Raw genomic sequence first — 906872 nt, 5'->3', positions numbered from 1 at the left:
CCTCTTCCGGCAGGAACATGGTCACGCCCAGGGCACGGCCACGGGGAATGATCGACACCTTGTAGACCGGGTCGTGCTCGGGAACGACGCGACCGACGATGGCGTGGCCCGCCTCGTGGTACGCGGTGTTCTGCTTCTCTTTCTCGGACATGACCATGGTCTTGCGCTCGGCGCCCATCATGATCTTGTCTTTGGCCAGTTCGAATTCCTTCATTTCGACCACGCGCTTGCTGGACCGCGCGGCGAACAACGACGCCTCGTTGACCAGGTTGGCCAGGTCGGCACCGGAGAAGCCTGGCGTACCACGGGCGATGACCGCCGCGTTGACGTTCTCGCCGATCGGCACCTTGCGCATGTGCACCTTGAGGATCTGTTCGCGACCGCGGATGTCCGGCAGGCCGACCACCACCTGGCGGTCGAAGCGACCGGGACGCAGCAGCGCCGGGTCGAGCACGTCGGGACGGTTGGTCGCGGCGATGACGATGATGCCATCGTTCATTTCGAAGCCGTCCATCTCGACCAGCAACTGGTTCAGGGTCTGTTCGCGCTCGTCGTGACCGCCGCCCATGCCGGCGCCACGGTGGCGACCGACGGCGTCGATCTCGTCAATGAAGATGATGCACGGCGCGTGCTTCTTGGCCTGCTCGAACATGTCGCGAACACGGCTGGCACCCACGCCGACGAACATCTCGACGAAGTCGGAACCGGAAATGGTGAAGAACGGTACCTTGGCCTCACCGGCAATGGCCTTGGCCAGCAGGGTCTTACCAGTACCGGGCGGACCGACCATCAGCACGCCGCGAGGGATGCGGCCGCCCAGGCGCTGGAACTTGCCCGGGTCGCGCAGGAACTCGACCAGCTCGCCAACCTCTTCCTTGGCCTCGTCGCAACCCGCGACGTCAGCCAGGGTGGTTTTCACCTGGTCTTCGGACAACAGGCGCGCCTTGCTCTTGCCGAAGCTCATCGGGCCGCCTTTACCACCGGCACCGCCCTGCATCTGGCGCATGAAGAACATGAACACGGCGATGATCACCAGGATCGGGAAGCTCGCCACCAGCAACTGGGTCCAGATGCTCTGCTGCTCAGGCTGCTTGCCTTCGACGGTGACGTGGTTGTCCACCAGGTCGCCGATCAGGCCGTTATCCGTGATGGCTGGGCGGACGGTCTTGAAGTTGTCGCCGTCAGTGCGCTTGCCGGTAATGATGTAGCCGTCGACGGTCACGCGCTCGACCTTGCCATCCTTGACCTGCTGGATGAAGTCGGAATAGTTGAGGGTCTGCGGCTCGTTAGGGCTCGAGAAGTTGTTCATCACCGTCACCAGGACGGCGGCGATGATCAACCAGAGGATCAGATTCTTTGCCATGTCGTTCAATTCGCTACCCTCTGAGGCCGGCGCACGACGCAGCCGTGCCTCGCATGATATTCATCGCCCTAACTTACTACATTACCCACGCATCCGCAGGCACCGTCTGTAACCCTTTGTGAAAGCTAGACTACACGAAGTTCGGACGATCCAGACGGAGCCGCCGATTGGAAATAACTATCGGCAACCCCGCAATACGCCTTTCATGCGCCCTTGAAACCCTTGCCCAGCAGGTACTGTTCGCGGGAGCGATCCCGCGAGGACGACGGCTTGCGCATCTGCACCTTGTCGAACTTGCTGCGCACGTCCTTGAGGTACATGTCGAAGCCTTCGCCCTGGAAAATCTTGATCAGGAAATCCCCGCCGGGCTTGAGCACGCGGGTCGCCAGATCCAGGGCCAGTTCGCAGAGGAACATGGCGCGCGGCATGTCCACCGCGGGCGTACCACTCATATTGGGGGCCATATCGGAAATCACAAGGTCTACATGCGAATCACCGACCGCCTGCAGGATCTGCTGCAGCACTTCGTCCTGGGTAAAGTCGCCCTGGATGAAGGTAACGTCCGGGATCGAGTCCATTTCCAGGATGTCCGAGGCGATCAACCGCCCTTGGCCACCAATCAGACGACTGGTCACCTGCGACCAGCCACCGGGTGCTGCGCCGAGGTCGATCACGCTCATGCCGGGGCGGATCAGGCGGTCTTTTTCCTGGATCTCCAGCAGTTTGTAGCTCGCACGCGAGCGGTAGCCATCCTTCTGCGCCTGTTTCACAAAAGGATCGTTGAAATGCTCTCGCAGCCAGTTTGCGCTGCTTTTGGAACGTTGTACCACGGGGCACCTCGATGATATGCGTCGTGTTTGACTGGGCGGAGCCAGGGGCCCTCGGGTAAAATGCCCGTCAATTTTACAGAATCAGACGAAAAGGGTCAGATTATGCCGCTCAATAACGAGCAGAAGAAGCAATACAAGTCCATTGGTCATGACCTGAAGCCGGTCCTGATCGTTGCTGGCAACGGTTTGAATGAAGGCGTGATCGCCGAACTGGAACGCGCCCTGGTCGATCACGAGCTGATCAAGGTCGAGATTCGCTCGGAAGATCGCGAGGAACGCGCCGAGACCATCGCCGCACTGTGCAAGGCCGGCCGCGCCGAACTGGTGCAGACCATCGGCAAGAAAGCGCTGATCTACCGCAAGAACCCACAGCCGAACAAGCAGCTGTCCAACATTCACCGTTACAAGTAACGCCCAGGACAGCGCAATACCCATGTAGGAGCGGCCTTGTGCCGCGAAAGGGCTGCGAAGCGGCCCCAGGTATCAGCTTCGTTGCAGATAATACTGGGGCCGCTTTGCGGCCCTTTCGCGGCACAAGGCCGCTCCTACAAAGGCCGCGTCACACTTCGGCTACCGCCGTGCCCTGACCGGGACCGGCTGGGCCACCAGCACGATGCCGGAGAAGCCCAGCACCAGGAAGCAGAACATCTGCCAACGCTCGCCCACGGAAATCCCGTAGCGCAGCGTGTAGTAGCTGACGCAGGCGCCGAAGCCGAGCAGCAGCATCTGACCGCGGAATTGCCGCCACCAGGCCGCCAGGCCATCCACCCTCGCCAGCACCGCCAACTGGGTCAACAACCCGAGCATGGCCACACCAATCAACCAGCGGTCGATCTGCGCAGCCACGTCGTGCACCAGCAACGGCGCCAGGCCGCTGACCTTGAGCGCAGGCACCAGCCCCACGTGGAACACCCACAGGCCGCCGACCCAGAACACCTGGGCCAGCTGCCAGAGGATCCCCTCGAGGGATGGCGCCCGCAAGCGCCGGTCAGATGTGCTTGACTTCGACAATCTCGTACTCGACCGTGCCGCTTGGCGTCTTGACGACGACAGTATCACCTTCTTCCTTGCCGATGATGGCACGGGCGATCGGCGCACCGCTGGAGAGCTTGCCCTGCTTCACGTCGGCTTCGTCCTCGCCGACGATCTGGTAGGTCACCTCTTCATCGGTCTCGGTGTTCGCCAGCACCACGGTGGTACCGAAGATCACCTTGCCGGTGTGGGCGATGGTGGTGACGTCGATCACCACCGAGTTCTGCAGACGGCCTTCGATATCGCGGATACGCGCCTCGACCATGCCCTGCTCCTCGCGGGCGGCGTGGTACTCGGCGTTTTCCTTGAGGTCGCCCAGCTCGCGAGCCTCGCCGATCGCCTGGCTCAGGCGCGGACGCTCGGTCTTGCTCAGGAACAGATGCTCTTCCTCCAGGGCGCGAGCGCCCTGGACGGTCATCGGGTACTTGGTAATGCTCATGCTTTAAGTCCTGCATGCAGATCCTGCAGGCGACGAACGGTCTTTTCCGGACCGAATTTCAGCGCCTCGCAGATGGCTTCACCGGCCGCAATGGTGGTGGTGCAGTAGATCTTGTGCTGCAACGCATTGCGACGAATCGAGTAGGAGTCGGCGATCGACTGGCGGCCTTCGGTGGTGTTGATGATCAGCGACACTTCGTCGTTCTTGATCATGTCGACCACGTGCGGACGACCTTCGGTCACCTTGTTCACGCGACGCACTTTCAGGCCGGCCGCCTCGATCACCTTGGCGGTGCCGACAGTGGCGACCACTTCGAAGCCCAGGGCGATCAGGTCGCGGGCGACGCCAGCCACCTGCGGCTTGTCGTCGTCACGCACGCTGATGAACGCGGTACCGCCGGTCGGCAGCACTTCGCTGGCACCCATCTGGGCCTTGGCGAAGGCTTCGCCGAAGCTGTCGCCGACACCCATGACTTCACCAGTCGATTTCATCTCAGGGCCGAGGATCGGGTCAACCCCCGGGAACTTGGCGAACGGGAAGACGGCTTCCTTGACGCTGTAGAAGTTCGGGATGATTTCCTCGGTGAAGCCCAGCTCTTTCAGGGTTTTACCGGCCATGACACGGGCCGCGATCATCGCCAGGGAGGTGCCGATGCACTTGGAGACGAACGGCACGGTACGCGAGGCGCGCGGGTTGACCTCGATCACGTAGATCTTGTCGCCCTGCAGGGCCAGCTGCACGTTCATCAGGCCGACCACGCCCAGTTCCAGGGCCATTTTCTTGACCTGGACGCGGACTTCGTCCTGCACTTCCTTGCTCAGCGAGTAAGGTGGCAGCGAGCACGCCGAGTCACCGGAGTGAACACCGGCCTGCTCGATGTGCTGCATGATCGCGCCAATCACCACGTCGGTGCCGTCGCAGACCGCATCCACGTCCATTTCGATGGCGCAGTTGAGGAAGTGGTCGAGCAGCACCGGGCTGTCGTTGGACACCTGGACCGCTTCGCGCAGGTAGCGCTTGAGCTCGTCCAGCTCGTAGACGATCTCCATGGCGCGGCCGCCCAGCACGTAGGACGGACGAACCACCAGCGGGTAGCCGATCTTGCCAGCGGCAGCGATGGCTTCGTCTTCGCTGCGAACGGTAGCGTTTGGCGGCTGCAGCAGGTTCAGGCGCTGGACCATCTGCTGGAAGCGCTCACGGTCTTCGGCGCGGTCGATGGCGTCCGGGCTGGTACCGATGATCGGCACGCCGGCTTCTTCCAGGGCACGGGCCAGTTTCAGCGGAGTCTGGCCGCCGTAGTGGACGATCACGCCCTTCGGCTTCTCGACGCGGCAGACTTCCAGCACGTCCTCCAGGGTCAGCGGCTCGAAGTACAGACGGTCGGAGGTGTCGTAGTCGGTGGAGACGGTTTCCGGGTTGCAGTTGACCATGATGGTCTCGTAACCGTCTTCACGCAGCGCCAGTGCGGCGTGCACGCAGCAGTAGTCGAACTCGATGCCTTGGCCGATACGGTTCGGGCCGCCACCCAGGATCATGATCTTGTCGCGGGTCGACGGGTTGGCCTCGCACTCTTCCTCGTAGGTCGAGTACAGGTAGGCGGTGTCGGTGGCGAACTCGGCGGCGCAGGTGTCGACGCGCTTGTATACCGGGAACACTTCCAGCTTGTGGCGGTGACGACGCAGGTTCTTGTCGGTGATGCCGAGCAGCTTGGCCAGGCGCTGGTCCGAGAAGCCCTTACGCTTGAGGCGCAGCATGTAGTCCTTGTCGATCGACGACAGGGCCAGGGTCTTGACCTTCTCTTCTTCCTTGATCAGGTCTTCCATCTGCACCAGGAACCACAGGTCGATGCCGGTCAGGGCAAAGATTTCCTCGATGGTCATGCCCGAACGCATGGCGTCGGCGACGTACCAGATGCGCTCGGCGCCTGGCACGGTCAGCTCGCGCTTGAGGATGCCGGCAGCCTCAGGGCTGGCCAGATCAACTTTCGGGTCGAGGCCGCAGGCGCCGACCTCCAGGCCGCGCAGGGCTTTCTGCAGGGACTCCTGGAAGGTGCGGCCGATGGCCATGACTTCACCCACGGATTTCATCTGGGTGGTCAGGCGGGCGTCGGCTTTCGGGAATTTCTCGAAGGCGAAGCGCGGCAGCTTGGTGACGACGTAGTCGATCGACGGCTCGAAGGACGCCGGGGTACGGCCGCCGGTGATGTCGTTCTGCAGCTCGTCGAGGGTGTAACCGATGGCCAGCTTGGCAGCGATCTTGGCGATCGGGAAACCGGTAGCCTTCGATGCCAGGGCCGAGGAACGCGAAACGCGCGGGTTCATCTCGATCACGACCATGCGGCCGGTATTCGGGCAGATACCGAACTGCACGTTGGAACCACCGGTCTCGACACCGATTTCACGCAGCACCGCCAGCGAGGCGTTGCGCATGATCTGGTATTCCTTGTCGGTCAGGGTCTGTGCCGGGGCAACGGTGATCGAGTCGCCGGTGTGCACGCCCATCGGGTCGAAGTTCTCGATCGAGCAGACGATGATGCAGTTGTCCTTCTTGTCGCGGACCACCTCCATCTCGTATTCCTTCCAGCCGATCAGCGATTCGTCGATCAGCAGTTCCTTGGTCGGCGACAGGTCCAGACCACGGGTGCAGATTTCTTCGAACTCTTCCCGGTTGTAGGCGATGCCACCGCCAGTGCCGCCCATGGTGAACGACGGACGGATGATGCATGGGAAGCCGAGCTTCTCGAGAACCGCATTGGCCTCTTCCATGCTGTGGGCGATACCGGAGCGCGGGCACTCCAGGCCGATGTCCTTCATCGCCCTGTCGAAGCGCGAACGGTCTTCGGCCTTGTCGATGGTGTCGGCGTTGGCACCGATCATCTCGACGCCGAACTTTTCCAGGACGCCGTGACGCTCCAGGTCCAGGGCACAGTTCAGCGCGGTCTGGCCACCCATGGTCGGCAGCACTGCGTCCGGGCGCTCTTTCTCGATGATCTTGGCCACCGACTGCCATTTGATCGGCTCGATGTAGGTGGCGTCGGCCATGGCCGGGTCGGTCATGATGGTGGCCGGGTTGGAGTTCACCAGGATGACGCGAAAACCTTCCTCGCGCAGGGCTTTGCAGGCCTGGGCGCCGGAGTAGTCGAATTCGCAGGCCTGGCCGATCACGATCGGGCCAGCGCCGAGAATCAGGATGCTTTTGATGTCTGTACGTTTTGGCATGGTTGTCACTCAAATCCGGGGTCAGTCGGCAAGCCGCTTTGAACAATCTGGGTCAGGCGCTTCCGGGCGCGGCGCAAGCCGGCCCGGGGCCTTGAAGCAGGATGCTCAGCGGCGCTTGGCCATGGCATCGGTGAAACGATCGAACAGTGGCGCGACGTCGGCCGGGCCTGGGCTCGCTTCAGGGTGGCCCTGGAAGCTGAACGCGCTCTTGTCGGTTCGCTCGATACCCTGCAGGGTACCGTCGAACAGCGACTTGTGGATGGCGCGGACATTGCCCGGAAGGGTGGCTTCGTCGACGGCGAAACCGTGGTTCTGGCTGGTGATCATGACCACGCCGGTGTCCAGGTCCTGGACCGGGTGGTTGGCACCGTGGTGGCCGTGGCCCATCTTCACGGTCTTGGCGCCGGAGGCCAGGGCCAGCAGCTGGTGGCCCAGGCAGATACCGAACACCGGGATCTCGGTCTCGAGGATCTCTTTGATCGCCTGGATCGCGTAGTCGCATGGCTCGGGATCGCCAGGGCCGTTGGACAGGAACACGCCATCAGGGTTGAGCGCCAGGACTTCGCTGGCCGGGGTCTGGGCGGGCACCACGGTGACGCGGCAACCACGGGCGACCAGCATGCGCAGGATGTTCAGCTTGACGCCGTAGTCGAAGGCGACGACGTGGTACGGCAGGTCGACGGCGTCAATGGTCGGGTGGCTGTCGGTCTTCAGCTCCCAGACGCTGGAGCGCCACTCGTAGCGCTCCTTGGTCGAGACCACCTTGGCCAGGTCCATGCCCTTCAGGCCCGGGAAGGCGCGGGCAGCGGCGATGGCGGCTTCTTCGCTGATGTTGTCGCCAGCCAGGATGCAGCCGTTCTGGGCGCCTTTCTCACGCAGGATGCGGGTCAGGCGACGGGTGTCGATACCGGCAATGGCGACGACGTTGTTGGCTTTCAGGTATTCAGGCAGGGACTGGGTGTTGCGCCAGTTGCTGGCCAGCAGCGGCAGATCGCGAATCACCAGGCCCGCGGACCAGACGCGATTCGATTCGGCGTCTTCGGCGGTGGTGCCGGTGTTGCCGATGTGCGGGTAAGTCAGGGTAACGATTTGCTGGGCGTAGGAAGGGTCTGTGAGGATTTCCTGGTAGCCGGTCATTGCAGTATTGAACACGACCTCACCAACGGTCTGACCGTCGGCTCCAATGGCTTCACCGCGAAAAATGCTGCCATCGGCAAGGGCGAGTATGGCTGGCTTAGTCAAGAAGACCTCCCGTAAATCAAGCCTGAAAGGGCGATCGCAGGTTGCAAAAAAGCGGAATGACGTATGGACACGTCACCCCGCTTTTATGCTGAATTAGTCTGCGCGCTTTTAGTGGACACACTAAAGCTGTAGCTTACAGAAAAATGCGTTTTGGGTCTACCGGGAATGTGTCTCTAAAACGCAGGATTGCGACAGAGGGGACATTGCAGCAGCCCCGAGCGTGTAGGAGCGGCCTTGTGCCGCGAAAGGGCTGCGCAGCGGCCCCGGCAATTCTGAATGGTTCAGAGATCCTGGGGCCGCTGCGCGCCCCTTTCGCGGCACAAGGCCGCCCCTACAGGGGACGGTGTCAATGCAGCTCGAGCACATCCTGCATGTCATACAGCGCAGGCTCACGCCCATCCAGCCACAGCGCCGCGCGCACCGCACCCTTGGCGAAGGTCATGCGGCTCGAGGCCTTGTGGGTGATTTCCAGGCGCTCGCCTTCAGCGGCGAACAGCACGGTGTGATCACCGACCACATCACCGGCACGCACAGTGGCGAAGCCGATAGTCTTGCGGTCACGGGCGCCTGTCTGGCCTTCACGGCCATATACCGCCACTTCCCGCAGGTCACGCCCCAGCGCATTGGCAACCACTTCACCCATGCGCAGCGCGGTCCCCGACGGCGCATCGACCTTGTGCCGATGGTGGGCCTCGATGATCTCGATATCCACGTCATCACCCAGCACCCGTGCCGCCATGTCCAGCAACTTGAGACTGAGATTGACACCCACGCTGAAGTTGGCGGCGAAGACGATCGGGATCTCCTTGCCTGCCTCGACCAGCAACGCCTTCTCCTCGGCGCTGAAGCCGGTGGTACCGATGACCATGGCCTTGCCCGCCTTGCGGCAGAACGCCAGGTTCTTCAGGGTCACCGACGGATGGGTGAAGTCGATCAGCACATCGAACTCATCGACGACCTTGGCCAGGTCGTCAGAGATGGTCACGCCGATGCGCCCCAGGCCCGCCAGCTCGCCCGCGTCGGCACCGACCAGGGAGCTGTCCGGACGATGGATGGCCGCGGTCAGGCCGGCCTTCGGCGCCTGCTGCTGCACGGCCTCGACCAGCACCTTGCCCATGCGCCCGGCGGCGCCCATCACTGCAATACGTCGCATAGCCTGTTCCTTCTCAGAGATCGCCGAAGAAGCGCTTCATGCCCTCGAACCAGCCACTGGCCTTGGGCGAATGGGAGCTGTCACCTTCAAGGGAATCACGCAACTCCTCGAGCAGCTCGCGCTGACGACGACTGAGGTTGACCGGTGTCTCCACCGCCACGCGGCACAGCAGGTCGCCCGCCGCGCCACCGCGCACCGGCGCCACACCCTTGCCGCGCAGACGGAACTGCTTGCCGGTCTGGGTGCCTTCGGGAATCTTCAGCTTCACGCGACCGTCGAGGGTCGGCACTTCCAGCTCGCCACCCAGGGCGGCGTCGGTGTAGCTGATCGGCACTTCGCAGTAGAGGTGCTTGCCGTCGCGCTGGAAGATCGGGTGCTCGCGCACATTGACGACCACATAGAGGTCACCGGCAGGGCCGCCATGGGCGCCCGCCTCGCCTTCGCCAGACAGACGAATGCGATCACCGGTGTCGACACCGGCCGGCACCTTGACCGACAGCGTCTTGTATTCCTCGACACGGCCTTCGCCATGGCACGAGCCGCAAGGGTCGGTGATGATCTTGCCCTGGCCGTGGCAACGCGGACAGGTCTGCTGCACGGCGAAGAAGCCCTGCTGCATGCGCACCTGGCCGATGCCGCCACAGGTCGGACAGGTCGACGGCGTCGAGCCCTTCTTGGCGCCAGAGCCGTCGCACGGCTTGCAGTTGACCAGCGTGGGCACACGGATGTTGACCGTGGTACCGCGCACCGCCTCTTCGAGGTTGAGCTCGAGGGTGTAGCGCAGGTCGCTGCCGCGCTGGACACCGCCACGACCGCCACCGCGGCCGCCGCCGAAGAAATCGCTGAAGACATCACCGAAGATGTCGGAGAAGTTGGCGCCACCGAAACCGGCACCGCCGCCACCCATGCTCGGGTCGACGCCGGCGTGGCCATACTGGTCGTATGCCGCGCGCTTGCTGGCATCGGACAGCACTTCGTAGGCCTCGTTGGCCTCCTTGAACAGGTCTTCCGACTCCTTGTCGCCCGGGTTGCGGTCCGGGTGGTACTTCATCGCCAGACGGCGGTAGGCCTTCTTGAGATCACCTTCGCTGGCGCCACGCTCGACACCCAGGACCTCATAAAAATCACGCTTTGCCATAGGTCATATGCACTCTTGGGGGCGTTCGGCATACCTCGGCGCATCGTGCGCCATGCCACCAGCACCTGTCGTCATAGGCGAATACGCCGTGACAGATGCCGTAAATAATTCTCGTGTTCCAGACACGCCAACGCGGGAGCAAGCTCCCGCGCGGCGACATCCTACCAGTTCACCATCAAACGACGGCGAACCGGCCGACAACATGCAGGAATTACTGCTTGTTGTTGTCTTTCACTTCTTCGAACTCGGCGTCAACCACGTCATCGTGCTTGGCTTCCGGCTCGGCCTGCTGGGCGCCGCCCTGCGGTTGCTCGGCCTGCTGCTCGGCGTACATCTTCTGAGCGACTGGCGCCGAGACCTTGGACAGCTCCTCGACCTTGGCGTCGATGGCGGCCTTGTCGTCGCCTTTGACGGCGGCTTCCAGGGCGACCACGGCGGCCTCGATGGCGGTCTTCTCTTCAGCGGTGACCTTGTCACCGGCTTCAGTGACCATCTTGCGGGTCGAGTGGACCAGCGCGTCACCCTGGTTACGGGCGGCGGCCAGCTCTTCGAACTTGCGGTCTTCCTCGGCGTTGGCCTCGGCATCACGCACCATTTTCTCGATTTCTTCGTCGGACAGGCCGGAGTTGGCCTTGATCACGATCGACTGCGCCTTGCCAGTAGCCTTGTCCTTGGCACCTACGTGCAGGATGCCGTTGGCGTCGATGTCGAAGGTCACTTCGATCTGCGGTACGCCGCGCGGTGCTGGCGGAATGTCAGCCAGGTCGAACTTGCCCAGCGACTTGTTCTGCGAAGCTTGCTTGCGCTCGCCCTGCAGCACGTGGATGGTCACGGCGCCCTGGTTGTCGTCGGCGGTCGAGAACACCTGCGACTTCTTGGTCGGGATGGTGGTGTTCTTCTCGATCAGCGCGGTCATCACGCCGCCCATGGTTTCGATACCCAGGGTCAGCGGGCTGACGTCCAGCAGCAGTACGTCCTTGACGTCACCGGCCAGAACGGCGCCCTGGATGGCAGCACCCATGGCGACGGCTTCGTCCGGGTTGACGTCTTTACGAGCTTCTTTACCGAAGAAGTCGGCAACGGCTTTCTGCACCATCGGCATACGGGTCTGGCCGCCGACCAGGATCACGTCGTCGATCTTGCTGGCGTCGATGCCGGCGTCTTTCAGGGCGATGCGGCATGGCTCGATGGTACGGTTGACCAGGTCTTCGACCAGCGACTCCAGCTTGGCGCGGGAGATCTTCACGTTCAGGTGCTTGGGACCGGTGGCATCTGCAGTGATGTACGGCAGGTTGACGTCGGTCGACTGAGCGGAGGACAGCTCGATCTTGGCTTTTTCAGCAGCTTCTTTCAGACGCTGCAGGGCCAGGGGATCGTTCTTCAGGTCCATGCCGGACTCTTTCTTGAACTCGTCGACGAGGTAGTCGATCAGGCGCATGTCGAAGTCTTCGCCACCCAGGAAGGTGTCGCCGTTGGTGGCCAGTACTTCGAACTGGTGCTCACCGTCGACTTCGGCGATTTCGATGACCGATACGTCGAAGGTACCACCACCCAGGTCATAGACGATGACGGTGTGGTCGCCCTTGCCCTTGTCCATGCCGTAGGCCAGCGCGGCGGCGGTCGGTTCGTTGATGATACGTTTTACGTCCAGGCCAGCGATGCGGCCGGCGTCCTTGGTCGCCTGGCGCTGGCTGTCGTTGAAGTAGGCCGGCACGGTGATGACCGCTTCGGTGACCGGCTCGCCGAGGTAGTCTTCGGCGGTCTTCTTCATCTTTTTCAGGACTTCGGCGCTGATCTGCGGCGGAGCCATCTGCTTGTCGGCGGCCTCGACCCAGGCGTCACCGTTGTTGGCCTTGACGATCTTGTAAGGCACCAGCTTGATGTCTTTCTGCACGACATCTTCTTCGAAGCGGCGGCCGATCAGGCGCTTCACCGCGAACAGGGTGTTGTGCGGGTTGGTGACCGCCTGGCGCTTGGCCGACTGGCCGACCAGGATCTCGCCGTCGTTGGCATAGGCGATGATCGAAGGCGTGGTGCGCGCGCCTTCGGCGTTCTCGATGACCTTGGCAGTGCCGTTTTCCAGCACGGAGACGCAGGAGTTGGTGGTCCCCAGGTCGATACCGATGATTTTACCCATGTTGATTCTCCCGAAACTTGAATTTGGTAGCAGCGACTGCTTTGGCCAACTGCACTAATACTTGAAGGCTTGACACCTAGATGGGGGTGTCCGGAAAGATTTCAAGCCTTTTCGTTGATCGAAGGCTGCGGGGCGCTCGGCGCCTTGCTGACCACCACCATGGCAGGGCGCAGCAGACGGCCGTTAAGCTGATAGCCCTTCTGGAACACTTTGAGCACGCTATTGGGCTCCACGTCGGCACTCTCCTGCATGGCCATCGCCTGATGGTGCTCGGCGTTGAATGGCTGGCCGTGCGGATCGATGGCCTCGAGGCTGTAGCGCTTGAGGGTGTCCTGGAACATCTTCAGGGTCAGCTCGATACCTTCGCGCATCGGCTTGATGGTTTCGTCGTCGGCGCTGGACAGCTCCAGGCCACGCTCCAGGCTGTCGATGATCGGCAGCAGGTCGCCGGCGAACTTCTCCAGGGCGAACTTGTGGGCCTTCTCGACATCCTGTTCGGCACGGCGGCGGATGTTCTGCAGGTCGGCGGCAGCGCGCAGGGACTGGTCCTTGGCGGCGGCCAGCTGCTCCTCGAGCTCCAGTACGCGGGCATCGGCATTCGCGGCGCCTGCTTCTTCGGAATTCAGGTTCTTCTCATCCAGCTGTTCGTCAGCCATTGGGTTTCTCCTCCACGATTTCTGTCGTGCGAGCCAGGCTCGCCATGTCTTGCCGGCTATATGGGGTCGGAAAAACCAGGTTCAAGGGGGAAGGTGCTTTTCCACATTCGTCGACCGGCTATTGGCAGACTCGCGAAAAGCACTGTATAAATATCCAGACACGACCCTTCGGGAGCCGCCCCATGCTGGTGCACCTGTCCATTCACAACTACGCCATCGTCGAACACCTCGACCTCGAGGTCGCCCGTGGCATGTCCGTCATCACCGGCGAGACCGGGGCCGGCAAGTCGATCATGCTCGACGCCCTCGGCCTGGCCCTGGGCGATCGCGCCGATAGCGGCGTGGTGCGCCCGGGCACCGACAAGGCCGACATCCTTGCTACCTTCGACCTGGTCGACATCCCCGAGGCGCACGCCTGGCTAGCCGAGCGCGACCTGGATAGCGACGGCCCGTGCATCCTGCGCCGGGTGATCACCGCCGAGGGCCGCAGCCGTGGCTACATCAACGGCACCCCCTGCCCACTGGGCGACCTCAAGGCCCTGGGCGAGCTGCTGATCGACATCCACAGCCAGCACGAACACCAGTCGCTGTTGAAGACCGACACCCACCGCCGCCTGGTGGACGAGTACGCCGGCGCCAGCGACCTGGCCCGCCAGGTCCAGCTGGCCGCCAAGCGCTGGAACCAGACGCGCCAGGAACTGGAGCGCCTGAGCAATTCCGGCGATGAGCAACGGGCGCGTCATCAGTTGCTCAGCTATCAGCTGGAAGAACTCGACAACCTCGGCCTTGGCGAGAACGAACTGGAACAGCTGGAGCAGGAGCACAAGAACCTGACCAACGCCGAGGCGCTGTTCGGCATCTGCCGCCAGGTCATCGACCAGTGCAGCGAAAGCGACTCGGGCAACGTGCTGAGCGCCCTGACCGTCAGCCTCAACCGGCTCACCGCGGTCGTCAACGGCCCCAAGGCACTGGGCGAGGCGGTCAACCTGATCGCCAGCGCGCAGATCCAGGTGGAGGAAGCCGTCGGCGAGCTCAACCGGTTCCTCGACAACTTCGACGCCGACCCGATGCGCCTGCAGGCTCTGGAAGAGCGCCTGGATACTATCTATACCCTCGCCCGCAAGCACCGCGTACACCCCACCGAGCTGCCGAACCTGCAGCAGCGCCTGATGGTGGAGCTGGAAGGGCTAAACGCCAGCGACGAGTCGATCGAGCGCCTGGGCGAGGAGCTGGCCGCCTACGCCCAGCACTATAAAGAGAAGGCCGGCGAGCTGAGCGCGCTGCGCCAGCAGGCCGCCAAGCAGCTGGCCACCGCCGTCGAGCAGGAAATCCAGCGCCTGGGCATGCCCGGCGGGCGTTTCTGCATCGAGCTCACGCCCTTCGACAACGGCGACCTCTCGCCCCATGGCCTGGAGCAGATCGAACTACTGGTCAGCGCCAACCCCGGCCAGCCACTCAAGGGCCTGGCCAAGGTCGCCTCGGGCGGCGAGCTGTCGCGTATCAGCCTGGCGATCCAGGTGATCACCGCGCAGACCTCGCGTATTCCCACCCTGGTATTCGACGAAGTGGACGTGGGGATCGGCGGCCCGACCGCGGAAATCGTCGGCCAACTGCTGCGTCGTCTCGGCGAGCGCGGCCAGGTACTGACCGTGACCCACCTGCCCCAGGTGGCCGCGCAGGGCCATCACCACCTGTTCGTGCACAAGGTGCGCAACAGCGACACCACGCACACCGCCGTGGCCAGCCTGGGCAAGCGCGAGCGGGTCGAGGAAGTGGCGCGGATGCTGGGCGGGATCGACCTGACCAAGGAATCGCTGGCCCATGCGCGCAAGATGGTGGTGAGCAGCAAGGCCTGAGCCTGCGCCCCCCTGTAGGAGCGGCCTTGTGCCGCGAAAGGGCTGCGTAGCGGCCCCCTGTAGGAGCGGCCTTGGCCGCGAAAGGGCTGCGTAGCGGCCCCTGCGATTCTAAGTCATGCAGAGATCCCGGGGCCGCTGCGCGCCCCTTTCCGGCCGGTCCGACGCCTCGGCAAGGCCGCTCCTACAAGGGGATTCGCATTACAGCCCTGAAAGCACAAAGGCGACCCGGAGGTCGCCTTTGTCATCAATAACGATCTGAATCGTTACTTCTTTTTACGCACATACAGAACCAGATTGTGATCCACCAGCTCGAAGCCATGTTCGGCAACGATCTCCTTCTGGCGTTTCTCGATTTCGGCATCGAAGAATTCAATGACTTCACCGCTGTCCACGTTGACCATGTGATCGTGGTGCTTGCCATCCGCCAGCTCGAACACCGCGTGGCCGCCATCAAAGTTGTGGCGCTCCACCAGGCCCGCCGCTTCGAATTGGGTCAGTACGCGGTACACGGTCGCCAGGCCGACATCCTCGCCAGCTTCCATCAGCGCCTTGTAGACATCCTCGGCACTCATGTGACGTTGCTCGGCCGAGTCGAGCATCTGAAGAATCTTGACTCGAGGCAGGGTTACCTTGAGGCCCGCTTTGCGCAATTCGCTATTTTCAACCATGGTCAGCTTTCTCGCCGATGCTGCTTCGCAGCTTCTCTTAATACGGGTATGATCGGGGTTTACGTTGTCCAGCCAAGATAGTGGAAGTCGCCCACCGATGCAAAACACCAAGCTCTTGCTAACCAGCCTCACCCTAGTGGGACTGCTCGCACTCGCCGGTTGCTCGTTTCCCGGGGTTTACAAAATCGACATCCAGCAGGGCAATGTCGTCACGCAGGATATGATAGACCAATTGCGCCCGGGAATGACCCGCCGACAAGTAAGGTTTATCATGGGCAACCCGCTGCTGCAGGACACTTTCCACACCAACCGCTGGGACTACCTGTACAGCCTGCAGCCCGGCGGCGGCCAGCGCCAGCAAGAGCGCATGAGCATCTTCTTCAACGAGAACGACCAACTGGTCAACCTCTCCGGCGACTTCATGCCGGGCGTCAGCCGCGACCAGGAAATCCTCGGCGGCAGCGGCGACACCACGGTCAGCCCGGACAAACAGCCGAGCCAGCCCGAGAAGCCGGCCAAGCCAGGCTCGCTGGAAGACACGCTGCAGAAAGAAATCGACAACATCGAGACCACCCCGGTCCCGACGCCAGCACCGCTGGAAACCTCGCCGCAGTAATTGCGCCGACACTAAAAAGCCCGGACCCAGTCCGGGCTTTTTATTGCGCTGTCGAAAAGCCCTTGGATCAGGCCATCAGCACTACTCAGCCATTAAGCTGCTTGGCACGCTGGCAAAACGCATCAACCATGGTATTGGCCGCCTGATTGAACAGCGGCCCCAGGGTCGCCCGCACCAGGGCGCCGGCGTAGTCGAACGACAGGTCGAGGCTGATCTTGCAGGCCTTCTCGCCCAGCGGCTTGAACACCCACAGGCCATGCAGCTGGGTAAACGGCCCATCTTCCAGGTTCATTTCGATCGACTGCCCCGGCACCAGCACATTGCGCGTGGTGAACTGCTGGCTCATGCCGCCCTTGGCCACTTCCAGCTTGGCGCGCATGTGCGTGTCGCTGGCCTCGAGCACGGTGGAAGCCGAGCACCAGGGCAAGAACTCCGGGTAGCTGGCCACATCGTTGACCAGGTCGTAGAGCGCCTGGGCAGGGAACGGCAGCAGGGCGGAGCGTTGAATATGGGTAGTCATCCAGGCGTCACTTCCAATCTGGGCGGCGGCGCGTCGCAGCGCCTCGAATACGGTTCTGCACAGCAGAACGAGGCCTGTATTGTCCGGGATTCACACAACTGGCTCAAGCACACCTAAACCCCGTAGCCGAGGACGCGGACTCTCCCTATAATGCGGCCCCTATGGCTAAGCAAAAGAAACATCCGACCGGGACCATCGCGCAGAACAAGAAGGCGCGACACGATTACTTCATCGAACACAAGTTCGAGGCCGGGCTGGTCCTGTCCGGCTGGGAAGTAAAGAGCCTGCGGGCCGGCAAGGCGCACCTGACCGACAGCTACGTGCTGCTCAAGGATGGCGAAGCCTGGCTGTTCGGCAGCCACATCACACCGCTGAACACCGCCAGCACCCACGTCATCGCCGACCCGATCCGCACCCGCAAGCTGCTGCTGAACAAGCGCGAGCTGGAGCGCCTGGAAGCGGCCGTGGCGCAGAAGGGCTACACCTGCGTGGCGATGTCGCTGTACTGGAGCAAGCACCTGATCAAGTGCGAGATCGCGCTCGGCAAGGGCAAGAAGGAGTTCGACAAGCGCGACACCGTGCGCGAGCGCGACTCCAACCGCGAGCTGCAGCGCACGATGCGCAACAAGGGCAAGGAAGAGTAACTCCTACCCTGCTTGGTCACTGTAGGAGCGGCCTCGTGCCGCGAAAGGGCTGCGAAGCAGCCCCCTACAACCTGTATGACGCATAGATTCTGAGGCCGCTGCGCGCCCTTTTCGCGGCACAAGGCCGCTCCTACAACGACCGTGCATGCCGCCTCTCAGCGCCCGCTGCGCCGCTCCGCCCGCGCCACCCGCTGGGCCTCCTGCTGCGCCTCTTGCAGCACCTCCTGCACATACAGGATGTGCCGGCTAGACACCTCCCGCGCATCGTCCGCCCGCCCCTCGACAATCGCCAGGTACAACTCGCGATGCTGACTGATCAGCATGTCGCGGGTCTCCGTGCGCTGCTGGTACATGCCGCCGATGTTGGTCACCACGTTGCGCTTGAGCAGGTCGAACAAGCCGCGGATGGTATGCAGCAGCACGGCGTTGTGACTGGCTTCGGCAATGGCCAGGTGAAAACGCGCATCGGCCGCGCCTTCCTGCGCCCGATCCACCTCACCGACACGGTTGTAGCAGTCCTGCAGCGCGTCGAATGCCATCTTCAAGCGCTCGCGATCAGGCTCGGTGGCGCGCTGGGCCGCGTAGTAGGCGCATGACGCCTCCAACGTATGACGGAACTCCAGCAGGTCGCGCTGGGCCTCCGGATTGCGCTCCAGCAGCTGCAACAGCGGATCGCTGAAGGTGGAGCCCAGGCCTTCGGCCACGTAGTTGCCGCCGCCCTGGCGACTGACCAGCAGCCCCTTGGCCACCAGCTTCTGGATCGCCTCGCGCAGCGACGGACGGGACACGCCGAACTGCTCGGCCAGAACGCGTTCGGCCGGCAGGCGCTGACCCGAAGTGAGGGTACCTTCGAGAATCATCCCTTCCAACCGATCGACGATGTCGTCGGACAGGCGCCGCTGGCGGACCTGATCAAAAACCATTGCTTGCTCTCCACGTGCCCCGGCACCGATTTCGGGGGCGCTTATTCTGCGCTTATCCGCAGCGTGGTGACAGATGTTCCACCACGCGAGGGCCACCTTGCGGCCCGTTCGCGGCACGAGGCCGCTCCTACACAGGCCAAAACAGCCGCAGAAAACCCGAATGCATAGTCGCTCCGACAACACTCACCCAAACAGCCGCTCATCGGAGCTCGACCAAAGTTTTGTGTAGGACAAATTGACACACCCCTAATCAGGCTCTTAACCTAGCGCCCAGCCATTGTAAATTGGTCTTACCAATTATCCAATGCCAGTGCCTTGACCAACAACAATTAGGGGCCACCCCATATGCAAACCTGGCAACAACTCTATACCCCGCTTGGTAGCCTCGGCCTGTCCGCGCTGGCGGCGGTCATCCCCATCGTGTTCTTCTTCCTCGCCCTCGCCGTGTTCCGCCTCAAGGGCCACGTCGCCGGCAGCATCACCCTCGCGCTGTCGATACTGGTGGCAATCTTCGCCTTCCAGATGCCTGTCGACATGGCCCTGGCTGCCGCGGGCTATGGCTTCCTCTACGGCCTGTGGCCGATTGCCTGGATCATCGTCGCCGCGGTGTTCCTCTACAAACTCACGGTCAAGAGCGGCCAGTTCGAGGTGATTCGCAGCTCGGTGCTGTCGATCACCGACGACCAGCGCCTGCAAGTGCTGCTGATCGGCTTCTGCTTCGGTGCCTTCCTCGAAGGTGCGGCCGGTTTCGGCGCACCGGTGGCCATCACCGCCGCACTGCTGGTGGGCCTGGGCTTCAACCCGCTGTACGCCGCCGGCCTGTGCCTGATCGCCAACACCGCGCCGGTGGCCTTCGGCGCCCTGGGCATCCCGATCATCGTCGCCGGGCAAGTGACCGGCATCGACGCCTTCCACATCGGCGCCATGACCGGCCGCCAGCTGCCGCTGCTGTCGCTGTTCGTGCCGTTCTGGCTGGTGTTCATGATGGACGGCGTGCGCGGCGTGAAGGAGACCTGGCCTGCCGCCCTGGTTGCCGGCCTGAGTTTCGCCGTCACCCAGTACTTCACCTCCAACTTCATCGGCCCGGAGCTGCCGGACATCACCTCGGCCCTGGCCAGCCTGATCGCCCTGACCCTGTTCCTCAAGGTCTGGCAGCCCAAGCGCTCGTTCGCCGAAGCCAAGGGCAGCGTCGGCGCCGCCGTCGTGCAATCGGGCGGCAGCCAGCCTTCGCCGTACAGCTTCGGCGAGATCTTCAAGGCCTGGTCGCCGTTCCTGATCCTGACCGTGCTGGTCACCATCTGGACCCTGAAACCGTTCAAGGCGGCCTTCGCCCCAGGCGGGGCGATGTACAACTTCGTGTTCAACTTTGCCATCCCGCACCTCGACCAGCTGGTGATCAAGACCGCGCCGATCGTTACCGCGCCGACTGCCATGCCGGCGGTGTTCAAGCTCGACCCGATTTCCGCCACCGGCACGGCGATCTTCCTCTCGGCGCTGATCTCGATGTGGGTGTTGAAGATCAACTTCAAAACTGGTCTGACCACTTTTAAAGAGACCTTCTGGGAACTGCGCTGGCCTATCCTGTCGATCGGCATGGTGCTGGCCTTCGCCTTCGTCACCAACTACTCGGGCATGTCCTCGACCATGGCCCTGGTGCTGGCCGGCACGGGCGCCGCGTTCCCGTTCTTCTCGCCGTTCCTGGGCTGGCTGGGCGTATTCCTGACCGGTTCCGACACCTCGTCCAACGCCCTGTTCAGCTCGCTGCAGGCCACCACCGCGCACCAGATCGGGGTCAGCGACACCCTGCTGGTGGCGGCAAACACCAGCGGCGGCGTGACCGGCAAGATGATCTCGCCACAGTCGATCGCCGTGGCCTGTGCCGCCACCGGGCTGGTGGGCAAGGAATCCGACCTGTTCCGCTTCACCGTCAAGCACAGCCTGTTCTTCGCCACCATCGTCGGCCTGATCACCCTGGTCCAGGCCTACTGGCTCACTGGCATGCTGGTTCATCACTAAAGTGAAAGGGGCCGGGCGCCAGTCAGCGCCCGGCATCTCCTTCAACCCACGCTGCGAGAATCCATGATCATTTCCGCCTCCACCGACTATCGCGCCGCGGCCCAACGCAAGCTGCCCCCCTTCCTCTTCCACTACGCCGACGGCGGTGCCTACGCCGAGCACACCCTGCGCCACAACGTCTCGGACCTGGCCAGCATCGCCCTGCGTCAACGCGTGCTGAAGAACATGTCGGACCTGAGCCTTGAGACCCGGCTGTTCGACGAGACCCTGAGCATGCCCGTGGCCCTGGCCCCGGTCGGCCTCACCGGCATGTACGCCCGTCGCGGCGAAGTGCAGGCGGCCCGTGCGGCGGCGGCCCATGGCATCCCGTTCACCATGTCCACCGTATCGGTGTGCCCGATCGAGGAAGTGGCCCCGGCCATCGACCGACCAATGTGGTTCCAGCTGTATGTCCTCAAAGACCGCGGCTTCATGCGCAACGCCCTGGAGCGCGCAAAAGCGGCTGGCGTGAAGACCCTGGTGTTCACCGTCGACATGCCGGTACCCGGCGCCCGCTACCGCGATGCCCACTCCGGCATGAGCGGCCCGAAGGCGCCGCTGCGCCGCGTGTGGCAGGCCATGACCCACCCGCAGTGGGCGCTGGATGTCGGCCTGCTCGGGCGCCCGCACGATCTTGGCAACATCTCCAAGTACCGTGGCAACCCCACGGGCCTGGCCGACTACATCGGCTGGCTGGGCAACAACTTCGATCCGTCCATCTCCTGGAAAGACCTGGAGTGGATCCGCGAATTCTGGGACGGCCCGATGATCATCAAGGGCATCCTCGACGCAGACGATGCCCGCGACGCGGTCAAGTTCGGCGCCGATGGCATCGTCGTCTCCAACCACGGCGGCCGCCAGCTCGACGGCGTGCTGTCCAGTGCCCGCGCCCTGCCGGCGATCGCCGACGCGGTGAAGGGCGACATCAAGATCCTCGCCGACTCCGGTATCCGCAGCGGCCTCGACGTAGTGCGCATGGTCGCCCTGGGCGCCGACACCGTGCTGATCGGCCGCGCCTTCCTTTATGCCCTGGCCACCCATGGCGAAGCGGGCGTGAAGAACCTGCTGGAGTTGTTCGAGAAAGAAATGCGCGTGGCCATGGTGCTGACCGGCGCCAAGTCCATCAGCGAGATCACCCGCGACTCGCTGGTCCGCGAACTGGGCGCCTGAGCCCGCCCGCCAACGCCTGATTGCCCGGGGCACGCCGCGCACAAGACGCCGCGGCCCCGCGAGGAGACTGCATGAGCCTGCCCGCCGCGTTCCTGCGTGATGCCGAGCGCCTGATCCCCGCCGAACGCCGCTTCGACGACCCGACCTCGACCCTGGCCTTCGGTACCGATGCCAGTTTCTACCGGCTGATTCCCAAGCTGGTGGTGCGGGTGGAGTCCGAGGACGAAGTGGTCGCGTTGCTGAAACTGGCCCAGCGCGAACGCGTGCCGGTGACCTTCCGCGCCGCCGGCACCAGCCTGTCGGGCCAGGCCATCAGCGACTCGGTACTGATCGTGCTCGGCGACAACTGGAATGGCCGGGAGATTCGCCGCCAGGGCGAGCAGATCCGCCTGCAACCCGGCGTGATCGGCGCCCAGGCCAATGCCTGGCTGGCCCCTTACGGGCGCAAGATCGGCCCCGACCCGGCCTCGATCAACGCCTGCAAGATCGGCGGCATCGTCGCCAACAACGCCAGCGGCATGTGCTGCGGCACCGCGCAGAACACCTACCACACCCTCGCCGGCCTGCGCCTGGTGCTGGCCGACGGCACCCGCCTGGATAGCGAGGACCCGGCCAGCGTCGCCGCGTTCGAGCAAAGCCACACCGGCCTGCTGGACGAACTGGCCCGCCTTGGCCGCGAGACCCGCGCCAACCTTGAGCTGGCCGACCGCATCCGGCACAAGTACCGACTGAAGAACACGACCGGGCTGTCGCTCAACGCACTGGTGGATTACGACCAGCCGCTCGACATCCTGCAGCATCTATTGGTCGGCTCCGAAGGCACCCTCGGTTTTATCAGCGCCGTCACCTACGACACCGTGCCCGACCATCCGCACAAGGCCAGCGCGCTGCTGGTGTTCCCGAGCGTCGAAAGCTGCTGCCGGGCGGTGACCCTGCTCAAGCCGCAACCGGTGTCCGCCGTGGAGCTGCTCGACCGCCGCAGCCTGCGCTCGGTGCAAGATATGCCCGGCATGCCGGCCTGGGTGAAGGGCCTGTCGGCCAATGCCTGCGCCCTGTTGATCGAGTCCCGTGCCGCCAGCCGGAGCCTGCTGCACGAACAGCTCGACCAGGTGATGGCGGCCATCGCCGAGTTCCCGCTGGAGCAGCAGGTCGCCTTCAGCGAAGACCCGGCGGTGTACAACCAGCTGTGGAAGATCCGCAAGGACACCTTCCCCGCCGTCGGCGCCGTGCGCCAGACCGGCACCACGGTGATCATCGAAGACGTCACCTTCCCCATCGAGCAACTGGCCGAGGGCGTCAACCGCCTGATCCAGCTGTTCGACAAGCACCACTACGACGAAGCGATCATTTTCGGCCACGCCCTGGAAGGCAACCTGCACTTCGTCTTCACCCAAGGCTTCAACAGTGCCGAGGAAGTGGCGCGCTACCAGGCGTTCATGGATGACGTGGCACAACTGGTGGCGGTGGAGTTCGGCGGCTCGCTCAAGGCCGAGCACGGCACCGGGCGCAACATGGCGCCGTTCGTCGAGCTGGAATGGGGCAAGGACGCCTACCAGTTGATGTGGCAGCTCAAGCGCCTGCTCGACCCCAACGGCATCCTCAATCCCGATGTGGTGCTGAGTGAGGATCCGGACATCCACCTGAAGAACCTCAAGCCGCTGCCGGCCGCCGACGAGATCGTCGACAAGTGCATCGAGTGCGGCTTTTGCGAGCCGGTGTGCCCGTCGAAAGGGCTGACCTTGAGCCCACGCCAGCGCATCGTCATGTGGCGCGATATCCAGGCGAAGCAACGCGCCGGCGTCGACACCCGCGAACTGCTGCGCACCTACCAGTACCAGGGCATCGACACCTGCGCCGCCACGGGCCTGTGCGCCCAGCGCTGCCCGGTGGGCATCAACACCGGCGAACTGGTGAAAAAGTTGCGCGGCCAGGCGGCCGAGCACGGCAAGGCCGCCGACTGGCTGGCCGAGCATTTCCACGCCACCCTGCGCGGCGCCCGCTTCACCCTGGCCGCCGCCAATGGCGCGCGCAGGCTGCTCGGCGCGCCACGCATGAGCCGCCTCAGCGCCAGCCTCAGCAGGGCCAGTAAAGGCCGCCTGCCGCAATGGACTCCCGCCATGCCGCAGTCGCTGCGCGCCATCGACTTCCCCACGCCAAGCCACGATGCCCGACCACGGGTCGTCTACCTGGCCGCCTGCGTGTCGCGGGTGATGGGCCCGGCCTACGCCGACCGCGAACAGAGCTCGCTGCTGGACAAGACCCGCGCCCTGCTGGAGAAGGCCGGCTACCAGGTGGTGTTCCCGGACAACGCCGACAGCCTGTGCTGCGGCCAGCCGTTCGCCTCCAAGGGCTACCCCGAGCAGGCCGAGCACAAGCGCCAGGAGCTGATCACCGCCCTGCTGCACGCCAGCCGCGGCGGCCTCGACCCGATCTACTGCGACACCAGCCCCTGCACCCTGCGCCTGGTGCAGGACCTGGGCGAGTCGCGGCTGGACCTGTACGACCCGGTGCGCTTCATCCGCACCCACTTGGCCGACAGGTTGGAGTTCACCCCCCAGGACGAGCCGGTGGCGGTGCACGTGACCTGCAGCACCCAGCACCTGGGCGAAAGCCAGGCGCTGATCGACCTGGCGCGGCGCTGCAGCAAGCAGGTGGTGATCCCCGAGGGCATCCATTGCTGCGGCTTCGCCGGCGACAAGGGCTTCACCACGCCGGAGCTCAACGCCCACTCCCTGCGTACCCTGAAGGACGCCGTGCAGTATTGCAGCGAAGGAATCTCCACCAGCCGCACCTGCGAAATCGGCCTGTCGAGCCACAGCGGTATCGACTATCACGGCCTGGTGTACCTGGTCGACCGGGTCACCCGCGCGCGCAGCCTCTGAACCGCCGAGCAGCCCCGCTCTCTCCCGTGGGAGCGGGCTAGCCCCGCGCAAAGCCAGCGGCACAACTACGTCCTGCACAAACCCTGCGCACTCAAGTAAACTGGCGGCCTTTTCGCGCAGCCTCGGGCTGCCCCTGTCGATTTACCAAAGGTGCCCGCCATGCCCTGGCTGCAAGTACGCCTGGCCATCAGCCCGGAACAAGCCGAAACCTACGAAGATGCCCTGCTCGAAGTGGGTGCCGTTTCGGTGACCTTCATGGACGCCGAAGACCAGCCGATCTTCGAACCGGACCTCAACACCACCCCGCTGTGGTCGCACACGCACCTGCTGGCGCTGTTCGAGGCCGATGCCGAGCCAGAAGCGGTGTTCGCCCACCTGCGCCTGCTGACCGGCGCCGAGCTGCCCGAACACCAGGCCGAGGTGATCGAGGACCAGGACTGGGAACGCAGCTGGATGGACAACTTCCAGCCCATGCGCTTCGGCCAGCGCCTGTGGATCGTGCCGAGCTGGCACGAAGCCCCGGAAAAGGACGCGGTCAACCTGCTGCTCGACCCGGGCCTGGCGTTCGGCACCGGCACCCACCCGACCACCGCGCTGTGCCTGGAGTGGCTCGACGGCCAACAGCTGCAAGGCACCCAGGTGCTGGACTTCGGCTGCGGCTCGGGCATCCTCGCCATCGCCGCGCTGCTGCTGGGCGCCCGCCACGCGGTCGGCACCGACATCGACGTGCAGGCTATCGAGGCCTCCCGTGACAACGCCCAGCGCAACGGCATCGCCGACGACAAGTTCGACCTGTACCTGCCCGAGCAGATGCCGGCCATGCAGGCCGACGTGCTGGTCGCCAATATCCTGGCCGGCCCGCTGGTCTCGCTGGCGCCGCAGCTGTCCGGCCTGGTGCGCCCCGGTGGCCTGCTGGCGCTGTCGGGCATCCTCGCCGAACAAGGCGAGGAAGTGGCCGCTGCCTATACGGCCGACTTCGACCTGGACCCGATCGTCGTGCGCGACGGCTGGGTACGTATCAGTGGTCGCCGCCGCTAAGCGCGCCTAGACTCATTTCCTGCACAGTTCCCCGGACAGCCGCATGACCGACAGTTTCGTCACCCAGTGCCCGCATTGCCAGACCAGCTTTCGCGTCACCCATCACCAGTTGAGCGTGGCCCGTGGCGTGGTGCGCTGCGGTCATTGCCTGCAGGTGTTCAACGCGGCGAAACAGTTGCTGGAGCAGAACCGCGCTACCACTGGTGAAGGCAGCGCCGAGGCACCGCCCGCCGTGGCGCAGCCGGTCGCACCCGTGGCCCCGGCAGCCGAGCCGGTGGCCGAAACCCCGGCACCGGACGAAGACAACTGGAGCGTCACGGCCGAAGAACTGGACGCCCTCGACCTCGACCAGGAACTGGCGCGCCTCGAGCGGCGCAGTCCGGGTGACCGGCGCGGCGCGACGAAGGGCCTGCTGCAGGCCCGTCGCGACGAGCAGGTCGGCGATGGACACGGCGACGAACTGTTTGGCACGGCCACCGATGATGACCTGGCGCCCACACAGGTGCGCGAGGAAGCGCCGGTACTGGTCGAGCAGGAGCCGCTCGACCTGGAGCCCGCAGCCGACGAACGCACCGAACCAACCCTCGGCAGCGCCGACCTCGAGCTGGACGACGAACCGCCGGTGCGCCACCAGACAGCGGCCGACGACCTCGACGAGCCGTTGGAACGGTTGTCCGCCCACGACGAGCCAGTTCCGGAAAAGGGCCTGTCGGCGCTGGATGACGAGGTCCGCAGCGAGCCGCTTTCGGCCCGCGACGAGGAACCCGACGAACAGTCCGGGCAACGCCTGGAACCCAGCCTGGCGATCAAGCCCGAGCGCACGCGCAAGGAGCCGCTGGTCGACGTGGTCGACGATCCGTTGCAGCTGGATTGGGAAAAGCCCGCGCCGAACTGGGGCAAGCGCCTGCTGTGGGGCTTCCTGACCCTGCTGGCCGCCACCCTGCTGGCATTCCAGTACGTCTGGTTCCACTTCGATGAAATGGCCCGCCAGGACCAGTACCGCCCCTGGTTCCAGCAACTGTGCCCGGTGTTCGGCTGCCAGGTGCCGACCCGCGTGGACATCTCGCGGATCAAGAGCAGCAACCTGGTGGTGCGCAGCCACCCGGACTTCAAGGGCGCGCTGATCGTCGACGCGATCATCTACAACCGCGCCCCCTTCGCCCAACCCTTCCCCTTGCTGGAGCTGCGCTTCGCCGACCTCAACGGCCAGCTGATCGCCAGCCGCCGCTTCAAGCCCAGCGAGTACCTGTCGGGCGAGCTGGCCGGCCGCGGCGAGATGCCCAGCCAGACACCGATCCACATCGCCCTGGACATCCTCGACCCGGGGCCGAAGGCGGTGAACTACAGCCTGAGCTTCCGCTCGCCGGAGTAAACGACAAGCGGCAAGCCCGCCCTACGGGCTTGCTGGTGTCGCGAACGGGCCGCAAAGCAGCCCCAGGTTCAACTGAACGGTTGAATTTCCGAGACTCGCGGCATCTTTCATAACGCCGCAACTGTTCAGATTTTATCCAGATTCATCTTTATCCGGTCATCGAGAGCGGGTATCATGCCATCCCTTTTTCGAACTCCAATGATTCGGCCCCACAACAGGGAACACCTATGTCGGCGGTACGCATCGGCCCTTACACACTGCAGAACAACCTGATCCTGGCCCCCATGGCCGGCGTCACGGACCAACCTTTCCGCACCCTGTGCAAACGCCTGGGGGCGGGCATGGTGGTCTCGGAAATGGTCTCCAGCGACATGCGCCTGTGGAACAGCCGCAAGTCGAGCCTGCGTCGCATCCACGAAGGCGATCCCGAGCCACGCTCGGTGCAGATCGCCGGCGGCGACGCGCAGATGATGGCCGAGGCGGCCCGGGCCAACGTCGAAGCCGGCGCCCAGATTATCGACATCAACATGGGCTGTCCGGCGAAAAAAGTCTGCAACAAGGCCGCAGGCTCTGCTTTATTGAGAGATGAAGCCTTGGTCACCGAGATCCTCCACGCCGTCGTCGGCGCCGTGGACGTCCCGGTGACGCTGAAGATTCGCACCGGCTGGGACCGGGCGAACAAGAACGGCCTGAATGTGGCGAAGATCGCCGAACAGGCCGGCATCCAGGCGCTGGCGGTGCATGGCCGCACACGCGCCGACCTGTACACCGGTGACGCCGAGTACGACACCATCGCCGCGATCAAGCAGGCGGTGTCGATCCCGGTATTTGCCAACGGCGACATCACCTCGCCGGAAAAGGCCCGGGCGGTGCTGCACGCCACCGGTGCCGACGGCCTGCTGATCGGCCGTGCCGCCCAGGGGCGGCCGTGGATTTTCCGCGAGATCGAGCATTTCCTGCGCACGGGCGAGCATTTGCCTGCACCGGCGCTGGACGAAGTGGAACGCATTCTGCTGGAGCACCTGGCTGCGCTGCACGCCTTCTACGGCGATGTGATGGGCGTGCGTATCGCCCGCAAGCACGTGGGCTGGTACCTGGCGACCCGACCCGGCGGCAAGGAGTTCCGCAGCCGGTTCAACGCTTTGGAAGACACACAAGCGCAGTGCGCCAACGTTCAGGCCTTTTTCGCCGAACGTCGACAGAGCCTTGGGACAGAGGACGAACAAGGGGTGGCCGCATGACGATGATGACCGAGACATTAGTGAGTGGAACAACGCCCGTGAGCGACAACGCCAACCTCAAGCAGCACCTGAACACGCCGAGCGAGGAGGGCCAGACCCTGCGCGACAGCGTCGAGAAGGCGCTGCACAACTACTTCGCCCACCTGGAAGGCGCTACCGTCACGGACGTGTACAACCTGGTGCTCTCGGAAGTCGAGGCGCCCTTGCTCGAATGCGTGATGAACTACGTCAAGGGCAACCAGACCAAGGCCAGCGAGATGCTCGGACTCAACCGAGGCACGCTGCGCAAGAAGCTCAAGCAGTACGATCTGTTGTAAGGCCAGAACCCCAACCAGAAAAGGCGCTCATGCAAAAAGGCGCCTTTTTTGCTGACTCCACCGCGTTATGGAATCTGAAATGACCGACCAGACTACCCGCCTGCCGATCCGCCGCGCCCTGATCAGCGTCTCCGACAAGACCGGTATCCTCGAATTCGCCCGTGAGCTGCAGCAGCTCGGTGTCGAGATCCTGTCCACCGGCGGCACCTACAAGCTGCTCAAGGACAATGGCGTGAACGCGGTGGAAGTGGCCGACTACACCGGCTTCGCCGAAATGATGGACGGCCGGGTCAAGACCCTGCATCCGAAGATCCACGGCGGCATCCTCGGCCGTCGCGGCACCGACGACGCCATCATGAACGAGCACGGCATCAAGCCGATCGACCTGGTCGCGGTCAACCTGTACCCGTTCGAAGCCACCATCAGCAAGCCGGGCTGCGACCTGCCGACCGCCATCGAGAACATCGACATCGGCGGCCCGACCATGGTCCGCTCTGCGGCGAAGAACCACAAGGACGTCGCCATCGTGGTCAACGCCAGCGACTACGCCGGCATCGTCGAGGGTCTCAAGGCCGGCGGCCTGACCTACGCCCAGCGCTTCGACCTGATGCTCAAGGCCTTCGAGCACACCGCCGCCTACGACGGCATGATCGCCAACTACATGGGCACCATCGACCAGGCCAAACAGACCCTGTCGACCGAAGACCGCAGCGAGTTCCCGCGCACTTTCAACAGCCAGTTCGTCAAGGCCCAGGAAATGCGCTACGGCGAGAACCCGCACCAGAGCGCGGCGTTCTACGTCGAGGCCAAGAAAGGCGAGGCCAGCATCTCCACCGCCATCCAGCTGCAAGGCAAGGAGCTGTCGTTCAACAACGTGGCCGACACCGACGCCGCGCTGGAGTGCGTGAAGAGCTTCGTCAAGCCGGCCTGCGTCATCGTCAAGCACGCCAACCCGTGCGGCGTGGCCGTGGTGCCTGAGGACGAAGGCGGTATTCGCAAGGCCTACGACCTGGCCTACGCCACCGACACCGAATCGGCCTTCGGCGGCATCATCGCCTTCAACCGCGAGCTGGACGGCGAAACCGCCAAAGCCATCGTCGAGCGTCAGTTCGTCGAAGTGATCATCGCCCCGAAAATCTCCCAGGCCGCCCGCGAAGTCGTGGCCGCCAAGCAGAACGTGCGTCTGCTGGAGTGCGGCGAGTGGCCTGCCGAGCGCGCTGCCGGTTGGGACTTCAAGCGCGTCAACGGTGGCCTGCTGGTGCAGAGCCGCGATATCGGCATGATCACTGCCGATGACCTGAAGATCGTCACCCAGCGCGCGCCGACCGAGCAGGAAGTGCACGACCTGGTGTTCGCCTGGAAAGTGGCCAAGTTCGTCAAGTCCAACGCCATCGTCTACGCCAAGAACCGCCAGACCATCGGCGTCGGCGCCGGCCAAATGAGCCGCGTCAACTCCGCGCGCATCGCCGCCATCAAGGCCGAGCATGCCGGCCTGCAGGTGCAGGGCGCGGTGATGGCCTCGGATGCGTTCTTCCCGTTCCGCGACGGCATCGACAATGCGGCTAAAGTGGGTATCAGCGCCGTGATCCAGCCGGGTGGCTCGATGCGTGATGCCGAGGTGATAGCTGCCGCTGATGAAGCCGGTATCGCCATGGTGTTTACCGGTATGCGCCACTTCCGCCACTAAACAGATGCCGGGTCGATCCCGGTCCTTGTAGGAGCGGCCTTGTGCCGCGAAAGGGCTGCAAAGCAGCCCACAGGGTTTAGGGATATCCCGGAAATCCAGGGGCCGCCCTGCGGCCCTTTCGCGGCACAAGGCCGCTCCTACAGGAAGCGGGATCGCCGCTCTACAGATTTCGAGGTTTTGACATGAAAGTTTTGATCATCGGCAGCGGCGGTCGTGAACACGCCCTGGCCTGGAAAGTCGCCCAGGACCCACGCGTCGAAAAAGTCTTCGTTGCCCCGGGCAACGCCGGCACCGCCACCGAAGCCAAGTGCGAAAACGTCGCCATTGACGTCACCGCCCTGGAGCAACTGGCCGATTTCGCCGAGAAGAACGTCGACCTGACCATCGTCGGCCCGGAAGCGCCGCTGGTCATCGGCGTGGTCGACCTGTTCCGCAGCCGCGGCCTGGACTGCTTCGGTCCGACCAAGGGCGCGGCCCAGCTGGAAGGCTCCAAGGCCTTCACCAAGGACTTCCTGGCCCGTCACAAGATCCCGACCGCCGACTACCAGAACTTCACCGAGATCGAGCCGGCCCTGGCCTACCTGCGTGAGAAAGGCGCGCCGATCGTGATCAAGGCCGACGGCCTGGCCGCCGGCAAGGGCGTGATCGTCGCCATGACCCTGCAGGAAGCCGAAGACGCCGTGCGCGACATGCTCGCCGGCAACGCCTTCGGTGAAGCCGGTTCGCGGGTGGTGATCGAAGAGTTCCTCGACGGCGAGGAAGCCAGCTTCATCGTCATGGTCGACGGCCACAACGTGCTGCCCATGGCCACCAGCCAGGACCACAAGCGCGTCGGCGACCAGGACACCGGCCCGAACACCGGCGGCATGGGCGCCTACTCGCCTGCCCCGGTGGTCACCGCCGACGTGCACCAGCGCGTGATGGACCAGGTGATCTGGCCGACCGTGCGCGGCATGGCCGAGGAAGGCAACGTCTACACCGGCTTCCTCTACGCCGGCCTGATGATCGACAAGGCGGGCAACCCCAAGGTCATCGAGTTCAACTGCCGCTTCGGCGACCCGGAGACCCAGCCGGTCATGCTGCGCCTGGAGTCGAGCCTGGTGCTGCTGATCGAGGCTGCCTTCGCCAAGGCCCTGGACAAGGTCGAGGCCCAGTGGGACCCGCGCCCGAGCCTGGGCGTGGTGCTGGCCGCCGGTGGCTACCCGGGCGACTACGCCAAGGGTGCCGTGATCAGCGGCCTGGATGCCGCCGCCAAGCTTGAAGGCAAGGTGTTCCACGCCGGTACCGCGCTGAAGGACGGCCAGGTGGTCAGCGCCGGTGGCCGCGTGCTCTGCGCCACCGCCATGGGCGACACCGTCGAGGCCGCCCAGCAGCAGGCCTACCGCCTGGCCGAGCAGGTCAAGTGGGACGCCAGCTTCTACCGCACCGACATCGGCTACCGGGCCATCGCCCGCGAGCGCGGTGAGCACCAGCAGTAAAAATGCACCGAACGGTCGTGGCGCTCCGCGCGCGCGGCCTTCGGCTCGTCGTCAAGGCACCGCCGGGGCCTTGCCTTCGCCTTGGCGCGCCGCGCATAGTTGTTATCCGGCACATTAGCTAAGAAGGGATTTCGTCGTGCGTCGGCTTCGGATTGCCATAGCCCTGATCGTCAGCCTGCTGACCCTGCTCTGCCTGCTCCCGGCACATGCCGAACAGGCCGCAGGCTGGTCGGCGCTGCTCGACGAACAGGCCAACCTGCAATTGTCCGATGTACGCTCCGAACGTTACCGCAACCAGTTCAGCCCCCTGGCCCTCGACGAACTGGATGCCGCCCTCCCCGACCAGGCGCTCTGGCTGCACTACCGCCTGGAACCGCACGACCAGGAGCAACTGGTCCGTATCTTCGCCCCCGACCTGTCGCGCCTGGACCTCTACGCCCTCGAAGGCGGCAAACTGCTGCGCCAGCTGCACCATGGCCGCCAGGGCGATGGCCTGAGCCCGACCCAGCGCGGCCGGGACCATGTGCTGCCGCTGCCACACAGCAGCCAGCCACTGGACATCTACCTGCGGCTGGTCTCCGAACACCAGTTGCGCCCGGCCATCAGCGTCGAGTCCACCGCCCACGCCGCCGCCGACCAGCGCCAGTCGCTGCTGTTCGGCCTGCTGTTCGGCGGGCTGGTGATGCTGATCCTGCACAACCTGATCCGCTTCGCCTATTCTCGCTCCAGCACCACGCTGGTCCTGGCGCTGTACCACGGCCTGATGCTGCTCAGCGCGCTGATCCTGCTCAATCTCACTGGCCCGTGGGGGCAGCTGTGGCACAGCGCACAGACCCCGGCGGCCTACCTGACCTTGGTGCTGGCGGGCCTGGCCGGGCTGTACTTCACCCTGCATTTCTTCTCTCCCTGCAGTTCGGCGCGGCTCAACCGCCTGATGCAGATGGAAATGGTAGTGGCCGCGGTCAGCGGCCTGGTGCTGCTGTTCGTCGACACGCTGCCGCTGAACCTGATGACCTACGCCCTGCTCGCCCTGGGCAGCGTGAGCATGCTGCTGGTCAGCAGCTATCACTGGTACAAGGGCTACGGCCCGGCGCGGCTGTTCAGCGTGGCGATGCTGGTGTTCAACCTCGGCGGCCTGGTGCTGCTGCCGGCCCTGCTGGGCCTGACCCACACCCCAATGCCCTGGCTGCTGTGCATCCTCATGGCGTTGACCGTGGTCAGCGGCCTGTTGCTCAACCTCGCGGTCAGCGAGCGCCTGCGCCGGATCAGCGAAGAGCGCTTCCGCGCCAGCCGCGCCCTGGCCGCCAGCGACGCCGAGATCAACGCCAAGGCCGAGTTCCTGGCCAAGATCAGCCACGAGATCCGCACCCCCATGAACGGCGTGCTGGGCATGACCGAGCTGCTGCTGGGCACGCCGCTGTCGGTCAAGCAGCGCGACTACGTGCAGACCATCCACAGCGCCGGCAACGAACTGCTCACCCTGATCAACGAGATCCTCGACATCTCCAAGCTCGAATCGCGACAGATTGAACTGGACGACGTGCAGTTCGACCTCAACGCCCTGATCGAGGACTGCCTGAACATCTTCCGGGCCAAGGCCGAGCAGCAGAACATCGAGCTGATCAGCTTCACCCAGCCCCAGGTGCCCAGGGTCGTCAGCGGCGACCCGACGCGCCTGCGCCAGGCCCTGTCGAGCCTGCTGGACAATGCCCTGAAGAACACTACCCAGGGCGAGATCCTGCTGGTGGTGGCCCTCGACCAGCGCGGCGACAGCCCGCGCCTGCGCATCGCCGTGCAGGACAGCGGCGACCCGATGCCGCCCGCCGAGCGCGACGCCCTGCTGCAGGCCGAACTGCACAGCCGCCACTTCCTCTCCAGCAACAAGCTCGGCGGCCACCTGGGCCTGGTGATCGCCAAGCAGCTGATCGGCCTGATGCAGGGCGAGTTCGGCATCAAGACCAGCACCAGCATGGGCAACACCCTGTGGCTGACCCTGCCGCTGGATCCGCAGCGCCTGGAGCAGCCGGCCACCGACCTCGACGGCCCGTTGCGCGATGCGCGGGTGCTGGTGGTCGACGACAACGACACCTGCCGCAAGGTGCTGGTACAGCAATGCAGCGCCTGGGGCATGAACGTCAGCGCGGTGCCGTCGGGCAAGGAAGCGCTGGCGCTGCTGCGCACCAAGGCGCACCTGCGCGACTACTTTGACGCGGTGCTGCTGGACCAGAACATGCCCGCCATGACCGGCATGCAGCTGGCGGCCAAGATCAAGGAAGATCCGAGCCTGAACCACGACATCCTGGTGGTGATGCTCACCGGCATCAGCAACGCGCCGAGCAAGATCATCGCCCGCAACGCCGGGGTCAAGCGCATCCTCGCCAAGCCGGTGGCCGGCTACACGCTCAAGACTACCCTCGCCGAGGAGCTCGCCCTGCGCGGCCGCGACCAGGCCGCGCCGCCGCTGCCGGTCGGCACTCCGGTGCCGCTGGACCTGCCCGGCGACTTCCGCATCCTGGTGGCCGAGGACAACAGTATTTCGACCAAGGTCATCCGCGGCATGCTCGGCAAGCTCAATCTCGAGCCGGATACTGCCAGCAACGGCGAAGAAGCCCTGCAAGCGATGAAGACCAAGCACTACGACCTGGTGCTGATGGACTGCGAGATGCCGGTGCTCGACGGCTTCTCCGCCACCCAGCAGCTGCGCGCCTGGGAGTCCGCCAACCAGCGTCCGCGCACCCCGGTGGTGGCGCTGACCGCGCACATTCTCAACGAGCACAAGGAACGCGCGCGCCTGGCTGGCATGGACGGTCACATGGCCAAGCCCGTGGAGCTGTCGCAATTGCGCGAGCTGATCCAGTTCTGGGCGGGGCAGCGGCAGGTGGTCACCGCCCCCCTCGACTGAAATGCTATTGGTGTAGGAGCGGCCTTGCCGAGGCGTCGGACCGGCCGGAATGGGCTGCACCGCAGCCCCCGGCCATTTCTGCTTTAGCTGAGATCCCGGGGCCGCGCTGCAGCCCTTTCGCGGCGCAAGGCCGCTCCTACAGGATCCGTGCTATACAGTGACATTTCACCGCCGCGGACCCGCCCCCATGCTCCATGAGTTGTTCAGCGTCTACCTGAAAATGCTCGTGCTCTACAGCCCGTTCTTCGTGCTGTCGTGTTTCATCGGCCTGACCCGCGGCCACTCCAGCAAGGAACGCAAGCAACTGGCGTGGCGCGTGGCGATCGCCACGCTGGTGGCCAGCGTGCTGCTCTATCTGTTCGGGCGGGTGATCTTCGGCGTGTTCGGCATCACCGCCGACGCCTTCCGCATCGGCGCGGGCTCGGTGCTGTTCATCTCGGCGCTGGGCATGGCCCAGGGCAAGTCGGCGGTGCAGACCGACAACGTGCAGCAGGACGTGACCATCGTGCCGCTGACCATTCCGCTGACAGTCGGCCCGGGCACCATCGGTGCGCTGCTGGTGATGGGGGTGGGCCAGCCGCACTGGGACGACAAGCTGCTGGCCATCGTCAGCATCGCCCTGGCCAGCTTCACCGTCGGCCTGGTGCTGTACCTCTCGCACCGTATCGAGCGGCTGCTCGGCGACCAGGGCCTGCAGATCGTCAGCCGCCTGATGGGGCTGTTCGTCTGTGCCCTGGCGGCGCAGATCATCTTCACCGGGATCAAGGGCTACCTGCTGCCCTGACCCCGGCTGCACTCAGGGCTTGGCGGGATACCAGCGCGGCGTGTACACCCACTGGCCGCCATCGGCACGGGGGAAGGTGCAGGTGGTCGAGGAGCCGACCAGCACCATGGTACGCATGTCGACCATCTCCGGCAGCAGCTCGCCCAGGGTCACTACCCGCAGGGTCTGGCCCGGCCGGCCGATATCACGGCCCAGCACCACCGGCGTGCCTGCGTCACGATGACGGCGTACCACCTCCAGCGCCGCACCCAGCTGATGAGGCCGGGCCTTGGAGATCGGGTTGTAGAACGCCAGCACCAGATCCGCCTGGGCCGCCAGGTCGAGGCGCTTCTCGATGATCGACCAGGGCTTGAGGTTGTCCGACAGCGACATCACGCAGAAGTCGTGCCCCAGCGGCGCCCCCGCTTGCGCGGCGGTGGCCAGCGAGGCAGAGACGCCGGGCAGGATCTGCAACTCGACGCGCTGCCAGGCCGGGTCGCTGGACTCGTGCAACGCTTCGAGCACTGCGGCGGCCATGGCGAACACGCCCGGATCACCCGACGACACCACCACCACCGAACGCCCCTGGGCCGCCAGCTCGAAAGCATGACGAGCGCGCTGCATCTCTTCGCGGTTGTCGGTGCAGTGCAGTACCTGATCGTCGCGGAACGGGCCGGCCATGCGCACGTAGGTTTCGTAGCCAAGCACATCCTGCGCCCGCGCCAGCTCCGCCTTGACCGCCGGCACCATCAGTTCGGCGGCACCAGGGCCCAAGCCGATCACCGCCAGGCGACCACGGCGACGGCCAACGCGGGCGATGTCGACCGGTGCCGCGGCAACGGCGTGGGCGAGCCCCACGGACGAACCTACGCGCGCGTGCGGCAATGCATCAGCCAGCATCCGCTCCAGGCTCTCGGCGGCCGGGGCGAAGCGCAGGGCGACATTCAAGGCCTGTGCAGCTTCGTGCAGGGCCGGCTCCGCCATCTCGGTTTCGCTCGCCAGCAGGCAGGCCAGCGCAGGCTCGGCAATGTTCGCTCGCAGCAGCTCCTCGCGCACCTGTTGCACCAGGTCAGCGCTACCGGCTGTGACCGCCACCACCACGCAACGCGCGTGGATCAGCAGTTCGTCACGACTGGCCGGACGCAGTGCGCTGCCCACGTGGATAGTGCGTTGGGCATCTTCGCTGGCGAGCAACTGCGCGTGCTCAAGCCACGGCGCGTCGCCTTCGACACGCACCGCCTCGCCCGCCAGCAGGTCGCAGACGAAGCGCTTGCCCTGTTCCAGGTCCGCCAGTGCGTAACCCTCGGGCGGATTCAGCAGGCAGGTGCCGAAGCGCAGCTCGCCACTGGTGGTGATCGCCGCGCTGACACCCAACGCTTCACCGATCTCTCGGGCCATGACGTTGACTCCGCCCAGGCCACCGAGCAGCGGAACCACGGCGCTGCCGTCCTCGGCCACCGCCAGTACCGGTGGTTCGACGCCTTTTTCGCTCAACAGCGGCGCCAGGGTGCGAATGACGATACCCGCCGCGCACAAGGCGATGATCGGCGTGTCTTGCTGATACAGCTCACGCAGGGTGTCGCCGAAGACTGCGTAGTAACGGTCGACACCCTCCACGCGCCCTTGCAGGCCATGGATCACGGCCTGTGGATAACATTGCTGGATACGCTGCGCGGTAGCCAGGCTGCCGGGGCCGAGAATGACGATTGCCGGTGCCTTGATCATCCCTGCCATTTCTCACCCGGCACGATGATCAGCGAGAAGTACGGCGAGGACTGCGGGTCGACCTCGTCCAGCGCGACGATCTTCTGGTTGGCCATGGTGGCCCGCTCCACGTACAGCGCACGGCTATCCAGGCCCAGCTCGCCGAGCACCTGGCGCACCTTGGGGAAGTTGCGCCCCAGCTTCATGATCACTGCCGCGTCGGCAGCAGCCAGTCGCTGTTTGAGCTCTTCATGGGGCAGCACACCGGAGAGCACGGTAAGGGTCTGGTTGCGGTACACCAACGGTGCACCGAGCACCGAGGCGCCACCGAGCATCGAGCAGACGCCCGGAATCACCTGCGCCTCGTAGCGCGAGGCCAGGCGATCGTGCAGGTACATGTAGGAGCCGTAGAAGAACGGGTCCCCTTCGCAGATCACCGCCACGTCGCGGCCGGCGTCCAGGTGCGCGGCAACCTGCAGGCTGGCTTCGTCGTAGAAGTCGCTGATCACCTGCTCGTAGGAGAGCGGCGCGGGCAGCGCCTCGGTGGTCACCGGGTACACCAGCGGCAGCAGGGTCTGTTCGGCTTGCAGGTGCGCTTCGATGATACCGAAGGCATTGCCGCGCTTGCCCTTGGCCACGAAGTACGCCACCACCGGTGCCTCGCGCAGCAGGCGCAGGGCCTTGACCGTGATCAGCTCGGGATCGCCCGGGCCCACGCCCAGGCCCAGCAGTCGTCCGCGTGCGTGCATCATTCCACCTCCGTGGCCAGGGCGTTGACCGCGGCGGCGGCCATCGCGCTGCCGCCCAGGCGGCCCTGCATGATCACGAACGGCACGCCACGGCTGTCGGCGGCGAGCATCGCCTTGGACTCGGCGGCGCCGACGAAGCCGACCGGGAAGCCGAGGATCAGCGCCGGTTTCGGTGCGCCGGCATCGAGCATTTCCAGCAGATAGAACAACGCGGTCGGCGCGTTGCCGATCACCACCACGCTGCCCTCCAGGTGCGGGCGCCACAGCTCCAGGGCCACCGCCGAACGGGTATTGCCCTCGGCCTTGGCCAGGTCCGGCACGCTCGGGTCGCGCAGGGTGCAGATCACCGGGTTGTTGGCGGGCAGGCGGGCGCGGGTGATGCCTTCGGCAACCATGTGCGCGTCGCAGAGGATCGGCGCGCCCTTGGCCAGGGCTTCGCGACCGGCGCTACCGGCGCCATCGGAGAACTGCAGGCCATCGATGGCCTCGACCATGCCGCAGGCATGGATCACGCGCACGGCGAGTTTTTCGAGATCGGCGGGGATCCGTTCGAGCCGGGCCTCCTCGCGGATGATCCGGAAGGAATTGCGATAGATCTCCTGACCATCGCGGATGTAGTCAATCATCAAGGTGCTCCGTCGGCAGGTCGAGCATGGCGCCTGCTTCTTCTGGGGTAAGGTTGGCGGCGCGCAACCTGCCGAAGCCCGGCAGGCGCGCATCGCGCAAGTAAAGGTCATAGCGGCCCGGGGCGCGGGCCAGCAGGGTCGCCGGGGCGACGTGGGCCATGGCGCAGGAACGTGGGCAGGCGGACAGGTGCACGCAGCCCGGGGCGCCATGGTGCAGCAGGGCGGCCAGGGCGATGGCGTCAGCCTTGGTGTCGGCCTGGGCCTTGGCGCAACCGCTGGAGCCGGTGCAGGCGACGACCCGCGCCAGTGGATGTTCGTTGTGGCAGAGCATGCCGGATGCCGCCAGTTGCACACGGGCGTTTTCCAGCGCGGTCGGTTCGAGGGAGGTCAGCACCAGGCTCTGCCAAGGCGTCAGGCGCAAGCTGCCATCGCCCCATTGCCGGGCGATGCGCGCGGCACTACGGAGCATTACGGGCGTCAGCCGCCCGAGGGGTGGCGCGACGCCCAGGGCCACACCCTGGCGCTGGGGCAGCACGCCCAGCCACGGGCTTGTCGTCGCCGGGCGCTGCCAGGGCATCGACGGGGTGTCGATCTGGATCGCCAGCCCTTCGAGAAAGTGCTCAACCGGGCACACCTGCAGCAATTGACGCATGCGCGACTGCTCGGGCGTCGCCAGGTCGAGGAAGCGCTCCAGCACCGCGCGCACCAGCGCCGGCCCCTGCTCCATCGGTACCGCACCCAGCGCCTGGCCATTCGACAGGCTGCTCGCGAGGCCGAACCGCAACCAGAGGCGTCCTTCGTGCGGCATGGCGGACAACCACAGGTCGTGGGCGTGATCGAACATCGTCAACGCTTCGCCGCCATCGAGCTGCACGGCGAACTTGGCCGAGAGCTTGTGGAACCTGGGTGTGCTTTCCAGCAGGTCGAGGATCTGCCCGGCCAATGGTCGGGTGTCGAACAGCATGGTCGGATCGAGTCCGGCCAGTGGGCTGAGCATGAGGTTGCGCACATCATCGCCCGCCGCGTCACGCGGGCCGAGCCCTGCGGCCAGCAGATGCTCGACCAGGCCCTGGTGGTCATCACCGATGCCGCGAATCTGCAGATTGGCCCGGTTGGTGGCCTCGATCACCCCGCCGGCGAAGCGCTCGGCGGCGTCGGCCACGGCATCGGCCTGGTCGGCCAGCAGCAGGCCGCCCGGCAGCTTGATCCGGCAGATACCACCGTCGCGCGCGGCAACGATGCGCCACAACCCCGGGCAGGCCGAGGGACGGGTCGAAACTTCGGAGGGTGGGGGCTGCGTCAAGGGGGCATCCGGCAATCGTGAAAGTGCGCTTCAGTGTAGAAGGCGCGGTATTATGCCTGCTTTGTCCGGCGGCATGAAAAGCCGGTGGTCGAACGTTCAATTTCGGGGCTGCTGTGCAGCCCTTTCGCGGCACAAGGCCGCTCCTACAGGGTTTGCGCTGCACCTGTAGGAGCGGCCTTGCGCCGCGAAAGGGGCACGTAGTGCCCCCATGCGGTATCGAAGAGGACCCAATGGCCCCCTGGCTGACAGTAATAGGCATCGGCGAAGACGGTTTCAGCGGCCTGGGCAAGCAGGCCCGGCGTGCCCTGCTATCGGCCACGCGAATCATCGGGGCCCCACGCCAGCTGGCACTACTGCCCCGCTGCGTGACCGCCGAGCAATTGCACTGGCCCTGCCCCTTCTCCCTGGCCCCGGTCATGGCCTTGCGCGGCGAGCCCGTATGCGTACTGGCCAGCGGCGACCCGATGTTCTACGGCGTCGGCGCCAGCCTGGCGCGCCAGCTGCCCGCCGAGGAATTGCAGGTGCTGTCGATGCCCTCCTCCTGCGCCCTGGCCGCCGCCCGCCTGGGCTGGCCGTTGCAGGATGTACAGGTGGTCTCGGTGGTTGCCCGCCCACTGGCCGCGCTCAATGCCCATCTGCACAGCGGCGTGCGCCTGCTGGTGCTGAGCAACGACGAGTGCAGCCCGGCGGCCATTGCCTCGCAGCTGTGCGAACGAGGCTTCGGCCCCAGCCGTCTCCAGGTGTTCGAACACCTCGGCGGCCCCCAGGAGCGAATGCTGAGCGGCACCGCCGACGACTGGCCGCACACCGACATCGCCACGCTCAACCTGGTCGCCATCGAATGCCAGGCCTCGCCCGACACCCCACGCCTGCCGCGTGTGGCCGGCCTGCCCGACAGCGCCTTCCGTCACGACGGCCAGCTGACCAAGCGCGACGTGCGAGCGATCACCCTGGCTCGCCTGGCACCACAACCCGGTGAGCTGCTGTGGGACGTAGGTGCTGGCTGCGGCTCGATCGGCATCGAATGGATGCGCGCCCACCCCAGCTGCCGTACCCTTGCGATCGAGGCCGACGAAGGCCGCCAGGGCTTTATCGAATACAACCGCGACACCCTCGGCGTGCCCGGCCTGCAACTGATTCGCGGCAAGGCCCCCGAAGCGTTGGCCGGGCTGGAGCGTCCGGACGCGATCTTCATCGGCGGCGGCGTCACCCGCAAAGGCATGCTCGACCTGTGCTGGGAGCGCCTGCTGCCGGGCGGGCGCCTGGTTGCCAACGCCGTCACCCTGCAAAGCGAGGTCGCCCTGGCGCAGTTCCGCGACCAGCATGGTGGCGAGCTGACTCGCCTCCACATCGCCCACACCCAGCCTCTGGGCAGTTTCGACACCTGGCGCCAGGCCCTGCCGATCACCCTGCTCGACGTGGTGAAGCCCCTCGATGCGTGAAGAAACCCGCGAACAGCCCGCGCCGCTGCGCAGCGGCCTGACCACCGGCAGCTGCGCCACCGCCACCAGCCTGGCGGCGGCGCGCCTGCTGCTGACCGGGCAACGGCACGACGCGGTGGAGATCACCCTGCCCAAGGGCAAGGTGGTGCAGATGCGCCTGGAGTTCTGCCACCTCAAGGGTGACATGGCCGAGGCCGGTACCTTGAAGGATGCCGGCGACGATCCCGATGTCACCCACGGCGCCCTGCTCTACAGCCAGGTGCGCCTGCTTGCCGAGCCCGGCGTTCGCTTCGTCGCAGGCGCGGGCGTTGGCACCGTGACCCGCCCGGGGCTGGTGCTGGCAGTCGGTGAACCGGCCATCAACCCGGTGCCGCGCAAGATGATCAGCGACCATCTGCTGCAACTGGCCGGCGATTGCGGCTACCACGGCGGTTTCGAAGTGACGGTCAATGTCCAGGGCGGCGAGCAGTTGGCCCTGAAGACCATGAACCCGCGCCTGGGCATCCTCGGCGGGCTGTCGATCCTGGGCACCAGCGGCATCGTCCGGCCGTTCTCCTGCTCGGCCTACATCGCCTCGATCCACCAGGGCATCGACGTCGCCCACACCAACGGCTACACCCACATCGCCGCCTGCACCGGCAACGCCAGCGAAGACACCATGCGCCGTGTCTACAACCTGCCGGAGATCGCCCTGATCGAGATGGGCGACTTCGTCGGCGCCGTGCTCAAGCACCTGCGCAAGGTGCCCGTGCCACGCCTCACGCTGTGCGGTGGCTTCGGCAAGATCAGCAAGCTGGCGGCCGGGCACATGGACCTGCACAGCCGCCACTCCAGCATCGACCTGCCACAGCTCGCGGGCTGGGCGGCGGCCATTGGCGCGGACGCGGCACTGCAACAGGCGATCATCGCCGCCAACACCAGCCAGCAGGCCCTCGCCCTGGCGCATGCCGCCGGCATCGCCCTGGGTGATGAGGTGTGCCGCCACGCCCTGGTCTTCGCCCGTAGCGTGGTGCCGGCCCAGGTGCAGGTGGAAGTGTTCGCCATCGACCGCCAGGGCGGCATCGTCGGCAAGGCAGGTGTGGCATGAAGGGGCGCATCCTGCTGCTCGGCGGCGTCACCGAAGCCCTGGCCATTGCTCGCCAGCTGGGTCCTCAGCACGTCTATAGCCTCGCCGGTATCGGCCGTGTACCACAGGACCTGACGTGCCAGGTGCGGGTCGGTGGTTATGGCGGTGCCGAAGGCCTGGCCGACTACCTGCGCGAAACAGGCATCGACCTGCTGATCGACGCTACCCACCCCTACGCCGCGCAGATCAGCCGCAACGCCACCCTCGCAGCGCGCAGCGCCGGCATTCCCTGCTGGGCCCTGCGCCGCCCGGCGTGGCAGGCGCAGGCTGGGGACGACTGGCGCGAAGTCGAGGACTGGGCCGGGCTGATCGAGGCGCTGACCCCGTTCGAGCGCCCCTTGTTCACGCTGGGTCGTGAACCCTTGCAACATCTGGACGAAATTCCACCACACCAGTTCTGGACCCTGCGCGCGCTCGAGGCGTGTACCGGCAATGAACGCTGCGAGGTGATCGGTGCTCGCGGGCCGTTCCTCATCGACGACGAACGTGCCCTGTTCGAACGTCGGCGGATCGATGTGCTGGTCAGCAAGAACAGCGGCAGCACGGCCACCGAGCCGAAGCTGGAAGTGGCGCGGGAGCGCGGGATTCCAGTACTGGTGCTCAAGCGGCCGGTGCTGCCGGAGGCGGATCGGGCGTTTCAAGATGCAGGGTTACTGCTGGAGGCGCTCGGCCTGTCCAAGGCCTGACCTCGCTACGTATATCCCATTGACATATCCATTCCCGGAATTAAACTCCGGACATACATTTGCGCTTTCAAGGAGGCCCATCATGGAGCAAGGTGCAGTCTTCAAAAGCAACCGCAGCCAGGCTATCCGTATGCCCAAAGCCCTCGCCCTTCCAGAAGACGTCACCCGCGTGGACATCGTCGCGGTGGGCCGTTCCCGTATCATTTCGCCTGCCGGCGAAAGCTGGGACAGCTGGTTCGAGGGTGACGATGTGAGTGCGGACTTCATGGCAAGCAGGGAACAGCCAGCCGACCAGGAGCGCGAAGGATTCTGATGCTCAGGTACATGCTCGATACCAACATCTGCATTTTCACCATCAAGAACAAGCCACAGGTAGTGCGTGAGGCATTCAATCGCTACCACGGCCAGTTGGCTATCAGCACGGTAACCCTGATGGAGTTGATCTACGGTGCGGAGAAATCCGCCGCGCCGGAACGTAACCTGGCCATTGTCGAAGGGTTCGCCGCACGGCTCGATGTGCTTGACTACGACATTCAGGGCGCAGCTCACACCGCGCAGCTACGTGCGGAACTGGCCAAGGCCGGCACGCCCATCGGCCCCTATGACAGAATGATTGCCGGCCACGCCCGCGCTCGTGGCCTCACGCTGGTGACCAACAACCTGCGCGAGTTCCAGCGTGTTCCGGGGTTGCGTGTGGAAGACTGGGTGTCACACCCACGCTGACGGTCACGAGATGGCCCTGTGCCTTGATCCTGCCGTAGAATCACCTCTCCCCTTCTGGAAGGCTCCACCCATATGGAAATGCAATGGTGGATCTGGCTCGTCTTCGGCGTGGCCCTGATCCTGCTGGAACTGGTGCTCCCCACCTTCTTCATCCTCTGGTTCGGCGTCGGTGCCGTGCTGGTGTCGCTCGTCTCGCTGCTCGCCCCCAGCCTGCAACTCGATATGCAGGGCCTGCTGTGGGTGGTGTTCTCATCGATCACCACCGTGCTCTGGTTCAAGGTGTTCCGCCGCAAGAAGCCGGACGTGCGCTGGACCGCCGACAGCGTGATCGGCGAGATCGGCCTGCTGACCGCCAACGTGTCGCAGTTCCAGAAAGGCCGGGTGCGCTTTCAGAAACCGATCCTCGGCAACGAGGAATGGACTTGCGTCTCGGACAATGAAATTCCCGCCGGCGAGCGCGTGCGCCTGGCCGCCATCGAAGGCAACACCGCCCGGGTCACCCGGGCCTGAATCCGCACTAAAAGGAAGTTCGCAAGCATGACCAGCCTCATCGTCGTCGGCACCCTCGCCGCATTCGTCCTGATCACCGTGTTCAAGGGGGTGCGCATCGTGCCCCAGGGCGAGGAATGGATCGTCGAGCGCCTGGGCCGCTACCACAGCACCCTCAAGCCGGGCCTGAACATCGTCATCCCGTACATGGACGTAGTCGCCTACCGCCTGCCGACCAAGGACATCATCCTCGACGTGCAACAGCAGGAGATCATCACCAAGGACAACGCGGTGATCGTCGCCAACGCCCTGTGCTTCGCCAAGGTGGTCGACCCGCAGAAGGCCTCGTACGGCGTGCAGAACTTCTCGTTCGCCGTCACCAGCCTGACCATGACCTCGCTGCGTGCCATCGTCGGCGCCATGGACCTGGACGAAGCGCTGTCCAGCCGCGAGCAGATCAAGGCGCGCCTGCGCGAAGCGATGTCCGAGCAGACCGAAGACTGGGGCGTGACCGTGCGCTCGGTGGAGATCCAGGACATCAAGCCCTCGCCGAGCATGCAGACCGCCATGGAACGCCAGGCGGCCGCCGAGCGTGAGCGTAAAGCTGATGTGACCCGCGCCGAAGGCAACAAGCAGGCGGCGATTCTCGAAGCCGAGGCGCGCCTGCAGGCGGCCAAGCTGGATGCCGAGGCGCAGGTCAACCTGGCCGAGGCGTCGGCGCGGGCGATCACCCTGGTCAAGGAAGCGGTGGGCAGCGAGACCGTGCCGGCCATGTACCTGCTGGGTGAGCGGTATATCGGGGCGATGGAGAATCTGGCGGGTAGCGACAATGCCAAGGTGGTGGTGCTGCCGGCGGATCTGCAGGAGACCGTGCGTGGGCTGATGGGGCGTGGCAAGGCCTGATACCCCCAGCCCTGCGCGAGCGGGCATCGTGGGAGCGGGCTTGCCCCGCGATAGGGCCCGCCCAGGCAACATCATTCCCAGGCCTGGCCCTATCGCGGGGCAAGCCCGCTCCCACGAACCCGCGCCTCTGGCACGACATGCTCTGCTCCAGGTGCGGCACTTCACCGCACCCCAGCTTTTTTACCTATACTCCGCCGTACAATAGCCATCACGATTCCTGACCGGATCTCTCCATGCCCCCACGTCGGCACATCGCCTGGATAGCCTGCCTTGCAGTGCTGTTCAACCTGCTGGCCATGCCGCTGTCTTCTGCCGCGCCCAAGGGCCCGGCCGAACAGCTGCTGTGGGGGGCTTTCTGTTCCAGCATGGCCGGCAAGGCCAAGGTCGATGTCCAGGCCCTGGCCAAGATCGACCTGGGGACGCAAAGCGACGACAGCGCCAGCATGATGAACTGCTGGTGCTGCCTGGGCGCGGCGCCTTTGCTGGCCCTACCCGGCTACCCGCCACAGTTGCACAACCCTCCCGTGCAGCCGGCAAGCCACCCACAACACCTCGCCGACTATCAACCCACGCCGCGCCAACTCTGGCCCGCGCTCAATCCCCGTGCCTCTCCGCTGGTCTGAGTTCACTACGCTGTCCTTCAGAACCTGAACAGACCGGAGACTCACCCATGCTCAAGCAAGCCCTCGTCCTGGCCGCCCTGCTGCTGCCCGGCGCCTACGCCACCGCCCACGAGTACAGCGTCGGCGACCTGCACATCGCCCACCCCTGGTCGCTGGAGCTGCCGCCGAACGCGCCCAACGTGGCGGCCTACTTTGTCGTGCACAACAACGGCAAGGCCGATGACCGCCTGCTTTCGGTGAAAAGCCCCATCACCGACGACGCCCAGTTGCATGAGCATGTGATGAGCGCCGCCGGCGCCATGAAGATGCAACATGTGCCAAGCGTGTTGGTCCCGGCCGGCAAGGATGTGGTGTTCGCCCCCAGCGCCTACCACGTGATGATCATGCAACCCAAGGATCGCAGCCTGCTCAGCGACGGCAAGCGCTTCCCGCTGACCCTGCACTTCGAGAAAGCCGGTGACATCACCGTCGAGGTCGCCGTGCAGAAGCAGCCGCCCGCCGACCAGGCGCAGCACGAGCACACGCACTGATCCGATAGCTGACTGGCGCTCGCCATGAGCCTGCCGCGCTACAGCTCCGCCCGCACTACCCGCCCTGATCGCAGGCGCGTCGGTGGCGGCTGGCTGAGCCTGTTCGCCATGTGGATGATATTCATCGGCCCGCTGGTTTCCCAGTCGATGCCGATGGAGCACCACGCCGGCATGTCCATGCCCATGGACATGTCGATGAGCATGCCCATGGCGCACGGTCACGACGAGCACCACGGCCACGGCAACGATGGCCAGCTGCATGTCATGTGGGAGAAGTGCGGCTACTGCAGCCTGCTGTTCAACTGCCCCGCCCTGCCCCAGACCCTCAGCCCGCTCAGCGCAGGCTGCGCCCCCCCACCCACCCACCTCACCATCGCCACGCGCCAGGGCCATGCCCGGCAGGCTGTATTCCCCGGCGCCCGCAGCCGCGCGCCGCCCCATTCGATCGTCGTTTGAACACAACACGCTAAACGCCCGAAGCCAGGAGGCTTCGCGCTGACTCACGACTGATCGACTGGAATCATTATGTCCGGCTGCACCCCTGTTTTTGCCCTTTCCCTGCGTGGCACCATCACCGTGCTCTGCGGCTCGCTGCTCACGCCACTGGCCTTTGCCGCCGAAACCGGCCACGAAGGCCATGTGCACGACCCGGCCGAGCTGAGCCCGACGGTGATCACCGCCATCGCTCCGAGCTCACCGCTGACCGTGGTCACCAACCCTAAAGATCCGCGCCAACCCGTGCCGGCCAGCGACGGCGGCGACTACCTCAAGACCATCCCCGGCTTCTCGGTGATCCGCGCCGGCGGCACCAACGGTGACCCCGTGCTGCGCGGCATGTTCGGCTCACGCCTGAACATCCTCACCAACGGCGGCATGATGCTCGGCGCCTGCCCCGGTCGCATGGACGCTCCGACCTCGTACATCTCGCCGGAAACCTACGACCGCCTCACCGTGATCAAAGGCCCACAAAGTGTGATCTGGGGCCCCGGCGGCTCCGCCGGCACCATTCTCTTCGAACGTGACCCAGAGAAATTCGGCGAGCTCGGCAGCCGGGTCAACGGCAGCGTGCTGGCCGGCTCCAACGGCCGCTTCGACAAGGTGCTCGACGCCGCGGCCGGCAACCAGCTCGGCTACGTGCGCTTCATCGGCAACCAGTCGCACTCGGACGACTTCGAGGACGGCAACGGCGACACCGTGCCTTCGCGCTGGGACAAGTGGAACGGCGACGTCAGCCTCGGCTGGACCCCGGACGCTGACACCCTGCTCGAGCTGACCGCCGGCAAGGGCGACGGCGAGGCCCGCTCCGCCGGGCGGGGCATGGACGGCTCGCAGTTCAAGCGCGAAAGCCTGGGGCTGCGCTTCGAGAAGTCCAACCTCGGCGAGGTGCTCGACAAGGTCGAGGCGCAGGTCTACTACAACTACGCCGACCACGTGATGGACAACTACACCCTACGCACCCCGTCGGGCGCCGGCATGATGGGGATGCCCATGGTCAGCAACGTCGACCGCCGCACGATGGGCGCGCGGATCAAGGCCACCTGGCGCTGGGCCGACGTGCAGTTGATCAGCGGCATCGACGCGCAGACCAACGAACACCGCCAACGCGGCGGCATGGGCGTCAACGCGCACAAGGGCAAGCCCTGGACCAAGGATGCCGACTTCCACAACTACGGCGCCTTCGGCGAGCTCACCTGGTATGCGACCGGTGAAGATCGCCTGGTCACCGGCGCCCGCCTGGACCGCGCTTCGGCCCGAGACTTCCGCAAGGGCAGCGCCACTGAAGGCGATACCCGCGCCGACACCCTGCCCAGCGGCTTCGTGCGCTACGAGCACGACCTGGCGGCGATTCCGGCCACCACCTACATCGGCCTCGGTCATACCCAGCGCTTCCCCGATTACTGGGAGCTGTTCTCGCCCAAGCGCGCCCCGGCCGGCTCGGTCAACGCCTTCGACGGTATCAAGCCGGAGAAGACCACCCAGCTCGACTTTGGCATCCAGTACCGCGACGAGCGCCTGGAAGCCTGGGCTTCGGGTTATGTCGGGCAGGTCCGCGACTACATCCTGTTCGACTACCAGCGCAACATGATGGGTTCGCTCACCTCCCAGGCACAGAACATCGACGCCCGCATCATGGGCGGCGAACTGGGCGCAGCCTACAAACTGACCGAAAACTGGAAGGCCGACGCCACCCTGGCCTACGCCTGGGGCAAGAACAGCAGCGACGGCAAGGCCCTGCCACAGATGCCACCGCTGGAAAGCCGCCTGGGGCTGACCTACAGCCGCGACACCTGGAGCGTCGGCGCCCTGTGGCGCCTGGTGGCCGAGCAGAACCGCATCGCCCAGAACCAGGGCAATGTGGTCGGCAAGGACTACGACACCAGCTCAGGCTTCGGCGTGTTCTCGCTCAACGGCGCCTACAAGATCAACAACAACCTCAAGCTCAGCGCGGGCGTCGACAACCTGTTCGACAAGGCCTACGCCGAGCACCTGAACCTGGCCGGGAACGCCGGGTTCGGCTACCCGGCCAACGCCACGGACCCGGTGAACGAGCCAGGCAGGACCTTCTGGACCAAGGTCGACTTCAGCTTCTGACAACAACAAACGGGCGCGGGACCTGACCGCGCCCACTTGAGGTCTACGGGAGGCTCCCATGAGCAAACCAAACGTTTCCTTCTACAACCTTGCGTGGCGCTGGCATTTCTATGCCGGGCTATTCGTGGCGCCGTTCATGATCCTGCTGGCGATCACCGGGATCATCTACCTGTTCAAGCCGCAGCTCGATCCGTTGATGTACCGCGAGCTGATGGTGGTCGAGGCCGGCCATCACCGACAGGGCGCCGATACGCTGCTGGCCAACGTGCGCCAGGCTTATCCACAGGGCCAGGTGGGGCAGTACCTGCCACCGGCGAGCGCCGAGCGCAGCGCGCAGTTCGTGGTGCACGATGGCGGTCGCGAGCTGAACGTGTTCGTCGATCCGTACAGCGGCAAGGTGCTGGGCGAACAGGACGGCAAACAGAACCTGCAGGCCATCGCCCGCGCCCTGCATGGCGAACTGATGGTCGGCACGGTCGGTGACCGGCTGGTGGAGCTGGCGGCCGGCTGGGGCATCGTCCTGGTCGTGTCCGGCCTCTATTTGTGGTGGCCACGCGGGCGCAACAGCGCAGGCGTGCTGTGGCCACGCTTGAGCGCACGCGGCCGGGTGCTGTGGCGCGACCTGCATGCCGTCACCGGCTTCTGGGGTTCGGTCTTGCTGCTGTTGATGCTGATCAGCGGCATGACCTGGACCGGGCTGTGGGGCAAGCAGTATGCCGACCTGTGGAACCGGTTCCCGGCGGCCATGTGGAATGACGTGCCCAAGTCCGATAAAGAAGCACGCGACCTCAACAGTGCCCATCGCCAGACCGTGCCGTGGGCCATGGAGAACACTCCGATGCCGGTGTCCGGTGCCCATGCCGAGCATGCCGGGCATCACATGATGGATCACGCTCCCGCCGCGCCGCAGGTGAGCCTGCAGCAGGTCGAGAACATCGCCGATCTGCGCGAGGTCGAGCCGGGCTACAGCATCACCCTGCCGACCAGTGCCGACGGTGTGTTCACCATTGCGGTGTTCGCCGACGATCCGCGCAACGACGCCACCTTGCATGTGGACCAGTACACCGGGCAGGTGCTGGCCGACGTGCGCTGGCAGGACTACAGCCCGGTGGCGCGTGCCACGGAGCTGGGGGTGATGCTGCATGAAGGCAAGATGTTCGGGCCGTTGAACCAGATCGTCATCCTGCTGGTGTGCCTGATGATCCTGCTGGGGTCGGTGAGTGGGCTGGTGATGTGGTGGAAGCGCAAGCCGGCTGGTGGGCTGGGCGTGCCGCCGCTACGTCATGATCTGCCGCGCTGGAAGATGGCCGTGGGGGTGATGGTGGTGCTAGGCGTTGCCTTCCCGCTGGTGGGGATTTCGATGGTGGTGATGTGGGTGGTGGATAGTCTGGTTGTGAGACGCCGGGTCATGGTTCGAGCCTGATATCGCAATCGCGGGGCAAGCCCGCTCCCACGCCAATCTCACAGGGCTGGCGTGGGAGCGGGCTTGCCCCGCGATGAGGCCGGCACCAACAACCATTGATTCCCGTCATGTCGAGCACCGCGCTGCACCGCCAAGATCGTGCCGATCTGCCGCACCCGCGATCGGAACGCGACGTGATAGCCTACTCGGCTTTCGCTCACAAAAAGACTGACCCTCAATGGAATGCAGCCTATGACCCGGACCTCCCAGACACCCTCCGAAGAGCAGCACCTGCAACGCAACCTGACCAACCGCCACATCCAGCTCATCGCCATCGGCGGCGCCATCGGCACCGGCCTGTTCATGGGCTCGGGCAAGACCATCAGCCTGGCCGGCCCGTCGATCATCTTCGTCTACATGATCATCGGCTTCATGCTGTTCTTCGTCATGCGCGCCATGGGCGAGCTGCTGCTGTCGAACCTCAACTACAAGTCGTTCATCGATTTCTCCGCCGACCTGCTCGGCCCCTGGGCCGGCTACTTCACCGGCTGGACCTACTGGTTCTGCTGGGTGGTCACCGGCATCGCCGACGTGGTGGCGATCGCCGCCTACACGCAATTCTGGTTCCCGGACCTGCCGCAGTGGATACCGGCGCTCAGCTGCGTGGCCCTGCTGCTGTCGCTGAACCTGGTGACGGTGAAGATGTTCGGTGAAATGGAGTTCTGGTTCGCCCTGATCAAGATCATCGCCATCATGGGCCTGGTCGCCACCGGCCTGTACATGGTCATCACCGGCTTCCAGTCGCCAGCAGGCCATACCGCCACCCTGGCCAACCTGTGGAATGACGGCGGTATGTTCCCCAACGGCCTGCTCGGTTTCTTCGCCGGCTTCCAGATCGCCGTGTTCGCCTTCGTCGGCATCGAGCTGGTAGGCACCACCGCCGCCGAGGCGAAGAAACCCGAGCGCACCTTGCCGCGGGCGATCAACTCGATCCCGATCCGCATCATCGTGTTCTACGTGCTGGCGCTGATCGCCATCATGGCGGTGACCCCATGGCGCGACGTGGTGCCGGGTAAGAGCCCGTTCGTCGAGCTGTTCGTGCTGGCCGGCCTGCCGGCGGCGGCGAGCATCATCAACTTCGTGGTGCTGACCTCGGCGGCCTCGTCGGCCAACAGCGGCGTGTTCTCCACCAGCCGCATGCTGTTCGGCCTGGCCCAGGAGGGCGATGCGCCCAAGGCGTTCGAGAAACTCTCGCGCCGCGCGGTGCCGGCCAACGGCCTGTACTTCTCCTGCACCTGCCTGCTGCTGGGCGCGGTGCTGATCTACCTGGTACCCAATGTGATCGAAGCCTTCACCCTGGTGACGACGGTGTCGGCGGTGCTGTTCATGTTCGTGTGGACGCTGATCCTGCTGTCGTACCTGAGCTACCGCAAACAGCGCGCGGCGCTGCATGAGCAGTCCACCTACAAGATGCCGGGCGGGCGTTTCATGTGCTATGTGTGCCTGGTGTTCTTCGCCGGCATTCTGGTGCTGTTGAGCCTGGAAGCGGATACGCGCTCGGCGCTGGTGGTGACGCCGATCTGGTTCGTGATTCTGGCGGTGACCTATCAGTTCGTGCGCAGCAGGCGCCAGCCGCGCGCCACCGTGCGTGGGGCGTCGAACAGCTGATCCTGAACCCATCGCGGGGCAAGCCCGCTCCCACGCCGACCTCACACGGCAGGCGTGGGAGCGGGCTTGCCCCGCGATGAGGCCCTCTAGCCTTGCTCCAACCCTTCAAGCACGGCTTCGGCCAGCGCCAACCCCTTCTCCAGCGAGTTCTCGGTCGCCGTCAGCAAACTGCGCAACGGCTCCCCCGCCTTCTCTAACGCGGCAGCATTGGTCTCATACGCCGCCTTCAACGCCGCCACCGCGCACACCAGCGCATCCTCGCTATCAACGCCAGCACGTACCGAGAGAATCGGATCATGGGCGTGATTGCAGGTGCCAAAGTGGGAACAAGCGGTGACGGGACGGGATTTGCGGGGACTGTGGTTGACCAGCGATTCCTGGTTCATGGCTGCACCTCTCGATGAAAGGTGGCGATCTCGACAAATGCGAGCGGTGGATCTGGAACGATCTTCTTGAGCATGGTGCTACTCCTTGCAGCCTTCTGAAGTGTCTCTCCGTGCCCATACGCCAATATGGGTGGACGGAGCCGTGCGGGTTGGCGTTGCCGGTCAGAAGGTCCGGTGAGCCCGAAGGCTCCCACACACGGCTCCGCCCATAACGGGTGCAACCATGCAGGACACGCTATCGCAGGTGCGATGTGCCCGGTTCTGACAGCGGGACGCCAATCCCGAACCGCAGAAACTACTGCGGTGCGGCACGGTACTCAAGTACCGCTTATGTGTCAAAAGTGTTCATCGCCCCCGGCCCCAATCCTGTGCAGGCCCAACCTGCAAGCACCATCCTGGCCCCTCCCTACGCCCCGATTCGTCGCACAACCGCTCTATCACGCACCTTCCACCGCTCGGCACAGCCTTTGCAATCTCCGACCTGGCCAACACCCACCATCACATCGGAGTGAGCACATGAAGCGACGCAGTCTGATCAAGGCCTTCACCCTCGGCGCATCGATCGCCGCGATGGGCCTGAGCTGGAGCATCCAGGCCGCCGAGACCATCAAGGTCGGCATCCTGCATTCGCTGTCGGGGACCATGGCGATTTCCGAGACTTCGCTCAAGGACATGGCGCTGATGACCATCGACGAGATCAACGCCAAGGGCGGGGTCAACGGCAAGCAGCTTGAGGCGGTGGTGGTGGACCCGGCGTCCAACTGGCCGCTGTTCGCCGAGAAGAGCCGCCAGTTGCTGACCCAGGACAAGGTGGCGGTGGTGTTCGGCTGCTGGACCTCGGTATCGCGCAAGTCGGTGCTGCCGGTGTTCGAGGAGCTCAACGGCTTGCTGTTCTACCCGGTGCAGTACGAGGGTGAAGAGATGTCGCCGAACGTGTTCTACACCGGCGCGGCGCCCAACCAGCAGGCGATCCCGGCCGTGGAATACCTGATGAGCGAGGACGGCGGTGGCGCCAAGCGCTTCTTCCTGCTGGGTACCGACTACGTCTACCCGCGCACCACCAACAAGATCCTGCGCGCCTTCCTGCACAGCAAGGGCGTGGCCGACAAGGACATCGAAGAGGTCTACACGCCGTTCGGCCACGCCGATTACCAGACCATCGTCGCCAATATCAAGAAGTTCTCCGCCGGCGGCAAGACGTCGGTCATTTCCACGGTCAACGGCGACTCCAATGTGCCGTTCTACAAGGAGCTGGCCAACCAGGGGCTGAAGGCCACCGATGTGCCGGTGGTGGCGTTCTCGGTGGGCGAAGAGGAGCTGCGCGGCATCGACACCAAGCCGCTGGTGGGCCACCTGGCGGCGTGGAACTACTTCGAGTCTGTGGATAACCCGGTGAACCAGAAGTTCGTCGCCGACTGGAAGGCCTACGCCAAGGCCAAGGGCCTGCCGGGGGCCGACAAGGCGGTGACCAACGACCCGATGGAGGCCACCTACGTCGGTATCCACATGTGGGCGCAGGCGGCGCAGAAGGCCGGCAGCACCGATGTGGACAAGGTGCGCGAGGCGCTGGCCGGGCAGAGCTTCAAGGCGCCGTCGGGCTTCACCCTGACCATGGACAAGAGCAACCACCACCTGCACAAACCGGTGATGATCGGCGAGATCCAGGATGACGGGCAGTTCAGTGTGGTGTGGCAGACCGAGGAGCCGCTGCGGGCGCAGCCTTGGAGTCCGTTCATTCCGGGGAATGACAAGCGGCCTGACTATGCAGTGAAGGGCAACTGACGCCATCGCGGGGCAAGCCCGCTCCCACGCCTGCCCCCTCCCCCATGTGGGTACGGCGTGGGAGCGGGCTTGCCCCGCGATGAATCCACCGCCGATTTCCAGGATGGCCCGCATGCTCAGACTCCTGCTCACACTACTGCTGCTTCTACCCCTGGCCACTCAAGCCAGCGAAGGCGAATTCTTCCTCAGCGCCAAACCCGCCGAGCAAGCCCGCCTGCTCGAAACCTGGGCCGCCCAACCCGATACCGCCCGCCTGCCGCTGCTGGACAACCTGCGCCAGGGCCGCATCGCCGAAAATGACACCCGCAAACTGCGCCTGAACAACCGCCTGCGAGGCCTGATCGACAACGCCCTGGCCAGCCATCAACTGCTCAGCGAACAAGCCAACGTGCGCCTGGCCGCCGCCCAGCAACTGCAGAAAACCGCACAACCCGCACAGATGGCCTTCCTCGACCGCCGCTTCGCCAGCGAACCGGACGCCGCCGTGCACGCGGCCCTCGGCCTGGCCCTGGCCAACCTGCAACTGGGCGCCAGCGAGCCCGCGGTACGCCTGGCAGCCGTGCGTCTGCTCGGTGAAACCGGCGACCCGCTGGCCCGCACCCGCCTCGAAGCCCTTCTGCAACCCGACGCGGAAACCGACGCCGCCGTACGCACCGCCGCCGAAACCAGCCTGGCCCAGGTACAGCGCAAGCTGCTGGTCGGCGAACTGCTCGGCCAGGCCTTCAGCGGCCTGTCGCTGGGCTCGATCCTGCTGCTGGCGGCGCTGGGCCTGGCGATCACCTTCGGCCTGCTGGGGGTGATCAACATGGCCCACGGCGAGATGCTGATGCTCGGTGCCTACAGCACCTACATGGTCCAGGTGCTGTTGCAGCGTTATGCTCCCGGCGCCATCGAGTTCTACCCGCTGATCGCCCTGCCGGTGGCCTTCGCCGTCAGCGCAGGCGTCGGCATGGCCCTGGAGCGCACGGTGATCCGCCACCTCTACGGCCGCCCGCTGGAAACCCTGCTGGCTACCTGGGGCATCAGCCTGATCCTGATCCAGGCCGTGCGGCTGATCTTCGGCGCGCAGAACGTCGAGGTGAGCAACCCAGCCTGGCTGTCGGGCGGCATCCAGGTGCTGCCCAACCTGGTGCTGCCCTACAACCGCCTGGTGATCATCGGCTTCGCCTTGGCGGTGGTGCTGCTCACCTGGCTGCTGCTCAACCGCACGCGGCTTGGCCTGAACGTGCGTGCGGTCACCCAGAACCGCAACATGGCGGCCTGCTGCGGGGTGTCCACCGGGCGCGTCGACATGCTCGCCTTCGGCCTCGGCTCCGGCATCGCAGGGCTCGGCGGCGTAGCCCTGAGCCAGGTCGGCAACGTGGGGCCGGACCTGGGCCAGAGCTACATCATCGACTCGTTCCTGGTGGTGGTGCTCGGCGGCGTCGGCCAACTGGCCGGCAGCCTGTGGGCGGCCTTCGGGCTGGGTATCGCCAACAAACTGCTGGAGCCGCAGATCGGTGCGGTGCTGGGCAAGATCCTCATCCTTGCGCTGATCATTCTGTTCATCCAGAAGCGCCCGCAAGGCCTGTTCGCCCTCAAGGGACGGGTAATCGACTGATGAACCAGCCATTGATTGTCACTGCCACGCGCAAGGCCGGCACCCGGGTGTCGCTGGCCGTCGGCGCCGTTGTCGTCCTGGTGCTGCTGGCCCTGCCGCTGCTGTCGCTGCTGCCCGACGGGCACTCCTTGCAGGTCTCGGCCTATACCCTGACCTTGGTCGGCAAGATCCTCTGCTACGCCATCGTCGCCCTGGCCCTGGACCTTGTGTGGGGCTATGCCGGGCTGCTGTCGCTGGGCCACGGCCTGTTCTTCGCCCTGGGCGGCTATGCCATGGGCATGTACCTGATGCGCCAGGCGGCCGGCGATGGGCTGCCGGGGTTCATGACCTTCCTGTCGTGGAGCGAGCTGCCCTGGTACTGGGCCGGCACCCAGTATTTCGCCTGGGCGCTGTGCCTGGTGGTGCTGGCGCCGGGGTTGCTGGCGCTGGTGTTCGGCTTCTTCGCCTTCCGCTCGCGGATCAAGGGCGTGTACTTCTCGATCATGACCCAAGCCCTGACCTTCGCCGGCATGCTGCTCTTCTTCCGCAACGAGACCGGTTTTGGCGGCAACAACGGCTTCACCAATTTCCGCACCATCCTAGGTTTCGACATCACCGCCCAGGGCACCCGGGCCGCGCTGTTCCTGCTCACGGTCGGCCTGCTGCTGGGCAGCCTGTTCCTGTGCTGGCGCCTGACCCAGAGCAAGTTCGGTCGCCTGCTCACCGCCGTACGCGATGCGGAAAACCGCCTGATGTTCTGCGGTTACGACCCACGCGGCTTCAAGCTGCTGGTGTGGGTGCTCAGCGCCGTGCTGTGCGGCCTGGCCGGGGCGCTGTATGTGCCGCAAGTGGGCATCATCAACCCCAGCGAAATGTCGCCGACCAACTCCATCGAGGCCGCCGTGTGGGTAGCCCTGGGAGGGCGCGGAACGCTGATCGGGCCGCTGCTTGGCGCCGGCCTGGTCAATGGCATGAAGAGCTGGTTCACCGTGGCGTTCCCCGAGTACTGGCTGTTCTTCCTCGGTGCGCTGTTCATCCTCGTCACCCTGTACCTGCCCAAGGGCGTGGTCGGCCTTGTGAAGAAAAGGAGCCAGCCATGAGAAGCGTGCCCCCGGTGCATCCGGAATTCATGCTGGAACCGATATTCGACCAGATCGGCAGCGGTCGCGAGGCCATTGGCCTCGGTCGGCGCCGCGAGGCCGGGCTCGACACCCGCCACGGCACGGTGCTGAGCCTGGAGGGCATCAGCGTCAGCTTCGATGGCTTCAAGGCGCTCAACGAGCTGAACCTGTACATCGGCGTCGGCGAGCTGCGCTGCATCATCGGCCCCAATGGCGCCGGCAAGACCACCATGATGGATGTGATCACCGGCAAGACTCGGCCCGACACAGGTACCGCGTTTTTCGGCGACACCCTCGACCTGACCCGCATGAGCGAATGCCAGATCGCCCAGGCCGGTATTGGCCGCAAGTTCCAGAAGCCCACGGTGTTCGAGGCGCTGACGGTGTTCGAGAACCTGGAGCTGGCGCTCAAGGCCGACAAGTCGGTGTGGGCTAGCCTGGTGGCACGGTTGTCCGGCGAACAGCGCCAGCGCATCGAGGAAGTGCTGGCCACCCTGCGCCTGCTGCCCCTGGCCCAGCGCCAGGCGGGGTTGTTGTCCCATGGGCAGAAACAGTTCCTGGAGATCGGCATGCTGCTGGTGCAGGAGCCGAGGTTGCTGCTGCTCGACGAGCCGGTGGCGGGGATGACCGATGCCGAGACCGAATTCACCGCCGAGCTGTTTCGTTCGTTGGCGGGTCGGCATTCGCTGATGGTGGTGGAGCATGACATGGGCTTCGTCGGCAGCATCGCCGACCATGTGACGGTGCTGCACCAGGGCAGCGTGCTGGCGGAAGGGTCGCTGGCGCAGGTGCAGGAGGATGAGCGGGTGGTCGAGGTGTATCTCGGTAGATAGGCCTGCGAGGGTTGCGTGGGAGCGGGCTTGCCCCGCGATGGCGCCAGCCCGGCCAACATCACTTCCAGGCCTGACGCCATCGCGGGGCAAGCCCGCTCCCACGCTCAAATCAAACAAGGGCACAACATGCTGAAAATCGACACCCTGCATCAATACTACGGCGGCAGCCACATCCTGCGCGGCCTGTCCTTCGAGGCCAAGGTCGGCGAGGTCACCTGCCTGCTGGGCCGCAACGGCGTGGGCAAGACAACCTTGCTGCGCTGCCTGATGGGCCTGCTGCCGGCCCGAGAGGGCCGCGTGGAATGGGAAGGCAAACCGATCACCACGCTCAAGCCCCAGCAACGGGTCCACGCCGGCATCGCCTACGTGCCCCAGGGCCGCGAGATCTTCCCGCGCCTGACCGTCGAGGAAAACCTGCTGATGGGCCTGTCGCGCTTCCCCGCCCGCGAGGCACGGGAAGTGCCGGCCTTCATCTACGAACTGTTCCCGGTGCTTGCGCAGATGAAACAACGCCGTGGCGGCGACCTCTCGGGCGGGCAGCAGCAACAGCTGGCCATCGGTCGCGCCCTGGCCAGCCGCCCGCGCCTGCTGATCCTCGACGAACCCACCGAAGGCATCCAGCCGTCGGTGATCAAGGAGATCGGCGCGGTGATCCGCAAGCTCGCCGACCGGGGCGACATGGCCATCCTGCTGGTGGAGCAGTTCTACGACTTCGCCGAGGAATTGGCCGACCAGTACCTGGTCATGGCCCGCGGCGAAATCGTCCAGCGCGGCCGGGGCGAAAACATGCAGGCCGAAGGTGTGCGCGGCCTGGTTACCATTTAATCTGCAATCACTTCCCTTGCGAGACGCTGTCATGAGTTACCAGATCCGCGACGCCCTGCTCGACGACGTGCCGGGCATCCTCGACATCTACAACGACGCCGTGGCCAACACCACGGCGATCTGGAACGAGACCCCCGTGGGCCTGGGCAATCGCCTGACCTGGTTCGAGGCCCGCGCGCAGCAGGGCTACCCGATCCTGGTGGCGGTGGACGACAGCGGCGTGCTGGGCTATGCCTCATTTGGCGACTGGCGGCCGTTCGAGGGTTTCCGCCATACCGTCGAGCACTCGGTGTATGTGCGTGGCGACCAACGCGGCAAGGGCCTGGGCCCCGTCCTGATGGAAGCGCTGATCGAACGGGCGCGCCTTTGCGACAAGCATGTGATGGTCGCCGCCATCGAGAGCGGCAACGCCGCGTCGATCCGCCTGCACGAACGCCTGGGCTTCAGCATCACCGGGCAGATGCCGCAGGTGGGGGTGAAGTTCGGGCGCTGGCTTGACCTGACCTTCATGCAGCTGTACCTGGATGACAACACCCTTCCCCCTTCAAGGACCTGAAGCCCATGAACACCGCCCAGCTGCACCGCGTCACCCACGAAGGCCTGGCGTACTACCGCGACGGGCTGGTGGCCCTGTTGCTCGATGCAGTGCGCCAGGGCGCGTCGGTGGGGTTTCTTGCCGATATCGACGAACAGCAGGCCAAGGCCTACTTCGATGAGGTGAAGGCAAAGCTGGCCGGTGGCGAGCAACTGCTCTGGGTCATTGCCCAGGGGCAGGAAGTGCTGGGTAGTGTGCAGCTGGGGTTGTGCCTGAAGCCCAATGGGCTGAACCGGGGCGAAGTGCAGAAGTTGCTGGTGCACAGCGATGCAAGGCGGCGTGGGTTGGGGCAGCAGTTGATGGGGGTGCTGGAGGCTGATGCGCGGCGGATCGGGCGGGGGATGTTGTTTCTCGATACCGAGGCGGGGTCTGGGGCGGAGGCGTTCTATCGAGCGCTGGGGTACAGCAAGGCGGGGGAGATTCCGGATTATGCCTGCGGGCCGGAGGGGGTTTACCGGGCGACAGCGCTGTACTTCAAAGTGATTGCGAAAGCTTCGTGAAGTTGGGGGCGCTCTGCGCCCCTTTCGCGGCACAAGGCCGCTCCTACAGGCGAGCGCGATCCCTTGTAGGAGCGGCCTTGTGCCGCGAAAGGGCTGCGCAGCAGCCCCAGCTACATTTGGGTAAACCTGCCCAACCGCTGCTTCAACATGCTGTTCTCGCTACGCAACTGCTGCACCTCTTCCAGCAATTCCAGCGCCAGCGCCACCCCTTCCCACTCCAACTCAAGCTCCTGATGCAGCTTCACCGCGCGCTTCAACGTCACCGGCGCGCGGTCATCGAACACCCACTCTTCGGGCGTTCGCCCCGACGGTTCGACAATGCCGTGCTCGACGATCTCGATCACCCAGTCGGCCGACACATCGGCTTCCTGGCACAGGGTACGCATGTCCAGTTGAACGATCAGGGTGCTGCTCATGATCACTTACTCCATTGAGTCCTCGGATTGAACGCGGCTTTCTCGGAGAGCTGGGTCCACAATGCGCGAGCTGCGTCATCGGACTGGGCGGGCATGACCACCTTGAGCTGGGCGTACAGGTCGCCGCGCTCGCCCTGCTTGTTCAAAAGGCCCATGCCCTTGACCCGCAAGCGCTGGCCGCTCTGGCTGTCGGGGCGGATGGTCAGGTTGATCTTGCCGGTCAGGGTCGGCACGGCCACCTTGGCGCCGAGCGCCGCTTCCCACGGTGCCAGGGGCACGGTGATGATCAGGTCATGGCCTTCGACATCGAACAGCGGGTGCGGTGCCATGCGGATGGTCAGGAACAGGTCGCCATTGGCGCCACCGCCCACGCCCGGCGCGCCCTGGCCCTTGAGGCGGATGCGCTCGCCGTCGGTCACCCCGGCAGGGATCTTCACGTTCAGCGTTTTCGTGGTGAAGCCGGTGCGCTGCCCGGCGCCGTTGGTCTGCGGCACCTGGAAGCTGATCTGCTTGGATTCCTTGTTCAGGGTCTCTTCGAGGAACACTGCAAGTTCAAGCTCCACGTCCTGCCCTCGCCTGCCGGCACTGCGTTGTTGCCGGCCACCGCCGCCACCGAAGGGGTTGCCGCCCCGGGCGCCGAAGATCGAGCTGAAGAAATCGGAGAAATCACCACCCTCGAAGCCACCGCCGCCGCCATTGCCGCCACGGGACTGCCAGCCAGGCGGTGCCTGGAACGGCCGGCCATGCTGGCCGCCATACTTGCGGATTTCGTCGTACTCGGCGCGCTTGTCCTTGTCGCCAAGCACTTCGTAGGCCTCGTTGGCCTCCTTGAACTTGTCCTCGGCGTCACGCTCCTTGCTGACGTCGGGGTGATACTTGCGCGCGAGCTTGCGGTACGCGGCCTTGATCGCCTTCTCGTCCGCGCTCGCCTCGACGCCGAGTATCTTGTAATAGTCTTTGAAGTCCATCTATGGATCACCGATGTGAATGTACGTATTGCTACTGAAGATTGGGGTCAAGCATAGCCTTTCAAGGTTCATCCGGGGTTGCGCTATCGCAGACGACCGGTCTTGATTTAGCCGCAGACTGGCATAAACTGCGCGGCCGTTTTGCCTCCGGAAGCTCTCCCCCATGTCTGACGTATCCCCGGCCCGCGCCCTTGGCATCGACTTCGGCACCTCCAACTCCACGGTTGGCTGGCACCGCCCGGGCGTCGAATCGCTGATCGCCCTGGAAGACGGCAAGATCACCCTGCCGTCGGTGGTCTTCTTCAACATCGAGGAGCGTCGCCCGGTGTACGGTCGCCTGGCCCTGCACGAGTACCTGGAAGGCTACGAAGGCCGCCTGATGCGCTCGCTCAAGAGCCTGCTGGGCTCCAAGCTGATCAAGCACGACACCAGCGTGCTGGGCAGCGCCCTGCCGTTCAAGGACCTGCTGGGCATGTACATCGGCGAGCTGAAAAAGCGCGCCGAAGCCGATGCCGGCCGTGAATTCGACCAGGTGGTGCTGGGCCGCCCGGTATTCTTCGTCGACGAAGACCCGGCCGCCGACCAGGAGGCCGAGGACACCCTGGCGGAGGTTGCGCGCAAGATCGGCTTCAGGGATGTGTCGTTCCAGTACGAGCCCATCGCCGCGGCGTTCGACTACGAGTCGGGCATCAGCCGTGAAGAGCTGGTACTGATTGTCGATATCGGCGGTGGTACCTCGGACTTTACCCTGATCCGCCTGTCACCGGAGCGCCACCAGGTGGCCGAGCGCCAGGACGACATCCTCGCCACCGGCGGCGTGCACATCGGCGGTACCGACTTCGACAAGCAGCTGAGCCTGCAGGGCGTGATGCCGCTGTTCGGCTACGGCAGCCGGATGAAGAGCGGTGCGCTGATGCCCACCAGCTACCACCTCAACCTGGCCACCTGGCACACCATCAACGCCCTGTACTCGCAGAAATCGCAGTTGGCCCTGGGCAACATGCGCTACGACATCGAGGACACCCTCGGCATCGACCGCCTGTTCAACCTGATCGAACAGCGCGCCGGGCATTGGCTGGCGATGGAAGTGGAGGCCAGCAAGATCGAGCTGACCGAGCGCGACAGCCGCTGCATCGACTTTGGCCGCATCGAGCCGGAGCTGTCGGCCGAGTTGACCCGGGCGCTGTTCGAAGACGCCATCGGCGGGCTGCTGGAACGGGTGCGCGGCAGCGTGAGCGAATTGCTGGCCAAGGCCGGCGTCAGCGAGGGGCAGGTGGACACGGTGTTCTTCACCGGTGGTTCCAGCGGCATTCCGGCGCTGCGCAACAGCGTGGCGGCGATGCTGCCCAATGCGCGACATGTGGAAGGCAATATCTTCGGCAGCATCGGCAGCGGGCTGGCGATCGAGGCGCGCAAGCGTTACGGCGCAGCCTGATTCACACCAGGGCCGCATTGCGGCCCTTGTCCCCCCAAGTAGCTGCTTTGGCCGAGGTTCTTCAACGCATGGCCTGCGTCGGCGCTCGAGGACCAAAAACAATCTCGCTACCTGACATTTCTGCCAGTTGCCTTACCCTTGTCAGAGGGTCAAAGTCAGCCGGAGCTTGGAGGGAGCGCCTGCTTCATGACAAATAAGATCACCACAACGATATGGCTAGCAACTGATAGGCATGGCTCAACGTTGCGCAATAAGGACGGGGTAAACTCGTACCTGCCGTATGGCTATTGTCAGGCCAGCGCTCCCCACTACCCTGTATTGCGCTTCAACGGGCAGCCATTGGATGTGCCGATGCGCTGTTACCTGCTAGGCAACGGCCACAGAGTTTTCCACACCGTACTCATGAGGTTCCTCTCGCCTGACCTGTTCAGCCCATTTGGCAAAGGGGGTATCAATTGCTATGCCTATTGCGCCGGTGATCCTGTAAATCGCGTGGATCCCTCTGGTAACGGCTGGTTCACCAAACTTTTCTCTCGTCGTCGAAACGAAACCTCTGTCGATGCTGCCCCTACCGGGCTTATCACCGACGAGGATCCGCAATTACTGACATACGAGGGCGCTCGAAGACTTGGAGAAATAGATGCCCAAATATCCAAATACGAAGGAAAAATACGAGATTTGGAACAAGCGCTCCTGGACGAAAGAGATTCCAACAATTTTCTGAATGACATTCCCTCGATTGAACGAACCAAAACCCATTACGAGGGAAAACTTTCAAGCATACGGGAAGAAAAGCAAAAGCTTTTTCCACTAACAAAACTGGACGCCCCGCCCAGCTACAAAAGCGTAGCTGCACAAGATACTACCAGCGGGCTTCCTCTCACCTGTGCATTGAGTGAGGCCCTTCGTAGCAATACCCATTGATACGACAGCTTACCCACAGATGTCATTTTCGACACTTTCGTAACAAGCTGGTTAAAGGACGATATCTGGAACTGCGACAATGAAGCGTAATAGGAAGGATGACCAGGCCCCGCGACCTGGCACTCCTTCAGACCAACTCCGCCCGCTTCAACTCACTCTTCAGGTAGGCGTAATAAATCGGCCCCGCCACCACCCCCGGCAGCCCGAACGCCGCCTCGAACACCAGCATCGCCAGCAGCAGCTCCCAGGCCTTGGCACTGATCTGCCCGCCGACGATCCGCGCGTTGAGGAAGTACTCGACCTTGTGGATCACGATCAGGTACCCCAGCGCCGCCATCGCCACCCAGATCGACAGCGACAGCCCGACGATGGTGATCAGGGTGTTGGACATCAGGTTGCCGATCACCGGCAGCAGCCCGAGCAGGAAGGTCAGTACGATCAGCGTCTTGGTCAACGGCAGGTGCACGCCGAACAGCGGCAACACCACGGCCAGGAAGATACCGGTGAAGACGGTGTTGAGCAGCGAGATCTTGATCTGCGCGAAGACGATGTTGCGAAACGCCTGCACCAGCAGGCTCAGGCGTTCGAACAGCGCCGCCGCCAGGGGCTTGCGCCGGGAAATGTCGGGAATGCGCTGCAGGGCGACGATGGCGCCGAGGATCATGCCGATTAGCAGGGTCACGAACATGTGCGCCATGCCCTTGCCCACCAGTTGCAGGTCGCTCAGGTGGCTCTTGATCCAGTCGCCGATGGCCACCTTGAACTCGGCGGCGCTGGCCGGCAGGTAGGCTTCGATGAACGGCGGCAACTGGCCACGGGCGCGCTCGACCAGGCCCATGAACTTGTCCAGCGAGGCGCCGGGATTCTCGGCCTCGTGCAGCAGGAAACTGAAGGCGCCGGCGATCAGCAACGTCAGCGTGCTCACCACCAGGGTGCCGAGCAGCGCCACCGCCAGCCAGCGTGCGCGCTGCCCGGCGATCAGCGGTTGCAGGCGCGGGGTGAGCATGTTGACCAGCTCGTAGACCAGCAGGCCGGCCAGCAGGCTCGGCAGCAGCTTCAGCGGCAGCGCCAGCAACAGGCCCGCCATGACGATGATCCAACTGGCCAGGGTGACCTGGCGCGGAGTGAAAGTCATACAGCCTCAACGGCAGACAGCGGAAAGTCCCGCAGTCTGCCAGCCTTCACGGCAGAGGCATAGGCGCAGGTCATTTCTTCTTCAGGCAGTCACTCATGAAGGCCTTGCGTTCATCGCCCTTGAGCGCCTTGGTGCTGGCGTCGGCGTTGCAGGTCTTCATCTTCTCCTGCTGGGTCTGAGGCACATCCTTTTTCAGGCAGGTGCTCATGAACGCCTTGCGTTCATCGCCCTTGAGCGCCTTGGTGGTGGCGTCGGCATTGCAGGTCTTCATCTTTTCCTGTTGCGCGGTGGCGGCGAACCCTTGGCCCGCGATCAACAGGCCCAATACCAGCAGGGGTACGTGCAGCAGCTTCATGGAGTGGTCTCCTTGCCTGCGCGCCGGATGCGCGCTCGTCGCAGCTGAGTGTAGACAAGAATTCTTACATCTCTGTCCGCGCCCGCCGCCGGTACTGCTCCGGGGTGCAATTGGCCTGGCGCTGGAACATGGCGATGAAGGCCGAAGCGCTGCTGTAGCCGAGGTCGAAGGCGATGGCCTGGATCGGCGTGCCCGCCTCGAGCGCCTCGATGGCCCGCAGAAAGCGCAGGCGCAAGCGCCATTCGCCGAAGCTCATCCCCAGCTCGCGCAGGAACTGCCGGGCCAGGGTGCGCTCGCTGACATGCACCTGCCCGGCCCAATGGCCGAGCGGACGGTTGTCGCCAGGCTCCGCGTGCAACGCCTCGAGCACCTGGCGCAGGCTGTCACTGCGGGCGAACGGCAGGTAGCAGGTCTGCGTCGGTGCCAGGTGCAACTGGTCGATCAATACCTGGATCAGGCGCTGGTCGCGCTCGTCCTGGGCGATGTGCAAGTCGCGGCGGGCGAAGTCGCCGAGGATCGCCTTGAGGATATCGCTGATCACCAGGCTGCAGGGCTGGTCCGGCAACTCGGTACACAGGCTGCGCTCCAGGTAGACCGAGCGGTAGATGATGGCCTGGGGGTTGTAGCAGCCGTGCTCGGTGTCCGGCGGCACCCAGACGGCGTAGTGCGGGGGCGAGATGAAGCGCTGGCCCTCGACGTCCAGGTGCATCAGGCCATGGGAGGCGTAGTTGAGCTGGCCCCAGGGGTGACGGTGCGGCGGGCTGTGAGTATCGGCGCCGAATTCGTCGTAGCGGAAGTACACCGGGGCGGGGAGCCGGTCGAATTGCGGAATGTCGAGGTACTTGCGGGTCATGCTGTCTGCTTCGCGGGGCGAGTTGTCTGGATGGAAGTATAGGCATTTGAACAGACAAGCGATAATGGCCGCCACGTGGGAGCGGGCTTGCCCCGCGATTGCACCCGCCCGGCCGACATCATTTCCTGGCCTGGCGCTATCGCGGGGCAAGCCCGCTCCCACGGGTCAACCGCAACTCGAGAATCATCATGAACTACCTCTTCCCCCTCATCGCCATCCTCATCTGGGCCGGCAACACCGTGGTCACCAAGATGTCCGCCGGGGCCATCTTCCCCGCCGAGATCGGCTTCTACCGCTGGCTGCTGGCCGGCCTGCTGTTCACCCCGTTCCTGCTACCCCAGGTCTGGCGCAACCGCGCGGCGATCCGTCCGCACCTGGGCAAGATCTTCGTGCTGGGCGTGCTGGGCATGGCCATCTACCAGAGCCTGGCGTACTTCGCCGCCGCCATCACCAGCGCCACCAACATGGGCATCATTCTCTCGTTGATGCCGTTGATGTCGCTGGCCCTGTCCATCGCCTGGCTCGGCCAGCGCCTGACCTACGGCGCGCTACTGGGCGCGCTGGTGTCGTTCTTCGGCGTGCTGGAGGTGGTCTCAGCCGGGCAACCCGGCGTGCTGCTGCACCAGGGGCTGAACGCTGGCGACCTGATGATGCTGGTGGCCACCCTCGCCTATGCGCTGTACAGCTTCCTGCTGAAGAAATGGCAACTGCGCCTGCCGCCGCTGCAACTGCTGTACCTGCAGGTGCTGGTGGCGATCCTGGTGTTGCTGCCGCTGTTCCTGCTGTCGCCCAAGACCGGGTTGAACGGCCACAACATTGGCCTGGTGCTGTATGCCGGCCTGTTGGCCTCGATGGTCGCGCCGCGGGTGTGGATGCAGGCGGTGCATCGCCTGGGGCCGAGCCGGACCACGCTGTTCTTCAACCTGCTGCCGGTGGTGACGGCGGTGATCGCGGCAGTGGTGCTGAATGAGCAGTTGGCCAGTTATCACCTGGTTGGCGGTGTGCTGACATTAGTCGGCGTGCTGCTGGCCGAGCGTTGGACCACGCCTGTGCGGCGTTGACAGATGGGAGCGCTTTGCGCTCCTTTCGCGGCACAAGGCCGCTCCTACAGGGGGATTGCGTTCGTCTGTAGGAGCGGCCTTGTGCCGCGAAAGGGCTGCGAGGCAGCCCCCGGGTTCGTCACAACCCAGCAGCCTTGAGCCGGGCGGCATGCTCGGTAAACAGTCGCACCGGCTCGGCACCCTTGCCCACCGCGCCCAGCGACTGGTTGACGATATCCAGGTGATCAAGCGGATAGTCGTCACCGATCACCTGCCCCAGGTGCGAGCTGAAGCGCCCGACCATACCGTCGCATTGCCCCTTCTCCCGGACGAAACTGCGGGCGAACAGCCGGCAAAATCGGTTGCTGCCGTCAAAACGGTTCAGGCCCTGGTCGGTACGCCCAGGCTGCAGGGTTCCGGACCATGAGTAATAGCGCACGCCATTCACTTGCGGCGCCCCCTCGCCGCCCCAGACCTCGGGCAGCCCCTGTGGATAAGCCTGGTTGAACAGCGCCACCCCGGCACTGGTCAGCGACTGGTGCGAAGCATGCACGTCGATCGGCAGCGGATCGCGGCGCCAGCCGGTCTCCAGCCAACCCAGCATCACAGCGAAGCCATGCAGCACGGCCTTGAGGATGCGCCCCCGGACAGAGTCACCAGGTGCCGTGCGTTCGAGGTGGTCGGCCAGCTCCGAGCCATGGTTGGGGCCGGCCACCGATGTCACCGAGGCCACCCGGTCAGGCCGCTTCGCCGCCGCATAACGGGCACTGAGCGCGCCCTGGCTATGGCCGATCAGGTTGACCTTGTCGGCCCCCGTGCGCTGGCAGACCTCCTCGATGATGCCGAGCAACTGCTCGCCTCGCACCTCGCTGGAATGCAGCGGCGACACCTGCACCGGGAACACCTGCGCGCCACCCCGACGCAATGCCGGCACGATGCCGAACCAGTAGGGATAGACCAGCGCCCGCACGAAGCCGAGCATGCCCGGCACCAGCACCAGTGGATAACGCGTGGCCAGCTCCTGACTCATCACCCTTGCCCTCATCCGTGAACAGACCGGCCCACCCTACAGCGCCATCGGAGACAAGCGCAATCGAACTCCCGGCGCGCCGCGCGGTTCCAAGCAGAACAGACCCTGAGCAAGGAGCGGGACCATGTACAAGCGAACCCTGGCCATCCTTCTGGCAAGCGCCACCCTCGCCGCCTGCGGCAGCCGCCCGGAAAACCCGGTGGACTACGTCACCTACCGCGACGAGCCGCTGGTCAAGCAGGTCGAGCACGGCATGACCATGCAGAAGGTCATCGCCATCGGCGGCAGCCCGTCGAATGTCATCGACCTGCCCCACGGCGGCACCTGCAACGACTACATCCTCAACCGCGATGGCCACCAGCAGCCCTACTACGTGCGCTTCGACGCCACCGGCCATGTCGACGCCAAGGGTTTCAAGACCTGCAAGCAACGCCAACAAGACAGCGACGCCGTGCACGGCGCATGACACCCCATGACCACCCTGATGCTTTCGGAGATGAACATGAGCGTTGAACTGACCGATGTGAAAACCCTGCGCGAACGTGCCCGCCAGCATGTCGAGCAAGGCGCGGTGACCGAGGGTTACCACGCCGATCGCGAGAAGATCCTGCGCCTGCTCAACGAGTCGCTGGCCACCGAGCTGGTCTGCGTCCTGCGCTACAAGCGTCACTACTTCATGGCCAGCGGCATCAAGGCCAGCGTCGCCGCTGCGGAGTTCCTCGAGCACGCCAACCAGGAAGCCGAGCACGCCGACAAGCTGGCCGAGCGCATCGTGCAACTGGGCGGCGAGCCGGACTTCAATCCGGACAACCTGACGAAGAATTCCCACGCCCAGTACGTGGCGGGCAGTTCGTTGAAGGAGATGGTGCTGGAGGACCTGGTGGCCGAGCGCATCGCCATCGACAGCTACCGCGAGATCATCCAGTACATCGGCGACAAGGATCCGACCACCCGGCGCATCTTCGAGGATATCCTGGCGCAGGAGGAAGAGCACGCGGACGATATGTCCGATCTGTTGAAAGGCCTCTGATCCCAAGGTTTACGTGGGAGCGGGCTTGCCCCGCGATGGCGTTGATGCCATCGCGGGGCAAGCCCGCTCCCACGAACTTCAATGACCTTTGCCGGCCGCCGCTGGCGCCTTGCCGGCGCGCATCTGCTGCAATAACGGCGTGCATTGGTTCGGCTCATCCCCGCTGCTCGGCGCGATCAGCGCCAGCAGCCCCGCCGCCGGCCCGGCCACCACGCCAAGCGCCACCATCCCCGCGCCACGCAGCGCCAGCGGCACAGCCTGTACGCCGGCACTCGGCTTGGCGAACGGCCCACGCACATACAACGGCGAACGCAACGAGAACAGACGCAGGCCCTTGGACTCGGGGGTGATCTTCAGGTCCAGTTGCTCACTGGCGAAGTTGGCCGTGCCGTTGATGTAGATGATCGCGTTCTCGGTGTCGAAGACAAACAAGCGGGTGGTGGCCAGGCCATCCTTGATCCCGACGTCCGCCGCGGCGCAGTTGATCTTCACATCTTCATCGCCGAACAGCTTGCCGACCACGTAGTTGCCGACGTTGAGCCCGGCGATCTCCATCAGGCTGCGGCTGATCGCGCCATCGTTGATCAGCAGGCGCAGATCACCGTTGGAAGTGCCCAGCAGTGCCGCCACCGAGTTGCCCCGGCCACTGATGTCGGCATCGCCGTTGAGTTCACCGAAGCTGGTCTGCATCGGCGCGAAGCTGGGGAACAGCTGCTTGAGCTTGAAGCCACGCGCGGTCAGCCGGGCGCGGCCCTGCAACGGCGCGCTGCGTCCGTCCAGGCGGATGTTGGAATCGAGGTTGCCGCCGGCTACGCCAAAGCGCAGCGGCTCCAGGCGCAGCAGGCCGTCCTCGAGGATCACATGGGCGGACAGGTCGTTGAACGGCAGCTTCTCGCTGTGCACGATGCGCTTGCCGGCGAAGGTCACGTCGGCGTCCATGGCCCGCCAGCGCTCGGTGCGGAACTCTTCGACCGGCAGCACCTTGCCGGCCGGCTGCTTGCTGGCGCCGCCGCGGGCCTTCTGCTCGCTGTTGGAGTCGGCGCCGATCAGCGGCGCCAGGTCCTTGAACAGCAGCTGGTTGGACACCAGGTTGCCGGAGAGCTTCGGCCGGGGCTGGCTGGCGACGAAGGCCAGGTCGCCGTGGATGTCGCTGTCGCCGATCTTGCCGTTGAAGCCTTCGTAGCGGAACTGCGCACCCTCGGCGGCATGCAGGTTGGCGGTCAGATGACCATCGGTGGCGTACGGCGGCGTATCGGGCAAGGTCACGCCGGTCAGCGGGTAGAGGTTGCCCAGGCTGCTGCCGGAAAGCTTCAGGCGCAGGTCGAGGGCGCCGAGGTTGCGTGGATCGGTCAGGGTCCCGGCCAGCGCGACCCGGGTGTCGCCGATACGCACGTCGGCCTGCAGCGGAAACGGCTGGCTGGTGTCCTGCAGCGCCAGCAGGCCGCCGATCTTGCCGGTGCCGGCCACCGCCAGGCCCTTGTAGCGGCCCTGGGCCTTGAAACCGAAGGCGTAGTCCTGGGCATTGCCGGCCTTCTCGGCGCGGGCCTTGCCAACGATGTCGCTGAACGGGATCGGCTTGCCCAGCGGATCGACCTGCACCTTCATGCTGGTCTTCAGCGTCTGGTCGTCGAAGCTGACGTTGCCTTGGTCGAAACCAATGGCGCCGATGTCCAACACCCACTTCGACGGCTCTTCGTTCTCGTCCTTGGGCCCGAAATCGAACACCCAGTTGGCCCGGCCATCGGCCTGCCGGGCAAGGCTGGCGCTGGGCTTGACCAGGTCGATGCGCGGAATGCTGATGCGTTGGACGATCAGCGGCAACGGCGCCAGGCGAAAGTCCACGCGCTCCAGGGCGACCATATGCGGCGCCTTGAGCCAATCGGGGTTGCCCAGGGTGAGGTCTTCGGCGGTGAAGTGCGGCCACGGCACGAAGGCGCGCCAGCCGCCTTCCTCGGGCTCGGTGCGCCAGTGCACGGCGAGGTTGCCGTTGATCGCGAAGGGCCGGTGCAGGGCTTCGGAGACTTTCTCGTTAAGCAGCGGCTTGACGCGGTTCCAGTCGAAAGTGGCGATCACCACCACCAGGATCGCCAGCAGGGTGGCGAGGGTGGCGAAGGTCCAGATGAGAATTCTGGCAGGGCGCGTCATTGCATGGTTCTCCTGACTGCATGGCACTCATTATGTCGGACTGATGAAAAACCGCCGGGTTTAATCCGTGCGCCATGATAACCAGGATTTTCCTGACGCCTTTCTCAGCTTTTCGTCCATGGACAGCGGCAGTGTTACCGGGGATCAAGCGTGCCTCAGCGCTTGCAAAACACCTGAAAACATTGATTCAGAGCCTTCCGCGCACAGTATCAATCCCGTCGATTGTTACCATTATCCTGATGAACTTTTCTCTGGAGTTACCAGGCGTAGCATTGGCTTCGTACCCACTTTCCAGCCCCCCCGAGGAGCACCGAATCATGAAACGCCATCTGCTGCTGAGCCTGACCCTGTCCGTACTTGCCGCCAACGCCTTCGCCCTGCCAGCCGAAGACCAGCACCTGAGCGCTGAATCGCGCTCCAGCGCCGCCGCCGTCAGCCAACCGCTGAACACTCTGGCAGAAGGTGGCGCCGAGCGCCTGCAGGAACGCGCAGGCCGCCTGGCCGAAGGCGGTTCCGAGCGCCTGCTCGAACGTAACAACCGTGTCGCCGAAGGTGGCTCGGATCGCCTGATCGAACGCAACGACCGCGTTGCCGAGGGCGGCTCCGATCGCCTGATCCAACGCAATGACCGCGTCGCCGAAGGGGGCTCCGATCGCCTGATCCAACGCAATGACCGTGTCGCAGAAGGTGGCGCCGATCGCCTCAACGAACGCAACAACCGTGTAGCCGAAGGTGGCTCGGATCGTCTGGTCGAACTCAGCCGTGTGAGCTGATCGCCATGGCCGAAAACAACAACCCGCCCCACTGCGCCTGCTCCCCTCCAAGCCCGGTCCATTGACCGGGCTTTGTTTTTTTATCCAGAATGCCCAGTCGTACAGTCATAGAATCCTGTCCCATGCTGCCGCGCGCCGAACAGAAGTTACAAACCCGCCAGGCCCTGCTGGATGCCGCCTGCCTGCTCATGGAGAGCGGCCGTGGCTTCGGCAGCATCAGCCTGCGCGAGGTGGCCAAGGCCGCGGGCATCGTGCCCACCGGCTTCTACCGCCACTTCCCCGACATGGATGCCCTGGGCCTGGCCCTGGTCGCCGAGGTGGACACCACCTTCCGCCAGACCATTCGCCTGGTGCGCCAGAATGAATTCGAACTGGGCGGCATCACCGACGCCTCGGTGCGCATCTTCCTCGACGTGGTCATCGCCCACCGGGCGCAGTTCCTGTTCCTAGCCCGCGAGCAATATGGCGGCTCGCAACCGGTACGCCAGGCCATCGCCCGCCTGCGCCAGGACATCAGCAGCGACCTGGCCACGGACCTGGCGCGCATGCCGCGCTGGCAGCACCTGGACGGCGCCGCCCTGGCGGTAATGGCCGACCTGGTGGTCAAGACCGTGTTCGCCACCTTGCCCGAACTGATCGACAGTCCCGAGCCGGGTCATCCACAGGCGCTGACACCGCAGGAAAAGATCACCCAGCAGTTGCGCTTCATCTTCGTCGGCGCGCGGCACTGGCAGGGGCTGGGTAATCCCGGCTGACGCTTTCGCCCAGATCGGATCATGTGCGCGGGCAGCGTGGGAGCGGGCTTGCCCCGCGATGGCGCTATCGCGGGGCAAGCCCGCTCCCACGCTGCCCGCGCACACGAAGCACTGGCCACTTCTGCTACCATGGCGCCCTGCCCGACCGTCACGAGCGCGACCATGTCCGACCCCCGCCCCGCATTGACCCGTTTCCAACAGCACTTCGCCGAGCGCATCGTGCCGCTGTGGCAGGGCCCTGGCTGGAACGCCGACATGGCCCTGCCGTACGAAGCCCTGGACACCCAGCATCGGCCACTGCCGGTGCAGCGCTACCGGGCCATGGCCTGCGCCCGTCAGCTGTACCTGTTCAGCAGCCGCATCGAGCAACCGGGCGCCGCCGAACGCGCCGCCGCGCTGTTCCGTTCGCTGCAGAAGCACTTCCACGACGCCGAGCACGGCGGCTGGTTCTACAGCATCGACGCCCAGGGCAAGCCGCTGGACCGGCGCAAGGACCTCTACACCCACGCCTTCATCGTGTTCGCTTGCGCCCATTACTGGGGCAAGGTCGGCGAAGGCCTGGTGGAGGCCACGCTCAACGGCGCCCTCGAAGTCGTTGCCGAGCAGTTCGCCCGCGACGATGGCCTGTACGAGGCCAGCCTCGGTGAGGACTGGTCGGATTTGGACAGCGGCCCGCTGCAGAACCCGCAGATGCACCTGGCCGAGGCCTTTCTCCAGGTGCTGGCCGTGCGCGAGGACCACGAGGTTCGCCAGTCGCTGCTGCAGCTGTGCGACGCGCTGCAGGCGCAGTTCATCGAGCCGAGCCACGGCCTGATGCTGGAAAAACCGCGTGGGGCTGTGGATAACTGGTTCGAGCCAGGCCACCAGTTCGAATGGTTCTACCTGATGGATACCTCGCCATTGCTGCGCGGCACGGCGCTGCACGCCTCCATCGAGCGGGCCTTCGACTTTGCCGAACAGTACGGAGTGAAGGATACGGCGGTGCTGGCGATGCTGGACGTGGACGGCCAGGTCATCGACCCGACCCAGCGGATCTGGGCGCAGGCGGAGTACCTGCGGGCACTGGCCTTGCGGCCGGGAAGCGAGGCACGGTTGTTGGCACAGCTAGCGGCGCTGGAGTCACGCTTCCTGCATGAAGGCGGCTGGCATGAGTGCCGCGATGGCGCAGGAGCGGTGAGCCGCCATGACATGCCTTCGACCACGCCCTATCACCTGGCGACTTGCCTGGAAGGCCTGCAGCGCCTGACCTGAGGTTGTCGCGGATGTGTCCGTGAGGGGCGCGAGGCGCCCCTGCGGTGCATCAGGTCTGTCAGGCCCTCAGACGTAGTCATCGTCCGAGAAGAAGCCGCCATCGTCATTGCTGTAACCGGCATCGGCATAACAACCCTGGTCATTGCCCCAGCCCCCGCTGTCCGCCACCTGGCGCTGGCTGTCCTGGTCATTCCAGCCACCCGCGTCGCTGGCCGGCGCCGGCGCTTCCTTGATCACCTCGACGATCTCCTCAGGCTGCGAGTTGTGGTTGAACAGGCTGCTGATGCCCTGGGCCAGCAACACGCCACCGGCCACACCCGCGGCGGTCTGCATGGCACCGCCGAGGAAGCTGCTGGCGCCACTGCGCGCCGGGGCGGGCGCCGCGCCGAAGCCCGGCTGCTGCGGTGGCGGGGCATAGGCCTGGGACGCCGGTTCACGCCAGCCACCCGCAGAAGTCGGCGGCGGCGCGACCGGGCGCTGCGGCTCTGGATTGCGGGCTCCCGCGCCAAAGATGCTGGAGAGGAAACCACCGCCACTGCTGGGGCGGCTTGCATCCAGTTGCGCGCGAGCCTGGCGCAGTTCGGCCTCGAGCTGCTTGTTCTGCTCGTCCAGGCGCTTGATCGCCGTCTCCTGGACCAGGATCGCCTGGGCCATGTAGTAAGGCGCCGCCGGCTGCTGGCGCAGGTGCTCCTCGATGCGCGCCTGGGCCTGGGCATCGCGCGGCTGGGCCGGGTCCTCGGCTTGCTTGAGACGGCCGAACAGGCCATCGATCAGGGTTTGTTCTTCAGTGTTCATCGGGGCAACCTCGTGCGCTGAACAGGACATCGGACAGCGTCAAAGATGGAGGCCCGGGCTTGGCGATTCAATTGTCCGGGCCATGAAACTTTTTTCAGCAAGCGGGCCGACTGGGCTAAAGTTACGCCCTGCTTTTTCTGCCATGCGATGTTGACCGATGAATCCGCTGAGCGTTCTGCGCGACTCCCTGTACTTCTTCCGCCGTCACCTGACGAGCATCCTCCAGCTGTGCCTGCCTTTGGTGGTACTGGAGGCCCTCGGCACCCAGTTGCTCTACAGCCAGCTGGGCGAGCAGGCCTCGCCGGCCTACGGCATGCTCGTCAGCCTGCTGTTCTACCCGCTGTACAGCGCCGCGCTGATCCTCTACCTCGACACCCGCAGCAACGGCCTGGACACCGCCAAGCGCGACCTGTTCGCCCGCGCCCTGCAACTGTGGCCGATGCTGGCCCTGCTGATCGTGATCAGCTCGCTGCTGATCATGGCGGGCCTGGCGCTGCTCATCTTCCCCGGCGTGTGGATCATGGTGAACCTGGTGTTCGCCGAGTACCTGCTGGTGCTGCGCGGCCTGCCGGTGATCGAGTCGATGCGCACCAGCGCGCGCATGACCACCGGGCACTTCCTGCGCATCATGGTCTGCATGCTGTCGGTGCTGGCGCCTTTGTGGCTGATCGACGGCCTGCTGCTGCAACTGTTCCCCGAGCCGCAGCCTGGTGTGCAACTGGCGCTGGACAGCCTCAGCGGCTTCCTGCAACTGTTCAGCACCGTGGTGCTGTACCGCCTGTTCATGCTGCTCGAGGGTGAAGCCAGCGCCTGAGACCGGCATTCCCCAGGCGTCAGGCTTTCCTTGGCTTGGCCCTGGCCGTGGCCTCCGCCACCAGTGGATCGTCCGGCCAGTAGTGCTTGGGATAGCGCCCTTTCAGGTCCTTCTTCACCTCGGCATAGGTGGTGCGCCAGAAGTTGGCCAGGTCCTGGGTCACCTGCACCGGCCGGCGCGCCGGTGACAGCAGGTGCAGCTTGACCTGCTGGCGGCCATTGGCGATGCGCGGGGTGTCAGCCAGGCCGAACAGCTCCTGCAGGCGCACGGCGAGGATCGGTGGCTGCTCGCTGTAGTCCAGGCGAATGCTGGAGCCCGAAGGCACCGCCAGGTGTGATGGCGCCAGCTCATCCAGGCGCTGTGGCAGCGGCCAGGGCAGCAGGTTGCGCAGCATCGAGGGCAGGTCCAGGCTGGCGAAATGACTCAGCCGCGACACCTTGCCCAGATAAGGTTGCAACCAGTCTTCCAGGCTGGCGAGCAAGGCGTCGTCGCCCAGGTCGGGCCACTCGCTGTGGCCGTCCTTTTCCAGGTCCAGCTGACGCAGCATAGCGACACGGGCCTGCCACTGGCGCAGTTCCGGGGTCCAGGTCAGCAAGTTCAGGCCCTTGCGCCGCACCAGCCCCAGCAATGCCCGGGCCCGTGCGTCGTCATCCAGCCCCGGCAGCGGCTCGCGGCTGAGCACCAGTTCGCCGACCTTGCGCTGGCGCTCGGCGCGCAGCACCTGTTCACGCTCGTCCCAATCGAGCAGGTCGAACTGCTCCACCTGCTCGGCCAGCACTCCGTCGAATAGCGCCGGATCGAACTCGGCGGCCAGGTAGATGCGCTCCTCACGCTGCCCCTGGCGGCTGCCCAGGTCGGCGATCACCAGCCACGGGCTTTTCATCAGTGCATCAGCTTCGGCGAACAGCGCTGCACGGCCATTGGCCAGGCGGTACTCGGCGCCGCCTTCGCGACGCTGCTGCGCCACCCGGTCGGGGTAGGCCAGCGCCAGCACCGCGCCCAGCCAGCGAGGATGATCGGGGTCGGCGACCGGGCTGCGCGGTTTGCCACGCAACTGGCCGCGATACTGCCGGGCCAGTTGCCGGGCGCGCTGCACGCCGCCTTGCCCGCCACGGGAGGCGCGGCTTTCGCCGCTGAGCAGGGCCAACCGGCTATGCAGGTCGGCACCGCCGCCGCGCAGGATGTCGCGCTCGCCCAGCAACGCGGCGACATCGCAGGCCATGTCGGCCAATCCGAGGTCCTGGCCGCGCAGCAGCAGGTGGGCGATGCGCGGATGCGCAGGCAGCTCGGCCATGGCCTGGCCATGGGTGCTCAGGTTGTCGCGGCACCCGGGCTTGAAGGCACCGAGCCGGGCCAGCAGGTCCTGAGCCTGGCCGTAGGCAGCGGCCGGTGGCTGGTCGAGCCAGCTGAGCTGCTCCGGCGGCACGCCCCAGCGCGCCAGCTGCAGGGCCAGCCCGGCCAGGTCGGCCTGGAGGATCTCGGCGCTGCCGTGGGCCGCCAATTGGTCGTGTTGCGCCTCGGACCACAGTCGATAGCACACGCCGGGTTCAAGGCGCCCGGCTCGCCCGGCACGCTGGGTGGCGCTGGCGCGGGAAATACGCTGGGTGTCCAGGCGGGTCATGCCACTGCCGGGGTCGAAGCGCGGCACCCGCGCCAGACCTGCGTCGATCACCACGCGCACACCGTCGATGGTCAGGCTGGTTTCGGCGATATTGGTGGCCAGCACCACCTTGCGCTGGCCCTTGGGCGCCGGCTCGATGGCGGCGCGCTGGGCGCTCAGGTCAAGCTCGCCGTGCAGCGGGCAGAGCAGGACGTCCGGACGCTCGCCCACGGCCTCCTGCAGCGCCTGGTGCACACGGCGGATCTCGGCCTGTCCGGGCAGGAACACCAGCAAGCTGCCGGATTCGTCGGCCAGGGCCTGGAGCACGCAGTCGACCACCCGCGGCTCGACAAACTCGCCAGGCTGCCAGGGGCGGCTCCAGCGGATATCCACCGGATGCATGCGCCCCTGGCTGCTGACGATCGGCGCGTCGTCGAGCAGGCGCGACAACCGCTCGCCCTCCAGCGTCGCCGACATCAGCAGGATCTTCAGAGGCGGCTCGTCGCGCAACAGCGCCCGGCCGTTGAGGCTCAGGGCCAGGGCCAGGTCGGCATCCAGGCTGCGTTCGTGGAATTCATCGAAAATCAGCAGCCCCACCCCCTCCAGCGCAGGATCCGCCTGCAGGCGGCGGGTGAGGATGCCCTCGGTGACCACTTCGATGCGCGTGTTCGGGCCGACCTTGCTGTCCAGGCGGATGCGGTAGCCCACGGTTTCGCCAACCTTCTCGCCCAGTTCGCTGGCCAGGCGTTCGGCGGCGGCGCGGGCGGCCAGGCGCCGGGGTTCGAGCATGAGGATGGTCTGTCCCCGCAGCCAGGGCTCAGCGAGCAGGGCCAGTGGCACGCGGGTGGTCTTGCCGGCGCCGGGAGGCGCCTCGAGCACCGCTTCGTCACGTTCGGCCAGGGCCTGGCGCAGGTCGGACAGTACGGCATCGATCGGTAATGAAATCATGGTGGTCCTCGAACAATCGACCGAGTATAACGGCGAACCGAGGCTGCCCTATCATGGTCTTAACCTCAGGCGCAGGCGATTGCCGCGCCGTTGTTTGTCGTTATCTTCCGGAGATTCACATGCGCATCCCTTCCCGCGTCATCGGTGGCGCCCTCATCGCCACCCTGCTGACCCAGCTGACGGCCTGCGGCACCCTGTTCTACCCCGACCGTCGCGGCCAGATCGAAGGCAAGATCGATCCGGTGGTCGCGGCGCTGGATGCCATCGGTATCCTGTTCTATGTCATTCCCGGCCTGATCGCCTTCGGCATCGACTTCGCCACGGGTGCCATCTACTACCCCGGGGGCACCACGGCCCAGGTCGACCCGGCCAAGCTCAAGCCGGCGATCAATGCCGATGGCCAGGTCGACCGGACCAAGCTGCAGGCTATCCTTGAAAGCGAACTGGGCCAGCGCCTGCCGCTGAACGACCCGCGGCTGATCCAGCACCGCGGCAGTGTCGAGCAACTGGCCAGCTACGGCCTGGTACCTGCGGCCTGACCTGATCCGGATGATCCCCTGCGCATGACCGCCACCGCCGAACATCAACGCCTGCTGCGCCTGGCCACCCGCGCCTCGCTGAGCGTCGCCTGCATCCTGGTGCTGAGCAAGGCCGTGGCCTGGTGGCTGAGCGGCTCAGTCAGCCTGCTGGCCGGGCTGACCGACTCGGCACTGGATGCCGCCGCCTCCTTCCTCAACCTACTGGCGGTGCATTACGCGCTGCGCCCGGCCGATGACGACCACCGCTTCGGCCACGGCAAGGCCGAAGCCCTGGCCGGCATGGCCCAGGCGCTGTTCATCGGGGTCAGCGCGGTGCTGATCGGGGTGCAGGCGTTTGAGCGGCTGAAGTCGCCGGAACCCCTGGGCGACACCGCCGCCGGCATCGCGGTAATGCTGCTGTCACTGGCGCTGACCGTGGCGCTGCTGGCCTTCCAGCGCAAGGTGATCCGCCTGACCGGCTCCACCGCCGTGCGCGCGGACTCGCTGCACTACCGCTCCGACCTGCTGCTCAACGCCAGCATCCTGCTGGCATTGCTGCTGGCCCGCTTCGGCTGGCCGCAGCTCGACGCCCTGTTCGGCCTGGGTATCGCCCTGTACATCCTGTGGAGCGCGCTGCAGATCGCCCGCGAGAGCACGGCGATCCTGATGGACAAGGAACTGCCGGCCGATATCGGCGAGCGCATGCTGGAGGTGGTGCTGGCGATCCCCGGGGTGAAGGGGGTGCACGACCTGCGCACGCGGGTGTCCGGCAGCCAGTGGTTCGTGCAACTGCATCTGGAGTTGCCCGGCGACATGCCGCTGCATGCCGCCCATGAGCTGTGCGTGCAGGCCTCGCACGTCATTCGCCAGCGCTACCCGCGGGCCGATGTGATGGTCCACGCCGACCCGGTGTAGCCCGTTATCGCGAATACCCCGTCAATTGATGCTGTAGCCGCGCCCGCTCAGGCACGCCCCCAACGCCCGTCGATAGTTGTCCGTCACATTGGCCGGCGGCGCATAGCTGGCGGTCGCCGGATCGAAGCCCGACTGGCTCACCGCCCAGCGATGGCATTGATAGCGGTCCTGCTCCTGCTGCTCCGGCCCCTGGCCGTACATCGGATAGGCGATCACATCGTAGCCGCTGCCCTGCTGCGGCATTGGCGCAGGCGCCACGGCGGGCGGGTTGACCACCACGTACTCGCGGCTGTTGGCCTGGTATTGGTAATACGTGTCGGCCACCAGGAAGAACAGCGCACCGCTCAGCCACACTTCACGGGCATAGGACGGCAGGTAGTCGACCCGTACACCGTAGGGCGGCGTGACCACCACGTAGCCACCGCCATGGGGCCGGTACCAGTAGCCGCCGGAGTAGAAATAGTCCTGCCCGCGGTACGGCACTTTCCAGTAACGGTCCGGGAAGCGCTCGACGGTATGCCCGGGATGGTACTGCGGCCCTGGCCCCCAGCCATTGCCATGCCCATCGGGCCGGCCTGACCAGTCGCCACCGGGGCGCTGACCCGGACCACCCGCTTCCCAGTAACGGTTGTCGCCGTAGCGACGGGGAATGTCCTGGTAGTAGCCCTGGCGTGGCGGTTGCGTCTGGCGCACTTCATCACGCGAATTGAGCGGTGATCCACGCCGTTCGCCACCGCCCTGCTCCTGCTGGCCGCCACGACCGTCATGCCCTTCTCCAGGCCCTTCGGCCAGGGCGCCCAGGCTGATGCCCAGGCCCAGCAAACCAACACCTGCCAACCGCCAGATGCGCGAACCCATGTTGTTCCTCTCGATTGAAACGCCCGCCATTATCGTCGGCAGTCTACTCCGCAGAACACGACCGGCAGATTAAATTAGCCAACAACCTGGTGCGCCAACTGCTCGAAGACCTGCATTGGCTGCTCGCTGGCCTGGCAAGCGCAGCCTGCTACGCAATAAAAAAGGGAGGCCTTGCGGCCTCCCTTCGGGAATTGTCGTCCGTGCTCGGCGCTTGTGGCACCGGCTCACCTCGCGCCGTCTTCTGGACAGTGCGTAGCCCGGGGGCCTGGCGGATCCTGTTGGATGGCTGGCCGCGACCGCCCGCCTAGGGCGCGTCGCCGTGGACTGATGTCCGGGCAGTGATTCTGGTGATAAAGATAGGCCAGACGCCGGGGCAGAGGATTGCGAAGATTGCTCTGATAAATAGCGCTTGCGCAATTTTTCACTCAGGATCGATAATTCGCAGCAATCTGAACAGAAAAGGCCCTTTCCATGAGCAAGCTCGACCGCTACGACCTGAGCATCCTCGCCGAATTGCAGCGCGATGCGCGCATCTCCAACCAGGAACTGGCCGAACGCATCGGCCTGTCGCCTTCCCCATGCTCACGTCGGGTCAAGCAGCTCGAGGACGACGGCTACATCTCGCGCCAGGTGGCCCTGCTGGACCGCAAGAAGCTCGGCCTGAGCCTGACGGCCTATGTGCTGATCGGCATGGACCGGCACACGCCCGAGCGCTTCGAGACCTTCGAGGCGGCGATCCGCAGCCTGCCCCAGGTGCTCGAGTGCAGCCTGGTCACCGGGATGGACGCCGACTACCAGCTCAAAGTGGTGGTGCCGGACATGGACCACTACCAGAAACTGCTGCTGGGCAGCCTGACCCGTATCGAAGGCGTGACCAGCGTACGCTCGAGCTTCGTGCTCAACCAGGTGCTGGCCAGCACCGAGCTGCCATTGACTCACCTGCGTTGAATCCTCCCGAGTCCGGCGTATGATCGGGGGCTCAATCTGCCTGGAGTGAACCGATGGATCCCGCAGTATTCGAAGAATGGATGATGATCGTCCTGGTCACCGTATTGATCGGTTTCATGGGCTTCATCGTCTGGGACCTGGCGAAGAAGTCCAAGGCCGGGCGCTTTGGCACGCTGATCCTGTTCTTTGTGCTGGGCCTTGGCGTGCTGGCATTCATCATCAAGAGCGTGGTGGTGGGGTTTCTTGAGGGGGTGTAGCGGCCTGCCAACTCTCCCCTTCCTTGTAGGAGCGGCCTTGTGCCGCGAAAGGGCCGCGTAGCGGCCCCAGCAATTTTGCCTTGATGCTGAGATCGGGGGCCGCTACGCGCCCCTTTCGCGGCACAAGGCCGCTCCTACAGGGGGACGCGTGCGGCTCAAAGCTTCGCCGGCACTTCGCGCCAGCAACCCTGGTCCAGCCCTTCGATCGTCCAGTCGCCAATCCGCACCCGCACCAGGCGCAAGGTCGGCAAGCCCACCGCCGCCGTCATCCGCCGCACCTGGCGATTACGCCCTTCACGGATCACCAGCTCCAGCCAGGCGGTCGGCACGCTCTTGCGAAAACGCACCGGCGGATTACGCGGCCACAGCTCGGGCTCCTCAAGCAGGCGCGCCTGGGCCGGCAACGTCGGCCCGTCGTTAAGCTCGACGCCATCACGCAGGCGCTGTAGCTGCTCTTCGCTCGGCTCGCCTTCCACCTGCACCCAGTAGGTCTTGGCCAGCTTGTGCTTCGGATCGGCGATGCGCGCCTGCAGGCGCCCGTCGTTGGTCAGCAACAGCAGGCCTTCGCTGTCACGGTCCAGGCGCCCGGCCGGGTAGATACCAGGGATGTCGATGAAGTCCTTGAGCGTGGCCCGCCCCTCGCCGTCGCTGAACTGGGTGAGCACATCGAACGGCTTGTTGAACAGGATCAGGCGCGGCTCGGTCGGCGGCGCCTTGGGCTGGCGACGCGGGCCGGTGGGCCGCGCCGCAGGGCGGCGCGGTGTGCTACGGGGTGGCAGGGACATGGATCCTCAGCGGAACGGCGGCTCATCGAAGCTGCGCAGTTTACGCGAGTGCAGCGAGTTGAGCTCGGTACGCAGCAGATCGAGGGCGGCGATGCCGATCTTCAGGTGCTGGCTGACCGCGCGGTTGTAGAAGGCGTTGGCCGAGCCCGGCAGCTTGATCTCGCTGTGCAGCGGCTTGTCGGAGACACACAGCAAGGTGCCGTACGGCACGCGCAGACGGTAGCCCTGGGCGGCAATGGTGCCGCTCTCCATGTCCACCGCCACGGCGCGGGACAGGTTGATCAACGGACGTTCCTGGGCCCAGCGCAGCTCCCAGTTGCGGTCGTCGTAGGTGAGCACGGTGCCGGTGCGCAGGCGCTTCTTGAGCTGCTCGCCACGCTCGCCGGTGACCTGCGCGGCCGCCTCCTGCAACGCCAGCTGCACCTCGGCCAGGGCCGGGATCGGGATATTCGGCGGCACCACGCGGTCGAGGATGCCGTCGCGACGCATATAGGCGTGGGCCAACACGTAGTCACCGATAGTCTGCGACTGACGCAGGCCGCCGCAGTGGCCGATCATCAGCCAGCAGTGCGGGCGCAGCACCGCCAGGTGGTCGGTGATGTTCTTGGCGTTGGACGGGCCGACACCGATGTTGACCAGGGTCACGCCATCGCCATCGGCGGCGATCAGGTGATAGGCCGGCATCTGGTAGCGGTGCCAGACCACGCTGGCGACCAGGGCCTGGGCCTCGCCGTTGTCCATGCCCTTCTCGATGATCACGTTGCCCGGCAGGACCATGCGCACGAAGCGTGGGTCCTCGCGCAACTGCTCGAGGCCATGGGCGATGAACTGGTCGACGTAGCGGTGGTAGTTGGTGAGAAGGATCCACGGCTGCATGTGCCGCCAGTCGCTGCCGGTGTAGTGCACCAGGCGGCGCAGGGAGAAGTCCACGCGGGCGGCGTCGAACAGCGCCAGCGGCAGGGTCTCGGCGCTTTCCCAGTCGTACAGGCCATCGGCGGTGTTATCGGTGGCCGCCGACAGGTCGGTGCTGGGGAACACCCGCGCCAGTTGCGCGGCGGTGATGCCGCTGCCGGCCAGCTCGTCGCCCTGGTCGACCACGTAGGGGTACGGGATGTTCTGCTCGCTGACACCGACTTCCACGGTCACGGTGTAGTCGTGCATCAACGGGCGCAGTTGCTCGAGCAGGTAGCCACGGAACGCCGCGGGCTGGGTGACGGTGACGCTGTAGGTGCCGTCCACCTGGACCTTGGCGTAGGCGCGGGTGGTCGCGGCGACTTCGCCCTGGCTGGAATAGATGAGACGCAGGGCCGGGTAGCGGAACAACGCTCGCTCCTCGTCACCCGGCTCGGTACGGTCCTTGAGATAGCGCTTGAGGGCCTGGCTCAGGGCCCCGGTGGCCTGTTCGTGCAAGGCCGCCAGACGGTCGACGGCCTGTTCGGGGGTATCAACGACTACAAACGCTTGGCTCACGCTGGGCTTCCTGTCTTATGGAATGCATGACAGCCATCTTGCCTGCGTTGCTGGGCAAATACATCCCCAGTGTCGGTGCTGAGCAATTCCCTGTAGGAGCGGCCTTGTGCCGCGAAAGGGCTGCGCAGCAGCCCCAGCAATTTCCGCCTTGACCGCTGAGATCTGGGGCTGCCTTGCAGCCCTTTCGCGGCACAAGGCCGCTCCTACAGGGGGATGAAGCCATCCTTCAACCGGCCCAGACAGGCGTTGCCCTGGCCACCAGCGCCTCGACATCCACGCCGCGCGGCAACGCGCCATACACCCGCCCGCCGCCGCCCAGGCGACTGCCGATGAACGCATCGCTCACTGTGGCGTTGCCTGCCTCGAGCAACAGCTTGGCCTGCAGCGCCACGGCGATGTCCTCGGTCAGTTGCCGGGCGCGGTACTGGATATCGCCGGTATCGGCGAAAACGCCCTTGAGGTTACCGATGAACGCCGCCAGCCGTGGGTCGCCATGGCCGTCTCCCAGCTCGCTGAACAGCGCCTCGAGCACGCCCGGCTCTTTCGACAAGGCCCGCAGCACATCCAGGCACTGCACGTTGCCCGAGCCCTCCCAGGTCGAGTTGACCGGCGCCTCGCGGTACAGCCGTGGCAGGATGCTGTCCTCGACGTAGCCGGCGCCGCCCAGGCACTCGGCGGCCTCGTTGATCATCCCGGGGGCGCGCTTGCAGATCCAGTACTTGCCCACCGCCGTGACCAGGCGGGAAAAGTGCGCCTGCTGCGGGTCGTCGAGGCGGTCCAGGGCCTGGCCCATGCGCAGGCTCAGGGCCAGGGCGGCCTCGCTCTCCAAGGCCAGGTCGGCAAGCACGTTCTGCATCAGCGGCTGCTCGGCCAGCACCCGTCCGCCGACCTTGCGGTATGCGCAATGGTGCGCGGCCTGGGTCAGGGCCTGGCGCATCAGGGCGCTGGAACCGACCATGCAGTCGAAGCGGGTCATGGCCACCATCTCGATGATGGTCGGCACGCCGCGCCCCTCCTCGCCGACCATCCAGGCCAGGGCTCCGCGGAACTCCACCTCGCTGGAGGCGTTGGAACAGTTGCCCAGCTTGTTCTTCAGGCGTTGGATGTAGAACTGGTTGCGGTTGTCGTCGGGCCGGTGGCGCGGCAGCAGGAAGCAGCTCAGGCCCTTGTCGGTCTGGGCCAGGGTGAGAAAGGCGTCGCACATGGGCGCCGAACAGAACCACTTGTGGCCTACCAGCTCATAGGGCTGGCCCGGGCCGGGCGTGCCCACCGGGTAGGCGCGGGTGGTGTTGGCGCGCACGTCGGTGCCGCCCTGTTTCTCGGTCATGGCCATGCCGATGGTGACACCGGCCTTGTGCCGGTCGCCGACGTTGCGCGGGTCATATTCGCGGGCGAGGACCTTCGGCAGCCAGTAGCCGGCAAGCTCGGGCTGCAGGCGCAGGGCCGGCACGGCGGCGAAGGTCATGGTCAGCGGGCAGCCGGTGCCGGCTTCAGCCTGGCTGTGCAGGTAGGTCATCGAGGCCCGCGCCACGTGGGCGCCGTCCCGTGGCTCGGCCCAGGGCAGCGAAGGCAGGCCGTGCTCGACGGCGGTGCGCATCAACTGGTGATAAGCGGGATGAAACTCCACCAGGTCGATACGATGGCCATAGCGGTCATGGCTGCTGAACTCGGGCTTGTGCGCGTTGGCCAGGAAACCCGCGGCCATCAGCGAGCCACCGGCCAGGGCACCATAGGCGTCGATCCGCGACTCGGCCCAGCCGGCGCCGAAGCGGCGCGACCACTCCTGCAGGGGCTGGTCGAGGCGATACAGGTTGGCGCCGTCCAGGGACGGCGGCTGGTTGGTGACTTCGTGGGTTTCAGCGAACTGGTGCAGGTTCATCGGCGGCCTCCTGGATCCGTTCATGCCTGGATAACCCAGTGAAGCACCGCAGGCCCTCGAGTCAAAGTGACAAAACGGACTACATGGGGGCGCTTCGCGCCCTCCAACCGTGCGCAATCCCTAATGTAGGAGCGGCCTTGTGCCGCGAAAGGGTCGCGCAGCGGCCCCAGAATTCAGCATGAGGCGAAGATCGCCGGGGCTGCTTTGCGGCCCTTTCGCTGCACAAGGCCGCACCTACAGGAAACGTAGATCACGATTTGTCAGAAGCGCTCCAGCCCCGAGGCGGCACGCGCCGGTGGTACCTGCACCTGCGCCACCGCAAGGGCCAGGGTCAGCTCGAAGCGGCTGCCCAGACCCGGCGTCGACTCGTGGGACAACTGCGCGCCGATCAACTCGCCCAGTTGCCGGCAGATCGACAGGCCGATGCCCAGCCCGCCGTAGCGCCGGGTCATCGAACCGTCCATCTGGAAGAAACGCTGGTACAGCACCGCCTGGTCCAGATCGTCGAAGCCGATGCCGCTGTCACTGACCGTGAGGCTCAGGACCAGGCTGTCCGGCCCGGTACGCCGGCCACGGGCCTGCACGGTGACGCCCCCCTGGTGGGTGAACTTCAGCCCGTTGTCCACCAGGCAGGCGAGGCAGCGGGCGAGCTTCTGCGCATCGCCGACCAGGCTGTCGGGCAGGTCGGCGGGGATGTCCAGGCTCAGGTACAGACCCTTGGCCAGCGCCTGGCTGGCATAGCCGGCGCGCAGCTCCTGGAGCAGGCGCCGCAGGCTGAACGCCATGCCCTGGTTGCGCAGGCGCCCGGCCTGCAGTTCGGTGAGGATGAGGATGTCATCGACCATCGCCATCATGTCCTGGGCAGAACCGGTGGCGGTGCGGTGATACTGGGCCTGCTCGGCGCTCATGGGCAGGGTATGCAGCAGCTCCAGCGAACCGATCACGCCGTTCATCGGCGTGCGCAGTTCATGGGTCACGGTGGCCAGGAACTCGTCCTTGAGCCGGTTGCTGCGCGCCAGCTGCAGGTTCAGTTGCTCCAGGGTGCGCCCGGTCTCGCGCAGGGTCTGGGCCTGCTGCTCGCGCAGGCTGTTGATGCGGTCGGCCAGGGCCAGCGACAGCAGCGCCACCTCCAGCGCCGAGCCGAGCTGGCTGGCGTACATGGTGATGAACACGTTGGGCAGGTAGCCCAGCACCATCAGGGTGTTGACCAGCCCGCCAGCGAGGAAGGCGGTCCAGGCGATGATGAACCAGCGCGCCACACGCAGTCCGCGCCACCAGGCATAGAGCCCGGCGCTGAAGATACTGACGGTGAACAGCAGCGCCAGCACCGTGGCCATGCGCAGCGCCACGCCGTAGCGCAGGGTCAGCGCCAGCACCATGACCAGCGCGCCACCGGCCATCAACCCTTTCAGCAGGCGGTCGAAGCCCCGGCTGAAGCTGTCCAGCTGCAGGAAGTGGCGGGCGAACTGGCAGCCGAACAGCCCGGCGGCACCGATGAACAACGGGGTGGCGGCGTTGGCCCACCATGGGCTGTCCGGCCAGAAATAGGCGATGCCGGCGCCGTTGACCGACACCTGGTAGAGACCGAACGAAGCGATATAAAGGATGTAGTACAGGTAACTGACATCACGCACGCTGAGGAAGATGAACAGGTTGTACACCAGCATCACCAGCAGTACGCCGTAGATCATGCCCAGCACATAAAGCCGGGTGGGCTGGTCCTCCAGGTAGGCCTCGGCCGACCACAATGTCAGCGGCGCCTGGATCGAGCCCTGGCTGTGCAGACGCAGGTAGGCGGTGGTCGCCTGGCCGGGTTGCAGCGGCAATTCGAACAGGTAGTTGTTCTGGCGGATTTCCCGGGTGGCATAGGGCAACGCGTCACCGGTGCGTCGTGCCAGGCGATAGGTGCCTTGCGCGTCCGGCAGGAAGAGTTCCAGGTGATCCAACGGCGGGTAGGCGAGTTCCAGCAACCACTGGCGTGGCGCGGCCGAAGGGGCGGCGGCATAGGCGAGATCGACCCGCAGCCAGAACACCGAGGTGGAGTAGCCCGCATTGAGCACTTCGTCCTGATGTGCCTGGAAACGCCCGGAAAACGCCGCGGAACTCACCTGGGCGATGCTGGCGCTGCCCTCTTGGTCTTCATAGACCTGCATGTACCGGCCCAGCGGCAAGCGCCCGGTGGCGTTGTCGAATTCGACCGCTCCGGCCAGCATGGGCAAGCAGCCCAGAAGCACAATCAGCAAATAGCGCATACAGCCCCAGCATGGCCTGTGCGGTCGCGTCGCGGTTGCCTCCCATCCCTTTGAGACGACGTGATCCGGCAGAACCCATTTATCGAGTTATCCGAGCACTCTAGCATAGCCTCCCGCACTGACCAGCAGCTACTGGCAATTTGCATGCAGAGGCTCTAGAACGCATGTTTCAGAATATACAACCAGCCCAACCTGACCACTTGATCAGCAATTCTCTCGCCGCGAGCGAACCGCAGAAAAAGGTTTGGTGATAAGCTCGCCGACCATGAATACCTACAGCTCCCGCCCCGTTGTCCTCTGTCTCTCCGGCCACGACCCCAGTGGTGGCGCCGGGCTGCAGGCAGATATCGAAGCCCTGATCGCCCAAGGCTGTCACGCCGCGCCCGCCGTGACCGCCCTGACCGTGCAGGATACCGTCAACGTTTCCGACTTCCGCGTGCTCGACCGCGAGTGGGTGCTGGCCCAGGCCAATGCCGTGCTGACCGACTCCACGGTGGCCGCGGTGAAGCTGGGCATGCTCGGCTCGATCGAGATGGTCGACACCGTCGCCGAACTACTCGCCGACCATCCGCACCTGCCACTGGTCTGCGACCCGGTGCTGCGCGCCGGCGGCGGCGGTCGCCTGGGCAAGGACGAGGTCGGCTACGCGCTGCGTGAGCGCCTGCTGCCGTTGGCCACCATCGCCACCCCGAACCTGCCAGAGGCGCGTATCCTGGCGGAACTGCCTGAAGGCACGGCGGACGAGTGCGCCGAGAAGCTGCTGCCGTTCTGTAGACACCTGCTGATCACCGGCGGTCACGGCGACGAAGTGGAAATCCACAACCGCCTGTACAGCCGCGACGGCCAGCAGCACACCTGGACCTGCCAGCGCCTGCCGGGCAGCTATCACGGCTCGGGCTGCACCCTGGCCAGCGCCCTGGCCGGTCGCCTGGCCTTGGGCGAACACCTGGAGAGCGCCGTGCGCAGTGCCCTGGACTACACCTGGCGGACCCTGCGCGACGCCGAGCAACTGGGCAAGGGCCAGTACGTGCCGCGCCGCCTGCCCCTGGATTTCTGTTCCTGACTCGAGGCCATCCGATGACGCTCCGCGGTCTGTATGCCATCACCGACAGCCAGCTGCTCGCCGGCCGTTTCCTGAGCCATGTCGAGGCGGCACTCGAAGGCGGTGTCTGCCTGCTGCAGTACCGCGACAAGAGCGACGACGCCGGGCGTCGCCTGCGCGAAGCTGAAGCGCTGACGAAGCTCTGCGAACGCTACGGCACTCAGCTGATCATCAACGACGCCGCCGAACTGGCCGCGCGCCTGGGCGTCGGCGTGCACCTGGGCCAGACCGACGGCCCGCTCACCCCGGCCCGTGCCCTGCTCGGCCGCCAGGCGATCATCGGCTCGACCTGCCACGCCAGCCTCGACCTCGCGCAGCAGGCCGCCAGCGAGGGCGCAAGCTATGTCGCCTTCGGTCGCTTCTTCAATTCCGTCACCAAACCAGGCGCGCCCGCCGCCGGTGTCGAACTGCTGGAACAGGCCCGCGCCCAGGTCAAGTTGCCGATCGCGGTGATCGGCGGCATCACCCTCGACAACGCCGCCCCGCTTATCGCCCATGGCGCCGACCTGCTGGCGGTGATCCACGGCCTGTTCGGTGCCGACAGCGCGCAGGAAGTCACCCGCCGCGCCCGCGCCTTCAATGCCCTGTTCGCTTCCTGATTTCGAGAGAAGATCCCATGTCCCGTTCCGAAGAACTGTTTGCCCAAGCCCAGAAACACATCCCCGGTGGCGTCAACTCGCCCGTGCGCGCCTTCAAGAGCGTCGGCGGCACGCCGCTGTTCTTCAAGCACGCCGAAGGCGCCTACGTCATCGATGAAGACGACAAGCGCTATGTCGACTATGTCGGTTCCTGGGGCCCGATGATCCTCGGCCACGGCCATCCCGATGTGCTGAATGCCGTGCGCCGACAACTCGAGCACGGCCTGTCCTATGGCGCGCCGACGGCCATGGAAACCGAGATGGCCGATCTGGTCTGCTCGATCGTGCCGTCGATGGAAATGGTGCGCATGGTCAGCTCCGGCACCGAGGCCACCATGAGCGCCATCCGTCTGGCCCGTGGCTACACCAGCCGCGACGCCATCATCAAGTTCGAAGGCTGCTACCACGGCCACTCCGACAGCCTGCTGGTCAAGGCCGGCTCCGGCCTGCTGACCCAGGGCGTACCGAGCTCGGCCGGGGTGCCGGCGGACTTCGCCAAGCACACCCTGACCCTGCCGTTCAACGATATCGCCGCCGTCGAGAAGACCCTCGCCGAGGTTGGCCAGACCGTGGCCTGCATCATCGTCGAGCCAGTGGCCGGCAACATGAACTGCGTACCGCCGGCGCCAGGCTTCCTCGAAGGCCTGCGCGCGCTGTGCGACAAACACGGCGTGGTACTGATCTTCGATGAAGTGATGACCGGCTTCCGTGTGTCGCTGGGCGGCGCCCAAGGCCACTACGGCATCACCCCGGACCTGTCGACCTTCGGCAAGATCGTCGGCGGCGGCATGCCGGTCGGCTGCTTCGGCGGCAAGCGCGAGATCATGGGCTGCATCGCCCCGCTCGGCCCGGTCTACCAGGCCGGTACGCTGTCGGGCAACCCGCTGGCCATGGCCGCAGGCCTGACCACCCTGCGGCTGATCAGCCGCCCGGGCTTCCATGACGAGCTGAGCGCCTTCACCAACCGCATGCTCGATGGCCTGCAACAGCGCGCCGATGCCGCTGGTATCCCGTTCGTCACCACCCAGGCGGGCGCCATGTTCGGCCTGTACTTCAGCGGCGCCGACGACATCGTCACCTTCGACGACGTGATGGCCAGCGACGCCGAGCGCTTCAAGCGCTTCTTCCACCTGATGCTCGACGGCGGCGTGTACCTGGCGCCAAGCGCCTTCGAGGCGGGCTTCACCTCCATCGCCCATGGCGACAAGGAGCTGCAGATCACCCTGGATGCGGCCGAGCGGGCGTTCGCCAAGCTGAAGTAAGCCTTCACACCACCCAGGTAGGAGCGGCCTTGTGCCGCGAAAGGGCTGCGAAGCAGCCCCTGGAATTTCAGCCTTGATGCGAATAATGCCGGGGCTGCTTCGCAGCCCTTTCGCGGCACAAGGCCGCTCCTACACAGTCAGCCGATTCGCCAGCAGGACAGAAATTCGAGTAAAACTTTGTAAGGTAGGCGCTGCTTATCCCATAATGTGCCACCAGAGACATTGGCCGTAGCTTTGCAGAGGTAAGTCGATCCCCATGAACCGCACCGGCCGCGCCCTGACCCTGGGCTGCCTGTTGCTTCTTCAGCCCCTGCTGGCCCTGGCGGAGGGCGGTAACTCGTTGCTGATTCCGGCGGCGGGCCGCTGCACTCTCGATGCTGCGCCCGAGGACCAGGAGAACGCCCTGAAGGCCTGCGAGCAGACGGCGGAGTCCGGGGATGCCGAAGCGCAGTACGAGCTGGGCGAGTTCTACTACAGCGGCACGCCGCGCCATCTCGACAAGGCGCTCAAGTGGTTCGAAAAGGCCTCGCTGCAGGGCCAGGGGCAGGCTCAGTACCGCCTCGGCTCGATGTTCTTCCATGGCGAAGGGGTCAAGGCCAACAACGTGCAGGCCTACATCCTGCTCAAGATCGCCGCGGTCAACGGCGCCGAAGACGCCCTGGACATGGCCGACGAAGTCAGCGGGCAGATGCCCCGCGACGAGCTCGAGCACGCCACCCAGGTGCTCGGCCAGATCTTCCGCAAATACCTGCTGGAACTGCAGAACGCCGAAGGCCGCACGCCCTTCTCTCCCCTGCCCTGAACCGCCTCGAGCCCTGTGCGGTCCGCCGGCATCATCGTTTCGTCAACTTGCCCTGCCATGATCGACACGCGGATCGGAAGCGTCGTACCGACCCTTGATCGTTTCAGTGCTTTCGCCACTGCCACTCAAGGGTTATTCTTGAGTTCACATTCATTGCCGTCGAGCGGCTAAAAACGACCTTGAACGCACCCATACAACCCCATCGTTTCATCCTCGAGCCCTTCGAGGCCCATCGTTTCGCCAACCTGTGCGGCCAGTTCGACGAGCACCTGCGCCTGATCGAACAACGCCTGGCTATCGAAATCCGCAACCGCGGCAATCAGTTCGAACTGATCGGCGAACCCAAGACCACCTCCGCCGCCGAACAGTTGCTGCGCCGCCTCTATCGCGAGGCCAAGGCCACCGACCTGTCGCCGGAAACGGTCCATCTCTATCTGCAGGAATCGACGGTCGAGAACCTCGAGAACCCCGCCGTCAACGAAGTCAGCGTCTCGCTGCGCACGCGCAAGGGCAACATCCGCCCACGCGGCGTCAACCAGCAGCGCTACGTCAAGGAAATCCTGGCCAACGACATCAACTTCGGCGTCGGCCCGGCCGGTACCGGCAAGACTTACCTGGCCGTGGCCTGCGCGGTCGACGCACTGGAGCGTGAACAGGTGCGCCGCATCCTGCTGGTGCGCCCGGCGGTCGAGGCCGGCGAAAAGCTCGGCTTCCTGCCCGGCGACCTCGCCCAGAAGATCGACCCGTACCTGCGCCCGCTCTACGACGCGCTCTACGAGATGCTCGGCTTCGAGCACGTGGCCAAGCTCATCGAGCGCCAGGTGATCGAGATCGCACCGCTGGCCTACATGCGCGGCCGCACCCTGAACAACAGCTTCATCATCCTCGACGAGAGCCAGAACACCACCCTCGAGCAGATGAAGATGTTCCTCACCCGCATCGGCTTCGGCTCGACCGCGGTGATCACCGGCGACATCACCCAGGTCGACCTGCCGCGCGGCACCAAGTCAGGGCTGGCCCATGTGATCGAGGTGCTCAGGGACGTCCCAGGTATCAGCTTCACCCATTTCCAACCCAAGGATGTGGTGCGCCACCCGCTGGTGCAGCGCATCGTCGAAGCCTACGACCGTTTCGACGCCCGTCAGGCCAAGCCCGAGGCACCCGGCAAAGATGCTTGAACTCGACCTGCAACGGGCCACGGACGCCGCCGCCCCCGACGACAACGCCTTTCGCCGCTGGTGCGAGCTTGCCTTGCGCCAGCGCAGCGCCGACTCCGAGATGACCATCCGCCTGGTCGACGAAGCCGAAGGCCGCGAGCTGAACCACACCTACCGGCACAAGGACTACGCGACCAACGTGCTGTCCTTCCCCGCCGATGTGCCCGACGAGCTGCTCGACATCCCGTTGCTGGGCGACCTGGTGATCTGCGTGCCGGTGGTCGAGCGCGAGGCCGCCGAACAGGGCAAGGCCCTCGAGGCGCACTGGGCGCACCTGGTCATCCACGGCTGCCTGCACCTGCTCGGCTACGACCACATCGAGGACGATGAGGCCGAGGAGATGGAAGCGCTGGAACGAACATTGCTGGCGGAACTGGGTCATCCGGACCCGTACGCCGACGACGAAGCCGAATCAATCACACACTGACACTGCAAGGATCACGAGTAACCGCCATGAGCGAAGACCGATCGAGCAACGGGCAAAAGTCCTGGCTGGGTAAACTGACCCAGGCTTTTGCCCATGAGCCGAAAAACCGCCAGGAGCTCCTCGAGCTGCTGCGCGAAGCCCATCAGAACAAGCTGCTCGACAGCGAAGCGCTGACCATCGTCGAAGGCGCCATCCAGGTCGCCGACCTGCAGGTGCGCGACATCATGGTGCCGCGCTCGCAGATGATCAGCATCAAGGCCAGCCAGTCGCCACGCGAGTTCCTGCCGGCGGTGATCGACGCCGCGCACTCGCGCTACCCGGTGATCGGCGAAAGCCACGACGATGTGCTCGGCATCCTGCTCGCCAAGGACCTGCTGCCGCTGATCCTCAAGGAGAACGGCGACAGCTTCAACATCAAGGACCTGCTGCGCCCGGCCACCTTCGTGCCTGAGTCCAAGCGCCTGAACGTGCTGCTGCGCGAATTCCGCGCCAACCACAACCACATGGCCATCGTCATCGACGAGTACGGCGGCGTGGCGGGCCTGGTGACCATCGAGGACGTGCTCGAGCAGATCGTCGGCGATATCGAGGACGAGCACGATGTCGAGGAAGACAGCTACATCAAGCCGCTGCCCAGTGGTGACTTCCTGGTCAAGGCGCTGACGCCGATCGATAACTTCAACGAGTTCTTCGACAGCGAATTCTCCGATGACGAGTTCGACACGGTCGGCGGCCTGGTAATGAGCGCCTTCGGCCACCTGCCCAAGCGCAACGAGACCACCGAGATCGGTCACTATCGTTTCCGTATTCTCAATGCCGACAGCCGCCGGATACACTTGCTGCGCCTGACACCGATCAATCGTTAAGGAACGACATGCGCTGGATCACCCGCCCCGGCTGGCCCGGTAACCTGCTGGCCATGGCGGCCGGCGCCTCCACCCTCCTGGCCTTGGCGCCGTTCGACGTCTGGCCGTTGGCCATCCTGTCCATCGCCCTGTTCTACGCCGGCCTGCGCGAACTGACGCCGCGCCAGGCCCTGGGCCGTGGCTGGTGCTTCGGCTTCGGCCTCTACGGCGCCGGCACCTGGTGGATCTACGTCAGCATGAACACCTACGGCGGTGCCTCGCCGCTGCTGGCGATCGCCCTGCTGCTGGCGTTCTTCGCCTGCCTGGCATTCTTCTTCGCCTTGCCCGCCTGGCTCTGGGCGCGCTGGTTGCGTCGCGACGAAGCGCCACTGGCCGATGCCCTGTGTTTCGCCGCCCTGTGGTTGCTGCAGGAGGCCTTCCGAGGCTGGTTCCTCACCGGTTTCCCCTGGCTCTACGCCGGCTACAGCCAACTCGACGGCCCGCTCGCCGGCCTCGCCCCGCTGGGCGGCGTCTGGCTGGTGTCCTTCGTCCTGGCCTTGAGCGCCGCCTTGCTATGCAACCTGTACCGCCTGCGTGAGCGCCGTGCGTTCCTGGCCGCTGGTGCGGTGTTGCTGGTGGCGCCGTGGATCCTCGGCCTGACCCTCAAGGACCACGCCTGGACCAAGCCGGCGGGCGATCCATTGAAGGTCGCCGCCCTGCAGGGCAACGTCGAGCAGGACCTGAAATGGGACCCGGCGCACGTCAATGCGCAACTGGCGCTGTACCGCGACATGAGCTTCAGTTCGAAGCCCGTCGACCTGCTGGTCTGGCCGGAAACCGCCGTGCCGGCGCTCAAGGACCAGGCCCAGGGCTACATCGACATGATGGGCACCTTTGCCGCCGAACGGCATTCGGCGCTGATCACCGGGGTGCCGATACGGCAGATGGTTCACCACCAGCGCCGCTACTACAACGGCATCACCGTGGCCGGCGAAGGCGACGGCACCTACCTCAAGCAGAAGCTGGTGCCGTTTGGCGAGTACGTGCCGCTGCAGGACATGCTGCGCGGCCTGATCGAGTTCTTCAACTTGCCGATGTCGGACTTCGCCCGCGGCCCCGAGGACCAGCCACTGCTGCAGGCCAAGGGTTACCAGGTGGCACCGTACATCTGCTACGAAGTGGTCTATCCCGAGTTTGCCGCAAGCCTCGCCGCGCGCAGCGACCTGCTGCTGACCATCAGCAACGACACCTGGTTCGGCACCTCGATTGGCCCGCTGCAGCACCTGCAGATGGCCCAGATGCGCGCGCTCGAGGCCGGTCGCTGGATGATCCGCGCCACCAACAACGGCGTGACCGCGCTGATCGACCCGTTCGGCAGGATCACCGCGCAGATCCCGCAGTTCCAGAGGGCCGTGCTGTACGGCGAGGTGGTGCCGATGCAGCAGCTGACGCCTTACCTGCAATGGCGCTCGTGGCCGCTGGCAATTGTCTGCGTGCTGTTGCTGGGCTGGGCGCTGCTAGCCGGCCGGATCGCCAAGACCGTCTGAGCGACGACGCCTCCTGTAGGAGCGGCCTCGTGCCGCGAAAGGGCTGCGAAGCAGCCCCGGGGTCTTGGCGTACATGCACAGATCGCGGGGCCGCCTTGCGGCCCTTTCGCGGCACGAGGCCGCTCCTACAGAGGGCCGTGTGCGCTGGGCATCAGTAGAACAACCGATACCCCAGCAAACCCACCGCCTCGTTCAGCAACTGCCCGCTCTGCCACATGGCCCGGCTTTCCGGCAGCAATCCCGCGAACGGTCTTGCATGATCGCGCCCGAGGAAACCCACCGGCGCCGGCACCACCTCGAACCCGGCCCGTTCAAAGCTCCAGCGTGCACGCTGCATGTGCCAGGCCTGGGTCACCACCACCACCCGCCGGATGCCCAATGGCTGCAACACCTTCGCGCTGAACTCGGCGTTTTCCCAGGTGGTGTGGCTGGCTTCCTCCTTCCAAGTGACCTTCACAGCAAAATCGGCCTGCAGCCGATCAGCCATCAGCTGAGCCTCGCTGGGTGGCGTGCCATAGTGCAGGCCACCACTGGTCAGCACCGGCAACCCCGAGGCCTTGGCCAGGTGGGCGGCATAGCGCATGCGCTCCAGTGCCACGTAGGTCGGCTGGTCAGTACCGGCCCACGCCGGATCACCGCGCTCGCGCCCGGCGCCCAGAACCACAATGGCATCGGCCCTGGCCGCCAGGCCCGCCCATTCATCCGCCATCAACGCAGGTTCTGTTTCAAGGGCCCGGGCCACCTGCTCGACGGTCAACGGCAGACTCATCAGCCACAAACCACCCACGCCCAGGGCAAAGCAGGCCGCCGCCAGGCGTGGGCGGCGACGGCGCCACCACCAGGCGACCAGCAACAGCAGGAACAGGATGCCGGGCGGCATCAGCCATTGTTTGATGAAAAAGCGGATCGGCATCACACACCTCCATGGAAGGCGTGCAGCCTAAGAGGATCGGCACCGGGCCTCAAGGGCAACCGGCGCCGATCGATGCGTGCATTGCGAAAACCGGCGCGTAGTACCGCGCCTGCAACCCTGAACGGCTATCGGGACGGCAACGTCCTGGAGCTGGCTGGGGCGCCGGAGCGCTTGCGGTCCTTGAGCCAGACGATCCTGGCCGAGGACGGCTCCGGTTGCGGGTAGGCACCGGCACTGGCAAAACGGCCCTCCGGGAGGGATTCCAGGTAGGCCTTGATGACCTCGAACTCGGCATGGCTCAGGCCACGCAACTCCAGTTCGGCAGGCATCTCGTCGCGCAATCGCACCGAGGTCCGGGCCACTTCCAGTGCCAGGCCCAGGCGGTCGATCAGGCGTTCGTAAAGCTCCGGCTTGTTTGCGGTTAGTTGCGACTCTCCCATCCGTTCACCTCATTGAAGGTAAGAATATCTCCCCCCACAGATGAGCTTAGCGTCACTCGCAAAAGCGGCCGGGCGCTGCGACCAACGGCCCGCGCGACGGGCGATGCAATCAGGGTTTCCCACGACGCGCGGCGCTCATGTATGCTACGGCGTTCACTCTCATAAGATCCCGGAGTGCCGGACGCAGCGAGGTCGAGCTGCCTGGAACATGTCTCTTATTCCTCTCAATACAAAGTAGCCATGCACGAACAATACACGCCCCGTGATGTAGAAGCCGCCGCCCAGAATGCCTGGGACGAGCAACAATCGTTCGCTGTCACCGAACAGCCAGGCAAAGACACGTACTACTGCCTATCGATGTTCCCGTACCCGAGCGGCAAGCTACACATGGGCCATGTGCGCAACTACACCATCGGTGACGTTATCGCCCGCTACCAGCGCATGCTGGGCAAGAACGTCCTGCAACCGATGGGCTGGGACGCTTTCGGCATGCCGGCGGAAAACGCCGCGATGAAGAACAACGTCGCTCCGGCCAAGTGGACCTACGAGAACATCGACTACATGAAGACCCAGCTCAAGAGCCTGGGTCTGGCCATCGACTGGTCGCGTGAAGTCACCACCTGCAAGCCGGACTACTACCGCTGGGAGCAGTGGCTGTTCACCCGCCTGTTCGAGAAAGGCATCATCTACCGCAAGAACGGCACCGTGAACTGGGACCCGGCGGACCAGACCGTACTGGCCAACGAGCAGGTCATCGACGGCCGTGGCTGGCGTTCGGGCGCGCTGATCGAAAAGCGCGAAATCCCGATGTACTACTTCCGCATCACCGACTACGCCGACGAGCTGCTGGAAAGCCTCGACGAGCTGCCGGGCTGGCCTGAGCAGGTCAAGACCATGCAGCGCAACTGGATCGGCAAGTCCCGCGGCATGGAAGTACAGTTCCCGTACGACCAGGCCAGCATCGGCCACGAAGGCACCCTGAAGGTCTTCACCACCCGTCCCGACACGCTGATGGGCGCCACCTACGTCGCCGTCGCCGCCGAGCACCCGCTGGCCACCCAGGCGGCCCAGGGCAACCCGGCGCTGCAAGCGTTCATCGACGAGTGCAAGAGCGGCAGCGTTGCCGAGGCCGACATGGCCACCCAGGAGAAGAAGGGCATGGCCACTTCCCTGTGCGTCGAGCACCCGCTGACCGGCGAGAAGCTGCCGGTATGGGTCGCCAACTACGTGCTGATGCACTACGGCGATGGCGCCGTGATGGCCGTGCCGGCCCACGACGAGCGCGACTTCGAGTTCGCCCACAAGTACAACCTGCCGGTCAAGGCAGTGGTGCGCACCAGCGTCGGCGACGAAGTCGGCAGCGAGTGGCTGGCCGCCTACGGCGAGCACGGCCAGCTGATCAACTCCGGTGAATTCGACGGCCTGGACTTCCAGGGCGCCTTCGACGCCATAGAAGCCGCGCTGATCCGCAAGGACCTGGGCAAATCCCGCACCCAGTTCCGCCTGCGCGACTGGGGCATCAGCCGCCAGCGCTACTGGGGCTGCCCGATCCCGATCATCCACTGCCCGTCCTGCGGCGATGTGCCGGTGCCGGAAGACCAGCTGCCGGTCACCCTGCCAGAAAACGTGGTGCCGGACGGCGCCGGTTCGCCGCTGGCGCGGATGCCCGAGTTCTACGAGTGCACCTGCCCGAAATGCGGCAGCGCGGCCAAGCGCGAAACCGACACCATGGACACCTTCGTCGAGTCGTCCTGGTACTTCGCCCGCTATGCCTCGCCGAATTACGACAAGGGCCTGGTCGATCCGAAAGCCGCCAACCACTGGCTGCCGGTGGACCAGTACATCGGCGGCATCGAACACGCGATCCTGCACCTGCTGTACGCGCGCTTCTTCCACAAGCTGATGCGTGACGAAGGCCTGGTCACCTCCAACGAGCCGTTCAAGAACCTGCTGACCCAGGGCATGGTCGTCGCCGAAACGTACTACCGTGTCGCCAGCAACGGCGGCAAGGACTGGTTCAACCCGGCCGATGTCGAGATCGAGCGTGACGCCAAGGCCAAGATCATCGGCGCGCGCCTGAAGACCGACGGCCTGCCGGTGGAAATCGGTGGCACCGAGAAGATGTCGAAATCGAAGAACAACGGTGTCGACCCGCAGTCGATGATCGAAGCCTACGGCGCCGACACCTGCCGCCTGTTCATGATGTTCGCCTCGCCACCCGACATGAGCCTGGAGTGGTCCGACTCCGGCGTCGAGGGTGCCAGCCGCTTCCTGCGCCGTGTCTGGCGCCTGGCCCAGGCCCATGTGGCCCAGGGCCTGCCGGGCCAGCTGGACATCGCCGCCCTGAGCGACGAGCAGAAGGTCATCCGCCGCGCCATCCATGCCGCCATCAAGCAGGCCAGCACCGACGTGGGCCAGTACCACAAGTTCAACACCGCCATCGCCCAGGTGATGACCGTGATGAACGTGCTGGAAAAGGCGCCACAGGCCAGCGCCCAGGACCGCGCCCTGCTGCAGGAAGGCCTCGAGGCCGTCACCCTGCTGCTGGCGCCGATCACCCCGCACATCTCCCACGAGCTGTGGAAGGCGCTGGGCCACGACCAGGCGGCAATCGACGCGGCCTGGCCGACGGTCGACGAAAGCGCCCTGGTGCAGGACACCGTGACACTGGTGGTGCAGGTCAACGGCAAGCTGCGTGGCCAGGTCGAGATGCCGGCCGCCGCCAGCCGCGAGGAAATCGAAGCCGCCGCCCGCAACAACGAGAACGTCCTGCGCTTCACCGACGGCCTGACCATCCGCAAGGTCATCGTCGTACCGGGCAAACTGGTCAACATCGTCGCCAACTGATGGCAACGCCCGCCTGCACACCCTGCAGGCGGGCGTAATCGGTCCACGAGGGAGCAACACACATGATCAAACGCAATCTGCTGGTAATGGGCCTGGCTGTCCTGCTCAGCGCCTGCGGTTTCCAGCTGCGCGGCACCGGCACCACCGAGCTGACCATCAAGGAGCTGGACCTCAGCGCACGCAACGCCTATGGCGAAACGGTCACCCAACTGCGCCGCACACTGCAGAACAGTGGCGTGAAGGTCTATACCGGCGCACCCTATAAGCTCGTGCTCACCAACGAGCAGGAATCCCAGCGTGCCGCCACCTACAGTGGTGGCAACCGCTCGGCGGAGTACGAGCTGACCGTCGTGCTGAACTACGCGGTCGAAGGCCAGAACGACACGATCCTGCTGGAAGACAAACTGCAGGTGCAGAAGTATTACGTGTACAACGGCAACAACATTACTGGTTCCGGCCAGGAAGCCGTCCAGGTACGTCAGGAAATCCGTCGTGACCTGGTACAAGGCATGATGGTCCGCCTCCAGCAATTGACCCCGGCACACCTCGACGACCTGCAGCGCAAGGCCAACGAGCGTGCCGAAGCCGAAGCCCGGGCCATGCAGGAAGCCCAGCGCATCCAGGACGAGACGCCCCAGCAGTCGCCGCTGGAAGTCCCGGCTCCCTGAGCCTGATCGGGGCACCTCAGGTGCCCCGCCTATTCCCATGAAGCTCGCTCCCGCCCAACTCAACAAGCACCTGCAAGGCCAGCTGGCGCCCGTCTACATCGTCAGCGGCGACGATCCGCTGCTGTGCCAGGAGGCCGCCGACGCCATCCGTAGCGCTGCTCGGCAGCAGGGTTACGACGAACGCCAGGTATTCAGCGCCGACGCCAACTTCGACTGGGGCAACCTGCTCCTGGCCGGCGCCAGCCTGTCACTGTTCGCCCAGCGCCGCCTGCTGGAACTGCGCCTGCCCTCGGGCAAACCCGGCGACAAGGGTGCCGCCGCGCTGATGGAATACTGCGCCAACCCGGCCGAGGACACGCTGCTGCTGATCAGCCTGCCCAAGCTCGATGGCAGTGCGCAGAAGACCAAGTGGGGCAAGGCCCTGATCGAAGGCGCGCACTGCCAGTTCATCCAGATCTGGCCGGTGGACGCCCAGCAGTTGCCACAGTGGATCAACCAGCGCCTGTCCCAGGCCGGTCTTTCGGCCCAGCGAGACGCCGTCGACCTGATCGCCGCCCGGGTCGAGGGCAACCTGCTGGCCGCCGCCCAGGAGATCGAGAAGCTCAAGCTGCTGGCCGAGGGTAACCAGATCACCGTGGAGACCGTCCAGGCCGCCGTCGCTGACAGCGCCCGCTTCGATGTCTTCGGCCTGGTGGATGCCATTCTCAACGGCGAGGCGGCCCACGCCTTGCGCATGCTCGAAGGGTTGCGCGGCGAAGGTGTCGAGCCTCCGGTGATTCTCTGGGCCCTGGCCCGCGAGCTGCGCCTGCTGGCAGGGCTTGCACAGCAGTTCAGCCAGGGGGTGCCACTGGACAAGGCGTTCAGCCAGGCACGCCCCCCGGTGTGGGACAAACGCCGCCCGCTGGTGAGCAAGGCCTTGCAGCGCCTGTCAGCTCAGCGCTGGGCCATGTTGCTGCAGGATGCCCAGCGTATTGATGCGCAGATCAAGGGGCAGGCCGAGGGCTCGCCCTGGACCAGCCTGGCGCGGTTGTCGCTGCTGATGGCCGGACAGCGATTGGCACTGCCTGCCGAGTAAAACTCATCGCGGGTCAAGCCCGCTCCCACAAAGATGTCGTGGGAGCGGGCTTGACCCGCGATGAGGCCCGCCGCCATAAACACAATCAATTGGCTCCGGTAGCGCTACAGGCCTAAAGTGCGCCCGCCATCCACCCACACCGGGAACCCACCATGAGCAAGAAACCGAAAAAGCACGGCCCCAACAAGGCCAAGTCCATCGTCGCCCAACCGCTGTTCCGCTGCCGCCAGGAACGACCGGAAAAAGGCAAAGGCAGCTACCGCCGCGAAGCCTTCCAATCGAGAGATTGGGAGGCTTCCTGCTTTATGGCGGCATGAAAGGCATGAAATGCGCAGGCATGGTATGGTCGGCACCTGACCTGCAATTCTGGATCTGTGCATGCCCTCTCGTCTCACTCTCCGCTGGCAACCCCGCCAGCTGATCGCGGCCACAAGCTTCATCCTGCTCGTCGCCTGCGCCGAGAAACCCACCGCCGCCGACGCCCTGCCGCTGGCGCCCGCCCAGCCCGCCCCCGTCGCCACCCTGCCCGGCACCGCGCCCGAGGCCAACGGTGAAATCCAGCCCCTGCAGACCTTCGCCCAATGGCAGGCCGGCTTCCGCCAACAAGCCCTGCAAGCCGGTATCAGTGCCAGCCTGTTCGACCGCGCCTTCCTCGGCGTCACCCCGGACATGGACGTGATCAAGGCCGACCGTAGCCAACCCGAGTTCACCCGCCCGGTGTGGGAGTACCTGGACGGCGCCCTGTCGCCGCTACGCGTGCGCAACGGCAAGAAACTGCTCGAGCAGAACGCCGATCTGCTGACCCGCATCGAACAACGCTACGGTGTCGATCGCCAGGTTCTGGTCTCGGTATGGGGCATGGAAAGCAACTTCGGCCAGTTCCAGGGCAGCAAGTCGGTGATCCGCTCACTGGCCACCCTGGCCTATGAGGGCCGGCGTCCGCAGTTCGCCCAGGACCAGCTGATCGCCGCCCTGCAGATCCTGCAGAACGGCGATATCCAGCCCGATGCGATGCGTGGCTCCTGGGCTGGCGCCATGGGCCAGACCCAGTTCATCCCGACCACCTACCTGACCCACGCCGTGGACTTCGACGGTGACGGCCGCCGCGACATCTGGAACAGCACCGCCGACGCCCTGGCCTCCACCGCGCACTACCTGCAGGCGTCCGGCTGGAAACGTGGCCAACCCTGGGGCTTCGAGGTGCAGGTGCCCGCCGGCTTCGACTACTGGCTGGCCGATGGCAGCCAGCGCAAGAGCGTCAACGAGTGGCTGCAGCTGGGCGTGAAACTGCCGGCCGGCACCACCCTGCCAACCGGCAGCGACCAGCTGCCCGCCGCCCTGTTGCTGCCCGCAGGTGCCAAGGGGCCAGCATTCCTGGTACTGGACAACTTCCGCGCCATCCTCAAGTACAACAATTCGTCGTCCTACGCGCTGGCGGTGAGCCTGCTGGGGGATCGTTTCTCCGGATGGGGGTTCATTGCCGGCAGCTGGCCGAAAGAGGACCTGCCGCTGAGCCGCAGCGAGCGAATCGAGTTGCAGACCTTGCTCAATGCCAACGGGCATGAAGCAGGCAATCCGGATGGGATCATCGGCGCCAATACCCGCAAGGCAATCCGCAATGCGCAGCAGGCCCAGGGTTGGCCGGCGGATGGTTATCCGACCCACAAGCTGCTTGATAGCCTGCGCCGCTAGAGAGCGCAGGGGGGCGCTTTGCGCCCCTTTCGCGGCACAAGGCCGCTCCTACAGGCGATTGCAATCCCCTGTAGGAGCGGCCTTGTGCCGCGAAAGGACTGCAAAGCAGCCCCGGCGATCTCAACCCCTGAACAGATCCTGCAACAGCACCAGACTCTGCTCTTCAGCATCCAGTCGCACACTTGCCCCCATCGGCAAGCACACATTCGGATCACAGTGCCCACTGCGCCACCCGGCCAGCACCGGCACCCCGAGCGGGCCGAAGATGTCCAGCAGCAGCGGCGTCATCGCCGCCACCGTGATCCCGGCAAAGTCCCCCACCAGCACCCCTCGCACCTCTTTCAGCTTGCCGGCCAGGCGCAGTTGGGTCAGCAGTCGGTCGACACGGTAGAGCGGCTCGTTGACGTCCTCGATGAACAGGATGCTGTCCCGGGTGTCGACTTCCGCTAGCGTCCCCAGCGTGGAGCCGAGCAGCGACAGGTTGCCGCCAACCAGACGCCCGCTGGCAATCCCGGGCACCACGCTGGTGAGCGGGAACTCGACAGGGTGGTCAATCACATCACCCGCCCCCAACCGCCCCCGTAGCTGTCCGAACAGTGAGCTGACGGTGGGCTCGAGCTTGCCCCCCAGCAGGTCGGCATTGAGCATTGCACCATGGAAGGCCAGCATCCCGGCATGTCGGTTGAGCGCCGAATGCAGGGCGGTGATGTCGCTGTAACCCACCAGCGGCTTGGGATGGCGTCGGATCAGTTCGAAGTCGATGCGGTCCAGCAGGCGCATGCTGCCGTAACCGCCGCGCATGCACAGGATGGCGTCGATGTCCGGGGCGCTGAATGCATCGTGCAGGTCACGCAGGCGTTGCTCGTCGCTGCCGGCAAGGTAACCGTCCGCCTGCAGCACCCCAGGGTAGATGCGGCACTGCTGGCCACGGCTTTCGAACCACTGACGGGCCTTGTCGGTGTCCAGCCGCGCCGGCCCGGCCGGGGCGACGATGGCGAAACGGGCGTTGTCAGGCAAGGCCTTGGGCAACAGGTATTCAGCAGTTTCCAGGCAATTCATCGCGCCACTCCTTGCAGCTTGTCGCTTGAAACAGATCGCTCAAAAACAAAAATGCCGATGCCGCCTTCCGGCGCGCATCGGCATGTCCCGCTCAAGCCCGGTTCAGAGCTTGATCTTGGCTTCGTGGGCCTGCTGGTCGGCGTGGTACGACGAGCGCACCAGCGGGCCGGAGGCGACGTTCTTGAAGCCCATCTTGTAACCTTCCTCGGCGAACCAGGCGAAGGTGTCCGGGTGCACGAAGCGCTGTACCGGCAGGTGGTTGCGCGACGGCTGCAGGTACTGGCCGAGGGTCAGCATGTCGATGTCATGCTCGCGCATGCGGTGCATGACCTCGATCACCTCGTCGTCGGTCTCGCCCAGGCCCAGCATCAGGCCGGACTTGGTCGGCACATGCGGGACCATCTGCTTGAACTTCTGCAGCAGGTCCAGCGACCAGTCGTAGTCCGAGCCCGGACGCGCGGCCTTGTACAGGCGCGGCACGGTCTCGAGGTTGTGGTTGAACACGTCCGGCGGGGTCTGTGCGGTGATTTCCAGCGCCACGTCCATGCGCCCGCGGTAGTCCGGCACCAGGGTCTCCAGCTGGACGCCCGGCGACAGCGCGCGGATTTCGCGGATGCAATCGGCGAAGTGCTGGGCACCGCCGTCACGCAGGTCATCGCGGTCCACCGAGGTGATCACCACGTACTTAAGACGCAGGTCGGCGATGGCGATGGCCAGGTTCTTCGGCTCGTCCAGGTCCAATGGCTTCGGACGACCGTGGCCGACGTCGCAGAACGGGCAGCGACGGGTGCAGATGTCGCCCATGATCATGAAGGTCGCGGTGCCGCCGGAGAAGCACTCGCCCAGGTTCGGGCAGGAGGCCTCTTCGCACACGCTGTGCAGTTTGTGCTTGCGCAGCAGTTGCTTGATGCGGTCGACCTCCGGCGAAACCGGGATGCGCACGCGAATCCAGTCAGGCTTTTTCGGCAGTTCTTCGGTGGGGATGATCTTCACCGGGATGCGCGCCACCTTCTCGGCGCCGCGCAGCTTCACGCCGGCCTCGACTTTCTTCGGCGCAGGGCGCGGGGTCACGTCTTGCGTGGGGATCAGGTTCGGCACGGCTTCTTGCACAGTTGTCATAATCAGTCGATTCCGCCCGTCAGGGTCGTCTGCTCAGCATAGTCGAGGTGCCTGACCAGCTGTCCGCGCAGCCTTGTCCTGACCTCGTCAAGTTCGATCGGGCCTGCCAGGTCGCGCAGCTGGGTCATGGCCAGCCCCGCATACCCACAGGGGTTGATTCGGCGGAATGGCGCAAGGTCCATGTCCACGTTCAGGGCAAGGCCGTGGAAGGAACGACCGTTGCGGATTCGAAGGCCAAGGGACGCGATCTTCGCGCCATCGACGTAGACGCCCGGGGCATCGGGCTTGGCCACCGCCTGCACGCCGTAGCTGGCGAGCAGGTCGATGAGCGTCTGCTCGATGCGACTGACCAGCTCGCGCACGCCGATGCTCAGGCGCCGCACATCCAGCAGCAGGTAGGCCACCAGTTGGCCGGGGCCGTGATAAGTGACCTGGCCACCGCGATCGGTCTGTACCACCGGGATCTCCCCCGGGATCAGCAGGTGCTCGGCCTTGCCGGCCTGGCCCTGGGTGAAGACCGGCGGGTGCTCGACCAGCCAGACTTCGTCCTGGCTGTCCGGGCCGCGGTGCTCGGTAAAGCGGCGCATGGCCTGCAGCACCGGTTCATAGGGCTGCAGGCCAAGATCGCGAATACCGAGCACGCCGGACATCACAGCACCATTTTCACGATGCCGGTGGCACGCAGGGCACTGTTGATGTCGTGCAGCTGGTTTTCGCTCTCGGCAACGATATGCAGTTGCACCGTGGTGTACTTGCCTTCCTTGCTCTGGCGCTCGGCCAGGGTCGACAGGTCGACCTTGGCGTGCTTGCTGAGGATCTCGATCACGGTGTCGCGGAAACCGACAACGGTGTCACCGATCACCTTGATCGGGTAGTCCTCGCAGGGGAATTCGATCTTGTGCGACTTGACGTCTTCTTCGCTCATGGCGGAAACGGCCTCGTAAGCCGTGGCAGCAACATCGCCCCCGCCTGGTTCACGGGGGCGCGCTGGTCACGTATCAGTTGAACAAACCGTAGAAGAACAGGCGGATGCTATCCCACATACGGCCGAAGAAACCAGCTTCCTCCACGCCGTCAAGGGCGATGAGGTCGGCGCTGTGAACCACTTTCTCGTCCAGTTTGACTTCCACTTTGCCGATCACGTCACCTTTGGCGATCGGAGCGGTCAGTTGCGGGTTCATGGTCATCGAAGCCTGGAGGCGCTTCAATTGGCCTTTAGGCATGGTCATGGTCAGGTCGTTGGCCAGGCCGGCTTTCACCTGGTTGGTCGCGCCTTTCCATACCTGGGCCTGGGTCAGCTCGGTGCCTTTCTGGTAGAAGGTCTGGGTTTCGAAGAAGCGGAAACCGTAGGTCAGCAGCTTCTGGGTCTCGGCGGCGCGGGACTGCTCGCTGTTGGTGCCGAACACCACGGCGATCAGGCGCTGGCCGTCACGCACGGCCGAGGCGACCATGCAGTAGCCGGCTTCGTCGGTGTGGCCGGTCTTCAGGCCATCGACGGTCTTGTCGCGCCACAGCAGCAGGTTACGGTTCGGCTGCTTGATGTTGTTCCAGAAGAACTCTTTCTGCGAGTAGATGGCGTAGTGCGCCGGATCTTCGTTGATGATCGCGCGTGCCAGCAGGGCCATGTCGTGGGCCGAGGAGTAGTGCTCGGGGTTCGGCAGGCCGGTCGGGTTCATGAAGTGGCTGTTGGCCATGCCCAGGTCGGTGGCGGTCTTGTTCATCATGTCGGCGAAAGCGTCTTCGCTGCCGGCGATGTGCTCGGACAGGGCGACCGAGGCGTCGTTGCCGGACTGGATGATGATGCCGTGCAGCAGGTCGCTGACGGTGACCTGGCTGCCGACCTTGATGAACATGCGCGAACCACCGGTGCGCCAGGCGTTCTCGCTGACGGTGACCGGGTCGTTCTCGCCGATCTGGCCGCGACGGATGTCCAAGGTGGCGATGTAGGCGGTCATCAGCTTGGTCAGGCTGGCCGGCGGCAGGCGCTCGTCACCGTTGTTCTCGACCAGCACGTTGCCGCTGGACGCGTCCATGAGTACGTAGGACTTGGCGGCCAGTTGCGGTGGTGCCGGCATCATCTGCTCCGCTGCGAAGGCAGCAGGCATGATCATCAGCAGAACGGGCAGGCAAAGTCGTTTGGCAAGGTTGGTGATGTTCATCCGTCTCTCGTAAATCGCTAATGGTCTGATGTTCCGTGGGCAAGTTCGTTTGCCCAGCGCCCCGTCAGTCTAGTTTTATGGCCGGTGGCCTGGCCCGACAGTGCGACGTAATGCCGCTGCGGGCAAAAGCGGGCATTGTACATGTCATTGCCCGGCAATTCATGAACAAACCGACAGATCGGTGTGCTCTGCTTCGCGGGTGAACCCGCTCCCACAGGATCTGTGCAAAACCCTGTGGGAGCGGGTTTACCCGCGAAAGGTCCGACGCGTACGTCAGTCGGTCACGACCTTCGCCTGACCGAGGTTCGCCAGGCGAATGCTGTCCTGCGCCTGCTGGATCTCGCCCTGGCTGTTGATCGGCCCCAGGCGCACCCGGTGCAGGGTCTGCTGGTTACGCACCACGGAGCTGATGAACACCGGCGCGCTGACCATGGTGCTCAGCTTCGAGCGCAGCAGCTCGGCGGCATCCGGGTTGGCGAATGCGCCCACCTGCAGGATGCTGCCGCCACTTGCGTTCGGCACATTGTTGCCGCCCACCTGCACCGGCACCACCGGCGCCGCGTGCTGCTGCGGTGGCGGGGTCCACTGCTCGACCCGGCCGGTGCTCGCGGCAATCGGCTGGGCCTGGGCCACCTGCGGTTCCTTGAGCACCATCGGCGGCTGCTGGCCACGCTGGGCCCACCATTGCTGCGGGTCGATCCCTTCGACGCGCACGTGCGCGGTGCCGGTCTCGGCATAGCCGAGCTTCTTCGCCGCGGCGTAGGACAGGTCGATGATACGGTCGGAATAGAACGGGCCACGGTCATTGACCCGCAGGATCACACTGCGGCCGTTGGCCAGGTTGGTCACTCGCACATAGGCCGGCAGGGGCAGGGTCTTGTGCGCCGCGCTCATGCCGTACAGGTCGTACAGCTCGCCGTTGGCGGTGTTCTGGCCGTGGAACTTGGTGCCATACCACGACGCGGTGCCTTCGGCGCGGTAGTTGCGCGAGTCCTGCATCGGGTAGTAGGTCTTGCCCAGCACCGTGTAGGGGTTGGCCTTGTAGTTGCCAGTGTGCACGGTCGGCGTGGCGTCGGGGATCTTGTTGACGTCCACGTCCCACCAGGGCGCGCCGTCCTTGTGCGCACGATTGATGTCCAGGCCCGGCTGCGCGCGCACGGTGTTGCCGCTCTGCGGGGTGGAGGGCCGGCTCGACGAGCAGCTGGCCAGCACCAGGCCGACAGCGACGCAGGTGAGCAGTTTTGCGGTATTGACGGTGAAGAATTCGCGCATTTACTTGACGCCCCGTGCCAGAACCAGCTGTTCGGAAAGCTGATGCACCGCCATGGCATACATCACGCTGCGGTTGTAGCGAGTGATCGCGTAGAAGTTTTTCAGGCCCATCCAGTACTCGGGGCCATCGGCGCCTTCCAGGCGGAAGGCGGTGACCGGCAGATCATCGCGCAGCGCATCATGACCCGACCAGCCCAGCGCCCGCAACTGCGCGACCGTCCTGGTCGGCTCGATGCCGGTGGTCAGGCCTTCGTCGACCCGTGCGCCGGCCACGCTGGCGCGGCTGACCACAGGTTCCCCGGGTACCCAGCCATGACGCTTGAAGTAGCTGGCGACGCTGCCGATGGCATCGTCCGGGTTGTTCCAGATATTGATGTGGCCGTCGCCGTCGAAGTCCACGGCATAAGCGCGGAAGCTGCTCGGCATGAACTGCGGCAGGCCCATGGCGCCGGCATAGGAGCCCTTGAGCGTGAGCGGATCAAGCTGCTCCTCGCGGGCCAGCAGAAGGAACTCGCGCAGCTCCTTGCGGAAGAATTCGGCCCGTGGCGGGTAGTCGAAACCGAGCGTGGACAGGGCATCGATGACCCGGTAGTTGCCGGTGTTGCGACCGAAGAAGGTTTCCACGCCGATGATCGCGACGATGTACTGCGCCGGCACGCCGTATTCCTGTTCGGCGCGGGCCAGCACGGCCTCGTGCTGGCGCCAGAAGTCCACACCGCGGGCGATGCGCGCGTCGGTGATGAACATCGGGCGGTATTCCTTCCACGGCTTGACCCGCTCGGCCGGCCGCGATATCGCATCGAGGATCGCCTGCTTGCGCTGCACCTCGCGGAACACGCCCATCAGTTGCTCGCCGGCGAAGCCGTAGTCGCGAGTCATCTCGCCAACGAACTCGGCCACCTGGGGCGAGCCGTCGTAGTCACCGGCATTGGCCTGCTGGATTGCGCCGAGCAGCCCCACAGCGCCGAAAAACGGCGCTAGGCGGGCAGCCCAGCCACGCACTGCTTGCATGAAATTCTTCACCTTTTTCAAACCTGTGCAATCCATTTACGGTGCGTATGGATCGACATCAGAACGCCAAACGCTGACAGCAGCGTCACCAACGAAGTTCCGCCATAGCTGATGAAGGGCAGCGGCACGCCCACCACGGGCAGTAGGCCGCTGACCATACCGATATTGACGAACACATAAACAAAGAAGGTCATGGTCAGGCTGCCCGCGAGCAGCTTGCCGAACAGGGTCTGGGCCTGGGCAGTGATCATCAGCCCGCGGCCGATCAGCAGGATGTAGATCAGCAGCAGCAGGCAGATGCCGACCAGGCCGAACTCCTCGCCGAGCACGGCGATGATGAAGTCGGTGTGGCTTTCCGGCAGGAAGTCCAGGTGCGACTGGGTGCCCAGCAGCCAGCCCTTGCCGAACACCCCGCCCGAACCGATCGCCGCCTTGGACTGGATGATGTTCCAGCCGGTGCCCAGCGGGTCGCTTTCCGGGTCGAGGAAGGTCAGTACGCGCTGCTTCTGGTAGTCGTGCATGACAAAGAACCACATCGCCACCGCCACCGGCACCGCCGCGGCGATCACGCTGACGATCCAGCGCCAGCGCAGCCCGCCCATGAACAGCACGAAGGCGCCCGAGGCGAGGATCAGCAAGGCCGTGCCCAGGTCAGGCTGGCGCACGATGAGGATGAACGGCACGCCGATCAGGACCAGGCTGATCGCCACATGCTTGAGCTGCGGCGGCAACGTGCGCTTGGCCAGGTACCAGGCGATGGTCGCCGGCATGATGATCTTCATGAATTCCGAGGGCTGGAAACGGATCACCCCGGGAATGTTGATCCAGCGCGTCGCGCCCATGGCGTTGTGGCCCATGACGTCCACCACGATCAGCAGGAACACCCCGGCCAGGTAGGCCAGCGGCACCCAGCGCGCCATGAAGCGCGGTTCGAGCTGGGCGATGATGAACATCGACACCAGGCCGATGCCGAAGGAACTGGCCTGCTTCATCAGCAGGTCCCAGTTCTTGCCGCTGGCCGAATAGAGCACGAACAGGCTGCCGGCGGCGAGCGTCAGCAGGATGAGCAGCAAGGGGCCGTCGATGTGGATGCGCTGCAGGAAGCTGGCGCGCCTGCGCATCACGTCCTCGCTGGAGAGCATGCGGTCGAAGTTGTTCTTCACGGGGCCGATTCCTGGGCGACTGTGGCGGGGGCGAACTCGGGCTTGAGCCGGCCGTTCTCGTCAAGCAGCCAGGCATCCATGACCTGGCGCACCACGGGGGCGGCGACGCCGGAACCGGACTCACCGTTCTCGACCATCACCGAAACCACGATCCTCGGATCGTCGGCCGGGGCGAAGGCGACGAACAAGGCGTGGTCGCGGTGGCGTTCCTGGAGTTTGTTGCGGTCGTACTTCTCACCCTGCTTGATCGCCACCACCTGGGCCGTGCCGCTCTTGCCTGCGATGCGGTACTGCGAGCCGATGGCGGCCTTGCGGGCGGTGCCGCGGGCGCCGTGCATCACCTGCTCCATGCCATGAGTGACCCTGGCCCAGTCTGACTTGTCGCGCAGGACGATGTTTTCCATGGGGTTCTCGTCCACCGGAGGCTGGCCTTCGATGGTCTTGGCCAGGTGTGGACGGTTCCACACGCCTTTGTTGGCAATCAGCGCGGTGGCCTGGGCCAACTGCAGCGGCGTGGTCTGCATATAGCCCTGGCCGATACCGAGGATCAGGGTTTCGCCGGGGAACCAGGCCTGACGGCGGGTGGCGCGCTTCCACTCACGGGACGGCATCAATCCGGGCGACTCTTCGAACATGTCCAGGGCGACCTTCTGCCCGATACCGAACTTGTTCATGTAGCTGGACAGCCGATCGATTCCCATCTTGTGCGCAAGATCGTAGAAGTACGTATCGTTTGACCGCATGATCGCCACATCCAGGTCAACCCAGCCATCGCCGGTGCGGTTCCAGTTGCGGTATTTGTGATCGTAGTTGGGCAGTTGGTAGTAACCCGGGTCGAACACCCGGCTGCCTGCCGTCACCACGCCACTGTCGAGCCCGGCAATCGCCACTGCCGGCTTGATGGTCGAGCCAGGCGGATAAAGACCGCGCAGCACACGGTTGAACAGCGGCCGGTCGATCGAGTCGCGCAGTTCGGCGTAGGCCTTGAAGCCGATGCCGGTGACGAACAGGTTGGGATCGAAGCTCGGCTGGCTGACCATCGCCAGCACCTCGCCGGTGCGCGGATCGAGGGCGACGATGGCGCCACGGCGCCCGCCCAGCGCCTGCTCGGCGGCTTCCTGCAGCTTGATATCCAAGCTCAGCACGATGTCCTTGCCCGGCTTCGGGTCGGTGCGCTTGAGCACTCGCAGCACGCGGCCACGGGCGTTGGTCTCGACTTCCTCGTACCCCACCTGGCCATGCAGCTCGTCTTCGTAGAAGCGCTCGATGCCAGTCTTGCCGATGTGGTGGGTGCCGCTGTAATTCACCGGGTCGAGGCTCTTGAGTTCCTTCTCGTTGATCCGCCCGACGTAGCCCACCGAATGGGCGAAATGCGCGCCCTGGGGGTAGTGGCGAACCAGCTGCGCCGCTACTTCCACGCCGGGCAGGCGGAACTGGTTGACCGCGATGCGGGCAATCTGCTCTTCGTTGAGCTCGAACAGGATCGGCACCGGCTCGAATGGCCGGCGCCCCTGCTTCATGCGCTTCTCGAACAGGGCACGGTCGTCGGGAGTGAGCTCGAGCACCTCGACGATCACATCCAGCACGTCCTGCCACTTGCCGGCATTGCCGGCGCGTTCGCGGGTCATCACCAGGCTGAAGCTGGGGCGGTTGTCCGCCACCACCACGCCGTTGCGGTCGAAGATCAGCCCACGGGTCGGCGGGATCGGCTGCACATGCACCCGGTTGTTCTCCGACAGCGTCGAGTGATAGTCGTACTGGATGACCTGCAGGTAATACAGCCGGGCGATCAGCACGCAGACGAGCAGCACCACCGCCACGGCGCCCACGACGACGCGGTTGCGCACCAGGCGGGCGTCTTTTTCGTGGTCCTTGAGGCGAATCTGCTGCGGCATCGGAGAGGCTTACAGGTTCATTTGTGGTAGGGATGCCCGGACAGCACGGTCCAGGCGCGGTAGATCTGCTCGCCGATGAGTATCCTTACCAACGGGTGCGGCAACGTCAGCGGCGACAGCGACCAGCGCTGTTCGCTGCGCGCGCAGACTTCCGGCGCCAGCCCTTCCGGGCCGCCCACCATCAGGTTGACCGTACGCGCGTCCAGGCGCCAACGGTCCAACTCGCCCGCCAATTGCTCGGTGCTCCAGGGCTTGCCATGGACCTCGAGGGTGACGATGCGTTCCCCAGGCTGCACCTTGCTCAGCATCGCCTCGCCCTCCTGACGGATCAGGCGGGCGACATCGGCGTTCTTGCCGCGGGTGTTAAGCGGGATTTCCACCAGCTCCAGCGCAAGCTCCGGGGGCAGGCGCTTGGCATACTCATGCCAGCCTTCCTCGACCCACTTGGGCATGCGCGAGCCGACCGCGATCAGACGCAGACGCACGGCGCTTCCTTATTCCCGGTCTTTGAGCTTGTCGGTGAAGTAGTCGCTGGCGTTTTCCGGGCTGTGGTGCTTGGCATCGGCGGCACGGCTCTGCTCGGCACCCAGCCACAGGCGCTCCAGGTCGTAGAACTGGCGGGCAGCGGCGGTCATCATGTGCACGATGACGTCGTTCAGGTCCAGCAGGACCCAGTCGCTGTCGCCCTTGCCTTCTTCACCCAGGGGTTGCGCACCCTCTTTCTTCACCGCTTCACGGACCTTTTCCAGCATCGCGTTGATCTGGCGATTGGAGGTACCGGTGGCAATGATCATGTAGTCGGTCAGGCTGTGCTTTTCGCGCACGTCGATGACCTGGATGTCCTGGGCCTTGACGTCTTCCAGGGCGCTGATGGTCAGTTTGACCAGCTCTTCGCCACTGATGCCATTGATTTTCTGCTTGGTCATATAAAACTCGTTCAACTCATTGATTGAGGCGCCAGCGGGCGCCGTCAGTTGGACACACGATACAGGTCGTGTGCCTCGATATAGGCCAGTACTGCGTCCGGCACCAGGAACCGCACCGACTTGCCGCTGGCCAGCAGCTGCCGGATTTGCGTGGCGGACACCGCGAGCGGGGTCTGCCAGACGAACGAAATGTGCCCCGCCGGGCCGGACATGGCGGTGGGATCGCTCTCCGAGCGCGCCGCCAACAGGTTGCGCAACTCGTCAGGGGGTTCGACATCGGCATCCGGGCGCTGCAGCACCAGGATGTGACAGTGTTGCAGCAGCTCTTCCCAGCGATGCCAGCTGGGCAGGCCGCAGAACGCGTCCCAGCCCAGCACCAGGAACAGCTGGTCGTGCACGTTCAATTCAGAGCGGATCGATTCGAGCGTGTCGATGGTGTACGACGGTTTGTCGCGGGCCAGTTCACGGGCATCGACACTCAGGCAATCAACCCCGGCCACCGCGCCGCGCACCATGGCCAACCGATCCTGGGCCGACACCAGCGGCGTGTCGCGGTGCGGCGGGCGGGCGTTAGGCAGCAGGCGCAGCTCGTCCAGGCGCATGAACTCGGCCACTTCCAGCGCGCTGCGCAGGTGACCGATATGCACCGGATCGAAGGTACCGCCGAGAATGCCGATACGCCGGACTGCCACAGCGTTGCTCAACTCAGCACGACTCCTGGCCGCGCAGCTGGCCGTCGCCGATCACCACGTACTTCTCGCAGGTCAGGCCTTCCAGGCCGACCGGGCCGCGGGCGTGCAGCTTGTCGGTGGAGATGCCGATTTCCGCGCCCAGGCCGTACTCGAAGCCATCGGCGAAGCAGGTCGGGGTGTTGAGCATGACCGACGCCGAGTCTACCTCGGCGATGAAACGCCGGGACTGGCCCTGGTGCTCGGTAATGATCGAGTCGGTGTGGTGCGAGCCGTAGTGGTTGATGTGTTCGATGGCCTGCTCCAGGCCGTCGACGACGCGGATCGACAGGATCGCGTCAAGGTATTCGGTGTGCCAGTCGTCTTCACTGGCCGGCTTGGCGTCGATGATCGCCCGGGTGCGCTCGCAGCCGCGCAGCTCGACGCCCTTGTCGTGGAATCGGCGGGCCATTTCCGGCAGGAAGCGCTCGGCCACGGCCTGGTCCACCAACAGGGTTTCCATGGCGCCACAGATGCCGTAGCGGTAGGTCTTGGCGTTGAAGGCCACGCGCCATGCCTTGTCCAGGTCGGCATGGGCATCGACGAAGACATGGCAGATGCCGTCCAGATGCTTGATTACCGGTACCCGGGCGTCGCGACTGATGCGCTCGATCAGGCCACGGCCGCCACGCGGGACAATCACATCGACGAATTCCGGCATGCTGATCAGCGCGCCCACGGCCTCGCGGTCGGTGGTCTCGACCACTTGCACCACCGCCGGCGGCAGGCCGGCCTCGGCCAGGCCGCGCTGGATGCAGGCGGCGATGGCGCGGTTGGAGTGGATGGCCTCGGAGCCGCCGCGCAGGATGGTGGCGTTGCCCGACTTCAGACACAGGCTGGCGGCGTCGATGGTCACGTTGGGGCGCGACTCGTAGATGATGCCGATGACACCCAGCGGCACGCGCATCTTGCCGACCTGGATGCCCGACGGGCGGTAGCTCATGTCGCGGATGGCACCGACCGGATCCGCCAGGCTGGCCACCTGGCGCAGGCCGGTGATCATGCCGTCGATGCGCGCCGGGGTGAGTGCCAGGCGGTCGAGCAGCGCCGGCTCCAGGCCGTTCTTGCGACCGTTGGCCAGGTCCTGTTCGTTGGCTGCGGTGAGCGCGTCGCGAGCCGCGTCGAGGGCGTCGGCGGCGGCCTGCAGGGCGCGGTTCTTCTGCGCGGTGCTGGCACGGCCGATCACCCGCGAGGCCTCGCGGGCGGCGCGACCCAGGCGGGTCATGTAGTCAAGAACGGACTCGGTCATGGGTTCGGTGTCTTGGCAAAGGGGAAATCGGCTGATTATAACTGGAGCGCTCGGGTACGCCCAGCGGCGGGTGGCGGATGGTCGAAAATGGTGGGGGGAATGTGTTGGAAAGATGTAACGACCCGTATCAGCATTTCCTGCGCCTGATCCGGCCCTTTCGCGGGTAAACCCGCTCCCACAGGCTCTGCGCATAACCTGTGGGAGCGGGTTTACCCGCGAAAGGGCCAATCACCGACTTGGCGATTCAGCCTCGATTAAGCCATTCATTGCTATCATCGCCGCCTCCATAGCCACGAACCGCGCGTATGTCCGTCCCAGCCCCCTGCCCGGCCCGGGCCTTGCCCGACAGCTTCTTCGACCGCGACGCCCAGACCCTCGCCCGCGAGCTGCTGGGCAAGGTCATCCGTCATCGCCACGGCGATCTCTGGCTGGCGGCGCGAATCATCGAGACCGAGGCCTACTACCTCTCCGACAAGGGCAGCCACGCCTCCCTGGGCTTCACCGAGAAGCGCAAGGCGCTGTTCCTCGATGGCGGGCACATCTACATGTATTACGCCCGTGGCGGCGATTCACTGAACTTCAGCGCCCAGGGCCCGGGCAACGCGGTGCTGGTCAAGTCCGCCTACCCCTGGACCGACGCCATCTCAGACGCCAACAGCCTGGCCCGGATGCAGCTGAACAACCCCGACGCCAGCGGCAACCTGCGCCCACCCGAGCGCCTGTGCAACGGCCAGACCCTGCTGTGCCGGGCCCTGGGCCTGAAGGTGCCGAACTGGGACGCCCGGCGCTTCGACCCCGAGCGCCTGTATGTCGAGGACTGCGCCATACAGGTACCAAGGGTGATCCAGACCACCCGGCTGGGCATCCCCCACGGCCGCGACGAACACCTGCCCTACCGCTTCGTCGATGCCGACTACGCGCGCTTCTGCAGCCGAAACCCGCTGCGCCGCGGCCAGGTCGAAGGCAAAGACTTCTTCATGCTCGAACAAGGAAACTGAACCATGGGCCAATGGCTCGACAGCCTGACCACCTGGCTTGGCGCCAATCCGCAGTGGCTCGGCCTGGCGATCTTCATCGTCGCCTGCGTCGAATGCCTGGCGATCGCCGGCATCATCGTGCCCGGCACCGTGCTGCTGTTCGCCGTCGCCGTGCTGGCCGGCAGCGGCGCCTTCAGCCTCGGCGAGACGCTGTTGCTGGGCTTCCTCGGCGGGATGCTGGGCGATGCGATCTCCTACGGCATCGGCAAGTACTTCCACCAGAACATCCGCCGCCTGCCGCTGCTGCGCAGCCACCCGCAGTGGATCGGCAGCGCCGAGGCGTACTTCCAGCGCTACGGCATTGCCAGCCTGCTGGTCGGCCGCTTCATCGGCCCGCTGCGACCGATGCTGCCGATGGTCGCCGGCATGTTCGACATGCCGCTGCCACGCTTCATCGCCGTGAGCCTGGTGGCCGGCGCCGGCTGGTCGGTAGCCTACCTGCTGCCCGGCTGGGCCACCGGCGCGGCCATGCGCCTGCCACTGCCGGAAGGGTTCTGGCTGGACGCCGGGATCGTCGTCGGCACCCTGGCAGTGCTCATCGGCCTGAGCTTGAGCACCAGCATTCGCGACCAGCGCCACGGCACCCGGCTGATCGCCGCCCTCAGCGGCCTGGCCGTGGCCGCGCTGTTCATCGGCTGGCCATACCTGAGCGAGTTCGACCAGGGCGTGATGACCCTGGTTCAGGAACACCGCAGCCAGGCCATCGACGGCGCCGTGGTGCTGGTCACCCGCCTGGGCGACTTCCGCACCCAGTTCTTCCTGGGCGGCCTGCTCACCGGCTTGCTGCTGCTGGCCCGGCAATGGCGTCACGCCTTGTTCGCCGGCACCGCGCTGATCGGCACGGCCTTGGCCAACGGTACGCTGAAATGGCTGTTCGCCCGCGCCCGCCCCGAGGTGCTGGTCGATCCGCTGACCAGCTACAGCATGCCCAGCGGCCACAGCTCGGCGTCATTCGCCTTCTTCCTGGTGCTGGCGGTGCTGGCCGGACGCGGGCAGCCGCCGCGCATGCGCCTGACCTGGGTCATGCTGGGCTGCCTGCCGGCGCTGGCGATCGCCTTGTCGCGGGTTTACCTGGGCGCGCACTGGCCAACCGATATCCTCGCCGGAGCGTTGCTGGCGTGCTGCGTGTGCGCGGCGAGCCTGACCCTGGTGCAGCATCGCCAGCCGCTGGTGGCGCTGGCGCAACGGGTGTGGTGGCTGGTGCTGCCGGCATGCGTCGCGTTGCTGGCGTTCTTTGCCCTGCACGCGCTGCCAAAGGCGTTGTTGCGCTACCAGTATTGATACAGTCGCAAGTCCCTGTAGGAGCGGCCTTGTGCCGCGAAAGGGCTGCGAAGCGGCCCCGGGATTTCAGCGCTAAAGCAAAAATCGCCGGGGCCGCGTTGCGCCCCTTTCGCGGCACAAGGCCGCTCCTACAGGGATCGCATGGGCCGCTGGGCGGGCAATCCTGATCAGGCGAACAACTCGCCCTGGATCCGCTCGAGCAACGCCTGGATCGCCTCCAGCCTGAGCTGCGGCGAATCGATGGCCAGCAGGCCGAGCTTATCCTCTTCCATGAACGGCAGCAGGTACGCCAGCTGGTTGCCCAGCGACTGGCGCCCGTCCACGTCGCGCGGCATGTCCAGCGCTTCGACCATCGGGTGCTCGCCCAACGCCAGCAGCAGGGCCAGGAGGTCGTCGTCCTGCTCCAACAACGGGCTGTCCGCCAGGTCCGGCAGCCATTGCACCTCGGCGAGCATCAGCTGGTCCTTCTGCACCTCGGTCCGCTCGACGCGAAACCGCCGCACGCCCTCGACACGGATGCCCAGCAGGCCGTTGTCCTGCTGCACGAAATCGCGGATCAACGCCTCGCAGCCGAGCGAGGCCACCACTGGCGGCGCCTTGCCCACCTGTTCGCCTTCAAGGATGCACACCACGCCGAAACCGGCGCCCTGCTTCATGCAGCGGCCGATCATGTCCAGGTAGCGCGCCTCGAAGATCTGCAGGTCGAGCAGGCAACCGGGGAACAGCACGGTATTGAGGGGAAACAGCGGTAACGTCATCTCGATTCCTCAAGCCACCAGGCTGACCGCCAACGGCAGGAACACCGCCGTGGCCACCCCCATCAGGCTCATCGCCAGCGCGGCGAAGGCGCCGCATTCGTCACTTTCCTGCAAGGCCACCGAGGTACCCACCGCGTGGGCGGTCACCCCCAGCGCCATGCCTCGCGCCTCCGGGCTGAGCACGCCGCAGCGGGTCAACAGCGCCGGGCCGAAGATCGCGCCGATCACCCCGGTGATCAGCACGAACACCGCGGCCAGGGCCGCCACCCCGCCGATCTGCTCGGCCACCAGCATGGCGATCGGCGAAGTGACCGACTTCGGCGCCATGGTCATCAGGATCATGTGTTCGGCACCGAACCACCACCCCAGCGCCAGGCACGCCACGGTGGCGAACAGGCCTCCGACTACCAGCGTAGTAAATGTCGGCCAGAACAGCTGCCGAATACGCCGCAGGTTGAGGTAGAGCGGCACCGCCAGGGCCACGGTAGCCGGCCCCAGGAGGATGTTCATGATCTCGGTGCTCTTGCGGTACTCGGCGTAGTCGATGCCGCAGGCCAGGAGGATGCCGATCACCACCAGCATCGACACCAGCACCGGCTGCAGGAAGATCCAGCGGGTCCTCTCATAGCCCGCCAGCACCAGCTGGTAGGCGGCCAGGGTGATGCCGATGCCGAACAACGGATGGTGGATGACCGCCTCGAGCGCGCCGTGCCAGTCGAGGATCATGGCTGCTCCTCGCGCCTGCCCTGACGCTGGATCAACTTCTGCATCAGCACGCCGACGAACACCAGGGTCAGCAGGCAGGAAATCAGCAGGGCCCCGACGATGGCCCAGAAGTCGGCGGCGATGTCCCTGGCATAGACCATCACCCCCACCGCCGGCGGCACCAGCAGCAGCGGCAGGTAGCGCAACAGGCTGCCGGCGGCCTCGTTGAGTGGCTGGCCGACCTCGCCACGGATCATCAGGAAGGCCATCAGCAGCAACAGGCCGATGATGGGCCCGGGCAGGATGGGCAGCAACAGGTGGTTGATCGCCGTTCCCAGCAACTGGAACAGCACCAGCCAGGTCAAACCACGCAACAGCATATGGACCTCCCTCAGAGCATGGCGACCATTATAAGCACGCTAAGCAACTGCCTATAAGGCGATATTCGGCGAAAAGCGGGCAACTTGACTGAAACGGTTCGCCGTGCTGATCTTGCACACTCGTACCAAATGACAATCTGGAGATGTCGCGATGCCCTATGTACCCGTTACAGAGCTTTCGCAGTACGTTGGCAAGGAACTGGGACGTTCCGCCTGGCTGAAGATCGATCAGCAACGCATCAACCTGTTCGCCGAGGCCACTGGCGATTTCCAGTTCATCCATGTCGACCCGGTCAAAGCGGCCAAGACCCCGTTCGGCACCACCATCGCCCATGGTTTTCTCACCCTGTCGTTGATTCCCAAACTGATGGAAGACATCCTCGTGCTGCCCGAAGGGCTGAAGATGGTGGTCAACTACGGCCTGGACAGCGTGCGCTTCATCCAGCCGGTGAAGGTCGACAGCCAGGTACGACTGAAGGTCGACCTGACCGACGCCACCGAGAAGAAACCGGGGCAATGGCTGCTCAAGGCCACCGTCACCCTCGAGATCGAAGGCGAAGAAAAACCCGCCTACATCGCCGAACCGCTGTCGCTCTGCTTCGTCTGAGCCGCCCCAGGGGTCGCCACGCGGCCCCGATTCACGCACCTGCGCATTCTGCGGCATACTCGGCGCATCGATTGTCCCGGAACCCGCCATGCGCCGCCTGCTCCCCCTGACCCTGATCCTGCTGCTCGCCGCCTGCGGCGAAGGCGAACCACTGTCGCCCCCGGACGCCCGGCTGCCCGACGGCGGCCGCTACCGCGGCCAGGTGGTTGACGGCCTGCTGCAAGGCGAGGGGCGCATCGACTATCCCAACGGCAGCTGGTACGCCGGCACCTTCAAGGACGGCCAGTGGCATGGCCAGGGCGAATGGCACGGCAGCAACGGCGAGGTCTATCGCGGCCAATTCAGCGAAGGCCTGTTCCAGGGCCTGGGCGACCTGACCACCCCCGACAGCCATTATGCCGGCACCTTCAAGCATGGCCGCCGCGATGGCGAGGGCACGCTCAAACAAAACGACCAGACCTACCGCGGCCAGTTCAAGGACGACCAGTACGAAGGTGCCGGCCAGCTCGAACTGGCCGACGGCAGCCGCTACCAGGGCCTGTTCGCCAAGGGCAAGCCCAACGGCGCCGGGGTGCGCAGCGACGCCAGCGGCAACCAGTTCGGCGGCCACTTCATCGACGGCCAGCTGCAAGGCGCCGGCACCTACGACAGCGCCGACGGCGAGCAGTACATCGGCGAGTTCAAGGACAACCGCCTCGAAGGCCGGGGTCGCTACGAGAGCGCCGACGGCGACGTCTGGATCGGCGACTTCAAGGATGGGTCGCTGGTCGGCCAGGGCGAACTGCTGGGCAGCGACGGCAGCCGCTACAAGGGTGGTTTTCGCGACTGGCGCTTCGCCGGCAGCGGCACCTTGCAACTGGCCGACGGCAGCCAGTATGTCGGCGGTTTTGCCGACGACGCCTACCATGGTCGCGGCAAGCTGACCCACCCGGACGGACGGGTCGAGAGCGGCACCTGGGTCAACGGCGTGCGGGTGCGCGATGCCCAGGGCAAGCTGCTGCCCGACCCGCTGGACCTGGCCCTGCTCAACCAGGGCAAACTACTGGCCGATGCACTGGCCAAGGTGCCTGCGTCGGTACCGCCTGTGCAGCTGTACAGCCTGGTGGTGGCCGGTGACGGCCAGCAAAGCGTGTTCCTGCGTGAGGCCGACTATGTCAGCAACATGCTCAAGGTGCGCTTCGGCGCCCACGGCCAGGTGACCCTGGTCAATCATCGCGACCATCTGGCCGACCGCCCCATGGCCACACGCGAGAACATCACCCGTGCCGCCCGTACCCTGGCCGAGCGCAGCGGCCCGGAGGACCTGGTGTTCATCTACTTGACCAGCCACGGCAGCCATGACCACCAACTGGTGCTCGACCAGCCGCGCCTGCAACTGGCCGACCTGTCCGCCGACGAACTGGCCAGCGCCCTGGCACCACTGAAGGACCGCGACAAGGTGATCGTCATCTCCGCCTGTTATTCCGGTGGCTATATCGCCCCGCTCAAGGACGACCGCACCCTGGTCATGACCGCCGCGCGCCCCGACCGGGTGTCGTTCGGCTGCTCGGAAGAGGCCGACTTCACCTACTTCGGCGACGCCCTGTTCGCCCAGGCGCTGAACCAGACCGACGACCTGAAACAGGCGTTTGAACTGGCGCGGCAAAGCGTTGCCGAAAGAGAACGAAGGGAGGGCTTCGAAGCCTCGGAGCCACAGCTCTGGGCGCCGCCGCCAGTGATCAGCCACTGGCAGCGCCTGCGCCACCAACAGGCCGAGCAAGCCCTGCGCAATGAAGCCCAACCAGCTTCGGGGGAACAGGCAAAAAAACCTGGCGCCCACTAAGCTGTGTAGTAACGAGGGAGAGACACCATGTACCTGACGCCTCAACATGTCCTGCTTGCCGGTGCCACGGGTCTGACGGGTGAACACCTGCTGGATCGCCTGCTCAACGAGCCCACCATCAGCCGCGTGCTGGCACCGACCCGTCGCCCCCTGGCCGAGCATCCGCACCTGGAAAACCCGGTGGGCGACCCGGCCGTGTTTCTCCCGCAACTGGCCGGTCGTGTCGATATCGCCTTCTGCTGCCTGGGTACCACGCTCAAGCAGGCAGGCTCGGAAAACGCCTTCCGCGCCGTCGACCTGGACATGGTCGTGGCCTTCAGCAAGCGTGCCCGCGAGATGGGTGCCCGTCACCTGCTGGTGATCAGCGCCCTGGGCGCCGATCCGAAGTCGTCGGTCTTCTACAACCGGGTCAAGGGCGAGATGGAAGAGGCGCTCAAGCAGCAGGACTGGCCGCAGTTGACCATCGTGCGGCCTTCGCTATTGCTCGGAGAGCGCATAGAGCCGCGCCTGGGTGAGCGCATGGCGGCGCCGTTTGCCCGTCTGATACCGGGCAAGTACCGGGGCATCGAGGCCTGCACCCTGGCCCGGGCGCTGTGGCGCCTGGCACTGGAAGAGGAAGACGGGATCCGGGTGGTCGAGTCGGACGAGTTGAGAAAACTCGGCAAGAAATAAGTCGCCAATGCCGGCCTCATCGCGGGGCAAGCCCGCTCCCACGCTCCGGGTATCGTTCAAGGGCGTGGGAGCGGGCTTGCCCCGCGATTGCTTTATTACAGACCACCGGTGGCGTTGAAACCCACCCCCGCCGCAGTCAACAACGACAGCGGCAGCAACAAGGTATCCAGCAACGCGCTCCCCGGCAGGTCCAGCCCCGGATAAGCCGGCGCCTCGGCGCCGAAGCGATCTTCGGGACAACAACCGCCATTGATCACGTACAGGTCAAGCCGCGTCCCGGCATACACCACAGGCGCCCCCGGTTTGTTGGCATCGAGGGTGCGCACCGTGGCGCAGCCGCCGAGCTCGGCCAGTATCACCAGCCCCGCCAACACCCGCTTCAATCATCGACCCCGTAATGATGCTCGCCCCAGCGCGGCAGCATGTCCTGCGGGATGTTCAGCAGGTTGAGGATGCGCGCCACGACGAAATCGACCAGGTCGTCGATGCTCTGCGGCTGGTGATAGAACCCCGGTGCCGCCGGCAGGATCACCGCGCCCATCTGCGACAGCTTGAGCATGTTCTCCAGGTGGATGGTGGAGAACGGCGCCTCGCGCGGCACCAGGATCAGTTGCCGACGTTCCTTGAGGGTCACGTCGGCGGCGCGCTCGATCAGGTTGTTGCAGGCACCCGTGGCGATCGCCGACAGGGTGCCGGTGGAACAGGGCACCACCACCATCGCCGCCGGCGCGCCGGAGCCCGAGGCCACCGGCGACATCCAGTCCTCCTTGCCGTACACGCGGATCTGCCCGTCGGCCGCGCCGGTGTACTCGGTGAGGAACGCCTGCATGGCCTGGGGCTTGGCCGGCAGCAGCACGTCGGTCTCGGTGGCCATCACCAACTGCGCGGCCTTGGAGATGAGGAAGTGCACCTCGCGGTCCTCGCGCACCAGGCAGTCGAGCAGACGCAGGCCATACTGCGCCCCGGAGGCGCCGGTCATGGCCAGGGTGATGCGTTCCGGCCCGCTCACTTCAGCGCCTCGGCCAGCTTGCCGTGCAGGCCGCCGAAGCCGCCGTTGCTCATGATCACCACATGGGTGCCCGGGCGGGCCTGGCCCTTGATGCGCTCGATGATGGCTTCGAGGCTGTCGGCCACCACGCTCGGCACCTTGCACTGCGCGGCGGTGCCCGCCAGGTCCCAGCCCAGGTTGGGCGGCGCGTACCAGATCACCTGGTCGGCGTCGTTGACGCTTTCCGGCAGGCCATCGCGGTGGGCGCCAAGCTTCATGGAGTTGGAGCGCGGCTCGATCACCGCAATCACCGGCGCCTCGCCAACGCGCTTGCGCAGGCCATCGAGGGTGGTGGCAATGGCAGTCGGGTGGTGGGCGAAGTCATCGTAGATGGTCACGCCTTGAACTTCGGCGACCTTCTCCATACGCCGTTTGACGCTCTTGAACGCGCTCAGGCCCTCGATGCCCATGGCCGAGGCCACACCCACATGGCGGGCGGCCGCCAGGGTGGCCAGGGCGTTGGCAACGTTGTGCTGGCCAGTCAAGGCCCAGTCCACCACGCCTTGCGCCTCGTCCTCGAACAGCACCTCGAAGCGCGAACCGTCGGCGCTGAGCAGGCGCGCCTGCCACTGGCCACCAGCTCCGGTGGTCTGCACCGGGGTCCAGCAGCCCATGCCGATCACTCGCTCCAGCGCCTGCTCGGTGGTCGGGTGGATGACCAGGCCTTCGCTCGGGATGGTGCGCACCAGGTGGTGGAACTGCCGCTCGATGGACGCCAGGTCCGGGAAGATGTCCGCGTGATCGAACTCGAGGTTGTTGAGGATCGCGGTGCGCGGGTGGTAGTGCACGAACTTTGAGCGCTTGTCGAAGAAGGCGCTGTCGTATTCGTCGGCCTCGACCACGAAGAACGGTGTGCCGCCCAGGCGCGCCGACACCGAGAAGTTCTGCGGCACGCCGCCGATCAGGAAGCCCGGGCTCATGCCGGCATGCTCCAGGACCCAGGCCAGCATGCTGCTGGTGGTGGTCTTGCCATGGGTACCGGCCACGGCCAGCACCCAGCGGCCCTGCAGCACATGGTCGGCCAGCCACTGCGGGCCGGACACATAGGGCAGGCCCTTGTTCAGCACGTACTCCACCGCCGGGTTGCCCCGCGACATGGCGTTGCCGATCACCACCAGGTCAGGTGCCGGCTCCAGCTGGGCCGGGTCGTAGCCCTGGGTCAGCTCGATGCCCTGGGCCTCGAGCTGGGTGCTCATCGGGGGATAGACGTTGGCATCGGAGCCGGTGACGCGGTGGCCCAGTTCCTTGGCCAGCACCGCCAGCGAACCCATGAAAGTGCCGCAAATACCGAGAATATGAATGTGCATGATCGACCTCGCAAAACGTCGAGGCAGGGTAGCCCAGGGCGAGGGAAATCGCACTCGCTGTTTCGCTCAACCAGCCCTGGCGATGCCGTGTTTGCGCAGTTTTCGATACAAGGTATTGCGGCTGATGCCCAGGTGTTCGGCGACGCGGGTCAAGTGCCAGCGGTTTGCCTCCAGTACGGCGAGCAATGCATCGCGCTCGGCGTGTAGGAGCGGCCTTGTGCCGCGAAAGGGCTGCGCAGCGGCCCCGGCGATTTCAGCGATATGGTCAGGATGCTGGGGCCGCTCTGCGGCCCTTTCGCGGCACAAGGCCGCTCCTACAGAGGGCGCGCCATGGCGGACAATTGCAGGGAGATCGGAAAACTCGATGTGCGCACCTTCGCACAACGCCACCAGCGTACGCAGCACATTCCTCATCTGCCGCACGTTACCCGGCCAGGTGAAGTCCAGCAGTGCCTGGCGGGCGGCCGGGTCGAGGCCGACGGGTTGGCCCTCGGCCTCCTGCGCCAGCAGGAAATCGAGCAACTGCGCCTTGTCGCTACGCTCGCGCAGCGCCGGCAGTGCAACCTCGAGGCCATTGAGGCGGTAATAGAGGTCTTCGCGAAATCCCCCCTGTTCAACCCGTTCCAACAGGTCACGGTGGGTGGCGCTGACGATCCGCACATCTACCGCCTGCGGCTCGCCACCGATGGGCACCACCTGGCGTTCTTCGAGCACCCGCAGCAGGCGGGTCTGCAACGCCAGCGGCATGTCGCCGATCTCGTCCAGCAGCAAGGTGCCACCATCGGCCTGCAGCAACTTGCCGCGCATGCCCTCCTTGCGCGCGCCGGTGAAGCTACCGCCGCGATAGCCGAACAGCTCGCTTTCGATCAGGCTCTCGGGAATCGACGCGCAGTTGATCGCCACGAACGGCTTGTGCCGGCGCGAGCTGGCCTGGTGCACGGCCTGGGCGAAGGCCTCCTTGCCGCAGCCGGTCTCGCCGCGCAGCAGCAGCGGCACATCACGCTCGAACACCCGCACGGCGCGGCGAAAGTCCTCGCGCAGGGCCGGGTCGAGCAGGCAGATGCCGGGGTCGCTGGCCCGGGGCAAGGCCACCGGCACTGACCACACCGGCGTTCGGGCCTGGCCGCGCAAGCTGGCGAACACCTGGCGGCCATCGCGGGTGTGCAGCGGCCAGGCGCTGCTGCCCTGGGGCGTGGCGCGACTGAACAGCTCGTCGTGGCTGCAGGCGAAGAACCTGTCCAGGGGCTTGCCCAGCACGCCGCCTCGGATGGTCCCCAGCAGGTTCAAGGCGCTCTGGTTGGCGGCGCAAATCCGCCCGTCGCCATCGACGGCAAGCAACCCTTCGCTGAACAGGCCGACCGACTCGGCCTGCAGGTGGAAGCGCAGCAGCCACTGCTGCTCGAAATGACGCAGGAAATAACAGCTTTCGATCATCTTCGCCGACAGGTTGACCAGGGCCATGGTGTGGAACTGGCTCTGGCGCGAAACATCCGGCCGTGCCGATGACACGTCGAGTACCCCCAGCAGTTCACCGTGGGGGTCGAATACCGGGCTGGCCGAGCAGGTCAGGCCGGTATGGCGGCCACGAAAGTGCTCGTCCTGGTGAATGGTCAGGGCCTGGCGCTCGACCAGGCAGGTGCCGATGCCGTTGGTGCCCTCGCGGGCTTCGCTCCAGTCGGCGCCAAGCCACAGCCCGGCGCGCTCGAAGATGCGCCGCTCGCCGGGAGCGGTGACGCAGTTGAGGATCACCCCGCGGGCGTCGGTCAGCAACACCGCGTGCCCGCTGCCGGAGAGCTGCTGGTGCAGGCTGTTCATCTCGTTGTCGGCGATCTGCAGCACCTGGCGCAGGCGCTCGCGGCTCTCCAGCAGGCGGCCGTGCTCGAGCACCACCGGGGCCTGGGCCCGTGCCGGGTCGAGGTGGTAGTCCTCCAGGCAGCGCAGCCAGGAGCGGGCGATCGACGGGTCGCTGCCCGGCCCGCTGGCCTGGCCGTGGGCGACCGTGAGCACTTGCTGGGCATGGCGGCTGAACGGGTTGCTCTGCATTTGTAGTTGTTCTCCGCAGATAGAGCGTGTCGCCAGCATCCTCCAGGCGGGAACGCTTTGCAATGGTGCACTGACCCTGCGGTCACGACCCGTGTCGCAAACGGTACAAAGTGTCACCCAGGCCGTACCGGCCTTGGCACAGAGCATGGCCAACCGCTTACCGCCCTTGACCCAAGTCATTGATACACAAGGACCTCCAGGCGCTGGCCCGACCTTTGCTCTACGCTAGGAAACTCCGCAACAATCACAACGACCAGGAGACACACCATGCGTTACGCACATCCCGGTACCGAGGGCGCGAAGGTTTCCTTCAAGAGCCGCTACGGCAACTACATCGGTGGTGAGTTCGTTCCTCCGGTAAAGGGTGAGTACTTCACCAACACCTCGCCGGTGAACGGCCAGGCGATCGCCGAGTTCCCCCGCTCCAGCGCCGAAGACATCGAAAAGGCCCTCGACGCCGCCCATGCCGCCGCCGACGCCTGGGGCCGCACCTCGGTGCAGGACCGCTCCAACGTCCTGCTGCGCATCGCCGATCGCATCGAGCAGAACCTCGAACTGCTGGCCATCACCGAGACCTGGGACAACGGCAAGCCGATCCGCGAAACCCTCAACGCCGACATCCCGCTGGCGGTCGATCACTTCCGCTACTTCGCCGGCTGCATCCGCGCCCAGGAAGGCGGCGCCGCCGAGATCAACGAATCCACCGTGGCTTATCACATCCACGAGCCACTGGGCGTGGTCGGGCAGATCATCCCGTGGAACTTCCCGCTGCTGATGGCCGCCTGGAAGCTGGCCCCGGCCCTGGCCGCCGGCAACTGCGTGGTGCTCAAGCCTGCCGAGCAGACGCCGCTGGGCATCACCGTGCTGCTGGAGCTGATCGGCGACCTGCTGCCCAAGGGCGTGCTCAACGTGGTGCAAGGCTATGGCCGCGAGGCCGGTGAAGCCCTGGCCACCAGCAAGCGCATCGCCAAGATCGCCTTCACCGGCTCCACCCCGGTCGGCGCGCACATCATGAAATGCGCCGCCGAGAACATCATCCCGTCCACCGTCGAGCTGGGCGGCAAGTCGCCCAACGTCTACTTCGAGGACATCATGCAGGCCGAGCCTGCCTTCATCGACAAGGCCGCCGAAGGCATGGTGCTGGCGTTCTTCAACCAGGGTGAAGTATGCACCTGCCCGTCGCGCGCCCTGGTGCAGGAGTCGATCTACCCGCAGTTCATGGAAGTGGTGATGAAGAAGGTCCTGCAGATCAAACGCGGCGACCCGCTGGACACCGACACCATGGTCGGCGCCCAGGCATCCCAGCAGCAGTTCGAGAAGATCCAGTCGTACCTGAAGATTGCCCAGGAAGAAGGCGCCGAGCTGCTCACCGGCGGCAAGGTGGAGCAGCTCGAAGGCGCGCTGGCCAGCGGCTACTACATCCAGCCGACCCTGCTCAAGGGCAACAACAAGATGCGCGTGTTCCAGGAAGAAATCTTCGGCCCGGTGGTCAGCGTCACCACCTTCAAGGACGAAGCCGAGGCCCTGGCCATCGCCAACGACACCGAGTTCGGCCTCGGTGCCGGCGTGTGGACCCGTGACATCAACCGCGCCTACCGCATGGGCCGCGGTATCAAGGCCGGCCGCGTGTGGACCAACTGCTACCACCTGTACCCGGCGCACGCCGCGTTCGGTGGCTACAAGAAGTCCGGCGTCGGCCGTGAAACCCACAAGATGATGCTCGACCACTACCAGCAGACCAAGAACCTGCTGGTGAGCTACGACATCAACCCGCTGGGCTTCTTCTAAACCGCGTCGCCCTTTTCGCGGGTAAACCCGCTCCCACAGATACAGCATAAAATTCAAAATCAGTGCCGAATCTGTGGGAGCGGGCTTGCCCGCGAAGAGGCCAGACCTGCACAAACCAGAAACCAGGGCGGTTCCCGTGCATCAACCGCTCTGGCCCGCTTCCTGCAAAACGAATCACCAGTGGCCGGCAGTCCCTCCGGCAACCTAAGAAAAACAACAGGTGAACCCTATGCCAAGCGATCATTCCGGCAGCGCGCCGGCGAGTTCCTCCGTCGACTTCGAAAAAGTCGGATCGGACTATTTCCAGCAACGTGAACTGAAGAAAGGCGCCGCCGGCTGGGTCCTGCTGGTGGGCCTGGGCGTGGCCTACGTGATCTCCGGCGACTATGCCGGCTGGAACTTCGGCCTGGCCCAGGGTGGCTGGGGCGGCATGTTCCTCGCCACCCTGCTGATGGCCACCATGTACCTGTGCATGTGCTTCTCCCTGGCCGAACTTTCGTCGATGATCCCTACCGCCGGCGGCGGCTATGGCTTTGCCCGCAGCGCCTTTGGCCCCTGGGGCGGGTTCCTCACCGGCACGGCGATCCTCATCGAGTACGCCATTGCCCCCGCAGCCATCGCCGTGTTCATCGGCGCCTACTGCCAGTCGCTGTTCGGTATCGGCGGCTGGATGATCTACCTGGCCTTCTACATCGTGTTCATCGGCATCCACATCTTCGGGGTGGGCGAGGCGCTGAAGCTGATGTTCATCATCACCGCCGTCGCCGCCATCGCCCTGGCGGTGTTCCTGATCGGCATGGTGCCCCATTTCGATGCAGCCAACCTGTTCGACATCGCCAAGACTGACGCCGTGGGTGCCAGCAGCTTCCTGCCGTTCGGCTACGTCGGCGTGTGGGCGGCGATTCCCTACGCGATCTGGTTCTTCCTCGCGGTCGAGGGCGTGCCGCTGGCCGCCGAAGAAACCAAGAACCCGAAACGCGACCTGCCCCGCGGCCTGATCGGCGCGATGCTGGTGCTGCTGGCCTTCGCCCTGCTGATCCTGGTGGTCGGCCCCGGCGGTGCTGGCTCAGAGGCTCTGAAAGCCTCGGGCAACCCGCTGGTCGAGGCGCTGTCCAAGGCCTACGGCGGCTCCACCTGGATGGGCGGTTTCGTCAACCTGGTGGGCCTGGCCGGCCTGATCGCCAGCTTCTTCTCGATCATCTACGCCTATTCGCGGCAGATCTTCGCGCTTTCCCGTGCCGGCTACCTGCCGCGCAAGCTGTCGGAAACCAACAAGAGCAAGGCCCCGGTACTGGCCCTGGTGATCCCCGGCATCATCGGCTTCGCCCTGTCGCTGACTGGCCAGGGCGACCTGCTGATCCTGGTGGCGGTGTTCGGCGCCACGCTGTCCTACGTGCTGATGATGGCCGCGCACATCACCCTGCGTATCCGTCGCCCGAAAATGGAGCGCCCGTACCGCACCCCCGGCGGCATCTTCACCTCGGGCGTGGCCCTGGTGCTGGCCTGCATCGCCGTGGTCGCCGGGTTCCTGGTCGATCCGCGGGTGGTGATTGGCGCTGCGGTGATCTATGCAGTATTAATTGCCTACTTTGCTTTCTACAGCCGTCACCACCTGGTGGCGGGTACCCCGGAAGAGGAATTCGCCGCGATCCAGAAGGCCGAAGAGGCCCTGCACTGATCGCCGACTTGCGCCGCAGGCCAGGCCTGCGGCGCCCTGGAGATTCTGTATGGCAAGTTTCACGCATACGGTGGGCCACCAGGTCTACCGCTTCGACAGCCTCAAAGAGGTGATGGCCAAGGCCAGCCCGGCGCGTTCGGGCGACTACCTGGCGGGGGTCGCCGCCAGCAACGACGGCGAGCGGGTGGCGGCGCAGATGGCCCTGGCCAACATCCCGCTCAAGCACTTCCTCAGCGAGGCGCTGATTCCTTATGAACAGGACGAAGTCACCCGCCTGATCATCGACACCCACGATGCGCAGGCCTTCGCCGCCGTCAGCCACCTGACCGTCGGCGGCCTGCGCGACTGGCTGCTGGGCGAGCAGGCCGACGAGCACAGCCTGCGCGCCCTGGCGCCAGGCCTGACGCCGGAAATGGCGGCGGCGGTATCGAAGATCATGCGCGTGCAGGACCTGGTGCTGGTGGCGCAGAAAATCCGCGTGGTCACCGCCTTTCGCGGCACCATGGGGCTGCGCGGGCGGCTGTCGACGCGCCTGCAGCCCAACCACCCGACCGACGAACCGGCCGGCATCGCCGCGAGCATCCTCGACGGCCTGCTGTACGGCAACGGCGACGCCATGATCGGCATCAACCCGGCCACCGACAGCATCGCCTCGATCTGCGCACTGCTGGAGATGCTCGACGCGATCATCCAGCGCTACGACATCCCCACCCAGTCCTGTGTGCTGACCCACGTCACCACCTCGATCGAGGCGATCAACCGTGGCGTGCCGCTGGACCTGGTGTTCCAGTCCATCGCCGGCACCGAGGCGGCCAACGCCGGCTTCGGCATCAACCTCAACGTGCTCCAGGAAGGCTACGAGGCTGGCCTGTCGCTCAAGCGCGGCACGCTCGGGCAGAACCTGATGTACTTCGAGACCGGCCAGGGCAGCGCGTTGTCGGCCAACGCCCACCACGGCGTCGACCAGCAGACCTGCGAGACCCGCGCCTACGCCGTGGCCCGCCACTTCAAGCCGTTCCTGGTCAACACAGTGGTCGGCTTCATCGGCCCGGAATACCTGTACAACGGCAAGCAGATCATCCGCGCCGGTCTCGAGGACCACTTCTGCGGCAAGCTGCTGGGCGTGCCGATGGGCTGCGACATCTGCTACACCAACCACGCCGAGGCCGACCAGGACGACATGGACACCCTGCTGACCCTGCTGGGCGTGGCCGGGATCAACTTCATCATGGGCATCCCCGGCTCCGACGACATCATGCTCAACTACCAGACCACCTCGTTCCACGACGCGCTCTACGCGCGCCAGACCCTGGGCCTGAAGCCCGGGCCGGAATTCGAGGCGTGGCTGGAGCGCACCGGCATCTTCACCCAGGCCGACGGCCGCATCCGCTTCGGCGACAACCTGCCGCCAGCCTTCCGCCAGGCCCTGGCACAGCTGGCCTAGAGGTGACCATGGAACGACACACCCCCACTCCGGACAATCCCTGGCTGGCCCTGCGCAACCTCACCCCGGCGCGCATCGCCCTCGGCCGCACCGGCATCAGCCTGCCGACCGGCGCCCAGCTGGACTTCCAGTTCGCCCACGCCCAGGCCCGCGATGCCGTGCACCTGCCGTTCGACCACATTGGCCTGCGCCAGCAGCTTGGCGAGCGCGGCCGCGACAGCCTGCTGCTGCACAGCGCCGCCAGCGACCGCCACCAGTACCTGCAACGCCCGGACCTTGGCCGGCGCCTGCACGAGGACTCGGCGCAGCGCCTGCGCGAGCATGCCCAGGCCAACCCCGGCGGCGTAGACCTGGCGATCGTCGTCGCCGATGGTCTGTCGGCGTTGGCCGTGCACCGCCACACCCTGCCCTTCCTGAGCCGCTTCGAGGAGCAGGCCGCCGCCGATGGCTGGACCAGCGCCCCGGTTATATTGGTGGAGCAAGGCCGGGTCGCGGTGGCCGACGAAGTCGGTGAGCTGCTTGGCGCACGCATGACAGTCATGTTGATCGGCGAACGCCCGGGCTTGAGTTCGCCCGACAGCCTGGGGCTGTACTTCACCTACGCGCCCAAGGTCGGCTTGACCGACGCCTACCGCAACTGCATTTCCAACGTGCGCCTGGAAGGCCTGAGCTACGGCATGGCCGCCCACCGCCTGCTGTACCTGATGCGCGAAGCGTGCCGACGCCAGCTCTCGGGGGTGAATCTGAAGGACGAAGCAGAGGTCCATAGTATCGACAGTGAAGACTCTGCCGGAAAAAGCTCAAACTTCCTGCTCGGTGAAGGGTAAACAACATGTCACGGAAGGCGGATTGCGCTTCTGGCCTGCTTTAGGCAGCATGCCAGAGGACGCTGCAGGCAATCCGCCGTATCCCCAATGGACTCAGAGGCCCGCCCATGCGCATCATCCAGGCAACCTTGGAACACCTCGACCTGCTCACCCCGCTGTTCGTGAAATATCGCGAGTTCTATGGGCAATTGCCTTACCCGGACAGCTCACGATCCTTTCTCGAGAAGCGCCTCGAGCGCAAAGAATCGATCATCTACCTCGCCCTGCCCGTTGACGACGACGGCAAGTTGCTGGGTTTCTGCCAGCTCTACCCAAGCTTCTCCTCGCTGTCACTCAAGCGCGTGTGGATCCTCAATGACATCTACGTGGCCGAGGACTCACGGCGCATGCTGGTAGCGGACAACCTGATGCGCGAGGCCAAGAAGATGGCCAAGCAATCCAACGCCGTGCGCATGCGCGTGTCCACCAGCAGCGACAACGAAGTGGCGCGCAAGACTTATGAGTCCATGGGTTTTCGCAAGGACACCGAGTTTGAGAACTATATCTTGCCGATCAGTCAGGATTGAGCGATGCACGGGCCACCGGCATACAAGATGACCGTACACGTACGTCTGTAGGAGCGGCCTTGTGCCGCGAAAGGGCTGCGAAGCGGCCCCGGGATTTTGGATGCACCAACAATCGCCGGGGCTGCTCCGCAGCCCTTTCGCGGCACAAGGCCGCTCCTACAGAGAATGCGCCTGGTCTGAAAGAGTCGTAACCCCTCGCTACAAACTCTCCGGGCACAATCCGGACTTCGCCGTATAATCCCCTTCCTGTCATGTGCGAAAAGTTACCCGCCTAGCCGGTAAACCTTCCCCAACCATGGCGCTGTCCGTCATCGCGCGCCCGTAGTAGCGGGTCAAGAACACAGGTGCTGTACATGGATTTCAACCCGCTGGCCCTCATCCTGCATCTCGATGCCTACCTCGATCTGCTGGTCAACAACTACGGTCCCTGGATCTACGCCATCCTCTTCGCCGTGATCTTCTGCGAGACCGGCCTGGTGGTGATGCCGTTCCTGCCGGGCGACTCGCTGCTGTTCATCGCCGGCGCCGTGGCCGCTGGCGGCGGCATGGACCCGGTGCTGCTGGCCGGCCTGCTGATGACTGCGGCGATCCTCGGCGACAGCACCAACTACGTGATCGGGCGCACGGCGGGCGAACGCCTGTTCCGCAACCCCAACTCGAAGATCTTCCGCCAGGACTACCTGCAGCGCACCCACGAGTTCTATGAACGCCATGGCGGCAAGACCGTCACCCTGGCGCGCTTCCTGCCGATCCTGCGCACTTTCGCGCCGTTCGTCGCCGGTATCGCCCACATGCACTACCCGCGTTTCCTGGCCTTCAGCGTGGCCGGCTCGCTGCTGTGGGTAGGTGGCCTGGTGACCCTGGGCTACTTCTTCGGCAACGTACCGTTCATCAAGCAGCACCTGTCGTTGATGGTCGTCGCCATCATCATCCTGTCGCTGGTGCCGATGATCCTCGGCCTGTTGCGCGGTCGCCTGGGCCGTACGGCCAAGGCCCACTGAGCGGCGCATGTGGTCCTTCAGCGCCTGGCGCCGCCGGCGCACCCTGGCCCGTTATCCAGTCGACCCGCGCATGTGGCAGGTGGTCCGCGAGCGCCTGCCGCTGCTGGATGGTATCAGCGACGAGGAAGACCGCTGGCTGCGTGAAGCCAGCGTGCTGTTCCTGCATGACAAGCACCTGACTACCCTGCCGGGCGTCGAGCTGGACGACGAGCAGCGCCTGTTCCTCGCCGCCCAGGCCCAATTGCCGCTGCTGCACCTGGGCGAGCTGAACTGGTACCAGGGCTTCCACGAGATCATCCTCTACCCCGACGACTTCAAGAGCCCTCAGCGCCACCGCGACGCCAGCGGCGTCGAGCACGTGTGGGATGCCGAGCACAGTGGCGAAGCCTGGCAGCAAGGCCCGGTGATCCTGGCCTGGCCCGGGGTCCTGGCCAGCGGCGGCTGGGAAGCCTACAACCTGGTGATCCACGAGCTGGCGCACAAGCTGGACATGCTCAACGGCGACGCCAACGGCCTGCCGCCCCTGCACCACGGCATGCGCGTCGAGGACTGGGCCCAGGCCATGCAGCAGGCCTATGACGCGATGAATCGCCAGCTCGATGCCGACCCGGACGCCGAAACGGCCATCGATCCCTACGCAGCGGAAAACCCTGCCGAGTTCTTTGCCGTCACCAGTGAATACTTCTTCAGCGCCCCCGATCTGCTGCACCAGGCTTACCCGCAGGTCTACCAGCAGTTGTCGCTGTTCTATCGCCAGGATCCGCTCGAGCGTCTGATGCACCTTCAGGCCGAACACCCGGACTACCGCGAAAGCCACGCCTGAACGCCCGCACATCAGGCCGGACGTGGCACCCACCGTGGGAATGTGCCTATAATCGCCGCCACTTTTTTGTTCAAACACGGGGGCATTGCCCAATGAGCTACAGCAAGATTCCAGCCGGCAAAGACCTGCCGAACGACATCTACGTCGCCATCGAAATCCCGGCCAACCACGCGCCGATCAAGTACGAGATCGACAAGGACAGCGATGCCCTGTTCGTCGACCGTTTCATGGCCACCCCGATGTTCTACCCAGCCAACTACGGCTACATCCCCAACACCCTGGCCGACGACGGTGATCCGCTGGACGTGCTGGTCGTTACCCCGTACCCGGTTGCCCCAGGCTCGGTGATCCGCGCCCGTCCGGTCGGCATCCTGAACATGACCGACGACGGCGGCGGCGACGCCAAGGTCATCGCTGTTCCGCACGACAAGCTGAGCCAGCTGTACGTTGACGTGAAGGAATACACCGACCTGCCAGCCCTGCTGATCCAGCAGATCGAGCACTTCTTCGCGAACTACAAGGATCTCGAGAAGGGCAAATGGGTCAAGATCGAAGGCTGGGAAGGCGCCGACGCCGCCCGTGCCGCGATCACCAAGTCGGTCGCTGCCTACAAGGGCTGAGCCTGACACAAGAAAAGCCCTGCTTCGGCAGGGCTTTTTCATGGGCGTTCGGCAACGGACATTGCCCAACGCAGGCGCTATAAAGGAGCAATATCAGGCCCTGAACTGCCCCAGGCTGGCCCGCAACTGCGCCGCCAGGTCGTCCAGCACCTTGCTGCTGGCCGTGGTCTGCATCACTACCTCGGCCGAACGCTCAGCCTGGGCATGGATGTTCTCCACCCGCCCACGTACCGCCTGCGCGCCATTGGCCTGCTGCTCCGCCGCACGGGTGGCCAGGCCGATCGCCGCATGCACCTGTTCCACTGCCGCCTGCACCGACTGCTGGCGCCGCTCGTTGTCGCGCAGCACCAGCAGGCCCTCGCTGGCCTGGCGCCCAGCCTGGCTGATGGTCGCCACCGCCTCCTTGGCCCCCTGCTGCAAGGCGGCGATATGCGACTGGATATCCCCGGTCGAACTCTGCGTCTTGCTCGCCAGCGCCCGCACCTCGTCGGCCACCACGGCGAAGCCGCGCCCGGTTTCCCCGGCCCGCGCCGCCTCGATGGCGGCGTTCAGCGCCAACAGATTGGTCTGCTCGGCGATACCATGGATCACCGTCAACACCACCTCGATCTGTTCGCTCTGCTTGGCCAGCCGCTCGATCACCTGGGAGCCGGTCTGTACCTCACCGGCCAGGTTCTCGATCAACCGCGCCAGCTGGGTAGAGGCGCGGCTGTTCTCATCGGTGGCCTGGCGAATGTCCACCACCTGCTGCAACGCCGCCTGCATGGCATGGCTCTCGGCCTGGGCCTCGTCGGCCATGCTCGACAGGTCGCGCAGGCTGGCCGCCACTTCGTCGCGCTGCAGCGCAGCGGCAGCATCGGCCCCCGCGTTGCGCTGGGCCATGCTGCCGATCTCCACGCCAGTGCGCTGTGCCACCTCACCGGCCTCGCGAACGATGGGCTGGAGCTTGTCGACGAAGCGGTTGACCGCCGAGGCCATGTCACCGATCTCGTCACGGCTGTCGAGCTTGACCCGCTTGGTCAGGTCGCCCTCGCCCGCGGCCAGGTCGTTCAGCGCGGCGATCAGCAGGCCGAGCTTGCTCAGTACCCGGCGCCCGAGCACCACCGCCACCACCAGCAGCACGCCCAACCCGACCAGCACCAGGCCCAGCCCGATGCGCCAGCGCAGCTCGGCGGCGGCATCGCGCACGGTCTGCGCGGTATTGGCCTGCATCGCCGTGGCGCTGTTCTGGGCCGTCTCCAACCGCGCGCGCAGGGCCTTGCCGCTGTCGGCGGCGGCAGCCACCAGGCTGTCGCCGACCAGTTGCTCGCCGCTGGCGATCAGTGCGGCGAAGCGCTGGTCGAGGGCCTTGAGCTCCTGGTCGACGCCCGCGGTGGAGACGCCCATCAGCACCTTGCCGATCTCGGCACCGTTGGGGTTGATCGAGGCCTCGACGTAGTACACCGACGGGTCCTTGCGTGCGGCATCCAGCACCTTGTCCAGCGCCCGCTCGCCCTGCCCCTTGTCCATCAACGCCTGGTTGATCGGGTTCTGCCGGTTGAGGTAGCGGGTCAGGTGCTGGCCCTGGGCGTCGTCATAGATGACGAACAGCACGTTGGGATTGCGCTGGGCACGGCGGGCGAAGTCCGACAGCGTCGGCACGTCGTTGTCCCAGATCGCCCGCGGCGCTACCGAGGCCAGCAGCTCGGCCATGTCGTTGGCCGAATCCTTGAGGTTCTTTTCCAAGGTGGCGCGCAATTGCTGCTGCTCGGCCTGCAGCCGCTCGGAAAGGCCGGCGCTTAGGCGCTGGCGGGTACTGGCCGACAGGCTGTCGAGCCCGGCGCGGACATCCTGCCCGGCCTGCTCGAGTTCGGCGGCCAGTTTCTGGCTGTCGTTGCCCAGGCGCGCCCCCAAATCGGCCTCCAGGGCGGTGACCGTGCTCCGTGTCAGTGCAACGGCGACCAGCACCTGCACCAGAAGAGCGATACCAAGCGCAACAAACACAGGCCGCAAGAGGCGGCTTCGTAACAGTGAAAGGATGGCAGACACGTTGTAACCCTCGTGTTTCTGGCGCCATTACTTTGATGGCATCATCAGAAGCTTCTTACAGCAAGGGTTGTGCCGAAGGCAGCAGGTAAAAATGCCAGGTCGGGCGGCATCTGTACCTGTGACAGAGTTGAAAGCAAAGCAACATCTCTGTGGGAGCGGGTTTACCCGCGAATGCAATGCTGGATTCGCCGCCGCATTCGCGGGTAAACCCGCTCCCACAGAGACTCGACAGTACTGCCATACAGAAACAAAAACGCCGCGTTCCCTTGCGGGAACGCGGCGTTCAATCAGCTACCGAAGCGGCCGATCAGGCAAACGGATGACGCAGCACGATGGTCTCGTTGCGGTCCGGGCCGGTCGAGATGATGTCGATCGGCGCGCCGACCAGCTCCTCGATACGCTTGATGTAGTTGCGCGCGGCTTGCGGCAGCTCTTCCAGGGTTTTCACGCCCAGGGTCGACTCGCTCCAGCCCGGCATCTCTTCGTACACCGGCTCCAGGCCGATGTAGCTGTCGGCATCGGACGGCGCGTCGATGACGGCACCGTTCTCGTTCTTGTAGCCAACGCAGATGTTGATGGTTTCCAGGCCGTCCAGTACGTCCAGCTTGGTCAGGCAGATGCCCGAGATGCTGTTGACGTCGATGGCGCGACGCAGGATGACGGCGTCGAACCAGCCGCAACGACGGGCGCGGCCGGTAGTCGAGCCGAACTCGTGACCACGCTTGGCCAGGGTGGCGCCGGTCTCGTCGAACAGTTCGGTCGGGAACGGACCGGAACCGACGCGAGTGGTGTACGCCTTGGTGATGCCCAGGATGTAGTCCAGGTACATCGGGCCAACGCCGGAACCGGTGGAGATGCCGCCGGCGGTGGTGTTGGAGCTGGTGACGTACGGGTAGGTACCGTGGTCGATGTCCAGCAGCGAGCCCTGGGCGCCTTCGAACATGATGTCCTTGCCGGCGCGGCGCAGGTTGTGCAGTTCGGCGGTGACGTCGAGCATCATCGGCTTGAGCTGCTCGGCGTAGGCCATGCACTCGTCCAGGGTCTGCTGGAAGTCGATGGCCGGCTCTTTGTAGTAGTTCACCAGCTGGAAGTTGTGGTAGTCCAGCAGCTCACCGAGCTTGGCGGCGAAACGCTCGCGGTGGAACAGGTCGCCGACGCGCAGGCCGCGACGGGCCACCTTGTCTTCGTAGGCCGGGCCGATGCCACGACCGGTGGTGCCGATCTTGGCTTCGCCACGGGCCTTCTCACGGGCCTGGTCGAGGGCCACATGGTACGACAGGATCAGCGGGGCGGCCGGGCTGATGCGCAGGCGCTCGCGCACTGGCACGCCCTTCTCTTCCAGCTTGGTGATTTCACGCATCAGGGCGTCAGGAGCAACGACCACGCCGTTGCCGATCAGGCACTGCACGCCTTCACGCAGGATGCCAGAGGGAATCAGGTGCAGAACGGTCTTCTCACCGTTGATCACCAGGGTGTGGCCCGCGTTGTGGCCACCTTGGTAGCGCACTACGGCGGCAGCATGTTCGGTCAGCAGATCGACGATCTTGCCTTTGCCCTCATCACCCCACTGGGTGCCCAGGACGACGACATTCTTACCCATAACACTTGTCCTCATTCACGCAACTTGGTTGCCGGCCCACTGCCGGCGAAGAATCTCAATGGGTCAGCGGCAGAACCTGCCAGCGCCCGTCTTGCTGAATCAATTGCCGATCACAATCCGCTTCGAAGGCAGCACTCAACGGCTGGCCAGGCAGGGCCTGGACCACACGCTGGCCTTCGTTGCGCAACTGGCAGACTTGCTGCCAGAGGGCCGCATCGCTGCTGTCGGGCATCCAGATGCCGCCAGCAGGCAATACGACCTCCGCTCGCCCCAGTGTGACCAGGGTCTTCAAATCCGTGGAGAATCCGGTGGCCGGGCGTGCCCGGCCGAAATCGGCGCCGATGTCGTCGTAGCGACCGCCCTGGGCGATCGACTGACCTTCGCCCGGCACGAACACCGCGAACACCACGCCGGTGTGATAGTTGTAGCCGCGCAGCTCGCCGAGGTCGAAGTACAACGGCAGGTCCGGGTAGCGCGACGCCAGGCGATCAGCGATCGCCAGCAGGTCGTCCAGCGCCGCCAGCACGCTGGCCGGGGCACGGCCCAGGCGCACACGGGCCTCGGCCAGCACTTCACGGCCGCCGCACAACTCGACCAGGGCGCGCAGCATGTTGCCCAGGTCCTTCGGCAGGTCGGCGGTGAGCGCCTGCACTTCGTCGACCGCCTTGCGCTGCAGGGCGTCGAACAGCTGCTGCTCGACCGCGCCAGACAGGTTGGCGGCGCGGGCCAGGCCGCGGTAGATACCGACGTGGCCAAGGTCCATGTGCACATCCGGCACATCGGTCAGCTGCAGCGTGGCGAGCATCAGGCTGATGACCTCGACATCACTGGTGGGGCTGGCGTCGCCGTACAGCTCGGCGCCCAGTTGGATCGGGCTGCGCGAGGTGGACAGGGCACGCGGTTGCGCGTGCAGCACGCTGCCGGCGTAGCACAGGCGGCTCGGGCCTTCACGGCGCAAGGTGTGGGCGTCGATACGCGCCACCTGCGGGGTGAAGTCGGCACGGAAGCCCATCAGGCGGCCGGACTGTGGGTCGACGACCTTGAAGGTGCGCTGGTCCAGGTCCTGGCCGGCGCCGGTGAGCAGCGACTCCAGGTACTCGATATGCGGCGTGACGACCAGTTCGTAACCCCAACTCTGGAACAGGTCCAACACCTGACGTCGCGCGATCTCGATGCGCGCGGCCTCAGGTGGCAGTACTTCCTCGATGCCATCTGGCAGCAGCCAGCGGTCTACCGTTGCCATTACGCCATTTCCCCTCTGGTCCGGGCGGCCTGCCCGCAGGCGAGCCGTGAGTAAAGCAGGCGTTGGCGCACAATAGCGGGCAGCACCGATCCCAGCGCAACCACCGTACCCAACACCCTCGAATTGCCTTGCGTCCTGACCAAACCGTCAACAAGCCATGGGCCGATCAACCTTGCAGACGCAAAAAAGCCGGGAATTTCCCGGCTGCCGCATCATACACCCCTTTTCATTCAGGATGCACCCCGCCTGGCATTTTAGCTGCCAGACGGGGCGCCCCGTCATGAGAGCAGCATCAGGGCTTGCTCTTGTCCAGGTAACGGAAGAACTCGTTCTTCGGGTCCAGGACCAGTACGTCGCTCTTGCTCGAGAAGCTCTCGCGGTAGGCCTGCAGGCTACGGTGGAACGCATAGAAATCAGCGTCCTGGCTGTAGGCCTTGGCGTAGATGGAGGCCGCCTGGGCGTCGCCATCACCGCGGGTCTCTTCCGCTTCACGATACGCCTCGGCCAGCAGCACGCGGCGCTGACGGTCGGCGTCGGCACGAATACCTTCGGCCAGCTCGTTACCCTTGGCGCGGTGCTCGCGAGCCTCACGCTCACGCTCGGTGCTCATGCGGTCGAACACGCTACGGTTGACTTCCTTCGGCAGGTCGATGGCCTTGACGCGAACGTCGACCACTTCGATACCCAGCTCCTTGCTGGCCATGCGGTTCAGCGAAGCGGTGATGTCAGCCATCAACGCGTCACGCTCACCGGACACCACTTCGTGCAGGGTGCGTTTACCGAACTGGTCACGCAGGCCGCTTTCCAGACGACGCGACAGACGCTCGTCGGCGATCTGCTTCATGCCCGAGGTCGCGGTGTAGAAGCGCTCGGCGTCCTTGACCCGCCACTTGGCGTAGGCATCGACCATCACCGCCTTCTTCTCCAGGGTCAGGAAACGCTGGGTCGGGGCGTCGAGGGTCATCAGGCGGGCATCGAACTTGCGCACCTGGTTCACGTACGGCACCTTCACGTGCAGGCCGGGCTGGACATCAGCCTTGACCACGCGGCCGAACTGCAGCAATACCGCGCGCTCGGTCTGCGAGACGATGTAGAAGCAGTTCCAGGCGACGATCGCCAGCACCACGGCGCCAATCAGGGCGAACAGCGATTTATTGCTCATCAGCGGCTCTCCCTGGAACGCAGCGGCGGTTGTTGTTGCAGGTCCTGCGCGGCACGTGCGGCGGCGTCGTTGACCGACGGCGAAACTCCGCTGACCGGCGCTGGCGTGCTGTTGCGGCTGCCTTCGACCATCTTGTCCAGTGGCAGGTAGAGCAGGTTGTTCTGCCCGTCCTTGGTCGCCACCATGACCTTGCTGGAGTTGCTGTACACCTCCTGCATGGTTTCCAGGTACAGACGCTGACGGGTCACGTCCGGCGCCTTGCGGTACTCGGCAACCAGCTTGGTGAAGCGATCGGCCTCACCCTTGGCACGGGCGATTACCTCATCGCGGTAGCCATTGGCGTCCTCGATGATGCGCTGCGCCTGACCGCGGGCCTCGGGCACCACGCCGTTGGCGTAGGACTCGGCCTGGTTGCGCGCACGCTGTTCGTCTTCACGGGCACGGATCACGTCGTCGAAGGCTTCCTGTACTTCACGCGGAGCTGCCGCGCTCTGCACGTTGACCTGGGTGACGGTGATACCGGTGCGGTAGGTGTCGAGGAAACGCTGCAGACGCTCGCGGATGTCCACGGCCATCTGCTCGCGGCCTTCGGTCAGCACCTGGTCCATCGAGGTGGAACCCACCACGTGGCGCAGGGCGCTGTCGGTCGCATGCTGCAGGCTGACTTCCGGCTGGTCGACGTTGAGCACGAAGTCCTGCAGGTTGCTGATGCGGTACTGCACGGTCAGCGGCACCTCGACGATGTTCTCGTCTTCGGTGAGCATCTGGCCCTGCTTGGTGTAAGCCCGCTCGCGAGTCACGTTTTCCATGTACTTGCGGTCGATCGGCGGGAAGTAGATGTTCAGGCCGGGACCGACGGTCTCGTAGTACTTGCCGAAGCGCAGCACCACGGCCTGCTCCTGCTCGTCCACCACGTACACGGCGTTGTACAGCCAGATGGCCGCCAGCACCGCCAGGCCGATACCCAGCAAGCCATAGCTGCCGCCCTTGCCGATATTGCGGTCGCCACCGCCACCGCGTTTCTTGCCACTGCCGAACATGCCGTTCAGGCTGTCCTGCAGCTTGCGGAAGGCCTCGTCGAGATCCGGTGGACCTTTCTTGTCGCCACCACCGCCGCCGCCGTTACGGCGACCGCCCCAGGGATCCTGATTGTTCGAGTTGCCACCCGGCTCGTTCCAAGCCATAGCGCTCTCCATCTGATAAAGCAAAGACGCGCCCACGGCGCGCCGTCCAATGCTACAGAATGCCTGTCACCGCTGCCCGACGACCTCGACGGGCATTTATTGCAAAGTGTGTTGCTCGACAAACACTTGCGGCTCCATGCCTTCGCGGCTGACCAGGCGATTCAACTCGACCCTGGGCAGTCGCACGCTCAGCAGGCTGCGCCCTTCTTCATCATGCTCTTCACTCTGCACGGCACCCAGGGCAAAGAATTGCGCGCGCAGGCGGGCAAACCGTTGCTCCAGGCACAGGGTTCCGACATACAGGTCGTCCCCCAGCAACTCGGCAATCGCCTGGCCAACCAGCTCCAGGCCTCGACCATCGCGTGCCGATACCCAGACCCGCTGCGGCTTGCCATCGGCATCGCGCTGGATCTGCGGCTCGACATCTTCGAGCAGGTCGAGTTTGTTATAGACCTCGAGGATCGGCAAGCTCTCGGCCCCGATCTCACCCAATACCGCCAGCACCTGCTCGATCTGCTCCATGCGCTCGGGCTCATGGGCGTCGATCACGTGCAGCAGCAGGTCGGAGTTGCTCGACTCTTCGAGCGTAGCCCGAAATGCCTCGACCAGCTTGTGCGGCAGGTGGCGAATGAAGCCCACGGTGTCGGCCAGCACGATCGGTCCCAGGTCGGCCAGTTCGAGCCGGCGCAAGGTCGGGTCGAGGGTGGCGAACAACTGGTCCGCGGCATACACGTCGGATTGCGTCAGGGCGTTGAACAAGGTCGACTTGCCGGCGTTGGTGTAGCCCACCAGCGAAACCGACGGAATGTCCGCGCGTTTGCGCCCGCGACGGGCCTGCTCACGCTGGCTGCGCACCTTCTCAAGGCGTGCCTTGATCTGGCGCAGACGCACCCGCAGCAGGCGGCGGTCGGTTTCCAGCTGGGTCTCGCCCGGGCCGCGCAGGCCAATACCACCTTTCTGTCGCTCAAGGTGGGTCCAGCCGCGCACCAGCCGCGTGCTCATGTGCTCGAGCTGGGCCAGTTCGACCTGCAGCTTGCCTTCGTGAGTACGCGCCCGTTGGGCGAAGATATCGAGAATCAGCCCGGTACGGTCCAGCACGCGACACTCGAAGACACGTTCGAGGTTGCGTTCCTGGCTGGGCGTGAGGGTGTGATTGAAAATCACCAGATCGGCTTCGGCCGAATGGACCAGGTCGCGTAGCTCCTCGACCTTGCCGCTGCCGATCAGAAACTTGGCGGTGGGCTGATGCCGCGCCACTGTTACCAGCGAAACGATATCGGCTCCGGCCGACAGCGCCAGCTCCTGAAACTCCTGCGGGTCTTCGCGCGCCTCAGGGTTCTGACCTTCCAAGTGAACGAGCAGCGCTCGCTCACCACCACCGTGGCGCTCAAAGAACAATGCAGGCTCCTACTATTTTCAAGCGTTGCCTGGCTCGCTGTCACCGTGCTCGGCATCGGTCGGGCTTGGCAGGCGAACCGGACGTGCCGGGACGACGGTCGAAATGGCGTGCTTGTAGACCATCTGGCTGACGGTATTCTTCAGCAGCACGACGAACTGGTCGAAGGATTCGATCTGGCCCTGCAGCTTGATCCCGTTGACCAGATAGATCGAAACCGGGACTTTTTCTTTTCTCAAGGTGTTCAAGTAAGGGTCTTGTAGCGAATGCCCTTTTGACATATGCCGCACTCCTGTAAGGATCAATAGTAGAAAAACTGGAAATTCGATGATTCATGCCGTTTTTCGTAAGAATAGACGGCTATAAGCAGGGACTCAGCTCAATATGGAGACGGCCCCAAGGTATTTCAAGGTGCGGGACAGATTGTCGCAGGCCAGGCTATCCAGCCAGTGCACGCCTTCCCAGCCGCGCAACCAGGTGAACTGCCGCTTGGCCAGCTGGCGCGTGGCAATGATACCGCGTTCACGCATCTCATTCTCAGTCAGCTGACCGTCGAGATAATCCCAGACCTGTCGATAGCCCACTGCCCGTATAGACGGCAGCCCCGCGTGCAAGTCACTTCTGGCACGCAGCGATCGGACCTCATCGACGAAGCCCTGTTCCAGCATCTGCGAAAATCGTAGCGCAATTCGCTGATGCAAAATGTGACGATCTGTAGGAGCAATCGCCAAACTCGCGACAGTATAGGGCAAATGCCCGTTCGCGCCTGCGTCTGCGTCGCGACTTTCCGCGAATTGACGCTGGCGGTGGGCGGTCATGCTCTCGCCGCTCACCCGGTATACCTCGAGCGCGCGGATAAGACGCTGCGGGTCATTCGGATGGATGCGCGCGGCTGATTCCGGGTCGACTTCGGCCAGTTGCCGATGCAATTCAGCCAGCCCCAGCGCACTTGCCTGCGCCTCGAGCTCGGCGCGCACGGCGGCGTCGGCCGGTGGCATGTCAGCCAGACCATCGACCAGGGCCTTGTAATAGAGCATGGTGCCGCCCACCAGCAGCGGGATCTTGCCGCGCGCGGTGATCTCGGCCATGGCTTCAAGGGCGTCGGTGCAGAACTGCTTGGCCGAATAGCTTTCGACCGGGTCAAGAATGTCGATCAGCCGATGCGGATGAGCGGCCAGGATCTCTTTCGAAGGTTTGGCAGTGCCAATATCCATGCCGCGATAGACCAACGCCGAATCGACGCTGATCAGCTCGCAGGGCAGCACCTGGGTCAGCTCGATGGCAAGGTCGGTCTTGCCGGCCGCAGTCGGTCCCATGAGGAATATCGCCGGGGGTTTTGCGCTCATCTTATCGGCCCCGCAGGAACAGCTTGTCCAGGTCGTCCAGGCCCATCTGGGTCCAGGTCGGCCGGCCATGGTTGCACTGGCCGCTGCGCTCGGTGTTCTCCATGTCGCGCAGCAGCGCGTTCATCTCCGGGATGGCCAGGCGCCGATTGGCGCGCACCGCGCCGTGGCAGGCCATGGTCCCGAGCAGTTCGTTCAGGTGCGCCTGGATACGGTCGCTGGTGCCGTATTCCATCAGGTCGGCAAGCACGTCCTGGACCAGACGGTTAGCCTCGGCCTGCTTGAGCAGCGCCGGGATCTGGCGGATCGCCAGGGTTTCCGGGCCCAGGCGCTGCAGCTCGAAGCCCAGGCGCTGGAACCACTGGGCGTGCTCCTCGGCGCAATCGGCCTCGCGCTGGCTCAGCGCCAGCGACTCGGGCACCAGCAGCGGCTGGCCGCTCAGGCCCTCGCTGGCCATGGCCACCTTCAGACGCTCGTACATGATCCGCTCATGGGCGGCGTGCATGTCCACCAGCACCAGGCCGACGGCGTTCTCGGCAAGGATATAGATACCCTTGAGCTGCGCCAGGGCGTAGCCCAGCGGCGGGATGTCGCCCTGGCTTTCCGGCAGCGCGTTTGGCGTGGCGGTAGCGTTGTCCAGCGGCGCGTAGAACTCGCGGTAGACCGCCTGGGCCTCGCCGACGTTGACCGGCTGCGCGGGGCGCGGGGTGTACTGGTACTGATAGCCGGCGCCAGAACCGCCGGAGGAAAAGGCCGGCCGCGCCTCGCCCTGGGGCTGCTCGAGCACTGGCGAGGCCAGGCGCATCTCGCCCTGCGGGCCGAACTCGCCGGCCTGCAGACCGCTAGGGCGAAGCATCTCGCTGGTCGCGGCGGGCGCGGCGAGCTGGTCCTCCGGACGCACGTCGGCCAGGGCGCGGTGCAGGGTGCCATAAAGGAAGTCGTGGACCGTGCGCCCTTCGCGGAAGCGCACCTCGTGCTTGGTCGGGTGTACGTTGACGTCCACCCCGGTCGGGTCGCACTCGAGGAACAGTACGAAAGTCGGGTGCCGGCCATTGAACAGCACGTCGCGATAGGCCTGGCGCACCGCGTGGGCGACCAGCTTGTCGCGCACGGCGCGGCCATTGACGAAGAAGTACTGCAGGTCGGCCTGGCTGCGCGAGAAGGTCGGCAGGCCGACCCAGCCCCACAGCCGCAGGCCGTTGCGCTCGACGTCGATCGGCAGCGCTTGTTCGAGGAAGCCCGGACCACAGATGGTGCCCACGCGTCGCGCGCGGGCCATCTCGTCGGCTGCTTCGTGCAGGCTGAAGATGGTCTTGCCGTTGTGGCGCAGGTGGAAGCCGACATCAAAGCGCGCCAGCGCCAGGCGCCGGATCACTTCCTGCAGGTGATCGAACTCGGTCTTCTCGGCCTTGAGAAACTTGCGTCGGGCCGGGGTGTTGAAAAACAGGTCGCGCACTTCGACCGAGGTGCCGACCGGATGCGCGGCAGGCTGCACCCGCGGCGTCATCTCGCGCCCTTCGGTTTCCACCTGCCAGGCTTCGCTGGCGTCGGCGGTACGCGAGGTCAGGGTCAGGCGCGCCACCGAGCTGATCGAGGCCAGGGCCTCGCCGCGAAAACCGAGGCTGAGCACGCCTTCGAGGTCCTCCAGTTCGCGGATCTTGCTGGTGGCGTGGCGCGCGAGGGCCAGCGGCAGGTCGTCCGGGGCGATGCCGCTGCCGTTGTCGCGCACCCGCAGCAACTTCACGCCACCCTGCTCGACCTCGACCTCGATGCGCCGGGCACCGGAGTCGAGGCTGTTTTCCAGCAGCTCCTTGGCCACCGACGCGGGGCGCTCGACCACCTCGCCGGCGGCGATCTGGTTGGCCAGCCGCGGGCTGAGCAGCTGGATACGCGAACCGCCACTCATTGCTGGGACGCCAGGGCGGTGGTGGGGATATCCAGGTGCTGGCCGACCTTCAGCTCGTCGGTTTTCAGGCTGTTGCTGCTGCGCAGGCTGGCGACACTGACCTGGTAGCGCACCGCGATCATCGCCAGGGTCTCGCCGGGACGCACGGTGTGCTCACGCGGCCCCTGGGCGATCTTGCCGCTGTCGCGCAGCCAGGCGATGTAGGTGCCCGGTGGCGGGTTCTGCTGGAAGAACTGGCGCACGCCGGTGTGGATCGAGCGCGCCAGTGCCTGCTGGTGGCTACGTGTCGCCAGCTTGGCGGCCTCGTTGGCGTTGGAGATGAAGCCGGTCTCGACCAGGATCGACGGAATGTCCGGCGATTTCAGCACCATGAACCCGGCCTGTTCCACACGTTGCTTGTGCAACGGCGTAACCCGGCCCATGTTGCCCAGCACCTTCTGGCCGACGTTGAGGCTGGAGCTGAGGGTGGCGGTCATCGACAGGTCGAGCAGCACACCGGCCAGCATGCGGTCCTTGTCGTCGAGGCTGACGTTGCCGGCACCGCCGATCAAGTCGGAGCGGTTTTCCGTGTCGGCCAGCCAACGGGCGGTCTCGGAGGTGGCGCCACGGTCGGACAGGGCGAACACCGAGGCGCCGAAGGCGGCCTTGGACGGCGCGGCGTCGGCGTGGATCGAGACGAACAGGTCGGCGCCCTTCTTGCGGGCGATCTCGGTGCGCTTGCGCAGCGGGATGAAGTAGTCGCCGGTACGGGTCAGCTCGGCGCGGTAGCCCTTCTCGGAGTTGATCTGGCGCTGCAGCTCCTTGGCGATATCCAGCACGATGTCTTTCTCGTGCTGGCCGCGCGAGCCGGACGCGCCCGGGTCTTCGCCACCGTGACCGGCGTCGATGGCGACCACGATGTCACGCTTGCCGGCCGGCGCCGGCGGCAGCTTGATCGCCGGCTGCGCCGGGGTGACCGGCACCGCCGGCGTGGTGGCCGGAGGCTGCGGCGTCGGTGGCGGGGTCGGGTTGCTGGCGGCGATAGCGTCAGCTTCCTGGTCGTACAGGTCGACCACCAGGCGGTTGCCGTACTGGGCGTTCGGCGCCAGGACGAAGCTTTTGGGCGAGACGGCCTTTTTCAGGTCGACCACCACCCGCAGGTCGGTGGGCGTGCGTTGGGCCGAGCGCACGCTGGTGATCGGCGTGTTCGAGGTGGAAACGTTCAGCGGCGCACCCAGCGTGGCGCCGTTGATGTCGATCACCAGGCGATCGGGTGCGGTCAGGGTGAAGACGCTGTGCTGCACAGGCCCGGACAGGTCGAAGACCAGCCGCGTGTTGTCCGGAGCGCGCCACAGGCGCATGCTCTTGACTTGAGTGACGGCCAGAGCGTCAACGGTCACCGCGGTCAGCAGCAGCCCAACGACGGCGACCAGTGCGCGTATGCGCATACCTTTCCCCACTTACTGTTTGAATTCTTTGGCCAGAACGGCACACCAGGCTTCGCCGCGTGCCCCCTGCGGCGACAGGTTCAGCGAACGTCCGCCCGCTTGCGGGCTTATGGTAATGGTCAGGTCGGGCTTTGGCAAAACGCCCGCGCCTTTATCCGGCCATTCGAACAGACACAGCGCATCGCCCTCGAAATAGTCGCGAATGCCCAGGTACTCGAGCTCCTCCGGATCGACCAGACGATAGAGGTCGAAATGGAAGGCGCGGATGTCGCCGATCTCGTAGGGTTCGACCACGGTGAAAGTCGGGCTTTTCACCGGGCCGTCGTGGCCCAGGCCGCGGATCAGGCCACGGGACAGCGTGGTCTTGCCGGCGCCCAGGTCGCCTTCGAGAAAGATCACGCCATGACCTTTGGTCACTTCGGCCAGCTTGGCGCCAAAGGCGACGGTGGCTGGCTCGTCGGCCAGAAACAGGGTTACACCTGACACGCTGAATGCTCCTCCAATAACGCTCTAATGACCGGGACCAGATCACTGGCCGCCAGCCCTCTACCTTTGACACCCTGGCGCTCGCCCGCGCAGGCATGCAACCATACCCCCAGGCACGCGGCCTGCCAGGCGTCCAGCCCCTGGGCCAGCAACGCCGCCAGCACACCGGTAAGCACATCGCCCAACCCGGCACCAGCCATGGCCGGGTGCCCTCGCCCGCACTGCGCCAGTTGCCCGGCCGGGTCGGCCACCAGCGTGCCCGCGCCCTTGAGCACGCAGACGCTAGCGTAGCGCCGCGCCAGCTTGCGCGCGGCGCCCGGCCGGTCGGCCTGCACCGCCTCGGTGGAGATGCCCAGCAGCCGCGCCGCCTCGCCCGGGTGCGGGGTGAGGATGCTGCCGCTGGGCAACGCCAGTGGCGCAGCGGCCAGCAGATTGAGGGCGTCGGCGTCCCACACCTGCGGCAGGTGCGCATGGCTCACCGCCGACAGCAGGCTGCGGCCCCAGGCCGCCTGGCCCAGGCCGGGACCGACCACCAGCACCGAGGCCCGTGCGAGCGGGCCAAGCAGCTGGTTGGCTGAGCTCACGCCCTGCCACATCACCTCCGGCAGGCGGGCCAGCCCTGCGCCGACGTGCTCGGCACGGGTCGCCACGCTGACCAGGCCGGCGCCGCAACGCAGCGCTGCCTCACTGCTGAGCATCACTGCGCCGCCGGTGCCCAGGTCGCCGCCAATCACCAGCACATGGCCGAAATCGCCCTTGTGGGCATCGGCGGCGCGGGGCGGCAGCCCGGCCAAGGTCAGGCTACTCAGCAGTAATGGGGGGTGTTTGGTCTGAGGCATGGGGTCAAAGGCTCCGATGTCTGGCAGAATTATACGCACCTCCGCTCGTAATGCTTGTTCATCCATGTCCGCCAATCTCCCAGACATCGCCACACTGGCCCAATCGATCAAGGATTGGGGCCGCGAACTCGGTTTTGCCCATGTCGGCATCGCCGGCGTCGACCTTGGCGAGCACGAACAGCACCTGCAGCGCTGGCTGGCTGCCGGCTACAACGGCGAGATGGAGTACATGGGCGACCATGGCCACAAGCGCTCGCGCCCGGCCGAGCTGATCCCCGGCACGCTGCGGGTGCTTTCGCTGCGCATGGACTACCTGCCCGGCGACACGCAGATGGCCAAGCGCCTGGCGGAGCCGGAAAAGGCCTACATCTCGCGCTACGCCCTGGGCCGCGATTACCACAAGCTGGTGCGCAAACGCGTGCAGCACTTCGCCGATCGCATCCAGGAGGCCATCGGCCCCTTTGGCTACCGTGCCTTCGTCGACAGCGCCCCGGTGCTGGAGAAGGCCCTGGCCCAGGAGGCCGGCCTGGGCTGGATCGGCAAGAACACCCTGTTGCTCAACCGCAAGGCCGGCAGCTATTTCTTCCTGGCCGAGCTGTTCGTCGACCTGCCGCTGCCGATTGATGGCGTGCAAGGTAGCGACCATTGCGGGCGCTGCCAGGCGTGCCTGGACATCTGTCCGACCCAGGCTTTTGTTGGGCCTTACCAGCTCGATGCGCGGCGTTGCATTTCGTACCTGACTATCGAATTGCGCGGTGCCATTCCACTGGAACTGCGGCCATTGATTGGTAACCGGGTGTTCGGTTGCGACGATTGCCAGATCGTCTGTCCTTGGAACCGTTTCGCCAAGACCACAACCGAAGACGACTTCATGCCCCGCCGGGGGCTGGACAATATCGAGCTGGCCGAGCTGTTCCTGTGGGATGAAAAGCGTTTTCTCGGCTGCACCGAGGGTTCGCCCCTGCGGCGGGCGGGGTATGAGCGGTTTTTGCGTAACCTGGCGGTGGGGCTGGGGAATGCGCCTTCGACCATTCCCGTCTTGGAAGCGCTCAACGCGCGGCGGGATGATCCTTCGGAGCTGGTACGCGAGCACGTGGAGTGGGCGCTGGCTCGCCACGACGCCCTTTGACGCTTGCTGCCTTTGGCTTTTGCTTTTGCGATCAGAAGATTAACCCCGCAGCCCACTAGCGACAGCTGCGCCATCCCAGGCGCCGCCCGTAACTTCGCGACTTCAGGAGGCCGAACGCAGGCCTTGCGGAGGGAGGTGACGGGCATGGAGCCCGTCAAGCGCTGGGGCCCAGGATGGGCCCTGCAGCGCGGTCCTCCCGGGAGCAAGGCCGGAGTGAGGGGACCCGGAGCGAAGCGTAGGGCCGGATGAATGGAGCGAGGATTTTTTGGTTCCTTTTTGATCCTTCAAAAAGGGACTCGCCGTAAGGGCGAAAAGGTGACTGTGCGTCAGTATAGCTAATGAATGTGCTTACAACTGTAAAAACCCACACCGATCGCATTTGACTTTGACTTTGACTTTGACTTTGACTTTGACTTTGACTTTGACTTTGACTTTGACTTTGACTTTGACTTTGACTTTGACTTTGACTTTGACTTTTAAATAGTCTGTTTTAAAAGTTATATGCGCATTCATTTGCGATGGTGACGCAAAGTCACCTTTCCGCCCTTACGGCGGGTCCCTTTTTGAAGGATCAAAAAGGAACCAAAAAATCCTCGCGGTATGACTCACCCACATGGGTTACAAATCAGTTCACGCACATAGGTAACAGTCTTTAACTGGCAGGGTCGGTTTTCGAGGATCTGACCATGCCTTGGCGAGAGCTGAAACCTATGGACCTGAAAATGCTTTTCATCGCGGATTACCTACAGGGGGCGCCCAGCTTCAGCGCCCTGTGCCAGGCCTACGAGATCAGCCGAAAGACCGGCTACAAATGGGTCGAGCGATATGAGAAAGAGGGGCCTTCGGGGCTGGAAGAACGCAGCCGCCGCCGGTTGACCCAGGACTGGATCGTGCCTGTTGCAGTTCGCGAAGCCATTATCGAACTGCGCAGTCGAGGCGAAACGGAACCGGGTCCGAAAAAGATCCAGGCTGCGCTGCAGGAGCGTTTCCCTGATCAGGCGCCGCCGTCGAAGACAGCGATCTACAACATCCTCAAGAAGGCCGAGTTGGTCAAACCACGCCGCTTACGTCAGCGGGTAGCGGTCTATCCCAAGCCCCTGGAGAAGGCAGAGTCGCCTAACCAACTGTTCAGTGCGGACTACAAAGGCCAATTTCTGACAGGTGCAGGCGTCTGGTGCTATCCGCTGACGATCATGGATCACGCCAGTCGCTTCCTGCTCGCCTGCCACAGCATGCCCAACACCAATCTTCTGGAAACGCAGGCCGTTTTCACCCAAGTGTTCCGGGAGAATGGCCTGCCTGAGCGGATTCGTACCGATAACGGTGTGCCGTTTGCCAGTAAGGGGCGTGCGGGACTTTCCCAGCTGTCGATCTGGTGGCTGCGTCTAGGCATCATTCCCGAGCGCATTGCGCCTGGTCGGCCTGAACAAAATGGCCGCCACGAACGCATGCATCGGACGCTCAAAAGCACGCTACCATCGCCGCCGGCAGTGGCCTGGGAGGCTCAACAACGGCACTTTGATCGCTTCCGGCAGCACTACAATCACGAGCGCTTGCATGAAGCGTTGAAGCAGAAAACACCGGCGTCTTGCTACCAACCCTCGCCGCGCCCATTCCCTGAAAAACTCCCCGAGATGACCTATCCCAGCCATATTGAGAGCTTGCCAGCGGATAGCTGCGGCATCATCAACCGCCGCGGCTTGAGGATCTACGTAGGTTATGTGCTCAAGCACCAGACCATTGGCCTGGAGCAGGTTGGGGATGGCGTCTGGGATGTTATTTTCGGTCCCATCATCCTTGGCAGGGTCGATGTGCGAGATGCCACTGATGGTTATGTAACACTCAAGGTGTTGTCACCTATGTGAGTGAACTTTTGTGTAACCCATGTGGGTGACCCGTACATCGCTCCATTCATCCGGCCCCTACGCTTCGCTCCGGGGTTCCCTCGCTCCGTTCTTGCTCCCGGGAGGACCGCGCTGAACGCCCCATCCTGGGGCGCAGCGCTTGACGGGCATCCATGCCCGTCACCTCCCTCCGCAAGAACTCCGCTCGGCCTCCTGAAGTCGCAATTGGCGTCGCCTGAACTATCGCGCACTTAGAAGCAAGATCAAGATCAAGATCAACAGACATGAACCAACTATTGGACCACTGGCAGTGTAGTTAAGTTATAAGCTCCCGGCGACCAGCCGACTCCCACAGGGATAACCGAACCCCTCAAAGCCCAGCGCTAATTTACTGTTGATCATTGTAATGAAATTTCGGCATCTCCCAATGAAACCGAATAGCCAACAACCGCACCAGAAAACCACCAAACAGCGTCAGCAACATGGCCTGCTCCGCCGGCACGTTGAAGTAAACACACCCCAGGTAGAACCAAGCCGCCGCGAACGACACACTGGCATAGAGCTCACGCCGAAACACCAGCGGAATATCGTTGCAGAAGATATCCCGCAGGATGCCACCAAACACCCCGGTGATTACCCCGCTGATCGAAGCGACCAGGAACCCCTGCCCCATTTCCAGAGCAGTCATGCAACCAATCAGGGTGAACGCCACAAGCCCCAGGGCGTCGAGCACCAGGAACAGCGACCGCAGGTGGCGCATCAAGGGCGCGATGAAGATGGTCAGCAGCGCCGCGAAACTGGTCAGCACCAGGTACTCCGGATGCTTCACCCAGGTCAGCGGGTAATGCCCGAGCAGCACGTCGCGCACCGAGCCGCCACCGAGCGCGGTAACGCAGGCGATCAGCACCACGCCGAACCAGTCCATGCCGCGACGGCCGGCGGACAGGGCGCCAGTCATGGCTTCGGCGGTGATGGCGATGAGGTAGAGCATCAGCAACATGGTGCAGGTCCGTGCGGGAAAGGCGCGCAGTCTACCCAGTCGCGCGGGGCACCAAAAGGGGGCGCGCCGACGATCGTCGGCGCACGGCAAGGTCAGACCTTGATGAAGTGCTCGCGATAGTGGCGCAGCTCACCAATCGACTCGCGGATGTCATCCAGCGCCAGGTGGGTGCTGCCCTTCTTGAAGCTGTCGCGCACATCCGGCGCCCAGCGTGCGGCCAGCTCCTTGAGCGTGGAGACATCGAGGTTGCGATAGTGGAAGTAGTTTTCCAGTTCACGCATGTGGCGATAGAGAAAACGGCGGTCCTGGCAGATGCTGTTGCCACAGATCGGCGACTTGCCCTTCGGCACCCACTGCTCGAGGAAAGCGATGGTCTGCGCCTCGGCCTGCGCCATGCTCACCTTGCTCTCGCGCACACGCTGGGTCAGGCCCGAGGCGCCGTGGGTGCGGGTGTTCCACTCGTCCATGCGCGCCAGCACCTCATCGCTGTGATGAATGGCGATCACCGGGCCTTCGGCCAGGGTGTTCAGCTCGCTGTCGGTGACGATGGTGGCCATCTCGATGATGACGTCGTTGTCCGGATCCAGGCCGGTCATCTCCAGATCGATCCAGATCAGGTTCTGTGGGTTCTGCATGAAAAGGCTCCTCGAATAGCCCGTCATATTAGCCTAGCAGGGCGGCTCGTGGGCACGCCGTGCTAAACTGCCCGCCGTTTTCTTTCTGCCCCGCCGACACGGAACCCTCATGGCCAAACGCCAGCTCAACCGCCGCCAGAACTGGCGCATCGAAAAGATCCAGGGCGAGCGCGCCGCCCGCGCCGCCAAACGCGAGCAGCACGTGCTGCAGGAGCTGGAAGGTGGCGACCTGGGGCCTGAGCAGCTTGGCCTGGTGATCGCCCACTTCGGCGTGCAGGTCGAGGTCGAGGCCCAGGACGGCGAGGCCGCCGGCCAGGTCTTCCGCTGCCACCTGCGGGCCAACCTGCCGGCGTTGGTCACCGGCGACCGCGTGGTCTGGCGCGCCGGCAACCAGGGGATCGGCGTGATCGTCGCGCAGATGCCGCGCAGCACCGAGCTGTGCCGACCGAACAACCACGGCCAGCTCAAGCCGGTAGCGGCCAACGTCGACCTGATCGTCATCGTCTTCGCCCCGGCGCCCGAGCCGCACCCCAACCTGATCGACCGCTACCTGGTAGCCGCCGAGCATGCCGGTATCCGCCCGCTGCTGCTGCTGAACAAGGCCGACCTGATCGACGACGAGAACGGTCCGACCCTCCATGCGATGCTCGAGGTCTACCGTGGCCTGGGCTACCCGCTGCTGGAGGTCTCGGCCCACCACGGCGATGGCATGCAGCGCCTGCAGGAGACCCTCGACGGCCATATCAGCGTGTTCGTCGGCCAATCCGGCGTGGGCAAATCCTCGCTGGTCAACAGCCTGCTGCCCGCCGCCGACACGCGCGTTGGCGACCTGTCGGAGTGGTCCGGCCAGGGTACCCATACCACCACCACGGCACGGCTGTACCACTTCCCCAACGGTGGTGACCTGATCGACTCGCCGGGCATCCGCGAGTTCGGCCTGATGCACGTCAGCCGCGATGATGTCGAGGATGGTTTTATCGAATTCCGCGAACTGATCGGCCACTGTCGCTTTCGCGACTGCAAACATGATCGCGAGCCCGGTTGCGCGCTGCTCAAGGCTCTGGAGGACGGCAGCGTCACCCAGCAGCGGATGAACAGTTACCGTTCGATCATCGCCAGCCTGCCTGAAGACACCTACTGATTGGCAGGTTTGCCTGCCTAGATCGTAGGAAATTTTACCGTAGCAGGTAGGACCGCTCCGGTTTTGCGGTCACCTATTGTCCCTATCCCTGCTTTCCCTGATGGTCATGCCTTGTCGTCGGCATTGATCAGGGAGGGCAACAAGGATGCCGGTTTTCATCAGTTACCGCCGGGATGAGCGGCTCGATGCCTTCATCCTTAATGAACGCCTGCTGCTCGAAGGCATTCCCACCCAACTGGTGCCCTTCGACAGTGAAGGGCAGACCCTGGACGACCTGCATGGCGGCTTCTGCCAGCACATGGCCGATGCCACCCACTGGATCGGCGTGCTGTCCGAGCACACCGTCGACGACTGGTGGACGGCCTGGTTGCTGGGCGCTGCAGCCATGGCCAATCGCCGGGTGAGTTTCTATCACGCAGGTACCGGCGAGCTGCCGGAGTGCCTTGGCAGATGGCCGGCAATGCGCGAGCGGGAGCATATCGAGCTGTTCGTGCGGGCCTACCACGACGAGCAGACCTTTGGCCGCGCCATGGCCTCGATGGCCCGGAGCGGGAGCGTATCGGACAGGGACAACGCGGATTTCTTCCACGCAGACCTCAAGGCCAAGATCAGGCGGGGTTTCTGAGCGCGCCGGGGCAGGCTTTTGGGCGATCGCCCAGCCCTTCGGGCTACGTTATCGCGCAGGGAACTGTCCCCTGTGGGAGCGGGTTCACCCGTGAACACCGGCGCAGCCGGTGCCATACACCGCGCTGGATTCTTCGCGGCGGTGCGGCGGTCCGATAAACCCGCCCCCACAGGGTCGAGCTAAATCAATGAGTTACGGTTTGTTCCATGAGAGAGGGCTTGGCCCGACACCGGAAAAGCCGGTGCCCTACACCGCATCGCGGGGCAAGCCCGCTCCCACGCTGAACGTGATGCTGGCAATGAAAAAGGGCCGCGATGCGGCCCCTGTCATTTACTGGTCCTTGGCCTCGTCCATCTTCAACACGCCATCCTCGAAGATGTTCAGCTTCTGGCGCAGCTCGCGCGGCTGCATCGGCGCGTCGCCCGGCGCCGCGGCGGCCCCGGGTGCGGCGTCCGCAGGCGGTGTTGCAGTGGCCGGTGGCGTGGCCTCCGGCGCACCCTGCTCACCCTCGATATCGCGCTGGGCCTTCTTGGTCAGGACGATGATATCGATGCGGCGGTTTACCGGGTTGAACGGATTGGCCCGGTCGAACAGCGACGACGAGGCATAGCCGACCACCCGCGCCACCTGCTCATCCGGATAGCCGCCAGCAACCAGGGCACGACGCGCGGCGTTGGCGCGGTTGGCCGACAGTTCCCAGTTGCCGAAGTCGCCGGTGCCGGAATACGGCTTGGCGTCGGTGTGGCCACTGATGCTGATCTTGTTCGGCACCGCCTTGATGGTGTCGGCCATGGCCAGCAGGATGTCCTCGAAATACGGCTGCAACCGCGCGCTGCCGAGGTCGAACATCGGCCGGTTCTCGGCGTCCATGATCTGGATGCGCAGGCCGTCCTGGGTGATCTCGAACAGGATCTGGTCCTTGAACTTCTGCAACTGCGGGTTTTCCTCGACCTTGTTCTGCAGCTCCTGCAGCAGCAGCTCGAGACGCTCGCGCTCGACCTGCTCGGCCATGGTCTCGACCTGGTCCTTGTCCAGCTGGATGCTGGTGTCAGGCGTCGGCTCCGACTTGGTTTCCGGGTTGATGGTCTTTTCCGGCGCCAGTTGCGGCGAGCCGCCCAGGTCAATGATGTAGGGCGTGCCGCTCTCGGAGAAGCCAATCGGATCCTTGAAGTAACCGGCGATGGCGATCTTCTGCTCGGGCGTGGCCGTCGACAGCAGCCAGAGCACCAGGAAGAACGCCATCATCGCCGTGGCGAAGTCGGCGAAGGCGATTTTCCAGGCGCCGCCGTGATGGCCGTCGCCAAAGCGCTTGACGCGCTTGACGATGATGGGCTGATTGTTCTCCATGGCTTAGCGACCGCGTACTGCTTGTTCCAGCTCGGCAAAGCTCGGGCGGTGCGCCGGGTACAGCACCTTGCGACCGAACTCGACCGCCAGCGACGGCGGCATGCCGGAGGCCGAGGCCACCAGCGAGGCCTTGATCGCCTCGTAGACGTTCAGTTCCTCTTTCGCATCGTGGCGCAGGGCGTTGGCCAGCGGGCCGAAGAAGCCGTAGGCGGCGAGAATACCGAAGAAGGTACCGACCAGCGCCGCGCCCACGTGCAGGCCGATGGACTTCTGGTCGCCATCACCCAGCGAGGCCATGGTCACCACGATACCCAGTACCGCCGCGACGATACCGAAGCCGGGCATGCCGTCGGCGATGCCGGTCACCGCGTGGGACGGGTGCTCCAGCTCCTCCTTCATGCTCAGCAGCTCCATGTCGAACAGGCCTTCGAGCTCATGGGGCGCCATGTTGCCGGTGGACATGATCCGCAGGTAATCGCAGATGAACGCGGTCATGCGCTCATCACCCAGCACGGCCGGATACTTGGCGAAGATCGGGCTGGCCGCGGCGTCCTCGATGTCGCCCTCGATCGCCATCATGCCTTCACGACGGCTCTTGTTGAGGATCTCGTACACCAGGCCCAGCACCTCGAGGTAGAAGGTGTGGGTGAAGCGGGTGCCGAACATCTTCAGCGACTTCTTGATTACATGCATGGTCATGTAACCAGGGTTGGCCTGGAGGAACGCACCAAAGGCCGCGCCGCCGATGATCAGCACTTCGAACGGCTGGATCAGTGCCGCGATCTTGCCGTGGGAAAGCACGTAGCCGCCGAGCACGCTCGCGAATACGACGATGATGCCGATAATTTTAGCCATAAGTTGGAAGCACTTGCTGTCGTGGTCAGGGTAGGGAACGGAAGCTTGAAAACTCTTCTTCTACTTATCGGCAGAACTGCGCCAGACTATAGCCACTCATTGCGAAAAGCCAGTTCGGACTGATGTCAATATGCCAATTGAAACCAAGGTACCAACTCAGGTCCCGACGAGCCTGGAGGGCTGGATAAAGCTGCTCGACGGGGTCCGCGTGCCGGTCCCGAAAGAGAGCCATGACCGCGTTCTGCAGGCCATCAACGACAGTCGCCGCTCCCTGCGCGACATAGCCGAACTGATGCAGGACAGCCCCGCGCTGGTGCTGTGCGTGATGCGCGAGGCCAACCATTCGGCCAATGCCAGCCAGGCCGAGCCAGCTGAAAGTCTGGAAATTGCCCTCAACCGCCTGGGCCTGGCCCGTATCAGCCAACTGCTGGCACGCTTGCCAGCGGTGCCCGGCGACGACATTCCACCGGTACTGCGCCAGTTCCTGCTGATCAGCCAGCATGCCACCCAGCAGGCCAATGGCCTGTTCGCCAGCCGCCTGGCACGGCTGTGGCAGGAGATCCACTGGGGCAGCCTGCTGTTCCTCTCGCCGCTGTGGCCCCTGGCCCTGGCCTACCCCAAGCTGCTCGACACCTGGGAACTGCGGGTGATCCACAAGGGCGAGGACGCTGCCGTGGTCGAGCGGGAGCTGTTCGGGGTGCGCCTGATGCAGCTGTGCCGAAGCCTGGCCGAACACTGGCGCCTGCCCGAATGGGTCATCCAGGGCTACCGCCTGCTGCTCGAAGAACGCGAGCAGCTCGCCCAGGTGCTGAACATCGCCCGCGAGCAGGACCCGCTGGTCCAGCAGCAGCGCCTGGACGACGAACCGGCCCTGCGCCGCTGGTTCAACCAGCCGCCCAACACCGTGCTGCTGGCCAACGGCCTGGCCCTGGCGGCCCAGGTCGGCTGGGACAACCCGCACCTGCTGCGCTGGCAGCTGCTCACCGCGCTGTACCTGCAGACCACCCTGGACGATGTCCAGCAGCAGGTCCACCAACAGGCTGCGGCCAGTGCCCGCCATCACGCCCGGCATGCGCTGTTCCACCCGGCCGAGGCGCTGATCTGGCCCTGGCACCAGCGCCGGCCGCACCCGGACATGCTCACGCCGCCACCGCCCAGCACCGAGGACCTCGGCCGTTGGCGTGCGCTGTGCCAGGAACTGCTGGCCCAGCCCAGCCCGTTCAGCAACGCCGTGCACCTGGCCACCCAGGCCCGCGACGCCCTGCTGGCCTGTGGCATGCAGCGCATCATGCTGCTGAGCCTGGACAAGGCCACCGACTATCTGCGCGTGCAGCAGACCGCCGGCCTGCCGCAAGAGGCCGCCGCCATGGCGTTGCCCGTCGCGCAGAACAAATTGTTGCAAAAGTTGATGGCAAAAGCCGGCCAACTGCGCCTGACGCCCGACAACCATGGCCAGTTCAGCGCCCTGCTGCCGGCACCGCTACGCGCCTTCTTTCGCGGCGAGCACCTGTTGCTGCGCTCGCTGGCGGTGGGCGACCAGGTGCTGATGCTGGCGGTGGCCGACCAGGACGGCAAGCCACTGGCCGATGTCAGCGTGCATGCGTTCGGCAAGACCGCGCAATGCGTTGAACGCGCCCTCGCCGTGTTTGCCACCCGCAATGCCTGACCCTTGCGCTACAATCGCCCCTCTTTCCACCCTGGAGAACGTGGATGACTGACTTTTCCGGCCTGCCCCTGGTGATCGAAGCCGAGGATCTGCTGCCGCGCCTGGATTCGCCCGAGCTGATCCTGATCGACCTGAGCAGCGCCAACCGCTATGTCAGCGGCCATATCCCCGGCGCCCGCTTCGTCGAGGGCAAGCGCACCCAGCTCGGCCAACCCCCGGCCCCCGGGCTGGTGCCGGCACTGGCGGACCTGGAAAGGCTGTTCAGCGAGCTCGGTCATCGCAACGACGCCGTCTATGTGGTCTACGACGATGAAGGTGGCGGCTGGGCCGGCCGCTTCATCTGGCTGCTCGACGTGATCGGCCATGAGCACTACCACTATCTCAACGGTGGCATTCAGGCCTGGCCCGCCGACAAGCTCACCACCGAGGTGCCGGCAGCGGCCGGTACATCTGTGCGCCTGCAATTGCACGGCGAACCGACCGCCACCCGTGAATACCTGCAAAGTCGCCTGGGCGCTGATGACCTGGTCATCTGGGATGCCCGTGGCCCACAGGAATTCAGCGGCGAGAAGGTACTGGCCGCCAAGGGCGGGCACATTCCCGGCGCGATCAACCTCGAGTGGACCGAGGGCATGGATCTCAACGATCACCTGCGCATCCGCAAGGATATTGCCAAAACCCTGAAGGAACGGGGCATCACTCCGGACAAGGAAGTGATCACTCACTGCCAGACCCACCGCCGCTCCGGATTCACCTACCTGGTGGCCAAGTCCCTCGGCTATCCACGCGTCAAGGCCTACGCCGGCTCGTGGAGCGAATGGGGCAACCACCCGGACACGCCTGTAGAAGTCTAAGGAACCTGCATGAAATCCCGTCTGTTCATCATCAGCCAGTACCTGCTGCCGCACCACCTGCTGTCGCGGCTGGCCGGCTGCGTCGCCGAGTGCCGCGCACGCTGGTTCAAGAACGCCTTCACCGCCTGGTTCGCCAAGCGCTACCAGGTGAACATGTCCGAGGCACTGGTCGAAGACCTCAGCGCCTACGAGCACTTCAACGCCTTCTTCACCCGCGCCCTCAAGCCCGGTGCCCGCCCGCTGGACGAAACCCCCGGCGCGATCCTCTGCCCAGCCGATGGTGCCGTCAGCCAGCTCGGCCCGATCGAGCACGGGCGCATCTTCCAGGCCAAGGGCCACGGCTACAGCGCCCTGGAGCTGCTGGGCGGCGATCCGGCCCTGGCCGCACCGTTCATGGGCGGCGAATTCGCCACCATCTACCTGTCGCCCAAGGACTACCACCGCGTGCACATGCCGCTGGCCGGCACCCTGCGCGAGATGGTCTATGTGCCGGGCCGGCTGTTCTCGGTCAACCAGACCACCGCAGAAAACGTGCCTGAGCTGTTCGCCCGTAACGAGCGCGTGGTCTGCCTGTTCGATACCGAGCGTGGGCCGATGGCCGTGGTGCTGGTCGGCGCGATGATCGTTGCCTCGATCGAGACCGTCTGGGCCGGCCTGGTCACGCCGCCGAAGCGCGAGCTGAAGACCTTCCGCTACGACGACGCCAGCCGTGCGCCGATCCATCTGGAAAAAGGTGCCGAACTGGGCCGCTTCAAGCTGGGCTCCACCGCCATCGTGCTGTTCGGGCCGGAGCAGGTGAAGTGGGCCGAGAGTCTGGGTGCGGGTTCTGCAGTGCGCATGGGTGAGCTGCTGGCGCAGCCGAACCAGGCTTGATCATCCGGTAAGCAAAAGGCCCTGCATGATGCAAATCATGCAGGGCCTTTTAATTGGGGCTGCGTTGCAGCCCTTCGCGGCACAAGGCCGCTCCTACAGGGTATTGCGGCTCTCTGTAGGAGCGGCCTTGTGCCGCGAAAGGGCCGCAACGCGGCCCCGGCTCAAGATCAACCGCGCGCTTCGCGATCGCGCACGCCCAGCAGGTACAGCACGCCATCCAGCCCCAGGGTCGAGATCGCCTGCTTGGCCGACTGACGCACCAGCGGCTTGGCGCGGAAGGCCACGCCCAGGCCGGCCAGGGACAGCATCGGCAGGTCGTTGGCGCCATCGCCAACAGCGATGGTCTGCTCGAGCTGCAGGCCTTCCTCGCTGGCCAGCTGCTGCAGCAGTTCGGCCTTGCGCTGGGCATCGACGATCGGCTCGACGGCAACGCCGGTCACCTTGCCGTCAACCACCTCCAGTTCATTGGCGAACACGTAGTCGATGCCCAGGCGCGCCTGCACCTGCTTGGCAAAGTAGGTAAAGCCGCCAGAGAGGATGGCGGTCTTGTAGCCCAGGCGCTTGAGCTCGGCGAACAGGTGCTCGGCACCCTCGGTCAGGCGCAGCGAGGCGCCGATCTGGTCGAGCACACCCACGTCCAGGCCCTTGAGCAGCGCCATGCGCTCCTTGAAGCTGGCGCGAAAATCCAGCTCGCCACGCATGGCGCGCTCGGTGATCGCCGCCACCTGCTCGCCGACGCCAGCGGCCTTTGCCAACTCGTCAATCACCTCGGCCTCGATCAGGGTCGAGTCCATGTCGAACACCGCCAGGCGGCGGTTGCGACGGAACAGGTCATCGCGCTGGAAGGCGATGTCGACGTTGAGTTCTTCGGACAACGCAAAGAAATCGGCGCGCAGGGCCTGGGCATCGCTGGCCTCGCCGCGCACGGAGATTTCCAGCGCGGACTTGCCCTTGTCGGTCGGGGCATCCAGCGCCACGCGGGCGGACAGCCGCTCGATGCGCTCGATGGTCAGGCCATACTGGCTGATGATCGCGCTGACCCGCTGCAACTGCTGCGGGGTCACCCGGCGGCTGAGCAGGGTAACGATATGGCGCGCCTCGCCCTGGCTGTCGGCCCAGTGCTGGTAGTCGGCCTCGGAAATGGGGGTGTAGCGGGCCTGCAGGTCCAGTTCGTGAGCCTTGGACTGCACGCTCTGCAGCAGCGCGGTGGCCACTTCGTTGTCGGGGATGTCGACCAGGATGCCGAACGACAATGTGCCGTGCATGACCGCCAGGCCTATGTCGAGAATGTTCACACCGCCCTGGAGCAGGACGCCGGTGATGGCCGCAGTGAGACCTGGACGGTCTTCACCAGTGATGTTGATCAGGACGATTTCGCGCAAGACCGGGGCTCCAACTCGATGAAAAATGCGCATTCTACCGATTTTCCATGACCATCGGGCGCCAACGATACTTTGCCGACAAAACACGTATCGCTATACTGCGCAGCAACTTTCTCGCCATAAAGAGCCGAGCTCTGTGAACCGGCCCACGCCCGTAAAACCCGACAACTTCTTCCTGATGATCTACCGAGCCCTGAGCCAGCGCCGAATTCCACTGGCCCTGCGCATTGCCAGCCATAACATCTTCCTGGTGGCCCTGGCCCTGGTGATCTACGCCTGCGTGATGGGCCTGCAGTTCAAGCAGGCCATGCACGAGCAGGCCGATGCCGTCGGCCAGAGCCTGACCACCCAGACAGCCACCTCGGCCACCGAGCTGCTGGTGTCCAACGACATCCTCAGCCTCAACGTGCTGCTGGGCAACCTGGTGAAGAACCCGCTGGTGGCCCATGCGGCCATCTATAGCGTGGACAACCGCATCCTCGCCGAGGCCGGCCAGCGCCCGCGCAACAGCCTGCTGGGCGAAACCGAAGGGGTCTACCAGACCAAGATCACCTTCCAGGACGTCACGGCCGGCCAGCTGCGCATCAGCCTGGACATGAGCCAGTTCCAGCAGCCGATGCTGATCAGCCTGCAGAGCATGGGCATCCTCGCCGCGATCCTGCTGGCCCTGGCCCTGACCCTCAGCCTGCGCCTGGGCCGCTTCATCTCGACCCCGCTGCTGCAGCTGCGCGTCTGGTTGCGCGACCCGCACCCCTACACGCCGGGCACCGACCGCCAGGACGAGATTGGCGACCTGGCGCGCCAGCTGCACGCCCGCCTCGCCCCACCGCCGCCACCGGAGCCTGAGGAAGAAGACGAGGAAGACGATTTCGACGACGCGCCAGCTGCCAAGGTCGCTCCACGGGCGAAAGCGGCGGTACAGACTGTCGATCACGACGAGGACGACGACGCCTTCGCCGATCTGATGGATGAGCAAAGCGCCCCGGCCAAGCCTGTCATCGTCGAGTCCGACGAGCCGCAGTTCAGTGCCGTGCTGGCCGTGCAGCTGGGCTCCCAGGAGCAACTGCGCCGCCTGCCACGCACCCGCCTGACCGAATTGCTCGAACGCTACCGCGACTGCCTGGAGCAGGCCGCTTCGCTGTACGAAGGGGAAGTCCACACCCTGAATGACGGCAGCACCCTGCTGTTGTTCCACAGCCGCGATTGCGGCGAGGACTACCTGACCAACGCCATCTGCTGTGGCGAGCTGCTGCGCGCCCTGGGCCATGCCCTGCAGATCGAGGTGGCTGACAGCGGCATCACCCTGCAACTGCAACTGGGCCTGGTACTGGCCGACGACCTGCAGGGCATGGATCAGGTCGACCTGCTGATGACCGAGCAGGCCCAGGATGCCCTGGCCCTGTCGCAGCACAGCCGCAACCTGCTGCTGGTGGAACGCCGTATCAGCGATGACGCCCTGGTGCGCCAGCGTGCGCGTATTAGGCCGATCGCAAGCCCCGAGGGCGCCTGCTGCGTCGAGCGCCTGATGGAGCCTTACCCGTCGATGCTGGAACGCCAGCTGGCACGGATGCACGAGCGCCGCGCCTGAGTTCTCGCGATCCCTGTAGGTGCGGCCTCGTGCCGCGAAAGGGCTGCGTAGCAGCCCCAGGATCTCAGTGTTGATGCGAAGATTGTCGGGGCCGCTCTGCGGCCCTTTCGCGGCACTAGGCCGCTCCTACAGGTCATCGTGCACAAAAAAGCCCGCATCGCTGCGGGCTTTTTTGTGTCTGCGGATATCAGAAGCGGAACACTTCCATATCGGTACGAATCGGCGAAGCCATCGGGATCTTCGGCTTCTCCGGCTCTTTCTTCACCTGCACCGGGGCCGCCTGCTTGCGGGGCGTCTCCTCGGCGATGGCCGGCTGGTTGGCCAGTGGCTTGACTGCGCTGCTCAGCTGTTCGGCCAGCTTCTGCAGCAATTGCCCCTGGGCCTGGACCTGCGCCGACTCGGTGCCCGCATGGGGCTGCTCGAGGTGGACGATGCGGTTGTCACGCACCTGGCCCCGGCGGTCCAGCACGCGCCACTGGGCATCCAGGATCGCCGGCTGGTTCTTGCCCGAATCCAGGCGGGTGATCGACAGCAGCACCTGCACGTCCGGCGTGAAGCCGGCGCTTGCCGGCGCCAACACCACGCGCTGGCTGTCCAGGCGCCAGGCCAGCTGGCGCACCAGCAACTGGTCGATATCCGACGAAAGGCTACCGGCCCAGCGGCCATCGGTGGCCGCTGTCAGGCTGCCGTCGGCCTGACGCTGGAGAAAGGTCTCGCGTTGCAGGTAGTCGGCCACCGATACCGGGCCGAGCACCACCGCCATGCCCGCCGCCTGGGTCGGCTGGCCGGGTTCACCACTGTCGAGCTGATACAGGGCAACCGGCTGATGCATGCTGCATCCGCTCAGGCCCAGCAAACCAGTCATCAGCAGCGCAAATGGAAGGCGCGGAAATTTCATTCATCCCATCCAGGCGGCCGTCACCAGACTGACCGCAGTGATACTCATGTAGATTCATCCTGGCACTCGGCCACGCCGGCGCCACGCGGGCACTATCATCCGCGAAATAGCCACCAGACTCCAGCATTTCCGCCTGAAGCGGCGCCGAAAGCGCCGCAGCAGACGGCCCATCCACTCAGGCCGGGGTTTCCACCATCAGCCCGTCGACGCGCTGGAAGCCGCGTGGCAATTTGCTACCACGGCGACCACGCTCACCCTTGTAATGCTCGAGGTCATCCGGCTTCAGGGAAAGGGTACGCTTGCCAGCCTGCAATACAAGGGTCGAGCCCTCGCTGATCACCGCCAGGTCGGTCACGTACTCCTCGCGGCTGGCTACCCGGTCGCCCGGCACGCCGATGATCTTGTTGCCCTTGCCCTTGCCCAGCTGCGGCAGGTCGGCGACCTTGAACACCAGCAAACGGCCTTCGGTGGTCACCGCGGCCAGCCAGTCCTGCTCGCGGTTGGCCACCGGGCGCGGGGTCATCACCTTGGCGCCGTTGGGCAGGCTGAGCAGGCCCTTGCCGGCCTTGTTCTTGGCCTGCAGATCCTCACCCTTGACCACGAAACCGTAGCCAGCGTCGGAGGCCACCACGTACAGAGCGTCATCTTCAGGCAACAACACACACTCGAAGGTGGCGCCTGGTGGTGGGGTCAGGCGACCGGTCAGCGGCTCGCCCTGGCCACGAGCCGACGGCAGGCTGTGGGCGGCCAGTGAGTAGCTGCGGCCGGTGGAGTCGATGAGCACGGCGAATTGGTTGGAGCGTCCGGCAGCGGCAGCCTTGAAGCCGTCCCCCGCCTTGTACGAAAGCCCCGTGGCGTCGATGTCATGGCCCTTGGCGCAACGCACCCAGCCCTTCTCCGACAGCACCACGGTGACCGGCTCGGTCGGCATCAGCTCGTTTTCCGACAGAGCCTTGGCCTCGGCGCGCTCGACGATCGGCGAGCGGCGGTCGTCGCCATAGGTTTCGGCGTCTTCGAGCAGTTCGCTGCGCACCAGCTTGCGCAGCTTGGCATCGCTGCCCAGCAGGGTAGTCAGGCGCTTCTGTTCCTTGAGCAACTCGTCCTGCTCGCCACGGATCTTCATCTCTTCCAGACGGGCCAGCTGGCGCAGGCGGGTCTCGAGGATGTAGTCGGCCTGGATCTCGGTCAGGCCGAAACGGGCGATCAGGGCCTGCTTGGGGTGCTCCTCGGTGCGGATGATGTGGATCACTTCATCCAGGTTGAGGAACGCGGTGAGCAAGCCTTCCAACAGGTGCAGGCGCTTCTCGACCTTGTCCAGACGGTGCTGCAGGCGGCGACGAACGGTACCGATCCGGTACTCCAGCCACTCCAGCAGCAGCGCGCGCAGGTTCTTCAGCTGCGGACGGCCGTCGAGGCCGATGATATTGACGTTGACCCGGTAGGTGCTCTCGAGATCAGTGGTGGCGAACAGGTGCTGCATCAGTTCGGCGGCATCGACGCGGTTCGAACGCGGGATGATGACGATGCGGCAGGGGTTCTCGTGGTCCGACTCGTCGCGCAGGTCGGCGACCATCGGCAGCTTCTTGGCCTGCATCTGCGCGGCGATCTGCTCCAGCACCTTGGCCCCGGAGACCTGGTGCGGCAGCGCGGTGACGACGATGTCGCCATCCTCGATGCGGTACACCGCGCGCATGCGGATCGAGCCCTTGCCACTCTCGTACATCTTCAGGATATCGGCACGCGGGGTGACGATCTCGGCCTCGGTCGGGTAGTCCGGGCCCTGGATGTGCTCGCACAGCTGCTCGAGGGTGGCCTTGGGCTCGTCGAGCAGGCGCACGCAGGCGCTGGCCACTTCGCGCAGGTTGTGCGGCGGCACGTCGGTGGCCATGCCCACGGCAATGCCGGTGGTGCCGTTGAGCAGGATGTTCGGCAGCCGCGCCGGCAGCACCGCCGGCTCCTGCAGGGTACCGTCGAAGTTCGGCACCCAGTCGACGGTGCCCTGGCCCAGTTCGCTGAGCAGCACTTCGGCATAGCGCGACAGGCGCGCCTCGGTGTAACGCATGGCGGCGAACGACTTCGGATCGTCCGGCGCACCCCAGTTGCCCTGGCCATCGACCAGGGTATAGCGGTAGCTGAACGGCTGGGCCATCAGCACCATGGCCTCGTAGCAGGCCGAGTCGCCGTGGGGGTGGAACTTGCCGAGCACGTCGCCGACGGTACGCGCCGACTTCTTGTGCTTGGAGTCGGCGTCGAGCCCCAGCTCGCTCATGGCATAGACGATGCGACGCTGCACCGGCTTGAGGCCGTCGCCGATGTGCGGCAGGGCACGGTCCATGATCACGTACATGGAGTAGTTGAGGTAGGCCTGTTCGGTGAAGTCAGCCAGGGAACGGCGTTCGACGCCTTCAAGGCTGAGTTCGAGTGAGTCGCTCATGCGGGCCTCGTCATTTCAGGTTCTGGCGCAGCAGCATGGTGCCGCCGCGCTGGGTAAATTCAAGTTGTTTCAGGGCGCTCATGCCCAGCAGCACGGCCTGGCCATCCAGGCCGGGCACCACCAGCGCGCGCACGTCGCGCAGGTGGATGTCACCCAGTTGCAGGCTGTCGAGCCGGGTGCGGTAGCCTTCGGTGCGGCCATTGGCGGTACTCAGTTGCACCGGGGCGCCGCGGGCCAGGTCCAGCTCGCGGGCCATCGCTTCGGGGATCGCCACATCAGTGGCGCCGGTATCGAGCATGAAATGCACCACCCGGCCATTGATTGCGCCGTCGGCGACGAAATGGCCCTGGCCGTTGCTCAGCAGGCGCACTTCGACGAAGCCGTCGCCCTGCTCGCTCTGCACCACGGCGTTGGGGTTCTGCTGGCGCTCCTCCCATTGGCCGAAAAAGCGCGTGGCCAGGAACATCGCCGCCGCCCAGGCGACGATCATCAGCACCCTGCCCGCCCGCTTGCCCGCTGGCTGGCTCATGGCTTGGCGCTCCAGCCGCCGGCCGGCGCACCGAAGCGCCAGACGACCGGCCGCGTTTCACCGTCCGACCGCGGGCGGTCGTTGTTGTCCACGCCGATCCAGGCACCGTCCTTGTCGATTACCAGCGCCTCGGCCAGGCCATAGGGCTGTGAATAACGACGCGATTCCACCAGCGCATCGGCGGCGAACGACCAGCAGCGCTCCACGGCGCCGCTGTCGGCATCGCGCCGGCAAATGCGATAGGCGTTGCGCTCGAGGGTGAACAGCTTGCCCTCGAACCAGGCCAGGTCGGCGAAGTCGCGGGAAACCGGGCGTGCCTCGGGGAATTGCGGCGGTTGCATTTCCACGCCGGCCTCACTGAGCAGCACGCAGCCGCGCCCGCAGTTCCATACCGACTGCTGGCGCTGCACGGAGAGCAGGCCGCGCCGCTCACGCTCGGCGGCCAGCCACAGGCGGTCGCCCGCCGGGTTGATTGCCAGCCCTTCGAACAGTGCGTTGAAATGCAGCAGCATGCCGCTGGCCCGCGCCTGACGCACCATGGCCTGGTCGATTCTCAGCCAGTCCGGCTCGCCTTCCAGGGGCAGTTGCAGCACCGCGGCCTGGGCCTCGCTGACGATGAACAGGTTGCCGGCCTGGTCGCAGGTGATGCCTTCGAAATCCAGCGCGCCGCCACGGATGTAGGACGCTGCCCAGTTGCGCGATTTCAGCCCCCAGGGCAACCCGGTATCGGGGGCCGGCGGCGGGGTGAAGGTCAGCGGCTGGGCCTGCCAGGCCGCACCGTCCTGGTCCAGGCGGTAGATGCGGTCGTCATCGCGGTCGGACACCGCCCACAACGCCCCCCGGCACCAGGCCAGGCCCGACAGGTTGCCGCCGCGCATGCCATCGACCACGTGCTCGCCGCTGAGCTTGAGCTGCGGCCAGTCGCCGGCCTGGGCCTGCAGGGCGAACAGCGCCAGGCAGGCCATGAGCAACGGACGAATCAAACCAGGACCTCGGCCAGGTTACCTTTGGTTTCCAGCCAGTTCTTGCGGTCACCCGCACGCTTCTTGGCCAGCAGCATGTCCATGATCTCGGTGGTGCCCTGCACGTCGTCCAGGGTGAGCTGGACCAGGCGCCGGGTGTTCGGGTCCATGGTGGTCTCACGCAGCTGCGGCGGGTTCATCTCGCCCAGGCCCTTGAATCGGGTGACCTGCGGCTTGCCGCGCTTCTTCTCGGCGACCAGCCGGTCGAGGATGCCGTCGCGCTCGGCTTCGTCCAGGGCGTAGTAGATCTCCTTGCCCAGGTCGATGCGGTACAGCGGCGGCATGGCCACGTAGACGTGCCCGGCCTCGACCAGCGGACGGAAGTGCTGGACGAACAGCGCGCACAGCAGGGTGGCGATGTGCAGGCCGTCGGAGTCGGCGTCGGCGAGGATGCAGACCTTGCCGTAGCGCAATTGCGAAAGGTCGGTGGCACCCGGATCGACGCCGATGGCCACGGCGATGTTGTGCACCTCCTGGCTGGCCAGGACTTCGCCGCCATCGACTTCCCAGGTGTTGAGGATCTTGCCTCGCAGCGGCAGGATCGCCTGGAATTCCTTGTCCCGCGCCTGCTTGGCCGAACCGCCGGCGGAATCACCCTCGACCAGGAACAGCTCGGCGCGCATCGGATCCTGGCCTGCGCAGTCGGCCAGCTTGCCGGGCAGCGCCGGGCCCTGGGTGATGCGCTTGCGCTCGACCTTCTTGCTTGCTTTCAGGCGACGGCCGGCGTTGCTAATGGCCAATTCGGCCAGTTGCATGCCCAGCTCGGGATTGGCATTGAGCCACAGGCTGAAAGCGTCCTTGACCACGCCGGAGACGAACGCCGCCGCCTCACGGGACGACAGGCGCTCCTTGGTCTGCCCGGAGAACTGCGGCTCCTGCATCTTCATCGACAGCACGAAGCTGATGCGTTCCCAGACGTCCTCGGGGGCCAGCTTGACCCCGCGCGGCAACAGGTTGCGGAACTCGCAGAATTCACGCATGGCGTCCAGCAGGCCCTGGCGCAAGCCGTTGACGTGGGTGCCACCTTGCGCGGTGGGGATCAGGTTGACGTAGCTCTCCTGGATGCTGTCGCCGCCCTCGGGCAGCCACAGCAGGGCCCAGTCCACGGCTTCCTTGTTGCCGGCCAGGCTGGCGCAGAACGGTTCGTCGGGCAGGCGCAGGTACTCGCTGACCGAGTCGACCAGGTAGGAACGCAGGCCGTCCTCGTAGTGCCATTCGACCTTCTCGCCGGTGCCCTTGTCCTCGAAGCTGATGGACAGCCCCGGGCACAGCACGGCCTTGGCCTTGAGCACGTGCTTGAGGCGGCTGATGGAGAATTTCGGCGAGTCGAAGTACTTCGGATCGGGGGTGAAGTACACGCTGGTGCCGGTGTTGCGCTTGCCGACGGTGCCGACCACTTCCAGCTCGCTGGCCTTGAAGCCGTCGGCGAAGGTCATCTGGTATTCGTTGCCGTCGCGCTTGACGCGTACCCGCACCTGGCTCGACAGGGCGTTGACCACCGAGATGCCGACGCCGTGCAGGCCGCCGGAGAACTGGTAGTTCTTGTTGGAGAACTTGCCGCCGGCGTGCAGCTTGGTGAGGATCAGCTCGACGCCGGAAACGCCCTCTTCGGGGTGGATGTCCACCGGCATGCCGCGGCCATCGTCGCTGACCTCCAGCGAGTGGTCGGCATGCAGGATCACCTGTACCGAGCGGGCGTGGCCTGCCAGGGCTTCGTCGACGCTGTTGTCGATGACTTCCTGGGCCAGGTGGTTGGGCCGGCTGGTGTCGGTGTACATGCCCGGCCGCTTGCGGACCGGATCAAGGCCCGAGAGGACTTCGATGGCGTCTGCGTTATAGGCGCTAGCGCTGGGATTGGCCATGGGTTCTCGTCGTCAGTCTGGTGAATGCAAAAGTCAAAATACAGAAAAATCCAGCGCCGCATACTGCCCGCGGGCAATGCCGGCGAAGGCCAGCAGGGCCGGGAGCTGCTCGGCGAAGCCCTGGTAGCTGTGGTCGCCGCCAGCCTGGATACGCAGGGCACAGGCGCGGTAATAGCGCTCGGCGTGGCGATAGTCCAGTGTTTCATCGGCGGTCTGCAACCACACTTGATAGCGGGCGGCGTCCTGCGGCGGCGGCACTTCCAGTTCGGCCAGGGCGTCCACGTGGTCGTGGGTCAGCTCCCAGGCCTCATCGGTATAGAGGTTGCGCTGGGTGCCCAGGTAGCCGTCGAACAGGCGGTGCGGGCCGACCGCCGGGTTGACCAGCAGGGCTTTGAGGCCGTAGCGCTCGGCAAGGTGAGTGGCATAGTAGCCGCCGAGGGAGCTGCCGACCAGCAAGGGGGCGCCGAGCTCGACGATGGCGGCCTCCAGCTGGGCAATGGCCTGGCGCGGGTGGTGGTGCAGGGCCGGGACGCGCAACTGGTCGGATAGCCCGAGCCGCTGCATCAGCGCCTCGAGCTGGCACGCCTTCTTCGACAGCGGCGAGCTGTTGAAGCCATGGATATAGAGGATGGAACCCGACATGCTGCCCCCGGACGCAAAGACGCGCAGTGTAGCGTGTTCGAAGGGCATTGGCGCAGCGTGGGGATTTTCGCAACAAATTCTTCAAACAGCTGGGGGCGCTTTGCGCCCCTTTCGCGGCACAAGGCCGCTCCTACAGGGAGACGCGTACCCTGTAGGAGCGGCCTTGTGCCGCGAAAGGACCGCAAAGCGGTCCCCTGATTCAGTAACCCGGGCTGTCGAAATCCAGCTTCACCTCGAAATCGCACGCCCGCTCCACCCCGGTCTCCAACCGTCCGTCGGCATGCAGCCGCAACCAGCGGTAGCCCGGCTGCTCCTCGCTCACCTTGAAATCCTCGCTGCGCGGCGCGAACTGGATGCAGGTCGAAGGCGTGGCGAGGCAACGGATGTCGTCGCGCACCTCATCCCATTCCTGATGGATATGCCCCCATAGCAGCGCCTTTACCTGTGGATAACTGCGCAAGCGCTTCAACAACTCATCGGCATTGCGCAACCCGATCGGTGCAATCCACGCACAACCGATATCCACCGGCTGATGGTGGCAGCACACCAGGCAATGGCGTTCGCCTGCCCCGTCCAGCGCCTGGTCAAGCACCGCCAGCTGGTCGTCAGCCAACAAACCGAAGGTGGCACCCACCACTGCCGAATCGAGCATGACGATGCGCCATTGGCCAATGTCCGTCACCGCCTGCACCAGTTCCGGCGCCACGGACTGCATCACCTGGGCCTCGTCATGATTGCCCGGCAGCCAGCGTGCTGGCGCTCCCAACTTCGAGGTCAACTCGCTAAATACCTGGTAGGAGGCGACGCTGGCATCCTGCGACAGATCGCCCGTGCACAGCAGCAGGTCGATGCGCGGCTGCTCGCGGCGCACTTGGCCGATCACATGCTCAAGGCTGTCACGGGTATTCAGGCCCAGCAAGGTGCCCGCCGGATCGGCGAACAGGTGGGCGTCGGTCAGTTGCACCACATGGATGGGTGACGGAAGTGAGTGTGGTTGCGGCAACGGCCGTCTCCTCGAGCGGATTCAGCACCGATTATGGCGGCGGATCGGTTTCGAGCAAGTACTCGAAACCGACGCGCATCACATTTCAGCGCACCGCTTCCAGTTCGTGGCCACAGGCCAGGCAATGGCTCAGCCATTCACCGAGGAACAGGTTGAGCTGAGCCTTCTCGTCCGGCTGGTGCATCGCCGTGTTGGGGTACGGGTAGATGCTGCGCAGGCGGCGGGCATGTTCGGCGCTGACCACCTCGGCCATGCGTGCGTCATGGTAGACCTGCACCTCCAGCTCGGGCACCGGCAACCAGGGCAGGCTGTGCTCCTGGCGCACCTTGAGGGTGGTGGTGTAGGGACAGGCGAGCAGCACTTCGAGCACCAGCACGCCGAGCATCTGGTCGCCCTGGGTCATGCCGATACGGCGCGAGCTCTGCGTGGTGCGCATGTCCGGCAGCAGGCGCATCAGACGGGCATAGTTGGCCTCGCAGGCCGACTGCAGCCCGACCAGGTCGACCCGATAGCGCTCACGCAGCAGGTTCACTTCCACATACCTCGGACTTCGTCACGGTTGAGCGCCAGCCATTGCAGGCCGATGATCGTGGCGGCGTTGCAGATACGCCCGTCACGCACAGCCTGCAGGGCATCCTCGAACGCCCACACGCGCACGCGGATATCCTCGCTCTCTTCTTCCAGGCCATGCAGGCCACCGGCGCCCTCGCTGATGCAACGGCCCAGGAACAGGTGGACGTACTCGTCGCTGCCGCCAGGCGAGGGGAAATAGCGCGTCATCGGCCACAGTGCGGAAAAGGTCAGGTCGGCCTCTTCCTGGGCTTCGCGATGGGCAACCTCCTCCGGCTGCTCATCCTTGTCGATCAACCCGGCGACCATCTCGATCAGCCAGGGGTTGCCGACCTTGCCCATGGCCCCCACGCGAAACTGCTCTATCAGCACCACTTCATCGCGCTGCGGATCGTAGGGCAGCACACAGACGGCGTCATGACGCACGAACAGCTCGCGGGTGAACTCGCGGCTCATGCCGCCGGCGAACAATTCGTGGCGCAGGTGCAGCTTGTCGAGCTTGTAGAAGCCCTTGAACAGATGCTCACGCCGGGTGATTTCGACCTGGGTGGGCACAGTATTTGACGTGTCCGTCATGCAAACTCCTTGATACCTCGTTTACCGCATCGCGCAATCCTACTCTGCGCGCCGCCCGGTTTCATCCCTTTCCGGCGACCGTTCGGGCAGCCGGGACAGGCGCGCCGCTCTCTGTTAGCTTAGTGGCGAACTGAAGGCCGCGCAGGCGGTCAAAGGCCGATCATCACCGTTGTGAAAGAGGCAACATGACGCTTGTCAAACTGACTTCCGTGGCCGTCCTGGCATTGGCGCTCGGCGCCTGCCAGAGCCTGTTCACGCCCAATTACCGCGCCCCGCTCGAGGTCAAGCGCGAGGCCTGGGAACACGTCAAGCCCGGCTGCAGCGAGAGCGACTGCCCGCTGGTCAACATCGACGTGGTGCACTTCCCCGCCCTGCCCAAGCTCGACGCCATCGTCGAGAAGCGCCTGCTGATGCTGACCGAGGACAAACAGCGCGGCACCCCGCCGGCCTCGCTGCAAGCCTATGAACAGCAGTACCTGGCCCGCGCCGACAAGCGCAACAGCAGCTACCTGCAGGCCAAGGTACGCGAGCAGCATGACGGGCTGGTGATCGTCGAGCTGTCCAGCTACCTGGACAGCGGCGGCGCCCATGGCATGCCCGGACGCGGCTTCATCAACTACTCGCGCAAGCTGGACAAGGTGCTGACCCTGGACGACATGCTCGTGCCCGGCCAGGAAGCGACCTTCTGGAAGACCGCCGAGGAGTCCCACCGCGCCTGGCTGATCAGCACCGGCATGGACAAGGACGCCGAGTTCGTCAAGACCTGGCCGTTCAAGCAGTCGCCGCACATCGCCCTGACCTATGGCGCGGTGGTAATCAAGTACGAGGTCTACGCCATAGCGCCCTATTCCATGGGCCACGTCGAGCTGAAGATCCCCTACCCGCGCCTCAACGGCGTGATCAGGCCCGAGCTGTTTCCCGGCCGCGGCTGAGCGATAGCAGCAGATGCAGCCCCCCTGCCAGCAGCAGTGCCGGCAGGGTCGCTCCCACCTCCGGCGCCGCGTTAGCCATCAGGTGATAGGCCGCCACCCCCACCGCCCAGGCCAGCAGCGCCTGCCAGTGCAAGCCCTCGACCAGCGCCGGCAGGCGACGGCGACGGACCACGAAGTGATCCACCAGCACCACGCCGAACAGCGGCGCGAACACCGAGCCGATCAGCAGCAGGAAGTTCTGGTACTGGGCCAGCGGCGCCAGCAGGGCGATCAGCGTGCACAGCACGCCGATGGCCAAGGCCAGGTGCTCGACCCTGAGCTTGACCAGCAGCCCGGTGGAGACGGCTGCCGAGTGGATATCGGCAAAGGCGTTCTCCGACTCGTCCAGCAGGATCAGCAGCAGCGGAATCCCCAGCCCGGCGCCGGCCAGCGCCAGCAGCAGCGCATTCACTTCACCGCTCGGGGCGAAGGCCAGGGTATAGGCCACGCCCAGGCTCATCAGCCAGGCATTGCCGATGAAAAAGCCCAGCGCCGTACCGCCGAACACCCGGCTGGCACGCTGGCCGAAGCGTGAATAGTCGGCGATCAGCGGCAGCCACGACAGCGGCATGGCGATGACGATGTCGAAGCCCAGGGCCAGGGACAGCGAACCATCCCCTGGGCGCTGCCACAGCGCGGCCAGGTCTGCCTTGGCGAACAGGTTCCAGGTCAGCCAGCTGCAAGCGCCCAGTAGCAGCCAGATGCCCCATTTGCGCAGCACCTTGCGCACGAACGCCAGCGGTCCGCTGACCGCCAACAGGGTGGCCAGGGCGCCGAAGCACAGGGTCCACAGCAACGGGCTGCTCCAGCCACTGCCCTCGCCGAAGGCGCGGGCGCCCAGCAGGCTGGCGGCGTCGCGCATGACGATGATCTCGAACGAGCCCCAGCCCACCAGCTGCAGGAGGTTGAGCAAGGCCGGCAGGCGCGCGCCATGGCTGCCCAGGGTCAGGCGCAGGGTGGCCATGGCTGAGAGGCCGGTGTCGCTGCCAATCACCCCCGCCGCGGCCAGCAGCAGCACGCCCACCGCCGTGCCGAGGGCGATCGCCAGGATCGAGCCGGCCAGGCCCAGGCCCGGCGCCAGCAGGGCGCCGACCTGCAGCACCATCAGGCCGATGCCGAGGGAGAACCACAGCGAGAACAGGTCGCGGGCGCCGAACTGGCGGTGATGGGTGGGGACCGGGTGGTCGGGGGAGAAGTGGCTGGGGGTTGTCATGGAGGGGCTCGCCGGAATATTGGAGTTGTTACTGGCGAGGACTACGTCCTCGTTTCGCGGCACAAGGCCGCTCCTACAGAGGCCTGCGCGGTCCCTGTAGGAGCGGCCTTGTGCCGCGAAAGGGCCGCAAAGCGGCCCCCAAGGTCTACTTACACCTTCTGGTACAACTGGCTGCCTTCCTGGCGGAACCGCTCGGACTGCTCACGCATGCCCTGCTCGACCGTCACATCCACGGTCTCGATCTTGGCGGCGTACTCACGCACTTCCTGGGTAATCTTCATCGAGCAGAACTTCGGCCCGCACATCGAGCAGAAGTGCGCGACCTTGGCCGACTCCTTGGGTAGCGTCTCGTCGTGGAAGGAACGCGCGGTATCCGGGTCCAGGCCGAGGTTGAACTGGTCCTCCCAACGGAACTCGAAGCGCGCCTTGGACAACGCGTTGTCACGAATCTGCGCACCTGGATGGCCCTTGGCGAGGTCGGCAGCGTGCGCGGCGATCTTGTAGGTGATGATGCCGGTCTTCACGTCATCCTTGTTCGGCAGGCCCAGGTGCTCCTTGGGCGTGACATAGCAGAGCATGGCGCAACCGAACCAGCCGATCATCGCAGCGCCGATGCCTGAGGTGATGTGGTCGTAGCCCGGGGCGATGTCGGTGGTCAGCGGGCCGAGGGTGTAGAACGGCGCCTCGTCGCAGCACTCGAGCTGCTTGTCCATGTTCTCCTTGATCAACTGCATCGGCACGTGGCCGGGGCCTTCGATCATGCACTGCACATCGTGCTTCCAGGCGATCTTGGTCAGCTCGCCAAGGGTTTCCAGCTCACCGAACTGGGCGGCGTCGTTGGCGTCGGCGATCGAGCCCGGGCGCAGGCCGTCGCCCAGCGAGAAGCTGACGTCGTAGGCCTTCATGATCTCGCAGATCTCGTCGAAGTGCGTGTACAGGAAGTTCTCCTTATGGTGCGCCAGGCACCACTTGGCCATGATCGAGCCGCCGCGGCTGACGATGCCGGTGACGCGCTTGGCGGTCAGCGGCACATAGCGCAGCAGAACGCCGGCGTGGATGGTGAAGTAGTCCACGCCCTGCTCGGCCTGTTCGATCAGGGTGTCGCGGAACAGCTCCCAGGTCAGGTCTTCGGCCACGCCGTTGACCTTCTCCAGGGCCTGGTAGATCGGCACGGTACCGATCGGCACCGGCGAATTGCGGATGATCCACTCGCGGGTCTCGTGAATGTGCTTGCCGGTGGACAGGTCCATGACCGTGTCCGAGCCCCAGCGGATACCCCAGGTCAGCTTGGCCACTTCTTCCTCGATCGAGGAACCCAGGGCGCTGTTGCCGATGTTGCCGTTGATCTTCACCAGGAAGTTGCGGCCGATGATCATCGGCTCCAGCTCGGTGTGGTTGATGTTGGCCGGAATGATCGCGCGACCGCGGGCGATCTCTTCGCGGACGAACTCGGGGGTGATCTCTTTCGGGATGCTGGCGCCGAAGCTGTGGCCGGCGTGCTGCTGGTTCAGCAGGCCGGCGGCACGGGCTTCCTGCAGCTTCATGTTCTCGCGGATGGCGACGTATTCCATCTCGGCGGTGATGATGCCCTGGCGCGCGTAGTGCATCTGCGTGACGTTGGCGCCGGCCTTGGCGCGGCGCGGGTTGCGCACATGGGCGAAGCGCAGCTTGGCCAGCTCCGCGTCGTTCAGGCGCTGCTGGCCGAAGTTCGAGCTCAGGCCCTCCAGGCGCTCGGTGTCGCCACGGGCGTCGATCCAGGCCGAGCGCACATCGCCCAGGCCCTTGCGCACATCGATGATGACATTGGGGTCGGTGTACGGGCCGGAAGTGTCATACACCAGCACCGGGGCGTTCTTTTCGCCGCCGAAGTCGGTGGGGGTGTCGTGCAGGCTGATCTCGCGCATGGGCACGCGGATGTCGGGGCGCGAGCCTTCGACATAGACCTTGCGCGAATTGGGCAGGGGTTGCACGGACTGTTGGTCGACTTGGGCCGACTCGCTCAGACTGATTGTTTTTTCTTGTTTGCTCATCACAGGCTCTCCAGACAGCTTCCAGGCGGTGGAATGTCGGGGTGAACCTGAAAGGCGTGGACGCACCCGTGTTGACGAGTGCAGTGCCGGACATGGGGTGCCGTGGGCTGCAAGCAGCTGTGGCGATCCCGGACCTGGCACAAGAGGCTCCCGGGATGTGAGAGCAATCTTGTTCCCTACGCAGGCGCTAACCTGATCAGGTTCAACGGGATCCGCACCTCTGCGATCTCAGCCTTTGCTTCAAGGCACCCCGACAAGAACATGCGCAGTCTAGACTGGAGTGGCCGGCAAAGCCAAGCGGGTAAATCCGGGGGTGATAAATGGCACACACGGCGGATTGTTGATGGCGGCGCGCGGCACTACACTGGCGCATCGCTCGATACCCGACAGTACAGTAAATAAAATTTGATCAAGGATTGCCCTATGCTGCGCAAACTCTCACTGGCAATTGCCGTGTCTTGTGCGTCCCACGGAGTGGCCTGGGCAGTGGATACGCCCACGACGGTGAAGACCGACCTGGTCAGCGTCTACCAGGAAGCGGTCGACAACAACGCCGACCTGGCCGCCGCCCGCGCCGATTACGGCGCCCGCCGCGAAGTGGTGCCCCAGGCCCGCGCCGGCCTGCTGCCGAACCTTTCGGCCGGCGCCGAGATGATGAGCACCCGCACCAAGCTCGACGAACCGTCGGTCACCTCCAACCGCAGCGGCAATGCCTGGAGCGCCACCCTGGCGCAGCCGATCTTCCGCGCCGACCGCTGGTTCCAGCTACAAGCCGCCGAGTCGGTCAACGAACAGGCCGCCCTGGAACTGTCAGCCACCGAGCAGAACCTGATCCTGCAGAGCGCCGAGAACTACTTCGCGGTGCTGCGTGCGCAGGACAACCTGGCCTCGACCAAGGCCGAAGAAGCGGCCTTCAAGCGCCAGCTCGACCAATCCAACGAGCGCTTCGACGTCGGTCTCTCGGACAAGACCGACGTGCTGCAGTCCCAGGCCAGCTACGACACCGCCCGGGCCAACCGGATCATCGCCGAGCGCCAGGTGCAGGATGCCTTCGAAGCCTTGATCACCTTGACCAACCGCCAGTACTCGGCGATCCAGGGCGTGGTCCACACCCTGCCGGTGCAGGTGCCCACGCCCAACGACGCCAAGGCCTGGGTCGAAACCGCCGGGCGGCAGAACCTCAACCTGCTGGCGACCAATCACGCCGTGGCGGCGGCCGAGGAGACCGTGCGCCAGCGCAAGGCCGGCCATGCGCCGACCCTCGACGCGGTGGCCAAGTACCAGAAGGGCGACAACGACAACCTCGGTTTCACCAATTCTCAGCTGCAACCGAACGTGCGCTATGGCGGTGACGTGGAGCAGACCAGCATCGGCCTGCAACTGAACATCCCGATCTACAGTGGCGGCCTGACCAGCTCCCAGGTGCGCGAGGCCTACGCCCGCCTGACCCAGAGCGAGCAGCAGCGCGAAAGCCTGCGTCGCCAGGTGGTGGAGAACACCCGCAACCTGCACCGCGCGGTGAACACCGACGTGGAGCAGGTACAGGCGCGCAAGCAGTCGATCATCTCCAACCAGAGCGCGCTGGAAGCCACCGAGATCGGCTACCAGGTCGGTACCCGCAACATCGTCGATGTGCTCGACGCGCAGCGCCAGCTGTACACCTCGGTGCGTGACTACAACAACAGCCGCTATGACTACATTCTCGACAACCTGCGTCTGAAGCAAGCCGCCGGCACCCTGAGCCCGCAGGACCTGCAGGACCTGGGACGCTACCTGAAGGCCGACTACAACCCGGACAAGGATTTCCTGCCACCGGACTTGGCGGCGGCAGCGGCGAAGAACTTCGAACGCCGGCCTTGAGCGCTGGGGCCGCTTCGCGCCCCATTCGCGGCACAAGGCCGCTCCTACAGGAGAGCGCAACCCCCTGTAGGAGCGGCCTTGTGCCGCGAAAGGAGCGCAAAGCGCTCCCTGGGACGCTTATTTCAGCAAACCTGCCAACCCATCCAACAACCGCTGCAACGCGCCCTGGTTGGCCTGCATCACCGCCCTGCCCGCCTCGCCCATGCGCCGCGCATCCTGCGGCAGCTCGACCAACCGGCGCACCGCCCCGGCCAGCCCTTCGGCATCGTCCACCTGTTGCAATGCCCCCGCCTCGCGCAGCATCGCGCTGATCTCGAGGAAGTTGAACACATGCGGCCCCATGAGCACCGGCAGCGCCAGCGCCGCCGGCTCCAGCGGGTTGTGCCCGCCGGTGGCCACCAGGCTGCCACCGACGAAGGCGATGTCGGCCAGGGCATAGAGGAACAGCAGCTCACCCATGGTGTCGCCCAGCAGTACCTGGGTCTGCGCCGTGACCGCATCTGCGCTCGAGCGGCGCACCGTGGAGAACTGCCCGGCGCACAGGTCATGCACCGCCACAAAACGCTCGGGATGGCGCGGCACCAGGATCAGCAACGCATCGCTGTGGACCTTCAGCAGCTCACGATGAGCCTGGAGAATCAACGCGTCTTCGCCATCGTGGGTACTGGCAGCGATCCATACCGGACGTTGCTGGGCAGCCCACTGCTCGCGCAATGCACCGGCCCGTGGCAGCAGTTGATCGTCGATCTTCAGGTCGAACTTGATCGAACCGGTCACCTGCACGCATTCGTGGCGCGCACCGAGCGCTAGGAAACGCTCGGCCTCGGCTTCGGTCTGCACGGCGATCAGGCTCATCTCCTCGAGCATCGGCCGGGTCAGGCCGGCGAAGCGGGCATAGCCACGGGCCGAGCGCTCGGACAGCCGGGCATTGGCCAGCGCCACCGGAATGCCGCGCCTGGCGCACTGGTGGATATGGTTCGGCCACAGCTCGGTTTCCATGATGATGCCCAGGCGCGGGCGCACATGATCGAGGAACCGCCCGGCCGCCCACGGCAGGTCGTAAGGCAGGTAGCAGTGTTGCACCCGTGGCTCACCCTCGAACATCGCGCGGATGCGCTCGGAGCCAGTCGGGGTCATGCAGGTAAGCGTGATCGGCAGGTCCGGGTACTGCTTGAGCAGGGCCCGGACCATCGGCGCGGCGGCGATGCTCTCGCCCACCGAGACCGCATGCACCCAGATGCCGCCCTGGCGCATCGGCGGTAGCTGGCAGGCGAAGCGCTCGGCGATCCGCGCACGGTACGCAGGCGCCTTGCGCCCGCGCAGGAACAGGCGCAGCGCGACCAGCGGCAGGCCCAGGTGAAACAGCAGGGTATAGAGGGTTCTGTTCATGGCGGCGGAGTTTACTAGGAACTGGATGAAAAGGCCTGTCAGCCAATCGCCCGCAGGTGCACGGCGAAGCGCTCGGCCAGCCACTGCGCGGCCGGACCCAGCGGCTCGTCGCGCCGCCAGGCCAGCTCCGCCACCAGCGCCGGCGGGCGCCACTCGCTGTCCAGTTCGACCATCTGCGTCTGGTAGGTGGGGTACTGCACCACATGCCGGGGCAGCCAGGCCCAGCCCAGGCCACGCATCAGCAACTCGGCCATGGCGTAGAAACTGTCGGCGCGCCAGACCTGCGGGCTGATCGCCTCGCCGCCCGGGTAACCGCTCTGCTGCGGAGTGATCAACAACTGGCGGTGGCGGGCCAGTTGCTGGCGGCTGACCTTGGCCAGGTGTGCCAACGGATGATCGATGGCACACACCGTGACCATCTCGACACTGCCCAGGGCGCGCCGCTCCAACGAGGCAGGGATGCTTTCGTGGTGGAAGAACAAACCCAGGTCGGCGCGCCGCTCCACCAGCTTGCGCGCCACATCGCCCTGGGCGCCGCTGGCCAGTTGCACTTCCAGGTAGGGGTAGCGCGCCGCCAGCTCGTCGAGGCTGTCGATCACCGGCTGGTAGGGCATGGCCTCGTCCTGGGCCACCCGCAGCAACGCCTCCTGCCCACGCATCAAGGCCAGCGCCCGGCCATCCAGGCGCTCGCACTGGCGCAACAGCTCACGGGCGTCCTCCAGCAAGGCGGCGCCGCTTTCGGTCAGGCGCGGCTGCCGGCCGCTGCTGCGTTCAAACAGGGTCACCCCCAGATCCGCCTCGAGCAAGGCGATGGCGCTGCTGATCGCCGACTGGGCCTTGCGCTGCTCGCGGGCCACGGCGGAAAACGACCGCAGCTCGGCGGCCCGCACGAACAGACGTAGTTGCTCGAGACTCCAGTGTTCAGTCATTGCCACCCTATCTCCAAAGTAGATAGGTAATGACTTTACCGCATCCGGGGATTCCCTAGAATGCCCATCCAGCAACGGAGGACCCGCACCATGAACGCCTACACCTATCTCGCCATCGCCATCTGCGCCGAAGTCATCGCCACCGCCTCCATGAAAGCGGTCAAGGGGCTGAGCACGCCGTTGCCGCTGCTGCTGATGGTCTGCGGCTATGGCGTGGCATTCTGGATGCTGACCCTGGTGGTGCGCAGCATTCCGGTGGGCATCGCCTATGCGATCTGGTCGGGGCTGGGGATCGTGCTGATCAGCATCGCGGCGCTGGTGATCTACGGGCAGAAGCTGGATGTGCCGGCGATGCTGGGCATGGCCATGATCGTCGGCGGGGTGGTGGTGATCCAGGTGTTTTCCAATACTGCCGGGCATTGATGCTTCCCTGAGGATTTTGGGGCTGCTTTGCGGCCCTTTCGCGGCACAAGGCCGCTCCTACAGGGGACCGCGTAAATCCTGGGTCTGCGCGGCCCCTGTAGGAGCGGCCTTGTGCCGCGAAAGGGCTGCACAGCAGCCCCAGGATCGCAAAGCCCACGCCGCCCCGACGCTGTATACTGCGCACCTGTCCCAGTTTTCGAGGTGCCCGCATGCCATCCGCCATTACCACTGACGTGCTGATCGTCGGCGCCGGGGTCGCAGGCCTCTGGCTCAATGCCCGGCTGCGCCGCCTGGGCTATTCGACGGTGCTGGTGGAGCGCGCCAGCCTGGGCGGCGAGCAGACCATCAAGTCGCAAGGCATCATCCATGGTGGCACCAAATACGCCCTGCACGGCGCCCTCAGCGGCGCCTCCGAGGCCATCGCCGACATGCCGCGGCGCTGGCGCGAAGCGCTGGCCGGCAACGGCGAGCTGGACCTGACCGGTACCCGCCTGCTCTCCGACGCCCACTACCTGTGGTCCCCCGGCACCCTGGCCGGCAACCTCACCAGTTTCTTCGCCAGCAAGGCCGTGCGTGGCCGGGTCGACCAGGTCAAGGGCGAGCAACTGCCGCCGGCCCTGCAGGACCGCGCCTTCAAGGGCAAGGTCTACCGCCTGGCCGAACTGGTCATCGACGTGCCCAGCCTGCTGACCAACCTGGCGCAACTGGCGGGCGACAGCCTGCTGGCCGGCGAGCGGATCGAGCCACTGCGCGACGGCGATGAACTGGCCGGGCTGGTGGTCGATGGCCGCGAAATCCGCGCCCAACGCATCGTCCTCAGCGCCGGCGGCGGCACCGAAGCGCTGCTGCACGCCCTGGGGCTGAGCCAACCGGCCATGCAGCGCCGTCCGCTGCACATGGTCCTGGCCAAGGGCCCCAATCTCAAGCCGCTGTACGCCCACTGCCTGGGCGGCGGGCCCAAGCCGCGCATTACCGTGACCACCCACCCGGCCGCCGATGGCCAATGGGTGTGGTACCTGGGTGGCGACATTGCCGAGGCCGATGGCGTGGCCCGCGAGCCCGCCGCGCAGATCGCCGCGGCGCAAAAGGAAGTCGCCAGCCTGTTGCCGTGGGTCGACCAGGCCCAGGTGCGCTGGGCCACCCTGCGGGTCGACCGCGCCGAACCGGCGCAATCAGGCCTGGTGCGTCCGGACAACGCCTTCCTCGCCGACCAGCAGCGCCTGCTGGTCGGCTGGCCGACCAAGCTCGCCCTGGCGCCGGACTTCGCCGATCGCGTACTGGCCAGCTTCGAACGTGACGGCATCCGCCCGGCAAGCCGGCCGGACCTTGCCGACCTGCCTCGTCCACCGCTGGCGTTGCCGGCCTGGGAGCAACTGCTGCCATGACGCTGCCGACCCTGCACGATCATCACCGCCCCCTGGGCAGCACGGGCCTGCGGGTATCGCCGCTGGGCCTGGGCACGGTCAAGCTTGGCCGCGACCAGGGCGTGAAATACCCCAACGGTTTCACTATCCCCGATGACGAGGCCGCCCGCCTGCTGCTCGCCCAGGCCCGCGAGCTGGGTATCAACCTGATTGATACCGCGCCAGCCTACGGCCGCAGCGAGGAGCGCCTCGGCCCGCTGCTGCGCGGTCAGCGCGAGCAGTGGGTGATCGTCAGCAAGGTCGGCGAAGAGTTCGAGGCCGGCCAGTCGCACTTCGACTTCAGCGCCGCCCACACCCGCCGCTCGGTCGAGCGCAGCCTCCAGCGCCTGGAAACCGACCGCATCGAACTGGTGCTGGTGCATTCCGACGGCAACGACCTGGCGATCCTCGAGCAGCAGGGCGTGTACGAAACCCTCGCCGCGCTCAAGCAGGAAGGCAAGATTCTCGGCTATGGTTTGTCCGGCAAGACTGTCGCCGGCGGCCTGAAGGCGCTGGAGCAAGGTGATTGCGCCATGGTCACCTACAACCTCAACGAGCAGGCGGAGCGGCCCGTGCTGGACTACGCTGCCGAACACGGCAAGGCCATCCTGGTGAAGAAGGCCCTGGCCAGCGGGCATATCTGCCTGGCGCCCGGGGTCGATCCGGTGCAGGCCAGTTTCGAGTTGCTGTTCGCCCACCCGGGCGTGAGCAGTGCCATCGTTGGCACCATCAACCCGCTGCACCTGGCCCACAACGTGGCCACCGTCGCCCGCATCCTGGGCCGGCCCTGAGCCGCCCGGGCGGGGGCCCAACGCAAGGAGGAGCCTCGTGCCGCGTACGCTGATCCGCAAGAATCCGAGCAACTTCAAGACCCTGCCGCTGCATGTCGAGGCCACGCCCGAAGGCCTGGCCTACCAGAGCATCGGCATGCCGCTGAACTTCGCCCAGACCCTGCAGCGGCGCAAGGCCATCCAGGTCGCCGACCCCGAGCACTTCGTGGCGGAACTTGCCAACCTCGGCGTGTCGGTGCGACTGACCCTGCACTGGCAGGGCCGCGACTACTGGGTACTGGTCCGCCAGCGCCGCCAGGACCGTGGCGATGTGGTGCTCAAGCTGATTTCCGGCTATGTCCCGGCCCACGAGCTGAACCTGCCGCTGCACACGGCGATCCAGGAAGTGGCCGAGGAATGCCTGCTGGAAACCCCGGAGGGCTGGCTGGGCGGACGCTTCAACGACACCTGGTTGCCAGCGCCCTATGCCGACGCCCTGCACTATCGCGAGGCCCTGCCGTTCGTGCTCTCACCCGAGTCCGGTGCCGCCCGCCCGGTGCATTGCGCCAAGCTGATGCTGCTGGAGCGCCCGCGCGCCTATGTACACCTGCCCACCGCGTCGTTGCAGCTGATCTACGACCTGCGCCTGCAGGTGCCCAGGGAGGCCAAGTCGCTGAGCCTGTTCCATGTCGACGAGCGCCTGGAGGGCGATCAGTTGGTGGCCAGGCTCAATCGCAAGCGGCCGGACCTCTACCTGATGCCGCTCAAGGACGGCCAGCCAGTGGCCGAGCTGTACACCTTGAAGAAGGACCAACTGACACCCGCGGGCACGCGCGGATTGTGGCTGGCGGAGAGTTTCGCCCGCCAGGATGGCTGGGTGGTGCGGGATGAGCGGGTACGCTGGAAGGACTGGCTGAAGCAGCAGGGGCTGGTCGAAAGCAAGCCCGCGCCGGCGTCGCACCTGGAACGATTCGGGGACAAGGCACGGGAACTGCTGGCCCGGGCGCGGACCTCACTGCATAAATGAACGCGGGGCAAGCCCGCTCCCAGCATTTCGTGGGAGCGGGCTTGCCCCGCGACTTGCAACGTATCAGTGCTTGCGGATCTTCTCGACGATCGCCGTGGTCGAGCTATTCTCCACCAGGCCCAGCACCTTCACCGTGCCGCCGTAGGCCTTGACGATATCGGCGCCGACCACCTGCTCGATACCGTAGTCCCCCCCCTTGACCAGTACATCCGGCTTGACCTGGCGCAGCAGGTTCTCCGGCGTGTCCTCGGGGAAGCTGATGACCCAGTCCACCGCACCGAGGCCAGCCAGCACGGCCATGCGTCGGTCGACGCTGTTGATCGGCCGGCCCGGGCCCTTCAGGCGGCTGACCGAGGCATCGTCGTTGATGGCAACGATCAGCCGGTCGCCCTGGGCGCGAGCCTGTTCCAGGTAGGTCACGTGACCCGCGTGAAGGATATCGAAACAGCCGTTGGTGAAGACGATCTTCTCGTTGTGCGCACGGGCATCATCGATGGCCAGCAGCAGTTGCTCCAGCCCCAGCACACCCCGCTCCGAGCCCTCTTCACGCTGGATGGCGCGACGCAGCTCGGGGGCGCTGATGGCAGCGGTACCCAGCTTGCCGACCACGATACCGGCGGCCAGGTTGGCCAGGGCGACGGCATGCGGCAGGTCTTCGCCTGCGGCAATGGCGGCGGCGAGCGTGGAGATCACCGTATCACCGGCACCAGTGACATCGAACACCTCGCGAGCGCGGGCCGGCAGGTGCAAAGCCGGGTGGCCGGTGCGCAGCAGGGTCATGCCGTGCTCGCCACGGGTCACCAGCAGTGCGCCCAGGTCCAGCTCTTCGAGCAGCTTCAGGCCTTTGGCGACCAGCTCGGTTTCATCGGTGCAACGGCCAACGATGGTCTCGAATTCGCTGAGGTTCGGGGTGATCAGGCTGGCACCGCGGTAGATCGAGAAATCCTTGCCCTTGGGGTCGGCCAGCACCGGGATGCCCTTGCTGCGGGCAGCCTGGATCAGCGCCTGATGGTTCTGCAGTGCACCCTTGCCGTAGTCGGACAGCACCAGCACCTTGATACCTTCGAGCAAGGCATCGACCTCCGCGCCCAGCGACAGCGGGTCGGTGGCGAACGGCTCTTCGAAGTCGATACGCAGCAGTTGCTGGTGACGGCTCATCACCCGCAGCTTGACGATGGTCGGCTGGTGAGCGATGCGCTGGAAGATCGAGCGTACACCGGCAGCGTGCAGGCTGTTGGCGAGGCTATCGGCGGCCTCGTCCTGGCCGGTGACCCCGACCAGCGCGGCCGGCGCGCCAAGGGCGGCGATGTTCAAGGCCACGTTGGCCGCGCCGCCGGGGCGATCCTCGATCTGATCGACCTTGACCACCGGCACCGGCGCTTCAGGCGAAATACGCGAAGTACCGCCATGCCAGTAGCGGTCGAGCATGACATCGCCGACCACCAGTACCGGGGCTTGATCGAAACGCGGCATGGACAACTTCATGGGCAACCCATTTTTGGAAAAGTGAACAGGGGCAGGATATTAGCACAGGGATGCGCAGGGCTTTATGGCCAACCGCAGCGATGCTGTATCGATTGACCGGCGAGGCCTGCCAGGCCTCGCCGTGACGCTGACTCAGGTGATGTTGGCCTTTTCGGCCTCGTCCAGCCCCATGGCGTGCAGACGGGCGTAATGGCCATTGGCCTGGAGCAGTTCGGCGTGGGTGCCGCGCTCCACCAGACGCCCCTGGTCCATGACCAGGATCAGGTCGGCCTTCTCGATGGTCGACAGACGGTGCGCGATCACCAGGGTGGTGCGCCCCTCCATCACATGATCCAGCGCCGCCTGGATATGCCGTTCAGACTCGGTATCCAGGGCCGAGGTGGCCTCGTCGAGAATCAGCAGCGGCGCATTCTTGAGCAAGGCCCGGGCAATCGCCAGGCGCTGGCGCTGGCCGCCGGAAAGCAGCACACCGTTCTCGCCGACTTCGGTATCGAAGCCCTTGGGCAACTGGTCGACGAACTCCTTGGCATAGGCATCGGCGGCGGCGGCCTCGATATCCGCGCGCGGCGCGCCGGCCAGATCGCCGTAGGCGATGTTGTTGGCCACGGTGTCGTTGAACAAGGTGACATGCTGGGTCACCTGGGAAACATGGCGGCGCAGGTTGCGCAGGCGGTATTCCTCGATCTCCACGCCGTCGAGCAGGATCTGCCCTTCCGTATGGTGGTAGAAGCGCGGGATCAACGCCGCCAGCGTCGACTTGCCACTGCCCGAGCGACCTACCAGGGCGATCATCTGCCCGGGCTCGGCGGTGAAGCTGATATTGCTGAGCACCTGACGTTCGGTACCCGGGTAGGTGAAGCTGAGGTTGCGCACGTCCAGGCGCCCCTCGACCCGCTCTTTCTCGATGGTGCCGTTGTCGACTTCGGGCTTCTCGTCCAGTTGCTCGAAAATGCTCTCGGCGCCGGCAAGGCCCTTCTGGATGGTCGAGCTGACTTCGGAGAGCTGGCGAATCGGCTTGGGCAGAAGGCCTGCCGCGGTGATGTAGGCCACCAGGTCACCCGCAGAAGCCTCGCCACGCAGGAACAGCACCAGGAACATCAGCGCGGCCATGGCGGTGTAGATCACCAGTTGCAGCATCGGCGTGTACAGCGCGCCGGTCTTGGTCATGCGCAGTTGCTTGTCGGTGTTGCTCTGGCTGGCCTTCTCGAAGCGGCGCTCCTCGTAGCTTTCGCCACCGAAGCTGCGCACCACGCGGTAACCCTGGATGGTCTCGGAGGCCACGTGGGTAACGTCGCCCATGGCCACCTGGATCTTCTTGCTCTGCTTGCGGAATTTCTTGCTGGCGGTGCTCACCATCACCGCGATCAGCGGCAGGATCGCCACCATCACCAGGGTCAGCTTCCAGTTCATCCACAGCAGGTAGGCAAACAGGAACACCACCGTCAGGCCCTCACGAATGACTACCTTGATGGCATCGGTGGCGGCGCCGGTGACCATGGTCACGTTGAAGGTGATGCGCGAGATCAGGTGCCCGGAATTGTGGTTGTCGAAGTAGCGGTTGGGCAGGACCAGCAACTTGTTGAACAGCTCGACCCGCAGGTCGTGCACCAGGCACAGCGAGACCTTGGACAGGTAGTAGTTGCCGAGGAACGAACCCAGGCCCTGCCAGGCGGCAATCAGGATGATCAGCAGCGGCACCGCCTGCAGCAATTGCAGGTCGCGCAGGTAGGGCACGTCGGGGAACAGCACCGCCTGCGGATTGCTCAGCCCATCGACGAAATACTTGAGGATCCCGGCCAGCATCGGCTGGGTCGAGGCGAAGATCACGAAGCCGACGATGCTCAGCAGGAAGATGCCGATGTAGGGTTTGACATAGCCCAGCAGGCGCAGATAGATCTTCAGGCTTGCGGGGGAAGACGATTCGGGAACTGTCATGAGAATCCGTCGGGTCAAAAAGAGTCGGGATTATACCACACACGGTGTCTTGCACCGCCCGCCACAGGTTAAGATAGACGGCTGTTCCGAACCCTGGCCCCGGAGGCTTGATGCACGCACTTGACCACGCCCGTTACCTTGCCCTGCGCGAGGGCGCCCACGTCCTCGAGGCCGACGGGACTGGCGACAAGGTCCTGCGCCTGAGCGACGGTTCGATGCTCAAGCTGTTCCGCCGCAAGCGCCTGATCAGCTCGGCGGCCTGGTATCCCTACGCCCGGCGTTTCGCCGACAACTGCCAGGCCCTGGCCGAACGCGGCATCCCCTGCCCGCAGGTCAAGGCGGTTTACCGTATCGCCGAGATTGCCCGCGATGCCGTGCACTATGACCCGCTACCCGGTCATACGCTGCGCCAACTGCTGGAGCAACCCGGCAACCACCCAGGCTTGCGCGACCAGCTCGGACGTTTCATCGCGGCGCTTCATGAAGCGGGGGTGTACTTCCGCTCCGCGCACCTGGGCAACGTGGTGCTGACGCCCGAAGGCAAACTGGGGTTGATCGACGTCGCCGACCTGCGCATGTACGCCAGGCCACTCCGCCGCTCACAACGCCAGCGCAACTTCCGTCATATGCTGCGTTACCGGGAAGATCGGGCGTGGTTGCTGGGTGACGGCGACAACGCCTTCATCGAAGCCTATCTCGCCAGCCAGCAGGTCTGCCGCCGCCAGGACCTGGCCAACGCACTGGCCTGAACGATAATGGCCGCCCGGAGGCGGCCATCTTCATCATCAGCTCGAACGTCGCTGCTGCAACCCACGGCCCAGCACCATGGCTGCCGGCAACAGGACCAATGGCCACAGCTCGTCAGGGTTGCCGATCAGCTTGCTGCCATCGAAGTTGAGCATCACCAGGGCACAGGCCAGGTACATGCCCCAAGGGTCACGAAGGCGCAAGGCCTGGACCAGGGTCATCACCACGATGACCAGGAACAGGACCAGCGAGACGCCACCGGTGTAGAGGCCCAGGGCAACGAAGATATTGTGTGGATGCTGGATCGGCATGAAGCCGCTCAGCAGCTTGTCGGTATGGAACTCGACGCCGCAGCCGACCATCCAGCCACAGTTTTGCCACTCGCCGACCATCACGTGGAACAACTCGCCACGATAGGAATCACCGCGCTCGAACAGCGAATGGAACCAGGCCATGTCCTTGACCAACCAGAGGGCGATGCCGCCAAGTACCGCGAATACCAGCAGCCAACTGCCGGCCACGCGCGGGAAGCGCCACAGCGCCCAGCACGCCCAGGCGGCAAACAGGAACGCCGCGCCGACCATCGCGGTACGCGTCTGCAGGACGAAGGTAATCGCCACCACCGACAGCGCCACGGCGGCAAACGCTTCGACCCAGCGACGACGGTGCAACCACCCCGGCATGGCCAGCGCCAGCGCACAGAGCAGCCATATACTGGTGTAGATCACGTTCTGCATGCGCGCGGGCATCAGGCTGACCCGCTCACCCAAGGCGTAGATGCCGGTCAGGTAGGCAAACGCCGAATAGCCGAAAATGTAAAGGCAGATGATCCAGAACAGCGCACGCGCGAACACTTCAGAGCGGAAGAAGCCCTGATTCGTCAGCCCTGCCACGGCAAAGACAAAGAGCGCAACATAAGCAATGTGCTTGTAGAACTGCCCATCGCCAGCAATCGCTGCGGGTACCAGGAACCACAGCAGGAATACCAGCCACACCAGCCCAAGCTTGTCGCCAAACAGCCCCGCGCCACGCTCCTTGACCAGGAACACCAGGCCAGGCAACGCGATGAAGGCGTAGAAAATGTTGTTGGTCCATTTCGATGAGGCCATCAACACGAAGCTGGCCAGGAACATGATCAGCGCAGCGCTGAAGTAACGCCTGCTCGTGCGGTTGTCGTTACCAATCCCTTCAAACATCCTTCAACACCCATCCCAGCAATAGTCCGATAACCAGCACGCCCAACAGACGAATGCGATCCATGCGCTTGCGCCGTGCCTTCTTGATTTTCTCTTCCGCCATTTCCACATGCTCGCCGAAACCGGTATGCAGCACGGCGTCGTTCTCCAGGATCAACGCATAGCGGTCGCGCTCGGCGTACAACCGCGACAAGCTCTTCTCGCCGGAATGCGAGGCGTACGGTGCATGTGCCTGGTAGTCGGCCAGCCTGCGCAGGCCCGGGTTGAACGAGAACCCCTGCCATTCCGCCTTGTGCGAGCCCAGCTTGTGGAAAGCGATGCCCTGCAGCACCTGGCGCTCCTCCAGGAACACATAGGGGCTGTGCACCTGCAGGTCATGATTGAAGCTGCGCAGCCAGACCTGCAACGCTTGCGGGTCGGCCTCCAGCAGTGCCTGGGATTCCTCGATGAAGCCCGGGCGATAGAAGGCCCAGTCATCCTCGCAATGGAACACCCAGAAGGTCTTGATCTGCGAATAGGCGGCGTCCACCGAGCGCAACTGCCCAAGCTTGGGATTGTTGACGATGAAGGTGGTGTGCTCGCGCCAGTGTTCCGGGATGCAGCCACGCACTGCCTCGTCACCGGAGTCTTCGGTGATGAAGACTTCACGGATGGGCGCCGTGTTGTAGCGGTCGAAACTTTCGAGCGTGCGCTTGAGCAGTTCGAATCGACCACAGCTGGTCACCACCAGTGTGATCTCGCTGTTTTCACTGAAGATCATGGCTTCCTCGATGTGTGTAGGGCTTAACGCGACAGGCCGATGGCCAGCAGCACACGCTCCAGCAGGCCAGGCTTCGCGGCCGGGCGCAGCGGCGCGCGCATGGCCTCGGTGATCGCCTGCCCGAGCGCGTGGAAGGTATAGCGCTGCTCGGCCAACTGCTGGCCATTGCGCGAGATACGCTCGGCCAGGGCGAGATCGCCACGCAGCCGGGCGAGCTTCTCGCGCAACTGCTCGAGGTCGCGGTAGAGCACGATATTGTGCATGTCGACGAAGCCCAGCGCCTGGTTCTCTTCCTCGCCCTGGTCATAGGCGAACAGGACGCAGCCACAGGCCATGGCTTCGAAGTTCTTGATCATGTACTCGCCCATGCCGACATCGGCACTGACGAAAAAGCGGATGCGGCTGAGAGTCCGGCTGTACTCCTCGCCGGATTTGGTACGGGTGATCAGCAGGTTTTCCACCGCCGCAATCGACTCGAGCATCTGCTTGCGCCCGGAGTAGGCCACGCTGCGCAGGCTGCCGACGAACGCCAACTCGATATCACGCTCATGGTTTTCATTGCGCAGCAGCGCCTGGTCGTAACCCTTGGGCACGAAGATCGCGTCGAAGCCTTCATCGCGCAGGCGTCGGGTGACCACTGCGCCGGAGGTGATGATGCGCGCCCATGGCAGCTGGCGGTAGTACTCGCTGAATTTGCCGGTGTACTTGCAGGGAATGTAATTCTGGTAGGCGTCGTGCTCGAGGATCACCAGGTTCGGGATCGTCCGAATGAAGCGTGCCTGGCGAATCTCTTTCTTGAACCGCAGGAAGAACAGGATGCGGTCGTACTGCTCGACCTGCACATGCTCGCGGAAATAGCTGCGCAGATCGGCCTGCTCGTCACCGGTCAACCAACGGATATCGCACTCGCAGTCGGCCGCGATGCCTTCGTACAGACGGTCCAGGATGGCGCGTTGCTCTTTCTGGACCAGGAACAGGACTTTCACCGTGGTTCTCTCTTGTCGATCATTGTGCCGACCCACAGCAGTTCGTGGCGCCGTACGGCCTTGCGGAAGAATTCATTTTCACCGAATGCGGGCCAGCGCCGGGCGGCGAGGCAGCGCTGCAGGAAGCGACGGATTCGGCGCTTGAGCGGGGCCGCGGGCTGCAGGTCGTGCATCATACCCAAAGCGATGGCCTTTTGCCTCTGCTCTTGCGCATCCACCCCAAGCACCCAAGGGCGCATGGGCATGCCGGCATCGAAGAAGGGTGGCAAAGGTACGCCGGTACCGGCATCACCCATCGGCCAACGGTCATTGTCGTGCAGGTGGTTGGCGTAGAACAGCAGGGTTTCAGGCCGCCAGTCGGCGCTCTGCAACGCCTGCTGCAAGGCGTCATGGGCACACACATGGTCCGGGTGCGGATCGAGGGTCGGATGCGGCATCACGATGGTTGCCGGACGCGCGCGCTCGATGAGCTCGCGCAGGTCCTGGACCAGGTTGGTCCAGCTCGGCCGGCCATCAGCGTCGCTTTGCAACGCGACTTCATTGAAACGACGGAATGGCCGGGTGTCGGCCAGGTCCGCCTCGCGCGACGGGATCGATGCCTCGGGCTCGGCCTGCATGGCAGGCAACTGCATGCAGAAATAGCCCAACTGCACGGATTGACTGGAGGGCACGCCGGCCCAACGCGGCACGGCGACGCTGTCCCAGCTGCGCAATTGGCCCTTGAGCCGGGCCGCCTCGACCAGGTCGAGGCCGAAGGTGTCGCGGTAGTACTCGTTCTCGATCTCGCCAGCGGTGAGGGTCACGATCCAGCTGCTCTTCGCCTGGGAATAGGCAGCGAACGCCGCCAGCTCGGCATCGTCGGCATGAGGGGCGATAACCATCAGGGTGCCAGCCAGGTAGTCGGGGTGACGCAGCACCAGCAACTCCATCTCAGGTGCTACGCGACAATGGCGACCACTCAGGCGCAACTGCCCGGCGTTCAGCGCCTCGGCCTGCCCGCTCAGGTTCAGGTAGCGCACACCTCTCACACCCCGCTCGAAGGCCTGGTAATCGGCGACACCACCGTCGATACGTACTGCCGGATCGAACAGCCGCCCCAACCAGCCGGCGCGCAGGCTCACCCGTAACAACAGGGTCTCGCTACCGTCCAGCGTGCAATCGCCCGGCAAGGCCAGCACCCCACCCTGGCTGCGCAGCGCATGACGCTCGCTGGCTTGCAGGTCGTACTGGTAGTCGCTGCCCGGCACATAGAAGAGGTGGTCGGAAAACCAGGCCTCATGAGCCACCCACAGCAGCACCGCGAGCACGGGCGGCAGCCACAGCGCCCACAGCGCCGAGAACAGCAGCACGACCAGCGCCAGCAGCAGGATCACCCGTTTGCGCTTGCGATGGCGTTTGAGCAGTTGCTGTTTGTTGGCGCTCATGTTCAGACCTGGAAGACGTTGACGGGGTTGCACCAACGATCCTTGTACTCCCGGTCGGACCGACCGAACGAGAACCGCAGCGCCTTGCCGCGGGTATTGGCATCCTCCCAGGCGGCCTGGGTATTGAGGAAGCTCAATACGCTACCAGGGCTGAAAGCATTGGTCTCTGGATCGACACCGCCGTTTACATATTCGACGCTGATCCATTGCGGCGCCTCGACGCGATACACCAGTTGAATGGCGATGGGCGCCCCTTCAAGGAACAGCACCGAACCGATCAGCAGCTCGCGCAGGCGCTCGACCACCTCTGCCATGCGGGCCGCGCCGGTGGCCGGGAAGCCCCAGCGACGCTGGAACAAGTCACAGTACATCGCGGCGATCTCGGCTGCAGTGAAATCGCCGATCGGTCGCACCTGGCCACCCGCCTCTTCCAGCAGGCGCAGCTCACGACGCTGGTTGTAGCGGAATTTCTTCGACAGATCTTCATGGGGCCGCGCCATGGCCAACTGCTCAGGTTGTGCCTTCAGGCCGGCGAAACGGCCCTGGTTCAACTCCGACAGATAGCGACCGGCGTGGCGCAGTGGCGCCCCGGCATCGGCGGCGGCTGGCAGGATGATCTCGGCATTGCCCAGGTCGAACAGGCCTTTCTTGCCTTCACGCTTGAGCACGTCCTTGGACAGCGCCAGGTGGCGCCCCCAGGTTGGCAGCGCGGCCTTGAGCTCGGCGCCCTGGAACCAGCCCAGGTAACGCACCGGGATCCCGGCCAGGTCCGCCAGTTGCTCGATCACCAACGGGTGCGTGGCGACACTGCCGCCAAAACGCTGCCAGGCGTCGTTGTAGGCGGCCGCATCGATCACTTGCCAGCCGCGTTCACGCCAGGCCTTGAGATGATTGAGCATCAGGCCTCCGCCATCAGCGCGCGGACGTGCGGCAGTTGCCAGAAGGCATCCCGCACTGCCGAGTCACTGAAGCGCTGCTGCAGGCGCTGCAGCATATGCCCGGCGCATGCCTCGCGCTGCTGCGCGTCCAGTCCGGCCATGTGCTTCAAGCCCTGGGCCAGCTGCGCGGCATCGCCCAGCGGGAACAGCACACCCACGCCCTCGACCACTTCCCGGGCGCCGCCACAGGCGGTGGCCAGCACCGGCACGCCAGCGACCATGGCTTCGAGCAGGACCATGCCGAACGGCTCATGGTCGGAGCTCAGGGCGAACACGTCGAAAGCGCGGAAATAGCGGCGTGCATCCGGCACCTGGCCGAGGAAGTCGACCTGCCCGGCGATGCCCAACTCGGCAGCCAGGGCCTTGAGTTTCGCCTCGAGACGGCCCTTGCCCAGGATCGCCAGGCGTGCACCGGCCGGCAGGCCCGGCAAGGCTTCGGCAAAACCGCGCAGCAACGTGGCCTGGTCCTTGTCCGGGTGCAGGCGGCCGACGTTGCCGACCACCCAGGCCTGCTCATCCAGCCCCAGGGTACGGCGTGCCTCGTCACGCGGCACCAGGCTGGCCTGCAGTGCCTCGACGTCGATGCGGTTGTACAAGGTCTGGATACGCTCGGCCGGCCACTGGCCCAGGCAGCGTCGCATGTCGTCGCGCACCGCATCCGACACACCGAGCAGGCTCAGGCGCTTGCGGAACAGGTTGGCGAACAGCCGCCGCCCCTTGCGCTCATAATCACCGAAGGCATGGTGCACGCCGATTACCGGCAAGCCGGTCCCCAGCAGCGCAACATAGATCGGCTTGAAGCGGTGGGCGATGCAAAAGCTGAAATTGCGCTGCGCGGCGATCTTGCGCAGCGCGCGGATCGCGCCCAGCTTCAGGCCGCGCACGGCCTTGGAACTGAACTCGAGAAACAGCACCTCGTCCGAGGCACAGCCAGCCGCTACTTTCGCGTCGGCTGCCCCGGTGAGGAACACGGTAGTGACCTTGTAGCCGCTGCCCTGGAACAGGCTGGCGTATTGACGGGCACAATCGAGGAACGGCCCGTCATAGCCATGGCAGAACTGCAGGATGCGCGGTTCAGAGCGGCTGGTCATACGGCGCGGCGCCTTCCTTGACCACCAGGATGTCTTCCATGATCAGGTACTGCAGGTCCGAGCCGAAGAACATGTTCAGGGCGTCGGTCGGCGAGCAGATCATTGGTTCGCCGCGGCGGTTCAGCGAGGTGTTCAGCGACACGCCGTTGCCGGTCAGGTTTTCCAGCGCCTTCATCATGTCGTAGTAGCGCGGGTTGTACTCACGCTTGAGCACCTGGGCACGCGAAGTACCGTCCTCGTGGACGACTTCCGGCACGCGGGTCTTCCACTCTTCGGCGACTTCGAAGGTGAAGGTCATGAACGGCGCGGGGTGATCGATCTTGATCATCTGCGGCGCGACGGTGTCGAGCATCGACGGGCAGAAAGGTCTCCAGCGTTCGCGGAACTTGATCTGATGGTTGATGCGGTCGGCCACGCCTTCCACGCTCGGGCAGCCAATGATCGAACGACCGCCCAGGGCGCGCGGACCGAACTCCATGCGACCCTGGAACCAGGCCACCGGGTTGCCATCGACCATGATCTTGGCGATCTGCTCCGGCATGTTCTCGAGCTTGCGCCATTTCGGCTGGCTCGGGTGACGGGCACAGGCGGCGATCACGTCTTCGTTGGAATACGCAGGGCCGAGGTAGACATGCTCCATCTTCTCGACCGGCACGCCACGGGCGTGGGAAACGTAGGCGGCCGCACCAACGGCGGTACCGGCGTCGCCGGAGGCCGGCTGGACGAACAGCTCCTTCACATCATCACGGGCGATGATCTTCTGGTTCAGCTTGACGTTCAACGCGCAACCGCCGGCGAAGGCCAGCTTGCCGGTCTCTTTCAGCGTGTCGCCCAGGTAATGGTCGATCATCTGCAGGGCCAGCTTCTCGAACAGCGCCTGCATGCTGGCGGCGTAGTGGATGTACGGCTCGTCGGCGATGTCGCCTTCACGTTTCGGGCCCAGCCACTCGATCAGCTTGGGCGAGAAGTAGAAGCCCTTGCCCTTCTCTTTATAGCGACGCAGGCCGATGACGTTGGCGTATTCGGTGTTGATCACCAGCTCGCCGTTTTCGAAGCTGGCCAGGCGCGAGAAGTCATACTTGCTGGCGTCGCCATACGGCGCCATGCCCATGACCTTGAACTCGCCATCGAGCATTTCGAAGCCGAGGAACTCGGTGATCGCGCCATACAGGCCACCCAGCGAGTCCGGATCGAAGAATTCCTTGATCTTGTGAATCTTGCCGTTTTCGCCGTAGCCGAAGAAAGTGGTGGCGTACTCGCCCTTGCCGTCGATGCCGAGGATCGCGGTTTTCTCTTTGAAACCCGAGCAGTGGTAGGCACTGGAGGCATGGGCCAGGTGGTGCTCGACCGGCTCGATCTTGATCTTTTTCGGATCGAAGCCCAGTTGCTCCAGGCACCAGACGATCTTCTTGCGGTAGCGCTTGTAGCGGCGGTTGCCCATCAGCAGCGCGTCCAGGGCGCGGTCCGGGGCGTACCAGTAGCGCTTGGCGTAGTGCCAGCGGGCCTTGCCGAACAGGCTGATCGGGGCGAACGGAATGGCCACCACGTCGACGTCCGACGGCTTGATGCCGGCCTGCTCCAGGCAGAACTTCGCCGACTCGTAGGGCATGCGGTTCTTCGCATGTTTGTCACGCACGAAGCGCTCTTCTTCGGCGGCGGCAATCAGCTTGCCGTCGATGTACAGGGCCGCGGAAGGGTCATGGCTAAGGGCGCCGGACAGGCCAAGAATCGTCAGTGCCAAGGGTCTAGCCTCTCAAATCGGTATGAAGTGCGCCAACGGCCATTCGGGCGGATGGCGGCTAAAGGGCGGGATTATAACGCAAAGATGGCGGACACACCGCCCCCTTGTAGGAGCGGCCTGGTGCCGCGAAAGGGCTGCGAAGCTGCCCCGGCAATTTCAGCGGCGCATATGAAATCCGGGGCCGCTGCGCAGCCCTTTCGCGGCACAAGGCCGCTCCTACAGGGTTCGTGCGGGTTATTCGGCGATCAGCCAGTCCATGCGCAAGCTGCCGGCGGTCTGCGCCAGCTCCTTGGCCAGCCACGGCAGCAGCGTCTTGAGCTCATCTTCCAGGCCCCAAGGCGGGTTGGCGATGGCCAGGCCCGAGCCGTTCAGGCCCTGCGGGCTGTCCTGGTGATGCACGTACAACTCGACCCGCAGCAGCTTCGGCGCGCCGGTGCTGGTCAGGTCCTGGTAGAAGCGCGTCAGCGAGCGCTGGTCCTTGATCGGATACCAGATCGCCGCGACAGTCTGGCGCATGCGACCGATCGCCTCTTTCATGGCCACGGTGCAGCGCTTGAGCTCGTCGGCCTGCTCGAACGGCGGGTCGATCAGCATGATCGCGCGCTTTTCCTGCACCGGCAGAAGCGCCCGCGGGATGTGCCAGCCTTCACCCAGGTGAACGGTGACCCGCGGATCTTTCTTCATGTTCTCCTTGAGCAGCGCCCCATCTTCAGGGTGCTTCTCGTTGAGCAAGGCGCGGTCCTGCTGGCGCATCAGGCGGCGCGCGAGCTCGGGCGAGCCCGGGTAGTAGCGCAGCTCGCCATCCGGGTTCAGGCGCTTGATGATGCGCAGGTAGTCTGCGGCCGCTTCCGGCAGGTCGTCGCGGTTCCACAGGCGGGCCACGCCCTCGAGGTATTCGCCGGTACGGCTCGCCTGGTCACCCTGCAGGTCGTAGAGACCCAGGCCAGCGTGAGTGTCGATGTAGGCGAACGGCTGCTCCTTGCGCGACATCAGGGCGATGAGGCGGGTGAGCACGATGTGCTTGAGGACGTCGGCGTGATTGCCGGCATGGAAGGCGTGACGATAGTTCATGAGGACTCCTGCGGGGGCGCCAAGTTTACCTTGCCTTGCAGTCGGCAAAAAGCATCGCGGGGCAAGCCCGCTCCCACAAATGCCCGAGGACACGTGGGAGCGGGCTTGCCCCGCGATAGGGACAACGCCGATTCAGCAGGCGTTACTTGTCGGCGTGATACGCCGCATCAGCAGTTTCAAAACGCGAAACCATGCTGTTCGACGGACTGCCCAGCTTGCTCACCACGAAGATGGCGACGCTGGCGAACAGGAAGCCCGGGATGATCTCGTACAGCCCCATGTCCACGTAGTTCTTCAACAGGATCACGGTCAGCGCGCCGACCACGATACCGGCCAGGGCGCCGTTGCGGGTCATGCCCTTCCACAGCACCGAGATCAGCACCACCGGACCGAAGGCGGCACCGAAGCCGGCCCAGGCGTAGGCCACCAGGCCCAGCACGCGGTTCTCGGGGTTGGCGGCCATGGCAATGGCGATCAGGGCAACGGCCAGGACCATAAGGCGACCGACCCAGACCAATTCCTTCTGCGAAGCGTTCTTGCGCAGGAAGGCCTTGTAGAAGTCCTCGGTCAGTGCACTGGAGCACACCAGCAACTGGCAGCTCAAGGTGCTCATCACAGCGGCCAGGATGGCCGACAGCAGGATACCGGCAATCCACGGGTTGAACAGGATCTTGGCCAGCTCGATGAACACGCGCTCGTGGTTCTCGGTGACCGGACCTGCCAGGTCAGGGTGCGCCGAGAAGTAGGCGATGCCGAAGAAGCCGACCGCGCAGGTACCGGCCAGGCACAGGATCATCCAGGTCATGGAGATGCGACGGGCGTTGGTGATCGACTTCACCGAGTCGGCGGCCATGAAGCGCGCCAGGATGTGCGGCTGCCCGAAGTAGCCAAGGCCCCAGCCCATCAGCGAGATGATGCCGATGAAGGTCGCGCCCTTGAACATGTCGAAGTGCGCCGGGTTCACCGCGTCGATGGCAGCGAAGGTCTGGTCAAAGCCGCCAGTGGAGATCAGCACGATCACCGGGGTGAGGATCAGCGCGAAGATCATCAGCGAAGCCTGCACGGTATCGGTCCAGCTTACAGCCAGGAAACCACCGATGAAGGTGTAGGCGATAGTCGCCGCGGCACCGGCCCACAGGGCGGTTTCGTACGGCATGCCGAAGGTGCTTTCGAACAGGCGGGCGCCGGCGACGATGCCGGAGGCGCAGTAGATGGTGAAGAACACCAGGATGACAATCGCCGAGATGATCCGCAGCAGACCGGTCTGGTCTTCGAAACGGCTGGAGAAGTAGTCCGGCAGGGTCAGGGCGTCACCGTTGTGCTCGGTCTGCACCCGCAGACGGCCGGCGACGAACAGCCAGTTCAGGTAGGCGCCGACGGTCAGGCCGATGGCGATCCAGGCCTCGGAAAGGCCCGCGAAGTAGATGGCGCCCGGCAGGCCCATCAACAGCCAGCCGCTCATGTCCGATGCGCCGGCGGAAAGCGCGGTGACCACGCTGCCGAGACTACGGCCGCCGAGAATATAGTCGGAAAGGTTCTTGGTGGAGCGATAGGCGGCGAAGCCGATCAGCACCATTGCCGCAATGTAGATCACGAAGGTGATCGTTAGTGGATTGCCCATGAGTTGTGCCCTGGCGTTGTTTTTATCTCTTGCGACCGCCGCGCACGACGGTTGCACCCAGGCGGCGAATCCTATGCAACAACATGAACGAGGTGCAACCATTTTTCATTTGCAAGTTGCACCCGCCCATGGTTTTTCGGATAAAGCCCCTTTTTTGCTCCTTTTCGGAGCAAACACAGCGTTTTAAATAAGCAAAAGCAGCAAAAAAGACCGTTTCGGCTGTAAGGAAACAACCTTCAGACGAGTTGCACCTTTACCGCGAAGATTTCGGGTTGCACCCGGTTGCACCCGAATTGTCCTACAGGCTAATCTTGCCTTCAGCTTAGGCCACATCCGTGACCAATAACGAGGATAAGAAATGGCGACGACCACCCTTGGGGTCAAACTCGACGACCCGACCCGTGAGCGACTCAAAGCAGCTGCGCAGTCCATCGACCGCACGCCGCACTGGTTGATCAAGCAAGCGATCTTCAACTATCTCGAGAAGCTCGAGGGTGGCGCCACCCTGAACGACCTCAACGGCCATGCCGCCGCTGGCGATGACGCCGGCGAAGTCGCCGCCGACCACGCCCACCAGTGCTTCCTGGAGTTCGCCGAAAGCATCCTGCCGCAGTCGGTACTGCGCTCGGCGATCACTGCCGCCTACCGCCGCCCCGAGCAGGAAGTAGTGCCGATGCTGCTGGAGCAGGCACGCCTGCCGGCCGCCCAGGCCGAAGCCACCAACAAGCTGGCCGCGAGCCTGGCCGACAAGCTGCGCAACCAGAAGAGCGCGGGTGGCCGTGCTGGCATCGTCCAGGGCCTGCTGCAGGAGTTCTCGCTGTCGTCCCAGGAAGGCGTGGCGCTGATGTGCCTGGCCGAAGCGCTGCTGCGCATCCCCGACAAGGGTACCCGTGACGCGCTGATCCGCGACAAGATCAGCACCGGCAACTGGCAGCCGCACCTGGGCAACAGCCCGTCGCTGTTCGTCAACGCCGCCACCTGGGGCCTGCTGCTGACCGGCAAGCTGGTCAGCACCCACAACGAATCCGGCCTGACCTCCTCGCTCACCCGCATCATCGGCAAGAGCGGCGAGCCGATGATCCGCAAGGGCGTCGACATGGCCATGCGCCTGATGGGCGAGCAGTTCGTCACCGGCGAGACCATCGCCGAGGCCCTGGCCAACGCCAGCAAGTTCGAAGCCAAGGGCTTCCGCTACAGCTACGACATGCTCGGCGAAGCCGCGCTGACCGAGCACGACGCGCAGAAATACCTGGCCTCCTACGAGCAGGCGATCCACTCGATCGGCAAGGCTTCGCACGGCCGTGGCATCTATGAAGGCCCGGGCATCTCGATCAAGCTCTCGGCCCTGCACCCACGCTACAGCCGCGCCCAGTACGAACGCGTGATGAGCGAGCTGTACCCGCGCCTGCTGTCGCTGACCCTGCTGGCCAAGCAGTACGACATCGGCCTGAACATCGACGCCGAGGAAGCCGACCGCCTGGAGCTGTCGCTGGACCTGCTCGAGCGCCTGTGCTTCGAGCCGTCGCTGGCCGGCTGGAACGGTATCGGCTTCGTCATCCAGGCCTACCAGAAGCGCTGCCCGTACGTGATCGACTACGTCATCGACCTGGCCAAGCGCAGCCGTCACCGCCTGATGATCCGCCTGGTGAAAGGCGCCTACTGGGACAGCGAGATCAAGCGCGCCCAGGTCGAGGGCCTGGAAGGCTATCCGGTCTACACCCGCAAGGTGTACACCGACGTGTCCTACGTCGCCTGCGCCCGCAAGCTGCTGGCCGTGCCAGAAGCCATCTACCCGCAGTTCGCCACCCACAACGCCCACACCCTGTCGGCCATCTACACCATCGCCGGGCAGAACTACTACCCGGGCCAGTACGAGTTCCAGTGCCTGCACGGCATGGGTGAACCGCTGTACGAGCAAGTCGTGGGCAAGATCTCCGAGGGCAAGCTGAACCGTCCGTGCCGCGTGTACGCGCCGGTCGGCACCCACGAGACCCTGCTGGCCTACCTGGTCCGCCGCCTGCTGGAAAACGGCGCCAACACCTCGTTCGTCAACCGCATCGCCGACCACTCGATCTCCATCCAGGAACTGGTCGCCGACCCGGTCGCCAGCATCGAGCGCATGGGCCCCCAAGAGGGCAGCATCGGCCTGCCGCACCCGCGCATCCCGATGCCGCGTGAGCTGTACGGCAGCGAGCGGGCCAACTCGGCCGGTATCGACATGGCCAACGAACACCGCCTGGCGTCGCTGTCCTGCGCCCTGCTGGCCACCGCCCACAACGACTGGAAAGCCGCCCCGCTGCTGGGCTGCGCCGCCAGCGAGCAGCCGGCCGCGCCGGTGCTCAACCCGGCCGACCACCGCGATGTCGTGGGCCATGTGCAGGAAGCCACCGTCGCCGACGTCGACAACGCCATCCAGTGCGCGCTGAACGCCGCGCCGATCTGGCAGGCCACCCCGCCGGCCGAGCGCGCCGCGATCCTCGAACGCGCCGCCGACCTGATGGAAGCCGACATCCAGCCGCTGATGGGCCTGCTGGTGCGCGAAGCCGGCAAGACCTACGCCAACGCCATCGCCGAGGTGCGCGAGGCCGTGGACTTCCTGCGCTACTACGCGGTGCAGGCACGCAACGACCTGCGCAACGACAGCTGCCGCCCGCTGGGCCCGGTGGTGTGCATCAGCCCGTGGAACTTCCCGCTGGCGATCTTCTCCGGCCAGGTTGCCGCGGCGCTGGCTGCCGGCAACCCGGTACTGGCCAAGCCGGCCGAACAGACCCCGCTGGTCGCCGCCCAGGCCGTGCGCCTGCTGCTGGAAGCCGGCATTCCCGAAGGCGTGCTGCAACTGCTGCCAGGCCAGGGCGAAACCGTGGGTGCCGGCCTGGTCGGTGACGAGCGTGTCAAGGGCGTGATGTTCACCGGTTCCACCGAGGTTGCCCGCCTGCTGCAACGCAACATTGCCGGTCGCCTGGACAACCAGGGCCGCCCGATCCCGCTGATCGCCGAAACCGGCGGCCAGAACGCCATGATCGTCGACTCCTCGGCGCTGACCGAGCAGGTGGTAATCGATGTGGTCTCCTCGGCCTTTGACAGTGCCGGCCAGCGTTGCTCGGCCCTGCGCGTGCTGTGCCTGCAGGAAGACTCCGCCGACCGCGTGATCGAGATGCTCAAGGGCGCCATGGCCGAAAGCCGCCTGGGCAACCCGGAGCGCCTGTCCGTGGACATCGGCCCGGTGATCGACGCCGAAGCCAAGGCCGGTATCGAGAAGCACATCCAGGGCATGCGCGACAAAGGCCGCACCGTCTACCAGGTGGCCATCGCCGAAGGCGAGGAAATCAAGCGCGGCACCTTCGTGATGCCGACCCTGATCGAACTGGAAAGCTTCGACGAGCTCAAGCGTGAAATCTTCGGCCCGGTGCTGCACGTGGTTCGCTACAACCGCAAGGACCTGGACCAGCTGATCGAGCAGATCAACGCTTCCGGCTACGGCCTGACCCTGGGCGTGCACACCCGCATCGACGAGACCATCGCCAAGGTGGTGAACAACGTCAACGCCGGCAACATGTACGTCAACCGCAACATCGTCGGTGCCGTGGTCGGCGTGCAGCCGTTCGGCGGTGAAGGCCTGTCGGGCACCGGCCCGAAAGCCGGTGGCCCACTGTACCTGTACCGCCTGCTGTCGACCCGCCCGGCCGACGCCATCGCCCGCCACTTCCAGGCCGACGATGCGCGCAGCCAGGCCGACACCACCCTGCGCGACCAGCAGCTCAAGCCGCTGACCACCCTCAAGACCTGGGCGACCAGCAGCCAGATGAGCGACCTGGCCGCGCTGTGCGAGCAGTTCGCCGAGCAGTCGCAGAGCGGCATCACCCGCGTGCTGCCAGGCCCGACCGGCGAGCGCAACACCTACAGCGTGCTGCCACGCGAGCACGTGCTGTGCCTGGCCGACAACGAGGCCGACCTGCTGGCCCAGCTGGCGGCGGTACTGGCCGTGGGTAGCTCGGCGGTGTTCCAGGACGGCGAGCCGGCCAAGACCGTGCGCGGCCGTCTGCCGAAAGAGCTGCAGGCGAAGATCAAGCTGGTGGCCGACTGGAGCAAGGACGCGGTGGCCTTCGACGCGGTCATCCACCACGGTCACTCCGACCAGCTGCGCGGCGTCTGCGAGCAGGTGGCCAAGCGTGCCGGGGCGATCGTCGGCGTGCACGGGCTGTCGAGCGGCGATCACCAGATCGCCCTGGAACGCCTGGTGATCGAGCGGGCGGTGAGTGTTAACACCGCGGCGGCGGGCGGTAACGCCAGCCTGATGACCATCGGCTGACGCTGACAGTCGTTGAACGGAAAAGGAGAGCTCAGGCTCTCCTTTTTTGTGGGAGCAACTGTCTTGCCGAGATTTCTCAACCTAGAACAGTCCCTCTATGAAAGGGCCGCTGAGCGGCCCCAGCAATCTTTGCATCAATGCTGAAATCCTGGGGCTGCTACGCAGCCCTTTCGCGGCACAAGGCCGCTCCTACACAGGTTGGCGCAGTGCCTGTAGGAGCGGCCTTGTGCCGCGAAGAGGCCGGCACTGGCAACATAAGTCTCAGTGCTTCATGCCGAACTCGGCATCATCCATCAATGCCTTGGCCAGGGCGCTCAGGTAATACGACGCCCAGAGCAACTGGGGCTTTTCCTCCATGATCCCGGTGATGGTCAGGTCGCGTACGCAGCCCATCAGCTCCGAGGCCTGGTCGCGGGCGTGCTGGCAGGGGATGCCGGGCTCGATGCAGAACAGCGGGTCGGTCTGGCCTTCGCCTTGGTAGAACTTGGTCTTGCCGGCGGTGGTGGGGGTGTTGTCGGTAGTCATGATTTTTCTCCCTGAAATGGTGGGTGCCTGTGCGGGCCTCTTCGCGGGTAAACCCGCTCCCACAGGTACAGCGCTGGCTCCAAGGCACAGATGAACCTGTGGGAGCGGGTTTACCCGCGAAAGGGCCCGACCAGGCAGCACATGCCTTGCGGCCTAGTGCAACGTTGGCGCCTACGCCGGCATCTGCACCTGGATCAACGCCGCTTCGAGCAACACACGCAGCGATTCCATTTCATGCATCGACGCCATCATCAACACGGCAGCCGGCGACCTGGGTTTGAGCTGTACGGCGTGATGGGCCACGGTCAAGGCGCACAGGGCGTACTCGGTGGCCTGGATGAGGGTGTCTTCGAGGGAATGAGGGTTGTGGGGGGATCGGGGACAATCTTCAACATAGCTACCTCTTGCTGATCAAGTGGGACCACCACCCGTTGCTGTCAAACAAGAAGGTGGCAGCTGTATATGGGTTGACAGACCGGTCAGCAAGAGCAAAACCCCGGCGCACGCGAAGTGCCCCACATACAGCCGCCATAAAGGGCAAAGCCGTTGAGTAAGCTCTTGATAATCGGCCTGTCAAAGCCGGTCGCTGATTGTGCAGCGACCGTCCGAGACTAGAGGCCAACCCGGAGCACCGCAATGGCTTGAAAGGGCTTGGGAGTATGTTTGGGAATTGGACTACATGGAATAGGGAAAGTCTTGGAATCTGCGTAGGAAACGCACTGCGGCTCGGCCATTCAAGCCATAGGTGCGACTGGAAAGCTGCGATTAATTTGAGGCCAAAACAGCCATCAGGCCGATTTCTTTTTCACCGTGAAGTCAACTTCCAGGTCGGCGTTCGCCAGAATATTCACCAGTGCATCCAGCGAGAACTTGTCTATCTTGCCATTGAGCAAGTCACTCAAGCGTGGCTGAGTCAGATGCAGTCGCCGTGCTGCGTCTTTCTGCGGCAGATCCCAGGACCGGACAATCCTGGCCAACACCCTCATCAGCTTCGCCCGAAGCCGCAGGTTCTCGGCCTCTTCCGGTGAGTCGAACAGCGCATCCCATACCGAAGTGGAGCGTTCGTTTGTCATCGCAAATCCCTCTGTGCATCCATCTCGTTCAAACACTGTCGACTCCAGCTCAGCAGGCGCCCAACAATTTGTATCGCGCTTTCGCCAGATCGATATCGCGCTTTTCCGTCTTCTCGGTCGTCTTGCGAAACGCGTGCAGGACATAAACCGCTTCTGGTCGACTCACGACGTAGAACACCCGAAACGCCCCGTCCTGACACTTGATGCGGATTTCCCGCGTCCCAGGCCCAACGCTTTCCATTGGTTTCCAGTCGAAGGGGGCCTCACCGTCCTGGATCAGCTCCAGCTGATACCCGGCCCGCTGCCTTGCCACAATCGGAAAGTCCCGCAGGTCCTGCTTGCTGCTACCCAACCATTCGATTGGCTTTTGCCCATCATGCATCCTGCACGCTCCCGCCAATGCACTCGCCTGGCTTGTCCTTATCGGAGACGTAAGCTCTCCATGAGCGGCAAAGATAAAACTATATCGATATCGATATAAGTGCAATTGCGTGACAAGGCTTTGCGACGGGTAACACCTACGCCCATACTGCCCGGCGCAACCCAAAGACGGCCTGGGCGATGGCAACTTCTGCCCCCATATCACCCAAACCAATTAACCTGTCCCCTGCCCCACCACCCCGCCTAGACTCGCTGCATCCCGAACCAGGAATGCCGCCATGTCCGAGCAACTCCTCAGCAGCCGCAACCTCGCCTTCGAACTCTACGAAGTCCTCGACGCCGAGGCCCTGACCCAGCGCCCACGCTTCGCCGAGCACAGCCGCGAGACCTTCGACGCGGCGCTGACCACCGCCCGCACCATTGCCGAAAAGTACTTCGCCCCGCACAACCGCAAGGGCGACGAAAACGAGCCGCGCTACGTGGACGGCCGCGCCGAGCTGATCCCGGAAGTGAAGCCTGCGGTCGACGCCTTCCTCGAAGCGGGCTTTCTCAACGCCAACCGCGACTTCGAAGTCGGCGGCATGCAGCTGCCCAGCCTGGTATCGCAAGCCTGCTTCGCCCACTTCCAGGCCGCCAACGCCGGCACCACTGCCTACCCGTTCCTGACCATGGGCGCGGCCAACCTGATCGAGAGCTTCGGCAGCGACGAACAGAAACGCCTGTTCCTGCAACCGATGATCGAGGGCCGCTACTTCGGCACCATGGCCCTGACCGAACCCCACGCTGGCTCGTCGCTGGCCGATATCCGCACCCGCGCTGAACCCGCGGGCGACGGCACCTTCCAGCTCAAGGGCAACAAGATCTTCATCTCCGGCGGCGACCACGAGCTTTCGCAGAACATCGTGCACATGGTCCTGGCCAAGCTGCCGGACGCGCCGCCCGGGGTGAAGGGCATCTCGCTGTTCATCGTGCCCAAGTACCTGGTCAACGCCGACGGCAGCCTGGGGCCACGCAACGACGTGCTGCTGGCCGGGCTGTTCCACAAGATGGGCTGGCGCGGGACCACCTCCACCGCGCTTAACTTCGGGGACAACGGCCAGTGCGTCGGCTACCTGGTGGGCCAACCGCACCAGGGCCTGGCCTGCATGTTCCAGATGATGAACGAGGCGCGCATCGGCGTCGGCATGGGCGCGGTGATGCTGGGTTACGCCGGTTACCTGTATTCCCTGGACTATGCCCGTCAACGTCCACAGGGCCGCCTGCCGGACAACAAGGACCCGCACAGCCCCGCCGTGCCGATCATCGAGCACAGCGATGTGAAGCGCATGCTGCTGGCACAGAAGGCCTACGTCGAGGGTGCTTTCGACCTGGGCCTGTACGCTGCCCGGCTGTTCGATGACACCCACACCGCCGCGGATGCTGAGGCTCGCCGGCAAGCCTTGGAACTGCTCGACCTGCTCACCCCCATCGTCAAGTCCTGGCCCTCGGCGTTCTGCCTGAAAGCCAACGAACTGGCGATCCAGATCCTTGGCGGCCACGGCTACACCCGCGAATACCCGGTCGAGCAGTATTACCGCGACAACCGTCTCAACCCGATCCACGAGGGCACCGAGGGCATCCAGTCCCTCGACCTGCTCGGGCGCAAGCTGGCGCAGAACAACGGCGCCGGGCTCAAGCAACTGATTCGCCTGATCGCCGGCACCTGCGAGCGCGCCAGCCATCACCCGAACCTCGATCCGTTGCGCCAGCCCCTGGAGCACCTGGTCAATCGCCTGCAAAGCGTGACCCTCGCCCTGCTCGGCGACCTGGCCGCCGGCAAGGTCGCCGGCGCGCTGGCCAACTCGGCGCTGTACCTCAAGATGTTCGGCCACTGCGTGATCGGCTGGCGCTGGCTGGAGCAGGCCATTCATGCCGAGGTCGGCCTGCTCAAGGGCAGCGACCGCGACTTCTACCAGGGCAAGCTCCAGGCCGCGCGTTATTTCCTCACCTGGGAGGTGCCGGGCTGCCATAATGACCTCGCTTTGCTCGAGGCCCGCGACGACACCTGCCTCGCGATGCAAGAGGGGTGGTTCTAGGGGGAACCACCGCACACACGGAGGTTTCCGATGTTCGACTCCAGCACCCTGCTGCACCGCCGCTTTGCCGCGCTGCGCAGCACGGCCGAACTGTTCTCGCTTCGCCATGTGAAACAATCGCACCAGTCACTGTCGGTACGGCGCAACGTCGCCGAGCCGCCCTTCTTCAGCCAGGACGAAGGCGCCATGCTCACCGTGCGGGTGGATGGCGTCGAGGCCTACGCGGCCACCGCCGACCTGTCCCAGGCCGGGCTGCAACGCGCCCTGGAGCAGGCCGAGGCGCTGGCCCGGCGGATCAAGGCCAGCAGCCTGCTCGACCTGAGCGGCCAGCCGGCCCCGGACGGGCGCCACGACCATGTCTCGCCCAACTTCGAACAGCCCCTGCCCAACCTCGCCGACTGCCTGGACCTGCTGGCCGCCGAATCGGCCAGCGTGCCAAGTGACGAACGCCTGGTGGACTGGCAGGCTAGCCTTGGCATCAGCGTGGTCGAGCAGACCTACCTGAACTCCGCCGGCGCCGAGCTGCGCCATGCCCAGCGCTTCGTCTACCCGGGCCTGGGTGTCACCGCCAGCGACGGCCAGGATAGCCAGAGCCGCAGCCTGGGCCGGGAGAACTTCGGCCAGCAGGGCGGCGTCGAGGTGATCGAGCGCTGCGGCCTGGTCGGCGCGGCCCGCCGCGTGGCTGACGAGGCGCTGCAATTGCTGCTGGCACCCAATACCCCGAGCGGCCGGCGCGACCTGCTGCTGATGCCCGACCAGATGATGCTGCAGATCCACGAGTCCATCGGCCATCCACTGGAGCTGGATCGCATCCTGGGCGATGAGCGCAACTACGCCGGTACCAGCTTCGTCAAAGCCGACGACTTCGGCCATCTGCAATACGGCTCGAAGCTTCTCAACGTGACCTTCGACCCGACCCTTCGCGAGGAGCTGGCCAGCTACAGCTTCGATGACGACGGCACCCCGGCCAGCAAGCAGTTCCTGATCCGCGACGGCCTGCTGGTGCGCCCCCTCGGCGGCGCGCTGTCGCAGCTGCGCTCGGGCCTGGACGGCGTCGCCAACAGCCGCGCCTGCGGCTGGAACCGCGCGCCGATCGACCGCATGGCCAACCTCAACATCGAACCGGGCGACCAGTCGCTGGCGCAGCTGATCGGCGGCATCGAAAACGGCATCCTGATGCGCACCAACCGCTCGTGGTCCATCGATGACGCCCGCAACAAGTTCCAGTTCGGCTGTGAATGGGGCCAGTTGATCGAGAACGGCGAGCTCAAGGGCGTGGTGAAAAACCCGAATTACAGGGGCATCTCCGCCGATTTCTGGCGCAACCTGTCGGCGGTCGGCGATCGCAGCACCTTCCAGGTACTCGGCACGCCCAACTGCGGAAAGGGTGAACCCAACCAGGTGGTGCGGGTCGGCCACGCCTCGCCGGCCTGCGTGTTCCGCCAGATCGACGTATTCGGAGGGGACGCCTGATGAGCACCTATCAACAACGCTTCGAGGACCTGCTCGGCGCCTTGCGCGATGCGCTGCAACCGGGCGAGCAGTTCACCCTGGGCTACAGCGCCGAGCACTCGCAGTTCGTGCGCTTCAACCATGCCCAAGTGCGCCAGGCTGGATTGGTCAGCCAGGCCAGCGTGCAACTGCGCTTGATCCGCGACGGCCGCCAGGCAGAGCAGCAGATCACCCTGGGTGATGACGCCGAACTGGATCGTCAGCGCCTGCACGATGGCCTCGGGCAACTGCGTCAGACCCTGCCGCTGCTGCCGGTCGATCCGTACCTGAGCCTAGACGAGCGTGCCTGGCACAGCCACAGCCTGCTGGAGCAGCCACTGCCCGAGCTGGATAAAGTGCTGACCCTGGTCGAACACGACGCCGGTGACCTGGACCTGGTCGGCATCTACGCCGCCGGCCCCATCTGCCGGGGCTTCGCCAGCTCCTTCGGGGCCTTCGGCTGGCACCAGGCCAACAGCTTCAACTTCGACTGGAGCCTGTTCCACGCCAACGGCCAGGCGGTCAAGGCCAACTATGCCGGGCAGGCCTGGAGCGGCGAGACCTTCGCCGCGCGCCTGCGCCAGGCCCGCGAACAGCTCGAGCACCTGGGCCGCCCGGCCGTCACCCTCAAGCCCGGCAGCTACCGTGCCTACCTGGCGCCGGCGGCGATGGACGAGATTGCTGGCATGCTCTGCTGGGGTGGTTTCTCCGCGCAGGCCCTGGCCACGGGCAACAGCCCGCTGCAGCGCCTGTACAACGGCGACGCGCAACTGAGCCCACAAGTGAGCTTCAGCGAGCAGGTCAGCGGCTCGCTGAGCCCGGCGTTCTCCGACGAGGGCTCGCCCCGTCGCGACCTGCTGCTGATCGGCGAAGGCCGTGCGCTGGAGCGGCTGGTAAGCGCCCGCAGCGCCGCCGAGTTCGCCCAGGAGGCCAATGGCGCCGACAGCCATGAGTCGCCGTGCGCGCTGAGCCTGGCCCCGGGCAACCTGCCCGGCGAAGAGGTGCTGGAGCGTCTGGACACCGGGCTGTACATCAGCAACCTGTGGTACCTGAACTACTCGGACCTGCCCGCCGCGCGCATGACCGGGCTGACCCGCTTCGCCACCTTCTGGGTGGAAAACGGCCAGATCCAGGGGCCGGTAAGCACCATGCGCTTCGACGACAGCCTGTACAACCTGCTGGGTAGCCAGCTGGAGGACCTGACCCAGGAGCGCGAGATGATCCTCTCGACCAGCACCTACGGGCAGCGCAGCACCGGGTCGAGTCATCTGCCGGGGGCGTTGCTGAAGGGGTTGACCCTGACACTGTGATCCGCAGGACCGACCTCTTCGCGGGTAAACCCGCTCCCACAGGTTTGTCGATAACCCTGTGGGAGCGGGTTTACCCGCGAAGAGGTCGGCACAGGCAACACAAAACGTAGAGGTAGCTGATGTCCGATCGCGCACCACTGGACCCCGTCACCGCCCGCTGGATCCCCTGGGTGGTGGCCATCGCCTTCTTCATGCAGTCTCTCGACGGCACCATCCTCAACACCGCGCTGCCGGCCATGGCCCGCTCCCTGGCCGAAGACCCGCTGCGCATGCAGGGGGTGATCATCGCCTACATGCTCACCGTGGCCCTGCTGATCCCGGCCTCGGGCTGGATCGCCGACCGTTTCGGCACCAAACGCATCTTCTTCAGCGCCATCCTGCTGTTCAGCTTCGGCTCGCTCTTGTGCGCCATGGCCAACAGCCTCGGCTTCCTGATCCTCGCCCGGGTCATCCAGGGCCTGGGCGGCGCGCTGATGCTGCCGGTCGGGCGCCTGGTGGTGCTGCGCGCCTACCCGCGCTCGGAACTGGTGCGGATCATGAGTTTCATCACCATCCCCGGCCTGCTCGGCCCGCTGCTGGGCCCGACCCTGGGTGGCTGGCTGGTGGAGATCCTCAGCTGGCACTGGATCTTCCTGATCAACCTGCCGGTGGGCGCACTGGGCTGCTACGCCGTGTGGAAGTTCATCCCCGACCTGCGCGGCGCCGAACGCACCAGCTTCGATGGCCCGGGCTTCCTGCTGTTCGGCGCGGCGATGGTGCTGATCACCATCGCCATGGAAGGCCTGGGCGAACTGCACCTGCCACACCTGCGGGTGATGCTGTTGCTGTTCGCCGGCATGGCCTGCCTCGCCGCCTACTGGCTGCGCGCCGGGCGTGACCCGGAGCCGCTGTTCTCGCCCTCGCTGTTTCGCGTACGGACCTTTGCCATCGGCATTCTCGGCAACCTGTTCGCCCGCCTGGGCAGCGGCGCCCTGCCCTTCCTCGTGCCCTTGCTGCTGCAAGTGGCGCTGGGCTACTCGCCGGCCCAGGCCGGCATGAGCATGATCCCGCTGGCGGCGGCGGCGATGCTCGCCAAGTCCATCGCCCGGCCACTGATCGAGCGCCTGGGCTACCGCATCGTGCTGACCGGCAACACCTTGCTGCTGGGCCTGCTGCTGGCCAGCCTGGGGCTGGTCGACGAGCAGACGCCTTATGCCGTGCTGCTGGGGCAACTGGCGCTGCTGGGAGCGGTCAACTCGATGCAGTTCACGGCAATGAACACGGTGACGCTGATCGACCTCGACGACGCCAGCGCCAGCAGCGGCAACAGCCTGCTGTCAGTGGTCGCGCAACTGTCGCTGAGCCTGGGCGTGGCCTGCGCCGGCGCCTTGCTCGGCGGTTTCACCGCGGCCGGCAGCGGCGATGGCGTGGAGAGCACCCTGGGCGCGTTCCAACTGACCTTCGTCACCATCGGCGTGATGGCCATGCTGGCGGCGGCGATCTTCCTGCAACTGGCGCCGACGGACGGAAGGCGCGCCCGTCGTCCGGAACATCACGTCGAGTCGTAGGGCGAATGGCTTTGAGGCTGGTAGACTATGCGGCATTTTTCGCTTCGCACCGCAGGCCCGCCTCGTGACCGTTGAAAACACCGCTTTTGCCACCCTACCGCTGTCCGCCGCCATGCTGGCCAACCTGGACGCCCTGGGCTACGCCTCGATGACGCCGATCCAGGCCCAGAGCCTGCCGGTCATCCTCAAGGGCCAGGACCTGATCGCCCAGGCCAAGACCGGTAGCGGCAAGACCGCCGCCTTCGGCATCGGCCTGCTCAACCCGATCAACCCGCGTTACTTCGGCTGCCAGGCCCTGGTGCTGTGCCCGACCCGCGAACTGGCCGACCAGGTGGCCAAGGAGCTACGCCGCCTGGCCCGCGCCGAGGACAACATCAAGATCCTCACCCTGTGCGGCGGCGTCTCGCTCGGCCCGCAGATCGCCTCGCTGGAACACGGCGCGCACATCATCGTCGGCACCCCGGGGCGCATCCAGCAGCACCTGGACAAAGGCACCCTGGTGCTCGACGGTCTCAACACCCTGGTCCTGGACGAAGCCGACCGCATGCTCGACATGGGCTTCTTCGACGCCATCGCCAGCATCATCGGCAAGACCCCGTCGCGCCGCCAGACCCTGCTGTTCTCCGCCACCTACCCGGCCGGCATCGAGCAACTGGCCAAGGACTTCATGCGCCAGCCGCAGCAGGTCAAGGTCGAGGCGCTGCACAGCGACAGCCAGATCGAACAGCGCTTCATCGAGATCGACCCGCAGCAGCGCCTGGAAGCGGTGACCCGCGTGCTCGGCCACTATCGCCCGCAGTCCTGCGTGGCGTTCTGCTTCACCAAGCAGCAGTGCGAGGACCTGGTCACCCACCTGACCGCCAAGGGCATCGTCGCCCAGGCCCTGCACGGCGACCTGGAGCAGCGCGACCGCGACCAGGTGCTGACGATGTTCGCCAACCGCAGCAGCTCGGTGCTGGTGGCCACCGACGTGGCCGCCCGCGGCCTGGACATCGACGGCCTGGACCTGGTGATCAACGTCGAGCTGGCCCGTGACGCCGAGATCCACGTGCACCGCGTCGGCCGTACTGGTCGCGCCGGTGAGAAGGGCGTGGCGATCAGCCTGGTGGCCCCTGCCGAAGGCCACCGCGCCCAGGCCATCGAGGACCTGCAGAACAAGCCGCTGCGCTGGGAACAGCTGGACAACCTCAAGAGCAAGGGCGGCGAGCCGCTGCTGCCGACGATGACCACCCTGTGCATCGGCGCCGGGCGCAAGGACAAGCTGCGTCCGGGCGACATCCTCGGCGCGCTGACCGGCGATGCCGGGTTGCCAGGCAAGCAGGTGGGCAAGATCGCCATCTTCGATTTCGTGGCGTTCGTGGCCGTGGAGCGGGCGGTGGCCAAGCAGGCGATGCAGCGGCTGAACAGCGGCAAGATCAAGGGTCGTGCCCTCAAAGTCCGTATCGTCTGACCTATTTTTGGGGCCGCTTTGCGGCCCTTTCGCGGCACAAGGCCGCTCCTACAGGGGGATCGCGTACATCCTGTAGGAGCGGCCTTGTGCCGCGAAAGGGCTGCAAGGCAGCCCCGGCAATTCTGAAGAGGTAACACCGTGCACTCCACCGACGTGATCATCCTCGGCGCCGGCGCCGCCGGCCTGATGTGTGCCCAGCTCAGCGCCCGCCGCGGGCGCCGGGTGCTGCTGCTCGACCACGCCAACAAGCCGGGCAAGAAGATCCTCATGTCCGGCGGCGGGCGTTGCAACTTCACCAACATGTATACCGAGCCGGCCAACTTCCTCTCGCACAACCCGCACTTCTGCAAGTCGGCGCTGGCCCGCTACACCCAGTGGGACTTCATCGAGCTGGTGTGCAAGCACGGCGTGCCGTACCACGAGAAGAAGCTCGGCCAGCTGTTCTGCGATAACAAGTCCAGCGACATCCTCGACATGCTCCTGGCCGAATGCGACGAGGCCGGCGCCGAGCTGCGCATGAACACCAGCATCGAGCGAATCGAGAAGACCGAGGCCGGCTACACTTTGCAGACCAGCGCCGGCCCGTTCGCCTGCCAATCGCTGGTGATCGCCACGGGCGGCCTGTCTATTCCGACCCTGGGCGCCACCGGCTTTGGCTACCAGGTTGCCCGCCAGTTCGGCCATGAGCTGCTGCCGACCCGCGCTGGCCTGGTGCCGTTCACCATCACCGAGCCCCAGCTCAAGGCACTGTGCACCGAGTTGTCGGGCACCTCGCTGGACTGCGTCGCCAGCTGCAATGGCACAAGCTTTCGCGAGAACCTGTTGTTCACCCACCGCGGCCTGAGCGGCCCGGCGATCCTACAGATCTCGTCGTTCTGGGAGGCCGGCGACACAGTGGAGATAAACCTGCTGCCTGATCGCGACGCGCTGGAGTGGCTGCAGGGCCAGCAGGTCGAGCGCCCCAACAGCGAGCTGAAGACCGTGCTGGGCGAGGTATTCACCCGCAAGCTGGCCAACCTGCTGGCCGAACAGTGGTTCGTTTCGAAACCGCTGAAGCAGTACACCCCGGCGGAATTGACCCAGATCGCCGAAAAACTGGCGGCCTGGCAGGTGATCCCGGCCGGTACCGAGGGTTATCGCACCGCCGAGGTGACCTTGGGCGGTGTCGATACCCGCGAGGTGTCGTCCAAGACCATGGAGTCGCTGAAAAGCCCTGGGCTGTACTTCATCGGCGAGGTGCTGGACGTGAGCGGGCACCTGGGTGGTTTCAACTTCCAGTGGGCCTGGGCTTCGGCCAACGCGGCGGCGCAGTTCGTGTAGAGTAGAATCCATTCAGCAGCACGGAACGCTTCTTGCTGGTCTGTGCTGGAGCGCCATTTATTGGGGCTGCTGCGCAGCCCTTTCGCGGCACAAGGCCGCTCCTACAGAGGGACGCGATCTCCTGTAGGAGCGGCCTTGTGCCGCGAAAGGGCCGCACAGCGGCCCCAAACGGCCTCAAAGGTATTCAACCGATCTCAGCCCAGGGCCATCATGTCATCGAGCTCGTTCCGCCATTCATTGCGTCGCCTGTGGGGCCAAGACAAGTTCAGCTACGCCATCCGCGTGACCATCGCCCTCACCGGCAGCATGGCCTGGTGCTGGTACCAGAACGAGATGAGCCTGCTGATTCCGCTGTTCCTCGGCATCATCGCCAGCGCCCTGGCCGAGACCGACGATGGCTGGCAAGGCCGGCTCAGCGCCCTGCTGGTGACTCTGGGCTGCTTTGCCATCGCCGCGCTGTCGGTCGAGCTGCTGTTCCCCTACCCCTGGATCTTCGCCGTCGCCCTGGCCCTGGCGGCGTTTTCCCTGACCATGCTCGGGGCCCTGGGCGAACGCTACGGGGCGATCGCCTCGGCCACCCTGATCCTGTCGGTCTATACCATGATCGGCGTCGACCAGCGCGGTGGTGAAGTCAGCGATTTCTGGCACGAGCCGTTGCTGCTGGTGGCGGGGGCGGCCTGGTATGGCTTGCTGTCGGTGCTGTGGCAGGCGCTGTTCTCCAACCAGCCGGTGCAGCAGAGCCTGGCCAGGCTGTTCTTTGAACTGGGCAGCTACCTCAAGCTCAAGGCTAGCCTGTTCGAGCCGGTGCGTACCCTCGACGTCGAGGCCACGCGCCTGGAGCTGGCCAAGCAGAACGGCAGGGTGGTGGCGGCGCTCAACGCGGCCAAGGAAATCATCCTGCACCGGGTCGGCAACAGCCAGCCCAACTCCAAGGTCAGCCGCTACCTCAAGCTGTACTTCCTGGCCCAGGACATCCATGAGCGGGTCAGTGCCTCGCACTACCCCTACAACGCGCTGACCGACGCTTTTTTCCACAGCGACGTGATGTTCCGCTGCCAGCGCCTGCTGCGAAAGCAGGGCTCATCCTGCCAGGAGCTGGCCCGCTCGATCCGCCTGCGCCAGCCCTTTGTGCTCGCCAGCGGCTACCCCGAGGCCCTGGAAGACCTCAATGCTTCGCTCGAGCACCTGCGCATCCAGAGCAACCCGGCCTGGCGCGGCCTGCTGCGCTCGCTGCGGGCGCTGGCGGCAAACCTGGCCACCCTGGACCGACTGCTCAGCGCCGCGAGCAATCCGGACAGCCTGGCCGATGCCAGCGACAGCAGCCTGCTCGACCGCTCGCCACGCAACCTCAAGGATGTGTGGAAACGCCTGCGCACCCAGCTGACGCCGACCTCGCTGCTGTTCCGCCATGCCTTACGCCTGTCGTTGGCGCTGTCGGTGGGCTATGGCATGGTGCACCTGATCCACCCGACTCAAGGCTACTGGATCATCCTCACCACACTGTTCGTCTGCCAGCCCAACTATGGCGCAACCCGGCGCAAACTGGTGCAGCGGATTTTCGGTACCGCCATCGGTCTGACCGTGGGCTGGGCGCTGTTCGACCTGTTCCCCAACCCGATCATCCAGTCGCTGTTCGCGGTGGTCGCCGGGGTGGTGTTCTTCGTCAATCGCACCACCCGCTACACCCTGGCCACGGCGGCGATCACCCTGATGGTGCTGTTCTGCTTCAACCAGATCGGCGATGGCTACGGCCTGTTCCTGCCGCGCCTGTTCGATACCCTGGTGGGCAGCCTGATCGCCATTCTCGCGGTATTCCTGTTCCTGCCCGACTGGCAAGGCCGGCGGCTGAACAAGGTGCTGGCCAACACCCTGGCCTGCGCCAGCGAGTACCTGCGTCAGATCATGCAGCAATACGCCCACGGCAAGCGCGACGACCTGGCCTATCGCCTGGCCCGGCGCAACGCGCACAACGCCGACGCGGCGCTGTCCACCACCCTGGCCAACATGCTGATGGAACCGGGGCACTTTCGTAAGGAAGCCGATGTCGGCTTCCGCTTCCTGGTGCTGTCGCACACCTTGCTCAGCTACCTCTCGGGGCTGGGGGCGCACCGCGACACGGCGCTGCCGGCCGAGGTCCACGAGCAGCTGATCGATGGCGCCGGGCGAAGCCTGGCCAGCAGCCTCGACGAAATCGCCAATGGCCTGGCGGCGCGCTTGCCGGTGGCGATCCACAGCGATGCCGAGGAAGCCCTGGCCAATGCGCTGGAGCAGATGCCGGAGGAGCTGGACGAGCATCAGCGGCTGGTGCAGACGCAACTGGCGTTGATCTGCCGGCAACTGGGGCCGTTGCGGACCTTGGCGGGGCATTTGATCAAGGAAGGTGAGCCGGCCTGAAATTCAGCCCCCTGTACCGGCCCTTTCGCGGGTAAACCCGCTCCCACAGGGAACGCATTGCACCTGAAGACGGCTCCCGACCTGTGGGAGCGGGTTTACCCGCGAAGGCATCAACACAGGTACAAGATCAGAACCCATGCTGGCGCAGCAACCGGTCGTAGCTGCCGTCGGCCTTCATCGTGGCGATGGCCTTCTCGAAGCGGGCGACGATGCTCTGGTGCTCGGGATGTTTGAGGCTGACCAGGATATGCAGGCTGTTCTCGCTCAGCGGCGGGTCGACGAACGCTACCCCCTCCCGCACCGGCTGCGGCTCGCGCTGCAGGTTGTAGCGCGCCACGTACTCATCCTCCACCGCCAGGTTGACCCTGCCGGCCGCCAGCATGCGCACGGCGGACGAGAAGTTGCGCACCAGCACCTTGTTCAGGCGCTCGTCGCTGTCGAATTCGGGGGAATAGGCGTAATCGCGCACCACGGCGATGGTGTAGGGATACAGGTCGGACTGGCGCGCATAGGCGAACGCTTCACCCTCGCGCTTGAGCAGGCGGATGCGGTTGACCAGGTAGGCGTCGGAGAACTGGCCGATCAAGGTACGGTCATTGTTGTACCAAGCGTTGATCAGCACATCGTAGCGCCCCTCGCCCACGCCCATCAGCGCCCTGGCCCAGGGCACCTCCTCGAACTCGGTGGCGTAGCCGGCGCGGGTCAGCGCCGTGGTGACGATGCTGGTGGCCAGGCCGCCCCCAGGCATGCTGGTGTCGGTAAAAGGCGGCCAGCTGTCGGCCACCAGCCGCAGCTTGCCATGGGCCAGGGCAGGCCCCGCGCACAACAGCCCGAGCAAACCAAGAACGCAAAGCAGTGGCCGCATGCTCAAGTCCTTTCGCAATTGGTAACCCACGCGGTAACGGCGATCTTAACGACTACTGTTCTGGGAGCCTACACAAGGCTGATCGTTGTAGCACGCGACAATACTGTCAAATTGCCTCTATTTTGGCCGGACTGTGGATAATTTCATCGTTCAACCGCGCAGGCGTTCGAAGACCCACTGGGCAATCTGCGTATCCTGCACCGCGACACCGGTCAGGTCGGCCAGGGTAACCTCGTGCTGATCCTGACGCCCAGTGTCCTGGCCAGCCAGCACCGCGCCCAGCTCCAATAGGCGGGAAGGTTCGAGCGCCCCCGCCTTGAGCGCGTCGGAAACCTCGCCATAGGCCCCGCACTGGACCTGCGAGTCGACGATGATTCGCGACATCGAAGCGACCAGCGCCGCATCCAGCTCCTGCTTGCCGACGCAGTCCGCGCCGACCGCCGTGATATGGGTGCCGGGACGAACCCACTCGCGCCTGAGCAACGGCTCCCGTGACGGAGTGGTGGTGACGATCAGGTTGGCCGCCTGCGCGACAGCCTGTGGCTGTCCGACCGTCCGCACGCTGAAGCCCAGCGCCCGGGCATGCTCACGGTAGTCCGACAGGCCTTGCTTGCTGCGCCCCCAGACCACCACCTGGCGGCAGTTCGTCAACGGCATCAGGTACTCCAGTTGCAGGCGGGCCTGCAGGCCGGTGCCAAGCACGCCGATGGCCTCGACCTCGCGAGGCGCCAGCAGGCGGGCAACAATGCGCCCGGCCAAGGCTGTGCGCACGGCGGTCAGCCAACCCTGGTCGGCCAGCCAGGCCAACGGTTCACCGGTGCGGGCCGACAGCACCAGCATCAAGCCGTCATTGCTGGGCAGGCCTTTACCCGGATTGTCGTAGAAACCACTGGAGACCTTGACCACGAAGGTTTCGCCGCCTTCGAGATACGCCGACTTGATACAGCAATCACCATTGGCCTGGGGGAACTGGAAAGTCTGCACCGGCGGGGCCTGCACCTGGCCCGCACTGTAGGCCTTGAAACCGTCCACCAGCCGCCGCTCGATCGCGTCAAGGTCGAGGCAGGCCTTGATCGCCTGAAGGTCGTGGATCTTCATGCGAGGGCCTCCAGGTATTTCTCCAGCTGGATGTTGCGCCCGCACAACACCACCGCCACCTTCTTGCCCTGGTAGTGCCCGGCCAGCTGCTTCATGCCTGCCAGCGCGACGGCGGCAGCGCCTTCGATGATCCAGCGCTCGCAAGCAGCGGCATCACGCATGGCCTGCCTGATCTCGTCCTCGCTGACCAGCACGGTGCGCGTCAGCAGGCGCTGGCAAATGGGCAAGGTGACCGCGTCCGGCTCCACGCCACCGGCGGTGCCGTCGGACAGGGTCGGCAGTTCATCCATCTCGATGATCCGGCCTTGCTCGATGGAGCGTTGCAGGGTCGGCGCGTTGGCCGGCCAGCAGCCGATGATCTGCACCGACGGCGCCAGCTTGTGCAGTGCGGTGGCGATGCCGGAGACCATCCCGCCGCCGCCCACCGCGACGAACACCGCGTCCAGGTCCGGCGCCTGCTCGAACAGTTCCATGCCGATGGTCCCCTGCCCGGCGATGACCTCCAGATCGTTGTAAGGTGAGACGAACGGCTTGTTCTGACACCCAGCCTCCTCACGAGCCAGTTGCTCCGCCCCCAGCGAATCGACCTCCAGGACCTGCACCTGCGCCCCCAGCAGACGCATCGCCTCGATCTTGGCCGGCGAGGCTTCATCGCTGACATACACCGTCACCGGCACATCCAGCAGTTGACCGGCCAGGGCAAGCCCTTGCCCATGATTGCCCGAGGAAGCTGCAATAACCCCCCTGCTGCGTTGCGCCTTGCCCAGCAGGCGCAGCTTGTTGCTGGCGCCGCGGAACTTGAACGAACCGGTCTGCTGGAGGTGTTCGCACTTGAGGTGAACGTCGCAGCCAGTCATGGCCGAGAGCGCCAGGCTGCGCGCAAGCGGGGTGACCGGCACCTGCGGGCGCAGGGCCTGATGAGCCTGGAGAATGGACTGGTACAGCTGCTCGAGCGCCAGATCGTCGATAGGCATGGGGCGGAATCTCCTCGGAAAGCGACAGGCAGGCGCCGACGCACAATGGAATAAAAATCCACCGTAGAATATTTTTCCACCAAGCACAAGCCTGGAAACTAGGCCTCCCGAGCGAGCTTCACATACTTGTAGACCGTCGCCCTGCCCATGCCGAGGATATTGGCCACGTAGTCGAACGTACCGCCGCCGCGGAAGGCACCTTCCCCGTGCAGGGCCTCGACCAGCTCGCGTTTCTGCTCCCGGCTGAGCCCGTCGAGGCTCAAGCCATGCTGCCTGAGCCAGGCATGCAGGAAGGTGTTGATGCGCTCCTGCCAGTCATCACGGAACAGCACGTCTGGTTGGGGCAGCAAGCGGCTGGCCTGGAAGAACAGGTCCAGTGCCTGCTTGGCCTGCTCCAGCACCGAGATGTTGAAGTTGATGCACAGCAGCGCCTCGGCAGCCCCTGACTCATCGACCATGACGCTGCTGATCGAACGCACTTTCTGACCGTTCCAGTTGAGCTTCTCGTAGGGCCCCAGCGGCGTCGTGGCGCTGAGCTCGCCCGGCAGATCCTCCAGCGCCGAGTCGTCGCCCAACTGCCGTCTGGAAATATTGTTGGCGATATGCACGACCGTCTGGCTGCGCAGGTCGTGGACCACCACTTCGGCATGGGGGAACAACAGGGTCGCGACACCATCGGCCATGGCGGCGTAGTTGCTGAAGCGTGTATTGGTGGCCTTGGCAGACATCGGAACATCCTGAAAATTGGGTGTATTGCTCAAAACCTGAAAACTTGCGCAGTCCCTGTGGGAGCGGGCTTGCCCGCGAACACGGGCGTAGCCCGTGCCATACAGCGCGGTGTCTGTTTCGCGGCTAAAGCCGCTCCCACAGAGGACATGGCCTGTCAGGGATAACCCAGCACTTCGCGCAGCTGGCGCAGGTGCTGGATGATCCACTGCTTGTCGATCGCTCCCCAGTCGCGGATACGGTAGTGCCCGGCATGGTTGCGCGCCCCGGCCTGCTGCTCGAACTCGCAGACGATATCCAGGTCGGCCAGGGCGGCGATGGTGTCCTGCGCGGTGCGCCGGGGCATGCCGGTCGCTTCCATCAGCGCCGGCACGCTGGTGGCGGTCTGGCTGTCGATCAGCCAGGCCACGTAGAGGCGGCGGTAGAAGCTGCTGCGGGTCTTGCTCACTTCCGTGGTCATGGGGTGCTTGTCCCTCAGGTATTGCCCGGCAGTTCCCGATAGGTCAGGTAGACGCGCAGGTCGAATTCAAGTTGATGGTAGTCCGGCTCCATGTGCTGGCAGAGCTGGTAGAACGCCTTGTTGTGATCGCGCTCCCTCAGGTGCGCCAGCTCATGCACCACGATCATGCGCAAAAACTGCGGCGCTGCCTCGCGGAACAACGAGGCGACGCGGATTTCCTTCTTGGCCTTGAGCTTGCCGCCCTGCACCCGCGACACCGCCGTGTTCAGGCCCAGTGCCCGGTGGGTGAGGTCCAGGCGGTTGTCGAACAACACCTTGTCCAGCGGCGGCGCACTGCGCAGGTACTGCTGCTTGATTTCCTGGGCATAGCCGTACAGCGCCTTGTCGCTCTGCACGTCATGACGCTCGGGGTAGCGCTGGCGCAGGTAGTCGCCCAGGCGATCGCTGGCGATCATCTGGCGCACCTGTTCCTGCAGGTGCGGCGGGTAGGCTTGCAGGTAGCGTAAGGCGGTCATGGCAGGCGTTCGGAACGGGAAGACGCGAGTTTAGCCAATCACGACGCCCATGGGAAAACCGCCGGGAAATTGCCGGCATCGCTGGCGGTCAGCGGACGGGCGACCAGGAACCCCTGCACGTAGGCGCAGCCGGCATTCTTGAGCCATTCGGCCTGGGCCTGGGTCTCCACGCCCTCGGCAATCACCGTGATGTCATAGGCCGCGCACAGGCCGATGACGCTGCGCACCAGGGCGATGTCCGCCGCCGCCCCCGGCAGTCGCGCGACCAGATGACGGTCGAGTTTGAGGGTGTCGATGGGCAGGTCACGCAGCATGCGCAACGAGCAGTCACCGGCGCCGAAGTCGTCCAGCGCCACGCGTATGCCCAGCTCACGCAGGCGGTGCACCTGCTTCACCGCCGCGTCGATGTTGTACATCAGCGACGTCTCGGCCACCTCCACCTCCAACTGTGCGGGCTGCAGCTGGTGCTTGTCGATCACCTGGGCCAGTTCATCGACCAACCCGGGCATGGTGAACTGGGCGCGGCTCAGGCTGATGCCCAGCACCAGCTGCGAACCGAATCGATCACTCCAGGCATTGCGTTGCGCGGCGCCCTTGCGATAGATCCAGCTGGCCAGGCGGTTGATCAGGCGCGCCTCTTCCAACAGGGGAATGAACAGCCCGGGCGGCACATCGCCGACACTCGGGTGCTTCCACCGTAACAGCGCCTCGAAGCCGCGCAGCCGGCCATCGGCGAACGCCACCTGGGGCTGGTAGACCAGGCTGAAGTCGTTCTGCTCGATGGCCGTGCGCACGCTGTCCTCGAGCATCAGCCGCGAGCGGGCGCGGCCGTTGAGCTCCTGGTCGTAGAAGCGGTACTGCTGGCGACCGGCCTGCTTGGCCGCATACATCGCGGCATCGGCCGCCCGCAGCAGGCCTTCCACGTTGGCGCCGCAGTCAGGGTAGGTGGCGATGCCGATACTCACCCCCAGGTTGACCTCCAGGCCGTCCACCTGCTGGAAGCTCGACATCCGCTCCAGCAGCTTCTCGGCATAGCGCCCGGCTTGCTCGGGGTACGGCAGGCCATCGAACAGCGCGGTGAACTCGTCGCCACCCATCCTGGCCAGTAGCGCCTCGCTGCCCAGGCATTCCTTGAGCTGATCGGCCACCCAGCGCAGGACCTTGTCACCGGCCTCGTGGCCAAGCAGGTCGTTGATCCGCTTGAAGCCGTCCAGGTCCATGTACATCAAGGCCTTGGCCTTGTCCGAGCGCTCGTTGCGCAGCAGCGCGCTCTCGGCGGCCTGGTAGAAGCCACGACGGTTGAGCAATCCGGTCAACGGGTCGGTGACCGCCTGGTACTCGAGCTGCTGGTGCAGGCTGCGCACCACCGACATGTCCAGCACCGTCACCACCATGGCCTTCTGCTCGGCGGGCAGCGGCGCGCAGGACAGCGCCACCGGCACCAGCTGGCCACCGAGGGTGCGCAACTGGGCATCGTGCACGCGGAAGATCTGCCGGCCCAGGTAGGCCTGGTAGAAGTCCGACTCATGCCACAGGTTGGCGCAGGGTAGCTGGATCAGGTCGAGCATGTGCGCGCCCTGCAGCTTGTCCACCGGGGCATCGAGCAGGCGCGAGATGGCCGGGTTGGCGAAGCCGATGCAGCCCGCCTCGTCCACCACCAGGATACCCTCGGCGGCGTTCTCCAGGATCGAGGCGTTGAAGGCCCGCGCCGACTCCAGTTCACGGGTCAGACGCTGCAGCATGCGCCGGTTGCGCTGCTGCTCCAGCAGGGCCTGGACCTTGGGCTTGAGAATCTGCGGGTCGAAGGGTTTGAACAGGTAGTCCACCGCGCCGCTGGCATAGCCTTTGAGCACAGCGGCATCGGACTGTTCGTTGGCGGTGAGGAAGATGATCGGAGTCAGCCGCGTGCGTTGGCTGCCGCGCATCAGGCGGGCCACCTCGAAGCCGTCCATCTCGGGCATCTGCACGTCGAGCAGGACCAGGTCGACTTCGTGTGCGAGCAGGGTGCTCAGGGCTTCCATCCCTGAACTGGCAGTCAATACCTGCCAATCCTGGCGGGACAACAGGGCCCGCATGCTGATGAGGTTCTCCGGATAGTCGTCTACGACCAGCAGCACCGAGCTGCTTTCCGGTGATTGTGAATAAGCGCCATCCATGCTGCTTCTCTTGGTAAGTCCAACTTCGACTTGTGATTGGATCCGATTGTTACTCTAGACTCGGCACCCGAAGACGCAATGCAGGCAGATGGCTATACGCCATCGGAATTGATGTTAGCCGACTAACGGTATAAGCGGTGGAGAGGCGACGTACGGGACGCGCAAACCAGCAGGCACAAAAAAGCCCGCATCACTGCGGGCTTTTTTTGTTGAACGGTGCCGGATCAGTTGATCTTGGCGGCCAGTTCACCCTTGGCGTAACGCTGGAACATGCCTTCCAGGGAGATCGGCTTGATCTTCGAGGCGTTGCCGGCGGTACCGAAGGCTTCGTAGCGAGCGATGCACACGTCGCGCATGGCCTTGACGGTTTCACCGAAGAACTTGCGTGGGTCGAACTCGCTTGGGTTGGTCGCCATCAGACGACGCATGGCACCGGTCGAGGCCAAGCGCAGGTCGGTGTCGATGTTGACCTTGCGCACGCCGTACTTGATGCCTTCGACGATTTCTTCGACCGGCACGCCGTAGGTTTCTTTGATGTCGCCACCGTACTGATTGATGATCGCCAGCCACTCTTGCGGCACCGAGGAGGAACCGTGCATCACCAGGTGGGTGTTGGGGATGCGCTTGTGGATTTCCTTGATGCGATCGATCGCCAGGATGTCACCGGTTGGCGGCTTGGTGAACTTGTAGGCGCCGTGGCTGGTGCCGATGGCGATGGCCAGGGCATCGACCTGGGTCTTCTTGACGAAGTCGGCGGCTTCTTCCGGGTCGGTCAGCATCTGGCTGTGGTCCAGGATGCCTTCGGCGCCAACGCCGTCTTCCTCGCCGGCCTGGCCGGTTTCCAGGCTGCCCAGGCAGCCCAGCTCACCTTCCACCGACACGCCGCAGGCGTGGGCGAACGCCACGGTCTGCTGGGTGACGCGGACGTTGTAGTCATAGTCGGACGGGGTCTTGCCGTCTTCCTTCAGCGAGCCGTCCATCATCACCGAGCTGAAGCCCAGCTGGATCGAGCGCTGGCACACGTCAGGGCTGGTGCCATGGTCCTGGTGCATGCACACCGGGATATGCGGGAACTCTTCGATGGCCGCCAGGATCAGGTGGCGCAGGAAGGGAGCACCGGCGTATTTGCGGGCACCGGCGGAGGCCTGGACGATGACCGGGGAGTCGGTCTTGTCGGCGGCTTCCATGATCGCGCGCATCTGCTCGAGGTTGTTGACGTTGAAAGCCGGAACGCCGTAGCCGAACTCGGCGGCGTGGTCCAGCATCTGGCGCATGCTAATGAGTGCCATTGTGTATCTCTCTCCCGACAAGCGTCGTTTGTTTCATGCAAGCCTGCCGCAGGGGCGGTTGCTGTTCAAGTAGTGTGGGCCATCTACGCGGCCCGGCCAGTCACGGTGCCTTGCAGCCCCGCCCAATCAGATCGTTGGTCGCCACCCAGTACACCAGGCCTTCTTCACCTTTGGTGTGGAAGGCCAGCATGCCATCGCTGTACAGCGCGCCGGAGGCGCCCGGCTCGGCCTTGAGCCGATGGACCTGGTCGCCGCCGCCAAGGCGGACATCGACCGCGTCCTGCTGCGCGTCGGCGAAGCGCCACAGCACTTCGGCCTGGCTGTCGCAGACCCAGCGGGTCCAGTTATCCGCCGGGGCGGGTTTGGCAGGTTGCAACAGCGAGCAGCCTGCCAGGGTCGCCAGGGCCAATGCGGCCAGAAGCGCTTTCATCCTAAAACCTCGTCATGGGTCCGCTGCGCGGCACTTCGCGGGTAAACCCGCTCCCACAAGGTCAGTGCATTCCCTGTGGGAGCGGGTTTACCCGCGAAGGGCTGCGCAGCAGCCCCTCTTCCAAGACCACAAAACCCAGGCGTGGTTGCCAGCCACCCGATCAAGGGCAGCCCACGGCCTTGCGCTGGTGTTCGTCGTCGTACTTTTCCAGGCCGTCCGGCCCCAGGCGCTTGTTGATCACCGGTGCCGTCTCCGCCTGCCACTGGGACTGGTAGCAACCGCCCTTGGGCGGCTGCGCCGGATCGGCTTCGCTGCCCTTGTTGCCGGCGCAGGCGCCCAGCAACAAGGCCACGATCATCACAGGCAATTGCTTGACCATCAGGTCGCTCCCTTTGCCAGGCGCCTTCACGCTCAGGCCTTGGCCCGCTCTTCCAGGATTGCCACGGCAGGCAGGACCTTGCCTTCGACGAACTCGAGGAACGCGCCGCCACCGGTAGAAATGTAGGAGATATCGGCACCCACGCCATACTTGTCGATGGCCGCCAGGGTGTCACCGCCACCGGCGATGGAGAACGCGGCGCTGTCGGCGATGGCCTTGGCCAGGACCTTGGTGCCGTTGCCAAACTGGTCGAACTCGAACACACCGACCGGACCGTTCCACAGGATAGTCTTCGAGGTCTTCAGCAACTCGGCGAACTGCTCGGCGGTCTTTGGACCGATGTCCAGGATCATGTCGTCGGCGGCCACGTCGGCGATCGCCTTGACGGTGGCTTCGGCGCTTTCGGCGAACTCCTTGGCGACCACCACGTCCACCGGCAGCGGTACGCTGACCTTGGCGGCGATGGCCTTGGCGGTCTCGACCAGGTCAGGCTCGTACAGCGACTTGCCGACCGGGTGACCGGCGGCGGCAAGGAAGGTGTTGGCGATGCCGCCACCGACGATCAGCTGGTCGCAGACGGTGCTCAGGCTGTTCAGCACGTCCAGCTTGGTGGAGACCTTGGAGCCGGCAACGATGGCCGCCATCGGCTTGGCCGGTGCCTTCAGGGCCTTGCCCAGGGCATCCAGCTCGGCTGCCAGCAGGGGGCCTGCGGCAGCGACCTTGGCGAATTTGGCGACGCCATGGGTGGAGCCTTCGGCGCGGTGGGCGGTGCCGAAGGCGTCCATCACGAACACATCGCACAGGGCGGCGTATTTCTGCGCCAGTTCGTCGGCGTTCTTCTTCTCGCCCTTGTTGAAGCGCACGTTTTCGAACAGCACCAGGTCACCGGCCTGCACCTGAACGCCGTCGAGGTAGTCGGCGACCAGCGGCACGTCGCGGCCCAGGGCCTTGCCCAGGTAGTCGGCAACCGGCTTGAGGCTGTTCTCGGCAGAGAACTCGCCTTCGGTCGGGCGGCCCAGGTGCGAGCAGACCATCACCGCCGCGCCCTTCTCCAGGGCCAGCTTGATGGTCGGCAGCGCTGCCAGGATACGCGCGTCGCTGGCCACCACACCGTCCTTCACAGGGACGTTGAGGTCTTCGCGGATCAGTACGCGCTTACCTTGCAGGTCGAGGTCGGTCATCTTCAACACGGTCATGAATGCAGTCCTTCAGGGCTGTTTGCTGCGGGTTGGGTGTACGACGTGCAGATAGTGTTCGGCAACGTCGAGCATACGGTTGGCAAACCCCCATTCGTTGTCGAACCAGGCCAGCAGGTTCACCAGGCGGGGGCCTGAGACACGGGTCTGGCTGGCATCGACGATGGCCGAATGCGGGTCATGGTTGAAATCACAACTGGCGTGGGGCAGCTCGGTGTAGGCCAGCAAGCCTTTCAGCGGGCCGTCCAGGGCGGCCTCGCGCAACACCCGGTTGACTTCCTCGGTGGTGGTATCGCGGGAAGTCTGCAGGGTGATGTCCAGGCACGAGACGTTTACGGTCGGCACGCGTACCGCTTTGGCCTGGATTCGCCCGGCAAGTTCCGGCAGCAGGCGTTCGATACCCCGGGCCAGGCCCGTGGACACCGGAATCACCGACTGGAACGCCGAACGGGTGCGGCGCAGGTCTTCGTGGTGGTAGGCGTCGATCACCGGCTGGTCGTTCATCGCCGAGTGGATGGTGGTGATCTGCACGTACTCGATGCCAAAAGCCTGGTCCAGCACGCGCAACAGCGGCACGCCGCAGTTGGTGGTGCAGGAGGCGTTGGACACCAGCAGTTCGCTGCCGGTCAGGCAATCCTGGTTGACGCCGTAGACCACCGTGGCGTCGATGTCCGCCTCGCTGGCCATGGGCTGGGAAAACAGCACCCGCGGCGCGCCGGCGTCGAGGAAGCGCTGGCCGTCGGCACGGGTGTGGTAGGCACCGGAGCATTCCAGCACCAGGTCGATGTCCAGGGCGGCCCAGTCGATGCCTTCCGGGGTGGCGCTGCGCAGCACTTTCACGCAGTCGCCATTGATATGCAGACAGTCGCCGTCGACCTTCACCTCGCCGGGGAAACGCCCGTGGGTGGAGTCGAAGCGCGTCAGGTATTCCAGGCTGGCCTGGTCGGCCAGGTCGTTCAGCGCGACGATCTCGAAACCGGCCTTCGCCCCCCGCTCGAACAGTGCGCGCAGGACACAGCGGCCGATGCGGCCGTAACCGTTGAGTGCAACTTTGTAGGGACGCGGGTGGGGCATAGGTAGCTCTTGAACTCCGGCGGTTGAACGGGGCCGCTGCGCGGCCCATTCGCGGCACAAGGCCGCTCCTACAGGAAACGGCGTGCGCAATGCCCTGTAGGAGCGGCCTTGTGCCGCGAACGAGGGCCAAAGGCCCTCGCCTTACCTGTATCAGTCTTCCAGCAGCTCTTCGGCGGTGCCCAGGATGTTGTCCAGGGTGAAGCCGAACTCCTCGAACAGCGCGCTGGCCGGGGCCGACTCGCCGTAGGTGGTCATGCCGATCACGCGGCCTTCGAGGCCGACGTACTTGTACCAGAAGTCGGCGTGAGCGGCTTCGATGGCAATACGCGCACCGACTTGCAGCGGCAGTACCGACTGCTTGTAGGCTGCGTCCTGGGCGTCGAACACGCTGGTGCTCGGCATCGACACGACGCGGACCTTGCGGCCTTGCGCGGTCAGCTTGTCGAAGGCCTGGACGGCCAGACCCACTTCGGAGCCGGTGGCGATCAGGATCAGCTCAGGCTCGCCGGCGCAGTCCTTGAGCACGTAACCGCCACGGGCGATATCGGCGATCTGCTGGGCGTCGCGGGTCTGGTGCTGCAGGTTCTGGCGCGAGAAGATCAGCGCCGACGGGCCGTCCTTGCGCTCCAGGGCGGCTTTCCAGGACACGGCGGATTCCACCGCGTCGGCCGGACGCCAAGTGTCCAGGTTCGGCGTGCTGCGCAGGCTGGTCAGCTGCTCGATTGGCTGGTGGGTCGGACCGTCTTCGCCCAGGCCGATGGAGTCGTGGGTGTAGACGTGGATCACGCGCTGCTTCATCAGCGCCGACATGCGCACGGCGTTGCGGGCGTATTCCATGAACATCAGGAAGGTGGCGCCGTAAGGCACCAGGCCGCCGTGCAGGGCGACGCCGTTCATGATGGCGGTCATGCCGAACTCGCGCACGCCGTAGAACACGTAGTTGCCGCTGGCATCGTTAGCTTCGACGCCCTTGCAGCCTTTCCACAGGGTCAGGTTGGAGCCGGCGAGGTCGGCGGAGCCGCCAAGGAACTCGGGCAGCAGCGGACCGAAAGCGTTCAGGGTGTTCTGGCTGGCCTTACGGCTGGCGATGGTCTCGCCCTTTGCAGCAACTTCGTTGATGTAGGCCTGGGCCTTCCCGGAGAAGTCGGCCGGCAGGTCGCCGGCGGCGCGGCGCTTGAACTCGGCAGCCAGCTCAGGATAGGCCTTGGCGTAGGCGTCGAAGCGCTGGTTCCACTCGGCTTCGACCTTGGCGCCAGCTTCCTTGGCATCCCACTCGGCCTTGATGTCGGCCGGGATTTCGAACGGGCCGTGGTTCCAGTTCAGTTCCTTGCGGGCCAGGGCGATTTCGTCGTTGCCCAGCGGTGCGCCGTGGCAGTCTTCCTTGCCCTGCTTGTTCGGCGAGCCGAAGCCGATGATGGTCTTGCAGCAGATCAGGGTCGGACGGTCGCTCTTGCGCGCGGTCTCGATGGCGGTCTTGATCTCGTCGGCGTCGTGGCCGTTGACGTTGCGGATCACCAGCCAGTTGTAGGCTTCGAAGCGCGCCGGGGTGTTGTCGGTAAACCAGCCGTGGACTTCGCCGTCGATGGAGATGCCGTTGTCGTCGTAGAAGGCGACCAGCTTGTTCAGGCCCAGGGTGCCGGCCAGCGAGGCGACTTCATGGGAGATGCCTTCCATCATGCAGCCGTCGCCGAGGAACACGTAGGTGTTGTGGTCGACGATGTTGTGGCCTTCACGGTTGAACTGGGCACCCAGCACTTTTTCCGCCAGGGCGAAGCCCACGGCGTTGGCCAGGCCCTGGCCCAGCGGGCCGGTGGTGGTCTCGACGCCCGGGGTGTAACCGAACTCCGGGTGGCCCGGGGTGCGGCTGTGCAGCTGGCGGAAGGCCTTGAGGTCGTCGATGGTGACGTCGTAGCCGGTCAGGTGCAGCAGCGAGTAGATCAGCATCGAGCCGTGGCCGTTGGACAGCACGAAGCGGTCGCGGTCGGCGAAGCTTGGGTTGCTCGGGTTGTGCTTCAGGTAGTCGCGCCAAAGCACTTCGGCGATATCCGCCATACCCATGGGGGCACCTGGGTGGCCGCTGTTGGCCTTTTGCACGGCATCCATGCTGAGGGCACGAATGGCGTTGGCACGTTCACGACGGCTGGGCATCGCTGAGTCTCCTGGGGCTTGAAATAGGTGGTGAAGCGAAAAAAGGCGGCCATTTTCGCCCACAGGGGGGCCCGGGGGCAATGACGTATGGTCGCAGTCGGGTTTTTTTCCTGTGTTTGTTCGGCAATTTGGGTGAAAACAGCGGGATTGCCGTCGACTTCTTCGCGGGTAAACCCGCTCCCACAGGTCTGCGCGATCTCTGTGGGAGCGGGTTTACCCGCGAAGAGGCCCGCACAGGCGAACCGACCCTCCGCCCATCGACCAATATCAAAACTTTTTGATATTGGTCTTGCTAGGGTAACGATGCCTGTCTAGACTCCCGCCCCATGAACCTCAATGCGCCCATCACCCCACAACGCAGCGACGAGCTGGCCGCCCTGTGCAAGGCCGGCGGCGACCCCCTGCGCCTGAACGTGCTGCGCGCATTGGCCAATGATTCGTTCGGCGTGCTGGAGCTGGCGCAGATCTTCGACATCGGTCAGTCGGGCATGAGCCATCACCTGAAGGTGCTGGCCCAGGCCGAGCTGGTGGCGACCCGCCGCGAAGGCAACGCGATCTTCTACCGCCGCGCCCTGCCCGACAGCCAGCGCCTGGGCGGCCGTCTGCATTCGGCGCTGCTCGAGGAGGTCGACGACCTCGCCCTGCCTCAAGCAGTGCAGGCTCGCATCGCCCAGGTCCAGCAGCGTCGCGCCGCCACCAGCCAGGATTTTTTCCTGCGCGTGGAAGAGAAGTTCCGCGCCCAGCAGGACCTGATCGCCGGCCTGCCGCAGTACCGCGAAAGCCTGCTGGCACTGCTCGACAAGCTGAGCTTCGACGCGGGCGCCAGCGCCCTGGAGGTCGGCCCCGGCGACGGCGGTTTCCTGCCCGACCTGGCCAGGCGCTTCGAGCAGGTCACGGCCATGGACAACAGCCCGACCATGCTCGAGCTGGCCCGCCAGGTCTGCGAGCGCAACGAATTGAGTAACGTAAACCTGCAGTTGGCCGATGCACTGGGTGCAACGGATGTGGAAGCCGACTGCGTTGTGCTGAACATGGTCCTGCACCATTTCAGCGACCCGGCCCAGGCCCTGCGCCTGCTGGCCAGACGGGTGAAGGCGGGCGGCAGCCTGCTGGTCACCGAGCTGTGCAGCCATGACCAGGGGTGGGCCCGCGAAGCCTGCGGCGACCTGTGGCTTGGCTTCGAGCAGGACGACCTGGCCCGTTGGGCCAACGCGGCAGGGCTGGCCCCCGGGGACAGCCTCTACGTGGGCTTGCGTAACGGTTTCCAGATCCAGGTCCGGCACTTCCAGCGGACCACTGGCGACATACAACATCGGTAAATTTCAGGAACCCATCGAGATGAGCGAATACTCCCTTTTCACTTCCGAGTCCGTGTCCGAAGGGCATCCGGACAAGATCGCCGACCAGATCTCCGACGCGGTGCTGGACGCCATCATCGCCCAGGACAAGTACGCCCGCGTGGCCTGCGAGACCCTGGTCAAGACTGGTGTCGCCATCATCGCCGGTGAAGTCACCACCTCGGCCTGGGTCGACCTGGAAGAGCTGGTGCGTAAAGTGATCATCGACATCGGCTACAACAGCTCCGACGTCGGCTTCGACGGTGCCACCTGCGCCGTGATGAACATCATCGGCAAGCAGTCGGTGGATATCGCCCAGGGTGTCGATCGCTCGCGCCCTGAAGACCAGGGTGCCGGCGATCAGGGCCTGATGTTCGGCTACGCCAGCAACGAGACCGACGTGCTGATGCCGGCGCCGATCTGCTTCTCGCACCGTCTGGTCGAGCGCCAGGCCGAAGCGCGCAAGTCCAAGCTGCTGCCATGGCTGCGCCCGGACGCCAAGTCTCAGGTCACCTGCCGCTACGAAAACGGCAAGGTAGTCGGTATCGATGCCGTGGTGCTGTCGACCCAGCACAACCCTGAGGTTTCGCAGAAAGACCTGCAGGAAGCGGTGATGGAGCTGATCGTCAAGCACACCCTGCCGGCCGAGCTGCTGCACAAGGACACTCAGTACCACATCAACCCGACCGGCAACTTCATCATCGGTGGCCCGGTGGGCGACTGCGGCCTGACCGGCCGCAAGATCATCGTCGACAGCTACGGCGGCATGGCCCGCCACGGCGGTGGCGCGTTCTCCGGCAAGGACCCGTCCAAGGTCGACCGTTCCGCCGCCTACGCCGGCCGCTACGTGGCCAAGAACATCGTTGCCGCGGGCCTCGCCGAGCGCTGTGAGATCCAGGTGTCCTATGCCATCGGCGTAGCCCAGCCGACCTCCATCTCGATCAACACCTTCGGTACCGGCAAGGTCTCCGACGACAAGATCGTGCAGCTGGTGCGCGAGTGCTTCGACCTGCGTCCGTACGCCATCACCACCATGCTCGACCTGCTGCATCCGATGTACCAGGAAACCGCCGCCTACGGTCACTTCGGCCGTACGCCGCAGCAGAAGACCGTCGGCGACGACACCTTCACCACCTTCACCTGGGAGCGCACCGACCGCGCCGCCGCCCTGCGCGACGCCGCTGGCCTGTAAGCCTCCTACAGCAGTACCGGAAAGCCCCTGCCGAGTGATCGGCAGGGGCTTTTTTGTGACATATGGGCTGACAAATGCCCACCGTCGCCCACGCCGTCACCCGCCTAGGCTGAGAACTCCTTCCCGCCTTGCAAGGATGCCGGCCATGCCATTACTGCTGATAGTCGTAGCGCTGCTGTTGCACCACCCCGTTGTCCTGGCGGGTGTGTGCCCGGCCTGGGACTCGGCGCAGGCCGAGGCCGAGGTCGCCCGGCTGCGCGCCACCCTCGCGCACTGGGACGACCAGTACCATCGCCAGGGTATCGCCCTGGTGGCCGACGAACTCTACGATCAAAGCCGCCAGCACCTGCTGGAGCTTCAAGCCTGCTTTGGTCTTTCCCACGACGACGCTCCGCTGGCGAGTGCCCGCGGCACTATCCCCCATCCGATCCCCCACACCGGTGTCGACAAGCTTGCCGACGAGCAGGCCGTAGCCCGCTGGCTGCTGGGCAAACGCGACATCTGGATGCAGCCGAAGGTCGACGGCGTCGCGGTATCACTGATCTACCGCCAGGGCCAACTGACAGGCCTGCTCAGCCGTGGCGACGGCACACTAGGGCACGACTGGAGCCGGCACATCCCGGCGCTGAGCGGTATCGTGCGGCAACTTTCCCAACCTTTGGACAGTGTGTTCCAGGGTGAGCTGTACTGGCGCCTGGACCACCACGTGCAAGCAGAAGCAGGCAGCGCCAACGCCCGCGGCTCCGTCGCCGGGCTGCTGGCACGCAAGCGGATGACCGAGGAACAAGGCGCGGGCATCGGCCTGTTCGTCTGGGACTGGCCGCACGGCCCGGACAACCAGGCCGAACGCCTGGCGCAGCTGACAGCGCTTGGTTTTCCGGACAGTCAACGCCTGAGCGTGGCCATCGAGGATGTCGCCGAGGTCGCGCACTGGCGTCAGCACTGGTACCGCTCGCCCCTGCCCTTCGCCAGCGATGGCGTGATCCTGCGCCAGGACAGCCGCCCCGCAGCACAGCGCTGGCGCGCCCAGGCGCCCTACTGGATCGCTGCCTGGAAATACCCGTTCGCCCAGGCGCTGGCGCAGGTCAGGGAGGTGCAGTTCCGAATCGGCCGTACCGGGCGCATCACACCCTTGCTGCTGTTGCAGCCGCTGACCCTGGACGATCGCCGGATCAGCCAGCTCAGCCTTGGCTCGCTGGCGCGCTGGAGGCAGCTGGACGTCCGGCCCGGTGACCAGATCGCGGTCAGCCTGGCCGGCATGACCATCCCACGCCTGGAAAGCGTGGTGCATCGCGCCGCCCGGCGTCCCGAGGTTCAGGCTCCGGATCCGTCTGTTTATAACGCCTTCAGTTGCTGGCAGGTCGACGATGGCTGCCAGCAGCAGTTCCTTGCCCGCCTGGCCTGGCTGGGCGGCAAGCAGGGACTGGACCTGCCGGGCCTGGGGACCGAAACCTGGAAACGTCTTGTCGAAAGTGGCCATATCGTGCAGTTGACCGATTGGCTGAACCTCGATCAGAAACAGCTGCTCGAGGTACCCGGGATCGCCCAGGCACGGGCCAGGCAATTGCAGACTGCTTTCTCTCAGGCCCGCCAGCAGCCGTTCAAACGCTGGCTGCGAGGCCTCGGCGTACCCGCACCGTCCAGCCTGCAAATGGGCCCCGACTGGCACACACTGGCATCCAGAAACATCGAGCAATGGCTTGCCGAACCTGGCGTCGGACCTGGTCGAGCAGAGCAATTGCAGGCTTTTTTCGCCCACGAGCGGGTTCAGGAGCTGGCCCGAAACCTGCGCACCCATGCAATCGAGGGTTTCTAATTTGCGCGGATCAGGGCAGCATTTCGTTTTCTGCTGCCCAGCCTCGAATGGAGCCCTCGATGAAACTGCTTTCGTCCCTCGCCCTGTCTACCCTGCTCGGTTTCGCCGCCAGCCCGCTGCTGGCCGCCGCAGAGCAGCCGGGCCTGACCGGTTGCGCGGCCAAGCGCCAGGCCATCAGCGAACAGATCGAACAAGCCCGCGCCCATGGCAACAGCGACCAGCAGGCGGGGCTGGAAAAAGCCTTGAGCGAAGTCACCGAACACTGCACCGATGCCGGCCTGCGCAAGGAGCGCGAGCAGAAGGTGCTCGACGCTCGCCATGAAGTGAACCAGCGCACCAAGGACCTGGACAAGGCCATGAAGAAGGGCGACGCGGAGAAGATCAACAAGCGCAAGGACAAGCTGGCCGAGGCGAAGAAGGAGCTGCAGGAGGCCGTGGACGAGCTCGAACGCTAGTCGACCGGTCTTATGTGTACGAACCGTGGGAGCGGGCTTGCCCCGCGATGACGTCAGCCCAGGCAACGTCACTGGCCGATCCGGCGCCATCGTGGGGCAAGCCCGCTCCCACGAGCCCGCACCCACAACGGCCCACTCGCTCAGTGATTGCGAAACTCGCTATGACAGGCCTTGCACGCCGCCTCGACCTTGTCCATCGGCGCCTTCACCTGCGCCACGTCCAGCGGCTGGGCACGGGTCACCGCGACCAGTTCGCCAGTGACGCCCTCCAGTTGCCGGGCCAGGTCCTGGAACCGCGCCTGGCGCTGCCAGACCTCGGCCCGCGCGCTGCTGTCACCCTCATCGCGCACCTGCGGGAAGTGCTGCCACGGCGCGTGGGCCAGGCTGTCCAGCTTCGCCGCGCCATCGGCGAACTTCACGCCGTCGAAGGGCAAGCGCCCGCGCAGCATGCCCCCCATGTCTTCGCTGGTCTTGAGCATCTGCTTGAAGATCGTCTTGCGCTGGCCCAGCGGCGAGTTGGGATCAACGCCGTCACAGGCACTCAGGGCAAGGGCGGCAAGCAGTACTACGGTCAATCGCTTGAACATCACGGTCTCTTCGGCCAGGAAAACGGGCGGCCAGTATCACCGCCTCGCGGGCAAAGACCAATAGCCACACAGAAAACAGGGGCGAATCTTCACGCTTTGCCCCACACAGGACCGACAACATGAAATCTGCATTGCGCCATCTCGCCTGGGCACTGCCTGCCCTGGCGCTCCTGGCCGGCTGCAACGGCGGCGAAAGCGCCAAGCCCGAACCCCACGCCATCGCCACCTACGTGCCCGCCAACTTCAAGGACCTGCCCCAGGTCAGCGACGACGACCTGCTGGCCGGCTTCTACGCCTGGCGCAGCGGTTGCGAGAAGCTCAGGCGCGACCCGGTGTGGGCCGCCACCTGTGAGGCAGCGGGCTCGGCCACGGCCAATGCCACCCAGGTGCGCACCTTCCTCGAACAGAATCTACAGGTCTATGGCCTGCGTTCGGCGCAGAACAGCGCCAACGGCCTGATCACCGGCTATTACGAGCCGGTCTACCCCGGCAGCCTGGCCCGCACCGACAGTGCGCAGGTCCCGGTGTATGGCGTACCGGAGGACATGATCGTGGTCGACCTGGCCGGCGTGTACCCCGAGCTAAAGGGCAAACGCCTGCGCGGGCGCCTCGACGGGCGGGTGCTCAAGCCCTACGACACCGCCGAGGTGATCAACCGCGACGGTGCCAAGGCGCCGGTACTGGCCTGGCTGACCGACCCGATGGACCTGCAGTTCCTGCAGATACAGGGCTCGGGCCGTATCCAGCTGGAGAACGGCCGCCAGTTGCGCCTGGGCTACGCCGACCAGAACGGCCACCCGTACCGGCCGATCGGCCGCTGGCTGGTTGAGCAGGGGCAGTTGCCGAAGGAAGAGGTGACCATGGGCAGCATCCACGCCTGGGCCCAGGCCAACCCGCAGCGTGTGCCCGAGCTGCTGGCCAGCAACCCGAGCTACGTGTTCTTCAGCACCCGCCCGGACAGCAACGAGGGGCCGCGCGGATCGCTCAACGTGCCGCTCACCGCAGGCTACAGCGTGGCGATCGACCGCAAGGTAATCCCCCTGGGCAGCCTGCTCTGGCTGTCCACCACCCGCCCGGACGGCAGCCCGGTGGTGCGCCCGGTCGGCGCCCAGGACACCGGCGGCGCCATCACCGGCGAAGTGCGCGCGGACCTGTTCTGGGGCACCGGCCCCGAGGCCGGCGAACTGGCGGGGAACATGAAGCAGCAAGGGCAGATCTGGATGCTGTGGCCCAAGGGGCAGCCTTTGCCAGAAGTACCAAAGGTTCCTTGATGGCTGCATGCGCCCTGTAGGAGCGGCCTTGTGCCGCGAAAGGGGCGCGCTACAGACATCGCAGGGCCCGCTTCGCGGGCCTTTCGCGGCACAAGGCCGCTCCTACAACGATCAGCGCAGACCGGCAGATTTTCTCAAGTCAGATGGACACCACGAAGAACGCCACGATCAGCGCCATCCCGACGAACCACACCAGCGAGCGCAACACTGCCCAGTCGGCCAGATAGCAGATGATGTAAAGCAAGCGGCTGGTGATGTACACCACCCCAAGCACATCCTGGGTCACCTGCTCGGCATTGCCGACGATGTCGGCCACCAGAACCGCCGCGGCAAACGCGGGAAACGCCTCGTAGCCATTCAATTGGGCAGCATGGGCACGCCGTGGCAGCCCTTCGAGCTTGTCCAGGAACGCACGCGGGTCGTGATTGGCGCGCAGGCCAAAGTACCCGCTGCTGAGCTTGGCGATCAATGCGCACAGCGGCGGCAGGACCAGCGCGACGAGAATGCACCACAGGGCAACGGTCATCTACAGGACTCCTTGTTCACAGAGGATCGGTTCACAGTTTCATCACCAGCATGCCGGCCAGGACCAGCCCGCAAGCTAGGAGTCTCGGCCCGCCAAAAGGTTCTTTGAGGTAGCGCATGCCCATCAGCACCACGAGGATCACGCTAAGCTCACGCAGCGCCGCCGCCTCGGCGACCGACCCCAGGTGCATGGCCCACAGCACCAGAGCGTAGCTCAGCAGCACGCACAGCCCCACCGCCAGCCCCAACCGCCACTGGGTGCGCCAGAACAGCGCGAACTGCGGCCTGCGGGCAACGCCGGCCAGCAGTGGGAACGGCCAGGCACTGAGCAGGGTCAGCCATACCAGGTAGTCCATGGGCTTGCCCCACAGGCGAACAGCTTGGCCATCGAACCAGGTGTAGCAACCGATGCACAGGCCAATCAGCGCCACCACCGGCAGCATCGACCAGGGCAGGCGATCACCGCCACCACCCTGCCACAGCAGGCAGGCCATACCGCAGGGGATCAGGAGGATGCCGATGATCTGCTGCTGGCTGAGCGACTCGCCGGCGAAAGCCAGGGTCAAGCCCAGGACCACCAACGGCGACAGGCCACGCATCAGCGGATAGACCAGGCCCAGGTCGCCGACCCGATAGGCCTTGATCAGCAGGTAACGGTAGAGCTGCTCGGCCAGTGCCGATGCCAGCAGCCAGGGCCAGATGCCAGTCGGGGGAAACTCGACGAACGCCACCGCCAGAACGGCGAAGACCAGTGCCACAAGGTCCATGCTGGCGATCACCAGCAGGCGTTCGGCGCTGAATTTGATCAGGGTGTTCCAGGTCGCGTGGAGCAGGGCTGCGACCAGTACCAGGGAGGTTGCCAACACGCGGGATTCCTTGCGCAAAGACCAGGCGACACCTCGCACTATAACGGTTTGCTGTTGCTGGTAGGCATCGTGGGAGCGCCTGCCGCCCGACTTGAGGAACGATTCCGACAAAACCGGTCATAAGGTGTGTCCCGAACCCCGCGCCAGGTCATCAAAGAACTGCCCGAGCCACTCGGGAAACGACTTGGAAGCCACTGTTACAGGATTCGGGATGCTTGAATTAGTTGCCGCGTTTATCTGCCTCACCACCCTCCTCACCTATGTGAACTACCGCTTCATCGGCCTGCCGCCGGCCATCGGCGTGATGGTCACCGCACTGCTGTTCTCCCTGATGCTGCAGGTCCTGAGCCTGATCGGCTTTCCTGGCCTGGAAGAGCGCGTCGAAGGCCTGATGAACCAGATCGACTTCAATGACCTGCTGATGCACTGGATGCTGTCGTTCCTGCTGTTCGCCGGCGCCCTGCACGTCAACCTCGCCGACCTGCGCAGCTACCGCTGGCCGATCGGACTCTTGGCCACGATCGGCGTGCTGATCGCCACCGTGGTGATCGGCTACCTGGCGCACTGGGTGTTCGCCCTGTTCGGCTGGAACGTGCCGCTGATCTACTGCCTGCTGTTCGGCGCGCTGATCTCGCCGACCGACCCGATCGCCGTGCTCGGCGCGTTGCGTACCGCCAACGCCTCCAAGCCGCTGAAGACCACCATTGTCGGCGAGTCGCTGTTCAACGACGGCACCGCGGTGGTGGTGTTCACCGTGCTGCTAGGCATCATCCAGCTGGGCGAGACGCCGAGCGTGTCCGACACCGCCCTGCTGTTCGCCCGCGAAGCCATCGGCGGGGTGGTGTTCGGCGGGGTGATCGGCTACGCGACCTACCGCATGATCAAGAGCGTCGAGCAGTACCAGGTCGAGGTCATGCTGACCCTGGCGCTGGTGATCGGCGGCTCGGCCATGTGCTACGAGCTGCACGTCTCGGCGCCGATCGCCATGGTGGTGGCCGGCCTGATCATCGGCAACCTGGGGCGCAACCTGGCGATGAACGACATGACCCGCCGCTACATGGACGGTTTCTGGGAACTGATCGACGACATGCTCAACGCCCTTCTGTTCGCCCTGATCGGCCTGGAGCTGTTGCTGCTGCCGTTCAACTGGCTGCACCTGGCGGCCGGTGGCGTGCTGGCGGTAGCGGTGCTGGCCTCGCGCCTGCTGACCGTGGCGCCGGCCATCGTGTTGCTGCGCCGCTGGCGGACCGTGCCGCAAGGCACCATCCGCGTGCTGACCTGGGGTGGCCTGCGTGGTGGCGTGTCGGTGGCCCTGGCGCTGTCGCTGCCACAGGGTGATGAGCGTGACCTGCTGCTGTCGATCACCTACATCGTGGTGCTGTCGTCGATCCTGGTGCAGGGTCTGACGGTCGGCAAGGTGGTACGCAAGGTCAGCACACAGCCTTGAAAAGGCCGGGACCGCTTTGCGGCCCTTCGCGGCACAAGGCCGCTCCTACAGGGGATTGCGTTCTTCTGTAGGAGCGGCCTTGTGCCGCGAAGGGCTGCAGAGCAGCCCCCGAGAATTACTCCACGGCGCTGTCCGGGAACTGATCCTGGATGTACTTGATCTCGGTACGCCCGTGCGGCGCCGGCTGGCCATCCTCGCCCAGGTTGACGAAGACCATCTTGTCTACGGTCAGGATCGCCCTGCGAGTGATCTTGTTGCGCACTTCGCACTTGAGGGTGATCGAGGTGCGGCCGAACTCGGTGGCGGTGATGCCCAGCTCGATGATGTCGCCCTGGCGCGAGGCGCTGACGAAGTTGATCTCGGAAATGTACTTGGTCACCACACGCTGGTTGCCCAGCTGGACGATGGCGTAGATTGCCGCCTCCTCGTCGATCCAGCGCAGCAGGCTGCCACCGAACAGGGTGCCGTTGGGGTTGAGGTCTTCGGGTTTTACCCATTTGCGGGTGTGAAAGTTCATCTGTACTCCTGGCCTGCGGCCTCATGAACATCGAGCGGCGAACGGCGGATCAGCCGTCCGACCACGTCCTACATGGTAGCCCCATTGATTTGCGTCAACCATGTCCACGCCCTACGACCATTGGTCAGTATCCGCGCAACGCGGTTTGACACCCACCCCCACGGATCTAGCCTGACCCTGTGATCCGCAGATCACTCCAGGTGGTCGGACAACCGGAACTTGGCATACGGCGCGGCAGAACCGGCATTCGCAGGAAGCGAGGCTCCGGGCAGTGCCAGTGGAGAGCGACTGAGGCTCACCATTGACCTACTCGAAATCAGTGAAAAGGAATCCACTATGTCCAGAGTCATCGATGTCAGCATCAACTTCGACACCGAAACCATCCTCAAGAAGTTTCCCAACGCGAGCAAGGACCCGAACAAACCTACCTTCATCCCGCCGGAACACATCTACATGGTCACCTATCAGGACAATGTAATCGCCGGCCAGGCCGGGGGTGAACTGCACCTCAAAGGCCGTGTTGGCGATGTGGTCCGCTGGCGCGAACAGAGCATCTCGTTCGGCTTCGAGCAATCGGTGATCCTCTACGGATTCGTATCTGACGATCCGAGCCACCAACTGCTGGAGGATCCGCGCGCACTCAAGGCCAAGGTGCAGACTGCAGTACCGAACGCCAACAACAAGACCGTGCCAACCTGCCAGGTCAACGACAACTACTACTGGCGCGGTGACCTGCTCGCGCAAGGCAAGGTCACCTACCACTTCAAGTTCATGATCGTCGACCGTGACTGCAAGTGCTGTGGTTACTTCGAATGGGATCCGTTCATCACCATCACCAACTGACCCACGCCGCGCACCGCCGAGCCTTGGCTCGGCGGTGCGCGCCTGTACCCGGCCCCTTATTGGTGCTCAAGGAAGGAGCGCATCATGATCACGGAGAACCCCGCCCATCACGCTCTGATAATCGTCGATACTCAGGGCCTGCTCGCAGCCTTCGAGCAACTACCCAACGACCCTGCCTCCCCGGCCGAACTCAATCCCCGCCATTTTTATACCCTGCACTCGCGCCCGGCCACGGGCGAAACGCTGCTTCTCGATACACCGGAGTTGGTCGTCGCAGCCGGGGACACCCTGCTCCTGCACATGACCCCAGTGGCGCTGCTCGGCGAGGAGATGCTGTTCAGCCACAGTCCTGCCAGCGAACCGCCGCTGGACATCGAGTTGATCGAACAGCGCAACCTGCGCCTCGCCCTTCCCGATGCCTCGGCGCCGCTGCAGCCGGCGAGTCGCGAGGTCGACACCTACCACTGGCGTATCCGCTGCGATCAGCCGGGCGAGTTCAAGCTGGCCTGGCAACTGATGGTGCTGGCACAGGACTGCGAGCCCCTGGCCCACTTCAACCTGCGCCTTGCATTGCGGACAAACGGCCGCCCCTAGTGAGTCCGTCTTTAGTGTTTAGCCCTTGGGATGCATCGAAAGCCCCGCTATAATCGCCCGGCACTTTCGACGGTGGCCCTGCGGCCACCGTTCCCGCCACCCATCCGAGGGGCGCTGCAGCAGGCTCGGCCTGTCAGGCTCGGTTGGGGCGTTGTCCGCGCAAGCGGACGCTCAACGCACAACGGCGCCCATTCGCACACTACGAATGGAGGCTCTCAATGAGCGCTGTAAACACGCCTGCTGGTTTTTCCGACTTCAAGGTCGCCGACATCTCCCTGGCCGACTGGGGCCGCAAGGAAGTCATCATCGCCGAATCGGAAATGCCGGCACTGATGGGCCTGCGCCGCAAGTACCAAGCCGAGCAACCGCTCAAGGGCGCGAAGATCATCGGCTGCATCCACATGACCATCCAGACCGCCGTGCTGATCGAGACCCTGGTCGCCCTGGGCGCCGAAGTGCGCTGGTCGTCGTGCAACATCTTCTCCACCCAGGACCAGGCCGCCGCCGCCATCGCCGCCGCCGGCATCCCGGTGTTCGCCTGGAAAGGTGAAACCGAGCAAGAGTACGAGTGGTGCATCGAGCAGACCATCCTGAAAGACGGTCAGCCATGGGACGCCAACATGGTCCTGGACGACGGCGGTGACCTGACCGAAATCCTGCACAAGAAATACCCGGCCATGCTGGACAAGATCCACGGCGTGACCGAAGAGACCACCACCGGCGTGCACCGCCTGCTCGACATGCTGGCCAAAGGCGAGCTGAAAGTCCCGGCGATCAACGTCAACGACTCGGTCACCAAGAGCAAGAACGACAACAAGTACGGCTGCCGTCACAGCCTGAACGACGCCATCAAGCGCGGTACCGACCACCTGCTGTCGGGCAAGCAGGCTTTGGTGATCGGCTACGGCGACGTGGGCAAGGGCTCGGCCCAGTCCCTGCGTCAGGAAGGCATGATCGTCAAGGTCACCGAAGTCGACCCGATCTGCGCCATGCAAGCGTGCATGGACGGCTTCGAAGTCGTCTCGCCGTTCAAGGACGGCATCAACACCGGTACCGAAGCCGGCATCAACAAGGACCTGCTGGGCCGCATCGACCTGATCGTCACCACCACCGGTAACGTCAACGTCTGCGACGCCAACATGCTCAAGGCCCTGAAGAAGCGCGCCGTGGTCTGCAACATCGGCCACTTCGACAACGAGATCGACACCGCCTTCATGCGCAAGAACTGGGCATGGGAAGAGGTCAAGCCGCAGGTGCACAAGATCCACCGCACCGGCGCCGGCGTGTTCGATCCGCAGAACGACGACTACCTGATCCTGCTGGCCGAAGGCCGCCTGGTGAACCTGGGCAACGCCACCGGCCACCCAAGCCGCATCATGGACGGCTCGTTCGCCAACCAGGTCCTGGCGCAGATCTTCCTGTTCGAGCAGAAGTTCGCCGAACTGCCAGCCGCCAAGAAGGCCGAGCGCCTGACCGTTGAAGTGCTGCCGAAGAAGCTGGACGAAGAAGTGGCCCTGGAGATGGTCCGCGGCTTCGGCGGCGTGGTCACCCAGCTGACCCCGCAGCAGGCCGAGTACATCGGTGTGACCGTCGAAGGTCCGTTCAAGCCGGACGCCTACCGCTACTAAGCAGCGGCGCCAGCGCCGGGTAATCGCCCTGGCGCTGGCTGGCAACGCGTCGAACCGATGTCCGAGCCAGGCCGGCCCCAACCGTCCTGGCTTTTATTTGCAGGTAGCCGCCCTGGGCGCGCCGCCGAAGGAACGAGAGATGTCACAAGAACGCCGCTACAGTTTCGAGTTCTTCCCCACCAAGACCGATGCCGGCCACGAGAAGCTGATGGGCGTCGCCCGCCAGCTGGCCAGCTACAACCCGGACTTCTTCTCCTGCACCTACGGTGCCGGTGGCTCGACCCGCGACCGCACGCTGAACACCGTGCTGCAGCTGGAAAGCGAAGTGAAGGTCCCGGCCGCCCCGCACCTGTCCTGCGTGGGTGACAGCAAGGACGACCTGCGCGCCCTGCTCGCCGAGTACCAGGCCGCCGGCATCAAGCGCATCGTCGCCCTGCGTGGCGACCTGCCATCCGGCATGGGTGCGGCCAGCGGCGAGCTGCGCTACGCCAGCGACCTGGTCGAGTTCATCCGCCAGGAAACCGGCAACCACTTCCACCTGGAAGTGGCCGCCTATCCTGAGATGCACCCACAGGCGCGTAACTTCGAGGCGGATCTGGCCAACTTCGTGCACAAGGTCAAGGCCGGCGCCGACAGCGCCATCACCCAGTACTTCTTCAACGCCGACAGCTACTTCTACTTCGTCGAGCGTGCGCAGCAGCTGGGCGTGGACATCCCGGTGGTGCCCGGCATCATGCCGATCACCAACTACAGCAAGCTGGCACGTTTCTCCGATGCCTGCGGCGCCGAGATCCCACGCTGGATCCGCAAGCAGCTGGAAGCCTATGCCGACGACACCGCCAGCATCCAGGCCTTCGGCGAGGAAGTGATCACCCGCATGTGCGAACAACTGCTGCAAGGCGGCGCACCGGGCCTGCACTTCTACACGCTCAACCAGGCCGAACCGAGCCTGGCGATCTGGAACAACCTGAAGCTGCCACGCTGATGGTCGTGGACAAGGCTTTGGCGCAGGTCAGAGCCTTGTTCATTCGCGCTTGTACCGCAGGCCCCCGCGACCAGTGCTCACTGGCCTTGCACGGGCTCGCAGCGTACTCTCCCGCCATGCGCACGCTCATTCTCCCTCTCCTGCTGTTGCTGCTCGCCGGCCTGAGCCCGCTGGCCCATGCCGAACGCCTGCGCATCGTCAGCGACGACTGGGCGCCATACCTCTACCAGGAAAACGGCCAGCCCAAAGGCATCGACTACGAGGTCACCAACGAGGTGTTCAAGCGCCTGGGCATCGAGGTGCAATGGCAGTTCCTGCCCTGGCGGCGCTGCCTGGCCATGGTCGAGCAGGGCCTGGCGGACGCGGTGATGGATATTTTCCGGGTCGACTCGCGCCAGGGTTACCTGGTCTACCCGGACGAGCCCATGTCAGAGGTCGAGTTCGTCCTCTACCAGGCCCGCTCGCGCCCCCATCCGGTCGAGCGCCTCGAAGACCTGGCCGGGCTGACCGTGGGTACCTCGCCAGGCTACGTCTACGACGGCGTTTTCGCCGAATCGCCGCTGTTCCGTCGGGAGCCGGCGCCCAGCCACGAGGCCAACTTCGGCAAGCTGGCGCTCGGGCGCATCGACCTGCTGGTGACCGACCGCCGGGTGGGTGACTATGTCAGCCGCCAGCTGGGCCTGGAGCAGACCGTCGAGGCGCTGCCCCTGGTGATCAGCCGCCGTCCGCAGTACCTGGGGCTCGCCCGCAAACCCGGGCGCGAGCAGCTGGCACAGGCGTTCAGTGATGAACTGCGACGCTTCAAGCAGGAGCCGGCCTACGCGGCGATCAACGCCCGCTACCTGGGCAATCGCGATTTTCCTTTCGCCGTTGAGCAGCAGGAACGCAGCACACCCTGATTGCTCTGTTATACTCGGGCCTTCCCGCCAGGCTCACGCCCGGACGCTCGGCCTCGCAACAGGCATCTCGACCCGCAGCAGCGCACCTTGCGCGCCGCCTGCAGGTTCCAGGATGCGCCGTGCACGCCCAGCTGGACCGGACGCGATCGCATCCTTCCGATGCCCGTCGCGCCAGGCAGAACACCCCATCGGGCCCAGCCCCCACGAGAACAGGATTGCCCATGTCCTTTGCTTCCCTCGGTCTCTCCGAGGCTCTTGTCCGCGCTATCGAGGCAGCGGGCTATACCCAGCCCACTCCGGTGCAACAGCGGGCCATTCCCGCCGTGTTGCAAGGTCGCGATCTTATGGTCGCCGCCCAGACAGGTACTGGTAAAACCGGCGGCTTCGCGCTCCCCATCCTCGAGCGCCTGTTCCCGGGTGGCCACCCCGACAAATCGCAACGCCACGGCCCGCGCCAGCCGCGCGTCCTGGTGCTGACCCCGACCCGCGAGCTGGCCGCCCAGGTGCATGACAGCTTCAAGGTCTATGCCCGCGACCTGAACTTCATCAGCGCCTGCATCTTCGGCGGTGTCGGCATGAACCCGCAGGTCCAGGCCATGGCCAAGGGCGTCGACGTCCTGGTCGCCTGCCCGGGTCGTTTGCTCGACCTGGCCGGCCAGGGCAGCGTCGACCTCTCGCGGGTCGAGATCCTGGTGCTGGACGAAGCCGACCGCATGCTCGACATGGGCTTCATCCACGACGTCAAGAAAGTGCTGGCACGCCTGCCGGCCAAGCGCCAGAACCTGCTGTTCTCGGCGACCTTCTCCAAGGACATCACCGACCTCGCCGACAAGCTGCTGCACAACCCCGAGCGCATCGAGGTCACGCCGCCGAACACCACCGTCGAGCGCATCGAGCAGCGCGTCTACCGCCTGCCGGCCAGCCACAAGCGTGCCCTGCTGGCGCACCTGATCACCCTGGGTGCCTGGGAGCAGGTACTGGTGTTCACCCGCACCAAGCACGGCGCCAACCGCCTGGCCGAGTACCTCGAAAAGCACGGCCTGACCGCTGCGGCGATCCACGGCAACAAGAGCCAGAACGCCCGCACCAAGGCCCTGGCCGACTTCAAGGCCAACACCGTGCGCGTGCTGGTCGCCACCGACATCGCCGCCCGCGGCCTGGACATCGACCAGTTGCCCCACGTGGTCAACTTCGAGCTGCCCAACGTCGAGGAAGACTACGTTCACCGCATCGGCCGCACCGGCCGCGCCGGTCGCTCGGGCGAGGCCATCTCGATGGTCGCCCCGGACGAAGAGAAGCTGCTCAAGAGCATCGAGCGCGTCACCAAGCAGAAGATCCCGGATGGCGACCTGATGGGCTTCGACGCCTCCCAGGTCGAGGCCGAGAAGCCAGAAGTCCGCGAGCGCCAGCAGAACACTGGCCGCGGTGGCCGCAACCAGCAACCTCGCGGCGAAGGCGGCAAGGAAGGCAGTGGCGGGCGCAAGGACAAGGGCAAGGACAAAGGCCGCAACAAGCCTGCGGGCGAGAAGCAGGCCGACAAGGAAAAAGCCGGCGAGAAACAGCAGCAAGGCCAGCAGCAGCGCAAGCCGCGTGACAAGAAACCACGCCAGCAGCAGGATGCCCAAGGCCAGAACACCGCCCCGTCGAAACCCGCTAATCGTGACCCGGAAGAGTTCCTGGACGACGATGTGGATAACTTCGGCAACCGCGCCGACTACGTCAGCCCTTACCAGAATGCCAAGAACCAGGGCCGCAACCGTCGCCCGGGTGGCAATGCCGGACAAGGTCAAGGGCAAGGCCAACGCAGCGGCAGTGGTCAGGCGCAAGGTCAAGGCCGTGGCAATGGCCAACAGCGCCAAGGCCAGGGCTCGGGTGAAAAACGCCCGCGCAACGGTGGTGGCAGCAATGGCGGCGCTCGTCGTGACAACAACGGTGGCCGTAACCGCCGTGACGAATCGGCTCGCCAGGAACCCGCCGTGCGCAACCCGCGCGAGTCGCAGAGTGCGCCTGTGATCATTCGCAAGGAATCCAAGCTCGACCGTTACCCGACGCCCGAGCAACTGGACGACCTGCCGAGCCGCCCACGCGGTGAGCGTCCGGCGCTGCTGACCCGCAAGGGCTGATTGAAACACCGAGGGGCTGCTATGCAGCCCTTTCCGGCCGGTCCGACGCCTCGGCAAGGCCGCTTCTACAGGTACCGCGCTAAGCCAAAGGGCTGCACTGAACCTGTAGGAGCGGCCTTGCCGAGGCGTCGGACCGGCCGGAAAGGGCCGCGTAGCGGCCCCTCGGTCATTCAGCTAACGCTAATTACTTCTGCTTCACACCTTCGACGCTGATATCCAGGTCCAGGGTCTGGGAGGTCGGGCCTGGGCCTTTGATCCCGAAGTCGTTCAGGTTCAGCGTGGTCTTGGCGTTGAAGCCGGCACGCTCGCCACCCCACGGGTCCTTGCCTTCACCGTTGAACACAGCCTTGAAGGTGACCGGCTTGGTCACGCCGTGCAGGGTCAGGTCGCCAGTGACGTCGGCGGTCTTCTCACCGGTCGACTTGACGCTGGTGGAGACGAACTTGGCATCCGGGTACTTCTTCACATCGAGGAAGTCTTTGCTGGCGATGTGCTTGTCACGCTCGGCGTGGTTCGACCACAGGCTGGCGGTCTTCAGGTCGACGCTGATCTTGCTGGCCTCGGGCTTGGCGCTGTCCCAGGTGAAGTTGCCGTCGAAGTCCTTGAAGGTGCCGTGGATGAAGCTGTAGCCCAGGTGGCTGATCTTCCAGTCAACGAACGCGTGCTGGCCTTCCTTGTCGATCTTGTATTCGGCGGCCATGGCCTGGCCGGCGGAGATCAGGGCGGTACCGAGCGCCAGAGCGGCAAAAGTCTTTTTCAACATCCTTACTTCCTTCCTTTGCAATTGAGGTTGAGAGTCAAGCTTTGCGGCCCAGCATGCGGGTCAGGGTCGCGTCACGGTCGATGAAATGGTGCTTGAGTGCCGCCAGGGCATGCAGCACCGCGAAAATCACCAGGCCCCAGGCCAGCCACAGGTGGATCACCCCCGCGGTATCGGCCTGGTCAGGCAGGTCACTGATCAGCGCCGGCACTTCGAACAGGCCGAACACCGGAATGCCGACACCGTCGGCGGTGGAAATCAGGTAGCCGGCGACCATCACCGCGAACAGGCCCAGGTACAGCGCCAGGTGGCCCAGCTTGGCGGCCAGGCGGGTGACCTTGCCATGGTTGGCCGGCGCCGGCGGTGGCGGGCTGATGAAACGCCAGAGTACGCGCAGCAGCATGGCGGCCAGCAGCACCAGGCCGATGCTCTTGTGCAGATCGGGCCCGGTCTTGCGCCAAGGGCTGTAGTAGTCGAGACCGACCATCCACAGGCCCAGGCCGAACAGGCCGAAGACCGCCAGCGCCACGCCCCAGTGCAGGACGATGCTGACCAGGCCATAGCGGGAAGATGAGTTGCGCAGTTGCATGTTGGCGTGTTTCCCCGTGAAAGCTGTGCACAAGACTAGCGCGTAACGCATCGAATAAAAGCGTAAAAAATTGCTTCGGATTATCTAAAAACCCGATATTTAGTGTGCAAGCTTCCTATTAAGGAAACATTAACGATAGTCGTTTGGTAGGAGCTTGCCACCGTCGGCAAATTTGTGGGAGCGGGCTTGCTCGCTCCCACAGGAGACAGGGCAATTGCCTGTCGAAAGATCAGCCGGCCTTGGCCTGGCTGTTGACCACTGGCTTCTTGGCCGGTTCCGACTTGGCGGTGGCCTTCTTCACCGGCGCCGGTTTGGCTGCGGGCTTGTGTGCCTGCTTGGCCGCCGGCTTGGCTGGAGCAGGCTTGGTGGCGGCCGGCTTCACCGGTTCCTCCTTGGCCACAGGCGCCGGGGCGACAGGCGCGGGGGCCGCGGCAGGCACCGGCGCAATCTCCTCGGCCTTGGCGATCGGCGCGGCCTTGACCTCTGGCTTGTCAGCACCACCGAACAGACGCGAGAAGAAGCCTGGCTTGTCCTGCCTGGCCTCCTCGACCTTCACAGGCTCCGCCTTGGCCGGGGCCTTGTCGGAGCCACCACCGAACAGGTTGGAGAAGAACCCGCCCTTGTCCTTCGCCACGACCGCGCCCGCAGCGGCTGCGGCGGCAACCGGTGCGGCCTTGGCCGGGTCGAAGGATTTGCCCGCAGCCAGGTCCTGAACCTGGCTCGCGGCGCGCTGGCCGCTGCGCAGGGCGCCTTCGAGGGTACCGGGGTAGAGCGCGTCGGTATGCTCGCCGGCAAAGGCAATGCGCTGAACCGGACGCTCCCACAGGCGCCAGTACTTGCTGATCTGCCCAGGGCCGTAGGCCAGGTAGGCGCCCCCCATACCGGCATCAGTGCTGTAACGGCGCACTTCGTAACCGGTAAAGGCGCCACGGGCCTGCGGGTAGAAGGCGTGCAGACGGATCAGCACCTGGTCGACCATCTGCTTGTCACCGAAGGCCTGCAACAGGCGAGCGTTGTCGCCGGACAGGTTGATCACCACGTTGGCGCCGCCCTTGAGCGCCGGTTCGATCCACAGCATGCCCAGGCCGGTGTTGGAGAAGATCTCGCCGGACATGCGCGCACGTCTTTCCCATACCGGGTTCTTGAACTTGAGCATCAGCTGATCGCGCCAGCCGTAGTTGGTGCCCTTCAAGGCGCCCAGGTGCTGGTTGTCCAGGCCCGGGGTCATCTGGATCTTGGCCAGGGCCCGCAGCGGCACGGCCATGACCAGGTAATCGGCCTTGTAACCCACGGCACCGACCTTGACCGTCACCCCGTCCTTGTCCTGGACGATGGCGGTGACCGGCGAGCTGGTCTTGATGGTCTTGAGCTGCTTGACGAACGCCTGGGCCAGCACCGGGCTGCCGCCCGGCAAGCGCGCGGCGCGCAGGTCGCGGTCGCTGACGTTGCGGTAGACACGGCTCTGTTGGGCGAAATACAACAGCGACAGGCGCGATGGCTCGTCGTAACGGGTGCGGATCTGCTGGTTGACCAGCTGACGGGCGGTCGCCGGCAGTTGCAGCTTGTCCAGCCAGGTGGACACGTTCATCTGGTCAAGGGCGAACAGGGTGCTGTTGGCCGCCGGGTTCAACGGGTCCTCGATGGAGCGGGCCAGGTCGTCGAGGGTCTTCTCATAACGCTTGAGGGCCTCGGCGGTGGCCGGTTGCCTGGTTGCGAGGTCGGCGGCGCTGAAATACTCCCCGTCGATCAGGTAGCCGGGGTTACGCACGAACTCCGGTGCCGGCAAGGTGCCGACCTTGAACTGCTCCAGATACTGGTTGAGCACCGGCTGGGTCTTGCTGTTGCCAATCCACTCGCTGGTGGCCAGCCCCGAACGCCCGCCCATCCCTGACTTGGCCTCGAGCAAGGTGACCTGCCAGCCCTTGCCCTGCAGCTCGTAGGCCGCGGTCAGGCCCGCCAGGCCACCACCGACGACGATCGCCGTCTTGTCCTTGGCCAGCGCGGCACCGCTGGACACCCCGATCAATACCAACGCGCACAGGCGCACCCAAGCAGCAGCCATGATGGCGAACTCCGGTTAGAGAAGCGATAGAAGAGACGGGGAAGAATGCCCCGGGAGAGATGCGTTAAGAATACGTCACCTCTGCCCACCCTGCCACCGCAGTGACATCAAGTGCTTTTGGCAACTGGTAATTTTGTCAGTAGCCGTTTGTCGCAAGGGCAGGCAGGCTTGGCTCGCACTCCAGAATCAGGCCGGAGAAACAGCGGTGATCTACACGGAAGATTTTGCCAGGTGGCAGCCCTTGGCACCGATGCCGGAAATCACCTGGCGCACCCCCACGGGCCTGAGCATCATCTCCAATGGCACCGCCTACAGTTCGCGCTACCAGACCGACGAAGGGCGTAGCGGTACGGAACTGGTCGTCCGAGGCCAGTGCGATATCGAAATCATCTTCGGCCAGACGGTCGATTGCCTGCTGCTCGAAGTGGAGATCAATACGCTAGGCAGCGCCGTTTCGACCGCCTACTGGCTGACCTTGCGCGACCATGACTACACCGAGTTCATGCCCGGTCCCGCCACGCTCGGCTCCTTCTGGCACGACGTGCCCGGCCCCCTGGATCGCCTGGTCCTCTCCACCCTGCCGCTGTGCACCGTGCACATACGCCAGCTGGAATGGCGCCCGGCCTGGCGTCACTGAGCGGTTGTCCTGCCTTCCGGCATTGCTTAGGCTTACGCGGTCAAACCGAGCCGTAACGCCAGGAGAAGTGCCCATGGGCCTCAACGAACAGTGGATGCAACGCGACCTCAAGGTCCTGTGGCACCCCTGCACCCAGATGAAAGACCACGAGCAGCTGCCGCTGATCCCGATCCGCCGCGGCGAGGGCGTGTGGCTCGAGGACTTCGAGGGCAAGCGCTACCTGGACGCGGTCAGCTCCTGGTGGGTCAACGTGTTCGGCCATGCCAACCCGCGCATCAACCAGCGCATCAAGGACCAGGTCGACCAGCTCGAGCACGTGATCCTCGCCGGTTTCAGCCACCAGCCGGCGATCGAGCTGTCCGAACGCCTGGTGGCGATGACACCGGCCGGCCTGGAGCGGGTGTTCTACGCCGACAATGGCTCCTCCTGCATCGAAGTGGCGCTGAAGATGAGCTACCACTATTGGCAGAACATCGGCAAACCGCAGAAAAAACGCTTCGTCACCCTGACCAACAGCTACCACGGCGAGACCATCGCGGCGATGTCGGTGGGTGACGTGCCGCTGTTCACCGAGACCTACAAGGCGCTGCTGCTGGACACCATCAAGGTGCCGAGCCCGGACTGCTACCTGCGCCCCGAAGGCATGGGCTGGGAGGCGCATTCGCGAAACATGTTCGCGGCCATGGAACAGACCTTGGCCGAACATCACGCCAGCATCGCCGCAGTCATCGTCGAGCCGCTGATCCAGGGTGCCGGCGGCATGCGCATGTACCACCCGGTGTACCTCAAACTGCTGCGCGAGGCCTGCGACCGCTACGAGGTGCACCTGATCCACGACGAAATCGCCGTGGGCTTCGGCCGCACCGGCACGATGTTCGCCTGCGAACAGGCCGGCATCCGCCCCGACTTCCTGTGCCTGTCCAAGGCCCTGACCGGCGGCTACCTGCCCCTGGCCGCCTGCCTGACCACAGACAAGGTGTACCAGGCCTTCTACGACGACTACTCGACCCTGCGCGCCTTCCTCCACTCGCACAGCTACACGGGCAACCCGCTGGCCTGCGCCGCAGCCCTGGCGACCCTGGACATCTTCGCGCAGGACAACGTCATCGAGGCCAACAAGGCCCTGTCGGCACGCATGGCCAGCGCCACCGCGCACCTGGCCGACCACGCCCATGTCGCCGAAATCCGCCAGACCGGCATGGCCCTGGCCATCGAGATGGTCCAGGACAAGGCCGGCAAAGTCGCCTACCCCTGGCAGGAGCGCCGTGGCCTGAAGGTCTTCGAGCATGCCCTGAGCCGGGGCGCGCTGCTGCGTCCGCTGGGCAGCGTGGTGTACTTCCTGCCGCCCTACGTGATCACCCCGGAGCAGATCGACTTCCTGGCCGAGGTGGCCAGCGAAGGGATCGACATTGCCACCCGCGATAGCGTCAGCGTGGCGGTGCCGGCCGACTTCCACCCCGATTTCCGCGATCCGGGCTAGGCCCAATGCCTTCTCACAGCCCCCTGTAGGAGCGGCCTTGTGCCGCGAAAGGGCTGCGGAGCAGCCCCGGCAATCTCTGCTGCGAAGCTGAAGGCCTGGGGCCGCTTCGCGGCCCTTTCGCGGCACAAGGCCGCTCCTACAGGGGACGATGTCCCCATCAGATTCCGAGTAGAACCATGAGACTCTCCCGCTTCTTCATCGACGCCCCTCTTGGCCTCGGCGAGCACGAGCTCCCCGAAGCCCAGGCCCACTATATCGGCCGCGTGCTGCGCATGGCCGCCGGCGACGCCGTGCAGCTGTTCGACGGCAGCGGCCAGGAATACCTCGGCCAACTGCTAGAGGTGGGCAAGAAAAGCGTACGCGTCAGCCTCGACCAGGCCCTCCCCGGCCAGGCCGACTCGCCGCTGCACATTCACCTCGGCCAGGGCCTGTCCCGCGGCGAGCGCATGGACTGGGCGATCCAGAAGGCCACCGAACTGGGCGTCAACGAAATCACCCCGATCGTCAGCGAACGCTGCGAAGTACGCCTGAAGGACGAGCGCGCCGACAAGCGCCTGGCCCACTGGCGCCAGGTGGCGATCAGTGCCTGCGAACAGTGCGGCCGCTCGACCCTGCCGGTGATCCACCCGCCGGTCACCCTGGCCGAATGGCTCAAGGGCACCGAGGCCGACCTCAAGCTGGTGCTGCACCCGGTGGCCGAGCCGCTGACCAGCCATGAAAAACCCGCGAAGCTGGCCTTCCTGATCGGCCCGGAGGGGGGCCTCAGCGACGCGGAAGTCGAACAGGCCAAGGCCAGCAACTACCACGCCGCCCGCCTTGGCCCTCGCGTACTGCGCACCGAGACCGCGCCGGTAGTGGCGTTGTCGGTGGCGCAGCAGTTGTGGGGCGATTTCTAGGACACGTAGAAGAACACCGCGACGAAGTGCATCAGGCTGCCGGCGATGACGAACAGGTGCCAGATGCCATGCCAGTGGCGGAACCGGCTGTCGAAGGCAAAGAAAATGATGCCGACGGTGTAGAACACGCCGCCGGCCGCCAGCCAGGCAAAGCCGGCGCCGCCCAGGCTGTGCAGCAGCGGCTTGACCGCCACCAGCACGATCCAGCCCATCAGCGCGTAGATGACGATCGACAGGATCCGCGCCTCCGAGCGCGGCTTGATCTCCTGCAACATGCCGACCAACGCGAGCCCCCAGACCACCCCGAACAGGCTCCAGCCCCAGGGCCCGCGCAGGCTGACCAGGCAGAAGGGCGTGTAGCTGCCGGCGATCAGCAGGTAGATCGACAGGTGGTCGAGCTTGCGCATGATGCGCTTCGCCCGCCCTCGCGTACTGTGATAGAGGGTAGAGATGCTGTAGAGCAACAGCAGGGTGAAGCCGTAGATGGAGAAACTGACGATCTTCCAGGGATCACCCTGCAGACCGGCCACGACAATCAGCCAGACCGCGCCAATGCAGGCCAGGACCGCACCGACCAGGTGGGTCCAGGCGTTGAAACGTTCACCATGGTACATGCAAGCAAAGACCTCCCGCAGCAGATGAGGTTCCAGAAAGCACACGTTCTGTAGGAGCGGCCTTGCCGAGGCGTCGGACCGGCCGGAAAGGGTCGCAACGCGACTCCAGGATCTCTATGACTCGCAAGTTCCGCAGGGGCTGCTGCGCAGCCCTTTCGCGGCACAAGGCCGCTCCTACAGGGACTGTGGCACTTCGATACTACTCCGGCGAGGATTGCAGTTGCGCGTCACGCACCATTCTTTCCAACCCCGCCAGGTCAGGCACCCGCGCCACCTGTTCGCCCACCTGCACCGCCGCAAGCTCCAGCCCTGCCAACGGCACATCGACATAATTCAGCTGGCTGTCGAGCTTGCACGAGCGCGGAATCCCCTGCAGCAGCAGCGCCAGGTAGCGCAGCCCGGTATCCCCCAGGGCGTTGAGCACCACCACCCGCGCCCGCTCCCCGCAGGAAGTCTGCCCGCCACACGCGGCCTCGAAGCCGATCAGTGGCAACCGCTGTTGGCGCCAGTTCACCCAGCCCAGGTGCCAGGCCGGCTCCCCCGGTTCGCAGGCGATGACACGGTGACCGATCAGCTCGGCCACCGCCACGTTGGGCAACACCAGGGTGCGGTCGCCCAGGGGCAGCAGCAACCCGGTCAGGCTGCTGCGCTGGCCGGCAATATGCTCAAGCATGGGGCTTGCTCCAGTGGGCGATGCTCTGCAGCAGCACCGATTCCTGATACGGCTTGCCGAGGTATTCATTGACGCCGATGGCCATGGCCCGGTCGCGGTGCTTCTGGCCGGTACGCGAGGTGATCATGATGATCGGCAGCTGGCTCAGGCGCTCATCGCGGCGGATCCGCGTGGCCACTTCGAAGCCATCCATGCGCGGCATCTCGATATCCAGCAACAGCACATCCGGACGGTGCTCCTCGAGCAGCGCCATGGCATCGACGCCGTCCTTGGCCGTCAGCACGCTCATGCCGTGACGCTCGAGCAGGCGGCTGGTGACCTTGCGCACGGTCACCGAGTCGTCCACCACCATCACCAGCAATGGCCGCCGGGGCACCGGGCCAGTCAGCCCATGCGCCCCCTCGGCCACGCCCGGCAGGCGCGCCAGGCGCCGTTGCTGGCCGCGCAACTGGCCGAGCAGGTCGAGAATCAGCACCACCCGCCCGTCCCCCAGCAGGGTGGCGCCAGACAGCCCCGGCACCGCGGCGAACTGCGGGCCGAGGCTCTTGACCACGATCTCGCGGCTGGGCGACAGGCTGTCCACATGGATGGCGAACGACTGCTCGTGTGAATGGGTGAGCAGCACCGGCAGCGGCACGCTCTGCCCCAGCAGCCCAGGCTGGCCGCCGCCCTGCAACAGGTCGCCGAGGTAGCGCAGCGCGTAATCGTGGCCGGCATAGCTGTAGCGTGGTGGGTCGAGCCGGTAACAGGCCTCCAGCTCCGCCGGCGGCACGCGCACGATGCCCTCGATGGTGTTCAGCGGGATGGCGTACTGCTCGTCCTCCACGTGCACCATCAGCGCCCGGTTCACCGACACGGTGAACGGCAGGCGGATCAGGAAACGCGCGCCCTTGCCGGGGCTGGACTCGATGCTCATCGAGCCGCCCAGTTGCTTGACCTCTTCATGGACCACGTCCATGCCCAGGCCGCGCCCGGAGATCTGGGTGATCTTCTCGGCCGTGGAGAAACCGGGGCGCAGGATGAACTGCAGGATCTCGTGGTCGCTCAGGCGCGCCTGCGGATCGAGCAGACCACGCTTGATCGCCTTGTTGCGCACCGCCTCCAGCGGTACCCCGGCGCCGTCGTCGCTCATCTCGATGACGATGTCGGCACCTTCGTGCAGCAGGTTCAGGTGGATGGTGCCCTGCTCCGGCTTGCCGGCCGCAAGGCGCGCCTCGCGAGCTTCCAGGCCATGGTCGACGGCATTGCGCAGCATGTGCTCCAGGGGCGCAACCATACGTTCGAGCACGCTGCGGTCGAGCTCGCCCTCGGCGTTGCCGACCACCAGTTCGACCTGCTTGCCCAGCTCGCTGGCCACCTGCCGCACCACCCGCTGCAAACGGGGCACCAGACGCTCGAAGGGCACCATCAGGGTGGCGGTCAGGCCCTCCTGCAACTGGCTGTTGACCCGCGCCTGCTGCTGCAGGAGGCTGTAGGCTTCCTGGGCCCTCTGCAGCAGGGTTTCCTTGAGGTCGAGCAAGTCCGAGGTGGACTCGAACAGCGCCCGCGACAATTGCTGCAGCTGGGAATGGCGGTCCATCTCCAGGGGGTCGAAATCGTCATAGGCGTCACCCTCCAACTGGTGACGGCTGGAAATCCGCCCCTGGGTCTCGATGTCCAGGCGCAGCAGCTGATCGCGCATGCGCTCCAGCGTGGTCTCCATCTCGTTGAGGGCGAACTGCGCATCGTTGACCTGCTGCTCGATGCGCCCGCGGATCACCGAATGCTCACCGGCCAGGTTGCCCAGGTCGTCGAGCAGCTCGGCATCAACCTTGACCATGTCGCCCGCCCGCTCGGGAGCGACAGCCGTGGCCTCGGCGGGAGCTGGTTCGGCCTGGGGCTGGCCGGCCACGCTGTCGGTCAGCGCGGCGCTGGAGAAGTTGCGGATGTAGTCGATCAGCGCCGTGGCCGTATGCAGCGGCTCGCCCAGGCGCGCCGCGTCGAGCATGTGCGCCAGGCGGTCATGGCAGTTCTGCAGCAGGCTGAACAAGGCCGGCGTCGACGGCAGGCGCCCGGCGGCCAGCAGCTCGTAGAGGAATTCCAGTTCGTGGGCGAGGTCGCCGATGGCGGTGATCTCGACCATGCGCGCGCCGCCCTTGAGCGTGTGCAGGTCGCGCAGCAGGTTCTCCACCTCGACCGTGTTGCGCGGATCGGCCTGCCAGCGCGCCAGGGACTCGGCCGCGCTCTCGAGAATATCGGAGCTCTCTTCGAGGAAGACCTCCAGCAGTTCCTTGTCGCTCTCGGTTTCTTCGTTGTCGTCCTGCGGCTCGGAGGTGACGGGAGGCGGGGCGCTGTGGCGGAACTCACGCAATTCGCCCAGCAACGCCACCGCCGACAGCGGTGCCTGGCCCTCGCGCAGGCTGCGCAGCATTTCGGCCAGGGCGTCATGGCTGCGCCGGAGCAGCTCGAACAGTGCCGGGCTGGCACCCAGCCGGCGGTCCACCAAGCCTTCGTAGAGCAGCGCCAGCTCCTGGGCCAGCACCTCGACGGCGCCGATCGCCGCCATCTGTGCCCCGCCCTTGAGGGTGAGCACATCGTGCTGCAGCGCCGACAGCGGCGACAGGCTGTCCGGATCGGCCTTCCATTGCCGCAAGGCCTGGTCGGCACCGTCAAGGATATCCCCGGCCTCTTCGAGGAACAGCTCGACCAGCGCCGGGTCCGGCAACTCGCCTGGAGCCGTAAGCACCGTGACGCCGTTCGCCCCGACCAAACCCAATGCTGCAGGGTCGAGGGCATCATCGAGCAGGCCATGCAGGGCCGCCAGGCATTCGGGCCGGGGATTCGGGTCCTGGCCGGCGGCTATCTCGTCGAACAGGTCGAGCAGCGCCTCATGGGCTTGCCGGGCAACGGCGAAGAAGCGCGGCGTGACGGCCAGGCTGCCCTCCTCCACCGCACCGTACAGGTCGAGCAGCCCTTCGCAGACCTCATCCACCTGCCACAGCTCGGCCTGGTGCGCGCCGTGACCGAGGGTGGTCATCTCCTCGAGCAGCAGGTGCAACTCATGGTGTTGCGTGGGATCGCCCTGCCAGTTGGCGAGCCGCGCCTCGGCATCGAGCAGGATATCCATGCCCATGGTCAGGAAGGTGGCCGTCAGCTGCGGATCGCGCCGGAGCCGGCGCGGCGGATGCGGCTCGGCCTGCAGTTGGGCCAACCGGGCGTCAACCGTCTGCCCGACCTGTTCGATCAGCCCGGCGGCCCCGGGGATCGGCGCCAGCGGCGTGCTGCCCAGCTGGGCCAGGCCCAGGTGCAACAGCGAGCGAGCCGCCTCCAGCAGTTCGATCTCGGCCACTTGCAGGGGTAACTGGTGCCCCTTGTATTCACGCACCAGGCGGTCGAGGGCGGTGGCCAGCTCCGCCACCGGCATCACGCCGGCCATGGCAGCGCTGCCCTTGAGGGTGTGCAGGGCGCGTTGCAGGCTGTCGTTGACCGCGATGCCCTGGCCGGCGGCCGTCTGCAGGAACCCATCGAGCCCGGCCAAATGGCCCTGGGCCTCGTTGCGGAAGATCTCAAGCAAGTGCGGATCGAGGCCATCGATACTGGCGCTGACCGGCGTGTCGTTGAGCGCCAGCGCATGCAGGTGCCCGGCCAGCTGCTCGATCTCGGCCGTGGGCGGCAACTGGCTGGCGGCGAAATCAGCAAGCAGGTCGGGCAGGCGCACGAACACCTGCTGCAGGGCCACCAGGCCTTCGGCGCTGAGCACGATGCGCCCTTCCAGCACCCGATTGAGCAGGTGCTCGGCGCCCCAGGCCAGCTCGGCCACGGCTTCGGCATGGACCATCCGCCCGCTGCCCTTGAGTGTATGCAGTGCCCGGCGCACCTCGATCAACGCCTCGCGCAGGCCGTTGTCGGCGCGCCAGCGCAGCCATTGGCGCTCGATTTCCGGCAGCAGCTCGCCAGCCTCTTCGAGGAATACTTCGCGCAACTCATCGTCGATACCGTCCAACGCCTGCTCGCCGCCCGCAGTTGCCGTGTCACGCGCGCACTGCACGCCCAGCGCGGACAAGCTGGCGTGGGCCATGTCGATGAAGCACTGGGCGTCGGCCAGCGGATCGGCCACCCGCCATTGCAGCCAGGCCTCGCCGGCACTCAGGGCATCGGCCAGGTGCGCCAGTTCGTCCGCTTGCGGCTCATCCTCCAGGTGCACCAGCCAGCCTTGCACATAGCCCGCGCAACCGGCGAACACCTCGGCGGCGGCTGGCAGCATCAGCATCGCCAGCGCCCCGCGCACCTGTTGCAGCAACCCGGGCAGGGCTTGCAGACGCTGGCGTGACCAGTCGGACTCCAGGCAATCGCCGATCAGGTCCTTGGACTGTTGCAGCACGTTGAGCGATTCGTTGAGCACCAGCTGGCGGATTTCGGCCAGGTCCGAGCCGGGCAGGCTGCCGGGGCTGATTTCCTCCAGCGGACCAACCATGCCGTTGAGGGTGGCCTCGACATACAGCAGTGCCCCGGCGACATCCATAAGTACAGCCTCGTCCACGCCGCCGTCTTTTTCGACCAGTGCCTGCAACGCCAGCACCTGGTCGATTATCACCCGCCGCGGCTGCTGGAAGCCAAGCACCGCCAGGGTATCGGCCACGTGCCGCAAGGGCGGCAGCAGCGACTCCAGTGACTCGCTGGGCGAACGCTCGCCGCCGACGAAGGGGTCGAGGCGATCCTTGATGCGCATCAGGTCGTCGCACAGGGCCATCACTACCGAGCGCAATGCATCGCGCCCGGCGCCGGCCTGCATGTGCTCACGCCAACTGCCCAGCGACAGGTCGAGGTTGGCCAGGTCCGCCGCGCCGGCCAGCCGCTGACCCAGGTCACCCAGCAGGCTGCCCTGGGCCAGGGGTTCGGCGCCTCGGCAGACCCGCAGCTGGTTGAGCAGCGGCATCACCACCAACGGCAGGTCGTGGCGCGCGCCGCGCAGGCGGTCCAGGTACGGCGGCAATTGCTCGAGCCCGCGGAACAGCGCGCCCAGGCAATCGCCACGCGGGCTCACCTGGCCGTCGGCCATGGCCCGCCCGAGCAGTTCCAGCTCCTCGGCCAGGCGCATCGCGCCCGGCAGCGCGAGCATATGCAGACAGCCGTGGACCTGGTGCAGGTTGTCGACGAAGAACGCCAGCATCGACAGGTCGCCCGGCTCCGCCGAGAAGCGCTCCAGGGCCTGACGCGCCTGACCCAGGCAATCGAGGATCGGCGCCTTGGTCCAGGCCAGGGCCACCGTGTCGTGACGCTCGCCGGGCGCGTTCAGGTTCGCCTCGTTCACGAGCGCTCCACCGGTTTGGGCAAGGTGAAGCCGGACACCGAGCGGCGCATCTCGCTGGCCATGCGCGCCAAATGGCGGATGCTGTCGGCGGTGGCGCCGGAGCCGGCGGAGGTCTGCGCAGTGATTTGCTGGATCACCGCCATGGTGTGGGAAATTTGCCCCGCCGAGGAGGTCTGTAACTGGGCGGCGTCGGAGATACTGTGGATAAGTTCAGCCATGGTCTGCGAAACGCCCTCGATTTCCGCCAGGGCCACCCCGGCATCCTGCGCCAGGCGCGCGCCACGCACCACTTCGGCGGTGGTCTGTTCCATGGAAATCACCGCCTCGTTGGTGTCGACCTGGATGGTCCGCACCAGCGCCTCGATCTGCCGGGTCGCCGAGGAGGATCGCTCGGCCAGGCGCTGCACCTCGTCGGCGACCACGGCGAAGCCGCGACCGGCCTCGCCGGCCAGCGAAGCCTGGATCGCCGCGTTGAGGGCGAGGATGTTGGTCTGCTCGGCAATATCGTCGATCAGGCTGACGATGTCGCCGATCTCCTGGGACGACTCGCCCAGGCGCTTGATCCGCTTGGCGGTGTCCTGGATCTGCTCACGGATGTTGTCCATGCCGTGGATGGTGTTGTGCACCACCTCGTTGCCCTTGTTGGCGATGGCCACCGAGCGCTCGGCCACCTTGGCTGACTCATAGGCGTGGGCCGAGACCCGGTCGATCGACTCGACCATGTCGCCCACCGCCTCGGAGGCCTCGCTGATCTGCTCGGCCTGGTGCTCGGAGGCCTTGGCCAACTGGCGGGCGGTGTTCTGGGTGTCCTGCACGGCGGCGGCGACCTGCTCGGCGCTGTGATTGATGGTGGCGACCAGGTCGCGCAGTTGGTCGACCGAGTAGTTGATCGAGTCGGCGATGGCGCCGGTGAAGTCCTCGGTGACCGACACGGTGACGGTCAGGTCGCCGTCGGCCAGCTCCTCGATCTCGTCGAGCAGGCGCATGATCGCCTGCTGGTTGCGTTCGTTCTTCTCGGCGGTCTCGCGCAGCTGGCGGTGAGTGGCGCGCACCATCACCAGGCCGATGAGGATGATCGAGGCCAGCGCCAGCAGGCCGAGCACGTAGCCGCCGACGGTGTCCAGGGTGCGCCCGCCGGCCAGGTTCTCGAAGCCGTTGGCCAGGTGCGAGGCCTCGTCGAGCAGGGTCTGCGACAGGCTGAAGATATTGCCGGCGGCCTCGCGCACCCGGAACAGTTCGGGTGAGGTTTCAAGGATCTCGTCCACCGAACCCGAGACAAACTGGAACAATTCGGCAATCTCGGCCAGCCGTGCCCGGGCATCGGCGTCCTCGACCCGGGTGACCTGGATCGCCGGATTGCCGGCGAGCATGCCTTCGAGCACCTGGCCGAAGCGGCTGGCGTCGCGACCGAAGGCGTCGGCGGCCTGCACCGAGGTCTCGTCGCCGGCAAGCACGGTATTGACCGAACCAAGTATGCGTTCGGCCAGCAGCAGCTGACGCTGGGCCACTGCCACCTGATTGGCCGGCGCGCCGCTCTGCAGCAGGATCTCCACCACCTTCTCGTACTCGACCTGCAATTGCGGCACGGTCTCGGCCAGGGTGGCCGCGACCTGGTGCAGCGACAGCACGGTCTGTTCGCTGGCGAGGATGGTGTCGGTGTTCTTGCGCAGGTTCTCCCAGTCCTGGCGCACCGCGTCCATCTCGTCGCGCACCGTCACCGGCGCGGCGGGCAGGCCTGTGGTCTTGTCGCCCTCGCGCAGGTAGCTCCAGCGCCGCTCGAAGTCGTTGCGCGCATCGCTGAGCAGCTTGAACGCCAGTGCCTTGCCCGCCGCCGCCTCGGTGGCGTTCTTGGCGATGCGCTGGGACAGCACGCGCAGCTCGCCGGCATGGCCGATGTACTGTTTGTCGTGGTTGGCCTGGGTGTTGAGGTAGGCGAAGTTGGCGAACAGCAGGACGATCGACAGGATCAGCACCACGAACAGCACGGTGATCTGCGCGGTGCTGCGCGGGCGCTGGGCCACGGCGGCTGGCAAAACGCCGGCGGTGGCTACGGAAGGTCCTGGCTTGTTCACGTCGAAAATCCTCTACAACGCCACATCGAGAAAACCCGGGGCCTGGGCCAGGGCGAACGGGCTGAAGATCGCCCAATTGCGTTCACGGGGGAAATGGCCCTGCACGAAGGGCGCGGCCGCGCGGATCAATGGCTGCGGCGGCGACAGCTCGAGGCTGCTCAGGGCGAAGTGCTGCAGACCCACCACCTCGTCCACCAGCAGTCCGGCGAACAACTCCTCGTGATCGAGCACCAGCACCCGCCGTTGCTTGCCCGCCGCCGCCGGGCCAAGGCCGAAAAACGCGCATAGGTCCATCACCGGCAACAGTCGCCCACGCAGGTTGGCCACCCCGCGGACCCAGGGCTGCACGCCTGGTACCCGGCTGCTGCGGGGCTCGCGCAGCACCTCGGCGACCTCGCCCATGGGCGCGACGAACCACTGCCCGGCGATGCGAAAACCGATGCCGCTCCACTGCTGCAGGCGGGTGTCCTGCGGCGGCTGGTCGGCCACCAGCAGACGGCAGCGCCGGTCGATGTCCAGCAACAGCTCGAAGGCGGTCAGCGACGCGCCCTGGGGGCGGGTGGTCAAGCGCCGAGCACTTCTTGCAGCTTGGCGATCAGGGCGTCTTCTTCCACCGGTTTGGTGAGGAAGTCCCGGGCGCCCTGGCGGGTGGCCCAGATACGGTCAGTTTCCTGATCTTTGGTGGTCACCACCACCACGGGGATGGCGCTGGTTTCCGGGTCCTTGCTCAGCTGGCGGGTGGCCTGAAAACCGTTCATGCCAGGCATGACGATATCCATCAGCACTGCGTCGGGCTTCTCCTGGCGAGCCAGGGCCACGCCGTCGGCACCGTTGCTGGCCTTGAGCACCTGGTGGCCGTGTTTTTCGAGCCATTCGGTCAATCGATACATCTCTGTCGGCGAATCATCGACAATCAGAATTCGGGCCATGCTGTTTCCCCATCAGGAAATAGAGACGCCGTCCGGTGAAGGCGGCGTCAGGGTGCGTTTGGGTCCTGCGCGGCGAAACCGGGCACGCTGGCACGGATCGCGTCGAGCAGTTCTTCCTTGCTGAACGGTTTGGTCAGGAACTGGTCGGAGCCGACCACCCGGCCGCGGGCCTTGTCGAACAGGCCATCGCGGGAAGAGAGCAGGATCACCGGGGTGTCCTTGAAGGCGTTGTTGTGCTTGATGATGGCGCAGGTCTGGTAACCGTCCAGGCGCGGCATCAGCACATCGACGAAGATGATCCGGGGCTTGTGGTCGACGATCTTGGCCAGGGCGTCGAAGCCGTCACTGGCGGTGATCACCTCGCAGCCGGCCTCGCCGAGCAACATCTGCGCGGTGCGGCGGATCGTGCGGGAGTCGTCGATCACCATCACCTTCAGGGGTTGTTCCATAGTCGCACTACCATCGCTGCCGGGGCCGAAATCCTGGGGCCGCTTCGCGCCCCATCGCGACACAAGGCCGCTCCCACCTGTCCATGCGTTGCGCTGAGCAGCCATCCGACGCCGAACCCTGTGGGAGCGGCCTTGTGTCGCGATGGGCTGCGCAGCAGCCCCAGCTCTTGGAGGTACGGCCAGGCTGGAGGCCAACACAGACCACTTGTCCGGCCTTTTTAGCACACTCCCGGAGGCCATTCCATCCGCCCGCCCCTTGACCGTGGGCGCGCCCGGCGCCACCCTGAGCCACTTTTCTTTCGTGCCATCGCGGCCACCGGCCGCCAAGAGGAACTACCCCATGAGCGTTCGCCTCGGGATTGTCATGGACCCCATCGCGTCCATCTCCTACAAAAAGGACAGCTCGCTGGCCATGCTGCTGGCTGCCCAGGCCCGCGGCTGGAGCCTGTTCTACATGGAACAGCGCGATCTGTACCAGGCCCAGGGCAAGGCCCGCGCGCGGATGCGTCCGCTCAAGGTGTTCGCCGACCCGGCCCGCTGGTTCGAGCTGGACGAGGAGCAGGACAGCCCCCTGGCCGAGCTGGACGTGATCCTGATGCGCAAGGACCCGCCCTTCGACATGGAGTTCGTCTACAGCACCTACCTGCTGGAACAGGCCGAGGCCGAAGGCGTCCTGGTGGTCAACCGCCCGCAGAGCCTGCGTGACTGCAACGAGAAACTGTTCGCCACGCTGTTCCCGCAGTGCACGCCGCCGACCCTGGTCAGCCGCCGCCCGGACATCATCCGCGCCTTCGCCGCCGAGCATGGCGATGTGATCCTCAAGCCGCTCGACGGCATGGGCGGCACCTCGATCTTCCGCCACCGGGCCGGCGACCCCAACCTGTCGGTGATCCTCGAGACCCTGACCGCGCTCGGCGCCCAGCAGATCATGGCCCAGGCCTACCTGCCGGCGATCAAGGACGGCGACAAGCGCATCCTGATGATCGACGGCGAGCCGGTGGGCTACTGCCTGGCGCGCATCCCGGCCAGCGGCGAGACCCGCGGCAACCTGGCCGCCGGCGGACGCGGCGAAGCCCGGCCGTTGAGCGAGCGCGACCGCTGGATCGCCGCCCAGGTCGGCCCGACCCTGCGCGAAAAGGGCCTGCTGTTCGTCGGCCTGGACGTGATCGGCGACTACCTCACCGAAATCAACGTCACCAGCCCGACCTGCATTCGCGAGATCGACGCGGCCTACAACACCGATATCGGCGGCCGCTTGATGGACGCCATTGATCGCCAGTTGCAGGCGCGCTGACCGCCGACACGTGGCAAACCCGCGGAGTGGGGTATGATGCCGGTCCTTTTCGCTGACCTGCGCCCTGTTTCGCGGTTGCTGGATACCTGATGACGCTGCCCGCCGACATCCCCGCCGACCTGCTGCCACCCCGCGTTCGCCCGGTGGACCGGCTCGGCTTCACCCTGTTCCTGGCTGCCCTGGTGCACCTGGCGCTGATCCTGGGCGTGGGTTTCACCGTGGTCAAACCGGCTGATATCCGTCACACCATGGACATCACCCTGGCCACCTTCAAGAGCGAAAAAGCGCCCGAGAAAGCCGACTTCCAGGCCCAGGACAACCAGCAGGGCAGCGGCACCCTGGATAAAAAGGCGGTGCCCAAGACCACCGAGGTCGCGCCGTTCCAGGACAGCAAGATCAACAAGATCACCCCGCCACCGGCCGCGAAACCGGAAACCCCGCCCGCACCGGCGAAGTCCGTGGTCGCCACCCAGGCGCCGAAAACCCAGAAGGTCGAGCCCAAGCCGAAGGAAAGCAAGCCGCAGCCCAAACCCGAAGCCAAGGTGCCGGACTTCGACAGCTCGCAGCTGTCCAGCCAGATCGCCAGCCTCGAGGCCGAGCTGTCCCATGAACAGCAACTGTATGCCAAGCGCCCGCGCATCCATCGCCTGAACGCCGCCTCAACCCTGCGCGACAAGGGCGCCTGGTACAAGGAAGAGTGGCGCAAGAAGGTCGAGCGCATCGGCAACCTCAACTACCCCGAGGAAGCCCGACGCCAGCAGATGTATGGCAGTTTGCGAATGATGGTATCGATCAACCGCGATGGCTCGCTGTACGAAGTGCTGGTGCTGGAGTCCTCGGGCCAGCCGGTGCTGGACCAGGCGGCCCAGCGCATCGTGCGCCTGGCGGCGCCGTTCGCGCCGTTCACCGGCGACCTGGCGGAATTCGACCGCCTGGAGATCATCCGCACCTGGCGCTTTGCCCGCGGGGACAAGCTGTCGAGCAACTAACGGCAAGGCTTGCTTGGCCCCTGTAGGAGCGGCCTTGTACCGCGAAAGGGCTGCACAGCAGCCCCGGCGATTCTGCACGAGGCCAAGATCCTTGGGGCCGCTACGCAGCCCTTTCGCGGCACAAGGCCGCTCCTACAAGGGGCACCGACAGCCACTCGCGCACCTTGCCAGCCCCGCCACCTGGCGCCACACTAGCGGACATGAAGACCCTCGCCCCCAGCTACCTCAAGCACCAGTTCCTGATCGCCATGCCGCACATGGCCGATCCGAACTTTGCCCAGACCCTCACCTACATCGTCGAGCACAATGCCCACGGCGCCATGGGCCTGGTGGTCAACCGCCCGCAGGAGCTGAACCTGGCCGACATCCTCGAGCAGTTGCGCCCGAACGACGAGCCGCCCGCCAGCACCCTGCACATTCCGATCTACCAGGGCGGCCCGGTGCAGACCGACCGCGGTTTCGTGCTGCACAGCAACGACCGCAACTACCAGGCCACGGTCGAGCTGGAGGGTCTGTCGCTGTCCACCTCCCAGGACGTGCTGTTCGCCATCGCCGCCGGCGACGGCCCGCGCAAGAGCCTGATCACCCTGGGCTACGCGGGCTGGGAAGCCGGCCAGCTGGAGGCGGAGCTGGCCGATAACGCCTGGCTCAACTGCCCCTTCGACCCCGAGATCATCTTCGGCCTGGCCAGCGACCAGCGCCTGGGCGCCGCCGCCGCGAGCCTGGGGATCAACCTCAGCTTGCTGACCAGTCAGGCGGGCCACGCCTGATGGCCGAACTGCGTCTGCTGCTGGGCTTCGACTACGGCACCCGGCAGATCGGCGTCGCCGTCGGCCAGGTGATCACCGGCCAGGCCCGCGAACTGTGCACGCTCAAGGCGCAGAACGGCGTGCCGGACTGGAACCAGGTCGAGAAGCTGATCAAGGAATGGAAACCCGACGCCATCGTCGTCGGCCTGCCGCTGAACATGGACGGCACGCCCAGCGAGATGAGCGAGCGCGCCGAGAAGTTTGCCCGGCGCCTGCACGGTCGCTACAACCTGCCGGTGCACACCCACGACGAACGCCTGACCACCTTCGAGGCCAAGGGCGAGCAGATGGCCCGAAGCGGGCGCCATGGCAGCTACCGCGACAACCCGGTCGACGCCATCGCCGCCGCCCTGCTGCTGCAAGGCTGGCTGGAGGCCAACACTTAAATCCGCTTTGCCGCCGGCTGGAGCCGGCGCCCGCCTTCCGAGGAGCACGCAATGAGCCTACCCAATCCCGCCGACCTGATCCGGCAGATGGCCGTCGACCTTCGCGCCCACCTGGCCCGCCGCGGCATCAGCGAGCCGCGCTTCATCGGCATCCGCACCGGCGGCGTGTGGGTGGCCCAGGCCCTGCAGGCCGAGCTGGGCGACCAAGGCCCGCTGGGCACCCTGGATGTGTCCTTCTACCGCGACGACTTTAGCCAAAACGGCCTGCACCCGCAGGTGCGCCCGTCCGAGCTGCCGTTCGAGATCGAAGGCCAGCATCTGGTGCTGGTGGACGACGTGCTGATGAGCGGGCGCACCATTCGCGCCGCCCTTAACGAACTGTTCGACTATGGCCGCCCGGCCAGCGTGACCTTGGCCTGTCTGCTCGACCTGGATGCCGGCGAATTGCCGATCCGCCCGAATGTACTCGGCGCCACCCTGTCCCTGGCGGCCCATGAACGGGTAAAATTGACCGGACCCACGCCGCTCGCCCTCGAGCGCCAGGACCTCGCTCCCGCTTCCGCCCTTTAAGAGTCCCCCGCGATGACGCCATTCGACGCCAAGCGCCCGCTGCAGCTCAATGACCAGGGCCAGCTGCGCCACTTCCTCTCGCTCGACGGTTTGCCCCGCGAACTGCTCACCGAGATCCTCGACACCGCCGACTCCTTCCTCGAAGTCGGCGCCCGGGCCGTGAAGAAAGTCCCGTTGCTGCGCGGCAAGACCGTGTGCAACGTGTTCTTCGAGAACTCCACCCGTACCCGCACCACCTTCGAACTGGCCGCCCAGCGCCTGTCGGCCGACGTGATCAGCCTGAACGTGTCGACCTCCTCGACCAGCAAGGGCGAGACCCTGTTCGACACCCTGCGCAACCTGGAGGCCATGGCCGCCGACATGTTCGTCGTGCGCCACTCCGACTCCGGCGCCGCCCACTTCATCGCCGAGCATGTGTGCCCGGACGTGGCGGTGATCAACGGCGGCGACGGCCGCCACGCCCACCCGACCCAGGGCATGCTCGACATGCTCACCATTCGTCGGCACAAGGGCGGTTTCGAAAACCTCTCCGTGGCCATCGTCGGCGACATCCTGCACTCGCGGGTGGCCCGCTCGGACATGCTCGCGCTCAAGGCACTGGGCTGCCCGGACATCCGCGTGATCGGTCCGAAGACGCTGATCCCGATCGGTATCGAGCAGTACGGGGTGAAGGTCTACACCGACCTCGCCGAAGGCCTCAAGGACGTCGACGTGGTGATCATGCTGCGCCTGCAGCGCGAGCGCATGGCCGGTGGCCTGCTGCCCAGCGAGGGCGAGTTCTACCGCCTGTTCGGCCTGACCACCGCGCGCCTGGCCGGTGCCAAGCCGGATGCCATCGTCATGCACCCGGGCCCGATCAACCGCGGCGTGGAGATCGAATCGGCAGTGGCCGACGGCCAGCACTCGGTGATCCTCAACCAGGTCACCTACGGCATCGCCGTGCGCATGGCCGTGCTGTCCATGGCCATGAGCGGGCAGAACGCGCAACGTCAATTCGACCAGGAGAACGCCCAGTGACCATCAGCATTATCGGCGCCCGGGTCATTGATCCTGCCAGCGGCCTGGACCGCATCACCGACCTGCACCTGGACGGCGGCCGTATTGCCGCCATCGGCGCGGCGCCGGCCGGCTTCAGCGCCAGCCGCACGATCCAGGCCGACGGCCTGGTGGCCGCCCCGGGCCTGGTCGACCTCGGTGTCTCCCTGCGCGAGCCGGGCTACAGCCGCAAGGGCAACATCGCCAGCGAAACCCGTGCCGCCGTGGCCGGTGGCGTCACCAGCCTGTGCTGCCCGCCGCAGACCAAGCCGGTGCTGGACACTTCGGCGGTCGCCGAACTGATCCTCGACCGCGCCCGCGAAGCCGCCAACAGCAAGGTCTACCCGATCGGCGCCCTGACCAAGGGCCTGGAAGGCGAGCAACTGGCCGAACTGGTGGCCCTGCGCGACACCGGTTGCGTGGCCTTCGGCAACGGCCTCAAGGAAATCCCCAACAACCGCACCCTGGCCCGTGCCCTGGAGTACGCGGCGACCTTCGACCTGACCGTGGTGTTCCACTCCCAGGATCGCGACCTGTCGCAAGGCGGCCTGGCCCACGAAGGCCCGATGGCCAGTTTCCTCGGCCTGCCGGGCATCCCGGAAACCGCCGAAACCGTGGCCCTGGCCCGCAACCTGCTGCTGGTCGAGCAGACCGGCGTACGCGCCCACTTCACCCAGATCACCAGCGCCCGCGGCGCCCGGCTGATCGCCCAGGCCCAGGCGCTGGGGCTGCCGGTCACCGCCGACGTGGCGCTGTACCAGCTGATCCTCACCGACGAGGCGCTGCGCGACTTCTCCAGCCTGTACCACGTGCAGCCGCCGCTGCGCACCGCCGCCGACCGCGACGGCCTGCGCGAGGCGGTGAAGTCCGGGGTGATCCAGGCGATCTCCAGCCATCACCAGCCCCACGAGCGCGACGCCAAGCTGGCGCCGTTCGGTGCCACCGAGCCGGGGATCAGCAGCGTCGAGCTGTTGCTGCCGCTGGCCATGACCCTGGTCGAGGACGGCCTGCTCGACCTGCCTACCCTGCTGGCACGCCTGAGCAGCGGTCCGGCTGCTGCCATGCGCTTGCCGGCCGGCGAACTGAAGGTGGGCGGCGCGGCGGACCTGGTGTTGTTCGATCCGAAAGCGTCCACGGTTGCTGGCGAGCAGTGGTTCTCTCGCGGCGCCAACTGCCCGTTCATCGGCCACTGCCTGCCGGGCGCGGTGCGTTATACCTTGGTCGACGGGCACGTCTGCCACGAAGCCTGACCACGGTTTACTCGCCCTCCTGTAGGAGCGGCCTTGTGCCGCGAAAGGGTCGCGCAGCGACCCCGGGATTTCGGGCCACACAGAAATTGCCGGGGCCGCTCTGCGGCCCTTTCGCGGCGCAAGGCCGCTCCTACACCGACCGGGCTCGACCTGAAGCCAGGAGCAACCATTCATCCAATGTGGTTGAAATCCTTCCCCCCTCCCCCCATATGAGTCTGCATCAGGCATTTTCGCCCCGCTGCGTGGAGACTCTCCCTTGACTACCATCGTTTCTGTCCGCCGTAACGGCAAAGTCGTCATGGGCGGCGACGGCCAGGTTTCCCTCGGCAACACCGTGATGAAAGGCAACGCCAAGAAGGTCCGTCGCCTGTACAACGGCCAGGTCATCGCCGGCTTCGCCGGTGCCACCGCCGATGCCTTCACCCTGTTCGAGCGCTTCGAAGCCCAGCTGCAGAAACACTCCGGCCACCTGGTGCGTGCCGCCGTCGAGCTGGCCAAGGAATGGCGCACCGACCGCTCGCTGAGCCGCCTGGAAGCCATGCTGGCCGTGGCCAACAAGGACGCCTCCCTGATCATCACCGGCAACGGTGACGTGGTCGAACCCGAGGACGGCCTGATCGCCATGGGCTCCGGTGGCGGCTACGCCCAGGCCGCGGCCCGCGCGCTGCTGAACAAGACCGACCTGTCGGCCCGTGAAATCACCGAGGCCGCCCTGAACATCGCCGGCGACATCTGCGTGTTCACCAACCACAACCTGACCATCGAGGAGCAGGACCTGGCCGAGTGAATCAGTTGTTTTGGCGTCCCGCTCGCAGCGGGACTTTTCCACACTGATCACTCTGCTCGAGGACCACATTCATCATGTCCATGACCCCCCGCGAAATCGTTCACGAACTCAACCGCCACATCATCGGCCAGGACGACGCCAAGCGCGCCGTCGCCATTGCCCTGCGCAACCGCTGGCGGCGCATGCAGCTCCCCGCCGAGCTGCGTGCCGAAGTGACTCCCAAAAACATCCTGATGATCGGCCCCACCGGCGTCGGCAAGACCGAGATCGCCCGCCGCCTGGCCAAGTTGGCCAATGCGCCGTTCATCAAGGTCGAAGCGACCAAGTTCACCGAAGTGGGCTACGTTGGCCGTGATGTCGAATCGATCATCCGCGATCTGGCCGACGCCGCGCTGAAGATGCTGCGCGAGCAGGAAATCGTCCGCGTGCGCCACCGCGCCGAGGATGCCGCCGAAGATCGCATTCTCGACGCCCTGCTACCGCAGGCGCGGGTCAGCAGCTTCAGCGAGGAAGCCCAGCAGTCCAGCAGCGACTCCAACACCCGCCAGCTGTTCCGCAAGCGCCTGCGCGAAGGCCAGCTGGACGACAAGGAAATCGAGATCGAAGTCGCCGAGAACATGGGCGTCGAGATCGCCGCGCCGCCCGGCATGGAAGAGATGACCAACCAGCTGCAGAGCCTGTTCGCCAACATGGGCAAGGGCAAGCGCAAGAGCCGCAAGTTGAAGGTCAAGGATGCCCTGAAGATGGTCCGCGACGAGGAAGCCGGCCGCCTGGTCAACGAGGAAGAGCTCAAGGCCAAGGCCCTGGAAGCGGTCGAGCAGCACGGCATCGTGTTCATCGACGAGATCGACAAGGTGGCCAAGCGTGGCAACGTCGGCGGCGCCGATGTCTCCCGTGAAGGCGTGCAGCGCGACCTGCTGCCGCTGATCGAGGGCTGCACCGTCAACACCAAGCTGGGCATGGTCAAGACCGACCACATCCTGTTCATCGCCTCCGGCGCCTTCCACCTGAGCAAGCCGAGCGACCTGGTGCCCGAGCTGCAGGGCCGCCTGCCGATCCGTGTCGAGCTCAAGGCGCTGACCCCGGAAGACTTCGAGCGCATCCTCAAGGAGCCGCACGCCTCGCTGACCGAGCAATACAGCGCCCTGCTCAAGACCGAAGGCCTGAACATCGAGTTCGCCGCCGACGGCATCAAGCGCCTGGCCGAGATCGCCTACCAGGTCAACGAAAAGACCGAGAACATCGGTGCCCGCCGCCTGCACACCCTGCTCGAGCGCCTGCTCGAAGAGGTGTCGTTCAGCGCCGGCGACCTGGCCAGTGCCCACGACGAGACGCCGATCCACATCGACGCCGCCTACGTGAACAGCCATCTGGGCGAGCTGGCGCAGAACGAAGACCTGTCGCGTTACATCCTGTAAGACCGCATGGGGCCGCTGCGCGGCCCATTCGCGGCACGAGGCCGCTCCTACAGGGGGGACTGCATTCTCCTTGTAGGAGCGGCCTTGTGCCGCGAAAGGGCTGCAAAGCAACCCCCTTGCACAATCTCCTGAATCTCCCGAAGCTTGCACCATCAGCTCACCAGAGATTCCACCCATGGCCCGCCTCCCCACCGCCATCAACCTGCACAAAGCCTCCAAGACCCTCACCCTCACCTACGCCCCCGGCGAGGTCTACCACCTGCCCGCCGAATTCCTGCGCGTGCACTCCCCCTCCGCCGAGGTCCAGGGCCACGGCAATCCCATCCTGCAATTTGGCAAGATCAACGTCGGCCTCAGCGGCCTGGAACCGGCCGGTCAATATGCACTGAAACTGAGCTTCGACGACGGCCATGACTCCGGATTGTTCACCTGGGAGTACCTCGAGCAGTTGTGCCTGCGCCAGGAGCAGCTGTGGAGCGAATACCTCGACGAATTGCACAAGGCCGGCAAATCCCGCGACCCGTCCGAATCGGTGGTGAAATTGATGCTCTAGCTCAAGGCTCGCAAGCTTTAGAGCGCATTTTCTAATCTCATCTGCTTGAATGCCTTGATGACTGCCAAAGATTGGCTGTCTTGCGCATTACACGAAAGTCGGGTAACCAATGGAGCTGGCAAGTTCCCTGCATTGCCTTGATGGCAGGCAGGGCCAGGCCGGTATGTAGAGGTCGCGAGCGAAAGCAGGTTGTCTTCACACGCAGAAACCCACGCAGCTCATCATCGGCACGCATCCGGTCGCAGCACCGCTGTTCCTTATCACTGGTCACCCGAGTAGCAGTACCGGGCTGTCACAGCACGCCGGTACTCGTCTCAGGACAACGGAGCGTCGTAGATGAGTAACAAGAACAACGATGAGTTGCAGCGGCAGGCCTCGGAAAACACCCTGGGGCTGAACCCGGTCATCGGCATTCGCCGCAAGGATCTGCTGACATCGGCGCGCACGGTACTGCGCCAGGCGGTACGCCAGCCCCTGCACAGCGCCAAGCATGTGGCGCATTTCGGCCTGGAGCTGAAGAACGTGCTGCTGGGCAAGTCGTCCCTGCAGCCCGAAGGCGACGACCGTCGCTTCGCCGACCCGGCATGGAGCAAGAACCCCCTGTACCGCCGCTACCTGCAGACCTACCTGGCCTGGCGCAAGGAGCTCAACGACTGGATCGGCGAAAGCGACCTGTCGCCCCAGGACATCAGCCGCGGGCAGTTCGTCATCAACCTGGTGACCGAGGCCATGGCCCCCACCAACACCCTCTCCAATCCCGCCGCGGTCAAGCGCTTCTTCGAGACCGGCGGCAAGAGCCTGCTCGACGGGTTGTCCAACCTGGCCAAGGACATCGTCAACAACGGCGGCATGCCCAGCCAGGTGAACATGGAGGCCTTCGAGGTCGGCAAGAACCTCGGCACCAGCGAAGGCTCGGTGGTGTACCGCAACGATGTGCTGGAGCTGATCCAGTACAGCCCCATCACCGAACAGGTGCACAGCCGTCCGCTGCTGGTGGTGCCGCCACAGATCAACAAGTTCTATGTGTTCGACCTGAGCCCGGAAAAGAGCCTGGCGCGCTTCTGCCTGCGCTCCCAGCAGCAGACCTTCATCGTCAGCTGGCGCAATCCGACCAAGGCCCAGCGCGAGTGGGGCCTGTCGACCTACATCGACGCGCTCAAGGAGGCGGTCGACGCGGTGCTGTCGATCACCGGCAGCAAGGACCTGAACATGCTCGGCGCCTGCTCCGGCGGCATCACCTGCACCGCGCTGGTGGGCCACTACGCCGCCCTCGGCGAGAAGAAGGTCAACGCCCTCACCCTGCTGGTGAGCGTGCTCGACACCACCGTCGACACCCAGGTCGCGCTTTTCGTCGACGAGCAGACCCTGGAAGCAGCCAAGCGCCACTCCTACCAGGCCGGGGTGCTCGAAGGCAGCGACATGGCCAAGGTGTTCGCCTGGATGCGCCCCAACGACCTGATCTGGAACTACTGGGTCAACAACTACCTGCTCGGCAACGAGCCGCCGGTGTTCGACATCCTGTTCTGGAACAACGACACCACCCGCCTACCGGCCGCCTTCCACGGCGACCTGATCGAAATGTTCAAGAACAACCCGCTGACCCGCTCCGACGCCCTCGAGGTATGCGGCACCGCCATCGACCTGAAGAAGGTCGACTGCGACATCTACAGCGTCGCCGGCACCGCCGACCACATCACCCCATGGCAGTCGTGCTACCGCTCGGCGCACCTGTTCGGCGGCAAGATCGAGTTCGTGTTGTCCAACAGCGGCCATATCCAGAGCATCCTCAACCCGCCGGGCAACCCCAAGGCGCGCTTCATGACCGGCGAGGACCGCCCGGACGACCCGGTGGCCTGGCAGGACAACGCCATCAAGCATGCCGACTCCTGGTGGCTGCACTGGCAGGCCTGGCTGGGCGAGCGCGCCGGCGAACTCAAGAAGGCGCCTACAAAGCTGGGTAACCGCACCTATACCGCAGGCGAGGCCGCACCGGGAACATACGTGCACGAGCGTTGAACCGAACCGCCGCGATGGGCTTGTCGGCGCATCGCGGCGCTACCTTCACCACAGAGTCACGCGCATGCCGCAACCGTACATTTTCAGGACCGTCGAACTGGACGATCAGTCCATCCGCACCGCGGTCCGGCCGGGCAAGCCACACCTGACACCGTTGTTGATCTTCAACGGCATCGGCGCCAACCTCGAGCTGGTGTTCCCGTTCATCGAGGCGCTGGACCCGGACCTGGAGGTCATCGCCTTCGACGTGCCCGGGGTTGGCGGCTCGTCAACGCCCCGCCATCCTTATCGCTTCCCTGGCCTGGCCAAGCTGACCGCGCGCATGCTCGACTACCTGGACTACGGCCAGGTCAATGTCATCGGCGTGTCCTGGGGCGGCGCCCTGGCCCAGCAGTTCGCCCACGACTACCCCGAGCGCTGCAAGAAGCTGGTGCTGGCCGCCACCGCCGCCGGCGCGGTGATGGTGCCGGGCAAGCCCAAGGTGCTGTGGATGATGGCCAGCCCGCGGCGCTACGTGCAGCCCTCCCATGTGATCCGCATCGCCCCGCTGATCTATGGCGGCGGCTTCCGGCGCGACCCGGACCTGGCCATGCAGCATGCCTCGAAGGTCCGCTCGGGCGGCAAGCTGGGCTACTACTGGCAGCTGTTCGCCGGGCTCGGCTGGACCAGCATCCACTGGCTGCACAAGATCCACCAGCCCACCCTGGTGCTGGCCGGCGACGACGATCCGTTGATCCCCCTGATCAACATGCGCCTGCTGGCCTGGCGAATTCCCAATGCCCAGCTACACATAATCGACGACGGCCACCTGTTCCTGATCACCCGGGCCGAGGCCGTCGCGCCGATCATCATGAAATTCCTCGAGCAGGAACGCCAACGCGCGGTCATGCACCCCCGGCCCGCTGCGCGCACCTGATCCCGCTCCCATGGCCCCAGGAAAGCTGTCGTGGGAGCGGGCTTGCCCCGCGATCGGCCCGATTGCTAAACGATGGAGTGTTGGCATGAAAGACAAACCGGTGCCCGTCACCAGCATGAACGTGCAGAACGCCATCACCGGCCTGCGCGGTCGCGACCTGATCTCGACACTGCGCCAGGTCGGCAGGATCAGCCTGCGCAACCCGCTGCACACCGCCCATCACCTGCTGAGCCTCGGCGGCCAGCTGGGCCGCGTGCTGATCGGCGACAGTGCCTTTCAGCCCCACCCCCGCGACACGCGCTTCAGCGACCCGACCTGGAGCCAGAACCCGTTCTACCGCCGCGGCCTGCAGGCCTACCTGGCCTGGCAGAAGCAGACCCGCCAGTGGATCGAGGAAAGCAGCCTGGCCGACGACGACCGCGCCCGGGCGCAGTTCCTGTTCAACCTGGTCAGCGACGCCTTCGCCCCGAGCAACTCGCTGCTCAACCCGCTGGCGGTCAAGGAGCTGTTCAACACCGGCGGCCTGAGCCTGCTGCGCGGGGCCAGCCACCTGCTCGACGACCTGCGCCACAACGACGGCCTGCCGCGCCAGGTGGACGAACGCGCCTTCGAAGTCGGCGGCAACCTGGCCGCCAGCCCTGGTGCTGTGGTGTTTCGCAACGAGCTGCTGGAGCTTATCCAGTACAAACCCATGAGCGAGAAACAGTACACCCGGCCGCTGCTGGTCATACCGCCGCAGATCAACAAGTTCTACATCTTCGACCTGAGCCCGACCAACAGCTTCGTCCAGTACATGCTCAAGCAGGGCCTGCAGGTGTTCATGGTCAGCTGGCGCAACCCCGATCCGCGTCACCGCGAGTGGGGCCTGTCCAGTTACGTACAGGCCGTGGAGGAAGCGCTCAACGCCTGCCGCAGTATCAGCGGCAACCGCGATCCCAACCTGATGGGTGCCTGTGCCGGCGGCCTGACCATGGCCGCGTTGCAGGGCCACCTGCAGGCCAAGAAGCAACTGCGCAAGGTGCGCAGCGCCACCTACCTGGTGAGCCTGCTCGACAGCCAGTTCGACAGCCCCGCCAGCCTGTTCGCCGACGAGCAGACCATCGAGGCGGCCAAGCGCCGCTCGTACCAGCGCGGCGTGCTAGATGGCGGCGAAGTGGCGCGGATCTTCGCCTGGATGCGCCCCAACGACCTGATCTGGAACTACTGGGTCAACAACTACCTGATGGGCAAGACCCCGCCGGCGTTCGACATCCTCTACTGGAACGCCGACAACACCCGCCTGCCTGCCGCCCTGCACGGCGACCTGCTGGACTTCTTCAAGCTCAACCCGCTGACCTTCCCCGAAGGGCTGGAGGTGTGCGGCACGCCGATCGACCTCAAGCAGGTCGGGCTGGACAGCTTCACCGTGGCCGGCAGCAACGACCACATAACCCCGTGGGACGCGGTCTACCGCTCGGCCCTGCTGCTCGGCGGCGACCGGCGTTTCATCCTGGCCAACAGCGGCCATATCCAGAGCATCATCAACCCGCCCGGCAACCCCAAGGCCTACTACCTGGAAAACCCCAAGCTCTCCAGCGACCCGCGGGCCTGGTTCCACGATGCCCAACGCCGCGACGGCAGCTGGTGGCCGCTGTGGCTGGAATGGATCAGCGAGCGCTCCGGCACGCTGAAGGCGCCCCGCGAGGAACTGGGCAACGCCACCTACCCAGCGCTGGGCCCCGCGCCGGGCATCTACGTATTGGCGCGCTGACCGGATGAAGACCCGCGACCGTATCCTCGAATGTGCCTTGCAGCTGTTCAACCGCCAGGGCGAGCCGAACGTCTCGACCCTGGAGATCGCCAACGAACTGGGGATCAGCCCCGGCAACCTGTACTACCACTTCCACGGCAAGGAGCCGCTGGTGATCGGCCTGTTCGAACGCTTCGAAGAGGCGTTGATGCCACTGCTCGATCCGCCCCTGGACGTGCGCCTGGACGCCGAGGACTACTGGCTGTTCCTGCACCTGATCGTCGAGCGCATGGCCCAGTACCGCTTCCTGTTCCAGGACCTGTCCAACCTCACCGGGCGCCTGCCCAAGCTGGCGCGGGGCATGCGCAGCCTGATCAACGCCCTCAAGCGCACCTTGGCGGCATTGCTGGCCAGCCTCAAGGGCCAGGGCCAGGTGACCAGTGAAACCCAGGCGCTGGGGCAACTGGTGGAGCAGATCACCCTGACCCTGATGTGCTCGCTGGACTACCAGCGGGTACTGGGGCGCGAGGGCGACGTGGGGGTGGTGGTGTACCAGGTGATGATGCTGGTGGCGCCGCATCTGCAGGCACCGGCACGCAGGGCGGCGGAGCAGTTGGCGATGCGGTATCTGGAGGGGTAGGCGCGTCAGATCAGCGTTGAGGCTTTCGCGGGTGAACCCGCTCCCACAGGACTGCGAAAAGCCTGTGGGAGCGGGTTCACCCGCGAAATGGGCGACGCGGTGTCAGGCCTGGGTGGCCGCGTTCACCGGTGCCGACGGCGTGCTGCTGGCCGGGGCCGCGCTCGGGGCCGGAGCCGCGGTGGCGGCAGGTGCCGGAGCAGCCGGCTTGGCTGCCGCCGGCTTGGCCGGGGCGGCTTTTTTCACAGCCGGTTTCTTGGCCGCAGCGGGTTTGGCCGCTGGCTTGGCTGCCGGTTTGGCCGCCGCGGTTTTCGCTGCAGGCTTGGCCGCCGGTTTTGCCGCGGCGGTCTTGGCCGCCGGTTTTGCCGCGGCGGTCTTGGCCGCCGGTTTTGCCGCGGCGGTCTTGGCCGCAGGCTTGGCTGCCGCCTTGGCCAGGGGCTTGGCCGCGGTCTTGCTGGCACCGGCCTTGGAGATCGGGGTCACCGACGCGCCGGTCAGCTTCTCGATCTGCTTGGTCAGCGAGTCGACCTGCTGGTGCAGAGCCTTGATCTCATTACGGCTGGGCACGCCCAGGCGCGAGATGGCGCTGTTCAGGCGCTTGTCGAAGGCCTCTTCCAGCTCGCTCCACTTGCCCAGCGCACGGTCCTTGACGCCCGACACCCGCGAGTTGGTCGACGACTTGGCGCTTTCGGCCACGTCTTCAGCGGTTTTCTTCGCCTGCTTCTCGGCCTTTTCGCCATCCTTCACCAGCGAATCGAACAGCTTCGGACCATCCTGGTCGACCTTGGAGTAGATACCCAGGCCAGCCAACCAGATCTTGCGGGAGTACTTCTCGATTCCGCCGATCCAGGAGCTGCCTTCTTTCTCGGTGTTCTTCTTGCCAGCCATCCTGCTCTCCTTATGGTTTGTGCGCGACGCGCTCGAGCAGCTCGTGCAGCTGTTCAAGCTTGATGGACAACGCCTCAACGTCATGTTTAGACGGAATGCCGAGGCGATTCAAGGCGCGACCGACACGGGCGTCGAAGGCTTTCTCGATTTTGTCCAGTTGGACCTCGACCTTGCCGCGTACCCGGCTGACTTCCTGGGTGGCTTCGTCAAGATGGCCGTTGGCCGCCTCGAGCTCCTTGCCCAGGCGCTTCTTGCCGCGTTTCTCGACGCCTTCGCCGGCCTTCACCAGCTCCTTGAAGTAGTCGGAACCTTCCTGGCCGACGCGGGCGTAGGCACCGATGCCCGCCAGCCAGATCTTGCGGGCGTAGCCGCGCACCTCGCCCAGGGTACTGCCTTGGGCGTCGTCTTTCTGCTTGAGATTCACTTTGGCCATGCTCTGCACCTCATGCTCGTTCAAGGGGAGGGAGGAACTGCCCTGGGAGGCAGGGCTTGAGCGTGAAGGTAGGCGGAAAAATTAGAATCCTCACCCTAAGGTGGGGTCATGCAGCGTTTGCGTTTGCGTGGGAGCGGGCTTGCCCCGCGATAGCTATTGCCCGGGCTGGCGCTATCGCGGGGCAAGCCCGCTCCCACAATACCTGCTCCCACAAGGCCCGCGCCCGCAAACAGCAAGGAGCGCGCAGTGTCAGGCCAGCGCCTTGTCCAGCGCCCGCTCGATCTCGCCCTTGATGCTGCCGCTCATCATCGACAGCATCATGCCCAACTTCAGCTCGACGCGGATGGTGTCCTCGCCAATGTGCACGCTGCCGTTGGCGCCGCTGCGCGTCACATCGACGCGGTCGCCATTCCAGGTGGCCTTGAGGTCGTATTCGCGGCTGAGCCTGTCGACCAGCGCCTCGGCCTTGGCACGGGCGGCGTCACGGCCGAGGGAGTGTTTGCGTTCGACGCTGATCTGGGTCATGCGGGTGTTCCTGGATATGAAGACATAATCACCATTATGCCCGCCCCCTCTGCATGACACACCCCGCCAAGACAAATCCGCCCGCAGCCCCTAGAATGGCCGTAATTTTTTTCTGGTGAAGCGATATGACCGACCAGCGCAAAGGCGACCACGCCGAACCCACTACTCACTTCGGCTACCAGGACGTGCCCGAGAGCCAGAAGGCGAAGAAAGTCGCCGAGGTGTTCCATTCGGTGGCCGCCAAGTACGACCTGATGAACGACGTGCTGTCCGGCGGCATGCACCGCCTGTGGAAGCGCTTCACCATCGAGCTGTCCGGCGTGCGCAGCGGCAATCGGGTGCTGGACATCGCCGGTGGCACGGGCGATCTGGCCGCCAAGTTCTCGCGCCTGGTCGGCCCGACCGGCCAGGTGGTGCTTGCCGACATCAACGACTCGATGCTCAAGGTCGGCCGTGACCGCCTGCTTGATCGCGGCGTGGCCGGCAACATCGAGTTCGTCCAGGCCGACGCCGAGAAGCTGCCGTTCCCGGACAACCATTTCGACTGCGTGACCATCGCCTTCGGCCTGCGCAACGTGACCCACAAGGACCAAGCCATCCGCTCCATGCTGCGGGTGCTCAAGCCCGGTGGCCGCCTGTTGATCCTGGAGTTCTCCAAGCCGACCAACAAGCTGATGTCCAAGGCCTACGACGCCTACTCGTTCGCCTTCATGCCGCTGGCCGGCAAGCTGATCACCAACGACTCGGAAAGCTACCGCTACCTGGCCGAATCGATCCGCATGCACCCCGACCAGGAAACCCTCAAGAGCATGATGGTCGAGGCCGGCTTCGACCGCGTCACCTACCACAACATGACCAGCGGCATCGTCGCCGTGCACCGGGGGATCAAGCCCTGATGCTCCTGGCCGGCCTGCTTGCCAGCGCCGAGCACGGGCTCAACCGTGTCCTGCGCCTGGACAGCACCGCCCTCCCGCGCCTGGCGGCGTTGGAAGGCCGGGTGATCGAGATCGACTGCGTGCAGCCGGCCCTGAAGCTGTTCGTGCTGCCCGACGAGGAAGGCCTGATGCTCGCCGCCCACTGGGAGAGCGAGGTCGACTGCACCCTGCGCGCCCCCGCCGGGCGCCTGGCGCAGCTGGCCCTGGCCAAGGACAAGACCGCCGTGCTGCACAGCCCCCAGGTCGAACTGCATGGCGACAGCGCCGTGCTGCTCGACCTGTTCGGCATCCTGCAGGACCTGCAACTGGACTGGGAATACGAGCTGCAGCGCTGGCTGGGCCCGGTGCCCACCGCGCTGATCGCCGGCCACCTGCGCCTGCGCGCGCGCTGGACCCGCCAGGGCCTGGCGCGCTTCGGCGAAAACCTCTCCGAGTACCTGGCCGAGGAATCCCGTACCCTGGTCGGCAAACGCGAAGCCGAAGCGGCGTTCAGCGAACTCGATGCGCTGAAGGTCGACATCGAACGTCTCGAGGCGCGCCTGCGCCGCCTCGCCCACACTCTTGATACCAGCGATAACGCATGAAGCTGCTCGCCGTCCGCCGTCTGTTGCGCATCCAGCGCGTCGTGATCCGCTACCGCCTCGATGACCTGCTGTTCGAACAGCCCCTGCTGCCCTGGTGGCTGGCCAGCCTGCGCCTGCTGATGCCCTGGCGCTGGCTGCCGCGCAAGCCCCTGGAGCTGAGCCGCGGCGCGCGCCTGCGCCTGGCGCTGCAGGACCTGGGACCGATCTTCATCAAGTTCGGCCAGTTGCTCTCCACCCGCCGCGACCTGCTGCCCACCGACATCGCCGACGAGCTGATGCTGCTGCAGGACCGGGTGCCGCCGTTCGACCCGCAGCACGCCGTGGCGCTGATCGAGGAACAGCTCGGAGCGAAGGTGGGTGAGGTGTTCAGCCGCTTCGACGTCGAGCCGCTGGCCTCGGCCTCGGTGGCCCAGGTTCACGCCGCGCGCCTGAAGAGCGGCGAGGAAGTGGTGGTCAAGGTGGTGCGCCCGGGCCTCAAGCCGGTCATCGCCCAGGACCTGGCCTGGCTGTTCCTGATCGCCAAGGCCGCCGAACGCGCCTCGGCCGACGCCCGCCGCCTGCATCCGGTGGAGATTGTCGGCGACTACGAAAAGACCATCTACGACGAGCTCGACCTGCTGCGCGAGGCGGCCAACGCTAGCCAGCTGCGGCGCAACTTCGAAGGCTCCGAGCTGATGTACGTGCCGCAAGTGTACTGGGACTTCTGCCGGCCCAAGGTGCTGGTGATGGAGCGCATCTATGGCGTGCCGGTCACCGACATGGCCACCCTGGCCGACCAGCGCACCGACATGAAGATGCTCGCCGAGCGCGGCGTCGAGGTGTTCTTCACCCAGGTGTTCCGCGACAGCTTCTTCCACGCCGACATGCACCCGGGCAACATTTTCGTCAGCACGGTCAAACCTTGGAGCCCGCAGTACATCGCCATCGACTGCGGCATCGTCGGCAGCCTCACCTCCGAGGACCAGGACTACCTCGCCCGCAACCTGATCGCCTTCTTCAAGCGCGACTACCGCCGCGTGGCCCAGCTGCACATCGATTCGGGCTGGGTGCCGGCGCAGACCAAGGTCAACGAGTTCGAGGCGGCGATCCGCACCGTGTGCGAGCCGATCTTCGAGAAACCCTTGAAGGACATCTCCTTCGGCCAGGTGCTGATGCGCCTGTTCCAGACCGCCCGGCGCTTCAACATGGAAGTCCAGCCGCAGCTGGTGCTGCTGCAGAAGACCCTGCTCAACATCGAAGGCCTGGGCCGCCAGCTGTACCCCGACCTGGACCTGTGGAGCACCGCCAAGCCGTTCCTCGAGCGCTGGATGCGCGAGCGCATGAGCCCGAAGGCGGTGATCGGCAACCTGTACAGCCAGGCAGAGCAGTTGCCGCACCTGGCCGACATGACCCGCGACCTGCTCGAGCGCCTGTCGCAACCGCACCTGCACGACGCGCAATTGCCCGAGCGGCGCCGCGCCGGCGACAACTGGGCGCTGCGCCTGCTCGGCGCCGGCCTGCTCGGCGGCGGCGCCACCCTGGCCGCTGGCGCCGTCAGCCTCAGCGCCCCGGCCGCCTGGCCGGCGTGGCTGATGCTGGCCGCCGGCCTGTACCTGATCGTGCGCCGATAGCCAGCCGCGCCGCCGGCTGGCACACTAGCGCAAAGGGGCCCGGTACGGGAGCGGGCCCGGTTTGGAGTCGACGATGAAAGACTGGCTGGACGAGATCAAGTGGAACAGCGATGGCCTGGTGCCGGCGATCGCCCAAGACCACAAGACCGGGCGCGTGCTGATGATGGCCTGGATGAACCGTGAGTCCCTCGCCCTGACCGCCGCCGAGCATCGCGCCATCTACTGGTCGCGCTCGCGGGGCAAGCTGTGGCGCAAGGGTGAAGAGTCGGGCCATGTGCAGAAGCTTCACGAAATGCGCCTGGACTGCGACGCCGACGTGATCATCCTGATGGTCGAGCAACTGGGCCATATCGCCTGCCATACCGGCCGCGAAAGCTGCTTCTACCGCGTCTTCGAGGACGGCCAGTGGAAAACCGTCGACCCGGTCCTGAAGGATCCGGACGCCATCTACAGCGCAGGACACTGACATGAGCGACACCCTGAACCGCCTCGCCGAGGTGCTGGAGGAACGCAAGCACGCGGCGCCGGACAGCAGCTACGTGGCCAGCCTGCATCACAAGGGCCTGAACAAGATCCTCGAGAAGCTCGGCGAAGAGTCCATCGAGACCATCATCGCCGCCAAGGATGCCGCCGCCAGCAAGGATTACAGCGATGTCATCTATGAAACCGCAGACCTGTGGTTTCATAGCCTGGTCATGCTCAGCGCGCTGGGCCAGCATCCGCAGGCGGTGCTTGACGAGCTGGAGCGTCGGTTCGGGTTGTCCGGGCATGACGAGAAGGCTGCGCGTCAGCCTTCTGCCTGAATAATTGCGGGGGCGCGTTGCGCCCCTTTCGCGGCGCAAGGCCGCTCCTACAGGGGCCCGCGTCGCCTGACAGATTCGCAATACCCTGTGTAGGAGCGGCCTTGTGCCGCGAAAGGGCTGCAACGCAGCCCCAGGGTCCGAAAGACAGACACACATTTTCAGGAGCTTGAAATGGGCATTTTTGACTGGAAACACTGGATCGTCCTGCTGGTCGTCGTGGTGCTGGTGTTCGGCACCAAGAAACTGAAGAACTTCGGCAGCGACCTGGGCGAATCGATCAAGGGCTTCCGCAAGGCCATGAACGAAGAAGAAACCAAACCCGCCGAGCAGACCCCGCCGCCGGCGCAACCGGTTCCGCCGGTACAGAACACCGCGCAGCAGGCCCAGGGCCACACCATCGAGGGCCAGGCCCAGCCGGTCCAAGAGCCACAGCGGAAAGACTGACCCATGTTCGGCATCAGTTTCAGCGAGCTGCTGCTCGTCGGCCTGGTCGCCCTGCTGGTGCTCGGCCCCGAGCGCCTGCCGGGGGCCGCGCGCACCGCGGGCCTGTGGATCGGCCGCCTCAAGCGCAGCTTCAACGCGATCAAGATGGAGGTCGAGCGCGAGATCGGCGCCGACGACATCCGCCGCCAGTTGCACAACGAGCATATCCTGCAGATGGAGCAGGAGGCCAAGCGCATCCTCAATCCGCTGACACCACCGGCGCAGCCGCCGGCCAGCGCTGAAACGCCCGCCACACCCGCCGTCGAAGCCGCCCCCGCGCAGCCGACCGCGACGCCACCCTCCGAGCCGCCCCAACCGCCACGAGCCCCATGAGCGAGAATCCGGAACATGACCAGCCGATGCCGCTGGTTTCGCACCTGACCGAACTGCGCACCCGCCTGCTGCGCTGCGTCGCCGCCATCTTCCTGATCTTCGCCGGGCTGTTCTCCTTCGCCCAGCAGATCTACACCCTGGTCTCGGCGCCGCTGCGCGCGCACCTGCCGGCCAACGCGACGATGATCGCCACCGACGTGGCCTCGCCGTTCCTGACGCCGTTCAAGCTGACCATGATCGTCTCGCTGTTCCTGGCGATCCCGTTCATCCTGCAGCAGATCTGGGGGTTCATCGCCCCGGGCCTGTACCGCCATGAAAAGCGCATCGCCATCCCGCTACTGGTATCGAGCATCTTCCTGTTCTATGCCGGCATGGCCTTCGCCTACTTCCTGGTGTTCCCGCTGATCTTCGGCTTCTTCGCCAGCGCCACCCCCGAGGGCGTGTCGATGATGACCGACATTTCCAGCTACCTCGACTTCGTCATGACCCTGTTCTTCGCCTTCGGCGTCGCCTTCGAGATCCCGGTGGCGGTGGTGCTGCTGGTGTGGATCGGCGTGGTCGACGTGCAGTACCTGAAGAAAATCCGCCCATACGTGATCATCGGCTGCTTCGTGGTCGGCATGATCCTCACCCCGCCGGATATCTTCTCCCAGACCCTGCTGGCCGTGCCCATGTGGCTGTTGTTCGAGGTCGGTGTGCTGTGCGGCAGCCTGATCCGCAAGCGCAGCCACGAGCCGGACGCAGCGAACAACGACCACAACGACCAGCCGCCTGCGACCCAACCGTGAACCTGTTGCTTCTTGAAGAGGCCGACTTCATGTCGGCCGACCGTGTCGTCCTGGCTGATCGCCGCTTCACCCACATGCAGGAGATCCACCGCGTGGCGGTGGGCGACAGCCTGCGCGTCGGGCGCATCGGCGGCCTGATGGGCAAGGCCGAAGTCATCCGCCTCGAAGGGCATGAAGCCGAACTGCAAGTGGCCTTCGACCAGCCACCGCCGGCCAAGCTGCCACTGACCCTGGTGCTGGCCGTGCCGCGGCCGAAGATGCTGCGCCGGCTGTTCCAGACGGTCGCCACCCTGGGCGTGCCGCGGCTGATCCTGGTCAACAGCTACAAGGTTGAAAAGAGTTTCTGGCAGACCCCGTTCCTCCAGCCTGAAACCATCCGCGAAAACCTAATTCTCGGCCTGGAGCAGGCCCGCGACACGGTGCTGCCGGAAGTGATCATCGAGAAGCGCTTCAAGCCCTTCGTCGAAGACCGCCTGCCCGCCATCGCCGAAGGCTCCCTGGGCCTGGTCGGCCATCCCGGCCCCTACCCTGCCTGCCCACGCGCGGTGGAAGGCCCGGTAACCCTGGCGATCGGCCCCGAAGGCGGCTGGATCCCCTACGAGGTCGAGTTGCTCGGCAAGGCCGGCCTGGCCCCGGTGCAACTGGGCGACCGCATCCTGCGGGTGGAAACGGCGGTCACTGCCCTGCTTTCGCGAATTTTCTGACAGCAGGGTCAGGTTTTCACCATCAAGTTTCCCCGCCCCCCGCCGATGGCCTGTGCAACAGAACAATAATCCGCACTGCCACGCGCCGGGGAGTCGTCTATGTACCGTTGGTTTGCCCAGTCACTGGGAAATGTAAGCGTCAATCGCAAGTTGGGGATCGGCTTCGGCCTGGTGCTGCTGCTCACCCTCGGCATCACCTTCACCGGCTGGCTGGGCATCGACAGCGTCACCAGCCGGGGCGACAAGCTCGGCAACATCTCGGTGATCCACCAGTACACCCAGGACCTGCGCCTGGCCCGCCTGGGCTATGAGCGCAACCGTGACGACGCCGCCGTGGCGGAACTGGAAAAGGCCCTGGCCAATCTTGAGCGCCAGGTGCAGTTCATGCTCGGCCAGATCGAGCTTGACGGCGACCGTGAGCGCCTGAACAAGCAGCAGGATGCCGTGCGCCAGTACCAACAGGCCTTCACCGAACTCAAGCAGGCCGGCCAGCGCCGCGAGGCCAGCCGCGCCACCCTGGGCGACAGCGCCGACAAGGCCGCCGAGCTGATCGGCAAGGTCCAGCAGCGCCTGCTGCAGGGTGGTGATATCCAGCAGTACCAGGAAGTGGTGCAGGTCGCCGCCCTGTTGCAGCAGGCACGCTTCCAGGTGCGCGGCTACACCTACAGCGGCAAGGCCGAGTTCCAGCAGACCGCCCTCGGCGCCATCGACCAGGCCATGACCGTGCTCAAGGCGCTGCCGGGCAAGCTTGCGGCCGAGTTCGCCGCCAGCCTCGACGACGCCGCCAGCGCACTGGCCGCGTACCGCGACGCGGTAAACCAGTTCGGCAACGCCCAGGCCGCCAGCGAGCAGGCGTTGACGCGCATGTCGGCGCAAGGCCAGCTGCTGCTGGTCACCAGCCAGGAAATGAGCGTTTCACAAACCACCGTGCGCGACCAGGGCACCCAGCAGGCCAAGACCCTGCTGGCCGGCGCCACCGCCCTGGCCCTGCTGCTGGGGGTGCTGGCCGCCTTCGCCATCACCCGGCAGATCATCGTGCCACTGCGCCAGACCCTCGCCGCCGCCGAACGCGTGGCCGGCGGCGACCTGCGCCAGGACCTCAAGGCCGATCGACGCGACGAGCTGGGCCAATTGCAGGCCAGCATGCAACGCATGACCCAGGCCCTGCGCGAGCTGATCGGCGGCATCGGCGACGGCGTGACGCAGATCGCCAGCGCCGCCGAGGAACTGTCGGCGGTCACCGAGCAGACCAGCGCCGGGGTCAACAACCAGAAGGTCGAGACCGACCAGGTCGCCACCGCCATGAACGAGATGGCCGCCACCGTCCAGGAAGTGGCGCGCAACGCCGAGCAGGCCTCGGAGGCGGCGCTGATGGCCGACCAGCAGGCCCGTGAGGGCGACAAGGTGGTGGGCGAGGCGATCAGCCAGATCGAGCGCCTGGCCGGCGAGGTGGTCAACTCCAGCGAGGCGATGAGCCAGCTCAAGGCCGAGAGTGACAAGATCGGCAGCGTGCTCGATGTGATCAAGTCGGTGGCCCAGCAGACCAACCTGCTGGCGCTCAACGCCGCCATCGAGGCCGCCCGCGCCGGCGAGGCAGGCCGTGGTTTCGCCGTGGTCGCCGACGAGGTACGCAGCCTGGCCCAGCGCACCCAGCAGTCCACCGAGGAAATCGAGGAACTGATCGCCAGCCTGCAGACCGGCACCGAGCGCGTGGCCAGCGTCATGGACAGCAGCCGCGCCCTGACCGACAGCAGCGTCGAGCTGACCCGCCGCGCCGGCGACTCGCTGGGCACCATCACCCGCACCGTGTCGTCGATCCAGTCGATGAACCAGCAGATCGCCACCGCCGCCGAGCAGCAGAGTGCCGTGGCCGAAGAGATCAACCGCAGCGTGATGAACGTGCGCGACATCTCCGACCAGACCTCGGCGGCGAGCGAGGAGACCGCCAGCTCCAGCGTCGAGCTGGCCCGTCTGGGGACGCATCTGCAAGCTCTGGTCGGACGTTTCAGGCTCTAATTCGCGGCTTGCGGGCTGTAGGCCTTGCCCTTCAGCCTGTAGCGAATTTTCCTACTCGATTTGCAGGTCCAGTCCGACGGACTCCCGGCCGATGAGCAAGGGCCATGGCGGCATTCTGCCGCCATGGCCTTCTCTCAATTGGACGGAGACCTGCCATGTTCGGATACCTTGACCGCCACCTCGGCAACCTCGGCGTCGGGCTCAAGCTCGCCCTGGGTTTCGCCGTGGTGCTGCTGCTCACCCTGGCCACCACCCTCAGCGGCTGGAGCGCCCTGGACGGCGCCATCGAGCGCTCGGAGCAGCTCGGCGACATCGGCCAACTCAACGACCTGACCCGCGACCTTCGCGCCGAGCGCATCACCTACCGGGTGCTCGCCGACGACGTCAGCAGGACCCGCATCGCGACCATCCTGGAACAGTTGCACGACCGCCTGACCCTGCTGCAGCAACGCAGCGGCGTCGATTCGTCGCGACAGATGCTGAACCAGAAACTGCAGTTGCTGCAGCGCCTGAAGGCCGACTTCGCCACCCTGCAAGGCACCGTGGACAGCCGCGAAGGCTTGCGTGTGGCGATGCAGGCGCAAGCAGGCGTGCTCGAAGCCGTGATCGACGAGCTGCAGACCCAGGCCTTGCTGAAGCTGCCGGGCGACGGCCGGCAGGGTAGCGTGGTCGGCCTCATGGATACCCTGGGCCGCCATATCGAGTCCGCCAGCCAGCAAAGCCTGGTACCGGCCTATGCCTTCTCGCCCCGGGACAACTTCGCCAGCATGGGCGATGCCGCGCTGCAGGCAGCGAACAGCAGCCTCGGCCAATTGCTGCGGGCCATCGCCCCACTGGAACTGCCCGGCACATTGACCCAACGCCCGCAGGTCGAGCTGGACCGCTACCGCGACGTCTTGCGCCAATACCGCGAGGCCGCGCTCAAGGTCGAGCAGTTGCAGGACGGCATGGAGAAGATGGGCGACGAGCTGCAAACCGTGAGCCGCGAACTAAGCGACCGCAAGGTCGAGCAGCGCGACAACGAGGCCCTGGCCGACCGCTCGCTGCTGACCAGCGTGGCCGTACTGGCGCTGGTGTTCGGCATCCTCGCCGCCTGGCTGATCACCCGACAGGTCACCCAACCCCTGCGCCAGGTGCTGGCCCAGGCGGAGCGCATTGCCCGTGGCGACCTCAGCCAAGTACAGACGGTGCAGCGCCGCGACGAGATGGGCCAGCTGCAGACGAGCATGCGCGAGATGACCTTGAGCCTGCGCGAGCTGCTCGGCGGCATCGACCAGGGCGTCGGTCACCTGTCCCGGGCCGCGACGGTGCTGGCCGGCGCCAGCGTGGACACCCGCGAGCGCATTGGCCAGCAACAAGAGGAGACCGACCAGGTGGCCACCGCCATGAACCAGATGAGCGCCACGGTGCAGGAGGTCGCGCAGAACGCCGAGCAGGCCTCGCAGGCGGCCACCGCCGCCGACCGTCAGGCACAGCTGGGTGACGAGGTGGTGGCCGAGGCGATTGCCCGCATCGAGCAGTTGGCCGGGCAGATGGACCACTGCCTGACGGCCATGGGTCACCTGGCCGGTGAAAGCCAGCGCATCGGTTCGATTCTCGATGTGATCAAGTCGGTATCCGAGCAGACCAACCTGCTGGCGCTTAACGCCGCCATCGAGGCCGCCCGGGCCGGCGAGGCCGGGCGCGGTTTCGCCGTGGTGGCCGACGAGGTGCGCGGCCTGGCCCAGCGCACGCAGCAGTCGACCGAGGAAATCGAACTGCTGATCGACAACCTGCACCGTGGCACCGACGAGGTGACCGGCCTGTTGGACGACAGCAAGCGCCTGACCGGGCAAAGCGTCGAACTCAGCCGCAAGGCCGGCGCCGCGTTGGGGCAGATTACCGAGACGGTGTCGACGATCCAGGGCATGAACCAGCAGATTGCCACGGCCAGCGAGCAGCAAAGCGTGGTGGCCGAGCAGATCAACCGTAGCGTGATCAATGTGCGGGATGTTTCGGAGCAGACGCGGGCGGCCAGTGAACAGACGGCGGTTTCGAGTGGGGAGTTGGAGCAGTTGGGGCAGCAATTGCGGGGCATGGTGGGGCGGTTCAATCTTTAAGTCTTGCAGGCGTACCCAGATCGCCAGGACCTGAAACCAGACCGACGGCTTTGGCTTTGGCTTTGGCTTTGGCTTTGGCGATCAGAAGATTAACACCGCAGCTCACTAGCGACAGCTGCGCCATCCCAGGCGCCGCCCGTAACTTCGCGACTTCAGGAGGCCGAACGCAGGTCTTGCGGAGGGAGGTGACGGGCATGGATGCCCGTCAAGCGCTGCGCCCCAGGATGGGGCGTTCAGCGCGGTCCTCCCGGGAGCAAGGCCGGAGTGAGGGAACCCGGAGCGAAGCGGAGGGCCGGATGAATGGAGCGAGGATTTTTTGGTTCCTTTTTGATCCTTCAAAAAGGAACTCGCCGTAAGGGCGAAAAGGTGACTATGCGTCGACATCGAAAATGAATGCACTTACAACCATTAAAACCAGCGCCGACCGACTTTGACTTTGACTTTGACTTTGACTTTGACTTTGACTTTGACTTTGACTTTGACTTTGACTTTGACTTTGACTTTGACTTTGACTTTGACTTTGACTTTGACTTTGACTTTTAAAGCATGTGTTTTGAAAGCTATATGCGCATTCATTCGCGATGGTGACGCGAAGTCACCTTTCCGCCCTTACGGCGGGTAACTTTTTGAAGGATCAAAAAGTCACCAAAAAATCCTCGCGGTATGACTCACCCACATGGGTTACAAATCAGTTCACGCACATAGGTAACAGTCTTTAACTGGCAGGGTCGGTTTTCGAGGATCTGACCATGCCTTGGCGAGAGCTGAAACCTATGGACCTGAAAATGCTTTTCATCGCGGATTACCTACAGGGGGCGCCCAGCTTCAGCGCCCTGTGCCAGGCCTACGAGATCAGCCGAAAGACCGGCTACAAATGGGTCGAGCGATATGAGAAAGAGGGGCCTTCGGGGCTGGAAGAACGCAGCCGCCGCCGGTTGACCCAGGACTGGATCGTGCCTGTTGCAGTTCGCGAAGCCATTATCGAACTGCGCAGTCGAGGCGAAACGGAACCGGGTCCGAAAAAGATCCAGGCTGCGCTGCAGGAGCGTTTCCCTGATCAGGCGCCGCCGTCGAAGACAGCGATCTACAACATCCTCAAGAAGGCCGAGTTGGTCAAACCACGCCGCTTACGTCAGCGGGTAGCGGTCTATCCCAAGCCCCTGGAGAAGGCAGAGTCGCCTAACCAACTGTTCAGTGCGGACTACAAAGGCCAATTTCTGACAGGTGCAGGCGTCTGGTGCTATCCGCTGACGATCATGGATCACGCCAGTCGCTTCCTGCTCGCCTGCCACAGCATGCCCAACACCAATCTTCTGGAAACGCAGGCCGTTTTCACCCAAGTGTTCCGGGAGAATGGCCTGCCTGAGCGGATTCGTACCGATAACGGTGTGCCGTTTGCCAGTAAGGGGCGTGCGGGACTTTCCCAGCTGTCGATCTGGTGGCTGCGTCTAGGCATCATTCCCGAGCGCATTGCGCCTGGTCGGCCTGAACAAAATGGCCGCCACGAACGCATGCATCGGACGCTCAAAAGCACGCTACCATCGCCGCCGGCAGTGGCCTGGGAGGCTCAACAACGGCACTTTGATCGCTTCCGGCAGCACTACAATCACGAGCGCTTGCATGAAGCGTTGAAGCAGAAAACACCGGCGTCTTGCTACCAACCCTCGCCGCGCCCATTCCCTGAAAAACTCCCCGAGATGACCTATCCCAGCCATATTGAGAGCTTGCCAGCGGATAGCTGCGGCATCATCAACCGCCGCGGCTTGAGGATCTACGTAGGTTATGTGCTCAAGCACCAGACCATTGGCCTGGAGCAGGTTGGGGATGGCGTCTGGGATGTTATTTTCGGTCCCATCATCCTTGGCAGGGTCGATGTGCGAGATGCCACTGATGGTTATGTAACACTCAAGGTGTTGTCACCTATGTGAGTGAACTTTTGTGTAACCCATGTGGGTGACCCGTACATCGCTCCATTCATCCGGCCCCTACGCTTCGCTCCGGGGTTCCCTCGCTCCGTTCTTGCTCCCGGGAGGACCGCGCTGAACGCCCCATCCTGGGGCGCAGCGCTTGACGGGCATCCATGCCCGTCACCTCCCTTCGCAAGAACTCCGCTCGGCCTCCTGAAGTCGCAATTGGCGTCGCCTGAACTATCGCGCACTTAGAAGCAAGATCAAGGTCAAGATCAAGATCAAGATCAAGATCAAGATCAAGATCAAGATCAAGAGATGAGCGTTTCTTGATTGGAGGGTGGTGTTATTTCAGTGATCAGACCCCTCGCCAACATATAGCAAGAGGCCTGAACAGTTTGACCACATACATTGCATCCACGGTTTACGCAGGTCTAAACACAATCACAGAACTTGCCGCAAGAACGCCTGCGCCCGCACATCCTTCGGCGCAGCAAAGAATTCCTGTGGCGGCGAATCTTCCAGCAACTTCCCATGATCAAAGAACAACACCCGATCCGCCACTTCCCGGGCAAAGCCCATCTCGTGCGTCACGCAGACCATGGTCATGCCCTCCTGGGCCAGGGTCTTCATCACGTCCAGCACCTCCCCGACCATCTCCGGATCAAGCGCCGAGGTCGGTTCATCGAACAGCATCACCTTCGGGTCCATCGCCAGGGCCCGGGCGATGGCCACCCGCTGCTGCTGGCCACCGGAGAGCCGCGACGGATACTCGTTGGCCTTCTGCGCGATACCGACCTTTTCCAGCAACGCCCGGGCCTTGGCTTCACGCTCGGCCTTGTTGCGCTTGCGCACCACCTTCTGCGCCAGGCACAGGTTCTCCAGCACGGTCATGTGCGGGAACAGGTTGAAGTGCTGGAACACCATCCCGACTTCACGTCGATAGGCGTTGATATCGGTCTTGGGGTCGTCCAGTTGCAGGCCGTTGATGGACACATGGCCCTCGTCGAAATGCTCCAGACCATTCAGGCAGCGCAGGAAGGTCGACTTGCCCGAGCCCGAAGGCCCCAGCACCACCACCACCTCGCCCTTGGCGACCTGGGTGGTGACGTTGTCCACCGCGCGCACCACCTGGCCGCGGGTGTCGAAGACTTTCAGCAGGTCACGGACTTCAATCACTTTGCGCAAGCCTCCGCTCGAGCCGGCTGGCGATATGCGACAGCGGCAGGTTGATCAGCAGGTACAGGCCCGCCACGCAGAACCAGATCTCGAAGGTCGAGAACGAGGTGGTGATGGCCTCGCGGCCGCTCTTGGTCAGCTCGGTAATGGCGATCACCGACACCAGCGAGGTGTCCTTGACCAGGCTGATGAACTGCCCGGCCAGCGGTGGCAGCACGCGCTTGAAGGCCTGGGGCAGGATCACATGGCGCATGGACTGGGCGCCATTGAGGCCCAACGAACGTGCTGCTTCGTTCTGGCCCTTGGCGATCGACTGCACGCCGGCACGGACGATCTCGGCCACGTAGGCGCCGGTGAACAGCGCCAGCGCCGCCACCCCGGCGAACTCGCGGGACAGGTTGAGCACGGTGCCGATGAAGAAGTAGAAGATGAAGATCTGCACCAGCAGCGGCGTGCCGCGTACCAGCTCGACATACACCGTGGACAGGTCACGCAGGGTGGGGTTGCTCGACAGCCGGCACAGCCCGGCGAACAGGCCGATCACCAGGCCCAGGGCGCCGGAGATCACCGAGATCCACAGCGTGGTCCACAGGCCCCAGGCCAAGGGGCCAGCGGCCCAGTGGCGGGTGACGCCAATGGCATCGCCCTCGGCGACGTCGTCACCACGGGCCAGCAGCATGCTGTCCTTGGCCACTTCGACGACCTGGGTGTCGCCGCTCTCATCCTTCAGGGTGACCCGGGCGTTGTCGCCGGACACCACGATTTCCTCGACCGTGCCCGGGTTGGTGGCACGCTGGGTTTCCTCGGCCTTGTAGGCGAAGTATTGCGGAACACGGTTCCAGCGCCACTCGTAGGAAATCATCGAGGTGGCCAGGTACAGGCTGATCGCCAGGCCCACCAGGACCAGCGCGGTCAGCCCATGCCAGGGCCACTGTGCTTTCTTGTGTTTGATCACTTGGGGTACTTCCACAAAAAAAGAAACGCGCCGGGTGGAGCTTTAGCGATAGCCCGTGGAGCGTGCGTTGTACTTGCCGGCCTCTTCGCGGGTAAACCCGCTCCCACAGATGTAGCCAAACCCTGTGGGAGCGGGTTTACCCGCGAAGAGGCCAGCGAAAACATCCGCTGTCCTCGATCTACCGCCCTCAGTCCAACCTGCGCGTCGGGATCAAAGTCTAGGCTTTTGGCCCGACCCTTATTCCATTTCCTTCAGCCATTCCTTGCTCTTGAACCACTTGTCGTGAATACGATCGTAGGTCCCGTCATGCTTGATCTGGTGCAGGAAGTTGTTGATGTAGTTGATGCTGTCGTAGTCGCCTTTCTTCAGGCCGAAGGCCAGTGGCTCGTAGGTGAAGGGCTCTTCCAGGAACACCAGCTTGCCGGCGCCGGCCTTCTCTACCGCCACCACGTTGTACGGCGAGTCGTAGACGAAGGCGTCGGCCTTGCCGTTGACCACGTCCATCACCCCTTCCTGCTCGTTGTCGTAGCCGTGGTACTTGGCCTTGCCGATCAGTTTCTTCGCGACCATCTCGCCGGTGGTGCCGAGCTTGGAGGTGAGGCGGTACTTCTCGTTGTTCAGGTCCTTGTACGACTTGATCTCGCCCGCCAGTTCCTTGCGGATCAGCAGGGTCTGGCCGACCACGATGAAGGGTTCGCTGAAGTTCAGGCGCAGGTTGCGCTCCTGGGTCAGGGTCATGCCACTGCCGATGAAGTCGAACTTGTCGGTCATCAGGGCCGGGATGATGCCGTCGTAGGCGGTGGAAACCATCTCCAGCTTGACGCCCATGGACTTGGCCATGGCCTTGAGGATGTCGACTTCGAAGCCGATGATCTCACCGCGCTTGTTGGTCATTTCGAACGGCATGTAGGTCGGGTCCATGCCCACGCGCAGGGTGCCACGCTTGACCGCATCGTCGATGGCGCCGGCCTGGGCGGCGGTTACCGCGATCAGGGCGGTCGCACCTACCAGCAGTCGCGACAGGTATTTCTTAATCATCACCAAGTCCCCTAGCAAGAAGTACGCAAATTTTTCTTGTAAGCACGGTCCGACAGACCGATGCGCAATATCGGGACGGATGCTAACGCATGCGCGGCGCCGGACCTAGAGCCGGGGGGGACTTTGTTGGCCAAAATCGACCAGAAAGCATCGCGGGGCCAGCCCGCTCCCACGCACCATTGAGATGGCGTGGGAGCGGGCTGGCCCCGCGATTATCGGAGCAACGGACTCAAGCCAGGGCTGGCTGGGCCACGTTCTCCGGATGCAGCGGCAGCAGCGGCGAGTGCGGATCGTTGGCGATGGACGCCCGCCACACATCGATCCACGCCGTGTTGTGCCCGGCCCACACCTGCTCGTGCAGGCGCGAAAGCGCCACCGGGTCGCTGAGCAGCGCCAGGCGGGTGTTCAGGTCCAGGCCTTTCGGGCCGACTTCCAGGGCCTTGGCCACGCGCTCGGCGCGCAGCGCCTCGATCGGTGCCGCCTGACCGTGGCGCGCCGTCGCCATGGCGCAGGCCAGGGCGTTCTGACGCGGGTCGACCACGGCACGGACGAAACCGTCGTGCAGGGCGTGCCAGCGGTTCTCGTGGGTGTACTGGTCGGTCGCCAGCAGCTCTTGCGGCGTAGCGTATTCCTCGGGGATGAGGAACAGCTTCTCGTCCTTGGCCGCCAGGCCCAGGCGCGTGCGGCTGGAGATCACCGACACCGGGATCGACAGCACCAGCGAGCCGACGATCGGCGCCAGCCACCACAGGAAGCTCGGGTTCAGCCAGGCCACCAGCCCAGCCCAGGCGATACCCAGCAGGGTCTGCGGACCATGGCGACGCACCGCTTCGCTCCACGGCGTGGAGTCGTCGTCACGCTGCGGCGAGTTCCAGGTCGCGGCCCAGCCGAGGAACGCGGCCAGCACGAAGCGGGTGTGGAAGATCATCCGCACCGGTGCCAGCAGCATGGAGAACAGCATCTCCATCAGCATCGACAGGGTGACCTTGATGCGCCCGCCGAACTCGGTGGCGCCCTTGGCCCAGATCAGGATGATGCTGAGCAGCTTGGGCAGGAACAGCAGCACGATGGTGGTGGAGAACAGCGCAATGGCCTTCTCCGGATGCCACTGCGGCCACAGCGGGTAGAGCTGGAACGGCTCGATGAAATACTGCGGCTCCATCAGGGTGTTGGTTGCCAGCAGCGCCGTCGACAGCACCAGGAACAGGAACCACAGCGGCGCCGACAGGTACGACATCACCCCGGTGAGGAACACCGCGCGGTGCACCGGGTGCATGCCCTTGACCAGGAACAGGCGGAAGTTCATCAGGTTGCCGTGGCACCAGCGACGGTCGCGCTTGAGCTCGTCGAGCAGGTTTGGCGGCAGCTCTTCGTAGCTGCCCGGCAGATCATAGGCGATCCACACGCCCCAACCGGCACGGCGCATCAGCGCGGCTTCGACGAAGTCGTGGGAGAGGATAGCACCGGCGAACGCGCCCTTGCCCGGCAACGGCGCCAGGGCGCAGTGCTCGATGAACGGCTTCATGCGGATGATCGCGTTGTGACCCCAGTAGTGCGACTCGCCCAACTGCCAGAAGTGCAGGCCGGCGGTGAACAGCGGGCCGTACACGCGGGTGGCGAACTGCTGCATGCGCGCATACAGGGTGTCCATGCCCGAGGCTTTCGGTCCGGTCTGGATGATACCGGCGTCCGGGTTGGCCTCCATCAGGCGCACCAGGCTGCTCAGGCACTCGCCGCTCATGACGCTGTCGGCGTCGAGCACGACCATGTACTTGTACTCGCCGCCCCAGCGACGGCAGAAGTCGTCGAGGTTGCCGCTCTTGCGCTTCACCCGGCGCCGACGGCGGCGGTAGAAGATGCGGCCGAAACCCTTGGTTTCGCGGCACACATCGAGCCAGGCCTGTTGTTCGGCGACGGCGATGTCGGTGTCGTTGGTGTCGCTGAGCACGAAGAAGTCGAACCGGTCGAGGTTGCCGCTGGCAGCCACCGACTCGAAGGTGGCGCGCAGGCCGGCGAACACCCGTGGCACGTCTTCGTTGCAGATCGGCATCACCAGCGCGGTGCGCGCCTCGGGCGCGATCGGCTCGTTGCCGGCGCTGCTGCCGGAAATCTTGTACTTGTCACGCCCGGTGAGCAGCTCGAGGAAGCCCATCAGGGCGGTCCAGAAGCCCGCCGACACCCAGCAGAACAGGATGCCGAACAGCACCAGGATGGAGGTCTGCAGAGCATACGGCCACACCTGCACCACCGTGTCCCACAGCGGCTGGTTGACGATTTCGTCGAGATCAACGAACGACCAACCCTGGTACGGCAGGATGCCCTTCATGTACCAGCCGGCGACGAGGGTCTGGCCGATCATCAGGGTCAGCAGGATGTAGCGGCGGATCGAGCCGACCGTGCGCCAGCGCGCCGGCGGCAGCTCGCGCTTGGGCGGCTGCGGGGCGTTGGTGCGGCCGGTCATGCGCCGCCACATGCGGATCAGGATGTTGGTGCGCCACGGCTCGGGCACGACCTTGGTGCGCTTGATCGGCGGGGCGATCTTCAGGCACAGCCGCCCACCGGCATCGACGCCGAGCATCTCGGCGTCTTCCAGCTCGGCGGCGCTGCCGACGGTAAGACGGGCGCCCACCGAGGCCTGGGCGGCCTCGGCGGTGCCGGCGGCCGGTTGGGCCGCCAGGTGTTGGTGCAGCTCGCTGAAGGAGGTGCAGCGGGCGAGTTCCGCACGCTGCTCGTCGCTCAGGGGAAGGTGGGCCAGGTACTCGCTCAGCGATTCCGGCCTTGCGCTTGAGTTACTCATCGGCAGGCAACTGATAGCTCCAGGTCTCGGTCAGCACTTTCTCGGTGGTGGCCGGGGTCCCGTTGGTGGATGCCGCATCGGCGGCGGGTTGCTCGGCAGCCTTCTCGACCTTGGCTTTCTCGGCCTTGGCGTGAGCATGCTTGGCCGCGGCCTTGTCCTGCTTGGCCGGCTTGGGCTGTTCGACCGGTACGTCGCGCAGCAGCGCGGCGCGCATCTCGGTGGATTTCTTCGGATCCTGCACCTTCAGGCGCAGGGTCAGGCGCCAGCCTTTGGTTTCCGGGTTGTAGCGCAGGTTGTTCTCGACCACTTCGGCGTTGTCGCCGACGCTGACCTGGCTGCGCACGGCGGTGTCGGCCGGCAGCGTGGCCAGGTTCGGGCCGATGAAGTCGACCAGGAAGGCCACGGTGCCATCGGTCTGGCGGATCAGGTTGGACTGTTTGACGTCGCCGGTGGAGCGCAGGGTCTGCTTGACCCAGCCCAGTTCCTGCGAATGCAGTTGGTCTTCCTTGATGGTCCAGCGCAGGCGGTAGTCGTACTCGAACGGCTTGCCCACCTCAGGCAGTTTTTCCGGGCTCCAGAAGGCCACGATGTTGTCGTTGGTCTCGTCGGCGGTCGGGATCTCGACCAGGTCGACGGTGCCCTTGCCCCAGTCACCCTTCGGCTCGATCCAGGCGCTCGGGCGCTTCTCGTACTCGTCGTCGAGGTCTTCGTAGTCGCTGAAGTCGCGCTGGCGCTGCAGCAGGCCGAAACCACGCGGGTTCTCGACGCTGAAGTTGCTCACGGCCAGGTGTTTCGGGTTGTTCAGCGGACGCCACAGCCACTCGCCGTTGCCGGCGTGGATCGCCAGGCCTTCGGAGTCATGCAGGGCCGGACGGTAGTTCATGACCTTGGATGGCTGGTTGGGGCCGAACAGGTACATGCTGGTCAGCGGGGCGATGCCCAGGCGGCTGACGTTGTCACGCAGGTAGACCCGCGACTTGACGTCGACCAGGGTGTCCTCGCCCGGACGCAGGGTCAGCTTGTAGGCGCCGGTGGAGCGCGGCGAGTCGAGCAGCGCGTAGATCACCAGGTGCTTGTCGTTCGGCTTGGGCTTCTCGATCCAGAATTCGCGGAAGCGCGGGAATTCCTCACCAGACGGCAGCGCGGTGTCGATGGCCAGGCCACGGGCCGACAGGCCGTAGCGGTGGCCCTTGCCGACCACGCGGAAGTAGCTGGCGCCAAGCAGGGTCATGATCTCGTCCTGCTTGTCGGCCTTGTTGATCGGGTAGAGCACGCGGAAACCAGCGTAGCCGAGGTTCTTGGTGGCTTCGGCGTCATGCGGCACGTCGCCGAACTCGAAGCGGCTCGGGTCGTACTTGATTTCCTTGACCTTGTTGGCGGTGATCTCGTTGATGGTCACCGGCGTGTCGAAGTGCATGCCCTGGTGGTAGAACGAGAGCTTGAACGGCGTCTTGTCCTTGGCCCACTCGGCCTTTTCCTGCAGGAAGCGGATCTTCTGGTAGTCGGCGTACTTCATGTCGCGGAACACCGGCGGCAGGTTGCTCTTCGGTGCCTCGAACTTCTGACCGGCCAGATCCTTTGCCTTGGCTGCAACGTCGTCCAGATTGAATGCCCACAGCTGGCCCGCGCTCAACAGGCCGACCAGTGCCACGCCGGCCAGCATGGCCTTGCGCAGCCGGGTACCGGGGATTCTAGGTGCAATACAGGGGCTTACAATCACGAGCAATCCTCGCCGAAAACAGATCATGAAACCAACGGCCAGCGACCAATGCCGGGTTGGCGAGCACTGTTCGGACCCCGTGAGGGCGTAATGATTCCCCAAACGGATCCTGACAATGCTCGAGTCAAAGTGAAACGAACCTGCGAACGCAGGTTCATGCAGCGCGCGATTATCCAGCAGGTCGCGTTACAACGCATCAGGCTGAACAAACTATTTATCGTACAAAACCCCTTGTTTTTCGACAAACAAGGGGTTTTTTGACCTCATATTTGTAACATAAATGTTACCGGGCCATCATTGACCAGATGCACCTGCATGTCTGCACCGAAGCGACCACTGGCCACCAGCGGGTGCCGGGCCTGTGCCTGGCGCAGCAGATAGTCGAACAGCTCGGCGCCGAGGGCCGGTGGCGCCGCCGTGGAAAAGCTCGGGCGCATGCCGTTGCGGGTGTCGGCGGCCAGGGTGAACTGCGACACCAGCAGCAGGCCGCCACCGACATCCTTGAGCGAGCGGTTCATCTTGCCCTGCTCGTCGCTGAACACCCGGTAGTTCAGCAGTTTGTGCAACAGCTTGTCGGCATGCTCGGGCGAATCTTCAGGCTCGACCGCCACCAGCGCCAGCAACCCCTGGTCGATGGCGCCGACAATCTCCCCTGCCACTTCCACCCGCGCGCCACGCACACGCTGAATCAGCCCCTTCATGCTTCTTCCAGGGGCAGGTCGAGCAGGCGCCGGGCCATCTGGTCGGCGGCGCGCACCAGGGCGTCGGTGATGCCGGGCTCGGAGGCGGCGTGGCCGGCGTCGCGGATCACCTTCAGCTCGCTGTTCGGCCAGGCCTGGTGCAGCTCCCAGGCGTTGTCCAACGGGCAGATCACGTCGTAGCGGCCATGCACGATCATCGCCGGCAGGTGAGCGATCTTCGGCATGTCGCGGATCAGCTGGTCTGGCTCGAGGAAAGCGTTGTTGGTGAAGTAATGGCACTCGATGCGAGCGATCGACAGGGCGCGCTGCGGCTCGGAGAAGCGGTCGACCACCAGCGGGTTCGGGCGCAGGGTCGCGGTGCGGCCCTCCCAGGTGGACCAGGCCTTGGCGGCATGCATCTGGGCGATCTGGTCGTTGCCGGTCAGGCGCTTGTGGAAGGCGTTGACCAGGTCGCCGCGTTCCTCCGGCGGGATCGGTGCGATGTAGTCCTGCCAGTAGTCGGGGAACAGCCGGCTGGCGCCTTCCTGGTAGAACCAGTGGATCTCCTGCGGGCGGCACAGGAAGATGCCGCGCAGGATCAGGCCATGCACCCGCTCGGGGTGCTTCTGGGCGTAGGCCAGGGCCAGGGTGGAACCCCAGGAACCGCCGAACAGCACCCACTTGTCGATGCCGAGGTGCTCGCGAATGCGCTCCAGGTCCTCGACCAGGTGCCAGGTAGTGTTGTTCTCCAGGCTCGCGTGCGGCGTGGAGCGGCCGCAGCCGCGCTGGTCGAAGGTGACGATGCGGTACAGGTTGGGGTCGAAGTAGCAGCGGCTCTGGGCATCGCAGCCCGCGCCCGGGCCACCGTGGATGAACACCACGGGCAGACCTTCCGGCGAGCCGCTCTCATCGACATACAGCACATGCGGCGCTTCCACGGCCAGATCGTGCCGGGCGTAGGGTTTGATCTGCGGGTAGAGGGTCTGCATCGCGCACTCCGTGTGAGGATATTGTCTGCCGCCTGGCATCATAAACCTGAATTGCGCTTTGAGCATGCTCTCGTGCTGGGTGCGATGCATGCGGACGGGTTCTACGGCCAGATCATGTTATGTCCTTGGTCGGCGGCACAGTCCATACCATCCGGGCCTCCCTTCCATCGAGGCCCCACCATGAGCGTCAACAACAACGGCGTCGCTGGCGCGCCAGTAACGGACGAACCCATAGGTTCACTGTCGAAGCGGCTGATCGCCGACAAGATGCCTGACTGGCTGAAGCACGTCGCAAAGCCGGCCCATGCCCACATGCGCAATGCCCTGAGCCAACCAAACGCCTGGTTCGACAAGGCTTGCCTGGCGCACCCGGACATCGCCCGACAGCTGGTACAGGAATATGGCACCCATCGACAGACCCAGGATGAGGTGACCAGGCTGCTCAAGCAGCTACCCGATCTACGGCAGTTCGCCACGCAGCAGCTGACCCAGGCGATCAAGCAGCGCTTCCATCTGCAACTGGACGTGAACAAGACCTATCTGTTCAACGCCCGCCGGGCCGAGGCTTATCAGGACGCCTCCCACGGCGACCCGATCGTTCAGGCAGCACGGTCGTTCAGACGAGCCACGCAGTCCTTGCTGCACAGCGCCTTGCAGAACTTCGAGGCCGAACAGGCGCTGCCTGGTGGGCTGGATACCGCCAGGCTCAGCTCAAGGGTGCTCGACAGCAATGCGTTCGTGGGCGTGGTGCCCAGCGGCAACCAGGTCGAGATCTCGCCGAGCGAATTCGCGGCATTATCCCGCGAGCTGGATATCGGTGGTCAGTACCAGGCGCTGATCGAAACGGCCTGCCAGGCGGATCCGCAGACGGCCAAGGTATTCGGCGACGCGGAACTGAGCACCCTGCGCCTGGAGCTGCACAGGGCTTATCTGGGCGAAAGGCTCGAACAGCCGCTGTATAAGGCCTTGCTCAAGCTGGTCGAACACGGCGAGGCCGAGTACGAGGGCCGTCCGCTGGGCGCGACCTTCCTGCAGCTGTTCGGCAGCTCGGTAACAGGCGCCTTGATCTTCGGTGTAGAAACGGGCCCTAGCCTGCCGTCGCGCTACCCTGCGTTCCAACTGCCCTTCCAGGGTTGGCTGGTCACCTATCTGCCCGGCGCGCGAATCCCCTTGAAGCACCACGCCACCGCCGAGGCGCTGCAGGCCTACCTGCGCGAACAGCTGGGGGCCATGACCCGACTGCAACTGCTCGACAGCGTGCCGGCATGCGACAGCAATGCCTTTCTCACCCAATTGCTGGACTGCCTGCAACCGGTGGACTGGAGTACCTCAAAGGTCTTTCCGGGCCAGTACGGCGGTACGGTAAACCGTGTGCGCGATCCAGACGCCCGAGTGACGGTGGCACAGCAGCCCTTCGGGCAAGGCCTGCGCGAGGCGCTGGTCGCACAGAAACGTCAAAGGTTCAGGGACGATGCCCTGTTCCACGCGGTCCCCACCGCGACGGAGGATCAGATAACCGCGCAGAAACAACTGGCGTACTACACCGGCCTGGCCTTCAACGCCCTGGCCTTGGGCAGTTTCTTCGTACCGGCCCTTGGTCCGGTGATGCTGGGACTGACGGCACTGCAACTGGGGCATGAAGTATACGAAGGGTTCGCCAGCTGGGCGCAGGGCGACAGGCAGCAGGCCCTGGCCTACCTGGTGGACGTGGTTGAAAACGTTGCCCAGTTGGCGGCACTGGGCGTCTGGGAGGCGAGCGGCGGAAAACCTGCCGTCGAGAAAATCACTGTCGAGACGCCTTCATTTGTCGAAGAACTGGAGCCGGTGCGCAGGCCTGACGGCGAGGTCCGCCTCTGGTCCCCGGACCTGAAGCCATTTGCCCATGACATCGTGCTGCCTGCAGGCTTGAAAGCGGATGAATTCGGCTTGTACCACCACGCAGGCAAGATCTGGTTGGCGCTGGAAGACCGCCTGTTCTCGGTCAAACCCATTGCTGCGCCCCACGCCTACGTCATCGAAAAACCACAAAGTCCCCAAGGCTACCAGCCTCGATTGCGCCACAATGGTGCAGGCGCCTGGCTGCATGAACTGGACCGACCACAGGCATGGCCATTGAAGCAGTTGGCCGGTCGGGCAGGACAACTGACCGCTGGGTTCGACGAAGCCACCCTGACCCGGATCCTCGACGTCAGCGGCACGGATGAGTCCATGTTGCGTCGAACCGTCAGCCAGAACCTGCGCTTGCCGGCGTTGCTGGAAGACACGCTGTCTCGTTTCAAGCTGGATCAGGAACTGCGCACCTCGGTGACGGAGCCAAACATGCTGCGCAAGACGTTCCAGAAGCGCTACGACCTTTTGTACGCCAGGCCCACCGCCCGCGGCGCCACCCTGCGGCAACGTTATCCACAGCTGCCGCTTCCGGTCATCGAAGAGCTGTTGCGCAATGCCAGCCTGGAGGAGCTGCAGGGTCTGGATAAAGGCAGGGTCCACGCCCGCCTTGGTGCAGAGGCTCGCACCTACCAGCAGCAGGTGCGCCTGGCCCGCGCCTATGAAGGGCTATATCTAAACACGGTGCGCAACTGGGACACTGACCGCTTGATCTTGCATACGCTGGAACAGCTTCCCGGCTGGCCCGCCGATACGGTCATCGATCTTGAGCAACACCTGCACTGGCCCGCCGAGCGCACACGAATCGGAGCACAGACCGCCGAGCCCAACGCCACCATTTTCAGCACGACCAATGGATACATCGTTGACGGCAGCAGTGCCCCAGAAGCCTCGGAGAGGCTTCACGACACGCTCTACAGTGCGCTGATGAAAGCCCTGCCGACACCCGCAATCAGCGTACTGGGTAACCTGGGAGTGAGCTACACGCAAGCACTCAAGCGCCTGCTTCGCCAGATGCCTCGACTTTCGCGCGAGGCGTTGCGCAAGGTGTTGCGCATGCAGCCCGTGCGCCAGGGCTTCCACTCGCCGATGCGTCTGGCCGACGGCCGCCTGGGATACCCGATGGGCGGCCATGGCGGCACTGGAGGCGGCTTCACCCGCCATACCCTGCTGCGCATGATCAGGGAAACCGGCCTGCCCCTGCATACGACGCGTACGGCCGACCAGATACTGGCCGACCTGGAAGGCAGCGGACTGAGCCGAAGCGAGATAAACATACGCCTGCAGGCATTGCTGGAGCGGCACACGACCTTGCGCGACACGCTGGCCGCATGGCGACGAGCGACAACCGCCACAGCCGGGCAGGACAGCGAAGCGATCGACACGCTGCATGAGCGGATCATCCAGCACTGGTATGACAATGCCCTGCCTGTGACACCCCACGAGGCGACACCATTGCGTCTGGAGCAGATCGCACTGGACACCTTCCCGTCCGACCTGCCCACGTTCTTTGGCGAAAGTGTCAGGCATCTTCAGCTCATCGACCCGTCCCACGGCAGCGCTTCGAGCCTGGGACGGCGCGAGCGCCAGCTGACCAGTCTGTTCCAACAGTTCCCAGGCTTACGCTCGCTGGAGGTGACCCGACCTTATGTCGACAACGCACCCGCCTCCAACTTCCTGTACGACCTCAGCTCGATCACCCGCCGCCTTCCGGCGCTCGAATCCCTCAGCATCACCAACCTGAACCTGGCATTGTCGAGCAGGGAGATCGAAAGCCTGAGAGCGTTGCCCCACCTTCGGCGCCTCACGCTGGACGGCAATCGGCTGTTATCGCACAGCTACCAGGCCTTCGAAGGCCTGACGCTGGACTACCTGGGCCTCGAACGCATGGACCTCGACCACTGGCCCCAGGGACTGAGGCCACGCCCTCTGACCCGCATCAGGGAGGTCTCGCTACGCGACAACCGTATCCGCTCACTGCCGAGCTTTCTCATGAGCAACGAACCGGACCTTGCCACCCACTCGGTCATTGCCCTGGAAGGCAATCCCATCATCGAGGATCAGCTGCTGCGCATCCTGCTCAATCAACAGGGCCTGGCCGGACGGATCCATGCCGACATTTCATCGTCCCTGAACGCCCGCCTGCGCCGCTACACTCAGCAGCGTGAAGCACTGCGCGACGCCCTCGACAGCTGGGCCAACGCCTCAAGTTCGACGGCGCCGCTGAGCCAGGCCGCCATGGCCATGCGCAACCGGATCGGGGTCAGCATCAACAACTTCTGGCGCAACCAGGAACTGGGCATGCGCCAGACCACGCTGCGCCTGGAAAACATCGCCCTGGAGCATTTCCCGTCGCAACTTCCGTCCTTCTTCCACGATCGCGTGCGCAGCCTGTCGCTAGCCCGGATCAGCAGCACGAGCGCCCAGCTGGATGATTTCCTGCGACGCTTCCCCCTGGTGGAAAACCTCAGCCTCGTCGAACACACCCAGCCGAACCAGGCGCTGCCGACAGCACTCCTGCGCCTGCCCCGGCTCGTCTACCTGTCCTTGCGCGACATGGGGCTGATGATCGATGACAACGTGCTCGCCATCTTCGGCGCACTGGGCAACCTCAGCACACTGGAACTGGCCGGCAACCGCCTGGGCACAATCACCCAGGTGCCCGAGACCTTGCGCAACCTGACTCGGCTCGAGCTGAACAACATGGGTATCGAACAGTGGCCCGCCTGGCTGAACAGCCTGCTGCCGCTGGAACTGCTCGACCTGAGCGAGAACCGCTTGACCGAACTACCCGAACACATCTTCAGCAACCTCGATCACGACTTCCCCGTGTCGTCGATCGCCCTGTTCGACAACCCATTGAGCCGCAGCACCATGTTCCGTGCGCGCACCTCCTCGGACACCCAGCGCAACTTCACCTTCGCCATGAGCCTGCCCGATGACTTGCTGACCGCGACGTCTTCGGATGAAGAACTGGCGGGGGGGCACCTGCATAATCCAATCCTTCCCCTTGCCGATGACCAGCCACGCCTGGAGGCCTGGCTGCAAGGCGCACAGCTGGAAAACGAAGCACTGCGCGATACCTGGCAGCAACTGGAACAGGCAGGCGATGCGGGCAACCTGCTGTCGCTGGTCGGGCGCCTGCAGCAGTCAGCGCCCTTTCGCAATGGCGTCAGCCGGCCGTCCTTCTGCCAGCGCGTGCGCATGGTCCTGATCAAGGCGCTGGTCAGGCCGGAAGAACGCGCGCTGTTCAACGCCATCGCGCAGGAGGCACTGGTGCAACCGGACACCGGCAGCCAGACCTGCCACGACGGGGCACTACTGGTGTTCCAGAACATCGAGCTGCTGATCGACAGTCGTAACCTGCTGAGAACCGCAGGCGATACGGAACACACGCTTTACCAAGAGCTCACGCGCCTCTATCGCCTGTACCGACTGGATGAGATCGCCCGCGACAAAGCCAAGGGCCGGGACGAGGCGGAGGTGCGCCTGGCCTATCGCCGCGGACTGAATCAGGAGCTGAAACTAGGTGTGCCCGACGACAACATGCTCTACGAGGCCTTTGCCGATGTCAGCCGCAGCGAGCTGACAGCGGCGATGGACCAGGTACACCGGGATGAGCAGGGTGAGTCGTTCCTGGGGTATGCCGCGAGCAATGACCAATGGTGCCGATACCTGCGACTGACCTACGCAGCACGCTTCGACGCCATCGAGCAGCAGTACAGGGCGCAGGTCAACGCCCTGGACGAGTCCCCGCAAAGCCTCGATGAACTGGCGCCCGAGTACGAAGCGCTGGAGAACGACAAGCAGGCACGGGAACGGCACCTGATCCGTGAACTGACCACGCTGGCCAATCCGGATCGCAGTTGAGCGCTAGCGCCCGTATCGCTCCCGGCCCCACGTAAGGACCGTCTCCAGCAACCGTCTCAGGACGGCCTGGGTCGGTTGTGCCAGGTCCTGGCGATAGGCGAACGGCTCGACTTCATTCATGTACGTGCTCTGCGCCAGCTCCAGTTGCACGGCATGGATCTGTCGGGACGGGTCACCGTAGTGGCGGGTGATGTGTCCACCCTTGAAGCGGCCGTTGAGCACATGGCTGTAGTGCGGGAACTCGGCGCACACGCCCTGCAGCCGCTTGGCCAGCTCGGGATCGCAACTGGCGCCGTTGAAGGTACCGAGGTTGAAGTCCGGCAGTTTGCCGTCGAACAGATGCGGGATCAGCGAACGGATCGAATGGGCGTCCCACAGCAGCGCATAGCCGAACTCTGCTCGCAGGCGCTCCAGCTCGCAACGAATCGTGTCGTGGTACGGGCGCCAGATCCCTTCCAGGTACGTCGCCCGCTCGTCGGCGCTCGGCACCTGGCCATCCTTGAACAACGGCTCGCCGTCGAACAATGTCGCCGGGTACAGGCCGGTGGTGGCGCCGGCGTACAGCGGCTTGTCGTCGTCCGGGCGGTTCAGGTCGATGACGAAGCGCGAATACTCCGCCGCCACTACACTTGCGCCCAGGTCACGGGCGAAGTCGTACAGGCGTGGAATGTGCCAGTCGGTGTCCGGCAGGCTGCGTGCCTGGTCGACCAAACCGTCACGCACCTTGTCGGTCAGACCCAGCCCGGCGTGGGGCATGCTGATCAGCAATGGCAACCGGCCCTGGTGGAAACTCAATACCTTGTCCATATGACTCCTACAGCGTATCTGATTGACCTTCGTGGGAGCGGGCTTGCCCCGCGATGAAGGGCACCGGCCTCGCCGGTATCGCGGGACAAGCCCGCTCCCACGAAGCTACCCTTCAGTTGGATATTTCATGGCCCAGGCGTACCACGCGCTTGGGCAGGTCGCCGCCGAGCCAGTAGCTGAGGTCGGCCGGGCGTTCGATTTGCCAGGCGATGAAGTCCGCCACCTTGCCCACTTCCAACGAGCCGTGGCTGTCGCCCAGCCCCAGCGCCGTGGCGGCATGCACGGTGACGCCGGCCAGGGTTTCCTCGGGGGTCATGCGGAAACAGGTGCAGCCCATGTTCAGCATCAGACGCAGCGACAGACCCGGCGAAGTGCCGGGGTTGAGGTCACTGGCCAGGGCGATCTTCACGCCGTGTCGGCGCAGGGCGTCCATCGGTGGCAACTGGGTTTCGCGCAGGAAGTAGAACGCCCCTGGCAGCAGCACCGCGACGGTGCCGGCCTCGGCCATGGCGATGGCGTCTTCCTCGGTCATGAACTCCAGGTGATCGGCCGACAGCGCCTGGTAGCGGGCCGCCAGGCTCGAGCCGTGCAGCGACGACAACTGCTCGGCGTGCAGCTTGACCGGCAGCCCCAGCTCACGCGCCTTGATGAACAAGCGCTCGACCTGGACCGGGGAGAACGCCAGGTGTTCGCAGAAGGCGTCCACCGCGTCCACCAGCCCCTCGGCGGCCAACGCCGGGAGCATCTGCTCGCAGATATGGTCGATGTAGTCGTCCGCCCTGCCCGCGTATTCCGGCGGCAGCGCGTGGGCGGCCAGGCAGGTACTGCGCACGGTGACCGGCAGCTCCTCGCCCAGGCGCCGGGCGACGCGCAGCATCTTGCGTTCGTTCTCAAGGTCCAGGCCGTAGCCGGACTTGATCTCGATCGTGGTCACGCCGTCGCGCATCAGCGCCTGAACCCGCTGGCGGGCACTGGCCAGTAGCTCGTCCTCGCTGGCCGCGCGGGTGGCCCGCACGGTGCTGGCGATACCGCCGCCCTGGGCGGCGATTTCGGCATAGCTGACGCCCTGCAGGCGCTGCTCGAACTCGCCGCTGCGGTTGCCGCCGAACACCGCGTGGGTGTGGCAGTCGATCAGCCCGGGGGTGACCCAGGCACCGCCCAGGTCGACGACGCGGTCGGCTTCGACCGGCGGCACATCAGCGCGGGGACCGATCCACTCGATCAGGCCAGCGCTGGTGACGATCGCCGCGTCCTCGATGACCGCGTAGCGGCCCTCGGTCATGGTCGCGGCGTGGCAGTGCTGCCAGAGGGTTCTCATCAGGATCTCCTTGTAAGCTTAACGGTGCAGCTCGGCAGGCTCCCGGAGCGGCTCGCCACCACCCGCGCGCGGCTTGCACCACAGCAGGTAGGACGCCACCAGGAACACCACCCAGATCACCCCGACGATCAACGCCGCCTGGGTATCGGGGAAGTAGCCGAGCACACCGAAGATGAACACCATGAAGGCAATGGCCAGGGCCGGGCCATAGGGCCAGAAGGGTACCGGGAACTTGAGCTGGGCGACTTGCTCGCGGCTCATGCTGCGGCGCATGGCGACCTGGGTGACCAGGATCATCAGCCACACCCACACGGTGGCGAAGGTGGCGATCGAGGCAATCAGCAGGAACACGTTTTCCGGGATCAGGTAGTTGAGCAGAACACCGACCAGCAGCGCCGCGCCCATCACCACCACGGTCATCCATGGCACGCCGTGTTTCGACAGTTTGCCGAAGCCACGCGGTGCCTGGCCATGCTGGGCCAGGCCGTACATCATGCGCCCGGCACCGAAGATGTCGCTGTTGATCGCCGAAATCGCCGCCGAGATCACCACGATATTGAGCACGGCTGCGGCCGAGCCGATCCCCAGGTTGCTGAAGATCTGCACGAACGGGCTGCCCTGGCTGCCGATCTGCGGCCACGGATACAGGCACATCAGCACGAACAGGGTGAGCACGTAGAACAGCAGGATGCGCAGCGGCACGGCGTTAATTGCCTTGGGGATGACGCGCTGAGGGTCTTTCGCTTCACCTGCGGTGACGCCGATGATCTCGATGCCGCCGAAGGCGAACATCACCACCGCGAACGAGGCGATCAGGCCACTGACGCCATTGGGCATGAAGCCGCCATGGTCGAACAGGTTGCTCACCCCGACCGCGTGCCCGGTGCCCACCTGGCTGAAGCCGAAAGCCATGATGCCAAGGCCCGCGAGAATCATCGCGACGATTGCGCCGACCTTGAGCAGCGACAGCCAGAACTCCATCTCGCCGAAGACCCGCACGTTGCACAGGTTCAGGCCGCCGATCAGAAAGACGATGCCCAGTACCCAGATCCAGCGGGCGACCTCGGGGAACCAGAAGCCCATGTAGATACCGAAGGCGGTGACGTCGGCGATGGCGACGATGACCATCTCGAAGGCGTAGGTCCAACCGAGGATGAAGCCGGCCATCGGGCCGAGGTAGGTGCTGGCGTAGTGGCCGAAGGAGCCGGCCACCGGGTTGTGCACGGCCATCTCGCCGAGGGCGCGCATGACCATGAATACGGCGGCGCCGCCGATCAGGTAGGCCAGCAGCACGGCCGGGCCGGCCATCTGGATGGCCGAGGCCGAACCGTAGAAAAGCCCGGTACCGATTGCCGAACCGAGCGCCATGAAACGGATATGCCGGGCCGATAGCCCGCGCTTGAGACCTTGAGCTTGTTGCATGTCACGTCCTTATTGTTGTTCTGGTCGTGAGAATGAGGGGGGCTGCTGCGCAGCCCATCGCGGCACAAGGCCGCTCCTACAGGGGAACGCATTGCCTGTGTAGGAGCGGCCTTGCGCCGCGAAAGGCCCGCAAAGCGGCCCCCGACGGTGTTACAGGCTAGGCAGGACCCCAGCCGGCAGCAGGCCGGTCAAGGTACCTTTGGCCAGCAGCTCGGACGCCACCTCGATATCCGGTGCGAAGAAACGGTCGCGGTCATAGTGCGGCACGTCCTTGCGCAGCGCCTGGCGCGCCTGCTCCAGCTTGACCGAAGTCTTCAGCCCCTTGCGCAGGTCCAGGCCCTGGCAGGCGCCCAGCCATTCGATGGCCAGCACGCCACGGGTGTTCTCGGCCATTTCCCACAGGCGCTTGCCGGCGGCCGGGGCCATCGACACATGGTCTTCCTGGTTGGCCGAGGTTGGCAGGCTGTCAACGCTGTGCGGGTGCGACAAGGCCTTGTTCTCGCTGGCCAACGCGGCAGCGGTGACCTGGGCGATCATGAAGCCGGAGTTGACCCCGCCGTTTTCCACCAGGAACGGCGGCAGCTGGGACATGTGCTTGTCCATCATCAGCGAGATGCGGCGCTCGCTCAGCGAGCCAATCTCGGCGATCGCCAGGGCCAGGTTGTCGGCGGCCATGGCCACGGGCTCGGCGTGGAAGTTGCCGCCAGAGATCACGTCGCCTTCGGCGGCGAACACCAGCGGGTTGTCCGACACGGCGTTGGCTTCGATACCGAGCACTTCGGCGGCCTGGCGGATCTGGGTCAGGCAGGCACCCATGACCTGTGGCTGGCAGCGCAGGGAGTACGGGTCCTGGACCTTGTCGCAGTTCTTGTGCGACAGCGACACTTCGCTGGTGTCGCCCAGCAGGTCGCGGAAGCAGGCGGCGGTGTCGATCTGGCCGCGCTGGCCACGCACTTCATGGATACGCGCATCGAACGGCGAGCGCGAACCCAGTGCCGCTTCCACGGTCAGGCCGCCGCAGGCGATGGCCGCGGCGTACAGGTCTTCGGCCTGGAACAGGCCGCGCAGGGCGTAGGCGGTGGAGGCCTGGGTACCGTTGAGCAGGGCCAGGCCCTCTTTGGCGGCCAGGGTCAGTGGCTCCAGGCCAGCGACGGCCAGGGCCTCGGTGGCAGGCAGCCACTGGCCCTGGTAGCGGGCCTTGCCCTCGCCCAGCAGCACCAGCGACATGTGCGCCAGCGGTGCCAGGTCACCGGAAGCGCCGACCGAGCCCTTGAGCGGGATGTGTGGATAGACTTCGGCGTTGACCAGGGCGATCAGCGCGTCGATGACCTTGCGGCGGATACCGGAGAAGCCACGACTGAGGCTGTTGATCTTCAGCACCATGATCAGGCGCACCAGGCTGTCGTCCAGCGGCGCGCCGATACCGGCGGCGTGGGACAGCACCAGCGAACGCTGCAGGTTCTCAAGGTCATGGCTGGCAATGCGGGTCGAGGCCAGCAGGCCGAAACCGGTGTTGATGCCGTAGGCGGTGCGGTCTTCGGCGATGATCTGTTCGACGCAGGCAACGCTGGCGTCGATGGCCGGCGCGGCGCTGGCATCCAGCTGCAGGCGCACGGGGGCGGCATGGATGGCGCGCAGTTGGGCCAGGGTCAGGGTGCCGGGCTTGAGGGTCAATTCGGTCACTTCGCTACTCCAATCGCATGGGGCCGCGCAGGGCCCCTTCTTGTTGTTCAGTATCACCCGTACAGGGTGCGATCCAAAGCGCGCCGATCAGCCGGTGATCATCGGCAGGTCCAGGCCCTGCTCCTTGGCGCAGTCGATGGCGATCTGGTAACCGGCATCGGCGTGGCGCATCACGCCGGTCCCCGGGTCGTTGGTCAGCACGCGGGCGATACGCTCGGCGGCTTCATCGGTACCGTCGCAGACGATGACCATGCCCGAGTGCTGGGAGAAGCCCATGCCCACGCCACCGCCGTGGTGCAGCGAAACCCAGGTGGCGCCGCCCGCAGTATTGAGCAGGGCGTTGAGCAGCGGCCAGTCGGAGACCGCGTCGGAGCCGTCGCGCATGGCTTCGGTTTCGCGGTTGGGGCTGGATACCGAGCCCGAGTCCAGGTGGTCGCGACCGATCACCACCGGCGCCGACAGCTCGCCGCTGCGCACCATTTCGTTGAACGCCAGGCCGAGCTTGGCACGCAGACCCAGGCCGACCCAGCAGATACGCGCTGGCAGGCCCTGGAAGCTGATGCGCTCGCGGGCCATGTCCAGCCAGCGGTGCAGGTGAGCGTCGTCCGGGATCAGTTCCTTGACCTTGGCGTCGGTCTTGTAGATGTCCTCGGCGTCGCCGGACAGCGCGGCCCAACGGAACGGGCCGACACCGCGGCAGAACAACGGGCGGATGTAGGCCGGTACGAAGCCCGGGAAATCGAAAGCGTTTGCCACGCCTTCTTCCTTGGCCATCTGGCGGATGTTGTTGCCGTAGTCGAAAGTCGGGATGCCTTGCGCCTGGAAGTCGAGCATGGCCTTGACGTGCACGGCCATCGATTGCTTGGCGGCCTTGACCACCGCAGCCGGGTCGGTCTGGGCGCGGTCGCGGTATTGCTCCCAGGTCCAGCCGGCCGGCAGGTAGCCGTTGAGCGGGTCGTGGGCGCTGGTCTGGTCGGTGACCATGTCCGGGCGCACGCCACGCTTGACCAGCTCCGGCAGGATCTCGGCGGCGTTGCCGTGCAGGGCGATGGAGATGGCCTTGCCTTCGGCGGTGTACTTGGCGATGCGCGCCAGGGCGTCGTCCAGGTCCTTGGCCTGCTCATCGACGTAGCGGGTTTCCAGGCGGAAATCGATGCGGCTCTGCTGGCACTCGATGTTCAGCGAGCAGGCGCCGGCCAGGGTCGCGGCCAGTGGCTGGGCGCCGCCCATGCCACCGAGGCCCGCGGTCAGTACCCACTTGCCTTTCAGGCTGCCGTTGTAGTGCTGGCGACCGGCCTCGACGAAGGTTTCGTAGGTGCCTTGGACGATGCCCTGGCTGCCGATGTAGATCCAGCTGCCGGCGGTCATCTGGCCGTACATGGCCAGGCCCTTGGCGTCCAGCTCGTTGAAGTGTTCCCAGTTGGCCCAGTGCGGCACCAGGTTGGAGTTGGCGATCAGCACGCGCGGGGCGTTGCTGTGGGTCTTGAACACGCCGACCGGCTTGCCCGACTGCACCAGCAGGGTTTCGTCGTCTTCCAGGCGGGTCAGGGTCTCGACGATTTTGTCGTAGCACTCCCAGTTGCGCGCGGCGCGGCCGATGCCGCCGTACACCACCAGCTCTTTCGGGTTTTCGGCGACCTGCGGGTCGAGGTTGTTCATCAGCATGCGCAGCGGGGCTTCGGTCAGCCAGCTCTTGGCGGTCAGCTTGTTGCCACGCGGGGCACGGATTTCTACGTCACGGTATTTGTTGTTGTCAGTCACGGGGATGTCCTCTGCGGTCGTCCGACGGCATGTGTGTGTGTCGTGGCGATATACAAACACACCTTTACTTGTATGTACAAGCATAGGCAACCAAAAAAAACCGACCATTCCTCGGGATTCATCAAATGCAAATGGGGCCGCTACGCGACCCTTTCGCGGCACAAGGCCGCTCCTACAGGTCCCGCGCAATCCTGTAGGAGCGGCCTTGTGCCGCGAAAGGCTCACGTAGCGGCCCCGGCTATCTCAACGTGTAATGAGCTCTATCAGGCAGAACCGCCCCTGCACATCCAGCTCCAGCAACCCCTCGCTGCCATCGATCCGCAGGCAGTCATACCGCCCAAGCTGCTGCGCACCCTCCCCGGCCAGCCCCACCTCGACATGATTGCCGGCGGCAAACAGCAACAGCGTCGACGCCGAACTGAACACCCGGTTGCCGCCATCGAACCACTGCAACCGCGCCCGATAGCGCTGCGGCGCATAGATCAGGTTGAAATCGCGAATCGCCCCACCCAGCAGCTTGCAACTGACCTGGCTCTCGCCACTGAAGGCGAACGCATCGAACGGCAACAGCGGCCGGCTGGCCTGGCCGTCGACCAGCAACCGCATGCCGTCGCCCTGCAATACGGTGATGATCCGCTGGTACCCGGCAAAGGTGGAAAAGCCACCGGACTCCTCGATATCGGCAATCGACAGGCGCCAGCCGAAACCGTCCAGGCTGTCGCCGACATCGCGGGTGATCTCTTCGGTGAAGCCACCACCGTTCTTCCAGGGCATGCGCGGATAATCCCGCGCACGCAACAGCTGCAACTGAGTCATTTGCTGAATCGTCCTTCCAGACGGTGACGGGAACCGGGGTGGATCAGGCGCGCGGCGGTCACCGGCTGGCGTCCCGACCAGGTGCGGCGGCGGATCAGCAGGCACGGCTCGCCCCGCTCGATCTGCAACAGCGTGCATTCTTCAGGCTCGGCGAGGATGGCCTCGACCACATGCTCGCCTTCGGTGAGCGGCGCGACCTGCGACAGGTAGGCGTAGGGCGTCTGCCGGGTAAAATCCTGCTTGAGGTAGTCCGGGGCGATGGCGGCGTTGACGTAGCGGTCCTCGATCTGCACCGGCACGCCGTTCTCGTAATGCACGATCAACGAGTGGAACACCCGCTGGCCTTCGCGCATGTCCAGTGCCAGGGCGCGCTCGGAGCCAGCGGCCTCCTCGGCCAGGGTGATCACCTGGCAGCTATGCTGGTGGCCACGGCCGGCGATTTCGTCGGCGATGTTGTTGACCTCGAACAGCGCCGAGCGGGTCTTGGGCTCGGCGACGAAGGTGCCGACACCCTGCATGCGCACCAGCAGGCCCTCGGCGGTCAGCTCGCGCAGCGCGCGGTTGATGGTCATGCGGCTGAAGCCCAGCTCGCTGACCAGTTCGCTCTCCGAGGGCACCCGATGATGAGGCGGCCAGCTGCCGCTCTCGATCTGCTGGATGATCATCTGTTTCACCCGGGCGTAGAGCGGCGCCGGCCCTTCGCCCATCTGGGCAACCAGCGCGGAGACAGGAAGTGTCGGCACGGCGTTGAATCCTTGTGCGGTTGGAGTGAACGGTAGCTTGCCGGAGTTTACCCGGCAGGCAAACGGCTGTATATGTATATACAAGTTAACAATAACAGGATTTCACCGATGTCCGCCTACTTCGCCGAACGCGCCCTGCTGCCCTCGGGCTGGGCCCGCAATGTCCGCCTGGAGGTCGCCGCCGACGGCCGACTGGCCTCAATCGAGGCCGATGCCAGCGCCGATGGCGCCGAGCGCCTGGCCGGGCCGTTGCTGCCGGGCATGCCCAACCTGCACTCGCACGCGTTCCAGCGGGCCATGGCGGGGCTGGCGGAAGTGGCCGGCAACCCCAACGACAGCTTCTGGACCTGGCGCGAGCTGATGTACCGCCTGGTCGGCCGGATCACCCCGGAGCAGTTGCAGGTGATCGCCCGCCAGCTGTACATCGAGATGCTCAAGGCCGGATACACCTCGGTGGCCGAGTTCCATTATGTCCACCATGACCAGAACGGCCAGGCCTATGCCGACCCTGCCGAGCTGTCACGCCGCATCAGCGCCGCCGCCAGTGCCAGCGGCATCGGCCTGACCTTGCTGCCGGTGCTGTACAGCCATTCCGGCTTCGGCGGCCAGGCCCCCAACGACGGTCAGCGACGCTTCATCAATTCCACCGAGCAGTACCTGCGCCTGCAACAGCAGCTTGCACCCTTGCTGGCGCAACAACCGGCGCAGGCGCTGGGACTGTGCTTCCACTCCCTGCGCGCCGTGACGCCGGGCCAGATCGCCGATGTGCTGGGCGCCAGTGATGCGGCCTGCCCGGTGCATATCCACATTGCCGAGCAGCAGAAGGAAGTCGATGACTGCCTGGCCTGGAGCGGCCGCCGTCCGCTGCAGTGGTTGTACGAGCATGTCGAAGTCGACCAGCGCTGGTGCCTGGTCCACGCCACCCACGCCGAAGCCGACGAAGTCGCCGCCATGGCCCGCAGCGGCGCGGTGGCCGGGCTGTGCCTGACCACCGAGGCGAACCTGGGCGACGGTATCTTCCCGGCGGTGGACTACCTGGCCCAGGGCGGGCGCATGGGCATCGGCTCGGACAGCCATGTGTCGCTCAGCGTGGTCGAGGAGCTTCGCTGGCTGGAGTATGGCCAGCGCCTGCGCGACCAGCGGCGCAACCGGCTGTATCGCGGCGACCAGCCGATGGTGGGCCGTACCCTCTACGATGCCGCGCTGACTGGCGGCGCCCAGGCGCTGGGCCAACCGATCGGCGAGCTCGCCGTGGGCAAGCGCGCGGACTGGCTGGTGCTCGATGGGCAGGACCCGTATCTGGCCGTGGCCGACGGCGATGCCATCCTCAACCGCTGGTTGTTTGCGGGCGGCGACCGCCAGGTGCGTGATGTGATGGTCAACGGGCAGTGGGTGGTGCGCCAGGGGCGGCATGGGCAGGAAGAGGAAAGTGCGCTGGCGTTTGTCGAGGTGCTACGCCAGCTTCTAGCCTGAACGCGGTCCCTGTAGGAGCGGCCTTGTGCCGCGAAAGGGCTGCGTAGCGGCCCCAGGCTCAGTGTTGACACAAAGATCGCCGGGGCCGCTTTGCGGCCCTTTCCGGCCGGTCCGACGCCTCGGCAAGGCCGCTCCTACAGGGGATCGGGTCTGCCTGCAGCTCAATGCCTGGCAACAATCTGCTTGTCGGACACTCGCCAGATCAGCCGATTGGTGTCATACCCCTGCTGCCGCGCCTTGGCCAGCAGGTTCTCGCGCTCCCAGGCCGGCAACGAAGGCGTACGCGAAAGAATCCACAGGTACTTGCGATCGGGGCTGCCGACAATCGCCGTACGGTAGCGCTCGTCGACGAACAGGATCCAGTAGTCGCCCTTGGCCACGCCCGGCACCAGGCGGGTGAACCAGTTATCGAACTCCACCCACAGCTTGTCGGTGTGCCCGGCCTCCTGCGGCGTGGCATGGCCTTCGGCGCGCAGCCACTCGTCGCCCATGGTGCGGCAGCGATTGAGCACGCCGACCGTGCCGTCGGGCTTGAGGTTGTAGTGGGCTTCGGATTGGGCACAGCCATCCTGGTACTTCATAGGCAGGCGCGCCAGCTCGAACCATTTGCCCTGGTAACGCTTGAGGTCGACCGCACCTGCGGTCTTCGGCGCCAGCGGGTCGGTGGCCGAGGTGGCGCAGCCACCCAGCAGCATCACCAGGCACACGCCCAGCAGCAGGTGCAGACGCCTCATTTGAGGCCCTGCCCGGAATACATCAGGACCTTGTCCGCCGCGTACTGCACGCTGATGAAGCTCTTCTCGTCACCCCAGGTGCAGCTGCTCATGCCCAGCGCCCCGGAGCACTCCTTGGGCGAGCCGAGCAATTGCTCGACCTCGGCCTTGTTCATGCCGGCCTTGAGCTTGGAATAGTTTTCCTGGTTGATCTTGCTGCAGGCGGTCAGGACGACGCACAAGGACAACAGGGCGAGGGAACGCAACGACATGAAGGGACACTCCTGGAGGTGGATACGCAGGTACGAAGGCCTGCAGGGAGCTTAGAAGGGAAAAAGGCTCCGCGGTTCCCTGGCGGCCCAGGTTTCGTTGTGCGCCGTTGGTCGCCTGGCGCGCAAACGATTAATGTTTTATTCCTGAGCGTCGACATAGAGCGGTGGTGTGGCCTTTTGCCGCACCCCTCCCCTTCGTGCCCGTGCGCAGATTCCAAGAAAAATGACCAAGAACCTCAAGTTCAGCCACAAGATCCTGCTGGCCGCCGCCCTCGTGGTGGCCGTCGCCTTCACCTGCTTCGTCCTGTTCAACGACTACCGGCAGCGCCAGTCGCTGCGCAGCGACACTGAATCGACGTTGCAGTCACTAGGCAACCTGACCGCGGGCAACATCCGCACCTGGCTCGACAGCCGCATCCAGCTGGTGAGCTCGGTGGCCCAGCAGATCGCCGTCGACGGCCCGGCCAAGAACAGCCTCGACCGCATCCTGGCGTTGCCGGTGTACAGCGGCAACTTCATCCTCACCTACTTCGGCGGCCAGGACGGCAGCATGCAGTCGGTGCCGGTGGGTAACCGCGCCGCCGACTACGACCCGCGCGTGCGCGGCTGGTACAAGGCGGCCAGCACGGCGGGCCAGACCATCGTCACCGAGCCGTACATCTCGGTCTCGGCCGGCAAGCTGGTGATCACCCTGGCCACCCCGGTGCAGCAGGGCGGGCGCATGATCGGCGTGAGCGGTGTCGACACCGACCTGCAGACCATCAGCAACCTGATCAACACCCTCGACTTCGGCGGCCACGGCCATGCCTTCATCGTCAACGGCGAAGGCAAGGTGCTCATCCATCCCAAGGGCGAACTGGCGCTCAAGACCCTGGCCGATGTCTACCCCGGCAGCGACCTGCGCATCGGCAGCGGCCTGAAAGAGGTCGAGGTCGAGGGCCGCCGGCAGTTCATCAGCTTCACCCACGTCGACGGCGTGCCGTCGGCGGACTGGTACGTGGCGCTGGTGCTGGACCAGAACGCGGCCTTCGCCATGCTCGGCGAGCTGCGCACCTCGGCGGTGGTGGCGACGCTGATCGCGGTGGTGGTGATCATCGCCCTGCTCGGCCTGCTGATCCGCGTGCTGATGGAGCCGCTGCACGTCATGGGCCGCGCCATGCGCGACATCGCCGAGGGCGAGGGCGACCTGACCCGGCGCCTGAACATCCACGCCCAGGACGAGTTCGGCAGCCTGGCGCAGTCGTTCAACCGCTTCGTCGAGCGGATCCACGAGTCGATCCGCGAAGTGGCCTCGGCCACCGGCCAGGTGAATGCCGTGGCCAGCCAGGTGGTCAACGCCTCCAACGCCTCGATCCATAACGCCGACCAGCAATCCAGCCGCACCAGCAGCGTGGCCGCGGCGATCAACCAGCTCGGCGCCGCCGCCCAGGAAATCGCCCAGAACGCCGCCCTCGCCTCGCAGCACTCCAGCGCCGCACGCGGCCTGGCCGAGGAAGGCCAGCAGGTGGTCGGCGAGACCATCGACGTGATGAACCAGCTGTCGGCGCGCATCAGCGACGCCAGCGGCAATATCGAGACCCTGAACAACCACACGGCGAACATCGGCCAGATCCTCGATGTGATCAGCGGCATCTCGCAGCAGACCAACCTGCTGGCGCTCAACGCCGCCATCGAGGCCGCCCGTGCCGGCGAGGCCGGGCGCGGCTTCGCGGTGGTCGCGGACGAGGTGCGCAACCTGGCCCACCGTACCCAGGACTCAGCGCAGCAGGTGCAGCGCCTGATCGAGGAGCTGCAGGCCGGCGCCCAGGTGGCGGTCAGCACCATGAACCAGAGCCAGCAGCACAGCGATCGCAGCGTGGGCATCGCCAACCAGGCCGGCGAGCGCCTGGGCAGCGTTACCCAGCGCATCGGCGAGATCGACGGCATGAACCAGTCGGTGGCCACCGCCACCGAGGAGCAGACGGCCGTGGTCGAGTCGATCAATGTCGACATCAACGAGATCAATACGCTGAATCAGGAAGGGGTGCACAACCTGCAGAGCACGTTGCGTGCCTGCACCGACCTTGAGCATCAGGTCGAGCGGTTGAAGCATCTGGTGGGGAGTTTCAGGATCTGATTCGAAGGCCCTGGGGGCCGCTTTGCGGCCCATCGCGGCACAAGGCCGCTCCTACAGGGGGATGCGATTCCCTGTAGGAGCGGCCTTGTGCCGCGAAAGGCCTGCGCAGCAGGCCCGGCTATTCAGAAGCGGGACCCAGGCTCCAGCAAGAAGTCCATCTCCTCGCTGGTACTCGGCCGCTCCAGCACCAGGTTGCGGTGCGGGAAGCGCCCGAACCTGGCAATCACCCGCTGGTGCTGCTCGGCATAGTCGAGGAAGCCTTCGAACAACCGGCGGTTGGCCTCGGGCTGTTCATCCAGCAGCATCTGGTAACGCTCGACACACAGGTTCTGCCAGTCCAGCACCTCGGCGTGCTCCAGCACCAGCAGCACGAACACCCGCTGGATCGGCAGCAACTGGTAGTCCCAGCCCTTCTGCAGGCCCTGCATGGCCACCACCTGCGCCCGCCGATCGCCTTCGAAGGCGCGCGGCGTGTCGCGGTGGATCATGCGTGGCAACTGATCCAGCAGGATCAGCAGGCCAAGCCAGCCCTGCGGGCTCTGCTGCCACTCGTCGAGCCCGCCCGAGAGGGCCTGCTCGACCAGGTGGCCGAACTGGGCCTGGGCTTCGGCGTCATGGTGCTTGCCGAACCACAGCGTGTTCTTCTCGTCAGCCACGGCCTGGGCACTGCTGCCCCAACCGAACCACCACTCCAGCAACGGCTGCCAAGGTGCGAGCATGACTTACTCCTTGTGGTAGGCGGTGACGCGCTCGACCTCTTCCTTCGAGCCGAGGATCACCGACACGCGCTGGTGCAGGCTCTCCGGCTTGATGTCGAGGATGCGCTCGTAACCGTTGGTGGACGCGCCGCCGGCCTGTTCGATGATGAAGGACATCGGGTTGGCTTCGTACATCAGGCGCAGCTTGCCCGGCTTGCTCGGCTCACGGGCGTCGCGCGGGTACATGAACAGGCCGCCACGGGTCAGGATGCGGTGCACGTCGGCCACCATCGAGGCGATCCAGCGCATGTTGTAGTTCTTCTTCAGCGGACCGGTCTCGCCGGCCAGCAGCTCGCCCACGTAGCGCTGCACCGGGGCTTCCCAGTGACGCTGGTTGGACATGTTGATGGCGAACTCGGCGGTGGTTTCCGGAACGCGGATGTTCTCGTGGGTCAGGACGAAGCTGCCCAGCTCGCGGTCCAGGGTGAAGCCCTTGACGCCGTTGCCCAGGGTCAGGATCAGCATGGTCTGCGGGCCGTAGATGGCGTAACCGGCGGCGACCTGCTCGGTGCCTGGCTGCAGGAACGCTTCTTCGTTCAGGCTTTCGTTCTGGCTCAGGTACTGGTTAGGGCAACGCAGTACCGAGAAGATGGTGCCGACCGAAACGTTGACGTCGATGTTCGACGAACCGTCCAGCGGGTCAAAGACCAGCAGGTAGGCGCCTTTCGGGTATTTGCCCGGGATCTGGTAGGCGTTGTCCATTTCCTCGGACGCCATGCCGGCCAGGTGGCCGCCCCACTCGTTGGCCTCGAGCAGGATGTCGTTGGAGATCACGTCGAGCTTCTTCTGCACTTCGCCCTGCACGTTTTCGGTGCCCATGCTGCCCAGCACGCCGCCGAGGGCACCCTTGGACACGTGGTGGCTGATCTCCTTGCACGCACGCGCCACCACCTCGATCAGGAAGCGCAGATCGGCAGGGGTATTGTTGCTGCGGGTCTGCTCAATCAGATAGCGACTCAGGGTAACGCGGGACATGTATGGCTCCGAAAGGAATAGGGGGAGAAAAACCCCCGCAGTTTACAGGGAGAGTTGCGGGCTAGCGAGCAAAGAGACTTGCCTGGGCTGTCAGACGGCACATTAGGTCGGTAGTTCAGCCCGCGCCAGGCCGATAGTCGGCATCTGCCTCATTCGCGGGTGAACCCGCTCCCACAGGTACTGCGCAGGCTTTGAAACCTGTGAGGTCCCTGTGGGAGCGGGTTTACCCGCGAATGGCCTCACCTCAATCCAGCGCCTTCCAGATCTCGGTCGCATACTCACGAATGGTCCGATCCGACGAGAACCAGCCCATCCGCGCCGTGTTCAGCACTGCCATGCGCCACCAGTCCTGCGGCGCGTGCCACAGCTCCTCGACCCGCCGCTGGGCGTCCCAGTAGGCATCGAAGTCGGCGCATACCAGGAAGCGGTCATAGGCGATCAGTCCGTCCACCAGCCCGGCGTAGCGCGCCGGGTCGTCCGGCGAAAACACCCCGCTGCGGATCGCCTGCAGCACATCGCCCAACCGATGGGAGGCGGCAATCGCCGCGGCGGCGCCGAAATCGCCGCTGCGCTTGCGCGCCTCCACCTGCTGGGCGGTCAGGCCGAAGATGAACATGTTTTCGGCGCCCACCTGCTCGCACATCTCGACATTGGCGCCATCCAGGGTGCCGATGGTCAGCGCGCCATTGAGGCCGAACTTCATGTTGCTGGTACCGGACGCCTCATAGCCAGCAGTGGAGATCTGCTCGGACAGGTCCGCCGCCGGGATGATGCTCTCGGCCAGGCTGACGTTGTAGTTGGGCAGGAACACCACCTTGAGCTGGCCACGCACCGTGGGGTCGTTGTTGACCACCCGGGCGATGTCGTTGGCCAGCTTGATGATCAGCTTGGCCTGGTGGTAGCTGGCCGCCGCCTTGCCGGCGAAGATCTTCACCCGCGGTACCCAGTCGGTCCCGGGGTCATTGCGCATCGCCTGGTACAGCGCCACCGTATGCAACAGGTTGAGCAGCTGGCGCTTGTACTCGTGGATGCGCTTGACCTGGACGTCGAACAGCGCCTGCGGATTGACCGTCACCCCCAGCCGGTCCTGAATGATGCTGGCCAATGCGCGCTTGCTGTGCAGGCGCTGGGCGGCGAATTGCTTGCGGAAGGTGGCCTTGTCGGCAAAAGGCGCCAGCCCCTTGAGCTTGCCTTCCGGGTCGTCCAGCACCTGCGGGCCCAACGCCTCGATCAGCATCGCCGTGAGCTGCGGGTTGGACTGGTACAGCCAGCGACGGAAGGTGATGCCGTTGGTCTTGTTGTTGATCCGTTGCGGGTAAAGCTTGTGCAGTTCGGCGAACACCGTGCTCTTCATCAGTTTGCTGTGCAGCGCCGACACGCCGTTGACGCTGTGCGAACCGAGAAATGCCAGGTTGCCCATGCGTACCCGGCGACCGTTGTCCTCCTCGATCAGCGACACCGCGCGCAGCACATCGAAGTCGTGCAGGCCTTTGGCCCGCAGGGCATCGATATGGTAGGCGTTGATCAGGTAGATGATCTGCATGTGCCGCGGCAGCATGCGCTCCATCAGCGCCACCGGCCAGGTTTCCAGGGCCTCGGGCAGCAGGGTATGGTTGGTGTAGGCCAGGGTTCCGACGGTCAGCTCCCAGGCTTTGTCCCAGGGGATTTCGTGCTGGTCCACCAACAGGCGCATCAGTTCGGCCACGGCGATCGACGGGTGGGTGTCGTTGAGCTGGATAGCCGCGGCGTCCGGCAGGTTGAGCAGGTCCTTGTGCATGTTCAGGTGGCGGCGCAGCAGGTCCTGCAGCGAGGCCGAGACGAAGAAATACTCCTGGCGCAGGCGCAGCTCCTGGCCGGCCTCTGTGCTGTCGGCCGGGTACAGCACCCGCGAGATGCTCTCGGCGCGGGCCACCTCGGCCACCGCGCCCAGGTGATCGCCGGCATTGAAGCGCTCCAGGTGCAGTTCTTCCAAGGCCCGGGCCCGCCACAGACGCAGGGTGTTGACGCTGGAGCCGCGCCAGCCGACCACCGGCGTGTCGTAGGCCACCGCCCGCACCGTCTCGCCCGGCCACCAGACCTGGCGCTGCTGGCCATTGCCCTCGAGCACGGTCTCAACGCTGCCGCCGAAGCTGATCGGGTAGATCACCTCGGCACGCTCGAACTCCCAGGGGTTGCCGAAATCCAGCCAGTTCTCGGTCTGCTCCTGCTGCCAGCCATCGACCACCGCCTGGCGGAACAGGCCATGCTCGTAGCGAATGCCGTAGCCATGGGCGGCGATGCCCAGGGTCGACATGCTTTCCATGAAACACGCCGCCAACCGACCCAGGCCGCCGTTGCCCAGCGCCGCGTCGGGCTCGAGCAGACGGATGCGCTCGAGGTCCACGTCCAGCCCCTGCAACGCCTCACGGGCGATCTCCAGGTAGCCGAGGTTGCTCAGGCTGTCGTACAGCAAGCGACCGATGAGGAATTCGAGGGAGAGGTAATAGACACGCTTCTGACTGCGTCGGTAGGCCCGCCGGGTATGGTCCATCCAGTGATCGACCATGTGGTCGCGGGCGGCCAGGGCGATGGCCTCGAACCAGTCGTGGTCGAAAGCGTGTTCCGGGTCCTTGCCGACCGCGTAGGTCAGCTTGGCCAGCACGGCGGCGCGAAAGGCCGCCACCTCTGCACTATGGTCCTTTTCGTCACGGGCTTCGGTTTCCTGGGACATGAGGCATCCTCGGGCAAATGGGCGAAAGCGCAGGGAGATTGTTCAGCCTAGACGCTCTGACACGGAGCGACAGCGACGGTTCGCGGTTTTCATCCACCGCTGGCGAAACCGGCAAAAGGTTGTTCACAAATTGAACAACTCCGGTATCATCGCGCGCCCCAAAACCGTGATTTCCCTTGCAAGAATAAAACCGCAACCATGAAACCGACCCTGATCGCCGCCGCCGAAGTCGACCGCCTGGAGACCTGGCAGCGCTATGCCAGCCACATGTGCGGTGGCTGCCACTCGACCTGCTGCACCCTGCCGGTGGAGGTGAAGATCAAGGATCTGATCCGCATCGGCGTGGTGGACGAGTTCGAAAAAGACGAACCCCCGAAAAACGTGGCCAAACGCCTGCAGAAGGAAGGCATCATCGAGCGTTTCAACCAGAAGTCGGGGATCTTCACCCTGACCCGGATGAGCAACGACGACTGCATGTATCTGGACCGCAAGAGCCGCCTGTGCACCATTTATGACAAGCGCCCGGATACCTGTCGCAATCACCCGAAGATCGGGCCGCGGCCGGGGTATTGTGCGTACAAGCCCAAGGTGGCTACCCGCTGATCCTGCTTTACCTTTGAAATTCTGGGGCTGCTTTGCAGCCCATCGCGGCACAAGGCCGCTCCTACAGGGGACCGCGATCTCCTGTAGGAGCGGCCTTGTGCCGCGAAAGGGCCGCAAAGCGGCCCCTGAATTCTGAAGGCAAACAAACAAAAACGCCCCCGGCCTTTCGACCGGGGGCGTTTTCATTCAGCCTGAACTAATGACTCAGTTCTTGGCTTTCTTGGCAGCGCGGGTACGCTCGCCTTCGTCGAGGATCTTCTTGCGCAGACGGATCGACTTCGGCGTGACTTCGCACAGCTCGTCGTCCTGGATGAATTCCAGGGCCTGCTCGAGGGTGTGGCGAACCGGCGGAACCAGGGCGATGACTTCGTCCTTGCCCGAAGCACGCATGTTGTCGAGCTTCTTGCCTTTGGTCGGGTTCACGCCCAGGTCGTTGTCACGGCTGTTCAGGCCGATGATCTGACCGTTGTAGATCTCCTGGCCGTGTTCAACGAACAGCTTGCCGCGAGCCTGCAGGGTTTCCAGCGAGTAGGTCAGTGCCTTGCCGGTCTCGACCGAAACCAGGACACCGTTCAGGCGGCCGGACATCTGGCCCGACTTCATGGTGTCGTAGCGATCGAAGATCGAGGTCAGGATGCCTGCACCGTTGGTCAGGGTCAGGAACTGGTTACGGAAACCGATCAGACCACGGGCTGGAATGTTGTATTCCAGGCGCACACGGCCCTTGCCATCCGGAACCATGTTGGTCAGGTCGCCTTTACGCAGGCCCATCTCTTCCATGACCTTGCCCTGGGATTCCTCAGGGATGTCGATGGTGACGTTCTCGAACGGCTCCTGCTTGACGCCGTCGACTTCGCGGATGATCACTTCAGGACGGCCTACGGCCATCTCGAAGCCTTCACGGCGCATGGTTTCGATCAGTACCGACAGGTGCAGCTCACCACGGCCCGATACCTTGAACTTGTCAGGGGAATCGGTTTCCTGAACGCGCAGGGCAACGTTGTACAGCAGCTCCTTGTCCAGACGGTCCTTGATGTTACGGCTGGTGACGAACTTGCCTTCTTTACCGCAGAACGGCGAGTCGTTGACCTGGAAGGTCATCGAAACAGTTGGCTCGTCAACGGTCAGCGGCTTCATCGCTTCTACCGCATCCGGGGCGCACAGGGTGTCGGAGATGAACAGCTCGTCGAAACCGCTGATGCAGACGATGTCGCCAGCCTGGGCTTCTTCGACGTCCACACGGTGCAGACCGTGGTGACCCATCAGTTTCAGGATACGGCCGTTACGCTTCTTGCCGTTGGTGTCGATGGCGACAACCGGGGTGTTCGGCTTGACGCGACCGCGGGCGATACGGCCAACACCGATAACGCCGAGGAAGCTGTTGTAGTCCAGTGCGGAGATCTGCATCTGGAACGAGCCTTCACGGTCAACATCCGGCGCCGGTACGTTGTCGACGATCGACTGGTACAGGGCGGTCATGTCTTCGCCCATGGCGGTGTGGTCCAGGCCGGCGATGCCGTTCAGGGCCGAGGCGTAGACGACTTTGAAGTCCAGCTGTTCGTCGGTGGCGCCGAGGTTGTCGAACAGGTCGAAGATCTGGTCCAGAACCCAGTCAGGACGCGCGCCCGGACGGTCGACCTTGTTGATCACGACGATCGGCTTCAGGCCGGCTTCGAAGGCCTTCTTGGTCACGAAGCGGGTTTGCGGCATCGGGCCGTCTTGCGCGTCGACCAGCAGCAGCACGGAGTCGACCATCGACATTACACGCTCAACCTCGCCACCGAAGTCGGCGTGGCCGGGGGTGTCGACGATGTTGATGTGGTAGCCGTTCCAGTTGATGGCGGTGTTTTTCGCCAGAATGGTAATGCCGCGCTCTTTTTCCTGGTCGTTGGAGTCCATAACGCGCTCGTCGTTGAGCTCGTTACGCTCCAGGGTGCCGGACTGGCGCAGGAGTTTGTCGACCAGGGTGGTTTTACCATGGTCAACGTGGGCGATGATGGCGATGTTACGCAGATTTTCGATCACAACTGTATCTCGATCAGAGGATTCGGTTGCCGCCAGTGTAGGCGGCCAATATGTACTGTTTAAGGCTCAGCGGGCCCGGCGGTCGGGAGGGCGATGGCGGATGCTGCCGCCATACAGCCCTGGCGTCTTATGTCGGACGATAAACACGCACATTGGCATGTCCCTCACTGAGCAGGTGGTGTGCGTGCAGACGGCTCATCACACCCTTGTCGCAATACAGCAAGTACTGGCGCGTGGGATCCAGATGCTTGAACTTGCTGTTGATCGCATAGAACGGCATGGCCTGGACTTCGATACCTTCCAGCGCCAGGGGTTCGTCTTCCTGGGCATCAGGGTGACGAATGTCGATGACGATCTGGCCTGGCAGCGCCTCGGCCACTTCCTCGACTTCGATGTCCTTGCCCAGTTCATCGATCACGTGGTCGATGGAAATGAACCTGGCGCGCTCCAGGGCACGCTCCAGCACTTCCATCTCGAACTGCTTCTCTTCGTGCTCCATGCGGTGACGCTTGGCATGGGTGGTCGGGTTCACCGAGATCACGCCGCAGTACTCGGGCATGTGCTTGGCGAAATCGGCGGTGCCGATCTCGGTAGCCTGGTCGATGATGTCCTGCTTGTGGCTGGCCAGCAGCGGGCGCAGCACCAGCTTGTCAGTGGCCGAGTCGATGATCGACAGGTTCGGCAATGTCTGGCTGGACACTTGGGAAATCGCCTCGCCGGTCACCAGGGCGTCGATCTGCAGGCGGTCGGCCATGCGCGCAGCCGCGCGCAGCATCATGCGCTTGAGCGTGACGCCCATGTAGCTGTTGTCGACCTTGTTGAGGATTTCGCCGACCACTTCCTCGAACGGTACGCTGATGAACAGCACGCGCTGGCTGCTGCCGTACTTCTTCCACAGGAAATGGGCCACTTCCATCACACCCAGTTCGTGGGCGCGGCCACCGAGGTTGAAGAAGCAGAAGTGGGTCATCAGGCCGCGGCGCATCATCTGATAGGCCGCCACGGTGGAGTCGAAGCCACCGGACATCAGCACCAGGGTCTGCTCCAGGGCACCCAGCGGATAACCACCGATGCCGTTGTGCTGGTTGTGGATCACGTACAGGCGCTGGTCGCGGATCTCGATGCGCACCAGCACCTCCGGCTTCTTCAGCTCGATGCCGGCGGCGCCGCACTGCTGGCGCAGCTGGCTGCCGACGTAGCGGTCGACGTCCATCGAGGTGAAGTCGTGGTGACCACCGCGTTTGCAGCGCACGGCGAAGTACTTACCGGCCAGCAGGTGGCCGAAGTGGTGCTTGCACTTGGCGACGATGTCGTCGAAGTCGCCCAGCGGGTATTCCTCGACCTGCAGGAAGTGGGTGATACCCGGGGTGCAGGACAGGCGCTCGATCATCTCGCGCTGGATCTTCTCGTCCTCGACGCGGGTCACCACCTCGAGGTTGTCCCAGACACCATCAACCGCGAGCTCGGGATCCAGATCCTTGAGCACGTTGCGGATGTTCTTGGCGAGCTGGCGGATGAAGCGCTTGCGCACCGGCCGGCTCTTGATGGTGATCTCTGGGAAGACTTTGACGATAAGTTTCATTGGTTTAACAGCGCGCGCAGGGCCTGCCGAAAATAGGGGGCGCGAATTATAGCGGAAATCGCTCAAGGTTTGAGCAACTTTTGATCAGAAGCTTTGCGATGAATGCAGCAGGGGGCTTGTGCAGCACCTGTACCGGCCCTTTCGCGGGTAAACCCGCTCCCACAGGGATCGCACAATCATTGAAGCCAGTGAAGATCCTGTGGGAGCGGGCTTGCCCGCGAAAGGGCCCCCGAAAGCAGCACAAGGCCTCAGGCGCGCACCAAAATAGTGCTTAACATTCAAAAAGCGCCTCTTAAGGGTGCATTCTTTCCATCCCACAACCTCGCAAATGCCCGTCAACGCCCCCTTTCATCCCGCCATCGCCATTTTTGGGCACTGGCATGCAATTTGCTCCCTTGTGAGGCAGGTACGCTTGGCCGACTATCCGCGCCCAGCGACACCCTTTTTCCAGGGCAGCGGCCAACTGCGCCCTAGACCATCCGGAGGACAACATGTCGAAGTCGGTTCAACTCATCAAAGATCATGACGTCAAGTGGATTGATCTGCGTTTCACGGACACCAAGGGCGTTCAGCATCACGTGACCATGCCGGCGCGCGATGGCCTGGACGAAGACTTCTTCGAAGTCGGCAAGATGTTCGACGGTTCCTCCATCGCTGGCTGGAAAGGCATCGAAGCCTCCGACATGATCCTGATGCCGGTCGACGACACCGCCGTGCTGGACCCGTTCACCGAAGAGCCGACCCTGATCATCACCTGCGATATCGTCGATCCGTCGAGCATGCAGGGCTACGATCGCGACCCGCGCGGCATCGCCAAGCGCGCCGAAGAGTACCTGAAGAGCACCGGCATCGGTGACACCGTATTCGCAGGCCCCGAGCCTGAGTTCTTCATCTTCGACGAAGTGAAGTTCCAGTCGGACATCTCCGGCTCGATGTTCAAGATCTTCTCCGAGCAAGGCTCGTGGATGACCGGCGCTGACGTCGAAGGCGGCAACAAAGGCCACCGTCCGGGCGTGAAAGGCGGCTACTTCCCGGTTCCGCCGTTCGACCACGACCACGAAATCCGCACCGCCATGTGCAACGCCCTGGAAGAAATGGGCCAGACCGTCGAAGTCCACCACCACGAAGTGGCGACCGCCGGCCAGAACGAGATCGGCGTCAAGTTCAACACCCTGGTGAAGAAAGCTGACGAAGTACAGGCCCTGAAGTACGTCGTGCACAACGTTGCCGACGCTTACGGCCGTACCGCCACCTTCATGCCCAAGCCTCTGTACGGCGACAACGGCTCGGGCATGCACGTGCACATGTCGATCTGGAAAGACGGCAAGAACACCTTCTCCGGCGAAGGCTATGCCGGCCTGTCCGATACCGCCCTGTACTTCATCGGCGGCATCATCAAGCACGGCAAGGCCCTGAACGGCTTCACCAACCCGTCGACCAACTCCTACAAGCGTCTGGTCCCAGGTTTCGAAGCCCCGGTGATGCTGGCCTACTCGGCGCGCAACCGTTCCGCCTCGATCCGTATTCCTTACGTCGGCAGCCCGAAAGCCCGCCGTATCGAAGCACGCTTCCCGGACCCATCGGCCAACCCGTACCTGGCCTTCGCGGCCTTGCTGATGGCCGGCCTGGACGGCATCCAGAACAAGATCCACCCAGGCGATGCCGCCGACAAGAACCTGTACGACCTGCCGCCTGAAGAGGCCAAGGACATCCCGCAGGTGTGCGGCAGCCTGAAGGAAGCCCTGGAAGAGCTGGACAAGGGCCGTGCGTTCCTGACCAAGGGCGGCGTGTTCTCCGACGACTTCATCGATGCCTTCATCGAGCTGAAGAGCGAAGAAGAGATCAAGGTCCGCACCTTCGTGCACCCGCTGGAATACGAGCTGTACTACAGCTGCTGATCTGATCGGCGCCCCGCGTCGATGACATCAGGACGGCCTCCCTCGGGAGGCCGTTTTCATTTCCGGATCGAATCCCTCGGGGGCAAACCGCACGCCCTCTGTGGGAGCGGGTTCACCCGCGCGGAGGCCATTGGCTCCCAGCCAAAATCAAAACCTCACCCTCCGGGCTATGCTCTATATTGGTGCACTATTTTCGGGCATGCCCCGTGATGCACCCCAATATGGTTCAAGTGAAACGTTTAACCTGGACTTTCTGTTCCGAATTTGCGCAATAACAGGTGTTTATCCGGGTTTCTCGCTTCTTTTCGGAGCCTTGGTTTGTTTCTTGCATTTTCACGGTACCAAGCGCACCACCCGCGCCAGCCCATGTGCCAAAAGAGGTCAACGACGCCCCATGACCATCAGCGATGCACAGCACCGTCTGCTCCTGGACAACCTGACCACGGCCACGCTGCTGCTCAATGCCGAACTGCGCCTGGAGTACATGAACCCGGCGGCGGAGATGCTGCTGGCCGTGAGCGGCCAGCGCAGCCACGGGCAGTTCATCAGCGAGCTGTTCACCGAATCGACCGAGGCGCTCAATTCGTTGCGCCAGGCGGTGGAACAGGCGCACCCGTTCACCAAGCGTGAAGCGCAGCTGACCTCGCTGACCGGCCAGACCATCACCGTCGACTATGCCGTCACTCCCATCCTGCATCTGGGCCAGACCCTGCTGTTGCTGGAGGTGCATCCGCGCGACCGCCTGCTGCGCATCACCAAGGAAGAGGCCCAGCTGAGCAAGCAGGAGACCACCAAGATGCTGGTGCGCGGCCTGGCCCACGAGATCAAGAACCCTCTCGGCGGCATCCGCGGCGCGGCCCAGTTGCTGGCCCGCGAACTGCCGGAAGAAAGCCTGCGCGACTACACCAACGTGATCATCGAGGAAGCCGACCGCCTGCGTAACCTGGTCGACCGCATGCTCGGCTCGAACAAGCTGCCGTCGTTGGCCATGACCAACATCCACGAAGTGCTCGAGCGCGTGTGCAGCCTGGTCGAGGCCGAGAGCCAGGGCTGCATCACCTTGGTGCGCGACTATGACCCGAGCCTGCCGGACGTGCTGATCGACCGCGAGCAGATGATCCAGGCCGTGCTCAACATCGTGCGCAACGCCATGCAGGCCATCGGCGGGCAGAACGAACTGCGCCTGGGCCGCATCACCCTGCGCAGCCGCGCCGTGCGCCAGTTCACCATCGGCCATGTGCGCCACCGCCTGGTCGCCAGGATCGAGATCGTCGACAACGGCCCCGGCATCCCAGCGGAACTGCAGGACACCCTCTTCTATCCCATGGTCAGCGGCCGTCCGGACGGTACCGGGCTGGGCCTGGCCATCACCCAGAACATCATCAGCCAGCACCAGGGCCTGATCGAGTGCGAGAGCCACCCCGGCCACACCACCTTCTCGATCTACCTGCCCCTGGAACAAGGAGCCACCGCCCCATGAGCCGAAGTGAAACCGTCTGGATCGTCGATGATGATCGTTCCATCCGCTGGGTCCTGGAAAAGGCCCTGCAGCAGGAAGGCATGACCACCCAGAGCTTCGACAGCGCCGACGGCGTCATGGGCCGCCTGGCCCGCCAGCAGCCGGACGTGATCATCTCGGACATCCGCATGCCGGGCGCCAGCGGCCTCGACCTGCTGGCCCAGATCCGCGAGCAGCACCCGGGGTTGCCGGTGATCATCATGACCGCTCACTCCGACCTGGACAGCGCCGTGGCCTCGTACCAGGGCGGCGCCTTCGAGTACCTGCCCAAGCCGTTCGATGTCGACGAGGCGGTGTCGCTGGTCAAGCGCGCCAACCAGCATGCCCAGGAGCAGCAAGCCCTGGAAGTGCCCCAGGCGCTGGCCCGCACGCCCGAGATCATCGGCGAGGCGCCGGCGATGCAGGAGGTATTCCGCGCCATCGGTCGCCTCAGCCACTCCAATATCACCGTGCTGATCAACGGTGAGTCCGGCACGGGTAAAGAGCTGGTGGCCCACGCCTTGCACCGCCACAGCCCGCGTGCGGCGTCGCCGTTCATCGCCCTGAACATGGCGGCGATCCCCAAGGACCTGATGGAATCCGAGCTGTTCGGCCATGAGAAAGGCGCCTTCACCGGCGCCGCCAACCTGCGTCGCGGCCGTTTCGAGCAGGCCGACGGCGGCACGCTGTTCCTCGACGAGATCGGCGACATGCCCGCCGACACCCAGACCCGCCTGCTGCGGGTGCTGGCCGACGGCGAGTTCTACCGGGTCGGTGGCCATGTGCCGGTGAAGGTGGATGTACGCATCATCGCCGCCACCCACCAGAACCTCGAGTCGCTGGTGCAGGCCGGCAAGTTCCGTGAAGACCTGTTCCACCGCCTCAACGTGATCCGCATCCATATCCCGCGCCTGGCGGATCGGCGCGAGGACATCCCGGCCCTGGCCCGCCACTTCCTCGGCCGCGCTGCCCAGGAGCTGGCGGTGGAACCCAAGCTGCTCAAGCCGGAGACCGAGGAGTTCATCCGCAACCTGCCGTGGCCGGGCAACGTGCGCCAGCTGGAGAACACCTGCCGCTGGATCACCGTGATGGCTTCCAGTCGCGAAGTGCTGGTCGGCGACCTGCCGCCGGAACTGCTCAACCTGCCCCAGGACGCCGCGCCGGTGACCAACTGGGAGCAGGCCTTGCGTCAGTGGGCTGACCAGGCCCTGGCCCGCGGCCAGTCAAGTTTGCTCGACAGCGCTGTGCCGAGCTTCGAGCGGATCATGATCGAGACCGCGCTCAAGCATACGGCCGGGCGTCGTCGTGATGCAGCGTTGTTGCTGGGGTGGGGTCGTAATACCTTGACGCGCAAGATCAAGGAATTGGGGATGAAGGTGGATGGAGGGGAAGAGGACGACAATGAAGATCACTGACGGGCATGTGTACGCCAGGCCCGTATGAAGGGCCTGGCATGATCTTCACTCTTGGCTTCTGTAGCCCAGCACCACCTGGCACACCGCCTCACCACCACAGCAAATCAAACATACGAGTGAGACTGGGCTGTCAATTCTTTTCCCTCGTCTCGTTAACGACGTCCAGAAGTACATCGTAGTCAGAACCCATTACGACCTTACTCCGCATTTCCTGATGGATTGGTCCCCAAAGAGTTCGCCTTTGAGCCTGCATGCGTTCAAGATCATCGTTAATAGAACGCTGCACAACCTTGAACGCGCCAATGATCTGGTTCTCGCGGGTCCCTGCCGAGCGCCCCAGGAAATTCAATGGGTTTTCACGTCGCTTATTTTCACGCCGAGCTGCCACCTTACCCAGAGCCCAGGCGCCAAAAGATCCACCTGCAAGGACAGCTCCTACCGGTGCCGCCAAAGGCACACCACTCAAAGTAGCCACGGCACTCGCAGTGGCCCCACCGGCCAAGCCTATTGCTATCTTCTCCTGCAAAATACGTGTTCTGGTGGGCTCCACAGTATTCAGGACGGCAGGGTCGTTGGAAGTAGCTTTCTGCGCTTTTATACTCTTTCTGAGCTTGATATTTGCGGCCAGGCTAGTTGCTGTTTCCGCCGTGCCGATAATACCCATGATGCCTCCAAATATCGGCTCCCATACACCACCACTGAGATCCCATTTGTTGACCGGATCACCCGCACAGTAACCATAGGCATTGAGCCCTCCATCACCAAACGGGCTCAATTGGTCCGGGGACAGGAAGCGCAATGCGGTTGGAGAATAGCAACGGTAGCCGTTGCCCAGCTGATAGATACCCATCGGCCGCTCCCAGAGTTGCCCGCAGAACCCGAGAATTGGGCCTTCTACAAAAGCAGCGGCACCATATGGCGTATACGCCCTGGAGTAGGTACGCCCCCCGAAAGATGATCGCTGGTGATCGAGCATCGGCAAGTACAGGCTCATGAACAATCCCTCCCACAGGACCATGGTTCATAAGCAGAACGTTAACCAAGGCTGACACTGGCCGAAACTGGCAAAACTATCAGGTCCCAGTTGCACCGTTGCTGTGCCGCATGCACCAGCACAAGGCAGATTAGCCTTCAAAAGCCTTGGAAAAATGGCTATAACGCCACATTCATGGCCCTTTAAGACCTGGCACGCTCCCTGCTAAGTACTCAGTACCTCCAGTTTTGGGGACCTCGGTACAGGCAGGCCGGGAAATCCCCTCTTTTATTCGTGCAGTCTCACCTGCACCCGCCAGCGCCCCGCCTCCTCCGTAGCGTTCCACTCGCCGCGCAGGGGGCGGGCGGCCACCACGGTCAGTACCAGCCCTTCCTCGCTCTTCTGCAGACGCCAGCCCACCGGCTTGCCCTGCAGGCTCAGCTGGCCACGCTGGGTCTTGCCCTGGGCCTCGAACACGATGGCCACGGTGCCCTGGACGTTCTCGCCATGCAGCCTGGGCTCTTCGTTGAACCACAGGTCCAGGCCATCCTGCACCACCTGCACCTGCTCGAGTACCCGTTCTTCCGGGGTGGTCAAACGCCCGATCATCATGCCGACCATCAGCCCGACAAGGGCCAGCGACAGGATCACCCGCGGGAAGGCCTTCGAACGCGGGTCGGGTTCGGGGGTAGAATGCCCGTCATCTTCATGCTTGGAGCCGTGCATGTTTCACGTCATCCTTTTTCAACCAGAAATTCCGCCGAATACCGGCAACATCATCCGCCTGTGCGCCAACAGCGGCTGCGACCTGCACCTGATCGAGCCGATCGGCTTCGAACTGGACGACAAGCGCCTGCGCCGGGCAGGGCTGGACTACCACGAGTATGCCACGCTCAAGCGTCACCAAAGCCTGGCCGACTGCCTGGAAAGCCTGAATCAGCCAAGGCTGTTCGCCTTCACCACCAAGGGCTCGCACCCGTTTCACGAGGTCGAGTACCAGCCTGGCGACGCCTTCCTGTTCGGGCCTGAAAGCCGTGGCCTGCCGGCCGAGGTGCTGGACAGCCTGGCCCCCGAGCAGCGCCTGCGCCTGCCGATGCGGCCGGGGTGCCGGAGCCTGAACCTGTCCAATACCGTGGCGGTGACAGTGTACGAGGCGTGGCGACAGCAGGGATTTGCCGGTAGCTGATGCGCTGCCTATACCGGCCCTTTCGCGGGCAAGCCCGCTCCCACAGGTACTATGTGGTTGCTCAGAGCAGCACAGATCCTGTGGGTGCACAGGTAGTGTGTGGTTGCTGAGAGCAGCACAGCTCCTGTGGGTGCACAGGTAGTGTGTGATTGCTCAGAGCAGCACAGTCCTGTGAGTGCACAGGTAGTGTGGGGTTGCTGAGAGCAGCACAGTCCTGTGAGTACACAGGTATTGTGTGGTTGCTGAGAGCAGCACAGTCCTGTGAGTGCACAGGTATTGTGTGGTTGCTGAGAGCAGCACAGCTCCTGTGGGAGCGGGTTTACCCGCGAAAGGGCCGGGGCAGGCGACACACCATGAAAAAGGCGACCACGAAGGTCGCCTTTTCTTTACCCGCAGCAATCACTGCACGGTCGGCACTTCACCGGCTTCCTGCATGCGCTGCATTTCTTGCGCGTACAGGGCGTCGAAGTTGACCGGCGACAGCATCAGCGCCGGGAACGAGCCACGGGTCACCAGGCTGTCCAAGGTCTCGCGGGCGTACGGGAACAGGATGTTCGGGCAGAACGCGCCGAGGGTGTGGCTCATCGAGGACGCGTCCAGATTGGCGATCAGGAAGATGCCAGCCTGCTGCACTTCGGCGATGAAGGCCACTTCGTCACCATTCTTGACGGTCACCGACAGGGTCAGCACGACTTCGTGGAAGTCGCCTTCCAGGGCTTTCTGACGGGTGTTCAGGTCCAGCGAGACGCTCGGCTCCCACTGCTGGCGGAAGATCTGCGGGCTTTTCGGGGCCTCGAACGACAGATCGCGCACGTAGATGCGCTGCAGGGAGAATTGTGGAGCGGTGGCGTCAGTGGCGCCGTTGGTCTGTTGCTCGGTCATGGCAGATCCTTTTCCTAATGTTCTTGAATGCAGTGCGAATCAGGCCGCCAGCAGCGCGTCGAGCTTGCCCGCGCGCTCCAGGGCATAGAGGTCATCGCATCCACCGACGTGCGTGCTGCCGATCCAGATCTGCGGCACCGAGGTACGGCCGGCCTTCTGGCTCATTTCGGCGCGAACCTGGGGCTTGCCGTCGACCTTGATCTCCTCGAACGCCACGCCCTTGCTCTCGAGCAGGTACTTGGCGCGCATGCAGTAGGGGCAGTAGTCGCTGGAATAGACGATGACGGGCTTCATATCACTTCACCAGGGGCAGGTTATCGGCTTTCCAGCTGGAAACGCCACCGCTGAGCTTGGCGGCGGTGTAACCAGCCTTGAGCAGCTCGCGGCACAGGGTGCCGGACTGCTGGCCCATCGCGTCGACGACGATCAGGGTCTTCTCTTTGTGTTTTTCCAGCTCGCTCATGCGGCCGGCGACTTTGTCCTGGGGAATGTTCAGCGCACCGACGATATGCCCGGCCGAGTATTCCTTGGCGGTACGGATATCGATCACTACGGCCTTGTCGGCGTTGACCAGGGCGGTCAGCTGGCCGTTGCTCAGGCTCTGGCCGCCACGGCGGACTTCATTGATCAGCAGCAGGACCAGCAGGACGACGAAAATGGCCACCAGGATGTAGTGATCTGTCGCGAATTGAATCAGGTGAGCAACCATCAGGGGTGTTCCAGGCGATTGAAAATGGCGGCCAGTATACACAGCGCCCCATGACCGCCAAAGCCCACCGGGCTGGCGGCAAACGCGTCTTCATGTTGCATGCCTGACCGCGCCTGTCGGGCAAGGGGAGGAATATTCGCCGTCGCTGGCGGATTTGCCCTAAAATGCGTGTCTTTATCATCTTTGAACAACCGTGAGTTTGATTGATGACGAGTACGCCTAAACCCCTGGTCCTGATCATCCTGGATGGCTTCGGTCACAGCGAAAGCCCCGAATACAACGCCATCTTCGCTGCCAACACGCCGGTCTACGACCGCCTGCGCGCCACCCAGCCGCACGGTTTGATCTCCGGTTCCGGCATGGACGTGGGGCTGCCCGACGGGCAGATGGGCAACTCCGAAGTCGGTCACATGAACCTCGGCGCCGGCCGCGTGGTGTACCAGGACTTCACCCGGGTGACCAAGGCCATCCGTGACGGCGAGTTCTTCGAGAACCCCGTGCTCGGCGGCGCGGTGGACAAGGCCGTCGGCGCCGGCAAGGCCGTGCACATCCTCGGCCTGCTCTCCGACGGCGGCGTGCACAGCCACCAGGACCACCTGATCGCCATGGCCGAGCTGGCCGCGCAGCGTGGCGCCGAGAAGATCTACCTGCACGCCTTCCTCGACGGCCGCGACACGCCGCCGCGCAGCGCCCAGTCGTCCATCGAACTGCTCGACGCCACCTTCGCCCGCCTGGGCAAGGGCCGCATCGCCAGCCTGATCGGCCGCTACTACGCCATGGACCGCGACAACCGCTGGGATCGCGTACAAGCCGCCTACAACCTGATCGTCGACAGCACCGCCGAATTCACCGCCGACAGCGCCCTCGCCGGCCTGCAAGCCGCCTACGCCCGCGAGGAGAACGACGAGTTCGTCAAGGCCACGCGCATTGGCGAAGCCGTCAAGGTCGAGGATGGCGACGCGGTCATCTTCATGAACTTCCGCGCCGACCGCGCCCGCGAGCTGTCCCGTGCGTTCGTCGAAGCGGACTTCAGCGAATTCCCACGCGCACGCCTGCCCAAGCTGGCGGCTTACATCGGCCTGACCCAGTATTCGGCGAAAATTCCGGCGCCTGCCGCGTTTGCCCCGTCCAGTCTGGACAATGTCCTGGGCGAATACCTGGCGAAGAACGGCAAGACCCAGCTGCGTATCGCCGAGACCGAGAAGTACGCCCATGTCACCTTCTTCTTCTCCGGTGGTCGCGAAGAGCCGTTCGAAGGCGAAGAACGCATCCTGATCCCGTCGCCGAAGGTCGCCACCTACGACCTGCAGCCGGAAATGAACGCTCCCGAGGTCACCGACCGCATCGTCGAGGCCATCGAGCAGCAGCGTTATGACGTGATCGTGGTCAACTATGCCAACGGCGACATGGTCGGCCATACTGGCGTGTTCGAAGCGGCGGTCAAGGCCGTCGAAGCCCTGGACATCTGCGTCGGCCGTATCGTCGAGGCCCTGGACAAGGTCGGCGGCGAAGCGCTGATCACCGCTGACCACGGCAACGTCGAGCAGATGGAAGACGAGTGCACCGGCCAGGCGCACACCGCCCACACCAGCGAGCCGGTGCCGTTCATCTATGTCGGCAAGCGCCAGGTCAAGGTCCGCGAAGGCGGCGTGCTGGCCGATGTAGCGCCGACCATGCTCAAGCTGCTGGGGCTGGAAAAGCCGGTCGAGATGACCGGCACCTCGATCCTGGTCGATGCTTGATGCTTGTACGGGGCCGCTTTGCGGCCCTTCCGCGGCACAAGGCCGCTCCTACAGGTGATCGCACATAACCTGTAGGAGCGGCCTTGTGCCGCGAAAGGGCTGCGCAGCAGCCCCGAAATACCTGAATTCCAGACCAACGCCCCGCCGTGCATGCCGCTGGGCGTTTTTTTTGCAGGCCCGCAAGGGCATACTAGGCCAGTCTCCATCCCCGGTACGCCAAACCCCATGCTCCGCGCCCTCTTCTTACTAGCCCTGTCATGCCTGCTCACCCCGGCTTTCGCCGACGAGCGCGCACAGACCCAGCAACAGCTGGACGCCACCCGCCAGGACATCGCCGAGCTGAAGAAGATGCTGGGCAAGCTTCAGGAGGAGAAAGCCGGCGTGCAGAAAGACCTCAAGTCCACCGAGACCGACATCGGCAGCCTCGAGAAACAGGTGGAGGCATTGCAGCAAGAACTAAAAAAGACCGAGGGCGAGCTGGAGCGCCTTGATCACGAGAAAAAAAAACTCCAGAGCGCCCGCGTTGAACAGCAACGCCTGATTGCCATCCAGGCCCGTTCGGCCTACCAGAACAACGGCCGCGAGGAATACCTCAAGCTGCTGCTGAACCAGCAGAACCCCGAGAAGTTCGCCCGCACCCTCACCTATTACGACTACCTCAGCAAGGCGCGCATGGACCAGTTGCGCGCCTTCAACGAGACCCTGCGCCAGCTGGCCAACGTCGAGCAGGACATCGCCCGCCAGCAGGAACAGCTGCTGACCCAACGCGCCGACCTCGACGGTCGCCGCCAGGCGCTCGTGGCCGAACGCGACAAGCGCCAGCAGGTGCTGGCCAAGCTCAACAGCGACATGAAAGAGCGCGACCAGAAGCTGCAGAGCCGCGAGCAGGACCAGGCCGACCTGGGCAAGGTGCTCAAGACCATCGAGGAAACCCTGGCCCGCCAGGCCCGCGAGGCCGAAGAGGCGCGCCAGCGCGCCCTGCTGGCCAGGCAGGAAGAAGAGAAACGCCGCAAGGAGCAGGCCCTGGCCGCGGCGGCCCGTGCCCAGGAGCCGGAAGAGGCACCGAAAAAGGCCCGCACCACCCTCGGCCCGGTGGTTTCCAGCGATGGCGCCAGCTACGGCGGCGCTTTTTCTGCGGCCCGGGGCAAACTTCCATGGCCCGTCAATGGTCGATTGCTGGCACGCTTCGGCGATACCCGCGGCGGCGACGCCCGGGCCAAATGGGACGGAGTGATGATCGGCGCCAGCGCCGGCACGCAGGTGCGCGCCGTGCACGGCGGGCGCGTGGTGTTCGCCGACTGGTTGCGCGGCGCTGGACTTCTGGTCATTCTCGACCATGGCAATGGCTACCTGAGCCTGTACGGCCACAACCAGAGCCTGCTCAAGAGCGCCGGCGATATCGTCAAGGCCGGCGATGCCATCTCCACCGTCGGCGACAGCGGTGGCCAGGACAACGCCGGCCTGTACTTCGCGATTCGCCAGCAGGGCCGGCCCACCGACCCTGCGCAATGGTGCCGAGGCTAGTGTCCTGTCTCGGAAATACGTTCTCTTTTGGCGAGTGGCTTGGGTGTTCGGCCAAGGCGCCGCGACGAGTCATAGCAGGGCTATGGCGAGGAGTGGCAACGCCGGCCGGGCGCCCAAGACGCCGCCAAAAGTGAACAGCTTATTTCCGAGACAGGACACTGGATAATGCTACTTTTACGGCGCCGCCCACGAAACGGCGGCGCCGATGCTCCCGACGGGAGCACCAACAGGATCAGGAGTTCGTTCGACATGCTGCACTCGCCTCGCCTCACCCAGCTGGCCCTGACCATCGCCCTGGTCATCGGCGCGCCCCTGGCCGTTGCTGCCGAGCCGGCCAAGCCAGCGGCCAAGCCGGCTGCGGTGCCGGCCACCGAGGTGACCGCCAAGGCGCCGCTGCCGCTTGAAGAGCTGCGCACCTTTGCCGAGGTCATGGACCGCATCAAGGCCGCCTATGTGGAGCCTGTGGACGACAAGACCCTGCTGGAGAACGCCATCAAGGGCATGCTCAGCAACCTTGACCCACACTCTGCCTACCTCGGCCCCGAGGATTTCCAGGAGCTGCAGGAAAGCACCAGCGGCGAGTTCGGCGGCCTGGGCATCGAAGTGGGCATGGAAGACGGCTTCGTCAAGGTGGTCTCGCCCATCGACGACACCCCGGCCTCCCGCGCCGGCATCGAGGCCGGAGACCTGATCGTCAAGATCAACGGCGCGCCGACCCGTGGCCAGACCATGACCGAGGCCGTGGACAAGATGCGCGGCAAGATCGGCGAGAAGATCACCCTGACCCTGGTGCGCGACGGCGGCACGCCGTTCGACGTGACGCTTGCCCGCGCGGTGATCCAGGTCAAGAGCGTCAAGAGTCAGCTGCTGGAGAACGACTACGGCTACATCCGCATCACCCAGTTCCAGGTCAAGACCGGCGACGAGGTGGGCAAGGCCCTGGCCAAGCTGCGCAAGGACAACGGCAAGAAGCTGCGCGGCGTGGTCCTGGACCTGCGCAACAACCCCGGCGGTGTGTTGCAGTCGGCGGTGGAAGTGGCCGACCATTTCCTCACCAAGGGCCTGATCGTCTACACCAAGGGCCGCATCGCCAACTCCGAGCTGCGCTACTCCGCCGACCCGGCCGACGCCAGCGAAGGCGTGCCGCTGGTGGTGCTGATCAACGGCGGCAGCGCCTCGGCCTCGGAAATCGTCGCCGGCGCCCTGCAGGACCAGAAGCGCGCCGTGCTGATGGGCACCGACAGCTTCGGCAAGGGCTCGGTACAGACCGTGCTGCCGCTGGCCAACGACCGTGCGCTGAAGCTCACCACCGCACTGTATTTCACCCCCAACGGCCGCTCGATCCAGGCCCAGGGCATCGTCCCGGACATCGAGGTGCGTCCGGCCAAGCTTACCGCCGAGGCCGACAACGACAACTTCAAGGAAGCCGACCTGCAGGGCCACCTGGGCAACGGCAACGGCGGTGCCGACCGCCCAAGCGGCAGCAGCAAGCGCAAGGATCGCCCACAGGACAACGACTTCCAGCTCAGCCAGGCCCTCAGCCTGCTCAAGGGCCTGAACATCACCAAGGGCGACTGACCGCTTCCCATGCGTTACCTGCTGTTCACGCTGTTCTGCCTCATGCTCGGTACCGCCCAGGCGGCGCCGGGCAAGGCCTACATGAGCATCATCATCGACGACCTGGGACAGAGCAGCGAGCGTGACAGCCGCACCCTCGCCCTGCCCGGGCCGGTCACCATGGCGATCATGCCCGACACCCCGCACGCCACCGAGTTCGCCCGCCAGGCCCACAAGGCCGGACGCACGGTGATCCTGCACATGCCCATGGACCCGGCCACCGGTCCCTACGCCTGGCACCCCGGCACGCCGATCGAGGAGCTGGCCCGACGCCTGGACGCTGCCTTGGCCAAGGTGCCTTACGTCGCGGGTATCAACAACCACATGGGCAGCCGCATGACCGCCCAGCGCGAACCGATGCGCTGGCTGATGGAAGAGCTGCAACGCCGCCACCTGTTCTTCGTCGACAGCCGCACCAGCGCCGCCACTGTGGCGGCGGCAGAGGCCCAGGCATTGGGCTTGGCCCATGTCTCACGGGATGTGTTCCTCGATGACGTGCGCACCACGGAGGCGATCAGCGGACAATTGCAGCTGGGTATCGCCCAGGCCCGCAAACAAGGCTCTGCGGTACTGATCGGCCACCCCTACCCGCAGACGCTTGAGGTACTGGCCCGTGAAATCCCCCGACTCAAGGCCCAGGGCATCGAGTTGATCGGTCTACCGCAGATGATCGCCGAACGCGGCAATCAGGCCATGCCCGCCCATGGTCACCAGGGTCGCTACAGCAATCGCTGAGGCGTCGCCCGATCCAGACCAACGTGGGAGCGGGCTAGCCCCGCGATCACCGGCTAGGCCGGTGCTGGCAGGGCATCGCGGGCCAAGCCCGCTCCCACGCTGGTGATACCTATGCCGCCACAGCCAACGTACCGCGCATATCCATAAGCACCACCTGGCGCCCCTTCCCCGCAGGCACGCTCGCATCGGTAATCCATACAGGAGCTCAACCGATGTCGACCAAAGCCACCTCTCTGCTTGCCCTGACGATGCTCTGGGCCGCGACCGAAACCCTCGCCGCCACCAGCGACACACCCACACTGCTGAAAAACGCCCAGGGCGAGCACGCCCATTGGAGCGGCATCGGCCGCCTTAACATGGAGCGCGGCCGCCAATGCATCGCCACGCTGATCGACAGCCGCGGCCCCGCATCCACTACGACAGGCCCCGCTTACCTGCTGACCAGCGGCCACTGCCTGGAGACTCGCAATGGCCGGATCATCCACGATCAGCCGGCGCAGGGCAGCATCACCTTCAACTACTTCGCCGACACCCCGGATGCTCGCCCGACATTCGCCCTCAAGCGCACGCTGTGGAGCAGCATGCAAGGCAGCGACCTGGCGCTGCTGGAACTGGACGCCAGCCTCTCTCAGGTGATGGCCGCAGGCATCCAGCCGCTGGCGCTTGGCGTCAGTCCAGCATCAGGCAGCGCGGTGGTGATGGTGGGCGAGGCCGGCAGGCCAGACCTCGGACTGCGCGCGGCCCAATGCACAGAACGGGACCAGGCCAGCGTGACCGAGTTTCCCTGGGTATGGCGCAGGCTCAAGGTCAATGACTGCCCCTCCGGCGGCAAAGGCGCATCAGGCAGCGCGGTGATCGACCAGGTCAGCGGACACTTGGTCAGCGTCGTCAACAGCGTGCCTGTCGGAGCGACGCAAAACAATTACGCCATCCCGGTCCAGCGTGTACTCGGTTGCTTTCACCAAGGCCACGCCGATCTGAGCCTCGAACGCTGCATCCTGCTGCCCGCCTTCCAAATCACTCAGAAAGGGCGGGCCCGCTTGCTCAGGCGGCTCGGCAACGGCTCATCCGCCGCCACCTGGGACCTGGCCCTCGACATCAACACCCCGCGCTACCGCTACAAGCAGGTACGCGATGCACTCGAGTGCGAGGACGCGGCCGGCTACAGCGGCACGATCCCCGCCAGCGAACGGCGCATCGACAACCCGATCGCCAGCGAGCCGGGCCGCTACTACCTGTGTCTGGTCGGCGTGCAATCGCCGGATCAGCGTCCCTACCCGGCCCTGCTGGCCAACGCCCTTAGCCTGCCTGTCGAGGTGATTCCGGCAGGTCTACCGCAAATCCGCTACACCCTTGATCGCCACGAGCAAGGCCACGTCATGCTCAACTGGCAGACCAGGCAGCCCTACCTGAGCCACTACCTGGTCAAGTACGGCGCCGCGGACCGGATGGACTGCGACAACGCCTTCGGTTACCGCCGCGCCCTGACACCCGCCCAGGTCATCCCGGCCTCACGCCTGCCGGCCACGCTCTGTAGCCGCGCCATCGACATCGACGGACAAGTGGCGTCGACCCACAGCGAACTGCTGCCGGTGCACGGCCATTGATTTCAGGCCCTGCCTGCGCCGCTCAGGCAGGGCCGCCCCCTCAAGCCAAGGGAATGATCCCTGCCACATCGCTGGCAGTCAGGCGCCCCCTGTGCACCCGCTCACCGCTGACGGCCTCGTACTGCCTGCCCAGAAAACGCTGGCTCCAGACCTTCAGGTGCCCATGGGTGAACGCCTCGAGCGGCGCTGCCTGGGAGGCCAGGTGGAAATGCGCCGCCCAGAGGCTGCGCCCCCTGGTTTCCCCCGGGGCTTCCAGGCGGGTGACCCTGAACTCGTCGAACGGGCTGGTAGTGGTCGAGGTATCACGCCTGACGTAGTCCACCTTGATCAACCCCTGAGCATGGAGAAAACGCAGCCCGTGCGCAGAGGGATAGCGGGTCTTGTCGTACAGCTCGGTCAGCAGGCGCTTCATCTGCGCCTGCAGGTCGCTCACTGCGGCATTCAAGGCGTCCACCAGCGCTTCAGCCGCTCCCTGCCCGGCCAGGAGCGCGGCCGTACCTTGCAAGCGGTCGGCCTGGCGGTTGAGCAAGCGCTCCAGCATGCGCCCATTGACGTCATCCTTCACATAGGCCCAGGCGATGGCCAGCACGTCTTCGCTATCCTTCAGCAGCCCCTGCACCAGAGCCTTGGCTTGCTCCGTGCCCTCTTCCTCGGCGCCGGCCTTTGCCCCATCGCCTTCGCGCTCCACCCAGTCACCGTCCTTGAAGTCGAAGACCTGCAGGACCGCCTTGCTGATCGGGTCACGCACCTCGAGCAGTGTCCCCGCCTGCCCCTGCACTTCAGTCCCGATGACCAGCAGGCCTTCACGGGTGCGCACGGCCCGCTGCAACTCCTCGGTGCGCGGATAAGGCACTCGCTTGATCAACCCTGGCGCGCCGTCCTGCTCCGCAAGGGCATCCACCAGACGGCGCCCGGCATCATCCTTGAGCAGTTGCATATGGGTCCGGTAGCGCTGAAGCCGGTCGACTTCCACCAGGTCGCCGCCCGTGCGCTCCAGGTGCAGCGCATTGATGATCGCCGCCGCATAGGCGTCCCACGCTTCCTGGAGAATGCTGATGCGATCGGCCACGCCCAGGTTGGACATCAGCGACTCGCCATGGGCCGTGGCGGCGCTCCTGAGCGTGGTGCCCGCCAGATCGTCGCGGTACCTCAGCAGTTGATGCCGGCCATTTTGCGAGTCCAGGTGCAATGCCAGGTCTGCCAGGTTCAGGGCGTGATGGAAGCGAAGATCGACAACGGTGAAGGTACGCTCGGCTATCAACCGGGCGACCGTTCGCCGGGTTCCGGCAATGCCGAAGTCAAGGTCGTCGGGGACCTCGGCCAGCAACTCATCCAGGCCACCTTGCGCGACCAGCATGCGCTCCTGGAGGTCGACGACCTTCGCCAGCTCCACGCGAAAATGCCGGTACTCGTCGCGCACATGGGCGCCTACACCGTCATCGAACTGCGCCGCCAACTCGGTCATGCGCGGAAAGTTCGCAAGGTGCTGCAGCTCACCCAGGATGAAATCGCTGTTGCGCAGCAGCGCAGCCGTCAGCGTGGCCCGATGCAGGCCGAGGGTCTGTGCGAAGCCCGGCTTGCGGAGGCTGCCGTACTTGGGCTCGAGCATGCTCTGCAGGACACCGCAGTGCTCGCGATCCAGGCGGACCACCGCTTCGGCCTGGGCGACGGCTTGCAGGCGCTTGGCGTCCAGTTCGCCAGCGAGCGCGGCGATGCGCTGATCATAAGACGCCATGATCCGGTCGGAGGCGGCCCTGTCGAACGTGTCATCTTCGTGCTCCTCAGCTGCGAGTCGCCTGCCCCTTTCCTGAATCCTCAACCTTTCCAGATGCTGAAGGCGCTCCTGGACCGTGACGACTTCCTGGCTAAAGCGGCCGAACGTTTGCAGCTCCCGGTTTGCCTGATCGGTCAATTTGTGGGTGGCGACTCGCAGCCTGGCGAACTGCCGCTCGAGACGCCCGCCGGGCATGCCACCACCGAGGCGCAGCCGGGTATCGATGCGCCAGGCACCTTGCTCGAAGACCAGCCACGGCCCCGGCTGCCGCGCGCCGTCGACAATCCGGATGTCATCGCCTTCCACACTGACGGCGAAGACCTCCCCCAGCATCGAGACATAGTGCCGCCCGTCGACCGTGTACAGCCCGGCTAGCGAGGGCTGCAAGCCCGCCAGCGGAACACTCGCACGCATGGCCATCAAGGCCTTGCGTTGCTCCGGGGCAAGCCAGTTGAACCCCTGGTTGCCGCGCCAGCTCAGGTCGAGCTGCAAACCCGTGGCGGCACGCGGCAGTGGCCCCGGCATACCCACCTTGCCTTGGGCCGGCTCGACCCTTGCCGCCGCGTAGCCACCGTCCTGGGTGGGAGGCCCTTCGAAACCGGCGGCCTGGAGCAAGCGCCGCGGCACTGCCTGGCGGCCTTTCGGCAGTCGCGCATGCAACAGCGCCATGCCCAGGTTGATGACCAGGTCGACGGCGGCCGTGGAGCGCTCGAACGCGCCACCTTGCGCCAGCGCCTGGCCATCGCCACGCAGGCTATCAAGGGTCTGGATCAACCAGGCAACCGTGGCGATCGGCCCACTCATCAGCACCGTGGCGGTATCGAACAGCAGCCAGGCGCCTTTGCCGAGCACCGCCCAACGGCTTTCGGCAGTGGACGTGCTCTGCTTCTCGGCCAGGTCCAAAAGTAGCGCCCGATTTGCCGCGTACAATTTTTCATCCACATCGTCTAGCCACAGCACCCCGTCCAACCGGGCCGGCTCGGGCCTTTCGGGTAGTTGGAAAGGATCAATACCAAGATGCACGACGTGGGGCTCTGCAAACCCACCCTTGTCGTAGATCGGCCGAGCATGCTCATCCATCCAGGCCAGGATGCTCGCCTGCAGCGGGCCCGATTCGCGGATGGCCGCCATCAGCGCATCGAGGCTGGAGAACTGCCGTAGCGGTTCATCCGCGTACAGCGGGCGGTAGAGCAGCACCACACGGGGCTCGGTCGAAAACAGTACGAACATGCCCTGGACCCGATCATGCCGGCTGGAAGTCGGCTGCCGCTTGAAGGTGAGCGGCATCAGGCCGCTTGCCTTCAAGCTCTTGTCGCCAAGGTCTTTGCACAGATCGATGACACACTGCAGGCCCGCTTCGCTGAGCTTGTGATCGAGTTTCGCCTGCAAGGCGCTGAAACGCAGCGCCTGGCGCCACTCCCGGGCAAAGCGGCGAGTGCGCTCGGGGCGGGCCGCCGGGTCATCCAGGGCGTCGGCCACGTACTTGGGATAACGGCCACCGATATCGACCTTGCGCACCAGTGCCTTCACGTAGTCGGTAGTCATCCAGGGCATGATCAGCTGACCGTTGGCATGCCTGATGTTTTGGAGGAAGGCATCACCCAGTGAGCTGAGATTGGCGATGGCGAACTCGGTCAGGGTCAGCTCGCCCGCCGACTCCAGCGGTTCGCCACCAGCCGTTCCTGCGCCTGCGCCACCCGCAACTCCGTTTGCGACCTCAAGCGCCAGGATCAGTTCATCGGAGAAATAGTTGGCTTCCACCGGATAGTCCTCGAGCATCTGTTTGCGCAGTTGCTGGCGGGCATAAGCCTGCAGGTCGAGTATCCCATCCAGCGCCGCCACGCCCTTTGCGTCAATCTGGTCCAGCGCCATATCCAGCAACGCCGACTGATAGGCGAAGCTGGTGCTGGCCGACGTGGCGGCTATGCCTGGCGGTATCGCGGGCGCACCCGTTTCTTCGACGAAGTAGCCCGCCACCAACCACTGCGCGGGGTCGCTCAGCTCGGCGAACAGCGCCTCCATTTGCGCCAGTGTCAGCCCCTGCAGACGCAGTTGCCCGATGCGCTCGAGCATGTGCCCGAGCAGCAAGGCGCTCCATTGCGCGAATACATCGCCCTCGAGTTCGTGGCGATCCCAGGTCAGGGCAGTGAACCGGTAGCGCAGCGCAAGTTCGTCACGCAGCGCCAGGGCGAAATCGTCCAGCGAATCGAAGGCCCTGACCAGGCCCGACGGCTCAAGCCAGAGCACAACCGCTCGCTCGTCCCACTCGGCCGTCACCAGCAAGCCGGGCTGGAGCCGTCTGAATTGCTGCTGGTCCGCACGCAGGCTGGCCTGGACGACGAACACCGCAGGCTGATCATCACTTCCCCGAATCAGGCCACGGACACAAGCCTGCTGCTGGTCGTCCAGACCCTGCAGGGGCAGGTTGCGCAGCAACGCCATTTTCAACAGCAGCTGCAACCAGCTATCGCGGCGCTTGCCGGATGTACCCAGCCCGTTCCAATAGCTCACCTGAGCCTGGCTGAAGTGCTCGATCAGTCGCGCCAGCAGCCTGTTGAGCACAGGCGTGATGCCCGTCAGACGACGTGTATCCCAGGCACCGTGCGAGCCGGCGAAGCGGTGAGGCCCCGCCAGGCCCAGATTGTGATGGCGTTCGCCGATGGCCTCCAGGTCCAACGGCGTACCATCGAGCATCGCCTGCAGCACAACCTCCACCAGCGGGGCGGTCGTCCAGTAGTGGGTGTCTGGATCCGGGCTGTCCAGGATCAACGGATCGGCGGACTCCAGCGCCGGCTCGACGAAGGCCAGCCATGGCAGCTCCCTGAACAGCACGTGCAGCAGCTGCTCGCTGACCACCTGGCGCAAGGTCGGCCGACTGGCGAATTGCCGGGCGACGGCGTTCTTGAAGTCGAAGATCGGTGTTGAGGTGTTGGTCATGGAAAAGGCCCCGTTCATTGATGAGCCACCACCATGCCCCCGCACCCGCACACCACTGGCACTACATATTGCCCCCCGGATACGACAAGGGGCCCGACACTTGAGCGCCGGGCCCCTTGTTCACATCAGCCGTGATCAGCTGTACACACGCCCCAGCAACTGGCGGTGGCTTTCGAACTGATCGAGCACGTCACGCACGATCTGCTCGCGGGTGAAGCCCATCAGGTCGTATTCCTGGCTGCCATCGTGCAGGTATACCTCGGCACGGTAGAAGCGCTGGCGCACTTCCGGCTCGCCTTCGACCGGCGCCTCGCTCGGCGCGGCCATGTAACCGTCCAGGCTGGCTTCGTAGACGAACGGGTTGCCCTCTTCCATCATCACCCGCAGGCCCATCATGTTGCGCGACTGGCCAACACGGGTCTCGACTTCGAAGCCCAGGGTGCGCAGCTGCTCGGCGGCTTCTTTCAGCGCCGGGCTGACCTGCTTGTCCATGAAGCGCTGGACCACGGCCTGGGTCGGCTGCAGGTCCAGCTGGCTGAGGCGCTCGCTGAAGCCGCGACGGCCACGGGCGGCCAGTTCGGCGCGCTCGCTCTCGACCGCGACGTCCTGCTTCATGGCTTTCATCAGGCCGAACATGAACAGCACCAGGACCACCGAGAACGGCAGGCCGGCCAGTACCACCATGGTCTGCATGGCTTCGAAGTTACCGGCGAACAGCAGGCCGATGGTGACCAGGGTGATGACCACCGACCAGAACACCACCATCCAGTGCGGGGCGTCTTCGTCGACCTTGCCGCCTTTGCACGACAGGTTGGCCATCATCACCGCGCCGGAGTCGGCCGGGGTCAGGAACAGCACGAAGCCGACGAACACCGCCACACCGATGACGATCTTGGCGGCCGGGAAGAATTCCAGCAGCTGGTAGATCGACATCGACGGCTGTTCGAGCGCGGTCTTGCCCAGCTCGACGGCGCCCTGGTTGATCACCAGGTCCAGCGCGGTGTTACCGAAGATCGACAGCCAGGCCAGGGTGAAGCCCAGCGGGATCAGCAGCACGCCGCTGACCAGCTGACGCACGGTACGGCCCTTGGAGATACGGGCAATGAACATGCCGACGAACGGGCCCCAGGAGATCCACCAGGCCCAGTAGAACACGGTCCACAGGCCCAGCCAGCGCTCGGACTTGTCGTTGTCGCCTTCATAGACATACAGATCGAAGGTCTTCAGCACGACACCGTTGAGGTAGTCACCGACGTTCTGCACGAAACCGTTGAGCAGGTGCAGGGTGTTGCCGGCCAGCAGCACGAAGATCAGCAGGCCGCTGAACAGCAGGATGTTCAGGTTGGACAGGCGGCGGATGCCGTTCTCCACGCCCGACACCGCGGCCACGGTGGCAACGCCCGCCATGACCAGGATCACCACCAGCAGGTTGGTCTTGCTGTGGTCCATGCCGAACAGGTATTCCAGGCCCGAGGCCACCTGCATCGAACCGATGCCGAGGTTGGTCACCAGGCCCAGCAGGGTAACGAACATGCCGAAGATGTCCACGGCATGGCCCGCGCCGCCCTTGACCCAACGCTCACCGACCAGCGGGTACAACGCCGAACGCAGTGCCAGCGGCTGGTTGTGACGGTAGGCGAAGTAACCCACGGCAAGACCGACCAGGGCGTAGATCGCCCAGCCGTGCAGGCCCCAGTGCAGGAAGGTCAGCTGCAGGCCCTGGCGTGCGGCCTCGAGGCTGGCAGGGGTGCCTTCTGGTGGGTTGAAGTAATGGTCCAGCGGCTCGGAGGCGCCGAAGTACAGCAGCGAGATACCGATGCCCGAGGAAAACAGCATGCCGGCCCAGGCGCCGTAGCTGAAGTCGGGGGTGTCGTCCTTGCCGCCAAGCTTGAGCTTGCCGTAGTCGGAGAAGGCCAGGTAGACGACGAACAGCAGGTAACCGCAGATCACCAGCATGTAGTACCAGCCGAAGGTACGGGTCAGCCATTTCTGGGCGACGCCCAGCGCCTGGCCGGCGGCTTCGGGGACAGCGATCAGCAGGGCAGTCAGAACAAGGATCATCAGCGCCGAGGTGTAGAACACCACGCGGTTGACCCGTACCCGCTCGGCGGGGGGGGTTGTCAGGGAGGCAGAACTCATTGCACGAATGCTCCGGGCAGTGCGGCAGTGGAGGCTATACAGTTATTTCCCGCGCAATTGGTGCAATAGCCCTACTGCGCAAGGTGTTATAAAAGGCACCTGGAAACCGTGATCCCGAATCGAAACGCTGCAAAAAAAACAGACCGGCCGCCTGTCGCCTTGCCACGCACTCAGCAGAAGGTGCGCGCATTCGCCACAGACCACCTGGCCCGCTCCAAGGGCCGACCGCGCAGTCCATGACCGCTCGGCAGAATCTGTCCTTTGCATCGCTCATGCCCGTCAACGCCTTGTATTCCGGGGGTTACACGATTTCCTGGGGTGTCGATTCGTGTCCTCTTGACCGTCCTGAAAACTGTCAATGGCACAAATTGTCGCAGAGCTTATTCTTTATTGATTGAACGTTCAATCAAAACAAAATAGACTGGCCTCGCCGAGGTAGCCGCTTGTCGTCTGCCCGCAGGCCTGAGGAGATAGCAAGATGCCCAAGGTCGGTATGCAACCCATCCGCCGCCAGCAGTTGATCGAAGCCACATTGCAGGCAGTCGATCAGGTCGGACTGGGCGATGCCAGCATTGCGCTGATTGCCCGTTTGGCCGGTGTGTCGAACGGCATCATCAGTCACTACTTTCAGGACAAGAACGGCCTGATCGCAGCGACGATGCGCTACATCATGAACATGCTCAACGAGGGTGTGATCGCGCGTCGTCAGGCACTCACGGACGACAGCCCGCGTGCCCACCTGAAGGTGATCATCGAAGGCAACTTCGATGCGAGCCAGGTGAATGGCCCGGCAATGAAAACCTGGCTGGCCTTCTGGGCCTCCAGCATGCACCAGCCGTCTTTGCACAGGTTGCAGCGGATCAACGATCACCGCCTGTATTCCAACCTGTGCTGCCAGTTCCGCCGCGTCCTGCCGCTCCACCATGCGCGCAAGGCTGCCCGCGGGCTGGCAGCCCTGATCGACGGCCTGTGGCTGCGTGGCGCCCTGTCGGGAGATGCATTCGACACCGACCAGGCAATACGAATTGCTTACGAATACATGGATCTACAACTGGCTAAACAGCAGTCCCTGGGCACAACCGACCAGGCCTCTGAACAGCCGCGCGCAGCGACCAGCCAACCGGCAGGAGCGTGACGCGGCAGCCAACCACACACTGCACTTGCGAGGACACTATGGCCCGTTTCGGAACGCAAAAACTCTACATTGATGGCGCTTACGTCGACGCTGGCAGCGACGCCACCTTCGAAGCCATCAACCCGGCCACCGGCGAAGTCCTCGCTCACGTGCAGCGCGCGACCCAAGCCGACGTCGAGAAGGCCGTCGAAAGCGCCGAGCGCGGCCAGAAAGTCTGGGCCGCGATGACCGCCATGCAGCGTTCGCGCATCCTGCGCCGCGCCGTCGACATCCTGCGCGAGCGCAACGACGAGCTGGCCATGCTGGAAACCCTGGACACCGGCAAGTCCTACTCCGAAACCCGCTACGTCGACATCGTCACCGGCGCCGACGTGCTGGAGTACTACGCAGGCCTGGTACCGGCCATCGAAGGCGAGCAGATCCCGCTGCGCGAATCGTCCTTCGTCTACACCCGCCGCGAGCCGCTGGGCGTGACCGTCGGTATCGGCGCCTGGAACTACCCGATCCAGATCGCCCTGTGGAAATCCGCCCCGGCCCTGGCCGCCGGCAACGCGATGATCTTCAAGCCGTCGGAAGTCACCTCGCTGACCACCCTGAAACTGGCCGAGATCTTCACCGAGGCCGGCCTGCCGAACGGCGTGTTCAACGTCCTGACCGGCAGCGGCCGCGAAGTCGGCACCTGGCTGACCGAGCACCCGCGCATCGAAAAAGTCTCCTTCACCGGCGGCACCACCACCGGCAAGAAAGTCATGGCCAGCGCCTCCAGCTCCTCGCTGAAGGAAGTGACCATGGAACTGGGCGGCAAGTCGCCACTGATCATCTGCGACGACGCCGACCTGGACAAGGCCGCCGACATCGCCATGATGGCCAACTTCTACAGCTCGGGTCAGGTCTGCACCAACGGCACCCGCGTGTTCATCCCAGCCGCGATGAAAGCCGCCTTCGAAGCCAAGATCGCCGAGCGCGTCGCCCGCATCCGTGCCGGCAACCCGGAAGACGAGAACACCAACTTCGGCCCGCTGGTCAGCTTCCAGCACATGGAAAGCGTGCTGTCGTACATCGCCAAGGGTAAAGAAGAAGGCGCCCGCGTGCTGTGCGGCGGTGAGCGTCTGCTGGACGGCGACTTCGCCAAGGGCGCGTTCGTGGCCCCGACCGTGTTCACCGACTGCACCGACGACATGACCATCGTCAAGGAAGAGATCTTCGGCCCGGTAATGAGCATCCTCAGCTACGAGACCGAGGAAGAAGTCATCCGTCGCGCCAACGACACCGAATACGGCCTGGCCGCCGGCGTCTGCACCAACGACATCAGCCGCGCCCACCGCATCATCCACAAGCTCGAGGCCGGCATCTGCTGGATCAACGCCTGGGGCGAGTCGCCGGCGGAAATGCCGGTTGGCGGTTACAAGCAGTCGGGCGTCGGCCGTGAGAACGGTGTCAGCTCGCTGGCTCAATACACTCGCATCAAGTCGGTCCAGGTCGAGCTGGGCGGCTACAACTCGGTTTTCTAAACCCCGTTTAGCCACGCCCGTGCCTTCGCGCACGGGCGTTTCCGCTCCCTGACCACCGCCAACGAGGGTACTTTTCATGTCCCAAGAATTCGATTACATCATCGTCGGTGCCGGCTCCGCCGGTAACACCCTGGCCACCCGCCTGACCGAAGACGCCAGCGTCACCGTGCTGCTGCTGGAAGCCGGCGGCCCCGACTACCGCTTCGACTTCCGCACCCAGATGCCGGCCGCCCTGGCCTTCCCGCTGCAGGGTCGCCGCTACAACTGGGCCTACGAGACCGATCCGGAGCCGCACATGGACGGCCGCCGCATGGAATGCGGTCGCGGCAAGGGCCTGGGCGGCTCGTCGCTGATCAACGGCATGTGCTACATCCGTGGTAACGCCATGGACTTCGACGGCTGGGCTGAACTGCCGGGCCTGGAAGACTGGACCTACCTGGACTGCCTGCCGTACTTCCGTAAAGCCGAAACCCGCGACATCGGCCCGAACGACTACCACGGCGGCGAAGGCCCGGTCAGCGTGGCCACGCCGAAAGCCGGCAACAACCCGCTGTTCCACGCCATGGTCGAGGCCGGCGTGCAGGCCGGTTACCCGCGCACCGAAGACCTCAACGGCTACCAGCAGGAAGGTTTCGGCCCGATGGACCGTTCGGTGACCAAGAACGGCCGTCGCTCCAGCACTGCCCGTGGCTACCTGGACCAGGCCAAGAAGCGCCCGAACCTGACCATCGTCACCCACGCCCTGAGCGATCGCGTGCTGTTCGACAACAAGCGCGCCGTTGGTGTGACCTACCTGGTGGGTGACAGCGAAGAGCGCGTCGAAGCCCGCGCCCGCAAGGAAGTGATCGTTTCCTCCGGCGCCATCGCCTCGCCGCAGCTGCTGCAGCGTTCCGGCGTCGGCCCGCGCGCCCTGCTGGAAAGCCTCGACATTCCGGTGGTCCACGACCTGCCGGGCGTCGGCGAGAACCTGCAGGACCACCTGGAACTGTACCTGCAGTACGCCTGCACCCAACCGGTGTCGCTGTACCCGTCGCTGCTGTGGTGGAACCAGCCGAAAATCGGTGCCGAGTGGCTGTTCAACGGCACTGGCATCGGCGCCAGCAACCAGTTCGAGGCCGGCGGTTTCATCCGCACCCGCCCTGAGTTCAAGTGGCCGAACATCCAGTACCACTTCCTGCCGGTCGCGATTAACTACAACGGCTCCAACGGCGTGAAAGAGCACGGCTTCCAGGCGCACATGGGCTCCATGCGCTCGCCGGCCCGTGGTCGCATCCAGGCCAAGTCGAAGAACCCGCGCCAGCACCCGAGCATCCTGTTCAACTACATGTCCACCGACCAAGACTGGCAGGAATTCCGCGACGGCATCCGCCTGACCCGCGAAATCATGGCCCAGCCGGCGCTGGACGCGTTCCGTGGTCGCGAGATCAGCCCGGGCGCCCACGTGCAAACGGATGAAGAGCTGGACAAGTTCATCCGCGAGCACGCCGAAACCGCCTTCCACCCGTCCTGCTCGTGCAAGATGGGCACCGACGACATGGCAGTGGTCGACGGCGAAGGTCGCGTGCATGGCATGCAGGGCCTGCGCGTGGTCGACGCATCGATCATGCCGCTGATCATCACCGGCAACCTGAACGCCACCACGATCATGATCGCCGAGAAGATCTCGGACAAGATCCGTGGCCGCAAGCCGCTGCCGCGCAGCACCGCCAAGTACTACGTGGCGGGCGATGCACCGGTGAAGGGCAAGCCGATGCGTGAAGTGAAGCAGGCGTAAGCCTGCTCCGGCCTCTTCGCGGGTAAACCCGCTCCCACAGGTTCCGCACTGCCCTTGATGCCAGTGATATACCTGTGGGAGCGGGTTTACCCGCGAAAGGGCCCACGATGGCAACACAAGAAAAGGCACCTCTCGAGGTGCCTTTTCTACATCTGCAGAAACGCTTTACAGCCTGCCAATTCATCAGGTTAGAATCGATTGGCACGCGACCTGCTAGTTCACGCTACAAGTCCCTTTTCTCTGCGATGTCCCGGAGTACCGCCTTTGGATGCGAGCACCATCAACAGCCTGTTCCTGATCGGCGCTTTACTGGTGGGCGCAAGTATCCTGGTCAGCTCGCTGTCATCGCGCCTGGGCATCCCCATTCTCGTCATCATCCTCGCGGTCGGCATGATCGCCGGGGTCGATGGTGGCGGCATCATCTTCAACAACTACCCGACCGCCTACCTGGTGGGCAACCTGGCGCTCGCCGTGATCCTGCTCGACGGCGGCCTGCGCACCCGGGTGGCGAGCTTCCGCGTGGCGCTGTGGCCGGCCCTGTCGCTGGCCACGGTCGGCGTGCTGATCACCACCGGCCTGACCGGCATGGTCGCCGCCTGGCTGTTCGACCTGAGCCTGATCCAGGGCCTGCTGATCGGCGCCATCGTCGGCTCCACCGATGCCGCGGCAGTGTTCTCGCTGCTCGGCGGCAAGGGCCTGAACGAGCGGGTCACCGCCACCCTGGAGATCGAGTCGGGCAGCAACGACCCGATGGCGGTGTTCCTCACCGTCACCCTGATCGACATGATCGCCAGCGGCCAGACCGGCCTGCACTGGAGCCTGCTGACCCACCTGCTGCGCGAGTTCGGCATCGGCGGGCTGATGGGCCTGGGTGGCGGCTGGCTGATGCTGCAACTGGTCAACCGCATCAACCTGGCCGGCGGCTTGTACCCGATCCTGGTGGTGGCCGGCGGCCTGGTGGTGTTCTCCCTGACCAACGCCCTGCACGGCAGCGGCTTCCTCGCCGTGTACCTGTGCGGCCTGGTGCTGGGCAACCGGCCGATCCGCAGCCGCCACGGCATCCTGCACATGCTCGACGGCATGGCCTGGCTGGCGCAGATCGGCATGTTCCTGGTGCTGGGCCTGCTGGTCACCCCCCACGACCTGCTGCCCATCGCCCTGCCCGCCCTGGGCCTGGCGCTGTGGATGATCCTGGTGGCCCGCCCGCTGTCGGTGGTGGCCGCCCTGCTGCCGTTCAAGGCCTTCCATGGCCGCGAGAAGGGCTTCATCAGTTGGGTCGGCCTGCGTGGCGCGGTACCGATCATCCTCGCGGTGTTCCCGCTGATGGCGGGCCTGCCCCAGGCCCAGCTGTTCTTCAACCTGGCCTTCTTCATCGTGCTGGTGTCGCTGCTGGTGCAGGGCACCAGCCTGCCGTGGATGGCCAAGCTGCTGAAGGTCACGGTACCGCCGGACCCGGCGCCGATTTCCCGCTCCGCGCTCGAGGTGCACGTCACCAGCGAGTGGGAGCTGTTCGTCTACCGCCTGGGTGCCGAGAAATGGTGCATCGGCGCCGCCCTGCGCGAGCTGAAGATGCCCGAGGGCACGCGCATCGCCGCGTTGTTCCGCGGCGAGCAACTGCTGCACCCGTCGGGCAGTACCGTGCTGGAAGTCGGCGACATGCTCTGCGTGATCGGCCACGAACATAACCTGCCGGCGCTGGGCAAGCTGTTCAGCCAGGCGCCGCAACGTGGCCTGGACCTGCGTTTCTTCGGCGACTTCGTCCTCGAAGGCGATGCCGAGCTGGGTGCGGTGGCCGCACTTTATGGCCTGAAACTCGACGGTCTGGACGCAAATATGCCGCTGGCGCAGTTCATCCGACAGAAGGTCGGAGGCGCGCCAGTAGTAGGCGACCAGATCGAATGGCACGGCACGATCTGGACCGTCGCGGTCATGGACGGGAACAAGATCCAGAAAGTGGGCGTCAGATTCCCCGAAGGTACCCGCCCCGGCCCCGGGCTGTTCCTCTAAACTCCGATTTGCCGCGTAACACAAGAACTCTGCCTATGTCCCTGCGTGACCATTGCCGCGCAGCCCTGCTGGGGCTGTGCCTGACCCTCTCGTTCGCCGCCGGCGCGGTGGAAATCCCGACCACCCCGGGCATCCAGAGCAGCCTGAGCAAGATCGCCGAGCGCAAGCTGCCGGAAACCGAGCAGAAAGCCGTGCAACAGGTGCTGGAACAGACCCTGGCGCTGCTCAACGCCCGCGACGACAGCGAGAGGAAGCTCGAAGCCCTCAAGCAGCAGTTGGCCAATGCTCCCCAGGAGATCCGTGACAGCCAGCGCGAGCTGATCAAGCTCAAGGCCAGCAACGCCGTGCCAGTGGCGCAGCGCTACGCCAGCCTGACGGTGCCGCAGCTCGAACAGATGCTCAGCGAACGCAGCACCCAGCAGGGCGACCTGCAGAAGGCGCTGTCCGAAGCCAACAGCCTGATCATCAACTCGCAGACCCGCCCTGAACGCGCCCAGGCCGAGATCAGCAGCAACCAGATGCGCGTGCAGCAGATCAACAACAGCCTCAAGAGCGGCAAGGACAACGGCAAGTCGATCAACGCTGACCAGCGCAACCAGCTCAACGCCGAACTGGCCTCGCTCAACGCCCTGACCCTGCTGCGCCGCCAGGAACTGGCCGGCAACAGCGTGCTGCAGGACCTGGGCAACGCCCGCCACGACCTGCTGATCGAGCGCGCCACCCGCCTGGAGCAGGAAATCCAGGACCTGCAGACGCTGATCAACGAAAAGCGCCTGGCCCAGTCGCAACAGGCCGTCACCCGCCAGTCGATCGAGGCGCAGAAGGCCGGCGGCAGCAACCTGCTGGCCACCGAGAGCACCGCCAACCTGCAGCTGTCCGACTACCTGCTGCGCAGCACCGACCGCCTCAACGAGGTGACCCAGCAGAACCTGCGTACCAAGCAGCAGCTCGACAGCCTCACCCAGGCCGACCAGGCCCTGGACGAACAGATCAACGTGCTCAAGGGCAGCCTGCTGCTGTCGAAGATCCTTTACAAGCAGAAGCAGGCCCTGCCGCACCTGAAGCTTGACCGCAACCTGGCCGACCAGATCGCCGATATCCGCCTCTACCAGTTCGAGATCAACCAGGAACGCGAACAGATGAGCAGCCCGTCCACCTATGTGGACAAGCTGCTGGCCAGCCAGCCCGAGGAAGATGTCACCCCGCAACTGCGCAAGGCCCTGCTGGAAGTGGCGATCACCCGCAGCGACCTGCTCGAGCGGTTGAACCGCGAGCTGTCGGCGCTGCTCAACGAATGCATCACCCTGCAACTGAACCAGAAGCAACTGTTGAGCACCGCCCAGAACCTGCGCACCACCCTGGAAGAGCAGATGTTCTGGATCCCCAGCAACAAGCCGCTGGACTGGCAATGGCTGCGTGAAGTACCCGAGCGCCTGACCACTCAGGTGGCCAGCCTGCCCTGGGGCGCGGGCATCAAGGAACTGGCTGACGGCCTGGTGCAACAGCCGCTGCTGTTCCTGCCGCTGATCCTGGTGATCGGCGCCCTGCTGTGGCGGCGCAAGGCGCTGTACCGGCGCCTGGGCAAGGTCCACCAGGACATCGGCCACTTCAAGCGCGACAGCCAGTGGCATACGCCCCAGGCGATCCTGATCAACATCCTGCTCGCCCTGCCGGTGGCCCTGGCCCTGACCCTGGGCAGCTACGCCCTGCAGCTCGACGCCCGCGGGCAGAACGCCAACCTCGGCGCCGCCCTGTGGCAGATCGCCCAGGCCTGGCTGGTTTTCTATACCGCCTACCGCATCCTCGCCCCGGGCGGCGTGGCCGAGATCCACTTCCGCTGGCACAAGCCGCAGGTCGAGTTCCTGCGCGGCTGGGTGCGCCGACTCGGCACCGTGGTGCTGGCCCTGGTCGGCGTGGTGGCGGTGGCTGAACACCAGCCGTCGGCACTGGCCGAGGACGTGCTGGGCATCGGCGTGGTGCTGACCTGCTACGCCCTGATGGCCTGGCTGCTCAGCCGCCTGCTGCTGAGCAGCCCGGCGCACCAGAACACCTCGCTGTTCCGCAAGGCCGTCGGGGTGGCCTTCACCGCTCTGCCCATCGCGCTGTTCGTGGCGGTGTGCTTCGGCTACTACTACACCGCCCTCAAGCTCACCGACCGGCTGATCTACACCCTCTACCTGCTGCTGTTCTGGCTGGTGATCGAGGCCGCGTTCGTGCGCGGCCTGTCGGTGGCGGCACGGCGCCTGGCCTACCAGCGCGCCCTGAGCAAACGCCAGGCGGCCAAGGAAGGGCTGGACGGCGAAGTGGTGGTCGAGGAGCCGACCCTGGACATCGAGCAGGTCAACCAGCAGTCCCTGCGCCTGATCCGCCTGGCCCTGCTCGGCGGCTTCATCGGCGGGCTGTACTGGGTATGGGCGGACCTGATCACGGTGTTCGCCTACCTCAACAACATCACCCTCTACGAGTACAGCAGCGGCACCGGCGCGGCGGCCAGCATGGTGCCGATCAGCCTCGGCGACCTGCTCGGCGCCATGGTCATCGCCGGTATCGCCGTGGCCCTGGCCAGCAACCTGCCGGGCCTGCTCGAAGTGCTGGTGCTGTCGCGCCTGAACCTGGCCCAGGGCAGCGCCTACGCGATAACTACGTTGCTGTCCTATGTGATTGCCGGCGTCGGCATCGTCAGCACCCTGGCCACCCTCGGGGTCAGCTGGGACAAGCTGCAATGGCTGGTGGCGGCACTGTCGCTGGGCCTGGGCTTCGGCATGCAGGAGATCTTCGCCAACTTCATCTCCGGCATCATGATCCTGTTCGAGCGCCCGGTGCGCATCGGCGACACCATCACCATCGGCAACCTGTCCGGCACGGTGAGCAAGATCCGCATCCGCGCCACCACCATCACCGACTTTGACCGCAAGGACATCATCGTTCCCAACAAGACCTTCATCACCGGCCAGTTGATCAACTGGTCGCTGACCGACACGGTCACCCGGGTGACGCTGAAGCTGGGCATCGACTACGGCTCGGATCTGGACCTGGTGCGCGACCTGCTGCTCAAGGGCGCCCACGAAAACCCACGGGTGCTCAAGGATCCGGAGCCGCTGGTGTACTTCCTCAACTTCGGCGAAAGCTCGCTGGACCACGAACTGCGCATGCACGTGCGCGACCTGGGTGACCGCAACCCGACGCTGGACGAACTGAACCGCTATATCAACCGCGAGTTCAAGGCGCACAACATCAAGATTTCGGTGCGCCAGGTGGAGGTGTTCCTGATGGATACCAAAGGTGGCAAGCAGCAGTTGATCCCGATGGAGCGCAAGCCGGACAGCACGCCTCCCGTCTGAGTGGACGTCAAAGGGGTAACCGCCCAGAATGCCGGCGAGGGCTTCGCCCTCGTTCGCGGGTAAACCCGCTCCCACGGAGCAAGCGCGACCCCTGTGGGAGCGGGTTTACCCGCGAAGGGCCGCACAGCGGCCCCAATGGCATCGAATCCAGGAGCAGGCCCCGTGAAGTCCCTCGACCAACTCACCTTCGACAACCGCTTCGCCCAACTCGGCGACGCGTTTTCCACCCAGGTCCTGCCCGACCCGATCGCCGATCCACGCCTGGTCGTCGCCAGCGAATCGGCCATGGCCCTGCTCGACCTCGACCCGGCCCAGGCCAAACTGCCGGTGTTCGCCGAGCTGTTCAGCGGCCACAAGCTCTGGGAAGAGGCCGACCCTCGGGCGATGGTGTATTCCGGCCACCAGTTCGGCTCCTACAACCCGCGCCTGGGTGACGGCCGCGGCCTGCTGCTGGGCGAAGTCCTCAACGAGGCCGGCGAGCACTGGGACCTGCACCTCAAGGGCGCCGGCCAGACGCCTTATTCGCGCATGGGCGACGGCCGCGCCGTGCTGCGCTCGTCGATCCGCGAATTTCTCGCCTCCGAGGCCCTGCACGCCCTGGGCATTCCCAGCAGCCGCGCATTGTGCGTGATCGGCTCGAGCACCCCGGTATGGCGCGAAGCCCGCGAGAGCGCCGCCATGCTTCTGCGCCTGGCCCAGAGCCACGTGCGCTTCGGCCACTTCGAATACTTCTACTACACCAAGCAACCGGAACAACAGCGGGTGCTGATCGACCATGTGCTGGAGCAGCACTACCCCGAGTGCCGCGACGCCGAGCAGCCCTACCTGGCCATGTTCCGCACAATCGTCGAGCGCAACGCCGAACTGATCGCCCGCTGGCAGGCCTATGGCTTCTGCCACGGGGTGATGAACACCGACAACATGTCGATCCTGGGCATCACCTTCGACTTCGGCCCCTACGCCTTCCTCGACGACTTCGACGCCAACTTCATCTGCAACCATTCCGACGATCGCGGCCGCTACAGCTACGCCAACCAGGTGCCGATCGCCCACTGGAACCTCAGCGCCCTGGCCCAGGCCCTGACCACGGTGATCGAGGTCGAGCCGCTGAAGGAGGCGCTGGGACTGTTCCTGCCGCTGTACCAGGCGCACTACCTGGACCTGATGCGCCGCCGCCTGGGCCTGACCACCGCCGAGGACGACGACATGGCACTGGTCGAACGACTGCTGCAGTGCATGCAGCGGGGTGGCGTGGATTACACCCTGTTCTTCCGCCGTCTGGGCGAGCAGCCCGTGGCCGAGGCCCTGCAGGTGCTGCGGGATGACTTCATCGACCTGGCCGGCTTCGACGCCTGGGGCATCGAGTACCAGGCGCGCTGCGAACGCGAGCCGGGCAACGCTGAAGGGCGGTGTGAGCGCATGCATGCGGTCAACCCGCTGTACGTGCTGCGCAACTACCTGGCGCAGAAGGCCATCGAAGCCGCCGAGGCGGGCGACTACAGTGAAGTGCGGCGGCTGCACCAGGTACTGGGCAAGCCGTTTGAGGAGCAACCCGGGATGCAGGCCTATGCCGAGCGTCCGCCGGAGTGGGGCAAGCACCTGGAGATCAGTTGCTCGTCATGAACCCCGGGGCCGCTGCGCGGCCCTTTCGCGGCACAAGGCCGCTCCTACAGGAAAACGCATACCACTGTAGGAGCGGCCTTGTGCCGCGAAAGGGCTGCACAGCAGCCCCAGCAATATCAAGGAGATAAAATGTCCGAACCCCTGGTAATCCCCTGCCCCCACTGCAACGGCCTCAACCGCCTACCCGCCGAGCGCCTGGGCGACAGCCCCAAATGCGGCCGCTGCAAGCAGGACGTGCTGCTCGCTCAGCCCTTCGACCTGAACGAGAGCACCTACGCCGCCCAGATCAAGGGCGACCTGCCGTTGCTGCTGGATGTCTGGGCCGACTGGTGCGGCCCCTGCAAGAGTTTCGCCCCGGTGTTCGAACAGGCCGCGCGCCAGCTCGCCGGCCGCTGCCGCCTGGCCAAGCTCGACAGCGAGGCCAACCGTAACCTCGCCGGCCAGCTCGGTATCCGCTCGATCCCCAGCTTGATCCTGTTCAGGAATGGCCGTGAAGTGGCGCGCCAGGCTGGGGCGTTTCCGCTGCAGTCGTTGCTGGAGTGGCTACGCAGCCAAGGAGTCTAGATACGCTCACACACTGGCCAGAAGGGACTCATAGGGAATCCTCAGACCATCATGCAAGCGCTTGATCATCGAGAGGCTCAAGCCTCGCTTGCCGTTCAATACTTCGGAAACGCGACCGCTCGGACCGATATAGCGTTCAAGATCACGCGGCGTCAGCCCTTGCTGGTCCATGCAGAACTTGATCGCCTCGATCGGGCCCGCTGAATGAATCGGATAGTGCTTGTTCTCATAAACTTCGATCAATGTCACAAGCACTTCCATTTCATCCGCCTCCGGCGTCCCGGCTTCGGCCTGGAAAATGGCTTCCAGCCGCTTGAAGGCGGCCTGCAGGTCATCATCACTGCGAATGGGCTTAATATTCATTGATCGTCTCCACGTCGATCTCGTCATAGCGCTTGTGCGTTCCGACGAATTTCACCCAGGCAATACCTGCCCGATACTGCATTTCCACCACGAGCCGATACTTGTTGCCGCCGATGTTGAACACCACACGATTGTTCGCGCAGATGCTGGCATTGCCGATCTGCGCCTTCACGTCCTGTGGAGAACACCAATCGGCCTTGAGCACCAGGTCATGCCAGCTTTCCAGGGGCGCCTTGGCATCCTCATGCCCGGGCAGCTCCCAGAACCGGACCAACGATCGCTTTGCAATAATACGCATCCCGGCGCAATCTCCCGTTTTGGGAGATTTTAGTCAGGATCGGTACTGCTCGCAAGTACCGTCTAGGCGCTGCGCTCCAGCAGATCATGCAACTCGACGAACTGCTGGGTCAGTTTGTGCCGTGGCTCCAGGTGGATCAGCGGCAGGCTGGCATGGTGGGATTCGCGCATCTTCACCGAACTGCCCAGGTACACCGGCAGCACCGGCAGGCCTTCAGCGAGCAGCTCGTCGAGCATCTGCTGGGGCAGGCTGGCCCGTGACTGGAACTGGTTGACCACGATGCCCTCGACCATCAGCTCGTCGTTGTGGTCTTCCTTGAGTTCGTCGATCTCAGCCAGCAGGCCGTACAGCGCCTGGCGCGAGAAGCTGTCGCAGTCGAAGGGGATCAGCACGCGATCGGCAGCGATCAGCGCGGAAACCGCGTAGAAGTTCAACGCTGGCGGCGTATCGATGTAGATCCGCTCGTAGTCTTCGTCCAGCTCGTCGAGCAGTTTGCGCAGCTTGTTGATCTTGTGCTTGGCCTCAAGCTTGGGCTGCAGGTCGGCCAGCTCCGAGGTGGCGGTCACCACGTGGAGGTTGTCGAAGGGGGTTTCGTAGATGTCGACCTTGTTCTTCTTGGCGAACGGCCCGCTGGACAGCGACTGCTTGAAGAAGTCGGCGATGCCCATGGGAATGTCGTCGCCGGTCAGGCCGGTGAGGTACTGGGTCGAGTTGGCCTGGGCATCCAGGTCGATCAGCAGGGTCCGATAGCCTTCGCTGGCACTGACCGCCGCAAGATTGCAGGCAATGCTCGACTTGCCCACGCCACCTTTCTGATTGAACACCACGCGCCGCATGACAGACCTCCGTGTATCAACGAATGCCCGAGTATGTGGCGCCGCACCGCTTATGGCCAGCACTTCACTCAAGTTGGGCGGCCAGCGACCGACAACCTGTCACTGACCAGCCGTCGGAAAACCCTTACGCAGCAGATTCGATTCGATACTTCTGCGCAAATGCAATGTCTGACTGACAGGAATGTAACGACTAATTGCTACACACCTCCGTCACCGGGATAATGCGCGCCACTCGGCAAAGCGCCACCCTGCAAGGTCTGTGTTCCGAGTCATCCCCAAGGCAAGGAAGTCCCACAGGGCGGGAAGTAACAAGCACCGTGATCACCTTTGATATCAGCCAATGGCGCGCTTGGGCGCCCGGCCTGCAGACGCCCGACGACTGGCAGTCCTGGGCCGACCATGACCTGCACCCATGCGCCGTGGAGCAGGTGCCGGACGTCTCGTTCCTGCCCGCCATGCAACGCCGCCGCCTGAGCCCGCTCGCACGCATGGCGTTCGCCGTGGGCTGGCCACTGGCCGAGGATTGCGAACCGATGCCACTGGTGTTTGTCTCGCGCCACGGCGAAACGCCGCGTACCTTGTCGATCCTCAGCGACCTGGCCGCACAGCAGCCGCTCTCGCCCACCCAGTTCAGCCTCTCGGTGCACAATGCCGTGATCGGCCTGTGGTCGATCCTGCGCGGCGAGACGTGCGAGATGACCGCCCTGGCCGCGGCCGGCGACGGTTTCGAGCAAGGCCTGCTGGAAGCCGCGGCCTTGCTGCGCGAAGGGGCGCCGGCGGTGCTACTGATCATCGCCGAGGAACAACCGCCGTCGGTCTACGGCCCCTGGATCGACGACGTGCCGTTTGGCTACGCGCTGGCATTGCGCCTCACGCCTGGGCGACAATGGCAGCTGGCACTAGGCCACCCCTCATCACCCGATGCTCCCCGCCCCTCGCTGCCCCACGCCTTGAGCTGGCTGCAAGCCACGCTGGGTGGTGCCCGAACCCTTTCCCATACCTGGAACCGCCGCACATGGAACTGGCAACGACAGCCATAGAGCGCCCCCGGGACGCCTACCTGTGGCGCCTGCTGGCAACCGCCCTGAGCTTTGGCCTGTTCGGCCTGGGTGGTCTGTGCCTGCGTCTGCTGGTGTTCCCCCTGCTCGCCTGCCTGCCGGGTGACGCCACGCGCCACCGCCAGCGCGCCCGGCGCACCATCGGCTGGCTGTTCTGGCGCTTCATCCGCTTCATGCAGGTGACCGGCGTGCTCACCTATGAGATCAAGGGTGCCGAACGCCTGGGCAGCCCCGGGCAGATGATCATTGCCAACCACCCCTCGCTGATCGACGTGGTGTTCCTCATCGGCCTGGTGCGCCAGGCCAACTGCGTGGTCAAGCACAGCCTGTTCGCCAACCCGTTCACCCGCGGCCCGGTGCGCGAGGCCCAGTACATCGGCAACGACGGCAGCATGGACATGCTCGACAGCGCCGTCGCCGCCTTGCAGCAAGGCCAGCCGCTGATCATCTTCCCCGAAGGCACGCGCACCGCGCCCGGCCATGTCCCCGCCTTTCATCGCGGCGCCGCGGCCATCGCCCTGCGGGGTGCGAAGATCATCACACCCGTGACCATCCGGGTCAGCCCCACCACCCTGACCAAGAACGAGCCCTGGTACCGCATTCCCTGGCGCCGTGTGCACTTCTGCCTCAGCGTCGGCGCCGACATCGACCTCCAGGCCTTCGCCGCCATGGGCCCGGCGCCGATCGCGTCGCGCCGACTCAACGATTTCCTGCACCAGCACTATACAAAGGAGCTCGCCGCCGATGAGCGATCCACAGCAAGACCTGAACCGTGACCTCAAGCAACTGATCATCGACGCCCTGGGCCTGGAAGACATCAGCGTGCAGGACATCGACGACCAGCAGACCCTGTTCGGCGAAGGTCTGGGCCTGGACTCGGTGGACGCCCTCGAGCTCGGCCTGGCGATCCAGAAGCGCTACGGCATCAAGATCGACGCCGACGCCAAGGACACCCGCAACCATTTCAGCAACGTCGCCACCCTCGCGGCGTTCGTCACCGCTCGTCAGGCAGCCTGAGACCGCACCATGCAAACCCGTGAAGACATCTTCAACATCCTGCGCGACGCCCTGGTCGAGCTGTTCGAACTGCAACCGGCCAGCATTTCCCTGGAGTCCAACCTGTACCAGGACCTGGAAATCGACAGCATCGACGCCGTCGACCTGATCGACCACATCAAGCGCCAGACCGGCAAGAAGATCGCCGCCGACGACTTCAAGTCGGTACGCACCGTGGGTGACGTGGTCGAGGCGGTGCACCGCCTGGTCAACCCGGCGGCATGAAACGCCTGATCGGCCTCGGCCTGCTGCTGGCCGGGCTGCTGTACCCCTTCGCGGTGCACTTCGGCATGGCCCATTTCGCCCCCTGGCAATTCGGCCTGCTGCTCGGCGGCCTGTGGCTGGCCCGTGCCCTGAGCACGCCGCGCCGCCCAGGCAGCCTGTGGATGGCGCTGGCGGCGCTGGCGTTCTGCGCCCTGCTGGGGCTGTCCGACAGTCCGCATCTGCTGCGCTGGTACCCGGTGCTGATCAGCGCCTTCATGCTGGCCCTGTTCGGCGCCAGCCTGCTGCGCGGCATGCCGGTGGCCGAACGCCTGGCGCGCCTGCGCGAGCCCGATCTGCCGCCCCATGCGGTGCGCTACACGCGGCGGGTGACGCAGGTGTGGTGCCTGTTCTTCCTGGCCAATGGACTGGTCGCCGCGGGCCTGACCCTGTGGGCGCCGCTGGCCTGGTGGACCCTGTACAACGGGCTGATCGCCTATGCCGCGATGGGCCTGCTGTTCGCCGTCGAATGGCTGATAAGACAACGTGTGCGAGGACGCTCATGAACTGGATCAACCTCGAACACCTGCTGCGCCCGCTGGACGCCCCGCGCCAGGTGACCCACGCACCATCCCTGGACCACGCCCAGCTCAGCCTGCAGGCCCTGCGCCTGGCCGGCGGCCTGCGTGAGCGCGGGATCCGCCGCCTGGCCGTGCACCTGGAAGACGCCGCGTCGCTGGCCATCGCCCTGCTCGGCGCCTGGCGCGCTGGCGCCGAGGTGCTGCTGCCCGCCGACCTGCAACCCGCCACCCGTGAGCGCTGGCAGGCCCAGGTCGACCTGTGGCTGACCACCGACGAGCAGCTAGACGACCTGCTGGATGAGGCCCTCGCGCCTGCCGACCTCGACCTCGACACCTGCCGCGTCAGCCTGTGCACCTCCGGCTCCAGCGGTGAGCCCAAGCGCATCGACAAGCAGCTGCGCCAGCTGGCCAACGAGGTCAATGCCCTGGAGCAGCTCTGGGGCAAGGACCTCGGCACGGCCTGGATCATCGGCAGTGTCGCCACCCAGCACATCTACGGCCTGCTGTTCCGCGTCCTCTGGCCACTGTGTGCCGGGCGCGGCTTCGAGCGCCGCCAACTGCCATTTCCCGAAGACCTGCAACGCGCCAGCCGCGAGCACCCGGCGTTCGCCTGGGTGGCCAGCCCGGCACTGCTCAAGCGCATGGGCGACAACCTCGACTGGCCGGCCCTGAGCCCGGTGCGCAGGGTATTCTCCTCCGGCGGTGAACTGCCGCCAGCCGCCGCCGAAAGCCTGCAACAACGCCTGGGACAATGGCCCACCGAGATCCTCGGCAGCTCCGAGACCGGCGGTATCGCCTGGCGTCAGGGCGAACCGCTGTGGCAACCCTTTGCCGACGTGCAGTTGAGCCAGGATGAACGGGGCGCCCTGCGCATCGCCTCGCCCTACCTGCCCGCCGGTCACGTCGAACAGAGCGCCGACACCGCCGAGTTCAGCGACGACGGGCGCTTCCGCCTGCTCGGCCGGCTGGACCGCATCGTCAAGCTCGAAGAGAAACGCATCTCGCTGCCCATGCTCGAACAGGCCCTGTGCGCCAATGCCTGGGTCGCCGAAGCACGCCTGGGGGTGATCGAGGAAGGCCGCGCCTACCTCGGCGCCCTGGTAGCCCTGACCCCGGCCGGGCTGCACGCCCTGCGCAACCAGGGCCGCCGCGCCGTGATCGACGGCCTGCGCCAGCACCTGGCCGGCCATTGCGAGGCGCTGGCCCTGCCACGCCGCTGGCGCCTGGTGCGCCAGTTGCCTCTCAATACCCAGGGCAAGCTGCCCCAGGCCGATCTGCAGGCGCTGCTGCTGGCCTCGCGCAGCATGGCGCCGGAGGTGCTGGAGCACAGTCGACAAGGCGAAGAGCTGCACCTGCGCCTGGCGGTGCCCCTGGATCTTGCCTGCTTCCCCGGTCACTTCCCGCAGACGCCCGTGCTGCCGGGCGTGGTCCAGGTCGACTGGGCGCTCGCCCTGGCCACGTCGCACTTGCACCTGGCCCAGCGCTTTGCCGGCATGGAAGTGCTCAAGTTCCAACAACTGGTGCGCCCCGGCGACGAGCTGCTGTTGACCCTGCGTTTTGATGCCGACCGCGGCAAGCTGTACTTCGCCTACGCCTGCGCCGGGCAGCCCTGCTCCAGCGGTCGCATCGTGCTGGAGGCCGCCTGTGCATAAGCCTTGCGCGGTAATCCCGGTGTACAACCACGAACAGGCGGTGCCCAAGGTGGTCGACGACCTGCTGCGCGCCGGCCTGCCTTGCGTGCTGGTCGACGACGCCAGCCACGCGGCCTGCGCCCGGGTACTGGGCCAGCTGGCCGAGCGCGACGACGTTCACCTGGTCACCCTGGCGGTCAACCAGGGCAAGGGCGGCGCGGTGATGGCCGGCCTGCGCGAAGCCGCGCGGCTGGGCTTCAGCCACGCCCTGCAGGTGGATGCCGACGGCCAGCACGACCTGGCCGATGTCAGCCACTTCCTGAACCAGTCGCAGGCTTATCCACAGGCGCTGGTGTGCGGTTATCCACAGTACGATGCCAGCGTGCCCAAGGGCCGCCTGTATGCCCGCTACCTGACCCACGTGTGGGTGTGGATCAACAGCCTGTCGCTGCGCATCCCCGATTCGATGTGCGGCTTTCGCGTCTACCCGCTGCCCGCGACCCTGGCGCTGATCGACAGCGTCAACCTCGGCCGGCGCATGGACTTCGACCCGGAGATCCTGGTGCGTCTGGCGTGGCGCAACCAGCCGATGCGCTGGTTGCCGACCAAGGTCCACTACCCCCAGGACGGCCTGTCGCACTTCCGTCTGTTCCACGACAACGCACTGATCTCGAAGATGCACGCCAAGCTGTTCTTCGGCATGCTCGTGCGCGCCCCGCTGATCCTCTGGCGCAGGTGGCACGCATGAGCGAGCGTCCGCAACACTGGGCCGAGCACCAGGAACGCGGCAGCTTCTGGCTGATGAAGCTCACCGCCACCCTGGCCCGCCTGCTCGGGCGGCGCGTGCTCAGCCCGCTGATCCATGTGATCGTCGCCTACTTCTTCGTCTTCGGCGGCCGCGCCCGGCGCAGCGCCTGGCAGTACCAGCAGCGCTTGCACCGCTGGAGCGCCGGCCAGGTCCAGGCCCCCTGCCAGTGGCGCGTATTCCGCCAGTTCATGTCATTTGCCGAAGCCCTGCTGGACAAGCTCGACGTATGGAATGGCCGACTGGCCCTGTCGCAGATCGACATCGTCGACCCGGCCAACCTGCGCCAGCAGTTGCGCGGCGAACGCGGGCAAATGCTGGTGGGCGCACACCTGGGCAACCTGGAAGTATGCCGGGCCCTGGCCGAGATCGGCGAAAAAGTGACCATGAACGTGCTGGTGCATACCCGCCATGCCGAACACTTCAACCGCCTGCTGGGTGAAGCCGGCGCCAGCCACCTGCGGCTGATCCAGGTCAGCGAGCTGGACCCGGCGGTGATGCTACAGCTGTCGGAGCGTCTGGAGCGCGGCGAGTGGCTGGCGATCGCCGGCGACCGCGTGCCGCTGCATGGCGGTCGCACCGTAGAAGTGGATTTCCTCGGCCACCCAGCGGCCTTCCCCCAGGGGCCGTGGCTGCTGGCCGGGCTGCTCGGCTGCCCGCTCAACCTGCTGTTCTGCCTCAAGCTTCAGGGCCGCTACCAGGTCACCCTCGAGCCGTTCGTCGAGCGCCTGCAATGGCGCCGTGGCCAACGCGACGCGGTGATCGCCGAATGGGCCGCCCGCTACGCCGAACGCCTGGGCCACTACTGCGCCCAGGCACCGCTGCAATGGTTCAATTTCTACCCCTTCTGGAAGACCGATGACGATGCATCCGCATGAGCCTGTAACCTTCGGCGCAGCGCCGCTGGCGATCGAAGACGTCCTGGCCCTGGCCGAGCGCCGCGCGCCGTCGCGCCTGCAGGCTGACGCCACCTACCGCGAGCGCATTGCCCGTGGCGCGCGCTTCCTCGACACCTTGCTGGACAAGGAAGGGGTGATCTACGGCGTGACCACCGGCTACGGCGACTCCTGCGTGGTGGCCGTGCCGCTGGAGCACGTCGAGGCCCTGCCCCGCCACCTCTACACCTTCCACGGCTGCGGCCTGGGCCGGCTGCTCGACGCGCCGGCGACCCGCGCCGTGCTGGCGGCGCGCCTGCGCTCGCTGAGCCATGGCGTGTCCGGCGTGCGCCTGGAGCTGCTGGAGCGCCTGCAGGCGTTCATCGAGCATGACATCCTGCCACTGATCCCCGAAGAAGGTTCGGTCGGCGCCAGCGGCGACCTGACACCGCTGTCCTACGTGGCCGCAGCCCTGTCGGGCGAGCGCGAAGTCATGTACCAGGGCGAGCGCCGCAGCAGCGCCGACGTGCACCGCGAACTCGGCTGGCAACCGCTGGTGCTGCGCCCCAAGGAAGCGCTGGCGCTGATGAACGGTACCGCGGTGATGACCGGCCTGGCTTGCCTGGCCTTCGCCCGTGCCGATTACCTGCTCAAGCTGGCCACGCGCATCACCGCGCTCAATGTCGTCGCCCTGCAGGGCAACCCCGAGCACTTCGACGAGCGCCTGTTCGCCGCCAAGCCACACCCGGGGCAGACCCAGGTCGCCGCCTGGCTGCGCCAGGACCTGGCCATCGAGGCCCCGCTGCCACCGCTGCATCGCCTGCAGGACCGCTACTCGCTGCGCTGCGCGCCCCATGTGCTGGGCGTGCTGGCCGACAGCCTGGGCTGGCTGCGCGGTTTCATCGAAACCGAACTCAACAGCGCCAACGACAACCCGATCATCGACGGTGATGCCGAGCGCGTGCTGCACGGCGGGCACTTCTATGGCGGGCACATCGCCTTCGCCATGGACAGCCTGAAGACCCTGGTGGCCAACGTCGCCGATCTGCTCGACCGCCAGCTCGCGCTGCTGGTGGACGTGCGCTACAACCACGGCCTGCCGAGCAATCTCTCGGGCGCCGAGGCCGAGCGCGCCATGCTCAACCACGGTTTCAAGGCCGTGCAGATCGGCGCCAGCGCCTGGACCGCCGAGGCGCTCAAGCAGACCATGCCGGCCAGCGTGTTCTCCCGTTCCACCGAGTGCCACAACCAGGACAAGGTAAGCATGGGCACCATCGCCGCCCGCGACGCCCTGCGCGTGCTGGAACTGACCGAACAGGTCGCCGCCGCCACCCTGCTGGCCGCCAACCAGGGGGTCTGGCTGCGCCAGCGCCTGGCCGCCGCGCACGCCCTGCCGCCGGCCCTGGCGCAGATGCACGCGGCCTTGCTGGAGGACTTCGCCCCGGTCATCGAGGACCGCGCCCTGGAGCAAGACCTGCGCCTGTGCCTGGCCCGTATCGGCCAGCGCCACTGGAGGCTGCATGCGTAATCCCGGGGTGTTCCACGTCGACAGCGAGATCGTCGTGCCATTCTTCGACGTCGACAGCATGCACATCGTCTGGCACGGCCACTACGTCAAGTACCTGGAAGTCGCCCGCTGCGCGCTGCTCGACCGCCTGGAGCACGACTACCTGCGCATGCAGGCCAGCGGCTATGCGTGGCCGGTGATCGACCTGCAGCTGCGCTACATCCGCGGCGCCACCTTTGGCCAGCGCCTGACCGTGCGCGCCAGCCTGGTGGAATGGGAAAACCGTCTGAAGATCCACTACCTGATCAGCGACGCCGCCAGCGGCGAACGCATGACCCGCGCCAGCACCGTGCAGGTGGCGGTGCACATCGAAAGCGGCGAAATGCAACTGGCCTCGCCCCAGGCGATGCTCGATGCCGTTGCCAAGGTGCTGCCATGAGCGCCGCGCTGTGCACTGGCATTGCCGGCCTCTTCGCGGGTAAACCCGCTCCCACAGGCACCGCGAAACCTGTGGGAGCGGGTTTACCCGCGAAGGTCCCGACACTGCTCGCCCTGTTGCTGCTGTTCATCAGCCCCCTGACCCTGGCCTTCACCCTCGACGACCTGCAAAAGCAGCTCAGCGAACCTGCCGTGGTCAGCGGCCCGTTCATCCAGGAAAAACACCTGCGCGCCCTGCCCCAGCCACTGACCAGCAAGGGCCGCTTCGTCCTGGCCCGCGACCACGGTCTGCTCTGGCTGCTACAGACCCCGCTGAGTCAGGACTACCGCATCGACGCAAAGGGCATCGCCCGCCGCGACCCGAGTGGCTGGCAAACGTTACCCGCACGCAGTGCCGGCGCCGAGCAGAACCGCCTGTTCTTCGCCGTGCTGCAAGGCGACAGCAGCGGCCTGCAACGCGATTTCGAACTGGCGCTTTCAGGCGACGCCGCGCACTGGCAATTGCGCCTGACCCCACGCTCGCTGCTGCTCAAGCAAATCTTCACCCGCATCGACATCGCCGGCGGTCGCTATGTCGAGCGCATCGAACTGAGCGAAACCCAGGGCGACAGCACCGTGCTGCGCATGCCCGAAAGCCGTGGTGCCAGCGCCCTCAGCGACGCGGAGCGCAGCGATTTTGCCGACTGAACGCCTGCTGCCGCGCCTGTTCGCGGGCCTGCTGCTGATCATGCTTGCCGTGGCCGGCTGGCAATGGCATCGCGGTGCGCCGCTGTCGGCCGACCTGATGACCCTGGTGCCCGGCGCCACCCAGGACCCACTGGTCAAGCAAGCCGAGCAACGCATGCAGGAGCCGCTCAACCGCGAGCTGCTGGTGCTGGTCGGCCATTCCCAGCGCGAGCAGGCCGTCGCCCTGGCCCAACGCCTGGCCGGTCAATGGCAGGCCAGCGGCCTGTTCGAGAAGGTGCAATGGAGCCTGCAGACCGACCTGCAAGCGCTACGCAGCCAGTTGCTGCAGGGCCGCGTGGCCATGCTCTCGACCCACGACCGGCAATTGCTGGCCGAGCAGCCCGACACCTTTGTCGAGCAACGCCTGCAAAGCCTGTTCGACCCCTTCGCCGGCTTCAGCCTGGTGGCCAGCCAGGATGACTGGCTCGGATTGAGCGGCCGCATCCAGCAGAGCCAGCCCAAGCCGGTCAACGTGCAACTGGACACCGCCAGCGGCGCGCTGGTGGCCGAAGCCGACGGCCAACAATGGGTGCTGCTGCGCGCCCGCACCCTGGGCAATGCCTTCGACATGCACCTGCCCTTGCAGGTGGCCGACCTGCTGGCCCGCGCCCGCGACGAAGCCGGCCAGCAAGGTGCCCGACTGCTGGCGGCCAGCGGCCTGCTGCATGCCGCGGCCGGCCAGCAACAGGCCAGCCGCGAGATCACCTGGGTCGGCGGCGGCGCCACTGTCGGCATCCTGCTGCTGTTGCTGCTGGCCTTCCGCCGCTGGCGCGTGCTGCTGGCCTTCGTGCCGGTGCTGGTCGGCATGCTGTTCGGCTCGGTGGTGTGCGTGGCGTTGTTCGGGCAGATGCACGTGATGACGTTGGTGCTCGGCTCCAGCCTGATCGGCGTGGCCGTCGACTACCCGCTGCACTACCTGTCCAAGAGCTGGAGCCTGCACCCCTGGCGCAGCTGGCCGGCCGTGCGCCTGACCCTGCCGGGGCTGAGCCTGAGCCTGGCGACCAGTTGCATCGGCTACCTGGCCCTGGCCTTCACGCCGTTCCCCGCGCTGACCCAGATCGCCGCGTTCTCGGCCGCCGGCCTGGTCGGCGCCTATCTCAGCGCCGTGTGCCTGCTGCCGGCGTTGCTCGGCGGTGTCGAGCTGCGCCCGGCCCAGTGGCCACTGCGCGTCGCGCAATGGCTGACCGAACTGCGCGCCGGCCTGCTGCGCCGAGTCCCCAGCGCTGCGCTGCTGGCCCTGCTGGTGCTGTTCTGCGCCGCCGGGCTGTGGCGCCTGGACAGCCGCAACGACGTGCGCCAGTGGGTCGGCAGCCCGCCGCAACTGCTGGAGGAAGCCCAAGCGGTGGCACGCATCACCGGCTACCAGCCCACCAGCCAGTTCTACCTGGTACGTGGCGCCGACCCACAGCAATTGCTGGAACGCCTGGCGGCGCTGTCGGAAAAACTCGACGAGCTGGTCGACCTGGGCAAGCTCAAGGGTTACATGTCCCTCGATCGGCTGGTCGCCAGCCCCGCCGAGCAGACGCGCACGCTGCAGGCGCTGGATCGCCTGCCCGGACACTGGCAACCGCTGCAGGCCCAGGGCGTGCCGGAAACCGCGCTGCTGGCCGAACTCAAGCAATTGCACCAGTTGCCTATCCAGTCCATCGACGATGTCCTCGCCGGCCCCCTGGGCGAAGCCTGGCGCCCCTTGTGGCTGGGCCAGGTGGACCAGGGCGTGGCCGCCATCGTCAGCCTTCAGGGGCTGAACGACACCGCCTTGCTGCGCCTGCAGTCCGAGGGTCTGCCTGGCGTGCAGCTGGTGGACCGGCTGGGTGAGCTGAACCAACTGTTTGCCGCCACCCAGGTCAGCGCCGCCGAGCTCAAGCTGCTGTCGTGCGTGTTGATCCTGGTGTTGCTGGTGCTGCCGTTCGGCCTGCGCGGTGCCTTGCGCATCGTCGCCCTGCCGCTGCTCGCCGCGCTGTGCAGCCTGGCCCTGCTGGGCTGGCTCGGGCAGCCGCTGACGCTGTTCAGCCTGTTCGGCCTGCTGCTGGTGACTGCCATCGGCGTCGATTACGCGATCCTCATGCACGAGCGCGTCGGCGGTGAGGCGGTGAGCCTGCTGGGCACCCTGCTGGCGGCGCTGACCACCTGGCTGTCGTTCGGCCTGCTGGCGCTGTCTAGCACCCCGGCGGTGAGCAATTTCGGCCTGGCGGTGAGCCTGGGCCTGGCAATGAGCTTCATCCTGGCCCCCTGGGCCGCGCCGCGCCAAGGAGCGCACAGCTGATCATGAGCGTGTTGTTGTTCTGGGCCATGGCCCTGCTGCTGTTCGCCCTGGCCTGTGCGCTGGGCAAACGCGTGGGGCTGATCCCGATCGTCAGTCAGCTGCTGCTGGCGACCCTGGCACTGCCGCTGCTGATGCTGCTGTGGGTCGAGCCGCACTGGCAGCTCGACGGCGCCGCGCTGGTCGCGCCGAGCTGGCTCAAGACGCTGTATGGCTGCAGCTTCGCCCTGCTGCTGGGGCATATCCTCAGCGACGTGGCCGAGCTGCGCATCGACCGCCAGGCACTGAAGCTGGCCGTGCCCAGCTTCCTGGTGCCCTTCGCCTGCGGCCTGGCCTGCGCGCTGTGGCTGCTGGACCAGGGCGGCCTCACCGCGCTGGCCCTGGGACTGGTGTTCGCCATCACCGCGATCCCGGTGCTGTACCTGTACCTGCGCGCCATCAACTATCCACCCGCGGCCAGCCGCCGCCTGCTGCAGGCGGCGATCCTCATCGACCTGGCCTGCTGGCTGCTGCTGGGCCTCGGCCAGGGCAGCCTGCAACCGGGCAGCCTGGCCTGGCCGCTACTGGCGGCGACCCTGCCGCTGCCGCTGCACTTCGCCGGCCTGCGGGCCCCCAAGGTATATGGTGCGCTGTTCCTGGCGCTGCTGTTTGTCGCCGAGCACTACCGGCTCAATGCCCTGGTCTTCGGCATCGGCTACCTGGCTTGCCTGGCCTGGCTCAAGGTCCCGGTGCGCATGCCGCTGTCCGAGGCCTGGAGCCGCCGCCTGCAGCAAGGCTTGGCAGTGCCGCTGATCCTCACGTACGGCGTGGTGCAGATCGACGTGCACCATGCCCTGCAAGGCTTCGATGCGCTGCAGCTGGCCGCCCTGCTGGCCCTGCCGATCGCCAGCAAGCTGCTGGGCAACTGGCTGGGCCTGTGCTGGGCCGCGCCATCGTTCCCCGGCGCGAGCAAATGGCGCGAGAGCCTGCTGCTGAACATCCGCGGCCTGAGCGAAATCGTCTTTCTCAACCTGTTGCTGCAACAGGGGCTGATCGGCCCGGCGCTGTACTTCGCCCTGATGCTGATGAGCCTGGTTGCCACCCTGATGCCGGCGATGGCCGGCCTGCACCGGATTCCCCTGAATACTGTCCCGACGCCAAGGAGGCCTCATGCCGAACTGTGAACTGCAACAACGCCAGGTGCTGGTGATCGGCGCAGGGCCTTCCGGCGCCATCGCCGCCGCCCTGCTCAAGCGCAAGGGCCACGATGTGCTGGTAATCGAGCGCCAGCGTTTCCCACGCTTCTCCATCGGCGAGAGCCTGCTGTCCCACTGCCTGGACTTCGTCGAGGAGGCCGGGATGCTCGAAGCCGTCGAGGCCGCGGGCTTCCAGCACAAGAACGGTGCCGCCTTCGCCTGGGGCGAGGAATACAGCGCGTTCGACTTCGGCCTGACCTTCTCCCAGGGCAAGCCAAGTACCTTCCAGGTGCAACGTGCGCAGTTCGACCAGTTGCTTGCCGACCAGGCCCAGGCCCAGGGCGTGGAGATCCGCTATGAGCACGAGATCGTCAGCGTCGACATGGGCGGTGACTGCCCGCGCGTGCGGGTGCGCCGCCCCGAGGGTGACGAATACGAGGTTGAAAGCGCCTTCGTGCTCGACGCCAGCGGCTACGGCCGCGTGCTGCCGCGCCTGCTGGAGCTGGAAGCACCGTCGAACTTCCCGGTGCGCCAGGCGGTGTTCACCCACATCGAAGACCGCATCGACCACCCCGGCTTCGACCGCGACAAGATCCTCATCACCACCCACCCCGAACACCGTGACATCTGGTTCTGGACCATCCCGTTCAGCAACGGCCGCACCTCCTTGGGCGTGGTCGCCGCCGCCGAGCGCTTCGCCGAGGCGCCGGCCGACCTGGACGCCTGCCTCAAGCACTTCGTGGCGCAGACCCCGAGCCTGTCCAAGGTGCTGGCCAATGCCGTTTGGGACACGCCGGCGCGCACCATCGGTGGCTACTCGGCCAACGTCAGCACCCTGCACGGCCCGGGCTTTGCCCTGCTGGGCAACGCCGCCGAATTCCTCGATCCGGTGTTCTCCTCGGGGGTGACCATCGCCATGCGCTCGGCGAGCATGGCCGCCAACCTGCTGCACCGTCAGCTGGAGGGCGAGGCGGTGGACTGGCAGGCCGAGTTCGCCACGCCGCTCAAGCGTGGCGTCGATACCTTCCGCGCCTATGTCGAAGGCTGGTACGACGGCAGCTTCCAGGATGTGATCTACCACCCCGGCAGCTCGCCGGAGATCCGCGCCATGATCAGCTCGATCCTGGCCGGCTATGCCTGGGACCTGCGCAATCCGTTCGTCGCCGAACCCCAGCGCCGCCTGCGCACCCTGGCCGAGCTGTGCGCGAGGACGCCAGCATGAGCCAGCAGCCGTACCTGAGCGACACCTACGTCGAAGAAACCCGCATCGGCTTCTGGTTCCTGCGCAGCCACACCTGGCAGCACCATGTGCTGCGCGTGGCCATCAATGACCTGCGCCGCCTGTTCGACGGCGAGCCGCCCCAGGCGCCGGTGCTGCTCGATGCCGGCTGCGGCCAGGGCAAGTCATTCAAGCACCTGCTGCAGGTGTTCGCCCCGTCGCGCCTGCTGGGCACCGACGCCGACCCGCACAGCCTGGCGCTGAGCGCCGCCGAGGCGCAACGGCTGGGTGTCGAGGTGGAGCTGCGCGGCAGCGACTGCGCGGCGCTGCAGTTTCCCGACGCCAGCGTCGACATCCTGTTCTGCCACCAGACCTTCCATCACCTGGTGGAACAGGAGAAGGCCCTGGCCGAGTTCCATCGGGTGCTCAAGCCTGGCGGCTACCTGCTGTTCGCCGAGTCCACCGAAGCCTACATCGACACCTGGGTGATCCGCTGGCTGTTCCGCCACCCCATGCACGTGCAGAAGAGCGCCGAAGGCTACCTGCAGATGCTGCGTGACCAGGGTTTCGAGTTTGCCGCGCGCAACGTGTCCTACCCTTATCTGTGGTGGAGCCGCTCAAAGGACTTCGGCCTGCTCGAACGCCTGGGACTGCGCAAGCCGCCACCGGTTGGCCAGCGCGAGGAAACCCTGGTCAACGTAGTGGCGCGCAAGCCCCTGGAGCAACCATGAAACACCTGCTGGCGCTGTGCCTGTGCCTGTTGCTCGGCGCCTGCGCCGCGCGCCCGCCCCTGCCCGAGGCGCTACCCACGCTGACATTGCCGCGCCAGTTGCACGTGCAGCGCGAGCAGGACGGCCAACGCCAGGACTGGCTGCTGGTGATCCAGGACGAAGACCACCGTCTGCGCTGGTCGCTGCTCGACCTGCTGGGCATCCCCCAGGCGCGCCAGTTGCTCGATGGCAGGCAATGGCAGGCCGACGGCCTGCTGCCGCCCAACCCGGCGGCGCGCGAACTGTTCGCCGCCGTGCTGTTCGCCCTGACGCCGTCCGGGCAACTGCAGCGTCTCTATCCACAGGCGCGCCAGCAGGATCAACGACGCTGGCTGGGCGACCGCTGGCAGGTCAGCTATCGGGCCAGCGAGCATTTCACCTTGAACCTGGGCCAGGGCCTGCGTTATGAAGTCAGCCCATTGCCCAGCGAGAACACACCATGACCGCCTATCTCAACGCCCTGGGCCTGGTCTGCGCCCTTGGCCGCGGCCAGGCCGAGGTGGCCGCTCGCCTGTTCGCCGGTGACTGCTCCGGCATGCTGCCCCAGGAGGGCTGGGTGCCGGACCGACGTCCTGCGGTGGGTGCGGTCAGTGGCGAACTACCCGCCGTGCCGCTGCCTGAACAGCACAGCCGCAACAACCAGCTGCTCTACTGCGCGGCCTTGCAGATCGAACCGGCGATCCGCCAGGCGATTGCCGATTTCGGCCCGCAACGGGTGGGCGTGGTGCTGGGCACCAGCACCTCGGGAATTGCCGAGGCCAGCGCCGACATTGCCCACTACCTGCACGAAGGTGTGCTGCCAGGCAGCTACCGCTACGACCAGCAGGCACTGAGCGCTCCCGCCGAGTTCCTCGCCGACTGGCTGCAACTGAGCGGCCCGGCCTACGTGATCTCCACCGCCTGCACCTCCAGCGGCCGGGCGCTGCTGAGCGCGCGTCGCCTGCTCGACCTGGGCCTGTGCGACGCCGTGCTGTGCGGGGGCGTCGACAGTCTGTGCGGGCTGACCCTCAACGGTTTCAGCGCCCTGGAGGCGGTCAGCGAACAACGCTGCAACCCGTTCTCGGTGAACCGCAACGGCATCAACATCGGCGAAGCCGCCGCGCTGTTCGTCATGAGCCGAACTCGCCCGGCACAGGGGCCTGCCATCGCCCTGCTTGGCGCCGGCGCCAGTTCCGACGCCCATCACATCTCGGCACCCGACCCCACCGGCAACGGCGCCTTGCAAGCCATGGCCAAGGCCCTGGACAATGCCGGCCTGGCCGCGGCGCAGATCGACTACCTGAACCTGCACGGCACCGCCACCCAGCACAACGACGCCATGGAAAGCCTGGCCGTGCATGCCCTGTTCGGCGCCGGCACAGCGTGCTCATCCAGCAAGCCGATGACCGGCCACACCCTGGGCGCGGCCGGGGCGCTGGAGGCGGCCTTCTGCTGGCTGGCCCTGAGCGAACACAACCCGCACGGGCGGCTGCCACCCCATGTCTGGGACGGCCAGCGCGACCCGCAACTGGCGGAGCTGGCCCTTGCAGACGCTGGCCAGCAACTGCCCCAGGGCCGCCCGCGTCGACTGATGAGCAATTCGTTCGCCTTCGGCGGCAACAACGTGAGCCTGATTCTCGGAGACACCCCATGATTGCCTGGCCATTGGCCGAACTGCTGCCGCATGCCGGCGACATGATCCTGATCGATCAGGTCGACAGCTGCGACGATGAGCAGATCCACACCCGCGTGACCGTCCGCCCCGGCGGGCTGTTCAACCGCGAGGACGGCAGCCTGCCGGCCTGGCTGGGCCTGGAGCTGATGGCCCAGAGCGTGGCCGCCTACGCTGGCTGCCGCGCACGCCGCCTGGACCAGCCGGTGGAGCTGGGCTTCCTGCTCGGCACCCGCAAGTTCGAATGCGATGTCGAACACTTCCCCGCCGGCGCAGAGCTGCGCATCCACGCGCTGCGCTCGCTGGAGGACGACAACGGCATGGGTGTGTTCGAATGTCACCTGCGCGGCCCCGGCATCAACGCCAGCGCCCGCCTGAATGTCTACCGCCCGCCGCAAGTGGCCAGCTACCTGGCCGAGGCGGGCCCTGAGGAGTCACCCCATGACTGACACCATCCTGGTCACCGGCTCCAGCCGGGGCATCGGCCGGGCCATCGCCCTGCGCCTGGCGCGTGCCGGTTACGACCTGGTCCTGCACTGCCGCAGCGGCCGCGCCGAGGCCGACACCGTCGCCGCCGAGGTCCAGGCCCTGGGCCGGCAGGCGCGGGTGCTGCAGTTCGATGTCGCCGACCGCGAAGCCTGCAAGGCCGTCCTGGAAGCCGACGTTGAGACCCATGGCGCCTACTACGGTGTGGTATGCAATGCCGGCCTGACCCGTGACGGCGCCTTCCCGGCCTTGACCGAGGACGATTGGGACCAGGTCATGCGCACCAACCTTGATGGTTTCTACAACGTCCTGCACCCGCTGACGATGCCGATGATCCGCCGCCGCGCGCCGGGCCGCATCGTCTGCGTCACTTCGGTGTCCGGCCTGATCGGTAACCGTGGCCAGGTCAACTACAGCGCCTCCAAGGCCGGCCTGATCGGTGCCGCCAAGGCCCTGGCGATCGAGCTGGGCAAGCGCCGCATCACGGTCAACTGCGTGGCCCCCGGGCTGATCGACACCGCCATGCTCGACGAACACGTGCCGGTGGACGAGCTGCTGAAGATGATCCCCGCCGGGCGCATGGGCACACCGGAGGAAGTAGCCGGCGCGGTGAACTTCCTGATGTCGCCCGAGGCGGCCTACATCACCCGTCAAGTGCTGGCGGTCAACGGAGGGCTGTGCTGATGCGCCGCGTCGTCGTCACCGGCATGGCCGGCATCACCGCCCTGGGCAACGACTGGGCCAGCATCGCCGGGCATTTCGCCCAGCAACGCAGCGGCATCCGGCGCATGGACGAGTGGGACCGCTTTGAAGAGCTCAACACCCGCCTGGCCGGTCCCATCGATGACTTCAAGGTGCCCGGCCACTGGACCCGCAAGCAGCTGCGCAGCATGGGCCGGGTGTCGCGCCTGGCGGTTGCCGCCGCCGAGCGCGCCCTGGCCGACGCCGGCCTGCTCGACGACCCGAGCATCCGCGACGGGCGCATGGGCGTGGCCTGCGGCTCGTCCACCGGCAGCACCGACGAGATCAAGGCCTTCGGCAACATGCTGCTCAACTCGGTGGCCGACGGCCTCAATGCCAACTCCTACGTGCGCATGATGCCCCACACCACGGCGGCCAACATCAGCATCTTCTTCGGCCTCACCGGGCGCCTGATCCCCACCTCCAGCGCCTGCACCAGCGGCAGCCAGGGCATCGGCTACGCCTACGAGGCGATCAAGTACGGGCGCCTGCCGATGATGCTCGCCGGCGGCGCCGAAGAACTGTGCCCCACCGAGGCCATGGTGTTCGACGCGCTCTACGCCACCAGCCTGAAGAACGACACCCCGCACCTGAGTCCGCGCCCCTACGACCTCGACCGCGATGGCCTGGTGATCGGCGAAGGCGGCGGCATGCTGGTGCTCGAGGAGCTGGAACACGCCCTGGCCCGTGGCGCGCGGATCCACGCCGAGATCGTCGGCTTCGGCAGCAACGCCGATGGCCAGCACACCACCCGTCCGGAGCAGGCCACCATGCGCCGCGCCATGGAACTGGCGCTGGAGGACGCAGGCCTCGCTCCCGAAGCGATCGGCTATGTCAACGGCCACGGTACCGCCACCGAGCAGGGCGACATCGCCGAGACCCAGGCCACCAGCAGCCTGTTCGGCCCACGCATGCCGATCAGCTCGCAGAAGAGCTTCCTCGGCCATACCCTGGGTGCCTGTGGCGCGCTGGAGTCGTGGTTCAGCATCGAGATGATGAACAGCGACCGCTACGTCCCCACCCTCAACCTCGACCACGTCGACCCGCGCTGCGGCGAGCTGGACTACCTGCGCGGCGAGTTCCGCGCGATGAACCATGAGCATGTGATGAACAACAACTTCGCCTTCGGCGGGGTCAACACGTCGTTGATCTTCCGTCGCTGGCGCTGACCCTTTGGAGTGAAAGGAATGACTCGGATCCACCGCCTGTTTGCCGTACTGGCATTGGCCCTGCTGGTCACCGGCTGCACCAGCAAACCCGTGTACAACGCCAAGGAAGCGTTTTCCAGCGACCTCGGCTTCAGTGACGACCAGATGAAGCGCGCCATCGTCACCGCCCTCAACGACCGCCAGTGGATCATCCAGTCGGTGCGCCCTGGCATGGTCAAGGCAGAGATCACCGTGCGCGGCCGCCACCACGCCGAGGTCGACATCCCCTACAGCCCCACCGAATTCCAGGTGATCTACCGCAGCAGCTGGGGCCTGGACTACGACGACGGCAAGATTCACGGCAACTACAACCGCTGGGTCAACCGCCTGCGCGACAACATCCTCAAGGAGCTGTCTTTCGACCCGCATATCGAGCACCTGAATGCACAGGGCTTCGTCAACCAGGGCGTGGACGCGCCGACCTACCTGAGCTTCCGTGAAGGGGTCAAGCGCGCCACCCAGGCCGGTTTGCTCGATGGCAGCGTGAAGTTCTACCTGGCCGGCGAAAGCCTGCCCGCCTCGACCCGCACCCTCAGCCCGGTGAGCAGCAGCCGCAAGACCAACGGCAGCAACAAGGCCGACGAAGATGCCTGCTACTGGGCCCTGCAATCGGCCCTGGCGACCTTGCAGAACGCCGCGCGCAAGGCCAACGCCAACGCCGTGGTGAACATCGCCAGCGTCGACCAGCGCAACCTGTACAAGGACACCGAGAAGTTCCAGTGCCGTGCCGGCCTGCTCGTCACTTCGGTGGCCCTGCGCGGCGACCTGGCCCAGGTGGACTGACCCCGCCCAGCAGCTCGGCGAAGGCCCTGGCCATCGCCGAGCTCGCGCCGGCCCGCTGCACCAGCCACACGGCGGTGTCGGCGCCTTCGTCCAGCAAGGTACGGTAGACCACGCCGTCGATCCGCATCCGCTGGAACGATGCCGGCAATACCGACACCCCCAGCCCCGCCGAGACCAGGCCGATGATGGTCATCGCCTCGCCCGCTTCCTGGGCGAAGTGCGGGCTGAAGCCGGCCTTGCCCGCCAGGCTCATCAACTGCGCATGCAGGCCGCTGCCGTAGCTGCGCGGGAAGAACACGAACGGCTCCTGCGCCAACGCCGCCATGTGCACGCCCTGTCCACTGCCCATTGCCAGCGGGTGCGAGGCGTTGAGCACGGCCACCAGCGGCTCGCGGAACAGCTCGCTGACCACCAACCCATCCGGCACCGGCAGCGGGCGCATCAGGCCGACCTCGATGGACTCATCGAATACCCCGTCTACCACCTCGCGGCTGCTCATTTCCTTGAGGTGCAGATGCACCGAAGGGAAGCGCTGGCGGAACGCATGGATGGCCTGGGGGATGCGCGAGGTGAAAGGTGCCGATGAAGTGAAGCCAATCTTCATCTCGCCCAATTCCCCCAGCTGCGCCCGCCGCGCCACGTCGGCGGCTTTCTCCACCTGGGCCAGCACCTGGCGCGCTTCCTCGAGGAACAGGCGCCCGGCCTCGCTCAGCTCGACCCGGCGGTTGGTGCGCTCGAACAGGCGCGCCCCCAGTTCCTGCTCCAGGGCCTGGATCTGCTGGCTCAGCGGGGGCTGGGAGATACCCAGTTGCTGGGCGGCGCGGCCAAAATGCAGCTCCTCGGCCACGGCAATGAAATAGCGCAGGTGACGCAGCTCCATGATCGACTCCAAACAGGTCGTAAAACATCTCAAACAGGTCGAACAATATATTGGATCTAATCATTAGCCAGCTATATGCTTTTTTCATCGCAGCACCGGCCCCAGCGCCCGAGGTACCCTCCGTGAGATCCGCCGTAGTCCCCCTGCCTGCCGAACCCGAGCCTGTCGTCAACGATATCTGGATCGAGAAAGGCTCCCCCGCCTTCATGAAAACCGTGCTGGCGTTGTTCAGCGGTGGCTTTGCCACCTTCGCCCTGCTGTACTGCGTGCAGCCGATGATGCCGCTGCTGTCCCAGGAATTTTCCATCAACGCCGCGCAGAGCAGCCTGGTGCTGTCGGTATCCACCGCCATGCTGGCGTTCGGGCTGCTGGTCACCGGGCCTATCTCCGACCGTATCGGGCGCAAGCCGGTGATGGTCTTCGCCCTGCTCTGCGCCGCCCTGTCGACCCTGGCCAGCGCAGTGATGCCGAGCTGGGAGCTGGTGCTGGCGACGCGCGCCCTGGTGGGCCTGTCGTTGAGCGGCCTGGCGGCGGTGGCAATGACCTACCTGAGCGAAGAGATCCACCCGCAGCACATTGGCCTGGCCATGGGCCTGTACATCGGTGGCAACGCCATCGGTGGCATGAGCGGGCGCCTGATCACCGGCGTGCTGATCGACTTCGTCAGCTGGCACACGGCGATGCTGAGCATCGGCGGGCTGGCGCTGGTAGCGGCGCTGGTGTTCTGGAAGGTACTGCCCGAGTCGCGCAACTTCCGTCCCCAGGCACTGAATCCGCGTAGCCTGCTCGACGGCTTCGTCATGCACTTCAGGGATGCCGGGCTGCCCTGGCTGTTCCTCGAGGCCTTCCTGCTGATGGGCGCCTTCGTCACCCTGTTCAACTACATCGGCTACCGCCTGCTGGCCGGGCCCTATCACATGAACCAGGCGCTGGTCGGGTTGCTGTCGGTGGTGTATCTGTCGGGGATCTACAGTTCGGCGCAGGTCGGCGCCCTGGCCGACAAGCTGGGCCGGCGCAAGGTGTTCTGGGCCAGCATCGTGGTAATGGCCGGCGGCCTGCTGATGACCCTGGCCAACCCGCTGGCAATGATCATCGTCGGCATGCTGGTGTTCACCTTCGGCTTCTTCGGCGCGCACTCGGTGGCCAGCAGCTGGATCGGCCGCCGGGCGTTGAAGGCCAAGGGGCAGGCTTCGTCGTTGTACCTGTTCTGTTACTACGCGGGATCGAGCGTGGCGGGGACGGCGGGCGGGGTGTTCTGGCATCAGTGGGGCTGGAACGGCATCGGGCTGTTCATCGGCAGCCTGCTGGCGGTGGCGTTGCTGGTGGCGGTGCACCTGAGCAAGCTGCCGCCCAAATCAGTGTGAAGCATTCGCGGGTAAACCCGCTCCCACAGGTACGGCGCCGTACCTGTGGGAGCGGGTTTACCCGCGAAAGGGCCGCAGGATCAGTTGATGATCTCGACGATATCCACATCCACTTCGCGGCTCATCAGGTGCTTCTCCACCTCGCCGGTCAGCTTGACCTTGGTCTTGTCGTTGAACGGCGTCGGCGGCAGGTCTTCGTCGTCGATCTCGACGGTGATGGTGCCGGTGTTGTCCTTGAACTCGTACTTGTCGTCGTTGTTGATCTTCTTGGTCACGAAGCCCTGCAGCACTACCGGGGTGTCGTCGGCGGCATCGTTGGCGGCGGCGACCGTGGTCACGGCCTGGGCGCCAGGACCGGTGTAGCCGGCGGCCAGGGCGGCGGTGCTGAACAGTGGGGCGAGGATCAGGGGCAGGTAACGGGCTTTCATGGTGATCGGGTCCTGTTTGCGTTTTGATGGGACCAGATTACCGACGATCGCTGAATTGAAACTTAATACAACAAAAAGCCCGGCACTTGGCCGGGCTTCTCGCGTTGCACACCGATTACTGGTGGTACTGCGCCGACAGCTCATGCACGGCGTTGATGAATACGCCGGCGTGCTCAGGGTCAACCTCGGGGGTAATGCCATGGCCCAGGTTGAACACATGGCCACTGCCCTTGCCATAGCTGGCGAGGATGCGCGCCACTTCCTTGCGGATCGCCTCGGGCTTGGCATACAGCACGGTCGGGTCCATGTTGCCCTGCAGCGCCACCTTGTCGCCGACGCGGCGACGGGCGTCGCCGATCTCGCAGGTCCAGTCCAGGCCCAGGGCGTCGGCACCGGCATCAGCAATGCTTTCCAGCCACATACCGCCGTTCTTGGTGAACAGGATCACCGGTATCTTGCGCCCTTCGTGCTCGCGGATCAGGCCGCTGACGATCTTGCGCATGTAGGCCAGGGAGAACTCCTGGTAGGCCGCCGCCGACAGGTTACCGCCCCAGGTGTCGAAGATCTGCACCGCCTGGGCGCCGGCGAGGATCTGGCCATTGAGGTAGCTGGTGACCGACTGGGCCAGCTTGTCCAGCAGCAGGTGCAGGGCTTCGGGGTTGTCGTAGGCCATGGCCTTGGTCTTGCGGAAGTCCTTCGACGAGCCGCCTTCGACCATGTAGGTGGCCAGGGTCCATGGGCTGCCGGAGAAGCCGATCAGCGGCACGCGGCCGTTGAGCTCGCGGCGGATGGTGCTGACCGCGTCCATCACATAGCCCAGGTCCTTCTGCGGATCGGGGATCGGCAGCGCCTCGATGTCCGCCAGGGTGCTGATGACTTTCTTGAAACGCGGGCCTTCGCCGGTCTCGAAGTACAGGCCCTGGCCCATGGCGTCGGGGATGGTGAGGATGTCCGAGAAGAGGATCGCCGCGTCCAGCGGGTAGCGGTCCAGCGGCTGCAGGGTGACCTCGCAGGCGAACTGCGGGTTCATGCACAGGCTCATGAAGTCACCGGCCTTGGCGCGGCTGGCACGGTACTCCGGCAGGTAGCGGCCGGCCTGGCGCATCATCCACACCGGGGTGACGTCTACGGGTTGCTTGAGCAGTGCACGCAGGAAACGATCGTTCTTCAGGGCAGTCATGTCGGCATCCGGAAAAAAAGTGCGGGCATTTTCTCAGACGCGGGCACAAAAGGCACGGCCATGGCCATGCGTTTTGTCTATTGGGTGCCTTGGATCAAGCGTTTTTGTATACAAAAATTGAACCTGGGGCTGCTTTGCAGCCCTTTCGCGGCACAAGGCCGCTCCTACAGGTGAATGCGATCCTCTGTAGGAGCGGCCTTGTGCCGCGAAAGGGCCGCAAAGCGGCCCCGACAATCGATCAGACTTCGAGGTAGTCCAGGATCCCTTCAGCAGCCGTGCGGCCCTCGAAAATGGCCGTTACCACCAGATCCGACCCCCGCACCATATCACCACCGGCAAACACTTTCGGGTTGCTGGTCTGGTGCTTGAACTTGCCCTTCTCCGGCGCCACCACGCGGCCCTGGCTGTCCAGCTGGATGCCATGCTGCTCGAACCACGGCGCCGGGCTCGGACGGAAACCAAAGGCGATCACCACGGCATCGGCCGGCAGGATCTCCTCGGAGCCCGGGATCGGCTCGGGGCTGCGGCGGCCACGGGCATCCGGCTCGCCGAGACGGGTCTCGACCACCTTCACGCCCTCGACCTTGTCCTCACCGACGATGGCGATGGGCTGGCGGTTGTAGAGGAACTTCACGCCCTCTTCCTTGGCGTTCTTCACCTCTTTACGCGAACCCGGCATGTTGGCTTCGTCGCGGCGATAGGCGCAGGTCACGGCCTTGGCGCCCTGGCGGATCGAGGTGCGGTTGCAGTCCATCGCGGTATCGCCACCGCCCAGGACCACGACCTTCTTGCCCTGCATGTCGACGAAGTCTTCCGGCGACTTCTCGAAACCGAGGTTGCGGTTGACGTTGGCGATCAGGAAGTCCAGCGCGTCATGCACGCCCGGTAGGTCCTCGCCCGGGAAGCCGCCCTTCATGTAGGTGTAGGTGCCCATGCCCATGAACACCGCATCGTACTCGGCGAGCAGCTGCTCCATGCTGATGTCCTTGCCCACCTCGGTGTTCAGGCGGAACTCGATGCCCATGCCGGTGAAGACTTCGCGGCGATTGCTCAACACGGTCTTTTCCAGCTTGAACTCGGGGATGCCGAAGGTCAGCAGGCCGCCGATCTCGGGGTTCTTGTCGAACACCACCGGGGTCACGCCCGCGCGCACCAGCACGTCGGCGCAGCCCAGGCCAGCAGGGCCGGCACCGATGATGGCGACGCGCTTGCCGGTGGGCTTGACCTTGGACATGTCCGGGCGCCAGCCCATGGCGAAGGCGGTGTCGGTGATGTACTTCTCCACCGAGCCGATGGTCACCGCGCCGAAGCCGTCGTTCAGGGTGCAGGCCCCTTCGCACAGACGGTCCTGCGGGCACACGCGGCCGCACACTTCCGGCAGGGTGTTGGTCTGGTGCGAGAGTTCAGCCGCGGCCAGGATGTTGCCTTCGGAGACCAGCTTCAACCAGTTGGGGATGAAGTTGTGCACCGGGCACTTCCATTCACAATACGGGTTGCCGCAGCCCAGGCAGCGGTGCGCCTGCTCCACGGACTGCTGCGGCTTGAAGGGTTCGTAGATCTCGACGAACTCCTTCTTGCGCTGGCGCAGCAGCTTTTTCTTCGGGTCCTTGCGGCCCACTTCGATGAACTGGAAGTCGTTGCTCAGACGTTCAGCCATTTTTCAAACCTCTTTACCGCAGTTGCCGGCCTTGGGCCGCAAGCTGCAAGACAATCACTTGAGCAGGACGGGCCCCGCGCACGGGGCCGTCACTTGCAGCTGTTCTTACTGCGGGTTGGCACGGGTACTGGACAGCAGTTGCTTGAGGTTGGCCGCCTTCGGCTTGACCAGCCAGAAGCGCCGCACGTAGTCGTCCAGGTTCTCGGAGAGCTCACGCCCCCACTCGCTGCCGGTTTCCTCCACGTACTCGCCCAGGACCCGCGCCAGATGGCTGCGGTAGGCCTCCATCGCCTCACCACTGATACGCTGGATTTCCACCAGTTCGTGGTTGAGCTTGTCGACGAAGCTATTGTCCATGTCGAGCACGTAGGCGAAGCCGCCCGTCATGCCAGAACCGAAGTTGTAACCGGTCTTGCCCAGGACGCAGACAAAGCCGCCGGTCATGTATTCACAGCAGTGATCGCCGGTGCCCTCTACAACAGCGTGGGCGCCGGAGTTACGCACAGCGAAGCGCTCGCCCGCGGTGCCGGCGGCGAACAGCTTGCCGCCGGTGGCACCGTACAGGCAGGTGTTGCCGACAATGGCGCTGTGCTGGGTTTCGAATGGGCTGCCGGCAGGCGGCACGATGGTCAGCTTGCCACCGGTCATGCCCTTGCCGACGTAGTCGTTGGCATCGCCTTCCAGGTGCAGGTTCAGGCCACCGGCGTTCCACACGCCGAAGCTCTGGCCCGCGGTGCCCTTGAAGCGGAAGGTGATCGGCGCTGCAGCCATGCCCTGGTTGCCGTGCAGCCTGGCGATTTCGCCGGAGATGCGCGCACCGATGGAGCGGTCGCAGTTGCAGATGTCGAGGCTGAACTCGCCACCGGCCTGATCGCGGATCGCCGGCAAGGCCATGGCGACCATCTTCTCGGCCAGTTCGCCCTGGTCGAACGGCGGGTTCTTGTCGACTTCGCAGAACTGCGGCTTGTCGGCCGGGATGTGCGAGCTGCCCAGCAGCGGCGACAGGTCAAGGTGATGCTGGCGCTCGGTGTCGCCCGGCAGCACGTCGAGAAGGTCGGTGCGACCGATCAGCTCGCCCAGGCTGCGCACGCCGAGCTTGGCCAGCCACTCGCGAGTCTCTTCGGCGACGAAGGTGAAGAAGTTGATCACCATGTCGACGGTGCCGATGTAGTGATCCTTGCGCAGCTTGTCATTCTGCGTGGCGACGCCCGTGGCGCAGTTGTTCAGGTGGCAGATGCGCAGGTACTTGCAGCCCAGGGCGATCATCGGCGCGGTGCCGAAGCCGAAGCTCTCGGCGCCGAGGATGGCGGCCTTGATCACGTCCAGGCCGGTTTTCAGGCCACCGTCGGTCTGTACCCGCACCTTGCCGCGCAGGTCATTGCCACGCAGGGTCTGATGGGTTTCGGCCAGGCCCAGTTCCCACGGGGCGCCGGCGTATTTGATCGAGGTCAGCGGCGAAGCGCCGGTACCACCGTCATAACCCGAGATGGTGATCAGGTCGGCATAGGCCTTGGCCACGCCGGCGGCGATGGTGCCGACGCCAGCTTCGGCGACCAGCTTGACCGAGACCAGCGCCTGCGGGTTGACCTGCTTGAGGTCGAAGATCAGCTGGGACAGGTCTTCGATCGAGTAGATGTCGTGGTGCGGCGGTGGCGAGATCAGGGTCACGCCTGGTACGGCGTAGCGCAGCTTGGCGATCAGGCCGTTGACCTTGCCGCCTGGCAGCTGGCCACCCTCGCCGGGCTTGGCGCCCTGGGCGACCTTGATCTGCAGCACTTCGGCGTTGACCAGGTACTCCGGCGTCACACCGAATCGGCCGGTGGCCACTTGCTTGATCTTCGAGCTCTTGATGGTGCCGTAGCGGGCCGGGTCTTCGCCGCCCTCGCCAGAGTTGGAGCGCGCGCCCAGACGGTTCATCGCCTCGGCCAGGGCCTCGTGTGCCTCCGGCGACAGGGCACCGAGCGAGATACCGGCAGAGTCGAAGCGTTTGAGGATCGCCTCCAGCGGCTCGATCTGGTCCAGTGCCAACGGCTGGTCGGCCACCTTGACCTTGAGCAGGTCGCGGATCATCGACACCGGGCGCTGGTCGACCAGCGTGGTGTATTCCTTGAACTTGGCATAGTCGCCCTGCTGCACGGCGGCCTGCAGGGTGTTCACCACGTCGGGGTTGTAGGCGTGGTATTCGCCACCATGGACGAACTTCAGCAGGCCGCCCTGCTGGATCGGCTTGCGTACGCTCCAGGCTTCGGCGGCCAGCAGTTTCTGGTCGCTTTCCAGGTCGGCGAAACGGGCACCCTTGATACGGCTCGGCACGCCGCGGAAGCTCAGGCCGACCACTTCCTCGGACAGGCCGATCGCTTCGAACAACTGCGCGCCACGGTACGAGGCGATGGTGGAGATACCCATCTTCGACAGGATCTTCAGCAGGCCCTTGGAGATACCCTTGCGGTAGTACTTGAAGACTTCGTCCAGGTCGCCCAGTACTTCGCCGGTGCGGATCAGGTCGGCCAGCACTTCATAGGCAAGGTACGGATAGACGGCCGAGGCGCCGAAGCCCAGCAGCACGGCGAAGTGGTGCGGGTCTCGGGCGGTGGCGGTCTCGACCAGGATGTTGCTGTCGCAGCGCAGGCCCTGCTCGGTCAGGCGGTGGTGCACCGCACCGACCGCCAGCGAGGCATGCACCGGCAGCTTGCCTGGGGCGATGTAGCGGTCGCTCAGCACCAGCTGGGTCTTGCCGCCGCGCACGGCTTCCTCGGCCTGGTCGGCGATGTTGCGAATCGCCGCTTCCAGGCCGACGCTCTCTTCATAGTTGAGGTCGATCAGCTGGCGGTCGAAACCTTCGCGTTCCAGGTTCATCAGCGAACGCCACTTGGCGGGCGAGATGACCGGCGAGCTGAGGATCACCCGCGAGGCGTGCTCGGGGGACTCCTGGAAGATGTTGCGCTCGGCGCCCAGGCAGATTTCCAGGGACATGACGATCGCTTCGCGCAGCGGGTCGATCGGCGGGTTGGTCACCTGGGCGAATTGCTGGCGGAAGAAGTCGTACGGCGAGCGCACGCGCTGCGACAGCACGGCCATCGGCGTGTCGTCGCCCATCGAGCCGACCGCTTCCTGGCCTTGTTCGCCGAGCGGGCGCAGCACCTGGTCACGCTCCTCGAAGGTGACCTGGAACATCTTCATGTACTGCTTGAGTTGGTCGGCGTCGTAGCTGGCCACGCCCTGGTCGTCGCTCAGGGTCGCCTGGATGCGTGTGGCGTGCTGGCGCAGCCAGCGCTTGTACGGGTGGCGCGACTTCAGACGGTTGTCGATGGCGTCGGTGTCGAGGATCTGCCCGGTCTCGGTGTCCACGGCGAGAATCTGGCCTGGGCCGACACGGCCCTTGGCCAGGACTTCCTCGGGCTGGTAGCCCCACACGCCGATTTCCGAGGCGATGGTGATGTAGCCATTGGTGGTGGTCACCCAGCGCGCCGGGCGCAGGCCGTTACGGTCGAGCAGGCACACCGCGTGGCGGCCTTCGGTCATGACGATGCCGGCCGGGCCGTCCCACGGTTCCATGTGCATGGAGTTGTATTCGTAGAAGGCGCGCAGGTCGGCGTCCATGGTCTCGACGTTCTGCCAGGCCGGTGGTACCAGCATGCGCACGCCGCGGAACAGGTCGATGCCGCCGGTGACCATCAGCTCCAGCATGTTGTCCATGCTCGAGGAGTCGGAACCGACACGGTTGACCAGCGGGCCAAGCTCTTCGAGATCGGGGATCAGGTCGTTGGCGAACTTGGTGCGTCGGGCCATGGCCCAGTTGCGGTTGCCGGTGATGGTGTTGATCTCGCCGTTGTGGGCGAGGAAGCGGAAGGGCTGGGCCAGCGGCCACTTCGGCAGGGTGTTGGTAGAGAAGCGCTGGTGGAACACGCAGATCGCGGTCTGCAGGCGCTCATCGCCCAGGTCCGGATAGAACGCCGCGAGATCGCGCGGCATCATCAGGCCTTTGTAGATGATGGTCTTGTGCGAGAAGCTGCAGATGTAGTGGTCGGTGTCGTGGGCGTTGGCCACGGACGAACGGCGACGGGCACTGAACAGCTTGATGGCGAATTCCTGGTCACTCAGGCCTTCGCCGCCGATGAACACCTGCTCGATCTGCGGCAGGCGCTCCAGGGCCAGGCGGCCGAGGACGCGGGTGTCGATCGGCACCTTGCGCCAGCCGACCAGCTTGAGGCCGGCGTTGACGATCTCGCGGTCCATGTTGGCGCGGGCGGCCTGGGCTTTGACCGGGTCCTGGTTGAAGAACACCATGCCGACGGCGTACTGCCTGGGCAGCTCGACGGCGAAGTGCTCCTGGGCCACGGCACGCAGGAATTGATCGGGCTTCTGCATGAGCAGACCGCAACCGTCACCGGTCTTGCCGTCGGCGTTGATGCCGCCGCGGTGGGTCATGCAGGTCAGCGCCTGCATGGCGGTTTGCAGAAGGTGGTGACTCGGCTGCCCCGTCATATGGGCGATCAGGCCGAAACCACAGTTGTCCTTGAATTCTTCGGGATGGTACAGACCTGTTTTCATAGACACTTTCTCACCAGGTTCACCTCTCAACCGGAGGCAAATCTCTTTTTTAACAACCACTTACCATCCACGCCGATCAAACGCCAGCTTTTTTGCGGTGGTCATGGAAAACCATTGTTGCACAGCGACAGCGATGCCCACAAATTTTCATGTCTCACCATTGAAAATTTATGTCGCAATTTTGAATGTTTTTGCGCCATGCGCCGTGATAGCGGCTAGGCTGGAGTCTGAAGCGTTTCAGCCATGACTGCAACACAGGGCTTGTGGCCGGCAGTCTGGGACAGAAAAGCCTGCCGCGCTCGGGCGCAGCAGGCTGATCGAAAGCTAGAAGTCGCTCAGCAACTGGGCGGCGGGGTGGTGCCGCCCGGAAGGTATCAGCGGGCCGTGGCCAGCTCTTGTTGGACGCTGCCGACGGTACGTGGCCAAGGTTTACCAGCCTGGACCTTGGCTGGCAAGTTCTTGATTGCCGCAGCGGCGGCGTCGCGGCTGGCGAAGTTGCCGTAGGTGACGACAAACAGCGGCTTGCCCTGCAGGTTTTTCTTGAAGTAGCGATAGTCGCCACCCTGCGCCTTGACGAACGACTGGGCCGACGCCTCGGAGCTGGTGCCGAAGATCTGCACCACGTAATTGCCCGGTTTCTGGCCGGCATACCAGCTGCTGTTACCGGCGCCGCCCGCGGCTGGTTTCTCGACAGGTTTAGCGGCGGGCTTGGCGCTGGCGACCTGGGTCGGAGCCGGAGTCGGCTTTGCAGGTGCAACCGGTTTTGCCGGCTGGGTTGCGACAGGCTTCGACGCAGGCGCAACCGACTGTACCGGAGCGGTGGTCACCGGCTGGGCAGGGGCCGGTGCCGGGCTGGCGGTGGCACCTTGTGGCGGCGCGATGGTGGTCACGGTCGGCGGCACGGCGGCCGACGGCGCGGCAGGCTGCAGGGCGGTATCGCCCGCTGGCCCACCCTCTTCGCCTTCGCCCATGCCGGCGGCCTGGGCCAGCGGCTCACGCATCACCGGCTGCGACTGGCCGACCAGCGGCAGCGGCATTGGCTGCGAGGAACCGGAGAACTCGATGGCGGGCGCGCCGCCGTTCGCACCCTGTCCGAGCGGCAGCTGGGCCTGGGCGGCCGGTGCCTCGGTCGGGGCCTTGTCACCCTTCTTGGGCATCAGGACCGCCGCGCCAACGGCGACCACGACCACAGCGGACAACGCGAGCACGTGTTTCTTAGGCATTTTGAACCCCATGGATGGTCGCTTGACCGTGGTACGGCTGGCGATCATGGCTTCGATCAAGGTATCGCGGGCAACCTGGTTGATGTTCCCAGGCCAACCGTCGGAGTTTTCGTGGATGTCGACGATCTGCTCGGCGCTGAACACCTCGATGCCCCGGCCGGCGCCCTCCAGGCGCTGCTCCAGGTACTCGCGGGTCTCTTCCTCGCTGTACGGGGCCAACTCGATGACATGGAAGCGCTCGCCATCGGTATTGAGTTCTTCCAGCCCGGCAATCAGCGAAGGCTCGCCGAACAGGAACACATGCGGGCGCCCTTCGGCCACGCCTGCCGCCAACTCCAGCAACGCTTGGAGTGCCGACTCGTCGAGTTGTTCCGCATCGTCCACCAGCAGATAGACTTCCTGGCCGGTCAGCGCCAGCTGCACTACCTGCGACAGGATCGCCTGCACCTCCGGTTGCGCCACGTTCAGCGACTGCGCCACCTGGCCCAGCACGCTGGCTGCGTCACTGGCGCCACGGGCGGACACCACCACGCTCTGCACCGACTGCTTGTTGGTGCTGGCCACCAGGGCCTGGCGCAGCAGGGTCTTGCCGCTGCCCACCGGGCCGCTGACCACCAGCATCAGCTGGCTGTAGCGCGCCAGGTGGTGCAGCTGGCCGAGCACGGGTTTGCGCTGGGCGGGGAAGAACTTGAAGCCGGGCACTCGCGGTGCGAACGGATCGTGGCTCAACTGGTAATGGTCGAGGAACGCCTCATCGGCATGCAGACTGGTCATTGCGTTGTCACAACCTCAAAGCTGGGCCACGATCGCGCGGTAATCCGCCGCCAGGGTGGCCTGTAGAATCTCTGTCGAATAGTCGTCGGTGACGACGGCCTCGCCCAGCTGGCGCAACAGCACCAGGCGCAGGCGCCCGTCGAGCACTTTCTTGTCGACCGCCATGTGCTCCATGAAATGCGCCGGGGTCATTTCCTGTGGTGGCACCACCGGCAATCCTGCGTCCTGCAGCAGGCGAATTCCGCGATCACGCGCCGGCTGGTCGATCCAGCCCAGGCGCATGGACATTTCCAGGGCCATGACCGTACCCGCCGCCACGGCTTCGCCGTGCAGCCAGACGCCATAGCCCATGTGTGTTTCGATGGCATGGCCGAAGGTATGGCCAAGGTTGAGCGTGGCACGCACGCCCGATTCGCGCTCGTCGGCGCCGACCACGGCGGCCTTGGCCGCGCAGGAGCGACGGATGGCCTCGGTCAGGGCGACGCAATCCAGGGCGCGCAGCGCCTGCATATTGTCTTCGAGCCAGGCGAGGAACGGCTTGTCGCAGATCAGGCCGTACTTGATGACTTCGGCCAGGCCCGCGGACAGCTCGCGCCCGGGCAGGGTCTTCAGGCTGGTGGTGTCGATCAGCACCGCGTTGGGCTGATAGAAGGCACCGACCATGTTCTTGCCCAGCGGGTGGTTGATGCCGGTCTTGCCGCCCACCGACGAGTCCACCTGGGACAGCAGCGTGGTCGGCACCTGGATGAAGTCGACGCCGCGCTGGTAGCAGGCCGCGGCAAAGCCGGCCATGTCGCCGATCACGCCGCCCCCCAGGGCGACCACGGTGGTGCGACGGTCATGGCGGGCGGTGAGCAGCGCATCGAAGATCAGCTGCAGGGTTTCCCAGTTCTTGTGGGCCTCGCCGTCCGGCAACACCACGGGCAGCACCGAGTAGGCACCCAGGGTCTTGCTCAGGCGTTCGAGGTACAGCGGCGCGACGGTCTCGTTGGAGACGATGGCGACCTGCCGTCCGGCAATGTGCGGCGCCAGCAGCTCGGGCTGGTCCAGCAGGCCTTCGCCAATGTAGATCGGGTAGCTACGTTCGCCCAGGTCGACCTTTAGTGTCTGCATGTATCCCCACAATGTGCTTGGACGCGCGGCGGTGCGGCCCCGCGCGGTGACGTTCAACCCCGTCTCGGCGTTGGTCGCCGAGGATAGACCCCGCTCAGCGGGGCGGCAACTTCTGCAGGCGCTCGAGAATGTCGAGCACCACCATGCGTGGTGGCCGTTCGTCGGTTTCCACCACCAGGTCAGCGATTTCGCGATAAAGCGGGTCGCGTGTCTCCAGCAGGGCGCGCAACGTGGCTTCCGGGTTGGCGGTGCGCAACAGCGGCCGGTTGCGATCACGTGAGGTACGCCCCACCTGCTGCTCCACCGAGGCGTGCAGGTAGACCACCCGCCCGCCGGCACGCAGCGCCGCACGGTTGGCGTCGCGCATCACCGCGCCGCCGCCGGTGGCCAGGACCACGCCATCGAGCGCGCTGAGCTCGGCGATCATCGCCTGCTCGCGGTCACGAAAGCCCGGTTCGCCTTCCTTGTCGAAGATCCACGGGATGTTGGCGCCGGTTCGCAGTTCGATTTCCTTGTCGGAATCCTTGAACAGCAGGCGCAGCTCTTTGGCCAACAGGCGCCCGATGGTGCTTTTACCAGCGCCCATGGGCCCCACAAGTATCAAATTTCGCACAGAATCAACGACTCACAGCAATCGCCTGGTCACTCATGATACGCGGAGTCAGGAAGACCAGCAGCTCGGATTTTTTCTCTTGTAATGCATCGCGTCGAAACAGCCGTCCAACATACGGCAGATCGCCGAAAAATGGCACCTTGTCGACCACTTTGTTCTGCGACGTCGAGTACACGCCACCAATCACAATGGTCTGCCCATCGGTTACCCGCACCTTGGCATTGACCTCGTTCTTGCGAATCGGCGGCACATCGTTGAGGGCATTGATGAAGTCCGGCTCGTCCTTGGTCACCCGCACCGCCATGATCACCTTGTCGTCCGGCGTGATCTGCGGGGTCACCTCCAGCGACAGGGACGCCTCGCGGAAGGAGACCGACGTGGCGCCGCTGCGGGTGGTTTCCTGGTAGGGCACTTCGGTGCCCTTGAGGATACGCGCGGTTTCCTTGTCGGCCGTGACCACCTTGGGCTGGGAGATGATCTCGCCATTGCCGCTTTTTTCCATGGCGCTGAGCTCCAGGTCGAGCAGGATATCGCTGCGCAGCAGCCCCACCCCGAGCCCGGCACCAGCCCGCTCGACCCCGAGGTCGACGAACAGGTTGCTGCCCAGCCGGCGCTCCGCGCCATACAGCGGTCCACCCCAGCGCACGCCCAAGGCCTTATCGTAATCGACATTGGCCTCGACGATCCGTGCCTCGATCATGACCTGGCGCACCGGCACATCCAGCTGTGTGACCAGCCTGCGCAGTTCGGCGAGCCGGGCGGCAGGCTGGGTGGCTACCAGTGTATTGGTGCGTACATCCACACTGAGGCTGCCACGCCCGGCCAGGGCACCGTCGTCAGCCAGGCTCGCCAGCAACAGCTCCGCCAGCTCGCCGGCCTTGGCATGGAACACAGGGATCAACTCACGCTGCAGAGGCTCCAGCAATACCTCCTGACGCATGTCCTGGGCTTGCCCGGCGAGCTCGGCCAGGGGAGCGACCAGCAGCACATTCCCCTCCTGGCGCCTGCCCAGCCCCTTGCTGCGCAACACCAGGTCAAGCGCCTGGCCCCAGGGCACATCCTCCAGACGCAGGGTTATCCGCCCCTGCACCGAATCGCCGGCCACCAGGTTGATGCCCGCGTGGTCGGCCATGACCTGGAGCACCGAACGCAGTTCGACATCCTGGAAGTTGAGCGACATCGGCTCACCCTGAAACGTCTCGGCCTGCGCCATCTGCAGCCCCAGCATCAATAGCGCGCCGCTCCACCCTCTCGTCGGTCTCATCCCTGACCTCTCCTTGCTCACGCGTTCCAAGAACCAGATACCTGGGGCGCGCCTGCCAGCGCCCATCGATGTAGAACCGCTCGTGGACCTCCACCCGGTCGAATTCGATGGCTACCACGACACCCCCTTCGAGCCCCAACCGCTCGCCCTGCGCAATCCGATACAGGCGACCTCCCGAGCGCAGCAAGGCCTGTCGCCACCCTGCCCGCGATAGGCTGCCGACCATCTCAAGTCGTGCCAAAGGAACATGCGCCAGGTCACCGCCCTCTCTGGGAGGCGACCAGGCCCGGAACGGATCGAATGCCGTCTTCTTCGACAAGATTGCCTGGGCCGGCTCATCCGCCAATGACGCCGGGACCGGCAGCTCTTCTCCGGGGTGGTAGGCATGTAGTCGTAGCTGAGCATCAACTCGCCCAATCCCCTCATCCTTCAGGACCAGCGTGAGCCGCTCCACATTCAGCAGACGCAATTGCCGCAGCCATTGCTCCAGCCACAGACGCAGCGCCGGATACTGTCCCGACACCGCGATTTCCAGCGGTTGCACCCGATACACTGAAGCCTGCTGTGCCTCCTTCACTTCGACTCGCTCGAATACCAGGCCATGCTCATGCCCCGATAACGCCAGCTGATCGAGCAGCTCGCTCATGCCCTCTCCCGCGGCCAGCCGCCATCGTGCCGCCTGCAAAAGCACCCGTGCGTGCTCGAGCGCCTGCTGCTCGACACCCAGTTCGACGAGGCGCGCCCCGCGCTCCTCCAGTTCGTCCTGTAGCTGGAGCTGCAGTCGGACAGACTCGACATGCCCCTGAACCGGATCACGCAGACGAACCAGGTAGCCCATGCCAGCAACCATGAGCACGAGCGACAGGCACACCATGGCCCTCACCACTCCCGACCCACCAGCCAGCGCCTGCCAGTCAAGGTGCCACAGGCGGTTCACGACTCACCCGCCAGCAATCGCGCCGCCAGCAGGAACTCGTCACCCTGGGCATGGCGCCTGAGGTGAACGAGTTCGAGGTCCCGCACCATGCCCACTTGTTCCAGACCGCGCATGAACCGGGCGACCACCGACGCAGAGACTGCCAGACCGCCCAGGCGCAAACGCCCTGCCTCGACATCCACCTCCGTCAAGCGAGCCCCTTCTGGCAGGGCCTGTTCAAGGGCGAGGAACAGGCCAGGCATCTGCGACCGCCCGGCACCCAGAGCGGACACTGCGGCATGCTCGGCCTGCAGCGCCTCCCGCCTGCCGCGCAGCTGATCAACCTGCCTTAGCGTGGCATCGAGCCGCTCAAGCTCCGCTTGATGCGAGGCAACGATCAGTGCCTGCCTGGCCAGACGCGACCGCGCCATCTGATCGAGCCAAATGACCCCACACAGGGCCACCACCAGCGTGACGCCCAGCAAGGCCTGGAACCGTTGTACAGTCCTGGCCCTGCGCTGCTCGCGCCAGGGCATCAGGTTCAGTCTCACCATCATGCCCGGCCTCCCATGGCCAACCCGCAGGCCAGTACCATCGAAGCTGCGTGCAGGCCATCCTTCTCCAGCAGGCCGGTCAAAGGGAGCGGGCAACCCACCCGGCATTTCACGCCCAAGCGCTCTCGCAAAGCCGCCGCCCGGTCTTCATCGGCAGCGCAGCCAAACAGGACGACTTCTTCTACGGGCGTCTGCTCACCCAACCGCCAGAGGTCATCGACAGCCTCATCCCATTGCCCCGGAGAGCCCAGGGTGAGCCGCTGGCGCTGCGGCGCGGGGCCGCCGTGCCAGCGGTGCATGACCACCTCGCCCGGCGCCAACTGCAGCAGTACCGTTCCACGAGCCGGCACCTCAGGCAGCAGCGCTCGTCTTAGCGCGAAGCTGTCCACCTCCACGGCCTCAAGCTGCAATCCGGCCCTGGCGAACACCCGCTCCAGCGGATCGAGCTGGCTTTGCCGGCAAGCCACCACCAGTACCTCGAACTGTCCGGGATCGTCGGCGCATGCACCCTGCACCCAGAAGTCCAGGGCGAGATCCTCCAGCGGAAAAGGGAACAGCTGTTCGGCCTGAACCAGCACGGCGGCCTCGACATCAAGGTCGGTCAGCCCGGCAGCTACCCGGCACACCTTGCAGATCACCTGGGAGGCGGGCAATGCCAGGGCGATCCGGAACTGCCTCGTCCGACATTGATCATGGGCCCGCCGCAATCCCATGACCAACCGCTCTGCCTCGTCGGATGCGGCGCTGTCAGGCAGCGCAGGCTCGAAGCGCTCCTGCGCCCAGCCCTGCACACGCCAACCGCCGCGCTGGCGGTGCAGATGCAGCATTCGTATGGAGTCGGAGGCAATTTCCACCCCCAGCAGCGAACCGGTGTCCCTACCAAAGCGTCCAAGCATGGCTGTTTCTTCCTGGTCATCGGCAGCCCGCGCCGTTGCGGCGCGAGCGCTCGTCCCGCGTCCCGGGCGGTCACCCGGCGGGACGAAAAATGCTTATAATGGCCAGCGTTTTTCTGTCCGCCGGCCCCGCGCGCAATCCACTCCTCAACCTGGACACCCAAAAGCCTTGATACGTCTGCTGAAGTTCTTCTGGTGGTCTCTCGTCGCCGTCATCTGCGCGCTCGTGCTCGGTGTGAGCGGTGCGTTTCTGTATCTTAGCCCCAGCCTGCCCTCGGTCGACTCGCTCAGAAGCGTCCAGTTGCAAATCCCCCTGAGGGTGTACAGCAGCGACGGCAAGCTGATTGCCGAGTTCGGCGAAATGCGGCGCTCACCGATCAAGTTCCAGGAAATTCCCCCACAGTTCATCCAGGCGCTTCTGTCCGCCGAAGACGACAATTTCCTCAACCATTACGGGGTCGATCCGAGCAGCCTGATGCGCGCGGCATCGCAGCTGCTCAAGTCCGGGCATATCCAGACCGGCGGCAGCACCATCACCATGCAGGTGGCGAAGAACTTCTTCCTCAGCAGCGAGCGCAGCTTCTCGCGCAAGACCAACGAGATCCTTCTGGCCCTGCAGATCGAACGCGAGCTGACCAAGGACGAGATCCTCGAGCTCTACGTCAACAAGATCTACCTCGGCAACCGCGCCTATGGCATCGATGCCGCAGCGCAGGTGTACTACGGCAAGTCGATCCGCGACGTGAGCCTGGCGCAGATGGCGATGATCGCCGGCCTGCCCAAGGCGCCATCGCGTTTCAACCCGCTGGCCAACCCGGTACGCGCCAAGGAGCGCCGCGACTGGATCCTCGGGCGCATGTACAAGCTCGGCAAGATCGACGAAGCCAGCTACCAGGCGGCCCTGGCCGAACCGCTGAACGCCAGCTACCACGTGCCGACTCCGGAGGTGAACGCCCCCTACGTCGCCGAGATGGCCCGCGCCGAGATGGTCGGCCGCTACGGCAGCGACGCCTATACCGAAGGCTTCCGCGTCACCACCACGGTCCCGAGCGACATGCAGCAGATGGCCAACAGCGCGGTGCTCAACGGCCTCAGCGAGTACGACGAGCGCCACGGTTACCGCGGCCCCGAGGCACGCTTCCCGGGCAAGACGCGCGCGGCCTGGTTGCAGGAGCTGGGCAAGCAGCGCACCCTCGGCGGCCTGGAGCCGGCCATCGTCACCCAGGTCGAGAAGACCGGCCTGAAGGTGATGAGTCGCGGCGGCCTGGAAGAGAATGTGGCCTGGGACACCATGAAATGGGCGCGCCCGTACCTCAACAGCAACTCGCAGGGGCGCTCGCCGCAGTCGCCGGCCGACGTGGCTCAGGTCGGCGACCTGGTACGCCTGCAGCGCCTGGAGGATGGCAAGCTCAAGTTCAGCCAGGTGCCCGGCGCCCAGAGTGCCCTGGTCACCCTCGACCCGTACAACGGCGCCATCCGCGCCCTGGTCGGTGGTTTCTCCTTCGAACAGAGCAACTACAACCGCGCCATGCAGGCCAAGCGCCAGCCGGGTTCGAGCTTCAAGCCCTTCGTCTACAGCGCCGCGCTGGACAACGGCTACACCGCCGCCAGCCTGGTCAACGACGCGCCGATCGTGTTCGTCGACGAGTACCTGGACAAGGTCTGGCGCCCAAAGAACGACACCAATACCTTCCTTGGCCCGATCCGCATGCGCGAGGCGCTGTACAAGTCGCGCAACCTGGTCTCGATCCGCCTGCTGCAGGCCATGGGCGTGGACCGCACCATCGACTACATCGCCAAGTTCGGCTTCAACAAGCAGGACCTGCCGCGCAACCTGTCGCTGGCACTGGGCACCGCGACCCTGACGCCGATGGAGATCGCCACCGGCTGGAGCACCTTCGCCAACGGCGGCTACAAGATCAGCCCCTACCTGATCGAGCGCGTCGAAAGCCGCAACGGCGAAACCCTGTTCACCGCCAACCCGGCACGGGTGCCCCAGGGCAGCCAGGACCAGGCCGGCCTCGCCGCCCCCGAGCAGGCGATCAGCGTCGCGCCGATGCCGGGCGAAGCACCGTCGACCCTTGGCCAGGTCGCCCCGGCACCACAGGTACCCGCCGTGGCCGAGCAGATCATCGACGGCCGCACCTCGTACATTCTCACCAGCATGCTGCAGGATGTGATCAAGCGCGGCACCGGCCGTCGCGCCCTGGCCCTCGGCCGTGCGGACCTGGCGGGCAAGACCGGTACCACCAACGAGTCCAAGGACGCCTGGTTCTCCGGCTACAACGCCGACTACGTCACCACCGTCTGGGTCGGCTTCGACCAGCCGGAAACCCTGGGCCGACGCGAGTACGGCGGCACCGTGGCGCTGCCGATCTGGATGAGCTTCATGGGTGCGGCGCTGAAGGACAAGCCTGAGCACGCCCCGGCCGAACCTGAAGGCATTCTCAGCCTGCGCGTCGACCCGGTCAGCGGCCGCGCCGCCACGCCGGGCACGCCGAATGCCTACTTCGAACTGTTCAAGGCCGAGGACTCGCCACCGTCCGTGGACGAGCTGGGCAATGGCGCGGCACCTGGCAGCCCGCTGCCGGCGGACGAAGCGGCGCCGATGGATCTGTTCTGACCAGGTAAACGACAAACCTCAAAGGCAACTTCGATCCTGTGGGAGCGGGTTTACCCGCGAAGGCTTCAGCGAAGCCAACGATGCTTTCGCGGGTAAACCCGCTCCCACAATGGCTTCGGTGAATCCAAAAGCAAACAAAAAGCCCCGACTCTCACGAGCCAGGGCTTTTTCATGACGCTACGACCGGATCAGCCGTTGAACACGTCATCCACGCTTTTCAGCGGGTAGTGCTTCGGATACGGCAGGGTGGCCACGCCGGATTCGATGGCGGCCTTGGCCACGGCATCGGAAACCACGGTGATCAGGCGAGCATCCAGCGGCTTCGGAATGATGTACTCGCGACCGAACTCCAGACCTTGCACACCGTAGGCTTCGCAGACTTCCTTGGGCACCGGCAGCTTGGCCAGGTCCTTCAGGGCGATGGCGGCGGCAATCTTCATTTCTTCGTTGATGCGCTTGGCGCGAACGTCCAGGGCACCGCGGAAGATGAACGGGAAGCCCAGTACGTTGTTGACCTGGTTCGGGTAGTCGGAACGACCGGTGGCCATGATCACGTCGCTGCGGGTGGCGTGAGCCAGTTCCGGAGCAATTTCCGGGTCCGGGTTCGAGCAGGCGAACACGATCGGGTTGGCGGCCATCGACTTCAGGCCTTCGGCGCTCAGCAGGTTCGGACCGGACAGACCGACGAACACATCAGCGCCATCCAGGGCATCGGCCAGGGTGCGCTTGTCGGTGGCGTGGGCGAACTGGGCCTTGTACTGGTTCAGGTCGTCGCGGCCAGCGTGGATCACGCCGCTGCGGTCGATCATGAAGATGTTCTCGACCTTGGCACCCATGCTCACCAGCAGCTTCATGCAGGAGATGGCGGCGGCGCCGGCGCCCAGGCAGACGATCTTCGCCTCCTCGAGCTTCTTGCCGGCGATTTCCAGGGCGTTGATCATGCCCGCGGCGGTAACGATGGCGGTACCGTGCTGGTCATCGTGGAACACGGGAATGTCGCACTGCTCGATCAGGGTGCGCTCGATCTCGAAGCACTCAGGTGCCTTGATGTCTTCCAGGTTGATGCCGCCGAAGGTGATGGAGATGCGGCGAACGGTGTCGATGAAGGCCTGTGGGCTCTCAGACTCGACTTCGATATCGAACACGTCGATACCTGCGAAACGTTTGAACAGAACACCTTTGCCTTCCATCACCGGCTTGGAAGCCAGCGGGCCGAGGTCGCCCAGACCGAGGATGGCGGTGCCATCGGAGATCACCGCAACCAGGTTGCCCTTGCCGGTGTACTTGTAGGCCAGCTCCGGATCACGGCCGATCTCGCGCACGGGTTCGGCGACGCCTGGGCTGTAGGCCAGGGCGAGGTCACGGGCGGTGGCGGTGGGCTTGGAGAGCTCGACGCTCAGTTTCCCCGGACGGGGCTGGGCGTGGTATTCGAGAGCGGCGGTTTTCAGGTCTGACATGATGGGCATTCCGCTGTTTACTGTTCTGACGGACCGCCGAGGATACGCAAAGAGCCGGGGGGCGACAAGACTGCCCGGTCACTATGTGTCAAGGCCTTTGGCCTACGACTTTACGCTATAACCCACGGGGCTTACGGAAGCCAGTGTGTACAATCCAGCATAAGAATGTCTACAACTATTTAGCCTGGAACAGTCGCCAGCATGCTCGGATCGGTCAATGGCAACAGCCAGCGTCGCTGCCCGGGCTTGAGCCCGCCCTTGCGGGATCGATCCAGCACCCAGCCACGCGCCTCGACCTGGCGTCCCTTGAGGTTAGCGAAGAAGCTGGCGGGAAAGCGCTGCTGCAGACGAGCGGGGATCTGCAGCACTACCGCATCGTCGAGCTCCAGCCAGATACCGCCGCGGTTGCGCTCGATACCCTTGATCTGGCCGCCGATCACGGCAAAACCGGACTGCCTGACATCCCCCGCACGTACAACCGGCGACTGTCGCCACAACCCGGTTCCGGCGTTGCGCGCCTGCTGCTCGGCCTGTTGCTGACAGCCCGACAAGGCCACGTTGGGGACAATGGCAACCCGGTAGCCGAGGCCTTCGCTGAGCAGTTGTGCTTCGAGATTGTCGCCAGTACGGCTATAAATGTGCGCCAGGGTACGACCGTACTTGTCCTTGGGCTCTTCGCCCGGAACCAGGCCGACGCGGCCATCGCTGGCCTCGACCAGCGCCTGCAGGCGCCGCTTCGCGGCCTCGGCGTAGGGCTCGCTGGTGCGACCCTTGCGACCGATCTCGGGCGCATTGATGCCGATCAGCCGCACATTGCGTCCGTCACTCAGGCGCAGGGTATCGCCATCGACCACCTGGCGCACCGTCACCTGCTGCGGCTGCTCGGGCAACGGACAGAACGCCAGGGCCGGAAAATGCCAGATCGCGCCCACAAAAAAGGCGCCCACAAGGGGCGCCTTCTTTTGCAGCAACGCGAACCTCGAAAGATTCGCCATGCGCATGATTACTTCTTGGCACCGAACATGCCGAAGCGATCGGCGAACTTCTGTACGCGACCACCGGTGTCCAGGACTTTCTGCTTACCGGTGTAGAACGGGTGGCACAGGTTGCAAACGTCGATCGCCAGGACGCTGCCCAGGGTCGAACGGGTTTCAAACTTGTTGCCGCAGCTGCAGGTGACTGCAACTACTTCGTAGTTCGGATGAATATCTGCTTTCATGGTCACTTCCTCGAGCTGCGTGCCGCCACCCAACACCTATTGTTGAATACCGCACGTAATTAGGCGGCGAATAATACCAGAGCGCGGCCGCAGCGCAAGTTGTCGCTTGCACCGACCGTCGTCTGCTAGGCTCGTCTGCTTTGTGAAACGCCCTCCAGAGACTTTCCGCGTGTCCGACGTCATCCTGCGCATTGCCCTGCCCTCGCCCTTGCGTCGCCTGTTCGACTACCGGGCGCCCGCGAGCATGGCCCGCCAGGCGTTGACTCCAGGCATGCGCATCCGCGTGCCGTTCGGTCGCCGCGAGATGATCGGCGTGCTGGTGGAGGTCGCCACGCACAGCGAAGTCCCCGCCGACAAGCTCAAGCCGGCCAGCGCCCTGCTCGACCCGGTTTCGCCCGTGCCGCCTGCGCTGTTCAAGCTGTGCCTGTGGACAGCCCAGTACTACCAGCACAGCCTGGGCGACACCTTGAGCTGGGCCCTGCCGACCCTGCTGCGCCAGGGCGAGCTGGCCGAGGCGCGCCAGGAGCGCTTCTGGCACGTCGCCCCCGGCGCACGCCTGGAGGACCCGCGCATCGCCCGCGCCCCGCGCCAGCGCGATGCCCTCAAGACCCTGTCGCAGCACCCTCACGGCGTGGCCCACAGCCTGTTGAGCAAGCTCGGCCTGAACAAGGACAGCCTCGACCTGCTGCTGGCCAAGGAGCTGGTGACCGTCGAGATCCGCCGTCACCTGCCCGCCGCACGCCACGAGCACTGGCTGGCCCAGCCGGAGCTGCCGCTCAACGAGGAGCAGCGCGCGGCGTTCGAGGCGGTGCGCGCAGGCTTCGGCGCCTTCCACGCCTACCTGCTGGCCGGCGTTACCGGCAGCGGCAAGACCGAGGTCTACCTGCAGCTGATCCGCGAAACCCTCGAAGCCGGCAAGCAGGCGCTGATCCTGATCCCCGAGATCAATCTCGGCCCGCAGACCCTGCAACGCTTCGAGCAGCGCTTCAACGCCCGCATCGCCCTGCTGCACTCGGCGGTGGGCGACCGCGAGCGCCTGGACGCCTGGCTGGCGGCCCGCGACGGCGACGCCGACATCATCATCGGCACCCGCTCGGCGCTGTTCACGCCAATGAAGAACCCGGGCCTGATCATCATCGACGAGGAGCACGACGGCTCCTATAAACAGCAGGAAGGCCTGCGCTACCACGCCCGCGACCTGGCCGTGGTCCGCGCCCATCAGGAGAACATCCCGATCCTGCTGGGCTCGGCCACACCTTCACTGGAAAGCCTGCACAACGCCCATAGTGGCCGCTACGGCCTGCTGCGCATGAACCAGCGCGCCGGCGGTGCCAAGGCACCACGCTTCCTGCGCCTGGATGTGCGCAGCCTGCCGCTGGACAGCGGCATCAGCGGCCCGCTGCAACAGGCTATCCGCCAGACCCTGGAGGCTGGGCAGCAGGTGCTGGTGTTCCTCAACCGCCGCGGCTTCGCCCCGACACTTCTGTGCCACGACTGCGGCTGGCTCTCCGAATGCCCGCGCTGCGATGCGCGCATGACCGTGCACCAGCGCTCCGCCGTGCTGCGCTGCCACCATTGCGGCTACGACGAACGCCTGCCGTTGCAGTGCCCACAGTGCGCCCACGTCGACCTGCGCCCGGTGGGGGCCGGTACCGAGCGCGCCGAAGAGCGGCTCAAGGTGCTGTTCCCCGACTACCCGATCCTGCGCGTGGACCGCGACAGCACCTCGCGCAAGGACGCCATGCACAACCTGTTCGCCACCATCCAGCGCGGCCAGCCGAGCATCCTGGTGGGCACCCAGATGCTAGCCAAGGGGCACCACTTCCCCCGCGTCACCCTGGTGGCGATTCTCGATGCCGACGGCGGACTGTTCTCCGGCGACTTCCGCGCCAGCGAGCGCATGGCCCAGCTGATCGTCCAGGTCGCCGGTCGCGCCGGACGCGCCGAGGAACCGGGCAAGGTCATCGTGCAGACCCACCTGGCCGACCATCCGCTGCTGGTGCAACTGACCGAGCAGGGCTACTTCGCCTTCGCCGAGCAGGCCCTGAGCGAACGTCGCGCCGCCGGCCTGCCGCCGTTCGCCCACCTGGCCCTGCTGCGTGCGGATGCGCACAAGCCGGGCCAGGCCGAGAGCTTCCTCGACGAAGCCTGCGCCGCCGCCGAGCGGGTCATGGCCGAACAGGGCCTGCACGGCATCGAGCTGCTGGGGCCGGTCCCTGCGCCCATGGAACGACGGGCGGGCCGCTTCCGCGCGCAACTATTGCTCCAGGCCAATGCCCGGGCTCAGTTGCATCGACTGATCAGTGCCTGGTTGCTAGTGTTGGAGCAGATGCCATCGGGGCGGCAGGTGCGCTGGTCGCTGGATGTCGATCCGGTGGACCTGTACTGAGAGATTGAACGGTCCGTGGGAGCGGGCTTGCCCCGCGATTGCGCCCATCGCGGGGCAAGCCCGCTCCCACGCCTGACCAGCGATACCGGCCAAAAGGTTGGCAACCCGCCCCCGGCAACGGATAATGCCCAGTTTTTCCACCTGCGCATCGAAGCGCTCCACCGCGCTTGCGGTCGAAAAGAGAATCCCATGAAAGACACCATTCGCCAGCTGATCCAGCAAGCCCTCACCCAACTCGCCACCGACGGTGTGCTGCCTGAAGGGCTGACGCCGGCGATCCAGGTGGAAAACGCCCGGGACAAGACCCACGGCGACTTCGCCAGCAACATCGCCATGATGCTGGCCAAGCCTGCCGGCATGAAGCCCCGTGACCTGGCTGAAAAACTCATCGCCAGCCTGCCGGCCAGCCCCGACATCACCAAGGTCGAGATCGCCGGCCCCGGTTTCCTGAACTTCTTCCAGAACACCGATGCCCTGGCTAACCGCCTCGACGCCGCCCTGGCCGACGGGCACCTGGGCGTGCGCAAGACCGGTCCGGCCGAGAAGGTGGTGATCGACATGTCGGCGCCGAACCTGGCCAAGGAAATGCACGTCGGCCACCTGCGCTCGACCATCATCGGCGACAGCGTGGCCCGCGTGCTGGAATTCCTGGGTGATAACGTCATCCGCCAGAACCACGTTGGCGACTGGGGTACCCAGTTCGGCATGTTGATGGCCTACCTGCAGGAAAACCCGATCACCAGCGATGAGCTGTCTGACCTGGAAAACTTCTACCGCGCAGCGAAAAAGCGCTTCGACGAGTCTGAAGAATTCGCCACCCGCGCCCGCGGCCTGGTGGTCAAGCTGCAGGCCGGCGACCCGGACTGCCTGGCGCTGTGGACGCGCTTCAAGGACATCTCGCTGTCGCACTGCCAGAAGACCTACGAACTGCTCAACGTCAAGCTGACCATGGCCGACGTGATGGGCGAGAGCGCCTACAACGCCGACCTGGCCAACGTGGTCGCCGACCTCAAGGCCAAGGGCCTGCTGGTCGAGGACCAGGGTGCCCAGTGCGTGTTCCTCGATGAATTCAAGAACGCCGAGGGCGAGCCACTGCCGGTGATCGTGCAGAAGGCCGACGGCGGCTACCTGTACGCCACCACCGACCTGGCCGCCGTGCGCTATCGCAGCAACAAGCTGCAGGCCGACCGCGCCCTGTACTTCGTCGACCAGCGTCAGGCCCTGCACTTCAACCAGGTGTTCGAAGTGGCCCGTCGCGCCGGCTTCGTCGGCCATCCGATGAAGATGGAGCACATGGGCTTCGGCACCATGAACGGCGCCGATGGCCGCCCGTTCAAGACCCGTGATGGCGGTACCGTCAAGCTGATCGACCTGCTCACCGAAGCCAAGGACCGCGCCTACGCGCTGGTCAAGGAGAAAAACCCGTCGCTGGCCGAGGACGAACTGCGCCACATCGGCGAGGTGGTCGGCATCGGCGCGGTCAAGTACGCCGACCTGTCCAAGCACCGCACCAGCGACTACAGCTTCAACTTCGAACTGATGCTCAATTTCGAAGGCAACACCGCGCCGTATCTGCTGTACGCCTACACCCGCGTGGCCGGCGTGTTCCGCAAGCTCGGCAAGGGCTTCGCCGAAGTCGACGGCAGCATCGTCCTGCAGGCAGCGCACGAGCAGGACCTGGCCGCGCGCCTGGCGCAGTTTGGCGAGATCCTCAACAACGTCGCCGAAAAAGGCACGCCGCACGTGCTGTGCAGCTACCTGTACGACCTCGCCGGCCTGTTCTCCAGCTTCTACGAGAACTGCCCGATCCTCTCCGCCGAAACCACCGAACAGCAGCAGAGCCGCCTGCGCCTGGCCGCCCTGACCGGCCGCACCCTCAAGCAGGGCCTGGAACTGCTCGGCCTGGAAACCCTGGAGCGCATGTAAGTTGGCTGCAAAGAAGAAACCCGCACCCAAGCGCGGCGCCAGCCGTTCCCAGCCGCCTGCCAGCAAGCAGCCGATCCCGGGCTGGGTGTGGCTGGCGGTTGGCCTGACGGTCGGCGCCTTCATCGTTTTCCTGATGAAGCTCGAGCCGGGCGGTGACGACATCAAACGCACCAAGCCCGAGCAGCACAAGCCGGAGAAAGTCGCCGAGGCGAGCAAGACCACCACGCCGACGCCACAGCAACCGGTGAAGCCGAAGTACGACTTCTATACCCTGCTGCCGGAGTCGGAAGTGATCGTGCCGCCCGAGGCCGTGCCGGAGAAAACCCCGCCGGTACCGGCGCAGCCGCCTGTGCCTAGCACGCCGGTCACGCCAGCGGAAGCGGCGAAGATCGACACCGCCCGCGCCCAGGCCGCGCTGCTGGGGCAGACGCCGCCACCGGCACCTCCGGTGATCAAGCCGGCAGCCACCACCCAGTTCTTCCTGCAGGCCGGCTCGTTCCGCAAGCAGGCAGACGCCGACAAGGTTCGCGCGCAGATCATCCTGCTCGGCCAGGCGGTCAAGGTGGAGTCGGGCACGGTCAAGGAAGAAACCTGGTACCGCGTGATGGTCGGCCCGTTCAGCAACCGCGAACAGCTGACCGTGGCGCAGAAGCAACTGGCCGGGGCAGGCTTCAGCAACCTGCTGCTGCAACAGCGGCGCCAGTAACGAAAAAGGCCTTGCCGCACTCCGCGACAAGGCCTTTTTTCATACCCGGCGACGCTCGGCGTTGACCTGGGAGATCTGGCTGTTGAGCGTCCAGAAGTCATACAGCACCCCCAGCAGGAACAGACCACCGGTGAACAGGTAGATCAAGGCACTGATCCACTTGCCCTGGTACAGCCGGTGCACCCCGAAAATTCCCAGGAAAGTCAGCAGGATCCACGCCAGGTTGTAATCCACACCGCCCGACTCGAAGCGCATGTCCGCCTCGCGGTCCATCGACGGGATCAGGAACAGGTCGATCAGCCAGCCGATGCCCAGCAGCCCGAGGGTGAAGAACCAGATCGTCCCGGTGATCGGCTTGCCGTAGTAGAAACGGTGCGAGCCGGTGAAACCGAAGATCCACAGCAGATAGCCGAGGACCTTGCTGTGGGTGTCGTGCGAAGGGGCACCCTGTTGATAACCATTCATTCGAAGCCCTCGTGGGATAGCCGAAAATTTTCTAACGAAAAATGTGACTTTTTCGTTTTGACCCGACATATGGTACGTGGCTGAGCGACCAACGGATCAGAATTTGATCAAAAAGCTGTTATAAAGTTGCGCGCCAACACTTATAAAGAGCTTCATCTATGCCACCTTTCTTCAAGACATGGCTGACCCTCTGCCTTTTATTACCCCTGGCCGCCCACGCCACCAACCGTGAGCAACGTCTTCCAAGCGGATTCACCGGTTACACGACCAACGCCGACGCCACGGTGAAACGCGCCCCGATCCAGTACCGCAGCACCAACAGCCTGCGCGCGCGCCCGGCCAATGCGGCCAAGCAGCACGCCGTGGGCATGCAGGCGGTGGCGATGTCGCCGAAGCAGAGCAGCGAAGTGCTCAGCCGTGCGGTGAACGTGCTCGGCACGCCCTATCGCTGGGGCGGCAGCAGCCCGAAGAAGGGCTTCGACTGCAGCGGCCTGGTCAAGTATGCGTTCAACGATGTGGCGGATGTCGACCTGCCGCGCACCTCCAATGCCATGGCCCAGGGTCAGGGCGTCAAGGTGGCCAAGGGCGACCTCAAGCCAGGCGACCTGATCTTTTTCAACATCAAGAGCCGTCGGGTCAACCACGTCGCCATCTACCTGGGCAACGACCGCTTCATCCACGCGCCGCGCACCGGCAAGCGGGTGAGCATCGACAGCCTGGAGAAGCCTTACTGGCAGAAGCACTACGTGGTAGCCAAGCGCGTGCTGCCCAAGCAGCAGCAACAGGCGCTGAGCCTGGCCAAACGCTGAAACGCCCAGCAGTCCCTGTGGGAGATCGAAGGGAACCATGATTCCGCGCCCAGCGCGAACTCTGTGGGAGAGTATTAGCCGCGAAACAAGCGACGCGGAGGATGGCACCGGCTCTGCCGGTGTTCGCGGCTAAAGCCGCTCCCACAGGGACTGCGGTGCACTTTCAGTCTCTGTGGACGTTCCTAACCCACTATCAAACCCCGCGCCTCCAGCGCCTGCAGCGCCCCCTCCATCGTGCACATCCCCGCCGCCGCACCAGCCTGCATCAGCGAATGGATCTGCGCCAGGCGCCCCTCACGTATCAGGTTGCGCACCGCTGGCGTCGCCACCAGCACCTCCCGCGCCGCGACCCGCCCACCGCCTGATCGCCGCACCAGCACCTGCGCGACCACCAGCTGCAGGGCGTCAGCCAGCATGCTGCGCACCAGCGGCTTTTCCTCCGGCGCGAACACCTCCACCAGCCGGTCGATGCTGTTCACCGCCGATCGCGTATGCACGGTGGCCAGCACCAGGTGCCCGGTCTCCGCGGCGCGCAACGCCAGGCGAATGCTGTGCAGATCGCGCAGCTCGCCGATCATGATCACGTCCGGGTCCTGACGCAGGGCACTGCGCAGGGCCTGGGCAAAGTCACGGCTATGCAGGCCGATCTCTCGCTGGTTGACCAGGCTGCGCTGACTGCCGTGGATGAACTCGATCGGGTCCTCGAGCGTGACGATATGCAATGCGTATTCGCGGTTGAGCCGATCGATCAGCGCCGCGAGGGTGCTCGACTTGCCGCTGCCGGTGGCACCACCGACCAGGACCAGGCCATCCCGGTACCGGGAGATGATTTGAAACACATGCACCAGATCAAGTGCCTCCAGACAGGGCACGCTCGCGGGGACCAAACGTACGCTGGCACTCGGACCATTGCGCTGGCGGAACAGGTTCAGCCGAAAACGCCCCAGTCCATCCAGGCTCACCGCCAGGTCCAGCTCATCCCCGGCCGCCCACTGCCGCCGCTGCTCGCTATCAAGCAGACCCGCCATCCCGTTTTCCAGCGCCCCTGTCGTCAGCAGCGCAAGGTCCAGGCGCTGCAACACCCCATCCACACGCAGCAGCGGCTGCTCGCCAGCAGCCAGATGCAGGTCGCTGGCACCGGCAGCCAGGGCCCGGCCCAACAGGTCGGTCACATCCATGAGACTCCCCAACGGCGATCAAGCAGGTAGAATGCCGCTGACCCCAAAGCCGTCGGCGACGAACCATGTCCACCCTAGCAGACAACATTGGCGCCATTGCCACCCGCATCGACAGCGCGGCCAGGGCCGCCGGACGCGACCCGGCCAGCATCCAGCTGCTGGCGGTGAGCAAGACCAAGCCCGCCAGCGCCATCCGCGAGGCCTTTGCGGCCGGGCTGCGCGATGTGGGCGAAAACTACCTTCAGGAAGCCCTGACAAAACAACAGGCGCTTTCCGACCTGCCCTTGATCTGGCACTTCATCGGCCCCATCCAGTCGAACAAGACCAAGGCCATCGCCGAGCATTTCGACTGGGTACATTCCGTGGACCGCCTGAAGATCGCCCAACGCCTCTCCGAACAACGCCCTGCCGGCCTGGCGCCGCTGAACGTCTGCCTGCAGGTCAACGTCAGCGGCGAGGACAGCAAGTCCGGCTGCATGCCCGCCGAGCTGCCGGCCCTGGCCCAGGCGGTGAACGCCCTGCCCGGCCTGCGCCTGCGCGGCCTGATGGCGATTCCGGAGCCGACCGAGGACCGCGCCGAGCAGGAGGCCGCCTTTGCCATCCTGCGCCAGCTCCAGGAGCAGCTGGGCCTCGGCCTGGACACCCTGTCGATGGGCATGAGCCACGACCTGGAAGCCGCCATCGCCCAAGGTGCGACCTGGGTCCGCATCGGCACCGCCCTGTTCGGCGCCCGCGACTACGGACAGCCCTGAATCCATGCTTAACTCACTCTTTCCTTCAAGGACCTGACATGAGCAAGACTCGTATTGCCTTTATCGGTGCCGGCAACATGGCCGCCAGCCTGATCGGCGGCCTGCGTGCCCAGGGCCTGGACGCCGCGCAGATCCGCGCCAGCGACCCGGGTGCCGAAACCCGTGCGCGGATCCAGGCCGAGCACGGCATTGATGCCTTCGAAAACAACGCCCAGGCCATCGAGGGCGTGGACGTGATCGTGCTGGCGGTCAAGCCGCAGGTCATGAAGGCGGTCTGCGAAACACTGAAGCCGAACCTCAAGCCCGGCCAGCTGGTGGTTTCCATTGCCGCCGGCATCACCTGTGCCAGCCTGCAGGCCTGGCTGGGCGCGATCCCGGTGGTGCGCTGCATGCCCAACACCCCGGCGCTGCTGCGCCAGGGCGTCAGCGGCCTGTATGCCACCGGGGAAGTGTCCGCCGAGCAGCGCCAGCAGGCCGAACAGCTGCTGTCGGCGGTCGGCACCGCCTTGTGGCTGGACGAAGAACAACAGCTGGATGCCGTCACCGCCGTCTCCGGCAGCGGCCCGGCCTATTTCTTCCTGCTGATCGAAGCCATGACCGCCGCCGGCGAGAAACTCGGCCTGCCGCGTGAAACCGCCTCGCAACTCACCCTGCAGACCGCCCTGGGCGCCGCGCGCATGGCGGTTGCCAGCGATGTCGACGCCGCCGAATTGCGCCGCCGCGTGACCTCGCCGGCCGGCACCACGGAAGCGGCGATCAAGTCGTTCCAGGCCAGCGGTTTCGAGGCAATCGTCGAGCAGGCACTTCAGGCCGCGGCGAAACGTTCCGCCGAACTGGCCGAACAACTGGGCAAATAAGGAGCCATTGATGAATGCATTGTCCGGCGCCGCGATCTTCGTGGTGCAAACCCTGGTCAGCCTGTACCTGGTGATCGTCCTGCTGCGCTTCGTGCTGCAGCTGGTCAAGGCCGACTTCTACAACCCGCTGAGCCAGTTCGCCGTGCGCGCCACCCAGCCGCTGCTCAAGCCGCTGCGCCGGGTGGTCCCCAGCATCGCCGGCCTGGATACCTCCTCGCTGCTGCTGTCGATCCTGATCCAGGCACTGCTGATGGCCTTCGTGCTGATGGTCACCTACGGCACCTTCGGCGACATCCTGCACCTGGTGATGTGGTCGATCCTGGGCATCACCTCGCTGTTCCTGAAGATCTTCTGGGTGGCGATGATCGTCATGGTCATCGTCTCGTGGGTCGCGCCGAACAGCCACAACCCCGCCGCCGAACTGGCCTACCAGATCAGCGAGCCGGTGCTGGCGCCGTTCCGCCGCCTGGTGCCGAACCTCGGCGGCATGGACATTTCGCCGATCTTCGCCTTCATCGCCATCCAGGTGATCCAGTCGTTCCTGATGCCCCAGCTGGCGGCCTACGCCGGCATGCCGCAAGAGCTGTGGCGGATGATCTGACCCGCACCGCACCCAGCGGCAAGCCTTTGCTTGCCGCTGGGGGTAGCGCTCTTTAGACTTACGCCTCCGTCAAGCGTGAGCAGGGTCGATGTCCACTGTCCTTCCCGAAGATTCCGTCGGTCTGGTAACACCGCAGATTGCCCGATTCGATGAACCGCTGGCCCTGGCTTGTGGCCGCTCCCTGGCCTCGTACGAGCTCATCTACGAAACCTATGGCACCCTCAACAGCACTGCCAGCAATGCCGTGCTGATCTGCCATGCGTTGTCCGGCCATCACCATGCCGCCGGCTACCATGCCGCCACCGACCGCAAGCCGGGCTGGTGGGACAGCTGCATCGGCCCCGGCAAGCCGATCGACACCAACCGCTTCTTCGTGGTCAGCCTGAACAACCTGGGTGGCTGCAACGGCAGCACCGGCCCCGGCAGCCTCAACCCGGCCACCGGTAAGCCCTACGGCGCCGACTTCCCGGTGCTGACCGTGGAGGACTGGGTGCACAGCCAGGCGCGCCTGGCCGACCACTTAGGTGTACAGACCTGGGCCGCCATCGTCGGCGGCAGCCTCGGCGGCATGCAGGCATTGCAGTGGACCATCACCTACCCGGACCGCGTGCGCCACTGCGTGGACATCGCCTCGGCGCCCAAGCTGTCGGCGCAGAACATCGCCTTCAACGAAGTGGCGCGCCAGGCCATCCTCACCGACCCCGAGTTCCACGGCGGCTCGTTCCAGGACCAGGGCGTGATCCCCAAGCGCGGCCTGATGCTGGCGCGCATGGTCGGCCACATCACCTACCTGTCCGACGACTCGATGGGCGAGAAATTCGGCCGCGAGCTCAAGAGCGACAAGCTCAACTACGACTTCCACAGCGTCGAGTTCCAGGTCGAGAGCTACCTGCGCTACCAGGGCGAGGAGTTCTCCGGGCGTTTCGACGCCAACACCTACCTGCTGATGACCAAGGCACTGGACTACTTCGACCCGGCCGCGGCCCATGGCGGCGACCTGGCGGCAACCCTGGCCCATGTCACGGCGGACTATTGCATCATGTCGTTCACCACCGACTGGCGCTTCTCGCCGGCCCGCTCGCGGGAGATCGTCGACGCCCTGATGGCCGCGCGCAAGAACGTCTGCTACCTGGACATCGACTCGCCCTACGGCCACGACGCCTTCCTCATCCCGACGCCCCGCTACATGCAGGGCTTCGCGAACTACATGAACCGCATCGCCCTCTGAGGACCGCATGAGAGCCGACCTGGAAATCATCCAAGACTGGATCCCCGCCGGCAGCCGGGTCCTCGACCTGGGCTGCGGCAACGGCGAACTGCTGGCCTCCTTGCGCGAGCGCAAGAATGTCACCGGCTATGGCCTGGAGATCGACGCCGACAACATCGCCGCCTGCGTGGCCAAGGGCGTCAACGTCATCGAACAGGACCTGGACAAGGGCCTGGGCAACTTCGCCAGCAACAGTTTCGACGTGGTGGTCATGACCCAGGCCCTGCAGGCCGTGGAATACCCCGACCGGATCCTCGACGAGATGCTGCGGGTGGGCCGCCAGTGCATCATCACCTTCCCCAATTTCGGCCACTGGCGCTGCCGCTGGTACCTGGCGACCAAGGGTCGCATGCCGGTTTCGGACTTCATGCCGTATACCTGGTACAACACCCCGAACATCCACTTCTGCACCTTCGAGGACTTCGAGAACCTGTGCCATGAGCGCCACGCCAAGGTCCTCGACCGCCTGGCCGTCGACCGTCTGCACCGTAACGGGTTGGGTGGGCGGCTTTGGCCTAATCTTCTAGGTGAGATCGGTATCTATCGGGTCAGCAGCCCGGGCCTGCAGGAGCATCAGCTCGCGGTCTGACCCTCGCGAACGGAGGAATGGGATCATGCGTCGACTAGCACTGTTTCTGATCAGCCTGTGCCTGGCCTTGCCGGTACTGGCTGCCGATGCCGCCAGGCCTGACCGCAAGGAAGTGTTCGGCGATGTGACGGTCCACTACAGCGCCTTCACCTCGAGCATGCTGCAACCGGAAATCGCCGCCGCCACGGGCCTGACCCGCAGCAAGAACCAGGGCGTGCTCAACATCGCCGTGCTCAAGGCCGAGAAGCCTGCAACGGCGGTGGTCAGCGGTACGGTGAAGGACCTGACCGGGCGCAGCAACCCGCTGTCGTTCAAGCAGATCACCGACCAGGGCGCGGTCTACTACATCGCCCAGTTCAAGATCGACCAGGCCGAGACCGTCACTTTCGATATCAACGTCGAAACCGGCGGCGTCAGTCATAAACTCAGCTTCAACCAGGAAGTGTTCCCAGGCGAATGATGAATCTTACGCAACTCGTATTGGCCAGCCACAACGCCGGCAAGCTCAAGGAACTGCAGGCCATGCTCGGCGAATCCGTGCACCTGCGCTCGATCGGCGAATTCAGCCAGGTGGAGCCGGAAGAGACCGGCCTGTCGTTCGTCGAGAACGCCATCCTCAAGGCGCGCAACGCCGCACGCATCTCCGGCCTGCCGGCCCTGGCCGACGATTCGGGCCTGGCAGTGGACTTCCTCGGCGGCGCGCCGGGCATCTACTCGGCGCGCTACGCCGACGGCAAGGGCGACGCGGCGAACAACGCCAAGCTGCTCGAAGCGCTCCAGGACGTGCCTGAAGACCAGCGCGGCGCACAGTTCGTCTGCGTCCTGGCCTTGGTGCGGCATGCCGACGATCCGCTGCCGATCCTCTGCGAAGGCCTGTGGCACGGCAGCATCCTGTTCGAGGCCAGCGGTGAGCACGGCTTCGGCTACGACCCGCTGTTCTGGGTCCCGGAGCGCCAGTGCTCCAGCGCCGACCTCGCCCCGGTCGACAAGAACCAGCTCAGCCACCGCGCTCGCGCCATGGCCCTGCTGCGTCAACGTCTGGGCCTGGCATGACCGAAAAGCTGTTCGTGCAACCGGCGGGCCTGATCCTTCCCGAACTCCCGCCGCTGTCGCTATACATCCATATTCCCTGGTGCGTGCGCAAATGCCCGTACTGCGACTTCAACTCGCACCAGGCCGGCCCGAAGCTGCCTGAAGCCGAATACATCGATGCCCTGCTGGCCGACCTTGACCAGGAACTGCCTGCCGTCCAGGGCCGCTCCATCAGCACGATCTTCTTCGGCGGCGGCACCCCCAGTCTGTTCAGCGCCGATGCACTGGGTCGCCTGCTGCGCGGAGTCGAGCAACGCATCCCGTTCGCCCCGGACATCGAGATCACCCTCGAGGCCAACCCGGGCACCTTCGAGCAGGAGAAGTTCAAGGCCTACCGGCAGACCGGCATCAACCGCCTGTCCATCGGCGTGCAGAGTTTCCAGCCCGCCAAGCTCGAGAAGCTCGGGCGCATCCACAATGGTGCCGAAGCGGTGCGTGCCGCCGACATGGCCCGGGCGGCAGGCTTCGACAACTTCAACATGGACCTGATGCACGGCCTGCCGGACCAGTCGCTCGACGACGCCCTGGGCGACCTGCGTCAGGCCGTCGAACTGGCGCCGACGCACCTGTCCTGGTACCAGCTGACGGTAGAGCCGAACACGGTGTTCTGGAACCAGCCGCCTGAGCTGCCCGAGGACGACATCCTCTGGGATATCCAGGAAGCCGGCCAGGCGCTGATGGCCGAGCACGGTTACCGCCAGTACGAAGTCTCGGCCTACGCCCAGGCCGGTCGTGCCGCGCGGCACAACCTGAACTACTGGCGCTTCGGCGACTTCATCGGCATCGGTGCCGGTGCCCACGGCAAACTGTCGTTCCCCGACGGGCGCATCCTGCGCACCTGGAAGACCCGCCTGCCCAAGGACTACCTGAACCCGTCCAAGCCGTTCAAGGCCGGCGAGAAGCTGCTGCCGGCCGATGAGCTACCCTTCGAGTTCCTGATGAACGCGCTACGCCTCACCGACGGCGTGGAGGCCGAACTGTTCAGCCTGCGCACCGGTCTGCCCCTGGCACAACTGGCCGAAGCCCGCCGAGAAGCCGAACAAAAGGGCCTTTTGCGGGTCGAACCGGATCGGCTGGCAGCCACACCGCGTGGCCAGCTGTTCCTCAACGACCTGCTGCAGTACTTCTTGAATTAAGGATGACCCATGGACCTGGTACTTGACCTGCTCTCGACCGTTTCCCGCTGGAGCCGCAGCAACCTTTCGGAAATCTCGCTGGCCCTGGTGGGCTGCCTGCTGGTGCTGTTCGGCACCGATATCAAAGGCTGGGTAGAAGGCCGTCTGGGCGGCCTGGCCGGCGCCTTGCGGGTGCCGTTCATGGCGCTGCTGGTGATGATCGGCAGCGGCGCGGCACTGATCTATGCAACGCCGTGGATCGTCAAGGGGCTGGGGCAGTTCAACAACTATGCGCTGGCACCGGTACTGCTGGTGGTGCTGGTATTGATTGGGGTCGTAGCTGATCGGCGGGGCTGAGTACTTGCTAAAAGCCGCCCTGGCGAGCCAGGGCGGCTTCTCACCCGACTAACCCTTAGCGGGCATCGTCAAAGTGATCGCGCAGGAAGTCCCTGACAGACCTGAAAACAATCAGGATCCGGATCAGCTTCCAGACGCGGCTCAGCGTATTCAGCAAACGCTTCATATGCCTTGGCCTCCGTGTTGGCTGGGCCAATCTTCCAGCGTCTGACCGGCACTTCGACGCCTTCGGAAATCGTGTGAACCATCTCCAGTGAAGCGGCCAGGTGGATGGCCCTTCGAACACTCCACCGGCGCGGTTCGTGGGCCGCGTCGAAGGGGCCGAGACAACGGATTGAATTCGTTCCCGGCCCGACACTGGAAGGAATCACATGAGAGCGGCGTGATCTTACGCTTTCTGAAAAGGTGAAGCTGTTACTCGCCCAGTCACACGTAATGCTGGATATTTCCACGATTGACGCGACCTCCAGGCAACCCTAGTATTTGAGCCGTGAACTGTCTCCAGTGAAACTGAAACACGCAGGTTGAGGATTCGTAACCCGAAGCCCGCATAAAAAAACCGCCCTTCTAAAGGCGGTTTTTTTGTACCTGCCATTTCGCAGGTTTGAAGGTCAGCTCCGAACGAACTTGGCTCAGTCCACCTTCTCGAACTTCAGATCCCACACCCCATGCCCAAGGCGCTCACCACGGCGCTCGAACTTGGTGATCGGACGCTCTTGCGGGCGCGGCACGTAGGCGCCATCAGCCGCCTGGTTGCGATAGCCGGGCGCTGCGCTCATCACTTCCAGCATGTACTCGGCATAGGGCTCCCAGTCGGTCGCCATATGGAATACGCCACCGGGCTTGAGCTTGCGGCGCACCAGCTCGGCGAACTCCAGTTGAACGATCCGGCGCTTGTGATGACGCGCCTTGTGCCACGGATCCGGGAAGAACAGCATCAGGCGATCGAGGCTGTTGTCGGCCACGCAGCGGTTGAGCACTTCGATGGCGTCGCAATCGTAAACCCGCAGGTTCTTCAGGCCCTGGGTCAGCACGCCGTTGAGCAGTGCGCCGACACCTGGACGGTGCACTTCGACACCGATGAAGTCCAGCTCGGGCGAGGCAGCGGCCATTTCCAGCAGCGAATGGCCCATGCCGAAGCCGATCTCCAGGGTGCGCGGCGCCGAACGGCCGAACACCTGATCGTAGTCTACCGGGCTGTCGGTCAGCGGCAGGATGAACAGCGGACCGCCCTGCTCCAGGCCGCGTTGCTGGCCTTCGGTCATGCGTCCGGCACGCATCACGAAGCTCTTGATGCGGCGGTGCGGGCGGGCTTCGCCGTCTTCGGTGATCGGCGTTTCTTGCGATTCAGTCATCTGGGGCTCTTACTTGATCAGACCTTCCAGCGGCGAGGACGCGCTGGCATAGAGTTTCTTCGGCATGCGCCCGGCGAGATACGCCATGCGGCCGGCAAGGATGGCGTGCTTCATGGCCTCGGCCATCATTACCGGCTGCTGGGCGTGGGCAATGGCCGAGTTCATCAGCACCGCCTCGCAGCCCATCTCCATGGCGATGGTAGCATCGGAGGCGGTACCCACACCGGCATCGACCAGCACCGGCACCTTGGATTCCTCGAGGATGATCTGCAGGTTGTAGGGGTTGCAGATACCCAGGCCGGTGCCGATCAGGCCGGCCAGCGGCATGACGGCGATGCAGCCGGCTTCGGCCAGCTGGCGGGCGATGATCGGGTCATCGCTGGTGTAGACCATCACATCGAAGCCGTCCTTGACCAGCACTTCGGCGGCCTTGAGGGTTTCGATCACGTTGGGGAACAGGGTCTTCTGGTCGGCCAGCACTTCCAGCTTCACCAGCGTCCGCTCCTCGTGGGACTTGTGGCCGTCGAGCAGCTCACGGGCCAGGCGGCAGGTACGCACCGCCTCGACCGCATCGAAGCAGCCCGCGGTGTTCGGCAGGATGGTGTACTTGTCGGGCGACAGCACATCGAGCAGGTTCGGCTCGCCCGCGTTCTGGCCGAGGTTGGTGCGACGCACGGCCACGGTGACGATTTCGGCACCCGAGGCCTCGGTGGCCAGGCGGGTTTCCTCCATGTCACGGTACTTGCCGGTGCCGACCAGCAGGCGCGACTGGAAAGTGCGCCCGGCCAGGACGAAAGGCTTGTCGCTGCGAACGTTGCTCATCGATGTTCCTCTGGAAAGGTTACGGGGCTTTGGATGAATCGGCCGGATGAATCGGCGGAACGCGCTCAACCACCGCCAATGGCATGAACCACTTCGACCTGGTCGCCTTCGCTCAATCGCGTACTGTCGTGCTGGCTGCGCGGCACGATATCCAGGTTCAGTTCCACCGCCACCCGGCGACCGGCCAGCTCCAGCCGGCCCAGCAGCGCCGCGACGCTCTCGCCCTCGGGCAGTTCGTAAGGTTCACCGTTCAATTGAATGCGCATGCGCACGGCCACCATTGTTCTTTGGGGCCCGCATTCTAGCGCCGATCCACCCCTCAACCCAAGGGCGACGCACGCCATTAGTCGCGATTGTGGACCGTTCGGTCAGCCCAGGCGCCAGGCGGCCAGGCCCAGGCACAACCAACCGGCGAGCAAGCACAGGCCACCCAGCGGGGTGATCATGCCGAGCTTGCCCAGGCCGCTCAGGGTCAGTACGTAGAGGCTACCGGAGAACAGCAGGATACCCACGGCGAACAGACCGCCGGCCCAGCCGACCAGGCGCCCCGGCAGGTGCGCCGACAGCACCGCCACACCGAGGATCGCCAGGGCGTGCACCAGCTGGTAGGTCACGCCGGTATGGAAGATCGCCAGGTAGTCGGCGCTGAGACGACTCTTCAGGCCATGGGCGGCGAAGGCGCCGAGGGCAACGCCGGTAAAACCGAAGAACGCGGCGAGCATCAGGAAGCTGCGAAGCATGGGACGACTCCTCGGGAGGGGTCTGTATAATGGCCCGTTCCAACGGTCCGGCCAAGCCATCACCATGCTGTCATCTCTCCTGCGCCACCTTTCCCGCGCCCTGCTGTGGTTCGCCGCCGGCAGTGCCGCCGTGGTCCTGGTGCTGCGCTGGGTTCCACCGCCCGGCACCGCGCTGATGGTCGAGCGCAAGGTAGAGTCGTGGTTCAGCGGCGAGCCCATCGACCTGCAACGCGACTGGACGCCCTGGGCGGACATCTCCGACGAGCTCAAGGTCGCGGTCATCGCCGGCGAGGACCAGAAGTTCGCCAGCCACTGGGGCTTCGACATCCCAGCCATCCAGGCGGCGCTGGCCTACAACGAGCGTGGCGGCAAGGTGCGTGGCGCCAGCACCCTGACCCAGCAGGTGGCCAAGAACCTGTTCCTGTGGTCCGGGCGCAGCTGGTTGCGCAAGGGTCTGGAAGCCTGGTTCACCGCGCTGATCGAGCTGTTCTGGTCAAAGGAGCGGATTCTCGAGGTCTACCTGAACAGCGCCGAATGGGGCAAGGGCGTGTTCGGTGCCCAGGCCGCGGCACGCTACCACTTCGGCGTGGACGCCAGCCGCCTGACGCGACAACAGGCCGCACAGCTCGCAGCGGTGCTGCCGAGTCCGATCAAGTGGAGTGCCAGCCGGCCAAGCGCCTATGTGGCGAGCCGGTCGGGCTGGATTCGCCGGCAAATGAGCCAGCTGGGCGGGCCGAGCTACCTGATGCAGCTGGATAGTTCGCGCAGGCTTTGAGGCCTGGCTTTCGTGGGAGCGGGCTTGCCCCGCAATAGACGATTCATCGCCACATCTGCATCGCGGGGCAAGCCCGCGCCCACGCGCCACAACACACGAAAAAGCCGCTGCCTCTTGCGAGAACAGCGGCTTTTTCACTCCAGCCAGGCGTCGATCAGATCGCGATCAGTGCCTTGACCTTGTTCATCGCGTTCTTCTCCAGCTGGCGAATACGCTCGGCCGAAACGCTGTACTTTTCCGCCAGCTCATGCAGCGTGGCCTTTTCCTCGGCCAACCAGCGCTGATAGAGGATATCGCGACTGCGATCATCCAACCCCTGCAGTGCCTCATGCAGGTTGCTGGTGGAGTTGTCGCTCCAATCGGCGTCCTCCAGTTGCACGGCCGGGTCGTAGCGGTGGTCTTCCAGGTAATGCGCGGGCGACTGGAAGGCGCTGTCGTCGTCAGCTTCGGCCGCCGGGTCGAAGGCCATGTCCTGGCCGCTCAGGCGGCTTTCCATCTCGCGCACTTCACGGGGCTCAACGCCGAGGCTTTCGGCCACGCGATGCACTTCGTCATTGTTCAACCAGGCCAGACGCTTCTTCTGGCTGCGCAGGTTGAAGAACAGCTTGCGCTGGGCCTTGGTGGTGGCCACCTTGACGATGCGCCAGTTGCGCAGGATGAACTCGTGGATCTCGGCCTTGATCCAGTGCACCGCGAAGGACACCAGACGCACGCCCATTTCCGGGTTGAAACGCTTTACCGCCTTCATCAGGCCGACGTTGCCTTCCTGGATCAGGTCGGCCTGGGCCAGTCCGTAGCCTGCGTAGCTACGGGCGATGTGTACGACGAAACGCAGGTGGGCCATCACCATTTGACGAGCGGCCTCGAGATCCTGCTCATAGTAGAGACGCTCGCCCAGATCACGCTCCTGCTCCGGCGACAGCAAGGGGATGCTGTTGACCGTGTGCACGTAGGCTTCCAGGTTTGCACCGGGAACCAGGGCATAGGCAGGTTGCAACGATGTGGTCATTCAAGTACCTCCGGCTTACAGACTCGTGCCTTGTGGGCACTGCCAGCATAGACAAGGAACCGTTGTACAAGTTCCAGGATGAAAAATTTGTCAATACTGGCCATGAAACATTTATCGCGGCGCGAGCTCGTTCAGGTGACGAGCAACGGCGATCCATGCACCGATATACCCCAACAGCACCGCCCCGATCAAGAGTGAAAGACCATCAGAGGCCGGTACGCCACCCAGGGCGAAATCACTGCCATACAGGCCGGATAGCCCGACCACCGCGTCATTCAGCCAGTTCAGGCCGAACGCCAGGATGCCCCAGGCCAGCACGCCCGCACCCAGGCCGTACAGCGCGCCCATGTACAGGAAAGGCCGGCGCACGTAGCTGTCGGTGCCACCGACGAGCTTGATCACTTCGATCTCGACCCGGCGGTTTTCGATATGTAGACGAATTGTGTTACCGATTACTAACAACAGCGCGGAAATCAGCATCACCGCCAGGCCGAAGACGAACCGGTCACCCAGCTTGAGGATTGCCGCCAGGCGCTCGACCCACACCAGGTCCAGCTGCGCTGCTTCCACCCGCGGCAACTCGGACAGGCGCTGACGCAAGGCCTCCAGGGCGGGCTTGTCGACCTCGGTCGGGGTCACCACCACCACGCCCGGCAGCGGGTTGTCCGGCAACTCGCGCAGCGCCTCACCCAGGCCCGACTGCTGCTGGAACTCTTCCAGTGCCTGCTCGCGGCTGACGTACTGGGCCTCGGCGACGCCGGGCATGCCCTTGATCTCGTCACGCAGCGCCTCGCCGTCGCGGCTGCTGGCGTCGAGCTTGAGGTACAGCGAGATCTGCGCCGCGCGCTGCCAGGAACCGCCGAGTTTCTCAACGTTCTTCAGCAACAGCGACAGGCCCATGGGCATGCTCAGCGCCACGGCCATCACCAGGCAGGTGAAGAAACTGCCGATCGGCTGCTTGCCCAGTCGGCGCAGGCTGTCGGCCAGGCTGGCGCGGTGGCTTTCCAGCCAGGCGTGCAGCAGGGTGCTGAAGTCCGGGCCATCGTCGTCGTGATCGCCACGCTTTTTCTTCGTCGGTTGTGGGGCGGCGGCTTTCGGCGCCACGCGCTCGGAAACCTTTGGTGTACGTGTGGTGCTCATTGCCCGGCCTCCCCATCGCCGATCAAGCGGCCGCGTTGCAGCGTCAGCATGCGGTGGCGCATGCGCGCGATCAGCGCCAGGTCGTGGCTGGCGATCAATACCGTGGTACCCAGGCGATTGATGTCCTCGAACACGCCCATGATCTCGGCGGCCAGGCGCGGGTCGAGGTTACCGGTGGGCTCGTCCGCCAGCAGCAGGGCCGGCTGGTGGACGATGGCGCGGGCAATGCCCACGCGCTGCTGCTGGCCGGTGGACAGGTCGGCCGGGAACAGCTCGCCCTTGTCGCTCAGCGACACGCGCTCCAGCGCCGAATCCACGCGCTTGGCGATCTCGGCCTTGGACAGCCCGAGGATCTGCAGCGGCAGGGCGATGTTGTTGAACACCGTGCGGTCGAACAGCAGCTGGTGGTTCTGGAACACCACGCCGATCTGACGGCGCAGGAACGGGATCTGCGCGTTGCTGATCTGGCCCAGGTCCTGCCCGGCCAAAAGCAGCTTGCCGCTGGTCGGACGCTCCATGGCCAGCAGCAGGCGCAGCAGGGTGCTCTTGCCGGCGCCGGAGTGGCCGGTGACGAACAGGAACTCGCCACGACGCGCCCGGAAGCTCAGTTCGTGCAGGCCGACGTGGCCGTTGGGATAGCGCTTGGCTACCTGTTCGAATCGGATCATGAAGGTTCCCGCTCGGCGAACAGCGCCTTGACGAAGGGTTCGGCCTCGAAGGTGCGCAGGTCGTCGATACCCTCGCCCACACCGATGAAGCGGATCGGGATATTGAACTGCTTGGCCAGGGCGAAGATGACGCCGCCCTTGGCGGTGCCGTCCAGCTTGGTCAGGGCCAGGCCGGTCAGCTCGACGCTCTGGTTGAAGTACTTGGCCTGGCTGATGGCGTTCTGCCCGGTACCGGCGTCGAGCACCAGCAGCACCTCGTGCGGCGCATCGGCGTCGAGCTTGCCGATCACCCGACGGACCTTCTTCAGCTCCTCCATCAGGTTGTCCTTGGTGTGCAGGCGGCCGGCGGTGTCGGCGATCAGCACATCGACGCCACGGGCCTTGGCGGCCTGCACGGCGTCGAAGATCACCGAGGCCGAGTCGGCTCCGGTGTGCTGGGCGATCACCGGGATCTGGTTGCGCTCGCCCCAGACCTGCAGCTGCTCCACCGCCGCGGCGCGGAAGGTGTCGCCGGCGGCGAGCATGACCTTCTTGCCTTCGAGCTGCAGCTTCTTGGCCAGCTTACCGATGGTGGTGGTCTTGCCGGCGCCGTTCACGCCGACCACCAGGATCACATAGGGCTTGTTCTGCGCCTCGATCTTCAGCGGTTGCTCGACCGGGCGCAGCAAAGCGGCCAGTTCGTCCTGCAGCGACTTGTACAGGGCATCGGCGTCGGCCAACTGTTTGCGGGCGACCTTCTGCGTCAGGTTCTGGACGATGGTCGAGGTGGCCTCGACGCCGACGTCGGCGGTCAGCAGGCGGGTCTCGATCTCGTCGAGCAGGTCGTCGTCAATGACCTTCTTGCCCAGGAACAGGCTGGCCATGCCCTCGCCGATGCTGGCGCTGGTCTTCGACAGGCCCTGCTTGAGGCGGGCGAAGAAGCCTGTTTTGGCGGGTTCGGCTGCGACTGGAGCGGGTTCCACGGCAGCCGGAGCGGGGGCGACAGGCGCTTCTGGCTCAGGCTCGACCACAGGGGCAATCACCACCGGTGCTGGCTCGGGCACCACCACCTCAGGGGGCTGGCGCTCAGGGATAGCCGGCGGGACCTTGGGTTCCAGGTCAGGCACCAGCGCCACCGGCTCTTCCGCGACCGGCAGCACCAGGTTGCTTACAGGCGCAGGCGGTGTTGGCTCGGGCACAACCGTTGACAGGTCCGACGCATTCGCGGGCAAGCCCGCTCCCACAGGAGGCTGCGGCGTCTGAGGCACCGCGGCAGGCTCGGCCGGGACTTCTGCCGGCACAGACTGGGGTGCTTCGAGCACTACAGCGGGCTGCGGCGCCTGAGGCGCAGCGGCAGGCTCAGGTTCGGCCGTCTGGACAGGCTCGACCGGGACTTCCACCGGCACAGGCTGAGGTGTTTCGACCACCGGTGCGGTCAGCGGCGCAGCGGCGGGCTCCGGCTCGGCCGGCGCGCTTACCGGCGCAGGCTGGGGTGCCTCGGCCAGCGGAGCGGGCTGCTCGGCGGGAGGCGGCTGTACCACCGGCGCCTCAGCGGGCGGTTGGGGGGCTTGCGGCTGTTCGGCGACAGGTTGCTCCGGCTTCTTGCGGAACCAGCTGAACAGGCCTTTCTTCTCGCCAGCCGCGGCCGGCGCTTTTTTGTCGTCGTTGGAACCAAACATGGAAGACGGCTATCTCAGGGTAGCGATGCGCCAGCAGTGGTGCATCGGGAATTCTTGGGTCACGCAGAACAGACTACTGTGAAGCCAGCGGGTTCATGCGCAACGTTTTGTCGTAAGGGCCTGCGGGCCAGAACGGCGACAGGCATGGTCGCCAGGCAACCGGATCAGTATCCTAGCACCTCCTGGCCCGCCGACGCTAAACCCAAGCGGGCCGCCGAACAGGTTGAACACCGTATGAATGCTCTAGCCCGCCGCGCCGCTGGCCTGTTGCTCGGCACGTTGTGCCTGCCGCTGGCGGCCTTCGCCGCCGATGTGCAACCCACCCACGAATTCATCCTCGACAACGGCCTGAAGGTGGTCGTGCGCGAGGACCACCGTGCGCCGGTGGTGGTTTCGCAGATCTGGTACAAGGTCGGCTCCAGCTACGAGACGCCGGGCCAGACCGGCCTGTCCCACGCCCTGGAGCACATGATGTTCAAGGGCAGCGCCAAGCTCGGCCCCGGCGAGGCCTCGCGCATCCTGCGCGATCTCGGTGCCGAGGAGAACGCCTTCACCAGCGACGACTACACCGCCTACTATCAGGTGCTGGCCCGTGACCGCCTGCCGGTGGCCTTCGAGCTGGAGGCCGACCGCCTGGCCAGCCTGCGCCTGCCGGCCGACGAGTTCAGCCGCGAAATCGAGGTGATCAAGGAAGAACGCCGCCTGCGCACCGACGACCAGCCCAACGCCAAGGCCTTCGAGCTGTTCCGCGCCATGGCCTACCCGGCCAGCGGCTACCACACCCCGACCATCGGCTGGATGGCCGACCTCGAGCGCATGAAGGTCGAGGAACTGCGCCACTGGTACGAGTCCTGGTACGCACCGAACAATGCCACCCTGGTGGTGGTCGGCGACGTCAAGCCCGACGAGGTGAAAGCCCTCGCGCAGAAGTACTTCGGCCCCATCCCCAAGCGCGCCGTGCCGCCAAGCAAGTTGCCGCTGGAGCTGGCCGAGCCGGGCCTGCGCCAGCTCACCCTGCACCTGCGCACGCAACTGCCCAGCCTGGTCTACGGCTTCAACGTACCGGCCCTGGCCACGGCCAAGGACCCGCGCAGCGTCAACGCCCTGCGCCTGATCTCGGCCCTGCTCGACGGCGGCTACAGCGCCCGCATGCCGGCGCGCCTGGAGCGCGGCCAGGAACTGGTGGCCGGCGCCTCGTCCAGCTACAACGCCTTCACCCGCGGTGACAGCCTGTTCATGATCTCGGCCACGCCCAACGTGCAGAAGCACAAGACCCTGGCCGAAGTGGAGAAAGGCATCTGGCAGCTGCTCGACGAACTCAAGACCACGCCACCGACCGCGGAAGAACTCGAACGCGTGCGCGCCCAGGTGATCGCCGGCCTGGTCTATGACCGCGACTCCATCAGCAGCCAGGCCACCACCATCGGCCAGCTGGAGACCGTCGGCCTGTCGTGGAAGCTGATAGACAGCGAGCTCGACGACCTCAAGCGCGTGACCCCGGAGGACATCCAGGCCGCCGCCCGCACCTATTTCACCCGCGAACGCCTGAGCGTTGCCCATGTACTGCCCGAGGAGTCCGCTCATGAGTGATCGCAGCGCACCGCGCTACACCCTGTTCGGCCTGGCGATCATCGTGCTGGTGGTGGCCGTCGCCGTGCTGTTGGCGCGCCCGGCCCAGTCCGACAGCCAAGGCAAGGCGGACACCGCGGCCCGCCCATCCAACACCCTGCAATCGCTGGCCGAACTGGACGGCAAGGCCCCCAGCCGGCGTCAGTTGAACATCCAGGACTGGACCACCGCCGAAGGCGCCCGCGTGCTGTTCGTCGAGGCCCGCGAGCTGCCGATGTTCGACCTGCGCGTGACCTTCGCCGCCGGCAGCAGCCAGGACGGCGGCACCCCGGGCCTGGCCACCCTGACCAACGCCATGCTCAACGAAGGCGTGGCCGGCAAGGACGTTACCGCCATCGCCGAGGGCTTCGAAGGCCTGGGCGCCGACTTCGGCAACGGTTCGTACCGCGACATGGCCGTGGCGTCGCTGCGCAGCCTCAGCGCCAGCGACAAGCGCGAGCCGGCGCTGAGGCTGTTCACCGAGGTGGTGGGCCAGCCGACCTTCCCCGAGGATGCCCTCAAGCGCATCAAGAACCAGCTGCTGGCCGGTTTCGAGTACGAGAAGCAGAACCCGGGCAAGATCGCCGGCAAGACCCTGTTCGCCAACCTCTACGGCAAACACCCTTACGCCAGCCCCAGCGACGGCACCGCCGAAACCATCCCGGGCATTACCCTGGAACAGCTGCGCGGCTTCCACGCCAAGGCCTACGCGGCCGGTAACGCGGTGATCGCCCTGGTCGGCGACCTCAGCCGCGGCGAAGCCGAAGCCATTGCCGCCCAGGTCTCCGCCGGGCTGCCAAAAGGCCCGGCCCTGGCCAAGCCCGAGCAACCGGTCGAGCCCAAGCCGGGTGCGACCCACATCGATTTCCCGTCCAAGCAGACCCACCTGATGCTGGCCGAGCTGGGCATCGACCGTAACGATCCGGACTGGCCGGCCCTGTCGCTGGGCAACCAGATCCTCGGTGGCGGCGCCTTCGGTACCCGCCTGATGAGCGAAGTCCGCGAAAAACGCGGCCTGACCTACGGCGTGTACTCGGTGTTCAGCCCGATGCAGGTACGCGGCCCGTTCATGATCAACCTGCAGACCCGCGCCGAACTCAGCGAGGGCACGCTCAAGCTTGTGCAGGACATCCTTGCCGACTACCTCAAGAGCGGCCCGACCCAGCAGGAGCTGGACGATGCCAAGCGCGAACTGGCCGGCAGCTTCCCGCTGTCCAACGCCAGCAATGCCAGCATCGTCGGCCAACTGGGCGCGATCGGCTTCTACAACCTGCCGCTGAGCTGGCTGGAAGACTTCATGCAGCAATCCCAGGCGCTGACCGTCGAGCAGGTCAAGGCCGCCATGAACAAGCATCTGGCGGCGGACAAGCTGGTGATCGTCACCGTCGGCCCGAAGGTGGCCCAGCAGCCCCTGCCGGCCCCCACTGACAAACCCGCCGAGCAACCGCTCGGCGTACCGGAGCACTAATGGCAAGACCCAACACCCCAGCGCGCCCGGCACCGGGCGCCAGCAAGGGCCCCGGCCAGCTGCGCATCATCGCTGGCGAGTGGCGCAGCCGCCGCCTGGCCGTGCCGGAAGGCGAAGGCCTGCGACCGACGCCTGACCGTGTGCGCGAGACCCTGTTCAACTGGCTGGCGCCACATATCGAAGGCGCCCTGGTGCTCGATGCCTTCACCGGCAGCGGCGCGCTGGTGCTCGAGGCGCTGTCCCGCGGCGCCGAAAACGCCGTGGCGCTGGACAGCAACCCAACGGCCATCGCCAATCTCAAGAACAACCTTGAGCTGCTGCGCTGCCCGCGCGGGCAGATCCTGCAGACCGACGCCCTGCGCTACCTTCAAGGCCCGGCCAAGCAACAGTTCGACGTGGTGTTCCTCGACCCGCCGTTCCACCAGGAGCTGCTGGCCAACACCTGCAACCTGCTGGAGCAGGGCCAGTGGCTGCGCGAGCAGGCGTGGATCTACACCGAAAGCGAAGCCGTGCCCTCTTCGCTGCCGATGCCAGGCAACTGGCGCCTGCACCGCGAGAAGAAGACCGGTCAGGTGCACTACGCGTTGTGGCAACGAGCGGGCACAGACCAATAGCGCAGGTACAGCGGCGGTGTTTCATGGCACTCTAGGCAGGCACACCACGAGTCGCCCAGCATGCCCAGCCTCACCGCCACCTTCCGCCCGGCCACCGGCCTGTCCAACCCCCACCTGCAGACACTGTGGGGGCCTCTGTGGCGCAAGCTCCCGGACCTGCCGCGCAACCGCGAGCGCCTGTGGCTGGCCGACGGCGACTTCCTCGACCTCGACTGGCACGGGCCACACCAACCCGACGCGCCGTTGGTGCTGGTGCTCCACGGCCTCACCGGCTCGTCCAACTCGCCCTACGTCAAAGGCCTGCAACTGGCCTTGCAGGGGCGTGGCTGGGCCAGCGTCGCGGTGAACTGGCGCGGCTGCTCGGGCGAGCCCAACCTGCTGGCGCGCAGCTACCACTCCGGGGCCAGCGAAGACCTGGCCGAGATCATCCGTCACCTGCGGGCGCAGCGGCCACTGGCACCGTTGTATGCCGTGGGCTACTCGCTGGGCGGCAATGTGCTGCTCAAATACCTGGGGGAAAGCGGCTCGGCCAGCCAGCTGGAAGCGGCGGTGGCGGTTTCGGTGCCGTTTCGCCTGGACCAGTGCGCCGACCGCATCGGCCTGGGCTTCTCGAAGATCTACCAGGCGCATTTCATGCGCGCGATGCTGGCGTATGTGCAGGACAAGCAACGGCACTTTCGCGACAAGGGCCACCATGAAGGACTGGCGACCCTCGACCGCCTGGGGCCATTGCATGACCTGCGCACCTTCTGGGACTTCGATGGCAAGGTGACCGCGCCACTCAATGGCTTCAGCGATGCCCACGACTACTACCGCCGGGCATCCAGCCGCTATTACCTGGGAGAGAACCGTACGCCGACACTGATCATCCATGCCAGCGATGATCCGTTCGTATTCGGTCATAGCCTGCCGGCTGCGAATGAACTGGCGCCCCTGACGCAGTTCGAACTGCACAAGCGCGGTGGCCATGTGGGATTCGTCGAGGGCAGCCTGCGCAATCCGGGGTACTACCTGGAACGGCGTATTCCGCAATGGCTGATGGACGGGCGCTAGCCCTCATCCAGGAGCAGGGCTGAGAGAGGACTTCGTGGGAGCGGGCTTGCCCCGCGATGGCATCACCGGCCCATCGCGGGGCAAGCCCGCTCCCACGTTACGAATTACTCGCCAGTCGCCACGCCACGCTGCGGATCGTTGATCCATTCACTCCACGACCCGGCATACAGCCGCCCCAGCGGATACCCCGCCAGCGCCAGGGCAAACAGGTTGTGGCAGGCCGTCACGCCAGAGCCGCAATAGGCCACCAGATCCTCCGGCGAACGACCGGCCAGCTTTTCGGCAAAACGCTGCTTCAGCTTGTCGGTCGGCAGGAAGCGCCCGTCGGCTCCAAGATTGTCGGTGAACGCCGCACATTTGGCGCCCGGGATGTGCCCGGCCACCGGGTCGATCGGTTCCACCTCGCCACGGAAACGCGGCAGCCCGCGGGCATCGATAAGGGTCAGCGCCGGATCGTCCAGGCGCTTGACCAGGTGTGTGGCGTCGATCTGCAGCTTCATGTCCGGCTCGCCGCTGAACGTCCCCTCGCGACGCACGGGCGGGTCCAGGCTCAACGGCAGGTGGGCGGCATGCCAGGCCTTCAGGCCGCCGTCGAGAATGAACACCGCATCGCGCTTGCCCAGCCAGGCCAGCAGCCACCAGGCCCGGGCGGCGAAGGCACCGGGACCATCGTCGTAGAGCACTACCTGGCTGTCGTTGTCTACGCCCCACTCGCGCAGGCGCTCCACCAGCCGCTGCGGATCGGGCAGCGGGTGACGCCCCGTGCGGCCCTTGACCACCGGCCCGCTCAGGTCACGCTCAAGGTCGGCGAAATGCGCCCCGGCGATATGCCCCTCGGCATAGCTGCGTTGGCCGTAGTCGACGTCCTCCAGGGCAAAGCGGCAATCGAGGATCACCAGGCCGGGCGCGTCCAGGCATTCGGCCAGCTGTTGCGGGGTGATCAGTTGCGCAAGGGGCATGACAATCTCCTGATGAATGGCTCGAAGACCCCGGTTCACTGCTCCAGGGCCTGGTTGAAAGGAACGTGGAACTCATCGCACAACGCCTGCACCGCGGCACGCGAGCCTGGGGTGACATACCCCAGTTCCAGCACCACCACCTGATAGACGCCGCGCATGAACGCTTCTTCACCCAGGTGCGCGCAATGCTCGCGGGTGGTGCTGAGAAAACGCACCCAGGAGGTCAGCACGATCCACGCGTTGATGGTCAGCGACTCGATCTGCGGGCCGTCCATGCTCAGGATGCCAGCCTCGACAAAGCCCCGGTAGATCGCCTGCCCCTGCAGCAGGCAGCGCCGCGAGAAACGCCGGTAACGGGCGGCCAGCTCCGGGTCGCTGTCGAGCAGGTGCTCCAGGTCACGGTGCAGGAAACGGTAGTTCCACATCGCCGCCAGCAGCGCCTTGAGGTAGAAGCGCTTGTCCTCGACGGTGGCGATGCGGCCCTGGGGCGGGCGCAGGAAGCTGTCGACCAGTTCTTCGTACTGGTTGAACAGCACGGCGATGATCGCCTGCTTGTTGGGGAAGTGGTAGTACAGGTTGCCGGGCGAGATTTCCATGTGCGCGGCAATGTGGTTGGTGCTGACGCAACGCTCGCCCTGCTGGTTGAACAGCTCCAGGCTGCTCTGCACGATGCGCTCTCGGGTCTTCATGCGCGGGGCCATGCTCAGCTCCAGTCTCCAGCTTGATTGATCGGACCCATCTTACGGCTTCCCGTAGGTCGGGTGCACCGCCGGCCAGGTGAAAAAGAGTGCACCATCGTACCGATTAGAGTATATGCTCTATTCACTTGTCACCCCCCGGAGCCGCCATGACCTCGCCTGCCGTCCTCCCCCCTGTGCAATCCGACCTCGACCTGCAAGCGACGTTCGACGCCCTGCGTCGGGCCTTCGCCGACAACCCGATGCCCCCGGCCGCGCAACGCCGGCAGTGGCTGAAAAGCCTGCGTGAGGCGCTGCTGGCCGAGCAGGAGACGCTGATCGCGACCATCGACGCCGACTTCAGCGGCCGCAGCCGCGACGAGACCCTGATCGCCGAGCTGATGCCGTCGGTCCTCGGCCTGCGCGACGCGGAAAAACAGCTGGGGCGCTGGATGCGCGCCTCGCGGCGCAAGGTCGGCCTGGCCTTCCAGCCCGCCAGCGCGCGGATCGAGTACCAGCCACTGGGGGTGGTGGGGATCATCGTGCCGTGGAACTACCCGCTGTTCCTCGCCATCGGCCCGCTGACCGGCGCCCTGGCCGCCGGCAACCGGGTGATGCTCAAGCTCAGCGAGTCCACGCCCGCCAGTGGGCAGGCCATCAAGGACCTGCTCGGGCGTGTGTTCCCCAGCGATCTGGTCAGTGTAGTACTGGGCGAGGTGGAGGTCGGCCAGGCCTTCGCCCGCCTGCCTTTCGACCACCTGCTGTTCACCGGTGCCACCAGCGTCGGCCGCCATGTGATGCTGGCCGCCGCGCAGAACCTCACCCCGGTGACCCTGGAGCTGGGCGGCAAGTCGCCGGCCATCGTCTCGGCCGATGTGCCGCTGGACACCGCCGCCGAACGCATCGCCTTCGGCAAGACCCTCAATGCCGGGCAGACCTGCGTCGCCCCCGACTACGTGCTGGTGCCCCGCGAACGCCTGGACGCCTTCGCCGAGGCTTACCGGCGCGCCGTGCATCGCTTCTATCCGCGCCTGACCGACAACCCCGACTACAGCGCGATCATCAACGAGCGGCAGCTCGGTCGCCTCAATCGCCTGCTCGACGATGCCCTTGAGCAAGGCGCCCAGGTGCTCGACCTCTACCCCGACGAGCCCCGCCAGGGCCGCCATCTGCCGCCACACCTGCTGCTGCAGGTGCACGACGGCATGCAGGTGATGCAGGACGAGATCTTCGGCCCTTTGCTGCCGCTGGTGCCCTACGACCGCCTGGACGACGCCCTGGCCTACATCAACCAGCGCCCCCGGCCCCTGGCGCTCTACTATTTCGGCTATGACAAAGGTGAGCAGGCACGGGTACTGCGCGACACCCACTCAGGCGGCGTCTGCCTCAACGACACCCTGCTGCATGTGGCCCAGGACGACCTGCCGTTCGGCGGCGTCGGCCCGTCCGGCATGGGCCACTACCATGGCCACGAGGGTTTCCTGACCTTCAGCAAGGCCAAGGCCGTGCTGGCCAAGCAGCGCATCAATGCCGCCAAGACGATCTACCCGCCCTATGGCAAAGCCTTGCAGCGCTTGGTCTACAAGCTGTTCATCCGCTGAGCGCAGGCGCCTCATGCATCGTCGCGACCTGCTCAGGTTCAGCTTCGGCGCCAGCCTGTTCCTGGGTGCAACCAGCCTGGTCGGCTGTACGCCGCAGGCGGCCTCGCCCGGTTATCAGGTCCTGCGTGATGACGACCTGCCGCTGCTGCAGGCCCTGATACCCGTCGTGCTGGCGGGTACCCTGGCTTCCACCGAATTGGTGCTGCACAGCCTCGACCACAAGCTGGCGGCGCTGTCGCCCGCCATGCTCAAGCTGACCCGGCAACTGTTCGACGTGCTCACCCTGCCGCTGACCCGAGGGCCGCTGACCGGCATCTGGGGCGGCTGGGCCGGCGCCACGGATACAGAGCTGGACCGCTTTCTCGAACGCTGGCGTGACAGTTCGCTGAACCTGCTGCGCCAGGGCCATGCCTCGCTGCTGCAACTGCTGCTCATGGCCTGGTACGAACGCCCCGAGGCCTGGGCAGCCTGCGGCTATCCAGGGCCGCCGAAGGTCTGACCTGTCACATACTCCTGTAGGAGCGGGCTTGCCCCGCGAACACCGGCAAAGCCGGTGCCAGGCACAACGCTGCCTGCTTCGCGGGGCAAGCCCGCTCCCACGAACCGCCGACTCGCAAAATAAAAAGGGAAGCCAATGCCCGTCCCCGACCCCTTTCGCCAAGGCCTCGCTCGAGGCTGGATCACCCACGATGGCTCGCGCCTAGCGCAGGACCTGAGCCTCGAAGCCGACGTCGCCGTGATCGGCAGCGGTGCGGGCGGCGCCACTACCGCCGAACGGCTGAGCGCGGCCGGGCTGAAGGTGCTGCTGATCGAAGAAGGCCCGCTGAAGACCAGCAGCGACTTCCACCTGCTGGAACACGAAGCCTATGCCGACCTCTACCAGGAAGGCCTGGGCCGCCTGAGCAAGGACGGCGCCATCACCATCCTGCAGGGCCGGGCGGTGGGCGGCACCACCCTGGTCAACTGGACCTCGAGTTTCCGCACACCGCCACAGACCCTGGAGCACTGGGCCCGCGAACATGGCGTCAAGGGCTTGGACAGCGACAGCCTGAAGCCCTGGTTCGAACGCATGGAGCAGCACCTGGGCATCAGCCCCTGGATGATGCCGCCCAATGCCAACAACGACGTGTTGCGACGCGGCTGCGAGGCGCTCGGCCTGCGCTGGGCGGTGATCCCGCGCAACGTGCGTGGCTGCTGGAACCTGGGCTACTGCGGCATGGGCTGCCCGGTCAACGCCAAGCAGTCGATGCTGGTCACCAGCATTCCGGCCACCCTCGAGCAAGGCGGCGAACTGCTCTACCTGGCCCGCGCCGAACGCTTCAGCCACGACGGCCAACGCATCGACCACCTGCAATGCCAGGCCCTGGACGCCCAGGGGATCCAGCCCACGGGCCGCCAGGTTCGGGTGCGCGCCCGTCATTACGTACTGGCCGGCGGCGGCATCAACAGCCCGGCCCTGCTACTGCGCTCCAACGCACCCGACCCTCACCAGCGCCTGGGCAAGCGCACCTTCCTGCACCTGGTCAATTTCAGCGCCGCGCAGTTCGAAGCGAAGATCGACCCGTACTACGGCGCGCCGCAGTCGATCTACAGCGACCAGTTCCAGTGGCAGGACGGCGTCACCGGTCCGGTCGGCTACAAGCTCGAAGTCCCGCCGCTGCACCCGGCCCTGGCCAGCACCCTGCTCGGCGGCCATGGCCAGGACAATGCCCTGCGCATGGCCGAGCTGCCCCATACCCATGTGATGCTGGCGCTGCTGCGCGACGGTTTTCACCCGGACAGCCCCGGCGGCCAGGTGGAATTGCGTAGCGATGGGTCGCCGGTGCTCGACTACCCGGTCACCGACTACCTGCGCGACGGGCTGCGCCGGGCCTGGCACAGCATGGCGCAGATCCAGTTCGCCGCCGGTGCTCGCCGGGTGCTGCCGGTGCATGGCGATGCCCGGTATGTCGATAACCCGGAACAGGCCAAGGCGTTGATCGACAGCCTGCCCCTGGAACTCCACCGCATGCGCCTGGGCAGCGCCCACGTCATGGGCGGCTGCGCCCTGGGCGAGGATCCTCGGCAGGCAGTGTGCGACAGCCTGGGCCGGCATCACCAGCTGGAAAACCTGTCGATCCACGACGGTTCGCTGTTCCCCACCAGCATCGGCGCCAACCCGCAGCTGTCGGTCTATGCCCTGACCGCCCTGCTCAGCGAGGCGCTGGTCGGCCGCCTGGCATCCGGCGCATGACAGCCAATAGCCATGCTGTCTATAGTGCCATCGACCAGCCACGCGACTTGGCCGAGCTCAATCGCTGCGCTACCATCCGACTCCCCAACGCACTCCAGCCAGGATGACGCGATGAACCGAGTGTTGTACCCGGGTACTTTCGACCCCATTACCAAAGGCCATGGCGACCTCGTCGAGCGCGCTTCGCGCCTGTTCGACCACGTGATCATCGCCGTGGCGGCCAGCCCCAAGAAAAACCCCCTGTTCCCCCTGGAACAGCGGGTAGCGCTGGCCCGCGAGGTCACCAAGCACCTGCCCAATGTCGAGGTCATCGGCTTCTCCTCGCTACTGGCGCATTTTGCCAAGGAACAGAACGCCAATGTGTTCCTGCGCGGCCTGCGCGCGGTGTCCGACTTCGAATACGAGTTCCAGCTGGCCAACATGAACCGCCAACTGGCGCCGGACGTCGAGAGCCTGTTCCTTACGCCATCCGAGCGCTATTCGTTCATTTCCTCGACGTTGGTCCGGGAAATCGCCGCGTTGGGCGGTGATATCAGCAAGTTCGTCCACCCCGCCGTGGCCGATGCGCTGACTGAGCGCTTTCGCAAGTAAGCCGCGCGGTCACGATGTCGCGCCCGCGTGCACTGCGGGCGCGAATCCGGCACAATTGTGCCCATCGCTTTGAAACATGCCCGGGCCCAACGCCCCGGCCGGAGTCTCCATGTCCCTGATCATCACCGACGATTGCATCAACTGCGACGTCTGCGAACCCGAGTGCCCGAACGCCGCCATCTCGCAAGGCGAGGAGATCTACGTGATCGACCCGAACCTGTGCACCCAGTGCGTCGGCCACTACGACGAGCCCCAGTGCCAGCAGGTCTGCCCGGTGGACTGCATCCCCCTGGATGAAGCCCACCTGGAAACCGAAGACGAGCTGATGGCCAAGTACCGCCGGATCACCGGCAAGGCCTGATGCCGTTCGTCGCCGCGCTCCGCCACGCAGCCCTCGGCGCCCTCCTGGCGCTACTGGCCCATGGCGCCCTGGCCGCCGGGCCAGGCCAGGCGGCGATCGCCAGCCCGCACGGTGAAGCCACCGCGGCGGCAAGGCAGATCCTGCAGCAGGGCGGCAACGCCTTCGATGCCGCCGTGGCCATCGGCGCCACGCTGGCCGTTGTCGAGCCCTACGGCTCCGGCCTTGGCGGTGGCGGGTTCTTCCTTCTGCGCGAGAGCGCCGACAGCCCACGCTATGCCTTCCTCGACGCCCGCGAGCGCGCCCCGGCCGCCGCCCGGGCCGACATGTATCTAAAGGACGGCAAGGTACAGCCGGGCCTGTCGGTCAATGGCCCACTGGCCGCGGCGATCCCGGGCCTGCCCCAGGCGCTGGCCGACCTGGCCGCGACCCACGGCAGGCTGCCGCTCAAGGACAGCCTGGCCCCGGCCATTCGCCTGGCCAACCAGGGCTTTGCCGTCGACCGCATCTACCGTGACCGCGCCACCATGCGCCTGAGTGCCCTGCGCGACAATGCCGAAAGCGCCCGACTGTTCCTCGCCAACAACGACGTACCGGTACTCGGCACGGTGATTCGCCAGCCGGAACTGGCCGCCACCCTGCAGGCCATGGCCGAGCATGGGCGCGACGGCTTCTACCGTGGCCCGACGGCCCACCGCCTGGTCGAAGGCGTGCGCCAGGCCGGCGGTGTCTGGACCCTCGATGACCTCGCCGGCTACCGTACCGCCTGGCGCGAGCCACTGCGTTATCCACTGGCCGACCAGCGCGAGCTGATCAGCAGCCCGCCGCCCTCGGCTGGTGGCGTGGCCCTGGCCCAGAGCCTGGCCATGCTCCAGCGCCTGCCCTGGCAGAGCGCCGAACCGGTGCAGCGCAGCCATTATGTGATCGAAGTACTGCGCCGGGCCTACCGCGACCGCGGGCTGCTGGGCGACCCGGACTACGTGGCGAACCCCATCAACCGCCTGCTGGGGCGCCAGTACCTGACCGGCCTGGCCGACAGCATCGACGTGCACCAAGCCACCCCCAGCAGCGCCCTGCCCCCCTCACCGGCCTGGCGCGAGGGCGACCACACCACCCACTTCACGGTGATCGACGCCGACGGTAATGCGGTTTCCGCCACGCTCTCGGTCAACCTGCCGTTCGGCGCGGCGTTCAGCGTGCCCGGCACCGGCGTGGTGCTGAACAACGAGATGGACGACTTTGCCGCCGATCCCACCGGCAGCAACAGCTATGGACTGGCCGGCAGCCAGGCCAACGCAGTGGCGGCGGGCAAGCGGCCCTTGTCGAGCATGAGCCCGACCTTCATCGAAAGCCCAAGCCAGTTCGCCAGCTTCGGCACGCCCGGCGGCAGCCGGATTCCGAGCATGGTGCTGCTGTCGGTGATGGGGTTCCTCGAAGGGCGGCCGGTGGCCGAGTGGCCGGCGACGCCGCGCTATCACCATCAGTACCTACCGGATGTGGTGGAGCATGAGCCGGGGACGTTCAGCGCCGCACAAAAAGCTGAGCTGCAGGCGCGCGGGTATAGGTTGAAGGATGTGGGGCGTAACTATGGCAACCAGCAGGTGCTGTATTGGGACAAGGCTGCCGGGACCGTGGAGGCAGCCAGTGACCCCAGGGGTGTAGGGCAGGCGGCGGTAGTCGACTGATCCGGCCCTATCGCTGGGCAAGCCCGCTCCTACAGATCCCCTGCTACCCCTTGAGGCAGCAAAAATCCTGTGGGAGCGGGTTCACCCGCGAACACCGGCGAAGCCGGTGCCATCCTCCGCGCCACCTTCTTCGCGGGTAAACCCGCTCCCACAGGGCTCGCATGTCACTTAACGCTGGCATTTCGGGCAGAACACGCTCGCCCGCTGTCCCAGCTTCACTTCGCGCAGCTCGGTGCCACACAGCTTGCACGGCTGGCCCCCGCGCCCATAAACGTACAGTTCCTGCTGGAAATACCCCGGCTGGCCATCGCCACCGATGAAATCGCGCAAGGTGGTCCCACCCTGCTCGATGGCCGCCGCCAGCACCCGCTTGATCTCGATCGCCAGCTTCAGGTAGCGCGCCCGGGAGATCCCGCCCGCCTCGCGGCGCGGGTCGATCCCGGCGGCGAACAGCGCTTCGGTCGCGTAGATGTTACCCACCCCCACCACCACCGCGTTGTCCATGATGAACGGCTTGACCGCCATCGACCGACCCCGCGACAGCTGGAACAGCCGCTCGCCGTCGAACAGGTCGGTCAGCGGCTCCGGCCCCAGCCGTATCAGCAATTCGTGGTTGAGCGGGTCGAGGCTCCAGAGCATGGCCCCGAAGCGGCGCGGGTCGGTGTAACGCAGCATCAACCCCGACTCGAGCTCGATATCCACATGTTCGTGCTTGGCCGCTGGCAAGCCCAGTTCGACCAGGCGCAGGTTGCCCGACATGCCCAAGTGGCTGATCAAGGTGCCGACCTCGGCGTTGATCAGCAGGTACTTGGCGCGGCGCTCGACGCTGACGATGCGCTGCCCCGACAGACGCACGTCGAGGTCTTCCGGGATCGGCCAGCGCAGGCGCCGGTCGCGCACCACCACGCGGCTGACCCGTTGGCCTTCCAGATGGGGCGCGATGCCGCGCCGCGTCGTCTCGACCTCTGGCAGTTCCGGCATGGCTCAGTGCCCGCCCGATTCGCGGATGTCCTGCTTGAGCTGCTCGAAGTCGTATTCGGTCAGGCCGATGTATTCCAGCACCAGCGGTCCGACCATCTCCCACTCGTGGTCCACGGTCTGGTTGCCCAGCACGCGGTAGGACGCACAGATGTGCTCGGACATCTTCAGCACCGCCAGCAGGTTCTTCAGCTGGGTCTGGGTATTGCGCGAGGACTCGTCACGGAACACCGCCAGGGCGTTGTGGTGGTTGGCGATGGCGGCGCTGATGTGCTCCGGCAGGCGCCAGGACTTGGCGGTGAAATAGCCGACCACCGAGTGGTTGGTGTTGAACACGCGGTTCTCGGTGTCCACCACGCGAATCTCGTCATTGGCCTTGGCGTAGGACTCTTCCAGCACTTCCATGTAGTTGGGGAAGCGCTTGTGCATCAGCGGCACGCCGCAGTCGTGGAACAGGCCCAGGGTGTAGGCCTCGTCCACCGCCTGGATACCGGTGCGCTTGGCCAGGGTCAGGCAGGTCATGGCCACGTCCTGGGCGGTGTCCCAGAACGGGTTGAGGGTGACGATGGTCTCGTCGCTCATCTCGCCCCTGATCGACTGGGCGTTGATCAGGTTGATGATCGAGCGGCTGCCCAGCAGGTTCACCGCGCGCTGGATCGAGCCGATCTTGTTCGCCAGGCCGAACTGCGCCGAATTGACCAGTTTCAGCAGGGCGCCAGACAAGCCCGGATCCTGGCTGATCAGCTTGGCGATGGTCTCGAGGTCCGGGTCGGGCATGTACTGCTCGAACTGCAGGTCGACCATGATCTGCGGCTGCGGCGGGATGGTGATGCCCTGCAGGGCTTGCTGGATCTGTTCGGCGGTAAGTTCCTGGGACATTCGTGCATTCTCGCTGGGGACGGGGGATTCTAACCCTGTACGCCGGCAGGGTAACTATCAGTGGATCGTTGGATCCAAGAATTTCTTTAGCCCCGCGATGATGCCAACGTTTGGTCGCGCCCCACAGCGAAGCCTTGGCCAACACGGTATACTCCCGCTCTTTTTTCCCGGAGCGACGTCATGTCCCTGCCCAGCCTTCGCCTCAAAGCCAATGCCGACCGCCGCCTGCGCGCCGGCCATCTGTGGGTCTACAGCAATGAAGTCGACGTCGCCGCGACCCCGCTGCAAGGCCTGAATGCGGGCCAGCAGGCCATCCTCGAAGCCGCCAACGGCAAGCCCCTGGGTGTGGTGGCGATGAGCCCGAACAACCTGATCTGCGCCCGCCTGCTGTCGCGCGACATCAAGCTGCCGCTGGACAAATCGCTGCTGGTGCACCGCCTGAACGTCGCCCTGTCGCTGCGCGAGCGTCTGTTCGACAAGCCGTGCTACCGCCTGGTCTACGGCGACTCCGACCTGCTCCCGGGCCTGGTGGTCGACCGCTTCTTCGACATCCTCGTGGTGCAACTGGCCTCGGCCACCATGGACGCGCACAAGGACGACGTCATCGCCGCCCTGGTCCAGGTCCTGAAACCAAGCGGCATCCTGTTCAAGAACGATTCCGCCGCCCGCGACGCCGAAGGCCTCGGCCGCTATGTCGAGACCGTCTACGGCGAAGTACCAGACTGGGTCGCGCTGGAAGAAAACGGCGTGAAGTTCGAGGCCCCGGTGCGCGAAGGCCAGAAGACCGGCTGGTTCTACGACCACCGCATGAACCGCGCCCGCCTGGCCCCCTACGTCAAGGGCAAGCGCGTGCTGGACCTGTTCAGCTACATCGGTGGCTGGGGCGTGCAGGCCGGCGCATTCGGCGCCAGCGAAGTGTTCTGCGTGGATGCCTCCGGCTTCGCCCTCGACGGTGTCGAGCGCAACGCCGCGCTGAACGGCATCAGCGAGAAGCTGACCTGCATCGAAGGTGACGTGTTCGAAGCGCTGCGCGAGCTGAAGGCCGCCGAAGAGCGTTTCGACGTGATCATTGCCGACCCGCCCGCCTTCATCAAGCGCAAGAAAGACCTGAAGAACGGCGAGGCCGCCTACCGCCGCCTCAATGAACAGGCCATGCGCATGCTGAACAAGGACGGCATCCTGGTCAGCGCCTCGTGCTCGATGCACCTGCCCGAGGACGACCTGAACAACATCCTGCTGACCAGCGCCCGCCACCTGGACCGCAACCTGCAACTGCTCGAGCGCGGTGGCCAGGGACCGGACCACCCGGTGCACCCGGCGATCGCCGAGACCCGCTACATCAAGAGCATCACCTGCCGGTTGCTGCCCAACAGCTAAGCAACGTTTGTTTGAGGCTGCTGCGCAGCCTTTCGCGGCACAAGGCCGCTCCTACAGTGGTTGATTACGCGGTCACTATAGGAGCGGCCTTGCCGAGGCGTCGGACCGGCCGGAAAGGGCCGCAGAGCGGCCCCGGCTCCCTCAAACGCTCACGCTCATGCCCGTCAACCACTATCGCCTGAAGTCCGGCACCAATTCCTGCCCATCAATACTGAGCGTCTTGTAACGCGGAGCCACCAGTTTCACCGCACCCTCGCGAATCCCCTTGGCCAGGCCCTCGAGGTTTTCCATCCGGCCGCTCAGGCTGCCCACCTCACGCCACTCGCGCTCCTCCCAGGTGAACACGAACACACTCGATGCATAGGTGTGCCGGGGGATCATCAGCACTTCATTGTGCCCATCACCATCCAGATCGACCGCCCACAAATAGCATCCCTTGCCGCCGCACTGGCTTTGTCCAAGGGTCGAGTCGGCCAGTGACTCGCTGGTGGATTGCACAGGCCCCAGCCACTCGAACTTCGGACCATGGGTTTCGACCACCTCCGGCCGACGCACCTGCGCCATCAACCCCAGCAATTGCTCGCGGCGCCCCGCATCGAACAGTTCATCAGTTTCCAGCCGCTTCTCCAGTTGCTCGAAGGCTGCACGCCCAGGCTGACCGAGGTCGCGGTACAAGGTCCCGGCATCGAACTCGGTGATTGGCGTGCGTCCACCGAGCAGGCGCTCGACCTGACTCTTCGCACTCAACACCTGCGGGTCGAGCAACGGTGTGTAGAACAGCACTATCAGCACCGCGCTGAGCAAGGCGATCAACGGGTTGCTCAGCCGCAGGCTATTCAGCCAGGCCTGCCGTGAGCTCACCACCGCCCACACCACCGCCAGGCTGTGCGCCAGCATCACACCCACCAACAGCATGGCCATGATGCGCGACGGGGTCAGGCCGTACTGGTCGATGCGCATCCAGCTGGCATAAGCCGCCAGGCCCACCAGTACCGGCAGGCAGAGCAGGCTGGCTTCGACCAAGCGTTTGAGCGGCGCAGGATAGGCATTGCCCTGATGGCCGTCCTGAAACACGCCATTGGCCAGGAACAGATTGATACCTGCCAGCACCAACAGCAGAGCGGTCGAATAACCCGTGTCCCACAGCGGCTGCAGGCCGCTGAAGGGCAGTGTCAGGGTGAACACCACGGCGATCAGCGCACTCAACGGCAACAGGAAGCGACAGAGTGTCAACAGAATGCCGCGCAACAACCCGATGACCTTCTCGTTGTCCCGCCCCATGCGCATCCCCAGGGAGAACACCACCGGCAGCACCAGCCAGAGAAACACCGGGGACTCCACTACATCCGTGACCTGCGGTATGCCGAGCATGCCGAACAGCAACGCACACAACCACAGCAACTGCCAGAACAGGCCGGTCAACAGTTGCGCCAGGAAAAGAATGAACACGTTGTTCCAGGCATGCCGGAACAGGTCCTCATAGCGCGGCCGCCCATTTTCTCGGGTCGGCCAGGCAAGAATGAACGCGGTGCCGATATAGCCCAGCACGATGGCGGCCAGGAACCAGGTCTGCTGCAGCCAGCCCATGCGCCCGCTATCCAGGACCCAGGCACTGATCCCGCTGATCAGCAGGGTCAGGCCCAGCACCAGCCAGCCGGTGCCACGCTGGCGCACCGCGCTGCCGAGCAGTTGCAGGTTCACGCCGGCCACCACCACCGCGGCGCACAGGGCGACCGACAGGTTGAAACCGAGCAGCTCGCCCTGCCCCTTCACGGTTACGAGCAACACCAGGCCCTGGATCAGGCCGATGACGACATAGAACAATAAGGAGCGGCTAGGCGCTGGCATTGCAAATCCTTTTGGCCAGTGGGACAGGAAGCGCGCAAGTCTACCCAAACCCGCCCGAACCACGCCAAGGCCTTTACCTTGCGGGCTGGCGACAGCCAATTATCACAACGCCATTCCCTCGCGGGCGCGGCGGTGTAGAATCGATCCATTCATCGCCAGACATCCCCGGCGGGTTTATGAGCTCTGGTCGAGCCTGCGGCGATCCCGCGCGGTCTTCGGCCCCCATCCTTGCCAGCGGCAACCGGCCTTCGGCGTTTCAGGACAAGAGAAGCTCACTCCCTATTTACGTGACGTGATTTAGCCGCCAGGAGCGCTCCATGCCTGATTATCGTTCCAAGACTTCCACCCAAGGCCGCAACATGGCCGGTGCCCGTGCCCTGTGGCGCGCCACCGGGATGAAGGACGAAGACTTCAAGAAACCGATCATCGCCATCGCCAACTCGTTCACCCAGTTCGTCCCGGGGCATGTGCACCTGAAGGACCTGGGCCAGCTGGTCGCCCGCGAGATCGAACGCGCCGGTGGCGTGGCGAAAGAGTTCAACACCATCGCCGTGGATGACGGCATCGCCATGGGCCACGACGGCATGCTCTACTCGCTGCCCAGCCGCGAGATCATCGCCGACGCCGTCGAGTACATGGTCAACGCCCACTGCGCCGACGCCATCGTCTGCATCTCCAACTGCGACAAGATCACCCCCGGCATGCTGATGGCCGCCCTGCGCCTGAACATCCCGGTGATCTTCGTCTCCGGCGGCCCGATGGAAGCTGGCAAGACCAAGCTGGCCAGCCACGGCCTGGACCTGGTCGACGCCATGGTCATCGCCGCCGACTCCACCGCCAGCGACGAGAAAGTCGCCGAGTACGAGCGCAGCGCCTGCCCGACCTGCGGTTCGTGCTCCGGCATGTTCACCGCCAACTCGATGAACTGCCTGACCGAAGCCCTGGGACTGGCCCTGCCGGGCAACGGCTCGACCCTGGCCACCCACTCCGACCGCGAGCAGCTGTTCCTCACCGCCGGTCGCACCATCGTCGAGCTGTGCAAGCGCTACTACGGCGAGAACGATGAGTCGGTACTGCCGCGCAGCATCGCCAACTTCAAGGCGTTCGAAAACGCCATGATGCTCGACATCGCCATGGGCGGTTCGACCAACACCATCCTGCACCTGCTGGCCGCGGCCCAGGAGGGCGAGGTGGACTTCGACCTGCGCGACATCGATCGCCTGTCGCGCAAGGTGCCGCAGCTGTGCAAGGTGGCGCCGAACATCCAGAAGTACCACATGGAAGACGTGCACCGCGCCGGTGGCATCTTCAGCATCCTCGGCTCGCTGGCCCGTGGCGGCCTGCTGCACACCGACCTGCCGACCGTGCACAGCGCCAGCATGGAAGAGGCCATCGCCAAGTGGGACATCACCCAGACCGATGACGAAGCCGTGCACACCTTCTTCAAGGCAGGCCCGGCGGGCATCCCGACGCAGACCGCGTTCAGCCAGTCGACCCGCTGGGAAACCCTCGACGATGACCGCGAGAACGGCTGCATCCGCAGCTTCGAGCACGCCTACTCGCAGGAAGGCGGCCTGGCCGTGCTGTACGGCAACATTGCCCTGGACGGCTGCGTGGTGAAGACCGCAGGTGTCGATGAGTCGATCCACGTGTTCGAAGGCACCGCGAAGATCTTCGAGAGCCAGGACAGCGCCGTGCGCGGCATCCTCGCCGACGAAGTGCAGGCCGGCGACATCGTCATCATCCGCTACGAAGGCCCGAAAGGCGGCCCGGGCATGCAGGAGATGCTGTACCCGACCTCGTACCTGAAGTCCAAAGGCCTGGGCAAGGCCTGCGCCCTGCTCACCGACGGCCGCTTCTCCGGCGGTACCTCGGGCCTGTCGATCGGCCACGCCTCGCCGGAAGCGGCAGCGGGCGGCGCCATCGGCCTGGTGCGCGATGGCGACAAGGTGCTGATCGACATCCCCAACCGTTCGATCAACCTGCTGGTCAGCGACGAAGAGCTGGCTGAGCGTCGCGTCGAGCAGGACAAGAAGGGCTGGAAGCCGGCCGAGGTGCGTCCACGCAAGGTGACCACCGCACTCAAGGCTTACGCCCTGCTGGCCACCAGCGCCGACAAGGGCGCGGTGCGCAACAAGGCAATGCTCGAAGGGCTGTGAGGCTCTGACGGCATAAAAAAACCGGCGCCTGGTGCGCCGGTTTTTTTATGCCTGTGGCCCCCTGCATTGCCCATGCAGGCCCTTTGGGCTGCGTTGTCGCGCTGGGAACTGTCCCCTGTGGGAGCGGGTTCACCCGCGAACACCGGCGCAGCCGGTGCCATACACCGCGCTGGATTCTTCGCGGGTAAACCCGCTCCCACAGGGTCAAGCTAAATCAATAGGTTACGTGTTGTTCCATAGGAGCGGGTTTACCCGCCAATGAGGCCGACGCGTTATTGCTGCGCGACCTTTTCCGACTTGCCGTCGTAGCGCTTGCGCCACTCGCTGAGGATCTGGTCGCGGTTCTTCGAGGCCCAGGCGAAGTCGTTCTTGATCAGGCGCTGCTCGTAGTCCGCCGGCAACTCGGTCTGCGGCTTGGCGATGCCGGGCGCGGCGAGCACGGCGAAGTTCTCCTTGTACAGCTCCATGGCCGCGGGGCTGGCGGAGAAGTCGGCCAGGCGCCTGGCGGCATCGGCCTTCGGCGAGCCCTTGATCACTGCGGTGGCTTCGATCTCCCAGCCCAGGCCTTCCTTGGGCAGCACGATATCCAGCGGCGCGCCCTGGCGCTTGAGCTGCACGGCCGGGTATTCGAACGAGATGCCGATCGGGAATTCACCGGCGGCGGCCAGCTTGCACGGCTTGGAGCCGGAATGAACGTACTGGCCGATGTTCTGGTGCAGCGCATCCATGTAGGCCCAGCCCTGCGGCTCGCCGAAGGTCTGCAGCCAGGCGCTCACATCCAGGAAGCCGGTGCCGGACGAGGCCGGGTTGGGCATGACGATCTTGCCCTTGTATTCAGGCTTGGTCAGGTCCTGCCAGCTCACCGGCTTGCTCAGGCCCTGCTTCTCGGCCTCGACGGTGTTGAAGCAGAGGGTCGCGGCCCACACGTCCATGCCCACCCAGGCCGGCGGGTTGGCGGCGTCGCGGTAGTTGGCCGAGATCTTGCCCAGGTCCTTGGGCGCATAGGCTTCGAGCATGCCGTTCTGGTCGAGGATGGCCAGGCTGGAAGCGGCCAGGCCCCATACCGCGTCGGCCTGCGGGCGATCCTTCTCGGCCAGCAGCTTGGCGGTGATGATGCCGGTGGAATCACGCACCCACTTGATCTCGATGTCGGGGTTGGCCTTTTCGAAGGCCTGCTTGTAGCTCTTGAGCTGCTCGGCCTCGAGGGCGGTATAGACGGTCAGCTGGGTCGCGGCCGAGGCCTGCAGGCTGAAGACGGCGGATACGGCAGCGGCAAGTGCGAGTGGCTTGAACATGATGCGGTTCCTATCAGTGTGGGCAGTCGGTCAATGGCCTGGCGCGCGCTGGCGCCAGGCCTGGGAGCGGCGCAGCAGGCCGCGTGAGGCAGCGGCCAGCAGCAAGGATGCGGCAGCGCTGGTAAGCAGGATCAGGGTCGACATGGCGGCGGCACCGCCAACGTTGCCCGCGTCGTCCATGTTCAGCACGGCGACGGCGGCGAGGATGGTGTCGGGGCTGTACAGGAAGATCGCCGCAGACACGGTGGTCATCGCCGAGACGAACAGGTAGCGGATGATGTCCAGCAGCGCCGGCAGGCAGATCGGCACGGTGACCCGCATGAAGTGCCTGTACAGCGGCGCCTTGAGCGACAGTGCGGCGGCCTCGAACTCGCCGTCGAGCTGGCGCAGGGCGGTGGTGGCGGTCATCTGCGCGGTGGTCAGGTAGTGGGCGATGGTGCACACCACCAGCAGCGCCATGCTGCCGTAGAACACATGCAGTGGGTTGCCATTGAGGTTGAAGAAGAACACGTAGCCCAGGCCCAGCACCAGGCCAGGCACCGCCATCGGGATGAAGCTCAGCAAGCGCAGCAGCTGGTTGAGCAGGCGCTGCCCCTGGGTCTTCTCCATCAGGTAGGCGCCGGTGAAAATCACCACGCTGCCGATCAGCGCGGTGCCGATGGCCATGGTCACGCTGTTGCGGTAGGCCAGCCAGCCGCCACCGGCGGTGTCCTCGAACATGTAGTGCTTGAGCGACAGCGACAGGTTGTATGGCCAGAACTTGACCAGCGACGAGTACACCGCCATGCCGATCACCGCCAACAGTGCCGCGCACACCAGCAGCACGATGGCCAGGAAGCAGCCATCGCGCAGCCTGGAAGGCTTGGGCTCGAACACCTGGGCGCGACCGCTCATGGCCTCGCCCTGACGGCGACGCAACCAGGCATCGACGGCGAAGCTGAGCAGCGCTGGTACCAGCAGCACCATGCCGATCAGCGCGCCGCGACCGAACTGTTGCTGGCCGACCACGGCCTTGTAGGCTTCCAGGGCCAGCACCTGGTAATCCCCACCCACCACGACCGGCACGCCGAAGTCGGTGATGGTCAGGGTGAACACCAGGCAGAACGCGGCGAACACCGCCTGGCGCGTGGCCGGCCAGGTGATGCTGAAGAACGCCCGCGTCGGCCCCGCCCCCATGCTCGAGGCCGCATCGAACAGCCTTGCGTCGGCCAGCGACAGCGCCGAGAGCAGGATCATCAGGGCGTGGGGGAAGGTGTAGATGACCTCGCCGAGGACGATGCCCCAGAAGCCGTAGATATTGTCGCTGAGCAGCCCGCGCAGCAGGCCCTGGTTGCCGAACAGGTAGACCAGCGCGATGGCCGGCAGCATCGACGGCGCCAGCAGCGGCAGCAGCGAGATGCCGCGCCACAGGCCCTTGGCCGGGATCAGCGTGCGTTGCAGGGCATAGGCGAACAGGTAGGCCAGCGGCACGACGATGGCGGCGACGGTGAAGGCCACCGACAGGCTGTTGCCGAGCAGCCAATGGAAGTTCTCGCTGGCGAACAGTTCACGGGCAGCTGGCAGGCCGCCGCCCTGCCCGGCTTCAGCGCTGAAGCCGCGCCAGAAGATCGCCAGCAACGGCATCAGCACCGCCAGCACCAGCAGGATCAGCAGCAGGCTCTTGCCACCGATCACGAACAGACGGTCCCCCAGGGCAACACCACTGCGAGGTGCGGCATTGGTTGAGGTGAGCGGCAGGGTCATCGGCGCGGCCATCTCAGGCAAACACCTGCAGGCTCTGCGGCGGCAGGGCCACCCAGATGTCCTGCGAACCCAGGCGCGGCATCGCCTCCGGCGCCAGCTCCGCGAGCAACGCATGGCCCGGGAAGGCCTTGAACTCGAAGCTCATGCGGCAGCGGTTGCCGAGGAAGGTGATCTCGCGAACCTTGGCCGGGAACAGGTTTTCCTCGTGTACCACCGGGTTGACGGTGATCGCCTCAGGTCGGCAGAACAACCGGCCGCTGCTGGCGCCAGCGGCGTTGGCCGCCAGGCGCATGTGCAGGCCGCCGACCTGGGCATGGCTGTCGCCGCTGCGCTGGAACGGCAGCCAGTTGCCCTGGCCGACGAATTCGGCGACGAACGGCGTGGCCGGCTGGTCGTAGATTTCCTGGGGCGTGGCGTACTGCTCGACCTGGCCGTTGTTCATCACGGCGATGCGGTCGGCCATCAGCATGGCCTCGTCCTGGTTGTGGGTGACCATCAGCGTGGTGATGCCCAGCTGGCGCTGCAGTTGGCGCAGCTCGGTGCACAGGTGCTCGCGCACGCGGGCGTCCAGCGCCGACATCGGCTCGTCGAGCAGCAGCAGCGACGGCGAAGGCGCCAGGGCGCGGGCCAGGGCCACGCGCTGTTGCTGGCCGCCGGATAGCTGGCCGGGGTATTTCTTTTCGCTGCCCGTCAGGCCGACCAGTTCGAGCATTTCACCGACCCGCTGGCGCGAGGCCTCACGATTGCTGCCGGTCAGGCCGTAGGCGATGTTGGCTTCGACGGTGAGGTTGGGGAACAACGCGTAGGACTGGAACAGGATGCCGTAGTCGCGGGCCTGGGGTGGCAGCTCGGAGATATCGCGGTCGCCAATGTACAGCGTGCCACGATCCTGGCGTTCGAGCCCGGCGATGCAGCGCAGCAGGGTGGTCTTGCCACAGCCCGACGGGCCGAGCAGGCACACCAGCTCGCCGGCGGCGATGTCGAGGGAGACGTCGTTGAGTGCGGTGAAGGCGCCGAAGCGCTTGTGGATACCGCGCACTTTCATCTGTGCGCCTGGAGTGGCGTTGTTCATGGCAAGGCCTCATCGAAGAGATGGGGCCATGCTAGGAGGGCTGTGAGACGGTTGTGTGGCGAGGGGGCAAAAACGAGTGATAGTGGTATTGGTGGATTTTTGTAGCGACCATCCGGTTTTCAGGCGTTAGCTGATAAAAAAAGGGAGGCCACCAGGGCCTCCCTTTTTCTTGACGCAGTGAAACTCAGAACAGTACGCGCGAGCGGATGGTGCCCTTCACGTGCTGCAGTTTCTCCTGGGCCAGGTCCGAGTACTCGGCGTCGACGTCGATGACCACGTAACCCACTTTCTCGTTGGTCTGCAGGAACTGACCGGAGATGTTGATGGCGTTCTCGGCGAACACTTTGTTGATCTCGCTGAGCACGCCCGGGATGTTTTCGTGGATGTGCAGCAGGCGGTGCTTGCCTGGGTGGGCCGGCAGGGCCACTTCCGGGAAGTTGACCGACGACACGGAGGTGCCGTTGTCGCTGTACTTGACCAGCTTCTCGGCCACTTCCAGGCCGATGTTGGCCTGGGCCTCGGCGGTGGAACCACCGATGTGCGGGGTCAGGATCACGTTGTCCAGGCCACGCAGCGGGCTTTCGAACTCTTCGTCGTTGGAGCGCGGCTCGACCGGGAACACGTCGATGGCGGCGCCGATCAGGTGCTTGTCCTTGATCGCGGCGGCCAGGTGGTCCAGCTCGACCACGGTGCCACGGGCGGCGTTGATCAGGATCGAGCCCTTCTTCATCGCGCGGATTTCCTTCTCGCCGATCATCCACTGGGTGGACGGCAGCTCAGGCACGTGCAGCGAGACGATGTCGGCCAGGCCCAGCAGCTCGTGCAGGCTGGTGACCTGTACCGCGTTGCCCAGCGGCAGCTTGGTCAGCGGGTCGAAGAAGTACACCTGCATGCCCAGGCTCTCGGCCAGGACCGACAGCTGGGTGCCGATCGAGCCGTAGCCGACGATGCCCAGTTTCTTGCCACGGATCTCGAAGGAGTTGGCCGCGCTCTTGATCCAGCCGCCACGGTGGCAGGAAGCGTTCTTCTCGGGGATGCCGCGCAGCAGCAGGATGGCTTCGGCCAGCACCAGCTCGGCCACCGAACGGGTGTTCGAGTAGGGGGCGTTGAACACGGCGATACCGCGCTCGCGGGCCGCTGCCAGGTCAACCTGGTTGGTGCCGATGCAGAAGCAGCCGACCGCGACCAGTTTCTTCGCGCAGTCGAAGATCTCTTCGGTCAGTTGGGTGCGCGAACGGATGCCGATGAAGTGGGCATCAGCGATCTTTTCCTTCAGCTCGGCTTCCGGCAGCGAACCAGTGAGGTATTCGATGTTGGTGTAGCCGGCGGCCTTGAGAGTATCGACCGCGTTCTGGTGCACACCTTCAAGAAGAAGGAACCTGATCTTGCTCTTGTCGAGAGAAGTCTTGCTCATCTGCGTAAACCTGTATCCCGGAGAAAAATGGCGAGGAGAGTGGAGCGGCGCGGCGTCGGCCTTAGCACGAACGGCGGGAGGGCTATGCTAGCATACGCGACACAACCTGAGCTTATCCCGACAGGTGAAGCGTGCTCAGGGTGACTATGAATAAGTCGAGAGTTCCGGCGATGACCCAGTCCGTGGTAATTGATGAGCTGATGACCCTGGTCGACCCTGGCAAGGTCCTCACCGACCCGGCCTCGCTCGAGGCCTACGGCAAGGACTGGACCAAGCACTACCCGCCGGCGCCGAGCGCCATCGTCTTCCCCAAGTCCGTCGAGCAGGTGCAGGCCATCGTGCGCTGGGCCAACCGGCACAAGGTCGCCCTGGTGCCGTCGGGCGGGCGTACCGGGCTGTCGGGCGCCGCCGTGGCCGCCCATGGCGAGGTGGTGGTGGCCTTCGACTACATGAACCAAATCCTCGCCTTCAACGAATTCGACCGTACCGTGGTCTGCCAGCCGGGGGTCGTCACCCGCCAGTTGCAACAGTTCGCCGAGGACCAGGGCCTCTACTACCCGGTGGACTTCGCCTCGAGCGGCTCCAGCCAGATCGGCGGCAATATCGGTACCAACGCCGGCGGGATCAAGGTGATTCGCTACGGCATGACCCGCAACTGGGTGGCCGGGCTGAAGGTGGTCACCGGCAAGGGTGAGCTGCTCGAGCTGAACAAGGACCTGATCAAGAACGCCACCGGCTACGACCTGCGCCAGCTGTTCATCGGCGCCGAAGGCACCCTGGGCTTCGTAGTCGAGGCGACCATGCGCCTGGACCGCGCGCCGCGCAACCTCACCGCCATGGTGCTGGGCACGCCCGATTTCGACGCGATCATGCCGGTGCTGCACGCCTTCCAGGGCAAGCTTGACCTGACGGCCTTCGAGTTCTTCTCCGACAAGGGCCTGGCCAGGATCCTCGCCCGGGGCGATGTGCCCGCACCGTTCGAGACCGACTGCCCGTTCTATGCGCTGCTGGAGTTCGAAGCCAGCACCGAGGAGGTGGCCAACGAAGCCCTGACCACCTTCGAGCACTGCGTCGAGCAGGGCTGGGTACTGGACGGGGTGATGAGCCAGAGCGAGACCCAGCTGAAGAACCTGTGGAAGCTGCGCGAGTACCTGTCCGAGACCATCTCCCACTGGACGCCTTACAAGAACGACATCTCGGTCACCGTATCGAAGGTGCCGGCGTTCCTGCGCGATATCGACGCCACCGTCGGCGAGCACTACCCGGACTACGAAGTGGTCTGGTATGGCCACATCGGCGACGGCAACCTGCACCTGAACATCCTCAAGCCCGACCACATGACCAAGGACGACTTCTTCGCCTCCTGCGCCAAGGTCAACAAGTGGGTGTTCGAGATCGTCGAACGCTACAACGGCTCGATCTCCGCCGAGCATGGCGTGGGCATGACCAAGCGCGACTACCTGGGCTACAGCCGCTCGCCGGAGGAAATCGCCTGCATGAGGGCGATCAAGGCGGTGTTCGACCCGAACGGCATCATGAATCCGGGTAAGATCTTCGCTCCCGAATAAAAAGCAGTATTCACAGGAGTCGGCCATGAGTTACCAGCACCAGTACGTAGACGGCACGCGCATCCACTTCCCGCTGGGCAAGGTGGTATGCATCGGCCGCAACTACGCCGAGCATGCCAAGGAACTGGACAACCCCATCCCCAGCGAGCCGCTGCTGTTCATCAAGCCCGGCAGCTGCGTGGTGCCCCTGGAAGGCGGCTTCAAGATTCCGACCGAGCGTGGCTCGGTACATTACGAGGCGGAGATTGCCGTGCTGCTGGGCAAGCCCCTGTCCACCCACCCTTCCGAGGAAGAGGTGCTCGACGCCATCTCCGGCTTTGCCCCGGCGCTGGACCTGACCCTGCGCGATGTGCAGGCGAAGCTGAAGGAAAAGGGCCTGCCCTGGGAACTGGCCAAGTGCTTCGATGGTGCCTGCGTGCTGCCGCCGTTCGTGTCAGCCGATACCTTCGAGGACCTGACCGATATCGGCATTCGCCTGACCATCAACGGCGAGGTGCGCCAGGACGGCAACAGCGCGCTGATGCTCAACCCGATCGTGCCGATGATCCAGCACATCGCGGCGCACTTCTCCCTGCAGGCAGGCGATGTCATCCTCACTGGCACCCCGGCGGGCGTGGGGCCGTTCAATGTCGGCGATGAGCTGGTGCTGGAACTTCCCGGTGCAAGCCGGTTCGAAGGCCGGGTGCTTTGACTCCGGGCGACGACGGTGCAATGCCGTCGTCGCTGCTTGTGCCGGTGGGATTTGTCGTTTTTTTCACAATTGATCCGGATAATTCGTCTATTAACCTTCATTTGCCGACAGTGGCGACCACGCTGCCGCCTACTTTCAGGATCTCCATTCGATGACCAATCCTTCCAGCGCATCCCTTCCGCCAAAGCGACGCCTGATTACCCGCTGGTCGCTGTGGCTGCTTGCGCTGGCGATCATCGCCTATGGCCTGGTGGTAGCCATGCACTGGGATGACCGTGGCCTGCTGTGGATAAAGGAAGGCTTCGAAAGCCAGACCGAGCGCCAGGAAAGCATCTGGCTGCCGGATTACGTGGCCGACATCGATGCCAAACCGTTGCCGGGGATGGAGCGTGACGAGGCGTCGGACCTGGCGTTCAATCCGCACACCCGTACCTTGTTCGCGGTCATGGGCAAGCACCCGTTCCTGGTCGAACTCAACCTCGACGGTGACGTGCTGCGCAAGATCCCGCTGGTGGGCTGGTCCAATCCGGAAGGCGTGGCGGTCCTCGAGAACGGCCAGATCGCCATTGTCGACGAGCGCAACCATGATCTGACACTGGTCAAGGTGGATGCCGCCACGACATCGCTGAACCGCGCCGACTACCAGCCCTACGACCTGGGCGATACGGAGGATGGCAACAAGGGCTTCGAGGCCATTGCCTGGGACCTGATCCGGCAGCGACTGATCATTGGTGCCGAGCGGCCACCGAAGATGTTCATCTGGAGCACCGATGGCCACGGCCCGCTCAAGGGCGACAAGCAACCGCTGCCCAGTGACGAACTGGACCTGCGCAACCTGTCCGCGCTGGGCATCGACCCACGCACCGGGCACCTGCTGGCTTTGTCGGCGGACTCCAACATGCTGCTCGAGCTGGACGAGAAGGGTGAGCAGGTCAGTTTCATGACCTTGCTGGGCGGCTTCAATGGCCTGGCTGACACCATTCCCCGGGCAGAAGGGGTGGCAATGGATGACCAGGGCAACCTGTACATCGTCAGCGAGCCCAACCTGTTCTATCGCTTCAAAAAGCACTGATCGATCAGATATTTCTGATGGTGGCATTAAGCTTTGCTTCAGTTGATAGTGGTTAGATACGTGCTCCTTTCGCCGAGTCCGACCGCATGCGCCGCCACCTTCGCCTGATCTTAGCCTTCATCGTGCTTGTTGCCCTGCTCGTCCTGGGCGCCGCCGGGCATGAGTTCCGCCTGTTCGAGCGCGGCTGGTTCAACCTCAAGACCTGGTGGCAGCCGGCCGAGCAGAGCATCGGCCTGGATCGCTACCAGGTGGCGATCGAAGCGCAGCCCATCGTCGGGCTGGACGATGACATCTCGGCGCTGACCTACGATCCCGACCGCAAGAGCCTGTTCACCGTCACCAATGCCCGCTCGGAGCTGATCGAGCTGTCGCTGGACGGCCGCATCCTGCGCCGTGTTCCACTGACCGGCTTCGGCGACCCCGAGGCGGTGGAGTATGTAGGGCCCAACAGCTACGTGATCACCGACGAGCGCCAGCAGCGGCTGATTCGCGTGCGTCTTGACGATGACACCCTGTTCCTCGACGCCAGCGATGCCGAGCAGCTGTCCCTGGGCATCGGCCTCAATGGCAACAAGGGTTTCGAGGGGCTGGCCTACGACTCGGCGGGCAAGCGCCTGTTCGTGGCCAAGGAACGGGACCCGATGATGATCTACGAGGTGCATGGTTTTCCCCATGACAACCCCGACAAACCCTATGCCGTGCATGTGGTGCAGGATCGCAAGCGTGACCGGCGGCTGTTCGTGAGGGACTTGTCGAGCCTGCAGTTCGATGAGCGCAGCGGGCACCTGCTGGCGCTTTCGGACGAGTCACGGCTGGTGCTGGAGCTGGATGTGAAGGGCCGGCCACTGAGCACGCTGTCACTGCGCAAGGGATTCCAGGGCTTGAAACAGACCGTGCCGCAGGCGGAGGGGATTGCGATGGACGATGCCGGGACCATCTACCTGGTCAGCGAGCCGAACCTGTTCTATGTGTTCAAGCAGCCGGCTGATTGATTGCCTGGGCTGGCGCTATCGCGTTTACGTCTACCCCTGTAGGAGCGGCCTTGTGCCGCGAAAGGGCCGCAAGGCGGCCCCGGCAATCTTTGTTCAACGCTGAAATCTGGGGCTGCTACGCAGCCCTTTCGCGGCACAAGGCCGCTCCTACAAGGATCGCGCAAGGCTTGTTTACTCGGCCTTGAGGGTTTTCACGCCTTCAGCGGTCCCCAGCAGCAGCACATCCGCCGGACGCGCCGCGAACAGGCCATTGGTGACCACGCCGACGATGGCGTTGATCTGGCTCTCCAGCTCCACCGGGTTGGTGATCTGCAGGTTGTGCACATCCAGGATGACGTTGCCGTTGTCGGTCACCACGCCTTCACGGTAGACCGGGTCGCCGCCCAGCTTGACCAGCTGGCGCGCGACATGGCTGCGGGCCATCGGAATCACCTCGACCGGCAGCGGGAAGGCGCCCAGTACCGGCACCAGCTTGCTGGCGTCGGCGATGCAGATGAAGGTCTTGGCCACCGCCGCGACGATCTTCTCGCGGGTCAGGGCCGCGCCGCCGCCCTTGATCAGGTTGAGGTGGGCGTCGCTCTCGTCGGCGCCGTCGACGTAGAACTCCAGCTCGCTGACGCTGTTCAGCTCGTAGACCGGGATGCCATGGCCCTTCAGGCGCTGGGCGGTGGCCTCGGAGCTGGCGACGGCGCCGTCGAAGGCGGTCTTGTGCTGGGCCAGGGCGTCGATGAAGAAGTTGGCGGTCGAACCGGTACCGACGCCGACGACGCTTTTCTCATCCAGTTTCGGCAGGATGAGATCGACGGCGGCCTGGGCGACGGCCTGTTTGAGTTGGTCCTGGGTCATGCGGGCTCCGGGAGGGGCTGGGCGGATTTCAAAGTTGCCTAGTATAACGGCTCCCGCGGCTTTGCTGTGGTCGCCCGACTTGACGCTGGGGTAGACTCCCAGCCCTTGTCCCGCGGCCCAGTGATGCTTTCCGATGCTCGAACAGTACGTCAAGAAGATCCTCACCTCGCGCGTCTACGACGTTGCCGTCGAAACCCCGCTGCACAGCGCCGGGCAGTTGAGCAAGCGCCTGGGCAACACGGTGCTGCTCAAGCGCGAGGACCTGCAGCCGGTGTTCTCGTTCAAGATCCGCGGGGCCTACAACAAGCTGGCGCAACTGAGCGCCGAGGAACTGGCCCGCGGCGTGGTCACCGCTTCGGCCGGCAACCACGCCCAGGGCCTGGCCCTGGCGGCGCGGGAGCTGGGGATCAAGGCGACCATCGTCATGCCCAAGACCACCCCGGAGATCAAGATCGAAGGCGTGCGGTCCCGGGGCGGCAAGGTGGTGCTGCACGGTGACACCTTCCCCGAGGCGCTGGCCTACTCGCTGAAGCTGGTGGAGGAGAAGGGCTTCGTCTACATCCACCCCTACGACGATCCGCACACCATCGCCGGGCAAGGCACGGTGGCCATGGAAATCCTGCGCCAGCACCCGGGCCAGCTGGATGCGATCTTCGTGCCGGTCGGCGGCGGCGGGCTGATCGCTGGCATCGCCGCGTACGTGAAATACCTGCGCCCCGAGATCAAGGTGATCGGCGTCGAGCCGGACGACTCCAACTGCCTGCAGGCGGCCATGGCCGCGGGTGAGCGCGTGGTGCTGCCACAGGTCGGGCTGTTCGCCGATGGCGTGGCGGTGGCGCAGATCGGCCAGCATACCTTCGACATCTGCCGTCACCATGTGGACGAGGTGATCACCGTCAGCACCGACGAAATCTGTGCAGCGATCAAGGATATCTACGACGATACCCGCTCGATCACCGAACCTGCCGGCGCGCTGGGCGTAGCCGGCATCAAGAAGTACGTCGAGCTCAAGGGCGTCGCCGGGCAGACCCTGGTGGCCATCGACTCGGGCGCCAACGTCAATTTCGACCGCCTGCGCCATGTGGCCGAGCGCGCTGAACTGGGCGAGAAGCGCGAGGCGATCATCGCCGTGACCATCCCGGAGCGTCCGGGCAGCTTCAAGGCCTTCTGCGAAGCCATCGGCAAGCGCCAGATCACCGAATTCAACTACCGCAAGCACACCTCGGACGAGGCGCATATCTTCGTCGGCGTGCAGACCCACCCGGAAACCGACCCGCGCGCGGTGTTGGTGCAGCAGTTGATCGAGCAAGGCTTCCCGGTTACCGACCTGACCGACAACGAACTGGCCAAGCTGCACATCCGCCACATGGTCGGCGGCCACTCGGCCGGAGCCAGCGACGAGATGGTGTTGCGCTTCGAGTTCCCCGAGCGGCCGGGTGCGCTGTTCAACTTCCTCAACAAGCTGGGTGGGCGCTGGAACATCTCGATGTTCCACTACCGCAACCACGGCGCCGCCGATGGCCGGGTGGTCGCGGGCCTGCAGGTGCCGGAGGACGAGCGCCACCTGGTGCCGGCGGCGCTGGCCAAGATCGGCTATCCGTACTGGGACGAGACCGAGAACCCGGCTTACCGGCTGTTCTTGGGCTAACTGACTAAGCTGGGCATATGATCCTTCGCGGGTAAACCCGCTCCCACAAGGTTGGCGCGTCACCTGTGGGAGCGGGTTTACCCGCGAAGAGACGGGCGCGAATTACCCTGCTGAAGGACGATGAAGACATGGAACACCTGACCACCCTCAAGACCCTGCATATCCTCGCCACCGCCCTGTTGCTGCTGGGCGGCCTGGGCCTGGCGACCTGGACTGTCCGCGCCCGCCGCCAGGGCGATGCCGAGGCCTACGGCAAGCTGTTGCGCCGGCCGCTGGTGTTCGTCTGGCTGCTGATGGGGCTGTGCCTGGTGAGCATGCCGTTCACCGGCTGGTGGCTGGTGCACCTGGTTGGCTGGCCGCTGGGGCAGACCTGGGTACTGGCGTCCAGCGTCATCTATACGCTTGGCGCGCTTGCCGTGTGGTGGCTGGTGGTACGCCTGAACCGGCTGCGCAAGGCTGAAACCGTGGGTTTGAAGTTCACCTTGGCATTGGCGGTGTTCAGTGGCGTCTGCTTCCTGTCCATTGCCGGCTTGATGGGCGCCAAGCCGATCTGAGACAGCAGGAGGGCTCCGCCCTCCCTCGCGGCACAAGGCCGCTCCTACAAGCAATCACAGCCCGCTGTAGGAGCGGCCTCGTGCCGCGAAAGGGCCGCAAAGCGGCCCCGCGCCCTCAATCGCGCAACGAAATAACCTGCCACCCCCGCCGCTCGGCCTCGACCCGCAGCCTCGGATCCGGATCCACCGCCACCGGGTTCACCACCACCTCCAGCAACGGCACATCGTTCAGCGAGTCGCTGTAGAAGTAGCTGCCTTCCAGATCGAAGCCGTTCTCCAGCATCCAGCGCGCAAGCCGCGTCACCTTGCCTTCACGGAAACAAGGTATATCGGTGCTACGCCCGGTATAGCGACCATCGCGCACCTCGCACTCGGTCGCCAGCAAGGTACGCACACCCAGGCGGCGGGCGATGGGCGCGGTGACGAAGCGGTTGGTGGCGGTGATGATCACCAGCTGGTCGCCGGCCTCGCGGTGCTGGCGCAACAGGGCTTCGGCCCTGGGCAGGATGATCGGCTCGATGCAGTCACGCATGAACTCGCGGTGCCACTGCTCCAGCTGCGCAGGTTCGCTGGCCGCGAGGATTTCCATGGAGAAGGCCAGGTAGGCCTGCATGTCCAGGGTGCCGTTGAGGTAGTCCTGGTAGAAGGCGTCGTTGCGTTGCTTGTAGGCGACCGGGTCGAGAATGCCCCGCTCGCACAGGTAGTCACCCCAGGCGTGGTCGCTGTCGCCACCGAGGAGGGTATTGTCCAGGTCGAATAAAGCCAGGCGCATCGCGGTCACTCGCATCAGCCACGGAAGAGCCCCGCACAATACGGAGTTTTCACCTCGCTGCACATAAGCTTGGCGGGCGCGTTGCTGCGCGCTCAGGCTTTGTGGAACAATGCGGTGACATGCGTTTGCGAGGTTGCTGCCGTGATCGACCCGGATGGTTTTCGCCCCAATGTCGGGATCATTCTCACGAATGATGCCGGGCAGGTGCTATGGGCTCGGCGGATCAACCAGGATGCCTGGCAGTTTCCCCAGGGTGGCATCAACCCTGACGAGACGCCGGAAGATGCCCTGTACCGCGAGCTGAACGAAGAAGTGGGCCTGGAACGCCAGGACGTGGAAATTCTTGCCTGCACCCGTGGCTGGTTGCGTTATCGTTTACCCCAGCGCCTGGTGCGCACCCACAGCCAGCCGCTGTGCATCGGCCAGAAACAGAAGTGGTTCCTGCTGCGCCTGGTGAGCAATGAGCAACGGGTGCGCATGGACCTCACCGGCAAACCGGAATTCGATGGCTGGCGCTGGGTCAGCTACTGGTATCCGCTGGGCCAGGTGGTGACATTCAAGCGCGAGGTCTACCGCCGCGCCCTGAAAGAGCTAGCCCCGCGCCTGCTGACGCGCGACTGACGACGGAGTCCGACCCCGAGCCATGCTCAATACGCTGCGCAAGATCGTCCAGGAAGTGAACTCCGCCAAAGATCTCAAGACGGCGTTGGGTATCATTGTCTTGCGCGTCAAGGAGGCGATGGGCAGCCAGGTCTGCTCGGTCTACCTGCTCGACCCGGACAGCAACCGCTTCGTGCTGATGGCCTCCGAGGGCCTGAACAAGCGCTCCATCGGCAAGGTCAGCATGGCCCCCAACGAGGGCCTGGTCGGCCTGGTCGGCACCCGCGAGGAGCCGTTGAACCTCGAGAACGCCGCCGACCACCCCCGCTACCGCTACTTCGCCGAGACCGGCGAAGAAAAATTCGCCTCCTTCCTCGGTGCGCCGATCATCCACCACCGCCGCGTGGTGGGGGTACTGGTCATCCAGCAGAAGGAGCGCCGCCAGTTCGACGAGGGCGAAGAAGCTTTCCTGGTCACCATGAGCGCCCAGCTCGCCGGGGTTATCGCCCACGCCGAGGCCACTGGCTCGATCCGCGGCCTGGGCCGCCAGGGCAAGGGTATCCAGGAAGCCCGCTTCGTCGGCGTGCCGGGCTCCCCGGGCGCTGCCGTCGGCCGCTCGGTGGTGATGCTGCCGCCCGCCGACCTCGAGGTGGTGCCGGATCGCACCGTCGAAGACATAGACACCGAACTCAAGCTGTTCAACAACGCCCTCGAAGGCGTGCGCGAGGACATGCGCAAGCTGTCGGCCAAGCTCGCCACCCAGCTGCGCCCCGAAGAGCGCGCGTTGTTCGACGTCTACCTGATGATGCTCGAGGACGCCGCCCTCGGTGGCGAGGTGGTCGAGGTCATCAAGACCGGCCAGTGGGCCCAGGGTGCCCTGCGCCAGGTGGTTGGCGAGCACGTCAACCGCTTCGAGCTGATGGACGACGACTACCTGCGCGAGCGTGCCTCGGACGTCAAGGACCTGGGTCGGCGCCTGCTGGCGTATCTCCAGGAGGCCCGCTCGCAGTCGCTGGTCTATGAGGACAACACCATCCTGGTCAGCGAGGAGCTGACCCCCGCCATGCTCGGCGAGGTGCCGGAAGGCAAGCTGGTGGGCCTGGTCTCGGTACTCGGCTCGGGCAACTCCCACGTGGCGATCCTCGCCCGGGCGATGGGTATCCCCACCGTCATGGGTGTGGTCGACCTGCCGTATTCGAAGGCCGACGGCATCGAGATGATCGTCGACGGCTACAAGGGCGAGGTGTTCACCAACCCGGGTGAAGTGCTGCGCAAGCAATACAGCGATGTGGTCGAGGAGGAGCGCGAACTGGCCAAGGGCCTCGACGCCCTGCGCGAACTGCCGTGCGTCACCCCGGACGGCCATCGCATGCCGCTGTGGGTCAACACCGGCCTGCTCGCCGACGTGGCCCGCGCCCAGCAGCGCGGCGCCGAGGGCGTCGGCCTGTACCGCACCGAAGTGCCGTTCATGATCAACCAGCGCTTCCCCAGCGAGAAGGAACAGCTGGCGATCTACCGCGAACAGCTGCAGGCGTTCCACCCGCTGCCGGTAACCATGCGCAGCCTCGACATCGGCGGCGACAAGTCGCTGTCGTACTTCCCGATCAAGGAAGAGAACCCGTTCCTCGGTTGGCGCGGCATCCGCGTCACCCTCGATCACCCGGAAATCTTCCTGGTGCAGACCCGCGCCATGCTCAAGGCCAGCGAGGGCCTGAACAACCTGCGCATCCTGCTGCCGATGATTTCCGGCATCCACGAACTGGAAGAAGCCCAGCACCTGATCCACCGCGCCTGGGGCGAGGTGCGCGACGAAGGCACCGACGTGCCGATGCCGCCGGTGGGGGTGATGGTGGAAATTCCCGCCGCCGTGTACCAGACCCGCGAGCTGGCGCGCCAGGTCGACTTCCTCTCGGTCGGCTCCAACGACCTGACCCAGTACCTGCTGGCAGTCGACCGCAACAACCCGCGGGTCGCCGACCTGTACGACTACCTGCACCCGGCGGTGCTGCAGGCGTTGCAGACCGTGGTCAGCGTCGCCCACGAGGAAGGCAAGCCGGTGAGCATCTGCGGTGAGATGGCCGGCGACCCGGCCGCGGCGATCCTGCTGATGGCCATGGGCTTCGACAGTCTGTCGATGAACGCCACCAACCTGCCGAAGGTGAAGTGGATGCTGCGCCAGATCAACCTGAGCAAGGCCAGGGAACTGCTGGCCGACGCCATGAGCCATGACAACCCGCAGGTTATCCACAGCTCGCTGCAACTGGCGCTGAAGAACCTTGGCCTGGCGCGGATGATCGGGCCGAACAAGACCCTCTGAGATCCTGGGCCCGCTTTGCGGGCCTTATGTCGCGAAAGGGGCGCAGAGCGCCCCGGCGATCTCGAATACCTGCTTGGGTTTCCCTGGCAACTACGCTTCAATACGCGCCTTTACCAGTCGTCCAAGGATCCGCCCCCATGGCCACCAACACCAAACAACAGAAACGCGCCAAGCGCGCCGCCACCAAGGCCAAGCAGAACCGCATGGTGCGCAGCGGCCAGGCAGTCAAGGCCAGTGCCGGCGACAGCGCCAGCGTCGAGCAGGTGTTCAACAAGGCCATGGAGTCGGGCAGCTACGACAGCCTGTTCGTGAAAATGAAGGAAGCCCAGGAAGGCGGCCTGGTGCCGATGATCTCGGTATTCCTGGTCGACCCACTGCTGGCGCTGGTGCTCAAGGGCCACAAGGAAGAACACGCCACCGACTACATCGTCCTGGTGTTCACCGCCTACCGCGCGTGGCTCGACGGCATCGACGAGGATGCGACCATGGCCTGGCTGGAGAGCGACGAGTTCCAGGACGCCTATGTCACCGCCTCGGAGGTCGTGGCCAGGCAGCAGCAACAGCAGAAGCAGTTCGGCTGATAGTGACGCTCAACTTGCGCCGGCCTCTTCGCGGGTAAACCCGCTCCCACAGGTTCCCTATCGCCTTTCAGGCTTGTGAGATCCCTGTGGGAGCGGGCCTCACAGGCAAACAAAAAGGCCGCGCCCCTCACAGGACGCGGCCTTTGCATTTCACACCAGCGGATCAGCTATCCAGCGCCACCCGCGCAGCAGCGCCACGCTTGCGGTGCAGCAGCAGGCCAGCCGCCACCACACCAATGCTCAGGATGGCCGTGGCGATGATCTCGGCACGGTGGTCTTCACGCAGCGCCATCACCACCAGGATGGCAATGATGAAGGCGATGGTCGCCCAGGTCAGGCCCGGGAACATCCACATCTTGAACGAGATCTTCTCGCCCTTGGCTTCACGCTGGGCACGCATGCGCAGTTGCGACACGGCGATCACCAGGTACACCAGCAGGGCGATGGCGCCGGAGCTGGCCAGCAGGAACTCGAACACCGCGGCCGGGGCCAGGAAGTTGGCGAACACGCACAGGAAGGCCGCGGCGGTGGAGAGCAGCACGGCCCAGTGCGGGGTGCCCGCCTTGGTGGTGCGCTGGGCGATGGCCGGGGCGTCGCCACGCTTGCTCAGGGAGAACAGCATGCGCGAAGAGGTGTACAGCGCCGAGTTCAGGCAGCTGGTCACGGCGATCAGCACGACGATGTCGACGATCAGCTTGGCATTCGGCACGCCGATCAGGCTGAGGACGGTCTGGTAGGAACCTTTCTCGGCGAGGGTCGGATCGTTCCAAGGCACCATGGCCACGACCAGGAAGATCGACACCAGGTAGAACAGGCAGATACGCCAGATCACCGAGTTGGTGGCCTTGCTGATCTGGCGACCCGGGTCTTTCGACTCGGCGGCGGCGATGGTAACGATCTCGGTACCCATGAACGAGAACATGGTGGTCAGCATCGCGGCCAGCACCGCGCCCAGGCCGTTGGGCATGAAGCCCTGGGTATCGAACAGGTGGCTGATGCCGCTGACCTGGCTGCTCGGCACCATGCCGAACATGGCCGCGCAACCGACGACGATGAAGCCGATGATCGCCAGCACCTTGAGCAGGGCGAACCAGAACTCGAACTCACCGTAGTTCTTCACGCTGAACAGGTTGGTGACGGTCAGCGCCAGGGTAATGATCAGGGAGAACGCCCACAGGTCCACCGACGGGAACCAGGCATGCAGGATGGCGGCGGCGGCGTTGGCCTCCAGCGGGATCACCAGGACCCAGAACCACCAGTACAGCCAACCGATGGTGAAGCCAGCCCAGCGCCCGATGGCGCGGTCGGCATAGGTGGAGAAGGACCCGGTGTCGGGCGAGGCAACCGCCATTTCGCCGAGCATGCGCATTACCAGCACCACCAGGGTACCGGCGGCGGCGTAGGCCAACAGCACGGCAGGGCCGGCGGCAGCGATGGCATGGCCGGAGCCGACGAACAGGCCGGCGCCGATCACGCCGGCAATCGACAGCATGGTCACATGCCGTTGCTTGAGCCCCTGAGCGAGGTCATTGGAATTGTTACCGCTCATAAAACTACCTTTGTAAGGAGGTGGACTACACGAATGACTGGCCAGCGCGCCGGGGTGTGAGTGGGCGTCGCTGCATTCAGTGGTTTCGGGATGGCAATAAGCGGGCCAGCTGAGAATGGCTTTCGTCTGAAATGTTTCTGTAACCAAGAACGACGCGGCTTGCAGGGCATTGTGCCAAGCTTTGACCGAAAGGTCGTCAAATCCCCATGCCAAGTTGGGATTACTGAAATACCCACTTACAAACGCACCAAAGGTGCCCCTCGGTAACACCTGGGCACAAATTCAGGACACGGCAAAGCGCAACCTCAAGGCGCAACCTCGAACCCGCATAACCCGCGACACAGTGCCACCCGGCCAAAAACGGCTTCCCAGATAGGAACAAAGCTGGCACCATCGCGCCTTTTTTCATCAAAGCTCCGGTGCTGGGCAGAACGCCAATGCGGATATCCTGGCGACAGTCCACTGCAGCGATGCGACAAACTGTCCCACCAGCGACCCGAGCCCCCCGCGACCCGGTTGGCCGCCGTTGCGCCGCTATGCTAGCGTGGCGCTCGCCAGGAAGGCCGCCAACAGCTGGGAACGCACCCGAACACATGAGGACCGCACATGGCCCAGGCCACGCCCGCGCTGGAAATCCGCAACCTGCACAAACGCTATGGCGAGCAGGAAATTCTCAAGGGCATTTCGCTGACCGCGCGCGACGGTGACGTGATCTCCATCCTCGGCTCATCCGGCTCTGGCAAGTCCACCCTGCTGCGCTGCATCAACCTGCTGGAGAACCCGCACCAGGGCGAAATCATCGTCGCCGGCGAGTCCCTCAAGCTCAAGGCGCAGAAAAACGGCGACCTGATCGCCGCCGACAACCGCCAGATCAACCGCCTGCGCAGCGAGATCGGCTTCGTCTTCCAGAATTTCAACCTGTGGCCGCACATGTCGATCCTCGACAACATCATCGAGGCGCCGCGCCGCGTGCTCGGCCAGAGCAAGGCCGAGGCCACCGAGCACGCCGAGGCGCTGCTGAACAAGGTCGGCATCTTCGACAAGCGCCACAGCTACCCCGCCCAGCTTTCCGGTGGCCAGCAACAGCGTGCCGCCATCGCCCGTACCCTGGCCATGAAGCCCAAGGTCATCCTGTTCGACGAGCCGACCTCGGCGCTCGATCCGGAAATGGTCCAGGAAGTGCTTAACGTCATCCGCGCATTGGCCGAAGAAGGCCGTACCATGCTGCTGGTGACGCACGAGATGAACTTTGCCCGCCAGGTGTCCAGTGAAGTGGTCTTCCTGCACCAGGGCCTGGTCGAAGAGCAGGGATCGCCGCAGCAGGTCTTCGAGAACCCGACCTCGGCGCGTTGCAAGCAATTCATGTCCAGCCACCGCTAACGGAGCAACACGAATGCAGACCTACAAGAAATTCCTCCTGGCCGCTGCCGCCACCCTGGTGTTCTCGGCCAATGCCATGGCAGCCGAGAAACTGAAAATGGGCATCGAGGCGGCCTACCCGCCCTTCAACAACAAGGATGCCAGCGGCCAGGTGGTCGGCTTCGACAAGGATATCGGTGACGCCCTGTGCGCCAAGATGAAGGTCGAATGCGAAGTGGCCGTCTCCGACTGGGACGGCATCATCCCGGCGCTGAACGCCAAGAAGTCCGACTTCATCATCTCCTCGCTGTCGATCACCGACGAACGCAAGCAGGCCGTCGACTTCACCGACCCCTACTACTCGAACAAGCAGCAGTTCATCGCACCGAAAAACGTCGACTTCAAGACCGACCGCGCTTCGCTCAAGGGCAAGACCATCGGCACCCAGCGCGCCACCCAGGCGGCTACCTGGCTGGACGATAACGGCGGCATGGACGGCGAGTTCAAGGTCAACCTGTATGATGGCCAGGAAAATGCCTACCTCGACCTCACCTCCGGCCGCGTCGATGCCATCCTCGCCGACAAGTACGCCAACTACGACTGGCTGAAATCCGAAGCCGGCAAGAACTACGAGTTCAAAGGCGACCCGGTGAACGAAAGCGATAAGGTCGGCATTGCCGTGCGCAAAGGCGACAATGAGCTGCGCAACAAGCTCAACGCCGCACTGAAGGAAATTGTCGCCGACGGCACCTACAAGAAGATCAACGACAAGTACTTCCCGTTCAGCATCTATTGATTCGCCCCGACAGGCATCGCCGCCCTGGCGATGCCTGTCCCTTGAACAAACTTACCCATGAATATCGACCTGCACGGATTCGGCCCGGCCATGATGGCCGGTACCCTGATGACCGTAAAACTGGCGCTCTGCGCCTTGCTGCTGGGGCTGGTCCTGGGCCTGCTCGGCGCCCTGGCCAAGACCTCGCCGGTCAAGCCCTTGCAATGGCTTGGCGGCACTTATTCCACACTGGTGCGCGGCGTACCCGAACTGCTCTGGGTGCTGCTCATCTACTTCGGCACCGTCGGACTGATGAACAGCCTGGGCGAGCTGCTGAACATGCCGGGCCTGGAGCTCAGCGCCTTCACCGCCGGGGTGATTGCCCTGGGCCTGTGCTTCGGCGCCTACGCCACGGAAGTGTTCCGCGGCGCGATCCTGGCCATCCCCAAGGGACACCGTGAAGCGGGCCTGGCACTGGGCCTGTCCAAGGGTCGCATCCTCTCGCGGATCATCCTCCCGCAGATGTGGCGCATCGCCCTGCCGGGCCTGGGCAACCTGTTCATGATCCTGATGAAGGACACCGCGCTGGTGTCGGTGATCGGCCTTGAAGAAATCATGCGCCACGCGCAGATCGGCGTGACCGTGAGCAAGGAGCCGTTCACCTTCTACGCGGTCGCCGCCTGCATCTACCTGGGCCTGACCATCATCGCGATGATCGGCATGCACTTCCTGGAAAAGCGCGCCGCTCGCGGCTTCATGAGGGCCGAGTAAATGAACTGGGAAGTCATCATCAAGTGGCTGCCACGCCTGGCCCAGGGCGCGACCCTGACCCTGGAGCTGGTGGCCATCGCCGTCATCGCCGGCCTGATCCTGGCCATTCCGCTGGGTGTGGCGCGCTCTTCGCGGCACTGGTACGTGCGCGCCCTGCCCTACGGCTACATCTTCTTCTTCCGCGGCACACCGCTGCTGGTGCAGCTGTTCCTGGTCTACTACGGCCTGGCCCAGTTCGACGCAGTGCGCAACAGTTCGCTGTGGCCGTACCTGCGCGATCCGTTCTGGTGCACGGTGCTGACCATGACCCTGCATACTGCCGCCTATATCGCCGAGATCCTGCGCGGCGCCCTGCAGGCGATCCCCAAGGGCGAGATCGAGGCGGCCCGGGCGCTGGGCATGTCGCGGGGCAAGACGCTGCTGTACATCATGCTGCCGCGCGCCACGCGCATCGGCCTGCCGGCCTACAGCAACGAAGTGATCCTGATGCTCAAGGCCAGCGCCCTGGCCAGTACCGTGACGCTGCTGGAACTGACCGGCATGGCGCGGACCATCATTGCCCGGACCTACCTGCCGGTGGAGATCTTCTTTGCCGCCGGGGTGTTCTACCTGCTGATCTCGTTCGTGCTGGTGCAGGGCTTCAAGGTGCTGGAGCGCTGGCTGCGCGTGGATGCCTGCCAAGGGCGTTGAACCCGGGGCCGCACGCGGCCCCCTCTCTGTAGGAGCGGCCTTGTGCCGCGATGGGCTGCACAGCAGCCCCTCTCGCTAGCACCCCGGTGCCCGAATGACCTCAACACCCTACCTGCAAACCAACCAGCTCCTCGAGCGCTTCCAGGCCCTCGACCGCTTCCTCACCCGCCACCAGCCCCTGTGGCACCCACGCCCGTTCACCCACCTGCGCCTGGCGTGGGAAGACCAGCACCCGCAACTGTCCCATTGGCTGCGCCAACGCACCCTCGAGCAAGCTGAATCCTCCGAAACCTCGGAGGCCCCGCCCCCCTTCCCACAACTGGCCGCCGAAGCCGCGCAGCTGTCCGCCGTCGGCGAGCTGCCCGATGCCGGCCTGCATCCCGCCGGCCACCGCCTCGATGTCGGTGTCCCCGGCCGCAAGTGGCAGCAGATCGAAGCCTTCAGCCGTCGCCTGGCGTTCAGCCAACCCGCCCGGCACTGGCTCGACTGGTGTTCCGGCAAAGGCCACCTGGGCCGTCGCCTGTTGCAGACCGACCAGCAACTGACCTGCCTGGAGTACGACGCTGAACTGGTCAGCGCCGGCAAGGCCCTGAGCGAGCATCACCACCTGCCCGCCACCCACGTACACCAGGACGTCATGGCCGCCGACAGCGCCCGCCACCTGAACGGCGACAAGAGCGCGGTCGCCCTGCACGCCTGCGGCGACCTGCATGTCCGGCTCATAGAGCTGGCAAGCCAGCAGGGTTGCCGGCAGATCGCCGTTGCGCCCTGCTGCTACAACCGCATCCAGGGCAAGGCCTATCAGCCACTCTCCGGCGCCGCCCGGGCCTCGGCGCTGGCCTTGACCCAGGAAGACCTGGGCCTGCCGTTGAGCGAGGCGGTCACCTCCAGCCTGCGCACCCGCCGCCAGCGCGACACCTCAATGGCCCGTCGCCTTGGTTTCGACCTGCTGCAACGCCAGCAACGTGGCATCGACGACTACCTGCCCACGCCATCGCTGCCGGTCAGCTGGCTGGTAAAGCCCTTCGAGCAATACTGCCGCGACCTGGCCGAGCTCAAGCAGGTCACGATCCACGGCAACCCCGACTGGGCCACCCTGGAAGCCGCCGGCCAGCGGCGCCTGGCCGAGGTGCGTAACCTCGAGCTGGTTCGCAATCTGTTCCGCCGCCCCCTGGAAATGTGGCTGGTGCTCGACCGCGCCCTGTTCCTTCAGGAGCAAGGCTACGTGGTGCGTGTCGGGGTGTTCTGCGATTACCCGCTGACGCCCCGCAACCTGCTGCTGCTAGGCGAGCGTGACACAGCGCCGCAGCACGGTTGACAGCCTGTGGATAACTCTGTGAACAAGCTTGTGATGAAAATCACCAAATCTTGGATCCAGAGGCTATTTGCGCTGCTTTGCTTATTCCACCATGGGCGTCAAAGCCAGTAAAAACAGGACTTTGCGCAAAGACCGATGGTAGCGCTGGCCGGCATGCCTTTCGCGCAAGCGGCCAATGCCCATTGTGCATAAACCATTCGGCCAAGCGCTTTGGCGGGGGTGTTGTCAAGCCAGTTTGAGCAAGCTCATGCCTACCAGCAGCAGCACCAGGCCGAGCCAGCCGCGCCCGGCCAGGCGCTGACCGAACAGGGCCCAACCCATGGCTACGGTGGCGAGAATGCCGAAGCCACCCCAGATCGCGTAGGCCAGCGACAGGTCGATGTCCTTGACCGCCTGGGCCAGCGCGGTGAACGCCGCCAGCACGCAGAGGATCGAGGCCACGCCCAGGCCCTTGCGACGGAAACCGTCGGAATACTTGAGCAGCAGGTTGGCCAGGACTTCCAGCACAATGGCCAGGCCCAGCCAGGCAAATGGCATCAGCATGGCACGGCCTCCCCTTCACGTTCGACAGCCTTGGCCCGGGTGCCGGCCTTGACCAGCAAGATGCCGGCGATCATCACCGCCAGGCCCAGGACCTTGGTCCAGCCCAGGCTTTCGCCGAGCCAGAGCACGCTGATCAAGGTGATCAGCACGATACCGAACCCCTCCCACAGCGCGTAGGCGACACCCACCGGCACACGCTTGACCGCCAGGGCCAGGAAGAAATAGGACAGACAGATCATGACGTACATGACGGCATGCCCCAGCACGGGGAAATGGGTGGCGGCGAGTTTCATCGACGCCGTGCCGATCACCTCGAAGGTGATGGCGACGATCAGGTAGATCCAGGAACGCATGATGCCCTCCCATGGGCGACAGCAGCCGAGCGCACAGGCATCGGCACCAGACAGAGACGTTTACGGCTGTAGAGGGAGGGTGGCGCTAGAGATCGCCGGTCCAGTGACGTTCACGGGAAACCAGGCGGGAGGAGGAGAGGAGCTTGAAAGCTTTACTGTTCAACATAATGAACACAAGATTAGCTTAACTGATCGATTAAGTCAAAACGATAGGCTAAGACTAAATATTTCTCGCGAAAAATTGCGTGCCTCCAGATTTATCCCCTTAAAGCCTGCTGAAAGCTTCGTAAATTATATTCCCCACAGTCGTTCCTATAGGGATGACCCTGCGACTGCTCTATAGCGTAGGCAAGCTTCCTCAGCGTGGGAGCGGGCTAGCCCCGCGATCACCGGCAAGGCCGGTGCCATGCCTACTCCCTCCTCCTGCGACAAACCGTCGCCACAGGCCAAATAACAAAATTAATTATTGTTTTACGATAATTATTCAAGAATAATCCGCTCCGTTCATCACTGTACGGAGGCACCCCATGAACAGTAGATCCGTGGCCTATGCGCGTTCGCGCCTACGCACCATCGGCGCATTCGCCGCCTACCTGGCGTGGACAACCGCGATCGTCGAGCTGACGATCACCCCGTTGCTTTTTATTTTCGATTTCCCCGACATGCTCAACGGCTACCTGCAAGCCTACGGCGACCAGATGCCCCTGCTGCTGGAACCCGGCTACCAGGCATCCCCCCTGGCCATCGGCCTGGTATTGGTGGTGGACATGATCCCGACGATGATTTCCGTCATCGCCCTCTGCCTGACCGGCCTGTTCTTCCATCGGCTGTCCCGTGGCCAGACCTGGACCTCGGACAATATCAAGCTGCTCTGGTGGGTCGGCCTGCTGTGCATCTTCACCCCGTTGCTGTGGCCGGTGACCTATACCTTGCAGGGCCTGGCCCTGGCCATCGACCTGCCGGCCGGCGAAAGGAGCTTCAGCTTCTCGATCGGTGTATCATCGCAGGCTGTCTACGAGATCATGAAAGGCATCCTGCTGTGTGCCTTCTCGCTGCTCATGCGTGACGCCAAGACCATCAGCGATGAACACAACTGTTATGTCTGACTGCTTCCTATGCCGATAATCATCCGCCTCGACGTCGTCATGGCCCGGAACAAGATGCGTTCCAAGGACCTGGCGGAAATCATCGGTATCACGGAAGCGAACCTGTCGCTGCTGAAAAACGGCAAGATCAAGGGTTTCAAGATCGAGACCCTGGAGAAGCTGTGTCGCGCCCTGAACTGCCAGCCCGGCGATCTGCTGGAGTTCAGCGACGAATGATCAAGGACTGCAACACCCATGGCACTTTTCCACAACAGTTTGGCCGCCCTCGTGCTGGCCTGCCTGGCCTTGGCCCTGGCCGGCTGCGGCCCGAGCTACACCTATAGATACTCGCCACCGCCCAGCGCGCATGGCATGAATTGCATCAACAGCTGTTCGACGGAGCGCAACCACTGCCAGCAGATGGCGCGCCTGCAGGAGAACAGCGAACGTGCGCTGTACCAGGCCGAGATGAGGGCCTACCAGTACTGCCAGAACGGCAAGAGCAAGAAGGAAGCGCGTCACAGTTGCCACTACCCGAGCTACCCCTTCCACACGGGGAGCAGCTACAGTTGCGGCAATGACTACGACTCCTGCTACATGGCCTGCGGCGGCACCATCCAGCGCATCCTGAACAAAGACTGATCCCGGAACGGACTCGAACATCGTGAAACACGCCAAGCCTTTCGCCCTGCTGACCCTCGCCCTGGCCATGACCGGCTGCGCCAGCGGTACGCCCTCGAGCAAACCCGCCGCGCTGAACTGGAACATGCCCGGCATGCAACTGGGCGGCGACCGCGGCCTGCCCCTACACAACGCCGACGGCAGCTGCCGCAAGCGCGGCTGCGACAACGGCAAGCTGTTCTTCAACCCGGGCCAGCCCGAACCGAGCGTCAACTCGATCCACCGCGGCTGGTAGGAAAATTCTCCTTTGTGCGCGGTGACTTAGGGGAATGTGCGATGGATGCAACGAAGTGGTTTACAGCGGCAAATCCATCGCTATAATGACGCCCCTGTGCCGGTATAGCTCAGATGGTAGAGCAACTGACTTGTAATCAGTAGGTCCCGGGTTCGATTCCTGGTGCCGGCACCATTCAAGGTTCCATAGAAAGCTTTCAAAATCTCTGGAACCCCCGAAAAACCCGCCTTCTGGCGGGTTTTTTCGTTTTGGCGTTCCGTCGGATTCCGAGGGTAGCCAGCGCTAATAAGGGTACTTTTAAGGATACCTACCAATTCGATATTGGAAAGTACCCTTATGGCTCGCACAACGGCTCCCCTTACCGACAACGCCTGCCGCACTGCAAAGGCTCGCGAACGTGAGTACAAGCTTTTTGACGGCGATGGCCTTTACCTGCTCGTGAAGCCCAATGGTCGTAAAGGCTGGCGGCTCAGGTATGTGAAGCCCGATGGCCGCGAGGGCCTGACCTCACTTGGCAACTATCCAGTGGTCGGGCTGGCTGACGCTCGCCACAAGCGCTTCGAGCTCAAACAGCAGCTCGCCAACGGCATTGACCCTATACAGTCCAAGCAGCAGGCCAAGGTGCAAGCCGTGATCAATGGCCGCACCTTCGAAAGCGTTGCGCTCGATTGGTATGCCGGGATGGTGCCGAAGTGGGCGCCGGGCCATGCCAAGACTGTGCTCAGCCGGTTGAAGACTCACGTATTCCCTTTGCTCGGTGCCAGGGCAATCGTTGAACTCGACACCCACGACCTCATGCAGCCACTGGAAGCCGTGACGAAGCGCGGCACCATCGACGTGGCGCTCAGGATCAAGAACTACCTGCAAAGCATCATGCGCGAAGCCAAACGGCTGCGACTGATCACGGCGAACCCGGCTCACGACCTCGATGGCTCGATCAAAACGCCACGGGTTACACATCGACCCGCACTACCCTTATCGCGGTTGCCTGAGCTACAGGCGCATATCGACGGCTACAATGGTCGCCCGCTCACGCGCCTCACGGTGATGCTATCGCTGCACGTGTTCGTGCGCTCCAGTGAACTGCGCTTCGCCCGTTGGAACGAGTTTGACCTCAAGCGTGGCATCTGGGAGATCCCCGACACCCGCCCGGCGCTGGACGGAGTACCCTTTTCCACAAGGGGTACAAAAATGGCCGGGGATATCCACGTTGTACCCTTATCGCCGCAAGCAGTGGCCTTGCTTGAGCAGATCCACGCGATCACCGGCAAATTCGAACTGGTGTTCGCGGGGGATGCCAAACCGTGGAAGCCGATGTCCGAGAACACGGTGAACGCCGCGCTCAGGACGATGGGCTACAACACCAAGGTGGATATCTGCGGCCACGGGTTCCGCGCTATGGCGTGCAGTGCGCTAGTCGAGTCCGGGCTGTGGTCGGAGACGGCTATCGAGCGGCAGATGAGCCACAAGGAACGCAACAACGTACGCGCCGCCTATACCCACAAGGTTGAGTTCCTTGAAGAGCGCCGGATGATCATGACCTGGTGGAGCCGGTTTCTAGAGGCGAACCGCGAGGACCATGTGACGCCGCATGAGTTTGCCAAGCAGACGGGCGAGAACGTCACGCGGCTTCGCAGTGCCAAGAGAACCGAGTAACCCGCCGCACCACCACCTCAAACTCGCTATGAAGTTACCCACAGCACCGCATTAAGCTCCTCCGCGCGGGCCCTTTCAAACGGGGCTGCAAAGCCGCCCCGTTTGAAAGGGCCATAACTAAGAAAAAAACTGCTGGCACAGCGTACGTCTGTGGAAAACCACAGATGCCCACCGGAGGATAATTTTATCCACAGGCGCTAAATCCCTGAAATCGCTTTGCTTGACGAACATTGTCCACAGGCGTAGACCGGGAGTTGCAAGCGCTGTCGATGACAGGACCCAGGTGATCCGAACCTTAAAGGTCACGCCGCTCCGGCGGTGGTTCTCCCCAAGGGCGATTCGCATCCGGCAGCTCGCCCGGTCACTACCCATGTGATGGATGCTCTTACATATGGCGCTCGTGCGCCAGACACACCGTACCTCGCTGCCCTGCAGCAACCAATCCGCTTGGCCGAATCCTGCGCCAACCTGTGCCCGTCTCTTTCTCTGGAAAGAGACGGGCACTTCTACCACTGCTGCAGCCCTGATCGCACATGGCTTTGCGGCACTCTCCCTCGTGACAATCGGCGTGACAAACGCCGATGTCACCAGCAACAGCGCTGTAGATGATGGTGCCGCAGACCAAGGAATGGACTGCACCTGACTGACAGTCAGGCATGCCCCGGTCATCGCATTGCTGCTTGCACACGGCTCAAGATCTTCAGGTGCTGGTTTCGTCAGCCAGCACTGCCTCCACCCGCCCACCGGCAACGGTGCTCAGGAGGCCAGATCATGAAATGCCCTTGCTCCCGGACGTAAGGAGCCGCCAGTCCCGCGTTAGAGGAAATCCCCACAGGTCGCAGGGGCCTTGATCCCTGATAACACTCAGCATTCTTGGCGGGATGAAGTGGGGTCACCAATGGAGGCGCAACTAGCGTCCTGTTGACGAACGGCTAATGATTTCAGAAGTATGGATATTTTCTAAAACTCCCTCTACTATTTCAACAAAATGGAGCACACCAAAAACCAAAATTAGAGCTATCTCACGTGGCTATCACTGAAAAAACTATCAAACTACTGTGGTCTAACGCTGCAGGCCGATGCTCATTCCCCGAATGCAAAGAAAAATTAACTGTCGAACAGGCTGCGGAATTTGCACCACATACATTAGGTGAGATGGCGCATATCAAAGGCAGAAAAAAAGGCGCGAGCAGATACGATGCTAACCAATCCGATGCCGATAGAGATGATTATAAAAATTTAATTCTCCTATGCCCTACTCATCACACCCTAATTGACAAAAAAGAGAATGAAGCAAAATTTTCCGTAGAAGTTTTACTGGAAATGAAAATCTGTCATGAGACCTATATCTCCAACAGATTAAGCGCCATAAAATATTCTAGCTTAGATGAACTTAAAGACAGCATCTGCATTTATCTTTCAGAAAACCATCAGTCTTGGCTTCAGTATGGCCCGCTCTCAGAAATCGCTAAAAGGAATCCCCATAGCGATACACTTTATGCCCTTTGGCTGTCTGAACGACTAACAACAATTGTCCCCAACAACAGACTAATAACCACACTAGTCAAGGACAATCAAACCCTTTTCCCAAGGCCTGACCAGCGTACAGTAGCGAAATTCTTGACACACGCTTCAAGTTATGAAAAATGGGTGCAAGACGAGATTCCTTATGAGGCTGTCCTGAGGTTTCCCGCGGAGTTCGAACAACTTATCATGGAGAGTTAAAATGTCTGCTCAAAACAAAAGCTTCCCTTGGATGAGCCATTACGAGGAATACAATTTCTTTGAAGAGCGCATGCGAGAGCACAGTAAAGTATCCAGCTTGAAGAACATACAAGACGGACTTTATGAACTGACACTTAGAAACGGAAGCACTTTAAAAGTTTTCATTTGCGAATGTTATAGTTATGGAGTTGCTGAATATGAAGAAACCATACAAAAACTTGGTCACTTAGATGCAATCATCATCAACTCCAACTGGTGCGGCTATTCGGCTGATGCAAAACTATATTGCCGAAAAAGGTCAGTAGGACTTTTCAAAATTCGTGACTTCATGGCTGCACTGAATCTCACACGTCACTGGGAATACTTGACAGATTACGAGAGAGAAAAACTTGCTATATGATCAGTTTCTCTGAAGAGGAGCTTCTCATTTACGGATTCGGCTCATATTTCAATGGTAGAGCCGAATATAAAGATATAGATCTACTTATACTCCATGAAAGCATTGATAAAAAATCTTGCACACTCGCGATAAACCTCAAGGAAGTACTTAGCACTCAACTGAATCTTTCCCACATATCGATACTTTCGAAAAGTGAAGCCGCGCAACTATCATTTATAGAAAAAAGCAGATGCATCCTAATTGGATCAGTGCCATCCAACGCCATGCATAGCGGAGCTAAATCGATAATAGACAAAATCAAATCACTTCATCCTGCCCCCAAAATAATCATGGCGATCAGGACATTTAAATAGTGAGCCGATCAGCTTATGCGATATTACCGCCCTGTAAAGCTCAGCACCTCAGCTCACTTCACCGGCATAACTCGCAGGGCTTGAAGTAGATAATACAGGGTACTTTATGAGGTACTCCGCACTCTACTGACAGAGAGAGTGTTTTAAATCAAAAAGATAGAATCGCATTCGACTCCTGGTGCCGCACCACCTCAAAGCCTCGACGAATGTCGGGGCTTTTTCGTTTCAGCCCCTGCGACACATTGCCCACCCTCTCCACTTCTTGTTCTCCCTCAATAAACCACACATTCAAAGCGGCTATTCCTGTGCCCGACGGCTTTCGTCGACTTAAGGAGAAGTCCCATGAACGAGCAACAAGGCGTGTCCCTGACCCGGCGCGGCATACTGGCCGGTACCGTGTTGCTGGGCGTCGGCGCCTCGGCGCTTGGCAGCGGCCTGGCAAAGGCCGCGACCGCCGTGCCGGGCCAGGCCCCGGCGGTGGACCTGGCGAAACTGGAGCGCGTCGGCGTCGAGCTGGTGGCGCCGCCGCAAGTCCACGCCCATACCCATCGCGCCGAGGGCAAGCCGCGGATCGTCGAGTTCCGCATGGTCATCGAAGAGAAGGAGCTGGCCATCGACACCGCCGGCGCCTACATCCACGCCATGACTTTCAACGGCTCGGTTCCCGGCCCGCTGATGGTGGTGCATGAGGGTGACTACGTGGAACTCACCCTGGTCAACCCGGCCAGCAACAGCATGATGCACAACATCGACTTCCACGCCTCCACCGGCGCCCTCGGCGGCGGCGAGCTGACCCACGTGAAGCCCGGCGAACAGGTGATACTGCGCTTCAAGGCCGACCGTGCCGGGGTGTTCGTGTATCACTGCGCACCGGGCGGGGCGATGATTCCCTGGCATGTGGTGTGCGGGATGAACGGCGCGATCATGGTCCTGCCCCGCGACGGCCTGAAAGACCCAGAGGGCCAGCCGTTGCGCTACGACAAGGTCTGGTACATCGGCGAGCAGGACTACTACATCCCCCGCGACAAGGACGGCAAGTACAAGCGCTACGCCAACCCCATGGCCAGCTTCGGCGACATGAGCCAGCTGATGAAGGGGCTGGTGCCCAGCCATGTGGTGTTCAACGGCAGCGTCGGCGCCCTGACCGGCAAGCAGGCGCTCACCGCCAAGGTCGGCGAGACCGTGTTGATCGTTCATTCCCAGGCCAACCGCGACACGCGCCCGCACCTGATCGGCGGCCACGGCGACTATGTCTGGGCCTCGGGTAAGTTCGCCAACCCGCCGCAGCGCAACCTGGAGACCTGGTTCATCCCCGGCGGCGCGGCGGGCGCGGCGCTGTACACCTTCCGCCAGCCCGGGTTGTACACCTACCTCAACCACAACCTGATCGAAGCGGTGATGCTCGGCGCCGCCGCGCATGTGCAGGTCGAGGGGCGCTGGAACGACGACCTGATGAAACAGGTGCAGGCGCCTGGGCCGATCAGCTAGCGGCATTGACCCCGATCAAGCCCCTTGGCCATGCGCGGCATAGCCTGAGCGCAGGCATTCACTTCATGGAGGGAGACATGGCCAAGCGATTTCCCAACAACCCCAGCCATCCCGAACGGATCTGCTGGGGCTGCGACCTGTACTGCCCGGCCAAGGCGCTGGCGTGCGGCAACGGCGCGGACCGGACCATGCATCCGGTGGAGTTGTTCGGGGAGGATTGGAACCAATTGGATGATCGCCTTGACAGGCCAATCGACAGCCATGTGGATCGCCCATCGAATACTGGCTGACGCGGCTTGCCAGACCTACGGTCTTGATTCAGTCTGAATTTGGACTACGATGCATTCCACTGCACTCGAGGACACTCAGATGAGAGTCGAAACTATCAGCTACCTGAAGCGCCATGCCGCAGACCTCGACCTGGAAGAGCCCATGGTGGTCACCCAAAATGGCACACCCGCGTATGTGATTGAATCCTATGCAGATCGCAAACGTCGCGACGAAGCCATCGCCCTGGTCAAGCTTCTGGCCATGGGCTCACGCGAGTACGCTCAAGGCAAACACAGCTCTGCGGACGATCTCAAGGCGCGTCTTTCCAGGAAGTTCGCCGAGGACTAAGCGATAACGCATGGCCAAGCCAAGTATTCGTTTCACCGACTCCGCGTCACAAAGCCTTGAGGACCAGGTTCATCATCTGGCGGTCTACAACGGCGCCGCGGCAGCACTCGACACGATCACCAACCTGATCGATGCCATTGAGCACAAGCTCTCGATGGCCCCCGCCGCCTATCCCATCAGTCCTCAGGCCAGCGAGCTGGGCGTGGCGCACTACCGGGAACTGAATCTTGCGGGTTACCGTGTGTTCTACGAGATCGTCGAGGACGGGCGAGTGGTGGCCGTGGAGCTGGTCGTGAGGCAGAAGCAAAGCATCGAGCAGGCGCTTGTCCGTTACTGCCTCATCTATCCCCTGGCCTGACACATGCAGTCACTTGATCGCCAGTTGAGGCTGTCACAGGTGTCGCCGGTCAATGGGTACTTGGCCAAGGCGTTGCAGATCGCATAGTCCGACCAGTGCGGTTTGGGGCTGAGCATCGCCCAGCTTATCGCGACCAATCCTGGCAGCGAGCTGCTGCTGGAGTACCGACAGTGTGCGACTGCCCTTGGATGCAAGCCGCTGATCACTTGCAATCACCCTGCAAAATCCTCAGCGCCGCCTCGGCCAGGAAACCCGAGCGACTCTTGTGCTCCGGGTGGTTCTGCACATACGAATCGATGCGGGTGAGCAGGTACGCCGGCAGTGTGATGTTGAGCTTCTCGGCCTTGCCCAGGTAACGGGTGATGTCTATATCGATCAGCGCCCAGGTACAACCGGCATAGGACGGATTGGCTGCGTGTACGCTGACCAGGCTGGCCTTGGGGATCTCCTGCTGCTCCTGGGCCAGCAGTTCGAGGTGGCCTTCGATGGCTTCGCGGGCCATGGCGATGGCGTTGTCGAGGTCTTCGCCGGCCGAGAAACAGCCCGGGATGTCAGGGACTTCAACACCCCAGGCGTGTTGATCGTCACCGGGGAGAATCGCAATGGGGAACAACATGGTGATGGGTCTCCTCGTCAACTGGCATAGCCGATCCGCGCCTGGCGCAGGATGCTGGCCGCAGTGGCCGGCAGCAGGTCTTTCTTTGGGTGCGGGATGGTGACCAGGCCTGGCTTTTCGGGATGCTTGAAGTGATGGTGGCTGCCTTTCGAACGCACCAGATACCAGCCATCCGCCTCGATCACTGAAATCATTTCACGGCTGTTCATGAACCCATTCCTTGGGCTGGCCGCTCGGTGGTTAGTATAACCACCGAGCGGCGTTTATCAACACCATACCCACTATTGCGACGAGTGGGCTGCCAGGAAGGGAAGTATGGTAAGAGGCACAGCATGAGCATCTGGAGAAGTGATGCGGGATCTTGCGGCCAAGCCTTTCAGGGTCTTTGACCGAGCGAGGGCCTTCAGGTGTCTGCCGTTACCCTTGCAGCGCCTATCAGATCGAGCGCCGCCCGCGCGGCGCATCGCGGCACAAGGCCGCTCCTACATCTATGGTTACCCCCATTTCTGCAATACTGTACTGAGATGTGCGTGAGTTTGGTTTGCGTCAATCTATACGGCGTCGTGTGGGAGGTTGGTCCCGCGCCTCGATGAAAATCGCGCCCGACGAGCCTAGATATTTGTTCGGCTTCTGAAGCCGAGTAGGAGCTCAGGTTGATCGCCAGGCCGGTATACCGTTCACGTCATCTGTGTGCAGCATCGCAAAACCAGGTGGGTTGTTACTCGTGTGTCTGCAGGGTCAAGCGTTCATGGCGCTTGACCCTGCATCAAATTCGCTGTGGTGTGCCGTGATGGCCCAGGCGATTCGGGCCAGTTTGTTGGCGATAGCGCACACCACCAGGTTGGGGTGGTGAACACGTAGCAAGCCACGTACCCAGTCCGCCAGCTTGCCGGTTTTGCGCTCCAGCCCAATCAGATAGACCCTCGCGCACTGGATCAGCAGTCGTCGCTGATTGCCGTCGCCCCGCTTGCTGATTCGCCCCAGGCAAGGTTTGCCGCCTGTCGTGTGCTGCCTGGGAACCAGGCCTATGGAGGCTGAATAATTTCGCCCACAGCGGAACTGCTTACCATCACCCAATTCCGCAGCCAGGGCGGTAGCGGTGATCGGGCCAATACAAGGTATCGACATCAAACGGGAAGCAAGATCATCGCTAACGGCCTGGCTATGCACTTCCTTGTCTAGAGCCTTGATCCGATCATCGAGATAGCGGAAGTGGGCATGTAGGTCCAGCAACAGCTTCTTGATCAACGGTGAGAAGGTACTGTCGTCCAGCAGAATGGGGAGCTCCCGGACCGCCTTGAAGGTGGGTGCCAAACTGACCCCCACCTCGAGCAAATAAGCGTGGATGCGGTTCATGGTGGCAGTACGGTCTCTGATGAAGCTGTCGCGCAGTGAATTGAGCATCGCCAGCGCCTGCTGGGCCTCGGTTTTGGGAGGCACGAAGCGCATCTGATCGCGGGTTGCCGCCTCACCGATAGCGGCAGCATCGGCAAAGTCATTCTTGTTGCTTTTCACGTAGGGGCGAACGAACTGTGCGGGAATAAGTTTGGGCGTATGACCCTGTCTCGTCACCTCTCGCGCCATGAAATGAGAGCCACCACAGGCCTCCATCGCCACCGTACAGGGCGCAAGATTGGCAAGGTGGCGGATGAGTGACTCACGGTTGAACCTGCGGTGATAGAGCTCATGACCCCGATCATCCTGAGCGTGTACATGGAAGCTCAACTTTCCCAGGTCGATGGCGATGATGGCGACAGTGTTCATGGCGTTGCACTCCGATAGGCACCCTGTGAAAGCTTAGAGGGCTGACACAGGGTGGGGCGGGGGTAGCCATTTCATTATTTGTTGCAACGTGCTGAACCTGCCAGGCCATGGTTGCCTGCCTTGGTGCATGTCTTGGGATGGGTGAGGCGGCAGTGGCGCCCACGCTGAAACCGAGTCGTTACAACAAGGCGGACCAGGTAATGGCACAGGATTGACTGGCCCGAAACAGATGTAGGAGCGGCCTTGTGCCGCGATGCGCCGCGCGGGCGGCGCTCGATCTGATAGGCGCTGCAACTCTAACGCCGAACACCTTGAAAACAACGAATCGATCAAAGCACCGCCAGCGCCTTTTTCTTCAGCACCTCCAGATCCATCACCGGCACCCCGGTCAGCTTCGCCATCTCGTCCCACTCGCGCAGACGCAAACTCACCCGGAATAGAGGATCGGCCTCGAACGCGTCGGCTTCGTCGTCGTTCATCACCCCGCCCTGGTACGCCAGCGTGCGCCGGCTGGCCTCGCTCAGGCGATCGTAGTAACCGGGCTGGCGCAAGGTCAGGTAGCGCTTGGCCTCGACGTGATACTGCACCAGCCGCGCCAGTCGCTCGCTGAAGCCGCAGCGGCGCAGGTACTCGGCACCGATACGTTCATGGCTGACGATGCCATAGCCGCCCATGTCCTCGCCCTCGCACAGGTGGCCGATGTCGTGGAAGAAGGCGGCGAGGACCACTTCGTCGTCGTAGCCCTCCTGCATGGCCAACTGGGCGGCCTGGGACATGTGCTCGATCTGGGTGATGGCTTCGCCGATGTAATCGGCACTGCCGTGGCGCTCGTAGAGGGCGAAGGTGTCGCTGATGATCTGGGTGGGTGTGGGCATTGTGCCTAATCCTGACTGACCTGGTCTGTCGCTATCGCGGGGCAAGCCCCGCGACAGGGCCATGACGACTTGTTACTGAATCTGCTCCGGCGTCACGATCACCCAGTTCTTGTCCGCAGTCACCGGCAACCCTTCCCTGGCCTGGGCCGCCGCGTTCTTGGCGATCATGCCGTTCAACTGGTCCATGTACTTGGCCTTGCGATTTATCCACAGGTGGATGCCGCCTTTGCCCACATCCACACCATGGAATTGCATGTAACCATCGCTGGTCGGGGTATCGCCGCCCACCAGCACCGGCTTCTTCCACTCATCGATGTAAGTGAGGATGGCCGCCTGCTTGCCGGCCATCCAGGTGGCCGGGGTCCACAGGTACGGGGTCAGTTCCAGGCCTTCATTGGCCTTGGGATCGTACTGCCCCGCAGTGATCTGCTTGCGCGCCGTGGTCAGCTGGCCACTGGCGCGGTCCTTGAGCAGCAGGCTCACGCCGATCACGTTCTGCGGTTTGACGTTGTAGCCGTACTTGGGATCGGCGGCGACCATGCGCACCAGCTCTTCGGAGGCCGCGGAAATCACATAGACCTCGATGCCGTTCTCCATCAGCTTGTTGTACAGCTCGGCCTGGCCGGTGAACACCTTGGGCGGTTGCACCTCGATGGTCTTGACCTGATCCCCCTCGAAATAGGTGCTGGGGATCGGCTTGCCCGAAGCCATCAGCTCGTCGACCTGCTGCTTCAGCTCCTTGAGGGTGAAGCCCGAGAACACCTGGGCCACCCACGGGTAGCAGACCATGTCATCGAGCTCGCACAGGCGGTAGTAGTAGCTGAACAGGCTCTCCTTGTGCTCGGCGGTGTCCTTGAACGGGATCAGCTTGAGCGAGGGGTCGAGCTTGTCGCGGGTCAGCAGGCCCTTGTTCTCCATGAACGGCAGAAGCGCTTCCTCGAGGTCGAAGCGGTAGCTGGTGTTGTCCATGTCGAACACCGCGTAGTTACCCTTGTTGGCGTTGGCGGCAATCATCGCGTCGAGCTTCTGCGCGGCCTCGGCCGGCCAATGCTTGAGCTCGGTGGCCGCCCAGCTGCTGGCGCTCAGCAACAGGGCCAGGCCGCCGGCAAGGATTCTCGGAGCAGACATCATGTGCGGTTCTCCAAAAGACGTGGCCGCTCAACCCTAGACCTGATTTGTGACAAACAGGCATGCGTGAGCGACCCCGAGACAACCGCAAACGTCATGTTCATTGCCAAAAACGACCAGACGTTATTCCATAAACGACTATGCAAATTACTTTTAGGTATAAATTCGTTTGTTTTCAGGCTGTTAGCATTTCCGTTCGTAATCGCTCACAGAGGCGATGCCTCTTCCGCCTTTTCCTGGAGCTTCAATGAACCTGCCGCTGTCACTCAACCTGCTGGCGTTCCTGGCCCTGCTGCTGGGCCTGGCGCAAACCCGCCGCACCGACTGGAGCCTGGCCAAGAAAGTACTACTGGGCCTGGTGCTGGGCGTGGTGTTCGGCCTGGTCCTGCACACGATCTATAGCGCCGGCCACCCGGTGCTCAAGGCTACCCTCGGCTGGCTCGACCTGGTCGGTAACGGCTATGTCGGCCTGCTGCAGATGATCGTCATGCCGCTGATCTTCGCCTCGATCCTCAGCGCCGTGGCGCGCCTGCACAACGCCTCGAGCCTGGGCCGGATCAGCGTGCTGAGCATTGGCGCCCTGCTGCTGACCACCGCCATCGCCGCGCTGATCGGCATCGTCCTGACCAACCTGTTCGGCCTCAATGCCGAAGGGCTGGTGGCCGGTGCCCAGGAAAGCGCCCGCCTGCAAGCCATCCACAACGACTACGCGGGCAAGGTCGCCGACCTCAACATCCCGCAACTGCTGCTGTCGTTCATCCCGACCAACCCGGTGGGCGACCTGGCCCGGGCCAAGCCGACCTCGATCATCAGCGTGGTGATCTTCGCCGTGTTCCTGGGCCTTGCCGCGTTGCAACTGATCAAGGACGACAAGGACAAGGGCGAGCGCGCCCTGTCGGCCATCGATGTGCTGCAGGCCTGGGTGATGCGCCTGGTGCGCCTGGTGATGAAACTCACCCCCTATGGCGTGCTGGCCTTGATGACCAAGGTGGTGGCCAGCTCCAACCTCGAGGACATCCTGAAGCTGGGCAGCTTCGTGGTGGTGTCGTACATCGGCCTGGGCCTGATGTTCGTGGTCCACGGGGTGATCCTGGCGCTGACCGGCGTCAGCCCCCTGCGCTTCCTGCGCAAGGTGTGGCCGGTACTAACCTTCGCCTTCACCAGCCGCTCCAGCGCCGCCAGCATTCCGCTGAACATCGAGGCGCAGACGCAACGCCTGGGTGTGCCGCAGTCGATCGCCAGCTTCAGCGCCTCGTTCGGCGCGACCATCGGCCAGAACGGCTGCGCCGGGCTGTACCCGGCGATGCTTGCGGTGATGGTTGCCCCGGCCGTGGGCATCAATACCTTCGACCCGCTGTGGATCGCCACCCTGGTGGCCATCGTCACCCTGAGCTCGGCCGGTGTGGCCGGCGTGGGCGGCGGCGCGACCTTCGCCGCGCTGATCGTGCTGCCGGCCATGGGCCTGCCGGTGGAACTGGTAGCCTTGCTGATCTCGGTGGAGCCGCTGATCGACATGGGGCGTACGGCGTTGAACGTGAATGGTTCGATGATGGCGGGGGTGGTTACCAGCCAGTTGCTCAAGCAGACTGATCAGCAGGTGCTGGCCGGCGACGAGCATGCGGAACTGAGTCACTCCTGAGATATTGTCGGGGGCGCTTTGCGCCCCTTTCCGGCCGGTCCGACGCCTCGGCGAGGCCGCTCCTACAGGGGGTATGCGATCCCTGTAGGAGCGGCCTCGCCGAGGCGTCGGACCGGCCGGAAAGGGCTGCAAAGCAGCCCCGACGATCCAGGCTCAGTACGCCGCCCGCAACGACAACGTGAAGTTGCGCGGCTCGCCATAGAAGTTCGAGCCCCACGCACTGTCCACGCGCTCGTAGTACACCCGGTCGAACAGGTTGTTGGCGGTCAGCGTCGCCGACAGATGCTTGTTGAAGCGATACCCCACCTGCGCCGTGGCCACGCTGTAGCCGCCCTGGACGAAGTCCACGCCATTGCGCGTGTAGTAGGTGGAACTGACCACCCGCACGCCGCCACCGACACTGAACCCTTCCAGCGGCCCATCGGCGAACGCATAGCGCGTCCACACGTTGAAGTTGTGCTTGGGCGTGATGCTGATGCCCTGATAGTCGGCCTGGCGCCCCGACTCCAGGCGGGTGAAGGCGTAGCCGGTGCTGACGCTCCAGTTGTCGGTCAGGTTGCCGGACAGCTCGGTTTCCCAACCCTGGCTGCGCACCTTGGCCTGGGCCTCGTAGAACGGCGTCTGGCCGATCTGCTGGGCGCGATTCTCGTCGTAGATGCGAAACACCGACACACTGCCGTTCAGGCGACCGTCGAAGAACTCCCGCTTCAGGCCCAGCTCGTACTGCTTGCCCTCGCGCGGCTCCACCGTGCTGTTGCCGCCGGCCATCTGCGTCTGTGGCTTGTAGACGGTCGTGTAGCTGGCATACGCCGACAGCTCTGGGGTGAGCTTGGCGACCAGCGCACCGTAGGGGATCACCTTGCGCCGAACGCTGCTGTGTGGGTCGGAGAATTCGTTGAAGAACGGGTTGGCGTTGTGGCCATCGCTGTCGAACCAGATCACCCGGCTGCCGAGGATCACATCCAGCCAGTCGTTGGCGCTGACCTTGGTGCGTGCATACAGCCCGTACTGGTTCGACTTGGACGAGTTGCCGTTGTCCATCACGTAGTCGATCCTGGGGATATCGATGCTGCCCGGGTCGAACACGTTGATGTCGAACCACTCCCGGCCACCGTAGCGAAAATCCTTGTCCACATGCTGGTAGTCGGCACCCACGGTCAGCTCATGGGTTCGCCCGAACGCCTCGAACGGCCGCGTCACGAAGCTGTCCAGGCCCAGGGTCTTGATGTGGGTGTAGTAGTTGTAGGCCACCGCCGAGCTGGCACCGGTCTCGGGGTTCACCGAACCATCGGTCCAGGTGAAGTCGCGCGTTGGCGTCTCGGCGTCGCGGTAGGTCAACGAAGTCTTGAACTGGCCGCCGTCGTCCAGCGCATGATCGACCTCGAAGAAGCTTTCCCAGACCCGCTCGTCCAGTTCGTTCCACTTGGCGTCGACGAAGGTCGAGCGCTTGACGTCGAGCAGCTTGCCGCTGTCGTAGGCCGGCAGGCCGAACGCGGGCACCGACTTGTTGCGCTGGTAGGCGCCGCCCAGGGTCAGGGTGGTGGCCGGTGACAGGTCGTATTCCAGGCGCCCGTACATCATCGGGCGCTCGTTCTGGGCGTAGTCGACGAAGGCCTGGTTGTTCTCGTAGGCGGTGATGAAGCGCCCGCGCAGGCTGCCGTCGCTGTTCAGCGGCCCGGTGACATCCACCGTGGAGTGGTAGCGGTCATAGGTGCCCGCCGACAGCTCGCCGGACAGGGCGAACTGCCCCAGCGCCCGCTTGCGCACCAGGTTGATGGTCCCGCCGGGCTCGCCCGCGCCCTGGTACAGGCCGGACGGCCCGCGCAGCACTTCGACACGGTCGTACATCGCCAGGTCGAAGGCCGTGGCCATGTCGCCCTGCCCGGTGGGCTGGGTGACACCATCGACCTGCACCATGTCGACCGGGAAGCCGCGCATGTACACGTCATTGAGGTTGGAGCCGGTGTTGTAGCTCTTGATCGTGGTGCCGGTCACCTGCCGCATGGCATCTTGCAGGCTGTTCATGTTCTGGTCGTCCAGGCGTTGGCGGGTCATCACCGAGACCGACTGCGGGATATCCTTGAGCTTCTGCTCGCCCTTGCCGATGGTCAGCGCACCCGTGGTGTAGGAACCCGAACCTTCGGTGGTGGCGCCCAGCTGGCTGCTGTCGATCTTCACCGCACCCAGTTGCAGTGGGTTGTCGCCCGAGGTGCGCTGGCGCTCCAGGGTGACGCTGTCACCGTCGATGTAGGCGGCGCTCAGGCCGGTGCCCTGAAGCAGGCGGGCCAGCGCCTGGTCCTGTGGATAACTGCCGCTCAGCCCCGATGAGCGCAGACCCTGGGTGAATTCGCCCGGTACCAGGACCTGGATCCGTGTGACCGCACTGAAGGCCGCCAGGGCCGAGTCCAGCGACTGCGCCGGAATGTCGAAACGGTAGACCTGCGCCTGGGCGGCGGCCTGGGCCTGGGCCTGTCCAGGTCCGGGCAGCGCGGTGCTGCCAAGCGCGATGGCCAGGCCGAGCACGGCCCGAGTGGCGGTGGTTTTCATCAGTGAGGCTCCCCGAGATCGTTCAAGTCATCGACTGGCGCGGCACTGTCTGAGAGTGCTTATTATTTGCGCCTACGAAATCAAGGACGTCGGTCGAGCGGGAATCCCCGAAAATATTTTCAGTCAGCCTTCACGAAGGATGCGCAGGTAGGCCGTGTACTGTTCGGCGCGCACGCCCAAGGTGTGGGTCAGGGCCTTGAGCACGGCATCCGGCTTGTCGATGTCGAACACCCCGGAAACCTTGCGCTGGCGCAGGCCGTCGCCCAGCACCAGGGTCTGCCCGGGCCAGTAGCGGTTGAGCTCGGCAACCACTGCGCCCAAAGGCTGCTGGCTGAACACCAGTTGCCGCTCACGCCAGGCGAAAGCCCGTCCAGGCTCGAAGCCATGCACCACACCCGGCCCGCTGGCCGTGTACTCCACCGCCTGCCCGGGCTCGAGGAACACGCCCTGGCCGGCGCCGGCACGGACCTCGACCTTGCCCTGGGCCAGTTGCACACGGGTCTGTCCATCCGCCTCGGCGACGCTGAAACGCGTGCCGACCACCCGCACCCAGCCCTCGCCGGCCCGCACCACGAACGGCCGGGCCGGGTCGCGGGTCACCTCGAACCAGGCCTCGCCGCGCAACAAACGGACACGCCGCTCGTCCGCAGCCAGCTCGACCTGCAGGGCGCTGTCGGTGTTGAGCTGGATCCGCGAGCCGTCCTCCAGCTGCAAGCTGCGCGTCTCGCCAGTGGTGGTGGCGTAATCGGCGCGCCAGCGGTCTGGCCAGGGTGTTTGGACGACCAGAACTCCCAGCAGCAGCACGGCCGCGGCAGCACTCGCCAGCTTGGGCCAAGTGCGCCGCCGGGGAGCACGCCAGGCGGTCTGCTGCTGCTCGCGCAGGCGCCTGGCCGGGGCTTGCAGGGCGCCCAGCAGGTCGAGCACTTCCTCCCAGGCCTTGGCATGAGCCTGCCCCTGCGCCCGCCAGACGGCGAACGCCTGGCGTTCGGCCAGGGTGACGTCCTCGGCGTGCAGGCGGTAATACCAGGCCGTGGCTTCGGCGAACAGGCGCTCGCTTTCGGGCAGGTCGCTCATGGGATCGGTCGCACTCTCGGGATGACGGCTCATGGACGTTGCCCCCTCACGTCACCGGCCAGCCGAGCCTGGATGAAGGCACGGCAGTCGAGCAACGCCCGCCGCAGCTGGTACTCGACGCTGCGTGGCGTGACCTGCAGGCGCTCGCCGATCTCGCGGTAGGTGCAACCGTCAACATGATAGAGCAGGAAGATGTGCCGGGTCGCCTCGGGCAGCGCCTGGATCGCCGCCTGCATCAGCGCCTGCTCCTGCTGCGCGGCCAACTGGTCGTCGGCGCCGGGGGCTTCGCTGGCCAGCGCCTCGCTGGGTTCGCCGCCATCCAGGCGCTCGCGGCGAATGGCCTGGCGCTGATGATCGCGCACCAGGTTGCTGGCAATCGTGAAGAGGAAGGCCGGCAGGTTGTCGATCTGCTTGTCGGCGGGCAGCCGCGCCAGACGCAGGAAGGACTCCTGGGTCAGGTCGGCGGCCACCTGGGTGCTGCCGGTGCGCCGTGCAACGAACGCCTCAAGGGCCTTCTTGTGCTCGGTGAACAACCGGGCGATCTGCTTGTTCCACGAAGACACGGCACATCCTGGCTCTGAGTCTCAAGAGGAGCGAACGCTAGCAGAAGATGATATTTGTTCGCAATTGTAACTACCGCGCTTCACCACGGCCGCCCAGCGCAAACCTGTAGGAGCGGGCTTGCCCCGCGATGGGCTGCGCAGCAGCCCCAGGTTTTCAGACCTTGTCCCAGACTTCGAAGTGATAAACCGGCCCCTGCCCCTCGGCAGGTTGCGGCTCACTCGAGCTCAGTTGCCACTGTCCGCGATCGAACGCTGGGAACCAGGCATCGCCCTCCGGCGACAGCTCCACCCGGGTCAGGTACATCCGGCTCACCAGCCCTTTATCCAGCGCCTGCCCATACAGCTGCGCGCCACCGATCAGCATCAGCTCGCCGACGCCCTGCTCCCGCGCCCACTGCTCGGCGCGCACCAGTGCCTCTTCCAGCGAAGCGAACACCTCGGCACCTTCCAGTTGCAGCCCGGACTGACGGCTGACGACGATATTCAACCGCCCCGGCAGCGGCCGGCCCAGCGAATCCCAGGTCTTGCGCCCCATGATGATCGGCTTGCCCAGGGTGGTGGCCTTGAAGTACTTGAAATCCCCCGGCAGGTGCCAGGGCATGGAGTTGTCGATGCCGATCACACGGTTCTCGGCGAGCGCCGCGATCAGGCTGAGGGGGAGTGATGTGTTCATGCCGGCGAGGATAGCACCGGGCGCGTGGGTTATGCTTCTCCCCTGACCTGTGCAATGGAAGAGCTTGTGACGGCACCGACTCCACTCGACAAGCGCTGGCTAACCGAAGCAATACGCCTGCGCGAGGAACACGCCGGTCCCCTGGAGGACCAGGAAGCCAACCGTCGCGCCCGCCAGCAAGGCGGCGACCTCGCTACCCGCATCGAGGCCCGCGCCCTGTGGCTGGCCGAACGCGACGGCATGGACACGGCACTGCGCCACTGGAAGCAGGGCGCGCGCCTGGCGCTGCTGGCGCTGATGGTCCTGGCCGTGCTCAGCGGCGCCGGCCTGGGCCTGGCGGCCCTGGGCGACGGGCAGCGCCCGGTGAACGTATTCTGGGCCCTGGGCAGCTTGCTTGGGCTTAACCTCATACTGCTCTTCGGCTGGGCCGTGGGCTTCTTTTTCGCCGGCGAGCAAGGCGCAGCGCTGGGCCGCCTGTGGCTGTGGCTGAGCGAGCGCCTGGCCCGTGACGCCAAGGCCGCGCAACTGGCCCCGGCGCTGCTGGTGCTGTTGCAGCGCCAGCGCCTGAACCGCTGGTTGCTCGGCCTGCTGGTGCATGGCCTGTGGCTGCTGGCGATGCTCGCCGCGCTGGGCATGCTCCTGGCCCTGCTGGCGACCCGGCGCTACGGGTTCGTCTGGGAAACCACGCTGCTCGCCGCAGAACCGTTCATCACCCTGACCCAGGCCCTTGGCGCCCTGCCCTCGCTGCTCGGTTTCGCCGTGCCGGACGAGGCGATGATCCGCGCCAGCGGCGACACCCTGCCGGCACTCGACCTGGCCCGCCAGGCCTGGGCCAGCTGGCTGCTCGGCGTGGTGCTGGTCTTCGGCCTGCTGCCGCGCCTGGCGCTGGCCGCGCTGTGCCTGTGGCGCTGGCGCCAGGGCCGCGAGCGGCTGGCGCTGGACCTCAACCTGCCCGGCTACGCCCAGCTGCGCGACGCGCTGATGCCGCGCAGCGAACGCATCGGCGTGCAAGACCCCGCCCCCGACGCCCTGCCGCGCTTCGAAGCAGGCCAGCTGGAAAGCGGCAGCAGCGGCGCCTTGCTGGTCGGCCTGGAGCTGGACGACCAGCGCCCATGGCCACCCACCCTGCCTCGGTCGGTCACCCACGCCGGCGTGCTCGACAGCCGTGAATCGCGCAACAAGCTGCTCGAGCAACTGGGCCGCTTCCCTCCGGCGCGCCTGGCCATCGCCTGCGACCCACGCCGCTCGCCAGATCGCGGCAGCCTGGCGTTGCTCGCCGAGCTGGCGCGCAATGCCGGTGCCACCCGTATCTGGCTGCTGCAGGCGCAACCGGGCCAGGCCCTGGACGCGGCACGCCTGGGCGACTGGCACGAGGCCCTCGACCGCCTGGGCCTGACCCACGCCGACACCTCGCCCGTGACCTGGCTGGAGCATGGCCATGACTGAGCCGCTGAAACTGGCCGTGGTCGGCCACACCAACGTCGGCAAGACCTCGCTGCTGCGCACCCTCACCCGCGACGTCGGCTTCGGCGAGGTCTCGCACCGCCCCAGCACCACCCGGCATGTGGAAGGCGCACGCCTGTCGGTGGACGGCGAGCCGCTGCTGGAGCTGTACGACACCCCTGGCCTGGAAGACGCCATCGCCCTGCTCGACTACCTGGAGCGCCTCGAACGCCCGGGCGAGCGCCTGGACGGCCCAGCCCGCCTGGAGCGTTTCCTCCAGGGCAGCGAGGCGCGCCAGCGCTTCGAACAGGAAGCCAAGGTGCTGCGCCAGCTACTGGCGAGCAACGCCGGCCTCTATGTGATCGACGCCCGCGAACCAGTGCTGGCCAAGTACCGCGACGAACTGGAAGTGCTGGCCGGTTGCGGCAAGCCGCTGCTGCCGGTGCTCAACTTCGTCGCCAGCAGCCAGCACCGCGAGCCCGAATGGCGCGAGGCCTTGGCGCGCCTGGGCCTGCATGCGCTGGTGCGTTTCGACAGCGTGGCCCCACCCGAGGACGGCGAGCGCCGCCTCTACGAAAGCCTGGCACTGCTGCTGGAAGATGCCCGCCCGGCGCTGCAACGGCTGATCGACGACCAACAGGCCCAACGCCTGGCCCGCCGCCACAGCAGCAAGCGCCTGGTCGCCGAGCTGCTGCTCGATTGCGCCGCCTGCCGGCGCAGCGTCGAGGCGGAGCCTGCCGCCGAGGCGCGGGCCATCGAAGCCCTGCGCCAGGATGTGCGCCAGCGCGAACAGCGCTGTGTCGAGGCGCTGCTCAAGCTCTATGCATTCCGCCGCGAGGACGCCAATGCCGGTGACCTGCCGCTGCTTGACGGCCGCTGGGGCGACGACCTGTTCAACCCGGAGACCCTGAAGCTGCTCGGCGTGCGCCTGGGCAGCGGCGTGGCGGCCGGTGCCGCGGCGGGCGCGGGCGTGGACCTGTTGGTGGGCGGCCTGACCCTGGGCGCCGCCGCGCTCGCGGGCGCCATCGCCGGCGGCGCCTTGCAGACCGCGCGCAACTACGGCTCGCGCCTGATGGGCAAGCTCAAGGGCCAGCGTGAGTTGACGGTGGATGACGCCGTGCTGCGCCTGCTGGCGTTGCGTCAGCAGCAGTTGATCACCGCCCTGGAAGGGCGAGGCCACGCAGCGCAGGACAGCATTCGCCTGGCGCCCGCGGACGACAAGGGCTGGCGCGAAGGCAAACTGCCCGAGGCGTTGCGCAGGGCAAGGGCGCATCCGCAGTGGTCCACGCTCAATACCGGGGCGCGGGTCAGCCAGGCCGAGCGACAGGAGCAACTGGAAGCCCTGATGGCAGAGCTGTAGCGCCGTTCGCGGCGCGAACCCGCGATGATGGCTAGTGATTAGCCTTACGCCTCTGCTTCCGGTACTGCGTCAGGAGAACGCGCATTTCTCTGTATCTATTGCTATTGAGCAACAGCAAAGCAACCAAGGCTGCCAGAAGGCTGCTCGTGTAGATGAACATGTTGGGTCGGTACCCAAAAGTCGGCAGCGCGATCACCAGACTGGCCAGACACATCCCCGCCACGAGCCACGTCCCCCATGCCCGCCCTCGAACCACAGCGCCATGGGCCAACATGAAGACTGCCAGCATCAGGAACAGGCTCGAAGCAAAGACTCCGTCCCTTGGACAGTTCCGACAGTACGTGCTCCACACCAACGCAAACGTCCAGGCCACGGCAATGATCGACGAGAAGTAGGCGCCGATGAATACACCGAAGTAACGCTTCAGAAAAGGCTTGAGCGTCATTGCGCTAACGCCGCACCCTGCGCAGTTCCACCAACCGCTGCCGCATCTCCCGATGCCGCTGGCTGTTGAACACCAGCAGCGCGAGTAATGGCAGCGCCAGCAGGATTGCCAGCAAGACAGCATTCACACCACTACCGAGCAAGCTCAACGCCATCAGCAAAGCGACAGTCGGCACAGGGAGCACCACCCATACAGCCCAAGTGAAGCCCCGGACCATCGCGAAATGCCCGGCGCACAGCAGCAAGATCAGCACTGCACTGGATATCATGGTGAACGACGGATTGTCCGGATGATTGCGCCAGTGACTGTCAATCCACAGGGTCGCTGACAACGCCGCCGACATGAGGCAAATGAAAAAGCCCAGCAAGAACGTCGGAAAGTAACGTCGCATGAAGGTCTGGAACGCTGCAGGCTTCATCGTTATTCGACCTCCTCGTAAAGCCCCACGGCGATGCTCTGTACCGTGGCACTGCCAGCCAGGCCGAAGGTAGCGCCGAGGGAGTCACGCATCAGGGTCTTCGTGGCGTGGCTGATCTCGGTCGGGGTGTAGCGCTTGGTCATGGTCCCTGCCGACTGCCGCAACTTGATCTGCTTGGCCGTCAGGCTCGGATGCCTGATCGACAGCAGCTCGTCGGTCAGCGCCTTGCGCTGCTGACGGCTGAGACTCCTGGACAATTCCAGCCAGCTACGCCCGGTCGCGGCCTTGTGCACCTGCAGGTATTTCAACGTGCTCAGGCCCGACGCGCCGACACCCAGCAGCAAGACGCCATCCAGCACCTTCGAGGCGGCCTGGTACCACTCGCTCTCATCGAGGGCATCGTTGGCCGCCGGATTGGTCACTTCGCGTACCGTGCGCATCACACCGATACCGCACTGGATGCTGCTGGCGGTGGCTGCGGCGCCACCGATGTAGGTCAGCACCAGGCTGGTGCCGCCGGAAAAGGGCGCGGCAATGGTGCCACTGAACACCACGAACCAGCCGATCACCGCGCCTGCACAAGAGAGGGTGGTATTGACCGCCTCCTTGACCACCCGCGACTCGCGCGGATTGTGCTGCAATTGCTGGGTGTACTGGTCAGGGGTCTGGTACTTCTTGATCTCGCGCAAGATCACGCGCTTGGGACGGATGCTGCAGATCGGTTGGAACTCACGCAGGGTGACGACGTTGTAGTCGGCGTCGATGTACACCACACCAGCACCGACGATACGCGGATCAGCGTCGATGGCCGCGAACATCTGCGGCAGGTTGATCCGCCCCTGGATTCGCTGGCGTGCGAGGAACTGGGAGTTGTTGGCCAGGGAGTTGACCAGAAGATCTGTCACGGGGTGGTTTCCTTACACAAATAGCGGCTGTATCGCACCCTTGTGAGAGCGGGCTTGCCCGCGATTGCGCCGGTACATTCACCATCGCAATCGCGGGGCAAGCCCGCTCCTACACAGGTCGGCGAGCGGCTTTAACGGATCACACGTTCGGGCACGGCACCGGCGCCCAGTCACCCATGTCCGGGTTGCGGCACATGGCGTTAACCTGGTCGGTACCGGCCTTGGCCACCTGCTGGGCCTCGGCTTTCTTGCCGTTGGCGTTCTGCAGGGTCTTCTCGGTGGCCACGGCTTCCTGCGGCACGTCCTTGGTCACCTTCTTGGCCGGCTGGACCTTCTTCACGTCCTTCTTCTTGCCGGTGGTCGCCACTTTCGGCGGCTCGGCCACGGCAACCACGTCGGTGCGCGCGACGCCAACCTGCTTGAGGTCCTGCTCGTAGGCCTGGGTGTAGTTGTTCAGGTTTTCACCCAGACGCCCGTTCACAGTGGTCAGCAGGTTGTTCGACTCCTGCAGGCCGGCGACGATCTCGGCCAGGCGCTTGCGCCCCTCGGTGTCGTTGATGCGGCCAGACTTGCGGTTCTGGATCAGGCTGGCGAACTCGCGCTGGTAGCAGGACTGCGACGACTTGGCGTAGGCCGTGGTGCGGTCCAGGTCAGCGGCGCTCTTGTCGATATCGGTGGCGTACGAGGCGATGCGCTGCTTGTCGTCGCTGATCTGCTTCTGACGCTCGGTGTAATAACCGGCCGCGCCACCGACCAGGGCGCCACCGGCGGCACCGATGGCAGCATTGCGACCACGGTTTTCCTTGTCGACCAGGGCGCCGGTCAGGGCACCGCCGACCGCGCCGAGCAGCGCGCCGGTGGCGACCGAGCGGGTCATGTCACCGTCGGTGGAGCGCAGGTGCTGCACCGGCTCGTAGCAGTTGGGGTAGTACTCGACCTTGGTCGTGGCGCCGACCTTGGACACGGGCGAGCTGGCGCAACCGCTCAACAGCACGGTGCTGAAACCGGCTGCCAGCAGCAGCGCGGTACGGGCCTGGGATGCAGTGATCAGGGGTTTGCGGGTGAACATGGTCTGGTTTCTCTTCTTGGGTTTCTCGGTATCCGGGGGCTTCGTGCCTCCCGGGAGTCCTTTCTGTCGAAGCTGTCCTTAGGGTCGCGGGGCGGCCGATGCCAGCAGCTCCTTGAGGATCGTCGCCGGATCGGCCCGCCGGTTCTGGCGGTACTCCCCGACGTGGCGGACGAACAGGGTGGCGCGGGTCACCAGGCTGTTGCCCAGGACCGGCTTGCGATTGAGCTCTTCCCTGACCCGCTGGAACTGCGCCTGGATCACCGCGTCGGTGTAGCGCGTGCCGCTGGCCAGGTTGTCGATGTAGATCGCCACGGCGCCGTCGAGGGCGGCGCGGCCATTGGCGATGGCGGCGCCGTACATGCGCGCGCTGGTCTGGTCGCCCGAGGCCTCGGCCTTGGCCTGGGTGTTCTGCAGGTTGGTCAGGCGGATGTTGTAGTTGTTGACGGTCTCGGCCACCAGGGCGGCGGACTGGATCAGGTTGCCGGCGGCCTCTTCGCGCTGGCGGGCGATCAGCGAGACGTTGCGCTTGAGCTCTTCGTTGACCAGGCCGAGTTCGGCCTGCTGGCGCGGGTCGGTGGCGGCGGCGATGATGCTGTCCAGGCGCTTGGTCGGGTCCTGGGCGGCCTCGATGTCGTCGGTCAGGCCGGCCAGCCGGCCTTCCTTCTGCCACTGCTCGAACAGCTCCTGGTAGCGCGAACGCGGCGCCGACAGGGCGCCGATGGCTACGCGAAAGCCAGTGGTCTCGTTGCGCTGCTCGGTGCCGTCGGCGCCGAACAGTGGGTATTCGCGGCGCATGCCGGTGAACAGGGTGCCCTCGCCCTCGAGGTAGTTGCCGCCCTTGACCACGAAACCACCGTAGGCACCCTGCAGACGCCCGGCGTTGACCAGCTGGAACGACTCCTGGACCATCTCGGCGGCGTTGCCGATCACATCGAACAAGCCCAGCGGGTTGGGCTGCTTGGTACCAATCGGCATCAGCCGCGCCGCCTGCCCGGTGCCACCGGCGACCTGGTTGAACACCGCGAAGTCGGCCAGCGGCCCTTCACTGTCGGCACCTTCGACCTTGCGCGGGAACAACCGCCCTTCCAGCTCCTGGCGGCTGACCGCCGAACCGCCACGGGCGGCGAACTCCCACTCCACTTCGGTGGGCAGGCGCACGAAACCGGTGCCACCGTCCTCGGCCTTGCTGCCACGGCCACTGACCGGCAGCAGGTCGCGATGGTGCTTCATCAGCCAGGCACTGTAGACGGCGGCGAAACGCTCGGCCTCGAAGCGCGACAGCTTGACCTTGGGCAGGCGCCCCGCCGCGTCGTTGTTCGCCTCACAGGCCGGCGCCGCGTCGCCGCCGGCCAGCGACGGCGCCTGGGCCATCACCTGGGCGTACTGGCGGGCGGTCACTTCGTACTTGCCGATGAAGTACATCATCGGCGTAAGCGGGCTGCCTTTGTCAACCTTCGGCAGGCTCGGGCCAACCGCCTTCTGCCACTGCGGCGCCAGGTCCTGCAGGCTGAACTGGCCGTTGATGAAATCGCGTCGGTAACCGGAGATGAATGACTGCTTGTAGCCGGCCTCGCCTTCGCTGAACGGGTAGCCGAGGTTGACCTCGCGGTCGTCGAGGCTGCCCTGGGCCAATACGTAGACGCTGCGCAGCACCAACTCGCCGCCACAGGGCAGCGGCAGGCTGACATCGCCCGGCAACGGCTTGGGATTGTCGAACTTGCTGTCGGCCCCGGCCTGGGGCTGCCCGGCCGGCTTGGCCTTGTCGTCGCCATCGGCCTGGGAGCAGGCTCCCAGGCTCAGCGCGGTGAGGATCAGGGCGGCAGCCCCGAGGCGGCGATCAGACATCACGTATTCCTTGGCAGGCCTCGATGCGCGCCACCCGCCAGCCGCCCAGGGCGGCGGCGGCAGTGCTGGCCAGCAGCACGGCACACAACGCAACGAGGTAGTGCATGGGCAGCAGGTGGCTGGCGAACTCGCCGGGCACCTGCATGAAAAGTCGGTTCAGGCCGTGCTCGGCCAGCAGGTACAACAACCCCGCCACGGCGGCAGCCAAAAGGCCGCTGTAGAGCGCCTGGAGCACCACGAACAACAGCAGCGTGGCGGTGCCGAAGCCCAGCAGGCGCAGCACCGCCAGCTCGCGCTGCTTGCGCTCCACCGCCGCCACCGCACCCGCGGCGATGGCCGCCACGGCGCCGGCCACGGCCAGGCTGGCGATGATCCAGAACACCAGGTCGAGGTTGCGGCTGAGCGACTGCACCTGGGCGATCTGTGCGGCCTGGGTCGAGACCAGCAGCTTGCGTTCGGCGAAGAACTGGCGCAGCGGCTCGACGTCGGTCAGTTCGCGGGCATACAGGCGGAACGCCGGGTACACCCGCTGCGCCACGGAGCCCTGCGCCTCGCCCTGCCACTCCAGTGCCGGCACCGCGCGGCCATCACGGTAGTCCTCGACAGCCTCGAGCAACTGCAACGATGCGAACAGGCCATCGCGCTCGAACGCGGCCAGGGGCAACACGCTGGTGACCTGCAGGCGCGTCTGGCGCCATTGCATCTGCCCGGCCTGCTGGCGGCTGAAGCTGGCCTGCAGCTCGTCTCCGGCCCTGGCGCCGAGCTTTTCCGCGGCGGTAAAGCTCAGCACCACCTGTTGCAGCCCCGCCGGAGGAGCGACCTGCGCCAGCAAGGGATCGCCCTCTGCGGTGGGCAGCATTTCAACCGTCAGGCCACGCCCGTGGGCGGGCAACAGCAGTTCGGCGGTGGCGGCGATTTGTCGGGTACGCGGGATGGCGAAAGCCACCCCCGGGCGTTGTGCCAGTTCGTCGATGAACTCGGCGCGAAAGCGTCCACCGCCCAGGGGAATGATCTCGCGCACGCCCGGGTCGCGCTGCAGGCGCTCGGTCAGACTGCCGACCAGGCCGAACTTCAGGCCGAACAGCACCAGCAGCGGCGCAATCACCGCCACCAGCGCCAGCACGCCGCACGCCGACAGCCGCGCATCGTTGCGGTAGTCCTGCCAGGCCAGCCCGGCGATCAGCAGCGGGCGCATCAGGCGGCCCTCTCCAGGGTTGCCGTGACGCCGCCGTCGGCCTCGCGCCGGCAGGCCATGCGCAGCACCGTCAGCCCGGCTTGGCGGGCCAGGCCTTCGTCGTGGGTGGCGACCACGCAGGTCACCTGGCGCGCCTCGGCCTCGCGCAGCAACAGCTGCATCACCCGCTCGGCGTTGACCGGGTCCAGCGCGGCGGTCGGCTCGTCGGCCAGCAGCAGCGTAGGGGCATGGGCCAGGGCACGGGCGCAGCTGACCCGCTGACGCTGGCCGAGGGACAGGGCGGCGGGTTTCTTGCCCAGTTGATCGTGCACATCCAGCGCTTCGGCCAGGCGCTCGACGCTGCCGTCATCACCGAGCCCCAGCAACTGGCGCGGCAGACGGATGTTGCCGCGCACATCGAGAAAACCCAGCAGCCCACCCGCCTGCAGCACATAGCCGAGGTGGCGACTGCGCCAGCTGGCCAGGCGATCAAGCTGCCGGCCGCGCCACAGCCCGGCGACATCCTCGCCACCAAGGACGAAGCCCTCTGCCACATCCGGCGCCAGCACCAGCGCCAGCAGGTCGAGCAAGGTGCTCTTGCCGCAGCCGCTGGGGCCGACCAGCGCCACCCGCTCGCCCACGGCCAGGTGCAGCCGGTCGACTTGCAGGCTGTAACGCTGGGCACCCTGCCCGCGCGTCTTGCGCACCCCGTCCAGGCGGATCATCACGGCAGCGTCGACAGCGGGACACGGTACAGGGCGTCACCCGGCTCGGCGTTGCCGAAGCGCACCCAGTTGGCCATGTCGTTGTGGAAGGTCTCGTACAGGCGGATCTTCGAGTCCAGCTCGTCGATGAAGTCCTCCTGCTCGGCCACCGACAGCGACAGCCACAGGTCCTGGGTCATGCTCAGGGACTTGCTGCGGTACGGCAGGCCATCGAGGTACTCGCCGAGTACCCCGCCCTGGGCCAGGTTGGCGCCCTTGCGCAGGGCGCCGGGGTCGCGGCTCATGTAGGCGCTGGCGCTGGCGATCTCGTTGAAGAAGTCGCCCGGCGAGCTGCGGGTCTTGCGCGCGGCATCGACGATCAGCTTGAGCGACTGCTGCAGGTCGTTGAGCTGCAGCTTGGTGAGCATCACGCACACCTGCAGGGTGGGCAGCGTCGGGTTGGTCAGGTCGCGGTCGGCGGTCCAGGCACTGATCAGCTGCGGCGCCTGGCTGGCACCGTGGCGGCCGAGGAAGTCCATGTGCATGGCATAGCCGATGGCCTGGGACTTGGCCGCCAGCCCCGAGGCCGAGGTCAGCAGTGGCACCGACTGTGGTTGCTGGTTGCGCACCTGGTGCACCAGCTCGGCGAAGGTCGAGCCGATCTCGCGCACACGCTCGCCGAACACGCCGACCTCGCCCCCCGGCACGCCGACGTAGAGGTCGCCGATCTGCGGGTTGCTGTCGGCAGTGAGCACGCGGTACTGGCTTTCGGCCGCGCCGTGGTTCTTCACCCCGGCCGGGGTGCGCAGGTGCAGGGCGTAGATCTTGATCTGCTTGCTCAGCGCCGCCTGGCGCACTTCGGCCTCGTTCATCTGGGTGCTGCTGAACGGGTCGTTCTTGCGCAGTGCGCCGGCATCGCTGACCAGCAGGATGAGGCGTCCACCGTAGCCGGACCAGTCCATGCCCTCGACGGCCTGCATCACCCCGGCGAAGGCGTCCTCGTTGAACGAATGGCTGGAAACGCTGGTGGCCCTGACCTGCGAGGCGGCCTTGAGGAAGCGCGCAGGATCGCGGCCCTCTTCCAGGCTGACCAGGGTCTTGCTCAAGTACGCGAGGCCCGGGGTGCGCTTGACGTTGTTGCGGAAACCCACCAGGCCGAAGCTGACGCTGTCCAGCTCGCCCCGGGCCGCCAGTTGCTGCTGCAGCTCGCTGACCACCTGGCGCACCCGGTCGATATACGGCTGCATGGACACCGAGGTGTCCACCACCAGGACGATACCGGTGCGGAAGCTGTTGTCGCCGACCGCCGCCACGCCGGCCGCCTTGGGCGCGCTGTCGCGGGCGTTGGCGCCGGGGTCGATCGAGGCGATGTTGAGCAGCTGTACCGGCTGGCCGCCGGCGTCGAAGCTTTCGCGGTAGTCGAAGATCGGCATCAGGTAGAACTGGTTCTGCGGCACGGCGCTGGCCGCCGGTTCCAGGGCCATCACCTGCGGCACCTGGTCGGGGTGGTTCTGTGCCTTGAGCAGGCTGTCGCGGGCCTGGGCGGTGTCGTCGAGCAAGTGCTGCACATCGTCCACCTGACGCATGAACATCACCGGCGAGCGGCCCGAGCGCTCGGTGAACTTGAGCACCAGGCTCTGTTTCCAGTCGCTGGTCTGCGCGGCCGGCAGCCAGCCCTCGCGCTGGCCGTCGCTGGCGGCGCCGACCTGGACCCAGGCCTGGCCACCGACGTCCTTGCGCTGGTAGACGTAGAGCACGGAGAAGGCCGGCAGTTTCTCGCCCGAGGCATCGCCGGGCTGGGCCACCAGCTGGGCGTCGGGCTTGGTCAGCACACGCTGGAACAGGGTCTTCTTGCCGGGCATCAGCAGTGGGCGGCCATCGTCCGAGGCGGCAACGGGTGTGATCTTGGGTTCGGTGGGGGCCACGCTGTCGGCGGGCGTCTGCGCCACCGGTGTTTCTGGCGCGGGCGCGTCACTGCCGCCGAGCAGCCAGAAGAACGCGCCACCCAATCCCAGCGCCGCCGCGATCGCCACCGCCAGCACGGCCTTGGCCGGTTTGTTCGATCCGGACTTCACGGCGGGAGCGGGCTTGGGTTCGGGCCGCCGGGCGGGCTCGCTCACGGGAGCGGCAACGGCCTGCGGAATGTCGATGGACACCGGTTGCGGGGTGGTCGGCGGCGGGATCGGCAGCGGACGCACCAATGTGCTGTCGTTGTCCTCGACCGGCGCCTGGACCGTCAGGCGGTCCAGCGCGGCCAGCAACGCCGCCGCGTCGGCGAAGCGCTCGTTGGGATCCTTGGCCAGCAGGCCCCGCAGGATATCCTGGTAGCGGCCGTGCTCGATGGGCAGTTCCGGCAGCGGCTCGGTCAGGTGCGCCAGCGCCGTGGACAGCGCGTCGGTGCCGCTGTACGGCAGCTTGCCGACCAGGATCTCGTAGAGCACCACGCCCAGCGCATACAGGTCGGCGCGGCCGTCGATCTCCATGCCGCGCGCCTGTTCCGGGCTCATGTAGCTCGGCGTGCCGACGGCGAAGCCGGCCTGGGTGAACTGGGTGCGGTCATCCAGCGACTTGGCGATGCCGAAGTCCGACAGCACCGCAGTGCCGTCGGCGCGGAACAGGATGTTGGCCGGCTTGACGTCGCGGTGCACCAGGCCCTGGGCATGGGCATAACCCAGCGCCTGGGCGATCTGGCGCACGTAGGCGAGGCCCTGCTCGGGCGTCAGCCCATCGGCGATGCGCTCCTTGAGCGTGCCGCTGGGCAGGTACTCCATGGCCATGTAGTACAGCTCGCCGACATTGCCGATGTCGTGGATGGTGGCGATGTTCGGGTGCGCCAGCCGCGCCAGGGTGCGTCCTTCGCGCAGGAAGCGCTCGCAGAAGGTTGGGTCGGCGGCCAGGCTCGCAGCCATGATCTTCAGCGCCACCTTGCGTTCCAGGGAACGCTGGGTGGCGAGGTACACGCTGGCCATGGCGCCTTGGCCAAGCTCGCGATCGATGTCGAATCCGGGGATCTGCATGTCCATGATGTCTTCAGTTCACCTTGACGACCACAGCGGTGATGTTGTCCGGCGCGCCACGGGTCAGCCCCAGGTGCACCAGGCTGCGGACCACCTCGTAAGGGTCGGCGTGGCCGAGCACTTCGGCGATCTCGTGGTCCTCGGCGGTCTTGTTCAGGCCATCGCTGCACAGCAGGTAAGTGTCGCCGGGCCGCACCTGCAGGGCCACGGCCTGCAGGTCGAGGTCGTCCTCGACGCCGATGGCGCGGGTGACGATGTTGCCGCGCGGGTGCACCCGCGCCTCGGCCTCGTTGAGCAGGCCGCTGTCCTGCAGCTCCTGGACGTAGCTGTGGTCATGGCTGAGGCGCTCGATGCGGCCATCGCGCAGGCGGTACAGGCGACTGTCGCCGGCCCACAGGCCGATGGCCTGGTCGCCACGCGCCGCCAGCACCACCACGGTGCTGCCCATCATCGCCACGCCACGGCGCACGGTTTCCTCGCGCACGATGCCGTTGACCCAGGCCAGGCCATCGCGCACCTCGCCGCTGAAGTCGTCGAGCGAGTCGAGCATCGGCAGGCTGCGCAGGCTGTCCATGGCCAGGCTGCTGACATAGTCGCCCGCCGCATGGCCGCCCATGCCGTCGGCCACCGCCCACAGGCCAGCCCAGGTCAACTCCAGGCAAGCGTCCTCGTTGATCTTGCGCACCATGCCGACATGGCTGTAGCTGGCCGCTGTGTACTGCATGTCGGTCATTCGGTCCGCGCCTCGCTACCCAGTAGAAACCCGGCGAAATCCTCGCTGCGGGGCAGACCCGCGCAGCGCATCAACCCCGGGGCGATACGTTCGGAACCCCTGCCCCACCAAAGGCTCATGCCCTCACAGGCGCATTCGGCCAACGCCAGCGCACGCCCCTGCGGCGTGGTCGCATCCAACCGCTGCACCCCACCGACAGTCACACGCGGTCCTTGTAGGAGCGGCCTCGCGCCGCGAAAAGGCTGCAAAGCAGCCTCAAAACCCTCAAAGGCCGCCCCAGGCTCAAGCGTCGCCAGCAATGCCACCTCGACCGCCTCGAACCACTCCTCGGCCCCGGCCACCACAGGCGCCAACGGCTGCTCCGGCTCCAGCACCTGGGCCACGGCCAGCGGAAAATACCGCCCGACCCGGTCGATGCTCGGCATCAGCACACCAATGACCGCCTCGGGCCCGCACAACCCCGGCGCCAGGGCGAAACGCCACAAGGGGCTGACCAGGTAGGCCTCGAGCCAACGCTCGCCCAGCGCCTGCTGGCTGGCCTGCATCCCCGCCGCCAGCCACTGGTCCCAGGGCTGGATGAAGCTGTTTGGAAGGCCGCGGCTGACGAAGTCGCCGCGGCTGGCCAGTTTTCCGTAGAAACCCACTTCGTTCACAGGTGCTCCGGCAGGCTGAAACCGCTGAGCACTCGGCTGCGGAACGGGTTGAAGGCGCTGCTGGCACGCAGCTCGTAGGACACGCTGGCGCCATCGACGCGCAGGCGCAGGTTGAAGCGCTCCGGCGAGCTGCCGGCCACCAGGTCGGACTGGTCGAGCAGGCGGAACCAGGCCCAGGGTCCTTCCACGGTCAGGCCGGAACGGCCGGTGGCCGAGGGCGGCGAGATCGACAGGCGCACCACGCCGATGCTGTTGGGGTTCGGCCACTGCAACGCCACCGGCCGGCTCGGTCCGTGGTCGTAGCTGACCTGCTGGCCATCGAGGTCAAGCAGGAACTGGGTGATGGTCGCATCCATCGCCACCGGCTTGAGCTCGAAACGCACGCCCGGCTGCACACCGTTGCTGTTGCGGAAGAACGCATCGCGGATGCTCGCCGCGCGCTGGAAGGTGTACAGCACGTTGCTGTTGATCCCCAGTTTCTGCGCCGCGCCCGGTTGCCAGCTCCACGGCGTGCTCGAGGTGTTGACGTAGGGTTGCAGGTACTTGCGGAAGTAGTTGTCCATCACCCCGCCGACGCCGAAGAACAGGCCGAAGTCCTCCAGGGTGGCGTCCCGCGCGCTGCCAGCCACCAGCGGATAACGGCCGCTGAGGGACTGGCGGTAGACGTTCACCACTTCGCTGGTCCAGGCGGCGTTGAGCTGGTTGCGCACGCCGCCCATGACGATGTTGTGGGTCGAGCCGAGCACCGAGCCCACCAGGTTCTGCACCACCTTGGGCTGGCGCGCGGCGCCCAGGGCGACACGCTGCGCGGCGGCCTGGGCCTGGTTCTTGGCCTCGCCCAGCAGCGCGTCGCCGCTGGCGCCGACCATGGCGCTGACCTGCACGTATAGGGCATTGAGGTCGGTGAGCAGGCCATCGATGGCAGCAGGCTGTCCTTCGCCGGTTTCCACCAGCGCGGCCAGCTCGGCGAAGTGCGCGGTCACCGGGTCGACCTCACGGGCAGCCGGGTTGTCGCTGGGCAGCGGCGCATCACCGAGCAGGCCGCCGAGGCGCTGGCGCAGCTGGTCGACACCGGCCTGTTCGGCCTTGGCCTGGACCTTGTCGAGGGTGGTCGGCTGCGCCAGGTTGGTCTCCTTGGCGGCCGCCTGCAGCAGTTTCTTCATCGGCGAGGTCGGCCCGGACAGCACCCGCAGCACATCGGCGGCCTGGCCGACGCTGGTGATCGGTACGAAGTCCAGGTCCGCCAGCAACGCATCCCAATGGCGGATGTAGTCCTGGTAATACAGCTGCAGCACATCGTCGGCCAGGCGCTTGGCATCACCCGACTCGCTGGCCTCGCGGCCCAGCACCCAGCGCTCCTCGGCCAGGGTCTCGCTGTGGGCCAGGCTGGCGGCAAGGAACGCCTTGCGGTAACCCTCGACGGTGAAGATGCCCGGCAGCGGCTCGCTCAGCGGCTTGCCGTTCTTGAAGCGGAACACCAGCGCGGCATCGCGGCCGGCGGCGTCGCTGACCCGGAAGTCGCCGACCCCGGCCGGCAGTTTCTGGCGCTTGACCCGGTCGTAGACACGCTGGGCCACCGGCAGCTGCTGCAGCTGGCGACGGGTGTCGTCGATCAGGCGCTGGTCGAGACGGGCATTGGGCGGGCGCTTGTCGAACAGCGCCGCCAGGTGCTGCTCCAGGGCCTGGCGCAGGTCCGGCGCCAGGTCACGAGGCAGGCTGCGCTCCCAGTCGAGGGTGACCCAGGCCTTGATGAACTCGGCGTCGTAGTGTTCGCCGTCGGCCAGCATCAGGTAAGCCTTGAGCCCCTCGTAGAGGTAGTCCGAAGGGCCGCCGGCGTACAGCTGCTCTTCGATGCGGGTGACCAGGCGCGGGGCGAAGATGGCGATCAGCAACTTGCGATAGACGCTGTCCGACTCGCCTTCGAGCATGTCGCCCTGGTACAGCCCCAGGCCCTCGGCCCAGCCGGGCGGATCCTCGGCCAGGCGGCGCACGCCGTTGAGCAACGGCAGCACGTCGACCACGTTGCGCTGGGCCGGGCTCAGTTCCTGCACGCTCTTGCCCAGTGGTTTGAGACGGCCGTCGACCTCGGCGATGTACTGCTGGTTGGCGCGGTAGCTCAGGGTCCACAAGGTGCCGACCACCAGCACCAGGGCCACGCTCAAGGCCAGGGCGCCGCGAGCGATCCACTTGCGCCGCTGCTCGACCTTGGGGTTGCTGCCGACCAGGCCGCGCTCGGCGAAGGCCACGGCACTGAACAGCTTCTCGATGAAGTAGCTGCGCCCGGTGCCGTTCTGCCGCGCCAGGTGGGCACGGTCCAGGCCCATGCTCTGGGCCATGCTGCCGATCAGGCGGTCGATGGGGCTGCCTTCCTGGGTACCGCTGGTGAAATACACACCGCGCAGCAGAGCGCGGGCTTCGAAGGCGTTGGGCTTGAAGATGCCGTCGAGGAAGGTCTTGAGGTTGCCGCGCAAGGCGGCGAACTGCTGGACGAAGCCGTAGACCAGGTCGCGCCGCGCCGGGTCGCGTTCCTGTTGCAGGCGTTCCACCAGACGCTCGTTGAGACGCTGCTCGAGCAAGGCGAACTCGCTGCCAAACTGGGCCAGCGGGCCATCGCCGTGCTGGCCGTCATCCAGGGGGAAGGTCATGCCCCACACCTGGGCGCGCTCTTCCTTGCTCAGGCTGTCGAAGAACTCCATGAAGCCCGGCACCAGGTCGAGCTTGGTCAGCATCAGGTAGATCGGGAAACGCACGCCCAGCTGGCTGTACAGCTCCTGGATGCGGGTGCGGATCGCCGCCGCGTGGGCGGCGCGCTCGGCGTCGCTGCCCAGCAGCAGGTCGGACAGGCTGATGGCGATGAAGGCACCGTCGATGGGCCGACGTGAACGCTGGGTCTTGAGCAGGTCGAGAAAGCCCAGCCAGGCCGCCTTGTCCACCTGGGCATGGCTGTCCTGGGTGGTGTAGCGGCCGGCGGTGTCCAGCAGCACGGCCTGGTCGGTGAACCACCAGTCGCAGTTGCGCGTACCGCCCACGCCACGGATGGCGCCCTCGCCCAGCTGCGCCGCCAGCGGGAAATGCAGGCCGGAGTTGACCAGCGCGGTGGTCTTGCCCGAGCCGGGCGGACCGATGATCACGTACCACGGCAGCTCGTACAGGTTGCGCCGCTCATCACCGCCCAGGCGCGCCTTCTTCAGCAGCGTCAGGGCCTCATCCATGCGCTGGCGCAGGGTCGCCAGCTCTTCGGCGGTGGCAACGCCGGCAGGGTCAGGCGCGGTCTCGGCAGCCAGGCTCTGCATCACCTTGGCCGCCTGGCGCCGGGCCTGGACGATGCGCCACACGCGGTAGGCAATCCACACCGCGAACAGCAGGACGATCAGCACCAGGCGCGGCGCGACCGGCACCAGCGCATCGAGCAGCGGACCAAGGAACCAGATGATCAGGCTGAGGGCGAGCAGGCCCAGCACCGGGACCACCCAGCGAATGACAAAACTGAAAAACGCCTTCACTCGACGCCCTCCGCCAGAACGGTGATTTCAACCCGGCGATTCTTCGCCCGGCCCTGCGCGCTGTCGTTCGACGCCAGCGGCTCGGTGTCGCTCAGGCCCTGGGCGCTGAAACGCCCGGGCTGGCCGGTGCGGGCGGCGAGCAGGTTCTTCACCTCCTCGGCACGGGCCTGGGACAACGCCCAGTTGGACGGGAAGCGCAGCGTGGCGATGCGCTGGTTGTCGCTGTGGCCAGTGACTTTCACGTTGCCCTTGACCTTGGCGACGGCTTCGGCGATGCGCAGCATGAGCGGTTCGAAGTCACCCTTGATGCTGGCGCTGGCCGAGGCGAACAGCTCGTCGCCGCGGATGGTCACCACCGAGCGGTCCACCGCATCCTCCACGGCGACCCGGCCGGCCTTGATGTCCTCAGCCAGGAAGCCGGCCAGACGCGGGCGCTCGACAGGCTTTGGCTGCACCACCGGGCGGTCCATGGCCTGCACCGGGATCTCGCCCAGGGCATGGATGCCACGGAACACCGGTTCGGCGTCGGCGGCCAGCTTCAGGCGCAGACCGAACAGCACCAGCAACAACAGCGCGAGGGCCAGGGCCAGGCCGACCCAGGGCGGCACGAACTGCGCCAGGCGGTCACGGGTCACGGTGACGCCACGCCAGTGCGGCGAAAGCTCGCGCTCGATATCGCCACGGGCGCTGCGGATAGTCGCAGCGGTGCGCTCGCGCAGGGCCTCGAGCTGGGCACGGCCACCGTTCATCACCCGGTAGCGGCCTTCGAAACCAAGGCTGGTGCACAGGTACAACAGCTCCAGCAGGTGCAGGCGCTCACGCGGACTCTGCAGGCAGTGCTCCATCAGCTGGAACACCTTCTCGCCGCCCCAGGCCTCGTTGTGCACGGTGATCAGCAGACTCTGCTTGCCCCAGTCGCTGGCACTGCCCCACGGCGTGCTGAGCACTGCCTCGTCGAGCGCGGTGCACAGTGCGTAGCGCGCCAGCAGCACCTCGTTGCGCGCGACCCCGGCGGCCTCGGCGCGCTCCTCGAACTGGCGCAGGTAGGCCAACAGCTGCGCTCGCAGGCTGGCCGGCGCCGGGTGGGCAATGGTATTGCGCAGGCGGGTGAGCAGCGCCAGCAGCGGGCCGGCCGCCTGCTCCAGCGAGTTCAGGCCCGCCGCCTGGCCCGGCGCCAGCGGTTCGACCGGCACGTTCAGGGGCGGTGGCGGCGCCGCCTGCGCAGGTCCCGGTGTGGCCGGCTGCGGGCCTCGGCCACCAGGGCGCGGCATGAACTGGGTGCGGTCATTGGCGAGCGGATCGTCCGATTGCATCGCGGCTTAGTCTCCGGTCCTTGGATAGAGGGTGGAATTGGGGGCCGCGTTGCGGCCCTTTCGCGGCACAAGGCCGCTCCTACAGGCGTTCGCGCTCCCCTGTAGGAGCGGCCTTGTGCCGCGAAAGGACCGCAACGCGGTCCCGGCATTCTCAAGTCGAGCACCCGGCATCACCCCCGAATCGCCCAGAAGGCCAGGTTCAGGCCGGGGAACTCGCCGGCGACGTAAAAGGCGAAACCACCGGAATGCTGCAGCTGCTTCCAGTGTTCGCTCCCCCGGTCGAGTTCGAAGTAGGTGGAACCGGCATGGAACGGAATCTGCCGTGGCGCCACCGGCAACGGCAGCAGGCCGATGCCCGGCAACTGCAGGTTGACCAGGTCGCGGATGTGCTCCACCGCGCCGATTTTGCTCTGCTGGCCGAAGCGGCTGCGCAGGGTCTCGCTGGGCACATCGGCGCGCACCACCAGGACGAAGCTGGCGCTGTCGAGCAGGCTGCGGTCGGCCAGCATGCCGACATGGATGCCGTAGGCCTTCTCGACCAGCGGGATGGCCACGGCCTTGCTGTCGATCAGCATCGACAGGGCCTCGCGCAGGGCGGCCAGCACCGGGGCGAAGGTGGCCGCCAGGTCGTCGTGCTGGTACACAGGATATGCCTCGGGGCGGCGACCTTCACGGGTGAAGGTGGCGAACTCGCCGGCCAGGGCCACCAGCTCGCTGTACAGCCGCTCGGGGTGCAGCGGCGTCAGCTGGTTGAGGTGCTCGACCAGCGGCTGGGCGCGGTTGACCAGTTGCAGCAGCATGAAGTCGGCGATCTCCGAGGCACCGCCGTTGGCCGAAGCCACCACGCGCCCGGCCAAAGCCTCGCCGCGCTGGTGCAGCAGGCCAAGCAGTTCGCCACGGAACCCCGACAGCAGGTTGCTGGCGGTCACGTCGAGCAGCGGCGGGATGTAACCGTCATCCAGCACCAGGGCACGGTCGGCGCGCTTCTCCCGGATGCGCACCACGCCCAGTGCGGCATAGTCGCTCAGGCCGTCCTCGGCGCGCAGCAGGCGCAGGGCGCGGCTGCCCAGGGCCAACGGCGCGCGGTTCTCGAACGGGGCGTTGTCGTCGCGGACTTCGCTGATACGGCTGACATAGCGCGCGCCGTCGGGCGTTTCACCGTCGTCGACGGTATCGCGGGCACCGGCGCGCTTGAGCGGCAGGCCCAGGTAGATCACGCCGTTGCGCAGGTCGTCGGGAATTTCCAGCGGCGCAGGCGGCAGGTCGTCACGCGGGATATCGAACGGCGTGCCGTCCGGCAACAGGCCACGGGCGCTGAGGATCGCCAGCTTGCCCTGGGCCAGCAGGCCCTGGTCGACCAACAGCTCGGAAAAACCCCAGGCGGCGGCGCTGAGCGGCCGGTTGCGGGCGTCGACGAAATTTTCCAGGTAGCGGTCGTGCTGCTGGAAGTGCTGGGTGGTGATGAACATCCCTTCCGACCAGACCACGCGATTGTTCCAGGACATGGGTTCTCCGATTGCCTAGCGGGCAGGCTCAGGTTGTGGGGTGGCCACGGCGCTGCGCACGGCGCGCACATCGAGGCTGATCTGATAGTCACGAGGCGGCACCGGCAGCACGCTGCGCCACTGGGCCTGGTCGACCTCGCGGTAGCCGACCACCAGGCCGACCTGGCGCGTGGCCGGGTCGAGCGGACGCTCAAGGCGCAGTTGCTCGCCGGGCTGGAGCAGGACCTCGTCCTGGTCGATCAGGTCGGCGGCCAGGGTGGCCTGGGCACGCTCGGCCAGGGCGAAATAGTCGGCGCGGGCGAAGGCGGCGCTGTTCTTCAACTCGTAGATGCGTACCCGCACCGGCGCGGGCGTGCCACCAGCGCCCGGGTTGAGCCCGGCCGCGGCACTGAAGTACAGGGTGATACCCGTGGCCGCCGGCGCCGCGTCGGTAACGGCGGGCTCGACCGGGCTGTCCTTGCTGCAGGCACTGAGCAGCACCATGGCCAGGGCTGCGATCAGTCTCGTTGCACTCATCCTCGTCCTCATGACGTCCTGTGTTCTTCCTGTGCTCCAGGCGTTAGCCTCAGGAGCGTTGAATGCGTTGGCTATGGGCCTCGTAGGCGCGACTGAACTCGCGACCGAACAGGTCCTGGAAGTCGTCTTCGGCTTCCCGGGAAATCTGGCTGTAGAGCTCGGTGAACTGCTGCCAGCAGTGGGCCTGGCGCGAACCGCCGAACAGCTTGGCCAGCCCGGCGGCGGGCGCCAGGCGCTGCTCCAGGCGGGCCGGCTCGAAGCGCTCGAGCAGGTGCTTGATGGCCGCCTCGACACCCGCCATCACCGCCAGCTGGTGGGCGCGCAGGTCGTCGAAACTGTCGCGCACCGCCTGGTCCGGGGCCATGAACGCCTGGTTGCCCTCGCGCAGTAGCAGCAACAGCGCTTCGTCGGCGTTGGGGGCGAACTTCAGCGGGTTGTTGCGCACCGGGGCGATGGTGGTCTGCTGCATGCGGAACTCGCCCTTCAGGCTGCTGCGCGCGCGCAATACATCGATCAGGCCTTCGACCATCAGGCGGTAGCTGCGCCCGACCGCCTCCATCTGCGCGGCGGCATCGGCCGCGTCGATACGCAGGTGCTCGATGCCCGCGCCACGCAGGAAGGCCTGCAGCAAGGCATCGCCGGCGCCAACCGGGTCGGGCGCAGGTGCCGACACGGCGGTGGGCGCCGGCATAGGCGTGACGACCGGTGCCACCGGCGCTATCGGCTCTGGCAGGGGCGGCGCGATGACAGGCGCAGGCTGGGGGGCAACGACGGGGGTTTCGTCGAACAGGTTCCAGTCGTCAGGGATCACGCCCGGCGCGGCGGGCATGACGGCCGGCACCGGCGCGGGCGGCGGCGCCACCGGCGTGGGCGGACGGAAGTCATGCTGCTGGGCGGGGACATGGTCCGGCTGGCTGACCGGCGGTACGCTGGAGGGGCCAAGAAAGTCGAACAGGTCCGGCAGGGTATCGTGGCTCGACGCCCCCTGCAGGAATGCGGCCGGCGCGCCGACGATGGGCGCGCTCGGGGCGGCCACCTGGTTGGCCATCAGGGCTTCGAAACTGTGGGCTTGCGGCTGCCCGGCGAGCGGAATCGACAGGCCTGCGTCGATGCGCGCCTGGATTTCGTAATCGCCAATTCGAATAACTTCGCCATCCATCAGCGGCTCGCTGTTACCGCGACGCAGGCGAATACCGGCATGCACCAATTCCACGCCGTTGGTGCTGTTATCGGTCAAGTAATAGCGGCCATCCTTGAACTGGATCACACAATGTTTCGAAGAAACAAGGCGTTCCGGATCGGGAAGTACCCAGTCATTATCCGCCGCACGACCTACGCTGATGGCACCGTTTTCCAGCAACTTCTCCGGGCATTGCCCAGGGGTGATCTTGTGATAACTGGTAATGGTCAGGCAAAGTGCCATCACGCCTCCTTGCATATATATGAAACACTCACACATCCATTTGAGTGGATTCGCGAGCCCGACCCCACTTTCCGGCTAAACCCTTGTAAATACTGGGCCTCACACCGAAATTCGCTTCCCGGAAAGGTCGTATTAAACCCTATCGGCAAGGCACTTTGATGGCACCTGACCAATGGACACGAATACCTGCCAACTGGTTCACAGTCGCCTTCGCGGCGCGTAGCTTACCTTGACAGCAATTTGGAAATAAACCATAAATGCGCAACTTAAGAGTGCCAAAGTGATATCACGGTGATATCAACTTCGCATTCTTTGACAAGTTTGTGCGCCATTTCACATTTGCAACTTGGCGCAAACGACGCCCTCACCAAGGGCCGATATGGAGATCGATTTCTGGTGAACTCACCGCAGCTGCTCGCCGCTGTTTCCGCAGACTTTCCGTGCGGCGACGACCTCGAATACGATGCCGATTTCCTGCAACTGGAACGTGATGCCCAGGGCCGCCCCGAGCGTGTGATGGGCGACGCCGTGCAGCCGGCCGAACCGCCGCAGTGGCGCGCCATCGAACAGTCCTGCACAGGCCTGCTGCAACGCAGCAAGGACCTGCGCATCACCCACTTTCTGGTCCAGGCCAACCTGGCCCTGCACGGCCTGCCGGGCCTGGCCGCGAGCCTCGAACTGATCCGCGATCTGCTGGGCGAATACTGGCTGCACCTGCACCCGCAGCTGGACGCCGCCGACGACAACGACCCTACCGTGCGCGTCAACGCCCTGGCCGGACTCACCTGCGACACCAACATCGCCCTGCTGCGCGACGCCATGCTGGTGCGTTCGCGCACCTTCGGCCCGGTCACCCTGCGTGCCGCCCTGCATGCGGCGGGCGTGCAGCACTTCGCCAGCGAGCAGTTGAGCGCCGAGGAACTGGCCGCCGCCCTGCGCGACGCCGACCCCGAGCAGCTCGCGCAATGCCACCAGGCCCTGCAACTGGCCCGCGAAGCCCTGGACACCATCGAGAGCCGGGTCAACGACCAGGTCGGCTCGGCCAGCGGCGTTGACCTGTCCGCCCTGCGCCAGCCGCTGCGCCAGGTCCAGCAGGTGCTGACCGACTACAGCCCGGAAGGCTCGGCGCCGGTCAGCGCGAGCATGGACGAAGTGACGGCGCCCGGCGCCAATGACGACCCGCAGCCCGTCGCCGCGCCACGTGCCGCGGCTGTCGCGGCGCGCCCCGGCGAGGTGAACAGCCGTGATGATGTGCTGCAGAGTCTCGAGCGTGTGCTCCAGTACTACGCCCGCCACGAGCCCTCCAGCCCGCTGCCGGTGCTGCTGCGCCGGGCGAAGAAGCTGGTCGACGCCGACTTCGCGACCATCGTCCGCGACCTGATCCCCGATGGCATGTCGCAATTCGAGAACCTGCGTGGCCCGGAACACGACTGACGTCGTTCCGGCCGCCTAAACACCGACGCCCGCAACAAACAGAGCCGCCGTACCGGCGACCAGGAGGAACAACGTGGCGAAAGACAGCTCCCAGAAATTCATCGCGCGCAACCGTGCGCCGCGAGTGCAGATCGAATACGACGTCGAGCTGTACGGCGCCGAGAAGAAGGTCCAGCTGCCCTTCGTCATGGGCGTGCTCTCGGACCTCGCCGGCAAGCCCGCCGAGCCACTGCCGGCCGTGGCCGACCGCAAGTTCCTGGAGATCGACGTCGACAACTTCGACTCGCGCCTGAAGGCCATGAAGCCCCGCGTGGCGTTCAACGTGCCCAACGAGCTGACCGGTGAAGGCAACCTGAGCCTGGACATCACCTTCGAGAGCATGGACGACTTCAGCCCCGCCGCCGTGGCGCGCAAGGTCGATGCCCTGAACCAGCTGCTCGAGGCCCGCACCCAGCTGGCCAACCTGCTGACCTACATGGACGGCAAGACCGGCGCCGAGGACATCATCCTCAAGGCCATCAAGGACCCGGCCCTGCTCCAGGCCCTGGCCAGCGCGCCGAAACCTGCCGACACCGAGCCGAAGGCCTGAGGAGACCGACCATGAACGATCCGTTGCGCGACAGCCAGGCCCCGCAGGCGGCCACCCAGGACCCGAGCGAGTTCGCCAGTCTCCTGCTGCAGGAATTCAAGCCCAAGACCGAGCGGGCCAAGGAAGCCGTCGAGAGCGCCGTGCGCACCCTCGCCGAGCAGGCCCTGGCGCAGACCAGCCTGGTGTCCAACGATGCCATCGGCTCGATCGAGCAGATCATTGCCGCCATCGACGCCAAGCTCACCGCCCAGGTCAACCAGATCATCCACCACGATGACTTCCAGAAACTGGAAAGCGCCTGGCGCGGCCTGCACTACCTGGTCAACAACACCGAGAGCGACGAGCAGCTGAAGATCCGCGTGCTCAACATCTCGAAGAACGACCTGCACAAGACCCTGAAGAAGTTCAAGGGCACCGCCTGGGACCAGAGCCCGGTGTTCAAGAAGCTCTACGAAGAGGAATACGGCCAGTTCGGTGGCGAGCCCTACGGCTGCCTGGTGGGCGACTACTACTTCGACCAGTCGCCACCCGACGTCGAGCTGCTGGGCGAAGTGTCCAAGGTCTGCGCCTCGATGCACGCGCCGTTCATCTCCGCCGCCTCGCCGACGGTGATGGGCATGGGCTCGTGGCAGGAGCTGTCCAACCCGCGCGACCTGACCAAGATCTTCACCACCCCGGAATACGCCGGCTGGCGCTCGCTGCGCGAATCGGAAGACTCGCGCTACATCGGCCTGACCATGCCGCGCTTCCTGGCGCGCCTGCCCTACGGCGCCAAGACCGACCCGGTGGAGGCCTTCGCCTTCGAAGAAGACACCGACGGCGCCGACAGCAGCAAGTACACCTGGGCCAACGCCGCCTACGCCATGGCGGTGAACATCAACCGTTCGTTCAAGCATTACGGCTGGTGCTCGCGTATCCGCGGCGTGGAATCCGGCGGCGAAGTCGAAGGCTTGCCGGCGCACACCTTCCCCACCGACGACGGTGGCGTGGACATGAAGTGCCCGACCGAGATCGCCATCTCCGACCGGCGCGAGGCGGAGCTGGCGAAGAACGGCTTCATGCCGCTGCTGCACAAGAAAAACACCGACTTCGCCGCCTTCATCGGCGCCCAGTCGCTGCAGAAGCCGGCCGAATACGACGACCCGGACGCCACCGCCAACGCCAACCTGGCCGCGCGCCTGCCGTACCTGTTCGCCACCTGCCGCTTCGCCCATTACCTGAAGTGCATCGTTCGCGACAAGATCGGCTCGTTCAAGGAAAAGGACGAGATGCAGCGCTGGCTGCAGGACTGGATCCTCAACTACGTCGACGGCGACCCGGCGCACTCCACCGAGACCACCAAGGCCCAGCACCCGCTGGCGGCCGCCGAAGTGGTGGTCGAGGAAGTCGAAGGCAACCCGGGTTACTACAACTCGCGCTTCTACCTGCGCCCGCACTACCAGCTCGAAGGGCTGACCGTGTCGCTGCGCCTGGTGTCGAAGCTGCCTTCGGCCAAAGGGGCCTAAGCCTGAACGGGGCCGCTGCGCGCCCCATCGCGGGACAAGCCCGCTCCTACAAAGGCTGCACAAATCCTGTAGGAGCGGGCTTGTCCCGCGATGGGCTGCACAGCAGCCCCAATAGCACCGCCAACCGACTGGAAATTCCGAGGACATCATGGCTGTAGATATTTTCATCAAGATCGGCGACATCAAGGGCGAGTCCCACGACAAGGCCCACAAGGACGAAATCGACGTGCTCAACTGGAGCTGGGGCATGTCCCAGTCCGGCAACATGCACCTGGGCAGCGGTGGCGGCTCGGGCAAGGTCAACATCCAGGACCTGTCGATCACCAAGTACATCGATAAATCCAGCCCCAACCTGATGGCCCACTGCTCCAGCGGCAAGCACATCGACAAGGTCAAGCTGACCGTGCGCAAGGCCGGTGGTGAAAGCCAGGTCGAGTACCTGATCATCAACCTCGAAGAGGTGATCATCAGCTCGCTGAGCACCGGCGGCTCGGGCAGCGACGACCGCCTGACCGAGAACGTGACCCTGAACTTCGCCAAGGTCACTGTCGACTACCAGCCGCAGAAGGCCGACGGCACCAAGGAAGGCGGCCCGATCAAGTACGGCTGGAACATCCGCTCCAACGTCAAGATCTGACCGACCGCGCCCGTGCCGCCCCAGGCGGCGCGGGCGCCCTTCCCCACGCCTCACCCGCCCACGGTGAACATCATGGCCAAGCCTTCCTTCATCAATCTGTGGAATGCCTATCCGAGCGAATCCTCGCCTTGCGATGGAGGCTGGGACAACCAGTGCGCCATCCGCATGAGCATCGCCCTCAATGGTGAACACACGATCAAGGTCAATGCCAGAACCTACAGCGAGCCACGCTGTGCCCATGACCACGCCAGGGGCGCGGAGTCACTGGCGAACTGGCTGTGGAAACACCATCTCGGCGCGCCTCTGCAACTGAGTGGCAGTGCGAATGACCGTCTGAAACTCAATGAGAAACGCGGCATCATCTTTTTCAAGGACTGCTTCGCCCGTGCAGGGCAGTCATACGAGAACCGCACTGGCGATCACATCGACCTCTGGGATCGAGGTCGGGTAACCGGCTACTTTGCCGACCAGGCCCATCGCTCCAAGGCTGTATGGTTCTGGGAGCTGAAATGAAAAGACTGCGCAAAGTCGTCCCTGGCCTGTTGATCGCGCTTGCCCTGAATGCATGCGCTCAGCAGAGCTCGACTGGCACCCCCCAAGACCTTCAGGTCAATCTTGCGGCCCAGACGCTGTCGTTGGTGAACCACGAAGGTCGCTGCGCATTGCGCAAGGCCGATCAGTCGTTGCTTGAGCTGGACATGCCTTGGCCCTGCCAGCTCAGTCCGGAGCGGCTGACTGGCAAGCCTCGCGTCGAGCATTTCAATGGTTCGCAGATCATCATCGTCAGCCATGTGGAGGCCGACCCGTCGCAGCCCGGCCGGTGCAATAGCCAGTATCAGGCCGTACGCCTGGTAGGGGCCAGCCTTGAGCCTTCGATTCTCGCGAAGGGTGGCAGTTGCTCGACAGGCCCTGTAGATCAGAAGGACTTCGTGGGGCTGTTCCAGTGGTAGCCGAGATCGCCACCCGCGACCGCCTGCAGCCCTCGCTGCTGGATCGCCTGACCGACGACGACCCGGGCAATCCGCAGGAAGCCCCCGACAAGCGCGTGCTCAGCCTGCAGCAGCTCAAGGCCTCGGTGCTGCGCGACCTGGCCTGGCTGCTCAATACCACCTCATTGCTCGATACCGGCGCCACGTTGAACTCCCCGGCCGGCGCCTCGGTGATCAACTACGGCCTGCCGGCCCTGGCCGGCAACAGCGCGTCGAACATCGACCTCAACGCGCTCGAACGCATCATCCACCAGGCCATCGCCACCTACGAGCCGCGTATCCTCGCCCATACCCTGAAGGTGCGCGCCCAGGCCGCGCCCGGCGAGATGAACGCCAACGCCCTGAGCTTCGAGATCGAAGGCGACCTGTGGGCCCAGCCGGCGGCCTTGCCGCTGCTGTTGCAGACCGACGTGGACCTGGAGTCCGGGCACGTGCGCGTGGCCCCCGCCGACCGCCGGAGACGCGCATGAACCCGCGCCTGCTCGAACTGTACAACCAGGAGCTGCAGCACATCCGCGAGGGTGCCGCCGAGTTCGCCAAGGAATACCCGAAGATTGCCGGGCGCCTGACGCTGTCCGGGATCGAATGCGCCGACCCCTATGTCGAGCGCCTGCTGGAAGGTTTCGCCTACCTCACTGCGCGCGTGCAGCTCAAGCTCGATGCCGAGTACCCGACCTTCACCCACAACCTGCTGGAAATCGCCTACCCGCACTACCTGGCACCAACCCCGTCGATGACCGTGGTGCAACTGCAGACCGACCCCGACGAGGGCTCGCTGGCCGCCGGTTTTCAACTGCCTCGCAGCAGCGTGCTGCGCGCCAATCTCGGTCGCAACTCACAGACACCGTGCGAATTCCGCAGCACCCAGGACGTCACCCTGTGGCCGCTGCAGGTGGCCCGCGCCGAATACTTCGGCAACCCCGGCGCCGTGCTCGGGCGCCTGGCCGCCAGCGAACCGAAGGCCCGCGCCGGGCTGCGCCTGACCTTGCGCAGCGGCGCGGAAATCCCGTTCAACAGCCTGCCGCTGACGCACCTGCCGCTGTACCTCAATGGCGCCGACGAAACCCCATTCCGTCTGTACGAACAACTGCTGGGCAGCGCCTGCGCGGTGTTCGTGCGTCAGCCGGGGGCCGACTGGGTCGAGCGCATCCCGGTCGAGCAGGCCTTGCTGCCGTGCGGCTTCGACGACCGCGAAGCGGCGTTGCCGGTGGTGCCCCAGGCGTTCCAGGGCTATCGCCTGTTGCAGGAGTACTTCGCCCTGCCGCAGCGTTTCCTGTTCGTCGATTTCGCCGGGCTGGAGCGCGCGGTCAAACGTTGCGATGGCCAGGAACTGGAGCTGCTGGTGCTGTTCGAGCGCTTCGACGCCGCGCTGGAAAGCAGCGTGGGCAGCGCGCAGTTCGTGCCGTTCTGCACCCCGGCGATCAACCTGTTCCCGCGCCGGGTCGACCGCATCCACCTGACCGACCGGGTCCACGAGCACCATGTGATCGCCGACCGCACCCGGCCTACCGACTTCGAGATCCACTCGCTGCAGCAGGTCAGCGGCCACGGCACCGGGCCGGACCAGGCGTTCCTGCCGTTCTACGCCGTGCGCGACCCGTCGCGCTACGGCCGTGACCAGGCCTACTACATCGTCCGCCGCGAGCCACGGGTGCTGTCCAGCGAGCAGCGACGCAACGGCACGCGCTCCAGCTACATGGGCAGCGAGACCTTCGTCAGCCTGGTCGACGGCCACCAGGCGCCGTACCGCCACGACCTGCGCCAGCTGGGCATCAGCGCGCTGTGCAGCAACCGCGACCTGCCGCTGTTCATGAACGTCGGCGACGGGCGCAGCGACTTCAGCCTGGCCGACAGCGCGCCGGTGTCCGCCGTGCGCTGCCTGGCCGGCCCCAGCCGACCGAAGGCCAGCCATGCCCACGACAACCGGGCCTGGCGCCTGATCAGCCAACTGTCGCTGAACTACCTGTCCCTGGCCGAGCAGGGCCAGGGCGCCGCCGCCCTGCGCGAACTGCTGCGCCTGTACGGCGACCAGCAGGACAGTGCCCTGCAACTGCAGATCGACGGCCTGCGCGAGGTCAGCTGCAAGCCCTGCACCCGGCGCCTGCCGATGCCCGGGCCGATCGTCTTCGGCCGCGGTCTGGAGATTACCCTGACGTTCGACGAAAACGCCTTCCGCGGCACCGGCGTGTTCCTCCTGGGCGCGGTGTTCGAGCGTTTCCTGACCCGCTACGTGTCGATCAACAGCTTCACCGAAACCGTGCTGCGCACCAGCGAACGTGGCGAGATCATGCGCTGGAAAGCCAAGCCCGGGCGCAGGCCGACCCTGTGAACACGCTACAGGCCATGCAGGCAGAGCCCTGGGAGTACGACTTCTTCCAGGCGTTGCGCCGCCTCGAGGCGGAAAACCCCGAGCTGCCGCGCTTCGGCCATTCGCTGCGCCTGGCCGATGAGCCGGTGCGCCTGGGCCAGCGCCTGGATTGCAGCTTCGCCCCGGCGACGCTGGCCTCGGTCACGGCCAACGACGATCAGCCGGCGCGCCTGGAGCAATTCTTCTTCGGCCTCGGCGGCCCCAATGGTCCGCTGCCGCTACACCTGACCGAGTACATGCGCGAGCGCCAGCGCAACCACGCCGACCCGACCAGCAAGCGCTTCCTCGACATCTTCCACCACCGCCTGCTGAGCCTGTTCTACCGCGCCTGGGCCGAGGCCCGGCCGACCGTCAGCCACGACCGCCCCGGCGACGACTACTGGGCCGCGCGCCTGGCAGCCCTCAGCGGCCGCGGCCAGCCGGAACTGCAAGGCCAGGGGCCGCTGGCCGACAGCGCCAAGCTGCACTGGTCCGGCCACCTGGCGGCGCAGACCCGCTACCCGGACGGCCTGTGCAGCATCCTGTCGAGCTATTTCGGCGTGCCGGTAAAGCTCGAGGAGTACGTCGGCCAGTGGCTGGAGCTGCCCGAGCGCAGCCAGCTCGGCGTACGCGCCAACCGCCTGGGCGTCGACCTGTGCCTGGGCCGCTACGTCTGGGACCGCCAGCACAAGTTCCGCCTGTGCCTGGGCCCGCTGACCCTCGACCAGTACCACGCCCTGCTCCCCGGCGGGCAGGCGTTCGTCGAGCTGGCGGCCTGGGTCGCCGAGTACCTGGGCCAGGAACTGGACTGGGACCTCAACCTCATCCTCGCGCAGGGCCAGGTGCCCGCGCTGCAACTCAATGCCGGTCAGCGCCTGGGGTTCGACACCTGGCTCGGCCGCCCCTCGCACGATGCACGCGACCTGAAGCTGGCCCGGTACTACGCCGACCAGCCAGTCGCCGCCCCCCTCACAAGGAGTCAGGACCATGGGTGAAATCAGCCGCGCCGCGCTGTTCGGCAAACTCAACAGCGTCGCCTACAAGGCCATCGAGGCGGCCACGGTGTTCTGCAAACTGCGGGGCAACCCCTATGTCGAGCTGGCGCACTGGCTGCACCAATTGCTGCAACTGCAAGACAGCGACCTGCACCGCATCATCCGTCAGTTCAACGTCGAGCCGGCGCGCCTGGCGCGCGACCTGACCGACGCGCTGGACCGCCTGCCACGGGGCTCGACCTCGATCACCGACCTGTCCTCCCAGGTGGAAGAGGCCGTCGAGCGCGGCTGGGTCTACGGCAGCCTGATGTTCGGCGAAAGCCAGGTGCGCACCGGCTACCTGCTGGTCGGCATCCTCAAGACCCCGAGCCTGCGCAATGCGCTGCTGGGGCTGTCCAGCGAGTTCGCCAAGCTGAAGATCGAAGCCCTGAGCGAGCGCTTCGACGAGTACGTTGGCGACTCGCCGGAAAACAACCTGGCCGCCAGCGACGGCTTCAGCGCCGCCGCGCCGGGCGAGGCCAGCGGCGCCGTGGCCCCGGCGGCGATGGGCAAGCAGGAGGCGCTCAAGCGCTTCACCGTCGACCTCACCGAGCAGGCCCGCAGCGGCAAGCTCGACCCCATCGTCGGCCGTGACGAGGAGATCCGCCAGCTGGTCGACATCCTCATGCGTCGCCGCCAGAACAACCCGATCCTCACCGGCGAGGCCGGCGTCGGCAAGACCGCCGTGGTCGAAGGCTTCGCCCTGCGCATCGTCGCCGGCGACGTGCCGCCGGCACTGAAGGACGTCGAGCTGCGCAGCCTGGACGTCGGCCTGCTGCAGGCCGGCGCCAGCATGAAGGGCGAGTTCGAACAGCGCCTGCGCCAGGTGATCGAGGACGTGCAAGCCTCGCCCAAGCCGATCATCCTGTTCATCGACGAAGCCCACACCCTGGTCGGCGCCGGCGGCGCGGCCGGCACCGGTGACGCCGCCAACCTGCTCAAGCCGGCCCTGGCCCGTGGCAGCCTGCGCACCGTGGCCGCGACCACCTGGGCCGAGTACAAGAAACACATCGAGAAGGACCCGGCCCTGACCCGCCGCTTCCAGGTGGTCCAGGTCGACGAGCCGAGCGAAGCCAAGGCGCTGCTGATGATGCGCGGCGTGGCCTCGACCATGGAGAAGCACCATCAGGTGCAGATCCTCGACGAAGCGCTGGAAGCCGCCGTGAAGCTGTCGCACCGCTACATTCCGGCACGCCAGTTGCCGGACAAGTCGGTGAGCCTGCTCGACACCGCCTGCGCCCGCGTGGCCATCAGCCTGCACGCGGTGCCAGCCGAGGTGGATGACAGCCGCCGACGCATCGAGGCGCTGGAAGTCGAGCTGCAGATCATCGCCCGTGAGGCCGCCATCGGGGTGAAGACCGAGCAGCGCCAGGCCCAGGCCGACAGCCTGCTGGCCGAGGAGCGCGAGCGCCTGGCCGCCCTGGAAAGCCGTTGGGCCGAGGAGAAAGCCCTGGTCGACGAGCTGCTGGCCACCCGCGCGCAACTGCGTGAACAGGTCGGCGTGGTCGATCAGGAAGTGGACGTGCAGGGCAGCCATGAGCTGCGCGAAAAACTCGTCGACCTGCAGCAGCGCCTGAGCCAGCTGCAAGGCGAGAGCCCGCTGATCCTGCCGACCGTGGACTACCAGGCGGTGGCCTCGGTGGTCGCCGACTGGACCGGCATTCCGGTCGGGCGCATGGCGCGCAACGAAATCGAGACCGTACTCAACCTCGACTCGCACCTGGCCAAGCGCATCATCGGCCAGGACCACGCGCTGAAGATGATCGCCAAGCGCATCCAGACCTCCCGCGCAGGCCTGGACAACCCGAACAAACCCATCGGCGTGTTCATGCTCGCCGGCACTTCCGGCGTGGGCAAGACCGAAACCGCCCTGGCCCTGGCCGAAGCGATGTACGGCGGTGAGCAGAACCTGATCACCATCAACATGAGCGAGTTCCAGGAAGCCCACACCGTCTCCACCCTCAAGGGCGCCCCGCCCGGCTACGTCGGCTACGGCGAGGGCGGTGTGCTGACCGAGGCGGTGCGCCGCAGGCCCTACAGCGTGGTGCTGCTGGACGAGGTGGAGAAAGCCCACCCGGACGTGCACGAGATCTTCTTCCAGGTATTCGACAAGGGCGTGATGGAGGACGGCGAAGGCCGCCAGATCGACTTCCGAAATACCCTGATCCTGCTCACCACCAACGCCGGCACCGAGCTGATCGCCAACACTTGCAAGGATCCTCAAGCGCTGCCCGATCCGGAAGCCGTGGCCACCTCGCTGCGCAAGCCGTTGCTGGAGATCTTCCCACCGGCGCTGCTCGGCCGCCTGGTGACCATTCCCTACTACCCGCTCAGCGACGCCATGCTCAAGGCCATCACCCGCCTGCAGCTGGAGCGCATCCGCAAGCGCGTGGAAGGTACCCACAAAGTCGGCTTCGCCTACGACGACGACGTGATCGACCTGATCGTCTCGCGCTGCACCGAGACCGAGAGCGGTGGCCGCATGATCGACGCCATCCTCACCAACGGCCTGCTGCCGGACATGAGCCGCGAGTTCCTCACCCGCCTGCTCGAGGGCAAGCCGCTGGCCAGCGTCAGCATCAGCCGCCGCGACAACGACCTGCACTATGACTTCGGCGCCGCCGACTGACAGGACCGACCATGCTGTTCAAGCAGTTCACGCGCCTGGCGCAGATCAACAGCCCCCTGGGGCCGGACAAGCTGATCCTTGCCGAGATGGGCGGCAGCGAGGAGCTCGGCCGCCTGTTCGACTACGAGCTGCAGTTGACCAGCGACGACCCGGCCATCGACCTCAACCAGCTGCTGGGCAAGCCCATGAGCCTGAGCGTGCAGCAGAGCGTCGGCACCTCGCGGCACTTCCACGGCATCGTCGCCCGCTGCAGCCAGTCGGTGGACCAGGGCCAGTTCGCCGCCTACCGGGTCACCCTGCGTCCGTGGCTGTGGCTGCTGACGCGCACCAGCGACTGCCGGATCTTCCAGCACCTGAGCGCGCCGCAGATCATCAAGCAGGTGTTCCGCGACCTGGGCTTCTCGGATTTCGAGGACCTGCTCAGCCGCAACTACCGCGAGCGCGAGTACTGCGTGCAGTACCGCGAGACCAGCTTCGACTTCGTCAGCCGCCTGATGGAGGAAGAAGGCATCTACTACTTCTTCCGCCACGAACAGGAGCGCCACGTGCTGGTGCTGGCCGACGCCTACGGCGCGCACCAGAAGGCACCAGGCTACGAGACCGTGCCCTACTACCCGCCGGACGGCCAGCACCGCGAGCGCGACCATATCAACGACTGGCACCTGGCCCAGGAAGTCCAGTCGGGCTCCCTGGAGCTCAACGACTATGACTTCCAGCGCCCCAGCGCGCGCATCGACGTGCGCTCGGCCATGCCGCGCCCGCACCAGGCCAGCGACTACCCACTGTACGACTACCCCGGCGCCTATGAGCAGACCCAGGACGGCGAGCATTACGCGCGCACCCGCCTGGAGTCGCTGCAGAGCCTGCACGAGCGGGTCGAGCTGCGCGGCAATGCCCGGGGCCTGGGCAGCGGTCACCTGTTCAGCCTGAGCAACTTCAGCCGCCAGGACCAGAACCGCGAGTACCTGATCGTCGCCGCCCGCTACTACGTGCACCAGGAGCGCCTGGAAAGCGGTGGCGGCAGCGGCGCGGCGCAGTTCGAAAGCAACCTCAGCTGCATCGATGCGCAGCAGAGCTACCGCCCGGTGGGCAGCACCCTGCGGCCGATCGTCAAGGGGCCGCAGACCGCCGTGGTGGTCGGCCCGTCCGGCGAGGAGATCTGGACCGACCAGTACGGCCGGGTCAAGGTGCACTTCCACTGGGACCGCCACGACCAGTCCAACGAGAACAGCTCGTGCTGGATCCGCGTATCGCAAGCCACGGCGGGCAAGAACTGGGGCTCGATCCAGGTGCCGCGGATCGGCCAGGAGGTCATCGTCAGCTTCCTCGAAGGCGACCCCGACCGGCCGATCATCACCGGGCGGGTGTACAACGCCGAACAGACGGTGCCCTACGACCTGCCCGGCGGCGCCACCCAGAGCGGCATGAAGAGCCGCTCGAGCAAGGGCGGCAGCCCGGCCAACTTCAATGAAATCCGCATGGAGGACAAGAAGGGCGCCGAACAGCTGTACGTGCACGCCGAGCGCAACATGGACACCGTGGTCGAGCAGAGCGAGACGCTGTCGGTGGGCATCAACCGCAACCAGACCGTCGGCATGCTCGAGACCATCACCATCGGCCAGGACCGCATCCGCGCCGTGCGCCGCGACGACATGCTGCTGGTCGGCGCCAGCAAGACCGACAGCGTCAGCACCAGCTACCTGATCGAAGTCGGCGAGAACCTGCGCCTGGTCTGCGGCAAGAGCGTGATCGAGCTCAACGCCAGCGGGCAGATCAACATCAGCTGCGAGCAGTTCAGCTTCCACGCCAACGCCGACGCCGAGATCAACACCGGCGGCACCCTGGACCTGAACGTGGGCAGCGGCGCCCAGACCGACCCGAAGAACCAGGGCGTGAAATCGACCATCGACGGCGCGGTGAAGGCCCTCTTCCCCGGCGCCGGCAAGTAACGAGACCGAACCATGAGTTACCGCCTCAACGAATTCCGCTTCGCCCTGCCCGACGCGCAGGTGCGCGACACCAGCATCAACATCCTGCGCTTCGAGGCCCTGGGCACCTCGCTGATCGTCAGCCGCAGCCTGCTCGAAGAGGGCGAAACCCTGCAGAGCAACTTCGACGGCCAGTTGCAGCGCCTGCAGCAACAGGTCAAGGACCTGCAGTTCCAGCCGGCCCGCGCCACCCAGGTGGGCGCGGCGCAGCCGATCGAGGCGATCGAGCTGAGCAGCCAGTTCAGCAAGGGCCAGGAGAAGGTCTACCAGTACCAGCTGGCGCTGGTGCTGCCGGGCACGCGCAAGATGTTCGCCCTGAGCTACGTCAAGCCGACCCCGCTGGGCGAGGCCGAGGCGACGCACTGGGCGGCGCTCAAGCAGTCCCTCGCCTTCGACAACCTGGGCTGACGTAGCGGATGTCCGACGCACTCTGGGCCGCCCGCGAGGGCGATGCGCTGCTGCACACCTCGGTGATGGCCGACATCATCGGCGGCGTGCTGGAAGTGGCCGCCAACGTCGCCATCGGCGCCCTGGCCACCGCCGCGGTGGCCGCGGCACTGGGCATTACCGTGGCCACTGGCGGCCTGGGCTGCTTCGTGCTCGGCGCGGTGGTGGGCCTGGTGGTCGGCGTGGTCATGGCCAAGACCGGCGCGGACACCGGGCTCAGTCGATTATGCGAGGGCATCGGCAACGCCCTGTTCCCGCCGACCGTGCAGGCCACCATCGTCAGTGGCTCGCCCAACACCAGGACCAACGGCATGCGCGCCGCGCGCGCGGCCGGCGTGGTCACCGCTCCCTCCGCCCCGGCCAGTGGCGGTGGCGGTGGCGCGCAGGCCGAGGAGCAGGAAGAAACCTTCCTCGACATGGCCAAGGGCTTCTTCTCGCAGATGTGGCGGCCGACCGTCGCCAGCCCCGCGCCCAACACCCAGGAAGCCCCCGACGACAAGGTGCTGTGCACCAAGCACCCGCCGATGCCGCCGCAGTACCTGGCCGAGGGCTCGAGCAAGGTGCTGATCAACGGCCACCCGGCCTGTCGCAGCGGCGATCGCAGCACCTGCGAGGCGGTGATCGTCGATGGCGGACTGGTGTCGAACAACGTGCGCATCGGCGGCGGGCCGCTCGTGGTGCGCGAGATCCGTAGCGGCAAGACGCCGGGGATCGGCTTGGCGATTACGGCGTTGATGATGCTGCGGGGGCGTGGAGGCAAGTTCTACAGCAAGTTCGGGTGCATGCTCGTCGGAGGCGTGGTCAGTTTTGCCAGCAGCCAGGTGACCGCCGCCCTGACTTCGGCCATCGTCGGCTCGCCAAACCCTGTCCACGCGCCCACTGGCGCGAAGATCCTGAGCGACGAACACGACCTCGACTTCACCCTCCAGGCCATGATCCCACTGGACTGGCAACGCTACTACAACAGTCGCGACGAACGCCGCGAGGGCCTGTTCGGTGCCAGCTGGAGCGTCCCCTACGAAGTGTCTGTGAGGGTCGAGCACGACCGCCTGATCTATACCGACGAACAAGCTCGCGTCATCGACATGGGCATGATCGCCCTCGGCGACGCCGTCTTCAGCGCTGGCGAAGGCATCAGCGTGCGACGCGCCCTTGATGGCGAGCTGCTGATCGAAGACATCAGCAGCGGCCTCTATCGTTTGTTCGAACCCAGTCCACAGGACGCCAACCACCTGCGGCTGGCAAAACTGGGAGATCGCAACGACAACCGCATCCACCTGGACTATGACGATCTCGGGCGCCTGATGTGGCTGCGCGACACCTTTGACCGCGTGCGGATCAAGCTGCACTACAGCGACGCTTGGCCACGTCGAGTCAGCCATATCGAACGGGTGTTCGTCGATGACGATGCTGAAACACTCGCCAGCTATCGCTACGACGCCGCTGGCGATCTGGCCGAGGTCCACGATGCACTGGGGCAATTGCAGCGTCGATTCATGTATGACGAAGGTCGGCGCATGGTCGGCCATCAAACAGCCAATGGCCTGCTTTGCCATTACCAGTGGCAGAAACTGGACGACTGGCGGGTGATCCGGCACTGGACCAACGCCGGCGACGAGTATCACTTCGAATACGATATCGAGGCTGGCATCACCTGCATCACCGACCCGCTGCTACGCACCAGTGTGCGGCGCTGGAACGCGCAGTTCCAGATCATCGAGTCGAGCAACGCGCTGGGCCAAACCTGGCGCTTCCACTGGAACGATGAACGTCAACTGCTTGCCGCTACCGATCCTGAAGGCGGTGAATGGCGCTTCAGCTACGACGAATCCGGCAACCTGTGCGAAACCATCGATCCGTTGGGACGCAGTGAATCGACCCAGTGGCTCGAGCATTGGGCGTTGCCTCGCAGTGAAACCAATGCCGCCGGGGCAACCTGGACCTATCGCTACGACCAGCACGGCAACTGTATTCGCGAAACCGACCCCTTGGGCGAGGTGACGCGCTACCGCCATGACGAACATGGCCTACCGCTGGAAACCATCGACGCCACGGGCAAGCGCCAACGTCAGCGTTGGAACGAACAAGGTCTGCTGATCGAGCAGGTGGACTGCTCAGGCTACGCCACACGGTTGCGCTACGACCGGCGCGGCCATTTGCAGAGTCTGACCAACGCCCTCGGCCAGACCAGCCACTTCCAACACAATGCCTTGGGACATCGGATACGCCAGGAGCTGGCGGATGGGCGCATTGTCCAGTACCGGTACACCGCCTCGGGCCTGCTCGAATGCTTCATCGATCCGCTCGGCAACGCCGAGCATTTTCGCTATGACCTGAATGGCCAGCTCATCGAGCAGCGGGACAACCTCGGCCGGCCGACGCTGTTTACCTATGACCGTTGCACACGACTGGTGGCACTGACCAACAGCAACGGTGAGTCCTATCGTTTCACCTGGGATGAGGCGAACCGCCTGGCCGAGCATGAAAATCTGGATGGCAGTCGCAAGGCCTACCAGTACGATGGACTCGGCCAGATCATCGCCATGGACTTCATTCCGGCGCCGGGCGCCAGAGAGGCGCCGATCCATCACCGCCTTCGACGTGACGCCGCCGGCAGGCTGGTTGCGTTGCTTACCGAGGACGACAGCACTACCTACAGTCTCGATCCGATGGACCGGTTGATGGAGGTGATCAGCGAGGATCGTCAGGGGAATGTGCAACGCGTCGCGTTCGAGCATGATGCCTGCGGACGCCGCACTGCCGAAAGCAACAGTGCCGGAAGGCTGGAGCACACCTACGACGCACTGGACAATCGCTTGCAGACGCGGCTGCCCGATGGCCGCCAACTGAACCGCCTGGTGTATGGCTCGGGACACCTCCATCAGATCAACATCGACGGGCAGGTGATCTGCGATTTCGAGCGCGATCGCCTGCACCGTGAGGTCTCGCGAACCCAGGGACGGCTGCTTACCCGTAGCCAATATGACCTCAGTGGCCGGCCGAGCGCCCGTCTGCGCTGGGGCGCCGACCACAACGAACACCTGCCCGCGCCCTGGCAGCAGCGCTTCGACTTCGATGATCGCGACAATCTGGTGCTCTACCTGCGCCAGCAACCCGATTATCAACATCAGCTGCTGATGCATTACGACGCAACGGATCGCCTGCTTGCCAACCAGGGACCGTTGCCAGGCCAAAACGAACAATACCTCTATGACGCTGCGGCAAACCGTGTGCCCGGTGCTGGGCAAGTCGCCCGCCATGACCAGTTGCTCCAACTGGAAGATCGCCACTACCGCTATGACGGTTTCGGACGCCTGTCGGAAAAACGCAGCACGCTGTATGGCGAACAGCATATGAGCTACGACCAGCATCATCGCCTTGTTCAGGTGCGCTCTGTACGCGGCGGGCGCGAGCGCATCGTCAAATTGCACTATGACCCTCTCGGGCGCCGCATCGGCAAGACCGAGCAAGACGATCAGGGCAATCTGCTGGGCAGCACCGACTTTGGCTGGGACGGTCTCAAATTGCTGCAAGAGCGCTGCAACGGCCACCTCACTTTGTATGTCCATGAACCGGGCTATAGAGTCCTGGCACGTGTCGACGGTCAAGGTGCGCATCAACGCACTCTCCATTACCACAACGCCCTCAACGGTCTGCCCGAGCAACTGACCGACAGTGACGGCACGCTGGCTTGGGAGGGCGAATGCTCCGCCTGGGGCATGACCTTGCGCGAGTGGAGGACTGAGGACTTCATCGAACAGCAGAACCTGCGCTTTCAAGGTCAGTACCTGGACCGTGAGACTGGCTTGCACTACAACCTGTTCCGCTACTATGACCCACAGAGCGGCCGCTTCACTCAGCCCGACCCTATTGGCCTGGAAGGCGGCATCAACCTGTACCGCTATGCGCCGAACCCTGTCGGCGGGATAGATCCGCACGGGTTGGACTGGAGCTATTTCCTTTCCGACGAGAAAGGCAACCCGTATTACAACGGGCGAGCCTCGGACAACGATACGCTCGAAGGCGTGGTACGCCGACATATGGAAACCAAGGGCGCAGACGGCCCACGCTTCAAGGAAGGTGACCGCATCAACCGCGTGACACCGATTGGTACCGACTACGACACGATACGCGGCATCGAGGACTCAGGGATCCGCGAGCGAGAAGTGCTCGGCAGAAAGAACCCGAACGTGCGAGGCAACAAGATCTATGGCATCTCCGACGCCAAGGCGAAAAAAGACCCTGGCCTCGAGCGGATAGCGCTCGCCAACGACTTCCTGAAGGCACGCGGTGTCAGCAAAGTCACGCAACTGCCCGTGCTCGACAGCCGTGGCGCCCTGCCCCCCAAGGCCAACAAAAGCTCCTGCGGGAAATGAACATGAATGCAACTCCTGAACAACTTTGCAAGATCCTCAAGGCCCAGCATCCCAGCGAGCCACCAAGCTCGGCGCTGGTAGCCACAGGCCTGGCGACCGAGACCCGCAGAATGAGCCATGACCAGGTGCTTACCTGGCTGTTCAAGGAGCGAGAGACCGTGGTGAAGAAAGAGGTGGTCGCCAACTTTCTCACCGGTGTCGAGCGCAACCAGGCCTACCTGCGCGCGGCCCTGTCGGCCTATGCTTGCGCGACACACCTGCCGCAACACGCCTTCACGGCGCAGGACCAACTGAACTGTCAGGTCTGCAGTTTCTTCAAGGAGCGCGAAGTCAACTTCATTGCCCTCAACAGGGTGCGTTTTCTGATCGGCGCAGCGCTTTTCGGCAGCCCCTCCAATATTGCGTTCCAGTTGCAGGAGCATAACGCCGGGCCGAAAGAACAGCCGGGCAACCTGGAGCTGATGGTGTCGATCCTGGACCTGATCCGTAACGTGCCTGCCGTGACCAAACCCAAGGACCTGCTCAAGCTGCTGCGTAAACTACCCGGTATCAAGATGAGCGAAGAAGAGGGCCGGGGGTTCCTCGACCTGCTGGGACACTGCGGAATACTGCAGACGCCGGAGCATCCAGGCCTGCTGTACCGCTACACCAACCTCGGCCTGGCGCCACGCAGCGCGCGCTCGTCGGACTGGAGCTACCCGATGGACTTCTGGCGCGGTGAGCATGGTCTCAATCAGGATGCCCTGGACTATTGGTTCAGTGACTATCCCGAGCTGCTCAAGGTTTAAGTCCTTGGCGGCCAATCTGCTCGCTGGGCGCCGCATGGGCAATACAACTGTTGCGCGACCCCCTCATGGCAATGGCTCTATGAAAGACGTTGCGACCAGAACAGCAAGAGCCGTGAAGCCTGATATGAACATCTATTTTGTCAGCAACGCACAAGCACCCTGGGGCGATTGGGGTGAGGTGCTAGCCTACGGCATGATCGCCTGGGACGAAGACACCGACATTGACAGCATCGAGCGTACCGGCCCCTACACACCGCCCGCCTACATCCGCTCTGGCCTGCTGGTACTGACCGAGCCGACAAAGAAGGCGTTGGAGAACTCTGGCCTGAAAGGCATCAGCCGCTTCGAGCATCTGGAAAAGACCCATATTGTCGAACTCGACTGGCAGCAATGGGACGCGGCCAAGGACATCAGCGTCTACCTGGAGCTGGATGGCGAGCCCGAATCGATCATCGAGTCACGCCCCCATGCCCCACAACTGGCAGCACGCATGCCGGCGTTCTGGTGCGCCTACGTCGCTGGCAAGGTCGCCTTGCGCATGGACGAGAGTGTAAAGAGCAATGATCCCTCTCATTACCTGGAGGTAGTCCGTGCTGATGAGCACGCCGACTTCTTCAAGGCCGATGTGCACGGCGGCTATTTCGTCAGTGAACGGGCAAAGAACTGGCTCGAGCAGCACTGCCCGGAAGCATTCCAGTTCGCCTTGATCCCCCTCCCGCGCAAGTGATATTTCCGTGGGGCTGACAAGGGTCTTACTTAACCTGAACCAGACCCTCGGACGGGGAACCGCTATTTGATGATCGGTTGGCAACAACTCTACGAAAAGCATGAGACCAAGCTCGACCGCCTCTACGACGATGTAGAAGAAGGCAAGCTGGAGCGGCTACGTGCGTTCGCACAGAAATACCCCGAGCTTCTGGTGCTGCCCCGCTATGGTGAAGCCGACGAGGAGGGGCTGCTGCACATGGCCGCTCGGGCCGGACAGGCGGCGAGCTGTGGCCTGCTCCTGGAGCTGGGCCTGGCGCCGAACCAGCCGTATGTAGACGAGGGTCATGCCAGTGCTCTTGAACTGGCAGCCAGCGAAGGGCACCTTGAAACCTGCGTTTGCCTGCTCGATGCCGGTGCCTGGGTCGACGGCCTGCCACTAAGCGTCTGCCCACCGCTATACGCAGCGGCCCAGTCGGGCCACAACGAGGTCGTTGCACTGCTGCTGACACGAGGCGCACAGGTCAATCGCCTGCACCGACGCGCCAATGACAGCGCACTGGACGCTGCGCGCGAATGGGGGCATCAGCGCACGGTCGATCTGCTGCTCGAACACGGTGCACGCAGCATCAACGATGTCGAGGACGCCGATGCCGAAGGCGCCGGACAGGCCATTGTCACCTTTGTGCACAATACCGCTGGGTGGGTCCTGCCTACCGCGTTCTGCCCTCCCAGTGAAGACCCTCGCGGCACGCTGCATGTCAGCCTGATCGATGGCAAGACCGACCACAAGCTGCTGTTCACCATCGGCCTGTACCAGGTTGCCCCGATGACCGAGTTGTTCCTCTGCCTGCCAGGTGACTGGGCACTGCCCCAGGCCGGATTGCCGGTGCCAGACGCCTGGTGTTTTCCAGTAGGAATGCTGGCACGCCTCGCCGCCAGAACCTTCGAGCAGGGCCCGGTGGCCGAGGGCATGCTGTTCCAGCGTGACGATCCACAGTTTGCCGACCTGCACTGGCCTTGCGCGGTGGATGCGCTGTTGGCAGTGGACAAGCCCTGGAACAAGCATGGTGAAGGCGAGCGGATTCCCGAACGTGAGAAGGTCACCCTGCTGACCCTGGCACCGGTGAAGTTCACCGGCAAGGGTGCTCCGACCGCCAAGGCCCTGGCCGCGCTCATCGAGCGTAAACGCAAGGCGAGCTGGAAGGTCCTGGCGCTGGAGACGCCGATCTGAAGTGGAACAACCCGTAAGACACAAAGGATGCTATTGACCATGACCTCGCAAAAAATCGTGCTTTCCGGCCAGGATCACGGTCTGGGCCAGATCGGCGGCGGCGCCCGTCTCAAGGATGCCTCGCTATGGCCACGAAGCCCGGACACTGATGAGCCGATGACCCCGCTGCTGACATTGAGCGACCGCTTCCTGCCCGTCACCTTCATTCCACCCGGCATGGCGATCACGGTGTTCATCACCGCGCGTCAGCAAGACGGCGCCTTCAACCGGTCCACCCAGCGCCACTACACCGTCAATCAGCAGAGCGAGCTCGACGAAAAGCGCGCCAATCGTTTTGCCCGGGTCATCCTGCACGAGCTGGCCGACCAGTCGATCGCCCCGCCCGCCGCGGCCTTACTGCTGGACCGTGCCTACATTCAGTTCGAACCCTTCAGCGATGAGGAAGAAGAACAGGAACTGGAGGACGAGGACAGCGGTATCGACCTGAGCAAGCCCGTCGGCAGGCCTTGCTGGCTGCAGGACCCGATCTACGAACCCCAGCGCTTCCTGTTCCTGATGCAACTGCTCGACAGTGATGTGGCCGCCGCCAGCCGGCAGCACGTGGGATTGTTCTCGGACGGTATCGGCTACCTGTATGTCGACAGGCAGGCACGGCGCGGCAAGCAAGGCGATGAAGCCGGCTTCTTCTTCATCCAGTTCACCTGATTGAAGACCGGGGCCCTGGCTACAGTCAAACCTGGCCATGTGCTCTCCAGGCAATTCCGCGTCGAGTAACAGTCTTTTACCGAAACCCCAGGTTTTCCCCCCGCAGCCTTTGCCTATCCTAGGCCGGGTCATCCCGCCTGCGATGGACCCATGAAAGACTCGCTCCCCAGCCGCTATGCCTGCCTGTTCCTGTGCCTGGCCTTCACGATCACCAGCGTCCCGTTCCTGCTTGCGCACACCTGGCTCTGGCCCTTCACCGTCATCAGCGCCCTGCTTAGCCTGGTCGGCCTCAACGACCTGCGCCAACGCCACCACGCCGTGCGCCGCAACTATCCGATCCTGGGCAACATCCGCTACCTGATCGAAACCATCCGCCCGGAGATCCGCCAGTACCTGATCGAGGGCGACGACGACAAGCTGCCGTTCTCCCGCGCCCAGCGTTCGCTGGTCTACGCCCGGGCCAAGAACGAAAGCGCCGAGAAAGCCTTCGGCACCCTCAACGATGCCTACAAGCCGGGCTTCGAGTTCATCAGCCATTCGATGCTGCCGGTGCCGATGGCCGACCCGGCCTCGTTCCGCATCCGCATCGGCGGCCCGCAGTGCCGCCAGCCGTACTCGGCGTCGATCTTCAATATCTCGGCCATGAGCTTCGGCGCCCTCAGCGCCAACGCCATCGCCGCGCTGAACAAGGGCGCGCGCCTGGGACGCTTCGCCCATGACACCGGCGAGGGCAGCATCAGCCCCTACCACCGCGAACACGGCGGCGACCTGATCTGGGAAATCGGCAGCGGCTATTTTGGCTGCCGTACCGAGGACGGCCACTTCGACCCCGATCGCTTCGCCGAACAGGCCCGCGCGCCACAAGTGAAGATGATCGAGATCAAGCTCAGCCAGGGCGCCAAGCCGGGCCATGGCGGGATTTTGCCGGGGCACAAGGTCAGCGCCGAGATCGCCGCCACCCGGGGCGTGCGCGAAGGCGAGGACTGCATCTCGCCGGCCGCCCACAGTGCCTTCAGCACACCGCGGGAGCTGCTGCAGTTCGTCGCCCGCCTGCGCGAGCTGTCCGGCGGCAAACCGGTGGGTTTCAAGTTCTGCCTGGGCCATCCGTGGGAGTTCATGGGCATCGCCAAGGCCATGCTGGCCACCGGCATCACCCCGGACTTCATCGTCGTCGACGGCAAGGAAGGCGGCACTGGCGCGGCGCCCCGGGAGTTCTCCGACAACATGGGCGTGCCGCTGCGCGAGGGCCTGATGTTCGTGCACAACACCCTGGTGGGGCTGAACCTGCGCGAGCGCATCCGCATCGGTGCGGCGGGCAAACTGGTCAGCGCCTTCGACATCGCCAGCGTGCTGGCCATCGGCGCGGACTGGGTGAACTCGGCGCGGGGCTTCATGTTCGCCATCGGCTGCATCCAGTCGCAGAGCTGCCACACCAACAGGTGCCCCACCGGGGTGGCGACCCAGGACCCGCTGCGCCAGCGCGCCTTGGTGGTGCCGGAGAAAGCCGAGCGGGTCGCCAGCTTCCACCGCAACACCCTGCATGCCCTGGCCGAGATGCTTGCCGCCGCCGGCCTGGACCATCCCTCTGAACTCAAGCCCAAGCACCTGGCGCGGCGTATCAGCGCCAGCGAGATCGGCCTGTTTTCGCAGCTGCACACCTTCCTCAAGCCGGGCGAGCTGCTCAGCGGCACGATCGACAGCGAGTTCTATGCGCGGATGTGGCGGATGGCACGCAGTGACAGTTTCGCGCCGGAGACGGGGGAAATCGAGGTGGCGGCGGCGGTCAACGTGCGCCGAAAAGAAACAGCCCCGGCATAGGCCGGGGCTGCGGGTGACGCGGGAACAGGATCAGAAGATGCTGATCGGGTACTCGACGAATACGCGGACTTCGTTGCCGTCGTCGTTGTAGCCGTTCTGCTGGACAGCATTGTTGGTCCGCAGGAAGGAGCTACGCAGTTTGACGGACAGGTCCTTGGCCGGGCCTTCCTGAACCACGTAACGGATCTGGTTGAAGATCTCGCGCTCTTTACCTTCACCGAAGCCTTGTGGGGCGCCGACTTTACGGGTGTTGATGTTGTCACCCACTACATAGGCGAACTTGTAGGTCAGGCCCGGTACGCCGAAGGCGCCGAAGTCCAGACCGTAGCCCAGCTGCCAGGAACGCTCGTCCTCGGCGTTGAAGTCGGACCAGTAGGAGTTGGCCAGGTAGATGGTCGAACCACCGTCACCCACACCACCGTCGTTCTGGTACCAGCCGTAGTTGTAGCCGGTGCTGCCGGTGCTGCGCTGGTGCGCCAGGGTGAACGAGTGCGGGCCGTAGGCGTAGGTGGCGGCCAGGCTCCAGATGGTGTTGGAGTCGCCGTTCAGCTTGGCGGCACGCACGTACTTGTTGTCGATGTCCGACTTGTAGCCGTTGAAGTCCAGGGTCAGGGACTGGTCGCTGGCGATCGGGAAGACGTAGTTCAAGCCCAGGTAGTGCTTCTTCATCACGTCTTCGTTGTCGGCGGTGTACAGCGACGCGGTGAAGTTGTCGGTGAACTTGTAGCTGCCGCCGAGCACGTTGATCGACTTCAGGCCGCCGCCATCACGGCGCTCGGCGCTCTTGCGGGCTTCCTGGGTGAAGCGGCCGGCGTTGATTTCCAGGCCCTTGATCTCCTTGGAGGTGATCATGGTGCCGGTGAAGCTTTCCGGCAGCAGGCGGCCGTCATCGTACTGCAGTACCGGCAGGGCCGGCATCTGGTCACCGTACTTGAGCACGGTGTTCGAAACACGGAACTTCACCGCAGCGCCACCACGGGCCAGGTTGTGCGAAGCGTTGGTCTTTTCACCATCGAAAGTGGGATCGGAGCGCTTGAAGAAGTCGACACCGCCACCCTGGTTACGGCCTTTGCCGCCATCCAGGCGCAGGGCGTACAGACCGAAGGCGTCGACACCGACACCGACGGTGCCCTGGGTGAAACCGGAGGAGAAGTTGGCGATCACACCCTGGCCCCACTGGGACTGGTCGTTGGTGTGGTGCTTCTTGTCACGGTTGATGAAGGCGTTGCGCAGCAGGACGTTGGCGTGGCTGTCCTCGATGAAGCCCTTGCTTTCGGCCTGCTCATTGGCCTGTGCCTGGGTCGCGGCGATCATCGCCAGCGCGACCAGGCTGATCCTGGTTTTCAACATGTTATTTTCCTTATTTCGTATTCAAAAACGCTCTGCATTAGAACGCCAGGAACCAACGCCCCTTCGTAGGTTCGACGCTATGCGGATCCAAGCCGAAAGGCCCGCCAATGGTCTGCAACGGGCCTTGCAGCCGCATGGCCAGATCATGGCCAGCAGGCGTAGAGCCCGAATCCTAGCCCTGCCTGCTTATACATGTCAAAAAAACGTGAAATGCAGGTTGATATAACCAAAAACTAGGTCAGTGCTGGTGCATTTCCATGCATATCTGCCGTGGGTCAGCGCAAATTTGTCTCTTTTGTGGAAAGCGGGCGAAATCCATAAAACCGTCATACGACCGTACTTCCGCAGGCCTCTCGATACCCTGTCGGAAATTGCCCTGAGCAGCGTGGGAGCGGCGGTGCGACTTGCCCCGCGATAAGGTCGGCAATGCCCTCATCACCGTCCAGCCAGGGCGCCATCGCGGGACAAGCCCGCTCCTACAGGTCATCCCCGTGCGCATCTGCATGAATATCAAGACAATTCAAAATCAATCCGAATAGATAGCAACATTTTGAAACATATGTAAAGACAACCCTTTACAAATGTCGATGCAACAGTAAATAGCAAGCATTACCATTCGCGCCCAATTTCTCACTCCATTCCTTGGACGCCTTCGATGCCTGCCCCCTGCCGCCTTTCCCCCCTGACCCTGGGCCTGTCACTGCTGTTCAGCGCCGGCCTGGCCAGTGCCGCCACCACGACCCTGCCGGAAACCTCGGTGACCGCCGACAGCACCCGCGAAGAGGACAACCCGCGGGTCAAGGACGTGACCACCGCGACCCGCACCTCGACCCCGGCGCGCTATGTGCCGCAGGCCATCGACTCGGTGAAGACCCGCAACGTGCTGGACTACGGCAGCAGCAACCTGGGCAAGGCGCTGGAAGGCATCCCCAACGTCAGCAGCGGCGCCGACACCCGCTTCGACAGCCTGCGCATCCGCGGCTTCGACGCCAGCAACGACTTCTACCTGGACGGCATCCGCGACGACAGCCAGTACACCCGCGACCTGCACAACATCGAGCGGGTCGAGGTGCTCAAGGGCCCGGCGGCGGTGCTCTATGGCCGTGGCAGCCAGGGCGGCATCGTCAACCGGGTGAGCAAGGCGCCGGAGCACGGCCGCCGCTCGAGCATCGAGGCCCAGGGCGGCAGCCAGGACCTGCGCAACCTGTACGCCGACCTCAGCGCCGACCCCAGCGACACCCTCAGCCTGCGCCTGAACCTGGGCAACGAAGACAAAAACAGCTTCCGCGACGGCATCGACGGCAACCACCGCCAGCTGTTCGCGCCGTCCATGAGCTGGCAGATCACCCCCGAGCTGAACTGGCTGGTGCAGTACGAGTACAGCCGCTACGACCGCACCCCTGATCGCGGCATCCCCGGCAACCCGCTCACCGGGCGCCCGGCCGATGTCAGCCGCAAGACCACCTACGGCGACACCCAGCGCGACTACATCAACGACCGCGCCGAATCGCTGCGCTCGCGCCTGAACTACGAGCTGAACGACCAGTGGCAACTGCGCCACACCTTCAGCCTGTTCACCCTGGAGAGCGACTTCGACAACACCTACCTGACCGCCTACCGCCCGGCTGCCGGGCTGGTGGATCGCCAGCGCTGGCAACAGGACCTGAGCACCCGCAACCTCTACAACACCGTCGAGCTGGAAGGCCATGTAGAGACCTTTGGCCTTGAGCACACGCTGCTGGTGGGCCTGGAAATGGGCGAGCAACGCCGCAACTCGCTGCTGCACCAGGGCGTCGGCGTGCCATCGGTACCCGTGCAGGGCTCGACGGCCGGCCAGCAGCACAACGGCACGATGCGGGTGTCCAGCAACAACCACACCGACGTCGAGAGCACCGGTATCTACCTGCAGGACCAGATCCGCCTCAACGACCAGTGGCAACTGCTGGCGGGCGTACGCTTCGACCAGTTCGAGGTGGACACCACCAACAAGCTGCGCGACATCTCGGAAAAGCAGAAGGACAACAGTTTCAGCCCGCGCATCGGCTTGGTGTACACGCCCTGGCAGGACCACTCCTTCTATGCGTCCTGGAGCAAGACCTACTCTCCGGTCGGTGGCGGCCTCATCGGCATCACACCAGGCGCTGCCGGCAACACCAACCAGACCGACCCGGAACAGACCCGGCAGAAGGAGATCGGGGTCAAGAGCGAGTGGTTCGACGAGCGTCTGAGCACCACCCTCGCGATCTACGAACTGGAACTTTACAACCGCCGTACCCGCGACCCGATCAACCCGGAGCTGATCCAGCTCAGCGGCCTGCAACGCTCGCGCGGCATCGAGCTGACCGCTACCGGCAACGTGGTGGGCAACTGGTATGTGCGCGGCGGCATCGGCCTGCAGGACGCGACCATCGTCAAGGACAACAACGGCCAGCAGGGCAACCGCATCAACGACGTGGCCAAGCGCAACGCCAGCCTGTTCGTCACCTGGAAACCGGAGCTGGGTTGGTACGCCGAAACCGGCCTGACCCTGGTCGGCGACCGCTACGCCGACAACCAGAACACCGTGATCCTGCCGGGCTATGGCCGCTGGGACGCGCTGGCGGGCTACCGCACTCATGACTGGGATGTGCGCGCGGCGCTGAGCAACATCACCGACAAGACCTACTACAGCTCGGCCACCAGCGCCGCGCAGATCCAGGTGGGCGATCCGCGCAGCCTGGTGGTGACCGGGACCTACAGCTTCTGATCGTCAAAGGCCATACGCCGTCCGTGTAGGAGCGGCCTTGCCGAGGCGTCGGACCGGCCGGAAAGGGCTGCGAAGCGGCCCCAGGATTTCAGCGTTCATGCAAGATCGCCGGGGCCGCCTTGCGGCCCTTTCGCGGCACAAGGCCGCTCCCACACACAGGGGATGTGTACTTCTGCTGCACGCCTCACAAACGAAAACGCCACCGCAGATGCGGTGGCGTTTTTTTCTGCGACGGGTTCCTTCCCGATCAATGCCAGACAGCCAGCAGAGCTTCGAGCTCTTCCTCGCTGATCAGGCCTTGAGGGTATCGCCCATCCAGCAGGCGTCGTGGGTCGGTCGTCCTGACCCGATTGTCTCCATGACGTTTCAACCACTGAGCCAGGATTCTGAGCGATCGGTGGCTGGCTGCCGCTGCGGGCAAAGCCGACTCACTTGCTGCGTTCATTTCCTCACGTACTCCCCGGGCCTAGTGAGCGGCTAAGGTACTTCAGGCGCGTTACAGAATGGCGTAGGTCCATTCGTCTGAAGCACGAGGAAAAATCAATACAATTGCTGTGCCATGCCGCCCGACCGATTATCGCGAGCATAAAAAAACCCGTCATCCGACGGGTTTTTCACTCATTGGCCGATCAACGTTTTACCGGTGCCGGCTGCTGCTGGGTCAGGCAGTGGATATTGCCACCGCCCAGCAGCAGCTCGCGCCCCGGGATCATCACCACTTCGTGATCCGGGAAGACCTTGGCCAGGATCGCCCGGGCCTGGGCATCGGCCGGGTCGTCGAAGCTCGGGGCGATGATGCCGCCGTTGACGATCAGGAAGTTCACGTAGGAACCGGCCAGACGCACCGACGGGTCACGCTCCTGGCTGCCCACCACATGATCAACGCCGTCGCATTCTGCCTGGGTGGCATACAGCGGCCCCGGGATCGGCATCTTGTGCACCACGAACTCGCGCCCTTTGGCGTCACGGGTGTTTTTCAGCACCTCGTAGGCGGCATGGCAGCGTGCATAGTTGGGGTCATTGGAATCATCGGTCCAGGCCAGTAACACTTCGCCGGGGCTGACGTAACAGCAGAAGTTGTCGACGTGGCCATCGGTCTCGTCGTTGTACAGGCCGTCCGGCAGCCAGACGATGGTCTCGACCGCCAGGTGCTCGCGCAGGATCTCCTCGATCTGCTCGCGGTTCAGGTGCGGGTTGCGGTTACGGTTGAGCAGGCACTCCTCGGTGGTGATCAGGGTGCCTTCGCCGTCGACGTGGATCGAACCACCCTCGAGCACGAAACCTTCGGTGTGGTAGCGCTGCACGCGCTCCATTTCCATGACCTTGGCGGCCAGCTCCTCGTCGCGGTTCCAGGGGGCGTACAGGCCACCGTCGAAGCCACCCCAGGCGTTGAAGCCCCAGTCCACGCCACGCACTTCGCCATGGTCGTTGATGACGAAGGTCGGCCCGGTGTCGCGCACCCAGGCGTCATCGTTGCTGATCTCGACCACGCGGATGTTGGGCAGGTCGAGCTGGCGACGGGCGTTGGCGTACTGGCCGGCGGACACCGCCACGGTGACCGGCTCGAAACGGGCGATGGCCTTGGCCAGAGTCACGTGCGCGGCCTGCGCCGGCTTGCCACCCAGGCGCCAGTTGTCCGGGCGCTCCGGCCAGACCATCCACACCTGGGTCTGCGGGGCCCACTCGGCGGGCATATGGAAACCGTCGGCGCGGGGAGTCGAGTTGAGCGTTTTCATCGATGGCCTCTGATGGCAACTGTCGGTGGTCCAGGGCCCGCTGCGCGCGCCTTTCGCGGCACAAGGCCGCTCCTACAAAGAAAATGTGTGGGACCTGTAGGAGCGGCCTTGTGCCGCGAAAGGACCGCATCGCGGTCCCGGCTACGGTAAAGCGGACATTTATAAACGATAAATATCGACTTTAGAAGTTATCGACAAGACCGTTTTCGTATAAACGACGCACAAAATCCGATAAAAATCGATATCACAAACCTTCACCCAGGATCCGCTCCACGCTGTCGACAAAGTAGTCCACGCTGGCCCGCGTGGTGCACATCGGCGGTTTGATCTTGAGGATGTTCAGGTAGTCGCCGGTCGGCTGCATGAAGATCCCCAGGTCACGCAGGCGATCACACAGGATCATGGTCTCCTCGGTCGCCGGCTCCAGGGTCTGGCGATCGCGCACCAGTTCCAGCCCCAGGTAGAACCCGGAACCGTGGGCGGCGCCGGCTAGCGGATATTTATCGACCAATGCCTGCAGGCGTGCCTTGAAGTGGCGGCCGACGTCACGGGCGTTGTCCCACAGCCCTTCGTCGCGCATCACATCCAGCACCGCCATGCCGATGCGGCAACTGACCGGGCTGCCTCCGGCCGAGGAGAAGAAATAGCCCTCGGCCTCCAGTGCCTCGGCGATCTCGCGCCGGGTGATCACCGCGCCCAACGGCTGGCCGTTGCCCATGCCCTTGGCCATGGTGATGATGTCCGGCACCACGCCCTGCTCCTCGAAACCCCAGAAATACTCGCCCAGGCGCCCATAGCCGACCTGCACCTCGTCGGCGATGCACACCCCGCCGCGCTTGCGCACCTTGGCATAAGCCTCGCGCAGATAGCCCGGCGGCAACGAGATGCCCCCGGCGTTGCCGTACACCGGCTCGCAGATCATCCCTGCCAGCTGGCGGCCACGGGCGTCGAGGTCGGCCAGCTTGGCATCGACATCACGCAGGTAGTCGGCGGCGCTGTCGGCGCCCCGGTAGCGCCCGCGGAAGGTGTTCGGTGCCTCCACCGGGTGTACCCAGTCCGGACGGGTCTCCAGAGCCTGGGGGTTGTCGGCGATGGAGGTGGAGATCGCGTCGGTGGCCACCGACCAGCCGTGGTAGGCCTCCAGCACGCTGAGCAGGTCGCGCCCGCCGCTGTAGGCCCAGGCCAGGCGGATCGCCAGGTCGTTGGCCTCGGTGCCGCTGTTGACCAGGAACACCCGGTCAAAGCCTTCCGGGGCCACTTCCAGCAAGCGCTCGGAGAACTCGGCGATGGCCGCGTAGTGGAAGCGCGAGTTGGTGTTGAGCAGCGACCACTGGCGCGCCGACTCGGCGACCATGCGCGGATGGCCATGGCCAAGCACCGCGACGTTGTTGAGCATGTCGAGGTACGAGCGGCCCTGCATGTCGATCAGGTAGTTGCGCCAGCCGCGCTCGATATGTGGCGGCTGGGCGTAGTAATGCTTCTGCGAGCGGGCGAAGCTGGCATCGCGACGGGCCAGCAGCGCCTGCGGGTCGGCCAGCGGCTCGGCGTCGCAGTCAAAGCCCAGCAGGGAGCGCGGTGACGGGCACAGGGCCAGCCAGGCGGCGGCATGGGACGGGGTGGCGAAGAACGGTGGGCGGGTATCGGCATCCAGGCACAGCTGCACGCTGAGGAAGCCACAGGTCGCGCCCAGCGCCTGCCCCTTGAGCAGCGCCTGGCCATCGGCCGGCGTCTCTTCCAGGCCAGCGAGCCACAGGCTCCAGTGTGCGGTTCGCAGGCAGCCACGACCATCCCCGGTGCGCTGCCAGATACCGGCCTCGGGTGCTTGCAGCGCGCTGCCGGGCAGCAGGCTCAGCTCCACGCCCAGGGCACAGGTGGCCGGCTCTTCGGGCCGATCGATATGGGTTTGCGACAGGCGGTACTGCCCATGGAGGCTGCACGCCGGCCCCGGCTGGGCGGCGAGCAGGCGCTGGTCGAAGCCCGGCTGCTCCCAATTGCCCACCTCGCAGAGGGGGCTGAGCACGCCCAGGTCGACCCGGGCGACCGGCTGCCCGGCAAGACTCGGCAGCAACGCGGCGCAAGCGCTCATGTCCGGCGTCACGGGCACCTGGCCCGCCGCCTGCAGGATCGCCGCCTCCATCAGCGCGGCGGGCACGGCGCAGGCGGTGTCGAAGATCTCCCATTCATGGTCGATGTTGTCGCGGGTGTACTGGTTGTCCGGGTCGATCGCCAGCTGCTGCTCGCTACTGAGCACCAGCACCGCGGCGCGGTTCAGCACCAGCGGCCACAAGGCGCGCAGCTCAACCTCCTGCAACGGGTTCGCCGCGTGATAGGCGCTGACCGCTGGCAGGATGCGCAACGGGTCGCCCTCGGCATGATGCAACAAGGCGGCGCAGGTTACCGACAGGTCGGCGATGCGCCAGGTGCGCAGCAGGTCGCCGAAGTCGATGACGCCCTGCACCTGCCACTGCCGCTGGTCATCACGGGCCCAGACCACGTTGTCGTCGGTGATGTCCAGGTGCACGGCCTGGACCGGTAACTGCTCGACCAGCGGTTGCAGGCGAGTGGCTGCGAGCTCGGCGACCTGTGCCACCTGCTCGCGACGTCGGGCATCCTGTAACACCGGCAACAGGTACTGGATCAGCGCTTGAGCGTGCCGCGGGTCCCACTGCAGGGTGCGCTCCAGCCCTGGGTGATCGAAATCGGCCAAGGCCCTGTCGACCTTGGCACAGAGCGCCCCCATCCCGGCCATCAACCGCGGGGCCATGTGCTTGAGGCGGGTCAGCGGCTGACCGTCGATAAAATCGAGCAAACGCACGCGTAGAGCCTGGCCATCGATATCCAGCGCCAGCAGATCCTCGCCGTCGATGGCCCGTCGGACCGCAGGTACCGGCAATGCGCGTTCGCGCAGATGACCCAACGCGGCATGCTGGGCCTCCAGCTCCACCTTGGCGTAGCTGCCGTGACAGACCTTGAGCACATAACGCGCATCGCGGCCATCGACCTGGAAGTTCAGGTCCTGCTGGCTGCCCAGCGACTGCAGGTCTCCCTCCAGATCGTAATGCGCCCGCAGCAAGGCATGGGCCCGGGCCTCGCTGAGCGAAGGAGCGGGCAAGCTGGAGCGCTGGATCAGGGTGGAAAGCGGCATGGCGAAAAACCTCGTTTTTCTTGTATGACGCCACCAGGCAGGCAAATTGGCAAGCTGGCAGCGTACAATTGGCGTTTCGTCGCGCTGGACATGCAACCCGGCGCATTCAACTTGCCTCCCGCCTTGTCAGCCGACAAGCTGTGAGCCCGTTAGCCACCGTCATTAATGGAAGGAAAGGGAATCCGACATGCGTATTCTCATTACCGGGGGAGCCGGTTTCATCGGATCGGCCCTGGTACGCCACCTCATCAGCAATACCGAGCATGAAGTCCTCAATCTCGACAAGCTAACCTATGCAGGCAACCTGGAATCACTGTCGAGCATCGCCAGCAATTCGCGCTATGAGTTCGCCCAGGTCGATATCGTCGACCAGGCCGCCGTCAGTGCTGTGCTCGCCCGGTTCCAGCCACACGCCATCATGCACCTGGCGGCGGAATCGCATGTGGATCGCTCCATCGACGGTCCTTCGGACTTCATCCAGACCAACATCGTCGGCACCTACAGCCTGCTGGAGGCTGCCCGGGGTTACTGGAATACGCTGGACGACGAGGAGCGCAAAGCTTTCCGCTTCCATCACATTTCCACCGACGAGGTCTACGGTGACCTTCACGGGGTCGACGACCTGTTCACCGAAACCACGCCCTACGCCCCCAGCTCGCCCTATTCGGCGAGCAAAGCGGCCTCCGACCACCTGGTCCGCGCCTGGCACCGTACCTACGGGTTGCCGGTGCTGCTGACCAACTGCTCCAACAACTATGGGCCGTTCCACTTCCCCGAGAAGCTCATTCCACTGGTCATTCTCAACGCCCTCGAAGGCAAACCGCTGCCGGTCTATGGCGATGGCCTGCAAGTGCGTGACTGGCTGTTCGTCGAAGATCACGCCCGCGCGCTGTTCAAGGTGGTGAGCGAAGGCGAGGTCGGCGAAACCTACAATATCGGTGGCCACAACGAGCAGAAGAACATCGATGTGGTGCGCGGCATCTGTGCCCTGCTCGAGGAGCTGGCTCCGCAACACCCTGCAGGAATTGCGAACTACGCTGACCTGATCACCTTCGTCAAGGATCGCCCGGGCCACGACCAGCGCTATGCCATCGACGCCAGCAAGATCGAGCGCGAACTGGGCTGGGTTCCCGAGGAAACCTTCGAGACAGGCCTGCGCAAGACCGTCCAGTGGTACCTGGACAACCTTGAATGGTGCCGCCATGTCCAGGATGGCAGCTATCAGCGTGAACGACTGGGCAACAACGATTACAAGGATTCGATCGCATGACCAAGGGCATCATCCTCGCCGGCGGCTCCGGCACTCGCCTGCACCCGATCACACTGGCCACCTCCAAGCAGCTGCTGCCCATCTACGACAAACCGATGATCTACTATCCGGTCTCTGTCCTGATGCTGGCGGGTATCCGCGATATCCTCCTGATCTCCACGCCCGCCGACCTTCCGCAGTACCGCCAGCTGTTCGGTGACGGCAGCCAGTTCGGCATCAACCTCAGCTATGCCGAGCAACCGTCACCCGACGGCCTGGCCCAGGCCTTCCTGATTGGCGAGGAGTTCATCGGCAACGACTCGGTATGCCTGATCCTGGGCGACAACATCTTCCATGGCCAGGGTTTCAGCGAACAGCTCCAGCGCGCGGTCAAGCACCAGGCCGGCGCCACGGTGTTCGGCTACTGGGTCAAGGACCCCGAGCGCTTCGGCGTGGTCGAGTTCGACGGCAATGGCCGGGCCTTGTCGATCGAAGAAAAGCCAGCCAAGCCAAGGTCCAGCTACGCGGTTACCGGCCTGTACTTCTACGACAACGATGTGGTGAAGATTGCCAAGGGGGTCAAACCCTCCCCACGCGGCGAACTGGAGATCACCGACATCAACAACGCCTACCTGGAGCGTGGCGACCTGCGCGTGGAGCGCCTGGGGCGCGGCCTTGCATGGCTCGACACCGGCACCCACGACAGCCTCCTGGAAGCTTCCCAGTATGTGCGGACCATCGAGCACCTGCAGGGATTGAAAATCGCGTGCCTGGAAGAGATCGCCTATCAGAAAGGCTGGATCAGCCGTCAAGAATTGCAGAAGAAGGCCGAAGAACTTAAGAAGACGGGGTACGGACAGTACCTCAGTAAATTGATAGAAGAGACCCCATGAATATCATCGCCACGGCCATCCCGGATGTTCTGATCATCGAACCGAAGATTTTTGGTGATAGCCGTGGCTTCTTCTTCGAAAGCTTCAACGCACGGGATTTTGCCGACAAGGCTGGCGTTGACGTGAACTTCGTGCAGGACAACCACTCACGCTCGCAAAAGGGCGTGTTGCGCGGCCTGCACTACCAGATCGACAATCCCCAGGGGAAACTGGTGCGGGTCATGCAGGGCGAGGTCCTCGACGTCGCCGTGGACCTGCGGCAAAGCTCACCTACCTGTGGAAAGTGGGTCGCGACGCGACTGAGCGCCGTGGAGCACCGTCAATTCTGGATACCACCAGGATTTGCCCATGGCTTCCTGGTGCTGAGCGAGTCGGCCGACTTCCTCTATAAAACCACCGATTACTACACCCCGAGCGCCGAACGCTGCATCCGCTGGGATGACCCTCAGCTGGCGATCGACTGGGGCCTGCTGGAAGCACCGATCCTGTCCGCCAAGGACCAGGCCGGCAAATTGTTCAAGGATGCGGAGCTGTTCCCGTGAAAATCCTTGTCTGCGGCCACAATGGCCAGGTTGCCCAGGCGTTGCAGGGCGCCCTGGCCGGACTGGGCGAGGTGTGCCTGGTTGGCCGCGACCAGTTCGACATGGCCCGACCGGAACAGCTGCGCGAACCACTGCGCCGACAGACCCCCGACCTGATCATCAATGCGGCGGCACACACTGCGGTGGATCAGGCAGAGAACGAGCCGGAACTGGCCTTCGCCATCAATGCCGAGGCGCCAGGAATAGTGGCCGAGGAAGCCGCACGCCTTGGCGTGCCACTGATCCACTACTCCACCGACTATGTCTTCGACGGCAGCAAGGCCACGCCATACGACGAGGACGACGCGCCCAACCCCCTGGGAATCTACGGACGCAGCAAGCTGGCCGGAGAACAGGCGATCCGCGCAGCAGGCGCAGAACACCTGATCCTGCGCACCAGCTGGGTCTATTCGCTGCATGGGCGCAATTTCCTGCTGACCATGCAGCGCCTGCTTCAGGAACGCGCTCAACTGAAAGTGGTGGACGACCAGATCGGCGCCCCGACCTGGGCAGCCACAATTGCAGCCAGTACGCGTGCATTGATCGAGCGCTGGCAGAACGGCCAGGCCGGCGCCTGGGGCACCTACCACCTGACCGCCCAGGGTGAAACCTCCTGGTTCGGCTTCGCCCAGGCCATCGGCGAACAGCTCAAGATCCGTGGCCTGCCCTGCGCCGAATTGCTGCCGATCCCTTCCAGCGAATACCCGACACCGGCAAAGCGACCGCTCAACTCGCGCCTGGACTGTTCGCGCCTGGCCCGCGAATGGCAGGTCAGCCAGCCACACTGGCACGATGCACTCATCGACTGCCTCAAGTAGCGCATAATTGCGCCAGATCCTACTGGCGCCATTATCGCAATGATCCCAAGACCCACGCCTCCCCGCCGCCCCCGCTGGCGCAGCCTGGCCCTGCTGGCGCTGTGCCTGGCCCCGCTGCTGTGGCCGCTGCACCACCTGGCCGAGCGCTACTATCAGGACGAACTGGCTTCGCAGAACCGCCAGACCCTCGACCTCTACGTCGCCAACCTGCTGGGCACCCTGCACCGCTATGAAACCCTGCCGCAGATCCTCGGCGACCTGCCGGCGCTGCGCAGCGTGCTGGCCGACCCGTTGCGCCTCGAGGCGGTGACCAACGCCAACCGCCTGCTCAAGCACATCACCCAGCAAACCGGCGCCGAGGTGATGTACCTGATGGATGTCAGCGGCAACACCCTGGCCGCCTCCAACTGGGACAAGCAGGACAGCTTCGTCGGCCGCAACTTCTCGTTCCGCCCCTACTTCATCGAAGCAATGGAGGGCCGCCTGGGGCGCTTCTTCGGCCAAGGCACCACCTCGGCCAAGCGCGGCTACTTCTTCGCCGCCGCCGTGCACGACCGCGACAAGGTGATCGGCGTGCTGGTGGTCAAGGTCGATCTCGATCACACCGAAACCCTCTGGGGCCGCACTCCGGAACAACTGCTGCTGACCGACCAGAACGGCGTGGTGGTGCTCACCTCGCGCCCGGACTGGCGCTTTCGCGCCACCCGCGAGCTGACCGCGGCCGAGCGCCAGGCCATCGTCGCCATCCAGCCCTACCCGACCCAGGCGCCGCAGCCGCTGACCCTCGACCAGGCCGCCTGGCTGATCCAGACCCGCGACATCAAGGAAACCGGCTGGCAGGTGAGCATCCTCGCCCCGCGCCTGCTGGTCGACCGCTCGGTGCAGACGGTCATGGCCATCGGCGGCGGCGCGCTGCTGGTGACCATGCTCCTGGCCGGCCTTGTGATGCAGCGCCGTCGCCACTACATCGACCGTATCGATTTCGAGGCCCGTGCCCGCCAGGAGCTGGAAAACCGCGTGATCGAACGCACCGCCGACCTCGAAGGCCTCAACACCCGACTCAAGAGCGCGGTACTCGAGCGCGAAAGCGCCCAGCAAGAGCTGGTGCGCGCCCAGGACGAACTGGTCCAGGCCGGCAAGCTGTCGGTGCTCGGCACCATGTCGGCCAGCATCAGCCACGAGCTGAACCAGCCGCTGGCGGCCATCCGCAGCTACGCCGAGAACGCCGAGATCCTGCTTGATCATCAGCGCACCGAGGACGTGCGCGGCAACCTCAAGCTGATCGGCGAGCTGACCGGGCGCATGGCCTCGATCATCGCCCACCTGCGCGCCTTCGCCCGCCGCGACCAGCACGCCCCGGAAAGCGTGGCCCTGCAACCGGCCCTGGACGACGCCCTCGCGCTGCTGGCCAAGCGCCGCCGGGCCATGGCCGTGGAACTGGTGCGCGACCTGCCCGAGGCTACCCTGTGGGTGCAGGCCGGCGAGACCCGCCTGCGCCAGGTGCTGGGAAACCTGCTGGCCAACGCCCTCGATGCCCTCACCGAGAAAGCCAACCCACGCAGGCTGTGGCTGAGTGCCGAACGCCAGGATGACTGCGTCTACCTGTACATCCGCGACAATGGCCCCGGCTTCAGCCGCCAGGCCCTGGAGCACGCCAAGGAACCGTTCTTCACCACCAAGACCCGCACCCAGGGCCTGGGCCTGGGCCTGGCCATCTGTGAAAGCCTGATGCATGCGCTGGGCGGCGAGCTGCTGCTGGGCAACCACCCGGAAGGCGGTGCCCTGCTGACGCTGAAACTGCGCGTGGCCAAGCCCGGCGCCAACCTGCAATCTTCGGAGGACACCTCGGCATGACCGAGACACTGATCGACAGCCACGCCCAGGTGCTCCTGGTCGACGACGACCCGCACCTGCGCCAGGCCCTGAGCCAGACCCTGGACCTGGCCGGGCTCAAGGTCGTGGCCCTGGCCGACGCCCAGGGCCTGGCCGGGCGCATCGAGGAAGACTGGCCAGGGGTGGTGGTCAGCGATATCCGCATGCCCGGCATCGATGGCCTGCAACTGCTGGAACAACTGCATGCCCGCGACAACGAGCTGCCGGTACTGCTGATCACCGGCCACGGCGATGTGCCGCTGGCGGTGCAGGCAATGCGCGCCGGCGCCTACGACTTCCTCGAAAAGCCCTTCGCCAGCGACGCCCTGCTCGACAGCGTGCGCCGTGCCCTGGCCCTGCGCCGCCTGGTGCTGGACAACCGCAGCCTGCGCCTGGCCCTGAGCGACCGCCAGCAGCTGGCCACGCGCCTGGTCGGCCAGTCGCCGGGCATGCAGCGCCTGCGCGAGCAGATCGGCGCCCTCGCCGGGACCCGCGCCGACGTGCTGATCCTCGGTGAGACTGGCGCCGGCAAGGAGGTGGTGGCCCGTGCCCTGCACGACCTGTCGAGCCGCCGCGACGGCCCGTTCGTGGCGATCAACGCCGGCGCCCTGGCCGAGTCCGTGGTCGAGAGCGAGCTGTTCGGCCACGAGCCCGGGGCTTTCACCGGGGCGCAGAAACGCCGGATCGGCAAGTTCGAGTTCGCCAACGGCGGCACACTGTTCCTCGACGAGATCGAGAGCATGAGCCTGGATGTGCAGGTCAAGCTGCTGCGCCTGCTGCAGGAACGGGTTGTCGAACGCCTGGGCGGCAACCAGCTGATCCCGCTGGATATCCGCATCATTGCCGCGACCAAGGAAGACCTGCGCCAGTCTGCCGACCAGGGCCGCTTCCGCGCCGACCTGTACTACCGCCTCAACGTCGCGCCGCTGCGTATTCCCGCGTTGCGCGAGCGCGGCGATGACATCCTCGTGCTGTTCCAGCACTTCGCCGACGCCGCCAGCGAGCGCCACGGCCTGCCGCCCCACAGCCTGCAACCGGCGCAGCGCGCCGTGCTGCTGCGCCACGATTGGCCGGGCAACGTGCGCGAACTGCAGAACGCAGCCGAACGCTTCGCCCTGGGCCTTGAGCTGGCCCTCGATGGCCAGGCGCCCGCGGCGACCCATGACATCCAGGTGCCCGTGCCAACCGGCAACCTCAGCGAGCAGGTCGAGCAGTTCGAACGCTCGCTGATCGCCGCCGAGCTGGGCCAACCGCACAACTCGATGCGCAGCCTCGCCGAAGCCCTCGGCATCCCGCGCAAGACCCTGCACGACAAGCTGCGCAAGCATGGCCTGAGCTTCGACGGCGGCGGCGGGCACGACGACCAGGAGGACAACCGTCCATGAGCACCGACAGCCAGTACCTGCAATCCGTGTTGCACAGTGATATTCCCCTGACCCGCGAGATGGGGATGGAAGTCATCGATTGGCAGCGGCACTGTCTGCGCCTGAAGCTGCCGCTGGCCCCCAACGTCAACCACAAAAGCACCATGTTCGGCGGCAGCCTGTACTGCGGCGCGGTGTTGGTGGGCTGGGGCTGGCTGCACCTGCGCCTGCGCGAGCTGGGGATCGATGACGGGCATATCGTCATCCAGGAAGGGCAGATCAGTTATCCGCTGCCGGTTACCGGTACGGCGGTGGCACAGTGCCCGGCGCCGGACGAGAAGACCTGGGAGCGGTTCCTGACGATGTACCAGCGTCGCGGGCGGGCGCGGCTGACGTTGGAGACGGTGGTGAGCAACGAGGGTAGCGACGAGCCTGCGGTGAGGTTCAGCGGGCAGTACGTGTTGCATCGCTGAAAGCTTGGAGGCCCTTCGCGGCACAAGGCCGCTCCTACAGGGAAACGTGATCCCCTGTAGGAGCGGCCTTGTGCCGCGAAAGGGCTGCAAAGCAGCCCCAGCTATCTCAAGCTCAGATAGCGTCCACCAGCTCAACCAACGCCTTCCGCCAACCGGCAGCCTTGGGCAACGCCAGGAAAAACGGATTGAGCAACGACTCCCGCGCCGGATACCGGAACGCCAGCCCATCCAGCCCGATCACCTCACCCCCGGCCCCTTCCAGCACGCCCTGCGCAGCCGCCGAATCCCACTGCGAGGTCGGCGCCAACCGCGGATAACAGTCGGCACTGCCTTCGGCCAGTAGGCAGAACTTCAGCGAACTGCCGATATTGGCCAGCTCCAGCTCACCCACCGCACCACTCAACCCGGCCAGCAGGGCCTCCTGCTGCGGGCTGGAATGCCGACGGCTGGCGACGACGGTAAACTTCGCCCCCTGCGGTGGCGCGTTGCGTACCTGGATCGGCTGCGCACCGCCATCACGCTCCACACGCCAGGCCCCCAGGTTGCGCCCGCCGAAATAACAGCGGCCATTGGTCGGCATCGCCACCACCCCGAACACCACCTCGCCGTTCTCGATCAGCGCGATATTGACGGTGAACTCCTCGCTCCCGGCAATGAACTCCTTGGTGCCATCCAGCGGATCGACCAGCCACCAGCGCTGCCAGCCTTGGCGGGTGGCCAGCGGAATCTCGCAATCTTCCTCGGACAGCACCGGGATCTGCGGTGCCAGCGCCTGCAACCCATCCACGATCACCCGATGAGCCGCCAGGTCGGCAGCGGTCACCGGCGAATCGTCGGCCTTGCTGGTCACGGCCACATCGGCGCGCCAGAACGGCAGGATCGCCTCGCCGGCCGAACGGGCGAGATTCACCACGTCCTGCATCAATTGCCGATCGTTCATACGCTCAGCACCCCACGCTGGATCAGCAGGTCACGGGCCAGGTACAACGCCGCCAGCGCCCGACCTTCGGTGAACTGCGGGTGCATGGCCAGGGCCGAGAGCTCGCGCAGGTTGACCTTGTCGACCCGCATCGGCTCGGGCTCGTCACCCTCCAGGCGTTCTTCGTACAGGTCCGAGGCCAGCACCACCTGGATCTTCTGGCTCATGTAGCCGGGCGACAGCGACAGCTCGGTCAGGTGCTCCAGCTGGCGTGCGCCGAACCCGGCCTCTTCCTTGAGCTCCCGGTCGGCGGCAGCCAGCACGTCCTCGCCCGGCTCGATCAGGCCCTTGGGCAGGGACAGCTCGTATTCATCGGTCCCGCCGCAATATTCCTCGACCAGCACCGCGTGCTCGGTATCGAGCATGGCCACGATCATCACCGCGCCATAACCGTTGCCACGACCGACCAATCGCTCGTAGGTGCGCTCGGTGCCGTTGGAAAAGCGCAACTGCACGGCCTCGACCCGGAACAGGCGGCTGCTGGCGACGATCTCGCGGCTGAGGACGGTGGGTTTCTGGCGCATGGGGCGGCTCCTTGGCGTGAACGGGTTACTATACCGTGGCTTGCCGACTGATCGAGAATTTCCCATGCCCGTTCTTCCCTGGTCCGCCATCGATACCGTCCTGCTGGACATGGACGGTACCCTGCTCGACCTGCACTACGACAACCGCTTCTGGCTGGAGCACCTGCCCCAGCGCTACGCCGAGTTGCATGGCGTCAGCCGGGCCATGGCCGAGCTTGAGCTGCGCCCGCTGTTCGAACAGCATGCCGGCACACTCAACTGGTACTGCCTGGACTTCTGGAGCCGTGAGCTGCGCCTGCCGATCCGCGAGCTGAAACAGGAGATCGCCGACCTTATTGCCCTCAAGCCGGATGCCGACACCTTCCTCGCGGCCGTGCGCAAGGCGGGCAAGCGGGTGGTGATGATCACCAATGCGCATCGCGATTCACTGTCGCTGAAACTGGAGCGGGTGGAACTGGCGCCGTACTTCGAACGGCTGATCAGTTCGCATGACTATGGGTATCCGAAGGAGAGCCCGCAGTTCTGGGACGCGTTGCACGCGGATATCGGCTTCGAACCGGCGCGCAGCCTGTTCATCGACGACACCCTGGCGATTCTGCGCAGTGCCCGGCGGTACGGGGTGGGGCATCTGCTGGCGGTGCGCCAGCCGGATAGTCGGGCGGAGCCTCGGGATACCCAGGAGTTTGCGGCGGTCGAGGATTACCGGGAGTTACTGGTTGGCCTGTGAGGGCCTCTCGCGGGTAAACCCGCTCCCACAGGAGTTGCACAGTCCTTGAATGTGGTGCAGTACCTGTGGGAGCGGGTTTACCCGCGAAAGAGCCGGATCAGGCGATGAAGATTAATCCGGAATACGCAGCACCTGCCCCGGATAGATCTTGTTGGGATCCTTCAGCATCGGCTTGTTCGCCTCGAAGATCTTCTGGTACTTGTTGGCATCGCCATAGACCCGTTTGGAGATGGCGCTCAGGGTGTCGCCTTTCTCGACCTCGACGAACCGCGCCGCCTGGGCCACCGGCCCGGTGACGGTGATCTGGTCATCCACCGAAGCCACCCCCGCGATATTGCCGGCGGCCAGTATGATCTTCTCCTTCTCTTCCTGGCTGGCCACCTCGCCCTTGAGAATGACCTTGTCACCCTCTACAGTGGCCGAAATGTTCGGGTTACCCAGGCCAACGTCCTGGACGTGCTTCTTCAACTGTTCCTCGGCATTGGCATTGCCCGGCGTCAGCAGGTCGATCAACTTCTCGCCGGCTTCCTTCACGAAACTGAACAGGCTCATGTGGCGCTCCTTTGATGGTGAATCCATGGAAGCAGGAGTCTAGGCCAGGATCCCTCATCCCGCCCCACTGCGACCAATCGACGCGCTCTATCACGGCATAGACGCTAGCGATTAGACGCCACCGGCACAGGGGCCTAGGCTTGTGGGGTCAAACTGCCAGCCGGTATTCGCCCCGATGAACAGCAAGCCACCGGTCTGCGCGGCGTCCACGTCTTTTGCGCTGCCCGCCGCCAGTAACACCTACGACTACGTCCAGCTCACCGACACAGCTCGCGAAAGCACGCCGTTGGCCGAGGAAGTGGCCCTGGCCATCGTCTACAACGGCCTGAACCAGGCGGTGATGCTGGTCAGCCCGACCGACCTGGAAGACTTCGCCGTGGGCTTCAGCGTGGGCAGTGGCATCGTCGCCGGTACCGAAGAAATCTACGACGTGAAGCTCTCCGGCAGCGGCTCGGCGCTGTATGCCGACCTGGAGATCTCCAGCCGCGCCTTCTGGAACCTGAAGAACCAGCGCCGTCAGCTGGCCGGCACCAGCGGCTGCGGCCTGTGCGGCGTCGAGGCCCTGGAGCAGGCATTGCCCGAGCTGGACGTGCTGCCTGGCGCGCCGCTGCCGCCCGCGCACTGGCTGAAGGACCTGCGCCAGCGCATCGACGCCTTCCAGCCCCTCGGCCAGCACTGCGGCGCGGTGCACGCGGCGCTGTTCATGGACCGCGACGGCCAGCTGCTGCTGGGTCGCGAGGATATCGGCCGGCACAACGCCCTGGACAAGCTGATCGGCGCCCTGCTGCGCCAGCGCATCGACACCACCGGCGGCCTGGCCATCGTCACCAGCCGCTGCAGCCTGGAGCTGATCCAGAAAGTCCTGCGCGCCGGCATCCAGACGTTGGTCAGCCTCTCCGCGCCCACGGGCCTGGCCCTGCAATGGGCGCGCAAGCACAACCTCAACCTTATCCATCTGCCCAAACACAGTGCACCGCGGGTGTTCAGCCCAGCGGCGGAGTAGCAACAGCCGTGACCTCCTACGAAAAACTGCCAGACAACGCCCCCGCCTCCACCCCTCGCTACAAGCCCTACCCCGGACCCGCCGGCGGTTGGGGCGCGCTGCGCAGCGTGGCCAAGGCCTGGGTGGGCAGCGACAACGCCCTGAAGAACATCCGCGCCCTGCTCAAGACCAACCAGAACGGCGGCTTCGACTGCCCCGGCTGCGCCTGGGGCGACTCGCCCGAAAGCGGCATGGTCAAGTTCTGCGAAAACGGCGCCAAGGCGGTCAACTGGGAGGCCACCAAGCGTCGCGTCGATGCGGCGTTCTTCGCCCGCTACAGCGTCAGCGCGCTGCTCGAGCAGAGCGACTACTGGCTCGAGTACCAGGGCCGCCTGACCGAGCCGATGATCTACGACCCGGTCACTGACCGCTACCAGCCGATCGACTGGGACGCGGCCTTCGCCCTGATCGCCCGTCACCTGAACAACCTGTCCAGCCCTGATCAGGCCGAGTTCTACACCTCCGGCCGGGCCAGCAACGAGGCGGCGTACCTGTACCAGCTGTTCGTGCGCGCCTACGGCACCAACAACTTCCCCGACTGCTCGAACATGTGCCACGAGGCCAGTGGCGTGGCGCTGGGTCAAAGCGTCGGCGTGGGCAAGGGCACGGTCACCTACGACGATTTCGAGCACGCCGACACGATCTTCGTCCTGGGTCAGAACCCCGGCACCAACCACCCACGCATGCTCGACCCACTGCGTGACGCGGTGAAGCGCGGTGCCCAGGTGGTCTGCGTCAACCCGCTCAAGGAGCGTGGCCTGGAGCGTTTCCAGCACCCTCAGAACCCGCTGGAGATGCTGACCAACACTGACCGCCCGACCAACACGGCGTTCTTGCGCCCGGCCCTGGGCGGCGACATGGCGCTGCTGCGCGGCATGGCCAAGTTCCTGCTGCAGTGGGAGCGTGAAGCCCAGGCCAAGGGCGAGCCGGCGATCTTCGACCATGCCTTCATCGCCGAGCACGGCCATGGCGTGGACGAGTACCTGGCTGCGGTCGATGCCACCCCGTGGGAGCAGATCCAGGCGCAATCGGGCCTGACCCTGGCCGACATCGAACTGTCGGCGCGCATGTACTGCAAAGGCAAGCGGGTGATCATGTGCTGGGCCATGGGCATCACCCAGCACCGCCATTCGGTGCCGACCATCCAGGAAATCGTCAACCTGATGCTGCTGCGCGGCAACCTCGGCGTGCCGGGCGCCGGCCTGTGCCCGGTGCGCGGCCACAGCAACGTGCAGGGCGACCGCACCATGGGCATCAACGAACGCCCGCCAGTCTTCCTGCTCGACGCCCTCGAAAAGCGCTTCGGCTTCCCGGTGCCGCGCCACAACGGCCACAACACCGTCGAGGCGATCCACGCCATGCTCGACGGCCGGGCCAAGGTGTTCATCGGCCTGGGCGGCAACTTCGCCCAGGCCACGCCGGACACCGAGCGCACCGCGCAGGCGCTGCGCAACTGCGAGCTGACCGTGCACATCAGCACCAAGCTCAACCGCAGCCACCTGGTTCACGGTAAGCAAGCGCTGATCCTGCCGTGCCTGGGCCGCACCGATATCGACCTGCAGGGCGAAGGCCCGCAGGCGGTGACGGTGGAGGACTCGTTCAGCATGGTCCATGCCTCCAACGGCCAGCTCAAGCCGCTGTCCCGGCAGATGCGCTCGGAGCCGGCCGTGGTCGCTGGCATCGCCGCCGCCACCTTGGGCAAGCAGCCGGTGGACTGGCACTGGCTGGTGGCCGACTACGCGCGCATCCGCGACCTGATCGCCGACACCATCCCCGGCTTTGCCGACTTCAATGAACGCCTGCGCCTGCCCGGCGGCTTCTATCTGGGCAACAGCGCCGGCAGCCGCCAGTGGAAGACCGCCAGCGGCCGTGCCAACTTCAAGGCCAACCTGCTGCCCGACAGCCTGCTCGACGAGCGCGTGCGCGCCAGCGGCCAGTTGCCGGACCTGATCATGCAGTCGATGCGTTCGCACGATCAGTACAACACCACCATCTATGGCATGGACGACCGCTACCGCGGCGTGCGCGGCCAGCGCGACGTGCTGTTCGTCAACGAAGCCGACATCGTCCGCCTGGGCTTCCAGCCAGGGCAGAAGGTCGACATCGTGTCGCTGTGGGGCGATGAGCATGTGCGCCGGGTGCATGGCTTCACCCTGCTGGCGTTCGACATTCCCGCCGGCCAGGCGGCGGCCTACTACCCGGAGGTGAACCCGCTGGTGCCGCTGGAAAGCATCGGCGACGGCAGCCATACGCCGACGTCGAAGTTCATCGCCATCAAGCTGGAGCGGGCGCGGGACGACGGGCGCATCATCTGAGCAAGATTGGGCTATGCGCGATCCCTGTAGGAGCGGCCTTGCCGAGGCGTCGGACCGGCCGGAAAGGGCCGCGCAGCGGCCCCGGCGATATCTGCTTGATGCACAAATCGTGGGGGCGCTTCGCACCCCTTTCGCGGCACAAGGCCGCTCCTACAAGGGCAAGCGCAGATTCCGAGCAATTGCCCACAAAAAAGCCCTGTTCCGCAACGGTTCAGGGCTTCGTCATAAATAGCTCAGACAACCGAAAATCGAGAAAGTTTCATACATAATTCAATAACTTAGAGAATTGTGTACAACTCGTGCTACTCGTCGGATTCCGATTGCCAGGCGCCTCGGCGAGCCTCAAATTCCGCTTCGTCATCCCTCTGAGGCTCTCTTGATGAAGAAGTACTCCTCGATTCTGTTGTTGTCTTTTGGTCTGCTCAGCGGCGTTGCCATGGCAGGCGGCACCACCGAAGCCGGCATTGGCGGCGCATTGGGTGGGGTACTGGGCTCCGTGGTGGGCAACTCCATCGGCGGTAGCACCGGTGGCGCCATCGGTGCCGGTCTGGGCGGCGCGGCCGGCGGTGCGCTGGGTGCCGACAAGCGCCAGCGTGGCGAAGCGGCCATCGGTGGCGCACTGGGCGCCGCAGGCGGCAACGTGGTGGGTCGCTCCGTGGGCGGCACCACCGGTAGCTACATCGGCGCAGCCGCCGGTGGTGGCGCCGGTGGCGCACTGGGCAACTACATGGGCAACAAGGCCGACGAAGACGAACGCCACGAACGTCGCTACCGTCGCGACTACGACGATCGCCGCTACTACGACCGCGGCCACCACTACGGCCATCGCAAGCACAAGCGCCACTGGCGCCATGACTGATGGCCAGGCTTACGCCTGAGACCTAAGGCCCTGCCCTCATCGGCAGGGCCTTTTCGTTTGCATACCCGCCAGAGGATTAGGGGCTGCCCCGATATGGAGGCCACTAGCCACTAGTTATCATCGCTGTTTCGATCAAGCACAGGACGCAGGGAATGCGCACGATCATCACCGACCCCGTCTGTCTGCCCCGGGCCAGGAGAGGCTGAAGGATGCCCGGTCGTCGCCCGCCACTGCTCGGCGAAGCCAGCTTTGCGTCGATTCGCCAGCGGGTCGTGCAGGCCACCGGCGTGCAACTGGCCGACGATCGCCGTGCCGTGGTCGCGGCGCGCCTGCACAAGCGCCTCAAGGCCCTGGGCCTGGCGGACTTCGAGCGCTACCTCGCCCTGCTCGACAGCCCCCGGGGCGCGGAGGAGCACGAGCACCTGCTGCGCCTGCTGGTCGCCCGTGACAGCTACTTCTTTCGCGAGCATCGCCACTTCGAATGCCTGGCCCGCTGGCTGGCCGACCTCGACCACCCCGCACGCCTGTGGAGCGCCGCCTGCGCCACCGGGGAGGAAGCCTGGAGCCTGGCCATGGTCGCCGCCGAAAACGCCCGCCATCCCGACTGGCAGGTGCTGGCCAGCGACTTCGACCCACAACTGCTGGAGACCGCCGCTGCCGGCATCTACGACATCGCCCAGGCACGCTACTTCCCCGAAGGCTGGCTGGCCCGCCACTGCCTGTGCGGCGTCGACGAGATGGCTGGCCGGCTGCGGGTCACGGCGGCCCTGCGCGAGCAGGTGCGCTTCGAGGCGCTCAACCTGATCCGGCCCCTGCCCGAACAGCTCGGCCGCTTCGACGTCATCCTGCTGCGCAACCTGTTGTCGAACCTGGCGCCACGGTACAAGAACGAGGTACTCCAGCGCCTGCTGGCACACCTGCGCCCCGGTGGCCTGATGATCATCGGTCACAGCGAGAGCGTCCACGCCCTGGGCCTGCCCCTGCGTCCACTACTGCCGTCGGTGTTCGAACGCCTATGATAAGAGGCACTGCCGCGCCCATCGGCAGACAAGGACTGATCGCGCAACCGCGCGGCAGTGCGCTTTCGGATCGAGCAGGCCTGCCGCCCCCCTTCCCTTGCGAAACAGGCCCTTATCCATGCCCTGCCGAATCCTGCTTGCCGATCACTCGCCGCTCTTCCGCGCCGGCCTGCGTGCCCTGCTTGAACAGAAGAAAGATTTCGTCGTGGTGGGCGACACCGGCGATGCCATGACGGCCGTGAGCCTTGCGAAAAAACTCAAGCCGGACATCGTGGTGCTCGACATGAGCGGCGAGCTGGACAGCCAGCAGGCCCTGCAGGAGCTGTTCATCCGCGCCCCTGCCTGCCGGGTGCTGATGTTCTCGCCACGCTCGGAGCTCGAGCATGTGATGAGCTGCCTGCAACTGGGCGCCCATGGCTTCCTGCTCAAGAGCGCCACGGTAAGCGAACTGGAGCAGGCCCTGCAGACCCTGCGTGGTGGCGGCCAGTACCTGTCGTCGGCGGTGCTGCCGATGGTCATCGGCCAGGCCCTGAAGCACAGCCGCAAGCGCGTCGTCAGTCAGGTCCAGACACCGCCGCTGACCACCCGCCAACTGGAGATCCTGCGCCTGATCGCCCGTGGCGAGACCACTCGCTCCATCGCCGACGGCCTGGGCCTGAGCATCAAGACCGTCGAGGCTCACCGCTCGCAGATCATGCACCGCCTGCAGATCCACGACGTGCCCGGCCTGGTGCTGTTCGCCGTGCGCGAGGGGATCATTCGCCTCAACGATTGAGCGACAGCCCGGCGAGGATCAGCTGCAGCGTCTCCGGTAGCGCCACAGGACGCCCCGAGGCCCGCTCGATGAACACCTGCACCACACTCCCCGCCGCGCAGGCCTCGGCCTCGCCCGGGCGGAACAGCGCCAGGCGGAACTCCACGGTACTGCCCGCCAGGCGTGTCACGCCCAGGCCCACCTCGAGCACGTCGGGAAAGCCCGGCAAGGCGAAGAAGTCCGCCGCCGAGCTGACGACGAAGCCGGCCAGCTCACCGTCGCGCAGGTCCAGCTCGGCCTGTTCGACCAGGAAGGCCTGGATGGCGGTTTCGAAGAAGGCATGCACGGTGGCGCCGGCGAGGTGACCGTTATGGTCGTTGTCCTGCGGGCGCGTAAGGATGGGGTGAAAATGAGAGAAGGCGGAGCGTTGGGGGGATTCTGTCATGAGGCATCTGCTTTCTGGTGGGTGCCCTGCAAGTGAAACAGATTCTGGCCGTGCTGTATTGATGCGGCTATCCGACAAACCTTCAGGAACGGTGTGTAAATCCTGTAGGAGCTGGCCTTCCCTGCGATAGCCTCAGTAGACACAGCACCCAAAGCGGGCTTTCAGATACGAAAAAGCCGCCCCGAAGGGCGGCTTTTCTTCCGAACCGGCAGCCGCTTAGAGCTGCGGACCAGCGGCCTTGATGGCGTCGGAAACGTCGAACTTCTTGAAGTTCTCGGTGAACAGCGTGGCCAGGCCCTTGGCGGCTTCGTCGTAGGCAGCCTTGTCAGCCCAGGTGTTGCGTGGGTTGAGCAGTTCGGTCTCGACGCCTGGAACAGCCTTCGGCACGTCCAGGTTGATGATGTCCAGGTGCTCGGTTTCGGCACCGACCAGAGCGCCGCTCTGGATGGCAGCGATCACGCCACGGGTGGTCGGGATGCTGAAGCGCTTGCCGACGCCGTAGCCACCACCGGTCCAGCCGGTATTGACCAGGTAGACCTTGGAACCGAACGCCTTGATACGCTTGATCAGCAGTTCGGCGTAAACGCCGGCCGGACGCGGGAAGAACGGTGCGCCGAAGCAGGTGGAGAAGGTCGACTTGATGCCGCCGCCCGAACCCATTTCGGTGGAACCGACCAGCGCGGTGTAGCCGGACAGGAAGTGGTAGGCCGCCTGCTCGTTGTTCAGGATCGACACCGGAGGCAGTACGCCGGTCAGGTCGCAGGTCAGGAAGATGACCGCGTTCGGCTCGCCGCCCAGGTTCTCTGCCGAGACCTTCTCGACGTGCGCCAACGGATAGGCGGCACGGCTGTTCTGGGTCAGGCTCACGTCGGCGTAGTCGGCGTGCTTGTTGGCGTCGATCACGACGTTTTCCAGCACCGCGCCGTGCTTGATGGCTTTCCAGATGACCGGCTCGTTCTTCTCGGAGAGGTCGATGCACTTGGCATAGCAACCGCCTTCGATGTTGAAGACCACGCCCTCACCCCAGCCGTGCTCGTCGTCACCGATCAGGTAACGGCTTTCGTCGGCCGACAGGGTGGTCTTGCCGGTGCCGGACAGGCCGAAGAACAGGGTGACGTCACCCTCTTCGCCGATGTTGGCGGCGCAGTGCATCGGCAGCACGTCGGCGGCCGGCAGCAGGAAGTTCTGCACCGAGAACATGGCTTTCTTCATTTCACCGGCGTAACGCATGCCGGCGATCAGCACCTTCTTCTGGGCGAAGTTGATGATCACGCAGCCATCGGAGTTGGTGCCGTCACGCTCAGGCACGCACTCGAAGTTGGCAACGTTGAGGATCTGCCACTCACCACGGCCAGCCGGGTTGTACTGCTCGGGGTTGATGAACAGGCAACGGCCGAACAGGTTCTGCCAGGCGGTCTGGGTGGTCATCTTGACCGGCAGGTAGTGCTCGGCCGCAGCGCCTACGTGAACGTAGGAAACGAAGTGATCCTGGGCGTTGTTGAACGCCTCGACGCGGTCCCACAGGGCATCGAACTTGTCGGCCGGGAACTTGCGGTTGATCGGGCCCCAGCCAATCTGGTCCTGGGTGGACGGTTCTTCGACGATGAAACGGTCAGCCGGCGAACGGCCGGTGCGATGACCGGTTTCCACCACCAGCGCGCCAGTATCGGCCAGCACGCCTTCACCGCGGGACAGCGCTTCTTTTACCAGCTCATCGACGCTCAGGTCGGTGTACACGGTGTTGTTGGCTTGCGTCATGAGATACCCCATCCGGCCCGAGGCCGAGTGCTCCAAACGTTTTGTAGTCGTCTCGAAAAAACTACTACAGCGAAAAAAGTGGCCGGATTATGCCAGAAACGCCCAAAAAAAGTAGGCCCCTCCTGTCAGAACTGCGTTTTTGCGCAATTCGACAGGAGTTTTTCCTGTAGTTAACCGTTTCAGTGCTGAGTTTCTGACGGCGCCTCGGTGCCGCCACCGGCAAACAATTGCGCGACATCGCTTGCATCGAAGAGATAGCGCTCGTTGCAGAACTGGCAATCGATCTCGACCTGGCCGCCGCATTCGGCCACCAGCGCCTTGGCATCCTGCTCGCCGAGGCTGACCAGGGCGTTGGCGGAACGCTCGCGCGAGCAGCTGCAACGGAAGCGTAGCGGCTGGATATCGAACAGGCGAACCGCGTCCTCGTGGTACAGGCGGTGCAGCACGGTTTCGTTGTCCAGGCCGAGCAGTTCCTCGGTCTTCACGGTGTTGGCCAGGGCCTTGACGTGAGCCCAGCTTTCCTCGCGGTCCTCGCTGTCCTTGTGGATCTCGGCCGGCAGTTGCTGCACCAGCAGGCCACGGGCGCGAGCACCATCGGCGGCCAGGGAGATGCAGGTGTTCACCTGCTGTGACATGACGAAGTAGTTGGTGAAGCACTCCGACAGGTCCTTGCCGTCCAGCTCGACCGTGCCCTGGTAGCGCTGGCCGTTGACCGGAATGATGGTCAGCACCAGGTGACCGCCCGGCATCAGGTCGGCCAGATTGGCATCCGCCTTGATCTGCTCGGCTTCATAGCGCGCCAGGCCACGGATGTCGTGCTCGCTGGTGTACTCGATGGCCAGCAGCGGCACCGGGCCCTGGGACTGCGCCTGGAGCACCAGCAGCCCGTCGAACTTCAGGGTGCCGACCAGCAGCGCGGCGGCGGCCATCAGTTCACCGAGCAGATGCTTTACCGGCTGCGGGTAGACGTGCTTGGCCAGCACCTCGGCGTAGCTGCGTTCCAGCGCGACCATCTCGCCGCGCACGTCGCGGTCGTCGAACAGGAAGCGTTGAGTGAAATCGGTATCTGGCAAGTCGCTCATGGTTGTCTGGCTTTCTAAAAATGATTACAAAATAATTACAGGAGACCGAAAGGTCCGTCGCAGAGCGCTCACGAGGCGCTCACTTCCTGCTGGATATCGAGGTATTTTATGGACAATCGACCACTGTTCCAAGCAAGGTGGTCCTGGGGACCGTTGGCAGCCTGCACCCTGCTGCCCATCGCACTACTGTGTTTCTGGTTGTGGCCCGTTGGCCAGATCCTGTGCCTGACTTTCGACGAATGGCTGTTCCACAGCCTCAATGCGCCACTGGCCGACAACCTGGTCTGGCGGTCGATCTGGGCAGTCGGCAGCCTGCGCCCCTTCGACATCCTGGTCGGCCTGATCATGCTGTCGCTGCTGATCCGCGGCGATTGGGTATTCAAGGCTACCCAAGCGCGCCAGGCTTTTTTCGGCTTTTTGGTGACCCTACTCCTCTTAGTGGTGATTCGCGCGCTGTTTTCCAAGTGGGTCAGCGCAATGGGCTGGCAACACAACAGCCCGTCGATGGTGTTCGACGACGCCGTGCACCTGAGCGACTTCTATCCGCACATGGAAGCGAAGTGGGAACTGAAGGACCGCTCCAGCCAGAGTTTCCCGGGTGACCACGCCTCGGTGCTGCTGATCTGGGCGCTGTTCATGAGCCTGTTCAGCCGTCGCCTGGTGCAGCATCTGGTGATCTGGGCACTGGCCTTGCTGTTCATGCTGCCGCGCTTGGTGGCCGGCGCCCATTGGGGGCAGGACGACTACATCGGCGGCCTGTTGATGGCGGTGCTGGCACTGGGCTGGAGCTGCCACACGCCCCTGGCGGCCAAGGCCAGCGAGGCGTTGGTGCGCTGGACGGTGCCGCTGTTCGGCCTGCTCGGCAAGCTGCCGTTGGTCGGGCGCATGAGCGTGATGCGCACCGCCTGATCCATTGCCGGGGCCGCCAGGCGGCCCCGGCCCTCAAGCCCTGGCCAGCTCCGGCAAGTCCCCGGACAACCCCAGGGCCTGACGCACGAACAGCGCCTTGGCCTCGGGCATCTGCTCTACCAGCTTCAAGCCGCTGTTGCGCAGCCAGCGCAGGGGCAGCGGATTGGCCTGGAACAAACGCTCGAAGCCCTCCATCGCCGCCATCAACGCCAGGTTGTGCGGCATCCGTCGCCGCTCGAAGCGGCTCAGCACCTTCACATCGGCCAGGCGCTCGCCACGCTCGCAGGCACGGACCAGTTCCTCGGCCAGCACCGCGGCGTCGAGAAAGCCCAGGTTGACCCCCTGCCCGGCCAATGGGTGGATGGTGTGAGCCGCATCGCCGATCAGCGCCAGCCCCTCCTCCACGTAGCGCTTGGCATGGCGCTGGCGCAGCGGCACGCAGACCCGCGGATCTGCCTCCAGCACATCGCCCAGACGCCCCTCGAAAGCCCGCTCAAGAGCCTGACGGAAGGCCGCGTCGTCCATCGCCATGGCCTGCTCGGCCTGTTCCGGCGTGGTCGACCAGACGATCGAGCACCAGTCCTGACGGCCATCGCGGCTGAGCGGCAGGAACGCCAGCGGGCCTTCGTCGGTGAAACGCTGCCAGGCCGTGGCCCTGTGTGCCTCGCTGCAGCGCACGCTGGTGACGATGGCATGATGCAGGTAGTCCCACTCACGGGTGGCGCAGCCGGCCAGGCGGCGTACCGCCGAGTTGGCGCCATCGGCGGCGATCACTAGCGGCGCGCGCAGCTTGCGCCCATCGGCCAGGGTCAGCAGCCACTCATCACCGGAGCGGCGCAGTTGCTCCAGGCGAGCGTTGGCCAGCAGCCCGACATCGCTGTCGTGCAGACGCTCCAGCAGGCCATCCTGGACCACGCGGTTCTCGACGATATGACCCAGCACCTCGGCATGCACGCTGGCCGCGGAGAAATGGATCTCGCCAGTGCCGCTGCCGTCCCAGACATGCATGTCCGAGTACGGCGAGACACGCCGCCGGGCGATGCCGTCCCAGGCGCCGAGGCGCTCGAGAATGCGCTGGCTGGCGGCCGACAGGGCACTGACCCGTGGTTCGAAAGGTGCCTCGCCGTCAAACGGCTTGACCGTCATCGGCCCGCCGTCGAGCAGGAGAACCTCCAGACCACTGTGGCGCAAGGCCAGGGCCAGGGCGCTGCCGACCATACCGGCACCGACAATCAACAGATCTGCGCGCATTTCCATGCCTTACGCCTGCCTCGCTTGCGGCTTGAGCCGCACGTATAGGGTTTTGTCGACCCGCGCCACCAGCTCACCGGCGCCGTCGCGAATCTCCACCTGCAACCGCGGCAGGTATTTCTTGCCGCTGGCGGTCTGCTGGCGGATCTCGTCCAGCAGCGCGTCGTCGACGTGGAATTGGGCATACACCGGGCCCTTGCCCGGCGAGATGAAATCGATGCTGGCGGCCTTGTCCCAGACGATGTATTCACGCCCCAACTGCTCGATCAGCAGCAGCATGTAGAACGGATCGACCATCGCGTACAGGCTGCCGCCGAACTGGGTGCCGACGTAGTTGCGATTCCACCGTGTCAGCTTCATGCGCACCTTGACGCTGCGCATGTCCGGGCTGATTTCCTGGATATGGATGCCGGCGCCCAGGTAGGGCGGGTAGAAGTTCAACAACCAGCGCAGCATCCGTGCCCGCCGTGCGAGCCGGCGAACATCGCTCATGGGCGGCCTCGCGGGTCGGGGCGGGTACCCAGGCCCATGGCCTGGCGGGCGAACCAGCTTTTTGCCGGTGGCAGCAGGTCCAGGCCAAGCAGGCCGAGGTTGCGCCCGGCAGCCAGCAGTGGCTGGCTGCTGCCGAACAGGCGGGTGACCTGGTCGGAGAAGCCGATGGTCAGGGCCTGGTCGAGGCGCTGGCGCTGGTGATAGGCCTGCAGCGTGGCCAGGTCGCCCGGCAGTGCCGGGCCGGCCAGCAGGGCGTCCGCCAGCGATTGCACGTCGCGCAGCGACAGGTTGAAGCCCTGGCCGGCGATCGGGTGCAGGCTGTGGGCGGCATTGCCCAGCACCACCAGGTGCGGGCGTACCTGCTCCTCGGCCTCGACCAGCGACAGTGGGTAGAGATGGCGGGCACCGACCTGGCGCAGGGCGCCGAGGCGATAGCCAAAGGCCTCCTGCAGCTCGCGCAGGAAGCTGCGCTCGTCGAGCTCGGCCAGGCGCCTGGCGTCCATCCCCTGGCGGGTCCAGACCAGCGCGCAGCGGTTGTCCGCCAGCGGCAGCAAGGCCATCGGGCCTTGCTCGGTGAAACGCTCGAAGGCCTGACCGGCGTGGGCTTCACCCGGGGTGATATTGGCGATCAGCGCGCTCTGGTCATAGGGCGTGTTGCGCACATGGATGCCCAGCTGCTCGCGCAGGCCCGAACGGCCGCCGTCGGCCAGCACCGCCAGGTCGCACTCCAGCGAGGTGTCGTCATCCAACTGCAGGCGGTAGCCACCGGCGATGGCCTGCATCGCCTGCACCTGCGCCGGGCAGCGCCAGCTGATCACTTCGTTGTCGATCGCCTGCCACAGGCACTGGCCAAGCCAGGCGTTCTCGACCACGTAGCCGAGTGCCGGCACGCCCTCCTCCAGGGCGTCCAGGCGGGTGCCGCCAAAGCGGCCGCGGTCGGACACCTGGATCTGCCGGATCGGCTCGGCGCGGCGGCTGATGGTCTGCCACAGCCCCAGGCGCTCATAGATCTGCCGGGTGCCGTAGGATAGCGCCGAGGAGCGTGCGTCATAGCTGGGCTGGAAGCTGTCGCCGGGGGCGAACGGCTCGATCAGCAGGATCTTCCAGCCACGGGCCTTGGCCGCGGCCTGCAGCGTCAGGGCCAGGCTCGCGCCCACCAGGCCGCCACCGATGATCGCCAGGTTGACCCGGTTCATGCGGCGTCCTTGCGGGCGTCGTGCATCAGCGCCTCGATCTCGGCGACCGTGCGCGGCACGCCTGAAGTCAGGATTTCACAGCCTTGCCTGGTCACCACCACGTCGTCCTCGATCCTTACCCCGATGCCACGCCACTTCTTCGCCACCGCCTGGTTGTCGGCGGCGATGTAGATGCCGGGTTCGACGGTCAGCGCCATGCCCGGTTCGAGCACGCGCCACTGGCCACCGACCTTGTATTCGCCCACGTCGTGCACATCCATGCCCAGCCAGTGTCCGGCGCGGTGCATGTAGAAGGCACGGTAGGCCTCGCTGTTGATCAAGGCCTGCACCTCACCCTTGAGCAGCCCCAGCGTCACCAACCCTTCGGTGATCACCCGCACGGTCGCCTCGTGGGCGTGGTTCCAGTGCTTGCCCGGGGCAATCTCGGCGAACGCCGCGGCCTGGGCCGCCAGCACCAGCTCGTAGATGGCTTTCTGTTCCGGCGAGAACCGCCCGCTGACCGGGAAGGTGCGGGTGATGTCGCTGGCGTAGCAGTCGATCTCGCAACCGGCGTCGATCAGGACCAGGTCGCCGTCCTTGAGCGGCGCGTCGTTCTGCTGGTAGTGCAGGATGCAGCCATTGCGCCCGGCGGCGACGATCGAGCCGTAGGCCGGCATCTTCGCTCCGCCCTTGCGGAACTCGTAGTCCAGCTCGGCTTCCAGGCTGTACTCGTGCAGCCCGGCGCGGCAGGCCTGCATGGCACGCACGTGGGCTCGGGCGGAGATCGCCGCGGCCTCGCGCATGACCTTCACTTCCGCCGCCGATTTATACAGGCGCATGTCGTGCAGCAGATGATCCAGGGCAACGAACTCGTTCGGCGGCTGGGCGCCGAGGCGGGCCTTGGAGCGGATCACGTTGATCCACTCCATCAGCCGGCGGTCGAACTCGGCGTTGCTGCCCATGTTGCTGTAGACCCGCTCGCGGCCTTCGATCAGGCCCGGCAGGATCTCGTCGATATCACTGATGGGGAAGGCATCGTCGGCGCCGAAATCACGCACTGCGCCTTCCTGGCCAGCACGCAGGCCGTCCCACTGCTCGCGCTCGGGGTTGCGCTCGCGGCAGAACAATACGTACTCGCCATGCTCGCGCCCCGGAATCAGGGCAATCACCGCCTCGGGTTCGGGGAAGCCGCTCAGGTACTGGAAATCGCTGTCCTGGCGATAGACATGCTCGACGTCGCGGTTGCGGATAGCGACCGCCGCGGCCGGCAGGATGGCGATGCTGTTGGGGACCATCTGCGCCATCAGCGCCTTGCGCCGACGGGCGTACTCCGCCTTGGGTATGTGGCTCATGGGCAAACGACCCCGTTCAGATCAGTGCAGCGATGGCTTTGGCGCGGGCGCGGCGGGTGCGGCCAGCTCCGTGTACAGCAGCAGCGGGGCGACGCGCAGGTACTCCATGACCTCCATGTAGTCGCTCTCGCCGTCCTCGGACTCTTCCAGCGCTTCCTGGACCTGGGAAATGGCCACCAGGTCCTGGAGCACTTCCTTGGCATCGGTGGACAGGTCCTTGCCGCCGGCGTTCAGGCCGAAGCCGGTGATGAAGCCCTGGCACCACTGCCCCAGCGCGGTGGCGCGGTCGCTGAGTGCGGCATCATCGGAAGGCAGCAGCAGGACGATGGCGACGTCCTCGCCGGTCAGCTCGGCCTTGACCATCTCTTGCAGGCCGACCAGGGCGTTGCGCACCGAGTCACCGGGCTCGGTCTCGAGCAACTGGGCGGCATCGGCCAGCCAGGCATCGGCATCGAAGCCGGCGCCGGCGCAACTGCGACCGATCAGCAGGCCATGCAGCTCGGCAGGGGTGACGGGGTGGCCATTGCTCGAAAGCAACATGGCGAAGGCGATGTAGGGCGATTGGGTATTGGGCATGGGCAGCTAGGCGCCAGACGGCGCAATGACTAGAATGGAGACCTTGTATCCTAGCACCGGCAGGCGCGCCAAGACCATCGGCACTGGCCGTCGCGCCCTTGGGGCAGGCATGATCGCCAGGCGAGTGAAGGAATCGAGTGCAACCCATGCAAGAGAACGACCTGCAAGCACTGATGAGCCGGTTCGAGTTGCTGATCGAACGGGTCGAGCAACTAAAGCGGCAAAACGCACTCTTAGTAGCTCAGGAACGATCCTGGCGCGAGGAACGCGCCCACCTGATCGAAAAGAACGAGATCGCCAAACGCAAGATCGAATCGATGATCCTGCGCCTCAAGGCCCTGGAGCAAGACTCATGAGTTCAAGCAATAGCGTCACCGTCCAGATCCTCGACAAGGAATACTCGATCATCTGCCCGCCCGAGGAGCGCAACAACCTGGTCGGCGCCGCTCGTTACCTGGACGGCAAGATGCGCGAGATCCGCAGCAGCGGCAAGGTGATCGGCGCTGACCGCATCGCCGTGATGGCCGCGCTGAACATCACCCACGAGCTGCTGCACCGCCAGGAACGCCCCGAAGCGACCAGCGGCGGCACCACCCGCGAGCAGGTGCGCGACCTGCTGGAACGGGTCGATCAGGCCCTGTCCGACGATCCGGTTAGCAAAAGCGACTGAGATTGGTATACTGGCGCCACTCCCTGGGGGATGCGCCAGTCGGTTATGTCCCTGAGCCGATACGCACAACCACGGGGGTTGCACGCTGGGGCCGGTGTGCATGTCCGCCCGACGGAAAGCCTTAACGCCCCCTGCAATCTCCACCTTGAACTTTCGGGTTCAAGGGCTACACCGATAGCGGTCTTGTCGGGGAGCCTGCATTCAGAACTGCCCGCCTCCAACGGCGGGCTTTTCGTTTCTTCTGGGATCGCCCGTGCCATGACCGACACCGCGCCGCTCACCCGCCCCCAGCTTCGCCGCTTCCTGCGCAATGCCCGCCGCGCACTCACACCCGCCCAGCAACGCCAGGCCGCCGAAGGTCTGTATCGCCAACTGGCGCAGGATCCGCTGTTCCGCCGCGCCCGGCATATCGCCCTGTACCTGCCCAATGACGGCGAGATCGACCCACGCCTGCTGCTGCGCGAGGCGCACAAGCGCGGCAAGCGCGTCTACTTGCCGGTGCTGCACGCCTGGCCGCGCACGCGCATGGTGTTCCAGCGCTTCGAGGCCGGCGAGGCACTGCGGCCCAACCGTTTTCGCATCCTGGAGCCGGTGATCGAACGCAAGCGGCAACGGCCGATCTGGGCGCTGGACCTGATCCTGCTGCCGCTGGTCGGTTTCGACGAGGTGGGGGGGCGCCTGGGCATGGGCGGTGGCTTCTATGACCGCAGCCTGGCCTACCAGGGCCGGCGCCAGACATGGAAAAAGCCCTTGCTGCTGGGGCTGGCGCACGAATGCCAGAAAGTGGAGCGGCTCAACCAGGCGAGCTGGGATGTACCGTTGCAAGGCACGGTCTCGGACCGAGGTTGGTACCTGGCACCGAAGTGAGGTGCGATCAGCGGTGCTGTTGCTGCGCCGGATCAACAGGCGCCTGCTGGTAGGCGGCATCCAGCTTGCGCTCCCAGAAGCCTTGCGCGTAACCGGTGGTGACCACGCCCAGCCCGAAGACGAAGGCCAGGATCCAGAGCAGGTCCGGTTTACGTTGTTTCATTGATCGTCCCCCAAGAACAACTGTCCAGGCTCGGCGGCTTTCTTGATGGCGGCCGGAGCGTATAGCTTAAAATCGGCGCATTTTCCGACAACATGAGTCGCCAGGCAAACGTTGACGCCAACCGACTGTCGGTTTCATGCAACGAGTTATTTCAAACTCTTTCAGGAGCAGCATCCATGGCCTACTGGCTGATGAAATCCGAGCCCGACGAGCTCTCCATCGAAGCCTTGGCACGCTTGGGCAACGCCCGCTGGGACGGGGTGCGCAACTACCAGGCACGCAATTTCCTGCGGGCCATGAGCGTAGGCGACGAATTCTTCTTCTACCACTCCAGCTGCCCGCAACCGGGGATCGCCGGCATCGCCCGGATCAGCGCCGCCGCCTACCCGGATCCGACCGCCCTGGATCCGCACAGCCACTACCACGACGCCAAGGCCAGCGCCGAGAAGAACCCGTGGAGCGCGGTGGACGTCGAGCATGTGCAGACCTTCCGCCAGGTACTAGGCCTGGGCCTGCTCAAGCAGCAGGCGGCGCTCGAGGATCTGCCCCTGGTACACAAGGGCAGCCGCCTGTCGGTGATGCCGGTGACCGCCGGGCAATGGGCCGCGATTCTCGCGCTGAGCTGATTGTGCGGCTATTGTCAGGGGTTTGACCAATATCAACGCGCAAGGAAGCGCGTCGCGCCAGGATAAGGCGTGCTAGCCGCAGGATGCAGACCGATGAATCGAAAAGCCCCCAGAATCTTCGCCTCCGCCTTGGTATTGCTGTTGCTGGCGGCAGGCGGGCTGGGCTACTGGAAGTCCCTTCACGATCGCCTGCCCGAAGGCCTGAGCATGGGTAACGGGCGCCTCGAATCCACCGAGGTGCAGATCGCCAGCAAGATCCCCGGGCGCCTGGCCGAGGTGCTGGTCGATGAAGGCGACAAGGTCACCCGCGGCCAGTTGCTGGCACGCATCGACACCCGCACGATGGAGGCCCAGCGTAGCCAGGCCGAGGCCGAAGTGCTGCGCGCCCGCGAGAATTATGCCGCCGCCCAGGCCAGCGTGCAGCTGCGCCAGAGCGAACTGTTGCTGGCCAGCCAGGAACTCAAGCGGGTGCGCGAGATCTACCAGCGCAAGTTCGCCAGCCAGCAGTTGCTCGACCAGCAGCAGGCCCGCTACGACACCGCCACCGCGGCCGTGGTCGCGGCCCGGGCCCAGTTGGCGGCGATCAAGGCCGCCATCGGCGCCGCCGAGGCCCAGGTCGCCCAGCTCACCAGCGAGATCGACGACAGCAGCCTGCGCGCGCCCATCGACGGCATCATCCAGCTGCGCCTGGCCGAACCCGGCGAAGTGCTCGGCGCCGGTGGCCGGGTGCTGATGCTGATCGACCCCAGCGACCAGTACATGAACCTCTACCTGCCCGCCGCCACCACCGGCCGGCTGACCGTCGGCGACCAGGCGCGGATCGTGCTCGACGCCCTGCCGGACAAGGCCCTGCCGGCCAAGGTGGCGTTCGTCGCGGCCAAGGCGCAGTTCACTCCGAAACAGGTCGAGACCCGCGATGAGCGGCAAAAATTGGTGTTCCGGGTCAAGCTGCGCCTGACCGAACCAAGTGCCGTGCCCCAGGCCAAGCCAGGCATGCCCGGCGCCGGGTACGTGCGCACCGCCGATGTGGGCTGGCCGGCCAACCTGCAATGAACGCGGCGATCGCCCTGCGGGCCGAGGGTGTCAGCCATCGCTATGGCGACCTGCAGTCCTTGCACACCCTCGCGTTCAGCCTGCCGGCCGGGACCCGCTGCGGCCTGATCGGCCCGGACGGCGCCGGCAAGTCGACCCTGCTTGGACTGATCGCCGGGGTCAAGCGCCTGCAACAAGGCGAGTTGCAGGTGCTCGGTGGCTCGATCCGCCAGCGCCGCCACCGCACCGCGCTGTATCCCAAGGTTGCCTTCATGCCCCAGGGCCTGGGCAACAACCTGTACCCGGAGCTGTCGATCCGCGAGAACATCCGTTTCTTCGCCACCCTGTTCGGCCTGGGCCGCGCCGAATGCGAGCAACGCATGACCAGCCTGCTGCGCGCCACCGACCTGGAGCGCTTCGCCGAGCGCCCGGCCGGCAAGCTCTCGGGCGGCATGAAGCAGAAGCTGGGGCTGTGCTGCGCGCTGATCCACGAGCCGGACCTGCTGATCCTCGACGAGCCGACCACCGGCGTCGACCCGCTATCGCGACGGCGCTTCTGGGAGCTGGTCGAGCAGGTGCGCGCCCAGCGCCCGCAGCTGACCCTGCTGGTGGCCACCGCCTACATGGAAGAGGCCGAGCAGTTCGAGCATTGCCTGATGCTCGACGCTGGCCGCCTGCTGGCCGCCGGCCTCAGCCGCGAACTGGCGGCGGTTACGCCCAGCAGCAAGCTGGACGACGCCTTCACCCACTTCCAGGGCGCCGGCCGCGCACAGCCCGAGCCCCTGCGCATTCCGCAACGCCAGGCCGACGACGGGCCGATCGCCATCGAGGCCCACGACCTGACCCTGCGCTTCGGTGACTTCACCGCGGTGAACAAGGTCAGCTTCGCCATCGGCCGCGGCGAGATCTTCGGCTTCCTCGGCTCCAACGGCTGCGGCAAGACCACCACCATGAAGGTGCTCACCGGCCTGATGCCGGCCAGCGAGGGCAGCGCCAGCCTGCTCGGCCGCCCGGTGGATGCCGGCGACCTGGCCACGCGCAAGCGGGTCGGCTTCATGTCCCAGAGCTATTCGCTGTATGGCGAACTGAGCGCCCGACAGAACCTCGAACTGCACGCCCGCCTGTTCGACCTGGCCAAGGCCGACAGCGCGCCGCGCATCGCCGAGCTCATCGAACGCTTCGACTTAGGCGCCATTGCCGACCAGCCGTCCGGCGCCCTGCCCCTGGGCCTGCGCCAACGCCTGTCGCTGGCCGTGGCGGTATTGCACCGCCCGGAAGTGCTGATCCTCGACGAGCCGACCTCGGGGGTCGACCCGGCGGCCCGCGACGACTTCTGGCGCCTGCTGGTGGAGTTGTCCCGCGAGCAGGGCGTAACCATCTTCCTGTCCACCCATTTCATGAACGAGGCCCTGCGCTGCGACCGCATCTCGCTGATGCACGCCGGTCGGGTGCTGGCCTGCGACACCCCGCTGGCGCTGCAGCGCCAGTTCGGCGGCGAGACCCTGGAAGACGCCTTCGTGCGCTGCCTCGAACAAGCCCAGGACGCGCCCGTCCAGGCGCAGGCCGATGCAGGGTTGGAACAGGCCGCCGCCCCAGCGCCCGCCTTGCGCCAGGCCTTCAGCCTGCGCCGCCTGCTGGCGGTGGCCAGCCGCGAAGGCAAGGAGCTGCTGCGCGACAAGGTGCGCCTGGCCTTCGCCCTGCTTGGCGCGCTGTTCATGATGGTGATCTTCGGCTACGGCATCTCGCTGGATGTAGAGAACCTCGCCTTCGCCGTATACGACCAGGACCAAAGTCCGCAGAGCCGCACCTACCTCGAGGCCTTCCGGGGCTCGCGCTACTTCGCCGAGCAGGCGCCGATTCGCGATGCCCGCCAGCTGCACCAACGCCTGCAACGCTCGGAGATCAAGCTGGCCCTGGAAATCCCGCCGGGTTTCGGCCGCGACCTGCATGCCGGGCGCCAGCCGGTGGTGGCCGCCTGGCTGGATGGCGGCATGCCGTTTCGCGCCGAGACCAGCCGCAACTATGTGGAGGCCGTGCACCAGGCCAACCTTGAGCAGCTGGCCGCCCTCGGCCCGCACCCGGTGGCGCGCCAGCAGCCGGTACGCCTGGAAACGCGCTTTCGCTACAACCAGGACGTGGTCAGCGTGAACGCCATCGGCCCCGGGGTCATGGCACTGATCCTGGCCTTCATCCCGGCCATGCTCACCGCGCTGGGCATCGTCCGGGAAAAGGAACTGGGCTCGATCACCAACTTCTACGCCACGCCCCTGACCCGCCTGGAGTTCCTGCTCGGCAAACAGGCGCCCTACCTCGCGGTGAGCCTGGTCAACCTGGCGCTGCTGGTGGCGATGAACCGCTGGCTGTTCGGCGTGCCGCTCAAGGGCAGCCCGCTGGCCCTGGCCTGCGGTGGCCTGGCCTACCTGCTGGCGACCACCAGCCTGGGCCTGCTGATCTCGGCCTTCACCCGCACGCAGATAGCAGCGATCCTCGGCACCATGATCATCACCAGCCTGCCGACCATCCAGTTCTCCGGCCTGATCGTGCCGCGCTCGTCGCTGGACGGCGCGGCGGCGCTGATGGGCCAGCTGTTCCCGGCCGGCTACTTCCTCGACATTGCCGTCGGTACCTTCACCAAGGCCCTGGGCCTGCGCGAGCTGTGGCCGCAGTGCCTGGCGCTGCTGGGCTTCTTCGCCGCCTTCACCGGGCTGAGCCTGGCCATGCTGAAAAAGCAGGAGGCCTGAATGAGCCGCCTCTCCCACACCCTGCGCCTGGGCCTGAAGGAACTCACCAGCCTGCGTCACGACAGCGTGTTGCTGCTGTTCCTGCTGTACGCCTTCAGCGTGGCAATCTACATGCCCGCCGCAGGCTCCGTGATCGGCGTGCACAACGCCAGTGTCGCGGTGGTCGACGAAGACCACGGCGCCATCTCGCGCAAGCTCGCCGAATCGCTGCAGCCGCCCGAGTTCCAGCCCGCCGTGGCACTGCCGGCGGATCGCCTGGACCAGGCCATGGACAGCGGCCAGTACACCTTCGTGGTCAACGTGCCGGTGAACTTCCAGGCCGACCTGCTGGCCGGGCGCTCGCCGGAGCTGCAGGTCAACGTCGATGCCACGGCCATGAGCCAGGCCTTCATGGGGGCCGGCTACATCGGCCGGATCTTCGAGCGCGAACTGCTGGAGTACGCCGGCCGCGGCACCAGCAGCCCGGCCCTGCTCAACCCGAAAGCCCTGTTCAACCCCAACCTGGAAGGAGGCTGGTTCCTGGCGGTGATCCAGATCGTCAACAACATCACCATCCTGGCCATCGTCCTCACCGGCACCGCGCTGCTGCGCGAGCGTGAGCACGGCACCCTCGATCACCTGCTGGTGCTGCCGCTGACGGCGCTGGAAATCATGCTGGCGAAGATCGCCAGCAACGCCCTGGTGGTGGTGGCCTGTACCTGGATATCGCTTGAAGTGGTGGTCAAGGGCGCCCTGGGCGTGCCGCTGGCGGGCTCCATGGGGCTGTTCCTGGGGGTGACCGCGCTGTACCTGTTCGCCAGCACGGCGCTGGGTATCTTCCTCGCCACCCTGGCGCGCTCGACGCCGCAGTTCGGCCTGCTGGCGATCCCGGTGATCATCCCGATGCTGCTGCTCTCGGGGGGCAGCACGCCGCTGGACAGCATGCCGCAGTGGCTGCAGTGGGTCATGCAGGGCTCGCCCTCGACCCACTTCGTCAGCCTCGGCGCGGCGATCCTGTTCCGCGACGCCGGACTGAACGTGGTGTGGCCGGATGTGGCGGCCCTGGCCGCGATCGGCCTGGTGTTCTTCGGCGTGGCCCTGGCGCGCTTTCGCCGCAGCCTCGCCGCCTGATCACTGCACGATCAGGTTGTTGAACAGCAGGTCCTCGACGATCGGCTTGCCCTCTTCGGACTCCATCACCTGCTGCACCTGCTTCAGGGCTTCCTGGCGCAGTTTTTCCTTGGCCTCGACGTTGCTCATGTTGTCCACGCCCTGCTGGGTGAACAGCGCCACCAGCTGGTTGCGGATCAGCGGCTCGTGGTGCTTGACCGCGGTGGCGGCGGCATCGCCAGTCACGCGCAGGGCGACGTCGGCCTTGAACACACGCAGCTTGGGGCTGCCGTCGAGGGCGTAGTTGCCGACGAAGGGCGGGCTGAGGCTGATGTAGGCGACCTTGGGCTCGCCTTCCTTTTCCTCGGCCATCGCCGCCACTGGCAGCATCAGGGCCAGCACCATCAAGATCCACGCTTTCACGAATTCGCTCCTCAATACAGTTGGCGCCAGCTTACCCAGCGCGCCGGCCAAACCCAAGCCCGGGCTTATGCCGGCTCATCAGGGCCGGCCATGCTCGTTGACCCTGGGGGTGGCCCTCCTACACTTATCGGCCACCACACGCAAAGGAATAGCCCTGATGAAAGCCTTGTTGTGCAAAGCCCTGGGCCCGGCGCGGGACCTGGTCCTGGAAGAGGTCGCCAGCCCCGCGCCCAAGAAGAACGAGATCCTCCTCGACGTGCACGCCGCCGGGGTCAACTTCCCCGACACCCTGATCATCGAAGGCAAGTACCAGTTCCAGCCGCCGCTGCCGTTCGCCCCGGGTGGTGAGGCGGCCGGCGTGGTGGCCGCGGTCGGCGAGAAGGCCGGCGCGCTCAAGGTCGGCGACCGGGTCATGGCCCTGACCGGCTGGGGCGCCTTCGCCGAGCAGGTGGCGGTGCCGTTCTACAACGTGCTGCCGATCCCGGCGGGCATGGACTTCACCACCGCCGCCGCGTTCGGCATGACCTACGGCACCTCGATGCACGCCCTGACCCAGCGCGGCCAGCTCAAGGCCGGTGAAACCCTGCTGGTGCTCGGCGCCTCGGGCGGCGTCGGGCTGGCGGCGGTTGAGATCGGCAAGGCCCTGGGCGCGCGGGTGATCGCCGCGGCCAGCAGCGCCGAGAAACTGGCGATCGCCCAGGCGGCCGGGGCCGACGAACTGATCGACTACAGCCAGGCCAGCCTCAAGGACGAGATCAAGCGCCTGACCGGCGGCCAGGGCGTGGACGTGATCTACGACCCGGTCGGCGGCGCGCTGTTCGACCAGGCCGTGCGCGGGCTGGCGTGGAACGGGCGGTTGCTGGTGGTGGGCTTTGCCAGCGGCACGATCCCGCAACTACCGGTGAACCTGACCCTGCTCAAGGGCGCGGCGGTGCTCGGGGTGTTCTGGGGCGCCTTCGCCCAGCGCCAGCCGGAGGACAACGCGGCCAACTTCCGCCAGCTGTTCGCCTGGCACGCCGAAGGCAAGTTGAAGCCCCTGGTGTCGCAGACCTTTGCACTGGCCGAGGGTGGCGAGGCGATCGAACGCCTGGCGCAGCGCCAGGCGGTGGGCAAGCTGGTGGTGACGATCCGGTAACGCCATACGACGTGGGAGCAACTGTCTTGCCGAGACCTCTCAACTGGCGTGATCTCTGTAGGAGCGGCCTTGCGCCGCGAAAGGGCTGCGCAGCAGCCCCGGGATTTTAGCGGTGTTGCAAAGATCGCCGGGGCCGCGTTGCGGCCCTTTCGCGGCGCAAGGCCGCTCCTACAGGTTGGCGTGATACCTGTGGGAGCATCGCCTGAATCGCGGGGCTAGCCCGCTCCCACGACAGGTACACTTCTATCCATATTCCTAAACGGTAGTTCATAAACTTTTTCTAAACGAATAGGGTATATCGACCGGACCACCGGACCAGCAAACGTCTGTCGCCATCAGCTGAGGCGACGCTTTCAACTTTGTGAGGTTAGGAATGGTCAGGATCACAATCACCCCAGTGCATAACGCCAGGGCATTGAGTGCAGCCAAGGAGCGGTACTGATGTCCAGCCAACCAACTACTACCCGATTCCACAGCGATCTCGACAGCTCGCCGCTGCTGCTGCCGGCCACGGTGTTGCGCAACGACGAAGAGGCTCTGCAGGCCGCCCGCGAACTGGCCGAGGTGGCCCGCCAGCAGGCCGCCAAACGTGACCAGCAGCGCAAGCTGCCCTGGGCCGAGATCGAACAGTTCACCCGCAGCGGCCTGGGCAGCATCAGCGTGCCCAAGGCCTTCGGCGGCCCCGAGGTGTCCTTCGCCACCATCGCCGAAGTGTTCCGCCTGATCAGTGCCGCCGACCCGGCGCTGGGGCAGATTCCGCAGAACCAGTTCGGCATCCTGCAACTGGTCCGCCTGACCGCCACCCAGGCCCAGCAGGAACTGATCTTCCGCTCGGTGCTCGACGGCTGGCGCATCGGCAATGCCGGCCCCGAGCGCGGGACCAAGGACACCCTGACGCTCAAGGCGCGCCTTACCCGTGATGGCGATGGCTATCGCATCAGCGGCGAGAAGTTCTATTCCACCGGTGCCTTGTACGCCCACTGGGTGGCGGTCAAGGCGCTGGACGACGATGGTCGCCAGCGCCTGGCGTTCGTCCGTCGCGGCAGCCCTGGGCTGCGCATCGTCGACGACTGGTCCGGCTTCGGCCAGCGCACCACCGCCAGCGGCACCGTGCTGCTCGACCAGGTGCCGGTGGACGCCGACCTGGTGGTGGACAACTGGCGCCTGCGTGAGGAACCCAGCATCCAGGGCGCCGCCTCGCAGTTGATCCAGGCGGCGATCGACGCCGGCATCGCCGAAGCGGCGATCGAGGACACAATCCAGTTCGTTCGGGAGAAGTCCCGGCCGTGGATCGAGGCCAAGGTCGAACGCAACAGCGACGACCCCTATGTGATCGCCGACATCGGTCGCCTGAAGCTCGAACTGCATGCCGCCGAGGCCCTGCTGCGCAAGGCTGCCAAGGTGCTCGACGAGGTGAACGCCGGCGTGATCGATGCCGCCGCCGCGGCCCGTGCCTCGATTGCCGTGGCCGAAGCCAAGGTGCTCACCACCGAGATCTCGCTGCAGGCCAGCGAGAAGCTGTTCGAGCTGGCCGGCAGCCGCGCCAGCCTGGCCGAGTTCAACCTCGACCGGCACTGGCGCAACGCCCGGGTCCACACCCTGCACGACCCGGTGCGCTGGAAGTACCACGCCGTCGGCGCCTACCACCTCAACGGCACCCTGCCTGCCCGCCATTCCTGGATCTGATCTGATTTCGAGCCTTGGGGCTGCTGCGCAGCCCTTCGCGGGTAAACCCGCTCCCACAGGGATCGCACTGATTCCGATAACAGCGCTGTACCTGTGGGAGCGGGTTTACCCGTGAAGAGGCGCACGACGTCCCCAGGCTCCGGAGAGCAAAATGACTGCATCCATCATCACCACCGACGCCCAGGCCCTGGCCGTCGCCGACGAACTCGCCCAACACCTGCGCCAGGACAGCGCCCTGCGCGACCGCGAGCGCCGCCTGCCCCATGCCGAACTCGAACGCTTCGTGCAATCTGGCCTGTGGGGCATCAGCGTGCCCAAGGCCTTTGGCGGCGCCGGGGTGTCCAACGTCACCCTGGCCAAGGTCATCGCCCGCATCGCCCAGGCCGACGCCTCGCTCGGGCAGATCCCGCAGAACCACTTCTACGCCCTGGAAGTGCTGCGGGTGAACGGCAGCCCCGAACAGCAGAAACGCCTCTACGCCGAAGTCCTCGCTGGCCGCCGCTTCGGCAACGCCCTGGCCGAGCTAGGCACCAAGAACGCCCACGAGCGCACCACCCGCCTGAGCCGCGACGGCGACCACTATCGCATCGACGGCCGCAAGTTCTATTGCACCGGCGCGATCTACGCCCAGCGCATCCCGACCCTGGTGATCGACGAGCAGGATGTGTCGCACCTGGCCTTCGTGCCCGCCGACAGCCAAGGCATCGAGGTGATCGACGACTGGAGCGGCTTCGGCCAGCGCACCACCGGCAGCGGCTCGGTGGTGTTCAACCACGTGGCGGTCCGCGCCGAGGACGTGGTGCCGTTCCAGAGCGCCTTCGAACGCCCGACCACGGTCGGCCCGCTGGCGCAGATCCTCCATGCCGCCATCGACACCGGTATCGCCCGCGCCGCCTACGAGGACGCCCTGCACTTCGTGCGCACCCGCAGCCGCCCCTGGATCGACTCCGGCCTCGACAAGGCCAGCGACGACCCGCTGACCCTGAAGAGCTTCGGCCACCTGGCGATCCGCCTGCACGCCACCGAGGCGCTGCTCGAGCGCGCCGGGGAAATCCTCGACATTGCCCAGGCCGACAGCAACGCCCAGACCCTGGCCGCCGCTTCCATCGCCGTGGCCGAGGCCCGGGCGATCAGCACCGAGATTTCCCTGGCCGCCGGTACCACGCTGTTCGAGCTGGCCGGCAGCCAGGCCACCCTGGCCGAGCACAACCTCGACCGCCACTGGCGCAACGCCCGGGTGCACACCCTGCACGACCCGGTGCGCTGGAAGTACCACGCCATTGGCAACTACTACCTCAACGACGAGAAGCCGCCGCGCCGGGGGACCATCTGATGGCCAAGGAGATCCTGCTCAATGCCTTCAACATGAACTGCATCGGGCACATCAACCACGGTTTGTGGACCCACCCACGGGACACCTCCACGCGCTACAAGACCCTCGACTACTGGACCGACCTGGCTCGCCTGCTGGAGCGGGGGCTGTTTGACGGGCTGTTCATCGCCGATATCGTCGGCACCTACGACGTCTATGGCCAGTCGCTGGACGTGACGCTAAAGGAGTCGATCCAGCTGCCAGTCAACGATCCGCTGCTGCTGGTTTCGGCCATGGCGGCGGTGACGAAGCACCTGGGCTTCGGCCTTACCGCCAACCTGACCTACGAGGCGCCCTACCTGTTCGCCCGCCGCCTTTCCACCCTCGACCACCTGAGCAATGGCCGGGTCGGCTGGAACATCGTCACCGGCTACCTCGACAGCGCCGCCCGGGCCATGGGCCTGGAGCAGCAACCCGAGCACGACCGCCGCTACGACCAGGCCGACGAGTACCTGCAGGTGCTGTACAAGCTGCTCGAAGGCAGCTGGGCCGACGATGCCGTGGTCGCCGACCGCGAGCAGCGGGTCTATGCCCGCCCCGACAGGGTGCGCAAGGTCGAGCACCACGGCGAGTTCTACAAGGTCGAGGGCTACCACCTGTGCGAGCCTTCGCCGCAGCGCACGCCCGTGCTGTTCCAGGCCGGCAGTTCGCCACGCGGGCTGGCCTTCGCCGGCAACCATGCCGAGTGCGTGTTCATCAGCGGCCAGAACAAGGTCGCCACCCGCGCCCAGGTCGACAAGGTGCGCGCCGCGGCCAAGGCGGCCGGGCGCGACCCACAGGCGGTCAAGGTGTTCATGGGCATCACCGTGATCGTCGCCTCGACCGAGGCCCAGGCACAGGCCAAGCACGCCGAGTACCTGCATTACGCCAGCGCCGAGGCCGGGGTCGCGCACTTCGCCAGCTCCACCGGTATCGACTTCTCGCGCTACGAACTGGACGAGCCCATCGGTTTCGCCAAGGGCAACGCCATCCAGTCCGCCACCCGCCAGTTGCAGGAAAGCGCATGGACCCGCCGCCGCCTGCTCGAACAGCACGCCCTGGGCGGTCGCTACGTGACCCTGGTAGGCGACGCCGAGCAGGTGGCCGAGCAACTGATCGCCTGGATCGACGAAACCGGCCTGGACGGTTTCAACCTGACCCGCACCGTCACCCCGGAAAGCTACGAGGACTTCATCGAGCTGGTGGTCCCCGCCCTGCAACGCCGCGGGCGCTACAAGACCGCCTACGCCGAGGGCACCCTGCGCGAGAAGCTGTTCGCCAGCGGCGAGCCGCGCCTGCCCGGCGGACACCCCGGCGCCCGCTACCGCAACACCCCCGACCCTGCCCCGACTGGAGCCCTGCACCATGCTTGAGAAACTGTTCCGGCCCGTCGCGGCCATTGCCCTGGGCCTCGGCCTGTCCGCCGCCGCCTTTGCCGCCGAGCCGCTGAAGATCGGCACCACCGCCGCCTTTGCCATCCCCCTGGAGGCGGCGGTGGAGGAGGCCCATAAACAAGGCCTGGAAGTGAAACTGATCGAGTTCAGCGACTGGATCGCGCCCAACGTCAGCCTCAACAGCGGCGATATCGACGTGAACTACTTCCAGCACATCCCATTCCTGGAAAACGCCAAGGCCGCCGCCGGCTTCGACCTGGTCCCGTACGCGCCGGGGATCATCAACAACGTCGGCCTGTACTCGAAAAAATACAAGAGTCTCCAGGAACTGCCCGAGGGCGCCAGCGTGGCCATCGCCAACGACCCGATCAACAGTGGCCGTGGCCTGCAGTTGCTGGCCAAGGCCGGGCTGATCACCCTCAAGCCGGGCGTGGGCTACAAAGCCACCGAGGACGACATCGTCGCCAACCCGAAGCAGATCCGGATTCTCCAGGTCGAAGCCGTGCAGCTGGTACGCGCCTACGATGACGCCGACCTGGTCCAGGGCTACCCGGCCTACATCCGCCTGGCCAACACCTTCGACGCCACCTCGGCGCTGCTGTTCGACGGCCTGGAGAACAAGGAATACGTGATCCAGTTCGTCATCCGCCCGCAGGAGAAGAACGACCCGCGCCTGGCCAAGTTCGTCGATATCTACCAACACTCGCCGGTCGTGCGCGCCGCCCTGGACAAGGCCCATGGCAAGCTCTACCAGGCCGGGTGGGAAGGCTGACATGGCCCAGGCCAGCGCCCTCAGGGCGCCCATCCCGCCCGCCGAACCGCTCAAGGCCGAGGAAACGGCCCTGCGCCCGGAGGTGAACCAGGCGCACATACGTTTCCTCGGCCTGGGAAAGACTTATCCGGGCCAGGGCCAGCCGGCACTGCAAGGCATCGACCTGAACATCCGCCGGGGCGAGATCTTCGGCATCATCGGCCGCAGCGGCGCCGGCAAGTCCTCGCTGCTGCGCACCATCAACCGCCTGGAGCAACCCAGCCAGGGCCGGGTGCTGATCGACCAGGTGGATATCGCGCCGTTCGACGAGGACCGCCTGGTGGCCTTGCGCCGGCGCATCGGCATGATTTTCCAGCACTTCAACCTGATGTCGGCCAAGACCGTGTGGCAGAACGTCGAGCTGCCGCTGAAGGTGGCCGGGGTGGCCAAGGCCAAGCGCCAGCGCAAGGTGCGCGAGCTGCTGGAGCTGGTCGGCCTGGCGGAAAAACATCACGTCTACCCGGCGCAGCTGTCAGGTGGGCAGAAGCAGCGCGTCGGCATCGCCCGGGCCCTGGTACATGACCCCGAGATCCTGCTGTGCGACGAGGCCACCTCGGCGCTGGACCCGGAAACCACCGCCTCGATCCTCGAACTGCTGCGCGACATCAACCGGCGCCTGGGCCTGACCGTGGTGCTGATCACCCACGAGATGGCGGTGATCCGCGACATCTGCCAGCGCGTGGTGGTGCTCGAACGTGGCGAGATTGTCGAGCAGGGCGAGGTCTGGCAGGTATTCGGTACGCCGCGCCACGACGTCACCCGCACCCTGCTCGCACCGCTGCAGACCAAGCTGCCGGCAGCCTTGCAGGCCAGCCTGCGCGCCCAGCCGGTCAGCCGCGACGCGGCCGTGGTGCTCAAGCTCGACCTGGTCGGCGAGCCGGAGCTGAGCGCCCTGTTCAACGACCTGGGCGGGCGCGTGCGGCTGCTCCAGGGCGGCGTCGAGACCATCGGCGAGCATGCCCTGGGGCAGTTGATCCTGTCCGTGCGCGGCTCGCCGCTGGACACTCACCAATTGCTCGAACGCGCCCGTCGCTGGGCCGCGGATGTGGAGGTACTCGGCCATGTGGATTGATCGCCTGCTGCAAGGCCTGCTCGACACCCTGCTGATGGTCGGCGTGTCCTCGCTGGTCGCACTGCTCGTCGGGGTGCCGATGGCGGTGCTGCTGGTCACCAGCGACAAGGGCGGGATCTTCGAGGCCCCGGCGCTGAACCGGGTGCTGGGCGCCATCGTCAACCTGTTCCGCTCGATCCCGTTCCTGATCCTGATGGTCGCGCTGATCCCCTTCACCCGCCTGGTGGTCGGCACCACCTATGGCGTGTGGGCGGCCGTGGTGCCGCTGACCATCGCCGCCACGCCGTTCTTCGCGCGGATCGCCGAGGTCAGCCTGCGCGAGGTCGACCATGGTTTGATCGAAGCCGCCCAGGCCATGGGCTGCCGGCGCTGGCACATCGTCTGGCACGTGTTGTTGCCCGAGGCCCTGCCGGGTATCGTCGGCGGCTTCACCATCACCCTGGTGACACTGGTCAACTCGTCGGCCATGGCCGGCGCGATCGGCGCCGGAGGCCTGGGGGATATAGCCTACCGGTATGGATACCAGCGCTTCGACAGCCAGATCATGCTGACCGTGATCGTGATGCTGGTGGCATTGGTGGCAGTGATCCAGCTGGGCGGGGACCGTTTGGCCAAGGGATTGAACAAGCGTTGATGTATTACGGGTGTAGGAGCGGCCTTGCCGAGGCGTCGGACCGGCCGGAAAGGGCCGCAAAGCGGCCCCGGCAATTTTTGTATCAACGCTGAAATCCTGGGGCCGCCTCGCAGCCCTTTCCGGCCGGTCCGACGCCTCGGCAAGGCCGCTCCTACAACGGTATGCACAAGGCTTAGCCCCAGTGCAGCTCCGCCGCCGGCACCGGCCGCCCGAACCAGTAGCCCTGCCCCAGCTGGCATTGCTGTTCCAGCAGGAACCGCGCCTGCTCCGCCTGCTCGACCCCTTCGGCGTGCACCTGCATGCCCATGCTCCGGGCCAGGGCGATGATCACCCGCACGATGGCGATATCGTCCTCGTCATGGGGCAGGCCCGCGACGAAGCCCTGGTCGATCTTGAGCTTCTGCACGGGCATCCGCTTAAGCCGCAGCAATGACGAATAGCCCGTGCCGAAGTCATCGATGGCCAATGTCACGCCCAGTTCGCGCAGGCGGTGCAACTGCTCCAGAGCGACTTCAGGGTCTTCCATCACCGCGCTCTCGGTCACTTCGAGTTCGAGCAGCGCAGGATCCAGGCCGGTGTCGTGCAGCGCATCGGCCACCTGCCGGTACAGGTCGCGCTGGCTGAACAGGCGGCTGGAGATGTTCACCGCGACGAACGCCAGCTGTCGCCCCTCGGTCTGCCATTGCACCATCTGCCGACAGGCCTGGTGCAGGACCCAGGCGTCGATCTCGGCGATCAGCCCGGTGCGCTCGGCGATGGGGATGAATTCCCCGGGCGGAACCAGGCCGCGCTGGGGATGCTGCCAACGCACCAGCGCCTCGACGCCGATCATCCGGGCGGTGAACAGGTCGTGTACCGGCTGGAAGAACACCCGCAGCTCCTGCTGCTCAAGCGCACGGCGCAACTCGCCGGCGGTCTCGACCCGCTGCTGGGCATGGGCGGTGAGCTCCTCGGTGTACAGCGCGTAACAGGCGCGGCCGTTGCTCTTGGCCTTGAACAGCGCCGAGTCGGCGTTGCGCAGCAACTGCTCGGCGCTCAGCGCATCGCTGGGGAACAGGCTGATGCCGATGCTGGCACTGATGAACAGGCGGTTGCCTTCGAAGCAGAACGGTTCCTTCAAACGTTCGATGATCGATTGCGCCAGCTTGCCGGCCTGGCCGACCTGCTGGCAGTTCTCGGCCAGCACGCCGAACTCGTCGCCGCCCAGCCGGGCCAGGGTCACGCCACTGCCCAGCACCTCGCGCAGACGCTCGCCGACCAGCTTGAGCAGTTGGTCGCCGATGGTGTGGCCGAGGCCGTCATTGATGCTCTGGAAATGGTCGAGGTCCAGAAGCAGCAGGGCGCAGCCGCGCTTGTTGGCCTGGGCCGCGGCCATCGCCTGCATGGCGCGGTCGTTGAACAGCAGGCGGTTGGGCAGGCCAGTCAGCGGGTCGTGATGGACGAGATAGGCCAGCTCTTCCTCGGTGTGCTTGATCGCGCTGATGTCGCTGAAGACCGCGACGTAATGGCTGAGCGCGCCGCTGTCATCGCGAATGGCGCAGATCGTCTGCCACTGCGGGTAGATCTCGCCACTCTTGCGGCGGTTCCAGATTTCTCCGCTCCACTCGCCCTTCTCGGCCAGGGCGGCATAGATCTGCTGGTAGAACGGCGCGCCATGGCGGCCGGACTTGAACTTGCTCGGGCGTTGGCCGATGACCTCTTCCTGCTGATAGCCGGTGATGCGCATGAATGCGCGATTGACATGCACGATCAGGCCATTGCGGTCGGTCACCAGCACGCCTTCCAGGGTGCTGTCGAACACCGCCGCGGCCATGCGCAGGCGCTCACGGTCCTCACTGCGCAGGCGCGCGCCGATGCCGATGAAGTTCAGCAACCGGGCGCGCGAGACGAAGATCAGCAGGGCGCTGAGCAGCACCCACACCACGACGTTGATCTGACGCCCCACGGTCAGTGCCAGCGGGTCCTCGGTCATGCTGTGCAGAACCCCCTCGGACGCTGCCAGCCAGAGGATCGAGAACACCACGTAGAGCCCGGCCATGCGCAAGGCGTCGCGAACGGAAACAGACATGTCGGGTGGATGAGCCCATGAAAAAGGAAGGGGCATTATAAGGGCTGAAACACCCTGTGACCTCCTATCTAAAAGAGCGACTGGTTTTATTTACCCACCCGGGGATAATGCGAGCGCTGTTCCCCCTGAGTTTTCGAGGGTCTTTCCCGTTATGTGGTACTACGGTCTACTCGACTTGTCGGCCTGGCAACTGGTCGCCGTCACCCTGCTGATGACCCACCTGACCATCGTCAGCGTCACCATCTACCTGCACCGCTACTCGGCCCACCGCGCCCTGGAGCTGAACGCGGGGCTCAAGCATTTCTTCCGTTTCTGGCTGTGGCTCACCACCGCGCAGAACACCCGCGAGTGGACCGCCATCCACCGCAAGCACCACGCCAAGTGCGAAACCCCGGACGATCCGCACAGCCCGGTGCACAAGGGCTTGGGCACCGTGCTGCGCAAGGGCGCCGAGCTGTACCGTGAAGAGGCGCGCAACGAGGAAACACTGCGTATCTACGGCAAGAACTGCCCGGACGACTGGATCGAGCGCAACCTCTACAGCCGCTTCAAGCTCGGCGGCATCGCCCTGATGGCGGTGATCGACCTGCTACTGTTCGGCACCATCGGCATCACCATCTGGGCGATCCAGATGATGTGGATCCCGTTCTGGGCCGCCGGCGTGGTCAACGGCCTGGGCCATGCCGTGGGCTACCGCAACTTCGAATGCCGCGACGCTGCCACCAACCTGGTGCCGTGGGGCATCATCATTGGCGGCGAGGAGCTGCACAACAACCACCACACCTACCCCAACTCGGCAAAGCTCTCGGTGCGCCGCTGGGAGTTCGACATGGGCTGGATGTGGATCCGCCTGCTGAGCCTGCTGCGCCTGGCCAAGGTGCAGCGCGTCGCGCCCATCGCCCATCGCGTGGAGGGCAAGGCGTCGCTGGACATGGACACCGCCATGGCGATCCTCAACAACCGCTTCCAGATCATGGCCCAGTACCGCAAGCTGGTGATCGGCCCGCTGGTCAAGCAGGAGCTGGACAAGGTCGACGCCTCGGTGCGCCACCGTTTCCGCCGCGCCAAGCGCCTGCTCTCGCGGGAGACCAGCCTGCTGCAGGACCGCCACCACGTGCGCATCGAGTCGATGCTGGCCCACAGCCAGGCACTCAAGACCATCTACGAAAAGCGCCTGGCACTGCAGCAGATCTGGGCGCGCACCAGCGCCAACGGCCACGACATGCTCGCCGCGATGAAGGATTGGGTGCACGAGGCCGAGGCCAGTGGCATCCACTCGCTGCGTGACTTCGCCGCCCAGCTCAAGACTTACTCGCTGCGCCCCAACGGCGCCTGAGCACCGTTGATCGGCATGCCCCGCAACGGGGCGTGCCGGCCGGAACTTCCCCCCCGAAAACCGACTCAAACCCGGCATATCGCCCGCGTGGCGGGCCGGACCGTGGCCGCACGCCCATCGTCGAGAAACGTTCCGTGCTCATGGCCAAAGACCTCCCACCTACACCTGCCGGCACTCCCCGCCCAGAAGCCGCCCAGACCCTGCTGGCCTTGCTCCATGCCCAAGGTGAAGTGGCCCGCCTGAGCGAACGCGAGCAGCTGTACAGCTCGCTGCTCGACAGCGTCAACGCCGTGCTCTGGGCCTTCGACTGGGAAACCCGCCAGGTGCTCTACGTCAGCCCCGCCTACGAGCGCATTTTCGGCCGCCCGGCCAGCCTGGTACTGGCCGACTACAACGAATGGCGCGACGCCATCTACCCGGACGACCTGGAGTACGCCGAGCGCAGCCTGGCCCAGGTGCTGGTCAAGGGCACCGTCGAGGACCGCGAGTACCGCATCCTCAATGCCGCCGGCGAGGTGCGCTGGCTCAGCGACAAGTGCTACATCAACCAGCAGCGCGAGGGCGACCAGCGGGTGATCATCGTCGGCATCGCCGAGGACATCACCGAAAAGAAACAGCTCGAAGGCGAGTTGCAACGCCTGGCCACCACCGATGTGCTCACCCAGAGCAGCAACCGCCGACACTTCTTCGAGTGCGCCCAGCAGGCCTTCGACAGCGCCCGCGAGGACGGCACGCCAATGGCCTTCCTGCTGCTGGACATCGACGATTTCAAGCACATCAACGACACCTACGGCCACCAGGAAGGCGACCAGGTACTACAGCGCATTGCCGACAGCGGCAAGGCCGTCCTGCGCCGTGGCGATCAGTTCGGGCGAATCGGTGGTGAGGAGTTTGCCGCCGTGTTTCCCGGCTGCACCGCACAGGTGGCCGAACAGATTGCCGAGCGTCTGCAGCGGGAGATCCAGCGGTTGAGTTTCAGCCATGGGCAGCAGACCTACGGTGTGACGGTTAGCCAGGGGCTGACCGGGCTGACCGACGAAGACGACACCCTCGACAGCCTGTTCGCCCGGGCCGATGCGGCGATGTACAGAGCCAAGCGTCAGGGCAAAAACCAGATTGTCCGCGGATGATCCTTACCTGCCGAACGGTGAATAGCCTGACAGAGGCTCTCTTCTACCGCGCAGGACCCAGGTACGAACTTTCTCTTTTGCCTGTGCGGCCACGTTTCTAGAATCTGAGGATGTCATCCTGAACCCCTGGAACTGTACCAGGGTGGTGTATGGCAATCAGATTCGAGCCTAGGATCGGGCAGTTGCTGGAATGCAACTTCGGTGATTATCGTCTCGAGCAGGGCGGTACCTGCTCAAGCCGCTTTGGCTTCCGATTGCGACCGGAGATGGTCAAGCACCGCCTTGTCGTGGTGATCAACAGCAAGATCAATTCGAACGCCTGCATTGTCGTGCCACTGTCCACCACGAAAGATATGCACAAGGCTGGTCGAGGTTGGCACGTCCACCTTCCTGCCGACCTGATTCAAGACCTTCCATACTTCAAGCAGCAAGAGCGCTGGGCCAAAGCGGATCTGGTCGCACAGGTAAGTCGTGAGCGCCTGTTCAAACCGCGCGCCCTGAACCGAGGGTACCTGGATCAGGTTCTGGACCGTGAGTTAATCGAGCGGATTCAGCGCGCCATGGTGAAAGTCATAAACGCTGGAAGTCTGCTCAAAAATTGACAGATTCCACCGTTTTACCTATCGTGAGTCGCGTAGCCCTTAGAGGCACTCTGCGTCTTATCCCCCTTGAGGGACCTGCAAAAACCCAGCCCATGCTGGGTTTTTTGCCCTCTCAAATCTGTTTTTCCTCTCCAGCGCCTTCAGCTGCGCTCGCCATTGGCACGACCTCCAATTCGCTTTCGGCAGCCTGTGCTTCCTGACGCTCGGCCTCCTCCCGCGCCAGCGCCTCAGGGTCCACCTTGCGCAGCCGCGACAGCTCCGGCAACCCAAGCTTGAGCAAGCGCGCCGTCTTGCTGCTGGCGACCTTCTCCAGCCCTTCGCTGGGCTTGAGCCGCGACAGCTGCCCGGCCAGGTTCATCGCCAGGATCTCCCGGGAGTAGACGCCGCCGCCCAGCTGGTACACCGCGGCGATCAGCTCGCGCAGGTCCAGCGGCAGGCGCCAGCGGGTGCGCAGCGCCGAGCCGAACGGCGCGCCGAATTCGTTGAGCGACAGCTCCACCTGGTCCTCGTCCAGCTCGCCACCGGCCAGGCGCCACTCCTGCAAGGTGCGCAGCACCGCCAGGTCACCCAGGCAGTGCAGCAGCCCCGCACAGTAACAGCGTGCTTCGTCCACCTCGAGCATGCGCGCCAGGGTGCGGCCGTACTCGGCGGTGTGCAGCGACAGGTTCCAGTAATGGGTGGCGTGCCGCGCCAGCAGCGGGTCGGTCAAACGGGCGCTGCGCTTGAGCGTGAGGCCGAGGATGAGGTTCATGCTCTGGGTGCTGCCGAGCTTGTTCAGCGCCTGCAGCAGGGTCTGTACCGGCGCTTCGCGGTGCAGGGCGGCACTGTTGGCGGCGGCAATGAGCACGCCGGTGATCTGCGGGTCGTTGCGCACCTCTTCCTCGAGCACCTTGAGGTTGAGGCCGTGGGGATTGAGGGCACGCTTGACCGCCACCTGCACATCGGCGAACAGCGGGCCGCCATCGGCGCTGGCCCGGCGCTGTTCCAGGTAGGCCGGCAGTTGCGCGCCCGGCTGCAACGGCGGTACCGGGCAGGCGATCTGCTCACCCACCGCCAGCAGCAGGTTTTCCAGGCGCTTGCGCAGGTTATCCAGGTCGAGTGGCTTGCTCAGATAGGCGGTCGGGTGCAACGGCAGCGCCTCGCGCACACTGGCGCTATCGGTGCGGTCACTCATGAGGATGAACGGCAAACCGGGCTTGTCGCCCTTGGCGCGCACCTTGCGCAGCAGATCGAGGCCGTCGAACCCTGAGAGTTCACGGGCGGCGATAATCAGGTCGGGTTTGGCCGCCAGCGCGCTCAGCGCCTCGGAGCCATCGGCACAGACCTGCAGGCGGGCGTCGCAGCGCACGCTGAGCAGCATTTCGCTGAGCATGTCGCGCACCCAGGGATCGCCTTCGGCAATCAGCACGCAGGGGGGGACGGGGTCGACAGCGCTCATGGGCTATTCTCCAGGCTATGACGCGCGATCCATCGCAGCTTCCACGGAATCCTCGTACAACCTTAGCGCCTGATGCCGGCCAACGGCACAAAAAAAACCCGCCGAGGCGGGTTTTTTTCTGAAGCGTGTCACATTTTTCAGGCCAGTTCGGCGAAGCACTCTTCGATGATGGCCAGGCCTTTGTCCAGCAGCGCGTCTTCGGCGGTCAGCGGAACCAGGATCCGCAGGACGTTGCCGTAGGTGCCGCAAGACAGCAGGATCAGGCCCTTGTCGCGAGCCTTGGCGACCACCTGGGCAACGGCGGCGGCGTTCGGGGTGTGGGTGCCTTTCTCGAAGACTTCCACGGCGATCATCGAGCCCAGACCACGGACATCGCCGATGATCGAATGCTTCTTCTGGATTTCACGCAGGCCGGCGGTCAGGCGCTCGCCGACAGCCTTGCTGCGATCCAGCAGTTTCTCTTCCTCGAACACTTCGATCACGGCCAGGGCCGCGGCGCAGGCGATCGGCGAACCGGCATAGGTGCCGCCCAGGCCGCCCGGGGCGATGGCGTCCATGTACTCGGCCTTGCCGCACACACCGGCCAGCGGGAAGCCGCCGGCGATCGACTTGGCGAAGGTGGTCAGGTCAGGCGCGACGCCCATCTGTTCCATGGCGAAGAAGGTACCGGTACGGCCGGCGCCGGTCTGCACTTCGTCGGCGATCAGCAGGATGCCGTGCTGGTCGCACAGCGCGCGCAGGCGCTGCATCAGCTCTTTCGGCGCTGGCAGGAAGCCGCCTTCGCCTTGTACCGGCTCGAGGATGATCGCGGCGATATCACGCGGCTCGGCGTCGTTCTTGAAGATGCGCTCGACCGAGGCGATGGCGTCGTCGACGCTGATACCGTGCAGTTCGCTCGGGAACAGGGCGCGGAAGATGCCGCCTGGCATCAGGCCCATGCCAGCGGAGTACGGCACAACCTTGCCGGTCAGGCCCAGGGTCATCATGGTGCGGCCGTGGTAGCCGCCGGTGAAGGCGATCACGCCGGCACGGCCGGTGGCGGCACGGGCGATCTTCACGGCGTTTTCAACGGCTTCGGAGCCGGTGGTGACCAGCAGGGTCTTCTTGTCGAAGTTGCCTGGGACCAGCTTGTTGATCTTCTCGCACAGCTCGACGTAGGGCTCGTAGGCCAGCACCTGGAAGCAGGTGTGGCTGACCTTGGTCAGCTGCTCTTGCACGGCCGCGACCACTTTCGGGTGCAGGTGGCCGGTGTTCAGTACCGCGATGCCGCCGGCGAAGTCGATCAGTTCGCGGCCTTCGACGTCGATCACCGTCGAGTTCTTCGCGGTATCGACGAAGATCGGGTGAATCTGGCCGACGCCACGTGGGACGGCGGCGACACGGCGTTGCATCAGGGATTCGTTGGTCTTGCTCATAGTGCCCTCAATTGCGCCGGTTCTGCGGCGCTTTTATTCGGGGGTGGCTGGATGCAGGCGTGCACAGTATTCGTTGATCGACTGCCACACATGCCCTGGCCACCAGGTACCGCTATGTCAAAAAGGCCAGCGAGACGTCGCTCTCGCGCCCCGCTGGCAGAGGTAAAAGCGTTTACCTGGCGATCAGACGCTGATGCACAGGTATTTGATTTCGAGGTAGTCCTCGATACCGTACTTGGAGCCTTCACGGCCCAGGCCCGAAGCCTTGATGCCGCCGAACGGCGCCACTTCATTGGAGATCAGGCCGGTGTTGATACCCACCATGCCGTATTCCAGGGCCTCGGCGACGCGGAACACGCGGCTCATGTCGCGGGCGTAGAAGTACGAGGCCAGGCCGAATTCGGTGTCGTTGGACATGGCGATGACTTCGGCCTCGTCCTTGAAGCGGAACAGCGGCGCCAGCGGGCCGAAGGTCTCTTCCTTGGCGACGGCGGCGGTTTTCGGCACGTCGACCAGGATGGTCGGCTCGAAGAAGTTGCCTTCGATGATCTTGCCACCGGACAGCACCTTGGCGCCCTTGGCGACGGCGTCCTCGATGTGCTCCTGGACCTTGGCGACAGCCTTGCCGTCGATCAGCGGACCAGTGGTGGTGCCTTCTTCCAGGCCGTTGCCGATCTTCAGTTTGGCCACGGCGGCTTTCAGCTTCTCGGCAAACGCGTCGTAGACACCGTCCTGCACGTAGATGCGGTTGGCACAGACGCAGGTCTGGCCGTTGTTGCGGTACTTGGAGATGATCGCGCCTTCGACCGCCTTGTCCAGGTCGGCGTCGTCGAACACGATGAACGGCGCGTTGCCGCCCAGCTCCAGGGACACCTTCTTGATGTCCTTGGCGCATTCTTCCATCAGCTGGCGGCCGATTTCGGTGGAGCCGGTGAAGGACAGCTTGCGCACCAGGGAGTTGCCGGTCAGCTCGGAGCCGACTTCGCCGGCGCTGCCGGTGATCACGCTCAGCACACCGGCCGGGATGCCGGCACGGGTAGCCAGCTCGACCAGGGCCAGGGCGGAGTACGGGGTCTGCGAGGCGGGCTTGAGCACCATGGTGCAACCGGCGGCCAGGGCCGGGCCGGCTTTACGGGTGATCATCGCGGCCGGGAAGTTCCACGGGGTGATGGCGGCGGTGACACCGATCGGCTGCTTGATGACGATCAGGCGCTTGTCCGGCTGGTGGCCAGGGATGACGTCGCCGTACACGCGCTTGGCTTCCTCGGCGAACCACTCGATGAACGAGGCGGCATAGGCGATCTCGCCCTTGGCTTCAGCCAGTGGCTTGCCCTGCTCGGTGGTCATCAGGCGGGCCAGGTCGTCCTGGTGCTCGATCATCAGCTCGAACCAGCGACGCAGCTTGCCAGCACGCTCCTTGGCAGTCAGTGCGCGCCAGGCCGGCAGCGCCTTGTCGGCGGCCTCGATGGCGCGGCGGGTCTCGGCGGCGCCCATCTTCGGCACGGTACCGATCACCTCACCGGTGGCCGGGTTGGTCACCTTGATGGTCTGACCGCTGTCCGCATCCAGCCATTCACCGTTGATGAAGGCCTGCTGGCGGAACAACTGAGCGTCTTTGAGCTGCATGTCGGCTTCCCTTTACTGCGAATTATTGATTGTTGAAAAGGCGCCCCCGAGCGGGGGCGGCCGTCACAAATTCGTGCACCAGGGTGTTCGACGCCTGAGTGCCGAGCGTTTGAAATCTCAAACGGAATGCTAAGCGGGGGTTGGGGTGTTGGACAATAGGCTGTTCGAAAAAAAGAACGAATGGTTGAACACCCTGTCCGAAATTCGCATCGCCCATTCGCGGGTAAACCCGCTCCCACAGGATCGGCGGTGAACCTGTGGGAGCGGGTTTACCCGCGAAGAGGCCAGCACAGGTTAGTCGATAACCTGCCGGGGGAAGGATTGGATCAGAAAGCCTTGTCGAGTTCGATCACCAGCGCCCGGTAGCCCACGCTGCCCGGCTGGCGACTGTGCACTTTCAGCTCCACCGCCACCTCCTGGGTGCCGCGACGCACTTCATTGAGCACGCTGGTCGTCAGCTTCTCGGGCGTCAGGAAATTCACCGAAGCCGAGTAGATGAACTGGGTATCAGTCTCTGCCCGGTACGCCACCACCGAGGTGATCGGGCTGTACCACTCGTCACCGCGCTCCTTGCCGTACTGCCACACCTGCTCGACCGTGCCCTTGGCCTCGTCGATGCGGTACTCCACCGCCCGGCTGTAGTTTCCGCTCAGTTTCGTCGGCCCGAAGTCGCGGCCCCAGCCGTTGTCGAACACGGTCAGCGTGCCGCGCCCGGTCAGCCAGGCAGTGTGCTGGGTCCAGGACCATTCGAAACCCTCGCCCACCGGTTTGAGAACTTTGTCCTGCAAACGTGCCGGCCAGCCTTGCGGCGCGGCGAGAATCCACTTCACCTGCTTGTCGCGGCCGATCTTCACCACGCCCTGGTGCCGTGCTGAAACGATGATGCTGTCGTCATCGGCATCGTAGTCGATGGCATTGACGTGGGCCCAGTTGCGCCCGGTACCGACGCCGGGAGTGTCGCCGAACGGCAGGTCGCCTTCGGCCAATTCGTTGGCCAGCCGGTCGTCCTGTTTCTGCACACCGTCCGGCAGCTGGATCGCGGCCTTGCCCAGGGTTTCCAGCAGCTCGCCGCGGTACGGGTCGAGGATCTGGTTCAGGTCCCAGAAGTCCAGCACGTCGCCGGCCTCGTTGACCTCGATGATATGGTCGCGGATCGAGCGCACGCGCTTGCCGTCCGGGCGACGGTAGTCACTGGTGCCGACCCGCAGCAGGTAGCTGCCGTTCACCGTCTCGCGGATCTCGTGGGAGAAGTCGGCGAACTTGTCCGGCAGGTTGCGCTGCCACACCTTGCGCCCCAGCAGGTCGTATTTGGAGTAGGTCTGGCCTTGGCCCCAGATCAGCTTGCCGTCACGGGTCTGGTGGAAGCCCATGGTGCCGCCCAGGCCGTCGCGGTGGTTGGAGTCGTGGATCTGCTCTATGTCCAGGTACCAGCGCACGTCACCGTTGCTGTCGGCGATCCAGTTGTTGCCTACCGAGTCCCACTCGGCGGCGCCGCCCAGGCCGTTCCACTTGAAGGCACGCCCACCGGGGATCTCGGCCAGCAGGTGGTTGAACAGGTACAGACGCTGCTCGAAACCGGGCGCGACCTTGACCGGCTCCACCTCGGGCAGCGCGGCGGTCTGCTTCGCCACCACCGGCAGGCGCACCGCCGGGGCGTAGATTTCGTAACGCTCGCGGATACGTTCGCCATCGAGCTTGTAGCTCACCTCGACCTGGTTGACGTGGTCGGGGTACAGGCCGAATACCGGGATGCCGCCGTAGGTCCACAGCGAGCGGTCGGACACGTCGTAGACGATATCGACACCGCCCTCGCCGCGGCCCAGCACCCGCACATGGGCGGCACTCAGGGTGCGTCCGCCGTCACGGATGATCGCGGTCAGCGGCGCCAGGCGGTACGGGTTGACCACCACGTCGCCGAGCAGGGCTTGGTCGCGGTCGGGCACCTTGGCGGTGAGGCAGGCGCCTTCGGGCAGGTCGTGCGGTTGGGTCTTGGCATTCATGGCAAAGCTCCTTGTGCTCAGAAGTCGTAACGGGCGGTGGCGCCCACGGTGCGCGGGGTGCCCAGCACGCCGGCATAGCCGCCGTTGGCGGAGTTCCACAGGCTGGTGAAGTAGGTCTTGTCGCCGGCGTTCTTCACCCACAGCGACAGGTCGAGCACGCCGTCGCCCTGGTCCAGGCGCACACCGGTGGACAGGTTGACGATGGCGTAGCTGGGGATCTGGCCGTAGTCGGAGTCATCGATGGTGCCGACGGCCTTGGAGCGGAACGCGTAGCTGGCGGTGACGTAGGGCTCGATGCGTTCGCCGAGCTGCCACTTGTACTGGCCGTTGAGGTTGGCGATGTACTTGGAAGCACCAACCACCTGGTGCCCGGACAGGTCGCAGGTGGCCGCAGGGTTGGCCAGGCTCACCTCGGGCGGGCACGGCGCGTCCTTGTAGTCGGTGTAGCGCACGTCGTTCCATGAGCCGTTGAAGTTCAGCGTCAGGCCTCGGATCGGCAGGGCCGTGGCTTCGAACTCCAGGCCGCGAGAACGCACGCTACCGGCGTTGGCCAGGTACTGCACACGGTTGGCTTCGTCGTAGACGTTGGCCTGGTAGCCGTGTACTTCGGTCCAGAACAGGTTGGTGTTCAGCTGCAGGCGGTTGTCGAACAGGGTGCTCTTGAGCCCGAGTTCGGCATTGTTGGCCCGCTCGGTACCCACCAGCAACGAATCGGTGCCCAAGCGTGGGGCGGCACCGACGGTCAGGTTGACACCCCCGGACTTCTCGCCGTGGGACAGGCTGGCATAACCCAACAGGTCATCAGTGAAGCGGTAGCTCAGGCTGAGCAGCCCGGACGGGGCGAAGCTGTACTGGTTGAGGTCACCTGAATCGTAGGCGCCCACCCGGCCCTGACGGGCGGCGGCCGCCGCACCGGTGACGGGCACGCCACCGGACGGCGCATCGCGGGTAACCCAGGCGCTTTTCTCCTCGTAGGTGCCACGCACCCCGGCGGTGAAGTCCAGGCGCTCGGTCAGGTGCCAGGTGCCCTGGGCGAACAGCGCGTAGCTGTCGGTATCGATATGGCCATTGCCGATGGTGTTCACGTTGGCCAGGGCGCCGGCCGGGGTCAGGTTCCAGACGTCGGCCTGCGGCCCGTAGTAAGTGAACGATTTATTGTCCAGGTCCTGCTTGAAGTAGTACGCGCCCAGTACGTAGTCGAAGAAGCCGCCGGTGGGTGAGGCCAGCCGAATTTCTTGCGAGTACTGCTTGTCCCGCACCGAGACCCCGGCACTGTAGAACACCGGCACGTTGAGGCCGTCGTCGTTGCGCGGGGTGAAGTCCCACCAGCGGTAGGCGCTGATCGAGGTGAGGGTGAAGTCGTTGGGCAGGGTCCAGTTGGCTTCCACCGAGGTGCCGCCCTGGAACACCTTGACCATCTGGTCGGCGTCGAAGTTGACCTTGCGGTCCTTGCCCGACACCAGGGTGGCGCCGGCCTGCGCAGCCAGGCTTTCATAACGGTTCACGCCATTGATGGTCGGGCCGGTGCTGTACAGGCTGAGGATGCCATTATCGGAGTCTTCTTCGTTGTACTCGCCGATCCAGCGCAGGTTGAAGGTTTCGCTGGGCTTGAACAGCAACTGGGTACGAAAGCCCTGGCGCTTGCCGCCATTGAGGTCGTGGCCGTTGTAGACGTTCTTCACATAGCCGTCATCCTCGGTGTGGTAGGCGCTGATGCGCCCGGCGAGGGTGTCGGTCAGGGGGCCGGAGAAACTGCCCTGGGTCTGCCAGTAGCCATCCTCGCCCAGTGACGACTGCACGCTGCCTTCCTGGTGGAAGGTCGGCTTGCGGGTGGTGATGTTGAGCACCCCGGCGGTGGTGTTCTTGCCGAACAGTGTGCCTTGCGGCCCGCGCAGCACCTCCAGCTGCTCGACATCGAGCAGGTCGAACACCGCCATGCCCGGGCGCCCCAGGTAGACGTTATCCAGGTACACGCCGACGCTGCCTTCCAGGCCATCACTGGCCGGGTTGTTGCCCAGGCCGCGAATGGAAATGCTCGACTGTCGGGCGTGGACATAGGCGACGTTGGTACTCGGCACCAGCTGTTGCAGGTCCTGCACGCGGTAGATGCGCTGGGTCTCCAGGGTTTCGCTGCCCAGCACGCTGATCGGCGTGGGCACGCTCTGGGCGGTCTCCTCGCGGCGCCGGGCATTGACGGTGACGGTGCCGAGCTTGGCTTCCTGCTCCACGGCCGGTGCGGGGCTGGGCTCGTCGGCGAAGCTGCCGCCGGCGGCGCCCAGCAGCATCCCGGCAGCCAGGGGTTGTAGGACGAACAACGAGGCGCGCGCGGGCCAACGGGAAAGTCGGGACATGCAGATGCTCCTTGAGGCAAGGGCCCAGGCGAGCATTTCCGTTGGCGGAACCGAATCGCGGTCAGGCTGGCTTATATTCTTTTAGGAAATATAAATATTTGTATTTCATATTTTGTGGAATAAGTGACTCCCTTTATAAGGTTCCCAACCCTTCCCAGCAATTGCATTCCACCGAAAGTTTCCATGTAGAAAATGCATATCGACCTGCGCCAGCTCCGCCACTTCATCGCCCTTGTCGAGCACCGCAGCTTCGTCGCCGCGGCGGCGGCGGTGAACCTCTCGCAATCGGCCTTCAGCCGCAGCATCCAGACGCTGGAACACAACGTCGGCTGCCGCCTGGTCGACCGCGCCAGCAAGGAGCTGGCGCCGACCCGCCAGGGCCTGCTGGTGCTGGAGCATTCGCGGCGGCTGGTGCATGGGGCGCACAACCTGGTCAACGAGATCAACCAGTTCAATGGCGCCACCACCGGCGTGGTGCGCTTCGGCTCGGGGCCGGCGCCCGCCGGCGGGCTGGTGCCGCGGGCGGTGGCGCGGTTCGTTGCCGAATACCCGGCGGCGCGTACCTGCTTCCAGGTGGACAACTGGCAGGCGCTGAACCGGCGGCTGATCGCCGAGGAGATCGAATTCTTCGTCGCCGATACCCGCCAGTTCGAGGCCGACCCGGACTACCAGGTGCACAAGCTCAAGCCACAGCGCTGGCACTTCTGCTGCCGCCGGGGGCATCCATTGACCGAGCTGGACGAGGTCAGGGCGCGGGACCTGTTCGATTACCCGCTGGCCACCACCTTTCGCCCGCCGAACATCCGCAAGATCCTCAGCGACCTGAGCGGGCGGCAGGATTTTCTGCCCAGCGTGGAGTGCGAGCATGGCTATGCGCTGCTCAATGTTGTGCTGCATTCGGACACCATCGGCATCGCCTGCAGTGCGAACCTGCGGCCCTATGACGGCCTGGTGGCCCTCAAGCTGGTGGACCTGGCGCCGGAGCAGGAAGAGGCGTTCTACACCCGTTATGGGGTGGTGAGCCGGGTGGGGTATGGGTTGTCGGCACTGGCGCAGGGGTTGGTGAGGCAGTTGGTGGCCTGTGATACCGAGTTGTAGCGGATAGGGGCTGCTGCGCAGCCCTTTCGCGGCGCAAGGCCGCTCCTACAGGGGAACAAGATCTCCTGTAGGAGCGGCCTCGTGCCGCGAAAGGGCCGCAAAGCGGCCCCAACGATCTCAGCCCTTGCGCGTGGTCCGGCTCAGTTGCCCATCCACCCCCACCGGCACCTCGCCAGCCAGGGTCACCCGGCGCACGATGCGCGGCTGGGTACCGTAGTCATCCACCGCATAGTGCTGCGTCGCGCGGTTGTCCCAGATCGCCACGTCCCCCGCCTGCCAGCGCCAGCGCACGGTGTTTTCCAGGCGTGTCACATGCCCCTGCAGCAGCGCGAACAGATGCTGCGAGTCCGCCAGCGAGTAACCCTTGATGCGCTTGACGAAATGCCCCAGCTGCAACGCCCGCTCGCCACTGATTGGATGCACCCGCACCACCGGGTGCTCGGTCTCGTACACCGTGGAAGTGAACACCTTGCGGTAGCGCTCCAGCTTGGCCGGATCGACATCCGGCTTCACGCTGGCGTAGTCGTATTCGTTGCTGTGCACCGCCCACAGCTTGTCGGCCAGTTCGCGCAGTGGCTCGGGCAGTTCCTGGTAAGCCGCGGCGGTGTTGGCCCACACCGTGTCGCCACCGGCAGCCGGGGCCACCACGCTGCGCAGGATCGAGGCCTTGGGGTAGGCGTCGACGAAGGTCACGTCGGTGTGCCAGGAGTTGGCCCGCTGACCCTCGGCGCCATCGAGCTGCAGCAGGTAGCTGGTGCCATCGACCACCGGCACCGTGGGGTGGGCGATCGGCTCGCCGAGCAGCTGGGCGAAGGCCTCCTGGCCCACGTCGTCCAGGTGCTCCTGGGCCCGGAAGAAGATCACCTTGTGGCGCACCAACGCCGCCTGGATGGCATCGATGGTGGCCGGATCGAGGTCGGCGGACAGCTTGATGCCACGGATCTCGGCGCCGATGCGCCCGGCAACGGGGTGGATGTCGAGTTCGAGGGTTTGCGGCGCGGTGGCCAGTGCGGCGTTGCTCATGGTCGTGCTCCTCACGGTTGTTGTCGGGTCAGCGGGCGGCCTGGACGGCCTGGTCCTGGCGCTGGGCGGCATCGATGAAACGCGGTTCGATCCAGTCGGCCACCTGGAAGCCGCGGCGGATCAGGCGCTCCTTGACGGCCAGGTCCACGCCCTGTTGCAGCAGGCCGACGAAACCGGCATCCAGGCGTGGGTCGAAGTAGTTGGCAAGGTTCTCCTGGGCAAGGTCGTCGCGCAGGATCGCCTTCGGCCAGTTGGCGGTGTTCGCGACCAGGTCCACATAAGCTTCGCGGTTGCGTTCGTCGCGCAGCCACTTCACCGCCTGCTCCTGGGCGTTGACCACCCGCTGCACCAAGTCGGGGTGCTGGCGGATGAACTCGCCGGTACCGAGCAGCACCGCCTGGGTGCTGCCGGCGCCCTTGAGGTCGCGGGAGTTGACCGGCAGCTCGACCAGCCCGCGCTCGCGCAGCGACAGCAGGTTGGACAGGCCCCAGGTGGCGTCAATCTGCTTGGCGGCCAGGGCGGCGTTGGCCGCGTTGAAATCGAGGTTGATGACTTTCAGCTCACGTTCGGACAGCCCCTGGCTGGCCAGGGCGCTGGCGAACGAAAGCTGGTTGGCGGTGCCGCGGAACACCGCCACGCGCTTGCCCTTGAGGTCCTGCAGGCTGTGGATGCCCGAGCCCGGCACCACGCCGAGGTAGCTCTTCACCCCACGCACCCCGGCCGACAGCACACGGGTGTCGAGGCCGTTGGCCTTGCCGATGATCGCGGCCAGGTCGCCCAGGTAGGCGAAGTCCGCCTGGCCGTTGGCCAGGGCCTCGTTGACCACGGGGCCGGCGCCCTTGAAGAAGCGCCAGTCGATACGGATGCCGTCCTTGGCGAACTCTTTCTCCAGCAGTTGCTGGTCGCGCAGCACATCCACCACGCCGCCGGCGCTGGGCTTGCTGCCGGCGCTGAGGTCGGGCACGGCGATGCGGATCACATCCGGCTGGGCGGCATGGGCTGCCACGGGCACGGCGCTCAACACGGCGGCGAGCAACGGGCTGAGCAGATGGCGGAAGGCGGTTTTCATGGCAAGGCTCCTTGGCAGGCTGCCACCGGCGATGGCCGGCGCTATGGGCCAGAAGCTAGGCGGGTCTGGTTAGAACCTACAAAGATCAAAACTTCATTTTTTAGTAACCAGAAGACATAAACCAGGCGTCATGCGGGCCTGCGGCTGGCTTGCAGGAAACGCATGGAAAATATGAGGAAAACGCAACGGGACGGGGCTTTCGCATGCACCGGGCGCATGCTCTTATCTCTTGAGTTTCGCTTGTGACAATTTTTAATTCCATAAGCGAATAAACAAGGAACGGTTTGAGAGGTGCCCTGATGAGCGAAGTCTTGAGCGTAAGCCTACGCCGTCTATGGGGGCCGCTGCGCGGCCCTTTCGCGGCGCAAGGCCGCTCCTACCTGCCGTGGATCGTGCCACTGGCGGTGGCGGCCTTGTGGGTCGTCGCCAGCCGTGAGCACTGGATGAGCGAGCAGATCCTGCCTGCCCCCGCGCTGGTCTGGCAAAGCGCGCTGGAGTTCGGCTCCGGCGAACTCTGGGCTCACCTGTGGATAAGTCTGCAACGCCTGATCTGGGGGTTGCTGGCAGGGATCACCAGTGGCTTGCTGCTGGGTACCTGGCTGGGTGGATCACGGCGGGCGCAGACCCTGGTACTGCCTACCTTCATCGCCCTGGCGCAGATCCCGACCCTGGCCTGGATCCCGCTGTTCATGCTGTTCTTTGGTATCGGCGAACTGCTCAAGCTGGTGGTGCTGGTCAAGGCCGTGGTGGTGCCGGTCACGCTGCATACCCTGGTGGGTGTGCGCGATGCCCAACCTAAACTGCGCGAAGCCGCCGCCGTCCTGCGCCTGCCCCCTCACCTGCTGTTCCTGCGCCTGCTGCTGCCCGCCGCGCTGCCGGCGTTTCTTGCCGGTGTGCGGCTGGCCCTGGCCACCGGCTGGACGTCATTGCTGGCGGTGGAACTGCTGGCCTCCAGCGAAGGCATCGGCTACCTGATGGTCTGGGGGCGGCAGTTGTTCATGCTCGACCTGGTGTTCCTCTGCATCTTGCTGATCGGCCTGGTCGGCGCACTGATGGATCGCGGCTTCTCACGCCTGGAACGCGGCCTGTTGCACTGGCCGCAACCGGCCACGGGCGAACAGCTGCGCGGCCAGGTGCCACGCGGCTGGCAAAGCCTGCTGCTGCCCGCGGGGCTGTTGCTGCTGTGGCAGGCGGCCAACAGCCTTGGCTGGGTCGATGCCAACATCCTCTCTTCACCGCTGGATGTGCTGCGCAGCCTGTACGCAGGCCTGCTCGACGGTTCGTTACCCGAGGCCCTGCGCCTGAGCCTGCAACGCACCCTGGCCGGTCTGCTGCTCGGCGGCGGGGCAGGCTTCGTGCTGGGCCTGCTGCTGGGCCTGTCAGCCAACGCCGAGCGCCTGCTCGGCCCGAGCCTGTCAGCGCTGCGTCAGGTAGCGCTGTTCGCCTGGGTGCCACTGCTGACTGCCTGGTTCGGCCTGGGCGAAGGCGCCAAGCTGGTGTTCGTCGCCTTGGCGGCGTTCTTCCCGCTGCTGATCGCCACCCAGCGCGGCATCGCCAGCCTCCCGCCACAGCTGGGCGAGGCGGCACAGGCCCTGCGCCTGGACCTGCCACACCGGCTGCGCCTGCTGGTGCTGCCCGGCGCCGCCCCGGCGATCTTCGCCGGGCTGCGCCTGGCGCTGATCTACGCCTGGCTCGGCACCATCGGCGCCGAGTACTTCATGCCCTCGGACGGCGGCATCGCCAGCCTGATGATCGGCGCCCAGCAATTGTTCCGCATGGACCAGGTGATGGCCGCCATGGTCCTGATCGGCCTGGTAGGCGCCCTGCTCGGCCACCTCGGCCAACGCCTCGAATCGCGCGCCACGCGCTGGAGATCCGCATGAACGCCTTCATCACCCCGGCCCTGCACGCGGCCAACCAACCCGACGCCACGCCGCCGCTGGTCAGTTTCGAGGGGGTCGGCAAGACCTTCAGCGTCGATGGCCAGCCGTTCGAGGCGATCCGCGACTTCGACCTGTCGATCAACGAAGGCGAGTTCATCGCCATCGTCGGCTCCTCCGGCTGCGGCAAGTCCACTCTGCTGCGTCTGCTGGTGGGGCTGGACACCGACTACAGCGGTACGATCCGGGTCGACGGCCAGCCGGTCAACGGCATCGGCGGCGAACGCGGCATCGTGTTCCAGGAGCACCGCCTGTTCCCATGGCTGACGGTGGCGCAAAACATCGGCCTGGGGCTGGTCAACGAGACACTCACCCAGGGCGAGCGCGCCCGGCGCGTGCACGAGTACGTGCAACTGGTGGGCCTGGTCGGCTTCGAATCGGCCTATCCGCACCAGCTGTCCGGCGGCATGGCCCAGCGCGTGGCCATCGCCCGCGGCCTGGTGGCCAGCCCACGGATCCTGCTGCTGGACGAACCCTTCGGCGCCCTCGACGCGCTGACCCGCCAACAGCTGCAGGATGAACTGCTGGCGATTCGCGAACGCTCGGGGATCACCATCCTGCTGGTCACCCACGATGCCGAGGAGGCGACCTACCTGGCCGACCGGGTGGTGGTGCTGGAGCCGAGGCCCGGACGGATCAAGGCGGTGGTGGAAATCGACCTGCCGCACCCGCGCCAGCGCACCGGCGTGGCATTGCATGGCTTGCGCGAAAAGGTCCTGCACCAGATCACCGGGGATGGCGGGTATCTCAAGCCTGCGGGACAGCGGGTGGAGGGGCTGCGGCCGGAGCTGATCGCGCTGTGACCGGCACCCGCTGTCCCCCCGGGAAAAAACTCCACAGATCAAGGCCATGGACGCCACCGACACAGATGGGTATCATGCGGCCCGTTGCACTCGTAGCTCAGCTGGATAGAGTACTGCCCTCCGAAGGCAGGGGTCGTGGGTTCGAATCCCGCCGAGTGCGCCATGACATCAGCAAAAGCCCCGCTCAGATCGCCCTGGCGGGGCTTTTTCGTTTCCGGGCCTCAGCACTGCACGATGATCTGGCCTTGCAAGTTCCGGAACAATGGTCTCGAGGGGGCTTCTCTGGTGACACGATGTTTATTACAAAAAGCGCTAATGATACGCATTTTTGTCATAAACCTGCAGGCCGCGCCGTAGATGAACGCTTGCACGTTTGTGCAGAAAAGCACATTGCCACCTCTCCCGTGCCGGTGGTCATTGGTGATAGCTTGAGCATCTTCCGTTTGCGTAAACGGTCACCCTCCACCCCTTGCAAAGGAATGCCCACACCCATGCCCTTCACCAAGCTATCCGCCGTATCGCTCCTGCTGGCCAGCGTGGCCATGTTCTCGATCCCGGCCCAGGCCAACCTCTCCCAGCAGCAGTCCGCCGCCATCATCAAGGCCTACGACGGCAGCGACCCGGCCGACTTCAAGCAGTTCCTCGGCAAGCTGGCCGGCAGCGACCTGGCCAAGGCCGCCAAGCTGGACGACACCCTCAAGCTGTACCTGGCCGGCAAGCCGCTGAGCGCCGAGCAGCAGGACGAGATCAACCGCCTGCTGGGCCTTTACACCCGCATCAAGTACGGCAAGGCCGCCAAGGAAACCCTGCGCGAGCTGGTGGAAATCCCGACCGTTCGCAAAGAGGGTGTGCCGCAGCACGAGAACCCTGAGTTCATCAAGATCGCCGACAAGATCAAGGCCCTGGCCGAGGGCTTCGGCCTGACGTTCCGCAACATCGACAACCGTGTCTACGAGATCACCCTCGGTGAAGGCAAGGAAGTGATCGGCATCCACGCCCACGCCGACGTGGTACCGGTCACTCCGGAAAACTGGAAGCTCAAGGACGGCACCAAGCTCGACCCGTTCAAGGTCACCCTGGTGGGCGACCGCATGTATGGCCGCGGCACCGAGGACGACAAGAACGGCATCGTCGTCGCGCTGTACGCGCTGAAGGTGGCCAAGGACGAGAAGCTGCCGCTGGCGCGCCAGTTCAAGCTGTTGGTGGACACCACCGAGGAAACCACCGGCGACGCCATCCCCTACTACTTCGAACGCAACGCCACCCCCGACTACAACCTGGCGCTGGATGGCGGCTACCCGGTGGTGATCGCCGAGAAGGGCTATGGCACCGTCATGGCCACCTTCGCCAAGCGTGCCGGTGACGGCAAAGGCGCCGAAGTGATCAACCTCACCGGTGGCCTGGCCACCAACCAGATCCCCGGCAGCTCGGTGGCGACATTGACCGGCGACAAGCCGGCCGACCTGGCCAAGGCGCTGAACAAGGCCGGCGCGGCCTACGTCAAACGCCATGGTGGCGACTTCAGCATCGACGCCAAGGTCGACGGCAAGCAGGTGCTGCTCACCGTGACCGGCGTGTCGGCGCACTCCTCCGAGCCCGAGTCCGGGGTCAACCCGGTGGCGCGCATGCTCGACTTCCTCAACGGCCTGGGCAAGGACGTACCGCTCAAGCACAACCACATCACCGACGCCGCCCGCTACGCCGCCGACAACTGGGGCCTGGACTACCTGGGCAACAAGCTCGGCGTCGGCTTCAAGGACGACTTCATGGGCCCGCTGACCACCTCGCTGACCTTCGTCGGCCTGGATGACAAGGCGCTGAAGCTGGCCGTGAACCTGCGCATTCCAAAGGGCAAGTCGCTCGACACCCTGAAGGGCGAGATCGCCGGCAAGCTCGATGCGTGGAAGGCCAAGAGCAAGACCCCGGTGGCCTTCGACTACACCCTCGACGAGCCGATGTACCGCAACCCCGAGGGCGAATGGGTCAAGGCCCTGCTGGCCGTGGCCAGCGAGAACCTGGGCATGAAGCACGAGTACGGCACCTCCGCCGGCGCCACCTCGGTGCATGACCTGCCCAATGGCGTGCAGTTCGGCCTGGCCATGCCGGACGTGAAGTACACCGGGCACAACGACAACGAGTTCAAGACCGTGGAGCAGTTCATGCTCGACCTGCAGATCGTCAGCGAGATGGTGGCGCGGATCGGGCAGATGCCGAAGCTCTGAGGTTCTCGTCGCCTTAGGTCCGTCCCTTTCAAGGTTTTTGCGATTTTTGGGATATGGCCGCTCCGATTCAAGATTGCCGGGGTCGCTTTGCGACCCTTTCGCGGCACAAGGCCGCTCCTACAGGCGACCGCGCCCTGGTAGGAGCGGCCTTGTGCCGCTAAAGGGCTGCAGCGCGCCCTGGTGGACGCGATGACGTTTTTCAATCACCTCGATGCCGTTTCCTGCATTGCCGTGCAGAGCGCCGTGCCGGATGCTTTATTTACTCCGACACGTCGCGTTTCCACCCACAGAGGCCCGTATGAAGAACGTCGAACAAATCCTCAAAGCCAAGTCCCAGCACCAGACCGCCTACACCATCGGCCCTGATGACTCGGTGCTGGATGCCTTGAAGCTGCTGGCGGAGAAAAATGTCGGCGCCTTGCCGGTGGTGAACAATGACCAGGTGGTAGGGATCGTCAGCGAACGCGACTACGCCCGTAAACTTGTACTCAAGGGGCGCTCATCTCCATTCACCAAGGTACACGAGATCATGAGCGCCCCTGTGATCACCGTGGAACCCAAGCAGAACCTTGAGTACTGCATGAACCTGATGACCAACCGCCACCTGCGTCACCTGCCCGTGGTTGAAAACGGCAAGCTCATCGGCCTGCTTTCGATCGGTGACTTGGTTAAAGAGATCATCGCTGAGCAGGCAAACCAGATTGTCCAGTTAGAGCAATACATCCGCGGTGAATGACCCTGCTCAGTGATAGGCGCGCTCCAGCTCGTCCAGCTGATGGTCGAAGCTGCGCAGGCGCGCCGACCAGGTGTACACCAGCACTTCCAGATCCCGGTTGAGCACGGCGGTGTTGCCGCCGTCACGGGCCGGCGCGTCGCACAGGTCCAGCTGATAGCGCTCGCGGGCCATGGCCGTGGCCACGCTGGACAGGTCGCGGGCGTTGGCCAGCCAGTGATGGTGATGGTCGTGCACTTCCCGGTCGAGTTCCCGGCACTGACGCTTGAGGGCGTCCAGGCTCTGCTCCAGCGGCGTGCCCTTGAGCTCGCCCATCACCTCCTCGAAGGTGCGCCCGGAGTGCCAGTAGCTGCCCCAGAAATAACGGTCGAACACCGTCTCGACCCGGCGCAGGGCGACCTTGGTGTTCCAGATGGTCAGCAACGTTCGCCCCTGGGCGACTTCGCGTCTGTTCAGGTGCAGCTGCTGCCAGGCGATCCACGCCAGGCCGCACAACGCCACCGCCGCGGTCACGGCGGCGGCGGCATAGAGAAACTGCACGGCCTGGTTCATCGTGTGGGTGTGCCGGATACCGTAGAAGTAGCCGGCGGTCAGGGTGCCCAGGATCGTCACGGTGCACCAGAAGCCCGGTGCGTAGGGATCTTTCATTGCGCCATCCCCTCTTGTTTTCCCTGAGCATAGCAACGGCCCGATCACCCATCAGGTGCCGCTCGGCGCTTTATTTGCGGGGGCGACGCAGCGCTTCGTTGAGTTGATCGAAGGGTACCGCCCAATCGGCGTCCTCTTTGATGCTTTCCTCCAGGAAGTCTTTTTGGGCCTTGGTCCAGAACGGTGCATCCACCAACTTGATCTCGTTCTTCAACGGCGAATGACTGGTAATGAACTGGTCGATGCTCTTGGCATCGTCCGGCAGCCCCAGTTGCTTGAACAGTTCGGAAAACTTGTGGATCGGCGCTTCCATGATTCACTCCTATGACCGGGCCGGTCGTCCACGACGCCAGCCCGGCGTGGGTTGCGAGCATCAGCTCAATTCGCGCACTTCGGCGTGCGGCACCAGTTTCAAGTATTGCTCCATGCTCATGTGGATAAGGTGATCGTGGTCACCTGCCTCGAAATAGACATCACCCTGGCGGGTAAGACTCCGATCGAGCAGCATGGGAATGTCGTAGGCGTCGCCCAGGGCCGGGATGGCGCCGCGTTCGCAATCGCCGAACAGGCTCGGCAGGTTGCTTTCGCGGGTCAGCTGCCAGGCACCGGTCATGCGCACCTCGGTCATGTCCAGATGCCGGTTGGCCGGCAGCACGGCCATGATGTAGTTGCCATGGCGGTCATCGAGCATCACCGACTTGGCGACCCGCTCGGCGGGTACGCCGGCCGTGCGCGCCGACTCCAGGCTGGTGGCCGAATGGGGATGGGGAATGATGTCGTAGTCGCAGTTGGCCTGGTCCAGGCGCTGCTGAAGGGTCTTGGCCATACGCATGATGCACCTCCGGTTTTGCCCCCACCCTCAAGTTTAGGCCGTGGCCCGGCAGCCACGGCTAAACTTCAAGGACAGGTCCGCATGAGGTGACGACAGGTGATCGCCCGGCGCTGGTGCGTGCTGCTGTTGCTACTGATCCTCGGCTTCGCCCCGGGCGGCCAGGCCGCGCCCGGCGGCAACGTGTGGCTGCTGAGCGTCGACGATGCCATCGGCCCGGCCAGCGCCGACTACCTGCTGCGCGGACTGGACCAGGCCCAGGCCCAGGGCGCGCAACTGGTGGTGATCCGCCTCGACACCCCCGGCGGGCTCGACAGCGCCATGCGCCAGATCATCAAGGCCATTCTCGCCAGCCCCGTGCCGGTGGCCACCTACGTCGCCCCGGGTGGCGCCAGGGCGGCCAGCGCCGGCACCTACATCCTCTATGCCAGCCACGTGGCGGCCATGGCCCCGGGGACCAACCTGGGCGCGGCGACGCCGGTACAGATCGGCGTCCCCGGCAAGGACGAAAAGCCCGCCGCGAACAACGAACAGGACACTCTCGCCCGCAAGCAGATCAACGACGCCGCGGCCTACATCCGTGGCCTGGCGCAACTGCGCGGGCGCAACGCCGACTGGGCGGAAAAGGCCGTGCGCGAGGCGGTGAGCCTGTCGGCCAGCGAAGCCCAGCGGCTGAAAGTGATCGACCTGGTCGCCGCTGACCTGCCCGACCTGCTGCGCCAGCTCGATGGCCGGACGCTGACCGTCGCCGGCCAGTCAGCATCAATGCAGACCGCCGGAGCCAGTGTGGTGGAGCACCTGCCGGACTGGCGCACTCGCCTGCTGGCAGTAATCACCAACCCCAGCGTGGCGCTGATCCTGATCATGATCGGCGTGTACGGCCTGCTGTTCGAATTCATGAATCCGGGCTCCGGGGTCGGCGGCGTGGTCGGCGGCATCTGCCTGCTGCTGGCGCTGTACGCCCTGCAATTGCTGCCGGTGAGCCACGCCGGGGTGGCGTTGATCCTGCTCGGGGTGGCGTTCATGGTCGCCGAGGCGTTCCTGCCCAGTTTCGGGGTGATCGGCTTCGGCGGCATCGTCGCCTTCGTGGTCGGCGCGGTGATCCTGATGGACACCGACGCCCCTGGCTTTGGCATTCCGCTGACGCTGATCATCAGCCTGGCGGTGCTCTCGGCGCTGTTGCTCGGTGGCGTGCTGGGCATGGCGCTGAAGGCGCGCAAGCGCGCCCTGGTCAGCGGCGATGTCGGGCTGGTCGGCAGCCTGGTGACAGTGACCCAGGTGCGCGCGGACAACCCGTTCTGCGGCTCGGTACAGGCCCAGGGCGAACAGTGGCAGGCGCAGTGCGCGACACCGCTGCAGCCGGGCCAGCACGTGCGGGTAACGGCCCGTCATGGCGTGACGCTGGAGGTCAGCGCCACTGCGCCCACGGCGCAAGGAGAGTAGACGATGTTCATGCAATTCGGATTCAGCGCCGTGCTGGTGCTGCTGGGCATACTGCTGCTGTCGGCCCTGCGCATCCTGCGCGAGTACGAGCGCGGCGTGGTGTTCCAGCTCGGGCGCTTCTGGCAGGTCAAGGGCCCAGGGTTGATCATCCTGATTCCCGGTATCCAGCAGATGGTCCGCGTGGACCTGCGCACCGTGGTCCTCGACGTGCCGCCCCAGGATGTGATCACCCGCGACAACGTCTCGGTCAAGGTCAACGCCGTGCTGTACTTTCGCGTGCTCGACCCGCAGAAGGCGATCATCCAGGTCGAGGACTTCCTCACCGCCACCAGCCAGCTGGCCCAGACCACCCTGCGCGCCGTGCTCGGCAAGCATGAGCTGGACGAACTGCTGGCCGAGCGCGAGCAGCTGAACTCGGACATCCGCGAGGTGCTGGACGCGCAGACCGACGCCTGGGGCATCAAGGTGGCCAACGTCGAGATCAAGCACGTCGACCTCAACGAGTCGATGGTCCGCGCCATCGCCCGCCAGGCCGAGGCCGAGCGCGAACGACGGGCCAAGGTAATCCATGCCGAAGGCGAGCTGCAGGCGTCGGAGAAACTGATGCAGGCGGCGCAGATGCTGGGCAAGGAGCCGGGGGCGATGCAGTTGCGCTACATGCAGACGCTGGGGTCAATCGCCGGGGACAAGAGCTCGACCATCGTGTTTCCGATGCCGATGGATCTGCTCAAGGGGCTGGTGGACAAGCAGAAATAGCGGCGCGGCATTCGCGGGTATACCACTCCTCTCCAGGACAGTGGCGTACCTGTGGGAGCGGGTTTACCCGCGAATGGCTTCATGCGATTGATCAGATCGGCGCCCGGCGCAGAGTGGCGAGGAACGTCGCCGCACCGATGAACAGCCCGGCAAAGGTGCGGTTCAGACGCTTCTGCTGCTTCGGTGTGCGCAACAGGCGCAGCACCCGCGAAGCCAGCCCGGTGTAGCCCGCCATCACCAGCAGGTCGACACTGATCATGGTCACGGTGATCGCCACATACTGCGGCAGCAACGCCTCGTGCGGGTTGATGAACTGCGGCAGCACCGCCAGCATGAACACCAGCGCCTTGGGGTTGCTGACGTTGACCAGGAAGCCGCGGAACACCAGGCTCAACGGCTTGCCGATCGGCCGCACACCGGACTCGTCGCTCATGTCCATAGGCAGGGCGCGCCATTGCTTGTAGGCGAGGTAGACCAGGTAGGCGACGCCGAACCACTTGATGACCTGGAAGGCAGTGGCCGACGCGGCGAGGATGGCGCCGACGCCGGCGGCGATGATGGCGATCTGCACGATCAGGCCCAGTTGCAGGCCCAGGGCGTTCCAGTAACCACGCCAGAAACCGTACTGCAGCCCGCTGGACATCGAGGCAATGGCCCCGGCGCCCGGCGACAGGCTGATCACCCAGCACGCGGCAAAGAAGGCCAACCACGTTTCCATCGACATCGCACACCTCGCTCGAACAGCTTTTGCAAACCGCTAAACTAAGGTGTTGGCGAAAAAATAACCAGTGGTTTTTGCAGTGTCTCAGCAGGCCTCTTCGCGGGTAAACCGCTGACCACGCCGACCTGCGCGTTCCCTGTAGGAGCGGCCTTGTGCCGCGAATGGGCTGCGAAGCAGCCCCAAGATTTCAGTACTGGCAACGTTGCCGGGGCCGCTTTGCGGCCCATTCGCGGCACAAGGCCGCTCCTACAGACGAATGAGCCAGACTTAATCGGCCTCGATGGCCGGGTCTATGGCTGGAGCAGGTACTTCAGCCCCCCGCCAACGGCGCACCGCCATCTGGAAGAACTGGCTGTTCGGCACCTGTACCAGCGCCCCACCCGCCTCCGGCGTTTCCATTAGCGTGGTGTACAGCAGGTTGATGGCGATCACCCGGCCTTTCACCCCCGGCTTGTCGAGGGTATCGACCAGCTCGACCACATCGCCGATGCGAAACGGCCCGACGGTGAAGATCAGCACCGCGCACAGCAGGTTGGACAGCACGCTCCAGATGGCGAAAAACGCCACCGCTGCCACCGCGACAAAGCCCGATAACGCCGTCCACAGCACCGTGGCGGACACCCCCATGCGCTCCAGCACGAACAGCAGCGCGCTGCCCATGATCAGCCAGCGCAGGGCGCCGCGTACCGGCACCATCAGTTCGTGCGGCAACGGGTAGCGTTCGCCCAGGCTGCGCAGGCCGCGGGCGACCATGCGCTGCAGGATGAACGCGGCGATCAGGATCAGCAGGATCTGCAGCCCCAGCCAGAACGTGTCCATCCACTGCCCGGGCAGCAGCGAACGCAGCTCCTCCATCAGGACAGCGCCTCGAGCTCGGCCTGCATGCTTTCCAGCGTTTCCAGGGCTTCCATCCAGCCTTCCTCGAGCTCGCCTTCGCGTTGCTTGAGCTTGGTCTGGCGGGCCAGCAAGTCGCGCAGCTCATCCTTGCGCGAGGCCTCGTACAGACCGCTGTCGCCCAACGCCGTTTCGATCTCGGCCAGTTGCTGGTGCACCTGGTTGAGTTCGGTCTCCAGCTTGTCGGCCGCCTTCTTGTGCGGGGCCAACTGTTGGCGCAAGGCCGCGGCGGCCTGGCGCTGGGCCTTCTTGTCGGTCTTGTCCGGATTCACCGGAGCGGAGCTGGCCGGCGCGTTGCGCTGGCGGAACTCCACCAGCCAGCGGCTGTAGTCGTCCAGGTCGCCGTCGAAGGTGTCGACCTTGCCATCGGCCACCAGCAGGAAGTCGTTGGTGGTGCTCTTGAGCAGGTGACGGTCGTGGGACACCACCACCACGGCACCGGCGAACTCCTGCAGGGCCATGGTCAGCGCCAGGCGCATCTCAAGGTCGAGGTGGTTGGTCGGTTCGTCGAGCAGCAGCAGGTTCGGCCGCTCCCAGGCGATCAGCGCCAGGGCCAGGCGGGCCTTTTCGCCACCGGAGAAATTCACCACAGGCTCATCGACACGGTTGCCGTGGAAGTCGAAGCCGCCGAGGAAGTCGCGCAGGGTCTGCTCGCGCTCACCCGGGGCGATGCGCTGCAGGTGCAGCAGCGGGCTGGCCTTGTCGTCCAGCGAGTCGAGCTGGTGCTGGGCGAAGTAACCGACGGCGAGGTTCTCGCCGCGCACCAGGCGCCCGGACAACGGCTGCAGCTCGCCGGCGAGGTTCTTGATCAGGGTCGACTTGCCCGCGCCGTTGGGGCCAAGCAGACCGATGCGCGCACCCGGCGCCAGTTGCAGCTTGACCTTCTCGAGGATGGCCTTGTCGCCATAGCCCAGGCGGCCTTCGGACAGGTCGAGCAAGGGGCTGGAGATCTTCTCCGACTCGCGGAAGACGAAGTCGAACGGCGAATCGACATGGGCCGCCGACAACTCCTCCATGCGCTCCAGGGCCTTGATCCGGCTCTGCGCCTGGCGGGCCTTGGTGGCCTGGGCCTTGAAACGGGCGATGTACTTTTCCATGTGCGCGCGCTGCGCCTGCTGCTTCTCGTAGGCCTGCTGCTGTTGCGCCAGGCGTTCGGCGCGGGTGCGCTCGAAGGCGCTGTAGCCGCCCTTGTAGAGATTGAGCTTGCGCTGTTCGACATGCAGCACATGGTCGACCACGGCATCGAGGAAGTCGCGGTCGTGGGAGATCAGCAGCAGCGTGCCCGGGTAGCCCTTGAGCCACTCCTCCAGCCAGAGGATGGCATCGAGGTCCAGGTGGTTGGTGGGCTCGTCGAGCAGCAGCAGGTCGGACGGGCACATCAGTGCCTGGGCCAGGTTCAGGCGCATCCGCCAGCCACCGGAGAAGTCGCCGACGCGGCGGTCCATCTGCTCGTTGCTGAAGCCCAGGCCGGCCAGCAGCTTGCGCGCACGGGCATCGGCGGTGTAGCCGTCGGCGCTGTCCAGCTCACTGTGCAGGCGCGCCAGGGCGGTGCCGTCGTGGGCCTGCTCGGCGGCCGCGAGATCCGCCTGGACCTTGCGCAGGCGGGCATCACCGTCGAGCACATAGTCCACGGCGATGCGGTCGAGGGTGTCGACCTCCTGGCGCATGTGGGCAATGCGCCAGTCGCCGGGCAGCAGGCAATCGCCGGCATCGGGCGACAGCTCACCGCGCAGCAGGGCGAACAGGCTGGATTTGCCAGCGCCGTTGGCGCCGATCAGGCCGGCCTTGTGACCGGTGTGCAGGGTCATCTCGGCGCCTTCTAGCAGGCGCTGGGGACCACGCTGTAAAGTGAGGTTCGATAGTCTGATCATGATGGTCGCGGAGTCTACCAGCTTCGCCGATCACTGGCGCGAGTGAAACCATGCACACCGACCTGTGGAATCACGCCCTGGCCTTGTATGCCCGGCCAGGCGTCGAGGCTGCCAGCCTGGCCCTCCAGGAACTGGGCGGCGATGTCTGCCTGCTGCTCTGCGGCACCTGGCTGCAGGCCCGCGGCGTGGCCGCCGATGAACAGCGGATCGCCGCCCTGCAGGCCCTGGCCGGCCCCTGGCAACGCGATGTGGTGACGCCGCTGCGCGCGCTACGCCGGCAATGGCGCGAGCAGGCGCTGGCCGACCCGCAACTGAGCGTGATGCGTGAGCAGGTGAAGGCGCTGGAGTTGCAGGCTGAACGCACCTTGCTGGAGCGTCTGGAGGCGTTGGCGCACGAGTGGCCTGCGCAAGCGGGCGCCGCGCAGGACTGGCTGACCCGGCTGGCGCCGGACCAGGCCCGGGACCACGACGCACTGCATCAGCTGCGCGCCGCGGCCCGTGAGCTTCAGGACGCCGAAGTCGGCGACTGAGCCGGTGTGGCGGTTGCCGCAGGCGTGGCCGCGCTGGTCGCAGGCGTCGGGGTGGCGCTGGCGGTCGGCGTGGCTGGCTTGCTTTCGGCTGGCTTGCTGGCTACAGACTTGGCCGGAGCTTTGGCAGCGGCCGGTTTGGCTGCTGGCTTGGCTGCAGGTTTGGCGGCAGGCTTGGCCGCTACTGGCTTGGCCGGGGCCTTGGCGGCAGCAGGCTTGGCCGCTGGTTTGGCTGCTGGTTTCGCTGCAGCGGTCTTTGCCGGTGCCTTGGCAGCAGCTGGTTTGGCCGCTGGCTTGGCAGCAGGTTTCGCGGCGGCGGTCTTCGCCGGGGCCTTGGCAGTAGCAGGCTTGGCCGCTGGCTTGGCGGCAGGTTTCGCGGCGGCGGTCTTCGCCGGTGCCTTGGCGGCAGCAGGCTTGGCCGCTGGCTTGGCCGCAGGTTTCGCGGCGGCGGTCTTCGCCGGTGCCTTGGCAGCAGCAGGCTTGGCCGCTGGCTTGGCGGCAGGTTTCGCTGCAGCGGTCTTCGCGGGAGCCTTGGCAGCAGCCGGTTTGGCCGCTGGCTTGGCGGCAGGTTTCGCGGCTGCAGTCCTCGCCGGGGCCTTGGCCGCAGCAGGCTTGGCCGCTGGTTTGGCAGCAGGTTTCGCGGCCGCTTTCGGTGCCGCAGTACGCGAGTCCAGGGCCTTGGCGGCCGCCTCACGCACTTTGCCAACACCCTGGGCCAGTTTCAGGCTTTCCTGGGCATCACGCTTGAGTTGCTGGATGTAAGTTCGGGTCTGGGCCTGGCGATCCTTGAGCGAATCGAGCAAGTGTTCAAGTTCACCCGCGGCTTTTTGCGCCTTGCCCTGAGCCTTGGCTTTACCGGCCTTGGCGGCGTCCTGCAACTTCAGGCGAGCGTTATGCAGTTTCTCCTGGGCCTTGCCACGTTGTTTTTCCAACTTGGCCAACAGTTTCTCGGCATCCGCCAGCGCTTGGGAGCAGGCATCTTCCAAATGTTCGAGCAAGCTACCCGAAAGTTGCTGGAGCAGGTGCAACGGCGTACTGACTGCTTTCTTCTTGGCCGACATGGTTTACCTCCTGGCTGACGAGAGTGCGGCTCATACTATGCTTCTGCTGCTACCGCCGCTAGGGCATGTTGACAGTCTCAGTAGCGCCGCGTTGCATGCCTGGGCAAAGTTGTTGTCTTGCAGCTGGAAACAAGTGTAGTTGCCCATTAGTGCACTGCCGATATTTACACATCTTCGCCCAACAACGCTGGCATACTTTGCGCTCTTTACCGCAGGAACCGTCCATGCCTCGTTATCTGATTCTGGGCCTGTGCCTGGTGATGCCGCTCTCCCTGGCCAACGCCGAAACCGCCCCCGCCAACGACAGCGACCTGGCCTACAGCCTTGGTGCCAGCCTGGGCGAGCGCCTGCGCCAGGAAGTCCCCGGCCTGCAGCTCGACGCCCTGGTCGAAGGCCTGCGCCAGGCCTACCAGGGCCAGCCGCCACGCATTGCCAAGTCACGCATGCAGGCCATCCTCGAGCAGCACGAGACGCAAGCCAACGCCGCCGCCGAACAGGCCCAGGTGGACAAGCTGGTGGAAGCGGAGAAACGCTTCATTGCCGGCGAGCGGGCCAAGGCCGGGGTACGCGAGCTGCCCGAGGGCATCCTCTACAGCGAACTGGCCAGCGGCAGCGGCGCGCAACCCAAAGCCAGCGGTCGCGTGCAGGTGCGCTATGTGGGGAAACTGCCGGATGGCACGGTGTTCGACCAGAACCTGCAACCGCAATGGTTCAAGCTGGACTCGGTGATCGAGGGCTGGCAGGTGGCACTGCCACGGATGAAGGCGGGGGCGAAATGGCGCCTGGTGATCCCGTCGGCGCAAGCTTATGGCGCCGACGGTGCGGGTGACCTGATCGCACCCTATACCCCACTGGTGTTCGAGATCGAACTGCTGGACGTGGCCAACTGAATCAGGCCTGCAGCGCGTCCTCTTCCTTGTGCGCGGTATGCAGCACTTCGATGAGGCAGTCCTCCAGCTCGAAGCGTTCTCGCAACAGGCCGCCCAGCTTGCCCAGCTTGTCCGCGAAGCGCTCGGGGTCGGTGCACTCGCCCTTCTCGCAATGGTCATTGAAAGCCAGCGCGATCTGGGTGCTGTCATCGATACGCGGGTTGATCTGTGTGGCAAGCTCCAGGGCCTTGGTATCGCCAAAGGCCTTGGCTTCGCTGACCAGCTGCTCGCTGACTTCGAAGTGCCAGGCCGAGACATAGTCGACCAGGAGCGCGCAAAAATCGCGGTTCTTGTCCTTGTCGGCAAAGGCCGGCTTGGCATCGCGCAAGGCGCGGAAGGCATGCACCAACTCCTGGCGCTCCTCCAGCCAACGATCGATCAGCTTGTGAACACCGCCCCAGCGTTCCTGGGCGTTCTGGCAACTATCGAGCATGGCGATCTCTTCCCTTCTGGGTAGATGCCGCTGCACCTCGCGACACAACACCGTGGCACAAAGGTGACGTCAGCAAACGGCATCGAGCAGTTGTATTTTCGGTAAGCGTGCTGGGAGATTATTCCCGTGCGACCTGCCCTTCAAGGTACGCAGCAGACTAAGTTCATACAAGCGTTTAATCCCGCCGTCGGCCACCGCTGGTCGCGCAATCCCAGGTGCATTGCCGTGGATCAACCCGCCGCGTCCTGGCGCAATCGATACAGCACCAGCCACGACAACGGCACCGCCGCCAGCAACAGGAACGCCAGCAGGCTCCATTCCGGCAGGGTCAGGTCGAGGAAGCTCCAGTTGACCGACACGCAGTCCGGGCTGCCCAGCAGGAATGCCTGCAGGATCTCGCTCCACGGGCGTTCGACCAGGTGCGCCAGGGGCAGGTGGCAACCGCTGACCGGCAGCGGCTCGGCCTGCAGCCAGACATGCCGCCCCGCCAGCAAGGCGCCAGCCAACGCGAACAGCAGCGCCAGCCAGGCATGCCAGCGGCGGCCGCCGGCGTGGAACATGGCAACCAGGCAGGCCAGCGCAAAACAGCCCAGCATCAGGCGCTGGCTGAAACACAACGCGCAGGGGTCCAGGCCGACCACGTTTTCGAGACGAAACGATGCGACCAGCACCGCCACGGCGGCCAGGAAGGCGGGAAGGAACGAGCTGCGCAAGCAGGCCAGCGACATGGGCAGAAGTGATCCGAAAATGAGGGAAGTGGGTTGAAACGGTAGAGGAAAGGGGCGCTTTGTATCAAGGCGCTACAGTGCAGACAAGTCGCTGAATGGCTAGGGAATCATTTTCGTGAAACGTGGGATTATTCCGACACGGACGAAGGACGATTCGACGCCCTCTACGTGGAGGGCATCTTGAGTCATCGCTCATCAGAGAATGCAACACGCCGCTGGCAAAACATCGCACCGGCACAAGCAAGTATGCCCGCGATGCGCGACAGGCCCATCCCTTTCAAGGTCTTTGCGTTTTTTCGGATATGGCCGCTTCAATTCAATATTGCCGGGGCTGCTTTGCAGCCCATTCGCGGCACAAGGCCGCTCCTACAGGATGGCGCGATCACCTGTAGGAGCGGCCTTGTGCCGCGAAAGGGTCGCAAAGCGACCCCGTCAAGTCCAAGTCGAACGCCCCTTCTCAACACCTTGAAAGGGCTGGGCCTCAGGCCCGAACCCCCTCCGGCAGCGGCAACGCCAGCAGGCGCTCATCCAGCAGCCCCAGGCCCTCCTGGAACAGCTGATTGCTGCGTTCGGTCTCGCCGAGACCGGCCAGCAAGCGTGCCAACTCGGCGCAGGTTTCCGGATTACGCTCCAGGCGCAGACTGCTTTCCAGATAGTCCCGCGCCTTGCCCCACAAGCGGTTCTGCAGGCTCAGCCGGCCGAGGGTGAGCAGCAGGCTAGGATCCTGCGGATGCTCCTTCAGCCAGCCTTCGGCCGTCTGCAGCTGGCGCGCCGGATCGTCGCCGCGCACCAGCCCGTACAGGCGCGCCAGGTGGCTTTCGTAGCCGCGCTTGAGCGCGCCGCGAAGCACCTGTTCGGCCTCGCCCTGGGCACCGACCTGACGCAGTTGCTCGGCGTAGGCCGACACCAGTTGCGGTTCCTGGCGCTGGGCGTTGGTCAGTTGCTGCCAGGCGCGCTCAAGCGCCTGGCGTGCCGTCTGCGGATCCTCGCCACGGGCCGCCGCCAGGCCCAGGTTCTGGCCCCAGGCGCGCTGTTCCAGGTCGGCCAGTTCCGCCGCAGGCAGCACCTTGTGCTTGCGCAGGTCCGGCAGCAGGCGTATCAACGCCGGCCAGTCGCCCCTCTCCAGGTGCAGGCGCTGTAACAGGCGCAGCACCTGGGCATTGTGCAGATGACGCTCCTGCATCGCCTGCAGGGCCTCCAGGGCACCCTCGCTCTCGCCCCGGTCCATCTGCAATTGGGCATGGGTCAGGGCGACGGCGAGCTCGGCCTGGGGCTGGCGTTCCAGGGCGCGTTCGAGCAGATTGTCGCGTTCCTCGACCCGTCCCTGTTCGTTGGCGGCACGCGCGGCGCCGAGGTAGTAGAGCAGCGGCTGGCGATCGGACTCGGCAGCACGCTGCAAGTGCCGCTGGGCACTCGCCCAGCGCCCCTCGGCCAGGTCCAGCTGGCCTTGCTCGACAGCGATGCGGGTGCGGCGGCTGCGGTTGCGCCGCGACCACGGGTTGACCACCCCGGACGAAGTCAGCACCAGCCCGACCAGGTAACGCACCAGCAACAGCAGCAGGATGATACCGACCAACGCGCCGAGCGCCGCCCACAGTCCCGACTGGTAGCGGAAGCTGCCGTAGGCGATCAGCACGTAGCCACTGTGCTTGGCGATCGCGATGCCCAGCGCCGCGGCGACGACAATCGCCAATACCGCCAGCAGGTAGACACGCTTCATGGCTTGGCCCCTTCGGCGGCAGCCGGCAGGTGGCGACGCTGGATATAGGCCTGCACCGCGGCCAGGCTCTCGCTCAGGTCAGGCGTGACCACCGACACCGGCTGTTCGGCCAGCTGGTTGAGGTTGTCGAGCATCGCCTTGCTTTGCGGGTTGTCCGGGTTGAAGTTGGCCAGCAACACGCTGCGCGCATCGTCCAGGGCCTGGGCATAGACCTTGGCCTCGCCGTTGAGCGCCGCCCACTGCGCCTGCTCGATGGTCAGGCTCAGGGCCAGGCGCAGCTGGTTGAGCGACTGCCCGGACAGCAGCGGGCGGACGTTGTCGTCGGCATTGAACTCGATCTGGAAGTACTTGGAGATCTCGGCCCACCACTGCGACCAGCGGCTGGCGCCATCGCCATCGGCGGTCAGCGCGCCCATGGCGTCGGCCTTGCTGTCGAATTCCGGCGACTGGGCACTGAGCTGCTGCACCAGCTCGCGTTGTGCGGCGAGCTTGAGGAACAGCCCGGTGCGATCCGGCTGCTCGGTGCCGGATAGCGTCGCCAGGCTGCGGGCCAACTGTTCGCGGGCGGCGAAGGCGCCGGGATCGCTCTGCTCGCGAAGGATCTCATCGGCACCTTCGACCAGCGCCTTGGCGCTGGTGATGTCCTGCAACGCCGACAGGCGCAGGGTGGCCAGGCGCAGCAGGTGCTCGGCCTCGGCCAGGCGCCACTCCTTGCGGCTCTCGCCGAGCACGGTCTCCAGGCGCTGGCTCAGGCGCTGCTGGTCGCCCTGCAGTTGCGCCACCAGGCGCCGGCGATCTTCCAGTTCACTGGCCGCCGGCAGGCTGGCCAGCTGCGCGCTGAGCTGCTGCTCGCGCTGCTGCAGCGCGTCGGCGCGTTGATTGAGGGCTTGCAGGTGTTCGCCCTGGCCTTGTTCGCTGCCTTGCAGCTGGCGGACCTGCCAGACGCCCCAGCCGCCGACCGCGACGCCGGCGGCGCCCAGCAGCAGGGCCAGCAGCGCCAGGCCGTTGCCGGAGCGTCGGGCGGGCTTGGCGGTGGCGGATTGCGGCGCCTCGGGCGCCGCGGGCTGTTCGGTGTTGGACAAGACAGTTTCGCTCACGTATCCATCCTTTGCATGGTGGCGCATCGCTCTCTAGCTTAGCGCCTTAAGGGGCAGGCGCAGCGGTTCGCTGCACGGCTGCCAGCAAGGCCGCGGCGCTGGCGCCACGGCAATCCACAATGTCTTTCGCCCCGAGCGCTCGGGCCTGCTCGGCCACCCGGGGGCTGGGCACGAACAGCGGCAAGCGGGAAAACCGCAGCCAATCCGCACCTGCCAGTCGATGCAAGTGTTCCAGACCCTGCCCACTGCTGACCACCAGGCCATTGAGGCGTTCCCCATCGATGCGCTGGGCGAGGGTCGTGGCGGGGTAGTACGGCAGGCAGCGGCGATACAATTCCAGATAATCGACACTAGCACCTTGCTCGGCAAGACGCTCGGCCAGCAGTTCACGACCTCCGACGCCGCGAACGATCAGGACGCGGGGTGCCGGCGCGGCGATAGCCTCGCGCAGCGCGGGCAGAGCAAGCAAGGCTTCACTGTCGTCGCCGGCCGCCGGAAAAGCCACCTGCAACCGGTGCTCCTGAAGGATCCGCGCCGTCGCCTCGCCCACCGTGAACCAACCGGCGAGCGGCGGCGTCACCCCTGCCTGGGCAAGTTGCTCCAGCAGCAGGCGGGCCGCCGGCTTGCTGACCACGATGATGGCCTGGGCCTCGGCGATCGCCCGCAGGCGCTGCACCTGCGCAGCGTCCGGCGCGATCGCCTCGATCACCAGCAATGGCAGGCTGGCGCTGGCAATGCCCGCGTCGGCCAGGGTCTGCGCCAGCGCCGCACAGTCCTCTTCAGGCCGGGTCAGCAGCAGGCGCCAGGGGCTCACGGATGGCCGGCCTCGCCGTAGACTTCCTTGAGGATCGCCTCGGCGCCCTGCCCGAGCAGGTCCTCGGCGACCTGCACGCCCAGGCGCTCGGCATCGGCACGTGGCGCCCGGGCCTCGGCCACCAGCAAGGTGCCGCCGGAGGGCTGGCCGACCAGGCCGCGCAGCCACAGCTGCTCGCCTTCGAGCACCGCGTAGCAGGCGATCGGCACCTGGCAGCCGCCATTGAGGCGCTTGTTCAGGGCACGCTCGGCCACCACCCGGTCGGCGGTGTCGGCATGGTGCAACGGCGCCAGCAAGGCATGAATCTCGGCGTCGGCGCTGCGGCATTCGATGCCCACCGCGCCCTGGCCGCCCGCCGGCAGGCTGTCATCGACGCTGATGGAGGCAGTGATACGGTTCTCGAAGCCGAGGCGGATCAGGCCGGCGGCGGCAAGGATGATGGCGTCGTACTCGCCGGCATCGAGCTTGGCCAGGCGGGTGTTGACGTTGCCGCGCAGGAAGCGGATTTCGAGGTCGGGCCGGCGCGCCAGCAACTGGGCTTGGCGGCGCAGGCTGGAAGTGCCGACGATGCTGCCGGCCGGCAAGGCCTCAAGACTGGCGAAGTTGTTGGAAACGAAGGCGTCGCGCGGGTCTTCACGCTCGCAGATGCAGTACAGGCCCAGGCCCTCGGGGAAGTCCATGGGGACATCCTTCATCGAGTGCACGGCGATATCGGCCTCGTTGTCGAGCAGGGCGGTTTCCAGCTCCTTGACGAACAGGCCCTTGCCGCCGATCTTCGCCAGCGGCGCGTCGAGCAGCTTGTCGCCGCGGCTGACCATTGGCACCAGGGTCACCAGAAGGCCGGGATGCGCCTGTTCCAGGCGGGCTTTGACGTATTCGGCCTGCCACAGGGCCAAGGCACTTTTACGGGTGGCAATGCGGATTTCGCGAGTGGACATGAAACGCACCGATCCAGAGAAATACCGCCGATGATAACAGCTCCTCCGGTTGTGCCCGCAGATTCAGATCAGCAATCACGCTCCCTGCACAGTCGATACTGGTCGCGATTTGCGTGGGAGCGGGCTTGGCCCGCGATTGCGATGGCGGATCTTGCACTGCTATCGCGGGGCAAGCCCGCTCCCACGTTCCCTGAGGCCTTTCAGTGCAGGCTCTGCATCATCTTGCGCACCCCCGCCACATGGCGGCGGCTGACGGTCAGGGCGTCGCCATCCAGGCCCTTGAGATAGAGCTGGAAATGCCCCAGCGGCGTGCGCTGCAGGCGCTCAATGCGCTCACGGGCGACCAGCGCGTTGCGGTGGATGCGCACGAAACGCTCGCCAAACTCGTCCTCCAGGGCCTTGAGCGGTTCATCGAGCAGTACCTCGCCCGCTTCATGGCGCAGGGTGACGTACTTGTGGTCGGCGATGAAGTAGATGACCTGGGGAATGGGGATCAACTCGATGCCTTTGCGGGTACGGGCACTGATATGGCTGCGCGGGCCGCCACCGGCCTCGCCGGCCGGGCGGGTCAGCGCCGCCAGTTGGGCACGGTTGGGTTTTTCCGCCCGGCGCAGGGCGTCGCGCAGGGCCTGGGGCTGGATGGGCTTCTCGACATGGCTCAGGGTGCTGTCCCTGAAGGCTTCGCTGCCGTATTCATCGTCGCCGGTGCAGAACACCACCGCCGGCGGCGACTCGCGCTCGCACAGCCGGGCGGCGACCTGCAGGCCATCGAGGCCCGGCATGCCGATATCCAGCAGCACCACATCGGGCTTGAGGCTTTCGATCAGGGTCAGGGCCTCCTCGCCGTTGGTGGCGCTGGGCTCCATCACGGTGTAACCCTCCAGCTCGCCAAGCAGCCGGCTCAGGCGCTCGCGGCCCAGGGGTTCATCATCAACGATCAGGACATTCATAATTGCGCTGGATTCCTGAGTGAGTCTCGCACGGGTATAGCGTAGACAAGTGTGGGGCGACCGAAACGCGGTCACGCTACAGACCGGTGCGAAGGCCAAAGATTCACTGGTCTGGCAGATTCACCGCCAGTCCTTTGTCCAACTGTAGACGCTCCGTGGAACACTGCCGTTCAATCGTTGAATATGCCGCACCCCCTTGTAACCGGACGATTCTCGCGACCAGCGCCCTGCGGCGGCGGGCGCAACCCTGCTATGATCGCGACACTTTTTCCGTTCACGCCTTCAACGAGTGAATCCATGAGCACCGACAAGACCAATCAGTCCTGGGGCGGCCGCTTCAGTGAGCCCGTCGACGCCTTCGTCGCCCGCTTCACCGCCTCGGTCGATTTCGACAAGCGCCTGTACCGCCACGACATCATGGGTTCGATCGCCCACGCCACCATGCTGGCGCAGGTCGGCGTCCTCAGCGATGCCGAGCGCGACACCATCATCGATGGCCTGAAGACCATCCAGGGCGAAATCGAGGCCGGCACCTTCGACTGGCGCGTCGACCTCGAAGACGTGCACATGAACATCGAAGCGCGCCTGACCGACCGCATCGGCATCACCGGCAAGAAGCTGCACACCGGCCGCAGCCGCAACGACCAGGTGGCCACCGACATCCGCCTGTGGCTGCGCGACGAGATCGACCTGATCCTGGCCGAGATCACCCGCCTGCAGCAGGGCCTGCTGGAGCAGGCCGAGCGCGAGGCCGAGACCATCATGCCCGGCTTCACCCACCTGCAGACCGCGCAGCCGGTGACCTTCGGCCACCACCTGCTGGCCTGGTTCGAGATGCTCAGCCGCGACTACGAGCGCCTGGTGGACTGCCGCAAGCGCGCCAACCGCATGCCCCTGGGCAGCGCCGCGCTGGCCGGCACCACCTACCCGATCGACCGCGAACTGACCTGCAAGCTGCTGGGCTTCGAGGCCGTGGGCGGCAACTCGCTGGACAGCGTCTCGGACCGCGACTTCGCCATCGAATTCTGCTCGGCGGCGAGCATCGCGATGATGCACCTGTCGCGCTTCTCCGAAGAGCTGGTGCTGTGGACCAGCGCCCAGTTCCAGTTCGTCGACCTGCCTGATCGTTTCTGCACCGGCAGTTCGATCATGCCGCAGAAGAAGAACCCGGACGTGCCGGAGCTGGTGCGCGGCAAGAGCGGCCGAGTGTTCGGCGCCCTGACCGGCCTGCTGACCCTGATGAAAGGCCAGCCGCTGGCCTACAACAAGGACAACCAGGAAGATAAAGAGCCGCTGTTCGACGCCGCCGACACCCTGCGCGACTCGCTGCGCGCCTTCGCCGACATGATCCCGGCGATCAAGCCCAAGCACGCGATCATGCGCGAAGCGGCCCTGCGCGGTTTCTCCACCGCCACGGACCTGGCCGACTACCTGGTGCGCCGCGGCCTGCCGTTCCGTGACTGCCACGAGATCGTCGGCCACGCCGTGAAGTACGGCGTCGATACCGGCAAGGACCTGGCCGAGATGAGCCTGGACGAGCTGCGCCAGTTCAGCGACCAGATCGAGCAGGACGTGTTTGCCGTGCTGACCCTGGAAGGCTCGGTCAACGCCCGCAACCACATCGGCGGCACCGCGCCGGCCCAGGTGCGCGCGGCAGTGGTTCGCGGCAAGGCCCTGCTGGCTTCGCGCTAAACCACAATCGCGGGGCAAGTCGCATCGGCGCACCGCCGCTCCCACCAGCCTCGCTCAGGCTCGTGGGAGCGGCGGTGCGCCGATGCGACTTGCCCCGCGATCGTTTGTGGCCTCAGCGCTTGCTCTTGATCATTTCGAGGAACGCCGGCATCGCCGCCTCCTTGTCCGCCACGATCCGCGCCATGTGCGGGTTCTCGCGCAGTTTCTCCAGCAACGCCGTCGCCTGCGGGAAATCCGCCAGGAAGTCGACGTTCAGCACCTTCTTGCCCACCACACAGGCCAGGTCGACCGAGAAGCAGAACATCAAGTCTGCGATGGTCAGTTGCTCCCCGGCCACGTATGGCTGGAACCGTCCATTGCGCTTGAGGGTGGCGAAGCCTGCCAGCAGGTCCGCCCGCGCCCGCTCCTTGATCAGCGGCTCTACCGCCGCGCCGAAGAACGCCTCGGCGTAGCAGGTCCGCGCCGGCAACTCGATATACAGCTCGATCTCCCGCAGCAGCTCGCGGACCTTGGCCTGGCCGAAGGCATCGGCTGGCAGCAGCGCCTTGCCCGGCTGGGTCTGCGCGATGTAGTCGAGGATCACCCCGGTCTCGCTGATGAAACCATGCTCGGTCTGCAGCGCCGGCACCTTGCCACGCGGGCTTTTGGCCAGGGCCTCGGGGGCCTGGCCGCCGAAGAACGGCACCTCTTCGAAGGGCACGCCTTTCTCCAGCAAGGCCAGCTTGACCATGTTGTAGTAGTTGCTGACCGCGAATCCATGAAGCTTGAGCATTGAGACAGCCTCCAAGGCCGTATGGGGTTGGCCCGGCTTTTATAGCCCCCTTCCCCACCCTTGGCCAGCTTCATGCCCGGCGTCGATGACCGGGCATTGCTGGCGCAGGCGTGGCAAACTGTGCCCCCCACCACAGGAGTAACGCCATGAGCGAGCCCACCGACATCGACAATGACGACGAAGACTTCGCCGAGGCGACACTGACCCAGGCCATCGAGAACCAGATCGAAAGCGGCGAGCCGCCGGCGGCCAAGGCCACGTTCAACAAGCTGAGCCTGGTCGGCTACGAGCGCGAGGACATCCTCAACCTCATGGCCCACGTGCTGGCCATCGAGATCGACGCCATGCTCGACGAAGACCGCCCGTTCAACACCGAATGGTATGAAACCGCCCTGCGCGCCCTGCCGGAGCTGCCACCTGAGGCGGATCAAGGCGACATCGAATAAACCTGACTACACTCCTGACTTCCATCCTTGTCTCGAAGTCAGGAGTAGCCCATGCCCTTCAACCCCGAACTGATCGCCGAACTGGAAGTGCTCGCCCAGTTCAACCTGGACAGTCACCAGGAAGGCATCAAGGTTTGTAGCGACGCCTCCCCGGCATTGGTCGCCGCAGCCAAGCGCCTGCACGACAAAGGTCTCACTGACCAACCCGACGGAGGCTACCTCACCAGCCTGGGCACTGATGCCGCTGAAAGTATGCAGTTACTCCTCAGGGTGCTTAAAACTCCGCAGCCTGCCTGAGTTCACCAAGCCCGCCCCCGTGGGAGCGGGCTTGCCCCGCGATGAGCCCTAGAGGATCGCTGTAAAACTGACGTCAAAAAGCCACCAACCCCTTATCCGACCGCCCCACTCAGGCTAAACTCGCCAGTGCTCCCCCTGCCTGCCTGAGTGCGCAATGAACCACCCCCATGAAATCCGCCCCGATCTCGACCAAGGCATCGACCGCAAGGAGCTGTCCAAGCTGCGCGCGCGTTTCCTGAAGATCAACCAGGGCCGCCTGGCACGGGCCATGGAGGGGCTGTCCACGCGCCAGCAGCAGGTCCTCACCCTGTTGCCGCTGTTCTTTCACGTTAATCACCCGCTGCTGCCGGGTTATGTCTCGGGCACCACCCCCGCTGGCGTGTCCGGCTTCGAACCCGACAGCGACCTGCTGGCCGAGGCCCAGCGCCTGACCCGCTCGTTCACCTACAAGCCGCGCCACGGCAAGCCGCCGCAACCGATCCACGGCCTGTTCCTGATGGGCAGCCTGGGCACCCTGGCCCAGGCCGAGCAGAGCGACATGGACCTGTGGGTCTGCCACGCCCCCGACCTGGACGAGCAGGCCCTGGCCGACCTGCGGCGCAAATGCCAGCTGCTCGAGGCCTGGGCCGCCAGCCAGGGCGCCGAGGCGCACCTGTTCCTGATCGAGCCACGCGGCTTCGTCCAGGGCGAGCGCGACAGCCAGCTCAGCTCCGACGACTGCGGCACCACCCAGCATTACCTGCTCCTCGACGAGTTCTACCGCACCGCCATCTGGCTGGCCGGACGCACGCCGCTGTGGTGGCTGGTGCCGGTCTACCAGGAGCACAACTACCGCGACTACACCCAGACCCTGCTGTCCAAGCGCTTCATCCGCGCCCAGGACGATCTCGACCTTGGCCACCTGGCGCACATCCCGTCGGGCGAGTTCGTCGGCGCCGGGCTATGGCAGCTGTTCAAGGGCATCGACTCGCCCTACAAGTCGCTGCTCAAGCTGCTGCTCACCGAGGCCTACGCCAGCGAGCACCCGCAGGTGCGCTGCCTGAGCCTGGACTACAAGCAGGCCGTGTTCGCCAACCAGCTGGACCTGGACGAGCTCGACCCCTACGTCATGGTCTACCGGCGCATCGAACGCTACCTGCGCCAGCGCGGCGAATCGGCACGCCTGGAGCTGGCGCGGCGCAGCCTGTACCTGAAGGTGAACAAGAAGCTCAGCGACCTGGGCCGCACCCGCAGCGGCGGCTGGCAGCGCCAGCTGCTCGGGCGCCTGACCGAGGAATGGGGCTGGGACGAGCGCCAGCTGGCGCTGCTCGACAGCCGCAGCCAGTGGAAAGTGCGCCAGGTGGCGGTCGAGCGCCGTGAGCTGGTGGCCGAGCTGAACCACAGCTACCGCTTCCTGACCCAGTTCGCCCGCCTGCAGAACGCCAACAGCCGAGCCGACCAACGCGACCTCAACGTCCTCGGCCGGCGCCTGTACGCCGCCTTCGAGCGTCGGGCCGGCAAGATCGAGGTGATCAACCCGGGCATCGCCCCGGACCTGGCCGAAGACACTCTCACCCTGGTCCACTCGCCCAACCGCAAGGAACCGGGCACCCATCACTGGGGCCTGTACAACGGCAACCTGGGCGTGCACGAGTGGGAGCACTTCAGCCCAATCAAGCGCTGCCGCGAGCTGCTCGAACTGCTCACCTGGGCCCATCGCAATGGCGTGATCGACAGCGGCACACGCCTGGCCCTGCACCCTGGCGCCAGCGACCTCAGCGAGTTCGAGCTGTTCAACCTTGTCGGCAGCCTGCAGCAAAGCATCCCCCTGCCATTGGAGACGGTCAGCGAGGTGCGCCTGCTGCAACCGAGCGTGGCCGACGAGATCCTGCTGCTGGTGAATGTCGGGGTCGATCCGCTGCGCCATCACCGCGACCTGAATATCCTGATGACCACCGAGCGCACCGACTCGCTGAGCTACGCCGGGGTGCGCGAGAACCTTGTACTGACCCTCGACCAGATCACCCTCAACAGCTGGAACGAGGTGCTGGTGCATCGCTACGACGGCGAGCATGCGCTGATGCGCTGCCTGCGCGACTTCCTCAACAGCCTGGGCCAGCGCAGCCACCGCCCGCGGGTGCGGGTGCGCTGCTACTGCCACAACCGCGCCCAGGCCATCAGCCAGCGGGTCGAGGACATCTTCGACACCGTGCAGCTGCTGCTCGACCAGGGCCTGAATCACCGCTACCTGCTGCAGGTCGCCCAGCACACCCACATCCTCGACTTGCAGCCCGGGCAGGTCACCCTGGCCAGCCTCGCCGACCATGATGCGGTGCTGGCGGCCCTAGGCGAAGAGCGCATCCGCTACAGCCCGCTGCACCTGGACGCCCATGCCCTGCAGGACCACGACCTGCCGCTGGTCCTGGCCCAGGGGCGCCCCGGCTGCATCCAGGTGTTCTACCGTCTGCTCGAAGGCTGGGCCGACCTGTACGTGCTCGACGAGCACAACGCGCTTTGGCAACAACGGTTGCCGTTGCAGGACGAGCAGCACCTGCTGCTGCCGCTGCAACGTTTCCTGCAATCGATGCTGATGCGCCGCGATGCCCAACTGCCCCTGGACAGCCTGCCGCTGGCGTCGCTGGACATCCTTTACTACCAGCTGCTGCCTTCAGGCATTGGCAAGGCGCGCAGCCTGGAGCCGCGGCAGACACCGCTGGACAGCCAGAACCAGGCGCACTACGAGGTCCAGGCGATCCTCCAGGCGGGTACCGGCGACGAGGTGCATGTCACGCTCTACTGCGACCAGCAGGAGTTTTCCGAACTGGAGCACGGCGACCAGCTGTATGCCGTGGTCGCCCGGCAGATCCTGGGCCAGCGCCGCAGCAGCGGCCGTTACCGCTGCTACATCACCGACCTCGACCTGTCCGAGCTGCTGGAAGACGAGCAGGGGTCCACCAGCCTGTACCTGCGCTACAAGCGCGAGCTGGAGCAGGCGCTCAACGATGGGCTGGAACAGCTGCAGGCGCGGCTGGAGCCCTGATTTTCTCTGCCTTCACCGATCCCTCTGTAGGAGCGGCCTTGTGCCGCGAAAGGGCCGCGAAGCGGCCCCGGCACTATATGCCCTGGCACAGCAGGTGGGGCCGCTTCGCAGCCCTTTCGCGGCACAAGGCCGCTCCTACAGGGCATTTACGCAGCATCAGAGATCGAAATCCCCTGCCGCCTCCGGCTGGTACTCGACCGCCAGCAGCTCCAGCTTGAGGGTCTTGCCGCCCGGCGCCGGCCAGTCGATCTGGTCACCCACCGACAGGCCCAGCAAGGCACAGCCGATCGGCGCGAGGATCGAGACATTACCCTCAGGGCCGGCATCCTTCGGGTACACCAGGGTCAGGTGATAGTCCTTGCCACTGGCGATCTCGCGGCAGTGCACCCGCGAATTCATGGTCACCACGCCGGCCGGCACCTCTTCATGCCCGACCACCTGCTCGGCACGGTCCAGCTCGTCCTGCAGGGCGAGCACACCCGGGGTGCTTTCATCGAGGTCGTCGAGCAGGCGCTCGAGACGCTGCACGTCCAAGCGGGTGAGGGTGAGGGAAGGCTTGGTGCTCATGATCCAGTCAGACTCCTTTGAACAGGCAATTTTCAACAGGCAGATAAAGCAAAACCCCGCCCAAGGGCGGGGTTTGCGAAATGCTGTGGCGTCATCGACGCAGACCCTGACACTACCACAGCGGGGCAAATACTCAAGCCCACACCTTCGTTGTGCCTATGCGGATGCCCGCGATTTCAGGGCCAGCGCCTCACGACAGATCTGCCGGCGCCGCTCGTCATCGGCCGAGCGCCACTCGCGGATATGCTCGACGTGGCGGTGGCAGCCGGTGCAGACCTTGCGCTCATCCAGCCGACATATGCTGATACAAGGTGACGGAACCGCCGGGCTCACGTTGCTGTAGAGCGGCTTGGGTGGCCGGGGCAGGTCGCTCATCTCAGATCTCGTCGAAGTCCAGCTTCTCGCCGGCGCGCTCCCAGACGATGCGCTCGAGCATCTCGCCCAGCAGCTCTTCGCTCTTCTCGCAGACCCACTTGCCGCTCTCTTCGTCGTAGTCGAAGTGGAAGCCGCCGGATTTGTCCGCCAGCCACAGCTGGCGCAGCGGCTCCTGGCGGCTGAAGATCAGCTGGCTGCCGTTGTCGAACTTGACGGTGAGAACGCCGGCGGAGTTCTCCATGTCCAGGTCCATGCCGCTTTCATCGAACAGGTCTTCCAGGGCCTGTTGGGTCGCATCGACCAGGTCGTGGAAACGCGCTTCGCTCAAACTCATTGCAGGGACCTCGAAAAATGGCTGTACACACGCAAGCCGGGCACGATAAGGGCGAACGCCTCAAGCTACAAGCTAATCGCTGTAAGAAAAAGCCGCATGTCCTTCGGTCGCCCACGCCCGCCGAGCGGGGGCGACCCTCGCATAGGCAATCAGGTGGGCGCTCGGTATACTCGGCCGCAATACTGCATATTTCCAAGGATTTCACCCATGAAACGCCTGATTTCCTCCATCGCGGCGCTGGTCGCGGTTGCCTGCCTCGTTTCGGCCTGCGGTCAGAAAGGCCCCCTGTACCTGCCTGAAGACGGCAAGGACGGCAAAGGCCCGCGCAAATCGCACCAGCATGCCAAGCCTGTCCAGCCGCAACCGGTGCTGGTGCAGCCGCAAGAGCAGCCAGAAGAGTCGCCCGCGCAGTAAGGAAATCCCATGGACGCATTCAACTACCGCGGCGGCGAGCTGTTCGCGGAAGGGGTGGCCCTGACGGCGATCGCCGAACGCTTCGGCACGCCCACCTATGTGTACTCGCGCGCCCATATCGAGGCCCAGTACCGCAGCTACACCGACGCCCTGCAAGGGGTCGAGCACCTGGTCTGCTTCGCGGTCAAGGCCAACTCCAACCTGGGCGTGCTGAACCTGCTGGCGCGCCTCGGCGCGGGCTTCGACATCGTTTCCGGCGGTGAGCTGGAGCGCGTCCTGGCTGCCGGCGGGCGCGCCGATCGCGTGGTGTTCTCCGGGGTCGGCAAGACCCGTGAAGACATGCGCCGCGCCCTGGAAGTGGGCGTGCACTGCTTCAACGTCGAGTCCACCGACGAGCTCGAGCGCCTCCAGGTCGTTGCCGCCGAAATGGGCAAGACGGCCCCGGTTTCGCTACGTGTGAATCCGGACGTCGACGCCGGCACCCATCCGTACATTTCCACCGGCCTCAAAGAGAACAAGTTCGGCATCGCCATCGCCGACGCCGAGGCGATCTACGTGCGCGCCGCGCAGCTGCCCAACCTGGATGTGGTCGGCGTCGACTGCCACATCGGCTCGCAGCTGACCACCGTCGAGCCCTTCCTCGACGCCCTCGACCGCCTGTTGGTGCTGGTCGATCGCCTGGCCGAGTGCGGCATCCACTTGCGCCACCTGGACCTCGGTGGGGGTGTCGGCGTGCGCTATCGCGACGAACAGCCACCGCTGCTGGCCGACTACATCGCTGCCATTCGCGAGCGCGTCGGCGAACGTGACCTGGCCCTGGTGTTCGAGCCGGGCCGTTACATCGTCGCCAACGGCGGCGTGCTGCTGACCCGCGTGGAATACCTCAAGCACACCGAGCACAAGGACTTCGCCATCATTGACGCGGCCATGAACGACCTGATCCGTCCTGCCCTGTACCAGGCCTGGATGGACGTCAGCGCGGTCAAGCCCCGTGACGGCGAAGGCCGCGCCTACGACCTGGTCGGCCCGATCTGCGAGACCGGCGACTTCCTGGGCAAGGACCGCGTAATGGACCTGGCCGAGGGCGACCTCCTGGCCGTCCGCTCCGCAGGCGCCTATGGTTTCGTCATGAGCTCCAACTACAACACCCGTGGCCGTTGCGCCGAAGTGCTGGTCGATGGTGACCAGGCCTTCGAAGTGCGCCGCCGTGAAACCATTGCCGAACTGTTCGCCGGCGAAAGCCTGCTGCCGGAGTGAACCCATGTTGCTGCGTTTTACCAAGATGCACGGGCTGGGCAACGACTTCATGGTCCTCGACCTGGTCAGCCAGCACGCACACATCCAACCCAAGCACGCCAAGCAATGGGGCGATCGCAATACCGGTATCGGCTTCGACCAGCTACTGATCGTCGAGGCGCCGAACAATCCGGAAGTGGACTTCCGCTACCGGATCTTCAATGCCGACGGCTCCGAAGTCGAGCAGTGCGGCAACGGCGCGCGCTGCTTCGCCCGCTTCGTGCTGGACAAGCGCCTGACCGCCAAGAAGCGCATTCGCGTCGAGACCAAGGGCGGCATCATCGAGCTCGATGTGCGCAACGACGGCCAGATCTGCGTCGACATGGGCCCGCCGCGCTTCGTGCCGGCCGATATCCCGTTCATTGCCGACGAGCAGGCCAGCAGCTACGCGCTGGAAGTCGATGGCCAGGTGCACCAGATAGCCGCCGTGTCCATGGGCAACCCGCATTCGGTACTGCGCGTCGACGACGTGCGCAGTGCGCCGGTTCATGAGCTGGGGCCGAAGATCGAGCATCACCCGCGCTTCCCGCAGCGGGTCAATGCCGGCTTCATCCAGGTGGTCGACCGCCACCGCGCCAACCTGCGGGTATGGGAGCGTGGCGCCGGCGAGACCCAGGCCTGCGGTACCGGCGCCTGCGCTGCGGCCGTGGCGGCGATCAGCCAGGGCTGGATGGACTCGCCGGTGACCATCGACCTGCCGGGTGGCCGTCTGAGCATCGAGTGGGCCGGCCCCGGCAAGCCGGTGCTGATGACCGGCCCCGCCGTCCGCGTGTTCGAAGGACAAGTTCGTCTCTAAGCGAGTATCCGCCATGACCGATCAGCCTAACGTTGCATCCCCGCAGGCCCATGAGCTCGATGCCGAAGCGGTGGTCGCCTACCTGCGCGCCCACCCGACCTTCTTCGCCGAGCACGACGAACTGCTGCTCGAACAGCGCATCCCCCACCAGCGCGGCGATAGCGTGTCGCTGGTGGAGCGCCAGCTCAAGCTGCTGCGCGACCGCAACATCGAGATGCGCCATCGCCTGTCGCAGCTGATGGACGTGGCCCGCGACAACGACCGGCTGTTCGACAAGACCCGCCGGCTGATCCTCGACCTGCTCGACGCAGGCACCCTCGAAGAGGTGGTGATGGCGGTCGAGGACAGCCTGCGCCAGGAATTCCAGGTGCCCTTCGTCAGCCTGATCCTGTTCGGCGAAAACGCCGCGCCCGTGGGCCGCTGGGTCTCCGGTGCCGAGGCGCAACAGGCCATCGGTGGCCTGATCGGCGGCGGCAAGACCATCAGCGGCAGCCTGCGCGAGCATGAGCTGGCCTTCCTGTTCGGTGATGCCCAGCACAAGGAAGTCGGTTCCAGCGCCGTGGCCACCCTCGAGTACCAGGGCCTGCACGGCGTGCTGGCGATCGGCAGCCGCGACCCGCAGCACTACAAGAGCAGCGTCGGCACCCTGTTCCTCAGCTACATCGCCGAGGTGCTTGGCCGCGTGGTGCCGCGCTTCACCCAGACGCTGCGCTCGGTGCGCTGATGGAACGCCAGCTGGAGGCTTATTGCGCTCACCTGCGCAACGAGCGCCAGGTGTCCGAGCACACCCTGCTGGCCTACCGTCGCGACCTCGAGAAAGTCATCGAATTCTGCAACACCCAGGGCATCGCCGGCTGGGGCGCCCTGCAGGTCCAGCAGCTACGCCAGCTGGTCGCCCGCCAGCACCACCATGGCCAGTCCTCGCGCAGCCTGGCGCGCCTGCTTTCGGCGGTGCGCGGCCTGTACCGCTTCCTCAACCGCGAAGGCGATTGCCAGCACGACCCGGCCAACGGCCTGACGCCGCCCAAGGGTGAGCGGCGCCTGCCCAAGGTGCTGGACACCGACCGCGCCCTGCAGCTGCTCGATGGCGGCGTCGACGACGAATTCATCGCCCGCCGCGACCAGGCGATCCTCGAACTGTTCTATTCGTCCGGCCTGCGCCTGTCGGAGCTGACCGGGCTCGACCTCGAACACCTGGACCTGGCCGCCGGGCTGGTGCAGGTGCACGGCAAGGGCGGCAAGAGCCGCGTGCTGCCGGTCGGCCGCAAGGCCCGCGAGGCGATGCAGGCGTGGCTCAAGCTGCGCGGCATCGCCGGCCCACGGGACGGCGCGGTGTTCCTCAGCCGCCAGGGCAAGCGCCTCGGCCCCCGCGCCATCCAGCTGCGGGTCAAGGCCGCCGGCGAGCGCGAGCTCGGCCAGCACCTGCACCCGCACATGCTTCGCCATTCCTTCGCCAGCCACCTGCTGGAATCGTCCCAGGACCTGCGCGCGGTGCAGGAGATGCTCGGTCATGCCGACATCAGCACCACGCAGATCTATACCCACCTGGACTTCCAGCACCTGGCCGCGGTGTACGACAGCGCCCACCCTCGGGCCAAACGCAGCAAGGACACGGACTCATGAGCATCAAGCTGATCACCTTCGACCTGGACGACACCCTCTGGGACACCGCGCCGGTCATCGCCAGCGCCGAAGTCGTCCTGCGCGACTGGCTCGAAGCCAACGCGCCGATCCTCGGCGGCGTGCCGGTGGAGCACCTGTTCTCCATCCGCGAGCGCCTGGTACAGGCCGAGCCGGGCCTCAAGCACCGTATCAGCGCCCTGCGCCGGCGGGTGCTGTTCCACGCCCTGGAAGAGGTCGGCTACAGCGAGAAACACGCCCAGGAGCTGGCCAACGAAGGCTTCGAGGTGTTCCTGCATGCCCGGCACCAGGTGGAGGTGTTCCCCGAGGTGCAGCCGGTGCTGGAGATCCTGCGCCACCACTACACCCTCGGCGTGGTCACCAATGGCAATGCCGACGTGCGCCGCCTGGGGCTGGCGGACTACTTCCGCTTCGCCCTGTGCGCCGAGGACCTGGGCATCGGCAAACCGGACCCGGCACCGTTCCTCGAGGCGCTGAAGCGCGGCGAGGTGGACGCCGGGGCGGCGGTGCACGTCGGCGACCACCCGGGCGACGACATCGCCGGCGCCCAGCGCGCCGGGTTGCGGGCGGTGTGGTTCAACCCGCAACACAAGCCCTGGAGCGGCGAGCAGGCGCCCGATGCCGAGATCCAGCGGCTGTCGCAGTTGCCCGATGTGCTCGCGCGCTGGCGCTGAGCAGGCTTCGCCATCCCTGTAGGAGCGGCCTTGTGTCGCGAAAGGGCTGCGATTTTAGTATCGACAACGACCCTGGGGCCGCTTTGCGACCCTTTCGCGGCACAAGGCCGCTCCTACAGAGACCGTGCCAACCTGACAGGCACAAAAAAGCCCGCAGCGACGGCGGGCTTTTTTGCGTTCAACCACTCAGATAGGGCGGCTGCCGTACTTGTTGTCCGGCTTCTTGGGCGGATCGGCGACCACGTTGGCCTCCACTTCCTGCACCTTGCCACCGCGCGACAGGAACTCTTCCATCGCCTTGGCCAGCGCATCGCGCTCTTTCTGCTTGGCTTCCATGCTCGGCATCTCGTCTACCGAGACCGCCGCCTTGGACTTGCCCTTGGCCGCCGGAGCCGGGCTGCTGTCGTCGCCGGAGTCTTCCGCGCCGTCGTCAGCCGCTGCCTCAAGGCCTTCATCAGCCTCGTCTTCGTCGCCTACCTCGAGGTCGTCATTTTCCAGATCGTCGTCGCTCATGTTCTACCTCATGACTTGCGAAAAGCAGGTTAGTTATAGACCGGTGCAGCCGTAGACCGGCAGCCACCAGTGAAAATTCAACTGGCCGTGGATTGGCCACTGCCCTGGGTGTCCACCCCCTCATGGGGGGTCCGGCACCCTGCAGGCCCTGCTCCTGGCAAGGCCTGACAAAATTTTTTGAGCCCTTGCTGGCCACAGGCTATTGGCAAGCCTAGCAAAGGGTAGCGAAGTGTGTGGACTACTCGTCCAGCTTCCTTCGGCGCGCATTCTAGCGCGCTCGCAGAAAAAGCAAAGCACCAGAAACACCCGATGGCTTGTAAGTTTTAACCCCAGGTCGCGATCAGCGCAGGGAAACCGTTTGCCCCAGGCCAAACGGTAAATTACAGGCAAAAAAATGCCCGGCGAACCGGGCAAGTTTTCCAGCATCGCGGTTACAGGTTGTAGCCGCGCTCGTTGTGTTGAGCCAGGTCGAGGCCGACCGACTCTTCTTCTTCGCTGACCCGCAGGCCCATCACCAGGTCCAGGACCTTGAGGATCACGTAGGTGACAATGGCGGTGTAGACCACGGTGAAGATCACACCCTTGGCCTGGATCCAGAACTGCGCGGCGATGTCGGTGACCGCGCCGAAACCGCCCAGGGCAGGCGCCGCGAACACACCGGTGAGCAGGGCGCCGATGATGCCGCCGATGCCGTGTACGCCGAAGGCGTCCAGGGAGTCGTCATAGCCCAGCTTGCGCTTGAGGCTGGTGGCGCAGAAGTAGCAGACCACGCCGGACACCAGGCCGATCACCAGCGCGCCCATCGGGCCGACGGTGCCGGCGGCCGGGGTGATGGCGACCAGGCCGGCGACCACGCCCGAGGCGATGCCCAGGGCGCTTGGCTTGCCGTGGAAGATCCACTCGGCGAACATCCAGCCCAGGGCGGCGGCGGCGGTGGCGATCTGGGTCACCAGCATGGCCATGCCGGCGGTGCCGTTGGCGGCAGCGGCGGAACCTGCGTTGAAGCCGAACCAGCCGATCCACAGCATGGCCGCGCCCATCAGGGTGTAGCCCAGGTTGTGCGGGGCCATCGGCGTGGTCGGGTAACCCTTGCGCTTGCCCAGCACCAGGCAGCAGACCAGGCCGGCGATACCGGCGTTGATGTGCACCACGGTGCCGCCGGCGAAGTCCAGCACGCCCCAGTCCCACATCAGCGCGCCGTCACCGCTCCAGACCATGTGCGCGATCGGCGCATAGACCAGGGTGAACCACACGCCCATGAAGATCAGCATCGCCGAGAACTTCATGCGTTCGGCGAAGGCGCCGACGATCAGCGCCGGGGTGATGATGGCGAAGGTCATCTGGAAGGTGATGAACACCGCCTCGGGGAACAGCGCGGTGGCCGAGGTCAGGCCCGACGGCGTGACGCCGTTGAGGAAGGCCTTGGAGAAGCCACCGATGAAGGAATTGAAGTTGAGCACGCCCTTTTCCATACCCGCGGTATCGAAAGCCAGGCTGTAGCCGTAGATGACCCAGAGGATGCTGATCAGCCCGGTGATGGCGAAACACTGCATCATCACCGACAGCACGTTCTTCGAGCGCACCATGCCGCCGTAGAACAGGGCCAGGCCCGGGATGGTCATGAACAGGACCAGTGCCGTCGAGGTGAGCATCCAGGCGGTGTCGCCGGAGTTCAGCACGGGGGCGGCAGTTTCCTCGGCCAGGGCCAGCCCTGGCATTACGAGGGACAATAGGGCTCCTAGCCCTGCGATCTTGCGCAGAGTCATGTTGTTTTCTCCTGGGGCGTTGGGTTTGGTGAGGCTTTGCTTGGCGCTTAGATCGCGTCGGTATCGGTTTCGCCGGTACGGATGCGGATCGCCTGCTCCAGATTGACCACGAAGATCTTGCCGTCGCCGATCTTGCCGGTGTTGGCCGCCTTGGTGATGGCTTCGATCACCCGATCGAGGTCCTTGTCGTCGATGGCGACATCGATCTTCACCTTGGGCAGAAAATCGACCACATATTCAGCGCCGCGATACAGCTCGGTGTGACCCTTCTGCCGGCCGAAGCCTTTGACTTCGGTCACGGTGATGCCCTGAACGCCGATTTCCGACAGCGACTCGCGCACGTCGTCCAGCTTGAACGGCTTGATGATGGCAGTGACTAGCTTCATGAAACTCTCTCCCGATTTGGTGGACTTGCCCCAGGAAAACAAACCCGTCTCAAGTCTAAGCGCAGCGCCTGGCTTTGTAACGCGTCGTCGGCTCCATCCCCCCGCCGACGCACGATCCGGCTGTGACGAAGAACCTTCCGGCTCCGCCTGCGCACTGCCTGGTCACAAGGGACTGCATCAGTGCATGGCTCGCTCAGGTCTTTGCAGAAACCTTGCCAGTTGGCACAAGTCACGGGAAAACAGGTAGTTGCGTAAACCAGCAGGGATTGGCCAATCGCCAGCAGGGAAAAAGCGCACAAAATCGGTGCGCGACCTTTGCCCGCCCTGCGCGAAAAGCGTGCAGCGCAAGTGGCCTGGGGGCCCGTGCTACACTGCTGCCCTTTCAGTGATCAGCGGATACCAGACATGCTCGCGCCCAAAGCCTTCCTCGATGCCCTGAGCGACCAGGCATCGCGCCTGTTCAGCGGTGACACCGCCGCGCCCCGCGCCGAACTGGAAAGCCAGTTCAAGGTGCTGATGCAGGGCGCCTTCAGCAAGCTCGACCTGGTCAGCCGCGAGGAGTTCGACAGCCAGATGGTAGTGCTGGCCCGCACCCGCGCCCGCCTCGAAGCCCTCGAGCAGCAATTCGCCGAGCTGGAAGCACGGATCGCCCCGCCTACTCAGGAATAAGTCATGCAACCGTCCAGCGTTTACCCGGTGCTGCTGTTCTCCTACGGCACCTTGCAGGACAAGGCCGTGCAACTGGCCAACTTCGGCCGTGAACTGACCGGCCAGGCCGACCGCATGCCGGGCTATCGCCAGGACTGGGTGCAGATCACCGACCCGCAAGTGCTGGCCACCAGTGGCAAGAGCCACCACCCCATCGTCTCCCCCAGCGAGCGGGCCGAAGACAGCGTCGCCGGCATGGTCTTCCAGATCAGCGAACAAGAGCTGGCCGCCGCCGACCGCTACGAAGTATCGGACTACAAGCGTATCGCCGTCGGCCTCGCCTCGGGGCTGACCGCCTGGGTTTACGTACGCGCCTGAATCCTTTGGGCGTGGTGATTGATCACACGGAGTGCTTCCCCATGAAAGTCAGTGCACGCAATGTCTTCGAAGGTACTGTCAGCGCCGTCCAGCCTGGCGCGGTGAATGCCGAGGTCGAGCTGACCCTGGGCGGCGGCGAGAAGCTGGTGGCGGTGGTCACCATGGCCAGCCTGCACAACCTCAACATCAACGTCGGCAAGCAGGCCGTGGCGCTGGTCAAGGCGCCTTGGGTAGTGCTGATGACCGATGCCGCCGGCTACAGGCTGTCTGCGCGCAACAGCCTGGAAGGCGAAGTGCTGCGGGTCGGTGACGGCGCGGTGAATGCCGAGGTGGTGCTGAAGCTCTCGGGCGGTACCAAGGTGTATGCCATCGTCACCCGCGAAGCGGTGCAGGAGCTCGGCCTGAAGCCGGGTGTTAAGGCCACTGCGCTGATCAAGGCCTCGCACATCATCCTGGGCGCCAAGCCTTGATCGAATGCCTGCTTCTGCCTTGACCAGGCAGAAGCGCGCGCACCCTGTGGGAGCGGCTTCAGCCGCGAAGCAAGCGACGCGGTGGATGGCACCGGCTTCGCCGGTGTTCGCGGCTAAAGCCGCTCCCACAGGTACTACGCCAACCTGTAGGAGCGGGCTTGCCCCGCGATAGCACTTGCGCAGTGCATTGCATTAATTTCCCTCCCATCAGATGAAACATATTTAAGTTACGCCTTCACGGTTGACTTCCCCGCTATGCTTTGCATAAAGTTCACCCGCCCCGAAAAGCGGGCCTTTATTTCAACTCACGAAGAATTCAATGGACACAGTATCTAGTCGCTGTCTGGCAGCCTTTGGCCGCCAGGCACTTGAACCGGAACTCCGGGCCCGCCCCTAGGTCGGGCAAGCCGCGCCAGAGCCTGCTGCTCCGCCGTCGCTTGTCGCCCCGGGTGCCCGCCCGGTCGGAGGCAAGCTCATGAACCTCGATATCGCCATCCCTCGCCTGCGCACCTGTGCGCACAAGGCCCCGCACCGTCCTGTCCTCGGCTGGGGTCTGACCTTGTCCCTGGAACCGCCCAGTCGATAGCGCGCCCGTTGCTGCCTGCAGTGACGCGCGCCGTGCTGTCCGTTCGCTGAACTGACGCCATATAAATCGTCAGAAACTTCCGAACTTTAAGTAATTAAAGTTCGTTGAAGTTCTATTGCCCGCCATTTAACAAAGGGATTAACCGACCATGGAATCAGCCAGTAGAAAGTTCGCTGCCGATCTTATTTCCGGCATTCGCCAGCGAACACGTAAACGTCGGAAAAACCACGTTTTTCATTGTTTGAATCATTGCGACACGGGACACGTTCACTCACCTTCGCAACCGTGAGTCGACTGTGTGTCGTGCCGCCTCCTGCGGCAGGAGCACAGCCAAATGACCGTAAAAGACCGCAACACCCACAGCAAAGCCGGCGATGATGCCCGTCTGTCCATGCGTGCCGCCCGCGAGGCACGCAACGGCTTGGCCGTGACCCTGGCCAACCTCGACGCCAGCGAGCTGGGCCTGACCGAACACGAGGCCGCCAAGCGCCTGCAGCGCGACGGCGCCAACCAGGTCGCCCACGACAAACCGCAACCGGCCCTGGTGCAATTGCTCAAGGCCCTGCACAACCCCTTCATCTACGTGCTGCTCACCCTCGCCGGCATCAGCTTCGTCACCGACTACTGGCTGCCGGTACGCGCAGGCGACATGGAAGAAGCCGACCTGACCAAGGTCATCATCATCATGACCATGGTCAGCCTCAGCAGCCTGCTGCGCTTCTGGCAGGAATACCGCTCAGCCAAGGCCGCCGATGCGCTCAAGGCCATGGTCCGTACCACCGCCACCGTGCTGCGCCGCGAGCGCCACGACCAGCCAGCGCGCCTGCGCGAAGTGCCGATGAACGAACTGGTGGCCGGCGACATCGTGCAACTGGCCGCTGGCGACATGATCCCCGCCGATATCCGCCTGATCGAGTCCCGCGACCTGTTCATCAGCCAGGCCGTACTGACCGGCGAAGCGCTGCCGGTGGAGAAATACGACACCCTCGGCCACGTCGCGCAGAAATCCGCCGGAGGCAGCGCCAACGATGAAAGCGGCCTGCTGGACCTGCCCAACATCGGCTTCATGGGCACCAACGTGGTCAGCGGCCGCGCCCGCGCCGTGGTGGTGGCCACCGGCAAGCGCACCTACTTCGGTTCGCTGGCCAAGGCCATCGTCGGCTCGCGCAGCCAGACCGCCTTCGACCGCGGGGTGAACAGCGTCAGCCGTCTGCTGATCCGCTTCATGCTGGTGATGGTGCCGGTGGTGTTCATGCTCAACGGCGTGGTCAAGGGCGACTGGAGCGACGCCTTCCTGTTCGCCCTGGCCGTGGCCGTGGGCCTGACCCCGGAAATGCTGCCGATGATCGTCAGCGCCAACCTGGCCAAGGGCGCCGTGGCCATGGCCCGGCGCAAGGTGGTGGTCAAGCGCCTGAACGCCATCCAGAACTTCGGCTCGATGGACGTGCTGTGCACCGACAAGACCGGCACCCTGACCCAGGACCGCATCATCCTCGAGCACCACGTCGACGCCAGCGGCCACCAGGACCCGCGCCTGCTGGAACTGGCCTGGCTCAACAGCCACCACCAGAGCGGCGTGAAGAACCTGATGGACCAGGCCGTGCTGCGTTTTGCCGGCGAAGACCAGGGCTTCCAGCCACCCTATGCCTACGCCAAGGTCGACGAGCTGCCCTTCGACTTCATCCGCCGGCGCCTGTCGGTGATCGTCAAGGATGCCCTGGGCGACCACCTGCTGGTGAGCAAGGGCGCCGTCGAGGAAATGCTGGCCATCGCCACCCATGTCGAAGAAGGCGGCCAGCGGGTCGTCCTGGATGCCGGACGACGCCAGCAACTGCTGGATACCGCCAGCGCCTACAACCAGGAGGGCTTCCGCGTGCTGCTGGTTGGCACCCGCGACATTCCGGCCGCCGCCGGCAAGCCCCAGTACCACACCGATGACGAGCGCGAGCTGGTGATCCGGGGCTTCCTGACCTTCCTCGACCCGCCCAAGGAAACCGCCGGCCCGGCCATCGCCGCCCTGCGCGAGATGGGCGTGAAGGTGAAGGTGCTGACCGGCGACAACCCGGTGGTCACCTGCAAGGTCTGCCGCGAAGTGGGCCTTGCGCCCGGCCAGCCGCTGCTCGGCCAGGACATCGAGCGCCTGGACGACACCCAGCTCAAGGCGCTGGTCGAGGAACGCACGGTGTTCGCCAAGCTCACCCCGCTGCAGAAGTCGCGGGTGCTCAAGGCGCTGCAGGCCAACGGCCACACCGTGGGCTTCCTTGGCGACGGCATCAACGACGCCCCGGCGCTGCGCGATGCCGACGTGGGCATCTCGGTGGACAGCGGTACCGACATCGCCAAGGAATCGGCCGACATCATCCTCCTGGAAAAGAGCCTGATGGTGCTGGAAGAAGGCGTGCTCAAGGGCCGCGAAACCTTCGGCAACATCATGAAGTACCTGTGCATGACCGCCAGCTCCAACTTCGGCAACGTGTTCTCGGTGCTGGTGGCCAGCGCGTTCATCCCGTTCATGCCGATGCTGGCGATCCACCTGCTGCTGCAGAACCTGATGTACGACTTCTCCCAGCTGTCGCTGCCGTGGGATCGCATGGACAAGGAATTCCTGCGCGAACCACGCAAATGGGATGCCCGCAACATCGGCCGTTTCATGCTGTGGATCGGCCCCACTTCGTCGATTTTCGACATCACCACCTTCGCCCTGATGTGGTACGTGTTCGCCGCCAACAGCGTGGAAATGCAGGCGCTGTTCCAGTCCGGCTGGTTCATCGAGGGGTTGCTGTCGCAAACGCTGGTGGTGCACATGCTGCGCACCCGCAAGGTGCCGTTCTTCCAGAGCACCGCGGCGCTGCCGGTGATCCTGGCCACCGGCCTGGTGATGTGCCTTGGCATCTACATCCCGTTCTCGCCGCTGGGGGCCATGGTCGGGCTGGTGCCGCTGCCCTGGGAATACTTCCCGTGGCTGGCCGCCACCCTGCTGGGCTACTGCCTGGTGGCCCAGGGCATTAAGACCCTGTACATCCGCCGCTTCGGCCAGTGGTTCTGAGGGGGTGGCCATGCGCGTACTGATCTGCGCGGGGCGCAACTACGCCGACAGCCAACGCTGCCGCCAGGCGCTGGACGCCCTCCAGCGCCAGCAACCGATCCGGGTGCTGATCCACGGCGGCAGCCAGCACCTGGGCGGCGAGATCGAAGGCTGGGCCCGCGAGCAGGGCGCCGACATCGTGCGCTACCCGCCCAACTGGCAGCTACACGGCAAGCTGGCCGAGCGCCTGCGCAACGTCTTCATGCTGCGCGACAGCCGGCCCGACCTGGTGCTGGCGCTGCCGGGCGGCGACGACACCGAGGAGCTGCTGGCGCGGGCGCGGGGTTCGGGGATTCCGGTGCTCTGTGGCAGACAGCCTCGGGCGGCAGGCGCCAACGGTATTGAGTGCCAGGCCGGACAAAACTCGACGCACTCTTCTCGTCCACCTGCCCAGGAGCACCACTAAGCTTTGCCAGGCCGCAGGACGCGGCCATCACCTGCAAACACGGAGTGCCCATGTCCCTCGCCCTCGTCCACAGCCGCGCCCAGGTGGGCGTGCAGGCCCCCGCCGTCAGCGTCGAAACCCACCTGGCCAACGGCCTGCCCACGCTTACCCTGGTCGGCCTGCCGGAAACCACGGTCAAGGAGAGCAAGGACCGGGTACGCAGCGCCATCGTCAACTCCGGCCTGGACTACCCGGCCCGGCGCATCACCCAGAGCCTCGCCCCCGCCGACCTGCCCAAGGACGGTGGCCGCTACGACCTGGCCATCGCCCTGGGCATCCTCGCCGCCAATGGCCAGGTGCCGGTAGCCACCCTCGACGATATCGAATGCCTGGGCGAACTGGCCCTGTCGGGTGCATTGCGCCCGGTACAGGGCGTGCTGCCCGCGGCATTGGCGGCCCGGGATGCGGGCCGGGCGTTGGTGGTGCCTCGGGAGAATGCCGAGGAGGCCAGCCTGGCCAGCGGCCTGGTGGTGTATGCAATGGGGCACCTGCGCGAGCTGGTGGCCCACCTGAACGGCCAGCCCGCGCTGTCTCCCTACGCAGCCAATGGCTTGCTGCTGGAACAACGCCCCTATCCGGACCTCAGCGAAGTCCAGGGCCAGATCGCCGCCAAGCGCGCCCTGCTGGTCGCCGCGGCCGGGGCGCACAACCTACTGTTCACAGGTCCCCCGGGCACCGGCAAGACCCTGCTCGCCAGCCGCCTGCCCGGGCTGCTGCCGCCGCTGGACGAGCGTGAAGCGCTGGAGGTGGCGGCGATCCGCTCGGTCAGTGGCCATGCACCGCTCGACAGCTGGCCGCAGAGACCCTTTCGTCACCCCCATCATTCCGCATCCGGCCCGGCATTGGTGGGCGGTGGCTGTCGGATTTCGAAATAAATGCGATTTTTTCGAAATTAATGCGACTGGATGGACCATCCCGGTACCCCGGCTGACCAGAAACCGGCTGCTGGATCCAATTGAAAATACTCACCCTGCCCTGCATATATTCAGGCTAGGTCTCAATCCCGAGTCCTAATCACCGAAAGGGTTGTACCATGAAAAGTCCGATTCAAACGCAGCAAACCCGCGCGAGAAAAGAGTTCAAAGCTCTTGGACGCGCAGAAAAAAATGGCGTGACCGACGCTGAAATTGTCCTAGAAATGGTCAAGGACATGGCAAACCCAGGCTCTGCTCAATCCGTAATGCAGGCCGCTGCTGCGGTTATGTACATGAGCGCAGTGAAAAAGGGCGATACGCCTATTACGGAGGCGGTTAATCGCTGCCTGGAGAGGCAGCGCAAGGAAAAGGCGAGCACTCGCGCAGTTCCTAGCCCAGCCTAACCGATCGCTGCACCTGCAATCCCTCACTTCTGCTTCCTAGCTGAAGTAAGGGGTTGCACCTCCCGACAGTCATAGCTGACCGGTAGCAGTCTCAGCGCTAGGCGCCCTTGATCGCAGTAAGGCGCACAACTCCACAGTCAAAGCCCATCGGATTCCCGATCCCAGTTGCGAACCGTACCTGCGTATCGAGCAGCCGGTCATTGGTCTTCACCTCGACAAACTTGATCGCATCATCGCCGAGCACGATCAAATCAGGCCAACCTGCCCGGTAGTCGTAAGGTGCGGCCGAGAAGGCCTCCAGGATCTTGGCGAGCATCTCGTTACCCATCTGCTGGTACAGGTCCAGCATGAAGTCGGCACGTACACGCGGGAAGAAAGTCCTGAGCCTGGCGTTGGTGGCCAGCTCGCGCACATTGCGCGCCACTCCATCTGGTGTGATTGACCGAACTGTGTCGACAATCTCGTCCGTATGCCCGGCCAAGATGGTCATCTGAGCCTCCAGGAACCGGACGATAGCGTCGTCTCGGTCATTGAAGGTGTTGAGCCTAGCCAGGGTTTCCAGAGCTGCGGCCTTCAGCAGGAGCAAGACAGAGCCGCCCTCACAGTAGCTCACTCGCGCGCCGCCGGTGGCGTATGTCTGGCCAACAACCTCTTCTGGCAGTCCAGCTGGCCCACCATTGATCGACCAACTGCGCTTGTCGTGCTTGTGTGCTACTAGGTCAGTGATCGACCAGCCGATCCCTTCACACTGTTGAGCCAGAGTTGCCTTGGGTGCCTTCATGACAGGTCGCGCTTCCATCTGAGTAATTAAGGTACCGGCTCGCCCCAGGCTGGATAGACTGATCAGGGACGGTGGTGTGGCGGCCTTGACCAGCCCCTAGGCCGTAGTTGGCGACCGTTCAGGTCGACGGCCTGGGTTTGGATCATATGGAGAACAGGCTTTCTAATCCACGCTGCCGATAATATCGGCGCGGCACACTTTCCCCCCGACCACCAACGTAGCGTCTGCTGCGGACGGTATTGTCAGGACAGCCAGCAGAAATGTCATCAGCAATGGCGCTGGTGGCTAATCAATTACGAGAGAGATACCCGAAGATCGCGACGCTCATGGACGGCTGCTAGGACGAAGTACTGGCACACATGGCGTTTTCCAAAGTGCCGCGACAGCAGTTGCACAGCACCAATCCGCTGGAGCATTTGAACGCCGAGATCAAGCGTCGCACCGAGGTCGTGGAGAGGCGCCCAGCCCGATGATGCGCTGGATTTCCACAATCACCTTTCCGCCAATACTGGGAAGACCCCGGTTCCGCTCAGCTTTGGGAGACTTATTGGAAAGGAAATCATAAATGACCTGGGATAGCGAACGGGAGCTTTGTTTCTCGTAGATTTGCGAGCATGCTGTGAGCGAAACGTGGCAGGAGGAATAGCCATGAACCAGGGAGCATTCCAGCCAGCGCCACTGTTGGCTGCCGAACTGATTGACTGCCTGTGTCCCACGACCGGGGCACCCTACTCGGTTGAGCGCTATATTGAGATCTTTAGACTTAGCCCAGCCGTGTTTGCCGACCATGTCGCAGCCTATCGTCGCAGCAAACAAGGAGCGGCCAGCGAATCCGATACCGAAGCGACGCAACGCTATATCGCGGATGTCCTGCGTGTGATCTTAGCCGTAGACGAGAGCGGCGTTACCATCGAGCGGGCGATCACGTGGTTTCGCCTCGAGCCGTTACCGACCTTCAAACAGCAGACCGCAGAGCAACTGGTCAGTCAGGGCCAGGTTGAGCGAGTGCTGCAGTTTCTGGCCTCCTGGCAGGCGGGAAGCCAGGGATGAGTCGTGATAGCCAACGGCATGTCGATCATCAATCGACCTACCACTCCTGCTATCGCACGGTCCTAGACACAGTGGATGCGCGTTACGACGTTCGCGGTTCTCTGCTGGCAGACATGGTGAAAGCCTGTCTGGCGCACCGCGCCATACTGCCCGCAGCGCAACGGGCGTATTTCACGCAGCACGCGCCAGAGGAAGCGGTGGCCTATTTGGAAAAGTTCACTGCCACGCTGTTGTTTGGTCCCCAGGGACGCCTCTCGCCGCAAGAGTACCGCTACTGATGAGCATCCTATTCCGGCTCGATTGCCTGCGATGTAATCTCGTGACGAGAACATGACTATGGTTGAACCCAATACTTGGCGAGCGACCTGCCCAAGACTCCGGTGACGTCTGTCGGCCCCCGAAACAAATTTGAATCATTCGAAACTAGTGTGACTAAGCCCGACCTGCAGGAGCCGGCCAAGCTCGGATACGTAAGGCCTCCTCGGACCTGACTACACTCCAGAAAGGAGCTACTTCCAGTGCTCCAGTGGCTCTACAGCAGGGGCAAGAGCGGTGACACTTAGTCCAGCTTTCTTTGCATCAGGTGGCTGACTTGCTCTGGAGTCATGGGCCTCATTTCATATGCCCAGGCCGGAGTGCCGGGATAACCGTTGTCGTTCAGCAAAATCTCAATCTCGAACGCGAACGTATCGTTGCTCCATGGGTGAATCGCTGGCGATGCCTCAACTCCCTCTGGATACATGAAAGCCAGAAGCGGCCGCTCGCCCAGCTTAGTCACCTCCAAGCGATATCCCTTGTCGTATTCCACTGGATAGTGACCTCTGGTGTAAGCATCGATCTTCGCCTGTAGTGCAGAGCGCTCTTGATGAGCCGAGAACTCTTTCGTCACAGTCAGTCCTGCGAAAATCAAGAACGAGACGATAGTGCAGCCGATGGCCAGCGCTCCGATCCCAATCGCAACCTTCTTCCATTTTTCCAAGGTAATTTTGGCAGCGAGCATGACCAGAACGGCCGCGACAATCGAAGCAACTACGCTCAACCAGAAGTCAGACAACGACATAATTTCTCCATAAAAATCAGCGGATTGGCCTCTGAGAATATCGAGCCGCGACATCAATGCGCCACCTTTTTATTGAGATCTCGCTGCCCTCAAGGCAAGTGAGTTAATCACTCGAGTATGCGAGCGTCCGCCGGAAATGAGCGATGTCCTGGCCGATGTGAGCCAACGACTCAAGTAGGTGTAGAAGCCTTCGGTTCAGTCCCTTTACCCTACAAGTCGCGGGCTGTTAGACGACACAGCATCCGGGATCAGCTGGATGCTTTGAGTCTGGGGTTTATAGAGCGGTTACCTTCTTTTGCCAATGGTAGCCATTCATGAACGTTCGCTTTCGGTCGAAAGCACTTGCTGGAAAGTGTCCATACGCTCATAGCCGCGTAAATGGCATTAGCAGCCCTTTGTACATGGCGCTACCTACCCAAAGTGGCCTCCAGCGATAGGCAGCAACGAGACAAATCTTCCGCAAGCACTGGGTCAACGATCGCCAATTGGCATGCCTTCAAACGCTCAAAGCAGCGGGCAGCGAAATCGCCCATTCGGGGTCAGTATTGTCGCCTTTTTCATTGCACGAGTGACCGCGACACGCATGGCTAAACGGGCCTGACGCACGCGATCGGGGGTTGCCCCTGCCTGTAAAAATCGCCCCCTCATCAGCCCCTCGTACAATATGACCTCTGTGAACTCTTTCCCTTTCGACTTGTGCATGGTCATCAGATGGAGGCCCTTCCAGTCCTTGGTCACCGCTTGGAAGTGATCCTGAACAAGGGCATCCCGGACCAGCCCCTCTGCTCCTGGGTAACCTCCAGCTGAGCGCCATAGTTCGCTCAACCGGCTTCGAAGGAGGGATCCCTTCCCAAGCAAGCGGACATACCGAGCATCGATACCGATCTGATTGAGAACCTGCTCAGTGCTTGAGTCCAGCAGCTGTCGCATGGCGATCCAATCGACCTGAGGGTCGCCAGTCAGTTGCAGATAAAGGCGCTGGACCGCGATAGTCTGTACGGCAGCGAGAATCCGCTTGTGCGGTAGCCTGCGAAGCGTCTGACCTCCGAACAATTGCTCAAAAGCGAGCACCAATTCCAGATGTGGCTTACTGGGGGCCTTCTCGCCTTTCCTGCCACGCAGGTGAGCACATAAATTTCTTAGGAGCCTTTCAGTAATGATCTCTGCAGTCGCGCCACCTTCGAGAAGCGCAGCGATCGCCGTAGCAGAGAGCGCAGCAGCTTCTTGGTCAAACGCCACTTCATGGGAAAGTCTAGGCAAACTATCTGAGTCACTCGACAAGTACGCGGAAACCTCAGCCATGAAACTCTTGCTGGGCACCAAAATAGCAAGCGACCAATCACGTCCATCTCTATTCAACCGTCCTATAGCGGTCAGAACCGCAAATTTGAAAGCCCGATGAAGCATCCCTTTACGCGGGACGTAGGGCGTCACCGCCACATCAGTGTAGGCTCGATGCTTGTTGGCACCTGTCAGCAGGTCGTTGCCGAACTGAACGATGTCGGTCCCCGTGCTCCGGTGATTTTCCATTCCAAAAGAAAAGGAGGCGGGACGGTAAGCTTCTTCAAACTCTTGAATCCTGTTAGCACTGGCACCGCGAAATTCGTAGATCCGTTGTTCCGGGTCAGCCAAAGCCAGCACCTGGCTATGTCGAGTCAGCGCGCGGATGAAACGCCACTCGTCCTCGTTCGTGTCCTGGAACTCGTCGAGTATGACAAGTGGATAGCTGTTGCCGTAGATGCGCTGCAGCGACTGGCTTCTCTCCAGCAACATGGCAGCATTGCTGGCGAACAGGTCGAAGTGCAACAGTCCCTCCTCCTCGAGCAGCCTGATTTTCTCCAAGGCTATCTGTTCTGCACTCAATGTGGACAATCGCGCTGCAGCCTCTGGCGGAGGAAGCAGTGATAAGGGCCGCCCGTTGCGGAGTAAGTAGCCATGGCTGCGCAGTAAATTCCACGTGAAGCCATGGTAGGTGTTGACCTCGAGCCGAGCCTGCTCGAGTTTCGGCAGCATCTTTCCGGCCTGTTCCGCAACCCTTGCGACCGTTGCTCTGGCGAAGCTCAGGAATAGCACCTGCTGGTACTCTGTGAGGTCTAGTCGGCCTAGAAATGCTTCAGCTTTAAGCAATGCGACTGTGGTTTTCCCTGAGCCAGGGCCCCCCATCACGACCAGATGGCTGGGAGAGTCGATAACATCCCGTCGAGACTGATCAAGCACTATCATCTGTTAAGGCCCGACCAAATCGAGAAGGTCATCATCCAGTTCTGGAAATTCAGGCTCGGGCTTCTTGGGGACAATTGTGGCTGTAATGCTCTCGAGGGTGCTGACAATGAATTCCGGGAGGTGATGTCGGGTCATGGCGGTACAAAGTAAGCTGGCAGCAGCACCATCGCCTTTCCAGCGCTTCAGCAGCACCCCTACAATCGCTGCTACCTCATCCTTCGTGGCATCAGGGCCCGGGGCCTTATCCTTTAAGTCTGAAGGCCAAGCACCGCTGTCGACCAGAGACGCAACCCAGCCGCGCAACACTTCCTCATCGGTTCCTTTGAGAACGACGTTCTCGAAACCTTTCTCAGGCGCTTGATAGGGGTAGTCAACCGACGCCCTAATAGCTTCCAATTGTTCGGATGCCTGCTCGTCGAAAACGGCATAGACCTTCTTCCCGAGCCTGCGGTAGTAAGCACCCATCGGAGCGATTAGCGAGTCGGTCGTCGCATCGATGATTGGGATGCCCAACGCCTCAAGCGGCATGAAAGACTCCGGCTCCTGCTGATGAAGCAGTCGCGCTACGGCGGGCCAAGCGTCGTATTCCGTCCGGCCTTCGGCAATCAGCACCCGACGTGCCAGAAGGGCCTCACAAACACGCAGCCGCATGTCCTGTCGGTACATTTTTGCTTTGATGCCCGGCGGCAGCCCTGCAGGCATGGCACTCAGTTTCCCATCGTTTCGGCTGATAACGATGACCTGCTCGGGTTCGAATTCTTCGAGCACGTAGGGCGAATGCGAGGTAAACAGCGCTTGGGCTGACTTGCTGCGCACACCGTTAATGATGCGTTTTTGAATATGCGGCGGGATTGCTATCTCTGGCTCCTCCATCGCAAAAATCACATTCTGCTTCAGCTCCGCGATCAGTGACAGAAGTGCCAGTACCATCATGTTGATAGTACCGGTGCCTTGGCTCTGGAATGGCGCTGCATGCGCTTCGCTATCACTGCGCTGCGCACCGGTTGCCATGAAGACAGTTAACGATTTTCGCAGAGACTCGCGTGTCAGTTGCGTGACTCGCATTTGGGGATCGCTGCCGTCATCGCTGGGCATGTAACCGCGGATTGAGGCCTGCACATTTGCCAGGATGTTGTTGATCCCGATCTCCGGATCAGCTGCAACCTGCAACTGTCGAAGCTCAACCAAAAGCCCTTCCCAGATTTTGAAATTCTTGTCGTCCTGTAACCGCAAAATGATGTCCAGGAGCGAGCCACGCTCAAGGCTCAACGCACGACTGCCGGTTCGGATCGTGCGCAGATACAGAAATCCACAGACACGCTTATCGGCAGTCCTGAAGAAATCGTAGGACCCATCCTGTTTCATCGGCGAGCAGAAGTAAGTGGTACCAGTGAAATCATCCTCATCGGCGTCGTAGCTGCCGACAAAAACGACGCGCAAACAGGCCTGAACCATCTGGTCGTCAGTACTCTCTGCTGGCGGCCCCTCGAGCAGATCTCCCGTACCGTTATCCCACCATTCGATGTGATCCCGAAAACGCATTTCCTGATCCAGGTTCAGATCAGTGATCACTGCTTCAATGGTGATGTGGACTGGCTGCCCCTGCGGATCGACATACTCCCCTGCATAAAAATCGTGCTCATCTATCACAGGCCTACGGGACAGCCGCTCAGGGCCCAGCACCAGATCAATCGCCTCCAGCAGCGTCGACTTACCGATGTTGTTGTCACCAACGATAACGGCATGCTTGGGAAACAAAACGTCCGCGCACTTGATACCCCGGAAATTCTCAATCTGAAGCCGTGCCACCCGCATATCTGTCTGCTCCCGCTCCCGTGTAAGCCTCGTACATCAAGGCCAATAGCTATCAGACACTAGTCGATAAACGGTCCAAATGCCTCACAGGATCTGGTCTACCCCTAGCTCAATGCTCTAATTGCCCAGAGCGATGACGGTACGCGTAGGGCCTGCTACATCGGTCATCTTAGCCCCCCCGATGCTGCTTGCCAGGGGGAGTTCAGACGCACGGATCTAGACAGATCTAGCCATCAATGACTGTGCCGACCGCGCGATGCAACATGGACTAGGATCAGATCCGGTAGCGCGATCGCCATGATTGACTCGGTTACGCGACTCAGCGAGCAACAGGCTTGCGATTCAAGAAAAGCACATGTACTGTATATGCATACAGTACAAATTTAGTGAACTTAAGCTTTCGATAAAGCGTCACTAGGACTGAATGCTCAAGCCCCGGGCCATCCGCTCTTTAACAACTAGCCTCATCCAGAGTCTGCGGCAGCCAGCTGATACCTGCTGCTTGCAACCGTAGTCCAAAGTCGGCGACATCAGGCCGAAGGTCGAGAAAATCGACTGATGGCGTTTCGATCTCACCAGTCTATCTGTATAATTCTGCCCCCACCCGACCATGAGCTGGGGCAGGAAGGTCCGAATGGCATTGGATCCTTCAATAAAGTTGACCAACACCGAGCTAAGCGAACACCCATGCGGAAAAGGATTATCCAGATCTTGAGTGGTACCCCAGAGCTAAAGGCTCGGGAAATCGCAAAGCTGTTGAATGTCGAGCGAAGGGAAGTTACGAAATTTCTCTACGACAACCTTGGAGAGTTTATAAAAGATGAGAACTCTACTTGGTCATTGAAGAAAGACGCGCGCCTCCAAATCGAATTCTCTGCGACCAGCACTTGGATCACGCAAGAGCATTTCGAGCGGTCACTGGCCAAGCATGGATCACCTCTTGACTGTGGCCACGGTCACATAATTTTGAAGATCCCAAAGGAGCGCAAGGTTCTTTTTTGCGCTGCAGCCAGGATCCTTGCACTCGCTAACCAGCTCGCAAAAGTTAAATCACTAGTTGAGCTCGACTTCAGCGAAAACTCTGAGGCAATGTCCTACCTTAGGAGAGCTTTTTTCTTCGAGCGCCTCGACAAAAGTGTCAAAGTTCTTCCCCGTCGCCCCGCTAGCGTCAATGCAGAAGGATTGAAAGCTAACAACAAGCGATTGGTTGAGCTTCTCCCAATCGAGGCCGGCGGCGAAGAGAACGTCCCCGAGCGCTTCAAGTTCAGTTTTATAGAAGCTTTTGGCGAGCTTCACGCTAATAAGCTACATACAGTACTTGGTGAGCTCATTGGCAATGCGGAAGAGCATTCTGAGACGATCATCCCCGGGTTTGCTGGGCTTCAGAGCTACAACTGGAAAGGCTCACCGCGTATCGTCGCGGTGGTTTCTGACTCCGGAAAAGGCATCTGCTCGACACTGAGACCGGCCTTGGACGAGCACTACCCTGAGGTTGCGGCTCAGTTCCCAGAAACACTTGAAGCCTCAAATGCCAAGCTTATCATCCATGCTATGCGCAACGGCGGATTGAGCAAACGCGGTAAAGGTGGTGGGGGTACTGGTTTAAATAGGAGCTCAGGTTATGCTGAGAGCCTTGACGCAAAGGTCAGCATTAGACAGGAAGACTTTTCCGTCGAGCTAACCTATGAAAAACCAGACTTGTATAAACATAGCTGGCGTTTAGGATTACCTAGGCTTTTAGGTACTCACATAGTATTTGAATTCAACTTGACAGATAAATAGATTCTGGTTAAACTCAAGCCATGAACGAGAAAACTTACATAATCGCCCTTCGCGACTTCACGGACGGAAGCAGCAACCCTTACGGCACATTTAGGGGTAGGAAGGCTCATGCTCAATTGTTGGATTCTATTGCCAAGTTAGTTGGCGCTAAAACAATTGGCATATCCCTCAAAAATATTGATGGAGCCGATGTTTCTTTTCTTCGTGAGTCACTTATATTCACCTTTAAACAGTACGCTAAGAAAATCTCCTTTTATATCTGCGACTTAGCTGATGAAGACATCATCGCAAACCTTGAGGGTGCCGCAATATCTGGCGATTTCCGAGTTACATGCTGGGTGAACGGTCAATGTAGATTCGTAGGTCCCGAACCTTCACCGTCAAGCCTACCTCTCCTCAATGTGGTCATGTCCAATCACTCGGTTACCACGACGCAGGTTGCCCAAGCGCTCGAGATGAGCGTTCAGAACGCCAGCACCCGCCTGAAGCGACTGTCCGAGGAAGGGTTCATCACCCGCGTGGAAATGTCCGCCGGCAGCGGAGGTAAGGAATTCGTGTACAAGGTGATCGGCAATTCTGCTTAAAGGGGTTGCTTTATCGAGAAATGGGGGTATGCTTTGAGCATGCCTCCATTTTTTTTGGCCGGCGTTAAACAGGGTCGCTGAACGAGATCAGGGGAGTAAGGAGCTCATCGATGAAAGCGAGGTTCGAAGTTCGCAGGCCGAACGGAGGAGACTGGTACTTCCAGTTCGTGCTAGCTGATAACCAGGTGATGCTACGTAGCGAAGCCCACAAGAGCCTCGCCAATTGCATCAACGGGATCGAATCGTGCAGGGAGCACTCGCCGTATGATCGTTTTTACAGCAGATTGGACGATGAATCGGGTTTCTCGTTCCGCCTAAGGGCTTCTAACAACAAGGCCATCAGCCACGGACCAAGATGCGCTTCGGCTGAGGAAAGAGAAAAAGTCATAAACACAGTGAAGCGGTACGCATCCGCTGCTCAGATCACAGACGTGAAGTAGGAGGTAGGAAGAAACAGAGTGCCCTAAAAGAAGGACGATACAACGTAGGTGAGAAACCTAGCGCAACGCCACATTGCGCGAAGTCTGAGTCGAGATGCCTCAAAAACGAAGCATGAGTATCTCCGCGTGTTCCGCACCAGTCAAGAACTGATTGGGACTCTCCTCCTCTACGGCTAAATCTGGCTTCCATCCAGGAAGCTAACTAGCCGCCTGTGTGCGGAAAATAAAGAGGTTTTACCCATGCAAAATGATCAATCGTGTCACCCAACCCCTTTCACCGTTGAGGTGGCAGGCCATGATCTGGAGTTCCGCCAGGTCCGTCTCGATGACCGCAAGGTTAACGGTGCTCAGATCGCCGCTGCAGCTCGCTTCAAGCCTGACCAGATGCCGATCGTGCTGCAGTTGCTCGACTCGGGGGCTCAGGAAGATATCCGCCCTGAGGAACTGGTCACGCTGCAGGACGGCGTAAACCGCTTCATCGTCATCGAGTCCGACCGCAAATACATCCTGACTGTCGATGGAGCTCGCCTGGAGTGGCCATGCGCAAAAATCTCCGGACATACCGTCCGCAAGCTCGCCGAGGTCGACCCGGCTAAACGCCTGCTGTTGGAGCGGGAGGAAGAGGCCGACCTGGAAGTCGAAGACAACCAGCTCATTGACTTGGATGAGGCTGGTATCGAACGCTTCATCACCCGCAAGGCGATCTGGAAGCTGAACATCCAGGGCGAGAACTACGACTTCTCCAAACCAGTCATCACGGTACGTGAGGCCATCTCGGCCGCAAGCCTGGACCCGAACCATAACTGGCAAATTTTCTTGATCGTTCGTGATCAGCCCAAGCGCGCTCTGACCATCGACGACGAGATCGACCTGCGCCCGGCAGGCATCGAGAAGCTGCGCCTGACGCAAAAAGACGTGAGCAACGGCGAGGCCGCTCAGCCGATTCGCCGCGAGTTCAAGCTGCTTGACCGCGACGAGCAACACCTGAACGCCGTAGGCCACCACTGGGAAACCCGGTTGTCCACCGACGGTGGTCGTTGGTTGCTGATCCACGAATACCAGCTGCCACCCGGCTTCTCCGAAGAAGCCGTTCAACTGGCACTGAGCATCCCCTCGACCTACCCCAGCACGGCCATGGACATGTTCTACCTGTATCCAGCGGTCCATATGGCTGACGGCACTCTGATACCGCAAACAGAAGCGACGGTAAACGTTGACGGGGTTCCCTTCCAACGTTGGTCTCGCCACCGTGCGTGGAACCCAGCAACCGACAACGTCATGACCCAGTTGGCGATGGCCGACGGCTGCCTCCACAAGGAGGTCGACAAGTGAACAACGGATCTCGCCTCGTAGTGACGGCCGAGATCTATACCGCACTCCGGGAACACCTGTTCCCGGGGGACGGTAAAGAGGCCGCCGCTATCCTCATCTGTACCCGCACCCCAGGGTCCGCACTCAAGCTCCTGTCGAAGGAGCTGATTCTGGTGCCCTACGAGGAGTGCGCGCTCAGACAACCCCACGCGATCACCTGGCCAGGCGATTACCTCGAGCAAGCGATTGATCAAGCGCTCCCTCAAAAGCGTTCGATCATCCTTGTTCATTCTCACCCAGGAGGATTGTTCCAGTTCTCCCAGGTTGATGATGACAGTGACTCGGGAACGATGGTGTCGCTGTACCAAGGGGTCGAAGCAATCCACGGCTCAGCGATTATGACGCCTAATGGGGCCATGCGGGCGCGGCTCTACCACAACGGCGGGGCTCCCGAAAACATCGAAATAGTGACTGTCCCGGGTGATGACATTTGTTACTGGTTCCCTGACGGCTCTGATCAGCAACCACCATTGGCTTTCACCTCTGGTATGACCTCCAGGCTCAGTCACCTTACCGCAGCAGTCGTTGGCGTGTCGGGCACGGGCTCAATTGTGGCAGAACAGCTTGCCCGACTTGGCTTCGGCCGGCTGATTCTGATCGACCACGACCAGGTCGAATCCAAGAACCTCAACCGCATCCTCAACTCCACGCTTGAAGACGCCGAGAACTGCCGGCCCAAGGTTGACGTTTTCGCAGATGCGGTCGAACGGATCCGCGGTCCCAACATCGTCAAAGCCATCAACGATACGGTGATGAGCAGGGAAGCTGTACTGGCTGTGGCCGATGCCGACGTACTCTTCTGCTGCGTTGACTCGCATCAGGGAAGGCTGATCTGCGACCTTATGGCCTCGAGCTTCCTGCTCCCTCTGTTCGATGTCGGCGTAACTATCCCGACTCGCTTGTCCAACAAGGGCATACGGAGAATCCATGATGTGCTGGGGCGGATTGACTACGTTCAGCCAGGCGGCTCAACGCTCTGCGCCAGAGAGGTCTACACCGCTCAATCGCTGAGTGCCGAGGAACTGAAGAACACGGACCCCAAGGCCCACAGTGAGCAGGTAAAGCAGGGGTACATCTCGGGCATCCCGGAAGAGGCGCCGTCCGTTATTACCTTAAACATGCGGGCAGCTAGTGCATGCGTGAACGAGTTCGTCGCTCGAGCCTTCCCCTTCCGTGAGGACCCCAACCACAAGTATGCACGCATACGGTTTTCGCTCTCCGGGGGCTACGAGGAGTACGAAGCCGAACGCGACCTCCCACGGTCCGAGTCTCCTACTCTTGCGCAAGGTGACGCTGAGCCTCTGCTGGGCCTTCCCGCCCTGGGAGCGGCTTGATGAGCTTGTTCAAGACCTTCGCACGCAAAGTCGTTCTGAAGTTTGATCACTTGCTTCCCCCTCGGCGACTCATAGTCGTCAAGGGGGACTCCCTACCCCCTGAAATGCCAATCCGCGCGATTGTTTTAGCTAGGGATGGCAGCGAGGACTGGTGTGTCGGGATGCAGTGCCCCTGTGGGTGCGGCCGAACGATCGAGCTTCTGGTTATCGATGAGGCCAAGCCGCGGTGGGACTACAAGGTCGACGCTGATGGCCTCCCTTCGCTTCACCCCTCTGTCTGGCTGAACAACGGCTGCTGCTCACATTTCTGGCTCAAGAAAGGCCGTATCCATTGGTGCCGTTAAGCAGCTATACCCGAACGACTGAACCCAATCACAACGAGAGGAAAACCTGATGCGCATGAATGGATTGGAACGACTGGCGCACAGCATGCGAGCGCTGGATGTCGATATGCAGAAATTTCTCTTCACAAATGGAGCAGCCAGCTTTGACTGCTTGTTCTCCATGCGGGGGGACTACGAGCTCTCGCTGACCTCACGGGGAGTCAACCCCAGGTTCTTCCTGTTCCCGATCTCCGATGATTTTCATCTGTCGAGCTATCTGAGTAAGCACACCCTCAATGAGCTACTGGGCGTCCTCAAAACCCATGGGCTATCAACCCAAGGCTTCAGTACCTCACGTTTCTTTCAGGCTCTGGACCTCGCTGTGCCGCACCAGGCCCAACAAGCCCGCGTACCTACCGCACAAGCGATCTTGGACCTTCGCCACGATCTTGAAGAAAGAGATCGCCCATTTTTCGACGCATGGATCTACTGGACGGAAAGAGGCCCCCGAATCGAAAACCTGGAGAAGACAATGAAGCTATTGGGGCCACAAGCACGTGAATTCAGCATCAAGAACCGGGCGTCCTCCAGGTGGAGCGCAATTGATCTGGGCAGGGCCTGGAGATAATTTAGAACGCTCAAAAATCAAGAGTGAGAGCTCGATAAAACAAGCGAGCTCCCAGCATCACTCGCGTCAGCCACACCCAGCCAGCGCTGGCTTACGTTGCAGGGAGCAACACGCATTGAAGGCCCCCATCACACGAACCGAATTCAAATACAAACGCCCTGATATTCGGCACCCGCACAGCTCAGTGGCTAATTTCAAGGGAGACAATATCGTTTGGTGGTATAGCTTCATACGCAATAATCGCCAGGGCGAAAGGTCAATCCCGGAAGTCGAGGTGATATTTAAAACGCTCTATGGCGATGTCCCTGGCTCAATTACCAGTGCAATCATTCCTCTTGCCGCGCTGCCTCATTACCAACTAGGAAGTGTCTGGAGCGACGGAGAGTGCGTATCCGACACAGGCATGGCCCAAGAAGAGTTCAATGTAAATTTTTCACCTAAAGGTTACGGCATCACATCTCGAAATGAGCTTAGGAAAACAGGGCAAGGCCATATATTTCATGATGCCGAATATGAGCTTCCGCTGCGCTGCTGGTCCAGCAAGCTAATCAACTTTAGATTACCTGACAACAAAAACCTTCTAGTCCCATGCACAGAATACTTCGTGCGAGCATACGCACACAACATGATAATATGCAGATCCATATGCACCCTACTATTCGACGAGGTACTTTCAGCCTTGTTCGAATGCAAAACCCCCGATGCCTATCGGTGGCTTATTAAGCCCAAGAGAAACATCCCAGATTCTGAAGCCGTATTCTTGGCGCATTTGCTATACGACAATTTCACACATAATGAAGTCCGCCGACTGAACAGTAATTTCACTTCTTCGGCTCCGGGTGGAAAAGTATTTCCAGAGGTAAGGCCCTGGTTCGAGGGCAGAGGTAAACTTCTCTGTCGTGGACGATGGATTAATGAAGGGAATACGTTTTTGTGCCTAGATCTGTGTAAATCATCCAATCCTGCAGGCCCAAGGATTGAGCTTTTCCGGGATGAATTTGACAACACTAACGGAGAAGCTGGCGGCCGCACTATTATACCTCAACCCACTAGGCTCCCAAAGGACGGCGAACCTGTAAACGAAGAGTCCCATGTACCCCCAGACGCCCAAGCCGAAAAAATCGTAGTGAATCTACGGCCCTTTGGAACCCTAGGCCCAGAACGGAATGTAAAAATATTAAAATATATCAATCAAACGAAGAGGGGTTGGCGTGGGCCTGGTCCTTCCAAGGCTGATACCTTTTCCAGCGGTGATGGTACCGGCACTGGCAAAAATGTCGGGAAGTCAGAGCACGTGTCCGATGTGGCATTAGAGTCTCATGGTTTCTTATTAGATATCTGGAACGCTTTTCTCTCAATCAAGCGGGACAACCCTAAGCAGTTCAAAGATCTGAGCTGGCACGCTTCTAATGGATTTGGAGTTTCTTCCCCACCTATTATTAATCTGTTCGACCCTAATGGTCTTTCAAAGGGCGCACGCAACTGGATTCACCTTTACCGAAGCATCAATTGGGATGACAAACGGTGCCGCGGCCTCATGGTACTGCGCTTGATTATCGACAACCAAACTTTTTATTGCTTTGAGATAGAGCGCCAGGAAGCTAGTGATCAGGTTCATGACCCTAGGGGTTATTCCGGAGTTTTGTTTAGAGCGCACACCATTGACCCCGAAGCATTTAAGAACTTCGTAAAATCTGTAATGACCAAGATCATAAAGAACAAGGGGGTATTTAAAGGCATGATGGATCAATTCCCAGAGGATGCCCTGCTTATCACACATCACATTAAAGACCCATATGTGCGCTATCGCACCGCGCTGCTTAAGACTCTCGCTCAGGCAGGCATTGATTTCACAGAAACTGTTTGATATCTCGCTCACTACGATAGGTGTTCGCTGAGGGAATCCATAGAGTTTCCCCTTCATGCTCAACCGCGAAACCGGCCATACCGTTGAAGCTCTCCTTCTGGTACACGAGCTTCTTCCTATTGGCCCGATAGATCTCGTGAAAATAAGCCATTCCCTTGACGATCCAGACTGTCTCAATCAGGTCTTGATCATCGCTCTTCAGGAGATCCACCAATTCGCGCTCGGCCTTATGTTTCCTGGCTTGCTCAAGCCATCGTTTCTCAGGACGGGCCTTTATGGAGGTGTTACGCGTCTTATTGAGGTAGCCCACGAATCCCGAGACCGCCGCTACCTGTCCTGGCGAACTCCGCCAGAAAGCTTCGATTGTTTTCTGCGTCGGTAGCGCTTGAGGTGCCAACGCTGCAAGCTTGAGAAAATTGAGTGCCGCGTGCATAGCTAGCCGCATCGAGCGCAAATCTGTCTCCTTGCTCTCAACCCGCACAGCTAGATAGTCGTGATACCCATGCAACAACTGGTTGGACCAGAAGTCGGGCAAAACCGACAACATCTCCAACAGCCGACGCCGCTCCGTGTTCGCTTCACGCGCTTCATCGCTTACCGTTACAGCACCAATCCCCTGAAGCCAACGCATAGGGTTCTCGGCCTTACGTAGCCCTGCTGCGCCGATATGCTTCAACAGCATGTCGTATGTTGGAACGTCACCCCAAAGAGCATCCATCTGCGCAAAAAATCGGTAGTGCTGATTGATGCTCAATGCGGCTTTGTGTGGGCCACTTCGGTTCAGAAGCCACTGCGAAAATGCTTCGAAATGCTGCTGAATGCGCGGACTGCTGAAGCCTGCCGAGTTCTGCGTAGAGCGCTTAGCGAACACGGCCGTCCAAGTACAGCTTTCACAGCACTGCCCGCGACCGGCCGGCATCTCGCCTCCACAGGTTCCACATTTGCGCTCACCTTCAGTGATACAAATCTTGCATCGTGATATGCCGTCAGCATCCGTGATCAGCACTCGGTGGCGCCGGCAACTCGCGCATGTGGCTTTCGCCGGCTCTCGACACTTGTTGCAGCTGCGGCGCCCTGTCTTGGTACTTACGGCCAAACGCTGCGAAAGCTTTCCACAGGTCTCACAGACCTCAGGTTCGCGAAAGTATGGAACACAGGATTTGCAGACGGGCCCGTAATCCGACCACATACCGATGGCAAATTCGATCTTGGCGCATCGCACACATGGCTTCGCCCGGTTACAGGTACTGCAGCACACCGCCTGGTCAAAAACAGGAAGACGAGCCGAGTTACCACAGCCTGGGCATAGCCGGGGTTTGAAAAGGCGTGCGTAGCAGGTCTCGCAATAGCGGCAGTGGTTGTGCACCTTCTTGGCTTTCACCATGGCACGACCGCATTCATGGCAACCCAAGTCACCGCCCAAATCAGTGGAGACCATCTCTGCGAATCCTTCTCTGCAGTCGCAACCACATCCTCAAGACGCCCAGAGGACGGCGGATGTGATTCTGCTCTTTCTTGTGCCTTGGGCACCGTGAGCTACAGCTTAAAGCCGAAGCCATCTGATTCAAAACTTGCGGGGCTTCTCGAGCGGGCAAAGGGAGGGCTGAACAGGGAAGAACAGCGCGCAGCGCACACTCGACGAAGCGTTCTGGTCCGGCTTGCATTATCACCCACGTCTGCCCCATTAGAGCTGAGCGCTCGGCCGGGCTCAGATACTCGAGAGGTAGCCCCAAGGAGGATGGCTGGCATGCAGCCGCGTCGACCTGCATCAGTTCACAGAAGAGTCGAGTCGAGGACGTGGGATGTCGCGCCACACCTAAAAGCAGGCCGATGATCACACGAGCTACGAACATCCAGTCTGCGAAGCTCAACCTATCCCCGCCGAACATTGTACTTTGCCCATAAAGCCCATCTGCAAACGCCTGGAACGCCAACGCATCTTTCGAGCAAGGAAATGAAGCTGCGGAATTCAGGCGCGCCTCACAATGGTGACATTTGAAGATGCTACCGCTCTGATCCAGCAAACCAGGTTGCAGCGCCGAGGAGCAATGAGGACAGCGGTCAACCAGCAGTACGCGATGAAGCGGACAGCAGGTATGCCATGCGAATCGATCATGAACTGAATAGTGAGGCGTCGACCCCGCCATGCATTCCGGACAGCACTGAAGACCACCAGCATGAACTTGGTGCCGGCAGCCCAGAACCATGATCCATGGCCACAAGCTACTGGTACGCAGAAAAGGTTGAGGATGGAGGGACCGGGACACCGGAAGCAGGGTGCTGGCGATCAATCTCTCGACACTGATGCCTGTCAAATGAGCCAAATTCGCGAGGCGTGTTTCGTCGCAAGTTCGGTCTATGTCAATGGACCAGATTCGAGACCCTGGCCAAGCGTGATTAGTGAGCGTTCCAGGCGTGCAGCCATGCAACAACGCTGTTCTCACTAACCACGAGGAGAACAGCTCGTCAGGCAACAACTGCGGGGTCAGCGGCCATCTGGGATTTAGACAATGAGCTCCCGGATGCCACGTGTAGGACGCTTCCACGACTTACTCTCGATGAGCTGTCGGTCGATGCATTCCTTACCGGACGTGATTGCTTCCTTTGCACACTCTACCAAAAGGCCATGTAGGTCGCCGGTGTTACCACCAGAGATGGAGTGAAGGAGTTGAGCCAGTTGAGGCTCAAACAGCTTGGACGGTTTCTTCAACGGAAGCACCAGTTCGAAAGCCTTCAGTAACCGCTGAAAATCGGCGTCCAGTTTCCAGGTCTCAAGCTTGACGGTGTCGAAACGGCTCGCGTGTTGAGGGTCGATGTGGAGAATCTGAACAGCGTCTGGAGTACCGACGCCGACGATTGGGATCATCAGCGTGTTACACAAGAGCTTCAGAGCGTTCATAACCTCCCTCTGCTTAATGGCCGACCCTGTGAGCATCGAGTGAATCTCGTCGATGATCAGCATCCTGACCTTCAACTCGCGCAGTGCGTGAATCACCTGGTACCTGAGTTTGATCTTGGGATCAGTACTCCGATAGGGCATCCACATCTGCTCCAAAATCGCCACGTACAACTCTTTCTCGTCGGCCAACGGGGGCGACTCGGCCAAAATAATGGGTCTTACAGGCTCACTTTCTTCGTTGACGTAGCCCTGTCCGTGAGTTTTTACGAACTGGTGGATCAGAGTTGTCTTCCCATTGTTGGAGTCCCCTACCAGCAACAGATTTGGCATTCGGGGGCGCTTGGGAGCATCGAGCAGTGAACCCAGGGTATCCAGAATCTTCACTGCCGACTTGTAGGCGATCCACCGCGGCTCGCCCATGAAGAGGATCCGCTCGCGATCTGATAAATGCAAAACCGGCCGAAAGTCTGTATGTAGGTGGGCATAGTCCGTCATTGGATATCACCATCAAATTCAACATCGCCAAGCAACAGTCCCTCTAGAACGGGCATCGCTGGCGGTGGTACAGGTTTCGAAAACGGCCTATCCGGCTGCGCAGGCGTTTTGTTCTTGGCATGCACCTTGAGTTTCTGAGCATCGCGCCGGGCCTTTTTAGTGTCTTTGATGGACTGCTCGACCAACGCCCTCCGCTCGAGGATAAGGCTACTGATAAGGGCTTCATCTATGTTCGTACGCCCCTCGTCTACCGCCTGCTGCTTAGCCGCTCGATACTCCCACACCGTCGCCGCAGGGAAAGCCTGGTTCGCTACCGGCACGCGGAAGTATTGCTTAAGAACGGGATCGTAGAACCAGATGACACTGATGTCCCTGGGATCACGCCTAAACACAAATTTCCGCGCCAGCCCGGTCTCAGGATCTTTGGTGTTGATCCAGTGCCGCAAGGCGTCGGAGTAATAGAACACGTCGATCTGCACACCGTAGGCCTGGACAGTGCGCTCATACATCGGCATGAAGTCCAGCTGTAACGTGTGTGGGTCAGCAGGCCGAGGCGGTATGCAAACCAACGGATCCAGCTCTCGGTTACCAAAGAAGCCCAAGTGCCATTGGCGAGCCGGGCTCATGTACAGGGCGGAATGGTAGGTGTTGTGGTAAAGGATGATGGTGATCACCAACCAGCGCTCGAACTCATCCATCGTCATTGCAGCACGCTTTTCTGAATCGTAACCCTCACGCTCGGCAGTGTTGCTGAAGGTGGTACCAGGTAGCTCATGCAACATTCTCATGAACGTGCCCAACAGGCGCTCGATACGCCCACCATATTTTGGATTCTTCTTTGGCCGGAAATTGGTCTCAATGTTGTGGTTCAAGCATGAGTGCCGAATGTCTTCAGCTTTGAAATCGGCCCCGTTGTCCGAGTGAACGACGCGTGGGAAACCCCAGACGGGCCACTCACCCTCGACCTTATGCAGTAGAAGCCAATTCTCTTTCGGCAGTATGGAGTGCGCCAAGCACATACCTACGGAAATGGCCGAAGGATCCTCCAGAGCGAGGTAGTAGCCAGTGATCATCCGCGAGTAGACATCGATCGCCAGAGTCAGCCAAAGCCGTCCGATAGGCTTCCGGTGCCGATCATCCACGATGATCAGATCGATCGGGGTATGGTCAATCTGCACATACGCTAATGGGTAATCTGCGCCCGGGAACTGGCCTACCGAAGGCGTATGGCGGTTTCGAGCCTTGTCTGCGTAACCACGCCGGCGCAGAACAATCTTCTCTGGAATGTTCTTGATTCTTGCCCGAATAGCCGACGCGCCTGGAGGCTCTATGCCTATCTCCTTGGCTCGCTCCACGATCTCCTTGATAGTGGATTGCACGGACTTTCGGCTTTCGTTCAAATAGAACTCATCGATTACATTGCTGATCAGCTTGTCAGCCTGAGTAGTCAGACGGCTGCTGCCCGCCTTCCATCCTCTTTTCCGCGGCACCAGTGCCAGCACTTCGTGCCAATTGCGATAACGCTTGAGCCAACGATAGAGCGTTGCGGTGTCGACACCGACTTCCTTTGCGCGTGCTTCGACGCTATCACGCTGAATTATCGAGTCGTTGACGAATGGTTGGATCGCAGAGAACCGTTGTTGAGCAATCGCCCACTCATCAGAACTGATAGTGGAGACATCGTAGTTAACGTAGAGACCTTCAACCTTTTCTTGCTCGACCGCCTTGAGGTCGGGCACCCGCAGGGATGAGCATTTGCCCGTTTCGACCTCAAGGCCGATCACCGTTTGGAAATCCAGAATCTGGACTATGCGGAAAACATCTTTTTCCCGGCGAACCATCGCGCCAACCTCAATCGGCACACGGGCCCGAGAGGGCTCAAACGGCTCCAGGTGCTCGTCGCTGTCAGTCTCGTAGATGCTCATGGCGTCATCACCCACAGCTCGAGGTAGTCATTCAACGGCTCGTTGATGTCGCACTGAACCAAGCCTACAGCAACCATGTGCCAGAGCAGCGCTACCCCGCGCCCTCTGTAGATACCGTTGAAGTGACGGGCCAAGAGATAGTGGACTGGCGCTATCCCCATGCCTTTGAGGGTGTTGAGCACCATATCAATGTCCTCTTGGTCGAAGGTGTAACGCTCGAACCGCTCCAAAAACACGATATTTTCCAGCGCCTGGTCCCGAATCCGAGACTCGTCATAGATGCTGAACGTCCAGCCCTCCTGTCGCGCATGCCGACGTGCAGCTTTCCATTTTACGCGCCACGCACGCCAGTTGTTACGCCAGTCATAAGCAGGCTTCACCTCGACGAGCATTGGTTTGAGGTACTCCTCAGGCTTGGCGTCTCCTTGGTGGTAGTAGACGAGGAAGTCCGGCGTGTAAGTCTGCGCACGGCCAAGAGAATCGACGAAGTCCACGGAGACGGGCTGGGCAATCACCGTCTCAACCCGATAGTTAAACCGCATGCGCTTGAGGAAATCGCGCTCCAGCAACGACTCAAACGGAACGCCTCCGGCGCCTCGGAATGGCAAAAAGCCCGAAACACTACGCCAGGTCGATTTGATCTTTCGGACCTGCTTAGGCCGGTCGCATCTATTTCCGCTCATTCTCAATCCTGTCGCAGCTATTTCGGGATTTTTTTGCAGCTATTTAGAAAGCTTTGAACCGTGATTTGCTGGCTCTAGCGTAACGCTATCGCATCTATTTCGATAGCCGACAGTGGCAGCCGGCCGCAACCCGGCGAGATCACCCTGGCGCACCATGGCGTGCTGTTTCTCGACGAGCTGCCCGAGTTCGAGCGACGCGTGCTGGAGGTGCTGCGCGAACCGCTGGAGTCCGGCGAGATCGTGGTGGCCCGGGCCAAGGACCGGGTGCGTTTTCCGGCGCGCTTCCAGCTGGTGGCGGCCATGAACCCCTGCCCATGCGGCTACCTCGGCGACCCCACCGGCCGCTGCCGGTGCAGCAGCGAGCAGGTCCAGCGCTACCGCAACAAGCTGTCCGGCCCACTGCTCGACCGCATCGACCTGCACCTGACGGTGGCACGGGAAAGCACCGTGCTGACCCACCAGCCCAGTGGCGAGACCAGCGCCAGCGTTGGCCAGAGGGTGGCCGAGGCACGGACGCTGCAGCAGCGTAGACAGGGCTGCGCCAATGCCTTCCTCGACCTCAAGGGGCTGCGTCGGCATTGCCCGCTGGAGCCGGTTGACCAGGCCTGGCTGGAGCAGGCCTGCGAACGGCTGACGCTGTCGTTGCGGGCCGCGCACCGGCTGCTGAAGGTGGCCCGCACGCTGGCGGACCTGGAGGGCGCGCAATCCATCGCCAGGGCGCACCTGGCGGAAGCGTTGCAGTACCGACCCGGCACTTGATGCTGCCTCCCTGTGGGAGCGGGTTTACCCGCGAAACAGACAACGCGGTGCCTGGCACCCGCTTCGCGGGTGTTCGCGGGTAAACCCGCTCCCACAGAAGCTGGCCAAGACGCACTCAATCAGCGTCATAGCGGAAATATATTTTGCGCACTAACTATTTGCGCGCAATATTAATCCCAAGCAGCAAGCAGTCGCCATTCCCACTCAGCAGAACCCGGAGAACGATCATGACCCTTCGCAAAGCCTTCGCCCTCACCGTTACCACCCTGGCCCTCGGCACCAGCGTCAGCAGCTTCGCCAGCGAAGCCACCCCGTACCACTACGGCATGGACCTGGACATCGCCAAGGTCGTCAGCGTCGATGCACCCGCCAGCGTCCAAGGCCAGGCCAGCACCGCCACCCTGACCTACCGCGACAGCAGCGGCCAGCTGCGCGCCGTGAGCTACGTGCAACCCACCGTCCTCGCCAACCAGAACTGAGCCACGGCTCGAACCCTAAAGGAGCTAGAACATGAAACTGTCCCACACCCTGACCGCCGGCCTGCTGGCCCTCGCCGTGAACAGCGCCTTCGCCGCCGGCAGCCCTGGCGTCGAGCACACCACCCTGGGCTTCCTCGAGGCCCTGGCCGCCGGTGGCGGCAAGCCGCTTGAAACCCTCGCGCCCAAGGATGCCCGTGCGGTGTTGAGCGGTGCCCAGGCCGGGGTGAAGGTCGACCTGTCGGGGATCCGCGTCGAACGCCGGACCATCCAGGCCGATGGCCAGCCGCTGGAGATCCGCGTGGTGCGGCCCGAAGGCGCCAAGGGTGAACTGCCAGTGTTCATGTTCTTCCACGGCGGCGGCTGGGTGCTGGGCGACTACCCCACCCACGAACGCCTGATCCGTGACCTGGTGGTGGGCTCCGGTGCTGCGGCGGTGTACGTCGACTACACGCCATCGCCGGAGGCCAAGTTCCCCACCGCGATCAACCAGGCCTACGCCGCCACCCGCTGGGTCGCCGAGCACGGCAAGGAGATTGGCGTGGACGGCAGCCGCCTGGCGGTAGCCGGCAACAGCGTCGGCGGCAACATGGCCGCGGTGGTGGCGATCAAGGCCAAGGAGGCCGGCACGCCGAAGCTGCGCTTCCAGGCCCTGCTGTGGCCAGTGACCGACGCCAACTTCAACAACGCGTCGTATAACCAGTTCGCCGAAGGGCACTTCCTGACCCGCAACATGATGCAGTGGTTCTGGAACAACTACACCACCGACCCGCGCCAACGCGACGACGTCCACGCCTCGCCGCTGCGCGCCAGCCTCGAGCAGTTGCAAGGCCTGCCGCCGGCCCTGGTGCAGACCGCCGAGATGGACGTGCTGCGCGACGAAGGCGAAGCCTATGCCCGCAAGCTCGACGCCGCCGGGGTACCGGTGACCGCCGTGCGCTACAACGGTCTGATCCATGACTACGGCCTGCTCAATGTGCTGAGCACCGTGCCCAGTGTGCGCAGTGCCATGGACCAGGCGGCACAGGCCTTGAAAACCCATCTTCAATAAGTGGCCGATCACCATCGCGGGGCAAGCCCGCTCCCACGCAAGGTGTCAGACCTTCTTCGGAGTGTGCGCAGTGCCATGGACTAGGCGGCGCAGGCCTTGAGAATCCATCTGCAATAAGTGGTTGATCGCCATCGCGGGGCAAGCTCGCTCCCACGCAAGGTAGCTGACCTTCGTGGGAGCGGCGATGCGGCGGCCCGACTTGCCCCGCGATTGATTCGGCAAAGGTCCTACTTTCAGAACGCTGCTTCCTGTAACCCCAGGATTGTCCTGTTTCCCTCCCGGCCCGAAAATGCCCGCCTCTTTCATCGATGGCATAAGCTGTTGCATCAAACGCTGCCGCACGCAGTTCAAGGAGTCCAAGCAATGCCACACGAAGGCAGCCTTCTACAAACCGCCGTCATCTTCCTCCTCGCCGCCGTGGTCGCCGTGCCCCTGGCCAAGCGCCTGCAACTGGGCGCCGTGCTCGGCTACCTGCTGGCCGGCGTGGCCATCGGCCCGCAGGCCCTGGGGCTGATCCGCGACACCGAGAGCGTCGCGCACATCTCCGAGCTGGGCGTTGTCCTACTGCTGTTCATCATCGGCCTGGAGCTGTCGCCCCGGCGCCTGTGGCTGATGCGCAAGTCGGTGTTCGGCGTCGGCACCGCGCAGGTGGTCCTGACCGGCGCGGCGCTCGGCGCCATCGCCCTGTTCGGTTTCAGCCAAAGCCTGCCGGCGGCCATCGTGCTCGGCCTGGGCCTGGCGCTGTCGTCCACCGCCCTGGGCCTGCAGAGCCTGGCCGAGAGCAAGCAGCTCAACGCGCCCCACGGCCGCCTGGCCTTCGCCATCCTGCTGTTCCAGGACATCGCCGCGATCCCACTGATCGCCCTGGTGCCGCTGCTGGCCGCCAGCGGCCCGGACACCAGCCAAGGCGACAGCTTCGAGCATGGCCTGAAGGTATTCGCCAGCATCGCCATCGTCATCGTCGGCGGCCGCTACCTGCTGCGCCCGCTGTTTCGCACCGTTGCCCGCACCGGCCTGCCGGAGGTGTCCACCGCCACCGCGCTGCTGGTGGTGATCGGCACTGCCTGGCTGATGGAGGAAGCCGGTATTTCCATGGCCCTGGGCGCCTTCCTCGCCGGCCTGTTGCTGGCCGACTCCGAATACCGCCACGAACTGGAAGCGCAGATCGAACCGTTCAAGGGCCTGCTGCTGGGGCTGTTCTTCATCAGCGTCGGCATGGGCGCCAACCTGCGCCTGCTGTTGGAAATGCCGCTGGTGCTGCTGGGCATGACCATGCTGTTGATCGCGGTGAAGCTGGTGCTGCTGATCGGCGTCGGCCGCATCGCCGGGGGCCTCAACAGTGCCAGCGCGCTGCGCCTGGGCATGGTGCTGGCCGCCGGTGGCGAATTTGCCTTCGTGGTGTTCAAGCTGGGCAAGGACCAGGGCCTGTTCGACACCCTGACCTACGACCTGCTGCTGATGACCATCACCCTGTCGATGGCCCTAACCCCGCTGCTGATGATCGGCTGCGCCCGCGCCCTCAAGCGTCCGCAACCCGCCCGGGAAGTGCCCGAGCAGTACAAGCAGATCGACGCCGGCACGCCACGGGTGGTGATCGTCGGCATGGGCCGCATGGGCCAGATCGTGGCGCGCATCCTGCGGGCGCAGAAGATCCCCTTCGTCGCCCTGGAAACCTCAGTGGACACCATCGAGATGACCCGCATGTTCGAGCAGGTGCCGGTGTTCTACGGCGACCCATCGCGCACCGAGGTGCTGCATGCGGCCAAGGTCGGCGAAGCCGAGTACGTGATCATCACCATCGATGACCCCGAGGCCGCCACCCGCACGGCCGAGCGGGTCAAGCGCCTGTACCCGCACCTGAAGGTCATTGCCCGGGCGCGCAACCGCCAGCATGTGCACAAGCTGGTGGACGTGGGCGCCGAGCCGATTCGCGAGACCTACCATTCCAGCCTGGAGATGAGCCGGCGCGCACTGGTCGGGCTGGGGCTGACGGAAGCGCAGGCGGCGGATCGCATCGCCCGCTTCACCGAGCATGACGAGCAGGTGTTGGAGGCCCAGGGGCATGTGCGCGACGACCGGGCCAAGGTGATGCAGACGGCGAAGGAGGCGCGGGTGGAGCTGGAGCGGTTGTTTGCGTCGGATGAGGATTGACGCTCAGGCGAACGCCAGCCGCTCGATAGGTGGATGCTCGCGGTGCGCGGCCTGCCACAGGTCGTAGGCCGCCTGCTCGGCCAGGTACTGACGGGCACTGCCAAGACCGGCCAGTTCGAGGCGATAGGCCAGGTCGGCTGAAATGGCTGCATGGCCGTTGAGCACTGTGGATAACTGACCACGTGAATAGCCCAGGTGGCGGGCCAGGGAGGAGACGTTCATGCCGATGGCGGGCAGGACGTCTTCGCGCAGGGCTTCGCCGGGGTGGGGTGGGTTGTGCATAGTTGTCACTTCGTCTTGAAATCTTGGGGCTGCTACGCCAGTTCTCGCCACTGGATAGCAACTGGTTTCGCGCTCGCCTGAAACCATACAACAGCGGCAGTGCAGATCAACCGAGAAGCTTCCGACAAGCTCGAAGGAACGTGTTCAAAAAACGCTCGAATCTGCTGAGCTCAGCCATGTCCTACGTGATCTGAAAACCTTTCCTACTGAGCAGCCTACAGCCCAAGAAATACCCTACAAAGTCTGTCGATACCCTTCTGATTGTCCGGGGAAATCATGCCCTCTAGGCTGACCGGGTCGCTGTCGGTTCAGCGATCGGGCGTGGAAACCCGGCTGGTTGGTTATCGGATTATCTGTCGTAACGGCAGCTGTACGCGGGAGGCCGTAAGGCCTGCCGGGGTTCTCCGATAACCTGGTTTTCCACCCCGTGTACAGCCGCCACCCTTCGCGTGGAAACGGACGGTGCCGGTCAATTTCTATCGGAGTTTGACCATGAAGAAAATCGTCCCCGACCCACCCCTCCCCGACACCCGCCACCACCCCTTCGGCAAATGCGACGCCGGCCACCCACCGCTGTTCGCAGTAAACCCCAATATCAACGCCCACGACGCCCTGGTGCATGTCGCCGAGTACCTGCGCAGTGCCTACAACGTCGGCTACAAGGCGCTGGAGCATATGGATGAAACCGGCAGGAGCCTGTTGTGGGCCAGCCTGCATGGCATCGAGATGGCCGAAGGCCTGACGGAAGCGATGCTGGAGGGAATCGAGTCGTCCTGAGCGACATTGGCTTGAAGGGAGTTGGATGAGGGCCACCGTCGCCCGGTAGACTGCGAGCCATTGTCCCCGGCGCGCTGCGGAGATCGCCCCTTGGAAGACCTCAACTCCCTCTACTACTTCACCCAGGTGGTCGAGCACGGTGGCTTCGCCCCGGCCGGGCGGGCGCTGGACATGCCCAAGTCCAAGCTCAGCCGGCGCATCGCCGACCTGGAGGAGCGCCTCGGCGTGCGCCTGCTGCACCGCACCAGCCGGCACTGCTCGCTGACCGAGATCGGCCAGGCCTACTACAACCGCTGCCTGGCCATGCGCGTGGAGGCCGAGGGCGCCGCCGAGATCATCGAGCGCAACCGCAGCGAGCCACGCGGGCTGGTGCGCATCAGCTGCCCGACCACCCTGCTCAACTCCTGGGTCGGGCCGATGCTGACCCGCTATATGCTCAAGTATCCGCAGGTGGAGCTGTTCATCGAGAGCACCAACCGCCGCGTCGATCTGCTGCATGAGGGCTTCGACGTGGCGCTACGGGTGCGCTTCCCGCCGTTGGAGAATACCGACATGGTGATGAAGGTGCTGAGCAACAGCACCCAGTGCCTGGTCGGCCACCCGTCGTTTCTCGAACAGCTTGCACAAGGCTTTGACCCGCAGCAACTCAGTGAGCTACCTAGCGTGCATTGGGGTGGCGCCCAGCGTGAATACCAGTGGGAGCTGTTCCAGGGTGAGGACATGAGTCGCAGCCTGGTGATCCCGCACAAACCACGGATGGTCACCGATGACCTGTTCGCGCTGCGGCATTTCGTGGTGGCGGGCGTGGGAATCGCGCACCTGCCCAGGGTGGCGGTGCGCGAGGACCTGGCGGCGGGGCGGCTGGTGGAGATGCTGCCGGACTGGCATCCGCGTTGCGGCATCGTGCATGCGATCTTCCCGTCGCGGCGCGGGTTGCTGCCGTCGGTGCGGTCGTTGATCGATCATCTGGCGGAGGAGTTCGCCATCAGCGACATGGCTTAGATACTGGGGCTGCGTTGCAGCCCTTTCCGGCCGGTCCGACGCCTCGGCAAGGCCGCTCCTACATGGGAATGCGCTCGCCTGTAGGAGCGGCCTTGTGCCGCGAAAGGGCCGCAAAGCGGCCCCTGGCCCACTCAGAAGGCGAAGCAGGAACAACCCAACGCACCCCAGAAGCCCTGGTAATCACTCACCGGCACACTGGAATGCCGCGCCTTCTCATGGCTGTGGGCATGCACCCCGCACGGCCCAACGCACTGGTGCAACGCCGCCGCCATCGGCGCACCGGCGCGCCAGTGCCCCGGCACCTTGGCCACCGGCGACCACTCCGGCAACACCGGCACCTGCGCAGGGCCCAGCTTGTCGAACTCGGCGGCGCCGTACACCACCTTGCCGTCGACGATGGTCAGCACCGACTCGATGCCCTTGATCGCCTCTTCATCAACGCTGAAGAAGTCCAGCGACAGCGCCGCCAGGTCCGCAAGCTGGCCGACCTTGATCTGCCCCTTCTTGCCCTGCTCGCTGGAGAACCAGGCGCTGCCATGGGTGAACAGCTGCAGCGCGGTCTCGCGGCTCAGGCCTTCCGGATACAGTTCCAGCCCGCCGACGGTCTTGCCGCTGACCATCCAGTACAGCGAAGTCCACGGGTTGTAGCTGGACACCCGGGTAGCGTCGGTGCCCGCCCCCACCGGCACGCCCATGTCGAGCATGCGCTTGATCGGTGGGGTGTGTTCGGCGGCCTTGGCGCCATAACGGTCGACGAAATACTCACCCTGGAAGGCCATGCGGTCCTGGATGGCGATGCCACCGCCCAGTGCCCGGACCCGCTCGATGTTTTGCGGGGTGATGGTTTCGGCATGGTCGAAGAACCACGGCAGGCCATTGAACGGGATGTCGCGGTTGACCTTCTCGAATACGTCGAGCATGCGCGAGATCGACTCGTCGTAGGTGGCGTGCAGGCGGAACGGCCAGCGCTGCTCGACCAGGTGACGCACCACCGGCTCCAGCTCCTGCTCCATGGTCTGCGGCAGGTCCGGGCGTGGTTCGAGGAAGTCCTCGAAGTCGGCGGCGGAGAACACCAGCATCTCGCCGGCGCCGTTGTGGCGGAAGAAGTCGTTGCCGTCGCCCGGCTTGACCTTCTGCGTCCAGTTCTTGAAGTCGGCCAGTTCTTCCTTGGGCTTCTGGGTAAACAGGTTGTAGGCGATGCGCACGGTCAGCTGGTCGTTATTGGCCAGCTCCTGGATCACCTGGTAGTCGTCCGGGTAGTTCTGGTAGCCGCCGCCGGCATCGATGGCGCTGGTCAGACCCAAGCGGTTGAGCTCGCGCATGAACTGGCGGGTGGAGTTGACCTGGTACTCCAGCGGCAGCTTCGGCCCCTTGGCCAGGGTGGCGTAGAGAATGGTGGCGTTGGGCCGGGCGATGAGCATGCCGGTGGGATTGCCGAACTTGTCGCGCTGGATCTCGCCACCCGGGGGATTGGGCGTGTCCTTGCTGTAGCCCACTGCCCTGAGCGCGGCACGGTTGAGCAGCGCGCGGTCGTAGAGGTGCAGCAGGAACACCGGGGTGTCCGGCGCGGCCTGGTTGATCTCTTCCAGCGTGGGCATGCGTTTCTCGGCGAACTGGAACTCGTTCCAGCCACCGACCACGCGCACCCACTGCGGGGTCGGCGTGCGCTCGGCCTGGTCCTTGAGCATGCGCAGGGCGTCGGCCAGCGACGGCACGCCTTCCCAGCGCAGTTCGAGGTTGTAGTTCAGGCCGCCGCGGATCAGGTGCAGGTGCGAGTCGTTAAGGCCGGGGATCACCGTGCGCTGCTTGAGATCGATGATCTGCGTGGCGGTCCCCTTGTGGGCCATGGCTTCGGCGTCGCTGCCCACGGCGAGGAACTTGCCGTCCTTGATGGCGACGGCGCTGGCGGTGGGCTTCTCGCGGTCAACGGTGTGCAACTTGCCATTGAACAAGATGAGGTCGGCGTTCATGGGATCTCCTGAAAGGGCGGCATGGGCGGAATCGGTGAACGGCAATGCGCTCCACAGCGCGCCGGCGGCACCGAGCACGGTGCTGGTGGCGAGAAACTTGCGGCGGCTCTGGTCGGTAGGGTCCTGGCTCATGGTGCTCTCCGTCCGGGTGGGTGATCGGCAGGCGGTTGAAGGCTAGCAATGGATCACGGCGGGCGCTCAGCGGCGCAACCAGCCGGCGCAGCGGCGGGTCACCCAGGGCATGATGTAGAACACCACGGGCAAGATGACGAACAGGTTGGTGATCAAGTTGCCGGTGATCTGGCCACCCAGCAGCGGATAGCGGGCAAACAGCGGCGCCAGCAGCTGGGGAATGACCAGGGTCATCGGGCAGATCACCAGGTAGGTCAGCAGGGCCTGTTTCCAGCGCGGTGGTTGCGCGGCGCCGACGCTGGGCGGGGTGAACCAGAATTCCGGGTCATCGTGCACCTGGGTCTGGTCGCCGTCTTCCAACAGTGGCAGCACTTCACTGATCAGCGCCTGACGCTCGGCAGAGTTGACCCAGGCCTGCAGCAGGCCGGCGTCGGCGAAGCGCACCACGGTGGTGAAGTGGCGACCGCCGTCGTCCGGGCGGATGACATTGACGTCCAGATGACCGGGCTGCTGGCGAGCGGTAGTCACGGCGCGCTTGAGCCAGGTTTCGTAGTGCACCAGCGCCTGGGCACGGACCTTGTGCTGGATCACCAGCGTGACGACGCTGCGGTTGCCTTCGGTTGCGGTGTTCATCGCTGACATTCCCTGGAGATGAGCTGGCCTGCATCCACTGTGCAACAGCAGACGAGCGCTGGATTGGATGGGTGTGCTGCCTTGCCTGGCACCTCGCGGTGCCAGGCTGGCGGCGGCTTACTTGCCGGCGGTCAGGGCGTTGTAGCTGGTGATCAGGTTGCGGTAGTCCGGGATGTGGTTGGAGAACAGCGCGGCCAGCCCTTCGACGTCGTTGCGCCAGTCGCGGTGCAGCTCACAGGCGACGCCGAACCAGGTCATCAGTTGCGCGCCGGCCTGGCTCATGCGGTCGTGGGCAGCATCGCGGGTCATTTCGTTGAAGGTGCCGGAAGCATCGGTGACCACGAACACCTCGAACTCTTCTTCCAGGGCCGCCAGCGCCGGGAAGGCCACGCACACTTCGGTCACCACGCCGGCGATGATCAGCTGCTTCTTGCCGGTGGCCTTCACCGCCTTGACGAAGTCTTCGTTGTCCCAGGCGTTGATCTGGCCGGGGCGAGCGATGTACGGGGCATCCGGGAACAGTTCCTTGAGTTCCGGCACCAGCGGGCCGTTGGGGCCTTGCTCGAAGCTGGTGGTGAGGATGGTCGGCAGGTTGAAGTACTTGGCCAGGTCCGCCAGGGCCAGCACGTTGTTCTTGAAGCGGTCCGGCTCGATGTCGCGGACCAGGGACAGCAGGCCGGCCTGGTGGTCGACCAGCAGTACGGCGGCGTCGTCTTTGTTCAGGCGGTTGTATTTGAAGTTGTTCATTGCCGGTGCTCCTTGGGTTTCGATCTTCAGTGGGGTGGGTGTTTCGCGTTGATGGGAGAAGATTAAAACCTGGACCTTTGTGGCGGTAGATAGCGAAATTTGGCTGTAGCGTTCTATTTTATGAACGATTGGGCGTGCTGGCTTCTTCGCGGGTAAACCCGCTCCCACAGGGATCGCACAGGCCTTGAAGGTGGCGAAGAACCTGTGGGAGCGGGTTTACCCGCGAAGAGGCCATCAGCACTATCGCCACCCCATTGCCTGCCACCCCAACCTGCTCTATTACTACCCACAGCCCTCCCCCGCACCGAGACCACCATGCTGGCGTTCATCCAGTCATACCCGCTGTTGCTCGGCACCTTGCTGATCCTGCTCGACCTGCTGCTCTGGCAGTTGATCCCGCTGCACCACCGGGCCTGGCGTATCGCCACGCGGCTGGTGTGCTTCCTGCTGTTCAGCGCGGTGCTGCTGACGGCGGGCATGAGCCCGCTGCAACCCCCGCCCTGGGCCGACGATGTCTCGCGCAACCTGATGGCCACGGTGCTGGCGATCGGCTGGTGGCTGTTCGGCGCGCGCACGGTGACGGTGGTGTTCGGCCTGTTGCTGGTGGCACGCGGCAGCCACGGCGGGCGCCTGCTGCAGGATGTGGTCGGGGCGCTGATCTTCCTGGTCGCGGCGGTGGCGGCGGCGGCCTATGTGATGCAACTGCCGGTCAAGGGCCTGCTGGCGACCTCCGGGGTGATGGCCATCGTCATCGGCCTGGCGTTGCAGAGCACCCTGGCCGACGTGTTCTCCGGCATCGTGCTGAACACCACGCGGCCCTACCAGATCGGCGACGCGATCTCGATCGACGGCACCGAGGGCAAGGTGGTCGACATCGACTGGCGGGCCACCCGCCTGATCACCGGCAACAGCAGCCTGGCGGTGATCCCCAACTCGGTGGCGGCCAAGGCCAAGATCCTCAATTTCAGCCGCCCGGCCGAGGTGCATGGGGTGTCGATCAGCGTGGTGGTGCCGGCCAAGGTGCGTCCGCAGCGGGTGTTCGATGCGCTGGAAAAGACCCTGCAAGGCACCAGCATCCTGCTCGACAAGCCGGCGCCCAAGGTCACGGTGAAGGCTTCGAGCCTGGAGTCGGTGGAGTACGAGGCCAGTGGCTTCATCGCCGAGATGTCGCGCAAGACCGAGGTGCGCAACCAGCTGTTCGACCTGGCCCACCGCCACCTGGAAGCCAGCGGCGTGACCTGGAATACCGAGCTCGGCGCCCCCGTGCGCAGCCGCCAGCGCGAGCTGCTGGAGGAAGTGCGGGTGTTCCGCTCACTGAGCAACGAAGAGCGCGATGCCCTGAGCCAGCGCATGACCACGGTGGAGTACCTGGCCGACCAGGTCATCCTCGGCATCGGCGAGCGCTCGGAGCATGTGCTGCTGATCAGCCGTGGCGTGGTGCTGGCCTCGGTGCGCGACGGCGAGCGGTTGATCGAAGGCGGGCGCATGGGGCCTGGGGAGGTGCTGGGGCTGGAGGGGCTGGTGGACGACGAGGCGTCTCCGGTCGAGTTCCGCGCCCTGAGCGGCTGCATGCTCTATCGGATTGACAAGGAACAGGTGCGCGGTTGCCTGACCGAGAGCGGGGATGTGAAGTCGGCGCTGACCAAGCTGCAGCGGTTCCGCCGGCAGAAGCGCGAGTCACTGCTGCTGCAGAAGCCGGCGGCAGTGAAGAAAGGTGGGTTCCTGAGCTGGCTGCACAAGTAGCCAAGCACCGCCATCCCCCTGTAGGAGCGGCCTTGTGCCGCGAAAGGGCTGCGAAGCGGCCCCAGGGTTTCAGCGTTGAAGCAAGAATCGCTTGGGCCGCTTTGCGGCCCTTTCGCGGCACAAGGCCGCTCCTACAGGTGCGCCAGTACCTACAGCACCACCCGCAGACACTGCCCTGCGTGATACAGCGAGAACCCCGATTCATAGAACGCCGTGCGCAAGGACGGCGCGCTCACCGGTCTCATCGGCGAGAACGGAATCGGCAGGCTGTCCGGATCATCCTTAAGCAGAAACTCGGCAAACGCCCGGCCGATCACCGTGCCGGTGGTGTTGCCGCGCCCGTTGTAGCCGGTCACCGCCACCAACCCCGGCGCCGGTTCGAACAGGCGCATCAGGTGGTCCGGGGTGAAGTCGATGCAACCGGTCCAGTGCATCTCCCACTCGACCTTGCCCAGCGCCGGGTAGTAGTGGCTCTGGATACGGTCGGCCCAGCTGCGCACGAACCACGCCGGCTTGTTGTCGACCCGGCCGAGGCTGCCGAGCAGCAGGCGGCCCTGGTCGTCGCGGCGGATGCTGCTGAGCACGGTGCGGGTGTCCCACGAGCCCTGGCCATGGGGCAGGACCTTGTCGGCGGCGGCGCCGTGCAGGGGCTTGGAGGCGACCTGGTAGTAATAGCCGCGGAAGAAGTGCTTCTGCAGGTTGCTCCAGTCGCCTTCGGTGTAGGCGCCAGTGGAAATCACCACCTTGTCGGCGCGCACCGCGCCGCGCGCAGTCTTCACTCGCCAGGCATCGCCGTCGCGCTCCAGCCCTTCGACCGAGGACTGCTGGAACAGCTTGCCGCCCAGCCGGTTCACGGCGGCGGCCAGGCCTTGTGTATAGCCCATGGGGTTGATGGTGCCAGCGCGGCGGTCGAGCAGCGCGGCGGAAATCTTGTCGGTACCGCAATATTCCTGGCATTGCGCGCCGGTCAGCAGCTCGACGTCGGCGCCGCGCCGGGTCCATTGCTGGTGGCGGGCCTCAAGGTCGGCGATGCCGGTGGCGTTGTGCGCCATGTGCAAGGTGCCCTGGTGCCGGGCCTGGCAGTCGATGCCCAGCCGTTCGATCATGGCGAACACTTCACCCGGGGCCTCGCCGAGCACCTTGTTCAGGCGGCTGCCCTGCTTGTGGCCGAGGGTGGCCTCGACGTCGTCGGGGCGGATCCAGGTGCCGGCGTTGACCAGGCCGACGTTGCGCCCGGAGCCGCCGTGGCCAATCTTCCAGGCTTCCAGCAGGATCACCGACTTGCCCTGCTCCAGCAGGTGGATCGCCGCCGACAGGCCGGTAATGCCGCCGCCGATCACGCAGACATCGGCCTTGTGCTCGCCGGCCAGGGCCTGTGCGGCGACGGTCGACTGGGTGACGTGTTCCCACAGACATTCTTGACGCAGTTCGGACATGGCCCGGCTCCAGCTGTTGTTCTTCTTGCCCATGGGGCCGCTGCGCGGCCCTTTCGCGGCACAAGGCCGCTCCTACAAGGAAGCGCGTTGCCTTTGTAGGAGCGGCCTTGTGCCGCGAAACGGGGGCAAAGCCCCCGCCTGCGATCATCAGTCGAACACGATACCCTGCGCCAGCGGCAGTTCCCGCGAATAGTTCACGGTATTAGTCTGCCGACGCATATAACCCTTCCACGCATCCGACCCGGACTCACGCCCGCCCCCGGTCTCCTTCTCACCCCCGAACGCCCCGCCGATCTCCGCGCCGCTGGTGCCGATATTGACGTTGGCGATGCCGCAATCGCTGCCCGAGGCGCTCTGGAAACGCTCGGCCTCACGGATGTCGGTGGTGAAAATGCACGACGACAGGCCTTGCGGCACCTCGTTGTTCAGGCGCAGGGCCTCTTCGAAGTCGTCGTAGGCCACCACGTAGAGGATCGGTGCGAAGGTCTCGTGGCGAACCACGTCGCTCTGGGCCGGCATCTCGGCAATGGCCGGCGACACGTAGTAGGCGTTCGGATACTGCTCGGCCAGCTGGCGCTCGCCACCGAACACCTGGCCGCCCTCGTCGCGGGCCTTGGCCAGCGCGCCCTGCATGGAATCAAACGACTGCTTGTCGATCAGCGGGCCGACCAGGTTGTCCTTGCGCGGGTCGCCGATGCGCACCTTGGCGTAGGCGGCTTTGACCCGGGCGACCACTTCGTCCTTGATTGAACGGTGGACGATCAGGCGGCGCAGGGTGGTGCAGCGCTGGCCGGCGGTGCCGACCGCTGAGAACAGGATGCCGCGCACGGCCAGGTCGAGGTCGGCGCTCGGGGCCAGGATCATGGCGTTGTTGCCGCCCAGCTCGAGGATGCTGCGCCCGAATCGCGCGGCGACCCGCGGGCCGACTTCACGGCCCATGCGGGTGCTGCCGGTGGCGCTGACCAGCGGCACACGTGGGTCGTCGACCAGGGCTTCGCCTGCTTCGCGGCCACCGATCACCAGTTGCGCCAGGCCAGCCGGCGCATCGCCGAAGGCTTTCACGGCCTTGTCGAACAGTGCCTGGCAGGCCAGGGCGGTCAGCGGAGTCTTCTCGGACGGTTTCCACACCACGGCGTTACCGGCCACCAGCGCCAGCGCGGTGTTCCACGCCCATACCGCCACCGGGAAGTTGAAGGCGCTGATCACCCCCACTACACCCAGCGGGTGCCAGGTTTCACGCATGTGGTGGCCCGGGCGCTCGGAGGCGATGGTCAGGCCGTACAGCTGGCGCGACAGGCCGACGGCGAAGTCGCAGATGTCGATCATTTCCTGCACTTCGCCCAGGCCTTCCTGGGTGATCTTGCCGGCTTCGATGGAGACCAATTCACCGAGGTCGGCCTTGTGCTCGCGCAGCACCTCGCCAAACAGGCGCACCAGTTCGCCGCGACGCGGGGCCGGCACGCTGCGCCAGGTTTCGAAGGCCTGTTGCGCCTGGTCGATGCGGGCAATGGTGTCGGCCTTGCCGAGCAGCTTCACCGAAGCGATGCGGCTGCCGTCGATCGGGGTATGAACAGGGTAGTCGCCCTGGGTGTGAGCCGCGGCGGCAACGCCAAGACGCTCGAGCAGTGCAGCAACCATTGTGCTTCTCCTTTCATCGGGTGAAGGGGTGGAAAAGGATGTGGGTCAGTATTAATCCGATTACACAGGTGCAACAAACGACCTTTATTCCGCATATCATTCCGCCAGGTAATGATTTCAGCCGCCGAGACCGCTTATGTCCAAACGCCTGGTTCCGTCCATGACCGCCCTGCAGTGCTTCGAGGCCGCAGCCCGCCACCTGAGCTTCACCCGTGCCGCCGAGGAGCTGCACCTGACCCAGAGCGCGGTGAGCAAGCAGGTGGCGCAGCTCGAGGAGATGCTGCGCCACCACCTGTTCCTGCGCATCCGCCGACGCCTGCAACTGACCCCCGCCGGCAGCCTGTACCTGGCCGAGGTGAACAAGATCCTCACCCAGGTGGACATGTCCAGCCGCTATGTCCTGAGCTATGGCTCGCAGACCGAAGTATTGAAGGTAGCCACTCAACCGAGTTTCGGCGTGCGCTGGCTGATTCCGCACCTAAAAGGCTTCGGCAAGCGCCACCCGAATATCCACCTGGATATCCGCAACGAAATGGAGCCGTTCGCCCTGTTGCAGGGGTCGGCCGACGTGGTGTTCTTCTATGGCCAGGGTACCTGGCCCGGGGCGACCTGCGTCGAGCTGTTCGGCGAAGAGGTGGTGCCGGTGTGCGCGCCGGAGCTGTTGCAAGGGCGCACACTGCCTGACGCGGGTGCGGTGGCGGAGCTGGTATTGCTGCAGAGCACCTCGCGCCCGGAGGCCTGGCACGCGTGGTTCCTGGAGCAAGGGCTGCACACCGACAACAGCTACCACGGGCCGCGCTTCGACACCTTCTACATGGCCTTGAGCGCGGCGCAGGCTGGGTGCGGGGTGGCGCTGGTGCCGCGTTACCTGGTGGCCCGGGAGCTGGCCGAGGGCAGCCTGGTGCTGGCCTGGGACCATGCAATGAAGAGCAATGGCGCGCATTACCTGGCGTATGCCGAGCATGCGGCGGAGGTGCCGAAGGTGCGGGCGTTGGTGGAGTGGGTTCGGGAACAACTGCAGGCTTGAGATCGCCGGGGCCGCTTTGCGGCCCTTTCGCGGCACAAGGCCGCTCCTACATGGGAACGCGCTCGCCTGTAGGAGCGGCCTTGTGCCGCGAAAGGGCTGCAAAGCAGCCCCATGGCCCTCAAGGTCGATCAAAAAAGGAATGAAACCCGCACTTTTTTTCGCTTGTACGCCGGCTCCATTCCCAGTTTTCATGTAAGTGTCCTCCACTCACCCAGGAAGCTTGCGATGCCCGCCCACGATTTCGTCAGCCCCGACAGCATCCGCGCGCAGTTCTCTGCCGCCATGTCGCTCATGTACAAGCAGGAAGTCCCCCTGTACGGCACGCTGCTCGAGCTGGTGAGTGAGACCAACCAGCAGGTCATGGCCGCACAGCCCAAGGTGGCCGAGGCCTTGCGCTGGACCGGCGAGATCGAACGCCTCGACCAGGAGCGCCACGGCGCCATCCGCGTGGGCACCGCCGAGGAACTGGCCACCATCGCCCGCCTGTTCGCGGTGATGGGCATGCAGCCGGTCGGCTACTACGACCTGAGCTCGGCTGGCGTACCGGTGCACTCCACCGCATTTCGCGCCGTGCACGAACAGTCGCTGCACATCAGCCCGTTCCGCGTGTTCACCTCGCTGCTGCGCCTGGAGCTGATCGACAACCCGCAACTGCGCGCACTGGCCCAGGGCATCCTGGAGAAACGGCAGATCTTCACCCCCCGCGTACTCGAACTGATCGCCCAATGCGAACGCGACGGCGGCCTGGGCGCGAGCGATGCCGAGACCTTCGTCCAGGAGGCGCTGCACACCTTCCGCTGGCACCAGGACGCCACGGTCAGCGCCGAGCAGTACCAACAGTTGCACGACCAGCACCGGCTGATTGCCGACGTAGTGGCATTCAAAGGCCCGCATATCAACCACCTGACCCCGCGCACCCTGGACATCGACGCGATCCAGCTCGGCATGCCGGCCAAGGGCATCCCGCCCAAAGCCGTGATCGAAGGGCCGCCCACCCGGCGCCAGCCGATCCTGCTGCGCCAGACCAGCTTCAAGGCCCTGCAGGAAAAGGTCGCCTTCAGCGATGCCCAGGGCAGCCACACGGCGCGCTTCGGCGAGATCGAACAGCGCGGCGCGGCGCTGACGCCCAAGGGGCGCCAGCTGTACGACCGTCTTCTGGATGCGACCCGCGCAGCCCTGGGCGGCGCGCCGGCGGAGGCCAATGCCGAGCGATACAGGGCGCTGCTTGCGGAGCACTTCGCCGCGTTTCCGGATGACCTGGCGCAGATGCGCGAGCAGGGGCTGGCGTACTTCCGCTACTTCGCCACCGAGAAAGGCCTGGCCGAGCGTGGGCAACAGGATCGCCCGACCACCCTGCAGGGGTTGATCGACGCCGGGCACGTGCATTTCGAGGCGCTGGTGTACGAGGATTTCCTGCCGGTGAGCGCGGCGGGGATCTTCCAGTCCAACCTGGGGGATGATGGGCAGGCCGACTATGGCAGCAACGCCAACCGCGAGGCCTTCGAGCAGGCGCTGGGGTTGCAGGTGCAGGATGAGCTGGCGCTGTATGCGCAGAGCGAGCGCAGGTCGTTGCAGGCGTGTGCGCAGGCGTTGGGTCTGGGGACTCTGTAGGGTTTGAAACTGCTGGGGCCGCTTCGCGGCCCTTTCGCGGCACAAGGCCGCTCCTACATGGGAACGTGCTCGCCTTTAGGAGCGGCCTTGTGCCGCGAACGGGCTGCAAGGCAGCCCCAGTGCACTACCGGTGGGTACGGAACCGATCCACTTCCTGGCGCAACTGCCCCGCCAGCCCTTCCAGCTCGCGGGCCGTCATGGCCAGTTCATTGGCCACATCACGCTGCTCGCTATTGGCCTGGGCGATGCTCTGCAGATTGCGGCTGAGCACCGTCGCGGTGCTGCTCTGCTCCTGGGTCGCGGTGCTGATGACAGCGAACTGCTCGCCCGCCACCCTGCTCTGCTCGTCGATCCGGGCCAGGGCCTCGGCCACCTTGTCGTTGCGCGCCAGGCCTTCCTGCATCAGCTGGTTGCCCTGCTCCAGGGTGCTGATGGCATGGCCGGTCTGCTGCTGGATGCTGGCGATCATGCCCGAGATCTCGTCGGTGGCCTGGCGGGTACGCGCGGCCAGGCCACGGACCTCGTCGGCAACCACGGCGAATCCACGGCCCTGCTCGCCGGCGCGCGCCGCCTCGATGGCGGCGTTCAGCGCCAGCAGGTTGGTCTGCTCAGCGATCGAGGTGATCACGCCGACAATCCCGCCGATCTCCTGCGAGCGGGCGCCCAGGGTGTCCATTACACTGGCGGTTCCGCCCAACGCCTCGGCGATCTGCCGCAGGGAAACCGAGGCTTCGTCCATGGCACTGCGGCCGATACGGGTCTGCTGGGCATTGTCGCGGGCCATGCGCTCGGTGCCAGCCATGTTGTCGGCGATGTTCATCGAGGTGGCGCTGAACTCTTCCACCGCGCCGGCCATGCTGGTGATCTCGCCGGACTGCTGGTCCATGCCCTCGCAGGCGCCGGACGACAGGCCCGACAGCGAACGGGCGCGGCCACTGACCTGGTCTGAGGCGGTGCGGATATGCTCGACCATGGTCGCCAGCGCCTCGCCCATCTGGTTGAAACTGCGGGCCAGCTGGCCGATTTCATCCTGGCTGGTGACGCTCAGCCGGGCATTCAGGTCGCCGGCGCCGAGGGCTTCGGCCTGGCGCACCAGGTCGCCCAGCGGGCGCAGCTTGCGCCGCAGCAGCCAGAGGGTGGCGGCCACGGCCAGCAGCATCGCCAGCACGCTGCCGATGGCCAGGCGCAGGCCGACGCTCCAGGTCACTTCGCGGATCTCGCCCTCGGGCATGCTTGCCACCACGGTCCACGGGCCCTCGGCGAACGGCTCGGTGACGCTGAACACCGGCTCGCCGGCACCGGCCCAGAACTGCCCTACCCCCGGCTTGAGCGCCTTGACCGCCTGGGCCGCCGCCTCGCCGTCACGTACCTCGGCCGGCGGCACCAGCCACTTGCCCTGCTCGTCCAGCAACGCCAGCGAACCGGTCTGGCCGATGCGAAAGCGCTTGAGGTTGGCGAACTGGGCGTTCTGCGCGTCGGTGTAGTCGAAACCGACGAACAGCACCGCGATCACCCTGCCACCGCCGTCACGCACCGGCACATAGCGGGTCATGTAGTTGCGCTCGAACAGCACGGCGCGGCCGACGTAGGTCTGCCCGGCCATCAGCTTGGCGTAGGCCGGATGCTGGCGATCGAGCTGGGTGCCGATGGCGCGGCTGCCGTCCTGCTTGGTCAGGCTGGTGCTGATGCGCACGAAATCATCGCCGCTGCGCACGAACAGGGTCGCCACCCCGGCGGTCATCTGCTGGAACTCGTCGACCTGGCGGAAATCGTTGTTCAGCAGGTGGTCGCCCAGGTACAGCGCCGGTGTCGCGGCACCGGCGACGTTGACCGTCTCACCGGCGCGCAACGCCAGCCCCGAGGCGAATCGGCGCTCGAACAGGCCGCTCAGGCGCTGGGTGTTGTCCTTGAGCGAGCCGTGGAAGGTGTCGAGCTGGTCGGCCAGCAGGCGCGCCTCGCTGGCCAGGTGCGCCTGGCGGGTGGTGAGGTTGGCGTCGTCCAGCGAACGCAGGGCGAACAGGGTACTGCCGGTGATCACCAGCGCCAGCACGATGGCGAGGGCAATCCCGAGCTGCGAGGCGATTCGGGCACGCGGTTGAGACATGGCAAGGCTCCTGGCAAGAGGCCGGGATCGTCCTGATCACGCTGACCGCCCGCTGCATATCGACGGGGAATCGCGTCCTCTTCCGGGACGCTGGTGCAAGTTGATCGGCGTCTGTAGGAAATACTTGAGTGCCGGACCGGGATATTCGCAAACGTTTTCTTGCGACAGGGCCCTGTCGCTCTGCTTAGGTGATTACCCAGCGCTTTGGGTTGCACTGTCGCCCGGGGAACAGAGTTGCAGGCATCATCAGCGTGGGAGCGGGCTTGCCCCGCGATGGTCCTCAGCCTTGCGCCGACAGCACCTGCACAGCCGGCAGGTCCATCGCCGCCGCCGCCTCCTGCAGGAATACACTCAACCTGCGCAACCGCTCCCCGCCCGGCCGGGTCCGCGGCCACACCAGGTAGTAGTCCATGCCACTGGCCACCGCGGTCGGCCAGGGCAGGCTCAGCCGGCGCTGGGCCACGTCCTCGGCCACCATCAGCAGGTCGCCCATGGAGATCCCATAGCCCCGTGCCGCGGCGATCATGCCCAACTCCAGGGTGTCGAACACCTGCCCGCCCTTGAGCGAGACTTTGTCGGTCAGCCCCATGCGCGCCAGCCAGGCACGCCAGTCGCGCTTGTCCGGCGTGGGGTGCAGCAGTTCGATGCCCGCCAGGCGCCGCTCGTCCCAAGGCGCGTCGTCGAGCAGGTCCGGCGCGCCCACCGGGATCAGCAACTCGGAGAACAACCGGCGCACCTCCCAGTCCGCCGGGAAGCTGCCATCGCTGAGCAGCACCGCGCAGTCGAATGGCTCCTGGTTGAAGTCGACATGATCGACATCCATCCAGGCGCTGGTCAGCTGCACCTCGTTGCCCGGCTGCAGGTGGCGAAAACGGCTCAGGCGCGCCAGCAGCCAGCGCATGGTCAGGGTCGAGGGCGCCTTCATGCGCAGGATGTCGTCCTCGCCGCGCAAGGCGTCGCAGGCCCGCTCCAACGAGGCGAAGCCGTCGCGCACTCCCGGCAGCAGCATGCGTGCGGCCTCGGTCAGTTGCAGGCTGCGGCCGCTGCGCACGAACAGGCGGCAGGCGAAATGCTCCTCGAGGGTGCGGATATGCCGGCTGACCGCGCTCTGGGTGATCGACAGTTCTTCCCCGGCACGGGTAAAAGAGCTCAGCCGGGCGGCGGCTTCGAATGCGCGCAGCGCATAGAGCGGAGGCAGTTGGCGGGTCATGGCGCACCTGTCAGGCGGGGCGTAGGTCGGATACACAGGATCATACATGCATGAGTCATACTCATGTCAGTGATCGCATTTATCCTTTTGTGCAAAGCTGACCGAGGCCTCAGAATCGACGGCTCGCTTCCCCGAATCATCCAGAAGGACCGCCCCCATGCATGTTGCGCCCACCACTGAACTCAAGGCTTTGCTGCGCCTGGCCGGGCCGCTGATCGCCTCGCAGTTGGCGCACATGCTGATGGTGCTCACCGACACCCTGATGATGGCCCGCATCAGTCCCCAGGCCCTGGCCGGTGGCGGCCTGGGCGCGGCGAGCTACTCGTTCGTGTCGATCTTCTGCCTGGGCGTGATCGCCGCGGTCGGCACGCTGGTGGCGATCCGCAAGGGCGCCAACGACACCGAGGGCGTCACCCGCCTGGCCCAGAGCGGCCTGTGGCTGGCCTGGGGCCTGGCGCTGGTCTCGGCGCTGGTGATGTGGAACCTCAAGCCGGTGCTGCTGCTGTTCGGCCAGAAGCCGGAGAACGTCGATTCTGCGATGCAGCTGCTCACCCTGCTGCCGCTCGCCCTCCCCGGCTACATGACCTTCATGGCCCTGCGCGGCTTCACCAGCGCCCTGGGCCACTCGACCCCGGTGATGGTCATCAGCCTGGTGGGCACGGTGGCCAACTACCTGCTCAACCATGCGCTGATCGAGGGCATGTTCGGCCTGCCCAAGCTCGGGCTGATGGGTATCGGCCTGGTCACCGCGGTGGTGACCCTGGGCATGGCCATCGCCCTCGCGCTTTATATACGCTGGTACAAGGCCTATGCCGCCTACCCGCTGCGCAAGGGCCTGTCGCGCCCTTCCCTGCCGGCGCTGCGCGAGTTGTGGCGACTGGGGCTGCCGATCGGCGGCACCTATATGGTCGAAGTGGGCCTGTTCGCCTTCGCCGCCCTGTGCATGGGCGTGCTGGGCAGCACGGAACTGGCGGCGCACCAGATCGCCCTGCAGATCGTCTCGACCGCGTTCATGGTACCGACCGGCCTTTCTTATGCGGTGACCATGCGCGTCGGTCTCTACTATGGTGCCGGCAACCTGTTGGCGGCGCGCAGCGCCGGGCGCGTGGGGATCAGTTTCGGCGCCTCGCTGATGTTCGCCTTCGCCGCACTGTTCTGGTTGCTGCCGGACGCCCTGGTCGGGCTGTTCATCGACCGTAACGACCCGGCCTTCGCGGCGATCTTCATGCTGGCGGTACAGTTGGTGATGGTGGCGGCGTGGTTCGAGCTGTTCGACGGCGTGCAGACCATCGCCATGGGTTCTATCCGTGGTTTGAAGGACGCCAAGACCACGTTCCTGATCGGCCTGGTGTGCTACTGGCTGGTGGGCGCGCCGAGCGCGTGGCTGTTTGCTTTCAACCTCGGGGGCGGCGCGCAGGGTATCTGGTGGGGGCTGGCACTGGGCCTGGCTTGCGCGGCGGTGGCGCTGACGTTCGGCTTTGAGTGGCGGATGAAGCGGTTGCTGGGCAAGGCCGAGCGGGCGCGGGGGGCGGCGGTGTCGGCGTGAGGGGTTTGGGGATCGCGTAATGGCGGACAGGTGCCTGGCGATGGTCTTGCAGCGCCCTTGAGACCGAGCGCCGCCCGCGCGGCGCATCGCGGGACAAGCCCGCTCCTACATTTATTGCAACGTGCCTAACCTGTCAGGCCATGGTTGCCCGCCTTGGTGCATGTCTTGAGGCAGGTGAAGCGGCAGTGGTGTCCACATTGAAATTGCGTCGTAAAAACAAGGCGGACCAGGTAATGGCACAGGATTGACTGGCCCGAAACAGATGTAGGAGCGGCCTTGTGCCGCGATGCGCCGCGCGGGCGGCGCTCGATTTCATAGGCGCTGCAACTCTGTCGTCGAACACTTTCAAGCCAAAACATATCTAAAACTGTACTACTGTACCGCCAAAAACATCACTCCCTGCTTACCATTTCCCCACCAACACCACAAAATCGCACCAAACCAGTGCGCACCAGTACAGTTCCCTCAATAACCAGTGCAACAGTCCCTTCCAACAGTTAACTGCCCCCTCACAATACACCTGAACTGTACCTACTGTTCTGGACGAGAGAAGAGGAAGATGGGCACCAGTTAAATCACTCCCTAATGCCGCCACAAGCGGAAGGATGACACATCATGGAACGTACCCTCAGTTCCGGTCTGGTTTTCGAAAACGCCCAAGCTTCCAACGCCGCCCTGCCGCTGCGCGTCCTGTCCACCCTGGTACTGTGGCAGCGCCGCATGGCCAGCCGCCGCCAGCTGGCGCGCCTGGACTCCCGCCTGTTGGCCGACGCCGGCATCAGCGAGTCGCAGCGCTACGAAGAGCTGAGCAAGCCGTTCTGGCGCTAAGCGCCGGCCCAGGCCGGCACCGCGAATTCACAAGAACCCGTTGCAGGAAACTGCGACGGGTTTTTTGTTTTAAGCCCGGGCTAGAGCGGCCGCACAACAGAACAACACAGTTTTAATTAATCACAAATGGACAGGTACAGTTACGATTTGTGATCTTTTCTCGAACCAAACGCCCGAACCAGCGCGTGTTACGCTTGTCCTACACGCCTGGCAGAGAAAAGTACCGTGACGAGCCAAGCGAGCGTCCGATAAGCAGAACTATCCAGACCCAGTGCAGGAGTCCCCGACCATGTCCCGTTATCACCTGTTTGGCGCCGCCTTGCTGCTGTCGCTCGCCGGCGCAGCCAATGCCACCAGCTTCGTCGTCACCACCGACGCCGTGGTGGGCGCGGTAGCCGCCTCCACCGACGCCACCTCCGACATCTCCTCCTCGTTCCGCGACGACAAGATCGTCAAGGCCGCCCGTGACGATGCCGCCAGCTTCGTCGGCAGCGACGGTGCCATCCGCGGCGCCAAGCTGGAGAGCGCGTTCGTGCACATTCGCCAGCAACTGCCGGAGCTGCAGGCCAGCGACGCGCAGCTGGCCCGCGCCATCCTCGCCATCTGAGCCCCGCACTGCCCGGATTCACTGGCCCGGCCAGTGGATCCGGGGTAGCCTTCGCAGCCCGAGACCATCGCCGCCAGACCGCCCATGCGTTACCTGTTGCCTTCACTGTTCGCCCTGGCCTGCATCAGCAGCGCCCAAGCCATGGATACCACTACCCAGAGCCTGGTCATCAGCGGCTACGTCACCAGCCAGGTCAGCGCCGCGCCGTTCGACCGCAAGCTGGTCGCCGCCGCCCGTGACGACGCCGCCGCGTTCGTCGCCAGCGACGGCCGGATCCGTGGCGCGCGCCTGCAGGCGGCGCTGGACATGCTGCACCAGAACGTCGCCCGGCACTCTGTCGGCGACCGTGAACTGGCCGAAGCGATTCTCGTCCAATAACTACACTCGACTCCCCTGTATTTCCGGAGATGCTCCATGCGTAAACCGCTGATCGCCGCCACCCTCGGCATGCTGCTGCTCGCCGACCTGGCCCAGGCCCACACCCTGGTGGCCACCAGCAACATCATCGTCCGCGCCTTTGGCCGTTCGATCGATTTCACCTCCGACACCACCACCTCGATCCGCGACTCGAAAGTGGTGCGTGAAGCCCACGACGACGCCGCCAGCTTCGTCGCCAGCAACGGTGATATCCGCGGTGCCCAGCTCGAGGCCGCCTTCGACACCCTGCGCGCCCGCGTCCCCGAGGCCCGTGACGCCAGCGACCAGGTGCTGGCCGAAGCCATCCTCGCCCTGTGAAGCGCGTGCGTGCCTGGCTGCTGGGCTGCGCCCTGACGCTGCTCGGCACGCCCGCCCTGGCCGACCTGCAGCTGGTACTGCAGCGCGACGGTCTCGACCCTGCGCAACAGCAGGCGACCCAGACGTTGCTCGACGAAGCCATGGCCAAGCTGCCACCGCGCTTCAAGCAGCAACTGGACCGGCAGATCCTGGTCGGCTGGACCGAGCGCATGCCCGAGGACGCCTACGGCCAGGCCTCTCCGGTGGCCAGCCTGGACCTCAACCGGCGCCTGCTGCCGGGCCTGGTCGACGGCAGTGCCGCCCGCGAGAAGACCAACCGTCCCCACGGCACGGTCCGCGAGGAACTGCTGGCCACCGTGCTCCACGAGCTCACCCATATCTATGACCGCGCGCGCCTGTGGCCGGACGCCGAGCGCCAGCTGATCAGCCGCTGCAAGCGCCAGCAGGGCGCTTTGGGCAAGGTCGGGCTGCCGCAGGACTGCCGTGGCCAGGCCGAACGCCGCTTCACCCTGAGCGACGACCCGCGCCTGCTGGACCTCGCCGGCTGGCCGCAGTACGTCGGCCGGCGCGGCGAGCGCGAGCAGCACAACGGCCAGCTGGTGCGCAGCCCGGATCCCTACGAGCTGAGCAGCCCGAAGGAGTTCATCGCGGTCAACATGGAGTACTTCCTCCTCGACCCGAGCTACGGCTGCCGTCGCCCGGCGCTCAACCAGTACCTGCGCGAGCACTTCGGCTGGGCGCCGCAACAGGATGCCTGCGCCAAGGGCCTGCCGTTCCTCAACGCCGGCAACGACTTCGCCCGCCAGCCATTGGGCGAGATCGACCCGGAGCGGGTCTACGAGGTGGACTACCTGCTGGCCGAGGCCAACCAGAACTGGGTCAGCCGCTGGGGCCACAGCATGCTGCGCCTGGTGATCTGCGCCCCGGGCCGCCCGCGCGGGCCGGCCTGCCGCCTGGACCTGGACCAGAGCCTGGTGCTGTCGTACCGCGCCTTCGTCAACGACGTGCAGCTGTCCAGCTGGGACGGCCTGACCGGCGCCTATCCCTCGCGGCTGTTCGTGCTACCGCTGGGGCAGGTGATCGACGAATACACCAAGACCGAGCTGCGCAGCCTGGCCTCGGTGCCGCTCAAGCTCAGCCGTGGCGAGATCGAGAACCTGGTGCGCCAGGCCGCCGAGATGCACTGGAGCTACGACGGCAACTACTACTTCCTGTCCAACAACTGCGCCGTGGAATCGCTCAAGCTGCTGCGCAGCGGCACTGGCAACCCGCGCCTGAACGACCTCGACAGCATCATGCCCAACGGCTTGCTGGAGGTGCTCAAGGGCAGGGGACTGGCCGATACCCACGTGCTCGACGACCCGCGCGAGGCCCTGCGCCTGGGTTATCGCTTCGACTCCTACCGCGACCGCTACCAGGCGATGTTCGATGTGCTGCGCAAGCAGTTGCCGATCAGCCAGACCAGCGTGGAAGACTGGCTGGCGCTGGACGCCGAGCAGCGCCGCCAGTGGTTCGACCGCGCCGACCTGCGCACCAGCGCGGCCTTGCTGCTGCTCGAGCAGGCCGGCCTGCGCCGCCAGCTGTTGCTGGCCCAGGACGAGGTCAAGCAACGGTACCTGAACGGCCGGGCACTCAAGGACGGCAGCTTCGACAAGGCCAACGAGACCTTGCAGGCGATGCTGGCCAACAGCGGCTTCCTCAGCCGCCCGGCGGAGTTGCTGGGGGCAGGGGGCTACGGCCTGCCGCAGCCTGCCGAACGCAAGCAGCTGGAGCAGGTAAGCAGCGAGCGCCAGGCACAGCTGCTGCGGCTGAGCACCGACCTGGACCAGCAGGTGAGGGCGCTGCTGGGGCCGGAGCGGGGCAGGGAGATCAAGGCGGTGGAGGCCAATATCAAGCAGGTGGGCGAGCACCTGCGGGCGTTGCACAAGGCGGCCGGGGGGCTGCAGCTGCCCTGAGGTATGGGTCCACCATCATCGCTGTAGGAGCGGCCTTGTGCCGCGAATGGGCTGCGTAGCAGCCCCAGGATTTCAGTGTTGACGCAAAAATCGCCGGGGCTGCTCTGCAGCCCATTCGCGGCACAAGGCCGCTCCTACAGAAGTCTCGCAGCCCGACAGCCAGCACCAAACCTCAAAGGCTTTCCTCGTCCTCCTCCGGCAACCCCTGATCCACCTGCAACCACGGCAACCGGCTCCCCACCCAGATATGCCGATTGGCCGGCACCCGCTCGGGATGATCCAGCGTCGCCACCGTCACATCGATCGTTCCAGGGCTATGCGCGGTCACGAGCGCCACATGCGCCCCACAGTTGCCACAGAAATACCGGCTGCAACTCTGCGGCGCCATGTAGCGCTGGGGCGAGCCCGCCAGCCACTGGAAGCCCGCAAGGGGCAGGGTGACCCAGGTAACCAGCGTGCCGCCGCTGACCCGCCGGCAAATCGAGCAATGACAATGGGCGACATCGCCCAGATCGGCCTGCAGCCGGTAGCGCAACGCCCCGCAATGACACCCGCCTTCCACGACATCCACCATCGAACGACCTCCCGTCGCCTGACCGCAGCCGAAAGCTGGCTGAAAGCTTGCCCACATAGGATAGCGCCACCACCGGCAGCAGACCGGTCAGCCAGGGCACCCGGAAACTTCCGCGCCCGGCCCAATCAACAACAACAATGGTGATTCTGATGTTTTCCTGTGCCCGCCTTTTCGCAGTACCCCTCCGCCTGCTCCCCGCGCAGCGCCTGACGCGCTGATCCGCCCGAATCGTCCTTCCTTTCGCCGCGCCACGCCTGGAGTACCGCCATGCTGACCTTCCTCGGCTTCGCCATGGTCATCACCTTCATGTACCTGATCATGACCAAGCGCCTGTCGGCCTTGATCGCGCTGATCCTGGTACCGATCCTGTTCGCCCTGTTCGGTGGTTTTTCCGCCAAGATCGGCCCGATGATGCTCGAAGGCATCAGCAAGCTCGCGCCCACCGGCGTGATGCTGATGTTCGCCATTCTCTACTTCGCCCTGATGATCGACTCCGGCCTGTTCGACCCGGCCGTGCGCAAGATCCTCAAGCTGGTCAAGGGCGACCCGCTGAAAGTCTCGGTCGGCACCGCGGTGCTGGCCCTGGTGGTGTCCCTCGACGGTGACGGCGCCACCACCTACATGATCTGCTGCGCCGCCATGCTGCCACTGTACAGCCGTCTGGGGATGAGCCCGCGAATCATGGCCGGCCTGATCATCCTCGCCGGCGGGGTGATGAACATGACCCCGTGGGGCGGCCCCACCGCCCGTGCCGCCAGCGCCCTGCACGTGGACCCGTCGGACATATTCGTGCCGATGATCCCGGCCATGGCCTTCGGCGTGGCGGCGATCCTGGCCATCGCCTACTGGTACGGCAAGCGCGAGCGTGCCCGCCTGGGCGAGCTGCATCTGCCGACTGACGACATCGACCACAGCGAGATCAGCGTGTCGCAGTTCCCCGAAGCACGTCGGCCGAAACTGATCTGGTTCAACGGCGCCCTGACCGCGGCACTGATGGTCGCGCTGATTGCCGGCCTGCTGCCGCTGCCGGTGCTGTTCATGATCGCCTTCAGTATCGCCATGATCGTCAACTACCCGTGCCTGCAGCAGCAGAAGGACCGTATCGCCGCCCACGCCTCCAGCGTGCTGGCCGTGAGCGGGCTGATCTTCGCCGCAGGCATCTTCACCGGCATCCTGTCGGGCACCGGCATGGTCGACGCGATGTCCAAGAGCCTGCTGGCGGTGATTCCGGAAGCGTTCGGCCCGTACATGGCGGTGATCACCGCGATCGTCAGCATGCCGTTCACCTTCTTCATGTCCAACGACGCCTTCTACTACGGCGTGCTGCCGGTACTGTCGGAATTCGCCAGCCACTACGGCGTCACCCCGGTTGAGATGGCCCGCGCGTCGATCGTCGGACAGCCGGTACACCTGCTCAGCCCGCTGGTACCCTCCACCTACCTGCTGGTGGCCCTGGCCGGCATCGAGTTCGGCGATCACCAGCGCTTCACCCTCAAGTGGGCAGTGCTGGTGTGCCTGTGCATAATGTTCGGCGCGCTGGCCCTGGGGACTTTCCCGCTGTTCAGCAGTCTGTAACACAAGCGCATCATCCAACCGCAAAGCGCCCACCATTTGGGCGCTTTGCCTTTACTGCTCGAAGGAATACACATGGAATGGCTGACCAGCCCGGAAATCTGGGTTGCCTTTTTAACCCTCACGGCCCTTGAGATCGTGCTCGGGATCGACAACATCATCATGATCTCGATCCTGGTCAGCCGCATGCCCAAGCACATGCAGCCGCGCACGCGGATCTTCGGCCTGGCCCTGGCCATGGTCACGCGGATCATGCTGCTGCTGTCGATCACCTGGGTCATGCGCCTGACCGACGACCTGTTCCATGTGCTCGGCCAGGGCATCTCCGGGCGCGACCTGATCCTGTTCTTCGGCGGCCTGTTCCTGCTGTGGAAAAGCTCCCAGGAGATCTACCACGGCCTGGAAGGCGAGGACGAGAGCGCGGACGAGCCGAAAGGCGCGGGCGGCAAGTTCTTCTACACCATCATCCAGATCGCCATCATCGACATCGTGTTCTCCCTGGACTCGGTGATCACTGCGGTGGGCATGGTCTCCCACGTGCCGGTGATGATCGCCGCGATCATCGTCGCGGTGCTGGTGATGATGCTCTGCGCCGGCACTATCAGCGACTTCATCGACAAGCACCCATCGCTGAAGATGCTCGCGCTTTCGTTCCTGATCGTCGTCGGTACCGTGCTGATCGCCGAATCTTTCGATGTTCACGTGCCGAAGGGCTATGTCTACTTCGCCATGGCCTTCTCGCTGGCGGTGGAGGCGATCAACATCCGCATGCGCACGGCGCTGGCGCGCAAGAAGGGCAAGGAGCACGATCCGGTGAAACTGCGTAAGGACATTCCCGGTCAGTAAGATCAGGAGCGCGATAGTGAAAGGGTCCTTCGGGGCCCTTTTTCGCATCCACGCCCATGTAGGAGCGGCCTTGTGCCGCGAAAGGACCGCAGAGCGGTCCCGACAATCTTGCATGATGCCAAGATCCTGGGGCCGCTGCGCGCCCCTTTCGCGGCACAAGGCCGCTCCTACAGGCCACCCGTGTTTCAAATAGATTTCAGTCATGCCAAGCTGGCACCCACTGCGCAAAACAACTAAAGCTTCAGTGAGCACTGAAAAAACCAGCCCACCCCCGGGCCAGGCTCACCGCCGCACCCATTGGCCCCGCCCAGGGGCATAGAAGAAAAGGGGGCCCGACCATGCTGACCCTGCTCAACCTGCTCTCCGCCGTGGCGCTGCTGGTGTGGGGCACCCATATCGTGCGGACCGGCATCCTGCGGGTGTACGGCTCGAACCTGCGTCGGGTGCTCGGCCAGAACATGAACAAGCGTCCGCTGGCGTTCATTGCCGGAATCCTGGTCACCGCCATGGTGCAGAGCAGCAACGCCACGGCCATGCTGGTCACCTCGTTCGTCGGCCAGGGCCTGATGGCCATGACCCCGGCCCTGGCGATCATGCTCGGTGCCGACGTGGGCACTGCGCTGATGGCGCGGGTGCTGACCTTCGACCTGTCCTGGCTGTCGCCGCTGCTGATCTTCCTCGGGGTGATCTTCTTCCTCTCGCGCAAGCAGACCCGCGCCGGCCAACTGGGCCGGGTGGGCATCGGCCTGGGCCTGATCATCCTGGCGCTGCAGTTGATCGTCCACGCCGCCGCGCCGATCACCCACGCCCAGGGGGTCAAGGTGCTGTTCGCCTCGCTGACCGGCGACATCCTGCTCGACGCCCTGATCGGCGCGCTGTTCGCCATGATTTCCTACTCCAGCCTGGCCGCCGTGCTGCTCACCGCCACCCTGGCCGGCGCCGAGGTGATCAGCCTGCCGGTCGCCATCGGCCTGGTGATCGGCGCCAACATCGGCAGCGGCCTGCTCGCCTTCCTCACCACCAGCCTGCAGAACAGCGCCGGACGCCGGGTGGCGCTGGGCAGCCTGCTGTACAAGATCGTCGGCCTGCTGCTGATCATCCCGGTGCTGCACCCTCTGGTGGAGTGGATGGACAGCCTGAGCTTCAGCCCGCAAGAGCTGGTGATCGGCTTCCACCTGCTCTACAACACCTTGCGCTGCCTGCTGATGCTGCCGACGGTCAAACCCATGGGCCGTGTGTGCAGCTACCTGTTGCCCGAACGTGACAACGGCAACGGCCATCACCAGCCGCGCCACCTGGACCCGACCGCGCTGAACACCCCCAGCCTGGCACTGGCCAACGCCGTGCGCGAAACCCTGCGCCTGGGCGATATCGTCGACAGCCTGCTCGAGGCCATGCTCGGCGCCCTGCGCGGCACCCAGACCGCGATGCCGCAGCAGGTGCGGGCCCTGGGCGAGGACGCCGAGGCCCTGTACAACGCCATCAAGCTGTACCTGGCGCAGATGCCCCGCGAGGATCTTGGCGAGCAGGACAATCGGCGCTGGGCGGAAATCATCGAGCTGGCGATCAACCTCAAGCTGGCCAGCGACCTGATCGAGCGCATGCTGCGCAAGGTCCAGCAGCAGAAGACCTCGCAGCGCCGGGAGTTTTCCCAGGTCGGCCTGGAGGAACTGACCGGCCTGCAGGAGCAGCTGCTGGCCAACCTGCGCCTGGGCCTGACGGTGTTCCTCAGCGCCGACCCGCAGAGCGCGCACCAGTTGCTGCGCGAGAAACGCCGCTTCCGCGCCCAGGAAAGGCGCCTGGCCCACGCCCATGTCAGCCGCCTGCAACGTAAAGTGGTGCAGAGTATCGAGACCAGTTCGCTACACTTGGAGCTGATTGCCGACATGAAGCGTTTGAACTCTTTGTTCTGCAGCAGTGCCTATGTGGTACTGGGCGGCACCGACACCGGCGGGCTGATGCTCGACAGCGTGCCGGACGAAGCCCGCCAGCCTTGAGCCCAGACACCCCGGAGACCGAAGCTCGCCTATGCGTTGCCTGTTGTTCGCCTGCCTGCTGACCCTCAGCCTGCCCACGCTCGCCCTCGATCGCTCACGGGTCGAGGGTTACCTGCTGCCCAACGGCCTGCAAGTGATCCTCAAGTCCGGCTACGAGCGCGACCATGTGTCGATCCGCCTGGTGGTCGGCGTGGGCCTGGACGACTTCGACTGCGACCAGCGCGAGCTGCCGCACCTGCTCGAGCACCTGCTGTTCAGCGGTATCGACGAGACGGGCGAGGGCGGCCTGGAGGAGCGCATGCAGGCCCTGGGCGGGGAGTGGAACGCCTTCACCAGCAGCGCCGACACCACCTTCGTCATCGAGGCCCCGGCGCGCAACCAGCGCAAAGTGCTCGACCTGCTGCTGGCAATCCTGCGCGACACCCGCATCGACGAAAAGGCGCTGGCCACCGCGAAGAAGATCATCGAACGCGAGGACGGCGGCCACTACGGCCGTCTGCAGCGCTGGCTCGACCGCCAGGACATCGGCCACCCGGCCAGCGACCAGCTGGCCACCGAGCTGGGCCTGAAGTGCCCCGAGCGCTCCAACCTCGACGACATGACCCTGGAGCAGGTCCGGCAACTGCGCGAACACTGGTACGCGGCCAACAACATGTCGCTGATCGTCGTCGGCGGCCTCGACCGCCTGCTGCCGGCCTACCTGGAACGCACCTTCGGCGAATTGCCGGCCACCGAGCCCGAGGAGCGCCGCAACCTGGAAAGTATCAGCCAGCAGGCCGAGCAGCGTCGCGACCTGACCCGCGGCTGGTTGGGCGACAACGTCAAGCTGCACTGGCTGTTCATCGAGCCAACGCTGGAGGAGGGCCACGACCAGACCCTCGAGCTGCTCTCGCGCTACCTCGACTGGGCGCTGTACGACCAGCTGCGCCTGCGCCACGGCCTGTCCTATGGCCCGTCGGTGCAACGCGAGAGCTTCGGCGACAGCGGGATGCTCAGCCTCAATGCCGACCTCGAGCGCCAGGACCTCGACGAGGCGCTGAAGGTGCTCGGGGAGCTGTTCGACCACCTGCGCAAACACGGCCTGGACCCGGACACCTTCGCCCGGATCAAGGAGGCGGCAATTGCCCGGGAAAGCTGGACCACCCAGGGCAACGCGGCGCTCGCCGACTATTACTGGGGGGCGCTCAACGCCTACGAGGACGGGCGTTTCACCGATCCGGTGCGGCAACTGCGCCAGGTCAGCCTCAAGCAGGCCGACGCGGCGCTGCGCGAACTGCTCAAGGAGCCGGGGTACCTGCGCATCGAGAAGCCGTTGCTGGGGTATGACGAACTGTATGGTCTGGCGGCGCTGGTGCTGGGGCTGATCCTGGCCGCGGGGCTGATCCGCCGGCGCCGCGTGGTGGCCAATCGCCCGAGTGGTGCTACACGGGAGCCGTGATTCGGCGGTATCCTGTCGGCCAACAGCGTCTGCGTGGGAGCGGGCTTGCCCCGCGATGATCTCATCGCGGGGCAAGCCCGCTCCCACGACGCCTCGAACACGCCTTTTCCTGTTGTAAACCCATGCCCCCGATCCCCAGCTTCATCCTGCGCATCATCGAGCTGCTCAAACGCTATCCTGGCATCATCGCGCTCTACGGTTTCCTCTCCGGGATCGGCAGCTTCATCCTGGTCGACCGCCAGGCCGGGCTGGCCAGCTGGATCGCCATCGTCATGCTGGTCAGCTGGATCTGGCTGATGCTGGAGAACACCCTCACCGAGCTGTTCGCCCGCACCTTCAAGCGCGAGATCCCGCAGCCGCTGCTGCGCTTCGCGACGCAGATGATCCACCAGGAAAGCCTGTTCTTCGTCCTGCCGTTCTTCTTCATCACCACCACCTGGAACAGCGGCCAGCTGATCTTCACCGGCCTGCTCGGCGCCGCCGGGCTGATCTCGATCGTCGACCCGCTGTACCACAAATGGCTGGCGCCGCGGCGCTGGCTGTTCCTGGCGCTGCACACCCTGACACTGTTCGCCGCGATGCTCACGGCGCTGCCGATCATCCTCCACCTGACCACCGCGCAGAGCTTCAAGCTGGCGCTGATCGCCGCCATGGTGCTGTCGTTCCCGAGCCTGGCCAGCAGTTTCCCGATCAACAACTGGCGCCGCGGCGTGGCCCTGGTGCTGGTGACCCTGGCGGTCGGCGGCGGCGGCTGGCTGCTGCGTTCCTGGGTGCCACCGGCCACGCTGTGGATGACCGATGTGGCGATCAGCACAGAAGTGCTCAACCGCCAGCCGGGCGCCTCGCTGGACGAAGTGGCTGCCAGTCGCATCCGCAGTGGCGGACTGTACGCCTATACCGCCATCAACGCGCCCCGTGGCCTGAACGAACGCATCTACCATGTGTGGCAGCTGGACGGTAAGGAAGTGGACCGTATCGCCCTGGATATCCACGGCGGGCGCAAGGAAGGCTACCGGGCCTGGACCCACAAGCAGAACTTCCCGGCCAATCCGGTGGGCAAGTGGCAGGTGAGGGTGCTGACCGAGGACGGGCAGGTGATCGGGGTGTTGCGGTTCAAGGTTGTGGACGACACCGCCCGCTGAAAAAACCCTGTAGGAGCGGCCTTGAACTGGTCAAGTAATTTTGGACACCGGTTAAGGTTCATGCCGCTGCCTTGAGCTTTTCCTCCATGGCTACTGGCGTTTCATAGCCGTTGTAGCTGTGGAGGCGCTTGAGGTTGTAGCGCATCAGATAAGCCTGGATATCCACTCGTGCCTGCGCTTCGGTCTCGTAACCCTCTGCCGGCACCCATTCTGATTTCAATGCTCCGAAGAATCGCTCCATGGCAGCGTTATCCCAGCATTGGCCTCGATGGCTCATGCTCTGGTTCAAGTTGTACTCATCGAGCGCGGCTCTGAATTTATGGCTGGTGTACTGACAGCCCTGGTCTGAATGAAACATTACGCCCGCCGGCCTACCCCGCGATTCAGCGGCCATGCGCAGGGCGTTACAAGCTAAGTTGGCATCTGCAATCATCGAGAATGCCCAACCCACTACGCGACGGGCATAGAGGTCAATCACGGCGGCTAGGTACAGCCAGCGCCTGCCAACCTGGATATAGGTCACATCGCCACACCAAACCTCATTGATCGCCGAAACCTTGAAATTGCGCTTCAGCTGATTCTCGGCGATCAACGCTTCTGCCCCTGATGACCGATAGCGGTGCGGCCTGCGCTGTTTGCACTTCAGGCCAGCTTCACGCATTAGCGCACGCACCTTGTATCGTCCTATTTCATGGCCTTCGTGCCGCAATTCCTGCGCCAGGGTTCGCGAGCCAGAAGCACTTCGCGATGCGTTGAAGTGCTTGATTACCAGCAGGCGTAGCGCATCTCTTGCCGGGTTTTCACGTCCTTGCCGTTTACGCCACGCATAGAAACTGCTGCGCTTAACCCCAAGCACGCGGCAGCAGTCGACAACAGGGTATTGCTCACTCAGCTCGTTGATCAGCGAGAACGATCTTTGGAGTCCCGAAGCAGGAGAGCACTGGCCTTTTTTAGGATTTCGATATCCCGATCCTTTTGCCGAACCAGCGCTTCGAGTTCTTCAATTCGTTGCTGCTCGGGTGTGATCGCTTTGGCTCCAGCCGGAACCTTACCGGCTCTCTCTTCACGCACCTGATCAACCCAGCGGCGAAGCGCGGTAGGGCCCAGCCCAAGGGCGGCACAGACCTCAGGAACTGACTGCCCACCGTCCAGCACCATTTCGGCAGCTTGGACTTTGTATTCTCTTGAATAAGATTTACGCACTGATTTTGCCTCCAATTGGGCGCCATCATAGCGCCCGATGAAGGTGTCCAAAATCATTAGGCCAGTTCACCTTGTGCCGCGAAAGGGCTGCGAAGCAGCCCCAGGATTTCAGCGTCAAGGCAGAAATTGCCGGGGCCGCTTCGCAGCCCTTTCGCGGCACAAGGCCGCTCCTACAGGAATGCGGCCCGCTGCGCTATGATCAGCCTCTATGCCCTCAGTCAGACGCATGGAGCCTATGACCGTCCCGAGCGCCACCCTGGACACCACCGAGCAGCCCTCGCGCCTGCGCATCGTCGGCGACTGGACCCTGGCCCACTACGCCAGCCTCAAGCGCGAGTGCGAGCGTCTGGGCAGCCAGTACGGCGATGACACCCAGGTCGACCTCAGCCAGCTGGGCCGCCTGGACACCGCCGGCGCCTCGCTGCTGGCCGAGCTGCTGGGCTCCGAGCGCCTGTCGCGCTGCACCGACGAACTCCCCGACGCCAGCCGCGCGCTGCTGAAGAACGTCTACTGCTCGGTGCAGGACTACTGCATCCCGGTCAAGGAGCCTGAGCAACCGGTGCTGCTCCTGCTGCTGGCGCGCATCGGCCGCGCCGTCGACCAGCTGTGGCAGGACACCAACCAGGTGCTGGGCTTTATCGGCCTGATCCTGCAGACCCTGTTCCTGCGCCTGTTCCAGCCGCACCGCTGGCGTGTCACCCCGGTGGTCGCGCACCTCGAGCAGACCGGCCTGGACGCCGCGCCGATCGTCGCCTTGCTAACCTTCCTGGTGGGCGCGGTGGTGGCCTTCCTCGGCGCCACGGTGCTGGCCGACTTCGGTGCGACCATCTTCACCGTCGACCTGGTGGCGTTCTCCTTCCTGCGTGAATTCGCCGTGCTGCTGACCGCCATCCTCATGGCCGGTCGCACCGCCAGCGCGTTCACCGCGCAGATCGGTTCGATGAAGGCCAACGAAGAGATCGACGCCATCCGCACCCTGGGCCTGAACCCCATCGAACTGCTGGTGGTGCCGCGGGTACTGGCGCTGCTGATCGCGCTGCCCCTGCTTACCTTCGTCGCGATGCTCTGCGGCATGATCGGCGGCGCGGTGGTCTGTGCCCTGACCCTGGACATCTCACCGGCCATGTTCCTCTCACTGCTGCAGAGCGACATCGGCGTGCAGCACTTCCTGGTGGGCCTGGCCAAGGCGCCGTTCTTCGCCTTCCTGATCGCCGCCATCGGCTGCCTGGAAGGCTTCAAGGTCAGCGGCAGCGCCGAGTCGGTGGGCGCCCACACCACGTCTGCCGTGGTGCAGTCGATCTTCGTGGTGATCGTGCTGGATGCGGTGGCCGCGCTGTTCTTCATGGAGATGGGCTGGTGACTGAAGCCGTGATCGAAGCCCGGGGCCTGTGCAACCGCTTTGGCAGCCAGAGCGTGCACGAGAACCTCGACCTGGATCTGTACCGCGGCGAGATCCTCGCCGTGGTCGGTGGCTCGGGCAGCGGCAAGTCGGTGCTGTTGCGCAGCATCGTCGGCCTGCGCCGGCCCAACGAAGGCACGGTCAAGGTGTTCGGCCAGGACCTGGCCACCCTCGACGAAAGCCAGCGCTCGCTGGTCGAACGCCGCTTCGGCGTGCTGTTCCAGAAGGGCGCGCTGTTCTCCTCGCTGACCGTCACCGAGAACGTCGCCCTGCCACTGATCGAGCATGCCGGGCTGTCGCGGGCCGACGCCGAGCACCTGGCCGGGGTCAAGCTGGCCCTGGCCGGGCTGCCGATCAGCGCCGCCGACAAGTACCCGGCGTCGCTGTCCGGCGGCATGATCAAGCGCGCCGCCCTGGCCCGCGCCCTGGCCCTGGACCCGGACATCCTGTTCCTCGACGAGCCCACCGCCGGCCTCGACCCGATCGGCGCCGCCGCCTTCGACCAGTTGATCCTCACCTTGCGCGATGCCCTGGGGCTGTCGGTGTTCCTCATTACCCACGACCTGGACACCCTCTACACCATCACCGACCGGGTGGCGGTGCTGTCGCAGAAGAAGGTGCTGGTGGCAGGGCCCCTGGCCGAGGTCGAGCAGACCAACGACCCCTGGATTCACGAATACTTTCACGGCCCGCGTGGCCGGGCGGCCGAAGACGCCGCCCTGCGCGCCCGCCAGGAGCGCTGAACGATGGAAACCCGAGCTCATCATGTCCTGATCGGCCTGGTCACCGTGCTGGTGGTGGCCGGCGCCATGCTGTTCGGCCTGTGGCTGACCAAGTCCAGCGTCGACGACGCCTTCAAGGACTACGAAGTGGTGTTCAACGAGGCGGTCTCCGGCCTGTCCCGCGGCAGCCCGGTGCAATACAACGGCATCAAGGTCGGCGACGTCAGCAGCCTGCGCCTGGACCCGAAGGACCCGCGCCGGGTGCTGGCCCGAGTACGCCTGAGCGGCGATACGCCGGTCAAGGAGGACACCCAGGCCAAGCTGACCCTGGCCGGGGTGACCGGCAACTCATTCATCCAGCTCAGCGGCGGCACCCCGCAGAGCCCCGAACTCAAGGGCAGGGACGGCAAGCTGCCGGTGATCGTCGCCTCGCCCTCGCCGATCTCGCGCCTGCTCAACGACAGCAGCGACCTGGTGACCAACATCAACCTGCTGCTGCACAACGCCAACCTGATGTTCTCCGAAAGCAACATCGAACGCCTGAGCAACACCCTGGCCAATCTCGAGCAGACCACCGGCGCCTTCGCCAGCCAGAAGGGCGGCATCGCCGACGCCATCGAGCAACTGGCCCAGGTCGGCAAGCAGGCCAACGCCACCCTGGCCGAGACCCAGGCGCTGATGCGCAACGCCAACGGCCTGCTCGGCACCCAGGGCAAGCAGGCCATCGGCAGCGCCGAGCAGGCCATGCAGTCGCTGGCCGAAAGCACCGCCACCATCAACAGCCTGCTGCAGGACAACCGCCAGTCCCTGGACGACGGTGCCCAGGGCCTGAACCAGATCGCCCCGGCGATCCGCGAACTGCGTGAGACCCTCAATTCGCTCAAGGGCATCTCCCGGCGCCTGGAAGCCGACCCCAGCGGCTACCTGCTGGGCCGCGACAACAACAAGGAGTTCCAGCCATGATCCCGTCGCTGCGCCTGGCCTTCGCCGCCGCCACGCTGAGCCTGGTATCGGCCTGCTCGATCCTGCCACAGAGCGAGCCTGTGGATATCTATCGCCTGCCGGTGAACCAGTCGGCCCGCGCCGCAGCGCCGCTGGATTGGTCGCTGCGCCTGAACAAACCGCTGGCCAGCGAAGCCCTGGCCGGGCCGCGTATCGCGGTGATCCCCCAGGGCGATGTGATCAGCAGCTACAAGGGCGCACGCTGGAGCGACCCGACACCGATGCTGGTGCGCAACCGCCTGCTCGACGGTTTCCAGCGCGATGGCCGGGTGCAGCGCCTGAGCGCCGATGACAGCAACCTGCAGGCCGACTACGAGCTGGGCGGCGAGCTACAGGCCTTCCAGAGCGAATACCGCCCGGGCGGTGCGGTGGAGGTGGTGATCCGCTACGACGCGCGGCTGGTGCAGGGCCGCAGCCAGCGCATCCTCGCGAGTAAACGCTTCGAGGTGCGCCAGGCGCTGGGTGAACAGCAGGTGCCAGCGGTGGTCGCCGGCTTCGGCGCGGCCAGCGACCAACTGGCGCGCCAGGTGATCGACTGGACCGTCAGCCAGGCTCAGGCGAAGAACCAGTAGCAGACGAAGATCGCCGCGATCACCCCGGCCAGCTCGGCCAGCAGGGCGCAGCCGACGGCGTGGCGCACGCGCTGGATGCCGACCGCGCCGAAGTACACCGCCAGCACGTAGAAGGTGGTCTCGGTGCTGCCCTGGACGGTCGCCGCCACCAGCGCCGGGAAGCTGTCCACGCCCTGGGTCTGCATGGTCTCGATCAGCATGGCCCGCGCCGCGCTGCCGGAGAACGGCTTGACCAGCGCGGTGGGCAGGCCCTCGACGAAGCGGGTGTCCAGGCCCATCCAGGTCACCGCGTGACGGATGCCGTCCAGGGCCAGCTCCAGGGCGCCCGAGGCACGCAGCACGCCGACCGCCACCAGCATCGCCACCAGGTAGGGCAACAGGCTCTTGGCCACGTCGAAGCCCTCCTTGGCGCCCTCGACAAAGGCCTCGTACACCTGAACCCGCCTTAATGCGCCGATCACCAGGAACAGCATGATCACACCGAACAACGTCAGGTTGCCGAGGATCGACGACAGGCTGGCCAACGCGGCTGCCGACAGCGTGCCGAGGAAGGCCATGAAACCACCCAGCAACAGGGCGCCGGGGATCAGGTAGGCGAGCACCACCGGGTCCCACAGGCGCAGGCGCTGCATCACCGCCACCGACAGCAGGCCGACCAGGGTCGAGCAGCTGGTGGCCAGCAGGATCGGCAGGAACACCATGGTCGGATCGGGCGCGCCCTGCTGGGCGCGGTACATGAAGATGGTCACCGGCAGCAGGGTCAGCGACGAGGCGTTGAGCACCAGGAACAGGATCTGCGCATTGCTTGCCGTGGTGCTGCTGGGGTTGAGCTCCTGCAGCGAGCGCATGGCCTTCAGGCCGATGGGCGTGGCGGCGTTGTCCAGGCCCAGGCCGTTGGCGGCGAAGTTCATGGTGATCAGGCCCAGGGCAGGGTGGCCGGGCGGCACTTCCGGCATCAACCGGGCGAACAGCGGGCCGAGGACCTTGGCCAGCCATTCGACGATGCCGGCCTTCTCGGCGATCTTGAGGAAGCCCAGCCACAGGGTCAGGGTGCCGAACAGCAGGACCATGACTTCCACCGACAGCTTGGCCATGGCGAAGATGCTCTCGACCATCGCGGCGAAGATGCCGGCGTTGCCGCCCACCAGCCATTGGGCCAGGGCGGAGATGGCCGCCACCAGGAAAAAGCCGAGCCAGAGGCCGTTGAGCATCCGTGTGTTCCCCCGTGAAAAATGCCCGAATGATAGCGCATGCCGGTGCTTGGCTGGAGGCCGTGTACCTGTAGGAGCGGCCTTGCGTCGCGATGGGGCGCGTAGCGGCCCCAGGATCTCAGCGCCAAGGCAGAAATAGCTGGGGCCGCTCTGCGGCCCTTTCGCGACACAAGGCCGCTCCTACAGGGGGAGTGGTCGCCTATAAAACAAAAAGCCCCGACAAGTCGGGGCTCTTCGCTCAGCTCAGCGGCTTACTGGTTGACGGTCTTGCCCGCCACCACAGCCTCTTTCTTGCCTTTTTCCAGCACCAGCGACTGGTAGTACGCCGCGCCTTTCTCGGCGTCGTACATGCCCTGCCACTTGGCGATGACCACCGCAGCCAGGGCGTTGCCCACCACGTTCAGCGCGGTACGGGCCATGTCCATGATGCGGTCGACACCGGCGATGAAGGCCAGGCCTTCCAGCGGAATACCCACGCTGCCCAGGGTGGCCAGCAGTACCACGAAGGACACGCCCGGCACGCCGGCGATACCCTTGGAGGTGACCATCAGGGTCAGCACCAGCAGCAGCTGCTGGCTCCAGGACAGGTCGATGCCGTACAGCTGGGCGATGAAGATCGCCGCAATGCTCTGGTACAGGGTCGAGCCGTCGAGGTTGAACGAGTAGCCGGTCGGTACCACGAACGAGCAGATCGACTTCGGCGCGCCGTACTTCTCCATCTTCTCGATCACGCGCGGCAGCACGGTCTCGGAGCTGGAGGTGGAGTAGGCGAGGATCAGCTCGTCCTTCATGATGCGCATGATCTTGATGATCGAGAAGCCGAACACGCGCGCCACCAGGCCCAGCACCATGAAGGCGAAGAAGGCGATGGCGAAGTACACCAGCAGCACCAGCTTGGCCAGTGGCAGCAGGGAGGCGAAGCCGAAGTTGGCGACGGTGGCCGCGATCAGGGCGAACACGCCGATCGGGGCGTAGTTCATGATCATGTGGGTGACCTTGAACATGGTCTCCGACACGCCCTGGAAGGTACGCACCAGCGGCTCGCGCAGGTCGGCGTTGAGGCTCGACAGGCCCATGCCGAACATCACCGAGAAGAAGATGATCGGCAGCATCTCGCCACGCATCAGCGCCGCAAAGATATTCGACGGGATCAGGTTGAGCAGGGTCTCGATGAACGCGTGCTCATGCTGCACCTCGGCCGCGGTGGCCTGGTACTTGGAGATGTCGACGGTGCCCAGGGTGCTCATGTCGATACCGGCGCCCGGGTGGAACACGTTTGCCAGGACCAGGCCGACGACGATGGCGATGGTGGTCACCACCTCGAAGTAGATGATGGTCTTCAGGCCGATGCTGCCCAGTTTCTTCGCGTCGCCAACCCCGGCGATGCCCACGATCAGCGACGAAATCACGATCGGGACGACGATCATCTTGATCAGGCGAATGAAGATGTCGCCGGCCGGCTGGAGGACGTTGCTGATCCACCATGCCTTTTCTGCACTGAAATGATTCAGTAGCGCGCCGACTGCAACGCCCAGCAACAGACCAATCACGATCTGCCAGGCGAGGCTCAGTTTTGCCTTCTTCATGTCATTACCCTTTGTTGTAGTGGTCACGGGCACCGGCCGAAAAGGCGCATGCCAGAGCGGCTGAAAGCCATTCCGGTTGCGCCGGGTCGGTCCGGCGTCCCACTGTAAGGACACCGCGAGCGAACATTGCTGGCGCTCGGGCCGAGGAAAAAGGCGGCAACTATTGCGACGTGGGGAGGGGCAGTCTAATGCCGGAAACGACTACCCTATGCCGAATCGGCATGAGACCGGAAGCCAAAATCGGGCATCGCCAAGCCCTTGATTTTCAACGTTCGGATTTCCGAACAAGACCAAAGCGCCATTTTTAGGCCGATTTGGCAGTAGGACAGAAAGGTGTGAAGTGGCGTGTTCGACAATCCGAATGGCTGAAATGCCACACGAGCTGACCTGTCGGACAACTGAAAATATTTCGATATACGGTAGCGACAAAATGTGTCTGAAGTAAAAAGTCGCTCGTATTAAAGGAAGGAGTCCTACAGGCGCTTCGGAAGCCAGATCGGTCACTTCGTCCTGTTCGGACCCAACCGACCTGCAACTTCCGATGCCACCCTCTCCTGACCCGGCCCATGACGGAGGCACTCCCTGTACCCCTAGGCCACTGCGACCCTGCAACAGTCAGAGCGGCCCGGCCCCCTGGTCATGCGCCGCCCCTCCTCGGGGCAGCGCATCATAGAAGCCTGAAAGATAAAAAGGTTCAGCTTCTATCTAGTGACACTATTTACAGTGCGCGACCGCTGGTCAGTACCAGTTCGGGTCACGCTTGAGCTGCTCCTGCAGCAAGGCCTTCATGCCCTCGTCCGGCTTGCCCAGCCAGCGGTAGTTGGCATGGCGGGTCGGCGACTTGTCGGCGGGCAGGCCTTCGGGCACTTCCACGAGCATGCCGTAGGCTTCTTCCTTGTCCCAGCTGAAGGCCACGATCATGCGCTTGTAGGTGCAGTTGCCTTCGGACTCGCACAACGGCCCGACCAGGTACTGGTCGCCGTCCTCGGTCACCGCCGACATCTGCTGCGCCGAACTGCCGCTCAGGTTGATCACCCACTCGGGCAGGCGCTCCTCGTTCTTGAGGGTCTTCTGCCAGGTTTTTTGGTATTCGGGGTCCGAGCCGAGCAACTGGTTGGCCCGGACCTGGCCGTCATTGGCCGCCAGCGCCGTCGCGCCGCTGCCCAGCAGCAGCGCGACAACCAGGGCCTTGGGGAGCATCCTGCTCATGGTCATCAACCTCTGCCGCGGCCGAAGAAGAAGGAGGCGACGAACAGCACCAGGAAGACAATGAACAGGATCTTCGCGATACCGGTCGCGGCGCCAGCGATACCACCAAAGCCCAGGACCGCGGCGATGATGGCGATGATCAGGAAGGTGATTGCCCAACTAAGCATGATGTTTCTCCTTTTCTTGTGCGAAATCGGTCGATGGCGTCAGAACACCCAACGCTCCTCGGGCTGGACGCGCTCGAGCACGGCAGGCGCGGTGTCGGCACTGGGCAGCGGCTCGGCGGCCTTGACCAGGGTGGTGGCATGGGTTGCCCGCATTTGCGTCAACAGCGCGGTCTGCACCGCCACCTGCTCGGCCAGCCGGGCGGTCTGCCAGCTGTGGTAGAACAGGCCCACCGCCAAGGTGAGCAGCAGGGCCATGCCGAGAATCAACAGATGGTGCAGGGGAACTACAGCGCTCTGCTCACGATGGTCTTGGGGGCGATTCATGCCGGCTCCTCCTGCTGCTGTGCTTGTTATCCGTTCTGCAGAGGTCGTTGCAGCCTGCATGCCAGCCTTAGCTCACAACAAAAAATCCTTTTAAATCATATAGATACTTAATTACCGCATTTTGCCAAGGGACGTATCCTGCACGATGCCCCGCAAAAAGGTCGTGCGTTTTGCACGACCCGCTCCTCGGTCAGACCGTGACGATGCCTCGACTCAAGACCCGCGGATCGGGGTACCAGGCCAACTTCCCATGATTAACTTCATATTTATCAGCCATTTAGCCATCATGAAGGCATGCAGCTAGCATGCATGGATGGGAATCAATCAGAATCGACCATGCAACTTGCCCGATTTTTCCGACACTAATTGAGATCAATCCCAAAGGAGCGCAGGAAATGGAATCAGCCCAGGACAACCAAGGCCGCATTCTGCTGGTGGACGACGAGTCCGCCATCCTGCGCACTTTCCGCTATTGCCTTGAAGACGAGGGCTACAGCGTGGCGACCGCCAACAGCGCCTCCCAGGCCGAGACCCTGTTGCAGCGCCAGGTGTTCGACCTGTGTTTCCTCGACCTGCGCCTGGGCGAGGACAATGGCCTGGACGTGCTGGCGCAGATGCGCATCCAGGCACCTTGGATGCGGGTGGTGATCGTCACCGCCCACTCGGCCATCGACACCGCGGTGGATGCCATCCAGGCCGGCGCCGCCGACTACCTGGTCAAGCCCTGCAGCCCCGACCAGCTGCGCCTGGCCACCGCCAAGCAGCTGGAGGTGCGACAACTGTCGGCGCGCCTGGAAGCCCTGGAAGGCGAGGTACGCAAACCCAAGGACGGCCTGGACTCCCACAGCCCGGCGATGATGGCGGTACTGGAAACCGCGCGCCAGGTGGCGACCACCGACGCCAACATCCTCATCCTCGGCGAGTCGGGCACCGGCAAGGGCGAGCTGGCCCGTGCCATCCATGGCTGGAGCAAGCGGGCGCGCAAGGCCTGCGTGACCATCAACTGCCCCTCGCTGAATGCCGAGCTGATGGAGAGCGAGCTGTTCGGCCACACCCGTGGTGCCTTCACCGGTGCCAGCGAGAGCACCCTGGGGCGGGTCAGCCAGGCCGATGGTGGCACGCTGTTTCTCGACGAAATCGGCGATTTTCCCCTCACGCTGCAACCGAAACTGCTGCGTTTCATCCAGGACAAGGAATACGAGCGGGTCGGCGATCCGGTCACCCGTCGGGCGGACGTGCGAATCCTGGCGGCCACCAACCTCAATCTCGACGAGATGGTCCGCGAGAACCGCTTCCGTGAAGACCTGCTGTACCGGTTGAACGTCATCACCCTGCACCTGCCGCCGCTGCGCGAGCGCAGCGAGGACATCCTGACCCTGGCCGACCGTTTCCTGGCCCGCTTCGTCAAGGAATACTCGCGCCCGGCCCGCGGCTTCAGCGACGAAGCCCGGGCCGCGCTGCTCAACTACCGCTGGCCGGGCAATATCCGCGAACTGCGCAACGTGATCGAACGGGCCAGCATCATCTGCCCACAGGAATGGGTGGAGATCAGCCACCTGGGCATGGCCGAGCAGTCCGTCAGCAACGCACCCAGGGTCGGCGCGGCGCTGAGCCTGGATGAACTGGAACGCGCCCATATCGGCGCGGTGCTGGCCACCAGCGACACCCTCGACCAGGCGGCCAAGACCCTCGGCATCGACGCCTCCACCCTGTACCGCAAGCGCAAGCAGTACAACCTATGAAATGGCCGATGAAGCTGCGCACGCGGCTGTTCCTCAGCATTTCGGCGCTGGTCACGGTAGCCCTGCTGGGGCTGATGCTGGGGCTGTTCAGCGTGCTGCAGATGGCAGCCCTGCAGCAGCGCGTGGTGCAGGACACCACCCACACCCTGGAGCTGGGCCTGAAGCTGCGGCAGAACCTGGGTGAGCAACTGAACCTGATCCTCGACGAGGACACCGTTCCGACCAGCCTGGTGACCTTGCAGGAGCAGTTCCAGACGCTGCTCAAGCAAGGGCTGGAGCAAGGCGGCGAGCGCACCGGCTTCAGCAAGGCCGCCAGCAACTACCAGGCGTTCGTCCAGGCCTACCGGCAGAGCCCCGCACCCGCCCGCAGCATGGGTGTGGACCAACCCCTCGGCGCCGCCTTCAACCAGGTCCGCACCGACCTGCTGGACTCTCACCGCCAGGCCCTGGAGCACATCGCCCGCAGCGAGGAGAAAGCACGCGACCGCGCCCTGCTGATCAGCGGCCTGCTGGGGCTGATGGGCCTCACCGTGCTGGTACTCGGTTTCATTACCGCGCACAACATCGCCCGCCGCTTCGGCCAGCCGATCGAGGCGCTGGCCAAGGCCGCCGACCAGGTCGGCCAGGGCAATTTCGACGTCACCCTGCCGGTGACCCAGGCCACCGAGCTCAACCAGCTGACCCGTCGCTTCGGCCTGATGGCCGATGCCCTGCGCAAGCACCAGGCCACCAACATCGACGAACTGCAGGCCGGCCAGCAGCGCCTGCAGGCAGTGCTCGACAGCATCGACGACGGCCTGCTGATCATCGATCGCCAGGGCCGCCTGGAACACCTCAACCCGGTGGCCCAGCGCCAGCTCGGCTGGGACCCGAGCCGGCTCGGCGCAAGCCTGGCCGAGGCCCTGCAGCGCCCGGAGCTGGAGAAGCAGCTACGCCAGGTGCTGCGCGGCGGCAGCCTGGACCGCCCGCCGGACGACCTGAGCCTGGAGGTGGATGAGGAAACCCGCCTGCTGACCTACAGCCTGACCCCGGTCAGCCACCCCGAGGGACCGATCCTCGGCGCGGTGATGGTGCTGCACGATGTCACCGAACAGCGTGCCTTCGAGCGGGTACGCAGCGAATTCGTGCTGCGCGCCTCCCACGAACTGCGCACGCCGGTCACCGGCATGCACATGGCGTTCGGCCTGCTGCGCGAGCGGGTCAGTTTCCCGCCCGAGGCGCGGGAAAACGACCTGCTCGAGACCATCGCCGAGGAGATGCAGCGCCTCACCCAACTGATCAACGACCTGCTCAACTTCTCCCGCTATCAAAGCGGCCTGCAGAAGCTGGAGCTGGCCCCCTGTGCCCTCGACGAACTGTTCGAGCGCGCCCAGGCACGCTTTGCCGAACAGGCTTCGGGCAAGCAGATCGAGCTGGTACGCGAGCTGGAACCGCCGCTGCCGCGTATCCAGGCCGACGTCGCGCAACTCGACCGGGTGCTCGACAACCTGCTGCACAACGCCATCCGCCACACCGGCAGCGGCGGGCGCATCCGCCTGCACGCGCGGCGCCACGCAGAGCGGGTGATCATCAGCGTCGAGGACAATGGCGAAGGTATCGCCTACGGCCAGCAAGGGCGGATCTTCGAGCCGTTCGTGCAGGTCGGGCGCAAAAAGGGCGGGGCCGGCCTGGGCCTGGCGCTGTGCAAGGAGATCGTCCAGCTGCATGGCGGACGGATGGGGGTGTTCTCACGGCCAGGGCAGGGCACGCAGTTCTATATGGCCTTACCGGTCTGACAGACATTTTCGGTGGGAGCGGGTTTATCGGACCGCCGCACCGCCGCGAACACCGGCGAAGCCGGTGCCAGGCACCGCGCTGGATTCTTCGCGGGTAAACCCGCTCCCACAGGGATCGCGCCAGATTCTAAAAGTTGAGCAAGACAGTTGCTCCCACAGGGGCAAGCTAAATCACTGAGCTGTGTGTTGGGCTTGCGCAGCGATGAGGCTGGCGCAGGCAGTCCAGCCTCAAGGCTCATCATCGATCCGCCGCCCCGCCACCCGCCGCCCCCGGGTAATCAGCTCGGCAAACTGGCGCGCGTTCAACGGATGGGCGAACAACCAGCCCTGGCCATAGTTGACCCCCTCGCTGTTGAGCAGCACCGCCTGGTCCTCGGACTCGATACCCTCGGCGATCACCCGCAAGTGCAGGTCGTGGGCCATGCGGATGATGTGCGGCGCCACGCCGCTGCTGGCGGCGTCATGGCCGAGGGCGTCGATGAACGACTTGTCGATCTTCAGGCAGTCCACGGGCAATGTCTGCAAGTAGGCCAGGCTGCAATAGCCGGTGCCGAAGTCATCGATCAACACCTGATGCCCCACGTCGCGCAGGGCCTGCAGGTTGTCCCGCGCCACCACCACGTCGATCAGCCCGCGTTCGGTCACCTCGAAGGCAATCTGCCGGGGCGCCACCCGATGATGGGCCAACAGCCGCGCCGCCACCCGGCCGATACGCGGCGCCATGACATCGCAGGCCGCCAGGTTAACCGAGATGTACAGCTGGCGGTTGGCCCGCAGCAACTGCCCCAGTTGCTCGAGCACCCGCTGCAGGACGAAATCGGTTATCTGGCGAATCTGCCCGGTGTTCTCCGCCAGGGGAATGAACAGCTCCGGGCTGGTCAGGCTGCCGTCCGGGCGGCGCCAGCGCACCAGCGCCTCGGCCCCGACGCAGCGGCGGCTGTCCAGCTCGAAGATCGGCTGGTACAGCACCTGCAGTTCGCCCCGGCGCAAGGCCTGCTGCAGCTCCGAGCTCATCGAGCGGCGCTGCAGGATCAGTTGCAGCACCAGCCAGCCGATGCACGCCGCCAGCACCAGGCTGCCGGGGAACAGCAACCAGAGCAGGCCGTTGAGCTTCAGGGGCAGGCTGGCACGAGGGGCGATCAGCACCAGCTGGTAGTCCGGCGACTTGGTGGACATGCGATAGACCAGGCGGTCGGGCAGTTCGATCAGCGACTTGCCCTGCGGCGGCGGCCAATCGGCGATCGGTGGCCAGGGTTGCGCCGGCCCCAGCACCGGAATGGCCCGCGTGCCCCGGTCCAGCACCACCAGCAGGCTGCCGCCCGGGGGCAGGTCGACCACGTCGGTGAGATGGCCACGGGAGGTCGACACCACGAAGCGGCCCCGGCCCAGCATCAGCGCCGCGAGGTTCTCGTTGGGCTCGGTGGTGGTGTTGAGCCAGTAGCTGTAGGTCGGGCCCTGGATATCAGGGCTGCGCAAAGGTTCGATAGTTCGCTGGCCGCCGCGGTTCGAACAGGCCAGCGAGCCTTCCACATAGGACGCCTCGTAGATGAACCGCGACTTCAGCGCCACCTGCTGCAGTTGCGCCAGCATCTGCGGGTCACAGCCACGCAGGGGTTGCGCCTGAAGCTGGTCCACGCCCTCGCGCAACTGACCGAACACCTGCTCCAGGCGCTCCAGGAAACGCTCGCCCTGGGCGTTCATCTGCGCGCTTTCACTCTGCTTCATCTGCTGCAAGGCGACGTTGACGCTGATCGCCAGCAACAGCACGGCACTGGCCAACGCCGCGAGCGCGGCCAACAGCCAGGGTCGGTGGAAAAATTGACGCACCGAAGCGAGGAGGTCAAACATGCGTGGCATCCAGTTGAATACCAAAGGTATAGCAACTGAATCGGAGCTTGGCGCGGCCGCTGGGCATATGGATTATCAGGATTGATCCATCCCCTGTGTAGGAGCGGCCTTGCGCCGCGAAAGGGCTGCGCAGCAGCCCCGGCAATCTTGAGTCAAGTTCAAGATCCTGGGGCCGCGCTGCGGCCCTTTTCGCGGCACAAGGCCGCTCCTACAGGGTCAAGCTACTCAGTCTCACCGTTTGCGGTTGAGCACCTGCAGCATCGCCGCAGTCTGCGCATCCGGCACACCGTCAAAGCGCTGCGGGCGGAAACGCATCTGGAAGGCGGCGATCACATGCCGGGTGGAAACATCCAGCTCGCCAGTCTGGTCGATGGCGTAGCCAAAGCGCGCCAGCTGCTGCTGGTACCAGGTGACACTTGGCGGATTGACCTCGAAGTAGGCCTGTTGCCGTGCCACCGAGGCGGCATCCGGCCAGATGCCCAGGCCGGCATCGGCCAGGCGCTTCCAGGGGAACAGTGGGCCCGGGTCGAGCTTGCGCAACGGCGCGATGTCGCTGTGGCCGATGATGTGGCGCGGATCGATGTTGTTGCGCTTGACGATATCCTTGAGCAGCGCGATCAGCGCCTGCACCTGCGCTTCGCTGTACGGATGCCAGACCCGCCCGGTCGGCGTGTCGGTATACCCCTCGTTGACGATCTCGATGCCAATGGAGCTGGAATTGAGCCAGGTGCGACCCTGCCACTGGCTGTCCCCGGCGTGCCAGGCGCGACGATTCTCGTCCACCAGCTGATAGACCGTGGCCGGGCCATCACCGATCAGGTAGTGGCTGCTGACTTCGCCATGGGTCAGCAAGGCAAGCGAACGCTCCAGCGAGGCATTGGTGTAATGCAGCACGACAAACTGGATACGGCTGTCCTGGTTGGCCGAGGGGTGGCTGCGGTCGATGCGCAGGCCACTGGAACAACCTGCCAGGGCCAGCAGGAGCAGGGCGGTGAAGAGTCTTTTCATTGCAAGGGGCACGTGATGGAGTCAGCGGCGACAATGCTACAGTATAACGTGCCCGACACGTTTGCTCACCCTGATCCCGTCTAACCCTGCTCCACCCGATTGCGCCCCTGCTCCTTGGCCCGATACAACGCCTCGTCAGCGCGCTTGAGCACCTGGTCGCCACGCTCGCCGGAGCGGAAGGCACTGATGCCGATGGAGGTGGTGATGACCACCCGCTCGCCCTTGAAGTGGAACGGGCAGGCCTCGATGGCCGCCCGCAGCGCTTCGGCCACCTGCGCCGCAGCCGGCGGTGAAGTCTGCGGCAACAGCAGGACGAACTCCTCGCCGCCGAAGCGGGCGATGAAGTCGCGCCCGCGCAGGCGCTTGCGCAACTGCTCGGCAACGATCTTCAGCACCTTGTCGCCCGCCAGGTGGCCATAACCGTCGTTGATGCGCTTGAAATGATCGAGGTCGAGGATGGCCATGGCCAGGTGACCGCCGTTCTCCTGCCAGTCGAGTACCTCGCGTTCGACCTGTTCACTCCAGGCCGCACGGTTGGGCAGGCCGGTAAGCGGATCAATCATGGCTTTCTGGCGCTGCTCCTCCAGGTGCTCGCGGTAACCGAGGGCCTCCTGCTCCATGCTCGCCACGCGCTCGGCCAGGCCTTGCAGGCGGCTGGCCAGCTCGTGTTCGCGACGATCACGCTCGTGCTGGTGATCGTCCATGGTCACCAGCAGGCCTTCGAGGCGGTTCTCCAGGATGTGCTTGAGGCTGTCGACATCGACGGCGCCCTGCACGCTGCTTTGCAGCCCATCGACCTGCTCGCGCAGCTGGCTGTCCAGCTCGCGGGCGGCGGAGCTGTTGTCGGCATGGCCGGCGCTGGCTTCGTGCAGATGGCTCTGGAAGGTCTCCAGGCGCTCGTTGAGCTGTTGCAGGTAGGCTTCGAACTCATGCTGGCCACTGTCGGTGATCGCCAGCATGAGCACGGCCAGGTCATCCAGGACCGGGATCAGCTCATACCAGTTCAGCCCCCGTGAAACCCGCTCACGCATCTCCAGGGCCTGGGCCTTGTGGCGCTCCGGCAGGCTGAGGTCATCGAGCAGGCCGATCAGGGTCTGCTCGATATGGGCGGCAACCTGGCTGTACGGTGGCTCGACCGCGTCGGGGAGAGCATAAGGGCCGTCTTCGCCGATAACCTCATCTGCCGCAGGTTCCAGCTCATCCGGTACGGGTTGCACGTCCTCGACAAGCGCCACGGGCTCAGCAACCGCTACGTCAACGGGCTCCACCTCTGCTTGAGGTTCGGCTTTCGGTTCGACAACGGGCACTGGCGTGGTTTCAACCAACGCTGGACCGGGCAGTTCAATTTCCGGCTCGGGTTCCGGTTCGGGCAATTCGGCAGGCGCGGCGTGCTCCTGCGCAGGCTCAGGCGCGACAGGCGGCACAGGTGCAAGAGCATGCAGTTCATCGGCATCCCTGGCCTGCGCCTCAGGCGCGATGACGGGAGACTCCTGCGCCGCAGGCACAGGTACTTCGACGGCCACAGGCGCAGGCACCAGCTCGCCCGGGGCCTCGTCACGGCCACCGAACAGACGCTGCAGGAATCCCGGGCGTGCTTCGTCCTCGGGCTTTTGCACCGCACTCAGGGCACGCCCCTGCAAGCCGCTGAGCTCACCCAGCAAGGGCGGCAGTTCGCGGGACTGGCTGACCCCACCGTCGAGCTTCTTCGCCAGTTTTTTCAGCGGCCGCGACACCTCGCCCGGCAGCGGCAGGGTCTGCAGCTGGGTAACCAGTGCAGTCAGCGCCTCGCTGACCTGGTTCATGCGGGTCTCACGGCGCTGCTCGGAGTCGAGCACGGCTTTTTCCAGGCGTGGAATCAGCCCGGCGAGGCCGGCATCCATGTTGTCGCTGCGGATGACCTCGCGCATTTCCTTCATGCACTGGTCAACGGTCTTGTCGCTACCTTCAGCCGCCAGGGTGCTGCGCACCAGGCCACGGCGCAGCAGGTCGAGACGGGCTTCCCAGCGCCGCTCGAGCTTTTCCTGCTGCTCGATGCTCTTGAGGTATTTTTCTTTCCAGCGCTCGGCTTCTTCGGTCATGCCTGGATCCGCAACGGGTAGTGGCATCTAGTCCTGCAATCACTGGATTTCGGCGGAAAAGCCCAACACTTGAGTGCTGGATTCGCCCAGGCAGGACTAACTCAGGACCGGCAGCGTATCCACAGTCAGGGCATCAGGCAATCGGATCTCGACGGCAACCGGGAGGTGGTCGGAAATGGGCTGCGCCAACACCTCGACTCGCTCGAGTGTCAGGCTCGGGCTGAGCAGGATATGGTCCAGGCAACGCTGCGGGCGCCAACTGGGGAAGGTGGCCTCGACCTGGGGCGCGATCAGGCCCAGGTCACGCAGTGGCGAGTGCTCGATCAGGTCGTTGGCATGGGTGTTCATGTCACCCATGAGGATCTGGTGGCGATAGCCACCAATCAGCTCGCGGATGTAGGCCAGCTGACGGGCGCGGGTCTTGGCGCCAAGGGCCAGGTGCATCATCACCACGATCAGCGCATCCTCGCCCTCGCCGAAGCGCACCAGTATCGCCCCGCGGCCGGACGGGCCGGGCAAGGGGTGGTCTTCCAGGTGCTGGGGCTTGAGGCGGCTGAGCACGCCGTTGCTGTGCTGGGCGAAACGCCCGAGGTTGCGGTTGAGCTGCTGGTACCAGTAGGGGAAGGCGCCCAACTGGGCAAGGTGCTCGACCTGGTTGACAAAGCCGGAGCGCAGGCTGCCGCCGTCGGCTTCCTGCAGGGCCACCAGGTCGAAGTCACCGAGCAGGTCGCCGATCTTCTGCAGGTTGCCGGCACGCCCGTTGTGCGGCAGCAGGTGCTGCCAGCTGCGGGTGACATAGTGCCGATAACGCTCGGTGCTGATGCCAACCTGGATGTTGAAGCTGAGCAGCCGCAGGCGACCATCTTCCGGCAGGCCGGTGGCCCGCAGGTGATGCTCGTTGACCTGCGGCTGGGGCAGGCCAATGCCTCGCGTGGCACGCAAGCGCATGGCGGTCGCCGCTTACTTAGCGGCGCGCTCCTTGGCGATCAGTTGGTCGGCGACGTTCAGCACGCCTTCCGGACCTTGGGCGGTGCCCAGGTCAAAGCGGTACTTGCCGTTGACGACCATGCTCGGGACGCCGGTGATCTCGTACTTCTTGGCCAGCTCCTTGGCCTGGTTGACCTGGCCCTTGATGGCAAAGGAGTTGAAGGTGGCGAGGAACTTATCCTTGTCCACGCCCTGGGTGGCCAGGAAATCGGCCATTTCCTCAGGCTTGGTCAGGCGCATGCGCTTGTTCTGGATGGCATCGAACACCGCGTTGTGGACATTGTGCTCCACACCCATGGCTTCCAGGGTCAGGAACATCTGGCCATGGGCATCCCATGGACCACCGAACATGGCCGGTACGCGCTTGAAGTTGACGTCCTTGGGCAGCTTGTCGACCCAAGGGTTGATGACCGGCTCGAAGTGGTAGCAGTGCGGGCAGCCATACCAGAACAGCTCGACGACTTCGATCTTGCCAGGCACCGACACCGGTACCGGGTTGCTCAGCTCGATATATTCCTTGCCAGCGGTTGCAGGCTCCGCGGCCTGCACGGCGGCCATACCGAATACGCTGGCGGCGACCAGCGCGGCGCTGAGAATCAGTTTACGCATGCTTTACTCCTGAGCAGTCTTTGGTCGCCTCGACGCGACCTGCGTATGACAGGTCGGGAAGGGCTCGAGTTCTGTAGTGTAACGGCTATGGACAGAAAAAAGGGCAGCCTGGGCTGCCCTTTTCATCTTTAGCGCTGATGCATTAACCGAGTGTTAACGCGGGGCTCACGCCCACCCGACCGGACCAAACTCAAGCCTTGAGCGATTCCTGTAGGAGCGGCCTTGTGCCGCGAAAGGGCTGCATAGCAGCCCAATATTCAGCATTGAGCAACGATCGCCGGGGCCGCTTTGCGGCCCTTTCGCGGCACAAGACCGCTCCTACCCGGGCAAGGGTGAATCCCGAACACCCTGGAGGGCAGTTGCCCTCACTAAGGCAACTGGATCAGTGCAGGCCCTGAATGTAGCTGGACAGCGCTTCGATGTCCTTGTTGCTCAGCTTGCCGGCGATGGTGCGCATGGTCATGGCGTCGCCGTCGTTGGTGCGGTTGCCTTCGCGGAAGTCGGTCAGCTGCTTGCCGACGTACTGCGCGTGCTGGCCGCTCAGGTGCGGGAATTTCGCCAGGGCGATGCCCGCGCCGTTGGGCGAGTGGCAACCGGTGCAGGCAGGCATGCCTTTCTCGAGGTTGCCGCCATTGAACAGGGCACGGCCGCGCTCGACCAGTTTCGGGTCGGCGGCGCCAACGCTGCCTTTCTGGCTGGCGAAATAGGCGGCGATATCGGCCAGGTCCTGGTCATTGAAGTTGGCCAGCATGCCGGTCATCTCCAGCACGGTACGCTTGCCGTCCTTGATGTCATGCAGCTGCTTGTTCAGGTAGGGCTCACCTTGGCCGGCGAGTTTCGGGAAGTTCGGTGCCAGGCTGTTGCCGTCAGGGTTGTGGCAAGCCCCACAGACAGCTGTTTTGGCCTGACCGGCAGCAGCATCGCCTTTGATGGGCCCCGCAGCAGTTGCCGCACCTGCGACCCCCATGGTCAACAGCAGACTCACGAATAGTTTGTTCATCAGCTAATCCAACACGGCTAAGGGTGAAATGTTATGTATCGGGACTGCCGCTCATCCAAAGGATGACCAAACGGTAGTCCTCGGCACTGCAGTCCATGCACAATCCACGCGGCGGCATAGCCTTGAAACCCTGTGTAACATGCACCACCAGTTGCTCCATGCCTCGCGCCAGCCTTGGCTCCCAGGCCGCCCGGTCACCGCTTTTGGGTGCCTGGGGCAGTTGTCCGGCGTGACAGGCCGCGCACGTGCGGTTGTACAACGCCTCGGGATCCTGTGTAGCCTGTGCGCTGAAAAACGGCAGGAACATACCGACAGCAAGCAGCCATTTCGCCATGCGAAACGACCTGACAGGGTTGGGGGCCGCGCTGCGTTCTGTTGCGCGAGCTATTGTTCGACACCCCATGCTCAATTGCCTTCGCTGGGCGAATGAGCACACAAAAACTGGGGCATTATATACTTCCGCCAGCCAAACGGAAACGACACCGCTTGCCAGGCCTGGTCTTACGCCTCCAGCGCTGGGCAACACCCACATCGGAAATCCCATGCAAGTCAAGAACCCCATCCTCGGCCTCTGCCAGAAAGCCAAATTCGCCCTCAGCGCCGCCAAGGTCGAACAATGCCCCGAAGACCAGGGTTACGAGGTGGCTTTCGCCGGCCGTTCCAACGCCGGTAAATCCAGCGCCCTCAACACCCTGACCCACGCCAGCCTGGCGCGCACCTCGAAGACCCCCGGGCGCACCCAGCTGCTGAATTTCTTCAGTCTGGACGATGAACGGCGTTTGGTCGACCTGCCGGGCTACGGTTATGCAAAAGTGCCGATCCCGCTCAAGCAGCACTGGCAGAAACACCTGGAAGCCTACCTGGGCAGCCGCGAGTGCCTGCGCGGAGTGATCCTGATGATGGACACCCGCCACCCGATGACCGACTTCGACAAGATGATGCTCGACTGGGCCAAGGCCAGCGGCATGCCCATGCACATCCTGCTGACCAAGGCCGACAAGCTCACCCACGGCGCCGGCAAGAACACCCTGCTCAAGGTGCAGGCGGAAATCCGCAAGGGCTGGGGCGATGCGGCGACCATCCAGCTGTTCTCGGCGCCCAAGCGCCTGGGGCTGGAGGAGGCCTACGGGGTGCTGGCGGACTGGATGGAGCTGGAAGACAAGCCGGTGGCTTGAAGGCTGGTACAACTTCTGTGGGAGCGGGTTTACCCGCGAATGCGATGCCGGATTCACCGCCGCATTCGCGGGTAAACCCGCTCCCACAGGGTCTGCATCCAGCCCAAACGCCGAATTCCGGGCAAAAAAAACCCCGGACTTCGTATGGGGAGGGGGAAGTTCGGGGTCCAAGTCCGGACCGCTAGGGCGGGGTCCAGATATCTGCCAACACTTAACACAACATAGGAGCATCGAAAGGCTTCACCAGCCATTCAGTACCTCTGAGTGGCGGTTCACCGGTTTAGTTCCAAGCCCCTCGAAACTATTTGCGATAGTTTCATGAAACTCCCGATCTAAGGCCCGAGGCCAGCACCGGATCCGCGACACTACGCCGCAGATCCTACACAGCTTTCACGCAGCGTTTAGTGAGCTTCGTCCCAATTCGCGCCAACGCCTACTTCCACCAGCAGCGGCACGTCGAGTTCCGCGGCACCGCTCATGTAGCCACGAATTTCATCTTTCACCTGCTCGACCAGGTCCTCGCGCACCTCGAGCACCAGTTCGTCGTGCACCTGCAGGATAACGCGCGCATCCAGCTTGCTGTCGGCCAGCCAGTTGTCCACCGCCACCATGGCGCGCTTGATGATGTCCGCCGCGGTCCCCTGCATCGGGGCGTTGATCGCGGTGCGCTCGGCGCCTTTGCGCAGGGCCGGGTTCTTGGCGTTGATGTCCGGCAGGTACAGGCGACGGCCGAACAGGGTTTCGACGAAGCCCTGCTCGGCGGCCTGGGCGCGGGTGCGCTCCATGTAGGCCAGCACGCCGGGGTAACGGGCGAAGTAGCGGTCGATGTAGTCCTGGGACTGCTTGCGGTCGACGCCGATCTGCTTGGCCAGGCCGAACGCGCTCATGCCGTAGATCAGGCCGAAGTTGATCGCCTTGGCGCTGCGGCGCTGGTCGTTGGTGACATTCTCGAGGGCGACGCCGAACACTTCGGCGGCGGTGGCGCGGTGCACATCCAGGTCATTGCGGAAGGCATGCAGCAGGCCTTCGTCCTTGGCCAGGTGGGCCATGATGCGCAACTCGATCTGCGAGTAGTCCGCCGCCAGCAGGCGGTAGCCGGGGCTGGCGACGAAAGCCTGGCGAATGCGCCGACCTTCGGCGGTACGGATCGGGATGTTCTGCAGGTTCGGGTCGTTGGACGACAGGCGCCCGGTGGCGGCCACGGCCTGCTGGTAGGAGGTGTGGATGCGTCCGGTGCGCGGGTTGATCTGCTCGGGCAGCTTGTCGGTGTAAGTGTTCTTGAGCTTGCTCAGGCTGCGGTACTGCATCAGCACCTTGGGCAGCGGGTAGCCTTGCTCGGCCAGCTCATCGAGCACCGCCTCGGCGGTGGACGGCTGGCCCTTGGCGGTCTTGCTCAGCACCGGCATGCCCAGCTTGTCGTAGAGGATCCCCCCCAGCTGCTTGGGCGAGCCCAGGTTGAACGTCTCGCCCGCCAGCTCGAACGCCTCGCGTTCCAGCTCGACCATCTTTGCTCCCAGCTCGCCGCTCTGCACCTTGAGCAGCGCGGCATCCACCAGTGCGCCCTGGCGCTCGATGCGGGCCAGCACCGGTACCAGCGGCATCTCGATGTCCATCAACACCGGCTGCACGCTGGGTGTCTCGGCCAGGCGCGCCTGCAGCGCGTGGTGCAGGCGCAGGGTGATGTCGGCGTCCTCGGCGGCATAGGGGCCGGCCTTGTCCAGATGAATCTGGTTGAAGGTCAGCTGTTTGGCGCCCTTGCCGGCGATATCCTCGAAGGCGATGGTGGAGTGGTCCAGGTACTTCTGCGCCAGGCTGTCCATGTCGTGGCGAGTGGCGGTGGAGTTGAACACGTAGGACTCGAGCATGGTGTCGTAGGCCACGCCGCGCATCAGGATGGCCGGGCTGCCGTTGGCCAGGATATTGATGTCGTACTTGGCGTTCTGGCCGATCTTGCCCTTGGCCGGGTCTTCCAGCAGGGGCTTGAGGGCCAGCAGCACGGCGTCACGGTCGAGCTGGGCGGGGGCGCCTTCGTAATCGTGGGCCAGCGGCACATAGGCGGCCTCGTGGGGCTCGACGGCGAACGACAGGCCAACGAGTTGCGCCTGCTGCGCGTCGAGGCCGGTGGTCTCGGTGTCGAAGGCGAACAGCGGCGCCTGGCGCAGCTTCTCCAGCCAGGCGTCGAAACGCGCCTGGTCGAGGATGGTCTCGTACTTCGGCTCGACCTTCTCGGCCACAGGCTCAACGTCGGCAGCAACGCTGTCACCGGCCTGGGGCGCGCTGCGCTGGACCTCGGCCACCCAGCTCTTGAACTCCATCTCGGTGTACAGCGCCAGCAGCGCCTCGCGGTCCGGCTCGCCGCAGACCAGGGCGTCCACTTCGACATCCAGCTCGACATCGCACTTGATGGTCGCCAGCTCGTAGGACAGGAAGGCCGCGTCGCGGTGCTCCTCGAGCTTGGCCGGCAGGGTCTTGGCGCCACGGATGGCCAGGGCCGGCACCTTGTCGAGGTTGTCGTACAGGTCGCGCAGGCCGCCGCCGATACCGGTCAGCAGGCCGACCGCGGTCTTCTCGCCAACACCCGGCACGCCGGGGATGTTGTCGACCTTGTCGCCCATCAGGGCGAGGAAGTCGATGATGTGCTCGGGACCTACGCCGAACTTCTCGTGCACGCCGGCGATGTCCAGCACGCTGCCGGTCATGGTGTTGACCAGGGTGACGTGACCGTCCACCAACTGGGCCATGTCCTTGTCGCCGGTCGAGATGATCACCGGGCGGCCGGCGGCGGCGCTGCTGCGCGCCAGGGTGCCGATGACGTCGTCGGCCTCCACGCCTTCGACGCACAGCAGCGGGTAGCCGAGGGCGCGGACGCTGGCGTGCAGCGGCTCGACCTGCACCCGCAGGTCGTCGGGCATGCTCGGGCGGTTAGCCTTGTACTCGGCGAACATGGCGTCGCGGAAGGTCCCGCCCTTGGCGTCGAAAACCACCGCGAACAGGCTGTCCGGGTACTGCTTGCGCAGGCTCTTGAGCATGTTCAGCACGCCCTTGACCGCGCCGGTGGGCATGCCCTTGGAGGTGGTCAGCGGCGGCAGCGCGTGAAAGGCGCGGTAGAGGTAGGACGAACCGTCCACCAGGACGAGGGGCGCTTGGCTCATGAGGAGAATCAACCTTTTCGACGGGTCCGGCGCTAGAATAGCCGGATCAATGACGACAAAAGGACTAGGTTATCATGCGCACACCCATTCGCCTGTTACTGCTCGGTCTGCTGGCCACCATGCCGGTCGTCACCCTGGCGGCGGACGAAGCCCCATCGGCCGATCCCGATGTAACCATTCGCACGGAAGGCGACAAGACCATCCAGGAGTACCGTCAAAACGGCTTCCTGTATGCGATCAAGGTCACGCCGAAGAACGGCAAGCCTTATTTCCTGGTACGCGCCGATGGCTCCGAAGGCAATTTCATTCGTTCCGACCAGCCGGACATGCTGATTCCGTCCTGGAAGATCTTCGAGTGGTAAGCTAGTAACGCGTATCGTTCTTATCAACCAGGCACTTCCGGCGGAAGTGCCCGCATGGGCAATTCTTCAACATGTCAGTCTTCACCCCTGTGTCCCGGCCTGAGCTGGAAACCTTTCTGGCGCCGTACGAGCTGGGTCGCCTGCTCGACTTCCAGGGCATCGCCGCCGGTACCGAGAACAGCAATTTCTTCGTCAGCCTGGAAAAGGGGGAGTTCGTCCTCACATTGATCGAGCGCGGGCCGGCTGAAGACATGCCGTTCTTCATCGAACTGCTCGACGTGCTGCACGCTGCCGACATGCCGGTGCCCTACGCCGTGCGCGACCGCGACGGCAACGGCCTGCGCGAACTGTGCGGCAAGCCGGCTCTTCTGCAGCCACGGCTTTCGGGCAAGCACATCAAGGCTCCGAACAACCAGCACTGCGCCCAGGTCGGCGAGCTGTTGGCGCATATCCACCTGGCCACCCGCGAGCACATCATCGAGCGCCGCACCGACCGTGGCCTGGACTGGATGCTGGAATCGGGCGCCGAGCTGCTGCCGGGCCTGAACCGGGAACAGACAGGGCTGTTGCAGCCGGCACTGGCGGAAATCACCGCGCACAAGGCGCAGATCCTCGCCCTGCCCAAGGCCAACCTGCACGCCGACCTGTTCCGCGACAACGTGATGTTCGAAGGCACCCACCTGACCGGGTTGATCGACTTCTACAACGCCTGTTCCGGGCCGATGCTGTACGACATCGCCATCACCGTGAACGACTGGTGCCTGGACGAGCAGGGCGGCATCGACCTGCCACGCGCCCAGGCCCTGTTGGGCGCCTATGCGGCGCTGCGGCCGTTCACTGCCGCCGAGGCCGAGCTGTGGCCGGTGATGCTGCGGGTGGCCTGCGTGCGCTTCTGGCTGTCGCGCCTGATCGCGGCGCAGGCGTTCGCCGGAATGGACGTGATGATCCATGACCCGAGCGAGTTCGAAGTGCGCCTGGCGCAGCGTCAGCAGGTGGCGTTGCACCTGCCGTTTGCCTTGTAACCGCGTCCGCTTCTTCGCGGGTAAACCCGCTCCCACAGGAACCCCGCTGACTTCAACTTCGGCGCGAAGCCTGTGGGAGCGGGTTTACCCGCGAAAGGGCCAGCCCAGGCGTTAGAACTGTTCCAGGCAGCCGGTCAGGTCGCTGCCCAGCTTCTCCAGCAAACGCTCATAGCCCCTGGCATCCACCGCATCGCTCCCACCCAGCGCATCCAGCTCCGCCAGGCGCACCGGCAACCCGGCCGTCAGCGTCTCGGCCAGGCGCGGGCGCAGCGGCGGCTCGCTGAACACACAGGTCTTGCCCACCGCCTGCAGGCGCTTGCGCATGGCGGCGACATGCTGTGCGCCCGGCTGCACTTCCGCGGCGACGCTGAACACACCGGCGTGCTTCAGGCCATAGGCGGCCTCGAAGTAGTCGAAGGCCTCGTGGAACACGAAGTACGGCTTGCCGGCGATCCCCGCCACCCGCTGCTTGATTCGCGTATCCAGGGCATCCATGCGCTCGATGAACAGCTTGAGGTTGGCCTGGTAGCGCGGCGCATTGGCCGGATCCGCTGTCGCCAGGTCACCGGCCATCTTCGTCGCGATCACCCGGGCATTCACCGACGACAGCCACAGGTGCGCATCGAGGCTGCCCGGACGGTGGTCATGGTCGTGATCGTCGTGGTCTTCCTCGTCATGGGAGTGGCTGTCCTCGCCGAAGTGACGCAGTTGCAGGCCCGACAGCGACTGCACGGCCACGGTCGGCTTGGCGCGGCTCTTCAGCACGCGGGGCAGGAAGCCTTCCATGTCCGGGCCGATCCAGTACAGCAGGTCGGCATCGGCGACCTTGCGCACGTCGGAGGGGCGCAGCGCGTAGTTGTGCGGGGAGGCGCCCGGCGGCAGCAGCACGTCAGGGCTGCCGACACCGTCCTGAACGGCGGCGGCAATCTGCTGCAGGGGCTTGATGCTGGTCAGCACGCGCACGTCGGCGTGGGCCGAAAAAGCGATGAAAGCGACAAACAGGGCAAGGAATCGGGACACGGTGGATACTCGGGTCGTCAGAAACAGGTAACATAATAACGTCTCCATCCTGAACCGTCGCTGCCCATGTCCATCACGCCGCTGGCCCACCGTCCCCACGATCATTCCCACTGCGTCCACAGTGCGCTGGCCGAGGCCGACGCGCTGTGCAACCGTCAGGGCCTGCGCCTGACCGCCCTGCGCCGCCGCGTGCTGGAGCTGGTGTGGCAGAGCCACAAGCCGCTGGGTGCCTACGACATCCTCGCCGTGCTCAGCGAGCAGGACGGCCGCCGCGCCGCGCCACCGACCGTCTATCGGGCGCTGGACTTCCTGCTGGAGAACGGCCTGGTGCACCGCATCGCCTCGCTCAACGCCTTCATCGGCTGCAGCCATCCCGAGCATGCGCACCAGGGCCAGTTCCTGATCTGCCGCGCCTGCCATGTGGCCATCGAGCTGGAGCAACACAGCATCAGCGACGCCATCGTCAGCAGCGCCAAGGCCGTGGGCTTCGCCGTCGAGACGCAGACGGTCGAAGTGGTCGGCCTGTGCGGCAACTGCCGGGGCAAGGCATGAGCGACGCCCTGATCCGCCTCGAGCAGGTCGGCGTCAACTTCGGTGGCGAAGCGGTGCTCGACAGCATCGACCTGGCCGTCGCGCCGGGGCAGATCGTCACCCTGATCGGCCCCAACGGCGCCGGCAAGACCACCCTGGTACGCGCCGTGCTCGGCCTGCTCAAGCCACACCGCGGCAAGGTGTGGCGCAAGCCGAAGCTGCGCATCGGCTACATGCCGCAGAAGATCCAGGTAGACGCCACGCTGCCGCTGTCGGTGCTGCGCTTTCTGCGCCTGGTGCCCGGGGTAGACCGCGCGGCAGCCTTGGCGGCGCTGCAGGAAGTCGGCGCCGAGCAGGTGATCGACAGCCCGATCCAGACCGTCTCCGGCGGCGAGATGCAGCGCGTGCTGCTGGCCCGCGCCCTGTTGCGCGAACCCGAGCTGCTGGTGCTGGACGAGCCGGTGCAGGGCGTCGACGTAGTCGGCCAGACCGAGCTGTACAACCTCATCACCCGCCTGCGCGACCGTCATGGCTGCGGCGTGCTGATGGTCTCCCACGACCTGCACCTGGTGATGAGCGCCACCGACCAGGTGGTCTGCCTCAACCGCCACGTCTGCTGTTCGGGCCATCCGGAGCAGGTCAGCAACGACCCGGCCTTCGTCGAGCTGTTCGGCCAGAATGCCAAGAGCCTGGCCGTCTACCACCACCATCACGATCACAGCCACGACCTGCACGGCTCGGTGATCGCCCCCGGCGCCCATGTCCACGGAGAGCACTGCAAGCATGGCTGATTTTCTTCTCTACGCCCTGCTTGCCGGCCTGTCGCTGGCGCTCGTCGCCGGTCCGCTGGGCTCCTTCGTGGTCTGGCGGCGCATGGCCTACTTCGGCGACACCCTGTCCCACGCCGCGCTGCTCGGCGTGGCGCTGGGCTTTGCCCTGGACGTCAGCCCGGCGCTGGCGGTGACCGTCGGCTGCCTGTTGCTGGCGATCCTGCTGGTGACCCTGCAACAGCGCCAGCCACTGGCCTCGGACACCCTGCTCGGCATCCTCGCCCCCAGCACCCTGTCGCTGGGCCTGGTGGTGCTGAGCTTCATGCACGATGTGCGCATCGACCTGATGGCCTACCTGTTCGGCGACCTGCTGGCGATCAGCACCACCGACCTGGCCTGGATCCTCGGTGGCAGCGCGCTGGTGCTGGTACTGCTGGCGATGTTCTGGCGGCCGCTGCTGGCGGTCACCGTGCACGAGGAGCTGGCGAGGGTCGAGGGCCTTCCCGTGGCCGGCCTGCGCCTGGCGCTGATGCTGCTGATCGCCGTGGTGATCGCGGTGGCAATGAAGATCGTCGGCGTGCTGCTGATCACCTCGCTGCTGATCATCCCGGCCGCCGCGGCACAGCGTCACGCCCGCTCGCCAGAGCAGATGGCCGTGGGCGCCAGCCTGCTGGGGGTTACCGCGGTCTGTGGCGGCCTGGCGCTGTCCTGGTTCAAGGACACCCCGGCCGGGCCTTCGATCGTGGTCTGTGCGGCAGTGCTATTCTTGCTGAGCCTGGCGTTGCCGAAACGCTGAGATTCCAGGGCGCCTGCTGACGCGCCCTGCAACCTTTTCATCGCTTGCAGGTCTGACAAGACCAGTTTTCGAGCGTGCGCACCTGGGTGTAGACTTGCTCGCTTTTTGCGCAAATAGAGAGTCGCAGGAATGAAGCCGTTCGCCTCACGTTATCTGCTTGTTGCCGCGTTTTCCCTGTTCCTGGCCGCCTGCTCCAGCAAGCCGGCCGAGCAGCCGGTCGCGCCTGCCCAGCCGGATGCCTGGCAGCAGCTGGAACAGAGCATCGCCAGCAACGAACTGGCCACCGCCGAGGACCAGCTGGCCGCGCTGCAGGCCCAGGCACCAGGCGATGCGCGCCTCGAGCCGCACCAGCGCCAGCTGGCCGAGGCCTACCTCCAACGCAGCCGCATCGTCCTGCAAAAGGGCGATGTGAATGCCGCCGCCACCGCGCTGGCCCGCGCCCGGGCGCTGATGCCCCAGGCACCAGCCCTGACTGGCGGCGATGCCATGGCCCAGGCGCGCAAGGCCGAGCTGGAAAAGGCCGAGGCGGCGCTGAAGGCGGCCGAGTCCAAGCCCAAGGCCCGGGTCATCGACCCGACCGCGCCCAGCACCGTCGTGGCGTTGAAGACCACCGACAGCCGGGCGATGCGCCGCCAGTTGGATGACATCGCCGCCGATGTGGTGAATTACCAGTGCGAGGTGGTGTTCCAGGTGCCACGCACCCAGGACGCGCCGTGGCTCAAGACCCTGCTGGAGAAGCGCGTGCGCAAGCTCGACAGTGGTTTCGAGCTTGAGCAAAAACATGAGATCCAGCGTTCGCTGCCGGCGCAGGTGGTCTTGATCCCCCATCAGCAGTGAACAATCGCGGGGCAAGCCCGCTCCTACAGGGGTTATACGATCCCTGTAGGAGCGGGCTTGCCCCGCGAAAGGGCTGCAAAGCAGCCCCGGCATTTCCAAGCCGAGCACCATATCGACACTGAAAGGGCTGACTCCTACGCTGGTATCGCCTCTGCAGCCGCCTCCCGCGCCCACACCCGATGCCCTTCGAGCGCCTTGAAGAACCCATCGAACGCCTTCTGCCCGTCCCCCAGCAACAGCCCCGCATCCTCCTTCAGCCCCAGCTTGTTCAGCAGCAGCTTGCCCTCGCTGGTCACCCCAATGGGCTTGAGGTGCTTGTAGGCCTCCAGCAGGAAATGCCTGGCCACGCCGCTTTTCTCCAGCGCCTCCACCGACACCTTGCCCGCCGGCACCCACACGCCATCGAACATCACCGACGGCATGCCTTCCATGGAGGCATCCACCGGCAGTGGCGTGCCATCGACAGCCTTGACCGGTGCCGAGGTCGGACCCAACAGCACGGGGCGGGCGCTCTTGGCCTCCAGCGCCTTCACAACCTTGTCGACGCTGCCAGCATCCACGCCATCGGCAACCAGAATGGCGACCTTGCGCCCACTGATGCCGATCCCACCGGGATGGTTCATCTGGCTCAAGGCCTTTGATTGCGCGGGTTTGCTGCCTTTTACCTTGACCGTGCCGGCCTTGGGCGCCGGCAACCCGAGGTTGGTCGCCACCGCCGCCGCCAACTTGAGGTCGATGTTGGCGAGGATCTCGTTCACTTCCCGGGCGCGAATCGCCTCGCGCTCGACCTTGCCCAGCTCGAAGCTGTAGGCCTTGATGATGTGCTGCTGCTCCGTCGGGCTCATGCTCTGGAAGAACAGCCGGGCCTGGGAAAAATGATCGCCGAACGACGCGCTGCGCTGGCGGATCTTGTGGGCATCGATACGCTCCTCATAGCTCTCGAAGCCACCGTCCCGCGCAGCGGGCGGCGTCTCCTGCGGCCAGCCGCCATCGATGGAGTTTGGCTCGTAGGCGGCGCGGCCCTTGTCGAGGGTCATTCGGTGCATGGCATCGCGCTGGCTGCTGTGGTTGGGGGCGATGGGGCGGTTGATCGGGATCTCATGGAAGTTCGGCCCGCCCAGGCGGCTGATCTGGGTGTCGGTGTAGGAGAACAGCCGGCCCTGCAGCAGCGGGTCGTTGCTGAAGTCGATGCCCGGCACGATATGCCCTGGGCAGAAGGCGATCTGTTCGACCTCGGCAAAGAAATTGTCGGGGTTGCGGTCGAGCACCATCCTGCCAAGCGGAGTCACCGGTACCAGCTCTTCGGGGATGAGCTTGGTCGGGTCGAGCAGGTCGAAGTCGAATGTGTGCTCATCGGCTTCAGGGATGATCTGCACACCCAACTCCCACTCCGGATAATGGCCGGTCTCGATGGCCTCCCACAGGTCGCGGCGGTGGTAGTCGGTATCCTTGCCCGCCAGCTTCTGCGCCTCGTCCCACAACACCGAGTGCACCCCCTGGCGCGGCTTCCAGTGGAACTTGACGAAGCTGGCCACGCCCTCGGCGTTGACCAGGCGGAAGGTATGCACGCCAAAGCCTTCCATCATCCGCAAGCTGCGCGGGATGGCGCGGTCGGACATGGCCCACATGACCATGTGCGCCGACTCCGGCACCAGCGAGACGAAGTCCCAGAAGGTGTCGTGGGCCGAGCCGCCGGTGGGCATCTCGTTGTGCGGCTCGGGTTTCACCGCGTGGACGAAGTCGGGAAACTTGATCGCGTCCTGGATGAAGAACACCGGCATGTTGTTGCCGACCAGGTCGAAGTTGCCCTCGTCGGTGTAGAACTTCACCGCGAAGCCCCGCACGTCACGCACCGTGTCGCCCGAGCCGCGTGGCCCCTGCACGGTGGAAAAACGCACGAACACCGGGGTGATCTTCTCGGGATCCTGCAGGAAACCGGCCTTGGTCAGTTCGCCATGGCAGCCGTAGCTCTGGAAATAGCCGTGGGCGCCACAGCCCCGGGCGTGGACGATGCGTTCCGGTATGCGCTCATGGTCGAAGTGGGTGATCTTCTCACGCATGATGAAGTCTTCGAGCAACGAAGGCCCACGGGCGCCGGCCTTGAGGCTGTTCTGGTTGTCGGCGATTCTCACGCCCTGGTTGGTGCGCAGCGCCTGGCCGCTGGCGTCGCTGCGAAAGGCTTCCAGGCTCTGCAACTTGGCGTTGGTGTTGGCCTTGTCAGGGGTTTCGGTGCCCGCGACCGGGCTCGGCTGCGGCGCCTGGGGCTTCTTGCTGGGCATCTTCGGCTCTCCTCATCAGTACTCGGGCTTGTTCAAGTAGATGACTGGAAGGCCGTCGAATGCGTTCAATCGGATTGCCGACCGTCGCGATATGCCGATTGGATTGGAGCATTGCGAAATTAATGCTAAGAACAGGCAGGGGAAAAGGCTAAAATGCGCGACCCCGGCTAACCGCTGACCCAAATTCCATGCGCCCCACAAGGTTCGCTCAGTGATCGAGTTTCAAAATGTCCACAAGACCTACCGCGTCGCCGGTAGGGATATCCCGGCCCTGAACCCGACCAGCCTGACCATCGAAGATGGCCAGGTGTTCGGCCTGATCGGCCACTCCGGTGCCGGCAAGAGCACCATGCTGCGTCTGATCAACCGCCTCGAGGAGCCGTCCGGCGGCAAGATCGTGGTCGACGGCGAGGACGTCACCGCCTTCGACGCCAACCAGCTGCGCCGCTTCCGCCAGCAGGTCGGGATGATCTTCCAGCACTTCAACCTGCTGGCGTCCAAGACCGTCGCCGACAACGTCGCCCTGCCACTGGTGCTGGCCGGCGAACTGCCACGTGGCGAGATCGACAAGCGCGTCACCGAGCTGCTGGCCCGCGTCGGCCTGTCCGAGCACGCGAAGAAGTATCCGGCACAGCTGTCGGGCGGACAGAAGCAGCGCGTCGGCATCGCCCGCGCCTTGTCCACCAACCCGAAGATCCTGCTGTGCGACGAGGCCACCAGCGCCCTCGACCCGCAGACCACCGCCTCGGTGCTGCAACTGCTGGCCGAGATCAACCGCGAGCTGAAGCTGACCATCGTGCTGATCACCCACGAGATGGATGTGATCCGCCGGGTCTGCGACCGCGTGGCGGTGATGGACGCCGGGCAGATCGTCGAGGCCGGCCCGGTGGCCGACGTGTTCCTGCACCCGCAGCACGCCACCACCCGGCGCTTCGTCCAGGAGGACGAGCAGGTCGACGAGAACGAGCAACGCGACGACTTCGCCCATGTGCCGGGCCGCATCGTGCGCCTGACGTTCCAGGGTTGCGCCACCTACGCGCCGCTGCTGGGCACCGTGGCCCGCGAGACTGGTGTCGACTACAGCATCCTGGCCGGACGCATCGACCGCATCAAGGACATTCCCTATGGCCAGCTGACCCTCGCCCTGATCGGCGGAGACATGGACGCGGCATTCGCCCGCTTCACTGCAGCTGACGTACATATGGAGGTACTGCGTTGATGGACGCCCTGAATTTCTTCGCCAACGTCGACTGGGCCGAAATCTGGCTGGCCAGCATCGACACCATGATCATGCTGTTCGGCTCGCTGTTCTTCACCGTGCTGCTGGGCCTGCCGCTGGGCGTGCTGCTGTTCCTCTGCGGGCCGCGGCAGATGTTCGAGCAGAAGGGCGTCTACGCGCTGCTGTCGCTGGTGGTGAACATCCTGCGCTCGCTGCCGTTCATCATCCTGCTGATCGTGATGATCCCGATCACCGTGCTGATCACCGGCACCTCGCTGGGTGTTGCGGGGGCGATTCCTCCGCTGGTGGTGGGGGCTACGCCGTTCTTCGCGCGCCTGGTGGAAACCGCCCTGCGCGAGGTGGATCGCGGCATCATCGAAGCCACCCAGTCGATGGGCGCCACCACCCGCCAGATCATCACCAACGCCTTGCTGCCTGAGGCCCGTCCGGGCATCTTCGCGGCGATCACCGTCACCGCCATCACCCTGGTCTCGTACACCGCCATGGCCGGTGTGGTGGGCGCGGGCGGCCTGGGTGACCTGGCCATCCGCTTCGGCTACCAGCGTTTCCAGACCGACGTGATGGTGGTCACCGTGGTCCTGCTGCTGATCCTGGTGCAGGTGCTGCAGAGCGTCGGTGACAAGCTGGTCGTGCATTTTTCCCGTAAATAACCCCAATGGGGTCGGCCTGGCCGACCCGTTCGGGGGCCGTCGCGGCCCTCACAAGGAGTGATCAATGAAGAAGCTGCTTGCTGTTGTCGCCGCCGTCGCGGCCTTCTCGGCCCACGCCGAGACCCTGACCGTCGCCGCCACCCCGGTGCCGCACGCCGAGATCCTCAAGTTCGTCCAGCCGCAGCTGGCGAAGGAGGGCGTGGAGCTGAAGGTCAAGGAGTTCACCGACTACATCCAGCCGAACGTGCAGGTGGCCGAAAAACGTCTGGACGCCAACTTCTTCCAGCACCAGCCGTACCTGGATGAGTTCAACAAGGCCAAGGGCACCCAGCTGGTCAGCGTTGCCGGCGTGCACCTGGAGCCGCTGGGCGCCTACTCGAGCAAGTACAAGAAGCTCGACGAACTGCCATCCGGCGCCACCGTGGTCATCCCCAACGACGCCACCAACGGCGGCCGTGCCCTGCTGCTGCTGGACAAGGCTGGCGTGATCAAGCTCAAGGACAGCAAGAACATCCTGTCGACCGTGAAGGACATCACCGGCAACGACAAGAAGCTGAAATTCCGCGAGCTGGAAGCGGCCACCATTCCACGCGTGCTGACCCAGGTCGACCTGGCGCTGATCAACACCAACTATGCGCTGGAAGCCAAGCTGAACCCGGAGAAGGACGCCCTGGTGATCGAAGGCAGCGATTCGCCCTACGTGAACATCCTGGTGGCGCGTCCGGACAACAAGGACGCCGATGCCATGAAGAAGCTGGCCGCGGCCCTGCACTCGCCTGAGGTGAAGCAGTTCATCACCGAGAAGTACAAGGGCGCGGTGATTCCGGCGTTCTGATCTGACATCCCTGGGGCCGCTCTGCGGCCCATCGCGGCACAAGGCCGCTCCTACAGAGGAATGCAATCTCCTGTAGGAGCGGCCTTGTGCCGCGACGGCCTGCGCAGCAGGCCCGAGGATCGAATGCCAATCGCGGGGCCAGCCCGCTCCCACGCCAGAACCCAATCTGGCGTGGGAGCGGGCTGGCCCCGCGATTCATTTCAACGGTCAGTCGCGCTTCACAAGCCCCGGCAACTGCGCCACCAGCTTCTGGTTGTTGAACGGCGCACGGATGAACCCACGCTGGCGCCCGTCCGGGCCGACCACCGCCAGGTTGCCGCTGTGATCCACGGTGTAGCCCGGCTTGCTGGTATCGGCCGGAATGAACGGAATGCTCAAGGCATTGGCCAGCTTCTGGGTATCCTCGATCGACCCCGCCACCCCGACGAAATCCTTGTCGAAGTAGCCCAGGTACTGCTTGAGCTGGTTCGGCGTGTCGCGGTTCGGGTCGACGCTCACCAGCACCACCTGCAAACGCTCCAGCGCCTCCTTGGGCAGCTCGCTCTTCACCTGGCGCAGCTGGGCCAGGGTGGTCGGGCAGATGTCCGGGCAGTAGGTGTAGCCGAAGAACAGCAACGACCACTTGCCCTTGAGCTGGTCCAGCACCAGCGGCTGGCCGTTCTGGTCGGTCATGGTCACGTCGGGCACGGTGCGGCTCTGCGGCAGCAGGATGATGCCGGCGTCGATCAGTTCGGTGGGGTTCAACTGACCACGGTCGTTGAGCACCTTGTTGACGGTCAGGCCCATGATCAGCGCGACCAGGGCAACGAGGATGAAGACGGTTTTCTGGGTTCGGGTCATAGGTTCAGCAACAGGTAATGGTCTACGAGCAACGCGATGAACAGGGCGAACAGGTAGCCGATAGAGTACTTGAACGTCTTGATCGCCGCGTGCGGCCGGGTGCCACGGTACAACACCCAGGCCCAGTGCAGGAAGCGCAGCCCCAGCCCCAGGGCACAGGCCAGGTACAGTGGTCCGCTCATGTGGATGGCATAGGGCAACAGGCTCACCGCCAGCAATATCAAGGTGTAGAGCAGGATATGCAGGGCCGTGTAGCGCTCGCCGTGGGTAACGGGGAGCATGGGAATATCAGCTTTTGCGTACTCCTCCTTGCGATGAATCGCCAAGGCCCAGAAGTGCGGCGGCGTCCAGGCGAAGATGATCAGCACCAGCAGCAGCGGTTCGGCGCCCAGGTGCCCACTGACCGCCACCCAGCCCAGCAACGGCGGGGCTGCCCCGGCCAGGCCGCCGATCACGATGTTCTGCGGCGTGGCGCGCTTGAGAAAGCCGGTGTAGAGCACCGCATAACCCAGCAGCGAGGCCAGGGTAAGCCAGGCGGTGAGGGGGTTGGTGAACGCCAGCAGCAGGGCCATCCCCGCAACGGCCAGCAGCAAGGCAAATAGCAGCGCCGGCACGGGCGCCACCCGACCCTGGGCCAGCGGGCGCTTGTGGGTGCGGGCCATGAGCGCATCGACGCGGCGGTCGACCACGTGGTTGACCGCCGCCGCGGCCCCCGCGCACAAGCCTATCCCCAGGTTGCCGAACAGCAGGACGCTCCAGGCCACCCCCGCGCGGGTGGCGAGAAACATGCCCACCAGCGAGGTGATCAGCATCAGCACCACCACCTTCGGCTTGGTCAGTTCCATGTAGTCGCGCCATCCGGCGCGCTGGCGTTCCGTGCTCAGAAGCGTCGCCACGAATCGTTCCTCATGTGATGGGAAAGGTGCACGCCGGTCACCGGCGTCAGACGCCAGCCGTGGCCCACACGGACCTTGTCGACCACGCGGATGCGGTAGTTGACCAGCACCATGCACAGCAGCAGCAGGGCGCCGCCAGCGTTGTGTGCGACGGCCACGCCCAGGGGCAGGTGCAACAGCACGTTGCTGATGCCCAGGCCCAGTTGCAGCGCCAGCGCCAGCAACACCAGGCGGGCCAGGCCACCCAGGCCGTGACGGTGCAGCTTCCAGCTCAGGGTCAGCAACACCAGCAGAACCAGCATCGCGCCCAGGCGATGGCTGATATGAATCGCGGTGCGCGCGTCGCTGTCCAGCTGCCCGCCGAGGTAATTGGGGCCGACGTGCTGGGTCAGGTGGAAGCCGTTGCTGAAGTCCGCCGCCGGCCACCACTGCCCGTGGCAGGTGGGCAGGTCGATGCAGGCCACCGCCGCGTAGTTGGCGCTGACCCAGCCCCCCAGGGCGATCTGGCCGATGACCACCAACAGCGCCAGCGCGGCGATCCGGCGCAGGCTCAGCGGCAGTTTCGGCAATGGCGCAAAGGCCCGGGATAGACGCAGGGACAGCAGGAAAAGCAGGCTCACTGTGGTGAACCCGCCGAGCAGGTGCGCGGTGACTACCTGGGGCCAAAGCTTCAAGGTAACCGTCCACATGCCGAACGCCGCCTGGGCGAGTACCACTGCCAGCAGCAATACCGGCAGGCGGTAGGGCTGGCCGTCGCGGGCATGCCGGCGCACGGCCTGGAAGGCGAGCAGGGCGATCACCAGCGCCAGGGTGCCGGCGAAATAGCGATGGACCATCTCGGCCCAGCCCTTGGCTTCCTCCACCGGGTGCTCGGGGAAGTGCAGCTCGGCATGGGCCAGTTGGGCATCGGTCTTGGGCACGCTGATGAAGCCGTAGCACCCCGGCCAGTCGGGGCAGCCGAGACCGGCATGGGTCAGCCGGGTATAGGCGCCGAGCAGCACCACCAGCAGCGCCAGCAGGGTGGCGAACACAGCGAGACGGAATCCGGGTCTGGCCATGGCGGCCTCCTAGCCGATGTTGGACAGCTTGAGCAGGTGGCGCAGGTCGTCCAGCACATGCTTGCCGTTGACCTTGGCGTCGTAGCGCAGCACCAGGTTGCCGTGAGGGTCGACGATCCACAGCTGCGGGCCTACTTCGCCGACTTTCTGCACATAGCGCTGAGCGTCCAGCGGGTAGCGCTGCAACTGCGGGTATTCACGGCCCAGCAGCGCCTGGTAGTCGGCGGCCAGCGGCTGGGCCGCCGCCAGGGCATGGCTGGCACGGCTGGCGTCGCGGCCCAGGCCGACCTGGATCTGCCGGGCCAGGTACACCAGTTGCCGGCACTCCTCGGCGCAGGCCTCGGGGGTACTGACCAGCAGCTGCCAGCGCTCGTCCCGGGCATCGATGCCGATGTCCGCGCGGCCCTCGCCATTGCCGATCATCACGCCGTGATAGCTGCGCCCCTCCGGCACCCAGAACTTGAGCTTGTACATGAAGGTGGCAAGGATCATCGGCCCGAGCACGACGAACAGGATCAGCAACAGTTGCAGACGCCCCCGGGGCTTGCGGCGGTCAGGCACGTCCAGTGGACTCGTGGCGGCGGCCATGGCGGTTCTCCTTGTCGTTGTGATACCAGCCGAAATACAGGTAGAGCAGCACCAGCGTGGTGGCCAGGGCGAACCACTGCACGGCGTAGCCCTGGTGCTTTTCCGGGCCCATGGCGACCACCGGCCAGTCCAGGCGATAGGCGGCCGGGCCGGGCTGCAGGCGCAGTTCCTGGGCGAAGCCTTCGCGGCCCAACTGCTGCCAGAGCCCGCCCGGGTCGATTGCCGTCAGCAGTTGCGGCCAGCGGCCGTCCGGGTTGTCCGGGTGCAGCTGGAAGGTCTTGCCCGGCGCCACGTAGACCGTGGCGTCCAGCGCCAGGGCCTGGTCCGGGGTGTCGAAACGCACCGGCACCCGGCGGTCGGGCCAGGGCAGCCAGCCGCGGTTGACCAGCAGCCACAGACCGCTGGCCTGGTCGAGGAAGGGTTGCAGCAGCTCGACGCCGGCCTTGCCGTCGCGCATCTGGTTGTCCAGCAACAGGCTGTGGGCGGCGTCGAAGCGGCCATACAGATGCACGGGGTAGAACGCCGGGTCCGGCAGCTGGCGCAGCTGTTCGACAGCGACCGGCGCCTCGATCTGGCGCTCGGTGTAGGCGGCCAGCAAGTCGCGCTTCTCGTCGGCGCGGCGCAGCTGCCAGCAGCCGAGCGCGATCAGGCCCGGCAGCAGCGCGAGCACTACCAGGGTCGGCAGCAGGCCGGGGCGAAACGGCTTCACCGGGGCCTCGTCAGGTCGAGCGCTATACTTGTACCCATCACCGCATCCCCCTGGAGTTACGCCATGCTCAAGGCCGCGATAGTCCTGATGCTACTGGCCACCATCGCCAGCCTGTTCAGTGGCCTGGTGTTCCTGGTCAAGGACGACGACCAGTCGACCCGCCTGCTCAAGGCCCTTACCGTGCGTGTCGCCCTCGCTACCCTGACCATCGGGCTGGTGGCCTGGGGCTTCATCAGTGGGCAGTTGGTCTCCCACGCGCCGTTCTGAATTGTCTCGGTCCCTGTAGGAGCGGCCTTGTGCCGCGAAAGGGCTGCGCAGCGGCCCCAGGATCTTGGCATCATGCAAGATCGCCGGGGCTGCTTCGCAGCCCTTTCGCGGCACGAGGCCGCTCCTACAACAGGGGACCGCGCCACCCGTCAAAGCACGTACACAAAGATGAACAACCCCACCCACACCACATCCACGAAGTGCCAGTACCAGCTCGCCGCCTCAAAACCAAAGTGCTTGTCCGGCTCGAAATGCCCGCGCATCACCCGGCAGAACATCACGAACAGGATCAACGTCCCCAGCGTCACGTGAGCGCCGTGAAAGCCCGTGAGCATGAAGAACGTCGCACCGTAGATCCCCGAGCCCAGGGTCAGCCCCAGCTTGTTGTAGGCCTCGTGGTACTCGTAGGCCTGCAGCGCGAGAAACCCAAGCCCCAGCAGGATGGTCAGCCCCAGCCACAGCTTCAGCGTGCCGCGATGGCCCTTGCGCAGGGCATGGTGGGCAATGGTCACGGTCACGCTGGAGCTCACCAGCAGGATGGTGTTGATCAGCGGCAGGTGCCACGGGTCGATCACTTCCTTCGGCGGCGGGAACAGTTTCGGGTCCGGCGTGTGCAGCAGCGGCCAGACGAACTCGAAGTTGGGCCAGAGCATGTGCGCCACGCCCTTGTCTCCCTCACCGCCCAGCCATGGCCCCGCCAGCACGCGCACGTAGAACAGCGCGCCGAAGAAGGCCAGGAAGAACATCACCTCGGAGAAGATGAACCAGCTCATGCCCCAGCGGAACGAGCGGTCCATCTGCGCGCTGTAAAGCCCTGCGTGGCTCTCCTTGATCACCGCGCCGAACCAGCCGAACAGCATGTACGCCAGGAACAGCCCACCGACGAAGAAAATCAGTGGCCCGTGGGATTCCGGGTGGCCGGCCTTTAGGTCGTTGAACCAGGTGCCCAGGCCGAACACGGTGATGAACATGCCGATCGTGGCGATGATCGGCCACTTGCTCTGCGCCGGGACGTAGTAATGCTCGTGGCTTGCCATGCTTGATCTCCTTCCCTCAACGGGCGGCCTCGGTCGCGGTTTGTGCGACCGGCGGGTGGCGAGCGGTGATGTCGAACAGGGTGTAGGCCAGTGTCAGGTGCTTCACCGACTCCGGCAGGTCACGGTCGACGATGAAGCGCACCGGCATCTCGATGCGCTCTCCCGGCTGCAGCACCTGCTGGGTGAAGCAGAAGCATTCGGTCTTGTGGAAGTACGCCGCGGCCTCGGCCGGGGTGATGCTGGGGATGGCCTGGGCACTCATCGGCTGGTTGGTCGGGTTGCGGGCAATGAAGATCATCTGGTTCACCGCCCCCGGGTTGACCTCGATCTGGTCGGCGGTGGAGTGGAACTCCCAGCTCATGTCACCGGCGTTGGTGGACATGAACTGCACCCGCACCGAGCGCGACGGGTCGCTGACCTGGGTGCCCGCGTACTGCCCGCCGGTCTTGCCGTTGATGCCGAAGGCCTTGCACATCACGTCATAGATCGGCACCAGGGCGAAGCCGAAGGCGAACATCACCACGGTCAGCATCAGCAGGCGGGTGACCAGGCGTTTGAGCGACAGGCCGTCCATGGGCGGGCTCCTACTTCACTTCCGGTGGGGTCTGGAAGGTGTGGTAGGGCGCCGGCGACGGGATCGACCACTCCAGGCCCTCGGCGCCGTCCCAGGGCTTGGCCGCTGCCGGCGCGCCGCCGCGGATGCACTTGATGACGATGAACAGGAAGAAGATCTGCGTGGCGCCAAACATGAAGGCACCGACCGACGAGACCATGTTGAAGTCGGCGAACTGCAGGTTGTAGTCCGGGATCCGCCGCGGCATGCCTGCCAGGCCGACGAAGTGCATGGGGAAGAAGGCCAGGTTCATGCCGACGAACGACAGCCAGAAGTGCAGCTTGCCGAGGGTTTCGTCATACATGTGGCCGGTCCATTTCGGCAGCCAGTAGTAGGCCGAGGCAAAGATGCCGAAGATCGCCCCGGGCACCAGCACGTAGTGGAAGTGGGCGACCACGAAGTAGGTGTCGTGGTACTGGAAGTCCGCAGGCGCAATGGCCAGCATCAGGCCGGAGAAGCCACCGATGGTGAACAGGATGACGAAGGCGATGGCGAACAGCATCGGTGTCTCGAAGGTCAGCGAGCCTTCCCACATGGTGCTGACCCAGTTGAACACCTTCACCCCGGTGGGCACGGCGATCAGCATGGTCGCGTACATGAAGAACAGCTCGCCCACCACCGGGATGCCGACCACGAACATGTGGTGGGCCCAGACGATAAATGACAGGAAGGCGATCGCCCCGGTGGCGTAGACCATCGAGGTGTAGCCGAACAGCGGCTTGCGCGAGAACGCCGGGATGATCGAGCTGACCGCGCCGAAGGCCGGCAGGATCATGATGTACACCTCGGGGTGGCCGAAGAACCAGAACACGTGCTGGAACAAGACCGGGTCGCCACCGCCGGCGGCGCTGAAAAAGCTGGTGCCGAAGTGGATGTCCATCAGCATCATGGTCACCACGCCGGCCAGCACCGGCATCACCGCGATCAGCAGGAACGCGGTGATCAGCCAGGTCCAGACGAACAGCGGCATCTTCATCAGGGTCATGCCCGGGGCGCGCAGGTTGAGGATGGTGGCGATCACGTTGATCGCGCCCATGATCGAGCTGATGCCCATCAGGTGGATGGCGAAAATGAAGAAGGTCACGCTGGCCGGGGCGTAGGTGGTCGACAGCGGGGCGTAGAAGGTCCAGCCGAAGTTCGGCCCGCCGCCGGGGCTGAACAGGGTCGAGACCAGCAGCAGGAACGCCGCCGGCAGCAGCCAGAAGCTGAAGTTGTTCATCCGCGGCAGGGCCATGTCCGGCGCGCCGATCATCAGCGGGATCATCCAGTTGGCCAGGCCGACGAAGGCCGGCATCACCGCGCCGAACACCATGATCAGCCCGTGCATGGTGGTCATCTGGTTGAAGAACGCCGGTTCCACGATCTGCAGGCCGGGCTGGAACAGCTCGGCGCGGATCACCATGGCGAACGAGCCGCCGAGCAGGAACATGCTGAAGGCGAACCACAGGTACATCGTGCCGATGTCCTTGTGGTTGGTGGTCAGCACCCAGCGCATCAGGCCCTTGGCCGGGCCGTGGGCGTGTTCATGACCGTGGGCGTGGTCGTCGATCACTGCACTCATGTCCTGTCTCCTGCAATCCACTGACTGTCGCGGCTAGCCCGGCTCATTGCGCTTCGGCCTGCTTGAGCGCCAGCACGTCCTTCGGCGTGACCATGTCGCCCTTGTTGTTGCCCCAGGCATTGCGCTCGTAGGTGACCACGGCGGCGATGTCGACTTCCGAAAGCTGCTTGCCGAACGCCGCCATGGCGGTGCCGGGCTTGCCGTGGAAGACGATGCCCAGGTGGGCGTCCTTGGGCCCGGTGGCGATCTTCGAGCCCTTGAGCGCCGGGAACATCGGCGGCAGGCCCTGGCCTTCGGCCTGGTGACAGGCCACGCAGGTGGTGTGGTAGACCTTGTCGCCGCGCGCGACCAGCTCTTCGAGGGTCCATTCCTTGCTGGTCAGCTCCTTGAGCTTGGCCGCCTCGGCCTTGCGCTCGCCGAGCCAGGTGTCGTAGTCGGCCTTGGACTTCACCTCGACCACCACCGGCATGAAACCGTGGTCCTTGCCGCACAGCTCGGTGCACTGGCCACGGTAGATGCCCGGCTTCTCGACCCGGGTCCAGGCCTCGTTGACGAAACCGGGGATGGCGTCGCGCTTGACCGCGAAGGCCGGTACCCACCAGGAGTGAATGACGTCGGCGGCGGTCACCAGGAAGCGCACCTTGGCGCCCACCGGCAGCACCAGCGGCTGGTCGACTTCGAGCAGGTAGTGCTCGTCCTTCGGCGACTTGTTGTGGATCTGCTCGGCGGGGGTGGCCAGGTTGCTGAAGAACTCGACGTCCTGGCCCAGGTACTTGTAGTGCCACTTCCACTGGTAGCCGGTGACCTGGATGTCGATGTCGGACTCGCTGGCGTCGTAGATGTCGATCAGGGTCTTGGTGGCCGGGATGGCCATCACCACCAGGATCAGGAAAGGGACCACCGTCCAGAGGATCTCGACCCAGGTGTGCTCATGGAAGTGCGCAGCCTTTTGCCCGGTCGAGCGGCGGTGGATGACCATCGACCAGAACATCGCGCCGAACACCACGATGCCGATGATCACGCAGATCCAGAAGATGGTCATGTGCAGGTCGAACACTGCGTGGGAGACTTCCGTCGCCCCGGGCGCCATGTTCACCGTCCATGCTGCCTGTGCCTGACCGAAAACCGACCACAGCAACAGGCCCATCCAGACATGTGGATGTCGCATCATTGCGGGTTCCCCTTATCGTTCTTGTAGTCCCGGAGGCGTGGACGACCTGCTACGACAAAGGGGGGAACGGTGGCCAAGACTGCCTGGCTTCGACGACCGAGCCCCCTGCTTAAGGCAGTCGGGCCTCATCAACGAATCACGTTTCACCCGGAGTATAGACACCGACCAATGGTGCGCAACGCAGCACTTGAAATGATCTTCACTCAACCAAACGTTTGCGCTGAAAGCCGCATGAATGCTGGGCCGGGGCACAATAATGGCACATTGATATAGCCAATTTCCTACACGTGCCTCAGAGATATAACAAATGCGTCTTAGCCATTCTCGTAAGCAAGCTAACTTAGTGTCTTCCGTTTGTAACGCCATGCCCCTGGAGTTGTCATGAACATCGCTGCTGTACGCGAGCAGATCGAAAACGCCCATCAACATGAGAGCCGCACAGGCCAACTGAAAGCCCGCCTCGAACTGCAACTGCCACACCTGCATCCATCGATCCAACTACCCCAGCAGGATGCCCAGGGTACCTTGGCGCGCTTCGTCGGCGCCTACATCAACGAGGTTCCGGAACTGCTCGAGGCCGCGCACAACGTGGCGCTCGAAGCAGGCATCGAGACGCAGATCAAACCGGTACTGAAGATTGCCGAGGCCTACTTCCTGCAGCCGCCGAGCGTGATGGCGGGGCAGGTCGGGCTGGATTGCCTGCTGGACGAGGCCTACCTGGCTCATCGTCTGGTCGAGGAGGTCAACGACCTGTATATCCGCCACTTCCAGCAGCCGCTGATTCCGGTGGATACCACGGTCGCCAACCTGATCGCCCATCAGCTGATCGGCGAGACGTTTGCCAACCAGCTGGATGAGGTGGTGCACCATTCGGTGGACAAGATGCTCGATGAGGAGAGCTTCGCCGTGGAATCGGTGGAGGTCTACCGCGACAAGCTGTCGAGCCCGGCAACTGGTGCTGCGTGGAAACGCTGGCCGTGCCTGTCGCGCCAGCTTGGTGTGGAATTGGGGCAGTCGGCCTGAGCAACGTTCGAAATCGCCGGGGCTGCTGCGCAGCCCTTTCGCGGCACAAGGCCGCTCCTACAAGGGAACGCGATCTCTTGTAGGAGCGGCCTTGTGCCGCGAAAGGGCCGCAAAGCGGCCCCTGCAATCTGACAGACTAAACCCCGACCCCCGCCGTAGTCCGCAACCGTCCCTCGACCCGCCGCTTCAGACGCCGCTGCTCCAGCACCAGCCGCGAGCCCTTGGCCGCGCCGCTGCGCCCCCAGTCCTCGAGCAACTCCAGGCAGGAATGGTCGATATAGCTCAGGTTGCCCAGCGGCACATGCAATGTCGTCCCCTCCGGCACGGTATCAAGCACCTGGGTCAGCGCCGGCACCTTGAGGAAGGTCGCCGCCCCACTCAGGCGCAGTTCCATGTGCCCCGGCGTACCCAACGCCACCAGGTTAATCTTCAACCGCGCCGCCTTCAGTGCCAGCTTCAGCAGGGTCAGGGCAAAGCCCAGCAATACGCCGGTCAACAGGTCGGTAAAGATGATCGCCAGTGCCGTCGCCGCATAGGTGAACATCGGCATCCGCCCATAGCGGCCCAGGCCACGGAACGCCTTGAAGTCCACCAGCTTCACGCCGGTATAGACCAGCACCCCAGCCAGGCTGGCCACCGGGATCTGCTGCAGCAAGCTACTCAGCGCCACCACGAAGGCCAGCAGCCAGAGCCCATGGAATATCGCCGAGGCCCGAGTCTGGGCGCCGGCCTGGACGTTGGCCGAGCTGCGCACGATCACCCCGGTCATCGGCAGCGCACCCAGCACCCCGCAGAGCATGTTGCCAATGCCCTGCGCCGACAGCTCCCGGTCGAAGTCCGAACGCTGGCCGCTGTGCATGCGGTCGACGGCGGCAGCGGACAGCAAGGTCTCGGCGCTGGCGATGAAGGCCAGGGCGAAGGCCGCCACCAGCAGGGTCGGGTCGGCGAGCTTGAGCAGGTCGTCCGGACGCAGCCAGTCGATGGCTTCGGACAGATCGGCCGGCACCTGCACACGGTTGACCGGCAGCGCCAGCCACAGGCTGACGGCGGTCATTGCCGCCACCCCGAGCAGGGCTCCGGGAATGAAGCGCAGGCGCTGCGGGCGCAGGCGCTCCCAGCCCCACATGATGGCGATAGTACCCAGCCCAAGCGCACCGGCCTGCCAACCATTGCCCGCGCTTTCCAGCGGCAGGGCCGAAGCCAGCGTCGCCGGGAAGCCCAGCAGGTTATCCACACCCGAGGGCTGAGGCGCCGTATCGAACATCACATGCACCTGGGACAGCACGATCAGCACGCCGATCCCGGCCAACATACCGTACACCACCGCCGGCGCCGTGACCCGGAACCAGCAACCCAGGCGCAGGCGCCCGGCCAGCAGCTGCAGCAATCCGGCCAGCAACAGGATCGGCCCGAGCATGGCCACGCCATGTTGGCGCACCAGTTCGAACACCAGCACCGCCAGGCCGGCCGCCGGGCCGCTGACCTGCAACGGCGAGCCGGCGAGAAAGCCCACCACGATACCGCCGATGATCCCGGTGATCAGTCCTTTGGCCGGTGGCATGCCCGAGGCAATGGCAATGCCCATGCACAATGGCAGGGCGACCAGGAAGACCACCACCGAAGCCAGCAACTCGCGCGGCAGGGCCGCCTTTATCTGTGTCATGTTCACCATGTAGCTCCTTTCTAGATTCACGGCCATTCCGCTGGCCGCTAGCACGGGGAACCCTGAATGACGCGCAGGCGCGGGCCGCCAGCGGGTGTGCCGGCAAGGTATTCAGGGAGATTCAAGGCAGGCGAAGGCCGCGCCGCACCCATCGGGTGCAGCCGGCAATCAAGGCTTGTTCAGCGTGTTCGGGTCGCTTAGTAGCGGCCTCTCGGTGTGGCAGAGGGGATCGGCTCACCGGCGGTCAGCGGCAGGAAGCGATCGCTGGCGGCATCGTAGGCTTCGATCTGGCTGGTTTCGATGTCGTAGATCCAGCCATGGATATGCAGCTGTCCGGCGGCCAGGCGCGAAGCGACCGAAGGGTGGGTGCGCAGGTGGTGCAGCTGGGCGATGACGTTTTCCTTGGTCACCAGTTGCATGCTCTCGTGCTCGCTGCCGCAGGAGCAGTTGTCCTCGATCACGGTCCGCGCTACCTCGGCGTGACGCAGCCAGGCGGAAACGGTCGGCATCTTGGCCAGCGACTGCGGGTTGAGCACCGCGCGCATGGCGCCGCAGTCGGAGTGGCCGCAGACGATGATGTGGTGCACGCCCAGCGCCAGCACCGCGTATTCGATGGCACTCGACACACCACCGTTCATCTGGCCATACGGTGGCACGACGTTGCCGACGTTACGGGTGACGAACAGGTCGCCCGGCGAGCTCTGGGTGATCAGCTCAGGCACGATGCGCGAGTCAGCGCAGGTGATGAACATGGCGCGCGGCTTCTGCGCGGTGGCCAGTTTCTTGAACAGCTCTTGCTGTTCGGGGAAGACTTCGGTGTGGAACCGCAGGAAGCCGTCGACGATATGCTTGAGGGCGGCATCGGCGCTTTCGGCGGGTGCGGCCGGGACAACCTTGGATGGGTCCTTGACGGGCATGATTCATCCTCTTGACGGTTTGAAAGTGAATTCCATGTTACCGGGGAAAGATTGGGGTGACGCGGGGATTTAGATGACGCGCACGGGTAAATAATCACAGTCACTGCTGACTCATGACTCACGCTAGCGTAGGAAACTTAACTGAAACTTAATTGCGCAGGCTCTAGAACGGGCGTTCTGGATTGGCGAGGGGAGCACTGGATAATAGCAAAAAAGCATCAGATGCCAAGCTTCATGAGTGAAATTGTTAGGTTGTGTTAGTTGTACTTATAGCTCTCGGACAAAGAGACTACGCTGCTAGAAAAGCGCCATCTGTGCGCCGGGGACGCAGAAAGCGCTGCAATCGAGCTGCAGGTCCTCACGCCCCTCGAACCCCAACCGCCTGGCCGCCTTGCGAAAGCGCTGGGCCAACAGCTCGGCGAACACTCCCTCGCCGCGCATCCGAGCGCCGAAACGGCTGTCATACAACTCGCCCCCCCGGCTCTGGCGGATCAAGCTCAGCACATGCGCGGCCCGCTGCGGGTAGTGATCGTGCAGCCACTGTTCGAACAGCGGCGCCACCTCCAGCGGCAGGCGCAGCATCATGTAGGCTGCGCTCTGCGCGCCGGCTTCCTTCGCCGCCTCCAGCAGGTGCTCCAGCTCGCTGTCGTTGATCATCGGGATCATCGGCGAACACAGCACGCCCACCGGAACGCCGGCCTCACGCAACACGCGGATCGCCCGCAGGCGCGCCTTCGGAGCGGCCGCGCGGGGTTCGAGGGTGCGCTTGAGTTCATCGTCGAGAGTGGTGAGGCTGATCATCACCCGCGCCAGGCGCTGGCTGGCCAGTTCGCTCAGAAGGTCGAGGTCGCGCAATACCAGCGAGCCCTTGGTGACGATGGTTACCGGGTGGCGGTAGCGCAGCAGCACCTCTAGCAGACGCCGGGTGAGCTGGTGCTCACGCTCGATGGGCTGGTAGGGATCGGTGTTGGAACCCAGGTTGATCGGCGCACAGACGTATCCCGGCTTGCTCAGTTGCTGCTCAAGCACTTCGGCGGCATTGGTCTTGGCGATCAGCTTGGTTTCGAAATCGAGACCGGGAGAGAGGTCCCAGTAGGCATGGCTGGGGCGCGCATAGCAGTAGATGCAGCCGTGCTCGCAACCACGGTAGGGGTTGATGGAGCGGTCGAAGGGCAGGTCGGGGGAGGTGTTGCGGGCGATGATGGTCTTGGCCGTCTCGATCCGCACCTCGGTGCCCTGGGTGAGTGGGACTTCCTGGTACCAGCCATCGTCCTCGGCCACTGAAACGCTCGGGGCGAAGCGGTTGTGGGGGTTGTCGGCGGTGCCGCGGCCGCGAATGGGGGCTGGTTTCATGTGAGAACCCGAATTACTGTATGTGCGTACAGTAATCCGGGATTGAATGAAGTGCCAGTGCCGTCAGGCGGATTCAGGGGCCGTTGCACGGCCCATCGCGGCACAAGGCCGCTCCTACAGGGGATCGCGATTGCCTGTAGGAGCGGCCTTGTGCCGCGATGGCCCGCAGAGCGGGCCCAGGCTTACTCCGGCTTCTTCAGCTTCGGATTGGGGAAGAACTGCACGGTCTGCACCTTGGCCGGCGCCGCCTTGGGCGCCAGGTGGTTGACCCGGGTGCCCAGCTCCGAGGGTACCGACAGGCCCTGTTCGTTCAGGGTGTCGGTGAACCCGCAGGCCACGCACTCGCGGTGCGGCACGCCGTCCTCGTTCCACATCATCAGCTTGTCCATCTCACTGCACGCCGGGCATACCGCCCCGGCGATGAAACGTCGCTTGCTCTTGCTCACGGCTACCTCGCTCATGCCGCCGCGTCCTCGGTAAGGCCACTGTGGCGCAGCAATGCATCGATGGAAGGCTCACGGCCACGGAAGTCGACGAACAGCACCATCGGCTCACGGGAGCCGCCACGGGCCAGGATGGCTTCGCGGAAGGCACGGCCGGTCTCGGCGTTCAGCACGCCTTCTTCCTCGAAGCGCGAGAAGGCGTCGGCCGACAGCACTTCGGCCCACTTGTAACTGTAGTAACCCGCCGCGTAACCGCCGGCGAAGATGTGCGCGAAGCTGTTGGGGAAACGGTTGTAGGCCGGCGGACGCATCACCGAGACCTCGTCTCGCACGCCTTCGAGCACCTGCAGCACGCCGCGGCCGTCGCCGTGGGTGGCGTGCAGCTCGAAGTCGAACAGCGAGAACTCCAGCTGGCGCACCATCATCATGCCGGACTGGAAGTTCTTCGCCGCCAGCATTTTGTCCAGCAGGTCCTGGGGCAGTGGTTCGCCGGTCTCGTAGTGGCCGGAAATCAGCGCCAAGCCCTCGGGCTCCCAGCACCAGTTCTCCATGAACTGGCTCGGCAGCTCCACCGCGTCCCAGGCCACGCCGTTGATGCCGGACACGCCAGCATGCTCGATGCGGGTCAGCAGATGGTGCAGGCCGTGGCCGAACTCGTGGAACAGGGTGGTGACTTCGTCGTGGGTCAGCAGCGCCGGTTTGCCGGGCGTGGCCGGGGTGAAGTTGCACACCAGGTTGGCCACCGGGCTCTGCAGCGAGCCGGCGGCGGTGCGGCGATGATCGCGGGCGCCGTCCATCCAGGCACCGCCACGCTTGTTGGCGCGGGCATAGAGGTCGAAGAAGAAGCGCCCGACGTGCTGGCCGTTTTCCTTGATCTCGAACAGGCGCACGTCCGGGTGCCAGCTGTCGAAGCCCTTGAGCTCGGCGATCTCGATGCCGTACAGGCGCTGGACGATGGCGAACAGGCCGGTCAGCACCTTGTCGATCGGGAAGTAGGCGCGCAGGGCTTCCTGCGACACGCTGTAGCGCTGCTCGCGCAGCTTCTCGCCGAAGTAACCGGCGTCCCAGCTGGCCAGCTCAGGGGTACCCTGCTCGGCGGCGTAGGCCTTGAGCTGTTCCAGGTCCTGGGCGGCGAACGGCTTGGAACGCTTGGCCAGGTCGCGCAGGAAGCTCAGCACCTGGTCGCTGGACTCGGCCATCTTGGTGGCCAGGCTCAGCTCGGCGAAGTTCGGGTAGCCCAACAACCCGGCCAGCTCCTGACGCAGGTCGAGGATCTCTTCCATCACCGGGCCGTTGTCGAACTGGCCGGCGTTCGGGCCCTGGTCGGAGGCGCGGGTGCAGTAGGCGGCATACAGCTCTTCGCGCAGGGCGCGGTCGCTGGCGTAGGTCATCACCGCGTAGTAGCTGGGGAATTCCAGGGTGATCAGCCAGCCGTCGAGGCCCTTGGCCTGGGCGGCGGCGGCCATCTGCGCCTTGGCCGAGTCGGTCAGGCCGGCGAGGGCGGCCTCGTCGGTGACGTGCTTGGTCCAGGCCTGGGTGGCATCGAGCAGCTGGTTGGAGAAGCGGCTGCCCAGCTCGCTGAGCTTGCTCTGCACTTCGGCGTAGCGCCGCTGCTTGTCGGCCGGCAGGTCGATGCCCGACAGACGGAAGTCGCGCAGGGCGTGGTCGATGATGGTCTTCTGCGCCACATCGAAGCCGGCGGCCTCGGGGCTGGCGGCCAGGGCTTCATAGGCTTCGAACAGGGCACGATTCTGGCCCAGTTCGGTGGAATAGGCGCTCAGGGCCGGCAGGCACGACTCGTAGGCCTCGCGCAGTTCCTGGCTGTTGCACACCGCATTGAGGTGGCTGACCGGGCTCCAGGCGGCGCCCAGGCGGTCGTTGAGTTCGTCCATCGCCAGCACCAGGCCGACCCAGGTCGGGTTCTTGCCCTGCTTTTCGAGGATCTCGGCGATGGCCTTGCGGTTGTCGGCGAGGATCTGCTCGATCGCCGGCAGCACATGCTCGGCGCGGATTGCCGAGAAGGGCGGCAGATCATGGGACTGCAGCAGCGGGTTGTTCGCACTCACGGTTCGGGTACCTTGGCAGGAGAAACACGGGACCATCTTAATTACAATCGACGCCGACCGCAGCAGGCAGCCTGCCTATCGGCATTGCAGAGGAACACTATCATGGCCCTCCGGACCTTCCAGCAACACACGCCGAAAGTGGGAGCACGGGCCTTCGTCGACCGCTCGGCGGTGGTCATCGGCGACGTCGAGATCGGCGAGGACAGCTCGATCTGGCCGCTGACCGTGGTACGCGGCGACATGCACCGCATCCGCATCGGCGCGCGCACCAGCGTGCAGGACGCCAGCGTGCTGCACATCACCCACGCCGGGCCGTTCAACCCCGACGGTTTTCCGCTGATCATCGGTGACGAGGTGACCATCGGTCACAAAGTCATGCTGCATGGCTGTACCCTGGGCAACCGCATCCTGGTCGGCATGGGCAGCACCCTCATGGACGGCGCCATCGTCGAGGACGAGGTGATCATCGGCGCCGGCAGCCTGGTGCCGCCGGGCAAGCGCCTGGTCAGCGGCTACCTGTACATGGGCAGCCCGGTGAAGCAGGTGCGCCTGCTGAGCGAGCAGGAACACGCGTTCTTTGCCTACAGTGCCGGCAACTACGTGAAGCTCAAGGACCAGCACCTGGCCGAAGGCTACGACCAGTAACGCCCGCTCATCCTGTGGGATTGCACATTCACTGTAGGAGCGGCCTTGCCGAGGCGTCGGACCGGCCGGAAAGGGCCGCAAAGCGGCCCCGGCAATCGATGATGTGACACCAATGGCTGGGGCTGCGATGCAGCCCGTTCGCGGCACAAGGCCGCTCCTACAGAAAGCTGGGCAAAGCAATTGCCAACCGATATAGAGAAAATCATGCACCAGCAGAACATCCTTTTCGACCTCGACGGCACCCTGACCGACCCGCGCTCAGGAATCACCCGCTCGATCCAGTACGCCCTGGCCAAGCTGGGCATCGACGAGCCGGACCTGACCCGCCTCGAGCACTTCATCGGCCCGCCCCTGTTGCAGGCCTTCATGCAGTTCTATGGCTTCGACGAGGCCAAGGCCTGGGACGCGGTGAACTTCTACCGCGAGCGCTTCAAGGTCACCGGGCTGTACGAGAACCTGGTGTTCGACGGCGTACCCGAGCTGCTGCAGGCGCTAAACGGCCAAGGCCGCACCCTGTATATCGCCACCTCCAAGCCGTGGGTGTATGCCCGCGAGATCGCCCGGCATTTCGAGTTCGACCAGCACTTCAAGGTGATCTACGGCAGCGAGCTGGACGGCACCCGCACCAACAAGGTCGAGCTGATTCGCCACCTGCTGGACGAAGAAGGGCTCGACCCGGCGCAGACCCTGATGATCGGCGACCGCAAGCATGACCTGATCGGTGCGCGCAGCAATGGCTTGCAGGCCGTGGCGGTGGGCTATGGGTTCGGCAGCCGGGAGGAACTGGAGGCCGAGGCGCCTGCGTTCCATTTCGAGACGCTGGCTGAGTTGCACCAGGCCTTTACGCGCTGACCTCTTCGCGGGGCAAGCCCGCTCCCACGCTGTCCTCTGTCCCACGCTGGCAGCTGATCATGGCGTGGGAGCGGGCTTGCCCCGCGATGGCATCAGACGCTCCAACTGTGCCTTGCGCCTATCAATGGGCATCCGACCCAATTCTTCGACTCGCTGGTAAAACCGCAGCCAATCCCCACCAACATCCTTGAACAGCTGCGAAAACGCCGGAACCCACTGGTCATAAAGCCCAAAAGGCAACAACTTGGCATTGTTCAATGGCGCAAAGATCCAGGCATCGAACCGCCGATCCCCGCCCCAATCCCGATCCCGCACCTCGCGGTATTCCCGGCGCAACCGCTCGAACTCAGCCTGCTTGGCCGCCCGTTTGCTCGCCTCATCCAACGGCCCGGCATAGATCGCCTGCAACCGCTCGCGGCTGGCCAGCACCAGCCGGGTGAACTGCTCGCGCTGCCGGGCGCCAGCCTCGTCGATGGCTGCCAAGCCACGTGCCGCGCGCCATTGCCGGGTGCCCTCCTGTTCGACGAACGAGGCGAACGACTCGTTGAACTCGGTATCGTCCTGCACGTAGAAGCGCTGGTGCGCCAGCTCATGGAAGATCACCGTGGCCAGGCGCTCATCCCCCCAGCCGGCCATGGTCGACAGGATCGGGTCATCGAACCATCCCAGGGTGGAGTAAGCCTCCACGCCTCCCACATAGACATCCAGGCCTTCCTGGCGCATCAACGCCGCCGCGCCGCGGGCCGCGCCCTGCCGGTAATACCCTCGATAAGCCACGCAGCCGGCGATGGGGAAGCAATGGGTCACCGGCTGCAACGACAGCTCAGGTGTCGCGAACACATTCCACACCACATACGGTCGCCCCAAATCGGCGTAGACCCGGTAACTGCCGTTGTCCGGCAACTTCAACTGCGAGCTGGCAAACGCCCGGGCCTTTTCGGCAAACGACAGGCGCTGGCGCAGCACCGGGCTGGTGGCCGGATCCTCGATCACCCGATCCAGCGGCTGGCGCGCCCGCAACAACTGCCACTGGCCCTCGGCCAACTGGCCGTAATAGCCCACGCTGGAGCAACCGCTCAGCAGGACGCCCAGCGCCACGGGAACCAACCGGGTGAAAACGCGGTCCAGAGCCCGACGGCTGCAGCGCATGAAAAGAAAAAGTCCAAACATCGAGGCTGTCTATCTCGCTCGTCGGCCGAATGCGACCAAGACTATCTCGCCAAGGGGAAGCTTCGCCATGCGTACTCTGCTGTTTGCCGCCGGCACGCTCGTGCTGCTGTCCGGTTGTGCCTCATTCCTGCCGCGCGCCGACCCGAACCAGGCCTGGATCGACCTCGCCGCGGGTGACAACGACTCGCTGCACGCCCTGCAGGTCGATGAGCGCGACTGGGCCGACACCCGCTATTTCCAGGTGCAGCCCGGCAATCATGAGCTGACCGTGCGCTACCAGTTCACCGTGACGCCCAGCAACATCGGCCCGGTGGACGAGCCGCTGTGGCGCGACTGCCAGCTCAATCTCAGCTACAAGGACTTCACCGCCGGGCAACGCTACCAGATGCAGGCGGGCAGCATCGGTTTCCGCCCCTGGATCAAGCTCTACGACCAGCAGCAGAAACTGATCGGCCAAGGTGAGCCGGCAGGCTGCCAGCGCACCTGAACCCTGCGAACGGCGCTATGCTTGTAACCTGTGAACCGCGAGCGGGAGTTTCACCATGCGCCAGCCCATGATGCTGATGGCCCTCAGTGCACTGGGGGCATGCGCCAGCCCCTTGCCGCCCGTAGACCCAGGCAAGGCCTGGGTCGATCTCTACACCATCACCCCCGGCAGGACCATCATGGCCGACCGCCTCGACGGCCAGCGCCTGGATGACGGTCGCTACTTCCAGGTGACGCCGGGCAAGCACGAACTGGTGGTGCGCTTTGACTACGAGATCCATTCCGGCGGCTTCAGCACCGACCCCACCGAGCGAACCTGCTATCTCACCGTGCGCTACAACGACTTCAAGGCCGGCCAGCGTTATCGCCTGGAGGCACGGGCCCCGGCGATGCAACCGCAGGTGCTGCTGTACGACGCCAACCGCAAGGTGGTGGTCAACGAGCCGAGCAACGTGACCTGTATTCCCTAGGACTCACAGCCATTCGCCTGGAGCGGCCTTGTGTCGCGATAGGGACGCCAGGATTTCAGCATCAAACAAAAATCACCGGTGCTGCTGCGCAGCCCCATCGCGGCACAAGGCCGCTCCTACAGAGGTGGAAGCCGGCCTTACCTATCGTTCTTCTGGTAGATGATCTTCTTCGTGCCGCCATCGCAGCTGCCCACGATCATGTTCTGATCGCGGACTTCGCTGTTAGGCACGATCTCCAGCGTGTAGGAGGTCACCCCGCGCGCCTGGATCTTCGCTTCGATCTCGGCCTTCAGTTCCTCGCACGGCTTGGGCGCGGCCAGTGCGACCGTGGCGAGCAGGGAAGCCAGCACACCAATTGCTACGCGGATCATGGAACGGCTCCTGAGACAGGGCAGACGAGCTGCCAACGCTGTTTAGACTACAGGAAACCGCCGCCGTTGCGCCGCCTAGGAAAGCAGGGTGGCGTCCAGGCTGATAGTCGCGTTCAGTACCTTGGAGACCGGGCAACCCGCCTTGGCCTTGTTGGCGATCTCCTTGAATTGCGCTTCGCTGGCACCCGGCACTGTTGCCTTGAGCGTGAGGTGCACGGCGGTAATGGCAAAGCCGTCGGCCTGCTTGTCGAGACTCACTTCGGCAACGGTATCGATACGTTCCGGGGTGAAACCCGCCTCGCCCAGCATCATCGACAGCGCCATCGAGAAGCACCCGGCATGGGCGGCGCCGATCAGCTCCTCCGGGTTGGTCCCGGGGCTGCCCTCGAAGCGGGTGTTGAAGCCGTAGGGCGCCTGCTTGAGCGCGCCGCTTTCAGTGGAAATCTGGCCTTTGCCGTCCTTCAGACCACCTTGCCAGACCGCCGATGCTGTCTTTTTCATGCTGCCTCCCGGACATGGGTTGGGTATGTACAGTTCTGAGGACTGGGCCTGCGCCAAGTTCAGATCAATCTGCAGGCAGGCATTGAATCCGCCGAATATGCCCATACAGAGTTCGCAAGGCCCTTGGCCAATCACCTGAAGCGGAGGCTCCAATGACGCACCTGCGAGACCTGAAGATATCCACCCTCGACCTGGTGCCCGTGCGCGCCGATGGCAGCCCGGCGCAATCGCTGCACAACTCGCTGGACCTGGCCCGGCACGCCGAACGCTTTGGCTACAACCGCTTCTGGGTCGCCGAACACCACAACATGGACGGCATCGCCAGTTCGGCCACCGCCGTGCTGATCGGCTACCTGGCCGGTGGCACCTCGACCATCCGCATCGGTTCCGGCGGGGTGATGCTGCCCAACCATGCGCCGCTGGTGATTGCCGAGCAGTTCGGTACCCTGGCCAGCCTGTACCCTGGCCGTATCGACCTGGGCCTGGGCCGCGCCCCGGGTTCCGACCAGATGACCGCCCGCGCCCTGCGGCGTGAACGCTCCGGCAGTGCCGACGACTTCCCCGACGATGTCGAGGAACTGTCACGCTACCTCGGCCCGCGTACCGATGATCAAAAAGTGATCGCCGTGCCCGGTCACGACACCGAGGTGCCGATGTGGCTGCTCGGCTCCAGCCTGTTCAGCGCCCAACTGGCCGGCATGCGCGGCATGCCCTATGCCTTCGCCTCGCACTTCGCGCCACGCTACATGCACGAGGCGATCCGCATCTACCGTGACCATTTCAAGCCGTCCACCACGCTGGACAAGCCTTACGTGATGCTCGGCATCCCGATGGTGGTGGCCGAGACCGACGAAAAAGCCGAGTACCTGGCGACGTCGGTGTACCAGCGCATCCTTGCGCTGATCCGTGGCCAGAGCCTGATGCAGCGCCCGCCGGTCGAAAGCATGAATGGACTATGGCTGCCCCATGAGCGCGATGCGGTGAGCAGCTTCCTGGGCCTGGCGATGATCGGCAGCCCGCAGAAGGTGCGGGCGAAGGTGGAGGTGCTGCTGGAACAGACCGGGGCGGATGAGCTGATCTTTACCAGTGATCTTTATGAGCATGCCGACCGGATCAGGTCCTATGAGCTGATGGCGCAGGCCCTCAAGACCGAGTGATCTTCTTCGCGGGTAAACCCGCTCCCACAGGTACCTCACTGACCTTGATAACAGTGGAATACCTGTGGGAGCGGGCTTGCCCGCGAAGAATCCAGCGCATCAGCCACGGCGGTAGACAATCTCCTTGGTCCCGCCCTCGCAGGTGCCGACCACCTTGCCCGCCGGATCGCCCTTGTTGACGATCTCCAGCGTATAGCCCTTCACCCCCTTGGCATCCAGCTTCGCCGCAATCTCCGCCTTGAGCTCCTCGCACGGCTTGCCCGCCGCCAGTGCGCCACCGGCCAACGCCATCAGCCCCACGGCCAGAATCAACTTCTTCATCGATCGCTTTCCTTGTACAGATCAAAGACGAAAAGGGCGCGAAGCTCGCGCCCTGCAACCTTATTACCCGATCAGGCCGGGCAAGCCTAGCCCAGCTTCGTTTCAGCTGTTGGCGATGCGAAAGCCCACCTTCAGCGTCACCTGGAAGTGCGCGGCCTTGTTGTCGCGGATATGCCCGCGGGTATCGACCACCTCGAACCACTCCAGGTGCTTGATGCTCTTGCCGGCCTCGGCCAGGGCATTGTTGATCGCTTCTTCGATGCTGGTGGGGGAGGATCCGACCAGCTCGATCTTCTTGTAGGTGTGATGATCCGACATGAGTGCTCTCCTTGGTTGGGTAGTCCGTTGAGCCTAGCAGCGCAGGCTCGGTTTACCTGCGAGCGATCGCCGCAGGAGAAAGTTCGACTGCACTTTCCCACTGCCGCGCAGTCGCACTCCTTACAGCCCATACCGCGAAGGAGAGTCAACATGCCACGCAATTCCCTGCGCCAAGCCTCCCTGGAAAGCATGGAAGCCGAGATCGAAAGCCTGCTCAAGACACTGGAGCACCTCAAGCACGATGCCTCGGAGGAGTCGCACAAGACCATGAAGGCGCTGCGCGGCAATGCCGAAAACGCCCTCAAGCATTCACGCAGCCTGCTCGGTGACGCCTACGAGGAAGTGAAGACCCGCACCCGCCAGACCGGTGTCGCCACCCGCGACTATGCCCAGGAACACCCTTGGACCACCGCCGGTGTGGCAGTCGGCGCCCTCGGCCTGCTGGCCGCCTACCTGATGTGCCGGCGCAGCTAGCCGGCCTGCTGTTGCAGCTCCCGGCGCAGCCATTGCGCCAGCTGCTCGGCGCGCCCGTCCGCGGCGCGCCGGGGCACCCACAGGGCCAACGCGGCGCGGGTCGGTGAGAAGCCCCATGGCGCAGCCAGCCGCCCGGCCTTCAGGTCGTCCGCCACCAGTGGTTGTGGCGCGATGGCCACGCCAAGCCCTGCCACCGCCGCCTCCAGCAGGTAGTACAAATGCTCGAATGCCTGGCCGTAACTCAGCGCGCCGGGCTCGATGCCATGCTGCTGCGCCCAGGTCGGCCAGGCCTGTGGCCGCGAGGTCGTGTGCAACACCGCCTCTCGTTGCAAAGCCACGGCTGGCGCGGCTTTCAAACGATCGAAGCCTTCGAAGTGCGGGCTCATCACCGGGCCGATCCGCTCTTCGGCGAGCACATGCACCTGCATGTCCGCCGGCCAGGGCGGTTCGGCATAGACCAGCAGGGCATCCAGCCCCGGGCGGCGAGGATCGAGATCGCCTTCGCCAGCTGAAAGGTGCAGGCGCAACTCCGGCAGGTCAGCCTTCAAACGTCCCAGGCGCGGGATGAACCAGCGCGCCAGCAGGCTGCCGGAACAACCGAGCACGAAGGGCGCTTCGTCGGCATCGCGGGAAAGCTCGGCGCAGACACTGCGCAAGCGGTCGAAGGCCTCGAAGCTGGCATCACGCAGGCGCACCCCGGCATCTGTGAGTTTGACGCCACGCCCGTCCTTGGCGAACAGGGCCACGCCCAGATGCTCCTCAAGCACCTTGATCTGTCGGCTGACGGCGCCATGGGTGACGTGAAGTACTTCGGCAGCCTGGCTGACACTGTTCAGCCGGGCGGTCGCCTCGAAGGCCCGCAGGGCGTTGAGGGGGGGAAGGTCCTGGGCCATTTGACTTGTGAGTTTTCCTGACAGGTTTTCGCAATCTTATCGGTTTTCAGCCGGGCATGTCGTGGGTAGAGTAAAGCCCATCGACCAGTGTCGGCCTCTTCGCGGGCAAGCCCGCTCCCACAGATTCCAAGTGCGACGCCGTACCTGTGGGAGCGGGTTTACCCGCGAAGAAGCCAGCACGATCCCAACCCATACACCGCTTATGGAGCGCCCCATGACCCAGACCCAATACCGCGCCGGCCCCGATGCCAACGGCCTGTTCGGCTCGTTCGGCGGCCGCTACGTGGCCGAAACCCTGATGCCCCTGGTGCTGGACCTGGCCCGCGAATACGAAGCCGCCAAGGCCGACCCCAAGTTCCTCGAAGAACTGGCCTACTTCCAGCGCGACTACATCGGCCGCCCCAACCCGCTGTACTTCGCCGAGCGCCTGACCGAGCACTGCGGCGGCGCGAAGATCTTCTTCAAGCGCGAAGAGCTCAACCACACCGGCGCGCACAAGGTGAACAACTGCATCGGCCAGGTGCTGCTGGCCAAGCGCATGGGCAAGAAACGCCTGATCGCCGAGACCGGCGCCGGCATGCATGGCGTGGCCACAGCCACCGTCGCCGCGCGCTTCGGCCTGCCTTGCGTGATCTACATGGGCGCCACCGACATCGAGCGTCAGCAGGCCAACGTGTTCCGCATGAAGCTGCTGGGCGCCGAGATCGTCCCGGTGACCGCCGGCACCGGCACGCTCAAGGACGCCATGAACGAGGCCCTGCGTGACTGGGTCACCAACGTCGACGACACCTTCTACCTGATCGGCACCGTGGCAGGTCCCCACCCGTACCCGGCGATGGTCCGCGACTTCCAGTCGATCATCGGCAAGGAAACCCGCGCCCAGTTGCAGGAGAAGGAAGGGCGCCTGCCCGACAGCCTGATCGCCTGCGTCGGCGGCGGCTCCAACGCCATGGGCCTGTTCCACGACTTCCTCGATGATGCCAGCGTGCAGATCATCGGCGTCGAAGCCGGCGGCCACGGCGTGCACACCGACAAGCACGCGGCCAGCCTGAACGGCGGCGTGCCGGGCGTGCTGCACGGCAACCGCACCTACCTGCTGCAGGACGACGACGGCCAGATCACCGACGCCCACTCGATCTCGGCAGGCCTGGACTACCCCGGCATCGGCCCGGAGCACGCCTACCTGCACGAAGTGAAGCGCGTGGAGTACGTCAGTATCACCGACGACGAGGCTCTCGACGCCTTCCACGCCACCTGCCGCCTGGAGGGCATCATCCCGGCGCTGGAAAGCTCCCACGCCCTGGCCGAGGCGATCAAGCGCGCGCCGAAGCTGCCCAAGGACCACCTGATGGTGATCTGCCTGTCCGGTCGTGGTGACAAGGACATGCAAACCGTGATGAACCACATGGCCGCCCAGGAGAAACAGGCATGAGCCGTCTCGAACAACGCTTCGCCGAACTGAAGGCCGAAGGCCGCTCGGCACTGGTCACCTTCGTCACTGCCGGCGACCCGGGCTACGACGCTTCGCTAGAGATCCTCAAGGGCCTGCCAGCGGCCGGTGCCGACGTGATCGAACTGGGGATGCCGTTCACTGACCCCATGGCCGACGGCGTGGCCATCCAGCTCGCCACCCTGCGCGCCCTGGAAGCCGGCCAGACCCTGGCCAAGACCCTGCAGATGGTTCGCGAATTCCGTGTGGATAACCAGACCACACCGATCGTACTGATGGGTTACTACAACCCGATCCACCGTTTCGGCGTGGCGCAGTTCGTCGCCGAGGCGAAGGAAGCCGGCGTCGATGGCCTGATCATCGTCGACCTGCCACCGGAGCACGACGCCGAGCTGGCCACTCCGGCCCAGGCCGCGGGTATCGACTTCATCCGCCTGACCACCCCGACCACCGACGATGCGCGCCTGCCGCGCGTGCTGGAGCGCAGCTCCGGGTTCGTCTACTACGTGTCGGTGGCCGGTGTGACCGGTGCCGGTTCGGCAACCACCGAGCATGTGACCGAGGCCATTGCGCGCCTGCGTCGGCATACCGATCTGCCGATCAGTGTTGGCTTTGGTATCCGCACGCCTGAGCAGGCCGCCGCCATTGCCCGTTTGGCCGATGGCGTGGTGGTGGGTTCGGCGCTGGTCGACAAGATCGCCCAGGCCAAGGATGCCGGCCAGGCAGTGAAGGATGTGCTGAGCCTGTGCTCGGCGCTGGCCGAAGGCGTGCGCGCCGCCCGGGCCTGATCCGCGTCGCCTGCTTCGCGGGTAAACCCGCTCCCACAGTAATGGTGTGATCCTGATAGTTTCACCTGACCTGTGGGAGCGGGTTTACCCGCGAAGAGGCCCGCACAGGCAACAACGATCTACTCTTTGAAAATCGACAGATCCAACGGCCTGATCGCCCCCATCCAGATCGCATGATCGCGATGATCCGCCAGCTCATCCCCGGTTTCCGGGTGCAGGAACACCACCAGCCCATTGCGATACAGCGCCAGCCACGGCAGCACCACGCCGACCAATTCCGGCCCGAAGGCCAACTGGCAGCTCCAGTCCGGGTGCGGCCCGACCGGCTTCTGGTGCATGCGCCCCATGGTCACGGAGAACAGGCGCGCCGCCTCCTCGCACAGCTCACGGGCCTGTTCCATGGTCGATGCGTCGTAGTACACGTGGGCGTGATAGCCCTTGATCCTTTGCACGGTGGCTCCTGATTACAGTAATACGAACATCTGGAAGTCTACGCCATCCCTGTAGGAGCGGCCTTGTGCCGCGAAAGGGGCGCGAAGCGGCCCCAGATTATGGCAATCCCGCAACACTACCGGGGCTGCTTTGCAGCCCTTTCGCGGCACAAGGCCGCTCCTACATGCGCTCCAGCTCCAGCCAATCTACGAACCGCTGGATCAGCGCCCCGCGTCGTTTGCGCGGCGGCAGCACTACGTAATACCCGCGCTCCGACCGCAGACTGCCTTCCATAGGCCGACACAACAACCCTTGCTCGACCAGCCCATCAACCAGATGTGCCCAACCGATGGCCACCCCTTGCCCGGCAATCGCGGCCTGAATCAGCAGCGTGTAGTTATCAAACCGTAGCTGCCCGGACGGAGGCGGGCTGTCCACACCAAGACCACGAAACACCCCCGCCCAATCGAACCAGCGACTGGCCTGCTCGCCCTTCAGATGCAGCAAGGGCAATCGTTGCAAAGCCACGGCTGACAAGGGTTTGCCATGAGCCAGCCGCGGACTGCAGACCGGGAAGACCTCCTCGTCGAACAACCAGCGGCTCTCACCCTGGTGAAAGCGCCCATCGCCAAACAGCACCGCCACATCGATGTCCGGACGCAACATCCCCTGGCTGCGCTCGCCGGTCACCAGGCTCACATCCACCTGTGGATTGGCCTCGTGAAAGCGCTGCAAGCGCGGCATCAGCCAGAACGCGGCAAAGGCGAAGTCGGTGGCCACCTGCAACACCTCGCGCTGACCACGCCCGCTGGCCAAGGCAACACCATCGTCCATGGCCTGAAGCCCCTGGTGTACCTGCTCGAACAGCAGCTGGCCCGCTTCGGTCAGCTCGATGCCCCGGTAGATGCGGTCGAACAACCGCGTCCCCAGTTGCGCCTCCAGGCGCTTGACCTGCTGGCTCACAGCCGGCTGGGTTGTGCCCAGCTCAAGGGCCGCAGCCGTGAAGCTACGCAAGCGCGCGGCGGACTCGAACACGCGCAAGGCATCGAGGGAAAGATCGGCAAGGTGCTCAAACATAAGCGTGGCTAATCCCAGTCATTGCCCGACGTGGGCTTTACCCACCTTACCCACAGCACCATGCTGGATTGCAAGCGTTCACCATAACTCTCGACGATGGAAGGGCACCATGAAGCAACCCAACATCCTGTTCATCATGGCCGACCAGATGGCCGCGCCGCTGCTGCCGATCTACACCCCGTCGCCGATCAGGATGCCCAACCTGGCGCGCCTCGCCGAGCAGGCCGTGGTGTTCGATTCCGCCTACTGCAACAGCCCGCTGTGCGCCCCCTCACGCTTCACCCTGGTCAGCGGCCAGTTGCCCAGCCGCATCGGCGCCTATGACAACGCCGCCGATTTCCCCGCCGATATACCGACTTACGCCCACTACCTGCGCCGCCTCGGCTACCGCACCGCGCTGTCAGGCAAGATGCATTTCTGCGGCCCGGACCAGCTGCACGGCTACGAAGAGCGCCTGACCAGCGACATCTACCCGGCCGACTACGGCTGGGCGGTGAACTGGGACGCGCCTGACCAACGCCCGAGCTGGTACCACAACATGTCCTCGGTGTTGCAGGCCGGACCCTGCGTGCGCACCAACCAGCTGGATTTCGACGAAGAGGTGGTGTTCAAGGCACGCCAGTACCTCTACGACCACGTGCGCGAAGACGATGGCCGGCCCTTCTGCCTGACCGTGTCGATGACCCACCCGCATGACCCGTACACCATCCCCAAACGCTACTGGGATCTCTACGAGGCGGTGGATATCCCGCTGCCAGGCGACGTGATCACCCAGTGTCAGCAAGACCCTCACTCGCAACGTCTGCTCAAGGTCTACGACCTGTGGGACAAGCCGCTGCCCGTGGACAAGATCCGCGATGCCCGCCGCGCCTACTTCGGCGCCTGCAGCTACATCGACGACAATATCGGCCTGCTTGTGCAGACGCTGGAAGACTGCGGCCTGGCCGACGACACCCTGATCGTCTTCTCCGGCGACCACGGCGACATGCTTGGCGAGCGCGGGCTCTGGTACAAGATGCACTGGTTCGAGATGTCGGCGCGGGTACCGCTGCTGATCCACGCGCCCAAGCAATTCAAACCTGCGCGCATCAGCGCCAGCGTTTCCACCTGCGACCTGCTGCCGACCTTGGTCGAACTAGCCGGCGGCGCTGTGGATAAAGACCTGCACCTGGACGGTCGCTCACTGCTCGGCCACCTGCAAGGGCAGGGCGGTCATGACGAGGTGATCGGCGAATACATGGCCGAAGGCACCGTCGGCCCGCTGATGATGATCCGCCGCGGCGCATACAAGTTCGTGTACAGCGAGGACGACCCCTGTTTACTCTACGACCTGAGCCGCGACCCGCACGAGCGGGAGAACCTCACCGGCAGCCCGGAGCACCAGGCGCTGCTGCAGGCATTTGTCGATGAAGCACGCCAGCGCTGGGATATCCCCAGCCTGCGCCAGCAGGTGCTGGCCAGCCAGCGCCGCCGCCGCCTGGTGGCCGAGGCGCTGTCCATCGGCACGCTGAAAAGCTGGGACCACCAACCCCTGGTGGACGCCAGCCAACAGTACATGCGCAACCACATCGATCTCGACGACCTCGAGCGCAAGGCACGTTATCCACAGCCCGCACCCCTGGATTGAGAAGAGAGGCCGCCATGCAGAAGTTCTCCACCGCCGTGCTCGCCCTGGCCCTGAGCCTGGGCACGGCCCACGCCGCCGACGGCGACGCGCAATGCAGCACCGTGAAGCTGGCCGACCCCGGCTGGAGCGATATTGCCAGCACCAACGCCGTCGCCCGCCTGCTCCTGGAAAGCCTGGGTTACCAGGTGAAGATCGACAGCCTGGCCGTGCCGATCATCTACGGCGGCCTCAAGGATGGCCGGGTGGATGCCTTCCTCGGCAACTGGATGCCGGCGCAGCAGGGTTTTCATGACAAGTTCATCGCCAATGGCGACGTGCAGCAGCTGGCGCGCAACCTGGAGGGCACCGAATTCACCCTGGCGGTACCCGATTATGTCTGGGAGGCCGGCGTGAAGGACTTCGCCGACCTGCACAAGTACGCCGACAGGTTCGACAAGAAGCTCTACGGCATCGGCTCCGGCGCACCGGCCAACCTGTCGCTGAAGGAGATCATCGACAAGAACGACTTCGCGCTTGGGCAGTGGAAGCTGGTCGAGTCCAGCGAACAGGCGATGCTGGCCCAGGTGGATCGGGCGGTGAAGAAGCAGCAGTTCATCACCTTCCTGGGCTGGACTCCGCACCCGATGAACGTGAAGTTGAAGATGCATTACCTCACGGGGGGCGAAAAATGGTTTGGCAGCAAAGGCGATGTGTACACGCTGACCCGCAAGGGATATCCACAGGCGTGCCCGAATGCGGCGAAGCTGCTGGGCAACCTGACGTTCACGCTGGACATGGAGAACAGCATCATGGCCGAGGTTGTGGATAAGAAGGTGAGCTTCGATGAAGCGGCCAGGGGGTGGGTGAAGGCTCATCCACAGGTGCTGGATGCCTGGCTTGCAGGGGTGACCACCAAAGCTGGTGGGGATGCAGCAGAAACGGTCAAAGCCAAACTCTGATTTTTGTCTGTTAGGCTGCTGGGGCCGCTTTGCGGCCTTTTCCGGCCGGTCCGACGCCTCGGCAAGGCCGCTCCTACAGGAGTTCGCGCTTTTCTGTAGGAGCGGCCTTGCGTCGCGAAACGAGGGCAACGCCCTCGCCTGCGATACTGAACAGGAATGACGCATGCCTCGTCTCCACCACCTGCTGCCCTTCCTCACCTGGCTCCCCCGCCAGTCAGGCCGCAGTCTGCGCCAGGACCTGCTGGTGGGCCTGAGCGGCGCCATCCTCGCCTTGCCGCAATCGATCGCCTACGCCCTGATCGCCGGCCTGCCCGCCGAATACGGCCTGTACGCCGCCATCGTGCCGGTGCTGGTGGCCTGCCTGTGGGGCTCGTCCTGGCACCTGATCTGCGGCCCCACCGCCGCCATTTCCATCGTCCTCTATGCCAGCATCAGCCCGCTGGCCGTGGCCGGCAGCGACGACTACGTGACCCTGGTGCTGCTGCTGACCTTCATCGGCGGCATCTTCCAACTCTTGCTGGGGCTGCTGCGCTTCGGCGCGCTGGTCAACTTCGTCTCCCATTCGGTGGTGCTGGGCTTCACCCTCGGCGCCGCCGTCGTCATCGCCCTGGGGCAGTTGCCCAACCTGCTGGGCCTGGATCTGCCGAGCCAGGCCACGGCTCTGAAGACCGTGCAGGAATTGGCCGGCCATGCTGGCGAGGTGGACATTCCATCGCTGGTACTCGGACTGAGCACCCTGGCGATTGGCGTGGTGTTGAAGCTGTGGCGCCCACGCTGGCCTGGCCTGTTGATAAGTCTGCTGCTGGTGAGCCTGGCGGCCTGGCTGTTGCCCGGCGTGTTCGGCCATGTGCCGCGTGTGCCCGCTTTCGTCGGCCAGTTGCCACCGCTCAGCCCACTGCCGTTACTCGATGTGGAACTGATCCTGCGCCTGCTGCCCAGTGCCGTGGCTGTCGGTATGCTCGGGCTGGTCACCAGTCTGTCCATCGCCCGTTCCCTGTCCGCACGTTCCGAGCAACTGATCGACGCCAACCAGGAGATTCGCGCCCAGGGGCTGTCGAACATCATCGGGGCATTGTTCTCCGGCTACCTGTCCTCCGGCTCCTTTACCCGCTCCGGGCTCAGCTACGACGCAGGCGCCCGCTCGCCATTGGCCGGGGTGTTCTCGGCGCTGTGGGTGGCGCTGTTCGCGGTGGCGGGGGCCGGGCTGATCGCTCATCTGCCGATCCCGGCGATGGCGGGCAGCATCCTGCTGATCTGCTGGGGGCTGGTGGACCATCGCGGCATCCGCGCGCTGTTCCGGGTCAGCCGCTCGGAGTTCCTGGTGATGGCGCTGACCGCCGCCGCGACCCTGCTGCTGGAGCTGCAGACGGCGATCTACGCCGGGGTGCTGGCATCGCTGTTCTTCTACCTCAAGCGCACCTCGAGGCCGCGAGTACAGCAGAGCCGGGAAGGGGAGGCGGACGTGTTGCGGGTGGGCGGGTCGATCTTCTTCGGCGCGGCGCCTTACCTGCAGGTGCGCTTGCAGCGCTGCGAGGGGCCGCATGTGGTGATCGATGCGCGGCAGGTGAACTTCATCGATTATTCGGGTGTGGATATGTTGCACCGCGAGGCGCGGCGGTTGATGCGTAATGGCGGGAGCCTTACGTTGCAGCGGGCAAGGCCGCAGGTTATCGAGGAACTGCAGAAGCTGGAAGGCATGGCGAGTTGCCCGATTCGCTTCGTGGGCTGACGGTCAACTGGTATTTCTGTCAGTTGCGAACAGCGTGCAGGCGATGAAAGAGTAAACAACGCTCATTCACTGCGGAGCACGCCATGAGTAGTTGCGTTCATCTCGCCCTGGCACTCGTGCCATTACTAGCTGCTCAAGGCAGCGGCGCTGTGGATAACTGCTGGAGCGTTGCCGATGCTCAAGTACGGATTGCCCGACTGGAAAGCGACATGATCGCTCGCGATCCCTACACTGGCGAAACGCAATCCACAGCAAAACTCGCTCACTACCAGCAGCAGGTCGAACTGGAGCGCCAATTCATCCGACAGAGCTCCGACGTCAATTGCGCGCCAGTTGCCGACGCAACTCATGCAGCACAGGCGCCGTGTCAGGACGCACTCCCCGCCAGATAAAGAACGCCTCGGCCGCCTGCTCGGCCAGCATCCCCAGCCCATCCAGCACCTTGGCCGCACCCAGCTTGCTGGCCCACTGGCAGAAAGGCGTCGGCTCCTTGCCATACATCATGTCGTAGCAGACGGTACGCCCCGCCTCGACCAGGCTGTCGGCAATCGGCGGCAGTTCGCCAGACAAGCTCGCAGAAGTAGCGTTGATGATCACGTCCACCGGCTCCTGCAACCAGCTGAAACCACTGGCCACCACCGGCCCCAGCTCATCGAACTCCCGCGCCAGCTGCTCGGCTTTCTCGACAGTACGGTTGGCGATCACCAGCGACTGTGGCTTGTGCGCCAGGATCGGCTCCAGCACACCCCGAACAGCACCGCCGGCGCCAAGGATAAGGATGCGCTTGCCAGCCAAGGTCACCCCGGCGTTCACCGTAAGGTCACGCACCAGCCCGGCGCCGTCGGTGTTGTCGCCTTGCAAGGTACCGTCGGCCAGCTTGGTCAGGGTGTTCACCGCGCCAGCACGTTGCGCACGCGGGGTGAGGCTGTCGCACAGGCGATAGGCCTCTTCCTTGAACGGCACGGTGACGTTGGCGCCGCTGCCTTGCTTGAAAAAGCCTGTGGCGCAGTCGCTGAACTCGTCCAGAGGCGCCAGCAGGGTGGCGTACTCCAGGTCCTGGCCGGTCTGGTCGGCGAACAGGCGGTGTATCAGCGGCGACTTGCTGTGGCCAATGGGGTTGCCGAATACGACGTACTGGTCCATGGGAGCTCCTCGGTTATCCACAGGCTTACTGGGCGAGCCAGTCGCGGTCCTGCAGGAAGTAGTCGGTCAGGCGCGCTTCCTCGCTGCCAGGCTCGGCTTTCCAATCGTAACCCCAGCGTACCTGCGGCGGCAGCGACATCAGGATCGACTCGGTGCGGCCACCGGACTGCAAACCGAATAGCGTGCCACGGTCGTAGACCAGGTTGAACTCGACGTAGCGGCCACGGCGGTATTCCTGGAATTCGCGCTGCTTGGCAGTGTACGGGGTGTCCTTGCGGCGCTGGATGATCGGCAGGTAGGCATCGACGTAGGCGTCGCCGATGGCGCGCATGAAGGCGAAGCAGGTGTCGAAGTCCCACTCGTTCAGGTCGTCGAAGAACAGGCCGCCAATGCCGCGTGGCTCGCCACGGTGCTTCAGGTGGAAGTAGCGGTCGCACCAGGCCTTGTAGCGCGGGTAGACGTCGGCGCCGAATGGCGCGCAGGCCTGCTCGGCGACGCGGTGCCAGTGCACGCAGTCTTCCTCGTTGCCGTAGTACGGGGTCAGGTCGAAGCCGCCGCCGAACCACCATACCGCCTCTTCACCCTCTTTTTCAGCGATGAAGAAGCGCACGTTGGCGTGGGAAGTCGGTACGTGCGGGTTGTGCGGGTGGATCACCAGCGACACACCCAGGGCCTCGAAGCCACGGCCCGCCAGCTCCGGGCGGTGGGCACTGGCCGACGGCGGCAGGCCGGCGCCGAACACGTGGGAGAAGTTCACCCCGCCTTTCTCGATCACCTTGCCCTCGCCGATCACCCGCGTGCGACCGCCGCCACCGGCATCGCGCACCCAGGCATCCTCGACGAAGCGGGCGCCGCCGTCTTCGGTTTCGAGGGCAGAGCAGATGCGGTCTTGCAGGTCGAGCAGGTAGGCTTTTACGGCCTCGGTGCGGCTGGTCATCGGGTCACCTGGAAGGAGCGGGAAAATTCGCCGCGTAGCATACCACCGGCCGACGCCGCGTCGCAGTTGACGGCGGTCAAGCAAAGGCGTCCGATAGAAGGCCTTTGCGACCCTCGACGACAGGAGTGTGTGATGGCCAAGCGTATCCAGTTCAGCCAGCATGGCGGCCCGGAAGTCCTGCAGCTGGTGGAGTTCGACCCGGCACCGCCCGGCCCGCAGCAGGTGCGGGTGCGTAACCATGCGATCGGCTTGAACTTCATCGACACCTATTTCCGCAGCGGGCTGTATGCACCGCCTGCACTGCCTTCCGGGCTGGGTACCGAAGCGGCCGGTGTGGTCGAGGCGGTGGGCGAGGGCGTCAGCCGGATCAAGGTCGGCGACCGCGTGGCCTATGCCGGTGGGCCGCTGGGGGCCTACAGCGAGGTGCATACGCTGCCGGAGGCCAACCTGGTGAAGCTGCCGGAGGCGATCAGCTTCGAACAGGCGGCGGCGGTGATGCTCAAGGGGCTGACCACGCAGTATTTGCTCAAGCAGACCTATGCCGTGCAGCCGGGGGACTTCGTGCTGTTCCATGCCGCCGCCGGTGGTGTGGGGTCGCTGGCTTGCCAGTGGGCCAAGGCGCTGGGGGCGAAGCTGATCGGTACCGTCAGCTCTGCTGAGAAAGCCGAACGGGCCAAGGCCCTCGGCGCCTGGGCGACCATCGACTACAGCCATGAAGACGTGGCGGAGCGCGTGCTGGAGCTGACCGACGGTCAGAAGTGCTCGGTGGTGTATGACGGAGTGGGCGCCGATACCTGGCTGACTTCGCTGGATTGCCTGCGGCCGCGCGGTTTGATGGTCAGCTTTGGCAATGCCTCCGGCGCGGTAACCGGGGTCAACTTGGGGATCCTGTCGCAGAAGGGGTCGTTGTATGTCACCCGGCCGACGCTGGGGAGCTACGCCAACAATGCCGAGAACACCCAGGCAATGGCTGACGACCTGTTCGCGATGATCGCCAGTGGCAAGCTCGTTGTGGATATCCAGCAGCGGTATCCATTGAGCGAGGCGGCCAAGGCGCAGACGGAGTTGTCGGCGCGGCGGACTGTTGGCTCGACTGTGCTTCTACCTTGAGGGCCCTATCGCGGGGCAAGTCGCAGCGGCGCACCGCCGCTCCCACGCCATAATCAGAGACCGGCGTGGGAGCGGCGGTTCGCCGCTGCGACTTGTCCCGCGATGCTATTGCTCAGTCGTAGTGGAACCGGCATTGCAGTACCGTCAACCGGCCACCTTCATAGAAGTAGACCAGACGGTGCTCTCGGGTGATGCGACGAGACCAGAACCCGGAAAGATCACCCTTGAGCGGCTCAGGTTTGCCCGTCCCTTTGAAGGGTGTGCGGCAGCACTCGCGAATAAGCACATTGACTGCCTCGAAGATCACCGAATCAGCTTCGCGCCAGTGGTGATAGTCCTCCCACCCCTCGACAGTGAACGCAACACTCACGGAATTCCGAGCCTCAGTCTTGTTGCGTTGCTTTGACTTCATGTTCATCGATGATCAGCTCTTGGGTAACTGGCTGACCCGACCGCAGCTGCTCGACTGATGAACGCAAGCGCCTTGCGTTGGCAGATGACCCTAGCAAGTAAAGGGTCTCCTGCATGCCGTTGTAATCCTCCAGGGACAGCATGACCACCGGCTCACCACGTTGGCGCGTGATGATGGCCGGCTCATGGTCACGGCATACGTCATCCATCGTTTGCTTCAGGTCGGCGCGAGCTTGGCTAAAAGTCAGTACATGCATTTGTCCAATCCTTCCCGGATTACAAAGGAGAGCTGAGCGAACATTGTACAAAGCTGTGTACAAATCTCAACGACCCGCCGTCGGCGTCTTCATCACTCGGGATGGAGTGCTGCGCAAAGCAAAGGGAGATTACCGGCCCAAACCTTCAGCGAGAACGTGATTGGATCGGTGTGACACGTAGGGTATTTCCCAGTTTCTATTTCATCGCGGGGCAAGTCGCAGCGGCGAACCGCCGCTCCCACGTCATGACCAGAGATCGGCGTGGGAGCGGGCTTGCCCCGCGATTGCGTCAGTTCAGCCGGCGGGTTTCTTCAACGCTGGAGCCGACTCGAGGCCATCGAGCATCGCCTCCACCAACCCCTCCGCCATTTCCAGCGAATGCAGGCTGGACCAGTACATGCCTCGCCCCTCATCGCTCAGGTGGTCGAGTGCCTTGATGCCGGTGTCGTAGGCGCAGCGCAGGTAGAGTGCGACGTGCACCAGGGCGTCGTGGGCTTCGATGTTGGGATTTACGGTGAAAAGCGGCGGGTGGCCGGCGTCGCAGCGGCCGAAGGGGTGGGTTGTGGTATTGGGGAGTGGTGGATCGGGGACAATTTTTCTAGTCATTGGAAAATGCTCCACTAAGCCACTACCAATCACTACCACGTGAATTGGGTGGCGACTGTACGCGAGGTGGTAGACCCGGGCATTTTCCCAATCCAGGCAGGCTCGAAAGCCTCCCGCGCACAGCCGCCATAGGCTGTCATGGGAAGAATGCATCCGGGCTACCACACCCGATCGCCAAGTTATTCGGCGACGGTCTGGAGCCTAGAGGCAAGCGTTCCCACTGAGAAGGTAATGGCGGTCGACAGATTGCGTAGGATATTTCTCTGAATTCAGAATGGGCAGCCATCTGGGTGGAAATCAGAAAAATCGGCGGGAATTCTGGGGCCGCTTTGCGGCCCTTTCGCGGCACAAGGCCGCTCCTACAGGGGATCGCGATTGCCTGTAGGAGCGGCCTTGTGCCGCGAAACGAGGGCGAAGCCCTCGCCAGCGGTATCAACCCGGGCGCACAACCTCGCCGGTCGCCAGGTCGCGAATCAGGCTCGGGTTCTTCCGCCCACCCAACGCCCCACCCAGCACCATATCCAGCTCGTTGTGGAAATACTGCTCCACCCGCAACCGACTCTTGGCCGCCGGCCGCCCGGCCGGGTTGCAGGAGGTGGAGATCAGCGGCCCGACCAGCGCGCACAACTCCCGCACCTGTGGATGATCGCTGACCCGCAGCGCCACGGTGTCGTGCTGCCCGGTCACCCACTCGGGCAGCAGGCCCTGGTGCGGCACCAGCCAGGTGTTAGGCCCAGGCCAAGTGGCGCTCATGCGGTCGATCCAGTCCTGGGGGAAATCCTCGAACAGAAAGTCGAACTGGCGGATGTTGTCGGCGACCAAAATCAGTCCTTTATCCACAGGGCGCGACTTGAGCGCCAGCAGGCGATATACCGCGTCCTCGTTCCATGGGTCGCAGCCCAGGCCCCAGACCGCTTCCGTCGGATAGGCAATCACCGCACCCGCCTTCACCTCGCGCGCGGCTTGTTGCACACGCCAACTGCTCACCATTTTCCGTCTCTCCGCATAAACGCCGTGCGCGCAGTGTACTTAGCCGGCACGGGCAAACCAACGCCCGGCTTCGTTGCTCACCCGGCCTTCGAGCTCCAGCTCGGTGAGACTGGCATGCACCTGGGCCAACGGCAGGCCGCTGCTGTGGGCCAGGCCCTCGCTGGTGTGGGGGGCAGCGTGGAGCAGGGCGAGCAGGGGATGGGCGGGTTTATCCACAACTGCGGGCGGCAGGTTCTGCCAACCGCGCAGGCTGTCGAGGATCTGCTCCACGCTTTCCACCAGCAGGGCGCCATCGCGGATCAGCTGGTGGCAGCCCTTGGCGCCGGGGTGATGAATGGACCCAGGAATCGCGTACACCTCCCGCCCCTGTTCGGCGGCGAGCCGTGCGGTGATCAACGAGCCACTGGCGAGGCTGGCCTCGACCACCAGCACACCCAGCGACAAGCCGCTGATGATCCGGTTACGGCGCGGAAAGTTGCCGGCCAGTGGCCCAGCGTCCAGCGGATACTCGGAAACCAGCGCGCTACCGCTGTCGATCATCGCCCTGGCCAGGTCACGGTGGCGCTGTGGATAAAGTTTTTGCAACCCCGTGCCGAGCACCCCTATGGTGTACCCGCCAGCCTTCAACGCGGCCCGATGAGCGGCACCGTCGACGCCCAGTGCCAGCCCGCTGGTGATGGTGAAACCCGCCTGGGAAAGGCATCGGGAAAACGAGCCCGCGGTATCCAGCGCCGGGGGTGAAGCACGCCTGCTGCCCACGATCGCCAGTTGCGGTTGCTCGAGCAAAGCGGGCTCGCCCGCGACGAACAACAGCGGCGGCGGATCGTCTATCTCGGCCAGCAACGCCGGGTAGCCAGGGCCGTCCCACATCAGTAAATGCTGGCCCGAATGCTCTAGCCAGCGCATTGCAGCCAATGCACCGTCGCGTACTTGCGGGCTGCGGCGGGCGTCTATACTGGCATCCTTCAGCCCCAACGCCTGCCAGGCGCTGGCCGGCGCGCTGAGTGCCGACGAGGCACTGCCGAACGCGTCGATGAGGGTATGGAAACGACGCAAGCCAATCTCCGGAAGGCTATGAAGACGCAGCCGCGCCTCCAGTTCCGCAGGCGGACAAGGCGACGAACGGGATGGGTTCATGGTAGATCGTCCTTGATCGACAGGGGGCCAGATACGTGGCACAACCTGTGGATATCTTTGTGAATAACACTTTGAAAAGCTGTCCATGAAATGGCAGCTATCAAGCCCATAGAGACCCTAGCCAAGCTTCACAGGTGCCGAACGCCCCATTTCCCTTTATTATGTGTGCTCAGTTTTCAACCGACCGCACAGTGACTGCCTGACCGCCATGGCCATTTTGAACATTCTCGAATTCCCCGATCCGCGCCTGCGCACCATCGCCAAACCGGTGACGGAGTTTGACGACGCCTTGAGCCAGCTGATCGACGACATGTTCGAGACCATGTACGAGGCGCCTGGCATCGGCCTGGCCGCCACCCAGGTCAACGTGCACAAGCAGGTCGTGGTGATGGACCTGAGCGAAGACCGTAGCGAGCCGCGCGTCTTCATCAACCCCACGGTCGAGGAACTGACCCACGACATGGGCCAGTACCAGGAAGGCTGCCTGTCGGTGCCCGGCTTCTACGAGAACGTCGACCGCCCGCTGCGCGTGCGGGTCAAGGCCCAGGACCGCGACGGCAAGCCCTACGAACTGGAATGCGAAGGCCTGCTGGCGGTGTGTGTGCAGCACGAGTTCGATCACCTCAACGGCAAGTTGTTCGTCGACTACCTGTCCCAGCTCAAACGCGACCGGATCAAGAAGAAGCTGGAAAAGCAGCACCGCCAGCAAGCCTGATCCCCACCTTCCAGAAGGCTTGCTCCGGCAAGCCTTTTTCTTTTTGAAGAAGCGAGAACTCCATGCGCATCGTCTTCGCAGGCACTCCAGAGTTTGCCGCCGAACACCTCAAGGCCCTGCTCGACAGCCCGTACGAGATCGTGGCCGTCTACACCCAGCCCGACCGCCCGGCCGGCCGTGGCCAGAAGCTCATGCCGAGCGCGGTCAAGGCGCTGGCCGTGGCCCATGATATCCCGGTGTACCAGCCGCAGACCCTGCGCAATGCCGATGCACAAGCCGAACTCGCCGCACTGAAGCCAGACCTGATGGTGGTGGTCGCCTACGGGCTGATCCTGCCCCAGGCCGTGCTGGATATCCCGCGTCTGGGTTGCATCAACAGCCACGCCTCCCTGCTGCCACGCTGGCGCGGCGCGGCGCCGATCCAGCGCGCCGTGGAAGCCGGCGACTCCGAGAGCGGCGTGACCGTGATGCGCATGGAAGCCGGCCTGGACACCGGCCCGATGCTGCTCAAAGTGGTTACCCCTATCGGCGCCGACGACACCGGCGGCACCCTGCACGACCGCCTCGCCGAAATGGGCCCGCCTGCTGTAGTACAGGCAATTGCCGGCTTGGCCGACGGTTCGCTGCAAGGTGAAGTCCAGGACGATGCCCTGGCCACCTACGCCCACAAGCTGAACAAGGACGAAGCACGCATCGACTGGAGCCGCCCGGCCGTGGAGCTGGAGCGCCTGATCCGTGCCTTCAACCCCTGGCCGGTGTGCCACAGCACCCTCGACGGCGAAAGCGTGAAGGTGCTGGCCGCCAACTTGTCCACAGGCCAGGGCGCCCCCGGTGAAATCCTCTCCGCCAGCAAGGACGGCCTGGTCGTCGCCTGCGGTGACGGCGCCCTGAGCCTGACCCGCCTGCAACTGCCCGGCGGCAAGGCCCTGGCCTTCAGCGACCTGTTCAACAGCCGCCGCGAGAAGTTCGCCAGCGGCAAGGTGCTTGGCCAATGAACCCACGCCTGGCCGCCGCCCGCGCCCTTGCCGCCGTGCTCAGCGGCAAGGCCTCGCTGAACAGCTCGTTGCCGGCGCAACTGGACAAGGTCGAAGAGCGCGACCGGGGCCTGACCCAGGACCTGGCCTTCGGTACCGCCCGCTGGCAGCCGCGCCTGGACCTGCTGGCCGCGCAACTGCTGCAGAAACCGTTCAAGGCCGCCGACGCCGATGTACAGGCGCTGCTGCTGGTCGGCCTGTACCAGCTGTTCTACACGCGCATCCCGGCCCACGCCGCCATCGGCGAGACCGTGGGTTGCGCCGACAAGCTCAAGAAGCCGTGGGCCAAGGGCCTGCTCAATGCCGTGCTGCGCCGCGCCCAGCGTGAAGGCGAGGAGCTGCTCGCCGGCATGGAACGCGACCCCGTGGTACGCACCGCACACCCGCGCTGGCTGCAGAAGGCGCTGAAAACGTTCTGGCCGGAGCAATGGGAAGCCATCTGCGCCGCCAACAACGCCCACCCGCCGATGATCCTGCGGATCAACCGCCGCCACCACAGCCGCGACGCCTACCTGGTGCTGCTGGCCGAGGCCGGCATCCAGGCCAGCGCCTGCCAGTTCAGCCGCGACGGTATCGTCCTGGCCGAAGCCTGCGACGTACGTGGTTTGCCGGGCTTCGCCGACGGCTGGGTGAGCGTGCAGGACGAAGCCGCGCAACTGTCCGCCGACCTGCTCGAACTGGCCCCCGGCCAGCGCGTGCTCGACGCCTGCTGCGCCCCGGGCGGCAAGACCTGCCACCTGCTGGAAGCCGAACCTGGCCTGGCCCACATGGTCGCCATCGACCTGGAAGCCAAACGCCTGGCCCGCGTGCGCGAGAACCTCGACCGCCTCAAGCTCGACGCCGAGCTGATCGCCTGCGACGCCCGCGACACCACCAGTTGGTGGGACGGCAAGCCATTCCAGCGCATCCTGCTCGATGCGCCCTGCTCGGCCACCGGCGTGATCCGCCGCCACCCGGACATCAAGCTGACCCGCCAGGCCGAGGACATCCCGGCCCTGGCAACGCTGCAAGGCGAGCTGCTCGATGCCTTGTGGCCGACCCTGGAAGTGGGCGGCATGCTGCTTTACGCGACCTGCTCGAGCCTGCCAACCGAGAACACCGAAGTGATCGACGCCTTCCTCGCCCGCACCCCCGGCGCCCGCGAGCTGGACCTGGCTACCGAAGCCGGCCTGCGCCAGCCCCACGGCCGCCAGTTGCTGGCCCAGGAAGGCGGCCACGACGGGTTTTACTATGCCAAGCTGATCAAGATCGCCGCCTCGCGCGGGTAAAGAACAAAAAGGGTAGGGAGTAGCGGATGAAGATCATCATCCTCGGCGCAGGCCAGGTTGGCGGTACGCTGGCAGAGCACCTGGCCAGCGAAGCCAACGACATCACCGTGGTCGACACCGACAGCGAGCGCCTGCGCGACCTGGGCGATCGCCTGGACATCCGCACCGTGCAGGGCCGCGCCTCGCTGCCGACGGTGCTGCGCCAGGCCGGCGCCGACGACGCCGACATGCTGGTGGCGGTGACCAACAGCGACGAGACCAACATGGTCGCCTGCCAGGTCGCTTATTCGCTGTTCCACACCCCGACCAAGATCGCCCGGGTGCGCGAGTCGGCCTACCTGACCCGCGAGGAGCTGTTCGACAACGATCATATCCCGGTGGACGTGCTGATCAGCCCCGAACAGGTGGTGACCAACTACATCAAGCGCCTGATCGAACACCCGGGCTCGCTGCAGGTGATCGACTTCGCCGAAGGCAAAGCCCAACTGGTGGCGGTCAGGGCCTACTACGGCGGCCCGCTGGTGGGCCAGCAACTGCGCCAGATCCGCGCCCACATGCCCAACGTCGACACCCGCGTGGCGGCGATCTTCCGCCGCGACCGGCCGATCACGCCCCAGGGCGACACGGTGATCGAGGCCGACGACGAGGTGTTCTTCATCGCCGCGAAGAAGGACATCCGCGCGGTGATGGGCGAGCTGCGGCGTATCGACGAGACCAACAAGCGCGTGGTCATCGCCGGCGGCGGGCAGATCGGCGAACGCCTGGCCGAGGCCATCGAGAGCCGCTACCAGGTGAAGATCATCGAGATGAACCCGGCGCGCTGCCGCTACCTCTCCGACACCCTCGAAAGCACCGTGGTGCTGCAGGGCAGCGCCTCCGACCGCGACCTGATGCTCGAAGAGAACATCGCCGACGCCGACATCTTCCTGGCCCTGACCAATGACGACGAGGCCAACATCATGTCGTCGCTGCTGGCCAAGCGCCTGGGCTCGCGCAAGGTGATGACCATCATCAACAACCCGGCCTACGTCGACCTGGTGCAGGGCGGCGAGATCGACATCGCCATCAGCCCGCAGCTGGCCACCATCGGCACCTTGCTGGCCCACGTGCGCCGCGGCGATATCGTCAGCGTGCACTCGCTGCGCCGCGGCGCGGCCGAGGCCATCGAGGCGGTGGCCCATGGCGATTCGAAGTCGAGCAAGGTAGTGGGCAAGGCCATCGAGGACATCTCGCTGCCGCCGGGTACCACCATCGGCGCGATCATCCGCGACGAGGAAGTGCTGATCGCCCACGACGACACGGTGATCGAGTCGGGCGACCATGTGATCCTGTTCGTTGTGGATAAAAAGCATATTCGGGACGTGGAGAAGCTGTTCCACGTGGGCCTGAGTTTCTTCTAGAAGAGAAAGCCAACCCCTGTGGGAGCGGGTTTACCCGCGAATACGATTGCCGATTCAGCGACGCATTCGCGGGTGAACCCGCTCCCACAGGCGCCCGCAACATCATGGATTCGGGAGAGAAACCTATGCGCGAATCGCTGGAGAAGATGCTGGCCAAGGGTGTGGATAACCCGCTGCTGAGGTTCGGGCTGGGCAAGGCCTGGCTGGACGAGGGCAATGGGGCTGAAGCAGCGGTGCACCTGGCGGCTTGTGTGAAGCAGGATCCAAAGTACTCGGCGGCGTGGAAACTGCTGGGGAAGGCGTATCAGTTGAGCGGGGATCTGGACGGCGCGCGCAAGGCCTGGGAAGAGGGGATCGTCGCGGCGCAGGCCCATGGCGACAAGCAGGCTGAGAAAGAGATGACCGTGTTCCTGAAGAAATTGAACAAGATCTGAGATCGCCGGGGCTGCTTTGCAGCCCTTTCGCGGCACAAGGCCGCTCCTACAGGGGATCGCGGTCACCTTGTAGGAGCGGCCTTGTGCCGCGAAGCGCCCCCAGCAATCTCAATACCAGCGCGGCTCGCCCGCCGGACGCTTCTTGAAGCGCTTCATGCTCCACATGTACTGGCTCGGGTACTCGCGCACATAACGCTCGACCACCTTGCTCATGGCCGCCGCCGATTCAGTCACATCGGTGCTGTACATCGCTTCCGGCGCCGCTTCCAGGAACACCTTGAAGCCCGAGCCATCCGGCAACCGCAGGGCATGCAGGAAAACACCCACCGCCTTGCCGCCAGCCAGCATGTTCGGCACGAACTTGCTGGTCAGCGCCTGGGTGCCGAGGAACGGCACGAACACGCCCGCCGACTCCGCCGGCTCCGGGTCGGCCGGAATCCCCACCTGGCCACCCCGACGCACTTCCTTGATCACGCTGAGGATGCCTTCCTTGGTCGAAGGCGCCACGCGGTTGCCCATCTGTACGCGCTGTTCACGCAGCAAGTCATCCACAGCCTTCAATTTGGGCGGGCGGTAGAAGATGATCGGTTTGCACTGGTTGCAGTAGAAGTGGTTGAGCACCTCCCAGTTGCCCAGGTGGCTGGTGATGCCGACCACGCCCTTGCCCGAGGCCAGGGCCTGCTCCAGCACTTCCAGGCCGTGCACTTCCTTGACCAGCTCCAGCGAGCGCTGCGGCGGCCAGATCCAGGCGCAGGCGCTCTCGACAAACGACTTGCCGATGTCCTTCAACGCGCGGCCAACCAGCTGCTCGCGCTCGACCGGGTCCATCTCCGGGAAACACTTGGCCAGGTTGATCCGCACGACATTGCGCGAGCCATTGGGGATTTTCCACATCAGCCAGCCGATACCGGCGCCGACGCGCTGCACAGCGCCCCAGGGCAGCTTGGCAAACAGGCGCAGCACCCCGACCATCAGGGCGCCCTTGAACTTTTCCACAGGCGAATTCCTTATTTCAGCAAGGCGCGCATTGTACCCCGTCAGCGCACCAGCGCGGCGTAACGATCACAGTCGGTGGTGTGGTCCATGACCATGCCGGTGGCCTGCATGAAGGCGTAGCAGATGGTCGGCCCGACAAAGGTGAAGCCGGCCTTCTGCAGGGCCTTGCTCATGGCCTTGGCCTCATCGGTGACCGCCGGCACGTCGCCGCGCCCCTGGAACTGGTTGATCTTCGGCGCACCGCCGACGAACGACCACAGCCATTCGGCGGGGTTATCCACAGCCAGCCAGGCCTGGGCATTGCGGCGCACGGCCTTGAGCTTGAGGCGGTTGCGAATGATGCCGGGATCAAGCATCAGCTCCTCGATGCGCTCGTCGCTCAGGCGCGCCAGTTTCACCGGATCGAAGCCATCCAGCACCTGGCGATAGCGCTCGCGTTTCTTCAGTACCGTGATCCACGACAACCCCGCCTGGAACCCTTCGAGCAAAAGCATCTCGAAGAGCAACGCCGGATCGCGCTGCGGCGTTCCCCACTCATGGTCGTGATAGGCCTGGTACAACGGATCGTCGGAACACCAAAAGCAGCGTGGCATAAGGCTCCAATAACGTAGAGGGCGAGGCGAATCGGGTATACTCCCGCTCTTTACATCCGCATCCCCAGATACAGGTGAATTTCGTGAGCCAGCCTACGCCAGCCGTGCGTACCTTCCAAGACCTGATCCTCGCCCTGCAGAACTACTGGGCCGAGCAAGGTTGTGTGGTGCTTCAGCCCTACGATATGGAAGTAGGCGCCGGCACTTTCCACACCGCTACCTTCCTGCGCGCCGTAGGCCCGGAGACCTGGAACGCCGCCTACGTGCAGCCCAGCCGTCGCCCCGCCGACGGGCGGTATGGCGAAAACCCCAACCGCCTGCAGCACTACTACCAGTTCCAGGTGGTACTCAAGCCGAACCCGGCCAACTTCCAGGAGCTGTACCTCGGCTCGCTGAAAGCCATCGGCCTGGATCCACTGGTTCACGACATCCGCTTCGTCGAAGACAACTGGGAATCGCCGACCCTCGGCGCCTGGGGCCTGGGTTGGGAAATCTGGCTGAACGGCATGGAAGTGACCCAGTTCACCTACTTCCAGCAGGTCGGTGGCATCGAGTGCTACCCGGTCACCGGTGAGATCACTTACGGCCTGGAGCGCCTGGCCATGTACCTGCAGGGTGTGGACTCGGTCTACGACCTGGTATGGGCCGACGGTCCGTTCGGCAAGGTCACCTACGGCGACGTGTTCCACCAGAACGAAGTGGAACAGTCGACCTACAACTTCGAGCACGCCAACGTCGAGAAGCTGTTCGAACTGTTCGACTTCTACGAAAGCGAAGCGAACCGTCTGATCAAGCTGGACCTGCCACTGCCGACCTACGAAATGGTCCTGAAGGCCTCGCACACCTTCAACCTGCTGGACGCCCGTCGCGCCATCTCGGTGACCGAGCGCCAGCGCTACATCCTGCGCGTGCGTACCCTGGCCCGGGACGTGGCGCAAAGCTATCTGCAAGCCCGCGCACGCCTGGGCTTCCCGATGGCCTCTCCCGAACTGCGTGACGAAGTGTTGGCTAAGCTGGAGGCTGCACAATGAGTGCTCAAGATTTCCTGGTTGAACTGGGCACCGAAGAGCTGCCACCGAAGGCCCTCGCCACCCTGGGCGACGCGTTCCTCGCCGGCATCGAGAAAGGCCTGCAGGCCGCCGGCCTGAACTACACCGGCAAGCAGGTCTACGCCGCGCCGCGCCGCCTGGCCGTGCTGATCCGCCAGCTGGATGTGCAGCAGCCAGACCGCAGCATCAACATCGACGGCCCGCCCGTGCAGGCCGCGTTCAATGCCGAAGGCCAGCCGACCCAGGCCGCCCTGGGCTTCGCCAAGAAGTGCGGCGTGGAGCTGTCGGACATCGACCAGAGCGGCCCCAAGCTGCGCTTCTCCCAGCACATTCCGGGCAAGGCCACCGCCAGCCTGCTGCCGACCATCGTCGAGGATTCGCTCAACGACCTGCCGATCCCCAAGCGCATGCACTGGGGCGCCAGCCGTGAAGAGTTCGTGCGCCCGACCCAGTGGCTGGTGATGCTGCTGGGCGACCAGGTGGTCGATTGCACCATCCTGGCCCAGAAGGCCGGCCGTGAATCCCGTGGCCACCGCTTCCACCACCCGGAAAACGTGCTCATCACCACCCCGGCCAACTACGTCGAGGACCTGCGCAAGGCCCACGTGCTGGCCGACTTCGCCGAGCGTCGCGAGCTGATCAGCAAGCGCACCGCCGAGCTGGCCATGCAGCAGGAAGGCACGGCCATCGTGCCACCGGCGCTGCTGGACGAAGTGACCGCCCTGGTCGAGTGGCCGGTGCCGCTGGTGTGCTCGTTCGAGGAGCGTTTCCTCGAGGTGCCGCAGGAAGCCCTGATCACCACCATGCAGGACAACCAGAAGTACTTCTGCCTGCTGGACAGCGAAGGCAAGCTGCTGCCGCGCTTCATCACCGTGGCCAACGTCGAGAGCCGCGATCCGAAGCAGATCGTCGAAGGTAACGAGAAAGTCGTGCGTCCGCGCCTGACCGACGCCGAGTTCTTCTTCAAGCAGGACAAGAAGCAGCCGCTGGAAAGCTTCAACGAGCGCCTGAAGAACGTGGTGTTCCAGGCTCAGCTGGGTACCGTGTTCGACAAGGCCGAGCGCGTTTCCAAGCTGGCCGCCTTCATTGCCCCGTACATCGGCGGCAGCGCCGCCAACGCCGGCCGTGCCGGCCTGCTGTCCAAGTGCGACCTGGCCTCGGAAATGGTCGGCGAATTCCCTGAAATGCAGGGCATCGCCGGCTACTACTACGCCCTCAACGACGGCGAGCCGCAAGACGTCGCCCTGGCGCTGAACGAGCAGTACATGCCGCGCGGCGCCGGCGCCGAGCTGCCGCAGACCCTCACCGGTGCCGCCGTGGCCATCGCCGACAAGCTCGACACCCTGGTCGGCATCTTCGGCATCGGCATGCTGCCCACCGGCAGCAAGGACCCGTACGCCCTGCGTCGTGCCGCCCTGGGCGTGCTGCGCATTCTGATCGAGAAGCAGCTGGACCTGGACCTGGCCGTCGCGGTCGAGTTCGCGGTCAAGCAGTTCGGTGCCAAGGTCAAGGCCGCCGGCCTGTCCGAGCAGGTGCTGGAGTTCGTCTTCGACCGCCTGCGCGCGCGCTACGAGGACGAAGGCATCGACGTCTCCACCTACCTGTCGGTGCGTGCCCTGAAGCCGGGCTCGGCGCTGGACTTCGACCAGCGCGTACAGGCCGTGCAGGCCTTCCGCAAGCTGCCGGAAGCCGAAGCCCTGGCCGCGGCGAACAAGCGCGTATCCAACCTGCTGGGCAAGGCCGAAGGCGCCATCGCCGACCAGGTCGAGCCGAAGTACTTCGACAACGCCAACGAGTTCTCCCTGTACTCGGCCATCCAGCAGGCCGACCAGGCCGTGCAACCGATGGCGGCCGCGCGTCAGTACAGCGAGGCCCTGGCCCGCCTGGCGGCCCTGCGTGACCCGGTCGACGCCTTCTTCGAGGCGGTGATGGTCAACGCCGAGGACGCCAAGGTACGCGCCAACCGTTATGCCCTGCTCAGCCGCCTGCGCGGTCTGTTCCTGGGCGTGGCCGATATCTCGCTGCTGGGGTGAGTCGTTGAAACTGCTGATTCTTGATCGAGACGGAGTGATCAACCACGACTCCGACGCCTACATCAAGTCGCTGGAGGAGTGGATCCCCATTCCCGGCTCGATCGAGGCCATCGCGCAGTTGAGCAAGGCGGGCTGGACGGTGGCGGTTGCCACCAACCAGTCCGGCATTGCCCGCGGCTACTACCCGCTGGAAACCCTCGAGGCCATGCATGCGCGCCTGCGCGCGCTGGTGGCCGAGCAGGGCGGCGAAGTCGGCCTGATCGTGCATTGCCCGCACGGCCCGGATGAGGGCTGCGACTGCCGCAAACCCAAGCCCGGGATGCTGCGGACCATTGCCGAGCACTACCAGGTACCGCTGGCCGGTGTATGGTTCGTCGGTGACAGCAAAGGTGACCTGGAGGCGGCCCTGGCCGTCGATGCACAACCCGTGTTGGTGAAAACCGGCAAGGGTGAAAGGACCCTGGAAAAAGGGGTTCCGCAAACTACACTGATTTTCGACGATCTGGCAGCCATCGCCAGAGAACTTATTTAAATGAGTGCGCCAGGAACGGCGCACTTTTCATTAGGCGGGCACGCCCCGCAACGGTACATGCCACTATGTCGATCCTGCAGGCGATCAGAATCTTTCTTTTTTACCTGCTGTTGGGCACCAGTTCGCTGCTGTGGTGCTCGCTGAGCTTCTTTGTCGCGCCTTTCCTGCCGTTCCCCAAGCGCTACCGGTTCATCAACGTCTACTGGTGCCGCTGCGCGCTGTTCCTGGTACGGACGATCCTGCGGATCGACTACAAGATCACCGGCGCCGAGAACGTGCCTGAGGTACCTTGCGTGATCCTGTCCAACCACCAGAGCACCTGGGAGACGTTCTTCCTGTCGGCGTATTTCTCGCCGCTGAGCCAGGTGCTCAAGCGCGAGCTGCTGTATGTGCCGTTCTTCGGCTGGGCCATGGCCATGCTGCGACCGATCGCCATCGACCGGAAGAACCCGAAGGAGGCCCTGCGCCAGGTTGCCAGCCAGGGCGACGAGCTGCTCAAGCAGGGCACCTGGGTGTTGATCTTCCCCGAAGGCACCCGCGTGCCGCACGGTCAGATCGGCAAGTTCTCCCGTGGTGGTACCGCATTGGCGGTGAACGCAGGCCTGCCGGTACTGCCGATTGCCCACAACGCCGGCAAGTTCTGGCCGCGTGAAGGCTGGGGCAAGCGCCCGGGCACCATCGAGGTGGTGATTGGCGAGCCGATGTACCCGGAGGGGACAGGTCCGCGAGCCATCGCTGAGCTCAACGACCGTGCCCAGGCATGGAACGAGGCGGCCCAACGCGCCATGGGTTCGCTGCCGCCAGCGGCGGAAAAACCCGAGCAGCAGCCTGCCTGACGATCTGTGGATAACTTGTTAGCAATTTTTGGATTAAGCGTCTTCAAACATAGCTAAGCTATTGAATTAGATATTTATTTCCATGTATGACGTTTTTTCGAAAATCGTGCATAAGTTTTTTCCCGCGATAAAAAAACCGGCTTTTACGCCGGTTTTTTTGTGGGCTGAAATCGCTGCTGGCTTCTTCGCGGGTAAACCCGCTCCCACAGGGTATTGCGCAAACCTGTGGGAGCGGGTTTACCCGCGAAGGCCCCAGCGAAAATCTCAGACCTTGTCGATATCCACATCCCGAGTCTCTTTCAGGCAGAAGATCCCCACCACCAGGCTCACCCCGGTAATCAGCACCGGGTACCACAGCCCATAGAAGATATCCCCGGTGTACACCACCAACGCGAACGACACCGTCGGCAGGAAGCCGCCGAACCAGCCGTTGCCGATGTGATAGGGCAGGGACATCGAGGTGTAGCGGATGCGCGTCGGGAACAGCTCGACCATCACCGCCGCCAACGGCCCGTAGGTCATGGTGGCGATCAGGATCATGGCGACGATCAGCACAACTACCATCACCTGGTTCACATGCGCGGGATCTGCCTTGGCCGGGTAACCAGCGCTATCGATAGCGTTACGCATGGCCGTCTCGTCGAAACCATTGATGGTCTTGTCGCCGATGCTGACGATCACCTCGCTGCCGGCGACATTCACCGAGCTGTAGGGCAGGCCCTGCTTGACCAGGAACGTCTTGACCTTGTCGCACGGGCTATCGAAGCGCGCCTTGCCCACCGGGTCGAACTGGAAGGTACAGCCCTTGGAGTCGGCGGTGACGACGATCGGCGCCTGGCGACTGGCAGCGTCGATCTGTGGGTTGGCGTAGTGGCTCAGGGCCTTGAACATCGGGAAGTAGCACACCGTGGCCAACAACAGCCCGATCATCAGGATCGGCTTGCGCCCGACCCGGTCCGACAGCCAGCCGAAGAACACGAAGAATGGCGCACCGATCACCACGCTGATGATCAGCAGGGTGTTGGCCTGGGCCGGGTCCACCTTGAGCATCTGGGTCATGAAGAACAGTACGTAGAACTGCGCGGTGTAGAAGGTCACCGCCTGCCCGGCATTGATACTGAACAGCGCCGTGAGCACCACCTTCAGGTTCGGCCACGAAGTGAACGACTCACGGATCGGCGACTTGCTCACCTTGCCCTGGGCCTTCATTTTCACGAAGGCCGGCGACTCGTGCATGCTCATGCGGATCCAGGTGGAAATCGCCAGCAGCACGATCGACAGCAGGAACGGCAGGCGCCAGCCCCAGGTTTCGAACTGGTCGCCACTGATGTAGCGGCTGGCCAGGACGACGGTCAGCGACAACAGCAGGCCCAGTGTGGCAGTGGATTGGATGAAGCCGGTATGGAAGCCACGTTTGCCATGAGGCGCGTGCTCGGCGACATAGGTGGCCGCACCACCGTACTCACCGCCCAGCGCCAGCCCCTGAAGCATGCGCAGCACCACCAGGATGATCGGTGCAGCGATGCCGATGCTGGCATAGGTCGGTAGCAGGCCGACCGCGAAAGTGGACAGGCCCATCAGCACGATGGTCACCAGGAAGGTGTACTTGCGCCCGATCATGTCGCCCAGCCGGCCGAACACCAGCGCGCCGAACGGGCGCACCAGAAAGCCGGCGGCGAAGGCCATCAGGGCGAAGATGAAGGCGGTGGTGTCGTTGACCCCCGCGAAGAACTGCTTGCTGATGACCGCAGCCAGCGCGCCATAGAGAAAAAAGTCATACCACTCGAACACCGTCCCGAGGGATGACGCGAAAATGATCTTGCGCTCTTCACGACGGCTTGGGCTGCTCGCCGCCGCCCCCTGTTCCTGGATGTAATCCGACATCGTTGCTGTCCTCGGCCCGCAGGCCACAGTGATTATTCTTGTTGTTCCACTGCCGACGACTTGCGACCACAAGCCGCCGCTGTTGCAAACACCCGGGTCAGGGCGTCGGTATCGCGCTGGCGTCGCTGAGGTTGGTCTGGGTATTGGCCCCCTTGAGGATCAGTTGTGCCGCCTTTTCGGCAATCATCAACGTGGGTGAACAGGTATTGCCGGAGACGATCTGCGGCATGATCGAGGCGTCGGCCACGCGCAGGCCTGGGATGCCATGCACGCGCAGCTGGTTATCCACAACGTCGAGCGTGCCGCTGCCCATGCGGCAGGTGCCCACCGGGTGGAAGATGGTGGTGCCGATCTGAGCGGCGGCCTGGTGCAGATCTTCGTCGCTCTGCAGGGCAGGGCCTGGCAAGTACTCGCGAGGATCGAACGCCGCCAGGGCAGGGGCCTGGACGATGCGCCGGGTGAGGCGGATGGCCTCGGCGGCCACGCGCAGGTCCTCGGGGTCACTGAGGTAGTTGGGGTCGATCACCGGCGCGGCATTCATGTCCGCCGAGCGGATGTCGATGCGCCCACGGCTCGCCGGGCGCAGGTTGCACACCGAGGCGGTGAAGGCCGGGAAGCGATGCAGCGGTTCGCCGAAACGGTCCAGCGACAACGGCTGCACGTGGTACTGCAGGTTGGCGGTTGCCTGCTCGGGGCCTGAACGGGCGAAGGCGCCCAGCTGGCTCGGCGCCATGGCCAGCGGGCCGCTGCGGTCGTAGGCGTAGCGCAGGCCCATGCCCAGCTTGCCCCACAGGCTGTTGGCCATCTGGTTGAGGGTGCGGGTGTTGCGGATCTGGTAGATCAACCGCAACTGCAGATGGTCCTGAAGGTTGCCGCCAACCCCGGGCATATCGTGGCGTACACCGATACCCAGGTCTTCGAGCAGCTTGCGTGGGCCGATGCCGGAGCGTTGCAGAATGCCGGGCGAGCCCACGGAGCCCGCGCACAGGATGATCTCTCGACGGGCGGCGAACTCATGCCAGGCACCTTGCCACAAGGCCTTCACCGCCCGGGCGCGGGTATTGTCGAGCAGCACCTGGTCGACCTGTACGCCCGTCAACACTGTCAGGTTGGGGCGCTTGAGGATGGGCCTGAGAAACGCCTTGGCCGAGTTCCAGCGCACACCGCTGCGCTGATTGACCTGAAAGTATCCACAGCCGGCGTTGTCACCCGTATTGAAGTCGCCGACCTTGGCAATGCCACTCTGCTCGGCGGCATCGCGGAAGGCATCGAGGATCGGCCAGCTGTAGCGCTGCTGCTCGACCCGCCATTCCCCCTCGACGCCGTGGCTGTCGCTGGCGCCGGCGAAGTGGTTCTCGCTGGCCTTGAACAAGGGCAACACATCCTTCCACGCCCACCCGTCATTGCCTTGCTCGGCCCAGCGGTCGTAGTCGGCGGCCTGGCCACGCATGTAGATCATGCCGTTGATCGACGAGCAGCCGCCCAGCACCTTGCCCCGTGGATAACCCAGGCTGCGACCGTTCAGGCCGGGCTGGGCCTCGGTCTTCAGGCACCAGTCGGTGCGTGGGTTGCCGATGCAGTAGAGGTAACCGACGGGGATGTGAATCCAGGGATAGTTGTCGCGGCCACCCGCCTCGAGCAGCAATACGCGGCACGAAGGGTCGGCGGACAAGCGGTTGGCCAGCAGGCAACCGGCGGGACCGGCACCCACGACCACATAGTCGTAGACAGGATCGGCTGATGGCATGTGCAACCTCGCGCCTGATTATTATTCTTGTCCCGATCCATCTTATTGATTAATTTCGCCGAGGAAACACGAGATTTCGCGCAGCCGTTGTGCGTTTTAGCACAGCGCCATACCTGAGCCGGCCCCTTCGCGGGTAAACCCGCTCCCACAGGGTTATCGCCGAATTCAGGGTCGGCGGTGAGCCTGTGGGAGCGGGTTTACCCGCGAAAGGGCCAGCGCGAACAGCCAAAGGGACAAGCATGTTCGACTGGAACGATCTGCGGTTTTTCCTCGAGTTGCAGCGCAGCGGCCGCCTGCTAACCGCCGCCAAGCGCCTCAACACCACCCACAGCACCGTGGCCCGGCATATCGAGAGCATCGAAAAGCACCTGGGCACCGCACTGTTCGTCCAGCACGCCCAGGGCTACGAACTCACGCCCTCCGGCCAGGCCCTGCTCAAGCACGCCGAAGCCATGGAGAACGTCGCCCTGCTGGCGCAGGAAGAAATCACCCAGGCCATCACGCCGCTGGGCAAGATCCGCCTGGGGGTGACCGAAGGCATCGGCATCATGTTCTTCACCCCGCGCATGAAAGCCTTGTTCCAGCGCTACCCGGGGCTTGAAGTGGAGCTGGTGGCGGTGCCGCGTTTCGTCAGCATCCTCAACCGCGAAGCCGAGATCAGCATTCACCTGGAACGCCCCAACGCCGACCTGCTGATCACCCGCAAGCTCACCGACTACCGCCTGGCCCTTTACGCCAGCCAGGATTATCTGGACCGCGCACCGCCGCTGCACAGCCGCGAAGACCTGGCCCGGCACAGCTGGATCGGCTATGTCGACGACCTGCTGTTCAGCCAGGAGCTGCTGTTCCTCAACAGTTTCTGCCGGGCGCCCAACGTGGTGTTCCGCAGCACCAGCGTGATCGCCCAGCAGCAAGCCGCGCAGGCTGGGCTGGGTATTGCCGTGCTACCCAACTACATGGCTCGCCACGACTCCAAGCTGGTGCGTGTGCTGCCCAGCGAGACCATCCAGCGCAGCTACTGGATCTGCACCCGCCGCGAGCTGCACAAGTCGGTACGCCTGCGGGTGGTGTGGGACTACCTGCTGGCGCTGTGCGCTGCCGAACAGGACGAGTTGCTAGCCGAGTAGCGCCTTGCCCGCCAGCAGTACCGCAGCGCTACAGCCCACCACGGCGAACAGCTGCTGCAGACGAGGGCCGGCCAGCTTGCTCGCCAATGGCCGCGCCAGCAAGAGACCCAGCACCGCCCCCACGGCGAACGGCGCCCCGACCCTCCAGTGCATCACCCCCGCCACGCTGGCGCTGACCACGCTGCCGGTGGACACCAGGGCGATCACCGCCAGCGAGGTGGCGACGATGCTTTTCATGTTCAGGTTGGTATAGCGGTTCAGTGCCGGGATGATCACGAAGCCACCACCGACACCCAGCAGGCCTGACAGCAACCCCGACAGCATCCCGGTGAATGCCAGCGCCCGGGCGCAGGGCAGGGTCCAGCGCAAGCGCCCCTGCAGCGGGTTAAGCACACAGGGCATGATCTCCCGCTCACCACAGGGTGACTCGCCACGCAGCTCACGCGCCGCCTTGCGCCAGATCCGCAGGCAGGCGTACACCAGCACCCCGGCGAACACCAAGGCCAACGGCGTATTGGGGACTCGGTGAGCGAGCATAAGCCCGAAGGGCGCACAGGCAATCCCGATCACCGCGATAAACAGGGCCGCCCGGTAGCGCACCAGCCCCTGGCGCAGGCCGAGCACCGCACCGACCGCAGCTGCCAGCCCCACCGCCAGCAGGCCGATCGGCGCCGCCTCAACCATGCTCAGCCCCAGGCCGAACACCAGCAGCGGCACCGCGAGGATGCCGCCGCCTGCGCCGGTCAGGGCCAGCACCGCGCCAATGATCGCGCCGAGCCCGGCGCCCAGCAGTTGCTGTTCGATCACTGCTGCGCCTCGACCACCAGAGGTTGCGGCCGGGCCAACCACTCGCGGCCCTTGAGCATGGCTTTCCAGTACAGCGGCGGCAGGATCTGCGCCTTGAGCAACCAGGCCAGGCGCGTCGGCTTGCGGCCATCAAGCAGCCAGCGCGGGAAGCTCGGCGCGACCTTGCCGCCATATGTGAACTCGGCCAGGACGATCTTGCCGCGCTCGACCGTCAACGGGCAGGAGCCGTAGCCGTCGTACTGGGCCAGGGTCGACAGGCGACCGAGTGCCACCAGCACATTGTTGGCCACCACCGGCGCCTGCTTGCGGGCGGCGGCGGCGGTCTTGGCGTTGCTGGTATTGGCCACGTCACCCAGCGCGTGGACATTGCCGAACTGGCGATGACGCAAGGTATGCGGGTCGACATCCACCCAGCCCGCCGCATCGGCCAGCGGGCTCTGGCGGATGAAGTCAGGCGCCACCTGGGGCGGCACCACATGCAGCATGTCAAAGGCCTCGACCCGGGTCTCGGTGCTGCCGTCGGGGAGGGTACGGATGAACGTGGCGCGCTTGTTCGGACCATCCACCGCCGTCAGGCGATGCTGATAGTTCAGGTCCACGCCGTACTTGTCGATGTAGCTCATCAGCGCCGGCACATAGTCCGGTACACCGAACAGCACCGCCCCGGCATTGAAGAAGCTGGCCCTGACATTGCCCAGGTGCCCATTGCGCAACCAGTGATCGCAGGACAGGTACAGCGCCTTCTGCGGCGCACCGGCGCATTTGATCGGCATCGGCGGCTGGGTGAAGAGGGCGCGCCCCTGCTTGAGGTTCTGCACCAGTTGCCAGGTGTAGGGTGCCAGGTCGTAGCGGTAGTTGGAGGTGACGCCGTTGCGTCCGAGGGTCTCGCTCAAACCCTCGATGGCGTTCCAGTCGAGTTTCAATCCCGGGCAGACCACCAGTTGCTCATAGCTGACCGCTCGCCCGTCCTCGAGCACCACCAGCTGCCCCTGAGGGTCGAAGCCCTCCACCCGTGCCTTGATCCAGCGCACGCCACGGGGCAGGGTGGCCGCCATGGTCTGGGCGGTACTCGGCGCCTTGAACACACCGGCGCCGACCATGGTCCAGCCGGGCTGGTAATAGTGCACGTCGGCGGGGTCGATCAGGGCAATATCCAGCGACGGATCACGGGCGATCAGGCTGGAGGCGGTGGCGATACCGGCGGCACCGGCGCCGACGATCACCACCTTGTGGTGGTCGGCACGGGAGGAATCGGCAGGGGACAGGGCAGGCATGGCGGTGTTCCTTGGAAATCTCGTTATGGGTACGGCGTGGCTTACAGCTTGTTCAGCGGGATCTTCAGGTAGCTCACACCGTTGGCTTCAGGTTCGGGGAATTGCCCGCTGCGCATGTTGATCTGCACCGACGGCAGGATCAGCACGGGCATGTCGAGGGTCTTGTCACGGGCTTCACGCATTTCGACGAAGCTCTCTTCACTGACACCTTCGCGGATATGAATGTTGTTGGCGCGTTGCTCGGCCACGGTGGTGACGTAACACAACTCACGACCACCGGGCAGGTAGTCATGGCACATGAACAGCCGGGTCTGGTCGGGGAAGGCCAGCAAGCGACGGATCGACCGGTACAGGGTCTTCGCGCTGGCGCCCGGAAAATCGCAACGGGCGGTGCCATAGTCGGGGGTGAACAAGGTGTCGCCGACGAACACTGCGGTCTCGCCCGCGTCCTCGACCATGTAACTCATGCACGCCGGAGTATGCCCTGGGGTGTGCAGGGCACGGGCATGCAGGTTGCCGATGCGAAATCCCTCTTCATCTTCGAACAGGACATCGAACTGGCTGCCGTCACGGGCAAAACCCGGCTCGGCGTTGAACAGGGTGCCGAAGACTTTCTGCACCTGGGTGATCTGCGCACCGATCGCGATGGTGCCGCCAAGCTGCTCCTTGAGGTAGGCCGCGGCGGACAGATGGTCGGCGTGCACATGAGTATCCAGGATCCATTGCACCTTGGCGTCCAGCGCCTTGACGCGAGCAATCAGCTTGTCCGCCGAATCGGTGCAGGTGCGCCCTGACTTGGGGTCATAGTCCAGCACGCTGTCGATCAGCGCGCATTGGCGCGTCTCGCCATCCATGACCAGGTAGCTGATGGTCCAGGTCGCCTTGTCGAAGAATGCTTCGACGTGAAGGTTGTTGCCGATGATCATTGCACTCTCCAGTTATCCCAGGCCTCCTTGAAGGCATAGGCAGTGGAGGGTGCTTTATCAAGATACATGCCAGCCTTTCAGATAGGACGCCGCCCCCTTGTAGGAGCGGCCTTGTGCCGCGATGGGCTGCGCAGCAGCCCCATTCCAACCAACCAAAGGTGACAGTTCCTGGCAGTCGACTGTCAGCCGATGGCAGTGTTTGGCAGTCCTTGCTACCCTCGCCAGGTCCTTCATCTGGTGCTGTCATGCTAGCCGCTTCCCATCCCGCGATCCTCGCGCTGGTGTCCTACCTCGAACACGATGTCCTGCCCAGTATCGTGTTGGACACCGACTACAACATCCTGGCTGCCAACGCGGCGTACCGTCGCCAGTTCGGCAACGAGGAGCACGCGCCGATCGGCGAAAAATGCCACCGGGTCTCGCACCACTATGCCGTGCCCTGCGACCAGGCCGGGGAACATTGCCCGCTGCGCAAGTCGCTGGACAGCAAGGTGCCCGAGCGTGTGCTACATATCCATCACACCCCGCGAGGGCCGGAACATGTGGATGTGGAGCTGCGCCCGATCCTCGATGACGAGGGCAGGGTGGTAGCCTTCGTCGAACGCCTGACCAGCGTCACCCTGGCATCGGCACAACCTCAACAGCAAGGACTGGTTGGCCGGGCGCCAGCCTTCAAGACCGCCGTGGCCAGTTTGCAACGTGCAGCCCCTGCGCAGATTCCGGTACTGCTCCAGGGCGAGTCGGGCACGGGCAAGGAGCTGTTCGCCCGCGCCTTGCACCTGGGCAGCCCCCGAGCCAATGGCCCCCTGGTGGTGGTGGACTGCACCGGGCTGACCGAGTCGTTGTTCGAGAGTGAACTGTTCGGCTATGAGAAGGGCGCCTTCACTGGAGCGACTCAACGCAAGATCGGCCTGGCCGAAGCCGCTCACGGTGGCACCCTGTTCCTCGATGAGATCGGTGAAGTACCGCTGGCGATGCAGGTGAAACTGCTGCGCCTGATCGAGTCCGGCAGCTTCCGCCCGGTCGGCAGCACGCGTACGGTCCATTCGGATTTTCGCCTGGTCTCGGCCACGCACAAGCCATTGAAAGAGATGGCTGCCGAGGGGACATTCCGCGAAGACCTGTATTACCGCATCAGCGGATTCCCGATTCGCCTGCCATCACTGCGTGAGCGGGTCGAGGATTTGCCGTTGCTCTGTGAGAGTCTGCTGCAACGCATGGCCGGCAAGCACTCGCCCAAGGTTACCGCCGAAACACTCTCGTGCCTCAACCTGCATACCTTCCCAGGCAACATTCGTGAGCTCAGGAACATCCTGGAACGGGCCAGGCTGTTTGCCGATGACGGTTTCATTCGTCCGGAACATCTGCCCGAAGACATCCATCCGATGTCAGATCAGGGCCACTTGCGCAGTCGGGGGCGCAAAGAAATGGCCTACCTGGCGCACGCCCTGGAAACCTTCAAAGGATCACGCAACGAACTGGCAGCACATCTGGGCATGAGTGAACGCACGCTGTATCGGCGACTCAAAACCCTCGGGCTGTAAATGTTCCACGTGAAACATCCCGAGGATTTGAGTCGTTACCTGCTGTCAGCGGGTCGCGGCGCCCTCGGCTTCGAGTAGCAAACGCGCATAGTGCTGCAGGTCGACGTTACCGCCGGTGAGGATGACCCCGACTCGCTTGCCCCGCAGCCGTTCGCGCAGCTTCACTACCGCTGCTGCCGCCAGGCAGCCGGTGGGCTCGACCAACAGGTTCATGCGCTCAGCCAGAAAACCCATGGCCTGCAGCAACTCCGCGTCCGATACCGTGACCATGTCGCTCACCAGCTGCTGGATCAATGGAAAGGTGATCGTCCCCAGCGACTGCGACTGCGCGCCGTCGGCCAGGGTCGCTGGCGTGTCGATGCTCACCAGTTTGCCGGTGCGGAAGGACTGCTGACCGTCGTTGCCGGCCTCGGGTTCGACCCCGATCACTTCGCAGTCGGGGCTGCGTAAATGCGCCGCCAGGGCACAGCCGGAAATCAGCCCACCGCCGCCCACCGGTACCAGCAATACGTCCAGCGGGCCAGTCTCCTCGAACAGCTCGAGCGCCGCGGTGCCTTGCCCGGCGATCACATCCGGGTGATCGAACGGAGGGATCAGCGTGTAACCGTGATCCAACTGCAACTGACGGGCGATGGCGAGACGGTCTTCGCGGTAGCGGTCATAGGCGACCACAGTGGCACCGTAGCCTTCGGTGGCTGCCCGTTTTGCCGCAGGGGCGTCGGCGGGCATCACGATCACCGCCGGCATACCCAGCTCCCGGGCGGCGAGGGCGACGCCCTGGGCGTGGTTGCCAGACGAATAAGCGACCACTCCGCGCTGCCGGCTGGCCGGATCGAGCCGCATCAGCGCATTGAGCGCGCCACGAATCTTGAAGGCGCCCATGCGCTGAAACTGTTCGCACTTGAAGAAGACCTGCGCATCAACCCGGGCGTCGAGGGTGGAGGAGGTAAACACAGGAGTACGGTGGACATGGCCTTGCAGGCGGTCGGCTGCGGCTTGCACGTCCTGGACTGTAGGTAGCGATTGTTCGGTCATGGCGATTCCTTGGCACGAAGACACGCACGGCAGCCAGATTAGCTGCCGTGCGCGTGTTTTACGAGAGGCTGTGCCTCGCGTCTCGCTGATCAGTGGGTCGAAGCCGCCACCAACTGGTTGAGGTGACTGACACCGCCCATCAGGGTGCCGCCCCGGGTTTCAAAACCGACCATCCCTTTCCAGCCGGTGTACTGCATCGCGTCGACCAATGCCGGGAAATTGAGGGTGCCGCGGCCCAGCGCGCTGGCGAGTTTCGACCCGGGCGCGGCAGCCTGATCGACACGCTGCTCGACGCAGGTCATCTGGTCTCGTTCAGCTGCCGGGAAGGGGTGTGCGGCTCCTGCGAAACCACTGTGCTGGAAGGCACGCCCGACCACCGCGACTTCGTGCTCAGCCCTCACGAGCAGGAAGCAGGGAAGACGATGATGATCTGCGTGTCGGGTTGCAAGTCGCCTCGCCTGGTTCGGGACCTGTAAAGACCGCCGGTAATCGCAAGCGGTGCCGGCCATTCATGAGCAGGGCAACTATCTGTTACAGTCCGTCGAATCTATGTGGTGTTCCCCAGGAGATGTACAAGGATGTCGCTTCACGAATGGTTCGGTTTTGTCGTCGTCGCCATGCTGGTTACCCTGACCCCAGGTCCCGGGGTCATCATGGCGCTGTCCAACTCGGTGGCCTACGGACCGCGACGGGCGATGCTCGGCTCGATCGGCAACGCCTTCGGCTTGCTGGCAATCTCGGCCGCCACCAGTGCCGGGTTGGGGGTGGTGCTACAGGCGTCCGCCACCGCCTTACTGCTACTCAAGGTGCTCGGCGCGAGCTACCTGATCTACCTGGGCGTCAAGCAGTGGAGGAGCCGCACCAGCGCCTTCGACAAACTCGACCAGCCGGCCGGGCGCGCCTCCACCAATAACAGGCTGATGCTCAACGGCGTGACAGTGGCGCTGACCAACCCCAAGGCGATCCTGTTCTTCGCAGCGTTCCTGCCGCAGTTCATCCGTCCGGGCAGTGATTCGACCGTGCAGTTGGGCATTCTCGTGCTGACCTTCGCGGCCTGCTCGATCGTCTCCCACGCCTTATATGTGACCCTGGCCCAGGTGCTGCGTCGCAAGCTCGCCTCGCCGAACCGTGCGAGGTTGATGAACCGGCTGTTCGGCGCCTCGTTCGTGGCGCTGGGAGCGAGCCTGTTCACCGTTCAGGCGAAAGTTGCCTGAATATCAGTCATACCTGCTGATTCAAAAAAAAGCCAATACTCGCGTATTGGCTTTTTTCTTTTGCGTGTCCGACCGAAAGATCAGAAGTCCAGGTTGGACACCGACAGCGCGTTGCTTTCAATGAAGTCGCGACGCGGTTCGACCGCATCACCCATCAGGGTGTTGAACAGCTGATCGGCGGCGATGGCGTCCTCGATGGTCACCTTGAGCATGCGGCGCACGGTCGGATCCATGGTGGTTTCCCACAGCTGGTCCGGGTTCATCTCACCCAGCCCTTTGTATCGCTGGATGGTATGGCGCTTGGTGCTTTCGTTCATCAGCCAGTCGAGGGCTTCCTTGAACTCGGTAACTGCCTTGCGACGTTCGCCACGCTGAACATAGGCGCCGTCGCCCAGCAAGGTACCCAGCTTTTCACCCAGGGCAACGACAGTCTTGTAGTCATTGCTGCCGAAGAAGTCACGGTTGAAGGTGACATAGCTGGCCAAACCATGGGATGTCGTTTCAACGACAGGCAGCCAGAGGTTGCGCTCCTTGTCCTCATGCAAGTCGGCTTTATAAACCAGACCGGAGCGCTGGCTGTTATCCAGGCGCTGCTGGAACGCCTTCAGCCAATCGTCCATCTGCGCCTTGTTGGCCAGTTGCTCGAGAGAAACCATATTCAGGTAGATGAAGTGCTCGGTCAGCTCTTCCGGGTACAGACGCGACAGACGCTTCAACGTCTTCATCACACCGCGGAATTCATTTACCAGGGCTTGCAGCTGAACACCGGAGACGGCTGGCGCAGCTTCGTCCAGGTGCAGGCTGGCATCCTCAAGGGCCGACTGGGTCATGTATTCTTCCATGGCCTCGTCGTCCTTGATGTACTGCTCCTGCTTGCCTTTCTTCACCTTGTACAGCGGTGGCTGGGCGATATAGATGTAGCCACGCTCGACCAGCTCCGGCAATTGACGGAAGAAGAAGGTCAGCAGCAGGGTACGGATGTGCGAACCGTCGACGTCAGCATCGGTCATGATGATGATGTTGTGATAACGCAGCTTGTCGATGTTGTACTCTTCGCGGCCGATGCCACAACCCAGTGCGGTGATCAGCGTGCCGACCTCCTGGGAAGAGATCATCTTGTCGAAGCGCGCTTTCTCGACGTTGAGGATCTTGCCCTTGAGCGGCAGGATCGCCTGGGTGCGACGGTTACGGCCTTGCTTGGCCGAACCACCTGCGGAGTCACCCTCCACCAGGTACAGTTCGGAAAGGGCAGGGTCCTTCTCCTGGCAGTCGGCCAGTTTGCCCGGCAGGCCAGCGATGTCCAGCGCGCCTTTGCGGCGAGTCATCTCACGGGCCTTACGCGCCGCTTCACGGGCACGGGCAGCGTCGATCATCTTGCCGACCACCGCCTTGGCTTCGTTGGGGTTCTCCAACAGGAAGTCGGCGAAGTACTTGTTCATCTCCTGTTCCACGGCGGTCTTCACCTCCGAGGAAACCAGCTTGTCCTTGGTCTGCGAGCTGAACTTCGGATCCGGCACCTTGACCGAGATGATCGCGGTCAGACCTTCACGGGCGTCGTCACCGGTGGTGGCGACCTTGTTCTTCTTCGCCAGACCTTCCTGCTCGATGTAGCTGTTCAGGCTACGGGTCAGCGAGGAACGGAAACCGACCAGGTGGGTACCACCATCGCGCTGGGGAATGTTGTTGGTGAAGCACAGCAGGTTTTCGTTGAAGCTGTCGTTCCACTGCAGGGCGACTTCGACACCCACGCCATCGTCACGCTGGACGTTGAAGTGGAAGACCTGGGAATTGACCGGGGTCTTGTTGGTGTTCAGGTATTCAACGAATGCGCGCAGGCCGCCTTCGTACTTGAAGAACTCTTCCTTGCCGCTGCGCTCGTCCTTCAGCAGGATGCCAACACCCGAGTTCAGGAACGACAGCTCGCGGATACGCTTGGCGAGAATGTCCCAGCTGAAGTGGATGTTCTTGAAGGTTTCAGCCGAGGGCTTGAAGTGGATGTGGGTACCGGTGGTTTCGCTTTCACCGACGACCGCCATGGGTGCCTGTGGCACACCATGGACGTAGGTCTGTTCCCAGATCTTGCCGCTACGACGAACGGTGAGCACCAGTTGCTCGGACAGGGCGTTCACCACCGAAACACCTACGCCGTGCAGACCGCCGGATACCTTGTAGGAGTTGTCGTCGAACTTACCGCCGGCGTGCAGGACGGTCATGATGACCTCGGCTGCGGAAACGCCTTCTTCTTTATGCACGTCGACTGGAATGCCACGGCCGTTGTCACGGACGCTGATGGATTCGTCCGGGTGAATGATGACGGTGATGTCATCGCAGTGACCGGCCAGGGCTTCGTCGATCGAGTTGTCGACCACCTCGAACACCATGTGGTGCAGGCCGCTGCCGTCATCGGTGTCGCCAATGTACATGCCGGGACGCTTGCGTACGGCATCCAGCCCTTTCAGCACCTTGATGCTGGAGGAGTCGTACGTTTGATTTTCGCTCATGCCTTCACTCCCGATGGTCGTGGGTCTGGGTGATACGGCCTTGTTCCACGTGGAACAAGGCGACTGGCGTTTCCGTCTGCCAGCCTTCCCTCAGAAATTCGTGGTCTACACAGGTGATGAACACCTGGCAGTTCAATTCTTCAAGCAAGCGGCACAGGGCGCGGCGGTGCTGCTCGTCCAACTCGGACGGCAGGTCATCCACCAGATAAATACACTGACCGCGACGAACCTGGCTGACCAGATGTCCCTGGGCAATGCGCAGGGCACAGACCACCAGCTTCTGCTGCCCGCGCGAGAGGATGTCGGCCGCGTTGTTCGCGCCCAATCGCAGGCGCAGATCAGCACGCTGTGGCCCGGCCTGGGTATGGCCCATCTGCTGATCGCGAAGGAGAGAGGTTGCGAGGACTTCGTTGAGTTCCCGGTCCTTGTCCCAGCCTCGGTAGTAGCTCAGGGTCAGCCCGTCCAGTTCGACCAGCTCGCTCAGGGTACGCTCGAAGACAGGCTTCAAGGCCTTGATGTAGTTGCGACGGTATTCATCTATTTCCGCACTGGCGAGACATAACTCCCGATCCCAGGCGGCTTGCGAAACGGCATCAAGTGTACCATGCCGCAGCCATGAGTTCCGCTGCCGCAAGGCCTTCTGCAGGCGCTGCCAGGTCGCCATGAAGCGAGGTTCCACGTGGAACACGCCCCAGTCGAGAAACTGCCGGCGCACCTTGGGCGCACCTTCAAGCAGGCGGAAACTGTCCGGGTTGATCAGTTGCAGGGGCAACATCTCGGCCAGTTGCGCGGCACTGCGCGCATTCTGGCCGTCGATACGGATGGTGAAATCACCCTGCCGCTCCCGTGAAACACCCAGGTTGCTGGTACCACCTTCGGCCAGTTCGACCTGACCGAATACGGTACAGGTCGGCTGCTCGTACTGAATCACCGGGTTCAACCGGGTGCTGCGGAACGAGCGGGCGAGCCCCAGCAGGTGCACGGCTTCGAGCACGCTGGTCTTGCCACTGCCGTTGGCGCCGTAAAGGATGTTGATGCGGGGGGAGGGTGAGAGGGTCACCGGGTGCAGGTTGCGCACCGCGGTGACCGAGAGACGTCGAAGGGACATGTCGCCTGCTATGGCTTACAGACGCATCGGCATGACAACGTAGGACGAGTCGTCATTGCCGGCTTCCTGCAGCAAGGCGCTGCTGTTGGAGTCGGACAGAATCAGGCGAACCTGTTCAGTGGTCATGACACCCAGCACGTCCAGCAGGTAGCTGACGTTGAAACCGATCTCCAACGAGCTGCCGTTATAGTCGACGCTGATCTCTTCTTCCGCTTCTTCCTGCTCCGGGTTGTTGGCCTGGATCTTCAGCTGGCCGGCGGCCAGTTGCAGACGGATGCCGCGGTACTTCTCGTTGGACAGGATCGCGGTACGGCTGAACGCCTCGCGCAGCGCCTGGCGGTCACCGATCACCAGCTTGTCGCCGCCCTTGGGCAGGACGCGCTCGTAGTCCGGGAACTTGCCGTCGACCAGCTTGGAGGTGAAGGTGAACTCGCCGGTGGTGGCGCGAATGTGATGCTGGCCCAGGACGATGCTGACCATGCCTTCCGGATCGGTGAGCAGGCGCGCCAGCTCGAGGATACCCTTGCGTGGCACGATAACCTGGTGGCGCTCAGCCTGGCCGATCGGTGCCTGCATGGCGCACAGCGCCAGACGGTGGCCATCGGTGGCGACGGCGCGCAGGGTGTCGGTGGACACTTCCAGCAGCATGCCGTTGAGGTAGTAGCGCACATCCTGCTGGGCCATGGCGAAGCTGGTGCGCTCGATCAGGCGGCGCAGCTTGCTCTGTTCCAGGTTGCAGGTCAGCGAACCCGGGCCTTCTTCCACGGTCGGGAAGTCATTGGCCGGCAGGGTGGACAGGGTGAAACGGCTGCGACCAGCCTTGACCAGCAGCTTCTGCTCGTCGACCTTGATGTCGATCAGCACATCGCTGGGCAGGCTCTTGCAGATGTCCATCAGCTTGCGCGCCGGAACAGTGATCTCGCCCGGCTCCGCAGGCTCTTCCAGCTGGACGCGGCCAACCAGTTCGACTTCCAGGTCGGTACCGGTCAACGACAGCTGCTGGCCTTGCACGACCAGCAGGACGTTGGACAGGACCGGCAAGGTCTGGCGGCGCTCGACGACGCCTGCGACCAGTTGCAGGGGTTTCAACAGGGCTTCGCGTTGAATGGTGAAATGCATGGTCTAGTCCCTTGCCTTCAATTAGCTGCGCAGACGGCCATCAGGTCGTCAGCGTGCGCAGCAGGTTCTTGTAGTCCTCGCGGATGTCCGCGTCGGATTCCTTCAATTCGTTGATCTTGCGGCAGGCGTGCAGCACGGTGGTGTGGTCGCGGCCGCCGAACATGTCACCGATCTCCGGCAGACTGTGGTTGGTCAGCTCTTTCGATAACGCCATGGCCACCTGACGTGGTCGCGCAACGGAGCGCGACCGCCGCTTGGACAGCAGATCGGAGATCTTGATCTTGTAGTACTCGGCCACGGTGCGCTGGATGTTATCCACACTGACCAGCTTGTCCTGCAGCGCCAAAAGATCCTTGAGCGATTCACGGATCAGCTCGATGGTGATGTCGCGGCCCATGAAGTGCGAGTGGGCAATCACCCGCTTCAGGGCGCCTTCGAGCTCACGCACGTTGGAGCGGATACGCTGGGCGATGAAGAACGCGGCATCGTGCGGCAGCTCGACCTTGGCCTGGTCGGCCTTCTTCATCAGGATCGCCACGCGGGTTTCCAGCTCCGGCGGCTCGACGGCCACCGTCAGGCCCCAGCCGAAGCGGGACTTCAGGCGCTCTTCCAGGCCTTCGATCTCCTTCGGGTAGCGGTCGCTGGTGAGGATCACCTGCTGGCCGCCCTCGAGCAGGGCGTTGAAGGTGTGGAAAAACTCTTCCTGGGAACGCTCCTTGCGGGCGAAGAACTGGATGTCATCGATGAGCAACGCATCGACCGAACGGTAGAAGCGTTTGAATTCGTTGATCGCGTTCAGCTGCAGCGCCTTGACCATGTCGGCGACGAAACGCTCAGAATGCAGGTAGACCACCTTGGCGTTCGGGTTCTTCTTCAGCAGGTGGTTACCCACAGCGTGCATCAAGTGCGTCTTACCCAGGCCGACGCCACCATAAAGGAACAGTGGGTTGTAGCCGTGCTTGGGGTTGTCGGCAACCTGCCAGGCTGCGGCCCGGGCCAGCTGGTTCGACTTGCCTTCGACGAAGGTTTCGAAAGTGAACGTGCGGTTCAGGTAGCTGGTGTGCTTCAGGGCACCCTCGACCTGCACCGTACGCTGCTCGGTACGCCCACTGGCAACCGGAGCGGTCGCGATCTCGGCCATGCTGTCAAAGCTGTCGCGCGAAGAGGGTTCTTCGACTTCGGCAACCTGCGCCGGCTCCACCACAGGTGCAGTGACAGGCTCGAGCACCGGCGCTGCCTGCTGCACCTGCGCCTGTTGCGCAAGGGTTGCCGCGACGGCGGCACTGACAGGGGCGTTGGGAGCGGCACGGGCTGCGGAGCTGCGACGGCTGCCTATTAATAAGGAAAGGGCGGGAGCGATACCGCTGCCCTGTTCACCCAGCAGTTCGAGCAGGCGGCCAAGGTACTTTTCATTGACCCAGTCGAGCACGAAGCGGTTGGGCGCATAGACGCGCAACTCGTCGCCTTCGGCTTCGACCTGTAGCGGGCGGATCCAGGTGTTGAATTGCTGGGCAGGCAGCTCATCGCGCAGAAGCTCCACGCACTGCTGCCAAAGTTCCACTGACACGGATATCCCCTGAGTTGAAAGCCGGATGAGGCAAAAACAAACCGCCATTGTACCGGGCGGGCGGTCAGTTATCCACACGTGACGCCACCCACTATCAGGGTAAATCCGCCAAAAAACGACTCGAACACCACTCATGCACTGTTGATAAGCCCTGTGGATAACAGCGCCTGTGGGCTATGCACAACCCTGGGTTCTGATCTGTGGATAAATCAACTGTGGATAAACACCCTTTTCCCCCACAGGTTTTCCTCACCCCAGGCACAGACAGAACACCCCTTACCGACAAGGTTATGGTTTTCTGTACAGCCCGCAGTTAAAGGGCTCAAATAGGTTATCCACAGAAGGTTATCCACCTAAGATCTATAAGTTCTTCAGAAAAGCTTTTTATATGCCTCTTCTGTTTTTTTGATTTGCCCGCTTTCAGGTCAGCCAGGTCGATGTAGCACCCATCGACCTGCCTCGACCTTCCATAAGGAAAGGCTGGTTGGAAATTGACCTATCGCCTTGCTTTCTCTAGAATCGCCGATCTCTTAAAAAGGGGGCCCTTCCGGCCCGTTGTCGACCAACCCAGGTAACACGCCATGAAACGTACTTTCCAACCAAGCACCATCAAGCGCGCCCGCACCCACGGTTTCCGTGCCCGTATGGCTACCAAGAACGGCCGTGCCGTTCTGTCGCGTCGCCGTGCCAAAGGCCGTAAGCGTCTGGCCATTTGATTTTTCGGTACAGGTGGTGAGTCAGGACTTCAGTCGGGACAAGCGACTGCTTACACCCCGGCACTTCAAAGCGGTCTTCGACTCCCCAACCGGCAAGGTTCCAGGGAAAAACCTGCTTATCCTTGCCCGCGAGAACGGCCTCGATCATCCACGCCTCGGCCTGGTGATCGGCAAGAAGAGCGTCAAGCTCGCCGTTCAACGCAATCGCCTGAAACGCCTGATGCGCGATTCGTTCCGCCTGAACCAGCAAATGCTGGCTGGGCTGGATATCGTGATCGTTGCACGCAAGGGGTTGGGCGAAGTGGAAAACCCAGAATTGCACCAACACTTTGGCAAGCTCTGGAAGCGACTGGTCCGCAGTCGGCCCTCTCCAGCGGTCGCCGATTCCGCAGGGGTAGACAGTCACAATGCGTAAACTGGCCCTCGTTCCGATCCAGTTCTACCGTTATGCCATCAGTCCACTGATGGCCAGTCACTGTCGTTTCTATCCCAGCTGTTCCTGTTACGCCTATGAAGCCATCGAAAACCATGGCCTCTTGCGTGGTGGGTGGCTGGCCGTTCGTCGCCTGGGGCGTTGTCATCCGTGGAACGACGGCGGTTTCGATCCCGTTCCACCTGCTCCTTCCTCCCGAACTTCTTCGATAGCCGAGTAATCATGGATATTAAACGCACGATCCTGATCGTCGCCCTGGCAATCGTGTCCTATGTCATGGTCCTCAAGTGGAACCAGGACTATGGCCAGGCTGCCCTGCCGACTCAGAATGCTGCTGCCAGCAATGCTGCCCCGGCCCTGCCGGACACCGTGCCGGCCGGCAACTCCGGTGCAAGCGCCGATGTGCCGAGCGCCAATGCTGAATCCAGCCCTGCTGAACTGGCGCCGGTCGCGGTCAGCAAGGACCTGATCCGGATCAAGACCGATGTCCTGGACCTGGCTATCGACCCGGTCGGTGGTGACATCGTCCAGCTGAACCTGCCGAAGTACCCACGTCGCCAGGACCATCCGGACATTCCGTTCCAGCTGTTCGACAACGGCAGCGAGCGCGTGTACCTGGCCCAGAGCGGCCTGACCGGCACCAACGGCCCGGACGCCCGCTCCACGGGTCGCCCGCTGTACGCCGCCGAACAGAAGAGCTTCCAGCTTGCCGACGGTCAGGACCAACTGTCCGTCGACCTGAAGTTCAGCGAGAACGGCGTCAACTACATCAAGCGCTTCAGCCTCAAGCGCGGTGAGTACGACCTGACCGTCAGCTACCTGATCGACAACCAGAGCGGCCAGGCCTGGAGCGGCAACATGTTTGCCCAGCTCAAGCGCGACGCCAGCTCCGATCCGTCGTCGAGCACTGCCACCGGTACGGCCACCTACCTGGGCGCCGCCCTGTGGACAGCTTCCGAGCCGTACAAGAAAGTGTCGATGAAAGACATCGACAAGGGCAATTTGAAAGAAAATGTGACCGGCGGCTGGGTCGCCTGGCTGCAGCACTACTTCGTGACCGCCTGGATCCCGAGCAAGTCGGACAACAACGCCGTCCAGACCCGCAAGGACAGCCAGGGCAACTACATCATCGGCTTCACCGGCCCTGCGCTTGACGTCCCTGCCGGCGGCAAGGTCGAAACCAGCGCGATGCTGTATGCCGGTCCCAAGATCCAGTCCAAGCTCAAGGAACTGTCCCCAGGCCTGGAATTGACCGTCGACTACGGCTTCCTGTGGTTCATCGCCCAGCCGATCTTCTGGCTGCTGCAACATATCCACAGCCTGCTCGGCAACTGGGGCTGGTCGATCATTGTCCTGACCATGCTGATCAAAGGCCTGTTCTTCCCGCTGTCGGCCGCCAGCTACCGCTCGATGGCGCGCATGCGTGCCGTGGCGCCGAAACTGGCCCAGCTCAAGGAACGCTTCGGTGACGATCGCCAGAAGATGTCCCAGGCGATGATGGAGCTGTACAAGAAAGAGAAGATCAACCCGCTGGGCGGCTGCCTGCCGATCCTGGTACAGATGCCGGTGTTCCTGGCCCTGTACTGGGTACTGCTGGAAAGCGTAGAGATGCGCCAGGCACCGTGGATGCTGTGGATCACCGACCTGTCGATCAAGGATCCGTTCTTCATCCTGCCGATCATCATGGGCGCCACCATGTTCATCCAGCAGCGTCTGAACCCGACCCCGCCGGATCCGATGCAGGCCAAGGTGATGAAAATGATGCCGATCATCTTCACCTTCTTCTTCCTGTGGTTCCCGGCCGGTCTGGTGCTGTACTGGGTTGTGAACAACTGCCTGTCGATCGCACAGCAGTGGTACATCACCCGCAGCATCGAGGCAGCGACCAAGAAAGCTGCCGCTTGACGGGCAAGCCTGTTTGCCTGTGAATAAAAACGCCCCCTAGTGGGGCGTTTTTGCTATCTGACGAATTCGTTGTAGAGGCTTTCGAGCATGAACACTGTGCGTGAAACCATTGCCGCCATCGCTACCGCCCAGGGCCGCGGTGGGGTCGGCATCGTCCGCTTGTCCGGGCCGCTGGCCAGCCAGGCCGGGCAGGCCATCACCGGCCGCACGCTGACCCCGCGCCATGCCCACTACGGCCCGTTCCGCGATGCCGATGGCCTGGTCCTGGACGAAGGCATCGCGCTGTTCTTCCCCGGGCCGAACTCGTTCACTGGCGAAGACGTGCTGGAGCTGCAGGGCCACGGGGGGCCGGTGGTCATGGACATGCTGCTGCAGCGTTGCCTGCAACTGGGCTGCCGGTTGGCACGCCCGGGCGAGTTCAGCGAGCGTGCGTTCCTCAACGACAAGCTCGACCTGGCCCAGGCCGAAGCCATCGCTGACCTGATCGAAGCCAGCTCCACGCAAGCTGCCCGTAATGCCCTGCGTTCGTTGCAAGGAGCGTTCTCCAAGCGCGTGCATGGGCTGACCGAAGCGCTGATTGCCTTGCGCATCTACGTCGAGGCCGCAATTGACTTCCCTGAGGAAGAAATCGACTTCCTCGCTGACGGCCATGTGTTGCGCATGCTCGATGACGTGCGCAGCGAGTTGTCCACAGTGCAGCGTGAGGCCGGGCAGGGTGCCCTGTTGCGTGACGGCATGACGGTGGTCATCGCCGGTCGGCCGAACGCCGGCAAATCGAGCCTGCTCAACCAGCTCGCCGGACGCGAGGCGGCGATCGTCACCGATATCGCCGGCACCACCCGGGACATCCTGCGCGAACATATCCACATCGATGGCATGCCGTTGCATGTGGTCGACACCGCCGGTCTGCGCGATACCGATGACCATGTTGAAAAGATCGGGGTGGAAAGGGCGCTCAAGGCCATCGGCGAGGCTGATCGGGTGCTGCTGGTCGTCGACTCGACCGCACCGGAAGCCAGTGATCCCTTTGCGCTGTGGCCGGAATTCCTGGATCAACGACCAGATGTGGCAAAGGTCACGCTCATCCGTAACAAGGCCGACTTGAGTGGTGAACGTGTCGGCATGGAGCAGAGTGACGATGGGCATGTAACCATTACCCTGAGTGCCCGCGAAGACGACATGGGGCTGGACCTGCTACGTGACCACCTCAAGGCCTGCATGGGGTATGAACAGACCGCGGAGAGCAGCTTCAGCGCCCGTCGCCGGCACCTGGAAGCGCTGCGCCAGGCCAGTGAGCACCTGGAGCATGGTCGTGCGCAGCTGACCCTGGCTGGCGCCGGAGAGCTGTTGGCGGAGGATCTGCGCCAGGCACAGCAGGCGCTGGGTGAAATCACCGGGGCGTTCAGTTCGGACGACCTGCTTGGCAGAATTTTCTCGAGCTTCTGCATCGGCAAATAGTCCACAGCCCTTCGATAACAAGGCCGCTCCAGTCTGGAGCGGCTTTTTTTTTGCCTGTGATTCAGGTTTGTGGGAGCGGGCTTGACCCACGAACACCGGTGCAGCCGTTGCCAAATCTGTAAGCCTGCTTCGCGAGGCAAGCTCGCTCCCACGACGTCATCCACAGATTAAAGTCCTGACTCGGGAGCTCTGTGGAAAACTCGGCCTCAGCTCCGTTGATAACCGGGCTTTTTTTCTGAGGACAAACCGCCCTGTGGGTAACAGGCACATTCATCCACAGGTTAAACAGCGCTATCCAGAGCCCACAGGCCCGTTTCGACACAGGGTTTTGATTCTCTGTACATGCCGTATTCTGTGGCCTTGAAAGACTTATGCACAGACAGGATGGGCCCTAAACATAAACATAAAAACAAAGCTTTTTTAAATTTTTCCTCTTTGTTTTCTTTTGCCTGCCACTCATCCACAGCCTGCTCATTTTTTGCTCAGAAGGTTTCTTTGAAGGGCGGTAAGTCCCTATACTTGTCCGCTTACCTTCTCTATTCGCAAAAACAGGCACGAGGTGCGTGGTGGATTTCCCTTCCCGTTTTGAAGTGATCGTCATCGGCGGCGGCCATGCCGGTACCGAGGCTGCGCTTGCGTCCGCACGCATGGGTGTGAAAACCCTGCTGCTGACCCACAACGTGGAAACCCTCGGTCACATGAGTTGCAACCCGGCCATCGGCGGCATCGGCAAGAGCCACCTGGTCAAGGAAATCGATGCGCTCGGCGGCGCCATGGCGCTGGCCACCGACAAGAGCGGCATCCAGTTCCGCATCCTGAACAACCGCAAGGGCCCGGCCGTACGCGCCACCCGTGCGCAGGCCGACCGCGCCATCTACAAGGCGGTGGTGCGCGAAATCCTGGAAAACCAGCCGAACCTGTGGATATTCCAGCAGTCCTGCGATGACCTGATCGTCGAGCAGGACCAGGTCAAGGGCGTGGTCACGCAAATGGGCCTGCGCTTCTTCGCCGACTCCGTGGTCCTGACCAGCGGCACCTTCCTCGGCGGACTTATCCACATTGGTCTGCAGAACTACTCCGGTGGTCGCGCCGGCGATCCACCCGCCAACGCCCTGGCCCAGCGCATGCGTGAACTGCCGCTGCGCGTCGGCCGGCTGAAGACCGGCACGCCGCCGCGCATCGATGGCCGTTCCGTGGACTTCTCGGTGATGACCGAACAACCGGGCGACACGCCGATCCCGGTGATGTCGTTCATGGGCAATGCCGAAATGCATCCGCGCCAGGTGAGCTGCTGGATTACCCACACCAACGCCCGCACCCACGAGATCATCGCCTCGAACCTCGACCGTTCGCCGATGTACTCCGGCGTGATCGAAGGCATCGGCCCGCGCTACTGCCCGTCGATCGAGGACAAGATCCATCGCTTCGCCGACAAGGAAAGCCACCAGGTGTTCATCGAGCCGGAAGGCCTGACCACCCACGAGCTGTACCCCAACGGTATTTCCACTTCGCTGCCGTTCGACGTGCAGCTGGAGATCGTCCGCTCGATCCGCGGCATGGAAAACGCCCACATCGTCCGTCCGGGCTATGCCATCGAGTACGACTACTTCGACCCGCGCGACCTGAAGTACAGCCTCGAGACCAAGGTCATCGGCGGCCTGTTCTTCGCCGGCCAGATCAACGGCACCACCGGTTACGAAGAGGCCGGCGCCCAGGGCCTGCTGGCCGGGACCAATGCCGCGCTGCGTGCCCAGGGCCGTGAAAGCTGGTGCCCGCGCCGCGACGAGGCCTACATCGGCGTGCTGGTCGACGACCTGATCACCCTGGGGACCCAGGAGCCGTACCGCATGTTCACGTCACGTGCCGAGTACCGGTTGATCCTGCGCGAAGACAACGCCGACCTGCGCCTGACCGAGAAAGGCCGCGAACTGGGTCTGGTCGACGACCAGCGCTGGGCTGCGTTCTGCGCCAAGCGCGAAGGCATCGAGCGTGAAGAACAGCGCCTGAAGAGCACCTGGGTTCGTCCGGGTACGCCGCAGGGCCAAGCTGTTGTGGATAAGTTCGGCACGCCGCTGGCCCATGAATACAGCCTGCTCAACCTGCTCGCCCGTCCGGAAGTCGACTACGCTGGCTTGATCGAGGCGACCGGCGGTGAAGTGATCGATCCACAGGTTGCCGAGCAGGTCGAGATCAAGACCAAGTACGCCGGTTACATCGACCGCCAACAGGACGAGATCGCCCGGCTGCGCGCCAGCGAAGACACGCGCCTGCCTGTGGATATCGACTACACCACGATTTCCGGCCTGTCCAAGGAGATCCAGGGCAAGCTCGAGCAGACCCGCCCGGAGACCCTGGGCCAGGCTTCGCGCATTCCGGGTGTCACCCCGGCGGCGATTTCCCTGTTGCTGATTCACTTGAAAAAGCGCGGCGCAGGCCGCGAATTGGAGCAAAGCGCTTGAGTTCCCCGGTCACCCCGCAACACGCCGAAGAGTTGTCCACAGGTGCGCGCCAGCTTGGTGTCGAGCTGAGCGCGCAGCAGCATGAGTTGCTGCTGGGCTACCTGGCCCTGTTGATCAAATGGAACAAGGCCTACAACCTGACCGCGGTGCGCGACCCGGACGAGATGGTCTCGCGCCACCTGCTCGACAGCCTGAGTGTCATGCCGTTTATCCACAATGACACCCAGCGCTGGCTGGATGTCGGCAGCGGCGGCGGCATGCCGGGTATTCCGCTGGCCATCCTGCATCCGCACAAACAGGTGACGGTGCTGGACAGCAACGGCAAGAAGACCCGTTTCCTCACCCAGGTGAAGATGGAACTGAAACTGGACAACCTCACGGTTATCCACAGCCGGGTGGAAGAGGTCCAGCCCGAGCAGCCGTTCTGCGGGATCGTTTCCCGAGCGTTCAGCAGCATGGAGAATTTCACCAACTGGACCCGCCACCTGGGTGACGCCCGCACGCAATGGCTTGCAATGAAGGGGCTGCATCCTGCCGACGAACTGGTAGCATTGCCCGCAGACTTCACAGTGGAAAGCGAGCAGGCCCTGACCGTTCCAGGTTGCCAGGGCCAGCGCCATCTGCTGATACTGCGCCGCAAGGCATGACTGGGAACACACGCAACAATGGCTAAGGTATTCGCAATCGCGAACCAGAAGGGTGGTGTGGGCAAGACCACCACCTGCATCAATCTCGCCGCATCGCTGGCCGCGACCAAGCGTCGCGTGCTGCTGATCGACCTCGATCCACAGGGCAACGCCACCATGGGCAGCGGTGTGGATAAACACGAGCTCGAGCACTCGGTGTACGACCTGCTGATCGGGGAATGCGACCTGGCCCAGGCCATGCACTACTCCGAGCACGGCGGTTACCAGCTGTTGCCGGCCAACCGCGACCTGACCGCCGCCGAGGTGGTCCTGCTGGAAATGCAGATGAAGGAGAGCCGCCTGCGCAACGCGCTGGCGCCGATCCGCGAGAACTACGACTACATCCTCATCGACTGCCCACCGTCGCTGTCGATGCTGACGCTCAACGCCCTGGTCGCCTCCGATGGCGTGATCATCCCCATGCAGTGCGAGTACTACGCGCTGGAAGGTCTCAGCGACCTTGTGGATAACATCAAGCGCATCGCTGCCCGGTTGAACCCGGAGCTGAAGATCGAAGGCCTGCTGCGGACCATGTACGACCCGCGCCTGAGCCTGAACAACGATGTATCGGCGCAGCTCAAGGAGCACTTCGGCGACCAGTTGTACGACACGGTGATCCCGCGCAACATCCGCCTGGCCGAGGCGCCGAGCTTCGGCATGCCGGCCCTGGCCTACGACAAGCAATCCCGCGGCGCGCTCGCTTATCTGGCGCTGGCCGGGGAACTGGTTCGCCGTCAGCGCCGTCCATCACGCATTGCACAGACAACTTAAGGAATCCGCATGGCCATCAAGAAACGCGGTCTCGGACGTGGGTTGGATGCACTGCTCAGTGGTCCTTCCGTCAGCGCGCTCGAGGCGCAGGCTGTCAAGATCGACCAGAAGGAACTGCAACACCTGCCGGTCGAGCTGATCCAGCGCGGCAAGTACCAGCCGCGCCGCGACATGGATCCCGAGGCGCTGGAAGAACTGGCGCACTCGATCCGCACCCATGGCGTGATGCAACCGATCGTGGTGCGCCCGATCGGCGACAACCGCTACGAGATCATCGCCGGTGAGCGGCGCTGGCGCGCCACCCAGCAGGCCGGCCTGGACACCGTTCCGGCGATGGTGCGCGAAGTGCCCGACGAAGCCGCCATCGCCATGGCGCTGATCGAGAACATCCAGCGCGAGGACCTCAACCCGCTGGAAGAGGCGCTCGCCCTGCAGCGCCTGCAGCAGGAGTTCGAGCTGACCCAGCAGCAGGTGGCGGACGCCGTCGGCAAGTCGCGGGTAACCGTGGCCAACCTGCTGCGCCTGATCTCGCTGCCGGAGGCGATCAAGACCATGCTCGCCCACGGCGACCTGGAGATGGGCCATGCCCGCGCCTTGCTCGGCCTCGAGGAAGATCGCCAGGAAGAAGGGGCGCGTCATGTTGTCGCACGCGGGCTCACCGTGCGCCAGACCGAGGCACTGGTGCGCCAGTGGCTCAATGGCAAACCTGAGCCGGTCGAGGCGAGCAAACCTGATCCGGACATTGCCCGTCTCGAACAGCGTCTGGCAGAGCGCCTGGGCTCGGCGGTACAAATTCGCCATGGCAACAAGGGCAAAGGTCAGTTGGTTATTCGCTATAACTCCCTTGACGAGTTGCAGGGCGTGCTTGCTCACATCCGCTGAAACAATTCCTGTTGTAGCGCGCAGTCGGAAATCACTACCGAAGAGTTGAATAGGGGTTAATCCACCCCTATACTCTGCGCGCATTTTGTCGGCACAAATTATGCCAAGTCATTGCTGACTAGGCGGTCGACTTTAGAGGAGCAGTTGTGATGGAAATCCGCACGCCAAACCGCCTGCCTTTCCATCGCTGGGCGGTTTTTCCGGTACTGCTGGCTCAATTTGTCGTCCTGCTGCTGGCAACGCTGGTGTTGTGGCAGTGGAAAGGGGCGGTCAGTGGATATTCAGGCCTCTGCGGAGGGTTGATTGCCTGGCTGCCCAATGTGTATTTCGCCTGGAAGGCTTTTCGCTTCAGCGGAGCCCGGGCGGCGCAGGCCATCGTCAAGTCGTTCTACGCGGGCGAGGCAGGCAAGATGATTTTGACGGCAGTGCTGTTTGCACTGACCTTCGCAGGAGTGAAGCCATTGGCGCCGTTGGCAGTATTCGGCGTCTTCGTGCTGACCCTTTTGGTCAGCTGGTTCGCGCCCCTGCTGATGAATAAAAGACTTTCGAGACCTTAGGGCGTTTGAGGCAACCATGGCAGAAGAAACCGCTTCGGGTTATATCCAGCACCACTTGCAGAACCTGACCTACGGTCAACTACCAGACGGCAGCTGGGGCTTCGCCCATTCGGCTGCAGAAGCCAAGGCAATGGGCTTCTGGGCGTTCCACGTGGACACCCTGGGCTGGTCCGTCGCGCTGGGTCTGATCTTCCTGTTCATCTTCCGCATGGCGGCCAAGAAGGCGACTTCCGGCCAACCTGGCGGTCTGCAGAACTTCGTTGAAGTGCTGGTCGACTTCGTCAACGGCAGCGTGAAGGACTCCTTCCACGGCCGTAGCCCGGTGATCGCCCCGCTGGCACTGACCATTTTCGTCTGGGTGTTCATGATGAACGCCATCGACCTGGTGCCGGTCGACTGGATTCCGAAAGCGGCGGCCTGGATCTCCGGTGACCCGCACCTCGTCTTCCGTGCGGTGCCAACCACCGACCCGAACGCGACCCTGGCCATGGCCTTCTGCGTGTTCGCCCTGATCATCTTCTACAGCATCAAGGTCAAGGGCCTGGGTGGCTTCATCGGCGAGCTGACCCTGCACCCGTTCGGCAGCAAGAACATCTTCGTGCAGATCCTGCTGATCCCGGTCAACTTCCTGCTCGAGTTCGTCACCCTGATCGCCAAGCCGATCTCGCTGGCACTGCGTCTGTTCGGCAACATGTACGCCGGCGAGCTGGTGTTCATCCTGATCGCCGTGATGTTCGGCTCCGGCCTGCTGTGGCTGAGCGGCCTGGGTGTGGTGCTGCAGTGGGCGTGGGCTGTGTTCCACATCCTGATCATCACCCTGCAAGCTTTCATCTTCATGATGCTGACCATCGTCTACCTGTCGATGGCTCACGAAGATAACCATTAAGACCGCCTGGCGTGTCTGATAGCCTTCCCCGCCCGTTTGGGGGGAGGGCTTAAAAAGTCCGCAAGGGCATGCTGTACCAAACGATTTGTTTTACCGCTTCAAACTAAAAACCTAACCAATACGACGTAAAAGTCGGGAGGAAAGATGGAAACTGTAGTTGGTCTGACCGCTATCGCTGTTGCTCTGCTGATCGGCCTGGGTGCTCTGGGTACCGCCATTGGTTTCGGCCTGCTGGGCGGCAAGTTCCTGGAAGGCGCTGCTCGCCAGCCAGAAATGGTTCCGATGCTGCAGGTCAAAATGTTCATCGTTGCCGGTCTGCTCGACGCCGTAACCATGATCGGTGTTGGTATCGCTCTGTTCTTCACCTTCGCGAACCCCTTCGTTGGTCAGATCGCCGGCTAATCACTCGTTCCTACGAGTTGATTGGTGTGATGGACAAAGACCGAGCGAGGTGTTGGCGTGAACATTAATGCAACCCTGATTGGCCAATCCGTTGCTTTTCTGATTTTTGTACTCTTCTGCATGAAGTACGTATGGCCTCCGGTCATCACTGCCCTGCAAGAGCGCCAAAAGAAGATTGCCGACGGCTTGGACGCTGCCAACCGCGCAGCTCGCGACCTGGAGCTGGCCCAAGAGAAAGCGGGTCAGCAACTGCGTGAAGCGAAGGCACAGGCAGCCGAAATCATTGAGCAAAGCAAGAAACGCGCTGCTCAGCTTGTCGAGGAAGCCCGTGAACAGGCTCGCGTCGAAGCTGACCGTGTGAAGGCTCAGGCTCAAGCCGAGATCGAACAGGAACTGAACAGCGTCAAAGACGCCCTGCGTGCCCAAGTGGGTGCCCTGGCCGTTGGCGGTGCTGAAAAGATCCTTGGCGCCACAATCGATCAAAACGCGCATGCGGAGCTGGTTAACAAACTGGCCGCTGAAATTTAAGCGAGGGCGATCATGGCAGAACTGACCACGTTGGCCCGACCTTACGCTAAGGCTGCCTTCGAGCATGCCCAGGCCCATCAGCAACTGGCCAATTGGTCAGCCATGCTCGGCCTGGCTGCTGCGGTGTCGCAAGACGACACCATGCAGCGCCTGCTCAAGGCCCCGCAACTGACTAGCGCAGAAAAGGCCGCCGCATTCATTGAAGTGTGCGGTGACAAGTTTGACGCCAAGGCACAGAATTTCATTCATGTTGCCGCGGAAAACGAACGTCTCCTGCTTCTGCCGGAGATTTCGACTCTGTTCGACCTGTACAAGGCCGAGCAAGAGAAGTCCGTGGACGTGGAAGTCACCAGTGCTTTTGCGTTGAACCAAGAACAGCAAGACAAACTCGCCAAGGTTCTCAGTGCACGGTTAGGCCAGGAAGTGCGCCTGCACGCGTCGGAGGATGCCAGCCTGATCGGCGGCGTCGTCATCCGCGCTGGCGACCTGGTAATCGACGGTTCGGTTCGCGGCAAGATCGCGAAACTGGCCGAAGCCTTGAAATCTTGAGTTTGAAGGGGCAGCAGAGCAATGCAGCAACTCAATCCTTCCGAAATTAGTGAAATCATCAAGGGCCGCATCGACAACCTCGATGTCGGCTCCCAAGCCCGTAACGAAGGTACCGTCGTTTCGGTTTCCGACGGCATCGTGCGGATCCACGGTCTGGCCGACGTCATGTACGGCGAAATGATCGAGTTCCCTGGCAGCGTATTCGGCATGGCCCTGAACCTGGAGCAAGACTCCGTAGGTGCAGTGATCCTGGGTGCCTATGACACCCTCGCCGAAGGCATGAGCGCCAAGTGCACCGGCCGTATCCTGGAAGTTCCGGTTGGTAAGGAACTGCTGGGTCGCGTCGTCGACGCACTGGGTAACCCGATCGACGGCAAAGGTCCTCTGGGCAACACCCAGACCGACGCGGTCGAGAAAGTAGCTCCAGGCGTGATCTGGCGTAAGTCGGTAGACCAGCCTGTACAGACTGGCTACAAGTCCGTCGACGCCATGATCCCTGTCGGCCGTGGCCAGCGCGAGCTGATCATCGGTGACCGTCAGATCGGCAAGACCGCCATGGCCATCGACGCCATCATCAACCAGAAAGACTCCGGTATTTTCTGTGTTTATGTTGCAGTCGGCCAGAAGCGTTCCACCGTTGCCAACATCGTTCGCAAGCTGGAAGAAGCTGGCGCCCTGGCCAACACCATCGTGGTCGTTGCCAGTGCCTCGGAATCCGCCGCACTGCAGTTCCTGGCCCCGTACGCCGGCTGCACCATGGGCGAGTTCTTCCGTGACCGCGGTGAAGACGCCCTGATCGTTTACGATGACCTGTCCAAGCAGGCCGTTGCCTACCGTCAGATCTCCCTGCTGCTGCGCCGTCCACCAGGACGTGAAGCGTACCCAGGCGACGTGTTCTATCTCCACTCCCGTCTGCTGGAGCGTGCATCGCGCGTTTCCGAAGAGTACGTCGAGAAGTTCACCAACGGTGCCGTAACCGGCAAGACTGGCTCGCTGACCGCTCTGCCGATCATCGAAACCCAGGCTGGCGACGTTTCCGCGTTCGTTCCGACCAACGTGATCTCGATCACCGACGGTCAGATCTTCCTGGAATCGGCCATGTTCAACGCAGGCATCCGTCCTGCCGTTAACGCCGGTGTGTCGGTATCCCGTGTTGGTGGTGCCGCCCAGACCAAGATCATCAAGAAGCTGTCCGGTGGTATTCGTACCGCCCTGGCCCAGTACCGTGAACTGGCGGCCTTCGCCCAGTTCGCTTCGGACCTGGACGAGGCTACCCGCAAGCAGCTGGAGCATGGTCAGCGCGTTACCGAGCTGATGAAGCAGAAGCAGTACGCGCCAATGTCGATCGCCGACATGGCCCTGTCGCTGTACGCCGCTGAGCGTGGTTTCCTGACCGACGTAGAAGTCTCCAAGGTTGGCAGCTTCGAGCAAGCGCTGATCGCCTACTTCAACCGTGATCACGCCGAACTGATGGCGAAGATCAACGTGAAGGGTGACTTCAACGACGAAATCGACGCTGGCATGAAAGCCGGTATCGAGAAGTTCAAGGCCACCCAGACCTGGTAAGCCGCAGCGGGGGCTCCGGCCCCCGCTTGCTAACCTGATAGGTGATACATGGCAGGCGCAAAAGAGATTCGCAGTAAGATTGCGAGCATCAAAAGCACGCAAAAAATTACCAGCGCCATGGAGAAAGTGGCGGTCAGCAAGATGCGCAAGGCACAAATGCGCATGGCTGCTAGCCGTCCTTACGCGGAGCGTATCCGCCAGGTGATCGGTCATCTGGCCAACGCCAACCCGGAATACCGCCACCCGTTCATGATCGAGCGCCCTGTAAAGCGCGCCGGTTATATCGTGGTGAGCAGTGACCGTGGTCTGTGCGGTGGCTTGAACACCAACCTGTTCAAGGCCCTGGTCAAGGACATGAACGAAAACCGCGAACAGGGCGTTGAAATCGACCTGTGCGTGATCGGCAGCAAGGGTGCGACTTTCTTCCGCATCTTTGGCGGCAACGTCGTAGCCGCGATCAGCCACCTGGGCGAAGAGCCATCGATCAACGATCTGATCGGCTCCGTCAAGGTGATGCTGGACGCCTACCTGGACGGCCGCATCGATCGCCTCTCGGTGGTTTCGAACAAGTTCATCAACACCATGACCCAAAAACCGACGGTCGAGCAATTGGTACCGTTGGTGGCAACCCCGGATCAGGAACTCAAGCACCACTGGGACTACCTGTACGAACCCGACGCAAAAGAGCTGCTGGACGGCTTGATGGTGCGTTACGTGGAGTCGCAGGTCTACCAGGCGGTGGTCGAGAACAACGCTGCTGAACAAGCGGCCCGGATGATCGCCATGAAAAACGCCACAGACAACGCCGGTGATTTGATCAAAGAGCTTCAGTTGATCTACAACAAGGCGCGTCAGGCTGCGATCACCCAGGAGATCTCGGAAATCGTCGGCGGCGCTGCCGCGGTTTAACGGTTCAAAAATTCAGAGGATCCAGCTATGAGTAGCGGACGTATCGTTCAAATCATCGGCGCCGTCATCGACGTGGAATTCCCACGTGATGCCGTGCCGAGTGTTTACAACGCGCTGAAAGTACAAGGCGCGGAAACCACCCTGGAAGTTCAGCAGCAGCTGGGCGACGGCGTGGTTCGTACCATTGCGATGGGCTCGACCGAAGGTCTGAAGCGCGGTCTGGATGTCGTCGACACCAAGGCTGCCATCTCGGTACCTGTCGGCAAGGCAACCCTGGGCCGTATCATGGACGTCCTGGGCAACCCGATCGACGAAGCCGGTCCAATCGGCGAAGAAGAGCGTCGCGGTATCCACCAGCCAGCGCCTTCGTTCTCCGACCAGGCGGGCGGCAACGACCTGCTGGAAACCGGTATCAAGGTTATCGACCTGGTCTGCCCGTTCGCCAAGGGTGGTAAGGTTGGTCTGTTCGGTGGTGCCGGCGTCGGCAAGACCGTGAACATGATGGAACTGATCCGTAACATCGCCATGGAACACAGCGGTTATTCCGTGTTCGCTGGTGTGGGTGAGCGTACTCGTGAGGGTAACGACTTCTACCACGAGATGAAGGACTCCAACGTTCTCGACAAGGTAGCGCTGGTCTACGGTCAGATGAACGAGCCACCAGGAAACCGTCTGCGCGTAGCGCTGACCGGCCTGACCATGGCTGAGAAGTTCCGTGACGAAGGTAACGACGTTCTGCTGTTCGTCGACAACATCTATCGTTACACCCTGGCCGGTACCGAAGTATCCGCACTGCTGGGCCGTATGCCTTCGGCAGTAGGTTACCAGCCGACCCTGGCCGAAGAGATGGGCGTTCTGCAAGAGCGTATCACTTCGACCAAAGAAGGTTCGATCACCTCCGTCCAGGCCGTATACGTACCTGCGGACGACCTGACCGACCCGTCGCCAGCGACCACCTTCGCCCACCTGGACGCCACCGTCGTTCTGTCCCGTGACATCGCTTCCCTGGGTATCTACCCAGCGGTCGACCCACTGGACTCGACTTCGCGCCAGCTGGACCCGAACGTGATCGGCACCGAGCACTACGAGACCGCTCGTGGCGTTCAGTATGTTCTGCAGCGTTACAAAGAGCTGAAGGACATCATCGCGATCCTGGGTATGGACGAGCTGTCCGAAGCCGACAAGCAACTGGTTGCCCGCGCTCGTAAGATCCAGCGCTTCCTGTCGCAGCCGTTCTTCGTGGCCGAAGTCTTCACCGGCTCGCCAGGCAAGTACGTTTCGCTCAAGGACACCATCGCTGGCTTCAGCGGCATCCTCAAAGGTGACTACGACCACCTGCCAGAACAAGCGTTCTACATGGTCGGCAGCATCGACGAAGCGATCGAGAAAGCCAAGAAACTGTAATCCCGGCGCCCCGCAAGGGGCGCTAATCAGGTTGAGGCAAGCAGATGGCTATGACAGTCCATTGCGATATCGTCAGCGCGGAAGGAGAGATCTTCTCCGGCCTGGTCGAGATGGTAGTCGCGCACGGTAACCTGGGTGATCTTGGTATCGCTCCGGGCCACGCGCCGCTGATCACCAATCTCAAGCCTGGTCCGATCACGCTGACCAAGCAAGGTGGCGATCGTGAGGTGTTCTACATCTCCGGTGGCTTCCTCGAAGTGCAGCCGAACATGGTCAAGGTTCTTGCCGACACCGTGCAGCGCGCTGCCGACCTGGACGAAGCTCAGGCTCAGGAAGCCCTCAAGGCTGCTGAGAACGCGCTGAACGCGAAAAGCTCGGACTTCGACTACGGTGCTGCTGCCGCACGTCTGGCCGAGGCTGCAGCTCAGCTGCGTACTGTCCAGCAATTGCGCAAAGGCAAGTAATCCGGCCTTGGCCGCTTACCGCCGTTGCGATTGAGTTAAAGGGTAGCCTCGGCTACCCTTTTTCTTTTTCAGAATTTCCCCTTCGGTCACGTCCCTGACCGCCCAGGATTGGTAGCCAGTCAATGTCCCTCGATATCGTCATTCTCGCCGCAGGCCAAGGCACCCGCATGCGCTCCGCGCTGCCGAAGGTACTGCACCCGGTCGCCGGCAATTCCATGCTTGGCCACGTTATCCACAGCGCGCGCCAGTTGCAGCCCGAAGGTATTCACGTGGTAATCGGCCATGGCGCCGAGCTGGTACGTGAGCGCCTGGCAGCCGACGATCTGAACTTCGTCATGCAGGACAAGCAACTGGGCACCGGCCATGCCGTGGCCCAGGCGTTGCCGGCCATCACCGCCGATACCGTGCTGGTGCTCTACGGCGATGTGCCGCTGATCGAGGTAGAGACCCTGCAGCGTCTGCTGGCCAAGGTCAGCGAGCAGCAGCTCGGTCTGCTCACCGTGACCTTGCAGGACCCGACCGGCTACGGCCGCATTGTCCGAGATGCAGCGGGCAACGTGACCGCGATTGTCGAGCACAAGGATGCCAGCGAAGCGCAGAAGGCGATCAAGGAAGGCAACACCGGCATCCTCGCCATGCCTGCCGCACGCCTGGCCGACTGGATGGGCCGGTTGTCCAACAACAACGCCCAGGGCGAGTACTACCTCACCGACGTGATCGCCATGGCCGTGGCCGATGGCCTGGTGGTCGCCACCGAGCAGCCCCACGATCCGATGGAAGTGCAGGGCGCCAACGACCGCCGCCAGCTGGCGGAGCTCGAGCGTCACTATCAACTGAGTGAAGGCCGCCGCCTGATGGCCCAGGGCGTCACGCTGCGTGATCCGGCGCGCTTCGATGTACGTGGCGAGGTGACGGTCGGCCGCGACGTGCTGATCGACATCAACGTCATTCTCGAAGGCAAGGTGGTGATCGAGGACGACGTGCAGATCGGCCCCAACTGCGTGATCAAGGACAGCACCCTGCGCAAGGGCGTGGTGGTCAAGGCCAACAGCCACCTTGAAGGCGCGGTGCTGGGCGAGGGCAGTGATGCCGGCCCGTTCGCCCGTCTGCGTCCGGGCAGCGTCCTGGAAGCTCGTGCCCATGTGGGTAACTTCGTCGAGCTGAAGAACGCGCACCTGGGCGAGGGCGCCAAGGCTGGTCACCTGACCTACCTGGGCGATGCCGAGGTCGGTGCTCGCACCAACATCGGTGCCGGCACCATCACCTGCAACTACGACGGCGCCAACAAGTTCCGCACCGTGATGGGCGAGGACGTGTTTATCGGTTCCAACAACTCGCTGGTGGCACCTGTGGAAATCCAGGCGGGGGCCACTACCGCGGCGGGCTCGACCATCACCCAGACGGTTGAAGCCGGGCAGCTGGGCGTGGCGCGTGCGCGCCAGCGCAACATCGAAGGCTGGAAGCGGCCGGAGAAGATCAAGAAGAGCTGAGTTATCCACAGCGCTTTCGATCGAAAGCCGGCTTATGTGAATAAGCCGGCTTTTTATTGGGTGCCAAGGTGAATTCCATTGGGGCCGCTGCGCGCCCCATCGCGGCACAAGGCCGCTCCTACAGGGACCGTGCCGAAGCAGAGATAAACTTGACGAATCGTCCATCTTAGGTTTTGATTGCAACACTTATCTTTCGAATCGAAACTTAAAGCCGACATGTCGAAACGAAATACCCCTCAGCGCCGCCACAACATCCTGGCCTTGCTCAACGAGCAGGGCGAGGTGAGCGTCGATGCCCTGGCCAAGCGTTTCGAAACTTCCGAAGTGACCATCCGCAAGGATCTCCACGCCCTGGAGGCCAACGGTCTGCTGTTGCGCCGCTACGGTGGCGCGGTGACCATGCCCCAGGAGCTGTTGGGCGATACGGTCCAGCCGGTGTCCCTCTACAAGCAGGCTATCGCCCGGGCAGCGGTCGATCGCATTCGCGAGCATGCACGCATCATCATCGACAGTGGCAGCACCACGGCAGCGATGATCCCGCAGCTCGGGCGCCAGCCAGGCCTGGTGGTGATGACCAACTCGCTCCACGTGGCCCGCGCCATCAGCGAGCAGGAGCATGAGCCCGTGCTGCTGATGACCGGTGGCACCTGGGACCCGCATTCGGAGTCCTTCCAGGGCCAGGTGGCCGAGCAGGTACTACGCTCATACGACTTCGACCAGCTGTTCATCGGTGCTGACGGCATCGACCTGGAGCGTGGCACCACCACCTTCAACGAGCTGCTGGGGCTGAGTCGGGTCATGGCCGAGGTGGCGCGCGAGGTGATCGTCATGGTCGAGTCGGACAAGGTCGGTCGCAAGATCCCCAACCTCGAGCTGCCCTGGGGCAGCGTCAACACCCTGATTACTGATGATCGCCTGCCCGCCGAGGCGCGCGACCGGATTCAAGCCCGCGGCATCACCCTTATCTGCGCCGCTATCAGCTAGGAGCAACATCTTATGTGTGGAATCGTTGGTGCCGTTGCCGAGCGCAATATCACAGCCATCCTCATCGAAGGCCTCAAGCGCCTGGAATACCGTGGTTATGACAGCGCCGGCCTGGCCGTCCTGAACCAGCAAGGCGCGCTCGAGCGTCGTCGCCGTATTGGCAAGGTCAGCGAGCTGGAAGGCGCCGTGAGCGCCGATCCGCTGGCCGGCCAGCTGGGCATCGCCCATACCCGTTGGGCGACCCATGGCGCGCCGACCGAGACCAATGCCCACCCGCACTTCTCCGGGCACGACGTGGCGGTGGTGCACAACGGCATCATCGAGAACCACGAAGAGCTGCGTGAAGAGCTCAAGGGCCTGGGCTATGTCTTCGTCTCGCAGACCGACACCGAAGTCATCGTCCACCTGATCCACCACCTGCTCAAGGACATTCCCGACCTGACCGACGCGCTCAAGGCTGCGGTCAAGCGCCTGCACGGCGCCTATGGTCTGGCAGTGATCAGCGCCAGCCAGCCGGACCGCCTGGTCGCCGCCCGCAGCGGCAGCCCGCTGGTGATCGGCCTGGGCCTTGGCGAAAACTTCCTGGCCTCGGACCAACTGGCCCTGCGCCAGGTCACCGACCGCTTCATGTACCTGGAAGAAGGCGATATCGCCGAGATTCGTCGTGACCAGGTGCAGGTCTGGGATCAGGCCGGCCATCCGGTCCAGCGCGAGACGGTGCAGTACCACGAAGGCGCCGAAGCGGCCGAGAAGGGCAACTACCGCCACTTCATGCTCAAGGAAATCCACGAGCAGCCCACCGTGGTGCAGCGCACCCTGGAAGGGCGCCTGGGCAAGGACCACGTGATGGTCCAGGCCTTCGGCCCACAGGCCGCCGAGCTGTTCGCCAAGGTCCGCAACGTGCAGATCGTCGCCTGCGGCACCAGCTATCACGCCGGCATGGTCGCCCGTTACTGGCTGGAAAGCCTGGCTGGCATCCCTTGCCAGGTGGAAGTGGCCAGCGAGTTCCGCTACCGCAAGGTGGTGGTGCAGCCGGACACCCTGTTCGTCTCCATCTCGCAGTCCGGCGAAACCGCCGACACCCTGGCGGCCCTGCGCAATGCCAAGGAGCTGGGCTTCCTCGGCAGCCTGGCGATCTGCAACAAGGGCATCAGCTCGCTGGTGCGCGAATCCGACCTGACCCTGCTGACCCTGGCCGGGCCGGAGATCGGCGTCGCCTCGACCAAGGCCTTCACCACCCAGCTGGTGTCGCTGATGCTGCTGACCCTGGCCCTCGGCCAGGTGCGCGGCACCCTCGAAGCCGGTGTCGAAGCCGAGCTGGTGGACGAGCTGCGTCGCCTGCCGGCCCGCCTGAGCGAAGCGCTGGCGATGGATGGCGTGGTCGAGAAGATCGCCGAGCTGTTCGCCGACAAGCACCACACCCTGTTCCTCGGCCGCGGTGCCCAGTACCCGGTGGCGATGGAGGGCGCGCTCAAGCTCAAGGAGATCTCCTACATCCACGCCGAAGCCTACCCGGCCGGCGAGCTCAAGCATGGCCCACTGGCGCTGGTGGACAACGACATGCCGGTGGTGACCGTGGCGCCGAACAACGAACTGCTGGAGAAGCTCAAGTCGAACCTGCAGGAAGTCCGCGCCCGTGGCGGCGAGCTGGTGGTGTTCGCCGACGAGCAGGCTGGCATGAGCAACGGCGAGGGCACCCATGTGATCAACGTGCCGCACATCAACGATGCGCTGGCGCCGATTCTCTACACCATTCCGCTGCAGTTGCTGTCGTACTACGTCGCCGTGCTCAAGGGCACCGACGTCGACCAGCCGCGTAACCTGGCCAAGTCGGTGACGGTGGAGTAGTAGCGAAGCCAGGCCCGTTGCTGGTAACCAGCGCAGGAATCCGAGGTTAAAGCCGTCGTTGGCGAAAGTAGGGATGAGCCGGGTGTCGAGCTCCGGATCAGCGAACAGACGGGCGCTGACTTCACAGGCAGCACCGTTCTCGTCCCTGGTACGTCTTAAGCCCACAAGCGAGTGGGTGAGTGAGCAGGCTCAAAAACTGGCACGGGCACGGCCCACCGAAGGGGAAGTAAATGGAAGAAACGATTAAATCCACGGCCGCGGACTCGCGACGCGCATGGAGCTACAATGGGGCTGTGGACGCAGGTTTTGAGCCTAATTCCTACTCTTGGAAGGACGTTCCTACCGGAACCTGGACTGCTCAACTCGACTTCAAAGTCTGGGCAGATAAACCAGCTGCAGGCTGTCTCGGATGCTACTTCACATCACTTGCGAATGGGCGGCGCTACCTACTCTCCGCATACCGCCCCCATCGGTCGGCGTCGCGGCGTTATTCTCCAGCGGATGACGGTATCGATTTTTCACAACCTGAACTCGATGGGCTGACCTTTTTGTTGGAGGTAGGAACATCGGCCACTGGGAAAACAAAATGGCTCTCTGCGGAATTCGCCACATTAGAGACTCAGGATGGGTGATTCCTGAGATCGGACGTCTGCTCCTCTCAACGACTTAGCCTTCCAGACCTGGTTTCCTAGGTATTCCAAGCCTCATTGTGAGGAGCCGAGGTGTCTAGGAAATCAGGGGCGATTCAGATCGCTTCCTCGAAATTATTAGAGCTCGGACCGTTTTAGTTGGTGGGCTGACGTGCAAAGCGCCTAAAGCCTCGATCCTTCGAGGCTTGTTGTCGTGACAATCGAAGGCCGCTGGAAGCTAGCGGGTAGGTGGGTTCTGCGAGATCCAGGCATTGGTGCCACCGTTGGCCTGGGCGTAGTGATGGTTGCGCGTCAGCTCGGATACCCAGAGCTTGTCGTCGCCGTCCATGAAACCCCTTAGGTGATCATGCAAGCCTTTTGCGGTGCTGTTGTAGGCTACCAACCAAAACGATTCTTGCGAGCGATGCCCGCCGAGACGTTTGAGTTCATCAAGCAACAGCTTGTAGTTTTTGTCGTTTATAAGGTCATACGAGACGGTGAAACTGGTCATCAATTCCTCCATGTAGAAATTTGATTGGGGAGGCCGGAGGGCCGCTCGCGATTCTGCGGCCCGTTCAAAGCCTTAGGTCCGGTCGACGGTAGGGGCGGTCGGTCCGTAAGACTTCACTGCGGCAATCCCTTGGTCGCGGGCGTAGGTCGAACTGTAGGTCTGGCTCGTGCCGATGATTTGGTTGTTCGCAGCACGCAGTACGAAATATGGGCGTTGGTTCTGGGCAACGCGCTTGTCGTAGTAGTGGTCGTATGGCGAATGTGCTTTGCACGAGGCAATCCCGTTCTCGCAGCCGGATTTTTGGATATAACCCTCGCTGGCCAGGATGATTTCGCCATTCGGCGCTTTCAGGTGGAAGTAGTACTGATTGTTCTGGGTGGAGCGGAAAATCTCATAATGTGCAGCCATGTGAACCTCGATCGGTAGCGAAATATTTGAACAGGCGCCGTGAATGCGCATGTTGTAGGGCCGGAATTGGCTTGAACTGAAGACTACGCAAGAAGTCGTTAGTGAGGTAGGCGCAAACAATTGGATCCATTACCGGGCGTTTTTGTCCCCACTGCATTGCGAGGTTTTTGCAAGCCTAGGCAAATTTTTAGCCCCAAACGTGAGCAAACACTCACGTTTATGCGCAGCGGTGGACCTTGTAGAACTGATACCCTAGCCCCATATGCGCACGAGGTAACAAGCATGAAAAAGATTGCAATCATTGAAGACTCTCTTGATACGAGCAATGCCCTTGCTGGGTTTTGCAAGAGCATCGGCAAAGACATTGAGATTTACCAATTTTCTGATAGAGAATGCGCCGAAAAAGCAATTGTAGAAACGGCGTTTAGTTTGATTGTCTTGGATATTGAACTGCCACCAGAGAAAAATGCTGGCGTTGGAATACTGCGAACCAACATAAGTCACCACAAGTCGCCGGTCATGGTGGTCTCAGGGTTAGAAGCCTCATTCTATCGTGGCATAATGCGTCAGCTGGATGTCTGGGATTATATGGAAAAACCTATTTCTCCAGATGGGCAAGAGTTTGTCGAACTGGTTTTGCAGATTCTAAGGGCGCAGACAGCACCGAGTTTAGAAGATAAGGAAGCACTGATTACCTACGATCAGTCCACGACAAGAATGCGCTTCAAGAATAAAGCGTTGAATATTCCTCAGACGGCCAAGAATATTCTTTGGCGGCTGTACGAGCGCAGAGGATCTTATGTTCCCTATGCCGATTTTTTTGAGTTGGTGAAATCAGGCCGTAATCCGGAAGCCATTCGTCAGCACGTAAAGAATATACGTGACGCTTTGGAGGAGGTGGGTGAGTCACCGGATCATGTCGTTGTAATCAGGATGAAAGGTGTACAATGGCAAGATTGCGTCAATCCCTAAGCAGGTTAAAAGGAAATCTTTACCGGGCCAAAGCTCGGGTTATAATTGTAGGCATCATGACCGGCATGGTTGTGCTAGTTTTATTTGGGACAGTTGCAGTTTTGCGGTTCAGCTATATTTCAGTAGCGCAGCAATATCAAGCGGCCATTCAAAGAACATTACAACGTGTCACGGCCGAATTCGAGAGCTTGGACGGTAATATTGCTTTTTCTAACTCCGGAGAGCAGTCTTCAGACTGGCGCGGTATACCCGTGGCGAAATTGCCCCTTGAGTTCATCAATGTTATTCCTGGCCATGTCGAAGACCTCAAGCCGCTTTTAGGTTGCAGTTTCAAAACCTTGCGGGATCCACGCGATCAGCTTTGTGCAGGAGTACTAGAAAATCGCGATTATGGTGCGCTGGTGTACCTTCGCGGCACCTTCCACGTCGACAGCGAGCTCACTTCACCGACTTATGCCAAGTCGCCTTTCACCGCCCACCACTTTAGCGTGGTGGTAACAGCACGGGGGCGCACCAGCCATTTTGTAGCTACCTTCGATCCGGTACGGCGAGCAGACGAGTCCACTACCAAACTGTTCTCCCCTGCTTGGAGCATCGCAGGATTCAAAACCACCAAGCAGGGGGCCGATGATTTTACCCGTGAGCGCGATATCAAAGGACGCGTTCTGGCTCATGTGACTGCTTCCGGCGAGGTCAGCAGCTACGAGTACATTCTTCAAGTACCTTTGTACGCTTATATCCAAGCGTCCGGTGAGCAGAATATGTGGCCCCCTGAAGACATTTCGCAAGCGAGGGTCGCGTTGAAATTGCTTGGGCCTTTAAATGACGGACAAGGGCAGATACTTATGAATGGCCTGGAAATTAACGAGCGACCTGTTTTTTCGTTTGAGTCCATGTCACAGTACTTGTCACCAGGAGAAAGTCTTCGCTTCACTGCCTCGCCCGGAAGTGAGCCTATCGAGGTGTTAGCCGGTAACAACGGCGGCCGCAATGAAAACCGTTCTCTGCTGGCACGCTTGGCCAACGGCGTCGTTGAGTTTGTGACGCCCTCGATTGCCACCCAGAAAACTGCCGTACTTACCAACGGCGGAAGGATTGAGTTGAGCGGAAACCCTGCTCTGGTATTGGGCGGGTGGAGCGCGGCGGCAAAAGCGATTTTGGCTTTTGCTGCGGTCCTCGGCAGTCTTCTGGTGATAAGTGGCTTCGTTTTTTATCACTATGTTCTGGCACCTTTGAACAAGGTCAGGCGTAACACCATCTACATGCGGGGGCGTTATTCGGATGCGGATGATTTCAAACTACCGTACATGATCTCGAATCAATATGATGAGGTGGGTGTGCTATGGGCCAGTATTGAAGATCTGCATAAGTCGATTACCACGTATGGGCGAGAGGCACTGGAGAGCGCCAAGAAAGAAAGCGATCTCCTTCGCGCCATTGGCCATGAGATCAAGTCGCCATTGCAAGAGTTGCTGATACGTCACAACAAGCCGGACGACCCGAGTGCCAAAAGCCTTAAGCGAATTTCTTACGCCTTGAAAATGCTCTCCGGTAACTCCACCGGTCAAAGTTCGGGGAAATCGCTTAGCCCCAAAGAAGCCATTAGCGCATCTCGGGGGCACCTTACCAAAGAAAACGTGGTTGAGTACTTGGAAAATGCTGCCGAGTCAAGTGAGGGAGGTATCACATTTGCTCGCTCTTTCGACTCGCTCTATGTCAGTGCCGACGGTGACATGCTGGAAGCGTCATTGACGGCAATTCTAAATAATGCCAAAGAGTTTCGACACGAGGGCACCGAAATAACCCTTAGGGTGTTCGCCGACGCAAGCTGGGCACTGATTGAGGTGGGTAATCAGGGACCGCACATCCCGTTTTATCCGATTGAAGAAATATTCGAGTATGGTGTGAGTAGTCGTCACTCGAACGGTGACCATCAGGGACTGGGTTTGTTCGTTGCCAAGCAATACATAAAAAAAATGGGCGGCGATGTTCACGTAAAAAACATCGAGGGCGGCGTGCGGTTTGCAATCAAACTTGCCAGGGCGCATTGAAGTCGGCTTGGGGTACGAGCAGTGCTTCCTGCTGTGGACTGTCGCCTGATGATCCCTATCAAAGGTGATGGAGCGCGCCGCATCATCGGCTTTAAGCTCTGTATGAAGACCGTTGAAATTCCGCCACCGCTCTAGCCCGTCTGAGGTCCAGCAAAGCTACTGTCTTCTCAGGGCAGGGCTCTGCGATGGCCAAACAGCGATATGAAATTCTCGACACCCACTGGGTGACTTTGTGGGAGGGGCGCGATTTCCGTCCCCTCACCGGTGAATTGGCCACTCGCATCATGGTCCTCGACCTAGGTGACCCTCGGTAGACGTTACATCCACAGCTGGTTGAAGACCATCTCTCTCGTTGCCTACGTCTTCCCTCTTGGGCCTGCGGTCGTTGCTCTTAAATTCACCCGAAAGCCGCATCGTTTCTGGATGCGACAGTTTTAATTCTCTAGAGCATCAGTCCAAACTCGCGTTTTGGGCGATTGCGACAGCTTTGCGTTTTCTCTCCCAAAAGCTGCAGGCCGCGAAAGACGGGACCGTCTAGCGACAGTTTTATTTCTCTAAATCCAAGGCTACCGAAAGCCTCTGGTCCGCCAGGGGCTTTTTTGTTTCTGAGTGTTCGACAATGGATTTGTAGCGCTCTCGTCCTACGCGATTGTACGTCCGTCGCTGTAGGACATTTCTTAAACGTGCCTCTGGCATGGATCAATGTTTTCCCTCGTTGTTTGCCCTAACGTCGCCCGACCCATCAGTCATCAAGGACGACAGGAAATGCAGACGCTGCAACGAAAGCACGATATCCAGCCATTGGAAGGCGCTGAAATGACCCTGCTGGTCAATGGCCTGCCTGCGGTCGCCAGTGCCGGCGAAACCGTACTCAGCGTGCTCAACGCCGTTGGCCTGCGCCAGCTGGCGCGTAACGATCATGGCCAGCTCAGCGGTGCCTACTGCGGCATGGGCGTCTGCCATTGCTGCCTGGTGCAGATCGATGGTCGTCCCAAGCGTCGCGCCTGCCAGACCATCGTCAAGCCGGGCATGAGCATCGAGACCGAGGTCAACCGCGTGCAAGAGGAGGCCCACCCATGAGCCTTCGTCCCGTGATCGTCGGTGGTGGTTCGGCCGGCATGGGCGCCGCCATCGAGCTGGCTGAACATGGCGTGGATTGCCTGCTGTTCGACGAGGCCTCGCGCCCCGGTGGCGTGGTCTATCGTGGCCCGCTGCGCGCGGGTGTCGACCTGGGCTACCTGGGGCCGCGCTACACCAAGGCCCTGACCAAGCTGCATGAAGATTTCGCCGCCTGCGCCGAGCGCATCGACCTGCGCCTGAACCATCGCGTGGTGGGCGGGGACGATCAACGGCTGATGGTCCTCGACGCTGACGAGCAACTGCACGAGATCGACTACTCGCACCTGCTGCTGGCCGCCGGATGCCACGAGCGCAACGTGCCGTTCCCCGGCTGGACCTTGCCCGGTGTGATCCTGCTCGGCGGCTTGCAGCTACAGATCAAGAGTGGCGTGGTCAAGCCACTGGGCAGCACGCTGATTGCCGGTACCGGGCCGTTGCTGCCGCTGGTCGCCTGCCAGCTGCACGCCGCCGGCGCCAAGGTAGCCGGCGTGTACGAAGCCTGCTCGTTCAACCGTATCGCCAAGGAAAGCCTGGCGTTGATGAACAAGCCGCAGCTGTTCCTCGATGGCCTGAGCATGCTGGCCTACATGAAGCTCAACGGCATCCCCATGCATTATGGCTGGGGCGTGGTGGGCGCCACGGGTGACGGCGAGTTGCAGGAGGTCCAGGTCGCCCCTTACACCCAGGACTGGCAGCCGGACATGACCCGCATCCAGCGCGAGCAGGTGCGCACCCTGGCGGTAGGCTACGGCTTCATTCCGCGGACCCAGCTCAGCCAGCAACTGGGCCTGGCCCATGGTTTCAGCGAGGACGGCTACCTGCGCGCCGAGTGCAACGTGTGGCAGCAGAGCAGCCAGCCGAACATTCACCTGGCCGGCGACATGGCCGGTATTCGTGGTGGTGAGGCAGCGATGCTCACCGGGCGTATCGCCGCGGTGTCGATGCTGCAGCAGATGGGCAAGCTCGATGCCGAGCAGGCGATCGAGCGCCGTGAGCGTTTCCTCGGCAAGCTGGCGGCGATCAAGCGCTTCCGCTCCGGGGTGGAACGCTACACCGCGCGCGGCGCGGCGCAGATCCAGCTGCCTCAGGCCGACACGGTGATCTGCCGTTGCGAAAACGTCACTCGCGATCAGATCGACCTGGCCCTGGAGCAGGGCGTGGAGGACATGGCAAGTCTGAAGATGCGTACCCGGGTAAGCATGGGCGACTGCCAGGGGCGCATGTGCGTCGGCTACTGCAGCGACCGCTTGCGCAGCGCCACTGGACGTCCGGACGTGGGCTGGCTGCGCCCGCGCTTCCCGGTGGACCCGATCCCATTTTCCGCATTCGAACAACTCGGCACGGAGGCCTGAGCATGAACAAGCATTACGACATCATCATTGCCGGTGGCGGCGTGATCGGCGCGTCCTGTGCCTACCAGCTGTCCAAGCGGCACAACCTGAAGATCGCCCTGATCGACTGCAAGCGCCCGGGCAACGCCACCCGTGCCTCGGCCGGCGGCCTGTGGGCCATCGGCGAGTCGGTGGGACTGGGCTGCGGGGTGATCTTCTTTCGCATGATGTCCTCGCGCAACAAGCGTGAGGCCAACGGCGCGGCGGTGGTGGTTGACTCGAGCACGCCGCACATCCTGCCGGAGTGCTTCTTTGACTTCGCCCTGCAGTCCAACGCGCTTTATCCACAGCTGCACCAGGAGCTGATCGAGCGCCACGGAATGGACTTCAAGTTCGAACGCACCGGGCTCAAGTACATCATCCAGGATGAAGAAGACCAACTGTACGCCGAACACATCGTCAAACAGATCCCGCACCTGGCCGACCAGGTACGCTGGCTCGACCGCGACGCGCTGCGGGCCTCGGAGCCGGCGGTGACGCTCAAGGCCAATGGCGCGCTGGAGTTTCTCTGCGACCATCAGGTCAGCCCGTTCCGCCTGGGCGATGCCTACATGGAGGCGGCGCGGCAGAACGGCGTCGATTTGTACCCGAACGTGAACATCACCGGCGTGCTGCATGAAGGCTCGCGGATCAAGGGCGTGCGCACCGCCGAGGCCGGCGAGTTCCATTGCGCCACCTTGATCAATGCCGCTGGCGCCTGGGCCGCCGAGCTGAGCGAATGGGCGACCGGGGAGAGCATTCCGGTCAAGCCGGTGAAGGGCCAGATCGTCCTGACCGAACGCCTGCCCAAGCTGCTCGATGGTTGCATCACCACCAGCGATTGCTACATGGCGCAGAAGGACAATGGCGAGATCCTGATCGGCAGTACCACGGAAGAGAAGGGCTTCGATGTCAGCAACACTTTCCCGGAAATCAGCGGCCTGGTGCAGGGTGCGATTCGTTGCGTACCGCAGCTGGCGCAGGTGAACCTCAAGCGCACCTGGGCCGGCCTGCGCCCGGGGTCACCGGACGAGCTGCCGATTCTCGGGCCTGTGGATAATGTGCAGGGCTATTTCAATGCCTGTGGACATTTCCGTACAGGAATCCTCACGTCGGCGATTACCGGTGTGTTGCTGGACAAGGTTGTCCACAACGAGGCGTTACCGCTGGATATCACGCCATTCCTGGCGTCGCGCTTCCGTGAGGGTGTGGATAAACAACTGGCCCACGGCTAGGTCGAGCACTCGTGGGGCAAGGCCGCTCCTACAGGTTGGCGTAGTACCTGTGGGAGCGGCTTTAGCCGCGAACACCGGCGAAGCCGGTGCCATCCACCGAGTCGCTTGCTTCGCGGCTAAAGCCGCTCCCACACGGTTTAACGCAAGGCTTTGCGTCAGATCTGCATCGCTTTCCCATCCACATTCATCGCCGCCTGGCGCAGCGCCTCGGAGCGGGTCGGGTGTGGGTGGCAGGTGAGGGCGATGTCCTCGGCCGAGGCCGAGAATTCCATGGCCACGCAGAACTCGCCGATCATCTCGCTCACGCTCGGGCCAACCAGATGCACGCCCAGCACCTCGTCGGTGACGGCGTCGGCGATAACCTTGGCGAAGCCTTCGGTCTCATGGTTGATCTTGGCCCGGCTGTTGGCGGTGAAGGGGAACTTGCCGACCTTGTAGGCACGGCCTTCGGCCTTGAGCTGCTCCTCGGTCTTGCCGACACTGGCCAATTCCGGGCGGGTATAGATGACGCCGGGGATCAGGTTGTAGTTGACCTCGTGGGGCTTGCCGGCGATGCGCTCGATGCACGCCACCGCTTCGTCCTCGGCCTTGTGCGCCAGCATCGGGCCGGAGGTGACGTCGCCGATCACCCAGATGCCCGGGACCGTGCTGCGGTGATGGTCGTTGGCGAGCATGCCGCGCTTGTCGGTTTCCAGCCCCACGCTTTCCAGGTTAAGGCCCTTGGTATAAGGACGGCGACCGATGGCCACCAGCACGTAGTCGGCCTGCAGGGTTTCGGCGTTGCCACCGGCGGCGGGCTCCAGGGTCAGGCTGACGCCGTCGGCGCTGGATGTGGCCTGGGTCACCTTGCTGCCGAGCTTGAAGGTCATGCCTTGCTTGGCCAGGGCCTTCTGCAGGGTCTTGGCGGTTTCCTCATCGGTGCCTGGGCAGATGCGGTCCAGGTACTCGATCACCGTCACTTCGGCACCCAGGCGGCGCCATACCGAACCCAGCTCCAGGCCGATCACGCCGGCGCCGATCACGATCAGGTGCTTGGGCACCTGGGGCAACGCCAGGGCGCCGGTGGAATCGATGATGCGCTGGTTGTCGATGGTCACGCCGGGCAGCGGCGTGGGTTCGGAACCGGTGGCGATGACGATGTCCTTGGCCTGAAGGGTGGTTTCGCTGCCGTCCTCGGCCTTGACCACCACCTTGCCGGCGCCGTCCAGGCGGCCCCAGCCTTTGACCCAGTCGACCTTGTTCTTGCGGAACAGGTACTCGATGCCCTTGGTCAGGCCGGTCACGCTTTCGTCTTTCTGCTTCATCATCTGGCCCAGGTTGAGGGTCGGTTTGACCTTGATCCCCAGGTGGGCGAACTCTTCGCCGCTGGCCGCCTCGTAGAGCTCGGACGCATGCAGCAGCGCCTTGGACGGCATGCAGCCGACGTTCAGGCAGGTGCCGCCCAGGGTCGGGCGACCCTCGATGCAGGCCACGCTCAGGCCCAGCTGGCCAGCACGGATCGCTGCGTTGTAGCCGCCGGGGCCGCCGCCGATGATCACCACGTCATAGGATTTCATGGGTTTCGTTACTCCGAGAGTGTGAGGAAGCGAAGAGGGGCACAAGGTTAGTCTGAGAGATGCAAATTGTATACAATCTGTTGTGCGGCCCGGACCAGATAGTTCTAGACTATGGTCGCGATTAACGGAAACTTCGCACGAATGAACTACCCTGATCCGGTGACGTCCGACACCTTGAGGCCTGACGTCCCGTATCAATGAAAGGGAGGGTCATGAATGCTTGCGCAACTTCCACCCGCATTGCAGAGCCTGCACTTACCTTTGCGCGTCAAGCTGTGGGACGGCAACCAGTTCGATCTGGGGCCGAGCCCGCAGGTCACCATCCTGGTCAAGGAACCCCAGCTGATCGCCCAGCTCACCCACCCGAACCTGGAAGAGCTTGGCTCCGCCTTCGTCGAGGGCAAGCTGGAGCTGGAAGGCGATATCGGCGAAGTGATTCGGGTCTGCGACGAGCTCAGCGAAGCCTTGCTCAAGGATGAAGACGAGTTCTTGCCGGAGCGCACGTCCCATGACAAGCGCACCGATGCCGAAGCCATTTCCTACCATTACGACCTGTCCAACGATTTCTACCAACTGTGGCTCGACCCGGACATGGTCTACTCCTGCGCCTACTTCAAGGAGCCGGATAACACCCTGGCCCAGGCCCAGCAGGACAAGTTCGACCACCTGTGCCGCAAGCTGCGCCTGCAGGCCGGCGACTACCTGCTGGATGTCGGTTGCGGTTGGGGCGGGCTGGCGCGATTCGCCGCCCGCGAGTACGGCGCCAAGGTGTTTGGCATCACCCTGAGCAAGGAGCAGCTGAAGCTCGGTCGCCAACGGGTCAAGGAGGAGGGCCTGGCCGACAAGGTCGACCTGCGGATCCTCGACTACCGCGACCTGCCCCAGGATGGTCGCTTCGACAAGGCGGTCAGCGTCGGCATGTTCGAACACGTCGGGCATGCCAACCTCGAGCTGTATTGCCAGCGGCTGTTCGGCGCGGTGCGTGAAGGTGGCCTGGTGATGAACCATGGCATCACCGCCAAGCACGTCGATGGTCGTCCGGTTGGCCGTGGCGCGGGGGACTTCATCGACCGTTATGTGTTCCCCCACGGCGAGCTGCCGCATATCTCGATGATCACGGCGCGGATCTGCGAGGCGGGCCTGGAGGTGGTCGATATCGAGAGCCTGCGCCTGCATTACGCCAAGACCCTCAACCACTGGAGCGAGAACCTGGAGAACCAGCTGCACCGCGCCGCCGCGCTGGTGCCGGAGAAGACCTTGCGTATCTGGCGCCTGTACCTGGCCGGTTGCGCCTACGCCTTCACCAAGGGCTGGATCAACCTGCACCAGATTCTCGCGGTGAAGCCCTACGCCGACGGCCACCACGACCTGCCGTGGACCCGTGAGGACCTCTATCGCTGATCGGCTAGCCCGGCGTGCCGACAAGGCTCGCCGGGCTACAGGATCGGTGAAATCAGCCGTGCGATACGCATCCCCAGCTGTTGCAGGCGGTGGGTGTCGCGGCTGTCCTCCGCGGTGATCTCCCGGGCCTGCTCGAAGTCATCCTCCAGCATCCGTTCGACCTGGTCGGCGAAAGCGCGGTCCACGGTGAGCAGGGTGATCTCGAAGTTCAGCCGGAACGAGCGGTTGTCGAGGTTGGCGCTGCCGATGGCGCTGACCTCATCGTCAACCAGCACCACCTTCTGGTGCAGGAAGCCCGGCAGGTAGCGGAACATGCGCACCCCGGCGCGCACCGCCTCGAAGGCGAACAGGCTGGAGGCGGCGTAGACGATGCGGTGGTCGGGGCGCGAGGGAATCAGGATGCGTACGTCGACACCCCGCAGCACTGCCAGGCGCAGGGCGGCGAAGATGGCTTCGTCGGGGATGAAATAGGGACTGGTGATCCAGACCCGTCGGGTGGCCGAGTGAATCGCCTCGAGGAAGAACAGCGCACAGGTTTCCTGTGGATCGGCCGGGCCGCTGGCCAAGGCCTGGCACAGCACGCCGTTCTCCGGGTAGACGTCGGGCAGGATCAGCGGCGGCAGCTGGCGCGTGGCCCAGTACCAATCCTCGGCGAAGGACTCCTGCAGGCAGGCCAGCACCGGACCGCCGATCTGCACATGGGTGTCGCGCCACGGTGACAGCTTGGGGTGCGCCCCGAGGTACTCGTCCCCTACGTTATGGCCGCCGAGAAACCCGAGCAGGCCATCGACCACGACGATCTTGCGATGGTTGCGAAAGTTGACCTGGAAGCGGTTGAACCAGCCGCGCCGGGTGGCGAACGCTTCGATCTGTACGCCGCCGTCGCGCAGTACCTGGCTGTAGCTGGCTGGCAGGGCATGGCTGCCGACGCGGTCGTACAGCACGAACACCCGCACCCCCTCGGCGGCCTTGCGCAGCAGCAGTTGCTGCAACTCCCGGCCGAGGGCGTCGTCATGGATGATGAAGAACTGCACCAGCACGGTGTCGCGCGCGGTGCGGATGGCCGAGAAGATCGCCTCGAAGGTGGCGGCGCCATCGATCAGCAGCTTCACCTCGTTGTTGGCCAGGCACGGCATGCGCCCCAGCTTGGGCATGGCGCGCAGGGCGGCGTAGCTGTCGGACTCGCGGGCGGTCAACGCTTCCTCCACCCAGGGCCGCCAGTTCAGGTTGGCCATGGCCACGTGCATTTCCTGGTTGGCCTGGCGCCGCGCCTGGATATAGGCGTAGAAGGAACGGGCGCCGAACACCAGGTAGGGGATGAGGGTGAGGTAGGGGATGAACAGCAGTGACATGGCCCAGGCGATCGCACCCTGGGCGGTGCGCACGGTGAACACCGCATGCAGCGCGGCGATGAGGCCGAGCAGATGAATCAGGCCGAGCAAGTAACCGAAGAAGTAGGGGCTGTGGAAATCCATACGCATCCTGCTTGCCGAGAGCACTGCTGCTAACAGACCACGTTCGAGGGTATGCCTGCAACCCACAGGCGATTTTGACGTCTAACGGCTCAGTCCGGCCGGAGCCGGTATTTCGAGGAGCTTTCATCCATGAAGATTCGTCTGCCACTGCTCGCCCTGGTACTGGGGCTGGGCAGCCCGCTGGTTCATGCGCAGATGCTGCAACCCGGCCTGTGGGAACTGACCACCAGCAACATGCAGGTCGATGGCAAGCCGTTGCCGGACATGGAGTTCATGCTCGGTCAGTTGAAGAACCTGCCGCCCGAGCAACGGGCGATGATGGAGGGTGCCCTGGCCAAGCAGGGCATCACGGTGGGGGGCAAGGGGGTGCGTTCGTGCCTGACTGCGGAGCAGGTCAAGACCAATGACATTCCGCTGCAGGATCCGCAGTCGGGGTGCACGCAGAAGATCACCGAGCGCAATGGCAATGTCTGGAAATTCCAGTTCAGTTGCCCCAAGGCCCAGGGCAACGGCCAGGCCACCTTCCTCAGCGACCGGGAGTTCCTGACCAAGGTCAACGGCACCTTCAATGCCTCCGGGGTCCAGCAGCAGGGCAGCATGGACACCCGGGCGGTGTGGCTTGGGAATGACTGTGGAACCGTCAAGCCGCGTACCTGATCTGTCACCAGCGATAACGACTGACCGCCACTGCGTCGTGGGCATGCAGGCTCTCTGCATGTTCCACGCGCACGCTGAAGCCGCTCACGCCCGTTAGCGCTCGCAAGGCCGCATGCAGGCGGCGGGCGGCATCCTCGCAGAACATCAGGTTCTGTCCGTTGGCCAGGGCAAAGGCCTGCTCGTCGGCGCGCTTTACTGCCGTCTGTACGGCCGTGCCCAAAGCTGCCTCCGCAGTCTCGATCAACTCGGTCAGCCTGAGCTCGTCGCCGTCCAGGCGGACTTGCAGCTTGGCCAAGCTCCTTTGGCTGTGGGGTGTCGCAACGATGCCGTTACTGCTGCCAAGCCATTGGCGAACACGTTCCCGCTCAAGCGACTGGTCAGCGAAGTCCCGGTCGAACTGCGCCTGGATCAGCTGCCTGGCCAGCGCCGCTGAGCATGGGCAGGTCGAGGAGTAGGGAATGTGCACCGATAGTTCCACGTGGAACATTTCATCTTTCAGCTGGGCATCGATGCTCACCGGATAGCTTTTCCAGCCTGCAAGCGGGCTGACCAGCGCCGGGCGCTTAAGCAGGTGATCGAACGCCAGACGCAGGTAGGCGGCGTTCGAAAGGCCTTCGTGGCTGGCGAGAAAATGCTCGAGCGTCCGGCGAATCAGCTGCGGGCTCAACGCTCGCTGTTCCAGCGCTTCCAGCGCCAGGTACAGCCGTGACATATGGATGCCCCGGGCTGCGCCGTCATCCAGGCTCACGCCGGCATCGGCGTGTGCGCCGAGGCTGCGTCCGTCGACCAGCAGTGGCAGGGCGATACCGCACATGCCGACCCAGTCCAGCGGCAGTGCCTGCTGGCTGCTCTGTGCGGCGATGTCGGGAAGGGCGAGGCTAGACATGAAAGGATCCTGAAGTGATGGCAGTCAGCGGCAACCGCCGACAAGGCTGCAGTGCAGGTTGAAGCGTTGACCACTGGAGCTGGAGACACGGTTGAGGGTGGTCCAGCCGATGCGGCGGCTGTAACCCACCCAGGCTTCACCGTCGCTGGCCAGCCCGGTGAAGAAGGTCAGCGTGCCGTAGCGGCTGTTGGTCTGAGCCCACAGGCGTTTGCCTGCCACTTCGTAGCCACGCAGGTAGAAGGTGCTGCCTTCGGTACGCACGCTGTAGTAGTTGCCTTGGCCATCCTGGCAGGCGAGCAAGGTCGCGCTGCGGGTGCACAGAGCGAGGTCGGTGTGAGGCATGGCGAAGAGCTGCGTGGGTGTTGCGAGCAGCAGCAAGGCAGCGAGGCCGGATGATTTCATGACGCTCTCCAGACAACCGTTCGGTCGACACGGCTTGGCGAAATTGTATTGTTATAATATAACATTGTGCAATGCATCGATTCGAATGCGCCTGCCCGATGAGGTTAGTCATGCCCAACCGTCTCCCTGTCACCGTGCTGTCCGGCTTCCTCGGCGCCGGCAAGAGCACGCTGCTCAACCATGTGCTGCGCAACCGCGACAACCTGCGCGTCGCCGTGATCGTCAACGACATGAGCGAAATCAACATCGATGCCAGCGAGGTCCAGCGCAACGTCAGCCTGAACCGGGCCGAAGAAAAACTGGTGGAGATGAGCAACGGCTGCATCTGCTGCACCTTGCGCGAGGACCTGCTGGAAGAGGTGGCGCGGTTGGCGAGTGAGGGCCGCTTCGATTACCTGCTGATCGAGTCGACCGGAATATCCGAGCCGCTGCCGGTCGCCGAGACTTTCACCTTTCGCGACGAACAGGGGCGCAGCCTCTCCGACATGGCGCGCCTGGACACCATGGTCACCGTGGTCGACGGGCTGAACTTCCTGCGTGACTACCAGGCCGCCGAGAGTCTCGCCAGCCGTGGCGAGACCTTGGGTGAGCAGGACGAGCGCTCGATCAGTGACCTGTTGATCGAGCAGGTCGAATTCGCCGACGTGCTGTTGCTGAGCAAGATCGACCTGATCAGCCAGTCTGACCGCGAGGAGCTGGTGGCCATCCTGCGCAGCCTCAATGCCCGGGCGCAGATCGTGCCGATGGTGATGGGCCAGGTGGCGCTGTCGCGCATCCTCGATACCGGCCTGTTCGATTTCGACCAGGCAGCCCAGGCTCCGGGGTGGCTGCGCGAACTGCGGGGCGAGCATGTACCCGAAACCGAGGAATACGGCATCGCCGCCAGCACCTGGCAGGCTCGTCGGCCGTTCCACCCGCAGCGCTTCTTCGATTTTATCCACACGCCCTGGAGCAACGGCCGGTTGCTGCGTTCCAAGGGCTTCTTCTGGCTGGCCAGCAAGTATCAGGAGGCCGGGAGCTGGTCCCAGGCCGGTGGCATGATGCGTCACGGCCTGGCGGGGCGCTGGTGGCGCTTCGTGCCACGCGAGCAATGGCCGCAGGACGAAGAGAACACCGCGGCGATCCTCAAGCAGTGGTCGGTGGAAAGCGGCGATTGCCGCCAGGAACTGGTGTTCATCGGGCAGAACATCGACTTCCAGCGGTTATCCACAGAGTTGGAGGCCTGCCTGCTCACGGACGAGGAGATGGAAACTGGACCGATGGCCTGGCTGCGGCTACCCGATCCTTTCGGTGCCTGGCATGAGGACGCGGTGGCATGACTGTGGATATCCGCCAGGTGTTCGGTGAGTCGCCCCAGGTGATGACCGACATTCTTCAGGATGGCGTCAACCTGGCGGTCTGGCAGCGCCGCCTGCCGGCCCAGGTGGAGGACTTCGCCAACCTGGTGCTCAGTCTTGGCCAGTCCCTGGCCGATGAGCGGGTGATCGAGGTGGATGAACGCCACCCGCCGGCCTTGCCCGGTTTGCTCAGGGAGGCCGCTGATCTGCACGGCTATGACGGTTTCGTCGCGGATGTGGCCTGGCTGGTGGCCGCCTATACCTGCCTGCTGGGAGCCCGTCGTCTCGGTGTACGCGTGCGGGTACTGGACGGGGCGATGTGTCCGCGCATGCATGTGGACCATGTGCCGGTGCGCCTGCTCAGCACCTATGCCGGCGCGGGCAGCGAATGGCTGGCGGAGGGAGCGATCGATCGCGCGCGCTTGCAGCAGTCGTTACCGCCTGTGGATAACGTTCGGCGCCTGACGGCGGGAGAGGTGGCCCTGCTCAAGGGCGAGAAGTGGCTGGGCAACGAGGGCGCGGGATTGGTGCACCGATCACCGCTGACGCCTGCCGGGGAGCGCCGATTGTTGCTGAGCCTGGACTGGTTGGCATGAATCGCGGGGCCCGGCGGTATAGACTGCCATCAATCCCCCCCGATACCGAGCCATGCTGCAGGACATTCCCACCCATGTGATCGCCGGCCCCCTCGGCGCCGGCAAGACCAGCCTGATCCGCCACCTGCTGGAGCAGCGTCCAGCCGGCGAGCGCTGGGCCGTGCTGGTCAACGAGTTCGGCCAGGTCGGCCTCGATGCCGCCTTGCTCAGCCGCGACGAGGTGGGCATCGCCATCGGTGAAGTGGCGGGAGGCTGCTTGTGCTGCGTCAATGGCGCGCCGTTCCAGGTGGGGCTTGGCCGTTTGCTGCGCAAGGCGCGCCCGGACCGCCTGTTCATCGAACCGTCCGGCCTTGGTCACCCGCTCGAGTTGCTGGAGCAACTGGGACGCCCACCCTGGACTGGCGTACTGTCGGTCCAGCCACTGCTGATGGTGCTGGATGCCGCAGCCCTGTCCCGGGGCGGCGTCCTGCCTGAGGCTCAGCACCAGGCACTGGCGAAAGCGGGGATGCTGGTGTTCAACAAGGCGAGCGTTGTGGATGAAGCCGAACGCTTGTTGATAACTGCATCACTACCCGCAATACCGTCATGCTGGACGGATCACGGGGTACTGTCGCTTGCTGTATTGCCTGTTTCAACCCCCGTAGCAGTAGGCACTCTCGACCTTGGCAGCCTGCCTGTGGATAACGGTGCAGTGCCGTTGCCCACCCTGTGGACCGATCCACGACAGCCGATCTGCCAGTTTCAGCAGGGGGAGGGAGGTTGGAGCGTCGGCTGGCGCTGGCATCCCGACCAATGCTTCGACAATGCGGTGCTGCGCGGTGTTCTCGAGCAATGGGTGTGGCGCCGGGCGAAGGGTGTTATCCACAGCACGGAAGGCTGGCAGTCGTTCAACGGCCTGGAAGGCGGGACGCTGGAGTGGCGTTCCAGCGAATGGCGCAAGGACTCGCGTATCGAGCTGATCTTCGATCGACCGCAACCCTTGCAGGCCCTGCAAGCGGCCATCGGCGGCTGCCAGCTGATCCGTTGATCCGTTGATCAATTGCGCCAGCGGTTATGTTCCTGGCGCCACTGCTGCATCTCGATGACGTTGTCGGTACGCGGCGGGGTCTTGATCTCGAACGGATAGGGCGCGAGTTCAATCTGCATGGTGTGGGCGCCGAACTGGGTGACGGTGCCGGGGTGGCGTTGTTCACCGGTGACGGTGAACTCGAAGTTGTAGATGCGCGCCAGGCGCTTCCTGCCATTGGCGTCACGCACGAAGGCGATGCGTTTGAGCGCCACGGCGTCGTCGAGCAGTTCCAGGTCGAGCTTGGCGCAATGCTGCTTGACCCGTGCCAGGGCCTTTTCGCGCAGCCCGTGGTTGTGCCACAGCCAGGCGCCTGCGGTCGCCACCAGCATCAGGACGAAGAGGTTTTCCAGGGTCAGCATTTGCGTAAGCTCCAGACAGGTCGATCCAGCTTAACTGCGTCTCTGGCCTGTCGTACAGATGGCAATCGGGTTCATACTGCGGGCCGCACACTTATTCACACAGTTTCGGAATCGTCCCGCATGAAACGTACGCCGCACCTGCTCGCCATTCAGTCCCACGTGGTCTTTGGACACGCCGGCAACAGCGCCGCGGTGTTTCCCATGCAGCGGGTTGGGGTCAACGTCTGGCCGCTCAACACCGTACAGTTCTCCAACCATACTCAGTATGGACAGTGGGCTGGGGAAGTGCTTGCCCCAGCGCAAATTCCCGCGTTGGTGGAAGGCATTTCCAATATCGGTGAGCTGGGCCACTGCGATGCGGTGTTGTCGGGCTACCTGGGCAGTGCCGAGCAGGGGCGGGCGATCCTGGCCGGCGTCGAGCGGATCAAGGCGGTCAATCCTAAGGCCTTGTACCTGTGCGACCCGGTCATGGGGCATGCCGAGAAGGGCTGCATCGTACCGGCAGAGGTCAGCGAGTTCCTGCTCGAGGAGGCCGTCGCCAAGGCCGATATCCTGTGCCCGAACCAGCTCGAGCTGGATAGCTTCTGTGGCCGTCGCGCGCAGTCCCTGGACGATTGCGTGAGCATGGCGCGCGGGTTGCTGGAGCGCGGGCCGCAGGTGGTGCTGGTCAAGCACCTGAATTATCCACAGCGGGCGGACGACGCCTTCGAGATGCTGCTGGTGACCCGTGATGCCAGCTGGCACCTGCGCCGGCCCTTGCTGGCCTTCCCACGCCAGCCGGTGGGCGTGGGCGACCTGACCTCCGGGCTGTTCCTCGCCCGCGTGCTGCTGGGTGACGACTGGTTGCAGGCTTTCGAATTCACCGCCGCCGCGGTACATGAGGTGCTGCTGGAAACCCAGGCCTGTACCAGCTATGAACTGCAGCTGGTGCGGGCCCAGGATCGCATCGCCCATCCACGGGTGCGCTTCGAGGCGCAGCGCCTGATGTACTAGATCGAATCAGCCTTGAGGTTCTGGTAACGCTGTTCCAGCTCCTGGCGGATCTGGCGGCGTTGCTGGCCTTGCAGGAAGCGGCGCTTCTCCTCGCTGCTCTGCGGCTGGCGCGGCGGCACCTTCACCGGGCGACGGTCGTCGTCCACCGCGACCATGGTGAAGAAGCAGCTGTTGGAGTGGCGTACCGAGCGCTCGCGGATGTTCTCGGTGACCACCTTGATGCCCACCTCCATCGAGGTGTTGCCGGTGTAGTTGACCGAGGCGAGGAAGGTCACCAGCTCGCCGACATGCACCGGTTCGCGGAAAATCACCTGGTCCACCGACAGGGTCACCACATAAGTGCCGGCATAGCGGCTGGCGCAGGCATAGGCGACTTCGTCGAGGTACTTGAGCAGGGTGCCGCCGTGTACGTTGCCAGAGAAATTGGCCATGTCCGGTGTCATCAGGACGGTCATGGTCAGCTGGGCGTTTCCAGGTTCCATAGAGAGCTCACGGTGAATTTGCACGGATTCGGGGCGGGTATCTGCAGACACTTCTGTTTCCCCTCGTTGAGGTTTCCCATCCTGGTACGGGACGTCGGCTGACGCTCCATCGTCACGCCAATCTTGCCATGGGCGGTGTCGAATCGGCCGATCTGTTTCTGCATATTGCATCGGCAATTTGTGGCAAGGCGCGATGTTAACCTGACGACGCCCATGCAACGTGGGCTTTTGCGTCTATCACAAGAGTATGTGCCTGCTCCGCGCCGAAGGATCGTCCGGCAGAGGAGCGGTTCGCCCCGAGCACTGAAAACAAGGAGTATCACGCCATGCATGCCATCAGCTTCATCCAGGACCTGGCGGTGATCATGCTGGTTGCCGGGGTGGTCACCATCCTCTTTCATCGCCTCAAGCAGCCGGTGGTGCTGGGTTATATCGTCGCTGGTTTCATCATCGGCCCGCATACGCCGCCGTTCGGCCTGATCCACGACGAAGACACCATCAAGACCCTGGCCGAGCTGGGGGTGATCTTCCTGATGTTCTGCCTGGGCCTGGAGTTCAGCCTGCGCAAGCTGTTCAAGGTCGGCGCCACGGCCTTCATCGCGGCCTTCCTGGAAATCGTGCTGATGATCTGGATCGGTTTCGAGATCGGTCGCTGGTTCGGCTGGAACACCATGGATTCGCTGTTCCTCGGGGCGATCCTGGCGATCTCCTCGACCACCATCATCGTCAAGGCGCTCAACGACCTGAAGATGAAGAACGAGCGTTTCGCCCAGCTGATCTTCGGCGTGTTGATCGTCGAGGACATCCTCGGCATCGGTATCATCGCACTGCTGTCGGGCATCGCCGTCAGTGGCTCGGTGAGCTCCGGCGAAGTGTTCTCCACCGTGGGCAAGCTGTCGCTGTTCATGATCGTCGCGCTGGTCATCGGCATCCTGCTGGTGCCGCGGCTGCTGGCCTACGTGGCGAAATTCGAAAGCAACGAGATGCTGCTGATCACCGTGCTGGGCCTGTGTTTCGGCTTCTGCCTGCTGGTGGTCAAGCTCGAGTACAGCATGGTGCTCGGCGCCTTCCTGATCGGTGCGATCATGGCCGAGTCGCGCCAGCTGCTGAAGATCGAGCGCCTGATCGAGCCGGTTCGCGACCTGTTCAGCGCCATCTTCTTCGTCGCCATCGGCTTGATGATCGACCCGTCGATCCTGGTCGAGTACGCCTGGCCGATCGTGGTCATCACCCTGGCGGTGGTACTGGGCAAGATGCTCTCCTGCGGCTTGGGCGCGTTCATCGCCGGCAACGACGGGCGCACCTCGTTGCGCGTGGGGATGGGGCTTTCGCAGATCGGCGAGTTCTCCTTCATCATCGCCGCCCTGGGGGTGACCCTACAGGTCACCAGTGACTTTCTCTATCCGGTCGCAGTGGCGGTGTCGGCCATCACCACCTTGCTGACACCGTACCTGATCCGTGCCGCCGATCCGTTGTCGATCAGGCTGGGCAAGGTGGTGCCGAGCCGCGTGGCACGGGTGCTGTCGTTGTACGGCGAGTGGTTGCGCAGCATCCAGCCGCAGGGCGAGGGGGCCATGCTGGCGGCGATGATTCGACGCATTCTGCTGCAAGTCGGGGTCAACCTGGCGCTGGTGATCGCGATCTTCTTCAGTGGCGGCTACTTCGCCGGGCGCATCGGCAGCTGGTTGAGCGAGTGGGTGGCGGACGCCGGCCAGCAGAAGGCGATGATCTGGGGCGCGGCATTGCTGTTGTCGCTGCCGTTCCTGATCGCGGCGTATCGCAAGCTCAAGGCGTTGTCGATGCTGCTGGCGGAGATGGGCGTCAAGCCCGAGATGGCCGGGCGGCATACCCAGCGGGTACGGCGGGTGATCGCCGAGGTGATTCCGCTGCTGTCACTGCTGGTGATCTTCCTGCTGCTGTCGGCCTTGTCGGCAAGCATCCTGCCGACCAGCGAACTGCTGCTGGTCATCGTGGTGGTGGCGGCGGTGGTGGTGGCGCTGCTGTGGCGCTGGTTGATCCGGGTGCATACGCGGATGCAGGTGGCGTTGCTGGAGACGCTGGAGAACAGCCGCGATCATTCGCACTGAGCGGGCGGTTAACGCTTTCTGCGCAAGATTTCACCGTCGTCCGAGGGGATGGAGCGGTAGCAGTGTCGCCAGGCGCAGAGAGCCTGGCGATTCTACGAGTGATTGGTAGCTATAAGCCATCACTTTATGCGGGTATTTCTCATTCAGCTTTCCAGCCAGACATCCCGTGCCCAGTGCCAGACCGATTCCCAGCTTTCCTCGGTGACGATTTCTTCTTCGCCGGACCACAGCACCACGGTGCCGTCCTCTTCGACGCAGTAGTAGTCGTCTCCGTCCTGGCAGATGGGAATGAGATCGCGGGGCACACCGGCGTCCCAGGCGTTGGCCGCCACTTCCGGCAGGTAGGTGTGGGATTGCGGATCGGTCACGGTCACCGGCTCGAGGCTACCGTACACCACGTCGCTGACGGTCAGCAGGTATTCCTTGAACACGAACGGGATGTTGATGAACAGCTCTTCCTCGATCTCGACCAGCTGATCCTCGTCCGGCAGCTCCAGCGGCACCGGTACCGGCTCGTTGGCTTCACGGAGTTGTTCGATCACTTCTTCCACGGTTCACATCCTCTGACCTTATGACAACGCTGCGCGTTATACCCTAGTAGGCCGCTCTGGCAAAAGCAAAAACCCCGGGACAGGCCCGGGGTTTTTTCTGCAACGTGCGACGGTTAACCGTTTTGGCGGATACCGGCCAGCAGCCAAGGCTGGTTTTCGCCATGGGCGCGAACCATGTGCCAGCTTTCGCTGAAGGCTTCGCCCTGGTCGAAGCGCGAGGTCTTCGACACGCCACGGAAGGTCAGGGTGGCGTCGGTCTGGTCGGCGCGCTCGTCGACGCCGTCGAGTTGCACATCGAGGTCGTCGATGTAGGTGGACTGGAAGCCTTCACCCTGCTCGGCGCGCTCGCGCTTGAGGAACTCGAGCATCTGCGGGGTGACGAACTCGGCGATCTTGTCCATCTCGTTGGCGTCCCAGTGCTGCTGCAGCGACTGGAAGTGCGAACGGGCGGCGGACAGGAAGCTGGCTTCGTTGAACCAGGCCGGGGCGTTGATCACAGGCGAGGCGACCGGTGCGGCGGAGCCGCCGAAGATCGACTGCGGTGCGGCCTGCGGCTGTGCTTCGCGCTGGTACGGGGCGTGGCCGGCGGCAGCGTGTTGCGGCTGCTGCTGGCGACGGCGCGCGGCGATGAAGCGGAAGACCAGGAAGGCGATCAGGCCCATGATCAGGAAATCGAGGATCTGCATGCCGTCGAAGCCGTCGCCCATGAACATGGAGGCCAGCAGGCCACCGGCGGCGAGGCCGGCGAGTGGGCCCAGCCAGCGCGAGGCACCGCTGGCGGCAGCGGGTGCGCGGCCAGGAGCGGTCGGGGCGGCGGCAGGCGTGGTCGGGGTGGCCTGGCGGGTCTGGTGGATAGGCGCGGAGCCCGAGCTCTTGCCACCACCGAAGCGCTTGGCGTTGGCGTCGAGGCTCAGCGTCAGGCCGACGCAGAGCGCCAGAGCGATGCTAAGAAAACGTTGCATAAGATGGGGATTCCCGTTTGTGTGGATTGCACGCGCGTCATGGTGCACATGAACTGGCAGACATAGCCAGCGACAAGATGTTTCGAGCTTTTGCCTGATCGCCCGGATCTACGCGTTCACCTGTAGGAGCGGCCTTGCCGAGGCGTCGGACCGGCCGGAAAGGGCTGCGCAGCAGCCCCTGTTGCGGTGTGACGCTGAAATTGCCGGGGCCGCTTTGCGGCCCTTTCGCGGCACGAGGCCGCTCCTACAGGCGCGTGTCGTTCAGTCCAGTCAGATAGCTTCCAGCTTGGCGTAGCCCAGCATCAGCCATTTGCTGCCCTCGGAGAAGTTCACCTGCACCCGTGCCTGGGCCCCGGAGCCCTCGAAGTTGAGGATTACGCCCTCGCCGAACACCGCATGCTGCACCCGCTGGCCGAGGCTGAAGGCGGTCTGCGGGATGCTGGCGTTGGCGAACAGGCTGCTGGCCGGCGTCTTCGCGCCACCGAACGGACGGCTGACGGTGTTCGACAGGCGCACCTCCTGCACCAGTCCGGCGGGGATCTCCCGGACGAAGCGCGACACCTTGTTGTAGGTCTCGCTGCCATATAGTCGACGGGTCTCGGCGTAGGTCATGACCAGCTGGCGCATGGCCCGGGTAATCCCCACGTAGGCCAGGCGGCGCTCCTCTTCAAGACGACCGGGCTCTTCCAGGCTCATCTTGTGCGGGAACAGGCCTTCCTCCATGCCTACCAGGAACACGTACGGGAACTCCAGGCCCTTGGCACTGTGCAGGGTCATCAGCTGGATGCTGTCCTCGTGCTCGTCGGCCTGGGTGTCGCCAGCCTCCAGCGAAGCGTGGCCGAGGAACGCCGACAGCGGCGAGAGGTCGGCGTCTTCGTCACTGGTCTCGAAGTTGCGCGCCGCGCTGACCAGTTCCTCAAGGTTTTCCACCCGGGCCTGGCCTTTCTCGCCTTTTTCTTCCTGGTGATAGACGATCAGCCCGGACTGCTCGATGACCGTCTGGGTCATCAGGTGCAGCGGCATGTCCAGCACCTTGGCGGCGAGGTTCTCGAGCAGCTCGATGAACGCGCCCAGGGCGCTGGCGGCGCGGCCCTTGAGGGCCTTGGCGGCGAGCAGCTGGCACATGGCTTCCCACATCGACAGCTGGCTGTGGCGGGCGTGGTCGCGGATGGCCTCAACGGTCTTTTCGCCGATGCCCCGTGGCGGCACGTTGATCACCCGCTCTAGCGCCGCGTCGTTGCCGCGACCTTCGAGCAGGCGCAGGTAGGCCATGGCGTTCTTGATCTCGGCGCGCTCGAAGAAGCGCTGGCCGCCATAGATGCGGTACGGGATGCGTTCGCGCAGCAGGGCCTCTTCCAGCACCCGCGACTGGGCGTTGGAGCGGTACAGGATGGCCACTTCGTTACGCGCGTTGCCCTGCTTGATCAGGCTTTCGATGGTCTCGACCACGTAGCGCGCTTCGTCATGCTCGTTGTAAGCGGCGTAGAGCGTCAGCGGCTCGCCTTCGCCCATGTCGGTCCACAGTTCCTTGCCCAGGCGCCCGCTGTTGTTGGCGATCAGGGCGTTGGCGGCCTTGAGGATGCCGCCGGTGGAGCGGTAGTTCTGCTCCAGGCGGATCAGCTCGGCGTCCGGGAAGTCGGCGGTGTACTGGTGGATGTTCTCGATCTTGGCGCCACGCCAGCCGTAGATCGACTGGTCGTCGTCGCCCACCGCCATCAGGCTGTCGCCACCGGAGGCCAGCAGGCGCAACCAGGCGTACTGCACGGCGTTGGTGTCCTGGAACTCGTCCACCAGCAGGTGGCGGAAGCGGCGCTGGTAGTGCCTGAGCAGGTCCGGGTGGTCTCGCCACAGATCGAGGGCGCGCAGCAGCAGCTCGGAGAAGTCGATGACCCCGGCGCGGTCGCAGGCCTGCTCGTAGGCGACATAGATGTCGCGCATGGTGGCCAGGAACAGGTCGCCGCTGGCCTGGATATGGCGTGGGCGCAGGCCTTCGTCCTTCTGCCCGTTGATGAACCACTGGACCTGGCGCGCCGGCCATTTCTGCTCGTCCAGGCCCATCTCGCGGATCACCCGCTTGATCAGGCGCTGCTGGTCGTCGCTGTCGAGGATCTGGAAGTTCTGCGCCAGCCCCGCCTCCTGCCAGTGCGCCCGCAGCAGGCGGTGGGCCAGGCCGTGGAAGGTGCCGACCCACATGCCGGCCGGGTTGATGCCCAGCAGTTGCTCGATCCGCTGGCGCATTTCCGCCGCGGCCTTGTTGGTGAAGGTCACCGACAGGATCGAGTGCGGCGAGGCCTGCTCGACCTGGATCAGCCAGGCGATGCGGTGCACCAGCACGCGGGTCTTGCCCGAGCCGGCGCCGGCCAGAACCAGTTGGCGCCCCACCGAGGCCGCCACGGCCTGGCGTTGAGCGTCGTTGAGGGAGTTCAGCAGGAGGGAGAGGTCGTCATTATGCATCCGGGCATTCTATGGCCGCGCGAAGGCAGGGGCAAACGCCCCGGGTGCAAATCGCCGGGCGGACGCTCGACCGTTCATCGGTGGTCTTGCCCGGCACCCGTGGTTGAGCGGTCAGACCTGGACGCAGCAGACATTTTCGAAATCATGACGCAGAGCAGTTTGGTCCGACGCGGTGCTTGTGTATGCTCCCTGCACATTTGCGGTCAGCCATAACAAGAACACAAAAGAAACCAGCCAATATGACCCAGGATTGCGGGGCGATCGGAGCATCGCCGGAGACGACAAGGAGCGTTCGCAGGCAATTCGCCACCCAGCTGTCGATCGAGCGTACTCGCCTGCTGTACCAGGGCTCGTTGTTGCCCACCTTGTTCATGCTGCTCAACGGCCTGCTCTGCGCCTGGCTGCTGTGGAGCCCTGCGCGCTATCTGCTGGTCGGGGTGTGGCTGGCCTGGTTGCTGGCGCTGGTGGCGCTGCGGGTGATCCAGGTGGCGGCCTTCGACGCGGCGACGCCGGCGCGCCAGGCCAAGCCGACCTGGCGGCGCATGTTCCTGCTCGGCTCGGCGTTCAGCGGCCTGACCTTGGCCAGCGCGGTCATCGCCCTGGCGCCGGCGGACAACTTCGTGCAGCAGGCCTGGGTCTTCGGCCTGCTCGGCGCGGCGGCGTTGTCCGCCAGTGTCGCCTACGCGGTGAGCCTGCCGGCGTTTCTCAGCTTCGCCCTGCCGTGCCTGCTGCCGCCGATCGCGTTTCTGTTCGTCTATGACGCCGGGCACCAGCGCGGCTGGGGCTGGCTGGGGCTGATCCTGCTGGTGGCGCTGATGGTGGTGGCCTGGCAGGTCAATCGCCTGATCGAGCGCGGCCTGCTGCGCCGCTTCCAGAACCAGGCGCTGATCGAGCACCTGCAGAACGCCCAGCGCCATGGCGAGGGCCTCAACCGTCAGCTCAGCGCCGAGATCGCCCAACGACGCCGGGCCGAGGACGACCTGCGCAAGGCCCATGCCGGCCTCGAGCAGCGGGTGGCCCAACGCAGTCATGAGCTGGATCTGGCCAACCAGGCCCTGAGCAAGAGCGAGCAGCGCCTGGCCCTGGCCTTGCAGGCCAGTGAGCTCGGACTGTGGGACTGGAACCTGGAAACCGACGAGGTCCACCACACCCAGTTGCACACTTTATTTGGCCTGGATCCGGAGCAGGTCCGCTCGGTGCGCGCCGACCTCAAGCCGCGGCTGCATCCCGACGACCTGCCCGTGCTGCGGCGCACGCTGGTCGAGCACCTCAAGGGGCGCACCGAGGACTACCGGGTCGAGTACCGCATACGCCACGCCCAAGGCCACTGGTGCTGGATCGAGGACCGCGGGCGGGCGGTGGAGTCCGATAGCCAGGGCAAGGTCCTGCGCATGCTCGGCACCCGCCGCGACATCACTGTGCAGAAGGAACAGGAAGAGCAGCAGCGCCTGGCCGCGACGGTGTTCGAGGCGGCCAGCGAAGGGATCGCCATTCTCGATGCGGACTTCCAGTTGCTGGCGGTGAACCAGGCCTTCTGCGATGTCACCGGCTACGGCCGGGCCGAGCTGATCGCCCGCAATGCCCTGGAACTGCCTTGCAGCCGCGATGCCCGGCGCCACAGCCAGGCTATCGACCAGGCCCTGGAGCAGCAGGGTCGCTGGCAGGGAGAGCTGGTCGAGGCGCGCAAGAACGGCGAGCTCTACCCGCAGTGGCTGCAACTGAACAGCGTGAATGACCCTCGGGGACGGATCGTCAACATCGTCGGCTTCTTCACCGACCTGTCCGCACGCCGCGAATCCGAGGAGCGCCTGCGCTACCTGGCGCATTACGACGACCTCACCGGGCTGGCCAATCGCGCGCTGTTCCGCCTGCGCCTGCACGAGGCGGCGCAGCGCATGCGCCTGAACGGCCGCAGCCTGGCGCTGCTGCATGTGGACCTGGACCGTTTCAAGCTGCTCAACGAGAGCCTGGGCCATGAACTGGCGGACCAGCTGCTCAAGAAGATGGCCCAGCGCCTGGCCAACGCGGTGCCGGAGGCCGACACCGTGGCGCGCCTGTCCGGCGACGAATTCGCCGTGCTGTTCGACGGCTACACCAACCTGTCGAGCCTGGTGCGCGTCACCACCCGGCTGCTCGACAAGCTGCGCGTACCCCAGCGCGTCGGTGGGCACGAGGTGGTGATCAGCGCCTCGGTAGGTATCAGCCTGTTGTCCGACGCCACCCAGGACCTCAATGCCCTGGTCAGCCAGGCCGACATGGCCAAGCAGCATGCCAAGCATCTGGGCGGCGACAGCTTCCAGTTCTACACCGAGAGCTTGCGCGCCAGCACCCTGGAGCGCCTGCAACTGGAGAACCAGCTGCGCAAGGCCATCGACGAGCGCCAGTTGCTAGTCTACTACCAGCCCAAGCTGTGCCTGCGCACCGGCCAGCTGCATGCGGCCGAGGCGTTGGTGCGCTGGCTGCACCCCGAGTGGGGCATGGTGCCGCCCGGTGAGTTCATCGGCCTGGCCGAGGAGACCGGGCTGATCGCGCCCATGGGTGAGTTCGTGCTGCGCCAGGCTTGCTGGCAGGCGTGCGAATGGTTGCGCCAGGGCCTGGAGGTGCGCGTTTCGGTCAACCTGTCGGTGTACCAGCTGCGCCAGGGCAAACTGGTCAGCCTGGTGCGCCAGGTCCTGCAGGAGTCAGGCCTGGCGCCGCACCTGCTGGAGTTGGAGCTGACCGAAAGCCAGTTGCTGGACAGCGTCGAGCACATCATCACCACCTTCGAACAGCTGCACGCGCTGGGGGTGAAGCTGGCCATCGACGATTTCGGCACCGGCTACTCGTCGCTGAGCTACCTCAAACGGTTCCCGGTCGACTACGTGAAGATCGACCAGGCATTCATCCGTGGTCTGTTAGAAGGGACTCAGGACGCGGCGATCACCCGGGCGATCATTGCCATGGCCAAGAGCCTGCGACTGAAGGTAGTGGCCGAAGGGGTGGAAACCCGCGAGCAATTGCAGTTCCTGCGCGAGCACGGCTGTGACGAGGTGCAGGGTTACCTGATCAGCCGGCCGGTGGACGCGATCTCGTTCCGCGCGCTGCTTGATCGCTCGACGGCCGACCTGTTGCGCTGAAGGTCAGCCTTTTCAAGGCGTTGATAATAGGCGCCCGGCTTGGAGTTGTCGGGGCTGCTTTGCAGCCCGTTCGCGACACAAGGCCGCTCCTACAGGTGCCAGGCCTGGCCTTGGCGGGCCAACAGGCTGTTGGCCTGTTCCGGGCCATTGCTGCCGGCGGGGTAGGGACGTGGCGCCTGGAAGTGCTCCTCCCAGCCCTGCAGGATCGGGTCGATCCAGGCCCAGGCGGCCTCGACCTCGTCGCGGCGCATGAACAGTGTCGAGTCGCCTTCCAGCACATCCAGCAGCAGCCGCTCGTAGGCGTCCCAGCGGCGGGTCTGGGCGAAGGCCTGGGCGAGGTTCAGGTCCAGTTCGACCGGTGCCAGGCGCATGCCCTTGCCCGGGCTCTTGGTCATCATGCGCAGGCTGATGTGCTCGTCCGGCTGTAGCTGGATCAGCAACTGGTTGACCTGGCCGCCGCTGAACAGCTCGTGGGGCACCGGCTTGAACTGGATGACGATCTGCGACGAGCGCCGCGCCATGCGCTTGCCGGTGCGCAGGTAGAAGGGCACGCCGGCCCAGCGCCAGTTGTCGATGTGCGCCTGCACCGCGACGAAGGTCTCGGTGTCGCTGTCGTTGTCCACGTCCTTCTCGAAGTAGTAGGCCGGTACTTCCTGGCCGCCGATCTTGCCGGCGCCGTACTGGCCGCGCACGGTCTTGTCCTGCACGTCCTGGCCGGTGATGGGCTTGAGCGCGCGGAGGATCTTCACCTTTTCGTCGCGCACCGCCTCGGCCTCGAACTGCGCCGGCGGCTCCATGGCCACCAGGCAGAGCAATTGCAGCAGGTGGTTCTGCAGCATGTCGCGGGTGGCGCCGGCACGGTCGTAGTAGGCGCCGCGGTTTTCCACGCCAAGGGTCTCGCAGACGCTGATCTGCACATGGTCGACCTGGCCGTTGCGCCACACCGGCTCCAGCAGGGCATTGGCAAAGCGCAGCGCCATGAGGTTCTGCACGGTTTCCTTGCCCAGGTAGTGGTCGATGCGGAACACCTGCGGTTCGCTGAACACCGCACCGATGGCCTCGTTGATCGCGGTGGCCGACTCCAGCGAGTGACCGATGGGCTTCTCCAGCACGATGCGCGCCTCGCTGTCGGCAAGGCCGGCGATGCGCAGGTGGTTGGCGATGGGCACGAACAGCTTGGGCGCGGTGGCCAGGTAGAAGATCCGGGTCAACCCGCCAGGTTCGCCCAGGTAGCGGGCCAGGCGACCGAAGTCGGCGCTTTGCGCGGCGTCCATGGGGAAATAGTCCAGGCGTGCGCAGAAGCGCTGCCAGACGTCCTCGTCGAAGTCCTGGCGGGCGATCTGCGCCCGGCAGTGGCGTTCGGCGAGCTTGAGGTAGTCGTTGCGCGAAAGGTTGCGCCGGGCCAGGGCAATGATTCGCACGGCGTTGTGCAGGCGGGCCTCGCGATACAGGTGGTAGAGCGCCGGGAGCAGTTTGTGCAGGGCCAGGTCGCCCGTGCCGCCGAAGACCAGGATGTCGCAAGGAATCGTCAAACCACCACTCTCCACGTTCGTTTAGCTGGGCGGGTTGGCAAGCATGTAGTATAACTACAAGAAAGCTACATCCCGGCACGCCGATCATAACCGAGTCCAGCCCGTGAATCTGTTGCAACATATCGACCAATCGCGGCACCTGCTGCGTAAATCGGAACTCAAAGTGGCCGACCATGTGCTGCTCGATCCGGCTGCCGTCATGCACAGCTCGATGGCCGACCTGGCGCACAGCGTGGGGATCAGCGAGCCAACCATCGTGCGCTTCTGCCGGGCGATAGGCTGTTCGGGCTTCCAGGACCTCAAGCTCAAGCTGGCGCAGAGCCTGGCCGCCGGCGCCAGTTTCGGCCAGTTTGCCATCCATGAAGACGACTCGGTCGCCGACTACAGCCTGAAGATCTTCGACACCACCCTGCACACGCTGATGGAAGTGCGCGAGCACCTCGACCCGCAAGCGCTGCAGCAGGCGGTGACCGCCATGGCCCAGGCCCAGCGCGTGGAGTTCTACGGTTTTGGCGCTTCCGGCGCGGTCGCGGCCGATGCCCAGCACAAGTTCTTCCGCCTGCTGCTCAGCGCCGCGGCCTATTCCGACCCGCACATGCAGGCGATGTCAGCGGTCACCCTGAAGCCGGGCGATGTGGCGGTGTGCATTTCGCAGTCGGGGCGTTCCAAGGACCTGCTGATCACCGCCAACCTGGTGCGTGAAAGCGGCGCCAACCTGATCACCCTGTGCCCGAGCCAGACGCCGCTGGCCGAATTGTCGACGGTCAACCTGGCCATCGATGTGCATGAAGACACCGAGATCTACACCCCGCTGACCTCGCGTATCGCCCACCTGGTGGTGATCGACGTGCTGGCCATGGGCGTGGCCATGGCCCGTGGGCCAAGCCTGGTCAACCACCTCAAGAGCGTGAAGCGCAGCTTGCGCAGCCTGCGTTTGTCGCCGAAGTCGATCAAGGCCACCGACGACTGATCGCCTGTACCGGCCCATTCGCGGGTAAACCCGCTCCCACAGGATTCCCCTCCAGCCTCAGGTGCTGTGGTGAATCTGTGGGAGCGGGTTTACCCGCGAATGGGCCGACAGAATTCATCGATCTGTCACCCTTTGGCAGCGAAACGGCAAAACAAGCTTGCCAGTCTGAAACTCCCGCATCCTATCTGGGAGAAAGGCAATGGCACATGATCACGCAGGTGTGTACCAACCCAACGCCAAGGCTCGCAAGCAACAGGAAAAGGACCAGCGCCGCATGGAGTTCCGTCGCGCGATCGAAAGCTACTGCGACCAGCGCCAGCTGCTGCGCGAACTGGCCGACTACCCCGACCTGCAGGACATCACGGTGTGGCAGGTATCGGCGGCAACTTCCCCGAGAAACGCTCAACAAGCCCACTGATTTGCGCACGTTCGCCGCGGATGAACGCCTGGAACGCCAAGGCGACCGGCGACTGGCGCTTGCTTTTGGATTGCACCAGGCACCAGCTGCGGTACAGCGGCAACTCCTCCACCGGCAGTTCCCTGAGCACGCCGGTGGCCAGCTCCAAATTGACTGCGTGGCGGGTCAGCAGGGCGATGCCCAGGCCGGCCACCACGCATTCGCGCTGGGCATCGGTTGAGGCTACCTCGAGGGTCTGGGTGAAGTGCACGCGCTTGTCCTTGAAGAACTCCTCGCAGGCCTTGCGCGTGCCCGAGCCCTGCTCGCGAACCAGCAGGGTATGAGGTTCGAGGTCCTGCAGGCGCAGTTGCTCCAGCTTGCACAGCGGGTGGTCCGGCGGTGCCACGGCGATGATCGGGTTGTTGAGGAAGGGCAGGAATTCCAGACCCATGTCCTGGGGCACCATGGACATGATGGTCAGGTCGTCGCGGTTGTCCGAAAGGCGCCGGATCGCCTGGGCCCGGTTGACCACCGTGAGGGTGAGGTTGACCTCCGGGTGGCGCTGCTTGAAGGCGGCGAACAGGTGTGGCACGAAGTACTTGGCGCTGGACTCGATCGCCAGTTTCAGCTGCCCCTGCAATGAGCCCTGCAGGTCCGACAGCTGCATGTCGAGGTTCTCCAGGCGCCCGAAGATATCCCGGCTGGCGCGTTGCAGCGCCTCGGCCGCCTCGGTCAGGTAGAGCTTCTTGCCGACGTACTCGAACAGCGGCTGGCCGACCAGCTCCTCGAGTTGGCGGATCTGTAGACTAACGGCGGGTTGCGTCAGCGCCATCTCCTCGGCCGCCCGGCTGTAGGAGCGCAGATCACACACCTCGTTGAACACCTGCAGCTGACGCAAAGTCATACGCATCAAGGACTTACGCATTTTCTCCAGTGCTCCGGCAAAACCTTGTTACCTAACTATAAGCTTTTGCTAATACTGCCCCTAACAAATATTGATTTTTGTTTATCGTCCTTCAGCGCTAGGGTGAATATGCGACTGGCCAGCGACGTCTGGTCACGCGCCGACCGGTAGAACCGGATCGTCTGTTCCTACGGCTTTGGGAAGACTCCAGTGATAACAAAAATCCTGATCGCCAACCGGGGTGAGATCGCAGTTCGGATCGTGCGTGCCTGCGCCGAGATGGGCATTCGCTCCGTCGCGATCTATGCCGACGCCGACCGTCACGCCTTGCACGTCAAGCGCGCCGACGAGGCCTACAGCATCGGTGCCGAGCCCCTGGCCGGCTACCTGAACCCGCGCAAGCTGGTGAACCTTGCTGTCGAGACCGGCTGTGATGCCTTGCATCCAGGCTACGGTTTCCTGTCGGAAAACGCCGAACTGGCGGAAATCTGCGCCGAACGTGGAATCAAGTTCATCGGCCCGTCCGCTGATGTCATTCGCCGCATGGGCGACAAGACCGAAGCGCGTCGCACCATGATCGCGGCCGGTGTGCCGGTCACGCCCGGCACCGAAGGCAACGTCGCCGATATCCATGAAGCCCTGCGCGAGGGTGACCGCATCGGTTACCCGGTGATGCTCAAGGCCACCTCCGGTGGCGGCGGGCGTGGCATCCGCCGCTGCAACAGCCGTGAAGAGCTGGAGCAGAACTTCCCCCGTGTCATCTCCGAGGCCACCAAGGCCTTCGGCTCGGCGGAAGTGTTCCTGGAAAAATGCATCGTCAACCCCAAGCACATCGAGGCGCAGATCCTCGGTGACAGCTTCGGCAACGTGGTGCACCTGTTCGAGCGCGATTGCTCGATCCAGCGCCGCAACCAGAAGCTCATCGAGATTGCTCCGAGCCCGCAGCTCACCCCCGAGCAGCGCGCCTATATCGGCGACCTGGCGGTGCGCGCAGCCAAGGCGGTGGACTACGAGAACGCCGGTACCGTGGAGTTCCTGCTCGCCGATGGCGAGGTGTACTTCATGGAAATGAACACGCGGGTGCAGGTGGAACACACCATCACCGAGGAAATCACCGGCATCGACATCGTCCGCGAGCAGATTCGCATCGCCTCCGGCCTGCCGCTGTCGATCAAGCAGGAAGACATCCAGCACCGCGGCTTCGCGTTGCAGTTCCGCATCAACGCCGAAGATCCGAAGAACAACTTCCTGCCCAGCTTCGGCAAGATCACCCGCTACTACGCTCCCGGCGGCCCCGGCGTGCGCACTGACACGGCGATCTATACCGGCTACACCATCCCGCCGTTCTACGACTCCATGTGCCTGAAACTGGTGGTCTGGGCACTGACCTGGGAAGAAGCCATGGACCGCGGCCTGCGAGCCCTGGACGACATGCGCGTGCAGGGGGTGAAGACCACCGCCGCGTATTACCAGGAAATCCTGCGCAACCCGGAATTCCGCAGCGGGCAGTTCAACACCAGCTTCGTCGAAAGCCACCCTGAACTGACCAACTACTCGATCAAGCGCAAACCCGAAGAGCTGGCCCTGGCCATCGCCGCCGCCATCGCCGCGCACGCAGGCCTGTGAGGAACCGAACAATGTCCAAGAAAATCTTTGTTACCGACACGATCCTGCGCGACGCCCACCAGTCTCTGCTGGCCACCCGCATGCGCACCGAAGACATGCTGCCGATCTGCGACAAGCTCGACAAGGTCGGCTACTGGTCGCTGGAAGTCTGGGGCGGCGCCACCTTCGACGCCTGCGTGCGCTTCCTCAAGGAAGACCCGTGGGAGCGCCTGCGCAAGCTGCGCGCCGCATTGCCCAACACCCGCCTGCAGATGCTCCTGCGCGGCCAGAACCTGCTGGGCTACCGCCACTACAGCGACGACGTGGTCAAGGCCTTCGTCGCCAAGGCGGCGGTCAACGGCATCGACGTGTTCCGCATCTTCGACGCCATGAACGACGTGCGTAACCTGCGCGTGGCCATCGAGGCGGTGAAGGCCGCCGGCAAGCACGCCCAGGGCACCATCGCCTACACCACCAGCCCCGTGCACACCATCGATGCCTTCGTGCAGCAGGCCAAGCAGATGGAAGCCATGGGCTGCGACTCGGTGGCGATCAAGGACATGGCCGGCCTGCTGACCCCGTTCGCCACCGGCGAGCTGGTCAAGGCGCTGAAGGCCGAGCAGTCGCTGCCGGTGTTCATCCACTCCCACGACACCGCCGGCCTGGCCGCGATGTGCCAGCTCAAGGCGGTGGAAAACGGCGCCGACCATATCGACACCGCGATTTCCAGCTTCGCCTGGGGCACCAGCCACCCGGGTACCGAATCGATGGTCGCCGCGCTCAAGGGCAGCGAGTTCGACACCGGCCTGGACCTGGAGCTGCTGCAGGAGATCGGCCTGTATTTCTACGCCGTGCGCAAGAAGTACCACCAGTTCGAGAGCGAGTTCACCGCCGTGGACACCCGCGTGCAGGTCAACCAGGTGCCGGGCGGGATGATTTCCAACCTGGCCAACCAGCTCAAGGAGCAGGGCGCGCTCAACCGCATGAACGAAGTGCTGGCGGAGATCCCGCGGGTGCGTGAAGACCTCGGCTTCCCGCCGCTGGTGACCCCGACCTCGCAGATCGTCGGCACCCAGGCGTTCTTCAACGTGCTGGCCGGCGAGCGCTACAAGACCATTACCAACGAAGTGAAGCTGTACCTGCAGGGCGGTTACGGCAAGGCTCCGGGCGTGGTCAACGAGCAGCTGCGCCGCCAGGCCATCGGCAGCGAGGAAGTGATCGACGTGCGCCCGGCCGATCTGCTCAAGCCGGAGATGGCCAAGCTGCGTGCCGATATCGGCAGCCTGGCGCACTCCGAGGAAGACGTGCTGACTTTCGCCATGTTCCCCGACATTGGCCGCAAGTTCCTCGAGGAGCGCGAAGCCGGCACCCTCAAGCCCGAAGCCCTGCTGCCGATTCCGGAAGCCGGCGCGGTGGGCTCGGTGGGCGGTGAGGGCGTACCGACCGAGTTCGTCATCGACGTGCACGGCGAGACCTACCGCGTCGACATCACCGGCGTGGGCGTCAAGGCCGAAGGCAAGCGCCACTTCTACCTGTCCATCGACGGCATGCCGGAAGAAGTGGTGTTCGAGCCGCTCAACGACTTCGTCGGCGGTGGCGGCAGCAAGCGCAAGCAGGCCAGCGAACCGGGCCATGTCAGCACCACCATGCCGGGCAACATCGTCGATGTGCTGGTCAAGGAAGGCGATGTGGTCAAGGCCGGCCAGGCAGTGCTGATCACCGAGGCGATGAAGATGGAGACCGAAGTCCAGGCGGCCATCGCCGGCAAGGTCGTGGCCATCCACGTGGCCAAGGGCGACCGGGTAACCCCGGGCGAGATCCTGATCGAGATCGAAGGCTGACAGAAGCCTTCATCTGCAAGCGGTTAACCTCTGGGGAGCGAATGCTCCCCTTTTTTTGTGCTGGGTTTCCCGGCCCCTTCGCGGGTAAACCCGCTCCCACAGAGTCGGCGCCCAACCTGTGGGAGCGGGTTTACCCGCGAAGAGGCCGGTGAGGTTTGAGCAAGACTCAGCCTTGACGGCATGTCTCCAAGGTTCGCACCTGACCTTCAGGTTGCTGGTTATCCACACTCAACCAGCGCTCGAACCCCGCCGCCACCGCCGGCCATTCGCCGTCGGTAATCGAATACCACGCCGTATCCCGGTTGCGGTCCTTGACCACCATGTGCTGACGGAACACGCCCTCGAAGACGAAGCCGAAGCGCTCCGCCGCCCTCTTGGAGCGGGCATTGGCGTCGTTGCATTTCCATTCCAGCCGGCGATTGCCCAGTTCGAAGCCCAGTTTGCCCAGCAGGTACACCGCCTCGGTGCCTTTCGGCGTGCGTTGCATGGCGGCGCCGAAGGCGATGTGGCCGATCTCGAAGCGGCCCTGTTCCGGGACGATCGACATGTAGCTCAGGATGCCTTGAGCCTGGCCGCTGGCGCGGTCGATCACGCTGTAGAACAGCGGATCGCGGCTGGCGGCGTTGCCTTGCAGCCAGTGGTCGAAGCCGGCGCGCCCGGCAAACGGGCCGTAGGGCAGGTAGTCCCACAGCACCGGGTCCGAACCAGGACCTTGCAGTACTTTCCAGAGGTCGTCGCCATGGCGGGCCGGATCGAGCTTTTCCAGGCGGATGAAACGGCCTTCGATAGGGTCGGCCTTGGGTGTGCCGGCGGGCTTCCAGTTCAATGCGTCGTTCATCTTCGGCCTACAGTGCTTTGCGAAATTGAATGAAGCCTGGCCGCTCGGCGACCTGTTCGTACAGGCTGATGGCGGTGGCGTTGGTCTCATGGGTCAGCCAGTGCACCCTCGTGCAGTCGGCGGCCTTGGCCGTCGCGTAGACATGCTCGATCAACTGGCGGCCAATACCCAGACCGCGTTGCTCGCTGTCCACGTAGAGGTCCTGCAGGTAGCAGGAATTCTGGATGCTCCAGTTGGTGCGATGGTAGATGAAGTTGACCAGGCCCACTGCCTTGCCGTCGACCCAGGCAAGGGTCGAATGGGTGGGCTCGTTGGGGTCGAGCAGGCGTTGCCAGGAGCTGAGGTAGATCTCGTCGGCCAGTTCGGTCTGGTAGAAGCGCAGGTAGGCCTGCCACAGGGAGCGCCAGGCGGCGTGATCGTGGGCGCCGACCGGGCGCAGGGTAACGTGGCTCATGGGCTTTTCCTTCAGAGATCGCGCATGTGCGCGGCGAGTTGGTTGTCCAGGTGGTCATTGCTGGCGCCGAGGCCTTCGCGCACGCCGGCAATGTCCTGCGCCGAGCGGTTCTGGCTCAGCTTGCGCGCACCTTGCAGGCGGCTGATGGGCAGGCGGATGCCGACGATGGCGCGGAGCATGCTGTCGAGGTAGTCGCTGGGGGCGTCAGACACTTTCCAGGGTTCGTTGCGGTGTTGTTCATGGCGTTCGGTGAGGCGGGTGACGATGCCCAGCAACGACTGGGCGTTGTGGATAACTTCGACCGGGCCGTAGGCGTGCACAGCCAGGTAGTTCCAGGTCGGCACCACCTTGGGGTTGTCCGCCTTGCTCGGGTAGTAGCTCGGGCTGACGTAGGCATCGGCACCGGGAAACACCAGCAGCGCCTCGCCCCCTTGCTCCAGGTCCTGCCACTGGCGGTTGGCCCGAGCGAGGTGGGCGTAGACCGTGCCGAACTCGCCTTCGCCGGTCTCGACCAGTACGGGCAGGTGGGTGGCCAGCAGGCCCTGTTCACCCTGGCTGACCAGCAGCGCCAGGCGGGTTTGCAGCATGTGCCGGTGCAGGCGGTCGAGGTCGTGTTCCTGGTGGGGCTTGTTGTTGTACATGCTGGATGTCCTTGTTGAATGGCTCCATGCTAGGCAGGCTATTGGCTCTGGGTAAGAGCCATTCACGGCTGTTTTCATAGGTCCAATGCCATGATCGAACGTTGCCATCCTCTGCCTTTCGACCCCACGGGTATCGTCCTGGACCGCCGCCGCGGGCTGAGCCAGCAGCTCTACCATGCCTTGCGCGCCAGGGTTCTGGATGGGCGTTTGGGCAGCGGCACGCGGTTGCCGGCCACCCGCGACCTGGCGGCGATGCTGACGCTGTCGCGAAACAGCGTGGTGCGGGCCTACGACCAGCTGTATGCCGAAGGCTTCATCGAGAGCCGGGTCGGCGATGGCACCTATGTGAGCCAGCTACCGAAACTATCCACACAATTATCAACAGGGTTATCCCTGGGTTTATCAACAGACTTATCCACATTTCGCACTGCGGATACTGAGGATTTATCCAGTCAGGCTGTCATCAGCGAGCCCCTGCAACGTCTGAAAAATCATCATTTGCCGCTGCCCAGGGGCGGGGCACCCAGGGCTTTTCGCGTGGGTGTGCCGGCGTTCGACCTGTTCCCGTTCGAGGTGTGGGCCAAGCTGCAAGCGGGTTTCTGGCGAAATCCCGACCCGGCGATGCTGGGTTATGGCGACCCGGCGGGTGAGTGGCAGCTGCGCGAGTTGATTGCCACCTACCTGCGACGCTCGCGGGGGCTTTACTGCGCGGCTGAACAAATTGTGATCACCAGTGGCGCGCAGGAGGCCATCAGCCTTTGTGCACAGCTGTTGTTGCAGCCCGGCGATGGCGTGGCTGTGGAAAACCCGGGGTACCGGGCTGCCGGGCATGCGTTCGCGATGGCCGGGGCGACGCTCAGGGGTGTGCCGGTGGATGCCGAGGGCATGGACTGCGCGAGACTGGCCGAGATGCCCGAGTGCCGGCTGGCCTACGTGACGCCTGCCCACCAGTACCCCACGGGTATCACCATGAGCCTGGCTCGTCGCCTGTCGTTGCTGGCCTGGGCCGAGCGCCAGGATGGCTGGATCCTCGAGGACGACTACGACGGCGAGTACCGTTACAGCGGTGCGCCGCTGGCGCCACTGGCCGCGCTGGACCGCCAAGGGCGCGTGCTGTACGTGGGGACCTTCGGCAAGATCGCCCTGCCGGCCCTGCGCCTGGGATACCTGGTGCTCCCTGGGCGTCTGGTGCAGGCGTTCAGTCAATGCCGGGCGCTGGCGGTGCGCCATTCGGAGGTTGGTACCCAGTGCGTGATGGCGCAGTTCATGGCCCAGGGGCATTTCCAGCGGCATGTCCGCCGCATGCGCCGGGCTGCGCTGGCGCGGCGCAATGTGCTCCAGGCTGGCTGGCCACAGGATGTGCCGGGGCTGGGGGCCATGCCGGTGGTGGCGGCGGGGCTTCATGTGAAGGTGGATGTGGATAACTTCGCGCAGGAACAGGACCTGGTGGCTCGGGCGGAAGCGGTGGGGGTGGAGGTCAATCCGCTGAGCAGCTACTGGCTGGAGGACAGCGAGGAGCCTGTGGATAAAAGGGCGGGGCTGGTGCTGGGGTTTGCGGCGGTGCCGGAGGCGCAGATCGCGGATGCGTTGATGCGCCTGCGCAAGGCTTGGCGGCCTATTCGCGGGTGAACCCGCTCCCACAGGGTATATGCCGTACCTCGCATGGTGCGACACCTGTGGGAGCGGGTTTACCCGCGAAGCAGTCGACTCAGGTTCCCGACTTGATCTTGGTCCAGGCCCGCGTCCGTGCCCGCTCGGCATCCCGCGGCAACGGCTTGAGGGTATACAGCTTGGCCATCGCCTCCGCCGTCGGGTACAGGTTCGGGTTGTTGCGGATCGCCGGGCTGACCTTGTCGGTCGCATCCTTGTTCGGGTTCGGGTAGCCGACGAAATCGCTGATCGGCGCGATCACCTCAGGCCGCAGCAGGTAGTTGATGAAGGCATGGGCATCCTCCGGGTTGGCGGCATTCTTCGGGATTGCCAGCATGTCGAACCAGATCGGTGCGCCTTCCCTGGGCAGGCGCATGTCCACCACTACGCCGTTCTTCGCCTCGTGGGCGCGGTTGGCGGCCTGGGAGAAGCTGCCCGAATAGCCCACCGCCACGCAGATGTCGCCGTTGGCAATGTCGGCCATGTACTTGGAGGAGTGGAAGTAGGTGACATGCGGGCGAATCTTCAGCAGCAGGTCCTGGGCCTTCTGGTAGTCGGCCGGCTTGCCGCTGTTGGGGTCCAGGCCCAGGTACGACAGGGCCAGCGGCAGGATCTCCGACGGCGAGTCGAGCAGTGCCACGCCGCATTGCTTGAGCTTGGCGATGTTCTCCGGCTTGAAGATCAGGTCCCAGCTGTCCACCGGAGCGTTGTCGCCGAGCACGGCCTTGACCTTGTCCGGGTTGAAGCCGATCAGCACGGTGCCGTACATGTAGGGCACGGCGAACTTGTTGCCGGGATCGTTGGCCTCGATCAGCTTCATCAGCGCCGGGTCCAGATGTTGCCAGTTGGGCAGCTTGGTGCGATCGAGCGGCTGGAACACGCCGGCCTCGATCTGCTTGGCGAGGAACACATTGGACGGCACCACCACGTCGTAGCCGGAGTTGCCGGTCAGCAGTTTGGCCTCCAGCGCCTCGTTGGTGTCGAAGATGTCGTAGACCAGTTTCACCCCGCTGTCCTTCTGGAAGTCGGTGAGGGTCTGCGGGGTGATGTAGTCGAACCAGTTGTAGACCCGCAGGGTGCGCTGGTCGGCGTGGGCCTGGAGCGCGCCGGCGAGCAGGCCGGCGGTGATGAGCGGGGCGAGCAGACGCTTGAGTCGGACCATGTTCAGGCTCCTGGCTGGGCGCGCTGGAAGCCTTCCAGCACATTGACCGCGTTGATGCCGATTTCCTCCACAGCGTAGCCGCCCTCCATCACGAACAAGGTCGGCTTGCCCAGCAGGGCGATGCGCTTGCCCATCTCCAGGTAGTCCGGGCTGTCGAGCTTGAACTGGGAGATCGGGTCGTCCTTGAAGGTGTCGACGCCGAGCGAGATCACTAGTACATCCGCATCGTAGGTGGCGATGCGCTGGCAGGCGGCTTCCAGTGCCGCGCTCCAGGCCGCCCAGTCACTGCCGGCGGGCAGTGGGTAATTGATGTTGCAGCCTTCACCCGCGCCTTCGCCGACCTCGTCGGCATAGCCCAGGAAGAACGGGAACTCGTCCTGCGGGTCGCCGTGGATTGAGGCGAAGAACACATCGTTGCGGGTGTAGAAGATGTCCTGGGTGCCGTTGCCGTGGTGGTAGTCGACATCGAGGATGGCCACTTTGCGCCGGCCCTGGTCGAGAAAGGCCTGGGCGGCGATGGCGGCGTTGTTCAGGTAGCAGTAGCCACCCATCACCTCGGCGGCGGCGTGGTGTCCCGGCGGGCGGCACAGGGCGAAGGCCGCGTGGGCGCCTTGCTGGATCGCGGCCTGGGCGGTCAGGGCCACTTGCGCTGCGCTGTAGGCGGCCTGCCAGGTACCGGCGGTGATCGGCGCGCCGGCATCGAAGCTGTAGTAGCCGAGTTCGCCGTGCAGGCCGGTGGGCTTGACCTGGCGCAGGGTGCGCGCCGGCCAGGTGAAGGGCAGCAGGTCGCCGTCGTGGCCCAGTGCGGCCCAGCGGGCCCAGGCGCCTTCGAAGAAGTTCAGGTAGTCGGTGCTGTGGATGCGTTGCAGCGGAGCGCGGCCGAAATCGGTGGGGCCTTGCACAGGGCCGAGGTTGCGCCTTTGCACCTGCTCCAGGACGTGGTCGGCGCGGGAGGGCATTTCAAAGCAGGGCATCAGCTGGCCGTCGATCAGCTCGCAGCGGCCATGGTGCAGGCGGTGGTCATCGGAATAGACCGTCAGCATTTGTTGTTCTCCGTTTATGACTGGCGTGAGGCCATTCTGGCGTGAGGCCATTCTGGTGGGCGGCCAATGGAGGGAGAACGATGCAAACGGCCAAAAGGGGATTGATATGGCCAAGTGCGAGGCTGCTTGTTCCGGCCTTTTCGCGGGTAAACCCGCTCCCACAGGTGCGGCGTTGATCTTGAGCCCGACGCGGTACCTGTGGGAGCGGGTTTACCCGCGAAAGGGCCGGCGTAGTTACCCGCGGAAATGACTGGGCGCCACGCCGCTCCAACGCTGGAAGGCATGCCTGAAACTCGCCGTCTCGCTGAACCCCAGCGATTCGGCAATGCGATAGATCGGCATCTGGTCTTCGGCCAGCAGTTGCTTGGCCCGTTCGAAGCGCAACTCGTCGAGCAGCTGTTGATAACTGCTGCCCTGCGCCTGCAGGTGCCGGCGCAAGGTGCGCGACGAGCAGTTCATCTGCCGTGCCAGGCCCTCCAGCCCGGGGGCGGCATCCAGCTGTTGGACCAGCAACTGGCGAATGCGCCCGAGCCAGGCCTGGCGTCCGGTGAACTCCAGGTTCAGGCGCCGGCAGCGTTCGCCCATGGCCTTGTGGGTGATCGGGTCGGCCAGCGGCAGCGGCATGTCCAGCCAGCGGCGCTCGAAGGCGAAGGCGTTATCGCCGGCCTCGAAGCCGAGCGGGCACTGAAATGCACCGTCGTAGAGCGTGTGGTAGCCGGGGCGCGAGTGTTCGAAGCGCGCCGCCAGCAGCGGCAACGGACGACCGAGCAGGTCATCGCAGATCACTTTCAGCGACGCCAGGCAGAACTCGGCGTTGAAAGCGGCAAGGCCGGGGGCGTCGTAATGATCGCTGGCACAGAGCCAGATCCGCTGGCCGTCGTCCACCAGGCGCAGCTGGAAGACTGTTCCCAGCAGTGCCGGGTAACTCAGCGCCAGGCGCAGGGCGTCACCCAAAGTGGCACTGGAGAGCAGGGCGTAACCCAGCATCCCGTAGCACGAAACATGCATCCGTCGGCCCAGTTCCAGGCCGATGTCCTCGCGTCTGGCCACGGCGTTGGCGCACACCTGCAGCTCCTGCTGGGTGGTGATGCGCGCATCGGCGTGGCCCAGGTCCGCCGGGCCTATGCCGCTGCCGGCGAGCAGCTGCCGCGAGTCGACGCCGGCCTCCTGGAACACCTGGAGGATCAGCGAAACCGCGTTGAGGGTGGTGAGGTGGCTGTGCAGCATGCTCGGCGTCCCATTGGGCTGAGCGGATAATGGAGCAAGTTGTGTGCCGCCCGAGACTGTAGGAGCGGCCTTGTGCCGCGAAAGGGCTGCATGGCAGCCCCGGGATTTCAGCATTGACGCAAAGATCGGCGGGGCCGCTTTGCGGCCCTTTCGCGGCACAAGGCCGCTCCTACAGGGATGGCGCCCGGTTCGAAGGGCAGGCATAAAAAAAGGGCCCGGAGCGTGCGCTCGGGCCCTTGAAAGGTTGAGAGGTGTCTAGTCCCTCGACCTGGTGAGACTGTTTGCAGCGGTCTGGGTTACGCCTTCAGCGGAACCAGACGGGGAGCGATCATGTTTTCCGGACGCAGGATGTCGTTGAGCATCTCTTCGTCCAGCAGCTTCTCTTCGCGCACCAGTTCCAGTACACCGCGGCCGGTTTCCAGGGCGACGCGGGCGATACGGGTGGCGTTTTCGTAGCCGATGTACGGGTTCAGGGCGGTGACCAGGCCGATCGAGTGCTCGACCAGTTCACGGCAGCGCTGTTCGTTGGCGGTGATGCCGACGATGCAGTGCTCGCGCAGCATGTCCATGGCGCGTTGCAGCAGGCGGATCGAGTCGAAGATCTTGTAAGCGATCAGCGGTTCCATCACGTTCAGCTGCAGCTGGCCACCTTCGGCGGCGACGGTCAGCGCCAGGTCGTTGCCCATGATGGCGAAGGCCACCTGGTTGACGGCTTCCGGGATCACCGGGTTGACCTTGCCTGGCATGATCGAGCTGCCTGGCTGGCGCGCCGGCAGGTTGATCTCGTTGATGCCGGTGCGTGGGCCGCTGGACAGCAGGCGCAGATCGTTGCAGATCTTCGACAGCTTGACTGCGGTGCGCTTGAGCATGCCGGAGAACAGCACGAAGGCGCCCATGTCGGAGGTGGCTTCGATCAGGTCGGCAGCCGGGACCAGCGGCTGGCCGCTGATGATCGCCAGGCGCTGAACGGCCAGCATCTGGTAGCCCGGGTCGGCGTTGATGCCGGTACCGATGGCGGTGCCGCCCAGGTTGATTTCGGTCAGCAGTTCCGGAGCCAGCGAGCGCAGGCGCTGCAGGTCTTCGGTCATGGTGGTGGCGAAGGCGCGGAATTCCTGGCCCAGGGTCATCGGCACGGCGTCCTGCAGCTGGGTGCGGCCCATCTTCAGTACGTGGTCGAACTCTTTACCCTTGGCGGCGAAGGCCTGGATCAGGCTGTCGAGGCTGGCCAGCAGGGCGTCGTGACCCAGCAGCAAGCCCAGACGGATCGCGGTCGGGTAGGCGTCGTTGGTCGACTGCGCCATGTTCACGTCGTTGTTCGGGTGCAGGTACTGGTACTCACCTTTCTGGTGGCCCATGTGCTCCAGCGCGACGTTGGCGATGACTTCGTTGGCGTTCATGTTGGTGGAGGTGCCAGCACCGCCCTGGATCATGTCCACGACGAACTGATCGTGGAAGTCACCCTTGATCAGTCGGGCGCAGGCTGCAGTGATGGCAGCGTGCTTGGCATCGCTCAGGTGCCCCAGCTCACGGTTGGCGTCAGCAGCAGCCTGCTTGACCATCGCCAGGCCGACTACCAGTTTCGGGTAGTGCGACAGCGGAACGCCGGAGAGGTGGAAGTTGTTGGCAGCGCGCAGAGTCTGGATGCCGTAGTAGGCATCGGCAGGGACTTCAAGGGTACCAAGCAGATCTTTTTCGACGCGGAACGATGCAGCGGAGGACATGATGGATATCATCTCGATTTTGACCCGGCACCTGCCGGAATGGCGCCAATGCTAGGGCTGCCCGGATTTTGCGGCCAATGCTGTTGCACGCTAACCTATGCACAAACGGCATACGGTTTGATGTGACGCCGATTGACAATCGAGCGTGTTCCATTTTGGTGCACGCGTTGCGGAGTAGTCGATGAACCTCGAAAGCAAATGGCTGGAAGACTTCAGTGCCTTGGCCTCCACCCGCAGTTTTTCCCAGGCGGCTGAGCGCCGTTTTGTCACCCAGCCGGCCTTCAGCCGACGCATACGCAGCCTGGAGGCGGCGCTGGGGCTGACCTTAGTGAATCGTTCCCGCACACCCATCGAACTGACCGAAGCCGGTCAGCTGTTTCTCGTCACTGCGCGTACCGTTGTCGACCAGTTGAGCGAAGTTCTCCGCCATTTGCATCACCTCGAAGGCGGGCAGGGCGAGGTGATCCAGGTGTCGGCGGCGCACTCCCTGGCGTCGGGCTTTTTCCCGCGCTGGGTGGCGCAGTTGCGCAACGATGGCTTGAACATCGCCACGCGCCTGGTGGCCACCAACGTCGGTGATGCCGTTCATGCATTGCGCGAAGGTGGCTGCGACCTGATGCTGGCTTTCTATGACCCGGACGCCGCCCTGCAGATGGACGCCGAGATATTCCCCTCATTGCACATGGGCACCACCGAAATGCTTCCGGTGTGCGCGGTGGGCCCGGACGGCAAGCCGCTGTTCGACCTGGAGGGCGAGGGTAGCGTGCCGCTGCTGGCCTATAGCGCCGGCGCCTTTCTCGGCCGTTCGGTCAATCTGCTGCTGCGCCAGCGCAACCTGCGCTATACCACTGTCTATGAAACCGCGATGGCCGACAGTCTCAAGAGCATGGCCCTCGAAGGCATGGGCATCGCCTGGGTGCCGAGGCTGTCGATGCGTGGTGAGCTGGAGCGCGGCGAACTGGTGATCTGTGGCGGCAGCCAGTGGCATGTGCCGCTGGAAATCCGCCTGTATCGCTGCGCGCTGGTGCGCAAGGCCAACGTGCGGTTGCTGTGGCGCAAGCTGGAGGGCGGCTCAGTTGACCCGAAAGTCAGCCAAACCCCCGAAAAATAAGGGCGACAGTTGGTCGCCGGGGGTGCCGTGATCGCCTCGCGTTACGCTATACTGCGCGGCCCCTCGACCGGATAGATCCGGTCATGATCAGCAAACAAGCCACGCCGGTCGTCCCGCGTGGCTTGTTGTTTTTTGACGCGCCTGCGGGCGCACAAGCGAAGAGGCTCGACGATGAGTGCACTGGTTGGCGTGATCATGGGCTCCAAGTCCGATTGGTCCACCCTTAGCCACACCGCCGATATGCTGGAAAAACTCGGCATCCCCTACGAGGTGAAGGTGGTTTCCGCCCACCGTACCCCGGACCTGCTGTTCCAGTACGCCGAGGAGGCCGAAGGCCGCGGCATCGAGGTGATCATCGCCGGTGCCGGCGGCGCCGCCCACCTGCCAGGCATGTGCGCCGCCAAGACCCACCTGCCGGTGCTGGGCGTGCCGGTGCAGTCGTCGATGCTGTCGGGTGTCGATTCGCTGCTGTCGATCGTGCAGATGCCGGCCGGCGTGCCGGTAGCCACCCTGGCCATCGGCAAGGCCGGCGCGATCAACGCCGCGCTGCTGTCGGCGAGCATCCTGGGCGCCAAGTACCCGCAGTTCCACGCGGCGCTCAAGCAGTTCCGCACCGAGCAGACCGACACCGTGCTGGACAATCCAGACCCGCGCCAGGCTTGAGGTTGACGCTATGAAGATCGGTGTAATCGGTGGCGGCCAACTGGGCCGCATGCTGGCCCTGGCGGGCACCCCGCTGGGCATGAACTTCGCCTTCCTCGACCCGGCCCCGGACGCCTGCGCCGCCCCGCTGGGCGAGCACCTGCGCGCCGACTACGGCGACCAGGACCACCTGCGCCAGCTGGCCGACGAAGTCGACCTGGTAACCTTCGAGTTCGAGAGCGTGCCGGCGGAAACCGTCGCCTTTCTCTCGCAGTTCGTGCCGGTCTACCCGAGTGCCGAGGCCCTGCGCATCGCCCGTGATCGTCTGTTCGAGAAGAGCATGTTCCGCGACCTGGGGATTCCGACCCCGGCTTTCGCCGACATCCTCTCGCAGGAAGACCTGGATGCGGCCGTCGCCAGCATCGGCCTGCCGGCCGTGCTCAAGACCCGCACCCTGGGGTATGACGGCAAGGGCCAGAAGGTCCTGCGCAAGCCTGAGGACGTGGTCGATACCTTCGCCGAGCTGGGTAGCGTGCCCTGCCTGCTGGAAGGTTTCGTGCCGTTCACTGGCGAAGTGTCGCTGGTGGCCGTGCGTGCCCGCGATGGCGAAACCCGCTTCTACCCGCTGGTGCACAACACCCACGACAGCGGCATCCTGAAACTGTCGGTGGCCAGCGACGCGCACCCGCTGCAGGCCCTGGCCGAAGACTACGTCGGTCGCGTGCTGCAGAAGCTGGACTATGTCGGCGTCATGGCCTTCGAGTTCTTCGAAGTCGACGGCGGCCTGAAAGCCAACGAGATCGCCCCGCGCGTGCACAACTCCGGGCACTGGACCATCGAAGGCAGCGAGTGCAGCCAGTTCGAGAACCACCTGCGTGCCGTCGCCGGCCTGCCGCTGGGTTCGACCGCCAAGGTCGGCGAGAGCGCCATGCTCAACTTCATCGGCGAAGTGCCGCCGGTGGACAAGGTCGTGGCCATCGACGATTGCCACCTGCACCACTACGGCAAGGCGTTCAAGGTCGGACGCAAGGTCGGCCATGCCACCCTGCGTTGTGACGACATGGCCACCCTCAAGGCCAAGATCGCCGAAGTAGAGGCGTTGATCGCCGGCTGATCGAACTTCTGCCCGGCAATGCCGCTCTGAGATGGCAACATGCCAAAGCGCTGACTAGGCTTTGGCATGTTTCATGTTCATCACAGAGGGATTGCCATGGGCATCATTGGAACCATCTTCATCGGCCTGATCGTCGGCCTGCTGGCGCGTTTCCTGAAACCGGGTGACGACAGCATGGGCTGGATCATGACCATCCTCCTCGGCATCGCCGGCTCCCTGGCCGCCACCTATGGCGGGCAAGCCCTGGGCATCTACCAGGCCGGACAGGCCGCAGGCTTCTTCGGGGCCCTGGTCGGCGCCATCATCCTTCTGGTGATCTACGGCTTCATCAAGAAGAACTGAACACAGGCTAGAATGCCCGGCAATTCAATCCCGAGTTGTCGAGCATTCCCATGCGTGCGTTATTCCTCGTCCCCCTGCTGTTGGCCAGCGCCCTGGCCCATGCCGAACTGCCCGAGACCGACTGGCTTGAGCTGATGCCCAAGTCGGACCAGAAAGCCCTCGAGCAGATGCCCGAGATCGACCACGACTCCCCGGAAGCCCAGGGCACCTTCACCGCCAAGGGTGGCCTGAAGCAGAGCAAGGGCTTGCCTGCGGTGATGTACTCGACCAAGACCGTGGCAGCGATGAACGGCAAGCAGATCCGCCTGGGCGGGTATCCGGTGCCGCTGGAGAGCGATGCCAAGGGCAACAGCACGCTGTTCTTCCTGGTGCCGTACCCGGGCGCTTGCATCCACGTACCGCCGCCGCCGCCGAACCAGCTGGTGCTGGTGCGTTATCCGAAAGGTTTGAAGATCGACGACATCTACACGCCGTTGTGGGTGACCGGCACGCTGAAGGTGGAAACGGTCAGCAATGACCTGGCGGATGCGGCGTATGCATTGGAGGCGGGGCAGGTTAGGGTGGTGGAGGATGCCGACCTCTGATTTACCAGTGCCGGCCTCTTCGCGGGTAAACCCGCTCCCACAGGCATTTCACTGACCTTGAGAACAGTGGAGGGCCTGTGGGAGCGGGTTTACCCGCGAAAGGGGCGGCACTGACTCTGAAAATTACGGATCAGAGCACTTCGCTACCGATCGCCACGCTCATCGCATGACTCGCCCCCGGCTTGAGCACCACCACGTCGTCCATCACATTCGCCGTCTCGATGCACAGCATGCGCTGCCAGCCATCGTCGGCCATGTCCGGCAGGTCGCGGGCGCGCTCGGTCCAGGGGTTCCAGATCACTGCGGTGCGTGAGCCGCCGGCCTGCAGGGTGATGCGGCGGTTCCAGTGTGGGTCGACGATGGCCAGGCGCTCAGGGGCGTTCAGGTAGATGCGATCGGTCTCGCCCGCGAAGCCCAGGTTGCCCTGCTGTTGGCGTTGCTCCCAGTTGGCCAGGGTTTCGATATAGGCCAACCCGTCCACACCTTGCACCTGTACCTGGCGCACGTCGCTTACCGCGAAGTAGCTGTGCAGGGCCTGGCTCAGGGTGACATCGGTATTGCCGAGGTTGTAGCTGGTGAGGGTCAGCTTCAGCTGGTCGCCCAGTTCCACCAGCAGCTTGAGCTGGACCTCGTGGGCCCAGCCGGGCAGGTCGCCCTGGGCTTCGGGCAGTTCGAATTCGATCCGCAGGTTGTCGCCGTGTTCCTCGGCCCCCAGCAACTGCCAGTCGCGGCCTCGCACCAGGCCGTGGGCCGGTGGTTGCTCGCCCTTGAACATGGCTTTGACCGAATCCGGGTTGCGCTCGAAGATGCCGAACCATGGCCAGCACACCGGTGCGCCGGCGCGCACCGACTTGCCCTTGCGCAAGATGGCCTGGTCGCTCAGCCACAGCAGCGGCGGTTCGCCGATCCGCTGGTAGCTGAGGACCTGCGCGCCCTGCTGGGCGATCAATAGTTCGGCATGCTCGCTGGTAATGCGCCAGCAATTGAGTTCGCCGTGAAGCTCGGTCTCGACCGTGAAGTTAGCCATTGCGCTCATCTCATTGATTGTCTGTCAGGCCGTTGGACCCGGTGACGTGCAATGAGTTTACCGCTCGCTCGGCTCAGCGACGAGGCACCGAGCGGGTGCGACCGCTGCCGTCGATGGCGACGAACACGAACACGGCTTCGGTGACCTTGCGCCATTCGCTGGACAGCGGGTCGTCGCTCCACACCTCGACCATCATCTGGATCGAGCTGCGGCCGATCTCCAGGGTCTGGGTATAGAAGGACAGCTGAGCGCCCACCGCCACCGGCACCAGGAAGGCCATGCGGTCGATGGCCACCGTGGCCACCCGGCCACCGGCGACGCGGCTGGCCATGGCGGTGCCGGCCAGGTCCATCTGGGCGACCAGCCAGCCGCCGAAGATATCGCCGAAACCATTGGTCTCGCGCGGCAGCGCGGTGATCTGCAAGGCCAGGTCGCCCTGCGGGATAGGATCTTCTTGTTCGAGCTCAATCATGCCGTGGGGCCTCTGACCCGTGAAGCTTCGTTGGTGGCGCAATGAAGGACGCCGTAAAAACGATTCAGCAACACGCATACTACGCTGATTTCGCTTCGCGAGGCGGCCAAAGGGAAACTCTGCGAAACAGTCTGACAACAATGACCGACGTTTTCGCACAACTTCCCACAATGGAAGCAACCTTTTCCTACGAGCGGGCAGTATATATACCTGCACAGCCAGCGACGACCGCACATTCATGAATATCTGTATGGATTTTGTACCGCTATGAGCGCGGCTCGGCAATTTGCTATCTTCGCTGCCTAGCCAATCCAGAAGCCGCATGCCAAGCGGTCCGCAGACCTACAAGAGAAAGAACAGCGATGACCTCCGTGCAGAGCAGTATCGAGCAGCCGTCCCGGCCGTTGTCCCGCAGTGACTACAAGACCCTCTCGCTGTCCGCCCTCGGCGGGGCCCTGGAGTTCTACGACTTCATCATCTTCGTGTTCTTCGCCACGGTGGTCGGCAAACTGTTCTTCCCGGCTGACATGCCCGAATGGCTGCGCCTGATGCAGACTTTCGGCATCTTCGCCGCCGGCTACCTGGCCCGCCCCCTGGGCGGCATCGTCATGGCCCACTTCGGCGACCTGCTCGGACGCAAGAAGATGTTCACCCTGAGCATCTTCCTGATGGCGGTGCCGACCCTGGTGATGGGCCTGCTGCCCACCTATGCGCAGATCGGCCTGTGGGCGCCGATCCTGCTGCTATTGATGCGGGTGATTCAGGGCGCGGCCATCGGCGGCGAGGTGCCGGGGGCCTGGGTGTTCGTTTCCGAGCACGTGCCGGCGCGCAACACCGGCTATGCCTGCGGCACCCTGACTGCGGGCCTGACCTCGGGCATCCTGCTTGGCTCGCTGGTGGCGACCCTGATCAACACGCTCTACACCCCCGAGGAAGTGGCTGATTACGCCTGGCGTATCCCGTTCCTGCTCGGTGGGGTGTTCGGCTTCTTCGCGGTCTACCTGCGCCGCTGGCTGCATGAGACCCCGGTGTTCGCCGAGATGCAGGCGCGCAAGGCCCTGGCCGAGGAACTGCCGCTGCGCGCGGTGCTGCGCGACCATCGCGGTGCGATCATCCTGTCGATGCTGCTCACCTGGCTGCTGTCGGCCGGCATCGTGGTGATCATCCTGATGACCCCGGCCTTGCTGCAGAGCCTCTATCACGTCAGCCCCACCGATTCGCTCAAGGCCAACAGCCTGGCCATCGTGCTGCTCAGCCTGGGCTGCATCGGGGCTGGCAGCCTTGCCGACCGTTTCGGCGCCGGGCGCGTGTTCATCGTCGGCAGCCTGGCGCTGCTGGCGTCGTCCTGGGCCTTCTACCACAGCCTGCCGACTCGACCGGACCTGCTGTTCCCGCTGTACGCCCTGACTGGCCTGTGCGTGGGTATCGTCGGCGCCGTGCCCTACGTGATGGTCAAGGCCTTCCCGCCAGTGGTGCGCTTCAGTGGCCTGTCGTTCTCCTACAACCTGGCCTACGCGATCTTTGGCGGGCTGACGCCGATGGTGGTGACCGCGCTGCTCAAGTTCAGCCCTATGGCACCGGCCTATTATGTGGCGTGCCTGTGTGCCGTTGGTCTGCTGGTTGGTACCTATCTGCTCGTCAACAAGCGCTGAGCCGAACAAAAATCGCGGACCTGTAGGAGCGGCCTCGTGCCGCGAAAGGGGCGCGCAGCGGCCCCAGGATCTCGGCCTCCTGCAAGAACGTCGGGGGCTGCTTTGCAGCCCTTTCGCGGCGCAAGGCCGCTCCTACAGGGGCGTGCTCCGACCCCCTCCAGAAACATCTTGAAAGGCCATCCCGGATAACCGGTGATGGCCTTTCATCCAATTGTCACATTCGAGTCATAGAGTGTTCATGCGGCCTGCAGATACTTGGGCCCGTTCCATCTCACAACCCACGATATTCCTGCTAGGAGCAAGGCATGAAACTGAAGCGTTTGATGGCGGCCCTGACCTTTGCCGCCGCTGGCGTCGCTGCCGCCAATGCGGTCGCCGCTGTCGATCCTGCAATCCCGACCTACACCAAGACCACCGGTGTATCGGGCAACCTCTCCAGCGTCGGTTCCGACACCCTCGCGAACCTGATGACCCTGTGGGCCGAGGCCTACAAGAAGGAATATCCGAACGTAAACATCCAGATCCAGGCCGCCGGCTCCTCCACCGCGCCACCCGCGCTGACCGAAGGCACCGCCAACCTGGGCCCGATGAGCCGCAAGATGAAGGACGTCGAGCTGCAGGCCTTCGAGCAGAAGTACGGCTACAAGCCGACCGCCATCCCGGTCGCCGTCGACGCCCTGGCCGTGTTCGTGCACAAGGACAACCCGATCAAGGGCCTGACCATGGCTCAGGTCGACGCCATCTTCTCCTCCACCCGCCTGTGCGGTGGCAAGAGCGAGATCAAGACCTGGGGTGACGTCGGCGTGACCGGCGACCTGGCCAACAAGCCAATCCAGCTGTTCGGCCGCAACTCGGTATCGGGCACCTATGGCTACTTCAAGGAAGAAGCCCTGTGCAAAGGCGACTTCAAGCCTAACGTCAACGAACAACCTGGCTCGGCCTCGGTCGTGCAGTCGATCAGCTCCTCGCTGAACGGCATCGGCTACTCGGGCATCGGCTACAAGACCGCCAGCGTCAAGACCGTGCCTCTGGCCAAGAAAGACGGCGGCACCTTCGTCGAAGACAACGAAGCCAACGCCCTGAACGGCACCTACCCGCTGTCGCGCTTCCTCTACGTCTACGTCAACAAGGCCCCGAACAAGCCTCTGGCCCCGCTGGAAGCCGAGTTCGTCAAGCTGGTGCTGTCGCAGGCCGGCCAGCAAGTTGTCGTGAAGGACGGCTACATCCCGCTGCCAGCCAAAGTGGTCGACAAGACCCTGGCCGACCTGGGCCTGTCCCACGCGGGTAACGTTGCAAAGAAGTAAGTAACTGAGGATGAGGCCGGTGCCAACTATGCCCGGCCTCCTCCACGAATTCCTTAGTCCGAAGCCAGGGCTCCTGAGCGGCGGGCTTTTTTGCGTCACTGCACTGTCATGTTTTTGTCATACGGGACCGCTAGGGTGTGCGCATGAATGATCTGGCCAACTCCACAATGACCCAAAATTCTCCTCCCGTGCGCATTGATTTCAATACGCCCGAGTTGCAACGCAAGCGCCGCATGCGCGCCCTCAAGGACCGTCTGACCCGCTGGTACGTCCTGGTGGGCGGCCTCGCCGTGCTGGCAGCGATCACGCTGATCTTCTTCTACCTGGCCTATGTGGTGCTGCCGCTGTTCCAGGGTGCCGAGTTGACCAGCAAGAAAGCCCTGGAGCCGACCTGGCTGCAACAGGACGCCGGCAAACCCCTGATGATCGCCCTCGAGGAGCAGAACCTCGTGGGCATGCGCGTGTCCGACAAGGGCCAGGCGCTGTTCTTCGATACCAAGACCGGCAATGAACTGAAGCGCGTCGACCTGCCACTGCCCGCCGGCGCCCAGGTCAGCTCGATCAGTACCGACCAGCCCGGCAGCCCGCTGGTGGTGCTGGGCCTGTCCAACGGCCAGGCGCTGGTGTTCCACCACACCTACAAGATCACCTATCCGGACAACAAGAAGACCATCGAGCCGGGTATCGACTACCCCTATGGCCAGGACCTGTTCACCCTGGATGACCAGGGCCGTGCGCTGGAGCACGTGAGCGTCAACGTCAATGGCGATACCCTGCTGCTGGCCGGCTCCACCGGCGCGCACCTGCAGGTGCTCGAACTGTCGCGCACCGAGAACATGATGACCGACGAGGTCACCATCGAGCAGAACCGCATCGAGCTGCCGCAGATGACCGAGGTGGTGAAGAACATCTTCATCGACCCGCGCCAGCAGTGGCTGTACGTGGTCAACGGCCGCGCCACCGCCGACGTGTTCAGCCTGCGCGACAAGAGCCTCAATGGCCGCTACAAGCTGCTGGAAGACGGCAACGCCGAAATCACCGCGACCGCTCAACTGGTCGGCGGCATCTCGCTGATCTTCGGTGACTCCAAGGGCGGCCTGAGCCAGTGGTTCATGGCCCGTGACCCGGATGGCGAGTCGCGCTTCAAGCTGATCCGCAGCTTCCTGCTGGGCAAGGCCCCGGTGGTGCAGATCGACGCCGAAGAGCGCCGCAAGGGCTTCATCGCCCTGGACAGCGAAGGCAAGCTCGGTGTGTTCCACAGTACCGCGCATCGGACCCTGCTGGTCGAGCCGGTGGCCGAAGGCGCGGGCGTGTTGGCCCTGTCGCCGCGCGCCAACCGCATCATCATCGAAGAAGGCGGCAAGCTGCTGCCGCTGAGCCTGCGCAACCCGCACCCGGAGATCTCCTTCAGCGCGCTGTGGGGCAAGGTCTGGTACGAGAACTACGACGAGCCTAAATACGTCTGGCAGTCGACCGCCTCGAACACCGACTTCGAACCCAAGCTGAGCCTGTCGCCGCTGACCTTCGGTACGCTCAAGGCCGCGTTCTACGCGATGATCCTGGCTGCGCCGCTGGCCATCGCCGCTGCCATCTACACCGCCTACTTCATGGCCCCGGGCATGCGCCGCAAGGTCAAGCCGGTGATCGAGCTGATGGAAGCGATGCCGACGGTGATCCTCGGCTTCTTCGCCGGCCTGTTCCTCGCGCCGTACCTCGAAGGCCACCTGCCGGGCGTGTTCAGCCTGTTCGTGATCATGCCGATCGGCATCCTGCTCGCCGGCTTCAGCTGGAGCCGCCTGCCGGAGTCGATCCGTCTGCGCATCCCGGATGGCTGGGAGGCGGCGATCCTGATCCCGGTGATCCTGGTGATCGGTTGGTTCGCCCTGTACATGAGCCCGCTCCTCGAGAGCTGGTTCTTCAAGGGCGACATGCGCCTGTGGATCAGCAACGACCTGGGCATCACCTACGACCAGCGCAACGCCCTGGTGGTCGGTATCGCCATGGGCTTCGCGGTCATCCCGAACATCTATTCCATCGCCGAAGACGCCGTGTTCAGCGTGCCGCGCAGCCTGACCCTGGGTTCGCTGGCCCTGGGCGCCACGCCGTGGCAGACCCTGACCCGCGTGGTCATCCTCACCGCGAGCCCGGGTATCTTCTCGGCGCTGATGATCGGCATGGGCCGTGCGGTGGGCGAGACCATGATCGTGCTGATGGCCACCGGCAACACCCCGGTGATGGAGATGAACCTGTTCGAGGGCATGCGCACCCTGGCCGCCAACGTGGCCGTGGAAATGCCCGAATCGGAAGTCGGCGGCAGCCACTATCGTGTGCTGTTCCTCGCCGCCCTCGTGCTGCTGATGTTCACCTTCGTGATGAACACCCTGGCCGAGCTGATTCGCCAGCGCCTGCGCAAGAAATACTCGTCGCTTTGATAGAAAGGTAGAGATCCGTGAAAAAGGATTCCCTCAAAGGCTGGTTCAAGAGCGGCGCCCCCGGCGTCTGGATCAGTGGTGGCGCGGTCGCCATGGCGGTCATCATGACCGTCGGCCTGCTGGCCGTGATCGCCGTGCGCGGCCTGGGCCACTTCTGGCCGGCCGACTTGGTCCAGGCCACCTACAAGGTGCCGGGCCAGGCCGACCACGTGGTCGTCGGTGAAGTGGTGCAGAAGGAAGAAGTACCGCGTGAACGCCTCAAGGGTGCCGGCCTGCCGGTGCCCGAGCAGGGCCCGGAGTTCATGACCCGCGAGCTGATCAAGGTCGGTAACCGCGACCTCAACGGCAGCGACTTCACCTGGGTCGTTGGCGAGTGGCTGGTGGACCAGCAAAAGCCGGTCGACCTGATCGCCCTGGAGCGTCGTGAGTGGGGCAACTTCTACGGCTACCTGGTCAGCGTCAAGGAAGAGGGCCGCGTGGTCGCCCAGGGCCCCGAGGCCTGGAACGAGCTGCAGGCCCGCCTCAAGCGCGCCAGCGAGTTCAACGACCAGTTGGTGAAGCTGGAGAAGAAGGATATCGGTGCCATCAACCATGGCCTCGAGCGCCTGCGCCTGCACAGCCGCAAGCTGGAACTGGACGGCAAGCTGGACGCTGCCGCCCAGGCCGACATGGACGCCGAGCGCGCCGAGCTGAACAACCGCTACAAGGCCATCGAAGAGCGCCTGACCGGCCTGCACCAGGCCTTCGCCCGCGACAGCCTGGTGGCCCGCGACGGCAACGGCCGCGAGGTGGAGATCAACCTGAGCAAGGTGGTCCACGCCATCCAGCCGAACGCCATGTCGGGCATGACCAAGATGGGCGCCTACTTTGCCAAGGTCTGGGAGTTCCTCAGCGACGACCCGCGTGAGGCCAACACCGAAGGCGGTATCTTCCCGGCCATCTTCGGCACCGTGATGATGACCCTGATCATGGCCGTGATCGTCACCCCGTTCGGCGTATTGGCGGCGGTCTACCTGCGCGAGTACGCCAAGCAGGGCCCGGTGACCCGCTTGATCCGCATCGCGGTGAACAACCTGGCCGGTGTTCCGGCGATCGTCTACGGCGTGTTCGGCCTGGGCTTCTTCGTCTACGTGCTGGGCGGCTCGATCGACCGATTGTTCTTCCCCGAGTCGCTGCCGGCGCCGACCCTCGGCACTCCCGGCCTGCTGTGGGCCTCGCTGACCCTGGCGCTGCTGGCGGTGCCAGTGGTGATCGTGGCCACCGAGGAAGGCCTGGCGCGGATTCCGCGCACGGTGCGCGAGGGCTCGCTGGCCCTGGGCGCGACCAAGGCCGAGACCCTGTGGAAGATCGTCCTGCCGATGGCCAGCCCGGCCATGATGACCGGCATGATCCTCGCCGTGGCCCGTGCCGCCGGCGAAGTGGCGCCGCTGATGCTGGTGGGTGTGGTGAAGCTGGCGCCGTCGCTGCCGGTGGATGGCAACTACCCGTACCTGCACCTGGACCAGAAGATCATGCACCTGGGCTTCCACATCTACGACGTCGGCTTCCAGAGCCCCAACGTCGAGGCCGCGCGGCCGCTGGTGTACGCCACGGCGCTGTTGCTGGTGCTGGTGATCGCCACCCTCAACCTCTCGGCGGTGTGGATCCGTAACCACCTGCGCGAGAAGTACAAGGCCCTCGACCACTGATCCTGATTGCAAGCGTGCCGCCCGAACGCCGGGCGGCCCTTTGAAACGAATTGATAGCGTATGGAGTTGACCATGCAGCATGAATCCCACGCCCACGGCATCGACATGTCGGCCCTGGGCCGCGACAAGCAGAGCCTGCGCCTGGCCGAAGAGACCGTGGCCATCGAAGTACCCGGGCTGTCCCTGTTCTACGGCGACAAGCAAGCGCTGTTCGACGTCAGCATGAACATCCCCAAGCAGCGCGTGACTGCCTTCATCGGCCCGTCCGGCTGCGGCAAGTCGACCCTGCTGCGGACCTTCAACCGCATGAACGACCTGGTCGATGGCTGCCGCGTGGAAGGCGCCATCAACCTGTACGGCAGCAACATCTACCGCAAGGGCGAGGACGTGGCCGAGCTGCGCCGCCGCGTGGGCATGGTGTTCCAGAAGCCCAACCCGTTCCCCAAGACCATCTACGAGAACGTGGTCTACGGCCTGCGCATCCAGGGCATCAACAAGAAGCGCGTGCTCGACGAAGCCGTCGAGTGGGCGCTGAAGGGCGCGGCGCTGTGGGATGAGGTCAAGGACCGCCTGCACGACTCGGCCCTGGGCCTGTCCGGTGGCCAGCAGCAGCGCTTGGTGATCGCCCGTACCATCGCCGTGGAGCCGGAAGTGCTGCTGCTCGACGAACCGTGTTCGGCGCTGGACCCGATCTCGACGCTGAAGGTCGAAGAGCTGATCTACGAACTGAAATCCAAGTACACCATCGTCATCGTCACCCACAACATGCAGCAGGCGGCCCGCGTTTCGGACTACACCGCGTTCATGTACATGGGCAAACTGGTCGAATTCGGTGACACCGACACCCTGTTCACCAACCCGGCGAAGAAGCAGACCGAAGACTACATCACCGGTCGCTACGGCTAACTATTGGCCACAGGGTGCTTGTGTAGGAGCGGCCTTGTGCCGCGAAAGGGCTGCAAAGCAGCCCCGGCGATTTTTGCATCACGGCTGAAATCCTGGGGCCGCTTCGCGGCCCTTTCGCGGCACAAGGCCGCTCCTACAGGCCAGGGAACGACACGAATCACTTGAAGCTTGCAGCTGCTTCGCGGAGCGAAACGATGATCAACAAAGAAAGCCTTACCCACCATATCTCCCAGCAGTTCAACGCCGAGCTCGAGGAGGTGCGCAGCCACCTGCTGGCCATGGGCGGGCTGGTCGAGAAACAGGTGAACGACGCCGTCACCGCGCTGATCGAGGCCGACTCGGGCCTGGCCCAGCAAGTGCGCGAGGTCGATGAACAGATCAACCAGATGGAGCGCAACATCGACGAGGAGTGCGTGCGCATCCTCGCCCGTCGCCAGCCGGCGGCCTCCGACCTGCGCCTGATCATCAGCATTTCCAAGTCGGTGATCGACCTGGAGCGCATCGGCGACGAGTCGACCAAGATCGCCCGCCGCGCCATCCAGCTGTGCGAGGAAGGCGAGTCGCCGCGTGGCTACGTCGAGGTGCGCCACATCGGCGACCAGGTGCGCAACATGGTTCGCGACGCACTGGACGCTTTCGCCCGCTTCGACGCCGAGCTGGCGCTGTCGGTGGCCCAGTACGACAAGACCATCGACCGCGAGTACAAGACCGCGCTGCGCGAGCTGGTCACCTACATGATGGAAGACCCGCGCTCGATCTCCCGTGTGCTCAGCGTGATCTGGGCCCTGCGTTCGCTGGAACGCATCGGCGACCACGCGCGCAACATTTCGGAGCTGGTGATCTACCTGGTGCGTGGCACCGACGTGCGCCACATGGGCCTCAAGCGCATGAAAGCCGAGGTGCAGGGCGAAGCGTTCGATGAGGGCGAAATCGCTAATGTTCCGGCTGAACCGGACGATAAATAGGATTGCTCCCGAGCATGAACGCCCGGCAACCGCCGGGCGTTTTCGTTTGCGGTCGAGCACCAGCAGGCACCCGCGAACCGTGTGAGAAGTCCCGGCGTGACCAGTGGTTTGGCAAATGGCCATCAGTCGGCGGTATGCTAGCCGGGATTCAAGAGGAGTATCGATGAGTAAAGTGAATGTGCTGGTCGTGGACGATGCCCCGTTCATCCGCGACCTGGTAAAAAAGTGCCTGCGCAATGCCTTTCCCGGCGTGGTGATCGAGGACGCGGTCAACGGTCGCAAGGCCATGGCCATGCTGAGCAAGGAACGTTTCGACCTGGTCCTGTGCGACTGGGAGATGCCCGAGATGTCCGGCCTCGAGCTGCTGACCTGGTGCCGCCAGCAGGAAGAGATGAAGACCATGCAGTTCATCATGGTGACCAGCCGTGGTGACAAGGAAAACGTGATCCAGGCCATCCAGGCCGGTGTTTCCGATTTCGTTGGCAAGCCGTTCACCAACGAGCAACTGCTGACCAAGGTGAAAAAGTCGCTGACCAAGATCGGCAAGCTCGATGCCCTGATGTCCAGCGCGCCGGCGCGGGTCAACTCGGCGTTCGCCAACGACTCGCTCAGCGCCCTGACCGGCGGTCGTCCGGAAGCGGCCAAGGTGACCGCGCCTGCCGCCGCACCCGTGGCAGCAGCGACCAAGCCGCTGATCAACGCCCCCACGCCAAAGACTGCCGCCGCCGCGGCCCAGACTGGCCGTGGCCAAGGCCAACTGCGCCTGTCCAGCGGAACCCAGCCGTGCATGATCAAGGCCCTGAGCCTGAAAGAAGCCCTGCTGGTGGTGCGCCGCGGCGCCAACCTGCCGCAGGTGCTCGAAGGCGCGGTGCTGGACCTGGAGCAAGGCGAGAATGCCGAAACGGCGCGGCTGAACGGCTACCTGCACGCCATTGCGGCGCTGGAGCCCAAGCCCGAGAGCGACTGGCTGCAATTGACCTTCAAGTTCGTCGACCAGGATGCGCAGAAGCTCGACTACCTGTCGCGGCTGATCGCTCGCGGTACGGCGCAGAAGCACTTCACGCCCGGGGCCTGATGGCCTGGGTTGGATAGGTGGACGTGAACCCTGTGGGAGCAGGTCTACCCGCGAATACGATGGTGCTGTCGCCGACGCATTCGCGGGTGAACCCGCTCCCACAGAGATCAAAGCTCTCTGCTTGATCCTCTGAAACTTCCGACCAGCTGTCACAACTTGTCTTTATTCGGGCTGCTAGGCTTCGACAGAACACAACTGTCAAAAAGCCACCATCATGCCGCCCGCCCGCCTGCTGCTGTTCTGTGCCTTGCTCACGGCCTCGGCGTCGAGCCTGGGCATGACCGTCTACAAGACCACCGACACCTTCGGCGTGGTCTCCTATTCAGACCGCCCGAGCCCGGGGGCGAAAGCCTTTGTGTTCCGTGAACCCATGGTCGAGCGCCTGGATGGCCAGGTTCGCCTCAAGACCGAGCCCTTTGCCGGTGGCGTGCGCTTTGTCGCCCGCAACGAACTGTTCGTGCCGATGGAGGTGGAACTGCGCGTGGAGCGCCTGGCCAATGCCCAGGGCGGCAACGCGCCGCGTATCGTCCGGCGCCTGGTGCCGCCGCGCTCGACCCAGGTGCTCAGTGTGGTCCAGGCCCGCCAGGGGGTCGGCCTCAGGTACGACACCAGGTTTCGCTATGCCATGGGTGACCCGGGGCAGCGCCCGCAGGGCTATCGCTATCCCTTCCCCTGGAAGGGCGGGCCGTTTCGCCTGAGCCAGGGGCCCAACGGCCGTTTCAGCCACTTCGGGCCCAAGGGTCGCTACGCCATGGACATCGCCATGCCCGAAGGCACACCGATTATCGCGGCGCGGGGTGGGGTGGTGGTGAAGATCGAGAACAACCAGAGCGGGCGGGGCAACAACCCGGCGGGCAACTTCGTCAGGATCCTGCACCCGGACGGCACCATGGGCGTGTACCTGCACCTGATGCGCGGTTCGGTGGTGGTGGGCGAGGGGCAGCGGGTGGCCCAGGGGCAGGCGCTGGCCAAGTCGGGCAACACCGGCAACAGCAGCGGGCCGCACCTGCATTTCGTGGTGCAGCGCAATGTGGGGTTGGCGCTGGAGTCGATACCGTATCAGTTCGACCGGCCGATTGGCGGGTTACCGGATTTTACTGCCGGCAACCCTTGAGGCTTTCGCGGCACAAGGCCGCTCCTACAGGGGAATGCGATCTACTGTAGGAGCGGCCTTGTGCCGCGATAGGGCTGCAAAGCAGCCCCAGGGATATCAATCGAGCTTGAGCACCTTGGCCAGCACGATCTTCGGCCCTTTCATCTTCTTGATGATGATGCGCAGGCCGTCGACCTCCAGCACTTCCTCTTCCTCGGGCACGCGCTTGAGGGTCTCGTAGACCAGGCCGGCCAGGGTTTCCGCCTCGATATGGTCGAGGTCGACGCCCAGCAGGCGCTCGACCTTGAACAGCGGCGTATCACCGCGTACCAGCAGCTTGCCCGGCTGGTAGGCGAGGATGCCGCGCTCGGTCTTGCGGTGTTCGTCCTGGATATCGCCGACCAGCACCTCCAGCACGTCTTCCATGGTCAGGTAGCCGATCACCTTGCCATCGGCTTCCTCCACCAGCACGAAGTGCGCGCCACCCTTGCGGAACTGCTCCAGCAGCTGGGACAACGGCATGTGCCGCGACACGCGCTCCAGCGGGCGGGCGAGGTCCTCGAGGTCGATGGTCTCGGGCAGGTGGTCCAGCTCGGCCAGCTCCAGCAGCAGGTCCTTGATGTGCAGCAGGCCGGTGAACTCCTCGCGCTCGGCGTCATACAGCGGATAACGGCTGAACTTGTGACGGCGCAGCAGGGCGAGGATTTCCTTCAGCGGCGCATGGGCGTCGATGCTGACCATGTCTTCGCGGGAGTTGGCCCAGTCGACCACTTCCAGCTCGCCCATCTCCACGGCCGAGGCCAGCACGCGCATGCCCTGGTCGCTCGGATCCTGGCCGCGGCTGGAGTGCAGGATCAGCTTGAGCTCCTCGCGGCTGTAGTGGTGCTCGTGGTGCGGCCCGGGCTCACCTTGGCCGGCGATGCGCAGGATGGTGTTGGCGCTGGCGTTGAGCAGGTAGATGGCCGGGTACATTGCCCAGTAGAACAGGTACAGCGGCACGGCAGTCCACAGCGACAGCAGCTCGGGCTTGCGGATCGCCCACGACTTCGGTGCCAGCTCGCCGACCACGATGTGCAGGTAGGAGATCACGAAGAAGGCGACGAAGAACGAGATCGCCTTGATCAGCTCGGGGCTGTCCACGCCCACGGCGGCCAGCAGCGGCTCGAGCAGGTGGGCGAACGCCGGCTCGCCGACCCAGCCCAGGCCCAGGGAGGCGAGGGTGATGCCCAGCTGGCAGGCCGACAGGTAGGCGTCGAGCTGGTTGTGCACCTTGCGCAGGATGCTGCCACGCCAGCCGTGCAGCTCGGCGATGGATTCGACCCGGGTGGAACGCAGCTTGACCATGGCGAACTCGGCGGCAACGAAGAAGCCGTTGAGCAGCACCAGGAACAAGGCGAAGAGAATCATGCCGAAATCGGCGAACAACGAGGTGAGGCTGATACCAGGGGAAGGGTCCATGATGGAGTTTTTACGGGGTCCGTCTTTGAATTGAAGAGAAAAAAAGTGCCAGCGATGGCTGGCACGGGGGATCCAATGTAGCGGCTGGAGCCGCAAAAGCAAAGGGGATGCGTCCCATCGCGGGGCAAGCCCGCTCCCACGATCGCTTAGGCAGTGCGTGGGAGCGGGCTTGCCCCGCGATGATTCAGGCTTTGCTTGACACCAATTGCGCCGGCGCGAAGTGGCAGGTAAAGGTGCTGCCATGCCCCGGCACGCTGCTGATTTCCAGGCGTGCGCGATGACGCATCAGCACATGCTTGACGATCGCCAGCCCCAGCCCGGTGCCGCCGGTATTGGACGCACGGCTTGAGTCGACCCGGTAGAAGCGTTCGGTCAGGCGTGGCAGGTGCTTGGCTTCGATCCCCACCCCCGAGTCCTGCACGCTCAGGTGCGCGCCCTGTTCGTCGGCCCACCAGCGGATGCGGATATTGCCTTCGTCCTGGGTGTACTTGACCGCGTTGAACACCAGGTTGGAGAACGCGCTGCGCAGCTCCGACTCACTGCCCTTGAGACGAATGCCGGGCGTCGCCTCCAGGCTGATGCGCTGGTTGCGCGGGCCGGACAGGGCCTGGGCGTCGTTCTTGATGGCACCGAGCAGGGTGTCGACCAGCACCGGCTGGTTGTCCGAGGGGTAGTCGGTGGCCTCGAGCTTGGCCAGCAGCAGCAGGTCGTTGAGCAGGGTCTGCATGCGCGAGCCTTGCGCGCTCATCTGCTGCAGGGCGCGGCTCCAGCGTGGGTTCACATCCTCGACGTTGTCCAGCAGCGTCTCCAGGTAACCGGTGATCACCGTCAGCGGCGTGCGCAGCTCGTGGGAAACGTTGGCGACGAAGTCTTTGCGCATCTGTTCCAGCTGGTGGATGCGGGTCACGTCGCGTACCAGCATCAGGTGTTCGTTGTTGCCGTAGCGGGTCAGGTGCAGTTGCACGCGCAGGCGGTCGTTGATCGGCGAGGGGATCTCCAGCGGCTCGGCGTAGTTGTCCGACTCGAAGTACTCCTTGAAGCGCGGGTGGCGCACCAGGTTGGTCACCGGCTGGCCACCGTCCTGCGGCGTCTTGAAGCCCAGCAGGGTCTCGGCGGCGCGGTTCCACCACTCCAGGTTGCCTTCGCTGTCGAGCATGATCACCGCGTCGCGCAGGGCGGCGGTGGACTCCTGGACCCGGTCGATCACCGCTTGCAGGCGGCCGCGCACGCGCTGGTCGCGGCGTTGCAGGTGGTAGATGCTGTCAAACACCTCGCCCCACAGGCCGTAGCCATCGGGGGGCGCTTCGTCGGGCTGGTGGTTGCGCAGCCAGTCGTGCAGGCGCAGCAGCTGCTTCAGCGTCCAGCCCAGGTACAGGGCCAGGCCGATGGCCAGGCTCCAGCCGTAGTAGCCGCTGACCAGCCCGCCGATCAGGCAGACGGTGATCAGCAGGAGCATGTGGCGAATCAGGGTCGCGTGCCAGTTCTGGTTCAATTGACAGTCCTTGTACAGCGGGCGCTGGGGCTTCGATCAGCTCTTGGTCGAGAAGCGATAGCCGGTGCCGCGGACGGTTTGTACCAGATTTTCATAGGCTTCACCCAGCGCCTTGCGCAGGCGACGGATGTGCACGTCGACGGTGCGTTCCTCGACGTAGACGTTGCCGCCCCAGACCTGGTCGAGCAGTTGGCCACGGGTGTAGGCGCGCTCCTGGTGGGTCATGAAGAACTGCAGCAGGCGGTATTCGGTGGGACCCATCTCGGCCGGCTTGCCGTCGATGGTCACGCGGTGGCTGATCGGGTCGAGCAGCAGGCCACCGACTTCGATCGGCGCCTCGCTGTCGCTCGGGCCGGTGCGGCGCAGCACGGCCTTCAGGCGCGCCACCAGCTCGCGGGGGGAGAACGGCTTGGTGATGTAGTCGTCGGCGCCGACTTCCAGGCCCTGGATCTTGTTGTCCTCTTCACCCTTGGCGGTGAGCATGATGATCGGGATGTCGCCGGTCAGTTCGTCGCGCTTGAGGCGGCGGGCCAGCTCGATGCCCGAGGTGCCCGGCAGCATCCAGTCGAGCAGGATCAGGTCCGGCTTGCGGTCGACGATGATGGCGTGGGCCTGTTGCGAGTTCTCGGCCTCGAGGCAGTCATAGCCGGCCATTTCCAATGCAACGGCGATCATCTCGCGGATAGGCGCTTCGTCGTCGACGATCAGAATGTTTCTGCCAACCATGCTCAATTACCTCTCCCAGGAACGGTGTCTTGGCCCGCATTAGATAACGGAATTATTGCAGCTGTGTGACAGGGTGTTGGCCATTCTGGCGACATTGCGTGACTGGGCTAGGCTTCAGGGGGCCGCGAAGGCGGCGCGGACATTCAATCCACCCCCGAAACAATGGTGATTCCAATGACACGACATACGCTGAGCTGGATGGCCCTTTGCGCTGCGCTGGCAGTGCCGGGGGTGGCGTCGGCTCATCACGCCACGGAAAAGGACGGCATGTGGGTCGATCACAACGGCATGACGCTGTACACCTTCGACAAGGATGCCGGCGGCAAGTCCATGTGCAACGGCGAGTGCGCCAAGAACTGGCCGCCGTTGATGGTCAGCGATGGTGAGAAGGCCGAAGGCAAGTGGACGCAGATCAAGCGTGACGACGGCAAGATGCAGTGGGCCTACGACGGCAAGCCGCTGTACACCTTCGTCAAGGACAAGCAGGCCGGGGAGACCACCGGTGATGGCATGAAGGACGTCTGGCATATCGCCAAGCCCTGAAGGTTGATATTTGACCCTGTGGGAGCGGGTTTACCCGCGAATGCTGCGGTGCCGCCGCCATCGCATTCGCGGGTAAACCCGCTCCCACAGAGACGGTGAGCCTCAGCGCAACGCGTAATCCAGCACCACCCCGGCAAAGACCAGCATCCCCGCCCAATGGTTGTGCAGAAACGCCTTGAAGCACGACTCCCGATCCAGCTTGCGCGTCGACCAGAACTCCCAGGCAAAGCACACCGCCGCCGCCAACAGCCCCAGGTGGAACCAGCCGCCCAGCTCGAAACGGTTACCCGCCAGCAACAGGCAGCCCAGCGACAGCAACTGCAAGGTCAGGATGATCACCCGGTCGGCCTCGCCGAACAGGATGGCGGTGGATTTCACGCCGATCTTCAGGTCGTCGTCACGGTCAACCATGGCGTAGTAGGTGTCGTAGCCCACCGTCCATAGCAGGTTGGCGATGTACAGCAGCCAGGCGCTGGCCGGCAGCTCGCCGCCCGCGGCGGTGAAGGCCATGGGGATACCCCAGGAGTACGCCGCGCCCAGCACCACCTGCGGGTAGTAGGTGTAGCGCTTCATGAACGGGTAGCAGAACGCCAGGGCGACCGCGCCGAACGACAGCCATACCGTGGTAGCGTTGGTGCACAGCACCAGCAGGAAACTCAGCCCCACCAGCAGGGCGAACAGCGCCAGCGCTTCGCGGGGTTTCACCCGGCCGCTGGCCAGTGGCCGGTCAGCGGTGCGCTTGACGTGGCCGTCCACCTTGCGGTCGGCGAAGTCGTTGATGCAGCAGCCGGCGGCGCGCATCAGCACCACGCCCAAACCGAAGATCAGCACGTTGGCCAGGGTCGGCGAACCGTTGCCGGCGATCCACACCGCCACCAGCGTCGGCCACAGCAGCAGGTAGATGCCGATCGGGCGGTCCATGCGGCTCAGCTGGATGAAGTCCCAGGCCCGTGGGTGCAGGCGGTTGAGCGACTTGAGCAGTTGCAGGTACATCAGCGGTTCTCCTCCTTGGCCGCGTGCCACAGGGCGGGCAGGAACACCTCGGCCACCAGCAGGTCGAGGCCGTCGCGCTCGAAGCGCGAGCGCCGCCCCCACAATCCGGCGCCGGCGACCTCGGCGGGCAGCCAGCCCTGTGGATAACTGCACACTTCGATCGGGTGGCGGACGAACGCCTGGTCACAGAACAGCAGCTCGCCCAGCGAGCGGCTGCCCAGGGTCTCCAGGTCCAGCCCGCCGCGTTCCAGCGCCGTGCGACTGGCCACGCTGCGGGCGAACACCCACGGATGGCCGTGGCCGCGCAGGTAGACCTCGCGCACCCAGCCCTGCGCGCCAGGCGCCAGGCCCAAGGCGACGCACTCGTCGTCACGCAGGGGCTGCCAGCCTTCGAACAGGGGTGTGACGCTGAAGTGATCGTGGGAGAGACGGGTCAGGCGACGGGTCAGGGAGCCCTCGTCGAACAGCCAGCCCAGGGTCGGCTGGTCGAGGGTGGTCGCCAGCTGCGGATACGCCAGCCACGCGACAGCGGCTGCTTGCGGGGTTTCGTACGGCACGTCGGTATGCTTGATACAGGCCAGAGAGGCGGCGAGCTTAGCATGTTTGCCCGGACTGCTTGCATACTGCTGGCAGGGCCAGTACAAAGCCCCCACGAATTGCGCGGTAGCCCCTTCGCGGGTAAACCCGCTCCCACAGGTACAGTGCAGCCCTCGGGAACTGCGCGTCCCTTGTAGGAGCGGGCTTGCCCCGCGATGAGGCCGTCAGCTGCAACGCATCCTTAAGCCTGACCGAGGAACAGCAGTAAATGAAGAAGTGGCAATGTATTGTCTGCGGCCTGATCTACGACGAGGCCCAAGGTTGGCCGGACGACGGCATCGCCCCCGGCACCCGCTGGGAAGATGTGCCGCAAGACTGGCTGTGCCCCGACTGCGGCGTGGGCAAGAGTGATTTCGAAATGATCGCCATCGGCTGATCGTAACCCTGGCTTGAAGAAGGAACGCACGACATGACGTCCCCCGTGGTGATCATCGGTACCGGCCTTGCCGGCTACAACCTGGCGCGAGAGTTTCGCAAGCTCGACGGCGATACGCCGCTGTTGCTGATCACCGCTGACGACGGTCGCTCCTACTCCAAGCCCATGCTGTCCACCGGCTTCGCCAAGCAGAAGGACGCCGACGGCCTGTGCATGGCCGAACCGGGTGCGATGGCCGAGCAGCTCAAGGCCGAGATTCGTACCCATACCCGTATCAGCGGCATCGACCCGGGCCACAAGCGCCTGTGGATTGGCGAGGAAGCGGTGGAGTACCGCGACCTGGTACTGGCCTGGGGCGCGCAGACGGTGCAGGTGCCTGTGGAAGGCGATGCCGGCGAGCTGGTCTTCCCGATCAACGACCTGGAGGACTACGCACGCTTTCGCGCTGCGGCCGCGGGCAAGCAGCGTGTGCTGATCCTCGGTGCCGGCCTGATCGGTTGCGAATTCGCCAACGACCTCAGCCTGGGCGGCCTGCACTGCGAGGTCGTCGCCCCCTGTGAGCAGGTGATGCCGACTCTGCTGCACCCAGCTGCCGCCGCAGCCGTGCAGGCGGGCCTGGAAGGACTGGGCGTGCGCTTTCACCTCGGCCCGGTGCTGACCCGCCTGCAGCGGGCAGGGGAGGCGCTCGAGGCGCACCTGTCCGATGGCAGCGTGATTCCCTGCGACCTGGTGGTGTCAGCCATCGGCCTGCGTCCGCGCACCGACCTGGCGGCGGCGGCGGGTTTGCAGGTCAACCGTGGGGTGGTGGTGGACCGCCAGCTGCGCACTTCACATGCCAATATCTTCGCCCTGGGCGACTGCGCCGAGGTCGACGGCATCAACCTGCTGTACGTCATGCCGCTGATGACCTGCGCCCGTGCCCTGGCCCAGACCCTGGCCGGCAACCCGACCGCGGTGGCCTACGGCCCGATGCCGGTCACCGTGAAGACCCCGGCCTGTCCACTGGTGGTATCCCCGGTGCCGCCCGGCCATGAGGGCACCTGGGTGGTCGAAGGCAGCGGCGCCGACCTGAAAGTGCTCTGCCACGGTGCCGATGGCCAGCTGCTGGGCTACGCCCTGACCGGCGGCGCGGTCATGGAGAAACTGGCGCTGAATCGCCAGTTACCGCCCTTGATGGCGTAAATAGCGGGCGTTCTGTCGGAATTATCCTGTTCTTGCCGCGACAATGGCCGCCCAGATACTGGCGCGGCCCCGGTCGGCGTGCCATCCTCACTGGCGTCTGCCGCAGCCTAGAGCCTGCGGTGCCTTGAACGCTGCTCCCTTCGGCAGCACGGCATAACAACAAGAAATCCCGTCAAAGAGGCTTCACTATGCGTAAACCAGAACTCGCCGCCGTCATCGCCGAAAAGGCCGATCTGACCAAGGAAAAGGCCAACCAGGTCCTCAACGCGATTCTCGACAGCATCACCGGCGCGCTCGACAAGGACACCGTCACCCTGGTCGGTTTCGGCACCTTCGAAAAACGCCACCGTGGCGCCCGCACCGGCAAGAACCCGCAGACCGGCCAGCCGGTGAAGATCAAGGCCAGCAATACCGTCGCTTTCAAACCAGGCAAGAACCTGCGTGACAGCGTCAACGTCCCGGCCAAACCTGCCAAGAAAAAGTGATCGAACAGTTTCACCCGACGGGCGCCAGGAGGCGCCCGTTGCGTTTCTGGTAAGCAAATGCGGCGAACTTGCATAAACAGGGCGAGAAACGGATAAACTGCGCGACTCAGTCACTTTTCATTCGAGGCGTGTTGATGAAGTTTCGCTTTCTTCTCTGGGCCATGGGTCTGCTGATGGCCAAGGCCAGCCGCAACAACCCGGCGTTCCAGCAGCAGTTGCAGGACAAGGACCTGGTCTTCCAGATGCAGACGCTCGATGGCAAGGTCGCCCGGCACTTCATCGTCAAGGACCTGCGCATCAGCAGCAAGGGCGGCCTGCACCCGCAGCCGGCCTTCGCCATCGCCTTCAAGGACGCCGCCTACGGCTTCGCCACGCTGCAGGCCGGCAACAAGCAGCTGGCGTTCATGCAGGGGATCCAGGAGAAGAACATCCAGATCAAGGGCAATCCGGCGCTGGTGATCTGGTTCCAGGGCTTGATGAAGTACCTGAAGCCGAAGAAGAAGGCCTGAGCCCCAGGCGCAGGGCTTCTCTGTAGGAGCGGCCTTGTGCCGCGAATGGGCTGCGTAGCAGCCCCAGCTGGTCTGCGCCATTATTGAAATTGCTGGGGCCGCTTCGCGCCCCTTTCGCGGCGCAAGGCCGCTCCTACAGAGTGATCTTAATGCGAGTGCGGCGCGTGGAACTGCGACGCCAGCTCGCGCAGCAGGGCCTCGGCCTCCAGCACCTTGTTCACCACCTCTTCGGCCTTGTCCCGGGTCAGCCCCAGGCGCTCGAGCAGGGCATCCGGGATCTCGTCCTTCGGCCCCGAGCCGATTCCCCGGGCGCGCAGCAGGCGCGTCGCCAGGCACACCAGGTTGGGGAACGCCGCATAATCGCCGGCGTACGCCGGATCGTGCTGGAAACGCAGGGCCGTTGACAGCTCATCGGGCATGTCCCACAGCTTCATCAGCCAGGCACCGATCTGTTCACGGCTGATCCCCAGCAGGTGCTGTTCCACATAGCTGTGGCACAGGTGCGGGTTGACCTCCAGGTGGCGGCAGATCAGCGAGAAGTGCGGCGGGAAGACGTGGGCCAGCAGCAGGTAACCGAAGTTGTGCAGCAGGCCGGCCAGGTAGGTCAGGCCCGCTTCCGGGCGCTCGGTGCGCGGCATGGCGCGGGTCAGGCCCTCGATCACCGCGGCGGTGTAGATCGACTGCTGCCAGTACGGCGTGGCCTGTTGCGGGTGGTCCTTGGGCAGGCTCAGGGTCTTGCCCAGCGCCAGGCCCAGGGCCAGGTTGATCACCAGGTCGAAGCCCAGCACACGGACGATGGCGTCCTCCACCGAGCGAATCTTGCCGGGCGAGGCGTAGTACGGAGAGGCAGCCCAGCTGACCACCTGCGCGGCCAGGGCCGGGTCGGTCTCCACCACACCGGTGATGTCGTCGATGCTGGCATTGGGGTCGACGCGCAGCTTGATGATCTTCTGCGCGGTGTCGGCCAGCGGCGGAATCTCGATGGTCTGCTCCAGGCGTTGCTGGATGCGGCGGGCGGTGAAGGCCTGGACGGCGCGGATGACTTCCTTGGGAGGGCCGTCCAACTGATCGAAACTCAGGCGAATATCGCTGATCTGCTGGCCGAAGGTGCTGGCGCTGGCCTTGAACAGCATCTTCTTGAAGGCTGTCCTGCCGATTTCCAGGAGCAGTCCGGCTTCGCCGGACTGGATCAGCAGGGTCTCGTTGTCGAGCAGACTCTTTTCGTACTGGCACGGCGAGCTGGTCAGGGCGGGAATGGCCGGCAGGGCCTTGAGGTGATGCTTGTCGAGCATCTGCTTCAGGCGCTCCAGCGGCACGGCCTTGAGCTTGCGGCCGGTCAGCTCTTCAAGGCGCTTGAGGTCCAGCAACTGGCTTTGCGGGAACAGCACCATCAAGGCACCGATCTCGTCATCGAGCAGCACGGCCTGCACCCGCGAGGCGGCCGGCAGCCCCGGGTGCTCGGGCACCTCGCGGAAGCTGACGCCGAGCTTGTCGAGCAACAGCCGGATGACAGACGGTGCGTGTAGGGTTGCGGTATCCAGGGCAACTTCAGTCATGGCCTGTATCCAATCATTCTGTAAACGCGAAGTATAACCAGCCTGTCCGACAAGCTGGATCCATTATGGGACGGGCGTCACACCTGGCCATATTGTTGACCGTGGCGCAGCCAGCGATCGAGCAACGGGCTGACGTGGTCGGGCCAGCGTGCCAGCAGGGCCTGGGCGGCGTCGCGTACGGCCGGCAGCAGGTCGGCGTCGCGCATCAGGTCGGCGACCTTGAACTGTAGCAGGCCGGTCTGGCGGGTCCCGAGCATCTCGCCGGGGCCACGCAACTCCAGGTCCTTCTCTGCTATGACGAATCCGTCGTTGGTTTCCCGCATGATGCCCAGGCGCTCGCGGCCGATCTGCGACAGCGGCGGGTGATAGAGCAGCACGCAGTGGCTCACCGCGCTGCCCCGGCCGACCCGGCCACGCAGCTGGTGCAGCTGGGCCAGGCCCAGGCGCTCGGGGTTCTCGATGATCATCAGGCTGGCATTGGGCACGTCGACGCCGACCTCGATCACCGTGGTGGCCACCAGCAGTTGCAGGTCGCCGGCCTTGAACTCGGCCATCACCGCGGCCTTTTCCGCAGGCTTCATGCGCCCGTGGATCAGGCCCACGCGCAGCTCGCCCAGGGCGCTGCCCAGCTCTTCGAAGGTGCTCTCGGCGGCCTGGCAGGTCAGCTCTTCGGACTCTTCGATCAGGGTGCACACCCAGTAGGCCTGGCGGCCTTCGGCACAGGCGGCGCGGACCCGCTCGACCACCTCGAAGCGGCGGCTGTCGGCGACCAGCACGGTGTTCACCGGGGTACGTCCGGGCGGCAGCTCGTCGAGGACCGAGGTGTCGAGGTCGGCATAGGCGCTCATGGCCAGGGTGCGCGGGATCGGCGTGGCGGTCATGATCAGCTGGTGCGGGCACAGCTGGCCCATGACGCCCTTCTTGCGCAGGGCCAGGCGCTGCTGCACGCCGAAGCGGTGCTGTTCGTCGATGATCGCCAGGGCCAGGTGCTTGAACTGCACCTCGTCCTGGAACAGCGCGTGGGTGCCGACCACCATGGGCGCGCCATTGGCGATCTGCTCCAGGGCGCTGGCGCGGGCCTTGCCCTTGAGCTTGCCGGCCAGCCAGGCGACCTCGATGCCCAGCGGTTCGAGCCAGCGCTTGAAGGTGATGTAGTGCTGTTCGGCGAGGATCTCGGTGGGCGCCATCAGGGCGACCTGGTAACCCGCTTCCAGAGCCTGCAGGGCGGCCAGCGCGGCGACCACTGTCTTGCCGGCGCCTACGTCGCCTTGCACCAGGCGCATCATCGGCTCGTGCTGGCTGAGATCGTAGGCAATTTCGTTGCCGACCCGCTGCTGGGCGCCGGTCGGGCTGAAACCGAGGTTGGCCAGGTACTGCGCCGGCAGGCGGCTGGCCTTGGGCAGCACCGGCGCCCGCAGGCTGCGCTGGCTCTCGCGCAGGCGTTGCTGCGAGAGCTGGTGGGTCAGCAGCTCCTCGAAGGCCAGGCGATGCTGGGCCCAGTGATGGCCCTCGGCGAGTTCCTCGAGGTCGGCGTCTGCCGGCGGGTTGTGCAGGTAGCGGATGGCGTCGCTGAGCGGCGCCAACTGGTAGTCGCGGGCCAGTTCGTCGGGCAGCCAGTCGGGCAGGCTGCGCGGGCCGAGCAGGCCGAGGCTCTGCTGGCACAGCAGGCGCAGGCGCTGCTGGGTCAGGCCTTCGGTGGTCGGGTAGATCGGCGTCAGCGTCTGTTCGACCGGCGGCGGTGCTTCGTCGCCGTTCAGCGCCCGGTATTCCGGGTGGTAGATCTCCAGGCCCGAGGCGCCGGGGCGGGCTTCACCATAGCAGCGCAGGTGGGTGCCACGCTTGAGGCCCTCCTTCTGCGCATTGCTGAAATGGTAGAAGCGCAGGCTCAGCGTGCCGCTGCCGTCGCCCAGGCGCACCACCAGGCTGCGGCGCTTGCCCATGGTCACGTCGGCCCCGCTGACCACGCCCTCGATCACCGCGTCCTGGCCTGGACGCAACTGGCCGATGGGCACCACGCGGGTGCGGTCCTGGTAGCGCAGCGGCAGGTGGAACAGCAGGTCCTGCAGGTTCTCCAGACCGACCTTGGCGAGTTTTTCCGCCATGGCGTCGCCTACGCCCTTGAGCGTGGTGACCGGGACGTTCGACAGCTCGGTCATGGGTTCAGGCCGGTTGTTCCACCGGCGGCTTGGCCACCGAGCAGAGGCGGATCGAGTCGGCGAGGATCTCGATGGCCTTCGGCCGCGGGAAGCTGGCGCGCCAGGCGATGGCCACGGTACGGAACGGTGCGGGCGCGGTCAGCGGACGGACTTCGATGACGCCCGGCGCGTAATGATGGCTGTGCACCGCCGACAGCGGCAGGATCGACACGCCCAGGCCCGAGGCGACCATGTGGCGGATGGTTTCCAGCGAGCTGGACTCGACCGTGGTGTGCTTGGAACCCTCGCCGCCCTTGTTCAGCGTCGGGCAGGCCTCGAGCACCTGGTCGCGGAAGCAGTGGCCCTCGCCGAGCAGCAACAGGCTCTTGTCGTTGAGCATGGCGGTGTCGATGGTGTCCTTGGCGGTCCACGGGTGGTCGGCTGGCATCAACGCGCAGAACGGCTCGTCGTACAGCGGCAGGGTCAGCACGTCGGCCTCGTTGAACGGCAGGGCGATGATCACCGCGTCCAGTTCGCCGTTGCGCAGCTTTTCGCGCAGCACGTGGGTGAAGTTCTCTTCGATGTACAACGGCATCTGCGGCGCCACGCGGTGCAGCTGCGGGATCAGGTGCGGGAACAGATAGGGGCCGACGGTGTAGATGGCGCCGACCTTGAGTGGCGCGGTCAGCTGGTTCTTGCCGGCCTGGGCCAGCTCGCGGATACCTTGGGCCTGCTCCAGTACCTTCTGCGCCTGGGCGACGATGCTCTCGCCGACCGGCGTGAGGCGCACCGCGCTCTTGCTGCGCTCGAAGATCAGCACGCCGAGTTCGTCCTCGAGCTTCTTCACGCCCACCGACAGGGTCGGCTGGCTGACGTGGCAACGCTCGGCCGCGTGGCCGAAGTGCTGCTCTTGCGCGAGGGTGACGATGTAGCGAAGTTCGGTGAGGGTCATAACGTGCGTCCATGAAGTTGCGGCCCCAGCATAGCGGCTGCAATCGATAGACGCACGTTATCAGACTTGCCGTTTTGTGACAGAAACAAAAACGTCAGCGTCGGTCCAGCGAGTAGACAAACGGCGCGACGACTTCGATCGTGCCATTGTTCAGCAACTCCGCCGGAGGCTTGGGCACCGTGCCGGCACGGCGGATCATCTCCAGCGTGGCCCGGTCCAGCGCCGCGCTGCCGGAACCGCCGGCCAGCGCGTACGAGACCACCTTGCCTTCGGCGTCGACCACGAAGCGCAGGCGGTTGATGCCCTGCAGTCCGCGACGGCGAGCGTCCTCGGGGTACTTCTTGTACTTGGCCAGGTGACGCAGCAGATCGCTCTGCCAGCTTGGCAGGGCATTGCTGTTGGACGCGATGCTCGGCTGTGGCGCCGCCGACTTCTGCGGTGGCGTGTTGCTCGGCGGCGTGTCCGCGACGTCGTCCTTGGCCGGTGGTTCGTCCTTCGGCGGCTCAAGCTTCTTCTCGGGCTTGGGCGGCTGTGGCTTGGCCTTGGGCTTGGGCGGCTTGGGAATGGCGATCTTCGGCTTCGGTGCCTCTGCCAGCTTCGGCAGTGGCGGTTCCTCGACCGGCGTCGGCGGTTTCGGGGCGGCCTTGGGCGGTGGCGGCGGCGCGGGCTCGGGCAGCGGTGCCAGCTCGACCATCATCGCTGCCGGCGGCAACTCGAGGGCCTGGGGCACCGACCAGTTGAGCGTCAGCAGCACGGCGACTGCGTGCACACCCAGCACGATCGCCAGGCTGCCACCGTAGCGCGCCATGTTTGAGCGCGTTTTCGTCATTTCTTGGCTGCCGTCTCGAGTCCGACCAGGCCGACCTTGAGGTAGCCGGCGGCGCGCATGGTGTTCATCACTTCCATCAGGTCGCCGTAGTCGACGCCCTTGTCAGCCTGGAAGAAGATGGTGGTTTCCTTGTCGCCCTTGGTCTTGGCGTCGAGCATGGCGCCAAGCTGGTCGCGCTGGGCCACCTCGTCGTCGCCGAGGTAGAGCTTCTTGTCGGCCTTGACGCTGACGAACACCGGCTTCTCGGGCCTCGGCGCGGGCTTCGCGGTCGAGGCGGGCAGGTCGACCTTGATGTCGACCGTGGCCAGGGGCGCCGCGACCATGAAGATGATCAGCAGCACCAGCATCACGTCGATGAACGGCGTGACGTTGATTTCGTGGTTCTCGGCGAGGTCATCGCCACCTTCGTTGAGATGCAGGCCCATGGCTTACCCCACTTTCACCATGTGCGGGGCGGCGCGCTCGCTGCCCTGGTGGTCCAGATCGCGGCTGACCAGCAGCAGGACCTGGGCGGAGGCGTCGGACACCTGTGCCTTGTAGCCGGCGATGGAGCGGGCGAAGACGTTGTAGATGACCACGGCCGGGATCGCGGCGACCAGGCCCAGGGCGGTGGCCAGCAGGGCTTCGGCGATGCCTGGGGCGACCACGGCGAGGTTGGTGGTCTGGGTCTTGGCGATGCCGA

General features: G+C 64.6%; 814 protein-coding genes, 2 tRNA genes, 1 other RNA gene, 11 pseudogenes and 2 riboswitches (2 of these 830 only partly in view). Of the genes and pseudogenes, 448 read left to right on the top strand and 380 right to left on the bottom strand.

Translation table 11 applies throughout. The features are described 5' to 3' along the window. Positions 1 to 1363 carry the 5' portion of an ATP-dependent zinc metalloprotease FtsH gene (ftsH, locus tag PRtIB026_RS06595; RefSeq protein WP_203648093.1) on the bottom strand. The gene continues 545 nt to the left of window position 1, outside the view, so the window shows 1363 of its 1908 coding nt (coding positions 1-1363); its start codon is at positions 1361 to 1363; the stop codon falls past the left edge of the window. Between the two features lie 203 nt (positions 1364 to 1566). After that, entirely contained in the window at positions 1567 to 2193 is a 627-nt protein-coding gene (gene rlmE, locus PRtIB026_RS06590; RefSeq protein WP_011532133.1) for a 23S rRNA (uridine(2552)-2'-O)-methyltransferase RlmE, read from the bottom strand. 102 nt (positions 2194 to 2295) lie between these two features. Between rlmE and yhbY the strand changes: the two genes are divergently transcribed. After that, a complete protein-coding gene (yhbY, locus tag PRtIB026_RS06585) occupies positions 2296 to 2604 on the top strand; it encodes a ribosome assembly RNA-binding protein YhbY (protein WP_050706991.1) in 309 nt (102 codons plus the stop codon). Positions 2605 to 2763: 159 nt separating this feature from the next. Here the strand turns inward: yhbY and PRtIB026_RS06580 are convergent, their stop codons facing one another. The 8 genes from PRtIB026_RS06580 to grpE form a co-directional block, all read right to left on the bottom strand. Further along, the gene (locus PRtIB026_RS06580) at positions 2764 to 3204 is read right to left on the bottom strand and encodes a hypothetical protein (protein ID WP_011532132.1); all 441 of its coding nucleotides are present in this window, start codon (positions 3202 to 3204) and stop codon (positions 2764 to 2766) included. Then, the gene (gene greA / locus PRtIB026_RS06575) at positions 3182 to 3664 is read right to left on the bottom strand and encodes a transcription elongation factor GreA (protein ID WP_011532131.1); all 483 of its coding nucleotides are present in this window, start codon (positions 3662 to 3664) and stop codon (positions 3182 to 3184) included. Before greA ends, PRtIB026_RS06580 begins: the two co-directional genes overlap by 23 nt. After that, complete coding sequence (gene carB, locus PRtIB026_RS06570; RefSeq protein ID WP_203648094.1) at positions 3661 to 6882, bottom strand: carbamoyl-phosphate synthase large subunit; 3222 nt, start codon at positions 6880 to 6882, stop codon at positions 3661 to 3663. Before carB ends, greA begins: the two co-directional genes overlap by 4 nt. Positions 6883 to 6987: 105 nt before the next feature. Continuing rightward, the gene (gene carA, locus PRtIB026_RS06565) at positions 6988 to 8124 is read right to left on the bottom strand and encodes a glutamine-hydrolyzing carbamoyl-phosphate synthase small subunit (protein WP_203648095.1); all 1137 of its coding nucleotides are present in this window, start codon (positions 8122 to 8124) and stop codon (positions 6988 to 6990) included. 346 nt (positions 8125 to 8470) lie between these two features. After that, positions 8471 to 9277, bottom strand: a complete 807-nt coding sequence (gene dapB / locus PRtIB026_RS06560) for a 4-hydroxy-tetrahydrodipicolinate reductase (protein WP_203648096.1) — start codon at positions 9275 to 9277, stop codon at positions 8471 to 8473. Between the two features lie 13 nt (positions 9278 to 9290). Then, positions 9291 to 10415, bottom strand: a complete 1125-nt coding sequence (gene dnaJ, locus PRtIB026_RS06555; RefSeq protein ID WP_203648097.1) for a molecular chaperone DnaJ — start codon at positions 10413 to 10415, stop codon at positions 9291 to 9293. 211 nt (positions 10416 to 10626) lie between these two features. Next, positions 10627 to 12552 carry a molecular chaperone DnaK gene (dnaK, locus tag PRtIB026_RS06550; RefSeq protein ID WP_102683185.1) on the bottom strand — a complete coding sequence of 642 codons (1926 nt, stop codon included), beginning with the start codon at positions 12550 to 12552 and terminating at the stop codon, positions 10627 to 10629. A 101-nt stretch (positions 12553 to 12653) separates the two neighbouring features. Further along, complete coding sequence (grpE, locus tag PRtIB026_RS06545) at positions 12654 to 13208, bottom strand: nucleotide exchange factor GrpE (protein ID WP_203648098.1); 555 nt, start codon at positions 13206 to 13208, stop codon at positions 12654 to 12656. Between the two features lie 182 nt (positions 13209 to 13390). Between grpE and recN the strand changes: the two genes are divergently transcribed. Continuing rightward, positions 13391 to 15064 carry a DNA repair protein RecN gene (recN, locus tag PRtIB026_RS06540; protein WP_203648099.1) on the top strand — a complete coding sequence of 558 codons (1674 nt, stop codon included), beginning with the start codon at positions 13391 to 13393 and terminating at the stop codon, positions 15062 to 15064. 263 nt (positions 15065 to 15327) lie between these two features. Here recN and fur read toward each other — a convergent pair whose 3' ends face one another. Further along, positions 15328 to 15732: a ferric iron uptake transcriptional regulator gene (fur, locus tag PRtIB026_RS06535; protein WP_028691268.1), complete on the bottom strand. Its 405-nt coding sequence runs from the start codon at positions 15730 to 15732 to the stop codon at positions 15328 to 15330. Between the two features lie 97 nt (positions 15733 to 15829). Between fur and PRtIB026_RS06530 the strand changes: the two genes are divergently transcribed. Then, positions 15830 to 16348 (top strand): outer membrane protein assembly factor BamE, encoded by a 519-nt coding sequence (locus tag PRtIB026_RS06530; RefSeq protein WP_203648100.1) that lies wholly within the window; start codon positions 15830 to 15832, stop codon positions 16346 to 16348. Between the two features lie 85 nt (positions 16349 to 16433). Here the strand turns inward: PRtIB026_RS06530 and PRtIB026_RS06525 are convergent, their stop codons facing one another. After that, positions 16434 to 16868, bottom strand: a complete 435-nt coding sequence (locus PRtIB026_RS06525; RefSeq protein WP_203648101.1) for a type II toxin-antitoxin system RatA family toxin — start codon at positions 16866 to 16868, stop codon at positions 16434 to 16436. Between the two features lie 161 nt (positions 16869 to 17029). On the opposite strand from PRtIB026_RS06525, the gene smpB reads away from it, so the two are divergent. Next, the gene (gene smpB / locus PRtIB026_RS06520) at positions 17030 to 17512 is read left to right on the top strand and encodes an SsrA-binding protein SmpB (protein WP_023629355.1); all 483 of its coding nucleotides are present in this window, start codon (positions 17030 to 17032) and stop codon (positions 17510 to 17512) included. 155 nt (positions 17513 to 17667) lie between these two features. Here smpB and PRtIB026_RS06515 read toward each other — a convergent pair whose 3' ends face one another. Further along, entirely contained in the window at positions 17668 to 18435 is a 768-nt protein-coding gene (locus tag PRtIB026_RS06515) for an FCD domain-containing protein (protein WP_234560869.1), read from the bottom strand. 345 nt (positions 18436 to 18780) lie between these two features. Here PRtIB026_RS06515 and PRtIB026_RS06510 point away from each other — a divergent pair, with 345 nt between their 5' ends. From PRtIB026_RS06510 to PRtIB026_RS06460, 11 genes are all read left to right on the top strand, one after another. Further along, on the top strand, positions 18781 to 20451 hold the full coding sequence (locus PRtIB026_RS06510; RefSeq protein ID WP_203648102.1) for a lactate permease LctP family transporter: 1671 nt from the start codon (positions 18781 to 18783) through the stop codon (positions 20449 to 20451). 63 nt (positions 20452 to 20514) lie between these two features. Continuing rightward, positions 20515 to 21660 (top strand): FMN-dependent L-lactate dehydrogenase LldD, encoded by a 1146-nt coding sequence (gene lldD, locus PRtIB026_RS06505; protein WP_203648103.1) that lies wholly within the window; start codon positions 20515 to 20517, stop codon positions 21658 to 21660. Positions 21661 to 21731: 71 nt separating this feature from the next. Next, complete coding sequence (locus PRtIB026_RS06500) at positions 21732 to 24542, top strand: FAD-binding and (Fe-S)-binding domain-containing protein (RefSeq protein ID WP_203648104.1); 2811 nt, start codon at positions 21732 to 21734, stop codon at positions 24540 to 24542. Between the two features lie 159 nt (positions 24543 to 24701). Beyond that, the gene (gene prmA, locus PRtIB026_RS06495) at positions 24702 to 25580 is read left to right on the top strand and encodes a 50S ribosomal protein L11 methyltransferase (protein WP_203648105.1); all 879 of its coding nucleotides are present in this window, start codon (positions 24702 to 24704) and stop codon (positions 25578 to 25580) included. Between the two features lie 43 nt (positions 25581 to 25623). Next, positions 25624 to 26952: a DUF3426 domain-containing protein gene (locus tag PRtIB026_RS06490; protein WP_203648106.1), complete on the top strand. Its 1329-nt coding sequence runs from the start codon at positions 25624 to 25626 to the stop codon at positions 26950 to 26952. A 227-nt stretch (positions 26953 to 27179) separates the two neighbouring features. Then, a complete protein-coding gene (gene dusB, locus PRtIB026_RS06485) occupies positions 27180 to 28193 on the top strand; it encodes a tRNA dihydrouridine synthase DusB (RefSeq protein ID WP_050707006.1) in 1014 nt (337 codons plus the stop codon). Beyond that, the gene (gene fis / locus PRtIB026_RS06480; RefSeq protein WP_011535876.1) at positions 28190 to 28510 is read left to right on the top strand and encodes a DNA-binding transcriptional regulator Fis; all 321 of its coding nucleotides are present in this window, start codon (positions 28190 to 28192) and stop codon (positions 28508 to 28510) included. Before dusB ends, fis begins: the two co-directional genes overlap by 4 nt. Before the next feature lie 79 nt (positions 28511 to 28589). Continuing rightward, positions 28590 to 30197 (top strand): bifunctional phosphoribosylaminoimidazolecarboxamide formyltransferase/IMP cyclohydrolase, encoded by a 1608-nt coding sequence (gene purH, locus PRtIB026_RS06475; RefSeq protein ID WP_203648107.1) that lies wholly within the window; start codon positions 28590 to 28592, stop codon positions 30195 to 30197. Positions 30198 to 30379: 182 nt separating this feature from the next. Next, complete coding sequence (gene purD / locus PRtIB026_RS06470) at positions 30380 to 31675, top strand: phosphoribosylamine--glycine ligase (RefSeq protein ID WP_203648108.1); 1296 nt, start codon at positions 30380 to 30382, stop codon at positions 31673 to 31675. A 136-nt stretch (positions 31676 to 31811) separates the two neighbouring features. After that, complete coding sequence (locus PRtIB026_RS06465) at positions 31812 to 34577, top strand: hybrid sensor histidine kinase/response regulator (protein WP_203648109.1); 2766 nt, start codon at positions 31812 to 31814, stop codon at positions 34575 to 34577. Positions 34578 to 34764: 187 nt separating this feature from the next. After that, entirely contained in the window at positions 34765 to 35361 is a 597-nt protein-coding gene (locus tag PRtIB026_RS06460; protein WP_028691281.1) for a MarC family protein, read from the top strand. 12 nt (positions 35362 to 35373) lie between these two features. Here the strand turns inward: PRtIB026_RS06460 and cobJ are convergent, their stop codons facing one another. The 4 genes from cobJ to cobG are packed head-to-tail and all read right to left on the bottom strand — an operon-like array spanning position 35374 to position 39737. Further along, positions 35374 to 37074: a precorrin-3B C(17)-methyltransferase gene (gene cobJ / locus PRtIB026_RS06455; RefSeq protein ID WP_203648110.1), complete on the bottom strand. Its 1701-nt coding sequence runs from the start codon at positions 37072 to 37074 to the stop codon at positions 35374 to 35376. Further along, positions 37062 to 37796 carry a precorrin-2 C(20)-methyltransferase gene (locus PRtIB026_RS06450; RefSeq protein WP_177330861.1) on the bottom strand — a complete coding sequence of 245 codons (735 nt, stop codon included), beginning with the start codon at positions 37794 to 37796 and terminating at the stop codon, positions 37062 to 37064. Before PRtIB026_RS06450 ends, cobJ begins: the two co-directional genes overlap by 13 nt. Beyond that, positions 37793 to 38419: a precorrin-8X methylmutase gene (locus PRtIB026_RS06445; RefSeq protein WP_203648111.1), complete on the bottom strand. Its 627-nt coding sequence runs from the start codon at positions 38417 to 38419 to the stop codon at positions 37793 to 37795. The genes PRtIB026_RS06450 and PRtIB026_RS06445 overlap by 4 nt, the downstream gene beginning before the upstream one ends. Continuing rightward, positions 38412 to 39737 (bottom strand): precorrin-3B synthase, encoded by a 1326-nt coding sequence (gene cobG / locus PRtIB026_RS06440; protein WP_203648112.1) that lies wholly within the window; start codon positions 39735 to 39737, stop codon positions 38412 to 38414. The genes PRtIB026_RS06445 and cobG overlap by 8 nt, the downstream gene beginning before the upstream one ends. 215 nt (positions 39738 to 39952) lie before the next feature. Between cobG and cbiE the strand changes: the two genes are divergently transcribed. The 13 genes from cbiE (at position 39953) to cycA (ending at position 51906) form a co-directional block, all read left to right on the top strand. Beyond that, positions 39953 to 41164 carry a precorrin-6y C5,15-methyltransferase (decarboxylating) subunit CbiE gene (gene cbiE, locus PRtIB026_RS06435; RefSeq protein WP_203648113.1) on the top strand — a complete coding sequence of 404 codons (1212 nt, stop codon included), beginning with the start codon at positions 39953 to 39955 and terminating at the stop codon, positions 41162 to 41164. After that, positions 41157 to 42251 (top strand): cobalt-precorrin-5B (C(1))-methyltransferase, encoded by a 1095-nt coding sequence (locus PRtIB026_RS06430; RefSeq protein WP_203648114.1) that lies wholly within the window; start codon positions 41157 to 41159, stop codon positions 42249 to 42251. The genes cbiE and PRtIB026_RS06430 overlap by 8 nt, the downstream gene beginning before the upstream one ends. Continuing rightward, entirely contained in the window at positions 42248 to 42976 is a 729-nt protein-coding gene (locus PRtIB026_RS06425) for a cobalt-precorrin-6A reductase (protein WP_203648115.1), read from the top strand. The genes PRtIB026_RS06430 and PRtIB026_RS06425 overlap by 4 nt, the downstream gene beginning before the upstream one ends. An 82-nt stretch (positions 42977 to 43058) precedes the next feature. Continuing rightward, on the top strand, positions 43059 to 43289 hold the full coding sequence (gene vapB / locus PRtIB026_RS06420) for a type II toxin-antitoxin system VapB family antitoxin (RefSeq protein ID WP_011535889.1): 231 nt from the start codon (positions 43059 to 43061) through the stop codon (positions 43287 to 43289). Beyond that, positions 43289 to 43699, top strand: coding sequence for a type II toxin-antitoxin system tRNA(fMet)-specific endonuclease VapC (gene vapC, locus PRtIB026_RS06415; protein ID WP_203648116.1), 411 nt, complete (start codon positions 43289 to 43291; stop codon positions 43697 to 43699). Before vapB ends, vapC begins: the two co-directional genes overlap by 1 nt. A 72-nt stretch (positions 43700 to 43771) precedes the next feature. Beyond that, on the top strand, positions 43772 to 44209 hold the full coding sequence (locus PRtIB026_RS06410) for an NfeD family protein (RefSeq protein WP_203648117.1): 438 nt from the start codon (positions 43772 to 43774) through the stop codon (positions 44207 to 44209). A gap of 27 nt (positions 44210 to 44236) precedes the next feature. After that, a complete protein-coding gene (locus tag PRtIB026_RS06405; protein ID WP_110735010.1) occupies positions 44237 to 45091 on the top strand; it encodes an SPFH domain-containing protein in 855 nt (284 codons plus the stop codon). Between the two features lie 233 nt (positions 45092 to 45324). After that, the gene (locus PRtIB026_RS06400; protein WP_203648118.1) at positions 45325 to 45714 is read left to right on the top strand and encodes a DUF2946 domain-containing protein; all 390 of its coding nucleotides are present in this window, start codon (positions 45325 to 45327) and stop codon (positions 45712 to 45714) included. Between the two features lie 47 nt (positions 45715 to 45761). Next, on the top strand, positions 45762 to 46244 hold the full coding sequence (locus tag PRtIB026_RS06395) for a copper chaperone PCu(A)C (RefSeq protein WP_203648119.1): 483 nt from the start codon (positions 45762 to 45764) through the stop codon (positions 46242 to 46244). A gap of 24 nt (positions 46245 to 46268) precedes the next feature. Next, entirely contained in the window at positions 46269 to 46700 is a 432-nt protein-coding gene (locus tag PRtIB026_RS06390) for a DUF2946 domain-containing protein (protein ID WP_203648120.1), read from the top strand. 69 nt (positions 46701 to 46769) lie between these two features. Beyond that, complete coding sequence (locus PRtIB026_RS06385) at positions 46770 to 48836, top strand: TonB-dependent copper receptor (protein ID WP_203648121.1); 2067 nt, start codon at positions 46770 to 46772, stop codon at positions 48834 to 48836. Positions 48837 to 48894: 58 nt separating this feature from the next. After that, on the top strand, positions 48895 to 50259 hold the full coding sequence (locus tag PRtIB026_RS06380) for a PepSY-associated TM helix domain-containing protein (protein ID WP_203648122.1): 1365 nt from the start codon (positions 48895 to 48897) through the stop codon (positions 50257 to 50259). A gap of 231 nt (positions 50260 to 50490) precedes the next feature. Then, a complete protein-coding gene (cycA, locus tag PRtIB026_RS06375) occupies positions 50491 to 51906 on the top strand; it encodes a D-serine/D-alanine/glycine transporter (protein ID WP_203648123.1) in 1416 nt (471 codons plus the stop codon). 86 nt (positions 51907 to 51992) lie between these two features. Here cycA and PRtIB026_RS06370 read toward each other — a convergent pair whose 3' ends face one another. Next, positions 51993 to 52292: a hypothetical protein gene (locus PRtIB026_RS06370; RefSeq protein ID WP_186713780.1), complete on the bottom strand. Its 300-nt coding sequence runs from the start codon at positions 52290 to 52292 to the stop codon at positions 51993 to 51995. A gap of 516 nt (positions 52293 to 52808) precedes the next feature. Between PRtIB026_RS06370 and urtA the strand changes: the two genes are divergently transcribed. The 7 genes from urtA to PRtIB026_RS06335 all read left to right on the top strand — a co-directional run bounded on the left by urtA (position 52809) and on the right by PRtIB026_RS06335 (position 59527). Beyond that, the gene (urtA, locus tag PRtIB026_RS06365) at positions 52809 to 54074 is read left to right on the top strand and encodes an urea ABC transporter substrate-binding protein (RefSeq protein ID WP_203648124.1); all 1266 of its coding nucleotides are present in this window, start codon (positions 52809 to 52811) and stop codon (positions 54072 to 54074) included. Between the two features lie 112 nt (positions 54075 to 54186). Then, positions 54187 to 55674 carry an urea ABC transporter permease subunit UrtB gene (gene urtB / locus PRtIB026_RS06360; RefSeq protein WP_203648125.1) on the top strand — a complete coding sequence of 496 codons (1488 nt, stop codon included), beginning with the start codon at positions 54187 to 54189 and terminating at the stop codon, positions 55672 to 55674. Beyond that, positions 55674 to 56753 carry an urea ABC transporter permease subunit UrtC gene (urtC, locus tag PRtIB026_RS06355; protein WP_203648126.1) on the top strand — a complete coding sequence of 360 codons (1080 nt, stop codon included), beginning with the start codon at positions 55674 to 55676 and terminating at the stop codon, positions 56751 to 56753. Before urtB ends, urtC begins: the two co-directional genes overlap by 1 nt. After that, on the top strand, positions 56750 to 57607 hold the full coding sequence (gene urtD, locus PRtIB026_RS06350) for an urea ABC transporter ATP-binding protein UrtD (RefSeq protein ID WP_267813726.1): 858 nt from the start codon (positions 56750 to 56752) through the stop codon (positions 57605 to 57607). Before urtC ends, urtD begins: the two co-directional genes overlap by 4 nt. A gap of 126 nt (positions 57608 to 57733) precedes the next feature. After that, positions 57734 to 58432 carry an urea ABC transporter ATP-binding subunit UrtE gene (gene urtE, locus PRtIB026_RS06345; RefSeq protein WP_203648128.1) on the top strand — a complete coding sequence of 233 codons (699 nt, stop codon included), beginning with the start codon at positions 57734 to 57736 and terminating at the stop codon, positions 58430 to 58432. Between the two features lie 31 nt (positions 58433 to 58463). Beyond that, positions 58464 to 58988, top strand: coding sequence for a GNAT family N-acetyltransferase (locus PRtIB026_RS06340; protein WP_203648129.1), 525 nt, complete (start codon positions 58464 to 58466; stop codon positions 58986 to 58988). Positions 58989 to 58993: 5 nt separating this feature from the next. Beyond that, positions 58994 to 59527: a GNAT family N-acetyltransferase gene (locus PRtIB026_RS06335; RefSeq protein WP_203648130.1), complete on the top strand. Its 534-nt coding sequence runs from the start codon at positions 58994 to 58996 to the stop codon at positions 59525 to 59527. A gap of 110 nt (positions 59528 to 59637) precedes the next feature. On the opposite strand, the gene PRtIB026_RS06330 is transcribed toward PRtIB026_RS06335, so the two are convergent. Both PRtIB026_RS06330 and cbpA read right to left on the bottom strand, forming a co-directional pair. Continuing rightward, complete coding sequence (locus PRtIB026_RS06330) at positions 59638 to 59943, bottom strand: chaperone modulator CbpM (RefSeq protein ID WP_011535907.1); 306 nt, start codon at positions 59941 to 59943, stop codon at positions 59638 to 59640. Between the two features lie 2 nt (positions 59944 to 59945). Further along, entirely contained in the window at positions 59946 to 60911 is a 966-nt protein-coding gene (gene cbpA, locus PRtIB026_RS06325) for a curved DNA-binding protein (protein WP_203648131.1), read from the bottom strand. 163 nt (positions 60912 to 61074) lie between these two features. Between cbpA and PRtIB026_RS06320 the strand changes: the two genes are divergently transcribed. Together PRtIB026_RS06320 and PRtIB026_RS06315 are read left to right on the top strand one after the other, a co-directional pair. Next, complete coding sequence (locus PRtIB026_RS06320; RefSeq protein WP_203648132.1) at positions 61075 to 62346, top strand: Hsp70 family protein; 1272 nt, start codon at positions 61075 to 61077, stop codon at positions 62344 to 62346. A gap of 186 nt (positions 62347 to 62532) precedes the next feature. Next, positions 62533 to 63270, top strand: a complete 738-nt coding sequence (locus PRtIB026_RS06315; RefSeq protein WP_203648133.1) for an RHS repeat-associated core domain-containing protein — start codon at positions 62533 to 62535, stop codon at positions 63268 to 63270. A 127-nt stretch (positions 63271 to 63397) separates the two neighbouring features. Here PRtIB026_RS06315 and PRtIB026_RS06310 read toward each other — a convergent pair whose 3' ends face one another. The 3 genes from PRtIB026_RS06310 to PRtIB026_RS06300 form a co-directional block, all read right to left on the bottom strand. After that, positions 63398 to 64405: an AI-2E family transporter gene (locus PRtIB026_RS06310; protein ID WP_110734957.1), complete on the bottom strand. Its 1008-nt coding sequence runs from the start codon at positions 64403 to 64405 to the stop codon at positions 63398 to 63400. A 70-nt stretch (positions 64406 to 64475) separates the two neighbouring features. Beyond that, positions 64476 to 64760, bottom strand: coding sequence for a PsiF family protein (locus PRtIB026_RS06305; RefSeq protein ID WP_203648134.1), 285 nt, complete (start codon positions 64758 to 64760; stop codon positions 64476 to 64478). A 64-nt stretch (positions 64761 to 64824) separates the two neighbouring features. Next, complete coding sequence (locus PRtIB026_RS06300; protein ID WP_203648135.1) at positions 64825 to 65613, bottom strand: AraC family transcriptional regulator; 789 nt, start codon at positions 65611 to 65613, stop codon at positions 64825 to 64827. A 188-nt stretch (positions 65614 to 65801) separates the two neighbouring features. Between PRtIB026_RS06300 and PRtIB026_RS06295 the strand changes: the two genes are divergently transcribed. Continuing rightward, a complete protein-coding gene (locus PRtIB026_RS06295; protein WP_203648136.1) occupies positions 65802 to 66674 on the top strand; it encodes a DMT family transporter in 873 nt (290 codons plus the stop codon). A gap of 118 nt (positions 66675 to 66792) precedes the next feature. On the opposite strand, the gene PRtIB026_RS06290 is transcribed toward PRtIB026_RS06295, so the two are convergent. Continuing rightward, positions 66793 to 67683 carry a lipase family alpha/beta hydrolase gene (locus PRtIB026_RS06290; protein ID WP_267813720.1) on the bottom strand — a complete coding sequence of 297 codons (891 nt, stop codon included), beginning with the start codon at positions 67681 to 67683 and terminating at the stop codon, positions 66793 to 66795. Positions 67684 to 67807: 124 nt separating this feature from the next. Here PRtIB026_RS06290 and osmE point away from each other — a divergent pair, with 124 nt between their 5' ends. Further along, positions 67808 to 68149, top strand: coding sequence for an osmotically-inducible lipoprotein OsmE (osmE, locus tag PRtIB026_RS06285; protein ID WP_028688233.1), 342 nt, complete (start codon positions 67808 to 67810; stop codon positions 68147 to 68149). 6 nt (positions 68150 to 68155) lie between these two features. After that, positions 68156 to 68713 (top strand): ferritin-like domain-containing protein, encoded by a 558-nt coding sequence (locus PRtIB026_RS06280; RefSeq protein ID WP_186713793.1) that lies wholly within the window; start codon positions 68156 to 68158, stop codon positions 68711 to 68713. A gap of 78 nt (positions 68714 to 68791) precedes the next feature. Here PRtIB026_RS06280 and PRtIB026_RS06275 read toward each other — a convergent pair whose 3' ends face one another. Continuing rightward, complete coding sequence (locus PRtIB026_RS06275; RefSeq protein ID WP_203648137.1) at positions 68792 to 70858, bottom strand: AsmA family protein; 2067 nt, start codon at positions 70856 to 70858, stop codon at positions 68792 to 68794. A gap of 317 nt (positions 70859 to 71175) precedes the next feature. On the opposite strand from PRtIB026_RS06275, the gene PRtIB026_RS06270 reads away from it, so the two are divergent. The 3 genes from PRtIB026_RS06270 to PRtIB026_RS06260 all read left to right on the top strand — a co-directional run bounded on the left by PRtIB026_RS06270 (position 71176) and on the right by PRtIB026_RS06260 (position 73637). Continuing rightward, positions 71176 to 71631: a phage infection protein gene (locus tag PRtIB026_RS06270; RefSeq protein ID WP_203648138.1), complete on the top strand. Its 456-nt coding sequence runs from the start codon at positions 71176 to 71178 to the stop codon at positions 71629 to 71631. A gap of 122 nt (positions 71632 to 71753) precedes the next feature. Then, positions 71754 to 72386 (top strand): TetR family transcriptional regulator, encoded by a 633-nt coding sequence (locus tag PRtIB026_RS06265; protein WP_110734940.1) that lies wholly within the window; start codon positions 71754 to 71756, stop codon positions 72384 to 72386. 162 nt (positions 72387 to 72548) lie between these two features. Next, complete coding sequence (locus PRtIB026_RS06260) at positions 72549 to 73637, top strand: AGE family epimerase/isomerase (RefSeq protein ID WP_203648139.1); 1089 nt, start codon at positions 72549 to 72551, stop codon at positions 73635 to 73637. Between the two features lie 66 nt (positions 73638 to 73703). Here PRtIB026_RS06260 and PRtIB026_RS06255 read toward each other — a convergent pair whose 3' ends face one another. Continuing rightward, positions 73704 to 74432 (bottom strand): DUF2076 domain-containing protein, encoded by a 729-nt coding sequence (locus PRtIB026_RS06255; RefSeq protein ID WP_267813713.1) that lies wholly within the window; start codon positions 74430 to 74432, stop codon positions 73704 to 73706. 157 nt (positions 74433 to 74589) lie between these two features. Here PRtIB026_RS06255 and PRtIB026_RS06250 point away from each other — a divergent pair, with 157 nt between their 5' ends. Further along, positions 74590 to 75246, top strand: coding sequence for a hypothetical protein (locus tag PRtIB026_RS06250; protein WP_203648140.1), 657 nt, complete (start codon positions 74590 to 74592; stop codon positions 75244 to 75246). Between the two features lie 19 nt (positions 75247 to 75265). Here PRtIB026_RS06250 and hrpB read toward each other — a convergent pair whose 3' ends face one another. After that, complete coding sequence (gene hrpB, locus PRtIB026_RS06245; protein WP_203648141.1) at positions 75266 to 77794, bottom strand: ATP-dependent helicase HrpB; 2529 nt, start codon at positions 77792 to 77794, stop codon at positions 75266 to 75268. Between the two features lie 119 nt (positions 77795 to 77913). Between hrpB and PRtIB026_RS06240 the strand changes: the two genes are divergently transcribed. Together PRtIB026_RS06240 and PRtIB026_RS06235 are read left to right on the top strand one after the other, a co-directional pair. Continuing rightward, a complete protein-coding gene (locus tag PRtIB026_RS06240; RefSeq protein WP_203648142.1) occupies positions 77914 to 78333 on the top strand; it encodes a polyribonucleotide nucleotidyltransferase in 420 nt (139 codons plus the stop codon). Positions 78334 to 78357: 24 nt separating this feature from the next. Beyond that, positions 78358 to 79227 (top strand): cation diffusion facilitator family transporter, encoded by an 870-nt coding sequence (locus PRtIB026_RS06235; protein WP_203648143.1) that lies wholly within the window; start codon positions 78358 to 78360, stop codon positions 79225 to 79227. A gap of 21 nt (positions 79228 to 79248) precedes the next feature. Here the strand turns inward: PRtIB026_RS06235 and PRtIB026_RS06230 are convergent, their stop codons facing one another. Beyond that, on the bottom strand, positions 79249 to 80085 hold the full coding sequence (locus tag PRtIB026_RS06230; RefSeq protein ID WP_203648144.1) for a DUF6515 family protein: 837 nt from the start codon (positions 80083 to 80085) through the stop codon (positions 79249 to 79251). Positions 80086 to 80556: 471 nt separating this feature from the next. On the opposite strand from PRtIB026_RS06230, the gene PRtIB026_RS06225 reads away from it, so the two are divergent. After that, positions 80557 to 81033: an Lrp/AsnC family transcriptional regulator gene (locus tag PRtIB026_RS06225; protein ID WP_011535815.1), complete on the top strand. Its 477-nt coding sequence runs from the start codon at positions 80557 to 80559 to the stop codon at positions 81031 to 81033. A 53-nt stretch (positions 81034 to 81086) separates the two neighbouring features. Continuing rightward, the gene (locus PRtIB026_RS06220) at positions 81087 to 81290 is read left to right on the top strand and encodes a DUF2788 domain-containing protein (RefSeq protein ID WP_023378567.1); all 204 of its coding nucleotides are present in this window, start codon (positions 81087 to 81089) and stop codon (positions 81288 to 81290) included. Positions 81291 to 81445: 155 nt separating this feature from the next. Here the strand turns inward: PRtIB026_RS06220 and PRtIB026_RS06215 are convergent, their stop codons facing one another. From PRtIB026_RS06215 to PRtIB026_RS06200, 4 genes are all read right to left on the bottom strand, one after another. Continuing rightward, entirely contained in the window at positions 81446 to 82075 is a 630-nt protein-coding gene (locus tag PRtIB026_RS06215; RefSeq protein WP_244670933.1) for a pseudouridine synthase, read from the bottom strand. Positions 82076 to 82081: 6 nt separating this feature from the next. Continuing rightward, on the bottom strand, positions 82082 to 83545 hold the full coding sequence (gene amn / locus PRtIB026_RS06210; RefSeq protein WP_203648145.1) for an AMP nucleosidase: 1464 nt from the start codon (positions 83543 to 83545) through the stop codon (positions 82082 to 82084). A gap of 226 nt (positions 83546 to 83771) precedes the next feature. After that, entirely contained in the window at positions 83772 to 85424 is a 1653-nt protein-coding gene (locus PRtIB026_RS06205) for an acyl-CoA dehydrogenase family protein (protein ID WP_203648146.1), read from the bottom strand. 260 nt (positions 85425 to 85684) lie between these two features. Then, complete coding sequence (locus PRtIB026_RS06200) at positions 85685 to 87676, bottom strand: sensor histidine kinase (protein ID WP_203648147.1); 1992 nt, start codon at positions 87674 to 87676, stop codon at positions 85685 to 85687. A 265-nt stretch (positions 87677 to 87941) separates the two neighbouring features. On the opposite strand from PRtIB026_RS06200, the gene PRtIB026_RS06195 reads away from it, so the two are divergent. The 8 genes from PRtIB026_RS06195 to lnt all read left to right on the top strand — a co-directional run bounded on the left by PRtIB026_RS06195 (position 87942) and on the right by lnt (position 95516). Next, on the top strand, positions 87942 to 88739 hold the full coding sequence (locus tag PRtIB026_RS06195; RefSeq protein WP_203648148.1) for a hydroxymethylpyrimidine/phosphomethylpyrimidine kinase: 798 nt from the start codon (positions 87942 to 87944) through the stop codon (positions 88737 to 88739). Positions 88740 to 88753: 14 nt separating this feature from the next. Beyond that, complete coding sequence (gene thiE / locus PRtIB026_RS06190; RefSeq protein WP_203648149.1) at positions 88754 to 89377, top strand: thiamine phosphate synthase; 624 nt, start codon at positions 88754 to 88756, stop codon at positions 89375 to 89377. A 17-nt stretch (positions 89378 to 89394) separates the two neighbouring features. After that, positions 89395 to 90678, top strand: coding sequence for a glutamate-1-semialdehyde 2,1-aminomutase (gene hemL, locus PRtIB026_RS06185; protein ID WP_203648150.1), 1284 nt, complete (start codon positions 89395 to 89397; stop codon positions 90676 to 90678). Positions 90679 to 90934: 256 nt separating this feature from the next. After that, positions 90935 to 91480 carry a tetratricopeptide repeat protein gene (locus PRtIB026_RS06180; protein ID WP_203648151.1) on the top strand — a complete coding sequence of 182 codons (546 nt, stop codon included), beginning with the start codon at positions 90935 to 90937 and terminating at the stop codon, positions 91478 to 91480. Positions 91481 to 91659: 179 nt separating this feature from the next. Further along, positions 91660 to 92658, top strand: coding sequence for a PhoH family protein (locus PRtIB026_RS06175; RefSeq protein WP_203648152.1), 999 nt, complete (start codon positions 91660 to 91662; stop codon positions 92656 to 92658). Continuing rightward, complete coding sequence (ybeY, locus tag PRtIB026_RS06170; protein WP_203648153.1) at positions 92651 to 93124, top strand: rRNA maturation RNase YbeY; 474 nt, start codon at positions 92651 to 92653, stop codon at positions 93122 to 93124. The genes PRtIB026_RS06175 and ybeY overlap by 8 nt, the downstream gene beginning before the upstream one ends. Positions 93125 to 93150: 26 nt before the next feature. Then, entirely contained in the window at positions 93151 to 93990 is an 840-nt protein-coding gene (locus PRtIB026_RS06165) for an HlyC/CorC family transporter (RefSeq protein ID WP_203648154.1), read from the top strand. A gap of 8 nt (positions 93991 to 93998) precedes the next feature. Then, positions 93999 to 95516 (top strand): apolipoprotein N-acyltransferase, encoded by a 1518-nt coding sequence (gene lnt / locus PRtIB026_RS06160; RefSeq protein WP_203648155.1) that lies wholly within the window; start codon positions 93999 to 94001, stop codon positions 95514 to 95516. Between the two features lie 151 nt (positions 95517 to 95667). On the opposite strand, the gene PRtIB026_RS06155 is transcribed toward lnt, so the two are convergent. Then, the gene (locus tag PRtIB026_RS06155) at positions 95668 to 96429 is read right to left on the bottom strand and encodes a YdcF family protein (protein ID WP_203648156.1); all 762 of its coding nucleotides are present in this window, start codon (positions 96427 to 96429) and stop codon (positions 95668 to 95670) included. Between the two features lie 125 nt (positions 96430 to 96554). Continuing rightward, positions 96555 to 96869, bottom strand: a complete 315-nt coding sequence (locus PRtIB026_RS06150) for a hypothetical protein (protein ID WP_110737917.1) — start codon at positions 96867 to 96869, stop codon at positions 96555 to 96557. Between the two features lie 240 nt (positions 96870 to 97109). Here PRtIB026_RS06150 and leuS point away from each other — a divergent pair, with 240 nt between their 5' ends. The 5 genes from leuS to PRtIB026_RS06125 all read left to right on the top strand — a co-directional run bounded on the left by leuS (position 97110) and on the right by PRtIB026_RS06125 (position 103151). Further along, the gene (gene leuS, locus PRtIB026_RS06145; protein ID WP_203648157.1) at positions 97110 to 99716 is read left to right on the top strand and encodes a leucine--tRNA ligase; all 2607 of its coding nucleotides are present in this window, start codon (positions 97110 to 97112) and stop codon (positions 99714 to 99716) included. A 62-nt stretch (positions 99717 to 99778) separates the two neighbouring features. Continuing rightward, on the top strand, positions 99779 to 100384 hold the full coding sequence (gene lptE, locus PRtIB026_RS06140; protein WP_203648158.1) for an LPS assembly lipoprotein LptE: 606 nt from the start codon (positions 99779 to 99781) through the stop codon (positions 100382 to 100384). Positions 100385 to 100421: 37 nt separating this feature from the next. Beyond that, positions 100422 to 101459, top strand: a complete 1038-nt coding sequence (holA, locus tag PRtIB026_RS06135; RefSeq protein WP_069016289.1) for a DNA polymerase III subunit delta — start codon at positions 100422 to 100424, stop codon at positions 101457 to 101459. Between the two features lie 152 nt (positions 101460 to 101611). Then, the gene (gene arfA, locus PRtIB026_RS06130; RefSeq protein ID WP_028690395.1) at positions 101612 to 101776 is read left to right on the top strand and encodes an alternative ribosome rescue factor ArfA; all 165 of its coding nucleotides are present in this window, start codon (positions 101612 to 101614) and stop codon (positions 101774 to 101776) included. Positions 101777 to 101837: 61 nt separating this feature from the next. Further along, entirely contained in the window at positions 101838 to 103151 is a 1314-nt protein-coding gene (locus tag PRtIB026_RS06125; RefSeq protein ID WP_203648159.1) for a lytic murein transglycosylase, read from the top strand. 120 nt (positions 103152 to 103271) lie between these two features. On the opposite strand, the gene PRtIB026_RS06120 is transcribed toward PRtIB026_RS06125, so the two are convergent. From PRtIB026_RS06120 to PRtIB026_RS06060, 13 genes are all read right to left on the bottom strand, one after another. Next, positions 103272 to 104210 carry a S66 peptidase family protein gene (locus PRtIB026_RS06120; RefSeq protein ID WP_267813698.1) on the bottom strand — a complete coding sequence of 313 codons (939 nt, stop codon included), beginning with the start codon at positions 104208 to 104210 and terminating at the stop codon, positions 103272 to 103274. A 102-nt stretch (positions 104211 to 104312) separates the two neighbouring features. Beyond that, on the bottom strand, positions 104313 to 105329 hold the full coding sequence (lipA, locus tag PRtIB026_RS06115) for a lipoyl synthase (protein WP_028690392.1): 1017 nt from the start codon (positions 105327 to 105329) through the stop codon (positions 104313 to 104315). A gap of 2 nt (positions 105330 to 105331) precedes the next feature. Next, a complete protein-coding gene (gene lipB / locus PRtIB026_RS06110; RefSeq protein ID WP_203648160.1) occupies positions 105332 to 105979 on the bottom strand; it encodes a lipoyl(octanoyl) transferase LipB in 648 nt (215 codons plus the stop codon). Next, entirely contained in the window at positions 105979 to 106254 is a 276-nt protein-coding gene (locus PRtIB026_RS06105) for a DUF493 domain-containing protein (protein WP_011535839.1), read from the bottom strand. The genes lipB and PRtIB026_RS06105 overlap by 1 nt, the downstream gene beginning before the upstream one ends. 73 nt (positions 106255 to 106327) lie before the next feature. After that, positions 106328 to 107488: a D-alanyl-D-alanine carboxypeptidase family protein gene (locus PRtIB026_RS06100; protein WP_203648161.1), complete on the bottom strand. Its 1161-nt coding sequence runs from the start codon at positions 107486 to 107488 to the stop codon at positions 106328 to 106330. A gap of 273 nt (positions 107489 to 107761) precedes the next feature. Then, positions 107762 to 108760, bottom strand: a complete 999-nt coding sequence (locus PRtIB026_RS06095) for a septal ring lytic transglycosylase RlpA family protein (protein ID WP_203648162.1) — start codon at positions 108758 to 108760, stop codon at positions 107762 to 107764. Next, positions 108761 to 109771 carry a lytic murein transglycosylase B gene (mltB, locus tag PRtIB026_RS06090; protein ID WP_203648163.1) on the bottom strand — a complete coding sequence of 337 codons (1011 nt, stop codon included), beginning with the start codon at positions 109769 to 109771 and terminating at the stop codon, positions 108761 to 108763. Positions 109772 to 109788: 17 nt separating this feature from the next. Beyond that, positions 109789 to 110892: a rod shape-determining protein RodA gene (gene rodA, locus PRtIB026_RS06085; RefSeq protein WP_203652712.1), complete on the bottom strand. Its 1104-nt coding sequence runs from the start codon at positions 110890 to 110892 to the stop codon at positions 109789 to 109791. Positions 110893 to 110930: 38 nt separating this feature from the next. Continuing rightward, the gene (gene mrdA, locus PRtIB026_RS06080; RefSeq protein WP_203648164.1) at positions 110931 to 112829 is read right to left on the bottom strand and encodes a penicillin-binding protein 2; all 1899 of its coding nucleotides are present in this window, start codon (positions 112827 to 112829) and stop codon (positions 110931 to 110933) included. 17 nt (positions 112830 to 112846) lie between these two features. After that, the gene (gene rlmH / locus PRtIB026_RS06075; RefSeq protein ID WP_023631106.1) at positions 112847 to 113314 is read right to left on the bottom strand and encodes a 23S rRNA (pseudouridine(1915)-N(3))-methyltransferase RlmH; all 468 of its coding nucleotides are present in this window, start codon (positions 113312 to 113314) and stop codon (positions 112847 to 112849) included. Positions 113315 to 113323: 9 nt separating this feature from the next. After that, the gene (gene rsfS, locus PRtIB026_RS06070) at positions 113324 to 113755 is read right to left on the bottom strand and encodes a ribosome silencing factor (RefSeq protein WP_203648165.1); all 432 of its coding nucleotides are present in this window, start codon (positions 113753 to 113755) and stop codon (positions 113324 to 113326) included. Positions 113756 to 113799: 44 nt separating this feature from the next. Further along, positions 113800 to 114459: a nicotinate-nucleotide adenylyltransferase gene (gene nadD, locus PRtIB026_RS06065; protein WP_203648166.1), complete on the bottom strand. Its 660-nt coding sequence runs from the start codon at positions 114457 to 114459 to the stop codon at positions 113800 to 113802. A 1-nt stretch (position 114460) separates the two neighbouring features. Further along, the gene (locus PRtIB026_RS06060) at positions 114461 to 115732 is read right to left on the bottom strand and encodes a glutamate-5-semialdehyde dehydrogenase (protein WP_203648167.1); all 1272 of its coding nucleotides are present in this window, start codon (positions 115730 to 115732) and stop codon (positions 114461 to 114463) included. Between the two features lie 305 nt (positions 115733 to 116037). Here PRtIB026_RS06060 and PRtIB026_RS06055 point away from each other — a divergent pair, with 305 nt between their 5' ends. Together PRtIB026_RS06055 and PRtIB026_RS06050 are read left to right on the top strand one after the other, a co-directional pair. Beyond that, positions 116038 to 116730: a DNA-3-methyladenine glycosylase gene (locus PRtIB026_RS06055; protein ID WP_203648168.1), complete on the top strand. Its 693-nt coding sequence runs from the start codon at positions 116038 to 116040 to the stop codon at positions 116728 to 116730. Between the two features lie 3 nt (positions 116731 to 116733). After that, a complete protein-coding gene (locus PRtIB026_RS06050) occupies positions 116734 to 118050 on the top strand; it encodes a bifunctional DedA family/phosphatase PAP2 family protein (protein ID WP_203648169.1) in 1317 nt (438 codons plus the stop codon). Positions 118051 to 118217: 167 nt separating this feature from the next. Here PRtIB026_RS06050 and PRtIB026_RS06045 read toward each other — a convergent pair whose 3' ends face one another. Genes PRtIB026_RS06045 through PRtIB026_RS06035 form a run of 3 tightly spaced genes read right to left on the bottom strand, consistent with a single transcriptional unit; the run spans position 118218 to position 119893 of the window. Beyond that, entirely contained in the window at positions 118218 to 118808 is a 591-nt protein-coding gene (locus PRtIB026_RS06045; protein WP_203648170.1) for an LON peptidase substrate-binding domain-containing protein, read from the bottom strand. Positions 118809 to 118817: 9 nt separating this feature from the next. After that, a complete protein-coding gene (locus PRtIB026_RS06040) occupies positions 118818 to 119534 on the bottom strand; it encodes an LrgB family protein (RefSeq protein ID WP_203648171.1) in 717 nt (238 codons plus the stop codon). After that, positions 119531 to 119893, bottom strand: a complete 363-nt coding sequence (locus PRtIB026_RS06035) for a CidA/LrgA family protein (RefSeq protein ID WP_203648172.1) — start codon at positions 119891 to 119893, stop codon at positions 119531 to 119533. Before PRtIB026_RS06035 ends, PRtIB026_RS06040 begins: the two co-directional genes overlap by 4 nt. Before the next feature lie 151 nt (positions 119894 to 120044). Here PRtIB026_RS06035 and PRtIB026_RS06030 point away from each other — a divergent pair, with 151 nt between their 5' ends. The 3 genes from PRtIB026_RS06030 to PRtIB026_RS06020 all read left to right on the top strand — a co-directional run bounded on the left by PRtIB026_RS06030 (position 120045) and on the right by PRtIB026_RS06020 (position 122994). Further along, complete coding sequence (locus PRtIB026_RS06030; protein ID WP_110737952.1) at positions 120045 to 120500, top strand: MaoC family dehydratase; 456 nt, start codon at positions 120045 to 120047, stop codon at positions 120498 to 120500. Between the two features lie 88 nt (positions 120501 to 120588). Beyond that, complete coding sequence (locus tag PRtIB026_RS06025; RefSeq protein WP_254464906.1) at positions 120589 to 122322, top strand: C13 family peptidase; 1734 nt, start codon at positions 120589 to 120591, stop codon at positions 122320 to 122322. A 27-nt stretch (positions 122323 to 122349) separates the two neighbouring features. Then, positions 122350 to 122994 carry an oxidoreductase gene (locus PRtIB026_RS06020; protein ID WP_028690375.1) on the top strand — a complete coding sequence of 215 codons (645 nt, stop codon included), beginning with the start codon at positions 122350 to 122352 and terminating at the stop codon, positions 122992 to 122994. Between the two features lie 95 nt (positions 122995 to 123089). On the opposite strand, the gene PRtIB026_RS06015 is transcribed toward PRtIB026_RS06020, so the two are convergent. The 4 genes from PRtIB026_RS06015 to PRtIB026_RS06000 form a co-directional block, all read right to left on the bottom strand. Continuing rightward, entirely contained in the window at positions 123090 to 123377 is a 288-nt protein-coding gene (locus tag PRtIB026_RS06015) for a YceK/YidQ family lipoprotein (protein ID WP_203648173.1), read from the bottom strand. After that, the gene (gene ubiX / locus PRtIB026_RS06010) at positions 123374 to 124003 is read right to left on the bottom strand and encodes a flavin prenyltransferase UbiX (protein WP_198744903.1); all 630 of its coding nucleotides are present in this window, start codon (positions 124001 to 124003) and stop codon (positions 123374 to 123376) included. The genes PRtIB026_RS06015 and ubiX overlap by 4 nt, the downstream gene beginning before the upstream one ends. Continuing rightward, positions 124000 to 125349, bottom strand: coding sequence for a UDP-N-acetylmuramate:L-alanyl-gamma-D-glutamyl-meso-diaminopimelate ligase (gene mpl / locus PRtIB026_RS06005; protein ID WP_203648174.1), 1350 nt, complete (start codon positions 125347 to 125349; stop codon positions 124000 to 124002). Before mpl ends, ubiX begins: the two co-directional genes overlap by 4 nt. A gap of 66 nt (positions 125350 to 125415) precedes the next feature. Next, positions 125416 to 127392 carry a sigma-54-dependent Fis family transcriptional regulator gene (locus tag PRtIB026_RS06000; protein WP_232857391.1) on the bottom strand — a complete coding sequence of 659 codons (1977 nt, stop codon included), beginning with the start codon at positions 127390 to 127392 and terminating at the stop codon, positions 125416 to 125418. A gap of 267 nt (positions 127393 to 127659) precedes the next feature. Between PRtIB026_RS06000 and PRtIB026_RS05995 the strand changes: the two genes are divergently transcribed. The 8 genes from PRtIB026_RS05995 (at position 127660) to ppa (ending at position 136139) form a co-directional block, all read left to right on the top strand. After that, a complete protein-coding gene (locus PRtIB026_RS05995) occupies positions 127660 to 129180 on the top strand; it encodes an aldehyde dehydrogenase family protein (protein ID WP_203648175.1) in 1521 nt (506 codons plus the stop codon). Positions 129181 to 129409: 229 nt separating this feature from the next. Then, on the top strand, positions 129410 to 130858 hold the full coding sequence (gene eat, locus PRtIB026_RS05990) for an ethanolamine permease (RefSeq protein WP_028690369.1): 1449 nt from the start codon (positions 129410 to 129412) through the stop codon (positions 130856 to 130858). A gap of 49 nt (positions 130859 to 130907) precedes the next feature. Next, positions 130908 to 132302, top strand: a complete 1395-nt coding sequence (locus tag PRtIB026_RS05985; protein WP_203648176.1) for an ethanolamine ammonia-lyase subunit EutB — start codon at positions 130908 to 130910, stop codon at positions 132300 to 132302. 8 nt (positions 132303 to 132310) lie between these two features. Then, positions 132311 to 133129 carry an ethanolamine ammonia-lyase subunit EutC gene (gene eutC / locus PRtIB026_RS05980; protein ID WP_203648177.1) on the top strand — a complete coding sequence of 273 codons (819 nt, stop codon included), beginning with the start codon at positions 132311 to 132313 and terminating at the stop codon, positions 133127 to 133129. A 107-nt stretch (positions 133130 to 133236) separates the two neighbouring features. Further along, positions 133237 to 133695 carry a GNAT family N-acetyltransferase gene (locus PRtIB026_RS05975; protein WP_203648178.1) on the top strand — a complete coding sequence of 153 codons (459 nt, stop codon included), beginning with the start codon at positions 133237 to 133239 and terminating at the stop codon, positions 133693 to 133695. Between the two features lie 353 nt (positions 133696 to 134048). Further along, positions 134049 to 134696 (top strand): DedA family protein, encoded by a 648-nt coding sequence (locus tag PRtIB026_RS05970; protein WP_203648179.1) that lies wholly within the window; start codon positions 134049 to 134051, stop codon positions 134694 to 134696. Positions 134697 to 134703: 7 nt separating this feature from the next. Next, positions 134704 to 135519: a zinc-dependent peptidase gene (locus tag PRtIB026_RS05965; protein ID WP_203648180.1), complete on the top strand. Its 816-nt coding sequence runs from the start codon at positions 134704 to 134706 to the stop codon at positions 135517 to 135519. A gap of 92 nt (positions 135520 to 135611) precedes the next feature. Continuing rightward, the gene (ppa, locus tag PRtIB026_RS05960) at positions 135612 to 136139 is read left to right on the top strand and encodes an inorganic diphosphatase (RefSeq protein WP_203648181.1); all 528 of its coding nucleotides are present in this window, start codon (positions 135612 to 135614) and stop codon (positions 136137 to 136139) included. Between the two features lie 93 nt (positions 136140 to 136232). Here ppa and PRtIB026_RS26580 read toward each other — a convergent pair. The 13 genes and pseudogenes from PRtIB026_RS26580 to PRtIB026_RS05900 form a co-directional block, all read right to left on the bottom strand. Continuing rightward, positions 136233 to 136748: pseudogene (locus PRtIB026_RS26580) on the bottom strand (methyl-accepting chemotaxis protein); the annotation flags it as partial. 390 nt (positions 136749 to 137138) lie between these two features. Then, positions 137139 to 137351, bottom strand: a pseudogene (locus PRtIB026_RS26575) (methyl-accepting chemotaxis protein); the annotation flags it as partial. Between the two features lie 1123 nt (positions 137352 to 138474). Further along, positions 138475 to 139767 (bottom strand): adenylosuccinate synthase, encoded by a 1293-nt coding sequence (locus tag PRtIB026_RS05950; RefSeq protein ID WP_028688256.1) that lies wholly within the window; start codon positions 139765 to 139767, stop codon positions 138475 to 138477. 55 nt (positions 139768 to 139822) lie between these two features. Beyond that, positions 139823 to 141010 carry an ATP phosphoribosyltransferase regulatory subunit gene (locus tag PRtIB026_RS05945; RefSeq protein WP_110734905.1) on the bottom strand — a complete coding sequence of 396 codons (1188 nt, stop codon included), beginning with the start codon at positions 141008 to 141010 and terminating at the stop codon, positions 139823 to 139825. A gap of 292 nt (positions 141011 to 141302) precedes the next feature. Next, positions 141303 to 142172: a protease modulator HflC gene (gene hflC, locus PRtIB026_RS05940; protein ID WP_203648182.1), complete on the bottom strand. Its 870-nt coding sequence runs from the start codon at positions 142170 to 142172 to the stop codon at positions 141303 to 141305. After that, positions 142172 to 143356 (bottom strand): FtsH protease activity modulator HflK, encoded by a 1185-nt coding sequence (gene hflK / locus PRtIB026_RS05935; RefSeq protein WP_110734900.1) that lies wholly within the window; start codon positions 143354 to 143356, stop codon positions 142172 to 142174. Before hflK ends, hflC begins: the two co-directional genes overlap by 1 nt. Before the next feature lie 96 nt (positions 143357 to 143452). Further along, a complete protein-coding gene (gene hflX / locus PRtIB026_RS05930) occupies positions 143453 to 144754 on the bottom strand; it encodes a ribosome rescue GTPase HflX (RefSeq protein ID WP_023629895.1) in 1302 nt (433 codons plus the stop codon). Between the two features lie 18 nt (positions 144755 to 144772). Further along, positions 144773 to 145033 (bottom strand): RNA chaperone Hfq, encoded by a 261-nt coding sequence (gene hfq / locus PRtIB026_RS05925; RefSeq protein ID WP_203648183.1) that lies wholly within the window; start codon positions 145031 to 145033, stop codon positions 144773 to 144775. Positions 145034 to 145126: 93 nt separating this feature from the next. Continuing rightward, on the bottom strand, positions 145127 to 146098 hold the full coding sequence (gene miaA, locus PRtIB026_RS05920; RefSeq protein ID WP_203648184.1) for a tRNA (adenosine(37)-N6)-dimethylallyltransferase MiaA: 972 nt from the start codon (positions 146096 to 146098) through the stop codon (positions 145127 to 145129). 1 nt (position 146099) lies between these two features. Next, a complete protein-coding gene (mutL, locus tag PRtIB026_RS05915) occupies positions 146100 to 148001 on the bottom strand; it encodes a DNA mismatch repair endonuclease MutL (protein ID WP_203648185.1) in 1902 nt (633 codons plus the stop codon). Further along, on the bottom strand, positions 147998 to 149440 hold the full coding sequence (locus tag PRtIB026_RS05910; RefSeq protein WP_420713625.1) for an N-acetylmuramoyl-L-alanine amidase: 1443 nt from the start codon (positions 149438 to 149440) through the stop codon (positions 147998 to 148000). The genes mutL and PRtIB026_RS05910 overlap by 4 nt, the downstream gene beginning before the upstream one ends. Further along, positions 149441 to 149893, bottom strand: a complete 453-nt coding sequence (gene tsaE / locus PRtIB026_RS05905) for a tRNA (adenosine(37)-N6)-threonylcarbamoyltransferase complex ATPase subunit type 1 TsaE (protein WP_420713658.1) — start codon at positions 149891 to 149893, stop codon at positions 149441 to 149443. Between the two features lie 8 nt (positions 149894 to 149901). After that, positions 149902 to 150753 (bottom strand): NAD(P)H-hydrate dehydratase, encoded by an 852-nt coding sequence (locus PRtIB026_RS05900; RefSeq protein WP_203648188.1) that lies wholly within the window; start codon positions 150751 to 150753, stop codon positions 149902 to 149904. 64 nt (positions 150754 to 150817) lie between these two features. On the opposite strand from PRtIB026_RS05900, the gene queG reads away from it, so the two are divergent. Then, positions 150818 to 151882 (top strand): tRNA epoxyqueuosine(34) reductase QueG, encoded by a 1065-nt coding sequence (gene queG / locus PRtIB026_RS05895; protein WP_232857398.1) that lies wholly within the window; start codon positions 150818 to 150820, stop codon positions 151880 to 151882. 686 nt (positions 151883 to 152568) lie between these two features. Next, positions 152569 to 153747: an integrase core domain-containing protein gene (locus PRtIB026_RS05890; RefSeq protein ID WP_203647529.1), complete on the top strand. Its 1179-nt coding sequence runs from the start codon at positions 152569 to 152571 to the stop codon at positions 153745 to 153747. Between the two features lie 367 nt (positions 153748 to 154114). Here PRtIB026_RS05890 and PRtIB026_RS05885 read toward each other — a convergent pair whose 3' ends face one another. Both PRtIB026_RS05885 and orn read right to left on the bottom strand, forming a co-directional pair. Beyond that, positions 154115 to 154726, bottom strand: coding sequence for a trimeric intracellular cation channel family protein (locus PRtIB026_RS05885; protein WP_203648189.1), 612 nt, complete (start codon positions 154724 to 154726; stop codon positions 154115 to 154117). 92 nt (positions 154727 to 154818) lie between these two features. Next, entirely contained in the window at positions 154819 to 155361 is a 543-nt protein-coding gene (gene orn / locus PRtIB026_RS05880; RefSeq protein WP_203648190.1) for an oligoribonuclease, read from the bottom strand. A 109-nt stretch (positions 155362 to 155470) separates the two neighbouring features. On the opposite strand from orn, the gene rsgA reads away from it, so the two are divergent. Together rsgA and PRtIB026_RS05870 are read left to right on the top strand one after the other, a co-directional pair. Further along, complete coding sequence (rsgA, locus tag PRtIB026_RS05875) at positions 155471 to 156502, top strand: small ribosomal subunit biogenesis GTPase RsgA (RefSeq protein WP_203648191.1); 1032 nt, start codon at positions 155471 to 155473, stop codon at positions 156500 to 156502. Positions 156503 to 156647: 145 nt separating this feature from the next. Continuing rightward, on the top strand, positions 156648 to 157127 hold the full coding sequence (locus PRtIB026_RS05870) for a molecular chaperone Tir (RefSeq protein WP_203648192.1): 480 nt from the start codon (positions 156648 to 156650) through the stop codon (positions 157125 to 157127). Between the two features lie 330 nt (positions 157128 to 157457). Here the strand turns inward: PRtIB026_RS05870 and motB are convergent, their stop codons facing one another. Together motB and motA are read right to left on the bottom strand one after the other, a co-directional pair. Then, entirely contained in the window at positions 157458 to 158474 is a 1017-nt protein-coding gene (motB, locus tag PRtIB026_RS05865) for a flagellar motor protein MotB (RefSeq protein WP_203648193.1), read from the bottom strand. A gap of 3 nt (positions 158475 to 158477) precedes the next feature. Beyond that, positions 158478 to 159329, bottom strand: a complete 852-nt coding sequence (gene motA, locus PRtIB026_RS05860; protein ID WP_023630652.1) for a flagellar motor stator protein MotA — start codon at positions 159327 to 159329, stop codon at positions 158478 to 158480. Positions 159330 to 159459: 130 nt separating this feature from the next. On the opposite strand from motA, the gene PRtIB026_RS05855 reads away from it, so the two are divergent. Genes PRtIB026_RS05855 through asd form a run of 3 tightly spaced genes read left to right on the top strand, consistent with a single transcriptional unit; the run spans position 159460 to position 162722 of the window. Then, positions 159460 to 160995, top strand: coding sequence for an HDOD domain-containing protein (locus PRtIB026_RS05855; protein ID WP_203648194.1), 1536 nt, complete (start codon positions 159460 to 159462; stop codon positions 160993 to 160995). Between the two features lie 44 nt (positions 160996 to 161039). After that, positions 161040 to 161849 carry a rhodanese-like domain-containing protein gene (locus PRtIB026_RS05850; protein WP_203648195.1) on the top strand — a complete coding sequence of 270 codons (810 nt, stop codon included), beginning with the start codon at positions 161040 to 161042 and terminating at the stop codon, positions 161847 to 161849. A gap of 9 nt (positions 161850 to 161858) precedes the next feature. Further along, on the top strand, positions 161859 to 162722 hold the full coding sequence (gene asd / locus PRtIB026_RS05845; protein WP_203648196.1) for an archaetidylserine decarboxylase: 864 nt from the start codon (positions 161859 to 161861) through the stop codon (positions 162720 to 162722). 167 nt (positions 162723 to 162889) lie between these two features. Here the strand turns inward: asd and serB are convergent, their stop codons facing one another. After that, positions 162890 to 164104 (bottom strand): phosphoserine phosphatase SerB, encoded by a 1215-nt coding sequence (serB, locus tag PRtIB026_RS05840; RefSeq protein WP_203648197.1) that lies wholly within the window; start codon positions 164102 to 164104, stop codon positions 162890 to 162892. A gap of 136 nt (positions 164105 to 164240) precedes the next feature. Between serB and PRtIB026_RS05835 the strand changes: the two genes are divergently transcribed. Continuing rightward, positions 164241 to 165692 carry a histidine kinase gene (locus PRtIB026_RS05835; RefSeq protein ID WP_203648198.1) on the top strand — a complete coding sequence of 484 codons (1452 nt, stop codon included), beginning with the start codon at positions 164241 to 164243 and terminating at the stop codon, positions 165690 to 165692. A 187-nt stretch (positions 165693 to 165879) separates the two neighbouring features. Here PRtIB026_RS05835 and PRtIB026_RS05830 read toward each other — a convergent pair whose 3' ends face one another. The 9 genes from PRtIB026_RS05830 to PRtIB026_RS05790 all read right to left on the bottom strand — a co-directional run bounded on the left by PRtIB026_RS05830 (position 165880) and on the right by PRtIB026_RS05790 (position 175228). Then, positions 165880 to 166590, bottom strand: a complete 711-nt coding sequence (locus tag PRtIB026_RS05830; RefSeq protein WP_203648199.1) for a PqiC family protein — start codon at positions 166588 to 166590, stop codon at positions 165880 to 165882. Positions 166591 to 166765: 175 nt separating this feature from the next. Further along, a complete protein-coding gene (gene parC, locus PRtIB026_RS05825; protein ID WP_203648200.1) occupies positions 166766 to 169024 on the bottom strand; it encodes a DNA topoisomerase IV subunit A in 2259 nt (752 codons plus the stop codon). Between the two features lie 10 nt (positions 169025 to 169034). Next, positions 169035 to 169553 carry a retropepsin-like aspartic protease family protein gene (locus PRtIB026_RS05820; protein WP_203648201.1) on the bottom strand — a complete coding sequence of 173 codons (519 nt, stop codon included), beginning with the start codon at positions 169551 to 169553 and terminating at the stop codon, positions 169035 to 169037. Further along, positions 169550 to 170536, bottom strand: coding sequence for an esterase-like activity of phytase family protein (locus PRtIB026_RS05815; protein ID WP_232856316.1), 987 nt, complete (start codon positions 170534 to 170536; stop codon positions 169550 to 169552). The genes PRtIB026_RS05820 and PRtIB026_RS05815 overlap by 4 nt, the downstream gene beginning before the upstream one ends. Next, a complete protein-coding gene (gene parE / locus PRtIB026_RS05810; RefSeq protein WP_203648202.1) occupies positions 170533 to 172437 on the bottom strand; it encodes a DNA topoisomerase IV subunit B in 1905 nt (634 codons plus the stop codon). Before parE ends, PRtIB026_RS05815 begins: the two co-directional genes overlap by 4 nt. Before the next feature lie 33 nt (positions 172438 to 172470). After that, on the bottom strand, positions 172471 to 173079 hold the full coding sequence (locus PRtIB026_RS05805; protein WP_203648203.1) for a YqiA/YcfP family alpha/beta fold hydrolase: 609 nt from the start codon (positions 173077 to 173079) through the stop codon (positions 172471 to 172473). A gap of 199 nt (positions 173080 to 173278) precedes the next feature. Further along, the gene (cpdA, locus tag PRtIB026_RS05800) at positions 173279 to 174082 is read right to left on the bottom strand and encodes a 3',5'-cyclic-AMP phosphodiesterase (RefSeq protein ID WP_244670934.1); all 804 of its coding nucleotides are present in this window, start codon (positions 174080 to 174082) and stop codon (positions 173279 to 173281) included. 85 nt (positions 174083 to 174167) lie between these two features. Beyond that, positions 174168 to 174620: a DUF1249 domain-containing protein gene (locus PRtIB026_RS05795; RefSeq protein WP_023630808.1), complete on the bottom strand. Its 453-nt coding sequence runs from the start codon at positions 174618 to 174620 to the stop codon at positions 174168 to 174170. After that, positions 174611 to 175228: an NUDIX domain-containing protein gene (locus PRtIB026_RS05790; RefSeq protein ID WP_203648204.1), complete on the bottom strand. Its 618-nt coding sequence runs from the start codon at positions 175226 to 175228 to the stop codon at positions 174611 to 174613. The genes PRtIB026_RS05795 and PRtIB026_RS05790 overlap by 10 nt, the downstream gene beginning before the upstream one ends. A gap of 185 nt (positions 175229 to 175413) precedes the next feature. Here PRtIB026_RS05790 and PRtIB026_RS05785 point away from each other — a divergent pair, with 185 nt between their 5' ends. Then, positions 175414 to 176160, top strand: a complete 747-nt coding sequence (locus tag PRtIB026_RS05785) for an RsiV family protein (protein ID WP_203648205.1) — start codon at positions 175414 to 175416, stop codon at positions 176158 to 176160. Here PRtIB026_RS05785 and cytX read toward each other — a convergent pair. Continuing rightward, entirely contained in the window at positions 176129 to 177412 is a 1284-nt protein-coding gene (gene cytX / locus PRtIB026_RS05780) for a putative hydroxymethylpyrimidine transporter CytX (RefSeq protein ID WP_203648206.1), read from the bottom strand. The two genes, PRtIB026_RS05785 and cytX, sit on opposite strands and share 32 nt — an antisense overlap. Before the next feature lie 149 nt (positions 177413 to 177561). After that, the gene (gene thiC / locus PRtIB026_RS05775) at positions 177562 to 179442 is read right to left on the bottom strand and encodes a phosphomethylpyrimidine synthase ThiC (RefSeq protein WP_203648207.1); all 1881 of its coding nucleotides are present in this window, start codon (positions 179440 to 179442) and stop codon (positions 177562 to 177564) included. Positions 179443 to 179598: 156 nt separating this feature from the next. Further along, positions 179599 to 179705: riboswitch (TPP riboswitch) on the bottom strand. 160 nt (positions 179706 to 179865) lie between these two features. Between thiC and PRtIB026_RS05770 the strand changes: the two genes are divergently transcribed. Further along, positions 179866 to 181302 (top strand): TolC family outer membrane protein, encoded by a 1437-nt coding sequence (locus PRtIB026_RS05770; protein ID WP_203648208.1) that lies wholly within the window; start codon positions 179866 to 179868, stop codon positions 181300 to 181302. Between the two features lie 117 nt (positions 181303 to 181419). Here the strand turns inward: PRtIB026_RS05770 and waaA are convergent, their stop codons facing one another. Next, positions 181420 to 182691, bottom strand: a complete 1272-nt coding sequence (waaA, locus tag PRtIB026_RS05765; protein WP_203648209.1) for a lipid IV(A) 3-deoxy-D-manno-octulosonic acid transferase — start codon at positions 182689 to 182691, stop codon at positions 181420 to 181422. 38 nt (positions 182692 to 182729) lie between these two features. After that, the gene (locus PRtIB026_RS05760) at positions 182730 to 183620 is read right to left on the bottom strand and encodes a LysR family transcriptional regulator (RefSeq protein ID WP_203648210.1); all 891 of its coding nucleotides are present in this window, start codon (positions 183618 to 183620) and stop codon (positions 182730 to 182732) included. 90 nt (positions 183621 to 183710) lie between these two features. Between PRtIB026_RS05760 and PRtIB026_RS05755 the strand changes: the two genes are divergently transcribed. The 4 genes from PRtIB026_RS05755 to PRtIB026_RS05740 all read left to right on the top strand — a co-directional run bounded on the left by PRtIB026_RS05755 (position 183711) and on the right by PRtIB026_RS05740 (position 187243). After that, entirely contained in the window at positions 183711 to 184043 is a 333-nt protein-coding gene (locus PRtIB026_RS05755; protein WP_203648211.1) for a DMT family transporter, read from the top strand. A gap of 209 nt (positions 184044 to 184252) precedes the next feature. Then, positions 184253 to 185428: an NAD(P)/FAD-dependent oxidoreductase gene (locus tag PRtIB026_RS05750; protein ID WP_203648212.1), complete on the top strand. Its 1176-nt coding sequence runs from the start codon at positions 184253 to 184255 to the stop codon at positions 185426 to 185428. Continuing rightward, positions 185425 to 186237 carry an aldo/keto reductase gene (locus PRtIB026_RS05745; RefSeq protein ID WP_203648213.1) on the top strand — a complete coding sequence of 271 codons (813 nt, stop codon included), beginning with the start codon at positions 185425 to 185427 and terminating at the stop codon, positions 186235 to 186237. Before PRtIB026_RS05750 ends, PRtIB026_RS05745 begins: the two co-directional genes overlap by 4 nt. A 37-nt stretch (positions 186238 to 186274) precedes the next feature. Further along, a complete protein-coding gene (locus tag PRtIB026_RS05740) occupies positions 186275 to 187243 on the top strand; it encodes a metal ABC transporter ATPase (protein ID WP_203648214.1) in 969 nt (322 codons plus the stop codon). 63 nt (positions 187244 to 187306) lie between these two features. Here the strand turns inward: PRtIB026_RS05740 and hldE are convergent, their stop codons facing one another. After that, positions 187307 to 188728: a bifunctional D-glycero-beta-D-manno-heptose-7-phosphate kinase/D-glycero-beta-D-manno-heptose 1-phosphate adenylyltransferase HldE gene (gene hldE / locus PRtIB026_RS05735; protein WP_234562686.1), complete on the bottom strand. Its 1422-nt coding sequence runs from the start codon at positions 188726 to 188728 to the stop codon at positions 187307 to 187309. Between the two features lie 132 nt (positions 188729 to 188860). Continuing rightward, positions 188861 to 190663, bottom strand: coding sequence for a lipid A export permease/ATP-binding protein MsbA (gene msbA, locus PRtIB026_RS05730; protein ID WP_203648215.1), 1803 nt, complete (start codon positions 190661 to 190663; stop codon positions 188861 to 188863). A gap of 110 nt (positions 190664 to 190773) precedes the next feature. On the opposite strand from msbA, the gene PRtIB026_RS05725 reads away from it, so the two are divergent. After that, complete coding sequence (locus tag PRtIB026_RS05725; protein ID WP_203648216.1) at positions 190774 to 191412, top strand: phosphotransferase; 639 nt, start codon at positions 190774 to 190776, stop codon at positions 191410 to 191412. Between the two features lie 36 nt (positions 191413 to 191448). Here the strand turns inward: PRtIB026_RS05725 and PRtIB026_RS05720 are convergent, their stop codons facing one another. From PRtIB026_RS05720 to putP, 9 genes are all read right to left on the bottom strand, one after another. Further along, positions 191449 to 192606: an O-antigen ligase domain-containing protein gene (locus PRtIB026_RS05720; protein WP_203648217.1), complete on the bottom strand. Its 1158-nt coding sequence runs from the start codon at positions 192604 to 192606 to the stop codon at positions 191449 to 191451. Further along, complete coding sequence (locus PRtIB026_RS05715; RefSeq protein ID WP_203648218.1) at positions 192599 to 193366, bottom strand: glycosyltransferase family 2 protein; 768 nt, start codon at positions 193364 to 193366, stop codon at positions 192599 to 192601. The genes PRtIB026_RS05720 and PRtIB026_RS05715 overlap by 8 nt, the downstream gene beginning before the upstream one ends. A 23-nt stretch (positions 193367 to 193389) precedes the next feature. After that, the gene (locus PRtIB026_RS05710; RefSeq protein WP_203648219.1) at positions 193390 to 194352 is read right to left on the bottom strand and encodes a glycosyltransferase family protein; all 963 of its coding nucleotides are present in this window, start codon (positions 194350 to 194352) and stop codon (positions 193390 to 193392) included. Continuing rightward, on the bottom strand, positions 194349 to 195776 hold the full coding sequence (locus tag PRtIB026_RS05705) for a PIG-L deacetylase family protein (protein ID WP_203648220.1): 1428 nt from the start codon (positions 195774 to 195776) through the stop codon (positions 194349 to 194351). The genes PRtIB026_RS05710 and PRtIB026_RS05705 overlap by 4 nt, the downstream gene beginning before the upstream one ends. A gap of 2 nt (positions 195777 to 195778) precedes the next feature. After that, positions 195779 to 196675 (bottom strand): antimicrobial resistance protein Mig-14, encoded by an 897-nt coding sequence (locus PRtIB026_RS05700; RefSeq protein WP_203648221.1) that lies wholly within the window; start codon positions 196673 to 196675, stop codon positions 195779 to 195781. Then, complete coding sequence (locus tag PRtIB026_RS05695; protein ID WP_203648222.1) at positions 196675 to 197805, bottom strand: glycosyltransferase; 1131 nt, start codon at positions 197803 to 197805, stop codon at positions 196675 to 196677. Before PRtIB026_RS05695 ends, PRtIB026_RS05700 begins: the two co-directional genes overlap by 1 nt. Beyond that, the gene (locus PRtIB026_RS05690) at positions 197789 to 199546 is read right to left on the bottom strand and encodes a carbamoyltransferase (RefSeq protein ID WP_203648223.1); all 1758 of its coding nucleotides are present in this window, start codon (positions 199544 to 199546) and stop codon (positions 197789 to 197791) included. Before PRtIB026_RS05690 ends, PRtIB026_RS05695 begins: the two co-directional genes overlap by 17 nt. 234 nt (positions 199547 to 199780) lie before the next feature. Continuing rightward, complete coding sequence (locus PRtIB026_RS05685) at positions 199781 to 200617, bottom strand: 23S rRNA (adenine(2030)-N(6))-methyltransferase RlmJ (protein WP_203648224.1); 837 nt, start codon at positions 200615 to 200617, stop codon at positions 199781 to 199783. Between the two features lie 142 nt (positions 200618 to 200759). After that, on the bottom strand, positions 200760 to 202238 hold the full coding sequence (putP, locus tag PRtIB026_RS05680) for a sodium/proline symporter PutP (RefSeq protein ID WP_203648225.1): 1479 nt from the start codon (positions 202236 to 202238) through the stop codon (positions 200760 to 200762). A gap of 358 nt (positions 202239 to 202596) precedes the next feature. On the opposite strand from putP, the gene putA reads away from it, so the two are divergent. Then, positions 202597 to 206547: a trifunctional transcriptional regulator/proline dehydrogenase/L-glutamate gamma-semialdehyde dehydrogenase gene (gene putA / locus PRtIB026_RS05675; RefSeq protein WP_203648226.1), complete on the top strand. Its 3951-nt coding sequence runs from the start codon at positions 202597 to 202599 to the stop codon at positions 206545 to 206547. A 261-nt stretch (positions 206548 to 206808) separates the two neighbouring features. On the opposite strand, the gene PRtIB026_RS05670 is transcribed toward putA, so the two are convergent. From PRtIB026_RS05670 to PRtIB026_RS05655, 4 genes and pseudogenes are all read right to left on the bottom strand, one after another. Continuing rightward, the gene (locus PRtIB026_RS05670; RefSeq protein ID WP_203648228.1) at positions 206809 to 207072 is read right to left on the bottom strand and encodes a DUF3077 domain-containing protein; all 264 of its coding nucleotides are present in this window, start codon (positions 207070 to 207072) and stop codon (positions 206809 to 206811) included. A gap of 171 nt (positions 207073 to 207243) precedes the next feature. Further along, positions 207244 to 207467 (bottom strand): annotated as a pseudogene (locus tag PRtIB026_RS05665) (hypothetical protein). A 393-nt stretch (positions 207468 to 207860) separates the two neighbouring features. Then, positions 207861 to 208145, bottom strand: coding sequence for a helix-turn-helix domain-containing protein (locus PRtIB026_RS05660; protein ID WP_110734806.1), 285 nt, complete (start codon positions 208143 to 208145; stop codon positions 207861 to 207863). Positions 208146 to 208194: 49 nt separating this feature from the next. Then, on the bottom strand, positions 208195 to 208527 hold the full coding sequence (locus PRtIB026_RS05655; protein ID WP_203648230.1) for a type II toxin-antitoxin system RelE/ParE family toxin: 333 nt from the start codon (positions 208525 to 208527) through the stop codon (positions 208195 to 208197). Between the two features lie 277 nt (positions 208528 to 208804). On the opposite strand from PRtIB026_RS05655, the gene PRtIB026_RS05650 reads away from it, so the two are divergent. The 7 genes from PRtIB026_RS05650 to yccS all read left to right on the top strand — a co-directional run bounded on the left by PRtIB026_RS05650 (position 208805) and on the right by yccS (position 220113). Then, the gene (locus tag PRtIB026_RS05650; RefSeq protein ID WP_203648231.1) at positions 208805 to 210601 is read left to right on the top strand and encodes an acyl-CoA dehydrogenase; all 1797 of its coding nucleotides are present in this window, start codon (positions 208805 to 208807) and stop codon (positions 210599 to 210601) included. 30 nt (positions 210602 to 210631) lie between these two features. Continuing rightward, entirely contained in the window at positions 210632 to 212074 is a 1443-nt protein-coding gene (locus tag PRtIB026_RS05645) for a TldD/PmbA family protein (RefSeq protein WP_203648232.1), read from the top strand. Next, positions 212074 to 213402 carry a TldD/PmbA family protein gene (locus PRtIB026_RS05640; protein WP_203648233.1) on the top strand — a complete coding sequence of 443 codons (1329 nt, stop codon included), beginning with the start codon at positions 212074 to 212076 and terminating at the stop codon, positions 213400 to 213402. Before PRtIB026_RS05645 ends, PRtIB026_RS05640 begins: the two co-directional genes overlap by 1 nt. Before the next feature lie 119 nt (positions 213403 to 213521). After that, complete coding sequence (gene mdtD / locus PRtIB026_RS05635; protein WP_203648234.1) at positions 213522 to 214949, top strand: multidrug transporter subunit MdtD; 1428 nt, start codon at positions 213522 to 213524, stop codon at positions 214947 to 214949. Positions 214950 to 215061: 112 nt separating this feature from the next. After that, positions 215062 to 216399: an ATP-dependent RNA helicase DbpA gene (dbpA, locus tag PRtIB026_RS05630; RefSeq protein WP_231845326.1), complete on the top strand. Its 1338-nt coding sequence runs from the start codon at positions 215062 to 215064 to the stop codon at positions 216397 to 216399. 138 nt (positions 216400 to 216537) lie between these two features. After that, a complete protein-coding gene (locus PRtIB026_RS05625) occupies positions 216538 to 217719 on the top strand; it encodes an NAD(P)/FAD-dependent oxidoreductase (RefSeq protein ID WP_203648236.1) in 1182 nt (393 codons plus the stop codon). 210 nt (positions 217720 to 217929) lie between these two features. Next, entirely contained in the window at positions 217930 to 220113 is a 2184-nt protein-coding gene (gene yccS, locus PRtIB026_RS05620; RefSeq protein WP_254464087.1) for a YccS family putative transporter, read from the top strand. A 127-nt stretch (positions 220114 to 220240) separates the two neighbouring features. Here yccS and PRtIB026_RS05615 read toward each other — a convergent pair whose 3' ends face one another. The 13 genes from PRtIB026_RS05615 to tkt form a co-directional block, all read right to left on the bottom strand. Next, the gene (locus tag PRtIB026_RS05615; RefSeq protein ID WP_267813674.1) at positions 220241 to 220978 is read right to left on the bottom strand and encodes a substrate-binding periplasmic protein; all 738 of its coding nucleotides are present in this window, start codon (positions 220976 to 220978) and stop codon (positions 220241 to 220243) included. 150 nt (positions 220979 to 221128) lie between these two features. Further along, complete coding sequence (locus PRtIB026_RS05610) at positions 221129 to 222076, bottom strand: ornithine cyclodeaminase family protein (RefSeq protein WP_267813673.1); 948 nt, start codon at positions 222074 to 222076, stop codon at positions 221129 to 221131. After that, a complete protein-coding gene (locus tag PRtIB026_RS05605; RefSeq protein WP_203648240.1) occupies positions 222073 to 223050 on the bottom strand; it encodes a threonine/serine dehydratase in 978 nt (325 codons plus the stop codon). The genes PRtIB026_RS05610 and PRtIB026_RS05605 overlap by 4 nt, the downstream gene beginning before the upstream one ends. A gap of 98 nt (positions 223051 to 223148) precedes the next feature. Beyond that, positions 223149 to 223778, bottom strand: coding sequence for a helix-turn-helix transcriptional regulator (locus PRtIB026_RS05600; protein WP_203648242.1), 630 nt, complete (start codon positions 223776 to 223778; stop codon positions 223149 to 223151). Between the two features lie 155 nt (positions 223779 to 223933). Continuing rightward, positions 223934 to 224236 carry a winged helix-turn-helix domain-containing protein gene (locus PRtIB026_RS05595; protein ID WP_028688318.1) on the bottom strand — a complete coding sequence of 101 codons (303 nt, stop codon included), beginning with the start codon at positions 224234 to 224236 and terminating at the stop codon, positions 223934 to 223936. A gap of 14 nt (positions 224237 to 224250) precedes the next feature. After that, positions 224251 to 224751 (bottom strand): M48 family metallopeptidase, encoded by a 501-nt coding sequence (locus tag PRtIB026_RS05590; protein ID WP_023631708.1) that lies wholly within the window; start codon positions 224749 to 224751, stop codon positions 224251 to 224253. Between the two features lie 38 nt (positions 224752 to 224789). Then, the gene (locus PRtIB026_RS05585; RefSeq protein WP_203648244.1) at positions 224790 to 226907 is read right to left on the bottom strand and encodes a putative bifunctional diguanylate cyclase/phosphodiesterase; all 2118 of its coding nucleotides are present in this window, start codon (positions 226905 to 226907) and stop codon (positions 224790 to 224792) included. A 224-nt stretch (positions 226908 to 227131) separates the two neighbouring features. Further along, the gene (gene fba / locus PRtIB026_RS05580) at positions 227132 to 228196 is read right to left on the bottom strand and encodes a class II fructose-bisphosphate aldolase (RefSeq protein ID WP_203648246.1); all 1065 of its coding nucleotides are present in this window, start codon (positions 228194 to 228196) and stop codon (positions 227132 to 227134) included. A 100-nt stretch (positions 228197 to 228296) separates the two neighbouring features. Then, complete coding sequence (locus PRtIB026_RS05575; RefSeq protein ID WP_110734782.1) at positions 228297 to 228626, bottom strand: MliC family protein; 330 nt, start codon at positions 228624 to 228626, stop codon at positions 228297 to 228299. Between the two features lie 160 nt (positions 228627 to 228786). Beyond that, on the bottom strand, positions 228787 to 229005 hold the full coding sequence (locus tag PRtIB026_RS05570; RefSeq protein WP_203648248.1) for a hypothetical protein: 219 nt from the start codon (positions 229003 to 229005) through the stop codon (positions 228787 to 228789). Positions 229006 to 229037: 32 nt separating this feature from the next. Further along, positions 229038 to 230201 carry a phosphoglycerate kinase gene (locus PRtIB026_RS05565; RefSeq protein WP_203648251.1) on the bottom strand — a complete coding sequence of 388 codons (1164 nt, stop codon included), beginning with the start codon at positions 230199 to 230201 and terminating at the stop codon, positions 229038 to 229040. A 12-nt stretch (positions 230202 to 230213) separates the two neighbouring features. Continuing rightward, positions 230214 to 231275, bottom strand: coding sequence for an erythrose-4-phosphate dehydrogenase (gene epd, locus PRtIB026_RS05560; RefSeq protein ID WP_110734779.1), 1062 nt, complete (start codon positions 231273 to 231275; stop codon positions 230214 to 230216). 150 nt (positions 231276 to 231425) lie between these two features. Beyond that, a complete protein-coding gene (tkt, locus tag PRtIB026_RS05555; RefSeq protein WP_203648254.1) occupies positions 231426 to 233423 on the bottom strand; it encodes a transketolase in 1998 nt (665 codons plus the stop codon). Between the two features lie 326 nt (positions 233424 to 233749). Here tkt and PRtIB026_RS05550 point away from each other — a divergent pair, with 326 nt between their 5' ends. The 4 genes from PRtIB026_RS05550 to PRtIB026_RS05535 all read left to right on the top strand — a co-directional run bounded on the left by PRtIB026_RS05550 (position 233750) and on the right by PRtIB026_RS05535 (position 238223). Continuing rightward, a complete protein-coding gene (locus PRtIB026_RS05550; RefSeq protein WP_203648263.1) occupies positions 233750 to 234742 on the top strand; it encodes an ArsR/SmtB family transcription factor in 993 nt (330 codons plus the stop codon). A 19-nt stretch (positions 234743 to 234761) separates the two neighbouring features. After that, positions 234762 to 235952: a methionine adenosyltransferase gene (gene metK, locus PRtIB026_RS05545; RefSeq protein ID WP_186715851.1), complete on the top strand. Its 1191-nt coding sequence runs from the start codon at positions 234762 to 234764 to the stop codon at positions 235950 to 235952. A gap of 145 nt (positions 235953 to 236097) precedes the next feature. After that, positions 236098 to 237768: an NAD-dependent DNA ligase LigB gene (gene ligB / locus PRtIB026_RS05540; protein WP_203648265.1), complete on the top strand. Its 1671-nt coding sequence runs from the start codon at positions 236098 to 236100 to the stop codon at positions 237766 to 237768. 59 nt (positions 237769 to 237827) lie between these two features. Continuing rightward, positions 237828 to 238223 (top strand): DUF1090 domain-containing protein, encoded by a 396-nt coding sequence (locus PRtIB026_RS05535; RefSeq protein WP_203648267.1) that lies wholly within the window; start codon positions 237828 to 237830, stop codon positions 238221 to 238223. Positions 238224 to 238363: 140 nt separating this feature from the next. Here PRtIB026_RS05535 and PRtIB026_RS05530 read toward each other — a convergent pair whose 3' ends face one another. Next, positions 238364 to 238810: a c-type cytochrome gene (locus tag PRtIB026_RS05530; protein ID WP_267813670.1), complete on the bottom strand. Its 447-nt coding sequence runs from the start codon at positions 238808 to 238810 to the stop codon at positions 238364 to 238366. Positions 238811 to 238929: 119 nt separating this feature from the next. On the opposite strand from PRtIB026_RS05530, the gene PRtIB026_RS05525 reads away from it, so the two are divergent. Then, positions 238930 to 240081 carry a murein transglycosylase A gene (locus tag PRtIB026_RS05525; RefSeq protein WP_203648269.1) on the top strand — a complete coding sequence of 384 codons (1152 nt, stop codon included), beginning with the start codon at positions 238930 to 238932 and terminating at the stop codon, positions 240079 to 240081. 139 nt (positions 240082 to 240220) lie between these two features. Here PRtIB026_RS05525 and PRtIB026_RS05520 read toward each other — a convergent pair whose 3' ends face one another. Then, positions 240221 to 240607 carry an MAPEG family protein gene (locus PRtIB026_RS05520; protein WP_110734763.1) on the bottom strand — a complete coding sequence of 129 codons (387 nt, stop codon included), beginning with the start codon at positions 240605 to 240607 and terminating at the stop codon, positions 240221 to 240223. Between the two features lie 31 nt (positions 240608 to 240638). Next, a complete protein-coding gene (locus tag PRtIB026_RS05515) occupies positions 240639 to 241472 on the bottom strand; it encodes a DMT family transporter (RefSeq protein WP_203648271.1) in 834 nt (277 codons plus the stop codon). A 211-nt stretch (positions 241473 to 241683) separates the two neighbouring features. Between PRtIB026_RS05515 and PRtIB026_RS05510 the strand changes: the two genes are divergently transcribed. Continuing rightward, positions 241684 to 242919 (top strand): cation:proton antiporter, encoded by a 1236-nt coding sequence (locus PRtIB026_RS05510; protein ID WP_203648274.1) that lies wholly within the window; start codon positions 241684 to 241686, stop codon positions 242917 to 242919. Between the two features lie 115 nt (positions 242920 to 243034). Here PRtIB026_RS05510 and PRtIB026_RS05505 read toward each other — a convergent pair whose 3' ends face one another. After that, the gene (locus PRtIB026_RS05505) at positions 243035 to 243436 is read right to left on the bottom strand and encodes an acyl-CoA thioesterase (protein WP_186715898.1); all 402 of its coding nucleotides are present in this window, start codon (positions 243434 to 243436) and stop codon (positions 243035 to 243037) included. A gap of 336 nt (positions 243437 to 243772) precedes the next feature. Here PRtIB026_RS05505 and PRtIB026_RS05500 point away from each other — a divergent pair, with 336 nt between their 5' ends. The 6 genes from PRtIB026_RS05500 to PRtIB026_RS05475 all read left to right on the top strand — a co-directional run bounded on the left by PRtIB026_RS05500 (position 243773) and on the right by PRtIB026_RS05475 (position 250508). Further along, complete coding sequence (locus PRtIB026_RS05500) at positions 243773 to 244279, top strand: inclusion body family protein (RefSeq protein WP_203648277.1); 507 nt, start codon at positions 243773 to 243775, stop codon at positions 244277 to 244279. A gap of 84 nt (positions 244280 to 244363) precedes the next feature. Beyond that, positions 244364 to 244873, top strand: a complete 510-nt coding sequence (locus PRtIB026_RS05495; protein ID WP_203648279.1) for a hypothetical protein — start codon at positions 244364 to 244366, stop codon at positions 244871 to 244873. Positions 244874 to 244973: 100 nt separating this feature from the next. Further along, positions 244974 to 245070: riboswitch (S-adenosyl-L-homocysteine riboswitch) on the top strand. Positions 245071 to 245091: 21 nt separating this feature from the next. After that, on the top strand, positions 245092 to 246501 hold the full coding sequence (ahcY, locus tag PRtIB026_RS05490) for an adenosylhomocysteinase (RefSeq protein ID WP_028688336.1): 1410 nt from the start codon (positions 245092 to 245094) through the stop codon (positions 246499 to 246501). 139 nt (positions 246502 to 246640) lie between these two features. Beyond that, entirely contained in the window at positions 246641 to 247486 is an 846-nt protein-coding gene (gene metF, locus PRtIB026_RS05485) for a methylenetetrahydrofolate reductase [NAD(P)H] (RefSeq protein WP_203648281.1), read from the top strand. 116 nt (positions 247487 to 247602) lie between these two features. Further along, positions 247603 to 248385: a substrate-binding periplasmic protein gene (locus PRtIB026_RS05480; RefSeq protein WP_203648283.1), complete on the top strand. Its 783-nt coding sequence runs from the start codon at positions 247603 to 247605 to the stop codon at positions 248383 to 248385. Between the two features lie 221 nt (positions 248386 to 248606). Next, positions 248607 to 250508: a DEAD/DEAH box helicase gene (locus PRtIB026_RS05475; RefSeq protein ID WP_203648285.1), complete on the top strand. Its 1902-nt coding sequence runs from the start codon at positions 248607 to 248609 to the stop codon at positions 250506 to 250508. Positions 250509 to 250692: 184 nt separating this feature from the next. On the opposite strand, the gene PRtIB026_RS05470 is transcribed toward PRtIB026_RS05475, so the two are convergent. From PRtIB026_RS05470 to PRtIB026_RS05460, 3 genes are all read right to left on the bottom strand, one after another. Beyond that, positions 250693 to 251271, bottom strand: a complete 579-nt coding sequence (locus PRtIB026_RS05470; protein WP_203648287.1) for a YceI family protein — start codon at positions 251269 to 251271, stop codon at positions 250693 to 250695. A gap of 34 nt (positions 251272 to 251305) precedes the next feature. Next, on the bottom strand, positions 251306 to 251857 hold the full coding sequence (locus tag PRtIB026_RS05465; protein WP_069016035.1) for a cytochrome b: 552 nt from the start codon (positions 251855 to 251857) through the stop codon (positions 251306 to 251308). A 229-nt stretch (positions 251858 to 252086) separates the two neighbouring features. Next, positions 252087 to 253919 carry a flavin monoamine oxidase family protein gene (locus PRtIB026_RS05460; protein WP_203648290.1) on the bottom strand — a complete coding sequence of 611 codons (1833 nt, stop codon included), beginning with the start codon at positions 253917 to 253919 and terminating at the stop codon, positions 252087 to 252089. Positions 253920 to 254160: 241 nt separating this feature from the next. On the opposite strand from PRtIB026_RS05460, the gene PRtIB026_RS05455 reads away from it, so the two are divergent. From PRtIB026_RS05455 to PRtIB026_RS05445, 3 genes are all read left to right on the top strand, one after another. Beyond that, positions 254161 to 254556: a hypothetical protein gene (locus PRtIB026_RS05455; protein WP_203648292.1), complete on the top strand. Its 396-nt coding sequence runs from the start codon at positions 254161 to 254163 to the stop codon at positions 254554 to 254556. 73 nt (positions 254557 to 254629) lie between these two features. Further along, entirely contained in the window at positions 254630 to 256036 is a 1407-nt protein-coding gene (locus tag PRtIB026_RS05450) for an adenosylmethionine--8-amino-7-oxononanoate transaminase (protein WP_203648294.1), read from the top strand. Between the two features lie 176 nt (positions 256037 to 256212). Next, entirely contained in the window at positions 256213 to 256932 is a 720-nt protein-coding gene (locus PRtIB026_RS05445; RefSeq protein WP_203648296.1) for a 16S rRNA (uracil(1498)-N(3))-methyltransferase, read from the top strand. On the opposite strand, the gene trhA is transcribed toward PRtIB026_RS05445, so the two are convergent. The 7 genes from trhA to pilG form a co-directional block, all read right to left on the bottom strand. Continuing rightward, a complete protein-coding gene (gene trhA / locus PRtIB026_RS05440) occupies positions 256929 to 257546 on the bottom strand; it encodes a PAQR family membrane homeostasis protein TrhA (RefSeq protein ID WP_203648298.1) in 618 nt (205 codons plus the stop codon). The two genes, PRtIB026_RS05445 and trhA, sit on opposite strands and share 4 nt — an antisense overlap. A gap of 199 nt (positions 257547 to 257745) precedes the next feature. Continuing rightward, complete coding sequence (locus tag PRtIB026_RS05435; RefSeq protein ID WP_203648300.1) at positions 257746 to 258219, bottom strand: chemotaxis protein CheW; 474 nt, start codon at positions 258217 to 258219, stop codon at positions 257746 to 257748. Further along, on the bottom strand, positions 258212 to 263509 hold the full coding sequence (locus PRtIB026_RS05430) for an Hpt domain-containing protein (protein ID WP_244670935.1): 5298 nt from the start codon (positions 263507 to 263509) through the stop codon (positions 258212 to 258214). Before PRtIB026_RS05430 ends, PRtIB026_RS05435 begins: the two co-directional genes overlap by 8 nt. After that, positions 263506 to 265542, bottom strand: a complete 2037-nt coding sequence (locus PRtIB026_RS05425; protein WP_203652715.1) for a methyl-accepting chemotaxis protein — start codon at positions 265540 to 265542, stop codon at positions 263506 to 263508. Before PRtIB026_RS05425 ends, PRtIB026_RS05430 begins: the two co-directional genes overlap by 4 nt. A gap of 51 nt (positions 265543 to 265593) precedes the next feature. Continuing rightward, positions 265594 to 266148, bottom strand: a complete 555-nt coding sequence (locus PRtIB026_RS05420) for a chemotaxis protein CheW (protein WP_166885909.1) — start codon at positions 266146 to 266148, stop codon at positions 265594 to 265596. Beyond that, on the bottom strand, positions 266145 to 266510 hold the full coding sequence (gene pilH / locus PRtIB026_RS05415) for a response regulator (RefSeq protein ID WP_203648308.1): 366 nt from the start codon (positions 266508 to 266510) through the stop codon (positions 266145 to 266147). The genes PRtIB026_RS05420 and pilH overlap by 4 nt, the downstream gene beginning before the upstream one ends. Before the next feature lie 47 nt (positions 266511 to 266557). After that, positions 266558 to 266959: a twitching motility response regulator PilG gene (gene pilG, locus PRtIB026_RS05410; RefSeq protein WP_110734729.1), complete on the bottom strand. Its 402-nt coding sequence runs from the start codon at positions 266957 to 266959 to the stop codon at positions 266558 to 266560. A gap of 340 nt (positions 266960 to 267299) precedes the next feature. Between pilG and gshB the strand changes: the two genes are divergently transcribed. The 14 genes from gshB (at position 267300) to PRtIB026_RS05340 (ending at position 281351) form a co-directional block, all read left to right on the top strand. Further along, a complete protein-coding gene (gshB, locus tag PRtIB026_RS05405) occupies positions 267300 to 268253 on the top strand; it encodes a glutathione synthase (RefSeq protein WP_203648310.1) in 954 nt (317 codons plus the stop codon). 89 nt (positions 268254 to 268342) lie between these two features. Then, positions 268343 to 269242: an energy transducer TonB gene (locus PRtIB026_RS05400; RefSeq protein WP_203648312.1), complete on the top strand. Its 900-nt coding sequence runs from the start codon at positions 268343 to 268345 to the stop codon at positions 269240 to 269242. 200 nt (positions 269243 to 269442) lie between these two features. Next, positions 269443 to 270012 (top strand): YqgE/AlgH family protein, encoded by a 570-nt coding sequence (locus tag PRtIB026_RS05395; protein ID WP_203648314.1) that lies wholly within the window; start codon positions 269443 to 269445, stop codon positions 270010 to 270012. Further along, the gene (gene ruvX / locus PRtIB026_RS05390) at positions 270012 to 270437 is read left to right on the top strand and encodes a Holliday junction resolvase RuvX (protein ID WP_110734721.1); all 426 of its coding nucleotides are present in this window, start codon (positions 270012 to 270014) and stop codon (positions 270435 to 270437) included. The genes PRtIB026_RS05395 and ruvX overlap by 1 nt, the downstream gene beginning before the upstream one ends. Positions 270438 to 270488: 51 nt before the next feature. Beyond that, complete coding sequence (gene pyrR / locus PRtIB026_RS05385) at positions 270489 to 271007, top strand: bifunctional pyr operon transcriptional regulator/uracil phosphoribosyltransferase PyrR (RefSeq protein WP_050707247.1); 519 nt, start codon at positions 270489 to 270491, stop codon at positions 271005 to 271007. A gap of 12 nt (positions 271008 to 271019) precedes the next feature. Further along, positions 271020 to 272024, top strand: a complete 1005-nt coding sequence (locus tag PRtIB026_RS05380; protein ID WP_050707248.1) for an aspartate carbamoyltransferase catalytic subunit — start codon at positions 271020 to 271022, stop codon at positions 272022 to 272024. Then, a complete protein-coding gene (locus PRtIB026_RS05375) occupies positions 272021 to 273292 on the top strand; it encodes a dihydroorotase (RefSeq protein ID WP_203648316.1) in 1272 nt (423 codons plus the stop codon). Before PRtIB026_RS05380 ends, PRtIB026_RS05375 begins: the two co-directional genes overlap by 4 nt. A 256-nt stretch (positions 273293 to 273548) precedes the next feature. Then, positions 273549 to 274079, top strand: a complete 531-nt coding sequence (gene hslV / locus PRtIB026_RS05370; protein WP_011536056.1) for an ATP-dependent protease subunit HslV — start codon at positions 273549 to 273551, stop codon at positions 274077 to 274079. Positions 274080 to 274153: 74 nt separating this feature from the next. Then, positions 274154 to 275497: an ATP-dependent protease ATPase subunit HslU gene (hslU, locus tag PRtIB026_RS05365; protein WP_203648318.1), complete on the top strand. Its 1344-nt coding sequence runs from the start codon at positions 274154 to 274156 to the stop codon at positions 275495 to 275497. Between the two features lie 175 nt (positions 275498 to 275672). After that, positions 275673 to 276050 carry a gamma-butyrobetaine hydroxylase-like domain-containing protein gene (locus PRtIB026_RS05360; RefSeq protein ID WP_203648320.1) on the top strand — a complete coding sequence of 126 codons (378 nt, stop codon included), beginning with the start codon at positions 275673 to 275675 and terminating at the stop codon, positions 276048 to 276050. 336 nt (positions 276051 to 276386) lie between these two features. Then, positions 276387 to 278066 (top strand): class II poly(R)-hydroxyalkanoic acid synthase, encoded by a 1680-nt coding sequence (gene phaC, locus PRtIB026_RS05355; protein WP_203648322.1) that lies wholly within the window; start codon positions 276387 to 276389, stop codon positions 278064 to 278066. Positions 278067 to 278130: 64 nt separating this feature from the next. Beyond that, entirely contained in the window at positions 278131 to 278982 is an 852-nt protein-coding gene (gene phaZ / locus PRtIB026_RS05350) for a poly(3-hydroxyalkanoate) depolymerase (protein ID WP_203648324.1), read from the top strand. 85 nt (positions 278983 to 279067) lie between these two features. Continuing rightward, positions 279068 to 280732 (top strand): class II poly(R)-hydroxyalkanoic acid synthase, encoded by a 1665-nt coding sequence (gene phaC / locus PRtIB026_RS05345; protein ID WP_203648326.1) that lies wholly within the window; start codon positions 279068 to 279070, stop codon positions 280730 to 280732. A gap of 4 nt (positions 280733 to 280736) precedes the next feature. After that, positions 280737 to 281351 carry a TetR/AcrR family transcriptional regulator gene (locus tag PRtIB026_RS05340; RefSeq protein WP_203648328.1) on the top strand — a complete coding sequence of 205 codons (615 nt, stop codon included), beginning with the start codon at positions 280737 to 280739 and terminating at the stop codon, positions 281349 to 281351. Between the two features lie 102 nt (positions 281352 to 281453). Here PRtIB026_RS05340 and PRtIB026_RS05335 read toward each other — a convergent pair whose 3' ends face one another. From PRtIB026_RS05335 to PRtIB026_RS05325, 3 genes are all read right to left on the bottom strand, one after another. Continuing rightward, on the bottom strand, positions 281454 to 282236 hold the full coding sequence (locus tag PRtIB026_RS05335) for a phasin family protein (protein WP_267813669.1): 783 nt from the start codon (positions 282234 to 282236) through the stop codon (positions 281454 to 281456). Positions 282237 to 282246: 10 nt separating this feature from the next. After that, a complete protein-coding gene (locus PRtIB026_RS05330; protein ID WP_110734707.1) occupies positions 282247 to 282669 on the bottom strand; it encodes a phasin family protein in 423 nt (140 codons plus the stop codon). 249 nt (positions 282670 to 282918) lie between these two features. Next, positions 282919 to 283194 carry a polyhydroxyalkanoic acid system family protein gene (locus PRtIB026_RS05325; protein ID WP_050707257.1) on the bottom strand — a complete coding sequence of 92 codons (276 nt, stop codon included), beginning with the start codon at positions 283192 to 283194 and terminating at the stop codon, positions 282919 to 282921. Between the two features lie 125 nt (positions 283195 to 283319). Between PRtIB026_RS05325 and ubiE the strand changes: the two genes are divergently transcribed. From ubiE to PRtIB026_RS05265, 14 genes and pseudogenes are all read left to right on the top strand, one after another. Beyond that, on the top strand, positions 283320 to 284090 hold the full coding sequence (gene ubiE / locus PRtIB026_RS05320; RefSeq protein ID WP_203648331.1) for a bifunctional demethylmenaquinone methyltransferase/2-methoxy-6-polyprenyl-1,4-benzoquinol methylase UbiE: 771 nt from the start codon (positions 283320 to 283322) through the stop codon (positions 284088 to 284090). Next, a complete protein-coding gene (locus tag PRtIB026_RS05315) occupies positions 284090 to 284713 on the top strand; it encodes a ubiquinone biosynthesis accessory factor UbiJ (RefSeq protein ID WP_203648333.1) in 624 nt (207 codons plus the stop codon). The genes ubiE and PRtIB026_RS05315 overlap by 1 nt, the downstream gene beginning before the upstream one ends. Then, a complete protein-coding gene (gene ubiB / locus PRtIB026_RS05310; RefSeq protein ID WP_203648335.1) occupies positions 284710 to 286323 on the top strand; it encodes a ubiquinone biosynthesis regulatory protein kinase UbiB in 1614 nt (537 codons plus the stop codon). The genes PRtIB026_RS05315 and ubiB overlap by 4 nt, the downstream gene beginning before the upstream one ends. A gap of 73 nt (positions 286324 to 286396) precedes the next feature. Continuing rightward, entirely contained in the window at positions 286397 to 286789 is a 393-nt protein-coding gene (gene hisI, locus PRtIB026_RS05305) for a phosphoribosyl-AMP cyclohydrolase (RefSeq protein WP_050707261.1), read from the top strand. Between the two features lies 1 nt (position 286790). After that, complete coding sequence (locus PRtIB026_RS05300; protein ID WP_203648337.1) at positions 286791 to 287126, top strand: phosphoribosyl-ATP diphosphatase; 336 nt, start codon at positions 286791 to 286793, stop codon at positions 287124 to 287126. 171 nt (positions 287127 to 287297) lie between these two features. Then, a complete protein-coding gene (locus tag PRtIB026_RS05295) occupies positions 287298 to 287570 on the top strand; it encodes a twin-arginine translocase TatA/TatE family subunit (RefSeq protein ID WP_028688374.1) in 273 nt (90 codons plus the stop codon). Between the two features lie 3 nt (positions 287571 to 287573). Further along, positions 287574 to 287942 (top strand): Sec-independent protein translocase protein TatB, encoded by a 369-nt coding sequence (gene tatB / locus PRtIB026_RS05290; RefSeq protein WP_203648339.1) that lies wholly within the window; start codon positions 287574 to 287576, stop codon positions 287940 to 287942. Then, positions 287939 to 288730 carry a twin-arginine translocase subunit TatC gene (gene tatC, locus PRtIB026_RS05285; protein WP_203648341.1) on the top strand — a complete coding sequence of 264 codons (792 nt, stop codon included), beginning with the start codon at positions 287939 to 287941 and terminating at the stop codon, positions 288728 to 288730. Before tatB ends, tatC begins: the two co-directional genes overlap by 4 nt. Then, positions 288727 to 289434, top strand: coding sequence for a 16S rRNA (uracil(1498)-N(3))-methyltransferase (locus tag PRtIB026_RS05280; protein ID WP_203648343.1), 708 nt, complete (start codon positions 288727 to 288729; stop codon positions 289432 to 289434). The genes tatC and PRtIB026_RS05280 overlap by 4 nt, the downstream gene beginning before the upstream one ends. Positions 289435 to 289533: 99 nt before the next feature. Next, positions 289534 to 290547: pseudogene (locus PRtIB026_RS26570) on the top strand (methyl-accepting chemotaxis protein); the annotation flags it as partial. 30 nt (positions 290548 to 290577) lie between these two features. After that, the gene (locus tag PRtIB026_RS26565; protein WP_420713657.1) at positions 290578 to 291450 is read left to right on the top strand and encodes a methyl-accepting chemotaxis protein; all 873 of its coding nucleotides are present in this window, start codon (positions 290578 to 290580) and stop codon (positions 291448 to 291450) included. A 104-nt stretch (positions 291451 to 291554) separates the two neighbouring features. Further along, positions 291555 to 292646, top strand: a pseudogene (locus PRtIB026_RS26560) (methyl-accepting chemotaxis protein); the annotation flags it as partial. A gap of 9 nt (positions 292647 to 292655) precedes the next feature. Beyond that, positions 292656 to 293549: a methyl-accepting chemotaxis protein gene (locus tag PRtIB026_RS26555; RefSeq protein WP_420713656.1), complete on the top strand. Its 894-nt coding sequence runs from the start codon at positions 292656 to 292658 to the stop codon at positions 293547 to 293549. A gap of 749 nt (positions 293550 to 294298) precedes the next feature. After that, entirely contained in the window at positions 294299 to 295477 is a 1179-nt protein-coding gene (locus PRtIB026_RS05265; RefSeq protein ID WP_203647529.1) for an integrase core domain-containing protein, read from the top strand. Between the two features lie 423 nt (positions 295478 to 295900). Here the strand turns inward: PRtIB026_RS05265 and PRtIB026_RS05260 are convergent, their stop codons facing one another. The 7 genes from PRtIB026_RS05260 to pip form a co-directional block, all read right to left on the bottom strand. Continuing rightward, on the bottom strand, positions 295901 to 296635 hold the full coding sequence (locus tag PRtIB026_RS05260) for an amino acid ABC transporter ATP-binding protein (RefSeq protein ID WP_203652716.1): 735 nt from the start codon (positions 296633 to 296635) through the stop codon (positions 295901 to 295903). Then, the gene (locus PRtIB026_RS05255; RefSeq protein ID WP_254465336.1) at positions 296628 to 297590 is read right to left on the bottom strand and encodes an amino acid ABC transporter permease; all 963 of its coding nucleotides are present in this window, start codon (positions 297588 to 297590) and stop codon (positions 296628 to 296630) included. The genes PRtIB026_RS05260 and PRtIB026_RS05255 overlap by 8 nt, the downstream gene beginning before the upstream one ends. Positions 297591 to 297827: 237 nt before the next feature. Then, the gene (locus PRtIB026_RS05250; protein ID WP_110735164.1) at positions 297828 to 298625 is read right to left on the bottom strand and encodes a transporter substrate-binding domain-containing protein; all 798 of its coding nucleotides are present in this window, start codon (positions 298623 to 298625) and stop codon (positions 297828 to 297830) included. A 232-nt stretch (positions 298626 to 298857) separates the two neighbouring features. Further along, the gene (gene mdoH / locus PRtIB026_RS05245; protein ID WP_203648355.1) at positions 298858 to 301425 is read right to left on the bottom strand and encodes a glucans biosynthesis glucosyltransferase MdoH; all 2568 of its coding nucleotides are present in this window, start codon (positions 301423 to 301425) and stop codon (positions 298858 to 298860) included. Next, on the bottom strand, positions 301418 to 303088 hold the full coding sequence (locus PRtIB026_RS05240) for a glucan biosynthesis protein G (protein WP_232854956.1): 1671 nt from the start codon (positions 303086 to 303088) through the stop codon (positions 301418 to 301420). Before PRtIB026_RS05240 ends, mdoH begins: the two co-directional genes overlap by 8 nt. A gap of 320 nt (positions 303089 to 303408) precedes the next feature. Beyond that, positions 303409 to 303846 carry a D-aminoacyl-tRNA deacylase gene (dtd, locus tag PRtIB026_RS05235; RefSeq protein ID WP_050707270.1) on the bottom strand — a complete coding sequence of 146 codons (438 nt, stop codon included), beginning with the start codon at positions 303844 to 303846 and terminating at the stop codon, positions 303409 to 303411. Further along, positions 303843 to 304763: a prolyl aminopeptidase gene (gene pip, locus PRtIB026_RS05230; RefSeq protein WP_244671027.1), complete on the bottom strand. Its 921-nt coding sequence runs from the start codon at positions 304761 to 304763 to the stop codon at positions 303843 to 303845. Before pip ends, dtd begins: the two co-directional genes overlap by 4 nt. Here pip and PRtIB026_RS05225 point away from each other — a divergent pair. After that, a complete protein-coding gene (locus PRtIB026_RS05225; protein WP_203648359.1) occupies positions 304692 to 310571 on the top strand; it encodes a dermonecrotic toxin domain-containing protein in 5880 nt (1959 codons plus the stop codon). The two genes, pip and PRtIB026_RS05225, sit on opposite strands and share 72 nt — an antisense overlap. A gap of 3 nt (positions 310572 to 310574) precedes the next feature. On the opposite strand, the gene hutG is transcribed toward PRtIB026_RS05225, so the two are convergent. The 7 genes from hutG to hutC all read right to left on the bottom strand — a co-directional run bounded on the left by hutG (position 310575) and on the right by hutC (position 319085). Beyond that, a complete protein-coding gene (gene hutG, locus PRtIB026_RS05220; protein WP_203648361.1) occupies positions 310575 to 311378 on the bottom strand; it encodes an N-formylglutamate deformylase in 804 nt (267 codons plus the stop codon). Between the two features lie 112 nt (positions 311379 to 311490). Further along, positions 311491 to 312696, bottom strand: coding sequence for an imidazolonepropionase (gene hutI, locus PRtIB026_RS05215; RefSeq protein WP_203648363.1), 1206 nt, complete (start codon positions 312694 to 312696; stop codon positions 311491 to 311493). An 18-nt stretch (positions 312697 to 312714) separates the two neighbouring features. Beyond that, positions 312715 to 314118 carry an amino acid permease gene (locus PRtIB026_RS05210; protein ID WP_203648365.1) on the bottom strand — a complete coding sequence of 468 codons (1404 nt, stop codon included), beginning with the start codon at positions 314116 to 314118 and terminating at the stop codon, positions 312715 to 312717. Between the two features lie 150 nt (positions 314119 to 314268). Beyond that, complete coding sequence (hutH, locus tag PRtIB026_RS05205) at positions 314269 to 315801, bottom strand: histidine ammonia-lyase (RefSeq protein WP_254465356.1); 1533 nt, start codon at positions 315799 to 315801, stop codon at positions 314269 to 314271. Positions 315802 to 315888: 87 nt separating this feature from the next. Further along, positions 315889 to 317562: a urocanate hydratase gene (hutU, locus tag PRtIB026_RS05200; RefSeq protein ID WP_203648367.1), complete on the bottom strand. Its 1674-nt coding sequence runs from the start codon at positions 317560 to 317562 to the stop codon at positions 315889 to 315891. Between the two features lie 243 nt (positions 317563 to 317805). Beyond that, positions 317806 to 318378: a HutD family protein gene (locus PRtIB026_RS05195; RefSeq protein WP_203648369.1), complete on the bottom strand. Its 573-nt coding sequence runs from the start codon at positions 318376 to 318378 to the stop codon at positions 317806 to 317808. Then, a complete protein-coding gene (hutC, locus tag PRtIB026_RS05190) occupies positions 318375 to 319085 on the bottom strand; it encodes a histidine utilization repressor (RefSeq protein ID WP_203652717.1) in 711 nt (236 codons plus the stop codon). Before hutC ends, PRtIB026_RS05195 begins: the two co-directional genes overlap by 4 nt. Positions 319086 to 319229: 144 nt before the next feature. Between hutC and PRtIB026_RS05185 the strand changes: the two genes are divergently transcribed. Next, positions 319230 to 320594: a formimidoylglutamate deiminase gene (locus PRtIB026_RS05185; RefSeq protein ID WP_203648370.1), complete on the top strand. Its 1365-nt coding sequence runs from the start codon at positions 319230 to 319232 to the stop codon at positions 320592 to 320594. 161 nt (positions 320595 to 320755) lie between these two features. Here PRtIB026_RS05185 and PRtIB026_RS05180 read toward each other — a convergent pair whose 3' ends face one another. Further along, positions 320756 to 321328: a lipocalin family protein gene (locus tag PRtIB026_RS05180; protein WP_203648371.1), complete on the bottom strand. Its 573-nt coding sequence runs from the start codon at positions 321326 to 321328 to the stop codon at positions 320756 to 320758. After that, positions 321325 to 321579 carry an outer membrane protein assembly factor BamE domain-containing protein gene (gene bamE / locus PRtIB026_RS05175; RefSeq protein ID WP_028688397.1) on the bottom strand — a complete coding sequence of 85 codons (255 nt, stop codon included), beginning with the start codon at positions 321577 to 321579 and terminating at the stop codon, positions 321325 to 321327. The genes PRtIB026_RS05180 and bamE overlap by 4 nt, the downstream gene beginning before the upstream one ends. A 223-nt stretch (positions 321580 to 321802) precedes the next feature. On the opposite strand from bamE, the pseudogene PRtIB026_RS26550 reads away from it, so the two are divergent. Further along, positions 321803 to 322792, top strand: a pseudogene (locus tag PRtIB026_RS26550) (cache domain-containing protein); the annotation flags it as partial. Between the two features lie 72 nt (positions 322793 to 322864). Continuing rightward, positions 322865 to 323695, top strand: a complete 831-nt coding sequence (locus PRtIB026_RS26545) for a methyl-accepting chemotaxis protein (RefSeq protein WP_374119860.1) — start codon at positions 322865 to 322867, stop codon at positions 323693 to 323695. A 122-nt stretch (positions 323696 to 323817) separates the two neighbouring features. Here PRtIB026_RS26545 and PRtIB026_RS05165 read toward each other — a convergent pair whose 3' ends face one another. The 3 genes from PRtIB026_RS05165 to PRtIB026_RS05155 all read right to left on the bottom strand — a co-directional run bounded on the left by PRtIB026_RS05165 (position 323818) and on the right by PRtIB026_RS05155 (position 328138). Beyond that, positions 323818 to 324414 carry a DUF924 family protein gene (locus PRtIB026_RS05165; protein ID WP_203648373.1) on the bottom strand — a complete coding sequence of 199 codons (597 nt, stop codon included), beginning with the start codon at positions 324412 to 324414 and terminating at the stop codon, positions 323818 to 323820. Positions 324415 to 324417: 3 nt separating this feature from the next. Then, positions 324418 to 325428: a class 1 fructose-bisphosphatase gene (locus PRtIB026_RS05160; protein WP_203648374.1), complete on the bottom strand. Its 1011-nt coding sequence runs from the start codon at positions 325426 to 325428 to the stop codon at positions 324418 to 324420. Positions 325429 to 325672: 244 nt separating this feature from the next. Further along, positions 325673 to 328138, bottom strand: a complete 2466-nt coding sequence (locus PRtIB026_RS05155) for a glycogen/starch/alpha-glucan phosphorylase (RefSeq protein WP_203648375.1) — start codon at positions 328136 to 328138, stop codon at positions 325673 to 325675. Positions 328139 to 328336: 198 nt separating this feature from the next. Here PRtIB026_RS05155 and PRtIB026_RS05150 point away from each other — a divergent pair, with 198 nt between their 5' ends. Next, positions 328337 to 328741, top strand: a complete 405-nt coding sequence (locus tag PRtIB026_RS05150) for a YkgJ family cysteine cluster protein (protein WP_203648377.1) — start codon at positions 328337 to 328339, stop codon at positions 328739 to 328741. Between the two features lie 204 nt (positions 328742 to 328945). Here the strand turns inward: PRtIB026_RS05150 and typA are convergent, their stop codons facing one another. Then, positions 328946 to 330766, bottom strand: a complete 1821-nt coding sequence (gene typA / locus PRtIB026_RS05145; RefSeq protein ID WP_203648379.1) for a translational GTPase TypA — start codon at positions 330764 to 330766, stop codon at positions 328946 to 328948. Positions 330767 to 330893: 127 nt separating this feature from the next. Next, entirely contained in the window at positions 330894 to 332348 is a 1455-nt protein-coding gene (thiI, locus tag PRtIB026_RS05140) for a tRNA uracil 4-sulfurtransferase ThiI (RefSeq protein ID WP_203648381.1), read from the bottom strand. Positions 332349 to 332839: 491 nt separating this feature from the next. Between thiI and glnA the strand changes: the two genes are divergently transcribed. The 3 genes from glnA (at position 332840) to ntrC (ending at position 337159) form a co-directional block, all read left to right on the top strand. Then, positions 332840 to 334246 carry a type I glutamate--ammonia ligase gene (glnA, locus tag PRtIB026_RS05135; RefSeq protein ID WP_203648383.1) on the top strand — a complete coding sequence of 469 codons (1407 nt, stop codon included), beginning with the start codon at positions 332840 to 332842 and terminating at the stop codon, positions 334244 to 334246. 394 nt (positions 334247 to 334640) lie between these two features. Continuing rightward, complete coding sequence (glnL, locus tag PRtIB026_RS05130) at positions 334641 to 335726, top strand: nitrogen regulation protein NR(II) (protein WP_110735235.1); 1086 nt, start codon at positions 334641 to 334643, stop codon at positions 335724 to 335726. Beyond that, a complete protein-coding gene (gene ntrC / locus PRtIB026_RS05125) occupies positions 335723 to 337159 on the top strand; it encodes a nitrogen regulation protein NR(I) (RefSeq protein WP_203648385.1) in 1437 nt (478 codons plus the stop codon). Before glnL ends, ntrC begins: the two co-directional genes overlap by 4 nt. 130 nt (positions 337160 to 337289) lie before the next feature. On the opposite strand, the gene PRtIB026_RS05120 is transcribed toward ntrC, so the two are convergent. Both PRtIB026_RS05120 and PRtIB026_RS05115 read right to left on the bottom strand, forming a co-directional pair. Then, complete coding sequence (locus PRtIB026_RS05120) at positions 337290 to 338153, bottom strand: RHS repeat-associated core domain-containing protein (RefSeq protein ID WP_244670936.1); 864 nt, start codon at positions 338151 to 338153, stop codon at positions 337290 to 337292. A gap of 267 nt (positions 338154 to 338420) precedes the next feature. Next, positions 338421 to 338858: a hypothetical protein gene (locus PRtIB026_RS05115; protein ID WP_203648390.1), complete on the bottom strand. Its 438-nt coding sequence runs from the start codon at positions 338856 to 338858 to the stop codon at positions 338421 to 338423. On the opposite strand from PRtIB026_RS05115, the gene trmL reads away from it, so the two are divergent. Further along, positions 338857 to 339318 carry a tRNA (uridine(34)/cytosine(34)/5-carboxymethylaminomethyluridine(34)-2'-O)-methyltransferase TrmL gene (trmL, locus tag PRtIB026_RS05110; protein WP_203648400.1) on the top strand — a complete coding sequence of 154 codons (462 nt, stop codon included), beginning with the start codon at positions 338857 to 338859 and terminating at the stop codon, positions 339316 to 339318. The genes PRtIB026_RS05115 and trmL overlap by 2 nt on opposite strands. Positions 339319 to 339717: 399 nt before the next feature. Here trmL and secB read toward each other — a convergent pair whose 3' ends face one another. The 3 genes from secB to PRtIB026_RS05095 are packed head-to-tail and all read right to left on the bottom strand — an operon-like array spanning position 339718 to position 340909. Further along, complete coding sequence (secB, locus tag PRtIB026_RS05105; RefSeq protein ID WP_203648402.1) at positions 339718 to 340200, bottom strand: protein-export chaperone SecB; 483 nt, start codon at positions 340198 to 340200, stop codon at positions 339718 to 339720. 39 nt (positions 340201 to 340239) lie between these two features. Further along, positions 340240 to 340494 (bottom strand): glutaredoxin 3, encoded by a 255-nt coding sequence (gene grxC, locus PRtIB026_RS05100; protein WP_003249204.1) that lies wholly within the window; start codon positions 340492 to 340494, stop codon positions 340240 to 340242. A gap of 1 nt (position 340495) precedes the next feature. Continuing rightward, positions 340496 to 340909, bottom strand: coding sequence for a rhodanese-like domain-containing protein (locus PRtIB026_RS05095; RefSeq protein WP_028688411.1), 414 nt, complete (start codon positions 340907 to 340909; stop codon positions 340496 to 340498). 206 nt (positions 340910 to 341115) lie between these two features. On the opposite strand from PRtIB026_RS05095, the gene gpmI reads away from it, so the two are divergent. From gpmI to PRtIB026_RS05070, 5 genes are all read left to right on the top strand, one after another. Then, a complete protein-coding gene (gpmI, locus tag PRtIB026_RS05090; protein ID WP_203648404.1) occupies positions 341116 to 342651 on the top strand; it encodes a 2,3-bisphosphoglycerate-independent phosphoglycerate mutase in 1536 nt (511 codons plus the stop codon). 225 nt (positions 342652 to 342876) lie between these two features. Beyond that, complete coding sequence (locus PRtIB026_RS05085; protein ID WP_203648406.1) at positions 342877 to 344175, top strand: murein hydrolase activator EnvC family protein; 1299 nt, start codon at positions 342877 to 342879, stop codon at positions 344173 to 344175. Between the two features lie 249 nt (positions 344176 to 344424). Continuing rightward, complete coding sequence (locus tag PRtIB026_RS05080) at positions 344425 to 345753, top strand: S41 family peptidase (RefSeq protein WP_062572581.1); 1329 nt, start codon at positions 344425 to 344427, stop codon at positions 345751 to 345753. Between the two features lie 9 nt (positions 345754 to 345762). Beyond that, on the top strand, positions 345763 to 346527 hold the full coding sequence (locus tag PRtIB026_RS05075) for a divergent polysaccharide deacetylase family protein (RefSeq protein WP_203648408.1): 765 nt from the start codon (positions 345763 to 345765) through the stop codon (positions 346525 to 346527). 212 nt (positions 346528 to 346739) lie between these two features. Further along, the gene (locus PRtIB026_RS05070; RefSeq protein WP_203648410.1) at positions 346740 to 348134 is read left to right on the top strand and encodes a trypsin-like serine peptidase; all 1395 of its coding nucleotides are present in this window, start codon (positions 346740 to 346742) and stop codon (positions 348132 to 348134) included. Between the two features lie 40 nt (positions 348135 to 348174). Here the strand turns inward: PRtIB026_RS05070 and PRtIB026_RS05065 are convergent, their stop codons facing one another. Next, the gene (locus PRtIB026_RS05065) at positions 348175 to 352845 is read right to left on the bottom strand and encodes a dermonecrotic toxin domain-containing protein (RefSeq protein WP_267813654.1); all 4671 of its coding nucleotides are present in this window, start codon (positions 352843 to 352845) and stop codon (positions 348175 to 348177) included. Between the two features lie 135 nt (positions 352846 to 352980). Further along, the gene (locus PRtIB026_RS05060; RefSeq protein WP_203648412.1) at positions 352981 to 354984 is read right to left on the bottom strand and encodes a BCCT family transporter; all 2004 of its coding nucleotides are present in this window, start codon (positions 354982 to 354984) and stop codon (positions 352981 to 352983) included. A gap of 478 nt (positions 354985 to 355462) precedes the next feature. Between PRtIB026_RS05060 and betI the strand changes: the two genes are divergently transcribed. The 7 genes from betI to trxC all read left to right on the top strand — a co-directional run bounded on the left by betI (position 355463) and on the right by trxC (position 366939). Next, the gene (gene betI, locus PRtIB026_RS05055; RefSeq protein ID WP_203648414.1) at positions 355463 to 356119 is read left to right on the top strand and encodes a transcriptional regulator BetI; all 657 of its coding nucleotides are present in this window, start codon (positions 355463 to 355465) and stop codon (positions 356117 to 356119) included. 38 nt (positions 356120 to 356157) lie between these two features. Continuing rightward, positions 356158 to 357630, top strand: a complete 1473-nt coding sequence (betB, locus tag PRtIB026_RS05050; RefSeq protein ID WP_046853877.1) for a betaine-aldehyde dehydrogenase — start codon at positions 356158 to 356160, stop codon at positions 357628 to 357630. Positions 357631 to 357706: 76 nt separating this feature from the next. Beyond that, positions 357707 to 359404 (top strand): choline dehydrogenase, encoded by a 1698-nt coding sequence (gene betA / locus PRtIB026_RS05045; RefSeq protein ID WP_203648422.1) that lies wholly within the window; start codon positions 357707 to 357709, stop codon positions 359402 to 359404. A gap of 264 nt (positions 359405 to 359668) precedes the next feature. Beyond that, positions 359669 to 361411, top strand: coding sequence for a potassium/proton antiporter (locus PRtIB026_RS05040; RefSeq protein WP_110735265.1), 1743 nt, complete (start codon positions 359669 to 359671; stop codon positions 361409 to 361411). A gap of 35 nt (positions 361412 to 361446) precedes the next feature. Continuing rightward, positions 361447 to 364752 (top strand): mechanosensitive channel MscK, encoded by a 3306-nt coding sequence (mscK, locus tag PRtIB026_RS05035; RefSeq protein WP_203648424.1) that lies wholly within the window; start codon positions 361447 to 361449, stop codon positions 364750 to 364752. Between the two features lie 162 nt (positions 364753 to 364914). Then, positions 364915 to 366375 (top strand): protein adenylyltransferase SelO, encoded by a 1461-nt coding sequence (gene selO, locus PRtIB026_RS05030; protein WP_203648426.1) that lies wholly within the window; start codon positions 364915 to 364917, stop codon positions 366373 to 366375. A gap of 129 nt (positions 366376 to 366504) precedes the next feature. Next, on the top strand, positions 366505 to 366939 hold the full coding sequence (gene trxC / locus PRtIB026_RS05025) for a thioredoxin TrxC (RefSeq protein ID WP_203648428.1): 435 nt from the start codon (positions 366505 to 366507) through the stop codon (positions 366937 to 366939). Between the two features lie 6 nt (positions 366940 to 366945). Here the strand turns inward: trxC and PRtIB026_RS05020 are convergent, their stop codons facing one another. The 3 genes from PRtIB026_RS05020 to PRtIB026_RS05010 all read right to left on the bottom strand — a co-directional run bounded on the left by PRtIB026_RS05020 (position 366946) and on the right by PRtIB026_RS05010 (position 368436). Continuing rightward, positions 366946 to 367302 (bottom strand): helix-turn-helix domain-containing protein, encoded by a 357-nt coding sequence (locus PRtIB026_RS05020; protein ID WP_110735277.1) that lies wholly within the window; start codon positions 367300 to 367302, stop codon positions 366946 to 366948. Beyond that, on the bottom strand, positions 367292 to 367600 hold the full coding sequence (locus PRtIB026_RS05015) for a type II toxin-antitoxin system HigB family toxin (RefSeq protein ID WP_050707314.1): 309 nt from the start codon (positions 367598 to 367600) through the stop codon (positions 367292 to 367294). Before PRtIB026_RS05015 ends, PRtIB026_RS05020 begins: the two co-directional genes overlap by 11 nt. 62 nt (positions 367601 to 367662) lie before the next feature. Further along, positions 367663 to 368436: a ParA family protein gene (locus tag PRtIB026_RS05010; protein ID WP_203648430.1), complete on the bottom strand. Its 774-nt coding sequence runs from the start codon at positions 368434 to 368436 to the stop codon at positions 367663 to 367665. A 317-nt stretch (positions 368437 to 368753) separates the two neighbouring features. Between PRtIB026_RS05010 and PRtIB026_RS05005 the strand changes: the two genes are divergently transcribed. Genes PRtIB026_RS05005 through PRtIB026_RS04905 form a run of 21 tightly spaced genes read left to right on the top strand, consistent with a single transcriptional unit; the run spans position 368754 to position 387610 of the window. Then, positions 368754 to 369476 carry a beta-ketoacyl synthase chain length factor gene (locus PRtIB026_RS05005; protein WP_244670939.1) on the top strand — a complete coding sequence of 241 codons (723 nt, stop codon included), beginning with the start codon at positions 368754 to 368756 and terminating at the stop codon, positions 369474 to 369476. Further along, on the top strand, positions 369452 to 370270 hold the full coding sequence (locus PRtIB026_RS05000; protein ID WP_203648432.1) for a lysophospholipid acyltransferase family protein: 819 nt from the start codon (positions 369452 to 369454) through the stop codon (positions 370268 to 370270). Before PRtIB026_RS05005 ends, PRtIB026_RS05000 begins: the two co-directional genes overlap by 25 nt. Then, complete coding sequence (locus tag PRtIB026_RS04995) at positions 370239 to 370511, top strand: phosphopantetheine-binding protein (RefSeq protein WP_186711983.1); 273 nt, start codon at positions 370239 to 370241, stop codon at positions 370509 to 370511. The genes PRtIB026_RS05000 and PRtIB026_RS04995 overlap by 32 nt, the downstream gene beginning before the upstream one ends. A gap of 9 nt (positions 370512 to 370520) precedes the next feature. Further along, positions 370521 to 370775 (top strand): acyl carrier protein, encoded by a 255-nt coding sequence (locus PRtIB026_RS04990; RefSeq protein WP_203648434.1) that lies wholly within the window; start codon positions 370521 to 370523, stop codon positions 370773 to 370775. After that, positions 370772 to 371317: a hypothetical protein gene (locus PRtIB026_RS04985; RefSeq protein WP_203648436.1), complete on the top strand. Its 546-nt coding sequence runs from the start codon at positions 370772 to 370774 to the stop codon at positions 371315 to 371317. Before PRtIB026_RS04990 ends, PRtIB026_RS04985 begins: the two co-directional genes overlap by 4 nt. After that, positions 371314 to 372984, top strand: a complete 1671-nt coding sequence (locus PRtIB026_RS04980; RefSeq protein WP_203648438.1) for an AMP-binding protein — start codon at positions 371314 to 371316, stop codon at positions 372982 to 372984. Before PRtIB026_RS04985 ends, PRtIB026_RS04980 begins: the two co-directional genes overlap by 4 nt. After that, entirely contained in the window at positions 372977 to 373711 is a 735-nt protein-coding gene (locus PRtIB026_RS04975; protein ID WP_203648440.1) for a glycosyltransferase family 2 protein, read from the top strand. The genes PRtIB026_RS04980 and PRtIB026_RS04975 overlap by 8 nt, the downstream gene beginning before the upstream one ends. Continuing rightward, positions 373708 to 374646 carry a glycosyl transferase gene (locus PRtIB026_RS04970; RefSeq protein WP_203648443.1) on the top strand — a complete coding sequence of 313 codons (939 nt, stop codon included), beginning with the start codon at positions 373708 to 373710 and terminating at the stop codon, positions 374644 to 374646. The genes PRtIB026_RS04975 and PRtIB026_RS04970 overlap by 4 nt, the downstream gene beginning before the upstream one ends. After that, entirely contained in the window at positions 374627 to 376171 is a 1545-nt protein-coding gene (locus tag PRtIB026_RS04965; RefSeq protein ID WP_203648446.1) for an HAL/PAL/TAL family ammonia-lyase, read from the top strand. Before PRtIB026_RS04970 ends, PRtIB026_RS04965 begins: the two co-directional genes overlap by 20 nt. Next, positions 376164 to 376589 carry an acyl-CoA thioesterase gene (locus PRtIB026_RS04960; protein WP_186711988.1) on the top strand — a complete coding sequence of 142 codons (426 nt, stop codon included), beginning with the start codon at positions 376164 to 376166 and terminating at the stop codon, positions 376587 to 376589. Before PRtIB026_RS04965 ends, PRtIB026_RS04960 begins: the two co-directional genes overlap by 8 nt. Next, positions 376586 to 377275, top strand: coding sequence for an outer membrane lipoprotein carrier protein LolA (locus tag PRtIB026_RS04955; protein ID WP_244670940.1), 690 nt, complete (start codon positions 376586 to 376588; stop codon positions 377273 to 377275). The genes PRtIB026_RS04960 and PRtIB026_RS04955 overlap by 4 nt, the downstream gene beginning before the upstream one ends. Next, a complete protein-coding gene (locus PRtIB026_RS04950; protein ID WP_203648456.1) occupies positions 377265 to 379580 on the top strand; it encodes an MMPL family transporter in 2316 nt (771 codons plus the stop codon). Before PRtIB026_RS04955 ends, PRtIB026_RS04950 begins: the two co-directional genes overlap by 11 nt. 2 nt (positions 379581 to 379582) lie before the next feature. After that, positions 379583 to 380740, top strand: coding sequence for a sodium:proton antiporter (locus PRtIB026_RS04945; protein ID WP_203648459.1), 1158 nt, complete (start codon positions 379583 to 379585; stop codon positions 380738 to 380740). Then, the gene (locus PRtIB026_RS04940) at positions 380727 to 381974 is read left to right on the top strand and encodes an NAD(P)/FAD-dependent oxidoreductase (RefSeq protein WP_203648462.1); all 1248 of its coding nucleotides are present in this window, start codon (positions 380727 to 380729) and stop codon (positions 381972 to 381974) included. The genes PRtIB026_RS04945 and PRtIB026_RS04940 overlap by 14 nt, the downstream gene beginning before the upstream one ends. Then, positions 381971 to 382702: a class I SAM-dependent methyltransferase gene (locus PRtIB026_RS04935; RefSeq protein WP_050707329.1), complete on the top strand. Its 732-nt coding sequence runs from the start codon at positions 381971 to 381973 to the stop codon at positions 382700 to 382702. The genes PRtIB026_RS04940 and PRtIB026_RS04935 overlap by 4 nt, the downstream gene beginning before the upstream one ends. Further along, positions 382699 to 383184 carry a hypothetical protein gene (locus PRtIB026_RS04930; RefSeq protein WP_203648465.1) on the top strand — a complete coding sequence of 162 codons (486 nt, stop codon included), beginning with the start codon at positions 382699 to 382701 and terminating at the stop codon, positions 383182 to 383184. Before PRtIB026_RS04935 ends, PRtIB026_RS04930 begins: the two co-directional genes overlap by 4 nt. After that, the gene (locus tag PRtIB026_RS04925) at positions 383181 to 384374 is read left to right on the top strand and encodes a beta-ketoacyl-[acyl-carrier-protein] synthase family protein (RefSeq protein ID WP_203648467.1); all 1194 of its coding nucleotides are present in this window, start codon (positions 383181 to 383183) and stop codon (positions 384372 to 384374) included. The genes PRtIB026_RS04930 and PRtIB026_RS04925 overlap by 4 nt, the downstream gene beginning before the upstream one ends. Then, positions 384371 to 384841, top strand: coding sequence for a hotdog family protein (locus PRtIB026_RS04920; RefSeq protein ID WP_203648469.1), 471 nt, complete (start codon positions 384371 to 384373; stop codon positions 384839 to 384841). The genes PRtIB026_RS04925 and PRtIB026_RS04920 overlap by 4 nt, the downstream gene beginning before the upstream one ends. Continuing rightward, positions 384834 to 385562: a 3-oxoacyl-ACP reductase FabG gene (gene fabG / locus PRtIB026_RS04915; protein WP_203648471.1), complete on the top strand. Its 729-nt coding sequence runs from the start codon at positions 384834 to 384836 to the stop codon at positions 385560 to 385562. The genes PRtIB026_RS04920 and fabG overlap by 8 nt, the downstream gene beginning before the upstream one ends. Continuing rightward, positions 385562 to 386788, top strand: a complete 1227-nt coding sequence (locus PRtIB026_RS04910) for a beta-ketoacyl-ACP synthase (RefSeq protein ID WP_203648474.1) — start codon at positions 385562 to 385564, stop codon at positions 386786 to 386788. Before fabG ends, PRtIB026_RS04910 begins: the two co-directional genes overlap by 1 nt. Positions 386789 to 386806: 18 nt before the next feature. Beyond that, on the top strand, positions 386807 to 387610 hold the full coding sequence (locus PRtIB026_RS04905; RefSeq protein ID WP_203648476.1) for a hypothetical protein: 804 nt from the start codon (positions 386807 to 386809) through the stop codon (positions 387608 to 387610). Here the strand turns inward: PRtIB026_RS04905 and PRtIB026_RS04900 are convergent. Then, a complete protein-coding gene (locus tag PRtIB026_RS04900; RefSeq protein WP_203648478.1) occupies positions 387567 to 388490 on the bottom strand; it encodes a LysR family transcriptional regulator in 924 nt (307 codons plus the stop codon). The genes PRtIB026_RS04905 and PRtIB026_RS04900 overlap by 44 nt on opposite strands. Before the next feature lie 122 nt (positions 388491 to 388612). Between PRtIB026_RS04900 and PRtIB026_RS04895 the strand changes: the two genes are divergently transcribed. Then, on the top strand, positions 388613 to 389854 hold the full coding sequence (locus tag PRtIB026_RS04895; RefSeq protein ID WP_203648481.1) for an MFS transporter: 1242 nt from the start codon (positions 388613 to 388615) through the stop codon (positions 389852 to 389854). 80 nt (positions 389855 to 389934) lie between these two features. Here the strand turns inward: PRtIB026_RS04895 and PRtIB026_RS04890 are convergent, their stop codons facing one another. The 11 genes from PRtIB026_RS04890 to pilM all read right to left on the bottom strand — a co-directional run bounded on the left by PRtIB026_RS04890 (position 389935) and on the right by pilM (position 405023). After that, on the bottom strand, positions 389935 to 390282 hold the full coding sequence (locus PRtIB026_RS04890) for a YgiW/YdeI family stress tolerance OB fold protein (protein ID WP_028689103.1): 348 nt from the start codon (positions 390280 to 390282) through the stop codon (positions 389935 to 389937). A gap of 115 nt (positions 390283 to 390397) precedes the next feature. Further along, a complete protein-coding gene (hemE, locus tag PRtIB026_RS04885; protein ID WP_110735319.1) occupies positions 390398 to 391462 on the bottom strand; it encodes a uroporphyrinogen decarboxylase in 1065 nt (354 codons plus the stop codon). Positions 391463 to 391700: 238 nt separating this feature from the next. Then, a complete protein-coding gene (locus tag PRtIB026_RS04880; protein ID WP_050707339.1) occupies positions 391701 to 393119 on the bottom strand; it encodes an FAD-dependent oxidoreductase in 1419 nt (472 codons plus the stop codon). 105 nt (positions 393120 to 393224) lie between these two features. Continuing rightward, positions 393225 to 397670 (bottom strand): glutamate synthase large subunit, encoded by a 4446-nt coding sequence (gltB, locus tag PRtIB026_RS04875; protein ID WP_203648482.1) that lies wholly within the window; start codon positions 397668 to 397670, stop codon positions 393225 to 393227. Positions 397671 to 398044: 374 nt separating this feature from the next. Further along, positions 398045 to 399667, bottom strand: coding sequence for an AAA family ATPase (locus PRtIB026_RS04870; RefSeq protein WP_203648484.1), 1623 nt, complete (start codon positions 399665 to 399667; stop codon positions 398045 to 398047). A gap of 15 nt (positions 399668 to 399682) precedes the next feature. Beyond that, positions 399683 to 400780, bottom strand: a complete 1098-nt coding sequence (aroB, locus tag PRtIB026_RS04865) for a 3-dehydroquinate synthase (protein ID WP_203648491.1) — start codon at positions 400778 to 400780, stop codon at positions 399683 to 399685. 94 nt (positions 400781 to 400874) lie between these two features. Continuing rightward, positions 400875 to 401393, bottom strand: a complete 519-nt coding sequence (aroK, locus tag PRtIB026_RS04860) for a shikimate kinase AroK (RefSeq protein ID WP_186712005.1) — start codon at positions 401391 to 401393, stop codon at positions 400875 to 400877. A 4-nt stretch (positions 401394 to 401397) separates the two neighbouring features. Next, positions 401398 to 402621 (bottom strand): type IV pilus secretin PilQ, encoded by a 1224-nt coding sequence (locus PRtIB026_RS04855; protein WP_267813897.1) that lies wholly within the window; start codon positions 402619 to 402621, stop codon positions 401398 to 401400. Next, positions 402578 to 403594: a pilus assembly protein PilP gene (locus PRtIB026_RS04850; RefSeq protein WP_203648493.1), complete on the bottom strand. Its 1017-nt coding sequence runs from the start codon at positions 403592 to 403594 to the stop codon at positions 402578 to 402580. Before PRtIB026_RS04850 ends, PRtIB026_RS04855 begins: the two co-directional genes overlap by 44 nt. Continuing rightward, a complete protein-coding gene (locus tag PRtIB026_RS04845; RefSeq protein ID WP_203648496.1) occupies positions 403591 to 404130 on the bottom strand; it encodes a PilN domain-containing protein in 540 nt (179 codons plus the stop codon). Before PRtIB026_RS04845 ends, PRtIB026_RS04850 begins: the two co-directional genes overlap by 4 nt. Further along, entirely contained in the window at positions 404127 to 405023 is an 897-nt protein-coding gene (pilM, locus tag PRtIB026_RS04840; protein WP_203648498.1) for a type IV pilus biogenesis protein PilM, read from the bottom strand. The genes PRtIB026_RS04845 and pilM overlap by 4 nt, the downstream gene beginning before the upstream one ends. Before the next feature lie 169 nt (positions 405024 to 405192). Between pilM and PRtIB026_RS04835 the strand changes: the two genes are divergently transcribed. After that, complete coding sequence (locus PRtIB026_RS04835) at positions 405193 to 407643, top strand: penicillin-binding protein 1A (protein ID WP_420713655.1); 2451 nt, start codon at positions 405193 to 405195, stop codon at positions 407641 to 407643. 188 nt (positions 407644 to 407831) lie between these two features. Here the strand turns inward: PRtIB026_RS04835 and PRtIB026_RS04830 are convergent, their stop codons facing one another. From PRtIB026_RS04830 to rpmE, 3 genes are all read right to left on the bottom strand, one after another. Next, the gene (locus PRtIB026_RS04830) at positions 407832 to 409100 is read right to left on the bottom strand and encodes a malic enzyme-like NAD(P)-binding protein (RefSeq protein WP_110735339.1); all 1269 of its coding nucleotides are present in this window, start codon (positions 409098 to 409100) and stop codon (positions 407832 to 407834) included. Positions 409101 to 409279: 179 nt separating this feature from the next. Beyond that, positions 409280 to 410101, bottom strand: a complete 822-nt coding sequence (locus PRtIB026_RS04825) for a thermonuclease family protein (protein ID WP_203648502.1) — start codon at positions 410099 to 410101, stop codon at positions 409280 to 409282. Between the two features lie 2 nt (positions 410102 to 410103). Beyond that, on the bottom strand, positions 410104 to 410319 hold the full coding sequence (gene rpmE / locus PRtIB026_RS04820) for a 50S ribosomal protein L31 (protein ID WP_110735343.1): 216 nt from the start codon (positions 410317 to 410319) through the stop codon (positions 410104 to 410106). 169 nt (positions 410320 to 410488) lie between these two features. Here rpmE and PRtIB026_RS04815 point away from each other — a divergent pair, with 169 nt between their 5' ends. From PRtIB026_RS04815 to PRtIB026_RS04805, 3 genes are all read left to right on the top strand, one after another. Beyond that, positions 410489 to 412708: a primosomal protein N' gene (locus PRtIB026_RS04815; RefSeq protein ID WP_203648504.1), complete on the top strand. Its 2220-nt coding sequence runs from the start codon at positions 410489 to 410491 to the stop codon at positions 412706 to 412708. A 189-nt stretch (positions 412709 to 412897) separates the two neighbouring features. After that, complete coding sequence (gene argS / locus PRtIB026_RS04810; protein ID WP_203648506.1) at positions 412898 to 414634, top strand: arginine--tRNA ligase; 1737 nt, start codon at positions 412898 to 412900, stop codon at positions 414632 to 414634. A 1-nt stretch (position 414635) separates the two neighbouring features. After that, the gene (locus tag PRtIB026_RS04805; protein WP_096049169.1) at positions 414636 to 415340 is read left to right on the top strand and encodes an SPOR domain-containing protein; all 705 of its coding nucleotides are present in this window, start codon (positions 414636 to 414638) and stop codon (positions 415338 to 415340) included. 39 nt (positions 415341 to 415379) lie between these two features. On the opposite strand, the gene PRtIB026_RS04800 is transcribed toward PRtIB026_RS04805, so the two are convergent. Beyond that, positions 415380 to 415805 carry an NINE protein gene (locus PRtIB026_RS04800; protein ID WP_023630210.1) on the bottom strand — a complete coding sequence of 142 codons (426 nt, stop codon included), beginning with the start codon at positions 415803 to 415805 and terminating at the stop codon, positions 415380 to 415382. A 158-nt stretch (positions 415806 to 415963) separates the two neighbouring features. Here PRtIB026_RS04800 and PRtIB026_RS04795 point away from each other — a divergent pair, with 158 nt between their 5' ends. Continuing rightward, complete coding sequence (locus PRtIB026_RS04795; protein WP_203648508.1) at positions 415964 to 416614, top strand: C40 family peptidase; 651 nt, start codon at positions 415964 to 415966, stop codon at positions 416612 to 416614. 182 nt (positions 416615 to 416796) lie between these two features. On the opposite strand, the gene PRtIB026_RS04790 is transcribed toward PRtIB026_RS04795, so the two are convergent. Continuing rightward, positions 416797 to 417792 carry a type IV pilus twitching motility protein PilT gene (locus tag PRtIB026_RS04790; RefSeq protein WP_203648510.1) on the bottom strand — a complete coding sequence of 332 codons (996 nt, stop codon included), beginning with the start codon at positions 417790 to 417792 and terminating at the stop codon, positions 416797 to 416799. Between the two features lie 65 nt (positions 417793 to 417857). Here PRtIB026_RS04790 and PRtIB026_RS04785 point away from each other — a divergent pair, with 65 nt between their 5' ends. From PRtIB026_RS04785 to PRtIB026_RS04745, 9 genes are all read left to right on the top strand, one after another. After that, positions 417858 to 418544 (top strand): YggS family pyridoxal phosphate-dependent enzyme, encoded by a 687-nt coding sequence (locus PRtIB026_RS04785; RefSeq protein WP_203648512.1) that lies wholly within the window; start codon positions 417858 to 417860, stop codon positions 418542 to 418544. Between the two features lie 38 nt (positions 418545 to 418582). Continuing rightward, the gene (gene proC / locus PRtIB026_RS04780; RefSeq protein WP_244670941.1) at positions 418583 to 419401 is read left to right on the top strand and encodes a pyrroline-5-carboxylate reductase; all 819 of its coding nucleotides are present in this window, start codon (positions 418583 to 418585) and stop codon (positions 419399 to 419401) included. 10 nt (positions 419402 to 419411) lie between these two features. Beyond that, the gene (locus tag PRtIB026_RS04775) at positions 419412 to 420002 is read left to right on the top strand and encodes a YggT family protein (protein ID WP_203648514.1); all 591 of its coding nucleotides are present in this window, start codon (positions 419412 to 419414) and stop codon (positions 420000 to 420002) included. Positions 420003 to 420090: 88 nt separating this feature from the next. Continuing rightward, complete coding sequence (metX, locus tag PRtIB026_RS04770; RefSeq protein ID WP_203648516.1) at positions 420091 to 421230, top strand: homoserine O-succinyltransferase MetX; 1140 nt, start codon at positions 420091 to 420093, stop codon at positions 421228 to 421230. Between the two features lie 7 nt (positions 421231 to 421237). Next, the gene (gene metW, locus PRtIB026_RS04765; RefSeq protein WP_011531735.1) at positions 421238 to 421858 is read left to right on the top strand and encodes a methionine biosynthesis protein MetW; all 621 of its coding nucleotides are present in this window, start codon (positions 421238 to 421240) and stop codon (positions 421856 to 421858) included. A 25-nt stretch (positions 421859 to 421883) separates the two neighbouring features. After that, positions 421884 to 422318 carry a DUF4426 domain-containing protein gene (locus tag PRtIB026_RS04760; protein WP_203648518.1) on the top strand — a complete coding sequence of 145 codons (435 nt, stop codon included), beginning with the start codon at positions 421884 to 421886 and terminating at the stop codon, positions 422316 to 422318. Then, on the top strand, positions 422315 to 422911 hold the full coding sequence (rdgB, locus tag PRtIB026_RS04755; RefSeq protein WP_203648526.1) for an RdgB/HAM1 family non-canonical purine NTP pyrophosphatase: 597 nt from the start codon (positions 422315 to 422317) through the stop codon (positions 422909 to 422911). Before PRtIB026_RS04760 ends, rdgB begins: the two co-directional genes overlap by 4 nt. After that, positions 422908 to 424086, top strand: coding sequence for a radical SAM family heme chaperone HemW (hemW, locus tag PRtIB026_RS04750; RefSeq protein ID WP_203648533.1), 1179 nt, complete (start codon positions 422908 to 422910; stop codon positions 424084 to 424086). The genes rdgB and hemW overlap by 4 nt, the downstream gene beginning before the upstream one ends. A gap of 9 nt (positions 424087 to 424095) precedes the next feature. Further along, positions 424096 to 424422 (top strand): DUF3392 family protein, encoded by a 327-nt coding sequence (locus PRtIB026_RS04745; protein WP_011531731.1) that lies wholly within the window; start codon positions 424096 to 424098, stop codon positions 424420 to 424422. Positions 424423 to 425054: 632 nt separating this feature from the next. Here PRtIB026_RS04745 and trmB read toward each other — a convergent pair. From trmB to PRtIB026_RS04725, 4 genes are all read right to left on the bottom strand, one after another. Then, entirely contained in the window at positions 425055 to 425777 is a 723-nt protein-coding gene (gene trmB / locus PRtIB026_RS04740) for a tRNA (guanosine(46)-N7)-methyltransferase TrmB (RefSeq protein ID WP_110735367.1), read from the bottom strand. 9 nt (positions 425778 to 425786) lie between these two features. Continuing rightward, positions 425787 to 426599 carry a thiazole synthase gene (locus PRtIB026_RS04735; RefSeq protein ID WP_050707362.1) on the bottom strand — a complete coding sequence of 271 codons (813 nt, stop codon included), beginning with the start codon at positions 426597 to 426599 and terminating at the stop codon, positions 425787 to 425789. 65 nt (positions 426600 to 426664) lie between these two features. Further along, positions 426665 to 426865 carry a sulfur carrier protein ThiS gene (thiS, locus tag PRtIB026_RS04730; RefSeq protein WP_203648535.1) on the bottom strand — a complete coding sequence of 67 codons (201 nt, stop codon included), beginning with the start codon at positions 426863 to 426865 and terminating at the stop codon, positions 426665 to 426667. A gap of 102 nt (positions 426866 to 426967) precedes the next feature. Next, the gene (locus PRtIB026_RS04725; protein ID WP_203648537.1) at positions 426968 to 427339 is read right to left on the bottom strand and encodes a DUF423 domain-containing protein; all 372 of its coding nucleotides are present in this window, start codon (positions 427337 to 427339) and stop codon (positions 426968 to 426970) included. Positions 427340 to 427403: 64 nt separating this feature from the next. On the opposite strand from PRtIB026_RS04725, the gene mtgA reads away from it, so the two are divergent. Beyond that, complete coding sequence (gene mtgA, locus PRtIB026_RS04720; protein WP_203648539.1) at positions 427404 to 428114, top strand: monofunctional biosynthetic peptidoglycan transglycosylase; 711 nt, start codon at positions 427404 to 427406, stop codon at positions 428112 to 428114. A 154-nt stretch (positions 428115 to 428268) separates the two neighbouring features. Here the strand turns inward: mtgA and rpoH are convergent, their stop codons facing one another. The 4 genes from rpoH to ftsY form a co-directional block, all read right to left on the bottom strand. Further along, the gene (rpoH, locus tag PRtIB026_RS04715; RefSeq protein WP_050707365.1) at positions 428269 to 429123 is read right to left on the bottom strand and encodes an RNA polymerase sigma factor RpoH; all 855 of its coding nucleotides are present in this window, start codon (positions 429121 to 429123) and stop codon (positions 428269 to 428271) included. Between the two features lie 111 nt (positions 429124 to 429234). Then, positions 429235 to 430263, bottom strand: a complete 1029-nt coding sequence (ftsX, locus tag PRtIB026_RS04710; RefSeq protein WP_203648541.1) for a permease-like cell division protein FtsX — start codon at positions 430261 to 430263, stop codon at positions 429235 to 429237. Further along, a complete protein-coding gene (gene ftsE / locus PRtIB026_RS04705) occupies positions 430260 to 430931 on the bottom strand; it encodes a cell division ATP-binding protein FtsE (RefSeq protein WP_011531723.1) in 672 nt (223 codons plus the stop codon). Before ftsE ends, ftsX begins: the two co-directional genes overlap by 4 nt. Continuing rightward, a complete protein-coding gene (gene ftsY / locus PRtIB026_RS04700; protein WP_203648543.1) occupies positions 430928 to 432589 on the bottom strand; it encodes a signal recognition particle-docking protein FtsY in 1662 nt (553 codons plus the stop codon). Before ftsY ends, ftsE begins: the two co-directional genes overlap by 4 nt. Before the next feature lie 234 nt (positions 432590 to 432823). On the opposite strand from ftsY, the gene PRtIB026_RS04695 reads away from it, so the two are divergent. From PRtIB026_RS04695 to PRtIB026_RS04680, 4 genes are read left to right on the top strand one after another with little or no spacing between them, the layout of a single operon-like run. Beyond that, positions 432824 to 434179 carry a M16 family metallopeptidase gene (locus PRtIB026_RS04695; RefSeq protein WP_203648545.1) on the top strand — a complete coding sequence of 452 codons (1356 nt, stop codon included), beginning with the start codon at positions 432824 to 432826 and terminating at the stop codon, positions 434177 to 434179. Then, entirely contained in the window at positions 434172 to 435665 is a 1494-nt protein-coding gene (locus PRtIB026_RS04690; RefSeq protein WP_203648547.1) for a M16 family metallopeptidase, read from the top strand. Before PRtIB026_RS04695 ends, PRtIB026_RS04690 begins: the two co-directional genes overlap by 8 nt. After that, positions 435665 to 436279, top strand: coding sequence for a 16S rRNA (guanine(966)-N(2))-methyltransferase RsmD (gene rsmD / locus PRtIB026_RS04685; protein WP_203648556.1), 615 nt, complete (start codon positions 435665 to 435667; stop codon positions 436277 to 436279). Before PRtIB026_RS04690 ends, rsmD begins: the two co-directional genes overlap by 1 nt. A 60-nt stretch (positions 436280 to 436339) precedes the next feature. Further along, the gene (locus PRtIB026_RS04680) at positions 436340 to 437332 is read left to right on the top strand and encodes a hydrolase (protein WP_203648558.1); all 993 of its coding nucleotides are present in this window, start codon (positions 436340 to 436342) and stop codon (positions 437330 to 437332) included. Positions 437333 to 437436: 104 nt separating this feature from the next. Here the strand turns inward: PRtIB026_RS04680 and PRtIB026_RS04675 are convergent, their stop codons facing one another. Next, positions 437437 to 438291 (bottom strand): sulfurtransferase, encoded by an 855-nt coding sequence (locus tag PRtIB026_RS04675; protein WP_203648560.1) that lies wholly within the window; start codon positions 438289 to 438291, stop codon positions 437437 to 437439. A 35-nt stretch (positions 438292 to 438326) separates the two neighbouring features. After that, the gene (locus PRtIB026_RS04670; protein ID WP_050707373.1) at positions 438327 to 438992 is read right to left on the bottom strand and encodes a TetR/AcrR family transcriptional regulator; all 666 of its coding nucleotides are present in this window, start codon (positions 438990 to 438992) and stop codon (positions 438327 to 438329) included. A gap of 146 nt (positions 438993 to 439138) precedes the next feature. Here PRtIB026_RS04670 and PRtIB026_RS04665 point away from each other — a divergent pair, with 146 nt between their 5' ends. From PRtIB026_RS04665 to ggt, 6 genes are all read left to right on the top strand, one after another. Beyond that, on the top strand, positions 439139 to 440569 hold the full coding sequence (locus PRtIB026_RS04665; protein ID WP_203648562.1) for a coniferyl aldehyde dehydrogenase: 1431 nt from the start codon (positions 439139 to 439141) through the stop codon (positions 440567 to 440569). A 13-nt stretch (positions 440570 to 440582) separates the two neighbouring features. Beyond that, positions 440583 to 441068 carry a twin-arginine translocation pathway signal protein gene (locus PRtIB026_RS04660; RefSeq protein ID WP_203648564.1) on the top strand — a complete coding sequence of 162 codons (486 nt, stop codon included), beginning with the start codon at positions 440583 to 440585 and terminating at the stop codon, positions 441066 to 441068. A 135-nt stretch (positions 441069 to 441203) separates the two neighbouring features. Further along, complete coding sequence (locus PRtIB026_RS04655; protein WP_203648566.1) at positions 441204 to 442802, top strand: GMC family oxidoreductase; 1599 nt, start codon at positions 441204 to 441206, stop codon at positions 442800 to 442802. Between the two features lie 111 nt (positions 442803 to 442913). Further along, entirely contained in the window at positions 442914 to 443393 is a 480-nt protein-coding gene (gene coaD / locus PRtIB026_RS04650; RefSeq protein WP_028689146.1) for a pantetheine-phosphate adenylyltransferase, read from the top strand. A 109-nt stretch (positions 443394 to 443502) separates the two neighbouring features. Next, on the top strand, positions 443503 to 443754 hold the full coding sequence (locus PRtIB026_RS04645; protein WP_203648574.1) for a YfhL family 4Fe-4S dicluster ferredoxin: 252 nt from the start codon (positions 443503 to 443505) through the stop codon (positions 443752 to 443754). Beyond that, positions 443754 to 445436: a gamma-glutamyltransferase gene (ggt, locus tag PRtIB026_RS04640; protein WP_267813633.1), complete on the top strand. Its 1683-nt coding sequence runs from the start codon at positions 443754 to 443756 to the stop codon at positions 445434 to 445436. Before PRtIB026_RS04645 ends, ggt begins: the two co-directional genes overlap by 1 nt. Before the next feature lie 168 nt (positions 445437 to 445604). On the opposite strand, the gene mutM is transcribed toward ggt, so the two are convergent. Together mutM and PRtIB026_RS04630 are read right to left on the bottom strand one after the other, a co-directional pair. Continuing rightward, the gene (gene mutM / locus PRtIB026_RS04635; protein ID WP_203648576.1) at positions 445605 to 446417 is read right to left on the bottom strand and encodes a bifunctional DNA-formamidopyrimidine glycosylase/DNA-(apurinic or apyrimidinic site) lyase; all 813 of its coding nucleotides are present in this window, start codon (positions 446415 to 446417) and stop codon (positions 445605 to 445607) included. Positions 446418 to 446420: 3 nt separating this feature from the next. Next, positions 446421 to 447239, bottom strand: a complete 819-nt coding sequence (locus PRtIB026_RS04630; RefSeq protein WP_203652721.1) for an HDOD domain-containing protein — start codon at positions 447237 to 447239, stop codon at positions 446421 to 446423. Between the two features lie 234 nt (positions 447240 to 447473). On the opposite strand from PRtIB026_RS04630, the gene PRtIB026_RS04625 reads away from it, so the two are divergent. Beyond that, positions 447474 to 448670 (top strand): class I SAM-dependent rRNA methyltransferase, encoded by a 1197-nt coding sequence (locus PRtIB026_RS04625; protein WP_203648578.1) that lies wholly within the window; start codon positions 447474 to 447476, stop codon positions 448668 to 448670. Between the two features lie 171 nt (positions 448671 to 448841). Here PRtIB026_RS04625 and PRtIB026_RS04620 read toward each other — a convergent pair whose 3' ends face one another. Next, complete coding sequence (locus PRtIB026_RS04620) at positions 448842 to 450518, bottom strand: DUF4153 domain-containing protein (protein ID WP_203648580.1); 1677 nt, start codon at positions 450516 to 450518, stop codon at positions 448842 to 448844. A gap of 317 nt (positions 450519 to 450835) precedes the next feature. On the opposite strand from PRtIB026_RS04620, the gene ilvD reads away from it, so the two are divergent. Then, on the top strand, positions 450836 to 452677 hold the full coding sequence (ilvD, locus tag PRtIB026_RS04615; protein WP_203648582.1) for a dihydroxy-acid dehydratase: 1842 nt from the start codon (positions 450836 to 450838) through the stop codon (positions 452675 to 452677). A 272-nt stretch (positions 452678 to 452949) separates the two neighbouring features. Here ilvD and PRtIB026_RS04610 read toward each other — a convergent pair whose 3' ends face one another. From PRtIB026_RS04610 to serA, 4 genes are all read right to left on the bottom strand, one after another. Then, on the bottom strand, positions 452950 to 453972 hold the full coding sequence (locus tag PRtIB026_RS04610; RefSeq protein ID WP_203648584.1) for a putative 2-aminoethylphosphonate ABC transporter substrate-binding protein: 1023 nt from the start codon (positions 453970 to 453972) through the stop codon (positions 452950 to 452952). 30 nt (positions 453973 to 454002) lie between these two features. Next, a complete protein-coding gene (locus PRtIB026_RS04605; RefSeq protein ID WP_234562339.1) occupies positions 454003 to 455727 on the bottom strand; it encodes a putative 2-aminoethylphosphonate ABC transporter permease subunit in 1725 nt (574 codons plus the stop codon). 1 nt (position 455728) lies between these two features. Further along, positions 455729 to 456787 (bottom strand): putative 2-aminoethylphosphonate ABC transporter ATP-binding protein, encoded by a 1059-nt coding sequence (locus tag PRtIB026_RS04600; RefSeq protein WP_203648586.1) that lies wholly within the window; start codon positions 456785 to 456787, stop codon positions 455729 to 455731. A 184-nt stretch (positions 456788 to 456971) separates the two neighbouring features. Next, positions 456972 to 458201 carry a phosphoglycerate dehydrogenase gene (serA, locus tag PRtIB026_RS04595; RefSeq protein WP_203648588.1) on the bottom strand — a complete coding sequence of 410 codons (1230 nt, stop codon included), beginning with the start codon at positions 458199 to 458201 and terminating at the stop codon, positions 456972 to 456974. A gap of 170 nt (positions 458202 to 458371) precedes the next feature. Here serA and PRtIB026_RS04590 point away from each other — a divergent pair, with 170 nt between their 5' ends. The 4 genes from PRtIB026_RS04590 (at position 458372) to PRtIB026_RS04575 (ending at position 462524) form a co-directional block, all read left to right on the top strand. Then, positions 458372 to 459769 (top strand): FAD-binding oxidoreductase, encoded by a 1398-nt coding sequence (locus PRtIB026_RS04590; protein ID WP_203648590.1) that lies wholly within the window; start codon positions 458372 to 458374, stop codon positions 459767 to 459769. A gap of 25 nt (positions 459770 to 459794) precedes the next feature. Then, complete coding sequence (locus PRtIB026_RS04585) at positions 459795 to 460460, top strand: fumarylacetoacetate hydrolase family protein (RefSeq protein ID WP_203648592.1); 666 nt, start codon at positions 459795 to 459797, stop codon at positions 460458 to 460460. Positions 460461 to 460611: 151 nt separating this feature from the next. Next, the gene (locus PRtIB026_RS04580) at positions 460612 to 461532 is read left to right on the top strand and encodes an SdiA-regulated domain-containing protein (protein WP_203648594.1); all 921 of its coding nucleotides are present in this window, start codon (positions 460612 to 460614) and stop codon (positions 461530 to 461532) included. A gap of 86 nt (positions 461533 to 461618) precedes the next feature. Beyond that, on the top strand, positions 461619 to 462524 hold the full coding sequence (locus tag PRtIB026_RS04575; protein ID WP_203648596.1) for an SdiA-regulated domain-containing protein: 906 nt from the start codon (positions 461619 to 461621) through the stop codon (positions 462522 to 462524). Between the two features lie 171 nt (positions 462525 to 462695). Here PRtIB026_RS04575 and rpiA read toward each other — a convergent pair whose 3' ends face one another. Then, positions 462696 to 463370, bottom strand: a complete 675-nt coding sequence (gene rpiA, locus PRtIB026_RS04570; protein WP_011536226.1) for a ribose-5-phosphate isomerase RpiA — start codon at positions 463368 to 463370, stop codon at positions 462696 to 462698. A 133-nt stretch (positions 463371 to 463503) separates the two neighbouring features. On the opposite strand from rpiA, the gene ilvA reads away from it, so the two are divergent. Further along, positions 463504 to 465018 (top strand): threonine ammonia-lyase, biosynthetic, encoded by a 1515-nt coding sequence (gene ilvA / locus PRtIB026_RS04565; protein ID WP_203648598.1) that lies wholly within the window; start codon positions 463504 to 463506, stop codon positions 465016 to 465018. Positions 465019 to 465146: 128 nt separating this feature from the next. Continuing rightward, the gene (locus PRtIB026_RS04560) at positions 465147 to 465572 is read left to right on the top strand and encodes a DUF2269 family protein (protein WP_203648600.1); all 426 of its coding nucleotides are present in this window, start codon (positions 465147 to 465149) and stop codon (positions 465570 to 465572) included. A gap of 115 nt (positions 465573 to 465687) precedes the next feature. Here the strand turns inward: PRtIB026_RS04560 and PRtIB026_RS04555 are convergent, their stop codons facing one another. After that, positions 465688 to 466344 carry an HAD family hydrolase gene (locus PRtIB026_RS04555; protein ID WP_203648602.1) on the bottom strand — a complete coding sequence of 219 codons (657 nt, stop codon included), beginning with the start codon at positions 466342 to 466344 and terminating at the stop codon, positions 465688 to 465690. Positions 466345 to 466485: 141 nt separating this feature from the next. On the opposite strand from PRtIB026_RS04555, the gene PRtIB026_RS04550 reads away from it, so the two are divergent. The 3 genes from PRtIB026_RS04550 (at position 466486) to PRtIB026_RS04540 (ending at position 469842) form a co-directional block, all read left to right on the top strand. Beyond that, entirely contained in the window at positions 466486 to 466965 is a 480-nt protein-coding gene (locus PRtIB026_RS04550) for an RNA pyrophosphohydrolase (protein WP_028688498.1), read from the top strand. 22 nt (positions 466966 to 466987) lie between these two features. Further along, entirely contained in the window at positions 466988 to 469261 is a 2274-nt protein-coding gene (gene ptsP, locus PRtIB026_RS04545) for a phosphoenolpyruvate--protein phosphotransferase (RefSeq protein WP_232854875.1), read from the top strand. 137 nt (positions 469262 to 469398) lie between these two features. Next, positions 469399 to 469842 carry a hypothetical protein gene (locus PRtIB026_RS04540; protein WP_203648604.1) on the top strand — a complete coding sequence of 148 codons (444 nt, stop codon included), beginning with the start codon at positions 469399 to 469401 and terminating at the stop codon, positions 469840 to 469842. A 163-nt stretch (positions 469843 to 470005) separates the two neighbouring features. On the opposite strand, the gene gabP is transcribed toward PRtIB026_RS04540, so the two are convergent. Then, positions 470006 to 471391 (bottom strand): GABA permease, encoded by a 1386-nt coding sequence (gene gabP, locus PRtIB026_RS04535; protein ID WP_203648614.1) that lies wholly within the window; start codon positions 471389 to 471391, stop codon positions 470006 to 470008. 606 nt (positions 471392 to 471997) lie between these two features. On the opposite strand from gabP, the gene PRtIB026_RS04530 reads away from it, so the two are divergent. The 5 genes from PRtIB026_RS04530 (at position 471998) to PRtIB026_RS04510 (ending at position 476304) form a co-directional block, all read left to right on the top strand. Next, positions 471998 to 472771, top strand: coding sequence for an ABC transporter ATP-binding protein (locus PRtIB026_RS04530; RefSeq protein ID WP_203648616.1), 774 nt, complete (start codon positions 471998 to 472000; stop codon positions 472769 to 472771). 13 nt (positions 472772 to 472784) lie between these two features. Further along, positions 472785 to 473546 carry an ABC transporter substrate-binding protein gene (locus PRtIB026_RS04525; RefSeq protein ID WP_110734354.1) on the top strand — a complete coding sequence of 254 codons (762 nt, stop codon included), beginning with the start codon at positions 472785 to 472787 and terminating at the stop codon, positions 473544 to 473546. Positions 473547 to 473603: 57 nt separating this feature from the next. Beyond that, positions 473604 to 474296: an ABC transporter permease gene (locus PRtIB026_RS04520; protein WP_203648618.1), complete on the top strand. Its 693-nt coding sequence runs from the start codon at positions 473604 to 473606 to the stop codon at positions 474294 to 474296. Then, positions 474297 to 474986 (top strand): ABC transporter permease, encoded by a 690-nt coding sequence (locus PRtIB026_RS04515; protein WP_232854873.1) that lies wholly within the window; start codon positions 474297 to 474299, stop codon positions 474984 to 474986. It begins immediately after the preceding gene. A gap of 94 nt (positions 474987 to 475080) precedes the next feature. Then, positions 475081 to 476304 (top strand): methyltransferase, encoded by a 1224-nt coding sequence (locus PRtIB026_RS04510; protein WP_267813632.1) that lies wholly within the window; start codon positions 475081 to 475083, stop codon positions 476302 to 476304. A gap of 225 nt (positions 476305 to 476529) precedes the next feature. Here PRtIB026_RS04510 and mdtI read toward each other — a convergent pair whose 3' ends face one another. Then, a complete protein-coding gene (gene mdtI, locus PRtIB026_RS04505) occupies positions 476530 to 476847 on the bottom strand; it encodes a multidrug/spermidine efflux SMR transporter subunit MdtI (protein ID WP_050703396.1) in 318 nt (105 codons plus the stop codon). After that, on the bottom strand, positions 476841 to 477200 hold the full coding sequence (locus tag PRtIB026_RS04500) for an SMR family transporter (protein WP_203648620.1): 360 nt from the start codon (positions 477198 to 477200) through the stop codon (positions 476841 to 476843). Before PRtIB026_RS04500 ends, mdtI begins: the two co-directional genes overlap by 7 nt. Positions 477201 to 477727: 527 nt before the next feature. Here PRtIB026_RS04500 and PRtIB026_RS04495 point away from each other — a divergent pair. From PRtIB026_RS04495 to PRtIB026_RS04440, 12 genes are all read left to right on the top strand, one after another. After that, positions 477728 to 478306 (top strand): hypothetical protein, encoded by a 579-nt coding sequence (locus tag PRtIB026_RS04495; protein ID WP_203648623.1) that lies wholly within the window; start codon positions 477728 to 477730, stop codon positions 478304 to 478306. 9 nt (positions 478307 to 478315) lie between these two features. Next, complete coding sequence (locus PRtIB026_RS04490; RefSeq protein WP_023629980.1) at positions 478316 to 478522, top strand: helix-turn-helix domain-containing protein; 207 nt, start codon at positions 478316 to 478318, stop codon at positions 478520 to 478522. A gap of 18 nt (positions 478523 to 478540) precedes the next feature. Then, positions 478541 to 478927: a hypothetical protein gene (locus PRtIB026_RS04485; RefSeq protein WP_203648624.1), complete on the top strand. Its 387-nt coding sequence runs from the start codon at positions 478541 to 478543 to the stop codon at positions 478925 to 478927. A 22-nt stretch (positions 478928 to 478949) separates the two neighbouring features. Next, a complete protein-coding gene (locus PRtIB026_RS04480) occupies positions 478950 to 479201 on the top strand; it encodes a hypothetical protein (RefSeq protein WP_203648626.1) in 252 nt (83 codons plus the stop codon). A gap of 98 nt (positions 479202 to 479299) precedes the next feature. Next, positions 479300 to 479375 (top strand) — tRNA-Thr (locus PRtIB026_RS04475). Positions 479376 to 479537: 162 nt separating this feature from the next. Further along, complete coding sequence (locus PRtIB026_RS04470) at positions 479538 to 480857, top strand: tyrosine-type recombinase/integrase (RefSeq protein WP_203648628.1); 1320 nt, start codon at positions 479538 to 479540, stop codon at positions 480855 to 480857. Between the two features lie 1026 nt (positions 480858 to 481883). Further along, entirely contained in the window at positions 481884 to 482582 is a 699-nt protein-coding gene (locus PRtIB026_RS04465) for an HNH endonuclease signature motif containing protein (protein ID WP_203648630.1), read from the top strand. 1 nt (position 482583) lies between these two features. Continuing rightward, positions 482584 to 482982, top strand: a complete 399-nt coding sequence (locus PRtIB026_RS04460) for a hypothetical protein (RefSeq protein ID WP_203648632.1) — start codon at positions 482584 to 482586, stop codon at positions 482980 to 482982. Positions 482983 to 483677: 695 nt separating this feature from the next. Next, entirely contained in the window at positions 483678 to 484823 is a 1146-nt protein-coding gene (nirK, locus tag PRtIB026_RS04455; RefSeq protein ID WP_203648634.1) for a copper-containing nitrite reductase, read from the top strand. Positions 484824 to 484900: 77 nt separating this feature from the next. After that, complete coding sequence (locus tag PRtIB026_RS04450; protein ID WP_203648636.1) at positions 484901 to 485113, top strand: DUF3079 domain-containing protein; 213 nt, start codon at positions 484901 to 484903, stop codon at positions 485111 to 485113. Positions 485114 to 485192: 79 nt separating this feature from the next. Next, entirely contained in the window at positions 485193 to 485441 is a 249-nt protein-coding gene (locus PRtIB026_RS04445) for a type II toxin-antitoxin system Phd/YefM family antitoxin (protein ID WP_203648638.1), read from the top strand. Positions 485442 to 485451: 10 nt separating this feature from the next. Then, the gene (locus tag PRtIB026_RS04440) at positions 485452 to 485799 is read left to right on the top strand and encodes a type II toxin-antitoxin system RelE/ParE family toxin (RefSeq protein WP_186712059.1); all 348 of its coding nucleotides are present in this window, start codon (positions 485452 to 485454) and stop codon (positions 485797 to 485799) included. A gap of 202 nt (positions 485800 to 486001) precedes the next feature. On the opposite strand, the gene PRtIB026_RS04435 is transcribed toward PRtIB026_RS04440, so the two are convergent. The 5 genes from PRtIB026_RS04435 to PRtIB026_RS04415 form a co-directional block, all read right to left on the bottom strand. Then, the gene (locus PRtIB026_RS04435; protein WP_203648640.1) at positions 486002 to 486415 is read right to left on the bottom strand and encodes a type II toxin-antitoxin system HicB family antitoxin; all 414 of its coding nucleotides are present in this window, start codon (positions 486413 to 486415) and stop codon (positions 486002 to 486004) included. Positions 486416 to 486432: 17 nt separating this feature from the next. Further along, on the bottom strand, positions 486433 to 486624 hold the full coding sequence (locus PRtIB026_RS04430) for a type II toxin-antitoxin system HicA family toxin (RefSeq protein ID WP_050703388.1): 192 nt from the start codon (positions 486622 to 486624) through the stop codon (positions 486433 to 486435). Between the two features lie 529 nt (positions 486625 to 487153). Then, a complete protein-coding gene (locus PRtIB026_RS04425) occupies positions 487154 to 488179 on the bottom strand; it encodes an IS110 family transposase (protein ID WP_203646634.1) in 1026 nt (341 codons plus the stop codon). Between the two features lie 329 nt (positions 488180 to 488508). Further along, a complete protein-coding gene (locus PRtIB026_RS04420) occupies positions 488509 to 489054 on the bottom strand; it encodes a phosphonate degradation HD-domain oxygenase (protein ID WP_203648642.1) in 546 nt (181 codons plus the stop codon). Positions 489055 to 489126: 72 nt separating this feature from the next. Next, complete coding sequence (locus tag PRtIB026_RS04415) at positions 489127 to 490182, bottom strand: haloacid dehalogenase-like hydrolase (RefSeq protein ID WP_203648644.1); 1056 nt, start codon at positions 490180 to 490182, stop codon at positions 489127 to 489129. 247 nt (positions 490183 to 490429) lie between these two features. Here PRtIB026_RS04415 and PRtIB026_RS04410 point away from each other — a divergent pair, with 247 nt between their 5' ends. Then, complete coding sequence (locus tag PRtIB026_RS04410; RefSeq protein ID WP_203648646.1) at positions 490430 to 491821, top strand: L-cystine transporter; 1392 nt, start codon at positions 490430 to 490432, stop codon at positions 491819 to 491821. Positions 491822 to 491974: 153 nt separating this feature from the next. On the opposite strand, the gene PRtIB026_RS04405 is transcribed toward PRtIB026_RS04410, so the two are convergent. From PRtIB026_RS04405 to PRtIB026_RS04390, 4 genes are all read right to left on the bottom strand, one after another. Continuing rightward, positions 491975 to 494371, bottom strand: coding sequence for a TonB-dependent siderophore receptor (locus PRtIB026_RS04405; RefSeq protein ID WP_420713654.1), 2397 nt, complete (start codon positions 494369 to 494371; stop codon positions 491975 to 491977). A gap of 120 nt (positions 494372 to 494491) precedes the next feature. Continuing rightward, positions 494492 to 495475: a FecR family protein gene (locus PRtIB026_RS04400; RefSeq protein ID WP_232854865.1), complete on the bottom strand. Its 984-nt coding sequence runs from the start codon at positions 495473 to 495475 to the stop codon at positions 494492 to 494494. After that, positions 495472 to 496005, bottom strand: coding sequence for an RNA polymerase sigma factor (locus PRtIB026_RS04395; RefSeq protein ID WP_203648650.1), 534 nt, complete (start codon positions 496003 to 496005; stop codon positions 495472 to 495474). The genes PRtIB026_RS04400 and PRtIB026_RS04395 overlap by 4 nt, the downstream gene beginning before the upstream one ends. A gap of 154 nt (positions 496006 to 496159) precedes the next feature. Continuing rightward, the gene (locus PRtIB026_RS04390) at positions 496160 to 496678 is read right to left on the bottom strand and encodes a dihydrofolate reductase (protein ID WP_110735414.1); all 519 of its coding nucleotides are present in this window, start codon (positions 496676 to 496678) and stop codon (positions 496160 to 496162) included. Positions 496679 to 496732: 54 nt separating this feature from the next. Between PRtIB026_RS04390 and PRtIB026_RS04385 the strand changes: the two genes are divergently transcribed. Both PRtIB026_RS04385 and PRtIB026_RS04380 read left to right on the top strand, forming a co-directional pair. Then, complete coding sequence (locus PRtIB026_RS04385; RefSeq protein WP_203648652.1) at positions 496733 to 498124, top strand: DUF2868 domain-containing protein; 1392 nt, start codon at positions 496733 to 496735, stop codon at positions 498122 to 498124. Further along, positions 498117 to 499481, top strand: a complete 1365-nt coding sequence (locus PRtIB026_RS04380; protein ID WP_203648660.1) for a GTPase/DUF3482 domain-containing protein — start codon at positions 498117 to 498119, stop codon at positions 499479 to 499481. The genes PRtIB026_RS04385 and PRtIB026_RS04380 overlap by 8 nt, the downstream gene beginning before the upstream one ends. 31 nt (positions 499482 to 499512) lie before the next feature. Here PRtIB026_RS04380 and PRtIB026_RS04375 read toward each other — a convergent pair whose 3' ends face one another. The 15 genes from PRtIB026_RS04375 to tagH all read right to left on the bottom strand — a co-directional run bounded on the left by PRtIB026_RS04375 (position 499513) and on the right by tagH (position 518704). Beyond that, on the bottom strand, positions 499513 to 499926 hold the full coding sequence (locus tag PRtIB026_RS04375; protein WP_203648662.1) for a hypothetical protein: 414 nt from the start codon (positions 499924 to 499926) through the stop codon (positions 499513 to 499515). Between the two features lie 4 nt (positions 499927 to 499930). Continuing rightward, positions 499931 to 500344: a hypothetical protein gene (locus tag PRtIB026_RS04370; RefSeq protein ID WP_203648664.1), complete on the bottom strand. Its 414-nt coding sequence runs from the start codon at positions 500342 to 500344 to the stop codon at positions 499931 to 499933. A 2-nt stretch (positions 500345 to 500346) separates the two neighbouring features. Beyond that, on the bottom strand, positions 500347 to 501249 hold the full coding sequence (locus PRtIB026_RS04365; RefSeq protein WP_203648667.1) for an NAD synthetase: 903 nt from the start codon (positions 501247 to 501249) through the stop codon (positions 500347 to 500349). A 139-nt stretch (positions 501250 to 501388) separates the two neighbouring features. Next, complete coding sequence (tagQ, locus tag PRtIB026_RS04360) at positions 501389 to 502318, bottom strand: type VI secretion system-associated lipoprotein TagQ (RefSeq protein ID WP_198742332.1); 930 nt, start codon at positions 502316 to 502318, stop codon at positions 501389 to 501391. Positions 502319 to 502396: 78 nt separating this feature from the next. Further along, entirely contained in the window at positions 502397 to 504163 is a 1767-nt protein-coding gene (locus PRtIB026_RS04355; RefSeq protein ID WP_203648675.1) for a formylglycine-generating enzyme family protein, read from the bottom strand. Further along, positions 504156 to 505358 carry an FtsX-like permease family protein gene (locus tag PRtIB026_RS04350; RefSeq protein ID WP_203648677.1) on the bottom strand — a complete coding sequence of 401 codons (1203 nt, stop codon included), beginning with the start codon at positions 505356 to 505358 and terminating at the stop codon, positions 504156 to 504158. Before PRtIB026_RS04350 ends, PRtIB026_RS04355 begins: the two co-directional genes overlap by 8 nt. Next, positions 505358 to 506062, bottom strand: a complete 705-nt coding sequence (locus PRtIB026_RS04345; protein ID WP_203648685.1) for an ABC transporter ATP-binding protein — start codon at positions 506060 to 506062, stop codon at positions 505358 to 505360. Before PRtIB026_RS04345 ends, PRtIB026_RS04350 begins: the two co-directional genes overlap by 1 nt. Then, positions 506062 to 509064, bottom strand: a complete 3003-nt coding sequence (locus PRtIB026_RS04340) for a serine/threonine-protein kinase (protein WP_267813626.1) — start codon at positions 509062 to 509064, stop codon at positions 506062 to 506064. Before PRtIB026_RS04340 ends, PRtIB026_RS04345 begins: the two co-directional genes overlap by 1 nt. A 7-nt stretch (positions 509065 to 509071) precedes the next feature. Further along, a complete protein-coding gene (locus tag PRtIB026_RS04335) occupies positions 509072 to 509791 on the bottom strand; it encodes a PP2C family protein-serine/threonine phosphatase (protein WP_050703375.1) in 720 nt (239 codons plus the stop codon). Further along, on the bottom strand, positions 509788 to 510444 hold the full coding sequence (tagF, locus tag PRtIB026_RS04330; protein WP_203648694.1) for a type VI secretion system-associated protein TagF: 657 nt from the start codon (positions 510442 to 510444) through the stop codon (positions 509788 to 509790). Before tagF ends, PRtIB026_RS04335 begins: the two co-directional genes overlap by 4 nt. Continuing rightward, complete coding sequence (gene tssM, locus PRtIB026_RS04325) at positions 510441 to 513947, bottom strand: type VI secretion system membrane subunit TssM (RefSeq protein ID WP_203648695.1); 3507 nt, start codon at positions 513945 to 513947, stop codon at positions 510441 to 510443. The genes tagF and tssM overlap by 4 nt, the downstream gene beginning before the upstream one ends. Next, a complete protein-coding gene (locus tag PRtIB026_RS04320; protein ID WP_203648696.1) occupies positions 513944 to 515260 on the bottom strand; it encodes a DotU family type VI secretion system protein in 1317 nt (438 codons plus the stop codon). Before PRtIB026_RS04320 ends, tssM begins: the two co-directional genes overlap by 4 nt. Before the next feature lie 170 nt (positions 515261 to 515430). Continuing rightward, on the bottom strand, positions 515431 to 516765 hold the full coding sequence (tssK, locus tag PRtIB026_RS04315) for a type VI secretion system baseplate subunit TssK (protein ID WP_203648699.1): 1335 nt from the start codon (positions 516763 to 516765) through the stop codon (positions 515431 to 515433). A gap of 15 nt (positions 516766 to 516780) precedes the next feature. Next, positions 516781 to 517281, bottom strand: coding sequence for a type VI secretion system lipoprotein TssJ (tssJ, locus tag PRtIB026_RS04310; protein ID WP_186712079.1), 501 nt, complete (start codon positions 517279 to 517281; stop codon positions 516781 to 516783). 49 nt (positions 517282 to 517330) lie between these two features. Further along, positions 517331 to 518704, bottom strand: a complete 1374-nt coding sequence (gene tagH / locus PRtIB026_RS04305) for a type VI secretion system-associated FHA domain protein TagH (protein ID WP_267813623.1) — start codon at positions 518702 to 518704, stop codon at positions 517331 to 517333. 396 nt (positions 518705 to 519100) lie between these two features. Here tagH and tssA point away from each other — a divergent pair, with 396 nt between their 5' ends. From tssA to PRtIB026_RS04215, 18 genes are all read left to right on the top strand, one after another. Further along, positions 519101 to 520138, top strand: a complete 1038-nt coding sequence (gene tssA / locus PRtIB026_RS04300) for a type VI secretion system protein TssA (protein WP_203648708.1) — start codon at positions 519101 to 519103, stop codon at positions 520136 to 520138. A gap of 73 nt (positions 520139 to 520211) precedes the next feature. After that, positions 520212 to 520727, top strand: coding sequence for a type VI secretion system contractile sheath small subunit (gene tssB / locus PRtIB026_RS04295; protein ID WP_023632506.1), 516 nt, complete (start codon positions 520212 to 520214; stop codon positions 520725 to 520727). An 11-nt stretch (positions 520728 to 520738) separates the two neighbouring features. Continuing rightward, positions 520739 to 522232 carry a type VI secretion system contractile sheath large subunit gene (gene tssC, locus PRtIB026_RS04290; protein WP_046857484.1) on the top strand — a complete coding sequence of 498 codons (1494 nt, stop codon included), beginning with the start codon at positions 520739 to 520741 and terminating at the stop codon, positions 522230 to 522232. 148 nt (positions 522233 to 522380) lie between these two features. Beyond that, positions 522381 to 522869: an Hcp family type VI secretion system effector gene (locus PRtIB026_RS04285; protein ID WP_023632508.1), complete on the top strand. Its 489-nt coding sequence runs from the start codon at positions 522381 to 522383 to the stop codon at positions 522867 to 522869. Between the two features lie 72 nt (positions 522870 to 522941). Continuing rightward, positions 522942 to 523382: a type VI secretion system amidase effector protein Tae4 gene (locus PRtIB026_RS04280; RefSeq protein ID WP_203648716.1), complete on the top strand. Its 441-nt coding sequence runs from the start codon at positions 522942 to 522944 to the stop codon at positions 523380 to 523382. Continuing rightward, complete coding sequence (locus PRtIB026_RS04275) at positions 523379 to 523819, top strand: hypothetical protein (protein ID WP_203648718.1); 441 nt, start codon at positions 523379 to 523381, stop codon at positions 523817 to 523819. Before PRtIB026_RS04280 ends, PRtIB026_RS04275 begins: the two co-directional genes overlap by 4 nt. Beyond that, entirely contained in the window at positions 523813 to 524328 is a 516-nt protein-coding gene (gene tssE, locus PRtIB026_RS04270) for a type VI secretion system baseplate subunit TssE (RefSeq protein ID WP_038707176.1), read from the top strand. The genes PRtIB026_RS04275 and tssE overlap by 7 nt, the downstream gene beginning before the upstream one ends. Further along, the gene (tssF, locus tag PRtIB026_RS04265) at positions 524325 to 526187 is read left to right on the top strand and encodes a type VI secretion system baseplate subunit TssF (protein WP_203648727.1); all 1863 of its coding nucleotides are present in this window, start codon (positions 524325 to 524327) and stop codon (positions 526185 to 526187) included. The genes tssE and tssF overlap by 4 nt, the downstream gene beginning before the upstream one ends. Further along, positions 526151 to 527200: a type VI secretion system baseplate subunit TssG gene (tssG, locus tag PRtIB026_RS04260; protein WP_203652723.1), complete on the top strand. Its 1050-nt coding sequence runs from the start codon at positions 526151 to 526153 to the stop codon at positions 527198 to 527200. The genes tssF and tssG overlap by 37 nt, the downstream gene beginning before the upstream one ends. Further along, positions 527193 to 529868, top strand: a complete 2676-nt coding sequence (tssH, locus tag PRtIB026_RS04255) for a type VI secretion system ATPase TssH (RefSeq protein WP_203648736.1) — start codon at positions 527193 to 527195, stop codon at positions 529866 to 529868. The genes tssG and tssH overlap by 8 nt, the downstream gene beginning before the upstream one ends. Positions 529869 to 529879: 11 nt before the next feature. Beyond that, on the top strand, positions 529880 to 531817 hold the full coding sequence (locus PRtIB026_RS04250) for a type VI secretion system Vgr family protein (RefSeq protein ID WP_203648738.1): 1938 nt from the start codon (positions 529880 to 529882) through the stop codon (positions 531815 to 531817). Between the two features lie 12 nt (positions 531818 to 531829). Continuing rightward, the gene (locus PRtIB026_RS04245) at positions 531830 to 532264 is read left to right on the top strand and encodes a DcrB-related protein (RefSeq protein ID WP_050703360.1); all 435 of its coding nucleotides are present in this window, start codon (positions 531830 to 531832) and stop codon (positions 532262 to 532264) included. Between the two features lie 8 nt (positions 532265 to 532272). Beyond that, complete coding sequence (locus PRtIB026_RS04240) at positions 532273 to 536679, top strand: RHS repeat-associated core domain-containing protein (RefSeq protein ID WP_203648740.1); 4407 nt, start codon at positions 532273 to 532275, stop codon at positions 536677 to 536679. Positions 536680 to 536681: 2 nt separating this feature from the next. Continuing rightward, positions 536682 to 537467 carry a hypothetical protein gene (locus tag PRtIB026_RS04235; RefSeq protein ID WP_203648742.1) on the top strand — a complete coding sequence of 262 codons (786 nt, stop codon included), beginning with the start codon at positions 536682 to 536684 and terminating at the stop codon, positions 537465 to 537467. A gap of 124 nt (positions 537468 to 537591) precedes the next feature. Beyond that, on the top strand, positions 537592 to 538194 hold the full coding sequence (locus PRtIB026_RS04230; RefSeq protein ID WP_203648744.1) for a hypothetical protein: 603 nt from the start codon (positions 537592 to 537594) through the stop codon (positions 538192 to 538194). Positions 538195 to 538263: 69 nt separating this feature from the next. Further along, a complete protein-coding gene (locus PRtIB026_RS04225; RefSeq protein WP_203648746.1) occupies positions 538264 to 539406 on the top strand; it encodes an ankyrin repeat domain-containing protein in 1143 nt (380 codons plus the stop codon). 39 nt (positions 539407 to 539445) lie between these two features. Further along, positions 539446 to 540111 (top strand): hypothetical protein, encoded by a 666-nt coding sequence (locus tag PRtIB026_RS04220; RefSeq protein WP_050703356.1) that lies wholly within the window; start codon positions 539446 to 539448, stop codon positions 540109 to 540111. A gap of 150 nt (positions 540112 to 540261) precedes the next feature. After that, positions 540262 to 541929 (top strand): FMN-binding glutamate synthase family protein, encoded by a 1668-nt coding sequence (locus PRtIB026_RS04215; protein WP_203648748.1) that lies wholly within the window; start codon positions 540262 to 540264, stop codon positions 541927 to 541929. Between the two features lie 30 nt (positions 541930 to 541959). Here the strand turns inward: PRtIB026_RS04215 and PRtIB026_RS04210 are convergent, their stop codons facing one another. Then, the gene (locus PRtIB026_RS04210) at positions 541960 to 543279 is read right to left on the bottom strand and encodes an OprD family porin (RefSeq protein ID WP_203648750.1); all 1320 of its coding nucleotides are present in this window, start codon (positions 543277 to 543279) and stop codon (positions 541960 to 541962) included. 655 nt (positions 543280 to 543934) lie between these two features. On the opposite strand from PRtIB026_RS04210, the gene PRtIB026_RS04205 reads away from it, so the two are divergent. Continuing rightward, on the top strand, positions 543935 to 546025 hold the full coding sequence (locus PRtIB026_RS04205) for a TonB-dependent receptor (protein WP_203648752.1): 2091 nt from the start codon (positions 543935 to 543937) through the stop codon (positions 546023 to 546025). Between the two features lie 629 nt (positions 546026 to 546654). Here PRtIB026_RS04205 and aguA read toward each other — a convergent pair. Together aguA and PRtIB026_RS04190 are read right to left on the bottom strand one after the other, a co-directional pair. After that, positions 546655 to 547761 (bottom strand): agmatine deiminase, encoded by a 1107-nt coding sequence (gene aguA, locus PRtIB026_RS04195; protein WP_028689184.1) that lies wholly within the window; start codon positions 547759 to 547761, stop codon positions 546655 to 546657. Between the two features lie 244 nt (positions 547762 to 548005). After that, on the bottom strand, positions 548006 to 550906 hold the full coding sequence (locus PRtIB026_RS04190) for an aminotransferase (RefSeq protein ID WP_203648754.1): 2901 nt from the start codon (positions 550904 to 550906) through the stop codon (positions 548006 to 548008). Between the two features lie 187 nt (positions 550907 to 551093). Here PRtIB026_RS04190 and rfbB point away from each other — a divergent pair, with 187 nt between their 5' ends. The 7 genes from rfbB to PRtIB026_RS04155 are packed head-to-tail and all read left to right on the top strand — an operon-like array spanning position 551094 to position 558156. Next, positions 551094 to 552176 carry a dTDP-glucose 4,6-dehydratase gene (gene rfbB, locus PRtIB026_RS04185; protein WP_203648756.1) on the top strand — a complete coding sequence of 361 codons (1083 nt, stop codon included), beginning with the start codon at positions 551094 to 551096 and terminating at the stop codon, positions 552174 to 552176. Then, positions 552173 to 553048 (top strand): glucose-1-phosphate thymidylyltransferase RfbA, encoded by an 876-nt coding sequence (rfbA, locus tag PRtIB026_RS04180; protein ID WP_203648764.1) that lies wholly within the window; start codon positions 552173 to 552175, stop codon positions 553046 to 553048. The genes rfbB and rfbA overlap by 4 nt, the downstream gene beginning before the upstream one ends. Further along, positions 553045 to 553590 (top strand): dTDP-4-dehydrorhamnose 3,5-epimerase, encoded by a 546-nt coding sequence (rfbC, locus tag PRtIB026_RS04175; RefSeq protein WP_186712097.1) that lies wholly within the window; start codon positions 553045 to 553047, stop codon positions 553588 to 553590. Before rfbA ends, rfbC begins: the two co-directional genes overlap by 4 nt. Continuing rightward, positions 553587 to 554447, top strand: coding sequence for a dTDP-4-dehydrorhamnose reductase (gene rfbD, locus PRtIB026_RS04170; RefSeq protein ID WP_203648766.1), 861 nt, complete (start codon positions 553587 to 553589; stop codon positions 554445 to 554447). The genes rfbC and rfbD overlap by 4 nt, the downstream gene beginning before the upstream one ends. A gap of 39 nt (positions 554448 to 554486) precedes the next feature. Next, positions 554487 to 556301: a sensor histidine kinase gene (locus PRtIB026_RS04165; protein ID WP_232854834.1), complete on the top strand. Its 1815-nt coding sequence runs from the start codon at positions 554487 to 554489 to the stop codon at positions 556299 to 556301. Next, positions 556298 to 557704 carry a sigma-54-dependent transcriptional regulator gene (locus PRtIB026_RS04160; protein ID WP_203648775.1) on the top strand — a complete coding sequence of 469 codons (1407 nt, stop codon included), beginning with the start codon at positions 556298 to 556300 and terminating at the stop codon, positions 557702 to 557704. Before PRtIB026_RS04165 ends, PRtIB026_RS04160 begins: the two co-directional genes overlap by 4 nt. Then, complete coding sequence (locus PRtIB026_RS04155) at positions 557701 to 558156, top strand: YiiD C-terminal domain-containing protein (RefSeq protein ID WP_203648777.1); 456 nt, start codon at positions 557701 to 557703, stop codon at positions 558154 to 558156. Before PRtIB026_RS04160 ends, PRtIB026_RS04155 begins: the two co-directional genes overlap by 4 nt. Positions 558157 to 558268: 112 nt before the next feature. Here PRtIB026_RS04155 and cysQ read toward each other — a convergent pair whose 3' ends face one another. After that, on the bottom strand, positions 558269 to 559096 hold the full coding sequence (gene cysQ / locus PRtIB026_RS04150) for a 3'(2'),5'-bisphosphate nucleotidase CysQ (RefSeq protein WP_203648779.1): 828 nt from the start codon (positions 559094 to 559096) through the stop codon (positions 558269 to 558271). After that, positions 559093 to 559659, bottom strand: coding sequence for an ADP compounds hydrolase NudE (gene nudE / locus PRtIB026_RS04145; protein ID WP_028689194.1), 567 nt, complete (start codon positions 559657 to 559659; stop codon positions 559093 to 559095). Before nudE ends, cysQ begins: the two co-directional genes overlap by 4 nt. 64 nt (positions 559660 to 559723) lie before the next feature. On the opposite strand from nudE, the gene yrfG reads away from it, so the two are divergent. Continuing rightward, positions 559724 to 560386: a GMP/IMP nucleotidase gene (gene yrfG, locus PRtIB026_RS04140; protein ID WP_203648781.1), complete on the top strand. Its 663-nt coding sequence runs from the start codon at positions 559724 to 559726 to the stop codon at positions 560384 to 560386. Positions 560387 to 560497: 111 nt separating this feature from the next. Here yrfG and lysM read toward each other — a convergent pair whose 3' ends face one another. Continuing rightward, entirely contained in the window at positions 560498 to 560938 is a 441-nt protein-coding gene (lysM, locus tag PRtIB026_RS04135; protein WP_028689196.1) for a peptidoglycan-binding protein LysM, read from the bottom strand. 175 nt (positions 560939 to 561113) lie between these two features. Between lysM and fdhD the strand changes: the two genes are divergently transcribed. From fdhD to PRtIB026_RS04110, 5 genes are all read left to right on the top strand, one after another. Next, positions 561114 to 561941 carry a formate dehydrogenase accessory sulfurtransferase FdhD gene (gene fdhD / locus PRtIB026_RS04130; RefSeq protein ID WP_203648788.1) on the top strand — a complete coding sequence of 276 codons (828 nt, stop codon included), beginning with the start codon at positions 561114 to 561116 and terminating at the stop codon, positions 561939 to 561941. A gap of 8 nt (positions 561942 to 561949) precedes the next feature. After that, positions 561950 to 564295 (top strand): FdhF/YdeP family oxidoreductase, encoded by a 2346-nt coding sequence (locus PRtIB026_RS04125; RefSeq protein WP_203648800.1) that lies wholly within the window; start codon positions 561950 to 561952, stop codon positions 564293 to 564295. Between the two features lie 379 nt (positions 564296 to 564674). Continuing rightward, a complete protein-coding gene (locus PRtIB026_RS04120) occupies positions 564675 to 565154 on the top strand; it encodes a glycine zipper domain-containing protein (RefSeq protein ID WP_050703337.1) in 480 nt (159 codons plus the stop codon). A 209-nt stretch (positions 565155 to 565363) separates the two neighbouring features. Next, a complete protein-coding gene (locus tag PRtIB026_RS04115; protein ID WP_203648802.1) occupies positions 565364 to 566173 on the top strand; it encodes a CheR family methyltransferase in 810 nt (269 codons plus the stop codon). Positions 566174 to 566291: 118 nt separating this feature from the next. Beyond that, positions 566292 to 566948, top strand: coding sequence for a response regulator (locus PRtIB026_RS04110; protein WP_203648805.1), 657 nt, complete (start codon positions 566292 to 566294; stop codon positions 566946 to 566948). Here PRtIB026_RS04110 and PRtIB026_RS04105 read toward each other — a convergent pair. From PRtIB026_RS04105 to hslO, 3 genes are all read right to left on the bottom strand, one after another. Next, positions 566938 to 567372: an acyl-CoA thioesterase gene (locus PRtIB026_RS04105; RefSeq protein ID WP_186712110.1), complete on the bottom strand. Its 435-nt coding sequence runs from the start codon at positions 567370 to 567372 to the stop codon at positions 566938 to 566940. The two genes, PRtIB026_RS04110 and PRtIB026_RS04105, sit on opposite strands and share 11 nt — an antisense overlap. Positions 567373 to 567588: 216 nt before the next feature. Further along, a complete protein-coding gene (locus PRtIB026_RS04100) occupies positions 567589 to 569130 on the bottom strand; it encodes a phosphoenolpyruvate carboxykinase (protein WP_186712112.1) in 1542 nt (513 codons plus the stop codon). A gap of 179 nt (positions 569131 to 569309) precedes the next feature. Continuing rightward, the gene (hslO, locus tag PRtIB026_RS04095) at positions 569310 to 570212 is read right to left on the bottom strand and encodes an Hsp33 family molecular chaperone HslO (RefSeq protein WP_203648815.1); all 903 of its coding nucleotides are present in this window, start codon (positions 570210 to 570212) and stop codon (positions 569310 to 569312) included. Between the two features lie 108 nt (positions 570213 to 570320). On the opposite strand from hslO, the gene PRtIB026_RS04090 reads away from it, so the two are divergent. Then, the gene (locus tag PRtIB026_RS04090) at positions 570321 to 571121 is read left to right on the top strand and encodes a phosphatase PAP2 family protein (RefSeq protein ID WP_203648824.1); all 801 of its coding nucleotides are present in this window, start codon (positions 570321 to 570323) and stop codon (positions 571119 to 571121) included. A 33-nt stretch (positions 571122 to 571154) separates the two neighbouring features. Here PRtIB026_RS04090 and PRtIB026_RS04085 read toward each other — a convergent pair whose 3' ends face one another. From PRtIB026_RS04085 to PRtIB026_RS04065, 5 genes are read right to left on the bottom strand one after another with little or no spacing between them, the layout of a single operon-like run. Further along, a complete protein-coding gene (locus tag PRtIB026_RS04085; RefSeq protein WP_203652568.1) occupies positions 571155 to 572372 on the bottom strand; it encodes a 2-octaprenyl-3-methyl-6-methoxy-1,4-benzoquinol hydroxylase in 1218 nt (405 codons plus the stop codon). A 9-nt stretch (positions 572373 to 572381) separates the two neighbouring features. Beyond that, positions 572382 to 572864, bottom strand: coding sequence for a DUF4442 domain-containing protein (locus PRtIB026_RS04080; RefSeq protein WP_203648827.1), 483 nt, complete (start codon positions 572862 to 572864; stop codon positions 572382 to 572384). Further along, complete coding sequence (gene ubiH / locus PRtIB026_RS04075) at positions 572861 to 574060, bottom strand: 2-octaprenyl-6-methoxyphenyl hydroxylase (RefSeq protein ID WP_186712116.1); 1200 nt, start codon at positions 574058 to 574060, stop codon at positions 572861 to 572863. Before ubiH ends, PRtIB026_RS04080 begins: the two co-directional genes overlap by 4 nt. Beyond that, a complete protein-coding gene (gene pepP / locus PRtIB026_RS04070) occupies positions 574057 to 575391 on the bottom strand; it encodes a Xaa-Pro aminopeptidase (protein ID WP_203648831.1) in 1335 nt (444 codons plus the stop codon). The genes ubiH and pepP overlap by 4 nt, the downstream gene beginning before the upstream one ends. Before the next feature lie 21 nt (positions 575392 to 575412). Further along, positions 575413 to 575967, bottom strand: a complete 555-nt coding sequence (locus PRtIB026_RS04065; protein ID WP_232854823.1) for a YecA family protein — start codon at positions 575965 to 575967, stop codon at positions 575413 to 575415. 146 nt (positions 575968 to 576113) lie between these two features. Between PRtIB026_RS04065 and PRtIB026_RS04060 the strand changes: the two genes are divergently transcribed. The 4 genes from PRtIB026_RS04060 to PRtIB026_RS04045 all read left to right on the top strand — a co-directional run bounded on the left by PRtIB026_RS04060 (position 576114) and on the right by PRtIB026_RS04045 (position 577504). Beyond that, entirely contained in the window at positions 576114 to 576323 is a 210-nt protein-coding gene (locus PRtIB026_RS04060; protein WP_023631616.1) for a TIGR02449 family protein, read from the top strand. After that, the gene (locus PRtIB026_RS04055) at positions 576320 to 576637 is read left to right on the top strand and encodes a cell division protein ZapA (RefSeq protein WP_203648834.1); all 318 of its coding nucleotides are present in this window, start codon (positions 576320 to 576322) and stop codon (positions 576635 to 576637) included. Before PRtIB026_RS04060 ends, PRtIB026_RS04055 begins: the two co-directional genes overlap by 4 nt. A gap of 17 nt (positions 576638 to 576654) precedes the next feature. Beyond that, positions 576655 to 576834, top strand: a non-coding RNA gene (gene ssrS, locus PRtIB026_RS04050) — 6S RNA. A 61-nt stretch (positions 576835 to 576895) separates the two neighbouring features. Beyond that, complete coding sequence (locus tag PRtIB026_RS04045) at positions 576896 to 577504, top strand: 5-formyltetrahydrofolate cyclo-ligase (RefSeq protein WP_232854822.1); 609 nt, start codon at positions 576896 to 576898, stop codon at positions 577502 to 577504. A 7-nt stretch (positions 577505 to 577511) separates the two neighbouring features. On the opposite strand, the gene PRtIB026_RS04040 is transcribed toward PRtIB026_RS04045, so the two are convergent. Further along, the gene (locus tag PRtIB026_RS04040; protein ID WP_203648837.1) at positions 577512 to 577667 is read right to left on the bottom strand and encodes a hypothetical protein; all 156 of its coding nucleotides are present in this window, start codon (positions 577665 to 577667) and stop codon (positions 577512 to 577514) included. Between the two features lie 176 nt (positions 577668 to 577843). Here PRtIB026_RS04040 and PRtIB026_RS04035 point away from each other — a divergent pair, with 176 nt between their 5' ends. From PRtIB026_RS04035 to PRtIB026_RS04020, 4 genes are all read left to right on the top strand, one after another. Then, positions 577844 to 578293: an EVE domain-containing protein gene (locus PRtIB026_RS04035; protein ID WP_203648849.1), complete on the top strand. Its 450-nt coding sequence runs from the start codon at positions 577844 to 577846 to the stop codon at positions 578291 to 578293. A 93-nt stretch (positions 578294 to 578386) separates the two neighbouring features. Further along, on the top strand, positions 578387 to 579346 hold the full coding sequence (locus tag PRtIB026_RS04030; protein ID WP_050703321.1) for an HlyD family secretion protein: 960 nt from the start codon (positions 578387 to 578389) through the stop codon (positions 579344 to 579346). Next, on the top strand, positions 579343 to 582066 hold the full coding sequence (gene rbbA / locus PRtIB026_RS04025; protein ID WP_267813604.1) for a ribosome-associated ATPase/putative transporter RbbA: 2724 nt from the start codon (positions 579343 to 579345) through the stop codon (positions 582064 to 582066). Before PRtIB026_RS04030 ends, rbbA begins: the two co-directional genes overlap by 4 nt. Further along, positions 582067 to 583176, top strand: coding sequence for an ABC transporter permease (locus PRtIB026_RS04020; RefSeq protein WP_267813603.1), 1110 nt, complete (start codon positions 582067 to 582069; stop codon positions 583174 to 583176). Here PRtIB026_RS04020 and PRtIB026_RS04015 read toward each other — a convergent pair whose 3' ends face one another. After that, complete coding sequence (locus PRtIB026_RS04015; RefSeq protein ID WP_110734175.1) at positions 583177 to 583578, bottom strand: flagellar basal body-associated protein FliL; 402 nt, start codon at positions 583576 to 583578, stop codon at positions 583177 to 583179. A gap of 157 nt (positions 583579 to 583735) precedes the next feature. Here PRtIB026_RS04015 and PRtIB026_RS04010 point away from each other — a divergent pair, with 157 nt between their 5' ends. The 7 genes from PRtIB026_RS04010 (at position 583736) to PRtIB026_RS03980 (ending at position 591661) form a co-directional block, all read left to right on the top strand. Further along, a complete protein-coding gene (locus tag PRtIB026_RS04010; protein ID WP_203648852.1) occupies positions 583736 to 584713 on the top strand; it encodes an NADPH:quinone oxidoreductase family protein in 978 nt (325 codons plus the stop codon). 441 nt (positions 584714 to 585154) lie between these two features. Further along, complete coding sequence (locus tag PRtIB026_RS04005; protein WP_203648860.1) at positions 585155 to 586399, top strand: SfnB family sulfur acquisition oxidoreductase; 1245 nt, start codon at positions 585155 to 585157, stop codon at positions 586397 to 586399. Positions 586400 to 586550: 151 nt separating this feature from the next. Beyond that, positions 586551 to 587732: an SfnB family sulfur acquisition oxidoreductase gene (locus PRtIB026_RS04000; protein WP_203648868.1), complete on the top strand. Its 1182-nt coding sequence runs from the start codon at positions 586551 to 586553 to the stop codon at positions 587730 to 587732. Next, positions 587732 to 589123 carry an LLM class flavin-dependent oxidoreductase gene (locus PRtIB026_RS03995; protein ID WP_203648870.1) on the top strand — a complete coding sequence of 464 codons (1392 nt, stop codon included), beginning with the start codon at positions 587732 to 587734 and terminating at the stop codon, positions 589121 to 589123. Before PRtIB026_RS04000 ends, PRtIB026_RS03995 begins: the two co-directional genes overlap by 1 nt. After that, the gene (locus tag PRtIB026_RS03990; protein WP_203648872.1) at positions 589116 to 589916 is read left to right on the top strand and encodes a MetQ/NlpA family ABC transporter substrate-binding protein; all 801 of its coding nucleotides are present in this window, start codon (positions 589116 to 589118) and stop codon (positions 589914 to 589916) included. Before PRtIB026_RS03995 ends, PRtIB026_RS03990 begins: the two co-directional genes overlap by 8 nt. A 1-nt stretch (position 589917) precedes the next feature. Beyond that, positions 589918 to 591027 carry a methionine ABC transporter ATP-binding protein gene (locus PRtIB026_RS03985; protein WP_203648874.1) on the top strand — a complete coding sequence of 370 codons (1110 nt, stop codon included), beginning with the start codon at positions 589918 to 589920 and terminating at the stop codon, positions 591025 to 591027. Further along, positions 591017 to 591661, top strand: coding sequence for a methionine ABC transporter permease (locus PRtIB026_RS03980; RefSeq protein ID WP_203648876.1), 645 nt, complete (start codon positions 591017 to 591019; stop codon positions 591659 to 591661). The genes PRtIB026_RS03985 and PRtIB026_RS03980 overlap by 11 nt, the downstream gene beginning before the upstream one ends. A gap of 172 nt (positions 591662 to 591833) precedes the next feature. Here the strand turns inward: PRtIB026_RS03980 and dibA are convergent, their stop codons facing one another. Further along, on the bottom strand, positions 591834 to 593729 hold the full coding sequence (gene dibA, locus PRtIB026_RS03975) for a phosphodiesterase DibA (RefSeq protein WP_203648878.1): 1896 nt from the start codon (positions 593727 to 593729) through the stop codon (positions 591834 to 591836). Positions 593730 to 593880: 151 nt separating this feature from the next. Here dibA and desA point away from each other — a divergent pair, with 151 nt between their 5' ends. The 3 genes from desA (at position 593881) to PRtIB026_RS03960 (ending at position 596797) form a co-directional block, all read left to right on the top strand. Next, positions 593881 to 595065 carry a delta-9 fatty acid desaturase DesA gene (gene desA / locus PRtIB026_RS03970; RefSeq protein WP_203648880.1) on the top strand — a complete coding sequence of 395 codons (1185 nt, stop codon included), beginning with the start codon at positions 593881 to 593883 and terminating at the stop codon, positions 595063 to 595065. Between the two features lie 140 nt (positions 595066 to 595205). After that, positions 595206 to 596195: a GGDEF domain-containing protein gene (locus tag PRtIB026_RS03965; protein WP_198743396.1), complete on the top strand. Its 990-nt coding sequence runs from the start codon at positions 595206 to 595208 to the stop codon at positions 596193 to 596195. A gap of 149 nt (positions 596196 to 596344) precedes the next feature. Continuing rightward, positions 596345 to 596797: a type II toxin-antitoxin system PemK/MazF family toxin gene (locus PRtIB026_RS03960; RefSeq protein ID WP_203648888.1), complete on the top strand. Its 453-nt coding sequence runs from the start codon at positions 596345 to 596347 to the stop codon at positions 596795 to 596797. A 112-nt stretch (positions 596798 to 596909) separates the two neighbouring features. On the opposite strand, the gene PRtIB026_RS03955 is transcribed toward PRtIB026_RS03960, so the two are convergent. From PRtIB026_RS03955 to PRtIB026_RS03935, 5 genes are all read right to left on the bottom strand, one after another. Continuing rightward, positions 596910 to 598235, bottom strand: a complete 1326-nt coding sequence (locus PRtIB026_RS03955) for a response regulator (protein ID WP_232854812.1) — start codon at positions 598233 to 598235, stop codon at positions 596910 to 596912. A 137-nt stretch (positions 598236 to 598372) separates the two neighbouring features. Continuing rightward, positions 598373 to 599650 carry a 4-aminobutyrate--2-oxoglutarate transaminase gene (gene gabT / locus PRtIB026_RS03950; protein WP_203648896.1) on the bottom strand — a complete coding sequence of 426 codons (1278 nt, stop codon included), beginning with the start codon at positions 599648 to 599650 and terminating at the stop codon, positions 598373 to 598375. A gap of 183 nt (positions 599651 to 599833) precedes the next feature. Continuing rightward, positions 599834 to 601276 carry an NADP-dependent succinate-semialdehyde dehydrogenase gene (gabD, locus tag PRtIB026_RS03945; RefSeq protein ID WP_028688580.1) on the bottom strand — a complete coding sequence of 481 codons (1443 nt, stop codon included), beginning with the start codon at positions 601274 to 601276 and terminating at the stop codon, positions 599834 to 599836. Between the two features lie 326 nt (positions 601277 to 601602). Beyond that, complete coding sequence (locus PRtIB026_RS03940; protein WP_203648898.1) at positions 601603 to 603276, bottom strand: aryl-sulfate sulfotransferase; 1674 nt, start codon at positions 603274 to 603276, stop codon at positions 601603 to 601605. A gap of 17 nt (positions 603277 to 603293) precedes the next feature. Further along, a complete protein-coding gene (locus PRtIB026_RS03935; RefSeq protein ID WP_203648900.1) occupies positions 603294 to 605627 on the bottom strand; it encodes a TonB-dependent receptor in 2334 nt (777 codons plus the stop codon). 192 nt (positions 605628 to 605819) lie between these two features. Here PRtIB026_RS03935 and PRtIB026_RS03930 point away from each other — a divergent pair, with 192 nt between their 5' ends. Next, complete coding sequence (locus tag PRtIB026_RS03930; RefSeq protein WP_203648901.1) at positions 605820 to 606725, top strand: LysR family transcriptional regulator; 906 nt, start codon at positions 605820 to 605822, stop codon at positions 606723 to 606725. 117 nt (positions 606726 to 606842) lie between these two features. On the opposite strand, the gene PRtIB026_RS03925 is transcribed toward PRtIB026_RS03930, so the two are convergent. Together PRtIB026_RS03925 and PRtIB026_RS03920 are read right to left on the bottom strand one after the other, a co-directional pair. After that, the gene (locus PRtIB026_RS03925) at positions 606843 to 607748 is read right to left on the bottom strand and encodes a TauD/TfdA dioxygenase family protein (RefSeq protein ID WP_062359903.1); all 906 of its coding nucleotides are present in this window, start codon (positions 607746 to 607748) and stop codon (positions 606843 to 606845) included. Between the two features lie 28 nt (positions 607749 to 607776). Beyond that, entirely contained in the window at positions 607777 to 608817 is a 1041-nt protein-coding gene (locus PRtIB026_RS03920; RefSeq protein WP_203648902.1) for an ABC transporter substrate-binding protein, read from the bottom strand. A gap of 299 nt (positions 608818 to 609116) precedes the next feature. Between PRtIB026_RS03920 and PRtIB026_RS03915 the strand changes: the two genes are divergently transcribed. From PRtIB026_RS03915 to PRtIB026_RS03895, 5 genes are all read left to right on the top strand, one after another. Next, complete coding sequence (locus tag PRtIB026_RS03915) at positions 609117 to 610700, top strand: ABC transporter permease (protein ID WP_203648903.1); 1584 nt, start codon at positions 609117 to 609119, stop codon at positions 610698 to 610700. Continuing rightward, a complete protein-coding gene (locus PRtIB026_RS03910; RefSeq protein ID WP_203648904.1) occupies positions 610697 to 611560 on the top strand; it encodes an ABC transporter ATP-binding protein in 864 nt (287 codons plus the stop codon). The genes PRtIB026_RS03915 and PRtIB026_RS03910 overlap by 4 nt, the downstream gene beginning before the upstream one ends. A gap of 86 nt (positions 611561 to 611646) precedes the next feature. Then, a tRNA-Arg gene (locus tag PRtIB026_RS03905) sits at positions 611647 to 611723 on the top strand. Between the two features lie 328 nt (positions 611724 to 612051). Beyond that, complete coding sequence (locus PRtIB026_RS03900; protein ID WP_203648905.1) at positions 612052 to 613782, top strand: dipeptidase; 1731 nt, start codon at positions 612052 to 612054, stop codon at positions 613780 to 613782. Positions 613783 to 614080: 298 nt separating this feature from the next. Continuing rightward, positions 614081 to 614518, top strand: a complete 438-nt coding sequence (locus PRtIB026_RS03895; protein WP_203648906.1) for a CBS domain-containing protein — start codon at positions 614081 to 614083, stop codon at positions 614516 to 614518. A gap of 6 nt (positions 614519 to 614524) precedes the next feature. Here PRtIB026_RS03895 and PRtIB026_RS03890 read toward each other — a convergent pair whose 3' ends face one another. From PRtIB026_RS03890 to PRtIB026_RS03880, 3 genes are all read right to left on the bottom strand, one after another. Then, on the bottom strand, positions 614525 to 615163 hold the full coding sequence (locus PRtIB026_RS03890; RefSeq protein ID WP_028688591.1) for a hypothetical protein: 639 nt from the start codon (positions 615161 to 615163) through the stop codon (positions 614525 to 614527). Positions 615164 to 615233: 70 nt separating this feature from the next. Beyond that, positions 615234 to 615476, bottom strand: a complete 243-nt coding sequence (locus PRtIB026_RS03885; protein ID WP_203648908.1) for a DUF2789 domain-containing protein — start codon at positions 615474 to 615476, stop codon at positions 615234 to 615236. 60 nt (positions 615477 to 615536) lie between these two features. Then, positions 615537 to 615995: an aminoacyl-tRNA deacylase gene (locus PRtIB026_RS03880; protein ID WP_203648910.1), complete on the bottom strand. Its 459-nt coding sequence runs from the start codon at positions 615993 to 615995 to the stop codon at positions 615537 to 615539. A gap of 96 nt (positions 615996 to 616091) precedes the next feature. Between PRtIB026_RS03880 and PRtIB026_RS03875 the strand changes: the two genes are divergently transcribed. Continuing rightward, positions 616092 to 617435, top strand: coding sequence for an NfeD family protein (locus tag PRtIB026_RS03875; RefSeq protein WP_203648912.1), 1344 nt, complete (start codon positions 616092 to 616094; stop codon positions 617433 to 617435). 3 nt (positions 617436 to 617438) lie between these two features. Then, positions 617439 to 618191 (top strand): slipin family protein, encoded by a 753-nt coding sequence (locus PRtIB026_RS03870; protein ID WP_203648914.1) that lies wholly within the window; start codon positions 617439 to 617441, stop codon positions 618189 to 618191. 91 nt (positions 618192 to 618282) lie between these two features. Here PRtIB026_RS03870 and PRtIB026_RS03865 read toward each other — a convergent pair whose 3' ends face one another. The 3 genes from PRtIB026_RS03865 to PRtIB026_RS03855 form a co-directional block, all read right to left on the bottom strand. Next, on the bottom strand, positions 618283 to 618915 hold the full coding sequence (locus PRtIB026_RS03865) for a LysE family transporter (RefSeq protein WP_203648922.1): 633 nt from the start codon (positions 618913 to 618915) through the stop codon (positions 618283 to 618285). 264 nt (positions 618916 to 619179) lie between these two features. Then, a complete protein-coding gene (locus PRtIB026_RS03860; RefSeq protein ID WP_203648924.1) occupies positions 619180 to 619767 on the bottom strand; it encodes a mechanosensitive ion channel family protein in 588 nt (195 codons plus the stop codon). Then, positions 619767 to 621677, bottom strand: coding sequence for an ATP-binding cassette domain-containing protein (locus tag PRtIB026_RS03855; RefSeq protein WP_203648933.1), 1911 nt, complete (start codon positions 621675 to 621677; stop codon positions 619767 to 619769). The genes PRtIB026_RS03860 and PRtIB026_RS03855 overlap by 1 nt, the downstream gene beginning before the upstream one ends. Positions 621678 to 621727: 50 nt before the next feature. Between PRtIB026_RS03855 and PRtIB026_RS03850 the strand changes: the two genes are divergently transcribed. Further along, positions 621728 to 622207: a TIGR02444 family protein gene (locus PRtIB026_RS03850; RefSeq protein WP_203648936.1), complete on the top strand. Its 480-nt coding sequence runs from the start codon at positions 621728 to 621730 to the stop codon at positions 622205 to 622207. Here the strand turns inward: PRtIB026_RS03850 and PRtIB026_RS03845 are convergent. Further along, positions 622183 to 623265 carry an AlgP family protein gene (locus PRtIB026_RS03845; RefSeq protein ID WP_203648944.1) on the bottom strand — a complete coding sequence of 361 codons (1083 nt, stop codon included), beginning with the start codon at positions 623263 to 623265 and terminating at the stop codon, positions 622183 to 622185. The genes PRtIB026_RS03850 and PRtIB026_RS03845 overlap by 25 nt on opposite strands. Before the next feature lie 224 nt (positions 623266 to 623489). On the opposite strand from PRtIB026_RS03845, the gene PRtIB026_RS03840 reads away from it, so the two are divergent. After that, entirely contained in the window at positions 623490 to 624155 is a 666-nt protein-coding gene (locus PRtIB026_RS03840) for an FKBP-type peptidyl-prolyl cis-trans isomerase (protein ID WP_203648946.1), read from the top strand. 1 nt (position 624156) lies between these two features. Here PRtIB026_RS03840 and PRtIB026_RS03835 read toward each other — a convergent pair whose 3' ends face one another. The 7 genes from PRtIB026_RS03835 to PRtIB026_RS03805 form a co-directional block, all read right to left on the bottom strand. Then, positions 624157 to 624627 carry an Rsd/AlgQ family anti-sigma factor gene (locus PRtIB026_RS03835; RefSeq protein WP_050703285.1) on the bottom strand — a complete coding sequence of 157 codons (471 nt, stop codon included), beginning with the start codon at positions 624625 to 624627 and terminating at the stop codon, positions 624157 to 624159. Between the two features lie 230 nt (positions 624628 to 624857). After that, positions 624858 to 625355, bottom strand: a complete 498-nt coding sequence (locus PRtIB026_RS03830; protein ID WP_203648948.1) for a disulfide bond formation protein B — start codon at positions 625353 to 625355, stop codon at positions 624858 to 624860. A 481-nt stretch (positions 625356 to 625836) separates the two neighbouring features. Beyond that, positions 625837 to 627075, bottom strand: a complete 1239-nt coding sequence (locus tag PRtIB026_RS03825; protein ID WP_203648950.1) for a heme biosynthesis HemY N-terminal domain-containing protein — start codon at positions 627073 to 627075, stop codon at positions 625837 to 625839. Then, positions 627072 to 628172: a uroporphyrinogen-III C-methyltransferase gene (locus PRtIB026_RS03820; RefSeq protein WP_203648952.1), complete on the bottom strand. Its 1101-nt coding sequence runs from the start codon at positions 628170 to 628172 to the stop codon at positions 627072 to 627074. The genes PRtIB026_RS03825 and PRtIB026_RS03820 overlap by 4 nt, the downstream gene beginning before the upstream one ends. Positions 628173 to 628218: 46 nt before the next feature. Continuing rightward, positions 628219 to 628986, bottom strand: coding sequence for a uroporphyrinogen-III synthase (locus tag PRtIB026_RS03815; protein WP_203648955.1), 768 nt, complete (start codon positions 628984 to 628986; stop codon positions 628219 to 628221). Beyond that, positions 628983 to 629924, bottom strand: coding sequence for a hydroxymethylbilane synthase (hemC, locus tag PRtIB026_RS03810; RefSeq protein ID WP_203648965.1), 942 nt, complete (start codon positions 629922 to 629924; stop codon positions 628983 to 628985). The genes PRtIB026_RS03815 and hemC overlap by 4 nt, the downstream gene beginning before the upstream one ends. A 200-nt stretch (positions 629925 to 630124) precedes the next feature. Further along, positions 630125 to 630874: a LytR/AlgR family response regulator transcription factor gene (locus tag PRtIB026_RS03805; protein WP_203648967.1), complete on the bottom strand. Its 750-nt coding sequence runs from the start codon at positions 630872 to 630874 to the stop codon at positions 630125 to 630127. A gap of 297 nt (positions 630875 to 631171) precedes the next feature. Here PRtIB026_RS03805 and argH point away from each other — a divergent pair, with 297 nt between their 5' ends. After that, positions 631172 to 632566 (top strand): argininosuccinate lyase, encoded by a 1395-nt coding sequence (argH, locus tag PRtIB026_RS03800; protein ID WP_203648969.1) that lies wholly within the window; start codon positions 631172 to 631174, stop codon positions 632564 to 632566. A 112-nt stretch (positions 632567 to 632678) separates the two neighbouring features. Here argH and PRtIB026_RS03795 read toward each other — a convergent pair whose 3' ends face one another. Further along, entirely contained in the window at positions 632679 to 633338 is a 660-nt protein-coding gene (locus PRtIB026_RS03795; protein WP_203648971.1) for a glutathione S-transferase family protein, read from the bottom strand. A gap of 146 nt (positions 633339 to 633484) precedes the next feature. On the opposite strand from PRtIB026_RS03795, the gene PRtIB026_RS03790 reads away from it, so the two are divergent. From PRtIB026_RS03790 to PRtIB026_RS03780, 3 genes are all read left to right on the top strand, one after another. After that, positions 633485 to 633784: a hypothetical protein gene (locus tag PRtIB026_RS03790; RefSeq protein WP_203648973.1), complete on the top strand. Its 300-nt coding sequence runs from the start codon at positions 633485 to 633487 to the stop codon at positions 633782 to 633784. A gap of 51 nt (positions 633785 to 633835) precedes the next feature. Next, on the top strand, positions 633836 to 634081 hold the full coding sequence (locus tag PRtIB026_RS03785) for a TIGR02647 family protein (RefSeq protein ID WP_050703275.1): 246 nt from the start codon (positions 633836 to 633838) through the stop codon (positions 634079 to 634081). A gap of 154 nt (positions 634082 to 634235) precedes the next feature. After that, positions 634236 to 637100: a class I adenylate cyclase gene (locus PRtIB026_RS03780; protein WP_203648975.1), complete on the top strand. Its 2865-nt coding sequence runs from the start codon at positions 634236 to 634238 to the stop codon at positions 637098 to 637100. Between the two features lie 156 nt (positions 637101 to 637256). Here PRtIB026_RS03780 and rnk read toward each other — a convergent pair whose 3' ends face one another. The 3 genes from rnk to cyaY all read right to left on the bottom strand — a co-directional run bounded on the left by rnk (position 637257) and on the right by cyaY (position 638376). Then, positions 637257 to 637667: a nucleoside diphosphate kinase regulator gene (rnk, locus tag PRtIB026_RS03775; RefSeq protein WP_050703273.1), complete on the bottom strand. Its 411-nt coding sequence runs from the start codon at positions 637665 to 637667 to the stop codon at positions 637257 to 637259. Positions 637668 to 637823: 156 nt separating this feature from the next. Then, positions 637824 to 638042 carry a DUF1289 domain-containing protein gene (locus tag PRtIB026_RS03770; RefSeq protein ID WP_203648977.1) on the bottom strand — a complete coding sequence of 73 codons (219 nt, stop codon included), beginning with the start codon at positions 638040 to 638042 and terminating at the stop codon, positions 637824 to 637826. A 1-nt stretch (position 638043) separates the two neighbouring features. Further along, on the bottom strand, positions 638044 to 638376 hold the full coding sequence (cyaY, locus tag PRtIB026_RS03765) for an iron donor protein CyaY (RefSeq protein WP_028688616.1): 333 nt from the start codon (positions 638374 to 638376) through the stop codon (positions 638044 to 638046). Between the two features lie 207 nt (positions 638377 to 638583). On the opposite strand from cyaY, the gene lptM reads away from it, so the two are divergent. The 6 genes from lptM to PRtIB026_RS03735 are packed head-to-tail and all read left to right on the top strand — an operon-like array spanning position 638584 to position 643197. Further along, positions 638584 to 638790, top strand: coding sequence for an LPS translocon maturation chaperone LptM (lptM, locus tag PRtIB026_RS03760; RefSeq protein WP_203648979.1), 207 nt, complete (start codon positions 638584 to 638586; stop codon positions 638788 to 638790). A gap of 9 nt (positions 638791 to 638799) precedes the next feature. Further along, on the top strand, positions 638800 to 640047 hold the full coding sequence (gene lysA / locus PRtIB026_RS03755) for a diaminopimelate decarboxylase (protein ID WP_203648981.1): 1248 nt from the start codon (positions 638800 to 638802) through the stop codon (positions 640045 to 640047). Between the two features lie 4 nt (positions 640048 to 640051). After that, a complete protein-coding gene (gene dapF / locus PRtIB026_RS03750) occupies positions 640052 to 640882 on the top strand; it encodes a diaminopimelate epimerase (RefSeq protein WP_110734086.1) in 831 nt (276 codons plus the stop codon). A 13-nt stretch (positions 640883 to 640895) separates the two neighbouring features. Beyond that, positions 640896 to 641606: a DUF484 family protein gene (locus PRtIB026_RS03745; RefSeq protein ID WP_203648983.1), complete on the top strand. Its 711-nt coding sequence runs from the start codon at positions 640896 to 640898 to the stop codon at positions 641604 to 641606. Beyond that, positions 641606 to 642505 (top strand): tyrosine recombinase XerC, encoded by a 900-nt coding sequence (xerC, locus tag PRtIB026_RS03740; RefSeq protein ID WP_203648985.1) that lies wholly within the window; start codon positions 641606 to 641608, stop codon positions 642503 to 642505. The genes PRtIB026_RS03745 and xerC overlap by 1 nt, the downstream gene beginning before the upstream one ends. Further along, complete coding sequence (locus PRtIB026_RS03735; RefSeq protein ID WP_203648987.1) at positions 642502 to 643197, top strand: HAD family hydrolase; 696 nt, start codon at positions 642502 to 642504, stop codon at positions 643195 to 643197. Before xerC ends, PRtIB026_RS03735 begins: the two co-directional genes overlap by 4 nt. 186 nt (positions 643198 to 643383) lie before the next feature. Here the strand turns inward: PRtIB026_RS03735 and sutA are convergent, their stop codons facing one another. From sutA to glnK, 3 genes are all read right to left on the bottom strand, one after another. Continuing rightward, positions 643384 to 643710, bottom strand: a complete 327-nt coding sequence (gene sutA, locus PRtIB026_RS03730; RefSeq protein WP_203648989.1) for a transcriptional regulator SutA — start codon at positions 643708 to 643710, stop codon at positions 643384 to 643386. A 431-nt stretch (positions 643711 to 644141) separates the two neighbouring features. Continuing rightward, a complete protein-coding gene (locus PRtIB026_RS03725) occupies positions 644142 to 645476 on the bottom strand; it encodes an ammonium transporter (protein WP_028688622.1) in 1335 nt (444 codons plus the stop codon). Positions 645477 to 645523: 47 nt separating this feature from the next. Next, complete coding sequence (gene glnK / locus PRtIB026_RS03720; RefSeq protein ID WP_002555808.1) at positions 645524 to 645862, bottom strand: P-II family nitrogen regulator; 339 nt, start codon at positions 645860 to 645862, stop codon at positions 645524 to 645526. A gap of 405 nt (positions 645863 to 646267) precedes the next feature. Here glnK and PRtIB026_RS03715 point away from each other — a divergent pair, with 405 nt between their 5' ends. The 7 genes and pseudogenes from PRtIB026_RS03715 to PRtIB026_RS03685 all read left to right on the top strand — a co-directional run bounded on the left by PRtIB026_RS03715 (position 646268) and on the right by PRtIB026_RS03685 (position 652792). After that, positions 646268 to 646531: an accessory factor UbiK family protein gene (locus PRtIB026_RS03715; protein WP_203648991.1), complete on the top strand. Its 264-nt coding sequence runs from the start codon at positions 646268 to 646270 to the stop codon at positions 646529 to 646531. Positions 646532 to 646534: 3 nt separating this feature from the next. Further along, complete coding sequence (locus PRtIB026_RS03710; RefSeq protein WP_203648993.1) at positions 646535 to 646888, top strand: gamma-glutamylcyclotransferase family protein; 354 nt, start codon at positions 646535 to 646537, stop codon at positions 646886 to 646888. A gap of 41 nt (positions 646889 to 646929) precedes the next feature. Continuing rightward, complete coding sequence (locus tag PRtIB026_RS03705; protein ID WP_203648995.1) at positions 646930 to 647358, top strand: TOBE domain-containing protein; 429 nt, start codon at positions 646930 to 646932, stop codon at positions 647356 to 647358. Positions 647359 to 648278: 920 nt separating this feature from the next. After that, positions 648279 to 650990 carry a magnesium-translocating P-type ATPase gene (mgtA, locus tag PRtIB026_RS03700; RefSeq protein WP_203648997.1) on the top strand — a complete coding sequence of 904 codons (2712 nt, stop codon included), beginning with the start codon at positions 648279 to 648281 and terminating at the stop codon, positions 650988 to 650990. 10 nt (positions 650991 to 651000) lie between these two features. Further along, positions 651001 to 651435 (top strand): DUF2493 domain-containing protein, encoded by a 435-nt coding sequence (locus tag PRtIB026_RS03695; RefSeq protein WP_203648999.1) that lies wholly within the window; start codon positions 651001 to 651003, stop codon positions 651433 to 651435. 50 nt (positions 651436 to 651485) lie between these two features. Then, positions 651486 to 652337: pseudogene (locus tag PRtIB026_RS03690) on the top strand (YifB family Mg chelatase-like AAA ATPase); the annotation flags it as partial. Between the two features lie 170 nt (positions 652338 to 652507). Continuing rightward, complete coding sequence (locus PRtIB026_RS03685) at positions 652508 to 652792, top strand: hypothetical protein (protein ID WP_203649004.1); 285 nt, start codon at positions 652508 to 652510, stop codon at positions 652790 to 652792. Between the two features lie 97 nt (positions 652793 to 652889). Here the strand turns inward: PRtIB026_RS03685 and PRtIB026_RS03680 are convergent, their stop codons facing one another. Beyond that, the gene (locus PRtIB026_RS03680) at positions 652890 to 653573 is read right to left on the bottom strand and encodes a VRR-NUC domain-containing protein (RefSeq protein WP_203649007.1); all 684 of its coding nucleotides are present in this window, start codon (positions 653571 to 653573) and stop codon (positions 652890 to 652892) included. A gap of 237 nt (positions 653574 to 653810) precedes the next feature. Between PRtIB026_RS03680 and PRtIB026_RS03675 the strand changes: the two are divergent. The 3 genes and pseudogenes from PRtIB026_RS03675 to PRtIB026_RS03665 form a co-directional block, all read left to right on the top strand. After that, positions 653811 to 654025, top strand: a pseudogene (locus PRtIB026_RS03675) (transposase); the annotation flags it as partial. A gap of 196 nt (positions 654026 to 654221) precedes the next feature. Continuing rightward, positions 654222 to 654623, top strand: coding sequence for a hypothetical protein (locus PRtIB026_RS03670; RefSeq protein ID WP_203649010.1), 402 nt, complete (start codon positions 654222 to 654224; stop codon positions 654621 to 654623). After that, a complete protein-coding gene (locus tag PRtIB026_RS03665) occupies positions 654620 to 654901 on the top strand; it encodes a hypothetical protein (protein ID WP_203649012.1) in 282 nt (93 codons plus the stop codon). Before PRtIB026_RS03670 ends, PRtIB026_RS03665 begins: the two co-directional genes overlap by 4 nt. Positions 654902 to 655182: 281 nt before the next feature. Here PRtIB026_RS03665 and PRtIB026_RS03660 read toward each other — a convergent pair whose 3' ends face one another. From PRtIB026_RS03660 to PRtIB026_RS03650, 3 genes are all read right to left on the bottom strand, one after another. Further along, positions 655183 to 655737 carry a hypothetical protein gene (locus PRtIB026_RS03660; protein WP_203649015.1) on the bottom strand — a complete coding sequence of 185 codons (555 nt, stop codon included), beginning with the start codon at positions 655735 to 655737 and terminating at the stop codon, positions 655183 to 655185. A 450-nt stretch (positions 655738 to 656187) separates the two neighbouring features. Continuing rightward, positions 656188 to 657846: a UvrD-helicase domain-containing protein gene (locus PRtIB026_RS03655; protein ID WP_267813896.1), complete on the bottom strand. Its 1659-nt coding sequence runs from the start codon at positions 657844 to 657846 to the stop codon at positions 656188 to 656190. A 63-nt stretch (positions 657847 to 657909) separates the two neighbouring features. Continuing rightward, on the bottom strand, positions 657910 to 659721 hold the full coding sequence (locus tag PRtIB026_RS03650; protein WP_203649020.1) for an ATP-dependent nuclease: 1812 nt from the start codon (positions 659719 to 659721) through the stop codon (positions 657910 to 657912). A gap of 711 nt (positions 659722 to 660432) precedes the next feature. Here PRtIB026_RS03650 and PRtIB026_RS03645 point away from each other — a divergent pair. The 8 genes from PRtIB026_RS03645 (at position 660433) to PRtIB026_RS03615 (ending at position 668050) form a co-directional block, all read left to right on the top strand. Then, on the top strand, positions 660433 to 661503 hold the full coding sequence (locus PRtIB026_RS03645) for an ATPase (protein ID WP_235583234.1): 1071 nt from the start codon (positions 660433 to 660435) through the stop codon (positions 661501 to 661503). Between the two features lie 20 nt (positions 661504 to 661523). Beyond that, complete coding sequence (locus PRtIB026_RS03640; RefSeq protein ID WP_033964384.1) at positions 661524 to 662087, top strand: MarR family transcriptional regulator; 564 nt, start codon at positions 661524 to 661526, stop codon at positions 662085 to 662087. A gap of 110 nt (positions 662088 to 662197) precedes the next feature. Next, positions 662198 to 662527 carry a DUF1508 domain-containing protein gene (locus tag PRtIB026_RS26540; protein WP_033964382.1) on the top strand — a complete coding sequence of 110 codons (330 nt, stop codon included), beginning with the start codon at positions 662198 to 662200 and terminating at the stop codon, positions 662525 to 662527. A gap of 240 nt (positions 662528 to 662767) precedes the next feature. Next, complete coding sequence (locus PRtIB026_RS03635; RefSeq protein ID WP_203649022.1) at positions 662768 to 663859, top strand: multiubiquitin domain-containing protein; 1092 nt, start codon at positions 662768 to 662770, stop codon at positions 663857 to 663859. Continuing rightward, positions 663856 to 665232 carry a ThiF family adenylyltransferase gene (locus PRtIB026_RS03630; RefSeq protein WP_203649030.1) on the top strand — a complete coding sequence of 459 codons (1377 nt, stop codon included), beginning with the start codon at positions 663856 to 663858 and terminating at the stop codon, positions 665230 to 665232. The genes PRtIB026_RS03635 and PRtIB026_RS03630 overlap by 4 nt, the downstream gene beginning before the upstream one ends. Then, the gene (locus PRtIB026_RS26460) at positions 665232 to 665576 is read left to right on the top strand and encodes a DUF6527 family protein (protein ID WP_033964375.1); all 345 of its coding nucleotides are present in this window, start codon (positions 665232 to 665234) and stop codon (positions 665574 to 665576) included. The genes PRtIB026_RS03630 and PRtIB026_RS26460 overlap by 1 nt, the downstream gene beginning before the upstream one ends. Positions 665577 to 665625: 49 nt before the next feature. After that, positions 665626 to 666183, top strand: a complete 558-nt coding sequence (locus tag PRtIB026_RS03620; RefSeq protein ID WP_033964373.1) for a DUF6037 family protein — start codon at positions 665626 to 665628, stop codon at positions 666181 to 666183. A gap of 115 nt (positions 666184 to 666298) precedes the next feature. Then, positions 666299 to 668050, top strand: coding sequence for a hypothetical protein (locus PRtIB026_RS03615; protein WP_203649032.1), 1752 nt, complete (start codon positions 666299 to 666301; stop codon positions 668048 to 668050). Here the strand turns inward: PRtIB026_RS03615 and PRtIB026_RS03610 are convergent. From PRtIB026_RS03610 to PRtIB026_RS03595, 5 genes are all read right to left on the bottom strand, one after another. Further along, entirely contained in the window at positions 668034 to 668969 is a 936-nt protein-coding gene (locus PRtIB026_RS03610) for a hypothetical protein (RefSeq protein ID WP_203649034.1), read from the bottom strand. The genes PRtIB026_RS03615 and PRtIB026_RS03610 overlap by 17 nt on opposite strands. A 505-nt stretch (positions 668970 to 669474) precedes the next feature. After that, complete coding sequence (locus PRtIB026_RS26535; protein ID WP_420713653.1) at positions 669475 to 670494, bottom strand: TniQ family protein; 1020 nt, start codon at positions 670492 to 670494, stop codon at positions 669475 to 669477. A gap of 59 nt (positions 670495 to 670553) precedes the next feature. Further along, positions 670554 to 671444: a TniB family NTP-binding protein gene (locus PRtIB026_RS03605; protein ID WP_203649038.1), complete on the bottom strand. Its 891-nt coding sequence runs from the start codon at positions 671442 to 671444 to the stop codon at positions 670554 to 670556. After that, positions 671441 to 673369, bottom strand: coding sequence for a Mu transposase C-terminal domain-containing protein (locus PRtIB026_RS03600; RefSeq protein ID WP_203649039.1), 1929 nt, complete (start codon positions 673367 to 673369; stop codon positions 671441 to 671443). Before PRtIB026_RS03600 ends, PRtIB026_RS03605 begins: the two co-directional genes overlap by 4 nt. Continuing rightward, positions 673366 to 673911: a TnsA endonuclease N-terminal domain-containing protein gene (locus PRtIB026_RS03595; RefSeq protein ID WP_203652570.1), complete on the bottom strand. Its 546-nt coding sequence runs from the start codon at positions 673909 to 673911 to the stop codon at positions 673366 to 673368. Before PRtIB026_RS03595 ends, PRtIB026_RS03600 begins: the two co-directional genes overlap by 4 nt. A gap of 252 nt (positions 673912 to 674163) precedes the next feature. Here PRtIB026_RS03595 and PRtIB026_RS03590 point away from each other — a divergent pair. The 4 genes and pseudogenes from PRtIB026_RS03590 to PRtIB026_RS03575 form a co-directional block, all read left to right on the top strand. Beyond that, positions 674164 to 674811: pseudogene (locus tag PRtIB026_RS03590) on the top strand (ATP-binding protein); the annotation flags it as partial. A gap of 227 nt (positions 674812 to 675038) precedes the next feature. Further along, positions 675039 to 675290, top strand: a complete 252-nt coding sequence (locus PRtIB026_RS03585) for a DUF2790 domain-containing protein (RefSeq protein ID WP_203649041.1) — start codon at positions 675039 to 675041, stop codon at positions 675288 to 675290. A 31-nt stretch (positions 675291 to 675321) separates the two neighbouring features. Further along, entirely contained in the window at positions 675322 to 676338 is a 1017-nt protein-coding gene (locus PRtIB026_RS03580) for an alpha/beta hydrolase (RefSeq protein WP_203649043.1), read from the top strand. Between the two features lie 363 nt (positions 676339 to 676701). Further along, positions 676702 to 678489: a monovalent cation:proton antiporter-2 (CPA2) family protein gene (locus tag PRtIB026_RS03575; protein ID WP_203649045.1), complete on the top strand. Its 1788-nt coding sequence runs from the start codon at positions 676702 to 676704 to the stop codon at positions 678487 to 678489. A 3-nt stretch (positions 678490 to 678492) separates the two neighbouring features. On the opposite strand, the gene PRtIB026_RS03570 is transcribed toward PRtIB026_RS03575, so the two are convergent. Then, positions 678493 to 678771 (bottom strand): HigA family addiction module antitoxin, encoded by a 279-nt coding sequence (locus PRtIB026_RS03570; RefSeq protein WP_062359945.1) that lies wholly within the window; start codon positions 678769 to 678771, stop codon positions 678493 to 678495. 492 nt (positions 678772 to 679263) lie between these two features. On the opposite strand from PRtIB026_RS03570, the gene PRtIB026_RS03565 reads away from it, so the two are divergent. Together PRtIB026_RS03565 and PRtIB026_RS03560 are read left to right on the top strand one after the other, a co-directional pair. Then, positions 679264 to 679548: a DUF6124 family protein gene (locus tag PRtIB026_RS03565; protein ID WP_028688634.1), complete on the top strand. Its 285-nt coding sequence runs from the start codon at positions 679264 to 679266 to the stop codon at positions 679546 to 679548. Between the two features lie 90 nt (positions 679549 to 679638). Further along, positions 679639 to 680550, top strand: a complete 912-nt coding sequence (locus PRtIB026_RS03560) for a LysR substrate-binding domain-containing protein (RefSeq protein WP_203649047.1) — start codon at positions 679639 to 679641, stop codon at positions 680548 to 680550. A gap of 131 nt (positions 680551 to 680681) precedes the next feature. Here PRtIB026_RS03560 and PRtIB026_RS03555 read toward each other — a convergent pair whose 3' ends face one another. From PRtIB026_RS03555 to ycaC, 3 genes are all read right to left on the bottom strand, one after another. After that, the gene (locus PRtIB026_RS03555; protein WP_203649050.1) at positions 680682 to 682652 is read right to left on the bottom strand and encodes an amidohydrolase; all 1971 of its coding nucleotides are present in this window, start codon (positions 682650 to 682652) and stop codon (positions 680682 to 680684) included. A 66-nt stretch (positions 682653 to 682718) separates the two neighbouring features. Next, positions 682719 to 683285 carry an antibiotic biosynthesis monooxygenase gene (locus tag PRtIB026_RS03550; protein ID WP_203649053.1) on the bottom strand — a complete coding sequence of 189 codons (567 nt, stop codon included), beginning with the start codon at positions 683283 to 683285 and terminating at the stop codon, positions 682719 to 682721. A gap of 117 nt (positions 683286 to 683402) precedes the next feature. Next, a complete protein-coding gene (gene ycaC, locus PRtIB026_RS03545) occupies positions 683403 to 684032 on the bottom strand; it encodes an isochorismate family cysteine hydrolase YcaC (RefSeq protein WP_110735958.1) in 630 nt (209 codons plus the stop codon). Between the two features lie 315 nt (positions 684033 to 684347). Between ycaC and PRtIB026_RS03540 the strand changes: the two genes are divergently transcribed. Next, a complete protein-coding gene (locus PRtIB026_RS03540) occupies positions 684348 to 685775 on the top strand; it encodes a mechanosensitive ion channel family protein (RefSeq protein WP_203649056.1) in 1428 nt (475 codons plus the stop codon). Between the two features lie 149 nt (positions 685776 to 685924). Here the strand turns inward: PRtIB026_RS03540 and PRtIB026_RS03535 are convergent, their stop codons facing one another. Together PRtIB026_RS03535 and PRtIB026_RS03530 are read right to left on the bottom strand one after the other, a co-directional pair. Continuing rightward, the gene (locus tag PRtIB026_RS03535) at positions 685925 to 687211 is read right to left on the bottom strand and encodes an NAD(P)/FAD-dependent oxidoreductase (protein ID WP_203649059.1); all 1287 of its coding nucleotides are present in this window, start codon (positions 687209 to 687211) and stop codon (positions 685925 to 685927) included. Between the two features lie 147 nt (positions 687212 to 687358). Then, positions 687359 to 688849 (bottom strand): aldehyde dehydrogenase family protein, encoded by a 1491-nt coding sequence (locus PRtIB026_RS03530; RefSeq protein ID WP_203649062.1) that lies wholly within the window; start codon positions 688847 to 688849, stop codon positions 687359 to 687361. 136 nt (positions 688850 to 688985) lie between these two features. Here PRtIB026_RS03530 and PRtIB026_RS03525 point away from each other — a divergent pair, with 136 nt between their 5' ends. Continuing rightward, positions 688986 to 689876 carry a LysR family transcriptional regulator gene (locus PRtIB026_RS03525; RefSeq protein ID WP_050703230.1) on the top strand — a complete coding sequence of 297 codons (891 nt, stop codon included), beginning with the start codon at positions 688986 to 688988 and terminating at the stop codon, positions 689874 to 689876. Between the two features lie 225 nt (positions 689877 to 690101). Next, a complete protein-coding gene (locus tag PRtIB026_RS03520) occupies positions 690102 to 691487 on the top strand; it encodes a VOC family protein (protein WP_232855488.1) in 1386 nt (461 codons plus the stop codon). 124 nt (positions 691488 to 691611) lie between these two features. On the opposite strand, the gene PRtIB026_RS26530 is transcribed toward PRtIB026_RS03520, so the two are convergent. The 3 genes and pseudogenes from PRtIB026_RS26530 to PRtIB026_RS03510 form a co-directional block, all read right to left on the bottom strand. Beyond that, a complete protein-coding gene (locus PRtIB026_RS26530; RefSeq protein ID WP_420713652.1) occupies positions 691612 to 692307 on the bottom strand; it encodes a methyl-accepting chemotaxis protein in 696 nt (231 codons plus the stop codon). A 219-nt stretch (positions 692308 to 692526) separates the two neighbouring features. Continuing rightward, a pseudogene (locus PRtIB026_RS26525) lies at positions 692527 to 693591 on the bottom strand (Cache 3/Cache 2 fusion domain-containing protein); the annotation flags it as partial. A 280-nt stretch (positions 693592 to 693871) separates the two neighbouring features. Then, positions 693872 to 694801: a LysR substrate-binding domain-containing protein gene (locus tag PRtIB026_RS03510; RefSeq protein WP_203649068.1), complete on the bottom strand. Its 930-nt coding sequence runs from the start codon at positions 694799 to 694801 to the stop codon at positions 693872 to 693874. A 157-nt stretch (positions 694802 to 694958) separates the two neighbouring features. Here PRtIB026_RS03510 and PRtIB026_RS03505 point away from each other — a divergent pair, with 157 nt between their 5' ends. The 6 genes from PRtIB026_RS03505 (at position 694959) to PRtIB026_RS03480 (ending at position 700472) form a co-directional block, all read left to right on the top strand. Beyond that, the gene (locus PRtIB026_RS03505) at positions 694959 to 696347 is read left to right on the top strand and encodes a NorM family multidrug efflux MATE transporter (protein WP_203649071.1); all 1389 of its coding nucleotides are present in this window, start codon (positions 694959 to 694961) and stop codon (positions 696345 to 696347) included. Between the two features lie 615 nt (positions 696348 to 696962). Further along, complete coding sequence (locus PRtIB026_RS03500; RefSeq protein WP_110735977.1) at positions 696963 to 697175, top strand: DUF1127 domain-containing protein; 213 nt, start codon at positions 696963 to 696965, stop codon at positions 697173 to 697175. Positions 697176 to 697464: 289 nt separating this feature from the next. Beyond that, positions 697465 to 697782 (top strand): DUF2388 domain-containing protein, encoded by a 318-nt coding sequence (locus tag PRtIB026_RS03495; protein ID WP_203649074.1) that lies wholly within the window; start codon positions 697465 to 697467, stop codon positions 697780 to 697782. Positions 697783 to 697866: 84 nt separating this feature from the next. Continuing rightward, positions 697867 to 698160 carry a DUF2388 domain-containing protein gene (locus tag PRtIB026_RS03490; RefSeq protein WP_203649077.1) on the top strand — a complete coding sequence of 98 codons (294 nt, stop codon included), beginning with the start codon at positions 697867 to 697869 and terminating at the stop codon, positions 698158 to 698160. A gap of 36 nt (positions 698161 to 698196) precedes the next feature. Next, positions 698197 to 698517, top strand: coding sequence for a DUF2388 domain-containing protein (locus tag PRtIB026_RS03485; protein WP_011531558.1), 321 nt, complete (start codon positions 698197 to 698199; stop codon positions 698515 to 698517). Continuing rightward, on the top strand, positions 698514 to 700472 hold the full coding sequence (locus tag PRtIB026_RS03480) for a DUF4105 domain-containing protein (protein WP_203649079.1): 1959 nt from the start codon (positions 698514 to 698516) through the stop codon (positions 700470 to 700472). The genes PRtIB026_RS03485 and PRtIB026_RS03480 overlap by 4 nt, the downstream gene beginning before the upstream one ends. Before the next feature lie 172 nt (positions 700473 to 700644). On the opposite strand, the gene PRtIB026_RS03475 is transcribed toward PRtIB026_RS03480, so the two are convergent. Next, a complete protein-coding gene (locus PRtIB026_RS03475) occupies positions 700645 to 701046 on the bottom strand; it encodes a GFA family protein (protein ID WP_203649081.1) in 402 nt (133 codons plus the stop codon). A gap of 267 nt (positions 701047 to 701313) precedes the next feature. Between PRtIB026_RS03475 and PRtIB026_RS03470 the strand changes: the two genes are divergently transcribed. From PRtIB026_RS03470 to PRtIB026_RS03450, 5 genes are all read left to right on the top strand, one after another. Beyond that, positions 701314 to 702621, top strand: a complete 1308-nt coding sequence (locus PRtIB026_RS03470) for a CitMHS family transporter (RefSeq protein WP_203649083.1) — start codon at positions 701314 to 701316, stop codon at positions 702619 to 702621. A 72-nt stretch (positions 702622 to 702693) separates the two neighbouring features. After that, positions 702694 to 703464: a TerC family protein gene (locus PRtIB026_RS03465; protein WP_186712185.1), complete on the top strand. Its 771-nt coding sequence runs from the start codon at positions 702694 to 702696 to the stop codon at positions 703462 to 703464. 338 nt (positions 703465 to 703802) lie between these two features. Further along, positions 703803 to 705461: a Na/Pi cotransporter family protein gene (locus PRtIB026_RS03460; RefSeq protein WP_203649085.1), complete on the top strand. Its 1659-nt coding sequence runs from the start codon at positions 703803 to 703805 to the stop codon at positions 705459 to 705461. A gap of 31 nt (positions 705462 to 705492) precedes the next feature. Then, the gene (locus PRtIB026_RS03455; RefSeq protein ID WP_267813575.1) at positions 705493 to 706899 is read left to right on the top strand and encodes a M16 family metallopeptidase; all 1407 of its coding nucleotides are present in this window, start codon (positions 705493 to 705495) and stop codon (positions 706897 to 706899) included. Positions 706900 to 707021: 122 nt separating this feature from the next. Next, positions 707022 to 708041, top strand: a complete 1020-nt coding sequence (locus PRtIB026_RS03450) for a DUF5924 family protein (RefSeq protein ID WP_110735988.1) — start codon at positions 707022 to 707024, stop codon at positions 708039 to 708041. Between the two features lie 58 nt (positions 708042 to 708099). Here the strand turns inward: PRtIB026_RS03450 and PRtIB026_RS03445 are convergent, their stop codons facing one another. Both PRtIB026_RS03445 and PRtIB026_RS03440 read right to left on the bottom strand, forming a co-directional pair. Continuing rightward, complete coding sequence (locus PRtIB026_RS03445; RefSeq protein ID WP_232857812.1) at positions 708100 to 708933, bottom strand: IS3 family transposase; 834 nt, start codon at positions 708931 to 708933, stop codon at positions 708100 to 708102. Between the two features lie 8 nt (positions 708934 to 708941). After that, complete coding sequence (locus PRtIB026_RS03440; protein ID WP_075043813.1) at positions 708942 to 709301, bottom strand: transposase; 360 nt, start codon at positions 709299 to 709301, stop codon at positions 708942 to 708944. A 169-nt stretch (positions 709302 to 709470) separates the two neighbouring features. Between PRtIB026_RS03440 and PRtIB026_RS03435 the strand changes: the two genes are divergently transcribed. The 4 genes from PRtIB026_RS03435 to PRtIB026_RS03420 are packed head-to-tail and all read left to right on the top strand — an operon-like array spanning position 709471 to position 712939. Continuing rightward, a complete protein-coding gene (locus PRtIB026_RS03435; protein ID WP_050703217.1) occupies positions 709471 to 710604 on the top strand; it encodes an ABC transporter permease in 1134 nt (377 codons plus the stop codon). Further along, positions 710601 to 711386: an ABC transporter ATP-binding protein gene (locus PRtIB026_RS03430; protein ID WP_232855481.1), complete on the top strand. Its 786-nt coding sequence runs from the start codon at positions 710601 to 710603 to the stop codon at positions 711384 to 711386. Before PRtIB026_RS03435 ends, PRtIB026_RS03430 begins: the two co-directional genes overlap by 4 nt. 3 nt (positions 711387 to 711389) lie before the next feature. Further along, positions 711390 to 712328: an MlaD family protein gene (locus PRtIB026_RS03425; RefSeq protein WP_050703215.1), complete on the top strand. Its 939-nt coding sequence runs from the start codon at positions 711390 to 711392 to the stop codon at positions 712326 to 712328. Then, complete coding sequence (locus tag PRtIB026_RS03420) at positions 712325 to 712939, top strand: ABC-type transport auxiliary lipoprotein family protein (RefSeq protein ID WP_203649088.1); 615 nt, start codon at positions 712325 to 712327, stop codon at positions 712937 to 712939. Before PRtIB026_RS03425 ends, PRtIB026_RS03420 begins: the two co-directional genes overlap by 4 nt. Here PRtIB026_RS03420 and PRtIB026_RS03415 read toward each other — a convergent pair. The 5 genes from PRtIB026_RS03415 to PRtIB026_RS03395 form a co-directional block, all read right to left on the bottom strand. Next, on the bottom strand, positions 712921 to 714150 hold the full coding sequence (locus tag PRtIB026_RS03415; protein ID WP_203649090.1) for a nucleoside recognition domain-containing protein: 1230 nt from the start codon (positions 714148 to 714150) through the stop codon (positions 712921 to 712923). The two genes, PRtIB026_RS03420 and PRtIB026_RS03415, sit on opposite strands and share 19 nt — an antisense overlap. Before the next feature lie 251 nt (positions 714151 to 714401). Further along, positions 714402 to 715736, bottom strand: coding sequence for a glutamate/aspartate:proton symporter GltP (gltP, locus tag PRtIB026_RS03410; RefSeq protein ID WP_050703212.1), 1335 nt, complete (start codon positions 715734 to 715736; stop codon positions 714402 to 714404). Between the two features lie 738 nt (positions 715737 to 716474). Then, positions 716475 to 716945, bottom strand: a complete 471-nt coding sequence (locus PRtIB026_RS03405) for an inhibitor of vertebrate lysozyme family protein (RefSeq protein ID WP_203649092.1) — start codon at positions 716943 to 716945, stop codon at positions 716475 to 716477. A 5-nt stretch (positions 716946 to 716950) separates the two neighbouring features. Beyond that, positions 716951 to 717112 (bottom strand): DUF1328 domain-containing protein, encoded by a 162-nt coding sequence (locus PRtIB026_RS03400; RefSeq protein ID WP_008092060.1) that lies wholly within the window; start codon positions 717110 to 717112, stop codon positions 716951 to 716953. A 39-nt stretch (positions 717113 to 717151) separates the two neighbouring features. Further along, positions 717152 to 717436: a hypothetical protein gene (locus tag PRtIB026_RS03395; RefSeq protein ID WP_203649094.1), complete on the bottom strand. Its 285-nt coding sequence runs from the start codon at positions 717434 to 717436 to the stop codon at positions 717152 to 717154. Between the two features lie 395 nt (positions 717437 to 717831). On the opposite strand from PRtIB026_RS03395, the gene algB reads away from it, so the two are divergent. Together algB and PRtIB026_RS03385 are read left to right on the top strand one after the other, a co-directional pair. Continuing rightward, positions 717832 to 719178, top strand: coding sequence for a sigma-54-dependent transcriptional regulator (algB, locus tag PRtIB026_RS03390; RefSeq protein WP_203649096.1), 1347 nt, complete (start codon positions 717832 to 717834; stop codon positions 719176 to 719178). Next, positions 719175 to 720953, top strand: coding sequence for a KinB sensor domain-containing domain (locus PRtIB026_RS03385; RefSeq protein ID WP_203649105.1), 1779 nt, complete (start codon positions 719175 to 719177; stop codon positions 720951 to 720953). The genes algB and PRtIB026_RS03385 overlap by 4 nt, the downstream gene beginning before the upstream one ends. A gap of 228 nt (positions 720954 to 721181) precedes the next feature. Here the strand turns inward: PRtIB026_RS03385 and PRtIB026_RS03380 are convergent, their stop codons facing one another. The 7 genes from PRtIB026_RS03380 to PRtIB026_RS03350 all read right to left on the bottom strand — a co-directional run bounded on the left by PRtIB026_RS03380 (position 721182) and on the right by PRtIB026_RS03350 (position 728817). Continuing rightward, positions 721182 to 722810, bottom strand: a complete 1629-nt coding sequence (locus PRtIB026_RS03380; RefSeq protein WP_420713620.1) for an EAL domain-containing protein — start codon at positions 722808 to 722810, stop codon at positions 721182 to 721184. Positions 722811 to 723032: 222 nt separating this feature from the next. Next, positions 723033 to 723809: an N-acetylmuramoyl-L-alanine amidase gene (locus PRtIB026_RS03375; RefSeq protein ID WP_050703206.1), complete on the bottom strand. Its 777-nt coding sequence runs from the start codon at positions 723807 to 723809 to the stop codon at positions 723033 to 723035. A gap of 80 nt (positions 723810 to 723889) precedes the next feature. After that, positions 723890 to 725887 carry a GGDEF domain-containing protein gene (locus PRtIB026_RS03370; protein WP_203649114.1) on the bottom strand — a complete coding sequence of 666 codons (1998 nt, stop codon included), beginning with the start codon at positions 725885 to 725887 and terminating at the stop codon, positions 723890 to 723892. Positions 725888 to 725983: 96 nt separating this feature from the next. Continuing rightward, positions 725984 to 726835, bottom strand: coding sequence for an endonuclease/exonuclease/phosphatase family protein (locus PRtIB026_RS03365; RefSeq protein WP_110736018.1), 852 nt, complete (start codon positions 726833 to 726835; stop codon positions 725984 to 725986). Positions 726836 to 726847: 12 nt separating this feature from the next. Beyond that, positions 726848 to 727483: a thiol:disulfide interchange protein DsbA gene (gene dsbA, locus PRtIB026_RS03360; protein WP_050703203.1), complete on the bottom strand. Its 636-nt coding sequence runs from the start codon at positions 727481 to 727483 to the stop codon at positions 726848 to 726850. 382 nt (positions 727484 to 727865) lie between these two features. After that, positions 727866 to 728483: a c-type cytochrome gene (locus tag PRtIB026_RS03355; protein WP_186712198.1), complete on the bottom strand. Its 618-nt coding sequence runs from the start codon at positions 728481 to 728483 to the stop codon at positions 727866 to 727868. 31 nt (positions 728484 to 728514) lie between these two features. Beyond that, entirely contained in the window at positions 728515 to 728817 is a 303-nt protein-coding gene (locus tag PRtIB026_RS03350; RefSeq protein ID WP_050703202.1) for a c-type cytochrome, read from the bottom strand. Between the two features lie 208 nt (positions 728818 to 729025). Here PRtIB026_RS03350 and yihA point away from each other — a divergent pair, with 208 nt between their 5' ends. After that, positions 729026 to 729658, top strand: a complete 633-nt coding sequence (yihA, locus tag PRtIB026_RS03345) for a ribosome biogenesis GTP-binding protein YihA/YsxC (RefSeq protein WP_203649117.1) — start codon at positions 729026 to 729028, stop codon at positions 729656 to 729658. 401 nt (positions 729659 to 730059) lie between these two features. Here the strand turns inward: yihA and polA are convergent, their stop codons facing one another. Then, positions 730060 to 732810 (bottom strand): DNA polymerase I, encoded by a 2751-nt coding sequence (polA, locus tag PRtIB026_RS03340; protein ID WP_203649119.1) that lies wholly within the window; start codon positions 732808 to 732810, stop codon positions 730060 to 730062. 74 nt (positions 732811 to 732884) lie between these two features. Here polA and PRtIB026_RS03335 point away from each other — a divergent pair, with 74 nt between their 5' ends. Both PRtIB026_RS03335 and PRtIB026_RS03330 read left to right on the top strand, forming a co-directional pair. Beyond that, a complete protein-coding gene (locus PRtIB026_RS03335) occupies positions 732885 to 733172 on the top strand; it encodes a DUF2782 domain-containing protein (RefSeq protein ID WP_050703199.1) in 288 nt (95 codons plus the stop codon). 71 nt (positions 733173 to 733243) lie between these two features. Next, a complete protein-coding gene (locus tag PRtIB026_RS03330) occupies positions 733244 to 734194 on the top strand; it encodes a homoserine kinase (RefSeq protein WP_203649121.1) in 951 nt (316 codons plus the stop codon). 111 nt (positions 734195 to 734305) lie between these two features. Here PRtIB026_RS03330 and PRtIB026_RS03325 read toward each other — a convergent pair whose 3' ends face one another. Further along, positions 734306 to 735262 carry a zinc ABC transporter substrate-binding protein gene (locus PRtIB026_RS03325; protein WP_203649129.1) on the bottom strand — a complete coding sequence of 319 codons (957 nt, stop codon included), beginning with the start codon at positions 735260 to 735262 and terminating at the stop codon, positions 734306 to 734308. An 18-nt stretch (positions 735263 to 735280) separates the two neighbouring features. Here PRtIB026_RS03325 and zur point away from each other — a divergent pair, with 18 nt between their 5' ends. From zur to PRtIB026_RS03305, 4 genes are all read left to right on the top strand, one after another. Further along, the gene (gene zur / locus PRtIB026_RS03320) at positions 735281 to 735766 is read left to right on the top strand and encodes a Fur family transcriptional regulator (RefSeq protein ID WP_203649138.1); all 486 of its coding nucleotides are present in this window, start codon (positions 735281 to 735283) and stop codon (positions 735764 to 735766) included. After that, entirely contained in the window at positions 735763 to 736536 is a 774-nt protein-coding gene (gene znuC / locus PRtIB026_RS03315) for a zinc ABC transporter ATP-binding protein ZnuC (RefSeq protein ID WP_203649140.1), read from the top strand. The genes zur and znuC overlap by 4 nt, the downstream gene beginning before the upstream one ends. Beyond that, on the top strand, positions 736529 to 737311 hold the full coding sequence (znuB, locus tag PRtIB026_RS03310; RefSeq protein ID WP_203649142.1) for a zinc ABC transporter permease subunit ZnuB: 783 nt from the start codon (positions 736529 to 736531) through the stop codon (positions 737309 to 737311). Before znuC ends, znuB begins: the two co-directional genes overlap by 8 nt. 129 nt (positions 737312 to 737440) lie before the next feature. Continuing rightward, the gene (locus tag PRtIB026_RS03305) at positions 737441 to 738148 is read left to right on the top strand and encodes a PA5502 family lipoprotein (RefSeq protein WP_203649144.1); all 708 of its coding nucleotides are present in this window, start codon (positions 737441 to 737443) and stop codon (positions 738146 to 738148) included. Between the two features lie 134 nt (positions 738149 to 738282). Here PRtIB026_RS03305 and katE read toward each other — a convergent pair whose 3' ends face one another. After that, complete coding sequence (gene katE, locus PRtIB026_RS03300) at positions 738283 to 740427, bottom strand: catalase HPII (protein WP_203649146.1); 2145 nt, start codon at positions 740425 to 740427, stop codon at positions 738283 to 738285. A gap of 211 nt (positions 740428 to 740638) precedes the next feature. On the opposite strand from katE, the gene PRtIB026_RS03295 reads away from it, so the two are divergent. From PRtIB026_RS03295 to PRtIB026_RS03285, 3 genes are all read left to right on the top strand, one after another. Next, positions 740639 to 741646 (top strand): methionine ABC transporter ATP-binding protein, encoded by a 1008-nt coding sequence (locus PRtIB026_RS03295; RefSeq protein ID WP_203649148.1) that lies wholly within the window; start codon positions 740639 to 740641, stop codon positions 741644 to 741646. Then, positions 741646 to 742317 (top strand): methionine ABC transporter permease, encoded by a 672-nt coding sequence (locus tag PRtIB026_RS03290; RefSeq protein WP_050703190.1) that lies wholly within the window; start codon positions 741646 to 741648, stop codon positions 742315 to 742317. The genes PRtIB026_RS03295 and PRtIB026_RS03290 overlap by 1 nt, the downstream gene beginning before the upstream one ends. Before the next feature lie 64 nt (positions 742318 to 742381). Continuing rightward, positions 742382 to 743152 carry a MetQ/NlpA family ABC transporter substrate-binding protein gene (locus PRtIB026_RS03285; protein ID WP_050703189.1) on the top strand — a complete coding sequence of 257 codons (771 nt, stop codon included), beginning with the start codon at positions 742382 to 742384 and terminating at the stop codon, positions 743150 to 743152. 207 nt (positions 743153 to 743359) lie between these two features. Here the strand turns inward: PRtIB026_RS03285 and PRtIB026_RS03280 are convergent, their stop codons facing one another. Genes PRtIB026_RS03280 through PRtIB026_RS03260 form a run of 5 tightly spaced genes read right to left on the bottom strand, consistent with a single transcriptional unit; the run spans position 743360 to position 747243 of the window. Beyond that, positions 743360 to 743992 carry an SCO family protein gene (locus PRtIB026_RS03280; protein ID WP_028688687.1) on the bottom strand — a complete coding sequence of 211 codons (633 nt, stop codon included), beginning with the start codon at positions 743990 to 743992 and terminating at the stop codon, positions 743360 to 743362. After that, the gene (gene cyoE / locus PRtIB026_RS03275) at positions 743989 to 744837 is read right to left on the bottom strand and encodes a heme o synthase (RefSeq protein ID WP_420713650.1); all 849 of its coding nucleotides are present in this window, start codon (positions 744835 to 744837) and stop codon (positions 743989 to 743991) included. The genes PRtIB026_RS03280 and cyoE overlap by 4 nt, the downstream gene beginning before the upstream one ends. 35 nt (positions 744838 to 744872) lie before the next feature. Next, positions 744873 to 745946 carry a COX15/CtaA family protein gene (locus tag PRtIB026_RS03270; protein ID WP_203649150.1) on the bottom strand — a complete coding sequence of 358 codons (1074 nt, stop codon included), beginning with the start codon at positions 745944 to 745946 and terminating at the stop codon, positions 744873 to 744875. Between the two features lie 9 nt (positions 745947 to 745955). Further along, entirely contained in the window at positions 745956 to 746534 is a 579-nt protein-coding gene (locus PRtIB026_RS03265; RefSeq protein WP_203649152.1) for a hypothetical protein, read from the bottom strand. Beyond that, entirely contained in the window at positions 746500 to 747243 is a 744-nt protein-coding gene (locus PRtIB026_RS03260; RefSeq protein WP_203649154.1) for an SURF1 family protein, read from the bottom strand. Before PRtIB026_RS03260 ends, PRtIB026_RS03265 begins: the two co-directional genes overlap by 35 nt. A gap of 63 nt (positions 747244 to 747306) precedes the next feature. Between PRtIB026_RS03260 and PRtIB026_RS03255 the strand changes: the two genes are divergently transcribed. After that, positions 747307 to 747510, top strand: coding sequence for a twin transmembrane helix small protein (locus tag PRtIB026_RS03255; RefSeq protein WP_110736050.1), 204 nt, complete (start codon positions 747307 to 747309; stop codon positions 747508 to 747510). 149 nt (positions 747511 to 747659) lie between these two features. Here the strand turns inward: PRtIB026_RS03255 and PRtIB026_RS03250 are convergent, their stop codons facing one another. Genes PRtIB026_RS03250 through coxB form a run of 4 tightly spaced genes read right to left on the bottom strand, consistent with a single transcriptional unit; the run spans position 747660 to position 751892 of the window. Next, positions 747660 to 748547, bottom strand: coding sequence for a cytochrome c oxidase subunit 3 (locus tag PRtIB026_RS03250; RefSeq protein ID WP_203649157.1), 888 nt, complete (start codon positions 748545 to 748547; stop codon positions 747660 to 747662). A gap of 16 nt (positions 748548 to 748563) precedes the next feature. Continuing rightward, complete coding sequence (locus PRtIB026_RS03245) at positions 748564 to 749121, bottom strand: cytochrome c oxidase assembly protein (RefSeq protein WP_203649159.1); 558 nt, start codon at positions 749119 to 749121, stop codon at positions 748564 to 748566. A 10-nt stretch (positions 749122 to 749131) separates the two neighbouring features. Further along, the gene (gene ctaD, locus PRtIB026_RS03240) at positions 749132 to 750721 is read right to left on the bottom strand and encodes a cytochrome c oxidase subunit I (RefSeq protein WP_203649161.1); all 1590 of its coding nucleotides are present in this window, start codon (positions 750719 to 750721) and stop codon (positions 749132 to 749134) included. A 43-nt stretch (positions 750722 to 750764) separates the two neighbouring features. Further along, positions 750765 to 751892, bottom strand: coding sequence for a cytochrome c oxidase subunit II (gene coxB / locus PRtIB026_RS03235; RefSeq protein WP_203649163.1), 1128 nt, complete (start codon positions 751890 to 751892; stop codon positions 750765 to 750767). Between the two features lie 381 nt (positions 751893 to 752273). Between coxB and PRtIB026_RS03230 the strand changes: the two genes are divergently transcribed. Continuing rightward, on the top strand, positions 752274 to 752915 hold the full coding sequence (locus PRtIB026_RS03230; RefSeq protein ID WP_203649165.1) for a hypothetical protein: 642 nt from the start codon (positions 752274 to 752276) through the stop codon (positions 752913 to 752915). Positions 752916 to 753051: 136 nt separating this feature from the next. Here the strand turns inward: PRtIB026_RS03230 and PRtIB026_RS03225 are convergent, their stop codons facing one another. From PRtIB026_RS03225 to prlC, 5 genes are all read right to left on the bottom strand, one after another. Next, positions 753052 to 754587, bottom strand: a complete 1536-nt coding sequence (locus PRtIB026_RS03225; protein WP_267967089.1) for a SulP family inorganic anion transporter — start codon at positions 754585 to 754587, stop codon at positions 753052 to 753054. A 188-nt stretch (positions 754588 to 754775) separates the two neighbouring features. Beyond that, positions 754776 to 755495 carry a carbonic anhydrase gene (locus tag PRtIB026_RS03220; protein WP_203649169.1) on the bottom strand — a complete coding sequence of 240 codons (720 nt, stop codon included), beginning with the start codon at positions 755493 to 755495 and terminating at the stop codon, positions 754776 to 754778. Between the two features lie 297 nt (positions 755496 to 755792). Beyond that, a complete protein-coding gene (locus PRtIB026_RS03215) occupies positions 755793 to 756848 on the bottom strand; it encodes a PA0069 family radical SAM protein (protein WP_267813559.1) in 1056 nt (351 codons plus the stop codon). A gap of 182 nt (positions 756849 to 757030) precedes the next feature. Next, complete coding sequence (locus tag PRtIB026_RS03210) at positions 757031 to 757309, bottom strand: YheV family putative zinc ribbon protein (protein ID WP_110736062.1); 279 nt, start codon at positions 757307 to 757309, stop codon at positions 757031 to 757033. Next, entirely contained in the window at positions 757306 to 759393 is a 2088-nt protein-coding gene (prlC, locus tag PRtIB026_RS03205) for an oligopeptidase A (protein WP_203649171.1), read from the bottom strand. Before prlC ends, PRtIB026_RS03210 begins: the two co-directional genes overlap by 4 nt. A 66-nt stretch (positions 759394 to 759459) precedes the next feature. Between prlC and PRtIB026_RS03200 the strand changes: the two genes are divergently transcribed. Further along, a complete protein-coding gene (locus tag PRtIB026_RS03200) occupies positions 759460 to 760002 on the top strand; it encodes a gamma carbonic anhydrase family protein (protein WP_203649173.1) in 543 nt (180 codons plus the stop codon). 204 nt (positions 760003 to 760206) lie between these two features. Then, positions 760207 to 760854: an HAD family hydrolase gene (locus tag PRtIB026_RS03195; RefSeq protein WP_203649175.1), complete on the top strand. Its 648-nt coding sequence runs from the start codon at positions 760207 to 760209 to the stop codon at positions 760852 to 760854. Positions 760855 to 760911: 57 nt separating this feature from the next. On the opposite strand, the gene PRtIB026_RS03190 is transcribed toward PRtIB026_RS03195, so the two are convergent. Beyond that, a complete protein-coding gene (locus PRtIB026_RS03190; protein ID WP_203649177.1) occupies positions 760912 to 762003 on the bottom strand; it encodes an aminopeptidase in 1092 nt (363 codons plus the stop codon). A gap of 88 nt (positions 762004 to 762091) precedes the next feature. Between PRtIB026_RS03190 and PRtIB026_RS03185 the strand changes: the two genes are divergently transcribed. Together PRtIB026_RS03185 and PRtIB026_RS03180 are read left to right on the top strand one after the other, a co-directional pair. Continuing rightward, a complete protein-coding gene (locus PRtIB026_RS03185) occupies positions 762092 to 762511 on the top strand; it encodes a hypothetical protein (RefSeq protein WP_203649179.1) in 420 nt (139 codons plus the stop codon). Between the two features lie 55 nt (positions 762512 to 762566). Then, positions 762567 to 762980, top strand: coding sequence for a hypothetical protein (locus PRtIB026_RS03180; protein ID WP_203649181.1), 414 nt, complete (start codon positions 762567 to 762569; stop codon positions 762978 to 762980). Between the two features lie 137 nt (positions 762981 to 763117). Here the strand turns inward: PRtIB026_RS03180 and PRtIB026_RS03175 are convergent, their stop codons facing one another. Continuing rightward, a complete protein-coding gene (locus PRtIB026_RS03175) occupies positions 763118 to 763351 on the bottom strand; it encodes a DUF1161 domain-containing protein (RefSeq protein WP_203649183.1) in 234 nt (77 codons plus the stop codon). Between the two features lie 75 nt (positions 763352 to 763426). Further along, on the bottom strand, positions 763427 to 763852 hold the full coding sequence (locus tag PRtIB026_RS03170; RefSeq protein WP_203649185.1) for an OsmC family protein: 426 nt from the start codon (positions 763850 to 763852) through the stop codon (positions 763427 to 763429). A gap of 152 nt (positions 763853 to 764004) precedes the next feature. On the opposite strand from PRtIB026_RS03170, the gene PRtIB026_RS03165 reads away from it, so the two are divergent. Further along, positions 764005 to 765009 (top strand): LLM class flavin-dependent oxidoreductase, encoded by a 1005-nt coding sequence (locus tag PRtIB026_RS03165; RefSeq protein WP_203649187.1) that lies wholly within the window; start codon positions 764005 to 764007, stop codon positions 765007 to 765009. 99 nt (positions 765010 to 765108) lie between these two features. Here the strand turns inward: PRtIB026_RS03165 and PRtIB026_RS03160 are convergent, their stop codons facing one another. Both PRtIB026_RS03160 and PRtIB026_RS03155 read right to left on the bottom strand, forming a co-directional pair. Further along, complete coding sequence (locus PRtIB026_RS03160; protein WP_110736077.1) at positions 765109 to 765330, bottom strand: DUF1161 domain-containing protein; 222 nt, start codon at positions 765328 to 765330, stop codon at positions 765109 to 765111. Positions 765331 to 765432: 102 nt separating this feature from the next. Continuing rightward, positions 765433 to 765648, bottom strand: coding sequence for a dodecin (locus PRtIB026_RS03155; RefSeq protein ID WP_011531496.1), 216 nt, complete (start codon positions 765646 to 765648; stop codon positions 765433 to 765435). A gap of 150 nt (positions 765649 to 765798) precedes the next feature. Here PRtIB026_RS03155 and PRtIB026_RS03150 point away from each other — a divergent pair, with 150 nt between their 5' ends. Beyond that, positions 765799 to 766122, top strand: a complete 324-nt coding sequence (locus PRtIB026_RS03150) for a DUF883 family protein (RefSeq protein ID WP_203649189.1) — start codon at positions 765799 to 765801, stop codon at positions 766120 to 766122. On the opposite strand, the gene PRtIB026_RS03145 is transcribed toward PRtIB026_RS03150, so the two are convergent. Next, positions 766119 to 767015: a LysR family transcriptional regulator gene (locus tag PRtIB026_RS03145; protein WP_232855455.1), complete on the bottom strand. Its 897-nt coding sequence runs from the start codon at positions 767013 to 767015 to the stop codon at positions 766119 to 766121. The two genes, PRtIB026_RS03150 and PRtIB026_RS03145, sit on opposite strands and share 4 nt — an antisense overlap. Before the next feature lie 214 nt (positions 767016 to 767229). Here PRtIB026_RS03145 and trpB point away from each other — a divergent pair, with 214 nt between their 5' ends. Both trpB and trpA read left to right on the top strand, forming a co-directional pair. Next, positions 767230 to 768447 (top strand): tryptophan synthase subunit beta, encoded by a 1218-nt coding sequence (gene trpB / locus PRtIB026_RS03140; RefSeq protein ID WP_110736082.1) that lies wholly within the window; start codon positions 767230 to 767232, stop codon positions 768445 to 768447. Further along, entirely contained in the window at positions 768444 to 769253 is an 810-nt protein-coding gene (trpA, locus tag PRtIB026_RS03135; RefSeq protein WP_203649191.1) for a tryptophan synthase subunit alpha, read from the top strand. Before trpB ends, trpA begins: the two co-directional genes overlap by 4 nt. A gap of 119 nt (positions 769254 to 769372) precedes the next feature. On the opposite strand, the gene PRtIB026_RS03130 is transcribed toward trpA, so the two are convergent. Then, entirely contained in the window at positions 769373 to 769705 is a 333-nt protein-coding gene (locus PRtIB026_RS03130; RefSeq protein ID WP_203649193.1) for a DOPA 4,5-dioxygenase family protein, read from the bottom strand. Between the two features lie 160 nt (positions 769706 to 769865). After that, the gene (locus PRtIB026_RS03125; protein WP_203649195.1) at positions 769866 to 770762 is read right to left on the bottom strand and encodes a choline sulfate utilization transcriptional regulator; all 897 of its coding nucleotides are present in this window, start codon (positions 770760 to 770762) and stop codon (positions 769866 to 769868) included. 109 nt (positions 770763 to 770871) lie between these two features. Between PRtIB026_RS03125 and betC the strand changes: the two genes are divergently transcribed. From betC to PRtIB026_RS03110, 3 genes are all read left to right on the top strand, one after another. Beyond that, positions 770872 to 772389, top strand: a complete 1518-nt coding sequence (gene betC, locus PRtIB026_RS03120; protein WP_203649197.1) for a choline-sulfatase — start codon at positions 770872 to 770874, stop codon at positions 772387 to 772389. 14 nt (positions 772390 to 772403) lie between these two features. Further along, positions 772404 to 773327 (top strand): choline ABC transporter substrate-binding protein, encoded by a 924-nt coding sequence (choX, locus tag PRtIB026_RS03115; RefSeq protein ID WP_186712224.1) that lies wholly within the window; start codon positions 772404 to 772406, stop codon positions 773325 to 773327. 163 nt (positions 773328 to 773490) lie between these two features. Continuing rightward, positions 773491 to 775056 carry a SulP family inorganic anion transporter gene (locus PRtIB026_RS03110; RefSeq protein WP_203649199.1) on the top strand — a complete coding sequence of 522 codons (1566 nt, stop codon included), beginning with the start codon at positions 773491 to 773493 and terminating at the stop codon, positions 775054 to 775056. A 318-nt stretch (positions 775057 to 775374) separates the two neighbouring features. Here the strand turns inward: PRtIB026_RS03110 and aroE are convergent, their stop codons facing one another. Both aroE and hemF read right to left on the bottom strand, forming a co-directional pair. Next, a complete protein-coding gene (gene aroE / locus PRtIB026_RS03105; RefSeq protein ID WP_203649201.1) occupies positions 775375 to 776199 on the bottom strand; it encodes a shikimate dehydrogenase in 825 nt (274 codons plus the stop codon). Between the two features lie 25 nt (positions 776200 to 776224). Further along, complete coding sequence (gene hemF / locus PRtIB026_RS03100; protein ID WP_011531485.1) at positions 776225 to 777136, bottom strand: oxygen-dependent coproporphyrinogen oxidase; 912 nt, start codon at positions 777134 to 777136, stop codon at positions 776225 to 776227. A 132-nt stretch (positions 777137 to 777268) separates the two neighbouring features. Here hemF and PRtIB026_RS03095 point away from each other — a divergent pair, with 132 nt between their 5' ends. Further along, positions 777269 to 778246: an NADPH:quinone reductase gene (locus PRtIB026_RS03095; RefSeq protein WP_267813554.1), complete on the top strand. Its 978-nt coding sequence runs from the start codon at positions 777269 to 777271 to the stop codon at positions 778244 to 778246. A gap of 112 nt (positions 778247 to 778358) precedes the next feature. On the opposite strand, the gene PRtIB026_RS03090 is transcribed toward PRtIB026_RS03095, so the two are convergent. From PRtIB026_RS03090 to dprA, 5 genes are all read right to left on the bottom strand, one after another. Continuing rightward, positions 778359 to 778664, bottom strand: coding sequence for a Txe/YoeB family addiction module toxin (locus tag PRtIB026_RS03090; RefSeq protein WP_203649203.1), 306 nt, complete (start codon positions 778662 to 778664; stop codon positions 778359 to 778361). Next, the gene (locus PRtIB026_RS03085) at positions 778630 to 778914 is read right to left on the bottom strand and encodes a type II toxin-antitoxin system Phd/YefM family antitoxin (RefSeq protein ID WP_046853585.1); all 285 of its coding nucleotides are present in this window, start codon (positions 778912 to 778914) and stop codon (positions 778630 to 778632) included. Before PRtIB026_RS03085 ends, PRtIB026_RS03090 begins: the two co-directional genes overlap by 35 nt. Before the next feature lie 294 nt (positions 778915 to 779208). Then, the gene (locus tag PRtIB026_RS03080) at positions 779209 to 779520 is read right to left on the bottom strand and encodes a hypothetical protein (RefSeq protein WP_203649205.1); all 312 of its coding nucleotides are present in this window, start codon (positions 779518 to 779520) and stop codon (positions 779209 to 779211) included. Positions 779521 to 779952: 432 nt separating this feature from the next. After that, the gene (locus tag PRtIB026_RS03075; RefSeq protein WP_028690052.1) at positions 779953 to 780510 is read right to left on the bottom strand and encodes an L-threonylcarbamoyladenylate synthase; all 558 of its coding nucleotides are present in this window, start codon (positions 780508 to 780510) and stop codon (positions 779953 to 779955) included. Between the two features lie 39 nt (positions 780511 to 780549). Further along, complete coding sequence (gene dprA / locus PRtIB026_RS03070; protein WP_203649214.1) at positions 780550 to 781647, bottom strand: DNA-processing protein DprA; 1098 nt, start codon at positions 781645 to 781647, stop codon at positions 780550 to 780552. 208 nt (positions 781648 to 781855) lie between these two features. On the opposite strand from dprA, the gene def reads away from it, so the two are divergent. From def to PRtIB026_RS03045, 5 genes are all read left to right on the top strand, one after another. Continuing rightward, positions 781856 to 782362 (top strand): peptide deformylase, encoded by a 507-nt coding sequence (def, locus tag PRtIB026_RS03065; protein WP_028690050.1) that lies wholly within the window; start codon positions 781856 to 781858, stop codon positions 782360 to 782362. Between the two features lie 62 nt (positions 782363 to 782424). Beyond that, complete coding sequence (fmt, locus tag PRtIB026_RS03060; protein ID WP_203649216.1) at positions 782425 to 783357, top strand: methionyl-tRNA formyltransferase; 933 nt, start codon at positions 782425 to 782427, stop codon at positions 783355 to 783357. Continuing rightward, positions 783354 to 784664 (top strand): 16S rRNA (cytosine(967)-C(5))-methyltransferase RsmB, encoded by a 1311-nt coding sequence (gene rsmB / locus PRtIB026_RS03055; protein ID WP_203649218.1) that lies wholly within the window; start codon positions 783354 to 783356, stop codon positions 784662 to 784664. The genes fmt and rsmB overlap by 4 nt, the downstream gene beginning before the upstream one ends. 26 nt (positions 784665 to 784690) lie before the next feature. After that, positions 784691 to 786064: a Trk system potassium transporter TrkA gene (trkA, locus tag PRtIB026_RS03050; protein WP_050707620.1), complete on the top strand. Its 1374-nt coding sequence runs from the start codon at positions 784691 to 784693 to the stop codon at positions 786062 to 786064. A 125-nt stretch (positions 786065 to 786189) separates the two neighbouring features. After that, entirely contained in the window at positions 786190 to 786498 is a 309-nt protein-coding gene (locus PRtIB026_RS03045) for a tetratricopeptide repeat protein (RefSeq protein ID WP_186712233.1), read from the top strand. Between the two features lie 108 nt (positions 786499 to 786606). Here the strand turns inward: PRtIB026_RS03045 and PRtIB026_RS03040 are convergent, their stop codons facing one another. Together PRtIB026_RS03040 and PRtIB026_RS03035 are read right to left on the bottom strand one after the other, a co-directional pair. Then, entirely contained in the window at positions 786607 to 787494 is an 888-nt protein-coding gene (locus tag PRtIB026_RS03040) for a lysophospholipid acyltransferase (protein ID WP_203649220.1), read from the bottom strand. A 41-nt stretch (positions 787495 to 787535) separates the two neighbouring features. Next, complete coding sequence (locus PRtIB026_RS03035) at positions 787536 to 788087, bottom strand: DNA-3-methyladenine glycosylase I (protein WP_050707617.1); 552 nt, start codon at positions 788085 to 788087, stop codon at positions 787536 to 787538. Positions 788088 to 788170: 83 nt separating this feature from the next. Between PRtIB026_RS03035 and glyQ the strand changes: the two genes are divergently transcribed. The 4 genes from glyQ to PRtIB026_RS03015 all read left to right on the top strand — a co-directional run bounded on the left by glyQ (position 788171) and on the right by PRtIB026_RS03015 (position 792537). Continuing rightward, complete coding sequence (gene glyQ, locus PRtIB026_RS03030; RefSeq protein ID WP_011531473.1) at positions 788171 to 789118, top strand: glycine--tRNA ligase subunit alpha; 948 nt, start codon at positions 788171 to 788173, stop codon at positions 789116 to 789118. After that, complete coding sequence (gene glyS / locus PRtIB026_RS03025) at positions 789115 to 791169, top strand: glycine--tRNA ligase subunit beta (protein ID WP_203649222.1); 2055 nt, start codon at positions 789115 to 789117, stop codon at positions 791167 to 791169. Before glyQ ends, glyS begins: the two co-directional genes overlap by 4 nt. 4 nt (positions 791170 to 791173) lie before the next feature. Continuing rightward, positions 791174 to 791701 carry a D-glycero-beta-D-manno-heptose 1,7-bisphosphate 7-phosphatase gene (gmhB, locus tag PRtIB026_RS03020; protein ID WP_062572332.1) on the top strand — a complete coding sequence of 176 codons (528 nt, stop codon included), beginning with the start codon at positions 791174 to 791176 and terminating at the stop codon, positions 791699 to 791701. A 65-nt stretch (positions 791702 to 791766) separates the two neighbouring features. Next, positions 791767 to 792537: a lysophospholipid acyltransferase family protein gene (locus tag PRtIB026_RS03015; protein ID WP_203649224.1), complete on the top strand. Its 771-nt coding sequence runs from the start codon at positions 791767 to 791769 to the stop codon at positions 792535 to 792537. Between the two features lie 264 nt (positions 792538 to 792801). Here the strand turns inward: PRtIB026_RS03015 and PRtIB026_RS03010 are convergent, their stop codons facing one another. Continuing rightward, positions 792802 to 794421, bottom strand: coding sequence for an MFS transporter (locus PRtIB026_RS03010; protein WP_203649227.1), 1620 nt, complete (start codon positions 794419 to 794421; stop codon positions 792802 to 792804). Positions 794422 to 794518: 97 nt separating this feature from the next. Beyond that, complete coding sequence (locus PRtIB026_RS03005) at positions 794519 to 796168, bottom strand: GMC family oxidoreductase (protein WP_203649229.1); 1650 nt, start codon at positions 796166 to 796168, stop codon at positions 794519 to 794521. 239 nt (positions 796169 to 796407) lie between these two features. On the opposite strand from PRtIB026_RS03005, the gene PRtIB026_RS03000 reads away from it, so the two are divergent. Beyond that, positions 796408 to 797295 (top strand): LysR family transcriptional regulator, encoded by an 888-nt coding sequence (locus PRtIB026_RS03000; RefSeq protein ID WP_203649231.1) that lies wholly within the window; start codon positions 796408 to 796410, stop codon positions 797293 to 797295. On the opposite strand, the gene PRtIB026_RS02995 is transcribed toward PRtIB026_RS03000, so the two are convergent. Genes PRtIB026_RS02995 through PRtIB026_RS02985 form a run of 3 tightly spaced genes read right to left on the bottom strand, consistent with a single transcriptional unit; the run spans position 797284 to position 800302 of the window. Next, positions 797284 to 798102, bottom strand: coding sequence for a sulfite exporter TauE/SafE family protein (locus tag PRtIB026_RS02995; protein ID WP_203649233.1), 819 nt, complete (start codon positions 798100 to 798102; stop codon positions 797284 to 797286). The genes PRtIB026_RS03000 and PRtIB026_RS02995 overlap by 12 nt on opposite strands. Beyond that, complete coding sequence (locus PRtIB026_RS02990; RefSeq protein ID WP_203649235.1) at positions 798099 to 799376, bottom strand: NAD(P)/FAD-dependent oxidoreductase; 1278 nt, start codon at positions 799374 to 799376, stop codon at positions 798099 to 798101. The genes PRtIB026_RS02995 and PRtIB026_RS02990 overlap by 4 nt, the downstream gene beginning before the upstream one ends. 41 nt (positions 799377 to 799417) lie before the next feature. Further along, the gene (locus PRtIB026_RS02985; RefSeq protein WP_203649237.1) at positions 799418 to 800302 is read right to left on the bottom strand and encodes an MBL fold metallo-hydrolase; all 885 of its coding nucleotides are present in this window, start codon (positions 800300 to 800302) and stop codon (positions 799418 to 799420) included. Between the two features lie 245 nt (positions 800303 to 800547). Between PRtIB026_RS02985 and PRtIB026_RS02980 the strand changes: the two genes are divergently transcribed. Next, positions 800548 to 801846 (top strand): sigma-54 interaction domain-containing protein, encoded by a 1299-nt coding sequence (locus PRtIB026_RS02980; protein ID WP_203649239.1) that lies wholly within the window; start codon positions 800548 to 800550, stop codon positions 801844 to 801846. Positions 801847 to 801891: 45 nt separating this feature from the next. Here the strand turns inward: PRtIB026_RS02980 and PRtIB026_RS02975 are convergent, their stop codons facing one another. Both PRtIB026_RS02975 and PRtIB026_RS02970 read right to left on the bottom strand, forming a co-directional pair. Then, positions 801892 to 802881, bottom strand: coding sequence for a threo-3-hydroxy-L-aspartate ammonia-lyase (locus tag PRtIB026_RS02975; protein ID WP_203649241.1), 990 nt, complete (start codon positions 802879 to 802881; stop codon positions 801892 to 801894). Positions 802882 to 802970: 89 nt separating this feature from the next. Then, a complete protein-coding gene (locus PRtIB026_RS02970) occupies positions 802971 to 803183 on the bottom strand; it encodes a hypothetical protein (RefSeq protein WP_232855501.1) in 213 nt (70 codons plus the stop codon). Here PRtIB026_RS02970 and PRtIB026_RS02965 point away from each other — a divergent pair. Continuing rightward, positions 803139 to 803357, top strand: a pseudogene (locus PRtIB026_RS02965) (2Fe-2S iron-sulfur cluster-binding protein); the annotation flags it as partial. The gene PRtIB026_RS02970 and the pseudogene PRtIB026_RS02965 overlap by 45 nt on opposite strands. A 102-nt stretch (positions 803358 to 803459) precedes the next feature. Next, on the top strand, positions 803460 to 804095 hold the full coding sequence (locus PRtIB026_RS02960) for a LysE family translocator (protein ID WP_203649247.1): 636 nt from the start codon (positions 803460 to 803462) through the stop codon (positions 804093 to 804095). Positions 804096 to 804175: 80 nt separating this feature from the next. On the opposite strand, the gene gyrB is transcribed toward PRtIB026_RS02960, so the two are convergent. The 4 genes from gyrB to dnaA are packed head-to-tail and all read right to left on the bottom strand — an operon-like array spanning position 804176 to position 810390. Then, positions 804176 to 806596: a DNA topoisomerase (ATP-hydrolyzing) subunit B gene (gyrB, locus tag PRtIB026_RS02955; protein ID WP_203649257.1), complete on the bottom strand. Its 2421-nt coding sequence runs from the start codon at positions 806594 to 806596 to the stop codon at positions 804176 to 804178. A gap of 4 nt (positions 806597 to 806600) precedes the next feature. Then, positions 806601 to 807704 (bottom strand): DNA replication/repair protein RecF, encoded by a 1104-nt coding sequence (gene recF, locus PRtIB026_RS02950; RefSeq protein ID WP_028690032.1) that lies wholly within the window; start codon positions 807702 to 807704, stop codon positions 806601 to 806603. A gap of 15 nt (positions 807705 to 807719) precedes the next feature. Further along, positions 807720 to 808823, bottom strand: coding sequence for a DNA polymerase III subunit beta (gene dnaN, locus PRtIB026_RS02945; RefSeq protein WP_050707605.1), 1104 nt, complete (start codon positions 808821 to 808823; stop codon positions 807720 to 807722). 40 nt (positions 808824 to 808863) lie between these two features. Further along, entirely contained in the window at positions 808864 to 810390 is a 1527-nt protein-coding gene (gene dnaA / locus PRtIB026_RS02940) for a chromosomal replication initiator protein DnaA (RefSeq protein ID WP_203649266.1), read from the bottom strand. 581 nt (positions 810391 to 810971) lie between these two features. Between dnaA and rpmH the strand changes: the two genes are divergently transcribed. From rpmH to glmS, 21 genes are all read left to right on the top strand, one after another. Further along, positions 810972 to 811106, top strand: a complete 135-nt coding sequence (gene rpmH, locus PRtIB026_RS02935; RefSeq protein ID WP_003253163.1) for a 50S ribosomal protein L34 — start codon at positions 810972 to 810974, stop codon at positions 811104 to 811106. A gap of 13 nt (positions 811107 to 811119) precedes the next feature. After that, entirely contained in the window at positions 811120 to 811521 is a 402-nt protein-coding gene (gene rnpA / locus PRtIB026_RS02930) for a ribonuclease P protein component (RefSeq protein WP_011536515.1), read from the top strand. Beyond that, entirely contained in the window at positions 811514 to 811759 is a 246-nt protein-coding gene (gene yidD / locus PRtIB026_RS02925; protein ID WP_011536514.1) for a membrane protein insertion efficiency factor YidD, read from the top strand. The genes rnpA and yidD overlap by 8 nt, the downstream gene beginning before the upstream one ends. A 2-nt stretch (positions 811760 to 811761) precedes the next feature. Continuing rightward, entirely contained in the window at positions 811762 to 813444 is a 1683-nt protein-coding gene (gene yidC / locus PRtIB026_RS02920; RefSeq protein WP_267813545.1) for a membrane protein insertase YidC, read from the top strand. Between the two features lie 87 nt (positions 813445 to 813531). After that, positions 813532 to 814902, top strand: coding sequence for a tRNA uridine-5-carboxymethylaminomethyl(34) synthesis GTPase MnmE (gene mnmE, locus PRtIB026_RS02915; RefSeq protein ID WP_232855431.1), 1371 nt, complete (start codon positions 813532 to 813534; stop codon positions 814900 to 814902). A 566-nt stretch (positions 814903 to 815468) separates the two neighbouring features. Then, a complete protein-coding gene (gene mnmG, locus PRtIB026_RS02910) occupies positions 815469 to 817361 on the top strand; it encodes a tRNA uridine-5-carboxymethylaminomethyl(34) synthesis enzyme MnmG (RefSeq protein ID WP_203649274.1) in 1893 nt (630 codons plus the stop codon). Beyond that, positions 817358 to 818008: a 16S rRNA (guanine(527)-N(7))-methyltransferase RsmG gene (gene rsmG / locus PRtIB026_RS02905; RefSeq protein WP_203649276.1), complete on the top strand. Its 651-nt coding sequence runs from the start codon at positions 817358 to 817360 to the stop codon at positions 818006 to 818008. Before mnmG ends, rsmG begins: the two co-directional genes overlap by 4 nt. 18 nt (positions 818009 to 818026) lie before the next feature. Beyond that, positions 818027 to 818818, top strand: a complete 792-nt coding sequence (locus tag PRtIB026_RS02900; RefSeq protein WP_011536509.1) for a ParA family protein — start codon at positions 818027 to 818029, stop codon at positions 818816 to 818818. Between the two features lie 9 nt (positions 818819 to 818827). Next, a complete protein-coding gene (locus PRtIB026_RS02895) occupies positions 818828 to 819700 on the top strand; it encodes a ParB/RepB/Spo0J family partition protein (RefSeq protein ID WP_110736140.1) in 873 nt (290 codons plus the stop codon). A gap of 149 nt (positions 819701 to 819849) precedes the next feature. Then, a complete protein-coding gene (locus PRtIB026_RS02890; RefSeq protein ID WP_008092225.1) occupies positions 819850 to 820257 on the top strand; it encodes a F0F1 ATP synthase subunit I in 408 nt (135 codons plus the stop codon). Between the two features lie 16 nt (positions 820258 to 820273). Continuing rightward, the gene (gene atpB / locus PRtIB026_RS02885) at positions 820274 to 821143 is read left to right on the top strand and encodes a F0F1 ATP synthase subunit A (RefSeq protein WP_046857652.1); all 870 of its coding nucleotides are present in this window, start codon (positions 820274 to 820276) and stop codon (positions 821141 to 821143) included. Between the two features lie 144 nt (positions 821144 to 821287). Next, positions 821288 to 821545, top strand: a complete 258-nt coding sequence (gene atpE / locus PRtIB026_RS02880) for a F0F1 ATP synthase subunit C (RefSeq protein ID WP_003097235.1) — start codon at positions 821288 to 821290, stop codon at positions 821543 to 821545. A 57-nt stretch (positions 821546 to 821602) separates the two neighbouring features. Further along, on the top strand, positions 821603 to 822073 hold the full coding sequence (locus PRtIB026_RS02875) for a F0F1 ATP synthase subunit B (protein ID WP_023383136.1): 471 nt from the start codon (positions 821603 to 821605) through the stop codon (positions 822071 to 822073). A 12-nt stretch (positions 822074 to 822085) separates the two neighbouring features. Next, on the top strand, positions 822086 to 822622 hold the full coding sequence (locus tag PRtIB026_RS02870) for a F0F1 ATP synthase subunit delta (protein WP_023628561.1): 537 nt from the start codon (positions 822086 to 822088) through the stop codon (positions 822620 to 822622). A 21-nt stretch (positions 822623 to 822643) separates the two neighbouring features. Further along, complete coding sequence (gene atpA / locus PRtIB026_RS02865; RefSeq protein WP_038707082.1) at positions 822644 to 824188, top strand: F0F1 ATP synthase subunit alpha; 1545 nt, start codon at positions 822644 to 822646, stop codon at positions 824186 to 824188. A 48-nt stretch (positions 824189 to 824236) separates the two neighbouring features. Then, on the top strand, positions 824237 to 825097 hold the full coding sequence (gene atpG / locus PRtIB026_RS02860; protein ID WP_028690020.1) for a F0F1 ATP synthase subunit gamma: 861 nt from the start codon (positions 824237 to 824239) through the stop codon (positions 825095 to 825097). Between the two features lie 27 nt (positions 825098 to 825124). Further along, positions 825125 to 826501, top strand: a complete 1377-nt coding sequence (atpD, locus tag PRtIB026_RS02855; RefSeq protein ID WP_028690019.1) for a F0F1 ATP synthase subunit beta — start codon at positions 825125 to 825127, stop codon at positions 826499 to 826501. A gap of 44 nt (positions 826502 to 826545) precedes the next feature. Further along, positions 826546 to 826965 carry a F0F1 ATP synthase subunit epsilon gene (locus PRtIB026_RS02850; protein WP_011536500.1) on the top strand — a complete coding sequence of 140 codons (420 nt, stop codon included), beginning with the start codon at positions 826546 to 826548 and terminating at the stop codon, positions 826963 to 826965. A 122-nt stretch (positions 826966 to 827087) separates the two neighbouring features. After that, positions 827088 to 828455 (top strand): bifunctional UDP-N-acetylglucosamine diphosphorylase/glucosamine-1-phosphate N-acetyltransferase GlmU, encoded by a 1368-nt coding sequence (gene glmU, locus PRtIB026_RS02845; RefSeq protein ID WP_203649278.1) that lies wholly within the window; start codon positions 827088 to 827090, stop codon positions 828453 to 828455. 216 nt (positions 828456 to 828671) lie between these two features. Then, a complete protein-coding gene (locus PRtIB026_RS02840) occupies positions 828672 to 829439 on the top strand; it encodes a DeoR/GlpR family DNA-binding transcription regulator (protein WP_254463966.1) in 768 nt (255 codons plus the stop codon). 12 nt (positions 829440 to 829451) lie between these two features. Next, on the top strand, positions 829452 to 831287 hold the full coding sequence (gene glmS / locus PRtIB026_RS02835) for a glutamine--fructose-6-phosphate transaminase (isomerizing) (protein ID WP_203649280.1): 1836 nt from the start codon (positions 829452 to 829454) through the stop codon (positions 831285 to 831287). Positions 831288 to 832154: 867 nt separating this feature from the next. On the opposite strand, the gene PRtIB026_RS02830 is transcribed toward glmS, so the two are convergent. Continuing rightward, the gene (locus tag PRtIB026_RS02830; RefSeq protein WP_203649282.1) at positions 832155 to 832427 is read right to left on the bottom strand and encodes a hypothetical protein; all 273 of its coding nucleotides are present in this window, start codon (positions 832425 to 832427) and stop codon (positions 832155 to 832157) included. A gap of 72 nt (positions 832428 to 832499) precedes the next feature. Next, on the bottom strand, positions 832500 to 832835 hold the full coding sequence (locus PRtIB026_RS02825) for a YegP family protein (RefSeq protein WP_203652573.1): 336 nt from the start codon (positions 832833 to 832835) through the stop codon (positions 832500 to 832502). A gap of 282 nt (positions 832836 to 833117) precedes the next feature. Here PRtIB026_RS02825 and PRtIB026_RS02820 point away from each other — a divergent pair, with 282 nt between their 5' ends. The 5 genes from PRtIB026_RS02820 (at position 833118) to hcnC (ending at position 839582) form a co-directional block, all read left to right on the top strand. Further along, positions 833118 to 833807 carry a response regulator transcription factor gene (locus PRtIB026_RS02820; RefSeq protein WP_203649285.1) on the top strand — a complete coding sequence of 230 codons (690 nt, stop codon included), beginning with the start codon at positions 833118 to 833120 and terminating at the stop codon, positions 833805 to 833807. Then, entirely contained in the window at positions 833783 to 835858 is a 2076-nt protein-coding gene (locus PRtIB026_RS02815; RefSeq protein WP_267813533.1) for a sensor histidine kinase, read from the top strand. Before PRtIB026_RS02820 ends, PRtIB026_RS02815 begins: the two co-directional genes overlap by 25 nt. 765 nt (positions 835859 to 836623) lie before the next feature. Then, complete coding sequence (gene hcnA, locus PRtIB026_RS02810; protein WP_050707591.1) at positions 836624 to 836938, top strand: cyanide-forming glycine dehydrogenase subunit HcnA; 315 nt, start codon at positions 836624 to 836626, stop codon at positions 836936 to 836938. After that, positions 836935 to 838329 carry a cyanide-forming glycine dehydrogenase subunit HcnB gene (gene hcnB / locus PRtIB026_RS02805; RefSeq protein ID WP_186712253.1) on the top strand — a complete coding sequence of 465 codons (1395 nt, stop codon included), beginning with the start codon at positions 836935 to 836937 and terminating at the stop codon, positions 838327 to 838329. Before hcnA ends, hcnB begins: the two co-directional genes overlap by 4 nt. Before the next feature lie 2 nt (positions 838330 to 838331). Further along, positions 838332 to 839582: a cyanide-forming glycine dehydrogenase subunit HcnC gene (gene hcnC, locus PRtIB026_RS02800; protein WP_096049068.1), complete on the top strand. Its 1251-nt coding sequence runs from the start codon at positions 838332 to 838334 to the stop codon at positions 839580 to 839582. A gap of 155 nt (positions 839583 to 839737) precedes the next feature. Here the strand turns inward: hcnC and lpdA are convergent, their stop codons facing one another. Further along, on the bottom strand, positions 839738 to 841138 hold the full coding sequence (lpdA, locus tag PRtIB026_RS02795) for a dihydrolipoyl dehydrogenase (protein WP_203649292.1): 1401 nt from the start codon (positions 841136 to 841138) through the stop codon (positions 839738 to 839740). Between the two features lie 216 nt (positions 841139 to 841354). Here lpdA and cfaB point away from each other — a divergent pair, with 216 nt between their 5' ends. Beyond that, entirely contained in the window at positions 841355 to 842539 is a 1185-nt protein-coding gene (gene cfaB, locus PRtIB026_RS02790) for a C17 cyclopropane fatty acid synthase CfaB (RefSeq protein ID WP_110736169.1), read from the top strand. A 35-nt stretch (positions 842540 to 842574) separates the two neighbouring features. Here cfaB and cls read toward each other — a convergent pair whose 3' ends face one another. Next, the gene (cls, locus tag PRtIB026_RS02785) at positions 842575 to 844014 is read right to left on the bottom strand and encodes a cardiolipin synthase (protein WP_203649295.1); all 1440 of its coding nucleotides are present in this window, start codon (positions 844012 to 844014) and stop codon (positions 842575 to 842577) included. Positions 844015 to 844143: 129 nt separating this feature from the next. Here cls and PRtIB026_RS02780 point away from each other — a divergent pair, with 129 nt between their 5' ends. Continuing rightward, positions 844144 to 844671: a DUF3617 domain-containing protein gene (locus PRtIB026_RS02780; RefSeq protein WP_050707585.1), complete on the top strand. Its 528-nt coding sequence runs from the start codon at positions 844144 to 844146 to the stop codon at positions 844669 to 844671. A gap of 4 nt (positions 844672 to 844675) precedes the next feature. On the opposite strand, the gene folE2 is transcribed toward PRtIB026_RS02780, so the two are convergent. Next, positions 844676 to 845557 (bottom strand): GTP cyclohydrolase FolE2, encoded by an 882-nt coding sequence (gene folE2, locus PRtIB026_RS02775; RefSeq protein WP_203649297.1) that lies wholly within the window; start codon positions 845555 to 845557, stop codon positions 844676 to 844678. A gap of 24 nt (positions 845558 to 845581) precedes the next feature. Next, the gene (locus PRtIB026_RS02770) at positions 845582 to 845959 is read right to left on the bottom strand and encodes a glutamine synthetase (RefSeq protein ID WP_203649300.1); all 378 of its coding nucleotides are present in this window, start codon (positions 845957 to 845959) and stop codon (positions 845582 to 845584) included. A gap of 110 nt (positions 845960 to 846069) precedes the next feature. On the opposite strand from PRtIB026_RS02770, the gene zigA reads away from it, so the two are divergent. Genes zigA through PRtIB026_RS02755 form a run of 3 tightly spaced genes read left to right on the top strand, consistent with a single transcriptional unit; the run spans position 846070 to position 848919 of the window. Continuing rightward, positions 846070 to 847278, top strand: coding sequence for a zinc metallochaperone GTPase ZigA (zigA, locus tag PRtIB026_RS02765; protein WP_203649302.1), 1209 nt, complete (start codon positions 846070 to 846072; stop codon positions 847276 to 847278). After that, the gene (locus PRtIB026_RS02760; RefSeq protein ID WP_203649304.1) at positions 847275 to 847892 is read left to right on the top strand and encodes a DUF1826 domain-containing protein; all 618 of its coding nucleotides are present in this window, start codon (positions 847275 to 847277) and stop codon (positions 847890 to 847892) included. The genes zigA and PRtIB026_RS02760 overlap by 4 nt, the downstream gene beginning before the upstream one ends. A gap of 52 nt (positions 847893 to 847944) precedes the next feature. Beyond that, positions 847945 to 848919, top strand: coding sequence for a CobW family GTP-binding protein (locus PRtIB026_RS02755; protein ID WP_203649307.1), 975 nt, complete (start codon positions 847945 to 847947; stop codon positions 848917 to 848919). A gap of 8 nt (positions 848920 to 848927) precedes the next feature. Here PRtIB026_RS02755 and PRtIB026_RS02750 read toward each other — a convergent pair whose 3' ends face one another. Next, entirely contained in the window at positions 848928 to 849320 is a 393-nt protein-coding gene (locus PRtIB026_RS02750; protein ID WP_023629680.1) for a DUF3301 domain-containing protein, read from the bottom strand. A 120-nt stretch (positions 849321 to 849440) separates the two neighbouring features. Between PRtIB026_RS02750 and pdxY the strand changes: the two genes are divergently transcribed. Beyond that, the gene (pdxY, locus tag PRtIB026_RS02745) at positions 849441 to 850313 is read left to right on the top strand and encodes a pyridoxal kinase PdxY (RefSeq protein WP_203649315.1); all 873 of its coding nucleotides are present in this window, start codon (positions 849441 to 849443) and stop codon (positions 850311 to 850313) included. Here the strand turns inward: pdxY and PRtIB026_RS02740 are convergent. After that, positions 850310 to 850795 (bottom strand): acyl-CoA thioesterase, encoded by a 486-nt coding sequence (locus tag PRtIB026_RS02740; RefSeq protein ID WP_050707577.1) that lies wholly within the window; start codon positions 850793 to 850795, stop codon positions 850310 to 850312. The two genes, pdxY and PRtIB026_RS02740, sit on opposite strands and share 4 nt — an antisense overlap. A 326-nt stretch (positions 850796 to 851121) precedes the next feature. Here PRtIB026_RS02740 and PRtIB026_RS02735 point away from each other — a divergent pair, with 326 nt between their 5' ends. Then, the gene (locus PRtIB026_RS02735; protein WP_203649317.1) at positions 851122 to 852882 is read left to right on the top strand and encodes a cation:proton antiporter; all 1761 of its coding nucleotides are present in this window, start codon (positions 851122 to 851124) and stop codon (positions 852880 to 852882) included. A 143-nt stretch (positions 852883 to 853025) separates the two neighbouring features. On the opposite strand, the gene PRtIB026_RS02730 is transcribed toward PRtIB026_RS02735, so the two are convergent. The 3 genes from PRtIB026_RS02730 to uvrD form a co-directional block, all read right to left on the bottom strand. Beyond that, positions 853026 to 853433, bottom strand: a complete 408-nt coding sequence (locus tag PRtIB026_RS02730) for an SMI1/KNR4 family protein (protein WP_028689999.1) — start codon at positions 853431 to 853433, stop codon at positions 853026 to 853028. A gap of 113 nt (positions 853434 to 853546) precedes the next feature. After that, entirely contained in the window at positions 853547 to 854395 is an 849-nt protein-coding gene (locus PRtIB026_RS02725) for a Tim44 domain-containing protein (protein WP_062360080.1), read from the bottom strand. Between the two features lie 270 nt (positions 854396 to 854665). Continuing rightward, positions 854666 to 856849, bottom strand: a complete 2184-nt coding sequence (gene uvrD, locus PRtIB026_RS02720) for a DNA helicase II (protein WP_203649319.1) — start codon at positions 856847 to 856849, stop codon at positions 854666 to 854668. A 239-nt stretch (positions 856850 to 857088) separates the two neighbouring features. Here uvrD and PRtIB026_RS02715 point away from each other — a divergent pair, with 239 nt between their 5' ends. Further along, the gene (locus PRtIB026_RS02715; protein ID WP_203649321.1) at positions 857089 to 859965 is read left to right on the top strand and encodes an EAL domain-containing protein; all 2877 of its coding nucleotides are present in this window, start codon (positions 857089 to 857091) and stop codon (positions 859963 to 859965) included. A gap of 89 nt (positions 859966 to 860054) precedes the next feature. On the opposite strand, the gene zwf is transcribed toward PRtIB026_RS02715, so the two are convergent. After that, the gene (zwf, locus tag PRtIB026_RS02710) at positions 860055 to 861497 is read right to left on the bottom strand and encodes a glucose-6-phosphate dehydrogenase (protein WP_203649326.1); all 1443 of its coding nucleotides are present in this window, start codon (positions 861495 to 861497) and stop codon (positions 860055 to 860057) included. Between the two features lie 103 nt (positions 861498 to 861600). On the opposite strand from zwf, the gene hexR reads away from it, so the two are divergent. Both hexR and PRtIB026_RS02700 read left to right on the top strand, forming a co-directional pair. Continuing rightward, complete coding sequence (gene hexR / locus PRtIB026_RS02705; protein ID WP_023630201.1) at positions 861601 to 862467, top strand: transcriptional regulator HexR; 867 nt, start codon at positions 861601 to 861603, stop codon at positions 862465 to 862467. A gap of 199 nt (positions 862468 to 862666) precedes the next feature. Next, on the top strand, positions 862667 to 862885 hold the full coding sequence (locus tag PRtIB026_RS02700) for a PA3496 family putative envelope integrity protein (protein ID WP_203649329.1): 219 nt from the start codon (positions 862667 to 862669) through the stop codon (positions 862883 to 862885). Here the strand turns inward: PRtIB026_RS02700 and PRtIB026_RS02695 are convergent. Next, positions 862827 to 863774: a LysR family transcriptional regulator gene (locus PRtIB026_RS02695; RefSeq protein ID WP_203649331.1), complete on the bottom strand. Its 948-nt coding sequence runs from the start codon at positions 863772 to 863774 to the stop codon at positions 862827 to 862829. The genes PRtIB026_RS02700 and PRtIB026_RS02695 overlap by 59 nt on opposite strands. A 204-nt stretch (positions 863775 to 863978) precedes the next feature. On the opposite strand from PRtIB026_RS02695, the gene PRtIB026_RS02690 reads away from it, so the two are divergent. Both PRtIB026_RS02690 and oadA read left to right on the top strand, forming a co-directional pair. Then, positions 863979 to 865394 (top strand): acetyl-CoA carboxylase biotin carboxylase subunit, encoded by a 1416-nt coding sequence (locus tag PRtIB026_RS02690; RefSeq protein ID WP_203649333.1) that lies wholly within the window; start codon positions 863979 to 863981, stop codon positions 865392 to 865394. 11 nt (positions 865395 to 865405) lie between these two features. Beyond that, entirely contained in the window at positions 865406 to 867214 is a 1809-nt protein-coding gene (oadA, locus tag PRtIB026_RS02685) for a sodium-extruding oxaloacetate decarboxylase subunit alpha (RefSeq protein WP_203649335.1), read from the top strand. 166 nt (positions 867215 to 867380) lie between these two features. Here the strand turns inward: oadA and PRtIB026_RS02680 are convergent, their stop codons facing one another. The 3 genes from PRtIB026_RS02680 to PRtIB026_RS02670 are packed head-to-tail and all read right to left on the bottom strand — an operon-like array spanning position 867381 to position 869147. Continuing rightward, positions 867381 to 868052 carry a GNAT family N-acetyltransferase gene (locus PRtIB026_RS02680; RefSeq protein WP_203649337.1) on the bottom strand — a complete coding sequence of 224 codons (672 nt, stop codon included), beginning with the start codon at positions 868050 to 868052 and terminating at the stop codon, positions 867381 to 867383. Positions 868053 to 868059: 7 nt separating this feature from the next. Then, positions 868060 to 868506 carry a GNAT family N-acetyltransferase gene (locus PRtIB026_RS02675; protein ID WP_203649339.1) on the bottom strand — a complete coding sequence of 149 codons (447 nt, stop codon included), beginning with the start codon at positions 868504 to 868506 and terminating at the stop codon, positions 868060 to 868062. Between the two features lie 11 nt (positions 868507 to 868517). Next, positions 868518 to 869147, bottom strand: coding sequence for an FMN-binding negative transcriptional regulator (locus PRtIB026_RS02670; protein WP_234562239.1), 630 nt, complete (start codon positions 869145 to 869147; stop codon positions 868518 to 868520). A 90-nt stretch (positions 869148 to 869237) separates the two neighbouring features. On the opposite strand from PRtIB026_RS02670, the gene PRtIB026_RS02665 reads away from it, so the two are divergent. Next, the gene (locus PRtIB026_RS02665; RefSeq protein ID WP_203649341.1) at positions 869238 to 870776 is read left to right on the top strand and encodes a PLP-dependent aminotransferase family protein; all 1539 of its coding nucleotides are present in this window, start codon (positions 869238 to 869240) and stop codon (positions 870774 to 870776) included. 79 nt (positions 870777 to 870855) lie between these two features. Here the strand turns inward: PRtIB026_RS02665 and PRtIB026_RS02660 are convergent, their stop codons facing one another. From PRtIB026_RS02660 to aspA, 4 genes are all read right to left on the bottom strand, one after another. Further along, positions 870856 to 871959 (bottom strand): extracellular solute-binding protein, encoded by a 1104-nt coding sequence (locus PRtIB026_RS02660; RefSeq protein WP_203649344.1) that lies wholly within the window; start codon positions 871957 to 871959, stop codon positions 870856 to 870858. A gap of 2 nt (positions 871960 to 871961) precedes the next feature. Continuing rightward, positions 871962 to 873002: a histone deacetylase family protein gene (locus tag PRtIB026_RS02655; RefSeq protein WP_203649347.1), complete on the bottom strand. Its 1041-nt coding sequence runs from the start codon at positions 873000 to 873002 to the stop codon at positions 871962 to 871964. A 234-nt stretch (positions 873003 to 873236) separates the two neighbouring features. Continuing rightward, the gene (locus PRtIB026_RS02650) at positions 873237 to 874229 is read right to left on the bottom strand and encodes an AraC family transcriptional regulator (protein WP_203649349.1); all 993 of its coding nucleotides are present in this window, start codon (positions 874227 to 874229) and stop codon (positions 873237 to 873239) included. 296 nt (positions 874230 to 874525) lie between these two features. Beyond that, the gene (aspA, locus tag PRtIB026_RS02645) at positions 874526 to 875950 is read right to left on the bottom strand and encodes an aspartate ammonia-lyase (protein ID WP_110736208.1); all 1425 of its coding nucleotides are present in this window, start codon (positions 875948 to 875950) and stop codon (positions 874526 to 874528) included. A 181-nt stretch (positions 875951 to 876131) separates the two neighbouring features. Between aspA and PRtIB026_RS02640 the strand changes: the two genes are divergently transcribed. From PRtIB026_RS02640 to PRtIB026_RS02620, 5 genes are all read left to right on the top strand, one after another. Then, entirely contained in the window at positions 876132 to 877061 is a 930-nt protein-coding gene (locus tag PRtIB026_RS02640; protein WP_050707560.1) for a LysR substrate-binding domain-containing protein, read from the top strand. 171 nt (positions 877062 to 877232) lie between these two features. Beyond that, positions 877233 to 877724 carry a 5-(carboxyamino)imidazole ribonucleotide mutase gene (purE, locus tag PRtIB026_RS02635; RefSeq protein WP_050707559.1) on the top strand — a complete coding sequence of 164 codons (492 nt, stop codon included), beginning with the start codon at positions 877233 to 877235 and terminating at the stop codon, positions 877722 to 877724. A gap of 10 nt (positions 877725 to 877734) precedes the next feature. Beyond that, a complete protein-coding gene (locus PRtIB026_RS02630) occupies positions 877735 to 878817 on the top strand; it encodes a 5-(carboxyamino)imidazole ribonucleotide synthase (protein WP_267813521.1) in 1083 nt (360 codons plus the stop codon). A 96-nt stretch (positions 878818 to 878913) separates the two neighbouring features. Then, complete coding sequence (locus PRtIB026_RS02625) at positions 878914 to 879159, top strand: GlsB/YeaQ/YmgE family stress response membrane protein (RefSeq protein WP_050707557.1); 246 nt, start codon at positions 878914 to 878916, stop codon at positions 879157 to 879159. Positions 879160 to 879209: 50 nt separating this feature from the next. Continuing rightward, positions 879210 to 879743 carry a DUF3299 domain-containing protein gene (locus PRtIB026_RS02620; RefSeq protein WP_028689975.1) on the top strand — a complete coding sequence of 178 codons (534 nt, stop codon included), beginning with the start codon at positions 879210 to 879212 and terminating at the stop codon, positions 879741 to 879743. A 130-nt stretch (positions 879744 to 879873) separates the two neighbouring features. On the opposite strand, the gene PRtIB026_RS02615 is transcribed toward PRtIB026_RS02620, so the two are convergent. Both PRtIB026_RS02615 and PRtIB026_RS02610 read right to left on the bottom strand, forming a co-directional pair. Further along, positions 879874 to 880770: a D-hexose-6-phosphate mutarotase gene (locus tag PRtIB026_RS02615; RefSeq protein ID WP_203649351.1), complete on the bottom strand. Its 897-nt coding sequence runs from the start codon at positions 880768 to 880770 to the stop codon at positions 879874 to 879876. A gap of 73 nt (positions 880771 to 880843) precedes the next feature. Then, positions 880844 to 881242, bottom strand: a complete 399-nt coding sequence (locus PRtIB026_RS02610) for an acyl-CoA thioesterase (protein WP_003253317.1) — start codon at positions 881240 to 881242, stop codon at positions 880844 to 880846. A gap of 362 nt (positions 881243 to 881604) precedes the next feature. Between PRtIB026_RS02610 and PRtIB026_RS02605 the strand changes: the two genes are divergently transcribed. From PRtIB026_RS02605 to PRtIB026_RS02570, 8 genes are all read left to right on the top strand, one after another. After that, positions 881605 to 882894, top strand: coding sequence for an MFS transporter (locus tag PRtIB026_RS02605; RefSeq protein ID WP_267813517.1), 1290 nt, complete (start codon positions 881605 to 881607; stop codon positions 882892 to 882894). Positions 882895 to 883199: 305 nt separating this feature from the next. Further along, positions 883200 to 884198, top strand: coding sequence for a phosphate ABC transporter substrate-binding protein PstS (locus tag PRtIB026_RS02600; protein ID WP_062575623.1), 999 nt, complete (start codon positions 883200 to 883202; stop codon positions 884196 to 884198). Between the two features lie 143 nt (positions 884199 to 884341). After that, positions 884342 to 886630, top strand: coding sequence for an ABC transporter permease subunit (locus PRtIB026_RS02595; RefSeq protein ID WP_203649353.1), 2289 nt, complete (start codon positions 884342 to 884344; stop codon positions 886628 to 886630). A gap of 17 nt (positions 886631 to 886647) precedes the next feature. After that, positions 886648 to 888318 carry a phosphate ABC transporter permease PstA gene (gene pstA / locus PRtIB026_RS02590; RefSeq protein WP_203649355.1) on the top strand — a complete coding sequence of 557 codons (1671 nt, stop codon included), beginning with the start codon at positions 886648 to 886650 and terminating at the stop codon, positions 888316 to 888318. Positions 888319 to 888390: 72 nt separating this feature from the next. Further along, entirely contained in the window at positions 888391 to 889224 is an 834-nt protein-coding gene (gene pstB / locus PRtIB026_RS02585) for a phosphate ABC transporter ATP-binding protein PstB (RefSeq protein WP_028689970.1), read from the top strand. Positions 889225 to 889418: 194 nt separating this feature from the next. Beyond that, positions 889419 to 890189 (top strand): phosphate signaling complex protein PhoU, encoded by a 771-nt coding sequence (gene phoU, locus PRtIB026_RS02580; RefSeq protein ID WP_110736220.1) that lies wholly within the window; start codon positions 889419 to 889421, stop codon positions 890187 to 890189. 163 nt (positions 890190 to 890352) lie between these two features. Further along, complete coding sequence (locus tag PRtIB026_RS02575; protein WP_203649357.1) at positions 890353 to 891264, top strand: response regulator; 912 nt, start codon at positions 890353 to 890355, stop codon at positions 891262 to 891264. Positions 891265 to 891478: 214 nt separating this feature from the next. Then, a complete protein-coding gene (locus PRtIB026_RS02570) occupies positions 891479 to 892378 on the top strand; it encodes a peptidoglycan DD-metalloendopeptidase family protein (protein WP_203649359.1) in 900 nt (299 codons plus the stop codon). Between the two features lie 96 nt (positions 892379 to 892474). On the opposite strand, the gene PRtIB026_RS02565 is transcribed toward PRtIB026_RS02570, so the two are convergent. The 3 genes from PRtIB026_RS02565 to phoB form a co-directional block, all read right to left on the bottom strand. Then, positions 892475 to 893815, bottom strand: coding sequence for a hemolysin family protein (locus tag PRtIB026_RS02565; RefSeq protein ID WP_203649361.1), 1341 nt, complete (start codon positions 893813 to 893815; stop codon positions 892475 to 892477). A gap of 184 nt (positions 893816 to 893999) precedes the next feature. Then, complete coding sequence (gene phoR / locus PRtIB026_RS02560) at positions 894000 to 895271, bottom strand: phosphate regulon sensor histidine kinase PhoR (RefSeq protein WP_232855495.1); 1272 nt, start codon at positions 895269 to 895271, stop codon at positions 894000 to 894002. A 72-nt stretch (positions 895272 to 895343) separates the two neighbouring features. Next, on the bottom strand, positions 895344 to 896033 hold the full coding sequence (gene phoB / locus PRtIB026_RS02555) for a phosphate regulon transcriptional regulator PhoB (protein WP_003253341.1): 690 nt from the start codon (positions 896031 to 896033) through the stop codon (positions 895344 to 895346). A 174-nt stretch (positions 896034 to 896207) separates the two neighbouring features. On the opposite strand from phoB, the gene PRtIB026_RS02550 reads away from it, so the two are divergent. After that, positions 896208 to 896576, top strand: coding sequence for a hypothetical protein (locus PRtIB026_RS02550; RefSeq protein WP_203649365.1), 369 nt, complete (start codon positions 896208 to 896210; stop codon positions 896574 to 896576). Between the two features lie 102 nt (positions 896577 to 896678). On the opposite strand, the gene ubiA is transcribed toward PRtIB026_RS02550, so the two are convergent. After that, positions 896679 to 897569, bottom strand: coding sequence for a 4-hydroxybenzoate octaprenyltransferase (gene ubiA / locus PRtIB026_RS02545; RefSeq protein ID WP_203649367.1), 891 nt, complete (start codon positions 897567 to 897569; stop codon positions 896679 to 896681). Then, a complete protein-coding gene (locus PRtIB026_RS02540) occupies positions 897569 to 898126 on the bottom strand; it encodes a chorismate--pyruvate lyase family protein (RefSeq protein ID WP_203649370.1) in 558 nt (185 codons plus the stop codon). The genes ubiA and PRtIB026_RS02540 overlap by 1 nt, the downstream gene beginning before the upstream one ends. 248 nt (positions 898127 to 898374) lie before the next feature. Here PRtIB026_RS02540 and PRtIB026_RS02535 point away from each other — a divergent pair, with 248 nt between their 5' ends. The 4 genes from PRtIB026_RS02535 to PRtIB026_RS02520 all read left to right on the top strand — a co-directional run bounded on the left by PRtIB026_RS02535 (position 898375) and on the right by PRtIB026_RS02520 (position 900718). Then, entirely contained in the window at positions 898375 to 898542 is a 168-nt protein-coding gene (locus PRtIB026_RS02535; protein ID WP_012312109.1) for a rubredoxin, read from the top strand. 33 nt (positions 898543 to 898575) lie between these two features. Next, complete coding sequence (locus tag PRtIB026_RS02530; protein WP_203649372.1) at positions 898576 to 899724, top strand: NAD(P)/FAD-dependent oxidoreductase; 1149 nt, start codon at positions 898576 to 898578, stop codon at positions 899722 to 899724. A 188-nt stretch (positions 899725 to 899912) separates the two neighbouring features. Next, positions 899913 to 900209 carry an HU family DNA-binding protein gene (locus tag PRtIB026_RS02525; RefSeq protein WP_027917040.1) on the top strand — a complete coding sequence of 99 codons (297 nt, stop codon included), beginning with the start codon at positions 899913 to 899915 and terminating at the stop codon, positions 900207 to 900209. Between the two features lie 134 nt (positions 900210 to 900343). Next, entirely contained in the window at positions 900344 to 900718 is a 375-nt protein-coding gene (locus tag PRtIB026_RS02520) for a hypothetical protein (protein WP_050707542.1), read from the top strand. Positions 900719 to 900864: 146 nt separating this feature from the next. On the opposite strand, the gene PRtIB026_RS02515 is transcribed toward PRtIB026_RS02520, so the two are convergent. The 6 genes from PRtIB026_RS02515 to exbB all read right to left on the bottom strand — a co-directional run. Further along, positions 900865 to 902274: an aminoacyl-tRNA deacylase and HDOD domain-containing protein gene (locus PRtIB026_RS02515; RefSeq protein WP_203649374.1), complete on the bottom strand. Its 1410-nt coding sequence runs from the start codon at positions 902272 to 902274 to the stop codon at positions 900865 to 900867. A gap of 77 nt (positions 902275 to 902351) precedes the next feature. Next, positions 902352 to 904430, bottom strand: a complete 2079-nt coding sequence (gene recG, locus PRtIB026_RS02510) for an ATP-dependent DNA helicase RecG (protein WP_203649376.1) — start codon at positions 904428 to 904430, stop codon at positions 902352 to 902354. Positions 904431 to 904434: 4 nt separating this feature from the next. After that, positions 904435 to 905361: a hydrogen peroxide-inducible genes activator gene (locus PRtIB026_RS02505; RefSeq protein WP_028689956.1), complete on the bottom strand. Its 927-nt coding sequence runs from the start codon at positions 905359 to 905361 to the stop codon at positions 904435 to 904437. Between the two features lie 94 nt (positions 905362 to 905455). After that, on the bottom strand, positions 905456 to 906190 hold the full coding sequence (locus PRtIB026_RS02500; RefSeq protein ID WP_028689955.1) for an energy transducer TonB: 735 nt from the start codon (positions 906188 to 906190) through the stop codon (positions 905456 to 905458). Beyond that, positions 906187 to 906615, bottom strand: coding sequence for a TonB system transport protein ExbD (exbD, locus tag PRtIB026_RS02495; protein ID WP_023632733.1), 429 nt, complete (start codon positions 906613 to 906615; stop codon positions 906187 to 906189). The genes PRtIB026_RS02500 and exbD overlap by 4 nt, the downstream gene beginning before the upstream one ends. Positions 906616 to 906618: 3 nt before the next feature. Next, a protein-coding gene (gene exbB, locus PRtIB026_RS02490; RefSeq protein ID WP_203649378.1) for a tonB-system energizer ExbB crosses the window boundary here: on the bottom strand, positions 906619 to 906872 show its end. It continues 733 nt past the right edge of the window; 254 of the gene's 987 nt are visible here — the last part of the coding sequence; the start codon falls outside the window, past its right edge; the stop codon is at positions 906619 to 906621.

The sequence above is a fragment of the Pseudomonas sp. RtIB026 genome, from assembly GCF_016861355.2.
In the GTDB taxonomy this organism is placed as follows: domain Bacteria; phylum Pseudomonadota; class Gammaproteobacteria; order Pseudomonadales; family Pseudomonadaceae; genus Aquipseudomonas; species Aquipseudomonas peradeniyensis.
The sequence above is the reverse complement of the archived record's forward strand: the minus strand, read 5'-3'. Positions and strand labels throughout refer to the sequence as shown.

What these genes read in the sequence shown, in the direction of transcription:
- yhbY (WP_050706991.1), top strand. Translation starts at nt 2,296, where the DNA reads ATGCCGCTCAATAACGAGCAGAAGAAGCAATACAAGTCCATTGGTCAT.
- greA (WP_011532131.1), bottom strand. Translation starts at nt 3,664, where the DNA reads ATGAGCATTACCAAGTACCCGATGACCGTCCAGGGCGCTCGCGCCCTG.
- carB (WP_203648094.1), bottom strand. Translation starts at nt 6,882, where the DNA reads ATGCCAAAACGTACAGACATCAAAAGCATCCTGATTCTCGGCGCTGGC.
- dapB (WP_203648096.1), bottom strand. Translation starts at nt 9,277, where the DNA reads ATGCGACGTATTGCAGTGATGGGCGCCGCCGGGCGCATGGGCAAGGTG.
- dnaJ (WP_203648097.1), bottom strand. Translation starts at nt 10,415, where the DNA reads ATGGCAAAGCGTGATTTTTATGAGGTCCTGGGTGTCGAGCGTGGCGCC.
- dnaK (WP_102683185.1), bottom strand. Translation starts at nt 12,552, where the DNA reads ATGGGTAAAATCATCGGTATCGACCTGGGGACCACCAACTCCTGCGTC.
- grpE (WP_203648098.1), bottom strand. Translation starts at nt 13,208, where the DNA reads ATGGCTGACGAACAGCTGGATGAGAAGAACCTGAATTCCGAAGAAGCA.
- recN (WP_203648099.1), top strand. Translation starts at nt 13,391, where the DNA reads ATGCTGGTGCACCTGTCCATTCACAACTACGCCATCGTCGAACACCTC.
- fur (WP_028691268.1), bottom strand. Translation starts at nt 15,732, where the DNA reads ATGGTTGAAAATAGCGAATTGCGCAAAGCGGGCCTCAAGGTAACCCTG.
- PRtIB026_RS06530 (WP_203648100.1), top strand. Translation starts at nt 15,830, where the DNA reads ATGCAAAACACCAAGCTCTTGCTAACCAGCCTCACCCTAGTGGGACTG.
- PRtIB026_RS06525 (WP_203648101.1), bottom strand. Translation starts at nt 16,868, where the DNA reads ATGACTACCCATATTCAACGCTCCGCCCTGCTGCCGTTCCCTGCCCAG.
- smpB (WP_023629355.1), top strand. Translation starts at nt 17,030, where the DNA reads ATGGCTAAGCAAAAGAAACATCCGACCGGGACCATCGCGCAGAACAAG.
- PRtIB026_RS06515 (WP_234560869.1), bottom strand. Translation starts at nt 18,435, where the DNA reads ATGGTTTTTGATCAGGTCCGCCAGCGGCGCCTGTCCGACGACATCGTC.
- PRtIB026_RS06510 (WP_203648102.1), top strand. Translation starts at nt 18,781, where the DNA reads ATGCAAACCTGGCAACAACTCTATACCCCGCTTGGTAGCCTCGGCCTG.
- lldD (WP_203648103.1), top strand. Translation starts at nt 20,515, where the DNA reads ATGATCATTTCCGCCTCCACCGACTATCGCGCCGCGGCCCAACGCAAG.
- PRtIB026_RS06500 (WP_203648104.1), top strand. Translation starts at nt 21,732, where the DNA reads ATGAGCCTGCCCGCCGCGTTCCTGCGTGATGCCGAGCGCCTGATCCCC.
- prmA (WP_203648105.1), top strand. Translation starts at nt 24,702, where the DNA reads ATGCCCTGGCTGCAAGTACGCCTGGCCATCAGCCCGGAACAAGCCGAA.
- PRtIB026_RS06490 (WP_203648106.1), top strand. Translation starts at nt 25,624, where the DNA reads ATGACCGACAGTTTCGTCACCCAGTGCCCGCATTGCCAGACCAGCTTT.
- dusB (WP_050707006.1), top strand. Translation starts at nt 27,180, where the DNA reads ATGTCGGCGGTACGCATCGGCCCTTACACACTGCAGAACAACCTGATC.
- fis (WP_011535876.1), top strand. Translation starts at nt 28,190, where the DNA reads ATGACGATGATGACCGAGACATTAGTGAGTGGAACAACGCCCGTGAGC.
- purH (WP_203648107.1), top strand. Translation starts at nt 28,590, where the DNA reads ATGACCGACCAGACTACCCGCCTGCCGATCCGCCGCGCCCTGATCAGC.
- purD (WP_203648108.1), top strand. Translation starts at nt 30,380, where the DNA reads ATGAAAGTTTTGATCATCGGCAGCGGCGGTCGTGAACACGCCCTGGCC.
- PRtIB026_RS06460 (WP_028691281.1), top strand. Translation starts at nt 34,765, where the DNA reads ATGCTCCATGAGTTGTTCAGCGTCTACCTGAAAATGCTCGTGCTCTAC.
- cobJ (WP_203648110.1), bottom strand. Translation starts at nt 37,074, where the DNA reads ATGGCAGGGATGATCAAGGCACCGGCAATCGTCATTCTCGGCCCCGGC.
- PRtIB026_RS06450 (WP_177330861.1), bottom strand. Translation starts at nt 37,796, where the DNA reads ATGATGCACGCACGCGGACGACTGCTGGGCCTGGGCGTGGGCCCGGGC.
- PRtIB026_RS06445 (WP_203648111.1), bottom strand. Translation starts at nt 38,419, where the DNA reads ATGATTGACTACATCCGCGATGGTCAGGAGATCTATCGCAATTCCTTC.
- cbiE (WP_203648113.1), top strand. Translation starts at nt 39,953, where the DNA reads ATGGCCCCCTGGCTGACAGTAATAGGCATCGGCGAAGACGGTTTCAGC.
- PRtIB026_RS06430 (WP_203648114.1), top strand. Translation starts at nt 41,157, where the DNA reads ATGCGTGAAGAAACCCGCGAACAGCCCGCGCCGCTGCGCAGCGGCCTG.
- PRtIB026_RS06425 (WP_203648115.1), top strand. Translation starts at nt 42,248, where the DNA reads ATGAAGGGGCGCATCCTGCTGCTCGGCGGCGTCACCGAAGCCCTGGCC.
- vapB (WP_011535889.1), top strand. Translation starts at nt 43,059, where the DNA reads ATGGAGCAAGGTGCAGTCTTCAAAAGCAACCGCAGCCAGGCTATCCGT.
- vapC (WP_203648116.1), top strand. Translation starts at nt 43,289, where the DNA reads ATGCTCAGGTACATGCTCGATACCAACATCTGCATTTTCACCATCAAG.
- PRtIB026_RS06410 (WP_203648117.1), top strand. Translation starts at nt 43,772, where the DNA reads ATGGAAATGCAATGGTGGATCTGGCTCGTCTTCGGCGTGGCCCTGATC.
- PRtIB026_RS06405 (WP_110735010.1), top strand. Translation starts at nt 44,237, where the DNA reads ATGACCAGCCTCATCGTCGTCGGCACCCTCGCCGCATTCGTCCTGATC.
- PRtIB026_RS06400 (WP_203648118.1), top strand. Translation starts at nt 45,325, where the DNA reads ATGCCCCCACGTCGGCACATCGCCTGGATAGCCTGCCTTGCAGTGCTG.
- PRtIB026_RS06395 (WP_203648119.1), top strand. Translation starts at nt 45,762, where the DNA reads ATGCTCAAGCAAGCCCTCGTCCTGGCCGCCCTGCTGCTGCCCGGCGCC.
- PRtIB026_RS06390 (WP_203648120.1), top strand. Translation starts at nt 46,269, where the DNA reads ATGAGCCTGCCGCGCTACAGCTCCGCCCGCACTACCCGCCCTGATCGC.
- PRtIB026_RS06385 (WP_203648121.1), top strand. Translation starts at nt 46,770, where the DNA reads ATGTCCGGCTGCACCCCTGTTTTTGCCCTTTCCCTGCGTGGCACCATC.
- PRtIB026_RS06380 (WP_203648122.1), top strand. Translation starts at nt 48,895, where the DNA reads ATGAGCAAACCAAACGTTTCCTTCTACAACCTTGCGTGGCGCTGGCAT.
- cycA (WP_203648123.1), top strand. Translation starts at nt 50,491, where the DNA reads ATGACCCGGACCTCCCAGACACCCTCCGAAGAGCAGCACCTGCAACGC.
- PRtIB026_RS06370 (WP_186713780.1), bottom strand. Translation starts at nt 52,292, where the DNA reads ATGAACCAGGAATCGCTGGTCAACCACAGTCCCCGCAAATCCCGTCCC.
- urtA (WP_203648124.1), top strand. Translation starts at nt 52,809, where the DNA reads ATGAAGCGACGCAGTCTGATCAAGGCCTTCACCCTCGGCGCATCGATC.
- urtB (WP_203648125.1), top strand. Translation starts at nt 54,187, where the DNA reads ATGCTCAGACTCCTGCTCACACTACTGCTGCTTCTACCCCTGGCCACT.
- urtC (WP_203648126.1), top strand. Translation starts at nt 55,674, where the DNA reads ATGAACCAGCCATTGATTGTCACTGCCACGCGCAAGGCCGGCACCCGG.
- urtD (WP_267813726.1), top strand. Translation starts at nt 56,750, where the DNA reads ATGAGAAGCGTGCCCCCGGTGCATCCGGAATTCATGCTGGAACCGATA.
- urtE (WP_203648128.1), top strand. Translation starts at nt 57,734, where the DNA reads ATGCTGAAAATCGACACCCTGCATCAATACTACGGCGGCAGCCACATC.
- PRtIB026_RS06340 (WP_203648129.1), top strand. Translation starts at nt 58,464, where the DNA reads ATGAGTTACCAGATCCGCGACGCCCTGCTCGACGACGTGCCGGGCATC.
- PRtIB026_RS06335 (WP_203648130.1), top strand. Translation starts at nt 58,994, where the DNA reads ATGAACACCGCCCAGCTGCACCGCGTCACCCACGAAGGCCTGGCGTAC.
- PRtIB026_RS06330 (WP_011535907.1), bottom strand. Translation starts at nt 59,943, where the DNA reads ATGAGCAGCACCCTGATCGTTCAACTGGACATGCGTACCCTGTGCCAG.
- cbpA (WP_203648131.1), bottom strand. Translation starts at nt 60,911, where the DNA reads ATGGACTTCAAAGACTATTACAAGATACTCGGCGTCGAGGCGAGCGCG.
- PRtIB026_RS06320 (WP_203648132.1), top strand. Translation starts at nt 61,075, where the DNA reads ATGTCTGACGTATCCCCGGCCCGCGCCCTTGGCATCGACTTCGGCACC.
- PRtIB026_RS06315 (WP_203648133.1), top strand. Translation starts at nt 62,533, where the DNA reads ATGACAAATAAGATCACCACAACGATATGGCTAGCAACTGATAGGCAT.
- PRtIB026_RS06310 (WP_110734957.1), bottom strand. Translation starts at nt 64,405, where the DNA reads ATGACTTTCACTCCGCGCCAGGTCACCCTGGCCAGTTGGATCATCGTC.
- PRtIB026_RS06305 (WP_203648134.1), bottom strand. Translation starts at nt 64,760, where the DNA reads ATGAAGCTGCTGCACGTACCCCTGCTGGTATTGGGCCTGTTGATCGCG.
- PRtIB026_RS06300 (WP_203648135.1), bottom strand. Translation starts at nt 65,613, where the DNA reads ATGACCCGCAAGTACCTCGACATTCCGCAATTCGACCGGCTCCCCGCC.
- PRtIB026_RS06295 (WP_203648136.1), top strand. Translation starts at nt 65,802, where the DNA reads ATGAACTACCTCTTCCCCCTCATCGCCATCCTCATCTGGGCCGGCAAC.
- PRtIB026_RS06290 (WP_267813720.1), bottom strand. Translation starts at nt 67,683, where the DNA reads ATGAGTCAGGAGCTGGCCACGCGTTATCCACTGGTGCTGGTGCCGGGC.
- osmE (WP_028688233.1), top strand. Translation starts at nt 67,808, where the DNA reads ATGTACAAGCGAACCCTGGCCATCCTTCTGGCAAGCGCCACCCTCGCC.
- PRtIB026_RS06280 (WP_186713793.1), top strand. Translation starts at nt 68,156, where the DNA reads ATGACCACCCTGATGCTTTCGGAGATGAACATGAGCGTTGAACTGACC.
- PRtIB026_RS06275 (WP_203648137.1), bottom strand. Translation starts at nt 70,858, where the DNA reads ATGACGCGCCCTGCCAGAATTCTCATCTGGACCTTCGCCACCCTCGCC.
- PRtIB026_RS06270 (WP_203648138.1), top strand. Translation starts at nt 71,176, where the DNA reads ATGAAACGCCATCTGCTGCTGAGCCTGACCCTGTCCGTACTTGCCGCC.
- PRtIB026_RS06265 (WP_110734940.1), top strand. Translation starts at nt 71,754, where the DNA reads ATGCTGCCGCGCGCCGAACAGAAGTTACAAACCCGCCAGGCCCTGCTG.
- PRtIB026_RS06260 (WP_203648139.1), top strand. Translation starts at nt 72,549, where the DNA reads ATGTCCGACCCCCGCCCCGCATTGACCCGTTTCCAACAGCACTTCGCC.
- PRtIB026_RS06255 (WP_267813713.1), bottom strand. Translation starts at nt 74,432, where the DNA reads ATGAACACTGAAGAACAAACCCTGATCGATGGCCTGTTCGGCCGTCTC.
- PRtIB026_RS06250 (WP_203648140.1), top strand. Translation starts at nt 74,590, where the DNA reads ATGAATCCGCTGAGCGTTCTGCGCGACTCCCTGTACTTCTTCCGCCGT.
- hrpB (WP_203648141.1), bottom strand. Translation starts at nt 77,794, where the DNA reads ATGATTTCATTACCGATCGATGCCGTACTGTCCGACCTGCGCCAGGCC.
- PRtIB026_RS06240 (WP_203648142.1), top strand. Translation starts at nt 77,914, where the DNA reads ATGCGCATCCCTTCCCGCGTCATCGGTGGCGCCCTCATCGCCACCCTG.
- PRtIB026_RS06235 (WP_203648143.1), top strand. Translation starts at nt 78,358, where the DNA reads ATGACCGCCACCGCCGAACATCAACGCCTGCTGCGCCTGGCCACCCGC.
- PRtIB026_RS06230 (WP_203648144.1), bottom strand. Translation starts at nt 80,085, where the DNA reads ATGGGTTCGCGCATCTGGCGGTTGGCAGGTGTTGGTTTGCTGGGCCTG.
- PRtIB026_RS06225 (WP_011535815.1), top strand. Translation starts at nt 80,557, where the DNA reads ATGAGCAAGCTCGACCGCTACGACCTGAGCATCCTCGCCGAATTGCAG.
- PRtIB026_RS06220 (WP_023378567.1), top strand. Translation starts at nt 81,087, where the DNA reads ATGGATCCCGCAGTATTCGAAGAATGGATGATGATCGTCCTGGTCACC.
- PRtIB026_RS06215 (WP_244670933.1), bottom strand. Translation starts at nt 82,075, where the DNA reads ATGTCCCTGCCACCCCGTAGCACACCGCGCCGCCCTGCGGCGCGGCCC.
- PRtIB026_RS06205 (WP_203648146.1), bottom strand. Translation starts at nt 85,424, where the DNA reads ATGAACCTGCACCAGTTCGCTGAAACCCACGAAGTCACCAACCAGCCG.
- PRtIB026_RS06200 (WP_203648147.1), bottom strand. Translation starts at nt 87,676, where the DNA reads ATGCGCTATTTGCTGATTGTGCTTCTGGGCTGCTTGCCCATGCTGGCC.
- PRtIB026_RS06195 (WP_203648148.1), top strand. Translation starts at nt 87,942, where the DNA reads ATGAATACCTACAGCTCCCGCCCCGTTGTCCTCTGTCTCTCCGGCCAC.
- thiE (WP_203648149.1), top strand. Translation starts at nt 88,754, where the DNA reads ATGACGCTCCGCGGTCTGTATGCCATCACCGACAGCCAGCTGCTCGCC.
- hemL (WP_203648150.1), top strand. Translation starts at nt 89,395, where the DNA reads ATGTCCCGTTCCGAAGAACTGTTTGCCCAAGCCCAGAAACACATCCCC.
- PRtIB026_RS06180 (WP_203648151.1), top strand. Translation starts at nt 90,935, where the DNA reads ATGAACCGCACCGGCCGCGCCCTGACCCTGGGCTGCCTGTTGCTTCTT.
- ybeY (WP_203648153.1), top strand. Translation starts at nt 92,651, where the DNA reads ATGCTTGAACTCGACCTGCAACGGGCCACGGACGCCGCCGCCCCCGAC.
- PRtIB026_RS06165 (WP_203648154.1), top strand. Translation starts at nt 93,151, where the DNA reads ATGAGCGAAGACCGATCGAGCAACGGGCAAAAGTCCTGGCTGGGTAAA.
- lnt (WP_203648155.1), top strand. Translation starts at nt 93,999, where the DNA reads ATGCGCTGGATCACCCGCCCCGGCTGGCCCGGTAACCTGCTGGCCATG.
- PRtIB026_RS06155 (WP_203648156.1), bottom strand. Translation starts at nt 96,429, where the DNA reads ATGCCGATCCGCTTTTTCATCAAACAATGGCTGATGCCGCCCGGCATC.
- PRtIB026_RS06150 (WP_110737917.1), bottom strand. Translation starts at nt 96,869, where the DNA reads ATGGGAGAGTCGCAACTAACCGCAAACAAGCCGGAGCTTTACGAACGC.
- leuS (WP_203648157.1), top strand. Translation starts at nt 97,110, where the DNA reads ATGCACGAACAATACACGCCCCGTGATGTAGAAGCCGCCGCCCAGAAT.
- lptE (WP_203648158.1), top strand. Translation starts at nt 99,779, where the DNA reads ATGATCAAACGCAATCTGCTGGTAATGGGCCTGGCTGTCCTGCTCAGC.
- holA (WP_069016289.1), top strand. Translation starts at nt 100,422, where the DNA reads ATGAAGCTCGCTCCCGCCCAACTCAACAAGCACCTGCAAGGCCAGCTG.
- arfA (WP_028690395.1), top strand. Translation starts at nt 101,612, where the DNA reads ATGAGCAAGAAACCGAAAAAGCACGGCCCCAACAAGGCCAAGTCCATC.
- PRtIB026_RS06125 (WP_203648159.1), top strand. Translation starts at nt 101,838, where the DNA reads ATGCCCTCTCGTCTCACTCTCCGCTGGCAACCCCGCCAGCTGATCGCG.
- PRtIB026_RS06120 (WP_267813698.1), bottom strand. Translation starts at nt 104,210, where the DNA reads ATGAATTGCCTGGAAACTGCTGAATACCTGTTGCCCAAGGCCTTGCCT.
- lipA (WP_028690392.1), bottom strand. Translation starts at nt 105,329, where the DNA reads ATGACAACTGTGCAAGAAGCCGTGCCGAACCTGATCCCCACGCAAGAC.
- lipB (WP_203648160.1), bottom strand. Translation starts at nt 105,979, where the DNA reads ATGTCCGGCGTGCTCGGTATTCGCGATCTTGGCCTGCAGCCCTATGAA.
- PRtIB026_RS06105 (WP_011535839.1), bottom strand. Translation starts at nt 106,254, where the DNA reads ATGAGCGAAGAAGACGTCAAGTCGCACAAGATCGAATTCCCCTGCGAG.
- PRtIB026_RS06100 (WP_203648161.1), bottom strand. Translation starts at nt 107,488, where the DNA reads ATGAACATCACCAACCTTGCCAAACGACTTTGCCTGCCCGTTCTGCTG.
- PRtIB026_RS06095 (WP_203648162.1), bottom strand. Translation starts at nt 108,760, where the DNA reads ATGCGCGAATTCTTCACCGTCAATACCGCAAAACTGCTCACCTGCGTC.
- mltB (WP_203648163.1), bottom strand. Translation starts at nt 109,771, where the DNA reads ATGCAAGCAGTGCGTGGCTGGGCTGCCCGCCTAGCGCCGTTTTTCGGC.
- rodA (WP_203652712.1), bottom strand. Translation starts at nt 110,892, where the DNA reads ATGCGCAGGCGCGCCAGCTTCCTGCAGCGCATCCACATCGACGGCCCC.
- mrdA (WP_203648164.1), bottom strand. Translation starts at nt 112,829, where the DNA reads ATGCCGCAGCAGATTCGCCTCAAGGACCACGAAAAAGACGCCCGCCTG.
- rsfS (WP_203648165.1), bottom strand. Translation starts at nt 113,755, where the DNA reads ATGACCAAGCAGAAAATCAATGGCATCAGTGGCGAAGAGCTGGTCAAA.
- PRtIB026_RS06060 (WP_203648167.1), bottom strand. Translation starts at nt 115,732, where the DNA reads ATGACCGAGTCCGTTCTTGACTACATGACCCGCCTGGGTCGCGCCGCC.
- PRtIB026_RS06055 (WP_203648168.1), top strand. Translation starts at nt 116,038, where the DNA reads ATGTCCGTCCCAGCCCCCTGCCCGGCCCGGGCCTTGCCCGACAGCTTC.
- PRtIB026_RS06050 (WP_203648169.1), top strand. Translation starts at nt 116,734, where the DNA reads ATGGGCCAATGGCTCGACAGCCTGACCACCTGGCTTGGCGCCAATCCG.
- PRtIB026_RS06045 (WP_203648170.1), bottom strand. Translation starts at nt 118,808, where the DNA reads ATGACGTTACCGCTGTTTCCCCTCAATACCGTGCTGTTCCCCGGTTGC.
- PRtIB026_RS06040 (WP_203648171.1), bottom strand. Translation starts at nt 119,534, where the DNA reads ATGATCCTCGACTGGCACGGCGCGCTCGAGGCGGTCATCCACCATCCG.
- PRtIB026_RS06035 (WP_203648172.1), bottom strand. Translation starts at nt 119,893, where the DNA reads ATGCTGTTGCGTGGTTTGACCTGGCTGGTGCTGTTCCAGTTGCTGGGA.
- PRtIB026_RS06030 (WP_110737952.1), top strand. Translation starts at nt 120,045, where the DNA reads ATGCCCTATGTACCCGTTACAGAGCTTTCGCAGTACGTTGGCAAGGAA.
- PRtIB026_RS06025 (WP_254464906.1), top strand. Translation starts at nt 120,589, where the DNA reads ATGCGCCGCCTGCTCCCCCTGACCCTGATCCTGCTGCTCGCCGCCTGC.
- PRtIB026_RS06020 (WP_028690375.1), top strand. Translation starts at nt 122,350, where the DNA reads ATGTACCTGACGCCTCAACATGTCCTGCTTGCCGGTGCCACGGGTCTG.
- mpl (WP_203648174.1), bottom strand. Translation starts at nt 125,349, where the DNA reads ATGCACATTCATATTCTCGGTATTTGCGGCACTTTCATGGGTTCGCTG.
- PRtIB026_RS06000 (WP_232857391.1), bottom strand. Translation starts at nt 127,392, where the DNA reads ATGCAGAGCAACCCGTTCAGCCGCCATGCCCAGCAAGTGCTCACGGTC.
- PRtIB026_RS05995 (WP_203648175.1), top strand. Translation starts at nt 127,660, where the DNA reads ATGCGTTACGCACATCCCGGTACCGAGGGCGCGAAGGTTTCCTTCAAG.
- eat (WP_028690369.1), top strand. Translation starts at nt 129,410, where the DNA reads ATGCCAAGCGATCATTCCGGCAGCGCGCCGGCGAGTTCCTCCGTCGAC.
- PRtIB026_RS05985 (WP_203648176.1), top strand. Translation starts at nt 130,908, where the DNA reads ATGGCAAGTTTCACGCATACGGTGGGCCACCAGGTCTACCGCTTCGAC.
- eutC (WP_203648177.1), top strand. Translation starts at nt 132,311, where the DNA reads ATGGAACGACACACCCCCACTCCGGACAATCCCTGGCTGGCCCTGCGC.
- PRtIB026_RS05975 (WP_203648178.1), top strand. Translation starts at nt 133,237, where the DNA reads ATGCGCATCATCCAGGCAACCTTGGAACACCTCGACCTGCTCACCCCG.
- PRtIB026_RS05970 (WP_203648179.1), top strand. Translation starts at nt 134,049, where the DNA reads ATGGATTTCAACCCGCTGGCCCTCATCCTGCATCTCGATGCCTACCTC.
- PRtIB026_RS05965 (WP_203648180.1), top strand. Translation starts at nt 134,704, where the DNA reads ATGTGGTCCTTCAGCGCCTGGCGCCGCCGGCGCACCCTGGCCCGTTAT.
- ppa (WP_203648181.1), top strand. Translation starts at nt 135,612, where the DNA reads ATGAGCTACAGCAAGATTCCAGCCGGCAAAGACCTGCCGAACGACATC.
- PRtIB026_RS05950 (WP_028688256.1), bottom strand. Translation starts at nt 139,767, where the DNA reads ATGGGTAAGAATGTCGTCGTCCTGGGCACCCAGTGGGGTGATGAGGGC.
- PRtIB026_RS05945 (WP_110734905.1), bottom strand. Translation starts at nt 141,010, where the DNA reads ATGGCAACGGTAGACCGCTGGCTGCTGCCAGATGGCATCGAGGAAGTA.
- hflC (WP_203648182.1), bottom strand. Translation starts at nt 142,172, where the DNA reads ATGAGCAATAAATCGCTGTTCGCCCTGATTGGCGCCGTGGTGCTGGCG.
- hflK (WP_110734900.1), bottom strand. Translation starts at nt 143,356, where the DNA reads ATGGCTTGGAACGAGCCGGGTGGCAACTCGAACAATCAGGATCCCTGG.
- hfq (WP_203648183.1), bottom strand. Translation starts at nt 145,033, where the DNA reads ATGTCAAAAGGGCATTCGCTACAAGACCCTTACTTGAACACCTTGAGA.
- miaA (WP_203648184.1), bottom strand. Translation starts at nt 146,098, where the DNA reads ATGAGCGCAAAACCCCCGGCGATATTCCTCATGGGACCGACTGCGGCC.
- mutL (WP_203648185.1), bottom strand. Translation starts at nt 148,001, where the DNA reads ATGAGTGGCGGTTCGCGTATCCAGCTGCTCAGCCCGCGGCTGGCCAAC.
- PRtIB026_RS05900 (WP_203648188.1), bottom strand. Translation starts at nt 150,753, where the DNA reads ATGCCTCAGACCAAACACCCCCCATTACTGCTGAGTAGCCTGACCTTG.
- queG (WP_232857398.1), top strand. Translation starts at nt 150,818, where the DNA reads ATGTCCGCCAATCTCCCAGACATCGCCACACTGGCCCAATCGATCAAG.
- PRtIB026_RS05890 (WP_203647529.1), top strand. Translation starts at nt 152,569, where the DNA reads ATGCCTTGGCGAGAGCTGAAACCTATGGACCTGAAAATGCTTTTCATC.
- PRtIB026_RS05885 (WP_203648189.1), bottom strand. Translation starts at nt 154,726, where the DNA reads ATGTTGCTGATGCTCTACCTCATCGCCATCACCGCCGAAGCCATGACT.
- orn (WP_203648190.1), bottom strand. Translation starts at nt 155,361, where the DNA reads ATGCAGAACCCACAGAACCTGATCTGGATCGATCTGGAGATGACCGGC.
- rsgA (WP_203648191.1), top strand. Translation starts at nt 155,471, where the DNA reads ATGGCCAAACGCCAGCTCAACCGCCGCCAGAACTGGCGCATCGAAAAG.
- PRtIB026_RS05870 (WP_203648192.1), top strand. Translation starts at nt 156,648, where the DNA reads ATGCCGGTTTTCATCAGTTACCGCCGGGATGAGCGGCTCGATGCCTTC.
- motB (WP_203648193.1), bottom strand. Translation starts at nt 158,474, where the DNA reads ATGGAGAACAATCAGCCCATCATCGTCAAGCGCGTCAAGCGCTTTGGC.
- motA (WP_023630652.1), bottom strand. Translation starts at nt 159,329, where the DNA reads ATGGCTAAAATTATCGGCATCATCGTCGTATTCGCGAGCGTGCTCGGC.
- PRtIB026_RS05855 (WP_203648194.1), top strand. Translation starts at nt 159,460, where the DNA reads ATGCCAATTGAAACCAAGGTACCAACTCAGGTCCCGACGAGCCTGGAG.
- PRtIB026_RS05850 (WP_203648195.1), top strand. Translation starts at nt 161,040, where the DNA reads ATGACTGACTTTTCCGGCCTGCCCCTGGTGATCGAAGCCGAGGATCTG.
- asd (WP_203648196.1), top strand. Translation starts at nt 161,859, where the DNA reads ATGAAATCCCGTCTGTTCATCATCAGCCAGTACCTGCTGCCGCACCAC.
- PRtIB026_RS05830 (WP_203648199.1), bottom strand. Translation starts at nt 166,590, where the DNA reads ATGAAATTTCCGCGCCTTCCATTTGCGCTGCTGATGACTGGTTTGCTG.
- parC (WP_203648200.1), bottom strand. Translation starts at nt 169,024, where the DNA reads ATGAGCGACTCACTCGAACTCAGCCTTGAAGGCGTCGAACGCCGTTCC.
- PRtIB026_RS05820 (WP_203648201.1), bottom strand. Translation starts at nt 169,553, where the DNA reads ATGAGCCAGCCAGCGGGCAAGCGGGCGGGCAGGGTGCTGATGATCGTC.
- parE (WP_203648202.1), bottom strand. Translation starts at nt 172,437, where the DNA reads ATGGCCAATCCCAGCGCTAGCGCCTATAACGCAGACGCCATCGAAGTC.
- PRtIB026_RS05805 (WP_203648203.1), bottom strand. Translation starts at nt 173,079, where the DNA reads ATGTCGGGTTCCATCCTCTATATCCATGGCTTCAACAGCTCGCCGCTG.
- PRtIB026_RS05790 (WP_203648204.1), bottom strand. Translation starts at nt 175,228, where the DNA reads ATGACGGACACGTCAAATACTGTGCCCACCCAGGTCGAAATCACCCGG.
- PRtIB026_RS05785 (WP_203648205.1), top strand. Translation starts at nt 175,414, where the DNA reads ATGACGCTTGTCAAACTGACTTCCGTGGCCGTCCTGGCATTGGCGCTC.
- cytX (WP_203648206.1), bottom strand. Translation starts at nt 177,412, where the DNA reads ATGACAACCCCCAGCCACTTCTCCCCCGACCACCCGGTCCCCACCCAT.
- thiC (WP_203648207.1), bottom strand. Translation starts at nt 179,442, where the DNA reads ATGAGCAAACAAGAAAAAACAATCAGTCTGAGCGAGTCGGCCCAAGTC.
- PRtIB026_RS05770 (WP_203648208.1), top strand. Translation starts at nt 179,866, where the DNA reads ATGCTGCGCAAACTCTCACTGGCAATTGCCGTGTCTTGTGCGTCCCAC.
- waaA (WP_203648209.1), bottom strand. Translation starts at nt 182,691, where the DNA reads ATGAACAGAACCCTCTATACCCTGCTGTTTCACCTGGGCCTGCCGCTG.
- PRtIB026_RS05760 (WP_203648210.1), bottom strand. Translation starts at nt 183,620, where the DNA reads ATGACTGAACACTGGAGTCTCGAGCAACTACGTCTGTTCGTGCGGGCC.
- PRtIB026_RS05755 (WP_203648211.1), top strand. Translation starts at nt 183,711, where the DNA reads ATGAACGCCTACACCTATCTCGCCATCGCCATCTGCGCCGAAGTCATC.
- PRtIB026_RS05750 (WP_203648212.1), top strand. Translation starts at nt 184,253, where the DNA reads ATGCCATCCGCCATTACCACTGACGTGCTGATCGTCGGCGCCGGGGTC.
- PRtIB026_RS05745 (WP_203648213.1), top strand. Translation starts at nt 185,425, where the DNA reads ATGACGCTGCCGACCCTGCACGATCATCACCGCCCCCTGGGCAGCACG.
- hldE (WP_234562686.1), bottom strand. Translation starts at nt 188,728, where the DNA reads ATGAAGTTGTCCATGCCGCGTTTCGATCAAGCCCCGGTACTGGTGGTC.
- msbA (WP_203648215.1), bottom strand. Translation starts at nt 190,663, where the DNA reads ATGACAGTTCCCGAATCGTCTTCCCCCGCAAGCCTGAAGATCTATCTG.
- PRtIB026_RS05725 (WP_203648216.1), top strand. Translation starts at nt 190,774, where the DNA reads ATGCACGCACTTGACCACGCCCGTTACCTTGCCCTGCGCGAGGGCGCC.
- PRtIB026_RS05720 (WP_203648217.1), bottom strand. Translation starts at nt 192,606, where the DNA reads ATGTTTGAAGGGATTGGTAACGACAACCGCACGAGCAGGCGTTACTTC.
- PRtIB026_RS05715 (WP_203648218.1), bottom strand. Translation starts at nt 193,366, where the DNA reads ATGATCTTCAGTGAAAACAGCGAGATCACACTGGTGGTGACCAGCTGT.
- PRtIB026_RS05705 (WP_203648220.1), bottom strand. Translation starts at nt 195,776, where the DNA reads ATGAGCGCCAACAAACAGCAACTGCTCAAACGCCATCGCAAGCGCAAA.
- PRtIB026_RS05700 (WP_203648221.1), bottom strand. Translation starts at nt 196,675, where the DNA reads ATGCTCAATCATCTCAAGGCCTGGCGTGAACGCGGCTGGCAAGTGATC.
- PRtIB026_RS05695 (WP_203648222.1), bottom strand. Translation starts at nt 197,805, where the DNA reads ATGACCAGCCGCTCTGAACCGCGCATCCTGCAGTTCTGCCATGGCTAT.
- PRtIB026_RS05685 (WP_203648224.1), bottom strand. Translation starts at nt 200,617, where the DNA reads ATGAACTATCGTCACGCCTTCCATGCCGGCAATCACGCCGACGTCCTC.
- putP (WP_203648225.1), bottom strand. Translation starts at nt 202,238, where the DNA reads ATGGGCAATCCACTAACGATCACCTTCGTGATCTACATTGCGGCAATG.
- putA (WP_203648226.1), top strand. Translation starts at nt 202,597, where the DNA reads ATGGCGACGACCACCCTTGGGGTCAAACTCGACGACCCGACCCGTGAG.
- PRtIB026_RS05670 (WP_203648228.1), bottom strand. Translation starts at nt 207,072, where the DNA reads ATGACTACCGACAACACCCCCACCACCGCCGGCAAGACCAAGTTCTAC.
- PRtIB026_RS05660 (WP_110734806.1), bottom strand. Translation starts at nt 208,145, where the DNA reads ATGACAAACGAACGCTCCACTTCGGTATGGGATGCGCTGTTCGACTCA.
- PRtIB026_RS05655 (WP_203648230.1), bottom strand. Translation starts at nt 208,527, where the DNA reads ATGCATGATGGGCAAAAGCCAATCGAATGGTTGGGTAGCAGCAAGCAG.
- PRtIB026_RS05650 (WP_203648231.1), top strand. Translation starts at nt 208,805, where the DNA reads ATGTCCGAGCAACTCCTCAGCAGCCGCAACCTCGCCTTCGAACTCTAC.
- PRtIB026_RS05645 (WP_203648232.1), top strand. Translation starts at nt 210,632, where the DNA reads ATGTTCGACTCCAGCACCCTGCTGCACCGCCGCTTTGCCGCGCTGCGC.
- PRtIB026_RS05640 (WP_203648233.1), top strand. Translation starts at nt 212,074, where the DNA reads ATGAGCACCTATCAACAACGCTTCGAGGACCTGCTCGGCGCCTTGCGC.
- mdtD (WP_203648234.1), top strand. Translation starts at nt 213,522, where the DNA reads ATGTCCGATCGCGCACCACTGGACCCCGTCACCGCCCGCTGGATCCCC.
- dbpA (WP_231845326.1), top strand. Translation starts at nt 215,062, where the DNA reads ATGCTGGCCAACCTGGACGCCCTGGGCTACGCCTCGATGACGCCGATC.
- yccS (WP_254464087.1), top strand. Translation starts at nt 217,930, where the DNA reads ATGTCATCGAGCTCGTTCCGCCATTCATTGCGTCGCCTGTGGGGCCAA.
- PRtIB026_RS05615 (WP_267813674.1), bottom strand. Translation starts at nt 220,978, where the DNA reads ATGCGGCCACTGCTTTGCGTTCTTGGTTTGCTCGGGCTGTTGTGCGCG.
- PRtIB026_RS05610 (WP_267813673.1), bottom strand. Translation starts at nt 222,076, where the DNA reads ATGAAGATCCACGACCTTCAGGCGATCAAGGCCTGCCTCGACCTTGAC.
- PRtIB026_RS05605 (WP_203648240.1), bottom strand. Translation starts at nt 223,050, where the DNA reads ATGCCTATCGACGATCTGGCGCTCGAGCAGCTGTACCAGTCCATTCTC.
- PRtIB026_RS05600 (WP_203648242.1), bottom strand. Translation starts at nt 223,778, where the DNA reads ATGTCTGCCAAGGCCACCAATACACGCTTCAGCAACTACGCCGCCATG.
- PRtIB026_RS05595 (WP_028688318.1), bottom strand. Translation starts at nt 224,236, where the DNA reads ATGACCACGGAAGTGAGCAAGACCCGCAGCAGCTTCTACCGCCGCCTC.
- PRtIB026_RS05590 (WP_023631708.1), bottom strand. Translation starts at nt 224,751, where the DNA reads ATGACCGCCTTACGCTACCTGCAAGCCTACCCGCCGCACCTGCAGGAA.
- PRtIB026_RS05585 (WP_203648244.1), bottom strand. Translation starts at nt 226,907, where the DNA reads ATGGATGGCGCTTATTCACAATCACCGGAAAGCAGCTCGGTGCTGCTG.
- fba (WP_203648246.1), bottom strand. Translation starts at nt 228,196, where the DNA reads ATGGCACTCATTAGCATGCGCCAGATGCTGGACCACGCCGCCGAGTTC.
- PRtIB026_RS05575 (WP_110734782.1), bottom strand. Translation starts at nt 228,626, where the DNA reads ATGAAAGCGCTTCTGGCCGCATTGGCCCTGGCGACCCTGGCAGGCTGC.
- PRtIB026_RS05570 (WP_203648248.1), bottom strand. Translation starts at nt 229,005, where the DNA reads ATGGTCAAGCAATTGCCTGTGATGATCGTGGCCTTGTTGCTGGGCGCC.
- PRtIB026_RS05565 (WP_203648251.1), bottom strand. Translation starts at nt 230,201, where the DNA reads ATGACCGTGTTGAAGATGACCGACCTCGACCTGCAAGGTAAGCGCGTA.
- epd (WP_110734779.1), bottom strand. Translation starts at nt 231,275, where the DNA reads ATGCCCCACCCGCGTCCCTACAAAGTTGCACTCAACGGTTACGGCCGC.
- tkt (WP_203648254.1), bottom strand. Translation starts at nt 233,423, where the DNA reads ATGCCCAGCCGTCGTGAACGTGCCAACGCCATTCGTGCCCTCAGCATG.
- PRtIB026_RS05550 (WP_203648263.1), top strand. Translation starts at nt 233,750, where the DNA reads ATGAACCTCAATGCGCCCATCACCCCACAACGCAGCGACGAGCTGGCC.
- metK (WP_186715851.1), top strand. Translation starts at nt 234,762, where the DNA reads ATGAGCGAATACTCCCTTTTCACTTCCGAGTCCGTGTCCGAAGGGCAT.
- ligB (WP_203648265.1), top strand. Translation starts at nt 236,098, where the DNA reads ATGCCATTACTGCTGATAGTCGTAGCGCTGCTGTTGCACCACCCCGTT.
- PRtIB026_RS05535 (WP_203648267.1), top strand. Translation starts at nt 237,828, where the DNA reads ATGAAACTGCTTTCGTCCCTCGCCCTGTCTACCCTGCTCGGTTTCGCC.
- PRtIB026_RS05530 (WP_267813670.1), bottom strand. Translation starts at nt 238,810, where the DNA reads ATGTTCAAGCGATTGACCGTAGTACTGCTTGCCGCCCTTGCCCTGAGT.
- PRtIB026_RS05525 (WP_203648269.1), top strand. Translation starts at nt 238,930, where the DNA reads ATGAAATCTGCATTGCGCCATCTCGCCTGGGCACTGCCTGCCCTGGCG.
- PRtIB026_RS05520 (WP_110734763.1), bottom strand. Translation starts at nt 240,607, where the DNA reads ATGACCGTTGCCCTGTGGTGCATTCTCGTCGCGCTGGTCCTGCCGCCG.
- PRtIB026_RS05510 (WP_203648274.1), top strand. Translation starts at nt 241,684, where the DNA reads ATGCTTGAATTAGTTGCCGCGTTTATCTGCCTCACCACCCTCCTCACC.
- PRtIB026_RS05505 (WP_186715898.1), bottom strand. Translation starts at nt 243,436, where the DNA reads ATGAACTTTCACACCCGCAAATGGGTAAAACCCGAAGACCTCAACCCC.
- PRtIB026_RS05500 (WP_203648277.1), top strand. Translation starts at nt 243,773, where the DNA reads ATGTCCAGAGTCATCGATGTCAGCATCAACTTCGACACCGAAACCATC.
- PRtIB026_RS05495 (WP_203648279.1), top strand. Translation starts at nt 244,364, where the DNA reads ATGATCACGGAGAACCCCGCCCATCACGCTCTGATAATCGTCGATACT.
- ahcY (WP_028688336.1), top strand. Translation starts at nt 245,092, where the DNA reads ATGAGCGCTGTAAACACGCCTGCTGGTTTTTCCGACTTCAAGGTCGCC.
- metF (WP_203648281.1), top strand. Translation starts at nt 246,641, where the DNA reads ATGTCACAAGAACGCCGCTACAGTTTCGAGTTCTTCCCCACCAAGACC.
- PRtIB026_RS05480 (WP_203648283.1), top strand. Translation starts at nt 247,603, where the DNA reads ATGCGCACGCTCATTCTCCCTCTCCTGCTGTTGCTGCTCGCCGGCCTG.
- PRtIB026_RS05475 (WP_203648285.1), top strand. Translation starts at nt 248,607, where the DNA reads ATGTCCTTTGCTTCCCTCGGTCTCTCCGAGGCTCTTGTCCGCGCTATC.
- PRtIB026_RS05470 (WP_203648287.1), bottom strand. Translation starts at nt 251,271, where the DNA reads ATGTTGAAAAAGACTTTTGCCGCTCTGGCGCTCGGTACCGCCCTGATC.
- PRtIB026_RS05465 (WP_069016035.1), bottom strand. Translation starts at nt 251,857, where the DNA reads ATGCAACTGCGCAACTCATCTTCCCGCTATGGCCTGGTCAGCATCGTC.
- PRtIB026_RS05460 (WP_203648290.1), bottom strand. Translation starts at nt 253,919, where the DNA reads ATGGCTGCTGCTTGGGTGCGCCTGTGCGCGTTGGTATTGATCGGGGTG.
- PRtIB026_RS05450 (WP_203648294.1), top strand. Translation starts at nt 254,630, where the DNA reads ATGGGCCTCAACGAACAGTGGATGCAACGCGACCTCAAGGTCCTGTGG.
- PRtIB026_RS05445 (WP_203648296.1), top strand. Translation starts at nt 256,213, where the DNA reads ATGAGACTCTCCCGCTTCTTCATCGACGCCCCTCTTGGCCTCGGCGAG.
- trhA (WP_203648298.1), bottom strand. Translation starts at nt 257,546, where the DNA reads ATGTACCATGGTGAACGTTTCAACGCCTGGACCCACCTGGTCGGTGCG.
- PRtIB026_RS05435 (WP_203648300.1), bottom strand. Translation starts at nt 258,219, where the DNA reads ATGCTTGAGCATATTGCCGGCCAGCGCAGCAGCCTGACCGGGTTGCTG.
- pilH (WP_203648308.1), bottom strand. Translation starts at nt 266,510, where the DNA reads ATGGCCCGAATTCTGATTGTCGATGATTCGCCGACAGAGATGTATCGA.
- pilG (WP_110734729.1), bottom strand. Translation starts at nt 266,959, where the DNA reads ATGGAACAACCCCTGAAGGTGATGGTGATCGACGACTCCCGCACGATC.
- gshB (WP_203648310.1), top strand. Translation starts at nt 267,300, where the DNA reads ATGAGCGTTCGCCTCGGGATTGTCATGGACCCCATCGCGTCCATCTCC.
- PRtIB026_RS05400 (WP_203648312.1), top strand. Translation starts at nt 268,343, where the DNA reads ATGACGCTGCCCGCCGACATCCCCGCCGACCTGCTGCCACCCCGCGTT.
- PRtIB026_RS05395 (WP_203648314.1), top strand. Translation starts at nt 269,443, where the DNA reads ATGAAGACCCTCGCCCCCAGCTACCTCAAGCACCAGTTCCTGATCGCC.
- ruvX (WP_110734721.1), top strand. Translation starts at nt 270,012, where the DNA reads ATGGCCGAACTGCGTCTGCTGCTGGGCTTCGACTACGGCACCCGGCAG.
- pyrR (WP_050707247.1), top strand. Translation starts at nt 270,489, where the DNA reads ATGAGCCTACCCAATCCCGCCGACCTGATCCGGCAGATGGCCGTCGAC.
- PRtIB026_RS05380 (WP_050707248.1), top strand. Translation starts at nt 271,020, where the DNA reads ATGACGCCATTCGACGCCAAGCGCCCGCTGCAGCTCAATGACCAGGGC.
- hslU (WP_203648318.1), top strand. Translation starts at nt 274,154, where the DNA reads ATGTCCATGACCCCCCGCGAAATCGTTCACGAACTCAACCGCCACATC.
- PRtIB026_RS05360 (WP_203648320.1), top strand. Translation starts at nt 275,673, where the DNA reads ATGGCCCGCCTCCCCACCGCCATCAACCTGCACAAAGCCTCCAAGACC.
- phaC (WP_203648322.1), top strand. Translation starts at nt 276,387, where the DNA reads ATGAGTAACAAGAACAACGATGAGTTGCAGCGGCAGGCCTCGGAAAAC.
- phaZ (WP_203648324.1), top strand. Translation starts at nt 278,131, where the DNA reads ATGCCGCAACCGTACATTTTCAGGACCGTCGAACTGGACGATCAGTCC.
- phaC (WP_203648326.1), top strand. Translation starts at nt 279,068, where the DNA reads ATGAAAGACAAACCGGTGCCCGTCACCAGCATGAACGTGCAGAACGCC.
- PRtIB026_RS05340 (WP_203648328.1), top strand. Translation starts at nt 280,737, where the DNA reads ATGAAGACCCGCGACCGTATCCTCGAATGTGCCTTGCAGCTGTTCAAC.
- PRtIB026_RS05335 (WP_267813669.1), bottom strand. Translation starts at nt 282,236, where the DNA reads ATGGCTGGCAAGAAGAACACCGAGAAAGAAGGCAGCTCCTGGATCGGC.
- PRtIB026_RS05330 (WP_110734707.1), bottom strand. Translation starts at nt 282,669, where the DNA reads ATGGCCAAAGTGAATCTCAAGCAGAAAGACGACGCCCAAGGCAGTACC.
- PRtIB026_RS05325 (WP_050707257.1), bottom strand. Translation starts at nt 283,194, where the DNA reads ATGACCCAGATCAGCGTCGAACGCAAACACTCCCTCGGCCGTGACGCC.
- ubiE (WP_203648331.1), top strand. Translation starts at nt 283,320, where the DNA reads ATGACCGACCAGCGCAAAGGCGACCACGCCGAACCCACTACTCACTTC.
- PRtIB026_RS05315 (WP_203648333.1), top strand. Translation starts at nt 284,090, where the DNA reads ATGCTCCTGGCCGGCCTGCTTGCCAGCGCCGAGCACGGGCTCAACCGT.
- ubiB (WP_203648335.1), top strand. Translation starts at nt 284,710, where the DNA reads ATGAAGCTGCTCGCCGTCCGCCGTCTGTTGCGCATCCAGCGCGTCGTG.
- hisI (WP_050707261.1), top strand. Translation starts at nt 286,397, where the DNA reads ATGAAAGACTGGCTGGACGAGATCAAGTGGAACAGCGATGGCCTGGTG.
- PRtIB026_RS05300 (WP_203648337.1), top strand. Translation starts at nt 286,791, where the DNA reads ATGAGCGACACCCTGAACCGCCTCGCCGAGGTGCTGGAGGAACGCAAG.
- PRtIB026_RS05295 (WP_028688374.1), top strand. Translation starts at nt 287,298, where the DNA reads ATGGGCATTTTTGACTGGAAACACTGGATCGTCCTGCTGGTCGTCGTG.
- tatB (WP_203648339.1), top strand. Translation starts at nt 287,574, where the DNA reads ATGTTCGGCATCAGTTTCAGCGAGCTGCTGCTCGTCGGCCTGGTCGCC.
- tatC (WP_203648341.1), top strand. Translation starts at nt 287,939, where the DNA reads ATGAGCGAGAATCCGGAACATGACCAGCCGATGCCGCTGGTTTCGCAC.
- PRtIB026_RS26565 (WP_420713657.1), top strand. Translation starts at nt 290,578, where the DNA reads ATGCAACGCATGACCCAGGCCCTGCGCGAGCTGATCGGCGGCATCGGC.
- PRtIB026_RS26555 (WP_420713656.1), top strand. Translation starts at nt 292,656, where the DNA reads ATGGGCCAGCTGCAGACGAGCATGCGCGAGATGACCTTGAGCCTGCGC.
- PRtIB026_RS05265 (WP_203647529.1), top strand. Translation starts at nt 294,299, where the DNA reads ATGCCTTGGCGAGAGCTGAAACCTATGGACCTGAAAATGCTTTTCATC.
- mdoH (WP_203648355.1), bottom strand. Translation starts at nt 301,425, where the DNA reads ATGAGTAACTCAAGCGCAAGGCCGGAATCGCTGAGCGAGTACCTGGCC.
- PRtIB026_RS05240 (WP_232854956.1), bottom strand. Translation starts at nt 303,088, where the DNA reads ATGCTGGCCGGCGTGGCACTGGTCGGCCTGTTGAGCGCGGGCCAGCTG.
- dtd (WP_050707270.1), bottom strand. Translation starts at nt 303,846, where the DNA reads ATGAAGGGGCTGATTCAGCGTGTGCGTGGCGCGCGGGTGGAAGTGGCA.
- hutG (WP_203648361.1), bottom strand. Translation starts at nt 311,378, where the DNA reads ATGGACAAGGTATTGAGTTTCCACCAGGGCCGGTTGCCATTGCTGATC.
- hutI (WP_203648363.1), bottom strand. Translation starts at nt 312,696, where the DNA reads ATGAGAACCCTCTGGCAGCACTGCCACGCCGCGACCATGACCGAGGGC.
- PRtIB026_RS05210 (WP_203648365.1), bottom strand. Translation starts at nt 314,118, where the DNA reads ATGCAACAAGCTCAAGGTCTCAAGCGCGGGCTATCGGCCCGGCATATC.
- PRtIB026_RS05195 (WP_203648369.1), bottom strand. Translation starts at nt 318,378, where the DNA reads ATGACTCAGTTGCAGCTGTTGCGTGCGCGGGATTATCCGCGCATGCCC.
- hutC (WP_203652717.1), bottom strand. Translation starts at nt 319,085, where the DNA reads ATGGGCGAAGGGCCGGCGCCGCTCTACGCCCGGGTGAAACAGATGATC.
- PRtIB026_RS05185 (WP_203648370.1), top strand. Translation starts at nt 319,230, where the DNA reads ATGTCCGCCTACTTCGCCGAACGCGCCCTGCTGCCCTCGGGCTGGGCC.
- PRtIB026_RS05180 (WP_203648371.1), bottom strand. Translation starts at nt 321,328, where the DNA reads ATGAGGCGTCTGCACCTGCTGCTGGGCGTGTGCCTGGTGATGCTGCTG.
- bamE (WP_028688397.1), bottom strand. Translation starts at nt 321,579, where the DNA reads ATGTCGTTGCGTTCCCTCGCCCTGTTGTCCTTGTGCGTCGTCCTGACC.
- PRtIB026_RS05165 (WP_203648373.1), bottom strand. Translation starts at nt 324,414, where the DNA reads ATGCTCGCACCTTGGCAGCCGTTGCTGGAGTGGTGGTTCGGTTGGGGC.
- PRtIB026_RS05160 (WP_203648374.1), bottom strand. Translation starts at nt 325,428, where the DNA reads ATGTCCCGCGTTACCCTGAGTCGCTATCTGATTGAGCAGACCCGCAGC.
- PRtIB026_RS05155 (WP_203648375.1), bottom strand. Translation starts at nt 328,138, where the DNA reads ATGTCCCAGGAAACCGAAGCCCGTGACGAAAAGGACCATAGTGCAGAG.
- PRtIB026_RS05150 (WP_203648377.1), top strand. Translation starts at nt 328,337, where the DNA reads ATGAAACCGACCCTGATCGCCGCCGCCGAAGTCGACCGCCTGGAGACC.
- thiI (WP_203648381.1), bottom strand. Translation starts at nt 332,348, where the DNA reads ATGAAACTTATCGTCAAAGTCTTCCCAGAGATCACCATCAAGAGCCGG.
- glnA (WP_203648383.1), top strand. Translation starts at nt 332,840, where the DNA reads ATGTCGAAGTCGGTTCAACTCATCAAAGATCATGACGTCAAGTGGATT.
- glnL (WP_110735235.1), top strand. Translation starts at nt 334,641, where the DNA reads ATGACCATCAGCGATGCACAGCACCGTCTGCTCCTGGACAACCTGACC.
- ntrC (WP_203648385.1), top strand. Translation starts at nt 335,723, where the DNA reads ATGAGCCGAAGTGAAACCGTCTGGATCGTCGATGATGATCGTTCCATC.
- PRtIB026_RS05120 (WP_244670936.1), bottom strand. Translation starts at nt 338,153, where the DNA reads ATGAGCCTGTACTTGCCGATGCTCGATCACCAGCGATCATCTTTCGGG.
- trmL (WP_203648400.1), top strand. Translation starts at nt 338,857, where the DNA reads ATGTTTCACGTCATCCTTTTTCAACCAGAAATTCCGCCGAATACCGGC.
- PRtIB026_RS05115 (WP_203648390.1), bottom strand. Translation starts at nt 338,858, where the DNA reads ATGCACGGCTCCAAGCATGAAGATGACGGGCATTCTACCCCCGAACCC.
- secB (WP_203648402.1), bottom strand. Translation starts at nt 340,200, where the DNA reads ATGACCGAGCAACAGACCAACGGCGCCACTGACGCCACCGCTCCACAA.
- grxC (WP_003249204.1), bottom strand. Translation starts at nt 340,494, where the DNA reads ATGAAGCCCGTCATCGTCTATTCCAGCGACTACTGCCCCTACTGCATG.
- PRtIB026_RS05095 (WP_028688411.1), bottom strand. Translation starts at nt 340,909, where the DNA reads ATGGTTGCTCACCTGATTCAATTCGCGACAGATCACTACATCCTGGTG.
- gpmI (WP_203648404.1), top strand. Translation starts at nt 341,116, where the DNA reads ATGACGAGTACGCCTAAACCCCTGGTCCTGATCATCCTGGATGGCTTC.
- PRtIB026_RS05085 (WP_203648406.1), top strand. Translation starts at nt 342,877, where the DNA reads ATGCTCCGCGCCCTCTTCTTACTAGCCCTGTCATGCCTGCTCACCCCG.
- PRtIB026_RS05080 (WP_062572581.1), top strand. Translation starts at nt 344,425, where the DNA reads ATGCTGCACTCGCCTCGCCTCACCCAGCTGGCCCTGACCATCGCCCTG.
- PRtIB026_RS05075 (WP_203648408.1), top strand. Translation starts at nt 345,763, where the DNA reads ATGCGTTACCTGCTGTTCACGCTGTTCTGCCTCATGCTCGGTACCGCC.
- PRtIB026_RS05070 (WP_203648410.1), top strand. Translation starts at nt 346,740, where the DNA reads ATGTCGACCAAAGCCACCTCTCTGCTTGCCCTGACGATGCTCTGGGCC.
- PRtIB026_RS05065 (WP_267813654.1), bottom strand. Translation starts at nt 352,845, where the DNA reads ATGACCAACACCTCAACACCGATCTTCGACTTCAAGAACGCCGTCGCC.
- PRtIB026_RS05060 (WP_203648412.1), bottom strand. Translation starts at nt 354,984, where the DNA reads ATGAGTTCTGCCTCCCTGACAACCCCCCCCGCCGAGCGGGTACGGGTC.
- betI (WP_203648414.1), top strand. Translation starts at nt 355,463, where the DNA reads ATGCCCAAGGTCGGTATGCAACCCATCCGCCGCCAGCAGTTGATCGAA.
- betB (WP_046853877.1), top strand. Translation starts at nt 356,158, where the DNA reads ATGGCCCGTTTCGGAACGCAAAAACTCTACATTGATGGCGCTTACGTC.
- betA (WP_203648422.1), top strand. Translation starts at nt 357,707, where the DNA reads ATGTCCCAAGAATTCGATTACATCATCGTCGGTGCCGGCTCCGCCGGT.
- mscK (WP_203648424.1), top strand. Translation starts at nt 361,447, where the DNA reads ATGTCCCTGCGTGACCATTGCCGCGCAGCCCTGCTGGGGCTGTGCCTG.
- trxC (WP_203648428.1), top strand. Translation starts at nt 366,505, where the DNA reads ATGTCCGAACCCCTGGTAATCCCCTGCCCCCACTGCAACGGCCTCAAC.
- PRtIB026_RS05020 (WP_110735277.1), bottom strand. Translation starts at nt 367,302, where the DNA reads ATGAATATTAAGCCCATTCGCAGTGATGATGACCTGCAGGCCGCCTTC.
- PRtIB026_RS05015 (WP_050707314.1), bottom strand. Translation starts at nt 367,600, where the DNA reads ATGCGTATTATTGCAAAGCGATCGTTGGTCCGGTTCTGGGAGCTGCCC.
- PRtIB026_RS05010 (WP_203648430.1), bottom strand. Translation starts at nt 368,436, where the DNA reads ATGCGGCGCGTGGTGTTCAATCAGAAAGGTGGCGTGGGCAAGTCGAGC.
- PRtIB026_RS05000 (WP_203648432.1), top strand. Translation starts at nt 369,452, where the DNA reads ATGGAACTGGCAACGACAGCCATAGAGCGCCCCCGGGACGCCTACCTG.
- PRtIB026_RS04995 (WP_186711983.1), top strand. Translation starts at nt 370,239, where the DNA reads ATGAGCGATCCACAGCAAGACCTGAACCGTGACCTCAAGCAACTGATC.
- PRtIB026_RS04990 (WP_203648434.1), top strand. Translation starts at nt 370,521, where the DNA reads ATGCAAACCCGTGAAGACATCTTCAACATCCTGCGCGACGCCCTGGTC.
- PRtIB026_RS04985 (WP_203648436.1), top strand. Translation starts at nt 370,772, where the DNA reads ATGAAACGCCTGATCGGCCTCGGCCTGCTGCTGGCCGGGCTGCTGTAC.
- PRtIB026_RS04980 (WP_203648438.1), top strand. Translation starts at nt 371,314, where the DNA reads ATGAACTGGATCAACCTCGAACACCTGCTGCGCCCGCTGGACGCCCCG.
- PRtIB026_RS04970 (WP_203648443.1), top strand. Translation starts at nt 373,708, where the DNA reads ATGAGCGAGCGTCCGCAACACTGGGCCGAGCACCAGGAACGCGGCAGC.
- PRtIB026_RS04965 (WP_203648446.1), top strand. Translation starts at nt 374,627, where the DNA reads ATGACGATGCATCCGCATGAGCCTGTAACCTTCGGCGCAGCGCCGCTG.
- PRtIB026_RS04960 (WP_186711988.1), top strand. Translation starts at nt 376,164, where the DNA reads ATGCGTAATCCCGGGGTGTTCCACGTCGACAGCGAGATCGTCGTGCCA.
- PRtIB026_RS04955 (WP_244670940.1), top strand. Translation starts at nt 376,586, where the DNA reads ATGAGCGCCGCGCTGTGCACTGGCATTGCCGGCCTCTTCGCGGGTAAA.
- PRtIB026_RS04945 (WP_203648459.1), top strand. Translation starts at nt 379,583, where the DNA reads ATGAGCGTGTTGTTGTTCTGGGCCATGGCCCTGCTGCTGTTCGCCCTG.
- PRtIB026_RS04940 (WP_203648462.1), top strand. Translation starts at nt 380,727, where the DNA reads ATGCCGAACTGTGAACTGCAACAACGCCAGGTGCTGGTGATCGGCGCA.
- PRtIB026_RS04935 (WP_050707329.1), top strand. Translation starts at nt 381,971, where the DNA reads ATGAGCCAGCAGCCGTACCTGAGCGACACCTACGTCGAAGAAACCCGC.
- PRtIB026_RS04930 (WP_203648465.1), top strand. Translation starts at nt 382,699, where the DNA reads ATGAAACACCTGCTGGCGCTGTGCCTGTGCCTGTTGCTCGGCGCCTGC.
- PRtIB026_RS04925 (WP_203648467.1), top strand. Translation starts at nt 383,181, where the DNA reads ATGACCGCCTATCTCAACGCCCTGGGCCTGGTCTGCGCCCTTGGCCGC.
- PRtIB026_RS04920 (WP_203648469.1), top strand. Translation starts at nt 384,371, where the DNA reads ATGATTGCCTGGCCATTGGCCGAACTGCTGCCGCATGCCGGCGACATG.
- fabG (WP_203648471.1), top strand. Translation starts at nt 384,834, where the DNA reads ATGACTGACACCATCCTGGTCACCGGCTCCAGCCGGGGCATCGGCCGG.
- PRtIB026_RS04910 (WP_203648474.1), top strand. Translation starts at nt 385,562, where the DNA reads ATGCGCCGCGTCGTCGTCACCGGCATGGCCGGCATCACCGCCCTGGGC.
- PRtIB026_RS04905 (WP_203648476.1), top strand. Translation starts at nt 386,807, where the DNA reads ATGACTCGGATCCACCGCCTGTTTGCCGTACTGGCATTGGCCCTGCTG.
- PRtIB026_RS04900 (WP_203648478.1), bottom strand. Translation starts at nt 388,490, where the DNA reads ATGGAGCTGCGTCACCTGCGCTATTTCATTGCCGTGGCCGAGGAGCTG.
- PRtIB026_RS04890 (WP_028689103.1), bottom strand. Translation starts at nt 390,282, where the DNA reads ATGAAAGCCCGTTACCTGCCCCTGATCCTCGCCCCACTGTTCAGCACC.
- hemE (WP_110735319.1), bottom strand. Translation starts at nt 391,462, where the DNA reads ATGACTGCCCTGAAGAACGATCGTTTCCTGCGTGCACTGCTCAAGCAA.
- PRtIB026_RS04880 (WP_050707339.1), bottom strand. Translation starts at nt 393,119, where the DNA reads ATGGCTGAACGTCTGAGCAACGACTTCCAGTTCATCGAAGTGGGCCGC.
- gltB (WP_203648482.1), bottom strand. Translation starts at nt 397,670, where the DNA reads ATGAAAACAGGTCTGTACCATCCCGAAGAATTCAAGGACAACTGTGGT.
- PRtIB026_RS04870 (WP_203648484.1), bottom strand. Translation starts at nt 399,667, where the DNA reads ATGACCAGTCTGCATGCCGATGAGGCGTTCCTCGACCATTACCAGTTG.
- aroB (WP_203648491.1), bottom strand. Translation starts at nt 400,780, where the DNA reads ATGCAGACACTAAAGGTCGACCTGGGCGAACGTAGCTACCCGATCTAC.
- PRtIB026_RS04855 (WP_267813897.1), bottom strand. Translation starts at nt 402,621, where the DNA reads ATGCTGGGGCTGCAGATGGCGCAGGCCGAGACGTTTCAGGGTGAGCCG.
- PRtIB026_RS04845 (WP_203648496.1), bottom strand. Translation starts at nt 404,130, where the DNA reads ATGATGGTGAGACTGAACCTGATGCCCTGGCGCGAGCAGCGCAGGGCC.
- pilM (WP_203648498.1), bottom strand. Translation starts at nt 405,023, where the DNA reads ATGCTTGGACGCTTTGGTAGGGACACCGGTTCGCTGCTGGGGGTGGAA.
- PRtIB026_RS04830 (WP_110735339.1), bottom strand. Translation starts at nt 409,100, where the DNA reads ATGTCAGACCTGAAAACCGCCGCTCTCGAATACCACGCCCAGCCCCGT.
- PRtIB026_RS04825 (WP_203648502.1), bottom strand. Translation starts at nt 410,101, where the DNA reads ATGCGCATGGCGAATCTTTCGAGGTTCGCGTTGCTGCAAAAGAAGGCG.
- rpmE (WP_110735343.1), bottom strand. Translation starts at nt 410,319, where the DNA reads ATGAAAGCAGATATTCATCCGAACTACGAAGTAGTTGCAGTCACCTGC.
- argS (WP_203648506.1), top strand. Translation starts at nt 412,898, where the DNA reads ATGAAAGACACCATTCGCCAGCTGATCCAGCAAGCCCTCACCCAACTC.
- PRtIB026_RS04800 (WP_023630210.1), bottom strand. Translation starts at nt 415,805, where the DNA reads ATGAATGGTTATCAACAGGGTGCCCCTTCGCACGACACCCACAGCAAG.
- PRtIB026_RS04795 (WP_203648508.1), top strand. Translation starts at nt 415,964, where the DNA reads ATGCCACCTTTCTTCAAGACATGGCTGACCCTCTGCCTTTTATTACCC.
- PRtIB026_RS04790 (WP_203648510.1), bottom strand. Translation starts at nt 417,792, where the DNA reads ATGGATGTGACCGACCTGTTGGGCCGGGCCCTGGCTGCCGGTGCCAGC.
- PRtIB026_RS04785 (WP_203648512.1), top strand. Translation starts at nt 417,858, where the DNA reads ATGTCCACCCTAGCAGACAACATTGGCGCCATTGCCACCCGCATCGAC.
- proC (WP_244670941.1), top strand. Translation starts at nt 418,583, where the DNA reads ATGAGCAAGACTCGTATTGCCTTTATCGGTGCCGGCAACATGGCCGCC.
- PRtIB026_RS04775 (WP_203648514.1), top strand. Translation starts at nt 419,412, where the DNA reads ATGAATGCATTGTCCGGCGCCGCGATCTTCGTGGTGCAAACCCTGGTC.
- metX (WP_203648516.1), top strand. Translation starts at nt 420,091, where the DNA reads ATGTCCACTGTCCTTCCCGAAGATTCCGTCGGTCTGGTAACACCGCAG.
- metW (WP_011531735.1), top strand. Translation starts at nt 421,238, where the DNA reads ATGAGAGCCGACCTGGAAATCATCCAAGACTGGATCCCCGCCGGCAGC.
- PRtIB026_RS04760 (WP_203648518.1), top strand. Translation starts at nt 421,884, where the DNA reads ATGCGTCGACTAGCACTGTTTCTGATCAGCCTGTGCCTGGCCTTGCCG.
- rdgB (WP_203648526.1), top strand. Translation starts at nt 422,315, where the DNA reads ATGATGAATCTTACGCAACTCGTATTGGCCAGCCACAACGCCGGCAAG.
- hemW (WP_203648533.1), top strand. Translation starts at nt 422,908, where the DNA reads ATGACCGAAAAGCTGTTCGTGCAACCGGCGGGCCTGATCCTTCCCGAA.
- PRtIB026_RS04745 (WP_011531731.1), top strand. Translation starts at nt 424,096, where the DNA reads ATGGACCTGGTACTTGACCTGCTCTCGACCGTTTCCCGCTGGAGCCGC.
- trmB (WP_110735367.1), bottom strand. Translation starts at nt 425,777, where the DNA reads ATGACTGAATCGCAAGAAACGCCGATCACCGAAGACGGCGAAGCCCGC.
- PRtIB026_RS04735 (WP_050707362.1), bottom strand. Translation starts at nt 426,599, where the DNA reads ATGAGCAACGTTCGCAGCGACAAGCCTTTCGTCCTGGCCGGGCGCACT.
- thiS (WP_203648535.1), bottom strand. Translation starts at nt 426,865, where the DNA reads ATGCGCATTCAATTGAACGGTGAACCTTACGAACTGCCCGAGGGCGAG.
- PRtIB026_RS04725 (WP_203648537.1), bottom strand. Translation starts at nt 427,339, where the DNA reads ATGCTTCGCAGCTTCCTGATGCTCGCCGCGTTCTTCGGTTTTACCGGC.
- mtgA (WP_203648539.1), top strand. Translation starts at nt 427,404, where the DNA reads ATGCTGTCATCTCTCCTGCGCCACCTTTCCCGCGCCCTGCTGTGGTTC.
- rpoH (WP_050707365.1), bottom strand. Translation starts at nt 429,123, where the DNA reads ATGACCACATCGTTGCAACCTGCCTATGCCCTGGTTCCCGGTGCAAAC.
- ftsX (WP_203648541.1), bottom strand. Translation starts at nt 430,263, where the DNA reads ATGAGCACCACACGTACACCAAAGGTTTCCGAGCGCGTGGCGCCGAAA.
- ftsE (WP_011531723.1), bottom strand. Translation starts at nt 430,931, where the DNA reads ATGATCCGATTCGAACAGGTAGCCAAGCGCTATCCCAACGGCCACGTC.
- ftsY (WP_203648543.1), bottom strand. Translation starts at nt 432,589, where the DNA reads ATGTTTGGTTCCAACGACGACAAAAAAGCGCCGGCCGCGGCTGGCGAG.
- PRtIB026_RS04695 (WP_203648545.1), top strand. Translation starts at nt 432,824, where the DNA reads ATGAATGCTCTAGCCCGCCGCGCCGCTGGCCTGTTGCTCGGCACGTTG.
- PRtIB026_RS04690 (WP_203648547.1), top strand. Translation starts at nt 434,172, where the DNA reads ATGAGTGATCGCAGCGCACCGCGCTACACCCTGTTCGGCCTGGCGATC.
- rsmD (WP_203648556.1), top strand. Translation starts at nt 435,665, where the DNA reads ATGGCAAGACCCAACACCCCAGCGCGCCCGGCACCGGGCGCCAGCAAG.
- PRtIB026_RS04680 (WP_203648558.1), top strand. Translation starts at nt 436,340, where the DNA reads ATGCCCAGCCTCACCGCCACCTTCCGCCCGGCCACCGGCCTGTCCAAC.
- PRtIB026_RS04675 (WP_203648560.1), bottom strand. Translation starts at nt 438,291, where the DNA reads ATGCCCCTTGCGCAACTGATCACCCCGCAACAGCTGGCCGAATGCCTG.
- PRtIB026_RS04670 (WP_050707373.1), bottom strand. Translation starts at nt 438,992, where the DNA reads ATGGCCCCGCGCATGAAGACCCGAGAGCGCATCGTGCAGAGCAGCCTG.
- PRtIB026_RS04665 (WP_203648562.1), top strand. Translation starts at nt 439,139, where the DNA reads ATGACCTCGCCTGCCGTCCTCCCCCCTGTGCAATCCGACCTCGACCTG.
- PRtIB026_RS04660 (WP_203648564.1), top strand. Translation starts at nt 440,583, where the DNA reads ATGCATCGTCGCGACCTGCTCAGGTTCAGCTTCGGCGCCAGCCTGTTC.
- PRtIB026_RS04655 (WP_203648566.1), top strand. Translation starts at nt 441,204, where the DNA reads ATGCCCGTCCCCGACCCCTTTCGCCAAGGCCTCGCTCGAGGCTGGATC.
- coaD (WP_028689146.1), top strand. Translation starts at nt 442,914, where the DNA reads ATGAACCGAGTGTTGTACCCGGGTACTTTCGACCCCATTACCAAAGGC.
- PRtIB026_RS04645 (WP_203648574.1), top strand. Translation starts at nt 443,503, where the DNA reads ATGTCCCTGATCATCACCGACGATTGCATCAACTGCGACGTCTGCGAA.
- ggt (WP_267813633.1), top strand. Translation starts at nt 443,754, where the DNA reads ATGCCGTTCGTCGCCGCGCTCCGCCACGCAGCCCTCGGCGCCCTCCTG.
- mutM (WP_203648576.1), bottom strand. Translation starts at nt 446,417, where the DNA reads ATGCCGGAACTGCCAGAGGTCGAGACGACGCGGCGCGGCATCGCGCCC.
- PRtIB026_RS04625 (WP_203648578.1), top strand. Translation starts at nt 447,474, where the DNA reads ATGTCCCTGCCCAGCCTTCGCCTCAAAGCCAATGCCGACCGCCGCCTG.
- PRtIB026_RS04620 (WP_203648580.1), bottom strand. Translation starts at nt 450,518, where the DNA reads ATGCCAGCGCCTAGCCGCTCCTTATTGTTCTATGTCGTCATCGGCCTG.
- ilvD (WP_203648582.1), top strand. Translation starts at nt 450,836, where the DNA reads ATGCCTGATTATCGTTCCAAGACTTCCACCCAAGGCCGCAACATGGCC.
- PRtIB026_RS04610 (WP_203648584.1), bottom strand. Translation starts at nt 453,972, where the DNA reads ATGTTCAAGCCACTCGCACTTGCCGCTGCCGTATCCGCCGTCTTCAGC.
- PRtIB026_RS04605 (WP_234562339.1), bottom strand. Translation starts at nt 455,727, where the DNA reads ATGGCCGCGCCGATGACCCTGCCGCTCACCTCAACCAATGCCGCACCT.
- PRtIB026_RS04600 (WP_203648586.1), bottom strand. Translation starts at nt 456,787, where the DNA reads ATGAACAACGCCACTCCAGGCGCACAGATGAAAGTGCGCGGTATCCAC.
- serA (WP_203648588.1), bottom strand. Translation starts at nt 458,201, where the DNA reads ATGAGCAAGACTTCTCTCGACAAGAGCAAGATCAGGTTCCTTCTTCTT.
- PRtIB026_RS04590 (WP_203648590.1), top strand. Translation starts at nt 458,372, where the DNA reads ATGACCCAGTCCGTGGTAATTGATGAGCTGATGACCCTGGTCGACCCT.
- PRtIB026_RS04585 (WP_203648592.1), top strand. Translation starts at nt 459,795, where the DNA reads ATGAGTTACCAGCACCAGTACGTAGACGGCACGCGCATCCACTTCCCG.
- PRtIB026_RS04580 (WP_203648594.1), top strand. Translation starts at nt 460,612, where the DNA reads ATGACCAATCCTTCCAGCGCATCCCTTCCGCCAAAGCGACGCCTGATT.
- PRtIB026_RS04575 (WP_203648596.1), top strand. Translation starts at nt 461,619, where the DNA reads ATGCGCCGCCACCTTCGCCTGATCTTAGCCTTCATCGTGCTTGTTGCC.
- rpiA (WP_011536226.1), bottom strand. Translation starts at nt 463,370, where the DNA reads ATGACCCAGGACCAACTCAAACAGGCCGTCGCCCAGGCCGCCGTCGAT.
- ilvA (WP_203648598.1), top strand. Translation starts at nt 463,504, where the DNA reads ATGCTCGAACAGTACGTCAAGAAGATCCTCACCTCGCGCGTCTACGAC.
- PRtIB026_RS04560 (WP_203648600.1), top strand. Translation starts at nt 465,147, where the DNA reads ATGGAACACCTGACCACCCTCAAGACCCTGCATATCCTCGCCACCGCC.
- PRtIB026_RS04555 (WP_203648602.1), bottom strand. Translation starts at nt 466,344, where the DNA reads ATGCGCCTGGCTTTATTCGACCTGGACAATACCCTCCTCGGTGGCGAC.
- ptsP (WP_232854875.1), top strand. Translation starts at nt 466,988, where the DNA reads ATGCTCAATACGCTGCGCAAGATCGTCCAGGAAGTGAACTCCGCCAAA.
- PRtIB026_RS04540 (WP_203648604.1), top strand. Translation starts at nt 469,399, where the DNA reads ATGGCCACCAACACCAAACAACAGAAACGCGCCAAGCGCGCCGCCACC.
- gabP (WP_203648614.1), bottom strand. Translation starts at nt 471,391, where the DNA reads ATGAGCGGTAACAATTCCAATGACCTCGCTCAGGGGCTCAAGCAACGG.
- PRtIB026_RS04530 (WP_203648616.1), top strand. Translation starts at nt 471,998, where the DNA reads ATGGCCCAGGCCACGCCCGCGCTGGAAATCCGCAACCTGCACAAACGC.
- PRtIB026_RS04525 (WP_110734354.1), top strand. Translation starts at nt 472,785, where the DNA reads ATGCAGACCTACAAGAAATTCCTCCTGGCCGCTGCCGCCACCCTGGTG.
- PRtIB026_RS04520 (WP_203648618.1), top strand. Translation starts at nt 473,604, where the DNA reads ATGAATATCGACCTGCACGGATTCGGCCCGGCCATGATGGCCGGTACC.
- PRtIB026_RS04515 (WP_232854873.1), top strand. Translation starts at nt 474,297, where the DNA reads ATGAACTGGGAAGTCATCATCAAGTGGCTGCCACGCCTGGCCCAGGGC.
- PRtIB026_RS04510 (WP_267813632.1), top strand. Translation starts at nt 475,081, where the DNA reads ATGACCTCAACACCCTACCTGCAAACCAACCAGCTCCTCGAGCGCTTC.
- mdtI (WP_050703396.1), bottom strand. Translation starts at nt 476,847, where the DNA reads ATGCTGATGCCATTTGCCTGGCTGGGCCTGGCCATTGTGCTGGAAGTC.
- PRtIB026_RS04500 (WP_203648620.1), bottom strand. Translation starts at nt 477,200, where the DNA reads ATGCGTTCCTGGATCTACCTGATCGTCGCCATCACCTTCGAGGTGATC.
- PRtIB026_RS04495 (WP_203648623.1), top strand. Translation starts at nt 477,728, where the DNA reads ATGAACAGTAGATCCGTGGCCTATGCGCGTTCGCGCCTACGCACCATC.
- PRtIB026_RS04490 (WP_023629980.1), top strand. Translation starts at nt 478,316, where the DNA reads ATGCCGATAATCATCCGCCTCGACGTCGTCATGGCCCGGAACAAGATG.
- PRtIB026_RS04485 (WP_203648624.1), top strand. Translation starts at nt 478,541, where the DNA reads ATGGCACTTTTCCACAACAGTTTGGCCGCCCTCGTGCTGGCCTGCCTG.
- PRtIB026_RS04470 (WP_203648628.1), top strand. Translation starts at nt 479,538, where the DNA reads ATGGCTCGCACAACGGCTCCCCTTACCGACAACGCCTGCCGCACTGCA.
- PRtIB026_RS04460 (WP_203648632.1), top strand. Translation starts at nt 482,584, where the DNA reads ATGTCTGCTCAAAACAAAAGCTTCCCTTGGATGAGCCATTACGAGGAA.
- nirK (WP_203648634.1), top strand. Translation starts at nt 483,678, where the DNA reads ATGAACGAGCAACAAGGCGTGTCCCTGACCCGGCGCGGCATACTGGCC.
- PRtIB026_RS04450 (WP_203648636.1), top strand. Translation starts at nt 484,901, where the DNA reads ATGGCCAAGCGATTTCCCAACAACCCCAGCCATCCCGAACGGATCTGC.
- PRtIB026_RS04445 (WP_203648638.1), top strand. Translation starts at nt 485,193, where the DNA reads ATGAGAGTCGAAACTATCAGCTACCTGAAGCGCCATGCCGCAGACCTC.
- PRtIB026_RS04440 (WP_186712059.1), top strand. Translation starts at nt 485,452, where the DNA reads ATGGCCAAGCCAAGTATTCGTTTCACCGACTCCGCGTCACAAAGCCTT.
- PRtIB026_RS04435 (WP_203648640.1), bottom strand. Translation starts at nt 486,415, where the DNA reads ATGTTGTTCCCCATTGCGATTCTCCCCGGTGACGATCAACACGCCTGG.
- PRtIB026_RS04430 (WP_050703388.1), bottom strand. Translation starts at nt 486,624, where the DNA reads ATGAACAGCCGTGAAATGATTTCAGTGATCGAGGCGGATGGCTGGTAT.
- PRtIB026_RS04425 (WP_203646634.1), bottom strand. Translation starts at nt 488,179, where the DNA reads ATGAACACTGTCGCCATCATCGCCATCGACCTGGGAAAGTTGAGCTTC.
- PRtIB026_RS04420 (WP_203648642.1), bottom strand. Translation starts at nt 489,054, where the DNA reads ATGCCCACACCCACCCAGATCATCAGCGACACCTTCGCCCTCTACGAG.
- PRtIB026_RS04415 (WP_203648644.1), bottom strand. Translation starts at nt 490,182, where the DNA reads ATGTCTGCTCCGAGAATCCTTGCCGGCGGCCTGGCCCTGTTGCTGAGC.
- PRtIB026_RS04410 (WP_203648646.1), top strand. Translation starts at nt 490,430, where the DNA reads ATGAACCTGCCGCTGTCACTCAACCTGCTGGCGTTCCTGGCCCTGCTG.
- PRtIB026_RS04400 (WP_232854865.1), bottom strand. Translation starts at nt 495,475, where the DNA reads ATGAGCCGTCATCCCGAGAGTGCGACCGATCCCATGAGCGACCTGCCC.
- PRtIB026_RS04390 (WP_110735414.1), bottom strand. Translation starts at nt 496,678, where the DNA reads ATGAACACATCACTCCCCCTCAGCCTGATCGCGGCGCTCGCCGAGAAC.
- PRtIB026_RS04385 (WP_203648652.1), top strand. Translation starts at nt 496,733, where the DNA reads ATGGAAGAGCTTGTGACGGCACCGACTCCACTCGACAAGCGCTGGCTA.
- PRtIB026_RS04380 (WP_203648660.1), top strand. Translation starts at nt 498,117, where the DNA reads ATGACTGAGCCGCTGAAACTGGCCGTGGTCGGCCACACCAACGTCGGC.
- PRtIB026_RS04375 (WP_203648662.1), bottom strand. Translation starts at nt 499,926, where the DNA reads ATGACGCTCAAGCCTTTTCTGAAGCGTTACTTCGGTGTATTCATCGGC.
- PRtIB026_RS04370 (WP_203648664.1), bottom strand. Translation starts at nt 500,344, where the DNA reads ATGAAGCCTGCAGCGTTCCAGACCTTCATGCGACGTTACTTTCCGACG.
- tagQ (WP_198742332.1), bottom strand. Translation starts at nt 502,318, where the DNA reads ATGTTCACCCGCAAACCCCTGATCACTGCATCCCAGGCCCGTACCGCG.
- PRtIB026_RS04355 (WP_203648675.1), bottom strand. Translation starts at nt 504,163, where the DNA reads ATGTCTGATCGCCGCCTCGGGGCTGCCGCCCTGATCCTCACCGCGCTG.
- PRtIB026_RS04350 (WP_203648677.1), bottom strand. Translation starts at nt 505,358, where the DNA reads ATGCGCCCGCTGCTGATCGCCGGGCTGGCCTGGCAGGACTACCGCAAC.
- PRtIB026_RS04345 (WP_203648685.1), bottom strand. Translation starts at nt 506,062, where the DNA reads ATGATCCGCCTGGACGGGGTGCGCAAGACGCGCGGGCAGGGTGCCCAG.
- PRtIB026_RS04340 (WP_267813626.1), bottom strand. Translation starts at nt 509,064, where the DNA reads ATGGACATGCAGATCCCCGGATTCGACATCGATCGCGAGCTTGGCCAA.
- PRtIB026_RS04335 (WP_050703375.1), bottom strand. Translation starts at nt 509,791, where the DNA reads ATGACCGACATGCAGTACACAGCGGCCAGCTACAGCCATGTCGGCATG.
- PRtIB026_RS04320 (WP_203648696.1), bottom strand. Translation starts at nt 515,260, where the DNA reads ATGCAATCGGACGATCCGCTCGCCAATGACCGCACCCAGTTCATGCCG.
- tssK (WP_203648699.1), bottom strand. Translation starts at nt 516,765, where the DNA reads ATGTCCTGGAACAATCGCGTGGTCTGGTCGGAAGGGATGTTCATCACC.
- tssJ (WP_186712079.1), bottom strand. Translation starts at nt 517,281, where the DNA reads ATGAGTGCAACGAGACTGATCGCAGCCCTGGCCATGGTGCTGCTCAGT.
- tagH (WP_267813623.1), bottom strand. Translation starts at nt 518,704, where the DNA reads ATGGCACTTTGCCTGACCATTACCAGTTATCACAAGATCACCCCTGGG.
- tssC (WP_046857484.1), top strand. Translation starts at nt 520,739, where the DNA reads ATGAACGATCCGTTGCGCGACAGCCAGGCCCCGCAGGCGGCCACCCAG.
- PRtIB026_RS04285 (WP_023632508.1), top strand. Translation starts at nt 522,381, where the DNA reads ATGGCTGTAGATATTTTCATCAAGATCGGCGACATCAAGGGCGAGTCC.
- PRtIB026_RS04280 (WP_203648716.1), top strand. Translation starts at nt 522,942, where the DNA reads ATGGCCAAGCCTTCCTTCATCAATCTGTGGAATGCCTATCCGAGCGAA.
- PRtIB026_RS04275 (WP_203648718.1), top strand. Translation starts at nt 523,379, where the DNA reads ATGAAAAGACTGCGCAAAGTCGTCCCTGGCCTGTTGATCGCGCTTGCC.
- tssF (WP_203648727.1), top strand. Translation starts at nt 524,325, where the DNA reads ATGAACCCGCGCCTGCTCGAACTGTACAACCAGGAGCTGCAGCACATC.
- tssH (WP_203648736.1), top strand. Translation starts at nt 527,193, where the DNA reads ATGGGTGAAATCAGCCGCGCCGCGCTGTTCGGCAAACTCAACAGCGTC.
- PRtIB026_RS04250 (WP_203648738.1), top strand. Translation starts at nt 529,880, where the DNA reads ATGCTGTTCAAGCAGTTCACGCGCCTGGCGCAGATCAACAGCCCCCTG.
- PRtIB026_RS04245 (WP_050703360.1), top strand. Translation starts at nt 531,830, where the DNA reads ATGAGTTACCGCCTCAACGAATTCCGCTTCGCCCTGCCCGACGCGCAG.
- PRtIB026_RS04240 (WP_203648740.1), top strand. Translation starts at nt 532,273, where the DNA reads ATGTCCGACGCACTCTGGGCCGCCCGCGAGGGCGATGCGCTGCTGCAC.
- PRtIB026_RS04235 (WP_203648742.1), top strand. Translation starts at nt 536,682, where the DNA reads ATGAATGCAACTCCTGAACAACTTTGCAAGATCCTCAAGGCCCAGCAT.
- PRtIB026_RS04230 (WP_203648744.1), top strand. Translation starts at nt 537,592, where the DNA reads ATGAACATCTATTTTGTCAGCAACGCACAAGCACCCTGGGGCGATTGG.
- PRtIB026_RS04225 (WP_203648746.1), top strand. Translation starts at nt 538,264, where the DNA reads ATGATCGGTTGGCAACAACTCTACGAAAAGCATGAGACCAAGCTCGAC.
- PRtIB026_RS04220 (WP_050703356.1), top strand. Translation starts at nt 539,446, where the DNA reads ATGACCTCGCAAAAAATCGTGCTTTCCGGCCAGGATCACGGTCTGGGC.
- PRtIB026_RS04215 (WP_203648748.1), top strand. Translation starts at nt 540,262, where the DNA reads ATGAAAGACTCGCTCCCCAGCCGCTATGCCTGCCTGTTCCTGTGCCTG.
- PRtIB026_RS04210 (WP_203648750.1), bottom strand. Translation starts at nt 543,279, where the DNA reads ATGTTGAAAACCAGGATCAGCCTGGTCGCGCTGGCGATGATCGCCGCG.
- PRtIB026_RS04205 (WP_203648752.1), top strand. Translation starts at nt 543,935, where the DNA reads ATGCCTGCCCCCTGCCGCCTTTCCCCCCTGACCCTGGGCCTGTCACTG.
- aguA (WP_028689184.1), bottom strand. Translation starts at nt 547,761, where the DNA reads ATGAAAACGCTCAACTCGACTCCCCGCGCCGACGGTTTCCATATGCCC.
- PRtIB026_RS04190 (WP_203648754.1), bottom strand. Translation starts at nt 550,906, where the DNA reads ATGCCGCTTTCCACCCTGATCCAGCGCTCCAGCTTGCCCGCTCCTTCG.
- rfbB (WP_203648756.1), top strand. Translation starts at nt 551,094, where the DNA reads ATGCGTATTCTCATTACCGGGGGAGCCGGTTTCATCGGATCGGCCCTG.
- rfbA (WP_203648764.1), top strand. Translation starts at nt 552,173, where the DNA reads ATGACCAAGGGCATCATCCTCGCCGGCGGCTCCGGCACTCGCCTGCAC.
- rfbC (WP_186712097.1), top strand. Translation starts at nt 553,045, where the DNA reads ATGAATATCATCGCCACGGCCATCCCGGATGTTCTGATCATCGAACCG.
- PRtIB026_RS04165 (WP_232854834.1), top strand. Translation starts at nt 554,487, where the DNA reads ATGATCCCAAGACCCACGCCTCCCCGCCGCCCCCGCTGGCGCAGCCTG.
- PRtIB026_RS04160 (WP_203648775.1), top strand. Translation starts at nt 556,298, where the DNA reads ATGACCGAGACACTGATCGACAGCCACGCCCAGGTGCTCCTGGTCGAC.
- PRtIB026_RS04155 (WP_203648777.1), top strand. Translation starts at nt 557,701, where the DNA reads ATGAGCACCGACAGCCAGTACCTGCAATCCGTGTTGCACAGTGATATT.
- cysQ (WP_203648779.1), bottom strand. Translation starts at nt 559,096, where the DNA reads ATGAACGATCGGCAATTGATGCAGGACGTGGTGAATCTCGCCCGTTCG.
- nudE (WP_028689194.1), bottom strand. Translation starts at nt 559,659, where the DNA reads ATGCGCCAGAAACCCACCGTCCTCAGCCGCGAGATCGTCGCCAGCAGC.
- yrfG (WP_203648781.1), top strand. Translation starts at nt 559,724, where the DNA reads ATGCCCGTTCTTCCCTGGTCCGCCATCGATACCGTCCTGCTGGACATG.
- lysM (WP_028689196.1), bottom strand. Translation starts at nt 560,938, where the DNA reads ATGAGCCTGTTCAGTTTCGTGAAGGAAGCCGGCGAGAAGTTGATCGAC.
- fdhD (WP_203648788.1), top strand. Translation starts at nt 561,114, where the DNA reads ATGAACAGCAAGCCACCGGTCTGCGCGGCGTCCACGTCTTTTGCGCTG.
- PRtIB026_RS04120 (WP_050703337.1), top strand. Translation starts at nt 564,675, where the DNA reads ATGAAGAAGTACTCCTCGATTCTGTTGTTGTCTTTTGGTCTGCTCAGC.
- PRtIB026_RS04115 (WP_203648802.1), top strand. Translation starts at nt 565,364, where the DNA reads ATGCCCGGTCGTCGCCCGCCACTGCTCGGCGAAGCCAGCTTTGCGTCG.
- PRtIB026_RS04110 (WP_203648805.1), top strand. Translation starts at nt 566,292, where the DNA reads ATGCCCTGCCGAATCCTGCTTGCCGATCACTCGCCGCTCTTCCGCGCC.
- PRtIB026_RS04105 (WP_186712110.1), bottom strand. Translation starts at nt 567,372, where the DNA reads ATGACAGAATCCCCCCAACGCTCCGCCTTCTCTCATTTTCACCCCATC.
- PRtIB026_RS04100 (WP_186712112.1), bottom strand. Translation starts at nt 569,130, where the DNA reads ATGACGCAAGCCAACAACACCGTGTACACCGACCTGAGCGTCGATGAG.
- hslO (WP_203648815.1), bottom strand. Translation starts at nt 570,212, where the DNA reads ATGAGCGACTTGCCAGATACCGATTTCACTCAACGCTTCCTGTTCGAC.
- PRtIB026_RS04090 (WP_203648824.1), top strand. Translation starts at nt 570,321, where the DNA reads ATGGACAATCGACCACTGTTCCAAGCAAGGTGGTCCTGGGGACCGTTG.
- PRtIB026_RS04085 (WP_203652568.1), bottom strand. Translation starts at nt 572,372, where the DNA reads ATGCGCGCAGATCTGTTGATTGTCGGTGCCGGTATGGTCGGCAGCGCC.
- PRtIB026_RS04080 (WP_203648827.1), bottom strand. Translation starts at nt 572,864, where the DNA reads ATGAGCGATGTTCGCCGGCTCGCACGGCGGGCACGGATGCTGCGCTGG.
- ubiH (WP_186712116.1), bottom strand. Translation starts at nt 574,060, where the DNA reads ATGAACCGGGTCAACCTGGCGATCATCGGTGGCGGCCTGGTGGGCGCG.
- pepP (WP_203648831.1), bottom strand. Translation starts at nt 575,391, where the DNA reads ATGAGCCACATACCCAAGGCGGAGTACGCCCGTCGGCGCAAGGCGCTG.
- PRtIB026_RS04065 (WP_232854823.1), bottom strand. Translation starts at nt 575,967, where the DNA reads ATGCCCAATACCCAATCGCCCTACATCGCCTTCGCCATGTTGCTTTCG.
- PRtIB026_RS04060 (WP_023631616.1), top strand. Translation starts at nt 576,114, where the DNA reads ATGCAAGAGAACGACCTGCAAGCACTGATGAGCCGGTTCGAGTTGCTG.
- PRtIB026_RS04055 (WP_203648834.1), top strand. Translation starts at nt 576,320, where the DNA reads ATGAGTTCAAGCAATAGCGTCACCGTCCAGATCCTCGACAAGGAATAC.
- PRtIB026_RS04045 (WP_232854822.1), top strand. Translation starts at nt 576,896, where the DNA reads ATGACCGACACCGCGCCGCTCACCCGCCCCCAGCTTCGCCGCTTCCTG.
- PRtIB026_RS04040 (WP_203648837.1), bottom strand. Translation starts at nt 577,667, where the DNA reads ATGAAACAACGTAAACCGGACCTGCTCTGGATCCTGGCCTTCGTCTTC.
- PRtIB026_RS04035 (WP_203648849.1), top strand. Translation starts at nt 577,844, where the DNA reads ATGGCCTACTGGCTGATGAAATCCGAGCCCGACGAGCTCTCCATCGAA.
- PRtIB026_RS04030 (WP_050703321.1), top strand. Translation starts at nt 578,387, where the DNA reads ATGAATCGAAAAGCCCCCAGAATCTTCGCCTCCGCCTTGGTATTGCTG.
- rbbA (WP_267813604.1), top strand. Translation starts at nt 579,343, where the DNA reads ATGAACGCGGCGATCGCCCTGCGGGCCGAGGGTGTCAGCCATCGCTAT.
- PRtIB026_RS04020 (WP_267813603.1), top strand. Translation starts at nt 582,067, where the DNA reads ATGAGCCGCCTCTCCCACACCCTGCGCCTGGGCCTGAAGGAACTCACC.
- PRtIB026_RS04010 (WP_203648852.1), top strand. Translation starts at nt 583,736, where the DNA reads ATGAAAGCCTTGTTGTGCAAAGCCCTGGGCCCGGCGCGGGACCTGGTC.
- PRtIB026_RS04005 (WP_203648860.1), top strand. Translation starts at nt 585,155, where the DNA reads ATGTCCAGCCAACCAACTACTACCCGATTCCACAGCGATCTCGACAGC.
- PRtIB026_RS04000 (WP_203648868.1), top strand. Translation starts at nt 586,551, where the DNA reads ATGACTGCATCCATCATCACCACCGACGCCCAGGCCCTGGCCGTCGCC.
- PRtIB026_RS03995 (WP_203648870.1), top strand. Translation starts at nt 587,732, where the DNA reads ATGGCCAAGGAGATCCTGCTCAATGCCTTCAACATGAACTGCATCGGG.
- PRtIB026_RS03990 (WP_203648872.1), top strand. Translation starts at nt 589,116, where the DNA reads ATGCTTGAGAAACTGTTCCGGCCCGTCGCGGCCATTGCCCTGGGCCTC.
- PRtIB026_RS03985 (WP_203648874.1), top strand. Translation starts at nt 589,918, where the DNA reads ATGGCCCAGGCCAGCGCCCTCAGGGCGCCCATCCCGCCCGCCGAACCG.
- PRtIB026_RS03980 (WP_203648876.1), top strand. Translation starts at nt 591,017, where the DNA reads ATGTGGATTGATCGCCTGCTGCAAGGCCTGCTCGACACCCTGCTGATG.
- dibA (WP_203648878.1), bottom strand. Translation starts at nt 593,729, where the DNA reads ATGTCTGTTTCCGTTCGCGACGCCTTGCGCATGGCCGGGCTCTACGTG.
- desA (WP_203648880.1), top strand. Translation starts at nt 593,881, where the DNA reads ATGTGGTACTACGGTCTACTCGACTTGTCGGCCTGGCAACTGGTCGCC.
- PRtIB026_RS03965 (WP_198743396.1), top strand. Translation starts at nt 595,206, where the DNA reads ATGGCCAAAGACCTCCCACCTACACCTGCCGGCACTCCCCGCCCAGAA.
- PRtIB026_RS03960 (WP_203648888.1), top strand. Translation starts at nt 596,345, where the DNA reads ATGGCAATCAGATTCGAGCCTAGGATCGGGCAGTTGCTGGAATGCAAC.
- PRtIB026_RS03955 (WP_232854812.1), bottom strand. Translation starts at nt 598,235, where the DNA reads ATGAGCGCTGTCGACCCCGTCCCCCCCTGCGTGCTGATTGCCGAAGGC.
- gabT (WP_203648896.1), bottom strand. Translation starts at nt 599,650, where the DNA reads ATGAGCAAGACCAACGAATCCCTGATGCAACGCCGTGTCGCCGCCGTC.
- gabD (WP_028688580.1), bottom strand. Translation starts at nt 601,276, where the DNA reads ATGCAGCTCAAAGACGCTCAGTTGTTCCGCCAGCAGGCCTTCATCAAC.
- PRtIB026_RS03940 (WP_203648898.1), bottom strand. Translation starts at nt 603,276, where the DNA reads ATGAATGCCAAGACCCAACCGCACGACCTGCCCGAAGGCGCCTGCCTC.
- PRtIB026_RS03935 (WP_203648900.1), bottom strand. Translation starts at nt 605,627, where the DNA reads ATGTCCCGACTTTCCCGTTGGCCCGCGCGCGCCTCGTTGTTCGTCCTA.
- PRtIB026_RS03930 (WP_203648901.1), top strand. Translation starts at nt 605,820, where the DNA reads ATGCATATCGACCTGCGCCAGCTCCGCCACTTCATCGCCCTTGTCGAG.
- PRtIB026_RS03925 (WP_062359903.1), bottom strand. Translation starts at nt 607,748, where the DNA reads ATGAGCAACGCCGCACTGGCCACCGCGCCGCAAACCCTCGAACTCGAC.
- PRtIB026_RS03920 (WP_203648902.1), bottom strand. Translation starts at nt 608,817, where the DNA reads ATGAAAACCGCCTTCCGCCATCTGCTCAGCCCGTTGCTCGCCGCCGTG.
- PRtIB026_RS03915 (WP_203648903.1), top strand. Translation starts at nt 609,117, where the DNA reads ATGAGCGAAGTCTTGAGCGTAAGCCTACGCCGTCTATGGGGGCCGCTG.
- PRtIB026_RS03910 (WP_203648904.1), top strand. Translation starts at nt 610,697, where the DNA reads ATGAACGCCTTCATCACCCCGGCCCTGCACGCGGCCAACCAACCCGAC.
- PRtIB026_RS03900 (WP_203648905.1), top strand. Translation starts at nt 612,052, where the DNA reads ATGCCCTTCACCAAGCTATCCGCCGTATCGCTCCTGCTGGCCAGCGTG.
- PRtIB026_RS03895 (WP_203648906.1), top strand. Translation starts at nt 614,081, where the DNA reads ATGAAGAACGTCGAACAAATCCTCAAAGCCAAGTCCCAGCACCAGACC.
- PRtIB026_RS03890 (WP_028688591.1), bottom strand. Translation starts at nt 615,163, where the DNA reads ATGAAAGATCCCTACGCACCGGGCTTCTGGTGCACCGTGACGATCCTG.
- PRtIB026_RS03885 (WP_203648908.1), bottom strand. Translation starts at nt 615,476, where the DNA reads ATGGAAGCGCCGATCCACAAGTTTTCCGAACTGTTCAAGCAACTGGGG.
- PRtIB026_RS03880 (WP_203648910.1), bottom strand. Translation starts at nt 615,995, where the DNA reads ATGCGTATGGCCAAGACCCTTCAGCAGCGCCTGGACCAGGCCAACTGC.
- PRtIB026_RS03870 (WP_203648914.1), top strand. Translation starts at nt 617,439, where the DNA reads ATGTTCATGCAATTCGGATTCAGCGCCGTGCTGGTGCTGCTGGGCATA.
- PRtIB026_RS03865 (WP_203648922.1), bottom strand. Translation starts at nt 618,915, where the DNA reads ATGTCGATGGAAACGTGGTTGGCCTTCTTTGCCGCGTGCTGGGTGATC.
- PRtIB026_RS03860 (WP_203648924.1), bottom strand. Translation starts at nt 619,767, where the DNA reads ATGGAGGAGCTGCGTTCGCTGCTGCCCGGGCAGTGGATGGACACGTTC.
- PRtIB026_RS03855 (WP_203648933.1), bottom strand. Translation starts at nt 621,677, where the DNA reads ATGATCAGACTATCGAACCTCACTTTACAGCGTGGTCCCCAGCGCCTG.
- PRtIB026_RS03850 (WP_203648936.1), top strand. Translation starts at nt 621,728, where the DNA reads ATGCACACCGACCTGTGGAATCACGCCCTGGCCTTGTATGCCCGGCCA.
- PRtIB026_RS03845 (WP_203648944.1), bottom strand. Translation starts at nt 623,265, where the DNA reads ATGTCGGCCAAGAAGAAAGCAGTCAGTACGCCGTTGCACCTGCTCCAG.
- PRtIB026_RS03840 (WP_203648946.1), top strand. Translation starts at nt 623,490, where the DNA reads ATGCCTCGTTATCTGATTCTGGGCCTGTGCCTGGTGATGCCGCTCTCC.
- PRtIB026_RS03835 (WP_050703285.1), bottom strand. Translation starts at nt 624,627, where the DNA reads ATGCTCGATAGTTGCCAGAACGCCCAGGAACGCTGGGGCGGTGTTCAC.
- PRtIB026_RS03830 (WP_203648948.1), bottom strand. Translation starts at nt 625,355, where the DNA reads ATGTCGCTGGCCTGCTTGCGCAGCTCGTTCCTTCCCGCCTTCCTGGCC.
- PRtIB026_RS03825 (WP_203648950.1), bottom strand. Translation starts at nt 627,075, where the DNA reads ATGAAGCGTGTCTACCTGCTGGCGGTATTGGCGATTGTCGTCGCCGCG.
- hemC (WP_203648965.1), bottom strand. Translation starts at nt 629,924, where the DNA reads ATGTCCACTCGCGAAATCCGCATTGCCACCCGTAAAAGTGCCTTGGCC.
- PRtIB026_RS03805 (WP_203648967.1), bottom strand. Translation starts at nt 630,874, where the DNA reads ATGAATGTCCTGATCGTTGATGATGAACCCCTGGGCCGCGAGCGCCTG.
- argH (WP_203648969.1), top strand. Translation starts at nt 631,172, where the DNA reads ATGAGCACCGACAAGACCAATCAGTCCTGGGGCGGCCGCTTCAGTGAG.
- PRtIB026_RS03795 (WP_203648971.1), bottom strand. Translation starts at nt 633,338, where the DNA reads ATGCTCAAGCTTCATGGATTCGCGGTCAGCAACTACTACAACATGGTC.
- PRtIB026_RS03790 (WP_203648973.1), top strand. Translation starts at nt 633,485, where the DNA reads ATGAGCGAGCCCACCGACATCGACAATGACGACGAAGACTTCGCCGAG.
- PRtIB026_RS03785 (WP_050703275.1), top strand. Translation starts at nt 633,836, where the DNA reads ATGCCCTTCAACCCCGAACTGATCGCCGAACTGGAAGTGCTCGCCCAG.
- PRtIB026_RS03780 (WP_203648975.1), top strand. Translation starts at nt 634,236, where the DNA reads ATGAACCACCCCCATGAAATCCGCCCCGATCTCGACCAAGGCATCGAC.
- rnk (WP_050703273.1), bottom strand. Translation starts at nt 637,667, where the DNA reads ATGAGCACCAAGCCTTCCCTCACCCTCACCCGCTTGGACGTGCAGCGT.
- PRtIB026_RS03770 (WP_203648977.1), bottom strand. Translation starts at nt 638,042, where the DNA reads ATGAGCGACCTGCCCCGGCCACCCAAGCCGCTCTACAGCAACGTGAGC.
- cyaY (WP_028688616.1), bottom strand. Translation starts at nt 638,376, where the DNA reads ATGAGTTTGAGCGAAGCGCGTTTCCACGACCTGGTCGATGCGACCCAA.
- lptM (WP_203648979.1), top strand. Translation starts at nt 638,584, where the DNA reads ATGAAACGCCTGATTTCCTCCATCGCGGCGCTGGTCGCGGTTGCCTGC.
- lysA (WP_203648981.1), top strand. Translation starts at nt 638,800, where the DNA reads ATGGACGCATTCAACTACCGCGGCGGCGAGCTGTTCGCGGAAGGGGTG.
- dapF (WP_110734086.1), top strand. Translation starts at nt 640,052, where the DNA reads ATGTTGCTGCGTTTTACCAAGATGCACGGGCTGGGCAACGACTTCATG.
- PRtIB026_RS03745 (WP_203648983.1), top strand. Translation starts at nt 640,896, where the DNA reads ATGACCGATCAGCCTAACGTTGCATCCCCGCAGGCCCATGAGCTCGAT.
- xerC (WP_203648985.1), top strand. Translation starts at nt 641,606, where the DNA reads ATGGAACGCCAGCTGGAGGCTTATTGCGCTCACCTGCGCAACGAGCGC.
- PRtIB026_RS03735 (WP_203648987.1), top strand. Translation starts at nt 642,502, where the DNA reads ATGAGCATCAAGCTGATCACCTTCGACCTGGACGACACCCTCTGGGAC.
- sutA (WP_203648989.1), bottom strand. Translation starts at nt 643,710, where the DNA reads ATGAGCGACGACGATCTGGAAAATGACGACCTCGAGGTAGGCGACGAA.
- PRtIB026_RS03725 (WP_028688622.1), bottom strand. Translation starts at nt 645,476, where the DNA reads ATGACTCTGCGCAAGATCGCAGGGCTAGGAGCCCTATTGTCCCTCGTA.
- glnK (WP_002555808.1), bottom strand. Translation starts at nt 645,862, where the DNA reads ATGAAGCTAGTCACTGCCATCATCAAGCCGTTCAAGCTGGACGACGTG.
- PRtIB026_RS03715 (WP_203648991.1), top strand. Translation starts at nt 646,268, where the DNA reads ATGCTCGCGCCCAAAGCCTTCCTCGATGCCCTGAGCGACCAGGCATCG.
- PRtIB026_RS03710 (WP_203648993.1), top strand. Translation starts at nt 646,535, where the DNA reads ATGCAACCGTCCAGCGTTTACCCGGTGCTGCTGTTCTCCTACGGCACC.
- PRtIB026_RS03705 (WP_203648995.1), top strand. Translation starts at nt 646,930, where the DNA reads ATGAAAGTCAGTGCACGCAATGTCTTCGAAGGTACTGTCAGCGCCGTC.
- mgtA (WP_203648997.1), top strand. Translation starts at nt 648,279, where the DNA reads ATGACCGTAAAAGACCGCAACACCCACAGCAAAGCCGGCGATGATGCC.
- PRtIB026_RS03695 (WP_203648999.1), top strand. Translation starts at nt 651,001, where the DNA reads ATGCGCGTACTGATCTGCGCGGGGCGCAACTACGCCGACAGCCAACGC.
- PRtIB026_RS03685 (WP_203649004.1), top strand. Translation starts at nt 652,508, where the DNA reads ATGAAAAGTCCGATTCAAACGCAGCAAACCCGCGCGAGAAAAGAGTTC.
- PRtIB026_RS03680 (WP_203649007.1), bottom strand. Translation starts at nt 653,573, where the DNA reads ATGAAGGCACCCAAGGCAACTCTGGCTCAACAGTGTGAAGGGATCGGC.
- PRtIB026_RS03670 (WP_203649010.1), top strand. Translation starts at nt 654,222, where the DNA reads ATGAACCAGGGAGCATTCCAGCCAGCGCCACTGTTGGCTGCCGAACTG.
- PRtIB026_RS03665 (WP_203649012.1), top strand. Translation starts at nt 654,620, where the DNA reads ATGAGTCGTGATAGCCAACGGCATGTCGATCATCAATCGACCTACCAC.
- PRtIB026_RS03660 (WP_203649015.1), bottom strand. Translation starts at nt 655,737, where the DNA reads ATGTCGCGGCTCGATATTCTCAGAGGCCAATCCGCTGATTTTTATGGA.
- PRtIB026_RS03655 (WP_267813896.1), bottom strand. Translation starts at nt 657,846, where the DNA reads ATGGGGGGCCCTGGCTCAGGGAAAACCACAGTCGCATTGCTTAAAGCT.
- PRtIB026_RS03650 (WP_203649020.1), bottom strand. Translation starts at nt 659,721, where the DNA reads ATGCGGGTGGCACGGCTTCAGATTGAGAATTTCCGGGGTATCAAGTGC.
- PRtIB026_RS03640 (WP_033964384.1), top strand. Translation starts at nt 661,524, where the DNA reads ATGAACGAGAAAACTTACATAATCGCCCTTCGCGACTTCACGGACGGA.
- PRtIB026_RS26540 (WP_033964382.1), top strand. Translation starts at nt 662,198, where the DNA reads ATGAAAGCGAGGTTCGAAGTTCGCAGGCCGAACGGAGGAGACTGGTAC.
- PRtIB026_RS03635 (WP_203649022.1), top strand. Translation starts at nt 662,768, where the DNA reads ATGCAAAATGATCAATCGTGTCACCCAACCCCTTTCACCGTTGAGGTG.
- PRtIB026_RS26460 (WP_033964375.1), top strand. Translation starts at nt 665,232, where the DNA reads ATGAGCTTGTTCAAGACCTTCGCACGCAAAGTCGTTCTGAAGTTTGAT.
- PRtIB026_RS03620 (WP_033964373.1), top strand. Translation starts at nt 665,626, where the DNA reads ATGCGCATGAATGGATTGGAACGACTGGCGCACAGCATGCGAGCGCTG.
- PRtIB026_RS03610 (WP_203649034.1), bottom strand. Translation starts at nt 668,969, where the DNA reads ATGCCGGCCGGTCGCGGGCAGTGCTGTGAAAGCTGTACTTGGACGGCC.
- PRtIB026_RS03605 (WP_203649038.1), bottom strand. Translation starts at nt 671,444, where the DNA reads ATGACGGACTATGCCCACCTACATACAGACTTTCGGCCGGTTTTGCAT.
- PRtIB026_RS03600 (WP_203649039.1), bottom strand. Translation starts at nt 673,369, where the DNA reads ATGAGCATCTACGAGACTGACAGCGACGAGCACCTGGAGCCGTTTGAG.
- PRtIB026_RS03595 (WP_203652570.1), bottom strand. Translation starts at nt 673,911, where the DNA reads ATGCGGTTTAACTATCGGGTTGAGACGGTGATTGCCCAGCCCGTCTCC.
- PRtIB026_RS03585 (WP_203649041.1), top strand. Translation starts at nt 675,039, where the DNA reads ATGACCCTTCGCAAAGCCTTCGCCCTCACCGTTACCACCCTGGCCCTC.
- PRtIB026_RS03580 (WP_203649043.1), top strand. Translation starts at nt 675,322, where the DNA reads ATGAAACTGTCCCACACCCTGACCGCCGGCCTGCTGGCCCTCGCCGTG.
- PRtIB026_RS03575 (WP_203649045.1), top strand. Translation starts at nt 676,702, where the DNA reads ATGCCACACGAAGGCAGCCTTCTACAAACCGCCGTCATCTTCCTCCTC.
- PRtIB026_RS03570 (WP_062359945.1), bottom strand. Translation starts at nt 678,771, where the DNA reads ATGCACAACCCACCCCACCCCGGCGAAGCCCTGCGCGAAGACGTCCTG.
- PRtIB026_RS03565 (WP_028688634.1), top strand. Translation starts at nt 679,264, where the DNA reads ATGAAGAAAATCGTCCCCGACCCACCCCTCCCCGACACCCGCCACCAC.
- PRtIB026_RS03555 (WP_203649050.1), bottom strand. Translation starts at nt 682,652, where the DNA reads ATGAGCCAGGACCCTACCGACCAGAGCCGCCGCAAGTTTCTCGCCACC.
- PRtIB026_RS03550 (WP_203649053.1), bottom strand. Translation starts at nt 683,285, where the DNA reads ATGAACACCGCAACCGAAGGCAACCGCAGCGTCGTCACGCTGGTGATC.
- ycaC (WP_110735958.1), bottom strand. Translation starts at nt 684,032, where the DNA reads ATGAACAACTTCAAATACAACCGCCTGAACAAAGACGACGCCGCCGTA.
- PRtIB026_RS03540 (WP_203649056.1), top strand. Translation starts at nt 684,348, where the DNA reads ATGCTGGCGTTCATCCAGTCATACCCGCTGTTGCTCGGCACCTTGCTG.
- PRtIB026_RS03535 (WP_203649059.1), bottom strand. Translation starts at nt 687,211, where the DNA reads ATGTCCGAACTGCGTCAAGAATGTCTGTGGGAACACGTCACCCAGTCG.
- PRtIB026_RS03530 (WP_203649062.1), bottom strand. Translation starts at nt 688,849, where the DNA reads ATGGTTGCTGCACTGCTCGAGCGTCTTGGCGTTGCCGCCGCGGCTCAC.
- PRtIB026_RS03525 (WP_050703230.1), top strand. Translation starts at nt 688,986, where the DNA reads ATGTCCAAACGCCTGGTTCCGTCCATGACCGCCCTGCAGTGCTTCGAG.
- PRtIB026_RS03520 (WP_232855488.1), top strand. Translation starts at nt 690,102, where the DNA reads ATGCCCGCCCACGATTTCGTCAGCCCCGACAGCATCCGCGCGCAGTTC.
- PRtIB026_RS26530 (WP_420713652.1), bottom strand. Translation starts at nt 692,307, where the DNA reads ATGAACATCGCCGACAACATGGCTGGCACCGAGCGCATGGCCCGCGAC.
- PRtIB026_RS03510 (WP_203649068.1), bottom strand. Translation starts at nt 694,801, where the DNA reads ATGACCCGCCAACTGCCTCCGCTCTATGCGCTGCGCGCATTCGAAGCC.
- PRtIB026_RS03505 (WP_203649071.1), top strand. Translation starts at nt 694,959, where the DNA reads ATGCATGTTGCGCCCACCACTGAACTCAAGGCTTTGCTGCGCCTGGCC.
- PRtIB026_RS03500 (WP_110735977.1), top strand. Translation starts at nt 696,963, where the DNA reads ATGGAACGTACCCTCAGTTCCGGTCTGGTTTTCGAAAACGCCCAAGCT.
- PRtIB026_RS03495 (WP_203649074.1), top strand. Translation starts at nt 697,465, where the DNA reads ATGTCCCGTTATCACCTGTTTGGCGCCGCCTTGCTGCTGTCGCTCGCC.
- PRtIB026_RS03490 (WP_203649077.1), top strand. Translation starts at nt 697,867, where the DNA reads ATGCGTTACCTGTTGCCTTCACTGTTCGCCCTGGCCTGCATCAGCAGC.
- PRtIB026_RS03485 (WP_011531558.1), top strand. Translation starts at nt 698,197, where the DNA reads ATGCGTAAACCGCTGATCGCCGCCACCCTCGGCATGCTGCTGCTCGCC.
- PRtIB026_RS03475 (WP_203649081.1), bottom strand. Translation starts at nt 701,046, where the DNA reads ATGGTGGATGTCGTGGAAGGCGGGTGTCATTGCGGGGCGTTGCGCTAC.
- PRtIB026_RS03470 (WP_203649083.1), top strand. Translation starts at nt 701,314, where the DNA reads ATGCTGACCTTCCTCGGCTTCGCCATGGTCATCACCTTCATGTACCTG.
- PRtIB026_RS03465 (WP_186712185.1), top strand. Translation starts at nt 702,694, where the DNA reads ATGGAATGGCTGACCAGCCCGGAAATCTGGGTTGCCTTTTTAACCCTC.
- PRtIB026_RS03460 (WP_203649085.1), top strand. Translation starts at nt 703,803, where the DNA reads ATGCTGACCCTGCTCAACCTGCTCTCCGCCGTGGCGCTGCTGGTGTGG.
- PRtIB026_RS03455 (WP_267813575.1), top strand. Translation starts at nt 705,493, where the DNA reads ATGCGTTGCCTGTTGTTCGCCTGCCTGCTGACCCTCAGCCTGCCCACG.
- PRtIB026_RS03450 (WP_110735988.1), top strand. Translation starts at nt 707,022, where the DNA reads ATGCCCCCGATCCCCAGCTTCATCCTGCGCATCATCGAGCTGCTCAAA.
- PRtIB026_RS03440 (WP_075043813.1), bottom strand. Translation starts at nt 709,301, where the DNA reads ATGATTTTGGACACCTTCATCGGGCGCTATGATGGCGCCCAATTGGAG.
- PRtIB026_RS03435 (WP_050703217.1), top strand. Translation starts at nt 709,471, where the DNA reads ATGGAGCCTATGACCGTCCCGAGCGCCACCCTGGACACCACCGAGCAG.
- PRtIB026_RS03425 (WP_050703215.1), top strand. Translation starts at nt 711,390, where the DNA reads ATGGAAACCCGAGCTCATCATGTCCTGATCGGCCTGGTCACCGTGCTG.
- PRtIB026_RS03420 (WP_203649088.1), top strand. Translation starts at nt 712,325, where the DNA reads ATGATCCCGTCGCTGCGCCTGGCCTTCGCCGCCGCCACGCTGAGCCTG.
- PRtIB026_RS03415 (WP_203649090.1), bottom strand. Translation starts at nt 714,150, where the DNA reads ATGCTCAACGGCCTCTGGCTCGGCTTTTTCCTGGTGGCGGCCATCTCC.
- gltP (WP_050703212.1), bottom strand. Translation starts at nt 715,736, where the DNA reads ATGAAGAAGGCAAAACTGAGCCTCGCCTGGCAGATCGTGATTGGTCTG.
- PRtIB026_RS03405 (WP_203649092.1), bottom strand. Translation starts at nt 716,945, where the DNA reads ATGAGCAGGATGCTCCCCAAGGCCCTGGTTGTCGCGCTGCTGCTGGGC.
- PRtIB026_RS03400 (WP_008092060.1), bottom strand. Translation starts at nt 717,112, where the DNA reads ATGCTTAGTTGGGCAATCACCTTCCTGATCATCGCCATCATCGCCGCG.
- PRtIB026_RS03395 (WP_203649094.1), bottom strand. Translation starts at nt 717,436, where the DNA reads ATGAATCGCCCCCAAGACCATCGTGAGCAGAGCGCTGTAGTTCCCCTG.
- algB (WP_203649096.1), top strand. Translation starts at nt 717,832, where the DNA reads ATGGAATCAGCCCAGGACAACCAAGGCCGCATTCTGCTGGTGGACGAC.
- PRtIB026_RS03385 (WP_203649105.1), top strand. Translation starts at nt 719,175, where the DNA reads ATGAAATGGCCGATGAAGCTGCGCACGCGGCTGTTCCTCAGCATTTCG.
- PRtIB026_RS03380 (WP_420713620.1), bottom strand. Translation starts at nt 722,810, where the DNA reads ATGCCACGCATGTTTGACCTCCTCGCTTCGGTGCGTCAATTTTTCCAC.
- PRtIB026_RS03375 (WP_050703206.1), bottom strand. Translation starts at nt 723,809, where the DNA reads ATGAAAAGACTCTTCACCGCCCTGCTCCTGCTGGCCCTGGCAGGTTGT.
- PRtIB026_RS03370 (WP_203649114.1), bottom strand. Translation starts at nt 725,887, where the DNA reads ATGACCGAAGAAGCCGAGCGCTGGAAAGAAAAATACCTCAAGAGCATC.
- PRtIB026_RS03365 (WP_110736018.1), bottom strand. Translation starts at nt 726,835, where the DNA reads ATGCGCTTGCGTGCCACGCGAGGCATTGGCCTGCCCCAGCCGCAGGTC.
- dsbA (WP_050703203.1), bottom strand. Translation starts at nt 727,483, where the DNA reads ATGCGTAAACTGATTCTCAGCGCCGCGCTGGTCGCCGCCAGCGTATTC.
- PRtIB026_RS03355 (WP_186712198.1), bottom strand. Translation starts at nt 728,483, where the DNA reads ATGAACAAACTATTCGTGAGTCTGCTGTTGACCATGGGGGTCGCAGGT.
- PRtIB026_RS03350 (WP_050703202.1), bottom strand. Translation starts at nt 728,817, where the DNA reads ATGGCGAAATGGCTGCTTGCTGTCGGTATGTTCCTGCCGTTTTTCAGC.
- yihA (WP_203649117.1), top strand. Translation starts at nt 729,026, where the DNA reads ATGCAAGTCAAGAACCCCATCCTCGGCCTCTGCCAGAAAGCCAAATTC.
- polA (WP_203649119.1), bottom strand. Translation starts at nt 732,810, where the DNA reads ATGAGCCAAGCGCCCCTCGTCCTGGTGGACGGTTCGTCCTACCTCTAC.
- PRtIB026_RS03335 (WP_050703199.1), top strand. Translation starts at nt 732,885, where the DNA reads ATGCGCACACCCATTCGCCTGTTACTGCTCGGTCTGCTGGCCACCATG.
- PRtIB026_RS03330 (WP_203649121.1), top strand. Translation starts at nt 733,244, where the DNA reads ATGTCAGTCTTCACCCCTGTGTCCCGGCCTGAGCTGGAAACCTTTCTG.
- PRtIB026_RS03325 (WP_203649129.1), bottom strand. Translation starts at nt 735,262, where the DNA reads ATGGAGACGTTATTATGTTACCTGTTTCTGACGACCCGAGTATCCACC.
- zur (WP_203649138.1), top strand. Translation starts at nt 735,281, where the DNA reads ATGTCCATCACGCCGCTGGCCCACCGTCCCCACGATCATTCCCACTGC.
- znuC (WP_203649140.1), top strand. Translation starts at nt 735,763, where the DNA reads ATGAGCGACGCCCTGATCCGCCTCGAGCAGGTCGGCGTCAACTTCGGT.
- znuB (WP_203649142.1), top strand. Translation starts at nt 736,529, where the DNA reads ATGGCTGATTTTCTTCTCTACGCCCTGCTTGCCGGCCTGTCGCTGGCG.
- PRtIB026_RS03305 (WP_203649144.1), top strand. Translation starts at nt 737,441, where the DNA reads ATGAAGCCGTTCGCCTCACGTTATCTGCTTGTTGCCGCGTTTTCCCTG.
- katE (WP_203649146.1), bottom strand. Translation starts at nt 740,427, where the DNA reads ATGCCCAGCAAGAAGCCCCAGGCGCCGCAGCCGAGCCCGGTCGCGGGC.
- PRtIB026_RS03290 (WP_050703190.1), top strand. Translation starts at nt 741,646, where the DNA reads ATGGACGCCCTGAATTTCTTCGCCAACGTCGACTGGGCCGAAATCTGG.
- PRtIB026_RS03285 (WP_050703189.1), top strand. Translation starts at nt 742,382, where the DNA reads ATGAAGAAGCTGCTTGCTGTTGTCGCCGCCGTCGCGGCCTTCTCGGCC.
- PRtIB026_RS03280 (WP_028688687.1), bottom strand. Translation starts at nt 743,992, where the DNA reads ATGACCCGAACCCAGAAAACCGTCTTCATCCTCGTTGCCCTGGTCGCG.
- cyoE (WP_420713650.1), bottom strand. Translation starts at nt 744,837, where the DNA reads ATGGAACTGACCAAGCCGAAGGTGGTGGTGCTGATGCTGATCACCTCG.
- PRtIB026_RS03270 (WP_203649150.1), bottom strand. Translation starts at nt 745,946, where the DNA reads ATGGCCAGACCCGGATTCCGTCTCGCTGTGTTCGCCACCCTGCTGGCG.
- PRtIB026_RS03265 (WP_203649152.1), bottom strand. Translation starts at nt 746,534, where the DNA reads ATGGCCGCCGCCACGAGTCCACTGGACGTGCCTGACCGCCGCAAGCCC.
- PRtIB026_RS03255 (WP_110736050.1), top strand. Translation starts at nt 747,307, where the DNA reads ATGCTCAAGGCCGCGATAGTCCTGATGCTACTGGCCACCATCGCCAGC.
- PRtIB026_RS03250 (WP_203649157.1), bottom strand. Translation starts at nt 748,547, where the DNA reads ATGGCAAGCCACGAGCATTACTACGTCCCGGCGCAGAGCAAGTGGCCG.
- PRtIB026_RS03245 (WP_203649159.1), bottom strand. Translation starts at nt 749,121, where the DNA reads ATGGACGGCCTGTCGCTCAAACGCCTGGTCACCCGCCTGCTGATGCTG.
- ctaD (WP_203649161.1), bottom strand. Translation starts at nt 750,721, where the DNA reads ATGAGTGCAGTGATCGACGACCACGCCCACGGTCATGAACACGCCCAC.
- coxB (WP_203649163.1), bottom strand. Translation starts at nt 751,892, where the DNA reads ATGATGCGACATCCACATGTCTGGATGGGCCTGTTGCTGTGGTCGGTT.
- PRtIB026_RS03230 (WP_203649165.1), top strand. Translation starts at nt 752,274, where the DNA reads ATGAACATCGCTGCTGTACGCGAGCAGATCGAAAACGCCCATCAACAT.
- PRtIB026_RS03225 (WP_267967089.1), bottom strand. Translation starts at nt 754,587, where the DNA reads ATGGTGAACATGACACAGATAAAGGCGGCCCTGCCGCGCGAGTTGCTG.
- PRtIB026_RS03220 (WP_203649169.1), bottom strand. Translation starts at nt 755,495, where the DNA reads ATGCCCGTCAAGGACCCATCCAAGGTTGTCCCGGCCGCACCCGCCGAA.
- PRtIB026_RS03215 (WP_267813559.1), bottom strand. Translation starts at nt 756,848, where the DNA reads ATGAAACCAGCCCCCATTCGCGGCCGCGGCACCGCCGACAACCCCCAC.
- PRtIB026_RS03210 (WP_110736062.1), bottom strand. Translation starts at nt 757,309, where the DNA reads ATGAGCGAGGTAGCCGTGAGCAAGAGCAAGCGACGTTTCATCGCCGGG.
- prlC (WP_203649171.1), bottom strand. Translation starts at nt 759,393, where the DNA reads ATGGTCCCGTGTTTCTCCTGCCAAGGTACCCGAACCGTGAGTGCGAAC.
- PRtIB026_RS03200 (WP_203649173.1), top strand. Translation starts at nt 759,460, where the DNA reads ATGGCCCTCCGGACCTTCCAGCAACACACGCCGAAAGTGGGAGCACGG.
- PRtIB026_RS03195 (WP_203649175.1), top strand. Translation starts at nt 760,207, where the DNA reads ATGCACCAGCAGAACATCCTTTTCGACCTCGACGGCACCCTGACCGAC.
- PRtIB026_RS03190 (WP_203649177.1), bottom strand. Translation starts at nt 762,003, where the DNA reads ATGCGCTGCAGCCGTCGGGCTCTGGACCGCGTTTTCACCCGGTTGGTT.
- PRtIB026_RS03185 (WP_203649179.1), top strand. Translation starts at nt 762,092, where the DNA reads ATGCGTACTCTGCTGTTTGCCGCCGGCACGCTCGTGCTGCTGTCCGGT.
- PRtIB026_RS03180 (WP_203649181.1), top strand. Translation starts at nt 762,567, where the DNA reads ATGCGCCAGCCCATGATGCTGATGGCCCTCAGTGCACTGGGGGCATGC.
- PRtIB026_RS03175 (WP_203649183.1), bottom strand. Translation starts at nt 763,351, where the DNA reads ATGATCCGCGTAGCAATTGGTGTGCTGGCTTCCCTGCTCGCCACGGTC.
- PRtIB026_RS03170 (WP_203649185.1), bottom strand. Translation starts at nt 763,852, where the DNA reads ATGAAAAAGACAGCATCGGCGGTCTGGCAAGGTGGTCTGAAGGACGGC.
- PRtIB026_RS03165 (WP_203649187.1), top strand. Translation starts at nt 764,005, where the DNA reads ATGACGCACCTGCGAGACCTGAAGATATCCACCCTCGACCTGGTGCCC.
- PRtIB026_RS03160 (WP_110736077.1), bottom strand. Translation starts at nt 765,330, where the DNA reads ATGAAGAAGTTGATTCTGGCCGTGGGGCTGATGGCGTTGGCCGGTGGC.
- PRtIB026_RS03155 (WP_011531496.1), bottom strand. Translation starts at nt 765,648, where the DNA reads ATGTCGGATCATCACACCTACAAGAAGATCGAGCTGGTCGGATCCTCC.
- PRtIB026_RS03150 (WP_203649189.1), top strand. Translation starts at nt 765,799, where the DNA reads ATGCCACGCAATTCCCTGCGCCAAGCCTCCCTGGAAAGCATGGAAGCC.
- PRtIB026_RS03145 (WP_232855455.1), bottom strand. Translation starts at nt 767,015, where the DNA reads ATGGCCCAGGACCTTCCCCCCCTCAACGCCCTGCGGGCCTTCGAGGCG.
- trpB (WP_110736082.1), top strand. Translation starts at nt 767,230, where the DNA reads ATGACCCAGACCCAATACCGCGCCGGCCCCGATGCCAACGGCCTGTTC.
- trpA (WP_203649191.1), top strand. Translation starts at nt 768,444, where the DNA reads ATGAGCCGTCTCGAACAACGCTTCGCCGAACTGAAGGCCGAAGGCCGC.
- PRtIB026_RS03125 (WP_203649195.1), bottom strand. Translation starts at nt 770,762, where the DNA reads ATGTTTGAGCACCTTGCCGATCTTTCCCTCGATGCCTTGCGCGTGTTC.
- betC (WP_203649197.1), top strand. Translation starts at nt 770,872, where the DNA reads ATGAAGCAACCCAACATCCTGTTCATCATGGCCGACCAGATGGCCGCG.
- choX (WP_186712224.1), top strand. Translation starts at nt 772,404, where the DNA reads ATGCAGAAGTTCTCCACCGCCGTGCTCGCCCTGGCCCTGAGCCTGGGC.
- PRtIB026_RS03110 (WP_203649199.1), top strand. Translation starts at nt 773,491, where the DNA reads ATGCCTCGTCTCCACCACCTGCTGCCCTTCCTCACCTGGCTCCCCCGC.
- aroE (WP_203649201.1), bottom strand. Translation starts at nt 776,199, where the DNA reads ATGGACCAGTACGTCGTATTCGGCAACCCCATTGGCCACAGCAAGTCG.
- hemF (WP_011531485.1), bottom strand. Translation starts at nt 777,136, where the DNA reads ATGACCAGCCGCACCGAGGCCGTAAAAGCCTACCTGCTCGACCTGCAA.
- PRtIB026_RS03095 (WP_267813554.1), top strand. Translation starts at nt 777,269, where the DNA reads ATGGCCAAGCGTATCCAGTTCAGCCAGCATGGCGGCCCGGAAGTCCTG.
- PRtIB026_RS03090 (WP_203649203.1), bottom strand. Translation starts at nt 778,664, where the DNA reads ATGAACATGAAGTCAAAGCAACGCAACAAGACTGAGGCTCGGAATTCC.
- PRtIB026_RS03085 (WP_046853585.1), bottom strand. Translation starts at nt 778,914, where the DNA reads ATGCATGTACTGACTTTTAGCCAAGCTCGCGCCGACCTGAAGCAAACG.
- PRtIB026_RS03080 (WP_203649205.1), bottom strand. Translation starts at nt 779,520, where the DNA reads ATGACTAGAAAAATTGTCCCCGATCCACCACTCCCCAATACCACAACC.
- PRtIB026_RS03075 (WP_028690052.1), bottom strand. Translation starts at nt 780,510, where the DNA reads ATGGTGAGCAGTTGGCGTGTGCAACAAGCCGCGCGCGAGGTGAAGGCG.
- dprA (WP_203649214.1), bottom strand. Translation starts at nt 781,647, where the DNA reads ATGAACCCATCCCGTTCGTCGCCTTGTCCGCCTGCGGAACTGGAGGCG.
- def (WP_028690050.1), top strand. Translation starts at nt 781,856, where the DNA reads ATGGCCATTTTGAACATTCTCGAATTCCCCGATCCGCGCCTGCGCACC.
- fmt (WP_203649216.1), top strand. Translation starts at nt 782,425, where the DNA reads ATGCGCATCGTCTTCGCAGGCACTCCAGAGTTTGCCGCCGAACACCTC.
- rsmB (WP_203649218.1), top strand. Translation starts at nt 783,354, where the DNA reads ATGAACCCACGCCTGGCCGCCGCCCGCGCCCTTGCCGCCGTGCTCAGC.
- trkA (WP_050707620.1), top strand. Translation starts at nt 784,691, where the DNA reads ATGAAGATCATCATCCTCGGCGCAGGCCAGGTTGGCGGTACGCTGGCA.
- PRtIB026_RS03045 (WP_186712233.1), top strand. Translation starts at nt 786,190, where the DNA reads ATGCGCGAATCGCTGGAGAAGATGCTGGCCAAGGGTGTGGATAACCCG.
- PRtIB026_RS03035 (WP_050707617.1), bottom strand. Translation starts at nt 788,087, where the DNA reads ATGCCACGCTGCTTTTGGTGTTCCGACGATCCGTTGTACCAGGCCTAT.
- glyS (WP_203649222.1), top strand. Translation starts at nt 789,115, where the DNA reads ATGAGTGCTCAAGATTTCCTGGTTGAACTGGGCACCGAAGAGCTGCCA.
- PRtIB026_RS03015 (WP_203649224.1), top strand. Translation starts at nt 791,767, where the DNA reads ATGTCGATCCTGCAGGCGATCAGAATCTTTCTTTTTTACCTGCTGTTG.
- PRtIB026_RS03010 (WP_203649227.1), bottom strand. Translation starts at nt 794,421, where the DNA reads ATGTCGGATTACATCCAGGAACAGGGGGCGGCGGCGAGCAGCCCAAGC.
- PRtIB026_RS03005 (WP_203649229.1), bottom strand. Translation starts at nt 796,168, where the DNA reads ATGCCATCAGCCGATCCTGTCTACGACTATGTGGTCGTGGGTGCCGGT.
- PRtIB026_RS03000 (WP_203649231.1), top strand. Translation starts at nt 796,408, where the DNA reads ATGTTCGACTGGAACGATCTGCGGTTTTTCCTCGAGTTGCAGCGCAGC.
- PRtIB026_RS02990 (WP_203649235.1), bottom strand. Translation starts at nt 799,376, where the DNA reads ATGCCTGCCCTGTCCCCTGCCGATTCCTCCCGTGCCGACCACCACAAG.
- PRtIB026_RS02985 (WP_203649237.1), bottom strand. Translation starts at nt 800,302, where the DNA reads ATGATCATCGGCAACAACCTTCACGTCGAAGCATTCTTCGACAAGGCG.
- PRtIB026_RS02980 (WP_203649239.1), top strand. Translation starts at nt 800,548, where the DNA reads ATGCTAGCCGCTTCCCATCCCGCGATCCTCGCGCTGGTGTCCTACCTC.
- PRtIB026_RS02975 (WP_203649241.1), bottom strand. Translation starts at nt 802,881, where the DNA reads ATGACCGAACAATCGCTACCTACAGTCCAGGACGTGCAAGCCGCAGCC.
- PRtIB026_RS02970 (WP_232855501.1), bottom strand. Translation starts at nt 803,183, where the DNA reads ATGACCTGCGTCGAGCAGCGTGTCGATCAGGCTGCCGCGCCCGGGTCG.
- PRtIB026_RS02960 (WP_203649247.1), top strand. Translation starts at nt 803,460, where the DNA reads ATGTCGCTTCACGAATGGTTCGGTTTTGTCGTCGTCGCCATGCTGGTT.
- gyrB (WP_203649257.1), bottom strand. Translation starts at nt 806,596, where the DNA reads ATGAGCGAAAATCAAACGTACGACTCCTCCAGCATCAAGGTGCTGAAA.
- recF (WP_028690032.1), bottom strand. Translation starts at nt 807,704, where the DNA reads ATGTCCCTTCGACGTCTCTCGGTCACCGCGGTGCGCAACCTGCACCCG.
- dnaN (WP_050707605.1), bottom strand. Translation starts at nt 808,823, where the DNA reads ATGCATTTCACCATTCAACGCGAAGCCCTGTTGAAACCCCTGCAACTG.
- rpmH (WP_003253163.1), top strand. Translation starts at nt 810,972, where the DNA reads ATGAAACGTACTTTCCAACCAAGCACCATCAAGCGCGCCCGCACCCAC.
- yidD (WP_011536514.1), top strand. Translation starts at nt 811,514, where the DNA reads ATGCGTAAACTGGCCCTCGTTCCGATCCAGTTCTACCGTTATGCCATC.
- yidC (WP_267813545.1), top strand. Translation starts at nt 811,762, where the DNA reads ATGGATATTAAACGCACGATCCTGATCGTCGCCCTGGCAATCGTGTCC.
- mnmE (WP_232855431.1), top strand. Translation starts at nt 813,532, where the DNA reads ATGAACACTGTGCGTGAAACCATTGCCGCCATCGCTACCGCCCAGGGC.
- PRtIB026_RS02900 (WP_011536509.1), top strand. Translation starts at nt 818,027, where the DNA reads ATGGCTAAGGTATTCGCAATCGCGAACCAGAAGGGTGGTGTGGGCAAG.
- PRtIB026_RS02895 (WP_110736140.1), top strand. Translation starts at nt 818,828, where the DNA reads ATGGCCATCAAGAAACGCGGTCTCGGACGTGGGTTGGATGCACTGCTC.
- PRtIB026_RS02890 (WP_008092225.1), top strand. Translation starts at nt 819,850, where the DNA reads ATGGAAATCCGCACGCCAAACCGCCTGCCTTTCCATCGCTGGGCGGTT.
- atpB (WP_046857652.1), top strand. Translation starts at nt 820,274, where the DNA reads ATGGCAGAAGAAACCGCTTCGGGTTATATCCAGCACCACTTGCAGAAC.
- atpE (WP_003097235.1), top strand. Translation starts at nt 821,288, where the DNA reads ATGGAAACTGTAGTTGGTCTGACCGCTATCGCTGTTGCTCTGCTGATC.
- PRtIB026_RS02870 (WP_023628561.1), top strand. Translation starts at nt 822,086, where the DNA reads ATGGCAGAACTGACCACGTTGGCCCGACCTTACGCTAAGGCTGCCTTC.
- atpA (WP_038707082.1), top strand. Translation starts at nt 822,644, where the DNA reads ATGCAGCAACTCAATCCTTCCGAAATTAGTGAAATCATCAAGGGCCGC.
- atpG (WP_028690020.1), top strand. Translation starts at nt 824,237, where the DNA reads ATGGCAGGCGCAAAAGAGATTCGCAGTAAGATTGCGAGCATCAAAAGC.
- atpD (WP_028690019.1), top strand. Translation starts at nt 825,125, where the DNA reads ATGAGTAGCGGACGTATCGTTCAAATCATCGGCGCCGTCATCGACGTG.
- PRtIB026_RS02850 (WP_011536500.1), top strand. Translation starts at nt 826,546, where the DNA reads ATGGCTATGACAGTCCATTGCGATATCGTCAGCGCGGAAGGAGAGATC.
- glmU (WP_203649278.1), top strand. Translation starts at nt 827,088, where the DNA reads ATGTCCCTCGATATCGTCATTCTCGCCGCAGGCCAAGGCACCCGCATG.
- PRtIB026_RS02840 (WP_254463966.1), top strand. Translation starts at nt 828,672, where the DNA reads ATGTCGAAACGAAATACCCCTCAGCGCCGCCACAACATCCTGGCCTTG.
- glmS (WP_203649280.1), top strand. Translation starts at nt 829,452, where the DNA reads ATGTGTGGAATCGTTGGTGCCGTTGCCGAGCGCAATATCACAGCCATC.
- PRtIB026_RS02830 (WP_203649282.1), bottom strand. Translation starts at nt 832,427, where the DNA reads ATGACCAGTTTCACCGTCTCGTATGACCTTATAAACGACAAAAACTAC.
- PRtIB026_RS02825 (WP_203652573.1), bottom strand. Translation starts at nt 832,835, where the DNA reads ATGGCTGCACATTATGAGATTTTCCGCTCCACCCAGAACAATCAGTAC.
- PRtIB026_RS02820 (WP_203649285.1), top strand. Translation starts at nt 833,118, where the DNA reads ATGAAAAAGATTGCAATCATTGAAGACTCTCTTGATACGAGCAATGCC.
- PRtIB026_RS02815 (WP_267813533.1), top strand. Translation starts at nt 833,783, where the DNA reads ATGGCAAGATTGCGTCAATCCCTAAGCAGGTTAAAAGGAAATCTTTAC.
- hcnA (WP_050707591.1), top strand. Translation starts at nt 836,624, where the DNA reads ATGCAGACGCTGCAACGAAAGCACGATATCCAGCCATTGGAAGGCGCT.
- hcnB (WP_186712253.1), top strand. Translation starts at nt 836,935, where the DNA reads ATGAGCCTTCGTCCCGTGATCGTCGGTGGTGGTTCGGCCGGCATGGGC.
- hcnC (WP_096049068.1), top strand. Translation starts at nt 838,332, where the DNA reads ATGAACAAGCATTACGACATCATCATTGCCGGTGGCGGCGTGATCGGC.
- lpdA (WP_203649292.1), bottom strand. Translation starts at nt 841,138, where the DNA reads ATGAAATCCTATGACGTGGTGATCATCGGCGGCGGCCCCGGCGGCTAC.
- cfaB (WP_110736169.1), top strand. Translation starts at nt 841,355, where the DNA reads ATGCTTGCGCAACTTCCACCCGCATTGCAGAGCCTGCACTTACCTTTG.
- cls (WP_203649295.1), bottom strand. Translation starts at nt 844,014, where the DNA reads ATGGATTTCCACAGCCCCTACTTCTTCGGTTACTTGCTCGGCCTGATT.
- PRtIB026_RS02780 (WP_050707585.1), top strand. Translation starts at nt 844,144, where the DNA reads ATGAAGATTCGTCTGCCACTGCTCGCCCTGGTACTGGGGCTGGGCAGC.
- folE2 (WP_203649297.1), bottom strand. Translation starts at nt 845,557, where the DNA reads ATGTCTAGCCTCGCCCTTCCCGACATCGCCGCACAGAGCAGCCAGCAG.
- PRtIB026_RS02770 (WP_203649300.1), bottom strand. Translation starts at nt 845,959, where the DNA reads ATGAAATCATCCGGCCTCGCTGCCTTGCTGCTGCTCGCAACACCCACG.
- zigA (WP_203649302.1), top strand. Translation starts at nt 846,070, where the DNA reads ATGCCCAACCGTCTCCCTGTCACCGTGCTGTCCGGCTTCCTCGGCGCC.
- PRtIB026_RS02760 (WP_203649304.1), top strand. Translation starts at nt 847,275, where the DNA reads ATGACTGTGGATATCCGCCAGGTGTTCGGTGAGTCGCCCCAGGTGATG.
- PRtIB026_RS02755 (WP_203649307.1), top strand. Translation starts at nt 847,945, where the DNA reads ATGCTGCAGGACATTCCCACCCATGTGATCGCCGGCCCCCTCGGCGCC.
- PRtIB026_RS02750 (WP_023629680.1), bottom strand. Translation starts at nt 849,320, where the DNA reads ATGCTGACCCTGGAAAACCTCTTCGTCCTGATGCTGGTGGCGACCGCA.
- pdxY (WP_203649315.1), top strand. Translation starts at nt 849,441, where the DNA reads ATGAAACGTACGCCGCACCTGCTCGCCATTCAGTCCCACGTGGTCTTT.
- PRtIB026_RS02740 (WP_050707577.1), bottom strand. Translation starts at nt 850,795, where the DNA reads ATGGAACCTGGAAACGCCCAGCTGACCATGACCGTCCTGATGACACCG.
- PRtIB026_RS02735 (WP_203649317.1), top strand. Translation starts at nt 851,122, where the DNA reads ATGCATGCCATCAGCTTCATCCAGGACCTGGCGGTGATCATGCTGGTT.
- PRtIB026_RS02725 (WP_062360080.1), bottom strand. Translation starts at nt 854,395, where the DNA reads ATGCAACGTTTTCTTAGCATCGCTCTGGCGCTCTGCGTCGGCCTGACG.
- uvrD (WP_203649319.1), bottom strand. Translation starts at nt 856,849, where the DNA reads ATGCATAATGACGACCTCTCCCTCCTGCTGAACTCCCTCAACGACGCT.
- PRtIB026_RS02715 (WP_203649321.1), top strand. Translation starts at nt 857,089, where the DNA reads ATGACCCAGGATTGCGGGGCGATCGGAGCATCGCCGGAGACGACAAGG.
- PRtIB026_RS02700 (WP_203649329.1), top strand. Translation starts at nt 862,667, where the DNA reads ATGGCACATGATCACGCAGGTGTGTACCAACCCAACGCCAAGGCTCGC.
- PRtIB026_RS02695 (WP_203649331.1), bottom strand. Translation starts at nt 863,774, where the DNA reads ATGCGTATGACTTTGCGTCAGCTGCAGGTGTTCAACGAGGTGTGTGAT.
- oadA (WP_203649335.1), top strand. Translation starts at nt 865,406, where the DNA reads ATGTCCAAGAAAATCTTTGTTACCGACACGATCCTGCGCGACGCCCAC.
- PRtIB026_RS02680 (WP_203649337.1), bottom strand. Translation starts at nt 868,052, where the DNA reads ATGAACGACGCATTGAACTGGAAGCCCGCCGGCACACCCAAGGCCGAC.
- PRtIB026_RS02675 (WP_203649339.1), bottom strand. Translation starts at nt 868,506, where the DNA reads ATGAGCCACGTTACCCTGCGCCCGGTCGGCGCCCACGATCACGCCGCC.
- PRtIB026_RS02670 (WP_234562239.1), bottom strand. Translation starts at nt 869,147, where the DNA reads ATGTACAACAACAAGCCCCACCAGGAACACGACCTCGACCGCCTGCAC.
- PRtIB026_RS02665 (WP_203649341.1), top strand. Translation starts at nt 869,238, where the DNA reads ATGATCGAACGTTGCCATCCTCTGCCTTTCGACCCCACGGGTATCGTC.
- PRtIB026_RS02660 (WP_203649344.1), bottom strand. Translation starts at nt 871,959, where the DNA reads ATGGTCCGACTCAAGCGTCTGCTCGCCCCGCTCATCACCGCCGGCCTG.
- PRtIB026_RS02655 (WP_203649347.1), bottom strand. Translation starts at nt 873,002, where the DNA reads ATGCTGACGGTCTATTCCGATGACCACCGCCTGCACCATGGCCGCTGC.
- PRtIB026_RS02650 (WP_203649349.1), bottom strand. Translation starts at nt 874,229, where the DNA reads ATGCTGCACAGCCACCTCACCACCCTCAACGCGGTTTCGCTGATCCTC.
- aspA (WP_110736208.1), bottom strand. Translation starts at nt 875,950, where the DNA reads ATGTCCTCCGCTGCATCGTTCCGCGTCGAAAAAGATCTGCTTGGTACC.
- PRtIB026_RS02640 (WP_050707560.1), top strand. Translation starts at nt 876,132, where the DNA reads ATGAACCTCGAAAGCAAATGGCTGGAAGACTTCAGTGCCTTGGCCTCC.
- purE (WP_050707559.1), top strand. Translation starts at nt 877,233, where the DNA reads ATGAGTGCACTGGTTGGCGTGATCATGGGCTCCAAGTCCGATTGGTCC.
- PRtIB026_RS02630 (WP_267813521.1), top strand. Translation starts at nt 877,735, where the DNA reads ATGAAGATCGGTGTAATCGGTGGCGGCCAACTGGGCCGCATGCTGGCC.
- PRtIB026_RS02625 (WP_050707557.1), top strand. Translation starts at nt 878,914, where the DNA reads ATGGGCATCATTGGAACCATCTTCATCGGCCTGATCGTCGGCCTGCTG.
- PRtIB026_RS02620 (WP_028689975.1), top strand. Translation starts at nt 879,210, where the DNA reads ATGCGTGCGTTATTCCTCGTCCCCCTGCTGTTGGCCAGCGCCCTGGCC.
- PRtIB026_RS02615 (WP_203649351.1), bottom strand. Translation starts at nt 880,770, where the DNA reads ATGGCTAACTTCACGGTCGAGACCGAGCTTCACGGCGAACTCAATTGC.
- PRtIB026_RS02610 (WP_003253317.1), bottom strand. Translation starts at nt 881,242, where the DNA reads ATGATTGAGCTCGAACAAGAAGATCCTATCCCGCAGGGCGACCTGGCC.
- PRtIB026_RS02605 (WP_267813517.1), top strand. Translation starts at nt 881,605, where the DNA reads ATGACCTCCGTGCAGAGCAGTATCGAGCAGCCGTCCCGGCCGTTGTCC.
- PRtIB026_RS02600 (WP_062575623.1), top strand. Translation starts at nt 883,200, where the DNA reads ATGAAACTGAAGCGTTTGATGGCGGCCCTGACCTTTGCCGCCGCTGGC.
- PRtIB026_RS02595 (WP_203649353.1), top strand. Translation starts at nt 884,342, where the DNA reads ATGAATGATCTGGCCAACTCCACAATGACCCAAAATTCTCCTCCCGTG.
- pstB (WP_028689970.1), top strand. Translation starts at nt 888,391, where the DNA reads ATGCAGCATGAATCCCACGCCCACGGCATCGACATGTCGGCCCTGGGC.
- phoU (WP_110736220.1), top strand. Translation starts at nt 889,419, where the DNA reads ATGATCAACAAAGAAAGCCTTACCCACCATATCTCCCAGCAGTTCAAC.
- PRtIB026_RS02575 (WP_203649357.1), top strand. Translation starts at nt 890,353, where the DNA reads ATGAGTAAAGTGAATGTGCTGGTCGTGGACGATGCCCCGTTCATCCGC.
- PRtIB026_RS02570 (WP_203649359.1), top strand. Translation starts at nt 891,479, where the DNA reads ATGCCGCCCGCCCGCCTGCTGCTGTTCTGTGCCTTGCTCACGGCCTCG.
- PRtIB026_RS02565 (WP_203649361.1), bottom strand. Translation starts at nt 893,815, where the DNA reads ATGGACCCTTCCCCTGGTATCAGCCTCACCTCGTTGTTCGCCGATTTC.
- phoR (WP_232855495.1), bottom strand. Translation starts at nt 895,271, where the DNA reads ATGCTCCTGCTGATCACCGTCTGCCTGATCGGCGGGCTGGTCAGCGGC.
- phoB (WP_003253341.1), bottom strand. Translation starts at nt 896,033, where the DNA reads ATGGTTGGCAGAAACATTCTGATCGTCGACGACGAAGCGCCTATCCGC.
- PRtIB026_RS02550 (WP_203649365.1), top strand. Translation starts at nt 896,208, where the DNA reads ATGACACGACATACGCTGAGCTGGATGGCCCTTTGCGCTGCGCTGGCA.
- ubiA (WP_203649367.1), bottom strand. Translation starts at nt 897,569, where the DNA reads ATGTACCTGCAACTGCTCAAGTCGCTCAACCGCCTGCACCCACGGGCC.
- PRtIB026_RS02535 (WP_012312109.1), top strand. Translation starts at nt 898,375, where the DNA reads ATGAAGAAGTGGCAATGTATTGTCTGCGGCCTGATCTACGACGAGGCC.
- PRtIB026_RS02530 (WP_203649372.1), top strand. Translation starts at nt 898,576, where the DNA reads ATGACGTCCCCCGTGGTGATCATCGGTACCGGCCTTGCCGGCTACAAC.
- PRtIB026_RS02525 (WP_027917040.1), top strand. Translation starts at nt 899,913, where the DNA reads ATGCGTAAACCAGAACTCGCCGCCGTCATCGCCGAAAAGGCCGATCTG.
- PRtIB026_RS02520 (WP_050707542.1), top strand. Translation starts at nt 900,344, where the DNA reads ATGAAGTTTCGCTTTCTTCTCTGGGCCATGGGTCTGCTGATGGCCAAG.
- PRtIB026_RS02515 (WP_203649374.1), bottom strand. Translation starts at nt 902,274, where the DNA reads ATGACTGAAGTTGCCCTGGATACCGCAACCCTACACGCACCGTCTGTC.
- recG (WP_203649376.1), bottom strand. Translation starts at nt 904,430, where the DNA reads ATGACCGAGCTGTCGAACGTCCCGGTCACCACGCTCAAGGGCGTAGGC.
- PRtIB026_RS02505 (WP_028689956.1), bottom strand. Translation starts at nt 905,361, where the DNA reads ATGACCCTCACCGAACTTCGCTACATCGTCACCCTCGCGCAAGAGCAG.
- PRtIB026_RS02500 (WP_028689955.1), bottom strand. Translation starts at nt 906,190, where the DNA reads ATGACGAAAACGCGCTCAAACATGGCGCGCTACGGTGGCAGCCTGGCG.
- exbD (WP_023632733.1), bottom strand. Translation starts at nt 906,615, where the DNA reads ATGGGCCTGCATCTCAACGAAGGTGGCGATGACCTCGCCGAGAACCAC.